At 50.6% G+C, this 922746-nt stretch carries 829 protein-coding genes, 8 tRNA genes, 3 rRNA genes, 1 other RNA gene, 4 pseudogenes and 1 riboswitch (2 of these 846 running past the window's edge); of the genes and pseudogenes, 417 read left to right on the forward strand and 428 right to left on the reverse strand.

What is annotated here, in order from left to right; all coding sequences use genetic code 11:
• The 5 genes from MKO97_RS08150 to MKO97_RS08170 all read right to left on the reverse strand — a co-directional run.
• Positions 1–473: the beginning of an OstA-like protein gene (locus tag MKO97_RS08150; protein WP_241102717.1), read on the reverse strand. Its footprint begins 1177 nt before the window's first position; only the first 473 of its 1650 coding nucleotides appear in the window; its start codon is at positions 471–473; the stop codon falls past the left edge of the window.
• A 50-nt stretch (positions 474–523) separates the two neighbouring features.
• Positions 524–685: a hypothetical protein gene (locus MKO97_RS08155; RefSeq protein WP_241102718.1), complete on the reverse strand. Its 162-nt coding sequence runs from the start codon at positions 683–685 to the stop codon at positions 524–526.
• 230 nt (positions 686–915) lie between these two features.
• On the reverse strand, positions 916–1374 hold the full coding sequence (locus tag MKO97_RS08160) for a hypothetical protein (protein WP_241102719.1): 459 nt from the start codon (positions 1372–1374) through the stop codon (positions 916–918).
• 20 nt (positions 1375–1394) lie between these two features.
• Positions 1395–1715, reverse strand: coding sequence for a low molecular weight protein tyrosine phosphatase family protein (locus MKO97_RS08165; protein WP_241102720.1), 321 nt, complete (start codon positions 1713–1715; stop codon positions 1395–1397).
• Between the two features lie 54 nt (positions 1716–1769).
• Positions 1770–2195, reverse strand: coding sequence for a hypothetical protein (locus MKO97_RS08170; protein WP_241102721.1), 426 nt, complete (start codon positions 2193–2195; stop codon positions 1770–1772).
• A gap of 264 nt (positions 2196–2459) precedes the next feature.
• Between MKO97_RS08170 and prfA the strand changes: the two genes are divergently transcribed.
• Together prfA and pyrF are read left to right on the forward strand one after the other, a co-directional pair.
• Positions 2460–3536 carry a peptide chain release factor 1 gene (prfA, locus tag MKO97_RS08175; protein ID WP_241102722.1) on the forward strand — a complete coding sequence of 359 codons (1077 nt, stop codon included), beginning with the start codon at positions 2460–2462 and terminating at the stop codon, positions 3534–3536.
• Between the two features lie 291 nt (positions 3537–3827).
• Positions 3828–4646, forward strand: coding sequence for an orotidine-5'-phosphate decarboxylase (gene pyrF, locus MKO97_RS08180; protein WP_241102723.1), 819 nt, complete (start codon positions 3828–3830; stop codon positions 4644–4646).
• Here the strand turns inward: pyrF and MKO97_RS08185 are convergent.
• From MKO97_RS08185 to thrA, 6 genes are all read right to left on the reverse strand, one after another.
• Positions 4640–5059 (reverse strand): hypothetical protein, encoded by a 420-nt coding sequence (locus MKO97_RS08185; RefSeq protein ID WP_241102724.1) that lies wholly within the window; start codon positions 5057–5059, stop codon positions 4640–4642. The genes pyrF and MKO97_RS08185 overlap by 7 nt on opposite strands.
• 63 nt (positions 5060–5122) lie before the next feature.
• A complete protein-coding gene (locus MKO97_RS08190; RefSeq protein ID WP_241102725.1) occupies positions 5123–5449 on the reverse strand; it encodes a helix-turn-helix domain-containing protein in 327 nt (108 codons plus the stop codon).
• Positions 5450–5457: 8 nt separating this feature from the next.
• Entirely contained in the window at positions 5458–5793 is a 336-nt protein-coding gene (locus tag MKO97_RS08195) for a type II toxin-antitoxin system RelE/ParE family toxin (RefSeq protein WP_241102726.1), read from the reverse strand.
• A gap of 109 nt (positions 5794–5902) precedes the next feature.
• Complete coding sequence (gene thrC, locus MKO97_RS08200) at positions 5903–7192, reverse strand: threonine synthase (protein WP_241102727.1); 1290 nt, start codon at positions 7190–7192, stop codon at positions 5903–5905.
• Position 7193: 1 nt separating this feature from the next.
• Positions 7194–8114 carry a homoserine kinase gene (locus tag MKO97_RS08205; protein ID WP_241102728.1) on the reverse strand — a complete coding sequence of 307 codons (921 nt, stop codon included), beginning with the start codon at positions 8112–8114 and terminating at the stop codon, positions 7194–7196.
• Between the two features lie 206 nt (positions 8115–8320).
• Positions 8321–10768 (reverse strand): bifunctional aspartate kinase/homoserine dehydrogenase I, encoded by a 2448-nt coding sequence (thrA, locus tag MKO97_RS08210; protein WP_241102729.1) that lies wholly within the window; start codon positions 10766–10768, stop codon positions 8321–8323.
• Positions 10769–11159: 391 nt separating this feature from the next.
• On the opposite strand from thrA, the gene hutH reads away from it, so the two are divergent.
• Genes hutH through yaaA form a run of 3 tightly spaced genes read left to right on the forward strand, consistent with a single transcriptional unit; the run spans position 11160 to position 13979 of the window.
• Positions 11160–12671 (forward strand): histidine ammonia-lyase, encoded by a 1512-nt coding sequence (hutH, locus tag MKO97_RS08215; protein WP_241102730.1) that lies wholly within the window; start codon positions 11160–11162, stop codon positions 12669–12671.
• Complete coding sequence (locus MKO97_RS08220) at positions 12671–13180, forward strand: hypothetical protein (RefSeq protein ID WP_241102731.1); 510 nt, start codon at positions 12671–12673, stop codon at positions 13178–13180. Before hutH ends, MKO97_RS08220 begins: the two co-directional genes overlap by 1 nt.
• Before the next feature lie 40 nt (positions 13181–13220).
• The gene (gene yaaA / locus MKO97_RS08225) at positions 13221–13979 is read left to right on the forward strand and encodes a peroxide stress protein YaaA (protein WP_241102732.1); all 759 of its coding nucleotides are present in this window, start codon (positions 13221–13223) and stop codon (positions 13977–13979) included.
• Here the strand turns inward: yaaA and MKO97_RS08230 are convergent, their stop codons facing one another.
• From MKO97_RS08230 to MKO97_RS08265, 8 genes are all read right to left on the reverse strand, one after another.
• Entirely contained in the window at positions 13980–14330 is a 351-nt protein-coding gene (locus tag MKO97_RS08230) for a hypothetical protein (protein WP_241102733.1), read from the reverse strand.
• 88 nt (positions 14331–14418) lie between these two features.
• A complete protein-coding gene (locus MKO97_RS08235; protein WP_241102734.1) occupies positions 14419–16005 on the reverse strand; it encodes an MDR family MFS transporter in 1587 nt (528 codons plus the stop codon).
• A gap of 205 nt (positions 16006–16210) precedes the next feature.
• Positions 16211–17293, reverse strand: a complete 1083-nt coding sequence (locus MKO97_RS08240; protein ID WP_241102735.1) for an HlyD family secretion protein — start codon at positions 17291–17293, stop codon at positions 16211–16213.
• A 5-nt stretch (positions 17294–17298) separates the two neighbouring features.
• The gene (locus MKO97_RS08245; RefSeq protein WP_241102736.1) at positions 17299–18633 is read right to left on the reverse strand and encodes a TolC family protein; all 1335 of its coding nucleotides are present in this window, start codon (positions 18631–18633) and stop codon (positions 17299–17301) included.
• Positions 18630–19247: a TetR/AcrR family transcriptional regulator gene (locus MKO97_RS08250; protein WP_241102737.1), complete on the reverse strand. Its 618-nt coding sequence runs from the start codon at positions 19245–19247 to the stop codon at positions 18630–18632. Before MKO97_RS08250 ends, MKO97_RS08245 begins: the two co-directional genes overlap by 4 nt.
• A 204-nt stretch (positions 19248–19451) precedes the next feature.
• Positions 19452–20018, reverse strand: a complete 567-nt coding sequence (locus MKO97_RS08255; RefSeq protein ID WP_241102738.1) for an aminodeoxychorismate/anthranilate synthase component II — start codon at positions 20016–20018, stop codon at positions 19452–19454.
• A gap of 1396 nt (positions 20019–21414) precedes the next feature.
• The gene (locus tag MKO97_RS08260; RefSeq protein WP_241102739.1) at positions 21415–21978 is read right to left on the reverse strand and encodes a YceI family protein; all 564 of its coding nucleotides are present in this window, start codon (positions 21976–21978) and stop codon (positions 21415–21417) included.
• Positions 21979–22012: 34 nt separating this feature from the next.
• The gene (locus tag MKO97_RS08265) at positions 22013–22492 is read right to left on the reverse strand and encodes a MarR family winged helix-turn-helix transcriptional regulator (RefSeq protein WP_241102740.1); all 480 of its coding nucleotides are present in this window, start codon (positions 22490–22492) and stop codon (positions 22013–22015) included.
• A gap of 132 nt (positions 22493–22624) precedes the next feature.
• Here MKO97_RS08265 and MKO97_RS08270 point away from each other — a divergent pair, with 132 nt between their 5' ends.
• From MKO97_RS08270 to MKO97_RS08285, 4 genes are all read left to right on the forward strand, one after another.
• Complete coding sequence (locus MKO97_RS08270; RefSeq protein ID WP_241102741.1) at positions 22625–23134, forward strand: TlpA disulfide reductase family protein; 510 nt, start codon at positions 22625–22627, stop codon at positions 23132–23134.
• Between the two features lie 6 nt (positions 23135–23140).
• Positions 23141–23743 carry a thioredoxin family protein gene (locus MKO97_RS08275; RefSeq protein WP_241102742.1) on the forward strand — a complete coding sequence of 201 codons (603 nt, stop codon included), beginning with the start codon at positions 23141–23143 and terminating at the stop codon, positions 23741–23743.
• Between the two features lie 29 nt (positions 23744–23772).
• A complete protein-coding gene (locus MKO97_RS08280; RefSeq protein WP_241102743.1) occupies positions 23773–24084 on the forward strand; it encodes a rhodanese-like domain-containing protein in 312 nt (103 codons plus the stop codon).
• 94 nt (positions 24085–24178) lie between these two features.
• The gene (locus MKO97_RS08285; protein ID WP_241102744.1) at positions 24179–24397 is read left to right on the forward strand and encodes a DUF2892 domain-containing protein; all 219 of its coding nucleotides are present in this window, start codon (positions 24179–24181) and stop codon (positions 24395–24397) included.
• Positions 24398–24726: 329 nt separating this feature from the next.
• On the opposite strand, the gene MKO97_RS08290 is transcribed toward MKO97_RS08285, so the two are convergent.
• A complete protein-coding gene (locus MKO97_RS08290) occupies positions 24727–25398 on the reverse strand; it encodes a hypothetical protein (protein ID WP_241102745.1) in 672 nt (223 codons plus the stop codon).
• Positions 25399–26121: 723 nt separating this feature from the next.
• Here MKO97_RS08290 and MKO97_RS08295 point away from each other — a divergent pair.
• The 4 genes from MKO97_RS08295 to MKO97_RS08310 all read left to right on the forward strand — a co-directional run bounded on the left by MKO97_RS08295 (position 26122) and on the right by MKO97_RS08310 (position 31398).
• Positions 26122–26721 carry a hypothetical protein gene (locus MKO97_RS08295; RefSeq protein ID WP_241102746.1) on the forward strand — a complete coding sequence of 200 codons (600 nt, stop codon included), beginning with the start codon at positions 26122–26124 and terminating at the stop codon, positions 26719–26721.
• Entirely contained in the window at positions 26718–27773 is a 1056-nt protein-coding gene (locus tag MKO97_RS08300; protein WP_241102747.1) for a DGQHR domain-containing protein, read from the forward strand. The genes MKO97_RS08295 and MKO97_RS08300 overlap by 4 nt, the downstream gene beginning before the upstream one ends.
• Before the next feature lie 469 nt (positions 27774–28242).
• Positions 28243–29049: a Dam family site-specific DNA-(adenine-N6)-methyltransferase gene (locus MKO97_RS08305; RefSeq protein WP_241102748.1), complete on the forward strand. Its 807-nt coding sequence runs from the start codon at positions 28243–28245 to the stop codon at positions 29047–29049.
• A gap of 3 nt (positions 29050–29052) precedes the next feature.
• Positions 29053–31398 carry a DGQHR domain-containing protein gene (locus MKO97_RS08310; RefSeq protein WP_241102749.1) on the forward strand — a complete coding sequence of 782 codons (2346 nt, stop codon included), beginning with the start codon at positions 29053–29055 and terminating at the stop codon, positions 31396–31398.
• Between the two features lie 177 nt (positions 31399–31575).
• On the opposite strand, the gene MKO97_RS08315 is transcribed toward MKO97_RS08310, so the two are convergent.
• Together MKO97_RS08315 and MKO97_RS08320 are read right to left on the reverse strand one after the other, a co-directional pair.
• Positions 31576–32157, reverse strand: a complete 582-nt coding sequence (locus MKO97_RS08315; protein WP_241102750.1) for a hypothetical protein — start codon at positions 32155–32157, stop codon at positions 31576–31578.
• Positions 32158–32200: 43 nt separating this feature from the next.
• Positions 32201–32743 carry a hypothetical protein gene (locus MKO97_RS08320; RefSeq protein WP_241102751.1) on the reverse strand — a complete coding sequence of 181 codons (543 nt, stop codon included), beginning with the start codon at positions 32741–32743 and terminating at the stop codon, positions 32201–32203.
• Positions 32744–33521: 778 nt separating this feature from the next.
• On the opposite strand from MKO97_RS08320, the gene MKO97_RS08325 reads away from it, so the two are divergent.
• From MKO97_RS08325 to MKO97_RS08345, 5 genes are all read left to right on the forward strand, one after another.
• Entirely contained in the window at positions 33522–34220 is a 699-nt protein-coding gene (locus MKO97_RS08325; RefSeq protein WP_241102752.1) for a fibrobacter succinogenes major paralogous domain-containing protein, read from the forward strand.
• 212 nt (positions 34221–34432) lie between these two features.
• Positions 34433–34927, forward strand: a complete 495-nt coding sequence (locus MKO97_RS08330) for a hypothetical protein (RefSeq protein WP_241102753.1) — start codon at positions 34433–34435, stop codon at positions 34925–34927.
• A gap of 235 nt (positions 34928–35162) precedes the next feature.
• Positions 35163–35552, forward strand: coding sequence for a hypothetical protein (locus tag MKO97_RS08335; RefSeq protein ID WP_241102754.1), 390 nt, complete (start codon positions 35163–35165; stop codon positions 35550–35552).
• A gap of 303 nt (positions 35553–35855) precedes the next feature.
• Entirely contained in the window at positions 35856–37997 is a 2142-nt protein-coding gene (locus MKO97_RS08340; RefSeq protein WP_241102755.1) for a glycoside hydrolase family 97 protein, read from the forward strand.
• Between the two features lie 580 nt (positions 37998–38577).
• Complete coding sequence (locus MKO97_RS08345) at positions 38578–39831, forward strand: NAD(P)/FAD-dependent oxidoreductase (protein ID WP_241102756.1); 1254 nt, start codon at positions 38578–38580, stop codon at positions 39829–39831.
• 309 nt (positions 39832–40140) lie between these two features.
• On the opposite strand, the gene ssrA is transcribed toward MKO97_RS08345, so the two are convergent.
• Positions 40141–40537, reverse strand: a transfer-messenger RNA (tmRNA) gene (gene ssrA, locus MKO97_RS08350).
• Positions 40538–41092: 555 nt separating this feature from the next.
• Positions 41093–42259, reverse strand: coding sequence for a serine hydrolase (locus tag MKO97_RS08355; protein WP_241102757.1), 1167 nt, complete (start codon positions 42257–42259; stop codon positions 41093–41095).
• Positions 42260–42557: 298 nt separating this feature from the next.
• On the opposite strand from MKO97_RS08355, the gene MKO97_RS08360 reads away from it, so the two are divergent.
• The 9 genes from MKO97_RS08360 to MKO97_RS08400 all read left to right on the forward strand — a co-directional run bounded on the left by MKO97_RS08360 (position 42558) and on the right by MKO97_RS08400 (position 60561).
• A complete protein-coding gene (locus tag MKO97_RS08360; RefSeq protein ID WP_241102758.1) occupies positions 42558–43778 on the forward strand; it encodes an NAD(P)-dependent oxidoreductase in 1221 nt (406 codons plus the stop codon).
• A gap of 50 nt (positions 43779–43828) precedes the next feature.
• Entirely contained in the window at positions 43829–46576 is a 2748-nt protein-coding gene (locus MKO97_RS08365; RefSeq protein ID WP_241102759.1) for a histidine kinase, read from the forward strand.
• A gap of 242 nt (positions 46577–46818) precedes the next feature.
• Entirely contained in the window at positions 46819–49833 is a 3015-nt protein-coding gene (locus MKO97_RS08370; RefSeq protein WP_241102760.1) for a TonB-dependent receptor, read from the forward strand.
• Between the two features lie 12 nt (positions 49834–49845).
• Positions 49846–51330, forward strand: coding sequence for a RagB/SusD family nutrient uptake outer membrane protein (locus MKO97_RS08375; RefSeq protein WP_241102761.1), 1485 nt, complete (start codon positions 49846–49848; stop codon positions 51328–51330).
• A gap of 32 nt (positions 51331–51362) precedes the next feature.
• Positions 51363–52217 carry a LamG domain-containing protein gene (locus MKO97_RS08380; protein ID WP_241102762.1) on the forward strand — a complete coding sequence of 285 codons (855 nt, stop codon included), beginning with the start codon at positions 51363–51365 and terminating at the stop codon, positions 52215–52217.
• 49 nt (positions 52218–52266) lie between these two features.
• Entirely contained in the window at positions 52267–53631 is a 1365-nt protein-coding gene (locus MKO97_RS08385; RefSeq protein ID WP_241102763.1) for a glucoamylase family protein, read from the forward strand.
• A gap of 179 nt (positions 53632–53810) precedes the next feature.
• Positions 53811–56108: a beta-glucosidase BglX gene (gene bglX, locus MKO97_RS08390; RefSeq protein WP_241102764.1), complete on the forward strand. Its 2298-nt coding sequence runs from the start codon at positions 53811–53813 to the stop codon at positions 56106–56108.
• Positions 56109–56112: 4 nt separating this feature from the next.
• Positions 56113–58362 carry a beta-glucosidase BglX gene (bglX, locus tag MKO97_RS08395; protein WP_241102765.1) on the forward strand — a complete coding sequence of 750 codons (2250 nt, stop codon included), beginning with the start codon at positions 56113–56115 and terminating at the stop codon, positions 58360–58362.
• A gap of 78 nt (positions 58363–58440) precedes the next feature.
• Complete coding sequence (locus MKO97_RS08400; protein WP_241102766.1) at positions 58441–60561, forward strand: glycoside hydrolase family 97 protein; 2121 nt, start codon at positions 58441–58443, stop codon at positions 60559–60561.
• A 6-nt stretch (positions 60562–60567) separates the two neighbouring features.
• On the opposite strand, the gene MKO97_RS08405 is transcribed toward MKO97_RS08400, so the two are convergent.
• The 15 genes from MKO97_RS08405 to MKO97_RS08470 form a co-directional block, all read right to left on the reverse strand.
• Positions 60568–60951, reverse strand: a complete 384-nt coding sequence (locus MKO97_RS08405; protein WP_241102767.1) for a VOC family protein — start codon at positions 60949–60951, stop codon at positions 60568–60570.
• Between the two features lie 161 nt (positions 60952–61112).
• On the reverse strand, positions 61113–61913 hold the full coding sequence (locus MKO97_RS08410) for a helix-turn-helix domain-containing protein (RefSeq protein ID WP_241102768.1): 801 nt from the start codon (positions 61911–61913) through the stop codon (positions 61113–61115).
• A gap of 30 nt (positions 61914–61943) precedes the next feature.
• On the reverse strand, positions 61944–62669 hold the full coding sequence (locus tag MKO97_RS15135) for a DUF4184 family protein (RefSeq protein ID WP_371820382.1): 726 nt from the start codon (positions 62667–62669) through the stop codon (positions 61944–61946).
• Between the two features lie 317 nt (positions 62670–62986).
• Complete coding sequence (locus tag MKO97_RS08415) at positions 62987–63208, reverse strand: hypothetical protein (protein ID WP_241102769.1); 222 nt, start codon at positions 63206–63208, stop codon at positions 62987–62989.
• A gap of 80 nt (positions 63209–63288) precedes the next feature.
• The gene (locus MKO97_RS08420; protein WP_241102770.1) at positions 63289–63822 is read right to left on the reverse strand and encodes a DUF4240 domain-containing protein; all 534 of its coding nucleotides are present in this window, start codon (positions 63820–63822) and stop codon (positions 63289–63291) included.
• A gap of 173 nt (positions 63823–63995) precedes the next feature.
• Positions 63996–64595 (reverse strand): matrixin family metalloprotease, encoded by a 600-nt coding sequence (locus MKO97_RS08425; protein WP_241102771.1) that lies wholly within the window; start codon positions 64593–64595, stop codon positions 63996–63998.
• A gap of 29 nt (positions 64596–64624) precedes the next feature.
• Positions 64625–65260, reverse strand: a complete 636-nt coding sequence (locus MKO97_RS08430) for a hypothetical protein (protein ID WP_241102772.1) — start codon at positions 65258–65260, stop codon at positions 64625–64627.
• A gap of 88 nt (positions 65261–65348) precedes the next feature.
• Positions 65349–66263, reverse strand: a complete 915-nt coding sequence (locus MKO97_RS08435) for an alpha/beta fold hydrolase (protein ID WP_241102773.1) — start codon at positions 66261–66263, stop codon at positions 65349–65351.
• A gap of 161 nt (positions 66264–66424) precedes the next feature.
• On the reverse strand, positions 66425–66712 hold the full coding sequence (locus MKO97_RS08440; protein ID WP_241102774.1) for a hypothetical protein: 288 nt from the start codon (positions 66710–66712) through the stop codon (positions 66425–66427).
• 376 nt (positions 66713–67088) lie between these two features.
• Positions 67089–68606, reverse strand: coding sequence for a glycosyltransferase family 39 protein (locus MKO97_RS08445; RefSeq protein ID WP_241102775.1), 1518 nt, complete (start codon positions 68604–68606; stop codon positions 67089–67091).
• Positions 68607–68854: 248 nt separating this feature from the next.
• Positions 68855–69739 (reverse strand): linear amide C-N hydrolase, encoded by an 885-nt coding sequence (locus MKO97_RS08450; RefSeq protein WP_241102776.1) that lies wholly within the window; start codon positions 69737–69739, stop codon positions 68855–68857.
• A gap of 653 nt (positions 69740–70392) precedes the next feature.
• Complete coding sequence (locus tag MKO97_RS08455) at positions 70393–70617, reverse strand: hypothetical protein (protein ID WP_241102777.1); 225 nt, start codon at positions 70615–70617, stop codon at positions 70393–70395.
• A 7-nt stretch (positions 70618–70624) separates the two neighbouring features.
• Positions 70625–71164, reverse strand: coding sequence for a hypothetical protein (locus MKO97_RS08460; protein WP_241102778.1), 540 nt, complete (start codon positions 71162–71164; stop codon positions 70625–70627).
• Between the two features lie 540 nt (positions 71165–71704).
• On the reverse strand, positions 71705–72187 hold the full coding sequence (locus tag MKO97_RS08465) for a hypothetical protein (protein WP_241102779.1): 483 nt from the start codon (positions 72185–72187) through the stop codon (positions 71705–71707).
• Between the two features lie 164 nt (positions 72188–72351).
• The gene (locus tag MKO97_RS08470; protein ID WP_241102780.1) at positions 72352–72909 is read right to left on the reverse strand and encodes a hypothetical protein; all 558 of its coding nucleotides are present in this window, start codon (positions 72907–72909) and stop codon (positions 72352–72354) included.
• Between the two features lie 233 nt (positions 72910–73142).
• Between MKO97_RS08470 and MKO97_RS08475 the strand changes: the two genes are divergently transcribed.
• Positions 73143–73394: a hypothetical protein gene (locus tag MKO97_RS08475; RefSeq protein ID WP_241102781.1), complete on the forward strand. Its 252-nt coding sequence runs from the start codon at positions 73143–73145 to the stop codon at positions 73392–73394.
• A 30-nt stretch (positions 73395–73424) separates the two neighbouring features.
• Here MKO97_RS08475 and MKO97_RS08480 read toward each other — a convergent pair whose 3' ends face one another.
• The 6 genes from MKO97_RS08480 to MKO97_RS08505 all read right to left on the reverse strand — a co-directional run bounded on the left by MKO97_RS08480 (position 73425) and on the right by MKO97_RS08505 (position 77535).
• Entirely contained in the window at positions 73425–73898 is a 474-nt protein-coding gene (locus MKO97_RS08480) for a hypothetical protein (RefSeq protein ID WP_241102782.1), read from the reverse strand.
• A 152-nt stretch (positions 73899–74050) separates the two neighbouring features.
• The gene (locus MKO97_RS08485) at positions 74051–74614 is read right to left on the reverse strand and encodes a hypothetical protein (RefSeq protein ID WP_241102783.1); all 564 of its coding nucleotides are present in this window, start codon (positions 74612–74614) and stop codon (positions 74051–74053) included.
• Positions 74615–74754: 140 nt separating this feature from the next.
• Positions 74755–75267 (reverse strand): hypothetical protein, encoded by a 513-nt coding sequence (locus MKO97_RS08490; RefSeq protein ID WP_241102784.1) that lies wholly within the window; start codon positions 75265–75267, stop codon positions 74755–74757.
• A 157-nt stretch (positions 75268–75424) separates the two neighbouring features.
• Positions 75425–75838 carry a hypothetical protein gene (locus MKO97_RS08495; RefSeq protein ID WP_241102785.1) on the reverse strand — a complete coding sequence of 138 codons (414 nt, stop codon included), beginning with the start codon at positions 75836–75838 and terminating at the stop codon, positions 75425–75427.
• Positions 75839–76664: 826 nt separating this feature from the next.
• Positions 76665–76994 (reverse strand): hypothetical protein, encoded by a 330-nt coding sequence (locus MKO97_RS08500; RefSeq protein WP_241102786.1) that lies wholly within the window; start codon positions 76992–76994, stop codon positions 76665–76667.
• 184 nt (positions 76995–77178) lie between these two features.
• A complete protein-coding gene (locus MKO97_RS08505) occupies positions 77179–77535 on the reverse strand; it encodes a hypothetical protein (RefSeq protein WP_241102787.1) in 357 nt (118 codons plus the stop codon).
• Positions 77536–78517: 982 nt separating this feature from the next.
• Here MKO97_RS08505 and MKO97_RS08510 point away from each other — a divergent pair.
• The gene (locus MKO97_RS08510) at positions 78518–79954 is read left to right on the forward strand and encodes an MFS transporter (protein ID WP_241102788.1); all 1437 of its coding nucleotides are present in this window, start codon (positions 78518–78520) and stop codon (positions 79952–79954) included.
• A gap of 76 nt (positions 79955–80030) precedes the next feature.
• Here MKO97_RS08510 and MKO97_RS08515 read toward each other — a convergent pair whose 3' ends face one another.
• The 9 genes from MKO97_RS08515 to MKO97_RS08555 form a co-directional block, all read right to left on the reverse strand.
• Positions 80031–83750 (reverse strand): fibronectin type III domain-containing protein, encoded by a 3720-nt coding sequence (locus MKO97_RS08515; protein WP_241102789.1) that lies wholly within the window; start codon positions 83748–83750, stop codon positions 80031–80033.
• A 152-nt stretch (positions 83751–83902) separates the two neighbouring features.
• Positions 83903–84271 carry a hypothetical protein gene (locus tag MKO97_RS08520; RefSeq protein WP_241102790.1) on the reverse strand — a complete coding sequence of 123 codons (369 nt, stop codon included), beginning with the start codon at positions 84269–84271 and terminating at the stop codon, positions 83903–83905.
• Complete coding sequence (gene creD, locus MKO97_RS08525) at positions 84259–85605, reverse strand: cell envelope integrity protein CreD (protein ID WP_241102791.1); 1347 nt, start codon at positions 85603–85605, stop codon at positions 84259–84261. The genes MKO97_RS08520 and creD overlap by 13 nt, the downstream gene beginning before the upstream one ends.
• 19 nt (positions 85606–85624) lie before the next feature.
• The gene (locus tag MKO97_RS08530) at positions 85625–86014 is read right to left on the reverse strand and encodes a hypothetical protein (RefSeq protein WP_241102792.1); all 390 of its coding nucleotides are present in this window, start codon (positions 86012–86014) and stop codon (positions 85625–85627) included.
• A gap of 42 nt (positions 86015–86056) precedes the next feature.
• Entirely contained in the window at positions 86057–86353 is a 297-nt protein-coding gene (locus MKO97_RS08535; protein ID WP_241102793.1) for a transcriptional regulator, read from the reverse strand.
• A 3-nt stretch (positions 86354–86356) separates the two neighbouring features.
• Complete coding sequence (locus tag MKO97_RS08540) at positions 86357–86965, reverse strand: hypothetical protein (protein WP_241102794.1); 609 nt, start codon at positions 86963–86965, stop codon at positions 86357–86359.
• A 67-nt stretch (positions 86966–87032) separates the two neighbouring features.
• A complete protein-coding gene (locus MKO97_RS08545; RefSeq protein WP_371820384.1) occupies positions 87033–87878 on the reverse strand; it encodes a hypothetical protein in 846 nt (281 codons plus the stop codon).
• Between the two features lie 32 nt (positions 87879–87910).
• Positions 87911–88729: a 3-deoxy-8-phosphooctulonate synthase gene (kdsA, locus tag MKO97_RS08550; protein ID WP_241102795.1), complete on the reverse strand. Its 819-nt coding sequence runs from the start codon at positions 88727–88729 to the stop codon at positions 87911–87913.
• 80 nt (positions 88730–88809) lie between these two features.
• Positions 88810–90042 carry an SRPBCC family protein gene (locus MKO97_RS08555; protein ID WP_241102796.1) on the reverse strand — a complete coding sequence of 411 codons (1233 nt, stop codon included), beginning with the start codon at positions 90040–90042 and terminating at the stop codon, positions 88810–88812.
• A gap of 124 nt (positions 90043–90166) precedes the next feature.
• Between MKO97_RS08555 and MKO97_RS08560 the strand changes: the two genes are divergently transcribed.
• The 7 genes from MKO97_RS08560 to MKO97_RS08590 all read left to right on the forward strand — a co-directional run bounded on the left by MKO97_RS08560 (position 90167) and on the right by MKO97_RS08590 (position 97830).
• Positions 90167–92197, forward strand: coding sequence for a dipeptidyl peptidase 3 (locus MKO97_RS08560; protein ID WP_241102797.1), 2031 nt, complete (start codon positions 90167–90169; stop codon positions 92195–92197).
• Between the two features lie 157 nt (positions 92198–92354).
• Positions 92355–93161, forward strand: coding sequence for an SDR family oxidoreductase (locus MKO97_RS08565; protein ID WP_241102798.1), 807 nt, complete (start codon positions 92355–92357; stop codon positions 93159–93161).
• 12 nt (positions 93162–93173) lie between these two features.
• Positions 93174–94052, forward strand: coding sequence for an NmrA family NAD(P)-binding protein (locus MKO97_RS08570; RefSeq protein WP_241102799.1), 879 nt, complete (start codon positions 93174–93176; stop codon positions 94050–94052).
• 127 nt (positions 94053–94179) lie between these two features.
• Positions 94180–95103: an AraC family transcriptional regulator gene (locus MKO97_RS08575; protein ID WP_241102800.1), complete on the forward strand. Its 924-nt coding sequence runs from the start codon at positions 94180–94182 to the stop codon at positions 95101–95103.
• A 5-nt stretch (positions 95104–95108) separates the two neighbouring features.
• A complete protein-coding gene (locus MKO97_RS08580) occupies positions 95109–95441 on the forward strand; it encodes a nuclear transport factor 2 family protein (RefSeq protein WP_241102801.1) in 333 nt (110 codons plus the stop codon).
• A 33-nt stretch (positions 95442–95474) separates the two neighbouring features.
• Positions 95475–96983, forward strand: a complete 1509-nt coding sequence (locus tag MKO97_RS08585) for an aldehyde dehydrogenase family protein (protein WP_241102802.1) — start codon at positions 95475–95477, stop codon at positions 96981–96983.
• 40 nt (positions 96984–97023) lie between these two features.
• The gene (locus tag MKO97_RS08590) at positions 97024–97830 is read left to right on the forward strand and encodes an AraC family transcriptional regulator (protein ID WP_241102803.1); all 807 of its coding nucleotides are present in this window, start codon (positions 97024–97026) and stop codon (positions 97828–97830) included.
• A 55-nt stretch (positions 97831–97885) separates the two neighbouring features.
• On the opposite strand, the gene MKO97_RS08595 is transcribed toward MKO97_RS08590, so the two are convergent.
• Positions 97886–98272, reverse strand: coding sequence for a nucleoside triphosphate pyrophosphohydrolase family protein (locus tag MKO97_RS08595; RefSeq protein ID WP_241102804.1), 387 nt, complete (start codon positions 98270–98272; stop codon positions 97886–97888).
• 76 nt (positions 98273–98348) lie between these two features.
• Here MKO97_RS08595 and MKO97_RS08600 point away from each other — a divergent pair, with 76 nt between their 5' ends.
• Positions 98349–98537, forward strand: coding sequence for a hypothetical protein (locus MKO97_RS08600; RefSeq protein ID WP_241102805.1), 189 nt, complete (start codon positions 98349–98351; stop codon positions 98535–98537).
• A 63-nt stretch (positions 98538–98600) separates the two neighbouring features.
• Here the strand turns inward: MKO97_RS08600 and MKO97_RS08605 are convergent, their stop codons facing one another.
• The 10 genes from MKO97_RS08605 to MKO97_RS08650 form a co-directional block, all read right to left on the reverse strand.
• Positions 98601–99266 (reverse strand): head GIN domain-containing protein, encoded by a 666-nt coding sequence (locus MKO97_RS08605; protein WP_241102806.1) that lies wholly within the window; start codon positions 99264–99266, stop codon positions 98601–98603.
• A 25-nt stretch (positions 99267–99291) separates the two neighbouring features.
• Positions 99292–100341 carry a hypothetical protein gene (locus MKO97_RS08610; protein ID WP_241102807.1) on the reverse strand — a complete coding sequence of 350 codons (1050 nt, stop codon included), beginning with the start codon at positions 100339–100341 and terminating at the stop codon, positions 99292–99294.
• Positions 100325–100861, reverse strand: coding sequence for a hypothetical protein (locus MKO97_RS08615; RefSeq protein ID WP_241102808.1), 537 nt, complete (start codon positions 100859–100861; stop codon positions 100325–100327). Before MKO97_RS08615 ends, MKO97_RS08610 begins: the two co-directional genes overlap by 17 nt.
• On the reverse strand, positions 100858–101415 hold the full coding sequence (locus MKO97_RS08620) for an RNA polymerase sigma factor (RefSeq protein WP_241102809.1): 558 nt from the start codon (positions 101413–101415) through the stop codon (positions 100858–100860). Before MKO97_RS08620 ends, MKO97_RS08615 begins: the two co-directional genes overlap by 4 nt.
• A 116-nt stretch (positions 101416–101531) precedes the next feature.
• Positions 101532–102653: a Na+/H+ antiporter NhaA gene (nhaA, locus tag MKO97_RS08625; RefSeq protein ID WP_241102810.1), complete on the reverse strand. Its 1122-nt coding sequence runs from the start codon at positions 102651–102653 to the stop codon at positions 101532–101534.
• Positions 102654–102678: 25 nt separating this feature from the next.
• The gene (locus tag MKO97_RS08630; RefSeq protein ID WP_241102811.1) at positions 102679–103983 is read right to left on the reverse strand and encodes an alpha/beta fold hydrolase; all 1305 of its coding nucleotides are present in this window, start codon (positions 103981–103983) and stop codon (positions 102679–102681) included.
• A 21-nt stretch (positions 103984–104004) separates the two neighbouring features.
• A complete protein-coding gene (tpiA, locus tag MKO97_RS08635) occupies positions 104005–104757 on the reverse strand; it encodes a triose-phosphate isomerase (protein ID WP_241102812.1) in 753 nt (250 codons plus the stop codon).
• Positions 104754–105251: a TlpA disulfide reductase family protein gene (locus tag MKO97_RS08640; protein ID WP_241102813.1), complete on the reverse strand. Its 498-nt coding sequence runs from the start codon at positions 105249–105251 to the stop codon at positions 104754–104756. The genes tpiA and MKO97_RS08640 overlap by 4 nt, the downstream gene beginning before the upstream one ends.
• Before the next feature lie 18 nt (positions 105252–105269).
• Positions 105270–106343 (reverse strand): MauE/DoxX family redox-associated membrane protein, encoded by a 1074-nt coding sequence (locus MKO97_RS08645; protein WP_241102814.1) that lies wholly within the window; start codon positions 106341–106343, stop codon positions 105270–105272.
• A 252-nt stretch (positions 106344–106595) separates the two neighbouring features.
• Positions 106596–107144, reverse strand: coding sequence for a DUF1599 domain-containing protein (locus MKO97_RS08650; RefSeq protein WP_241102815.1), 549 nt, complete (start codon positions 107142–107144; stop codon positions 106596–106598).
• A gap of 83 nt (positions 107145–107227) precedes the next feature.
• On the opposite strand from MKO97_RS08650, the gene folP reads away from it, so the two are divergent.
• Positions 107228–108064: a dihydropteroate synthase gene (folP, locus tag MKO97_RS08655; protein WP_241102816.1), complete on the forward strand. Its 837-nt coding sequence runs from the start codon at positions 107228–107230 to the stop codon at positions 108062–108064.
• Here folP and rlmH read toward each other — a convergent pair.
• On the reverse strand, positions 108052–108525 hold the full coding sequence (gene rlmH, locus MKO97_RS08660; RefSeq protein ID WP_241102817.1) for a 23S rRNA (pseudouridine(1915)-N(3))-methyltransferase RlmH: 474 nt from the start codon (positions 108523–108525) through the stop codon (positions 108052–108054). The genes folP and rlmH overlap by 13 nt on opposite strands.
• A 67-nt stretch (positions 108526–108592) precedes the next feature.
• On the opposite strand from rlmH, the gene MKO97_RS08665 reads away from it, so the two are divergent.
• On the forward strand, positions 108593–109390 hold the full coding sequence (locus tag MKO97_RS08665) for a helical backbone metal receptor (protein ID WP_241102818.1): 798 nt from the start codon (positions 108593–108595) through the stop codon (positions 109388–109390).
• A gap of 491 nt (positions 109391–109881) precedes the next feature.
• On the opposite strand, the gene MKO97_RS08670 is transcribed toward MKO97_RS08665, so the two are convergent.
• The gene (locus MKO97_RS08670) at positions 109882–110601 is read right to left on the reverse strand and encodes a DUF4197 domain-containing protein (protein ID WP_241102819.1); all 720 of its coding nucleotides are present in this window, start codon (positions 110599–110601) and stop codon (positions 109882–109884) included.
• Positions 110602–110740: 139 nt separating this feature from the next.
• Here MKO97_RS08670 and MKO97_RS08675 point away from each other — a divergent pair, with 139 nt between their 5' ends.
• From MKO97_RS08675 to MKO97_RS08695, 5 genes are all read left to right on the forward strand, one after another.
• Entirely contained in the window at positions 110741–111145 is a 405-nt protein-coding gene (locus MKO97_RS08675; RefSeq protein WP_241102820.1) for an OsmC family protein, read from the forward strand.
• A 4-nt stretch (positions 111146–111149) separates the two neighbouring features.
• Positions 111150–111428, forward strand: coding sequence for a GNAT family N-acetyltransferase (locus MKO97_RS08680; protein WP_241102821.1), 279 nt, complete (start codon positions 111150–111152; stop codon positions 111426–111428).
• 11 nt (positions 111429–111439) lie between these two features.
• Positions 111440–111958, forward strand: a complete 519-nt coding sequence (locus MKO97_RS08685; RefSeq protein WP_241102822.1) for a (4Fe-4S)-binding protein — start codon at positions 111440–111442, stop codon at positions 111956–111958.
• Positions 111959–112497: 539 nt separating this feature from the next.
• Positions 112498–113049 carry a transposase gene (locus tag MKO97_RS08690; RefSeq protein ID WP_241102823.1) on the forward strand — a complete coding sequence of 184 codons (552 nt, stop codon included), beginning with the start codon at positions 112498–112500 and terminating at the stop codon, positions 113047–113049.
• Positions 113046–113963: an IS3 family transposase gene (locus MKO97_RS08695; protein WP_241102824.1), complete on the forward strand. Its 918-nt coding sequence runs from the start codon at positions 113046–113048 to the stop codon at positions 113961–113963. Before MKO97_RS08690 ends, MKO97_RS08695 begins: the two co-directional genes overlap by 4 nt.
• Before the next feature lie 377 nt (positions 113964–114340).
• Here MKO97_RS08695 and purU read toward each other — a convergent pair whose 3' ends face one another.
• Positions 114341–115183: a formyltetrahydrofolate deformylase gene (gene purU / locus MKO97_RS08700; protein WP_241102825.1), complete on the reverse strand. Its 843-nt coding sequence runs from the start codon at positions 115181–115183 to the stop codon at positions 114341–114343.
• Between the two features lie 155 nt (positions 115184–115338).
• Between purU and MKO97_RS08705 the strand changes: the two genes are divergently transcribed.
• Positions 115339–118800: a methylmalonyl-CoA mutase family protein gene (locus MKO97_RS08705; RefSeq protein ID WP_241102826.1), complete on the forward strand. Its 3462-nt coding sequence runs from the start codon at positions 115339–115341 to the stop codon at positions 118798–118800.
• Here MKO97_RS08705 and MKO97_RS08710 read toward each other — a convergent pair whose 3' ends face one another.
• Complete coding sequence (locus MKO97_RS08710) at positions 118801–120057, reverse strand: MFS transporter (protein WP_241102827.1); 1257 nt, start codon at positions 120055–120057, stop codon at positions 118801–118803.
• Positions 120058–120062: 5 nt separating this feature from the next.
• Positions 120063–120530, reverse strand: a complete 468-nt coding sequence (locus tag MKO97_RS08715) for a DUF2417 domain-containing protein (RefSeq protein ID WP_241102828.1) — start codon at positions 120528–120530, stop codon at positions 120063–120065.
• A 26-nt stretch (positions 120531–120556) separates the two neighbouring features.
• Here MKO97_RS08715 and MKO97_RS08720 point away from each other — a divergent pair, with 26 nt between their 5' ends.
• The 9 genes from MKO97_RS08720 (at position 120557) to MKO97_RS08760 (ending at position 131321) form a co-directional block, all read left to right on the forward strand.
• Positions 120557–122113: a PKD domain-containing protein gene (locus tag MKO97_RS08720; protein WP_241102829.1), complete on the forward strand. Its 1557-nt coding sequence runs from the start codon at positions 120557–120559 to the stop codon at positions 122111–122113.
• 58 nt (positions 122114–122171) lie between these two features.
• Entirely contained in the window at positions 122172–124247 is a 2076-nt protein-coding gene (locus MKO97_RS08725; protein WP_241102830.1) for a M1 family metallopeptidase, read from the forward strand.
• Complete coding sequence (locus MKO97_RS08730; RefSeq protein WP_241102831.1) at positions 124244–125149, forward strand: patatin family protein; 906 nt, start codon at positions 124244–124246, stop codon at positions 125147–125149. Before MKO97_RS08725 ends, MKO97_RS08730 begins: the two co-directional genes overlap by 4 nt.
• Positions 125150–125234: 85 nt before the next feature.
• Complete coding sequence (locus tag MKO97_RS08735; protein ID WP_241102832.1) at positions 125235–125756, forward strand: hypothetical protein; 522 nt, start codon at positions 125235–125237, stop codon at positions 125754–125756.
• 34 nt (positions 125757–125790) lie between these two features.
• On the forward strand, positions 125791–128118 hold the full coding sequence (locus MKO97_RS08740; protein WP_241102833.1) for an ATP-dependent helicase: 2328 nt from the start codon (positions 125791–125793) through the stop codon (positions 128116–128118).
• Positions 128119–128218: 100 nt separating this feature from the next.
• Positions 128219–128839: an L-threonylcarbamoyladenylate synthase gene (locus MKO97_RS08745; RefSeq protein WP_241102834.1), complete on the forward strand. Its 621-nt coding sequence runs from the start codon at positions 128219–128221 to the stop codon at positions 128837–128839.
• 1 nt (position 128840) lies between these two features.
• Positions 128841–129749 (forward strand): EamA family transporter, encoded by a 909-nt coding sequence (locus MKO97_RS08750; RefSeq protein WP_241102835.1) that lies wholly within the window; start codon positions 128841–128843, stop codon positions 129747–129749.
• A 129-nt stretch (positions 129750–129878) separates the two neighbouring features.
• Positions 129879–130439, forward strand: a complete 561-nt coding sequence (locus tag MKO97_RS08755; RefSeq protein ID WP_241102836.1) for a Crp/Fnr family transcriptional regulator — start codon at positions 129879–129881, stop codon at positions 130437–130439.
• A 204-nt stretch (positions 130440–130643) separates the two neighbouring features.
• Complete coding sequence (locus MKO97_RS08760; RefSeq protein WP_241102837.1) at positions 130644–131321, forward strand: type 1 glutamine amidotransferase domain-containing protein; 678 nt, start codon at positions 130644–130646, stop codon at positions 131319–131321.
• Between the two features lie 511 nt (positions 131322–131832).
• On the opposite strand, the gene MKO97_RS08765 is transcribed toward MKO97_RS08760, so the two are convergent.
• From MKO97_RS08765 to MKO97_RS08780, 4 genes are all read right to left on the reverse strand, one after another.
• On the reverse strand, positions 131833–132675 hold the full coding sequence (locus MKO97_RS08765; protein ID WP_241102838.1) for a flagellar motor protein MotB: 843 nt from the start codon (positions 132673–132675) through the stop codon (positions 131833–131835).
• 187 nt (positions 132676–132862) lie between these two features.
• Positions 132863–133696: a hypothetical protein gene (locus MKO97_RS08770; RefSeq protein ID WP_241102839.1), complete on the reverse strand. Its 834-nt coding sequence runs from the start codon at positions 133694–133696 to the stop codon at positions 132863–132865.
• A 188-nt stretch (positions 133697–133884) separates the two neighbouring features.
• Positions 133885–134913 carry a glycosyltransferase family 2 protein gene (locus MKO97_RS08775; protein ID WP_241102840.1) on the reverse strand — a complete coding sequence of 343 codons (1029 nt, stop codon included), beginning with the start codon at positions 134911–134913 and terminating at the stop codon, positions 133885–133887.
• On the reverse strand, positions 134910–135359 hold the full coding sequence (locus MKO97_RS08780; RefSeq protein ID WP_241102841.1) for a type I restriction enzyme HsdR N-terminal domain-containing protein: 450 nt from the start codon (positions 135357–135359) through the stop codon (positions 134910–134912). The genes MKO97_RS08775 and MKO97_RS08780 overlap by 4 nt, the downstream gene beginning before the upstream one ends.
• Positions 135360–135398: 39 nt before the next feature.
• Between MKO97_RS08780 and holA the strand changes: the two genes are divergently transcribed.
• From holA to MKO97_RS08800, 4 genes are all read left to right on the forward strand, one after another.
• Positions 135399–136394: a DNA polymerase III subunit delta gene (gene holA, locus MKO97_RS08785; RefSeq protein WP_241102842.1), complete on the forward strand. Its 996-nt coding sequence runs from the start codon at positions 135399–135401 to the stop codon at positions 136392–136394.
• A 181-nt stretch (positions 136395–136575) separates the two neighbouring features.
• Positions 136576–136770, forward strand: coding sequence for a hypothetical protein (locus MKO97_RS08790; protein ID WP_241102843.1), 195 nt, complete (start codon positions 136576–136578; stop codon positions 136768–136770).
• Positions 136771–136804: 34 nt separating this feature from the next.
• Positions 136805–137011, forward strand: a complete 207-nt coding sequence (locus MKO97_RS08795; RefSeq protein ID WP_241102844.1) for a hypothetical protein — start codon at positions 136805–136807, stop codon at positions 137009–137011.
• A 55-nt stretch (positions 137012–137066) separates the two neighbouring features.
• A complete protein-coding gene (locus tag MKO97_RS08800; protein ID WP_241102845.1) occupies positions 137067–137249 on the forward strand; it encodes a CAL67264 family membrane protein in 183 nt (60 codons plus the stop codon).
• A gap of 106 nt (positions 137250–137355) precedes the next feature.
• Here the strand turns inward: MKO97_RS08800 and MKO97_RS08805 are convergent, their stop codons facing one another.
• Positions 137356–139188: a LamG-like jellyroll fold domain-containing protein gene (locus MKO97_RS08805; protein WP_241102846.1), complete on the reverse strand. Its 1833-nt coding sequence runs from the start codon at positions 139186–139188 to the stop codon at positions 137356–137358.
• A 227-nt stretch (positions 139189–139415) separates the two neighbouring features.
• Between MKO97_RS08805 and MKO97_RS08810 the strand changes: the two genes are divergently transcribed.
• The 4 genes from MKO97_RS08810 (at position 139416) to MKO97_RS08825 (ending at position 146310) form a co-directional block, all read left to right on the forward strand.
• A complete protein-coding gene (locus MKO97_RS08810; RefSeq protein WP_241102847.1) occupies positions 139416–140159 on the forward strand; it encodes a LytTR family DNA-binding domain-containing protein in 744 nt (247 codons plus the stop codon).
• Entirely contained in the window at positions 140156–142261 is a 2106-nt protein-coding gene (locus MKO97_RS08815; RefSeq protein WP_241102848.1) for a tetratricopeptide repeat protein, read from the forward strand. Before MKO97_RS08810 ends, MKO97_RS08815 begins: the two co-directional genes overlap by 4 nt.
• A 158-nt stretch (positions 142262–142419) precedes the next feature.
• Positions 142420–144114 carry an energy-dependent translational throttle protein EttA gene (gene ettA, locus MKO97_RS08820; protein WP_241102849.1) on the forward strand — a complete coding sequence of 565 codons (1695 nt, stop codon included), beginning with the start codon at positions 142420–142422 and terminating at the stop codon, positions 144112–144114.
• Between the two features lie 12 nt (positions 144115–144126).
• Complete coding sequence (locus MKO97_RS08825) at positions 144127–146310, forward strand: ATP-binding protein (RefSeq protein ID WP_241102850.1); 2184 nt, start codon at positions 144127–144129, stop codon at positions 146308–146310.
• An 11-nt stretch (positions 146311–146321) separates the two neighbouring features.
• Here MKO97_RS08825 and MKO97_RS08830 read toward each other — a convergent pair whose 3' ends face one another.
• Both MKO97_RS08830 and MKO97_RS08835 read right to left on the reverse strand, forming a co-directional pair.
• Positions 146322–146849 carry a superoxide dismutase family protein gene (locus MKO97_RS08830; protein ID WP_241102851.1) on the reverse strand — a complete coding sequence of 176 codons (528 nt, stop codon included), beginning with the start codon at positions 146847–146849 and terminating at the stop codon, positions 146322–146324.
• Positions 146850–146947: 98 nt separating this feature from the next.
• Entirely contained in the window at positions 146948–147472 is a 525-nt protein-coding gene (locus tag MKO97_RS08835) for a hypothetical protein (RefSeq protein ID WP_241102852.1), read from the reverse strand.
• 319 nt (positions 147473–147791) lie between these two features.
• Between MKO97_RS08835 and MKO97_RS08840 the strand changes: the two genes are divergently transcribed.
• Complete coding sequence (locus MKO97_RS08840; RefSeq protein ID WP_241102853.1) at positions 147792–148226, forward strand: META domain-containing protein; 435 nt, start codon at positions 147792–147794, stop codon at positions 148224–148226.
• A gap of 47 nt (positions 148227–148273) precedes the next feature.
• Here the strand turns inward: MKO97_RS08840 and MKO97_RS08845 are convergent, their stop codons facing one another.
• From MKO97_RS08845 to MKO97_RS08875, 7 genes are all read right to left on the reverse strand, one after another.
• Positions 148274–150076, reverse strand: coding sequence for an acyl-CoA dehydrogenase family protein (locus tag MKO97_RS08845; protein WP_241102854.1), 1803 nt, complete (start codon positions 150074–150076; stop codon positions 148274–148276).
• A 154-nt stretch (positions 150077–150230) separates the two neighbouring features.
• On the reverse strand, positions 150231–151412 hold the full coding sequence (locus MKO97_RS08850) for an acetyl-CoA C-acyltransferase (protein WP_241102855.1): 1182 nt from the start codon (positions 151410–151412) through the stop codon (positions 150231–150233).
• An 82-nt stretch (positions 151413–151494) separates the two neighbouring features.
• The gene (locus MKO97_RS08855) at positions 151495–153885 is read right to left on the reverse strand and encodes a 3-hydroxyacyl-CoA dehydrogenase/enoyl-CoA hydratase family protein (protein WP_241102856.1); all 2391 of its coding nucleotides are present in this window, start codon (positions 153883–153885) and stop codon (positions 151495–151497) included.
• A gap of 79 nt (positions 153886–153964) precedes the next feature.
• Positions 153965–154405 carry a MarR family winged helix-turn-helix transcriptional regulator gene (locus MKO97_RS08860; protein ID WP_241102857.1) on the reverse strand — a complete coding sequence of 147 codons (441 nt, stop codon included), beginning with the start codon at positions 154403–154405 and terminating at the stop codon, positions 153965–153967.
• A 157-nt stretch (positions 154406–154562) separates the two neighbouring features.
• Entirely contained in the window at positions 154563–154955 is a 393-nt protein-coding gene (locus MKO97_RS08865) for a hypothetical protein (protein WP_241102858.1), read from the reverse strand.
• A 107-nt stretch (positions 154956–155062) separates the two neighbouring features.
• Positions 155063–156829 (reverse strand): long-chain fatty acid--CoA ligase, encoded by a 1767-nt coding sequence (locus MKO97_RS08870; protein WP_241102859.1) that lies wholly within the window; start codon positions 156827–156829, stop codon positions 155063–155065.
• Positions 156830–156967: 138 nt separating this feature from the next.
• On the reverse strand, positions 156968–157414 hold the full coding sequence (locus MKO97_RS08875; protein ID WP_319800068.1) for a four helix bundle protein: 447 nt from the start codon (positions 157412–157414) through the stop codon (positions 156968–156970).
• A 110-nt stretch (positions 157415–157524) separates the two neighbouring features.
• Between MKO97_RS08875 and MKO97_RS08880 the strand changes: the two genes are divergently transcribed.
• The gene (locus tag MKO97_RS08880; protein WP_241102860.1) at positions 157525–159444 is read left to right on the forward strand and encodes an LTA synthase family protein; all 1920 of its coding nucleotides are present in this window, start codon (positions 157525–157527) and stop codon (positions 159442–159444) included.
• Between the two features lie 128 nt (positions 159445–159572).
• Here MKO97_RS08880 and MKO97_RS08885 read toward each other — a convergent pair whose 3' ends face one another.
• Positions 159573–160025 carry a GNAT family N-acetyltransferase gene (locus MKO97_RS08885; RefSeq protein ID WP_241102861.1) on the reverse strand — a complete coding sequence of 151 codons (453 nt, stop codon included), beginning with the start codon at positions 160023–160025 and terminating at the stop codon, positions 159573–159575.
• Positions 160026–160396: 371 nt separating this feature from the next.
• Entirely contained in the window at positions 160397–163732 is a 3336-nt protein-coding gene (locus tag MKO97_RS08890) for a C25 family cysteine peptidase (RefSeq protein WP_241102862.1), read from the reverse strand.
• Positions 163733–164180: 448 nt separating this feature from the next.
• On the opposite strand from MKO97_RS08890, the gene MKO97_RS08895 reads away from it, so the two are divergent.
• Both MKO97_RS08895 and MKO97_RS08900 read left to right on the forward strand, forming a co-directional pair.
• Positions 164181–164732: a transposase gene (locus MKO97_RS08895; protein WP_241102823.1), complete on the forward strand. Its 552-nt coding sequence runs from the start codon at positions 164181–164183 to the stop codon at positions 164730–164732.
• On the forward strand, positions 164729–165646 hold the full coding sequence (locus MKO97_RS08900) for an IS3 family transposase (RefSeq protein ID WP_241102824.1): 918 nt from the start codon (positions 164729–164731) through the stop codon (positions 165644–165646). Before MKO97_RS08895 ends, MKO97_RS08900 begins: the two co-directional genes overlap by 4 nt.
• A gap of 361 nt (positions 165647–166007) precedes the next feature.
• On the opposite strand, the gene MKO97_RS08905 is transcribed toward MKO97_RS08900, so the two are convergent.
• Positions 166008–167186: a cytochrome-c peroxidase gene (locus MKO97_RS08905; RefSeq protein ID WP_241102863.1), complete on the reverse strand. Its 1179-nt coding sequence runs from the start codon at positions 167184–167186 to the stop codon at positions 166008–166010.
• Between the two features lie 273 nt (positions 167187–167459).
• On the opposite strand from MKO97_RS08905, the gene fabG reads away from it, so the two are divergent.
• The 11 genes from fabG to MKO97_RS08960 all read left to right on the forward strand — a co-directional run bounded on the left by fabG (position 167460) and on the right by MKO97_RS08960 (position 181495).
• A complete protein-coding gene (gene fabG / locus MKO97_RS08910) occupies positions 167460–168206 on the forward strand; it encodes a 3-oxoacyl-[acyl-carrier-protein] reductase (RefSeq protein WP_241102864.1) in 747 nt (248 codons plus the stop codon).
• A gap of 60 nt (positions 168207–168266) precedes the next feature.
• Positions 168267–170294, forward strand: a complete 2028-nt coding sequence (locus MKO97_RS08915; protein WP_241102865.1) for a hypothetical protein — start codon at positions 168267–168269, stop codon at positions 170292–170294.
• Positions 170291–171067, forward strand: a complete 777-nt coding sequence (locus MKO97_RS08920; RefSeq protein ID WP_241102866.1) for a DUF4846 domain-containing protein — start codon at positions 170291–170293, stop codon at positions 171065–171067. The genes MKO97_RS08915 and MKO97_RS08920 overlap by 4 nt, the downstream gene beginning before the upstream one ends.
• On the forward strand, positions 171067–171804 hold the full coding sequence (locus tag MKO97_RS08925; protein ID WP_241102867.1) for a M15 family metallopeptidase: 738 nt from the start codon (positions 171067–171069) through the stop codon (positions 171802–171804). The genes MKO97_RS08920 and MKO97_RS08925 overlap by 1 nt, the downstream gene beginning before the upstream one ends.
• Positions 171805–171894: 90 nt before the next feature.
• Positions 171895–172350, forward strand: a complete 456-nt coding sequence (locus MKO97_RS08930; protein WP_241102868.1) for a thioredoxin family protein — start codon at positions 171895–171897, stop codon at positions 172348–172350.
• Positions 172351–172477: 127 nt separating this feature from the next.
• Positions 172478–173611 (forward strand): alpha/beta hydrolase, encoded by a 1134-nt coding sequence (locus MKO97_RS08935; protein ID WP_241102869.1) that lies wholly within the window; start codon positions 172478–172480, stop codon positions 173609–173611.
• Positions 173611–175056 carry a M17 family metallopeptidase gene (locus MKO97_RS08940; protein ID WP_241102870.1) on the forward strand — a complete coding sequence of 482 codons (1446 nt, stop codon included), beginning with the start codon at positions 173611–173613 and terminating at the stop codon, positions 175054–175056. The genes MKO97_RS08935 and MKO97_RS08940 overlap by 1 nt, the downstream gene beginning before the upstream one ends.
• On the forward strand, positions 175043–176257 hold the full coding sequence (locus MKO97_RS08945) for an acetyl-CoA carboxylase biotin carboxylase subunit family protein (RefSeq protein WP_241102871.1): 1215 nt from the start codon (positions 175043–175045) through the stop codon (positions 176255–176257). The genes MKO97_RS08940 and MKO97_RS08945 overlap by 14 nt, the downstream gene beginning before the upstream one ends.
• Positions 176258–176280: 23 nt before the next feature.
• Positions 176281–177591 carry a tRNA lysidine(34) synthetase TilS gene (tilS, locus tag MKO97_RS08950; protein WP_241102872.1) on the forward strand — a complete coding sequence of 437 codons (1311 nt, stop codon included), beginning with the start codon at positions 176281–176283 and terminating at the stop codon, positions 177589–177591.
• Positions 177584–179617, forward strand: a complete 2034-nt coding sequence (locus MKO97_RS08955) for a cytochrome c biogenesis protein CcdA (protein WP_241102873.1) — start codon at positions 177584–177586, stop codon at positions 179615–179617. Before tilS ends, MKO97_RS08955 begins: the two co-directional genes overlap by 8 nt.
• Before the next feature lie 33 nt (positions 179618–179650).
• Positions 179651–181495, forward strand: a complete 1845-nt coding sequence (locus MKO97_RS08960) for a CocE/NonD family hydrolase (RefSeq protein WP_241102874.1) — start codon at positions 179651–179653, stop codon at positions 181493–181495.
• Between the two features lie 8 nt (positions 181496–181503).
• Here MKO97_RS08960 and MKO97_RS08965 read toward each other — a convergent pair whose 3' ends face one another.
• Both MKO97_RS08965 and MKO97_RS08970 read right to left on the reverse strand, forming a co-directional pair.
• A complete protein-coding gene (locus MKO97_RS08965) occupies positions 181504–181707 on the reverse strand; it encodes a helix-turn-helix transcriptional regulator (RefSeq protein ID WP_241102875.1) in 204 nt (67 codons plus the stop codon).
• The gene (locus MKO97_RS08970) at positions 181697–182173 is read right to left on the reverse strand and encodes a hypothetical protein (RefSeq protein ID WP_241102876.1); all 477 of its coding nucleotides are present in this window, start codon (positions 182171–182173) and stop codon (positions 181697–181699) included. Before MKO97_RS08970 ends, MKO97_RS08965 begins: the two co-directional genes overlap by 11 nt.
• Before the next feature lie 168 nt (positions 182174–182341).
• Between MKO97_RS08970 and MKO97_RS08975 the strand changes: the two genes are divergently transcribed.
• The 3 genes from MKO97_RS08975 (at position 182342) to MKO97_RS08985 (ending at position 184565) form a co-directional block, all read left to right on the forward strand.
• Positions 182342–183877 carry a YifB family Mg chelatase-like AAA ATPase gene (locus MKO97_RS08975; RefSeq protein ID WP_241102877.1) on the forward strand — a complete coding sequence of 512 codons (1536 nt, stop codon included), beginning with the start codon at positions 182342–182344 and terminating at the stop codon, positions 183875–183877.
• Positions 183878–184005: 128 nt separating this feature from the next.
• Positions 184006–184251: an AbrB/MazE/SpoVT family DNA-binding domain-containing protein gene (locus MKO97_RS08980; RefSeq protein ID WP_241102878.1), complete on the forward strand. Its 246-nt coding sequence runs from the start codon at positions 184006–184008 to the stop codon at positions 184249–184251.
• Positions 184242–184565 (forward strand): type II toxin-antitoxin system PemK/MazF family toxin, encoded by a 324-nt coding sequence (locus MKO97_RS08985; protein ID WP_241102879.1) that lies wholly within the window; start codon positions 184242–184244, stop codon positions 184563–184565. Before MKO97_RS08980 ends, MKO97_RS08985 begins: the two co-directional genes overlap by 10 nt.
• 115 nt (positions 184566–184680) lie before the next feature.
• On the opposite strand, the gene MKO97_RS08990 is transcribed toward MKO97_RS08985, so the two are convergent.
• The 4 genes from MKO97_RS08990 to panB all read right to left on the reverse strand — a co-directional run bounded on the left by MKO97_RS08990 (position 184681) and on the right by panB (position 188085).
• Positions 184681–185058, reverse strand: coding sequence for a response regulator (locus MKO97_RS08990; protein ID WP_241102880.1), 378 nt, complete (start codon positions 185056–185058; stop codon positions 184681–184683).
• Position 185059: 1 nt separating this feature from the next.
• Positions 185060–186391 (reverse strand): aldehyde dehydrogenase, encoded by a 1332-nt coding sequence (locus tag MKO97_RS08995; RefSeq protein WP_241102881.1) that lies wholly within the window; start codon positions 186389–186391, stop codon positions 185060–185062.
• 40 nt (positions 186392–186431) lie between these two features.
• Positions 186432–187130: an RluA family pseudouridine synthase gene (locus MKO97_RS09000; protein WP_241102882.1), complete on the reverse strand. Its 699-nt coding sequence runs from the start codon at positions 187128–187130 to the stop codon at positions 186432–186434.
• A gap of 136 nt (positions 187131–187266) precedes the next feature.
• Positions 187267–188085 carry a 3-methyl-2-oxobutanoate hydroxymethyltransferase gene (panB, locus tag MKO97_RS09005; RefSeq protein WP_241102883.1) on the reverse strand — a complete coding sequence of 273 codons (819 nt, stop codon included), beginning with the start codon at positions 188083–188085 and terminating at the stop codon, positions 187267–187269.
• A 90-nt stretch (positions 188086–188175) separates the two neighbouring features.
• Here panB and MKO97_RS09010 point away from each other — a divergent pair, with 90 nt between their 5' ends.
• Entirely contained in the window at positions 188176–188613 is a 438-nt protein-coding gene (locus MKO97_RS09010; RefSeq protein ID WP_241102884.1) for a nuclear transport factor 2 family protein, read from the forward strand.
• On the opposite strand, the gene MKO97_RS09015 is transcribed toward MKO97_RS09010, so the two are convergent.
• On the reverse strand, positions 188614–190077 hold the full coding sequence (locus tag MKO97_RS09015; RefSeq protein ID WP_241102885.1) for a TonB-dependent receptor: 1464 nt from the start codon (positions 190075–190077) through the stop codon (positions 188614–188616). It lies immediately after the preceding gene.
• A 93-nt stretch (positions 190078–190170) separates the two neighbouring features.
• Between MKO97_RS09015 and MKO97_RS09020 the strand changes: the two genes are divergently transcribed.
• A complete protein-coding gene (locus MKO97_RS09020) occupies positions 190171–190935 on the forward strand; it encodes an MBL fold metallo-hydrolase (protein WP_241102886.1) in 765 nt (254 codons plus the stop codon).
• A gap of 1 nt (position 190936) precedes the next feature.
• Positions 190937–191461, forward strand: coding sequence for a hypothetical protein (locus MKO97_RS09025; RefSeq protein ID WP_241102887.1), 525 nt, complete (start codon positions 190937–190939; stop codon positions 191459–191461).
• 32 nt (positions 191462–191493) lie between these two features.
• Here the strand turns inward: MKO97_RS09025 and MKO97_RS09030 are convergent, their stop codons facing one another.
• From MKO97_RS09030 to MKO97_RS09045, 4 genes are read right to left on the reverse strand one after another with little or no spacing between them, the layout of a single operon-like run.
• Positions 191494–192141, reverse strand: coding sequence for an alpha/beta hydrolase (locus tag MKO97_RS09030; RefSeq protein ID WP_241102888.1), 648 nt, complete (start codon positions 192139–192141; stop codon positions 191494–191496).
• Positions 192141–192467 carry a hypothetical protein gene (locus tag MKO97_RS09035; RefSeq protein WP_241102889.1) on the reverse strand — a complete coding sequence of 109 codons (327 nt, stop codon included), beginning with the start codon at positions 192465–192467 and terminating at the stop codon, positions 192141–192143. The genes MKO97_RS09030 and MKO97_RS09035 overlap by 1 nt, the downstream gene beginning before the upstream one ends.
• The gene (locus MKO97_RS09040) at positions 192457–193713 is read right to left on the reverse strand and encodes a dihydroorotase family protein (RefSeq protein WP_241102890.1); all 1257 of its coding nucleotides are present in this window, start codon (positions 193711–193713) and stop codon (positions 192457–192459) included. The genes MKO97_RS09035 and MKO97_RS09040 overlap by 11 nt, the downstream gene beginning before the upstream one ends.
• Entirely contained in the window at positions 193710–195638 is a 1929-nt protein-coding gene (locus MKO97_RS09045; protein WP_241102891.1) for a BatA domain-containing protein, read from the reverse strand. The genes MKO97_RS09040 and MKO97_RS09045 overlap by 4 nt, the downstream gene beginning before the upstream one ends.
• A gap of 129 nt (positions 195639–195767) precedes the next feature.
• Between MKO97_RS09045 and MKO97_RS09050 the strand changes: the two genes are divergently transcribed.
• On the forward strand, positions 195768–196871 hold the full coding sequence (locus MKO97_RS09050; protein WP_241102892.1) for a lactonase family protein: 1104 nt from the start codon (positions 195768–195770) through the stop codon (positions 196869–196871).
• 8 nt (positions 196872–196879) lie between these two features.
• Here MKO97_RS09050 and MKO97_RS09055 read toward each other — a convergent pair whose 3' ends face one another.
• From MKO97_RS09055 to MKO97_RS09070, 4 genes are all read right to left on the reverse strand, one after another.
• Entirely contained in the window at positions 196880–198223 is a 1344-nt protein-coding gene (locus tag MKO97_RS09055) for a DEAD/DEAH box helicase (protein WP_241102893.1), read from the reverse strand.
• Positions 198224–198834: 611 nt separating this feature from the next.
• Positions 198835–199446 carry a hypothetical protein gene (locus MKO97_RS09060; protein WP_241102894.1) on the reverse strand — a complete coding sequence of 204 codons (612 nt, stop codon included), beginning with the start codon at positions 199444–199446 and terminating at the stop codon, positions 198835–198837.
• A gap of 213 nt (positions 199447–199659) precedes the next feature.
• Positions 199660–200169 carry a hypothetical protein gene (locus tag MKO97_RS09065; protein ID WP_241102895.1) on the reverse strand — a complete coding sequence of 170 codons (510 nt, stop codon included), beginning with the start codon at positions 200167–200169 and terminating at the stop codon, positions 199660–199662.
• A gap of 84 nt (positions 200170–200253) precedes the next feature.
• Positions 200254–200790, reverse strand: coding sequence for a tol-pal system YbgF family protein (locus MKO97_RS09070; RefSeq protein WP_241102896.1), 537 nt, complete (start codon positions 200788–200790; stop codon positions 200254–200256).
• A 470-nt stretch (positions 200791–201260) separates the two neighbouring features.
• Here MKO97_RS09070 and MKO97_RS09075 point away from each other — a divergent pair, with 470 nt between their 5' ends.
• Together MKO97_RS09075 and MKO97_RS09080 are read left to right on the forward strand one after the other, a co-directional pair.
• The gene (locus MKO97_RS09075) at positions 201261–201896 is read left to right on the forward strand and encodes a hypothetical protein (RefSeq protein ID WP_241102897.1); all 636 of its coding nucleotides are present in this window, start codon (positions 201261–201263) and stop codon (positions 201894–201896) included.
• A 9-nt stretch (positions 201897–201905) separates the two neighbouring features.
• A complete protein-coding gene (locus MKO97_RS09080) occupies positions 201906–202331 on the forward strand; it encodes a hypothetical protein (RefSeq protein WP_241102898.1) in 426 nt (141 codons plus the stop codon).
• A 151-nt stretch (positions 202332–202482) separates the two neighbouring features.
• Here the strand turns inward: MKO97_RS09080 and MKO97_RS09085 are convergent, their stop codons facing one another.
• From MKO97_RS09085 to MKO97_RS09130, 10 genes are all read right to left on the reverse strand, one after another.
• Positions 202483–202824: a hypothetical protein gene (locus MKO97_RS09085; protein ID WP_241102899.1), complete on the reverse strand. Its 342-nt coding sequence runs from the start codon at positions 202822–202824 to the stop codon at positions 202483–202485.
• 170 nt (positions 202825–202994) lie between these two features.
• Complete coding sequence (locus tag MKO97_RS09090; RefSeq protein WP_241102900.1) at positions 202995–203486, reverse strand: hypothetical protein; 492 nt, start codon at positions 203484–203486, stop codon at positions 202995–202997.
• A 179-nt stretch (positions 203487–203665) separates the two neighbouring features.
• Complete coding sequence (locus MKO97_RS09095) at positions 203666–204439, reverse strand: hypothetical protein (protein ID WP_241102901.1); 774 nt, start codon at positions 204437–204439, stop codon at positions 203666–203668.
• Positions 204440–205036: 597 nt separating this feature from the next.
• Positions 205037–206422: an AbiH family protein gene (locus MKO97_RS09100; RefSeq protein ID WP_241102902.1), complete on the reverse strand. Its 1386-nt coding sequence runs from the start codon at positions 206420–206422 to the stop codon at positions 205037–205039.
• 358 nt (positions 206423–206780) lie between these two features.
• Positions 206781–207467: a hypothetical protein gene (locus MKO97_RS09105; protein WP_241102903.1), complete on the reverse strand. Its 687-nt coding sequence runs from the start codon at positions 207465–207467 to the stop codon at positions 206781–206783.
• Positions 207468–207687: 220 nt separating this feature from the next.
• Complete coding sequence (locus MKO97_RS09110) at positions 207688–207915, reverse strand: SymE family type I addiction module toxin (RefSeq protein ID WP_241102904.1); 228 nt, start codon at positions 207913–207915, stop codon at positions 207688–207690.
• Positions 207916–207991: 76 nt separating this feature from the next.
• Positions 207992–208447: a hypothetical protein gene (locus tag MKO97_RS09115; RefSeq protein ID WP_241102905.1), complete on the reverse strand. Its 456-nt coding sequence runs from the start codon at positions 208445–208447 to the stop codon at positions 207992–207994.
• Positions 208448–208677: 230 nt separating this feature from the next.
• The gene (locus MKO97_RS09120; protein WP_241102906.1) at positions 208678–209025 is read right to left on the reverse strand and encodes a hypothetical protein; all 348 of its coding nucleotides are present in this window, start codon (positions 209023–209025) and stop codon (positions 208678–208680) included.
• Positions 209026–209123: 98 nt separating this feature from the next.
• Positions 209124–209393: a hypothetical protein gene (locus tag MKO97_RS09125; RefSeq protein WP_241102907.1), complete on the reverse strand. Its 270-nt coding sequence runs from the start codon at positions 209391–209393 to the stop codon at positions 209124–209126.
• A gap of 172 nt (positions 209394–209565) precedes the next feature.
• A complete protein-coding gene (locus MKO97_RS09130) occupies positions 209566–210045 on the reverse strand; it encodes a hypothetical protein (RefSeq protein WP_241102908.1) in 480 nt (159 codons plus the stop codon).
• A 689-nt stretch (positions 210046–210734) separates the two neighbouring features.
• Between MKO97_RS09130 and MKO97_RS09135 the strand changes: the two genes are divergently transcribed.
• From MKO97_RS09135 to MKO97_RS09160, 6 genes are all read left to right on the forward strand, one after another.
• On the forward strand, positions 210735–211421 hold the full coding sequence (locus tag MKO97_RS09135; protein WP_241102909.1) for a hypothetical protein: 687 nt from the start codon (positions 210735–210737) through the stop codon (positions 211419–211421).
• A 386-nt stretch (positions 211422–211807) separates the two neighbouring features.
• A complete protein-coding gene (locus tag MKO97_RS09140; RefSeq protein ID WP_241102910.1) occupies positions 211808–212014 on the forward strand; it encodes a hypothetical protein in 207 nt (68 codons plus the stop codon).
• A gap of 246 nt (positions 212015–212260) precedes the next feature.
• A complete protein-coding gene (locus MKO97_RS09145) occupies positions 212261–213298 on the forward strand; it encodes a nucleoid-associated protein (RefSeq protein WP_241102911.1) in 1038 nt (345 codons plus the stop codon).
• The gene (locus MKO97_RS09150) at positions 213298–214692 is read left to right on the forward strand and encodes a hypothetical protein (RefSeq protein WP_241102912.1); all 1395 of its coding nucleotides are present in this window, start codon (positions 213298–213300) and stop codon (positions 214690–214692) included. The genes MKO97_RS09145 and MKO97_RS09150 overlap by 1 nt, the downstream gene beginning before the upstream one ends.
• 73 nt (positions 214693–214765) lie before the next feature.
• Positions 214766–215131 carry a nuclease-related domain-containing protein gene (locus tag MKO97_RS09155; protein WP_241102913.1) on the forward strand — a complete coding sequence of 122 codons (366 nt, stop codon included), beginning with the start codon at positions 214766–214768 and terminating at the stop codon, positions 215129–215131.
• Positions 215132–215246: 115 nt separating this feature from the next.
• The gene (locus MKO97_RS09160; RefSeq protein ID WP_241102914.1) at positions 215247–215417 is read left to right on the forward strand and encodes a hypothetical protein; all 171 of its coding nucleotides are present in this window, start codon (positions 215247–215249) and stop codon (positions 215415–215417) included.
• A gap of 300 nt (positions 215418–215717) precedes the next feature.
• On the opposite strand, the gene MKO97_RS09165 is transcribed toward MKO97_RS09160, so the two are convergent.
• The 4 genes from MKO97_RS09165 to MKO97_RS09180 form a co-directional block, all read right to left on the reverse strand.
• Positions 215718–217091, reverse strand: a complete 1374-nt coding sequence (locus tag MKO97_RS09165; protein WP_241102915.1) for an amidohydrolase family protein — start codon at positions 217089–217091, stop codon at positions 215718–215720.
• Positions 217092–217133: 42 nt separating this feature from the next.
• A complete protein-coding gene (locus tag MKO97_RS09170) occupies positions 217134–217589 on the reverse strand; it encodes a hypothetical protein (RefSeq protein WP_241102916.1) in 456 nt (151 codons plus the stop codon).
• A gap of 223 nt (positions 217590–217812) precedes the next feature.
• Positions 217813–218550, reverse strand: coding sequence for a hypothetical protein (locus tag MKO97_RS09175; RefSeq protein ID WP_241102917.1), 738 nt, complete (start codon positions 218548–218550; stop codon positions 217813–217815).
• 131 nt (positions 218551–218681) lie between these two features.
• Entirely contained in the window at positions 218682–219290 is a 609-nt protein-coding gene (locus MKO97_RS09180; protein ID WP_241102918.1) for a hypothetical protein, read from the reverse strand.
• Positions 219291–220896: 1606 nt separating this feature from the next.
• Here MKO97_RS09180 and MKO97_RS09185 point away from each other — a divergent pair.
• The 4 genes from MKO97_RS09185 (at position 220897) to glgB (ending at position 225703) form a co-directional block, all read left to right on the forward strand.
• Positions 220897–221826 (forward strand): fibronectin type III domain-containing protein, encoded by a 930-nt coding sequence (locus MKO97_RS09185; protein WP_241102919.1) that lies wholly within the window; start codon positions 220897–220899, stop codon positions 221824–221826.
• 224 nt (positions 221827–222050) lie between these two features.
• Positions 222051–222680, forward strand: a complete 630-nt coding sequence (locus MKO97_RS09190; protein ID WP_241102920.1) for a hypothetical protein — start codon at positions 222051–222053, stop codon at positions 222678–222680.
• 39 nt (positions 222681–222719) lie between these two features.
• Entirely contained in the window at positions 222720–223244 is a 525-nt protein-coding gene (locus tag MKO97_RS09195; protein ID WP_241102921.1) for a hypothetical protein, read from the forward strand.
• Between the two features lie 560 nt (positions 223245–223804).
• Entirely contained in the window at positions 223805–225703 is a 1899-nt protein-coding gene (gene glgB / locus MKO97_RS09200) for a 1,4-alpha-glucan branching protein GlgB (RefSeq protein WP_241102922.1), read from the forward strand.
• A 74-nt stretch (positions 225704–225777) separates the two neighbouring features.
• On the opposite strand, the gene MKO97_RS09205 is transcribed toward glgB, so the two are convergent.
• Positions 225778–227283, reverse strand: a complete 1506-nt coding sequence (locus MKO97_RS09205) for a carboxypeptidase-like regulatory domain-containing protein (RefSeq protein ID WP_241102923.1) — start codon at positions 227281–227283, stop codon at positions 225778–225780.
• A 364-nt stretch (positions 227284–227647) separates the two neighbouring features.
• On the opposite strand from MKO97_RS09205, the gene MKO97_RS09210 reads away from it, so the two are divergent.
• From MKO97_RS09210 to MKO97_RS09270, 13 genes are all read left to right on the forward strand, one after another.
• On the forward strand, positions 227648–230050 hold the full coding sequence (locus MKO97_RS09210) for a glycoside hydrolase family 31 protein (RefSeq protein ID WP_241102924.1): 2403 nt from the start codon (positions 227648–227650) through the stop codon (positions 230048–230050).
• Positions 230051–230228: 178 nt separating this feature from the next.
• Entirely contained in the window at positions 230229–231044 is an 816-nt protein-coding gene (locus MKO97_RS09215) for a M48 family metallopeptidase (protein WP_241102925.1), read from the forward strand.
• Positions 231045–231421: 377 nt separating this feature from the next.
• Positions 231422–232735, forward strand: coding sequence for an MFS transporter (locus MKO97_RS09220; RefSeq protein WP_241102926.1), 1314 nt, complete (start codon positions 231422–231424; stop codon positions 232733–232735).
• 35 nt (positions 232736–232770) lie between these two features.
• On the forward strand, positions 232771–233658 hold the full coding sequence (locus tag MKO97_RS09225; protein WP_241102927.1) for a DUF6252 family protein: 888 nt from the start codon (positions 232771–232773) through the stop codon (positions 233656–233658).
• Positions 233659–233848: 190 nt separating this feature from the next.
• Positions 233849–236302, forward strand: a complete 2454-nt coding sequence (gene lon / locus MKO97_RS09230) for an endopeptidase La (protein ID WP_241102928.1) — start codon at positions 233849–233851, stop codon at positions 236300–236302.
• Positions 236303–236540: 238 nt separating this feature from the next.
• Positions 236541–237569: a type IX secretion system protein PorQ gene (gene porQ, locus MKO97_RS09235; protein ID WP_241102929.1), complete on the forward strand. Its 1029-nt coding sequence runs from the start codon at positions 236541–236543 to the stop codon at positions 237567–237569.
• Between the two features lie 6 nt (positions 237570–237575).
• A complete protein-coding gene (locus MKO97_RS09240; RefSeq protein ID WP_241102930.1) occupies positions 237576–238283 on the forward strand; it encodes a YoaK family protein in 708 nt (235 codons plus the stop codon).
• 139 nt (positions 238284–238422) lie between these two features.
• Entirely contained in the window at positions 238423–239112 is a 690-nt protein-coding gene (cmk, locus tag MKO97_RS09245) for a (d)CMP kinase (protein WP_241102931.1), read from the forward strand.
• 196 nt (positions 239113–239308) lie between these two features.
• The gene (locus MKO97_RS09250) at positions 239309–240562 is read left to right on the forward strand and encodes a nucleoside permease (protein WP_241102932.1); all 1254 of its coding nucleotides are present in this window, start codon (positions 239309–239311) and stop codon (positions 240560–240562) included.
• Complete coding sequence (locus MKO97_RS09255) at positions 240562–241023, forward strand: DinB family protein (RefSeq protein WP_241102933.1); 462 nt, start codon at positions 240562–240564, stop codon at positions 241021–241023. Before MKO97_RS09250 ends, MKO97_RS09255 begins: the two co-directional genes overlap by 1 nt.
• Before the next feature lie 471 nt (positions 241024–241494).
• Entirely contained in the window at positions 241495–243267 is a 1773-nt protein-coding gene (gene rpsA, locus MKO97_RS09260; protein ID WP_241102934.1) for a 30S ribosomal protein S1, read from the forward strand.
• Between the two features lie 121 nt (positions 243268–243388).
• Positions 243389–245338 (forward strand): T9SS type A sorting domain-containing protein, encoded by a 1950-nt coding sequence (locus MKO97_RS09265; protein ID WP_241102935.1) that lies wholly within the window; start codon positions 243389–243391, stop codon positions 245336–245338.
• Positions 245339–245455: 117 nt separating this feature from the next.
• Positions 245456–248221, forward strand: a complete 2766-nt coding sequence (locus tag MKO97_RS09270; RefSeq protein ID WP_241102936.1) for a T9SS type A sorting domain-containing protein — start codon at positions 245456–245458, stop codon at positions 248219–248221.
• 5 nt (positions 248222–248226) lie between these two features.
• Here the strand turns inward: MKO97_RS09270 and MKO97_RS09275 are convergent, their stop codons facing one another.
• Entirely contained in the window at positions 248227–248928 is a 702-nt protein-coding gene (locus tag MKO97_RS09275) for a hypothetical protein (protein ID WP_241102937.1), read from the reverse strand.
• A gap of 146 nt (positions 248929–249074) precedes the next feature.
• Between MKO97_RS09275 and MKO97_RS09280 the strand changes: the two genes are divergently transcribed.
• Together MKO97_RS09280 and MKO97_RS09285 are read left to right on the forward strand one after the other, a co-directional pair.
• A complete protein-coding gene (locus tag MKO97_RS09280) occupies positions 249075–249563 on the forward strand; it encodes a fasciclin domain-containing protein (protein WP_241102938.1) in 489 nt (162 codons plus the stop codon).
• A 143-nt stretch (positions 249564–249706) separates the two neighbouring features.
• Complete coding sequence (locus MKO97_RS09285; protein ID WP_241102939.1) at positions 249707–250264, forward strand: fasciclin domain-containing protein; 558 nt, start codon at positions 249707–249709, stop codon at positions 250262–250264.
• A 50-nt stretch (positions 250265–250314) separates the two neighbouring features.
• On the opposite strand, the gene pheT is transcribed toward MKO97_RS09285, so the two are convergent.
• Complete coding sequence (gene pheT / locus MKO97_RS09290; RefSeq protein ID WP_241102940.1) at positions 250315–252735, reverse strand: phenylalanine--tRNA ligase subunit beta; 2421 nt, start codon at positions 252733–252735, stop codon at positions 250315–250317.
• A 302-nt stretch (positions 252736–253037) separates the two neighbouring features.
• Between pheT and MKO97_RS09295 the strand changes: the two genes are divergently transcribed.
• Together MKO97_RS09295 and MKO97_RS09300 are read left to right on the forward strand one after the other, a co-directional pair.
• A complete protein-coding gene (locus MKO97_RS09295; protein WP_241102941.1) occupies positions 253038–254540 on the forward strand; it encodes an aldehyde dehydrogenase family protein in 1503 nt (500 codons plus the stop codon).
• 45 nt (positions 254541–254585) lie between these two features.
• On the forward strand, positions 254586–254957 hold the full coding sequence (locus tag MKO97_RS09300) for a DUF779 domain-containing protein (RefSeq protein ID WP_241102942.1): 372 nt from the start codon (positions 254586–254588) through the stop codon (positions 254955–254957).
• On the opposite strand, the gene MKO97_RS09305 is transcribed toward MKO97_RS09300, so the two are convergent.
• The 6 genes from MKO97_RS09305 to recG form a co-directional block, all read right to left on the reverse strand.
• Positions 254954–255820: an AraC family transcriptional regulator gene (locus MKO97_RS09305; RefSeq protein ID WP_319800063.1), complete on the reverse strand. Its 867-nt coding sequence runs from the start codon at positions 255818–255820 to the stop codon at positions 254954–254956. The two genes, MKO97_RS09300 and MKO97_RS09305, sit on opposite strands and share 4 nt — an antisense overlap.
• Before the next feature lie 96 nt (positions 255821–255916).
• Positions 255917–256774 (reverse strand): bestrophin family protein, encoded by an 858-nt coding sequence (locus MKO97_RS09310; protein ID WP_241102944.1) that lies wholly within the window; start codon positions 256772–256774, stop codon positions 255917–255919.
• Positions 256775–256827: 53 nt separating this feature from the next.
• Positions 256828–258126, reverse strand: coding sequence for a TolC family protein (locus tag MKO97_RS09315; RefSeq protein WP_241102945.1), 1299 nt, complete (start codon positions 258124–258126; stop codon positions 256828–256830).
• On the reverse strand, positions 258123–261224 hold the full coding sequence (locus tag MKO97_RS09320) for an efflux RND transporter permease subunit (protein ID WP_241102946.1): 3102 nt from the start codon (positions 261222–261224) through the stop codon (positions 258123–258125). Before MKO97_RS09320 ends, MKO97_RS09315 begins: the two co-directional genes overlap by 4 nt.
• Before the next feature lies 1 nt (position 261225).
• Positions 261226–262305 carry an efflux RND transporter periplasmic adaptor subunit gene (locus MKO97_RS09325; RefSeq protein WP_241102947.1) on the reverse strand — a complete coding sequence of 360 codons (1080 nt, stop codon included), beginning with the start codon at positions 262303–262305 and terminating at the stop codon, positions 261226–261228.
• 120 nt (positions 262306–262425) lie between these two features.
• Positions 262426–264525, reverse strand: a complete 2100-nt coding sequence (recG, locus tag MKO97_RS09330; RefSeq protein WP_241102948.1) for an ATP-dependent DNA helicase RecG — start codon at positions 264523–264525, stop codon at positions 262426–262428.
• A 187-nt stretch (positions 264526–264712) separates the two neighbouring features.
• Between recG and MKO97_RS09335 the strand changes: the two genes are divergently transcribed.
• Positions 264713–264994, forward strand: coding sequence for a hypothetical protein (locus tag MKO97_RS09335; protein ID WP_241102949.1), 282 nt, complete (start codon positions 264713–264715; stop codon positions 264992–264994).
• Here the strand turns inward: MKO97_RS09335 and MKO97_RS09340 are convergent, their stop codons facing one another.
• From MKO97_RS09340 to MKO97_RS09380, 9 genes are all read right to left on the reverse strand, one after another.
• On the reverse strand, positions 264995–266185 hold the full coding sequence (locus MKO97_RS09340; RefSeq protein WP_241102950.1) for a hypothetical protein: 1191 nt from the start codon (positions 266183–266185) through the stop codon (positions 264995–264997). It abuts the gene before it with no gap.
• Positions 266186–266226: 41 nt separating this feature from the next.
• Positions 266227–267057 carry a type 1 glutamine amidotransferase gene (locus MKO97_RS09345; RefSeq protein ID WP_241102951.1) on the reverse strand — a complete coding sequence of 277 codons (831 nt, stop codon included), beginning with the start codon at positions 267055–267057 and terminating at the stop codon, positions 266227–266229.
• Between the two features lie 64 nt (positions 267058–267121).
• Positions 267122–268237, reverse strand: a complete 1116-nt coding sequence (locus MKO97_RS09350) for a carboxylate-amine ligase (RefSeq protein ID WP_241102952.1) — start codon at positions 268235–268237, stop codon at positions 267122–267124.
• A 2-nt stretch (positions 268238–268239) separates the two neighbouring features.
• Complete coding sequence (locus MKO97_RS09355; RefSeq protein ID WP_241102953.1) at positions 268240–269193, reverse strand: RimK family alpha-L-glutamate ligase; 954 nt, start codon at positions 269191–269193, stop codon at positions 268240–268242.
• A gap of 20 nt (positions 269194–269213) precedes the next feature.
• Complete coding sequence (locus tag MKO97_RS09360; RefSeq protein WP_241102954.1) at positions 269214–269927, reverse strand: esterase family protein; 714 nt, start codon at positions 269925–269927, stop codon at positions 269214–269216.
• Between the two features lie 155 nt (positions 269928–270082).
• Positions 270083–270502 carry a glyoxalase gene (locus tag MKO97_RS09365; RefSeq protein WP_241102955.1) on the reverse strand — a complete coding sequence of 140 codons (420 nt, stop codon included), beginning with the start codon at positions 270500–270502 and terminating at the stop codon, positions 270083–270085.
• A gap of 96 nt (positions 270503–270598) precedes the next feature.
• Positions 270599–272215: a M1 family metallopeptidase gene (locus tag MKO97_RS09370; RefSeq protein WP_241102956.1), complete on the reverse strand. Its 1617-nt coding sequence runs from the start codon at positions 272213–272215 to the stop codon at positions 270599–270601.
• A gap of 17 nt (positions 272216–272232) precedes the next feature.
• Positions 272233–273804: a S41 family peptidase gene (locus MKO97_RS09375; RefSeq protein WP_241102957.1), complete on the reverse strand. Its 1572-nt coding sequence runs from the start codon at positions 273802–273804 to the stop codon at positions 272233–272235.
• 36 nt (positions 273805–273840) lie between these two features.
• Positions 273841–275469, reverse strand: coding sequence for an acyl-CoA carboxylase subunit beta (locus MKO97_RS09380; protein ID WP_241102958.1), 1629 nt, complete (start codon positions 275467–275469; stop codon positions 273841–273843).
• Positions 275470–276236: 767 nt separating this feature from the next.
• Here MKO97_RS09380 and MKO97_RS09385 point away from each other — a divergent pair.
• Positions 276237–277208 (forward strand): Gfo/Idh/MocA family protein, encoded by a 972-nt coding sequence (locus MKO97_RS09385; RefSeq protein ID WP_241102959.1) that lies wholly within the window; start codon positions 276237–276239, stop codon positions 277206–277208.
• Positions 277209–277357: 149 nt separating this feature from the next.
• On the opposite strand, the gene MKO97_RS09390 is transcribed toward MKO97_RS09385, so the two are convergent.
• Positions 277358–278578, reverse strand: a complete 1221-nt coding sequence (locus tag MKO97_RS09390) for an aminotransferase class V-fold PLP-dependent enzyme (protein WP_241102960.1) — start codon at positions 278576–278578, stop codon at positions 277358–277360.
• A 151-nt stretch (positions 278579–278729) separates the two neighbouring features.
• Between MKO97_RS09390 and MKO97_RS09395 the strand changes: the two genes are divergently transcribed.
• Complete coding sequence (locus tag MKO97_RS09395) at positions 278730–279194, forward strand: Lrp/AsnC family transcriptional regulator (protein ID WP_241102961.1); 465 nt, start codon at positions 278730–278732, stop codon at positions 279192–279194.
• 406 nt (positions 279195–279600) lie between these two features.
• On the forward strand, positions 279601–281007 hold the full coding sequence (gene lpdA / locus MKO97_RS09400) for a dihydrolipoyl dehydrogenase (RefSeq protein ID WP_241102962.1): 1407 nt from the start codon (positions 279601–279603) through the stop codon (positions 281005–281007).
• Between the two features lie 146 nt (positions 281008–281153).
• On the opposite strand, the gene MKO97_RS09405 is transcribed toward lpdA (MKO97_RS09400), so the two are convergent.
• From MKO97_RS09405 to MKO97_RS09425, 5 genes are all read right to left on the reverse strand, one after another.
• A complete protein-coding gene (locus MKO97_RS09405; RefSeq protein ID WP_241102963.1) occupies positions 281154–282338 on the reverse strand; it encodes a DUF3570 domain-containing protein in 1185 nt (394 codons plus the stop codon).
• Positions 282339–282356: 18 nt separating this feature from the next.
• On the reverse strand, positions 282357–282572 hold the full coding sequence (locus tag MKO97_RS09410) for a DUF4266 domain-containing protein (RefSeq protein ID WP_241102964.1): 216 nt from the start codon (positions 282570–282572) through the stop codon (positions 282357–282359).
• On the reverse strand, positions 282569–283495 hold the full coding sequence (locus MKO97_RS09415; RefSeq protein WP_241105514.1) for an FAD:protein FMN transferase: 927 nt from the start codon (positions 283493–283495) through the stop codon (positions 282569–282571). Before MKO97_RS09415 ends, MKO97_RS09410 begins: the two co-directional genes overlap by 4 nt.
• A gap of 1 nt (position 283496) precedes the next feature.
• Positions 283497–283925, reverse strand: coding sequence for a thioredoxin family protein (locus tag MKO97_RS09420; protein ID WP_241102965.1), 429 nt, complete (start codon positions 283923–283925; stop codon positions 283497–283499).
• Positions 283926–284077: 152 nt separating this feature from the next.
• Positions 284078–284866 carry a TIGR00730 family Rossman fold protein gene (locus tag MKO97_RS09425; RefSeq protein WP_241102966.1) on the reverse strand — a complete coding sequence of 263 codons (789 nt, stop codon included), beginning with the start codon at positions 284864–284866 and terminating at the stop codon, positions 284078–284080.
• Positions 284867–284986: 120 nt separating this feature from the next.
• Here MKO97_RS09425 and MKO97_RS09430 point away from each other — a divergent pair, with 120 nt between their 5' ends.
• The 6 genes from MKO97_RS09430 to MKO97_RS09455 all read left to right on the forward strand — a co-directional run bounded on the left by MKO97_RS09430 (position 284987) and on the right by MKO97_RS09455 (position 290243).
• Positions 284987–285628: a TetR/AcrR family transcriptional regulator gene (locus MKO97_RS09430; RefSeq protein WP_241102967.1), complete on the forward strand. Its 642-nt coding sequence runs from the start codon at positions 284987–284989 to the stop codon at positions 285626–285628.
• Positions 285629–285708: 80 nt separating this feature from the next.
• Positions 285709–288084 carry a TonB-dependent receptor gene (locus MKO97_RS09435; protein ID WP_241102968.1) on the forward strand — a complete coding sequence of 792 codons (2376 nt, stop codon included), beginning with the start codon at positions 285709–285711 and terminating at the stop codon, positions 288082–288084.
• Positions 288085–288094: 10 nt separating this feature from the next.
• Positions 288095–288859, forward strand: a complete 765-nt coding sequence (locus MKO97_RS09440; protein WP_241102969.1) for a hypothetical protein — start codon at positions 288095–288097, stop codon at positions 288857–288859.
• Positions 288860–288909: 50 nt separating this feature from the next.
• A complete protein-coding gene (locus MKO97_RS09445; RefSeq protein WP_241102970.1) occupies positions 288910–289395 on the forward strand; it encodes a hypothetical protein in 486 nt (161 codons plus the stop codon).
• A 144-nt stretch (positions 289396–289539) separates the two neighbouring features.
• Positions 289540–289821, forward strand: coding sequence for a hypothetical protein (locus MKO97_RS09450; protein ID WP_241102971.1), 282 nt, complete (start codon positions 289540–289542; stop codon positions 289819–289821).
• A gap of 38 nt (positions 289822–289859) precedes the next feature.
• A complete protein-coding gene (locus MKO97_RS09455; protein ID WP_241102972.1) occupies positions 289860–290243 on the forward strand; it encodes an ankyrin repeat domain-containing protein in 384 nt (127 codons plus the stop codon).
• 57 nt (positions 290244–290300) lie between these two features.
• Here MKO97_RS09455 and MKO97_RS09460 read toward each other — a convergent pair whose 3' ends face one another.
• Positions 290301–291386 carry a M42 family metallopeptidase gene (locus tag MKO97_RS09460; protein ID WP_241102973.1) on the reverse strand — a complete coding sequence of 362 codons (1086 nt, stop codon included), beginning with the start codon at positions 291384–291386 and terminating at the stop codon, positions 290301–290303.
• Between the two features lie 80 nt (positions 291387–291466).
• Here MKO97_RS09460 and MKO97_RS09465 point away from each other — a divergent pair, with 80 nt between their 5' ends.
• Positions 291467–292150 (forward strand): DUF4294 domain-containing protein, encoded by a 684-nt coding sequence (locus MKO97_RS09465; protein WP_241102974.1) that lies wholly within the window; start codon positions 291467–291469, stop codon positions 292148–292150.
• A gap of 153 nt (positions 292151–292303) precedes the next feature.
• On the forward strand, positions 292304–292495 hold the full coding sequence (locus MKO97_RS09470; protein WP_241102975.1) for a cold-shock protein: 192 nt from the start codon (positions 292304–292306) through the stop codon (positions 292493–292495).
• A gap of 68 nt (positions 292496–292563) precedes the next feature.
• Here MKO97_RS09470 and ligD read toward each other — a convergent pair whose 3' ends face one another.
• Both ligD and MKO97_RS09480 read right to left on the reverse strand, forming a co-directional pair.
• Positions 292564–295074, reverse strand: coding sequence for a DNA ligase D (ligD, locus tag MKO97_RS09475; protein ID WP_241102976.1), 2511 nt, complete (start codon positions 295072–295074; stop codon positions 292564–292566).
• Between the two features lie 3 nt (positions 295075–295077).
• The gene (locus tag MKO97_RS09480) at positions 295078–295869 is read right to left on the reverse strand and encodes a Ku protein (protein ID WP_241102977.1); all 792 of its coding nucleotides are present in this window, start codon (positions 295867–295869) and stop codon (positions 295078–295080) included.
• A 189-nt stretch (positions 295870–296058) separates the two neighbouring features.
• Here MKO97_RS09480 and MKO97_RS09485 point away from each other — a divergent pair, with 189 nt between their 5' ends.
• From MKO97_RS09485 to MKO97_RS09520, 8 genes are all read left to right on the forward strand, one after another.
• Positions 296059–299730 (forward strand): metallophosphoesterase, encoded by a 3672-nt coding sequence (locus MKO97_RS09485; RefSeq protein WP_241102978.1) that lies wholly within the window; start codon positions 296059–296061, stop codon positions 299728–299730.
• Between the two features lie 64 nt (positions 299731–299794).
• Positions 299795–300889, forward strand: coding sequence for a redox-regulated ATPase YchF (gene ychF / locus MKO97_RS09490; protein WP_241102979.1), 1095 nt, complete (start codon positions 299795–299797; stop codon positions 300887–300889).
• On the forward strand, positions 300889–301203 hold the full coding sequence (locus MKO97_RS09495; RefSeq protein ID WP_241102980.1) for a hypothetical protein: 315 nt from the start codon (positions 300889–300891) through the stop codon (positions 301201–301203). The genes ychF and MKO97_RS09495 overlap by 1 nt, the downstream gene beginning before the upstream one ends.
• A gap of 71 nt (positions 301204–301274) precedes the next feature.
• Complete coding sequence (locus MKO97_RS09500; protein ID WP_241102981.1) at positions 301275–302249, forward strand: transglutaminase domain-containing protein; 975 nt, start codon at positions 301275–301277, stop codon at positions 302247–302249.
• 595 nt (positions 302250–302844) lie between these two features.
• On the forward strand, positions 302845–305574 hold the full coding sequence (locus tag MKO97_RS09505; RefSeq protein ID WP_241102982.1) for a T9SS type A sorting domain-containing protein: 2730 nt from the start codon (positions 302845–302847) through the stop codon (positions 305572–305574).
• Between the two features lie 3 nt (positions 305575–305577).
• Positions 305578–308271, forward strand: a complete 2694-nt coding sequence (locus MKO97_RS09510; RefSeq protein WP_241102983.1) for a T9SS type A sorting domain-containing protein — start codon at positions 305578–305580, stop codon at positions 308269–308271.
• 3 nt (positions 308272–308274) lie between these two features.
• Positions 308275–311088, forward strand: coding sequence for a T9SS type A sorting domain-containing protein (locus tag MKO97_RS09515; protein WP_241102984.1), 2814 nt, complete (start codon positions 308275–308277; stop codon positions 311086–311088).
• 3 nt (positions 311089–311091) lie between these two features.
• Positions 311092–313974, forward strand: a complete 2883-nt coding sequence (locus MKO97_RS09520; RefSeq protein ID WP_241102985.1) for a T9SS type A sorting domain-containing protein — start codon at positions 311092–311094, stop codon at positions 313972–313974.
• A 498-nt stretch (positions 313975–314472) separates the two neighbouring features.
• Here the strand turns inward: MKO97_RS09520 and MKO97_RS09525 are convergent, their stop codons facing one another.
• From MKO97_RS09525 to MKO97_RS09555, 7 genes are all read right to left on the reverse strand, one after another.
• Positions 314473–315225 carry a phosphatase PAP2 family protein gene (locus MKO97_RS09525; RefSeq protein WP_241102986.1) on the reverse strand — a complete coding sequence of 251 codons (753 nt, stop codon included), beginning with the start codon at positions 315223–315225 and terminating at the stop codon, positions 314473–314475.
• Between the two features lie 95 nt (positions 315226–315320).
• Positions 315321–316628 (reverse strand): AarF/ABC1/UbiB kinase family protein, encoded by a 1308-nt coding sequence (locus tag MKO97_RS09530; protein WP_241102987.1) that lies wholly within the window; start codon positions 316626–316628, stop codon positions 315321–315323.
• 19 nt (positions 316629–316647) lie between these two features.
• Positions 316648–317316, reverse strand: a complete 669-nt coding sequence (locus tag MKO97_RS09535) for a TetR family transcriptional regulator C-terminal domain-containing protein (RefSeq protein WP_241102988.1) — start codon at positions 317314–317316, stop codon at positions 316648–316650.
• 195 nt (positions 317317–317511) lie between these two features.
• Complete coding sequence (locus MKO97_RS09540; RefSeq protein ID WP_241102989.1) at positions 317512–319017, reverse strand: T9SS type A sorting domain-containing protein; 1506 nt, start codon at positions 319015–319017, stop codon at positions 317512–317514.
• A gap of 80 nt (positions 319018–319097) precedes the next feature.
• Positions 319098–319694 carry an SET domain-containing protein gene (locus MKO97_RS09545; RefSeq protein ID WP_241102990.1) on the reverse strand — a complete coding sequence of 199 codons (597 nt, stop codon included), beginning with the start codon at positions 319692–319694 and terminating at the stop codon, positions 319098–319100.
• A gap of 207 nt (positions 319695–319901) precedes the next feature.
• Positions 319902–320291 (reverse strand): DoxX family protein, encoded by a 390-nt coding sequence (locus MKO97_RS09550; protein WP_241102991.1) that lies wholly within the window; start codon positions 320289–320291, stop codon positions 319902–319904.
• Between the two features lie 90 nt (positions 320292–320381).
• A complete protein-coding gene (locus MKO97_RS09555) occupies positions 320382–320984 on the reverse strand; it encodes a Crp/Fnr family transcriptional regulator (protein WP_241102992.1) in 603 nt (200 codons plus the stop codon).
• A gap of 231 nt (positions 320985–321215) precedes the next feature.
• Between MKO97_RS09555 and MKO97_RS09560 the strand changes: the two genes are divergently transcribed.
• Both MKO97_RS09560 and MKO97_RS09565 read left to right on the forward strand, forming a co-directional pair.
• Positions 321216–324110: a histidine kinase gene (locus MKO97_RS09560; protein WP_241102993.1), complete on the forward strand. Its 2895-nt coding sequence runs from the start codon at positions 321216–321218 to the stop codon at positions 324108–324110.
• Positions 324107–324829, forward strand: a complete 723-nt coding sequence (locus MKO97_RS09565; protein ID WP_241102994.1) for a LytTR family DNA-binding domain-containing protein — start codon at positions 324107–324109, stop codon at positions 324827–324829. Before MKO97_RS09560 ends, MKO97_RS09565 begins: the two co-directional genes overlap by 4 nt.
• Before the next feature lie 26 nt (positions 324830–324855).
• On the opposite strand, the gene MKO97_RS09570 is transcribed toward MKO97_RS09565, so the two are convergent.
• The 6 genes from MKO97_RS09570 to gcvT form a co-directional block, all read right to left on the reverse strand.
• Complete coding sequence (locus tag MKO97_RS09570; protein WP_241102995.1) at positions 324856–325248, reverse strand: DUF1801 domain-containing protein; 393 nt, start codon at positions 325246–325248, stop codon at positions 324856–324858.
• Between the two features lie 65 nt (positions 325249–325313).
• Positions 325314–326093 (reverse strand): DUF3050 domain-containing protein, encoded by a 780-nt coding sequence (locus MKO97_RS09575; protein WP_241102996.1) that lies wholly within the window; start codon positions 326091–326093, stop codon positions 325314–325316.
• A gap of 56 nt (positions 326094–326149) precedes the next feature.
• Entirely contained in the window at positions 326150–327205 is a 1056-nt protein-coding gene (locus MKO97_RS09580) for a glycoside hydrolase family 130 protein (RefSeq protein ID WP_241102997.1), read from the reverse strand.
• A gap of 168 nt (positions 327206–327373) precedes the next feature.
• A complete protein-coding gene (locus tag MKO97_RS09585) occupies positions 327374–328087 on the reverse strand; it encodes a YebC/PmpR family DNA-binding transcriptional regulator (RefSeq protein WP_241102998.1) in 714 nt (237 codons plus the stop codon).
• Between the two features lie 133 nt (positions 328088–328220).
• Positions 328221–330269 (reverse strand): S41 family peptidase, encoded by a 2049-nt coding sequence (locus MKO97_RS09590; RefSeq protein WP_241102999.1) that lies wholly within the window; start codon positions 330267–330269, stop codon positions 328221–328223.
• Position 330270: 1 nt separating this feature from the next.
• A complete protein-coding gene (gene gcvT / locus MKO97_RS09595) occupies positions 330271–331353 on the reverse strand; it encodes a glycine cleavage system aminomethyltransferase GcvT (RefSeq protein ID WP_241103000.1) in 1083 nt (360 codons plus the stop codon).
• A gap of 324 nt (positions 331354–331677) precedes the next feature.
• On the opposite strand from gcvT, the gene MKO97_RS09600 reads away from it, so the two are divergent.
• Complete coding sequence (locus MKO97_RS09600; RefSeq protein ID WP_241103001.1) at positions 331678–332547, forward strand: NAD(P)H-hydrate dehydratase; 870 nt, start codon at positions 331678–331680, stop codon at positions 332545–332547.
• Between the two features lie 362 nt (positions 332548–332909).
• Here the strand turns inward: MKO97_RS09600 and MKO97_RS09605 are convergent, their stop codons facing one another.
• The 4 genes from MKO97_RS09605 to MKO97_RS09620 all read right to left on the reverse strand — a co-directional run bounded on the left by MKO97_RS09605 (position 332910) and on the right by MKO97_RS09620 (position 337982).
• Positions 332910–333263: a four helix bundle protein gene (locus MKO97_RS09605; RefSeq protein WP_241103002.1), complete on the reverse strand. Its 354-nt coding sequence runs from the start codon at positions 333261–333263 to the stop codon at positions 332910–332912.
• Positions 333264–333454: 191 nt separating this feature from the next.
• Positions 333455–333964 carry a DUF421 domain-containing protein gene (locus tag MKO97_RS09610; protein WP_241103003.1) on the reverse strand — a complete coding sequence of 170 codons (510 nt, stop codon included), beginning with the start codon at positions 333962–333964 and terminating at the stop codon, positions 333455–333457.
• The gene (gene rimK / locus MKO97_RS09615; protein WP_241103004.1) at positions 333961–335325 is read right to left on the reverse strand and encodes a 30S ribosomal protein S6--L-glutamate ligase; all 1365 of its coding nucleotides are present in this window, start codon (positions 335323–335325) and stop codon (positions 333961–333963) included. The genes MKO97_RS09610 and rimK overlap by 4 nt, the downstream gene beginning before the upstream one ends.
• 110 nt (positions 335326–335435) lie before the next feature.
• Positions 335436–337982 carry an ATP-dependent Clp protease ATP-binding subunit gene (locus tag MKO97_RS09620; protein WP_241103005.1) on the reverse strand — a complete coding sequence of 849 codons (2547 nt, stop codon included), beginning with the start codon at positions 337980–337982 and terminating at the stop codon, positions 335436–335438.
• 263 nt (positions 337983–338245) lie between these two features.
• Here MKO97_RS09620 and gyrA point away from each other — a divergent pair, with 263 nt between their 5' ends.
• Together gyrA and MKO97_RS09630 are read left to right on the forward strand one after the other, a co-directional pair.
• Positions 338246–340822, forward strand: a complete 2577-nt coding sequence (gene gyrA, locus MKO97_RS09625) for a DNA gyrase subunit A (protein WP_241103006.1) — start codon at positions 338246–338248, stop codon at positions 340820–340822.
• A 23-nt stretch (positions 340823–340845) separates the two neighbouring features.
• Positions 340846–342186 (forward strand): tetratricopeptide repeat protein, encoded by a 1341-nt coding sequence (locus MKO97_RS09630; RefSeq protein ID WP_241103007.1) that lies wholly within the window; start codon positions 340846–340848, stop codon positions 342184–342186.
• A gap of 30 nt (positions 342187–342216) precedes the next feature.
• Here the strand turns inward: MKO97_RS09630 and MKO97_RS09635 are convergent, their stop codons facing one another.
• From MKO97_RS09635 to MKO97_RS09655, 5 genes are all read right to left on the reverse strand, one after another.
• On the reverse strand, positions 342217–342978 hold the full coding sequence (locus MKO97_RS09635; protein ID WP_241103008.1) for an NlpC/P60 family protein: 762 nt from the start codon (positions 342976–342978) through the stop codon (positions 342217–342219).
• 70 nt (positions 342979–343048) lie between these two features.
• Positions 343049–344227, reverse strand: coding sequence for an acetyl-CoA C-acyltransferase (locus MKO97_RS09640; protein WP_241103009.1), 1179 nt, complete (start codon positions 344225–344227; stop codon positions 343049–343051).
• Positions 344228–344376: 149 nt separating this feature from the next.
• Positions 344377–345132 carry a DUF3575 domain-containing protein gene (locus MKO97_RS09645; RefSeq protein WP_241103010.1) on the reverse strand — a complete coding sequence of 252 codons (756 nt, stop codon included), beginning with the start codon at positions 345130–345132 and terminating at the stop codon, positions 344377–344379.
• A 64-nt stretch (positions 345133–345196) separates the two neighbouring features.
• A complete protein-coding gene (locus MKO97_RS09650) occupies positions 345197–346078 on the reverse strand; it encodes a DUF4349 domain-containing protein (protein WP_241103011.1) in 882 nt (293 codons plus the stop codon).
• Between the two features lie 144 nt (positions 346079–346222).
• Positions 346223–346594 (reverse strand): DUF4258 domain-containing protein, encoded by a 372-nt coding sequence (locus MKO97_RS09655; RefSeq protein ID WP_241103012.1) that lies wholly within the window; start codon positions 346592–346594, stop codon positions 346223–346225.
• Between MKO97_RS09655 and MKO97_RS09660 the strand changes: the two genes are divergently transcribed.
• On the forward strand, positions 346593–346760 hold the full coding sequence (locus tag MKO97_RS09660; RefSeq protein ID WP_241103013.1) for a hypothetical protein: 168 nt from the start codon (positions 346593–346595) through the stop codon (positions 346758–346760). The two genes, MKO97_RS09655 and MKO97_RS09660, sit on opposite strands and share 2 nt — an antisense overlap.
• A gap of 558 nt (positions 346761–347318) precedes the next feature.
• Here the strand turns inward: MKO97_RS09660 and MKO97_RS09665 are convergent.
• The 4 genes from MKO97_RS09665 to MKO97_RS09680 all read right to left on the reverse strand — a co-directional run bounded on the left by MKO97_RS09665 (position 347319) and on the right by MKO97_RS09680 (position 352267).
• Positions 347319–348518: an alanine dehydrogenase gene (locus MKO97_RS09665; protein ID WP_241103014.1), complete on the reverse strand. Its 1200-nt coding sequence runs from the start codon at positions 348516–348518 to the stop codon at positions 347319–347321.
• A gap of 58 nt (positions 348519–348576) precedes the next feature.
• Entirely contained in the window at positions 348577–348984 is a 408-nt protein-coding gene (tsaE, locus tag MKO97_RS09670) for a tRNA (adenosine(37)-N6)-threonylcarbamoyltransferase complex ATPase subunit type 1 TsaE (protein ID WP_241103015.1), read from the reverse strand.
• Positions 348985–348988: 4 nt separating this feature from the next.
• Positions 348989–350542 carry a bifunctional response regulator/alkaline phosphatase family protein gene (locus MKO97_RS09675; protein ID WP_241103016.1) on the reverse strand — a complete coding sequence of 518 codons (1554 nt, stop codon included), beginning with the start codon at positions 350540–350542 and terminating at the stop codon, positions 348989–348991.
• Positions 350543–351220: 678 nt separating this feature from the next.
• Entirely contained in the window at positions 351221–352267 is a 1047-nt protein-coding gene (locus tag MKO97_RS09680; protein WP_241103017.1) for a formimidoylglutamase, read from the reverse strand.
• A 106-nt stretch (positions 352268–352373) separates the two neighbouring features.
• Between MKO97_RS09680 and MKO97_RS09685 the strand changes: the two genes are divergently transcribed.
• Positions 352374–353264: a hypothetical protein gene (locus MKO97_RS09685; protein WP_241103018.1), complete on the forward strand. Its 891-nt coding sequence runs from the start codon at positions 352374–352376 to the stop codon at positions 353262–353264.
• A gap of 57 nt (positions 353265–353321) precedes the next feature.
• Here MKO97_RS09685 and hutI read toward each other — a convergent pair whose 3' ends face one another.
• Positions 353322–354560, reverse strand: a complete 1239-nt coding sequence (gene hutI / locus MKO97_RS09690) for an imidazolonepropionase (RefSeq protein ID WP_241103019.1) — start codon at positions 354558–354560, stop codon at positions 353322–353324.
• Between the two features lie 69 nt (positions 354561–354629).
• Between hutI and corA the strand changes: the two genes are divergently transcribed.
• The 3 genes from corA to MKO97_RS09705 all read left to right on the forward strand — a co-directional run bounded on the left by corA (position 354630) and on the right by MKO97_RS09705 (position 358668).
• Positions 354630–355712: a magnesium/cobalt transporter CorA gene (gene corA, locus MKO97_RS09695; RefSeq protein WP_241103020.1), complete on the forward strand. Its 1083-nt coding sequence runs from the start codon at positions 354630–354632 to the stop codon at positions 355710–355712.
• A 466-nt stretch (positions 355713–356178) separates the two neighbouring features.
• A complete protein-coding gene (locus MKO97_RS09700) occupies positions 356179–356874 on the forward strand; it encodes a helix-turn-helix domain-containing protein (protein WP_241103021.1) in 696 nt (231 codons plus the stop codon).
• Between the two features lie 270 nt (positions 356875–357144).
• A complete protein-coding gene (locus tag MKO97_RS09705; RefSeq protein WP_241103022.1) occupies positions 357145–358668 on the forward strand; it encodes a hypothetical protein in 1524 nt (507 codons plus the stop codon).
• Positions 358669–358732: 64 nt separating this feature from the next.
• On the opposite strand, the gene MKO97_RS15065 is transcribed toward MKO97_RS09705, so the two are convergent.
• Both MKO97_RS15065 and MKO97_RS09710 read right to left on the reverse strand, forming a co-directional pair.
• On the reverse strand, positions 358733–358864 hold the full coding sequence (locus tag MKO97_RS15065) for a hypothetical protein (protein ID WP_256463637.1): 132 nt from the start codon (positions 358862–358864) through the stop codon (positions 358733–358735).
• Between the two features lie 80 nt (positions 358865–358944).
• Positions 358945–359472, reverse strand: a complete 528-nt coding sequence (locus MKO97_RS09710) for a low affinity iron permease family protein (RefSeq protein WP_241103023.1) — start codon at positions 359470–359472, stop codon at positions 358945–358947.
• A 427-nt stretch (positions 359473–359899) separates the two neighbouring features.
• Between MKO97_RS09710 and MKO97_RS09715 the strand changes: the two genes are divergently transcribed.
• Positions 359900–360097: a hypothetical protein gene (locus tag MKO97_RS09715; RefSeq protein WP_241105515.1), complete on the forward strand. Its 198-nt coding sequence runs from the start codon at positions 359900–359902 to the stop codon at positions 360095–360097.
• 19 nt (positions 360098–360116) lie between these two features.
• Here the strand turns inward: MKO97_RS09715 and MKO97_RS09720 are convergent, their stop codons facing one another.
• The gene (locus MKO97_RS09720; RefSeq protein WP_241103024.1) at positions 360117–361055 is read right to left on the reverse strand and encodes a LysR substrate-binding domain-containing protein; all 939 of its coding nucleotides are present in this window, start codon (positions 361053–361055) and stop codon (positions 360117–360119) included.
• Between the two features lie 100 nt (positions 361056–361155).
• Here MKO97_RS09720 and MKO97_RS09725 point away from each other — a divergent pair, with 100 nt between their 5' ends.
• From MKO97_RS09725 to can, 4 genes are all read left to right on the forward strand, one after another.
• Positions 361156–361635 (forward strand): Dps family protein, encoded by a 480-nt coding sequence (locus tag MKO97_RS09725; RefSeq protein WP_241103025.1) that lies wholly within the window; start codon positions 361156–361158, stop codon positions 361633–361635.
• A 152-nt stretch (positions 361636–361787) separates the two neighbouring features.
• Positions 361788–362075: a hypothetical protein gene (locus MKO97_RS09730; RefSeq protein ID WP_241103026.1), complete on the forward strand. Its 288-nt coding sequence runs from the start codon at positions 361788–361790 to the stop codon at positions 362073–362075.
• 75 nt (positions 362076–362150) lie between these two features.
• Entirely contained in the window at positions 362151–363776 is a 1626-nt protein-coding gene (locus MKO97_RS09735; protein ID WP_241103027.1) for a SulP family inorganic anion transporter, read from the forward strand.
• A gap of 14 nt (positions 363777–363790) precedes the next feature.
• Positions 363791–364477, forward strand: coding sequence for a carbonate dehydratase (gene can / locus MKO97_RS09740; RefSeq protein WP_241103028.1), 687 nt, complete (start codon positions 363791–363793; stop codon positions 364475–364477).
• Between the two features lie 69 nt (positions 364478–364546).
• On the opposite strand, the gene MKO97_RS09745 is transcribed toward can, so the two are convergent.
• Genes MKO97_RS09745 through MKO97_RS09760 form a run of 4 tightly spaced genes read right to left on the reverse strand, consistent with a single transcriptional unit; the run spans position 364547 to position 367218 of the window.
• Positions 364547–365746 carry an LETM1-related biofilm-associated protein gene (locus MKO97_RS09745; protein WP_241103029.1) on the reverse strand — a complete coding sequence of 400 codons (1200 nt, stop codon included), beginning with the start codon at positions 365744–365746 and terminating at the stop codon, positions 364547–364549.
• A gap of 48 nt (positions 365747–365794) precedes the next feature.
• Positions 365795–366229, reverse strand: a complete 435-nt coding sequence (locus MKO97_RS09750; RefSeq protein ID WP_241103030.1) for a sensor of ECF-type sigma factor — start codon at positions 366227–366229, stop codon at positions 365795–365797.
• A gap of 1 nt (position 366230) precedes the next feature.
• The gene (locus MKO97_RS09755) at positions 366231–366692 is read right to left on the reverse strand and encodes a hypothetical protein (RefSeq protein WP_241103031.1); all 462 of its coding nucleotides are present in this window, start codon (positions 366690–366692) and stop codon (positions 366231–366233) included.
• Positions 366676–367218 carry an RNA polymerase sigma factor gene (locus MKO97_RS09760; RefSeq protein WP_241103032.1) on the reverse strand — a complete coding sequence of 181 codons (543 nt, stop codon included), beginning with the start codon at positions 367216–367218 and terminating at the stop codon, positions 366676–366678. The genes MKO97_RS09755 and MKO97_RS09760 overlap by 17 nt, the downstream gene beginning before the upstream one ends.
• An 89-nt stretch (positions 367219–367307) precedes the next feature.
• Between MKO97_RS09760 and MKO97_RS09765 the strand changes: the two genes are divergently transcribed.
• Positions 367308–367964, forward strand: a complete 657-nt coding sequence (locus MKO97_RS09765; protein ID WP_241103033.1) for an HAD family phosphatase — start codon at positions 367308–367310, stop codon at positions 367962–367964.
• Positions 367965–368024: 60 nt separating this feature from the next.
• On the opposite strand, the gene MKO97_RS09770 is transcribed toward MKO97_RS09765, so the two are convergent.
• Entirely contained in the window at positions 368025–368432 is a 408-nt protein-coding gene (locus tag MKO97_RS09770; RefSeq protein WP_241103034.1) for a DUF4293 domain-containing protein, read from the reverse strand.
• A 217-nt stretch (positions 368433–368649) separates the two neighbouring features.
• On the opposite strand from MKO97_RS09770, the gene rho reads away from it, so the two are divergent.
• Positions 368650–370416, forward strand: a complete 1767-nt coding sequence (gene rho / locus MKO97_RS09775) for a transcription termination factor Rho (RefSeq protein ID WP_371820399.1) — start codon at positions 368650–368652, stop codon at positions 370414–370416.
• Positions 370417–370488: 72 nt separating this feature from the next.
• Here rho and MKO97_RS09780 read toward each other — a convergent pair whose 3' ends face one another.
• The 9 genes from MKO97_RS09780 to MKO97_RS09820 form a co-directional block, all read right to left on the reverse strand.
• Entirely contained in the window at positions 370489–371553 is a 1065-nt protein-coding gene (locus tag MKO97_RS09780) for an endonuclease (protein ID WP_241103036.1), read from the reverse strand.
• Between the two features lie 69 nt (positions 371554–371622).
• A complete protein-coding gene (locus MKO97_RS09785) occupies positions 371623–372750 on the reverse strand; it encodes an endonuclease (RefSeq protein WP_241103037.1) in 1128 nt (375 codons plus the stop codon).
• A gap of 5 nt (positions 372751–372755) precedes the next feature.
• Complete coding sequence (locus MKO97_RS09790) at positions 372756–373982, reverse strand: RsmB/NOP family class I SAM-dependent RNA methyltransferase (protein ID WP_241103038.1); 1227 nt, start codon at positions 373980–373982, stop codon at positions 372756–372758.
• A gap of 115 nt (positions 373983–374097) precedes the next feature.
• Positions 374098–374601: an HAD family hydrolase gene (locus MKO97_RS09795; protein WP_241105516.1), complete on the reverse strand. Its 504-nt coding sequence runs from the start codon at positions 374599–374601 to the stop codon at positions 374098–374100.
• A gap of 7 nt (positions 374602–374608) precedes the next feature.
• The gene (locus MKO97_RS09800) at positions 374609–374947 is read right to left on the reverse strand and encodes a DUF2520 domain-containing protein (RefSeq protein WP_241103039.1); all 339 of its coding nucleotides are present in this window, start codon (positions 374945–374947) and stop codon (positions 374609–374611) included.
• A gap of 64 nt (positions 374948–375011) precedes the next feature.
• Positions 375012–375365, reverse strand: a complete 354-nt coding sequence (locus tag MKO97_RS09805; protein WP_241103040.1) for an NAD(P)-binding domain-containing protein — start codon at positions 375363–375365, stop codon at positions 375012–375014.
• Between the two features lie 59 nt (positions 375366–375424).
• Positions 375425–376120, reverse strand: coding sequence for an SDR family NAD(P)-dependent oxidoreductase (locus MKO97_RS09810; protein ID WP_241103041.1), 696 nt, complete (start codon positions 376118–376120; stop codon positions 375425–375427).
• Positions 376107–377198: an FAD-binding domain-containing protein gene (locus tag MKO97_RS09815; RefSeq protein ID WP_241103042.1), complete on the reverse strand. Its 1092-nt coding sequence runs from the start codon at positions 377196–377198 to the stop codon at positions 376107–376109. Before MKO97_RS09815 ends, MKO97_RS09810 begins: the two co-directional genes overlap by 14 nt.
• Positions 377199–377319: 121 nt before the next feature.
• Entirely contained in the window at positions 377320–378255 is a 936-nt protein-coding gene (locus MKO97_RS09820; protein ID WP_241103043.1) for a PAS domain S-box protein, read from the reverse strand.
• A 280-nt stretch (positions 378256–378535) separates the two neighbouring features.
• Here MKO97_RS09820 and MKO97_RS09825 point away from each other — a divergent pair, with 280 nt between their 5' ends.
• Complete coding sequence (locus MKO97_RS09825; protein ID WP_241103044.1) at positions 378536–379237, forward strand: VIT family protein; 702 nt, start codon at positions 378536–378538, stop codon at positions 379235–379237.
• Between the two features lie 5 nt (positions 379238–379242).
• Positions 379243–379806 (forward strand): AraC family transcriptional regulator, encoded by a 564-nt coding sequence (locus tag MKO97_RS09830; RefSeq protein ID WP_241103045.1) that lies wholly within the window; start codon positions 379243–379245, stop codon positions 379804–379806.
• Positions 379807–380054: 248 nt separating this feature from the next.
• Here MKO97_RS09830 and MKO97_RS09835 read toward each other — a convergent pair whose 3' ends face one another.
• Positions 380055–380603 (reverse strand): GNAT family N-acetyltransferase, encoded by a 549-nt coding sequence (locus tag MKO97_RS09835; protein ID WP_241103046.1) that lies wholly within the window; start codon positions 380601–380603, stop codon positions 380055–380057.
• An 86-nt stretch (positions 380604–380689) separates the two neighbouring features.
• On the opposite strand from MKO97_RS09835, the gene MKO97_RS09840 reads away from it, so the two are divergent.
• The 9 genes from MKO97_RS09840 (at position 380690) to sucD (ending at position 389649) form a co-directional block, all read left to right on the forward strand.
• Complete coding sequence (locus MKO97_RS09840) at positions 380690–381922, forward strand: HD domain-containing protein (RefSeq protein ID WP_241103047.1); 1233 nt, start codon at positions 380690–380692, stop codon at positions 381920–381922.
• A 95-nt stretch (positions 381923–382017) separates the two neighbouring features.
• The gene (lpxD, locus tag MKO97_RS09845; RefSeq protein ID WP_241103048.1) at positions 382018–383049 is read left to right on the forward strand and encodes a UDP-3-O-(3-hydroxymyristoyl)glucosamine N-acyltransferase; all 1032 of its coding nucleotides are present in this window, start codon (positions 382018–382020) and stop codon (positions 383047–383049) included.
• A gap of 14 nt (positions 383050–383063) precedes the next feature.
• Positions 383064–384452, forward strand: a complete 1389-nt coding sequence (locus MKO97_RS09850) for a bifunctional UDP-3-O-[3-hydroxymyristoyl] N-acetylglucosamine deacetylase/3-hydroxyacyl-ACP dehydratase (protein ID WP_241103049.1) — start codon at positions 383064–383066, stop codon at positions 384450–384452.
• An 18-nt stretch (positions 384453–384470) separates the two neighbouring features.
• The gene (gene lpxA / locus MKO97_RS09855; protein WP_241103050.1) at positions 384471–385262 is read left to right on the forward strand and encodes an acyl-ACP--UDP-N-acetylglucosamine O-acyltransferase; all 792 of its coding nucleotides are present in this window, start codon (positions 384471–384473) and stop codon (positions 385260–385262) included.
• Between the two features lie 103 nt (positions 385263–385365).
• The gene (efp, locus tag MKO97_RS09860) at positions 385366–385932 is read left to right on the forward strand and encodes an elongation factor P (protein WP_241103051.1); all 567 of its coding nucleotides are present in this window, start codon (positions 385366–385368) and stop codon (positions 385930–385932) included.
• 190 nt (positions 385933–386122) lie between these two features.
• Positions 386123–387052: a UDP-3-O-(3-hydroxymyristoyl)glucosamine N-acyltransferase gene (locus MKO97_RS09865; protein ID WP_241103052.1), complete on the forward strand. Its 930-nt coding sequence runs from the start codon at positions 386123–386125 to the stop codon at positions 387050–387052.
• 131 nt (positions 387053–387183) lie between these two features.
• Complete coding sequence (locus MKO97_RS09870; protein ID WP_241103053.1) at positions 387184–387546, forward strand: nuclear transport factor 2 family protein; 363 nt, start codon at positions 387184–387186, stop codon at positions 387544–387546.
• 2 nt (positions 387547–387548) lie between these two features.
• Entirely contained in the window at positions 387549–388679 is a 1131-nt protein-coding gene (locus tag MKO97_RS09875) for a hypothetical protein (RefSeq protein ID WP_241103054.1), read from the forward strand.
• Between the two features lie 97 nt (positions 388680–388776).
• Complete coding sequence (gene sucD / locus MKO97_RS09880) at positions 388777–389649, forward strand: succinate--CoA ligase subunit alpha (protein WP_241103055.1); 873 nt, start codon at positions 388777–388779, stop codon at positions 389647–389649.
• Positions 389650–390040: 391 nt separating this feature from the next.
• On the opposite strand, the gene MKO97_RS09885 is transcribed toward sucD, so the two are convergent.
• Entirely contained in the window at positions 390041–390916 is an 876-nt protein-coding gene (locus MKO97_RS09885; protein WP_241103056.1) for an SDR family oxidoreductase, read from the reverse strand.
• A 110-nt stretch (positions 390917–391026) separates the two neighbouring features.
• Between MKO97_RS09885 and MKO97_RS09890 the strand changes: the two genes are divergently transcribed.
• The 4 genes from MKO97_RS09890 to MKO97_RS09905 all read left to right on the forward strand — a co-directional run bounded on the left by MKO97_RS09890 (position 391027) and on the right by MKO97_RS09905 (position 396631).
• On the forward strand, positions 391027–391368 hold the full coding sequence (locus MKO97_RS09890; protein ID WP_241103057.1) for a helix-turn-helix domain-containing protein: 342 nt from the start codon (positions 391027–391029) through the stop codon (positions 391366–391368).
• A 208-nt stretch (positions 391369–391576) separates the two neighbouring features.
• Positions 391577–392083, forward strand: coding sequence for a ClbS/DfsB family four-helix bundle protein (locus tag MKO97_RS09895; protein ID WP_241103058.1), 507 nt, complete (start codon positions 391577–391579; stop codon positions 392081–392083).
• 983 nt (positions 392084–393066) lie between these two features.
• The gene (locus MKO97_RS09900; protein ID WP_241103059.1) at positions 393067–393762 is read left to right on the forward strand and encodes a phytanoyl-CoA dioxygenase family protein; all 696 of its coding nucleotides are present in this window, start codon (positions 393067–393069) and stop codon (positions 393760–393762) included.
• Between the two features lie 280 nt (positions 393763–394042).
• Positions 394043–396631 carry a T9SS type A sorting domain-containing protein gene (locus MKO97_RS09905; protein WP_241103060.1) on the forward strand — a complete coding sequence of 863 codons (2589 nt, stop codon included), beginning with the start codon at positions 394043–394045 and terminating at the stop codon, positions 396629–396631.
• A 141-nt stretch (positions 396632–396772) separates the two neighbouring features.
• On the opposite strand, the gene MKO97_RS09910 is transcribed toward MKO97_RS09905, so the two are convergent.
• The 8 genes from MKO97_RS09910 to MKO97_RS09945 form a co-directional block, all read right to left on the reverse strand.
• Positions 396773–397240 carry a hypothetical protein gene (locus MKO97_RS09910; RefSeq protein WP_241103061.1) on the reverse strand — a complete coding sequence of 156 codons (468 nt, stop codon included), beginning with the start codon at positions 397238–397240 and terminating at the stop codon, positions 396773–396775.
• A gap of 7 nt (positions 397241–397247) precedes the next feature.
• Complete coding sequence (locus MKO97_RS09915) at positions 397248–397637, reverse strand: DoxX family protein (RefSeq protein WP_241103062.1); 390 nt, start codon at positions 397635–397637, stop codon at positions 397248–397250.
• 5 nt (positions 397638–397642) lie between these two features.
• Positions 397643–398107, reverse strand: a complete 465-nt coding sequence (locus MKO97_RS09920; protein ID WP_241103063.1) for an SRPBCC domain-containing protein — start codon at positions 398105–398107, stop codon at positions 397643–397645.
• Positions 398107–398427: a helix-turn-helix transcriptional regulator gene (locus tag MKO97_RS09925; protein WP_241103064.1), complete on the reverse strand. Its 321-nt coding sequence runs from the start codon at positions 398425–398427 to the stop codon at positions 398107–398109. Before MKO97_RS09925 ends, MKO97_RS09920 begins: the two co-directional genes overlap by 1 nt.
• Positions 398428–398523: 96 nt before the next feature.
• A complete protein-coding gene (locus tag MKO97_RS09930; RefSeq protein ID WP_241103065.1) occupies positions 398524–398868 on the reverse strand; it encodes a hypothetical protein in 345 nt (114 codons plus the stop codon).
• Between the two features lie 199 nt (positions 398869–399067).
• A complete protein-coding gene (locus tag MKO97_RS09935; RefSeq protein ID WP_241103066.1) occupies positions 399068–399481 on the reverse strand; it encodes a hypothetical protein in 414 nt (137 codons plus the stop codon).
• Positions 399478–400224: a hypothetical protein gene (locus MKO97_RS09940; protein WP_241103067.1), complete on the reverse strand. Its 747-nt coding sequence runs from the start codon at positions 400222–400224 to the stop codon at positions 399478–399480. Before MKO97_RS09940 ends, MKO97_RS09935 begins: the two co-directional genes overlap by 4 nt.
• A gap of 132 nt (positions 400225–400356) precedes the next feature.
• Positions 400357–400851, reverse strand: a complete 495-nt coding sequence (locus tag MKO97_RS09945) for a hypothetical protein (protein WP_241103068.1) — start codon at positions 400849–400851, stop codon at positions 400357–400359.
• A gap of 272 nt (positions 400852–401123) precedes the next feature.
• On the opposite strand from MKO97_RS09945, the gene mnmA reads away from it, so the two are divergent.
• Entirely contained in the window at positions 401124–402308 is a 1185-nt protein-coding gene (gene mnmA / locus MKO97_RS09950; protein ID WP_241103069.1) for a tRNA 2-thiouridine(34) synthase MnmA, read from the forward strand.
• 173 nt (positions 402309–402481) lie between these two features.
• On the opposite strand, the gene MKO97_RS09955 is transcribed toward mnmA, so the two are convergent.
• Positions 402482–403759, reverse strand: coding sequence for a homoserine dehydrogenase (locus MKO97_RS09955; protein WP_241103070.1), 1278 nt, complete (start codon positions 403757–403759; stop codon positions 402482–402484).
• 493 nt (positions 403760–404252) lie between these two features.
• Positions 404253–405461: a PLP-dependent aspartate aminotransferase family protein gene (locus tag MKO97_RS09960; RefSeq protein WP_241103071.1), complete on the reverse strand. Its 1209-nt coding sequence runs from the start codon at positions 405459–405461 to the stop codon at positions 404253–404255.
• A 126-nt stretch (positions 405462–405587) separates the two neighbouring features.
• Positions 405588–405694, reverse strand: a riboswitch (SAM riboswitch).
• A gap of 192 nt (positions 405695–405886) precedes the next feature.
• Here MKO97_RS09960 and MKO97_RS09965 point away from each other — a divergent pair.
• Together MKO97_RS09965 and MKO97_RS15140 are read left to right on the forward strand one after the other, a co-directional pair.
• Positions 405887–406210 carry a helix-turn-helix transcriptional regulator gene (locus MKO97_RS09965; RefSeq protein WP_241103072.1) on the forward strand — a complete coding sequence of 108 codons (324 nt, stop codon included), beginning with the start codon at positions 405887–405889 and terminating at the stop codon, positions 406208–406210.
• On the forward strand, positions 406207–407172 hold the full coding sequence (locus tag MKO97_RS15140; RefSeq protein WP_319800060.1) for an SRPBCC domain-containing protein: 966 nt from the start codon (positions 406207–406209) through the stop codon (positions 407170–407172). The genes MKO97_RS09965 and MKO97_RS15140 overlap by 4 nt, the downstream gene beginning before the upstream one ends.
• A 50-nt stretch (positions 407173–407222) precedes the next feature.
• On the opposite strand, the gene MKO97_RS09980 is transcribed toward MKO97_RS15140, so the two are convergent.
• From MKO97_RS09980 to MKO97_RS09990, 3 genes are read right to left on the reverse strand one after another with little or no spacing between them, the layout of a single operon-like run.
• Positions 407223–407987, reverse strand: a complete 765-nt coding sequence (locus MKO97_RS09980) for a TIGR02757 family protein (protein ID WP_241103073.1) — start codon at positions 407985–407987, stop codon at positions 407223–407225.
• Positions 407969–409612, reverse strand: a complete 1644-nt coding sequence (locus tag MKO97_RS09985) for a hypothetical protein (RefSeq protein WP_241103074.1) — start codon at positions 409610–409612, stop codon at positions 407969–407971. The genes MKO97_RS09980 and MKO97_RS09985 overlap by 19 nt, the downstream gene beginning before the upstream one ends.
• A complete protein-coding gene (locus MKO97_RS09990; protein ID WP_241103075.1) occupies positions 409612–410274 on the reverse strand; it encodes an ABC transporter ATP-binding protein in 663 nt (220 codons plus the stop codon). The genes MKO97_RS09985 and MKO97_RS09990 overlap by 1 nt, the downstream gene beginning before the upstream one ends.
• 254 nt (positions 410275–410528) lie before the next feature.
• On the opposite strand from MKO97_RS09990, the gene msrA reads away from it, so the two are divergent.
• Complete coding sequence (gene msrA, locus MKO97_RS09995; RefSeq protein ID WP_241103076.1) at positions 410529–411077, forward strand: peptide-methionine (S)-S-oxide reductase MsrA; 549 nt, start codon at positions 410529–410531, stop codon at positions 411075–411077.
• On the forward strand, positions 411077–411412 hold the full coding sequence (locus MKO97_RS10000; protein WP_241103077.1) for a hypothetical protein: 336 nt from the start codon (positions 411077–411079) through the stop codon (positions 411410–411412). The genes msrA and MKO97_RS10000 overlap by 1 nt, the downstream gene beginning before the upstream one ends.
• Here MKO97_RS10000 and MKO97_RS10005 read toward each other — a convergent pair.
• The 6 genes from MKO97_RS10005 to MKO97_RS10030 form a co-directional block, all read right to left on the reverse strand.
• Positions 411371–411679 carry a DUF6787 family protein gene (locus MKO97_RS10005; RefSeq protein ID WP_241103078.1) on the reverse strand — a complete coding sequence of 103 codons (309 nt, stop codon included), beginning with the start codon at positions 411677–411679 and terminating at the stop codon, positions 411371–411373. The two genes, MKO97_RS10000 and MKO97_RS10005, sit on opposite strands and share 42 nt — an antisense overlap.
• A 30-nt stretch (positions 411680–411709) precedes the next feature.
• Positions 411710–412150 (reverse strand): DUF6146 family protein, encoded by a 441-nt coding sequence (locus MKO97_RS10010; RefSeq protein WP_241103079.1) that lies wholly within the window; start codon positions 412148–412150, stop codon positions 411710–411712.
• A gap of 87 nt (positions 412151–412237) precedes the next feature.
• Positions 412238–413197, reverse strand: a complete 960-nt coding sequence (locus MKO97_RS10015; protein WP_241103080.1) for a D-2-hydroxyacid dehydrogenase — start codon at positions 413195–413197, stop codon at positions 412238–412240.
• Complete coding sequence (gene serC / locus MKO97_RS10020; protein ID WP_241103081.1) at positions 413194–414282, reverse strand: 3-phosphoserine/phosphohydroxythreonine transaminase; 1089 nt, start codon at positions 414280–414282, stop codon at positions 413194–413196. Before serC ends, MKO97_RS10015 begins: the two co-directional genes overlap by 4 nt.
• A gap of 110 nt (positions 414283–414392) precedes the next feature.
• On the reverse strand, positions 414393–415778 hold the full coding sequence (locus MKO97_RS10025; protein WP_241103082.1) for a T9SS type A sorting domain-containing protein: 1386 nt from the start codon (positions 415776–415778) through the stop codon (positions 414393–414395).
• Positions 415779–415802: 24 nt separating this feature from the next.
• Positions 415803–416849 carry an acyl-CoA reductase gene (locus MKO97_RS10030; protein WP_241103083.1) on the reverse strand — a complete coding sequence of 349 codons (1047 nt, stop codon included), beginning with the start codon at positions 416847–416849 and terminating at the stop codon, positions 415803–415805.
• A gap of 87 nt (positions 416850–416936) precedes the next feature.
• Here MKO97_RS10030 and MKO97_RS10035 point away from each other — a divergent pair, with 87 nt between their 5' ends.
• The 3 genes from MKO97_RS10035 (at position 416937) to MKO97_RS10045 (ending at position 419120) form a co-directional block, all read left to right on the forward strand.
• Entirely contained in the window at positions 416937–417287 is a 351-nt protein-coding gene (locus MKO97_RS10035; RefSeq protein WP_241103084.1) for a 4Fe-4S dicluster domain-containing protein, read from the forward strand.
• Positions 417288–417619: 332 nt separating this feature from the next.
• On the forward strand, positions 417620–418357 hold the full coding sequence (locus MKO97_RS10040) for a hypothetical protein (protein WP_241103085.1): 738 nt from the start codon (positions 417620–417622) through the stop codon (positions 418355–418357).
• Between the two features lie 52 nt (positions 418358–418409).
• A complete protein-coding gene (locus tag MKO97_RS10045; RefSeq protein WP_241103086.1) occupies positions 418410–419120 on the forward strand; it encodes a hypothetical protein in 711 nt (236 codons plus the stop codon).
• Between the two features lie 43 nt (positions 419121–419163).
• Here MKO97_RS10045 and MKO97_RS10050 read toward each other — a convergent pair whose 3' ends face one another.
• The 4 genes from MKO97_RS10050 to MKO97_RS10065 form a co-directional block, all read right to left on the reverse strand.
• Positions 419164–420105, reverse strand: a complete 942-nt coding sequence (locus MKO97_RS10050) for a DNA adenine methylase (RefSeq protein WP_241103087.1) — start codon at positions 420103–420105, stop codon at positions 419164–419166.
• A gap of 60 nt (positions 420106–420165) precedes the next feature.
• On the reverse strand, positions 420166–421620 hold the full coding sequence (locus MKO97_RS10055; RefSeq protein ID WP_241103088.1) for a hypothetical protein: 1455 nt from the start codon (positions 421618–421620) through the stop codon (positions 420166–420168).
• A gap of 494 nt (positions 421621–422114) precedes the next feature.
• Positions 422115–422645, reverse strand: coding sequence for a hypothetical protein (locus MKO97_RS10060; protein WP_241103089.1), 531 nt, complete (start codon positions 422643–422645; stop codon positions 422115–422117).
• A 452-nt stretch (positions 422646–423097) separates the two neighbouring features.
• Positions 423098–424156, reverse strand: a complete 1059-nt coding sequence (locus tag MKO97_RS10065; protein ID WP_241103090.1) for a branched-chain amino acid aminotransferase — start codon at positions 424154–424156, stop codon at positions 423098–423100.
• A 217-nt stretch (positions 424157–424373) separates the two neighbouring features.
• Here MKO97_RS10065 and MKO97_RS10070 point away from each other — a divergent pair, with 217 nt between their 5' ends.
• The 6 genes from MKO97_RS10070 to MKO97_RS10095 all read left to right on the forward strand — a co-directional run bounded on the left by MKO97_RS10070 (position 424374) and on the right by MKO97_RS10095 (position 430012).
• Positions 424374–425000 carry a DUF4920 domain-containing protein gene (locus MKO97_RS10070; RefSeq protein WP_241103091.1) on the forward strand — a complete coding sequence of 209 codons (627 nt, stop codon included), beginning with the start codon at positions 424374–424376 and terminating at the stop codon, positions 424998–425000.
• A gap of 12 nt (positions 425001–425012) precedes the next feature.
• Positions 425013–425480 carry a hypothetical protein gene (locus MKO97_RS10075; protein ID WP_241103092.1) on the forward strand — a complete coding sequence of 156 codons (468 nt, stop codon included), beginning with the start codon at positions 425013–425015 and terminating at the stop codon, positions 425478–425480.
• Positions 425480–426145: a tRNA (5-methylaminomethyl-2-thiouridine)(34)-methyltransferase MnmD gene (gene mnmD, locus MKO97_RS10080; protein WP_241103093.1), complete on the forward strand. Its 666-nt coding sequence runs from the start codon at positions 425480–425482 to the stop codon at positions 426143–426145. Before MKO97_RS10075 ends, mnmD begins: the two co-directional genes overlap by 1 nt.
• A gap of 83 nt (positions 426146–426228) precedes the next feature.
• The gene (locus tag MKO97_RS10085) at positions 426229–426969 is read left to right on the forward strand and encodes a hypothetical protein (RefSeq protein ID WP_241103094.1); all 741 of its coding nucleotides are present in this window, start codon (positions 426229–426231) and stop codon (positions 426967–426969) included.
• 112 nt (positions 426970–427081) lie between these two features.
• Positions 427082–427609 carry a hypothetical protein gene (locus tag MKO97_RS10090; RefSeq protein WP_241103095.1) on the forward strand — a complete coding sequence of 176 codons (528 nt, stop codon included), beginning with the start codon at positions 427082–427084 and terminating at the stop codon, positions 427607–427609.
• 210 nt (positions 427610–427819) lie between these two features.
• Positions 427820–430012, forward strand: a complete 2193-nt coding sequence (locus MKO97_RS10095; protein ID WP_241103096.1) for a glutamine synthetase III — start codon at positions 427820–427822, stop codon at positions 430010–430012.
• A gap of 140 nt (positions 430013–430152) precedes the next feature.
• On the opposite strand, the gene MKO97_RS10100 is transcribed toward MKO97_RS10095, so the two are convergent.
• The gene (locus MKO97_RS10100) at positions 430153–430581 is read right to left on the reverse strand and encodes a hypothetical protein (RefSeq protein WP_241103097.1); all 429 of its coding nucleotides are present in this window, start codon (positions 430579–430581) and stop codon (positions 430153–430155) included.
• Between the two features lie 272 nt (positions 430582–430853).
• Between MKO97_RS10100 and MKO97_RS10105 the strand changes: the two genes are divergently transcribed.
• Together MKO97_RS10105 and MKO97_RS10110 are read left to right on the forward strand one after the other, a co-directional pair.
• Complete coding sequence (locus tag MKO97_RS10105) at positions 430854–431747, forward strand: OmpA family protein (RefSeq protein WP_241103098.1); 894 nt, start codon at positions 430854–430856, stop codon at positions 431745–431747.
• Complete coding sequence (locus MKO97_RS10110) at positions 431744–432547, forward strand: OmpA family protein (protein ID WP_241103099.1); 804 nt, start codon at positions 431744–431746, stop codon at positions 432545–432547. Before MKO97_RS10105 ends, MKO97_RS10110 begins: the two co-directional genes overlap by 4 nt.
• 191 nt (positions 432548–432738) lie before the next feature.
• On the opposite strand, the gene MKO97_RS10115 is transcribed toward MKO97_RS10110, so the two are convergent.
• On the reverse strand, positions 432739–433173 hold the full coding sequence (locus MKO97_RS10115) for a DUF1573 domain-containing protein (RefSeq protein ID WP_241103100.1): 435 nt from the start codon (positions 433171–433173) through the stop codon (positions 432739–432741).
• 188 nt (positions 433174–433361) lie between these two features.
• On the opposite strand from MKO97_RS10115, the gene MKO97_RS10120 reads away from it, so the two are divergent.
• On the forward strand, positions 433362–435995 hold the full coding sequence (locus MKO97_RS10120; RefSeq protein ID WP_241103101.1) for a valine--tRNA ligase: 2634 nt from the start codon (positions 433362–433364) through the stop codon (positions 435993–435995).
• Positions 435996–435998: 3 nt separating this feature from the next.
• On the opposite strand, the gene MKO97_RS10125 is transcribed toward MKO97_RS10120, so the two are convergent.
• The 7 genes from MKO97_RS10125 to rsfS form a co-directional block, all read right to left on the reverse strand.
• A complete protein-coding gene (locus tag MKO97_RS10125) occupies positions 435999–436763 on the reverse strand; it encodes a superoxide dismutase (protein WP_241103102.1) in 765 nt (254 codons plus the stop codon).
• Positions 436760–437038, reverse strand: a complete 279-nt coding sequence (locus MKO97_RS10130; protein WP_241103103.1) for an acyl-CoA-binding protein — start codon at positions 437036–437038, stop codon at positions 436760–436762. Before MKO97_RS10130 ends, MKO97_RS10125 begins: the two co-directional genes overlap by 4 nt.
• On the reverse strand, positions 437038–437700 hold the full coding sequence (locus MKO97_RS10135) for a phosphatidylserine decarboxylase family protein (protein WP_241103104.1): 663 nt from the start codon (positions 437698–437700) through the stop codon (positions 437038–437040). Before MKO97_RS10135 ends, MKO97_RS10130 begins: the two co-directional genes overlap by 1 nt.
• A complete protein-coding gene (locus tag MKO97_RS10140; RefSeq protein ID WP_241103105.1) occupies positions 437681–438529 on the reverse strand; it encodes a phosphatidate cytidylyltransferase in 849 nt (282 codons plus the stop codon). The genes MKO97_RS10135 and MKO97_RS10140 overlap by 20 nt, the downstream gene beginning before the upstream one ends.
• A 1-nt stretch (position 438530) precedes the next feature.
• Positions 438531–439130, reverse strand: a complete 600-nt coding sequence (locus MKO97_RS10145; protein WP_241103106.1) for a lactate utilization protein B/C — start codon at positions 439128–439130, stop codon at positions 438531–438533.
• 89 nt (positions 439131–439219) lie between these two features.
• Complete coding sequence (gene ftsH, locus MKO97_RS10150; protein ID WP_241103107.1) at positions 439220–441142, reverse strand: ATP-dependent zinc metalloprotease FtsH; 1923 nt, start codon at positions 441140–441142, stop codon at positions 439220–439222.
• A gap of 12 nt (positions 441143–441154) precedes the next feature.
• Positions 441155–441526, reverse strand: a complete 372-nt coding sequence (gene rsfS, locus MKO97_RS10155) for a ribosome silencing factor (protein ID WP_241103108.1) — start codon at positions 441524–441526, stop codon at positions 441155–441157.
• Between the two features lie 78 nt (positions 441527–441604).
• On the opposite strand from rsfS, the gene MKO97_RS10160 reads away from it, so the two are divergent.
• Positions 441605–442330, forward strand: a complete 726-nt coding sequence (locus MKO97_RS10160) for a biotin--[acetyl-CoA-carboxylase] ligase (protein WP_241103109.1) — start codon at positions 441605–441607, stop codon at positions 442328–442330.
• Here the strand turns inward: MKO97_RS10160 and MKO97_RS10165 are convergent.
• Together MKO97_RS10165 and pyrE are read right to left on the reverse strand one after the other, a co-directional pair.
• Positions 442327–442719 (reverse strand): SRPBCC family protein, encoded by a 393-nt coding sequence (locus MKO97_RS10165; RefSeq protein ID WP_241103110.1) that lies wholly within the window; start codon positions 442717–442719, stop codon positions 442327–442329. The two genes, MKO97_RS10160 and MKO97_RS10165, sit on opposite strands and share 4 nt — an antisense overlap.
• Positions 442720–442731: 12 nt before the next feature.
• Positions 442732–443373, reverse strand: a complete 642-nt coding sequence (gene pyrE / locus MKO97_RS10170; protein ID WP_241103111.1) for an orotate phosphoribosyltransferase — start codon at positions 443371–443373, stop codon at positions 442732–442734.
• 7 nt (positions 443374–443380) lie between these two features.
• Between pyrE and MKO97_RS10175 the strand changes: the two genes are divergently transcribed.
• Positions 443381–444010: an NUDIX hydrolase gene (locus MKO97_RS10175; RefSeq protein WP_241103112.1), complete on the forward strand. Its 630-nt coding sequence runs from the start codon at positions 443381–443383 to the stop codon at positions 444008–444010.
• Here the strand turns inward: MKO97_RS10175 and coaD are convergent.
• Both coaD and MKO97_RS10185 read right to left on the reverse strand, forming a co-directional pair.
• On the reverse strand, positions 444007–444462 hold the full coding sequence (gene coaD, locus MKO97_RS10180; protein ID WP_241103113.1) for a pantetheine-phosphate adenylyltransferase: 456 nt from the start codon (positions 444460–444462) through the stop codon (positions 444007–444009). The genes MKO97_RS10175 and coaD overlap by 4 nt on opposite strands.
• 42 nt (positions 444463–444504) lie before the next feature.
• Positions 444505–445500, reverse strand: a complete 996-nt coding sequence (locus tag MKO97_RS10185; protein ID WP_241103114.1) for a D-alanine--D-alanine ligase — start codon at positions 445498–445500, stop codon at positions 444505–444507.
• A gap of 205 nt (positions 445501–445705) precedes the next feature.
• Between MKO97_RS10185 and MKO97_RS10190 the strand changes: the two genes are divergently transcribed.
• From MKO97_RS10190 to MKO97_RS10200, 3 genes are all read left to right on the forward strand, one after another.
• Positions 445706–446308, forward strand: coding sequence for a PASTA domain-containing protein (locus MKO97_RS10190; RefSeq protein ID WP_241103115.1), 603 nt, complete (start codon positions 445706–445708; stop codon positions 446306–446308).
• Between the two features lie 2 nt (positions 446309–446310).
• A complete protein-coding gene (locus MKO97_RS10195; RefSeq protein WP_241103116.1) occupies positions 446311–447348 on the forward strand; it encodes an RluA family pseudouridine synthase in 1038 nt (345 codons plus the stop codon).
• Between the two features lie 90 nt (positions 447349–447438).
• A complete protein-coding gene (locus MKO97_RS10200; protein WP_241103117.1) occupies positions 447439–447867 on the forward strand; it encodes a hypothetical protein in 429 nt (142 codons plus the stop codon).
• A 42-nt stretch (positions 447868–447909) separates the two neighbouring features.
• On the opposite strand, the gene MKO97_RS10205 is transcribed toward MKO97_RS10200, so the two are convergent.
• From MKO97_RS10205 to MKO97_RS10220, 4 genes are all read right to left on the reverse strand, one after another.
• On the reverse strand, positions 447910–449544 hold the full coding sequence (locus tag MKO97_RS10205; RefSeq protein ID WP_241103118.1) for a serine hydrolase: 1635 nt from the start codon (positions 449542–449544) through the stop codon (positions 447910–447912).
• A 15-nt stretch (positions 449545–449559) separates the two neighbouring features.
• The gene (locus MKO97_RS10210; RefSeq protein ID WP_241103119.1) at positions 449560–449916 is read right to left on the reverse strand and encodes a hypothetical protein; all 357 of its coding nucleotides are present in this window, start codon (positions 449914–449916) and stop codon (positions 449560–449562) included.
• Positions 449913–450401: a DoxX family protein gene (locus tag MKO97_RS10215; protein WP_241103120.1), complete on the reverse strand. Its 489-nt coding sequence runs from the start codon at positions 450399–450401 to the stop codon at positions 449913–449915. Before MKO97_RS10215 ends, MKO97_RS10210 begins: the two co-directional genes overlap by 4 nt.
• A gap of 89 nt (positions 450402–450490) precedes the next feature.
• Positions 450491–451720, reverse strand: a complete 1230-nt coding sequence (locus MKO97_RS10220; protein WP_241103121.1) for an AraC family transcriptional regulator — start codon at positions 451718–451720, stop codon at positions 450491–450493.
• A gap of 653 nt (positions 451721–452373) precedes the next feature.
• Here MKO97_RS10220 and guaA point away from each other — a divergent pair.
• From guaA to MKO97_RS10255, 7 genes are all read left to right on the forward strand, one after another.
• On the forward strand, positions 452374–453903 hold the full coding sequence (gene guaA, locus MKO97_RS10225) for a glutamine-hydrolyzing GMP synthase (RefSeq protein ID WP_241103122.1): 1530 nt from the start codon (positions 452374–452376) through the stop codon (positions 453901–453903).
• Between the two features lie 35 nt (positions 453904–453938).
• Positions 453939–455870 carry a LysM peptidoglycan-binding domain-containing protein gene (locus tag MKO97_RS10230; protein WP_241103123.1) on the forward strand — a complete coding sequence of 644 codons (1932 nt, stop codon included), beginning with the start codon at positions 453939–453941 and terminating at the stop codon, positions 455868–455870.
• A gap of 167 nt (positions 455871–456037) precedes the next feature.
• On the forward strand, positions 456038–456439 hold the full coding sequence (locus MKO97_RS10235) for an OsmC family protein (RefSeq protein ID WP_241103124.1): 402 nt from the start codon (positions 456038–456040) through the stop codon (positions 456437–456439).
• Positions 456440–456449: 10 nt separating this feature from the next.
• On the forward strand, positions 456450–456677 hold the full coding sequence (locus MKO97_RS10240) for a DUF3820 family protein (RefSeq protein ID WP_241103125.1): 228 nt from the start codon (positions 456450–456452) through the stop codon (positions 456675–456677).
• A 102-nt stretch (positions 456678–456779) separates the two neighbouring features.
• Complete coding sequence (locus MKO97_RS10245; protein WP_241103126.1) at positions 456780–458399, forward strand: CTP synthase; 1620 nt, start codon at positions 456780–456782, stop codon at positions 458397–458399.
• Between the two features lie 25 nt (positions 458400–458424).
• Positions 458425–460305: a membrane protein insertase YidC gene (gene yidC / locus MKO97_RS10250; protein ID WP_241103127.1), complete on the forward strand. Its 1881-nt coding sequence runs from the start codon at positions 458425–458427 to the stop codon at positions 460303–460305.
• A gap of 699 nt (positions 460306–461004) precedes the next feature.
• Positions 461005–461706 carry a toxin-antitoxin system YwqK family antitoxin gene (locus tag MKO97_RS10255; RefSeq protein WP_241103128.1) on the forward strand — a complete coding sequence of 234 codons (702 nt, stop codon included), beginning with the start codon at positions 461005–461007 and terminating at the stop codon, positions 461704–461706.
• A 274-nt stretch (positions 461707–461980) separates the two neighbouring features.
• Here MKO97_RS10255 and MKO97_RS10260 read toward each other — a convergent pair whose 3' ends face one another.
• From MKO97_RS10260 to mnmE, 6 genes are all read right to left on the reverse strand, one after another.
• The gene (locus MKO97_RS10260; RefSeq protein ID WP_241103129.1) at positions 461981–465775 is read right to left on the reverse strand and encodes a hypothetical protein; all 3795 of its coding nucleotides are present in this window, start codon (positions 465773–465775) and stop codon (positions 461981–461983) included.
• 35 nt (positions 465776–465810) lie between these two features.
• Positions 465811–466206, reverse strand: coding sequence for a hypothetical protein (locus MKO97_RS10265; protein WP_241103130.1), 396 nt, complete (start codon positions 466204–466206; stop codon positions 465811–465813).
• Positions 466203–466988 carry a hypothetical protein gene (locus tag MKO97_RS10270; protein ID WP_241103131.1) on the reverse strand — a complete coding sequence of 262 codons (786 nt, stop codon included), beginning with the start codon at positions 466986–466988 and terminating at the stop codon, positions 466203–466205. The genes MKO97_RS10265 and MKO97_RS10270 overlap by 4 nt, the downstream gene beginning before the upstream one ends.
• The gene (locus MKO97_RS10275) at positions 466927–467163 is read right to left on the reverse strand and encodes a hypothetical protein (protein ID WP_241103132.1); all 237 of its coding nucleotides are present in this window, start codon (positions 467161–467163) and stop codon (positions 466927–466929) included. The genes MKO97_RS10270 and MKO97_RS10275 overlap by 62 nt, the downstream gene beginning before the upstream one ends.
• Positions 467164–467790: 627 nt before the next feature.
• Positions 467791–467982 (reverse strand): hypothetical protein, encoded by a 192-nt coding sequence (locus MKO97_RS10280; protein ID WP_241103133.1) that lies wholly within the window; start codon positions 467980–467982, stop codon positions 467791–467793.
• 159 nt (positions 467983–468141) lie between these two features.
• Positions 468142–469536, reverse strand: coding sequence for a tRNA uridine-5-carboxymethylaminomethyl(34) synthesis GTPase MnmE (gene mnmE / locus MKO97_RS10285; RefSeq protein ID WP_241103134.1), 1395 nt, complete (start codon positions 469534–469536; stop codon positions 468142–468144).
• 99 nt (positions 469537–469635) lie between these two features.
• Between mnmE and MKO97_RS10290 the strand changes: the two genes are divergently transcribed.
• Entirely contained in the window at positions 469636–470460 is an 825-nt protein-coding gene (locus tag MKO97_RS10290; RefSeq protein ID WP_241103135.1) for a universal stress protein, read from the forward strand.
• A gap of 2 nt (positions 470461–470462) precedes the next feature.
• Here MKO97_RS10290 and MKO97_RS10295 read toward each other — a convergent pair whose 3' ends face one another.
• From MKO97_RS10295 to MKO97_RS10325, 7 genes are all read right to left on the reverse strand, one after another.
• The gene (locus MKO97_RS10295; protein WP_241103136.1) at positions 470463–471389 is read right to left on the reverse strand and encodes a T9SS C-terminal target domain-containing protein; all 927 of its coding nucleotides are present in this window, start codon (positions 471387–471389) and stop codon (positions 470463–470465) included.
• A gap of 327 nt (positions 471390–471716) precedes the next feature.
• A complete protein-coding gene (gene dnaN / locus MKO97_RS10300) occupies positions 471717–472835 on the reverse strand; it encodes a DNA polymerase III subunit beta (RefSeq protein WP_241103137.1) in 1119 nt (372 codons plus the stop codon).
• A 93-nt stretch (positions 472836–472928) separates the two neighbouring features.
• Positions 472929–474722: a gliding motility-associated ABC transporter substrate-binding protein GldG gene (gene gldG / locus MKO97_RS10305; RefSeq protein WP_241103138.1), complete on the reverse strand. Its 1794-nt coding sequence runs from the start codon at positions 474720–474722 to the stop codon at positions 472929–472931.
• Entirely contained in the window at positions 474722–475426 is a 705-nt protein-coding gene (gene gldF, locus MKO97_RS10310; RefSeq protein WP_241103139.1) for a gliding motility-associated ABC transporter permease subunit GldF, read from the reverse strand. The genes gldG and gldF overlap by 1 nt, the downstream gene beginning before the upstream one ends.
• Before the next feature lie 6 nt (positions 475427–475432).
• Positions 475433–476059: a hypothetical protein gene (locus MKO97_RS10315; RefSeq protein ID WP_241103140.1), complete on the reverse strand. Its 627-nt coding sequence runs from the start codon at positions 476057–476059 to the stop codon at positions 475433–475435.
• Positions 476031–476327: a putative quinol monooxygenase gene (locus MKO97_RS10320; RefSeq protein WP_241103141.1), complete on the reverse strand. Its 297-nt coding sequence runs from the start codon at positions 476325–476327 to the stop codon at positions 476031–476033. The genes MKO97_RS10315 and MKO97_RS10320 overlap by 29 nt, the downstream gene beginning before the upstream one ends.
• Positions 476328–476330: 3 nt before the next feature.
• Complete coding sequence (locus MKO97_RS10325; protein WP_241103142.1) at positions 476331–477179, reverse strand: S-adenosyl-l-methionine hydroxide adenosyltransferase family protein; 849 nt, start codon at positions 477177–477179, stop codon at positions 476331–476333.
• Between the two features lie 90 nt (positions 477180–477269).
• On the opposite strand from MKO97_RS10325, the gene MKO97_RS10330 reads away from it, so the two are divergent.
• From MKO97_RS10330 to MKO97_RS10365, 8 genes are all read left to right on the forward strand, one after another.
• The gene (locus MKO97_RS10330) at positions 477270–478220 is read left to right on the forward strand and encodes a PhoH family protein (protein ID WP_241103143.1); all 951 of its coding nucleotides are present in this window, start codon (positions 477270–477272) and stop codon (positions 478218–478220) included.
• The gene (locus MKO97_RS10335) at positions 478213–478848 is read left to right on the forward strand and encodes a hypothetical protein (RefSeq protein ID WP_241103144.1); all 636 of its coding nucleotides are present in this window, start codon (positions 478213–478215) and stop codon (positions 478846–478848) included. The genes MKO97_RS10330 and MKO97_RS10335 overlap by 8 nt, the downstream gene beginning before the upstream one ends.
• Before the next feature lie 787 nt (positions 478849–479635).
• Positions 479636–481513, forward strand: coding sequence for a T9SS type A sorting domain-containing protein (locus MKO97_RS10340; RefSeq protein ID WP_241103145.1), 1878 nt, complete (start codon positions 479636–479638; stop codon positions 481511–481513).
• A gap of 88 nt (positions 481514–481601) precedes the next feature.
• Positions 481602–484406 (forward strand): triple tyrosine motif-containing protein, encoded by a 2805-nt coding sequence (locus MKO97_RS10345; RefSeq protein ID WP_241103146.1) that lies wholly within the window; start codon positions 481602–481604, stop codon positions 484404–484406.
• A gap of 341 nt (positions 484407–484747) precedes the next feature.
• On the forward strand, positions 484748–487777 hold the full coding sequence (locus tag MKO97_RS10350) for a glycosidase (protein WP_319800059.1): 3030 nt from the start codon (positions 484748–484750) through the stop codon (positions 487775–487777).
• A gap of 11 nt (positions 487778–487788) precedes the next feature.
• Positions 487789–489663 (forward strand): Ig-like domain-containing protein, encoded by a 1875-nt coding sequence (locus MKO97_RS10355; RefSeq protein WP_241103148.1) that lies wholly within the window; start codon positions 487789–487791, stop codon positions 489661–489663.
• A 12-nt stretch (positions 489664–489675) separates the two neighbouring features.
• Positions 489676–490497, forward strand: a complete 822-nt coding sequence (locus tag MKO97_RS10360; RefSeq protein WP_241103149.1) for a family 16 glycosylhydrolase — start codon at positions 489676–489678, stop codon at positions 490495–490497.
• 851 nt (positions 490498–491348) lie between these two features.
• On the forward strand, positions 491349–491765 hold the full coding sequence (locus tag MKO97_RS10365; RefSeq protein ID WP_241103150.1) for a hypothetical protein: 417 nt from the start codon (positions 491349–491351) through the stop codon (positions 491763–491765).
• A gap of 233 nt (positions 491766–491998) precedes the next feature.
• Here MKO97_RS10365 and MKO97_RS10370 read toward each other — a convergent pair whose 3' ends face one another.
• From MKO97_RS10370 to MKO97_RS10400, 7 genes are all read right to left on the reverse strand, one after another.
• A complete protein-coding gene (locus MKO97_RS10370) occupies positions 491999–492700 on the reverse strand; it encodes a hypothetical protein (RefSeq protein WP_241103151.1) in 702 nt (233 codons plus the stop codon).
• A 244-nt stretch (positions 492701–492944) separates the two neighbouring features.
• Positions 492945–493202, reverse strand: a complete 258-nt coding sequence (locus MKO97_RS10375; protein ID WP_241103152.1) for a hypothetical protein — start codon at positions 493200–493202, stop codon at positions 492945–492947.
• Between the two features lie 213 nt (positions 493203–493415).
• Positions 493416–494258, reverse strand: a complete 843-nt coding sequence (locus MKO97_RS10380) for an SDR family oxidoreductase (protein WP_241103153.1) — start codon at positions 494256–494258, stop codon at positions 493416–493418.
• 192 nt (positions 494259–494450) lie between these two features.
• Positions 494451–494858 (reverse strand): hypothetical protein, encoded by a 408-nt coding sequence (locus MKO97_RS10385; RefSeq protein ID WP_241103154.1) that lies wholly within the window; start codon positions 494856–494858, stop codon positions 494451–494453.
• Positions 494859–495597: 739 nt separating this feature from the next.
• Positions 495598–496680, reverse strand: coding sequence for a putative phage abortive infection protein (locus MKO97_RS10390; protein ID WP_241103155.1), 1083 nt, complete (start codon positions 496678–496680; stop codon positions 495598–495600).
• 1077 nt (positions 496681–497757) lie between these two features.
• Positions 497758–498324 carry a hypothetical protein gene (locus tag MKO97_RS10395; protein WP_241103156.1) on the reverse strand — a complete coding sequence of 189 codons (567 nt, stop codon included), beginning with the start codon at positions 498322–498324 and terminating at the stop codon, positions 497758–497760.
• 377 nt (positions 498325–498701) lie between these two features.
• Positions 498702–499505, reverse strand: a complete 804-nt coding sequence (locus MKO97_RS10400) for a PH domain-containing protein (protein ID WP_241103157.1) — start codon at positions 499503–499505, stop codon at positions 498702–498704.
• Positions 499506–499775: 270 nt separating this feature from the next.
• On the opposite strand from MKO97_RS10400, the gene MKO97_RS10405 reads away from it, so the two are divergent.
• Positions 499776–500726, forward strand: coding sequence for a phosphoribosylaminoimidazolesuccinocarboxamide synthase (locus MKO97_RS10405; RefSeq protein WP_241103158.1), 951 nt, complete (start codon positions 499776–499778; stop codon positions 500724–500726).
• Positions 500727–500791: 65 nt separating this feature from the next.
• On the opposite strand, the gene MKO97_RS10410 is transcribed toward MKO97_RS10405, so the two are convergent.
• The 3 genes from MKO97_RS10410 to MKO97_RS10420 form a co-directional block, all read right to left on the reverse strand.
• Positions 500792–502156: an exonuclease domain-containing protein gene (locus MKO97_RS10410; protein ID WP_241103159.1), complete on the reverse strand. Its 1365-nt coding sequence runs from the start codon at positions 502154–502156 to the stop codon at positions 500792–500794.
• Positions 502157–502243: 87 nt separating this feature from the next.
• Complete coding sequence (locus MKO97_RS10415; protein ID WP_241103160.1) at positions 502244–503953, reverse strand: alpha-L-arabinofuranosidase; 1710 nt, start codon at positions 503951–503953, stop codon at positions 502244–502246.
• Positions 503954–504124: 171 nt separating this feature from the next.
• Positions 504125–505765 (reverse strand): PAS domain-containing protein, encoded by a 1641-nt coding sequence (locus MKO97_RS10420; protein ID WP_241103161.1) that lies wholly within the window; start codon positions 505763–505765, stop codon positions 504125–504127.
• Between the two features lie 479 nt (positions 505766–506244).
• Here MKO97_RS10420 and MKO97_RS10425 point away from each other — a divergent pair, with 479 nt between their 5' ends.
• Both MKO97_RS10425 and MKO97_RS10430 read left to right on the forward strand, forming a co-directional pair.
• Complete coding sequence (locus tag MKO97_RS10425; protein WP_241103162.1) at positions 506245–507849, forward strand: S8 family serine peptidase; 1605 nt, start codon at positions 506245–506247, stop codon at positions 507847–507849.
• 1 nt (position 507850) lies between these two features.
• Complete coding sequence (locus MKO97_RS10430; protein WP_241103163.1) at positions 507851–508804, forward strand: nitronate monooxygenase family protein; 954 nt, start codon at positions 507851–507853, stop codon at positions 508802–508804.
• A gap of 206 nt (positions 508805–509010) precedes the next feature.
• Here the strand turns inward: MKO97_RS10430 and lysA are convergent, their stop codons facing one another.
• Positions 509011–510216, reverse strand: a complete 1206-nt coding sequence (gene lysA / locus MKO97_RS10435; protein ID WP_241103164.1) for a diaminopimelate decarboxylase — start codon at positions 510214–510216, stop codon at positions 509011–509013.
• A 99-nt stretch (positions 510217–510315) separates the two neighbouring features.
• Entirely contained in the window at positions 510316–510747 is a 432-nt protein-coding gene (locus MKO97_RS10440) for a hypothetical protein (protein WP_241103165.1), read from the reverse strand.
• 49 nt (positions 510748–510796) lie between these two features.
• Between MKO97_RS10440 and MKO97_RS10445 the strand changes: the two genes are divergently transcribed.
• Both MKO97_RS10445 and sucC read left to right on the forward strand, forming a co-directional pair.
• Positions 510797–510988 carry a hypothetical protein gene (locus MKO97_RS10445; protein WP_241103166.1) on the forward strand — a complete coding sequence of 64 codons (192 nt, stop codon included), beginning with the start codon at positions 510797–510799 and terminating at the stop codon, positions 510986–510988.
• 87 nt (positions 510989–511075) lie between these two features.
• Positions 511076–512269 carry an ADP-forming succinate--CoA ligase subunit beta gene (sucC, locus tag MKO97_RS10450; protein WP_241103167.1) on the forward strand — a complete coding sequence of 398 codons (1194 nt, stop codon included), beginning with the start codon at positions 511076–511078 and terminating at the stop codon, positions 512267–512269.
• 49 nt (positions 512270–512318) lie between these two features.
• On the opposite strand, the gene MKO97_RS10455 is transcribed toward sucC, so the two are convergent.
• The 3 genes from MKO97_RS10455 to MKO97_RS10465 form a co-directional block, all read right to left on the reverse strand.
• Positions 512319–512693: a nuclear transport factor 2 family protein gene (locus MKO97_RS10455; RefSeq protein WP_241103168.1), complete on the reverse strand. Its 375-nt coding sequence runs from the start codon at positions 512691–512693 to the stop codon at positions 512319–512321.
• Between the two features lie 209 nt (positions 512694–512902).
• The gene (locus MKO97_RS10460; RefSeq protein ID WP_241103169.1) at positions 512903–513304 is read right to left on the reverse strand and encodes a DUF1456 family protein; all 402 of its coding nucleotides are present in this window, start codon (positions 513302–513304) and stop codon (positions 512903–512905) included.
• Between the two features lie 8 nt (positions 513305–513312).
• A complete protein-coding gene (locus tag MKO97_RS10465) occupies positions 513313–514116 on the reverse strand; it encodes an alpha/beta hydrolase (protein WP_241103170.1) in 804 nt (267 codons plus the stop codon).
• A 5-nt stretch (positions 514117–514121) separates the two neighbouring features.
• Here MKO97_RS10465 and MKO97_RS10470 point away from each other — a divergent pair, with 5 nt between their 5' ends.
• Positions 514122–514559 (forward strand): TerB family tellurite resistance protein, encoded by a 438-nt coding sequence (locus MKO97_RS10470; RefSeq protein ID WP_256463638.1) that lies wholly within the window; start codon positions 514122–514124, stop codon positions 514557–514559.
• A 127-nt stretch (positions 514560–514686) separates the two neighbouring features.
• The gene (locus tag MKO97_RS10475) at positions 514687–515115 is read left to right on the forward strand and encodes an Hsp20/alpha crystallin family protein (RefSeq protein WP_241103172.1); all 429 of its coding nucleotides are present in this window, start codon (positions 514687–514689) and stop codon (positions 515113–515115) included.
• Between the two features lie 53 nt (positions 515116–515168).
• Here MKO97_RS10475 and uvrB read toward each other — a convergent pair whose 3' ends face one another.
• The gene (gene uvrB / locus MKO97_RS10480) at positions 515169–517160 is read right to left on the reverse strand and encodes an excinuclease ABC subunit UvrB (protein ID WP_241103173.1); all 1992 of its coding nucleotides are present in this window, start codon (positions 517158–517160) and stop codon (positions 515169–515171) included.
• A 44-nt stretch (positions 517161–517204) separates the two neighbouring features.
• Entirely contained in the window at positions 517205–517792 is a 588-nt protein-coding gene (nudK, locus tag MKO97_RS10485; protein ID WP_241103174.1) for a GDP-mannose pyrophosphatase NudK, read from the reverse strand.
• A gap of 91 nt (positions 517793–517883) precedes the next feature.
• On the opposite strand from nudK, the gene MKO97_RS10490 reads away from it, so the two are divergent.
• Positions 517884–518747, forward strand: a complete 864-nt coding sequence (locus MKO97_RS10490) for an alpha/beta fold hydrolase (RefSeq protein WP_241103175.1) — start codon at positions 517884–517886, stop codon at positions 518745–518747.
• Positions 518748–518808: 61 nt separating this feature from the next.
• Here the strand turns inward: MKO97_RS10490 and MKO97_RS10495 are convergent, their stop codons facing one another.
• The 4 genes from MKO97_RS10495 to MKO97_RS10510 form a co-directional block, all read right to left on the reverse strand.
• A complete protein-coding gene (locus MKO97_RS10495) occupies positions 518809–519471 on the reverse strand; it encodes a thiamine diphosphokinase (protein ID WP_241103176.1) in 663 nt (220 codons plus the stop codon).
• 33 nt (positions 519472–519504) lie between these two features.
• The gene (locus tag MKO97_RS10500) at positions 519505–520317 is read right to left on the reverse strand and encodes a DUF4249 family protein (RefSeq protein WP_241103177.1); all 813 of its coding nucleotides are present in this window, start codon (positions 520315–520317) and stop codon (positions 519505–519507) included.
• Positions 520318–520322: 5 nt separating this feature from the next.
• Positions 520323–522698 (reverse strand): TonB-dependent receptor, encoded by a 2376-nt coding sequence (locus tag MKO97_RS10505; RefSeq protein WP_241103178.1) that lies wholly within the window; start codon positions 522696–522698, stop codon positions 520323–520325.
• Between the two features lie 76 nt (positions 522699–522774).
• Positions 522775–524997 carry an NADP-dependent isocitrate dehydrogenase gene (locus MKO97_RS10510; RefSeq protein ID WP_241103179.1) on the reverse strand — a complete coding sequence of 741 codons (2223 nt, stop codon included), beginning with the start codon at positions 524995–524997 and terminating at the stop codon, positions 522775–522777.
• 212 nt (positions 524998–525209) lie between these two features.
• On the opposite strand from MKO97_RS10510, the gene MKO97_RS10515 reads away from it, so the two are divergent.
• The 8 genes from MKO97_RS10515 to ribB all read left to right on the forward strand — a co-directional run bounded on the left by MKO97_RS10515 (position 525210) and on the right by ribB (position 533889).
• Entirely contained in the window at positions 525210–526382 is a 1173-nt protein-coding gene (locus MKO97_RS10515) for a class I SAM-dependent RNA methyltransferase (RefSeq protein ID WP_241105518.1), read from the forward strand.
• Positions 526375–526608, forward strand: a complete 234-nt coding sequence (locus MKO97_RS10520) for a hypothetical protein (RefSeq protein WP_241103180.1) — start codon at positions 526375–526377, stop codon at positions 526606–526608. Before MKO97_RS10515 ends, MKO97_RS10520 begins: the two co-directional genes overlap by 8 nt.
• Before the next feature lie 68 nt (positions 526609–526676).
• A complete protein-coding gene (gene tpx, locus MKO97_RS10525; RefSeq protein WP_241103181.1) occupies positions 526677–527174 on the forward strand; it encodes a thiol peroxidase in 498 nt (165 codons plus the stop codon).
• A gap of 4 nt (positions 527175–527178) precedes the next feature.
• Positions 527179–527553 (forward strand): diacylglycerol kinase, encoded by a 375-nt coding sequence (locus MKO97_RS10530; RefSeq protein ID WP_241103182.1) that lies wholly within the window; start codon positions 527179–527181, stop codon positions 527551–527553.
• A gap of 42 nt (positions 527554–527595) precedes the next feature.
• Entirely contained in the window at positions 527596–530094 is a 2499-nt protein-coding gene (locus MKO97_RS10535) for a DNA translocase FtsK (protein ID WP_241103183.1), read from the forward strand.
• Position 530095: 1 nt separating this feature from the next.
• Positions 530096–530734 (forward strand): outer membrane lipoprotein carrier protein LolA, encoded by a 639-nt coding sequence (locus MKO97_RS10540; RefSeq protein WP_241103184.1) that lies wholly within the window; start codon positions 530096–530098, stop codon positions 530732–530734.
• A 6-nt stretch (positions 530735–530740) separates the two neighbouring features.
• Positions 530741–532756, forward strand: coding sequence for an LptF/LptG family permease (locus MKO97_RS10545; RefSeq protein ID WP_319800058.1), 2016 nt, complete (start codon positions 530741–530743; stop codon positions 532754–532756).
• A gap of 2 nt (positions 532757–532758) precedes the next feature.
• Positions 532759–533889: a 3,4-dihydroxy-2-butanone-4-phosphate synthase gene (gene ribB / locus MKO97_RS10550; RefSeq protein ID WP_241103185.1), complete on the forward strand. Its 1131-nt coding sequence runs from the start codon at positions 532759–532761 to the stop codon at positions 533887–533889.
• On the opposite strand, the gene MKO97_RS10555 is transcribed toward ribB, so the two are convergent.
• The gene (locus MKO97_RS10555; RefSeq protein ID WP_241105519.1) at positions 533886–535298 is read right to left on the reverse strand and encodes a glycoside hydrolase family 125 protein; all 1413 of its coding nucleotides are present in this window, start codon (positions 535296–535298) and stop codon (positions 533886–533888) included. The genes ribB and MKO97_RS10555 overlap by 4 nt on opposite strands.
• A 155-nt stretch (positions 535299–535453) precedes the next feature.
• Between MKO97_RS10555 and MKO97_RS10560 the strand changes: the two genes are divergently transcribed.
• Positions 535454–535538: transfer RNA gene (locus MKO97_RS10560), tRNA-Ser, on the forward strand.
• Between the two features lie 124 nt (positions 535539–535662).
• On the opposite strand, the pseudogene MKO97_RS15145 reads toward MKO97_RS10560, so the two are convergent.
• The 4 genes and pseudogenes from MKO97_RS15145 to MKO97_RS10575 form a co-directional block, all read right to left on the reverse strand.
• A pseudogene (locus MKO97_RS15145) lies at positions 535663–536313 on the reverse strand (DUF4386 domain-containing protein); the annotation flags it as partial.
• 4 nt (positions 536314–536317) lie between these two features.
• Positions 536318–536773: a hypothetical protein gene (locus tag MKO97_RS10565; RefSeq protein WP_241103186.1), complete on the reverse strand. Its 456-nt coding sequence runs from the start codon at positions 536771–536773 to the stop codon at positions 536318–536320.
• Positions 536774–536852: 79 nt separating this feature from the next.
• Positions 536853–537458, reverse strand: a complete 606-nt coding sequence (locus MKO97_RS10570) for a Crp/Fnr family transcriptional regulator (protein ID WP_241103187.1) — start codon at positions 537456–537458, stop codon at positions 536853–536855.
• Positions 537459–537555: 97 nt separating this feature from the next.
• A complete protein-coding gene (locus tag MKO97_RS10575; protein ID WP_241103188.1) occupies positions 537556–537972 on the reverse strand; it encodes a helix-turn-helix domain-containing protein in 417 nt (138 codons plus the stop codon).
• A gap of 98 nt (positions 537973–538070) precedes the next feature.
• Here MKO97_RS10575 and MKO97_RS10580 point away from each other — a divergent pair, with 98 nt between their 5' ends.
• Positions 538071–538922 carry an SDR family oxidoreductase gene (locus MKO97_RS10580; RefSeq protein ID WP_241103189.1) on the forward strand — a complete coding sequence of 284 codons (852 nt, stop codon included), beginning with the start codon at positions 538071–538073 and terminating at the stop codon, positions 538920–538922.
• Positions 538923–538959: 37 nt separating this feature from the next.
• On the opposite strand, the gene MKO97_RS10585 is transcribed toward MKO97_RS10580, so the two are convergent.
• On the reverse strand, positions 538960–539772 hold the full coding sequence (locus tag MKO97_RS10585) for a LexA family transcriptional regulator (RefSeq protein ID WP_241103190.1): 813 nt from the start codon (positions 539770–539772) through the stop codon (positions 538960–538962).
• A gap of 70 nt (positions 539773–539842) precedes the next feature.
• On the opposite strand from MKO97_RS10585, the gene MKO97_RS10590 reads away from it, so the two are divergent.
• Genes MKO97_RS10590 through MKO97_RS10600 form a run of 3 tightly spaced genes read left to right on the forward strand, consistent with a single transcriptional unit; the run spans position 539843 to position 545258 of the window.
• Positions 539843–540577, forward strand: coding sequence for an ImuA family protein (locus tag MKO97_RS10590; protein WP_241103191.1), 735 nt, complete (start codon positions 539843–539845; stop codon positions 540575–540577).
• Positions 540577–542073 carry a DNA polymerase Y family protein gene (locus MKO97_RS10595; protein WP_241103192.1) on the forward strand — a complete coding sequence of 499 codons (1497 nt, stop codon included), beginning with the start codon at positions 540577–540579 and terminating at the stop codon, positions 542071–542073. Before MKO97_RS10590 ends, MKO97_RS10595 begins: the two co-directional genes overlap by 1 nt.
• Complete coding sequence (locus tag MKO97_RS10600; RefSeq protein ID WP_241103193.1) at positions 542073–545258, forward strand: error-prone DNA polymerase; 3186 nt, start codon at positions 542073–542075, stop codon at positions 545256–545258. The genes MKO97_RS10595 and MKO97_RS10600 overlap by 1 nt, the downstream gene beginning before the upstream one ends.
• 1 nt (position 545259) lies before the next feature.
• On the opposite strand, the gene MKO97_RS10605 is transcribed toward MKO97_RS10600, so the two are convergent.
• Genes MKO97_RS10605 through MKO97_RS10620 form a run of 4 tightly spaced genes read right to left on the reverse strand, consistent with a single transcriptional unit; the run spans position 545260 to position 548521 of the window.
• Positions 545260–545832 (reverse strand): Crp/Fnr family transcriptional regulator, encoded by a 573-nt coding sequence (locus MKO97_RS10605; RefSeq protein WP_241103194.1) that lies wholly within the window; start codon positions 545830–545832, stop codon positions 545260–545262.
• Between the two features lie 2 nt (positions 545833–545834).
• On the reverse strand, positions 545835–547478 hold the full coding sequence (gene pafA / locus MKO97_RS10610) for an alkaline phosphatase PafA (protein ID WP_241103195.1): 1644 nt from the start codon (positions 547476–547478) through the stop codon (positions 545835–545837).
• On the reverse strand, positions 547475–547657 hold the full coding sequence (locus tag MKO97_RS10615; protein ID WP_241103196.1) for a hypothetical protein: 183 nt from the start codon (positions 547655–547657) through the stop codon (positions 547475–547477). Before MKO97_RS10615 ends, pafA begins: the two co-directional genes overlap by 4 nt.
• A 39-nt stretch (positions 547658–547696) precedes the next feature.
• Positions 547697–548521, reverse strand: a complete 825-nt coding sequence (locus tag MKO97_RS10620) for a UDP-2,3-diacylglucosamine diphosphatase (protein ID WP_241103197.1) — start codon at positions 548519–548521, stop codon at positions 547697–547699.
• Between the two features lie 156 nt (positions 548522–548677).
• Between MKO97_RS10620 and aroC the strand changes: the two genes are divergently transcribed.
• The 3 genes from aroC to MKO97_RS10635 all read left to right on the forward strand — a co-directional run bounded on the left by aroC (position 548678) and on the right by MKO97_RS10635 (position 552754).
• The gene (gene aroC, locus MKO97_RS10625) at positions 548678–549739 is read left to right on the forward strand and encodes a chorismate synthase (protein ID WP_241103198.1); all 1062 of its coding nucleotides are present in this window, start codon (positions 548678–548680) and stop codon (positions 549737–549739) included.
• 10 nt (positions 549740–549749) lie between these two features.
• On the forward strand, positions 549750–551015 hold the full coding sequence (locus MKO97_RS10630) for a dicarboxylate/amino acid:cation symporter (RefSeq protein ID WP_241103199.1): 1266 nt from the start codon (positions 549750–549752) through the stop codon (positions 551013–551015).
• 188 nt (positions 551016–551203) lie between these two features.
• The gene (locus MKO97_RS10635) at positions 551204–552754 is read left to right on the forward strand and encodes a T9SS-dependent choice-of-anchor J family protein (protein ID WP_241103200.1); all 1551 of its coding nucleotides are present in this window, start codon (positions 551204–551206) and stop codon (positions 552752–552754) included.
• A gap of 49 nt (positions 552755–552803) precedes the next feature.
• Here the strand turns inward: MKO97_RS10635 and MKO97_RS10640 are convergent, their stop codons facing one another.
• Both MKO97_RS10640 and MKO97_RS10645 read right to left on the reverse strand, forming a co-directional pair.
• A complete protein-coding gene (locus MKO97_RS10640) occupies positions 552804–553220 on the reverse strand; it encodes a thiol-disulfide oxidoreductase DCC family protein (protein ID WP_241103201.1) in 417 nt (138 codons plus the stop codon).
• A 20-nt stretch (positions 553221–553240) separates the two neighbouring features.
• Complete coding sequence (locus MKO97_RS10645; protein ID WP_241103202.1) at positions 553241–555397, reverse strand: DNA mismatch repair protein MutS; 2157 nt, start codon at positions 555395–555397, stop codon at positions 553241–553243.
• A 99-nt stretch (positions 555398–555496) separates the two neighbouring features.
• Here MKO97_RS10645 and ung point away from each other — a divergent pair, with 99 nt between their 5' ends.
• The gene (ung, locus tag MKO97_RS10650; RefSeq protein WP_241103203.1) at positions 555497–556162 is read left to right on the forward strand and encodes a uracil-DNA glycosylase; all 666 of its coding nucleotides are present in this window, start codon (positions 555497–555499) and stop codon (positions 556160–556162) included.
• 215 nt (positions 556163–556377) lie between these two features.
• Here ung and MKO97_RS10655 read toward each other — a convergent pair whose 3' ends face one another.
• The 10 genes from MKO97_RS10655 to MKO97_RS10700 form a co-directional block, all read right to left on the reverse strand.
• Positions 556378–557328 (reverse strand): transglutaminase, encoded by a 951-nt coding sequence (locus tag MKO97_RS10655; protein WP_241103204.1) that lies wholly within the window; start codon positions 557326–557328, stop codon positions 556378–556380.
• Positions 557329–558177, reverse strand: coding sequence for a substrate-binding domain-containing protein (locus tag MKO97_RS10660; RefSeq protein ID WP_241103205.1), 849 nt, complete (start codon positions 558175–558177; stop codon positions 557329–557331). It abuts the gene before it with no gap.
• Positions 558174–558701 (reverse strand): GNAT family N-acetyltransferase, encoded by a 528-nt coding sequence (locus MKO97_RS10665; RefSeq protein ID WP_241103206.1) that lies wholly within the window; start codon positions 558699–558701, stop codon positions 558174–558176. The genes MKO97_RS10660 and MKO97_RS10665 overlap by 4 nt, the downstream gene beginning before the upstream one ends.
• Positions 558701–559570, reverse strand: a complete 870-nt coding sequence (locus MKO97_RS10670) for a nucleoside phosphorylase (protein WP_241103207.1) — start codon at positions 559568–559570, stop codon at positions 558701–558703. Before MKO97_RS10670 ends, MKO97_RS10665 begins: the two co-directional genes overlap by 1 nt.
• 165 nt (positions 559571–559735) lie before the next feature.
• Positions 559736–560065: a translation initiation factor gene (locus MKO97_RS10675; RefSeq protein ID WP_241103208.1), complete on the reverse strand. Its 330-nt coding sequence runs from the start codon at positions 560063–560065 to the stop codon at positions 559736–559738.
• Between the two features lie 89 nt (positions 560066–560154).
• Positions 560155–561105 carry an isopenicillin N synthase family oxygenase gene (locus MKO97_RS10680; RefSeq protein WP_241103209.1) on the reverse strand — a complete coding sequence of 317 codons (951 nt, stop codon included), beginning with the start codon at positions 561103–561105 and terminating at the stop codon, positions 560155–560157.
• Positions 561106–561708: 603 nt separating this feature from the next.
• Positions 561709–562218 (reverse strand): hypothetical protein, encoded by a 510-nt coding sequence (locus MKO97_RS10685; RefSeq protein ID WP_241103210.1) that lies wholly within the window; start codon positions 562216–562218, stop codon positions 561709–561711.
• A gap of 534 nt (positions 562219–562752) precedes the next feature.
• Entirely contained in the window at positions 562753–563190 is a 438-nt protein-coding gene (locus tag MKO97_RS10690) for a hypothetical protein (RefSeq protein WP_241103211.1), read from the reverse strand.
• Positions 563191–564453: 1263 nt separating this feature from the next.
• Entirely contained in the window at positions 564454–564987 is a 534-nt protein-coding gene (locus tag MKO97_RS10695) for a dihydrofolate reductase family protein (protein ID WP_241103212.1), read from the reverse strand.
• 64 nt (positions 564988–565051) lie between these two features.
• Positions 565052–565786 carry a helix-turn-helix domain-containing protein gene (locus MKO97_RS10700; protein WP_241103213.1) on the reverse strand — a complete coding sequence of 245 codons (735 nt, stop codon included), beginning with the start codon at positions 565784–565786 and terminating at the stop codon, positions 565052–565054.
• A gap of 846 nt (positions 565787–566632) precedes the next feature.
• Between MKO97_RS10700 and MKO97_RS10705 the strand changes: the two genes are divergently transcribed.
• On the forward strand, positions 566633–568609 hold the full coding sequence (locus MKO97_RS10705) for a thiamine pyrophosphate-dependent enzyme (protein WP_241103214.1): 1977 nt from the start codon (positions 566633–566635) through the stop codon (positions 568607–568609).
• Positions 568610–568618: 9 nt separating this feature from the next.
• Positions 568619–568948 carry a hypothetical protein gene (locus tag MKO97_RS10710; RefSeq protein WP_241103215.1) on the forward strand — a complete coding sequence of 110 codons (330 nt, stop codon included), beginning with the start codon at positions 568619–568621 and terminating at the stop codon, positions 568946–568948.
• On the opposite strand, the gene MKO97_RS10715 is transcribed toward MKO97_RS10710, so the two are convergent.
• The 6 genes from MKO97_RS10715 to MKO97_RS10740 are packed head-to-tail and all read right to left on the reverse strand — an operon-like array spanning position 568945 to position 575460.
• A complete protein-coding gene (locus tag MKO97_RS10715) occupies positions 568945–569523 on the reverse strand; it encodes a chemotaxis protein CheB (RefSeq protein ID WP_241103216.1) in 579 nt (192 codons plus the stop codon). The genes MKO97_RS10710 and MKO97_RS10715 overlap by 4 nt on opposite strands.
• A complete protein-coding gene (locus tag MKO97_RS10720; RefSeq protein ID WP_241103217.1) occupies positions 569505–570314 on the reverse strand; it encodes a protein-glutamate O-methyltransferase CheR in 810 nt (269 codons plus the stop codon). The genes MKO97_RS10715 and MKO97_RS10720 overlap by 19 nt, the downstream gene beginning before the upstream one ends.
• Positions 570292–570678, reverse strand: coding sequence for a response regulator (locus tag MKO97_RS10725; RefSeq protein WP_241103218.1), 387 nt, complete (start codon positions 570676–570678; stop codon positions 570292–570294). The genes MKO97_RS10720 and MKO97_RS10725 overlap by 23 nt, the downstream gene beginning before the upstream one ends.
• A gap of 5 nt (positions 570679–570683) precedes the next feature.
• A complete protein-coding gene (locus MKO97_RS10730) occupies positions 570684–571043 on the reverse strand; it encodes a response regulator (RefSeq protein ID WP_241103219.1) in 360 nt (119 codons plus the stop codon).
• Entirely contained in the window at positions 570980–574231 is a 3252-nt protein-coding gene (locus MKO97_RS10735; protein ID WP_241103220.1) for an ATP-binding protein, read from the reverse strand. Before MKO97_RS10735 ends, MKO97_RS10730 begins: the two co-directional genes overlap by 64 nt.
• A gap of 2 nt (positions 574232–574233) precedes the next feature.
• On the reverse strand, positions 574234–575460 hold the full coding sequence (locus MKO97_RS10740; protein WP_241103221.1) for a response regulator: 1227 nt from the start codon (positions 575458–575460) through the stop codon (positions 574234–574236).
• Between the two features lie 555 nt (positions 575461–576015).
• Here MKO97_RS10740 and MKO97_RS10745 point away from each other — a divergent pair.
• Positions 576016–576789: a phosphatase PAP2 family protein gene (locus MKO97_RS10745; protein WP_241103222.1), complete on the forward strand. Its 774-nt coding sequence runs from the start codon at positions 576016–576018 to the stop codon at positions 576787–576789.
• The gene (gene eptA, locus MKO97_RS10750) at positions 576770–578290 is read left to right on the forward strand and encodes a phosphoethanolamine--lipid A transferase EptA (RefSeq protein ID WP_371820454.1); all 1521 of its coding nucleotides are present in this window, start codon (positions 576770–576772) and stop codon (positions 578288–578290) included. The genes MKO97_RS10745 and eptA overlap by 20 nt, the downstream gene beginning before the upstream one ends.
• A gap of 96 nt (positions 578291–578386) precedes the next feature.
• Here eptA and MKO97_RS10755 read toward each other — a convergent pair whose 3' ends face one another.
• Positions 578387–579961, reverse strand: coding sequence for an FAD-dependent oxidoreductase (locus MKO97_RS10755; RefSeq protein ID WP_241103224.1), 1575 nt, complete (start codon positions 579959–579961; stop codon positions 578387–578389).
• Positions 579962–580118: 157 nt separating this feature from the next.
• On the opposite strand from MKO97_RS10755, the gene MKO97_RS10760 reads away from it, so the two are divergent.
• Positions 580119–580322, forward strand: a complete 204-nt coding sequence (locus tag MKO97_RS10760; protein ID WP_241103225.1) for a hypothetical protein — start codon at positions 580119–580121, stop codon at positions 580320–580322.
• A gap of 113 nt (positions 580323–580435) precedes the next feature.
• Complete coding sequence (locus MKO97_RS10765; RefSeq protein ID WP_241103226.1) at positions 580436–581695, forward strand: aminotransferase class I/II-fold pyridoxal phosphate-dependent enzyme; 1260 nt, start codon at positions 580436–580438, stop codon at positions 581693–581695.
• Between the two features lie 81 nt (positions 581696–581776).
• Here the strand turns inward: MKO97_RS10765 and MKO97_RS10770 are convergent, their stop codons facing one another.
• Both MKO97_RS10770 and MKO97_RS10775 read right to left on the reverse strand, forming a co-directional pair.
• Positions 581777–582910: a GTP cyclohydrolase gene (locus MKO97_RS10770; protein WP_241103227.1), complete on the reverse strand. Its 1134-nt coding sequence runs from the start codon at positions 582908–582910 to the stop codon at positions 581777–581779.
• A complete protein-coding gene (locus tag MKO97_RS10775) occupies positions 582907–583884 on the reverse strand; it encodes a transporter (protein ID WP_241103228.1) in 978 nt (325 codons plus the stop codon). The genes MKO97_RS10770 and MKO97_RS10775 overlap by 4 nt, the downstream gene beginning before the upstream one ends.
• A 107-nt stretch (positions 583885–583991) precedes the next feature.
• Here MKO97_RS10775 and MKO97_RS10780 point away from each other — a divergent pair, with 107 nt between their 5' ends.
• Genes MKO97_RS10780 through MKO97_RS10795 form a run of 4 tightly spaced genes read left to right on the forward strand, consistent with a single transcriptional unit; the run spans position 583992 to position 589577 of the window.
• Positions 583992–584243 carry a DUF4834 domain-containing protein gene (locus MKO97_RS10780; RefSeq protein WP_241103229.1) on the forward strand — a complete coding sequence of 84 codons (252 nt, stop codon included), beginning with the start codon at positions 583992–583994 and terminating at the stop codon, positions 584241–584243.
• 51 nt (positions 584244–584294) lie between these two features.
• A complete protein-coding gene (locus MKO97_RS10785) occupies positions 584295–586814 on the forward strand; it encodes a YfhO family protein (protein WP_241103230.1) in 2520 nt (839 codons plus the stop codon).
• 1 nt (position 586815) lies between these two features.
• Entirely contained in the window at positions 586816–588105 is a 1290-nt protein-coding gene (locus MKO97_RS10790) for a glycosyltransferase family 4 protein (RefSeq protein ID WP_241103231.1), read from the forward strand.
• A complete protein-coding gene (locus tag MKO97_RS10795; RefSeq protein WP_241103232.1) occupies positions 588105–589577 on the forward strand; it encodes a lipopolysaccharide biosynthesis protein in 1473 nt (490 codons plus the stop codon). Before MKO97_RS10790 ends, MKO97_RS10795 begins: the two co-directional genes overlap by 1 nt.
• Positions 589578–589623: 46 nt before the next feature.
• Here the strand turns inward: MKO97_RS10795 and MKO97_RS10800 are convergent, their stop codons facing one another.
• Together MKO97_RS10800 and uvrA (MKO97_RS10805) are read right to left on the reverse strand one after the other, a co-directional pair.
• On the reverse strand, positions 589624–590217 hold the full coding sequence (locus MKO97_RS10800) for a hypothetical protein (protein WP_241103233.1): 594 nt from the start codon (positions 590215–590217) through the stop codon (positions 589624–589626).
• Between the two features lie 210 nt (positions 590218–590427).
• Entirely contained in the window at positions 590428–593220 is a 2793-nt protein-coding gene (gene uvrA / locus MKO97_RS10805; protein WP_241103234.1) for an excinuclease ABC subunit UvrA, read from the reverse strand.
• Between the two features lie 322 nt (positions 593221–593542).
• Between uvrA (MKO97_RS10805) and MKO97_RS10810 the strand changes: the two genes are divergently transcribed.
• Positions 593543–594127 carry an RNA polymerase sigma factor gene (locus MKO97_RS10810; RefSeq protein ID WP_241103235.1) on the forward strand — a complete coding sequence of 195 codons (585 nt, stop codon included), beginning with the start codon at positions 593543–593545 and terminating at the stop codon, positions 594125–594127.
• Between the two features lie 49 nt (positions 594128–594176).
• Positions 594177–594320, forward strand: a complete 144-nt coding sequence (locus MKO97_RS10815) for a hypothetical protein (RefSeq protein WP_241103236.1) — start codon at positions 594177–594179, stop codon at positions 594318–594320.
• Between the two features lie 15 nt (positions 594321–594335).
• Here the strand turns inward: MKO97_RS10815 and nth are convergent, their stop codons facing one another.
• Positions 594336–595001: an endonuclease III gene (nth, locus tag MKO97_RS10820; RefSeq protein ID WP_241103237.1), complete on the reverse strand. Its 666-nt coding sequence runs from the start codon at positions 594999–595001 to the stop codon at positions 594336–594338.
• 110 nt (positions 595002–595111) lie between these two features.
• Between nth and bcp the strand changes: the two genes are divergently transcribed.
• Positions 595112–595567: a thioredoxin-dependent thiol peroxidase gene (bcp, locus tag MKO97_RS10825; RefSeq protein ID WP_241103238.1), complete on the forward strand. Its 456-nt coding sequence runs from the start codon at positions 595112–595114 to the stop codon at positions 595565–595567.
• A 9-nt stretch (positions 595568–595576) separates the two neighbouring features.
• Here the strand turns inward: bcp and MKO97_RS10830 are convergent, their stop codons facing one another.
• From MKO97_RS10830 to uvrA (MKO97_RS10840), 3 genes are all read right to left on the reverse strand, one after another.
• A complete protein-coding gene (locus tag MKO97_RS10830) occupies positions 595577–598384 on the reverse strand; it encodes an aminopeptidase (protein WP_241103239.1) in 2808 nt (935 codons plus the stop codon).
• 70 nt (positions 598385–598454) lie between these two features.
• On the reverse strand, positions 598455–599183 hold the full coding sequence (locus tag MKO97_RS10835; RefSeq protein WP_241103240.1) for a TIGR00730 family Rossman fold protein: 729 nt from the start codon (positions 599181–599183) through the stop codon (positions 598455–598457).
• Between the two features lie 142 nt (positions 599184–599325).
• Positions 599326–602160 carry an excinuclease ABC subunit UvrA gene (gene uvrA, locus MKO97_RS10840; protein WP_241103241.1) on the reverse strand — a complete coding sequence of 945 codons (2835 nt, stop codon included), beginning with the start codon at positions 602158–602160 and terminating at the stop codon, positions 599326–599328.
• A 167-nt stretch (positions 602161–602327) separates the two neighbouring features.
• Between uvrA (MKO97_RS10840) and MKO97_RS10845 the strand changes: the two genes are divergently transcribed.
• On the forward strand, positions 602328–602717 hold the full coding sequence (locus MKO97_RS10845; RefSeq protein ID WP_241103242.1) for a hypothetical protein: 390 nt from the start codon (positions 602328–602330) through the stop codon (positions 602715–602717).
• Positions 602718–602746: 29 nt separating this feature from the next.
• Here the strand turns inward: MKO97_RS10845 and MKO97_RS10850 are convergent, their stop codons facing one another.
• Positions 602747–603166 (reverse strand): SRPBCC domain-containing protein, encoded by a 420-nt coding sequence (locus MKO97_RS10850; RefSeq protein ID WP_241103243.1) that lies wholly within the window; start codon positions 603164–603166, stop codon positions 602747–602749.
• Between the two features lie 147 nt (positions 603167–603313).
• Between MKO97_RS10850 and MKO97_RS10855 the strand changes: the two genes are divergently transcribed.
• On the forward strand, positions 603314–603757 hold the full coding sequence (locus tag MKO97_RS10855; protein WP_241103244.1) for a response regulator: 444 nt from the start codon (positions 603314–603316) through the stop codon (positions 603755–603757).
• 116 nt (positions 603758–603873) lie between these two features.
• On the opposite strand, the gene MKO97_RS10860 is transcribed toward MKO97_RS10855, so the two are convergent.
• On the reverse strand, positions 603874–604140 hold the full coding sequence (locus MKO97_RS10860; RefSeq protein ID WP_241103245.1) for a hypothetical protein: 267 nt from the start codon (positions 604138–604140) through the stop codon (positions 603874–603876).
• Between the two features lie 367 nt (positions 604141–604507).
• On the opposite strand from MKO97_RS10860, the gene MKO97_RS10865 reads away from it, so the two are divergent.
• Positions 604508–605968 carry a glycoside hydrolase family 130 protein gene (locus tag MKO97_RS10865; protein WP_241103246.1) on the forward strand — a complete coding sequence of 487 codons (1461 nt, stop codon included), beginning with the start codon at positions 604508–604510 and terminating at the stop codon, positions 605966–605968.
• Between the two features lie 739 nt (positions 605969–606707).
• On the opposite strand, the gene MKO97_RS10870 is transcribed toward MKO97_RS10865, so the two are convergent.
• The 8 genes from MKO97_RS10870 to MKO97_RS10905 all read right to left on the reverse strand — a co-directional run bounded on the left by MKO97_RS10870 (position 606708) and on the right by MKO97_RS10905 (position 613393).
• Positions 606708–606848, reverse strand: coding sequence for a hypothetical protein (locus MKO97_RS10870; RefSeq protein ID WP_241103247.1), 141 nt, complete (start codon positions 606846–606848; stop codon positions 606708–606710).
• 366 nt (positions 606849–607214) lie between these two features.
• Positions 607215–607976, reverse strand: a complete 762-nt coding sequence (locus MKO97_RS10875; RefSeq protein WP_305879414.1) for an Asp/Glu racemase — start codon at positions 607974–607976, stop codon at positions 607215–607217.
• Positions 607973–608200, reverse strand: a complete 228-nt coding sequence (locus MKO97_RS10880) for a hypothetical protein (protein ID WP_241103248.1) — start codon at positions 608198–608200, stop codon at positions 607973–607975. Before MKO97_RS10880 ends, MKO97_RS10875 begins: the two co-directional genes overlap by 4 nt.
• Positions 608197–609108, reverse strand: a complete 912-nt coding sequence (locus tag MKO97_RS10885) for a fumarylacetoacetate hydrolase family protein (RefSeq protein WP_241103249.1) — start codon at positions 609106–609108, stop codon at positions 608197–608199. The genes MKO97_RS10880 and MKO97_RS10885 overlap by 4 nt, the downstream gene beginning before the upstream one ends.
• Before the next feature lie 31 nt (positions 609109–609139).
• Positions 609140–609316 carry a hypothetical protein gene (locus MKO97_RS10890; protein ID WP_241103250.1) on the reverse strand — a complete coding sequence of 59 codons (177 nt, stop codon included), beginning with the start codon at positions 609314–609316 and terminating at the stop codon, positions 609140–609142.
• Positions 609313–610425 carry a cupin domain-containing protein gene (locus MKO97_RS10895; RefSeq protein WP_241103251.1) on the reverse strand — a complete coding sequence of 371 codons (1113 nt, stop codon included), beginning with the start codon at positions 610423–610425 and terminating at the stop codon, positions 609313–609315. The genes MKO97_RS10890 and MKO97_RS10895 overlap by 4 nt, the downstream gene beginning before the upstream one ends.
• Positions 610426–610717: 292 nt before the next feature.
• Positions 610718–612340, reverse strand: coding sequence for an aldehyde dehydrogenase family protein (locus tag MKO97_RS10900; protein ID WP_241103252.1), 1623 nt, complete (start codon positions 612338–612340; stop codon positions 610718–610720).
• A 3-nt stretch (positions 612341–612343) separates the two neighbouring features.
• Positions 612344–613393, reverse strand: a complete 1050-nt coding sequence (locus tag MKO97_RS10905) for an NAD(P)-dependent alcohol dehydrogenase (RefSeq protein WP_241103253.1) — start codon at positions 613391–613393, stop codon at positions 612344–612346.
• Positions 613394–613523: 130 nt separating this feature from the next.
• Between MKO97_RS10905 and MKO97_RS10910 the strand changes: the two genes are divergently transcribed.
• Together MKO97_RS10910 and MKO97_RS10915 are read left to right on the forward strand one after the other, a co-directional pair.
• Entirely contained in the window at positions 613524–615434 is a 1911-nt protein-coding gene (locus MKO97_RS10910) for a DUF294 nucleotidyltransferase-like domain-containing protein (RefSeq protein ID WP_241103254.1), read from the forward strand.
• Positions 615431–616036, forward strand: a complete 606-nt coding sequence (locus MKO97_RS10915) for a PolC-type DNA polymerase III (RefSeq protein ID WP_241103255.1) — start codon at positions 615431–615433, stop codon at positions 616034–616036. Before MKO97_RS10910 ends, MKO97_RS10915 begins: the two co-directional genes overlap by 4 nt.
• Before the next feature lie 70 nt (positions 616037–616106).
• On the opposite strand, the gene acs is transcribed toward MKO97_RS10915, so the two are convergent.
• From acs to MKO97_RS10955, 8 genes are all read right to left on the reverse strand, one after another.
• The gene (gene acs / locus MKO97_RS10920; RefSeq protein WP_241103256.1) at positions 616107–618014 is read right to left on the reverse strand and encodes an acetate--CoA ligase; all 1908 of its coding nucleotides are present in this window, start codon (positions 618012–618014) and stop codon (positions 616107–616109) included.
• Between the two features lie 93 nt (positions 618015–618107).
• Positions 618108–618479, reverse strand: a complete 372-nt coding sequence (locus MKO97_RS10925; RefSeq protein ID WP_241103257.1) for a response regulator transcription factor — start codon at positions 618477–618479, stop codon at positions 618108–618110.
• Positions 618457–621168 (reverse strand): ATP-binding protein, encoded by a 2712-nt coding sequence (locus MKO97_RS10930; protein ID WP_241103258.1) that lies wholly within the window; start codon positions 621166–621168, stop codon positions 618457–618459. The genes MKO97_RS10925 and MKO97_RS10930 overlap by 23 nt, the downstream gene beginning before the upstream one ends.
• Positions 621161–621355: a hypothetical protein gene (locus tag MKO97_RS10935; protein ID WP_241103259.1), complete on the reverse strand. Its 195-nt coding sequence runs from the start codon at positions 621353–621355 to the stop codon at positions 621161–621163. Before MKO97_RS10935 ends, MKO97_RS10930 begins: the two co-directional genes overlap by 8 nt.
• A 54-nt stretch (positions 621356–621409) precedes the next feature.
• Complete coding sequence (locus tag MKO97_RS10940; protein ID WP_241103260.1) at positions 621410–621625, reverse strand: DUF6814 family protein; 216 nt, start codon at positions 621623–621625, stop codon at positions 621410–621412.
• Positions 621626–621636: 11 nt separating this feature from the next.
• Positions 621637–623169, reverse strand: coding sequence for an MFS transporter (locus tag MKO97_RS10945; protein ID WP_241103261.1), 1533 nt, complete (start codon positions 623167–623169; stop codon positions 621637–621639).
• A gap of 18 nt (positions 623170–623187) precedes the next feature.
• Positions 623188–624564 (reverse strand): porin, encoded by a 1377-nt coding sequence (locus tag MKO97_RS10950; protein ID WP_241103262.1) that lies wholly within the window; start codon positions 624562–624564, stop codon positions 623188–623190.
• 92 nt (positions 624565–624656) lie between these two features.
• Positions 624657–625076 (reverse strand): helix-turn-helix domain-containing protein, encoded by a 420-nt coding sequence (locus MKO97_RS10955; protein WP_241103263.1) that lies wholly within the window; start codon positions 625074–625076, stop codon positions 624657–624659.
• A 190-nt stretch (positions 625077–625266) separates the two neighbouring features.
• Here MKO97_RS10955 and MKO97_RS10960 point away from each other — a divergent pair, with 190 nt between their 5' ends.
• The 8 genes from MKO97_RS10960 (at position 625267) to MKO97_RS10995 (ending at position 635277) form a co-directional block, all read left to right on the forward strand.
• Positions 625267–626151, forward strand: coding sequence for a hypothetical protein (locus MKO97_RS10960; protein WP_241103264.1), 885 nt, complete (start codon positions 625267–625269; stop codon positions 626149–626151).
• A gap of 89 nt (positions 626152–626240) precedes the next feature.
• Positions 626241–626852: a flavin reductase family protein gene (locus MKO97_RS10965; protein ID WP_241103265.1), complete on the forward strand. Its 612-nt coding sequence runs from the start codon at positions 626241–626243 to the stop codon at positions 626850–626852.
• Positions 626849–629146 carry an FAD-dependent monooxygenase gene (locus MKO97_RS10970; RefSeq protein ID WP_241103266.1) on the forward strand — a complete coding sequence of 766 codons (2298 nt, stop codon included), beginning with the start codon at positions 626849–626851 and terminating at the stop codon, positions 629144–629146. The genes MKO97_RS10965 and MKO97_RS10970 overlap by 4 nt, the downstream gene beginning before the upstream one ends.
• A 144-nt stretch (positions 629147–629290) precedes the next feature.
• Positions 629291–630901, forward strand: a complete 1611-nt coding sequence (locus tag MKO97_RS10975) for an AMP-binding protein (RefSeq protein ID WP_241103267.1) — start codon at positions 629291–629293, stop codon at positions 630899–630901.
• 1 nt (position 630902) lies between these two features.
• A complete protein-coding gene (locus tag MKO97_RS10980) occupies positions 630903–631337 on the forward strand; it encodes a thioesterase family protein (RefSeq protein ID WP_241103268.1) in 435 nt (144 codons plus the stop codon).
• Positions 631338–631363: 26 nt separating this feature from the next.
• On the forward strand, positions 631364–632347 hold the full coding sequence (locus MKO97_RS10985) for a carbon-nitrogen hydrolase family protein (RefSeq protein WP_241103269.1): 984 nt from the start codon (positions 631364–631366) through the stop codon (positions 632345–632347).
• A gap of 1 nt (position 632348) precedes the next feature.
• Positions 632349–634073, forward strand: a complete 1725-nt coding sequence (locus MKO97_RS10990; RefSeq protein ID WP_241103270.1) for an amidohydrolase family protein — start codon at positions 632349–632351, stop codon at positions 634071–634073.
• Between the two features lie 928 nt (positions 634074–635001).
• The gene (locus tag MKO97_RS10995) at positions 635002–635277 is read left to right on the forward strand and encodes a hypothetical protein (RefSeq protein WP_241103271.1); all 276 of its coding nucleotides are present in this window, start codon (positions 635002–635004) and stop codon (positions 635275–635277) included.
• Between the two features lie 99 nt (positions 635278–635376).
• On the opposite strand, the gene MKO97_RS11000 is transcribed toward MKO97_RS10995, so the two are convergent.
• On the reverse strand, positions 635377–636918 hold the full coding sequence (locus MKO97_RS11000) for a DEAD/DEAH box helicase (protein WP_241103272.1): 1542 nt from the start codon (positions 636916–636918) through the stop codon (positions 635377–635379).
• Positions 636919–637013: 95 nt separating this feature from the next.
• Between MKO97_RS11000 and nfi the strand changes: the two genes are divergently transcribed.
• Positions 637014–637727, forward strand: a complete 714-nt coding sequence (gene nfi, locus MKO97_RS11005; RefSeq protein WP_241103273.1) for a deoxyribonuclease V — start codon at positions 637014–637016, stop codon at positions 637725–637727.
• Here nfi and MKO97_RS11010 read toward each other — a convergent pair.
• Complete coding sequence (locus tag MKO97_RS11010; protein WP_241103274.1) at positions 637713–638225, reverse strand: DUF6155 family protein; 513 nt, start codon at positions 638223–638225, stop codon at positions 637713–637715. The two genes, nfi and MKO97_RS11010, sit on opposite strands and share 15 nt — an antisense overlap.
• Positions 638226–638335: 110 nt before the next feature.
• On the opposite strand from MKO97_RS11010, the gene MKO97_RS11015 reads away from it, so the two are divergent.
• The 3 genes from MKO97_RS11015 to MKO97_RS11025 all read left to right on the forward strand — a co-directional run bounded on the left by MKO97_RS11015 (position 638336) and on the right by MKO97_RS11025 (position 641816).
• On the forward strand, positions 638336–639586 hold the full coding sequence (locus MKO97_RS11015; protein ID WP_241103275.1) for a mechanosensitive ion channel family protein: 1251 nt from the start codon (positions 638336–638338) through the stop codon (positions 639584–639586).
• A 63-nt stretch (positions 639587–639649) separates the two neighbouring features.
• Complete coding sequence (locus MKO97_RS11020; protein ID WP_241103276.1) at positions 639650–640219, forward strand: hypothetical protein; 570 nt, start codon at positions 639650–639652, stop codon at positions 640217–640219.
• On the forward strand, positions 640122–641816 hold the full coding sequence (locus tag MKO97_RS11025) for a M12 family metallo-peptidase (RefSeq protein WP_241103277.1): 1695 nt from the start codon (positions 640122–640124) through the stop codon (positions 641814–641816). The genes MKO97_RS11020 and MKO97_RS11025 overlap by 98 nt, the downstream gene beginning before the upstream one ends.
• A 52-nt stretch (positions 641817–641868) precedes the next feature.
• On the opposite strand, the gene MKO97_RS11030 is transcribed toward MKO97_RS11025, so the two are convergent.
• On the reverse strand, positions 641869–642036 hold the full coding sequence (locus MKO97_RS11030) for a hypothetical protein (RefSeq protein WP_241103278.1): 168 nt from the start codon (positions 642034–642036) through the stop codon (positions 641869–641871).
• Positions 642037–642376: 340 nt separating this feature from the next.
• Here MKO97_RS11030 and fumC point away from each other — a divergent pair, with 340 nt between their 5' ends.
• From fumC to MKO97_RS11050, 4 genes are all read left to right on the forward strand, one after another.
• Positions 642377–643774: a class II fumarate hydratase gene (fumC, locus tag MKO97_RS11035; RefSeq protein WP_241103279.1), complete on the forward strand. Its 1398-nt coding sequence runs from the start codon at positions 642377–642379 to the stop codon at positions 643772–643774.
• Positions 643775–644156: 382 nt separating this feature from the next.
• A complete protein-coding gene (locus MKO97_RS11040; RefSeq protein ID WP_241103280.1) occupies positions 644157–644786 on the forward strand; it encodes a hypothetical protein in 630 nt (209 codons plus the stop codon).
• A gap of 153 nt (positions 644787–644939) precedes the next feature.
• Positions 644940–645899, forward strand: a complete 960-nt coding sequence (locus MKO97_RS11045) for a DUF4238 domain-containing protein (protein ID WP_241103281.1) — start codon at positions 644940–644942, stop codon at positions 645897–645899.
• A 575-nt stretch (positions 645900–646474) separates the two neighbouring features.
• Positions 646475–646705 carry a hypothetical protein gene (locus MKO97_RS11050; RefSeq protein WP_241103282.1) on the forward strand — a complete coding sequence of 77 codons (231 nt, stop codon included), beginning with the start codon at positions 646475–646477 and terminating at the stop codon, positions 646703–646705.
• On the opposite strand, the gene MKO97_RS11055 is transcribed toward MKO97_RS11050, so the two are convergent.
• Positions 646702–648255 (reverse strand): murein L,D-transpeptidase, encoded by a 1554-nt coding sequence (locus tag MKO97_RS11055; protein ID WP_241103283.1) that lies wholly within the window; start codon positions 648253–648255, stop codon positions 646702–646704. The two genes, MKO97_RS11050 and MKO97_RS11055, sit on opposite strands and share 4 nt — an antisense overlap.
• 127 nt (positions 648256–648382) lie before the next feature.
• Between MKO97_RS11055 and MKO97_RS11060 the strand changes: the two genes are divergently transcribed.
• The gene (locus MKO97_RS11060) at positions 648383–649183 is read left to right on the forward strand and encodes a hypothetical protein (RefSeq protein WP_241103284.1); all 801 of its coding nucleotides are present in this window, start codon (positions 648383–648385) and stop codon (positions 649181–649183) included.
• A gap of 77 nt (positions 649184–649260) precedes the next feature.
• Positions 649261–649752, forward strand: a complete 492-nt coding sequence (locus MKO97_RS11065) for a hypothetical protein (protein ID WP_241103285.1) — start codon at positions 649261–649263, stop codon at positions 649750–649752.
• Positions 649753–649782: 30 nt separating this feature from the next.
• On the opposite strand, the gene MKO97_RS11070 is transcribed toward MKO97_RS11065, so the two are convergent.
• The 10 genes from MKO97_RS11070 to MKO97_RS11115 all read right to left on the reverse strand — a co-directional run bounded on the left by MKO97_RS11070 (position 649783) and on the right by MKO97_RS11115 (position 660353).
• Positions 649783–650208, reverse strand: coding sequence for a protease complex subunit PrcB family protein (locus MKO97_RS11070; protein WP_241103286.1), 426 nt, complete (start codon positions 650206–650208; stop codon positions 649783–649785).
• Positions 650205–651341: an N-acetyl-alpha-D-glucosaminyl L-malate synthase BshA gene (gene bshA, locus MKO97_RS11075; RefSeq protein ID WP_241103287.1), complete on the reverse strand. Its 1137-nt coding sequence runs from the start codon at positions 651339–651341 to the stop codon at positions 650205–650207. The genes MKO97_RS11070 and bshA overlap by 4 nt, the downstream gene beginning before the upstream one ends.
• A gap of 57 nt (positions 651342–651398) precedes the next feature.
• Entirely contained in the window at positions 651399–654401 is a 3003-nt protein-coding gene (locus MKO97_RS11080; RefSeq protein ID WP_241103288.1) for a glycoside hydrolase family 3 N-terminal domain-containing protein, read from the reverse strand.
• 1 nt (position 654402) lies between these two features.
• On the reverse strand, positions 654403–654885 hold the full coding sequence (locus MKO97_RS11085) for an ABC transporter ATPase (protein WP_241103289.1): 483 nt from the start codon (positions 654883–654885) through the stop codon (positions 654403–654405).
• 2 nt (positions 654886–654887) lie between these two features.
• Entirely contained in the window at positions 654888–655532 is a 645-nt protein-coding gene (locus MKO97_RS11090; RefSeq protein ID WP_241103290.1) for a hypothetical protein, read from the reverse strand.
• A 2-nt stretch (positions 655533–655534) separates the two neighbouring features.
• Positions 655535–656326 carry a (Fe-S)-binding protein gene (locus MKO97_RS11095; RefSeq protein WP_241103291.1) on the reverse strand — a complete coding sequence of 264 codons (792 nt, stop codon included), beginning with the start codon at positions 656324–656326 and terminating at the stop codon, positions 655535–655537.
• Positions 656327–656365: 39 nt separating this feature from the next.
• Complete coding sequence (locus tag MKO97_RS11100; RefSeq protein ID WP_241103292.1) at positions 656366–656812, reverse strand: phosphoheptose isomerase; 447 nt, start codon at positions 656810–656812, stop codon at positions 656366–656368.
• Between the two features lie 66 nt (positions 656813–656878).
• On the reverse strand, positions 656879–658207 hold the full coding sequence (locus MKO97_RS11105; protein ID WP_241105521.1) for a (Fe-S)-binding protein: 1329 nt from the start codon (positions 658205–658207) through the stop codon (positions 656879–656881).
• Positions 658207–659187 (reverse strand): MlaD family protein, encoded by a 981-nt coding sequence (locus MKO97_RS11110; RefSeq protein WP_241103293.1) that lies wholly within the window; start codon positions 659185–659187, stop codon positions 658207–658209. Before MKO97_RS11110 ends, MKO97_RS11105 begins: the two co-directional genes overlap by 1 nt.
• Positions 659188–659222: 35 nt before the next feature.
• Positions 659223–660353, reverse strand: coding sequence for an N-acetylmuramoyl-L-alanine amidase (locus MKO97_RS11115; protein WP_241103294.1), 1131 nt, complete (start codon positions 660351–660353; stop codon positions 659223–659225).
• A gap of 133 nt (positions 660354–660486) precedes the next feature.
• On the opposite strand from MKO97_RS11115, the gene MKO97_RS11120 reads away from it, so the two are divergent.
• The 3 genes from MKO97_RS11120 to MKO97_RS11130 all read left to right on the forward strand — a co-directional run bounded on the left by MKO97_RS11120 (position 660487) and on the right by MKO97_RS11130 (position 665611).
• Positions 660487–663102 (forward strand): putative LPS assembly protein LptD, encoded by a 2616-nt coding sequence (locus tag MKO97_RS11120; RefSeq protein ID WP_371820400.1) that lies wholly within the window; start codon positions 660487–660489, stop codon positions 663100–663102.
• A complete protein-coding gene (locus tag MKO97_RS11125) occupies positions 663056–663487 on the forward strand; it encodes a RidA family protein (protein ID WP_241103296.1) in 432 nt (143 codons plus the stop codon). The genes MKO97_RS11120 and MKO97_RS11125 overlap by 47 nt, the downstream gene beginning before the upstream one ends.
• A 63-nt stretch (positions 663488–663550) precedes the next feature.
• Positions 663551–665611: a CotH kinase family protein gene (locus MKO97_RS11130; RefSeq protein ID WP_241103297.1), complete on the forward strand. Its 2061-nt coding sequence runs from the start codon at positions 663551–663553 to the stop codon at positions 665609–665611.
• Positions 665612–665656: 45 nt separating this feature from the next.
• Here MKO97_RS11130 and MKO97_RS11135 read toward each other — a convergent pair whose 3' ends face one another.
• From MKO97_RS11135 to MKO97_RS11150, 4 genes are all read right to left on the reverse strand, one after another.
• On the reverse strand, positions 665657–666511 hold the full coding sequence (locus MKO97_RS11135) for an N-acetylglucosamine kinase (RefSeq protein WP_241103298.1): 855 nt from the start codon (positions 666509–666511) through the stop codon (positions 665657–665659).
• 135 nt (positions 666512–666646) lie between these two features.
• Entirely contained in the window at positions 666647–667651 is a 1005-nt protein-coding gene (gene gap / locus MKO97_RS11140; RefSeq protein ID WP_241103299.1) for a type I glyceraldehyde-3-phosphate dehydrogenase, read from the reverse strand.
• 30 nt (positions 667652–667681) lie between these two features.
• On the reverse strand, positions 667682–668668 hold the full coding sequence (gene pfkA, locus MKO97_RS11145) for a 6-phosphofructokinase (RefSeq protein WP_241103300.1): 987 nt from the start codon (positions 668666–668668) through the stop codon (positions 667682–667684).
• A gap of 143 nt (positions 668669–668811) precedes the next feature.
• Positions 668812–673284 carry a translocation/assembly module TamB domain-containing protein gene (locus tag MKO97_RS11150; RefSeq protein WP_241103301.1) on the reverse strand — a complete coding sequence of 1491 codons (4473 nt, stop codon included), beginning with the start codon at positions 673282–673284 and terminating at the stop codon, positions 668812–668814.
• 139 nt (positions 673285–673423) lie between these two features.
• Here MKO97_RS11150 and tsaD point away from each other — a divergent pair, with 139 nt between their 5' ends.
• From tsaD to MKO97_RS11180, 6 genes are read left to right on the forward strand one after another with little or no spacing between them, the layout of a single operon-like run.
• Positions 673424–674446 carry a tRNA (adenosine(37)-N6)-threonylcarbamoyltransferase complex transferase subunit TsaD gene (tsaD, locus tag MKO97_RS11155; RefSeq protein WP_241103302.1) on the forward strand — a complete coding sequence of 341 codons (1023 nt, stop codon included), beginning with the start codon at positions 673424–673426 and terminating at the stop codon, positions 674444–674446.
• Position 674447: 1 nt separating this feature from the next.
• Positions 674448–675152 (forward strand): 16S rRNA (uracil(1498)-N(3))-methyltransferase, encoded by a 705-nt coding sequence (locus MKO97_RS11160; protein ID WP_241103303.1) that lies wholly within the window; start codon positions 674448–674450, stop codon positions 675150–675152.
• Positions 675149–675793: a DUF4159 domain-containing protein gene (locus MKO97_RS11165; RefSeq protein ID WP_241103304.1), complete on the forward strand. Its 645-nt coding sequence runs from the start codon at positions 675149–675151 to the stop codon at positions 675791–675793. Before MKO97_RS11160 ends, MKO97_RS11165 begins: the two co-directional genes overlap by 4 nt.
• Positions 675793–676887: an AI-2E family transporter gene (locus tag MKO97_RS11170; RefSeq protein ID WP_241103305.1), complete on the forward strand. Its 1095-nt coding sequence runs from the start codon at positions 675793–675795 to the stop codon at positions 676885–676887. The genes MKO97_RS11165 and MKO97_RS11170 overlap by 1 nt, the downstream gene beginning before the upstream one ends.
• A complete protein-coding gene (locus MKO97_RS11175; protein WP_241103306.1) occupies positions 676884–678065 on the forward strand; it encodes a class I SAM-dependent methyltransferase in 1182 nt (393 codons plus the stop codon). The genes MKO97_RS11170 and MKO97_RS11175 overlap by 4 nt, the downstream gene beginning before the upstream one ends.
• Positions 678062–678631 (forward strand): hypothetical protein, encoded by a 570-nt coding sequence (locus MKO97_RS11180; RefSeq protein WP_241103307.1) that lies wholly within the window; start codon positions 678062–678064, stop codon positions 678629–678631. The genes MKO97_RS11175 and MKO97_RS11180 overlap by 4 nt, the downstream gene beginning before the upstream one ends.
• Here MKO97_RS11180 and ddpX read toward each other — a convergent pair whose 3' ends face one another.
• Positions 678632–679285, reverse strand: a complete 654-nt coding sequence (gene ddpX, locus MKO97_RS11185; protein WP_241103308.1) for a D-alanyl-D-alanine dipeptidase — start codon at positions 679283–679285, stop codon at positions 678632–678634.
• A 79-nt stretch (positions 679286–679364) separates the two neighbouring features.
• On the opposite strand from ddpX, the gene MKO97_RS11190 reads away from it, so the two are divergent.
• The 4 genes from MKO97_RS11190 to MKO97_RS11205 all read left to right on the forward strand — a co-directional run bounded on the left by MKO97_RS11190 (position 679365) and on the right by MKO97_RS11205 (position 680107).
• Entirely contained in the window at positions 679365–679616 is a 252-nt protein-coding gene (locus MKO97_RS11190) for a hypothetical protein (RefSeq protein ID WP_241103309.1), read from the forward strand.
• A 198-nt stretch (positions 679617–679814) separates the two neighbouring features.
• Positions 679815–679898: transfer RNA gene (locus MKO97_RS11195), tRNA-Ser, on the forward strand.
• Between the two features lie 9 nt (positions 679899–679907).
• Positions 679908–679982: transfer RNA gene (locus MKO97_RS11200), tRNA-Pro, on the forward strand.
• A gap of 50 nt (positions 679983–680032) precedes the next feature.
• Positions 680033–680107, forward strand: a tRNA-Pro gene (locus MKO97_RS11205).
• A gap of 70 nt (positions 680108–680177) precedes the next feature.
• On the opposite strand, the gene MKO97_RS11210 is transcribed toward MKO97_RS11205, so the two are convergent.
• Complete coding sequence (locus MKO97_RS11210) at positions 680178–681188, reverse strand: hypothetical protein (protein ID WP_241103310.1); 1011 nt, start codon at positions 681186–681188, stop codon at positions 680178–680180.
• 166 nt (positions 681189–681354) lie between these two features.
• On the opposite strand from MKO97_RS11210, the gene MKO97_RS11215 reads away from it, so the two are divergent.
• The 3 genes from MKO97_RS11215 (at position 681355) to MKO97_RS11225 (ending at position 684336) form a co-directional block, all read left to right on the forward strand.
• A tRNA-Arg gene (locus MKO97_RS11215) sits at positions 681355–681428 on the forward strand.
• Positions 681429–681855: 427 nt separating this feature from the next.
• On the forward strand, positions 681856–683634 hold the full coding sequence (locus MKO97_RS11220; RefSeq protein ID WP_241103311.1) for an ABC transporter ATP-binding protein: 1779 nt from the start codon (positions 681856–681858) through the stop codon (positions 683632–683634).
• A 3-nt stretch (positions 683635–683637) separates the two neighbouring features.
• On the forward strand, positions 683638–684336 hold the full coding sequence (locus tag MKO97_RS11225; RefSeq protein WP_241103312.1) for a hypothetical protein: 699 nt from the start codon (positions 683638–683640) through the stop codon (positions 684334–684336).
• Positions 684337–684390: 54 nt separating this feature from the next.
• On the opposite strand, the pseudogene MKO97_RS11230 reads toward MKO97_RS11225, so the two are convergent.
• Positions 684391–685432, reverse strand: a pseudogene (locus MKO97_RS11230) (PLP-dependent cysteine synthase family protein).
• Positions 685433–685509: 77 nt separating this feature from the next.
• Entirely contained in the window at positions 685510–687558 is a 2049-nt protein-coding gene (locus MKO97_RS11235; protein ID WP_241103313.1) for a S9 family peptidase, read from the reverse strand.
• Positions 687559–687686: 128 nt separating this feature from the next.
• Here MKO97_RS11235 and MKO97_RS11240 point away from each other — a divergent pair, with 128 nt between their 5' ends.
• Positions 687687–688001 (forward strand): YbaB/EbfC family nucleoid-associated protein, encoded by a 315-nt coding sequence (locus MKO97_RS11240; protein ID WP_241103314.1) that lies wholly within the window; start codon positions 687687–687689, stop codon positions 687999–688001.
• On the opposite strand, the gene MKO97_RS11245 is transcribed toward MKO97_RS11240, so the two are convergent.
• Positions 687998–689038 (reverse strand): low specificity L-threonine aldolase, encoded by a 1041-nt coding sequence (locus tag MKO97_RS11245; RefSeq protein WP_241103315.1) that lies wholly within the window; start codon positions 689036–689038, stop codon positions 687998–688000. The two genes, MKO97_RS11240 and MKO97_RS11245, sit on opposite strands and share 4 nt — an antisense overlap.
• A gap of 121 nt (positions 689039–689159) precedes the next feature.
• Between MKO97_RS11245 and prfB the strand changes: the two genes are divergently transcribed.
• Positions 689160–690258 (forward strand): peptide chain release factor 2 gene (gene prfB / locus MKO97_RS11250; protein WP_241103316.1). Its coding sequence is split into 2 segments (ribosomal slippage): positions 689160–689222 and positions 689224–690258, totalling 1098 coding nucleotides; the frame shifts between segments, so codons are not numbered across the junction.
• A gap of 52 nt (positions 690259–690310) precedes the next feature.
• Here the strand turns inward: prfB and MKO97_RS11255 are convergent.
• Complete coding sequence (locus MKO97_RS11255) at positions 690311–690847, reverse strand: pyridoxamine 5'-phosphate oxidase family protein (protein ID WP_241103317.1); 537 nt, start codon at positions 690845–690847, stop codon at positions 690311–690313.
• Positions 690848–691009: 162 nt separating this feature from the next.
• Here MKO97_RS11255 and MKO97_RS11260 point away from each other — a divergent pair, with 162 nt between their 5' ends.
• The gene (locus MKO97_RS11260; protein ID WP_241103318.1) at positions 691010–691384 is read left to right on the forward strand and encodes a hypothetical protein; all 375 of its coding nucleotides are present in this window, start codon (positions 691010–691012) and stop codon (positions 691382–691384) included.
• Here the strand turns inward: MKO97_RS11260 and MKO97_RS11265 are convergent.
• Positions 691374–692018, reverse strand: coding sequence for a class I SAM-dependent methyltransferase (locus MKO97_RS11265; protein ID WP_241103319.1), 645 nt, complete (start codon positions 692016–692018; stop codon positions 691374–691376). The genes MKO97_RS11260 and MKO97_RS11265 overlap by 11 nt on opposite strands.
• Before the next feature lie 70 nt (positions 692019–692088).
• On the opposite strand from MKO97_RS11265, the gene MKO97_RS11270 reads away from it, so the two are divergent.
• Together MKO97_RS11270 and MKO97_RS11275 are read left to right on the forward strand one after the other, a co-directional pair.
• On the forward strand, positions 692089–692928 hold the full coding sequence (locus tag MKO97_RS11270; protein WP_241103320.1) for an endonuclease/exonuclease/phosphatase family protein: 840 nt from the start codon (positions 692089–692091) through the stop codon (positions 692926–692928).
• A complete protein-coding gene (locus MKO97_RS11275; RefSeq protein WP_241103321.1) occupies positions 692925–693455 on the forward strand; it encodes a DUF1697 domain-containing protein in 531 nt (176 codons plus the stop codon). Before MKO97_RS11270 ends, MKO97_RS11275 begins: the two co-directional genes overlap by 4 nt.
• Before the next feature lie 50 nt (positions 693456–693505).
• Here MKO97_RS11275 and MKO97_RS11280 read toward each other — a convergent pair whose 3' ends face one another.
• The 3 genes from MKO97_RS11280 to MKO97_RS11290 all read right to left on the reverse strand — a co-directional run bounded on the left by MKO97_RS11280 (position 693506) and on the right by MKO97_RS11290 (position 695985).
• Complete coding sequence (locus MKO97_RS11280; RefSeq protein ID WP_241103322.1) at positions 693506–694573, reverse strand: inorganic phosphate transporter; 1068 nt, start codon at positions 694571–694573, stop codon at positions 693506–693508.
• A gap of 10 nt (positions 694574–694583) precedes the next feature.
• Positions 694584–695231 (reverse strand): DUF47 domain-containing protein, encoded by a 648-nt coding sequence (locus tag MKO97_RS11285; RefSeq protein WP_241103323.1) that lies wholly within the window; start codon positions 695229–695231, stop codon positions 694584–694586.
• 214 nt (positions 695232–695445) lie between these two features.
• On the reverse strand, positions 695446–695985 hold the full coding sequence (locus tag MKO97_RS11290; protein ID WP_241103324.1) for a hypothetical protein: 540 nt from the start codon (positions 695983–695985) through the stop codon (positions 695446–695448).
• A 999-nt stretch (positions 695986–696984) separates the two neighbouring features.
• Between MKO97_RS11290 and MKO97_RS11295 the strand changes: the two genes are divergently transcribed.
• The 4 genes from MKO97_RS11295 (at position 696985) to MKO97_RS11310 (ending at position 700122) form a co-directional block, all read left to right on the forward strand.
• Positions 696985–697872, forward strand: coding sequence for a hypothetical protein (locus tag MKO97_RS11295; protein ID WP_241103325.1), 888 nt, complete (start codon positions 696985–696987; stop codon positions 697870–697872).
• 356 nt (positions 697873–698228) lie between these two features.
• On the forward strand, positions 698229–698624 hold the full coding sequence (locus MKO97_RS11300) for a superinfection immunity protein (protein ID WP_241103326.1): 396 nt from the start codon (positions 698229–698231) through the stop codon (positions 698622–698624).
• Between the two features lie 730 nt (positions 698625–699354).
• Positions 699355–699663: a hypothetical protein gene (locus tag MKO97_RS11305; RefSeq protein ID WP_241103327.1), complete on the forward strand. Its 309-nt coding sequence runs from the start codon at positions 699355–699357 to the stop codon at positions 699661–699663.
• 96 nt (positions 699664–699759) lie between these two features.
• The gene (locus MKO97_RS11310; RefSeq protein WP_241103328.1) at positions 699760–700122 is read left to right on the forward strand and encodes a hypothetical protein; all 363 of its coding nucleotides are present in this window, start codon (positions 699760–699762) and stop codon (positions 700120–700122) included.
• 211 nt (positions 700123–700333) lie between these two features.
• Here MKO97_RS11310 and MKO97_RS11315 read toward each other — a convergent pair whose 3' ends face one another.
• Genes MKO97_RS11315 through MKO97_RS11360 form a run of 10 tightly spaced genes read right to left on the reverse strand, consistent with a single transcriptional unit; the run spans position 700334 to position 706455 of the window.
• The gene (locus MKO97_RS11315; RefSeq protein ID WP_241103329.1) at positions 700334–700858 is read right to left on the reverse strand and encodes a DinB family protein; all 525 of its coding nucleotides are present in this window, start codon (positions 700856–700858) and stop codon (positions 700334–700336) included.
• A 22-nt stretch (positions 700859–700880) separates the two neighbouring features.
• A complete protein-coding gene (locus MKO97_RS11320; protein WP_241103330.1) occupies positions 700881–701333 on the reverse strand; it encodes a GNAT family N-acetyltransferase in 453 nt (150 codons plus the stop codon).
• The gene (locus MKO97_RS11325; protein WP_241103331.1) at positions 701330–701884 is read right to left on the reverse strand and encodes a GNAT family N-acetyltransferase; all 555 of its coding nucleotides are present in this window, start codon (positions 701882–701884) and stop codon (positions 701330–701332) included. Before MKO97_RS11325 ends, MKO97_RS11320 begins: the two co-directional genes overlap by 4 nt.
• Positions 701881–702240 carry a nuclear transport factor 2 family protein gene (locus MKO97_RS11330; RefSeq protein WP_241103332.1) on the reverse strand — a complete coding sequence of 120 codons (360 nt, stop codon included), beginning with the start codon at positions 702238–702240 and terminating at the stop codon, positions 701881–701883. Before MKO97_RS11330 ends, MKO97_RS11325 begins: the two co-directional genes overlap by 4 nt.
• Entirely contained in the window at positions 702237–702815 is a 579-nt protein-coding gene (locus tag MKO97_RS11335; protein ID WP_241103333.1) for a DUF1572 domain-containing protein, read from the reverse strand. The genes MKO97_RS11330 and MKO97_RS11335 overlap by 4 nt, the downstream gene beginning before the upstream one ends.
• Positions 702816–702817: 2 nt before the next feature.
• A complete protein-coding gene (locus MKO97_RS11340) occupies positions 702818–703357 on the reverse strand; it encodes a YbhB/YbcL family Raf kinase inhibitor-like protein (RefSeq protein WP_241103334.1) in 540 nt (179 codons plus the stop codon).
• 4 nt (positions 703358–703361) lie between these two features.
• Positions 703362–703847 (reverse strand): thioesterase family protein, encoded by a 486-nt coding sequence (locus MKO97_RS11345; protein ID WP_241103335.1) that lies wholly within the window; start codon positions 703845–703847, stop codon positions 703362–703364.
• A gap of 40 nt (positions 703848–703887) precedes the next feature.
• Positions 703888–704607, reverse strand: coding sequence for a hypothetical protein (locus tag MKO97_RS11350; RefSeq protein WP_241103336.1), 720 nt, complete (start codon positions 704605–704607; stop codon positions 703888–703890).
• A gap of 1 nt (position 704608) precedes the next feature.
• On the reverse strand, positions 704609–705802 hold the full coding sequence (locus tag MKO97_RS11355) for an acetyl-CoA C-acyltransferase (protein WP_241103337.1): 1194 nt from the start codon (positions 705800–705802) through the stop codon (positions 704609–704611).
• A gap of 50 nt (positions 705803–705852) precedes the next feature.
• Positions 705853–706455 carry a TetR/AcrR family transcriptional regulator gene (locus tag MKO97_RS11360; RefSeq protein ID WP_241103338.1) on the reverse strand — a complete coding sequence of 201 codons (603 nt, stop codon included), beginning with the start codon at positions 706453–706455 and terminating at the stop codon, positions 705853–705855.
• Between the two features lie 1057 nt (positions 706456–707512).
• On the opposite strand from MKO97_RS11360, the gene MKO97_RS11365 reads away from it, so the two are divergent.
• The 17 genes from MKO97_RS11365 to MKO97_RS15150 all read left to right on the forward strand — a co-directional run bounded on the left by MKO97_RS11365 (position 707513) and on the right by MKO97_RS15150 (position 726226).
• Complete coding sequence (locus tag MKO97_RS11365; protein WP_241103339.1) at positions 707513–708364, forward strand: DUF6263 family protein; 852 nt, start codon at positions 707513–707515, stop codon at positions 708362–708364.
• Between the two features lie 63 nt (positions 708365–708427).
• The gene (locus tag MKO97_RS11370; RefSeq protein WP_241103340.1) at positions 708428–708997 is read left to right on the forward strand and encodes a hypothetical protein; all 570 of its coding nucleotides are present in this window, start codon (positions 708428–708430) and stop codon (positions 708995–708997) included.
• 91 nt (positions 708998–709088) lie between these two features.
• Positions 709089–709661: a non-canonical purine NTP diphosphatase gene (locus MKO97_RS11375; RefSeq protein ID WP_241105522.1), complete on the forward strand. Its 573-nt coding sequence runs from the start codon at positions 709089–709091 to the stop codon at positions 709659–709661.
• A gap of 100 nt (positions 709662–709761) precedes the next feature.
• A complete protein-coding gene (locus MKO97_RS11380) occupies positions 709762–711609 on the forward strand; it encodes a DEAD/DEAH box helicase (RefSeq protein ID WP_241103341.1) in 1848 nt (615 codons plus the stop codon).
• An 89-nt stretch (positions 711610–711698) separates the two neighbouring features.
• Positions 711699–712460, forward strand: a complete 762-nt coding sequence (locus MKO97_RS11385) for a carboxypeptidase-like regulatory domain-containing protein (RefSeq protein WP_256463639.1) — start codon at positions 711699–711701, stop codon at positions 712458–712460.
• 509 nt (positions 712461–712969) lie between these two features.
• The gene (locus MKO97_RS11390; protein ID WP_241103342.1) at positions 712970–713590 is read left to right on the forward strand and encodes a hypothetical protein; all 621 of its coding nucleotides are present in this window, start codon (positions 712970–712972) and stop codon (positions 713588–713590) included.
• A 65-nt stretch (positions 713591–713655) separates the two neighbouring features.
• On the forward strand, positions 713656–714378 hold the full coding sequence (locus MKO97_RS11395) for a hypothetical protein (RefSeq protein ID WP_241103343.1): 723 nt from the start codon (positions 713656–713658) through the stop codon (positions 714376–714378).
• 780 nt (positions 714379–715158) lie between these two features.
• A complete protein-coding gene (locus MKO97_RS11400; RefSeq protein WP_241103344.1) occupies positions 715159–716127 on the forward strand; it encodes a T9SS type A sorting domain-containing protein in 969 nt (322 codons plus the stop codon).
• Between the two features lie 798 nt (positions 716128–716925).
• A complete protein-coding gene (locus MKO97_RS11405) occupies positions 716926–717402 on the forward strand; it encodes a hypothetical protein (RefSeq protein WP_241103345.1) in 477 nt (158 codons plus the stop codon).
• Between the two features lie 364 nt (positions 717403–717766).
• Positions 717767–718621, forward strand: a complete 855-nt coding sequence (locus MKO97_RS11410; RefSeq protein WP_241103346.1) for a hypothetical protein — start codon at positions 717767–717769, stop codon at positions 718619–718621.
• A gap of 191 nt (positions 718622–718812) precedes the next feature.
• Entirely contained in the window at positions 718813–719640 is an 828-nt protein-coding gene (locus tag MKO97_RS11415; RefSeq protein WP_241103347.1) for a serine protease, read from the forward strand.
• 187 nt (positions 719641–719827) lie between these two features.
• Positions 719828–720613, forward strand: coding sequence for a Hachiman antiphage defense system protein HamA (locus MKO97_RS11420; protein ID WP_241103348.1), 786 nt, complete (start codon positions 719828–719830; stop codon positions 720611–720613).
• Positions 720610–723549 carry a DEAD/DEAH box helicase gene (locus MKO97_RS11425; RefSeq protein WP_241103349.1) on the forward strand — a complete coding sequence of 980 codons (2940 nt, stop codon included), beginning with the start codon at positions 720610–720612 and terminating at the stop codon, positions 723547–723549. The genes MKO97_RS11420 and MKO97_RS11425 overlap by 4 nt, the downstream gene beginning before the upstream one ends.
• A 164-nt stretch (positions 723550–723713) precedes the next feature.
• On the forward strand, positions 723714–724079 hold the full coding sequence (locus MKO97_RS11430; protein ID WP_241103350.1) for a hypothetical protein: 366 nt from the start codon (positions 723714–723716) through the stop codon (positions 724077–724079).
• Positions 724080–724101: 22 nt separating this feature from the next.
• Entirely contained in the window at positions 724102–724674 is a 573-nt protein-coding gene (locus tag MKO97_RS11435; protein ID WP_241103351.1) for a hypothetical protein, read from the forward strand.
• Positions 724675–724820: 146 nt separating this feature from the next.
• Positions 724821–725510: a BlaB/IND/MUS family subclass B1 metallo-beta-lactamase gene (gene bla, locus MKO97_RS11440; protein WP_241103352.1), complete on the forward strand. Its 690-nt coding sequence runs from the start codon at positions 724821–724823 to the stop codon at positions 725508–725510.
• A gap of 437 nt (positions 725511–725947) precedes the next feature.
• Positions 725948–726226 carry a tyrosine-type recombinase/integrase gene (locus MKO97_RS15150; RefSeq protein ID WP_371820401.1) on the forward strand — a complete coding sequence of 93 codons (279 nt, stop codon included), beginning with the start codon at positions 725948–725950 and terminating at the stop codon, positions 726224–726226.
• A 34-nt stretch (positions 726227–726260) separates the two neighbouring features.
• Here the strand turns inward: MKO97_RS15150 and MKO97_RS11450 are convergent, their stop codons facing one another.
• On the reverse strand, positions 726261–727151 hold the full coding sequence (locus tag MKO97_RS11450) for an AraC family transcriptional regulator (RefSeq protein ID WP_241103353.1): 891 nt from the start codon (positions 727149–727151) through the stop codon (positions 726261–726263).
• Between the two features lie 309 nt (positions 727152–727460).
• Here MKO97_RS11450 and MKO97_RS11455 point away from each other — a divergent pair, with 309 nt between their 5' ends.
• From MKO97_RS11455 to MKO97_RS11480, 6 genes are read left to right on the forward strand one after another with little or no spacing between them, the layout of a single operon-like run.
• On the forward strand, positions 727461–728582 hold the full coding sequence (locus MKO97_RS11455; protein ID WP_241103354.1) for an alpha/beta hydrolase: 1122 nt from the start codon (positions 727461–727463) through the stop codon (positions 728580–728582).
• 29 nt (positions 728583–728611) lie between these two features.
• A complete protein-coding gene (locus tag MKO97_RS11460) occupies positions 728612–729013 on the forward strand; it encodes a MoaF N-terminal domain-containing protein (RefSeq protein ID WP_241103355.1) in 402 nt (133 codons plus the stop codon).
• 23 nt (positions 729014–729036) lie between these two features.
• Positions 729037–729675: an NAD(P)H-dependent oxidoreductase gene (locus MKO97_RS11465; protein ID WP_241103356.1), complete on the forward strand. Its 639-nt coding sequence runs from the start codon at positions 729037–729039 to the stop codon at positions 729673–729675.
• Between the two features lie 34 nt (positions 729676–729709).
• Positions 729710–730891, forward strand: coding sequence for an NAD(P)-dependent alcohol dehydrogenase (locus MKO97_RS11470; RefSeq protein ID WP_241103357.1), 1182 nt, complete (start codon positions 729710–729712; stop codon positions 730889–730891).
• A 14-nt stretch (positions 730892–730905) separates the two neighbouring features.
• Entirely contained in the window at positions 730906–731301 is a 396-nt protein-coding gene (locus MKO97_RS11475) for a cupin domain-containing protein (RefSeq protein ID WP_241103358.1), read from the forward strand.
• A 26-nt stretch (positions 731302–731327) separates the two neighbouring features.
• The gene (locus MKO97_RS11480; protein WP_241103359.1) at positions 731328–731786 is read left to right on the forward strand and encodes a cyclophilin-like fold protein; all 459 of its coding nucleotides are present in this window, start codon (positions 731328–731330) and stop codon (positions 731784–731786) included.
• A gap of 172 nt (positions 731787–731958) precedes the next feature.
• On the opposite strand, the gene MKO97_RS11485 is transcribed toward MKO97_RS11480, so the two are convergent.
• The 4 genes from MKO97_RS11485 to MKO97_RS11500 form a co-directional block, all read right to left on the reverse strand.
• Positions 731959–733260, reverse strand: a complete 1302-nt coding sequence (locus MKO97_RS11485; protein ID WP_241103360.1) for an outer membrane beta-barrel protein — start codon at positions 733258–733260, stop codon at positions 731959–731961.
• Positions 733257–735203 carry a KUP/HAK/KT family potassium transporter gene (locus MKO97_RS11490; RefSeq protein WP_241103361.1) on the reverse strand — a complete coding sequence of 649 codons (1947 nt, stop codon included), beginning with the start codon at positions 735201–735203 and terminating at the stop codon, positions 733257–733259. The genes MKO97_RS11485 and MKO97_RS11490 overlap by 4 nt, the downstream gene beginning before the upstream one ends.
• A gap of 78 nt (positions 735204–735281) precedes the next feature.
• Positions 735282–735965: a response regulator gene (locus MKO97_RS11495; protein WP_241103362.1), complete on the reverse strand. Its 684-nt coding sequence runs from the start codon at positions 735963–735965 to the stop codon at positions 735282–735284.
• Positions 735958–737064 carry an ATP-binding protein gene (locus MKO97_RS11500; RefSeq protein WP_241103363.1) on the reverse strand — a complete coding sequence of 369 codons (1107 nt, stop codon included), beginning with the start codon at positions 737062–737064 and terminating at the stop codon, positions 735958–735960. Before MKO97_RS11500 ends, MKO97_RS11495 begins: the two co-directional genes overlap by 8 nt.
• A gap of 268 nt (positions 737065–737332) precedes the next feature.
• Between MKO97_RS11500 and MKO97_RS11505 the strand changes: the two genes are divergently transcribed.
• The 5 genes from MKO97_RS11505 to MKO97_RS11525 all read left to right on the forward strand — a co-directional run bounded on the left by MKO97_RS11505 (position 737333) and on the right by MKO97_RS11525 (position 742016).
• Entirely contained in the window at positions 737333–739723 is a 2391-nt protein-coding gene (locus MKO97_RS11505) for a thiamine pyrophosphate-dependent enzyme (protein WP_241103364.1), read from the forward strand.
• 117 nt (positions 739724–739840) lie between these two features.
• Positions 739841–740293 carry a hypothetical protein gene (locus tag MKO97_RS11510; protein WP_241103365.1) on the forward strand — a complete coding sequence of 151 codons (453 nt, stop codon included), beginning with the start codon at positions 739841–739843 and terminating at the stop codon, positions 740291–740293.
• Between the two features lies 1 nt (position 740294).
• Positions 740295–740825, forward strand: coding sequence for a hypothetical protein (locus MKO97_RS11515; protein ID WP_241103366.1), 531 nt, complete (start codon positions 740295–740297; stop codon positions 740823–740825).
• Entirely contained in the window at positions 740822–741292 is a 471-nt protein-coding gene (locus MKO97_RS11520) for a nuclear transport factor 2 family protein (protein ID WP_241103367.1), read from the forward strand. Before MKO97_RS11515 ends, MKO97_RS11520 begins: the two co-directional genes overlap by 4 nt.
• Positions 741293–741329: 37 nt before the next feature.
• Positions 741330–742016, forward strand: coding sequence for an SGNH/GDSL hydrolase family protein (locus MKO97_RS11525; RefSeq protein ID WP_241103368.1), 687 nt, complete (start codon positions 741330–741332; stop codon positions 742014–742016).
• Here MKO97_RS11525 and MKO97_RS11530 read toward each other — a convergent pair.
• The 8 genes and pseudogenes from MKO97_RS11530 to MKO97_RS11565 form a co-directional block, all read right to left on the reverse strand.
• Positions 742011–743055: pseudogene (locus MKO97_RS11530) on the reverse strand (o-succinylbenzoate synthase). The gene MKO97_RS11525 and the pseudogene MKO97_RS11530 overlap by 6 nt on opposite strands.
• A gap of 162 nt (positions 743056–743217) precedes the next feature.
• The gene (locus tag MKO97_RS11535; protein ID WP_241103369.1) at positions 743218–744420 is read right to left on the reverse strand and encodes a M48 family metallopeptidase; all 1203 of its coding nucleotides are present in this window, start codon (positions 744418–744420) and stop codon (positions 743218–743220) included.
• A 171-nt stretch (positions 744421–744591) separates the two neighbouring features.
• Complete coding sequence (locus tag MKO97_RS11540; RefSeq protein ID WP_241103370.1) at positions 744592–745269, reverse strand: metal-dependent hydrolase; 678 nt, start codon at positions 745267–745269, stop codon at positions 744592–744594.
• A 171-nt stretch (positions 745270–745440) separates the two neighbouring features.
• Positions 745441–745797: a hypothetical protein gene (locus MKO97_RS11545; RefSeq protein WP_241103371.1), complete on the reverse strand. Its 357-nt coding sequence runs from the start codon at positions 745795–745797 to the stop codon at positions 745441–745443.
• A gap of 117 nt (positions 745798–745914) precedes the next feature.
• On the reverse strand, positions 745915–746862 hold the full coding sequence (gene menA, locus MKO97_RS11550; RefSeq protein ID WP_241103372.1) for a 1,4-dihydroxy-2-naphthoate octaprenyltransferase: 948 nt from the start codon (positions 746860–746862) through the stop codon (positions 745915–745917).
• Positions 746863–747159: 297 nt separating this feature from the next.
• Positions 747160–748659, reverse strand: a complete 1500-nt coding sequence (locus tag MKO97_RS11555) for a PH domain-containing protein (RefSeq protein WP_241103373.1) — start codon at positions 748657–748659, stop codon at positions 747160–747162.
• Positions 748659–749171: a PH domain-containing protein gene (locus tag MKO97_RS11560; protein WP_241103374.1), complete on the reverse strand. Its 513-nt coding sequence runs from the start codon at positions 749169–749171 to the stop codon at positions 748659–748661. Before MKO97_RS11560 ends, MKO97_RS11555 begins: the two co-directional genes overlap by 1 nt.
• A 170-nt stretch (positions 749172–749341) precedes the next feature.
• Positions 749342–750184 (reverse strand): 1,4-dihydroxy-2-naphthoyl-CoA synthase, encoded by an 843-nt coding sequence (locus MKO97_RS11565; protein ID WP_241103375.1) that lies wholly within the window; start codon positions 750182–750184, stop codon positions 749342–749344.
• A gap of 72 nt (positions 750185–750256) precedes the next feature.
• Here MKO97_RS11565 and MKO97_RS11570 point away from each other — a divergent pair, with 72 nt between their 5' ends.
• The 3 genes from MKO97_RS11570 (at position 750257) to MKO97_RS11580 (ending at position 753096) form a co-directional block, all read left to right on the forward strand.
• On the forward strand, positions 750257–751360 hold the full coding sequence (locus tag MKO97_RS11570; protein WP_241103376.1) for a C1 family peptidase: 1104 nt from the start codon (positions 750257–750259) through the stop codon (positions 751358–751360).
• A complete protein-coding gene (locus tag MKO97_RS11575; RefSeq protein ID WP_241103377.1) occupies positions 751360–751791 on the forward strand; it encodes a PH domain-containing protein in 432 nt (143 codons plus the stop codon). Before MKO97_RS11570 ends, MKO97_RS11575 begins: the two co-directional genes overlap by 1 nt.
• A gap of 87 nt (positions 751792–751878) precedes the next feature.
• Positions 751879–753096, forward strand: a complete 1218-nt coding sequence (locus MKO97_RS11580) for a sterol desaturase family protein (protein ID WP_241103378.1) — start codon at positions 751879–751881, stop codon at positions 753094–753096.
• Here MKO97_RS11580 and ygiD read toward each other — a convergent pair.
• Both ygiD and MKO97_RS11590 read right to left on the reverse strand, forming a co-directional pair.
• Positions 753093–753923, reverse strand: coding sequence for a 4,5-DOPA dioxygenase extradiol (ygiD, locus tag MKO97_RS11585; RefSeq protein WP_241103379.1), 831 nt, complete (start codon positions 753921–753923; stop codon positions 753093–753095). The genes MKO97_RS11580 and ygiD overlap by 4 nt on opposite strands.
• Positions 753923–754753, reverse strand: coding sequence for a S1 RNA-binding domain-containing protein (locus MKO97_RS11590; protein ID WP_241103380.1), 831 nt, complete (start codon positions 754751–754753; stop codon positions 753923–753925). The genes ygiD and MKO97_RS11590 overlap by 1 nt, the downstream gene beginning before the upstream one ends.
• A 196-nt stretch (positions 754754–754949) precedes the next feature.
• Between MKO97_RS11590 and MKO97_RS11595 the strand changes: the two genes are divergently transcribed.
• The 8 genes from MKO97_RS11595 to MKO97_RS11630 all read left to right on the forward strand — a co-directional run bounded on the left by MKO97_RS11595 (position 754950) and on the right by MKO97_RS11630 (position 758482).
• The gene (locus tag MKO97_RS11595) at positions 754950–755522 is read left to right on the forward strand and encodes an AraC family transcriptional regulator (RefSeq protein WP_241103381.1); all 573 of its coding nucleotides are present in this window, start codon (positions 754950–754952) and stop codon (positions 755520–755522) included.
• 15 nt (positions 755523–755537) lie between these two features.
• Positions 755538–755984, forward strand: coding sequence for a response regulator (locus tag MKO97_RS11600; RefSeq protein ID WP_241103382.1), 447 nt, complete (start codon positions 755538–755540; stop codon positions 755982–755984).
• Between the two features lie 83 nt (positions 755985–756067).
• A complete protein-coding gene (locus tag MKO97_RS11605) occupies positions 756068–756514 on the forward strand; it encodes a hypothetical protein (RefSeq protein ID WP_241103383.1) in 447 nt (148 codons plus the stop codon).
• A 33-nt stretch (positions 756515–756547) separates the two neighbouring features.
• Positions 756548–757126, forward strand: a complete 579-nt coding sequence (locus MKO97_RS11610; RefSeq protein WP_241103384.1) for a DUF4142 domain-containing protein — start codon at positions 756548–756550, stop codon at positions 757124–757126.
• 66 nt (positions 757127–757192) lie between these two features.
• Positions 757193–757348, forward strand: coding sequence for a lmo0937 family membrane protein (locus MKO97_RS11615; protein ID WP_241103385.1), 156 nt, complete (start codon positions 757193–757195; stop codon positions 757346–757348).
• A gap of 44 nt (positions 757349–757392) precedes the next feature.
• Positions 757393–757686, forward strand: a complete 294-nt coding sequence (locus MKO97_RS11620) for a YtxH domain-containing protein (RefSeq protein ID WP_241103386.1) — start codon at positions 757393–757395, stop codon at positions 757684–757686.
• 17 nt (positions 757687–757703) lie between these two features.
• On the forward strand, positions 757704–758066 hold the full coding sequence (locus tag MKO97_RS11625) for a phage holin family protein (protein ID WP_241103387.1): 363 nt from the start codon (positions 757704–757706) through the stop codon (positions 758064–758066).
• Positions 758063–758482: a hypothetical protein gene (locus MKO97_RS11630; protein ID WP_241103388.1), complete on the forward strand. Its 420-nt coding sequence runs from the start codon at positions 758063–758065 to the stop codon at positions 758480–758482. The genes MKO97_RS11625 and MKO97_RS11630 overlap by 4 nt, the downstream gene beginning before the upstream one ends.
• 50 nt (positions 758483–758532) lie before the next feature.
• Here MKO97_RS11630 and menD read toward each other — a convergent pair whose 3' ends face one another.
• Entirely contained in the window at positions 758533–760188 is a 1656-nt protein-coding gene (menD, locus tag MKO97_RS11635) for a 2-succinyl-5-enolpyruvyl-6-hydroxy-3-cyclohexene-1-carboxylic-acid synthase (protein WP_241105524.1), read from the reverse strand.
• Between the two features lie 96 nt (positions 760189–760284).
• Here menD and MKO97_RS11640 point away from each other — a divergent pair, with 96 nt between their 5' ends.
• Entirely contained in the window at positions 760285–761478 is a 1194-nt protein-coding gene (locus tag MKO97_RS11640) for a thioredoxin family protein (RefSeq protein WP_241103389.1), read from the forward strand.
• On the forward strand, positions 761475–761969 hold the full coding sequence (locus MKO97_RS11645) for a GNAT family N-acetyltransferase (protein ID WP_241103390.1): 495 nt from the start codon (positions 761475–761477) through the stop codon (positions 761967–761969). The genes MKO97_RS11640 and MKO97_RS11645 overlap by 4 nt, the downstream gene beginning before the upstream one ends.
• 11 nt (positions 761970–761980) lie before the next feature.
• Here the strand turns inward: MKO97_RS11645 and MKO97_RS11650 are convergent, their stop codons facing one another.
• Entirely contained in the window at positions 761981–762556 is a 576-nt protein-coding gene (locus MKO97_RS11650) for a glutathione peroxidase (protein WP_241103391.1), read from the reverse strand.
• A gap of 90 nt (positions 762557–762646) precedes the next feature.
• Here MKO97_RS11650 and MKO97_RS11655 point away from each other — a divergent pair, with 90 nt between their 5' ends.
• Together MKO97_RS11655 and MKO97_RS11660 are read left to right on the forward strand one after the other, a co-directional pair.
• Positions 762647–763177, forward strand: coding sequence for an RNA polymerase sigma factor (locus MKO97_RS11655; RefSeq protein ID WP_241103392.1), 531 nt, complete (start codon positions 762647–762649; stop codon positions 763175–763177).
• Positions 763178–763179: 2 nt separating this feature from the next.
• Entirely contained in the window at positions 763180–763965 is a 786-nt protein-coding gene (locus MKO97_RS11660) for an anti-sigma factor domain-containing protein (protein ID WP_241103393.1), read from the forward strand.
• A gap of 38 nt (positions 763966–764003) precedes the next feature.
• Here MKO97_RS11660 and ccsA read toward each other — a convergent pair whose 3' ends face one another.
• Positions 764004–767153 carry a cytochrome c biogenesis protein CcsA gene (ccsA, locus tag MKO97_RS11665; RefSeq protein WP_241103394.1) on the reverse strand — a complete coding sequence of 1050 codons (3150 nt, stop codon included), beginning with the start codon at positions 767151–767153 and terminating at the stop codon, positions 764004–764006.
• Between the two features lie 102 nt (positions 767154–767255).
• On the opposite strand from ccsA, the gene MKO97_RS11670 reads away from it, so the two are divergent.
• The gene (locus tag MKO97_RS11670; RefSeq protein ID WP_241103395.1) at positions 767256–768149 is read left to right on the forward strand and encodes a pirin family protein; all 894 of its coding nucleotides are present in this window, start codon (positions 767256–767258) and stop codon (positions 768147–768149) included.
• Positions 768150–768496: 347 nt separating this feature from the next.
• Here the strand turns inward: MKO97_RS11670 and rrf are convergent.
• The 6 genes from rrf to MKO97_RS11700 form a co-directional block, all read right to left on the reverse strand.
• Positions 768497–768605: ribosomal RNA gene (gene rrf, locus MKO97_RS11675) — 5S ribosomal RNA — on the reverse strand.
• A gap of 151 nt (positions 768606–768756) precedes the next feature.
• Positions 768757–771633: ribosomal RNA gene (locus tag MKO97_RS11680) — 23S ribosomal RNA — on the reverse strand.
• A gap of 232 nt (positions 771634–771865) precedes the next feature.
• Positions 771866–771939, reverse strand: a tRNA-Ala gene (locus MKO97_RS11685).
• 165 nt (positions 771940–772104) lie between these two features.
• Positions 772105–772178, reverse strand: a tRNA-Ile gene (locus tag MKO97_RS11690).
• A 170-nt stretch (positions 772179–772348) separates the two neighbouring features.
• Positions 772349–773866: ribosomal RNA gene (locus MKO97_RS11695) — 16S ribosomal RNA — on the reverse strand.
• Together the 16S, 23S and 5S rRNA genes with 2 tRNA genes alongside form the textbook arrangement of a ribosomal RNA operon.
• Positions 773867–774289: 423 nt before the next feature.
• Complete coding sequence (locus MKO97_RS11700) at positions 774290–776212, reverse strand: amino acid permease (RefSeq protein ID WP_241103396.1); 1923 nt, start codon at positions 776210–776212, stop codon at positions 774290–774292.
• Positions 776213–776390: 178 nt separating this feature from the next.
• Here MKO97_RS11700 and MKO97_RS11705 point away from each other — a divergent pair, with 178 nt between their 5' ends.
• From MKO97_RS11705 to MKO97_RS11720, 4 genes are all read left to right on the forward strand, one after another.
• Entirely contained in the window at positions 776391–777026 is a 636-nt protein-coding gene (locus tag MKO97_RS11705; RefSeq protein ID WP_241103397.1) for a peroxiredoxin, read from the forward strand.
• Between the two features lie 71 nt (positions 777027–777097).
• The gene (locus MKO97_RS11710) at positions 777098–777412 is read left to right on the forward strand and encodes a co-chaperone YbbN (protein WP_241103398.1); all 315 of its coding nucleotides are present in this window, start codon (positions 777098–777100) and stop codon (positions 777410–777412) included.
• Positions 777412–777669, forward strand: coding sequence for a hypothetical protein (locus MKO97_RS11715; protein ID WP_241103399.1), 258 nt, complete (start codon positions 777412–777414; stop codon positions 777667–777669). The genes MKO97_RS11710 and MKO97_RS11715 overlap by 1 nt, the downstream gene beginning before the upstream one ends.
• Before the next feature lie 413 nt (positions 777670–778082).
• Entirely contained in the window at positions 778083–779510 is a 1428-nt protein-coding gene (locus tag MKO97_RS11720; RefSeq protein ID WP_241103400.1) for an L-serine ammonia-lyase, read from the forward strand.
• A gap of 175 nt (positions 779511–779685) precedes the next feature.
• On the opposite strand, the gene MKO97_RS11725 is transcribed toward MKO97_RS11720, so the two are convergent.
• Complete coding sequence (locus tag MKO97_RS11725; protein ID WP_241105525.1) at positions 779686–780345, reverse strand: RNA methyltransferase; 660 nt, start codon at positions 780343–780345, stop codon at positions 779686–779688.
• A gap of 51 nt (positions 780346–780396) precedes the next feature.
• On the opposite strand from MKO97_RS11725, the gene MKO97_RS11730 reads away from it, so the two are divergent.
• The 3 genes from MKO97_RS11730 (at position 780397) to MKO97_RS11740 (ending at position 785235) form a co-directional block, all read left to right on the forward strand.
• Positions 780397–781101 (forward strand): NAD-dependent deacylase, encoded by a 705-nt coding sequence (locus MKO97_RS11730; RefSeq protein WP_241103401.1) that lies wholly within the window; start codon positions 780397–780399, stop codon positions 781099–781101.
• Positions 781102–781369: 268 nt separating this feature from the next.
• Positions 781370–782710 carry an adenylosuccinate lyase gene (gene purB / locus MKO97_RS11735; protein WP_241103402.1) on the forward strand — a complete coding sequence of 447 codons (1341 nt, stop codon included), beginning with the start codon at positions 781370–781372 and terminating at the stop codon, positions 782708–782710.
• 302 nt (positions 782711–783012) lie between these two features.
• Entirely contained in the window at positions 783013–785235 is a 2223-nt protein-coding gene (locus tag MKO97_RS11740) for a cation:proton antiporter (protein ID WP_241103403.1), read from the forward strand.
• A 61-nt stretch (positions 785236–785296) separates the two neighbouring features.
• Here the strand turns inward: MKO97_RS11740 and guaB are convergent, their stop codons facing one another.
• Positions 785297–786769, reverse strand: coding sequence for an IMP dehydrogenase (gene guaB, locus MKO97_RS11745; protein ID WP_241103404.1), 1473 nt, complete (start codon positions 786767–786769; stop codon positions 785297–785299).
• Positions 786770–786856: 87 nt separating this feature from the next.
• Positions 786857–787720, reverse strand: a complete 864-nt coding sequence (locus MKO97_RS11750) for a hydroxymethylglutaryl-CoA lyase (RefSeq protein ID WP_241103405.1) — start codon at positions 787718–787720, stop codon at positions 786857–786859.
• Positions 787721–787849: 129 nt separating this feature from the next.
• Here MKO97_RS11750 and MKO97_RS11755 point away from each other — a divergent pair, with 129 nt between their 5' ends.
• Together MKO97_RS11755 and MKO97_RS11760 are read left to right on the forward strand one after the other, a co-directional pair.
• Positions 787850–788467: a hypothetical protein gene (locus MKO97_RS11755; RefSeq protein WP_241103406.1), complete on the forward strand. Its 618-nt coding sequence runs from the start codon at positions 787850–787852 to the stop codon at positions 788465–788467.
• Positions 788464–789186, forward strand: coding sequence for a DUF3307 domain-containing protein (locus tag MKO97_RS11760; RefSeq protein WP_241103407.1), 723 nt, complete (start codon positions 788464–788466; stop codon positions 789184–789186). Before MKO97_RS11755 ends, MKO97_RS11760 begins: the two co-directional genes overlap by 4 nt.
• Here MKO97_RS11760 and MKO97_RS11765 read toward each other — a convergent pair.
• Positions 789155–790177 (reverse strand): quinone-dependent dihydroorotate dehydrogenase, encoded by a 1023-nt coding sequence (locus MKO97_RS11765; RefSeq protein WP_241103408.1) that lies wholly within the window; start codon positions 790175–790177, stop codon positions 789155–789157. The two genes, MKO97_RS11760 and MKO97_RS11765, sit on opposite strands and share 32 nt — an antisense overlap.
• 125 nt (positions 790178–790302) lie before the next feature.
• Between MKO97_RS11765 and MKO97_RS11770 the strand changes: the two genes are divergently transcribed.
• From MKO97_RS11770 to MKO97_RS11790, 5 genes are read left to right on the forward strand one after another with little or no spacing between them, the layout of a single operon-like run.
• A complete protein-coding gene (locus tag MKO97_RS11770; RefSeq protein WP_241103409.1) occupies positions 790303–791052 on the forward strand; it encodes an isoprenylcysteine carboxylmethyltransferase family protein in 750 nt (249 codons plus the stop codon).
• Positions 791053–791103: 51 nt separating this feature from the next.
• On the forward strand, positions 791104–793578 hold the full coding sequence (locus tag MKO97_RS11775; RefSeq protein WP_241103410.1) for a glycoside hydrolase family 3 protein: 2475 nt from the start codon (positions 791104–791106) through the stop codon (positions 793576–793578).
• Positions 793579–793588: 10 nt separating this feature from the next.
• On the forward strand, positions 793589–794134 hold the full coding sequence (locus tag MKO97_RS11780; RefSeq protein ID WP_241103411.1) for a GNAT family N-acetyltransferase: 546 nt from the start codon (positions 793589–793591) through the stop codon (positions 794132–794134).
• A gap of 4 nt (positions 794135–794138) precedes the next feature.
• A complete protein-coding gene (pepT, locus tag MKO97_RS11785; protein WP_241103412.1) occupies positions 794139–795416 on the forward strand; it encodes a peptidase T in 1278 nt (425 codons plus the stop codon).
• Positions 795413–795994 (forward strand): YdeI family protein, encoded by a 582-nt coding sequence (locus tag MKO97_RS11790; RefSeq protein ID WP_241103413.1) that lies wholly within the window; start codon positions 795413–795415, stop codon positions 795992–795994. The genes pepT and MKO97_RS11790 overlap by 4 nt, the downstream gene beginning before the upstream one ends.
• Positions 795995–796584: 590 nt before the next feature.
• On the opposite strand, the gene yajC is transcribed toward MKO97_RS11790, so the two are convergent.
• The 4 genes from yajC to MKO97_RS11810 form a co-directional block, all read right to left on the reverse strand.
• Positions 796585–796851, reverse strand: a complete 267-nt coding sequence (gene yajC / locus MKO97_RS11795) for a preprotein translocase subunit YajC (RefSeq protein ID WP_241103414.1) — start codon at positions 796849–796851, stop codon at positions 796585–796587.
• An 18-nt stretch (positions 796852–796869) separates the two neighbouring features.
• On the reverse strand, positions 796870–797283 hold the full coding sequence (locus MKO97_RS11800; RefSeq protein ID WP_241103415.1) for a DUF1573 domain-containing protein: 414 nt from the start codon (positions 797281–797283) through the stop codon (positions 796870–796872).
• Between the two features lie 14 nt (positions 797284–797297).
• Positions 797298–798203: a transcription antitermination factor NusB gene (nusB, locus tag MKO97_RS11805; protein WP_241103416.1), complete on the reverse strand. Its 906-nt coding sequence runs from the start codon at positions 798201–798203 to the stop codon at positions 797298–797300.
• 106 nt (positions 798204–798309) lie between these two features.
• On the reverse strand, positions 798310–799413 hold the full coding sequence (locus tag MKO97_RS11810) for a Glu/Leu/Phe/Val dehydrogenase dimerization domain-containing protein (protein WP_305879415.1): 1104 nt from the start codon (positions 799411–799413) through the stop codon (positions 798310–798312).
• 195 nt (positions 799414–799608) lie between these two features.
• On the opposite strand from MKO97_RS11810, the gene MKO97_RS11815 reads away from it, so the two are divergent.
• On the forward strand, positions 799609–801384 hold the full coding sequence (locus MKO97_RS11815) for an ABC transporter ATP-binding protein (protein ID WP_241103417.1): 1776 nt from the start codon (positions 799609–799611) through the stop codon (positions 801382–801384).
• A gap of 69 nt (positions 801385–801453) precedes the next feature.
• The gene (locus tag MKO97_RS11820) at positions 801454–801828 is read left to right on the forward strand and encodes a PUR family DNA/RNA-binding protein (RefSeq protein ID WP_241103418.1); all 375 of its coding nucleotides are present in this window, start codon (positions 801454–801456) and stop codon (positions 801826–801828) included.
• 27 nt (positions 801829–801855) lie between these two features.
• Here the strand turns inward: MKO97_RS11820 and MKO97_RS11825 are convergent, their stop codons facing one another.
• Positions 801856–802197, reverse strand: a complete 342-nt coding sequence (locus MKO97_RS11825; RefSeq protein WP_241103419.1) for a tRNA-binding protein — start codon at positions 802195–802197, stop codon at positions 801856–801858.
• A gap of 155 nt (positions 802198–802352) precedes the next feature.
• Between MKO97_RS11825 and MKO97_RS11830 the strand changes: the two genes are divergently transcribed.
• Together MKO97_RS11830 and MKO97_RS11835 are read left to right on the forward strand one after the other, a co-directional pair.
• Positions 802353–803765, forward strand: coding sequence for a glycogen synthase (locus MKO97_RS11830; RefSeq protein ID WP_241103420.1), 1413 nt, complete (start codon positions 802353–802355; stop codon positions 803763–803765).
• A 3-nt stretch (positions 803766–803768) separates the two neighbouring features.
• Positions 803769–805046 (forward strand): glucose-1-phosphate adenylyltransferase, encoded by a 1278-nt coding sequence (locus MKO97_RS11835; RefSeq protein WP_241103421.1) that lies wholly within the window; start codon positions 803769–803771, stop codon positions 805044–805046.
• Positions 805047–805109: 63 nt separating this feature from the next.
• On the opposite strand, the gene MKO97_RS11840 is transcribed toward MKO97_RS11835, so the two are convergent.
• Complete coding sequence (locus tag MKO97_RS11840; protein WP_241103422.1) at positions 805110–805412, reverse strand: cytochrome c; 303 nt, start codon at positions 805410–805412, stop codon at positions 805110–805112.
• 60 nt (positions 805413–805472) lie between these two features.
• A complete protein-coding gene (locus tag MKO97_RS11845; protein WP_241103423.1) occupies positions 805473–806405 on the reverse strand; it encodes a peptidylprolyl isomerase in 933 nt (310 codons plus the stop codon).
• Between the two features lie 36 nt (positions 806406–806441).
• On the opposite strand from MKO97_RS11845, the gene MKO97_RS11850 reads away from it, so the two are divergent.
• The 15 genes from MKO97_RS11850 to MKO97_RS11920 all read left to right on the forward strand — a co-directional run bounded on the left by MKO97_RS11850 (position 806442) and on the right by MKO97_RS11920 (position 818125).
• Positions 806442–807509: a T9SS type A sorting domain-containing protein gene (locus tag MKO97_RS11850; RefSeq protein WP_241103424.1), complete on the forward strand. Its 1068-nt coding sequence runs from the start codon at positions 806442–806444 to the stop codon at positions 807507–807509.
• 94 nt (positions 807510–807603) lie between these two features.
• Positions 807604–808284, forward strand: a complete 681-nt coding sequence (gene trmD, locus MKO97_RS11855; RefSeq protein WP_241103425.1) for a tRNA (guanosine(37)-N1)-methyltransferase TrmD — start codon at positions 807604–807606, stop codon at positions 808282–808284.
• 281 nt (positions 808285–808565) lie between these two features.
• A complete protein-coding gene (gene rplS, locus MKO97_RS11860; RefSeq protein ID WP_241103426.1) occupies positions 808566–808916 on the forward strand; it encodes a 50S ribosomal protein L19 in 351 nt (116 codons plus the stop codon).
• A gap of 615 nt (positions 808917–809531) precedes the next feature.
• Positions 809532–810263 (forward strand): cyclopropane-fatty-acyl-phospholipid synthase family protein, encoded by a 732-nt coding sequence (locus MKO97_RS11865; protein WP_241103427.1) that lies wholly within the window; start codon positions 809532–809534, stop codon positions 810261–810263.
• Positions 810263–810937 carry a ZIP family metal transporter gene (locus MKO97_RS11870; RefSeq protein WP_241105527.1) on the forward strand — a complete coding sequence of 225 codons (675 nt, stop codon included), beginning with the start codon at positions 810263–810265 and terminating at the stop codon, positions 810935–810937. Before MKO97_RS11865 ends, MKO97_RS11870 begins: the two co-directional genes overlap by 1 nt.
• Before the next feature lie 269 nt (positions 810938–811206).
• The gene (murQ, locus tag MKO97_RS11875; protein WP_241103428.1) at positions 811207–812037 is read left to right on the forward strand and encodes an N-acetylmuramic acid 6-phosphate etherase; all 831 of its coding nucleotides are present in this window, start codon (positions 811207–811209) and stop codon (positions 812035–812037) included.
• A 233-nt stretch (positions 812038–812270) separates the two neighbouring features.
• Positions 812271–812489, forward strand: a complete 219-nt coding sequence (locus tag MKO97_RS11880; protein WP_241103429.1) for a DUF6095 family protein — start codon at positions 812271–812273, stop codon at positions 812487–812489.
• Positions 812489–813061 carry a pentapeptide repeat-containing protein gene (locus MKO97_RS11885; RefSeq protein WP_241103430.1) on the forward strand — a complete coding sequence of 191 codons (573 nt, stop codon included), beginning with the start codon at positions 812489–812491 and terminating at the stop codon, positions 813059–813061. The genes MKO97_RS11880 and MKO97_RS11885 overlap by 1 nt, the downstream gene beginning before the upstream one ends.
• Positions 813058–813633 carry a DUF1572 family protein gene (locus tag MKO97_RS11890; protein ID WP_241103431.1) on the forward strand — a complete coding sequence of 192 codons (576 nt, stop codon included), beginning with the start codon at positions 813058–813060 and terminating at the stop codon, positions 813631–813633. Before MKO97_RS11885 ends, MKO97_RS11890 begins: the two co-directional genes overlap by 4 nt.
• Positions 813633–814025 carry a DNA topoisomerase IV gene (locus tag MKO97_RS11895; protein ID WP_241103432.1) on the forward strand — a complete coding sequence of 131 codons (393 nt, stop codon included), beginning with the start codon at positions 813633–813635 and terminating at the stop codon, positions 814023–814025. The genes MKO97_RS11890 and MKO97_RS11895 overlap by 1 nt, the downstream gene beginning before the upstream one ends.
• An 8-nt stretch (positions 814026–814033) precedes the next feature.
• Positions 814034–814813 carry a TerC family protein gene (locus tag MKO97_RS11900; protein WP_241103433.1) on the forward strand — a complete coding sequence of 260 codons (780 nt, stop codon included), beginning with the start codon at positions 814034–814036 and terminating at the stop codon, positions 814811–814813.
• A gap of 78 nt (positions 814814–814891) precedes the next feature.
• Positions 814892–815266 carry a hypothetical protein gene (locus MKO97_RS11905; RefSeq protein WP_241103434.1) on the forward strand — a complete coding sequence of 125 codons (375 nt, stop codon included), beginning with the start codon at positions 814892–814894 and terminating at the stop codon, positions 815264–815266.
• 69 nt (positions 815267–815335) lie between these two features.
• The gene (locus MKO97_RS11910; RefSeq protein ID WP_241103435.1) at positions 815336–816133 is read left to right on the forward strand and encodes an MbnP family protein; all 798 of its coding nucleotides are present in this window, start codon (positions 815336–815338) and stop codon (positions 816131–816133) included.
• Complete coding sequence (locus MKO97_RS11915; protein ID WP_241103436.1) at positions 816117–817169, forward strand: cytochrome-c peroxidase; 1053 nt, start codon at positions 816117–816119, stop codon at positions 817167–817169. Before MKO97_RS11910 ends, MKO97_RS11915 begins: the two co-directional genes overlap by 17 nt.
• Positions 817166–818125, forward strand: coding sequence for a transporter (locus MKO97_RS11920; protein ID WP_241103437.1), 960 nt, complete (start codon positions 817166–817168; stop codon positions 818123–818125). The genes MKO97_RS11915 and MKO97_RS11920 overlap by 4 nt, the downstream gene beginning before the upstream one ends.
• Before the next feature lie 307 nt (positions 818126–818432).
• Here the strand turns inward: MKO97_RS11920 and MKO97_RS11925 are convergent, their stop codons facing one another.
• Both MKO97_RS11925 and MKO97_RS11930 read right to left on the reverse strand, forming a co-directional pair.
• Positions 818433–821111 carry a DNA gyrase/topoisomerase IV subunit A gene (locus MKO97_RS11925; protein WP_241103438.1) on the reverse strand — a complete coding sequence of 893 codons (2679 nt, stop codon included), beginning with the start codon at positions 821109–821111 and terminating at the stop codon, positions 818433–818435.
• A gap of 402 nt (positions 821112–821513) precedes the next feature.
• Positions 821514–823370 carry a DNA topoisomerase IV subunit B gene (locus MKO97_RS11930; RefSeq protein WP_241103439.1) on the reverse strand — a complete coding sequence of 619 codons (1857 nt, stop codon included), beginning with the start codon at positions 823368–823370 and terminating at the stop codon, positions 821514–821516.
• Positions 823371–824098: 728 nt separating this feature from the next.
• Between MKO97_RS11930 and MKO97_RS11935 the strand changes: the two genes are divergently transcribed.
• The 7 genes from MKO97_RS11935 to MKO97_RS11965 all read left to right on the forward strand — a co-directional run bounded on the left by MKO97_RS11935 (position 824099) and on the right by MKO97_RS11965 (position 837183).
• On the forward strand, positions 824099–824455 hold the full coding sequence (locus tag MKO97_RS11935; RefSeq protein WP_241103440.1) for a hypothetical protein: 357 nt from the start codon (positions 824099–824101) through the stop codon (positions 824453–824455).
• Between the two features lie 2101 nt (positions 824456–826556).
• Positions 826557–827276 (forward strand): pirin family protein, encoded by a 720-nt coding sequence (locus MKO97_RS11940; protein ID WP_241103441.1) that lies wholly within the window; start codon positions 826557–826559, stop codon positions 827274–827276.
• A gap of 28 nt (positions 827277–827304) precedes the next feature.
• Positions 827305–827835 carry a YceI family protein gene (locus tag MKO97_RS11945; protein ID WP_241103442.1) on the forward strand — a complete coding sequence of 177 codons (531 nt, stop codon included), beginning with the start codon at positions 827305–827307 and terminating at the stop codon, positions 827833–827835.
• A 156-nt stretch (positions 827836–827991) separates the two neighbouring features.
• Positions 827992–833043: a translocation/assembly module TamB domain-containing protein gene (locus MKO97_RS11950; RefSeq protein WP_241103443.1), complete on the forward strand. Its 5052-nt coding sequence runs from the start codon at positions 827992–827994 to the stop codon at positions 833041–833043.
• A complete protein-coding gene (locus MKO97_RS11955; protein ID WP_241103444.1) occupies positions 833027–835318 on the forward strand; it encodes a BamA/TamA family outer membrane protein in 2292 nt (763 codons plus the stop codon). The genes MKO97_RS11950 and MKO97_RS11955 overlap by 17 nt, the downstream gene beginning before the upstream one ends.
• 14 nt (positions 835319–835332) lie before the next feature.
• Positions 835333–835866 (forward strand): hypothetical protein, encoded by a 534-nt coding sequence (locus MKO97_RS11960; RefSeq protein WP_241103445.1) that lies wholly within the window; start codon positions 835333–835335, stop codon positions 835864–835866.
• Between the two features lie 57 nt (positions 835867–835923).
• Positions 835924–837183: a DEAD/DEAH box helicase gene (locus MKO97_RS11965; RefSeq protein ID WP_241103446.1), complete on the forward strand. Its 1260-nt coding sequence runs from the start codon at positions 835924–835926 to the stop codon at positions 837181–837183.
• Here MKO97_RS11965 and MKO97_RS11970 read toward each other — a convergent pair whose 3' ends face one another.
• Positions 837184–838227, reverse strand: a complete 1044-nt coding sequence (locus MKO97_RS11970) for an oxidoreductase (RefSeq protein ID WP_241103447.1) — start codon at positions 838225–838227, stop codon at positions 837184–837186.
• Positions 838228–838329: 102 nt separating this feature from the next.
• Between MKO97_RS11970 and MKO97_RS11975 the strand changes: the two genes are divergently transcribed.
• From MKO97_RS11975 to MKO97_RS12025, 11 genes are all read left to right on the forward strand, one after another.
• Positions 838330–840294, forward strand: coding sequence for a KUP/HAK/KT family potassium transporter (locus MKO97_RS11975; RefSeq protein WP_241103448.1), 1965 nt, complete (start codon positions 838330–838332; stop codon positions 840292–840294).
• Positions 840295–840384: 90 nt separating this feature from the next.
• Positions 840385–841704 (forward strand): hypothetical protein, encoded by a 1320-nt coding sequence (locus MKO97_RS11980; protein ID WP_241103449.1) that lies wholly within the window; start codon positions 840385–840387, stop codon positions 841702–841704.
• Positions 841705–841773: 69 nt separating this feature from the next.
• Positions 841774–842706: a geranylgeranylglycerol-phosphate geranylgeranyltransferase gene (locus MKO97_RS11985; protein WP_241103450.1), complete on the forward strand. Its 933-nt coding sequence runs from the start codon at positions 841774–841776 to the stop codon at positions 842704–842706.
• Positions 842693–843274, forward strand: coding sequence for a Maf family nucleotide pyrophosphatase (locus tag MKO97_RS11990; protein ID WP_241103451.1), 582 nt, complete (start codon positions 842693–842695; stop codon positions 843272–843274). The genes MKO97_RS11985 and MKO97_RS11990 overlap by 14 nt, the downstream gene beginning before the upstream one ends.
• Positions 843275–843384: 110 nt before the next feature.
• Positions 843385–844563 carry an AI-2E family transporter gene (locus MKO97_RS11995; protein ID WP_241103452.1) on the forward strand — a complete coding sequence of 393 codons (1179 nt, stop codon included), beginning with the start codon at positions 843385–843387 and terminating at the stop codon, positions 844561–844563.
• 1 nt (position 844564) lies between these two features.
• The gene (locus MKO97_RS12000) at positions 844565–845395 is read left to right on the forward strand and encodes an ABC transporter permease (protein WP_241103453.1); all 831 of its coding nucleotides are present in this window, start codon (positions 844565–844567) and stop codon (positions 845393–845395) included.
• Entirely contained in the window at positions 845392–846153 is a 762-nt protein-coding gene (locus tag MKO97_RS12005; protein WP_241103454.1) for an ABC transporter ATP-binding protein, read from the forward strand. Before MKO97_RS12000 ends, MKO97_RS12005 begins: the two co-directional genes overlap by 4 nt.
• A 9-nt stretch (positions 846154–846162) precedes the next feature.
• Positions 846163–846912, forward strand: a complete 750-nt coding sequence (locus tag MKO97_RS12010) for an MlaD family protein (RefSeq protein WP_241103455.1) — start codon at positions 846163–846165, stop codon at positions 846910–846912.
• A 39-nt stretch (positions 846913–846951) separates the two neighbouring features.
• The gene (locus tag MKO97_RS12015) at positions 846952–848814 is read left to right on the forward strand and encodes a hypothetical protein (RefSeq protein ID WP_241103456.1); all 1863 of its coding nucleotides are present in this window, start codon (positions 846952–846954) and stop codon (positions 848812–848814) included.
• A 199-nt stretch (positions 848815–849013) separates the two neighbouring features.
• The gene (locus MKO97_RS12020; RefSeq protein WP_241103457.1) at positions 849014–849493 is read left to right on the forward strand and encodes an SRPBCC family protein; all 480 of its coding nucleotides are present in this window, start codon (positions 849014–849016) and stop codon (positions 849491–849493) included.
• The gene (locus MKO97_RS12025) at positions 849490–850776 is read left to right on the forward strand and encodes a deoxyribodipyrimidine photo-lyase (protein ID WP_241103458.1); all 1287 of its coding nucleotides are present in this window, start codon (positions 849490–849492) and stop codon (positions 850774–850776) included. The genes MKO97_RS12020 and MKO97_RS12025 overlap by 4 nt, the downstream gene beginning before the upstream one ends.
• A gap of 432 nt (positions 850777–851208) precedes the next feature.
• Here MKO97_RS12025 and MKO97_RS12030 read toward each other — a convergent pair whose 3' ends face one another.
• The gene (locus MKO97_RS12030; protein WP_241103459.1) at positions 851209–851706 is read right to left on the reverse strand and encodes a metallophosphoesterase; all 498 of its coding nucleotides are present in this window, start codon (positions 851704–851706) and stop codon (positions 851209–851211) included.
• A 12-nt stretch (positions 851707–851718) separates the two neighbouring features.
• Between MKO97_RS12030 and truA the strand changes: the two genes are divergently transcribed.
• The 5 genes from truA to MKO97_RS12055 all read left to right on the forward strand — a co-directional run bounded on the left by truA (position 851719) and on the right by MKO97_RS12055 (position 859541).
• Complete coding sequence (gene truA, locus MKO97_RS12035; protein WP_319800055.1) at positions 851719–852531, forward strand: tRNA pseudouridine(38-40) synthase TruA; 813 nt, start codon at positions 851719–851721, stop codon at positions 852529–852531.
• A 6-nt stretch (positions 852532–852537) separates the two neighbouring features.
• Positions 852538–854301 (forward strand): ABC transporter ATP-binding protein, encoded by a 1764-nt coding sequence (locus tag MKO97_RS12040; RefSeq protein WP_241103460.1) that lies wholly within the window; start codon positions 852538–852540, stop codon positions 854299–854301.
• A 248-nt stretch (positions 854302–854549) separates the two neighbouring features.
• Positions 854550–855935, forward strand: coding sequence for a dihydrolipoyl dehydrogenase (gene lpdA, locus MKO97_RS12045; RefSeq protein ID WP_241103461.1), 1386 nt, complete (start codon positions 854550–854552; stop codon positions 855933–855935).
• A gap of 203 nt (positions 855936–856138) precedes the next feature.
• Entirely contained in the window at positions 856139–858046 is a 1908-nt protein-coding gene (locus tag MKO97_RS12050) for an SPFH domain-containing protein (protein ID WP_241103462.1), read from the forward strand.
• A gap of 112 nt (positions 858047–858158) precedes the next feature.
• Positions 858159–859541 carry an alpha-amylase family glycosyl hydrolase gene (locus MKO97_RS12055; protein ID WP_241103463.1) on the forward strand — a complete coding sequence of 461 codons (1383 nt, stop codon included), beginning with the start codon at positions 858159–858161 and terminating at the stop codon, positions 859539–859541.
• A gap of 33 nt (positions 859542–859574) precedes the next feature.
• Here the strand turns inward: MKO97_RS12055 and MKO97_RS12060 are convergent, their stop codons facing one another.
• Positions 859575–860183, reverse strand: coding sequence for a porin family protein (locus MKO97_RS12060; RefSeq protein ID WP_241103464.1), 609 nt, complete (start codon positions 860181–860183; stop codon positions 859575–859577).
• Between the two features lie 71 nt (positions 860184–860254).
• A complete protein-coding gene (locus MKO97_RS12065; protein ID WP_241103465.1) occupies positions 860255–861376 on the reverse strand; it encodes a cysteine desulfurase family protein in 1122 nt (373 codons plus the stop codon).
• A gap of 95 nt (positions 861377–861471) precedes the next feature.
• On the opposite strand from MKO97_RS12065, the gene MKO97_RS12070 reads away from it, so the two are divergent.
• Positions 861472–862464, forward strand: coding sequence for a hypothetical protein (locus MKO97_RS12070; RefSeq protein WP_241103466.1), 993 nt, complete (start codon positions 861472–861474; stop codon positions 862462–862464).
• Here MKO97_RS12070 and MKO97_RS12075 read toward each other — a convergent pair whose 3' ends face one another.
• The 5 genes from MKO97_RS12075 to MKO97_RS12095 all read right to left on the reverse strand — a co-directional run bounded on the left by MKO97_RS12075 (position 862465) and on the right by MKO97_RS12095 (position 866153).
• Entirely contained in the window at positions 862465–863001 is a 537-nt protein-coding gene (locus MKO97_RS12075) for a Smr/MutS family protein (protein WP_241103467.1), read from the reverse strand.
• A complete protein-coding gene (locus tag MKO97_RS12080; RefSeq protein ID WP_241103468.1) occupies positions 862985–863179 on the reverse strand; it encodes a hypothetical protein in 195 nt (64 codons plus the stop codon). The genes MKO97_RS12075 and MKO97_RS12080 overlap by 17 nt, the downstream gene beginning before the upstream one ends.
• Positions 863180–863243: 64 nt before the next feature.
• Entirely contained in the window at positions 863244–863684 is a 441-nt protein-coding gene (locus MKO97_RS12085; RefSeq protein ID WP_241103469.1) for a DUF5362 family protein, read from the reverse strand.
• Positions 863685–863762: 78 nt separating this feature from the next.
• A complete protein-coding gene (gene rocD / locus MKO97_RS12090) occupies positions 863763–865004 on the reverse strand; it encodes an ornithine--oxo-acid transaminase (RefSeq protein WP_241103470.1) in 1242 nt (413 codons plus the stop codon).
• Positions 865005–865115: 111 nt separating this feature from the next.
• A complete protein-coding gene (locus tag MKO97_RS12095) occupies positions 865116–866153 on the reverse strand; it encodes a sensor histidine kinase KdpD (protein WP_241103471.1) in 1038 nt (345 codons plus the stop codon).
• A 114-nt stretch (positions 866154–866267) separates the two neighbouring features.
• On the opposite strand from MKO97_RS12095, the gene rlmD reads away from it, so the two are divergent.
• From rlmD to MKO97_RS12125, 6 genes are all read left to right on the forward strand, one after another.
• Positions 866268–867680, forward strand: a complete 1413-nt coding sequence (rlmD, locus tag MKO97_RS12100) for a 23S rRNA (uracil(1939)-C(5))-methyltransferase RlmD (protein WP_241103472.1) — start codon at positions 866268–866270, stop codon at positions 867678–867680.
• Between the two features lie 10 nt (positions 867681–867690).
• Positions 867691–868248: a DUF6452 family protein gene (locus MKO97_RS12105; protein ID WP_241103473.1), complete on the forward strand. Its 558-nt coding sequence runs from the start codon at positions 867691–867693 to the stop codon at positions 868246–868248.
• Positions 868214–868963 carry a DUF6048 family protein gene (locus tag MKO97_RS12110; RefSeq protein ID WP_241103474.1) on the forward strand — a complete coding sequence of 250 codons (750 nt, stop codon included), beginning with the start codon at positions 868214–868216 and terminating at the stop codon, positions 868961–868963. Before MKO97_RS12105 ends, MKO97_RS12110 begins: the two co-directional genes overlap by 35 nt.
• A 369-nt stretch (positions 868964–869332) precedes the next feature.
• A complete protein-coding gene (locus MKO97_RS12115) occupies positions 869333–870100 on the forward strand; it encodes a dienelactone hydrolase family protein (RefSeq protein WP_241103475.1) in 768 nt (255 codons plus the stop codon).
• Positions 870101–870142: 42 nt separating this feature from the next.
• Positions 870143–871171: a DUF3667 domain-containing protein gene (locus tag MKO97_RS12120; RefSeq protein WP_241103476.1), complete on the forward strand. Its 1029-nt coding sequence runs from the start codon at positions 870143–870145 to the stop codon at positions 871169–871171.
• Position 871172: 1 nt separating this feature from the next.
• The gene (locus MKO97_RS12125; protein WP_241103477.1) at positions 871173–872177 is read left to right on the forward strand and encodes a M28 family peptidase; all 1005 of its coding nucleotides are present in this window, start codon (positions 871173–871175) and stop codon (positions 872175–872177) included.
• Here MKO97_RS12125 and MKO97_RS12130 read toward each other — a convergent pair whose 3' ends face one another.
• The 5 genes from MKO97_RS12130 to MKO97_RS12150 all read right to left on the reverse strand — a co-directional run bounded on the left by MKO97_RS12130 (position 872178) and on the right by MKO97_RS12150 (position 875064).
• Positions 872178–872435 (reverse strand): hypothetical protein, encoded by a 258-nt coding sequence (locus MKO97_RS12130; protein ID WP_241103478.1) that lies wholly within the window; start codon positions 872433–872435, stop codon positions 872178–872180.
• 118 nt (positions 872436–872553) lie between these two features.
• A tRNA-His gene (locus MKO97_RS12135) sits at positions 872554–872629 on the reverse strand.
• A gap of 241 nt (positions 872630–872870) precedes the next feature.
• Positions 872871–873587 carry a bacillithiol biosynthesis deacetylase BshB1 gene (gene bshB1, locus MKO97_RS12140; protein WP_241103479.1) on the reverse strand — a complete coding sequence of 239 codons (717 nt, stop codon included), beginning with the start codon at positions 873585–873587 and terminating at the stop codon, positions 872871–872873.
• An 8-nt stretch (positions 873588–873595) separates the two neighbouring features.
• Positions 873596–874642, reverse strand: a complete 1047-nt coding sequence (locus MKO97_RS12145; RefSeq protein ID WP_241103480.1) for a chorismate-binding protein — start codon at positions 874640–874642, stop codon at positions 873596–873598.
• Positions 874639–875064: a PaaI family thioesterase gene (locus MKO97_RS12150; RefSeq protein WP_241103481.1), complete on the reverse strand. Its 426-nt coding sequence runs from the start codon at positions 875062–875064 to the stop codon at positions 874639–874641. The genes MKO97_RS12145 and MKO97_RS12150 overlap by 4 nt, the downstream gene beginning before the upstream one ends.
• Positions 875065–875574: 510 nt before the next feature.
• Here MKO97_RS12150 and MKO97_RS12155 point away from each other — a divergent pair.
• On the forward strand, positions 875575–877014 hold the full coding sequence (locus MKO97_RS12155) for a hypothetical protein (RefSeq protein WP_241103482.1): 1440 nt from the start codon (positions 875575–875577) through the stop codon (positions 877012–877014).
• A 219-nt stretch (positions 877015–877233) separates the two neighbouring features.
• Entirely contained in the window at positions 877234–880890 is a 3657-nt protein-coding gene (gene purL / locus MKO97_RS12160) for a phosphoribosylformylglycinamidine synthase (RefSeq protein WP_241103483.1), read from the forward strand.
• A gap of 459 nt (positions 880891–881349) precedes the next feature.
• On the opposite strand, the gene MKO97_RS12165 is transcribed toward purL, so the two are convergent.
• Complete coding sequence (locus tag MKO97_RS12165) at positions 881350–885006, reverse strand: metallophosphoesterase (protein WP_241103484.1); 3657 nt, start codon at positions 885004–885006, stop codon at positions 881350–881352.
• 1 nt (position 885007) lies between these two features.
• Positions 885008–886255 carry a Pycsar system effector family protein gene (locus MKO97_RS12170; protein WP_241103485.1) on the reverse strand — a complete coding sequence of 416 codons (1248 nt, stop codon included), beginning with the start codon at positions 886253–886255 and terminating at the stop codon, positions 885008–885010.
• 885 nt (positions 886256–887140) lie between these two features.
• Between MKO97_RS12170 and MKO97_RS12175 the strand changes: the two genes are divergently transcribed.
• Entirely contained in the window at positions 887141–887614 is a 474-nt protein-coding gene (locus MKO97_RS12175) for a DUF2147 domain-containing protein (protein WP_241103486.1), read from the forward strand.
• Positions 887615–887655: 41 nt separating this feature from the next.
• On the opposite strand, the gene MKO97_RS12180 is transcribed toward MKO97_RS12175, so the two are convergent.
• Together MKO97_RS12180 and MKO97_RS12185 are read right to left on the reverse strand one after the other, a co-directional pair.
• Positions 887656–887931, reverse strand: coding sequence for a hypothetical protein (locus tag MKO97_RS12180; protein WP_241103487.1), 276 nt, complete (start codon positions 887929–887931; stop codon positions 887656–887658).
• A gap of 57 nt (positions 887932–887988) precedes the next feature.
• On the reverse strand, positions 887989–889209 hold the full coding sequence (locus MKO97_RS12185) for a porin (protein ID WP_241105529.1): 1221 nt from the start codon (positions 889207–889209) through the stop codon (positions 887989–887991).
• Positions 889210–889312: 103 nt separating this feature from the next.
• Here MKO97_RS12185 and prmA point away from each other — a divergent pair, with 103 nt between their 5' ends.
• Positions 889313–890149, forward strand: a complete 837-nt coding sequence (gene prmA, locus MKO97_RS12190; RefSeq protein WP_241103488.1) for a 50S ribosomal protein L11 methyltransferase — start codon at positions 889313–889315, stop codon at positions 890147–890149.
• Positions 890149–890424 (forward strand): ATP-dependent Clp protease adaptor ClpS, encoded by a 276-nt coding sequence (locus MKO97_RS12195; protein ID WP_241103489.1) that lies wholly within the window; start codon positions 890149–890151, stop codon positions 890422–890424. The genes prmA and MKO97_RS12195 overlap by 1 nt, the downstream gene beginning before the upstream one ends.
• A 31-nt stretch (positions 890425–890455) precedes the next feature.
• On the opposite strand, the gene MKO97_RS12200 is transcribed toward MKO97_RS12195, so the two are convergent.
• On the reverse strand, positions 890456–890908 hold the full coding sequence (locus MKO97_RS12200) for a lipocalin family protein (RefSeq protein ID WP_241103490.1): 453 nt from the start codon (positions 890906–890908) through the stop codon (positions 890456–890458).
• Positions 890909–891101: 193 nt separating this feature from the next.
• Here MKO97_RS12200 and MKO97_RS12205 point away from each other — a divergent pair, with 193 nt between their 5' ends.
• Together MKO97_RS12205 and MKO97_RS12210 are read left to right on the forward strand one after the other, a co-directional pair.
• On the forward strand, positions 891102–892178 hold the full coding sequence (locus MKO97_RS12205; RefSeq protein WP_241103491.1) for a family 16 glycosylhydrolase: 1077 nt from the start codon (positions 891102–891104) through the stop codon (positions 892176–892178).
• A 13-nt stretch (positions 892179–892191) separates the two neighbouring features.
• Positions 892192–892935 (forward strand): family 16 glycosylhydrolase, encoded by a 744-nt coding sequence (locus MKO97_RS12210; RefSeq protein ID WP_241103492.1) that lies wholly within the window; start codon positions 892192–892194, stop codon positions 892933–892935.
• Positions 892936–892971: 36 nt separating this feature from the next.
• On the opposite strand, the gene MKO97_RS12215 is transcribed toward MKO97_RS12210, so the two are convergent.
• Entirely contained in the window at positions 892972–893385 is a 414-nt protein-coding gene (locus MKO97_RS12215) for a DUF6691 family protein (RefSeq protein ID WP_241103493.1), read from the reverse strand.
• Between the two features lies 1 nt (position 893386).
• Positions 893387–893944: a YeeE/YedE family protein gene (locus MKO97_RS12220; protein WP_241103494.1), complete on the reverse strand. Its 558-nt coding sequence runs from the start codon at positions 893942–893944 to the stop codon at positions 893387–893389.
• A gap of 81 nt (positions 893945–894025) precedes the next feature.
• Between MKO97_RS12220 and MKO97_RS12225 the strand changes: the two genes are divergently transcribed.
• Together MKO97_RS12225 and MKO97_RS12230 are read left to right on the forward strand one after the other, a co-directional pair.
• Positions 894026–894502, forward strand: a complete 477-nt coding sequence (locus MKO97_RS12225; protein WP_241103495.1) for a DUF4199 domain-containing protein — start codon at positions 894026–894028, stop codon at positions 894500–894502.
• Positions 894503–894505: 3 nt separating this feature from the next.
• Positions 894506–894952 carry a 2-dehydro-3-deoxyphosphooctonate aldolase gene (locus MKO97_RS12230; protein WP_241103496.1) on the forward strand — a complete coding sequence of 149 codons (447 nt, stop codon included), beginning with the start codon at positions 894506–894508 and terminating at the stop codon, positions 894950–894952.
• Between the two features lie 352 nt (positions 894953–895304).
• On the opposite strand, the gene MKO97_RS12235 is transcribed toward MKO97_RS12230, so the two are convergent.
• From MKO97_RS12235 to MKO97_RS12245, 3 genes are read right to left on the reverse strand one after another with little or no spacing between them, the layout of a single operon-like run.
• Positions 895305–896033 (reverse strand): ThiF family adenylyltransferase, encoded by a 729-nt coding sequence (locus MKO97_RS12235; protein WP_241103497.1) that lies wholly within the window; start codon positions 896031–896033, stop codon positions 895305–895307.
• A 33-nt stretch (positions 896034–896066) separates the two neighbouring features.
• Positions 896067–896726, reverse strand: a complete 660-nt coding sequence (locus MKO97_RS12240; RefSeq protein ID WP_241103498.1) for a TatD family hydrolase — start codon at positions 896724–896726, stop codon at positions 896067–896069.
• Positions 896719–897303, reverse strand: a complete 585-nt coding sequence (locus MKO97_RS12245) for a DUF1684 domain-containing protein (RefSeq protein ID WP_241103499.1) — start codon at positions 897301–897303, stop codon at positions 896719–896721. Before MKO97_RS12245 ends, MKO97_RS12240 begins: the two co-directional genes overlap by 8 nt.
• Positions 897304–897331: 28 nt before the next feature.
• Here MKO97_RS12245 and MKO97_RS12250 point away from each other — a divergent pair, with 28 nt between their 5' ends.
• Positions 897332–898588, forward strand: coding sequence for an MFS transporter (locus MKO97_RS12250; RefSeq protein ID WP_241103500.1), 1257 nt, complete (start codon positions 897332–897334; stop codon positions 898586–898588).
• Here the strand turns inward: MKO97_RS12250 and MKO97_RS12255 are convergent, their stop codons facing one another.
• Positions 898589–899185, reverse strand: a complete 597-nt coding sequence (locus tag MKO97_RS12255; protein WP_241103501.1) for a hypothetical protein — start codon at positions 899183–899185, stop codon at positions 898589–898591.
• A 132-nt stretch (positions 899186–899317) separates the two neighbouring features.
• Positions 899318–901207 (reverse strand): molecular chaperone DnaK, encoded by a 1890-nt coding sequence (dnaK, locus tag MKO97_RS12260; RefSeq protein ID WP_241103502.1) that lies wholly within the window; start codon positions 901205–901207, stop codon positions 899318–899320.
• 500 nt (positions 901208–901707) lie between these two features.
• On the opposite strand from dnaK, the gene MKO97_RS12265 reads away from it, so the two are divergent.
• From MKO97_RS12265 to MKO97_RS12295, 7 genes are all read left to right on the forward strand, one after another.
• Positions 901708–902115, forward strand: coding sequence for a T9SS type A sorting domain-containing protein (locus tag MKO97_RS12265; RefSeq protein WP_241103503.1), 408 nt, complete (start codon positions 901708–901710; stop codon positions 902113–902115).
• Complete coding sequence (locus MKO97_RS12270) at positions 902112–904304, forward strand: glycoside hydrolase family 55 protein (RefSeq protein WP_241103504.1); 2193 nt, start codon at positions 902112–902114, stop codon at positions 904302–904304. Before MKO97_RS12265 ends, MKO97_RS12270 begins: the two co-directional genes overlap by 4 nt.
• A 37-nt stretch (positions 904305–904341) precedes the next feature.
• A complete protein-coding gene (locus MKO97_RS12275) occupies positions 904342–904797 on the forward strand; it encodes a hypothetical protein (protein ID WP_241103505.1) in 456 nt (151 codons plus the stop codon).
• 87 nt (positions 904798–904884) lie between these two features.
• Positions 904885–905391: a hypothetical protein gene (locus tag MKO97_RS12280; protein WP_241103506.1), complete on the forward strand. Its 507-nt coding sequence runs from the start codon at positions 904885–904887 to the stop codon at positions 905389–905391.
• 90 nt (positions 905392–905481) lie between these two features.
• Positions 905482–906012 carry a hypothetical protein gene (locus MKO97_RS12285; protein ID WP_241103507.1) on the forward strand — a complete coding sequence of 177 codons (531 nt, stop codon included), beginning with the start codon at positions 905482–905484 and terminating at the stop codon, positions 906010–906012.
• Between the two features lie 120 nt (positions 906013–906132).
• The gene (locus tag MKO97_RS12290; protein WP_241103508.1) at positions 906133–906750 is read left to right on the forward strand and encodes an RDD family protein; all 618 of its coding nucleotides are present in this window, start codon (positions 906133–906135) and stop codon (positions 906748–906750) included.
• Positions 906751–906786: 36 nt separating this feature from the next.
• Positions 906787–906966, forward strand: coding sequence for a hypothetical protein (locus MKO97_RS12295; protein WP_241103509.1), 180 nt, complete (start codon positions 906787–906789; stop codon positions 906964–906966).
• Positions 906967–907354: 388 nt separating this feature from the next.
• Here MKO97_RS12295 and MKO97_RS12300 read toward each other — a convergent pair whose 3' ends face one another.
• The 9 genes and pseudogenes from MKO97_RS12300 to MKO97_RS12330 form a co-directional block, all read right to left on the reverse strand.
• The gene (locus MKO97_RS12300) at positions 907355–907747 is read right to left on the reverse strand and encodes a hypothetical protein (protein WP_241103510.1); all 393 of its coding nucleotides are present in this window, start codon (positions 907745–907747) and stop codon (positions 907355–907357) included.
• 275 nt (positions 907748–908022) lie between these two features.
• Positions 908023–909036: a PorP/SprF family type IX secretion system membrane protein gene (locus MKO97_RS15155; protein ID WP_264557989.1), complete on the reverse strand. Its 1014-nt coding sequence runs from the start codon at positions 909034–909036 to the stop codon at positions 908023–908025.
• A 2-nt stretch (positions 909037–909038) separates the two neighbouring features.
• Positions 909039–909296 carry a gliding motility-associated C-terminal domain-containing protein gene (locus tag MKO97_RS15160; RefSeq protein WP_371820455.1) on the reverse strand — a complete coding sequence of 86 codons (258 nt, stop codon included), beginning with the start codon at positions 909294–909296 and terminating at the stop codon, positions 909039–909041.
• Between the two features lie 67 nt (positions 909297–909363).
• Positions 909364–915948: pseudogene (locus MKO97_RS12305) on the reverse strand (PKD domain-containing protein); the annotation flags it as partial.
• Positions 915949–916025: 77 nt separating this feature from the next.
• The gene (locus tag MKO97_RS12310; protein ID WP_241103512.1) at positions 916026–916259 is read right to left on the reverse strand and encodes a DUF4236 domain-containing protein; all 234 of its coding nucleotides are present in this window, start codon (positions 916257–916259) and stop codon (positions 916026–916028) included.
• An 11-nt stretch (positions 916260–916270) separates the two neighbouring features.
• Positions 916271–916588, reverse strand: coding sequence for a hypothetical protein (locus tag MKO97_RS12315; protein WP_241103513.1), 318 nt, complete (start codon positions 916586–916588; stop codon positions 916271–916273).
• A gap of 205 nt (positions 916589–916793) precedes the next feature.
• Positions 916794–917453 (reverse strand): response regulator, encoded by a 660-nt coding sequence (locus MKO97_RS12320; protein WP_241103514.1) that lies wholly within the window; start codon positions 917451–917453, stop codon positions 916794–916796.
• Between the two features lie 3 nt (positions 917454–917456).
• Positions 917457–919328 (reverse strand): hypothetical protein, encoded by a 1872-nt coding sequence (locus tag MKO97_RS12325; protein WP_241103515.1) that lies wholly within the window; start codon positions 919326–919328, stop codon positions 917457–917459.
• 48 nt (positions 919329–919376) lie between these two features.
• Positions 919377–919553, reverse strand: a complete 177-nt coding sequence (locus MKO97_RS12330; RefSeq protein ID WP_241103516.1) for a hypothetical protein — start codon at positions 919551–919553, stop codon at positions 919377–919379.
• Positions 919554–919875: 322 nt separating this feature from the next.
• Here MKO97_RS12330 and MKO97_RS12335 point away from each other — a divergent pair, with 322 nt between their 5' ends.
• The 4 genes from MKO97_RS12335 to MKO97_RS12350 all read left to right on the forward strand — a co-directional run.
• Positions 919876–920727, forward strand: coding sequence for a hypothetical protein (locus tag MKO97_RS12335; protein WP_241103517.1), 852 nt, complete (start codon positions 919876–919878; stop codon positions 920725–920727).
• A gap of 293 nt (positions 920728–921020) precedes the next feature.
• Entirely contained in the window at positions 921021–921848 is an 828-nt protein-coding gene (locus tag MKO97_RS12340; protein ID WP_241103518.1) for a hypothetical protein, read from the forward strand.
• Positions 921849–921998: 150 nt separating this feature from the next.
• Positions 921999–922424, forward strand: a complete 426-nt coding sequence (locus tag MKO97_RS12345; RefSeq protein WP_241103519.1) for a hypothetical protein — start codon at positions 921999–922001, stop codon at positions 922422–922424.
• A 68-nt stretch (positions 922425–922492) separates the two neighbouring features.
• On the forward strand, positions 922493–922746 hold the 5' portion of the coding sequence (locus MKO97_RS12350) for a hypothetical protein (RefSeq protein WP_241103520.1). Its footprint extends 307 nt past the window's final position; only the first 254 of its 561 coding nucleotides appear in the window; its start codon is at positions 922493–922495; its stop codon lies beyond the right edge, outside the window.

Genomic DNA, 922746 nt, shown 5'->3' on the forward strand with positions numbered 1-922746 from the left:
CGGGCATAATAACGACCCGACTGGCTTTTCAGCGTATTCTCTTTGTTGACAATCGTGCCGGGCGAGTTATAATACGCCTCCTGCTTGTTGCGGTCGAAATGGATGGTATCGGTCCGCAGCGTCATATCCGGCGAGCGCATCACCGGATGACCGGTCGCAAACGCCATTTTTACGTTGCCGTTGTATTCGGCGTACTCACTGTTCAAATACAGCGTGTCGCCCTGCACCAGTTGCACCTCACCGAACGCCTTAAGGTAATTCTCGTTCTTGAAAAAATACGCTTTGTTGCAGGTCATCACAGCCCCCTCATGGCTCACGCGCACATGGCCGGTCAGCAGCGCCGCACCGGGCATATTCACCTCGTCAATGTCAAAATGATCGGCCTGTTCCACCACAATCAGCTTCCCTTTCTGGGCAGCGACCGACCAGGCGGCCAGGCAGGCAAACAGTACCAAAAAAACGCGGTTTCTCAAGTCGGAAATTTTCGCCAAATGTACGGAAAACGAGGGTAGGAGGGGTGTGTTTAAGATATTTTTATGGGCGCGTCGCGTCCCTGCGGGTCGGGCTGTCCGCTATAGCCCTTCGGCCCGGCCCGTGTTTTTGCATCCGCCGCCTGTGGCTTCCTGCGGTCGCCCCCGCCGCCGGGCAAAACACCGGCCGTGCCGTCAGGGGCTGCCGCTGCCATCCCTCGCGCGGGGTTCCCAGAGGGCTTCGCGGTTCAGAGGTTTGCTTCGGGCTGCGCCCTCGCAATGACGGTGCTCGGTTAAATAGATTAAACTCGTAAGCCGTGTTTCGCCTTTGGCAACGGCGTCCTTGCGAGGGCGCAGCCCGAAGCAAACCCTGCGGAAGAGAATACGGGTAAGGGAGTGCGCAGCCCGAGCAATCGTACGTGCGCTTACTCAAACGAGTAGCCTCTCACGGCTCAGGCTTTCTCTTGTAACGATGTTCCGTAAACCGGTTCCACCCTTTTTGGGTTTTCGACTCCACCGCCCAATTGAGCGTGCCCTCCTCGCCCGGCCAATAGATCATCCGGGCAATGCCTGCCGGCATCTGTGCTTCAAAACAAATAGCCTGCGGGTGAACATCCGTTCCGTCCGATAAAGTTCCCTGCGACTGCTTCCCATCAGAGGTAAACGACCAAAACGTGGGCGCATCGTCTTTTATCCCGAAAAGGGCCGTTTCCTCGTATGATTTCGTTTCAAACGTCCAGTTAACACGCATTTCGATGAACGTGCCGCCCAGGGTATAGGCAAAGTGTCGTGTGCACACCAGCGGTCCCATAGGCGAATCCGCTTCAGCGATCCAATGGCCCATTAACGGTTTCAGTAGCCCTAATTTTCCGCGCCCGGGCTTCCAGGAGGTATTTTCACTCATCTTCTTTAAGTATAATGCATTCAGATATACGCTGCCACTGCGATTTTCAATTCTTCTATCAGTTCGGGGTCCATAAACCGATACCGATCCGGTATGTCCAGCACGTAGAGCTCCTTATCGCGGATCACGTCGGGGAACCGCTCGCACAACTTCACCTTATGTTCTTTCTCCATCACCAGGATGATGTCAGCCCACGAAAGCAATTGGGCCGTCACTTTAATGCGCGCAGAGGGTTCGGTGCCGGCTGACTTTACGTCAATGCCGGGCTGACGTGAAAAGACCTTCTCCGCCGTAAGGCTTCTCCATTTGTTCCGGCTGCAGACGAAAAGAAGGTTTTTCAAGGTGTATAGATTCAGCAGAAAACAGCTATCACGACAATTGGTGGTTGCGCCGGATTACTTCGATGTCACGCCCGCCCTCGCGATGAATGCATACGTTTTCCCATTCTTGGCCACGTCTGCCCAAACGGTTATCGAATCCTGTTTGGAACGGATGGGAGTCGTAAATTCAAATTCCGGCTCCGTCAACTTAGAGAGTTGGTGGCTTTTTCCCTGACTGTCTGTCCAACGGATGTTGTAAGGCGTTAGGGTTTTGAACACCATGAAATGGCCTTTTATTTTCGTTTCTGTCGCGCCGTCAGAGGCTGCCGCATCTGGATAGGCGACCAGTTTTACACCGTTCCATTCCGCTTCGTTCATCTTGGTAATGGAATCTTTAAGCAAGGCATTTTCGTTTTTGAGCGCGTCGAGTTCCGTCTCGAGTCGGGACTTCGAACATCCCAAAACGGCGAATACACAACTTAAAAGTGCGATACGTTTCATGGTCATTTATAGAATTGTTACCTGGGGGTGTTTGGCGTGGCGCCAGGTTGCCCGGGTTCTGTCAGACAACGTCGTTGTAAAAATGACGAATTTAGGGAAAACCGTTCATTTGTGTGCCAATACCAAAGCGCTACATCTTCCTTCACTATTGGTACGATCAGATCGCCCGCGCATTCTCTCATTCTCACTTTTCACATTCGGCAATTCGCCTCTTATCTAATTCCGCAATTCGCCGTATCTTTGCACCCTCAAACGAACGGGAATATGCTTGACCGATTGCAATATGTGAAACAACGCTTCGACGAGGTGTCCGACCTGATCATCCAACCGGACGTCATCGCCGACCAGAAGCGGTATGTGGCACTTAATAAAGAATACAAAGACCTGAAAGCGCTCAACGAGAAGCGCGAGGAATACGCCAACCTGCTGGGTAACATCGAAGAGGCCAACGAAATCATCGCCGATGGTTCCGATGCCGAAATGGTGGAAATGGCGCAAATGCAACTCGAGGAGGCGCGCGAACGGCTGCCGAAACTGGAAGACGAAATCAAATTCATGCTCATCCCGAAAGATCCGGAAGACGCCAAAAACGTCATGATGGAAATCCGGGCGGGCACGGGCGGTGACGAAGCCTCTATCTTTGCGGGCGACCTTTACCGGATGTACACCAAATTCTGCGAAAACCGTGGATGGCGTACGTCCATCGTCGACCTAAACGAAGGCACGTCGGGCGGTTTCAAGGAAATCATCTTTGAAGTCACCGGCGAAGACGTCTACGGCACCCTCAAATTCGAGGCGGGTGTGCACCGCGTACAGCGCGTACCACAAACCGAAACCCAGGGCCGTATACACACCTCCGCCGCGACGGTGATGGTGCTGCCGGAAGCCGAGGAATTCGACGTCCAGATCGACATGAACGACGTGCGTATCGACCTGTTCTGTTCCTCAGGGCCGGGCGGGCAATCCGTGAACACGACTAAATCGGCCGTACGCTTGACGCACATCCCAACCGGACTCGTCGCGCAGTGCCAGGATGAGAAGTCACAGCACAAGAACAAAGACAAGGCGCTGACCGTACTCCGCTCGCGTCTCTACGAAATGGAACTCGCCAAGAAACAGGAGGAAGACGCCAAACGCCGCTCGTCGCAGGTAAGCTCAGGTGACCGTTCGGCCAAGATACGTACCTACAACTACCCACAGGGGCGGGTCACCGATCACCGCATCGGCCTCACGCTCTATGATCTTGACAGCGTCATGAACGGCAGTATACAACGTATCGTCGACGAATTGCAATTGGTGAATAATACAGAGAAGTTGAAAGAGGCGAGTGAGGTGTATTAATTAGCGAATGGAGAATGAGGTAATTAGAAAATTAGATAATTAGAAAATGTAAAAAAACGGGACTTGACAGCATGGTTTTATATGAGGATGGCCATACAATCAGTAAATTGCTTCTTCGGGTGCCGTTACTTCACTTATTCGCTAATCAAAGTTCCGGTTGCACTGTTTGTTCCATCGCCAGAATATCCATACCATTCGCTAATTGCTTCGCCAGTCGGCTATCGCCTCGTGTCGCTAATTGACCCATTCGCTAATTATCTAATTTTCTAATTACCATATTTTCTAATCCCCATGACCACCCAACAACTCATCCAGCAAATCCGCATCAAGAAATCGTTCCTGTGTATCGGGCTCGACCCGGATCTGGCCAAGTTGCCGAAGGTGTTGCAAGGGGCTGACGATCCGATTTTCGAATTCAATAAAGCGATTATCGATGCGACGCACTACCTGGCGGTGGCGTATAAGCCGAATGTGGCGTTTTATGAGGCACATGGACTCAAGGGCTGGCAGTCGCTCAAAAAGACCATTGACTATCTCAATACCCAGCATCCCGAAATCTTTACCATTGCCGATGCCAAACGGGGCGATATCGGCAATACCTCGGCGATGTATGCCAAGGCATTCTTCGAAGACCTGGCATTCGACAGTATCACCGTAGCGCCCTATATGGGAAAAGATTCTGTTGAACCGTTCCTGGAATTTCCCGACAAGCACACCATCCTGCTGGCACTGACCTCCAACGAAGGGGCCTTCGATTTCCAAACGGTCAAAGCGGGTCGCGTTGAACTCTATAAAAAAGTGCTGGCGACCTCGCGTTCGTGGAAAAATAGCGAAAACCTCATGTATGTCGTGGGGGCAACCAAAGCTGAATACCTGAAAGAAGTGCGGGAGATTGTTCCGGAGAGTTTTCTTTTAGTACCGGGCGTCGGCGCGCAGGGTGGAAGCCTATCGGAAGTCTGTAAATATGGTATGACCGATAACGTCGGCTTATTGGTGAATTCCTCCCGCGCGATCATCTACGCATCAAAAGAAGCCGATTTCGCCGAACGCGCGCGCGAAGAGGCCTTCCGCATCCAGGAAGAGATGCGCCACATACTGGCGAACTACTGATTCTTCACTTTCGGCCAGATACCCGTCGCCCAAAGCGGCCACAGCACCAGGATCGGCTGGAAAAAGAGACGCATCAACCGTAGTCCGTCCGTATTAAGTCCGAAAGCCGAAATACCCGCCTGGTACTGGTGCAGGTTTCCCGGAAAAATAGCCACGAAAAACAACGCCGCCACCACGCCCATAAACCGTCGGTGGTTCGCAAGGAATACGAGTCCGATCCCGATCGCGATTTCCGCCACACCTGACCAAAGCACCACCGCATCGACTGACATTGGAACCCAATCAGGCACCTGCGCGCGGAATTCGGTGCGTGCGACCGTAAGGTGGGTGAGTCCGGCAAAAACCAACATCGTTCCCAACAACAGGCGGGCAACGTGACGGACGGCGGGTAGGGAATCGGTTTCGTATTGCATGGGACTTTTGATAGTAAATTGAAATGCGCTCTTCAGGCGTATTTCGATTTTATAAGACAAACTTTATGCAAGTTTAATAAATTGGTCTTCGAGTTTAACATTGAAGTTGATTTCCGCTTTCAGGGCTTTGAAGACTTTCATGATCGTATCGATCGTCGCACTGTTGGCACTACTTTCCAATTTTGAAATTTGGGCTTTCTGTACGCCTACCAGTCGTCCGAGTTCTTCCTGTGTCAGGTTTCTTTCTTGTCGGACGGATTTAATCATTTTTCCCAGGACATCCATACGAAGTTCATATTCGTATTCGTCGCGCGCGGGTGTCCCCACCGGTCCGACATACCTGTCTTTCATTTCACCAAGTGAATAGGTCTTTACTTCTTTCGCTGCCATATGAGTACTTATTTACTTCGGTTAAGATAGTTGTTTCGGAGTCGTACCGCCCGATCGATTTCGCTGATGGGAACTTTATCGACTTTTTTAATAAAACCATGCGTCGCAACAACCAATGTTTTTTTATGGTCGTTCTTGTCCCAAAATGCCAAAAGTCTGACCTGTATTCCGGCGTACTTCGTCCGAAACTCCCATATGTCTTTTTGCAGTTTCTTGAAGATCCTGGGATCATTTGTTTGCTCAGCCAGATCAATGTTGTAAAGCACTTTTCTAACTGTCTTTTCATCCAATCCAGACAGGAAATTTGCCGCTTCCTCCAGGAATACTGTCTCAAAAAATCGCATACGGGCTGATAACTATAACAGGGCAAAGATAGGGATGTTTCTAAAAATAGAAACAACGATTATTGGTTTAATCTGTCCACCTTTTCGATTCTACCTCTTTTTGCTATGCCTACTTTATCAGGAAGTCCTTTAATTCTTCATACGTCGCAATCGGCGTTTTTACCTTTTCCTTTCCGAGCACCGCACGGATTTGCTCCGGATAAGGTAGCGTAATACCCAATGTCGGTTCTACCGTTTCCGGGAATTTGATCGGATGCGCCGTTTCCAAAAATACGCCGATTCCGTCAAATTTTGAAAGGGCTTCTTTCACTCCGAGATACCCCACCGCACCATGCGGTTCTGCGACATACCCACTTTGATCGTAAATCGTCCGGATGGCGTCAAGTGTGGTCGCATCGGAAAAGGCATACGAAGCGAAATCGGCTTCGAAGCGGGCAATGTCATGGCCATACAATTCCTGAATGCGAATGAAATTACTGGGGTTCCCCACATCCATGGCATTTGAAATCGTCGCGATAGACGGACGGGCTTCATACTGCCCCGTTTCCATAAAACGCGGTACCGTATCATTCACATTGGTCGCCGCTACGAACCGGGCAATCGGGAGGCCCATCCGTTTCGCCATGATACCCGCACAGATGTTACCGAAGTTGCCACTCGGACACGCCACGACGAGCGGTTTTCCCAGCTTTTTCAATTCGCGATACGCAATGAAATAATAGAACATCTGCGGCAACCAACGCGCCACATTGATCGAATTGGCCGAAGTGAGATGGCATGACGCCAGTTCCGGGTCGAGGAAGGCTTGTTTGACCATATCCTGGCAATCGTCGAAGACACCGTCTACTTCCAACGCGCGGATGTTCTGGCCGAGTGTGGTCAATTGCCGTTCCTGCACGTCGCTGACTTTGCCCGAAGGGTAGAGGATAACGACATCTACGCCCGGCACGCCCAGAAAACCGCTGGCTACGGCGCCTCCGGTATCGCCCGACGTTGCCACCAACACCGTGTTGTGCTGTTCCGGCTTGTCGCGGTTGAAATAGCCGAGGCAACGTGCCATAAAACGCGCGCCGACGTCTTTGAACGCCATCGTGGGGCCGTGAAAGAGTTCAAGCGAGAAGATGTCCTTTTCGACTTCCACCAACGGAAAACCAAAACAAAGCGTTTCCGTTACAATGCGTCGTAATTCCGTTTCCGGTATGCTGTCGCCCACAAATGGGCGTATGGCTTCGAACGCAATTTCGGCATCCGAGCGTGTTTCGATGGTGTCGAAAAAAGCATCCGGCAATTGCGGAATGTGGCGGGGAAAGTAGAGTCCGCGGTCGGGTGCGAGTCCACGTACCACCGCTTCTTCAAAACGCACATCCGGCGCCGACCCGTTGAGGCTGTAATAGTTCATATCAACTGAGTATTCGAACGCCTTCCGGATTTACCGCCGAAACGTGTATTTCATACGGAAGGCTAATGATGTCATATATAGTGCAAAGGGCATCGGCCACACGTTCAGCCGTTTCGCGACCCCGGCTGAGCGCGAATACCGACGGGCCCGAACCTGAAATGCCGCTTCCCAGCGCCCCGGCTTTCTTCGCCGTCTGTTTCAGTGTGTCAAAACCCGGTATCAGCACGCTGCGCACCGGCTCAACAATGTCGTCGTGCAGGCTGCGGCCGATGAGGTCGTAATCGTGGGTGTAGAGTCCGGCGACCAAACCACCGACATTGCCCCATTGCGTAATGGCGCTTTTAAGGGCGACGTTGTTTTTGAGGACGGAACGCGCGTCGGAGGTCTTGAGTTCAATTTGGGGATGGATGACGGTGGCGAACAATTCATCAGGACTCTCAATCCGGATGATGTCAAGTGGCATCGTGCTCCTGATCAGTGTAACGCCACCGAGCAGGGCGGGTGCCACGTTATCGGCATGTGCCGTGCCCGACGCCAATTTTTCGCCTTCCATCGCAAATTGCACCAGTTCCTTGCGGGAAAACGGTCGTCCCAGCAATTCGTTGACACCGAACACGGCTCCGGCCGAGCTTGCTGCCGAACTGCCGATCCCACTGCCGGCCTTGATTTTCTTATAGATCTCGATCTCAAACCCGGCGTCGCTGCGAAGGGCTTCCAACAGCGCCATCGCCGCCACCCCGGCTACGTTGCGGTCGGCTTTCATAGGCAGGTCGGCGCCTTCGATTTTGACGATCCGTACGCCTTTTTCCTCCGTTTTGCGTATCACCATCTCGTCGCCTATACCGTCGAGGCAGAGTCCGAGCACGTCAAACCCGCAAGAGAGATTGGCTATGGTGGCGGGGGAGAAAAGTCTGAGTGACATGAGGAGTAGGAATTAGGAATTAGGGGTTAGGGAGTTGGGAAATAGTAAGTTTCAGTAATCATCCCGGACTTTCCGTTTTGACAAAATTACGTTTTTGGTGTAGCGGGTTTATCTAGCTGTCTTTTTTCTTGTGTAGTGCTGATTACTTCTCGGTTAATTCTTCTCATTTCCCATCAAGAACCAAGAACCAAGAACAATCAACTCCCCTACACATTCCCAATCCGGATCACATCTGCAAAAATACCTGAAGCCGTCACCGCCGCACCTGCACCCGCACCCTTGATGAGTAGCGGCTGGTCGACGTAACGGTCGGTATAGAACAACACGATATTGTCTTTTCCTTCCAAATTATAAAAGGGATGATCGGCTGGGATGAGTTGCAGTCCCACCGACGCTTTGCCATTTTCGAACTGGGCGACATATTTCAATCGGCAACCTTTTGATGCCGCATCGCGATAGAGTTCGTCAAAGTGTCCGGCTTCCGTTTTGAGGGTTTCGAAGAACTCCGGAACGGTGCCGGCGCGGAGTGACAGGTCGGGGAGGAAGGTCTGGTTTTGGATTTCGTCGAGTTCCATTCGGTAGCCACTCTCACGGATCAGGATGAGGATCTTACGCGCAACATCCATTCCGCTAAGGTCGATGCGTGGGTCGGGTTCGGTAAAGCCCTGCACACCGGCTTCCACCACGACATCATGAAAGGAAACACCCTCTTTGAAATTGTTGAAAATGAAGTTCAGACTGCCCGATAAGACCGCTTGTATGCGGTGTACTTTATCGCCTGATACGATCAGGTGTTTGAGCGTGTCGATAATGGGTAATCCGGCGCCGACATTCGTCTCGAACAGGAAAGGCGCATTGTATTTCCGTGCCAGGTGCTTCAGGTGGGCGTAATTCTCATAGGCCGAGGCACAGGCAATCTTGTTACAGGTCACGACGGCTACGTTGTCTTCAAGGTAATCCGCGTAGGTGGTCGATACGCCTTCGTCGGCCGTGATGTCGACAAAGATGCTGTTGCGCAGGTTCAGCGCCTTTACTTTTTGGATAAATGCGCTGCGGTCTGCCTTCACTCCGTTCGCCAACAGCTCTTTCCAGTCTTTCAACACGATGCCATCTTCGTCGAAATGCATAGTGCGCGAGTTCGACACCGCGATGACACGTACATTGAGTTTGAGCTGGTCTTTGAGGAACTTCCGCTGCTGCGCGATCTGCTCGATGAATTTTTCGCCCACGTTTCCGACGCCCATCACAAACAGGTTCAACTGGCGGATGTTGTCTTCGAAGAATTTTTCGTGTAGTGTATTCAGTGCTTTTTTGACATCGGCTTCATTGATAACCACCGAAATGTTACGTTCGGACGCCCCCTGCGCAATCGCGCGGATATTTACGTTGTTCTTACCCAACGCACTGAACATGCGCCCGCTGATGCCCTGGTGGTTCCGCATGCTTTCGCCGACAAGCGCTACGATGCACAAACCCGACTCCACGATAACGGGTTCGATGCGTTTCTGGGCGATTTCAATCTCGAATGCAGCGTCAATTGCGGTCCTCGCTTTTTCGGCATCTGCATCCTGGATTCCGATGCAAATCGAGTGCTCAGACGACGCCTGTGTGATGAAGATCACACTGATGTTCTGCGACGACAAGGCCTCAAACAGCCGTTTGGAGAACCCGGCCACGCCGATGAGTGCTGATCCTTCTACCGTAAGCAGGGTAATGCCGCTGATGTGGCTGATGCCTTTGATTGGACTGGTGGATAGGGTCGCGTCGTTTGAAATATAGGTACCAGGCTCTTCAGGCGCAAAGGTGTTTTTGATCCAGATAGGGATTTGTTTGCTGAGAGCCGGTTGGATGGTAGGCGGATAAAGGACTTTCGCACCGAAATGCGACAATTCCATCGCTTCCTGATACGAGATGCTGGCGATGGGCCGGGCCTGTTTCACCCATTTCGGATGGGCGGTGAACATACCGGATACGTCGGTCCAGATTTCGAGTGCACTGGCATCGAGTGCCGCTGCAAAAATAGCCGCCGTATAATCGGAACCGCCGCGCCCGAGTGTGGTGGCATGTCCGTCGTGCGATGTCGCAACAAACCCCGGCACGACCGTTACCGAAGCGGAGGCCGACCGGAAATAATCCCGGATCAACCCATCGGTGACGGCGAAATCGACCGTGGCTTTCCCAAAACGGTTGTCGGTTTTGATGACCTCACGGCTGTCGAGATACGCCGCGTTGGGAATGGTTTCACGGAAGGCTTCCGCGATGATGTAGGACGAAAGCACTTCACCGAACCCGGCAATGGCATCTGACGTGCGGCCCGAAAGTTCTCCCAACAGGAAGCAGCCGTCCAGAAGGGTTTCCAATTGGTTGAGGCCGCGCTTGGTGTGGCTCAACAACGCGCTTTGGCCGGCGACGGGCACGAGTTCGCGGATGGCATCGAAATGGCGTGTCTCGATGTCGGTCAGCAGTTCTTTGTACGACGCCTCCTTCGAGGCAGCCGCTTCCGCCGCGCGCAGTAACAGGTCGGTGACGCCGCTAAGGGCCGATACCACGACCACGAGGGATTCGTCATGTTGTTTCGCGCCGACGATGTCGCGGACGCGGCTTATATTTTGTGCGTTGGCGACCGATGTGCCGCCGAATTTCAGGATTTTCATGGGTAAGGATAAAAAAGACAACTCCGTTTAAAGGGAAAATAGGCCAACTGTTGATATGGAATGATTCAACCCCGAAGGGTCGTGCCTGTACCGCCTGTGGTCAGGAAACAATTGGCCACCGTAGAAGACGGGCCTGGGATGACAGAGTACGTGTGGGTGTTCATCGCTCCCAAAAATACAATCTTTTGTAACAGACGAGTGAGGTTTTGTGATTTTTGACGATTTTTCAGAAATACCTTGGTAAAATGCAAGCGAAAAACGAATTCTTTTTAGGATTTGTTCTCAAAATGGGCATTTCGTAAAAAACAACGCTAATTCGATACCAAATAGTCGTCCTAAACTTTGTTTTTTTGGGCTTGTTTACGGAATTTTGGCGCTCACTTAGCCTGCCATGCACACGACGACACATTATATCACAACCGACATCATTAGCCTCGACACTATACGAGAGGTGGTATTGACCGGCATGAACCTCGGGTTGTCCGAAGAAGCCAAGGTCAACATCCAAAAATGTAGGGATTATCTCGACCAGCGTATGGAGCGCCAAACCGAGCCGATTTATGGCATCAATACCGGGTTTGGGGCGTTATATAACATCAAAATCGACAACGACAAACTCACCCAGTTGCAGGAGAACCTCGTAATGTCGCACGCCTGTGGTACGGGCGATACGGTGCCTGCCGCAGTCGTACGGCTGATGCTGTTATTGAAGATACAGTCGCTTTGCTACGGCCACTCCGGTGTGCAGTTGGCAACGGTGGAACGTCTGGTAGATTTTTATAATTACGACGTCCTGCCAGTGGTATACGAACAAGGTTCCCTGGGCGCTTCCGGAGACCTCGCCCCTCTGGCTCATCTGTCGCTACCGCTACTCGGAAAAGGAGAAGTGTGGATGGACGGCCAACGGACCGATGCTTCAGAGCTCGAAAAACGGTTTGGCTGGAAGCCCATCGTCCTGCAGTCGAAGGAAGGCCTTGCGTTGCTAAATGGTACGCAGTTCATGACGGCGTACGGTGTGCATGTGCTGATGAAAGCGACCAAGTATTCGTACCTGGCTGACCTTATCGGGGCCGTGTCGCTTGAGGGCTTCGACGGACGTGTAGAGCCTTTCGATGAACTCATCCACCTCGTTCGGCCACACAAAGGACAAGTAGTGACCGCGCAACGCATGCTGGAATTCCTTGACGGCAGCGAGATCGTCGCCCAACCAAAGAAACATGTGCAGGATCCGTATTCGTTTCGCTGCATACCACAGGTACATGGCGCGTCGAAGGATGCCATCGATTATGTGAAAAAAGTGTTCAAGACGGAGATTAACTCCGTTACAGATAACCCCAATATTTTCGTGGGATCCGACAAAATCCTGTCAGGCGGGAACTTCCACGGTCAACCACTGGCACTCGCACTTGACTTCCTTGCCATCGCCTTATCGGAATTGGGCAGCATTTCCGAACGACGGACGTTCCAGTTGATTTCGGGCCTGCGCGGCTTGCCTTCCTTTTTGGTAGACGAGCCCGGACTTCATTCAGGCTTCATGATTCCGCAATACACGGCGGCGAGCATTGCCAGCCAGAACAAACAGTTGGCGACGCCGGCGAGTATCGACAGCATCGTGTCGTCGAACGGGCAGGAGGACCATGTGAGTATGGGATCGAATGCCGCTACGAAAGCGCTGAAAGTAGTCGATAACATCGGTCGTATTTTGGCCATCGAGTTGATGAACGCGGCACAGGCGCTGCACTACCGCCGTCCGCTCCGGTCAAGCGACTTCATTGAGTCATTTGTAAAGGCGTATCGCGAAGAAGTGCCATTGGTGACCCATGACCGCATCCTGCATTACGATATCGAAGCGACGGTTGCGTTCCTTCAAAACCTTCAAATCGACGACACACACTTCGCCTAATGCCAACAAGAGACTGTAAAACCGAAGCACAGCGCTACCTCCGGAACCGCTATACCAAACAAAACGCCATACAGCACTTGCTGCGGGATGGTTTTTCGCAGGCGGAGATCGACCTTGCGTTGCAGGACGTAGACTTCCGCCAAAGCCAACGCGAATATGACACCATCCTAACACAGTATCCGACGCTCATTTTCTTTGGCCTTGTCGCCATCGCGGCCCTTGCGCTGGGCTGGGGCGAAACGTCAACCACGACCGACAACCTCGTGTCGATAGGCGTGGCCCTTGTGTTAGCGACGCTCTCGGTTTTATATTTCCGGAAATGGAAACCGTCGGTTTATCTTTTTATGGGATTATTGGTAGCGGTGTGGGGCGCCGTTGTATGGGCGATAGTGCAAAAGATGACGACCGGTGCGGCTCCCTACCACCTGGCTAGGCCGTATTTGGTTGTCGGCGTGGTACTGCCGATACTATTGTTCTGGTCCAATATCCGCTTACTGAAAAAATTGTAAGGTAGGCCACTTCGCGCTACCTTCGCGAAAAATAGCTTCGATGAAGATCGTCATATCTCCCGCCAAGACCCTCGATTTTGAAACGCCGCTGCCTCATTCGCAGTACACCAAATCGCCTTTCCTGCGGTATGCTAAGCCCGTACAGGCGGTACTGAAAAAGAAATCGCCGCAGGAGTTGATGGAATTAATGGACATCTCCCAAAACCTGGCAGAACTGAACTGGCAACGGAACCGGAAATGGAAGACGCCGTTTACACCTGAGAACGCGCGACCTGCGGTGTATGCGTTTGCGGGCGATGTGTATGACGGACTCGACGCGTATAGTCTTCCGGCGGACAAATGGGAGGCGATGGAAGGGAAGTTACGCATCCTGTCGGGTTTGTACGGACTTCTGAGGCCGTTTGACCTCATACAGGCGTACCGGCTTGAGATGGGAACGAAACTGCCCGTGGGCGAGGCGGAGAACCTTTACCACTATTGGCGCCCCATCGTAACAGCGGCATTGAACAAAGAATTGAAACGCAAGGAGTTGTTTGTGAATCTCGCCAGCACCGAATATTTCGGGGCGGTGGATGTAAAAGCGCTGAAGGTGCCGGTCATCACACCGGTGTTCAAGGACTATAAAGATGGGGAGCTGAAGATGATCTCGTTTTTTGCGAAAAAAGCCCGCGGTTTGATGGTACGCTACATCCTCGATCACGGTATTGAGACGCTGGATGGCCTAAAGGCGTTTGACTATGAGGGTTACCGTTTTGACGAAAACCTCTCAAAAGAACGGGAATTGGTTTTTACCCGCTGATCAGGCCTGCGCCGTATACTCTTCGATTTGCCAGATGGTTTCGCGTGACAGCTTTCGTTGGTCGCGCATGAGTTCCCGCATGAATTCTACGCCGTGACGGGCCGTGCGGTCAACTCTTGAAAAGCGGCGCATGAAGTCCTCAAGTTTAGACGCATCGGCTGGAGCCAACTGGGTTTTGAGTTGTTCTGCGAAGTCACGGAACTCAGGAACGACGCCCCGGTTTTCTTCGTAGTCTTCCTCCAGTTCTTCCAGAAATTCACGGATTTCACGGTTCAGGTCATTCGACCGACTTTCACTCGTCAGGCGAAGCTCACGGAGCACCTTCCTGACTTTTCCTCCGAAAAAGGCCATACTCGGATTTGTTTTTGGTTGTGTATCAATCAAATATAAACAAATTCCTAACGCTTGCGACACCTGTTGATAACTTTGGCCGCGGGTTTTAGTGCAGGGCTTCCGACATATCGACCTTACTTTTTCCCTGACGGATCAGTAGGATGATCGGGATGCAGCAAAGAAACAACAGACCGAGGTAGATGAAAATATCCATATACGACAACACGGTAGCCTGCTTCATGATCGTAAAATCAAGCGCCTGATACGCTTTTTGCAGCGCTACGTCGGGTGAAGCACCATGTGCCATGAAGTTCGCTTTCAGGCCTTCAATACGTTGTTGTACCTCCGGACGGGTGGGATCGAGGTGTGAAGCAAGGTTCACGCGGTGCGTTTGCGTGAAGCGCGTGATGAACGTAGTGATGATTGCGATGCCGAACGATCCGCCCAGTTGGCGCATCATACCCGTAAACGCGGCTCCTTCACCGATGCTCTTCCCTTTGAGCGTCGAAAGCGCCATGGTGGTAATCGGAACAAACAGCAAACTCAGTCCGACTCCGCGTACGATCGTAGGCCAAAACAGCGCATCATGGCTGGTATTGGGCGTCATGACGATGTACATCCAATAGGTGAAACAGAAGAAGACGGCGAAGCCCGCTGCAACCAGATAGGGCTGTTTGACGCCTTTTTGGATCATGTTTCCGACCACCGGCATCAGGAAGGCGGTCATTAGCGAACCGGGTACGAGTAGCAAGCCCGATTCCGTGGCGGTCCACCCCAGGACTTGTTGGGTATAGATCGGGATAATGAGGGTAGAGCCGTAGAGTCCGAAGCCCAAAATAAAGCACATGAAGGTACCGATGCGAAGATTGCTGTCTTTCAGCACCTTCAGGTTTACAACCGGATGTTCATACGTCAGTTCACGCCAGATGAAGGCAAGAAGACCGAAGAGGGAAACGAGGGAAAGGATGACGATAAGCGGCTCTTCAAACCAATCGTCCTGTTGGCCATGTTCGAGTACGAATTGCAGCGAACCGATGAAGGCGGCCAGGAAGATGATACCCCACCAGTCTACCTGGTTGGATTTCAGTTTTTCGCCGTATTTCGGGCTCCGTACGAACGACAGCGTCAGGAAGGTTGCGATGATCCCAATGGGGATGTTGATATAGAAGATATACGGCCACGAAAAATGCTCGGTGATATAACCACCCAACGGCGGACCCAGCGTAGGTCCTACGATAACGCCCATGCCGTAAATGGCCTGTGCCATGCCGCGTTTCGCCGCCGGATAACTTTCGGTTATGATGGTTTGCGCGGTTACGAGCAGGGCACCGCCCCCGAGTCCCTGTACGAAACGAAAGGCGACCAATTCCCAGATGTTCGTTGCGTTGCCACACAGGAACGAGGCCACGGTAAAGATCACGATGGAAACCGCAAAATAATTGCGTCGCCCGAACTGTTGGGATAACCAACTGGTGAGCGGAATCACGATGACGTTCGCAATGGCATAGGCTGTGATGACCCAGGCCACGTCGGTGAGTGTGGCGCCGAGGCTACCGCGCATGTCGGTCAGGGCCACGTTGACGATGGTGGTATCGACGATCTCAAGGAGGGCGCACATCACGGCGGTAACTGTGATGATGACCCGTCGGAAGCCATATTCTACGAGGTCATCGGGGTTAGGGGAGGAGCTCATTCAATGCACAATTAATGATGAACAATTAACAATTGGGAGTGGCGTGGTAGAGGGAAGGGAGCCTAGCCCGGATAGCAGCGGAAAGCCTTTCGGAGGGAGCGCCTGGTTTTTGGGTTTCCGGACGGCGACCAGCGGAAGCCGGAACGGGACCCTGAAAAACCGGTGCTGCCGACGGAAGCTTGCAGCGGATAGCCGGATTAGCTTCCTATTTCAAATGCACGTCTACTTCTACGTTCATGCCTGGCCGCAGGCGACGGAGTTTTTCCGCGTCGTTTTTGGCCGGATCCAGGTTGATGCGCACGGGCAGGCGTTGCACTACCTTTACGAAGTTACCGGTGGCGTTATCCGGAGGCAGCACCGAGAAACGGGCGCCGGTAGCGGGCGAAAACGAGGTGATGGTGCCTTTGAACTCGGTGTCGGGGAAGGCGTCGGCGGATACCGATACTTCCTGGCCTACGGTCATTTTGTCGAGTTGGGTTTCCTTGAAATTCGCCACCACCCAGGTGTCGTTTTCGTTGATGACGTAGAAAAGTGACTGGCCCGCTTGCAGGAATTGTCCGGGTTGGATCGCAATTTTCGATACCTGTCCGTCTACCTGTGCGGTCACTACGGTGTAGCTAAGGTTCAGTTGGGCGGCGTCGAGAGTGGCCTGGGCGCGTTCGATGTTGGCTTTTGCGACATCCGATTGCCGGGCGCTGACGTTAGTGCGGGCGCTGGCGACGGTTTTTTGGTAGGCAGAGGCCTTTTCCTGTTGCTGCAGGATGCGGAGTTGCGATTCGGCTTCGAGTTTTGCGGCTTCGGCCTGTTCGTATTGCTGTTTGGTGATCGAGTGGTTCTTATACAGGTTGCTGTAGCGTTCGAAGTCGTTGGTGGCGCGCGTCAGGCGGATGCGGGCCGTTTCGATATTGCCCCCGGCCGAGCGGACGTTGGCCTCCGAAACGTTTACACTGGCCGAAGCGGTACCGATATCGGCCCGTGCGGCTTCGTAGGACGCCTGTGCCGCGATGAGGGCTGCCTTGGCTTCCTGCACCTTGACGCGGTAGTCGCGGTCGTCGATGGTGAACAGCGTATCACCCTTCTTTACCGGTTGGTTATCGGTGACGTATACCTTGGTAATATAACCTGAAACACGGGGGATAATGGGGTTCATGTTTCGCTCTATTTGAGCGTCGTCAGTTGTCTCATGCTTAAGGGAATGCAAATATTTGTAAGTGCCATATATGCCACCTGCCACGATCAATACGGTGAAGATGATGAGGAACTTTTTATTGGTCTTTTTCTTTTCCATCGGGATTAGGGTTTGATGTTGAATGATTCGGTTAGGCTGCCGGTTGCTTCCAGCAATTCATAGAATTTCAGTACGCGGTTGGCGCGTGCGTAGGCGAGGTTGATTTTGGCGGATAATTCGGCGACGTCGGCATCGAGGAGTTCGGTGGTGTCCGACAGTCCATTGTCGTATTTGTCGCGGACGATCCGGTAGTTTTCGGCAGCCTGTGCGACCGCTTCGTTGTAGACCTCGTCTTGTTGGATGGAGAGGTTGTAGTCTTCCTGCGCTTTTACGATACCGGTTTTGATGCGGTCGGAAAGGATTTCTTTTTGTTCGCGGACTTCCTCTGCACGGCTTTTAGCGGCTTTTACGTCGTTACCCGACTTGAAGATCGAGCTCAGGTTATACGACACACCCACCCCTACATTCATGGCATTGGTGACGGTCGCCACGTTCTGCAGGTCGAGGGCCACGTAGCCACCGGTTAGCGCCAGCGAGGGGAAAAAGGCGCTCTTGGCGACCTTAACGTGGGCATCGGCCGCCTTCTCCGCAAAGGACAGGGCTTCGAGGTCGTGCCGTTTTGTCAAGGCATCGTTTTCCGGCAAGATAGGCGTTGCGAACAGGTTGGGGTCGACGTTGGAAGGATCGACGATGATTTGGGTAGCTGCCGGAAGTTTCAGGAGCTGCACGAGTTCGTAGTTAATAATCCGAACATTCTTTTCTGCCTCATCGAGAGAAAGTTGTACCTGCGACTTCTGAAGTTGCACTTTAAGTAAATCGTTACGCGCAATCAGTCCGTTTTGTTCGCGTGCGGTAAAATCTTTGACACGTTGTGCGTTGCTTTCGAGGCTTTCGCGCAACAGTTCGACCGAGCGTTGCGCCTTGTAAAGGGCGGCGTAGTATTTGATCACTTGTATGGCGACTTCCTCTTTCGTTTGGGCGGCATTGGCCTGTTCCGATTTGTAGAGGTTATCGGCGGCTTCGATGCTGTGGCGCAGGCGTCCGCCGGCAAAAACCGGCAGGTTGAAAGCGGCCTGGCCGAAAGCAAGCGAATTGACCTTGGGCGATCCGCTGTTGCCATTAGCGGGATCGGTGCCCGAATCCTGGCTCGCGGGCAGGCGTACGTTGGCATTGGTAAGCCGCAGGTATTGCCCGGTTAGTTTGAAGTCGGGGTACAGGTTGTTTCGAGTGGTCTGCAGGTCGTAGCCTTTGGTAGCGACTTTGGTGGCGGCCCATTGCGTTTCGTTGCTGTTTTGAAGCGCGAGGGCGACCGCCTCTTTCACCGAAAGGCTTTTTTGCTGGGCCGTGGCCGTCATGGCGGAGAGGGCGACGAGCGCGAGCACGAGCGTTTTCATGTTCATGGCAGTAAGAGAGCGTTTATGGTTTGTTTGATGTGAGCCGCGAGTTCGGTTGTGACGTAGGTTTCGAATCGCGCGTCGGTGTTGAGATCCAGCAGGTCCTCGTAGAGCGGGCGATTCGCCTGGAAGTGGAAGTAGGTGCCGATTAGGGTGGAGGGCAAAAGGGTGATGTTGACGTCTTTTCGGAATAGGCCCTGTTCCTGGCCTTCCCTGACAATCTGCTCAAGGCAGGCCAGGTTCTGTTTCTTGACGTCGAGGAACTGCTTCATATCCAGCTTGCGTTTGTTCGAAGCCAGTTCAAACTGCACGATTTGGTAAATGCAGCGGTTTTTGTTGACGCGTTCGAGGTATAAATCGACGAGCCGTTCCATTTTTTGGGGAGGGGATAGGTTCTCCCGCATCAGGTTCTCGAGTTGCAGGCGCATGTCGCGGATGCGGTGGAGGATAAGCGCCTCCAGCATTTTCTCTTTCGAGCCGAAATAATACGACACCATGGCGATGTTGCTGCCGGCTTCGCGTGAGATATCGCGGATGGAGGTGCCGTCAAATCCTTTTTCAGCAAAGAGTCGTTCGGCGACCTGAAGGATGCGGATTTGTTTGTCGTTTAGTTCTGTCATCGTGTAGCAAAAAAAGACGGGACAAAATTAAACGTTTGTTTAAGTCAAACGTTTGTTTAAATCCAGTTTAACATTTTTTTCTGCGAACACGTTTTCGGGAAGAAGAAGGAAAACAGGGCGTTTTACCGCTATAAGGATTATCTATGGAAGATATTTATCTATTTGACATCCAAATCGTAATGCGTAGTGTACTAAATTTATAATTTAGGATGTTAGCCAATTCCGGATAATCGTTTTTCCATGTGGCGTCAGTACACTTTCCGGATGGAATTGTACACCCCTGACGTTGTAGCTACGATGTCGAAGCGCCATGATTTGGCCGTTTTGGTCGACGGCGGTGACCTCGAGATCGGCGGGAAGTTCATCGGCCGACACCACCCACGAGTGGTACCGCCCTACTTCCATTCGCGTCGGCAGGTTACGAAAAAGGCGGTCGTCCGGCACGATGATATCCACATCGGTTGCCACGCCGTGGTAGACCGTTTTGAGGTTGGTCAATTGGGCGCCGAAAACCTCGCCGATCGCCTGTAGTCCGAGGCAGACGCCCAGCAGATCTTTAGAGGGTGCGAATTCCCGGATAATGGCTTTCAGTTGTCCGGCTTCATCCGGCACTCCGGGTCCGGGCGACAACACAATTTTCTGGAACTTCCGCACGTCGTCGAAGTCGCACTCGTCGTTGCGCAGTACGGTTACGTCACAGCCTCCCATTTCGAGATAGTGGACCAGGTTAAAGGTGAAAGAATCGTAGTTGTCGATGACGAGTACGTGCATGGTGTAAAGATACGGGTACGGTTGGGAATGAACAATGAACGATGAACGATGAACGATGAACGATGGAGAATTGACAATGGATAATTGATAATTAATAATGCGTTAGGGGGTATTGGTTCTAGGAGTCGGGGGCGGTGTGTTCTATGTCTTAAAAGGTGAGGTGTGTCGGTTTAGTAAATCCAACGTGGGTGGGGTATTTTGGTGAGTGGCTCATATTCGCCGTTCCATTTACCTAATTCCACTTTTAACACAAAGTGCGGTTTTTCCGTACGGCCATGTCATCGGGAATCAGTAGTTTGCGTTAGGGGAGGGGCGGATGCGTCCCTTACTGAAAGAAAACGGGACGGTGATACGGGAAATCCGTACTAATTGTTAAATCTTTCAGCGGGCTATACTAGGGGCTACGCGAAAGAAAATACGATCATTCCGGGATGTGTTGCAAAGTCATGCATAGCCTTGCTTCCGGACTTCCATCTCCATGTCTGGGTAGTAAGGCGCTGCTTTCCAGACTCCGACTCTCCGCTCCAAACCCTGAACGATCAACCATGAACCCTGAACCCTGAACCCTGAACCATGAACCATGAACCCTCAACCCTGAACCCTCAACCCTCAACCCTCAACTCTCCACCCAATAACCTTTAACAAAAAGTACGGTTTTCCCCTACCGCCATGTCACCGGGAATCAGTAGTTTGCGTTAGGGGAGGGGCGGATGCGTCCCTTACTGAAAGAAAACGGGACGGTGATACGGGAAATCCGTACTAATTGTTAAATCTTTCAGCGGGCTATACTAGGGGCTACGTGAAAGAAAATACGATCATTCCGGGATGTGTTGCAAAGTCATGCATAGCCTTGCTTCCGGACTTCCATCTCCATGTCTGAGTAGTAAGGCGCTGCTTTCCAGACTCCGACTCTCCGCTCCAAACCCTGAACGATCAACCATGAACCATGAACCATGAACCCTGAACCCTCAACTCTCCACCCAATAACCTTTAACACAAAGTGCGGTTTTCCCGTACCGCCATTTCACCGGGAATCAGTAGTTTGCGTTAGGGGAGGGGCGGATGCGTCCCTTAGCGAAAGGAAACGGGACGGTGATACGGGAAATCCGTACTAATTGTTAAATTTTTCAGCAGAATATACTAGGCTATTCGAAAGGAAATAGGATTGTTCCATGAAGTATCGCAAAGGCTGATGTATAGCCTTATTTCCGGACTTCCATCACCATGTCTAGGTAGTAAGGCGCCGCTTTCCAGACTCCGACTCTCCTCTCCCAACCCTGAACGATCAACCACGAACCACGAACCATGAACCATGAACCCTCAACTATCAACCCTCAACTCTCAACCAAAAAAAAGGCCACCTTTCGGCAGCCTTTCCCTAGAAGTCATATCGTGATTACCACACCAGTGTTACCGTTACTTCGAACTCGTCGTTGATGGCTTTGTCGCCTACGTTGAAGAAGCTCGCAGAACCGTAACGGATGTCGTACTTCGTACGGTCTACGTTGAAGTTGGCCGTTGCTTTGTTGCCCGTCGTTTTCAATTCAAATGACACAGGCTTGGTCACACCTTTAAGCGTAAGGTCTGCCGTTACCGTGTATACACCGGCTGATTTTGCTTTTACGCTCGTGAATTTCAGGGTTGCAGTTGGGAATTTCTCTGTCCCGAAGAAGTCGTCTGCCTTCAGGTGGCCTTCGAGTTTCTCTTTGCCTTCGCCTGCTTTCAGGTCGGTTACGTTGATCGAGGTCATATCAACAGTGAAAACACCACCGGTAATGGCTTTTCCTTTAAGCGTCAGCGAACCGTCTTTGAATTTCACGGTACCGCTGTGCTCGCCGGTTACTTTTTTGCCTACCCAGTTGATGGAAGATTTCGCAGCGTCGATTTTTTTGGTTTGTGCCTGAACAGACGCCGCAAGGGTTACGATCACAGCCAGGGCAAGGGTTTTAAGGTTTTTCATGATGGAATTGGATTAAATTTATAATGGATTATTGTCAGTTACTCTTTTTAGACGGACACACATCACCGCGCAATTTCTCGAGAAGGTCGTTCAAATGTTCAAGTTCCTCGGGCGACAACTGGGTGGTGAACAACGACTCGACTTCCTGCACCTTCGGATCAACCGCGGCTAGCAATTGCAGGCCCTTCGGCGTGATGAGCACCTCCATCTTCCGACGGTTATCCGGACAAACATTCCGCGTCACCAAACTCTTCGCCTCCAGTTTGTCAACCAAACGCGTGGTGTTGCTCGTGCGGGCGATCATGCGCTCCTGGATGAGGGTCATGTTAACCGGACACCCTTTTTGTCCGCGAAGGATCCGCAAAACGTTGAATTGCTCCAGTGACAGGTCGTGTTCCTTCATCACTTCCGACAGCCGCTCTCCGATGATGTTCTGGGTGAACATCACATTCAGTATCGTGCGCTTTTCAAGTGCCAGGGGTGAGGAGGATTTCACGATGTCTTCGATTTTCACAACAAATAGAAAATTTGTAGGTACAAATGTAGTAGATATAATAATTGTATATACAAGTGATGTATTAAAAATATGTTAATTGGCAGGACGGCCTTTTTCGAAAGGGGATAACTTCGTGGCAAAGAACGGAAAATGAAGTACTTGCTGACGATGCTATTGCTTTGCGCGGGAGGGGTTTCGATGGCCCAAACGCCGCAACCGTCTTCGTATACGGCGGGTGGGCGCACCATTGAAGCCTACGATTTTGCAGGCTTTGAAAAGCTCCTCCAGATGAACGATGACAAAACCTACGTCGTCAATTTCTGGGCGACCTGGTGCACGCCCTGTGTGCAGGAACTCCCATATTTCGAACAATTGCAAGAAGCCTACCGCGATCAAAAGGTCGAGGTCATCCTGGTGAGTCTCGATATGGCCAAGCAGGTCGAATCGCGGTTGATTCCCTTCCTGATCAAAAAAGACATCCGGTCACGCGTCGTTTACCTCCGCAATACCGATTCGGGGGAATGGATCGGGAAAGTCGACCCTTCCTGGAGCGGTGCGCTACCGGCCACCGTGCTCTACAACGCCCGCCACCGCGTGTTTCGCGAGCAAAGCTTCACCTACGAATCGCTTGAAAAAGAACTTAAATCCATCCTAAATTAATACACTATGAAAATCAAATTCACCATGCTGTTGGCCTTTATGGCCTTGTCGTTTGCCTTTACAGGAAGTGGTCCTGGGTACGGAGTAGGCGACGTCGCCACCGATTTCAAACTCAAGAACATTGACGGAAAGAAAGTCGCACTCTCCGACTTCAAAGACGCCAAAGGGTTCATTGTCGTCTTTACCTGCAACCACTGTCCGTATGCCGTGGCCTACGAAGACCGTATCATCGCACTCGATAAGATGTTCCGTGCGAAGGGATATCCCGTTATCGCCATCAACCCCAACAATCCGGAAAAGCAGAAAGAAGACAGCTTCGAGCTGATGCAGGTGCGGGCGAAAGAGAAGGGCTTCACCTTTCCGTATCTGTTTGACGAAGGACAAACGATCTACCCACAATACGGCGCCACCAAAACGCCGCATGTGTATGTGTTGGAAAAAACAGCCAAAGGAAATATCGTACGCTACATCGGCGCCATCGACGATAATTACGAGGATGCCTCGGCTGTGAAAGTACGTTATGTGGAAAACGCCGTAAACGCATTGCTTTCCGGACGCGACGTCGAAGTGAAGCAAACGAAAGCCATCGGGTGTTCGATAAAAGCGTAAGAAATCGTTTATTTGCCAAAAACAACAACATGGATCTTTCCCAACAGGAATGGGCCGAACGGCTCGCGACCGATACGAACCCGGTTATTTTAGACGTACGAACGGAAGACGAATGGAACGACGGGTATATCCCGGGTGCGCTCCACATCGACATCTACAAAGGACAGGGTTTTGTGTATGAAGTAGACCAACTCGACAAAGAGCGTCCGTATTATGTCTATTGCAAAGCCGGAGGGCGAAGTGCACAGGCCTGCGCCATCATGGGGCAACTGGGGTTCACCACCACGTATAACCTCGTAGGCGGTTTCTCGCAATGGGGTGGCGACGTTGTTAAACCTTAAGAAAAATTACGATAATTTGACATTTGTTTTGTGTTAATGTTTTTGAGAGTCTTAAATTTGCCCTGCTCGCAATAACAATCATAAACCCAAAACAATGAAAGCAAATGTAGGCCGCATTGACCGGGTCATTAGGGTACTGCTTGGATTAGCGCTTCTATTGGCCGGCGTGTTCGATTGGTTTGACGACGGGATCGTCAGTACGATCGGAGTCGTTGTAGGCGTCATTCTGTTAGTAACAGCCGCGGTGGGTTTTTGTCCGTTGTACCGTTTTCTCGGTGTCCGGACCACCCGTGGTAAGAAGGTCGTCTACTGACGAGCAAAAGAAAGAGGAGAAAGGGTTGGCATTCGTTTGTCAACCCTTTTTTTATGGATTCACGTTTCGGGCGGCGGCCTCTGAACCACCTTAAAAAGAAAGGGACGCCCTCGCGTCCCTTCTATACAGTCCTTGCTAGTATTTGTTGATCTGACTACCCCCCGGTATCATTCGCGCATTCAGCGCGCGAGTATGCATTGCTTCGCCAGTCGGCTTTCGCCTCGTGTTGCTAATTAACCCGCCCTGCAAACTATTCGCTAATTGGCTAATTCGCTAATTAACACGCCCTGCCTATCATTCGCTAATTCGCTAATTACCTCATTCGCTAATTAAAACTTATCCCGCTGTATCCCCCATCTCCGTAACTCCCCTTCATAATTATCAGGGTCGGCGGCTTTCAGGCTCAGGATGATCGCGTTCAGCGTGCGGCGGATCGCGTCGCGCTTTTTGTTCTTTTCGGCCACGAACCCTGAGACCGTACCGTCGAGCGTACGTGCCTCGGTGAGCAGCGCATCGAAGCGGTCGAGTGTGCTTTGCCAGAACGCGGTGCCGTAGGGCCGGTCGCCGAAACCTTCTGCTTCGATGGCATTCCGCATGACCAGCAGGGCGTCGCGCTTTTTCGACTGGTCGGCCGGCAGGCGGAAATACTTTTTGTGGTGAGCCATCCCGAAGCGGTTGTAGTGGGCGGCCGCGTCGGTATCGTACTTCTCGGTGAGGTACCCCTTCACCTGGCGCACCCCTTTGGTGATTTCCTCCTCTATGGCGGCCAATTGGAGGGTGATGCCCCGTCTTTCAGAGACCTTGCCGTTTTTGGTATCAAGCAGGGCCCTGAATTCGTTGACGGTAGCATTGAACGCGGCGCTGTCGGTGAACTTCAGGGTCAGCGTAGGTTCGGCGTTCCACATTTTACCTACATACAGGGCCACATCGCCCAGGTCGGTGTCTTTGTCCGGCAGTATACCGCTGCGGTGTACCTTTCCGGTTTCGGTAGTCATTTTCATACTGTTTTAAAATTAGAACTGTTAATCGATGGGCAAATATTGTATCTCAATTCTTATTACTATCACTATTTATCATTTTTTTAATAAATAAGATAGCGTATTCATAATTAAACACCTGATTTTCAAAACATAAATGACAGATTCTATTTTATATTGCATAATTCGCAACAAACACACCTTCTTTTCTGCCACCACCACGCCCTGTTTTTTTGCCGGAAGGCTTGGGTGGTGCGATTCGGGGTCTAAAAAAATGCCGAAAGGCCCTGGTGGTCACCACCGGACGGTTTCGGCGCGCCGAAAAGGCAGGGTGGTCGCCACCCGGTTGTGCTGTTTTTTAAAAATGCTCCGGTGGCCGCCTATAAGCCTTGCGGGCGCGTGGAAAGGGCGCGGTGGGGTGGAAGGGGGCCGTTGGGGAGGTTGCTTACTGCCATCTGGATCGATTGGTAGACGTTCACCACAATCGGGAAGACATTATTACCCTACGGGAACAAACCGCGGGAGGTGAGGTGTATTTCGGAATAAATTTGTACTTTCGGTGAGTTGCGGGACGTACAGAATAATTTTTCTAAGGTATTACTGGGTTTCTAAAACTGACGTCAACTCAATATTCTGGATTCCTTAAGTTCGTTGAAATAATCGGTTGTTCCAGAAAGCTGTTTACGAGACGATACCAGTATTAGGTTGAGAAGTATATGAATTATAGAAGAAATGAAACTATATTTGATGAAGAAATATTTTAAAAAATTAGTTGAGCCACTAGACACCATTACATCAGAAAAAAAATTTTTTTTGATCTGGTTTATCTTCACAATTCTTGCAGGGCAATTGGGTTTTATTACCAATATAATTCTTAAGAATAGCTATAAACAAATTTCTATTATAGAATCTCTTTTTCAGGAAAGTAAGAGTGGCAATTTTTATGTCTATTCAATAGCTTTATTCGCTTCTACTCTAGGATTACTTTTTATAAATATCATTGAGAGAAACCCAACCAACTTTAAAGCTTTTAAAGTCTTTCTGCTCATATTAACAATTTTTAGCCTATTTTTTGCTGGGATATATTATTCTTCTGCGACTTTAAAAACACTCGAAAATAGCCATGAAAGCTTGGATCCCGTTGTAATTGATTGGCCTCAATTATTTTTTTTACTATTGTCCATAATTTTCGGAATCTACACCTATTGCATTACACGAATGGACTTAAATTATGAGAGATATAAGCACCTAGACGATAACTATGCCGAAAAAGATGATAAAAATGTAGAAAAGTTAGAAAATAGAGTAAGTGTTGTAAATGCCGACGGAAAGGGAAACAGATTATGATTAGTTTAAAATACATAGAGATTGAGCAGCCTATAGGATCATTCTATTTTACTAAAATGAAGGCTACAACTTTAGGGGAATTGGTGAACATTACTCCTAGATCTGCCGATCCAAGTGCAATACAGAGAGATGAATCTAAAGATAGGATTACCGAAATTGCCAAATATTGTTCTGACCCTGATGCAACGTTCCCAACGCCAATTATTGTCGGCATCTATGACAACGTGTCCTATCAAATAAAGGATACAGTTATAGAATTTGAAAGTAATCAGACAATTGGCGAAGTTATAGACGGTCAACACAGATTAAAAGGGCTTTTAAAGTCGAATTTTGCGGAAAGATTTGAACTTCCTGTAGTATTGCTTTTCGATTTAACAGAAGAAGAAAAAGCATATATATTTTCGATCATAAATAGCAAACAAACCAAAGTTAGTATGAGTCTGATATATGACTTGTTTGCATTATCCAGATATAGAAGTCCACAAAAGACTGCGCATGAAATTGCTAGATCATTAAATAAATATCCTGAATCTCCGTTTTTCAATAGGCTAAAAATGCTTGGAAATAAGGAAGAAAGTCAAGAAAAGGCTACCTTATCACAAGGAACGTTCGTAAAGCATTTTATTGAACTATTATCAAAGGATCCAGATGATGATTTTAGAAAATCTAAAAATAATGTTCCTCTGACTCAAATTCAAAGTTTACCACTTCGACAGTATTTTCTCGACGGTCAAGACGAGATAATACTAAAGATAACTTTGAATTTATTTAGTGCTTTAAAAGATGTATTCATGGATCTTTGGGAAAATCCGTCGAAGAATATCTTATGGAAATCCACTGGCTACGTTGCAATTATCAAGTCTTTTGATGAATTATATAGAATCGGTGATTCCAATAATGACTTATCTAAGAACTTCTTTAAAGATTGTTTTGCGAAGTTCAGAAACAAACTCGAAGAACAAGGGTTAACGTTAACAAGTCAACATTTTCCTTCCAATGCGCAACAACAGGCCAGACTTAGTAAAATTTTAATAGATTCGATAAAGTCTTAGGACGGATACTCCTTTTCCCGCTGGCGCCCTCGTATCGCTCATCACTGAATTAATCAATCGCTAGAATGGAGTGATGATTGTTGTAGTAGTCTCTGGCAATACTAAATTTTCAATCACTCTTGAGACGATGAAACCCGCTTCCCGCCGACCGGCTGCTCTTGCAATTTCAGGCGGTATCACGTGACGCTACGGGGACAAACCGCGGGAAGTAAGCAGGTTCTTCTGAATAATTTTGTACTTTCGTGTGGTTGCGGGGGTTAGCGGTGAACATTTGCACTCAGAAACAGAAAAAACGGTTAGATGTGTGTGAAGCATCCGCCTATACGAATAAAGAGGGTGGGTGTGCGTAAGTTTATGGTACATAGACTCTAGTTATGCGAAATTTCTAAAACCTTTGAACTGCTTAAAAAATTCCGCATAATACGTTAATATTGCAAACACCCATATATAATTGTTCATCTGAACGTTAATGAGCGAAATTAGAGTAAAGCCTTTTTTAAGATGGGCCGGAGGCAAACGTTGGTTTCTAAAAGAGATCGACCGCCTTGTAAATTTTGATTACAATACCTACCATGAGCCATTCCTAGGTGGAGGTTCAGTTTTCTTCCATCTCCGACCAAGTTTTGCAAATATTTCAGATTCAAATCGAGAGTTGATTAATGCATACGTTCAACTACGGGACAACGTTGATGCGGTTTTAACCTCCATGCGAGAATTTCAAAACACAGAAGAGTTTTATTATCGAATAAGATCGGTGAGGTTCGATAATCCTATTGAGGAAGCGGCAAGATTTATATATCTAAATCAGACATCTTATAATGGTGTCTATCGAGTCAATTCCAACGGGAAGTACAACGTTCCATATGGTCATCGAAGTAAACATAGAATTGACTATGGCAACATGATTAAGGTAAGTGAAGTACTTCAAGGAGCTGATATCAATGCCAATGACTTTGACTTTGCAACTGATAATGTTAGAGCGGGAGATCTGGTATTTCTTGATCCACCCTATACAGTCGCCCATAATAATAACGGATTCATTCAATATAATCAACGCTTATTCTCACTTGAAGATCAGCATAGGCTTCTAACTTATATTGAAAGAATTAAAGCTAATGGCGCATACTATATAATGACCAATGCGGCGCATTCTGCAATCAGGGAAATATTTTTTAATGGAGATAATTGCTACGAATTAAATCGAGCGAGTTTAATTGGAGGAAAAAATGCAGTGAGGGGAAAATACGCTGAATTAGTATTAACAAACTTGACCTAACATATGGCTTATATTGATCAAATAAAAGTTGTTGAGATTGAGAAGCAAATTACAGCTGATCCCGTATTCTTAGGGAAGCTTTATCAAGCTAAAAAGAATGAATATCAAGTGCAGACCGTTGATCACAACATGGTTGACACCTATCTTAAGGATGGATGGGAAGTTTATGGAAAGTCTCTAAAAACCAAAACGAGAATAAGAAAGTTAAAGTCTCACTCAAGAAAATTTGAAGATGACATGTGGTGTCAAATGTACGAACTTGGTTACCGGACACTAAACATCAGTGAGAATCTGCATCTGAATTTCACTAATGATGATAAAAAGCAGATTGATGTGATCGCGATAAATGAGGACACAGCAATCATAATTGAATGTAAGTCAAGCGAAAAATTTAAAAAAGCCAGTAGCCTTAAAGATGAGTTTGAATTGTTGGGAATGCGGTTAGACGGTTTTAAAAAAACGTTGCATCAAATCTACGGCAGAAACCTACGCGTAAAATTTATTTTCGCTACCCGAAACTTAAAAATCGATATGGATGGTGAAGATATGAAGCGATTGCTTAATACTAATTCATTCTACTATAACAATAACACATATAAATATGTCGACGACTTGATAAGAAACTATAAGCATGTAGCTTTTTATCAATTTTTAGGTTTACTATTTAAAGGAGAGTTGATAAGTAGAGATAAAATCGAAATTCCGGCAGTTAAAGGGGAAATGGGGACCAAGACCTATTATATGTTCTCAGTTGAACCTGAAATATTGTTAAGAATGGGATTTATTCTTCATAGAACAAAAGTAAATGAATCGGAATTTCCAACATACCAACGGCTATTGGTGGCCAAACGATTGCCAGGCATAACAAAATTTATTGACGGTGGCGGCTATTTCCCAAATTCTATAATAATTAACTTCAACAGCAGAAAACACAAAATCCAATTTGAAGCATCATCCAAATCTGGCGACTCCAATTCCTGTTACGGAACTCTTAAAATACCAAATAGTTATGCAATTGCCTATATAATTGATGGGCAACATCGCGTTTATGGCTATGCAAATTCGAAGTTTAGAAATTCAAACACAATTCCAGTTGTTGCTTTTGAAAATTTAGATACGAGCGATCAGTTGAAAATTTTCATGGACATTAATGAAAATCAAAAAGCGGTAAGTCCAAGTTTGAGGCTTGATCTCGAAGAAGATCTTTATTGGAACTCTGACCGAACTGATTCCAGAATAAAAGCGCTCAGATCATCCATTATAAAAGAGTTGGCCAATAATCAAAACAGCCCACTATATGAAAGAATTTCAGTTGGCGAGGACAAATCTCTTTTATCATTCCAACCATTTTCGAATGCTTTGTCCGCGTCAAATTTGTTACCTAAAGCAAAAGGTAACTCGTTCACCGATGAAGCTCACAAATATTCCTTATATAACATCTCAAACCATGATCATAATGCTGAGATGATTATTTGTAAAAAGAGAATATTCTCTTTACTCGCTAAATGTTATGATTTTGCCGAGCAGAGCTTCAATGGCCTATACAATATTGAGAAGTCCCTAATACTTTCTAATAGAGGCACATATCCCTTTATTTGTGTCATTGACAGCTTAAATAAGTTTTTAACCGATAAGAATGTTGTATTTAAAACAACCGACGAAGCAACGCGTTTCGAGAAGTTAAAACCTTATTTAAATTCATTACTCCACTATTTGCAAAACGAAATTACCGAGGATGAGAAGGATAAACAACTATCCCTTTTGGGCGGTGGAGTTGAAACCAAGTGGTTACGGTTTTTTCAAAGTATCATACACAAAAAACATGAAGAATATTTTCCTGTAGAATTGGTAAAATGGCTTGAAACTCAAGATGAAGAGCTACAAAATAAGGGTAGAGCACTTGGAATTGAGATCGAGAAAAGGATGAAACATCTTGTCTTATCGAAGATGAAAACGATATACGGCGACGTTTGGGACTTAGAAATAAACAGTATCAAACGTGAATGCCAAAGCCGAGCCGAACAAGAAATGGAAAAGAATTACAAGGACGGTCTTGGAAAAAAAGATATCGATTGGACGGAAATGTTTAATATAAACGATTATAAAAAAATTGTAGAGAACTATTGGACAAAAAAGCCAGAAAATCATACGGATAACTTTGTCACTTTTGAGAAAGACTTTTCAATTGACATCGGTGAAGGCGTTGGAAGTAAAACCAAAGCATTAAAATGGATTTCTTTTTTCAACTCTTATCGAAATGTTTGGGCGCATGAAGGCACTAAAGAGAAAAGATTAAATAGAGAGGAAGTTGAATTTATAGAAAACGTTTACAACCACTTTTATAATTAAAACTTCCCCCCCGCTGGCGCGAGCGTCACGCTCGTGCCTATCGATTCAAGTCGATGGCTAGAATAGAGTGATCGTTATTCCCGTAATTTCGTGCACTACTGAACTTCCAATCAATAGAATCGCAGACAAACCAACCCCAATGCCGTCGAGGTTTGCCGCATCACCATCCTCGGTCCGTTACTTCATCAAAGAAGTAACCAACAGATTATAACTTTCCTCGCCGCTTAAATCCCAATTGGTATGCGCCACCACCTTATTATGGCTATCGAGCACGAAAAAAGCGGAAAACCCCATCTTTTTTACCTTACATTCCTGGCAAAACGTCGTCGAAACTAAGTCCAGCCTCTTGAAAGGATTTTTACCATTTCCGTATTTTTTAGTATCGAGTACGTAAACGGGCAACCGGAAGCCGTTGTACTTCATATAACTCGACATCTCCGGTATTCTGTCATATCGAAAACCCGAAATCGCAATAAAGTCGAACAGTGCGGAATGTTGGGAATAGAGCTTGTAGATTTTTGGGAATAGATACAGGCTCGAACTACAGGCCGGTGAAAAAAAATAGAGAACCTTATAGGGTTTCGCCGACTTATCCAATACCTTCTGTAGTCCCTCCAGGTCCGTAATCTGAATGCTGTCGGTAGCGGTCATTGCAACGGGAACCGACAGGACTTGTTCGGAACGGCCCACCGTCTGGTTTTGGGCGAAAATCAGCGTGGATGAAATAAAGGCGATAAAACCTAGAATGTACTTTTCCATAAATAGTTTAAAAAGTCGGTAGCCACTTGGCTACCGACATAGCTTATTCTAAAGTTATATGAATTCCTCCAAATTCTCCAAGATCTGGATCAAAAGAATAGGATCCTTGTTTGAATGTTAGATCGCGGCCAATCTCTAGAGCTGTTTCTAACGGTATATCCGAATCAATCTTCAAATCTGGAATTTCGTCATTTGGAATAGTTGAATCTTCTGCTAACAAGATCTCTAAATAAAACTCTCCCGTCTCTCCGTCGAACTGTAAAGGAGTGGAGTAACCTCTATTAGTCTGTTGCGGATTATCGGGTTCTAGATAAAACCATCTGGCGTTGCAAAGACCCCATCCTCGGCACTGCTTACTATGGCGCCCCCATTCTTCCCAATTAACGATCACCAATTTACCGGTACTTGGGCTAACATAATCACGGCCGCCGCGAGCTAACGTTAGGTCACCCCCGAATGATTTAAACTTGAGCGTTTTCGCAACCATGTTTTCATCGAGTTGTTGGGAGTCATTTGAACTCGAACACGAGAAAAATGCAAACGCGGAACTTACAAGCAGTAATGTGAAGATTTTTGAAGTTTTCATTTGTATTTTGATTTTTCGTTACATCTACTCTTTCGATTTTCGATTTGACTCGGCTACTTTTATTTAATGTCGATTTCACTTTCACATTCGACAAAAAGGGGGTCAGCCTATTAGGACGATTAATAAGTTTAAAAGTGGGTAGCTATGTTTATTGTAATATCTCTGTTACACCGTAAAAACGTTATAAAGGCGTTTACACCTAGTCACAAGAATTGGATTGAAACAAATGAATAAGTCACATTTCCTTTTTAGGAGTGTCAGTACTTAAAATACACGGTCCGTTTAAAACAATTGACAGATGCAAATATAAATAAACGTATTTATTTTCCTACATTATTTTATGCTTTCAGTTTACGACAATACTTCGGACGCTTTATTTAGGGTTACGAATCACTTTAAAAAGTCCATTACTTATTCGTGAAATGGAGGTAGCATAATAGTAAGTAAAAACTGATAACGACCTATCCATATCCCCAAATCAAACGTGCCCCATTACTACGAGCGTCACGTTTGCGCCATGAGGCAATAGCCGTATAGTTCCATTCCTTTCTTTTCACGACAATACTCAAGAGATTTAACGATAATCCAGAAATAGCTGTCTCTGATAAAGATATTAATCCAAAACACCGTAGCAAAACTCACGAAGTAAGCATCTGTTTTCTCCTCAAATTCGTATTTTCGACCCATCCAGTAAAGTCAGAGGAAACTCTAATCCTGGGTGCAGGTTTTCCATAGCTAATACAAAAGGCGTAGTACTAATGCCAAAGACATCTCCAATATGATCAACACCTACTCACTCAGAACCTTCACAACGGTGGTGGTTGCTGCACTCCTGATGATTTCCTGTAACAAAAAGGAGGATTCGGGTGAAGGAACGGAACAACCCAAAAACGCAACTGTTACGATCGGTTCTCAAATATGGGCCACCCAAAATTTGGATGTGACGACGTTCCGAAATGGTGATGCCATAGCAGAAGCCAAAACGGAGGAAGAATGGCGAAAAGCGGAAAAAGAAAAGCAACCTGCCTGGTGCTATTATAACAATGAGGCTGACAACGGAGCTCCATACGGAAAACTATACAACTCGTATGCCGTAAATGATGCCCGTGGTCTGGCGCCCAAAGGGTATCACATACCCAGTGCAGCGGAATGGGAGCGTTTGGTGACCTATTTAGGCGGCAATTCCAAAGACGGAAAAGTGACCGATACGGCAGGGAAAAAACTCAAAAGTAAAAGTGGCTGGTTAGAAGGCGGTAATGGCACGAATGAATCGGGCTTTTGGGGTGTTCCGGGCGGAGCACGCGATGATTTCGGCCGTTTTGACAATCTTGGCTACAGCGCGGTTTGGTGGACGTCCGACCAACAAGAGGTGGCGATTGGTTTGAACAGTATCGTATGGTATAGTGATAACCATTCCAATGCCGACAATACAAATGGCCCGGGAGCGGGTTTGTCGGTCCGCTGTATAAAAGATTAGAACAAAAATCTCGAAACGAAAGAACTGGAACTACCCCGACGGCGCGAGCGTCTCGGCTTAATATGAAAACGCACGAAGCAACACCCTTTTTCTTCCCCAAATTTGTACTTTCGACTTTCCGGAACGTGAAAGCGAGGGCACCATTGCAAGGGTAGTTGCGGCTTTAGCGGATAGTTATTTGGAGTAAATGGTTGATCGTAAAATACAATAATATGGACGGAGCACATTGGCATTTAGTGGTAAATCATCTACCCATCATTTTCCCTATCGTAGGGGTGATTGTCATGATTACAGGACTTGTTTCAAAATCAGAAGCTGTTAAGCGAACAGCATCTATGATTTTTATTCTGGGAGCATTAGCTACAATAGCAGCTATGTCTACTGGGGAAGGGGCCGAAGAAATCGTCGAAAAAATAAGTGGCGTAACAGAAAACTACATCGAAAATCACGAAGAAACAGCGGAAATCTTTGCCTTGCTATCCTATATGTTAGGAGGCATTTCGGTATTCGGTCTTTGGGTCAGTTTCAAGCAAAAATCTTTTTCGTCCATCATTTCGATTGCCACATTGGTTTTTGCTTTTGTGGTGTTATTCTTCGCCCAGCAAACAGGTACAACCGGGGGTGAAATACGACATACGGAAATAAGAGGCGGAAACGATGTACCTGCATTAGAAAAGAATAACACCGAGAAAGGCGAAGACGATTAATTGGATAAAAACAGAAAAGCAAGGTTTATTTTCCCGGCTGGGGCGAGCGTCACGCCTGGGCCGCGTCTTCAAGGCACTAAAATCGAATAATCTTCCTGTGTACGTTACGTCTGATACGGGATACGGGTTTTTGCGTAGTAGTAGCCAGGAGTGTGACGCTCACGCACGTGATCTGATGGTTTTACTTCAATACTATACTACTATGATGAAACGTTTTTTACGAACCCGATCTACAATGGAAGACAAACTGAAACGGGCTGTAGAAACCGAGAATGAGCAAGAACTCATACAGTGTCTCAGTTTTTCAAATCAGGATACGTTTGACGACGACAGCTTTGAATATATGGAAAAAGCCCTAGTGGGAACCTGGCATAGCCAACACGAAGACTTGGTGAATACAATATCCCTGAAGAATTTACGTGATGACCGATTTGTTGAACCGATAATGAACATTGCTTTAAATAGAGAGCGGTTTCGATGGTATGATGACGAATTAGAGGCTACATTAAGAAAATGTGTTCACGCTCTGAAGACCATCAAGTCGGACGCCTCAGAAACGGCTTTGGAAAAATTAAAAGACTTAAACAACGACAACGTGACGGTTGCACTTGAGATGTGGGAATGAACGGTCGACAACGCGCTGCCACGGTGCGCCAAATCTGTCACGAAGCACCAAGCTCCGCGAATGTCTCCGATTTCGCGGCAAATGTTAACCCGTTTTTTTTTGACAAATCACGTTACTTCCCGGATGCCTGCCCACTGCCTACTGCCTACTGCTCACTTCCTACTGTCCACTGCTCACTGCCCACCGCCCACTACCATTTTTAAAAGCGAATCATCATTTTTCTTGCACGATTGACAAAAACACCGCCGAGCAGCGGAAATGTCAACAGGATGCCGTTTTTTTGTATTCCAAACCCACACAATTATGAAACGCATTCTGCTATACGTGTTCCTATTGGCCCTTTCGGTCGCCCACGCCCAGAAATTACAATCGCCCGACGGCCGTTTTACGATGGACTTCTCTCTCGCCAACGGTGGCACGCCTACCTACGCATTGACGTTCAAAGGCAAAACGGTAATCAAGCCCAGTACGCTGGGGTTGGAATTGAAGAACGACAAGAAATCGTTGCGCGACGGGTTTTCCGTGGTCGACACCAAGACCGCCACGTTCGATGAAACCTGGAAACCGGTTTGGGGCGAGACGAACAGTATTCGCAACCACTATAACGAACTGGCGGTGACGCTCAAACAAGAAGGCACCGACCGCATTATGGTGCTCCGCTTCCGTTTGTTTGACGAAGGACTCGGGTTCCGGTATGAATTCCCGACCCAGAAGAACCTGACCTATTTTATCGTAAAGGAAGAACACACACAGTTCGCCATGACCGGCGACCATACCGCCTGGTGGATCCCGGGTGATTATGATACGCAGGAATACGACTTCACCAAATCGAAACTGTCGGAGATCCGCACGCTGATGAAGAGCGCGATTTCGGGCAACCTGTCGCAGACGTCGTTTTCACCCACCGGCGTGCAGACGTCGTTGCAGATGAAGTCGGCCGACGGACTCTACATCAACATCTTCGAAGCCGCCACCGTCGATTATCCGACGATGCACCTGAACCTTGACGACAAGAACATGGTGTTCGAATCATGGCTGACGCCGGATGCGATAGGGGATAAAGGCTATTTGCAATCACCCTGCACGTCTCCGTGGCGGACGGTGATCGTAAGCGATGACGCCCGCGATATCCCGGCGTCGAAGATCACGCTGAACCTGAACGAACCGAGCAAGATCGACGACACCTCGTGGATCAAACCGGTGAAGTATGTCGGGGTATGGTGGGAAATGATTACCGGCAAATCGACCTGGGCCTACACCGATGAGGTGCCGGCCGTGCAACTGGGCATTACCGATTACACCAAAGTGAAACCCAATGGGAAGCACGGTGCCAATACGGCCAATGTGAAGAAGTACATCGACTTCGCCGCCCAGCACGGTTTCGACGGCGTTTTGGTGGAAGGATGGAACATCGGTTGGGAAGACTGGTTCGGCCACTGGAAGGACTATGTGTTCGATTTCGTAACGCCCTATCCGGATTTCGATTTGAAGGAAATCCACCGCTATGCCGCTTCGAAAGGCATTAAGATGATCATGCACCACGAAACCTCCGGTTCGGTACGCAACTACGAGCGCCACCTCGACGCTGCCTACCAATTCATGAAAGACAACGGATACGACGCCGTGAAAAGCGGGTACGTAGGCGATATGTTGCCGCGGGGCGAAAACCACTACAACCAATACATGAACAACCATTATGCGTATGCGGTGCAAAAAGCCGCCGAATACAAGATTATGGTCAACGCACACGAGGCCGTCCGCCCCACCGGATTGTGCCGCACCTGGCCGAATATGATCGGCAACGAATCGGCCCGTGGCACCGAATACCAGTCATTCGGAGGCTCGAAACCCAACCACACCACCTTGTTGCCGTTTATGCGACTGTTAGGCGGCCCGATGGATTACACCCCGGGTATCTTCGAAATGGACCTGAGCAAAACCGCGCCGGGCAATACCTCACATGTGAATACCACATTGACCAACCAATTGGCGCTGTACGTCACCATTCCCGGACCGCTGCAAATGGCGGCCGACCTGCCGGAGAACTACAACCGTTTCCTCGATGCGTTCCAGTTCATTAAAGACGTAGCCGTAGACTGGGATAAGAGCGTCTACCTCGAAGCCGAGCCCGGTGAATACCTCACGGCGGCCCGTCTGGCGAAAGGTAAGGATGCCTGGTTCGTAGGAAGCGTAGGCGGCTACGACCCACGTACGTCGAACATTTCGTTTTCGTTCCTCCCGAAAGGAAAAACCTATCTGGCAACCATTTACGCCGATGCACCGGGCGCGCACTATAAAACCAATCCACAGGCCTACGTCATCCGGAAAGTGCTCGTGACCGACAAATCGAAGCTTTCGCAGTGGGTCGCTTCAGGCGGCGGCTACGCGATTAGTTTGGTACCGGCGACGAAGGAGAATAGTAGGGGGGTGAAGGCGCTGAGATAATTAGCGAATTAGACAATTAGCGAATTAGCGAATGGGCTAATTAGCGAATTACTAGACTGCAAAGAGGACGTTTAATCACGTAATGAATCGTTGGCTTCACAGTTTAACCTGACGCTACTTTTAACTCCGCGTATTTTTTCGCTAGGTAGAGAATGTATTGAGTTACAAAGTTGAATGCAACCGATTGTCATTCATTTGGAAGTTGCTCCTCATAGGCCCTGTCCATTCGCCAATTCCCTAATTCCGGCAAGATTGACACGTTACGAGTTATGGACAACTGTCTAGTTGGAAGCTCATTTACACGCCCCGCACATTCGCTAATTGTCTCATTCGCTAATTCGCTAATCCGCTCATTCCGTTAAGATTGACACGTCACAAATTTTGGACAACTTTCCAGTTGGAAGCTCATTTACACGCCATGCACATTCGCTAATTCGCTAATTCCCTCATTCGCTAATTCGCTTTCCCTCATTCCGTTAAGATTGACACGTCACAAATTTTGGACAACTTTCCAGTTGGAAGCTCATTTACACGCCCCGCACATTCGCTAATTGTCTCATTCGCTAATTCGCTAATTCCCATGCACGCCCTCATCATCGGCGCCGGCGCCACCGGCCTTTCCGCAGCACTTGAACTTCGCTCGAAAGGCGTGGCGGTGACGTTGCTGGAGGGGTCCGATCGTATCGGTGGACGTATCCACACCTTGCAGCCAGATGGTTTTTCGATAGAGGTGGAGGGAGGTGCCGAGTTCATCCACGGGGATTTGCCGCTGACGAGGGAGCTGATGGCGCGTTTCGGACTCCCGACGGTGCCGATCACCGGTTCGTATTATGTTGCGACGGGAGACGGCCCACAGAAAATAGAAGCCGTTTCGGAGGAATGGGACGCCTTCGTGTCGGCGATGGCCGCATTGGAAACCGACATGACCGTCGGGGCGTTGCTGCAACGCGATTTTGCCGCTCCACACCATGCGGCGTTGCGACAGGAGGTCCATGACCGCGCGCAGGGACTCGACCTGGCCGATATCGATGAACTCAGTGTGTTTTGCATTCGGGAGGAATGGGCGTCGGAAGAAACGGAGTTTCGCCCTGTGAACGGGTATGGCCCTTTATGTGACCGGATGTTGCAGGCCTGCTTAGGGGAGGGGTTCCGGTTGGAAACAAAAACAGCGGTGACCCGTATGGAATGGGAGGAAGGAAAGGTGACGGCCTTTGCCGACAACCGAACCTTTTCGGCGGATGCTGTTATCGTAACGGTACCGTTGCCGGCGCTGCGACGTAACCAGCCTGAAATCGTGCCCGATATTGGGCTGTCAAAACGGGCGGAAGGCGTGGGGTGGGGAGAAGTCATTAAGATAGCGCTCGAATTTGACACTGCGTTTTGGAAGAAGGACCATCCCGATCTCGGTTTTTTATTTGCAGATGAAGGCTTTACCTTCTGGACGCAGTTATCGTTACCCAAACCCCTGTTGACTGGCTGGATCGGCAACGATTACGCGCCGCAGTATGCAGACGTAACCGACTCCGATCTGGTAGCCCGCACATTGGCCAAACTGGCGAATGCTTTTCCCAGGGAATCCATCGGCGGGCGTTTACGGGCATCGGCGGTATTTCGCTATACGGCAACGTCACCAACCGGAGGTGCCTACTCCTGGTTGAAGCCCGGGAGCTACGCGGTATTGGCGCAGGTGGCGGACGGGTTTGGGGATACAATCTTCATCGCCGGAGAAGCCTGGCATCCGGAACACACCGCCACGGTGGAGGGAGCGTTGCAAAGTGGTCGCGATGCTGCACAGACGTTGTGGCGGAGAAGGAGTTCGCGTGAGGGATGGTAGCGGCAGCCCCCGACGATAGGAGGGGCTATAGCGGACAGCCCGACGGCGCCTTTTCAGTAGGCAGTGGGCAGTCGCAGTAGGCAGTGGGCGCCGGCACGCCCAAAATCGACGGGGAAGTGCAATTGCCTGCTAACCGGGATTCCTTCGCTGCGCTCGGAATGACGTTGACTACGTAGGTACGTTTGATGGAAAGAAGAAAGTTCCGGTGTTGGACATTAACTGCCTACTGCGACTGCCCACTGCCTACTACTAACCTTGCTCCTTGATACTTGCGCCTAGCTCCTAAAAAAAAAGCCCGTCGAAACGGGCTTGTGGAGTCGGGGAGAATCGAACTCCCGTCCAAACAGGCAATACGAGGACTTTCTACGCGCTTAGTCCCTGATTGGGTTTTCGTCGAAAGGTGTGGCCAGGGACCGCCGCCTTCCGCTTATCCTCTTAGGTGTCCGGACCGCCACGAGGCGGAGCGATCCGTAGGTCCGTTTTTACGGTTCCCCCTGATGGAACGCCACAGACCAGGGCTTTCCGGGAGAATCCGGCCCTCCTGCCTTGCAGGAGCGCGGCTAAATCCTACTGTAATTCAGATTAAGCAGCCAGAGCGTAATTAGATTCGCCGTGTAAAGTGTTGAAACATTGGATAACGGGAGATGTTTCCGTTCCCGACGTGCTTATCGTCGCATTCGACCCGCTGTCAAAACCAGTCGACCCCGGGAGGGCAAAGATAGGTTGCAAGGAACAATGTACAATGCACAATGCGCAATTTTTAGGATTGGGTTTGCTTCGGCTGCGCCTCGCGGGGACGTGTTTAGTGCTATGGATCGTGTTGTAGGGAGGGTTTGCTTCGGCTGCGCCTCGCGGGAACGTGTTCAGTGCTATGGATCGTGTCGTAGGGAGGGTTTGCTTCGGCTGCGCCTCGCAGGGAGGTGTTCAGCGCTATGGATCGTGTCGTAGGTAGGGTTTGCTTCGGCTGCGCCTCGCGGGAACGTGTTCAGCGCTATGGATCGTGTTGTAGGGAGGGTTTGCTTCGGCTGCGCCTCGCAGGGAGGTGTTCAGCGCTATGGATCGTGTCGTAGGTAGGGTTTGCTTCGGCTGCGCCTCGCGGGAACGTGTTCAGCGCTATGGATCGTGTTGTAGGGAGGGTTTGCTTCGGCTGCGCCTCGCAAGGACGCCTTTCCCTTTGCGCTGGTAGGGGTAGTTAGTTTCTACGCTGCTGAGAACGTTGGGAAATGGGGAGGTGTGTCATTGCGAGGCGCAGCCGAAGCAATCAATTCCCTTCTTCCTCCCCCACCTTAAACGGATAGTCCCCAAACGACGGCGTCAGTTTCCACGCCTGCCACGGCATAGCGGAGTATTTGTTGGCGATCCCGATGATGGTGACGGTATCTTTCTTGAGGGTGATGTAAGACGAGGTGTTGCCGTGCCACCATCCGTTGTGGTAGAGCATCTTCTGGCCGGTTTCCCATTCGTAGATGCGCATGCCGTAGCCGTAATTGCGTTTTCCTTTCGATTCATAGCTTTTGCCGCTCCACGCTTTTTCTTTTAAAGCGGTGCTGAGGAAACCGGGGGCGTAGGTGGCGATGTCGAATTTGAGCAGGTCGCGCGGGGTAGAGTAGATGTTTTTATCGCCACAGGTGCCGTCGGTCCAGTCGAAGGCTAGGCGTATTTTGTTGCCTTTGTAGCTTTGGGAGACCTTGTCTTTATCCGTGTCGATATTGAACACGAACGTATGCGTCATGCCGATCGGGTCGAAGAGGAGCTTCTTCATGGCCGTCGGGTAGTCCATTCCGGTGACCTTTTCAATGATGAGCGCCAGCAATACGTAATTGGTGTTGCAGTAGGCGAAACGGCGTCCGGAATAGAAATTCAGCGGGAATTTGTATTGGTTGAGGAGGTCGAGCACATCGTGGTTTTTCATCGGTTTGGCATGGTCCCATACCTTCTGGTCGTCGCCGAACCAGGCATAATACGGAATCCCGCTGCGGTGGCACAACAGCATTTCGACGGTCACGCCGGGGTAGGGAAAGGGATTGAGGATGGTGCTCACGTCCTGGTCAAGGCGCAATTTCCCGTCGTCTACGAGTCGCAATACGACGGCAGCGGTAAGCACCTTACTCATAGAAGCGATGTGCAGGGGCGTATCGCGGTCGATTTTGCTTTCGGTTTCGATCCGGCCGTAGCCGCTGTATTTCTCAAACAGGATTTCGCCATTCTTCGCCACCAGAAAGCCGCCGCTGGTGTGGTTGCGCTCCCAGGTGCGGTTGTAGAATTCTTCAATGTGGGGCAGATGCGCCTCTTTATAAGAAGCAGGCACCTTTGGCATATGCACCGCAAAAGGGGAGGGAGAGGATTTCGGGTCGGCCGGTGTGCGGTCTTTTTTGGAGCAGCCCAGGGCGCACAAGACAAAAAAGAGATAAAAAAGGGAACGATTCATGCTGATGGGGCTCTTTCGCAAATATAGGAAACCCCGCTTCTATTTTGATCGCTTCGAACCCTGTGAACCGAGCGTTGGCGGCGGGTTCTATGCCATGCGGCTGAAAGACTGACGATTATAATTTATTAAAATTTTACGTGCGCTATGGCACGTTTGAAATATCGAGTTATATTTGTAACAATTCTAACATTGTTGGTGAAATTTTTTATTTTTGTCAACCGTTAGGTCATAACTACAAACAAACTACAACGTTTTCGTAAAAACATTAAGGTGTTTTTATTAAATTTCTGATTACGCTATGAAAATTGCAATCATCAGGGAGCGAAAGAGTCCACCGGATCGGAGGGTTGTTTTCGCGCCTGCGGCCTTACTGTTGCTGAAACAGCGGTTTCCGTCGGTCGAGATCAAGGTTGAAAGTTCGGATGTCCGCTTTTTTACCGATGAGGAGTACCGCAACGCCGGTTTTGAAGTGACCCAGGATGTCAGCGACTGCGACATTTTTATCGGTGTGAAGGAAGTCCCGGCCGATGCCCTGATTCCGAACAAGAAGTACTTTTTCTTTTCGCACACCATCAAGAAGCAACCCCACAACCAAAAGATGATGCAGGCCATCATCGACAAGGAAATCGACCTTTATGACCATGAAACGGTTGTCGACGCGAATTTCCGTCGCCTGATCGGTTTCGGACGGTATGCAGGGATTGTGGGTGCGTATAACGGCATCCGTGCGTTCGGACTCAAATACGAACTGTTCGCACTGCCGAAAGCCGAAGTGTTGGAAGGCAAGGAGGCGCTTATCGAACGCCTTCGCCGCATCACACTTCCCCCAATCAAAATCGTACTGACCGGTCATGGCAAAGTGGCCATGGGGGCGAAGGAAATACTCGAGGCGATGAAAATCAAAGAGGTTACGCCGGCGGCGTTCCTTGAAAAAACCTACACCGAGCCGGTTTTCGCCCAACTGGATACCCTGGATTACAACCGTCGCCTTGACGGCAATGAAGGTTCTACCATTGACTTTTATAAATATCCGCAACAGTATACGTCAGATTTCGGCAAGTTTGCCAATGCGGCCGACATCTTCATGGCGGGTCACTACCATGCGGCAGAGTCACCGGCTATCCTGACGCGTGACATGCTGAAGGATCCGAAGTGTCGTATTAAGATCGTGGCCGATATCTCGTGTGATGTCGATGGTCCGATTGCGTGCACCGTACGTCCGTCAACCATTGCGGAACCACTTTATGGCTATTTGCCCTTCCCGCACGAAGAGGCTGATTTTTACCATCCGGGTGCTATCGGTGTGATGGCGGTCGACAACCTGCCGTGCGAACTTCCGAAAGATGCCAGTGAAGGATTTGGGGAGATGTTCCTCGAACACGTGATCCCGGCTTTCTTCAATGGGGATAAAGAGGGCATACTCGAACGCGCGATGATTACCCGTGGCGGACGATTAACCGATCGGTTCCGGTATCTGGAGGGATACATCCGCGAAAAAAAGTTTGAGATCGTCCCGTAACCACGGGACTTTTTTTTGCTTTCCCGTATATTTGGGGGAAATAGGAAGCTTTGAAGAAGTTCTTGCCTGCATTATGGGTTCTCCTGCTGGCGACCATGCCTACGTGGTCGCAGCAAACGCTTCCGTTTACCGAGAATTTCACGAAATCCGACTACCAGGGCGATAACCAAAACTGGAATATCGTCCAGGGGGCTGACCATGCGATGTATTTCGCCAATAACCGCTTTTTACTTCGCTATAACGGCGTGCGGTGGGAGAAGTATACGCTGCCCAATAAAACCATCATCCGCTCGCTTTACGCAGAAGGGGATCGCATCTATTGCGGCTCCTATAAAGAGTTCGGCTATTGGAAGCGGGTAGCGGGAAAGATGCACTATACCTCACTGGCGGCGTCGGCTGACTTCTTCAATGGCAAGTCGGAGAATGAGGAGATTTGGAAGATCTTTCGCTTCGGCGACAAACTCTACTTCCAGTCGTTCAACATGCTCTTGACGATCGACAAGGGTGGCCGTATTGCCAAAACCATGCTGGCCGACCAGATTTCGTATTGCTATGAGGTGTCGGGCAACTTGTTCATGGCGACGGTCCGCAAGGGCATCTACCAGCGGGTAGGGGAGCGGTTCGTGAAGCAACCCGGTTGGGAAGCGGTGGAAGGGTCGATCATACACCATATACAAGGGTATAAAGGAAGGACCTATGTCTTTACCCGTGCGAACGGCGTGTTTGTGACGGACGGTGGTCGTTTGGTGCCGTGGGATTCTCCGCTCAACGAACGCTTAAAGTCGGAATCGATCAACGCAGCCCGTTTTGTCGGGAACCGCCTCGCCATTGGAACAGCGCAGCAGGGTCTCTATCTCGTTGACATGGAAACCGGGGGGTGGAAGAGCCTCAATCGGCAGAATGCCATTCGGAACAATGCCATTTTGTGTATTACGGTCGACAAAGAGCAGGATTTGTGGCTCGGACTCGACAATGGGATTGCGCACGTGGAGATCAATTCACCGGTGGAGTTGTTTACGGACAATTCGGGCGTGTTGGGGTCGGTATACGCCATGGCCGGTTTTAAAGATGGTTTTTTGTTCGTGACCAATCACGGGGCGTTTCGCTACCAGGACGAACAGTTGTCGCTTTTACAAGGTTCCCAGGGACAGGTATGGGACATCTACCCGTATGAGAACGGTTTTATATTAGGGCACAACGACGGCACTTTCGTATTCGACGGCTCGAAATTGTATCGGGCGAACACCGTCAATGGGGGGTGGGAGTTTTTTCATAGTATTTGGGACGATGCCTATTTCCAGGCGAATTATACCGGTATCGCGGTGTATAAATCATTGGCAGACCTGTCAAATCCCCGGATCCTGGGCGGATTTACAAAACCGATACGTTATGTGGCACAGGAGCGACCGGGCGAATTGTGGGCGGCCGACAACTATCGTAGCCTGTATCGGATTAAGTATGACAGCCAGTTCCGTACAACCAGTATTGAAAACGTGTCCCAGCAAAACGGGATTTCCAATGATTTTGGGGTAAAGATTTTCAATTATAAGAATGAGGTTCTTTTCCTTATCGACGGTATTTGGTATACCTACAAGGCCATCACGGGGAAGTTGGTCAAGGATGAGGTGTTCAACGGGGCGTTCGCGCATATATCCGACATCATTCCGGTTGATGACCAACGTTTCATGGTCGTTCGTGATGGGGTACTCTATATGGTGTCGCAAAAACGACATGCTTTCTATTGGGACCTCTTGCCGGAAAAATACTATGGGGGTAAATTGATTTCCGACGACACCAAAGCATACACGCGTGGCCAGGGTATACTGCTGAACCTCGATGACGGGTTTCTGTCGTACGCCCCGAATCGTACCTCTGGCCAACCGGCTAAAATTGTGGTAGAAGGCTACTACCAAGGCGACTTGATTACGGATGACACGGATATCCTTTACAACCAACCCGTCGAAATCAATGCCATTTCCGACTATTACGGGTTTGGGCGGCCGGAGTTGTACTACCGTGTGAATGGGGAAGGACGGTATGAACGGGCCCGAAACGGTCATGTGATCCTGAACAACCTCGACAGCGGGCTCCAGGAAATAGTGTTCTATCGCTTCGACGGTCATGGTTATGTAAAATTGGCCGAATATGCGTTTTCGGTAGACCGACCGTGGTATTTCTCGGGCTGGATGATCCTGGTATATATGGTATTGGCGGGAGCTGTGTTCCTGTTGTATTACCAGTGGAACAAATTCCGGTACCGCCAGAAATTGCAGTTAAAAGAAGAAGAACTGCGCCACCAAAAGAAGATATTGGAGCTGCAATTGAAGTCAGAGAACGAACAGTATATCCAGCGTTACGAGAAACACATCCTCGAATTGGAAGTACAGGCCAAATCGTCTGAAGTGGCTGGAAAATCGCTCTCCATCGCCAAGCACGGCGAAATGATCGAGACCATCAAACGCATCATCGAGGAAGAGAAGGATGTCTCCAAACTAAAGTCGGAGATTCGCAAAACACTCAAAGCCAACGCGGTGAGCAAACACGAATGGGAGACATTCGAAACCAACCTGAGTCAGGTACATAGCGAGTTCATCAAAGCGCTGTCAACGCGTTATCCTTCACTGACCCCGCGGGACATTCGTTTGTGTGTTTACCTGAAAATGAATATGTCATCAAAAGAAATCGCGCCGCTTATGAATATCTCGTTCCGTGGCGTGGAGCTGCACCGCTATCGTCTTCGCAAGAAACTCGATCTGCCACAGGAGGCGTCGCTTTCGAAGTTTATGAATTCCCTCTGAATTCGCGAAAAAATTTAATTCCCCATTTTTTTTACCGTTTTTTTATGATGATTTCCCATACATCATCATTACATCATCTGTGGCAAAATATATTTTCAAAAGACAGGTGTATTATATTTAATTTCAAACACTTAAAAAAATTTTAACATTTTTTGATGTAGTGTTGATGTAGGCGTGTCAGATGCCACTATAACGTTATAATTGATTAATTTGGCATTGCTAACTTTAACAAATATTAACATATGAAAAATTTTATCATTTGCCTTATGGCGTTCATATGTCTACCCGCCTTCGTTTCCGCTCAGGGAATCAAGGGAAAAGTGGTAGATGAAAGTGGACTGCCATTACCGGGAGTGAGTGTTTCGTTGGTCGGCACCACTACGGGAACCGTTTCGGACATCGACGGTAATTTCTCCGTCAAAGCCAAAGCGGGCGACCAGCTTCAGTTCTCATTCGTTGGTTACACCACCCAAACCGTTTCGGCAGCGGACGGCATGACGGTAAACATGCAATTGTCGGCTACCGAGTTGAAAGACGTAGTCGTTCAAATTGGTTACGGCTCAGCGAGCAAGCGCGATTTGACGGGTTCGATCGTGAAGATTAATGGGTCGGAGATCGCCGACAAGCCGAATGCAAACCCATTGGCTTCCCTTCAGGGACGGGTTGCCGGTCTGAGCGTCGTGAACAACGGGCAACCGGGCAGTGAGCCAGACATCCGTATTCGTGGAACGGTAAGCCGTTTCAACACAAAACCTTTGTATGTTATTGACGGAATATGGAACGATAATATGTCTTTCGTTAACCCGAACGATATTGAGTCAGTTGAGATTTTGAAAGACCCTTCGTCCCTCGCGGTTTTTGGATCGAAAGGAGCTAACGGTGTCATCATCGTCACAACGAAACGTGCAAAAGCCGGCAAAACCACTGTGACGTTTAACACCTCTGCCGGTGTCAAGGCGATTACAGGTAAGCCTGAGATGACCAATGCATCGCAATTCCAATCGCTCTTTAACCAAGGGTTAGCGCAACAGGGAGCGGCACCATACGATTTCTCATTGTATACAGGAAATACGGACTGGGTGGATGCAATCAAGCAAGATTCTCCTATTATTTCCCAGTATAACCTTTCTGTCTCAAATGCGACCGAAACTAATAAGGTCTATTTGGGTGTGGGATACTTGCAAGAAGAAGGTCTGATTCGCAATGAACTCTACAAGAAGTTCACATTCAACTTCAATGACGAGCTGAAAATTGGAGATCGTATAAAAGTAGGAGGTGCCATGAATGGTTATGATGCACGCAATCCACAACTTCACGATTTTATCGGTGCGCTTAATGCTACTCCGGTTGTTGAGGCGTTCAATCAAGATCAAGGACTTTACAATCAATTGCCAAACGCAATTGGAGGGCCACAGATAGGTAACCCGTTGGCGGATGTTGAAATCATGCGCAATGGCACCCAGTTGAGCCGCGATACCCGTTTCGTAGGTAGTCTGTTCGCAGAAGTTCAGTTGATTGACGGTCTTTCACTCCGTGGTTCTTACCTGGGTGACCTTTGGTTCAACAGAAATAGGGGCTATACTCCGGTATTTAATGTATGGGCGGCGGATGCACTCGTAACGCCAACAGAAGACCTTCGTATCACACCATATAGTGGCAATACACTTACTTCGGTAAACCAGGCCAAGACGGACTATCAAAAGCTACAACAAGACGTCAACCTGACATATAAGAAGAGTTTCGGTAAGCACGACGTAACCGCATTGTTTGGTTACATGCGATATGAGGAAATCCTGTCTAGCATGTCAGGTAAAGTGACGCAGGAGCCAGGAGGTGATCCGATTCCAAATGACCCTCGTTGGTGGTGGTTGAATGTCTTCCCAACCGGTTCACAGGACGAAGATAACCGTACTGTTTCAAGTGAACAATGGGATCGTGCAACCGTGTCTTATCTGGGCCGGGTACTGTACAACTACGACGGTAAGTATATCTTCAACGCGTCTTTCCGTCGAGATGGTTCTTCAGAATTGCGTAAGTGGCAGAATTTCTGGGCTGCGGGTATTGCCTGGGACATGAGCAAAGAAGCATTTATGCAAGGTTCTAAACTCAACTACCTGAAGGTAAAAGCGTCTACAGGTCAACTGGGTAACCAATTCCCAAGTATCCACTACCCGGGCTATCCGAACTACGTACCGGGTGCGAGCGCGGTGTTTGGGGAGCAACTGGTACCGGCCTACATTCTTGCTTTCCAGAACAACCCTAATCTTCAATGGGAGGTTGTAAGTTCGCTTGAAGGAGGCGTGGAATTGGCGACGTTCAATAATCGTCTGTCATTGGAAGCCAACTATTACACAAAGAGAACGACAAACCTGATCAACCCAGTATCGGGTACTGACGACTATTATATCAACGCGGGTAGCATTGAAAACCGCGGCATCGAATTGATGGCTAGTTGGAGAGATAAAGTGGGCGACATTGAGTACTCCCTCTCTGGAAACCTTACAACCATGAAAAATGAGGTTACAGAAGTGTACAATCCAAACAACCTTCCGAACTATTACGTACTCGACGATATGACGATCTTCAAAGAAGGTAGTCCAATCGGATCCTTCTACGGCTATGTAGTAGACGGAGTATACCAATCGGTAGCCGACCTTCTCGATTCACCACCAAACTCACTCGGTGGCGGCGTGGGCGACTTGAAATTCAAAGATGTAAATGGAGATGGATCGATTACAGACGCTGACCGTACCGTCATCGGAAATCCGACACCTGATTTCACTTACGGAATCTCTGCTTCGGTAAACTGGAAAGGATTCAGTCTTTCTGCTGACTTTCAAGGTGTTTATGGAAATGAAATATGGCGTGCATGGGGTAACGGGGCGACCTACGCGCCGTTTAACTACCGTACAGACAGACTCAACGCCTGGAACGGACCTGGTACTTCAAACTGGGAGCCTCGTGTGAACCCAGATGCGGCGGGTTACAATACCTTGCCTTCTACTTATATGATCGAGGATGGAAGCTACTTCCGTGTACGTAACATCCAGATTGGGTACACATTTGACAGCAAGGTCCTCGACAAGCTTAAAATTGCAGGTCTTAAAATCTACCTGAACGCTCAAAACCCTTTCACTTGGAAAAACAACTCCGGATTCAGCCCTGAAGCTGGCGGAAGTCCTACCAAGTTCAGCATCGATAGCGGCGGATATCCCGTTCCTTCCATTACAACGTTGGGCATCAATGCATCATTCTAAAAAAAATGACTTATGAAAAACAATAGAATTTTAAAATTTTCTCTGATCGGTGTGTTGTTGCTGGCAGGTTTGAGCGCCTGTAACGACTCCGATTTTCTAGACCGCAAACCTTTAGGTCTTGCAACCGAAGGCGACCTGTCGAATACGGGTGGCTTCGAGGAAAAGGCATTTGGTTTATACGGACAGTTGCGCACGGAAGACGGCGTAACGAACTGGGTACGCTATTGGTTCCAAAGCATTCGCTCGGATGACGCCATGAAAGGAAGTAACACCGGTGACCAGGCCAGCCAGGGTACCGTATTTGATAGCTTTCAGTATCAGGCAGCGAATGGCTTTGCCGAGGCGAACTGGAAAGGACATTACCGCATCATCTATTCGTGTAATGATCTGATTGCAGCGGTGGATGCACTTCCATCACCCGATTCAGGTTCGTTGATAAACAAAGCAGAGGCATGTGCCATCCGCGCTTTTTGTTTCTTTGAACTACGTCGTGATTTTGGGGAGATTCCTCTCGTAACTAACGTAGTCGATACGCCACAGGATGAGATCAAGGCAAAATCGTCGGTAGCGGAAGTTGACCAACAAATTATCGCCGACCTGACCTTCGCGGCTGAGCATCTTCCAGTAAGTTGGCCTGCCTATCCGGGTCGTGCTACAAAAGGTTTCGCCCAGACGCTGTTAGGAAAAGTATACCTTTATGAAGGAAACTGGGCCCAGGCACTGGCGCAATTTGAAAATGTGATCAACAGCGGTACTTATGGATTGTATCAAGACCGTAGCAAACTGTTTCTGAAAGAAGCAGACAACTCTCCAGAGTCTGTTTTCGAGATTCAGTTCCTCCGTGTTGGTTCTACCAATTATTCTAACAACTATTGGGAATCACAAGGTATCCGCGGTAGCGCCGTATGGGATTTGGGCTGGGGCTTCAACGTTCCGACACAGAACCTGATAGACGCTTTCGGTTCAAGCGATCCGAGATTGGGCCAAACGGTACTCTTCTCAGGTCAGGACGACGGTTACGGAAATGTAATTCCTTCTGCTCCGCCGCTCGACCAACCATATTGGAACAAGAAGGCCTATACGTTGAAAAGTGAGCGTGAGGCATTTGGGGAAAACAAAAACCACTGGGCCAATATTCGCATCATTCGCTACGCAGATGTGCTTTTGATGGCTGCTGAAGCAGCAAATGAACTCGGACAGACTTCCGTGGCAACAGGCTACCTGAACCAGGTTCGTGCTCGTGCCCGGGCTAACAACTCGAGCGTATTGCCGGACATTACATCAGGTGATCAAACAACCGTACGCAATGCCATCAAACTCGAGAGAAGACTCGAACTGGCGCTGGAAGGCGAACGCTTCTACGACCTTGTTCGTTGGGGTGATGCCACCACCGTTTTGGCTCCAAACGGCTATGCCGACAAAAACAAATGGTTCCCGATTCCGCAGTTTGCGATCGACCAGTCCAACGGTGTGCTGATCCAGAACCCTAACTATTGATGAATAATGTGTAATCCACAAATATCATGACTATGAAAAGAATGAAGTTTACCAATTTGAGCCTTGTGCTTCTGGGAGCACTGGCATTTACGGGTTGCCAACAGATGGACCAACCAGCTTTGGGCGATTATCCGATCGATGAAAATCCTGCGGGAGGACCATTGAAATTTTATGTAACCTTTGACCGCGAGAGTGATAACAAGCTCATGCAGGCGGTTGATGAAACGCGTGCCAAGTTCCCAAGTGACAATAGCTTCACACAGGGGGAAGGCGTGTCGGGTAAAGGTGCCTGGGGCGTTTCCGACAAGATGATTACGTATTCAAGTGCAAACGACTGGGCTGCTACAGCCGAGAGTTTCACGTTATCATTTTGGGAGAAGCACAACGGTCAGACGAAGAATGGCACAAACCCTGGTGCTGAGCACGTATTCAGTATCCCATCTTCTAACGGGCACTGGTCAGGCGCTACCATGTTCCTGTTGTTCGATGCAGCACCTACCACTACGGCAGCCGCTGTTAAGTTTGTGATGGTCGACAAGAATATGGCCGACACCTGGATGACGTGGGAAGGCGGCGGTTCCATCGAAGGAATCATCGACAACCAGTGGCACCACTTTGTGTTTACCTACAACGCAAGTACGTCTGATTTCACGCTTTGGATCGACGGTGTCAACAAAGGAACTAAGACTTGGACAGGTCACGGGCCGCTCAACCTCGACGCTGCAAAAGTGTCTGGTTTCCGTATCGGAAATGGTCCACAGTCGCAAATTCCTAGCGGTGACAACTGGCTGTATTCGAACTGGAAAGGCGGACTCGACCAATTCCGCTTGTACAACACAGTGTTGACCGAAGCTGAGATCCAGGATCTCTTCACAAATAAGAAGTAATTGCATAGCCTGCCAGGTGTAGGCCTGGCAGGCTTTTTTATTGCCCCCAATGAGATTAATCCACTACATACCTTGTTCACTTTTATTGTTGTTCCTCAATTGTAGCAACGATAATTCAAAACCGAATCCCGTAAACGAGAACCCGACGTATACTGATACAGAGCTTCTCGATATGGTACAGAAAGACGCCCTCAAATATTTTTGGGACTATGCGCATCCTGTATCGAAACTGGCGCGCGAGCGCTACCACGTTGACCAACCGACCTTTGATCAGGATATCGTAACGACTGGCGGTTCCGGCTTTGGTATCCTTACATTGCTGGTAGGTATTGAAAGAGGCTTTGTCCCCAGGGCGGAGGCTGTTTCAAGGCTTACTACCGCAATGGATTTCCTTGCCAACGCAGACCGTTTCCACGGTGCCTGGCCGCACTGGATGAACGGCAATACCGGCGATGTCATTCCGTTCGGAACGGTTGACAATGGCGGTGACCTCGTAGAAACGGCTTTTTTATGTGAGGCGTTGATTTGCGTACGTGAGTATTTCAAAAACGGAACGACTGCCGAACAGCAACTGGCCCAAAAGGCCGACGTTCTTTGGAAAGGAGTAGAGTGGAACTGGTATACCAAAGGAGGCGAAGACGCTCTCTATTGGCACTGGTCACCCAACTACGGCTGGCAGATGAATTTCAAACTGGAAGGATACAACGAGTGCCTCGTAACCTACGTGCTCGCTGCTTCATCTCCCACCTATGCCGTAGGCGCCGCCGCCTATCACACGGCCTGGGCGCGCAGTGGAGGAATCGTGCACAACGGACAACAGTACGGCTATCCCGTTATCCTCAATCACAATGGCGCAACTGGCAATGTCGGACCACTTTTTTGGGCGCATTATTCCTACCTCGGACTCGATCCGACGCAGCTCACCGACCAATACGCCAACTATTGGGACCTGAACCGGAACCATTCGATGATTATCTATGAATATTGCAAGGCTAACCCAAGGAACTATTTCGGTTATTCGGATAAATGCTGGGGCTTAACGGCGAGCTATACCCGAAACGATGATGGTACCACCGGCTATGCCGCGCACCAGCCATTGGAAGACCGGGGTGTGATCAGTCCGACCGCAGCGCTGTCGTCATTCCCCTACACGCCCGAGCAGTCGATGCGCTTCCTTCGGTATCTGTATGAAGAGAAGAAAAATAGTTATGTAGGAGTCGCAGGGCCATATGATGCGTTTTCGCCGAATTACAGCTGGGTGACGCCGCGCTACCTCGCCATTGACCAAGGTACCATTGCCCCGATGATCGAGAACTACCGTTCCGGGCTGTTGTGGAATTTGTTCATGAACGCACCGGAAGTCCGCCAAGGCTTGCAAAACCTCGGCTTCTCGTCATCGAAACACGGAATTTAAATTGAGATTTCATACTATAGGTTTAAGTTAGAGTTATTATTGATTTTTTTAGTTATCAGGCCTTTTTCTTCATCGATTAAGGCCTGTTTTTTGAAACTTTGCAGACGCCGACGTATCTTCCGCCACTAAGCAGGGCGATAAGCCGAGGCGTAGTTTATATACAACCCAAATACCATCTGATGAAGCACACATTGATTTTGGCGCTCGCCGTTTTTTCCCTGGCGGGCCACGCGCAAAAGAAAACCGTTAAACAAACACCCCTCAAGCCAAAAGCCGAGTTCGTCTCCGAGTTGATGTCAAAAATGACACTTGAAGAAAAACTGGGTCAGTTGAACCTGCCGACCTCAGGCGACATTACCACCGGTCAGTCGGGCAGTTGGGATATTGCATCCAAAATTCAGGAGGGTAAAGTCGGAGGATTGTTTAACATCAAATCCGTAGCCAAAATCCGGGAAGTACAGAAGCTCGCCGTCGAAAAAAGCCGTCTCAAGATTCCCCTTATTTTTGGGATGGATGTCATCCATGGCTATGAAACGGTGTTCCCGATTCCGCTCGGACTCGCCTCAAGCTGGGATATGGCCGCCATTGAACAAAGTGCCCGTGTGGCCGCACAGGAAGCCACCGCCGATGGTATCAACTGGACGTTTTCCCCTATGGTTGACATCAGCCGTGACGCCCGGTGGGGCCGCGGTGCCGAAGGTTCCGGAGAAGATCCCTTCCTCGGAAGCCGGATTGCCGAGGCGATGGTGCGCGGTTACCAAGGCGATGACCTTTCCCGAAACAATACCATGCTGTCGTGTGTCAAACACTTCGCACTATATGGTGGCGCCGAGTCGGGTCGTGATTACAATACCGTCGACATGAGCCGCATCCGGATGTACAACGACTACCTTCCACCGTACAAAGCCGCAATAGATGCAGGTGCAGGTTCTGTTATGGCATCCTTCAATGAAATCGATGGCGTTCCCGCCACCGGAAACAAGTGGTTGCTCACCGACCTTCTCCGTAAACAATGGGGATTTAAAGGGTTTGTCGTAACCGACTATACCGGAATCAATGAAATGATCGACCACGGCATGGGTAATTTGCAGGATGTATCCGCACTCGCCCTTAACGCCGGTGTCGATATGGATATGGTAGGGGAAGGCTTCCTTACCACACTCAAAAAATCACTCGTTGAAGGACGCGTGTCAATCGAACAAATTGACAAGGCCGTGCGCCTCATCCTCGAGGCGAAGTACGACTTAGGTCTTTTCCAGGATCCGTACCGTTATTGTGACCTGAATCGCGCCAAAACGGAGGTGTTCAGCCAGACACACCGCGACATCGCCCGCAAAATTGCCGCCCAATCGATGGTACTGCTGAAAAACCAGGGGCAACTCCTGCCGTTGAAAAAATCAGGCACGATCGCCGTCATTGGACCACTTGCGGATAACAAAGAGAATATGGGTGGCACCTGGAGTGTAGCGGCCCGTATGGAAAACGCAACCTCACTTGTAGCCGGTCTGCGTGCCGTAGCCGGTCCGAACGCGAAAATTGTAACGGCTAAAGGCAGTAACCTCGACTACGACGCGAATTTCGAGACGAATGCCACCATGTTTGGCAAAACCTTTCACCGCGATAACCGCACCGACAAGCAACTCCTCGACGAAGCCCTTGCGGTCGCCAAAACAGCGGATGTAATCGTAGCCGCACTGGGGGAATCGGCGGAAATGTCAGGTGAGAGCAGCAGCCGCACCCAACTCGAGATCCCGCAGGCGCAACAGGACTTACTGAACGCCTTACTCGCCACCGGAAAACCGGTTGTGTTGGTGCTGTTCACAGGTCGTGCGCTCGTACTGACAGAAGAAGACAAATCCGTTCCGGCCATCCTGAATGTGTGGTTTGCCGGTTCCGAAGCAGGCTTTGCCATTGGCGACGTCCTTTTCGGCAATGTGAACCCATCCGGTAAGCTGCCGGTCACGTTCCCGCGCAGTGTAGGCCAAGTGCCGATTTACTATGCTGCCAAGAATACCGGCCGTCCGCTGGGCAATAAAGAAGGCAAATTCGAGAAGTTCCGTTCCAACTATATTGACGAGCGCAACGAACCACTCTATCCTTTTGGTTATGGCCTGAGCTATTCCCGCTTCCAATATGATAACATCCGGATTTCATCAGGTAAGATGAAAGAAGGAGAGACGCTGACCGTGTCGGTCGATGTCACGAATACCGGAGCGTATGACGGGGCCGAGGTCGTCCAGTTGTATATCCGCGACCTGGTGGGCTCGGTAACACGCCCGGTGCGCGAACTGAAAGACTTCCAGAAGGTAATGTTCCGTAAAGGCGAAAAGAAAACCGTCACGTTCACGATTGACGCCAACGACCTTAAATTCTATAACAGCGACTTGCAGTGGGTGGCCGAGCCGGGCATGTTCAAGGTATTCCTGGGCGGCGATTCAAACGCCCGTCTGGAAGCCGATTTCGAATTGGTAAAATAGCAATATGAAACGAACGAACCTGCTACTTTCGATCACGCTGGCTACGTTGGCAATCCCTGCTGTCGTTCACGGCCAACAGAGAACGCCCCTGAAGCCCAAAGCGGTTTTCGTGGCCGAACTGATGGCAAAAATGACCGTCGAGGAGAAAATCTACCAAATGGTACAGTTCTCTTCTGATGGAACGGTGACCGGACCCAAGTCGGGTGAAAACTACATTACCCTCATCGAACAGGGTAAGGTCGGGTCGGTACTCAACGCCTACGGGGCTGTCGATACGCGGAAGATCCAGGAAATCAACATGAAGGCGTCACGCCTGAAAATCCCTTTGTTATTTGGTTTCGATGTGATCCACGGATACCAGACCATTTTCCCCATCAACCTCGGGATGGCGTCTTCCTTTAACCCAAATGCCGTCGAAAAAGCGGCACGTGTAGCCGCCAGTGAAGCGGCAGCAGCGGGTGTGCACTGGACCTTTGCGCCAATGGTCGACATTGCCCGCGATGCCCGCTGGGGACGGGTGTCAGAAGGATCCGGAGAGGATGTGTATCTCGGAAAGCTTCTCGCCGCCGCCAATGTCCGAGGGTTCCAGGGAACCGATCTCGCCGCCACCAACACGATATTGGCCTGCGCGAAGCACTTTGCCGCGTATGGCGCTGCTGAGTCGGGTCGTGACTACAATACCGTCGATATGTCCGAACGCGTACTCCGCGATGTCTACCTGCCTCCGTTCAAAGCGGCTGTAGACGCAGGGGCACGAACGTTCATGGCGTCATTCAACGAAATATCCGGCGTGCCCTCCACCGCCAATCGTCACCTTTTACGCGACATACTGAAGGACGAGTGGAAATTTTCCGGGATGGTCGTGTCCGACTACACCGGCGTCAATGAAATGATTGCCCACGGATTTGCCCGCGATGAGAAAGACGCGGCCATAAAGGCTATTAACGCCGGACTCGACATGGACATGGTAGGTGCCAGTTTCATGAACACACTGAAACAATCCTATGACGAAGGACGCGTGTCGATACAGACCATCGACGATGCCTGTCGCCGAATTTTGGAAGTCAAGTACGACCTCGGCCTTTTTGAAGATCCGTATCGCTATTCGGATGTGAAACGGGAGAAAGAAACCATCGGCAAACCGGAGTTCCTGCAGGCCGCGCTCGACGTAGCCAAACAATCGATGGTGTTGTTGAAAAACGAAGGTGGTATACTTCCCCTGAAGAAAACGCAACGTATTGCTTTTGTAGGTCCACTGGTGTCAGACGAATTCCACATAATCGGTTCCTGGGCCGCACATGGGGATCGCGACGGACAGGCGGTAAGTGTAGCAGAAGGCGTCCGCAACTTCCTCGGGACAACATCAAATGTTACCTTTTCAAAAGGAGTTGATATCGAAAGCGATGTCCGTACGGACATGAAGGAGGCACTTCGCGCCGCCGCCAACGCGGATGTAATCGTAGCCGTCATGGGCGAACGCGAGAACATGAGCGGAGAGGCGGCATCCCGAACAAATCTCGACCTGCCCGGCATACAAAAAGAGTTTCTCGCCGAGTTGAAAAAGCTCGGAAAGCCGATTGTGTTAGTCCTTCTCAACGGACGACCGCTTACCCTCACATGGGAAGCCGCCAATATAGACGCCATCCTTGAATGCTGGTGGCCCGGAACCCGGGGCGGTGATGCCATTGCGCAGACACTGTTTGGGGCGAACAACCCAAGTGGTAAGCTACCGATTTCCTTTCCTAAAGCGGTCGGACAACTTCCGCTTTACTACAACCACAAAAGCACCGGCCGTCCGTATCTGGGGCCAACCGATCCCGAACAACGCTTCAAGTCGCGTTACCTTGATGTCGATAATGCCGCCCTGTTCCCATTCGGGTTCGGGTTAAGCTACACCACCTTCGCCTATGATGCCATGCGGGTTTCGACCCCGAAAGTACCGTTTGATGGCACCGTTACGATTTCAGCGGAAGTACGCAATACGGGCGCTGTAGAGGGCACGGAAGTTGTACAGTTATACGTAAAAGATGTTACTGGATCCGTTACACGTCCGGTGCGCGAGTTAAAAGGCATCCAGCGGGTATCCCTGGCGCCGGGTGAACGGAAGACTGTTTCGTTTACGCTTTCGAAAGAAGACCTGGCATTCTGGACATTAGACATGACCTATGCCGCGGAACCAGGACTTTTTGAGGTCTTCATCGGAGGAAGTTCCGAGGCTTCGTTGTCAGGTTCTTTCGAATTACTTGCAAAATAAGCGCGTTAGTTTTACTTTTCATGTTTTGTTTGGATACCTCCGTTCATGCGGAGGTATCTTTTGTTAAAAAAGTCGACTATGAAACAATATGCCTTTTTCTTCGCGATGCTCGTAGCGGGCTCGCTGTATGCCCAAAAATTGACGTCGCCATCAGGTGCGATCACACTCGATTTCCATCTCAACGCAGAAGGGGCGCCGCTCTATTCCGTAACCTTTAAAGGCCGGGCGGTGGTCAACGACAGCCATTTGGGCATCCGCCTGAAGGAGGGAGGCGATCCGGTTTCAGGGTTCAAAGGAGGCGACCTCACCAAAGGCTTCCGTATCGAATCGACCAACACGTCTGAGTTTGATGAAAGCTGGAAACCCGTACTGGGCGAACAGGCATCCATCCGTGACCACCACAAGGAACTGCGGGTGGCGTTGGTGCAGCAGGCCGACCTCCATCTGGTGATTGTGTTCCGCGTGTTTGATGACGGGGTGGCCTTCCGCTACGAATTTCCGAAGCAGGCCAACCTGAACCATTTCATCACGGCCGGCGAAGCTACTGAGTTCAACCTGGCCGACAATCCGAAAACCTTCTGGATTCCCGGCGACTTCGACAGCCAGGAATATGTCTACAACGAAACCCTTCTTTCCGAAGTCGATAACGACAAACTCAACCTAAACAACGGAATCGGACTGAAATCGATTGCCGGACGCTATGTCGTACAGGCACCTTTGATGATGAAAACAAAGGAGGCGCTCTATCTGAATATCTTCGAGGCCGCCTGCATCAATTACCCGGTCATGCACCTGCGGGTCGATCCGGCACGGCATGCGCTTTCAACGCAATTTGCACCGAGTGCGGCCGGTGATGCCGCTTACCTGATTGCACCGGCGGTCACACCGTGGCGCACAATTATGGTGTCGGACGACGCACGTGATATCGTCGGGTCGAAGATGGTGCTGAACCTGAACGAACCGTCCAAAATTGACGATACTTCCTGGATCAAACCAATGAAGTTCGTGGGCGTATGGTGGGAAATGCACGTGGGCAAGTCGACGTGGGATTATGCAGGTTCTCAAAACGCACAGAATGCCTCGTCACAGGCGCCGATCCCAACCGGACGTCATGGTGCCACCACCGCAAATACAAAGCGCTATATCGACTTTGCGGCTAAGTACGGATTTGATGGCGTATTGGTAGAAGGCTGGGATATCGGCTGGGAAGACTGGTTCGGCAACTGGAAGGAAGAGGTGTTCGACTTCGTAACACCGTATCCCGATTTCGACATCAAGGAAGTCAGTGCCTATGCCAAAGCAAAAGGCGTCAAGATGATCATGCACCATGAAACGTCGGGTTCCGTCGCCAATTACGAGCGCCGTTTTGACAGGGCGTATGCGCTGATGAAGGAATATGGTTATCCGGCAGTAAAAACCGGTTATGTCGGAAGGATCATCCCACGGGGTGAATTCCACGACGGGCAGGCGATGGTCAACCACTTTGCCTGGGTAGCCCAGCGTGCCGCAGAATACAAGGTGTTGGTCGATTCACACGAGTCTGTACGTCCGACGGGACTTCAGCGTACCTGGCCGAATTATATCGCGGCAGAAGCGGCGCGGGGCAATGAGTTCAATGCCTGGTCGGTAGGCAATCCGCCGATGCATGAAACCCTCCTGCCATTTACGCGGTTATTAGGAGGTCCGATGGATTATACACCGGGCATCTTTGAAATCAAGATGAGTGTGTACGACCCTAAAAAGACCGAAGCCGTTCACACCACACTGGCGAAGCAATTGGCACTATATGTCACCATGTACTCGCCCCTACAGATGGCGGCTGATTTACCCGAGAACTACGAACGCTACCCGGACGCTTTCCGCTTTATCCGTGAGGTCGCCCTCGATTGGGACGAAACCCGCTGGTTGGAGGCGGAGCCCGGCGATTACCTGACCGTAGTCCGGAAGGAAAAAGGAGGCGAGCGTTGGTTCCTTGGTGCCATCACCGATGAGAACGCCCGTAAGGCGAACGTTACACTCGACTTCCTACCAAAAGGGAAGAAGTACCGCGCCACGATTTACGAAGATGCGCCTGACGCCCACTGGGACCGCAATCCGAAGGCTTATCGCATCCGCACCGTCGAAGTAACGGCCAAATCGAAGCTGAACCTGGTATTGGCATCCGGTGGCGGTTGCGCCATCAGTTTTGATCCGCTTTAGTCGGCATCAGGGTTTGGACGGTTCACTGTATCTGACGAAATCAATGCCAATCCCGTTGGGGTCGGTCACCGCAAAATGGCGGTCGCCCCAGGGTTCGTCGCGCAACTCAATGGCAATGGGCAGTTTTTTGGAAATGAGTTCCGCATACAGCGCATCTACATCGGGCACTTCAATCGTCAGGTAAACACCTTGTCCGGTAAAAGGCCGTTGAAAAAGAGGTTGCTGGCTCGGGTGGTTCGGTAGCAGGAAGCTAATTTCTGCCTCGTGTTGCGGCGTGTGGAGCAACAGGTAAAACTCGTTTTCAAAAGTGACACCGAAGCCCAGGTAGTGGGTGTAAAACTGTTTGGTTTCGGCCAGTCGTTCGGTGATGATACCAGCGTTTAGTTTCATGGGATGTTTTTTTTCGATGGTTGATTCGGTTTGTGACCACGCAGGGTGCAGGCAAATCAGTCCCGTGATCAGGTAAAGCATTTTCATCTTGTGTGTGCATTGACACCCCCAAAAATACGTCGTGGGCCGGGCACGGGTCTTGTAAAAATCGGACAAGCTGTTCAGCGCACGGCGGAGGGTGTGCGTCCGTAAAAACGTTTGAACTCCCGTGTAAAATGGGCCTGGTCGTAATACCCGTAGTCAAAGAAATGGGGAGTAGTCGCAGATGCCTTCTGCATGGACGCTTCCCTAATGTAACGTTGGAAACGCACGACATTGGCGAACGTCTTGGCACCGGCGCCGATGTGCGTGTCAAACAGGCGACGCAGTTGTCGTGGACTCACGCCTGTTTCAATCTCCGTCTCGATCCGGAGTCCGGGTGTACGCACGATTTTCTCTAGTGCATTATAAAGGCGGTTATCGGGATTCCACGACAGGCCGCTATACAGCGTACCAAAATGCGCATCTAACAGCCGCTTAACCTCGGCAAAGTCGCTTCCCGGATGTATGCGGTCGCGTAGGAAGGCAGCTGTAGAAGGGGCGACGTCAGCCAAAGCCTCGACGCGTCCGGTGAGTGAAGAGGCGGGAAGACGGAAAAAAAGCGGAAACATCGTGGGTAGGAACCGTATGCCTACATAGCGAAACGGTGTTTCCAATGGATAGGCGGTATAGGTGTCGCAAAAGCCCATGACAAACGCCTCTTCCGGATGGTCGAGGTCGAAAAACAGGTCGATACACCCGTCGGCGATGGCGTGATAGGTCACATGTGGGGTAGCATCGGAGGCGCCCAACTGCCAGTAGCACCAAATGGCCGACCGAAGGGCAGGTTCCGGAGCTACTTCCTCATACACCACACCATCGGCTGCATTCCAATCCGGTTGGGTGGGGCGGAAGTGATGCCATATTTTTGCCAGTTTTTCCAAGGTCCAAACATCACGAGTAGCACAAAAATACTACCTAATCCATATTGAACGGAGAGAGGCGCAAAAAATACCGATTGCCGCTGCGGAGATGGTAGATACTATAATACCTCCGTAGTCATCAAGCGATAAACCCGATATCAGTCGAACCAACACGACCGCTATACCAACACCTCCGAGCGTGATCCAATAGCCGGGATCGACGGCACTCCGTGGGGATTCCGTTTTGGGAAGATAGCTAAACCACCGGTAGATGACAATCGCACCCAAAACAGAGCTGCTATGTTGAAGAAGGTTGTAAACCGGGACGAAACGGCCAAAGAGACACAGGTGCTCGGATAAGAAACCAATAGCACCCACAAAGAACCCTGTTTTATGTGTGAAGGCGTCCCAAACGAGGTGCGAGACGGCGCCTAAAAGAACGGACACTATCACCCAAGGCCATTGTCGCCAGGCATACCGATTCCAGTCAAAGTGGGTGAAAGCGACAAGCCGGGTCCTGATTTTTTCGGGTAGCTGTTCGATTAGCGGATTACGCACCGCCGAATGGAATACAAATGCGACTAGAAGCGAAAGCGGAAGATCAAAATAGAAGATACCACAGAAAGTGTGTCCGATATGGCCTAGGGGTTTCATGCGGATAAAATACTCGAAATCGGGTGCCATACTGCCGACTGCCAGGCCTGTTAGCGAAAGCCGACGTCCGGAAAGGGATGGTAACGGCAGAACAAGGGCCGGATGGCAGAATGTGAACGGCATACCGTAGAATTGTTAACAGCGTTCTTCGGAAATCCGTAACGTAAAAAAGTACTTTTTATTGAGGCCGACAGAACACTAACACACGAAACAATTGCCTATTCCACCCGTTGCGCCTGTTTTTTTTTTACAACTAACTGGTAAGCAATACCCACTACCGTCCCGATCTCACCACCCGTGTAGCCATATGAGTGGATTTCGCCTACTATACAAAACCGACGGGGTGTATGACGACCGGTCGTTCCTAAAAATAAAACATGGATGAGAGCCACACGGCGTGCCCCGGTTCGACAAAGGGTTAACGGATCAGTTAATGTTGCTTAGTAAAATAAGAGGATAACAATCAGATAAAACAACGCGCCTCCCGACAGCAGGAATACCTGTCTACGATCGTTTCTTTTAGGGCCTTTGCCATAAAAAATGGAGTAACCTGTAAAACGAGTAAGCAGCAAAAAGACAAGAGGCGCACCAAAAAACAGGATGAGGTCGTTGTCCCAGATGCTGCTTGAGTTTTGGTTTTTAGGATAGGTTTTTTTGTTCATTTGCAGGATGTGTACAATCCGGGTTTCGTCAAAAGCGAAGGTGCTGATAGCAACGAGAGCCTTTTCAGGGACTTCCTTTCTTATTCCTCCCAAAGGGCGTCGTACAAACGCGGACAAATTTGCCTCATACTCTCGGGTTCGCTTTCCGACCAATTGAATTTAATGGACGGATAGTTGCCCTCTTTGGTGGTGAAATTGTCGTCATCTATAAAGTCGTAGAGTTCTTTGCCTGTGGTTTGGCTGAACGCTTCGAGTGCTACATACCAAAACGACTCAAAGTCATAGAATTCAAGGTCTTCGTCCACCTCGTCGATCAGGCTGTCGGGGTTTTCCTTTGCCTTGTAATAGGTTTCTTTTCCCCTTGAAATCACCCAGTTCCGAAAATACTCAAAGCTGTCATCCGAACAACCGCCGTTCATGATATAGCCGGCGCACCACATTTCGCTGGTATAGGTATCGTAAAGCAACTTGTCGGTGCGTAACCGGAACGCGATCATTTGATGGGGCGTCAGCCGACGGAGCGCCGCAATCAGATAGTCTTCCTGTTCGTCTTGTCCGGAGGTCTTTGCAAGCGAGTTGGCAATAATCGACCAATACAGCTCCTCATCGAGCATTTCTGCTGTTTTTTCAAGAGGTAAGCCCTTGTTTGTTGATGCGTTCTTTCCAAATAGTCGATCAAAGAGTCCCATAGTTTTTTTTAAGTTTGGATGCCCCGAAAGGCTAACGTGCTGCGAAAGGTACGGAATCAAATTAAATGTTCGATGCGTGCGACAGTCGCCACAGACCCTTATGGTATCCTCCACTGTCGGTCGTTCAGGAAGGCCCTACATTTGCTGCAGAACGCCTTTTCTTCCTGCAGCGGTATTTTTCCTTCGGCATCCCGCATGATACAACTTCTTTTCGGGCAATGCGGTAAGCCTTCCGTGTGGCCCAGTTCGTGGAGCACAACCTTGTAAAGCTGGTTTTCCTGGTGGTGCTTCCGCAGTCGGAAATCCGAAACCACGCAGGCCGCGCCCGGATGGTAGCCGAGGCCCATCACGCCCCAATCCTTTACGTTGTTTTTGGTGGTACTGATGTCAGTATGCGCAAGTCCGATGACCACCGACCCGTCTTTCGCCCGTCCTGCCAGGCACCGGATGATCGAATCGGCGCGGTAGCGGTTGCGCGGGGCATAAAAGGAGCGGGGAGGAAGGGGAATGGCGGCGTTTAGCACCACCTTAGGGTGTACTTTCCGTATTGCAACAACGATATCCTCTGCCACTGAGGCCTCGAAATTGCCGAGTGGCTGCACAACAACGGTACGCGCTGTATGGCCCGAAGACGTATTTCCATCCTTTTGGCAGGACACGAGGGCGACGAGGGTAAGCAATAAGAAAAGATGTTTCATGGTTGAGGTAGGTGCGGATATAAACGATCTCATTGCATATTTCGGGTTAAGGTTTCAAGGTCGAACCCCTCCATATACGCAATCTTCCATTTCGAGTCTTCCTTAACGACCCTGAACGTATATCTAGCCTGTTTCCACTCAGGCGAGGTATTCGCCCCGGTATCACCCCATTTCCAAACAAGTTCTGCCTTTTCATCGGTTAGACGAACGATTTCTACCGCTATTGCATCCCAAGGATTGTCGTAAGGTATATCCTGGCAGTTGCACCACGGATCGGCACCTGAGCCGAAAGGCGGCAACTCACCCACCGGCCATACGATTTCATTACGCCGCAGTTTCCGGTCGAGTATTAGGAAGATCCGATGGTAATTATCGAGAAAGGCTTTCGAAAACAGGTTTGTTGCTTTCATTTCCGCGAGTTCCCGTTTGACCACCGTCTGATTGAAACCGATATAGAGGCTGTCATTACCGTCGGTGATCATCTCATTATCCGACGGATCTTTGGCTTCGTGCCATTTGTACACCTGTCGTATCAGCTCTCGGATCTGCGCTTTGTTATCGATTGCATCTACTGCGTCCGTCCCTTTAATATCATGCGCTTTCGTATCGTTCCGGTTGCAGCCGGTCGTTAGGATTACCAGAAATAGTACTAATATTCGATACATTGCCATTCGTGACTAAACTGAAAAATAGGGTTCCCAGACGTTCATAACACACGATTTACCTCTCCTGAGCCAAACATCCGGTTTATTTTTACTCTGCCAACTCTCGCCTCAACAACGCAAAAAACGCCACCGGTTGTTCCGCCCACGGAAAATGTCCGCTTCGTTCGATGTAGAAAATCTTTGAATTCCGAAGTCGGAGGTTCATGATTTCCTGTTGCCCGTCGTTGAGGAAGTCCTGGCGTCCCTGAATAATACGGATAGGGTTTTCGAGTCGGTAGGCCTTCTCCGAAATGTCCCAGGTCATAAAATTAGGATTCTCCCAATAGGCATTGAAGAAAAGCGTATTGAAATTACGTGGTTTTTCTTCCGCCGGCACCGCATCGAGGAACGGGTCGACTTTTTTCCGATCAAAGAAATACGACCGAAGGAGTAGGCGTTCTAACTTGAACTCTTTCTCAACCGGATTCATTGCGGTATCGGCATCAAGTGCGCCCAGTTGTTGCATGTCGGAGTCGGTAAGCCGCGCCATGGCATTGTCATTGGCGTACTGCTGGAAGGCGTTATTGGTACCAATGCTCGACACTTGGATGATTTTCCCGACGCGTTGCGGGTAGTGGATGGCGTAGTATAAGCCAAAATGCGTCCCGTAACTATGGCCGATGACATCCCATGTGGGGATGTTGAGTTTTTTCCGAACCGCTTCGATGTCGGCGACCACTTTTTCCGGACTCACCCAGGTCGTGTCGGGTTTACGACCCTGTGACTTGCCCGTGCCTTCATAGTCGATCAGGATGCACTTGTATCCCTTCAGTGAATCGGCAATAGCCCGCATATAGTAGCTGGAAAATCCGGGGCCGCCCTGCAACAGCACCACCGGACGCCCTTCTCCTTTGGTATAGAAGTGCAGGTCGCCTTCTTTTAGTTTTACAATGTCTTCCCGATACTGGGCACCGGCGGAAAGGGAGAGGAGGAACGTAAGGAAGAAAAGTATTTTTTGGGTCATGTTGGGTGTTTTTTTAATCCGGATAGTGACAGACAGCTTCTGAACATATACCCCGAAATTATGGAGCCATCCAAAAGGTGGAAAGATACAAAAATCATGATGCCCCGCTGCGCCGACCTCTTTCCTGAATACAAACATACGGACTGACTAACGGCATGCCTTTAACCCTTAATAAAACGGTCTTTCAGCACCAGAAAATGATAGACTTCCTTTGAAGAATCAGACTTTACAATAGTAATGGCAATCGTGTCATGTACAGTCCGACGGTGGAAATAGGCGTCGCCCATCCGCAGTGGATAGGATGTAAGCGAATCTCCACAAACGGAATAATACGCCGTCATCTCTTTCGGTCCGTCCTTTATTTTGTTGGAACGGATGTAAACTGTATCGTCTTTTTCAACTCCCCATACCCGGAAATGCTTCGTATGGGGCTGACAATTGACCCACATTTTTATCTCGGAATCCGGATTCTCAACACAAACGGTCTGATGGCTGTGAGGCGCTCCCAACGGCATTAAAAAGCACGCGTTCATGAGGAAACAGGCTAGGAATAAAACGATATATTTTGTCATCGTCATGGCATGAATTAAAAATACCTACAACCTGCTGGCCGCCTCGGGGAAGATACAAAAAAGAATACATCAGCGCCTTGACGACTTCTATGAATTCCACTCAGAGGCACTACACAGCCGTTTCCCACGGAAAGGACTTGAGATTACAAATGTATACTGGTTTTGCCCGTAAAACGAAACGGAACAATGGCCTGTAACGCTATTGCAAATCAATTAACACAAAAGACCCTTTTCCTCCTTTTTCAAGGCTTTATCACTCCCACGAAACTTCCTCTATCTCCTCTTCAATCCGTTTCCGGACATCGATCTTGGCCCCGGTGAATACAAATACCGACGTACCGAACTCCCGCGCATAGGGGTTGGTAATGGAATCTGCCAGAACCGCATGTTCGAAAAACGGCCCCGTTTCCTGCAGTTCGGTAGCGGTATTGCCCGCGTCTTTCACCCGTATCACGTTGTCGTATCTTTTAGACAAGTCAAACCAATTGATGTAATCGGCATTAAAGGAAACAGCCTGCACGTTTTTCTGGGTATAGTAATTTATCGCGCCCGCCTGTCCGTAGTTATCGCACAAGATCAACGTGTGGCCGTGCAGTTTGGAATACGCGCGGTCGACTTTCTGTGCCAGTTCGTTCCAGCCGAGCATATCGGCGAAATCCTGGGGTAGGGCATGGTCTTTTCCGTCCTCCCACCGGAGCATCCCCAGTCGTTTGTACGCCTCAGGGTGCTGCACGATGTGCTGGGGAGATCGATTGGGAAAAGCCACGTTGTAAAGGGGGAGAAACAACAATACGGGTAGCAGCAGGAGAAGTGGTTGCAGGTACTTTTTCTTCCAGCCATCCCGTAAAACGTGCCCAAGGTATACCGCACCAAAGGCGATGTAAATAGGGTAAACGCCTATGGCATAATAATCTTTCGCCTTACAATACACGAAGGCCGCCAACGTGAACACGATCGCGAAAAGAAAAGGGCGATACGGACGGTAGGGCGGATAGAACAGCAGCGCATAGAACGAAGCGAATAGCACCACCAAACCACCGGCGAAAAATAGCAATTGGTTTTTAAGGAAGTCAATTCGGTTTACGTGTTCCAATTGCGTTTCCGACAGTTCCCGCAAGTGATGGATGACGGGAAAACCATGGTGATACTGCCACATCAGGTTGGGCGACACTAGAAGCAAGGCAACCCCCATCGCGGCATACACGTGATAGGTCCGGAACAGTCGCCGGTGCTCGGTCAGCAACAGGGCAGGGAAGAGGCCTATCAGCAAGAAGACAATGTTGTATTTATTCAGGAAGCCCAACGCAAACATGAACGCCGCGGCAAACCACCATTTCCGGTTTTGGGTGGCGATGTATTGTATCAGGATGAAGTAGAGCGCCGTCCAGCTTAATACATCGAAGGAGTTGGGCTGGTAAAGCATATTCAGTCGCAAAAGCGCCGAAAGCAACACACAGCTGGCACCCAGTACCTGCGCAAAAAGTGTCCCCTTGAGCACCTCTATTGCCTTCCAGACAATCCATAAGGTCAGGGCACCGTACAAAGCGGGGAAGAACTTAATCCAAAAAACGGAATTCCCGAGCAGAAGGATCACATACGACGTCCACGACGTAAAAGGAGGTACGGAAAGATAGCCCCAGTCCAGATGGCGCCCCTGGTCAAGATGCAGGAATTCATCGCGGTGCAACTCGTAGGCGCTGTCGACTAGGAAATACTGCAGCGCAAATTTGAGGCTGATAAAGGCAAGGAGTATAGCCGTTCTTTTTGTCATAGAAGTTGCACGTAAATATAAGACCCTTAAATGGGTGGCAACGCTCATAGCGCTTCTACCCAACCATCGTATAGGCGAAAGCGAAGGTAGGAAAAAGAGTTCCTTCCGGACAGGTTAGAGGTCAGGAAATAACGCCATTCAGGTACTTCCATGCTATCGATTGGAGCCCGTGTACTTTTATTCCATCGTTATTCCCTACACTACTCAAAGGAGCCGCCACAGAGGGTGAAACGTCCGAATTTTGAAACTTACCAGATGATGTTCACGATGGTCCAGCTCTCAGAATCGTATTCACGCCAGTAAACGACACTATTCAGAATGTCTTTTACGATCTGGACCTGCGTATAAATGGGACTACCGGTCGCACTTGCTCCTAAATCAACTCCCTTGATCAGACTGGCAGAGTCTAGAATACGTTTCACCAAATAAATGGCATCATTAGTACCGTTTACATACGGGAGCGAATACTCCAGCATGGTCGTAACCCGGGTGTAGCGGGAAGGCGACATCCAGTCTCCGGGCAAACCCAACATTCCCTGACCATGAAACTGATCTCCGCTATCAGGAAGGACCGCGCCTGAAAACCAGTTTTTTATATTGGCATAGTTGTTTTGATTTTCGAGCTGGTAGTTCAAATTCGGATTATTGGTTAAGACAAAACTTTCATTGAAATAGCAAACTGCCATTTCGTCTTCAAATTCCACCACCAAACTATTCCCACTGGCGTCAAACACGATATAATGGTATTTCCATTGACTTTGCACATTTATGGAGGTCAGGAGGTCGGCCGCTCCCCATACATCACTTGCCTGGGATAACACATAATTGACAATATCGTCACTGGAAATCGTGGGGCCGGGGTTATTTTGCGGATACGTCGCGTTGGCCAGATTTCCGCTTATGGATAGGCCCGCCGAATTAACGCCTTCAAACGGAACATTGTACCCGTCAACCGAGTCGATTGTGAAAATACCGTATTGCGAGACCCAACTGACCCCATTGTTTAAAACGGAAGAGAATGTGGTGCCACTTTGAGACTGGCTGGTCAAAAATTGAGTGGGTTGATCATAGTCTAATGATCGGCCCGTTATTCCAAAATTACCTGTTTGGAATGCGAGGAAGGATGTACACATAATGTTTTGTTTTATTTTCCTACTCGTTTGGCTTTTCGGTATCGCCCCGTTTTTGATGGTCGCTGGCCTCCATTTTAGGTTTACATGCTATACGTTGGCAACGAATGCTACAGGCTTTACACCCATAGTCGTCGGCGCGGATGTTCGAAAGGCAGGGGCCTTATACGTGTGTATAACGTTTTAGGCTTTGTTCTATGGTTTATTCGGCAATTCGGTGAGAAAGGAAATGGAGTACGCTCCGTCTATGTGAAAACGAATTTAAGAAAAATATCCATTCAATTAACAATTAATCAGTCTATTGCGAGTCACCTCTCCGGGCACCCACGCTCATTTCCGGCTGACAGGCATAACCCGTTCCATGTCCGGATAAAAAAGAGGGATGGTATATTACCAGCAACTAACAAATAGCGACTAGCCGCTCTTGGCGGTCGCCGAAATTGTTGGCCGGAAGTTTTCGGTAGAATGAACCTGAAAAGGCAAGAACGCACCGCACCATCTCGTGGAGTACCTAATTAACTGTGTGCCGGTAAACACAAAAAAACATAGCGTGATGGTGCCATCCGACGACGGCTAACCGCTATTGAAGGTGTTACGCAAAAAAAAGTCGGTCAGGAAAACCTAACCGACACTATTTGTATCATCCCATATTATGACTAAATAGGGAGCGACTTTACATCACTTAACGTTCTTCTTGCCAATTCTACTTTATCAGAAAACAGTTCTTTTCCTTTCAAATTATCGGCAACAGCAGCAATTCGTTTTTTAGTTGATGCGGAAGCCGCAATAACCTTCGAAACGGTTGAAGTTGATTTATTTGTTTTCATAACTGCTTTATTATTAAAGTCTAAGATAGCAATAAATACTTTAATTGTGTGCAAAAGTATACTATTTTTTCTTATACACCAAGATGTCGTCGTAATCCTGATCCGGAACATATTGCACAAATGTATTTTCCTGATTTTTAATTCGTCCAAAGAAAATATACTCTTGACAAAGGTCTTTAAAATTTTTATCTACGTAATACCTGTAGGTTTTAATTCTTCGCTGAAAATTTCGGCAATGTGTGGAGCACTTTTTTTTACAGGATGGTAAACATTCGTTTATGAAATCATCGTGACTGTCACTACCGCTGACAATGATAACCGCATCGGGATTGATTTGAAAAAATAACGGCACTGTACTCAAAACGGTATTGAACACAACATATATGTCTCCATTGTTGCTGTTAACGTCGTCTACGATAGTTTTATTTTCTTCATCATAATCTCCAAAGCCCAAATTATAAACCGTTCGACCACCCATTGTAGTTACCGGAGAGTATTCGATTGCCTTCACTATCGTTTTTTTTCCTTCACTTGCAAATAAGTACTGAATTTTAATCTCTTCTTCTGTTTGCTGGGTGCTGTATACCGAAAGATCTCTCAAAAATCAGGTGTTTATATAAAAAGCGAATGTAATCAAACGATTGTTGAAATTCTTATCTAACAGTTAGGGATTATCCGCAAAGTTATTCACAATACTACCGACCGATGTTTCGCGGATTGCGTTCTTTCGTTGGAACAGGAAGGCCACTAGCTACTGTCACCATGACACACCAATGCCAAGCTTCTATACTCGTGGAAACGCCGTTAGGAACAGGCCAGACGCTTTGTATTATTGATTATGGGATGCATCAAAACAGTTGATGGGTGGTACCTCCCAAAGGACGGCGTTATCAAACATTTCGATTGTAACGACGTCATTCTATCTGCCAATTACACCTACGGAATAAACCTGATTTGACGAGAGGAAACCAGGCAATCCCATTGAATGAAGTAGATAAGGGACATAACAGGATACGTAGGAGTTGGCCGGGCATGAAGCAGTCAAGGGAACTCGAAACTGTCTATCGCCACTCTTTAGAACGTATAAAAGACGGACACGCAGTAGCACACATAACTGCTCGTGTTTACTGTCTGCTTCGAGTCAATCGGTTTCTTCCCTTTTTTCCCATTTGGATTTAAGATTCAGAAGCACATTTAACAAGATCAGGGCGACTACGTTCAGGCTCAACTCCGTAATTTCCGCGTGTCGGTTTATCGCAATCGTGGCCTTACTAAAACCCAGCATCAATGAAAAAAGCGTATCGTTGGTCAGGTTTACGCTAATGCCCGCGTATATCCCAGCCGAAAAGTTAAACGCGAAACCCAATACACCAAAGCCGATAACCTGAAGTAATTGATTGTAAACCGACAGGTTAAGGCCCTTTGCTATTCTGTTTTTCACCAATAAATACCCGCAATAAACGGAATACGAATACAGGGCCAGTATTAGCAGCAGGACAAACAGCATACCGCCATTGATTTGGGCTAGGTTCAACAGCAGCCGAATCGTGTTTAGGATTCCGAGTATACCGCCGACAAGTTGATAAAACCCTATATATCGTATGCTACGTGTAATTTTATCCATTAATTCGAGTGTTTCGGGTGGTGTATGCAGCGGTTTTTACGGGAATTCACCTGTTTCTATTGCTGGAATTACCAACTTTCAATGTTCGACGAAAATACAAAAAAGTCGAAAATACCATACACCAGCCAAAAAGGGGGCTGCGATCCGCTGTCGTTGGTTGTGCTTCAACCCGCAATCAGAAAATTCCGAAACTGTAGTCTTCCGTCACCCAAAATAGTAAAATAGTATATATAGCTCGTTTCGCCCTTGTCGTTTGCATCATCGATTGGGTAGGAGGTGGTAAAGTGTAACTCGACTATTTTATCCTTTTTGAGATGCCTGACATATAGTTTACACGTACCAAAATGGGTTTTTATTTCCGGGCTTTCGTCTTCGCCTTCGGTCAGTAACTGCTTGGTTTTAATCTTGAGAAGACAGGCTATAAACGACTTGGGAAAAATCTTGTCGAAATGAGAGTCAAAGTCCTTTTCGGTAAGCGGTGGAGCCCCGTCTACCGAGTCAAACGCGTCACTGTCCGCATATATCAAATACCACAACTCAAGTCCGTCTTTTAGTGGAAACTCGAAAAAGGTCTTGGCTTTCGTTTTGTCATGTTGGTACACCGCATCCCGGAATTCGCGGAACGGGTCGATCCATTTTCCCGAAGCGGTTGTCTTTTTTTGGGCGGATACTACCAGGGATGAAATGAGGAAAATGGTAATGAAAAGGGTGGATCGTGTCATGTAGACGGTGTAGTATTTTAAATGGGTGGGCGGCATTGTTGGCGCTGGAACTCTGCCTTTTCCGCTTGCGTGAAAGTACAAAAAGCGCGCAACGAAATCGACCCCTAATCTAAACAAATTCCCAGATAGCCGTTGGTCAAGCCCAAAACGTTCCGCATATTTAACTATAACCTTTTTAGTTCAGTTTATAAATCCCATCCGCCCGATCAGCCCTAGATTTAGAAAAAAAAAGAATGATACACCAATGCCAACCTTCGATACTCGTGGAAACGCCGCTAGGAACGGGCCAGGCGCTTTTTATTATTGATTACGGGATGCATCAAAATAGCTGTTGGGTGGTAGCGCTCCAAAAAGACGGTGTCATCAAGCATTTCGATTGCAACGATGTAATCCTGTCTACCAATTACACTTACGGGATGAACCTGTTGAAGAATAAATTTGACGAGAGGAAACCGGGCGGTCTAGGTGCGGAATTCGAACAGTAGCCTCTGCGCAGCCGGAGGTATAAAAAGGAACTATCCCGAAACATCGAACTGTAAAATGTTGCTTTCCATTTTTATCTCCCCTTTATCATCCCGTTCCTCGTAGTAATACCGGACCTTGTATCGGCCCGCTTTCTCAAATTTGAAATAGTCTTTCAGGTTGACTTTTTCATAGGCCGAGTCGATTTCTCCGGGTGCAAGTGTAATAGGGACATTTTTGTCTCTCGGCCGTCCTGGGGAAAATCGCCTCCGTGTTTCCGCACCCCAATCGGTTCGGGGTATTTCGATATCATGTTGGTCTGTAACGACAATCCGGTTGTTGCACCAAAACCCGCAGTGCCAAATCTGTACCGTATCTTTCGAAACATTTTTGATGCTGTAGGAAATGTAAATCGGTTCGTCGGGCCCAAACGACCGCTTATTTGGGCTAATGGTTGACGTGCAGGGGCTATTTCCGACGTAAATCATACCAAGTACCCCCAACAGATAAGTAAGTATTTGCGGCATTTTTGGACTGTGGGTTTTATGTGGCAGTGACCGTTTCGCGCCACATGCGGTTATTCCGAACCGGAAACGAGTAGTGTCCGCCAGGCGTGAAGGTACAAAAAGAGAGAAAACAATCGTACCCTTAACGGGCAAGCACCGACCGCTACACCGGTTTAATCCCTGAACTCCACGCCCAAAAATCCTGTCGCGTATCTGACGTGTATCGTGTCACCGTGCGACTTCGAATACAGGTCGGGGGTTGGGGTCAAACGGCGTTTTGCATGCAAGGCCGTTAAATCTTCTTTGTCGAGTATGTCTGAGCCGCCAAAGGCCAAATAGATGTGATTTTCACCATCCCGGGTGATGGTAAACGTCCTGTGATAGCTTGTTTTGCCAAAATGCGTGTTCATGGCTAAAAGGACGTCATCTGCCACGCCTTTGCAGTACCAGGTAAGGAGTAAAATCAAAAAACCTACATTGACGAAGCTCTGGACGTCGAGTACGCGCTTTCTGTACGCCACTATTGAAAACAGTAACAGGACGAATAGGTAGACACCAACAGCATAATAAAAGCTTTGATCTTCGAAGGCGTTTTTTACCGACAAAGAGTAGCGATCCAAATCAGGTCTGAGGACTTCCATCCGGACGAACATAACAACAAGTAAAATGCCCGCAACGGCAAACCTGATCTTCTGCTCTTTGAGCCAATTGACGACAGCTGTTCTATAGCGCTTCATTACATGGAGTTTCTGTTAACGTTTCGCGGTTCACCGTATATTCTGGTGGTTGTAACGCTGTACGTTGCGATAGGGGTGAAAGTACAAAAAAACTACAGAACGCAATCATAACCGTAACCGACAGATTGCGGTAACCGGTGTTAGAAGCCATTGGTCAGACAGCCTCGGTCATCATACATATAAAATGCTTTGTCATTGTGACAATCGAAAAAATAAATGCGTTGATCCACACTAGGTTTGAATCCCATTTCTGTATTTGCAATTGCCCTTAAGATAGTCTGAAACGGCAGATTCAAGTAGGGCGCCTTATAGATGAAGATTTCAAATCCCTTCATCGTAATGTGTTCTTCCATTTCGCAGTTTGACAGTGTGTGATGCAGAAATTGGTTTTCAGCGCCAAATGCGCTTGGTTCCTGAAATTCATAAATCAGAATCCGCAATTCACCTGACCCTGTGCCAAACAATTTTTTAAAAATTTCGATCGCTTTCTGGGTTGCAACTTCCACACGCTCAGCCGTTCCGTTTTCAAGTGCACCTCCAAGCTCATGTCTTTGTTTGAATAGGGAATGAAGCACGTGGATATTTTCAACGTCAGTGGCCAGGAGAGAACCTCCGAGACCATTTAAATACGTTTCCAGATAGGTATTTAACATATAGTTTTCAGCGCTGCGCTTCCGATGGCTTGGAACATTTCAAGAGTCGGTCGCAGGTTATTGATTACGAACCCGTCAGAAAGGGTTGAAAGTACAAAAAAAGACCAAACGCAACAGCGTTAACCATCGCACGGTATCGGCAGCTTTTTGTCAAACTTTAGTCTGTATTAAAAGTAAGACGCTTCCAAAATTTATAGACAGTTGGCCTTTCATTGGAGTCTAGTAAAACTATTTTTTTTGAATTTCTTTCCCGGATTCTCAATACTAACGAATCCTGATCTTTTGTCATAACCAAATACTCGCCCATAATCTTTTTAGATTCGTGTGTTTTATAGATGGAGTCGACAATTACATATTCGAATATTTGATCGGAGTCGAACTGCATATTTTTAAAGAAAGCTATTTTATTCCCTCGAATGCTTAATCCATTTACCGTATCTGACGCGTTTAGCCACTCGCCTTCGCCAATTCCTGGATTCATGCTTACCTGGGTTCGTTTCTCGATTTTCTGCTCGCAACCGATAAACAGCATTGCAATTAGAGCGAGAAGATAGAAGTAAAGCGATTTCATATCTAGGCTATGTTAGTTGAAGATTGCCTGGACCATTTCAAGAGTCGGTCGCAGGTTGATTAGGAACCGGGTCGTCGGTGCCAGCGATGAAAGTACAAAAAAGACGGAAATGCAATCATAACTTTACCCAACAATAGCGCGTATCCGCTCTTAGCCGCACCGTAAAATTTAATTGTATTTCGTCACAATTCGATTTAATCTCTTTGATGTAAACATAACGATACCCATAAACAGGAATACCGAGCCACCTACTAAAAACAAAACAAATAAGTCTCGGATAAAATAGCCGGGAATACGGTCTACCATAATCCAATTCAAAAGACCAATTCGAATGAGTAAAAGGATAAGAAGGAGTACAACTATACTATTGAAAATCGAATACTTTCTTTTAATGCATACAAACAGCGACACAATGAAAGCGAACAATATTGCTGTCAGATTGGTTAGCCCCATAACCAAGGTAAAATGTGCTATATCCGCTGTTGTATATCCATATTTTGAAGTGCTCTTCACAAAATTTGAAATGCCATCTCGCTTTACTAAGTCGAAAAGATCGAGATAATATAGCCCCAGGAATTTTTGAAATGAAAAAATAAAAAAAAGTGTCCCTATCGAATGAAATACTAGTAGAGGTGGGTTTAATTTTTTCATGTGAGACAAATTTTAGATGTAATACCGGTAAAGTTCGCGGGCTTTGGGTCGGAATTTCGAAATCGGACTTTTCCAAAGCGAAAATAAAAAAAGACAGAACGTAAACGCACGCTGAACCGACGGATGGACAACGTATTCACTGTTAAGTGTGGTTGTAATTTGAGGATACAGTTCTCTATCGGCGGTCCTTTGCGATAAATCGATCATAGAATTCCCCGGTTCCCTTCGCATCCAGTCGTCCCACCAGGGTGGTGACGGAACTCTTCGACAGTTCGAGATTGGGCCGCAAGGAATAATGTTCCCTCGCTCCGATAGGCAATAAGGTATCGTCTACAACTTCCTGGTTAAGGTCCGCTATTTCCATCAAGAGTTTTGCTAACGACCGGAGCCCTTTGGGATCTCCGTGAATTAGTACGTCGTCGCCGTCACTCTCATCTTTTCCTTTATAAAAAAAGATGTCGAGATGTCCTTCAATTTCGTTGCCTTTGAGATGCTTGTACGCCATTTATTTTAGGGGTTTGTTGAGGGATATGATAGTATGATGGTTTTGGGCTTTTCCACCAGAGGTCCGCCCCTGTCGGCAATAGCCTGTTTTCAAGTTTATTCTGTTTCCTTACTTCAATGCAAACGATTTTTCATCTAATAGGCACCCAGCGATTGCGGCGAACTGCCATTACACAAGTTGTCATTTAATGTATCATCTTAAAACCGGCTCTTCGGATTTCAACCGTGTCGACCACCTGCTTTGTCAGGTCTACCGAGAATTGGTTTGGATTTTCTTGTAAGTACCGCATACGAAAATACCGCCCTTTATAACGTTCATAATTGTCAGGGCATCTGCATCCACCGTTTTTATATAGAACACTATCCACGTAATAGGCAAATTGCGCCTCAGACGTTTTGGCGAATCGTTTACAATACATAAAACGGCAGATAGTTTCAACTCCTTCTTTGTCAATTTTTTCTTTTGTTTGATACCCGCGCACGCAAATACTGATAAGACCGGCAACCATCAGTAGCAATAGTATTTTCGATAGGTTTTTCATCTGTGATTTGTTCGCAGTTCGTAATGTCGTACAATGTGTATCCAGCAGTTTCGGTTTGTTGGAATTGGAACGATGTATTCGTTACAACCGCAACGAATGTATCAAAATGATTTTGTCATACAATAAGCGACCGAATATCTACGTACTCAGGTTACACTGATCTTTCATTTAGCATGCTATACAAACCATTTCCAGAAACTAATGAAAATGCTTAAAACACCAATAAGGAGAAGTAAAAAAGCGACGACCCTGATTTTGAGGGGTTCGAACGCGAAATAGGAAATGAAAAGGAAAGCACCTGATAGGGCACTTCCAATCCAATAATAATACTTAAACATATAAACGAGTTCTATGAGTCCAAATAAGAGCCTGGTTTTTCCGTCAGAATTTATATAGGTTTCGGCCAGCTCTACATTCACCTTCACCGTGAGGTAAAGTACCATCAAGCTGATTATTATTGAGAGAGCTGAATATTTCATGGACTCGTTTTTCGATGGTGCCAACTTTCAAATATACGAAACCCAGTGGCGCTAAGCCAAGCCTTGTAGGGTCAAGGATCTAAATCCAAATAAAGTTCAGGGTTCATAGTTGATAGTGGAAAGTGGAGAGGGGAGAGAGGTGAGGAGAGAGAGGATAGAACTCCTTCTCCTGAACTTCCGATCTTCCGAACTCCCGATCTAAAGTTGATAGTTCATGGTTCATGGTTCATAGTGGAAAGCAGAGAGAGGAGAGAAGTAAGAGATAAGGGAGAAAGAGCTACACAAATTTCCGATGTCCCAACTCCTAACTTCCGATCTTCCGAACTTCCCAACTTCAAACTCCTTCTATATCGATTTCGTAAAAAAATCCACCCCTCCATATTGCTTGTCCCACCCAGAAAATGGATATTTATGAAATTTTATGCCCGCATTTTCGCTTCTGTATCATTTTTAGGTCGAAATTCGGGGAAATTGTTAACCTATAACCAACAAAAACCATTATTATGAGTGAAAACACACAGACACGCTGGGGACAGTTTATCCCGCTGGTCACCGTCTTCTTCTTCTGGGGATTCGTAGCGGCCAGTAACGACATCCTGATCCCCGTGTTCAAAAAGGCGTTTGACCTTTCCCAAACCGAAAGCCAATTGGTGTCGATGGCCTTCTATGTCGCCTACACCGTCGGATCACTGCTGTACCTCCTCATTTCCTACCTGGCAAAAGGGGATATCATCAACCGGATTGGATACAAAAACGGACTCGCACTCGGACTCGGGATCTCGGCCTTCGGAACGCTGCTCTTTTATCCGGCCGCCAATAACGGGTCGTTTCCGTTGATGTTGTCCGGACTCTTTATCGTCGGACTCGGGTTCTCCCTCCAGCAAACGGTCGCCAACCCACTCGCCATCGCACTCGGGCCCATCACCACGGGTTCACAGCGCCTCACCATGGCCGGCGGTATCAACAACCTCGGTACCACCATCGGGCCGCTGATCGTCAGCTACGCCCTCTTCGGGTCGCCACAGGCCGCCACCGATAGCGTCAGCATTGAAAGCGTCAAAATACCGTATCTGTGTCTCGGCGCCGCCTTCCTGCTCGTCGCCGTGTTCCTTAAATTCTCCTCCCTTCCCAATAAACCCGCCGTTGACGATGTCATCGAAGATGTCGTATCGCCTTCCCGCCGTACGTCGGCCCTCCAATACCCGCAGTTGCTCATGGGTATGCTCGCCATCTTCCTCTACGTAGGTGTCGAAGTGTCTACCGCCAGTAACCTGCCCGCCTACATGGAAAACAGCCTCGGCTTCGCTACCAACGAAATCGCACCTTACATCTCCCTCTACTGGGCCAGCCTCATGATCGGCCGTTGGACAGGTGCCGTAGAAGCCTTCAACGCCAGCGCCGCCACCGAGAAACTCCTTAAGATAGTCGCGCCGTATCTGGCCTTCGGCGTATTCCTGCTCGTCAACAAAATCGCCGGGCACTCCCTGCAACCGTTTTACGTCTACGCCGCTATCATCCTTGTGCTCGTAGGCGCCGACTTCGCCAGCAAAGGCAATCCAGCCCGCATGCTGCTTCTGTTCGCCCTCCTCGGCATCGTCGCACTCGGCATCGGTATGGCCACCAACGGCATGGTCAGCGTTTACGCCTTCACCAGCGTCGGCCTCTTCTGCAGCACCCTGTGGCCGTGTATCTTTACATTGGCGATCAGCGGACTCGGCAAACAAACCAACCAGGGCAGTAACTTCCTCATCATGATGATCATGGGCGGAGGCATCGTCAGCGTCATCCAGGGCACCGTAGCCGATAACACCAACATCCATTTCAGCTACATCGTCGGCATCGTCTGCTTCGCCTACCTCGCGTTCTACGCCTGGCGCGTTGCCGGCATCCTGCGTGCACAAGGCATCAACTTCGATAAGAAAGTATCCGGCGGACATTAATCCCGTCACCCACTAAAAAACCGAAGGGCTGTCTCGTTTTGAGACAGCCCTTCTTCTTTTGGGGTTGGAATGCAGATTACTTCTTAATCACTTTTCGGCTTTCCACCGCATTCTCCGTTTGTATCCGAACAATGTATTGTCCGGCCGCCAGAGAAGAAAGATCCGTATGTATAGAACGTCCTGAGCCGTCTTTAGAAAGAATACGCTGCCCCAGCAGGTTAAACACCTCGATCGAACGGATGTCCTCCGAAGCCTCCACCGTCAATTGGCTGCCCACCGGGTTCGGATAGCAACGAACACGAACCACGTCCGGCGTAGTCACACCCAATTCCGACTCCACCCGGAAGTCATCCACACCCAGTCCATACGAGCTGAAACCACTCGATGTGACACCCTGTACGATAATATACACCTCAGGTGCACCCAAATAGGCGTCAGGTATAGGCACGAGGTAGTTATAAAACCCACTGCCCGAAACGACCGGCTCGGCTCCTGTATACGAATACTGTTCGTACAGCAGTTCGGCCGAGTCTATCGCCGGTGAAGTACTGACGTATATACGGTATACATCGTCCGGGTCCGCATTCTGGTGGCGGTGCAAATACATGTTCGCCCGTACAGAGGCGCTCACCCCCGCCAGGCTGAACGGCATCGAAACCAACAGGGCGTCAGAGTTCGTATAACCCTTATAAACAATGTGATCACCCGATGCACTCGTCTCGATATCACCGTGAGGTACCGTCCAAACCGCCCAAGGCTCCGTTCCGTTAAGCACCTCCGTCGACCAGCAAATCGGTAGGCCCTCCTCAGCAGCCGCCTCAAAACCCTCGGTTTCCAAAGAAGCAAACGGGGCAGGCTCACACAAGGTATCAAACGCCTCCGGTCCGATCCACTCACCAAACGCACCACCACTACAAACCGAACGGATCCAGACAAAATACCGCGTCGAATCATTCAGTCCCGAAAGCGTCACCGACGTCGTCGTAGGCGTCAACGCATTCGGCAATGTAGCCGGATTGGCATTCGGATCCGTAGACCACACCACCTCCCATGAAGCCTCCGAGCCATTAGATCCCCATGCCATTTCCGCCGTAGTCGTCGTTTGTCCCTCAATCACAATATCACTTACATCCGGACAGGCCGGTGCCACCTCCCAACGGATGTCCTCAAGATAAGCCGCCGACCAGAAATTCGGTCCCACGAGGCGGATACCCACATAATGGTCCGTTCCCGTATAAACCGTAAAATCGACCGTATGTTGCTCCCAATCCGCATCCAGCGCTACTTCATCCAGCGGCTGGAAAACCGCCTGGTCCGTACTGTTATCAAGCGTACCCACCTGCAGCGTGATACCCGGGTCACCAAATCCCTTGAACCGCAGGCGATGTGTGCCGCTTCCCATAGTAGAAAGGTTAGGCGATACCAGGATGATATCGTTGAAATCGGTATCGGCATTGGCATTCGTCAGCATGACCGCATTCGGCGCAGAAAAGATCGGCCCCCACGGGTATGTTTGAACCTCACCCGAATTCGAAGGTCCGCGCACAATCGACGTCCAGCAATCCGGCAACGCAGGCGCCTCCACTCCGTCAAAGGTTTCAAAGAATTCAGAAACAGCGTCGCAGTCCGTTCGGAAGGCCAGCGGCCCAATCCACGCTCCATAGTCATTGCCCGCACAAAGCGAACGCACCCAAACATTATATGGCGTATTGGTCAGCAGTCCGCTCACCGTAGCCTCCAAAGCATCCACCGTTTGCGGTGTGGCACCACTCGGATCCAAAACCGTTATGTCGGTCACGGCAACCTGCCACTGTGCTTCGTCTCCATTTGATGCCCACGTGAAACTGGCGCTATTCGGTGTCACGGCTGTTGTAGCAACGTCAATCACATCCGGACAGCTCGGCGTGACTTCCCATCGCACGTCGTCGATATACACATCGGAAAAACTCGATCCCGTCATACGGAAGACGATATACGCGTCCGGACCGGTATAGCCCGCAAAGTCAACGGTATATTCCGAAGCGATGCTGCTAAGCGTTACTGATTCAACCGACGTAAACGTGGCGCCCGCGTAAGTACCGTCAACCGTGCCGATCTCAATGTCGGCGCCGAAGCCCTTGGCCCAGAATTTCAGTCGGTGTGTACCGTCCCCCACATTAGAAAGACGGGGCGATACCAGCGCGATCAGGTTTTGGTTCAGGTTAGTAGAACCCGAGCTAAGGCCGACAGCATTAGGGGACGAATGGACATCACCCCACGTAATCGTTTGCACCTGGGCAAAATCAGACACCGACGGCCCACTCATAAGCGATGACCAGCACGTCGGAAGCGCATAGTCTACAGCGCTGTCGAAATTTTCGAAAAAGCTGGTGATGGCCGCACACGAAGTCGTAAAGTGGTACGGTCCGATCCAGGCCCCATAGTCGTTTCCGGCACAAACCGAACGCACCCAGTAGGTGTAGGCCGTGTTCGGTGACAATCCCGATACGGTCACATCAGGGCTGTCAGCAGCCGGAACAACGGTAGCGGTTGCAGGATCATCGATAGGATCAGATGCATACGCCACCTGCCAGTTCGTTTCGGTTCCGCCCGGTGACCAACTGAGCGACACAGCCGTGTCAGACAGCGCAGTAAGGGTGATGTCCGTTACGTCCGGGCACGTCGGGTTCACTTCCCAACGGATATCATCCAACAGCGCATATTGGTAAAAAGCCGTTGCCGCCACCCGGATCGCCACATACGTATCCGTTCCCGTATACGACGTGAAATCCACAGCATAGCCTTGCGCCTGGTCGGTAAGGTCAATCGATTCGATAGGATTGAAAACACCCGTTTGGGTGCTGTTGTCAAGGGTACCAACTTCCAGCGGTGCAGTGCCGCGTGCCCAGAATTTCAGGCGATGCGTGCCCGCCGACAGCGTTGATACGTTCGGTGATACCAGAATGATATCAAAGTCACCCGACGATTCGCCGCTGTTGATCTCTAGGAAGTTCGGGGCAGAATGAACCGTCGTCCAGTCGGCAATCTGCTCAGAATCGAAGCCAAGGTTACCCCTACGCAGTACCGACCAACAGATCGGCAGTTCGTTACTTTCGTCGAAATTCTCGAAAAAGGTAGCGACCGGCAAACAGGCCGTGTCAAAAGGAACGGCAGGCGACCACGGACTGTACTCAGAGCCGCAGTTCGCACGAATGTAAAAGTGGTAAGGCGTGCCAGGGTTAAGTCCGGAAACGGTATAGCTCGTGATCGTCACGTCGGTACCGTTGTCACCCGGACCCGGACTATCCTGGCCTTCCGGCAATACCAATACCTGCCAGGCCGTTTCCTCACCGCCCGGTTCCCACGTAAAGCTGGCACCGGCCGTCGTCAGTTCGGTCGTACCGGCATTCAGCGGAATCGGGCATGTCAATAAGGCCTGAAACCCCGTGTCATGGCAGTCCGACCCACCGTCACAGTCCGCATTGTCAGAATAGTGGAGGCGCACTTGTGAAGAAGTGATGTCTTCCACCAAAAGCGGTGCGGGCCCAGACGCAATCACCGCATTGTCCCAGTCGGTGACCGTGATGTAGCCGTCGCCCGACTCGCCCGTGCAGAGGAAAAGGTAGTCCGCACCCACCGCGAGACCGTTAACGGCCGCGTATTCCTGGGTGAAGTTACAGCCCGAGATAGTTTCGTAAAGCCCGTTGTTCTGGGCCGTGATGACATCCAGCGGATACTGGTCGTCACGAATGCATTGCGCGCGTCCGGACCACCAGGCACCCAACAGGAGCAAAACAAGCATTGTAATCTTTTTCATATAAAAAGGAATAGTGAATAATGGTTTTAAAGGTATTCAACAACTCTTAAAAGGTTGTGTGTGGATAGGGCAAAATCACAAAATAATCTCATTTCAATCCATTTATAACAGAAGACCCGGCGTAGTGACCGGGTCTTCCTGTTAATTGGAAACTATTCGTGTAAACGGACGGTTTTTACACGATCTCCTTCAAATTCAATGACGAGGGTCTTGGTGTGAAGGGTCACGGCACCCGCTTTGTCTCGCTCGATTTCGTAAAAAAGATACGATCCGTCGCTGCGGTCAGCCGGGCCCAGTTGCTCCAACAGTTCCTCTTTCGAAAGTCGTTTCAGCGTATCCGATGCGAAAAGGTCGTTCAGTATCTCATCGCGGTAGGGGTAGGCATCGTCTGCTTTCGTCTGCCATAAGGCCGCATCAAACCGCCGTTCGGTGTCGGTGCCCTGGAAGTCGTTGCGGTTCCGTTGGCATGACAGGACCAGCAATAGCAGGGCCAGTGGGCAAAGCGGACTTAATTTTTCCATTCGATTTTTCGGGAAAAGTACATTACGGCAGCAAGTATCGCAAACAAACCAATACTTCCGACCAACAAAGCATAATCTTCCAGTTGGATGATGACGAAGATAAAGGCATATACGGTCGAAAGTGAGGCGCAGATAAAAAAGGCCCGCTTCGGTTGCCGCAATATCGACAGTGAATACAGCGAGATCAACACCACCACCGCCACCGCCGCGATGCTGTAGGCGAAGGAAAAACTACTATGCTCGGTGATCGAGATCAACAACGTATAGAACATCACCAGGGCAATACCGATCATCGCATATTGGAAGAGGTGGATGCCAATCTTGTTGATGGTCTGCATAAGGAAAAATACCAAAAAAGTAAGGCCAATCACAAGGAAACCGTATTTACTGGCACGATCGTTCTGCAGGTATTCGTCCACCGGCACCACGAAATCCACCCCAAAGGCATACGGATCGAGGTTGGGCAGCGACCCGAAGTAATGGGAAGAGAACGGACGGCTGACCGGCAGCACTTTCCAATCGGCCACAAATCCTGTTGAGGCATTGATGGTGCGCTCGGCCGGAATGAAATTCCCCTGGAACCCCGGTGTCTTCCAATCGGATGCCATCGAAACGGTTGTCGTGCGACCCACCGGCACAAACCGGATCTGGTTCGCCCCGTTATACGTAATGTGGAAAGAGAAGTCCGTATGATCGTGTTGCAGGAAGTCCGCCCCGATATAGCCCGTTTCCAAACGGCTCAACACGTCAGCCTCCTGCGCCATCGTCGGCGCCAGCCCAAACGAACGGTCACCCCACGTGATCGAAAGTTCGTTCCGGATGCCTTTCAGGTCGGTCGTGCAAAGCAACAGGGTGGCCTGATCCCATTGAAACGACTTGTCAGCGCTGTCCGTCGCCGATAATGACGGGCGTGAAAAACTACCTTTGAACGTCATATGGGCCGTATATACAATCGATTCATAATTACCGCGGCTCCGTCGTTGGGTATCGGCCTTCGATAGGTTGTCAAGCCGGTCCGGGAAAAAGTAGGCCGTCTTCTTTTCGATATGTTCGATTAATGACTCCTTTTTCGTGGTCGGATCCATGCGTTTTTCGGTGGAACGCTCGGTGTAGGGCACCTTCAAAACCGGGCCGTATACCGTCACACTGTCGCCCCATTTCTGGGTAATTTCTTTCGCCACCTCCCGCTGTCGTTCGGTGCGTTCAAAGATCAGGTTGCGCACCAACTGCAACGGAATCAGCAGGAACAGGCTCAGGAAGCCGACCATCAGTAGCCGGGCAGTCGTCGTTTGGAAGAACGGGGTGTTGTCGTACGTTTTCGGAGGATTTTCCATATTGAAAAGAGTTTGTGGATTACGGATGTAAAGGTTGAAGCGCCAGTTGTGCGCGAATGGCATGCAGCGGCTGGTCCAGCAATGGCGCGAAGTCGAGGGAATGGAAGCGGTGCGCCTTCCGTCCTTTTCGATAGGCCGCCCGGAAGAAACCGAAGTGTCGCGGAAAGGCAAGACCCAACACCAGGCAGCAGACTCCTTCGAACGACAGGGAACCGTTGCCGGCCAAACACCAGTGCACCGCGATTTCGTCTTTCAACGAAAGGCCACAACGCAACAGCACGCAATAGGTATCAAGATGGAGGTGGCGCGGTTCGGGTACCAACTCATGTCGTTCGTAAAAAGCGGCGAGTTCCCGACCCAACGTAGTTTGCGGGTAATACACATCAGGAAAAAGGATGGGTTGTGTCATTGCAAAAGAACTTTGTATTTCAAAGTAAATAGGTAAAAAAAATCAGGTGTTACGGATCAGGCGCTCCAATGCAGCAATATGGGCTTCAAACGCTTGTCTTCCGGAAGGGGTAGCAGTATACGTGGTATTGGGCTTGCGACCGATGAACTGCTTACGCACTTCGATATAGCCTTCTGCCTCCAACGCCTTGGCATGGCTGGCGAGGTTGCCGTCGGTCACGCCCAGCAACTCCTTGAGGGTACTGAAATCGGCGGCATCGTTCACCATCAGGATCGACATGATACCCAAACGGATCCGATGGTCAAAGGCCTTATTGATATGTTGGATGAGGTTGCCCACCGATTAGTGACGTTCGTACCGAAGATACATAAGAAGTCCGTATAATATATGTGTCGCGCCCAATCCCACTGCCAAAAACGGCACTGCGAGGGTAGGGAAGGAGACAGCCACCAACCCGATGGCCACAATGGTAACACCTAGCCAACGCACGTCCCGAAGGGTATATTTACTCGCATTCACACACGACAAACCGTAGAAAATCATGACCGAAGGCGCGACCAAACCAAAGTCGCGGTTCAGTACCAACTGGATCACAAAGGCACCGCCGGTCGCCAGCGGAATGAGGAAATTGACGATGAGGCGGCGCGACACCGGACTCCAGATCGTCTCGCCTTTCCGCGCCGCCTTCCGATAGCTCAGCGTAACTGCCGTCACCAGTGACAACAACGCGACCGCCGCCGCGATGCCACCGACTAGAAAGGTAAGGGTACCCAGCGGTTCGTCATATCCGTCGCCCATCCGGTCAAGCGCCGTATCAGCAGCATACGCCCCGATCAACGCATAACATCCGGCCAGCACGCCCGACAGGCCGCTGAGCGACATGAACTGGGTCGAACGGCTCATCATGTTGCGGATGTCTGAAATATCCTGTAAGTAATCCTTGCCTTCCATAAAAAGAACTTTGAAATACAAAGTAATGGAATTCAAAAATAGCGTGCAACGATTTTCAGGAAAAAAATCAAACTTTGAAAATACCCCCTACCGCGATGATGCGCTGCACAAAGAAGAAATGCTGCGACGCATGGTCATCCGCACTCATGGTGGTCTTGATATCCGGCATGTTGATATACCCGCCTTTCAATTCCCCCTGAATATAGAAGTGTTTGAAAAAGGTAATGTTCAATCCGGCTTTCAACGACACGCCATAGCCCGAAATATGGAAATCGTCATGACGTTGCATTCCAAGAAGTGTGGTGTTCGTTTTAGGATACAACATACCGGCCCCCACTCCTTCCGTAACATTGAACTGCACTTTGTCGGTATTCGGAAGCGTCAGCCAGGTCGAGATGTCGTCTACACGCGAGAATTCCGCAAAGATGTAGTTGAGTCCGTCAGTATGCTCATACTGCAGGAACTCCTTCGTCATTACAGTCGGCGTATGGTCATAAACGCCATTGTAGGCCGAACCGGGCTCTGAAGCCGGCAGGTCGATATAGCCGGTTACATCCGCGGTTTGGAACGAGGTCATTACATACTTCATATGGTCGAGTCCAATCGCGATACTATAGTGGTCGCTGATGTAATAGCCCAGGCGCAGGTTGGTCTGCGGAATGGTCATCCGCACCGGGTCAACGTAGTCAAGGTGGTAGCCTTTCCCTTTGTCATGCGCGCCCATATCGTGTACGGTAAAGTCGTAGTTGTTGCCCCAAAACCGAACGTCGGAGTCGGAGTAGGTTTCGCGGTTACCGCCCCACGAAACGAAGAATTTTCCTTTGTTATGCGCAGTGTACTTTTCTGGTTGTGCGTCTTGCGCCCGGACGCATGCGATCGCCAGCACAGCGAACGCGAGTGTCAATTTTTTCAAGGGTAGTAATGGGAATTTAGTCGGTTCTTTAATTAAAAAGACTGAATGGTTTGTCGGATGGCTACCAGGCGTTGCATCAGGCCTTCGAAATAGTCGAGATGCAGCATGTTGGCGCCATCGCTTTTGGCATGTGCCGGATCGAAGTGGGTTTCGATAAAGATACCGTCCACTCCTACGGCGATACCGGCTTTCGCGATGGTTTCGATCATATCCGGACGCCCGCCCGTTACGCCGGCTACCTGGTTGGGTTGTTGCAGGGAATGGGTCACGTCCAATACCGTAGTGGCATAGTGTTGCATGGTCGGGATACCCCGGAAGTCGACGATCATGTCCTGGTAGCCAAACATCGTGCCCCGGTCGGTGACCATGACATTCTCGTTTTGGCAATCCAGTACTTTTTGAACGGCGTGTTTCATGCTTTCCGGACTCATGAACTGGCCTTTTTTCAGGTTGACGGTCTTACCTGTCTTGGCCGCAGCGACTACCAGGTCGGTCTGCCGCACCAGAAAGGCCGGAATTTGCAACACATCCACATACTCGGCCGCCATCGGCGCGTCTTCGTTGGTGTGGATATCGGTGACGGTAGGGATACCAAACGTCTCACTCACCTTCCGCAGGATGCGGAGTGCTTTTTCGTCTCCAATACCGCTGAAACTGTCAATACGGGAACGGTTGGCCTTCTTGAACGATCCCTTAAATACATAAGGAATACGAAGGGTGTCTGTGATTTTTACCAAACGTTCGGCTATGGTCATTGCCATTTCTTCGCCTTCGATGGCACAAGGGCCGGCCAATACAAAGAAGTTGCCGCTGTCGGTATGTTTGATGTTGGGTATGTTCGTCAGTTCCATCGCTGATTTTTTGCGCTGCAAAGATACGGTAAAAGTCTCGAAATTACAGTAGGGCGGTGCCGCGCGCAAAAAAGGACGTTCTACGGTCGCGTATGGTCACCCGCGGGTGCAGCTGATGTCGGAGGCGCATGGGCGGGCGTCGCATTTTGCGGTGCAGGGGTAGCCGTTCCCTGCGGACGGGCTGCCGGCATGCGGGGCGCAGCCGTAGCAGGTTTTACGGGGGATGTCGGAGTCGGAGCGGTGCTTCCCGTCGTCGCCTCTATATCAGTAGGCGCATCCGTGTCGGTATCGTTGGCTATCACGGCCTGTCCGGTCGGAATCAGGTAATCGGTGACCCATTGTGACGGACGTCGGGTGCCGGGCGCATACTTTACATACACATCCACCCGCTTCAGGTTCGTCGCTTCCGCGATGCCTTTTTCCTGCATCCAGTCGGTCGCTTTCTTCAGGGCGGCCTTCCGGTGCGAATAGTCACCCGTCAACGTCGCCTTGACCGCATAGAACGGATCGAGGAAGCCTACGGAAATATCGCTGCCCGACGACACGAAAATCTCTTCCCGCAACGGCGCACATACCGAAAGCGTCACCCGTTTGGTCGGATAATCGAAGGCTTCGTGTAGCACGAAAGGCGCGCCTGCCATAGCCGTGCGCTGCTTGCGCAGCAGTTTCTCGATCTTAGCGAGGGCATTGGCAATACGGACATCCGCATCGTTTTCGTTACAGGTAAAGGTCTGTTTAAGGTAAAAACCACCGGTCTTCCGGGCATTGCCCGACACGCGGATGGAATAGGTCTTTATTTCGTAGGTAAGCGTTTTACGAAGGCTCTCGAGGCTGCGCTCAACCAGGTCGCTCATGAGTCCGTTCACGCCACCGCCAAACGTCGCATTGATCTTCGTCATGAAATCGACGTGACCTTTGATCTTCCAGGTGACTTTGGTCTTTCCCAACGTATCCGAGAACCGCAGGCTTGATTGTCCGGCTTCGTCATAAAAGCGCGCTTTCTGCGACACACTGTCCGCCGACGACGTAAGGGTCGTCAGCTTTCCACCGCCCGCGCCTTCCCATTGCACCCAGGCCCCCACACCCGCCGCAATATCCGAGTGGCGGAAGACCGCGTCGGGTGCATCCTGCTTCCAGGCCGACCAGGCAGCCCAGTTGCCGTAGTCGTTCACATAACGTGCGACGGTTTTGCGGGGTAAGTCGATGACAACGGAACGGGTTACCGTGAACTCGCCCTTTTGCGTGGCGACGTAAACCGTAAGGGCCACAAGCCCCAGGAGCATCAGCAGGAAGACATATTTCAGTATGCGCATCGGATGGGTCCTTTCAGCCGTAAAAGTAAAAAATATCGGTATACGGTTCGGTAACATTTTTACTTTCCTGCTACCTAATGTGTACATTTGTTGCATACTAATTAATTTATCCAATCAAAACCGTATGAAAATATCGAAAGTGGCAGGATGGTGCCTGGCGACCGTCCTCATGTTCTCCTGCAAAGGGGAAGACGAAAAGTCCGGCGCAGCAGCCGATTCCGGCGACTTCAACTACGTAGCCGACCAGTTTGCCGACATCCAGGTGCTCCGCTACCAGATCCCGGGGTGGGAAAACCTCTCGCTCAAAGAACAGGAGTATGTGTATTACCTGACGCAGGCCGGACTCGCAGGCCGCGACATCCATTGGGACCAGAACTACCGCTACAACCTCGCCATCCGACGCGCCCTTGAGAACATCTACGTGAACTACAAAGGCGATAAAGAGGCCGACAACTGGAAGAAGTTCGAAATCTACCTCAAGCGCGTGTGGTTCGCCAACGGCATCCACCACCACTATTCAAGCGATAAGATCAAACCCGACTTCACCAAAGAATACCTGACGCAGTTGCTGAACGAGACCAAGACGTCCCTCAAACCAGAGATCGTCGAAATCCTCTTCAACGACGCCGACAACAAAAAAGTCAACCTCGACGAAAGCAAAGGGCTTCTCGCCGGTTCTGCCGTCAACTTCTACGACAAAGGCATTACCGAGAAAGAAGTCGAGGCGTTTTACAAGAAAATGGTACCGGCTGATCCGGCACGTCCGGTGTCGTTCGGACTCAACTCGAAACTGGTGCGTAACGCTTCAGGCCAACTCGAAGAGAAGGTCTGGAAAAGCGGCGGTATGTACGGTCCCGCCATCGACAAAATCGTCTATTGGCTCGAAAAAGCAAAAGGCGTAGCCGAAAACCAAAAACAGGCCGATGCCCTCGCCCTGCTGATTGCCTACTACAAAACCGGCGACCTCAAAAAATGGGACGAGTATAACATTGCCTGGCTCAACGCCACCGACGGCAATATCGACTACATCCAGGGGTTCGTAGAAGTCTACAACGACCCGCTGGGCTACCGCGGTTCCTACGAAAGCGTCGTACAAATCAAAGACTTCGACATGTCGGCCAAAATGGAAAAGGTGTCGCAGAATGCCCAATGGTTCGAAGACCATTCACCGTTGATGCCCGAGCACAAGAAGAAGAACGTCGTCGGTATTTCCTATAAAACCGTTATCGTAGCGGGTGAATCCGGTGATTCGTCACCAAGCACGCCAATTGGTGTGAACCTCCCGAACGCCGACTGGATCCGCGCCGAGCATGGTTCGAAATCCGTGTCACTGGGCAACATTATCGACTCGTATGAGCACGCCGCCGGGAAAGGACGCCTGACGGAATTCGCAAACGACAAAGAGGAAATCCGCCTCGAAGAGAAATACGGTGCCATTGCCGATAAACTCCACACCGCCCTCCACGAAGTAGTGGGCCATGCCTCAGGGCAGATCAACAAAGGAGTGGGCACGCCGAAAGAAACCCTCAAAAGCTACGCGTCGACTATGGAAGAAGGCCGCGCCGACCTCGTAGGCTTGTTTTATCTGTACGATCCGAAAATCCAGGAACTTGGCCTCACCGACAACTGGAAAGAAACCGGTATGGCCGCCTACGACCATTACATCCGCAACGGTCTCATGACGCAGCTTATCCGTTTGAAAGTAGGCGACAACATCGAGGAAGCACACATGCGCAACCGCCAGTGGGTGAGTGCCTGGGTGTTCGAGAAAGGCAAGAAAGACAATGTGATCGAGAAGATTACCCGCAACGGAAAAACCTATTTCAACATCACCAACTACGAAAAACTGCACGAACTCTTCGGACAATTGCTGCGCGAAACCCAACGCATCAAATCAGAAGGCGATTTCAAAGCGGCCAAAGCGTTGGTAGAAGGCTACGGCGTAAAAGTCGACCAGGCCTTGCACAAAGAAGTACTCGAGCGCAACAAACAGTTCACCACGCCGCCCTACAGCGGTTTCGTGAACCCCATGCTCGTGCCGGAAACCGATGCCAACGGCAAGATCACCAAAATCAACGTAGTACAGCCAAAATCATTTGCCGAGCAGATGTTGTATTATTCGAAAACCTATGGCGTGTTGCCTGACGAGAATTAAGGGCAAACGAACTCTAAAAGATATCCTCAACCGGCACAAATGCAATTTGTGCCGGTTTTTTTTTGACGTCATTTCAGCTACATATTAGGCCATTTTGCCAACAAAATACACCTGCTTTCAGACAGAACTTTGTACCGGAAATAAAACATAACTTCAAATGAAAAGAACCGTTTTCATTACCGGAACTTCCTCTGGTTTGGGCAAGGCGACTGCCCGGCTCTTCCAATCGGAAGGGTGGCACGTAGTAGCTGCCATGAGACATCCGGCGGCCGAAAAGGAACTAGGCCAGCTTCCCAACGTCACCTTGGTGAAGCTTGACATCGCCAACACCGCAGAGATTAAAAGTCAAATCGAGAAGGTGTTGATAGGCCACTCGGTTGACGTAGTAGTCAACAACGCGGGTTACGGACTTATTGGTCCTCTCGAAGCGCTTGGTGATGCGGAGATGGTGCAACAAATAGAGACTAATCTGCTCGGTACAATTCGCGTCACCAAAGCGTTTGTGGGCCACTTTCGCCGGCAGGGCCGCGGCACCATCATCAATATTTCGTCTATGTTTGGTTGGATGGGATATCCCACCTGTTCGCTATACACTGCAACCAAATTTGCCATAGAGGGATTTTCTGAAAGCCTCGCGTATGAACTCGGGTACCTGGGTATTGGTGTCAAGACAGTGTCGCCGGGTGGTATCCGAACAGATTTTGCCGGGAGGTCATTACAGACCGCAACACATCCATCCTACCAGGCGCTGATCGACAAAGTCAGCGAGGGGTATAGTCCGGAGCAAGTTGAAAAGTTCGCTTCTCCCGAGGCAATCGCAGCGGTTATTTACGAGGCTGCTACCGACGGTAGAAAACAACTTCGGTATGTAGCCGGTAATGATGCTATTTCGTTCTACGAAGCGCGGGAAGCCAACGGAACCGAGTCACATTTCAGGTCGATACTCGATAATTTTAAAATTTAATTGTACCTAATCATGATAGTCATTACAGGAGCTACTGGAAAGATCGGGTCGCAGGTTGCCAGCCAATTAGCGGCCATGGGACACAAAGTGAGGATTATGGGTCGTGACGCCGGAAGCCTTGCCAGATTGACAACCGTCAATATTGAATCCGTTGAGGGTAATATGAACGACATTACATTTCTAACCAATGCCTTTAAGGGTGCTACTGCGGCATTACTGATGTTACCACCGTCCAGGGAGGCGGCCGATTTTGGCGCTTTTCAGGACGAAGTTGGCCTTGCGCAGGTCGGGGCAGTTAAAAATGCAGGGATAAAACATATCGTGTTTCTTTCTTCGCAGGGAGCACATGACATCGAGCATACAGGAACCGTCAAAGGACTGGGGAGACAGGAAGCTCGTCTGAACGCGCTGCCTCCAGAGGTGAATGTAATAAGCCTCCGTCCGGAAGCCTTTATGGAAAACAGTATTGATTCCCTGCGTTTGTTTCAAACTATCGCAAGTCCGCTTCGTCCCGACGTGCGCACCGGCCAAATTGCGACTCGGGACATCGCTAACTTTGCGGCACAGCGCCTTTCCAAACTTGATTTCACGGGTAAAACACATCAGGACTTACTCGGAGACCGAGAGTATTCACAGAGCGAAATCGCCCGCATAGCTGGCCGGGCAATAGGTCGCCCACTTGAATACCTGCAGTTGAGTTACGCCGACTACCAACAAAAACTCATTGAGGCGGGTATGTCTGAGAACCGGGCAGCCATGATAACCGAGCGTTACAAGGCCATCAACGACGGGCGCTTCAATTCAGGGGTGCGTGATGCCGTGTCGACCACGCCAACGTCGTTTGAAGAATTCGCCCGCGAGGTACTGCAGCCGATGTTTGCCGTAAAATAATACCCAAACAGAACATGGACAATCAAACAGCAAGAGACAATAGAAACCCACGTGGTACCGCATTTACCATACTGACTTTCGCGCTGACAGATTAAGTTTTGCCGGTTAAAAATAAATACATTTGTATATGAGTAAGGGGCAGGTCATTCCCGTAAGAGTAAACACTATTTCGGCGATGCACAAGATACTCGGGTTTCCGAGACCGCTGCATCCGCTGGTTAGTTTAGTCAATTATGCCGACATCACTACCCCCTATGAAGAATGGCCAAAGGCAATTCTGCCAAATTTCTACAAAATTTCCTTCAAGCAGAATCTGTCAGGCAGGATTAAGTACGGACAAGATCATTACGATTTTGATGAAGGGGGACTTTCTTTCATAAGGCCAAACCAGTTGATTGCTTGTAGCGATAATGAACAGGACGTATCGGGTTACACGCTGCTTTTTCATGCGGATTTTCTTCGCGGTTACCCGCTTGATCATAAGATAAAGACCTTCGGCTTCTTTCATTATTCCGTAAACGAGGCACTGCACCTCTCAGACCGGGAGAAAAAAGTGATTTTTACACTATTTGAGAATATCCAGGAAGAACTAGCCAACGCGATAGATGATTTCAGCCAGGACCTGATTATTTCCTATCTGGAAGTTTTGCTTAACTACAGTAACAGATTCTACAAAAGGCAGTTCATTACCCGCAAACACCACAGTAACGACCTGTTGGCTAAAATGGAGGTGGTCTTAACCGATTATTTTGCGAGCGACCTTACCCAAACCTACGGCGTTCCCAGTGTCGAATACGTTGCGCAGCACCTTCATGTATCACCGCGCTATCTGAGCGACATGCTCCGCTCTGTTACGGGCCAAAACGCCCAGCAACACATCCACGCTCACCTGATTGAAAAGGCCAAAGAATACCTGGCCTCCTGTAAACTGTCTGTGTCGGAGGTGGCCTATAGGTTGGGATTTGAACAGCCGCAATCGTTTAATAAGTTATTCAAGAACAAAACAAACCAGACCCCCGTACAGTTTAAACAGGGGTTTCAGCGAGACTAAATTGTATGGACATTGAAAAATTCGTTGCGGGTTGGCTCGCAGCCGGAAATCGCTTTGACAAAAACCAATACTTGACATATTACACCGACGAGGCCAAATTGGAAGATATCTCCTTGGGAACCAAGTTCGTGGGACATGAGGGGATCGGAGCCTATTTCACCGAGTATTTCATCGGTTATGAAACCCAAACACGACTGTTGAAACTCAATATAGGAACTAATACGGCGAAGCTCGAAGTAGAGTTTACGGGCAGTTTCCCCGAAAGGCAAATTGGAGGCAAGTTTGAGCTTCGGTTCCGAGACGGAAAAATCGATAGGGCTACTGCCGATTTGATGTAAGGGGATGGATGCGCATCGTTGACCCTCCCAACAATGCAAAATGGACGTGTCACCAATGTTCAGCCCGATGGTTCGCCGCAATTTTGTGCTGTAATAACAGTAATACATAAAGCGATGCGAACTATCAACAAAATTTTTGTGAATGGACAATTCAGGACACCCAACGGCACAAAGGAACTGATATTGCCAAATCCCGCTACCGGCGAACCGCTGACCAAAGTAATCCTGGCCGATGCATCCGACACAACACTCGCAATCGAGGCGGCTAACAAAGCATTTGAATCGTACTCGGTAGCAACCCTTGAAACCAGAAGGATGTATCTGCGTCGGATTCACGATGTCATGCTGACAAAGATGGACGAACTGAAATCAATCGTTGCAGAGGAATACGGATCGCCTCAATGGTTTACCGAATTTGCACTTAACGATGCGTTGCGTTCCTGGAAAATGGCAATCGACCTGGTTACGCCGGAAAACACAAGTCACCAACTCAATAATGGCACAACGGTTGTGATGGATCCGGTTGGCGTCGCGGCGCTTATCAGCCCGTGGAACCTCAGTATCTGGTTTATTTGTGTGAAGGCCTCCACCGCGCTTGCAGCGGGATGTAGCATAGTAATGAAACCTAGCGAATTGAGTCCGTTGCAAAACCATGCCATGGCCGAGATTTTTCAGCAGGCAAACCTGCCAGCTGGACTTGTAAATGTTGTGCACGGCGATGGTGAGACTGTAGGTAACACCCTCACAGCAAGTCCCGGAATTCACAAAATTTCATTTACCGGCTCAACGCAAGTCGGAAAGGACATAGCCAAAAAGGCCACGGAAACAATGAAAAGGGTAACGCTCGAACTCGGAGGTAAGTCACCCTCTATCATTCTGGACGACGCAGATTTGGAAAAGGCAATTCCGTTTGTTTTACAGGTCGGACTTCAGAATAGTGGGCAATCTTGTACCGCTGGAACGCGAATCCTCATTCCGGCTAGCCGAAAAGATGAAATCTACGCGGCGTTAAAATCAGGCATCGAAGAGTTGAAATGCGGACCCGCAAGCTCAAAAGATTCCATGATTGGGCCGATGGTATCCCTAAAACAGTGGGAACGGGTGCAGTACTATATACAGAAGGGAATCGACGAGGGCGCGACCCTGCTGACCGGAGGAACAGGACGCCCAGAGGGTTTAACGGCCGGAAATTTCGTAAAACCGACCCTATTTACCAATGTGAAGAATCGGATGACAATTGCGCAGGAAGAAATTTTCGGACCTGTACTATGCGTAATCACATACGACGATGACGAGGAGGCGATCCAGCTGGCAAACGACTCGAACTACGGCCTGCATGCCTACATAGCTGGCACCGACACGGCACGGGCTGTACAAATCGCCCGCAGACTTCAGGCCGGACGCGTAGCGATAAACGGATTTGTTGATGCACCTGATGCACCGTTTGGTGGATATAAACAATCCGGAATGGGTCGGGAATTTGGCAAGTATGGATTGGGAAGCTTTCAGGAGCCAAAAGCCATTTTTTTGCCTGACAATTAATTACCAACTTTGACAGATGTTAGCAGCAATACAGGAATAAATGGCGGCAATCACTGATCCTAAAGTACCGAAGATAGTATATTCGAGAACCTCCCGTAAGAGTATGGAGGGCGAAATTTTCATCCGGCAGCACGTGTTCGACTATATTATCTCGGGTACTTCAGAAGTGGTCTTCGAGGGGAAAAAATACGCTTTTGCAGCCGGCGAATTTCGCTTCGCAACTCGCAACCGTCTTAGTCGGTTCGTAAAGACTCCCCCGGAAGGCGGTGAGTACCGGTCTGTCTCAATTTGTATCGACCAAGACACTTTATGGGAGATAAAAAACCAGTTTCCTAAGCAGGGGCAAGGGGCAGGGGCGCGGATTCCAAATGTCTTCCGTCTTCGAAAAAATCAACATTTTAAAAACTATATCGACAGTTTAATTCCCTATCTGGAAGGAGGGACGGAACTCAGTCAAAACTTAATAAAGATAAAAATAAAGGAAGCCGTCTTGATTTTCATTGACGCAAACCCCGAACTCATAGACGTATTATTTGATTTCAGTGAACCGGGTAAGATCGATTTACAGGCCTACATGTTAGAGCATTTTGCCTGTAACGAAGAGTTGCAACATTTTGCCTATCTGACGGGAAGGAGTTTATCTACGTTCAAACGCGACTTCCAGGAGGTATTCAAAACCACACCCAACCGTTGGCTCATTGAACAACGGCTGAAACAAGCCTATCATCTCATAAAAGAGAGGGGAGTGAAGCCCACCGAGGCTGCTATGGATTCCGGTTTCAAAAATTATTCACATTTCTCGACCTCTTTTAAAAAGGCTTTCGGAAAAGCACCTGCCTTTGCGTAATCCCGAGGCGTCTAGGGTAGGAAAAGGAAACACCTGTTCGCAGAAGAGGGCTTTTTTATCGATCAAAAAACCTCGAAAAATCCGGCTTAAAATAATTCGGCCCTTTCATCACCTTGCCGTCTTCCCGATAGATCGGTTGCCCGTCTTCGCCCAGTTTACTCATATTACTGCGCTGTATTTCGTCAAAGACGTCTTCAATGAGGTGCTGTAACCCGTGTTCGATGATGGTGCCGCACAGAATATACATCATGTCGCCCAACGCATCCGCCACTTCCGTCAGGTCACCGTTGAGGGCCGCTTCCAGATACTCCTCATTCTCTTCCTTCATCAGGTTATAGCGAAGCATCGTTTTGCTTTCGCCAAGGTCGGCCGTCGGTTGCTCGGCATAGCCAAGACGAAACGCCGTGTGGAACTCTTTTACGCAGTCGATCTGTTTTTTCATGTCGGTGTTTTTTCGAATTTGAAAATACATAAAGTGCCCGCGCGGCTGCGTATCTTTGCGTAAAATTTTACCAACAATGTTTTCACAGGGACAATGGATTTTCGCCGGATGCTTCTTCATCGCATTCGTCATCGGAATGGTAATCGCCTACAGGAAAGACAAATCGCTACACCGGGTGTTCTACAAAGGCAACTACCAGGTGCTGTTGGCATTCCTGTTGTTTGTCGCCCTGCTCTTCGTCATCAAGATCGTGATGAAACGATAAACTCCGGCGGGTAGCCGGAGTTTAGGTTCTGTCGCAAGGTGCTAACTTTAACGCGTATCAACACTATACTTTGGTAATACTTCCAGAACCGTGTACGCTTGTATCTTCCTGTTCCGGATTCCCTTTATAGCGGATATCGCCCGATCCTTCTACATCGGCTTTGATCGAACCCGACGCATATACCGTAGCATCGCCCGAGCCCGTTACGGTCACCCGCACCGTTTTCGCACGCAGCGAACCGGCATCCAAATCGCCCGACCCATTGACCGACGCAGAAACCGCATCTGCAGTACCTGAGAGGATAAGGTCGCCCGAACCAATCAGCGTGACGTCTGCATCCGCTGCGGCTACCTTCAACTTAATATCGCCCGATCCGGTGAGTACAACCTTCAGGTTCTTGGTTTGTACCTCACTGTCGGCCGAGATGTCACCTGATCCGTTAAGTACTATTTCATTCAGTGTCGTATACGGTACCGTAATGTCGACGTCGCCTTTTACGGTTCCGTCCGCATAGATACGAAGCGTGCCGTTGGTGATCACGGTCTTGATACGGGGCAATGAAGCCGGCACGGCAGCCGATACGATGATCGCGTCACCTGTTTTGACCAGTTGCACGTCGAAGTGGCCGGTTACTTCCAATTTGGTAAAGGTACCCAAGGGACGTTTTTCCACTTGCTGGGCCGATAATGAAAAGGCCGCGAGCAGGAAAAGAAGAAGTGTTTTTTTCATGAGGAGGAGGATTAGAGGACGGTGATTATGGTTTCTTGTCTACTTTCAGGCTGCCATAGTTGAGGTCGACCGTCAACCGGTTGGCCCCCGCCGTTTTATAGGTACCCTGATAGGAAGTAGAACTGTGTGTTTCACGCCGCGATTTGTATTGCCAGCCACTCGGCGGACGGAAATCGACATAATTGAGTTTGATGTCAAAGTCAAACGCATAATTCGCGTCATGCCCAATTTCCACATTGGTGTAGTCACCACTGACCGTCACATTTCCGGCACCCGGCAGGATGTTTCCGATCTTGAACGAATCGTAGTTGCCACGGGCCGTCAGCGATTTCTCAAGCGTCCCCAGGTCCATCCCGAAATAGTTACCATTTACCACAACGGTGGCTGCCGATTTCACCTTCAGGCTGCCATAGTCCATCTTCACGCTGAGGTTGTCGACGTCGTCTACGCGCAGGTCGCTATAGTCACTGTTGGCCGTCATCGTCTTGGCCTTCGCCACCGTAAGGTCCGAATACTGTATGCTGACGGTGCCCGCCCGCAGCGACGTCACCTGCGATCCATCGCAATACTGCATATTGAGAACGGTGTCACCTTCCAGAGCCGCGGCCGTTAACCGTCCGTACTGGAGGTTGAGTCGGGCATCCCCGGCGATGCGGTCAAGCAAAACCGGCCCATACTGGTTGGTAATCTTGATATTGCCTTTTCGCGGAATGGAAATGGTATAATTGATCTCAATGCTCGTGCGGCCGCCGTTTCCACTGATTTTCGTACGGGCTGAAACCAACGAGCGGCTTCCTTCCATTTCGATGTCGATACCGTTGAGGCGTTTCTCCACCGCATCCGGATTTTTGCCCGATACTTTGACAACGGCCTTGATACTGATGACCGCGTCATCGGTTGTGGTCACATAGACGCTGCCGTACTGGTTCGTTACCTCGAGTGTCGCGTCCGGGTTGACCGAAAAGGTTTTGCTGATCGTTTTCTCCTTGCGGACGTCGTCGTCGTTGCCGGCGGCACGGGCCAACGGACTCACGGCGCATACCAGCAATAGCAGAAATTTAAAGGGTGTTTTCATCTTCGTGTGCTTCTGAATGTATTCGTTTGATCGTTTCAATTTGATGCGAGACGCGTTCGAGGAATTCAATCCGCGTCTTAAGGTTCGTAATCATGGCGAAAATCAGTTGTTCGTTTTCACCTTTCCGGGCCAATTCCGCTGCCAGGCGGTCGTAATCGGCCTCCATCTTCGCCATTTGCTTCACGGCATCGTCGACCATGCCCCGGGCAACCGGCGTATCTTCTTTCTGTATCGTAGCGAGCTCTTTCTTGATCACAGAAGCGAAGTAGGTCTGCGCCTCCCGGTTTTCGGGCGACATTTGGTAGGTCGGCACCGCCGGTTCGTTTTTCCAAAGGAAGACACCCAGTAGCAGCACCACGGATGCCGCGATCGACAACGCACCATACAGACGCCGGCGCCGGCGTCTCGGACGGTCGAGTTTTTGCAGGAACCGCAGTTCATGGCCTTCATTCGGTTCTTCCGTATCCCACTCAAAGGAGGCAAAAAGGTTTTTCAGTTCGTCTGTTTCGTTCTCTTTCATGATACCAGTTGCAATTTGACCCGCAGGCTGTCTTTCGCCCGGCTGATCAGTGTTCGACAATTTCCGGCGTTGATGTTCAGGATCTCCTGGATTTCTTCCTGGTCGTATCCTTCAATGAACAAAAGCGTCAGGACGGTGCGGTAGCTGTCTTTCAATTGTTGCAGCGCCTGGCGCACTTGCTGCATTTGCAGGTCACGGAAGGAAAATCCTTCGTCTCCGGTCGAGGCCTCGTCCTCGGTTTTATAGAGGATCGGTTCAAGGTCGGTTTCCTGCCGCTTATCAGCTTTCTTCAATTGATCGATGCTTTCATTCACCACGATGCGCTTCAGCCAGGCCCCGAAGGTCACCTCACCCCGAAAATGATCGAGTTTCGTGAAGGCTTTCAGGAAGGCTTCCTGCATCGCGTCCTCCGCCGCATGCTCGTCCCGGAGGATACGTAACGCCGTATTATACATCGCCTTACTGTATAACTTATAGAGTTGGAACTGCGCGCCGCGGTCCTGCTCCCTGCAAAGGGAGACCAATCGGTCGATATCGTGTTTGTGCTGTTCCAAAGTGCGTTACGTTGGGATAATGACCCGGGGAGGATCCGTATTGTTACAGTTCGCTTTATTTTTTTTTTCGGAATGTGGGAAATCGGGTAGGGAAGGACCCAAAAAAAGACGACCGCTTACGCCCGTCGCGCCAGCAAAACATACCCTAAACCGCCCGCTGCAAGGCTTGACAACAGGATGGCCAGTTTCGCGCCCATAATCGCTTCCGCATCATCGAAAGCCAGCAAGGTAATGAAAATCGACATCGTGAAACCGATACCGGCCAGCAGGCCCACACCGGCCATGTGACGCCAACCCGCGTTTTTGGGTAGTTTGCACACCCGCGTGCGCACCGCAGCAAATCCGGCCGCCAGCACGCCCAAAGGCTTTCCGATGACAAGTCCGGCAGCAATCCCCAAACTATACGGCGTCGTCAGTGTCGCCAATAACCCGCTTTCAATCGGAATCGCGGTGTTCGCCAAGGCAAAAAGAGGTAAGATAAAAAGGTTGACCGGGGCATGTAAGAAAGCCTCCAGCCATTTGGAAGGAGGCGTTTTCCCTTTTCGGCTTTCCATCGGAATGGTAAGGGCAACCAAAACGCCCGTAATCGTGGCATGCACGCCCGAATGGAGCATGAAATACCACATGATGGTGCCACCGATGAGATACGGCCACAACCGCCCTACCTGAAACAATTGCAAGAGCAGCAACAAGCCGAAGATGCCCAACGAAATGCCAAGATACAGCAGGGACACCGATTGGGTATAGAACAGCGCGATCACCAGGATGGCGCCCAAATCGTCAATAACGGCAAGGGCCGTGAGGAAAATGCGAAGTGAGGCAGGCGCTCGTCGTCCGCACAGCGAGAGAATACCCAGGGCAAACGCAATGTCGGTCGCCATGGGGATGCCGGCACCTGAGGCGTACGGCGTGCCCGACGCAGCGGCAAAATACAGACCGGCCGGTACGACCATGCCGCCAATGGCACACACTATCGGCAGCAAGGCTTTCTTACGCGAGGAAAGCTCGCCCGACTTAATTTCCTGCCGCAGTTCGAGTCCGACCAACAGGAAAAACACGGTCATTAGCCCATCGTTGACCCAATACTCCAACGGTTCGCCCGCTACCTTCGAGTGCCAGAAGTGCAGATACGTCGCACCCCAAAACGTCGCTGCGCCAATCGACAGCAGCGTGCACCCAATCAGCAGGAAGCCGGAGGTTTTTTCGTTGTGTAGTAAGGTGGACAGGATTCGGGACATATTGGGTACTCGGACAACGTGTCCGTCATCGTGATTTGGTAAGGAAACGCATGACCGTCGCGTTGAACAATTCCGGATTTTGCTGCGGTACGAAATGTGACGAATCAGGCAGGATGGCCAGTTCGGCATCCGGGATCGCCTGGTACATCTTCAGCGTGTGTTCAGGTTGTATCTCATCGTGGTCACCCGCCATGATCAGCGTTTTGGAGGTAATGGCACCTAATTGCTCAAACGTCAGTTGCGGATAGAGCATATCAAGTTTGAGCAGGTCGATGGCAAGATCGAGATGGTGGTCGGTATTTTCCTTTTCCCATATCGCCACCTGCTCTTTCATGAGATCGAGTCCGAAGACGCCTTCCGGGAAAATATTGGCACCCATCGCCACCAAACGGTCGACTTTTTCCGGATGCCGAAGCGCCATCACGATACCGATGATCCCGCCGTCGCTCCAGCCGAGTATATGCGCTTTCGGAACCTGTATCTTATCCATAAAGGCCGCGATGTCATCCGCCAGCAGGTCAAAATTGAGGGGTACGCCCGGCGGGTAAGACGAATTGCCCCGCGCCCGGCAATCGACCAGTATCACTTTAAACTTCTTGGCAAAAGGCTCAAGCTGGTTCACGAACGACGACATGGCCTGCCCGTTGCCGTGTAACATCAGTAGGGGTTCGCCTTCGCCGTATACTTCATAATACAGTTGGGCGCCATTGGCTTCTACAAATTTTCCATTGGCGCTGCCCAGCAGGGTATGGCTGTAGATATGCAGGCAACGCGAGCCCGCAAAAGGTTGGGTCGTACTGAAATCGTAGGCGAAATCCTGTACCGTAAACAGGGCCGTCGTGCCAATGCCGCTTTTCCAGCCGTCCGTTTCCGGATTGCCTTGTTCAAAACCCGCGTTTTGCAGGGGAACGGTTTTCCACTTCTCCTTGCCCTTCCGCACCTCCAACGTAAAGTTATCGTAGTAATAATCGGCGCCGTTCTGGCAATAGGCACCGACGTTCAGCAACGAAGCGGTGGCGTCGAGGGTGCCGGTAATTTCCTGCACCTTCCAGTCACCCGTAGCCCGTATCACATCGGCGGCATTCTTAAAAAAGCCATTTGTACCATCACTTTTGTCGACGCGCGCCCACAGTGACCCGACCGATCCTTTGCGTCCGTTTTCCATCCGGATCGCCGCCCGCATACGAAATTCATACCCCGCATACGGAGTCGCATCCAGCGTTTGGCACACCGACGCCCAGTCCTGCCGCTTCACCGCGGTTTGGGCCGTTCCCGACTGCCAGGCACCCAAAACCAGAAAGACGGAAAGCAGGTAGCGAAAACAGTCCATAAGGATAGGTGTTAGGTACGATTAAATAGCAGCAACGATCGCAGCGAAATCCGACGCTTTCAGTGCGGCACCGCCGATAAGTCCGCCGTCAACATCCGGTTTCGAGAAGATCTCACGGGCGTTGTCGGGCTTCACACTTCCGCCGTATAGGATGGATACGTCGGCCGCCACCTCATTTCCGTATTTCGAACGGATGGTCTCGCGGATGAATTCGTGCATCTCCTGTGCCTGCTCCGGACTCGCGGTTTCGCCGGTCCCGATGGCCCATACCGGCTCATAGGCCAGTACAATTTGGTTCCATTGGGCCGCATCTAGATGGAAAAGACCGTCTTTCAGTTGGTTTTCCACCACATTGAAATGCTGCCCCGATTGGCGTTCCTTAAGCTCCTCGCCAAAGCAAAAAATGACCGTCATGTCGTGCCGCAGCGCGGTGTTGACCTTATCCGCCAGTAAGGCATCGGTTTCGTGGAAGTAGGCCCGGCGCTCTGAATGGCCTAGGATCACCCATTCCACACCCACGCTCTTCAGCATATCCGCCGAAATCTCGCCGGTAAAGGCGCCGCTTTCGGCCTGGTGCAGGTTTTGGGCTGCAACGGCGATGTTGGTATTGTCCAGAAACCCGACCGCAGCCTGAAGGTTCACAAAAGTGGGGGCCACGATCACCTGCGCTTCTTTTCCATTCGGCAGGGCATCGACGAGATCCCCCAATAAAGCGGCGGTCTCCGCGGCGTTTTTATGCATTTTCCAGTTTCCGGCTACGATCTTTTTTCTCATGATTTAAGTGCGTTAAGAGTTGTATCCATGGCATCGAAGTCTTTTTCGATAGCCCGGTAGGTGATGATTTTTCCGTTTTTGTCAATGATGATATAGCGCGGAATCCAATCGAGGTCGATGGCAGTCCCGAATTTTCCTTTCATGCCATCCGGAGCCATGAAATGGGCGCCTTTCAGCTGGTGTTTTTCCACGCCTTCTTTCCATTTGTCGGTCGTTTTGTCCATTGAAATGAACACATAGTCCACCTCAGGATGCGCTGCCTGCAGCGACTTCAGTTGCGGCATTGCCTTTACGCAGTCGCCACACCACGATGCCCACACTTCAATGACAATCGTCTTGCCTTTGTGTTTGGCCAGGATGTCAGCCAGCGTCGTCGAACGGTCGTTAAGGGTAAAAAGCGGTTCTGTTAGGGCCTTGTCGGAAAATTTTTCCTGGGCGTTGGAGCAGGAGACCATCGCGAATACGGCGATGCAGCTCATAAATAGATGTTTCATGATACGTAGTGTAAAGAGTTAGGGCTTGGCCAGTTCCGCAAAGGGTTTGTGGATGAGTTTTTCATAGGCCGCGGCATTGAATTTGTTGCCTTCAATGCCGTAATAGTAAACATATTCATGGCCGTTCCAGAGGTATTTCACACCGGGCGTGTCTTTACCCTCGCCCAGCAACTTCCAAAACGGAATGATTTCGATGATTTTGTAGGGATAGGTCGCACCCGCATACTCGAAGAACTCCGGAATCTTCTCCGCTTCTTCATTCATAAACAGGATTTCGATCTTCGGCGCATTTTTATTCCGGCGCTTCATCTCCGTCAGTTCTTTGGCCGCGTCACGGCAGTGGTCACAACCCGGCACGAAGAAACACAGGGTCGTTTTTCCTTTGTCGACATCGGCAAAATACGCCGCATAACCCGAACGTTGGGAGGCAGGCGCATCTATTGTTTTGGGTTTTTCCACAGCGACCGTATCGGTTTTCGCGACCGTCACTTCAGGTGCCGCCGTGGTGTCGGCCACCGTCGGCTCTGGAAGGGTATCTTCCGCAATCGGAATGTTCGTTTCAAGCGGCTGGCTCACGGGTTGCATCGGCGCCAGCATAAACACCATCAGGATGAACGCCAGCAGCCCCGTACTCAACACCCAGGCATTGTGGCTCCGTTCTCCCGTTTTCGGTAACAAAGCATACAGCCAGCCCAACAGGCCCATAGCAACAATATTTTTGATAATGGCTTCCACCGGCGTCATCGGCAGCAATTCGCCGAAACAGCCACAGTTGCCGCCATTTCCGAAGACATAGGTTTGAATGGTAAGGTGCACGACAAAAACCAGCAGCAGCAGAAACGTTGCCGGCACCACCAGCGTCCGCAGGAAATGCCGTTGCAACAGCAATACCCCAAGGGCAAACTCGATCCCGATCAGCGTCCGCGAAAAATACCGCGCCACTTCCTCGGTGAAGCCCATCGGGTACAATTGCTTCACCTCGAACGTCGATATCGCAAAATAGGGCGAGGGGTAGAGCTTCGCCACCGCCGATACCAGAAACAGCAACGCGACTATGATCCGCAATACCCAGGCAATGTCCTGTTTTTTCATACTTTATTTCCTTTTAAGCCCACTCCTAACTCAACACTCAAAACGTCATCCTCAACCTTCAACTCTTAACTATCAACTCTGAACCATCAACTTTAGTCCGGAAGTCCGAAAGTCCGAAAGTCCGGAAGTCGGAAGGATCGGAAGATGTGATTATGTAACTTCTTTTTCCTCTCTCTCCTCTCTCCGCTTCCAACCATCAACCATCAACTATCAACTATCAACTATCAACTATCAACCATCAACCATCAACCATCAACTATCAACTCCTTCTCCCATCAAAATCAACGCAAACACCGCATAGTTGATCATATCCTGATAATTGGCATCAATACCTTCCGATACCAGTGTTTTGCCTTTGTTGTCTTCGATTTGCTTCACCCGCAGCAGTTTCTGCAGGATGAGGTCGGTGAGGGAACTGATCCGCATCTCGCGCCAGGCCTCGCCATAATCATGGTTTTTGGCCTCCATCAGCGTTTTGGTCACATGGATTTTCTCATCGTACAAAGCCGACGCCCGTTCCGTGTCGAGGTCCGGTTGGTCCACCACACCCAGTTCCAGTTGGATCAGCGCCATGACCGAATAGTTGATGATACCGATGAACTCGCTCGCCTCGCCTTCGTCGACTTTCCGGACCGCATTTTCCTGCAGGCTCCGGATGCGTTGCGCTTTGATGAAAATCTGGTCGGTCAGCGACGGCAACCGCAGGATACGCCAGGCGCTTCCATAGTCGGTCATCTTGTTCACGAACAGGCTGCGGCAGCGGGCGATTACCTTGTCATAGGCAACAGTGGTTGGAACCATTCTGTATCTTTGTGTTTTCGAATCCCAAAAATAGGGAAACGCGGAGGATTACGAAAACCTCCGTCAACCGTTAACAACTCGTTATGACGATCAACTGCCGCGGACGCCTCGTCGACCTCTCAACCCCCCAGGTTATGGGCATCCTCAACATCACCCCCGATTCGTTCTACGACGGCAGCCGCCACCAGTCGACGGATGCCATGCTGACACAGGCCGGGCGCATGCTCGAAGAAGGCGCGGATTTCCTCGATATCGGCGGCTACTCCACACGGCCGGGAGCAACCGACATTTCCGTGTCAGAAGAATGCGACCGCGTAGTGCCGGTCATCGAAGCCCTCACAGCCGCTTTCCCCGATGCCCTGTTGTCAATCGATACCTTTCGGGCCGAAGTAGCGCAGGCTGCCGTCGCCGCCGGAGCGACGATGGTCAATGACGTGTCGGCCGGGCAACTCGATCCTGATATGCTCAAAACCGTGGCCGGCCTGCGGGTTCCGTATGTGATGATGCACATGCGCGGCACACCCCAAACGATGGCCACGTTAACCGATTACGAGGATATTGTAGGCGATATACTGTATTATTTCTCCGAACGCATCGCCACCGCCCGCACCCTCGGTATCAGCGACCTCATACTCGACCCGGGCTTCGGATTCGCCAAGACCATCGCGCAGAATTTCGAGTTGCTGCGCCGCCTGGAGGAGTTTCAGGTGGCCGGGTTGCCGCTGCTCTGCGGACTCTCCCGTAAATCGACCATCTATAAAACATTGGGAGGTACAGCCGACCAAGCACTCAATGGCACCACCGTGCTCAATACCCTCGCGCTCCGAAACGGGGCCCAAATCCTGCGGGTACACGATGTCAAGGAAGCGGTGGAAGTGGTTCGGTTGGTGGACGCGACGCGCGCCGGTCAGGAGTGGTGATAGGGCTCGCCTTTCAGGATGGTAAAGGCGCGGTAAACCTGCTCAACGAAAAACAGGCGCACCATCTGGTGGGAAAACGTCATCGCTGACAACGACAGCATCCCGTTGGCCCGGCGGTAGACCGTGTCCGAAAAGCCGTAAGGTCCGCCGATGACGAAAACCAGTGTGCGCACACCGGCATTCATCCGCTTTTGCAATTCCTCCGAAAAACCCACGCTCGAGAACGACTTGCCGCGTTCATCGAGCAATATAAGATGGTCAGATGATTGGAGTTTCGCCAGTATGGCCTCGCCTTCCTTTTCCTTTTGCTGGGCCTCTGACAGGTTTTTGGCGTTCTTGATATCCGGAAGGATCTCGAGGTCGAAGCGTACATAAAAAGACAACCGTTTCACATACTCGTCAATCAGGGCGAGCAGGTGCTTGTCGTCGGTCTTGCCAATGGCGATAAGGCGGATGTTCATGATTTTCTCGTCGGCGTGCCCGGCAAATGTCCGCAAAAATCATGAACTTGCGGCGAATTTTCATCCAATGCCGCGCTATACCGACATGCTGGGCCGTGACCTGTACCTCGACGCAACTCCGCGCCGCATTGTGTCGCTGGTACCCTCGCAAACCGAACTCCTTTATGAACTCGGACTCGAAGACCGCATCGTCGGCATCACCAGGTTCTGTGTACACCCGTTTCACTTCAAATCGGTGAAGAAGGTGGTGGGCGGTACCAAAAACGTCCGGATTGAAAAAGTAGCCGCCCTGTCACCCGACCTCATTGTCTGCAACAAAGAAGAGAATACCGAAGAGATGGTCAAAGCGCTCTCAGCCATTGCCCCCGTGTGGGTGTCCGACGTGGCCTCGCTCGACGATAACTACCGCCTCATACAGGCCTTTGGCGAACTGTTCAACTGCCGGGTAGAGGCGCGTAAATGGGAAGACAAGATCCGGTTTGCTGCCACCGACTTCGAACGGTTCATGGCGGAGGTGCCCGAACGTAAAGCGGCCTATTTTATCTGGAAGGAACCCTGGATGGCAGCCGGGGGCGGGACCTTTATCCACAACATGATGACGCTGAACCGCTTCAGGAATATCTACGGCGAACGCGAACGCTACCCCGAAGTCATCGTACCCCGCATCCGGCTCGAAGGCGACCCCGAACTGGTGCTGCTGTCGTCGGAACCGTATCCGTTCAAAGACGAAGATGCCTTTGAGATCGGACGGCGCACCCACCATGCCAAAACCATTTTCGTCGACGGGGAAATGTTCTCCTGGTACGGCTCGCGGCCACTGCGGGCGTTTGCGTACTTCCGGCAATTACAGGAGCGGTTGGGGTAAAAAACAGGGGACGGTCAAGGTAGAGGCGGCTATTGTAATAACAGCGTAGTCGGCCCTTTAGACGTCGAGTAGAAATGTCTCGGGGTCAAAAAAGACGTTACAAGGGCTGCCTAAGTGTAATTCCTCGCTCATTCAGTGTTTGGCGTGTAATCTCACCCCGCAAGTAAGCACGTAAAAGCGCTTTATCGGCCAGGTACTTTTCGGCAGCGCTTTTTGCAGGGATATTTTTTTTGGCTTTCAAAATCGGAATATATATCGCAAACGTAAACAATTCCTTCAATAGTTTTGTTAGTGGAATATTTTTTTGTGACAACCTACACAAGGCACAAAATAAAAGGCCGGAACCCACGTCCCGGCCTTTCAAACTCTAACTAACCAAACCAAATATTGTAAAATAATTTACCTTTCAAATATCGTAAATTTTTCATTGCCAGTCTGTTAACGGAACGTTATTTTTATGTAAGTACGACCGTCACGCCGAAGCGGTTTCCCTACTTAGGATCCTGCATCGCAAACACTTTTTTCAGCAGGGGAGAGGTACGCGCGTCGAGTCGTTGCCGGATGTTCAGCTCTTCCAACGCAATCATTACAAACACACCGTCCAGCGCTTTGTTCGTGACATAGTCGGTGATATCCGGATTTACTTTCGTTACCAGCGGAATCGTATTATACTTCGAAATGAGGGTCGCCCAGATTTGGTCGGCTCCGACTTTACCGAGGGAGGCCTGAACGATCGGACTGAACTTCGCGTACAGCGCGGCGCGGGTGCTGGTACGGAGGTACTGCGTCGCGGCGTCGTTCTTTCCCATCAGGATGTTCTTCGCATCGGTGATGGTCATCTTCCGGATGGCATCCACAAAAATCGGCGTTGCTTCCTTCACCGCATCTTCCGCCGCACGGTTCAGCGCCTTCACCCCATCGTCGGCCAGTTTGCCTAACCCCGCCTTGCGAAGGGTGGTTTCCACTTTTTTGAGTTCATCTGGAAAGAGGATCTTCACCTTGTCGTTTTTCAGGAAGCCGTCCACCGCCGTGAGTTTCGTCACCTGGGTGTTCACGCCTTTTTGCAGCGCTTCCCGCAATCCGCCTGCGATATCCACCCCGCCGGTGCCTGTCGCCGTTTTTACTTTGTCTTTCGCCTGGTTGAGGATACCTTTGAGTTGCGCCTGTGATACCATCGGCACCAACACAAGCAGATACAGTAGTTTTTTCATATCTCGATGTTTGGGCGAAAGTTCGGTAAAGTCGACGATTGGATGTGGTAACGACATGTTAAAAAGTGGCGTGTCAGGGTAACGACTTAATTTCCTACTTTTATACGGCGGCGGATTGCCTCCCATTACTTCCACGCTTATGCCAACCACGTTACTTGAAAAAGACCTGGAGGCCTCGATTGGCCTGCAGAAATATTATGTTTCCGTCGCCTGGCGGAACGGCACGCTCGTCATGGACGAACCCGAGAAGATCGGCGGACGTGACCTTGGGCCCGATCCGTATACGACCTTACTCGCCTCGCTGGCGGGTTGTACGCTGTCGACGCTTCGGATGTATGTCGACCGCAAACAGTGGGACATACCCGAAATGCGGGTGACGTTGAATATGTACCACGACACCGATACGCATACCGTCATCACAAGACAGCTCGCATTCCCGGGCGTGTCAGATCCCGCCACCCTCGAGCGCCTGATCGTCATCGCGAAAAAGTGCCCGGTCTCGAAAATCCTGGAAAACCAGATCACCATTCAAACTACTACCTAAAAATATGGACATACAACACGAAGACAATGGCACCAAAGGCCGCTTTTTTGTCGCCGAAAACGGCAAGACCCTGGCCGAAATGACCTACACCTGGGCCGGCACCGACCGGATCATCATCGACCACACCGAAGTCAGCGATGTGCTGCGCGGTAAGAACGTCGGGAAACAACTCGTAATGGGCGCCGTGAATATGGCCCGCGATAAGAAAATCTCCATCATCCCGCTGTGCCCGTTCGCTAATAGTGTATTCAAAAAGACGCCCGACATACAAGACGTCCTCTAAAACCCTTTGCCATGGATAAGAACAACATCAGGAAAGAATACAGCAACGGCGATATCACCATCGTGTGGCAGGCCGGCCTTTGCATCCATTCCGGCAACTGCGTCCGGAACAGCCCGAACGTCTTCCAGCCCAAAACCCAACCCTGGATCAAACCCGAAGCCGATTCGTCCGAACACATCATGCAGACCATCGACAAATGCCCGTCAGGTGCCTTGTCCTACATCCGCAAAGCCCCCGAGAACTACAGCAACCTCGTCGAAGCCCTCGACGCACTGCGCGCACAGGGTTATACCGAAGACTTCAACCTCAAACAAAATTGCCTCGAATGCCGCAACGGTGAGTACAAGATTTTCCACGATGAATTCCACATCGACAAATCCTTCCGCTTCGATGCCAACACCGACCCCGACGACGAAAGCATCCTCTACGCCATTTCGTCAGAGAAATACCAACTAAAAGGCGTATTGGTCAATGGCTACGGCAACAGTTCGGAACCGCTGACGGATGAGATGTTGGATAAGTTGCGGTAGGTTGATAGCCAAAAGACGGAGGAGTTTTTCACCGGATTGAATCGTTGATTATAATAGTATTCTTTAATCATACGACAAATTCGAATCGTTGCGCCGTCACCGTTCCTTCCAAACCCGTCTCCCCTTAGACCCCCGCCAAAACTCGAATAACTCTTTGTCTGGATCCACCACAAAAAGAAGATGGGGAACATACGCTGATAATTTGTTCAATTGAACAGCCATCTGACGGTCCGGGACGGCTACGCAAATCAGCTCCCAGGTAAGCATATGCCCCATCTCCTTTGAGGACAATTTTATACCCAGCGCCCTCAGAAGCAAACGGATCTTTTGGTCGTTCAACGCCCTGATTTGGGCGTCCAACACGTTTAATTCGTCCAAAAACGTATCTGCAATAATAACTTTCGACATGTTCGATCGTAATAGTGAATCGTGACTAAAACGGTAAAATCATGATTGTGGTGTGCCTGTATCGTTTGTCTCGCCTTGTGCACACGCCGCTATGTCTTGTCCTGAAATAACTATACACAAATTTTCAGTGTATGGAACAAGAAGGAAAATTGGCTAATTGCCAGCACGAGGGAAAACAAAGTCATTTTGATCCTCGATTAATTGCAAAGATTGTAAGTGAGGTTGAGGCGGGTTTGCCTCGCAAGGAGGCCAACCGGATTTATGGCCTTGGAAAAAGTACTTTGTGCATTTGGATGCGCAAATATGGTTCGAGTCACTATCACGAGAAGATAAAGCGCCGGAGCTATACAAAATTGCAAAAGCGCACCATTGTCAGCGCTGTAGAACAGGGTAGAATGAGTATCAGTGAAGCGTGTAGCGCTTATGGTATAAAAGACGCGAAGTTGATTCGTGCCTGGCTTTTGAAATACAGGGAAGAAAAAGTGGATATTTGTACTGTAATCCCATCGGTCATGTCCAAGAAGCCCGCCCTGAAGGATGCTGCAGAAGTCGAATCGCTCCGCAAGGCGCTGCAGGAAGCTGAGATGAAGATCAAGGCATTGAACACCCTTATCGATGTTGCCGAAGAACAGCTTAAAATTGATATCAGAAAAAAGCCTGGTGCCAGGCAGTCCTCAAAATGAAACAAGACTATCCGCGTTGCGGAATAGGAATGTTATGTGGGCTGTTTGGCAAAACCCGACACGCGTATTATGATACGCTCTGGCGCAGGGAAACGGGGCTTATAGAGGAAGATATCATCCTTCAGGAAGTGCAGAGGCTTCGCAAGTCATTGCCTCGTGTGGGCACCCGAAAACTCCTTCATCTGTTAGGTCCGGTGTTGGTATCACACCAAATTCGCATTGGCCGCGATGCCCTTTTCGATCTCTTACAGCGACATCGTTTATTGGTGCGCCAACGCAGGCGAAAAGCCATCACCACCGATTCACGCCACTGGATGCGTAAATATGGCAACCTGATAAAAGATATAGTGATAAACAGGCCCGAGCAGGTTTGGGTAAGCGATATTACTTACATCCGTATGTCTAACCAGTGGGGCTACCTGAGTCTGATTACCGATGCTTATTCAAGAAAAATCATGGGATACAGTTTTCGTAGTGACCTGCAGGCTGAAGGTTGTGTTCAAGCGCTGCAAATGGCACTGGACAATCGTGCCTACAACGCTACCATCACGCATCACTCTGACAGGGGATCTCAATATTGCTCAGCTCTATACGTCAGCCTACTACAACAAAACAACATCAGGATCAGTATGACAGAAAATGGCGACCCTTACGAGAATGCAATTGCAGAAAGGGTAAACGGCATCATCAAAACAGAGTTCAATCTGCACACCAGCTCTTTAGGTTTTGAACAAACCGGGAATCAAATAGCGAAAAGTATCAAGGCCTACAATGAACTACGTCCCCATGCGAGCTGTAACTACTTAACCCCGGAAGAGGCTCACCTTAATTTAAAACCGCTCACAAAGCGATGGAAAAACTATCACACACAAAACAAGAGTAAATCTCAATGTATAGCTGACCTAGGATTATGAATTACATTTGTATAACTAAAACAGGATTTATTTACCAATCTGTATAGCTATTTTAGGACGCGACACTATACAGGGATACTGCATGGATACTGCATAGATAAAGCATAGATAAAGCATGGATAATGCATGTGAATGTGACAGATTGGCTTCAGCGGAGCAGTACGTTTCGTACAATCAACCGGTCTTACCAACGATGCCGTACCGAGAGTTCAGGGTTGATAGTTCACAGTCGAAAGTTGACAGTTTACGGTTGACAGTTTACAGTCCACAGAGTTTTTTCTCACGTGAACCGATCCAACTCAAAACTCAACACTCAAAACTCGACTCCCTGGTTGTTTTTTCTCGCGTGAACCCCTTCCAACCCAAAACCCAACACCTCACGAAAACACCACCGTTCTATTGTCATACACAATCGTCCGCCGCTCCGCATGCAGTTTGACGGCACGGGCCAACACAATTCGTTCGAGGTCGCGTCCTTTTGAGATGAAATCCTCGATGGAATGGCTGTGCGTCACGCGGGTAATGTCCTGTTCGATGATCGGGCCCTCGTCGAGTTCCGCCGTCACGTAGTGGCTGGTCGCCCCGATGATTTTCACCCCACGACGAAAGGCCGAGTGATACGGTTTCGCCCCCGGAAACGCCGGCAGGAACGAATGGTGGATGTTGATGATGCGGTTACGGAAACGCGCGATCAACCCCGGCGTGATGATCTGCATATACCGCGCCAGGACGATGAAGTCGATACCGAAGGCCTCCATCAGTGCGAAATGCGCCACTTCGCCCTCCTCACGGATGTCTTTCGTAAACGGCACATGCCGAAACGGAATCCCGAAGCGCACCGCCACCGGTTGCAGGGCGGTGTGGTTGCTCACGATCAGCGCGAGGTCGGCAGGCAATTCCCCCGAACTGTGGCGCCCCAACAAATCGTAGAGGCAATGGTCGTATTTCGACACAAACAGCGCCATCCGCGGCCGTTCACCCGCATCATACCATTCCCACGACATCCCGAAACGCTCCGCTACCGCCGTCCGGAACGCCTCCCGCGAAAGCCTCGCATCGGCCGACTCGAATTCGAGCCGCATAAAGAACACATCCGCCGGCGCATCGACGTGTTGGTCGAGATACACAATGTTGCCGTTGTGTCCGGCTACAAACGCGGTAACCGCGGCAATGATGCCCTGTTGGTCGCGGCAATGGATGAGGAGGGTCGTTTTTTGCATGGGAATCAGGCGTATACGTGGGTGCTTTCCTCCCAAATCTATCGTTTTTACGCCAAAACCCACAGTGGGTTCGGTATTTTTACATAATGTGCCGAAAGAGGGGAGATTTTTTGAAAAATCTGTAAATTGCGCATGCGAAAAATGCGCCCTCTAAAATGGAACAAGCCCAGCCCTATACTCCCGTACACAAAGTCCGTATCGTAACCGCCGCGTCGCTATTCGACGGACACGACGCTGCAATCAACATCATGCGCCGGATTATCCAGTCAACCGGAGTGGAAGTCATCCACCTCGGGCATGACCGCAGCGTGGAAGAAGTGGTCAACACCGCCATCCAGGAAGATGCCAACGCAATCGCGATGACGTCGTACCAGGGCGGACACAACGAGTACTTCAAATACATGTACGACCTCCTCAAAGAAAAAGGGGCTGGGCATATCAAGATATTCGGCGGAGGCGGAGGCGTCATCCTTCCCTCTGAAATCGCCGAGCTGCACGAATACGGCATCGAACGCATCTATTCCCCCGACGACGGACGCGCCATGGGCCTCCAGGGTATGATCAACGACCTCGTCAAACGGGCCGATTTTGCCGTCGGTGACAAACTGAACGGAGAAGTCGACCACCTGCAGGAGAAAAACCCAACGGCCATCGCACGGCTCATTTCCTCAGCCGAGAATTTCCCCGAGGTGGCCAAACCCGCCATGGACGCCATCCACGAGAGGAACAAAGGCGTTTCGACACCGGTGCTGGGTATTACCGGAACGGGTGGGGCAGGTAAGTCGTCATTGGTAGACGAACTCGTACGCCGCTTCCTGATTGATTTCCCTGAGAAGACGATCGGACTCGTCTCAGTCGATCCGTCCAAACGGAAAACCGGCGGCGCGCTCTTGGGCGACCGCATCCGGATGAACGCCATCAACAACCCGCGCGTCTTCATGCGTTCCCTCGCCACCCGCCAATCGAACCTGGCCCTGTCGAAATATGTGGCCGAAGCGATTGAAGTACTCAAAGCCGCCCAATACGACCTGATCATCCTCGAAACCTCCGGAATTGGGCAGTCCGATACTGAAATACTCGACCATTCCGATGTGTCACTTTATGTGATGACACCCGAATTCGGGGCCGCCACCCAACTCGAGAAGATCGACATGCTCGACTTCGCCGACCTGGTAGCCATCAACAAATTCGACAAACGCGGGGCCCTCGACGCCATCCGCGACGTCAAGAAGCAATACCAGCGCAACCACAACCTGTGGGACGCCAATCCCGATACCATGCCGGTCTTCGGTACGATCGCCTCCCAATTCAACGATCCGGGCATGAACAGCCTGTATAAGGCCATTATGGACAAGATCGTCGAGAAGACCTCCGCCGACCTGAAATCGACGTTTGAGATTACCCGCGAAATGAGTGAGAAGATCTATGTCATCCCACCCAACCGCACCCGCTACCTGTCGGAGATTGCCGAGAACAACCGCAAATACGACCGCGTGGCGCGCACCCAACAGGAAGTCGCGCAAAAACTATACGGCATCTACAAAACACTCGAAACCGTTTCCGGCGTCAAACCGATGTTGACGAAAGCAGGCATTGACGAAAGTTCGCTTTCTACAACGGCCTCGCTGTCGGCCCAAAGGGAAGACACCAATTTCGATGAAAACCGCATCTTCCTCAACCTGTTGCTGAACCAGTTCGACAAAGTCAAAATGGATCTCGATCCATATAACTGGGACGTGATACTGGGCTGGGAAACCAAGGTCAACCGCTACAAAGACCCCGTCTATTCCTTCAAGGTCCGCAACAAAGAAATCCGCATCGCCACCCACACCGAGTCGCTGTCGCACTCCCAGATCCCGAAAGTGGCGCTTCCGAAATACGAAGCATGGGGTGAGATCCTGCGCTGGGTGTTACAGGAAAACGTGCCGGGCGAGTTTCCGTTCACGTCCGGACTCTACCCGTTCAAGCGGGAAGGCGAAGATCCGTCGCGGATGTTTGCCGGTGAAGGCGGACCCGAACGCACCAACAAGCGCTTCCATTACGTGAGCATGGGCATGCCGGCCAAGCGCCTTTCCACAGCTTTTGATTCGGTGACGCTTTACGGAAACGATCCTGACCTGCGTCCCGATATCTACGGAAAGATCGGAAATGCCGGCGTATCGATCTGTTGTCTCGATGATGCGAAGAAACTCTATTCCGGTTTCAACCTCGCCGATCCGATGACCTCCGTGTCGATGACCATTAATGGTCCGGCCCCGATGTTGCTCGGCTTCTTCATGAACGCCGCCATCGACCAGCAGTGTGAGATATACATCAAGGAAAACCAACTGGAAGACGTCGTAAATGCCAAAATAGACGAAATCTACAAGCAAAAAGGCACCAAACGTCCGTCTTACCAGGGCAAACTCCCCGAAGGAAATGACGGTCTCGGCCTGATGCTGCTCGGTGTAACCGGTGACCAGGTGCTGCCGGCCGACATCTATGCCGACATCAAGACCCGTACGCTGCAACAGGTGCGCGGTACCGTCCAGGCGGATATCCTCAAGGAAGACCAGGCGCAGAACACCTGTATCTTCTCTACCGAATTCGCCCTCCGTTTGATGGGCGATGTACAGTCGTATTTTATTGAAAAGAGCATCCGGAACTTCTATTCCGTATCCATATCCGGTTACCATATCGCCGAAGCCGGTGCCAACCCGATTACGCAGTTGGCGTTTACGCTGGCCAACGGTTTCACCTATGTCGAATACTACCTGAGCCGCGGCATGGACATCAACGATTTCGGTCCGAACCTGTCGTTCTTCTTCTCGAACGGCATCGATCCGGAATACGCCGTTATCGGTCGTGTAGCCCGTCGTATTTGGGCGAAGGCACTCCGCGACAAATACGCCGCCAACGAACGCGCCCAGATGTTGAAATACCACATCCAGACGTCCGGTCGTTCGCTGCACGCACAGGAGATCGATTTCAACGACATCCGTACCACCCTGCAGGCGTTGTATGCCATTTACGACAACTGTAACTCGCTGCATACCAATGCCTATGACGAGGCCATCACGACCCCTACCGAGGAGTCTGTCCGCCGCGCCATGGCCATCCAGCTCATCATCAACAAAGAGCTAGGACTGGCGAAGAACGAGAACCCGATCCAGGGCTCCTTTATCATCGAAGAACTCACCGACCTGGTAGAGGAAGCCGTATTGGCCGAATTCGACCGCATCACTGAAAGAGGCGGCGTCTTGGGTGCGATGGAAACCATGTACCAGCGTTCGAAGATACAGGAAGAGAGTCTGTATTACGAAACCCTCAAGCATACCGGTGAGTTCCCGATCATCGGCGTCAACACCTTCCTGAGTTCAAAAGGCTCGCCTACGGTCATTCCGGCCGAGGTCATCCGCGCCACCGAAGAAGAGAAACGTTACCAGATCGACATGCTGGCCGAACTGCGCAAAGGCAACGCAGGCCGTGAGGAAGAAATGCTCCGCCGCGTGCAGGATGCCGCCATCAACAACCGCAATATCTTTGCCGAACTGATGGAGGCCACGAAAATCTGCTCGCTGGGACAGATCACATCCGCGTTGTTTGAAGTAGGAGGGCAGTATAGAAGGAATATGTAACTACGGCTTAGCTGTCGGTTCGATGGCAGGCTCCCGTTTCTTCGCAATACGGTTCAACCGGATCATTAAGACGATCGTCAGTAGGGAAACGCCGCTTACTACATACCCCAGGGTAGGGTAGTGCTCCAGCGGTTTTCCTTCCGCCGGCTGATAGACGATAAATCCCGCCACGACGGCGGCAAAACCACCCGCCACCTGCTGCATTGACGAGGTAATTGCCATATACGCCCCGCGGTCGGCCTGATCCGGAATGGCCGTGTTGATGGCCTGCGAAGGCACAATCCGGCTCATGATACCCATGAACATAACGACATTGACGGTGATCACCAGCCAAAGCGGCGTCACGGACAGATGGGTGTAAATGAGGCACATCACGATGGTAATCGCCGTCCCTCCGATAAAAATCTTGATTTTATCGAAGCGGTCGCTGAGCTTTCCGATCACGGGCATGATGACCAGTACCGAAATACCGGCAGCCAGAAATACCAGGGGAAGGTCCTCGCGCGCAATCCCCACATTATTCACCATAAAGGCGCTGCCGAAGGGTTGCAGCATGAAACCGCCGACCGATAATAACGCCACCGTGCTAAACCCGATGCGATAGTCCCGTTTCTGGACGGTGTGCCACAAATGCGCCAGGGCATTCCGTTCCGACTGCAGTTTCAAATGCGCGTCAACAGGCTTCAGGCGCACGAGCAACACAATCCCCAGCACAATCCCCAGCGCCACGACCATCAGGAAGGCCGAATGCCAGCCCCAGTGGTTCGCGAGGTAAATTCCCATCGGCACACCCAATATCTGGCTACTGCCGAACGCCATGGTGATGAAACCCATGACCCGACCACGTTGGTTGGGCAGGAACAGGTCGGTGACGATGGCGAGGGTGATCGAACCGATGACACCGCCAAAGCAACCCGTGACAATCCGTGCGATAAGCAGCATCCAGTAATCGGTCGCCAGCGCGCAACAAAGGGTGCCTATCAAAAACCCGGTGTAAAAAAATAGCAGCAGTTTCTTCCGATCGAATTTATCGGCAAAACCCGCTGCCAATATGCCCGACGCACCGGCGCTGAAGGCATAGGCCGACACCACCGTGCCGAATTGGGCCGTCTTCATGTTGAGTTCACTCATTAGGATGTCGCCCAACGGCGAAATGATCATGAAATCGAGAATCACCGTGAATTGCAGCAGGGCCACAAGGGCAATGACGAGTTTTTGGTATCCGGTAAAGGCCGGAATCTCCGTTTTTACAGTCATGGATATTAGTGAATTTGTGGATTTTTGGCGCGTAGCAATAAGACGGCGGCCCACAGTTGCACCAGGCATTGTAAAAGATTGACCACACCCAGTATCGGGTCGGCGGAAAGGTTCTTTACAATCACCGGAGTGCCGATGATGCCGAGCGCTGCAACCGCGATATACACATACTTCACCCACACAATCCCCTTACGGATTCCGATTGCACAGGCAGCAATGAGGGATAGCATGATGAGTCCGGTGATGACAAACCCCGTGCGTGTCATGCCATGGCTCGGTATCCCAAAGAAAAGGTTATAGACGCCAAATAGCAGGGTAAGGAAAATGAGACGGGAGGCTTTCGCAAAGTTGGGGTGTAAAGGCGTCGCCATGTCGCAAAACTCGATTTTTTCCAAATGTACGCATTTCCTATATTTGACCCATGCATCAACCGATGCCTTGTTGCCATTTTTAGAGCGCTGATAGACAGCCATCTGTTTTCCACCTAATACCGAATGAAATGAAAAATACAATACGATTGTTTCTTTTGTTGGCTTTCGCTTCCGTTAAGGCGCAGGTTACCTATCCGTCAACCGATTTTGCAAGTGTAGGGGATACGTTTCTCGTGTCGCATGCTACCAACGGACTGGCATTATACGACTTCACGCTGACGGGAGCCAACTATAGTTGGGACTTCTCATCCCTCCAGGCCACCACGCAGGAAACCATTTCCTATGTCGATCCGGCCACGACGGGCTTCAAAACGACCTGGTGCTTCCTGAACGGGTACTTTTTTAACTGCAACAGCCAGTTTTCCAACGCGTTTAATCTGGCCTCACCGGTTTCGGACGGACTCGAACTGCAGGGTTACGGACTCACCGACCTCACCGCCCATTATAAAGTGACAAGTTCGTCGCTCCAGGCCAAAATGCTGGGCGCCAACATTACCGTAAACGACCTGACCGTGCCGCTGACCGTCGATTATTCCGACGCGGATGAGATTTACGACTTCCCTATTACCTACAACACCACCTTTACACACACCGCTGCATTTACGCTCGACTTGAACAGTTTTGGTGTGCCATTGCAATATGCATCCGCCTCCACCCGCACCAATGTGGTAGAAGGATGGGGCAGCCTGGTGACGCCCTATGCCACGTTTACGAACGTGCTGAAGATGAAGACGACACTCGTAACCGATTACACCATCACCACTACACAGGGTGTCACGCCGGTGTCGCGCACGACCGTGACCTACAAATGGTTTGACCCGAGCAAAGGCATCCCCGTGCTGGAAGTCACGGGCGATCTGGTAAACGACGTCTGGATTCCGACCGACATCACCTACATCGACAATCCGCAGTGCCTCGACCCCGTGGCCTTGTTCGGTTATTTCCCGATCACGCCTACGATTGACGCGACCACGCAGTCGGCCGTCGTGTCGTTCATCAACGCCTCCGTCAACTACGACCAATACAGTTGGCAGTTCCCCGACGGCACCACGAGTGCAGCCCAAACACCGGAATTCACCTTCGATTGTCCGGGCACGTATGATGTCACGCTTACCATTACCAACACGTTTTGCGATCCTGACCTGACGGATACGCTGACCCTGCCGGTCGTGGTTACCGATCCCGAAAACGTCTACACGAATGAAGTTTTGGTGGAAGGAAACGTCCTTACCGCCGTGCGTTCCATTCCCGGCACGACCTACCAATGGTTCATCTGCGACGGAGAGATGATTCCGGATGCGAATTCGAATACCCTGACCGTTCCCGGAAGTGGCAGCTATTCCGTCCAACTCACGACAAATGGCTGTGTCAGCATGTCGGATTGCTACACCCCACAATTAGGTGTGGATGAGGTAAACGGGTCAAAGTGGACGCTGAGTCCGAATCCGGCCACTTACCAATTTACCGTAACCGGTGCACCTGACGATCTCAAGATTGCAATCTACGATGTGGCGGGTAAAAAGGTGGCATCCGGCACGGATGTATCGCGTTTGGCACCCGGACTCTACCTCGTCGTACTGCGCTCAGCAGCCGGAAGCGAGGTGGTGAAACTGGTGAAGCAGTAACCGCTGCAAACCTTCCGATACGGCTTTCGGCGCACGTCGTGATTTCTTATATTTGAGGATGCTACGATCGCTGTTACCCATCCTATTTCTTGTTTTTTCGTACGGCAGCCAGGCCCAACAGTCGAAATCGGTTGATTTCCGGACCGCTAACGGGCGTTTGACCTTCGTACATGCCGAGAAAAAAGTCAGTGGGACGGCGCGCTATACCTTCGACCTCCTGCGCCGTGTGGATACTGTATACCTCGATGCCCGGAAGATGCAGGTCGATTCTGTGCGATTGAATGGGAAAAAGGCGGCCTTCGTCCTTACCGACAAACAATTGAAAATCGTCCTTCCTAAGAAACGGAAGAAAAAAGGCAACCAACTCGCGTTTACCTACACCGCTTCACCCCGTCAGGCGCTCTATTTCACCGGACAAGGAGAAGGCGCGCAGATTTGGTCGCAAGGGCAGGGGAAGTTCACCAGCAACTGGTTCCCATCGCTTGATGATACCAACGATAAGATGGTTTTTTCGCTGTCATTTGAAGTGCCGGAGGGCCAAATTGGCGTCTCAAACGGCCAGCAGGTGGGATCGAAAAGCGGTCGGCGCGTATCGTTTGCGATGCAACAGCCCATGTCGTCCTATTTGCTGATGGTGGCCATCGGACGGTTTACGTGCTTCCGCGATACGTCTAATTCGGGCGTGCCGATGGAGTTTTACCTCGAGCCGGCCGATTCCGCCAAGTTCGAAGCGACCTACCGCTATTCGCGTCGCATCTTCGATTTTTTCGAACACGAGATCGGCGTACCCTATCCCTGGAACATCTACCGTCAATTGCCCGTACAGGATTTTTTATATGGCGGGATGGAAAACACTACCTCCACGCTGTTCGCCCGCAATTATGTGGTCGACAGTATCGGCTGGAACGACCGCGACTATACCAACGTCAACGCCCACGAACTCGCCCATCAATGGTTCGGTGACCTCGTGACGGCAGCGTCCGATGATCACCATTGGCTGCAGGAAGGTTTTGCCACCTATTATGCGTTATTGGCCGAACGGGAGGTATTTGGAGACGATTACTTCCAATTGCGGTTATACGAAAATGCCGTGCAGATCGAGCGCAGCAAAGAACAAAAGCCCGTGGTGGGTGCTGGTGCCAGTTCCCTGATTTATTACCAAAAAGGAGGCTGGGCGCTGCATGCCCTTCGCGAAACCATCGGTGAGGCCCTCTTTCGGAAAGCGGTGGAGGCCTACCTTCGAAAGTACCAATTCCGGAACGTCACCACCGAACAATTCCTGGCAGAAGTCGAACGCGTAGCTCCTGCATTCGATAGCGCCGCCTTCCGACGAAAGTGGTTGGACAATCCCGATTTCGATATGGAAGAAGCGTTGCGGCTATTGCGGAAGAACTCCTTCATGCAACGCTATTTTGAGGTGTCGGGATTAGAGGAGCAACCGTTTGAAGCCAAAAAGGAGCGTTTTGCCACGCTGCTTGCGGGCGACGATTATTGGCCTATTAAAGAAGAAGTGGTCTTCCAACTGACGCAGTTGGCATTCGACGAAAAGAAGGCGCTTCTGGAAACAGCCCTCGCCACGAACGACGTACACATCCGGCAGGCGGTAGCGCGGACGATGGGTAAAATTCCGGCGGAGGCGTATGCGATGTATGCGGCCCTGCTCGACGATCCGTCCTACATCACCAAAGAAATCGTTTTGAACGCCCTGTGTTCGCAGTTTCCTGAGAAGCGGAAGGAACTGCTCGACAAAACCCGAGGGATTGAAGGATTCAGCGATAAGAACCTTCGCATTCTCTGGCTGACGCTGGCGTTAAAGGCCAAGGACTATGATCCGGCCGGTAATGCCGCGTATTACGACGAGTTGTTGCGGTATGCGTCGCCTGCTTACGAGAGCGACGTCCGGGAGAATGCGCTTACGAACCTGTTGTTCCTCGACCCAAACGACACCAATGCGTTAGAGGCGTTGGCAAGGGCGACGGTTCACCACAAATGGCAGTTCGTGAAATTCAGCCGCGACCGCATCCGAAACCTGATCAAAAAAGAACGCTATCGTACGTTTTTCAGTGAATTGCTGGCGAAGTTGCCTGACGCGGAACGGACGGCGGTCGAAAACCTACTCAAGGAATCCAAATGAAAGCACTCGTCATTTCCGGTGGCGGCAGCAAAGGCGCCTTTGCGGGCGGCGTTGCCCAGTATTTAATGGAGGAGAAGAAACACGAATACGACCTTATGCTCGGCACCTCGACCGGTAGCCTGCTCATCCCGCATCTTGCGTTGGGGAAAGTGGATAAAATACGGGACATATACACCAATGTTAACATGAAGAACATCTTCAATGTGAACCCGTTTCTCGTCCGGACGCGAAACGGAATGCAGACCGTGTCGATCAACCACTTCAATGTCATATGGCAGTTCCTTCGCGGCAAGCGTACCTTCGGCGAAAGCCGGAAACTCCGCAAGTACATCCGGCGGAATTTCACCCGGCAGGAATTCGAAACACTGAAAGCCTCGCGACAGAATATCGTGGTGACGGTCACGAACCTGGCACGGAATGAAGTCGAATACAAATGCATCCGCGATTACGACTACGACGCTTTCTGCGACTGGATCTGGATTTCCTGTAATTACATTCCCTTCATGAGCCTGGCAACGGTCAACGGGTGTGAGTACGGCGACGGCGGTTTCTCAAGCCTGGTACCCATCCGTGAGGCCATCGAACGGGGCGCAACCGAAATCGACGTCGTCGTATTGGAAACGGAAACGTTGGCTGAGCCGAAGGCAGTAGGGAAGAACCCCTTTTCGCTGATGGTCAACCTTTTCGGTACGCTGCTCGACCAGGTCGAAAAACACGACATCGCCATCGGCAAACTGGCGGCCAATGCCAAAGGTGTCAAACTCGATTTTTACTACACGCCCGTGGCGCTGACGACCAATGCGTTAGTGTTCGACAAGGAAAAGATGAGGGAGTGGTGGAAACTCGGCTACGAATATGCCCGCAGTAAGAGCGAGATCGCCAGTGAAATCGGGAAAATGTGACGACATCATTTCCCGCAATCTGTACGGGAAACCCGTACCCTTTTTCGGCTAAAAAGACGTATTTTTGTACCTCTGAAAAACGACGATGAATACCGATAAACTTCTCGAACTGATGTTCTATGTGCTTCCGGCTGCCGTTACAGGTGCCGTGGCTTTTCATTTCTTCCGTACGTTCCTGGCGAATGAAGACAAAAAGCGCCGGTTTTCGCTGATGCGCGAAGGACGGAAAATCACGCTGCCCCTACGTTTGCAGGCCTACGAACGGATGACGCTGTTCATCGAGCGTACCGACCCTGCGAAGTTGCTGTTGCGGGTGACGCCGATTTCGACGGACAAGCACGAGTATGTCACCTATGTGATTGCCCATATCGAACAGGAGTTCGAGCACAACCTGACGCAGCAGATCTACATCTCGGATGAATGCTGGGCGGTGATCAATACGGCGAAAAGTGCCATCATCCAACAGTTGCGTAAAACAGCGTTATCGGAGGATGTCAAGGATGCGGACGCCCTTCGCGAAGCGGTCATTTTGGAAGGTTTCGGAAAGGAATCTGCCAGCTTTTCTGCCCTTTCGTTTATCAAGAACGAAGTATCGGAGATGCTATGAACATTGTCCGTTATCGTAAAACAAGGACCTGATCATGCAACGCTATCTCGACCAACTTAACGAAGCCCAACGCGCGCCCGTCCTGCAAAAAGACGGTCCGATGATCGTTATTGCCGGTGCCGGTTCGGGCAAGACACGCGTATTGACGATGCGTATCGCGTACCTCATGAATCAGGGCGTCGATGCATTCAACATCCTGGCGCTGACCTTTACCAATAAGGCGGCGCGTGAGATGAAGAAGCGGATTGCGGATATCGTGGGTTCCAACGAAGCGCGCAACCTTTGGATGGGTACGTTTCACTCCGTCTTCGCCCGTATCCTTCGGGCCGAGGCCGACAAATTGGGTTATCCATCGAACTTTACGATTTACGACACCCAGGATTCGGTGCGGCTGGTATCGGCCATCATCAAGGAAATGCAACTCGATAAGGACGTATACAAACCCAAGCAGGTGTTTGGTCGTATTTCCTCTTACAAAAACAACCTGATTACGGTAAAGGCCTATTTCAACGATCCGGAGTTGCAGGAAGCAGACGCCATGTCGAAGAAACCACGACTTGGTGAGATTTACGCCAATTATGTGGACCGCTGCTTTAAGGCCGGCGCCATGGATTTCGACGACCTGTTGCTGAAAACCAACGAGTTGCTGACGCGCTTTCCGGATGTGTTGTCGAAATACCAGAACCGCTTCCGCTATATCCTGGTCGATGAGTATCAGGATACGAACCATTCCCAATACCTGATTGTACGCGCGCTTTCCGATCGTTTCCAGAATATTTGTGTGGTAGGCGACGACGCGCAGAGTATTTATGCCTTCCGCGGTGCCAACATCAACAATATCCTCAACTTCCAGAAAGACTATGAGGGTGTGCAGATGTATCGTCTGGAGCAGAATTACCGCTCGACGAAGAATATCGTGGAAGCGGCCAATTCCATCATCGATAAGAACAAAGTCAAACTCGATAAAGTAGTTTGGACGGCCAACGACGAAGGCCCGAAAGTGAAGGTACACCGCAGTTTCACCGATGCCGAGGAAGGACGTTTCGTGGCCCAGACGATTTTCGAGGAAAAGATGCAGCAACAACGCCAGAACGGCCATTTCGCGGTGTTGTATCGGACGAATGCCCAGTCGCGGTCGATTGAAGACGCGCTGCGCAAACGCGACATCCCCTATCGGATATACGGTGGACTTTCGTTCTACCAACGGAAGGAAATCAAAGACGTACTGTGTTACCTCCGACTGGTGCTCAACCCAAAAGACGAAGAGGCACTGGTGCGGGTCATCAACTATCCGGCGCGCGGTATCGGCGATACCACCGTTGAGAAACTCACGATTGCCGCCAACCATTACAAGGTTTCGATGTTTGAGGTAATGGAAGCCATTGACCGCATCGACCTCAAACTGAATGCGTCGGCAAAGAACAAACTCTCCGACTTCGTTACGATGATCAAGAGTTTCCAGATCCTGAACGAAACGCATGACGCGTTCTTTATGACCGATCTCGTAGCGAAGAAGACCGGATTGGTGCAGGAATTGAAGAAAGACGCCACGCCCGAGGGGATCGCGCGTATCGAGAATATAGAGGAACTCCTGAACGGTATCAAGGACTTCACTGAAGGACAGAAAGAAGTCGACGGCGCACGTGGTTCATTGGCTGAGTTCATGGAAGACGTGGCACTGGCGACCGACCTCGATAATGATACCGGCGATGACGACCGGGTGGCGTTGATGACGATCCACCTGGCAAAAGGACTCGAATTCCCGTATGTGTTTGTAGTAGGGATGGAAGAAGACCTGTTCCCGAGCGCCCTCAGTCTCAACGCGCGTTCGGAACTCGAGGAAGAACGCCGCCTGTTTTATGTAGCCATTACCCGGGCCGAATACCAGGCGTATCTGACGTACGCCCAGTCGCGCTACCGTTGGGGAAAACTCAGCGACAGCGAGCCTTCCCGGTTCATCGACGAGATCGACGCCCAATACCTGGAATACCTGACGCCTGAAGACAACTCGTATCGGTACAAACCGATGATTAATACCGATATCTTTGGTGATGTCGACAAATCGAAGCTGCGACAAACGAAACCCGTTGCCGGCACACCACCGAAATGGATTACCGATAATGAACCCAAGCCCACGGCCGACATACGCCGCCTGAAACCGGTGAATTCGAGGCCTTCTTCGCCCATGTCCGACGGACCGAACCTCGTGATCGGCAATGTCGTGATGCACGAACGCTTCGGAAGAGGCGAGGTGCTGAACCTGGAAGGCGTAGGCGCCGATCGCAAAGCGGAAATCCGTTTTGAAGTTGGGGGTATCAAGAAATTATTGTTACGATTCGCGAAACTGGATGTGGTTCAGTAGGTAGTGGTTAGTAGTCAGTAGTTAGTAGTCAGTAGTTAGTAGTTAGTAGTCAGTTGTCCCGTAACTCACCACCCAAAACCCAACACCCAAACCTCCTTCTATGGCCCAATTCATCAAATTATACGAAGACAAACCCAACGAGGCGAACGTCGCACGTGTGGTGAAGGTGTTGCGCGAAGGCGGACTCGTGATTTATCCGACCGATACCGTGTATGGACTCGGTTGCGACATCATGAACAGTCGCGCGTTGGAACGTATTGCGCGCATCAAAGGCATCAAGATCGAGAAGGCGAATTTTTCGTTTGTATGTGCCGACCTTAGCCATTTGTCGGATTACGTAAAGCAAATCGATACCACGACATTCAAGATATTGAAACGGTGCCTACCCGGGCCTTACACCTTCGTATTGCCAGGAAACAACAAACTCCCACGCGAATTCAAGAAACGGGAAACCGTCGGGATTCGCGTGCCGGACAACAACATCGCGTTGGAAATCGTCCGACAACTGGGGAACCCAATAGTGTCGACCTCTATACACGATGAAGATGAGGTGTTGGAATACTCGACCGATCCCGAACTGATATTTGAAAAATGGCAGAACCTCGTAGACCTCGTTATCGATGGTGGCTACGGTGGGAATGAGCCGTCTACTATCATTGACCTTTCCGGTTACGAGCCCGTTGTGGTTCGGGAAGGAAAAGGCGACCCCGACGTTTTCTGATATGGGAAAACCACGCCATTATCTCGCGGCCATTTCCGCGTACATCATCTGGGGCACGTTCAGCCTGGTGCTGCGCCCTATCAAAGACCACGCACCGATCGACATCCTGTATTATCGGATTCTGTGTTGCCTGGGACTCGCGTTTTTCGTGCTGGTGCTATTCCGAAAAGAAAGCGTGAAAGCCAGCCGCGCGCAATTTCGGGCATTACCGCCCCGTCAACGCGCGCGTTTAATAGGTTGGAATTTGCTGGCGGGCGTCTTATTGACCGCCAATTGGTTCCTTTTTATCTATGTCATGAATTACGTCAGCGTGAAGGCGACGTCACTCGCGTATCTCGTATGTCCGATCCTGACGGCATTGCTGGCGTTCCTGCTGCTGAAAGAACCGATGAAGAAAGTACAATGGGTCGCGTTAGGGATGGGCGTAACGGGATGTATGATCCTCGCATTCGGACATCTATATGACTTGGTCTTGGCGGTTTTGGTCGGTTTTTCCTATGCCCTTTATTTAATCCTCCAGCGGAAGAACAAAGGGTATGACATGTTGTTGGTACTCTTTGTGCACATCCTGATTTCGGTGGTTGGGATGACACCGTATTACTTCGCTACGGCGGCAAGTGCGCCCGTGGATACTTCTTTTTACCTATTCGTGCTTGCCATTGCCATTTTCTTCACATTGGTGCCGATGTTGCTGAACCTGTTCGCACTCAGCGGTATTCGTTCGGGAACGGTAGGCATGTTGATGAACATCAATCCCATCATTGCGTTTTCGCTCTCGGTCTTTTATTTTGGTGAGAAGGCAGATGCGATGCAATACCTCGGGTATGGAATTATTTTCGGCTCGGTTATCGTATTTAACTGGAAGATGGGGAGTCGGGAAGTAGGGAAGTCCGAAAGTCGGGAAGACTGAAGTTCGGAAGAGGGGACGTAGAAAAAACTAATAGTAGTGTTGGCAAGGGAGAGAGGCATCGGAAGAACCTATGATTTTAGTATCTTAGATAGGTTTCCAGCCCCTTTACGATAACCCACTGGTTGTGCCATGAGTGACATACTTCGAAAACAGATCGAGAGAATAACGCCGCTTACTGACAGTGAGTTCGACTATATTTTGTCGCATTTTACCGCAAAGAAGCTCAAAAAGCACCAGTATCTCGTGCAGGAAAGCGATAAGGTAGACCATGATTTTTTTGTCACAAAAGGTCTTTTGAAGTCCTATTTCGTCAACCCCGAAGGCAAGGAACACATCATGCAGTTTGCGATGGAAGACTGGTGGATTACCGATTACCAGGCCTATTTCAACGAAACACCCGCTACCGTAAACATCGATTGCATTGAAGCGACCGAGGTGTTGTGCCTTTCTCTTCACAATCGGGAAAAACTGTGTTCCGAACTCCACAAAATAGAACACTTTTTCCGGAAGAAATCCAATGCCGGATACGTCGCCCTGCAACGGCGGATATTGTCGCTGCTCAACAGCAGTGCCAAAGAGCGGTATGAACAGTTGTTGCAGCAATATCCGACCTTGTTCCAGCGCGTGCCGAAGTCGATCATCGCCTCGTATCTCGGTGTTTCGCGGGAAACCCTGAGCCGCATCAGCTAAAGGTGTGATCTATATCACACAGAATGTGTGACCTATCTCCTTTTGGTAAAGCGACGAGCGCCGGAACTTTGTATTGTTAATTCAGCATTCCCAATTATGAAGCGCTTACTACAAAAAATGCTGCTCGGAATCACGGTCATGGCAGTTGGCACCGTGTATTCCTTTTCGCAACAAGCCACTGCACAAACCTCAAATCAAAGAAAAATGAGCAAGAAAATTTTATTTGTGGTGACGAGCCACGACAAGTTGGGCGATACCGGAGAATCTACCGGTTACTACCTGGGCGAAGTGTCGCATCCGTGGGCGGTGTTGACAGCCGCCGGTTATGAAATCGACTTTGTAAGTCCGAAAGGCGGCAATCCGACCTACTACGGAGCGAACACCGAAGATCCGGTCAATCGGCAATTCCTGGCGGATGCGACCTACCAGAAGAAAATCCAGAATACCCTGAAGCCGTCGGAAGTCAACCCGTCTGAATACGTCGCCATCCTGTATGCCGGTGGGCACGGCACCATGTGGGATTTCGCCGACAACGCTGAACTTGCCGAAATTGCCCGCGAAATCTACGAACACAACGGCATTGTCAGCGCCGTGTGCCATGGACCCGCAGGCCTGGTCAATATCAAGCTAAGCAATGGGAACTACCTCGTGAATGGAAAGAAAATCAATGCCTTTACCAACGAAGAGGAAGCGGCGGTGAAGCTGGAAAAAGTAGTACCCTACAGCCTGGAAACCAAACTCATTGAACGCGGAGCCCGATTCGAAAAATCAGGACTCTGGCAGGAACACGTAACAGTGGACCAGCGGGTGGTAACCGGCCAAAATCCGCAATCGGCACACGCGGTGGGTGAAGCCGTATTGGCCGAACTGAAAAAGTTGTAACTAGAGTTGAAAGGACTACAGGGCCACAACTCCAAAAGAATGTCTGTTCCTGTAACTTCGTGACTAATTGACGCCTTTAAAATAAAAACCTGTCTTCAAACGAGGACAGGTTTTTCTATTTCCAGCAAAAGTCTTCCGGTCTTCCCGACTTTCGGACTTTCAGACTTCCTATAGATTGAAAAGACCTACAAGGTTTTGGAAACCTTGCAGGTCGTCTTTCTTCCGAACTCCCGAACTTCAAACAAAGACAGGTTTTCTTATTTCCTGTAAAAGTCTTCCGGTCTTCCCGACTTTCCGACTTTCGGGCTTCCCCTAAGTTAAAAAGACCTACAAGGTTTTGAAAACCTTGCAGGTCGTCTTATTTTCGAACTTCCGAGCTTCCGAACTTCCGATCTTCAAACAAAAAAACCTGCCTCCAACGAAGACAGGTTTTCTTATTTCGATAAAAGTCTTCCGGTCTCCTGACTTTCGACTTTCGACTTTCAACTTTTCACTTTCGACTTACGTCCTATCAATTCTTTCCCTGCATATTCTTCATCTCCTTCTCAATCATGTCATAAAACTGATCGATCTTCGGCATGATGACGATACGCGTGCGACGGTTAGTGGCGCGGTTTTCGGCTGAGTTATTGTCAACCAGTGGCACGAATTCACCACGGCCGGCGGCAATGAGTTGTTTCGGTGCCACACCCAGGTCTTTGGTCAGTACACGAACGATGGAGGTAGCGCGTTTGACGGAAAGATCCCAATTGTCTTGTAGTACACCGTTGCTGATGTACGGCACGTTATCGGTGTGTCCTTCCACCATACACTCAAAATCAGGCTTCGCATTGATGACTTTCGCCACTTTCGAAAGCACTTCTTTCGCGCGGTCGGTCACGGTATACGAACCGCTCTTGAACAGCATTTTATCGGAGATAGAGATGAAGACTACGCCTTTTTCAACGTTTACTTCAATATCCGGATCGTTGATGCCTACTTCACGCTTCAGGCTCGTCACCAGTGCCAACGTCACGCTGTCTTTACGCGTAAGGGCATCCTGCAGGCGGGCAATCTTGAGGTCTTTTTCTTTAAGCGACTCGAGTGTCTTCTCGACATTTTTCGCTTGCTGGGCCGACAACGTCGTGGCGTTACCCATACTGTTGATCAGATCCGCGTTGTTCTTTTTCAGGTACTCGATTTGGGCGTTAAGCGCTTCTTTTTCAGAAAGGCAGGTGTTGAGTTTCACCGTAGCCGTATTGAGCAAATCCTGTATTTCTTTGTTTTTTGCCTCGCAGGCTGCGAGTTTTTTCTTCGTACCGCATGACGTGGTCAGCAACGCCAACACGGAAAGGGCTAAAACGATTTTACGCATGATCTTCGATTTTTAGTTCCTTGCAAAGGTAGGGCTATTTTCAATTTTAACAATTCCGGCGGAACCTAAACTAATGTTAAACCCCTTCGCCCGCCACCGTTTGGCAAGAATGTAGTTCTTGCGAACATTTGTGATTTTGTTGTAAATACGGCCAAGGTGTTATTTCCGGTCTTCCGAAACCCGACAGTTAACGTTGTGGCACCTTTCTGCTTCTCCCCTTATACAATATCAATAAACTATTCAAACGCTCCTGATCGGTATTGTAGTTATCTATTTTGAGGCTAATTGATCCTCGCCGATGGTCAAATCTCAGGTAATAATGACGTGTATACTTGCCGGCGCGCTCGCTGACGACTTCTTCGTTCTGAATCTCATTCCAATCATAGAATCGATTAGAAAATAGTCTGATTCCTTTTTCGTTTAGTATTATTTGGGGTTCCCTATTGGTGGCTTGTCTATATTTCTTGAAAGCGATAATGGTACCTGCCAGAATGGCCAGCGGGCCCACCACATACCGATCCGTTTGCGCGGTTAGATAAACGCCCAGCGCTGCAACGCCCAGCATTAGGAGCATTTCAGCGAAGTTTTTCCCCTTCGCATAAGTAATAATGGTTTCGTTAGGGATCGTCGGGTCGTCGTGAAATATATCTTCCCGCTTAAACTTCTCTTGCAGGAAAGCCCACTTTTCACGGTCTGTACGGCTGTGTGGTATTGTATTTGCAAACAAACTATCGTCTGGCCATAACAGCCGCTCCCTAATGGCCCGTTTCTTAAGCTCGTGTACATTCCGGACATTTTCAAATGCCCAAATCTTCCATTTCGTCCCCATTACATGCCACCAAAGCCAAGCCAACAGCAACGAAAGTCCAAAACCGGCAAATACTGTCCAAGAAGGAAGTATTCTTTGTGTTTGGAGCAAAATCGAAAGCAATGACACACCAAAAATAATACCGATTACCGGATAATTAAGCATTCTGCGCCCCCTGGCAATTGCTTGGTCAACCGAGACGGTTTCGTTCATAAATTTTTGTCGCTTTTTAGTTGTTGGTGCCACGACTTCACCTCGTGTACGGTACTTGCTTAGACTGAAACGGCCGTGCAAATCAGGACCAAAATAAGAAAAAGAAAACGGCTTGTCTTTTAGGTACAAGACCTACGGCCTTCCATCTGACTCCCGCCTAATGGATTGTCAGGTCATGCATTAGGCTACTACAGTTGGATACTATCCTCATCCTCCAAAAGTTGGCTGAATTCAGTCTTTTTTTTCTGGAAGTACAACCAGGGGATGCTCTTCACGTAAAAATAATCCGTCCGCTCCGACCCGCGTCGACGTCTGATATAACGCGGCAGGTAAAAGTAGAACGCCGCATGCGCCTTCAAAATCGCCCAAACATGCGACCACTGCATCGTTACGAAAAACCGCATACCCGCGACGCCATCCAATACCAATCGGCTGAAAAGTACACGGAAGGCCACGCGTTTCGGCAGGTTCTTTACCATCATGAAAAGCGAGTTGCGGAAATTGAGGTAGGTTTTCCGCGGATTCAGGTATTGCAACGTGGCGCCTCCGACGTGAAACACCACCGATTGGGGCTCGTACCGCAACCGGTAGCCATGGTTGAAAATCCGCCAACAGAGGTCAATCTCTTCCTGGTGGGCGAAGAAGTCGTCGTCGAAGCCTTTCATTTTCCGGAAAACATCCTTCCGGATAAAAAAACAGGCACCCGACGCCCAGAACACATCGCAGGCATCGTCGTATTGTCCGTTATCCACTTCCACCGTATCAAAAATCCGTCCGCGACAGAACGGAAACCCGAACTTATCGATGAAACCACCCGCCGCACCGGCATACTCAAAACGCGTCGGATCCTTGAAATCCCGTATTTTGGGTTGTATAACGGCCGTATCGGGTTCGTTGTGGAAACGTTCCAGTATCGGCTCCAGCCAATTTTCCGTCACGTCAATATCCGAATTGACCAGTGCATAAAGCGGTTCTTCCACCTGTTGGAGCGCCAGGTTGTAGCCTTTGGCATAGCCATAGTTGCCGTCGTTGCGGATGATGGTCACGTCCGGAAGATGCGCTTGCGTCCATGCGATCGAGTCGTCGGCGGATGCATTATCGGCCAGGTACACCCGGGCCTGCGGCGATAGGGCCACGACCTTGGGAAGGAATTGTTGCAGCAGGGCGACTCCATTCCAGTTGAGGATAACCACGGCAATTGCTTTCTCTCCGCTCATGTTAGGGGGTATTGGGGAAGTTCCCGCAGGAACCGGTAGCAGCTATTTTCAAAATCCATCCGGCAAAAATAATGATGCAGCCCGTTTGTGACCATCAGGTAATCGGCTTTCATCGTCAGGTTATAGCGCGCGATCTGGTCGAATGTGTCCTGCGAAATGCCCACGTGGGGCGCTTTGCATTCCACCAACAAAAAGATGCTGCCATCGGCATGAAATACGACCAAATCATAGCGTTTGGTGAGTCCGTTGACTTTCAGCAACTTCTCTACATTCACCCGCGATTTCGGAAAACCCAGTCCGTCGATGAGGTAGCGCGCCACGTGCTGTCGTACCCATTCCTCTGGTGTCAATACCACGAATTTTTTGCGGATATCGTCGAAGATAGCGACCTTATTTTCGCTACTTTTGAAACGAAAGTCGTAGGCCGGGAAGTTCAGCTTCTGCATGCGGCAAAGATAAACAAAACCCATCGCCGCCGGGCATACATGGACGAAGCAGCCAAAATTGTAACCGACATAAAAGCAGGAAAAATCCGTCCCGTCTATTTTCTGATGGGAGAGGAGCCGTACTATATCGACAAAATCGCCGAGTACATCGAAGACAATGTCCTTACCGAAGATGAAAAAGGCTTCAACCAAACGGTTTTGTACGGTCGTGACGTGTCGATTGACGACATCGTAGGCACTGCCAAACGCTATCCGATGATGGCCGAGCGCCAGGTCGTGATCGTAAAGGAAGCGCAGGATTTGTCGCGCACCATCGACAAACTCGAATCCTATGCCGAACAACCTACGCCCACTACGGTGTTGGTAATCTGCTATAAATACAAGACACTCGACAAACGCAAGAAAGTTACCAAACACCTCGAAAAGAACGGTGTGGTATTCGAAAGCAAGAAACTATACGAGAACCAGGTCGGCCAGTGGATTACCCGCATCCTGCAAGGGCGCGGTTACACCATCGATAATAAGGCCAACGCGATGATGGTCGATTTTTTGGGAACCGACCTGAGCCGCATCGCCAAGGAACTCGAGAAACTGCAGATCATATTGCCGAAAGGAAGCACCATTCTGCCGTCCCATATCGAAGAGAACATCGGTTTCAGCAAAGAGTATAATGTGTTCGAATTGCGAAAGGCGATTGCCGAGCGGAACCAATACAAAGCCTACAAGATTGCCCAGCATTTCGCCCAGAACCAAAAAGAGAACCCTTTGGTGATGACCGTCGGGATGATGTTCAGCTTCTTTTCGAATTTGCTGCAATACCACGGACTCAAAGACAAGAAAACAGCAGCTTCAGCGTTACGGGTGAGTCCGTATCAGTTGAAAGACTACGAAACCGCTTTCCGGAACTATCCCATGCGGAAAGTCAGTGCGATCGTGGCCGCCCTCCGCAACATCGACGTCAAAAGTAAGGGAGTAGGGGCGAACCTCACACCGGACGATTTACTGAAAGAAATGCTCATCCATATTTTCTCATGAAGCGGCTGTTCCTGTTATGCGGTGTCATTTGGGCGCTGCTCTTTGTTTCAAGTCTCTATTTTATGTTCCTTAGCGACCCACCGATGCCGCATGGTTGGTTTGAAGTAGGCCGTACCCTCATGTTCGGTATTTTCACATGGTTGTTTTTGTATAAATTGCAGCGCACAAAAGTTACGGGGTTATGAAGAATAAGTGGTTTTCACTCGCTTTTGCCATTGTCTGTGGTATCTGTATCGGTATTTCGATCTGGTTGATTATCGAAGATTATCTGAACGACCAACCGCTGCGATGGATGAATGTATTGCGGTTGTTTCTCTTTTTATATTTCTGCTGGACCAACACCAAACGCTATTTGGAACAGCGCAAGGCAGAATAAGGTTTTTTTTATACCTTTAGGAAAACCCCTTTCCATGAAAGTCAAAAATGTATACTTCGGCCTGCTGGTTTTTTCAGTGGTGATGTTCGTGTGCGCACTCATCATGCTCGCCTATCAGGGCCTTTCAAACGGACGTAGTTTGTTCGTGCAACTGCTTCCATCCCTGGTATTCGCGGCCTGCTGCTTTCTCTTTTTCTTCGCGTACCGAAAAGCGGTGAAAAAAGAAGCGCCTTTCGAGTAATCCAGTTCTTTTTCCGGACGAATTATGCGATATTTGTCCGCTAAACCTTCCAAAAATGGGAATGAACAAGAATACCATCCTCGGATGGGCCACCTTAATTATGATCCTGATGGGACTCCTGCTCGTCGGACTCGGTATTTTCCGGTATGATGACGTCGCCGGATGGGGCTTCGGGGCGGTAGGTGTCGGTTTCTTTGCCAACGCCTGGGTGTTCAGTTCGCTTAAGGGTCGCGTGTAGCAATGCCAATAAAAAAGCCGGAGCATGTGTCCGGCTTTTCCCTATTACAAACCAACTCAGCAACAGGCCTTGTTCATAGGTTTTTTGTTCGGCCTGCTGCTTATCTTTATTCAACCACTAGTTTCCTGAAAGATTTACGCTGTTTTGCGTCGGCAACTTCCACGATATAAACACCTTTCGCCAGGGATGAGATGTCGATTTGCGGCAGCGTTGAGGACAACACTTTTTGTCCCTGTAGCGAGAAAACCTCGACGCGGGAAATTCCGTCTTCCGTCGAAACCGTCACCTGTTGGTGCGCCGGATTCGGAAACATCTCGAAAGCCATCGGTTTTTCCAATGTCTCGGTTGACAAAGAGGCGCTGATGCTGGCAATCTCAGTTGCGGTAAGCGCGGTAGTATAAATCCGCAGGTCATCTATTTTTCCATTGAAATAGCCGCCAAGCCCGCTAGTGGTTCTTCCGATTCGGAACATCGTACCGGTTGTCGCCAAGGTCCGTGGCCCAAAGTCAAGCAAGTCACCATCCCGGTATACGCGTGCCTCCAAACCGTCGTAAACAAAGGCCATCGTATAATATATGGCAGACGACGGGGTATGTGAAAACGGCAGGTCATTCGAACCCCAGAAATAGTTGTTGCCAAGGTTTGAAGTGCTTTGCGTGTAACCATAGGATTGGTTGTTTACAGCCGACCCATAGCTGAATACATCATTGACCACCGTGGGCTGCAGAATCTGTACCCGTATAACAACAGTCCGGCGGGCAGCGCCCTGCGGCAAAAACGGAAGGTTGAGCGCCTGTACGTTGTTGTCTAACCGAAGGGCAGTATCATTATCCGCAAATCCCAGCGGGTTCGGGTTCGTAAACTCGATGGAAGGATCGTTCTTTTCCTGTCGGTTTCCGTTGAACTCGAAGTGGTAGACCGGCGTACTGTTGTTGTTGGCATCCAACGTACAAAAGGCCCTCGAACCGGATGTCGTCACAACCCCGGCGCTGTTCGTCGCTTCAATCGAATACGAGTAGCACGTTCCGGGCGCGAGTCCGGTGAGGGTGTAAGTCGCCTGCGTAGGTTCGTTTCCTGAAAACACTGGTCCGGGGTAAACGGCGCTGATGCCACCCCCAAAAGCGGTTACGAGGATATTGGTGGTGGTTTGCGCCCCACCCGGGTTCACTACAAAAGTGATAACGTCGCTGTCTTGCGCAGGCGAAGCAGACGAAGAGGCACTCAAAATGGAAGGCAACGACACGTTTGCATTGGGATTGTAAAGCGTCTGCATTTGGGCAGCGGTCAGTGCGGTATTGTAAATTTTCAGGTCGTCTAGATAGATGCCGGAACCCGACCCACCAGTAGCATTCACCAAACGGTTGAGGTACAGGTTGGTGCCTGTTGTATTCAACGTACGATTAAAGGGCCCCATGGCGACACCGTTTAGATAGATGGCCATCTGGCTACCGTTGTGCGTCATGCCCACATGCACCCATCCGTTGTTGATGGTTTGTGACTGTGAACTGGTAAGCGGTACATTGTAATCGTTACCTACGCCCCAGGTGTAGTACGAATTCTGCGGGCCGTTCCGCCAGAAACCGAACGCCTGGTTGGCACTGTTGTTTCCCCAGCCCACTACCGGATACGTATCGATATCGGTATCGTTGATAAACTTTACCCAGAATGAAAGGCTACGAGCGTTGTTTCCGGTTGGCAAGTCCGCACACGCTGCCACAAAATTGATGGTATTCGGAAGGTTGATCGCCTTGTTCGCGACGCCATTTCTGTCGGCAACATATGCTACCGAACCCGATCCGGTTGGGGTCCATCCCGAAAAGTTGCTACTTGAGCCGGAATTGTCCATGCTACCATCGAAGTCAAATCGGTAAAGGGGTGATTGTGCGAAAGTACCGGCCGAAAGGAAGGCCAGCGAAAGAAAGAGTAGTGTTTTTTTCATATCGAGGATTTTTCTGGAGGCGAAGGTAGGGGCGCGAGGTCACGACCGGCGGGATGACTTCATGAACCGCGTGTATGGGTTCACGAACGGTGTTTTGGTCACTATTTGCGCCTGCTTTTTCCGGATATAAATAGAAAAGACGGATAAAAGGAAGGAACTGCGGAATCGCCGCCAGATACAGGTTTTTATTAAAATAAATACTACTTTAGGACACTCTAAGCCGCATCATGAAAGTGCTGATTGTAGACGACGAACCGAAAGCGCGGTCGATGCTTCGCAATATCATTATGGAATATTGTGCGGAAGTCGAAACCGTTGACGAAGCCGCCAGCGTTCGTGAAGCCGTAAAATACCTAACCAGACAAACACCGGATGTGGTATTTCTCGACATCGAAATGCCCGATGAAAACGGTTTTGCGTTGTTCGAGTATTTTCCGTCGCCTTCCTTCTCAACCATCTTCTGCACCGCCTATTCGGAATACGCGCTGAAAGCCTTCGAAGTATCGGCCACCGATTACCTGTTGAAACCGGTGAGTGTGAGCAAGGTGCAGGCCGCCATCGCCAAATCGGCAGCAGCGGAACAAGTACGTCAAATGGAACAGGTTGCCGTTTTAAAGGAGAATCTGTCGGTAAAGGAAATCCAGAAAATTGCCCTCCCGCTTTCCGACGGTTTGCGTTTCCTCAGAATCGACGATCTTTTGTATTTCGAGGCCGACGGTTCCTATACGAAGGTCGTCACGCAAGGAGGGAATTACCTGGTGTGCAAGAAGATCAAGGAGTTTGAGGAATTGTTGGAGGACGACAATCGTTTCTACAGGGTGCACCGTTCGTTCCTTGTCAATATCCAGAAAATATCGAAGTATAGTAAGAAAGACGGGGCCACTTTGGTAATGGAGAATCAACAGCTCATTCCGGTCTCACGGGAAAAGAAAAACGATTTTGACGACCTTATCGCCACGATCAGTGTATGAGGGGACGCTTTTTATTTTTCGTACTGTTCTTCGTTGCCCAGTTCGGTGGGGCGCAAGGTCTTGAGCAGGAAAAGGCCAAAACCGACACGATGCGGTGTTTCCAGCTCAATCGGAAGATCGAGGAAGAGAATGACCATCGGGTTTGGATAGGCGACAACAATGACCTGAAAAAAATAGCGGCGGGCTACATGAAGCGGGAGCAGCCTCTGTATCAAAATACCTTTCGCCGCTATTATGCCATCGCCTTACTCAACGAAGGGGCTTATTACAACTATACCGATCGTTATGAACTCGCGATCGACCGATACCGGCAATCGTTCCGGATCGCACGAAAGAGCAATTTCCTTGGACACTGTGCATCCTGCCTTCAAAACATTGGTACCGCTTTCGACTACCTGGGAAAGGTGGACAGCAGTTTGGTGTATTTCGAAAAGGCGTTGGTGTATGCCCGGAAATCCCGCGATAAATCCAACATAGCCTACGTGCTCACCGATTTGGGTCACGTGTACAACCTTAAGGGCAACACCACGATGGCCATCGGGCGAAACATCGAAGCGCTGAAAATCTTTGAAGAGATCGGTGATGCCGAAGGAATCGAACGTACCTACACCGCGCTGGGTCGCATTTTCGACGGGCAGAAAGAGTACCGGAAAGCGATTGGGTATTATCGAAAAGGACTCGCGATCGCCACACAGAACAAGTTCGGCAACCGGCAGGCGATCCTCCTTAACAGTCTCGCCAACTCTTATTTCCGGCTGGGTCAATACGAGCAGGCAGAACGTTTTGCCAAGGAAAGCATGGCCATTTCTACCCGAAGCGGATTTGGTACAGCCAGGGCGGTATCGCTGAAACACCTGGGCGAGATCGCTTTGTCTCGAAAACAATTCAGGGAAGCGGAAGCCTATTTCACGAACGCCGCGGGGTTGTTTGAGGAATTGCATGTCGACAACGTCCTGGCGAGTGTCAAAATCGGCATCGGACAGGTGTATCTCGCGCGTAATGACAACCGAAAGGCTTTGTATCAGGCTGAATCCGCTTTCCGGATTGCGCAAACGTCGAATTACCCGACAGAGAGAAAAGCAGCGGCAGAGTTGTTGACCGAACTACACAGTAGGAGAGGCGATTACAAAACTGCCTTTCAGTTTCAGACGTTAGCGAAGAAACTCGCCGACAGCATTTTTTACGACGAAAGCAAAAATATCGCCCTGAAATCGGAATTCAGGCTGGAAGCGGAAAAAAAGGAAGCGCGCATCGCGTTGTTGTCACAGCAGAAGAAGATATCGGAACTTGAACTCCAAAGGCAGAAAGTCGTCGCGCTTTTCATCGTAATCCTATTGTCTGCCGCCCTGATCATCGGCATATTACTGTTCAAACGCTATCGGGCAAATAACGAAAACCGGCTTCTCAAGATTTCACTGGAAGAAACGGCAAAGACGCTTCGCGCGGAGAAAAAAGCATCTGAAAGCGAACTCAAAGCGCTCAAAAGCCAGATGAACCCACACTTTATCTTCAATGCCCTGAACTCAATTCAAGAGCAATTCATGTATGGTGATAAACGCATCGCCAACGAACAAATGGGGAACTTCACAGACCTCACGCGCATGATCCTGAATGTTTCCGGCAAACGAAAGATTTCGCTTGGTACCGAGATCGATATCCTCACCAAATACCTGGAACTTGAAAAGATGCGGTTTGACGACGATTTCGAGTATACGATTTCAGTGGACGACGGCCTCGATCCGGATTTCGTCGATTTACCGCCAATGTTGGTGCAACCGTTTGTGGAGAACAGTATCAAACACGGTTTGCTTCACAAGCAAGGCAACAAAAGTGTGTTGGTAAGATTCGCGTTTTCAGACGACAGGCGTTACTTGGTTTGTACGGTTGAAGACAACGGAATCGGGCGGGAGAAATCCGAACAGATTAAGATGCGAAACAAACACAATTCATTCTCTACCGCGTCAATCGAGGAGCGTCTGAAACTGATGGAAGGCGATCCGGGACAGCCACTTTTGTGGTACGAAGATTTGGTTGACGACGAAGGCGCGGCGGCCGGGACGCGGGTAACAGTCAGGATTCATTTGGAACCTTCGTCAGATTAAAAGTGTAACCTGCCCCGAACACCGGTCTTCATTATTTCATTAATATGTAAACGACCGCTTACATTTTTTAATTAAGTTTATATTTGCGAACCGTGCCGTTCGTCGGTTCTGACGCGCTGCACCCACAATTTACGCTTACAAAAAATACAATAAATACTATGTCAGACGATAAGAAAGTCATTTTCTCGATGGCGCGGGTAGGCAAGACCTACCAGGGCGCCAATAAACCGGTTCTCAAAGATATTTACCTAAGTTTCTTTTACGGCGCCAAGATCGGTATCCTCGGTTTGAACGGATCGGGTAAATCGACACTGCTGAAGATCATTGCCGGCGTAGATAAGAATTACCAGGGCGATGTGGTGTTCGCGCCGGGCTATACCGTAGGTTACCTCGAACAGGAGCCGCTACTCGACGAAAACAAGACCGTCATTGAGATCGTGCGCGAAGGGGCGGCCGAATCGGTGGCGCTGCTCGAAGAATTCAACGCACTCAACGACCAGTTCATGTTGCCGGAGGTGTATGAGAACGAAGAGAAAATGCAGAAGCTCATGGACCGTCAGGCGGAGTTGCAGGACAAGATCGACGCGGCTGGTGCCTGGGACCTCGACAATAAGCTGGAAATCGCTATGGACGCGCTTCGCACACCGGATGCCGATATGCCCATCAAGGTATTATCGGGAGGAGAGAAGCGCCGCGTAGCCTTATGCCGACTGCTCTTGCAACAACCGGATGTGTTATTGCTTGACGAGCCCACCAACCACCTCGATGCGGAAAGCGTCCTGTGGCTCGAACAACACCTTGCCCAATACGCCGGAACCGTCATCGCCGTTACCCACGACCGGTATTTCCTTGACAATGTGGCCGGTTGGATACTCGAACTTGACCGCGGCGAAGGCATTCCGTGGAAAGGGAATTACTCATCCTGGCTCGACCAGAAAGCAAAACGACTCGAACAGGAAGAGAAAGTCGCCTCCAAACGCCGCAAGACCCTCGAACGCGAGCTGGAATGGGTACGTCAGGGTGCCAAGGGACGCCAAACCAAGCAAAAGGCGCGTCTCCAGAACTACGATCGCCTGTTGAACGAAGACCAGAAAGAACTAGAAGAAAAACTCGAAATCTATATCCCGAACGGACCCCGTCTCGGAACCAATGTCATCGAAGCACAGGGCGTTGCCAAGGGATTTGGCGACAAGTTGCTGTATGACAACCTGAACTTCACCCTGCCACAAGCGGGTATCGTGGGAATCATCGGTCCGAACGGCGCCGGTAAAACCACCATCTTCCGCATGATCATGGGGGAAGAGCAACCGGATGCCGGAACGTTCACCATCGGTGATACCGTCAAGATCGCGTATGTCGACCAGTCGCATTCCAATATCGATCTGGAGAAAACCATTTGGGAAAATTTCAGCGACGGACAGGAACTTATTATGATGGGCGGACGCCAGGTCAACTCACGTGCCTACCTGAGTCGTTTCAATTTCAGTGGCAGCGACCAGAATAAGAAAGTGGCAACGCTTTCCGGTGGGGAACGCAACCGCCTGCATTTGGCCATGACCCTGAAGGAAGAAGGTAACGTATTGCTTTTGGACGAACCCACCAACGACCTGGATATCAATACACTGAGGGCATTGGAAGAAGGTCTTGAGAATTTCGCCGGATGCGCTGTGATCATCTCCCACGACCGTTGGTTCCTCGATCGTATCTGTACCCATATCCTCGCATTCGAAGGCGACTCGAACGTCTACTTCTTCGAAGGCAGCTTCTCAGATTATGAAGAGAACAAGAGGAAGCGTTTGGGCGCCGACCTTACACCGAAACGAATCAAATACCGAAAACTCGTTCGCAACTAACCAATCGCGCCGTTGAGAAAGTGCTGTCTCGTATTGCTGTTGCTTCTGAGTCTTTCCGTTCCCGCTCAGGATACGGACAGGAAGGAACGGGCTGATATTGAACGGCTCATTAATAAAAGCGGGACCTATTTTCGTGAGGCACAGTACGATAAAGCGCTGGATGCCTCCAAACAGGCGCTGGTACGGTCTTTCAAACTCGACGACGACTACCTGATTGCACATTCCTATAACGCAATCGGCGTCGTTTACGATGAGTTTTCGGAGTCGGACTATGCCATCGAGTTCTACAACAAAGCCCTACAGCACGCGAATAAGATCGAAAACGATTCGCTGAAAGACTGGCTCTACAGTAATCTCGGCAGTGTCTACTATTTTAGCCATAAAGATGTGCGGAAAGGTATCGAGTACTACAAAAAATCGTTAGTATTCGCAAGGAAAATTAACGACAGTTCGCAGATATCCTACACCCAGATGAACATTGCGAGCGCCTACTTTTCAATTGAAGAGTATGAGTCGGGACGACGTTTTTTAGAGCAGGCGCGTTCCTACGTTCAACAGAAAGGCGAGCAGGAGGCCAGGATGACCTTGTCAATGCTCGACGCGATGTACAACAGCCACGTCGGCCACAGTACCGAGGCAGAGCACCAGTTTGCCAAAGCGTTGGTTATTGCCAAACGCGAGAAAATGTCGGCTTTTGAGGCCAATATTTACGAGAACCTGGTAAACCATCACCAAAAACTGGGGCAAGTGGCGAAAGCCAATCTCTACCAATCGAAACTCGATTCCCTCAAAAAGGCCCTGTATCCGGAAGACGAGCGCGCCAACCTTGACGAAACGGCGCGTGAGATTGAGTTGGACGCCTACCGTATCCAATTAGCCAAAATAGAAGCCGACAATGACCTGCAACATCGAAAGATACGTGAGACGCGGCTCCTGACGTTGTTGTTTGGTGTGGTACTGCTTTTTGTCATCGTCTACACCTTCACGCTATACAAAAACAACAAGAACCGAACCCGACTCAATGCCGAACTCACCGCGGCCAACCAGAAATTGCGAAAAGCCAAAGAAGCCGCAGAGGAAGTATCCCAACTCAAAACACAGTTCGTGTCGAACATCAGCCATGAATTGCGGACGCCACTTTACGGCGTTATTGGCCTGACCGACATGTTCCTCGAGAAGCACAAAGAATTGCTCGACGACGAAGAGGTCAATTCCCTCAAATTCTCCGCCCGTTACTTACTGGCTTTGGTAAACGACGTCCTGCAATTGAACAAGATGGAAGACCGCCGGATCGCGCTCGCCGATGCGCCGTTTTCGGTTCGTCGACAGATGGAAACCATCACCAATTCTTTGCAGTTCATCGCCGATCGAAACGGTAACCGGTTGGAGAGTGTGATTGATCCTTCCATTCCTCCCCTGTTGATAGGGGATGAATTGCGTTTATCGCAGATACTCATCAATTTGATATCGAACGCCCTTAAGTTTACCACCAATGGTAACGTAAAGGTGGCAGCAGACCGTTTGCAGGGGGACGACAGCACCTGCACCGTTCGGTTTACCGTATCCGATAACGGGGTAGGCATCGCCGAAAAAGACCAATATCGGATCTTTGAACGATTTGTGCAGGTCGACCGAAAAGGAAGTGATTATCAAGGCACCGGACTCGGTTTGGCCATCGTCAAACGGCTCCTGGAACTATTTGGCAGCGATATTGACCTTCACAGCGAGGAAGGAATAGGCACTACGATTCGTTTCGACATCACGTTCAAGGTTGCCGCAACTAACGAGACGCAAACGCCAGACGGCCTGAGGGCTGATGTAGGCTCACTCCGGGTGTTGGTAGTGGAAGACAATAAGATCAATCAAATCGTGACGCAGAACATCCTGCAACGAAACGGACATCAATGCGAGTTGATCGACAACGGACGTGAAGCCATTGAGAAAGTCGGAGAGGCCAAATATGATGTGATTTTAATGGATATCAATATGCCCGATCTTGACGGGTACGAAACCGCGATGGCGATACGCGCTAAAGGCATTCAGACACCAATCCTGGCACTGACTGCCTTTGACCGCAATGAAGTAACGGATAAAGCACAAGCTGCCGGAATCGATGCCGTAATCGTGAAACCTTTCGAGCCGTCCGATTTCCTCACACAGATCGCAGCCATGGCCACAAAAAAACCTGTCAACTGACAGGTTCTTCTTTATTTGATGATTCCGGAGCAGGCCACCCTTGCCCCCGCGTTGCCCGCCGGTTGTGAGGTGTAATCATCCGGATTGGCGTGTACGATCAATCCCTTACCCAGGATATCTTTTGTTTTGTCGGCGCAGTCGATGCACCACTCATCAGTCGTGAAGATCACGGTGGCGTTTCCGTCGACATCCGCGGTGAAGTTTCCGATATCGCCACGGTGATACTCGGCATCACCCCATTTCCCGTGTTTTTTGAACGTCGGGTTCCAGTGTCCGCCGGCCGAACTGCCATCAGCAGCCGAACAATCCGCTTTCTCATGGATATGTATGGCGTGGACACCTGGTTTCAATCCTGACAGTTTCGCCTCCATCGTCACTTTGCCTCCTTTTTCGGTAAAAGTAGCCGTACCAGTTGTGTTACTTCCGCTTTTGGGCTCAAGCTTAATAGTGACGGAGTTAGAAGGGGTGGAGGAAGTGGTCGATTTACATGCCACGATGATGGCGATGGCAACAACCGTTATGAAAAGTACTTTCTTCATGGTGTTTGTTTTTATCAAATTTACAAAAGACGGCCCCGGCAGAGGTACAATTTTTCGTTAAATCAGGAAATGAAAAAGCCCCCGTCAAGAGGCTCTTCTTATTTGGTTTTTTCACCTACGAAATAGTCGTTTTGCGATTTGAACAGCACGTTGAAGGTGGTGAGCGTACCGTAGATTTTGGTGATATATTGCTGCAATTCTACTTTGTCCTGTGCGTCGAGATTGCTTGCATTTATTTTCTGTTCCATTACACGCAGGCGATCACGGGTCATCACGATTTTATGGAAAAACGTGTCGATAGGAACGTCTTTAGAGGTGAGTCCGGCGCGCCCCGGTTTGAGTGTCATCATGCCACCTTTCCATTTGTCGTCCATCGGGACGAGTTCCGTAACGCCCGACCAACGCCGTAATACGTCTTTCAGGGTTCGCTCGACGTCGTAGAGGCTGATGGTGTCGACTTCGTTTTCGGCCGCTTCAATGGTTTCGAATTCGTCATCGAGCGGGATCGTTTCAAGACCGTTCTCGATGAAAGTAACCCAATATTCTTTTGTGGAGACATTGGTGATCACCCCTTTACCATACTCAGGGTGTTGAATGCGGGAGCCGATTCCTAGTAACTTCATGCTTCTTTTTTGTTAGGCGACACGAAAGTAGAAAACGCATCAGGAAATCACAAATAAATGTTGGATTGTGTAGTGTTGCGTCCACGGCGGAAATCTATAGTTGAGCGGTTTTTTTCTGCCGAACGGACGAGCGTCAGATTTAACAATTAAGGAGGTTTTCCCGTAAAACGGTGTCGCCGGAAATTTGTATTTTACCTTCAGGGAAGGGGCGGATGCATCCCGTACAAAATCGCCGCGACATGGCATTACGGAAAAACCGCATATTTTGTACCCGGCTCCTTCTTGCGTGTAGATAATAGTTAAAGCAAAGCAAACCACCATGAAACAGCTCATAGGTCTTTTTTTTCTGGTGTCGCTGATGACCTCGTGTAAAGGTGTCAAAGGAGGCAGCGCCCAGAACACGGCGCATGGCGTATCGCTACTTGAGGGCAATTGGGAACTCGAATATATCGCGTCAGCCTCGTCGTTGGAGGCGTTGTATTCCAAACAAGTACCGGAAATGCGAATAGAAGTAGGGAAGAACACCATCTCCGGACAGGATGGCTGCAACCGGTATTCCGGAACGTTCCAGTCTGAGGGGAATCAGTTTCAGGTAGACACTTGGTCGATGATAAGCACGAAGATGTTCTGCGAAGGAGGTGGGGGACAAGCCTTCACGGGATCCCTGGGACGCGTGGATTCGTATGTGGTGACCGACGGTAAGTTGGAGTTGAAAGCCGGTGCAGAAGTCGTCCTTCGTTTTCACCGAAAATAGAAAAGCCGCGACAGAATCGCGGCTTCCCCTTTCAAAATAACTATCTATTAAAAGCAATACGAATTTGCCGCAATGACCTTCGAAGCGATTGTTTCGCGCAAGGCACCTACATTCGGCATATTAGTATATTTGGTAAAACGACGCAGTCCCATTAGCATCATGCGCTGTTCGTCTCCTTCTGCAAACGACACAATGCCTTCTTTTCCTTTGGCAGAAATCGTATCGACTGCCTGGTACAGATAAAGTTGTGCCATCGCGATTTGCTCTTTCACATTCTCGGCGCCGTTCTTTTTGGCCAGTTTTTCCGTCCGCAATAGTGTCGATTCAGCCATATAGATCTCAATCAGCATATCCGCGGCCGCCATGAGAAGCTCCTGGTGTGAGTCGAGGTCGGGGCCAAATTTCTGCACCGCTGAACCTGCTACCATCAGGAAGGCTTTTTTCAGTTTCACCAGCATTTCCTTCTCTTCCGCGAATAATTCGGTATAATCCGGGATGTTGAAGTCCGGGATACCCATCAATTCCTCCGCGACTTTCATCGCCGGGTTGAGCAGGTCAACGTGCCCTTTCATGGCTTTCTTGATGAGCATGCCTACCGACAACATCCGGTTGATTTCATTCGTTCCCTCGTAAATACGGGCGATACGGGCATCACGCCAGGCGCTTTCCATCGGCGTGTCTTCCGAAAAGCCCATCCCTCCGAAAATCTGGATACCTTCATCGGCACAATGCTGCATGTCTTCCGACACTGCGACCTTCAGGATGGAACACTCGATCGCGTATTCCTCCACACCCTTCAGTTCCGCTTCCTGATGCGAAGAACCCGCTGCTTCACGGGCCTGTATCCGGTTTTCAATGTCTTTCGAGGCACGATACACCGCACTTTCGCCGGCATAGCAGGCCGTGGCCATTTCCGCCAGTTTCGAACGAATCGCACCAAATTGCGCAATAGGTGTATTGAACTGGATGCGCTCGTTGGCGTACTGCACCGAACCCGTGGTCACGCGACGCTGCGCATCAAGGCAGGCAGCCGCGAGTTTGATACGGCCCACGTTCAGGGCGTTCATCGCGATTTTGAATCCGTTTCCGCGCTCGGACAGCATATTTTCAACCGGCACTTTTGTTTCGTTGAAAAACACCTGCCGTGTCGAAGAAGCCCGAATGCCCAGTTTGTGTTCTTCCTCGCCCATGGTGATGCCGTTCGAAGGGTCGTTCTCTACGATAAATCCAGTGATGTTCTTATCGTCTCCAATGCGTGCAAATACAATGAAAAGGCTGCAGAACCCGGCATTGGATATCCACATCTTCTGGCCTGTGATGAGGTAGTGCGTACCGTCGGCCGACAATACCGCCTTGGTTTTACCCGAATTCGCATCCGACCCGGCTCCCGGTTCCGTGAGGCAATAGGCACCGAACCATTCGCCGGATGCCAGTTTCGGGATGTATTTTTGTTTCTGTTCTTCGGTTCCGTACAACAGAATCGGCATCGTACCGATACCGGTATGGGCACCAAATGCTGTAGAAAACGATCCGGTCGATCCGGAGATGTAGTCGCATACCAATACCGTATCGACAAAGCCCATACCAAGACCACCGTACGCTTCCGGCACCGACACGCCCAGGAAGCCCATTTCGCCGGCTTTGCGCATGGTCGCCTCGGTGTAGCCGTAGTCTTTTTTCTCGAAGCGGTCTTTCTGCGCCCAAAGTTCCTTGTCCGAGAATTCCCGAACAGAATCCCGCATCATGATTTGCTCTTCTGAGAAATCTTCAGGTGTGAATACCGCCTCGCAGGGTGTCTCCTTTACGAGAAATTGGCCTCCTCTTGTTACGTCTTTTTCTACGGATTCCATATATCGTTATATTTTGATTTAACTAAAATTAAAAGGGATGGGTTTTGATAAGCATTTCTTCCGTTGTTCCTAACTGTTCACGTTGAGGAGATACCGTTCGTTACCCGGCCCATGTCCAACAACCAACAACCCTTTACTCACAACCTCTATCTACTCAAAAAACTTCATACACCCCCGCCGCACCCTGTCCGGTGCCCACGCACATCGTCACGATGCCGTATTTGTCGCCGCGGCGTTTCATTTCGTCGAAAAGTTGAACCGACAGCTTAGCCCCGGTGCATCCCAGCGGGTGTCCCATTGCGATGGCACCGCCGTTGACATTCACGATAGACGGGTCAATGCCTAACTCGCGCACGACGGCCAACGACTGTGAAGCAAACGCCTCGTTCAATTCAAAAAGCTGGATGTCCTTCACGGCCATTCCGGCCTGCGCCAGGGCTTTTGGCACCGCTTTCACAGGGCCGATTCCCATGATACGGGGCTCGACACCGGCCGCGGCATAGCTCACCAAGCGGGCGATGGGCTCCAGTCCGAGTTCTTTCATCATGTTTTCACTCATCACCAATACAAAGGCAGCGCCGTCGCTCATTTGCGAGGAGTTTCCAGCGGTAACGCTGCCATCCGCGGCGAACACCGGTTTCAATCGCGCGAGTGCTTCCTGCGACGTATCGGCGCGCGGACCTTCGTCTTTCGCAACGGTATACGAACGGGTGGCTTTCTTTCCTTTTTCGTCTATATAGGTTTCCTCCACCGTAATCGGTACGATCTGGGCATTGAAACGGCCTTCTGCCTGCGCTTTCAACGCTTTTTGGTGCGATTGGAAGGCAAAGGCATCCTGGTCGTCACGCGACACCTGGTATTGTTTGGCAACAGCTTCCGCCGTCAATCCCATACCCCAGTAGTAGTCTTCGTGCCCGTCTTTCGCCACCTGGTAATCCGGAGTAGGTTTGTAGCCGCCCATCGGGATGTAGCTCATACTTTCCGCGCCACCGGCAATAATACACTCTGCCATGCCCGACTGTATCTTCGCCGTCGCCATGGCAATGGTTTCAAGTCCGGAGGCACAATAGCGGTTTACCGTCACACCCGGTACGTCGTCGACCTTGAGTCCCATCAGGGAAATCAAACGGGCGACGTTCAGTCCCTGCTCCGCTTCCGGCATCGCATTTCCGACCATCACGTCGTCGATACGCCTTTTGTCGAGCTGGGGCACGGTCTCCATCATGTACTGTATGGTTTCCGCCGCAAGTTCATCGGGCCGCTTGAAACGGAAGAGCCCGCGAGGCGCTTTTCCAACGGCGGTGCGGTAGGCTTTTACTATATAGGCTGTTTTCATGCTACTTTGGATGTTGTAAGCGGGATGCGGTGCGTGCGTTTAAAAAGGCAACTGTTCGGCATCCTGCGGTCAAAAATTATCGTTAGTTCCGTAATGGTTTTCCTTTCGTCAACATATACTGTATCCGCTCCAGCGTCTTGCGCTCGGTGCACAGTGACAGGAAGGCTTCCCGCTCGATGTCAAGCAGGTATTGTTCGGATACCAGCGTCGCTTCCGACAAATCGCCACCTGCCATCACGTAGGCGAGCTTATTCGCGATTTTCTGGTCGTGTTCCGAGATGTATTTACCCGCCACCATACTATCGGTGCCCACATAGAACATTCCCAGCGCCTGTTTGCCTAGTACTTTCACATCGGTCCGTCGGATTGGTTGTGTATAACCGGCTTCTGCCAACAACAATGCGTGTTTCTTCGCTTCGGCAATCTGGCGGTCGCGGTTGACGACGATCACATCTTTGCCTTTCTGTAACACACCGGTATCAAAGGCTTCGTAGGCCGAGGTCGAAACTTTTGCCATGGCAATGGCAAGGAAGTACTCTTGCAGTACATTCAGTTCGACATCGTTTTTACGGAAGGTATCCGAAGCGCGCAACGTCATTTCTTTCGATCCGCCGCCGCCCGGAATCACCCCCACGCCGAACTCGACGAGTCCAATGTAGGTTTCCGCTGCCGCGACCACTTTATCGGCGTGCATGCTCATTTCGCATCCGCCTCCCAATGTCATACCATGAGGTGCCACGACCACAGGGATAGAGGAGTAGCGCACCCGCATCATCGTATCCTGGAAGAGCTTGATGGCCATGTTCAGTTCGTCATAATCCTGCTCGACCGCCATCATAAAGATCATACCGATATTCGCGCCGACCGAGAAGTTCGCACCCTGGTTGCCGATCACGAGTCCGGCGTATTCTTTCTCCGCCAAGTCGATCGCTTTGTTGATGCCTTGCAGCACCTCGCCGCCAATGGTGTTCATCTTCGAGCGGAATTCGAGGTTGAGGATGCCGTCGCCCAGATCGGTGATGACCGCACCGGGGTTGGCCCATACTTTTTTGCTTTCGCGGATGTTGTTAAGGATGATGAACGCATCCTGGCCCGGCAGTTTTTTCTGCGACTTCGATGCCAGGTCGTACGCATAGGTCGCGCCGTCTTTAATGGTGTAGAAGGACGTATTGCCGGAAGCGATCATGTCATCCACCCAGGTCGCATACGACAGGTTAGCGGCTTTGATCAGTTCGATGCCTTTCTGTACGCCGATGGCATCCCAGATTTCAAACGGACCGTTTTCCCATCCGAAACCAGCCTTCATCGCATCGTCGATTTTGTAGAGATCGTCGGTGATTTCCGGAATACGGTTGGAAACGTAGGCAAACATCCCAGCAAAATTGCGGCGGTAGAATTCGCCCGCTTTATCAGTACCTCCGACCAACACCTTGAAACGGTCGATTGGTTTTTCAATGGTTTTGGTCAGTTCAAGGGTGGCAAAAGAAGCCTTCTTTTGTGGACGGTACTCAAGGGTATCCAGGTCCAACGCCAAAATATCTTTGTCGACCTTTTTATAGAAACCTTGTCCTGTCTTACTGCCCAACCACTTGTTTTCCATCATCGTTTTGATGAAGTCGGGAAGTTGGAACAGGTCGTGTGCCTCGTCATTCGGTACGCCTTCATACAGCCCATTCGCAACGTGCACCAGGGTGTCGAGTCCGACCACGTCTACCGTGCGGAAGGTCGCCGATTTCGGACGCCCAATCACCGGCCCCGTCAGTTTATCGACTTCCTCCACCGTCAATCCCATTTCTTTTACGAGGTGGAAGAGGCTTTGGATGCCATAGATACCAATGCGGTTTCCGATGAACGCCGGTGTATCTTTTGCCACGACGGAGGTTTTGCCGAGGAATTTCTCGCCATATCCCGTCAGGAAGTCCAATACGTCGGGCGACGTCATCGGGCCCGGAATGATCTCAAAGAGTTTCAGGTAGCGCGGCGGGTTGAAGAAGTGCGTGCCGCAGAAGTGTTTTTGGAAGTCCTCTGACCGCCCTTCGCTCATGAAGCGGATCGGGATACCCGAGGTGTTGGACGTCACCAACGTACCCGGACGGCGGTATTTCTCGATTTGTTCGAAGACCAACTTCTTGATGTCAAGTCGTTCTACAACCACTTCGATGATCCAGTCGGCGTCGGCGATTTTGGCGATGTCGTCGGTAGTATTACCCGTCTTCACACGGCTGGCAAATGACGTATGGTAAATGGGTGACGGCTTTGATTTCAGCGCGTTCTGGAAATGTTCGTTCACGATGCGGTTGCGCACGGCCTTGCTTTCCAGTGTCAGTCCTTTTTTAGACTCAGCCTCGGTGAGCGCGTTCGGTGCAATGTCAAGCAGCAATACATCGACGCCGATGTTGGCGAAGTGGCAGGCGATGCCGGAACCCATGATGCCGGAACCTACAACGGCTACTTTTTTAATCGTTCGCTTCATATGGTAGGGTGGTGGTTTTCGTTGCCCGGCGATGGCGTTGGTAGGCTCTCGTCAGACGTCAAAAAACCGGATTTATTTACTACTCTTCGTTAAAAATCTGCTTCTCGGCGATGAGTTCGTTGATGATGTTCGCCACGTCCATGAAGTGCTTCAGTTGCTCTTCGGTAACATGTTGCCGTATCGTTTCATTGAACTTCAATACCGTCGATTTCGATAGCTCCCGCTTCTCTTTACCCAGTTCGGTCAGGTGTATCAACACTCCACGTCCGTCATCCGGGTTTTTCCGTCGTTCGATCAGCCCTTTTTCTTCCATCGATTTCAGCGTCCGGGTCAGGCTGGTGGCTTCCATTCCCATCCGGGGCGCCAGGTAGGTCGAGGGCGTGCCGTCTTCCTTATCGATACTCAGCAGGGCGAACCCGAGTGCCATTGAAGCGCCGTATTTCGTTGCTTCTTCATTATACATCCGGGCTACCGCTTGCCATGTGGCGCGAAGAACGTAGTCGATCGTTTTTTCTCTCATATCGAAATCGATTTCAAAGATAGATAAAAATACTATGCACGCATAGTAAAGTGAAGATTTTTTTTTCGGGTTTTTAAAAATAGGGGAATCCCCTTGCATATGCAAGGCAAAAAAAAACTCCCCTTGAAGGGGAGTAGCGTAGGTTTGGTTTCGGGGGTTAGGTCGTTGGAGGTGAGAGTTTTGCCAACACCGTAGCAACGATAGGCCCGATGATCGCACCGGTGACGGTCATGATCAACACGTCGGTAATCAGCATCATTTTGTCCAGAGGCATCGCGGCCCGCATGAAACTGTCGGATGTAACCGCATACAGAAACGCAAAAAGGGCACCCGAGGTGACGCCCGCAGCTACGGTGCGAATACCGGCTTTCGTAAAAAAGAGGGAAAACAGGAAACCAAAGGCGAAACAGCCGAGCACGATGTAGCGCATGTCTTCTTCCCCGCTGTTTTCAAAAAAATCCTTGAATAGGAAACCGTACGTCAGCCAGCCCAACAAAAAGTCTGCGACGCCGGCTACGAGGCCACAGATGATAAAGTTTTTCAGGTTCATGTGGTGTGTTTTAATTGGTTAACGAAGGAAAGTTACCAACTAATTACACAAGTGTTAAAGCCGGGCGGAAAGAGTTATAAACAGTTGATAGTCAATAATTATACTACCTATTCGTAGATTTTACGGTACAAGTCCCGGTATTTCTCCAATATCGCCTTCCGTTTGAGCTTCATCGTAGGTGTGAGTTCGCCGCCATTGATCGACCAAACGTCGGGTGTCAACTCGAACTTCTTGACTTTCTCCCAGTTACCGAATTTCTCATTGATGGTATCGACTTCTTCCTGGTAGCGTTTGATCACATCGGGATGCGACAACAGGGCCGTGCGGTTCAGGCCCTCGAGTCCGTGACGTTTCGCCCATTGTTCCAAAAAGTCGAAATCGGGTTGTATGAACGCGCCCGGCATCTTTTCGCCTTCGCCAACGACCATGATCTCACCAATGAAACGCGATTGTTTCATCGCATTTTCAATAAGTTGTGGTGCGACGTATTTGCCTCCTGAGGTCTTGAACATTTCCTTTTTCCGGTCGGTAATCCGAAGGAACCCGTCTGCGTCGATTTCGCCAATATCCCCCGTGTGGAAGTAACCATCCTGCACCGCCTCGCGTGTTTTTTCCTCGTCTTTGTAATAGCCCGTCATCACATTCCGGCCTTTGCACAGGATTTCCCCATCCTCCGCAATCTTGATTTCGACGCCGCTGATGGGTTTTCCAACCGTACCAATCCGGAACTGGTAATCGCGCATGTCGTTCACCGAGATCACCGGCGACGTTTCGGTCAGGCCGTAGCCTTCCATGACCGGAATACCAGCCGCCGCAAACACCCGTGCCAATCGTTGCTGCAGGGCCGCACTTCCCGATACCATCAGGTCGAGTTGGCCACCCAGTGCTTCTTTCCACTTACTGAAAATGAGTTTACGGGCGAGTTTCAATTGGGTTTCATACCACCAGCCGTTACGTCCGTATGGTTCGTAGCGAAGTCCGAGTTCGATCGCCCAGAAAAACAGTGTCTTCTTGATGCCGGTCAGTTCGGTGCCCTTGGCGTAGATTTTATCGTATACTTTTTCGAGCAGTCGCGGTACGACCGACATCACGTTGGGTCGCACTTCCTTCAGGTTGTCGCTGATGGTTTCGATCGATTCGGCGAACCACACCGATACGCCGTGGTATTGGTAGAGGTACACCAGCATCCGCTCAAAGATGTGGCAGATGGGAAGGAAACTCATGGCGCGGGTTCGGCCCGCTTCACACGGAATACGTGATTCACTCGACAATACGTTCGAAACGATGTTGTCGTGTGAGAGCATCACACCTTTTGGAGTGCCTGTCGTACCGGATGTGTAGATGATAGTCGCCAGGTCGGAAGGTTGTACCTCCGCCATCCGGGTTTCTACTTCCGGTTGATTGGAAGGGTCACTTCCCAATTCAAGCAGGGTTTTCCAGTTCGTACAGCCCTCAATCTCATCCAGGCAGTACACCTCTTTCAGGGCAGGTACATTGTGGCGGATGCGGTTGAGTTTTGTCAGGATCTCGCGGTCGGACACAAAACAATAGATTGCACCCGAATGGTTCAGGATATATTCGTATTCCGCCTCGGAAATCGTCGGATAAATCGGGATGTTCTGCGCTCCTACCTGCAATAGGCCCACATCGAGTATGTGCCATTCACTCCGATTCCGTGAGGAAATCCCCGCGATTTTATCGTTTTTCTGCACGCCCATCCGCAGCAAGGCCCGGGAGATGGCGTTGGCTTTCTCAACATACTCACGCGACGAGGTCGGCACCCATTGGCCGTCGTATTTCGTTACGAAAGCATCCGGCAAATCATAGCGTCCGAACTGGTAATGGGCAAAATCAAAAAGGCGGGTAGGGGTCATGGTCAGACTTTTCCGCAAAGTAAGAAAAAAGTTTGGTTTTAAGTTTTGAGTGTTGAGTTTTGGGTTTTGGGTTTTGGGTGTGCGGATCGTGTAAACGGGAGGTTCTCTTTTTACTTGTAGCGCAAAGTGTCTACTGGTTTATGAAGTTTGCCTTCGGTTGGTCGGCCCGTTCTCTGATTCAGATGATAACGTTGCGCGTTCTACACCAACCTTAGTTGTCTTCACGATTTTCGTAAGGATATTGACGATACTTTTGATTTCCGAAACACGATCCTCCAATTCCGGCAGGTTACTTTCTGCAAATTGTATCAGCTGGAGCCAATAGAGTGTTTCGCGGGCTTCCTTTGAGGCAATGGCCATTTTGTGTATAAAATCCTTACGCGATTCGGCGGCAGAGGCCTCCCGCACATTGGCTCCGATCGACGTGCCAGATCGAAGTAGTTGGTTTGCCAATACGAATCGTCGTCTCTGTTCCAGGTTATCGGCTAACTGAATGATGCGTAAAGAGAAATCAAATGTTCGTTTACTGATAGTCGGTTCTTCCATTTTTTTGATGCAAATTGCAGAAACTTTATAGAATGCCATTACGGTTTTCCCGTAGTTTTGACAACCGAAAAAGAAAAAGTATCCCGCGTAGACCAACCCGAAACCCAAAACCCGAAACCCAAAACCCAAAACCCAACACTCAAAACTTCATGCGCGCTCCCGAATACAAAGCCCTCCTATACCGCCTCTTTCTCGCCTATGCCTTTTATTTCGTGGCCCGTGTACTGTTTTATGCCTACAATGCCGATCTGATTGAAGTGGCGTCGGTGGGGGAGTTCCTGTCGTTGTATTGGCACGGACTCGCGTTCGACACCACCGCTATCCTGTATATCAACGCGCTCTTTATCGTGTGTTCGATCCTGCCGCTGACAATCAATACCCGCAGTGGTTACCAGCGCTTCCTGAAGGTGGTGTATTTCGTGCCGAACCTGCTACTCTACGCCACCAATTTCGTCGATTTCATTTACTACCGCTTCAATTTCGGGCGTTCGACGGCGGCGGCTACTGAGTCGATTTCACATGAATCGAATAAGATGTTGCTGTTGTGGAATTTCCTCACGGGCTATTGGCACGTTTTCCTGCTTTATTTTGTGTGCCTGTTCCTCTGGCTATACCTCTACCGCAAAGTGCAGGTACCGGGTGAACCGGCGCAGCCACGCCTGCTGTATTTTGGGTCGTCCGTACTGGTGTTTTTGGTTACGGTGGCGCTTTGCATCGGGGGTATTCGCGGCGATTTCAAGAAAAGCACACGGCCCATCAACCTGGTCGATGCCAGCCGCTACACCCGTAATCCGGCGCAGGCCGATATCGTGCTCAATACACCCTTTGCCATCTTCCGGACAATGGGAAGCAACAACTTTGAAAAACTGCACTTCGTCGACACGGCTACCATCGACAGCCTGGTGCAGCCCGTCAAGTCGTACCACAACCATCCGAAGACACGCCCGAACATCGTCATCTTCATCCTCGAAAGCAACGGACGCGAGTATTTTGGTAGTTTCAATAAAGACAATAAAATCCCGAACTACGAAGGCTACACGCCCTTCGTCGATTCCCTCGCCCAGCACAGCCTGATCTTCACCAATGCCTATTCCAACGGGTATAAGTCGATACATGCCGTGTCGTCGGTTTTGGCAGGGATCCCGTCGTTTAAGGATGCGTTCACGTCGTCACCCTATCCAAAACAAAAAACAGAATCGCTGGTTTCAACACTTGAAAGCGAAGGCTACAAAACCTCGTTCTTCCACGGCGCGCCCAACGGGTCTATGGGATTTCTGGGGTATGTCAATATTCTTGGTGTCGACCGGTATTATGGAAAGACGGAATACAACAACGACGCCGACTTCGATGGGGTGTGGGGCATTTGGGACGAGCCGTTCTTCCAGTTCTTCCGCACCGAACTCGGGAAACAGCCGCAGCCGTTTATGGCGACGATGTTTTCCGTATCCTCACACGAGCCCTATAAAGTGCCGGAAAAATATGAAGGGAAGTTCCCGAAAGGACACGTCAACATCCACCAATGCATCGGCTATACCGACTACGCCCTCCGGAAGTTCTTCGATCGGGCGAAATCCGAGCCGTGGTTCAAAAACACCATTTTTGTCATGGTAGGCGATCATGGCAACACCATCCACTACGACGAATACCGAAAGGAGTTCAACAAAAACGCGGTCATGATGCTGCTGTATTCGCCCGATGAAAAATACAAAGGCGTCTACCGTGACTTCGCCCAGCAAATCGACATCTATCCCACGCTGCTCGATATCATCGGCTACGACAAACCCTTCCGCAGTTGGGGACGCAGCCTCGTGGGCGACACCAGGATCCCGCCATTTGTCATGCGCTATTCCGCCCAGATGTACCAGATGATGTGCGGTAACTACATTATCACCTTCGACGGCAATAAAGCCACCGGTTTTTATGCCAAAGACGACAAAGGAATGGAACACAACCTGATCGGCCAGCGCAACACTGAAATGAACCTGCTCGAAACCCGCTGCAAGGCCTTCCTCCAGGACTATATGGAACGGGTAATGGATAAGAAGCTGGGAGGGAAGACAGGGAAGTAGTGGTGCGTTGTGAGTTGTGTCGGTTCACGCGAGAGATGCCCTTTTATTATTGAGGCATTGTGCGTCTAGTTTCCGCTGTAATTGTCCTTTCGATTCGGGTTTCCTTTTTTAGTAGTCATGTTGAGATACTAACTATTGTTTCGTTCCTCTTTACTTTTTTGCCATTCTTCTACCGTCATCTCAAATCGTATTTCCTTGCCGTATAGGCCATTTTGCCGCCAGCCGGCGCGTTTATAGAATTGCTCGGCCCGTGTACCCGGGGCGGTTCCGAGCCATACCGACGCTACACCCTGTCTGAAATACCAATCCAGCATGTTGTCGTGGAGTTCTTTTCCGATGCCCCTTCGTTCAAAATCCGGATCTACAAAAAGTGCCCAGATATTCTGGTCTTGCAAATCTGCGATAGCAAAGCCCACGATACGACGGTCGACCTCATACACCCATCCTTTACCGCGTTGGCTTATGAACCGGAGGCAGTCTTCATCCGTTACGAGTCGAGGATCCGAGAGCGTATTCTCGCGCACCGAATTGCGAACGATTTGAATTTGAGGGATATCGGAAGGCAAGGCGATTCGAAGCATGGAACGAAAGCGAAATAAAGGTTTTTTGGATATTAGGCTTTGACCGAATTTTGTTTACGAAAGATAAGCTGTTTTTTATAACGAGCAAGTCTGAAGTGGCTACACAAAACCTGTTTCGGCTTAGAGAGGAGTTAAGTCTTCATGTCAATATAGTAAAGGAGCAAGTAGCAAGGCTCAAGGAGCAAGAAGAACAAGTTGAGGATTCAGGGCTTTCGATTGATAATTGACAATTGAGAATTGACAATTGAGAATTGATAATTGAGAATAAACGTCTCATCTTGAGCCTTGATACTTACTCCTCGCTCCTCAAACCGTGTAGTTTTTCTCGCGTGAACAGCTTCAACCCAAAACCCAAAACCCAAAACCTAAAACTACCTCAATACCGCCTTCCTCACAATCGTCTCCCCATTCCACACCACCTTCACCAAATACACGCCCGCCGCTTGTTGTAAGTGGATGGTTGTTTGGCGCTGCGGTGCACGGTCTTCATACACCAATTGCCCAAGGTTATTGAAAACTTCAATGCGGTTGTCAGCACTAAGCGCGTCGGTGCCGAACTGAAGGTTAAATAGGCCATTCGACGGGTTAGGAGAGAGAGAGAAGCTGCGCAGGGTAACGTCGGGGTTACTCAGCGCGTTCTGTACGACAAAAGTATAGTCTTCCGTTTCGCCATAATCCACATTGTCACAGGCAGCAGCGCCGTCGGCATAGTACACCCGCACACGGAAACGCACATTGCCCACATGCGCTGTCGCCGGAACCGTGATCGTACCGGTGCCAAGGCCTTCCGTGCCGTTTACCTGATAGTCAAAGTAGACGGTTTCATTCTCATCCTCAAAATCACCGTCGTAGTTCCAGTCGACCCAACCGATGATGGTGTCGCCGTCCCAGTGCTCGCCGTTGACTACCGTAATATCATAGCTTTGGCCGATGGTAAGTGTAGTGGTAACCGAGGAAAAATCGGTGTAGGCCGACGACCCACTCAGGTTGTCGATACTGCCGATCTGCACATGGGCAATGTATTCGTCTGTAGTAGAACCCGCTTCCGGTACGCAATACACTGGCACAAAACCGATGACAAACGAACCCGCGGCGGTTTTAGCATACTGGCCCGCCACGCCGCCATTAATCGTAAATTCATACGCTGCTACAGTGCCCGCCGGCACTGTCGGCGCAATTACGCCCGTAAACGTAAATACGTGCGAACCATTCACATCCATCATATCATGGGTTGCGACCGCGTTGGTGAGGGTCAGGTACGGATTGCTTTGCAGCCATTGTCCGACAAGGTTGCCAATCGCCGCGTGTCCGGTATTCGTTACCGTCACCTGTAGCGTCACGTTCTCACCCGGATCCGGCAGGTTATTGCCGTTGCCGTTTAGTTCTGTCACCGTCATGTTGGTGATAGATAAATCAGGCGCCTGCACGCGTAGCAGGTGGTTTTCCGTGTAGGTTCCGCCATTGCCGTCCGACAGCGTGAGTTGCAGCGGAAAGGGGTATTGATCGGGTAGGTCGTTGGCAACGCTCAAGGTAAACATGCCATTACTAACCGCACTTAACTGCCCCGCGTCTACCGATCCAAATGCATGCGTGGCGTTGGTGAGCACACCCGAAGTATCGGTCGTACTCATGGTCACTGCTGCGTTCGAAGCCACGCCAACCCCAAGGTTGTGTACGCTCAGGTCAAGATTTTTCGTTTGTCCGTAATCAATCGTCGTCGCGAAAGGCGCTACCACCAAATAGGGGCCCGCCGGCGCGATGGCCGTCACATCCGATACATAGGTAACCTGGTTGAACCCAACCACGGCTATGGTAAGCGCTTGGCCGGGTAGCACCCCTGAGACCGGAAGCGTCGCCGTTCCGCCCGTGACGAAACCGGAACTGATGATCTCACCGTTCCGCGACAGGGTAGCCAGCGCACCGTCTACGTTTCCGTTCACTGCAAAAGTCGGTTGTCCGGCAATCAACACGGCATTGTGTTGGATGGTCATCGGCGTGGGGTCGGCCGTACGCACCAACAACGACGGATCGCCGAAGCACGTCCACGTGTCTGTCATGTCGAAGTCGCCCGATTCATCATTCATCCGGAAATAGCCATTCACCGTAATACCGCCAAATGTCCGGCGGATGCCAACATCGGAAATCTCGGTAAGGATGTCGTTCATTTCGTCCTGTCCGATCATCGGTGGACTCCAACTCTGGTTGATCGTTGCGGCGTTCATGGCAATCGCTCCGGCCGGTTGCCCGTTATACTGTGCCCGCAGCCAGCCCTCGGCGAAACAGGTTTGTCCCACGAAGTTGCCGTTCACACAGGCCACGTTGAACACAAAAGGCAGACGGTTACTGTTTTGTAGGGCCAATGCGTCTTCGGTTGAAAAACCGGTGGTCCCCCAACCGTCGTCGCTGCCATGGCCTACATAGTTGATGATGCCCACGCCACTATTGATGGCCGCCGCGGCCTGCGCGACAGTAGGGAAGCCGGGCGCATCAAAAAAGCCCTGCGATCCTTCAAAAAGTTCATAAACCGGATTGCTATAGGTAAAGTCCAACAAATCAGGCTGTATATTGCGTAAATGTTGGTAGTCGAGTTCGTCGTCATCGCCCGGGCCTTCCTGTGACGCCACCGACATCACCCGGTTGAGAAACCCGGTAGGTAGTTGGTTCCCGCGTTCATAGGCGATCGTACGCTGCACCTGCGTGTCGACCTGCCCCGCGGTTTCCGCACTGAAACGGCCCACGAAGAATTCCTGGTAGTGGTCGTCCCCCGAAATATACGCATAGGCATTATCCGAATCACCCCCGAGTCCGGCGTAGTTGTTCGACGGCACTTGTCCCGAGTCGCCCACCAGCAGCAGGTAACTCAGGCCTTGTGAGGTGTAATAATTGGCGACATACGATTTGATGGCAGCAGCCGTTCCACCCGCGGCCGAGGCCGATACCAGCGTCGTGCGGCGTCCGATGGTGTTTTTCCAGGTTACCAGAGGCTGCAATTTGGCCATCCAGGCATCGTGGCAGATAATGAGCATGTTGCCCTCTTCCGTCAGCGGCGAGAAAACCGAGAGGTAATTCAGGAATTGCCGCGCGTAAATCTTGTCAAAATCGGCGTCTACTTTTGCCGGTGGTGGTGTCGACAGTGCATTCGTCGTATCGGTGCCGTTGGCGAACACTTTCACCTTAATCTGGCTGTACACCCGCAACACCTTCGTCACCGGGTTATATTGGAAAGGGGAGACGTGCACCGCCATTCCGCGGTAGTCGCGCATGATATAAGGCGTCTTCAGTGTGATGGGATTGGCCGGGAAGAAGGCATCCCGCTGGTAGGTGTCGCCGAAAGGATACGGCACATCGTCAGGGTTGACCGTACGTTTGAGGTTGCCTTTGGACGGAAGCAGGGTGATATTCGGCAGGTCAACATACTGCGCATCAAGTATCACGGCATCCATCGCCGCCGTTCCCGGGATAATCACCGAGGTCGTGAAACGCGGCAGGTCGGGTACACCGGCTTCCAGCATCGGACTGAGGTCCTTCGCTTTGATCCGCACCGACTGCGGATACCGCTTGTCGCCCGGCGCGAGTTGGTACTGGTTCAGTTGCACGGTAAATTCGGTTTCCGAGGCGGATGCCTTGTCGAGCCGCACCGTATTCACCTGCGCGTAAAAGGGAGACACCAGGGCCAGCAAGGCCCACACGAGTAGTAGTTTTTTCATAGCAGTAGATAGATAGGCGGCCAAACGCGCGACCGCAGGCGAAAGATAGTAATTTATGGGCAAATTCAAAACACAGACAGTTGATTTACAGCAAATATGCATCGGTAAACCGGAAATCCCATGCTAAATAGAGTAGGAGTGTGCGGAAAAGGGACTTTAGAGGTTTTGGGTTTTGGGTTTTGGGTTTTGAGTTGTAGCAGTTCACGCGAGAAATGTAGGGCTTGGGGTTGGGGTGAGGTTTATGGTTAGTAATTGTTAATTGATAATTGATAGTTGATAGTTGATAATATGATAAACATCCGTTCCTAGCCTTGCTCCTTGATACTTGCTCCTTACTCCTCAAAATAAAACCAACTTCAAAAGACGTAGCTTTTTCTCGCGTGAATTGATCCAACCCAAAACTCAACTCTGTCTTGTCCTGAAATAACTATACACAAATTTTCAGTGTATGGAACAAGAAGGAAAATTGGCTAATTGCCAGCACGAGGGAAAACAAAGTCATTTTGATCCTCGATTAATTGCAAAGATTGTAAGTGAGGTTGAGGCGGGTTTGCCTCGCAAGGAGGCCAACCGGATTTATGGCCTTGGAAAAAGTACTTTGTGCATTTGGATGCGCAAATATGGTTCGAGTCACTATCACGAGAAGATAAAGCGCCGGAGCTATACAAAATTGCAAAAGCGCACCATTGTCAGCGCTGTAGAACAGGGTAGAATGAGTATCAGTGAAGCGTGTAGCGCTTATGGTATAAAAGACGCGAAGTTGATTCGTGCCTGGCTTTTGAAATACAGGGAAGAAAAAGTGGATATTTGTACTGTAATCCCATCGGTCATGTCCAAGAAGCCCGCCCTGAAGGATGCTGCAGAAGTCGAATCGCTCCGCAAGGCGCTGCAGGAAGCTGAGATGAAGATCAAGGCATTGAACACCCTTATCGATGTTGCCGAAGAACAGCTTAAAATTGATATCAGAAAAAAGCCTGGTGCCAGGCAGTCCTCAAAATGAAACAAGACTATCCGCGTTGCGGAATAGGAATGTTATGTGGGCTGTTTGGCAAAACCCGACACGCGTATTATGATACGCTCTGGCGCAGGGAAACGGGGCTTATAGAGGAAGATATCATCCTTCAGGAAGTGCAGAGGCTTCGCAAGTCATTGCCTCGTGTGGGCACCCGAAAACTCCTTCATCTGTTAGGTCCGGTGTTGGTATCACACCAAATTCGCATTGGCCGCGATGCCCTTTTCGATCTCTTACAGCGACATCGTTTATTGGTGCGCCAACGCAGGCGAAAAGCCATCACCACCGATTCACGCCACTGGATGCGTAAATATGGCAACCTGATAAAAGATATAGTGATAAACAGGCCCGAGCAGGTTTGGGTAAGCGATATTACTTACATCCGTATGTCTAACCAGTGGGGCTACCTGAGTCTGATTACCGATGCTTATTCAAGAAAAATCATGGGATACAGTTTTCGTAGTGACCTGCAGGCTGAAGGTTGTGTTCAAGCGCTGCAAATGGCACTGGACAATCGTGCCTACAACGCTACCATCACGCATCACTCTGACAGGGGATCTCAATATTGCTCAGCTCTATACGTCAGCCTACTACAACAAAACAACATCAGGATCAGTATGACAGAAAATGGCGACCCTTACGAGAATGCAATTGCAGAAAGGGTAAACGGCATCATCAAAACAGAGTTCAATCTGCACACCAGCTCTTTAGGTTTTGAACAAACCGGGAATCAAATAGCGAAAAGTATCAAGGCCTACAATGAACTACGTCCTCATGCGAGCTGTAACTACTTAACCCCGGAAGAGGCTCACCTTAATTTAAAACCGCTCACAAAGCGATGGAAAAACTATCACACACAAAACAAAAGTAAATCTCAATGTATAGCTGACCTAGGATTATGAATTACATTTGTATAACTAAAACAGGATTTATTTAGTAATCTGTATAGCTATTTTAGGACGCGACACTCTCAATGGATACTGCATAGATAGAGCATAGATACAGCATGGATAAAGCATAGATAAAGCATGGATGGAGACAAAAGCGCATAGCAGCGGAATGCCTCAAGTTGGAGGTTCATAGTTCATAGTTCTTGGTTGGTATTTGAGAATTCATAATGAGCATAAACGTCCCATCTTTAGTCTCGCTCCTTTCCCCTTGATACTTGCTTCTTGCTCCTAAAAATAAATCAACCTTCAAAACGGGTAGTTTTTTCCCGCCTGAACCGATCCAACTCAACACTCAAAACTCAAAACTTCACACTCAAAACGGATCCCCCCACTTCGTATCCGTATACACATTCTCCCCGCCCAACGTCAATAAAAACGCCTTCAATGCCGCTTTCTCGTCGTCTGTCATATTCAGGCGCTGTACGTGTCCGCCCGGAGACAGGCGCGGGTCAAGGCGACGGTTCGGCTGGATATCTGCATTGTAGTGTGCGATTACCGCATCGAGAGTAGGAAGGATGCCATCGTGCATGAACGGACCGTTCAGCGTGCCGTCTTTTTTCACAATGTCACGCAGCGAAGGCGCCCGGGTGTTATCAAGGTCGACGGTCAGCGATGGGTCGATGGTACTCGTAATTCCGTTGTTTTGTGAATCGGGGTTGATGTCGAACTCCGGTCCGGCATGGCAGCCCGCGCACCCTACGCCGCCGCCCGTACGGTTACCGTTACCGTCGAAGGTGGGGGGCGCCGTGAACAACTGCTTGCCCTGGTTTTCCTGGGGCGTGAAGTTCGGAAACGGGACGTTATTGTTCGCCACCTGTGCGCGTCCGACATCGTATTTAGAATCAAAGGATGTGATGCTGCGTACGAACTGTGCCAGCGCGTTCTGTATGCGGGTTTCTGTAACCGTAGCATCGCCATAGGCAATGGTAAACAATTCCCGGTAGTAATCTACCGCCTGAAGTTTGGCAATCAATTCCGGCATGCCCTGGTCACCGTCGAATCCGCTGAAGCCCATTTCCGTATGGTTCTGGATCGGCTGGGTCGTCTGCGCTTCCAGTGTCTCTGCCCGCTCATCCCAGAAGAAATGCGGCTCAAAGCCGAAGCGGGCATTGATCAGGCGCATCGTGTGCCGTGTCGTAACACCATTCACCCCATTGCTGGCCACCAACGGATCGCCGAACGCATGTGCCTGTTGGTGGCACGACGCGCAGGAAATGGTATTGTTGGATGACAGTTTCTTATCGTAAAACAATACCCGTCCCAACGTAGCACCCGCGTTGGTAATAGGATTCGTATTGGTATTGTCACGGTTGATATACGCCGGAATCGCCTGGTTGGCATAGTTCGCCAGGTTGTCAGGGTCAATGGCGTCGCCGAACGTAGCCGTGATCGCCGGATACGGATCGACCGGGATGTACTCGCTACTGTCGTCGTCTTTATTACATGCCCCCAGTGAAAGGGCTGCTATGGCAAATGGAAGAAATCGTTTCATGGTTAGGTGGTTAACAGGTTCGCAATCTACTAAACATTTCGGTATGGACGCGGAACAACCGTTTAAGTTTAATTTAACAGGAAAAAAAGTAGACGGTGGTCAGTCGTTAGTAGTCAGTCGTTCGCAACAAACCCCAACGCTCCGTCTTCTGAATCCCAGTCTTCCCGACTTCCGGTCTTCCTGACTCCCGAATTCTCGATCTCCCGAACTTCCCAACTTCCCTTCTATTCTTCCAAACTTCCCACTATATTTGTACTCCATAACACAAAACGTATGAAGCTACTCGAAGGAAAAACGGCCATCATCACCGGGGCCAGTCGCGGCATCGGAAAAGGGATCGCCGAAGTATTCGCAAAACACGGCGCTAATGTCGCTTTCACCTACAGTTCATCTGCCGAGTCGGCCAAGGCCCTCGAAGACAGCCTGAACGCTATGGGGATCAAAGCGAAAGGTTACCAGTCGGATGCCTCGGATTTCAACCAGGCACAGGAATTTGTGAATGCCGTACTGGCGGATTTCGGTAAAGTCGATATCCTCATCAACAACGCAGGCATCACCAAAGACAACCTCCTGATGCGGATGTCGGAAGAAGATTTCGATAAAGTAATCGCCGTCAACCTGAAGTCGGTTTTCAATATGACAAAGGCCATCCAAAAAACGTTCCTTGGCCAACGTTCGGGCTCTATCATCAACATGAGTTCGGTCGTGGGCGTAAAAGGAAACGCCGGACAGGCCAATTACGCCGCTTCCAAAGCCGGTGTGATCGGCTTTACGAAGTCGGTGGCACTCGAACTCGGCTCGCGTAACATCCGTTGCAACGCCATCGCTCCGGGTTTCATCGAAACGGAAATGACGGCCAAGCTGGGTGAGAGCGTAGTCAAAGAATGGGCCGCCGCCATTCCCCTTAAACGAGGCGGAACCACCGAAGACGTGGCGAACGCGTGTCTGTTCCTCGGGTCGGACCTGAGCGCTTATGTAACCGGCCAGGTACTCAATGTCGACGGAGGGATGTTAACCTAATTATCTGAGGCACCCGTCGTGTAATAACACAGCGCCGTGGTGCACAACCCGCTATACAGCATGGACGCAAGTTCTATAGGGTTGCTTCTGCTGGCCGTTGTGGCCTCAGCTGCCATTTCCTATTACCAATATTTCTTTAGGGTCGAAAGCAGGTCGAAGACGCACCTGCTTTTGGCTTTCCTACGCTTCGTCGGCGTGCTCGGCCTGTTGCTGCTGCTGGTGAACCCACGCATTACCCGCACTACCTACGAAGAACGGAAGACACCACTGCCGGTGGTCGTCGATAACTCGGCTTCCATTGCCGATCTGAAAGCCGATAAAACCGCACGTGCGCTTTATGAAAAACTGAGTGGGGACCGCCGCATTCGCGAACGGTTCGAGGTGCAGCCGTATCAGTTCGACCGCGACATGAATCAGGTGGACACCCTTGATTTCAAAGGACCCCAATCGGACCTGGAAGAAGTGGCCAAAAGCCTGAAAAGCATCAACCGCAACCGCAGCTATCCGGTGGTTTTGATTTCCGACGGCAACCAAACCGAAGGCAACGATTATGTCTATGCCTTCGATACTAACGCTAAGGTCTATCCGCTGGTGTTGGGCGATACCACCCAGTTCCTCGACCTGCGCATCGCCCAGTTGAACGTCAACCGCTACGCCTTCCACAAAAACCAGTTCCCGGTAGAGGTATTCCTGCAATATTCCGGCACGAAGTCGGTTAGCGCGTCGTTCAGCGTCGCCCAGGGCAACAACGTACTCAACAAACAGACCGTCGATTTTTCGCCCCAAAAGCGTTCCGCCGTCGTAAACCTGTTGCTACCCGCCGACAAAACCGGCCTGCAGGTCTTCCGTGCTCAACTGACGTCGAAAGAAAGCGAAAAGAACACGTATAATAACGTCAAACAGTTCGCGATCGAAGTCATCGACCAGCGTTCTGAAATCGCACTCGTCGCCAAACTCAACCATCCCGATCTGGGGGCGTTGAAGCGTTCCATCGAAACGAACCAGCAACGCAAAGTGACGATACTGAAACCGGGCGATGCGCAAAACCTGCAAGGCTATAACGTCGTCATCCTCTACCAGCCCGATGCCAACTTCCGGTCGGTTTACGAGGCGTTGAAGAAGTCGGGCACCAACACGTTTATTATCACCGGTGGCGACACCGACTTCAACCTGCTCAACCAGCAGCAATCGGCGCTCGAGTTTCGTATGACCTCCCAGCGCGAAGATTACCTCGCCACCTACGAACCCCAGTTCAACCTTTTTGCCGTTGACGATATCGGATTCGCCAGTTTCCCACCGTTGCAACAACCGTTTGGCACGGTGAAGGTGAAAGGAAACGTCGATGTGTTGCTGAAGTCGAATATCCGCAACATCGACACGGGCATGCCGTTGCTCTGTTTTTCTGACGACAAAGGCAAACGGACGGCCTTCCTCTTGGGCGAGAATTTCTGGAAGTGGCGCCTGCAATACCACGTCGACCACAACGATTTTGAGAAATTCGATGTGTTTACCGATAAGATCATCCAGTTCCTGGCGTCAAACGACACGAAGAAATCGCTGGTGGTCAACCACGAACGCTTCTACAATTCAGGCGATGCCATCGAAATCACGGCCCAGTACTTTAATAAGAACTATGAATTTGACGAAAAGGCCCGCCTTTCGATTTCCCTGACCAACCGGAAGACGAAAAAGACCACCCAATACGATATGGTGCGCGGCGGAAATGCGTTCAAAGTCAACCTTGATGGTTTTGCCGCCGGGCCGTATTCGTTTACGGTCAAGGAAAGTAATTCAGGTAAGACCTACAGCGCCGGTTTCGAGATCCTCGACTTCGACATCGAGAAACAATTCGTAAACCCGGATTATCCCAAGCTGAAGCAGTTGGCCGCCCAAACCAAAGGGCAAACCTTCCTGCCGCAACAGGCAGATGCGTTGATCGAAAGCCTGTTGACCGATGCCTCCTACAAATCGATCGAAAAGGCCATCACGCGCCGCATCCCGCTGATCGACTTCACGACCTTACTCGTGCTGATTGCCGCGGCCTTCGGGGCCGAATGGTTCATCCGCAAATACAACGGCATGGTATGACGAAGTGGCTGCTCCTTTTATGTGTCCTAACGTGTAATGTCAACGACACCGTATCGGAGCGTTTTTCACCGCCATTAGGCTATAAAAGGGTAGGGGCGCCCGCCGGTTCCTTCGCCCAGTTTCTCCGACAGTTACCGTTAAAGCCCAAAGGCAGCGCGGTACTGTATTATGACGGAACCCCAAAAGCCAACGATGGCGTGTATGCCGCGGTTATCGACCTTCCCATCGGCAAACGCGACCTCCACCAGTGTGCCGATGCCGTGATGCGCCTCCGTGCCGATTACTTCTTTTCGCAAGGCCGCTACGACGAGATCCATTTCAATTTCACCAACGGTTTCCGCGCCGACTACAGCCGTTGGCGTAAGGGCGAACGCATCGCGGTGAAAGGCAATCGCGTCTCGTGGCAGAAAACAGCCCAGCCGTCCGACAGCCGCGGCAGCTATTGGAAGTACCTCGAAGCCGTTTTTATGTATGCCGGAACCGCTTCCCTGTCAAAAGAACTGAAGTCAGTACCCCTTTCCGACCTGGCACCCGGCGATGTCTTCATCAAAGGTGGCTTTCCGGGTCATGCCGTGATCGTGCTCGATGTAGCAATAAATACATCCGGGCGCAAGATGTTCCTGCTGGCGCAAAGCTACATGCCGGCCCAGGAGGCCCAGGTGCTCTACAATCCGCAGTCCAAAACCGGAAGCGCCTGGTATCCGGATGATTTTGGTGAAACCCTCGTCACCCCGGAATGGACCTTCCGTTCTACCGACCTAAAACGTTTCTGATGTTCCACTGGCTGGCCCTCCTGCTGGCGCTCTGCCAAAATCCCACGACGCCAGTGCCCGTGCAGCGACTCATCGATGCCTATCCCGAATCGATAGTGGGATACAAAGACAACCAATTGCTGTTTCGCGATGGTACTACGCTCATGTATGACGACGGAAAGAAGAAGACAGCCGAAGAATGCCTCGACCATCCGGATATAGAAGACATGTTTCGGTATGCCTATCCCATCGACGGCAAAACCCGTAACGACGCGGGCCGCATCCGCAACGACGCCTTTTTCCGTACACTATACGGAGATTCCAAAGCGGAAGTAGAGCGGCAACTGGTCACTATCGACTGGTGCCCTAAATTGGTGGGCGCCCGCATCCGGGTAACGAAGGCACAAGGCGTCGACCAGGCCTTTCGGAGGCTTTCGGCGGAGTTAGACCGGCATCCGGAATTCAAACCCTATCTCATCGGAATAGCCGGTACTTTCAACTGGCGTCCCATTGCCGGTACCCGTCGCCTCAGCGCGCACAGTTTCGGAATGACCATCGACCTGTCTGTGGCCTATTCCCATTATTGGCAATGGGAATGTAAATGCCAGGACGAGAAGCGTGTACCGCCATACCGCAACAAGATTCCTCTGGCGCTGGTCGCGATTTTTGAGAAGCACGGCTTCATTTGGGGCGGCCGTTGGACACACTTTGATACCATGCATTTCGAATACCGCCCCGAGCTATTGTCCCGTAATTAACAATCGGTACCATCCTGTTAAAAAAATAGTATGTGGATGTAAGGGCATCGAATAAAAATCCTATTACATTTAGGGTATATTTTCAGTGCTATGAAAACGCCTGTACTTTTATTCATTACACTTGCGGCCTCCACCATGATGCAGGCGCAATCCTGGGGTTCCGACGTAGATCGTGCCATTCGCGATGCGTCCCGCCAAGGCAAGAAAGTGTTGTTGTATTTCACCCTTTCCGAAGGCTGTGAGAACTGCACCAAACTCGATACCGTGGTATTCGATTCGCCCGAGTTCCGGGAAGCAGCCGGCGACTATGTATTGGTAAAGATGGATTTCGCCCAGAACGCCGCGGATAAAGTGAGTGACGCCCAGGCGGATCGCAACCTGCTGTTGGTAGAACGCTATAATAAGGATGGATTTTTCCCGTACGTCGTTGTATTGGGAAAAGACGGGAAGACACTCGGGAAAACCGGCATCTACAAAGACCAGTCGCCCCGTGATTTCATCCAGCAACTGGGCGTGATGGGACGACGGTCCTACGCCGCAAAATGATTCGCAATAACGACCCGTCGTTTTTCAAAAATCGATAATTCCCGGTGAAACGACCGGGTTTTTCTTTTGTGGAACCATCCAAACGACTATTTTTACTTTTTTGATCAAAACCACGGTTGTTTTGTACATGAAGACCGCCAAAAACAAGCCCTCGTCAGCACCCGACGAACTCGACGAACCCCAACTGAACATCGTATTGACGACCGATGAGGACGACATCCGTCCGGTCTACATATCCGGTAACTTCAATAACTGGCACACCCAGGACGAGCGCTTCCAGATGGAACGCATCGAAAACGGCCTTTACCACTTCCGCTTCCCCGACGATTTTGCCTATCCGGATGAATTGCTTTACAAATTCACCAAAGGCGACTGGAGTGAAGTGGAAATCGACCGCTATGGCAACCGTACCGAAAACCGGTCGTGTCGCCAGCACCAGGGCGTCCGCCGCGAACACGTCGACAAATGGCGGAAGAACTGGTTGCCGTTCCGCAATCATTTCCTGCCGAAAGTCGAGTTGATCTCCGACCAGTTCGACATGCCGCAACTCGGGAAGAAACGCCGCGTGTGGGCCTTATTGCCGCACGACTACGAAACGTCGACCGAAACCTATCCGGTCATGTACCTGCACGATGCCCAGAACCTGTTCAACGAGCAGGCAAAGTACGGTAACTGGGAAATCGACAAAAAGCTCGCGGTCATGTCGGAGTATAAAATCGGCAAGATCATCGTGGTCGCCGTCGAACATGCCGAACAGGACCGCATTAAAGAATATAACGTTGGAAAGACCGTGTTGGGCGCGGGCGATGGAAAGAAATACATCCGCTTCATCACCGAGACGCTCAAGCCGTATATCGATAAACGCTACCGCACCAAACCCGAACAGGAATACACCGGCATCGGAGGAAGTTCGATGGGTGGACTCGTAAGTATCTTCGCCGGGATCATGTATCCGGAAGTGTATGGTAAGTTGATGATTTTTTCGCCTTCCCTTTGGGTCGTCCCGAAAATCAATTTCTCCGAACTCGATTTCTTCGAGCCACACGACATGAAGATTTACCTGTATGCCGGCGGCGACGAAAGTGCGACCATGGTACGCCACGTCAAGCGGTTCCAGAAGAACATGACCGAGAATTCGGAACTCGAACGCCACATCCGGATCAAACTGAGCATCAACATGTTCGGTAAGCACAATGAAACCTTTTGGAGCGACGAGTTCCCGAAAGCCATCGAATGGTTGTTTTTTAGCACTAGAGACTAATGAAGATCACGACACACGAACAACTTGACCTGCAATTCACGGGCACACTGCTCATCCCGGTGTTTGAAACGAATGAGAAAAGCCTCGTTCCGATTGAATTCCATGGCGTCAGCATTCCCGCCGATGTGTTTTACGGCAAAAAAGATACGTCCTATCTGGCGGCCAAATACGATTCCCTGCACCTCTTTATCGGTTTGGGAAAAGAGGCCCGCTTTAAAGACGTGCGTACCATGTTCCGACGGGTGATCTCCCGAAATCCCGAATTGCTCAAAGGAGACGTAGCACTCGTATTGCCTGACGGTTTGAACGACAGCCAGGTGCTGGGCATCTTTGCAGGCATTGTATTGGGCACCTACAACCCCGGGCATTTCCGCAAACCGAAAAACCATCCGTTTGAAGCCGATTTCCACCTGACGGTCATCGCTAAAAAAGACTATGCTTCCCTTGCCGAAAAGGCCCGCAAAATAGCCTCCGCCCAACTCGAGATACTCAAATTGGTCGACCTGCCTCCTAATGTCGTAAATCCGACCTACCTGGCCCAATGGGCACGGGAAACGGGTGAACGCTTCGGGTTCAGTACCACCGTACTTGACCGCGAGGCAGCCACGGCAGCAAAACTCGACGCCTTCCTATCCGTGGGGCAGGGTAGCGCGAACGAACCGCAGTTCATTATAATGGAATATACGCCCCCGACTGCGAACGACAAAACCCGTCATATCGGTCTGGTAGGGAAGGGGATTACATTTGACAGCGGCGGACTCAATATCAAGACAGCCGGAATGGTGTTCATGAAATCGGATATGGCCGGCGGCGCTGCGGTGCTGGGAACGATGCGTCTGGTGGCCGACTTGCAGCTTCCCGTAAAGGTCACGGCCATCGTACCGGCTTGTGAGAATGCGATTGGGAAGTCGGCTTTTCGTCCGGGCGACGTCATTGGCAGCTACAGCGGGCATTCCATCGAAGTAATCGATACCGATGCGGAAGGACGCCTGATCCTGGCCGACGGATTGTCGTATCTCCTTAAGAACTACAAACCCGACACGGTCGTGGATATCGCTACCCTCACCGGCAGCAGCGTCGCCACGTTTGGCTACGAATGCGGTGCGCTGTTCACGAACAACGTCGAACTCGAAATGGAGCTCCGCGGTGCAGGCGAAACCACAGGCGAGCGGATATGGCCCCTGCCGTTGTGGGACGCGTACAAACCCGACATCGACAGCGACATTGCCGATGTGAAGAATTACCACGGCAAACCCACAGCCGGTGCCATCACGGCAGCCAAGTTTCTTGAGTTCTTTACGGAAGGCCACTCGGCCTGGGCGCACCTCGATATCGCCGGGGTTGCGTTTGGCGACGACGAGTTCGGCAAAAGCAAGCACGCCACGGCATACGGCGTACAATTATTAACTACATTTATCGAAAATCACGGATATGGCGGCGCATAAAACCTTCGTTTGCATCTCGAATTATTTCAAAGGTTCGGCCTTCCTGGTCAACCTTAAAAAGAAAGGAAACACCGTTTTTCTCGTAACCTCGGAAAAACTGCGTGACAAACCCTGGCCTTTCGAATATATCGATGAGATTTTCTTTATGGAAGGACAGGACACCGACTGGAACCTTGAACACCTCTTCCTCGGCGTCAGCAACCTCATGCGGAACCACAAGGTCGACGCCATCGTCGCACTGGATGATTTTGACGTAGAGAAAGCTACTTACCTGCGTGAGAACCTCCGCATCGACGGCATGGGCCAGACAACCGGACGGTATTTCCGCGACAAACTCGCCATGCGCATGCGGGCGAAAAGCTGCGGTATTTCCAATCCGAAGTTCTGTGCGCTGTTCAACGACCACGAAGTGAACGACTTTGCCGATAGCGTACCCGCGCCATGGGTGCTGAAACCCCGTTCGGAAGCGTCGGCGTCGGGCATCATCAAGGTCTACGACAAAGAAAGCCTGTGGCGGCATATTACCGAGTTGGGTAACAACCGCTTTAAATACCTCGTAGAACAATTCCGCCCGGGCGACGTTTACCACGTCGATTCGCTGATCCTCGACGGGAAGATCCAGTTTGTGGTTTCGTCGCGTTATCTGGCGACCCCGATGGAAATCTCCCAGGGAGGCGGCATCTTCCGTTCGGCCAACGTGCCCTACGATTCGGATGACGACAAAGCCCTCAAAAAGATCAACGCCGAGGTGATCAAAGGTTTCGGCCTCAAGCACGGCGCCGCGCATTCTGAATACATCAAGTGTAAAGAAGACGGTAAGTTTTACTTCCTCGAAACCTCGTCGCGGGTAGGAGGGGCGCACCTCGCGGAAATGGTCGAAGCTGCGTCAGGTATCAACCTTTGGGCCGAATGGGCTGCCATCGAGGATTCACTCGTCAAAGGAACCGAATACAAATTGCCGAAAGTGCAGAAAGGCTACGCGGGCATCGTCCTGACCTTGTCGAAGTTCGAGCATCCCGACCTGTCGTCGTTCGATGATCCGGAAGTGTGGTTCCGGGTGCCATTGGAATACCATGCCGGACTTATCGTAAAATCAGATTCCCACGAAAGGGTGTTGGAACTACTCGATAAATACGCGGACCGACTGGTTCGGGACTATGCGACTGTGGTGGCGCAGGCACAGGTAAAGAACCTCCACTAAACGGTTTTCCGTACCTTTACGGAATGTTGTCAGCCTTCCGCCAGCACCTCCAGAGACGGTTTCCTTTTTTGGAAGGGAAGCGATTGCTTTTGGCGGTATCGGGAGGTGTCGATTCCATGGTCATGGCCGTTTTATCACATGATGCCGGCCTTGACATCGGGATTGCGCATTGCAATTTCTCCTTAAGGGGCGCTGACAGCGACGACGATGCTGACTTCGTCAGGCGATTCGCCGAAGACCGACAGCTTCCTTTTTACCTCCAACGATTCGATACGAAGGCCTTCGCCTCCGACTACGGATTGTCGACCCAGGTGGCAGCGCGCCAGTTGCGATACGACTGGTTTGCGGAGTTGGCCGCACGGGAAGGCTACGATTACATCCTTACCGCCCATCACGCCGACGACAATCTGGAAACTTTTTTGATCCATTTGACGCGGGGCACCGGTTTGGACGGATTTACCGGCATTCCGGCCCAGAACGGAAACATTATCCGTCCGATGCTGCCGTTTTCACGGGAAGACATCGAAGCATTCGCCCGGGAACATAACGTAACCTGGCGGGAAGATGCGAGCAATGCCACCGATGTATACCTTCGAAATACCATCCGTCACAACCTGGCGCCGGTACTCAAGTCGCTGAATCCTTCGTTTCTCTCCTCGTTTGCCGATACGCTCGCGCATTTGACGCAGGCCCAGTCGCTTGTGGATGACGCCGCCCGTATCGTCTACCGAAAAGTGGTGACCGATGATGGCGACCGGAAGATCATTGCCCTCGCCGAACTGAAACGGTTGCCGAATGCCGATGCCTATCTCTACCAATGGCTCAAACCGCTGGGCTTTACGGCCTGGCCGGATATTTACCGTTTGGTCGACGCGCCTTCCGGAAAATACGTCCTGGTACCGGGGTTTCGGTTGTTGAAAGACCGCGATGTGCTGATCGTCACACCGGCACCGTCAGCCGCACCTGAAGTGTCGATCAGTGAAAATATCACAACGGTCGACAATCCTGTTAAACTATTGTTTACGCGGGTCGATTCGGTGGGCGAACGGTCAAATACGAGTATATTTGTCGACCGGTCGCGGTTACGTTGGCCGCTGACGCTCAGGCGATGGACCGAAGGCGATGTGTTGTATCCGTTGGGGATGGAAGGACGTAAGAAAGTCAGCAAGTACTTCAAAGACGAGAAGTTCTCGCTGGTTGATAAAGAGGAAACAAGGCTGCTGCTTTCGGGAAACGATCTCGTCTGGATTGTCGGCCACCGTCAGGATGCGCGCTTTGCCGCCGACGAAACCACCCGTGATATTTTGAAAATTTCATACCTACCCAATGAATAGAATTGGCACTTTGTTGTTGTTCCTTCTGGTCTCGCTTGCTTCATGGGCCCAGATAAAACCCGTTAAATGGAGTTCCCGCACCGAAAAATCCGCCTCAGGCGAGATCGTGTTGGTGATTGAAGGGAAGATTGACGAGGGCTGGCACGTGTATTCCCAGTTCACCGACGAGAACGGCTCGCTTCCGATGATCGTGACCTTTAAAGGCGCCGGGAAAGGCTACCAACTGATAGGAAAGACGACTGAAAGCAAAACCATCAAAAAATACAGCGATGTCTTTGGAGTGGATGAGACGTTTTTTGAACACAATCTCGTACTCCGGCAAAAGATAAAGGTGCTGAAACCCGGACTTACCACGATCTCAGCCCTGGTCGATTATCAGGTTTGTCAGGAAAGCTGTATCAACGATAAAGAAAACTTTACGTTTACCCTTCCCACCGATGCCGGGCAGACGGCGGCTCCCGCAATCGAACCGCCGCTGACGGGTGCAACGGACACTATTACGGAAGTAACGTCTACGGATACGGTCGCCGAAGCCACTCCGGCAGGTTCGCCCACTGAGACAAAAGCTGTAACCGGGAGCGCGACCAAAGGAGAGAAAAAAGACCCGTGGCTCATTTTCATCTTTTCGTTGCTGGGTGGCGTAGTGATGACCTTTACACCCTGCGTGTTTCCAATGATTCCGATGACCGTGAGTTTTTTCATCAAGCGGACGTCGAATAAAGCAAAAGGAAAATTCGACGCCTTTACCTACGGTGCCTTTATCGTGCTGATTTACGTCCTGATTTCGGTACCTTTCCACATCTTCGAAAAACTCGATCCGGGCATATTCAGCGACATTTCCACGAATGTGCCGCTGAACCTGTTCTTCTTCCTCATTTTCGTGGTCTTTGCCATTTCCTTTTTCGGGGCGTTCGAGATCACGATGCCGAGCCGTCTCGCCAACCGCGTCGACAATGCGTCGAATTCGGGCGGCGTCACCGGGATTTTCTTTATGGCATTGACGCTGATCATCGTCTCGTTTTCCTGCACAGGCCCCGCACTTGGCGGTACACTTGGAACGGTATTGTCAACAGACGGCGGTGCGTGGCTGCTTACGATTGCCATGTTTGGACTTGGTCTCGGACTCGCCGCGCCTTTCATGATTTTTGCGTTGTTTCCCCGCCTGATGTCGAATATGCCGAAGTCGGGAGGATGGCTGAATTCCGTTAAAGTCGTGTTCGGTTTCGTCGAGCTTGCCCTTGCCCTTAAGTTCTTCTCCAATGCCGACCTCGTCAGCGAGTGGCACATCCTCGAGCGTGAAGTCTTCATCGCCTTCTGGATCGCCATTTTTGCCGCTATGACGCTCTATCTTTTTGGCAAACTCAAACTGCCGCATGATGATAACCGCTCACATGTGTCGGTCACCTCAATGGTATTGGGTTTGATTTCCTTAACCTTCACTATTTACCTGATACCCGGCCTTTGGGGCGCCCCGCTGAAGCTCATCAGTGCGTTTCCGCCACCACCGACGTACAGTGAAAGTCCGAATGGCTTAGGAGGCGTATCATCAGGAGGCGAAAGCAAACAGGCACTGCCGGAACATGCGGTGTATGGCGTGTATGACATCGTTTCTTTTGAAGACTACGAAGAAGGCCTGGCCTACGCCCGGAAAGTGAAGAAACCCGTGTTCATCGATTTTACCGGAAAAGCCTGCACCAATTGCCGCCTGACCGAAACGAAGGTATGGTCGGATCCCCGCATCCTTAAAATGCTGAAAGAGGATGTGGTGCTGATTTCGCTTTACGGCGACTGGCGGAAAGACCTTCCGGAAAATGAGCGGTATGTGTCGAAAACAGGAAAGGAAATCGTAACGATTGGCGACAAATGGTCGGATTTCCAATTGGAACGGTTTAAAAACAACACGCGTCCGTACTACGTTTTAATTGGTTTGGATGAAAAGCCACTTAATACACCGATTCCGTATACACCCAACATCGAGGAGTACTACAACTGGATGAAAGACGGTATTTCCAAGTTTACAAAATAAACAGGCCCGGCGGTTGCCGGGTTTTTTGCCTCTATGAAAAAACTGCTTGTTATCGCCCTTTTATCGGCTTCGTTGCTGAGGGCACAGGAAAACAGCGATTCTTACGTCGCGGATCATTATGCAAAGCGAGAAGTCCACATCCGGATGCGCGACGGGGCCGAACTCTACACCGTCATCTATTCGCCCAAAGACCTGTCGGTGAAATACCCGATGGTCATGCAACGCACGCCATACGACTGTTCGCCTTATGGTCCGAATCAGTTCCCGAAAAGCATCGGGCCGGATGCGACTATGATGAAGGAAGGGTATATTATAGTGTACCAGGACGTCCGCGGTCGCTACATGAGCGATGGTACGTACGATAACATGCGCGCCTACATCCCCAATAAAAAGAGTAAATCGCAGGTAGATGAGGCATCGGACACCTACGACACCATCGACTGGCTCGTCAAAAACGTACCGAATAACAACGGTAATGTCGGTATTTGGGGCATTTCCTATCCGGGTTTCTATGCTTCGTATTCGCTGATTGACAGCCATCCGGCGTTGAAAGCCGTCTCACCACAGGCCTGTATTTCAGACTTCTTCTTTGACGACTTCCACCACAACGGCGCCTATTTGTTGAGTTATTGGAAAGTCACCCCGCTGTTTGGTCCGCAGAAAAAAGAACGGACAACCGCCGATTGGTTTTCTTTCCCTAAAGTGCCTTCCAAAGACGACTACCAGTTTTTTCTCGACATTGGCCCGCTTAAAAACCTCGATACCTACCTGCAACCCGACGACGAGTTTTGGGCGCAGTTGAAGACGCATGTAAACTACGACGACTTCTGGCAGAAACGCGGCCTGTTGCAGCACCTGCGAAACACGAAGCCGGCGGTCATGTTTGTCGGCGGATGGTTTGATGCCGAGGATTTATACGGCCCCCTCAACAGCTACAGAACGGTTGAAAAGTACAGTAAGACCTATAATACATTAGTGATGGGGCCGTGGAGCCATGGTGACTGGGCACGAAACAACCCCGAGCAGATTATCGGCAATATCAATTTCGGCCAGGACATTTCGAAGTTTTTCCAGGAGAATATCGAAGCGAAGTTCTTCCGCCACTTTCTAAAGGAAGGCGGGAAAGGCCCCAGTGGTTTGCCGGAAGCCTATGTGTTTGACACCGGTCGCAAAGAGTGGAAGACCTTTGACAGTTGGCCGCCACAGGCTACACAGAAGGAAAAGTATTTTCTCGACGGCGGGTCGCTGTCGCGGGAAACGCCCGTTGTGTTTACCACGATGGAATTCGTGTCCGACCCTAACCGCCCGGTTCCGTCTACTGAAGACATCCAGCAAAAAGGACTCACGCCGCGTAAATACATGACCGATGACCAGCGTTTCGCCGCGCGTCGTCCGGATGTATTGGTGTTCGATATGCCCGTACTAGAGGAAGATGTGACGTTGGCCGGCGACATCCTTGCCAAACTGCAGGTCGCCACTACTGGCACCGATGCTGACTGGATCGTCAAACTCATCGACGTGTTCCCCGCTGACGAGCCCGAAACAAAAGAAGTGGCGCCGTACTTACGTATGAGCAATTACCACATGATGGTGCGGAGTGAAGTGATGCGCGGCCGCTTCCGTGACAGCTTCTCCAATCCGAAGCCCTTCGTGCCCAACCAAACTACAGAAGTCGATGTCAAATTGCAGGACGTCTTCCATACCTTCAAAAAGGGCCATCGTATACAGATACAGATACAAAGTACGTGGTTCCCGTTGATCGACCGCAATCCGCAGACCTACGTCGAAAACATCTTTTATGCCGAACCGGAAGCGTTTAAAAAACAGTTGCACCGCCTGTTCGGAAATTCGACGATCGAGTTTACGGTATTGAAATAAGCTCGTCGCTACCCATCGGTTTCGTCGAGTTCGAAGATTGTTTCTACCGACTTCCCGAAGAACCGCGCCAGCTTTAAGGCCAGCACGGTCGACGGCACGTATTTGCCTTTCTCCATCGCATTGATGGTTTGTCGGCTTACCCCGATTTTCTCCGCAAGGTCGCCCTGCGAGATGTCGGCCATGGCCCGTAACACTTTGAGGTTATTCTTCATCGCGGTCAGATTTTCTGAGTTGGTAGAGTTTGTAATGGAAGCGACAGACAAAAAACACCAGCATGCCGATAATGTTCAGCAGCATGAAATACCAATACGCCATGCCATAAAGGAACAACGTGGAAACGAGTACAAGACCGAAGTTCACGTACATTGCCCAAACGAGGCTTTCATAGCGTATACTGCCAATAAATTCGTCTTCGTCCCGGGTTTTGGAGAAACCCACCAGCATTCCGCCCGCGACGATTAGCACCACAGCGACTTCGTCAATGATGTTATTGTGCGTGAGACCCATGATTACGGGAGGCGAAAGGATACCGTCATCCCAAATGGCAAAGACAGGAAGCTCGGCGACCTCGTTCAGGGCGTCGAATCCCATCATGATACTACCTAATACGAGTCCGGGAACGAGAAGGACCCAACCCACCCGGCGATACGAGGCCGGAAACAAAAAATGTGTTTTCATCGTTTTTGAATTTTTGTCAAATGTAAAGTATATTTTACATATGGACAAATATTTTTTACTTTAGGAATGGTTTGTTTTACATTTAGTGAAAAATCGGGTACTGAAATTTTAAGATTTGATACGGAAAAACCGTAAAATCACCCCGTTTGGCCTCTCTATCTTCGTCACATGTTGACAAAGGTTTTTGGAAGCGCGGTTTTTGGGGTAGAGGCTACGACCATCACGGTCGAGGTCAATATCGATAAAGGAATTGGGTACCACCTGGTCGGACTCCCCGACAATGCAGTCAAGGAAAGTAGTTTCCGGATTGCGGCGGCGTTGAAGAACAATGAGTATGCCCTTCCGGGGAAGAAAATCACCATCAACATGGCGCCGGCCGATATGCGTAAGGAGGGGTCGGCTTACGACCTGACGCTGGCGATTGGCATTCTGGCGGCGTCTGGGCAGATACCTTCGGAAGACGTCGGGAACTATATCATCATGGGGGAATTGTCGCTCGACGGAAGCCTGCAGCCGATTCGCGGTGCGCTCCCGATTGCGATCAAGGCCAAGGAAGATGGATTTAAGGGTTTTTTCCTGCCTAAACAGAATGTAAACGAGGCGGCCATCGTAGCCGGACTCGACGTATACGGAGTTGAGAATGTTACGGAGGTGATCGACTTTTTTGAAGGAAAAGGCGTGTTGGAACCGACGGTTATCGACACACGGGCCGAGTTTTACCGCACCCTCGATTTTCCGGAGTTTGATTTTTCGGATGTCAAAGGACAGGAAAGCATCAAGCGCTGTATGGAAATCGCGGCAGCGGGCGGCCATAACCTGATACTGATCGGGCCTCCGGGGGCGGGAAAGACGATGTTGGCGAAGCGGTTGCCCAGTATACTGCCGCCGATGACCCTCCGCGAAGCACTTGAAACAACGAAAATACATAGCGTAGCCGGCAAAGTAAAAGAAGCCGGCTTAATGAACCAGCGGCCCTTCCGCAGTCCGCATCACACGATCTCGAACGTCGCCCTCGTAGGCGGCGGGAGCTTCCCGCAACCGGGAGAAATCTCCATGGCACACAATGGGGTTCTGTTCCTGGATGAGCTTCCGGAATTCAAACGGGAAGTGCTCGAAGTGATGCGGCAGCCGCTGGAAGACCGCGAAGTGACGATTTCACGCGCGAAATTTACGGTTACCTATCCCTGCTCGTTTATGTTGGTGGCGAGCATGAACCCGAGTCCAGGTGGTTTTTTCAACGACCCCGACGCGCCGGTGACGACCTCACAGCAGGAAATGCAGCGGTATATGGGAAAAATATCCGGCCCGTTGCTGGATCGCATCGACATCCATATTGAAGTGACGCCCGTTCCATTTGAGAAACTGTCGGACGAGCGAAAGGCCGAAAGCAGTTCTGAAATCCGCCAGCGTGTGACCGCCGCCCGAGAACGACAATCTGCGCGGTTTGCTACGGTTGATGGCGTGCACTACAACGCGCAAATGTCGACGCGGTTGATTCGTGAATACTGCAAACTCGACGACGCGTCATTAGGCTTATTGAAAGCGGCCATGGAACGTCTCAATCTCTCCGCCCGGGCGTATGACCGTATCCTCAAGGTCTCACGGACTATTGCCGATTTGGCGGCTGCCGAAGCGATTTGTCCGGAACACATCGCCGAAGCGATTCAATACCGCAGCTTGGATCGGGAGGGGTGGTTGGGGTAGCCACAAATGTAATTATAGGTTGTCGCAAATCCCATGGGCGAGAAATTTGCGTTACTTTTTGGCTGAAGAATGGGCATCTTCGGATTGAAAAAAGTAATAACTTTGTATATACAAAAGCAATATACAAAATGGATGTATCTGTAATCGCCATCGGAAACTCGAAGGGCATTCGCTTGTCGAAAAACCTACTGGAAAAATACAACATCACAGATAAAGTGGAGCTGATTCTGGAAAAAGGCTACATCATTCTAAAGCCTAAATCCGAACCAAGGGCGGGTTGGGAGCACGCTTTTAAGAAAATGAACGAAAACGGTGATGATCATTTGTTGGTCGACGATGTTTTCGAAGACGAAAATCTTGAAGAATGGAGGTAAGTCAATATCAGATTGTTTTAGTAAATCTTGACCCAACAATCGGAAGTGAAATGAAAAAAACACGTCCTTGTGTCATCATTTCTCCGGATGAAATGAACAGATATCTTACGACAATTGTTATTGCCCCTATGACCAGCAGTTCGAAATCCTATCCGACGCGGGTTGAAGTGCGTCATGAAAATAAAAAAGGATGGATCGTGCTTGATCAAATTCGCACCGTCGACAGGCGGAGAATTGTAAAAGTGCTAGGGGACTTATCCGAAAAAGAGTTCAAAAAAGTTAAAGAAGTGTTGCGGGAAACATTTGTAGACTAAATCCCCACCACACACAACAGCGCTTCCACCGTTCCACTTCCCATACGAATTAACGCATCTAGCTTTGCAAGCCATCCAATACCGGAGTTTGGATCGGGAAGGATGGTTGGGATGATTACGCCCGCTCGGCTAAAAGGCTCTCAATATCGGCCCGGCCCACAGGCTTTACGAGATAGTCGTCCATACCGGCGTCTACCGCCTGGCGTTTTTCCTCTTCGGTGTTGGCTGCCGACAGGCCGATGATACGAATGGCATTACCGGTCACCTCACGTCGTATGGTGCGCGTTGCCTCAAGCCCGTCCATGATGGGCATGCGAATGTCCATAAAGATGAGGTCGGGTTGTTGTATGCGGGTAAACGATACTGCTGCTTCGCCGTCGCGGGCTTCCGAAATTTCGGCCTGCGGCGTAATGGATTTCAGCAGTGTTTTCATCAGCATCAGGTTGATAGCATTGTCGTCAACAATCAGGATGCGCAGCGTGTCGGTATTCATATCAGGAAATCCATTTTAGAAGGCGTTGCAACAATTTGATTTTGGTTCCGTACGGCGGGTAGCGAAGGTCGACGTCGGGCCACTTACGTCGATACACCACAGGTTTGTGGTGGCTAAACGTATCGAAGCTGCGTTTACCGTGATAGGCGCCCATTCCGGAAGCACCCACACCGCCAAAAGGCAGCCGGTCGTTACTGAAATGTATAATGGTGTCGTTAACGGCGCCACCGCCAAACGACCATTTTCGGATCAAGCCCTCGGCAAACGAGCGATGGTCAGTAAAGACATAGAAAGCCAAGGGCTTCCCGTAACGTCCGAGAATGCGGTCGAGATCTTTTTCGGTGTCGTACTCCAGGATGGGAAGCAGCGGACCGAAGGTTTCGTCTTTCATTAGTTCGCTGTCAAGATCATCTTCGAGTAGCAACGTGGGCGCGATGTAGCGTTCCTCGCGTTTGGTCGTGCCACCGAAAACGACTTTGTCTGCGTCTATCAGTTTTGTGAGTCGGTCGAAATGGTCAAGGTTGATGATTCTCGCGAAATCAGGCGACTTTGACGGATCGGCGGAGTACATTTCGATGATGACTTTCTTCATCTCGTGGGCCAATAACCGTCGTATGTGCGACTTGACCACGATGTAATCGGGTGCGATGCAGGTTTGTCCGGCGTTCAGGAATTTTCCCCAAACAATACGCCGCGCCGTTAGGGCGAGGTCAGCGGATGCGTCTACCACACAAGGGTTTTTCCCGCCTAATTCAAGCGTTACCGGAGTCAGGTGCTCGGCTGCCGCTTTGGCGACGAGGTGCCCCACACGGGTGCTGCCAGTGAAGAAGATATAGTCCCAGCGTTTCCGGAGCAGGTCTTCCGCTACGGCGGGTCCCCCCAGGATGGCTACGGCATGTTCGACTTCAAACACTTCACGTACGATCTTGGCAACAAGCACTGAGGTGTCGGGTGCCAGTTCAGAGGGTTTCAGCACCACGGAATTACCCGCGGCAATAGCGGCGATGAGGGGCGCCATCGCCAGTTGGAACGGATAGTTCCACGGGGCGATGATCAGCACCTTGCCGTATGGTTCTTTATAAATGTAATCGGAAGAACGGAAATTCAGCAGCGACGAACGCACCTTCTCCGGCCGGGCCCACGACTCGAGGTTTCGAATCGTTTTCCGCAACACGCCCAACACATAACCGGTTTCGGTCGCAACGGCTTCAAACGCCGGCTTGCGAAAGTCGTGGTACAGCGCTTCGACAATCTCATGTTCATGGGCTTCTATCGCCCCTAACAAACGTTCGAGGGTGCGTTTGCGATGCGCGATGTCGTATTTCGAGTGCATAAGTCGGAGTATCCTCAAATATAACGAATTTCCCCTAACCTCAATCGGCTTTCAACGCGTTCCAGATTGGATCGGAGGGCAACGGTGCTACCAGCGTGATGGGTTCTTTTGACACGGGATGTGTGAAGGCAATCCGGCGCGCGTGCAGGTGGATACCGCCGTCGGGATTGCTGCGGTCGGCGCCGTATTTCAGATCACCTTTGATCGGGCAGCCGATAGCGGCAAGTTGGGCCCGTATCTGGTGGTGCCGACCCGTGTGCAGCTCGATCTCCAAAACGGTGTAATGTTCGAGGAGGTGCAGGGTGCGGTAGTCGAGCAGGGCTTTTTTGCTTTCCGGAACCTCTTTGGTATGGGCTTTTGCCGTATTGCTTTTCGTATTGCGGGTCAGGTAATGCGTCAGCGACCCATCGGGTGGGGTAGGGCGGTTTTTGACCGCGGCCCAGTAGGTTTTCGAAAGTTCCCGTTTCTGGAACAGCGCATTCAGTCGCTCCAACGCTTTGGATGTACGCGCAAACACCACAATTCCCGTGGTAGGGCGGTCAAGGCGGTGCACCACGCCCAAAAATACCTCGCCTGGCTTCTGGTATTTCTCTTTGATATAAGCTTTTACCACATCGCTCAGGGGCGTATCACCCGTTTTGTCGCCCTGCACAATGTCACCCACCCGTTTGTTGACGACAATCAGGTGGTTATCTTCATATAAAACCTGGAGGTTGTGGCTATCTGACCGTAGTTTCATGCGTTAGGGGTAGAAGCGGCAGCCCCCGACGGTAGGAGGGGCTATAGCGGATGACCCGACCCGAGGCCGATGGAGGTTGAAGTGAGAGGAGACGAGGTGCCGAGGGGAACGCCCAAACCATTCCATGCAAAAATAATCAGTATTGTTCCTTTTCGTTCGGGAAGTCACTGCTTTTCACATCGGCAACATATTGTCCGATGGCCCCCGTCATTTGGTCGTAGAGGTTGAGGTAGCGACGGAGGAAGCGCGGACTGAACTCGTTGTTCATCCCCAGCATGTCGTGGATGACCAATACCTGGCCGTCGACATGCCCGCCTGCCCCGATTCCAATGACAGGAATCGTGATTTCTTTTGCCACTTTCGCGGCTAACTGCGCCGGTATTTTTTCAAGTACGAGCGCGAAACAACCCAGTTTTTCGAGTGTTTTCGCGTCTTCCAATAACTTTTCGGCTTCAGCTTCTTCTTTCGCCCGGACGGTGTAGGTACCGAATTTATAGATCGATTGGGGAGTGAGCCCCAGGTGGCCCATAACCGGAATACCGGCGTTGAGTATGCGTTTGATGGATTCTTTGATTTCAGCCCCGCCTTCGAGTTTAACTGCGTGCCCGCCACTTTCTTTCATGATCCGGATGGCGGACCGAAGTGCCTCTTTCGGATCGGATTGGTAGCTGCCGAACGGCAGGTCGACGACCACCAGCGCCCGTTGTGCGGCGCGTACGACGGCCGAGGCGTGGTAGATCATCTGGTCGAGTGTAATAGGCAGCGTCGTTTCGTGTCCGGCCATGACATTCGATGCGGAATCCCCCACGAGGATGACATCGACACCGGCCGTATCGACGATGCGGGCCATGGTAAAATCGTAGGCGGTGAGCATCGAGATTTTCTCGCCGTTGTGTTTCATTTCAATCAGCGAGCGGGTCGTGACGCGTTTGTAATCTTTTTTGGCAACCGACATACGTTCTGTTTTTCGAGAGGTAAAAGTACGGAATGTTTTGTGGATGGTAACGCCGCGCGCGATTTTGTGACGTATAGCCAAACATCTCCCATGAAAGCGATTTTTACCTGCATGGCACTGGCCATGGTAGCACTGGCATCGGCCCAGGAGCAGGAAGTGGAACAGGCCGTAACGGATTTCTTCGTCGCGTTCCATGCCAAAGATACGGTGGCAATGCGGCGCGCTTTCCACAAAGAACTCGCATTACAATCCATCTCTGAAACGCCGAAAGGCCCTGTGGTGACCACCGAGACGGCGAAAGAAATGCTGGCAGCCATAGCCGGCATTCCGGAAGGCGTGGTGTTCGAAGAGCGGCTACTGGCCTGGAAGATCGACATCGATGGCAGCCTGGCCCACGCCTGGGTCACCTACGACTTTTACGTCAATGGGAAACGGAGCCACGGGGGCGTCGATTCATTTACACTGGTAAAGGAAGGGACGGCTGGAGGCTGGAAAATCCTGCATTTGGCGGATACCCGCCACAACTAATCAGGACGTCAATTGCTCGGGAATACTGTTGGGTTCGTACCCAAAGAGGTGGTGCTCTTTAATGAGTTCGGCCACACCTTCCGGCAACATGGCTTCCCAACCCTGGGCACCGCGGGTGATCATCTTGAGCACTTCACGTGAGAAGATGTTCAGGTGACCCGGATCGAACTCTTCGATATCGACCACTTTTCCATTGAACTTGAAGAACTTATATAGCTCTTTCATACGCGGATGCACCTTGAGGTTCTCCGAATTGATGAGTTCGCCCTCTTCGCCCAACATCGGGTAGAGGAATACTTTTAGGTCGCGATAGAACAGTTTTCCAAACGCTTCCAGGATGCCGCCGCTGAGGTGACGGTAGTATTTTTCATCGAAGATATCGACCAGGTTGTTGACACCCATCGCGAGTCCCATGCGGGCTTTGGTGTAGTTGGAGAAGTACTCCACTACTTTAAAGTACTCCTGGAAGTTCGATATCATAACCGTCTGGCCAAGAGAACACAGAAGCTCCGCCCGATCCATGAAGTCGCGTTCGTCGATTTCGCCTTCTGAACGGAGGTTGGACAGGGTGATCTCGAAAATCACCAGCGTATTGTCTTTCTCTACTTTGTTTTCCTGCAGGAACATCTGATACGACTTCTCGTACATGTCCATATTGACTTTCGTCACCGGACGGAAACTGCCGCGGAGTGCCAGGATGTTCTTTTTGTAAAGGATGGCGGCGGGCAATACGTTCTGTCCGTCCGGACCGAACATCACCGCATCGGTCATACCGTTCTTGACGAGTTGCAAGGACATCAGACGGTTGTCGACGTTGGCGAAACGCGGACCAGCGAAATTGATTGTATCAATCTCCAATTGGTCTTTGTCGAGGTGGTCGTAGAGGTACCGCAGTAATTTCTTCGGGTCGTTGTATTTGTAAAACGCGCCGTAGATCAGGTTGACACCCAGTATACCAAGCGTTTCCTGCTGGAGGCGCGCATCGGTTTCCCTGAACCGGATGTGGATGATGATTTCGTTGTAATCTTCGTCAGGTTCGATCTGGTATTTGATGCCGACCCATCCGTGGCCTTTGTATTGTTTGGCGAAATCGATCGTGGCGACCGTATTGGCGTAGCTGAAAAACAGTTTGTTCGGATGTTTTTCGCGTTTGAGGCGTCTTTCAATCAGCGCGACCTCATGTTCGAGCATTTTCTTGAGGCGGCTTTCGGTAACGTAGCGCCCGTCTACTTCCTCGCCGTAAATCGCGTCACTGAAATCTTTGTCATAGGCCGACATCGCTTTCGCTATGGTTCCGGAGGAGCCACCAGCGCGGAAAAAATGACGCACGGTTTCCTGTCCGGCACCGATTTCGGCAAACGTCCCGTAGATGTTTTCGTTCAGGTTGATCCGGAGGGCTTTGTCCTTGGTAGACGGAATCGTCTCGATGACTTTATCACCTTTGAGTTTGATCTCGATGCTCATTCCTTTATCAATACGCAATTAATGCCCAAAGTTAACAAATTCGCGGTTTGGGGAACGGGTTATAGTGTTATTTTTGTACTAAAACCCGGCTGTTTGAAAGTCTATTTCCTTGGTACCGGCACCTCACAGGGTATTCCTGTCATCGGAAGCGATCATCCGGTGTGTCGAAGTGCCGATCCGCGTGATCGCCGCCTTCGTGTATCGGTCTGGATACAAGTGGAAGACGTCTCACTCGTCGTCGACTGCGGCCCCGATTTCCGGCAGCAGATGCTTACCTCAGGCTGCCACCATATCGATGCCCTTCTCTTTACCCACGAACACGCCGACCACACCGCGGGGCTCGACGATATCCGTCCCTATAACTTCCGTCAGGGCGCGATGCCGGTGTATGCCCATCGTCGTGTGCTCGACAATCTCGAGCGCCGCTTCGACTACATCTTTGAAACGGAAAACCGGTATCCGGGTGCGCCGTCGGTCGAAACGTTTGAGATACGGTCGGGGACATCCTTCCAGGTCAAAGGGCTAGACATCCTTCCCATCGATACGCTGCACGGAGATCTTCAGGTGTTCGGGTTTCGTATCGGCGATTTTGCCTATTTGACGGATGTGAAGACCATCGAACCCCGTGAAATGGCGAAATTAGAAGGAGTAAAGGTGTTGGTCGTGAACGCCTTACGATTCGAGCCCCACGCTACGCATTTCAACCTCGACGAAGCGTTGGCCTTCATCCGGCAGATTGCCCCCGAGCGCACCTACCTTACCCACATCAGCCACCATTTCGGTTTTCATGCCGACGTGCAGCACATGTTGCCGGATGGCGTATTTTTGGCCTATGATAATTTAGAAATCACCTTATAACATGAGACGTTCGCTGTATTTATACCTGTTTATCATTGCCGTATTGCTGAACCTGTTCACCTATATGTATTTCACCAAAATGGCGCCCGCCGGTTCATCACCAAACGCGGAATCCTCGACGGCCGATTGCAAGAAATGGCAGGATTCAGTCACGGTGCTGTATAACAAATGGGTCGATGGTGCCTACTTTGATCTGGAAGGCAACCAGCACGCACAGGAGTATTTTGACAACCAAACAACGCCCAATGCCCTGACGCACGATCAGGTTCCGCCGCTCGTCATTGGGAAACTACTCGATTATAACGATGCCCGCGAAGGAAACAAATACACCGGCTACGAACCCATGGACGGGCAGAAGTTCATCATCAACAAAGCGAAAGTTCTGAACCACCGTTGGATCATCGCCGATTTCAGCAACGGCTCCATTTGGGGGGAAGCGTTGATCAAGTACTTTATAAACGACGACAAATCAGTGGATTTCGAACTGGTCGAGTCGGTTATCTATCCGAAAGAACTCGTACAGTGAACAAAGGGGAATCTACAGACGTCAGGGTGCGACTACTTCCGCGTCCGTTCCAGCCAATCCCGCAAATCGAAGAAATTCTGGGGGGCCACACCATGTCCGACCGGATATTCACGGTATTCATTCGTTATGCCCAATTGGTCGAGTGCGGGCTTTGCCTGACGGGCCCAGTCGACCGGAATCACCTGGTCGACACTGCCGTGTGACAGGAAAAAACGCTGGTGCTCAAATGACTGTTGTGCAAAACCTTCGGTCATGAGCGCCGTATTGAGGTAACCACTCAGCGCCGCCACCCGTCGGATTTTAGCCGGATACGACAGCGCCACGGCATGGCTTAGAATACTTCCCTGGCTGAAACCGATCAGCGTCACGTCGTCCGGGTCAATCGGATGCTGGGCCAGCAGTTCGTCAAGGAACGCCACGATGCGGTCACGCGAATCACGGGCTTCGTTCTCATCGGAAAACTTTTCCGGGCCCCGGTCGAAGTAGATGGTATACCACGCAAACCCGCCGTATCCAGTGGAGTAGGGTGCGCGGGCCGAAACCACAAACGCGTCTTGTGGCAATTCTCCGGCAAAAGAAAAAAGGTCTTCCTCATTGCTGCCATAGCCGTGCAACAGCAACAGCAAGGGGTTCTTTTCTTTAAGCGTAGCCGGTTTGCGGATCAGGTGGTACAGCGACATCAGAGGTTTTTAAAGAATTTTTGGAAAAAGGCACCCAACAACGGAACAGGCGTCATGCGTCCGGCCGCGGCCGAGAAAAGTCCGAACGACCACAGCACCCCTACGAAAATATACATCGAAGCGGTGATCATCCAGTTGTCGAAGTTGCTCACCATCAGGCCCAGTGAGACAAATACAATCGAAAGTCCCAAGGCCTGGCGGATATGAAACGACGCGAATTTACTCCGGTCTTCACCGATGTTCATCGACAGCGCAATCAACACCCCCACAATCAGGATATACGCCATAATGGCGGCGGTTTTTCCAGAAGATTCCTTAGTGGCCATTGATCACCAGTTTTTGTTGTGCATACACGCCATACACCCGGCCCTTCATCAGTTGGTTCAGGAAGATGGCATTCTTCGATTTCGACAGTATATCCGTCGCCGAAAACACACGTTCCCCTTTGGTGGTAAACAAGGTCAGCTCGGCTTGTGCGCCCACTGCAACCGTCGGTCGTGGAAGCCCGAAGGCATTCCTTCCGTCCACCAGCTTTGCGACAATCACATCGACAGGCAGCACGTTCAACAAGGCGCCGAACGCGCTTTCGAGTCCGATGGTGCCGCTTTTGGCCAGGTCGAACTCCAGTTTCTTCAGTTCAATATCCAGCGGGTTATGGTCGGAGGTAATCATATCGATGGTACCATCCAAAACCGCTTCCACCAATGCTTTACGGTCGGCCTCCGTGCGAAGCGGAGGGGTGACTTTATAACGCGTATCGAACGAATCGAGGGCTTCATCCGTCAAAACCAAATGGTGCACCGTCACGCTACACGTCACATTCAGTCCCTTGGCCTTGGCTTCCCGTACGAGTGCCACCGAGCGGGCCGTTGACAGGGTCGGAAGGTGCAGACGTCCGCCGGTGTATTCCAGTAAAAAGAGATTGCGCGCCACCTGCAGTTCTTCGGCCAGGGCCGGAATGCCCTTCATGCCGAGCCGCGTGGCGACGATGCCTTCGTTCACAAATCCTTTTCCTTTCAGGTACGCGTCCTGGCAAAACGCGATCACCCGTCCGTCGAAATCCTGCACATATTGCAGTGCCGTTTTCAACAGGTTTGCATTGTCAAGGCTTTTGCCATAGTCGCCAAACGCTACGGCGCCCGCGCGTTGCATATCATAGAGCTCCGCCAGTTCCGCGCCTTCGCTGTTTTTGGTCAGGGCGCCGATAGGGTAGAGGCGGGTGGCCGATCCATGGGCCTGCGTTTGCACAAACCGCACCTGCGACTGGTTGTCGATCACCGGGTAGGAGTTCGGTTGCAGCGCTACCGCCGTGAAGCCGCTGCGTGCCGCGGTGTGGAGTCCATTCGCGATGGTTTCCCGGTCTTCAAAACCCGGTTCACCAAATGAAACGCTGCTGTCGAACCATCCGGGCGACACACAGGCATTGTCGAAAGTCACCGCTTCGTTTGCCGGCGCGTCAAGTCCGGTTCCGATAGCGGTAATGGTTCCATTTTCGATGCGGATGTCGGCCGTTTGTCCGTGATGCGGCCCCGCAGGGTCAACGATCTGTACGTGGCGAAGGGTTACGTTCATGATACAAATTTTTGGATACACACTTCCGTGAGGAGAAAAAGCAGGCCGAGCGCGACAAACCATTTCCAGATTTCATTGTCGGTGCGGTCGGTACGCAGGCGGTCGAACAGCGACTGGGCATCGTCGGCCATGATCTGGCCATCAAGTAATGCAGCGCCATCCGTGGTGAGGTCCCCTTCCGTGCGGGGGTAGTTGAAGCCGATGTTACGCAACAGCGTCCCTTTACTGAAAACCCCAAAGTTCCCGGCTTCCTGCGGATACGCACCGAAGGTCAGCCGTACTTTCGTATTCAGTATCTGTTGCACGGGAATGAAATCCTCGCGCTTGTTCTTCACATTTATGATATCGTCTTTCCCCAATTCCGCTTCCGCTATAAACGGACGGTCGTCGCCGATCGTAAGCGCCGTTACACCCGCATGCCCGCCGTTCTGGGCCATATTATAAAAGGTAGGGACGATGAGTGGTGCATTCTGGAAGTTGCCCGCTGTTTTGTCAAGGGGCGAGGCGAACACATACACCGACGACACCTCCGCAGGCAACGCCACCAGGAACGGCGTCTGGTCGTCAAAACTCAGAGCCGCCGGGGCTGCTGTCGTAATCGGGTAGGCACTCGTCACCTCTGGATATTGGAAGTTCTCGATCTTCTTTTCAAACACCGTCTGGTACAACGGGTGGTTGAACGCAATCTTCGTAATCCGTTTCTTACCCTGCACCGGCGCATTCAACTTGACCGATCCGAATTGTGACAGGAAGGTATTGAGGTTCGCAAGGTTCGCATCCGCCGCCGGAATCACCACCAGGTTCCCGCCCCGTGAAACGAAGTCCTTTAAGGTGGTTTGCAACGCCTGTGGCAACTCCCGTGGTTCGTTCAGGATGATGGCGTCCTGGTTTTCGATGCGATTGTAGTCGAGCGCGCCGACCGGTACGTTCGCGTAATCGAATTCATCTTCCGTATAAATACGTTTCAGGAAGCCCGCTTTGGCGTCGTCGCCGAGGCTCATCACCGCCGTCCGTTTGGGTTGGGTGATGGCGAAATACAACGCGTTGTCGTAAACGAGTCCTTTGTCTTCGATTTCCACAAAACCGTTGAAGTCTTTTTTTGGGATGTTGAACCGCAGCGTCTTCTCCGACAGTTCCTTCCGCACCAGCGTTTTCGCTACCAGGCTGCCGTTATCGAAAAGCGAGATCGGGATGTCGTGTTCGATCGTGCCCTGCGCCGACAACGCCACTTCAATCTCGTAGAAGTTGTCGAGCACCTGCGTGACGTAGACGCTGTCGACCGATACATTGCTTTTTTGCTCCGCCTCCGGCACGATGAAATATGTATTCGCGTTCTTGTCAATACTTTCAAGATCACGCTTGGTGATGCCGTGGCCGTCGGTGATGACGAGGATGTCTTTCTTATACGGACTGTGGTGCGCTTTTACCCGCGCCATCATCGCCTCAAGGCTGAACGGCAGGGCCGAGTAGTGCAGTTGCTGCAGGTCGCGGCGGATCGAACGGATGTCGGTATTCCAATAGTCGTCTGTGTTGGTCAGCAGCGAAAACGACTGGTCTTCGGGCGTGTGGGCCAGTAGGTCTTCGACAGCGCGGCGCATCAGTTCGCCTTTTTGCCCTTTGGCCTGCATCGAATACGAATTATCGAGGAGGATGAACAGCTCGTTTGTGCTGGTGTTCTTTTCCTTCGCCTCAAAAAACGGTTGGGCAAAGGCGAAGACCACAGCCGCCAACAACAGACAGCGGGTCGCCAGCAACAGCCATTTCTTTAGTTGCGAACTCTTCCGGGTTTGTACCGACAGTTGTTGTAAAAAGCGCACATTCGTGAAATATTCTTTTCGAAACCGGCGCAACTGGAAGAGGTGCACCAGGATGGGGATGAGCAGCAGGAAAAGAAAGTAAAGTATCTCAGGATGTTTGAAATGCACTTTGGTGGATTTTAGTCCTGCATCCGATAACGGACACCGGACGTTGGGTAGCGTACTAAATTTGTCAAAAATACTACTTTTTTCTTTTTTTCTTGCCGTAAATTCGGGCCGTGAAACCGAGAATTCATCATGAAACGACGTATCTTCTTCGCCCTTTTTGCCGCTGTTTCCACCCTGACAGCCTCCGCCCAGAAAATCACCCTCCTGGTAGGCACCTATACCAACGAATGCAACAGCAACGGTATCTATGCATATGACTATTATACCACCAGCGGCACGGCCGTAGAGCGCTCGTCGACACAAGGCGTGGTGAACCCGAGTTTCCTCACGTATGATCCCGCCGGTTTCGTGTATGCTGTCAACGAAAACGGCGCCGACAGCAAGGCCAGCGCCTTCACGTTTGACAAGTCGACGGCGGCTTTTCGTTTCCTGGGGAGCCAGCCCACCAACGGAGCCGATCCGTGTTATATCCTGGCCGACGACAAAAACGTCATCACAGCCAATTACTCCGGCGGCAGCCTTACCGTCTTCCGTCGCAATCCTGATGGGAGTTTGTCGGCACCGGCACAGGTGATCCCGCACCGTGGTCGTGGCACCAACCCGCAGCGTCAGGAAAAGTCGCACATCCACCAGGTGCAGTTCACACCCGATCGCAAATATGTAGTGGTGAACGACCTCGGCACCGACCAGATCTATCTCTATCGTTATTATCCTGTGGCCGAAAAAGGCATCCTAATGCTGCAGGAAGCGATTCCGGTGAAACCCGGTTCCGGCCCGCGGCACCTGGCGTTCAGTCCGAAAGGCGAATTCGCCTATTTGCTACAGGAACTCGACGGCACCATCACCACGTTTAGCTATCGTAACGGCGTATTCAAACGCCTGCGTGAAGATTCAGTAGTTCCGACTGGATTTACCGGGCAGATTGGCGCGGCTGACATCCATGTGTCGCCAGACGGACGTTACCTTTATGCCACCAACCGCGGTTCGGCGAACGATATTTCGATTTATGCATTGGGACCCGACGGACTGCCGCAGTTCCGGAAACGGATTCCCACCAAAGGGGAAGGACCGCGCAACTTTGCGTTTGACCCGAGTGGGAACTTCCTGTTGGTCGCCAACCAAAAAACAAGCAACATCACCGTGTTCAAGGTCGACCGCATTTCAGGCGACCTGACCGACACCGGCAACACCATCAAGGTCTGCTCACCGGTGTGTTTGGTGTTCGTGCCGTAAACGACACTTTATTTTTTCTTCTTTTTCGCCGCCCGGGCTTTCAGTAGTCCGCGGTTGACCGATCCGGTTTTTTTCTTGGTTTTGCCCGGTCCGCCCAGGTTCACCTTTTTGTTGTGGGTGGCTTTTTCGTGGAAGGCCGTCCCGCTGTCTTCCGAACGTGCCTTCTTCGACAAATTCTTGATTTTCTGCCGCTCCTTTTCAAACGGCATCAGCTTGTCGGATACTTCCACGGCCTCCGGTAGCGGGGTCGTTGGGATTTCTTTGTCCATCAGCATTTCCGCCTCGATCTTCGCTTCTTCTTCCTTAGGGGTAAAGAACGAGATCGCCACACCTTCCGCCTGCGCACGCCCCGTACGGCCGATGCGGTGGATATACAGCTCGGGTGTTTCGGGGATGTCGAAGTTGAGTACGTGGGTAATGGCCGGAATATCGAGTCCGCGCGACATCACGTCGGTGGTGATGATGCCCCGGATGTCGCCGTTTCGGAAATCCGCCATGGTGTTCAGGCGGTAGTTCTGCGATTTATTCGAGTGGATCAGGCCGAATTGTCCGGGGAACTGTTCCTCCAGCCGTTCGTGCAGCAAATCGGCGATGCGTTTGTTGTTGAGGAAGACCAGCAGGCGCGTCATATCCGGTTCGGTTTCGAGCAGATGCGCGAGCAGGGCGATTTTGGTATTGAAGTTCGGCACGGCATACATCACCTGCCGGATGCTTTCAAGGGGCGTGCCCGAAGGCGCGAGGCTGACTTCTTCTGGGAAATCGAAGTACTCGTCGAGCATCTCGTCGACTTCTTCAGTCATGGTGGCCGAGAAGAGGATGTTCTGTCGTTTTGGACGCATCATCGTCAGGATCGACGTCAGTTGCGGACGGAAGCCCAGGTTGAGCATTTCGTCGAACTCGTCTATGACCAGCTTGGCCGTTTCGTCAAAGCGGATGACGTTGTCAAGGGCGAGGTCCATGACGCGGCCGGGGGTGCCGACCAATAGGTCAACGCCTTCGTAGACCGCGGTTTTCTGGGTGTTGATGTTCACGCCTCCGTAGATGCCGAGGATGCGCACCGACATATACTTCGCCAGTTTGGCGGCTTCGTCGGCCACCTGCACCACGAGTTCGCGGGTGGGTACCAGGATGACGATCTTGGGCGTATGGGTGGGCGTGAAGCGGTATTGCTTGAGAAGGGGCAACAGATAGGCAAAGGTTTTTCCGGTGCCGGTTTGGGCGATGCCCATGACGTCGCGCCCCGACATAACTACCGGAAACGCGCGCTCCTGTATGGGAGTGGGTTGGGAAAGTCCGAGTTCATCAACGGCTTTCTGCAGCGACTTGGGAAGGGCAAACGATTCGAAGGACATAAGGGAAATTTGGGCAAAGATAGGGAGTTAATTAGCGAATTAGCCAATTAGCGAATTAGCGAATGGGTGGCTGGGACTTTTGTTCTAGGGGTTGAAGCTAGGTCGGAAGAAGGGAATTAGATAATTAGACAATTAGAAAATTAGATAATGGGGTGGAGAGGTGGCGGGGACTTGTGTTCTAAGGGTTGAAGTTGGGTGGGAAGAGGGAATTAGATAATTAGCGAATTAGCGAATGAGTCAATTAGCGAATGGGTAACTGGGACTTATGTTCTAAGGGTTGGAGCTGGGTCGGGAGAAGGAATTAGATAATTAGAAAATTAGAAAATGAGATAATGGGGTGGAGAGGTAGCTGGAACTTATGGTCTAGGGGTTGAAGCTGGGTCGGAAGAGGGGAATTAGACAATTAGAAAATGAGATAATGGTGCTTCTAGCGGGGAGTGGCTTCTTTGGAGGGACGTGGGGGAGGTGCAAGCCCGATTGAGAAAGGGGTTATGGAGAGGCAGCCTGACAGCGGATGCGCAAATGACGCTTCGGGTGAATAGCCTCTACCAAGAGACGTGATGGGAGGCCCCACCGAATATAGAAAGGTGTTCGTATGGTAGTCCGCCAATTTACGGCAGCAACAGCGGTCCGAACGTGACCAGCCACAGGTAGTAGCCGGCGGAGCAGCCGAGGGCCATGGCGAGGACGAAGGTGGTGCGTTGGGCGCGGGGTACGACCACGAAGCACACTACCACCAGTACCACCAGGCCGATGACGGCAGTAGGAAGAAGGGTGGTGCCATAGGGCCAATTCAGGTAACGATCGATGCGGGATTCGTCGCCGCGGGAGCGGAAGGTGCCTTTATGGAGGTAACGCCATAGCCCAAACGAGGCATTGAACACCTGCCGCAGCCAGAAAAGCGACAGGAATACGGCCACCCATTGCCGTACGCTCAGGGCCGTGGCGTTGGCAAACGAACGGCGGTTCACATACAGCAGGAGCAACCCCGTCGTGCCGATGGCGAGGGTTGAGCCCACGCCTCCCAGCAAAATACAAAACGAATCGTCGTGGGTAATTTCGCCCCTATCGCCGAACGACACAGAACCGTAATGCAGGAAGGCCTCGTGCCCCAACAGTTCCGCTACCATAAAATGCCCACCTTCATGCAGCAACGTACCCACGACGGTAGCCGCTATAAACGCGAGGGTGAGGTAGAGGAGGAGTTTGGGGTGGAGGGGCATTAGAGTTGCAAACGTGAGGTGTTTGAAGAATTAGATAATTAGAAAATGAGACAATGAGCGGCACAGGGTCGAATCGATGGCTTCTCTGGGCATCAGGCTATCCAGGTAGATGCGGGGCGGAAGGAGGGGCTGACGCGACCTGTGGTGGCGGGAGTGCGGCAAAGTCGGAACGCCAACTTCATACCTACGAACAATAGCGGCTAGCAGACCCTTTTACTTTTTACGCAACCTTAGATTTTTTTTTCTATTGTAATAAAAGATTATGGCATGACTAATCAAACCTCCTATTCCAATATATACTAATGTACTTTCTTTATTTTCATACTCAGTTTTAGAGAGTAAAACTTCAGTTCCTTTCTCAATTTGAATTACATTACTATTCACATTTTCTCTTCGATTAGCTTTACCGCTGACATACACCGTAATACTATCACCCGCTTTTACAAGTTGTAATAAGTCTTCGTATTTCCCTGAGAATCGATAAACACCAACTTTTTCATCAAGGTATTTCAGTTTTATATAGAATACATCGGATGTTCTTCCTTTGCTTCCGTAATGAATGTCTATTCCTGAATGCTCGACGACACCAGAAATTCTGTTTACTTTTTCTAGATCAATATTTTGTTTATCAATTCCAATTTTGATTAGCAGGACGTACAAAAAAGAAAGCGCTATAAGTAAGGTGCTTGACAGGAAATATTTTGATTTTTGGCTTAATTTCATTTGCTACAGTTCGTGTTGAAAAATGTCTGCTAACTACTTGAAATAGCGGGGCGGAGGATCGCGTACGGTGGCTTAACCGTCCCGTCAATTTCCAATTCCCTCCTTACAGCGTTTCCTTAAAAGTTCGATTCGGGCTTTCCAACCCTCAATTTCATTTCCACAACCTATAGGGCCTGGGTATGCCGCATGCCGTTCCAAATAACTCAAGGCTTTTTTATACTCGTTTTTTTTAAGGTAGACATACGTAAGATAAAGGCAGGAATAGGAGATTTCCCGCGTTGTTGCATCGTTCCTAAGCAAGACATTCTCAAGATCGGTCAGCGCGGTTTCCTTATCGAGGTTATACTCAATCTCCCCTTTAAGAAAAAGGGCTCTTGTGTAATACTCAGAGTTAGTGTCATCGAGGATATCTTTCAGATAATCCATCGCCTGGCCAGACAAACCTACTTCAAAAACCTTGGTGGTTTCCGGATTTAACTCGCCGTAGTGGTCATTATAAACGAGGTAAAAAGAGTCGATCAACGCAGACGCTTTTTCGAACAGCAATTTGTCGTCGCACTGTGCCTTGACAAGCGATGGGTACAAGTAAACCGCAAACAGTGTAAATAGTAAACCTTTCATAGTGTTAAGTATTCCTGTGCTTAGTACCTCTATAGTACCACGTCTCGATTGTTTCTTCCCCGATGGCGCGAGCGTCACGCTCGTGCTAAGATAACTAATTGTGTGAAGCGTCATATGTGAGCTTTTTGCTTTTGAACAGTGACGATTTGGGCTGTGTCATTTCAACATAGTTTCGTGACGTTTGCTATGTTCGGCGGGTGGTAGATATAAAACAGCACGAGCGTGACGCTCGCGCTAGCGGGGGAAAGTCTTTTTAAAACTTCACGAAAAAAACTTTATAATTTACTAATCGAGAAAGATTACTCAATCAATAGTTTCACTTCGATGAAGCTTATTCAATTGCTCTAGTACAGACTTAGGATTTTTTAAAAATTAACAAAAAATTAATACTGATAAAGAAAGTATACGATCGATTGCATAATAGCTTTACGATAGTATTTTAAGCATATTTAAAAATCAAACTAATTCTTATGAAAATCTTTAGAACTTTAGCAATTCTATTTGTAGCTGCAAGCATTGCCTCTTGTGAATCGGAAAATTCGCAAGCAAATTATGAAACCGCAGACTTTACGCAAGTACAACTCAATTCAATGAAAAGTTATTTTGAGACGACAATAATGAATTCAAGTTATTTTCAAACTCACAAAGCATATTCGCAAGCCTTTGCGAATAAGATTTATGGGTCTGGAGCAGACATGTCGTCCAGAACGAAATTTCAAACATGGCTGACTTCTAACTTGTCGAAGACAAGATTTACTAGTGTTTCGGCTGGAATGACAGCTTTGGATAACGTGTTATCGAGCGGCGACAATTTAAGAGGCACATTTGCAAGTTTTTATAATGATTTATCTACTTTAAATAGCCATGATTTTAATTTTGTTATAGGAGCTTCCTACTCTGACCCTGAACCAATTAATAATTTAACACCTTGTCAACAAGGCTGCGCAAATAACATGGATATTGAATATGAAATGGCGGAATTATTCTACAATTCTATGATGACTTCTAGTGACCAATTTACTAGGAACACGTCTTATACAATTTATTACACTTCTTTAAATGAAGCAAACGAAAGTTTTAATGACTGCATGGGTGATTGCCATTAAATTTAGCCAATGAAATTTTTAATATTCGTAGTCCTAATTTGTTTCAATTCTTTTGGTCAAGCCATAGGTCACATAGAAAAAGTCAAGTTAGATTCGATTGAAGTCATTAAAGCCCGAGAGCTTTGCGAAAAGATGGTTCAAAGTGAGACTTTTCGCCAACGGAGAACTTTAACTATGGAATTTGCCAATGCCTTGCCCAGGGGGGTTACTGCAAAAGACATCTCAACAGATGAAGAGTTTGTAAAATATATAACAGCTAATCTTAGCTTGAGCAAATTTAAGAGTTTGGATGAAGCGCTTTCACGGAGGAAGATTTTGCTTGATTTTGAAACGAAATTAAAGTCTGAAAATACGCAGCTGTATTCGCTATTGGAGCGAGCAAATCTAGACCAACTAAAGTTTATTAACGCTCCAATATTTGAAAGACCTTTTTAAATAAAAAATAAAATAATGATTAAGCGCCCTTAAAGGCGCTTTTTTTGTCGCACGCTGGCGCATGCGCCACGTGCGTACCTAACTATTTAATCACAAAATACAAACTATCTGCCCGACTCGCGGGTGGCGCCCGACAAGCAGCGCGCTACACCTACACCGTTTTGTTATACCACGACAGGTTGAGCAGGTGCCGCAGGTTTTTCGTGCGGGCCTCATAGGGCGCGGTATAGAGGTAGCAGCCTCTTTCATTCCGTTTGAAGAACACCTCCTTTCCTTCGAGAAATCGGCCCGCTTCGTAGCTCCATTCCCAGGTGAAGATCCGACGTTTGTATTTTTCGATCACCTCTACTACCTGCTCGAGGGTGAGTTTCGCCGGCGCCGTAACCCCCGGATCGAGAAACTTGTGTATGGCATAATGGGTGACGCGGTTTGATTCTGTCCATATCCCCGAAATGAAGCAGATGGTTACTGGTTTTTTGTAGTGGCCTTGCATAGGCGCAAAGTTCCGGACAAGTACGATTACAAACCGTTACTTTTTGGGTACAAATTATAGCATTAACACAAGGGGTAGGCGGGGTGATGGAAGGTGGGCACGAGCGTGACGCTCCCGCCAGCGGGGGGGGCAGCCTAGAATGTATGTAGACGCTTTTAACCGCACTACATTTAATTAAGTTCTTTTCTTCGAAGAATTTCTTCGATTTTCAGAATATATTCTTTCCTCTTCGTCAGTGAATTCGAATGACCGTTTTCTATACCAATATAACCTTTGCTACTTGCCGCTTCTTCTCCGTAGTAATTTACAAGCGTACTCATGGCTGAAAGCTTAGCGGAAATTTTTAAATTTTCTGCTTGTCTATTTAATGCTTTTTCTGCTTTTTCCTGAGCTTCTGCCGTTCGTCTAAGCTCTTCCCTTGTTTCTGATAGCTCCTGTCGCTGAAGGGTTAACTCATTTTTCTGTAGTAGTATTGTCAGGATTATTCCCGCTAGAGCGAACCCGGAAAATAAGGTATTTAAACCTCCAAACATATTATTAAAGGCCTCTAATTCGTCTTTTGACTTTCCCTTCATAAGCAAATACGTAACTATAAAACTTACAACTATTACAAGAGCGACTAACATGCCGATTTTCATGATTTTTTCTTCCGTAAACTTCATGGTTTAATAGATTTTTGGTTTTTAGTATTGCAGGTGATATTTCCCATAATGGAGAGAGCGTCTCGCTCGTACCAGATAATAGTGATTAAAATTATTTACGAGATGTTCTCCATTCTAAGGCACGAGCAAGATGTTCGCGCCAGCGGGGGCATCGCAATTATTTACTTATCATTTTAATTCTAATGTTTAATCACTTGAATTATGACATCATCATAAGAATCAAATGATCGATTAAAGTTGTCTACGTCTCTTATATTGCCTAGATCGTATATAATAAAAAGTATATTTTTAAATTTCGTTCTGTACGCGAGGATATCATCATTTAGTTGGGCTATCAAACCTTTCTCATCACTTTTGCACAGTTTAATCTCGACGGCTAAACTCATTCTTTCAAAGCTAAAGTCAGGTATATATTGTTTGGATGAATACATTATGTGTGGAAATTCCTTCGCATAATCAATATCATTACCCAATAATAAATCCTCAAATTTGTCTTGAATTTCTTTTTCTCTAGCCGGAGTTTCTCGTATGAGTTTGCGTAGTTTTTTTTCACCAAGATTTATGATTGTGATTAGCTCACTAGTTTCAATTGCTTGGGTTTTGTCTTCGTAGACGTCATCAATATCGCTGGCTCGCAATTGATCTTGCGCAGCCAATAGTAGTCCTTCGGCCTGATTTAATTGTGCTAAAAAAGCTTGTACGTGATGTTGCTCCATTTCATACTCTATATCCCAACCCTGAACAATTCTCGTTCCTGTTTCACGCCAAGAAAAGCTCGCAAGCGTTTGGCAATATCTAGATTTATTTCCAAAGATTTCCTCTAAAATTCTTAACGCGTTTGCCAGCCAACGCGTATGTTCTGGGGACTTTCGTCCGCTTAAACGAACACCTTTTAAGTCGTTAATTAAATCATTTAGCGCGTTAAGCGCCTCTTCCTTTTTCCACTTTTTCATGACGGTTAGATTTATGGAACAATGTGGGTCACGCAATCTACGGTTGACAGCATCAAAAATGTGCTGGTTTTCAAACTGAGTATCCCGGCTGGCGCGAGCGTCACGCTCGTGCTAAGATAACTAATTGTGTGAAGCGTAATATGTGAGCTTTTTGCTTTTGAACAATGTCGATTTGGCCCGTGTCATTTCTACACAGTTTTGTGACATTTGCCATGTTCGACGGGTTAGATATAAAACGGCACGAGCGTGACGCTCGCGCAAGCTGGGGATATCTACAAAGATAACTTTGTGATAACGTATTGTATATTCATCGTTACATGGCCTGTAAGCCCCATTTCATCTAATTTGAGTTCTAATGAGTTGGTTCGAGTATTAATACCTACAACTTCCCAATATAAATCATGATTACCGATGTTCGGATGTCTAAAATATACCGAATCACCTTTTTTAAAGTCATTAATACTATATGACATAACAAATTATTTTGAAAAGTAAAGGTCGGAATATTTTCAATACAGGAATGCTTGACTTTAAATAGATCACAGACGATAACGCATTTCCGCTAACGGTTTGCAGATTTACGATGGGCGGCGCGTGTTATTTTTTCTCTCTAAATCGGACGCTTTGATCTAATTTCACGCATGACGTTTTGTCGACAATTTTTGTTCTCATTAAGGCTTTTTTGTTGAAATGACGAGAAATATTTTGCGTCAATTCAGTGTAGTTGTCTTTGCCATTCTCAGGCTCGTGGTAGAAAATTTTGATCGAGCGGCAATTTTGGTTTTCGAATATAGCGTTAAGCAACGTTCTGTCTGATAATCCACAGGAGTGCCCGAAAATATACACTTGAAATTTATTGCTTTCAATCCAATTTAGCAGCTTTCGATAATTGGAAGTGTGGAGATACTGGAAAGATTTTATGTATTTTAGATAAGCATTATTTCCAGTGTTTTCGATTCCCTTATAATCGTCGTCCATTTCGTCTCCGAAACCAAAATTGACTTTATTTTCGTTAGAATTGATTCTTCCGTGAATTTGGATATGACGGGCGGTACCATATTCCCTTTCATTTCGGGAGTTTATAAATGATGCGTAAGCAGAACCTGTAAAAGTGTAATTGAAGTCTAAAAATAGCGTCTGTGGCCAGTCAACGTCCGCTCCGATGGGTATAGAATTATCCAAAAATAACTCAACAACTCTCTTGTCCAACTTCCTCAGGTCGTCATGGTCAGCACTGTTGAATTCATTGAAAATTCCGTGCTCTTTATGAACGTCCAAATACAGAGGGTCAATTCTAAAATACCTAAGGATATTGTCCAGATTGATAGGTTCTTTACTAAAATCATGTTTGTTAATTATCTCTACTCTAATATACCTCTCTAAAAGAATTTTTACGTCTTCAAACTCTTGATTGAGTCTTTCGATCGAACGCGGATAATCATAAACTTTGGGCGCGTCCTTTTTGACAATACTTTTTAATATCTCATAGTAAATGTTTTCGATATCCACCCAGTTTTCAACGGATTCTATTGTTATAATCTTGAAAAGAAAATTATTGAATTTGAAGATTTCTCGCGTATTAAAAGGCCCGCCGGGTGAATTGAGAATTTGTCTTTCCACATTAAAACTACCCCCATTATCCTCAGCATACGCTATCATATTCTTTACAAAGTCTGTGTAAGATTCGGTGGTGGTTTGTCCGTATTGCAAGAAACCGTTGTATGCAGAGTCGATCTCCACAATTCGAGAACAAACTTTATCCTTGTAATTGTCCTTTAAAGATTTCCAGAAGTTATTTATAAAATGTTTGTATGAAGTGGGAAGATCGTGGGCCAAATCAAACCCGTTGCCGACTATAACTAGTTTATTCATGTTGATTTTGAGTTGTTTTCTCTCCGCGCTAGTACGTGACGTTCTTGCTAAACTAGACAATTCTTTATTTTTCGCGATGCGCTTGCGTTGCAAAATCACTAACTTCTGCATCGGGTATCGTCGTAAAGTCGGCGAAATTTACGGAGCGTACGTACTAACAGAGGACGCCCCCGGCTGGCGCGAGCGTCACGCTCGTGCCAAGGTAATTAAATGCTTGAAGTATTATACATGAACTTTTTGCTTTTGAACAGTGACGATTTGGGCTTTGTCATTTCTACATAGTTTTGCGACATTTGCTATGTTCGACGGGTTGCAGATATAAAACGGCACGAGCAAGATGCTCGCGCCAGCGGGGGGATTTCGGAGCACAAAATTGTCTGCCAGCAGTGAAATAGCTACGAAGCACAAAGCTTTAAGTAACCACTGAACCGCCAATTTCTTGTAGCTGCTGTTAGTGGCTGCTCTTCTTTCAGTCGTCAAATTCGATTGCATTTTTTGTTTTTGTCGACCAGTTAGTAATAGCAATTTTTATTTTCTGTTTCTCTTCAGCCGTTAGTGTTTGCTTTGTCGGTAATGACCAATTTGTCAAACTGTTGAAATACAGGATAAGTCCATTCATTCCTAATTCAAACTCAACTTCGGCAATTCTCCCATTGTCAGTAATGTATAAAAATCCACTTCTTCCGTGTGATTTTAGATCCACTCCTTCTTTTGTTAGCAATTCATGAACTTTATCTTTCTCACGTCTGTCAGTCGCCCATTCTTCTTTTAGTTTCTCTGAGATGTGATGTTGAAAATGTGTGTCGTCAAATTTTATAGTTGTCCAGCCAAATGGTGTTTTTGATTTTATATCTTCTGCATTTCGCTTGATTTGTTTTCTACAATAATTTGCTCTGTCTGCTAAGTTCATTTTTTCGGCAGAGTCAGCAAGTCCATGCCAAAAGTCTTCAGAAAAATAGTGTTCTGTTTCGTCAGCAAGTTCAATTAAACTGTCGAGTGCAAGTTCCCATTCTCTGTTCTCTAAAAATTCAACGCAATTAATAAACTGTCTTTGTGTCTTGTAAAAGTCTGGCATATAGTCAACCAAACGTCTTATAGTCTGCTCAGGTGAGAAGTCCGTTTTAGATTGTCTTTTTATGAAGTTGAATAGTTTCACTGTCTGTCTTTTAGAGTTGCCACTAACTCATTTATATCTCTGAGGAATCCATGCTGTAACTCCCAATCTCAGCGTATAGGTAGAAATCAGCTGAAAGCGAAAAGTAGTAATTTTTTCTGTAAATCAACCGGATTGTCTCGCCGGGAAATAATTCTACTAAAATCAAGAATGGATAAGAATTATAGAGAGGCCCGCGCGAAGTGATTGTATAAAAAACAACTTACCTTTCCCCCTTATCCACCCTTATCACCAGCGTATCTTCCAACTCCTCCACAATAACGGTTTGCCCTTGCCGGAAGCCTAATTTCTCCAGCCACTTTCCTTTCAGGCGAATTTCAGGTATCGTCGTCGTGATGCCGTACGCACGGACTTGGTATTTCCTGTGGATCTTGAGTTTTCTAGGGTTGGCCATGGTCGTATAATTGTGGGGCGAAGGTAAGAACGCCATACGACAAAGTTGTCAACTTATTGGCTGACGTAGCGGAGATATGAGCTGGCTAACGCTTAGCAGTTTTCATTTGAGGTTACCGGTATGGAATGTATTTTGGACATCCGTAGCAATCATAATCTACTAGATAGTTTGCATCGGACATGCCACGATACCATCTACGGTATTTTTTATCTCTAAGATCATACACATGTGCCACCAAAAAAGAGGCGGCGAACATCCGCTTACTGAGTTTAAAGTCAAAGACGGCGGTATGGGGCGTGTCTTTTTCATACGTTATATACGTCAGCGACAGGGAAAAAGTGTTGATTGCCCCACTTTCCAACATATCATAAACGGCTTTGTCAATTTCTAAATTACCCGGATAATACGAGGCGGAGAACGTTTTGTCAACCCCGTCAATGGTAATCTTGGGCGAGGAAAAACCATATTGGACCAACTCTTCGTTGACTAAAATTATCAAGTCGAATTTTTGGGCTATCATTTTACCATGAAAAGCCAGGATAAAAAGGAACAGAAGTTTCGTTTTCATGACATTCGTTATAGGGATGGTGCTCGTACCAGGTTTAGCCGTTTTCGTGTAGGAACCTAAAATCCGGGTAACCATGTATGCTCCGCTGACCGAAAGGTAAGAAGAAAATGATTGCCCCAACACACGTAGCGATATGTTGAAGCCTAAAGTCACCCCCACCAATAGACCTACCGTCCCGCGTGAAGGAATCCCAACTCAAAACTCAAAACTCAAAACTCAACACTCCCCACTCAAAACTCCTTCCTCCCAATCTTCTCCCAAACCCCAATCTCCGTCTTCAATTTTTCCACTTCTTTTTCCAACTCGCTAATTCGGTCTAACGCCGTGGTGTCACGCGGTGCGTTTGTGGCAAAGTCGGAGGGGAGCTGTGCGGCGATATCGGCGAAGAAGTTGTGGCGGAGGGCCATACTCAGGTACCATAGGCGATCAGTACTCATGGTTTCGGCGTTTTGCATTTTGGTGATCATCGCGGGTGTAACGCCGAGCACACGTGATAAGGCGCTTTTACGGATCCGGCGTTTCTGGAAGACGCTTTTGATGAGCGTGCCAAGGGATGGGTAGTAGGGTTGTTCGGTCATATCGTTGTGGAGTTTTGTAAAAGTGGATAAAAACTAGTGTTATAAGGGAAGGGCGGCGTGAGGCCAGTCCATAAAAAAGGGAAAGATGGTGTGGTGCGTCACCGTTTTTGAAAATACAATCCCATCATACGGATTGAAATGAAATGGTTTTGATACACGGTAGTACTATTTTTAATCTGGAGCGTTATTATCTTAACCTTAGGTGAAATGATTTTACTCCCAAGGAAAATTATTTTACCTGTAGGTATAAAGATTTTACCTGTTGGTGCAAACTTTTTACCTGAAGGTGTAAATATTTTACCTGTAGCTATAAACTTTTTGCTCAGAGGTAAAAATATTTTACCTGTGGGTTTAACTATTTCTGTCATAGGTGTACTTATTTTACCTCTGGGTATACACTTTTTGCCTGTAGGTTTACACTTTTGATGTGGCGGTTTAATGACAAGCCTTCACGCACGGATAAGGGGTGTTTCAGGTTGGATTTTCTGTGATAGGAACGCATAAAAAAGGGCGCCCCCTAATCGGAGACGCCCAATGGGTTTACACTTCGCCGTCGGCCCGACGCCCTTGTCCGGCGAAACGCACCTTCAACGCATCATACCCCGTTTTTGCGTTCGGAATGCCCGCACCGCTGGCACTTTCAAACAGGCGGTAGCTGGTGAGGGCAGCCGTATAGAGCTCGTCGCCCGTTACCTGGCGGATGTCGTCAACGCGTTGCATCACAGCGGTAAGGGTAGCCTTGATCTGGTCGGCCTGCTCATACAGCGTGAGGTCGGTTTGCATGTTGGCCGCCGATACATAGGCCGGGATCACGCCGGCACCATTCGAGTTGATCTGGTAAATGGCATCTTCGGCAAACACTTTGTTGTCGACGTCGATGCTTTTCATGGCTTTCCGCTGGTCATCGGTCAGCGAAATGGCCGGCAGTTTGGCCAGGATCGTCGCCAGGGCCGTGTTGATGGCGGTGAGGTCAGCGGCTGAAATCGTCGTGTTCAGCCGGTTTTCAGTGAGATTACTCATGACGTTTTATTTTAAAAAAAGGGGGCGCAATGCACGCCCAGTGTTATACAATGGGCGCGAATTTAGCAGGCTGTTACGATGTGGCAACATCCCGTGTCGGACTTTGTCCGAATCCGGTCGTATTATGGGTGAATACGGTAGGTGAGGGGAATGGGGAAGGGCGAATTTAACAATTTGTAAAGGGTGAAGGGGAACTGAGTAACTGAGTAACTGAGTAACTGAGTAACTGAGGAACTGAGGAACTGAGAAACTGAGGAACTGAGGAATTGAGGAATTGAGGAATTGAGGAATTGAGGAATTGAGGAATCGGGTAACGGAGAGACTGAGTGGATGCGTCGTGAAGGACGTCGGAACGAGTGCGAGGTAGCGTGGTGGCCATGGTAGATTTTATCCTAAAAGGTTTGTTAAATCAGGTATTAATTTTATGTTTGCGATCCTAACATTCCAACCTTATGTACAAAAAGAGCATAAGTATCATTACGTTGCTACTCCTGTGTTTGCTGGTCGGTTGCTCAGCTGAGAGTGGCTGTTCAAAAATATCGAATCCGAGGGTGACGGTGGGTTCTTCCGGTGTTACCGTGGAAACCAGGGAATCAGGAGATTTCCGCATTGAGTTTGGGCCTACTGGTTTTACACGTGGCACAGGTTGGAGCCTTTTGGAGGCAGGCAACACTCTATACATCGGGCCCATGGCGCCTTCCACGACTTATGATATTTATATCATGAAAGTTTGTGACCTTGATTCCGAAGGTGATCCGTACGTACTTTCAGAGGTCAAAACGAACGCCAGTAACTGTACGGATACTGTTTCAATGTCCATTTCGCAGGGATCACCCACGGCCTTGTCGCTTGGTTTCTATTACGGTTACTTTGACAATCCGGATCATTTTGAACTGGAATATGGACTGGAGGGTTTTACCCAGGGAACCGGAACGAGCGTCTCAATCGAAGGCTACTCGTCAACTACCATTGGTTTGTCGGACCTTCAGGCGGGCGCCAGGTACGATTTGTATTTCCGGGCCGTATGCTCGGGTCTTGATGGTACGCCCTGGAAAAAGGTACCCTACACGTTGGGTGTAAACTGTCAGGAGCCCATAGATCTCAATTCCATCCTTGTTTCGGGTTCCTGTTCGACCGGCGTCGGTGCAACCCGTATGTTCTCGTGGTCGTATCCCTACAGCAATGTGTATAACTATAGTGTTTCATTGGTCAGCGCTGACAACATAGGCAATCCGGGTGCGGGCCAGATCTTCACCACAAGCGAACAATCTATTTCAATTTCCGGGCTTGATTGCGGTCCAAGTGCCTTTTTTGTGCGGGCTAATCGTTATGGGAATCAGACGGGTAGTGCCTGGGCGGGTCCTTTTTATTTTTAATTGGCGCATGGTGTCGTAGGAAGTGGTTCCGGGGTTGAGGTTTGGCAACTGATATCCAATAACCAACATCCAATAACCAACATCCCAACCCCTACAAGTATTTTCCCCATTGGATCAGTCCAACTCAAAACTCAACACTCAAAACTCAACACAAACAAGTATTTTCCCGAGAGGATCAATCCAACCCAACACCCAACACCCAACACCCAAAACCCAAAACCCAAAACCCAACCCCTACAAGTATTTTCCCGAGTGGATCAATCCAACCCAAAACCCAAAACCCCAAACCCAAAACCCCAAACCCCAACTCCTAACCTACGGAAAACCGTAAAAGTATTCCATTTCAGCCCGTTACATTTGGAGGGTAACACAAAAAACACCCTACCATGGAAAAGTATTATGTCAACAACAACGCCCAGAGCAACGGCGATCACGAAGTGCACCGCGCCAGTTGCCAGTATGTTCCCCTGATTCAGAGCAAAACCGATTTGGGGTATCACGACAACTGCTACACGGCCGTAGCCCAGGCGAAAAAAACGCACTCGCGCGCGAACGGATGTAAAACCTGCAGCCCGGCTTGCCACACGTCGTAGCGGCGCGGCAATCACCAATCTCTTGACGGTTTTCGGCTCTTACACCGCCCTGCGTAGAACTACGTAGGGGCGGTGTGTTAGTCGGAAAAATGGGTCGATGGGCGATGGAAGGGAGGTGGAAGGAGGGGATTGGGTAGATTGTATCCGTAGTGTTAATGACCTTATTGTATATTCACTTACAGACAGCTGAATACTATTCCAGTGCAGTTTGTTTAATATTAATTTCGATGAAATCTATTTACCCCAATGGCAAAAGAAAGCGTGCTATCGTTAGCTGAGAAGCAAAGTATTGTTATTAAGGAATTTATTTTCCACATCATTGTACAGGAAGAAGAAGAGCCTCGATATCTGGACGCCGTAACGATATCGGATGAACAGAAGCAATTTTTTAGAGATAGATTGATTGATGTATCGCAAGGAAACCAATTTATTTTTGCTGACAAGACGACTGGAGCAACTTACAAATTGTGCCAAAAATTACTTGAAAATACGTCACAGAATTTTCTCGAGGTTTCCAAGAGTCTGACTGCGGATTTTAAAAGTCGGCATAGTAAGAATACTTCTGACGGTGTTTTTATAACTGCTCTCGCTGAAATTGACGGGAAAAGAAACTTGATTTTTTTGGTCAAGTTGGATCATAAAAAGGTATATCGATACAAAGTAAAAGATGCAACTGCTCTATTGGAGGAAATCAAAAATACTTTTATCGAAGATAAATCTGCTGTCCAGAAAGTGGCTTTAATTGACGTCACAGACTATTATATCTGGGACGTATTAGCTTATGATAGAGCAAAACCGGGAAGCCTTACAGATTATTTCAAAAACTTCCTTTCGGTTAAACCAAGGGATACACCAAGTAAGTGGACAACGGACGCTATACAGCTTCCAAATCGCTGGGCAAGCGCCAACAGAGACATTTTGGATCCAGAGCAACAGCCGTATCACTATAAGGAACGTGCGATAACGTATTTATCGACATCAAGTATGTTTAGTACGGATGAATATATAGATTTTGTAGTAATTGATGAAGACGAAAATCGCCGAGAGATTCTTAAAGAATCGTTTAGAAGTTATATGATTGAAACTGGTTTACATGGACAAGAATTTCCTCCCAACAAAGGCTCAATTAACAGAAAAACAAAAAGGAACACTGTTAAGACATCTGAAGGTGTAACGCTTCAATGGACAGGCTCGGCAGAAGATGCTAATATCAATATTCCACAAAAATCAGAAGATGGATTATATCATATTGCCATTACGTCGCATAGTATAACCTATATGTGATGCTGAGAGATTTATTTTCTGTTTTTTCGAAATTAAAAGCGCTATCTAAAATTGAGGAGGGATGGTCATATTTAACTTTTTCAGGGACTTGGCAGAATGGCGGTGATTTCGATTTATTCAGTCAAATCGAGAAATTCAGTCAGTCGGAAAATCTTCAGTTCGGCATTACATGGCAGATAGATGGAAATTCGACTAGTTATGAGGAATTCAAAGAAGACTTGGTTAATGGTTCTTTATGGCAGATGAACATTAATAAAACGTCTCGTTTGGAATACAATCGAGCAAATTTTTTCTACGACTTAGTTACATTTAATACTTGGGCTAGGGCGTTAGAACCCTTTGATAAAACAAATCCACTTCTTTCGGCTTACCCAATTAGGATTTACGTCAACAATCTCAAACATAAAATAATCGCAAGTAACTATATTATCTGCGATCCACATCTACAATTGGATTTTGGAGCCGCTAATGGCCTTCCTAGCTTTGATGAGGTTAATTCGTCAATTCATGTCGTAAGCAGAGATAATTTTACCATCGAACCAGCTAAGCTTCTTGTTACCGATGGGGAATGCAACGATTCGACCGCACCATTTTTTGAAATGTCCGCAAAAGCGCTAGGAGCGTGTATTGTTTCGGAATTTGTGAGTCGCGACTCTATCATTCTGAGAGGTGTACGGAGAATTGATCTTGTTTTCTATAAAAACATTACAGCATTAAACATCGACCAGTTACGACAGTTAAAATCTGCTGTTATTTGGATTTATGAGGAACGGACCGACTTAAAGCTGAAGCTGTTTCTGGACCGATTAACGCTGGACATCGATTTAAATCAGGATTATATTTCGGAATTATTACGTCTTAACAGAAGTTGCCTAGAGCAAGCGAAAGAACGATATGCCTTCATAACTTTTGAAAGGAAAGATCAATATCAAAAAGAACTGAGAGAATTACTTAAAGACTTAAAAGGTATATCGGATCTTTACACTAATAAGGTTAGGACATTGCTATCCAATTTGCTACGAGACGTTTTGGCAGGACTATTATTGATAGGAATTACTATTCTGTCTAAAGTCGAAAATGTCATTTCTGTTACGAACAGTCCCGTTATTAATCTTGTTTTTAAGGCTTTTGCCGCATATTTTCTCCTCTCGATTATCTTTCAATCTGTTTTTGATTTTCTTGATATAAGTAAGGCAAAAGACGAGTTTATATATTGGAAGCGCACGTCTCGCGAGTACATTTCAGAATTGGAATTTCGTAAGTATCTCAAAGAAACCGTCGAACGCAGGGAATTGTTCACATATTGTTATTACGGTTTTCTCATAATGACCTATTTAGCTCTTTCGATCATATCATACAAATTCATAGATATTTTAAAGGAAGCTCTTGTCTGATAAGTTTAGAATCCCAAAAGCAAATCTTTTCCCTTTACAATCGAACTTTACTTCCATTATGTCATAGAGTCAAATGCATCCCCTATCAATTGTTTTTGTATGCCTCGCCTTCGCCACCATTGGCTTCATCCTCTACCGGCAACGCCAGAATGTACAAGCCATCCAAACGGTCACGGAGCGGCACCGCGGTACGTCCTCCGAGCGGGAATTGGTGCTGCAACTGCTGCGGATGGGTTTTCGTAACACCGCAATCTTCCATGACCTGTATATCCGGAACCGCAACGGAACCTATACCCAGATCGACCTGGTGCTGGCCACGGACGTAGGCATTCTCGTATTTGAGGTGAAGGAGTATAGCGGCTGGATCTTCGGAACGGGCACGCAACGAAACTGGACGCAGGTAATGGGCTACGGGCGGTATAAGTACCCGTTTTTATAACCCGGTGTTCCAGAACCGAAAGCACGTCTCGGACTTACGAGACCAGCTTCCGCAATTCAGGGATATTCCCTTTTATTCCATCGTAGTTTTTTATGGAAATTGTCAGTTCGTAAAAGTGAAGGAGATACCCTCTGATACGTTTTTGGTCAAATGGCATGAGGTGGCAAACGTCATCAATGGCATTGTCGCAAGTGGTAAATCAGCGCCTTACAAAGACAAATGGGAAGTGGCGCACTTTCTGGCAGCTGCGGCCCGAAATGGCGCCGATCACCAAATCGTACAATAGCACGTGATCAACGTTACACAGTGGCGAAGACAGTTTGGGGCGGGAGGGTGAGGAACTGAATAACTGAGTAACTGAGAAACTGAGTAACTGAGAAACTGAGGATAAGTCGAAAGTCGAAAGAAGTAGCAAGTAGCAAGTAGCGAGAACCAAGAACCAAGAACCAAGAACCAACACCCAACCCTTACAAGTATTTTCCCGAGTGAATCAGTCTAACTCAAAACTCAACACTCAAAACTCAACACATACCGGTATTTCCCCGAGTGGATCAATCCAACCCAAAACCCAAAACCCAACCCAGCGCTAGGTTTTCACTATTTTCCCGCCTTTCACTATGGTCATTTTCCCCATGAAATGGCGGGGATCTTCAAACGGATTTTGCTCCCATAAAATCAAGTTGGCCTTTTTGCCTTGTTCTACCGAGCCCGTTTCATGCTCTATCCCCATTGCTTTTGCGCCATTATAACTTGCTATTCTAACTACCTCTGAAACACTAAAACCATACTTGCTGAGAATAAGGAGCTCTGAGATATTCACTTTGCCACCATTAGGCATGTCGGAACCCAATCGGATTTCAATTCCCTTATCTTGCATCGTTTTTGTGTATTTCATCATAATCGCAAAATTTTCTCTACACCGTTTGAGCTGTTTTGTAGTTAACGTCGTGTCTTTGGGAGTGGTGAAATAGGTCGGCTCAAATTGCTCGTAAATACGGTGAATGGTTGTCGAAAAAGTTCCTTTTTTCCTGGCGAGATTGTTTATAAAAGTCACCATTTCAGGCTTTTTGTTTTCGTCAATAAATCTGAATTGTTCCAGGAAAAATTCCAACATCCTGGCCTCGGTATTCAGTTCGCCAAAATTTGCATTGAATTGTTTATTCAATTTTTCCCAATCTGCATCGGTTGTTATAATGCTGTTCGGAATGGTAGCAATATGCTCGTAATTAGTTAAACCGACATTCAACGTATGTTGCATGGTTAAATACGCTGGGTTGAAATCGCCAATGTGTCCATAAACTTTCATTTTCAGACTGTCTGCGGTTTTGCAACAAACAGAAAATTCAGGCTCTTTCAGGCGGAAGTACAGTTTCAGGTGTTGTAATCCGAGGTTGTGATACGCTATAATTTTTTGTCTTGCTTTTTCGGGAGTTACGACTTCCGTGTGCCCGATATAAGGAACTCTGTTGTCTTTTGAGATCAATGCCCCACCACATACATAGAAGTCTACGTAGTTTGGATCGGGCGTCTTCTGCCATTCTGTTAACGGTGTAAGCCAATTTTCAGGTTGTCCCATGGTCAGGACTGTCGTGGTTCCATGTGGCAAATAGTCGTCCGACAATTTTTTGCGTAGTGAAACCAGGCTGTCTTTCGCTAAAAACGTCGGCGCATTTTCATAGTCTCCAAACACGTCTGTCGGATGAATATGGGTGTCAATAAAGCCAGGGGTAACCAGCTTTCCTTTGGCATCTATCGTTTCTTTGGCAGTGTAGGAATCAGAACGGCTAACTACAGCTTCAATTCGTCCATTTAGGATGAGTATCGTCTGATCGTCTGTTGTCTTTCCCGTTTTTACATCCAGTACCTGTGCATGGGTAATGACCAAATCATAGGTTTTATCTGGTTTGCAAGCCTGTAGTAGTGTTAGCAATAAAAGGCAAAGGGTTAGATACTTTTTCATGAATGGCTGCCGGATGCCCAGATTTCTTATGGTTTTCAATTTCTACTCAATACCCAATTGCCGTCCTTCCTTCAAGGCCTTTTTGTCCATGGCGGAACCCATCACGATTCCGATTCCCATGCCGAAGGGTAAACCAATGCCCAGCAGGCCGATGTTTCCGATACTGACACCAATGGCAGCGCCAATCGGCAGTCCAAATGTTGTCATACCGAGCATCATCCACATATTTCGGTAATGATTCCTGGGTACGAGTTTCAGTTCTTTTTCGATCTTTCTCAGCAACGAGGTTTGTTGTTGTTTGATGAACCGGCACAATTGGTTGCCTTCCAGTGTCGACGCGTTTATTTTGTCAACACTCGCATTTAGGGCACTTATGATGGTTTCAGGCAGTTCTCGTTGGCCCAGTTCGTCAAGCAGTTCTCCAAACTGCGTATACGTTTTGTTCAATTTGGCATCGGAAAAAGGGTGTTCCGGCGTGTTTAATTTGGTGATCTCCATGTGGTGTCTCTTTGACGTAATCGGGTGGTGTAGTTAGCATTCGTTTTCAAATATACGTAAATGGGGCGTGTGGAGTTAGGGTTGAAGGAGAGTAACTGAGTAACTGAGTAACTGAGTAACTGAGTAACTGAGTAACTGAGTAACTGAGGAGCTAATTACTAGCCCACTAACTGCTCAATAGACATCAGAAGAGGCTTTGGAAAGTCAATAAGCTTTGTCGGAGCTATCGGAACTTTTCCAGCGTTTGTAATAGTGAAATTATCGATTGTGAAGGTGACTTTGATGTCCCAATGTCATATATATCCGGAGAAACCATACTGATGATCTTATCGAAAGTGAGATTGGAATCCCTGGAATGAATTTCCAAGGCGTCCGCCCTTGCATCGTAATAATTTGCAATTCGGATATCGTACCGATAGATACGAATTAATAACTGTACTAGGAAAATCAAAATCAAGATAGCGCCAATACGGGTACTTAAAGTGGTGAAAAAGTCGAAGTAGTTATCGTTTTTTTGATCTTTTTCTTTCTTCGTTTCCAGTTTTTCCAGTTGGGATATAGCCTGCTGTAATAGTTCGATATGGCCACCCCCGTATTTTTTGAAATAGTCTGAAGCAGCATCTTCAACTGCATAGCGTACTTCATCACTTTTGGAATCGTTAGTCGTGTATCGCAATTTATAGATCGATTTGGAAGCGTTGTTCAATGAGTCCAACCTCGTTTTGTGCTTTACAAGGAGTTTATCAATAGAGGCTTCCATCGCCTCATATTCAGCATTTCTATTCTTACTGATTTGAGCTGTCAAAAATCCGGCGAAAATAAATATCAGGATGGCCATGAATAATGCCATAACAACTAGATTAAACTTAAGTCGGGCCGATTTTTTTAATTGACTCGATCGATTCCTGTAGCTCTCAATGAGCGTCTTGAAGACTTCTTGGTTTTCAATCTTTTTACTCATTTTAATTGTTTTTAAAATTTGTTCGGACGGGTTTAGGAAGACGTTTGATACACAAAATGCTAACTACGGCAAGAAAAATTAGGTACATAAGGCCGTGTAATGGAATAAGCGTGGCACAGCTTAACCGACAACTATTTCCCAAACCAGATCTCAATATACCCCGGCTTGGCCGACCTATCGGCATACAACTTTGCTTTCAGGTCGGGAATAGACAATTTGAATTTCAGTACCTCGGCAATCTTCGACGCCTGGAGGGCATCCGACTCGTTAAAATAGCGCACTTCTTCACCCGTAGGCCTGCCGACATCGTTGATGTATTTGGCCCCTAAAACCTGAAAGCCCACAGATTGCAGTTCTTGTTGATAGCCCGGCAACAAAGCCTGTTTCGTTTTGCTGCCGCACAGCAGGTAAATCCGTGAATTGGGAATTGTCGGTGCTTCAAACTGCGAGCTGCTCTTGATTTGCGGTATGGAAGAAGGATCATCCTTGAATTTCAGGGCATACCGTGCAACGCCCTCTTTTACCTCGTCGTCTTTCAAGAGATTCGTTTCGATGATGAGATTAAGCGACTCCAGTCGTTCCTGTGGCGAATTCGACTCGAGCGCTTTCATCACCAGATCGGAATTGAATTTTCGCTCGGCCAGTTCTATCTGTGACTGTCCCGACACAAAGGTGCCTCCGATGGCGCCAATCGCCGTGAAGAAGCCGGCAATCAGGGTTGTTTTTAGCCCATCCGTCATGGTTTCGCGTTTTTAAAATTAGTAGTAAGGTTAGGTAAGTTCAGGTAACCTGAGGATGCGTCCATAATCCAACTGCCTGATGATTATGGAAGTGTCTGATGCTAAGGTAATAAGAAAAAGCGTTGATAGAGCGCGTAGTAACTGAGTAACTGAGTAACTGAGTAACTGAGTAACTGAGTAACTGAGGAATTGAGTAACTGAGTAACTGAGGAACTGAGCAACTGAGGAACTGAGCAACTGAGTAACTGAGTAACTGAGTAACTGAGGAATTGAGGAATTGGAGGAACAGAGGAACTGAGGAATTGAGATAGGGAGGATCGGCGCATTGCGTCTTCCCAAATGGTGATACGCACGCCGGCGGTTACGACCATCATCAACTACTACCAGAAACGCGGCATTTCGTATCGCGTTCGCCTTTGGACGGAAGAGGAAAGAGGAAAAACGTCTAATAACCAACCACTCACACTACTAGAGTTCATAGTTCATAGTTCATAGTTGATAGTTGATAGTTGCGGGTGAAAATAAACGCTAGTCTAAAAACGTCAAATAAACCCCACCCCGTCCCAACCACAAGGCACATCTTAACTCAAAAGTTATTGGTTCATAGTTCATAGTTCATAGTTCATAGTTCATGGTTCATGGTTCATGGTTGATAGTTGCGGGTGAAAATAAACGCTATTCTAAAAGCGTCAAATAAACCCCGCTCGTCCCGATTAAAGGCCCCGTTTCCCTACAAAAGTCAAACCGATAGTTGTATTTTCTCGCGTGAACTCCTCTAACCCAAAACCCAAAACCCAAAACTCAAACCCCACCCCGTCCCAACCACAAGGCACATCTTAACTCAAAAGTTATTGGTTCATAGTTCATAGTTCATGGTTGATAGTTGCGGGTGAAAATAAACGCTATTCTAAAAACGTCAAATAAACCCCGCTCGTCCCGATTAAAGGGCCCGTTTCCCTACCAAAGTCAAACCGATAGTTGTATTTTCTCGCGTGAACTCCTCTAACCCAAAACCCAAAACCCAAAACTCAAACCCCACCCCGTCCCAACCACAAGGCACATCTTAACTCAAAAGTTATTGGTTCATAGTTCATAGTTCATGGTTGATAGTTGCGGGTGAAAATAAACGCTATTCTAAAAACGTCAAATAAACCCCGCTCGTCCCGATTAAAGGGCCCGTTTCCCTACCAAAGTCAAACCGATAGTTGTATTTTCTCGCGTGAACTCCTCTAACCCAAAACCCAAAACCCAAAACTCAAAACCCGCCCCGTCCCGATTAAAAGGCACATCTTAACTCAAAAGTTATTGGTTCATAGTTCATAGTTCATGGTTCATGGTTGATAGTTGCGGGTGAAAATAAACGCTATTCTAAAAACGTCAAATAAACCCCGCTCGTCCCGATTAAAGGGCCCGTTTCCCTACAAAAGTCAAACCGATAGTTGTATTTTCTCGCGTGAACTCCTCTAACCCAAAACCCAAAACCCAAACCCTACAAGTATTTTCCCGAGAGGATCAACCCAACCCAAAACCCAAAACCCAAACCCCAAAACCCTCCTTGTTTATTGCAAGAATAGCCCTATGTTTGCGATTCCAAAAATCAAATATTATGTTACGAAAGTTAGGGGGCGGTGCCCTTATCGCGCTGGTCTGGTTCCTCGGTGGTTGCTCGGGCGACGACGGAGGCGGCTGCGGAAAAATCAAGAGTGCAACCTTTTTTGCGCGGCCAACCGCTATCGACCTTAGTTTTGAAACGACCGCCGATGCGAACAGCTATCGCATTGAATATGGGCCGACGGGTTTTACGCCGGGCAGCGGACAATCGATGACCACGTCGACGAGCTATGTGACCGTATCCGGACTCACACCGTCTACTACCTACGATGTGTACGTAACCAGTATCTGCAGTGCTGAAAGCACCAGCAAGCCGTATGAGCTCTCCAGCATCACCACCAACCCGAGTGAGTGCACCGGCACCGCATCGGTAAGTGTGACCCAGTATTCGACGACCACTGCCAGTCTGTATTTTTCGTACACCAATTCACAACCGAATCATTACGAACTCGAGTACGGCCTGCAAGGCTTCACCCGCGGCACCGGCACACGGCTTTCTACCACGGGTTCCGATTACACCATTGACCTTTCTAACCTGCAAACCAGTACCGCCTATGATTTCTATATCCGGGCGGTCTGTTATGATACCGATGGCACGCCGTGGACGAAAGTGCCGTACACGACAGTAGCGTCTTGTCCGCAGCCCACCAACCTCAATTCATACAACATTTCCGGTGCGTGTAATTCCGGCAATGGAGAAACCCGTGGGTTTACCTGGTCGTATGAGTTCGGGCAGCCCACGAGCTACACGATTTCGGTCGTGAGTGCGTCAGGTGTGAATAATCCGGCCGGAGGCACTACCTTCACGACATCGAACCCGAGCATCGCGCTTTCAGGCATGTATTGCAACTGGGACGCCTTCTTCGTGCGTGCCAACTGCGGTAACGGCGAGAGCAGTGCGTGGGCGGGGCCGTTTTATTTCTGATACTACTTTACTGTATAAAGGACGCATCCGGGAGGGTGCGTTTTTTTTGTAATTGAGTCCCTGAGTCCCTGAGTCCCTGAGTTCCTGAGCGCTTGAGGAATTGGGTAACGGTGGAATGGAGGAAGAATATGTTCCGGTTTTCTTACTACTTTAGTCGCCGGAGATCTTCGACTGTTTAATCCGTTATGACCTGTCATTTTAACCGCAGGTCAATATCCAGAACGATGCGCTATAAAATCCTAACGGTAGTACTTCTATTTCAGGTCCTATCTGCGTTTGGCCAGAACTATAAAGAAATCTATTTCCCGGGTGTAGACGATATCGAAACCCTGGTCATCCGTTTTTGGCTTGAAAAGGGAGGGAAAATGACTGACATCACCCGCGTCGCCGAAAGGACGACTTTTGACAACGAAAAAATGATCGATGGATTCATCTCGCTGTTGGAACGCAATGTGTTTGAAGGATATAAGGGGGAACGTATCAAACTGCAGTTCACTCTTAAACTGATCAATCCCAAGTATGAAAACAGCACGCTCCCGGAAGAACAGTGCAAAGAGTTGGGATTTCTGAAAGAAGGAAGGTTCATTTATAAAGACCCGGACTTTGCCGGCATCATAGTAGAACGAACAGGCGACGACCAAATAGAGACGGGGCCGGGCCAACGTATAACCAGTAAGGTAAAGTGGATCTCAGACTGTGAATTCGAACTTATCAATCCGGGGTCTGATACGACGGGGATGAGAAGTGACGCGGTTATACACGTAAAGGTCATTGGCGTGCTCGATAACCAAACCGTTGTATACCGATCAACCTGGCATAACGAGGTTTTCACCGGAATAATGCAAAAGATATAGGGCGGACGACGACCGCGTACACGCATACTGAATAGTTCGATGAGATATTACCTCTTATTTTTCCTGCTGCTCCAGACGCTCATCGGCTGTCAAAAGCCCAATGAGGATTTCTACGTAATTGACGACGCCGCTCCCTCCACCGATTTTTACGGTCCGGTGAATTTTGTGTTACTCGATTCAACCGCCATTTTCGTACACCAAAAAAGAGGCGACTACTTCTGCGGAACCTTTCTCGATTTCTCAAAACCACCCCGATTGAACCTGGTGCCGCGCGACCTGGTCGAAATCCCCATCGATGCATTACCGGATGCGCTTCGGAAGATACCCGACTCACTATACGGCCCCAAAACCACCATTAGCATCGCGTCTTCCCAAAAGGTGATACGCACGCCAGCGGTTAAGACCATCATCGACTACTACCAGAAACGCGGCATTTCGTATCACGTTCGCCTTTGGACGGAAGAAGAAGCGTATGCCTCCCGCGCGAAAAAAGACCGAACAGCATACGATCCAAGGAAGCAGGTTTTTAAGGACGGCTTTGCGGATGATGAGTTGAGGAAGTGAAGGGGAGAGAGGAGAGAGGAAAGAGGAGAGAGGAAAGAGGAAAAACGTCTAACAACCAACCACTCACACTACTAGAGTTCATGGTTCATGGTTCATGGTTCATAGTTCATAGTTCATTGTTCATTGTTCATCTCAGCCAATCCCCAAAACCCAAAACGCCCGCCCTGCGCCGATTAAAGGTTACGTTTCCCTTCAAAAGTCAAATAGTTGTATTTTCTCGCGTGAACCCTCTAACCCAAAACCCAAAACCCAAAATCCAAAACGCCCGCCCTGCGCCGATTAAAGGCTACGTTTCCCTTCAAAAGTCAAACGATAGTTGTATTTTCTCGCGTGAACCCTCTAACCCAAAACCCAAAACCCAAAACCCAAAACGCCCGCCCTGCGCCGATTAAAGGCTACGTTTCCCTTCAAAAGTCAAACGATAGTTGTATTTTCTCGCGTGAACCCTCTAACTCAAAACCCAAAACCCAAAACCCACCGACCCATCATCACATTTCAGTATCAAATCGAAAAATTCACCGTTTTTCCGTATGTTTATCTCCTAAACCAACTATCCAACCATGAATGCTGTACAACCGTATTCGCTCTTTTCCGAATTCGATATCAATCTTTTCAAAGCCGGTAAGCATTTCCGGCTATATGAAAAACTGGGCGCACACCTCACCGAAGTCGACGGTGTAAAAGGGGTGTATTTTGCCGTCTGGGCCCCCGCCGCCCGCTCGGTATCGGTAATTGGCGACTTCAATTACTGGGTGCAGGGACAACATCCGTTGATGGTGCGCTGGGACAGTTCCGGAATTTGGGAAGGCTTTATTCCCGGTGTAGAAAAAGGAACACGATACAAGTATAAGATACAATCCAACAGCGGGGCCATAACCGAAAAAGCCGACCCGTTCGCCTTGTTCTGCGAGCACCCGCCGCAAACGGCTTCGGTGGTGTGGGACCTCGATTATAAGTGGAAAGACAAATCGTGGATGACGTCGCGGAAAGACAAGAACGGACTCGACAAGCCGTATTCCGTATATGAAGTCCATTTGGGCTCGTGGCGCCGCAACGCCGAAGGGAAATTCCTGACGTATCTTGAAATGGCCGACCAATTGGTCGACTATGTAAAAGAAACCGGCTTCACGCACGTCGAGTTCATGCCGGTCATGGAATATCCGTACGATCCGTCATGGGGGTATCAATTAGTGGGATATTACGCACCGACCTCCCGCTTCGGCAAACCGCAGGATTTCATGGTGCTGGTCGATAAGTTGCACCAGGCAGGTATCGGGGTCATCCTAGACTGGGTACCGTCGCATTTTCCGGAAGACGCACACGGACTCGGGTTTTTCGACGGGTCGCATCTCTATGAACATCCCGACCGGCGCAAGGGCTATCATCCCGACTGGAAAAGCCTCGTATTCAACTACGGGCGCAATGAGGTACGTGCCTTCCTGATTTCCAATGCCATCTTCTGGCTTGATCGGTACCATGCCGACGGACTCCGTGTGGATGCCGTAGCTTCGATGCTCTATCTCGATTATTCGCGAAACGACGGAGAATGGGAACCCAATATGTTCGGAGGCCGCGAAAACCTCGAAACGATCAGCTTCCTCAAAGACTTCAACGAAGCGGTCTACACCATGTTTGATGGCGTACAGACGATTGCCGAAGAGAGTACGTCTTTCCCGATGGTATCGCGTCCGACTTCTGCCGGAGGCCTTGGTTTTGGCATGAAGTGGATGATGGGATGGATGCACGATACCCTCCAGTATTTCAAACGCGAGACGATTTACCGCAAATACCACCAGAACGACCTGACGTTTTCGATGACCTATGCGTTTTCCGAGAATTTCATGTTGCCTTTGTCACATGATGAAGTGGTGTATGGAAAACGCTCGATACTGGGCCGCATGCCGGGCGACGAATGGCAGCGCTTCGCGAATCTTCGTCTTCTCTATGGCTATATGTTCACCCACCCGGGTGCCAAGTTGCTGTTCATGGGCGACGAGTTCGGACAATCGGCCGAATGGAAATTCGACGGGTCGCTTGACTGGCACCTGCTGCAGTTTGGCTACCACGAAGGCATCCGGAAGACCATTGCCGCACTCAATAAATTATACACCTCACATCCGGCCTTATACGAGAAACAGTTCAGCCCTGACGGCTTCGAATGGATTTCTTATTCCGATCACCAGAATGCCGTGCTGAGTTACATCCGCAAAGGCGAAAACCCGAAACAGGACGTCGTGGTGGTCTGCAACTTCACGCCGGTCGTGCGCACCGATTACCGCATCGGTCTGCCCGCAAAAGGCAAGCTCACCGAAGTATTCAACAGCGATCATGCCGATTTCGGAGGCAGTGGCGTGCTGAACGGAAAATCGATCAAGATTGACAAAGAACCATGGAACGGGCGTGAGTTTTCCGCTTCGATCACCTTACCGCCATTAGGGGTAGTGGTGTTTACCTTGTAAAATGAGGAGAGAACAATCAGTAGGTTAACTGGTAGAAATAAAAAAGGCCCCATTCGTTGGGGCCTTTTACATTTTTAATCACCTGCCTGGTATTGCTTCATTTCTTCCAGCGGGGCGATAGCGCCGTAATCTTTCCAGATAGTAGGGTCGTATCGTCGGAGTATGTCATACTTGAACTCCGCTTCTTTCAGTTCCTCGAATTCCCCGTCCGTGGCCGAGCTGCGCGACAGGTTGAGGTATTCGGTTTTCTCTGACTGGTTTCCTTCAATCTTGAATTCAAAGGCTACGACATCGCGCTCGCTGCGGTCTTTTGTGATTTCGATGAGTTTGAGCGGGCGGTGTACGTAGAAGTAGCTTCCCGATTCACGCGCGCCATATTGCAGGTAATAACCTTGTCCGTCAGGGTCTTTCCTGAAAATCGCCGTTCCTTTTGCGACGTTTTCCGCGAACTTGATGCCGAGTAGGAGTTTGAGGTTAATGCCTTCGAGTTTTTCGCCTTCCTCTAATTGATAATCCATACGCACAATCGCAAAATCCGATTGGGAGATGTAGAGTTTCCCCAGGAATTTGGCTTTTCGGCTATCGGGCGTGAAGCTGATGACATACACCCAGTCCGTTTCATCGGAATAAACTGCGCCTTCATACTTATACTCATACCGATCAGGCATATTGATGAAGTCGAGGGTTTTGTTGTTCAACGGACTGAGGCCGCCCAACACTTCCTGCACTTTATACTTTGAGGCATTTAGTTCTTTAAGCGGGTTCTTCTTTTTTTCTTTTTTGTCGGTCAGGTCGATGGTATCTTTTGAACCGAACCAGCCGCTTTTCATACGGTAGTATTTAGTGGTATCGATATGCTTCAGCAGCGTTTTCATAGCCGTCTGCTGCAACTGGTCCAAATCGGTGGAACGGTTTTCGTTTTTGATTTTCACCGCCTTGAACATACGCAATTTGGCCTCCGGATAGGTGTTACCGTTCTTACCCGTTCGCAGCGCCAGCACATAATCAAACAGCCGGTCGGCGTATTCTTTCGGTGGCTGTGTTTTGAGCGATCGGCCTAAAGCTCCGATTTCCTGGTTGACCTGCTCGAGGTTCTTTTTGGTGAAACCGGTTGATTTCGTGATCTCTACCTCCAGCTGTTGGGGGCGGAAAAGGCTCGACGTCCGCATGAACACCCGGTTCTTGATGGGTTTCGACAAGCGGCTGTAATTCGTGGACAAATTCTGGCGCACCGCTGCCATAATCGCATTGGCATCGGGTTTGGTGACTTTCACGTCCTGTAGTTCGAATACGCCTACTTCCATTTTGACTACCGGGTCTTTCCCCGACAATTCCGACACGCGCACCTGTTTCGGTGTGTAGCCAAGGAAACTCACCGTTAATACGGTATCGTCAGACGTATTGGCCGGAATGGTGAAAATACCGTCATCGTTGGAAATCAAATGCTCACCCTGGTTGTAGGTGATGGTCGCATACGGAATGCTTTCGCCGGATTTCGAGTCGACAATCCGGGCATTGGTTTGGGCCAGCGCCGGCAAGGCAAAAAGGGCCAGAAAATAGGAGAGGAGCTTTCGAATCATAAGGTTAGGATTTGATTTAGGGACGTCTGACGGCTAAATATACGGAATTTGTAAGTCGGCATCCCGGCAGTAGACGACACAAACCGGTAAAACGTTGCACGGCGGCCGTATTTTTTTTGCAATATGTTTTTTATGTATTGATTATCAGTCGAATAGTCTACAGTTTTTTTTAAAAGGAGGAATGGTTTTGGATGGTGTCGCCGCATTCCCACCGACAGGTATTTCCTACGTGAGTGTTGCTATAATCGACTGGTATTCCTGCTTTTCCCCAAACTCAATCGTTATCGTTGATAACTCCTATAGACCGTTCGGTCGGAATCGTCCCCATCTTTGTATTTTTGGTTTTTTTGCACAAAACAAGCGCATGATCACCAATACTGAACTAGAGTTTAAGGGCGACCAATATCCCAGCGGGATCGCGTCGGTGGTCCATGAAGGAGATTCGATTTTTTTCCATTCCGATAATAACGTCATCCTCAAGGTAACGGTACTGCGTGACAGTCTGTTGCGCTTCCGGTATACGGCGAAGGGCTATTTCAGCAAGGATTTTTCCTATGCTATCGATCCCAACCAATCGCACGGATATAATTTCCTCGAAGTCAAAGAATACAAGGAATACTGGCAAATCCAGACAAGTAAAGTGCTCTGTCGCGTTCGCAAGAACGACATGCGGGTCGGCCTTTACGATATCGAAGGCCACCTGATCCTCGAAGACGAAAAAGGCTTTCACTGGGAAGAGAGTTACCACTTTGGCGGCAACATCGTCAAGATGAGCAAGCAGTCGCGCGAAGGTGAGAGCTTCTACGGAATGGGTGACAAAGCGTCACACTCCAACCTCAAAGGCAAGCGCGTGGAGAACTGGGCAACCGACCAATACGCCTTCCACCGTGACCAGGAACCTTTATATAAGGTCGTGCCGTTTTACATCGGCCTCCACCACAAGATTTCCTATGGTATCTTCTTCGACAACACCTTCCGCACCGGTTTCGATTTCTGTTGCGAGCGGCGGAATGTGACCAGCTTCTGGGCCGAAGGAGGCGAAATGAACTATTACTTCTTCTACGGTCCGCAAATGTCGGATGTCGTGACGTCTTACACCCAACTCACCGGCGTTCCTGAAATGCCGCCAATGTGGGCCCTGGGCTACCACCAGTGCAAGTGGAGCTATTATCCGGAAAGTAAAGTGCGCGAAGTGGCCGAAAAGTTCCGGGAACTCAGTATCCCGTGCGATGCCATCTACCTCGATATCGACTACATGGAAGGCTTCCGCTGTTTCACCTGGAACAAAGAATACTTCCCCGATCCGAAGAAAATGGTTGCCGAGTTGGCAGAAGACGGTTTCAAGACCATCGTCATCATCGACCCGGGCATCAAGATCGACAACGACTATTGGGTCTACCAGGAAGCGCTGGCCAACGACTATTTCTGTAAACGTGCCGACGGACCGTATATGAAAGGAAAAGTATGGCCGGGCGAATGCAACTTCCCCGATTATACCAACCCGGCCGTACGTGAGTGGTGGGCCGGACTTTTCAAGGAACTTATTGCCGATATCGGTGTGAAAGGCGTGTGGAACGACATGAACGAACCTGCCGTTATGGAGGTTCCGGGTAAGACGTTCCCGATGGACGTCCGCCACGACTTCGACGGCAACCCATGCAGCCATCGCAAGGCACACAATATATATGGTACGCAAATGGCCCGCGCCACCTATGAAGGGGTGAAGCGCTTTGCCTATCCGAAGCGTCCGTTCATCATCACCCGCTCGGCCTATTCGGGCGCACAGCGGTTTACCTCTTCCTGGACGGGCGATAACGTCGCCTCATGGGAACACCTCTGGATTGCCAACATCCAGATGCAACGGATGTCGATTTCAGGGATGGGCTTCACCGGCTCTGACATCGGTGGATTCGCCGAGCAGCCATCCGGCGAACTCTATGCCCGTTGGATCCAGTTGGGCGTATTCCATCCGTTCTGCCGTACGCACTCCTCAGGTGATCATGGCGACCAGGAACCGTGGTCATTCGACCAGGAGGTCATCGACATCACCCGTAAATTCGTTTCCCTTCGCTACCAACTCCTGCCGTATCTCTATACCATGTTCTGGGAATACATCCAGGACGGTGTGCCGATGCTCAAGCCGTTGTTCTATTTCGACCAGGAAGACGCACAGACGCACTACCGAACTGACGAATTCCTCTTCGGGAACCACATCCTCGTATGTCCGATACTCGAACCGAATGCACAGGGCCGCCGGATGTACCTGCCGAAAGGGAACTGGTACAACTACTGGACGGGCGAGCTTACACCGGGCAAACGCGAACTGTGGGTCCGCACGGCCTATGACGAAATACCACTCTTCATCAAAGAAGGGGCGATCATCCCGAAATATCCGGTGCAGCAGTATGTAGATGAAGTGGAACTGAATGAGATTACCCTTGACGTCTACTACAAACTCGGCAAGGAAAAATCGTATCTATACGAAGATTCCCACGACGGCTACGACTACAACAAAGGACGTTACAGCGTTTCGACCTTCAGCCTGAATGGCCGCGAGAACCAATTGATTTTCCAGCAGCATAAGGAAGGGAAGTTCGAATTGCCGTATAGCAAATTCCGGATCCACCTCCACGGGTTGCCGTTTGAAATCCACTCCATCTATATCGACAACGAACGTGCGACCAACGCCCTGGCAGAAGACGGGACACTGTTGGTCGATAAAGACTTCACGGAAGTACACATTACCGGCAAGGATTTGTCGAAATAAGGAGATATTGAACGTAAAAGGAACCGGGTGAACGCCCGGGTTTTTTATGTTTCCCCGATGGATCCGGTCGCGGGGGAATCGTATAAAACCCACGAATTTTTAAACGAAATGACATCGTTCTGTAAGAAAAGGTCGGGATATTATCCTAATTTTACCCTGTCGTAAAACCCTCCCATTTATGAAACGAATCCTGGTTTGCTTTGGAACCCTTGTTTTGGCCGCCATAATTTACTCCTGCGCGACCAACCCTTTTACAGGAAAGAAATACGCGAATATTGTGAGCAACAGCGAGTTGTTTCCGCTTTCGTTCTCGCAATACGGAGAATTCCTGAAAGAAAATAAAGTCATTAGTGCAACACCGGCCGCCCGACAGGTCGAATCGGTGGGGCTGAAAATCAAGGGGGCCGCGGAACGTTACCTGACCTCGATCGGCCAAAAAGACTACCTGAACGGGTATGCCTGGGAATATAAATTGGTCGAAGATAAAGCGGTTAACGCCTGGTGTATGCCCGGAGGCAAGATTGTCGTATACAGCGGCATATTGCCCATTACGAAGGATGATGCCGGACTCGCCACGGTGATGGGACACGAAGTCGCACACGCACTCTCGAACCACGGGGCGCAACGGATGACCGCCGCACAGGGCCAACAACTCGGTGCCGCCGCACTTTCCATCGCCACCGCAGGTAAGGCTCCGGAAACCCAACAGCTGTTCATGACGGCATACGGACTCACCTCTGAGGTAGGCATTATGCTCCCCTTCAGTCGCAGCCACGAAAGCGAAGCCGACGAAATCGGTCTGACCCTCATGGCCATCGCCGGTTACAATCCCGATAAAGCCATAGAATTCTGGCAACGGATGTCGGTCCAGGGCAAAGGCGGCCCGCCGGAATTCCTCAGCACCCACCCGTCAGACGCGACCCGTATCGCCAACCTGAAGAAAATGGTGCCGAAGGCGAAAGCTACAGCGGCGAAGTTTGGGGTCGTTTTTTAGTAGTTCGGGAGTTGGGGAGATCGGAAGATCGGGAGAAATGTAGTAAGCAACTCCCACAGCAACAGCGACTGCCCACTGAATGGGATCCCTCCTGCGTCGGGATGACAGATGGTGCGTGGCAATGAAGCTACGTGCTTGCGTGGAAGATAACTGCCTACTGAGACTGCCCACTGCCCACTACAGAGACTGCGACTGCTCACTGAATGGGATCCCTCCTGCGTCGGGATGACAGATGGTGCGTGGCAATGAAGCTACGTGCTCGCGTGGAAGATAACTGCCTACTGAGACTGCCCACTGCCCACTACTGAGACTGCGACTGGCTACTGCCCACTGCCTACTGAAAACTATTTTCCCTACCTTCACGCCAAAAATCACGTATGGCGCATCTTCCGAAAGGGGATAAGAAACTCCTAAACGCCTGGGCCTTCTACGACTGGGCGAATTCTGTGTACCCGCTGACGATTTCCTCTGCGGTGTTTCCTGTGTTTTATACCTTGTTGTATTCCATCCGCGGAGAAGGCGACTACATCACCGTCTTTGGCATGGAAATGAAGAACTCGGCGCTTATCAGTTTTACCAGCGCGGCCGCCTTCCTCGTCATTTCCTTTATGTCACCCCTACTGTCGGGCGTGGCGGATTATGTAGGAAACAAAAAAGCCTTCATGCGCTTCTTCTGTTACCTCGGGGCGCTATCGTGCATCGGTCTCTATTGGTTCGACCTCAACATGATCTATCCGGGGCTACTCTGCTACTTCATGGGCCTCATCGGGTTCTGGGGCAGTCTGGTGTTTTATAACTCGTATCTTCCCGATATTGCCTTTCCTGAGCAACAGGACGCCATCAGTGCAAAGGGTTATTCCCTCGGGTATATTGGAAGTGTGCTGCTCCTGATCGTCAACCTCGCGCTTATCCTGATGGCCGACGGAGAAGCCGAAGCCGAGCAGGCCATGCGCCTTAGTTTTGTGATGGTGGGTGTTTGGTGGATCGGTTTCAGCCAATATACCTATCGCTACCTGCCCAAAGGGGCCGGAGCCGGACACAAAGTAAACGGCGCCGTGCTCTTAAACGGTTTCCGTGAACTGCAAAAAGTAGGGAAGGCGCTGTCAGGCAACATACGCCTTCGCCGTTTTCTGGGTGGGTTCTTCGTGTATAGTATGGCCGTGCAGACCGTCATGTTGGCCGCGACCTATTTCGGCGCACAGGAAATCGAGTGGAAAAAATACGGGGCTGATCCGAGTATGGGTCTCATTGTGTGTATCCTCGTCATCCAACTGGTGGCGGTGTTGGGTGCCTACATGACCTCAAAAGCGTCGGCGCGCTTCGGGAACATTCCCGTATTAGTCGTCATCAACGCCTTTTGGATGTGTTTGTGTGCCACGATGTATTTCGTCACCACACCCAACCAATTCTACATCATGGCCGCGTTGGTCGGTATCGTCATGGGCGGCGTGCAGTCGCTGTCGCGTTCGACCTATTCGAAATTCCTGCCCGAAACCGATGACACCGCTTCCTATTTTAGTTTCTACGACGTAGCCGAGAAAATCGGCATCGTACTGGGTATGTCGGTTTACGGCGTGATTGACCAGTATACGGGCAGCCCGAGGTTCGCGACGGTCTTCCTCGCCAGCTTTTTCCTGATCGGCTTACTTTTATTACTGCGAATTCCGGCCCAAACTTCCTCAAAACAGTAAATTCTGTATATTTGGCACTTCACAAACCAGACTCTATGAAAAATATGAAATGGTTCCCGTTGGTATTCGTCCTTTTCAGTTCGCTGTTCCTGGTGTCCTGCGAGGGCGAAATTGAACCGATCGGGTCACAAACGACCGATCCTACCGGACCTATTGATCCTACTAATCCGACCGGCGGCGTATTCAAAGTCGATTACAATGGGGCCACCCGCACCGCCACCTCTACGGTCGTATATCTTTCGGGGGGCAATATCAATATTTCGGCCCTGATGCCCGGAGGCGCGGGCTTTTCCTTCGTATTCGACGGGAACGCGACAGGTTCGTATGACCTCGATGATGAAAACAACTGGATTGTCTTCGGCACCTCTTTAGCCTTTTACAGCTCATCCAACTTCACTACGGGCCTTTCCTCAGGAAATTTTACCGTCACCGAAATAGACGAGACGAACAAAACCATATCGGGTACATTCCACTTCGTGGGCTATGGAGAGGATGAAACTGACATCATCGAATTCACCAACGGTTCGTTCACCGACCTGCCGTATGTCACAGAGAATCCAACCGGCGACGTGGTGACCGCGACGATCAACGGACAGCCGTATGAAGGCGTCGACACTACCACGGCCTTGGCCAGCGCGGGCGGCGGGCCCGAATATGCTATTATCAATTCCGAGTCGGTCGACAGCACCGTCCTGAACATACAAATCAAGACGAGTTTGGTTCCCGGCACCTATGCCTTGGGAATGCCAGATGCTGTTATCAGCTATAATACCGTCAATGATGGCTTTCCAGAGGATGCTACGGGGTCTATCACCATTACGAGTATCAGCGCCAACCATGTATCGGGTACGTTTACCGCTACCGTCAGTATAGATGGTACCGATTATCAGATCACCAACGGGGTCTTCGATTTTAGTTTCTGATCTTCCCAACGATTAAAGAACCCGGGATAACCTCCCGGGCTTTTTTTTGGCACAATCCTTGACCAAAGGGAGCGGCCGCACGCTGAAAACATTCGATTTTTCGTTGATTATCAGCACGCTATTTCCTATGAAGGCGATTAGTCGTATCTTCATAGGAGATTCAACCTGACAAAATGACGTTACTACCATTATGCCGAACCAGAAAATCATGACCTTTGACAGCCTTTCCTTCCAGGAGTTCGATCACGAAGCGGACCTGATTCCGTTGATGACCCCGGAAGACGAAGAGGAAATGGATAAGGAGAAACTGCCCCAGTCATTACCCATCCTGCCGCTCCGCAATACCGTCCTGTTCCCCGGCGTGGTCATTCCGATCACCGCGGGGCGCGATAAATCCATCCGCCTGATTAACGACGCCAATGCCGGCGACAAGACCATCGGGGTGGTGTCGCAAATCAACGAGGAAGACGAAGACCCAACGCCGAACGACATCAATAAAATCGGCACCGTTGCCAGCATCCTCCGCATCCTCCGCATGCCCGACGGCAACGTGACCGTCATACTGCAGGGTAAAAAACGCTTCGAAATCGATGAGGTCATCACCGAAGTGCCCTATATGCGCGCTACGGTGAAGGAAGTACCGGAAACGCGTCCGGCGAATGGCGACAAGGAATTCACCGCCATCATCGATTCCATCAAAGACCTCGCGACGCAGATCATACAGGAGAGCCCGAACATCCCGACGGAAGCGACCTTCGCCATTAAGAACATCGAGAGCCAGCCGTTCCTGGTGAACTTCGTGTCGTCGAACATGAACCTGGCCGTCAAGGAAAAGCAGGACCTGCTTCGCATGAGCGACCTGAAAGAACGGGCCCTCGCCACCCTCCGTTTCCTCAATATCGAATTGCAAAAACTCGAGTTGAAGAACGACATCCAGTCGAAAGTACGTTTTGACCTCGATCAGCAGCAGCGCGAGTATTTCCTCCACCAGCAGATGAAAACCATCCAGGAAGAACTGGGCGGCGTGTCGCACGAAGAGGAAATCGAAGACATGCAGCAGAAAGCGCGGTCGATGAACTGGGACGAGAAAACCCGCAAGCATTTCGAGAAAGAACTCGGGAAAATGCGCCGGATGAACCCGCAATCGCCTGACTTCGGCATCCAGCGGAATTACCTCGAATTGTTCCTGGAACTGCCGTGGAATGTATACTCAACCGACAACCTTGACCTCAAACGCGCCCAGAAAATACTGGATGAAGACCACACCGGACTCGAAGACGTCAAAAAACGCGTCATCGAACACCTCGCCGTATTGAAGCTACGGAAAGATATGAAGTCGCCGATTCTGTGCCTCACCGGACCTCCGGGCGTCGGGAAGACCTCGATCGGGAAATCGATCGCCAAAGCCCTCGGACGGGAGTATGTGCGGATGTCACTGGGTGGACTCCGGGACGAAGCCGAGATCCGTGGTCACCGGAAAACCTATATCGGCGCGTTGCCAGGCCGTATCCTGCAGAACCTGCGCCGGGCCGGCACGTCGAACCCTGTCTTCGTGCTGGATGAGATCGACAAACTGTCGAGTAGCCACAACGGCGATCCTTCGTCAGCGCTGCTGGAAGTACTCGATCCTGAGCAGAACGCGGAGTTCTACGACAACTTCCTCGAAATGGGCTTCGACCTGTCAAAAGTCATGTTCATTGCCACTTCAAACACGATGAGCAGCATCCAACCGGCCCTTCGCGACCGTATGGAAGTCATCCGGATGTCGGGTTACACACTCGAAGAAAAAGTCGACATCGCACGTGAACATTTGCTGCCCAAGCAATTGGAGCAACATGGGTTGGGTCCGAAAGACCTCGTGATCGGTAAGAAACAAATGGAACGCATCGTCGAAGGCTACACACGCGAATCGGGTGTGCGGGCCCTTGAAACCAAGATCGCCCAGGTCGTACGTCACGCGGCGAAGTCGGTGGCGATGGAGGAGGAATACAATAAAAAAGTATCCGATAACGACATCGTGGCCATACTCGGCGCCCCGAAAATGGACCGCAGCAAAGCCGAGAGCAATGAAGTGGCCGGCGTTGTAACCGGACTCGCCTGGACGAGTGTAGGTGGGGATATCCTCTTCATCGAATCGCTCATCTCCAAAGGCAAAGGCGGGATGACACTGACCGGTAACCTCGGCAGCGTGATGAAAGAGTCGGCGACGATTGCGATGGAATACATCAAAGCGCACGGCGACAAATTCGGCATCGACACCGAATTATTGCAGAAACACCATGTGCACGTGCACGTCCCGGAAGGGGCCACCCCGAAAGACGGACCGAGTGCGGGTATTGCCATGCTGACCTCGATGGTATCGGTCATCCTGCAAAAGAAAGTCAAGAAACACCTGGCCATGACCGGCGAAATCACCCTTCGCGGGCGCGTGCTGCCGGTGGGCGGTATAAAAGAGAAAATCCTTGCCGCCAAACGGGCCAGCATCAAAGAGATCATCCTGTCGGCCGAGAACAAACGCGACATCGACGAGATCAAGCCGGAATACCTCGAAGGACTAACCTTCCATTATGTAAAAGAAATGGCAGAGGTATTACAACTGGCGATTACCGACCAAAAGGTGAAGAATGCGAAGAAATTCGAATAAGCTGAACCGGTTTCACTAATAGAAAGACATCCTGAGAGGGGTGTCTTTTTTTTATGGGGTGCCAGGACCCACGGAATGGATTCCGTCGCGAATTTCCCGATTCGGGGAACCTCCCTAAACGACCCATTTTAGGATAGGCCATGCCAAAGCCGCATGCTTCTTGCCAACTTCTTCCTTTCTCCCGTCAAAAAATAATATCTTCGCACACGCGTTATCTTTCAAACGCCAATTGCTATTGATGCCCGGGAGACGTTTCCTCTTTTTATTGCTGCTCGTTCCTACGTGCATGCCGGCCCAGATCGGAGGGAAGTCGGTATACCAATTCCTCAGTCTCGTTACCTCACCCCGCCAGGCCGCCCTCGGTGGCAAGGTCATTACCCTGCGCGATTACGATGTGAACTCGGCTTTTTTCAACCCCGCGTCGATCAATGAGGAAATGCACAACCGCCTGTCGGCCAACTACGGCAGCCTTTTTGGGGAAGTCACCTATGGCACCGCCGCCTACGCGTATACCTACGACCAGCACGTTCAGACCATCCACGCAGGCGTCAACTATGTGAGTTACGGCGCGCTCGAAGGCTATGACGAGAACGGAGAACCCACCGGTACTTTTACCGGAAGCGAGATTGCCTTGTCGGGCGGATACGGTTACAACCTTCCGTATACCGACTGGTACTTCGGCGCCAATGTAAAGCTCATTTCTTCTACACTCGAACAGTATAACTCCTTTGGCGCGGCGGTCGACCTCGGCGTCATGTATATCGACGAACCCAACGACATCAACTGGGGACTTTCGATCCGCAATCTTGGGACACAGTTTACGACCTATGCGGGGACGCAGGAGAAACTGCCTTTTGAGATCCTTTTAGGGGTCTCACAAGAGCTGGAGCACGTGCCGCTGCGGTGGCATATTACCCTGGAAAACCTCCAGCAATGGCAGGTGGCCTTTTCCAACCCGGCCCGGTCGCAGGGGAACCTGGATGGGGGAGAGACACCCGAGAAAGTGTCGTTCTTCAATAATGCCCTGCGCCACCTTATTGCCGGGGCCGAACTGTTTCCGACCAAAGGCTTCAACATTCGGATCGGCTATAACTTCCGTAGGGGAGAGGAACTGCGGATCGTCGACCAGCGGAACTTCTCGGGGATTTCGGTGGGCTTCGGACTCAAAATGGGCCGACTGAAGTTCGATTACTCGTATTCCCGTTATACACTGGCGGCCAATACGAGCCTGTTTGGGTTGACAATCAATTTTAACGACGATTACTAACTACCGATGTTTATTCACCAGGGCAGAACGCGAACGGCTCGCCACAATCTACAGATTGCGTCGCTGCTCTCGTTTGTCGCCGGGATCGTGAACGTCGCCGGGTTCCTGGCTGTCTCACGGCTCACCACCAACGTCACGGGCCATTTCGCCTTTTTTGTCGATGAGGTCTTCAAGCTCCACTGGTTGCAGGGATTCGTCTACTTCCTTTACATCTTTTTCTTTTTCCTGGGCTCGTTTTCCTCCAGCTTCCTGGCGGAGGTACTGACGCGCCGGAAAGCCGGTTTCGCCTATATCGTACCGACCCTCATCGAAAGTTTCCTGCTGGCACTCGTTGCGATTGCCGGACCCAGCCGGATCGTAAGCCATCCCGACCTGATCGCCTGTTCACTGCTGTTTGCCATGGGCTTACAGAACTCGCTGGTCACCCGGATTTCAAAGGCCACCGTCCGTACGACCCACCTGACCGGACTCTTCACCGACCTCGGCATTGAAGTCTCCCAACTGTTTTTCTATCGCGATACAGACTCCCGTAAACAGCTCTTGGCGTCGATTCGCTTACGGCTGACCATCATCGGTTCCTTTTTTACCGGTGGCGTCATCGGTGGTGTTTTCTACGGAACGATGGGACTGCGGATACTGCTGCTGGGATCGATAGCCCTCGTGGCGGGTATGGTATACGACCGGCTGAAACTGAAACGATTGGGGGTAGGGTGACGCGACGGTGTCGAAATGCGGTTTTTCCGCATGGGAGTGAAAGCCGGAATCGCTATTTTTGCGCCGAGGGCGGGTAAAAAGGAGTCGATCCCGTTGGGCTGTTTCCCATTTCCCGTTTTTTTCTCTCTCCAACCATCCCATGAAAAAAATCACCATCGCCATCGACGGCTTTTCCTCCACCGGAAAAAGTACCCTTGCCAAACAATTGGCCAAAGAACTCGGTTATGTGTATGTCGACTCAGGTGCCATGTACCGCGCCATCACCCTCTATGCGATGCAGCAGGGATATGTGACCGCCGACCATCTCGATCGCGCGCATTTGGTGCAGGACCTTCCGTCGATTGAATTGCATTTCGAATTTAACCCGGAAGTAGGGTATGGCGAGATGTTCCTCAATGGACAGAACGTCGAAAAGGAAATCCGCAGTATCGAGGTGTCGCGCCTCGTCAGTAAAATTGCAGAGGTGTCGGAAGTACGGACCAAACTCGTGCAGCAACAAAAGGCGATGGGGGAGAAGAAAGGCATCGTGATGGACGGACGCGACATCGGTACCGTTGTATTCCCGGATGCCGAACTGAAAATCTACATGACCGCTTCGGCCGCCACACGTGCCCAACGCCGGTACGACGAATTGCGCGAAAAAGGGCAGGCAGTGTCGTATGAAGACGTGTTGGAAAATGTGGTCGAACGCGACCGCATCGATACCACCCGCGACGATTCGCCCCTGGTGATGGCCGAGGGAGCTATTGAAATCGACAATTCCTACCTGACGCGCGAGGAGCAGTTGGAGGCGGTGTTAGCACTCGTAAAAGAAGCCGTTGACGCATGAAACCGCGCGTCTTGTTAACACTCGCGGTAGTCGTTCTCGCCTGCAAGTAGTCGAATGGAATCGGTAGTGAAGAGGATTCGGAAGCATCGCCATGAGGCCGTTGGGTCGTGTAGCGACCTGATATGCATTTTTTTCCGCCACACTTGCAAGATGTTGCAATTTTAGTAGCTTTACGACCTTAACCAACCAACCAATTATGAGTATCAAATTCAGGCTCACGGTGATGAGCTTTTTCCAGTTTTTTGTGTGGGGCGCGTGGTTGATTACGATCGGGACCTACTGTTTCAATACAAAAGGATGGACCGGGGCCGAATTCGGGGCTATTTTCTCGACCATGGGACTGGCATCGCTATTTATGCCTGCAATTACGGGCATCATCGCCGACAGATGGATCAGTGCGGAGAAACTGTATGGTGTTTTACATATTTTGTATGCTGCCGTCCTGTTTTATGTACCTCAGGTAAATGACCCTGACACCTTGTATTATGTCATTTTTGCCGCGATGATTTTTTACATGCCGACCATCGCCCTGTCGAATTCCGTAGCCTACCGTGTGTTGAAAGACGAGGATTTCGATGTCGTGAAAGTGTTTCCCCCTATTCGCGTGTGGGGTACGATTGGTTTCATCGCCGCGATGTGGATTACCAATCTTACCGGAAGCAAGGCCAACGCCAATCAGTTTTATATCGCGGCCATTGCGGCCGTAATTCTCGGGATCTATTCTTTTTCCCTGCCAAAGTGCAAGCCACAGCATGCAATTTCCGAAGATAAATCCCTGGCGGAACAAATGGGACTCAAAGCGTTCAAGCTGTTTGCCAACTATAAAATCGCGCTGTTTTTTATCTTCTCCATGTTTCTTGGGGCGGCATTACAGTTAACCAATATGTATGGCGACTCCTTCCTGGACGACTTCAAGAAAGTGCCGGAGTATGCCGACTCGGTGGTGGTTAAGTATTCTACCATCATTATGTCGATATCACAGATTTCGGAAACACTATTCATTTTAGCTATCCCCTTCTTCCTGAAACGCTTCGGGATCAAGATGGTCATGTTGTTCAGTATGCTGGCATGGGTACTGCGTTTCGGACTGTTCGCATATGGCGACCCGTCCGAAGGATTGTGGATGATTATTGCCTCGTGTATCGTATACGGCATGGCATTCGATTTCTTCAATATTTCAGGATCCCTGTTTGTGGAGACGTCGGTCGATTCGCGCATCCGTTCGAGTGCGCAGGGAGTATTCATGATGATGACAAACGGACTCGGCGCCTGGCTCGGCAGTACCGTGAGCGGATACGTAATCGACACCTTCTATACAAACGGCCAGGACAAAGACTGGCACGGCATCTGGTTGTCGTTTGCGATCTATTCACTTGTGATCGCAGTTGCTTTCGCAGTCTTATTCCGTCACAAACACAACCCAAATGACGTAGCCAACGTCGCACATTGATGCTGCTGCGCGAACAATATCAGTATATCAAAGAAGCGCGTGCCGTTTTGCTGGCGTACAGCGAAACCGTACGCGCTTCCGATTTTGTCAGCGAAGACTCGGGTTTCGGGCCCGGGGCCAGCATGCGCAACCTTCTCGTGCATGTCGCCAACTGCTACCAGTTTTGGATAGGGGTGTGCTGCTTAGGCCGTGAGCGGAATTTTGTCGCCTACGCAGACGTGTCCGACATCCACCAGCTTCGGACCGTTTTCGACGGGGTCGACGCCATGATGGAGGAGTTCTTCGTGCGCTGCCGCCCGGATGATGACATTACGTATACAATCCCACACAAAACCGCAGTAGCGAAGGCGCTGCAACTCTACACCCACGCCACCACCCATGAGTTCCACCACAAAGGGCAGGTGCTTTCGATCAGCCGGATGCTGGGGTATACGCCGGTGGATACGGATGTGATGAGGTAGTGAGTAGTCAGTGGACAGTAGTCAGTGGACAGTAGTCAGTGGTCAGTGGACAGTAGCCAGTAGTTAGATACTCCTGTTGTCGTATGCATTTACACTACTTGTACTTTGGGCGCAATGCTTCCTACCCACACATTTGAAAAACGGAAACCGTCATCCCGAGCGCAGCGAAGGGATCCTCATTGGGAATTAATGGGTAAGGAGTTCTGAATGGTGGTCAGTAGTCGGTAGTCAGTAGTCAGTAGTTAGTAGTCAGTAATTAGTGGTTGGTAGTTCCCCAGTTCCTCAGTTCCTCAGTTCCTCAGTTCCCACTCCACCAATTATCAATTATCCATTGTCAATTATCAATTATTCACTATCTTTGCCCACCTTTTTGCGATAGGTTCCAATCAGGTATACAAAACGATTTATGTAAAACACTTCTGTTGTTTTCGCGTAAGGGACCACAAACGGCAGGATACAAGTATTTTTTTTATGTCTGAATTGACAAAAACACAAGCGGATTTCCTCGACACATTCAACTGGGATAACTACCAGGAAGGTATCGATGCCGTTGACGCAAAGAACCTGAAAGAATTCGAAGACCTGGTTGCCAAGACCTTCATCGATACCGATCAGGAAGAAGTAGTGGAAGGTACGGTAGTGCGTATCACCGATCGTGACGCTATCGTTGACATCAACGCGAAATCCGAAGGTGTGATTTCATTGAACGAATTCCGTTACAACCCGAACCTGAAGGTAGGGGACAAAGTAGAAGTTTTGATCGACGTTCGCGAAGACAAAACCGGACAACTCGTTCTTTCTCACCGTAAAGCACGCACCATCAAGGCATGGGATCGCGTGATCAATGCAAACGAAACAGGCGAAATCGTAAACGGTTTCGTAAAATGCCGTACGAAAGGCGGTATGATCGTAGACGTGTTTGGTATCGAGGCGTTCCTTCCAGGTTCGCAGATCGATGTGAAGCCAATCCGCGATTACGATCAGTATGTGAACAAGATGATGGAATTCAAAGTGGTGAAAATCAACCACGAATTCAAGAACGTCGTCGTGTCGCACAAAGCGCTTATCGAGGCCGATATCGAAGTACAGAAGAAAGAGATCATCGGGCAGCTTGAAAAAGGCCAGGTACTCGAAGGTGTGGTTAAAAACATCACGTCATACGGTGTCTTCATCGACCTGGGCGGCGTAGACGGATTGATCCACATCACCGACCTGTCATGGTCACGTATCAACCACCCGAGCGAAGTACTCGAACTGGATCAGAAACTCAACGTCGTTATCCTTGATTTCGATGACGAGAAAACACGTATCCAATTGGGTCTGAAGCAACTTCACCCACACCCATGGGATGCCCTTGACCCGAACGTTGCCGTTGGTGACAAGGTAAAAGGTAAAGTAGTGGTTATCGCTGACTATGGTGCTTTCATCGAAGTAGCTGAAGGTGTAGAAGGTCTGATCCACGTTTCTGAAATGTCATGGTCTACGCACTTGCGTTCGGCTCAGGACTTCGTAAAAGTGGGCGACGTGGTAGAAGCTGTCATCCTGACACTTGACCGCGAAGACCGTAAGATGTCACTTGGTATCAAGCAATTGTCGCAAGATCCATGGACCGACATCACGTCTAAATATCCAGTTGGTTCTAAGCACACCGGTACGGTTCGCAACTTCACCAACTTCGGTGTATTCGTGGAACTGGAAGAAGGTATCGACGGACTCGTGTATATCTCTGACCTTTCCTGGACGAAGAAAGTGAAGCACCCATCTGAAGTGGTTGCAGTTGGCGATAAGATCGATGTCGTAGTGCTCGAACTGGACGTTGACGGACGCAAACTGTCACTTGGTCACAAGCAGACACAACCGAACCCTTGGGACAAGCACGAAGCGGCTTTCGGCGTAGGAACCGTTCACACGGGTACTATTGCGGAGATCGTAGACAAAGGTGCTACAGTTGACTTCGGCGATGACGTAGTCGCTTTCATCCCTTCCCGTCACCTTGAAAAAGAAGACGGCAAGAAACTGAAAAAAGGCGAAACGGCTGAATTCAAAGTAATCGAGTTCAATAAAGAGTTCAAACGTGTTGTAGCGTCACACAGCGCTACCTTCCGTGAGGAAGAGGAGAAAAATGTTCGTGCAGCTGCAGAGAACAATTCTTCCAACAACACCAACGCGGCTCCACAGACACTTGGTGACAACAACGACATCCTCGCCGCTTTGAAAGCGAAGATGGAGAAAGGAGAGAAGTAATTTTTTCTTAGATAGTGAAAAGCCCTGCAGCAATGCGGGGCTTTTTTTTGGATAAACGATTTTTTATCTAACTTGCCGACAATGGTTTACGTTATTTAAACCATTGTAAATCAAAAAGTCTATGAGGAAAATCTACTTCTGCCTGTTGCTACTCATCTCGGCGTATGTAAAGGCGCAAATCGTCAATATCCCGGATGCCGCCTTTAAAAGTATGCTCCTGCAGGCCGATGTGGACAACGAGATTGCAAATAACCTGAAAATCGACGCCAACAACGATGGTGAAATCCAGGTGGAGGAGGCGCTCAGTGTGGTTACGCTTTCAGTAGCGAGCGACCAGATTGCAAATCTTGAAGGGTTAGGTTCGTTTTCGAATGTGCTTTTTTTGACTGTAGGTGGAAACCTGCAACTTACCGAAGTCGATCTGGACAATCTACACAATTTGGTTTCCGTTACATGCAACGGTACAGGGATTTCGACTTTAGACTTCTCGCAGACCAAAGTAAAGTATTTCGTCGTAAACAATAATCCGCAATTGGCGACTTTGCTTATCAAGAACGGGGTACGATCGCAGAACACGTTTCCTATTGGCATCGGAAGTATGGTGAACTTCAGCGGAAATCCCAGTCTTTCCTATATCTGCGTAGACGAATCAGAAGCGGGTTTCATCCAAAGCCAGGCCAATCAGGCTGCACCGGAAGTATCCGTAAATTCCTACTGCTCCTTCATTCCCGGAGGCGTCATTTATTCGATAACGGGAACCAACCGGTTCGACGCGACCTCAAACGGATGTGATACAAATGATCTACCCTATAATCAGATAAAAATAAATGTTTCGAACGGAGACACGGATACCGATACATACATCAGTCCGGAAGGCGATTATTCCGTTTATATGGGTGGCGGCGATTACACGCTTACACCACTACTTGAAAATCCGGCGTATTTTACCGTGACACCGGCCTCCCTAACGGCATCATTTCCGGCCGACAGTTCTCCGGTAAGTGCCGATTTTTGTGTAACCGCTAACGGAGTCAAACACGATGTAGACGTAATGGTAGTACCCATCAATGTCGCCATTCCCGGTTTTCCTGTCAAATACCGCATCATTTGTCGCAATATCGGCAACCAGCCCGCCTTCGGCACCGTGCAGTTCACGTATGACGGTTCGGTAATGGCACTTGCGAATGCAGGCGGAGGTGTGTCGAGTCCGGGAAGTCTGACGTTTACGTACGGTGGGTATCCCATAACCACGACCTGGGAATACAACGTCGAGTTCGTGCTCAATACACCGACCGCAAACCCGCCACTCAATTCAGGTGACGTGCTTACGTTCACGGCTACGATGACAGGATCGATGGGAACGGATGAGAATCAGGAGGACAATACATTTACGTTGCACCAGACCGTCTTCAACTCTATGGACCCCAACGACAAAACCTGTCTGGAAGGCACGACGATTGATCCGTCAATGGCCGGAAAATACGTCCATTACCTGATTCGATTTGAAAATACAGGAACCGCAAATGCGCAGAATATTGTCGTGAAGGACGTAATCGACACTACCAAATTTGACATGTCGTCCCTTATTCCGCTTGACGGCAGTCATCCTTTTACAACGCGTATCACATCAACCAACAAGGTAGAGTTCATTTTCGAAAACATCCAACTGCCGTTCGACGATGCCAACAATGACGGCTTTGTAGCGTTTAAGATCAAGACAAAGCCCACACTGCTAGCCGGAGATAATTTCAGTAACGCTGCGAGCATCTACTTCGATTATAATGCACCCATTGTAACGAATACAGCGACGACAACCCTGCAAGCGCTTGGCGCTTCTGACTTCGATTTCGACCGTTACGTCACCATATGGCCCAATCCGGTATCGGATGTGCTGCATATTGAAAGCACATATGATCGATGGTCGGCCGATATTTTCGATGGAGGCGGACACTTAGTCGCCACATTCACAGGGTCAGATTGCATCGACCTGACATTCCTGCCAACGGGAACCTACTTCCTGAGGGTCCGTACAAAAGGCGGGACGGCAGGCACAAAATTGATAAAACGATAATGAATGAAATCTCGTCCGCAGTTTCTGTCGGGTAGGAGTAACCGTATATCTTTGTAACGCGCTTGTAGCGTCACTGTGACCTGACGCGGGTCGGAGCAGTGTCTTAAATTTGTAATTATGAGAAACCTGTGTTTTTTATCGATTGTTTTTTTAATGTCGATTTCTGCGAAAGCGCAGAATATTGTATTCCCGGACGTAGCACTCAAGAATTATCTTTTGTCTGCCAATGCGGGAAATACAATCGCAAGGGGCGTTAACTCTTACATCGACATCGACACAAACAATGATAATGAAATTTCGGTTGTGGAAGCGCAGGAAGTTATTTCCTTGAATCTTGATAACAATTTTTTGTCCGATTTTACGGGATTGCAGGAGTTCGGTAACCTGACCGGACTTTCTATCAAATCCGCGTTATTGGAGAATTTAAGTTTATCTAATTTCCCTGGGCTGATATATCTTGGTGTTCGGGGTACCGAACTTAAGACAGTTTCATTAACGAACTTTCCATCTTTGACGAATTTTGTTTCGCAGGCAACTTACATTCATACCCTTACGTTTTCTGGGGCGCCTAACGTAAGTACCATTTCAATGGCGTATAATTTCCATACCGAAGGACTTCCTTTGCTGTCTCTGGATTTATCGTCCTGCCCGAATCTCCAGCAGTTCCTTTCGGCTAATTCCGATTTTGGCGATCTCGTTTTTCCAAACATAAATACACTTAAGACCATCCAATTGACGGAAAGTGAAGTGAGTTCGATTTCATGGTCAGGATGCAATAATTTGGAGACTCTTGTGACTCCGGTCGGTGCGGCTGTATCGGCGGATCTTACCGGGCTTAGCCTGTTACAGACACTAGATTTGGCAGGGAATAATCTACAGAATGTTAATCTCGATCAGTGCCCGATCCTTCGAAACTTGTCGTTGACCGGCGCGTTTACGTCGGTGGATACCTCGGTACTTCCCCTATTGGAATCGCTTAAGTTGGTCCAAGTGCTAAATCTGACTCAGTTGGATTTAAGCCAAAACGAGAATCTGAAAGTGCTGAACATTGGCCAGATGGGAATTACAGACTTCACACTGACTTCCTGCCCGTTATTGACGAATCTTTATATATCGAGTTGCGATTTATTGACGAATATAGAGGTAACGAACCACGAGAATCTTTACGAGGTATATCTGGGCAACAATCCGCAGCTCGTTTCATTGAATCTCTCGGCATCGCCTTCTCTATTGCGGATACGGTCGACTAATGGTGTGTTGCAAAGTGTCAATGTAAGTGAATGTCCGTCACTAACCCAGTTGAACTTAGCTAATAACCAGTTGACTACAATAGACGTTTCGTCATCGCCATTACTCGATGAACTGAGAGTAAATGGCTGCCCTAATTTACAGTCTATATTTGCAAAGAACGGTTCAATTGAATCAACTTTTACCTTTGGGCCGTCGGTGCAGTATATCTGCGCGGATGAAGGTCAGATTGCCGCGCTACAGGCAGTGCCAGCCAATGCTAATATCGAAATCAACACCTATTGTACGACGGTGCCGGCAGGAACGTTTTATACCATGTCAGGCATTTCAAGATTCGATGAGAACGCGAACGGATGCGAGGAAGGCGACGCCATTTTCACAAGGTTTAAAATCGGTATCACAGGTCCTCAATTATCAGGCTCCATAGGTGCGGGTGCCGCAGGTGAATATTCTTCCTATTGTGGTTCGGGAAACTTTACCCTTACACCCGTTCTTGAGAACCCTTCTTATTTCAATGTGTCGCCAGCATCAATTCCGGTGAGTTTTCCCAGTATGTCGTCGCCGGCCGATATCAGCTTTTGCCTTACGCCGAATGGAATAAAGCATGACTTGGATGTTACGGTCATACCCCTGAACGATGGTATCCCGGGAATGCATGCCCGTTACAGGGTTCTTTGTAGAAATCTCGGTAACCAGACAGAAACGGGTACGGTTCAGTTCACCTATAACCCATCCTTGATGGAGGTAGCAGATGCGGGGGGCGGCACTGCGAACTCAGGAAGTTTGAGTTTCAATTTCGCTGAACAATCAGTTAGCAGTACTTGGTGGTATGACATCGATTTTGTTTTAAATACGCCCTCCGATTCACCTGCATTAAATGGGGGTGACATCCTTCAGATGACCGCAACTATATCGACAACTAATACTGACTTCGTCCCGGCAGACAATACTGCAACACTACGCCAAACCCTGGTTAATTCCTTTGATCCTAACGATAAAACCTGCCTTGAAGGAAATATCATCGCTCCATCAATGGCGGGTAAATACGTGCATTACGTAATTCGATTTGAAAACACGGGGACGGCCAATGCGCAGAACGTAGTCATCAAAGACGTTATCGACACCACCAAATTCGATGTTTCGTCGTTAATTCCACTTGACGGTAGCCATCCCTTTAGAACACGTGTCACATCCACAAACAAAGTGGAGTTTATTTTCGAAAACATCCAACTTCCTTTTGATGACGCGAACAATGACGGCTTTGTTGCCTTCAAAATTAAGACCAAACCTACCCTCGTCGTCGGTAACACCTTCAGCAATAAAGCCGGTATTTACTTCGACTACAACCTGCCAATTATTACCAATACAGCTACAACCACGTTGCAGATTTTGGAATCCGGTGACTTCGATTTCGACCGTTACTTCACCATATGGCCCAATCCGACATCGGATATACTGCACATTGAAGGCACTTCCGACGTGCGGTCGGCTGAAGTATACGACCTGACCGGAAGGCTCGTAACGTCTTTCTTACATACCAAAGAAATGGACCTGACGTCGCTGGCTGCCGGAACCTACCTGTTACGTGTGCATACGGAAAAAGGCGTGGCGGCTACGCGTTTCGTCAAACAGTAAAGTAATCAGTTCGAAAACTCACTGTCCCAAATAACCTCATTGAAGTTCTTTCCTTTCCAGAAGCAATAGTAGATGGCGATACCACATACGCCCTTGAAGATGAAGAGGAAGGAAACGAAGTTGATGATCTCGGGTGAAGCACCTACGTGGAAAGTATCGGGGATAAGTGCCGTCAACAGGATGCTTACTACCAACAGGAAGCCCAACAGGCGAAGGAAATTCCGCATCGGCCATACCATCAGTTTCCGCAACGGATGCAGGTCGGTTCCCCATTTGTGTACCAGGTAGTAATAATCGTTGCCCAGCGACGCAAACAACAGCGGATCTTCCCGCTTTTTCAACAGGAACATCTTGGAGGGCGCCATGACGTGGAATTGGCTCAGTTCGGTGTTATGCGTCCGTTCCAGCTCGCGTATGGCCGTAATCGCCTCCACCGGATATGCCTCTTTGAAAAAACGGCTGGGCAGGAACCGCAGGCGATAGGTGACGCAGATTTCGCGAATCTGGTCAATATGGTAAATGCGCCCGGTATCGAGCAGATCGAAGTCAAACTGATTGGGCGTCGAGGTGGTGGTGGCCAGCCGTTCACTAACGGTAGTGCGCTTCCGGCTTTCTTCGTCAATCCATCCTCTCACCGCGTTTAAAAAGGCGTCACCCGCCTTCGCCCGCTGTCTCTCCAGTTTTTTGGCGATGTCAATGCGTTCCATGCTCGTTCTTTTTTGCTCTAATTTACGCAATAGCGTGTTGCGCGTGCGTTAAAATTAAAGCGTTTTAAAATGTAATGTATGGGTAAGATGGTGAAAATGAGCCGTCGGTAAACGCACTACCTTTAAGATACTAAAATACACGTATCATGAAACCTACCTATTCGTTTTTCGCTACCGTTTGCCTGTCGCTGTTCCTGGCGACTACTACCTATGCCCAGAAACAAAACGTGCTGGCGGGTGCCGCGGCGGATCAGAACACCTCCGAATTTGCCGCCAAGGCCCGTGAAGCAGGGCTTGCCCATTTGCTCTCCGGAAAAGGATCGTTTACCATTTTCGCCCCTACCAATAGCCATTTCAACGCCGGTTCCGCCAAAGGCGATGCGCTTCGATCGATGGTCAGCTATTATATAGTGCCCGGGAAAATCGACTCGGCTGTATTGGCCCGCGATATTGAAGACGGCTCCGGACGCGCCATTTATACCTCACTCGAAGGCGGCAAGCTTTGGGCGATGAAAGAAGGCAACCGCTTTGTCATCAAAGATGAAAAAGGCAATACGGTCACCATTAAAGAGGCCGATCATTATATGAGCAATGGCGTCATACACCAACTGGATGGTGTCGCCCTGCAGCAATAGAAAGAAGTACCCCCACAAGATAGCCCGCCTGCAAAGCGGGCTTCTTTATGCCCTTTTCACAAATCGCTGTTAAAAGCGTGATACCGGCAAACCGTCCTTCCTCCGACGGCGTAAATGGGGGAAACAATAAAATCCAATTTACCATGAAAATGCAAAAAATCATTTCCGCTTTCGCTGTTGCGACCGTATTGTTCACTGCCCAGATGGCGACCGCGCAAAACAACCCACAGGTGGGCGGCGCACCGATGTATGCGACAAAGAACATCGTAGAAAACGCCGTCAACTCAAAAGACCATACTACGTTGGTGGCCGCGGTAAAAGCAGCCGGGTTGGTGGAAACGCTGCAGTCGAAAGGCCCGTTCACTGTTTTTGCCCCTACCAATGCGGCGTTCGATAAATTGCCAAAGGGAACCGTGGAAACACTGGTAAAGCCTGAAAACAAGGCGACGCTGACAAAAGTACTGACCTACCACGTGCTGGCAGGCAAGTATGACAGCAAAGCGATCGCCGCGGCGATCAAAGCGGGTAACGGAACCGCCGTATTCACCACAGTCGAAGGCGGGAAGCTGAAAGCCATGATGAGCGGTAAGAACCTGGTACTCGTAGACGAGAAAGGTGGCAGGTCAATCGTAACGATTGCCGATGTATACCAATCAAACGGCGTCATCCACGTAATCGACACCGTGGTAATGCCCAACTAAGAAAGTGCCTGAAAATAAGAAATCCCGTCTGATGACGGGATTTTTTTGTTTTAGCGAAGACTGGCACCCAGTTCACTCTCGAACTGTTGCTGCAGCTTGCTCATGATCTTGTCTATCTGCGTATCGGTCAGGGTTTTGGTCGTATCCTGCAGGATGAAGCTCACGGCATATGATTTCTTGCCCGCCGGAAGGTTCTTGCCTTCGTATACGTCAAAAAGGCGGACTTCTTTCAACAGCGACTTTTCGGTTTGACGCGCCAACGAATAGATGGTTCCGAAACTGACGTTTTCGTCGAGTAAGAGGGCGAAATCACGTCGTACTTCCGGGTATTTGGGGATATCCGTAAACCGGATCTTGCCGCCCAGGTTTTTCAATACGGCGTTCCAGTTGAAATCGGCATACAATACTTCCTGACGGATATCGAATGCCTTCAGCAGGTTTTTCCTCACGGTCCCGAATTCCACTATGATCTCGTTGCCCAGCGCCAATGCCATTCCTTCCGCAAAAACATCCGATTCAACCGGAAGTGCACGCGTACCGGTCAGGCCCAAACGCGCTATTACGGCTTCCACATACCCTTTGAAAAGGAAGAAACCTCCGGGAACGGACGGTGTCCAGTTTTCCGCCTGACGGTCACCACTCATAAAAAGAGTAAGGTGTTTCGGCTCTTCATAACCGGACGGCAGTTTGTGATACGTTTTTCCGAACTCAAACAGCTTGAGGTCGCTGTTCCGGCGGTTGATGTTATACGCTACCGCCTCCAGGCCCGAAAACAGCATCGATTGTCGCATCGCCGCCAGATCGCCGCTCAGGGGATTCAGCATCGAAACACCAAACTGCGGTTTCAGGGTTTCAGACAGCGCGGTATACTCAGGTGTCGTCAACGAGTTGGCCATCATCTCATGGAAACCGTTGGCGTTCAAGACACCCGCTACAATATTCTGTATTTTATAATCTTCCGTGCGGGGTGAATTGGCTACCGTCGCATTCAATTTTTTCGAGAACGCGATGTTGTTGTACCCATACACGCGAAGGATTTCCTCGATGACGTCGATTTCCCGTTGCACATCTACCCGATACGCCGGGATGGTGAGTCCGAGTCCGGCATCCGATACACTGTTCACTTTGATATCAAGCGAGACGAGTATTTTCTTGATGGTTTCCTTCGGAAGTTCCTGCCCGATGATGCGAGCCGCTTTCGCGAAGTTCAGCACCACAGGGAAGTCCTCTATTTTCTTCGGATACAGGTCGATGATATCCGATGTCACTTCACCACCTGCCAATTCTTTGATCAGCAAGGCCGCGCGTTTCAATGCATACTCCGTGATGGTCGGATCGATACCGCGTTCAAAACGGAACGAGGCGTCGGTATTGATGGCATGTCGTTTGGCCGTCTTCCGCACCGATACCGGGTTGAAGTACGCGCTTTCCAGGAAAATGGAGTTAGTATTTTCGGTTACGCCCGAGTTCTTGCCACCCAATACGCCGGCGAAGCACATAGGGCCTTTTTCGTCGCAGATCATCAGGTCGTCGGCATGCAATTCGCGTTCGACCTCGTCAAGCGTAGTGAATTTAGTGCCCGCAGGCAGCGTTTTCACCACGACCTTGCTTCCCGTAATGCGGGCAGCGTCGAACGCGTGAAGGGGCTGGCCCAGTTCGTGTAGGACGTAGTTCGTCACATCCACGATATTGTTTTTCGGGTTGATACCGATGGCTTTCAAACGGTTCTGCAACCAGGCAGGGGAGGGCTTCACCGTCACACCCGACAGCGTCACGCCGCAATACCGCGGAGCCAGCTTGGCATCTTCTACCTTTACATCGATTTTCAGGGTGCGTTTGTCTACGCGGAACGCACTCACCGAAGGCGTTTTAAACTCCGTCGCGATGTTCCGCAAAAGAAGTCCGGCGCGAAGGTCACGGGCCACGCCCATATGGCTCATCGCATCGGCACGGTTGGGGGTAAGTCCGATTTCGAACACTTCGTCGTTCTCTACCTGGAAGACCTCGGCCACGGGCGTTCCGGGCTTCAGTTTCGCATCCAGCACCAGGATTCCGTCGTGGCTGTCGCCTAAGCCGATCTCGTCTTCCGCGCAGATCATGCCGTGGCTTTCCATATCGCGTATCTTCCCTTTTTTGATCTGGAACGCTTTTCCTTCTTTATCAAACAACGTTGTACCAATCGTCGCTACCGGCACTTTTTGTCCGGCTGCCACGTTTGCCGCCCCGCACACAATTTGCACAGGCGCGCCATCACCCAAGTCCACCGTCGTGACCTTAAGCCGGTCGGCGTTTGGATGCTTCTCGCACGTCAACACGTGTCCTACTACAATGCCTTCGAGTCCCCCTTTCACCGATTGGAAACGATCAACGGATTCTACTTCAAGCCCAAGGTCGGTGAGCAACGAAGCGGTTTCTTCCGATGTATTGTCGATTTTGATGAATTGGCGAATCCAGTTATAGGAAATTTTCATAGGTGCTTTTCGTAAACAGGTTGCAAATATAAGGAAAACGCCGCTGAGGGCGGGAAGCCGACCCGGATTTTCATAGGGAAACGCCCATCGGGAATCCCCTCAGTCACACTAGCTATCGGACTCCCATTTTAACGTCGATTTTTCCATATTCAAAATTAATGGTGGTCTTTTTTACGAATAGAAGGAATTTACCACCCGAAAAACAGCAAGTTGAAAATTTTGTGCTATCGATTGACTTTTTTGTGCTATCACCCGTAGCCGGTAGTCGGATACTTTTGACACAAACCAAAACTGTATACACTATGTCAACCATCGCACAATGGCCTGATTTCAAGCCGAAGTATGACAACTTTATCAACGGAAAATTTACGCCACCCGTAAAAGGCGGCTATTTTGAAAATGTCTCGCCTGTCAACGGAAAGGTCTTCACATCTGCAGCGCGATCGACCGTCGAGGATGTAGAAATGGCCCTCGACGCCGCACACGCCGCCTTTGCTACGTGGGGCAAATCGTCACCGGCCTATCGCGCTTCGCTCCTGAACAAAATCGCCGACCGCATCGAAGCGAACCTCGAATACCTCGCGGTAGTGGAAACGATTGACAACGGTAAAGCGGTGCGTGAAACCCGTGCAGCCGACCTGCCGTTGGTCATCGACCATTTCCGGTATTTTGCCGCTGTCATCCGCACCGAAGAAGGGTCCATTTCAGAACACGACGAGCATACGGTCAGCATCTGCCTGAACGAACCGATAGGCGTAGTCGGACAGATTATTCCGTGGAATTTCCCACTGCTCATGGCTACCTGGAAAATCGCGCCCGCCCTTGCCGCCGGTAACTGCTGTATCGTAAAAGCCGCTGAACAGACACCGACCTCCATCATGGTGATGATGGAACTGATCGGAGACATCCTGCCGCCCGGCGTGCTGAACATCCTGACCGGATTCGGCCTCGAAGCGGGTAAACCGTTGGCACAGTCACCCCGCATCGCGAAGGTCTCCTTTACGGGCGAAACCACTACCGGACGCCTCATCCTGCAATATGCGTCTGAAAATATCATCCCTGCTACCATGGAGCTAGGCGGAAAATCGCCCAACATCTTCTTTCCGTCCGTCGCCGATGCCGATGATGCTTTCTTTGATAAGGCGGTCGAAGGCGCGGTCCTTTTTGCCCTCAACCAGGGAGAAGTGTGTACGTGCCCGTCACGCATTCTCGTCCACGAGTCGATCTACGACGTTTTCATGGCCCGTGTCATCGAGCGTACGAAGGCAATCAAAACCGGTCATCCGCTTGACGGTACGGTCATGATGGGCGCACAGGCGTCGAACGACCAATACGAGAAAATCCGGTCATACCTGCAACTAGGCCGTGAGGAAGGTGCCGAGTTGTTGACGGGTGGTGATGTCAATACCATCGAAGGACTCGAGGGCGGGTATTACATCCAACCAACCATTTTCAAAGGACACAATAAGATGCGCATCTTCCAGGAAGAGATTTTCGGTCCGGTGGTATGTGTCACCACTTTCAAAACGGTGGAAGAGGCGCTTGAAATTGCCAACGACACGCTGTACGGACTCGGTGCCGGCGTCTGGACACGCGACACACATGAAATGTACCAGGTGCCACGCGCCATCAAAGCGGGTAGGGTATGGGTCAATAACTACCATGCCTATCCGGCGCACGCTCCGTTCGGCGGGTATAAAAAATCCGGTTTTGGACGCGAGAACCACAAGATGATGCTGGCGCACTACCAACAGACCAAAAACATGCTCATCTCATACGACAAAAACAAACTGGGCTTTTTCTAAGTAACTAAATTTGTGTAGGCCCGGTTCACGCCGGGCTTTTTTCTTATGTATAACAGGATTGCTATCACGCAACGCGCGGCTGCACTGGTGGCCGTCTTGCAACAACAGTACGGCGCACTCATGTTTCACCAAAGTGGTGGCTGCTGCGACGGATCACAACCCATGTGCTTCCAGGCCGGTGAATTCCGCGTCGGTGCAAACGATGTATGCCTGGGAACTATCGAGGGATGTGAATTCTGGATGAGCGGCGACCAGTTCGAATACTGGCAACACACCCACCTGACGATGGATGTAGTGGAAGGCCGTGGCTCCAGTTTTTCATTGGAAATACCGATGGGGTTTCGTTTCATCGTGCAGTCGCGGCTCTTTACGCCGTCCGAAGCCGCCGATCTTACGCCCATACGCCGCGGCGCCTAGCCCACGTTCAGCGCCTGGAACTGTTTCGGGGTAATGCCTTCCTGCTTCTTGAATAAGCGGATGAAGTAGTTCGGGTCGTCAAAACCGGCCATATAACCCACTTCGTTCACCTGTAGGTATGGGTCGCGGAGGAGTTTTTTCGCATGCCGGATTTTTTCGTGTAAGACAAAGTCGATGGGACTCATACCCGTCTCCCGCTTGAAAACCCGGTAAAACGAACTGGCACTCATACACGCCCGATCGCTGAGGATCTTCAATGTCAGGCTTTCGCGGATGTTGGACCGTATGAATTCCACCACCTGCGCTATCGGATGGTGGTTATCCGACAAGTGGTCGCGTTCAAGCGATTTCGCGGTCTGGGTTTGTATGATACGGATAAGCAGCTCCTGTAAGGTCAAATCGGCCAGGATGTCTTTTGCCACAGACGTACTCATACATTCATTGATCAGCTTCCCGATGGTGGCGGCAAGCTCGATGTTGTTGTAAAAAAAGTAATTCTGGTGGTCAAGCTGCCACATGCTACTCCCTTCCTTCGGATACCGTTCGTTCAGCAATTCGATCGTCCGGTCGATTTTCTGTTGGTCAATCGCCAGGGCCAGGCACTGCGTCGGGTTCTGGAATTCCGCTTCCGGGAAATCAATCTTCATCTCCACATTTGACGGAATCACCACCGTTTCACCCGGGAGGTACTCAAAGGCCGGATCGTCGAAAAGATGCATGATTTTCTTGCCGCGCAGCATGCTCGTGACCACGAAATCGGAAAAACGCAGCGGCACCAGATGCGAGTTCTCGTAGGTTTCAAAAAGGTTGAGTTCGCAGGCGTCAAGCGTATAGACCGTCCGGTTCTCCACGAGGGTCTTCAACGAGTTTTCGTGTGACAGTTGCGGAGGCGGTATCAGTGCGCGGGTCGGCGTCATCTCAGGTCGTAAGTGCCTAAAGATAAGAAAAATCCGATTCCGTCAGAGGACTTCCGCTACATGTTTTCGAATGTTCTCCGCGATACGGGCTGTCGGCAGGTCGTTTTCGTCGACGCCGAATGGATCTTCGATTTCTTCCGCAATCAGTTCCAGAGAGGCCAGTACATAGAAAATGAACACGACGATAGGGGCGACGAAATAGCCCAATGAAAAGGCGTAGCCAAAAGGCAGTGTCATTACATAAAAGAAAATGAACTTCTTGATGAACGCACTGTACGAGTAGGGGATGGGCGTGTTTTTGATGCGCTCGCAGGCACCGCAAATCTCGCTAAACGACTGCATTTCCGCGTTCAATATAATGAGTTGGTCGCCCGTGAGGACTTTTTGCTGGTACAGACTGTTGAGCCGCGCAAACATAAGGGCCGCCAGATGGTTGGGTTGGTGGCCGCTTTCCGGAAGTATGACGTCGTCGAACAGTTGCAGTGATAACTTGTCGTCTTTTAAATGTACATCGAGTACGGTCGCATAGGCCGGAATGGTCTTCCGGAAGAACGCCCGGTCGTTTTCGTCATGCAGCATCGCCGATAGCTTCAGCGCCAGGTTCCGGCTGTTGTTGACGAGACTACCCCACAGTTTGCGTCCTTCCCACCAACGGTCATAGGCACTGTTGGTGCGGAATACCAATAAAAGGGAAATCACGAATCCTAAGATACCGTGCAGTTTGTCTACATTCCGGATATAGCTTTTTTCCCCAACCTGGAAGTATTCGACCTCCAGCCATCCGACCAACGCGGCATAAATGCCAATACCCAACATCACTGGGAACAGGGTGCGGAAGGTGTCGGCTTTGTGAAAGCGGATGATAAAAGCGAACCAGTCTTTTGTGTTGTACGAAAGCAAAACAGCGGGTTTTGAGAGATGAAAACGGGTCTAAGATATCGTATTTCCCCGAATTAACGCAGGCGAAGCGTGCCGCTGAGTTCCCGCAAGGCCAGCTCCGACAGTTTGGCGCTGTATAACGCATTGCTTAGTCGCACCTTGGCGTTGAGATAGTTGAGCTGTGCCGTACGGACTTCCACCGGCGTGAGGGTGCCGATCCGAAACTTGTCGCTGGTAATCTCGAAATTCCGTTTCGCAATCGCTACATTTTCCCGTGCCAGATCAGCCATTTCAAGGTTGGTCAGGTAATCCTGGAAGGCCGCATCAACCGCCGCCAGCACCGTCAGTTCCTGTTGCTGCACCGCCAGCGTGGCATTTTCAATCTGTATTTTGGCAATGGTTTCATTTCGCTTTTGCCGGAAGCCGTCAAAGACATTGAGCGTGGCCGCAAACCCGTAATTGAAACCACGGTTGGTATTTTGCGTCGTAAAACCCAGACTCGACCGCGTGTCAGAGAAATTATATCCGGTGTTGACCGAAATCGTCGGGTACCGCTGCCCTTTTATCGTGCGAAGGTTGAGTTCGCTGATCCGTTTGTTGATAAGCTGTGCCTGCAACTGCGGATTCTGTTTTCGGGCGTTCTCCTCCAGTTCCGGCAACAACAGACCGCGTTCGACGTCTGCGCTCTCCGCCACCCGGAATTCGGTTTTCGGGTCACGTCCCAACAGGGTATTGAGTTCGATGAGGGTGCGGGCATACAATGCCTTCTGGGTGAGCCGGCTGTCAAGGTCGGTATTCAGGTCTACCTGTGCGTTCAACACGTCTAAACGCGCCGCCTTGCCAATCGAAAAACGGTTTTCGGCCAGCGTCAGCCGTTCCCGTGAATACGCAATGGCGGTATCGATCGCCGTCAGTTGCTGTTGCTGCTGTACGAGGTTGTAATAGGTTTCCAGCACGTCGCCGATGCGCTGCAGGATGGCCTGTTGCAATTCTGCTTCGCCCAGCTTCCGGTTTTCCTTTAATTGGTCGTAGCGCGAGAACATCGAGAGTCCGTCAAATACGGTCCAGCCGAGGTTTACACCATACGACAGGTTGTTGTTCAGTCCGTTATTGACTTCATTGATGGTACCGTCCGACCGCACCTGCCGGATGTATTGCCGGCTGTTGTTATCATTGACGTTCGCCGTCACGGCAGGCAACATACCGGCGTTGCCGATGGCCACATTCTCCGAATCGATCTTCAGGTCATTGGCGCGAAGCCGGATGTCATAATTATTCTCAAGCGCGATATTCACGGCTTCCTCAGCCGTAAGCAGTTCCTGCGCGCACATGGGTGCTGTCACAAACAGTAATATCCAGACAACGCGTCTCATACGTTTCCTTCTTTTTCAAGTTGGTCGATGCGGTCAAATTCAGGGCGGTGTGTCTTTTCCCGCGACCACATCAGGTAAATGGCCGGAATCACAAAAAGAGTCAGCACCAGCGAAAAGAGCGTGCCTCCGACAATCACGACGCCCATACCAATCCGGCTGGTAGACGCCGCACCCAGCGAAAGCGCAATCGGCAAGGCGCCCAACGCAATCGCAAGGCTCGTCATCAGGATCGGCCGTAGCCGCGATTCGGATGCTTCCACTATCGCTTCCCATTTTGGCTTGCCTTCTTCCCGCAATTGGTTGGCGAATTCCACAATCAGGATACCGTTTTTCGTCACCAGTCCGATAAGCATGATGGTACCGATCTGGCTGAAGATGTTCCACGTCTGCCCAAACAGCCACAGCGATAGAAGGGCACCCGCCACGGCCATCGGAACCGTAAGAATGATGATGAACGGATCGATGAAACTCTCAAACTGCGCCGCCAATATCAGGTAAATCAGCAACAAGGCAAGACCGAACGCAAAGCTCGTATTCGAACTACTCTCCACAAAGTCACGGGATTCCCCCTGCAAGTCGGTCGTGAAACTGTCGTCGAGCACTTTCTCCCGGATGCGTTCCATGGCTTCAATACCGTCGCCGATACTTTTACCAGGCGCCAGTCCGGCCGAAACAGTAGCTGACATATAACGGTTGTTGTGGTAGAGTTGGGGTGGACTGCTGGCTTCGGCCGTCGTTACCAGGTTGTCCATTTGGATCAGTTCCCCTTTGTTATTCTTCACAAACGACGAGGTAAGGTCAAGCGGCTCATCGCGGTCTTTCCGGTCAAACTGCCCGATTACCTGATACTGTTTTCCGTTCATCAGGTAGTAGCCAAAACGCTGCCCGCTGAACGACAATTGCAGTGTTTGTGCGATGTCAAGTACCGAGACACCCAGGCTTTCTGCTTTTTCGCGGTCGATGGTGACATACAGTTCCGGCTTGTTGAATTTCAGGTTGACATCCACGTTCGAGAAGGTGGGGTCGTTTTCCGCGGCGTCCATGAAGGCGGGAATCTTCTCCCGTAGTTTCTCGAAATTCGGTGCCTGTATGACATATTGTATCGGCAGGCCACCGCGTCGGTTGACGGCAATGGTTGGCGTTTCGCTGACATTCACCTTCACCTGTGAGTAGCGTTTGGTGGCTTTGGTCAGCGCATCGGCAATTTCTTTTTGGGAACGGCTTCGCTCACCTGGTTCCACCAGGGCAATACGGGCCCGGCCGCTGTTGATTGAAGACGCACCGAAACCCGGAGAGGTAATGATGAGCGATACTTTCTTCTCGGGAATGGAATCGTTGACCAACGTACTCAACTCGGTCATAAATCGGTCCATATAGTCGTATGTCGCGCCCTCGACACCGGTCACGCCAACATTGAGGAAGCTACGGTCATCATACGGGGCGGTTTCTTTCTGTAGGATACTAAAAAACATCACGATAAGTCCCAAACAGCCTGCCAGTATCGGGAAACTCAACCATTTGCGCTTGAGGAATCCTGTCAGGCGTCGGGCATACCCGGCGTTCATCCGTTGGAAATACGGCTCGGTAAGGTCGTAGAAACGCGATTTCTTCTGCACACCGGCCTTCATCAGGTAGGCGTTCAGCATCGGCGTCAATGTCAGCGATACAAAGGCCGAGACCAATACCGCCGCGCCAATGACCACGCCAAATTCGCGGAACAGCCGTCCGACGAATCCTTCGAGGAAGATCACCGGCAGGAACACCGCAGCCAGGGTGACGGAAATGGAAATAACGGCAAAGAAGATCTCGTTTGAGCCTTTTATCGCTGCTTCAATCGGACTCATGCCTTCCTCTACCTTTTTAAAGATGTTCTCGGTGACCACGATCCCGTCATCCACCACGAGTCCGGTAGCCAATACGATGGCAAGCAAGGTCAGTACGTTCACCGAAAATCCGAACATCCACATAATAAAAAACGTCGCGATCAGGGAAACCGGAATGTCGAGCAACGGACGGAACGCAATGGCCCAGTCGCGGAAGAAGAGGTAAATGATGAGGATGACGAGAACGATCGAAAGCAACAGCGTTTCCGCTACTTCCGTCACGGCTTTCTTGATGAAAACGGTGTTGTCGATGGCGATGTTGAGCTTGAAATCTTTCGGCAGGTCTTTCTTCAGTTGTTCATACTGTTTGTAAAAAGCTTCGGCAATGTCAAGGTAATTGGTGCCCGGCTGCGGAATGATCGCGAGTCCGACCATCGGCTGTCCGGAGTCACTCAGCTTCGTTTCAAGGTTCTCGGCTTCCAGCGCGGCCTTTCCGACATCACGGAAGCGGATCACATTACCCGCATCATCCGCCTTGACGATGATATCATCAAACTGTTCTTCCTTCGAAAGGTTACCGAGTGTTTTGACGGTCAGTTCGGTGTTCGCACCCGTTAATTTCCCCGATGGTAACTCCACGTTCTGCGTGGCAAGGGCCTGTCGCACATCCGATACCGTGCAGCCAAAGGCGGCAAGTTTCACGGGGTCGATCCAGAGGCGCATCGCATACCGGCGTTGCCCCCAGATCTGCACGGAACTGACACCGGGTATGGTTTGCAGCCGTTGTGCGATGACATTATCGGCATAATCCGATAGCTCAAGCACGTTCTTGTTATCGCTCTGAACCGTCATTGTGATGATAGGCTCTGAATCGGCATCGGCCTTTGAAACCACAGGCGGGGCATCGATGTCCTGCGGAAGGCTTCGGATAGCCTGTGCCACCTTGTCGCGCACGTCATTCGCGGCTTCCTCCAGGTTTTTGTCGAGGTTGAATTCGATGGTGATGTTACTCGATCCCTGGTTGCTGGACGAGGTGATATTACGGATGCCGTCTATAGAGTTGATCGCTTTTTCCAGCGGTTCGGTAATCTGTGATTCGATGATGTCGGCGTTGGCGCCCGAGTAGGTCGTACGCACCGATATCTGCGCCGGGTCGATCGAAGGAAACTCGCGTACACCCAGATACAGATAGCCAATCACCCCAAACAGGATGATGGCCACGTTCATCACGATGGTCAATACCGGGCGGCGTATACTTAGGGTCGAAAGGCTCATATTATTTTTTAGGGGATGACGGCGCGCCTGCAATCGCAATCGTAACAGGGTCTTCATTTTTCAATGACATCACACCGGAGGTCAACACCGTATCGCCGGCTTTCAATCCCGATAGGATTAACACATCCCGATCCGTACGCGAGCCGGTTTCGACTACGATTTCCATGGCTTTTCCGTTCCGTGAGACGAACACTTTCTTCCCGTTCTGGATCGGGATCAGGGCTTCACTCGGCACCAGCAACGCGTCATCGATCCGGGCAAGCGGCAATTCGACATTGGCGAAGGTACCCGGAATCAGGCGTCCGGAACGGTTATCGGCCACCGCCCGCATTTTGAGGGTCCGTGTCGTGGCTTCCACCTCAGGCTCAATGGCATAGATTTTCGCTGTATACCGGTCACGCGATCCCGCCACGCCAAAGGTGAGCGGACTACCGGCTTTCATTTGCGCCGCATATTTCTCCGGAATCGAAAAGGTCAGTTTCAGTTGGCTGTTGTTGACGAGCTTGGCAACAGGTGTTTCGGGTGTTACGTAGGTACCGGTGGAAATATACCGTAGCCCGATGCGACCGGAAAAAGGCGCGCGGACAACGGTTTTTGCTAATTGCGCACGTATGAGCTGGGATTGGGCCTTAGCCGATTGGTAATCCGCGTTTGATACGTCGAATTCTTCCTGGCTGATGGCTTCTTTTTCCAGCAACAGCCGGGCCCGGCGGGCATTCTCTGCCGCAAGGGCTTCTGCGCTTTTTGCCTGGGCGAGGCGGGCGCGGAGTTCGGTATCGTCTACCTTGAAAAGGACTTGTCCTTTCTGTACGTCGCCGCCTTCCGAAAAACGGATGTCGCGTACCACACCCGATACTTCACTTCTCACGTCTACCTGTTCGTTGGGTTCAAGCGATCCGGTCAGCGAGAGGTTGTCGGCAAACACCTGCGGTTGCAATACGATGCCCGTAACGCGTGTCGGTTTCTTGTTTCCCATTTCCTTCCTGGGTCCGTCTTTCTTTTTGTTTTCGGTAATGCGGTAGCCGATCAGCGCCGCGCCTCCGAGAACTAAAACCGTGTACACGATGTATTTAACCTTCATCCGTCAGACTGAATTGTAAAATAGTTACAAATTGCGAAATTGACACGCCGCACAAAGCTACTGGGTAAAAATGGCAACGGGGGCGTACTTTGTTTTTTTTTAACAGCGGTTTAGGCTGATTTAACTGATGTAATTCCAAATATCCCGACCGGCTTCCATCCGTTCGAAAACATGACGGACGGTGCGGTGTTCCGTGGCAGTGAGGCCGGGATCATTCTTGAGCAGGCGGATGGCATAATGCCGTGCCGTTTCCAGTATGTCGCGGTCCCTTACGATATCGGCGATCTTCATTTGCAGCACACCACTTTGCTGGGTGCCGGTCAGGTCGCCCGGTCCGCGCAGCCGCAGGTCGACTTCCGCAATCTCGAATCCGTCATTCGTGCGTACCATGGTTTCCAATCGCGTTTTGCTGTCGCTTGACAGTTTATGTGAGGTCATCAGGATGCAGTAGCTCTGCTCGGCGCCACGGCCAACACGGCCCCGCAACTGGTGCAACTGCGACAAACCGAAGCGCTCGGCGTTCTCGATGACCATCACACTGGCATTCGGTACGTTGACGCCCACCTCGATGACGGTGGTTGCCACCATGATCTGCGTCTTGCCTTTGGCGAAGCGCTCCATTTCCGCATCCTTGTCGGCCGGTTTCATTTTGCCATGCACGATGGAAATGGCGTAGTCGGGGAGGGGAAAATCGCGGGAAATACTTTCATAGCCGTCCATCAGGTCCTTGAGGTCCATCTTTTCCGACTCCTTGATGAGGGGATAGACGATGTATACCTGCCGGCCTTTTGCAATCTCATCCTTCAGGAATTTCCACACTTTCAAACGATTCGCATCATACCGATGGACGGTCTGTATCGGTTTCCGTCCTTTTGGCAACTCGTCGATTACCGACACGTCCAGGTCGCCATACAAACTCATGGCCAGGGTGCGCGGAATAGGCGTGGCGGTCATTACCAACACATGCGGCGGTATCGTATTCTTCTTCCACAATTTCGACCGCTGTTCCACGCCAAACCGGTGCTGCTCGTCGATGATGGCGAGTCCGAGGTTGTGGAACCGCACTTTATCCTCCAACAGGGCATGCGTACCCACCAGTATATGAAGTTGTCCGTTCTCAAGGCTTTCATGTATTTCCGCGCGTGCTGTCGGTCGGGTTGAACCCGTCAGCAACCGGATACTGACGTCCATCTCGCGGGCCAGTTCGGCGAGTCCGTTATAGTGCTGTGTCGCCAATATTTCCGTCGGGGCCATGATACATGCCTGAAATCCATTCCCGATGGCAATCAACATCGCCATGAAGGCAACGATGGTCTTGCCTGAACCCACATCACCCTGTAACAAGCGGTTCATCTGGGCCGGTTTGCCCATATCATTCCGGATCTCCCGGATAACGCGCTTCTGCGCTTCCGTTAGCTCGAATGGTAGGTGTTTTTCGTAAAACTCAGTGAATTTATCGCCCACCACCAGAAACGCATGCCCCTTGATTTTCTGTTTCCGAACCAGGTTCTTGGTAATCAGTTGCAGTTGGATGAAAAACAATTCCTCAAACTTCAGCCGGTACCTTGCGCGGGCCAGTGCCTCGTTTCCAGTCGGAAAATGCAGGTTGAACAGCGCCTCTTTCTTGGGCATGAGCTTGAGATCGTCGAGTATCCAGGGCGGGAGGGTTTCGTGGATGTGGTCGCGTACATCCCCAAACAATTGCTGCATCATCTTGTTGACGACGCGATTGGAAATGCCGCGGTTGCCCAGGGTTTCGGTCGACGGGTACACGGGTTGCAGGGCCGAGCGCAGGCTTTGTTCGTGCTCCGACAGCAATTCGATTTCCGGATGCGGCATGCTGAACGTGCCGTTGAAGGCATTCGCTTTGCCAAAGATGACCACCGGAATGCCCAGTTTCAGGGTTTCCCGAATCCATTTGATGCCCTGGAACCAGATAAGGTCCATTTGGCCGGTATCGTCGGCAAACGTGGCGACCAAGCGTTGTCCCCGCTTCTGTTCTACGGTTTTGACATGGATAATCTTCCCAATCAACTGCACATCGGCCCCAGACTCGCGCAATTCGTTCACACGGTAATAGCGCGTGCGGTCGATATACCGATTCGGGAAAAAATGCAGCAGGTCTTCGAAGGTACGTATGGCTACTTCCTTACGAAGCAACTCGCCCCGAGCGGGACCGACGCCTTTGAGATATTCGATGGGAGTCTGTAGAAGCGACATGCCGTTGTTTGACGTAAAGATACTTGTCTGCCCCCAAAATGGCAATTTCGGATGCAAATACGGCGAAAGGTACGATGCTTCGCGAAAACGCGGTTACGGTTTTTCCGCAATTTTATCCTGTAAAATACCCCATTCGGTATGTAACGGAAACCCTCGTTCGCGCCCGTACTTTTGCATAAAACACCTTATGGAAACCGATCACACCCATCGATTTGATGGAAAAGAAGACAAAGGCTACCACCAAAAACCTTTTGAAGACAATGCCGACCCATTACCCCAGATAGATCCGGTTTCGGCCGGCTTAGCAGAGGAAAGCGAGGGGACCAAGACGTCCGGCGAAAGCGATAAAAATGAAAGGGAAAAGACCCCTGTTGCCACGACACCCGAAACGACGTCACCTACCGAAAGCGCACCACAGCCGATTGACGATAGTGCCCGCCTCACGCAGTATCCGGACGGAAACGACTGACTAGCGTTCGAACAGCCCCAGCGTGCCGCCGACCCAGTCTTTGTCTTTGTTGAATTTGACGCCGATCATTTCGCCGCGACTCATCCGCACAAGGTTGCAGAGAAAGGTCGGCTCGGGGTCGTCTTTCCTCCACACACATAAAATCCGGACTTCCGCTTTTACCTTGCCGTCCGGCGATTGGATCACGGGTTCATAGTGTACCTTCTTTTGTAATATATAAAGGTCTTTGTCTTTCACGGCTTCGATGTCTTCCTTCGTTACATGGAAAACGACACCGCTTCCGGAAAACGAAAACAGCGGTTTTAGGACATAGTTTTCCAGGTCTTCCGGAATTTCATCCAGCTCACTCAGTAAGGTCGTTTCAATGAAATACTTCCCTTTCAAATACGGTAGGATGAACTTACTGATCCGGAAGAACCAGTTCGGGTGCCCGGCCCATTCCACGTCAAGGTCATCCGAAAAACGGAACTGCAGCGTCAGGTCGTTACGCGCTTCCAACTCGTCGAAAATCACACGGTTGTAGATGCGGCGTACTTCGATTTCTTCTCCCTCCGAATCGGTGTAGTAGAGTTTGGCGCCTTTCTGCCGTAACTCGGTGACGCATACAATCGGAATGCCCAGATCGCGGCGCGCGTAATAGAAGTCGATTTTGGTATTTTGCTTTTCCGGCTCGATTTCCAGCAGGATTACCTGTTTCGGATCGTGGCCCGCGAGAATGACGTCTTTCAGCAACGGCAGATAGTCGTCGCCGGTCATATCACCGATAAAAGGGGTCAGTTCGGAAAGGAAGGGGTATTGCCGGCAGAACTTTTCGTAAAGCACATACTGAAAATTGAAAAGGGAAGGAAAGCCTTGCACCTCAATGAGTTTCGGTAAAATCTCGCCATTCTCCTTACAGATGCCAAAATCGATCGCCAGGAAGGTGGTATGCGCATCTTCTCCCGGTACCCGGATGTTCAGTTCCAAGGCCGGATCCGTGAGCGGTCCGAAATCCGGACGACGGATCAGGGCAATGACGTCGCGGCAGCCTTCCAGCAACTGTTCCTTGAGGCTGTTCGGGATGAAAAACGGCGTTTCACCCATACGGAAGGTGGGCAAATAGTCGAAATCGGATGCAATATCCTGTTTGAACGCTTCATATTTCTCCAGCGAAAATGCGGAATTGAAACGGTCACGATACGATGGGATCATGGCGGTAGTATTGAGTGAAACATCGGCCGGAGCCGGCTGGGTCAGTTCGACAGCATCTTCTTTTGGTCCATCAGGTCATTGATGGCACCACGAAGGAAATTCGGGATGATGGTTTCGTTTGTTTTGTAGATCTTGTCTTCGTCAAGCAGGTCTTCCAGCATGTCGCGAAACTTCGACTTGCCTTTCATTTCAATGATGCGCTCGCGTTTTTCACGACTTTTCAGGTTGGCGATATAACTGATCGGATCGGCTTCCGGGTGGAACTGTGTCCCTACAAAATACGGGTTGAACCGCACAGCCATGATGGCACGCTCGTATTGCACATGGTCCCGGATTTTCTCAAGCGACAGTATCTTCGCGCCCTTTGCCTCAAACACTTTCAGTTTGGGCTGCACCACCTGGTAATCCCGCGAGTCGATCGCGTAAAACGGGTTCGGAAGTCCTTCAAACAAGGCATCGTTAAGTCCGTCCGGCGTCTTATGCACCGGCATGATGCCAAACGACGTCGATTTCCGTTTGGTGATTTCCGCCAGCCCAAAATGGTGGCAGGCCATCTGGAAGGAATGGCAGATGAACAACATATACTTTTTCACCTCCTGTGTGCGGTTCCATTCGAGCAGGCCGTCTACAAAATCGAAATACGCCCTGTCCCAAATGCCGTCGCCGTCAAGCGGATTGCCCGGCCCACCGGTCGAGATATAGATGTCATACGCCTTCATATCCGGCAATTCGCCCTTTCCGCGCGTATCGTATACCTTGAAATCGACCATGGCGTTGAACCTCCTGACGATGTCGATGATGCACCGCATGCCCTGGTTGGGCTCGCCTTTATACATATCCAGAATGGCAACGCGAAGGGACGATTGGCTCATAAGTACGTGTTTGCTTGCAAATATACAAGAAGTTATCAGTTATGGTTCGAACGCCGTCGTCACATCAGAGGCCGCGCACGAACTCCGATGTAATGAAATCCACCACTTTCGTCAGGTCGTTACCGTTGTCACGGAAGACGGTCAATTGCTTGTCCGACCCCGTGCCTTCCCGCAGGATCCGGTGAACGTATTCGATATGTTCCCGCGAGCCCAGTTCGTCGACCACATCGTCAATGAACTCAAGCAGTTCCAGGATGAGGTCGCGCGTCGGCACTTCCTGCTGTAACCCGAAATCAATCATATGATTTTCAATGCCATAGCGTGCGGCCCGGAACTTGTTCTCGCGGATCAACGCAATACGGTAAATATTGAAGCTCGTATTGGCCTTCGTCAACTTATACAGTTTGGCCACGACGGCCTGGATGAGGGCCACTACGCACATCGTTTCATCCACCGTGAGCATCATATCGCAGATGCGGAATTCAATGGTGTTGTAGAACGGATGTAGTCGAAGGTCCCACCAGATTTTCTTCGGGTTGTCGATACAGTTCGTCTTGACCAGCGTATCGAGGTAGTTGTCATACGACGCCACCGAGTCGAAATACTCCGGAAGACCCGTGCGCGGAAACTTGTCGAAAACCTTCGTGCGGAACGACTTATACCCGGTTTCACGACCTTCCCAGAACGGCGAATTCGTCGACAGGGCGAAGATATGCGGCAGGAAGTAACACGCCTGGTTCATCAGTTGCAGGCCGATTTCGCGGGTTTCGATCCCCACGTGGCAGTGCATACCGAAAATCAGGTTCGAGCGCGCCGCATCCTGCAGTTCGTTTACGATGTGGTGGTAACGCGGATCGTCGGTAATAGGCTGGTCCTGCCATTTTGAAAACGGGTGCGTACCGGCGCCGCCTACGATCAACTTTTGTTTGTCCGCCAGTTCGACGATCTTGCGTCTCAGGAATTTGATTTCCTCCTTCGCCTCCGACACACTGCTGCAGATGTTAGTGCCGACTTCCACCACCGATTGGTGCATCTCGGCCTTGACCTGCTCGTTCAGGATGATTTTCGCACCGTCCACAATTTTCGAAAGGTGCGATCGGAGGTCCCGCGTTTGGGGGTCTATAATCTGGTACTCTTCTTCCACACCTAGTGTGAAGACGGGTAATTTTCGCGTAGCCATGGTTATTTTTTTGTCGGGCCGACCGTGTCTTTCACGAAGTCACCCCAGAAAAGGTTCGGTTTTCCGTCTTTGTGTTTTTTAGCATAGGAAATAGCCAGTTTGGCGGCTTCCTCCACCACCCATTCGAAGTTCTCCTGGCCCACCGAAGTGAGTTCGGCATCCGGCGCCGGGTTTCCGAAGTCGATGGCATACGGGATTCCGTCGCGCACGGCGAACTCCACGGTATTGAAATCATAGCCTAGGCCGTTGCAGAGGCGAAGGGTGTAATCCTTGATGGTCGCCAGCAATTTCTTATCGGTATTCGGGTTGTCCACCACATACCGCAAGTGGTGTGGGTTCCGCGGTTCGTACGGCATGATGCGAACGGCTTTCCGTCCGAGGCAATACACCCGGAAATACGAATCAAACACGATCTCTTCCTGCAACAACATCACGAGTTGCCCCGTTTCACGGTGTTTTTCCCAGAATTCCTCGCGGTTTTCCAGTCGGTAGACGTTCTTCCAACCGCCACCGGCATACGGTTTCATATAGGCAGGGAATCCGACATAGTCGAAGATGGCTTCCCAATCCATCGGGAAGGCAAGGTTGCGGAACGATTTGGCCGTGGTATCCGTCGGGTGTTCGGCAGACGGCAATATGGCTGTTTTAGGAAGTGGTACGCCCAGGGTATCCGCCAGACAGTTGTTGAAAAACTTGTCGTCAGCGCTCCACCAGAACGGGTTGTTGATAACGATAGTGCCCGTAAGTGCGGCGTTTTTGAGATAGGTGCGGTAGAACGGTACGTCCTGTGAGATACGGTCAATGATGACGGCATAGTCCGTTGCTTTGTTCTGCATGACCTTGTCGATGCTCACGGGTTCGGCCACGATACCTTTTTCGCCTTTTCCGTTTACCCGGTCGATGAACGCCCAGGGAAACGTGTCTTCCATTCCGAACAAAATTCCGATCTTCTTCATTTTAGGTGTTTTAGGTGCTATTAAAAAAATCTGATTCTTGAGAGATAATGCGGAAACATCTCACGCCACACGGGCCAGTCGTGCTGACGGTCCTGCCGCACGTCAAGCCAGTGGTGCACGTTCTTACCGCTCAATACCCGGCTCAGGCGCAGGTTGGCGTCAAAACAGATGTCCCAGTTGGAGGTGCCCAATACAATGTCCATGTTCCACAACTCATGGTCGTTCAGTCCGGGCAGATAGTCCTCCGGACTGTTGTAATACACATCCGAATTGTGGAAACCATACATGAAATCCTTGATGTCAAAGGCCCCGCTCATTGAAAACATATGGCTCACATAACCCGGGTGCCGAAACGCGAAATTGGCCGCGTGATAGCCGCCGAAACTGCAGCCGGCAACGGCTACTTTCCCTGAATAGGTATTGTTCTTCACCCGCTCCACAATCTCATGGCAGATCATTTTGTCATACCATGTATGGTTCCGGATCTTATCCGCCGGATGGATGTGCTTGTTGTAAAAACTGTCTTTGTCGATGCTATCCGGACAAAAAATCTGGACGAGTCCCTGTTCGATGAACCACGAGGCGGCACCCACAAGGCCCTGGTCGCGGTTTTCATGGAAACTTCCCATCGAGGTGGGGAAGAGGATAACGGGATAGCCGGCATGTCCAAAAACGAGCATTTCGATCTCGCGGCCCAGGTTCGGAGAGTGCCACTTAAAGTATTCTTCGCGCATAAACTACGTTTGCAACAATGATAAGGAAAATAAACCACAAAGACCAATACAACCGAAGGTTTGGTCGAATTTTGTCATAATTGTGGTATATCCTTTAAAATTTTAGGAAAATTCGAACGCAGGTGGTTTTTTCAACCCTGTCAAATGCGGACGCTTCAACCCGTAGGTCGGGTCACCGCGTCGTTCGCATCGAACAATTGCACCTGGTCTTTCAGTCTTTCGATCAGTAATTGCATCATCCGCTTGTTAAGGGCCGACGAATTCTGGATATACCGCTCGTATTCGGCCACCGAGAAAAGGCCGATGATAATACCTTTTAACGAGTTCCGGAACTTGATATCGCGCTGGATGCTGTGTTCGATAAATTGCAATTTCTTCGCCAACGGGAATTCATGGAACGGCACCTTGCTCTTGGCGACGTAATTCCGGAATACGGAAAGGAAGAGATCGTTCTGGAGTTTCAGGATGGGGCGCAATACGCCGTTTTGGAAAATTTCATCGGGGACCGATTCCGGACTGATACGCCCGATCGCTTCGCCCCGGAAACCGCTGAGGAACTGGTCGCGTGATTCCATGGTCTTCGTTTCCCTTAAAGGTACGAACAACTACCCGTTCGGTCGACCGTGGATCGGGTCGTAGGAGGGGTTAGTTATCAAGAAGTTATTAACCGGCTACAGTTTGCGTACGTTCACCAGGAAGCGTTGCACCTGCACGTCGATCGCGTTGATGTTGGAAATTTTCAGCTTGATGAGTTTCCATTCTGAAGTAGGGGCCAAACGCGCTGTTTTCCCGTTCCAGGTAACATCAATGGGCATATCGAATCCGGGTTCGGTCGCATCCCAACGGTATTCCACAAACTCGCCGCTGCGGCGCAGTTCCAAAACCGGAATCTCTTTGTGGCGCAGGTATTGGTTAAACACATGGGTCAGGTCCATGCCCGTCTTCTCGTTGAAAAAGGCAACAACGGTTTCGGTGTTGATGATTTTGTGTCGGAAGGTCATACTGAACTCATACAGCAAATTCCACCATTTTCCATCGTCGTTGATGATGTTACGGATGGTGTTCAGCATATTGGCACCTTTCGGATACATGTCACCCGATCCTTCGCGGTTCACACCGAACGGACCGATGATTGGCTTGTCATTGTCGATATTGCCGCGCTGCCCGAAGTTATAGGCATCCGCCGCTGCTTTGCCCTGTGTGCACTCTACAAAGACGGTTTCCGTATAACAGGTAAAACCCTCGTGTATCCACATATCGGCAATGTCCTCAGAGGTGATGCTGTTGCCGAACCACTCGTGGCCACTTTCATGCACAATGATATAATCCCAACTCGAGCCATAGCCGGTGCCCGAAATGTCCATACCAAGATACCCATTGCGATATTGGTTGCCATACGCCACGGCGCTTTGGTGTTCCATGCCCAGATAGGGCGTTTCTACGAGTTTATAACCGTCTTCCGGAAACGGGTAGGGACCGAATTTCAACTGGAAGCAATTCAGCATCGGCTTGACGATTTCGAAGTGCCGGCGCGCTTTTTCTTCGTTTTCCCGCAATACATAATAATCGAGGTCGAGAGTGCCATAGGTCTCCCCGAAGTGCACGTAATCGCCTACATTCAGCGTGATATCGTAATTGTTGATGGGGTTAACCACGCGCCACAACCATTTGGTGTAGCCGTCGCCACTGGGTTCCGATTTCACGAAACGTCCATTTGAAACACCCACAAGCCCGTCGGGAACCGAAATGGCAACATATGCACCGTCCTCGGGCTCGTCCGACTGCGAATCTTTCACCGGATACCAAAGGCTGGCACCGGTTCCCTGCACGGCCACGCCGATCCACGGTTTTCCGTTGCCGTCCTGGCTGAATACAAAACCACCGTCCCAGGGCGCGTTTTTGGCAATCTGGGGCGCGCCATGGTAATGGAAACGCAGCGTATGTCTGGAATCTTTTTCGAGCGGGGCAGGGAAGGAGACAAATACCGCGTGGTACTCCCGCTTGTACTTCAACTTGTGACCGTCCATCACGATACTGTCGACTTTCATGTTCTCGAACAGGTCGAGTTGGATGCGCGAGGCTGTCGCGTTCATCACAAAGGCGATGTCATTATACCCCTGAAGTGTCTTCTTCGACACATCGAGCCGCACATCCAGGTTGTAATGCCGCACGTCAAACGCGGTGCGTTCAGGTCGAAGTCCGCCCTGCAGCGAATCTTTCCGGGTGGTTTTTTGAGCGCCCGCCGCAGTTGCGACCAATAAGAGGAGCGCCAGGAAGCAATGTTTCATAGTCTATACGTCAACAATTACGGCTGCGCGTTACCGAGGCCTTTTTCTCTTGTGTCTTTGATATGGTCGAGCACCCAATCCAGTTCCATGTCTTTGCCGCTCAACCGCGCCGGTAGGTTCGGCAATAGTTCCGTATCCGGCAACACGCCATAACCATCGGGTTCTTTTGTGTAGATGGTGGCCACTTTCATAAGGCCGATCCGCAGGGTGGCTTTGGTGTGCGGAAGCGTAAACACGGGCATTTGACCGGCCACGGTTCCGTTGTAGGCGCCCCCGGTTTCTTCTCCCACTACATAGGCCCGTCCTGAACCTTTCAGCAAATTGGCAATAAGGGAAGAAGCGGAAAAACTGCCACCGTTGACGAGCACATAAACGGCCCCGTCGAAGTGGTTGTCTTTCTTGACCTTGACGCGGTCATCCGTACCGGCGTAAAACTTTCCGTCCTTGCCTTTATACACGCGAAAGTACTGCACACCATAAAAAATCGGCGCCCCCAGGCCGCGGAATACCAGGTCTACGGCTCCGGCTCCATCGAAATAATTCGAATGCAGCAGGCTGGTGCGGGAAGTGACCAGGGACGGCTGGCATACCACACGCGTCGAATCGGTCATGTAGGAATACAAATCCAGTATCTCCGACAGTCGCCCACCCGGATTATCGCGAACGTCGAGGATGAGCGTATGGGCCTTTCGCTCCCGGATGGTTTTAAAAGCCGACTTATAGTATTTCCGATAATTCCCAATGCTGAAGCCACGGATCTTGAGCACCGCCACACTGCTGTCGGCCCCAACAAAGCGGAGATCACGGTTGTTGAGTCCGGTTTCGGGATTGTACCCTTTCAACCGCTGCATTTTGCGGGAAGGACGGGCCACGACCACGGGTTTTGCAACGGGTTGTTTCTTTCTGACGGAGTCGTTTTCCTTTCGCCTCAGGATGGTAACGGTCTGAACCGAGTCGTTGCGCCGAAAGGCATAACGAAGGCTGTCCTTGATCCCGAAACGCGCGGTGTAAAACGAGGAAAAGCTGCGTTCCAGACGGTTCCGTTTGAAGGTCGTATTGAACCCATCAGACGTGAACAGCCGGTTGAAATCGCGCACTAAATCCGAAACGGGTTGTCCGTCAATCGCGACGACTTCGGTTCCTTCGCGAACGGATTTGTCATAGGATTTGTTTTTAAGGACGAAGAGACGGTTGTCGTACAACCCGAATTCAAACTGTGAAAACGGCCCGGTGCCTTTGGCCGCCAACGCCTTGCCTTCCGCTTTTGTATACCGCTTCAACGGAGGTCGCAGCGCCATATGTCCCTGTCGTACCGATGCCACCAACGGCGCCAGTTTTTCGTAAAAGGCATAGCTGTCAAGCGGACGGTTGATCGTCGCCTTCAGGCTGTCGAACTTATAACGAAACTCCGCTTCCGGGATATACCAATACAAATCCGGATGCAGGCGCGTGATTTTCCGATAGGCATAGTCGACGTCGGCTTTGAGTTCCTCCGGTGATTTCAGCCGCGAAATGTCACGGTTGTAGCGTTCAACGGAATGACAGCCGGTGAGGAGTAGGGGTAAGGCGAGGAGCAGGAATCGCTTCACATGTGGCAATTTCTGCAATGTTACCAAAAAAACGGTTTAGGTCTGTATGACACCGAGGTTAAATTTCCGTTCGATGGGCGCGTGGTTCGCCGCTTCGATGCCCATCGAAATCCACGTGCGGGTGTCAAGTGGGTCAATGATGGCGTCGGTCCACAAACGGGCTGCCGCATAAAACGGTGACACCTGCTCGTCGTAGCGTGCCTTGATCTTGTCGAATAGCGCCTGTTCTTTTGCCGCATCGACTTCTTCGCCTTTCGCGCGGATGGCAGAGGCTTCGATCTGGGCGAGTACTTTAGCAGCCTGTGTTCCACCCATCACCGCGAGTTCGGCATTGGGCCAGGCAGCAATCAACCGCGGATCATAGGCTTTACCACACATGGCGTAGTTGCCGGCACCATACGAGTTCCCAACGATAATGGTAAACTTCGGCACCACCGAGTTACTGACCGCATTGACCATTTTCGCCCCGTCTTTGATGATACCGCCGTGTTCCGATTTGCTGCCGACCATAAAGCCGGTCACGTCTTGTAGGAATACCAACGGAATCTTCTTTTGGTTGCAATTGGCGATGAACCGGGTGGCTTTGTCGGCGGAATCCGAATAGATAACGCCCCCGAACTGCATTTCCCCTTTTTTGTTCTTGACCACTTTACGCTGGTTGGCGACGATGCCCACGGCCCAGCCGTCGATACGAGCGTAGGCGGTAATCAGCGTCTGGCCATAGCCGGCCTTATATTCGTCGAACTCCGAGTTATCCACCAGCCGTCTGATGATCTCGTACATGTCGTATTGCTCAGAACGCGACTGCGGCATAAGTCCGTAAATCTCTTTTTCATCCAGCGTCGGCTTCGCGGGTTTTTCCCGGTTGAAGCCCGCTTTCTCATAGTCCCCGATTTTCCCGACGATGTTTTTGATGCGGTCAAGGGCGTCTTTGTCGTCCTTCGCCTTATAGTCGGTTACACCCGATATTTCGCAATGGGTGGTGGCACCGCCCAGCGTTTCATTGTCGATCGTTTCACCGATGGCGGCTTTCACTAAATAACTGCCCGCAAGGAAGATGCTCCCCGTTTTATCGACGATCAGCGCCTCGTCGCTCATGATAGGGAGGTAGGCACCGCCGGCCACGCAACTACCCATTACCGCTGCAATCTGGGTGATGCCCATGCTGCTCATGATCGCGTTGTTGCGGAAAATACGGCCAAAATGTTCTTTGTCGGGGAAGATCTCATCCTGCATAGGAAGGTACACACCCGCACTGTCGACGAGGTAAATGATGGGGAGACGGTTTTCCATCGCGATTTCCTGGGCGCGGAGGTTCTTTTTACCGGTGATCGGAAACCACGCACCGGCTTTCACGGTGGCATCATTGGCCACCACCACGCATTGTTTCCCTTTTATATACCCAATTTTTACGACCACTCCACCAGACGGGCATCCGCCGTGTTCGGCATACATCCCCTCACCGGCAAAGGCCCCGATTTCGATGCTCTTCGCTTTTTCGTCGAGCAGGTAGTCGATGCGCTCACGGGCCGTCATCTTGCCTTCGGCGTGCAGTTTTTCGATGCGTTTTTCGCCCCCTCCGAGTTTGACTTTGTTCAGTCGTTGTTTTAAGGAAGAAAGCAGCAGGCGGTTGTGGTCTTCGTTTTTATTGAAGGTGAGGTCCATAGCGATTTTTGTGTGGAGCAAAGGTACGAAAACGATTGAAATTTAGGTGGGGTGAGGGTTGGTGGTTCAGGGTTCATAGTTCATAGTTCATGGTTCATGGTTCGTGGTTCGTGGTTCGTGGTTGATAGTTGAGAATTCATAATGAGGATAAACTTCCCCTTTTAGTCTTTATACTTGATACTTGATACTTCATACCTGATACTTGATACTTGCTCCTTGCCCCTCAAAACAAACCCACCTCCAAAACGGGTAGTTTTTCCCCGCGTGAACCCATCCAACTCAACACTCAACACTCAAAACTCAACACCCTTGTAGTATTTTCTCGTGTGAACCCCTTCCAACCCAAAACCCAAATCTACCACCCGGATACTGTATGGATACTGTATGGATAAAGTATGGATACTGTATGGATAGAGTATCACGAATGTATTAAAACCGTTTTTCAACATCAGTAGCATAGTTGATGGTTGATGGTTGATAGTTGTTGGTTTTTGGTTGTTGGGGCCACACCTACCGCCCTTTCATTTCCGAAGCTCAGCCTGCCTTCTTTTCCTGTCAGATCCGTTACGGACAATCGCTCATTGTTCCTTGTTCATAGTTCATAGTTCATAGTTCATAGTTCATAGTTCATAGTTCATAGTTCATAGTTCATAGTTCATAGTTCATAGTTCATAGTTCATCGCTCATCGTTCATTGTTCATCGTTCATCGTTCATTGTTCATCGTACATCGTACATCGTACATTCTTCATTCCCTTATCTTTGCTCCATGACTACTATCCGATGGGGCATTATCGGCTGCGGCGACGTAACCGAACGCAAAAGCGGGCCCGCTTACCAAAAAACAGAAGGATTCTCGATCGTAGCCGTGATGCGACGCGACGCCGCGAAAGCCGAAGAATACGCCCAACGCCATGGGATGGAGAGATGGTATTCCGACGCCGATGCGCTGATTAACGATCCGGAGGTGGATGCCGTCTATATCGCCACCCCGCCCGACACACACGCGTTCTATGCCCTCAAAGTGGCCGCGGCGGGCAAACCCTGCTGCATCGAGAAGCCCATGGCACCTTCCTATGCCGAGTGCCTGACGATCTGCGAGGCATTCGAATCCCGCGGGCTGCCGCTGTTCGTAGCCTATTACCGACGGTCGTTACCGCGTTTCCGGAAGGTGAAGGAGTGGATCGACACCGGACACATCGGACAGGTGCGGCACCTCCACTGGACGCTCATCCGCACACCTTCACCCGTCGATTTGTCGGGAAGCTATAACTGGCGTACCGATGCGAAGATCGCGCGGGGCGGATATTTTGATGATTTGGCGTGTCACGGACTCGATCTTTTCAGCTACTTTTTCGGAGAGGTGACAGATTGCGCCGGACTCGCCTCGAACCAACAGGGATTATACGACGCCTTTGACGCACTGTCGGCTACCTGGCGTTATGCATCTGGAGTCACGGGCACGGGCATCTGGAATTTCGGCTGTGCGCAACGCGAGGATGAGGTGGTCATCCGCGGAGAAAAAGGCACGATTACCTTCTCTGTTTTCGGTGACGTCCCTTTTGTGCTGGAAACGGCCGACGGGCGGGAAGAATCGGTAATCGAAAATCCCGAAAACATCCAGTTGTTTCATGTGGGGAATATGCGCGACCACCTCATGGGACGTTCGCAACATCCGTCAACGGGTCGTTCCGCCGCTGAAACTGCCCGTATGATGGACGTGATCCTGGGGAGAATGTAAGTCCGGTGTAGCCGCGTGAGGGATGGAAGCGGCAGCCTTTTTTGTCAACACCAACCACCAAATACCCAATACCAACCACCAACTATCTACTGCCCACTGCCCACTGCCTACTGCCCACTGCCTACTACCCACTGCCTACTGTCTACTGCCTACTGCCAACTCCCCACTCCCGCCAAAACACCGGTTTCTTCCATACACTCCCGCATCATCTGGTAGGTGCGTTCGATGTCGTTGTCGAGCCCGATCGAAAAGCGGATGAGTCCGTCGCTCAACCCCATTTCTTTTTGCTCTTCCACCGGTATTTCACTTGAGGTCGAGGTGCCGGGTGCGCTGAACAGCGTCTTGTAGAAACCGAGGCTCACGGCGAGATACCCGAGGTTGCGCTCCTGCATGAGTTCCATCAGTTCGTTGGCTTTGGCAAGACTGCCGACATCGACCGTCATCATGCCGCCAAACCCGAACTCGGGGTTCATCATGCGTTTGAACGTCTCGTGCCCCGGGTGGCTTTCGAGTCCGGGATACACCGTCCGCAGTCCGTCTGCTTCAAATTTCTCCGCCAACACCTGCGCGTTGTGGCTGTGTTGTTTCATCCGGATGTGCAGGGTGCGGAGGTTCTTCATGACCGAAGCCGACCGGAGGCTGTCCATCGTCGGGCCCAGCAGCATCGCTGCGCCGTCGTTCACGTTCTTAAGTCGGTGGATGAACTCCCGCGAGGCACACGTCACACCCGCTACCGTGTCGCTGCTGCCGTTGATGTATTTCGTAAGGCTGTGGATGACGATGTCGGCACCCAGTTGTGCCGGCGCGATGGAAAGGGGAGAGAAGGTGTTATCGACGACTAACTGAAGTTGGTGTTTTTTCGCTACGGATGCCAAAACCGGGATGTCGGCGATTTCCAATAGCGGGTTACTGACCGTTTCACAATACAGCACTTTCGTATTCGGTTGGATAGCTGCTTCTACCGCCTCGATTTTGGTAATATCGACGAAGGTAACCGTGATCCCCATGCGCGGCACGAAGTTCTTCAGAAAGGCATAGGTACCACCGTAAATGGTGCGGCTAGCCACGATATGGTCGCCGTTTCCGCAAAGCTGTAAGAGGGTAGAGGTGATCGCCCCCATGCCGGATGCCGCTACATTGGCCGACTCGGTTCCTTCCATCGCGGCCAGCGCCTGGTCGAGGTAGAGGTTGCTGGGCGACGAGTGGCGGGAGTAGAGATAACAGCCTTCGGCATTGCCTTCAAAGGTATCGAACATGGTCTTGGCCGAAAGGAAGGTATAGGTAGAGGAATCGGAAATCGAAGGGTTGACGCCACCAAATTCACCGAAGTATTGTAAGTCCTGTATTTTATCTGCCGGATGGAGTTTCATATAGTTTATTTTTCATGCAATTTCATTTTTATAGGAATAAATTAAAACAACTATGATAAAATTTAGAATAAAAAACTATATAACTATGTTTATTTAGATATATTTGCTGAATAGAACGCCTTTTTGCCCCCTTTACCTGATTTTTTTTCTGATGACCCTCGACGCGACAGACCGTAAACTCCTGATGTACCTACAGCAGGACGCGAAGCAGACCACGAAAGAGCTTTCCAACAAGCTCGATCTTTCGGTTACGGCGGTTTACGAGCGTATCCGCAAGCTGGAGCGCGAGGGTATCATCAGTAAATATGTCGCACTACTCGAAAAGGGCAAAGTAGGGAAGGGCTTCGTGGTATTCTGCCACGTAAAGCTCGTGCAGCATACCCGCGAGTTCGTCACCCAGTTCGAAAAAGAGGTAAAAAGCCTGCCGGAAGTCTTAGAGTGCTACCACGTTTCGGGCGACTATGACTACATCTTAAAAGTAATGGTAGCCGACATGCAGGCCTACCGCGAATTCCTCGTAACGAAACTGACCACGCTCCACCACATCGGCAGCACGCACAGCACGTTTATGATTGGGGAGGTGAAGAATTCGGCGTTGATAGAGCTTAGTAATTAGCGAATTTAGGAATTAGCGAATGAGTATATGGCACGTTACGGGCTATTTGCTCTAACAGGAATATCGCGCAGCGGCTCAAACGGGGGCGTATGTTGGTTTGTTTACCAAATCCCGGGTTCTAAACTCGATGCAATCCTAATTCAACCTACTTAATCCTCCCTTTAATAGAATTTTACGTACCTGCTTTTACGCTCCGCACATTCGCTAATGCCCACATTCGCTAATTCGCTAATTTTCTAATTTCCCACCCCTGCTTCCACGCCCTGTACATTCGCTAATTCCCAAATCCGCTAATTCGCTAATTTTCTAATTTCCCGCCCCCGCTTCCACGCCCTCTACATTCGCTAATCCGCTAATTCGCACATTCGCTAATTAATCGTATTTTTGTGCCACAAAATCCAACACCATGAACGCATTCGACGTCGTCGTCATAGGATCGGGTCCGGGCGGATATGTGGCCGCCATCCGTTGCTCACAACTGGGATTCCGTACCGCTGTCATTGAAAAATATCCAACCCTCGGGGGCACCTGCCTCAACGTAGGCTGTATCCCTTCCAAAGCACTGCTTGACTCCTCTCACCATTACCATGATGCGTTGTCGCATTTTAAAGAGCACGGCATCGAAATCGGCGGGGATATCAAAATCAATATGGAGCAGATGATCGCCCGCAAGGGCTCGGTCGTCGACCAGAATACCGCAGGTATCAAATACCTGATGGACAAAAACAAAATCACCGTCCTGGAAGGCGTTGGTTCGTTTGAAGACGCAACCCACGTAAAAGTGACCAAAAACGACGGGTCTTCGGAAACCGTTGAGACGAAATACGTCATCATCGCCACAGGTTCGAAACCGTCCAATCTGCCGTTCATCACCATCGACAAAGAACGCATCATCACGTCGACCGAGGCCCTGAAACTGAAAGAAGTGCCGAAACACCTGGTCATTATCGGTGGCGGGGTAATCGGACTCGAACTCGGACAAGTATACCTGCGCCTCGGTGCGGAAGTATCGGTAGTGGAATACCTCGACCGCATCATCCCAGGCATGGACGGCGCGCTTTCGAAAGAACTGACGAAAGTCCTGAAGAAACAGGGCATGAAATTCTATACCTCCCACAAAGTAAAATCGGTCGAACGCAAAGGCGACGCAGTACAGGTGCAGGCCGACAATGCCAAAGGGGAAACCATCACCCTCGATGGCGATTACGCGCTGATCTCGGTCGGACGTCGTCCGTTTACCGACGGGCTGGCAGCCGATAAAGCAGGTGTGAAACTCACCGAACGCGGACAAATTGAGGTCAACGACCACCTGCAGACGAGCGTACCGAACATCTACGCCATCGGCGATGTGGTGAAAGGAGCCATGCTCGCGCACAAAGCGGAAGAAGAAGGCGTGTTTGTAGCCGAAACATTGGCCGGACAAAAACCGCATATCAACTACAACCTCATTCCGGGTGTCGTCTATACCTGGCCGGAAGTTGCCGCTGTCGGCAAAACCGAAGAGCAATTGAAAGAAGCCGGAATCGAATACAAAGCGGGTAGCTTCCCATTCAAGGCATTGGGCCGCTCACGTGCCTCTATGGACACCGACGGTTTCGTCAAGATTTTAGCCGATGCCAAGACGGATGAAGTACTGGGCGTGCACATGATCGGTGCCCGCGTAGCCGACCTGATCGCCGAAGCGGTAACGGCTATGGAATTCCGTGCCTCTGCCGAAGACATCGCCCGTATGAGCCATGCCCACCCGACCTATGCAGAAGCGGTGAAGGAAGCAGCACTCGCGGCAACCGACAACCGCGCGTTACACGTGTAAAGACCTATCATTTCAATAAAAAAAAGCGCTTTTTGAGAGCGCTTTTTTTATTGAGGAGCAAGGAGCAAGGAGCAAGGAGCAAGGAACCACGAACCACGAACCACGAACCACGAACCACGAACCACGAACCAAGAACCAACACCCCCTTACTTCACTTTTATATTCACACTGATAATATCAGACACCAGGTTACGCGAGTTATCGCTTTCGTAATGCCCGTACCGGAGTTCTATCGTATTGAGCTTGTCGATACCGAAAACACCACCCGGCGGCGTAAACTTCACACCCATACCAAAGAAACCGCTGTCGAATTTCGACAGGTCATAGTTGCTGGTGTAGAACTCCTCGGATCCGGTGTGCTCTTGGTATCCGGCAAAGTACTTAACGGCTGATTGCGCGTAATACCGGTAAAACGGACTGATCGACAGGGCCTGCGTGAGCTTCACCGGAACCTCGAGGCTGGCGGTATGCGCCGTAAGTCCCCAATCGTCGGAATAATAGCGGTAATACGCCCGGAAGATGATATTGTCCCCCGCAAAGTAGTTCACGCGCACCCCAATCGGAATCTTGAAGCGCGAATCGGGTAGTAGCTCCTGATGCACCGATCCGTCGGTAAAATACACCCGGTGGAACGGCAGGGCCAGATACCCCTGTTGCGTCACCAAATCGGCTATCAGTGCGACCTGCAGGTTTTTGTTCACCACCTGTGTATACCCCAGCGACAAGGCGAAGGTGTTCCGCGAGTCGGTGCCGTAGCCGTCGCCGCCCGTTCGGAGTTCAATCGGCTGGATGAGTTTTACCTGGTCAAGGAAGGTTTGTAAACGGGCCGAAAATTCGCCGTTGCGGTCCTTCGTTTTCCTGGCATAGCCAATCGTCCCACCAAACGACTGATAGTCGAATTCGGTGGAAGAGGAGACGCCGGCTGTGAAGGTCGAACCCTTTTCTTCGTTCTCCAGGCTATACAAAATCGACGGATACACGCGGATATCAGCCGAGGAAGCCGATGAATTGGCCGCGAGGTCGATACGGTCAGACGACGCCGACGAGTAATGGTCGACGCCTAACTCGAGATCGAAGGTGTGCTTTTTGCCGGTCTCGCCGTACTTCACCAGTCGGACGTCGAGTGCATTCGAGATATCCGTCAGCTCTTCGGTGCCGACACCCCCAGTGACAGCCGAGTTGTTTCCATCTTGTTTGTAGTAACTCGACACGAGGTTGATCTCGTCGATTTTGAGCTTGCGGTTCTTGTAAGCGGTTGAATCCTGCTCCGTTTGCGCCTTCATCGTAAAAAAGGCCATAAGGGCAAACCCGTTCAATAGGATGCGTTTCATGTGGCGATAGAATAGAGATTAGTTACAACCACAGCCACCGCCGCTTTTTCCGGCATTGGCCCCAGACGCTCCTTCGCGATACGATTGGAAACTGAGTTCGGTTTTTTCGATTTTACGGTTTGACAAGACCATTTCGGAATCGTTGATCTTGGCTTTCTGGTATTCTTTCACGCTGGTGCAGGAGGCGAGCAGGCCGGCGCACGACAGCATGAGGATCATTGCCTTGTGTTTCATATGAGATGGATGTTTTTGGATGTGTATAAGGTGTTTTGGTCGTCGATGATGATGCAATAAAGTCCCGGAATCTGGTTCGCCAGGAAGAGTCCCGCCTCAATGCCCATTACCGAAATCGGTGTCGCCATCGCATCAGCAAACTCTGCATTGTCGCAGATGATGGTCACGCTTTTGATACCGGTAACCGGGAGTCCGGTTTTGGGATCGATGGTATGGGAATACTTCCGTCCGTCGATCATGACGTATTTCTCGTAATTTCCCGAGGTAGCCACGGCCTGGTTGGAAATGTTCATAAAGGAAAAACTAGCTGCCGGGTGGTCAGGATGCGCAATCCCGATGGTCCAGGGCCGGCCGTCTGGCTGCATGCCCCATGCGGTGAGGTCGCCACTGGCATTGATGATACCGCTCGTCACGCCCATTCGTTTCAGGATGTCTTTGGCACGCTCGGCGGCATAGCCTTTCCCGATGCCACCGAAGCCAATCCGCATACCGGCTTTTTTGAGGAAAACGGTACAGCGCTCGGCATCCAGTTCGATGTTGCGGTAATCGATCAGGTGCACCATCTTGGCAGCGGTTTCTTTGGTGGGAAGGGTGACCATCTCGCGGTCAAAATTCCATAGCGAACGGTCGATACCGCCGTAGGTGATGTCAAAGGCGCCTTGCGTAATCGAGGAAATCGCGATACTGCGGGCAATCAGGTCGAAGACTTCGCGATCCACTTCCACCGGCGCAAGGCCTGCATTGGCGTTGATACGATTGGTCTGGCTGTCGGGTTGGTAGGTCGTCAAAAGTCGTTCGATCCGCTGGATTTCCGACACGCCGGCATCGATGAAGCGATCTGCCTGCTCCGCATCCGAGGTCACGACGGTAATCGTGAAGTTGTTTCCCATCAGGCGCATCGAGCGGGCGAACTTTTCCATCAGATCAGCGTTTGGTATCGACGTTGGCCAGCTCGTTGATCCAGTCGTCGGGCTTTTCAGAAGGTTTGCCAGCCCAACGTTTCAGAACTTTCCCGTTGCTGTCTAATAATAAAGTGAGAGGAAACGTACCTTCCTTGTTGTATTTCTCCGCCAGCATCTCGTTGCGTTTGACGATGTCGGCAGCCGGTTGGTTTTTGGATTTCCTCGGAAAATCGGCATTGACCAACACCAGGTGGGCGTCGGCGTAGGTTGCGAACGCGGCACTTTCGAGGTAGTCTTTCCGGAATGCGATGCACGGACCGCACCAGTCAGACCCCGAGAAGTTCAATAATACGAGTTTGTGTTCGTCCCGCGCTTTCTGCAGGGCTTTGTCAAAATCGGCCTCCCATTGCCACAAGGCAACGAAAGAGAGAAGAAAAAGAAGTGGCTTCATAATGGTAACGATAACAGTGAAAGGACGGGTTTATTGTATGCCAACCCTTACTCCCTGATAACCTGCATGCAAAGTACGAATTTCCGGACGTCGATTTAGGTGATATACATCATAAAACTAGAGAAGGGAACAAAAGAGTTCCTTCGCGCCTGTCAAAGTGCTTTCCGGATCCGCTTTTCGCCCAAAAGACGCATGGGTCGCTGCGAAGCCGCCTTCGACTGCATCCGCGTTTCCGCAAATTCGCGTATATGCGCCTGGGCTTCTTCGACGCTGTCGGTCAGCAATACATACCGCATATCATCGGCGCTGATGGTCTCCAGTTGTTTCATCCGTTCGAAATGGGCGATGAGGTCCTTATGGAATTCCAACCCCATGATAATAATAGGGAACGCTTCGGTTTTGCCGGTTTGCACAAGGGTAAGCGTTTCGAAGAACTCGTCAAGGGTGCCATAGCCGCCCGGCAACACGATAAAGGCACTGGAGTATTTTCGCAGCAATTCCTTCCGTACGAAAAAATACTCGATAGATACAAAACGGTCCAGATACGGATTAGGCGATTGCTCCCGCGGAAGGACAATATTACACCCAATCGACAAACCGCCGCCTTCCCGGGCACCCCGGTTGGCCGCTTCCATGATTCCGGGTCCACCGCCGGTCATGATCGTAAACCCCGATTGCGCCAATCCGGTCGCTACTTCCCGCGCGAGTTCGTAATAGGGATGCCCTTCCTTAAAACGCGCCGATCCGAAAATAGTCACGCACGGACCCGCAAAGTGCAACGCCCGAAAGCCGCGTATGAACTGCCGTACGACACCAAAAGTGTAGGCGAGCTCCCGCCATCGTTCCCGGGGTCCGCGAAGGAAACTCTTTTCTTCGGCATGCGCCTGCCGCGCTGATTTTCGTGGCGGTGCCGTCGTGGCGTCGGTTGGGGTAGGTGTCATGGGTAGTAGTGCTAGGAATACAAATGTAGGTAGCAGAGAATAATCTAAATCGCTTCTTTAAGGGTATTTAACAGCGTCTACATCCGCTTCCCCAAATGCACCAGGAAATAATTTGGAAAATTGAACGCCGTTCATTTTCTTTGCATCGTGGGAACCGCCGAACGAAAAATAGAAGATAAGGAACGGCTTCGGTCGCTCATTCTCCAGGCAGCAAAAAAACTGTTTGTCGAGAAAGGGATCGAACACACGACCATGCGCAATATCGCCGACACCGTTCGCTACAGTGTGGGGACGGTATACGTATACTTTAAGGATAAGAATGCCATCCTGCACGAACTGCACACCCAGGGTTTCATCCAGTTAGGGGGGAAGATGCAGGTATTGGGCGCCGTATCTGAACCTATGGAACGCCTCAAGGCCATGGGACGGGCCTACATTGCCTTTGCCATGGAAAACCCCGACATGTACGACCTGATGTTTTCGATGAAGGCCCCCATGGAATTTATCCATGAAAATTGTGATCACGATTGGGACGAAGGGAAAGGAACCTTTGACGGCCTCCGCATGACCGTCGCCGATTGCATCGCCAATGGATACTTTAAAGGCCATGAAACCGAACCGCTGGCGTTTGTCATCTGGAGCACCGTACACGGGATGTGTGCCCTGAAGATTGCAGATCGAATACGGGGCCTCCGGTCAGAGGAGCCAACAGAAGTGGTTATGGAAGCCTACGAGGAGTTCGTCAGGCTCATTGACCGTTGATTTTTTTTGCTCTTATAATGAACAATGTTCAAAATAAATAATACGTTCATCCATATTCTCAATCAATTAAAAAACAAAACATGAAACAGTTCTTCACACTGCTGCTAAGCCTCCTGGTGGGAGTGGCTTTCAGCCAAAAAGGGGTCGTAAAAGGCACCGTCATCGACAAACTTACCGAAGTGCCGCTGCCCGGCGCTACGGTTACCATCAGCACAGGCTCGTCCGTCGTCATCACCGATGAAAAAGGGGCGTTTGAATTTACCAACGTACCGCTCGGTCGTCTCAACCTCACCGCCAGTTTCGCCGGATACGCCTCGGTTACCATCCCCAACGTCGATGTCACCGCGGGGAAAGAGGTGATCCTGACGGTCGCCCTCACCGAGACCTTGACCGACCTTCAGGAAGTCGTCATCAAACAACAGCCCGGCAAGGTAAAGTCCTTGAACAAGATGGCCGCCGTATCTGCCCGACAGTTCAGCACCGAAGAAGTGAACCGTTATGCCGGGGGGCGGAGCGACATCGCGCGACTCGTATCGAACTTCGCCGGCGTTTCTACTGCGAACGACAGCCGGAATGACATCGTGGTGCGTGGTAATGCGCCGACCGGTATGCTGTGGCGACTTGAAGGCATCCCGATTCCGAGTCCGAACCACTTTTCAACCGTCGGTACGACCGGCAGTCCGGTGTCAGCCCTAAACCCGAATATGATCGCCAATTCCGATTTTATCACATCGGCATTTCCGGCCGAATACGGCAACGCGCTCAGCGGCGTTTTCGATCTCAATCTCCGAAAAGGGAACAAGGAAACGTATGAATTTCTGGCTGGGGTAGGTGCTTACCCGGGCGCTGAACTCATGGCGGAAGGCCCGTTCCTAAAAAAGGAAGGTTCGTTTCTCGTTGCTGCCCGCTACGGCATCGCGGGTTATCTGGGTGGCGCTGGGACAGGCGCGGCTATCCCCAATTACAATGACATCGCCTTCAACCTCGATTTCGGAAAGGGAAAGGCCGGAGAGATTACCTTCTTCGGTATCGTCGGGTTTTCTGACATCGAATTCCTCGGGAAAGACGCCGACGATTCGGATCTCTTCTCTGCCCGCGACGCCAACCAGAAGGTGCGATCGAATTTCTTTGTAAGTGGACTCACTCACAAGATTTCCCTGAGCTCGAAGACATTTCTGAAATCGAATATTGCTTTTTCCGGTAGCGCCAACACCTATGACGAAGAGCGAATCTACTTCCTTGACCAACCCCAGGAGGTAACCCTTCCCTTCACCGTCAACGACAATCAGGATTACCGCATCACGGTGAGTAGCTACGTCAATTCCAAGCTCGCAAAAGGGGTGCTGCTGCGTTCCGGCGTGCTGCTCGAACATTTTTCGATTGACTATAGCCTGCGCAGCCGTGACCGACAGTCAGACGCCGATGGAGACGGATTTCCCGATTACAACAGCATCTACAAAACAAAAGGCGATTACAATGTCGTACAGCCGTATGCCCAACTGCAATGGCGCCTGTCGGATAAACTGACACTGAACGGCGGACTCCACGGCCATTTTTTTTCGCTCACGGATGAGGTGAAGGCGGAACCCCGCGCTGCTGTGACGTATAACGTAACGTCGGGCAGCAGCCTGAGTTTCGGGTACGGACGGCACCACCAAAACGTGCCGGCGCCCATCCAGTTCCAGAATGAAAATGTAGACGGGGTACTGGTGCAGACCAACCGCAACCTGCGCCTCGTGGCCAGCGACCATTATGTTCTCGGCTTCGAACAACGCCTCGGCGACAATTGGCGGGCAAAGGCCGAGGTCTATTACCAATCGGTTACAAAAGCAGCAGTCGAACGCAATCCAACCAGCTATAGCTCGATTACGGAAGGGGCCGATTTTGGTTTCTCCACCGACAAAGTATCATTGGTTAACGGAGGTCGCGGTCGCAACCGTGGCGTCGAAGTGACGGTCGAAAAGTTCTTCAGCGACGGCTACCATGCCTTGCTGACCGGTTCGTTTTTCGATGCGAAATACAAAGGCAGCGATGGCATCTGGCGAAACTCACCCTTTAACAACCAATATGTGGTCAACTTTTTGGCAGGGAAGGAACTGAAGATAGGAAAGGCCCGGAAAAACACCTTGTCATTCGACATGAAACTTACGACCTCCGGCGGACGGTTTTACACGCCCGTCGACCTCGAGGCTTCGCAGGCAGCGGGCTACGAGATCAAACAGGATGACATCGCGTTCAGCGAGCAATACCGGCCTTATTTCCGACTCGATCTCCGCACCGGTTTCAAGTTCAACAGCGGCAAGCGAAAAAGTGCCCACCTGATTTACCTCGAACTCCAGAATGTCACCGACCACGACAATATCTTCATCGCGCGCTACAACCGTTTGACCAACGAGGTAAACGAGGTGAACCAAATCGGTTTCTTCCCGGATTTCGGATACCGCTACCAATTTTAAATTCCTTATCATGAATTTTCTCGAACTCCTTCGCGAACGCAGTGGGCCGTTTTTCTGGTTCGGACTGCTCTTTCTTGTACTCGCAGTGGTGTGCCTTGTCGCCACCCGCCTATCCGACCAGCAGGTGTTGGGCGTCAATGCCTATTATAAACCGTTCAAGTTCTTTGTGTCAAGCTGGCTTTTTGCCTGGACGATGGGCTGGTATTGCGGTTACCTGCAAGCACCAACCGCCGTTATGATCTACACCTGGTTTGCGATCGGCGTACTGTGTTTTCAGGATTTCTATATCCTGATACAGGCGGCACGCGGGTTACGGTCGCACTTTTACGTCGAAACACCGTTCTATTCGGGTATGTTCAGCCTCATGGCGGTTACCTCGGTCTCCTTGGCGTTCGCTACGCTTTGGATAGCAGCTTTGTTTTTTTCAGACAAGGTAGTGGAGTTACCGCAGTATTACCTGTGGAGTATCCGATTCGGACTCCTCCTGTTCGTGGTGTTCGCCCTTCAGGGACTCCTAATGGGTGCGCGTGGGTCACATTTGGTGGGAGCCCCGGACGACGCGCCCGGCATCCGCGTGCTGAACTGGAGCCGTCAGGTCGGAGATTTGCGCATTGCCCATTTTCTCGGAATGCACGCGTTGCAATTGCTGCCCTTGGTGGGAGGGTATGTTATACGAAATACGAAGGGCGTAGCCGTATTTGCCCTTCTGTACCTGGCAGTATGTATCTTCTCGACCCTCCAGGCCTTACAAGGTCGTCCGTTTCTTCGCTTGTGACGATGTAACGGTTTGGAGGGAAGGGCTTCTAATGGGGCAAAATGACTCGTATGGAAACGTTATGGGAAGATAACCGAAAAGGAAGTTACGACTGTTTTGTAGATGGCATTCACCGGGTGGGCGTGGCTTTCTCCGGTAGCAAGGCCGTCATCACCACCGCGGATGGCATATTCGAAATCCGAATAAAAGGATTTTGGCGGACCCGTTACAGCATCACCGATCAAAACGGCGCGGAAACCGAGCTGAAGGCGGCAAAGGTATGGGGCTCCGGAGCCACACTGAAATGGAAAGGAACCGAATACCAGCTCAAAATCCGAAACAACCCGCTGGTGGAAGGGGCGTTTTGGCGTGACGGGCATCCGGTATTGGCGTATGGCCTTACGACCGAGAACCGAAAGCCCGCCATCCGCGTCACCCGAACGGCCGCCGTCGACCCGCTGCTGGATGGCATCCTGTTTTATATCATGCGTCCCATTTTTCAGGAACAGGGTGCCTGCGACGTATCGGCCAGCCTCATTCTGATGATGGCGGTATGAAGGGCCGCTAAGATGCGCATCCATTCCTTTATGGTTGTAATTCACGGGAAGTACGAAACGTTAAATTTTTCACAACGCATTAAATCCCAGTAACAAAAAAGAAGTGACCGCGTCTATTAGGTATCATCATCAATCACAATCATCATGAAAAAATCAATCACTTTCCTGGCCATCGCCATCCTGGCAGCCGGGTCCGCTTTCGCCGGCAACACAGTAGAAAATGAAAACGTAACTGCCGGAACGTCTAAGTACATTTCATTCGCCGATGAGTCGCTTATAGAGAGCGAAACAGGCGACCTGAAAAAAACGGAACGCACTTCTTCCGAAACCATCGAATCAGACCGAAAAGTTACCGAAGCAGCACCCATTCCGTATGTGTATCTCGCTAAGCCGCAGAAACTCGAACTGCCGTCGCTCCGCAACTAGTTTTCCCGTTTTCATAACCAAATTATCCATCATCAATCATGAAAAAAGCAATCATTTGCCTGGGCATGTTCGTCATGTCCGTAACGGGCACGGCCTTGGCCGCCACCATTGAATCTCCGCAAATCCTGACACATCAGGGGCATCCAAACGGCACACCGCTCTGCTTCGCCATCATCAAAGGCGATGTGGATGTCGTCAAAAAGTTCATCGAATACGGTGCCGACGTCAACGAAACAGCACGGGGCATATCCCCACTGATGTATGCCGCACACTACAACCAGACGGAAATCGTAACGTTGTTGCTCAAAAGAGGTGCACGACTCGACACGAAAGATGAGCGCGGCAAAACAGCCCTTGATTACGCCAAAGAAGCAAATGCCACAGAAGCAGTGGAGCTTCTTGAGCAGGCCGCCAAAAAATAAGGATTTAGTTGTTTAGGTGGGAAGGCGCCGGATGCATTGCAGACGGCGCCTCTCTTTTTATTTGAAGTACGAGAAGGTTTCGTTTGCTTCTATTTTCAACAACGACTCATAGATAAGCCTGATTACATTCTCGACATCGTGACGGTGCACCATCTCGACTGTTGTGTGCATATAACGCAACGGCAGTGAAATCAGCGCTGAGGCCACGCCGCCGTTGCTATAGGCGAACGCATCTGTATCGGTGCCGGTTACCCGCGATGAGGCATGCCGCTGGAACGGGATTTCCTTTTCAACGGCTGCATCGACGATCAGGTCGCGTAATTTATTCTGTACGGCGGGTGCGTAACTGACCACCGGTCCGCGTCCAATCTTCGTATCACCTTCTATCTTTTTGTTGATCATAGGCGTCGAAGTATCATGGCACACATCGGTGATAATCGCCACATGGGGCTTGATCGTGTTCGTAATCATCTCGGCTCCGCGAAGTCCTACTTCCTCCTGGACGGAGTTGGTGATGTAGAGTCCGAACGGCAATTTTTTCCCGTTTTCATGTAGTAATCGCGCGACTTCTGCGATCATAAAGCCGCCCATACGGTTGTCGATGGCACGGGCGACGAACTTATCATCGTTCAGCACCATGAATTCGTCCGGATACGTGATGACACAGCCGACGTGAACGCCTTTCTGTTCCACCTGTTCTTTGTTTTCGCACCCAATATCGATGAAGAGGTTGTCGATTTTCGGCTGCTCTTCCTTATCACGGTGACGCGTATGGATGGCCGGCCACCCGAAAATGCCCTTGACGATGCCCTTCCGGGTATGGATATGGACGCGTTTGGATGGTGCAATCTGGTGGTCGGATCCGCCATTTCGTACGACGTAGAGAAGCCCGTCATCAGTGATGTAGTTGACATACCAGGAGATTTCATCCGCATGCCCCTCGATGACCACGCGATACGGCGCATCGGGGTTCAAAACGCCCACGGCTGTTCCGTAGGTATCGGTAATAAAGGTGTCGACATACGGACGGATATAGTCCATCCACAATTTCTGTCCTTCCGCTTCATAACCGGTCGGAGAGGCATTATTAAGGTAGGTTTCGAGAAAGGAAAGTGAACGTTCGGTAAGAATGGGCGTGTGCATGTAAATAATTTTTGCTAAAAATAACAATTTGGCACCAGAGTTGATAAGGGATTTTTAATTTTGGAACAACCCGTTTACCCATGAAAAAACTTGTGTTGTCTTTTGTTTTCGGCTGTGTGTCATTTGTCGGTTTTGCCCAGGTAGAGAAGGGGGATGAATACCTTCAGCAACCCGATACCATTTCCATGAAACTCGACCTGCCGGATGTGTATATCGATCCCAAGCAAGCGGCCCTTGACGCGGAGTTCCGGAAACAGTTCCTGATTTTGCAACGACGTGTTTATAAGGTATATCCGTACGCGAAGACAGCGGCTACACGCCTCACCGGACTCAACGCAGGCATGGACAAAATGAAGAGTTCGAAGGAAAAACGGAAGTACCAGAAAATCGTCGAGAAGTATCTCAAAGAGCAGTTTGAACCGCAGCTAAAGAAGCTTTCGCGAAAAGACGGCCAGATTCTCGTCAAGCTCATACACCGACAAACGGGAAGTTCCACCTACGATTTGATCAAAGAGTACAAAAGCGGTTGGAAAGCGTTTTGGTCGAACAATACCGCGAAGCTTTTCGATATCAACCTCCGCACGACCTACCAACCGATGGAGGTCAACCAGGATTACCTCATTGAAACCATCCTTACCCGGGCCTTTGCCAGCGGCCGATTGGAACCCCAGGCACCGGCATTTCCCATCGATTACGATGTGGTACAGGCGCATTGGGAGAAGTTGGTAGCGGAGCAGGCGGAGAAAAAGGCGGACAAGCCATAGCGTTAACCCGTCGTTGCGGCGACATCCGAGGGCGGTCTGCCGTTGAAAAAAAAGAATAACACACGGCTGTTCTTTTTTATTTTTATAATATTTTTAAAAAATCGTTGAAAATAATTTAAAAGATGTACCTTTGACGCTTAATATTTTATTTTTATGCAAGAAGGAACAATCAAATTTTTCAACGAAGACAAAGGCTTCGGGTTCATTACGCCAGACAATGGCAATGACGATTTGTTCGTACACGTGAGTGGTCTGAATGGTCGGGTACGCGAAAACGACAAAGTATCGTATACCGTTGAACAAGGTAAACGAGGACTTAACGCCGTAAACGTAACCGCGATCTAAAAATATATTTCCAATATGTTTTTACAAGCCAACTTTTTAGTTGGCTTTTTTGTTGGAATATAATGAGCTTACGAGAGTCGCTTCAATACTTCTTTTAAGTCAATGGCTTCCTCGAACATCCCGCTCCACAGGTCGCCTTCTTTCACAAGGCGTTTCGGAACGGTGTGTATGTTGTAGGCTTTCAGGTCGAGGCTTTCGTCTATTTCGTCCCACGATAAGGGGCAGCTTGCCGTAGCACCTTCGCGCGGCCGTAAGGAATAGACCGCCGCCATGGTTTTACCCCTTCCGTTTTGCAGAAAATCGAGGTAGACCTTTGCCTTACGTTTGTCGGGCATCCGTTCGAGGCTCACGACATCCGGTAATTCACGCTCTACCATCTGGCTCACGATATGCGAGAAGGTCCGGGTTTGCTCGTATGTATATTTCGGTTTTACAGGGATAAACACATGAATCCCTTTGCCGCCTGACGTTTTTACATACGCAGGCACCTCAAGCGTATCCAGGAATTCCTTCAGTTTTTTCAATACCCTGACGATTTTTTTCGTTTCGACGCCCTGCGGATCAAGGTCAAAGATGATGTAATCGGGATGATCAAGGCTTCCGATCCGACTGCTCCACGGGTTGATTTCAATGCAGCCGAGGTTGGCCATATAGAGCAAGGTATCTTTATCCTGGCATAGCATCAGGGTGATGTCCTCATGGTTGGATTCCGAGAAAACAGCTTCCGTACGCACCCAATCAGGCACCATTCCCTCCACATTTTTCTGGAAGAAACCGGCATCTTTTATTCCGTTTGGCGTGCGCCGTAGCGACTGCGGCCGGTCGAACAGATAGGGCAACATCGCGTCGGCCACCGCTTCGTAATAGGCTATTACATCGCCTTTGGTGATCTTTTCAACCGGCCAGAAGATCTTATCCAGGTTTGAAAATTCCACTTTAGATGATGTCTTCATTTTATTTGATTTTTTGATAGTTGTACTCGACTTTTTAGGAATCGTCGTTTCTTTTGAAGCGGTCTCCCGAATGACCTGTTTCGGATCTTTGTCTTCCCGCAACCCTAAAAACACCGGATGCCGCAAACTACCCGTTTCCGTCCATTCGGAGAATTTCAATTGGGCTACCAGGGAGGGTGTCACCCAGTGTGCACCCTTTTCTTTCGGGATGGTGGAGAACGGTGCGGTTTTCCGTTCCAGTTTATCAAGGGTTTTTCGCAAATCACGGAGATCGTCATCGGAAAATCCGGTTCCGACCTTGCCCGCAAAAACCAGTTTTCCGGAAGCATCATAATGCCCAACGAGTAAGGCCCCGATTCCGACGCGGCTGCCCGAGGGTTCGGTAAAGCCACCGATGACCATTTCCTGTTGGTTTTTCGTCTTGATTTTCAGCCAGTCCTTTGATCGTTTATTTTCCACATACCGCGAGGATTTCCGCTTGGCGATAATGCCTTCCGCCTGGGCTTTCTCTGCCTTTCGATAGGCGTCCGTTCCTTTTTCTTCGGTATAGGGCGACAGCCGGATGCGGTCGCTGACCGGCAAGACCGCTTCCAGTATCTTCTTCCGTCGCATCAGGTCGAGGTTCCGCAGATCATATCCGCCAAAATAAAGAATATCAAACACATAGAAACGGAGCGTGCCTTTTTGCGTGTCCTCATAATGTTGCAGCCACTGGAATCGGGTTCGTCCTTCGTCGTCTTCCACTACGACTTCGCCATCAAGCAACATGTCGCCGCGATCGGTGGGGAGGGAGGAGATAATCTCGGGATATTTTTTGTTGAATGACAACCCATTACGGGATATCAACGCTACTTTTTGTTGTTGTAAACGCGCGAAAGCCCGATAGCCGTCGTACTTCGGTTCGAAGATCCAGTCGGGATGGTCAAACGGTGCGTCGGAGAGGGTCGCTTTCTGCGGGCGCCAGTCGTCGGGGATGGTTTTCAGGTATTCGGCCCCTTCCACATCCTCGGCGGTAAAGTTTGGTGCGGAGCTGTCCTTTCGATTGGAATGCCAGACGTCGTTCCCGGCTGCGATGGCGTCAAAATCGCGTCCGGTGAGCACCGACGTCTCATCGAACGTGCCTTTTTTCCGGGCGAAGGTGTCGTCCGCTTTCATCAGCAGCCACTGTTCCTCTTTCATTTCAAAAAGGTGCCAGGAACCTTGCAGTTTCGTGCCTTCCAATACAATCTTAATGGAACGTTCACGTAACTGTTTCTTCATCAAGGCCGTATCCTTATCCGTCGGCCTATCGGCGCCTTCCGGGCGGTAGGTGCCGATGTCCCAAACCATTACGGTGCCGCCGCCGTATTCGCCTTTGGATATCGTGCCTTCAAATTGCATATAGTCGATCGGATGGTCTTCTACGTGCATCGCGAGCCGTCGGTCGGTAGGGTCGAGGGAAGGCCCTTTCGGTACGGCCCAACTGACCAATACGCCGTCGATCTCCAACCGGAAGTCGTAATGCAGGTGCGACGCGGCGTGCTTCTGTATGACGAACCGCAATGCTCCTGTTGCTTGGTCCGGTGTGCCTTCCGGTTCGCTCGTTTTCCTGAAATCGCGTTTTGCGTTATAGCGTGAAAGTCCCATAGCTTAGTTCTTAATCGCTTCCAAACTGGCTTTCAACTGTTCGAGTAAATCGTCGGAAGCGCCGCGCGTGGCTTTGGGCTTTTCTTCCGCATCGGCGCTCACGGCCTTCTTGCCCGGTTTTTCCTTTTCTTTCCGGCGGATGATTTTCAGCAATTCCTCCTTGTACGTGTCCTTGTACTTTTCCGGCTCAAAGTCACCTGTCATCTGGTCGACGATGGATAAGGCCATATCGAGTTCCTTCTTTTCGAGTTTCATTTCGCCGGGAATATTGGCCTCCGCCGGATCGCGAAGGTCTTGGTCGAAACGCATCTGTATCAGCAGGATGGCGTCGTCTTCTACTTTGAGGATACCGAGGTGCTCGGTGCTTCTAATCACATATTTCGCGAGTCCGGCCTTTCCTGATTTTCGCAACGCCTCCCGCAGCAGGGCATAGGTTTTGCGCGCTTCTTTGGCCGGTTCAACGATGTACGGCTTTTCGAGGTATTGTGACGGGATGTCTTTCTCTAAGACAAATTCAAAGATGTCGATGCGTTGCGTTTTTTCGGGAAGTGCTTTCGCGAAGTCTTTTTCGTCGATGATGATATAATCGCCGTCGTCGCGTTTGTAGCCTTTGGCGATGTCGTCCCAGGCGACTTCCTTACCGTCTTTCTTACAGACCCTGACATATTGGATCTCGCATTTGTCTTTCTTGCGTATCATGTCGAGATCGATCCGGTGCGACACTGAGCCGCTAAAAAGGCGAATGGGGATGCTGACGAGTCCGAAACTGATGTTCCCTTTCCAGATTGCTTTCATGGGTATGTGCGCGGGGATTGTACCACGTCAACCAAATTTGGGCAAACGTGTCGACCGGTGCGTTACAGCTTTCCGATCCGATCTTGCATTATGGAAAGTTGTAACATCGGTCGTCAATTATGGAAGACACGGTTCACTGTCTGCCCGTACTTTTGACCAGGGAGAATACCCAGCTCCCCGCCACTTCCTATGTCTGTACGACGCCTCCTTCTTCTTGCCCTTTTTGTCAGTCTCTTCGCGTCCTGTGCCACCAAAAAGGTACAGTACGGAAAGCGCGACTACACCGTCAACAGCGACACACTCGCCAAATCGAAATTGGTGCATACCTTTTTTCTGACCGGAAATGCCGGAGCGGTTGACAGCGTATCGGTTTCGGGCGCGTGGAGCCTGTTCCGCAAACGCCTCGCTGCCGCTTCTTCCAAAAGCATCTTGCTGTTTCTCGGCGATAACGTGAATCCAAAGGCTACTGAACGTTTCACTCAAAACGAAATCGACGCGCAAATCGGCCTTGCCCGTTCGTTTCGCGGCCGTACCATTTTCCTACCGGGCGATGGCGATTGGGAAAGGGGAGGGAAGGACGCACTCCTGCGCGAGGCCCGTTACATCACCGAACGACTCGGTAAAGGCAGTTTCCTTCCTGAAAAGGGCTGTCCGATACAGGAGGTGGCAGTGAACGATAACACTACCCTGTTACTGATCGATTCACAATGGTACCTGCAGAACTGGGACGAGAATCCTTCGCTGAACGATGACTGCGACCTCAAAACGCGCGACGATTTTCTCGAAAACCTCGAAGCGCGTCTCGAAGAAAACCAGCATCGTCTGGTGATCGTCGCCATGCACCATCCGTTGATGAGTAATGGTGTAAATGGCGGGCAGTATTCATGGCAACAACAACTCTTTCCCTTCGACGCAACTATTCCGCTTCCGGTAGTGGGCAGTGCGTTCAACCTGGTGCGCAGTGCGTCGGGCACGAATCCGGGTGACTTACGCAATCGCTCCTACACGGCGTTTATCCGTCGCATTACCACCTTATTGCAGGGACAGCCCAATGTGGTGGTGGTGTCGGGTCATGAACGCAACCTGCAATACCTGGAGCGCAATGGCCTGCAGCAAATCATCAGTGGCGCCCTCTCCCAAACCGAAGCCGCGCGGGCCATCTGGCACGAGGATTTCTCGTATGGAGGTACGGGCTACGCGACCCTGCAGGTCTATGAGAAAGGCGAAAGCGTGGTAACCTATTACGCCCTTCGGAACGGAAAAGAAGAGGTGTTATACCGCCATTTGGTGACACCGGTGCGGACGGAGATCCAACCGAAGACGTTCTCCCGTCAATTTCCGAAATACACCAAGGCCGCGATTTATACACCGAAAGAGACGACAAAAAGTGGCTTCCATTCCTTTTTATGGGGGAAGCATTATCGCGGACTCTATTCGCGCCCGGTAAATGCACGTACAGTTATACTCGACACGTTATACGGTGGTTTACGTCCGGTAGAGTTATCGGGCGGCGAGCAGTCGCGGGCATTGAAGCTCGAAGGACGTAACGGCAGACTGTATTCAATGCGGGCGTTGCGGAAACCGCCCGCGCGTTTCCTGCAGAAGACGGCGTTTCGCGATGTCTATATTGCCAATGACCTGGAGGAGACGTATGTGGCCGATTTCATGATGGATTTTTATACCTCGTCGCATCCTTACGCCGCACTGGTGGTGGATGACCTTGCGGCGGCCATCGGCGTGGCCTACAGTAATCCGCGGTTGTATTATGTGCCGCGCCAGCCTGCGTTGGGCGAATTCAATGAAACATTTGGCGATGAACTCTACCTGATCGAAGAGCGGGCGGACGATGGTTTCGAGAAACTGGCCAGTTTCGGAAAGCCGGATGCGTTGGTGAGTACGGAAGAAGTGTTGGCGAACATCCGCAAAGACAACCGACACCGCATTGACGAGAACGCCTACATCCGCGCGCGGCTTTTCGACATGCTGTTGGGCGACTGGGACCGTCAGCAAGCCCAATGGCGTTGGGGCGCTTACAACATAAAAGGCCAGGTCGTCTACAAGCCCATCCCGCGCGACCGCGACCAGGTGTTCCCGAAATACGGAGGGGCGTTGCTGCCGCTGGTGTTGAGTACGCCGCCGTTGCGCCACATGAAGACCTTTCGCGATGACATCCACAATGTAAAATGGCTCAATGCGGAAGCCTATACGCTTGACCTGGCGCTGATCACCCGGGCGTCGGCGGAGGATTGGCTTATGCAGGCGGATTACATCGACAAAAACCTGACCGATAAGACGATACAGGACGCATTCCGCAATCTTCCCCCGGAAATGCAGGACGGCTCGGCACGTGAAATCCAGAAACGATTGAAAAGCCGCCGGGACAAACTGCGTCGGCATGCCCTTGAATATTACCGCGTATTGCGCCGTACCGTCCCGATCGTAGGAACGGAAAAACGCGACCGATTCGTGGTGACACGCCAAACCGACGGCGCGACAGAGGTAGTCGTGTATTACGAAACGAAAAAAGGATGGGAAGAACGCGTGCGGCACACCTATCCACGAAAGGAAACCCGCGAAATCTGGCTGTATGGACTTGGAGGCGAGGATGTCTTCGAAGTGAACGACGGAGGAAAACCAGGCGCAAAGGTGCGGCTTGTGGGCGGCAGTGAAGACGACACCTACCACATCCAGAACGGACGCCGGGTTTTGGTCTATGATTCGCCCACGCCGGAAACGGCGATCGAAACGGATGGTCGCGCACGGCTGTCGATGACACATGACTACGATTTGAACCGCTATGATTACCGTCGGCCGAAATACAGTTATATGGGAAAACTGCCGTATCTGGGTTACAACCCGGATGATGGCGTCAAGATAGGGGCACGGTTGGCGTTGACGGTGAATGGCTTCTACCGAAATCCGTTTTCGCAGCGGCACATCGTGCGGGGTAACTACTATTTCGCTACCAAAGGATATGAAGTGATGTACAACGGGGAATTCCCCAGCCGCTTACGTAAGTGGCGTTTCGGGCTCGATGCGCGCTACTCCTCGCCGGTTTTCAGTTTTAATTTCTTTGGGTACGGCAACGAAACTGTTGATCCCAGAAAGTCGGAAGGACTCGACTACAACCGCGTGAAAAGCCAGTCCATTTCAGTGGTACCCGGTCTTACGTATACAGCAGATAACGGTTTTTTCGTGTACGGACAGGCGCTGTATGAATCGTACGCCGTGCAGGCGACAGAAGGGCGTTTTATCTCGACAGGCCTTGTCAGGTCGGACGTGTTCAGCCAACAACAGTTCGCCGGGTTGGCAGTGGGGTATGGTTTCCGGAATTATGACAGTGAGGCGTTGCCTACGCTCGGACTCGCCTTTTTGGCTGAAGCCGGATGGAAGGTGAATCTCGAAGATACGCGTCGCCAGGTGCCCCATGCCACGTTGTCGCTGTCGATTACCCACAAACTGGTACCCGACGGACGGCTCGTAGCCGCTTCGCAGGCGAAAGCCCGCTTCCTGTTCAGCGACGACTATGAGTTCTACCAGATGGCCACTATCGGCGGTGATTATGACGTCAGGGCATTCCGGGCCCAGCGTTTCTCGGGGAAACAGTCGTTTTTCCAGAGTACCGACCTTCGATATGAAATCGGGAAGATCCGCCGCAGCGTGTTGCCGTTGCGCTATGGGGTGTTGGGCGGTTTTGATTACGGCCGGGTGTGGTTGCCGGGCGAAGTATCCGACACCTGGCACACGTCGTATGGCGGTGGACTTTGGCTCACGGGTATCGATATCGTGACGGCGAAAGTATCCTATTTCATGTCACCGGAAGGTGGGCGTGTGTCGTTCGGACTCGGCTTCGGTTTTTAACCTCGTCTTCTTCGTTCGTCCAATCGAGGGAAACGCCTATATTTGCAACCGCAAAAACTATCTCATGAAAGCAGGTATCGTCGGGTTGCCGAACGTCGGAAAATCCACTCTCTTCAACTGTTTGTCTAACGCCAAGGCCCAGAGCGCGAACTTTCCGTTCTGTACGATCGAACCTAATGTCGGCGTCGTCAACGTACCCGATCCACGTATCGCGAAGCTCGAAGAACTCGTCAAGCCAGAGCGTGTGGTGATGGCGACGGTTGAGATCGTTGATATCGCCGGACTCGTAAAAGGCGCTTCGAAGGGCGAGGGGTTGGGGAACCAGTTTCTTGGGAATATCCGCGAATGTAATGCGATCATCCACGTACTTCGTTGTTTTGATAACGACAATATCGTGCACGTAGACGGGAACGTGAACCCGATCCGTGACAAGGAAACCATCGATATCGAGTTGCAACTCAAAGACCTTGAGACGGTGGAAAAGCGCCAGGAGAAAACCAAGCGTGCCGCTAAAACCGGTAACAAAGAAGCTATAACGGAGGATGCCCTGCTTGAGCGCATCCGCGAGGCCTTGTTGCAAGGGAAGTCGGCCCGGACGGTGAAACCGAAGAACGAAGAGGAAGAGGAATTGATGGAAAGCTTCCAACTCATCACGACCAAGCCCGTACTCTATGTCTGCAACGTCGACGAAGGGGCTGCTGCCACCGGTAATGCGTATGTAGATAAGGTACGCGAACTGGTGAAGGATGAAGACGCCGAGGTAATTGTTTTGGCGGTAGGAACGGAAGCCGATATCACCGAACTGGAAACCTACGAAGAGCGGCAGATGTTCCTGGAAGACCTCGGTCTGAGCGAGCCGGGTGCCTCCGTGTTGATCCGGGCGGCTTATAAACTTCTGAAACAACAAACTTACTTCACTGCAGGCGTCAAGGAAGTCCGTGCCTGGACCATCCCAATTGGCGTTACGGCCCCTAAAGCCGCGAGTGTCATCCATACCGATTTTGAAAAAGGGTTTATCCGTGCGGAAGTCATCGCGTATGAAGACTACGTAACGTATGGGTCGGAAGCCAAGGTCAAGGAAGCCGGTAAGTTCCGTGTGGAAGGCAAAGAATACATCGTAAAAGACGGCGACGTGATGCACTTCCGCTTCAACGTCTAATGGACGAGCGAACGGGTAAACCCCGCTTTTCGGCCTTGCTGCAATTTCTTCCTGAACGGGAAGTCGGAGGACAATCGCCTATTTCGTCGGGGCATCGCGTGGGAGTCTCCTTTCCTTTTTCGAATCTTGTCTGGAACGCGCATCTCGATTTTGGTGATGTGGAAAACGTCTATCCCGGAGATTCCGTTTCGGCCGATATGACCTTGCCAGACGGCGCCGCTATTGCCGGGCAACTGTATGTCGGACTTGATTTCGACTTTACACAGGGTGACCGCGTTATCGGAACGGGCGTCGTACGGAAGATAACCGTGTAGCCGCCAATAATCCAGCCGTTTTTTCGTTGTTATAATAGGCACGATTCTAGCCGTGTCGACCCACTATGAAGATGAAGAGGCTATTAGGATGGCTATGCATCGCCCTCCTTTTCCTGTCGTGGGGATCGAACGCACAGGACTACCAAAAAGTAGACAAAACGATCCAATCCTATCCCATTTCTTTTGCCTCCCCGACGGCATTGGCGCAGCGACTTTCGGCTGATTTCAAAACCGAACCCGAGCGCGTCCGCGGCCTATTCACCTGGATGGCGACCCATATCGACTATGACATGCCGCTGTATCGCGAGATTGCCCGCGGCGGAAAAGTAGCCTTCTGGTATAAGTCGGAAAACGACCGGAAGGCGCAGGAGCGCAGGTTCACGGCGGACCTGGCGGTGAAAACACTTCGGAGCCACAAGGCCGTCTGCCAGGGCTATACCGCGCTGTTTCGGACCGTATGCAACGAGTTGGGTATCGACTGTATCGACATTTCCGGAACCGCTAAAAGTACCCTGTCACAAATTGGCCGTTTGCCTGCGAAAAGCAACCACGTGTGGAATGCCGTCAGAATCGAAGGGGTTTGGCAGTTGGTGGATGTGACCTGGGCGGCGGGTAATGTCAATGAGAAAGGGCAATTCGTGCGTCGGTTCAACCCGGCGTATTTCTGCACACCGCCCGAGCGTTTTTTCCTTAACCATTTCCCTGAGGATACCCGGTTGGCGTCAACGGTTCCGTCACCCAACGAGTTTGCCCGCCTGCCTTTGTATTACAGCACCTATCTGCAGTCGGAATGCGAGCTGGTATCACCTACAGCAGGGTGCCTGGCAACGGATCGACCAGTACGTATTCCGTTTCGGTTCAACGGATTACCCGACGACGCGGTGTTGGGGTATTGCTTCAATGGCGACCGCTACCTGAACCGGGTGGAGGTATCCCGCGAGGGCGATGCCACCTATTTCGAGGTGCCGTTACAACCGGGGCAGAAGGGTTATTTGACGGTGTTTTTGAATAACCGGTCGTTGGTGGCGTATAGGGTTGGGAATTAGGAATTGAGTAACTGAGGAATTGAGTAACTGAGTAACTGAGTAACTGAGGAATTGAGGAATTGAGGAATTGAGGAATTGAGTAACTGAGTAACTGAGTAACTGAGTAACTGAGTAACTGAGTAACTGAGGAACTGAGGAATTGAGAAATTGCGATAGGTAGGAAAAGAAGAAATGGAGGGCGCCTAGGGGGTGGGTTAGTAATTTGTCACCATTGATACTTTATCCATACAGTATCCATACAGTATCCATACAGTATCCATACAGTATCCATACAGTATCCATACTCTATCCCTATACGATGACCCGTCTAGGACCCATGAACTACGAACCGTGACCCATGAACTACGAACCAAGAACTATGAACCACGAACCACGAACCACGAACCCTGAACCCTAAACTCCTACAGGTGAAAGGAGGTCGGTGTTGCTTTGCGGCGTTGAAGCGATTCTCTAAAAGCAAGTATACCGGGCAAATGCGTATCCGTGGGGCGTTGGCTACAGGGAATTTCTTATTTTTGTTCGGTACCAGCTATTGCGGCATACATCTGACCGGATTCCCGTTGCAACGTCTGTAGTATGTAACCTAAGATATTGTATGAGAAAATTTTACCCCTTTTTTTTATTGTTTGTTGTCGTAGCGCAGGCGCAAATTGTGACTATTCTTGACCCCGTATTTAAGTCGGCGCTCGTCAACACGCCGGTTGGGCGGGATCTCGATGGTAATTCCGTGGTAGTGGATACAAATGGCGACGGCGAAATACAGGTGTTGGAGGCCCAGGCCATTTATGCCTTATATCTTTCGGGTTTGACAATGAACAATATGACGGGTATCAAGTCATTTTCCAATCTCCAATACCTTCAAGTTTCGAACGGCAGTCTTGGTACACTGAATGTTAGCAACATGACGTCGTTGATAGGTATCGATTGCGCTGATTTGGGCCTTACCTCGCTTAATGTCGCCGGTACTACAAGTCTTGAACAACTTGATTGTAGCGGCAACCAGCTTACTTCCCTGACGATATCCTCATCTCCGGCGCTAGTCGACTTAGTTTGCGACCACAACCAGCTCGTCTCGTTGTCGGTCTTTAATGCGCCGGTTTTGGGTATGCTGAATGCAAATAACAACAACCTGACCTCTTTGACGCTGAGCGGGGTGACCGTTCTTGAGGCGATTTCCCTTTCCTATAACCAGCTCACTACGCTTGACCTGTCGCAGGTGCCGAATCTGAACAATCTGCAAGCGAATTACAACCAGTTGGTTTCGATCACCTTTCCCAGCAATGCCTCAAACCTGTATTGGGTTGAGGTCGCCCATAACCAACTCGCTTCGTTGTCAACGCCGGGTTCTGCCCATCAGTTGGGCCTGTTAGATTGTTCTTACAACCAATTGGTGTCATTATATGTGCCGAACGGAGAGACTTTATTACAGGTGAAATGCCATCACAACCAATTGGCGTCCCTTTCGATACCCGTTCCGGAGCTCTGGCGCCTCGACTGCAGTTACAACCAGTTGACATCACTTTCGCTGGCGGCCGGTCTCGAGATGGATCTTCTGAAGTGTGACCACAATGCATTTGTTTATTTTCCACAATGGACCAACAGCAGTATTAACCATCTGGACTGTTCGTTTAACGCGCTTACCAACCTGGATGTATCGTGGATTCAAAACCTGATTACCCTCGATTGCAGCAATAACTCCTTGACATCGATAGATTTAGGTAGCCATGCGTATGGTGCGATAAATTGCTCGAACAATCTGTTTCCCTATCTGGATGTGCTAAGCCTTCCCGAAGTTGGGACGTTGGATTGCAGCAATAACCAACTTGCCTATCTTATGGCCAACACCCAGATCGGAAGCGTTTCTCTCGCGGGTAATCCTAATCTGGCGTATGTTTGTGCGCATCCTGACAAGGTGCTTTATTTCCAGACCTTATTGGAAGAACTGTCGTATGCTGCGGAAGTTAATTCGTATTGTGTGTATGCACCCGGGGACTTTCATCTTATAGAGGGCACCCAGCGGTTTGACAGCGCGATGGATGGCTGTACGGAAGCTGATGTACCCTTCCCCAATCTGAATTTTACCATCTCAAATGGGCAGACCAGCGCGACGTTGATTTCGGATGAAAACGGGCATTTCTCGATTTCGGTTCCTGTCGGCACCCATACACTGACACCGTCTTTCGCCCATCCTTATTTTACCATTTCGCCTGCGAGCACCACCATTACCTTTCCCGACGCAGGCACCATCGCCAATCCCTCTTTTTGTATCGCGCCCTTAGGCGTGCATCATGACCTGCGCGTGAGCCTACTTCCGCTGGGCGCTGCCGTGCCTGGTTTTGACGCCTCTTACAGGATAAAAGTGCTGAACCAGGGCAACCAGGTTGAGAATGGTACACTGGTGATGGCGTTTGATGAATCGACGCTTGACTATGTGTCATCGGTGCCTGCAGGCCTGGCTGCTGAAGGGTCATTAGAGTGGGCTATTACGGGACTTCTTCCGCTGACGTCGGTAGAATTCACGGTTGTCCTGAACTTAAATTCACCCGTTGAAAACCCGTCCCTTGATTTGGGAGATGTTCTTTCGTTTGGGCTTACCGCCAGTAATTCAGGTGAAGAGACGCCCGACGACAACTTCGCCGTGTTGAACCAGGACGTCGTGAACGCCGTCGATCCGAATGATAAAACCTGTCTCGAAGGCGATGCTATCGCACCCGAAATGGCCGGAAACTACCTGCATTATCTTATTCGTTTCGAGAACAATGGCAATTATCCGGCCATCAACGTTCGGGTGGAGGATGTGATTGACCCCGACAAATTTGATATCGCGTCGCTGGAACCGCTCGACGGCAGCCATGCCTTTACCACCCGTATCACCGGCAACAAAGTGGAATTCATCTTCAACAACATCATGTTACCGTTCGATGATGCCAACAACGACGGATGGGTGCTGTTCCGTATCAAAACCAAACCGACGTTGGTGCTGGGCGACAGCGTGAGCAACACGGCAGGCATCTATTTCAATTTTAATCCACCGGTGATCACCAATACGGCGACGACAACCTTCGCGACGATGGGTGTTGATTCCCATTTCGATAGTTCGTTTCGTGTTTGGCCAAACCCGGCAAATGATGTTGTGAATATGGAATCAAAAAGGGGAGAGGCGATTACGTCTGTATCCGTATATAATACGCTTGGACAGGAGTTGCTTAGAGAAAAAGGAAGTGATTTGCGCAATGTGAATGTATCCGGCCTTGCAGCGGGTACGTACGTGATCACCGTTACCACAGATAAATCGAAATCCTCGACGCAGTTGATTAAAAAGTAAGACATGAAAAAAATCTACCCGTTGTTGTTATTGGCGTTTGGCGTAACCCAGGCGCAGATCGTGAACATTCCGGACGCGAATTTCAAGGCGAAGTTGCTCGCGCCGCCAATGAACGGGTATGGAGCGGTGCGTGACATTAATGGGGTTGCTATTGCTCTTGACGCTAACAATAACGGCGAAGTTGAAGTTTCGGAAGCGAATGGCGCCAATAGTCTGGATGTATCTTTCTCGAGTATTGCAAGTTTGGAAGGGGTACAGTATTTCACAAACCTTGAAGAACTGGATTGCGGATACAATCCTTTGACGGTCTTGGGACCGCTACCCCAAAGTTTGAGGTTTCTTAATTGTCAAAACAATTATTTAGGGGGTATTGATCTTTCTGGATTATCATTACTCGAGTTGCTAAACTGTCATCATAATAACCTAACGGTACTCGGCCCCTTACCTCCCGGCTTAAGGCGACTCGATTGTAGTTACAACAGCCTTTCGACTCTCAATCTTTCGGGACTTTCGTTACTTGAGTCGGTTGCATGTAGCGCTAACCAATTGCAGTCATTCACGCTACCGGATACCGCTCCGGCGCTTCACGTCATAAAATGTGAAAGTAATCAACTTGTTTCACTGGATGCTACAGGATTGACCGGCCTGGAGATACTGCTTTGTCAGAGCAATTATCTGACGTTACTGGGGTTACCTGTGCAAAACACCTTAAAGGAGTTGTATTGTCAGCACAACAACCTGGTTTCCCTCGATTTGTCATCACAGCACGATCTTCTAGAACTTGAATGCGATCACAACCAATTGACCAACCTGGTTTTTTCGCCACAGGTATTGCTGTCAAGTGTTCACTGCGAGTATAATAATCTGACGCAGCTTGCCGTACCACATGCGTATTCCGTTTATTGCCAATACAATGATTTGACGTCACTTTCTGTCGGCCCCACCCAACTTTATACGTTGATATGTAACAACAATGTGCTGATCGACATCCATTCCTGGCCGACTTACCCGTTGCTTCAAGACCTTTATATCGCACACAACGATCTTTTAGATATTGATTTTTCTAAATTTCCGGTATTGCAAAACTTGATTTGCGGATACAATTCGTTCACGTCACTGAATTTCGATAATGCAAGCCCGTCACTTTCTTCACTTTCGTGCAAGGGGAATACGCAATTACAGTACCTCTCCTTCAAAGGGACCTATCCCTTACTGAATTGGAACGACCCGAGTAGTTTCGCGATTAATGGGAATTCTTCCCTTGCCTACATCTGCGCCAACCCGCAATATGTGCCCGCGATCCAGCAGGTCGCCAATGCATTTCCACAACCCGCGGAGGTTAATTCCTATTGTGTTTTCACTCCTGGTGCTACCAATATCATTGAAGGCAAGTTTACGTTTGGCTGTTTGTCGGATAGTCCGGGAATTCCCTTTCAGAAACTCAGTGTTTCCGATAGCGAGGATACCACCGTACTATACAGCAACAAATCCGGTAATTACCTTTTGGACCATCTGGGCTCCGGAACGTTTATCGTAAATCCGGTTGCGCCATCGCCTTATCTCGTTTTCCAGGAGCCGTCATCGGCCAGCGTAACGTTCCCCGATGCCGCTTCTCCCTTCGTCCAGAATTTCTGCGCTACAGCCATAGGCCCTATCAAAGACGCCGAAGTCTTGGTAGTACCAATGGGTATTGCCCTGCCGGGATTCAATACGACCTACAAAGTAATAGTCCGCAATCGGGGTACCGTCGCGCTCAGTGGCCAACTCAAGCTGCTGTTCGATGACAACCTGATGAACCTTTCCCAGTCTTTACCTGTTGCGGGAACGGCCAATCCGGGGGTTTTGACCTGGAACGCGAATAATATCCTTCCCTTCTCAGAGAAGGCCTACACCGCCACCTTTTTGATGAATACGCCCACTGCTTCCCCGCCACTCAATTTAGGAGATATTCTTTCCTTTACTGCCACGGTCACAGTGGCGAACGAGCAAACCCCGGCCAATAATACCACGACCATATCGCAAACCGTCGTCAACCCGTTTGACCCCAATGACAAGACCTGTCTGGAAGGAGAAACGATCGGACCCGAAATGGCCGGACAGTACCTGCATTATCTCATTCGCTTCGAAAACACCGGGACGTATTGGGCGCAGAATGTCATCGTCGAAGATCTGATCGATACTGCGAAGTTCGATATTTCTACCCTGGAGCCGCTCAACGGAAGCCATGCCTTCACCACCCGCATCACCGGCAATAAGGTCGAGTTCATCTTCAATAACATCATGTTACCGTTCGACGATGCCAACAACGATGGCTGGGTGCTGTTCCGTATCAAAACCAAACCGACGCTGGTGCTGGGCGACAGTGTGAGCAATACAGCCGGCATCTATTTCAACTTTAATCCGCCGGTAATTACGAATACGGCGACGACAACCTTCGCGACGATGGGGGTTGATTCCCAGTTTGATAGTTCGTTTCGCCTTTGGCCAAACCCGGCAAACGATGTTGTGAATATGGAATCGAAAAGGGGAGAGGCGATTACGTCCGTGTCGGTATACAACACCCTCGGGCAAGAATTGCTTAGACAAAATGGAAATGATGTACGAAGTATGAATGTGTCCGGCCTTGCAGCGGGCACGTACATCATTACCGTTACCACAGATAAATCGAAGTCGGCAACACAATTGATTAAAAAGTAAGTCATGAAGAAATTTTACCTCTTTTTATTGTTAGCGTTTGGCGTAACCCAGGCGCAGATCGTGAACATTCCGGATGCGAACTTTAAGAACAAGTTGCTGCAGTCGTCACCCTCACAGGAAATCGCATGGAACAGTGCAGGAGACACGTTCAAAATTGACAGTAACAACGATGGCCAGATCCAGGTTTCGGAAGCGCTGGCTGTTGTGCAACTGCGCATACCGGATGCGATGATTTCAGATCTTTCCGGGATTGCCTCGTTTACCAATCTCAAGGAACTCGAGTGTTATGGGAATGCGCTTTCCGTGTTGGATGTCAGTGCGCTGACGCAATTAGTTAATCTCGACTGCGCCGATAACGCCCTCACGACACTTAATGTAAGTGGCCTGTCGGCACTAACCAGGCTGAATACCGCGGGTAATGCACTCACCAGCCTGAACCTGTCCGGACTTACCTCACTGGAAGTTCTCAATGCCGGCAATAACAATCTCTCATCCGTAGGCACGCTGCCCTTCGCTACATTGAAATCCATACAACTGAGAGGCAACCAACTTACGTCATTTAACCTTCCTACCACAACGACGGCGCTTGAGGGTATTTTCCTGGATAATAATCTACTTACTTCTTTGATCTTGCCTACTTCCGCTCCGAATCTTGCATCGGTATCCGTGGGGTGGAATCAGCTGACCAGTCTTACGGTTTCATCCGCAAGCAGCGAACACTTCTCACTTTCGTGTTCGTCAAATCAGATCAGCGCGCTAACGATAAGCGTTCCGGTTACAAATTTATATTGTAACCAAAACAACCTGTCTTCGCTCACGCTACCGTTTCCCGCTGATCTGGAGGTACTTGATTGTAGTTACAATCAACTTACGTCCCTTTCATTGGCGAACATGGCGGCACTTACTAACTTGAACTGCGCCCACAATCAGTTGACATCGCTTTCTGCCGTAGGCTGTAATGCCATCGAGGATTTGTACTGTCATCACAATCAATTGAATACCCTGTTACTTCCGGATGTCCCAACGTTGCTCTTCACCCTCGACTGTGCCTACAATCTTTTGACGTCGTTAGAGCTGAAGCAGACGATTGTCGACTTTGACTGTTCGTATAATCAGCTTTCCGGTCTGTCGTTGGTTACATCTGGTGGTGTGTTGGGACACTTTGACTGCTCGCATAACCAGATCAGCGATCTGGAGTTGGGTAATTTTGATTACTTCGAGATTAACTGCTCTTCCAACCCCCTTGAAAATCTGGATGTAAGTCACCTCGCCGGACTTTCTGTATTGTATTGTGATGATACGAGTCTTATTTCCCTGATACTTGGAAACATACAGGTTCTACCCGACGTTTCTTTTGAGAACAATCCCCAGTTGGCGTATGTGTGCGTCCATCCTAACCAAATAGCCTATTTTGAGGGGTTGGTCCAACAGTATGGTTATGCGGCGGAAGTCAATTCCTATTGCTCCTTTACGCCCGGTGCATTTTATCACATTGAAGGCACCCAGACGCTGGATACCAGTGGAAATGGATGTGATGCCAGCGATCCGGTTTTCCCTAATTTGCGGTGGGATATCACAAATGGCAGTGTGACAGGAACCATTATTTCGGATGAGAATGGCCACTATCGTATTCCGGTTCAGGCAGGGTCACATACGCTCACACCCGTGTTTACCCATCCCTATTTTTCCTCTTCGCCGGCCTCGGCAACGGTGTCGTTTCCTTCACAGGCTACGCCCTTCAACCAGGATTTTTGTATCGCACCGAACGGTATACATCACGATTTACAGATTTCGATAATGCCGTTGGACGCTGCGGTTCCGGGCTTCGATACCCGTTACCGGGTCAAGGTACGAAACGTGGGTACGGTTGTAGAGTCGGGTACCATTTCCCTTAGTTATAGTGGTACTCATACTACCTACGTCTCCGCGAGTCCTTCACCGTCATCACAATGGGCGGGTTCTGTGATATGGGATCTGGGCGCGTTACCTTCTTTGAGCGAAGCGGACTTTATCGTTACCCTTCATTTGAATTCACCGGTCGACACACCACCGCTCGATTTGGGTGATACCCTGTTTTATACGGCCACGGCTTTGAACAGCAGTGAAGAAACGCCGGCAGACAATACTGTGTTGCTCTCCGACCCAGTTGTGAATGCCCTCGACCCCAACGACAAAACCTGCCTTGAAGGCAACACCATCGGCCCTGACATGGCGGGAAAATACCTGCACTACCTGATCCGGTTTGAGAATACGGGCAATTATCCCGCCCAGATCGTGACAGTGGAAGACATGATCGACACGACTAAGTTTGATATTTCCACTCTTGAACCGCTTGACGGCAGCCATGCCTTCACCACCCGCATCACCGGCAATAAAGTAGAATTCATCTTCAACAACATCATGTTACCCTTCGACGATGCCAACAACGACGGCTGGGTGCTGTTCCGCATCAAAACGAAACCAACACTGGTATTGGGCGACAGTGTAAGCAACACGGCGGGCATCTATTTCAACTTTAATCCGCCGGTAATCACGAATACGGCGACGACGACGTTTGCGACGATGGGTGTTGATTCCCAATTTGATAGTTCGTTTCGCCTTTGGCCAAACCCGGCAAACGATGTTGTAAATATGGAATCGAAAAGGGGAGAGGCGATAACGTCTGTTTCGGTATACAACATGCTCGCACAGGAATTGCTTAGAGAGAAAGGAAGTGATTTGCGCAATGTGAATGTGTCCGGCCTTGCGACGGGTACGTACGTCATTACCGTTGCTACAGATAAATCGAAATCCTCGACACAGTTGATTAAAAAGTAAGTTATGAAGAAACACTATCTTTTTTTGTTGTTGGCGTTTGGAATGGCGCAGGCGCAGGTTATTAATTTTCCTGATCCAGCGTTTAAGTCGCTGTTATTACAGGCATCGCCATCCAGTATGATTGCCCTAAATAGTCTTGATCAACCGATTACTATTGACGTTAACGGCGATGGGCAAATCGATATATCTGAAGCTCAGGTTGTTAAAACGCTATTACTCTATGAACCAGGACCAGTTGTAATAAATAGTTTAGTGGGTATCAAGAGTTTTACGAATTTGGAACATCTTTCCGTAGCGGGCATGTCGATTTTGGCCTCAATTGATGTTAGCAATATGTCTTCGCTAAAAATTCTCCAGGTTTTGTTATATAACTTGAGTTCAATTAATGTTTCAGGGGCAGGCTTAACTTATCTTGACATAGGTTCCTCACAGATTACAACACTTGATGTGTCGTCGTTGACACTGCTTCAAACACTCAGGTGTACAAACAACCAATTAACAAACTTACTATTGCCGTCGGGCGCGAGTGTTTTAAGTAGCCTCGATTGTTCCGGCAACAACTTGAGCGTATTGAATGTTGCGGGTCAAAACGGCCTTCACTATATTACTTGTACAAACAATCAACTTTCGTCGTTGAACCTCTCTGGCTTACCTAATTTAGAAGGTTTAATATGTAAAGGGAATTCGATGACGTCTCTGGTCCTTCCAACAAGTGGTACTTTCAAATACTTGGATTGCAGCGATAATTTGTTTACCTCCATGTCTTTACCATCTTCTGTAACTAATTTGGACTGTGGCGGAAATTTGTTCAGTTCTTTCGACTTCGTTCCTGTAAGCACGAAAGTTCTTACCTGCGGGGGTTCATTGAACACCGCAATATCTATTTCGAATAAACCACAATTGATTTCGCTATCAATATTGAATTCCACTCTCGTTTCCTTAAGTCTATCGGGCGTTCCACAACTCAAAGCCTTATATTGCTCTAACAAACCGAATCTGACCCATCTTGATTTAAGTGCAATCGTTGCCCCACTTTCCAATGCAGACAGCGAGATTTACGTCGACCACAACCAATTAACTGAGCTGATCATGCCGAGTTCGGTGACCATAGGTAAATTCGACTGTAGCTATAATTCCTTACACTCATTGGCTGTAAACAGTTATGTCGCTCAAATGATATGTAACAACAACCCACTTCAATCACTTTCTTTGACCAAAGGGGTAAACGTGTTGCGTGCTGAGAATTGCCAATTGACTTCACTGACTTTTGGTGAGGCAGATTACAATAATATTTACTGTTATAACAACCAACTCGAAACCATCGATTTAAGGTCCAATACCGATCAGTATTCGCCCTACCTCGATTGCCACAATAACAATCTTAAGTCGATAATGTCCAAAAAGAAGTTGAATACTTCAACAGACATTTCTGGAAACCCCAATTTGGAGTATTTGTGCGTGCACAACACCCAGGTGGCTGCTTTCAAGCAGAAAGTGACGCAGTTAGGATATAGCGCGGAAGTCAATGCGTATTGCAGCTACGAACCGGGCGCTTTCTACCATATCGAGGGAACGCAACATGTGGACGCAGACAACAACGGCTGTACCGAGGCTGATATCACGATTCCCCATTTAACCTATTCCATTACCAACGGTACGGTGAGCGGGTCATTTATCAGTGACCGATACGGCAACTATGATATCGCCGTGCAGGCCGGCACCCATACTGTTTCGCCTGTCTTCGCCACTCCTTATTTCACGAGCACCCCAACCTCGGCCGCGGTTAATTTTCCCGATGCGGGTTTGACAGCCAGCCCTTCGTTCTGTATATCGAAAACAGGCGTTTATCATGACGTGCGTACATGTGTTATGCCGCTGGGGGTAGCGGTTCCGGGTTTTGATGCCAAGTATAGGTTAACAGTAAGCAATGAGGGTACGGAAAGCGAAACAACCACACTAACCTTTGCCTATGATGAGGCAACACTGGATTTTGTAAGTGCGAATCCAGCTCCAACGTCGCAGGCGCCGGGCTTACTGAGTTGGACGGTAAATCTGGATGTTTTCCAGAGAAAGGCGTTCCTTATAACCATGAACCTTAATTCGCCCGCAGAGACACCGCCACTGGATCTTAACGACCTTCTGGTTTTTACATCGTCTGCGCCGCTCAATTCGGATACCACACCGGACAACAATAGTTTTATGTTGCATGAATTCACCCGTAACGCCCTCGACCCCAACGACAAAACCTGCCTCGAAGGCAACACCATCGGCCCTGACATGGCAGGGAAATACCTGCACTACCTGATCCGGTTTGAGAATACGGGTAACTATCCTGCCCAGATCGTTACGGTGGAGGACATGATCGACACTGCAAAGTTCGATATTTCCACTATTGAACCGCTTGACGGCAGCCATGCCTTCACGACGCGCATCACCGGCAATAAAGTAGAATTCATCTTCAACAACATCATGTTACCGTTCGACGATGCCAACAACGACGGATGGGTGCTCTTCCGTATCAAAACCAAACCGACGTTGGTGCTGGGCGACAGTGTGAGCAATACAGCCGGTATCTATTTCAACTTTAATCCGCCGGTAATTACGAATACGGCGACGACCACGTTTGCGACAATGGGGGTTGATTCTCATTTTGATACATCTTTTACCCTTTGGCCAAACCCGGCAAACGATGTTGTGAATATGGAATCGAAAAGAGGAGAGGCGATAACTTCTGTGTCAATATTCAACACGCTTGGACAAGAGTTACTTAGAGAAAACGGAACTAATTTACGAAATGTAAATGTTTCCGGCCTGGCAGCGGGAACGTACGTGATTACCGTTGCTACAGATAAATCGAAATCATCGACACAGTTGATTAAGAAGTAGTTGATGGTTGATAGTTCTTGGTTGATAGTTCTTGGTTGATAGTTCATGGTTTATGGTTCATGGTTCATGGCTGTTGGTTGATAACGGCGCAGCTTAAGAGTCGTCTGTCGGGTAACCTTTTCGATACAACCTAAAGCCTTACGTTCGGAACGTAAAATTTTACCCTGGCAGACGCAAAACGTTAGGTCTGGAACGTAAACGTTTACCCTAACAGACGTAAAACGTTAGGTTCGGAACGTAAAATTTTACCCCGATAGACGTAAAACGTTAGGTCGGGAACGTAAACTTTTACCCTAACAGACGTAAAACGTTAGGTTTGGAACGTAAAATTTTACCCCGGGATACTGCCTGTATAAAGCGTGTATAAAGCCTATATAAAGCGTATACAATGCGTATCAAAGTGACAGGAGGGGAGCTTCAGGATATTCCTCGTGCTTATGTGCCGACGCTTCTATAACCCCGGCGGCACTTTTGTGAATCTGTCGAGTCCTCCAGTCCTCAAAATGACACTGACAGCCCCACGCCCCAACGACCGTCCTGGTAGGTGGGAAGGATGACTCCTGTGGTTTTGGACGTCTCTTTGAAAAGGAGGTGTTGGATCGTCGGATGTAGCCAATAGGCTATCTTGGTACTGAGGATGCCGATGCCCGCACCAGCCGCAATATCGGTTAGCCAGTGACGGTTGTTGTACATCCGGAAGAAACCCGTTCCGGTAGCGACGGCATAGCCCGCCACGCCATACCAAACCGATACATCGCGGTATTCCTGATAGAGAAATTCGGCGCCCATGAAAGCCGTGGCCGTGTGCCCGGAAGGGAAGGAGTTGTTGGAGGTTTTATCCGGTCGCATTTCGTTTCCGGTACTCTTAATGATATTAACCGTGCCTCCCATGATCAGGTAGGCGGTGGCCAAAATGGTGGTCCGATCGCGGAAGTTGTGTTTGCCCTGTATGCCGGCTGCGTTAAGGGCATACACTGACAAGAAAGGCGTGTACTGCGAAAAGTCGTCGACGGTCAGTTTCTCGTCGATATGTTCCGCCAGTTCGCCCTGTGTACTCGAATTAAGCTCTCGAATCGTAGGGCTTTCTAGTCCGACTACCCCAAATCCAATCAACGCTGCCGGTAGTATCAATGCCTGATACCGAAAGCGGGGTTCGGGTTTCAGCGCAAGTGAATCAACCGAGGGCCCTTGTGCCACGAGTACCATGGGGAGCAGGGCGATGACCAGGAGGAAGCGGTGGGGAAATGACATAAGAAAGCACTAGCAGGTTATCACAAACGTACATAAAAACGGCGAGAGACAATCCGCCCATTCTTCACAACGTCGGTCATACCTCAAAACGTGTGTTACGACGCAAATGTTTCAACGCGGGTCTGCACCCGTGCTTTGAGGTCGTGCAAGAGGTTGTAGAGCCCGAAGAAGGTGCGGTTGATATACAGGAAGTGCCGTGAACCCCGGTTGCCGTTCATCTTGCGCAACTGGGTGTCTTTTGAGAACCGTTCGCCCATTTCGGCCATGGCGCCAAAGAACTTCGCATCTGAGAAGTCAAAGGAGTCGCCGTGGAACGGAAGGGTGAAGAGTCCGAGCATCTCGCGGAACAACGCTTTGAAATAGGCCGCTTCTTCAGGTGAATCGTCTTGACGTATGATTTCGAGTTCAACCAGTTTCTCGTCGAACAGGTGGGCATCCTGTTGGTATTCCGGGCGGGCCAGTTCGAAGTAAGGCTTGTAGAATTCTTCCGGCACCTGTTTGATGCACCCGAAGTCGATGGCCACAAGGTTGCCGTTCGCATCTACGAGGAAATTCCCCGGGTGCGGGTCGGCGTGCACCTGCCGCAATTGGTGGATCTGGAACATATAGAAGTCCCACAGGGCTTGTCCGAGTCGGTCACCCAAGGCCCGGTCGGTGTTGTGCGCCGTGAATTCCGAAAGGTGTTCGCCCTCCATCCAGTCCATGGTAATGATGCGGGATGACGACCATTCGGGATAGTAGTTCGGGAATACCAGGTTCGGGATATGGCGACAGGCTTCGGCGGTAAACGTACCTTGTCGCAATTCGAGTTCGTAGTCGGTCTCTTCCAACAATTTCCCTTCGATCTCCTGAAAGTACTTCTCAGAGTCTTTTCCCTGTAAATTAAACATCCGCGTGGCGAAGGGTTTCACGATGGCCAGATCGGAGCTGATGCTCTCCGCCACACCCGGATACTGGATTTTGACGGCGAGTTGTTTCCCGTCTTTTGTCGCTTTGTGCACCTGCCCGATACTCGCGGCGTGGATGGAGTTGGGTGTGAAGGTATCAAAAAGGGCCTCCGGATAGGCACCGTGGTAGTTTTTGAAAGTCTTCCGCACCAAGGGCGCCGACAAAGGCGGTACGGAGAACTGGGCCAATGAAAACTTCTCGACGTAGGCGCGGGGCATGATGTTCTTGTCCATGCTCAGCATCTGCGCCACTTTAAGGGCACTTCCTTTCATCTGCTTGAGTCCGTCGTAGATATCACCGGCGTTGTTTTCGTCCAGTTTGTCCCGGGTGAGTGAGGGGTTGATCAGTTTTTCGCCATAATAAGCGACGTAATTACCGCCCACTTTGAGGCCGGTTTTCACAAGTTTTCCGGCCCGCTCGAGTTTACCGGTGGGAATATGGTCAAGTGTTTTCATAGTAAGGGGTAGGTAAAGGTCAACGGCGTTCTTTCCACAGGAATTTGCCGAGATCGAACAAATTTTCGAGTGGTTGGGTATCTAACAGTGTGGCCGCCGTGTTCACTGATTTTTCGATGAGGATATCGGTTTTCTCGAATCCTTTTGACCGGTCGTCAAGCCAGAATTTCAGAATGAAGAGGAACTGTACCCAGGCGCCTTCCGCATAGATCGGTTGGCGGTATTTCTGCCATTTCTGTTGTGCTTCGCCTGAGGGTTCTGAAACAAAGGTCTTGACATACTCGAGGAATTCCTTACGGAAGCCGCGCAGTTGGGCCAGATTGGCCAGGCCTTCCTTGTTTTCTTTCAGTACATACAGGAGGTAGCCGCGGTTCAGGGCAAAGATCTCAAACAGGGTGAAGTAGAGAGTAAGCAATTTGTCGCGCCCACTGTAGGTAGCGAAAGACGCATCGTTCGAGAGGATGGTTTGGGCATTCTCAAAAAAACGCGTCCATACGGTATGTGGCAGGTCTTCCAACGAACCGAAATGCTCGAAGAAGGCCGATTCCGGAATCTGGGCCGCCTGACAGAACTGTACGGTCGTTTTGAAGGGGGTGGCTTCTGCCGCTACCCGTTCCATGTAGGCAGCGAGTATGTCATCTGCTGTCCACGTCTGTTTTTTTCGTCCGGTTTTCTTTGCCGTTTCCATACCAAGATATTTCTACAAAGATAAGAGCCGTAAGAAGTTAGGATTGTTGAGCAGCTGTTAATTATCGTTCAAAATTTCTGTGAGGCTGCGGGTTTCGGAGGCATTCAGAGATTCGACTTTAAGCAAAAAAGAAACCCGCCGGATGAGGGCGGGTGTTCTTTATGTCGGGACGGTGTCGGGTTACGACATGTATCGTTATTTGACGATTTTCCGTGCAAACGTCTTCCCTTCTGATTCGATCAGCAGGAGGTAGGTGCCGGAGGCGAGAGCGGAGGTACCCAACTCGTAGGTAGTGGCATCCACTTTCTGGAACGACGCAGACGCAACGCGCCCGTCGAGCGTGATGATACGGGCCGCGCGCACGTTGAGGTCGCGCACCGTGCTGAAGCGTACATAGTTCGTTACCGGATTTGGATAGACCGTGAGTCCGTAGGCTTCGGCTACCAACGGATCGAGGCCCAATGCTGCCGCATCCAGATAGTCCGGAATACCGTTCGTGTTCAGGTCGTCGTCGGCCAGGTTGCCGTTGTTGTTATAATCTTCGTTTATCGAACTGATGCCGTCGCCGTCATCGTCGATGTCGAGATAATCGGGGATCGAATCGTTATCGGTATCGAGATAGTCGGCGGTGCGTCCACCGAGGGCGATCAATTCGACGTTGGTCAGCACGAGGTCGCCATCGTCATCATCATCCATATAGTTCGGAATACCGTCGCCGTCTGTATCATCGTTGGCGAGATTGCCGTCGCCGTTGACGTCTTCGTCGGCTGTATCTACTGCATCGTTATCGGTATCTGTGCCGCAATCGATGGCCGACAGGTTGACGGTCAACACCGTAGGCGTACCGTTGTTCAACAGCGCATACAGCGTAAGCGGCAATTGCTCGGCAAAGAAATTAGGTTGTGTGATGGGATTGGTATTCGACATCGCGTCGATTTCCGAATAGAAAAAAGTCGCATTGGCCAACACGCCTGTGGCGAGGTTTTCGGTTGAGAAAAGCGGTCCGGTTACGGCCGAGTTGCATACGGTGTAGGAAATCGGCTGTGACGGTGATACGGTTGAAAAGCGCCATCCTTCGTTTTCGGCTGCCCAGGGTCCCATATTGCGTCCCGGAGCCGCCGTTCCCTGTGCACCGCTAGCATCCAGCACACCTAATATCGCTTTGCCGCTGTTCCAGCCCGCGCACAGTGGTTTGCTGTGCACTTGTATGTCGATGAGGTTGGTCGTCTCATACAGGACGATTTCGGTGTATGACAGGTTGTTGGGACACGAGAACTGCGGTACGTTTTTGAAAACGATGACGAATTTGCGGTACGGCGCTACGCCCGTGACGCCGGTGAGGTAATTACCCGCCCCGGTGTTGTTGTAGAGGTCGTGGTAGACGCCCAGGATAGCGTTCTTAAACGGAAACAGTGTGTTGGGGATCGCCTGGTTGACATTCCATTCAGAGTATTGGTTCGCATAATTGGTGTTAAACGACAGATAGCCGTTTGAACTCACGACGATGTTCTGGTAGTCAACGCCGTAAAACTGGAACGAAAAAGGAAGCGAAATCACTCCCGAATAGATATCGTCGTTGTTATACTGCACGGTCGTGGCCGCGTCGAACATCTGGTGGGGAATGCTGGTGACGCTATACGTGGGCGATTGCGCACTCACGGTTAACCCTGCCAATAAAAAGAAAGCGTAGATTTTTTTCATAGTGGTTTGTTTTTTACGCAAGGTACTAAGAAAATTAACACGCTCTCTATCAGCAATTTTTAATTTTTAACAGGAAATACTCAACGGGCTACGCCCTCGGGATACCAGCAGCCCAGTATGGAGCGCATGGCGCCGGGTTCGTGTTCCAATAGCGACAGCTCTTTCTGTGTGGCGGCGGGCAACAGGGCCGACAAGGGTTGGGGTACGCGGAAGAGGTGGTGCAGGTTTTTGTGGAGCAGCGCATCCCATTCGGCGTAAAAGTGGAACAGGTCATCCGGGTACACGACCTTTCGCTCGGTGCCTTCGTCGACCGGGTGGAAGGGGGCCGCGACGTTGAGGTAGCCGTAGTCATCGGTCAATTGTTCGCCGGGCGCAATGTCGCGTATCGCCATCTCGAAGTCATAAGCGGTTGAGAAGCAACTGGGGCGGAAGCTATGGTTGACGTATTTCGCGGCGTCCCAACACAGCACGGTTTCGCCCAGGGCGTTCCGGAACCCATAGGTATCGAGCGCGCGTTTCGCCATCGCAGGCAGACGGGCGACGTCTAAAGGTGAGAAGACGCGGTCAAGCGGATCCTGCACCCAGGTGATGGTGCCTTTCGGGATGAGGCGCGTGGCGACTACGCCATAGCCAACGGACTCATTGATAAAACGGATTTCAGTGTCGGGGTGGAGCATGCTTTTTTTGTAAATTTCCCACTGAACACCCCTCGGTCTTTTACAGCATTCTCCTATAATCTTGCACAAGTTGCAAACGTATTTCCAGGGTACATAAGCCGCCCAACAAAAAAAGCGCGGTAACCAACCGCGCTTTCCCTACAGTGCGTAGGCAACCAACTGGGAGAACAGTAGGTGTTTCGTAGTGGGGCCGTTTTTGATGGGCTGCTAGCTGTTGCGGCGGCCCCATGCAATCAGCCCCAGTAATACAATCAGGAAAATGTTGAACCCGATTACGTTGCTTTCTCCACGCAAAAGGTGGAAAACGATGGCGCTTACCATGAGCAGCAGTCCGCCGTAAGCGGCCCAGGCAGTCAGTTGTGGTTTTTTCAGGAAATGCGGCAGCAGCAGTCCGAGTCCGCCGAGAACGTCGATACCGCCGAGTATACGCACCAGCATCGGGTTCACGCCTCCGGTCCAGGGTAGTTGGGCAGAAAGGGCTTCGATGGGCTGCCCGAGTTTCATTGCGCCGCCCATGAGGAAGGTGAGTGCGACGAGGACCTGAGCCACCCATAGGGCGATATTGTGTGTTTTGGAAGTGTTTTGTTGCGATGTCATCTCTTTTTGATTATGTGATAGCATCGCAAAGTTGCGCGATTGCAGGCAGTCGCGCGAATAGCGTATCGTAAGAAAAAGGGTTGACCTATGTCAACGTTTTGGCGTGCTGCCCTGACGAATCGAGCTGGCCTTGACCCGGCTGAAAGTTTCCTTTGTCATACCCAGATAGGATGCCAGCAGCCGCTGCGGGAAGCGTTGCAAAAACTCCGGATAGGTGTTTTCCAAATCCGCCAGCCGTTGTTCGGCGGTCATGGTTTTGGTCGTATGTACGCGACGCAGGAGTTGGATGGCTTGTCGTTCGGTGAGGATACGTATAAGTTCTTTCATGAATGGCCGATCCCGGAGTTTCGCCAGGTGTGCTTCTTTGTTGACCAACAGTATTTCGGTCGGTTCAAGGGCGTCTATGGAATAAGGAGAGGGCGTCCCGTTTAAAAAGCTCTCGCGGTCTCCGGCCCACCAGTTTTCGATCATCAGCCCCAATACGTTCTCGCGGCCGGTTTCGTCAACCGAATACAGGCGTAGGGCCCCCTTAACGATAAACCCCGCCCAATTACACACGTCGCCTTGCTGAAGCAGGTATTGGTGCCGGCGTAACTTCCGTATGACAAAAGCCTCTTTGATACACGAAATGTCGTCGTCCCCCAGGGGGCGTTCCAAGCGTTCTTCAATATAGGTGATAAGCTGTTCGTGCATGTGGACGGGTGCTGGCAACAAAAATACAAAGACTTGCCAAAGTGAGTGCGGATAAAGTAAGGTTTCCCGTATCAATCCAGGAAGCCGTACTGCACTTACTCAATAAAAAGCGGCGTCTACTCAGAATCGGCTATGTATTTCGCAAATTGCCCGTTTTTCAGTTTGCGATGCCCACGCGTTTCGGGCTAAAAACCTATTTTTGGCTCCCCTAGCTTGTATTTTATGTCTTTGATGCGGGTTACCGTTTTCTTGTTGCTTCTGCCTTTTGCCGTATCAGGGCAGTTGGACGGACTGGTGAATTACGCCCAGGAACAGGGACTTAACGCCGCGTTTACCTATCGGATCACACAAGACCAGAAAGGCTTTATCTGGATCGGCAGCGACAACGGCTTATTTCGTTTTGACGGCGTGCAGTTCCGGCATTATGACCGCAGTGATGGGCTGTTGAATATCGATGTCCTCCTGGCTGTTCCGCTTGCCGGCGACCAGCTTTTCGTGGAAGCCTTCCGGAATGATTTTTTTGTCATCGATAAAGGACGCGTGCGTACGGCGAAAGACGTGCCCGGACTTGCCCGTATCCCGTTGCCCGTGGTAGGTACCCACCATCTTATTGCCACACAGGAAGTTAAAACAGCACTCCTCGTCGATAAGATGGACGCAAAAGAGGCCTTTCGGTATGAAGGCGGAAAGATCAGGAGCGTGCGCTTCCGCTTTCCCGCCGGATTCACAAAAGGACGCTATGATGTCATTACATTTCCCGGATCGGATACGGTCGTTTTTGTATCCAAGCAGCAGCGGGTAAATTCGTGGACCGCAGATTGCGTGACCGGGAAGGTATCGTACCACGGCAATTGGAAGCGTTTTCCAACCAGTTCACAGGGTATTGACCGTTACCGGGTTGTATCGTTTGAGCGCAGGGAATTATGGTTGCAGGATAGGAGGCGTCTTGATGCCTACGCGTCGCATACCTTTCCAACCGAAGTGATGGCCACCTGGTCGACGGGGCGCTACCTGTGGGCCGCGTTGTCAACCGGTGGTGTTGCGGTATTCAACATGGAGACGGACCCCGGACTGAAGGCACCGCGTTTCCTTCTCAACGACTATCTGGTGCAGCATGCCTTGCTGGATGCCGACGGGAATGCCTGGTTCTCGACCCGTAACAACGGTATCTTTTTTCTCCCGGCCCGTTCCTTCCAGAGTTTCCTTTCGGGTGCCACAAGACGGGATCAGCGCGGGGTTTCGGTGATGGCGTCCTTTTCGGATGTTTTTTTTACAGGATACAGCGATGGTACGTTTAGCACGAGGGTAAACGACGAGGTGCGTTTTGGATCGGTGGGGGAGAGTAGATATGAGGTGCGCGGTATCTGGGGCGACGACCGCTTCCTGATAGTGGGTAAATCGCAAGGTTGCTTTCGCGTTGACCGCCAAACCGGTGCAAAAAAGGAAGTACGTCCGTTGGAGAACAACTCCTCCGCGATCAAGAACATCGTACCCTATGGGAAAGACCATGTCCTGATTTGCTCCGGCCGATGCATCCTGGGTTATGATTATGTACGCGACCAGGCCGATTTTAGGATCAACCAAAATGCCTACTGCGCCGCCTGGCTTGACGACAACCGCTTATTGGTAGGGGATTTCCGGGATATCTACCTGCACGATCGCAGGACCGGCAAAAAGGCATTATTTCTTTCCGGATACTACGCCAGTGACATCCAACGCGTAAGTGCCACCCGTTTCGTCTGCGCCACCAATGGCTATGGTGTCGTTTTTTTTGACAGCAATAAAAACGTATATCGGTTGACCACGCGGGACGGACTACCGTCAGACCAGGTACGCCGCGTGCGGATCGAACGTAAGGGCGTGTACTGGGCCTGCACGACCTCCGGACTCTGTCGCATCGAACAGGTAGGAAACCACTATAACATCCGCGTGTTCACCCGTGCAGATGGGCTTCCCTCGGACCGTATTGCCGACTGTGTGGTGTTGCGGGATACGGTTTTTGCCGGTACTGCGGCCGGACTGGTTGCCCTTCCCATTAAGTCGTTACTCGGGCAGTCATCGTTTATAGACAAGAAGGTAATTGTCAATTCGGTTTCCGCCGGTGAAACGACCTGGGATATGCCGTCGGGCGTCACGACCCAGTATCCGAACAACACGGTGGTGTTCAATTTCAGTTTCCTCGATTATCTGTCGAAGGGAAAGATCGGCTACCGTTATCGCATAGAAGGACTCGACACGAAATGGCAGGAAACCACCTCGTCGCGTATCATTCTCAATACGCTGCCGCCGGGGCGCTACCGGTTGGTGGTGTATGGACTTGGGTATAATGGCAAACGCTCGAAAGAGGCCACTGTGATTCCGATCGAGATACAGCCCCGCTTCTGGCAGACATGGGGGTTCTATTTGTTGGGTTCGACGGTGTTCTTCGGCCTGCTTTTCGTCTTGCTTCTCTATCTGCTTCGCCGCCGGCGTGACAAGCGATTGCGGGAGTTGCTGTATTCACAGAAAGTGGCGGAACTGGAGCTGCAGGCGGTGAAGGCCCAGATGAACCCGCATTTTGTATACAATTGCCTCAATTCGATACAGTACCTCCTTTTGAAGGAAGACTATCCGAATACCGAGCGCTACCTGGGTGCGTTTTCAAGGCTGATCCGGGCGACACTCCACTATTCCGAACAGACGTTTCTTGCGGTAAGGGAGGAAGTGGCCTATCTCGAACTCTACCTTTCAATGGAGAAACTCCGCTTTCGCGAGCGCTTCTCGTATCACATTCGGTGTGCGGAAGGCGTGAATCCGGAAACCAAAGTACCGTCGCTCCTGATACAGCCTTTTGTGGAAAACGCACTCAAGCACGGAATCGGCTCACTACCCGAATCGGAGCCCGGCCTGCTGGAAGTCCTCTTCGAACAAAAGGAAGCCGATCTGTGCGTGATGATACGTGACAACGGTCCGGGCCTGTCAAAGGAGGATTTGGAAAAACCGTCGTCATTTGGACTCCGGATCGCCGGAAAACGCATCGAAACCTATGAACAGTTGTTCGGCAGCCGCATCCGGTTGGAGGTGGTGGACAGAAGAGGAGAAGGGCAGACCGGACTTGAAATACGCTTATTTATTACCACTACATGAAACCAACACGCATTACAGCAGGCATCATCGACGACGAATCGCACGGACGGGAATACGTCCGCCTGTTGCTGTCAAAATACTTCCCTGATATTGAAACGGTCTTTAGTGTGGGTAACCCCTACGCTGCCTTGGCTGAGTTGGAGAAGGGCGAGCCGGATATCCTGTTTTTGGATGTGCAACTGGGCCCGGATACGGTTTTCACTTTTCTGGAACGTGCCGGATCGGTACGCTCGTCGCTGATTTTTGTCACGGCCCACGAGAATTTTGCAATCAAGGCGATTCGGCATCGGGCCGTCGACTACCTGTTGAAGCCGGTGGATAAGGACGATTTTGTCGCTGCCGTACGGCGTGCCCTGCGCGATATTGAACAGCGTCCGGTGGTGGCGCCGCGGATCAAGTTACCGGTGAATAAAGGGTTTCGGCAGGTGGATGTGGCTACGATTGTCCGGTGTGAGGCCGATTCGAATTACACCCATGTGTTCCTAACGGAAGGACAACGGGTGCTGGTGGCCAAGACGCTACAGGAGTTTGAAGAACAACTGACACGATACGGATTTTTCCGCGTCCATCACAAACATTTGGTGAACCTCCGTCACGTTGAAGAGTACCAAAGCGGCAAAGGAGGCAAAGTGTTACTGACGGACGAAAGTGTGGTGGATGTGTCGCAACGACGGAAAAGTGCCTTCCTCGAAAAGCTCGCCTCAACTACACGTTATTGAGCTAGTAACCAGCTATCAAGACAGGGTTACTTCAACCTTATAAGTTGCCCTTTCCGCTTGACGATGTTTTGGTAATCCCACTGGATGTCACGCGCTTTGGACGACCATTCCAACAGGTCATGCTCGTGTACATCGTCGGCGTTTTGGTAAAAGAAGGAGGCATCCCGGAATTTGCCCGTTCCCATTTTGAGGCGTTCATCGCCAAAATCGGCACCGCTCCAAAACATCAGTCGAATACCCGCTTTCTGCGTACTGTAGCCCGCCACCGGATTGCCGTCAAGGAACCATACGGGATGGGAATGCCAGACCTTTATTTCGGCTTCCGGAAGTCCTTTTTCCAATAGCGCATACAGTCGTTCGCAGATGTGTCTGTCCTCTGATGAAAGGGACGTGTGATAGGTGGCGACGTCGGGTTGCATAGGGTGTTTTATACAAAAATACGTAAAAACAAGCCGCTCGTCCCGGACGTTGAGGGGTTGAAGGTTTATCGTACGACGCCGGATGCCAGTACTTCGCTGACGCTGTCCCACAACTGTTTCCGCATCGTAAGGCTTTGCACCGCGGCCTCGGTGGCTTCCTGCCATTTCGTTTTGTCGTCACCGCACAAAAGCGATGTCATCCGTAGGGCCAGGTGGCTGTGGTGGTCACCGTCTACCTCTATATGGCGCTCCAGGTAATAACAGAAGGTGCCGATTTGCGGGAAGCGGTCACGGAGGTCTTTCACCAACGCCAGGAACATACCCGGAATAAGGTCTTCGCGCCCGAAGGTGAATACGGCCGATTGCACGTGCACACCGTGGTGGCGAATGATGTTGAAGGTATAGGAGACAAACGCACGCGCCGCGGCCGGGACGTCTGCGGTTTCAAAAGCATCTTCCAGGGTTTGTCCGCCCGCCAGTGCCTGCACGAACGTACGGATCGGTTGGGTGTCGGCACCGGCTTCCTCCATGGCCTTGAGGTAGAGTTCGAAATGGCTCATGACCACACCGTCGGCATCTTCGTCTGACTCTTCTCCCAACACGATTTCATTGATCAGCCGCCGCGTAACCGGATCGCCTATCGGTAGCCATGGCAGGGAGGTACAGGTCAGTTCACGTTGTAGCGATTTAAGCAATGACATGAAATCCCATACGGCGTAAACATGGTGTTCCATAAACCGGCGCAGGCCTTCGATATCGGTAATGGAATCGTATAGATCGTGGTGCAGGATAGCGGTTTCAATCGGGGCCAATTGCTGACGGAGCGCAGTAACAGGGGCAGTCATAACGGGTTTTATTTGCCGCAAAGATACAACAGCCCTGCTTCAACAACTGTTGTTTTTTACGTCACGGGAAGAAGGGAATCGAGAATTTCTGCAATTGAAAAACGGGCACCGCACACGAATTCATCGGCGGCACCATAGTAGATCGTCAGTTCATCGCCGTCAACGACATGCCCGTTGGTAAAGACCACGTGACCGAAGAACCCGCTGAGTTCATACGATTCGGTCGGTTCCATGATCGGTGTTTCGCTGCGGGCGATGACGCGGGCCGGATCGCGTAGGTCAAGTAGGAAGGCACCCAGGCAATACCTGTGCTCGGCCGTGGCGCCGTGGTAGATTTCGAGCCAGCCCTTTTCGGTTTTGATGGGCGCGGCTCCGGCCCCCACGCGGGCGCTGTCCCAATACCCGTGGCGCGTCCGGATGAGGCAGCGGTGGTTGCCCCAATGCAGGCCGTCCATCGATTCGGCGAGCCAGATGAAATTCCCGCCAATGGCCACACTGCTCGGTCGGTGCAGTATGTAGTACCGCCCGTTGATGGTTTCTTCGAAAATCGCGGCGTCTTTGTTGTGAGGCGGGAGAATCATACCGTGCCGGTCAAACGAGCGCCAGTCGCGCGTGCTGCGCAGGCCGACCCCCACACCGTTGGAGGAAACCGCTGTGTAGGCGATAAAATATTCGTCGCCTATCAGGCTCACCCGGGCATCTTCTATTCCAAAGCGTTCGTTTTCGCCCTTTGGTAGGATACTGGGGAAATCGGTGGTTTCGACAAAATCCACGCCGTTTTCACTGCACACCAGTCGAAAGTGCGAGAGGGTCGTGAGGTAGTCGAGTCCTTTATAGCGCATCACCCGCGGGTCGGTGGTATCGAGGTCCGGATCGGGGAGGAAGACTTCCTGTATCGCCACCTCTCCGGCCACATCAAAGGTCGGAAACAGCACACTGCCCTCGCGCGGCGACAGGTTTTCGGCTACCCGCAGCAATAGCCAGATTTTGCCGTCAAACCGAAAGACACCCGGATTCAACAAGCAGATGACTTCCATGCCCGGGCGACTGGGGCGGATGTCGGAAGGTACCAGGAGCGGGTTTTCGGGGAAACGGTGGGCAAGGTCCTTCATCTACATCTATTTGGGATAAATATACCGCGTGCGGCACCGCCGTCCTTTCATCCTAACGGGCGTATCTTACAGGATTGTATGGTGTTCTTCTCGAATTCGCACCATTAAAAAAGCCTGTCACGGTTGTACGGACAGGCTTTGCTGGATAGGAGGTAAGTCCTTATTTTTTTAAGACTCTTGCATGGTGTGGTACACGTTCATGACATCGTCGTCTTCTTCGATTTTTTCGAGGAGTTTCTCTACATCCGCCATCTGCTCTTCCGTCAGTTCTTTGGTAACCTGCGGGATACGCTCAAAACCAGAGGAAAGGATGTCAATGCCGCGGTTCTCCAGTTCTTTCTGGATCGCACCAAAACTGCCGAACGGGGCGTAGATCATGATTCCGTCTTCGTCTTCGAACACTTCTTCGGCGCCGAAGTCGATCAGTTCGAGTTCGAGCTCTTCCGGATCGATGCCGTCTTTCGGGATGCGGAAGTTGCAGGTATGGTCGAACATGAATTCAACGGAACCCTGCGTGCCCAGGCTGCCGTTGCACTTGTTGAAATAGCTGCGGATATTGGCCACCGTCCGGTTGTTGTTGTCGGTCGCGGTTTCAATCAGGATGGCGATGCCGTGCGGGGCGTAGCCTTCGAAAAGTACTTCCTTATAGTTGGCTGTATCTTTGTCGGTCGCTTTCTTGATGGCACGTTCGACGTTCTCTTTCGGCATGTTCGCCGCTTTTGCGTTCTGGATGACGGCGCGGAGGCGTGAATTCGCATCCGGGTTCGGACCACCTTCTTTCACGGCCATCACGATGTCTTTTCCAATACGCGTAAACGCTTTCGCCATCGCGGCCCAACGTTTCATCTTTCTTCCCTTACGGAATTCAAACGCTCTTCCCATATGCTAATCGATTAAATGATTTTGGCTATTAAAAACGCTGCAAAAATAAACGTTCCTTTTCTTCCACCCAAATCTTAGACCGAAGTCCGCAGATCCGGCCCTCGGCATCCCGCAAATTCTTTCGTAAGAACCCTTATGGCTTTTGCGCCGCCTGCTTCAGGTCCGCAATAATGGCAATGGCTTCCTCCAGGTACGGATTGGTTTGGGCATCTTTCATCTTGGCCGCATTCAGTTCCAGTTGCCCGTCGTTTTGCTGCATGCGCAACAGGTCGGTGCGGTTGTTGGTGATCCGGCATCCGGTCGGTCGTGCTATGAGGTCTTTCACTTTTTTCCAGGTCGGGTCAACCGAATGGATTTCGCGGAAGACATCGTCAAAAGTCATCGGAAGCGGTGGCTTTTTCCGGCTATATAATTGGTTGATCTCGCTATTCAACGCCGCAATCTCCCCGAACACCGGATCGGCGGCAACCCGCGCCTGGCTGTTGCGAACGGCCCGTTCGATGGGTTTTCGGTCAAAGGGCCGAAACCGCGCCTTCGACACCAGCGTGTCGCGTTGCAAGGCCGTGTCATATTGCCGTTCGCGTTCTACGATACTGTCAAACAGCACCGGAACATTCACATCCGGCTGTATGCCGGCGATCTGCGCACTGCCGCCGGTGATGCGGTAGAATTTCTGTATAGTGACCTTCGCAAACTCGTCTTGTTTGGTTTCGTCAAGCGGAAGGATGGTCTGCATACTCGCCTTACCCAGTGAAGGGGAACCTACCACCACCGCGCGGTTGTAGTCTTGCATGGCGGCCGTAAAGAATTCACTGGCGGATGCGGAGTTTCCGTTGATAAGCACCACCAAGGGTCCGTCATACACCAGGCTTTTATCCGGGTCTTTCAAAACGGTCTGCCGGTTTCGTCGGTCACTCAGCAACGCCACCGGACCGCCTTCGATAAAAAGACCTGCCAGCGCTTCGGCTTCTTCCATCGAGCCGCCGCCATTGTCTTGCAGGTCGAGCACGAGGCCGTCAATACCGTCTTCGGTCAGTTTCTGTATCTCGCGGCGCACGTCGTCCGAACAGCCTACATAGCCGTTGTTGTTGAAATCGGTGTAGAATTGCGGCAATACGATGTAGCCGACTTTGGTGCCTTTTTCAGCAATGAAACTGTAGGCCGTCGTGTCTTCCGCCCGCATGAATTTCTTGCGAAGCGGTACCTCAATCTGGGTGCCGTTTTTCTTCCGGATGGTCAGCACGATGTCGATATGGGCGTCTGAAAAGAGGAAGTCGCCGATGGTCTCCAACGATGCGCACGACACGGTATATTGTATGCCGCTTCCGTTTCCAACTTTCACCACGATATCACCTTTCTCGAATTGTTGCGAACGCGCCGCGGGTCCGCCGGGTACGATCTCATCTACCGTGATCTCCTCGCGTTCGTTCAGCGAGACGTAAAGTCCGAGCGAGAGGTTGCCGGTCGACAACTGCGACATGAACGAGGTGCGGGCGTCATCCGAAAAGTAATTACTGTGCGGATCGAAGTAGGTGCAAAAGAAGTTCAGGAAGTTCGTACGCAGGTCACGCTCTAAGTCACCCGGCGTGTCCAACAGACTATTGACCTTACAAAGGTTGGTGTCAAACGCTTTGGTGCGGGCGTCGGGCTCGAGTTTGGCGAACAGCGGCCGCACCGAGTCGAGCTTCGTGCCTGACCGGGCAATGTCGTCCATTACCTCAAACGCCAGCCGTTTCGACCAATAGCGGGTCAGTTGGGCTTCGTCTTTCTCAAAAGGGAAGGCGTCTTTGCTGAACCGCATGCTGTCGCGTCGCACATACTGCAATGGTTCTGTTTTCAGTTTCTGCAAGATGCCCCGTCGTCTTTCCAACGCCGTCCGGTACGTCTGGATAAAGGTGTCGAGAAAGCGGCAATCGCCATTCTTCACGGCGTCGTCAATCGAGAAACGATAGGTCGCCAGCGCGTCATACTCACCCTGCAAAAACAAGAGGTGGTTTTCGTCGAGGTAGTCGACAAAGCGGTCGAAGACATAGGCCGACAGGCTGTCGTCTACGGGTTTCGGGCGGTAGTGTTCCCGTTGCAGGAGTTTGTTGAGGGCGGCGAGTGTGCGGCAGGTCGACTGGCTGTCCTGTGCGCGAACCAGCAGCGGAAGCAGAAGCAACAGCCAGGCGATCGATTTCATGTTATTTTTTATAGAAGGGCAGTTTTACGACCTGCGCCGGAATATCATTTTTGCGGATACGGATGAAAATCTCGCTTCCCGGTGCGCTGAACGCTGTCGGTACATACCCGAGTCCGATGCCTTTGTTCAGCGACGGCGCCATCGTGCCTGATGTGACCACACCGATTACGTGGCCGTCTTTGTCTACGATTTCGTAGTCGTGACGCGGAACGCCCCGTTCGGTAAGTTCAAATCCGACGAGCTTGCGCGAAACGCCCTGTTCTTTCTGTTGTTTCAGCGCATCGGCATTGACAAAGTCTTTGGTGAACTTCGTAATCCAGCCCAAACCAGCCTCAATCGGCGAGGTCGTATCGTTGATGTCGTTGCCATACAAACAGAAGCCCATCTCAAGACGAAGGGTGTCACGTGCGGCGAGCCCGATCGGTTGGATGCCAAATGCAGCACCGGCTTCGAAAACGGCTTTCCAGATGGCTTCGGCGTGGGCCGCCTTGCAGTAAATCTCAAAACCACCCGATCCGGTGTAGCCCGTGGCGGAAATGATGACATCGTCAAAACCGGCAAAGTCGCCCACCGCAAAATGGTAGTAGGCAATCGCCGCCAGGTCAAGCGACGAAAGTGGTTGCATCGCCTCCACGGCTTTCGGTCCCTGGATGGCGAGCAGCGCGTAGTCGTCCGACTGATTTTCCATTTTCGCGCCAAAGGAGTTGTGCGACGAAATCCACGCCCAGTCTTTGTCGATGTTCGAGGCGTTTACGACCAACATATAGTCATCGTCCGCAAATTTATACACGATCAAATCGTCAACGATACCGCCGTCGGCATTTGGCATACACGAATACTGCGCCTTGCCGGGCACCAGCGTCGACGCGTCATTGGTCGTGACTTTCTGGATCAGATCGAGTGCGCCGGGTCCCGAAATCCGAAACTCGCCCATGTGCGATACGTCGAAAACCCCAACGCCGTTGCGCACGGTGTCGTGTTCGGCATTGACGCCTTCATAGGTAATGGGCATGTTGTAACCGGCGAATGGAAGCATCTTGGCTCCCAACGCCTCGTGGATGTGGGAAAGTGGCGTGTTTTTCATAATCGTTGTTTGTGCTGCGAAGGTAACGGAAATGGAGGAGATTAGAAAGAGTTGGCAGTGGGCAGTGGGCAGTGGGCGGTGGGCAGTAGGCAGTAGGCAGTCGCAGTGGCAGTCGCGATGGCAGACAATTCCCGCTGTTCGTTGCAAGTCCTCGCGGGGTGCCGCTTTTTTATGGGTCTTGCCACGGCTTCCGTTGGTCGCCGCGCAACACCCTAAAAAAGGAGGCACCCCACTGCGGGCTTTCCACTGCCATCGGGGCTGCAGTTTGAGGTATATCGGACGTTATTTCACGGAGAGCGTTCTGGTAATTTCGTACCTTTCGGTATGCAAATCATCACGCCGGCTTTCGCACGTTCGTTATACCGCCCGATTCCCGCCGATACCCACAAAGGCCGGCAGGGCCATGCCTTGCTCGTGGCGGGTAGCTATGGCAAAATGGGTGCTGCGGTGTTGGCAGCGCGTTCGTGCCTGGCGTCGGGCGCCGGACTCGTGACGGTCTTCGCACCGGAATGTGGGTATATAATCCTGCAGACGGCGGTGCCTGAGGCTATGGTTTTGACAGATGAAGCGTTTCGTCATCTCACACACATTGAAATGGGCTTTGCACCACAGGCCATCGGTATCGGACCCGGCATTGGCACCCATCACGACACCGGAAAAGCGCTTTTTAATTTCCTCGAGTCGGCAAGTGTTCCATTGGTGGCGGATGCCGATGCACTCAACCTGCTGTCGACCCACACGGATGCGTTTGCCTTGCTGCCGAAGCGTTCGGTGCTGACACCCCATCCTAAAGAATTTCAACGTATGGTAGGGCAGTGGCGTGACGAAGACGAACGCATCAAAAAGGCCGTGATGCTGTCGGGTGCACTCGATGCGGTCATTGTCTTAAAGGGCGCTCCGACCCTTATTGTCGATAGCAAACAGGTTTTCCAAAACACCAGCGGCAACGCTGCACTTGCCACCGGCGGCACAGGCGATTGCCTCACGGGTATTATTACCGCCCTTTTAGCGCAGGGTTACCCGTCGCTTGATGCGGCGTTACTGGGCGTCTTCCTACACGGCAGGGCCGCTGATATCGCACTGCCGGAAACGGGTTATGAAGGGTTTACTGCAACGCAATTGCCACTCTTTTTGGGTAAGGCGTTCCGGGAGTTGTATCCCACATCGACCGATTCCCGTCATTCCCACCCATAAAACGCATAGTGTAACTATTTGGCTACAAACGTGTTAAAATCGGATAAATATCCGGTAAGAACGGGCAAGCCGGTTTTTTTTTACTACATTAGAGGTACATCAAATGCTGATTATGAGATTGTTAGAAGGGTGTTTCTGCAACACGCTTCCATAACGTCCAGGTCGTAACGTGCTGGCAACGCAGACTTCGGCCAATCGGCAGGAATAGAGAGACTTTATTTGGATAAGGTCTCTCTTTTTTTGTAAATAAGTAACTGAGGAACTGAGTAACTGAGAAGATTAGGGGCGTGGAGAAAAGAGGTGAGCGTAATAAGGAGACTTTTCAAATAGAAACATAGGTATAAACTAAGTAGTCCTATCAATCACTGCAATAATTTTGACATGTAGGCGCTCAGCATGGCGTCAAGTTCCTGCGTCTTGGTAAACAAGTCATCGTGCGCCCGCAAATCCAAATAACCGACACGGTGGGCAATTTCGAGATGTGTTTGGAGTTCAAACAGCGATCCTCGTGCGATTCGCAAGAAATGACCTAGTTCATTTTTTCGACCACGTCCGTATCCCTCTGCGATGTTAGCTGGAAAAGAACTGGCGCTTCTTCTGATTTGAGACAGCAAGCCATAACGTTCTTCAATAGGTAAAGACTGGGTCGCGGAATATACATCGACAGCAAGTGTGACGCCTTTCTGCCAAATAATAAGTTTCTTATGTGCTGACATTTTTTCAGCAAATCTAGAATCCCCGTTTCGATTTTAGTTACGGGTTTTCCGCACTTAACATTTCAATCGAAAGTTATCCCCAATCACTCACTTACTCAGTTCCTCGATTCCTAAGTTTCTCAGTCCCTCAATTCCTCAGTTCCTCAGTTCCTCAGTTACTCAGTTTCTCAGTTCCTCAGTTACTCAATTCCTCAGTTCCTCAGTTTCTTCCTCCTCTTATGCCGCGTTTGTCGCAATTCCTTTTCCCCACTAATAATACTAATATTCCCGTCCGGCTCCAGCATCGCTAATTGCACGTCTGTAATATGTTCCAGGCCATGCTCGCGGATCGCTTCCATCAGTTCATCCGACGTAATATCGAGGCGGGCCAGCATCTTGAAATCGGCTTTGCCGTCGTGCACCAGGATTTCCGGTTTGTTACCCAGCCATTCCGACACGAGTGACGAGCGACGTACGATTTTCTTCAAACCAAAGTTCAGCAGGAATAATACACCCGCGGCGACCAAACCGCCTGCCAATGACACATCGGGTCCGACCATCGCATTCTGCACGGCGTTGCTGATCAACAGGATCAGGATCACGTCGAAGGTGTTGAGTTGCGAGAGTTCCTTCTTCCCAAACACGCGAAGCGCTACTACCATAAAGACGTAAACGGCGGCACTGCGAAGTACGATGTCGAGATACGGGAACCAATGTGTCATGGTTTGAAGTGTTTTTCGATAGCCTTGATCATTTCGCCTGCAATGTCGATGTGGGTCGCGCCCTCGATGCCTTCAAGTCCGGGTGACGAGTTTACCTCCAGCAGCAACGGCCCTTTGGCCGACCGGATGATATCCACTCCGGCTACCTGCAAGCCCATTGCTTTGGCGGCTTTCATGGCAATTTTGCGTTCTTCTTTCGTAGGTTTGATTACGGCCGCCGAACCACCGAGGTGAATATTCGCGCGGAATTCCCCTGGCGTCGCCTCCCGCTGTATGGCCGCTACGACCTTTCCATCAACGACAAATAACCGAAGGTCTTTCCCGTTGGCTTCCTTGATAAATTCCTGTACCAGGATGTTGGCATTCAACGATTTGAAAGCGTTGATGACCGATTCGGCTGCCTTTTTGGTTTCGGCCAATACGACGCCTTTGCCCTGCGTGCCTTCCAACAGTTTGACGATCAACGGCGGACCACCGACCATTTTGATAAGGTCGTCGGTGTCGAGCGGTGAATGGGCAAAACCGGTCGTCGGTATGTCGATATTGTGGTTGAGCAGCAATTGCAACGAAAACAGCTTGTCACGCGATTGTGCGATCGCCGCCGATGAATTCAGGCAGAAGACTTTCAACGCTTCGAACTGCCGGGTGAGGGCGCATCCGTAGAAGGTGATATTGGGTCGTATGCGGGGGATGATGGCATCGAAATCATTCAATACACGTCCGTCGCGGTTGTGGATTTCCGGCTTCGTCGCATCGAGTTTCATGTAGCACTCCCGGATGTTCAGGAAGTGCATTTCATGGCCACGGGTTTCGCCGGCTTCCATAATCCGTCGGTTGCTGTACAGCGCGGGATTGCTGGCCAACAAGCCAATCCGCAAACCCGATTTGGGTGCTACCGCACCTTTGTAAAGCGCTTTAAGGCTGGAAGGTGTCGTTTGCCCCATCAGGTATTTTTCCGCCGGATCGACGACAATGCGGCCAATCATCGCTTCGCGCCCCAACAGCATCCGAAATCCCATGGAATCGCGGTTAGTGAGTGTAACCTCAATCGGCCATGAATTTCCGTTCATGTGGAGATCGACCAGGATGACGAAGCGTTGTTCGCGGAAACCCGACGAACTCTTGACGATACGCTTGTCGACGATCCGGGCTTCACAATGCACGACGGTCTTGATGTTGTCCTGTATGGGGTTCACGTCGAAACGGACCCAGTTTTCCTCTTCTCTGACGAAAGGGGCAATATTGACAGCGTGTAGGGCCGAGGTCTTGGCGCCGCTGTCGACGCGCACTTTGATGGCCGGGATATTCAGGTCGGGGAGGGAACACCATTCCTCACTGCCGACGACGACTTTCTCGTTCATTATTGAACCGGATTACGTCCCAAATGTACTATTGTTTACGCATCGTTCGTCGCTTTTGCGCATAAAAAACCCCTGCATTAACAGGGGCTTCATATTGCAATAACGATTTATTAATTCGTGGGCTCTTGGGCTTTCTGCACTTTCACCGAAAGTTCGTCAGAACCTTCCTGAAGGTCCATGAAGATTTCATCGCCCGCACCAATCTTGTGCGTGATGATTTCTTCTGCCAACGCATCCTCCACATACTTCTGGATAGCGCGTTTCAACGGACGTGCCCCGAACTGCTTGTCGAAACCTTTATCGGCGATAAACGCCTTGGCCGCATCGGAAAGACGAAGGTTGTAGCCGAGGTCGGCGATGCGTGCATACAGCTTTTTCAATTCGATCTCGATGATCAGGTCGATGTCGTGTTTTTCAAGCGGATTGAATACGATGACGTCGTCGATACGGTTCAGGAACTCGGGTGCGAACGATTTCTTCAACGCGTTTTCGATCACGCTTTTCGAATGCTCGTCGGCTTGTGAAATCTTGGCCGCTGTGCCGAAGCCAACACCTTGCCCGAAGTCTTTCAACTGACGCGCTCCAATGTTCGATGTCATGATGATGATGGTATTCTTGAAGTCGATCTTACGGCCCAGGCTGTCGGTCAGGAAGCCGTCGTCCAATACCTGGAGCATCATGTTGAATACATCCGGGTGGGCCTTTTCGATTTCATCAAGCAGGACCACACAATACGGTTTGCGACGTACTTTCTCGGTCAATTGCCCGCCTTCCTCATAGCCTACATATCCCGGAGGCGCCCCGACAAGACGGGAAATCGCAAACTTCTCCATGTATTCGCTCATGTCGATACGAACGAGCGCATCCTCTGAATCAAACAGTTCTTTCGCCAGGACCTTCGCGAGTTGGGTTTTACCCACACCCGTTTGTCCAAGGAAGATGAACGAGCCAATCGGGCGGTTCGGATCTTTCAGGCCGGCACGGTTCCGTTGGATCGATTTGGCGATTTTCAGCACCGCTTCGTTCTGGCCGATGACTTTATCCTTAATAAGATCCGGCAATTTCGCCAGTTTGTTGCTTTCGGTCTGGGCGATGCGGTTTACCGGGATGCCGGTCATCATCGATACGACATCCGCCACGTTGTCTTCGGTTACGACGATACGGTTGTTTTTCGAATCTTCCTCCCACTGTTCCTGTGCGATGGCAAGGTCTTTTTCGATCCGTTTTTCATCATCCCGAAGTTTGGCAGCTTCTTCGTATTTCTGTTTTTTGACGACGGTATTTTTCAGTTCGCGGACTTCCTCCAACTGACGTTCCAGATCCAGGATCTGTTTCGGGACGTCGATGTTGGTGATGTGCACGCGGCTTCCGGCTTCGTCAAGCGCATCAATGGCTTTGTCTGGAAGGAAACGTTCCGACATATACCGGTTGGTCAGCTTCACGCAGGCTTCGATCGCTTCCTGGGTATAGGTGACGTTGTGGTGGTCTTCGTATTTGTTCTTGATATTGTTGAGGATGGTAATCGTTTCCTCAACCGAAGTCGGCTCTACGATCACCTTCTGGAAACGGCGTTCCAGCGCTCCATCTTTCTCAATATATTGACGGTACTCATCCAGCGTCGTAGCTCCGATGCATTGGATTTCACCCCGGGCCAACGCCGGTTTGAACATGTTCGAGGCATCCAGCGAGCCTGTAGCGCCACCGGCACCGACGATGGTGTGGATCTCGTCGATGAAGAGGATGATATCGTCATTCTTCTCCAACTCGTTCATCACCGCTTTCATGCGCTCTTCGAACTGGCCGCGGTATTTGGTGCCGGCTACCAGCGAGGCAAGATCAAGGGTAACGACGCGTTTGTTGAAAAGGATACGCGACACTTTCTTCTGGATGATCCGAAGGGCGAGTCCTTCCGCAATGGCCGATTTACCCACTCCGGGTTCACCGATCAACAGCGGGTTGTTCTTCTTACGACGGCTCAGGATCTGGGAAACACGCTCGATTTCTTTCTCGCGGCCCACGACCGGGTCGAGTTTTCCGTCTTCCGCCAGTTCGGTGAGGTCGCGACCAAAGTTATCGAGAACAGGTGTCTTCGATTTCTTATTCGACTTATTGGCGGGGTTATTGAAACTGCTTTCTTTTAGGCTGTCATCTTGTCCGGAATCATCATTGTAAGATTCATTCCGGGGAAGGTTTTCCATGAATTCTTCTTCGTTTGGCATCATATTCAGGTATTGTTCTTTTGCTGAATCATAGTCGATCTTGAGTTTATTCAGCAATTTGGTTGTGGGATCGTTTTCATTCCGCAGTATGCACAACAATAAGTGCGCCGTACTGATCGAAGTGCTTTGGAAGACCTTCGCTTCGAGAAACGTGGTCTTTAGGGCGCGTTCCGCCTGGCGTGTCAGGTGGAGGTTCTTCTTTTCATTACCGCTTTCTATCGCGGCCGGATTTGCCGGGCTCAGTATTTCGACCTTGCGACGCAGGTGCTCGAGGTCGACTGAAAGATTGTTCAGGATGTTGATGGCTTTGCCGTTGCCGTCCCGCAGAATCCCCAGCATAAGGTGTTCCGTACCGATGAAGTCATGGCCGAGGCGCAGGGCTTCTTCTTTGGAGTACGTGATGACATCCTTTACCCGTGGCGAAAAATTATCATCCATAATTCTAACTTGGTTCTCGTAAATGTACGTATTCGGGTATTGAAAAGCAATAACCGTTCCCATCGGTCAGCTTGTCAGCTAATAGACGAAAAATATCGTAAAGCCGACGTTAATTCCGTGGTAAATTATTAACGGCGGCTACCCGGCTTTTTGTTGATAATTTACGTTAAAAATGTCCCTTCAGGCACCCCTTAACCGGGGCGAAAACCTTATATTAGCGGGATTTTTCAAACCAAATAGTTTTAATCTAGCGAATTACGTTTATGTCTGACGGAGAAAAGTTGATCCCCATCAATATAGAGGACGAAATGAAGTCCGCCTACATCGATTATTCGATGTCGGTCATTGTGTCACGGGCGCTGCCGGATGTGCGCGACGGACTCAAGCCGGTGCACCGCCGCGTGCTCTTCGGTATGTATGAATTGGGCGTTTTGTCAAACCGGGCCCACAAGAAATCGGCCCGTATCGTCGGTGAAGTATTGGGTAAGTACCACCCACACGGCGATTCTTCCGTTTACGATACCATGGTGCGTATGGCGCAGGAGTGGAGTCTCCGCTACCTGTTGGTCGACGGACAAGGAAACTTCGGTTCCATCGACGGGGATAGCCCGGCGGCGATGCGATACACCGAAGCGCGAATGAAGAAAATTTCAGAAGAGATGTTGGCGGATATCGACAAAGAAACGGTCGACTTCCAGCTGAACTTCGACGATACACTGGAGGAACCAAAAGTGCTTCCGGCAAAAATACCGAACCTGCTCGTCAACGGTGCGTCGGGCATCGCGGTAGGTATGGCAACGAACATGGCCCCGCACAACCTGACGGAGGTCATCAACGGAACGCTTGCCTATATTGACAATCCCGAGATTGAGATCGACGAAATCATCGGGCACATCAAAGCGCCGGATTTCCCAACGGGCGGTGTAATCTATGGATACGAAGGGGTGCGCGAGGCCTTCAAGACCGGTCGCGGCCGCGTCGTCATCCGTGCGAAAACGAGTTTTGAAGAAGTAGAAGGACGCGAGGCCATCATCGTTACCGAGATACCGTACCAGGTAAACAAAGCGGAGATGATCAAAAAGACGGCGGACCTCGTCAACGAGAAACGCATCGAGGGTATCTCCAACATCCGTGACGAATCGGATCGTAATGGTATGCGGATCGTGTACATCCTCAAACGGGATGCCGTGCCGAATGTGGTCCTCAACACCTTGTTTAAATATACACAGCTGCAGTCGTCTTTCAGTGTCAATAACATTGCACTGGTAAAAGGACGTCCGCAGTTGCTGAATGTTAAAGACCTGATCCACTATTTCGTGGAACACCGCCATGATGTGGTGGTGCGTCGTGCGCAATATGAATTGCGGAAGGCGGAAGAGCGGGCCCACATACTCGAAGGACTCATCATTGCGTCTGACAATATCGATGAGGTTATCGCTATTATCCGTGGCTCGGCCAATACCGACGAAGCGCGTGAGAAATTGATGGCGCGTTTCAACCTTTCGGATATACAGTCGAAGGCCATCGTAGAGATGCGTTTGCGTCAGCTTACGGGTCTTGAGCAGGACAAACTGCGCGCCGAGTACGAAGATATCATGAAACTCATCGAGCGGTTGAAAGCGTTGTTGGCGAGCAAGGAACTCCGTATGGAACTCATCAAGGAAGAACTCATCGAAATGCGTGACAAATACGGCGATGAGCGTCGTTCGGTCATCGAGTACTCCGGAGGTGATGTAAGTATCGAAGACATGATCGCCGACGAAAGCGTGGTCATCACGATCTCGCACGCCGGTTACATCAAACGCACACCGTTGAGCGAATACAAAACACAAAACCGTGGTGGCGTGGGGCAGAAAAGTGCCGGTACACGCGACGCAGACTTCCTGGAACATATGTATGTGGCGACGAACCACCAATATATGTTGTTCTTTACCCAGAAAGGGAAGTGTTTTTGGATGCGGGTGTATGAAATTCCGGAAGGCAGCAAGACCAGCAAAGGACGTGCCATCCAGAACCTGATCAACATTGAGAACGACGATAAGGTAAAGGCGTTCATCTGTACGGGTAACCTCCGCAGTGAAGAGTACATCAACAGCCACTTCTTGGTTATGGCGACCAAGAAAGGACAAGTGAAGAAAACACCACTCGAACAATATTCACGTCCACGTGCGAATGGCGTGGCGGCGATTACGATCCGCGAAGACGACGAACTGTTGGCAGCACGCCTGACGACCGGAAACAGCCAAATCCTATTGGCGGTGAAATCCGGAAAGTTGGTGCGGTTCGAAGAGCATAAGACGCGTCCGATGGGACGTACTGCTTCCGGTGTGCGTGGCATCACGCTCGCCGATGAGCAGGATGAAGTAATTGGAATGGTAACGGTCAATGATCCGGAGTCGGAGATTCTTGTGGTATCTGAAAAGGGTTACGGAAAACGTTCGGCCCTGGAAGATTATCGTATCACCAACCGCGGCGGTAAAGGAGTGAAGACACTTAATATTACCGAGAAGACCGGACAGTTGGTGTCGATCAATAACGTAACGGACGAAGACGATTTGATGATCATCAACAAATCCGGACTCACGATCCGTATGGACGTAGCCGATCTTCGCGTAATGGGACGTGCCACGCAGGGTGTTCGTTTGATCAGCCTGAAAGGAAATGACTCGATCGCGGCGGTTACGAAAGTAATGAAGGAGGAAGCGGCTGAGAATGCCGAGGTCAATCCGGAAGACGACGTGACGAAAGAAATGCCGGTCGAAGGATTTACGGCTCAGGCACCGGTGACGTATGATGACGCAGAAGACGAAGCGGACGATTTCGAAAGCGAAGAAGAATAAAGAACAACTAAATCGTGAAGTATATGAAAATCAATAAATTTTTCGTCGCTGCGGCATTGATAGCCTCTGTTGCGGTTTCAGCACAGAAAGACGAATTGAAGGCGTTGAAGAAAATCTACGCCAAAGAGAAGCCTTCGGCTAACGATGTTCAGGACTATAAAGCAAACTTAGAGAAGTTGCAGACTTTATCGACGGAAGAAAGCGATAAAGTTTATACCGCTTTTTACAAGGGAATGCTTCCTCTCGTTGAATTGAGTACAACAGGTACGCCCACTCCTGAACAATTGATGAAGGTAGCGTCGCCGGAGGCTGTTGCCGAGTTCACGTCATCGGTGAATGGCGTACTGGAGTATGAGAAGAAGACGGGAAAGAAACAGTATACAGACGATATTAATGAAACGTTGGGTTGGTTCCGTCCCATGTTACTTGGTTACGCAGTTGAGTTGGGCAAGATACAGCAGTATAAGCCCGCGTCGTCCGTACTCTACAATATTTACCTGCTGGATAAGAAAGACCAGGAGAAACTCTACTACGCTGCCAACTATGCTGTCTTAGGAAAAGACTATCCCAAGGCACTGGAGTATTACCAAATGTTGAAAGACCTGAATTATTCAGGTGAGAAAACGTTGTTTTATGCAAAGAACGTAGCGTCGGGTCAGGAAGAGAGTTTTCCGACTAAAACGGATCGCGACAATTACGTGAAACTGAAAACGCATGAGGCACCGCGAGATGAGAAAGTTCCGTCTCAACGAGGTGAAATCTATAAGAACATTGCCTTGATTTTAATTGATCAGGGCAAAATAGAGGAAGCGAAGAAAGCCATTAAGGATGCGCAATTGGCCAATCCGGAAGATTCATCGCTCGTTTTGAGTGAGATGGACTTGTATCTCAAAACAAAAGATATGGTATCGTATGAGCGTCTGGCGAAAGAGGTTGTTGCCAAGAATCCTACCGATGCCAACCTTTTGTACAATCTCGGTGTTATTAGTAACGAGGCCAATCGTAAGGAAGAGGCAAAAGACTACTATAAAAAGGCAATCACTGTTGATCCTAAGTATACGAATGCGTACCTGAACCTGGCGGTATTGATGCTGGAGCCAGAGAAAGACATCGTTGACCAGATGAACAAACTCGGTACATCGGCGGCCGATAATAAGAAATTTGACGCGTTGAAAAAACAGCGTGAAGATTTGTTTGTGTCGGTCATTCCATATCTCGAGAAAGCACACGAACTGAACAAAGACAACCTGGATGTAGCGGAAACGCTACTGAACGTATATGGCGCTCTTGAAATGATGGACAAAGCACGTCCGTTGAAAGAGGAAGTGCGTGCGTTGCGGGAAAAGCAACCTGCCAAGAACTAAAAGAAAAGCCGCTCCAAAGAGCGGCTTTTTTTATATTACTTTTTTAATGACGCGCAATTTATGCGTATGCCGGTTGGTTTCGGCGTTGTAAATTCCCAGGTGGTCCAAACGGTCAATTCGTACACGGCCGCTGGCATGGATGATGTAGTTGTCGTTCATGATTATACCGACGTGGATGATGGCACCTTCCTCATTATCAAAAAAAGCCAGGTCGCCCGGTTCGCTTTCTTCAATGAAACTGAGGGCATCGCCTTGTGTGGCCTGTTGCGACGCATCGCGTAACAGGAAGTGGCCGTTTAGCTTATAGACCATTTGGGTAAAACCCGAACAGTCGATGCCGAAAGGCGTTTTGCCTCCCCATAAGTAAGGCGCGTTCAAATATTGGAATGCGGTTTCGATCAGTTGTGATTTGGGCTTTTTCCCGGTCACACGCATCCCTTCGAACTCAAACTGCGATTTGTTGATCTCGGGCTGGCTAAGGAAGGATAAAGACGCTCCAAGAGGAATTGGCATCAGGAGATTGTTTCCCCACGTGACATACTCGACCAAATCGGCATTGAGTATAATGGTGTCTTCCGACAACATATCGTAGCTCGCTTCGGAAATCACCTGGAATTGTTTCGTATCGATCCAGCCTTCGTAACCGTCATACTGCAGTTTTACCTGCGTCCATTGCCGTTCCTGCGACAGCACTTTAAAATGCTCGCCGAACAACACTTGGGATACGATTTCGCTCTTATCACTGGGCTCCGCCCGCAGGGGAATGTTGGCCAGATTACAGATTCCGAACATCAGGACGTTTTACGTAATGAAAACGCAAAGGTACACGCATTTTTTGGACTGCCGAAACCGACCGTCGTATTTACGCGCGTTCGATCACGATGGCCGATGCGCCACCTCCGCCGTTGCAGATGGCCGCAGCGCCGATTTTGGCGTTGTTTTGTTCCAGTACGTTGAGCAATGTCACGATGATACGGGCTCCGGAACAACCTAGTGGGTGTCCGAGCGAAACGGCGCCTCCGTTTACGTTAATCTTCGCCGCATCAAGTCCGAGGATTTTAGCGTTCGCCAAGCCCACTACCGAGAACGCTTCGTTGAATTCGAAGAAGTCGACATCGTCTTTGGAGATACCCGCTTTTGCGAGGGCTTTCGGCAGCGCTTTGGCCGGTGCAGTCGTGAACCATTTAGGCTCCTGCTCAGCATCCGCGTAGCCTTTGATGTAGGCGAGCGGCTTGAGTCCGAGTGCTGTTGCTTTTTCTTCCGACATGATCACGAGTGCGGCTGCACCGTCATTTATGGTAGACGCGTTGGCGGCGGTTACGGTTCCCTCTTTTGTGAATACAGGTGCGAGCGATGGAATTTTATCAAGGCGCACGTTTGTATATTCTTCGTCTTTGGTAACCATGATCGGATCGCCTTTCCGTTGTGGAACGGCTACTGGCACGACCTCATTGTCGAATTTGCCCGCTTCCCACGCCTGGGCCGAACGCTCATATGATTGGATTGCGAAGGCATCCTGCTCTTCCCGTGAGATGTTATATTCGGTTGCGCACGCATCTGCGCAAACGCCCATTGCATTTTGGTCGTAGGCGTCAGTAAGTCCGTCTTTCTGGAGACCGTCGATCATCGTTGCCGGACCGAATTTTTGTCCGGTACGCATTTGAACGTAGTGGGGAATGAGGCTCATATTTTCCATTCCACCGGCTACGATTACTTCGGCATCACCGGCCATGAGGGCTTGCGCTGCCTGTGTTACGGCTTTCATACCGGAGGCACACACCTTGTTTACGGTCGTAGCGATGACGCTGTCAGGCAACCCGGCAAAACGCGACGCCTGACGTGCAGGGGCCTGGCCTACACCTGCCTGTACGACATTGCCCATGATCACTTCGTCAACCGATTCCGGCGACAATCCGATTTTATCAAGCGCGCCTTTTATAGCCGTTGCGCCCAGTTTAGGGGCAGGAACGGTAGACAGACTTCCGAGAAAACTGCCGATCGGCGTGCGGACGGCGGAAACGATGACAACTTTTTTGCTCATGGTGCAATATTTGAAGATGTATAATTATACGGTTTAAACGTTGCGAATTTAATTATTTATCAGGAATATATCTGTAGTGCGCTAACGAAAATTCAGCGAAACAAAAAAAGGCCGTCACAACGACAGCCTTTATGAAATAGTCACTTTTCTTAAAAGTGGAAGCCGATGCTCAAGCCGAAGGCCCGGATGCCACCCCAGCCGCCATTCATTTTGACAGAGGCACCATTCGAGTTGGTTTCGAATTCCTCATCGATGAACGGGAGATCAAATTCCTCTATAACATCCAGTACCTGAGCCTGTTCATTCGCACTAAGCGTCTGGGTGGTTTCGCCTTCGATTTTCCCGGAACCGCTGCCTACGTGTCCGCCGATGATCCACCAGTCAATTACAAAGTGTTTGCCGATAGGCCATTGGGCACCCAGCATCAACCCGAAGGAACTGCCTGTTATGTCGCCACCCATCGTCAGCACTTGCGGATCACCCGCATCGTCGTCGTACTCAACCTTAACTGTTTCCGCTTTGAATTTGGTGTAACGGTAGTAAGGCGCAAGGTAGAAACCGCGTCCGTAGCCTTTTCCGAGATAAAGCCGGATCTCGGGTGTGATGGCGGTGTTGCTGATCTTCGCATTGTCGATCAAAAACTGGGTAGCGTCATCGGTTTCATCAACGAACGAATCGACATTGCTTTTGAACGGGATGTTGGAAGAGGGCATGAATCGATACCCAAGTGCCACAGACCAGCGTTTTGATAACACACGCTCGTACTGGAAGGAATAGTTGTTAAAGACAACCGAGCTTAGGTTGACCTTTAGAAAATTGTAGCGCCTGACTTCGGTTGAGTCGGTTTGGGCGACGGCGGCCCCGGCACTGCATAAAAACAAAAAAAGGAGTAGTGATTTTTTCATTCTGCTAAATTTAGATTACTCTTGTTAAAAATAATAAAAAACCCGGAATTATCCGGGTAATGAATTAGTTCAATTTGCGAACGAGCCGTTTTCGCGTGAGCAGGGCGATTAAGGCGACCAACACCCATACGGGCCAGGCGGTCAGCACGAAAAAGACAAACCCCTCTAATAGGAACCAGCCACTGCGCAGACTTTCCAACAGACGTATGCCAAAGGGCGGTCGAAGCGATGCAGTATTCTCGAAGTTGGGTAACACCTCTGTTTTCAATGATTCTTTTTGGTATATCGCCAATGTTACGGTGCTGAATGCGACCCGGTCGCGGAGTGACAGTTCCGAAATATACGCCTCGTCGGCGGTTTGCTGGCGCGCGCTGTTGTCGGATTCGGCCGCTACGGCGTCTTTGAGTTTAGCCGGTTTCTGGTCAATGGCTTTCTCAATTCGTTTTCCGGCGTTCTCGTTGCGGCGTTGGGTAAGGCGCTGTGCAATCAGGTCGAGTGAAGCGTCCTGTGCATCAATCTCGCGGCTATCGAGGAATACGGCCTGCCGTCCGATTGCTGTCAGGACGGTGTCGAGTGCGGTATTCGGAACGCGTAACGTCAACGTATTCTCGACGGTGTAGCGGGTGGTTTCCACGACGCTGTCGAGACTAATGGAAGCGGTTTTCTTTTCGGCGACATCGCTACGCAGGTGGGTGTGGGTGACAAAGCCACCAAAACGGCGCACCGTACTTTCGATTTTCTCGGTCGCGTTCGCGACATCTTTTACGCGGAAGCGAATGTCGGCAGTTCGGATAAACTGATGTGGGGGCAGTTCAGGCGCGATGCCAGTGGTGTCGGCGGCGGCGAGGTCGCTCGAAGCCTCCATCGAGTCGGCTTCTCTTTTGCAGGAAACGGACAGAAAGAGTAGTCCGGCGAGGGCAAGAAGGGGTGTTACATGGGTTTTCATACATCCTTTTTAAATGGAACAATCGGGTTTTCAATTCGTGATCACGCGTAGTGTTGTTCCATGCAAAAGGATTAGGTTTTCGTTAACGTTTTGACGCGTACGAAAAACCGTGCCAGACAAAAAAAGGGATTGTAAAAAAAGAAACTATCGGTGAATAGAACGGATCACAGCCGTCGAATCACAGTTAAGGACGTCGAGGATGACGCGTTGGCCTTTGATATTCTTGCCTTCAATCACATACAGTTTCCCACTGTCGATTTCGACTTTGCTTTTATCGAAGTCGACTGTTCCGTAGCGGAGTATGGCAGTGACACCAGCCGTGTCGAGCCAGCCTTCTGACAGTGCTTTTTGCGCCTCGGCAGAATACACGCGGTCTTTGCTCCGAATGTTATCGAGCGTACGGGCGTTGGGCAGGTAGTTGAAATCCTGTCCACGTTTGTTGAAAATGGTAACCAATAACACGCATCCGATCAGGAAGCCGGCGAGATAGTAGGCGAGACGTTGGTAGAATTTCATGGGGGCAAAGATAGGGAAAGGAATTAGGAAATGGGAGAGGGGAGAGGGGAGAGAAGAAAGAAGAAAGAAGAAAGAGGAAAGAAGAAAGAGGAAGGGGGAAGGAGGAAAGAGGAAAGAGGAAAGAGGAAAGAGGATGGAGAGGCAGTTTAGACACTGGAGATACTGAGTGGCCTTGGAGAGTAAGCGCGTGTTGGATATTTCGCGCAATATTGCAAGTAGGTTCCTGATTGCAAGCGATAAGGCATGAGTTCATCGAAGTTCTTCCGCTAGCCGGGATTGGTGTTCTCCTTTTGTGTTTGGTTGCCAGGCGGGCTTTACGCGTCTAACTGTAATAACCGATTTTTTGCTCCGGTCAATTTTAACAATTAATGCGGTTTTCCCGTACGCGTGGTTCGGATGGATTTCGTAAGGGACCCATGCGCCCCTCCCCAAATCCAAATTACAGATTTCCGGCGACACCATTTTACGGGAAAACCGCCGTTTTTGTTAAAAGTTCAGAGTCGGTTTGGTCGAGGTTTTGCAGGATAGTACACGCTTGAAGCCGCCGCGTTAAGGATGGCAGCGGCAGCCTTTTTGCCTCTGTATGCGTGATGGGAAGTCGGTTGGCTCTAGAATGGAGTAATGGTGCGGGACAGGGGCAAAAAGCTATAGCGGACAGCCTGGCACGAGGCTGGGTAAACGTGCGGATAGCGGATACGTTCCGCCGAGGGCAACGCCCAAAAACTTATGTTACGAGCAGATTGATGTCCTGGTACGGAAGGTTGAACCAGTCGCCGACGGCTTTGTTGGTCAATACGCCGTGGTAGCAATACACGCCGTTGCGGAGGCCAAAGTCGTTGCGGATGGCGTGCTCGAGTCCGCCGTCGTCTGCGATTTGCAACAGGTAGGGCGTGATGATATTGCTGATGGAGATCGACGCGGTTTTGGAATAGCGCGACGGGATGTTGGGCACACAATAATGGACGACGTTGTGTTTGACGAAGGTCGGACGCTCGTGTGACGTGACTTCAGAGGTTTCGAAACAGCCTCCGGTGTCGATACTGACGTCGACGATTACGGCACCGCCTTTCATGTGTTCGACCATGGTTTCGGTGACGACGACCGGACATCGATCTTTCCCACGCATGGCGCCGATGGCAACGTCGCAGCGGCGGAGTGCTTTCAACAGTGCTTTCGGCTGTATGGTCGACGTGAAGACGCGGTGCGCGAGGTGGTGTTGCAGGCGGCGTAGTTTGGTGATGGAATTATCGAATACCTTCACGGAAGCACCCAGTCCGAGTGCGGCGGTGGCCGCGAATTCGCCTACGGTTCCAGCGCCAAGGATGACGACTTCGGTAGGCGCTACTCCGGTGATATTTCCGAAGAGCAGTCCCTTGCCGTGCTGGTTGTTGATCATCAGTTCGGAGGCGATGAGGATGGAAGCGGTGCCGGCGATTTCGCTCAGTGATTTTACGGCCGGATACGAACCGTCGTGGTCTTTGATGTATTCGAATGCCAACGCGGTGATCTTCTTTTTCTGCAGTGCCTCGAAATACGACATCTTGCGGGTTTTGAGCTGGATGGCGGAGATGACGACCGATTCGTCCTGCATCATCTGTATCTCGTCGATGGTCGCGGGTTCTACCTTGAGGATCATCGGACAGGAAAATACTTTGCGTGTATCGGCGGTGATTTCGGCTCCGGCTCCGGCGTCGCTGTATTCCCGATCGGAATAGCTGGAGGTGAGTCCGGCCCCGGTTTCAAGCACTACGCGATGGCCGTGCGACACCAAAGAACTTACCGCGTCGGGTGTGAGGCAAATGCGTCGTTCCTGGAAGCAGGTCTCTTTGGGAATGCCGATCAGGAGGCTGCTGCGGGCAGGCCGGATTTCGAGTTTCTCCTCCTGGGGAAGCAATTGTTGCTTGGTGAACGGCGTAAGTGACATGGAAGACCTGTGTTTGACCCGTCTAATTTATAAAAAAAGGGGTTGCGTCGACACAATATTATCGTAAAACCAAATGCCGGCGTCCATCGGGCAGGGCCGTCAGGTCGATGATCGAATAGGTGGGAGGCAGCAGATTAGGTACTTTCTCGGCCCATTCGATGAAGCAACGGTTTCCGGATTCGAGGTATTCGTCCATTCCGATGGCGAAGGCTTCAGCCTCGTTTTTCAATCGGTAGGCATCGATGTGGAAGACGGGGTCACCCTGATCGGTACGGTATTCATTGATGAGGGAAAACGTAGGGCTGCTGGTGGCATCGACGACGCCCATGGCTTTACACATCGCATTAACGAGCGTGGTTTTACCGGCGCCCATCTCACCATTGAGGACGATGACGGGATGAGAGGCGGATGCAAGTACGTCGGCGGCGATGCGGTCGATTTCTTCGAGAAGGAAAAGGCGCTCCATGATCTTATTTCGGGTTGAGCACCAAACACGGTACGATCATTTCTTCAAGGGAAATACCTCCGTGTTGGTAGGAGTTCCGGTAATAGCTGACGTAGTGGTTGAAGTTGTTGACGTACGCCAGGAAGTGGTCGTTTTTCGCAAAGATATACGAACTGCTCATGTTGATGGAAGGCAATCCGATGCGTTTCGGGTCTTTCACCGCATATACGTCGCGTTCTTCATACGTCAGGCTGCGCCCGGTTTTGTAGCGCAGGTTGAGGCTGGTGTTCTTGTCGCCGATGACCTTCGAAGGATTCTTCACGTTGATGGTGCCGTGGTCGGTGGTCAGTATCAAGCGGAAGCCAAGTTTCTGCGCCTGTTGGATGATTTCGAGCAGGGGCGAATTGCGGAACCAACTCAACGTAAGTGAACGATAGGCTTTGTCGTCGGCGGCCAGTTCTTTCACCACATCCATTTCGGTTTTGGCGTGGGAGAGCATGTCGACGAAGTTGTAGACGACGGTTACGAGATCATTCGATTTGAGCGACTTGAAGTTGTCGGACAGTTTTTTGCCGCCGGCCAAATTCGTGATTTTGAAGTAGTCTTGTTTGATGTTGAGTCCGAGGCGCTTGAGTTGCGCTGTCAGGAATTCTGCTTCAAACAGGTTTTTTCCACCTTCGTCTATGTCGTTTTTCCAGTATTGGGGAAATTGCTTTTCCATTTCGGTGGGAAGGAGGCCTGAGAAGATGGCGTTCCGTGCGTACTGGGTGGCGGTGGGAAGTATCGAATAATATGCCACTTCCTTTTCCAATCGGTAGTGGTTGGCGACGACACTTTCGAACGTCTTCCATTGGTCGTAGCGCAGGTTGTCTACGACGACGAAAAGGATGGGACGGTCTTTTTTCTTGAGTTCAGGCACGACGAGCTCCCGGAACAGCGTATGCGACATGACGGGGCGTTCGGCCTTGGGTTCGAACCAATCCTCGTAATTGCGTTCGATGAATTTGCCGAATTGGCTGTTGGCTTCGACTTTCTGTGATTCGAGGATTTGGATCATGCCCTGGTCTTCGATGTCATCGAGTTCGATTTCCCAGAAGAGGAGTTTGCGGTAGAGTTCGATCCAGTCTTCATAGGTGCGGACCATTCCGAGATCCATTGAAATCTTGCGGAATTCCTTCTGATAGTCGAGGGTGGTCTTCTCGGATACCAATCGTGAATGGTCGAGGTTTTTTTTCAGGCTCAGCAGGATCTGGTTCGGGTTCACGGGTTTGATGAGATAGTCGGCGATTTTGGATCCGATGGCCTCTTCCATGATGTATTCTTCTTCGCTTTTGGTGATCATGATCACGGGTGTGGCCGATTTACGCTCTTTGATCTCCTGAAGCGTTTCGAGTCCGTTCATGCCGGGCATGTTCTCGTCAAGGAAGACGATGTCGAAGTTTTCGCGTTCAAAAAGGTCGACGGCGTCGCGTCCGTTGTTGCAGGTCGTGACGTCGTAATTTTTCTTTTCTAAAAAGAGGATGTGGGGTTTGAGGAGGTCGATCTCGTCGTCTACCCAGAGTATTTTGATTTTGTCCATGGTCGGGTCGTTACCTACTATTTCTACGGCGCAATTTAACATTTATTGCGCGGGTCGCTCTTAAAATTCTGGTAAAGGTGGGGGAGGAGTAGCAAGGAGCAAGGAGGAGAGAGGAGAGAGGATTGAGGAAAGAAGAGAGAGGACTTGTATTACGTGGATTCTGAATCCTGAATTAGATAGTGCGGAAATGAAGGGCGCTTAATGGTGCGGGTTAGTAATTTGTCACCATTGATGCTTTATCCATACAGTATCTATACAGTATCCCGGCAGTTTGTCGCGTCCAACATCCACCATCCACAATCAACTACGAACCATGAACTACGAACTATGAACCATGAACCATGAACTCCCTACTACAATTAACAAAATACGCGGTTTTTCCGTAAAATGGTGTCGTCCGGAAAGTGTAGTTTGCGTTAGGGGAGGGGCGGATGCGTCCCTTACAAAACGCGGCAAATCTGGCGGTACGGGAAAACCGTATTATTTGTTAAAGTTGGTGAAGGTGACGACGGGAGGTGCCGGTAGCGGTCTGTAGTTTGCATTGTCAGGTTGGGAAGAGAAGTAGCGAATTTAGAATGCGGGCGATTTAGTAGTTAGGGAGTCAACCCAAACCCCTGAACTACGAACCATGAACCATGAACCATGAACCATGAACTATCAACCCTCAACCCTCAACCCTCAAACTCCTTCTACCTTCCGGTAATTTGCCTTAATGAAGTCGGTGACCATATACCCGATGAGTTTTCCGATCAGGTCACTGTCTTTGGCATCGCCCAGTGAAGGCGCACCTTCTGCGATATGCAGGTAGCCGGCGTTAGGATTTGAGGCGAAGAAACTCACATATTGCCGTACTTCCTCTACGGAAAATCCGCTCATGGTCATGGCACTGCTGGCGACATTGGGGATCGCATCGAGGTCGACTTCTATGCCGAACGGACTGGTTTTTACAAAGTCGAGTGCCATTGCCAGTTCGCTGTTGAAATCGCGTTCTCGACGAATTTTCACCGCGTCGTACGTATTGAACCGCACCCGGTCTTCCATGTCCTTCAATATGTGGAGTACGTTTTTGGACGTATAGCTTTCGTGCAGCCCGAAGATGAAATACTTTTTCAGGAATCCTTCTTCAAACGCATAGGTAAAGGCATTGCCGTTGTGACGTCCTTCCATGATGCGGAAATCGGAATGTGCGTCGAAATTGACCGCATTGACGGGCTTTCCGGTGGCCAATGCCATTCCTTTCACCGCTCCGTACGCGTTGTTTTGTCCACCGCCGATGATAATCGGTTTTTTACCGGCCTTCACGATGGAAAACACCAGATGCGCGACTTCACGGTCGATTTCACTGACCAGTTCGGTCATTTTGGTACGGTCTTCTGTTTTGTGGAAGTCGAGTCCGGCAACGGCTTCCATCTCCGCATCGACGTTCAGCGCGCCGAGTGCCAGGATGCGGCTTCCCTTGCAGAACCGGTTGTGCTGGATGTTGGCAATCGCCGACAGTGCGCTTTGCCAGGCAGAGGCGGCCCCTGGTTTCCCGAAATTGGCCCGTACACCGATGTCTTCCGGAATACCAACCAACACATACGGAGCCTCACACGTCCGAAGAAAGGTGTCTGGCAATACGCCCTTCGGAACGGTCAGCATTTTCTCTCCGAACTTGACTTCGCCGCTGCGATGGTGGGTGACCTTCGCCAGATCGGAGGCCGTGAGTACACGTAATTTTTCCATACGGAAATCGTTTGTTTTCGGGTCCCTAAATGTATAAACTTACGTTAATATCTGTAACCGTTCCTCTGCACTATTTTAATTTAGTGGGAAAATAATCGAAAATCCAATGGACAACCAGAAGAATACCTCGAGCCTCAAAGCCATCATCGTGGTGCTGGCCCTGCTGTTGCTCGGAAGCCTGGCATACATCTTCAAGATGACGACCGACGCCAATAAAATGAATACGGAACTCACGACGGAGAAGTCGGAGAAGGAGAAAGTACTTGACGAACTCGCAGAACTGAAAAGTACCTATGACGATGCCATCGCCGCCAAAACAGCGCTTTCTGACGAACTGATTGCCGAGCGTGACAAAGTCGTCAAACTGATGGACGACCTCAAAAAGTCAAAAGGCGACGCCGACGCTATGCGGAAATACAAGTCGCAATACCAGCAATTGAACGCAAAGATGAAGCAGTTGGTGGCGGAAAACGACCAGTTGAAGACGGCCAACCAACGCCTGACGGTCGAACGTGACAGTACCTCTATGGCTTTGGGCCAGCAGAAAAAACTCAACGATACGCTGGTCATCCAGAATGTCAACCTCGCTAAAACAGTTGAGAAAGGCCAGAAAATCGTGGTGATGAACCTGCGTACGCAGCCGGTGAAAGTCCGCAGTTCCGGTAAGCAGATTGAAACGGAACGCGCCAGCCGCGCCGACCAGGTGAAAGTCTGTTTTGCCCTCGCGGCAAACGCCATCGCCAAGTCGGGAGAGAAGACGTATTATGTGCAGGTCATCGACAGCAAGAATAACGTGTTGGGCGATAAGAAGACCGAGAACTTCGGTGACATGACGCTGACGTACAGCTTCCCAGTGACAGTTGAATACAACAACGAAGCGGTTGATGTATGCAACTACCTGGACGGAAAAGGCAAAGAATTTGCGAAGGGCAGCTACTTCGTCAACATCTTCGATAAATCAGAACTGGTGTCGAAAACCACCTTCACACTGAAATAAACGCTTCTGTTAGTTATTAATTCAAGAAGAAAACGCCTGTGCAAACGGGCGTTTTTTTTATGCGACAAATTCCCCTTCGATCATCACATCCTGTATCAGGTTCGAACCGAAGGCATACGGCAATTCGTAAAAAGACGTAATGGGCTTGGTGATGATCAGGTTGGCCCGTTTCCAGCGTGTGATACTTCCGTGTGACGCTTCAATCCCCATCGCATAGGCACCATTTAGGGTGGCGGCATTGATGGCCTCTTCTGGTGTCATCTTCATTTTGATGCACGCGGTTGCGACCACGAAGTTCATATTGCCGGATGGTGTAGTACCCGGATTGAAATCACTGGCCAGCGCCAGGGGAAGCCCGGCCGATATGAGTTGTCGGGCGGGCGTGTACGGAATGCTGATAAAGTAGGAACAGGAGGGAAGCGCGACCGGTATCGTTCGACTGTTTTTCAACGCTTCAATATCGTCATCCTCTACGATCTCCAAATGGTCGACACTCAGGGCCCCGTGTTCGACGCAGGCCCGAATGCCTCCGATGGCAGTGAACTGATTAACGTGTATTTTGGGGATGAGACCGTACTTTTTTCCTGCCTCCATAATGCGGATGGTTTCATCGACCGAAAAATAGCCCGTCTCTAAAAAGGCGTCGATGTAGTCGGCAAGTCCATCTTTCGCTATGCGCGGTAGCATCTCGTCAATAATCCGTTTTAGGTAGCCTTCATGGTCTTGTTTATAGGCCGCCGGGAAGGCATGTGCCCCCAGGAAGGTGGCCCGGATGGCGACTGGATACGTTTCCCGAAGCCGTCGGATGACCCGTAGCATCTTCAGTTCGCCTTCTGTCGTCAGGCCATACCCAGATTTGATTTCGATCGCCCCGGTTCCGAGTCGCATGAGTTCTTCGAGTCGCGCCGCCGATTCCTGGTACAGCGTGTCTTCGTCTGTATCATTCAGTCGTTGGGCCGAATTGAGGATGCCACCCCCGCGGTGGGCAATTTCTTCGTAGGAGAGTCCGTTGATCCGATCGACGAACTCCTGTATCCGATTTCCGGCATATACCAAATGGGTATGGCTGTCGCACCAGGCCGGAAGCACGACGCGGCCCGAACAGTTCACTTTGCGGTCGGGTTGCACATCGGGGAATTTGTCCATAGTCCCAAAATCCCGGATCACGCCGTCTTCCACCAACAACCACGCCTGCTCTAGTTTGGGAAGGATTGCCATATCGGCACCTGCCACCCACGGCACGCCGGGTTCGCGTATTTGCAACAATTCACGGATGTGGGTCAACAGCGTCAGCATGCGTTTCGATTTTTGGTAAAGGTAACGAGCAGGGGGAAAAACTCCTATCTTTAGGCTAAAATTCCCGGTTTGAAGCGGATCAAATACAAACAGTCGCGCTCGGTGAGTGCCGACCTTTTCACCTACACCGGCGTGCACACCAGTGAGCCGGTTTCGATGCAGTTGTTCGTATACGACGACAATGGATATGAGGAATATAAGAATGTCTCGCTGGAGCGGGTGAAGAAGGAAATCGAGGATCCGTTGCAGGAGCATGACGTCAAGTGGCTCAACCTTCATGGTTTGCACGACACGGATCTTGTGCGTCGTCTGGGGGAGACGTTAAACATCGACCATTTTATCATCGGGGACGTACTCAACGTCAACAAACGCTCAAAGATGGAAGAGCTGAACGAAACGCTGTTCTTCAGTATCAAATCCATCTTGCCTGGCGTTGATTATGACCATATACGCATTGAACAGATTAGTTTCCTGTTGCGGAACAATACGCTGATATCGTTTCAGGAAAAGCGGAGTGACTTCTTTAGCCACATCCGCGAACGGATCAAGACGCATTCGGGTTTGGTGCGAAAGAAGAAAAACGACTATTTGCTGTATCTGTTGCTGGAGTCGGTAATGGATAACTTCTACATCACCCTTGAGCATGACGAACATTGTATCGAGGATTTGCTGTTGGAAGCCAAAACGAGCCAGAGTCCGGACATACTCGAGAAAATCGAGAAAAGCCGGAATACCCTGCAATTTCTGAAACGGTCGATCCAGCCCTTGCGGGATGCGTTGCTGAACCTTAAAAGTATGCAGGACGATGACGACTTTGATGGCATCGAAAAGATGAACTATACGTTTTTTGCGCGCCTACACCAAAAGTCACTCGAGTTGCTGGAACAGATCGACTATGATATGAATTCACTCGACAGCGCCTCCAACGTCTATTTTTCTGCGCAAAGCCACCGCATGAATGAAATCATGAAAGTGTTGACGGTGGTATCGGTCATCTTCATGCCGCTGACGTTTATTGTGGGGGTGTATGGGATGAACTTCGACAATATGCCGGAACTCCATAGCCGGATGGGGTATTTTGTCGTATGGGGCATCATGGTGTTGCTGGCGGGCGGAATGGCCTATTATTTCAAGCGAAAGAAGTGGTTTTAAGACTTTTACATTTTTAGTAGATACCTAACGTTTCGCCACGTACTTAACACTTGTCGACCTATCTAACCCTTCTTTTTCGCCACTATCCGTTCTTGTAAAGGGCTGCGATGGAGTAGTGAAAATCCTCCGCTTCTTCATTTGTATACACAACACGAGAGGTCTTACGCGTAAAGGATGCAAATTAAGTAGCTTAAATCGGCATTAACAGGATATTTCTCAATGATTGTCGATTATTTTTACCTTTAATCGATTAATTTGTAAAAACTGTATTCTGAGATATTCTTTAACAAATTTTATTATACATTTGTTCGGAACCCCATCCAAAAAATGCGAATTTCGATAACCCCAGAGACCTTTGTAACGTGCAGGCCTCCTTCGTTTTACGTGTTTTTTTGAAGTTGTTTTATGATTGAACAAAATATAAAAGAGGTAATTATTACGGCATTTAAGTGACATTTTGAGAAATATGCAAGATAAAAATATTCAAAATGCGACAGACGTCATTGCGCGGCTAAAAGAGGTACTAAAAATACGTAAAGACATACAGCTGGCGGAGTTCCTAAATGTACGGCCCAACACGATTTCAACCTGGAAGAAACGGAACACGCTCGACTACGACGCCCTCATACGCATTTGTGATCTGTATGAGCTTGATCTTAACGAAATCCTGCTTGGAAAAAACCGAATGGCCGGGTTGTCAAGTGAAACTCCACTGCTGAAACGGGAAGTGTTATTCCAATACACCGCGGGTACCGACAGGGGTGCGCTTATGGAAGGGACGACGCGGTACAACTTTCCCTTCATCTCCACCGAACAGTCTATGGCGTTTCAGGTCGTCGGGAACAATATGTTTCCGGTAATTGAGGAGAACACCTTTGTGATTTGCGAAAAAACGTTTTTATATGACGTCCGAGAGAATTGGCTGGTCGTGGTCGTCAGTAAACAGAAAGGGATGTTCGTTAACCGGATCGCCGGCAATCCCGGACACATGGGCGAACTAGTGCTCACCAACGAAAACAAACGCTATAATGACATTCGCCTGCTATTCACCGAAATCGACGAGATTTGGCGGATTATCGGAATTTTAAGTTACGATATACGCTCAGAAGAGCAGGTGTCTGATACCGCTCCATCCCAGCAAACGCTGGCTGATGTGAAATAGATTTTACTACGTTATACAATCGAAAACCGCGGCTAAGGCCGCGGTTTTCTTTTTAAAGAACTAAAAACAACAAATCCTTTTTTTGTTGCCATCGTTGCTTGTTTGAACGGAAGTGGGCTTTCGCCACGCGTACCGTACTATAAAGGTACGCATCCCATTGTCCACCATTTGTTAGCGCTCTATTAAAGTTCACACAGTGCGGGGTCCAAAGGTGTTAAAGTAACGCGAAATCCGGAGGCGGCCCGAGCCCGAATGCGTAACTTGTAGAGAATGATACCACCTACTCTCTACCGCTTTCGCTATTTCATCGGAGCCGCCGTTGCTATTGTTCTACTCGTGCTGGGTGCGGAATGGTGGGCGCATCACAAAATCGAACAATGGCTGGCCGAGCAAAAGGCAAAGGGCTACGCGATTTCGTATCGTGAACTGGATATCTCCCTTTGGTCGCGGTCGGTTTCCCTCGATTCGCTTATCATACAACCCTCAGCTGGCACCCGTCCCGCCGTTTCTATCACCGGATCGGTTGCTTCGCTGGACATCTCTGGCGTCCATCTGTGGAAGTTGCTCTCCGGCGGCGGCTTGATCCTTCGGGAAGTATCGGTCCGGAAACCCGATCTTCACATCGTAACCGACAGCACGAAAAAAGCCGCGAAAGCATCAAAACCGCTTTTTTTCGGGGTAGCCGAGGTGCGTATCGACGGCGGGCGTATCGTGGTTAGCCGCAAGGGGGAACCGCAGCCTTACATCCGCATGGATGGCATGAGGGTCCGTATATCCGAACTTGCTTCCCCTACTGCCGCCGACGCGCCACTTCCGTTTCGGTTTGACGACTACAAGGTGGAAGCGCGCCACTTCTTTTGGAAGACAGGCCCTGTCTATTACCTTGCCGCCGCACATGTTCTGCTAACGCCCGAAACGGCACGGGTAGAAGGTTTTGCCTTGCAACCCGACATCACGCGTTCGCAGTTCGGGGGAGAGTTGAAAATAGAAAAGGATTTCTACCGGATAGCCGCCCGTACGATCGCGTTGTCGGATATGGAGTGGGGCGTGCGGAACAAACGTTTCTTTGTCACCGCCCGCCGTTTGGACCTACACGGAGTCGATGCCCTTATTTACCGCGACAAGCGCATACCGGATGACACCCGAAAACGTCCGCTGTATAACAAGCTGCTCCGCGAGCTACCCTTCGACCTTGACCTGGAAACACTGGCCATCGGCAACGCCCGCATTGTGTATGAAGAACAGGTAAACGCGCGTGGCGCCGGTCAACTCACCTTTTCCCAGTTTGACCTCAATGCACGCTCGCTTCACAGTGGCTACGGGCGCCAACACCTTCCCGATGTGCAGATTGCGATCGAGACGCGCTTTATGAAGGAAGCGACACTCAAGGTTGACTGGCGTTTCAACGTACTCGACCAACAGGATGGTTTTCGCATCCGCGGACAAATACGCAATTTCGAGGCCTACAAACTGGATCCGTTCACCAAGCCCTACAGTAACGTCAAAACAAGAGGGAAGCTGGCGCTGGTCACTTTCGACATTACGGGCAACGACCGCGATAGTAAAGGAACGGTAGGGATGCGGTATGACGACCTGAAAATACGTGTATACCGCAAAAAGAAACCGTCGCGCGAGAATAAAATCGCCTCTGCAATCGGCAACGCCCTGGTGGCGAATGATACCGATGACAAGATAAAGTCGACGTCTGTTGACGTGACCCGCACGCCGGATGCGTCCTTTTACAACTTCCTGTGGCGAAACGTGGAGGAGGGCATGCGCAAGATCATCCTGTAAAAAAGAACCGTGACGTAATGCCACGGTTCCTAACCAAACAAAATATATAGAGATAATAAAGAGGCTACGGTTGTACGACAGCCGTCGTGTCTGCCGCATGAAAGCGTTCTTCCCCGGTGGCTTCGGCTTCATCGTCGCAATTGGCGCATCCGGCGAATAACAGGCTACAGCCACTGAAAAAAAGCAGACGGTTCATTCGTTTCATTTTTGTAAAAGTAGCAGACGGTCCACATTTCACCTTTACAGGATTTTATTCGATTCTTACACAATATGCCCTCATCGCGAAGGTGACTTCCGTGTTTTGGATTTTGTAGCCTTCGCCGTGCGCGGGTGTTGTTCCTGGATATCTTCCTTGAATTCGTGTTGCTCGCGTGCTTCGTCGATCGAATGGGTGCTTTGCAGCGACCCTTCCTTCTTGGTCAGTTTGCTGAGATACACGTAGTATTTTTGAATTACCAACATCTCTTCCTCCGTCATCCCTTCGATATCGACCAGTCGGTTACTGGCGTATTCATGGGAGGCGACCAGTTCGTTCAGTTTGAGTTGGATGGCCAGCGAGTCTTTGTTTTGCGCCTTTTGTATGAGAAAGACCATCAGGAACGTGACGATGGTCGTTCCGGTATTGATCACCAACTGCCACGTTTCCGAAAAATCAAACAACGGGCCGGAAATCGCCCATAACACGACTACACCCAGGGCTGTGCCAAATGCCCACGTGCTGCCCGTAGCTTTCGTAACACGGGTGGCGAAGGTGTCGAATAGACTCCGCTTGACGGTTCCGGTGGTGAGTGAGGGTTTTTTCATGGGGTGTTTTTACTTCCAAATGTCTGGGAATTGCCCTGCGAAACTGTTACAACCCCTCTCGTAAAACTTACAAATGGCTTAGGTCGTGATATAAGTTAGGAGGACGATTTTGTAAAGCAGACCGTAATACGATTGCCAACTTTGTAGCACCGGTAAGCATGCGGACGAAGGTTGCGACATTCCGTTCCCGAGATTTGAAGAAGATGGGGAAAAGGTTGTCAGGACGCGTCGGTACCATCGTCCCATTGCGGTCCGGGAGGCAGTCGTTTGCCTTTTGTGCTAATTTTGTAAGGGGTTGCGACTTAATTTTTACATGACGTCGCGCTTTGAAGAAAATAGCCTAAAAAAACGTTATGAAATCGATTTCGTAAACCTAAAATTTTTACTTTTGAACTACGATCTTACATCTACTATTAACGAAACGTCTATGCAGGAAACCAGGATTACGTTTACGAAAAAAATCCTCGAAAGAGTGAGTTTCGACCCACGGCTTTTTTGTAAGGAATTGGAGAAGGCACTCAAAAGCCTCCTGCCTTACGAGATTGAGCAATTGGCAGATTGGCTCCTCCAGTTTGTCAAAGAAAAACCGGAATTACGTCATTGTGTATTAATGGTCAAACCATAAGGAGCTTCGGCTCCTTTTTTTATTTCTTCAACGGACTGATGATCTGCACATCCTGAAAGGTAATCGCGCCGCGTACCACGCCGGAAATAACGGCACGCAGGGCTTCGATGATATGGATTTTCAGTTCGGTTTTGGGATAGATGAGGCTTACCTCACGCGACGGTTTTGGGTCGCGGAAGGGCCGCAGCCGTTGTTTCCCGCTTTCGCTGAGATCGAGGGTGTGCAAATAGGGCAGGAGCGTGGTGCCCAGGCCTTCATCCGCTAATTTGATGAGCGTTTCAAAACTGCCACTTTCAATTTGGAAGGACGCTTTTTCACCGGTTCCTTTCCGTTTGCAGAGGTTGAGGATGCCGTCGCGGAAACAGTGCCCGTCCTGTAACAACAGGATTTCGTCTACGTTGAGGTCCGCCGGGTCGAGCTCAGCCTGTTGGGCCATCGGATGGCTGCTGGGTACGTAGGCGACAAAGGGTTCAAAATACAGCACCACTTCCTTGATTTTCTCTTCCTCCAGCGGCGTCGCGGCAATCGCCGCGTCGAGATGTCCGTTTTTTAAACGGGTAATGATTTCCTCCGTTGTCAACTCCTCGATGATGAGTTTGACCTTGGGATACCGGTTATTGAAACTCTTCAAAAACATCGGCAAGAGTGTAGGCATGATGGTGGGGATGATGCCGAGGCGGAATTCCCCTCCGATGAACCCCTTCTGTTGGTCGACGATATCCTTGATGCGATCGGCTTCGTTGACGATGTTCTTGGCCTGCGCTACTATTTTCTGCCCTATATCGGTTAGTTGAATCGGCTTTTTGCTGCGGTCAAAAATCAAGACGCCCAGTTCGTCTTCTACCTTCTGTATCTGCATACTCAGCGTGGGCTGTGTCACAAAGCACTTGTCGGCCGCGAGCGTGAAGTTCCGGTGTTCGGCTACCGCCAGTACATATTGCAATTGGGTAATGGTCATTTTATCGATTTTATCGATGTAAAGATAAAAAGTATAAGTGGAAACTATATAATTATGCCCGTCCTGTTTGCGTACCTTTGAGGTATCAAAGCACATTCCCATGAAGACAAATGCACTCGGCCTATCGGTCGAAAACTCCGAAAAACTGGTCGAAAGCCTCAACCAACTGCTGGCCTCGTTCCAGGTATATTACCAAAACCTGCGCGGTATCCACTGGAATATCAGGGGAAAACGCTTTTTCTCACTTCACGTGAAGTTCGAGGAATTGTATAATGACGCGCAACTCAAAATCGACGAACTCGCAGAGCGGGTGCTGACGCTGGGCGGGGTGCCGTTGCATACGCTGCAGGATTATGTTGAAAACAACAAAGTGCGCGTGGGCAAGGATATCCATAAAGACGATTTGGCCGTACAACTAATTATTGATTCCCTTACCTCGTTACTTATATTGGAGCGCGAGATTTTGCGTGCCTCCGCCGACTGCGACGACGAGGGCACCAATTCGATGATGGGTGATTTCATCAAAGAACAGGAGAAAACCATCTGGATGATGAAAGCCTGGCTCACCGAGGAGGTGTGATCTTATACGATCTAACGAAGAAGTGGCGGTTGCCACTTTTTTTGTTTTAGGACGACCGTTTATATCTCGGTTAGTCATCAAAGTGTTAAAATTCCAACAAAAGTGACAGGCACGTAGGATACAACCCGGCAAGCCGTTTACATTTGCTCAACGTGAAAACTCTTGTCTCTGTCGCGCTTTTCTTTTTTGTGGCCTTTTTGGCGACACCGACTCTTGTGTCGTTAATCGAACGAAGCAGCGATACGTCCGCTTTTTTCACGATGAACGAAGAAGAACAGTCGCCGTCAGTAGAAAGTACACTGATTACCGACGTATGGACGCCCGACGAACTGCCCCCTGTTGTGGTAATGCCGCGTTTGAAGACGACTATCCATGCGGAATTACGGTTGAAGCACGACAATGTAACGCCGTCTATTTTCGTTCCCCCACCGAACGCGTAACGGGCTAGGTCTGAAGTAGTCAGACATGCGGCTTTGCCGACTTATTTGTCATTCCCTTCGCTTTACTCGTTCAAAATGTCCAAAAAAGCTTCTCTTTTCGCGAATCTTCGCACTGATTTCTCATCTGGCCTTGTCGTATTCCTCGTGGCCCTTCCGCTCTGTCTGGGTATCGCCTTAGCCTCGGGTGCGCCACCGCTGGCCGGTATTATTGCCGGTGTGATCGGCGGTATCGTAGTCGGATCGCTGAGTTCGTCGCACCTGAGTGTGTCGGGTCCGGCCGCCGGACTCACGTCGATCGTATTGGCTGCCATTACGGAGTTGGGCGCGTTTGAGATTTTTCTCGCTGCGGTGTTCGTTGCCGGTATCCTACAGGTAGTGTTGGGGTTGGTAAAAGCGGGCACGGTTTCCAATTACATACCAAATAATGTCATTGAAGGGATGCTGGCGGGGATCGGGGTTATCATCATCCTAAAGCAAATTCCGCACGCCTTTGGCTACGACAGCGATTTTGAAGGCGATGAGAACTTCGTGCAACCGGATGGACAAAACACGCTGACCGAACTGTTGGGTGTGTTCGACCATGTCAACGCGGGCCCTATCCTGGTGTCACTCGTTTCGCTGGCGCTGCTCATGGGTTGGCCACGATTGGGAATTTCTAAAAAAGTACGTTTCATACCGGCCGCCTTATTAGCCGTAGCGGCCAGCATTCTGCTAAACGAAGTGCTATTGTCGGCGGGATACGGTTGGGCGATCACGTCGCGTGACCATCTCGTGACGCTTCCGGTGCCACAGAACTTTTCGGAGTTTACCAGTATGTTCGTTTCGCCCGATTTCACCGCCCTGGCCCGTCCTGATGTTTGGAAAATAGGGGCGACGATTGCGGCGGTGGCGTCGATTGAAACCTTGCTGTGCATTGAAGCCGCCGACCGGATGGATCCGCAAAAGCGCTATACCGACACCAATCGCGAGCTTCGTGCGCAGGGGATTGGGAATATGTTAAGTGCCCTGCTTGGCGGATTGCCGATGACGTCGGTAGTGGTGCGCACCTCGGCCAACGCCGATGCGGGTGCGAAGTCAAAGCTATCGACGATTATTCATGGGGTATTGTTGCTGTTGTGCGTCGTATCGATTCCATTTATCCTGAACAAAATCCCTTTGGCGACGCTGGCTGCGGTGCTGATTTTGGTGGGGTATAAGCTGGCAAAACCGTCGACTTTCCTGCATTTCTGGCAACGTGGCATCTACCAGTTCCTGCCGTTTGTCATCACGTTCGCGGGTGTGCTGTATAATCTACTGGCGGGCGTGGCATTGGGTCTGCTGGTCAGTGTCATTTTCATCCTCAAGGGCAATATGAAACGGGCGTATAGTTTCCGTCGGGAAGAGTATAAAGACGGTGACATCATCCACATCGACCTGGCACAGGAAGTATCGTTCCTTAACAAAGCTGCCATCAAGGCGACGCTTGCCCAGATTCCGGCCGACGCCAAAGTCGTGATCGACGCATCGGATACGGTGTATATCGCACACGACGTCCTCGACCTGATACGCGAATTCAAGCAGGTGCGCGCGAAAGAAGCCCGTATCAAAGTGAAGTTACGAGGCTTCAAAAAGGCCTACCGTTTACAGGATGCGGAAGAGGTGAACAAAGTGACGCTGGAGCATCCGACCGACGAAAAAACCGCCCAAGTTTCGAATGAATAATGTACCTTTAAAAAATGTCTGTGAAACACAATAACTATATGGCACACGAGCATCACTATGAACCTGATGCGTTCTACAAGAAGATATTAGAGAACAACGCCAAGTGGGTGGAAACCGCACTTGAAAAGGACCCAGAGTACTTTAAAGATCTCGCCCGCGGCCAGAATCCACCTTTGTTGTGGATCGGATGTTCGGACAGTCGCGTGCCGGCCAACGAAATCATCGGCGCGAAGCCAGGTGAAGTATTCGTTCATCGCAACATCGCTAACATGGTGGTACACACAGATATGAACATGCTGAGCGTGTTGGATTATGCGGTAAATGTACTGAAGATACAGCACGTAATCGTTTGTGGTCACTATGGTTGTGGTGGTATCCGTGCCGCGATGGGCAACGATTCGATCGGTATCATCGACAACTGGATCCGTCACATCAAAGACGTTTATCGCCTACATAAAACCTATCTCGATTCGATCATCAACGACGAAGATCGCTTCAATGCCTTTGTTGAACTAAACGTCAAGGAACAGGTTTTTGACCTTGCGAAAACGTCGATTGTACAGAACGCCTGGCGGAACGGACAGAATTTAACCCTCCATGGATGGGTTTATGGATTAAATTCTGGTTTTGTAACAGATCTTAACGTAAATTTGAGTAACGAAAAGGACCTTGATGCCGTCTATCAGCTCAAGTTGACATAATAAGGATTTTTTAAATTGGTTTGACTCGCCCCGGAATCACTTTCGGGGCTTGTCTTTTTTTAGCCCTGGCTACTCGTCTTCGAGGTTCTCATTGAACGCACTCGGCAGCATCTGTGGGATGAATTTGACCAGCAATGGCAAAAGTAGGCTCCCGCCAGGTAACAGGAAGATGGCCAGTGACGGCACGGTCTTACAGATTTCAAGAAGCTGTTTCTTTACTTTCTTTTTCTCGCGCGCGTCAAGGCTGCGGTGGGTCGAGTGGGTGAGCAGCATCACGAGTTCGCCGTTGTTGCCCAGTTCTTTCAACAGTCGGTTTTTATTGCGGGATATGAGCAACATAACCGATTGTGTGGCCTGGTCGTAAAAGTGTTTGACGGGGTTGGAATAATTGAAGTACGGGATTTCCTTTTTGTAATTCTGCACGAAGGCGTCGGCACTACGGATGCTCTCTTCCCGAAAACCGGGTTCTATGCCTAAAAGGTCGGCCAGTCGCGTGAGGAAGTCGCGTTCTTCCGCTTCCAATACGCCATCGCTCCACATTGCCATCACCGCCATATCAAAGAAATACCATAATTCGACCTGCGAGGTAAACGCGCTGAAATCGAGGGTATCGAGATTCGCGATGTCGACCTCCGAGAATTTGGTGTAGCGGACGGATGCATCGAACATCCGCACCAACAATTCGTCATATTCCGAGCGTTGTGCCTTGGCTTTCAGGGCCAATGTCACGATGCTGCCGATGGTTTCCTCGAGTTTTTTGAGGTAGTTGTGTGGAAGAGTCCCCAGCAATAAATACTGTCGAAAGGCCAAGACATCTTCAAACAGCAGGGCGTTGGTGACGATGTTGGAAAAGTTCCGGCTGATAATATCTTTGTTGGTACGGACGCGTTGGTTAATCACTTCTTCCAGTTCCCATGACTCCGGATTGTCGGGCAGTACCTTCTTCAGCAAATTCGATCCCTGGGGAAGCATCTCACGGTAGAAGGCCATCGCTTTCCCTACGAAATCATCGCGAAGGCTGTCACCTACGGTAAAACCATACATATGGAAGAGGGTGATGAGCAAGCCGAGTTTCGTCCGTTCTTCTTCCGTCAGGCCTTTGGTTTCGACTGGTTTGGGCGTATCGAACGCTACCACGTGTCCGTAGAGGAAACCGGTAGCCCGAACCCGCGCATAAAAACGTTCGGCATCGCACGCCACAGGTTCTTTATCGGGCTTATGCCGCGAGAAGAATTTGTCGATCCAGCCACTGGCTGACGGGTTGATCATGGCGCCGGTTTGAAAGGTAAAAATACAAATTCCGGCGGTTCAATCGCGTTAGTCTTTATTGCGGTACTGGCGAAGCAGTCGGCGGTTGAAGTCGTCTTCGGCTTTGCGGAGTTTCAGGATTTTCACCGGACTCAAAACGCCTTTCAGGCTTTGGGAGAATTTCTTACGGGTTTCATGCAATTGTTCTTCCGTTTCATCCATATCCGTAAGCAGCGCCAGGGCTTCTTTGTCGGTCAGGCTCTCCGGATTGGCATCGAAGCGTTCGCGCAGATTCCGCAGTTTCTGCTTCCGGATGTCGAACTGACGGTCTTCGAAAGCGTTATACAGCGGCCAGAATTTCTCGGCTTCCGCCGGCGTCAACGCCAATGCTTCGGTGATAAAGGCGACTTTCAGGGAGCGGATCTTGTCGCGTTTGCCCTGTCCGTAGGACATGACAGAAGCGAGCAACAAAAGGGAAACGATAAGTAAATGGCGTTTTTTCATCTTAGTCAGCGATATAGTTTTCGAGATTGGCATTTTGGTAAAGGGCGTCTTCAATGGCCTGGTCGTCAACCGGCAGTTGGGCTTCGAGGCGGGAAATGTCATGCTCATCGAGCAATTCTCCTACTTCATACGAGCTAAGGTCAGCTTCGTCGTTCAGGTAGTTCTCTAATGTGATATCGTCGATGGGTGCGGCGGCGAACTGCTGCCAGGCAAACGGCACGACCAGCGCCAAAAGGGCTACGGCAGCTACGGCGGCATACCAGTTGCGGCGTCGTCCATAGCGCTTGCGGGGCACGGTGACGGGTGTTGCTTCCAAACGATCAAAAACGCGGTCGGTAAGGGTGTCAAAATACCCGTCCGGCACACGAAAGCCATCGTATTTTGTGGGGTCGCTATCCAGTTCAAAAGGTGTCATGTGAGGATAGACGGGCCCGTCTGGTTTTGGTTTAATGTTTCGTGACATAATCTTCTATTTTTTTGACGGCATGGAAGTACGAGGCTTTCAACGCGCCGACCGACGTGCCCGTAATCTCGGCGATCTCTTCGTATTTCAATTCCTGGAAATATTTCAATTGGAACACCAGCCGTTGTTTTTCCGGAAGTGTAGCTACGGCCGCCTGCAACAGCAACGCCATTTCATCGCCTTCGAAATAGCTGTCGGCTTTCAGGTTGACGATGGCCTGGTCGAGGTATTCGGAACTCCGAATGCCGTTTCGTCGGCTGCGTTCGCGGATGAAACTCAGGGCTTCGTTGGTGGCGATGCGGTACATCCACGTAAAAAGACGGCTTTCCCCTTTGAACGACGGGAGGGCGCGGTACATTTTCACGTAGGTGTTTTGCAGGACGTCATCGGTATCGTCATGGTCGAGTACAATTTTTCGGATGACACCATACAACGGCCGTTTGGTTTCGTCAATCAACCGACGGAAGGCCTGCTCGCGCGTGGCGGGGTCGAGTAGGGCGGCTATGGTTTCGGTTTCGTCGGCCAAGGTGAAGCGATTGTCGCGTTGGACTAAAGGTACACGAAAAAGTTTAAGCGGGTGATCGTAACAAATCCGTTACTTTTGCAAAAAAAGCCATGAAACGTACCGTCATTTTTGACATGGATGGTGTCATCGTCGATACGGAACCCGTACACCATTATGCCTTCCTGGAGCATTTCCGTGAATTGGGAATTGATGTCACGCCGGAAATGTATGCCTCGTTTACCGGAAATTCCACCAAGAATGTCTACGAACGGTTGAAGGAGACGTTTGGCCTCCAACACGATATAGAGGTGCTGATTGCAGCCAAGCGGCGCATTTTCAACGATGCCTTTGACCGAAAGGAAGACCTGGCGCTGTTGATGGGCGTACACGACCTGATACAGGATTTGTATGACAATGGTATGCAGTTGCTTCTCGCTTCGTCTTCCGCCAAGGTGACGATTGAGCGCATCTTCCGGCGGTTCGGGTTGCACAAATATTTCTCGCATATCGTGTCCGGCGAGGATTTTCCGAAGTCGAAGCCACATCCCGCTATTTTCCTCGAGGCCGTACGTCTTTCGGGGATGGAAAAGGACGCATGCGTGGTGATCGAAGACAGCACCAACGGGATCAAAGCGGCCAAGGCGGCGGGGTTGTATTGTATTGCCTACGACAGCGTCAACTCGAAATTACAGGATTTATCGGAAGCCGACCGTGTGGTACGGCATTTCCACGAACTCAATTTCCAGACGATTTCGGCACTGTCCTAACGAAAGAAAGTCCGGGTTACCCCAGACTTTCCTTCGCACTAATAAACTAAGTTTACTGGTTTACCGCAATCGGTCCGCAGATTTTACGAGCTCTTCATCCCGCTTGATGGCTTTGTTGGCCAGGGCCACAAAAACGATAGCAACAATCGGGAGTAGAAGCCCAATACCCTTCTCAGGAACAGGAGCTCCTCCGGATACGGTTAGCGTACGATACGCAAGCAATCCAAATAAAATAACGTTTGATAGGATGTTCAGTCTGCCAATCACAAACTGATGTTGTCTTTTATTGTAGAAAAAGATGGCCAGCAGCGACAATACCGTCGAAAGGCCGAACAACAGCACATAAGGCATGTTCTCCATAAAGTAATAGGGCTTACCGGCAATCGTCCACAGCGGGAATACGTATGGCAGCGCGCCCGTCACGAGGAAGGCGAGCGCCAGGTAAACCGTTTGTATCCGTTGGATCATCTCTTTATTTTTTTCGAATGACAAAAATAGCAGTTTCTTTTTTCCGTTCTCTATTGTATGATTAAAATTAATTCGTAATATTGCGGTAACAATCCGGAGCAAATCCTCCACATCCGGATGCGTTTTCCAAACTTTATTTTCCCTCGTTTCGTTTGTCATCTATCCCATCAAACGCATATAGCATTCCTACATGTTTACACCCGATGCATTAAAAGGCATGAAACTTCCTGAATTGCAGGAAATTGCCAAAAAAGCCGGCTCGATTCGAGTTACCGGCATCAAAAAAGAAGAACTTATTTCGCGCATTCTCGCAGTACAGTCCCAGGGCGCAAGTCATGAGGCAACACCTTCAGGAGCTTCAGAAGGCGAAAAGAAAAAACGGGGCCGCAAGCCTCGCATCCAACAGGATTCTACCTTATTTGACACGTCTTCAGCAGCCGAACCGGTTGCAGAACGACCTGCTGCGACGGAAGAGCCCACACAACGGAATGAGTTTCGGAAGCGCGACTTCGACCGCAAAAAAGACTGGAAGCAAAATCGCAACCGTGAGCAGGCACCGTCTGCGAATGAAGGCGGGGCAGAAGGAGAGGCGCCGGCGGCTTCACCGTCGTTCCAGCGCAACCGCGACGATCGCTATCCGCAGCAGCGGGAAAACCGCGGACCGTCACAACCGAGCGGAAACACACAGCACAGTGGCCATCCGGCGAACGGAAATAACCCGAACGGCGGCAACCAAAGTGGTCATAACCAAAACGGTAACAACCAGAACCAGAATGGCAATGGGCAGAACCAAAATGGCAACAACCAGCACCAGAACGCTAATTTCAAAAAACAGAAACCGGTCAACTACCGCGATTCGGATTACGAATTCGACGGATTGATTGAAACGGAAGGCGTACTCGAAATGATGCCTGATGGCTATGGTTTCCTCCGTTCGTCTGATTATAACTACCTGGCGTCTCCGGATGACATTTACCTTTCGGGCTCACAGGTGCGGCTTTTCGGCCTTAAGACCGGTGATACCGTGAAAGGTGTCGTGCGTCCGCCGAAAGAAGGAGAGAAGTTCTTCCCTTTGGTAAAAGTCGTCAAAATCAACGGCTTTGACCCTCAGGTGGTGCGCGACCGTGTGTCGTTTGAACACCTGACACCGGTGTTCCCATCCGAGAAGTTCCGTATGGCGGAAAAGCAAAGTTCCATTTCAACGCGTATCATCGACCTGTTTTCGCCTATTGGAAAAGGACAGCGGGGTATGATCGTGGCCCAGCCTAAGACCGGTAAGACCATGTTGTTGAAGGACATTGCCAACGCCATCGCAGCCAACCACCCGGAAGTGTACCTGCTGGTCTTGTTGATCGACGAGCGCCCGGAAGAGGTCACGGATATGCAGCGTTCGGTTCGTGGGGAAGTCATCGCTTCGACCTTCGACCGTGAGCCGCAGGAGCACGTGAAGATTGCCAATATCGTATTGGAGAAAGCCAAGCGCCTCACCGAATGCGGACACGACGTGGTCATCCTCCTAGATTCCATCACCCGTCTTGCGCGGGCTTACAACACCGTACAACCGGCCTCAGGTAAAGTCCTGTCGGGTGGTGTCGATGCCAACGCCCTCCAGAAACCAAAACGTTTCTTCGGTGCCGCGCGGAATGTGGAAAAAGGTGGTTCCCTGAGTATCATTGCCACGGCCCTTACCGATACCGGTTCGAAAATGGACGAGGTGATCTTCGAAGAATTCAAGGGAACGGGTAATATGGAATTGCAACTCGACCGTAAGATTGCCAACAAGCGGATCTTCCCGGCGATCGACCTGATGTCGTCAAGTACGCGTCGCGACGATTTGCTTCTCGATGAAAAGACCCTGCAACGTATGTGGATCATGCGGAAATACCTCTCGGATATGAATCCGGTAGAAGCAATGGACTTCATCAACGACCGTTTCAAAAAGACGCGGAACAACGAGGAATTCCTGATTTCGATGAACGATTAATTCTCGTTATTTCCCACATAAAAAAGCGTCCTTTTCCGGGAGGCTTTTTCGTTTGTAAGGCTTGGTTTTTCGCTATTGTATAACGATTTTCTTTACCGCTTGCTGGGAACCGGCCGCGATCTTTACGAGGTAGAGTCCGGAAGGAACACCTGAAAGGGTTTGTGAGAGGCCCGACGGTTGGATGTGTTGGAACAGACGTCCGTCTATCGTGATGATGTCGATGCTCTCGGCCTGAACCGGAGTATCGATGTGGATTTCGTGTTTGGCGGATGGATTCGGCCAAACGGAAACTGCTGATTCAAAATCAAATGTGGAGGTGGAAAGGAAGACGTTGGGCCAACGGTTGGCCGCCGCGGGTCCTCCCCAGATAAGGGTCGCCAGGTAGGGGTTATCGATGAACGGATTTCGGTTCCCCTGGCCATAGGCGTTGTTGGCATTGCCGAGGTAGGTATTGCGTTGGTCTTCTACCGCGGATACCGGATCGTCGGCATTCCATTGCAGGAACAGTTGGATCATGTTCGGATCGCTGGCTACCGAGGTGCCGACGCCTACGTTATCCGGTTGGCACTGGTCGCCGTACCGGAGGTACATATACATCATCATACGGGCGATGTCGCCTTTCCATTGGTCACCCGGATACCAGTTAGACCCTACGGTACCCGAATTTCCGGATCCGGCGGCAAACTTCCGACTGGCGCGAAGGTTGTTGCGCTCTACGTCGGCGGGACGCAGGTGGTGGGCATCAGCGCCCGGTCCGGCTTCGCCCAAATCCGGATTTCCCAGTGATTTGGCATAGGTGTGTTCACGGTTCCATTCGCCAACCGCGCCGCCATTGTCGTTCTTAGGGCGCGAAAGGTCGTTGGTCACATCGCCGTCGGTGCCGTCTTCCCAACCATAGATTAGGAGCACGTTGTTGGAGTTGGCCGGGTCTTTATCGACGATTTTGTCGGCGTTCCACACCTCGTCATATGATAGTTGGTTGACGTGGGTCGTGGTGATCTTGGTCGCCAGTGCCGTCTTCAGCGCCGTACCAGTCAAGGTCCAGTTAAAACCATTGTAATACGTGGAAGGAGCGCCTGCCTGGGCCATGGCAGCGATCGATACGACAACCGCTAAAAAAGTATAGAGTTTCTTCATTTCAGATAAGGAAAAGCCGCCAAATGTAGTCGAAAAAAGGATTCGGCGCTATCTTTTACCTGAAAATCATCAACGGATGACGATTTTTCGAACGGCGGTTTCCACTCCGGCATAGGCTTTCAGGAAATAGAGTCCGGAAGGGATGTCGTTAATCGAAATGTCGCCCGTCGGTCCGTTGTCGATGGTCACTTGTTGTATCACACGTCCCTGGATATCCACAATCTCCATCCTTTCAGGCCGGATGCCCGAGCGCACGGTGATGGTGTGGTTGGTTGACGGATTGGGAAACACGGAAAACCCGTCGTCCAGCAGATGGGTCGTAATGGAAAGGGCCGATCCCCATACACTGACCACCCATTCCGGATGATCGATATACGGGTTGCGGTTGTTCTGGTAGGCGTAAATCGCGTTGTTACGGTCGATTTCCTTTTGCGAAACGGGATCCTGCAGGTGCCATTGGTAGAAGATATTCAGGAAAGGCGTGGCAATCGTTTGGGCGGAAGTGCCGTCAAACATGTTTTTGGCCGGTACGGAGCTTACATTGGAATTGGTATAAAACCCTGGCATCTGGCTTTGGTAACGCGTGGCAAAGTAAAAGATGATGCGCGCGATGTCGCCTTTGAACTCGTCGATTGGTTCAAAAACGACGCCTGTGTAGCCCGCGGCGTAGCCCGTGTTGCTATTGTTGCCCAGTTTGGAACCGTTTTGTGTAGGATTGGAAATACCGCTTTGAGACACCAGGTTGCTTCCTACGACGCCGAACGGATAGTTACTCCGGAAACCATTGACACGCCCATCCGTCGGTAACAGGTGGTGGGCGTCGCCCCGCATTGGGGTGGCCTGGTTGAAGTAGGATTGGGGGACGACGTGTTCTTTGTTGAAACAATCGCCTTCACCTGAGTAATTTCCGCATTCGTCGCTGTTGGGATAGTAATTATACGGGTCGCTTCCGGAAGGGTTTTCGGAATACGGATCCAGGATGGTGCCGTCGTTTTCATAATACACATCCAGGTCGGCTGTGGGGAAAAAATTGTCGATGGCATTATACCCCTGGTCGTTATGGTTGTTGATGATATTGAACAACTGCGTTTTAAGGGTGTAGCCCGTGCCAGTGGCCGAATTGTAATAATTGGCTGGTGGCTGCGCCAGCGCCGTTAGCGACAGCAGTGCAAGGAAGAAAGAATAAAGGGGTTTCATTCGCATTATGATTTTCGTTCGAGCAGGGCCATGTAGAATCCGTCAAATCCTGATTCACAGGCGAGTATACTCTTGTCTTTTACAAAGGTAAAGTTTTTTCCGGCCTCCGTCGTGAGGAAATGGGCGACCTGTTTGCCGTTTTCGGAAGGAAGGATGGAGCAGGTAGCATACACCAGTTTTCCGCCAGGTTTGACCATACGGGAGTAATTTTCAAGGATTTCCGCCTGCGTTTTCCGGATGTTGTCCAAAAACTCGGGCTGTAGTTTCCATTTGGCGTCGGGATTGCGTTTCAGCACACCAAGTCCACTACATGGCGCGTCAATCAACACCCGATCCGCTTTTTCATGCAGCTTTTTGATCACTTTCGTCGAATCGATGACGCGGTATTCAATGTTGAACGCCCCGTCGCGGCGGGCGCGGTGTTTCAGTTCGTTCAGCTTGTTTTCGTAGAGGTCCATGGCGATCAACTGCCCTTTGTTCTGCATCAACGCCGACAGGTGCAGCGCTTTTCCGCCGGCACCGGCACAGGCATCCACCACCCGCATACCGGGTTGTACGTCTACCCATTGCGCAACGAGTTGGGAACTGGCGTCCTGCACTTCGAACAGTCCTTCCTTGAAGGCATCGGTGAGGAAGACGTTGGCGCGTTCGCGAAGCACCAAGGCGTCCGGTACCCCTTCTAAGACATCGGTTTCGATATTTTGGTCCATCAGGATGCCCCGCAGTTTCTGCCGGGTCGTCTTCAGGGTGTTGGTACGCAGCACGACCTTCGCCAGTTGGTTTTGGGCGGCGATTTCCTTTTCCCATAACTCAACACCTAGTTCGCTCACGCCGAGTTCGTCGAGCCAATCGGGAATCGACTCGCGAAGGGCACGGTTCTTCGACAGTTCATCAAAACGGCCTTTGATTTTGCGTTCCGGAGTGCCCTCGAGTTGGCGCCAGTCGGGTATGGGGTAACCGCGCAGCACGGCCCAGGCAGCAAATACCCGCCAGAGGTTGTCGCGGTCGAAGGGTTCTTTGACATCCGCAATAGCGGCATACAGGCGTTTCCAGCGGACGATATCGTAAATGGTTTCGGCTACGAACTTGCGGTCGTGGCTTCCCCAACGTTTGTCTTTCTTAAGGGCGCGCGCCACCACCTTATCGGCATATTCGCCGTCGTTGAAGATGGCGTTGAGCGAATCGATGGTCGTATAGACAAGGTTGCGGTGCAGTCGTAAATTTGGATTCATGAGGGCTGAGGAGCTGAGGAATTGAGAAACTGAGGAACTGAGAAACTGAGGAACTGAGAAATTGAGAAACTTAGTAATTGAGGAACTGAGGAACTGAGGAACTGCGAGGTGGGCGTTAGTCGTGCTTACCGTCGTAATACACATGCCATTTGCCCTGTACCTTCATCACCTGTTCGATGACATCGCGAACCGCGCCGCGGCCGCCGTATCGATGGGAGATATAGTGGGAAATGGCTTTGATTTCGGGGGCTGCATCCTGCGGACAGGTCGCGAGTCCGACGCGCTGCATCACGTGGTAGTCGGGAATGTCATCGCCCATATACAGCACGGTTTTGGGATCGATGCCGTAGAGTTCGGTGTATTCTTTAAACGTCTCCACCTTGTCGGGCGTACCCAGGTGGATGTCGGTAATACCCAGGTTGCGCAACCGGATGCGAACCCCTTCGTTGCTGCCTCCGGAAATGATGCACACGTGGTAGCCACTTTCGACCGCCGCCTTCATGGCAAAGCCATCGCGAATGTGCATGATGCGAAGCATTTCGCCCGTTGGGGTCACGTGTACGGATCCGTCAGTCAGTACGCCGTCGACGTCGAAAATGAACGTCGTGATCGCGTTCATGGTTTCTTTATAGCTGCTCACGTTGTATCGATTGGGTTAGGATATCATATAATTCAGTGGCCGGGCCGTTGCCTAAAAAGCGGCGGTGTGCTGCCAGTGTCACGTCGTCGTGGCGTTTGGCCGGGCCGGTCTGGGCGTCTATCGGGGCCATCGTCATGACTTTGTCGGCCGTTTCCCGGATAAGGGGTTTCAGCATATCAAAGTCGAGTTGGTGGTCGTCGCAGATTCGTGCCGCCTGTGCATAGAGGTGGTTGGTGAAATTACAGGCGAACACCGCTGCGACATGCAAGGCCTGGCGTTGTTCGGCTTTAAGCGTATACACGTGTTGCGACAGGGCGCGCGCCACGTTGGTCAGTATTTCTGCATCTGACGGCTGTTCCGTCTCAATGCAAATAGGAATGGTTTGGAAGTCAATGGCTTTCGCCCGCGAAAAGGTCTGCAGGGGATACCAAACGCCGCGTCGGTTTTTTCCGGTCGATCGTCTCCAACGGTAATGTACCCGACGTGTGCGCGACCAATCGTCCGGAAAATGGCAATTGTTGGGAAACGTCTTTCACGGCGTCATCCGAGACCGCCAGAAGGTACACGTCTGCTTCCTCTAACTGATGGAGGTCATGGATGATTTCGGCTTTCGTGAACTCGCTTGAGAAACCATCCGGTCGACGCGAATACAGTTGTTTCAGTGTTACGTCCGGGGCCATAGATAAGGCTTTCGCCAAATGCGTGCCAACATTACCCGAGCCGATGATGGTAACCGAAATCATGCGGCAAAAGTACTCAAAAAAAACGAGGCCGTCCCGATGGGCGTTTCGTCGTCGGCCGGTTACTTCATCACACTGCCCATTCCACCGTTCAGGCCGATGACTTGTCCGGTCATCCAGGTCGCTTCCTGCAGCAGGAAACGGGCCATGCGGGCTATTTCAGCGGCTTCACCCACACGTTTCAGCGGATGACGTTCACCGTTGGCGGTACGTTTGGTTTCGTTGTTGAGCAGCGTCCCGGCAAGGGGGGTGTCGGTTAGGGATGGCGCGATGCAGTTGACGCGTACCGTCGGCGCGAGTTCGGCGGCGAGGGCGCGGGTGAGTCCTTCCACGGCTCCTTTCGACATGGATACACTAGTATGGAACGGCATACCGGTTTGAACGGCTACCGAACTGAAAAAAACCACACCGGGTTGTTGACCTGAGACCAACTGGGCTTTGTAGGCTTTGACCATCTGGAAGGCTCCGAGTGCATTGAGCCGGAAATCGTCCATGAGGTCCGCATCTTTCAGCATGGCAAGGGGTTTCAGGGTGATGGAACCCGGACAATAGGCAAGTCCGTCAACCGCGCCTTCAATGGCGGGTAGCGGACTTTCCGAACGGAAGTCGTGTTCGACAAACGTGAGTCCGGGGGCGTTCAATGGTGGTGTGCGTCGTCCGAGGGCGATAACATGGTGTCCTTCGGCCAACAACTGGCGGGTCAATTCGAGTCCGATGCCACTGCTGGCACCGGCAACTAGGTATCTAAACGTGGTCATATTCGGGTAGGTGTTTTTGACATTGGTGGTAGTACTTGGAAAAAGACGAGAAGAAGCCGTCGACGTGTGGAATTACCCAGTCGCGGTCTTCAAACGTCACCTTCCAATGGGCAAATAAAGGGTGTTCTTTCGCCGTAAATTCGGCCGACGGATGGTGTTGGAGCAGGTCATCGACTTCACCGCAGTATAGCTTCAAACCACGGACTTGCTTCATCAGGTCGAAAACGAAACGCAGTACGACTTCACCCACGGGAAAACGCCGGAAGTGGCTTGGCTCCAAAACCAGTACACGGTCAACGTCTTCCTCAGCATGCCATAACGGATCGAGGTTGTAATGGGTGTATAACAGCACTTTCGAACGGCTCAGGACGGGGAGTTCGGTTGCCGGAAGGTGGGTTTCCAATACAGGAACCGTCACATCTGTCAGCGTATCAGGAAGGCCGCGTCCGAGTTTTTCATAGGGGATATCGAGGAAGGTGCCCCGTTGTGACGTACGTGTATAGCGGTCAATATTCTCCTGGTTGGCCACATACGATTTTCCCGTCAGGGTTCCCGCCACCCATTGCCAGCTTCCAAAATTACTGGCGACATCGCCGTCGAGCAGGTGGTAGTAGAGCCACCGGGCCGGTGCTTCGAAATGACAGTGGGCGATGGGGCAGCAGATAGCGGCGAGGTACATGCGGACGTGGTTGTGCATCCGTCCGGTTTGGTACAGCGTTTCGATGGCGTCGTCTATGACATTAATACCGGTTTTTCCGTGCATGACCGCAAGTGGAATCCCGCGGCGGGTGGCGCCCCCGGGGCGGAGCGCTTCGAAGTACAACGACGGACGGTGTTGCTGCAGGCGCTGGAAATAGTCACGCCATAAAAGTTCTTGTATCAATTTGCTGCAACTCACATAGTCGTGTTTGGCCAACAGCCGTTGTGCGACGAGTCGGGTCGAGATGACACCACGCGAAATGTAGGGGGATAATCCAGTGACGGCACCGTCGGTGAAGTTCCGCGTTTCGGTGTAACGAACCGGATCGATGGCGTCGATATGATCAAGGAGTTGCCTGAAGGTTTTTGTCGTTTCCATGCTACGGTTATGGAGCCGTAAAGATACGACAATTTTAATTTTGACTAACCAAAACACACAAAATGTTAGTCAAGATAGGTATCCCTCTCGAAACCAGCACGAAACGAGGCCTTTAGGGGTGTCAGGTAAACGGCTCTTCCCCTGCGTTGCGACTGATTTTCCGCACCATGACGTCGAGTTTTTCGGCTTCGCCCCGTACCATGGTGATGACGTCGGCATTGATGGGATCAACCGGGTCGTCGACATTAAAGAGGGCGGTAAGTCCCATGATATTCGAAAGAGGCCCTCGCACTTCATGTGACTGTATCCAGGCGATTTCCTTCAGCTTTTGGTTCTGTCGCCTGATTTGTTCGATGTGGCGTTCCTGCTCGGTGACATCCACCAGATACACCGCCAGTCCATCAGGAGTGGGGTAGACGTTGACGGAAGTCCATAAGTCAAGGGGAGCGTAGTATTCTTTAAACTGCACCGTTACGCGGTGTTGGAGCGCATGGTTGTAGTGCCGATGGAACGAGCTGTTACGGGCTTCTGGGAACAACTCCCATATATTGTATCCCATCACCGCGGCGCGTTCGCGGCGTAAGATGCGCTCGGCGGCCTGGTTGATATAGGTGATGTTCCAATTGCGGTCAAGGGTCATGAAACCGTCGGTAATACTTTCGAGTATACTTCGGATTTCTTCGTCTTTTCGTGCGATTTCGCGTTCGGCTTCCATTTTTTCGTCCACGTTGATGGCGCAGACCGATCGGGCTTCGCGTCCTTCAAAAATGGTAGAAGTGGTATAGACATGGGCGTGAAACAGGCTGCCGTCTTTTCGGAGGTGGCGCCAGATTCCAAAGTCAAAATAGGAGGGGGTATCGGGTTCGCTCGCCACAAGGAAGGCGTCACGATCCTCCTCCGGTCGTATCTGATCGACACGGAGCGATAGAAATTCCGACCGCGTATAGCCATATTGCCGAAGCGCCATTTCGTTTACCGCCAGGAAGGCGTACGTGAGGCGATCGTATATGAAGAGCGGTGCGGGACTTTCTTCAAAGAGCCGCCTGTAGCAGGTCATGTAATGTGATTTGGTGCGTAAATATAGAAAAAATCGCGTTACGTGATTGATTTGCGCCATTTAGAATGGTGTATTCACGAAATGTTTGGTATAAATGGCAGTAAATTCATGAAATAGAGATATATAGTAGTTTATTGCCTGTATTGAAATCGCAATTTGTTTAGTTCGTCTTTCTGTTTTCCGTTCGCTGCATCTCCGGACGGCAAAGGTGAGTTTTTTGTGGTGCTACTTTTATATCACAGCTGATTCGAGTACCTTTAAAGCATACAAAATCCGTCGTATGCTAACCGTTGATAATTATCTCGACAATCACTATATACATAGGAGTAATTGGCTGCGTGCTGCGGTGCTGGGCGCGAACGATGGCATCCTGTCGATTTCCAGTATGGCGGTCGGCGTGGCGGCGGCAACCGACACCCGCGAACCGATTGTGCTGGCGACCCTGGCCGGTTTGGTGGCCGGAGCGTTGTCGATGGCGGCAGGGGAATATGTATCCGTCAGTTCGCAAACCGACACCGAGCGCGCGGATATTGCGCGGGAAGAACGGGAAATCGCGGAGATGCCCGAAGAGGAGCTTCGGATTCTGGCCGCGATCTACGAACAGCGCGGTTTGAAAAAGGAAACCGCCCTGCAGGTCGCCACCGAGTTGATGGAGGTCGATCCGCTGGGTGCCCACATTCGCGATGAACTGGGTATCAACGAAATCTCAAAAGCCAATCCGTTGCAGGCCGCGCTAGCATCCGGTGCCTCCTTTTCGGTTGGCGGGATCTTACCGATGCTGGTGACGCTTTTTGCACCCGTGTCGGGGATGGAGTATTATTTGTATGCCTGTTCGATTCTCTTCCTTACGCTCTTGGGTATTATGTCGGCCCGAACCGGCGGCTCCCACATGGGGAAAGCGATTGCCCGGATTACCATTTGGGGCACGCTCGCCATGGGATTGACGGCCTGGGTCGGGCATCTGTTCGGTGTAAACGTATAATCCTTATGCCGATTACCTTACGCATCAAAAATATGGTATGTCCGCGCTGCGTGCAGTCCGTTTCCGACATCTTCCAGAAACGGGGTATTACGGCCTCGGTGGTGCTCGGCGAGGTTACCGTCGCAGAAGAACCGGATGCCGCCACACTCGAAGGCATCCGGGAAGAACTCGCGCACGCCGGTTTTGAATGGGTAGCCTCGCGGGTCGAAGCGCTCATCGTGGATATCAAGCGGGCGGTAGGCGCGTACCTCGAAACCGCCGGCGACGGACCCCGTACGAAGCTATCCGCGTTTATCAAAGAACATATTGCGTATGATTATAGTTACGTCAGTGACCTGTTTTCAGGTGTGGAAGGCAAATCGATCGAACAGTATTTCATTGAACTCCGCATTGAAAAAGTGAAGGAACTGATTGTCTACGACCAATTGTCCCTATCAGAAATCGCGGATCGCACGGGTTTCAGTAGCGTACACCACCTGTCGGCGCAGTTTCGAAAGGTATCGGGATTGACGCCTTCGCACTTCCGGAAACTGGGTGCGGCGCGACGTCGTCCGATCGACGGACTCTAATCCAAAAATTATGTACATCTTCCCCTTTTGATGATACAAGTCCCGGGCGGGCGTGGGTCTACCTTTGTCCCATAACAAATAAATAGTTTTAGTATGAAAACCACATCATCCACTTCCTGCTCCAATCCAAACTGTACCTGTGAGAACTGCAACTGCGGCAATCAGTGTATGTGCGGAAAGGTGTAAGCCTAGCGGCAGCAAACGAAAGAGGAGGCACGACGCCTCCTTTTTTTGTGGGATGTCGGAACCTAACCCCGCGCGTCCTTCCATTCTGACGCCAGCAACGAAAAGAGTTGGGAGTCTTCGTGCCGGTCGCCTACGAGGTAATGCTCCCGCAAAAGACCTTCGTAGCGAAAGCCGAATTTCGCCAACAGACGGTTAGACGCGTCGTTATAGGTAGCGGTCAGGGCCTCCACACGGTGCAATTGCAGATCGGAAAATCCAAACGCCAGGACGGCTTCCAACGCTTCCCCCATGAGGCCCTGTTTGCGGTGCGCCTCTGACGTCATCACGTAACCGATTTCGGCGCGGCCGTGGTCGATGTACCAGGTATGGTAGCCACACCAGCCGATTACTTCCTCTGTGGTGCGGTCGATCAGGTGGAATAACAGCAGTTTCTTGTTGAAACTCTCGAACCCACCTTCGGCTTTCCGTCGGTCTTTTTCGTAGGTAAGCGGGTCCACACCCAGAAACGAAAGGGCATCCGGTGTCGGCCATTCCAACAGGATTTCCCTCCATTTGGTTCCTGTTAACGGGCGTAGTCGAAGGCGGGACGTTTCAATTATACGGTAGTCCATAACCCAAAGATAGGAAAACGAAGCCCTTTTGTTGCGATACAACATTCGGCAAGAACGGTTATCTTTACCTAAAACTTTGACGACCCGTGCCCATCAATAAGCTGAAGATTCTCAACGATCCGATTTACGGCTTCATCACCATTCCCGACACCTTAGTATTCGACCTGATCCAGCATCCGTATTTCCAACGGCTGCGGCGTATTTCCCAGATGGGATTGTCGTATCTGGTCTACCCGGGTGCGCATCATACCCGGTTCCACCATGCCTTAGGTTGCATGCACATCATGCAGCGTGCGGTGGAATCGCTGCGGTTCAAGGGAACGGAGATTTCGAAGGAAGAAGAACGCGCCCTGTTGATTGCCATCCTGTTGCACGACATCGGACACGGACCGTTTTCGCATGCCATGGAGCATTCGATTGCCGAGGATGTCAGCCACGAACGGGTGTCAATGCTGTTTATGGAACGACTTAATACCGAGTTTGACGGCCAACTGAGCCTTGCCATTCGCATCTTCAAGGGCGAGTACCCGCGCAAATTCATGCTGCAGTTGATCTCAAGCCAGTTGGATATGGACCGGATGGATTACCTCCGCCGCGACAGCTTTTACACCGGCGTGGCCGAAGGCAATATCAATTCCGATCGCCTGATCCAAATGATGGCCGTTGAGGACGACACCCTGGTGGTGGAGGAAAAAGGGATTTATTCGGTAGAGAAATTCCTGGTGGCCCGTCGTCTGATGTACTGGCAGGCCTACCTGCACAAGACCAGTCTCGGTGCCGAACTGTTACTCGCAAAAGTGCTGAAACGCGCCAAAGACCTGGTACGGATGGGCGTCGACGTGCCCGCCAACAAGCCGCTGGCGTTCTTTCTTGAGAACCGTGTCGGGGTGGATGATTTCGATGACGCGACGCTGCAGTTGTTTTCGCAACTCGATGACTACGACATCATCTGTGCCCTGAAAAACTGGCAATCGCACGACGATTTCGTATTGCGTACGATCAGCCTCATGATCCTCAACCGCGATTTGCCGCGTACAGAAATTAGTGACGTCAAGTTCAGCAAAGACGTACTCGACCGTTTGGTGAAGGAATATGCGGTTAAAATGAGGGTTACGGAGGAGGAAGCGCGCTATTTTGCCTTTAAGGGAAAAATCCGCAATCAGGCCTATAGCAAGGAAGCCGAACCCATCCGGATACTCAAAAAGAACCGGACGGTGGAGGATGTCATCATGGCGTCTGACCAACTCAACCTGAAGGCGCTGACACGTCCGGTGACGAAGTACTATATCTGCTTCCCGAAAGTGCTGGTCGAAAAGTAGGCGCAGGTTCGCCAATTTTTATATTTTTGTCAGGTTAAAACGGAGGCACCCGAAACGGGCGTTTTCGCGCTAACGGACCAAAACAGCAAGCACGGATGAAATTCACGGCAGAACAAATTGCGGGCATCCTCGAAGGGGAAGTGGTAGGAAACCCGAAGGCCGAGGTCTACAAACTCGCCAAGATCGAGGAAGGTACCGAGGGCTCACTTACCTTCCTGGCCAACCCGAAATACGTGAATTACATTTACACGACCGGCGCCAGCATCACCATCGTCAACACGAGTTTTGTGCCTGAATCGGCGCTTACCACTACACTTATTAAGGTGGAAGATGCGCGGGGCGCTTTCAGCCGTTTGCTGGAGTTCTACGACAGTGTCAAGCACAATAAGACGGGCATCGAGCAACCGGCCGTCGTGTCGGAAAGCGCGACCTTCGGCGACCACTTTTACCTGGGCAGTTTCAGCTATGTCGGGCACAACGTGCGAATTGGTCATAACGTCAAGATTTATCCCAACAGTTTTATAGGCGACAATGTGACGATTGGCGACAACGTCATCATTTTTGCCGGTGCCAAGATTTACTCTGATACCGTTATCGGCAGCCATTGTGGCATCCATTCGGGAGCTATCATCGGGGCAGACGGTTTCGGCTGGGCGCCTACCGAAGACGGTTCCTATAAAAAGGTACCCCAGATCGGCAATGTCATCATTGAAGACCATGTCGATATCGGCGCCGGCACCACCATTGACCGCGCCACTATGGGCTCGACCATTATCCGCAAGGGCGTGAAGCTCGACAACCAAATCCAGATTGCGCACAATGTCGAAATAGGGGAGAACACCGTCATTGCCGCGCAGACAGGAGTTGCGGGTTCCACCAAAATCGGCCGTAATTGTATGATTGGCGGCCAGGTGGGCATCGCCGGACACTTGGTGATTGGCAACAACGTACGTATCCAGGCGCAATCCGGTATCGGCCGCAATGTGAAAGACGATGAAACGCTGCAGGGCAGTCCGGCCTTGGGTTATACCGATTTCAACAAGTCCTACGTACATTTCAAAAACCTCCCCAAATTCATGGCCGACTTCGAAGAGTGGAAGAAAGGCGGCACAACATCCGAAGAATAAACCTAAGCATATCCATGGTTAGACAAACAACCATTAAAAGTGAAATTTCCCTTACCGGCGTCGGACTGCACACCGGAAAGGATGTTACCATGACGTTTAAACCCGCACCTGTCAACAACGGTTACACCTTCGTTCGTGTTGACCTGGAGGGAAAACCCGTAATCGAAGCGGACGCGAACTATGTCGTCAATACCCAACGCGGCACCAACCTTGAGAAATTGGGCGTCAAGATCCAGACGTCTGAACACGTGTTGGCGGCTTTCGTGGGTTGCGACATCGACAATGTCATCATCGAACTCGATGCGTCGGAGCCTCCGATTATGGACGGCTCGTCCCGTTTCTTTGTAGAGGCCATCGAGAAAGTAGGCATTGAAGAACAGGACGCCGAACGTAAATACTATACCGTCAAGGAAGTCATTTCGTATAAAGACGAAGCCACCGGAAGTGAGATCATCGTGCTTCCGGCCGACGAGTACCAAGTCACCGCGATGGTGGATTTTGGCACCAAAGTACTCGGTACCCAGAATGCGACGATGAACAGCATCACCGAGTTCAAATCGGAAATCTCCGAGGCGCGTACCTTCAGCTTCCTGCACGAACTCGAGTCGCTGTTGGAGCATGGTCTCATCAAAGGCGGCGACCTGAACAACGCCATCGTGTATGTCGATAAGGAAATTTCCCCATCGACGATGGAGAACCTGAAAGTGGCCTTTGGCAAGGATAAAATCTCGGTCACGCCGAATGGCATCCTCGATAACCTGACCCTGCACTATCCGAACGAGGCGGCGCGTCACAAGCTACTGGATGTAGTGGGTGACCTCGCGCTCATCGGAACCAAAATAAAAGGACGTGTGATCGCCAATAAACCGGGTCACTTCGTCAACACCCAATTCGCGAAGAAACTCAACAAGATCATCAAACTCGAGCAGCGCAATGCCGTTCCGGTTTGCGATATCAACCGCGAACCGCTGATGGACGTCAACAAGATCATGTCGATGTTGCCGCACCGTCCGCCGTTTTTGTTGGTGGATAAGATCTTTGAACTGTCGGACCAGCATGTGGTCGGACTCAAGAACGTCACGATGAACGAGCCGTTTTTCGTGGGGCACTTCCCGGATGCGCCGGTGATGCCGGGCGTTTTGATCGTGGAAGCGATGGCACAATGTGGCGGTATCCTGGTGTTGAGCACCGTTCCTGACCCAGAGAACTACCTGACCTTCTTTATGAAGATCGACAATGTGAAATTCAAGCAAAAGGTACTGCCTGGCGATACCCTGATCTTCAAGTGTGACCTGTTGGCGCCGATCCGTCGGGGCATCTGTCACATGCAGGCGAGCGCCTATGCCAATGGCAAGCTGGTGACCGAAGCCGAACTGATGGCGCAGATTGCCCGTAAAAATTAAAGAAACCAAAACGAACGTATGAATCAACCGTTAGCCTACGTACACCCGAGCGCGAAGATTGCCAAGAATGTGGTAATCGAGCCGTTTACGACCATCCATGCCAATGTTGTCATCGGCGAAGGCACCTGGATCGGATCGAATGTCACCATTATGGAGGGCGCCCGGATAGGCAAGAACTGTAACATATTTCCCGGTGCGGTCATTTCGGCCCCGCCGCAAGACCTGAAGTACCAGGGAGAAGATACCACCGCTGAAATCGGGGATGGCACCACCATCCGCGAATGCGTGACGATCAACCGCGGTACCTCCGACCGGATGAAAACCGTCATTGGCAAAAACTGCCTCATCATGGCCTACTGCCACATCGCACACGACTGTGTTGTGGGAAACAACAGTATCTTTTCGAACAATACCAACCTGGCCGGGCACGTCACCGTAGGCGATTATGTCGTATTGGCCGGACTCGTGGCCGTACATCAGTTTTCCACCATCGGCAACCACGCCTTCGTCACCGGGGGTTCGTTGGTGCGGAAAGATGTGCCGCCGTATGTAAAGGCCGCACGTGAGCCGCTTTCCTATGTCGGAATCAATTCGGTAGGCCTGCGCCGTCGTGGTTTCACGGCGGAGAAGATCCGTGAGATCCAGGATATTTACCGTATCCTTTACCAAAAAAATTACAACAACTCTCAGGCGGTGGCCATCATCGAAGCGGAAATGGAGGCGACTCCGGAACGCGATGAAATCCTGATGGCGGTTCGCAACTCGCCGCGGGGTATTATGAAGGGCTATTTGGGAAGCTCGAAAGAGTAGAGGAGGGTTGATAGTTCATGGTTCTTAGTTCATAGTTCTTAGTTCATGGTTCTCGGATCGGCGTCACTCCTAATTCCTAACTCCTAAAAATAACTCCTTTTATATGGCTTCTACATCAGATATTCGTAACGGTTTGTGCATCAAATACAACAACGACATCTACAAAATCATTGAATTCCTTCACGTGAAACCGGGCAAGGGCCCTGCTTTCGTGCGTACGAAACTCAAGAGTCTCACCAACGGTAAAGTGTTGGACAACACCTTTTCAGCCGGTCACAAGATCGATGAGGTTCGGGTGGAGACACACGAATTCCAGTTTCTGTATCCGGAAGGCAACCAATACCACTTCATGCACACCGAAACGTATGAGCAGATTACACTGAACAAAGACATCCTTGACGCGCCGGAGTTCCTGAAAGAAGGCTCTACGGTGAAAGTGATCATCAATGCCGAAACCGAGGCACCGCTTTCTGTGGAGATGCCGGCTTCTATCGTGCTGGAAGTGACCTACTCGGAACCAGGTGTGAAAGGCAACACGTCGACCAATGCTACCAAACCGGCTACCCTTGAAACAGGTGCTACCGTGAACGTGCCCCTTTTCATCAACGAAGGTGATAAGATTAAGGTGGATACGGCAACGGGGAATTATATTGAGCGGGTGAAGGAGTAATTAGTTAATTAGCGAATGAGTTAATTAGCGAATTAGCGAATGAGACAATTAGATAATTAGAAAATGAGATAATTGTTGGAGTGGCGGATTAGCAGTGAGTTAATCAACAAATTACAATTAGCGAATTAGACAATGAGATAATTGTTTCACTGGCGATTGAGAAAAAATTCCAAATTTTCAAATTGATACTATGAAATTCCCCCGCGTGCATACGCTTGAAGAAATCGCCTCGATCATCGGTTGTCCCTTTGTGGGGGATAAAGCCTTTGAGGTGCATGGCATGAATGAAATCCATGTGGTGGAACCGGGGGATATTGTATTTGTTGACCATCCGAAATACTACGACAAAGCCTTGCAATCGGCGGCGACGATTGTGTTGATTAATAAGGAAGTCGCTTGTCCGGAGGGAAAAGCCCTCTTGATTTCCGACGACCCTTTCCGCGATTTCAATAAGATCGGACAACATTTCCGGCCTTTCCGGATGGCGAGCGCTGTTATTGCGGAATCGGCCCAAATCGGGGAAGGGACGATCATCCAGCCCAACGTATTCGTCGGCAACCACGTTAAAATCGGGAAGAATTGCCTGATCCATTCCAACGTGACGATTTACGACCATACGGTGATTGGCGATAATGTGATCATCCACGCCGGCACCGTGCTTGGGGCGGATGCATTCTACTATAAGAAACGTCCGGAAGGTTTTGACCAACTGAAATCGTGCGGCAGGGTGGTGATCGAAGACAACGTAGGGATCGGCGCTTTGTGTACGATTGACCGCGGCGTTACGGGCGACACGACCATCGGGGCCGGCACTAAACTCGACAACCAGATCCATGTCGGACATGACACGGTGATTGGTAAAAAGTGCCTGATGGCGTCGCAAACCGGTATTGCCGGTTGCTGTGTCATCGGCGATGAGGTGACCATCTGGGGACAGGTCGGCACCACAAGCTCGATCAAAATCGGGGACAAGGCCATCATTATGGGCCAAAGCGGCGTGACCAAGTCACTTGAAGGCGGCAAGACCTATTGGGGCACGCCGGCCATCGAAGCCCGCGAGGAAATGAAGTTGATGGCGTATGTGAGACGGATTCCGGAGTTGTTGGAGAAGATCAAGTAGGAGGAGCGAGAGGAAAGAAGCAAGAATAAAGAATAAAGAAGAAAGAGTAAATAGTAAAGAGCCAAGAGTAAAGCGTTGGGGAGTGGATGTATATACCAACTCCTAACACCTAAATACTAACTCCTAATACCATGTCAGTTCGCAAGCTCATACAGGAATTTTACAAGCCCGACCTACTGCTTGATCCGTCGGCGGTGGCGGCGTTCTTACACGACGACTTGTTGGTCGAGTGGAACAGTACGAAAGGGTTGGTACAGCTGAAAAAAGCCGATATCGTTGCCATTAGCGAGGAGTTGCAGCGCGCTTATGTGCGGTCAAAAACGAAGCTCACGCATTTGGTGGTGGACGGCGATACGGCGGCCGTGCGTTATTCCCATTATGTAAAAACCATCGAGAATCCGCGTGAGGATATACTGTTGGCGCATTTCTTCGTCATTTGGGAAGTCAAAGACGGACAACTGTACCACGGCTACCAGATGAGCCAGTTGTCCTGACGATGACGACGCCCGACCGAATCGCAACGAGACCCGCGGCCGAGCGTGCGCGTCTTTTCGTTCGGTTGACCTGTCTGGCGGCATTAGCCTTTAAATTTGTATCGTGGCCGTTGTGGACGGGCGGCTCCAGATTGCCAATCGTACCCGCGCTTCCCGTGCTTGAGGGAACACCCTTGGCGGTTCACGTAACACTGACTATTTGGTCGGTTCTTTTCCTGATTATATTGTTTTTTCGACCCGGTTCGGCCGGAGTGGCACGCGTGCTTTTGGTACTCGAATTGGCGCTCTGCCTGCTCGACCAGGCCCGTTGGCAGCCGTGGGAGTACCAGTTGGTACTTACCTTCACATTCCTTTCGTTGGGTGATACTAAGCGGTTTCTGCAATTGACGGCCCTTTTGGTGGGTGCGATCTATGTATTTGCCGGTATCCACAAAATACACCCCGCATTTTTGCATTTGGTATGGGATGCGATGATTCTGAAGCCGTTTTTCGGGGTTACGAGTGCGAGTAGTGCCTATCCGTGGCTGCATCGCGCCGGACTGCTGCTGCCTTTGGCGGAAGTAGCCGTGGGCGTAGCCCTATTGTTCGTGCGCCACAAACGAGTGGCGGTGATGGGCGCGCTGCTCCTCCAAACGTCGATACTGTTATTGGTGGGGCCGTGGGCGACGGGCAAGAACGATATCTTAGTCGCATGGAACCTGTGGATGGCGGCATCGGTCTTGCTGCTGTTTCCGACAGGGGAGCGCATGACCCTGCAATGGAAGCGTTTTCCGGAAATGATCGCCCTTGTGCTGGTGGTCGTTATGCCTATAGTGGGCTTTTTCGGCTTTTGGCCACATTATCTGTCGTTTGACCTGTATACAGGCAAGGCACCCTACCTGTTAGTGGAGGCAGAGCGTTTGCCACCCCAATTGCGTCCGTATCGAAGCGCCGCCTTTTCAAGGGAAGGCGTAACCGAGGCCGTTTGGTGGCACGATGTAACCTCGGCAAAGGCCGGGGCGATGCCGTATCCCGAGACCGGCTACTACCAAAAACTGGCCCGTGAATGGAAGCGTCTGCATCCGCATGATGGCCTCGTTTTCAAGGAGGCACGGTATCCGTTTGGCCCTTCTGATTTCAAAGAAGTGAAGTAGAAAATTTACCGCTTTTTTTTGGTCGGCTTTTGTGGATTTTGCGGTCAATGCCGTATTTTTGCAACACATTTTTGAAAACCAGTAAACAAAATACCATATGAGCGTTTTAGTCAATAAGGATTCCAAAATCATCGTACAGGGATTCACCGGCAGCGAAGGTACCTTCCACGCCTCACAGATGATCGAGTACGGTACGAATGTCGTTGGTGGCGTAACGCCTGGAAAAGGAGGCACGACCCACCTGGATCGTCCGGTTTTCAACACCGTGCGCGATGCTGTCGAGCAGGCAGGAGCGGATACCACGATTATTTTCGTTCCGCCGGCCTTTGCCGCTGACGCTATTATGGAAGCTGCCGACGCCGGTATCAAGGTGATCATCACCATCACCGAGGGTATTCCGGTTGCGGATATGATTAAAGCGTATGACTATATCCAGGGGAAAAACTGTCGCCTGATTGGACCGAACTGTCCGGGTGTCATCACGCCTGGAGAAGCGAAAGTGGGCATCATGCCGGGCTTCGTCTTCAAAAAAGGCACCGTGGGCATCGTTTCAAAGTCAGGTACACTGACGTATGAAGCGGCTGACCAGGTAGTAAAACAAGGACTCGGCATCACGACGGCTATCGGTATCGGTGGTGACCCTATCATCGGAACGACGACCAAAGAAGCGGTGGAGTTGCTGATGAACGACCCTGAAACCAAAGCCATCATTATGATCGGTGAGATCGGAGGGCAACTCGAAGCCGACGCTGCCCGTTGGATCAAAGCCGACGGCAACCGCAAACCGGTGATTGGATTCATCGCTGGTGAAACGGCTCCTAAAGGTCGTACGATGGGTCACGCAGGTGCGATCGTAGGCGGTGCTGACGATACGGCGGAAGCCAAAAAACGCATTATGCGTGAGAACGGCATCCATGTGGTGGATTCACCGGCGGAGATTGGGAAGAAGGTGAAGGAAGTGATCGGATAATGTACAATGAACGATGTACAATGAACAATGAAGGATGGACGATGAAGGATGGACAATGAAGGATGGGCGATGAAGAACGAATTTGTTACATTGTAGGATATAAAGAGCTGCCGGTGGGTGGCTCTTTTTTTTTGTAGGATGGGAAAATGTCAGAAGCGGACAGGTTGGATGCAGGTAGGTTGGTGTTTGTCGCGGCCACGGTAGGAGTCATAGCCGCGGCTGTGGGGTTCGGGTAAGAAGGACGGTTCCGCGGCGTGCGTTAGGGATCGGAGCAAAGTGCCGTGCACTGCGGAGAGCCCGACGGCGCGGACCGGACGTGAAAAAGGGGCGAACCGCCATCGCGCCGGAACGCCCCTTTCTTTTTTATCCGTAGTTGGAATCTCTGTTTCTGTTACGACTGGGTGTAAAGACGGCTGATGAATTCGCGGATGGAGATGGGTTTGCGGCCGAGCAAGCGGGTCAGGTCGTCGCTGGTGGCGTCGAGTTCGCCCTGGGCCTGTGCGATGGCAAAGGAGGAGAAGATGCCGACGACCTCGGCCGGCACGCCAAAGCCGGTCAGTGTTTGGATGTAATCGTCGACGGCAGGCGAGTGGTAGCGGATGGCTTTGCCGGATGCATCGGAAATCGTTTGGGCGATCTCGTCGTATGACACGGCCTCTGTATTCGTAAAATCGTACTCGCGGTTCTCGTGTCCGGTTGTCGACAGCACCGTGGCAGCGGCTTCGGCCATTTCAGCGCGTAACACAGCGCCTACACGACCTGTTTCAGCCGGTACATAGATGACACCCGTTTCGAGTACGTTCTCGCCGATGAAGCCCGGCAGGAAGTCGAGGTAGAGGTTGTTGCGGAGAATGGTGTAGGCGAGTCCGCTCTGTTTCAGTTCCTTTTCAGTGGCGATGTGTGATTCGGCGACGATCCAAAGCGGCGACGACTCGGTTTCGTTGCGGCGCTGGAAGCTGGTGTATACCACGTGTTTGACGCCCGCTTCCTGTGCGGCTGCGATTACGTTGTGGTGTTGCGACAGGCGTTTGCCGAGGTCGCTTCCTGAGATGAAGAGCAGCTTGTCGGCACCGGTAAAGGCCTGCACAAGCGAGGCGTAGTCATCATAGTCGCCGATGGCGGTTTCGATGCCGCGGGTTTGGAACTTGGCCGCTGCGTCTTCGTTTCGCACGAGCGCGCGGATGTCAGTGGCGGCGACGCCTTTTTGTAAAAGAGCGTCAAAGGCGGCATTTCCGAAATGTCCGGTGGCTCCGGTAAGTACAATCATGGTTTTGTGGTTTTAAAAAGGAAATATTACATTTGTTACACAAAGTAACTAACAATAGTTTTAAAAAGTAACAGGTTACATTTAGGTAACCGGCAAATAGTGGTAACGATATGGTAACTAAGGAAGAGCCCAATGTTTTGTCGGCGTGTCCGGTGAGTGCGGTGTTGGATCTGATCGGCGGTAAGTGGAAGCCGGTGATTTTGTATTGCCTGCGGTCGGATGTGAGGCGTTTTGGCGAGATTGCGGCGCGGATTCCGACGATTTCGCGTAAGGTGTTGACGGATCAATTGAAGGAATTGGAGCGCGACCGACTGGTGATACGCGAGCAATTCAATGAAACGCCCCCGCGGGTTGAGTACTCGTTGTCGGAACTGGGGCGCAGCATGGCGCCGGTGTTGGCGGAAATGGAGAAGTGGGGGACGCGGTATTTGGAGGAGAGGGTTGAGTTTTGAGTTTTGGGTTTTGAGTTTTGGTTCCCCCTAAACTGGACATGCTGTCTCTTCCTTTGAATTTTTGCTTCTTTCCTCTTTCCTCTTTCTTCTCTCCTCGTTCAACCGAAGTTTTGTACGTTTGTTTGCGGGAGATTGATGATAATGCCGATTTTTCCGAGCCCCGAATAGTAGCGACTCAAGGCGGCTAATTTTGTAGCGTTACAACGAAATGCCAATACCAACGAACAAAGACGAACTGCGGAAAGCGGTGCTGGACGACTACCGAAAGCTGAAGGTGGAGTTGTCGGGTATTCCGGGTGAAGTCGCCGACAGAAAAGAGCTGGAAGGCCATGCCAAAGATACGATGATGAGTATCCATGACCTCGTTGCCTATCTGGTGGGGTGGGGACAGTTGGTGTTGAAGTGGGAGGAGCGAAAAAACCAGGGTCTGGAAGTCGACTTTCCCGAAACCGGGTTTAAATGGAACGAACTCGGGCGCCTTGCCCAGAAGTTTTATGCGGATTATGAAAAGGACGATTTCGAAACGCTGCTCACGAAGCTGGACACCACGACGGCTGATATACTTGCCTTGATTGCGTCCAGGACAGATGACGCGCTTTATGGAACGGCTTGGTACGAGCGTTATCCGCTGGGACGGATGATACAATTGAATACCTCGTCGCCGTTTAAGAATGCGACGGGTCGGATACGGAAGTGGAAGAAGAGGTTGAAGTAGCAAGTAGCAAGTAGCGAGGAGCAAGTAGCAAGTATCAGGAAGCAGAGAGGGACTGCTAAAATATCAGTAATGATGTCGTTATCATCTGGATTGAACCCAAGGGGCGGGATGGTTTTACGTTTTGAATTGGGTTGCAACTACTGCAGACGCTTGTTGTCTTCCTTGCAATCTCCTGACTTTTTCTCCTCTTTCCTCTTTCCTCTTTCTTCTTTCTTCTTTCTTCTTTCTTCTTTCTTCTTTCCCCTCTCCCCTCTCCCCAACTCTTCCACCTTTTTCGTACTTTTCTTTCCACGACTAAAGCCAAACCCGCATGAGAAGTAAATACCTAAGTTTTGATATCCTCTTCACCGTTGCTTTGACGGTTTTCGTTGTGTGCCTTTACTACACCGACACCTTGTGGATACTGTCGAAAAATCCTTTTATGACGTTATTCGTACCGTATTTGATTGGGCGGATGGTAGGAAAGGGGCGGGAAAGAAGAGATAGGAGGAATGAGGAGAGATGAGGGAAGCAAGAGGAGAGACGAAAGAGCCAGGAAGTAAAAATCGGAAGGAGAGATGGTATGCCCAGTTTAGTTAAAACCCAAAACCCAAAACCCAAAACCCAAAACCCAAAACCCAAAACCCAAAACCCAACTCCTTTAATGGTTGACAAAACTGTGGTTTTTCCGTAAAGCGGTGTCGTCGGGAATTTGTATTTTGCGTTAGGGGAGGGGCGGATGCGTCCCTTACGAAATGCGACGCAGACGGCCATACGGTAAAACCGCATCAATTGTTAAAGTTGAAAATAGGAGGAAAGAAGGAAGCGAAATCGTAAACGAGCCGCTAGACTTTACGAATGCGTGGTAAACACATTAACGCACACGAATAGCAGACCATCGCTTTTGCGTCCACCCCCAAGAAATTACGAAGTACGTCGAGCGAGAACGAAATCTAACTCAACACTCAAAACCCAACACCCAACACCCAACACCCAACTCCCGCATGCCCGCTTCTCTTTCCACCCACGGCTTCGCAATAGCAACCAATCTCTATTCTGAAGCGGAGTTGGCGGCGATTGCCGATACGATTGATAGGGCCGACCAGTCCCATGATACCTTTCGAAAATCACGTGAATTATTTGCGATTCGGCAGTTTTTGAAACAGGTGCCGGGTGTAACGGAACTCGTTCTAAATGCGCCTCTCCGACAGTTGGTGGAGCGCGTGTTAGGGCCTGGTTATTTTGTCGTGAAAAGTATTTATTTCGATAAACCCGAAACCTCTAACTGGTATGTGGCGTACCATCAGGATTTGACCATCTCTGTCCGTGAAAGACACGATGTACCCGGTTTCGGGCCGTGGACGGTCAAGTCTGACCAATTCGCTGTACAACCGCCGCTCGCGATACTCGAGAACATCGTCACGGTTCGCATCCACCTCGACGATACTGACGAAACCAACGGCGCCCTGAAAGTCATTCCGGGGTCGCACCGCAAGGGCATTTACCGCCCCGAAACCATCGACTGGACAGTAGAAAAAGAGGTGTTTTGCCGCGTGCCGAAAGGCGGTGCCATGCTCATGAAGCCGCTATTATTGCATTCTTCCCTACGATCGACAGGCACACAACGCCGACGTGTTATCCATTTGGAATTCTCCAATACAGAATTGCCGATGGGGTTGGCATGGGGGGAGAGGGAGTGAGGAGAGAGGAGAGAAGTGAGAGGAAAGAGGAGAGAGGCGCAATTTGGAAGTTCGACTTTTTACCGTCCTCCTTTACCCACTTTTACCTGCTTTTTTTGGGAAAGCCGTTTTACCGGTTCGTTTCTCCGCCCGCTTCACGATGAACTTCATCGTTGACCGGTAATTGTACATCCTACATGGTTCATCGTTCATTGTTCATTGTTCATTGTTCCCTTCCCTCAACCCTCAACTTTGAACTCTCAACCCAAAACCCAAAACCTCATTTCACTATCTTAGCGCCATGAAACAAACTCTACTCCTTCTGTTACTCAGTGCGTTTGCCGCTTCTGCGCAGATTGTGAACATACCCGATTACCAGTTCAAGACGGCACTGCGGAACGGACTCTGTGTCGATACCGACAACAACGGCGTGCCCGACGCCAATGCCGATCTCAATAACGACGACGAAATCCAGGTGTCGGAGGCAGAGGCGGTTCAGTACCTCTACATACTAGCACAATACAATGTCAGTGATCTAACGGGTATCGAGGCGTTTGTCAACCTGCGCACCCTCTATTGCGACTACCACACGCTGACCACACTTGATGTGTCGATGATGCCCGATCTTCGTTGGCTTACGGTGAACAGCAACGACCTCACTACCCTTAATCTGGGTACCATTAGCGCCTTGGAGAAACTCGAAGTTGTAGGTAATGCGCTCACTTCGCTCGACCTCTCGCACCTGTCCAACCTAAAACACCTGAGTTGTGCCAGTAACCCACTCGGCTCGCTCGACCTGTCGGTGTGTACGCAATTGGAAGAACTATACTGCGGTGCGAACGGCCTAAATTCGCTCGACTTGTCGACCGTGCCGATGTTGAAGAAATTGTATTGCAGCGAGAACAACCTTTCGTCCCTATCGTTTGCTAATAATCCGCTTTTGGAGGAAGTCGTTTGCTCGTCGAACGACATGACGACACTCAATATCAGTTCCCTCTCCAACCTGAAGAAGTTGACCGCCGAAAGCTGCCCACTCAATGGACTCGACATCACGGGCCTCACGCAACTGACACAGGTGGCGTGCAACTTCAATCAGTTCCAGAGTTTTTCGCATGGTAATAACAGCGCACTGACCTCGTTGGAGATTACGGGGTATCCCGGCAATGTGGGAGGTATACTCAACCTGTCGGATGTGCCTACGCTCAAGACGCTTACTTGCAATAACCTGGCGTTAACCGGACTCAACCTAACCGGCGTCCAGCTTACGTCACTTCAGTTCAGCGGTAACCAGATCACTACTATTGATATTAGTAATATGCCCGGACTCACGTCCATTGTCGGGAATTACAACAACCTGCAATCGATGTTCATCAAGAACGGAGCCGTCAGCAGCGACCAATACCTGTTCAACTTCTACGGAAACCCGAACCTCCAGTATATCTGCTGCGATGAAGGCGAACTCAGCGTCATCCAGGCGAAACTGGCGACGAGCCAATACGCAGGCATGAACAATGTCACCTATAACACCTACTGTTCGTTCGTGCCTGGCGGCGCGTTCCATTCCATTGACGGCGTGGCCCGTTTTGATGACGGTAATAACGGTTGCAGCGACACCGATCCGCTCTTTTCGCACTTACGCATGAAGGTGTCCGCCGGAGCGGTAAGTTCGTTTTTGGTGGGAGACGGTACCGGCCTTTACGATATTGACCTTCAGGCAGGCACCTACACCATTACGCCACAGCCGGAGAACCCGACGTATTTCACCGTCACACCGACCAGTGCCACGATTACCTTACCTGCTGCTTCCAACCCGATCACACAGTCTTTCTGCATCAAAGCCAACGGCAGCCACCCCGATGTGGAGGTCGCCATTGTGCCGGAAAACCGCGCACGCCCGGGCTTTGTGTCGCGCTATGAAATTGTCCTTCGAAACAAAGGCAACAAAACCGCTTCCGGCGTCGTGAACTTTGATTTTCCGGAAGACTACCTCACACCGGCCTCGGTCAACCCGGCGCCCGATACGGATTCGTCTTCGGCCTATAGTTGGAGTTATAACGATTTACTGCCGTATGAGATACGGACGTTCCATGCGTGGTTTACCCTCAACACACCGCTGGACCCGGACTTCCCGCTGGAAAGCGGCGATGTGTTGTCGTATACCGCCACGGCCACACTGCAGTATACCGACGATCTTCCGGCCGACAATACCTTTACGTTCAACCACCGCGTGGTGAATTCAAACGACCCGAACGACAAGACCTGCCTCGAAGGCGATACCATCGTGCCGGAGAAAGTAGGGGAGTATGTCCACTATGTCATCCGCTTTGAAAACGTCGGATCGGCTGAGGCAGAGAATATCGTCGTAAAAGACGTTATCGATACCAATAAGTTTGATATCAATACATTGGTGCCGCTCACCGGAAGCCATGATTTCGTGACGAAAATCCGGAATACGAATACCGTCGAGTTCATCTTCGAGAACATCATGCTGCCGTTTGACGACGCCAACAACGACGGATACGTGAGTTTCAAGATTAAGACCAAACCGAACCTGGTGCTGGGCAATACATTCAGCAACAGCGCGTCAATCTATTTCGATTTCAACGCCGCCATTGTCACCAATACGGCCCTGACCACGGTAGCCAACCTCGGTGCTCAGGGCTTTGGGGATACCTCCCTGACCGTGTGGCCGAATCCGGTGCACGATCGACTCTATGTAACCACAACACAACCGGTCGACTACCTCGAACTCACCGACCTGTCAGGCCGCAGTCTTCGTGCCATTGCGCACAGCGAATCGGTTTCGGTAGCTGGGCTTCCTACAGGCGTCTACCTACTTACGGTAACGTCAGGCGGAAAAGCGACGGCCCGGAAAGTGGTGGTAGAGTAGAGGGTTGATAGTTGAGGGTTCTTGGTTCAACGTTGTCAGTTGTTCAATGAAACCGTGCACTCACATAAGAGTACTGCCATTAGTGAGAAGTTTTTATAGCAAAAGAGTTGTTCGTGGATATGTATTTTGTTTGTCGATTTCTCAATTGTAGTTTTTTCCTTTGATTACAAAGAAAGAGCCTCTAATCGTTCCCGCGAGTTTGGATTTTTGTCGTGCGAATTTAAACTCACGTAGCTCTTCCGGAATATCCATACCGTCGGCAAGTTTGAACCCAACAGCTCTCTTTCCGTCTTCATCAAGTGTATAAAGAACGTTTATTGCCAAGCCGTTTTCATAGAATACATACATCCATTTTATTCCTTCAACTAATAAGCTGGCTGACTCTAAAGGTTTTGATTTTATCGTGATATTTCGCTCCTTTTTTAATATGTTCGTAACCCAGTCTATTACCTCTTCGCTTTGAGACGCAGGTTCAACAATAAAATCTTTATTGTATTTATTTTTGAAATAACGAGCTTCATTGGCTCGCAAACCGGCAAGTGCCTTTGCAAAGGGCGATGTTTCTAAACCAATGGTACTTACATCTTTGAAGTCTACCAGATATCCCATAAATTCATTATTTAGTCGTAAAACAAACCCTTCTTTCCGCCGGTCTCAAATACCAGGATGCAACAGTTAGACACGGGAAAAAGAATACCGGTAATGCGTTTATTGGCTCTTCTCTGCTAGCCAAGTGTGAAATGACTCCACCGGATAGAAGGAAAAACAAACCAGCGTAGGCCCATTCTTTGAGAAGCGTGTATCTCGGGATGAGGATAGCAACCACCGCCAGTAACTTCCAAACACCTAAAATGGAGAGTACATAAAGTGGATAACCCAGGCTCAGCATTCCGTCAACGTTTGGTTTAGCTTTGATTAGTTGGGCGATACCGCCCGCGGTCATTCCAAAACACAATAAAACTGTCACGATCCAGAAGGCGTTTTTTTTTGATTTTTGATTTCCCATGTTACTTATAGTTCATTTTTAAAAATTTCCTGCAATTTGTTGTGCGCCGAATTGAGTCCATTGGCAAAAGGTAGTTTCAGTTGTTCCGCTCTGTGCTTCTCTGATTTGTAAATTATTTGAATTGTGAGCTTCGATCTGTGGTCAGTAAGTTTCTCAAATTCCAGAAACTCAATTTGGGCACCGATTGGAAGGTTTTCAATTTCGAACGTTCTCGTAATTTTTCGATTTGGTAACACTTCGTGAAGCGTACCATGCGCTTTGAATACCACTTGGCCATTGTAAGAGGTTTCAAACTCATAACTTCCGTGGCGTCCGTTTTCAAGTTTTATCACTTTTGTACCCATCCATTGTTCTATCAGTTTTGCCTCTGTGTAGGCTTTGAAAACCAATTCAACCGGTAAGTCAAATTCTCTCGTGATAATTAGGTCTTGCTTGCCCTCCTCGGCGTCTATTTTCGTTTTTTGTTCCATCAGATTTCAGGTTGAGATTTCATAAGAATTTCTAATTTCGTAAACCTATCCTCCCACATTTTCCGGAATGGCTCGATATAGTCCGCTATCACCTTCATTTTTTCAGGGTTGAAATGATAATAAATCTCTCTCCCTTTTTGTTCCTGTTTTAAAAGTTCACACTCCGTTAGAATTTGTAGATGCTTCGAAACGGTAGGGCGTGCCGTATCAAAATTTGAGGCGATCGTCCCCGCCGTCAACGATTGTGAAGTCAGTAAGAGCAAAATAGACCGTCTTGTTGGATCGGCTATCGCTTGAAAAACGTCTCGTCGTAGTTCCATTATGAAGTTATTTGACTACAAATATAAATGTAGTTATTTGACTACGCAAATAAATTTTAAAAAAGCGATTGTTAGCCTTTTACGAGCAACTTATCACTAACTGATACCCTTTTCAATCATTCGAACCAAGCTGTCTTCGGGCTTCGCGTTTGCTTTAAGGAATACCTGGTCGATGATATAGCCATGAAGGTACCGCGATCCCGCCTTCGTAAAGGAAATGGAATAGAAAGGTATTTCGCGGTGGTTGATCGCTCCAAAAGTGTCCTTCGCGATTGTTTTGAGGGTCTCGAAGCCGATCTTACTTTGGCCTGAAACCGTCACGACCACTTTGATGTAGGGATGGTGGTCGTCATCGAAAGAGGTTATTATGGTATCAAGAATGCGCTGTAAAGAATCCGACCGTTGTAGTGCTGGCCTATATTTACCGTGTCCGGAATACAATCTCCAACTGGTGTTTTGGTCGCGGTAATACGTAAAGGTTGGCTCTTTTTGTTGTCAGGTGCATGCTGTCGGTCTCTTTTACAGGAAAGTGTGAGGAACACGGCAAAAAGGTAGGATAGGTATTTCATGTTTGAGCGGAACCTACCGATGTAGCCCCGCATGACTAACGTAACAAGAAAATGGAAATCCGAATCTTTGACTACTGCTTTTTCGTAAACGTCACCAGTTCTACAAATTCAATGTTGGCGGAAACAAACTTCTTTCCGGTTTTATCCCTTTTTATTTTTTTGCGGGAATTTAGTTTGAGCTTTAAAGTGCGGGGTGTAAGTTTAGAAATTAGGTGTTTCGTAGAGCGGGTATCCCATACAATTTTTAGGACACTGTCGTTCAATCGATAGGTAAAGTCATCTTCCGAGCCATTAGACCACTTTAACGTACCTGTAGCATTTTTGCGGAAGGCCAGTTCCGCACTCATCTGCAGTACCCTATCAGACTGCCAGTTTCCGATAATAATCTCCTCAAATCTTTGTGGAAGTGCTTTTAGGGGCATCGGAGCCAGGCTGAGGCAGAGAAGGCCGAGTAGTATTGTCAGTATGCCTGCATACCCCTTCATTTTCGTTCCCCCAATAGTCCCAAACCAAGCGCGATGTCAGTTCGGGCGTCCAGTTTTGACGGGTCAACACTCCAATGCCCTGCGACCTGCATAACGAGTTCCTCGTCGGGCCACACGACATCTTCGCGATCGAAATAGTGTTCGTCTTTCGCTTCGTCCGATAACGTATTGGCAAGATGCAATGTCTGCTCGAATTCGGTCGGTTGCCCTTCGACTGCGATGTTCTCACCGGTTTCCCCTAAATAGCTATACACCCGGTCGATGTGCCCGCCCGTGGCCTTCATCCAGCAATGGTACTCGGTCACACGATGCGTACAGAAAAACTGTGCGTCGCCAAACGTCCGGCTCAATGTTTCGAGTAGGGTTTTGACCTCGTCGATCCCCTCTTTGCTGTCACCGTGCGGAAGTCCCCAACCGCAGGCCAATGTCCAACCATCAAGGGGTGGTGTAACGAATACGGCGCCCTCATACGCGCGGGCAATCCCCACCTGCCAGTTGCAATCCGACACGTTCCTGAGTTGTAACATCGCGGCAAGTCGGGTTTTGTCGCCTGTCTTCACGGCCAACCACATACACTTATACCCAAAACCGATGGGTGCGTCCGGAACTGTTTTGTTAACCGTTGTAGGGGTCGGAACTTGTGTCCGTTGGTACTCGTCACTTTTCTTGTAAATCGTAATGGAACCCACCACGATGATGAACAATCCGAATAGTAATGCCACTATCATTTTTCTATTTTTCATAGGGTATAAGCCAAGCTCGCGAACCGTCCGTTTAACGGGTTGCCGTATCTTCAGGAGTGAAAATACAAAAAACAAAAAGGCGCCGCAACGGCTGCGAACAATGGCGTAGGCTACGTTGTTGTTGAAAATTGCCTATCTATATCTTTTCAAGCTGCCAAAGAGACTGAATTTGCCGTATCCGAGGTCCTTTAATTTAGGCGTAATGAACTTCTTGATTTCGACATAGTTCGCCAAATGAAACTGAGAAAGATGTACCACACTCTTTTTGCCTTTCATCAAGTAGAGTACTTCGTAGCGCCCGCCTCTAGACGTTTCAAATGTGGTTTCGAAACCATCCAGTTCGCTGAGACTTATTTTTGTCACGACATCGGCTATGTTCGCAACAGTAATATCCCCGTTTGAAAGCGTCACCTTTATCAACCTTCGCCACGTTCCCAGTAACAGCCGGACAGAAACTAATAACATCGGGGAACCCACTAAAAGGAACTTGAAATCATAGTCGTTTCCGAATGCTTCTACCCGGTTAAAAAACAGGTAAATGGGCGAAAAAAGCATCACCACCGCCATGCCGGCATATACGTAGGCCCGGTAAGATAAATTCGATTGCATTTCTTCACGTTTTTTCAAGTTAGCCCACCGGTTATATGCCAAGGGCAACGACATTGACCCGGGGCCATCCCGTGTTGAAGCGGTGCCTGTCGCGACAAAAATAAGAAGAACAATGAAGGATGAACGAGTTGATAGTTTATAGTTCAAAGTTTATAGTTCTTAGTTGACAGTTACCGGTCGACTACCCCAACCCTGAACCCTCAACCCTCAACTCCCTATCCCAACTCAACCCTCAAAACCCAACCCTCAAAACTCCAAACTGTCGTATCTTTGCAGAAAATTTCAACTCCATGAAACGCGTAGTCGTAGGGCTCTCAGGCGGAGTCGACTCCTCTGTCGCCGCCTACCTGCTCCAGCAACAAGGATACGAAGTCATCGGGCTGTTCATGAAGAACTGGCACGACGACACCGTCACCATATCCGACGAATGCCCGTGGCTCGAAGACAGCAACGACGCACTCCTCGTCGCCGAAAAACTCGGCATCCCTTTCCAGACCATCGATCTCAGCGAGCAATACAAAGAACGTATCGTCGACTATATGTTCAACGAATACGAAAAAGGCCGCACGCCCAATCCCGACGTACTCTGCAACCGCGAGATCAAGTTTGACGTCTTCCTCAAGATCGCCCTCGAACTCGGAGCTGATTACGTCGCCACCGGCCACTATTGCCGCAAAGCCGAAACCATTGTCGATGGCAAGCCGGTCTACCAACTGCTGTCGGGCGTCGATAACAATAAAGACCAGTCGTATTTCCTTTGCCAACTCTCACAGGAACAACTGGCAAAAGCACTGTTCCCTATAGGCGAACTCACCAAACCCGAAGTGCGGCGCATCGCGTCGGAGAATGATTTAGTGACGGCTGAGAAAAAAGACTCACAAGGACTCTGCTTCATCGGAAAAGTGCGCCTGCCCGAATTCCTGCAACAAAAACTGCAGCCCAAAGAAGGCGTCATCGTGCAGGTCGACGCCCACGACGGTATTTTCGACCGCCACCTCGACCATGCCACGTCGCCCAAAGAACGGCTTGCGCTGGCCGCTGCCGATGTCCCGCTTGACGGACACGGAAAAGTCGTCGGCAAACACCAAGGCGCGCACTACTTCACGATCGGGCAACGCAAAGGCCTCAACGTAGGCGGCACGCCCGAACCACTGTTCGTCATCGGCACCGACGTCGAGACCAATACGATTTATACGGGCATGGGGCACGACCACCCCGGACTCTACAAATCGGCCCTTTTCGTACAAGGCCCGGAAGTCCACTGGATCCGCGAAGACCTCCGCCTCCGCGACGGCGAGACACGCGAGGTCATGGCCCGCATCCGCTACCGCCAGCCGCTGCAAAAAGCCACGCTCCACCAGTTCGACAACGGCCTCTACGTCGCCTTCGAAACCCCGCAATCGGCCATCACCGAAGGGCAATTCGTCGCGTGGTACGACGGCGAGGAACTACTCGGATCGGGCGTGATTTCCTGAATAGATTAGGGTAGGGCGCCCCGGCGATGTACGTCTCGACTAACCCCGACGTTGCCTCCGCCAGCGGGCTATCCGCTATAGCTTTGTTGCCCCGAAAAGCAGGGGGGCACAAAGGCTGTCGCTGCTATCCCTGGCGCAACCTTCTCCGCCCGGGCGTTAGTCCTGTCAAAGCCCTATATGACAAACGCAGGCACCGAGTGTTCCGAGGTCGTTTCGGTAGTCTCCACGGCGAGCGCTTCCGTTTCTGCATCCACGCCAAACAACACGATCGATTTCGGCAACGGATCCTCCGACAGCAACCGCAACCGTTCAAACGACAGCGTCCCGATCGTATAGCCTTCGTCGGCATTGCCGTAGGTTTCCGTCACCGACCGGAAGTAACGGCGCAGCGCCATGGCATCGTCCTGTCGGTAGCGGAGCAGAATCGTCACTTCAAAGTCATCCGATAACGCCGTTACGCCATCCTGTTGTATCTTACGGTATTCATAGCGGTAATCGTAGCTCAGTGCCGAAATGTCGCTGATCACGGCTGAAGCTGTCGGATGCGCACCTGCGCCGCGTCCCACAAAAAACTGCTCATCGGCAAAGCGCGTGCGGGTCACCACACCGTTAAACACATCGTCTACACCATGCAAACGCTCGTGCGACGCCACAAACCGCGGTGTCACGTAGGCCGCAATTCGCCCATCCGCCCGCCGGAACGCCTCGGCTACCAGTTTGATCTTAAGGCCTTTTTCCCGGGCATAGTTGAGTTCCAGCGCGCCGAGTCCGTCTATACCCAACGTCAGGATGTCGTCCGGCGCCGCCACATGTCCGAACGCATGCGCCAGCAACAGCAACAGTTTATATTTAGCGTCGAAACCACCGGTGTCCAGCGTCGGGTCGCTTTCAGCATAGCCCTTCGCCTGTGCTTCGCGCAAGGCCTCGGCATACGACACGCCCTCGGTGGCCGTCTTCGTCAGGATGTAATTCGTCGAGCCGTTCACGATACCCTGTATCGATTCCAGCAGGTCGTTGTTGTAATACTCTTCCAGGTTCCGGATAATCGGCATACTCGCGCAGGCCGCGGCCTCATATAGCAGTGGCACCCCGACTTCCTGTTGCAACGCATGGAATTCCGCGAAGTGTGTCGCCAGCACTTTTTTGTTCGCCGACACCACCGCCTTCCCGTTGCGCAGCGCGCGGGTAATGATCGGGTAGGCAGCTTCGGCGTCGTCGATCAGTTCGACAATCACGTTGATCTCAGGGTCGTCCAGCAGTTCCCTGGCGTTATACGTAAAAAACGATGCGTCAATCGGACGCGCCTTGTGCGGATCGCGTACACAGACTTTTTTGATATGTGCCGGAAACCCGGGCGTTTTTTGCAAGACGTCATACAGGCCATAGCCGACACAGCCGAAGCCGAATAATCCGATGGTAAGGTGTTTACGTGGGGCGGGAAGTACGCTCATAGTGTGGAGTTTATAGTTTATAGTTGAGAGTTCATAGTTCATAGTTGTGAGTAGGAGCTGTGAGTTGATACTTGCTCCTTGATACTTGCTCCTTGCTAGCCGGCTCCTTCCTTTTAACAATTTCTACGGTTTTCCCATACCGCTATGTCCGCGGGAATCTGTATTTTGGATTAGGGGAGGGGCGGATGCGTCCCTTACGAAATCCTACAGGGATTTGGTTACGGGAAAGCCGTACAAATTGTTAAAAATGTTAGAAGTTCGAGTTCATAGTTCATAGTTGAGAGTAGGAGCTGTGAGTTGATACTTGCTCCTTGCTCGCCTCTCCTTCCTTTTAACAATTTCTACGGTTTTCCCGTACCGCTATGTCCGCGGGAATCTGTATTTTAGAGTAGGGGAGGGGCGGATGCGTCCCTTACGAAATCCTACAGGGATTTGATTACGGGAAAGCCGTATGAATTGTTAAATATTAGAAGTTTGAGGTAGGGTTGAGAGTTCATAGTTCAGAGTAGGAGTGGTGAGTTGCTACTTGCTCCTTGCTACTCGCGCCTTGCTTCTCGCTTCTCGCTCCTTCAAACGCCTGCTTCAAATCATCAATCAAATCCTCGGCATCTTCCAGTCCAACCGACAGGCGGATCAAACTGTCCGTCACACCGGCCTGGTAGCGCTTCTCTACCGGAATCGATTTATGGGTCATTTCGCACGGCAGGCAACACAGGCTTTTCACGCCGCCCAGGCTTTCGGCCAGTTTGAAAAGGTGGGTAGTCGATACAATCCGTGAGGCAAGTTCTTTGTCGTCTACGGTAAGGTCAAACGAGATCACCCCGCCGAAATACCGTTGTTGGCCTCGGGCGACCTCGTGGTTTGGGTGGGAGGGAAGTCCGGGGTAGTAGACATTCTTCACCAACTCTTCACTTTCTAGGAAGGTTGCGATCTTCAGCGCGTTCTCCGCATGTTGGCGGATACGTAGCGACAACGTCTCAATTCCGCGGATCACCAGCCAGCTGTCAAACGGCCCGAGTATCGCACCCGATGCGTTCTGTATGAATTTGATCCGGTCACCGAGTTCTTCCGTCGCCGTTACTACCAGTCCGGCGATGAGGTCGCTGTGGCCCGACAGGTACTTCGTCGCGCTGTGCACCACCAGGTCGGCGCCCAATGCGATTGGCTGTTGCGAAGCCGGAGACGCAAAGGTGTTGTCGACACATAGCAACACGCCATGTGCCTTCGCGATACGCGCAATCGCCCGGATATCGGCAATCTTCAAGGTTGGGTTGGTCGGCGATTCCAGCCAGATCAGCGCCGTTTTATCGGAAATAGCCGCCGCCACGTTGGCCGGGTTGGTCGCATCCACATAGCGCACGGTGATGCCGAACTTCTCATACACGTGGGTAAACAAACGGAACGCCCCGCCGTAGATGTCGTCGACCGCTACGATCTCGTCGCCCGACTTGAGCAGTTTGACCACTGCATCGATGGCGGCAAGGCCACTGGCAAACGCGTAGCCACGGGCGCCGTGCTCAAGTTGCGCAATGAGGTCTTCCAGTACTTTCCGTGTCGGATTGTTGCTGCGGGCATAGTCAAAACCTTTGTGTTGGCCGGGTGCATCCTGCACAAACGTGGAAGTCTGGTAAATCGGGACCGAAACCGAACCGGTAAGCGGATCAACAGGAATGGCGTGTAGAATGCGGGTGTGCTCTTTCATGGTATAAGGGATATTTGGATTACAGGTGAAATATCCAAATCCGGAATACCGAAAGGGCAAAAAAAATGCTCTTCCGATAAGTTCAGAAGAGCAGTGTATCAAGAGATAAAATAACTACTTATTCTAAGCTTATCTGTCCCCGCGCTAAGCGCAGGGTTGAATGTGGCACCTTACTTTTCAGCAGGTTGCCAAGACGTCATTGGGTCAAGTCCCTCGGTCTTTCTGGATAAGGATGTGTGGGTAAGAACGTTCCGCAAAGGTATTCCGGAAAGTTTTGAATTTCCAAACAAAAAAAGAAATTATTTTTTAAGTGTTTGATAGTGAGTTATTTTGATCGAAGTAATTTCCTGTTATCACGTTAAACTACATCATTTATTTGCGCAACTGTACGGTTGCATATATATTTGCAACCAAATGATTGCATAATGAGAAGAGACGTTTTCCAGGCCATCGCCGACCCAACCCGCAGGGCCATTCTGGTGTTGATCGCTACCCAGTCGATGACACCCAATGCCCTCGCCGAACATTTCCACTCTACACGCCAGGCCGTGTCCAAGCATTTGAAGATTTTGTCGGAATGCGGACTCGTGCGTCCGGAAGAGAAAGGGCGTGAGATCCACTACAGCCTCGAAGCGGATAAAATGGCCGAAGTCGACCAATGGCTCGCCCAGTTCCGAGATCTGTGGAAACAGCGTTTCGACGCACTCGATACGATATTGTCTAATATGAAAAAAAACGAAAAACCATGAATGCCCACTTGCAATTCGACTTCACCGTCGACAAAAACGACAAAACTATCCGTGTCACACGCGAATTTGCCGCCAACCGCGACCTCGTCTGGGAAGCCTGGACCAACCCGGAAATCCTCGACCAATGGCTAGCACCAAAGCCGTACAAAGCCGAAACCCTATCAATGGACTTCCGGGCGGGTGGACACTGGTTCTACTGCATGGTCGGACCCGACGGCGACCGTCATTACTGCCGCGCTGATTATGGCGATGTCCAGCCAAAGGAGTTCTACACAGCGGCAGATGGGTTCACTGACGAAAACGGTAAGCTCAATCCGGAGTTTCCGCAGTCGAACTGGCGCAATACCTTCCGCGAGGCGGACCAACATACAGTGGTTGAAGTGCTTATATCCTATGCCTCACTAACCGATCTCGAAGCCGTTATCAGCATGGGCTTCAAAGAAGGATACACGATGGCATTGGAGAATCTCGACCAGTATATCGAAGCGCGCGGACGTCTTCGTAACGAGCTTCGCACTGACAATCAAGCGCGTGTGACAACCTACCTTAACTTTCCGGGCAACACGGAAGAAGCCTTCCTGTTTTACCGTTCAGTGTTCCGTTCTGAGTTCAGCGGCGGCGGCATACAGCGTTTCGCCCAGGCTCCACAGGCACCCGACCAGCCACCTATGAGCGAAAGTCTGAAAAACCTGGTGCTGCACGTCGAATTACCTATCCTGGGTGGGCATGTACTGATGGCGACCGATGCGCCCGAAGAAATGGGGTTCACCGTTGCAACGGGCAATAACATGCACATTAGCCTCGAGCCTGATTCGAAGGAAGAAGCCGAACGCCTGTTCAACGAGTTGTCAGTCGGCGGTAACATCACAATGCCATTGCAGGATATGTTCTGGGGTGCTTATTTCGGATCGTTCACCGACCGGTTTGGCATCAACTGGATGGTCAATTTCAGGACGTCTTAGTATTTTAAATGACATGAACCCGGCCTTGCGTCGGGTTTTTTTTGGCTTCATCAGAACTTCTCAAATGCACCCAATCCAAAAAGTGCGAAGTCATATTTAACCGGATCGCGTGGATCGAGTCGACGCAGGTTCTGGTCGAGTTCGAACAGCGCTTTAGCGTCATTCTGGGAACGGGAGAGGAGGCCGAGTTTGCGGGCCACATTACCCGAGTGCACATCCAGCGGGCACGACAAAACCGACATCGGGATTTGCGTCCAGAGACCAAAATCCACACCTTTTGTGTCGCGCCGTACCATCCACCGCAAAAACATATTAAGCCGTTTGGCAGCCGAATTCTTCATCGGATCCGACACGTGTTTGGCCGTGCGGGCCGAGTCGGCTTTTTCCAGAAACACCTTCCGAAAGGCGTGAAGCGCTGGTTGCAGGCTGTCGGCGGTTTGATGCGCAGCCAACAGCGCCTCAGGTCCGCCCGCGGTCTCATACACATGCCGCAGTCCCCTGATAAATGCCTGGAAATCGACGCCATTGAACGTCCGGTGCACAAACGAGTCGAGTGCGGCGAGGTCGCGTTCGGAATACGACACCACGAAATCATACGGAGCATTACCCATCAAATCCATCATCCTGCGGGCATTGCCGATGATGCTGGTGCGGTTGCCCCACGAGATCGTCGCCGTTAAATACGCGGCAATTTCGATATCCTCCCGCTTCGAAAAGCCATGCGGAATCTGTATAGGGTCTGTTTCAATAAAAGCCGGGTGGTTGTATTGGGCCGCCTTACTGTCGAGAAACTCCTTTAATTCGTCTTGTCCCATTCATCAGCAGGTAGTGAGCGAAAGCCATCGCCCAGGTTAGCGGTACGGAGTTGCGGAACAACGCCATATTTGCGGGCGTTTCGCTCCAAAATCCGCCGGTTGGTGCACGGCAGCGGTCCGTCGCCGGTCGTGTGGAAATACGCGTCTTTGGGCGGTGTATAATAGCGTAGGTTGCCCACCCGTTCCGTTTCAAACGTCAGATCGGGCAGCCGGGTAATCGGGGAAGGCCACAAAATGAGACGGGGGGCATAACTGTCGTTCAACGCCATCTTTCCGTTTCCGGTCAACGGTCGATTGCCCAGTGCCAGCGGCAATACGAAAGGGGCTACCAATGCGCCGACTAAAACCGTTTGCTGCAGGCGTTCGGGAAGTCGCAGGCGGTCCGTGAGTTCTGCCGCAACCAACGTCCCTAAAAACACCAACTCGGGCAGGAAAAACCGGTACTGGGGCGATACGACAATGATGAACCCGAAATGCAACAAACATACCGTCCACAGTAGCCGGAACGAACGGTTTTTACCTTTTAGGAAAAGCGCCACCGGGAAAAGCGCCAACATCCCGATATTGAACAGTCGGTCAAGTCCGTCCATCCGCCACCAATGATGGAGACGTTCTACCCATCCAAATGAACGAAAGCCCGCTTCCCCCATAAACTCATGGTTCCGGATCATATCACCCAGCGAAGCCGCTACGGGTTCCGGTACCGTCCAATCAAAATCAAATGCGCCCCACGTCGAGGGGAAAAACGGATACCCTGACAACCATATATTCTTCGCGATCCATACAACGGCAAAAGGCGCGGCAATACAAACTGCAAAGCGTAGCGCAAAGGTCCGTCTCACCAACGCCACCACCAAAAGCAATGCAAACGGAAGGGCAGTGACTTTCAGGAAAATCGCATATACGACCAAAACGGCCCACCATCCCGATGCGCGATCGGTGTAAGCGAAAAAGGCTAATACCAGTATCAGGATCACCGGAAGATCCGGAGAAGGAGCAGTTACAAATTGCAAAAGCAACATGCTAAATACTAATACATAACGACTCGATACTTTATCTGTCAATCTAAGTAAGATAAAGGCGAATATTACAAAGGCCAATCCGTTCAGGTCGTTGAGCGGCCAGCCGGTGAACGGGAGGTCAAAGCCCGCCTGTAAGATCTGCCAGGGCGACGTTTGCCCGAAGGCGACGTTCAGGTTCGCGAGTCCTTTTACGAGTCCGTGCTCGTGCAGCCATTTGATCGTTTGCAGGTAATACGTATCGTTGTCGATCAGGAAGGGGAGTTGCGCCGACTTCCATAAGGCGGCCAACGTCGCCAAACCCAAAAGCACTTTATCGAAACGCGAAAAGTTCTGGAAGCTGTGCCACAGTTCCCGTCCGTTTTTTTGCAACTCATCCCGTATGGTATACGCTACAAAAGAGGTGAGTAACGCATTCGCTAAAAAAACCATCCCGTTAAGTGGCGCGAAAAAGGCCACTATAGTCAGCACTATTGTTTGGGCCATCACTCCCAAAAGGAAAACCCCTCCGGAAGGGGATGAAAGGGATAGCCACTTCGATACAGCCGTTCCCCAGACGCCAAAAAAGGCCGCCATGATGCACCAGCTGAGAAGGATCAGTACCATCAGGAAAGTAGACGACCGTCTGACATGACGAGTTTCCGATCGGCCATATCCGCCAGTTCTTCGTTATGTGTCACGATAACGAAGGTCTGTCCGAATTCCTCCCGCAACGAAAAGAACAACTGGTGCAGGTTGTCTGCCGAAGCGGTGTCGAGATTCCCTGACGGTTCATCCGCAAACACCACCGAGGGCCGGTTGATCAACGCCCGGGCGACGGCCACCCGTTGTTGCTCGCCACCTGAAAGTTCGCCCGGCTTGTGGCTGATACGATGGGAGAGTCCAAGAAAATCGAGCAGTTTCTTCGCCTCCGCCTCGCTTTCCGCTTTGCCTTTTCCGGCAATGAACGCGGGGATACAGACGTTTTCCACCGCAGTAAACTCGGGCAATAATTGGTGGAATTGGAAGATAAAACCCAAATGACGGTTCCGGAAACGCGACAGCTCGCGGTCTTTCAGTCCTAATACGTCCTGTCCGTCAATGGTCAACCGGGTATCCACGTTCTTCGTGGGATGGTCAAGGGTGCCCAAAATCTGCAGCAAGGTAGTTTTGCCCGCGCCGGAAGCGCCTACGATGGAGACGACTTCTCCTTTTTCGATGTCGAGGTCGACGCCCTTAAGTACATGAAGATTATCGTAATGTTTATGAATCGTGCGGGCATGGATCATGGTGCGGGATTTTGCCGTCACTTTTGACGGACGTTACGCAAAATAACGAAACTTTACCGCGGGTGCCAAATCCCACCGCAAGGCTTTTCAACAGGTGATAAACTTACGTTAAACGGCTGAGCTGCCGTGCCGTTTCGCCGTACCTTTGTAGGCCTATGAAAACGACGGCATTACTCGGATTTCTGATGCTATTTGTGTCCTGTCACTCTCAGGGCCGCACCGAATCCAACCTACCCAAAAAAGAACAAGCTCCCATGCAAGATTCCTCCCAACTCGAAACCGCCACCTTTGCGGGCGGGTGCTTCTGGTGTACGGAAGCCATTTTCCTTGAACTCGAGGGCGTTGTGTCGATACAACCCGGCTATACCGGCGGTAAACGTTCGAACCCTACCTACGAACAGGTGTGCAGTGGCGCAACCGGTCACGCGGAGGCCGTAGAAATTCGTTTCGATCCGGCCAAAGTATCGTATGAGGAACTGCTGCAGGTTTTCTTCGCCACCCACGACCCTACGACGCTCAACCGTCAGGGTGCGGACGTCGGTACGCAATACCGCAGCGAGATCTTCTATCACAGCCCCGAGCAGAAACTGGCAGCGGAGAACTACATGGCACGGCTCACCACGGAAAATACGTTCGGAAAACCGATCGTAACCGCGCTTTCGCCTGCACAGCCTTTTTATGTGGCAGAAGATTATCACAAGAACTACTACAACCGGAACAAAGATCAGTCGTATTGCCATTTCGTGATCACACCGAAGGTCGAAAAGGTCCGGAAACTTTATAAGGACAAGCTGAAGCAGTAATGGCGGCATCTCCCCGCGATCCGCACTTTGAATCGGTCAAGACCCGTAACCTGATCGTCGGATTGTTACTGGATGCCATCGGGATGCTGTCGTTTTCGATTCCGTTTATCGGAGAGTTTGGCGACGTGGTCTGGGCGCCCGTATCCGGACTCCTGATGACTGTGCTCTATAAAGGACGTGATGCGAAGACGGCAGCCGTTATCTCCGTGGCAGAGGAGTTGTTTCCCTTCACCGATATCATTCCCACCTTTACCGCCATGTGGATTTGGACGTATGTCATCCGCAAACGACCGTTACCGCTTCCGAAAGACAAAGCCCAGTCCCATACCCGCTAGCATCTTCTTCGCGAACGGAAAGAAGAAGCGCGATTGGCCGAATAACCACCCGAAGACCATCAGCAGGAACGGATAGAGCGGCAAGACCAGGATAATCAAGAGGGGATAGTAAAGGTACCAGTCGGTAGTCGACTTGTGTATACCCATCAACTGCAGCAATGCAACCGAGATGCGGGCCGACAACGAGCCGTTGATCGCGAACACCACAAAGATGACGACGATCGAAAAGTTGTTTTGGATGCCCCAGCGCTCCCTGAGTTTTTTCATGGGTAGAATTCTCTCTTCAAAGCTACGACATTATGGTCGTGGTACAAAACTTCCGAGTTGCACCCCATTGCGTATCTGGAAGTAGACGAGGTAATTGAACAGCATGTAGTTGACTTCATAGCCATAGTCTACACCCGGGCCATAGTCAATGGTCATACCGTATTGGTCGCCCCACTGCATGGGATTGACGACCCGGCGGTTCCATTCGTTCACCCACACGAGGTTTCGGGCTTCAAAGTACTGCTGTGAGTAAAAACCCCGCGGTCGGGCATTTCCAATCAGCCACGAGTTGAAGCCGGGGTCGATAATGATAATCTCATATCCGATGTCGTCGTTGGCAATGCGTACGGTGTCATTTGCCGTGGGTTTCGCCACCTCACGGTCTTGCGGTTTCTCGGGCGGAAGCTTCGACCCGCACCCCACCGACAGCAGGGCCACACTCATTCCGACGACTAAAAGAATTTGTTTCATAGCAAAGCGATAACTGACACGTATAAAGGTAAAAAGAAAGCGCGGGAACGGGTCCCACGCTTCTCTTAAAAAACGAATAACTTATTTTTAATGGGCCGTTTTCATCAGGCTGATGATCTGGGCGGCCAGTTCGGTGCCGATGCGTTCCTGTGCTTCGTCGGTCGCAGCGCCGATGTGGGGCGTCAGCGAAATATTCGGGTGCATGAGGATGCGGATTTCCGGCGTCGGCTCGTTTTCAAAGACGTCGAGTCCGGCAAAGGATACCTTACCGCTGTCAAGCGCTTCCACCAGGGCCACTTCATCCAGGATACCGCCGCGCGCACAATTGATGATGCCCACGCCGTCTTTCAGTTGTTCGATTTCCGCACGACCGATTACATAGCCGTCCTGAGCGGGCACGTGCAATGTAATGAAGTCGGCGTGTTGGAACAGCAACTCCAGCGGCTCCGTGATGATCTCTACATTGATGAACTGTCCGTTATAGAAATCAACGGTAATGTCGGCTTTCCCCACGAATTTGTCGGCCGCGATGACCTTCATCCCGAGTCCGAGCGCCATTTTGGCAACGGCCTGGCCAATACGGCCAAACCCGATGATGCCAATGGTTTTTCCGCGGAGTTCGCGTCCGCCGGCATAGGCTTTCTTCAGGGCATCGAAGCGCGAGTCGCCTTCCAGCGGCATGTTGCGGTTGGCGTCATGCAGGAACCGAACGCCGGTGAACAGGTGCGCAAATACCAATTCGGCTACCGATTCCGACGACGAAGCAGGCGTATTGATGACATGGATGCCTTTGGAACGGGCATAGTCTACATCGATGTTGTCCATTCCCACACCGCCGCGTCCGATGACTTTCAAACCCGGACACGCGTCAATCAGGTCTTTTCGCACTTTGGTGGCGCTGCGCACCAGCAGTACGGGGATGTTATGTTCATTCAGGTAAGCCGCTACCTGTTCCTGGGCGACCTTCGTCGTGATGACCTCAAATCCGCCTTTTTCAAGGGCGTTGATGCCGGCAGTCGACATGCCGTCGTTGGCTAATACTTTCATTGTGCGTGTTGGGTAGCGTAAGTAGATTCAAAAGCTTTCATGACCTCGACCAGCACTTCGACACTTTCGATGGGCAGGGCATTGTAGATCGAGGCGCGGTAACCACCTACCGAACGGTGTCCGGCAAGGCCTGAAATGCCGGCAGCCTTCCACATGGCGTCAAATTCTGGGGCCAGGCGCTCGTCTTCGAGCAGGAAGCAGGCGTTCATTTTCGAACGGTCTTCTTTGCGGGCCGTTCCTTTGAACAGGGCGTTGCGGTCGATTTCGTCATACAGCAATTGCGCCTTTTGGTCGTTGCTTTTCTCGATACCCGCGATGCCGCCTTTTGCTTTCAGCCAGCGGAGGGTAAGGAGGGAGGTATACACCGCGAACACCGGCGGCGTGTTATACATGCTTTCTTTTTCGATGTGCTGTTGCAGGTTCAGCATATTCGGGATGGTACGCCCGGTTTTTCCCAGAACGGATTCTTTCACTACCACAAGCGTCACGCCTGCAGGACCCATATTCTTTTGGGCACCGGCATAGATTAGGTCGAATTTCGAGAAGTCGAGTTGGCGTGAGAAGATATCCGAACTCATATCACAGGCCACCGGAACGTCTGTCTCCGGAAAGGCGTGCATCTGCGTACCAAAAATGGTGTTGTTGCTGGTGCAGTGGAAGTAATCGACATCCGACGGAATGCTATAGCCTGTTGGGATGTAGGAGTAATTGGCGTCTTTCGATGAGCCCACGACTACTACCTCGCCGAAGTGTTTCGCTTCTTTGATGGCACCCACGGCCCAGGTTCCGGTTTCGAGATAAGCGGCTTTGCCACCGGTTTTCATGAGGTTGTAGGGCGTCATGAGGAATTCAAGACTGGCACCGCCGTGCAGGAACAGGGCCTGGTAGCCTTTGTTCTCGAGTCCGAGAAGTTCCAGTGCCAACGCACGCGCTTCGTCCATCACTGCGACGAAGTCTTTGCTGCGATGGGAAATTTCGATCAGCGATAAGCCCGAGTTGTTGAAATCGAGGACGGCAGCGGCGGCCTGTTGCAAGACCTCCTGTGGCAGGATGCTGGGGCCGGCGCTGAAATTATGCTTCTTCATAGTCGTTCGGATAGAAGCGCAAATTTCTGCATTAGGGAAGATTCCGCCTACAGCCCTCCGAAAAACTTTGGAGAGTTTATTAACAATAACGTTATAGTTACGTAACGTCTTTATTTGCGGATGATGCGTTCGGTGTGGGAAGTACCGTCGGCGAATTCCATTTGCAAAAGATAGACACCGGCGGCGAGGTCGCGGACGGAAAGCGTCGTCGGGTCTGACGATGTCAGGAGTTTTTGTCCGGTGAGGGAAAATACGGTTGAACGCACCACTGTTGGGCCTTCAATAGATAGAGGGCCGTCGGTAGGATTGGGAAACACCCTTATCACTGATGGGTTCGCTGATGGTAAACCTAATAACGTGTCAAAATAATAGGCCTTTCCCGTTGAAATGACCTCGCCCTCCGAGGGTGCGCCGATAATGATCTTTTGACCGTCGGTGGCCAAAACGGAACCAAATCCGTCATCATACCCGGCCGGACCATCCCCGAACAACGTCTGCAACGGACTCCATGTACCTCCGGTTCTATGTAATACATTTACCGGAAATTTCCGTTCCATTTGCAGGATGTATTCAGATGAACCCACCGCCATATAGTCGCCACTCACCACTAATGAACTGAAAAGGTGATCGGTGAGGCCCGCGACATCTGTCAGGGCTGATTGCTCCCATACAGCACCATTCAGCGTGAGTGTAGCGACCTGCGACTGCGACTGGGTGGAATTGAATAATACATAAGCTTCACCATTGGCAACCGCTACCGCCCGTGGGAGGTTATCGGCATCGCCTAGCGAACTGGTATCGCCTTCGATTACCCAGTTGTTCCCCGATTGGGCATAGCTCCGGAAGCGCCAACCCGGTGCGGCGAGAGGTGTGTCTACCATTACCATTACGCCCAGGCGACCCTCACGGGCCGTCAATACTGCGCTTTCATTCATGATATCGAATCCGGTTTGTTGGAAAAAGCTAAAGTTTCCATTGTCAAGATGATAAATCAAAATAGATCCCTGCGAGGGCAATGGCAGTAACGGGTCGAAGGTGTTGGAAATAAATAGGAAATCTCCGTCCTGCACCACCGTCGAACCGAATCGCTGCGCACTGCTTCCAGTAGTAAACGTAATTTTTTGGGTTTGGTTCCAGATTCCGTTCAGCTTTGTGTAAACATAAACGGCGCCGAAAGGTCCATTTTTTGGAGCGCCAACCACTAAATAATCGCCCTGAAGCGATAGTGAGGAGCCGAAGCCGTCGGTAGCTGCAACATCGTCCGGTAAAAGCACCTGCTGTGTGTTGGTGGCCGAATTGAAAACGTACACTTTTCCTGTCGTTCCTGATGGACCTGGCAAAGTAGAGGACGCAACGGCTATATCGTCTCCGGAAATGGCGACACGGTTGCCGAATCGCCACCCAGAATTGCCCGAAGCCGGGTAAAGCGATTGAAGTTCAAACTGGGCAAATGCGCCCAACGGCAGCAACAAAAGAAGGAGCAAAAGTCGCTTCATGTGAGGAAGGTTTCCCCAAAGATATCAAATGTCCGATAAAAACGCTAACGTGTCGACGTTATCAGCATAATCCCAAAGTTCCGGACGTTGCGTTTTTCCGAAGGGAAGATAGCCGTGTCCGACCACGCATTGCAGTCGGTCGGCATCGCCCGTCAGTCGTTCCGCCAGGGTTTCGGGTGCGCCGTAGTATTCAAAAAACACGCTCGAGATAGGGGAGGCATACGAGGTGTCTTCTTTTAAGGTAAGGAAGCCGTTGTCGGTCAGCCTGAAATTACTCATCAGGAAGACGGCCTTGTTATAATCGTAGTTGTTGGCGTATTTTTCGTATTGGATGACTGATCCGTATGGAAAAATCGCTTCAAAGAAGTCCTTGAAATCATAGCCCTCGGGTACAAACAGCTTGGAGACATTCCGGCACCCGAGTCCGAAATAGCGGAAGATATCATCGCCCAACGCAAACAATTCCTCTTTGGATTCGGTTCCGTCGAGTACTGCTACCGAATTGCGGTTTCTCCTGATGATGGCCGGTTTGTTGCGGAAATAGTATTCGAAATACCGCGCCGTATTGTCGCTGCCCGTCGCGATCACGGCATCGTAGCCTTCCAGTTTTGAATCGACGAACACGATACGGTCGGCAAAGCGCGGCTCGACGGCAGCGAGATAGCGGGAGAGCAATGGCACGATCTGGTTGTCGTTCGACGATAGGCGCACGAGGGCCGTGTGCCCGGCAATCAGCACCGACACCAGGTCATGGAAGCCCACCAATGGGATATTACCCGCCAGGATGAGGGCCACCTTCCGTGGCGGAAGGTCTTCCAACTGATACGGCGCCAGCCATTTGTTGAGGTTGTCGGCCGCCAGGGCCTCGTGCCAGGAACCGCAGGCGAAGGCCACCTGTTCGGGAGTGAACCAGCCGTTGTGGTGGACGGCGCGCTCGACCAGAACGGCCATGGGTTCGAAGAAGGCGTCGTTTTCGCTGACGTCGTGGGCTTTTTGGGGTGGGAGCGTGGCGAATTGGCCGAGGAATTTCCCCAATGCCACAAAAGCCTGTTTTCGATCGTGCAGCGTCATGCTTTCTTGTTTATCAAAGTATTTGGATGTACTTTTGCGCAAAATTAGTGAAGTCGGCTGACATGCCGGCACCCAAAACCAACTATCATGGCCATCATCATAACCGACGAATGCATCAATTGCGGGGCCTGCGAACCCGAGTGTCCGAATACGGCGATCTATGAAGGCGCCGACGACTGGCGGTATAAAGACGGAACGGCACTGCGCGGCACCGTCGTATTGCCCGACGGAACCACGGTAGAAGCCGACGCGCCCATGACGCCGGTTTCAGATGATATCTATTACATTGTGCCGTCGAAGTGCACGGAATGCAAAGGCTTCCACGAAGAGCCGCAATGCGCCGCCGTTTGTCCGGTCGATTGCTGTGTGCCGGATCCGAACCATGTGGAAAGCGAAGAAACGCTGTTGAACCGGAAGGCGTTTTTGCATAACGAGTAAGATAGTCCCGCTTCGGCGGGATTTTTTTTAAGTTGAAAGTCGAAAGTCGAAAGTCGAAAGTTGAAAGTTGAAAGTTGAAAGTTGCACTGTTGCCTACCGGATCCGGAACGGTAGCGCGATCTGGGGGTCCTTTTCTGTTTATATCCTTGTCATTATTACTGCTTAGGGAACCGTCGGAGTAGCCTCACGTTTCGTATGCCCCAAGACGGGAATGTACACAATATAAATACGCTATAAACACGACATATATACGGTATATACACGTTATAAATATGTTATAAAGTGGGGACGTTCATGTAGTTTATACATCTTTGCGATGAAATTACCTTAGCATGGCAAAGCAGAAAGGCATTCTTAAGCTGGAGGGCACATTGGAAGGCCTCAATTTCTATTACCGAAAAGGTGTACCTGTGGTTCGGACGGCGGGCGGCGGATTCAATGGAAAGACCATCAGGTCGAGCGAATCGATGGTGCGGGTACGGCAAAACATGTCGGAATTCGGGCGTTGCGCGACCCTTACGAAGGTGCACCGTCATGCTTTGTTGCAGTTGCTGGCGCCCTACAAGGACACGAGTTGGCATGTGCGACTGATGGCGCTGTGGCAGGAGATCAAGACCTGCGACACGAGCAGCGCCCGGGGCGAGCGGAAGCCGGGGATTGGATTCGGGACGCCGGAAGGGCGGAGGGTTTTCGACCGGTTCGAGGTGACGCCGGGGAGCCGTCGCGGTCTTATACTGGCACAGAAAGGGCATTTCGATGCGGAGACCTTTACCTTTTCGGTGGATCATTCGGCGCTGGACGGGATTTCCTTTCCGGCCCATGCCACACATGCGACGCTGTGCCTCGCGGTATTGGAATTTGATTTCGAAGTACCGGCGTGTCGGGTGTTGCAGGGAAAACCATCCGTACTACGACGTGGTGACCTGCCCGACGCGCTGACACTGGAATGCGACCCACCCGCGGGCCCCTCCTACGGGGTGTATTTGGTGGTTACCTTCCAGGAAGAAGTGAACGGAACGATGGCGCAGCTAAAAGAAGGCGTCGGGGTTTATGGGTTGACGGGGGTGTAAGCGCACGGGGTAGTTCATTATCATAATCCGTTAAATACCTTACTTTAGCTCCATGAAGCCTATCGTTTTTATTCCGGTCTTGTTACTATCGCTTGTTGCGAACGCGCAATTAAAACTTGATCGTCAAGATTTCGACCATCTCGTCTCTATTGGCAATCTGTATTCGAAGGACCCAAACGCCGCACGAGCGCGTTTTACCGTGTCGATGGATTCGCTCCAAACGCCCCAACTGCGTCATATTGCAGACGTTTTGATACGGGTCGGCAAAGGGGACCTAAGTATGTTGGAGCATTCGGTGTTAGGGCGTCCGGACGATGATGAGTTACTTATGTGGTATGTAATCCGGGAAATTCATTACGACCGAATTAACAAAGAACGAACACCACGGGGCGCCGATGTCGTTGCCAAGGAGGTACTTGAGCGAAAAATCGACAGTCGGATTTTACTGGATAATTACTACTACCTTATTCATGGTGGTTTAGCTTCTCTTTTTAATGACGCCGATCTCAGTGCCATGGATATCGACATAGAATCGTTGGGCTTCAAAAATAAAACGGAAAAAGCCATTTTCTATTTCAATGTTGTCGATGCGTTGATCGGTGGAAGATCTAAAGTACTGAGTTCTTTGAAAAAGTATGAGACGATCGTTTCATTTTCTAAAAAACTCCCTACCGTGAACGGCAAGCCCTATTATTTCTATAGGGACCTCGATTTCGACGATTTTGACTGGGTCGGATATGCCATAGTAATTTCCGTAATATGACAAGATTTATTTCATTTCCATTTTGATCTGTTACCAACTTAGATTAAAAAAATATTGGCTTGGTCATATCAACCGCTTTCGGCTTTTTGGGCCTAAAAACAATCACTTTACCTGAGGCTTTATTTTCTAATTTAAATTCAGTCGGATTCCAATACTGAAGTTTAGGATAATTGAGTCCCGGACTAAAAAATAGTATTTCTTTGCCTTCTTTACTTGTATGTGCGGAATGATTGAATGTATACTCTTTACTATTATATTCTGAATAGAGATTTTTGATAGCCACTTGGTTATCATAAGATACTATCCAATTAAGCCCCTCAATATTGGCAATTTTTTTAGCAACATCAGCGTGGTCATCATGCTGATAATAATTCATGTATAATTGTTCGGCTTTAAGGTAGTAAGGCGGGTCAAAATAAATGATAGTTGACTTCAACTCTTGCCTTGGCACCAAATCTACCAAATCTAGCGCATCCATTGAAAGTAGTCGGATTCTGTCCTTCATGAGCGAGATGTCCTTTATCCTACGGATAATTTCATCTTTTGTAAATCGACAATCCAACTTATAATCACCTAGTTGCTGTCTACCACCAATCATTCCACCTTTTATAATTCCTGATCGGTTTGTACGGTTCAAAAACAGAGTAGAGAATCCGAGTTCAAGCAAAGAAATTCTTTCCTTTTGCTCTTGAAGGTTTTTTTGAATCTGCCAGTTTTCTACCGTAATTGGCGTTGATTCTATTAAATTACACAACGCCTCCGATTCAAAAACCACAGAATGCCAAAAGGCATAAATTGACCGGTCCTTATCGTTGATTGTGATCCTTTCGACAAATCCTTCTAAGAGTAAGAATATTGCGACGCCCGCTCCGCCAGCATACGGCTCTATGTAATGACCGCGGATATCGTTATCAACGCAAATTTTTGCAATGAAGCCTGCAAGCTTATTTTTTCCACCAGGGTAACGCAGAGGGGAATAAAACATGCGATTTGATTTAGGTTACAGCAAATAAACTGAAAAAAACCAAATCTGGCCAGCGATTTCTTACTTAATTTGTTCCCATAAAATTCGCATAAAATCTGAGATGTTGTCCCAGGCAATATTTAAGTTTTCATATTTTGGTGACAAACGATTGGAGTGTATATATGCGTGGAGGGTATCAACATGGAATACACCATCTTTATCTTTTAATTCAGCTCTAATTCCTTTACAAATTGTGCCTTTACTATCTGCAACCTTAGTAGATTCGAGGTGATTTGTGACAAGGCCGATTTTCTTACGTAAATCATAACCGCTTGAAGACGCAGTTAGTGCATCCGTTAGTCCCTTGTTCTCAATGTAAGAGTCTACACTTAGTTCTACAAGTACTCTGAAAAGCACCGCACCGGCATTTGTATGTTTCTGAATGTTCAGCGAGTAAAATTCATCGCGAATGGTGTTTACCTTAGGGTTCAGAATGCGAACATTGAAAGACCTTGGAATCAAATAAATTCGATATTTTGAACTTTCATTCCTGCTGTTGCCAGGGCTGGAGGTATTCGTGTCTTGCCCTTGCTCCGCATTGTTGTTAGAGCTTTCAGTGCTTGAATTGGGATTAGAGCCATTATTACTCGCCGTGGAATTTTGAGCGTCATCGGCGTTTGTTGACTTTGATTCGCCGCCTTGGGAATTGTTATTGGACGTATTGTCTACCGTTTCTTCCTTTGGCGCATTTGGGTCAGGAATACCATATCCGGTCATAAAATCTGTCTCCCTAATTTTTCGGTGAGTAAGATGCCCATGTCCAATATCATGCATCATTTTTTCAACCTCTTTCCGATAATTTATCTTCGGGTAATTATCGATAATATCATTTCTAGATGAATAGCCTAATCTAACGTAAACTCTGTTAATCAAAAGGTCTAAAACACTCAATCCATAATCGCCACCCCATTTTGATTTTTCATCTTGGGTTAGATTTGTACCCCACATCAAATATTTTTCAAGAAGTGTAAGTCCCGGCTCTGAGCCCCCATTCTCCTCCCTATTTAGTCTTGCGGTTGCAACTGAACCCCATTTCTCTCTCGAAGTTTCTTGTTTCTTGCCGTGAATTCTGCTCACAATTTTCTTAACCTGTTCGATTTCAGAAATCTCAAAAACCGAACACGGAACGGTACTATTAGCTTTCAACCATTCTTTAGATAATCCTCTAATTTTAGCTTTAGTGGTTTCATCTAAATCGAAATCATCAAGGATGTGAAGTTGGTGAATTAGCTTACACGCTGCAACTCTTCTGTTTCCTTCTTTTACAATGTACTTACCACCATCATTAAGAACAATAATGTTCTCAGTGACGCTGTACCCTTCATCAATTATGTCATTAAGGATGGCAATAAAGTTATCTTTAGAAATTGATATCAAAGCAGTTATAGCACCACTTTCAGTTTGTTGATTTACAGTTCGATAGTTTTGCAAATCAAGATTAAGGTCCTTGATTGAGTAGTACGAATTTTTAGGCATGGCTGGTTAGGTAAACACGCCTAAATTTAAAGAAAATAAATTTTCATAATCTATTTTTAGGATATATTGCAAAAAACAACGATTAGCTACATTTTTTTAAGAATAGGCTTCTTTAATAAATATGTAAATTGAAATTATTTCATCCCCGAGGCTCTGTCTATGATCACTTCAAAATCTGGTGTATTTCAATTGTGCTCTCAGTGTTCGGAAATCGTTGTCCAAGAAACAAAATCGGATGTTTCAATGATTTTTTTTTAAGCGGAAAGTCTTCGTCAAGGCGAACTTGAGTTACCGTCTTATAATCCAGAGCAGACAAGTATCCGCATTCGTGGATGCGCGGGTCTCCGATACCTTCGACATTTCAGCGCTACCGGTGGCCACTTATTTTGTCAAAGTGTTTACCGCGAAGGGCGTTGCCATGACGCAGCTGTTGAAAAGGTAAAAAAAATCCCAGCCAAAGCCGGGACTCTCCATAGGTTTGTTGTTTGCGGTGTTTACGGTTGGGCGCGGATGTATTTTTCGACGTTTACCTTGTCGTTTTTGTCGTCATACGTTTCGAGCACCAGGTTGCCGTCGGTATCGAAATAGCCGATCGACGTGCGGTCTTTGGCGCGGTAGATATAGGTGTTGATCGAGGTTTTGCGCAGTCGGGCCGGCTTCTGGCCATCGGCACTCATCGAATAACCTGATGCGTCAAGGGCGATGCGGTAGTTCTTGCCGTTTAGGTTATAGATGGCCGAGCGGTCGACCTCAACCGTACGGGTCGTGCCATCCGGATTCGTGATCTGGGTCGTGGAGGTTACCTCTACGGGTGTGTCGGCGACCCGCTTGTTGAGCGAATTGTTATCCGGCTCAAATTGGATATCCTGCTTCTGCTCGACATTCTCTTTTTTGACATACTGCTTCTCGCCATCCGAGTCTTTTACGGTGGTAACAGTCGTTTTCGTTTCGCTCTGTACCTGCTGGTTTTGTGCCGAGGCATAACAGGCGAACAATAGGGCGGTGGTGATGCAAATTACTTTCATGGCTTTTCTTTTTGGGATAAGCCAAAGGTAGGCAGCGGAGGGGGAAGGGGGGTTATATAATCTGGCGTTGGAGTTGTATAGTTTGAGTTTTGGGTTTTGAGTTTTGGGTTGAGGAAGAACGCGGCTGGAAGAGGGTGGAGGGTTGATGGTTGATAGTTGATAGTTGATGGTTGATGGTTGATGGTTGATGGTTTGAGTGGAAGCTTGATAGTTCACAGTTTCGGAAGACCAAAACGTACCCGTATTTCTCGTGTGAATCAATCCAACTCAAAGCCCAAAAGCAAGACTTTCTCGAGTGAATCGATCCAACCCAAAACCCAAAACCCAAAACCCAAAACTCAACCCTTACCAGCGGTTTCTCGAGTGAAGCCATCCAACTCAAAGCCCAAAATGCACAAGTAATTTCTCGAGTGAATCAATCCAACCCAAAACCCAAAACCCAAAACCCAACCCTACACCTTCACCGTCCACCCAAACGTATCCTCTGCCAGTTTATACTGGATGTCGGTGAGTTTCGTTTTCAGTTGCAGCGCGACGGGGTTGTCGAGTTTCGGTAGTTCGTAATAGACGTCCTGATAAGAGAAGCCCGTAATGGGGTTGACGACAGCGGCGGTGCCGGCTCCGAATATTTCCTGGAGTGTGCCGTTTTGCGCAGCGGCGACGAGTTCGTCCACCAGCACCGGGCGCACTTCGGTTTTGATACCGTCGCGCTGGGCGATGTCGAGCAGGCTCTTACGCGTGACACCATCCAGGATGCGTTCGCTGGTCGGGGCGGTGAGGAGCGTGTCGCCGATACGGAAAAACACGTTCATCGTTCCCGATTCCTCGAGGCGGGTGTGGGTCGCGTCGTCCGTCCAGATGACTTGTTGGAAGCCTTTTTCATTGGCCAGTTTCGTAGGGTAGAACTGTCCGGAATAGTTACCGGCTGCTTTCGCGGCACCAATGCCCCCGTTGGCCGCGCGGCTGTAGTGTTCGGCAATGATCACCTTGACCTCGCCGGAGTAATACGATCGGGCGGGCGACAGGATGATCATAAAACGGTATTGGGTCGACGGCGCGGCGATGACACCACTGCCGACGGCAATCATAAAAGGTCGGATATAAAGTGAGTTTCCTACGCCTTTCTTCACCCAGTCGCGCTCGATGGAAAGGAGTTCTTTGAGTCCGTCCAGGAAGATCCACTCGTCGAGTTCCGGCATGGCCATGCGCACGGCCGAGCGGTTCAGGCGGTTCAGGTTTTCCTCCGGACGGAAGAGCCATACGTCATCCTGTTCGTCTTTATAGGCCTTCATCCCTTCGAAGATCGCCTGTCCGTAGTGGAACACCTTCGCCGACGGGTCGAGCAGGAACGGCTCATACGGCTTGATCACCGGACGTTGCCATTTTCCTTCTTTGTAGTCACACCATAACATATGGTCGGTAAAAACCGAGCCAAACGGCAGGTTGTTGAAATCTACGGAATCGATTCGGGATTGGGCAACGCGGATAATGTCGATCTCAGAAGTGCTCATGGGCCTTTACAGGATTATGGGTAGACGTGACCCTTGAGAAATCCAGCCGGTCGTAACGTTATGGGAAGGCTCTTGGGATGCCGCTAAAGTAACAAAATTCGGAATCCGCACGATGGCCCAAGGTCTTTATTTTACTGACAAATTGCCGTGATTTTCTAACAATAATGAAGAGAAACCTGTATTTTTGTGGTGCACTTTGCGTAATACTCAACTACATATGAAAAAAATCCTGCTCGTTGCCTGTGCCGCTGCACTCTTTGTTTCCTGTAAAAATACCGATAAGGAAGTCGCACCTGACGCGGCCCCCAAAAAGGAAACCGATACTATTGTAAAAGATACGGTATCTGTTACCCAGGCAACCGACGAGGCGGAAGTGCCCGAGGCAACAGAAGCACCGAAGGAAATCGTAGTTACTGCCGCCGCGGAGAAACCTGTTGCGGTGGAGTATGCGTCGTTCGGAAAGAAGATCGCCGCCACACAGGCGCTGACCGCCGACCAGATGCTGAAGAAATACAAGACGCTTAAAAAAGGCGATACCATTGCGGTTAAGTTCAAGTCGCGCGTGGCCGATGTTTGCAAGAAAAAAGGCTGCTGGATGTCGCTCGACCTGGCGAAAGGCCAGACCGCGTTTGTGCGTTTCAAGGATTACGGCTTTTTCGTGCCCCTGAACGCGACGAATTCGGAAGCGATCGTCAGCGGTCGTGCGTTCGTGGATGTCGTATCGGTCGATGAACTGAAGCATTACGCCAAAGACGGCGGCAAATCGCAGGCAGAAATCGATAAGATCACCGAACCGGAAGTGACCTATGCCTTTACGGCGGACGGTGTGCTGCTGTCAGAGTAATTCGATCTCCAGATGAAGCAGTTTGTATGGGCCGTGGTGTTGCTGGCAGTAGTCGGCTGCACAAAGAAAGAAGCCGTAGCGGCAGAACCGGCCAGGAAAGTCGATTCCGCGGCATGTGCCCAACCATCGGCAGGCAAGAAGAAATTCGAGATGTACGAGATGTCGGAAATGGCGGCGCTCATGGAGAAGATGTTCCAAAAGAATATGGAACTGAAAGCCCGGATCGAAAAAGGGGAGAAGATCGGCGCGTTCGATTCGGATTTCCTGCGCATCCACAAAGCCCAAATGACCGACGGAAAAGAAAACGATGCGTTCTTCAAGGCTCAGGCCGCCGCGTTTATCCAATCACAGCAACTGATCTACGAAGATCCCGATAAGGCGAAAGAGCATTTCAACGACGCGGTCAATACCTGCATTTCCTGCCACCAGGTGAAATGCACCGGACCCATCGCACGGATAAAGAAACTCCGGATCAACTAATGCGCCGCGAGATCATCCGGACGGGCGACGGCTCGACGACGATCTATCTTCCGGATCTGGAAGAGAATTACCACTCCAGACATGGTGCTATACAGGAAGCACGACACGTTTTCCTGCGTCACGGACTCGACCTTTTCCCTGACAAGTCGGAACTGTGTATACTGGAGATCGGTTTCGGTACCGGACTCAACGCGCTTCTGACGGCTATCGAAAATGAAGGCACGGGACGTATTATAAGGTATACAGGAGTGGAAGCCTATCCGGTGGAAGCTGCTGAAGCGTCCCAGATGAACTATCCGGAAGCGGTCGGACACGTATTGGCTGCTAGTATCTTCACCGACATGCATAAAGCGGAGTGGGAAGTGGAAGTGGCGCTGACACCGTCTTTTTATCTTACCAAGCGCCAGCAGTTCTTTGCGGATATTGTGGATGAGGCGGCATTCGACCTCGTCTACTTCGATGCGTTCGGCTTTCGCGTGCAGCCGGAATTGTGGAACGAGGATATCTTCCGCCGCATGGCACGGGCACTGCGTCCGGGTGGCGTTCTGGTCACGTATGCCGCGCGTACCGTCATCCGGCGCAATATGGAAGTGGCCGGTTTTTCGGTCGAGAAGCTGGCGGGTCCTCCGGGTAAACGGGAGATGATGCGGGCCCGTCGCTCGTAACCCAACGGACGTTTTTTGTATTTTTAGCAACGGACGTTAAACCCAAGAGGGCGTCAGGCGTCTTTCTGACAAAAATGTTTATTATGAATCACTACTCATTTTCCCTTCGGGCCTTTTCGATCGGTGTGATCGCTTGTGCCTTTTCCGTATTGACCTCCTGCGACAACAATGACGATACGCAACAAGTGAGCGTGCAGGAGCAGGACGCCGCCGACGCCATTTCGAACAGTGTGACTTCCGACACCGGTGGACTCGCCCGCACGATTTCGCAGGCAGTTACCTACGCGTCGGACGAAGACGTCTTTACCGATACACCCTCTCTGGCGTGCGGAACAACCTACACCGCCAGTTATGCCGATTCGTACGACGGGCCGTTATATGACTTCAACTACACCATCGATCGGAGCACTACCCTTGTGTGCACCGATGGGGCTCCGGCGCATTTGGCGTTTTCCGGACAGTTCCATGGTACGTACGATACCCCGAGGATGTCGTCTGACGATTCCTCTACCACGTCGCTTATCATCACCGGAATCGGACCGCAGCCGACAGTAGCAACCTTTAATGGGACGTATGTACGCAACGGTTCGCAGCAATCGAAGATCCGTCAGATGAATAGCTTTACGAGCATCATCGAACTGACACTTAATGATGTGAAGGTCAATAAAACAACCCGCGCCATCGTATCGGGCAGCGCTGACTTCACCTTCCAGGGGCAGGGTACGGGAGGTGCTTCCTTCAACTACACCGGCACGATTACCTTCAATGGCAACGGAACTGCTACATTGGTTTTCAACGGAGGCTCGTTTACAATCGACTTGTAACAAACAGCGGTTCTATTCTACTTAAGGGTGGTGGTTTTTTTAGAAAACTTTACCACCCTAAATTTTTTTATCGGCACCTTTTGCCTTTATTTTAACCTAAAAATCATTTATCATGAAACGACTACTGTTACTACTTACCGTATTTGCCGGCGCGACGGTCTTCCAAAGCTGTGAAGGCGATAGGGGTCCTGCAGGACCTGCGGGGCCGGATAGCCTGGTGTACGAACTTTTTAATGTGGACTTTACCCTGTCGAATGGCGAATATGTAATCAACCGCCAGTGGGTCGACCTGATTGGTGGCGACCTGTATGACGAAGAATCCATCCTGATTTACCGCCTGACCGATACCTTCAACAGCAATGGCGAGACGGTGCCGGTGTGGCAACTGATTCCACGTACGCTGTTTTTGGAGGAAGGAGAGTTGGATTACGATTTTGACTTTAGTAAAAAGGACTTCTTTATTTATGCAGGAGGAACCTTCGATGTAGCGACTACGCCCGAGTTCATCAACGACCAAACCTTTCGTATCGTCGTGATTCCGGGTTATTTCGCCAACCGTCGCGCGGTAGACTATAATGACTACAATGCCGTCATCAAATTCTACGGCATCGATGACAGCCACGTAAAGCGCATCAACTAATAGGTGCATGCGATCAAATCAAGGGGCTTCGGCCCCTTTTTTATTTCCCAAAGTGAGCGATACCCCTCATTTTGGACGTTTCGACAAGGGTTTGTTTATAAAAATGGCTTTATACCCCCAAAATTTTTAGGGGTGTATGCGTTCTGATTCTACTATTTTCTTATTTTTGCCCTATCTTTTTTATAGGTATAACAAAAAAACTCAAACTTTATGTCAACTTTCCGTTTTCAGGCCCTCCAGGAAACCGCCAACCGCAAGCCGGTTAAGGTCGAGGAACTCGACAAGAAATCCGTCATCTTTGGAAGCAACGTCTTCAATGATAAGGCAATGCGACAATTCCTTACAAAAGAAGGATACCAGGCGGTGCAGAGCGCGATCCTGCACGGAACGAAGATTGACCGTAAGATCGCCGAGTATATCGCCATGGGTATGAAGGAATGGGCGTTGTCGAAAGGCGTCACCCACTACACCCACTGGTTCCAGCCGCTCACCGGCGCTACTGCTGAAAAACACGATGCGTTTTTCGAAACGTCGTTCGATGGCAGCGACCCGGTTGAAAAATTCGGTGGTGGCCAATTGGTACAACAAGAGCCCGATGCGTCGAGCTTCCCGAACGGGGGTATCCGTAACACGTTCGAAGCACGTGGCTATACCGCATGGGATCCGACGTCGCCGGCGTTCATCTATGGCACGACGCTTTGTATCCCTACTGTATTCGTGTCCTACACCGGCGAAGCGCTTGACAACAAGGCGCCGCTGCTCCGTGCGCTCAATGCCATCGATGATGCCGCTACCGAAGTGGCGCGTTACTTTGATAAAAATGTGAAAAAGGTCACCCCGACGCTGGGATGGGAGCAAGAGTACTTCCTCATCGACAAAGCGCTGGCCAATTCACGTCCGGATATCGTGTTGACCGGGCGTACGCTACTCGGACACGCATCGGCGAAAGGACAGCAGTTGGAGGACCATTACTTCGGTTCGATCCCAACACGTGTGCTCAACTATATGCGTGACCTTGAGAACGAGTGTATGTTGCTGGGTATCCCGGTAAAGACGCGTCACAACGAGGTGGCACCGAACCAATTCGAGCTAGCGCCTATTTTTGAGGAAACCAACCTGGCTGTCGACCACAATGCGTTGTTGATGGATATTATGTCGAAGGTCGCAGAGCGCCACGATTTCCGTGTGTTGCTGCACGAGAAGCCGTTCCAGGGCGTGAATGGTTCCGGTAAGCACAACAACTGGTCTATGGCGACCGATACGGGCGTGAACCTGTTGGCTCCGGGCAAAACCCCGATGAGCAACCTGCAATTCCTCACGTTCTTCATTAATACGATCAAAGCGGTTTACACCTACGAAGAGTTGCTGCGCGCGTCTATCGCATCGGCCAGCAACGACCACCGTCTGGGTGCCAACGAAGCGCCACCGGCCATCATTTCCGTATTCATCGGCCAGCAATTGACCAAGGTATTGGCAGAGTTGGAAGGCGTGTCGAACGGTAAACTCTCACCAGAAGAGAAGACCGACCTGAAATTGAACGTAGTGGGTAAAATTCCGGATGTATTGCTTGACAATACCGACCGTAACCGTACCTCTCCGTTTGCGTTCACCGGAAACAAATTCGAATTCCGTGCCGTCGGATCATCCGCGAACTGTGCGGTGGCGATGACTACGCTGAACTCGATCGTTGCCAAGCAGTTGCGCGATTTCAAGAAAGAAGTGGACGCCCTTATCGAAAGCAAAGGGTTGAAGAAAGATGAAGCGATCTTCAACGTTCTTCGCGAATACATCAAGCAAACCAAGGCCATCCTTTTCGAAGGCGACGGTTATAGCGAAGCATGGGAGAAAGAGGCCGCGAAACGCAAACTGAGCAACCACAAGACGACTCCAAAAGCGTTGAAAGCAAAGGTATCTAAAGCCGCCATGGACCTGTTCGAAGAACTGGGTGTCATGAACCACGTTGAGGTCGAGGCACGCTACGAAATCGAATTGGAGGAATACACCAAGAAAATCCAGATCGAAGGCCGCGTATTGGGCGATATCGCACGGAACCACGTGGTGCCAACCGCGATCAAGTACCAGAACACGCTGATCGAAAACGTGAAAGGGTTGAAAGAAATCTTCGGAAACAAAGAGTTCGAATCGGTAGCAGGTGAGCAAATCAGCCTGATCCGTACGATTTCAGCCCACATTGAAGGCATCAACAAGAACGTGCTGGCGATGACGGAAGCGCGCAAGAAAGCCAACGCACTGAAAAGTGCCGAGAAAATGGCCGAAGCGTATTGCGACAAAGTGAAGCCGTACTTCGATATCATCCGCGAGCACTGCGACAAACTCGAACTTTTGGTTGACGACGAAGTCTGGACGCTGACGAAATACCGCGAGTTATTGTTCACACGATAATTAGTTGTTCGTTTCAAAAAGAAATCCTGCCCGAAAGAGCAGGATTTTTTTTTAACCTGAGTTCGGGGTAAGCGTGAGTTAGTGTTAGCTGGTCTGTTTTTACTGTTTGTAGGTTCAACGATGGTTTTTTAGGGAAGAAACTACAGGTTTTCAGCGTGTTGCGGTATCCAAGTATACTTTTCCTCACTTAGCAACTTATAGCTTTCCTCAAGAATAGTAACGTTAATGGAGCCTCCGGGTTTTGAAATTGGCGTGCCTTCATTGCCTGCGTCATACAGTTCTTTGTTGACGCTCAACATTATTTCCTTGTTATTCAGAAAGGTATAGTAAGGGGGAAACGACATATACCCTAAGTTAACTTTTTCGCTCGCTGTGTTAAGCTTTACCTTGAACTGGTATTTGTTGAAATTGCATTTGTCGCAATATATCCTTTGCAGAATTACTCCATCAATCGCAAGTTGTCGGATGAACTCCTTATGTGAAAGTATATTTTGTTGCACATCTTTCCTGACTCCATTATTGCAAGAGACGGTCAGCAAAATCAAGCAGCAAAGAAACATCATTTTCATGGCGGGGAATTTTTACAAATCTAATTTAATAGTGAATACGGTCTTTACTGTTACCATCGATGTTGTCCTTTACTGCTCCCGCAGCTTCTCTTTCATTCTTACGTTCAAATTTCTCGATTTTCGTTTCAGTACGGGTTAATTCATGTTGGATAGATTGCTGTATGAATCTTTGCCTTTTTTAATCCCGAACTCCTGTTATTTGTCGATCCCTGCTGTCAGGTACGTTGCATTCGTCATGCGACATAAATTTTGCGTAACTTCGTTATCATCGTATGAAATCAATCCTTTTTTTTCTGGTAGGGGTGTTCGCATCCGTTGCCACCGCCCAACAGTCCGTTACCGTCTATTTCGACACGGGTAAATTTGAATTGTCTGCTACCGAACGCGGCCGTTTTGAAGAATGGATCAAGGCCAATACCGGATCAAAAGTCGTCGCCATCAACGGTTATACGGATGAGGTCGGCTCGACCGGCTACAACGACACGCTGGCGCAGCGAAGGGTGTCGCACGTATTTGGTCTCCTGAAAGGCAAGATCGACACCCGCGACGATTTCGCGACCCGTAGTTTCGGGGAAAGTGTGCAGTTATCCGGTGGTAAAGCGAAGAACCGGCGTGTGGTCGTTACGTACCTACGCCCCGAAGAACGCGCCCGGGAGAATGAAATATTGGGCATCAAGGCACCGGAACCCGTTGTCGAAGCGCGTCCAAAACCCAAGTATCCGGAGAAGATTGTCTTAACAAATCCCGACGGTACAAAATCGGAGTTTGAACTCGACCGCGCCTTCATGGGAAAGATAAACGACGGAAAACCGGGTGAAAAGCTCAAGGTCGAGAACCTGAATTTCCAACTCAATACCTTCGCCATCACCAATGAATCGCGGGGCAAACTTTATGAATTACTTCTTGTGATGCAGCAGAACCCCCAGTTGAAGATCGACATACAGGGACACCTGTGCTGTATGCCCGTCGATCGTGTCGACCTGTCCACCAAACGGGCCAAAGCGGTGCGGGAGTTCCTTGTGGCCAACGGCATCGACAAGTCGCGGTTGAGCTATCGCGGTTTCGGCAGCAGCCAGCCACTCTATCCGCTTCCTGAGCGAGACGAAGCCGAACGTGCGGCTAACCGGAGGGTCGAGATCGAAATTGTAGCCAACGGTGCGCCTTGAAAGGCTGGGGGCGCATCGTGTTGTTTTTGTGGGTGTCGTTCGCCGTGCACGGACAACAACTCGAGATTTTCTTCGAATACGATAAGTATGACCTGAATGCCGGCGCACAAGCCAAATTAGACCGATGGCTGGCCGAACATCCGGATGCGGAAGTCACCAAACTCTATGGCTATTGCGATTGGAAGGGCCGTAACGCCTACAACGACTCGCTGTCGCTGAAACGCGTCCGCAGCGTATACGATTATCTTATCTCGAAAAACGTCGAAGTGTTGCCCGATTACGAAGCCAAGGGGTATGGCGAGGATTTTGAGCAGTCGCCCGTCCAGGCCGAAAACCGAAAGGTGGTGATGGCATGGCGGATACGGGAGCGGCCGGTCGCAAAAGATCCATCAAAAGCGCCGAGCCTTCCCGCCGTGTCAGAACTTCGAAAACTGGTCGACAAGGCGAAAGAGGGTGATGTGGTGTTGTTGCCCCAACTGTACTTTTTCAATAATTCGGCGCGTCTGGTTCCGAAGTCGGAGCCGGTTTTATATGAACTGTTGTGTATCCTCCGCGATAGTCCAACGCTGAAGGTGGAGATACGCGGACATATCTGCTGCCAACCTGTCGAAGACGTCAATAACGTGTCGACCGCCCGGGCGAAGGCTGTTTTCCAGTACCTCCTTCGGAATAAGATCGCCCGCAACCGGTTGACCTATAAAGGTTATGGCATCCAGATGCCGTTGCATCCGATTCCGGAACAGGATGCCGGAGAGGAAAACGACAACCGACGTGTCGACATCCTTATCCTTTCTAAATAACGTGAGTTCGATAGAAGCATTTCGTCAGTCGCTTTGTAAAGAACTCAAAACCATAACATTTACAAGTTCGGACCCGGAAAACATCCGTTCGCGATGTTCTTTTGAGCTATTTTCCGTCCTCTTGACGACACGCTTCTATCGAACTCACGTTACATAAAAAAAACCGCCCTTTCGGACGGCTTTTCCCTCTGCTAGTGTTCAATAAGCGTCTTGCTCTTTTCGATGGGGTTGCTTCCTTTTTCCGGAACCACTTCGCCTTTTATCTTCAATACCACCATGCCATCGGGCACGTTTACGGCATTTGATTCGACGGTTATGGTTTTGCGGATGGCACCCATCTGCATATTGTATTTCACATCAATCTTACCGGTTTTGCCCGGGGCGATCGGTTCGGTCGGTTTCGTTGGAACCGTACAACCGCAGGTCGACTGGACATTCTTGATGATGAGCGGTGCATCGCCGGTATTCCGGAACTCAAAGGTGCGGATACCGTTGTCGGTCGCTTTCGAAACCGTTCCGTAGTCAATCGTGTTGTCTTTGGCAAGAAACTCGATCTTGGGACCGGCCTGCGCATGTGCCACCGACATGCCAACGGAAATCAAAGCCAGGAAAAACAGTTTTTTCATCGTTTCCAGTAGATTAGGTTCGTAAATGTAGCGGGTTTGCCGATAAGAACAAATTCAATTGGCGCAATTTTTTATACGAGGCCAATTCCGTACTTTTGTGGGCCGGTGCAAAAAGCGTACCAACCCGCGAGGCCTTTACAGTCAAGGGATTTGAACGCGTTGCCCGATTCTAACGAATAGTACAAGACATGAGCCTTCCTGCGCAATTTGACGCCGCCTCCATTGAGAAAAAATGGTATGATTACTGGATGGAAAACGGGTATTTCCATTCCAAACCCGATCATCGCACGCCCTACACCATCGTAATCCCACCGCCGAACGTCACCGGGGTGCTGCACATGGGGCACATGCTCAATAACACCATTCAGGATGTGCTGATCCGTCGTGCGCGTCTGAAAGGCTTCAATGCGTGCTGGGTTCCGGGTACCGACCACGCGTCGATTGCCACGGAAGCGAAGGTTGTGGACAAACTCAAAAAAGAAGGCATCAACAAAGCCGACCTCACACGGGAGGAGTTCCTGAAGCACGCCTGGGAATGGACCGATAAATACGGCGGTGTCATCCTCGAGCAATTGAAGAAACTCGGCGCGTCGTGTGATTGGGACCGTACAAAGTTCACGATGGACCCGGATATGACGGCATCGGTCATCCGTTCGTTTGTGGATCTTTACAATAAGGGACTCATCTACCGCGGGTACCGCATGGTAAACTGGGATCCGGAGGCGAAAACGACGCTGTCGGATGAAGAAGTGAATTATGAAGAACGGCAGGGAAAACTCTATTTCCTGAAATATAAGGTAGAAGGGGAGGATGGTTTCCTGACCGTTGCCACTACACGCCCCGAGACGATTTTTGGCGACACCGCTGTCTGCATCAACCCCAACGACGAGCGCTACGCACACCTGAAAGGGAAGAAGGCCATCGTGCCGATCTGCAACCGCGTGGTGCCGATCATTGAGGACGAGTATGTGGACGTGGAATTCGGTACCGGTTGCCTCAAAGTAACACCGGCGCACGATGTGAATGACCAGGTGCTCGGCCAGAAGCATGGTTTGGACGTGATTGACATCTTTAATGAGGATGCTTCACTGAATTCCTTTGGTTTGCACTATAAAGGCAAAGACCGTTTTGTGGTTCGCGAGGAAATTGCGAAGGAACTGGAAGAAAAGCAACTACTGACCAAAACGGAGAACCATACCAGCAACGTCGGTACGTCGGAACGGACGAAGGCCGTGATTGAACCGCGTCTTTCCGACCAATGGTTCCTGAAAATGGAAGAGTTGGTGAAGCCGGCTATCAAAGCGGTACTCGAGACGGATGAAATCAAATTGTATCCGTCGCGTTTCAACAACACGTATCGCCATTGGCTCGAAAACATCCGTGATTGGAATATCTCAAGGCAGTTGTGGTGGGGACAACAGATCCCGGCCTATTACTACGGCGATGGGAAAGAAGATTTCGTCGTGGCGGAAACCCTCGAACAGGCGGTTGACCTGGCCCGTGAAAAGTCTGGAAACCCACAGTTGACCGCGTCGGACCTGAAGCAGGATCCGGATGCGCTCGACACCTGGTTTTCGTCCTGGCTGTGGCCGATGGCGGTGTTTGGAGGTATCATGGACCCGGAAAATCCGGATTATAAATATTACTATCCGACAAATGATCTCGTAACCGGACCGGACATCCTCTTTTTCTGGGTGGCCCGTATGATCATTGCGGGATATGAATACGGAAAAGACAAGCCGTTCTCCAACGTATACCTCACCGGACTCGTGCGTGACAAGCAACGCCGGAAAATGTCGAAGTCGCTGGGCAATTCACCGGATCCGCTTGACCTGATCGACACATTCGGAGCAGACGGTGTTCGTGTGGGCCTGCTCCTCAGTGCATCGGCCGGGAATGATATCCTGTTCGACGAAGAGCTGTGTGCCAACGGTAAAGCCTTCGCCCATAAGATTTGGAACGCATTTCGCCTGGTGAAAGGGTGGGAGGTAGCCGCTATCGAGCAACCCGCAGCGGCTGCCGAAGCGATTGCCTGGTATGAGGCCAAGTTGCAACATACGCTGGCGGAAATCGAAGACCATTTCTCGAAATACCGCATTTCCGATGCGCTCATGGCAATCTATAAATTGGTGTGGGACGACTTCTGTTCGTGGTTCCTCGAAATGATCAAACCGGGTTACCAACAACCGATTGACGGCGTCACGTTTGGAAAGGCGATTGAGATGTTGGAGGCGAACCTGAAGTTACTGCATCCGTTCATGCCGTTCCTTACGGAGGAAATCTGGCAGCATATCGCCGACCGACGTCCGGAAGAGGCGCTGATCATCTCTACCTGGCCGGAAGCGAAGCCGTTCGATGCCTCGTTGCTATCCGAGTTCGAGTTCGTATCGGAGGTCATCGCAGGCATCCGTACGATCCGAAAAGACAAGAATATCCCGCAGCGCGATACCCTGGAGCTTCACGTCCTCGACCATGAAAAAGGAGCGGGACGCTTTGATGCCATCCTTCGAAAACTCGGTAACCTGTCATCATTGACGTATGTATCCGAGAAAGTAGACGGCGCGCTGTCGTTCCGGGTGAAATCGAATGAGTATTTTATTCCGGTGACCGGGAACATCGACGTGGCGGCTGAAGTTGAGAAACTACGCGAGGAACTTACGTATACACAAGGCTTCCTGAAATCAGTACAGGCGAAACTTTCCAACGAGAAATTCGTGGCAGGTGCCCCGGCGAACGTCATCGAAAACGAGCGGAAGAAAGAGGCCGACGCCTTGGCGAAGATTGCCACGATCGAACAGAGCCTGGCGTCGCTGGGCGCCTAACCGTTATTTGCGGATGGCGTCTTCGTAGCGTTCCAGGGCCTTGTCCCAGTTGATGTGGGTCCAGAACGCTTCTATGTACTTTTTACGACGGTATTGGTAGTCGATGTAATAGGCATGTTCCCATACATCAAGTGCCAAAATCGGCTTTCCCGGAACGGCCACGCCCGGCATCAACGGATTGTCCTGGTTGGCAGTGGCAGTGACCTGCAGCTTTCCGGAACGGTCGACTACCAGCCACGCCCATCCGGATCCGAATTGTTTACCGGCGGCGTCTTCAAATTGGTTGCGGAAGGTATCGAAGGAGCCAAAATCGCGGTCAATAGCAGCCGCGAGGGTATCTTTAACCTGTCCGCCTTTTCCTTTCAACGATTCGAAGAAGAAGGTGTGGTTGTAATAACCACCCGCGTTGTTGCGTAGTTCGGCGTTCTCGGCGTAGGCTTTTTTGAGGATGTCTTCTATGGGAAGCGATTCGTTCTCGGTTCCCGCCAACACCTTGTTCAGGTTGTTCGTATACGAAAGGTAATGTTTGGAAAAATGGAGTTCTACTGCCAACGGACTCAGGAACGGCGACAGGGCATCGTATTCGTATGACAGTTTGCTGATTTCGAACGCGCCGGGCTCGGCTTTTACATCGTCGGGATGACCGATGGTGATCTTTTCTTCTTTGGCAGGAAGCGGTACTTCCACCACTTCGTGTAGTTTGTTATCGTTGCAACTGAAAAAGGTCACCGTGAATGCGACGGCCACACCAATAGGAAAACGTTTCATTCTTCTCGATTCTTGATGATTTCATCGACCATTTCAATATACTGTCGCATGGCGTCTTCTGGAGACAAATAGCTGATTTGCAGCCAGGCATTCGCTTTGAAAGCGGTTCGCAGGTTTGATTCGGAAGCAGGCCGGTAATCGGGTGCCCCGTGCGTAGCCTGCTTGTAAAACGCATACAACCGCAACTGCACGTCGGGTGCCAGTGACCCTTCCGGCAGGTTGTAGGCGACGTCAACCGCGTCCCTGAAGCGCGTTTCCAGTTCCTTATCGTCCATTAGTCGCGGTTCGCTAAAATCGTCACGTTTCCTTTCACCGTCTGGCCGAGTTGCACGTTTACTTTGGTGCCGACCGGCAGGAACACGTCCACACGCGATCCGAACTTGATGAATCCGGCATCTTCTCCCTGCACCACATCCATGCCTTCCACGGCATAGTTCACGATACGTTTGGCAAGCGCACCGGCAATCTGGCGGTAGAGGATAGGTCCCCAGACTTTATTCTCGACTACAATCGTCGTGCGTTCATTCTCCTCACTTGATTTCGGATCCCATGCCACCAGGAATTTCCCCGGATGGTATTTGCTGAACAGCACCTTTCCGCTTACGGGAAAGCGCGTTACGTGTACGTTGATCGGTGACATGAAAATCGACACCTGCAGGCGTGTATCCTTGAAATATTCCTTTTCAAACACTTCCTCGATCACGACTACTTTGCCGTCAACCGGTGCCGTTACGTTTTTGTTGTTTACCAGGATACTGCGGTTCGGATTGCGGAAAAACTGCAATACGATGATCAGGAATGCAAGTGCTGTCAGGTCGACGGTCACCTGCAACCAACGCAAATGGATGAGGCTGTCGGTAGCTAAGACAACCGCAACGGTGATCGTCACGGCGATGAGGATGATTTTTGAACCTTCCTTATGGAATTTGAAGAACATAGTCCAGTATTTGGTAAAACAGATAGACAAATGGTGTTGCAAAGATAATACTATCGAGTCGATCCAACACACCACCGTGGCCCGGCATGATGCGACCGCTGTCTTTTACGCCGGCCAACCGCTTGAATTTTGATTCGACTAAATCCCCAATAGTACCAAAGACGCTCAGGATGAGGGCTGTAAACGTCCATTGGAGCCAGCGTTGGTTGAACACAGACGGTACGGGATGGATGAGGAAACGGGTAATCAGGTAGGCCGCCAATAGGGAAAAGAAGAGTCCACCCAGGAAACCCTCGATGGTTTTTTTAGGCGAAATGCGCTCAAACAGTTTGTGTTTCCCGATGGATTTGCCCACGAGATACGCGAAGGTGTCGTTGGTCCAGATGATGATAAAATAGCCGATGATGATCCGAAACGCATAATTGTCGCCATAGATGGGGATCCGCGCCATCAGCAAAAACGGGCCTATCAGGTAACCGACCAGCGACGTATAACGAAATAGGGGCGTGGCATTCCACTCCTTCTTTGTAAAAAGAAAATGGCACAACAACAGGCAGGAGGCCAAAGAAATGCCGAGCACCGAGTAATAGAAACGATTGTCAAAAGGTGTTTTGGAAAGCAGGAACCAGGCGCTTACGCCGTATACGGACGCGGCCAGCAGCAGGGGAAGGGCGCGGTGCAAGGAAACGAGCGCACAGAATTCCCAAACCGATATAAGAAGGAAAATACCAAAAAGGATGAGAAACGATTCGCGCGAATAGAGGATGCAGCCAATCAGTAAACCGACATAGACCGCTCCCGATAGCGACCGCTTCAGCGTCTCGTTCATGTTACTGGTCTTCTAAAAGCAGGAGGTAGAGGTTCTTCGCTGCGCTTCCGTAATGCAGGAAGTCCTCTTCCTTGGCTTTTTCGAAGTATTTGATCGTCGTGATATTGGTCGGATAATCCTTTTCGTAGCGCTTTTTGATTTCGCGCAATCCATCGCTTTTACTTTGGACAATCTGGCTGGTCGTCGCTAAGATGACAATGTTTACAGGGAGTTCCTGTGGCTTTTTCTGCTTGATTTGGTTGGAAGAAAAAAGGACCGAGCCTTCATCTGCAATCAGGTTCTCACAACTGGCCAACAAAAAGACAGGGTTTTCCGGTTTGTCGTATATGAGTTTATTCTCGTCGAGCATGCTGAAGAGTTTGGGTTCGAAGCACATCACCTGTGATTCAAACCAGTCGTTTTCTTCGAGGATGTCGAGAAAATGCTCGCGGACTTCCGTCAGGCTTTCGCAATAGAGGAATTTCCCCCCATTCTTCCGGAAATGATGTGTGAACATTTCATCAACGGGAAGGTGCGAGAAGTTTCCGGACTGCAACTCGTTTTCGTGTTGCTCATCACCCGCTTCGTGGCCGGCGCCGAAAAATTTTTTGAAAAGACTCATAGTGCGGTATACTGCCTGTAAGTTCCAAAGATAAAAAAATCTTAACAGGAAAAAATTTCCCGTTACGATTTTTGATGTGTCCGGATGCTTTAAAGTGACTTTTCTTCCTGTAGGTTCTCGTCGAACGTGCGCTTTCCGAAGATGGTCTCAAGGTCATCCTTAAAGATAACTTCCCTGTCGATGAGGATATCGGCCAGTTGCAACAGCTTATCTTTATTTTCCTCGAGGATGTCGATGGCACGGCGGTATTGGCTTTCGATCAATTCGGAAATTTCCTTGTCGATCACCTGGGCTGTGTCTTCGCTATACGGTTTCGAGAAATTGTATTCGTTTTGCCCACTTGAATCGTAGTAGGTCACGTTACCGATTTTGTCGTTCAGTCCATAGATGGTCACCATGGCGCGGGCCTGGCGCGTTACTTTTTCGAGGTCGCTGAGCGCGCCGGTCGAAATCCGGTCGAATACCACTCTCTCCGCTGCGCGTCCGCCCATAGTCGCACACATTTCGTCAAGCATTTGGTCAGGGCGTACGATCTGGCGTTCCTCTGGCAGGTACCAGGCGGCACCCAGGCTTTGGCCTCGTGGCACAATGGTTACTTTCACCAGTGGCGCTGCATGTTCGAGCATCCAACTGACGGTGGCGTGGCCTGCTTCGTGTACGGCAATCGCGCGTTTTTCTTCTGCGGTGATGATTTTGTTCTTTTTCTCCAATCCGCCCACAATCCGGTCCACCGCATCGAGGAAGTCCTGTTTTTCGACAGCCGTTTTGTTTTTACGCGCTGCGATCAGGGCAGCTTCGTTACATACATTGGCAATGTCGGCACCTGAGAAGCCCGGCGTTTGTTTGGCGAGGAAATCGGTATCGAGGTCATTGCCTTTTTTCAAGGGCTGCAAGTGTACTTCGAAAATCTCTTTCCGTTCGCGAACATCCGGAAGGTCGACGTAGATCTGGCGGTCGAAACGTCCGGCGCGCATCAGTGCTTTGTCGAGAACGTCGGCGCGGTTGGTCGCGGCAAGTACGATTACGGTGGAATTCGTGCCAAAACCGTCCATTTCGGTCAGGAGTTGGTTGAGCGTATTCTCGCGTTCGTCGTTACCACCGGAGAAGTTGTTGCGTCCGCGCGCCCGTCCTACTGCATCGATCTCGTCGATGAAGATGATGGCCGGTGCTTTTTCTTTTGCCTGTTTGAAGAGGTCACGTACCCGTGAGGCACCTACACCCACAAACATTTCAAGGAAGTCGGAACCGGAGAGGGAGAAGAACGGAACGCCCGCTTCGCCTGCCACGGCTTTTGCCAGTAGCGTTTTACCGGTGCCCGGAGGTCCTACCAGCAATGCTCCTTTCGGAATTTTTCCACCCAATGCGGTATACCGTTGTGGGTTTTTCAGGAAGTCGACGATTTCCTGTATCTCTTCTTTCGCCCCTTCGAGTCCGGCAACGTCTTTAAAGGTCGTCTTGATGTCGGTCTTCTCATCGAACAGGCGGGCGCGTGATTTTCCGATGTTGAAGATCTGTCCACCACCCGGTCCACCTGCCGCGCCTGACATGCGTCGCATGATGACGATCCAAAGTGCCACGATGATGATGATAGGAAGGAAGGTCACGGCATACTCCATCAGATTGCTCTTCGGGAGGTAGTTGAAATCCTTCAGTTTGCCTTGCTGTACTGCTTTTTCCAGTTCTTTCTGGAAGGCTTCGTTGTCGCCTACGTCTTCCAATCGGAAATTCGGTTGGGACGTGTTGCGACCGCCGAGGATGTTGTCGGAGGCGTCTTTGAATTTCGGGTCTTTTTTGGCTTCCTTCGTAAGGAAAATTTCCGCTTCTGTCTTGTTGTAGACCACCACATGGTCGATTTTCCCTTCGTTTAGATACTTGTGGAAGACTGAAATCGTGATCTTGGACGAATCCTCGAACAGCGAATTGCTGAACGATATAAAGATGAGCAGGCCAAACACGGCTGCGTACATCCATAGCGGATTGAACTTTATTTTGTTTGGGCTTTCTTTGGCCATGATGCGTGTAAGTTAGTAGTTGGTCTGTATGGAAGTGATCTTCGCATCGCCCCAAAGGCTTTCTATGTTGTAGTATTCGCGGATGTGTTTCTGGAAGACATGTACGACGATATGCACATAGTCCATCAGTACCCATTCGCCGTTTTCGGAGCCTTCGACATGCCAGGGCTTGTCTTTGAGTTCCTTTGAGACCATTTTCTGTACGGAGTTTACGATTGCGTTTACCTGCGTGTTCGAGTTGCCGTTGCAGATGATGAAGTAGTCGCAGGCAGAGTTGTCGATTTCCCTCAGGTCAAGTATATCAATGTCATTTCCTTTTACTTCTTCGATCCCCTTAATGATATGTGCCAGCAGGATATCATTGTTTACGCTCTTTTTCGCCATTTAATCTGAATAATGTGTAGCAAATTTACCATTTTTTGTCGTTACTTTTGAACCTTAACGTAAGATTACAAAGCGCTCATGTTCCTTATCAAACTCGATGCCACACCCTCAACAAACGACTATTTGAGGGAGTTGTCAGGCCGCGAATCACTTCCGGACTACACCGTGGTGACGGCAGACTACCAGTCGGCGGGGCGCGGACAAATGGGCGCGAAGTGGGAATCGGGTAAGGGGCAAAACCTGATGTTCAGTGTGTTGGTGCGAAATGCGGTGATGGAAGCGGAGGCTCTTTTCCGGTTGAATGCCGCCATCGCCCTGGCCGTTGCCCTCGTGTTGGAACGACTGGGAGTGCCTGACACCGCAATCAAATGGCCGAACGACATTCTGTCAGGCAATCGCAAACTCGCGGGTATCCTCATTGAAAACACCTTTGGGTCGCAGGGCATTACGTCGGTTATAGGTATTGGCGTAAACGTGAATCAAACGCAATTCGACGGGTTACCTTATGCGTCGTCTATGTGTCTGGCTGCGGGAATCCCCTTCGATCGCGATTCGGTGTTGAACGAATTGGTGGCAGAATTGAAAACGCAGGTCGCGAAACTGTCAGCGGATGGCGACGGCGTGTGGGCATCGTATCACGCGCACCTGTTTCGAAAGGACCGGCCGTCGGCATTTGAGGACGAAAAGGGGCAGCGTTTTATGGGTATAATCCGCCACGTCGACGCTTCGGGAAAGCTTGTAGTGGAACTTGAGGACGAAACACGCAAGTCATTCGCCATAAAGGAACTAAAACTCTTATATTAGAGCTTCGGCATGTTGTTTGCCAGCGTCTCGATAAACTTGCTGATCGGACCCTTTACCATCATCGCCATCATCGCATTGAACTCCCCTTCGAAGAAGAGTTGCACGGCTGCCTGGTTGTCGCTTACCGACTCGATCTTCGCCGTAAGGGCAAACGGCAGTTTGTCAGAGGCCGCACCCAAACGTACCTCTGAAAAGGGGGTACTTCCTTTCAGGCGGAGCTTGATTTCCGGCATGCCTTTCAATCCGAAGATAAACGACTCGGCGTCGGTGATTTCAAATTTTGCCGTGTTTTCCGGCATCAGTTTTTCGTAATTCGCCACTTGGGAAAGGGCGTTGAAAAGGTATTCGGCGGATTGGTTGACCGTTACTTTCGGGCTTTCTAAATTCATAGTGAAAAGGGATTATTCACCCCACGTAGACGGACTCACCCGCCATTCGGCCAGCGTACGTTCTTCGTCTTCGGTGATGTATTTTTTGGTGACAGCCAGTGGTAACAGGCTTTCGTAGTTGCTAAGGGTATACAAATCCACATTGGCTTCCTTGAACGCTTTCGTCGATTCCTGGAAACCGTAGCTGAAAATGGCCGCCATTCCTTTGACGATGGCACCCGATTCTTTGAGTGCTTCCACCGCCATCAGGCTGCTTTTGCCGGTGCTGATCAGATCTTCGATTACGACGACGCTCTGGCCTTTCTGCAGGAAACCTTCGATCTGGTTCATACGACCGTGTTTTTTAGGTTCCGGACGCACGTATACGAAAGGCAATGCCAACGCTTCGGCGACCAGAAGGCCAATACCGATCGCACCTGTTGCCACGCCTGCGATTACGTCGGGCTTACCAAACTGTCGCTCGATATTGCGCGCAAATTCCTCTTTCAGGTAGTTGCGGATAGGAGGGAAGGAAAGGGTCACACGATTGTCGCAATAAATCGGGGATTTCCAACCGGAAGCCCAGGTAAAAGGATTTCCGGGATTTAATTTAATTGCGTTTATTTGTAAAAGTAACTCTGCCGTTTTACTGGCGGTGTCTTTGTTGAAAATCATACTGCAAATGTATAAAGTTTTTGTGAACGACAAGTCGCTTTTCCTCACGGACGAGATCATGAAAGAAACGGATTTCCGTCTTTTTTTGCTGGAAAGTGTCGATATCGGAAAACTGATTTTGCAACTCTACCAGGGTAAAATCAACAAAGCCTACCTCTACTATCCCGACGAAAAAGAAATCATGCGAACGCTGAAATCGCGGATGCCGGTGCACAAGGCCGGTGGCGGACTCGTTCGCAATGCAAAAGGAGAGACGCTTTTTATCTTCCGGCAGGGTAAATGGGATTTGCCGAAAGGCGGACTTGAAAAAGGCGAGGAGGTCGAGCATGCCGCACTTCGTGAGGTAGAAGAGGAAACCGGCGTCAAAGGTTTGCGCATCAACGAAAAGTTGCAGAAAACCTACCACATTTTCAAACGGAATAACCGCTATAAACTGAAGGTGACCCACTGGTTTGGGATGTATACCGACTATACGGGGAAACTGCGTCCACAACCCGAGGAGGGCATCGAAAAAGCCGTCTGGCTGAAACCCGAGGAAATTCCGGCGGCGCTGGAGAATTCCTATGAAAACATCAAGTTGCTTTTCGAGGAATCGCGGGTAAACGAGCGTTCCGCCCGCGAAGCGTCCGGTCTTTAAGGAAGTGTAACGGAGTCAGGTACTAACACCGAGAAGTCACCTCCGTTTCGAATAACATCCCGCACGATACTCGAGGAAATATAAGAGGTGTTGGCCGCTGTCAGCAAAAATACCGTTTCGATCTTCGACAGTTTCCGGTTGGTGTGGGCGATGGCCTTCTCGAACTCGAAGTCCGCCGGGTTCCGCAGTCCCCGCAGGATGAACTTCGCCTTTACTTCCTTACAGAAATCGATGGTGAGTCCGCTATAGGTCACCACTTTTACTGACGGTTCATCGGCGAAGGCCTGTTCGATGAAGCGTTGGCGTTCTTCCAGCGGAAACATGTATTTTTTATCGGAATTCACGCCAATAGCCACGATGATTTCGTCAAACAACGGCAGGCTGCGTTTGATGATGTCGTAGTGTCCCAGTGTGATCGGATCGAATGATCCCGGAAAAACAGCTCTTCTCATTTCAGAAGGTTTAGCGTAAAGATACAAATAGTGCGGATGGCATTACCGACGCCATAACAACCGGCGGTTGAACGCCAGTTCGAGTTCGTTGTCGAGCATATCAGCGAACGAAAGTCCGGCATGACGGGCCTGTTGCGGGAAGATGCTTTGTGGCGATAACCCCGGGTTGGTATTGATTTCAATGAAATGCGGCACGCCGTCCATTATGATGAAATCGGCCCGCGAAAAACCGGTCATCCCGAGGGAATCATAGACTTTGGCGGCCATTTCGCGCACACGCTGTTCCGTAGCGGCATCGAGGCGGGCAGGGGTGATTTCATCCGATTTCCCCAAATATTTGGCTTCATAATCGAAGAACGCGTTGTGTGGCACGATCTCCGTAATCCCAAGTACGGTCGTAGCGCCGCGGTAGTGGAAAACACCCACCGAAATCTCAGTACCGTTCAGGAACGATTCAATCAGGATGTCGCTGTCTTCGGAAAAGGCGAATTCCAGCGCGGCTGGCAACTGCTCAAGTGACTCGACGCGCGATACGCCCAGGCTGCTGCCTGATTGATTGGGTTTGACGAAAAGGGGGAGTCCGAGACGGGCTACCAAATCGTCCCCTGACACCGCATCGCCTTTCGAAAGGTACACCGATTTCGCCATCGGGATGCCGAATTTCGACAACACCGATAACGTATCGCGTTTGTTCAGTGTGAGCGCGGAAAGATAGAAGTTACAACCGGTGTAGGGAAGTTCCAGCAGTTCCCAGTACGCCTGCATGTGGCCGTCTTCACCGGGTGTGCCGTGGATGGTATTGGCCACCGCATCGAACCGTATTTTCTCGTTTCCTATCGTGACGGAGAAATCCGAGCGGTCGATCGGATAACGGGTTCCGTCTACCACCGCATCCCATCCTTCCGGCAAAATATGGATTTCATACACCTCATATTTGGCAGGGTCAAGGTTCTGGAGGATGAGTTGTCCGCTTCGCAGCGAAATCACCGATTCTTCGGAGTAGCCGCCCATCACGACGGCGATTTTCTGTTTGGGCATGTAGTTGGTTTGGTTATGTCTTAATCGTGTCAGGAGCCGTTTTGAACCGATTCCTGCCGGGGTTACGTCATCCGCTTTTGAAGGCTGTTACCCGGCTGGGCGCGCGTCTCTGGCACCAAACAAAAATACCATTTTTTCACATCGGAACGTTATCTTTGCACACGATGCAACGGGATAAACCGTTACGAAGTAAAACTGCGTCTACATGAAGCTTACGGAATACCTGAAGAGTAAAGCCTTTTTCGTCCGCGTGGCCATGGCACTTGGAATCGTCATCATCGCCGGTTTCCTGGTGTTGCAATGGTTGGATTTCACGACCAACCACGGACAGGAGATTTCCGTACCGGATCTCAGTAAATTGTCGGTGGAAGCGGCGGAGGAAAAGCTGGACGACGCTGACCTCGACTACGAAATCCTCGATACCGTTGACTTCGTGCCGGGCTATCCGAAGTATTCGATCGTGAGCCAGGACCCTGCGCCGGGTGACAAGGTGAAGGAAGACCGGAAGATTTACCTGAAAGTGAACTCGGCCGGTTATTCATCGACCCGCGTGCCCGACCTGATTGAAAAGACCTACCGCAATGCCCAATCGATCCTACAGTCGGCCGGTTTGCAGGAAGGTAAGATTACGTACAAGCCGTACCTCGGTAAAGACATGGTGTTGGAAATGCGCCAGGGCGGAAAGTTGTTGCATCCGGGCGATAAAATCATGAAAGCTTCGAAAATCGACCTCGTATTGGGGGATGGAAAAGTAGGGTTTGAAGACACCGATTCGACGGATGTCACCACCGACAGCATACCGGAGTAAACATGGTACAGGATCCTTCTTTAGAAGCTGAAGACGACGAACTTTACGAGCATTACCGTTTCGACGTATCGAAAGGGCAGGCATTGCTCCGGATCGATAAATACCTGATGGGTCACATCCAGAATGTGACGCGAAACAAGGTCCAAAAGGCCGCCGACAACGGTGATATTTATGTGAATGACGTGCCGGTCAAGTCGAATTATAAGGTGAAGCCAGGCGATGTCATCCGCATCCTGTTCCCACATCCGCCTTTTGAGAACCTGATCATCCCTGAAGACATTCCGTTGGATATCGTGTATGAGGACGAGGCGTTGATTGTGATCAATAAACCACCCGGACTCGTCGTGCATCCCGGACACGGAAATTATACCGGAACACTCGTGAACGCGCTTGCGTACCACTACCGCGATCTTCCCCTCAATTCCAGCCAGCGGCCTGGTTTGGTGCACCGTATCGACAAAGATACCTCCGGACTTCTGGTCGTTGCAAAGACCGAGCATGCCTTGGCCCATCTCGCGATGCAGTTTGAGAAGAAGACGTCGGAACGCGAGTATCGGGCGCTCGTTTGGGGCAATGTAAAAGAAGACGAAGGAACCGTCGAAGGAAATATCGGTCGCCACCTCAAAGACCGGATGCAAATGGCCGTTTTTCCCGATGGTAGCGACGGCAAGCCTGCGGTGACGCATTATAAGGTCATCGAACGCCTCGGTTACGTGACCTTGGTGTCGTGTAAACTCGAAACGGGTCGTACGCACCAGATCCGGGTGCATATGAAATACATCGGACACACCTTATTCAACGACGAGCGGTACGGAGGCGACCAAATACTGAAAGGCACCACGTTTACCAAATACAAACAATTCGTCGACAATTGCTTCAAAGTACTCCCGCGACAGGCCCTACATGCCAAAACGCTCGGTTTCGTGCATCCGGTGAGCGGCGACTTCATGCGCTTCGATTCGGAGATGCCGGCCGATATGGAAGAGTGCATCGCGAAGTGGCGGGTATATTCCAAATCACACCAGGAAGAGGAGGAGTAAACCCTTTGGATTCTGTGGTAAATCTTTCTTAATGAATGTGTTCGATTCGGATGTGATGCGTAACTTCATTAATAAGAAAACGCATTACCCATGAAAAAGATCCTATTGTTCACACTGTTTAGTCTGGGGTTTTTCGCCTCGTCGCGGGCCCAGGTTTCTGTTAACGTCAACATCGGAGCCGCTCCGGCCTGGGCACCCGTTGGCTATGAGGAAGTCGAATACTATTACCTTCCCGACATTGGGGTGTATTATGACCGGCCGCGTGCGGTATACATCTATCCGTCCAACGGTAAATGGATACGGGTAAAGAAATTACCCCCTATGTACCGCGGCTACAATCCGTACCGCGGGCACACCGTGGTGCTGACCGACTACCACGGCCATGCGCCCTACACGCTTTATGAAGTCCATAAAGTGAAATACAAGAAAGGATACTCAAGTCCGCCCCGTGGCGTGAAAGCACATCCGCACGGAAAAGGCAAAGGTCACGGCCACGGTAAAGGTCATGGAAAACATTGACAGAAGCCCTCGGAAGAGGGTTTTTTTATGGTCACTCCGTTGCTATTTCCTTGTAAACACCACCGCTGCGATCCGTTCGCCGTTCAGAAGCACGCTACGCCAACCGTCTGCAGTATACAGTGAATAGGAACCTACTACCAGTTTGTCAGGCGCGACCAAAATACCCTCCATTTCATTTCCACCGATGGTCACTTTATAGGATCGGCCCTCCGTAAGCGCTATGCTCATAAGGGAGTTGGTTTCTGAATTGACAAAGTCGCCGTTGGGAGCGCTGTCGCGGAATCCTGAGAAATTTCCTTGCACTTTTTTCAGGCTGTACGGGGCGTGATCCGTATAATAGGCCGTAACGGAAAGTGCGCCATCGGCCTCTCTTTTGAATTCCTGCTTAAAGGCCGGATCGTATTTCTGGTGGAAGATATTAGGGCCTTCCCTTTCCAGTTCGACGTCATTTCTTCCTGCCCTTGCCAGAAAAAGCGCATAATCTTTTTCGATAAACCGAAAACAGAAGTCAGCGTCAGAGAGATAGGTTCCCAAAACGTCGGACGTCGCTACATATTCTCCTACTTTGTCGGGTACTGTACGCCAGCTGCCGGCATCCGTCGGAATCCCTAGAAAAACGTCGGCCACCTCACGGGTTTGGGTCGATGGCACACATTTACCGCTATTGGTCATCGTAATGATTGTCGTGCGTTTATCGGGAAAACGCAGTACGGTCGCCTTCCATGCGCCGGTGGCTCCTTCGTGAAAAGTGTAGGGTAGTCCTTTGTAAGTACCGAACTCAAGGCCATAGCCATAATTACGGATACCACTTCCAACCAACGGCTGTTGGCTTTTGGCCAATAATGCCGGACTGACGCCTTTCACGGGCCTACCCTGGAGGATGGCTTCCCACAGCATTTGGTCATGCAGGGTGGTAAAAAGGTTGCCGTCGCCCACTACGTTCCATTTCCAGTCGTAGGTCGTCCATTTATCAAAGTTGAAGTATGCCCGGGCAATAGGGCCATAAATATGGCGATAATCGCTTTCGAAAGCCGTGTCGTTCATGCCCAGTTTTTGAAATATTTGATCAGTGTAGGCCCGGAAAGACATCCCCGAAGCGGCTTCAATCACCATTGCCAGCACTATGTAATTGGTATTACTGTAGAGGTAACGGGTTCCGGGAGGAAAGTTAAGCCCTTCCTGCTGCTTTAGGAGTGCCAAAACATCGGCGTTCGAAAAGGTATTTTCCCACCAGGTGAGCCCCATCAATGACCAAAGATCATAACAGTCGCGCAAACCGCTTTGGTGTGTGAGCAAATGTCGGATGGTGATGCGATTCTTTTCGGAGGGTAATACGCCGGGTAAGTAGGTGCGGAAATCATCGTCAAGTGAGAGCTTTCCCGCATCTACCAATAAAAGCACTGCCAATGCGGTGAACTGTTTGCCATTCGATGCGACATTAAAACGACTGTCGACGGTGATGGGCGTCCTGGTTGACAGGTCGGCGAAACCCGAGCAGCGTTGGTAGACTGATTTCCCGTCACGAATGATAGCGCAGGCGACACCCGGTGCGTCGGCGGGCACATCTTTATCGGTAATGGCATCCAATTTTTGGACCCACGCAGGCGGAAGCGCTGTCTGGGCACCCGCGAGTACCGACGAAATGAGTAGGACGATTGGAAGGGCAAGGCGTAGCATATAGCAGCAGTGTTTTTAGGGTTGATCAAAGTTGACGCGTACGAAGATCGTGTCTTTTCCGTCTTCGTAGATAATTTTGCGGTTCGGTTGGTTCTCCAATTCCCATTGGCCATCGACAGTACATTTCATTTCCGAATACGCAAAAGCCGTCCGGGAATGAAGGCAGGCTTCGTAAACCGAATCTTTGATCACTTCCTTCATCGGATAATCCTGCTCCCACGAAAGCGGGTTACCATCGCCGCGAATGCCGACAGACTGGATATTCTTCTTACCCGTCACGGTCAGGGTCACGAACACGGTTTTATCGGTGGCTTTCTGTACGCAACTGGCGACAAGCAGGCCTAATGTAACCAGGAGGAAGTACTTTTTCATGATGTCATTTTTTTGGTGAGGAGATAATCGATACTGAAACGGCCACCGCCCATTACGAGGTGTTGCAGCGCTACGAACAGAAAGGCGAGAGCCGGCAATTGCTGCCACAGGTCGGCGCCGGCGTGTTGGATGTAAGCTGCCACCAGCATCGTACAAATAATCAGGAAGGAGAATACGCGCGTCTGGAAACCGATAATGAGTGCCAGTCCGCCGATCGCTTCCGCGAAAGCGCCCATCCAGGCGAAGAAACCGGGAAACATTTTGAATAGGCCGCCGTATTCGGCTACGTCATTGGGAAACCAAAACGCTACTTCAAAGAGATGGAGATTGGTTTCGGGCGGACTCCATGGCATACCAAATTTGGCGGCCCCAAAGTTGAACGCCAACAGATACCCACAAAAAAGGCGGGGTGTGATCAGCAGCACATCCTGCCACCAGTGGGGCAACAGGGTAGGGCGGGTGAGAAGGGAAAGGATTTTTTTCATGGGTATATCGGTTTGATGAGGCAAAACTGCGGATAAATTGCCTGCCCATCGCGCCAGATCATGATTTGAACCCTTTTTGTAGCCCCGTGCTAGAGCTGTCGTTCGCGAATATATTGCTGTGGCGTTTGCCCTACGGCTTTCCGGAAGGCCCGGTTGAAGGTCGTCTTGCTGTTGAATCCGCAGTCGTAGGCCAGCGACAGTAAGGTGTGCCGTTTGTGTTCTTGTTTTTCCAGTCGCCGGATGAAGTCGTCGATACGGTATTGGTTGACCAGGTCATTAAAGTTCCGCTGGAACACGCGGTTTACCACACGGCTCAATACGGTAATGTTGGTATCGAGGTGGCGGGCGAGGTCAAACAGCGTCAGGTCGGGTTGTTCGAACAGGCGGTTTTCGGATAAAAGGCGTTCGATTTGTGCACCGATCCGCTCCATGTCGGGCGATATAGGCGCTTCGTTGTCTTCCCGTTCTTCCTCCAGTGAAATTTCCTCGAATAATTCGGACGGGGCATCGAGACGAGGGCGGTGTGCGGGAAGCGAGTACATCGTTGCATCACCTCCAAAAACCCGGGTGCGGAAGAAAAAAGGCGTTGCGACGGCGTTGTTGTATCCCGCGATGCCGATGTAGTAACAAATAAGGGCGAACGACAGGAAGTACCACCAACTGTCGTTGTAGTCGACCTTATAGAAAAGGCCGAACAGGGCGACATACAACCAGGCTGCCAGCGTCAGGAGGAAAGCGATGAGGAAATTACGCACCCACCGGAACAGGAAGTCCCCCGCGTTGCTCAATACCTGCTCCACCATCTTTTTGTATCGGTTGTAATAACGGATGGCGGCTACGACGTAGAGGATCATACTCACATAACCCGCGATCTGGTACCAGTCGTCAAAATCCGGATCTTGTTCGTTGGCGAGAAAATAATAGCGTCCGAGGATGAGTTGGTCGTACACGACCATCACGACGCAAAAAAGATTGTAGAGTAGGGCGGGCAGGAAATGCAGCCCATGTTTCTTCCTGAGCCGAAACTTTGGGTTGAACAGGCTTACCACATAGAAAAACAGCACCGGACCGAAGAGAAACAGTTGTTGGAAGGGCAGGTAAAAAAGGAGATCGCGATAGGGTTGTGCGCCATACCATCCGGCAAAACCCACCATCCAGGGGACGATGTAGAGGGCGGCCAGTAACGAAAAAATCCCCAGCCACGCGGCCGGGCGCTGTTGGTTTACCCATCCTTTATATAGAAAAAGTCCGGTGTACACCACATTGTGCACGAAGAACACCAGCAAGAGCGAACTGTGAAAGTTGAAGTCGAATACCATTCGTACAAGTATACGGAATTTGTGCGGAGTAGTGGAGTCGTTTGGGGTTCATAGTTCAGGGTTCATAGTTTATGGTTCATAGTTCATGGTTCATGGTTCATGGTTGATGGTTCATGGTTGGTGGTTCGGGGTTCATGGTTCATGGTTCATGGTTGGTGGTTCATAGTTCATGGTTCATGGTTCATGGTTGACGGTTGAGAGATGGTTGATGGTTCAGGGCTGGGGGATGGACTGGATTTTCCAAGAATCCTGAGGGCTTGATCACCACAATGTCCGTCAAGCTATTCAGATATTTTTTAACAAAATATGCGGTTTTCCCGTACCGTCATGTCTGCGGATTTCGCGAAGGGACGCATCCGCCCCTCCCCATACTCCAAAATACGATTTCCCGGCGACATGGAAGTGTGGGAAAACCGTAGCTTTTGTTAAAAGTGAGTGGTTGAGGGTTGAGGGTTGGTGGTTCATGGTTCATAGTTCATGGTTCATGGTTCATAGTTCATAGCTCATAGTTGGTGGATCGTTGAGAGAGGGGCGTTGGGGGTTGGTGGCGACATCCACAACTACTTTCTCACGTCGAATTCCGAAATCTTGTTCCATTTGCCATTATCCTAACTTCCGCTTTTTTCTCCCGTTGCGTTATACTATTTTTGCACATGCAACACAACGTCCTTATCCTTGATTTCGGCTCGCAGTACACACAACTCATCGCGCGCCGTATTCGCGAACTCAACATCTTTTGCGAAATCCATCCGTTCAACCACCTTCCCGACGACCTTTCTTCTTACAAAGCGGTCATTCTCTCGGGGAGCCCTTTCTCTGTCCGTGCCGACGACGCGCCGCATCCCGACCTGTCACAGATCCGCGGTAAAAAGCCGTTGTTGGCGGTTTGTTACGGGGCACAGTATCTCGCCCATTTCGGTGGAGGTGAGGTAGCGCCTTCCAACATCCGGGAATACGGCAGGGCCAACCTTTCTTACATAAAAGAAGCTGAAGCCTTTTTCGACGGCGTCGACACCCATACCCAAGTGTGGATGAGCCACAGCGACACCATCAAAAAACTACCGGAAAACGGCGTCCGGCTGGCGAGTACACACGATGTGGAAAACGCGGCCTTCCGCATCGAAGGGGAAACTACCTACGCCATCCAGTTCCACCCAGAGGTGTATCATTCCACCGACGGCGCCCGCATGCTCAAGAACTTCCTCGTGAACATCGCACAGGTCTCACAGGATTTTACACCCAACGCTTTCGTCGAAGAGATCGTCACCGAACTTAAAGAGAAAGTCGGAAATGACAAAGTAGTACTCGGCCTTTCGGGTGGTGTCGATTCTACCGTAGCGGCGGTATTGCTGCACAAAGCGATCGGCAAAAACCTCTATTGTATTTTCGTCAACAACGGACTGTTGCGGAAAAACGAATTTGAGAATGTCCTCCACCAATATAAAGACATGGGGCTTAACGTCAAAGGCGTCGACGCCAGTGACCGTTTCCTTTCGGAACTCACCGGTATATCCGACCCTGAGACCAAGCGGAAAACCATCGGCCGCGTCTTCATCGAAGTATTTGACGACGAAGCGCACGCTATCGAAGACGTGAAATGGCTGGCCCAGGGAACGATTTATCCCGATGTGATCGAATCAGTCTCGGTAAAAGGCCCTTCTGCCACGATCAAATCCCACCACAATGTCGGGGGGCTTCCCGATTTCATGAAACTGAAAATCGTTGAGCCGCTTCGGATGTTGTTTAAGGATGAAGTACGCCGCGTAGGCGCCACCCTCGGTATCGATCCGGCGCTACTGGGACGGCATCCGTTCCCTGGTCCGGGACTTTCCATCCGGATTCTCGGCGATATTACCCCGGAAAAAGTGCGTATCTTGCAGGAAGTGGATGCGATTTTCATCGACGGACTCAAGTCGTGGGGACTCTATGACAAAGTCTGGCAAGCGGGTGCGATCCTGTTGCCGGTCGACAGCGTAGGCGTCATGGGCGACGAGCGTACCTATGAGAAAGTGGTGGCCCTCCGCGCGGTTGAATCGACTGACGGTATGACAGCCGACTGGGTGCACCTGCCGTATGAATTCCTGATGAAGATTTCCAACGAGATCATCAACCGGGTGAAAGGCGTGAACCGCGTGGTGTATGACATCAGCTCGAAACCACCTGCCACTATCGAGTGGGAATGATTCTTGCTGTGCGCGCCGCAACCTAAACCGAAAACATGAAGAAACTGCTTTTCCTTTTCCTGCTGTCACTGGCCTCCCTTGTGGGATGTGCCCAAACAAAACCCATCCGGCATACTGTCGCCAAAGGAGAAACCGTCACCCAAATCGCCCAGAAATATAGCGTGACGACGTCGGATATCTTCCGTCTCAATCCGGATGCACAGGCAGGGGTAAAGGAAGGAACCATTTTGCTGATTCCGCCTGCGGTAAATGCCGGAACAAAACCGAAGAAACAACCCGCTTCGTCTGAAGGCACTGCTGTGCATGTGGTAGCGGCAGGCGAAACGTTGTATGGCATCTCCCGCAAATATGACGTATCGGTAGCCGACCTCGAACAGGCCAACCCCAAAGCACTTACCGGATTGAAGGCAGGGGACAGCCTCGTCATTCCACGCGGAAAGGCAAAGGCTGATAAACAGAAAGCGGCCGTCAAATCTGCCTCTAAAACGACCACATTCCACACTGTAGTGGCAGGCGAAACAAAATTCGGCATCGCCAAACAATACGGTATTTCGGTAGCGGAATTGGAGGCTGCCAATCCCGAAATACAGAATGGAGGGCTACAGATCGGATTCCAATTGAAGATCGTAGCCGACCACGCCGTGCGTCCGGCGGAAGAAGCCCCGAAGCCGGTGGTCGTAAAAGAAGAGCCGAAGAAGAATGACTTCCAGGAATATACCGTCAAACCGAAAGAAACGCTGTATGGATTGGCCCGCCGGTTCGACATGAGCCAGGACCAACTGCTGAAACTCAACCCCGAACTGGCCGATGGCGTCAAAGAAGGAATGGTGCTGAAACTGCCGATGAACATCCGGTTTTCTACGGCTGATAAAACTGCATCCGGCTTAGCAGCTACCCTTCGCACGACAGAGCGCAAGAAACTGGTACTCTTACTTCCCTTCAATATTTCCAAAATACAAGGAGACACGTTGAACTCCGTGTCATCGCGACTGAAAACTGATAAATTCCTCAACATGACGCTCGATTTTTATTCGGGTGCGTTGATGGCCATTGATTCGGCGCGTACACTCGGACTCAACGTCGACGTGCGCATACTCGATTCACAGGAAACCAAGAATGCCTCGGCGGTCGCGTCGCTGGTGCAGCAGGAAGATATCGCTTCCGCGGATGCGGTAATCGGTCCGTTCTACCAGGCCAATGCTGAGAAAGCGGCGGAACTGCTGGCGAAAGCGAAGGTGCCGGTGATCTCACCCCTTTCGAAAGACACCGGAAAACCGTATCCCAACCTGATCCAGTCGATGACGCAGGAAGATTATATGCGGGATGGCACGTACAACTACATGGTAAGTAAAGGAAATGTACTGGCAGTCGTCGATCCGAAAAAACTGTCGGTCAAGAAATACCTCGCGGAAAACCAGAAACAGGTACGTCCGGTGCCGTTCGTCAATGGCGTCTTGTCAGTCGATGGCATCCGTTCGATGCTGGTAAAAGACAAAAAGAACTTTGTCGTTTTGGAGACCGAGAGTACGCTAATGATCAAATCGACTATCAATGCGCTGCTGCCGTTGAGTGCGGAATATGACATCCAATTGGCGGTTACAGGTCAGAACGAAACGCTTGATTTCGAAGAGATACAGGTAGCTAACCTGGTGAAATTGCGACTGCTGTATCCGTCATTGACGCGCGATAACGAATCGGCCGACGCCACGGTTTTCGAGCGCGAATACAAAGAGAAAAACAAGATTTTCCCGAATCGCTATGCCGTCCGTGGATTCGACGTCACATTCGATACGCTACTGCGATTGTCACAGGAGAAATCCTATCTGCAAACCCTCGAAACAACGGTTTCTGAACAGGTCGCCAACAAGTTCGACTACGAGCAGAAGAGTTCGGGCGCGTTCGTTAATACGGGGTATTTTATTTTGTATTATGATACGGATATGACGGTTAGAACAATTGATAATTGAGAATTGATAATTGAAAATTAAGTGTTCGGTCCGGAAGTTGCTTCATTAACTATTAAAGAAATCACTATAACAACAAGTTGTTGCAAATAGCTGTCCTCTTGTCCAGTATTGCTGATCAATTCACGATTTTCAATTGTCAATCTCAATTATCAATTCTCAATTAAACCATGACCTCCCAAGTTACCTACCTCGGCGATCTCCGCACTTCCTCCCAACACATAGCCTCCGGGTCTGTCATACTGTCGGACGCGCCTGTCGATAATCACGGACGGGGTGAAGCTTTTTCTCCCACCGACACCGTGGCGAACGCGCTGGCAAGCTGCATGTTTACTGTCATGGGCATCAAGGCCCGCGATATGGGTGTGGATTTTACCGGATCGACCGCCTCGGTCACCAAGCACATGCAGGCGGATCCGCGTCGGATTTCGAAGATCGAAGTGGTTTTCGATATGAAGGTGGCGGTGGATGACAAGACCCGCACCATACTGGAACGTACGGCGCATACGTGTCCGGTTCACCTGAGCCTGCATCCCGATATCGAGAAGGTCATCACCTTCCAATGGCAATAGGCGCCGCTACATGCTCCCAGAGGAAGAACTGATTCAACTCGCACACACCAAAATGCCGTTCGGGAAATACGAAGGGCGCTTTCTCGTGGACTTGCCCGAGTTCTATCTCGTATGGTACCGCAACAAAGGCTTCCCAAAAGGAAAACTGGGCAACCAGTTGCAACTCGTCTATGAGCTGAAATTAAACGGGTTGGAGGGATTGTTACGCGACATCCGCCACCGGTTTCCCCGCACCTGATTCCCTGCTATTTTCCGGTTTGCCCATACGCCTAAATCCGAAATATTCGCGTATTTTTGCGCCGGTTTTTCCACACGACCACACAACACAACAACTACGACAATGACAAAAACGAAGTACATTTTTGTGACCGGCGGCGTGAGCTCTTCCCTCGGGAAAGGCATCATTGCGGCCTCCCTCGCGAAATTGTTGCAGGCCCGGGGTTACAGGGCCACGATACAGAAGTTCGATCCCTACATCAATGTGGATCCGGGCACGCTGAATCCGTATGAACACGGCGAATGCTACGTAACCGACGACGGCGCCGAAACCGACCTCGACCTGGGGCACTACGAGCGCTTCCTGAATGTGCCGACGTCCCAGGCCAATAACGTCACCACCGGGCGCGTATACCTGTCTGTCATCGAGAAAGAACGCCGCGGCGAATTCCTTGGAAAAACCGTGCAGGTCGTTCCCCACATCACCAACGAGATCAAAAGCCGCATGCAGCAATTGGGCCACAGCGGGGATTTCGACATTGTAATCACGGAGATAGGAGGGACGGTCGGTGACATCGAATCCCTTCCGTATATCGAATCCGTCCGACAATTAGTGTGGGAACTGGGCGATCAAAACAGCCTGGTCGTACACCTGACGCTTATCCCATTCCTTGCGGCGGCAGGTGAGCTTAAGACGAAACCGACGCAACACTCGGTCAAGACGTTGATGGAAAGCGGTATCAAGGCCGATATTCTCGTATGCCGTACGGAGCACGAACTTTCGGATGAACTACGCCAGAAACTGGCGCTTTTCTGTAATGTGAAGCGTGAGGCTGTTATCCAGTCGATTGATGCCTCGACGATTTATGAAGTACCGAATCTGATGTTAGAGGAAGGACTTGACGTCGTTGCCTTACGGAAACTCGGCCTTCCGATGAAAAACACACCGGACCTGAAGAACTGGAACCTCTTCCTGCACCGCCTGAAAAATCCGAAACACGTGGTGAACATCGGCCTGATCGGAAAATATGTGGAGTTGCAGGATTCCTATAAATCGATTTTGGAAGCCTTCATCCATGCGGGCGCAGCGAACGAGACCAAGGTGAATGTCGTGTCGATCCATTCTGAATTCATCGACGCATCGAACGTGGCCTCTAAGTTTGCCGGTCTCGACGGTATCCTTGTGGCGCCAGGCTTTGGCGAGCGCGGTATCGAAGGAAAGATCGAAGCGGTGCGCTATGCCCGTGAGAACCGGATTCCGTTTTTCGGTATCTGCCTCGGTATGCAGATGGCGGTGATTGAGTTCGCCCGTAATGTGGTGGGACTCAAAGATGCCAACTCCACCGAGATGAACCAGGGCACCGCACATCCGGTTATCGATTTGATGGAAGAACAGAAAACCGTTACTGACAAGGGCGGTACCATGCGTTTGGGATCCTGGAAATGTGACATCCAAACCGACACCCTGGCCTACGAAATTTACAAAACGGAGCATATTGCCGAGCGTCACCGCCACCGCTACGAATTCAATGGCGAATACCTCGACCGTTTGCAGTCGGCCGGACTGAAAGCATCCGGCGTCAATCCTGACACTGGGCTGGTGGAAGTGGTGGAGATTGCCGACCATCCGTTTTTCATTGGTGTACAATACCATCCTGAATACAAGAGTACCGTTGCCAACCCCCATCCGCTTTTCACCGGATTTGTGGCGGCGACGGTGAAAGCAAAAAAGAAAACAGCGTAATCAAATCCGGCGTAAGCCGAACAACATGGAAGAACAAAAGAAATTTGACCCAAAATCGATCATCGGATTTGTCCTCATCTTCGGTATCCTGATGTGGATGATGTACCAGAACCAGCCAAAGCCTGAAGCCAAGGCCAAGGCAAAAAAGGAAGCGGCGGCACCGGCCAAGGCAGCACCCGCTCCGGATCCGATGGCGACGGTCGAAGCCGATACGACACTGGCGGATTCCTCAAAATTGGCGAAACTCCGCGGCACACTCGGTAATTTTGCCTATTCCGCGACCCTGCCATCCGCAAAAGGAGGCACTACTACGATCGAAAATGACGTGCTACGTTTGGTAATTTCCAACAAAGGCGGCTATATCACGGAAGCTACGCTGAAGAAGTTCGAGCGTTTCGAGAAAGGATCGGGGCAACTCGTGAGCCTGGTCAAAAACAACAACGCCCACCTGAACCTGAAGTTGCAGACGTTGGACAACCGTTCGCTTGATACCAAGAATTTGTTCTTCGAACCGACACTGACGAAAAATGGCAACGAGCAGGTACTGACCATGCGTCTGAAGGCCGGTGCAAACGAATACCTCGAGTACCGCTATGCGTTGAAAGACGATTATATGCTTGACTTCAGCATCCGTTCACAGGGACTGTCGAAGACGCTTAACACGTCGAAACCGCTTGATTTGGAGTGGGACCTGAAATCGTACCGCAACGAGAAGAGTGTGGCGTATGAAAACCGCTACGCCGACGTTCGTTACCGCTATGAAGACGATAAGAACGATTACCTCGGGCAGGGACAAGACAAAACCGAAACCCTTTCGGATGTGTCGTACGTGGCGTTCAAACAGCATTTCTTTACGTCGATCCTCCTGACGGACCGTAAGTTCAAGAAGGCAGAAGTCTATTCGAACAACCTCGTGCACGACGATACGAAAGACACCATCTTCACCAAGCAATTCCGCGCGACGCTGCCACTGGCTTTCAACGCCGGTGAGATCAGCGAGAAGATGAACTGGTATTACGGTCCGACCGATTATAAGAAACTCGCTTCGTACGAGCGCGACGTGGAAAACATCGTGCCGCTGGGCTGGGGTATCTTCGGCTGGATCAACCGCCACCTGTTTATCCCGACGTTTGGCTTCCTGATGTCGTTCTTGTTGCCGGGTCTGGCCATTATCCTGTTCACCATCCTGGTGCGTCTCGTGATGTCGCCGGTGACGTATAAATCGTATGTATCGCAGGCCAAGATGAAGGTACTGCGTCCGGATATCGCTGCGTTGAACGACAAATACAAGAACGACGCGATGAAGAAGCAGCAGGAAACGATGAAACTGTATAACCAGGCAGGCGTTAACCCGATGGCGGGCTGTTTGCCAGCGTTGCTGCAGATTCCGGTTTTTTACTCGTTGTTCCAGTTGTTCCCGGCTGCAATTGAATTGCGCCAGAAGAGCTTCCTTTGGGCGAAAGATCTCTCGTCATTCGACCAGGTGTTCAAATTACCGTTTCACATCCCCGCGTATGGCGACCACGTGAGCCTGTTTCCGATACTGGCCGCGCTGGCGATCTTTTTCTACATGAAGATGACGACCGGCGACCAGCCGATGACGGCACCACAGCAGGAAGGTATGCCGGATATGCAGAAAATCATGAAAGTGATGATCTACATCTCGCCGTTGATGATGTTGATTTTCTTCAACAACTATGCATCCGGACTCAGTTTGTACTACTTTATCTCGAACACGATCACGATTGCGATCATGCTCGTCATCAAGAACTACATCGTAGACAACGACAAGATCCACGCCGCCATCCAGGCCAACAAGCAACGCGAGCCGAAGCAAATGGGTAAATTCCAGCGTAAGATGCAGGAAATGATGGAGCAGGCGGAAGCGCAGAAGAAGAAGAAATAGTTGGGAGTTCGTAGTTCGTAGTTCATGGTTCATGGTTCATGGTTCATGGTTGATAATTGGTAGTTCAGGGTTGGACTTGGCGTCATTTCAACATAAGCCAATAGAAAATGCCTCGCGTAATGCGGGGCTTTTTGTTGGGGAGGAGCGAGGAGCAAGTATCAAGTATCAAGGAGCGAGGAGCAAGGAGCAAGAAGCAAGAACCATGAAACAAGAGTCAACAACCAACAACCAAGAACCATCAACTATCAACTATCAACTATCAACTATCAACCCCTAACTCCTAACCTCACCTTTAACAAAAACGGCGGATTTCCCGTAAAACGGTCTCGTCGGGAAATGGTATCTTGTCATAGGGAAGGGGCGGATGCGTCCCTTACGAAATGCAATGCAACCGGTGGTACGGGAAAACCGTAGTATTTGTTAAAGTTGGCGAAAGTAAGTAGTCGGAGTCAGGAGGCTGGGAGCGCGAGAGGCAAGAATCAAGAATCAAGAATCAAGAATCAAGAAACAAGAAGCAAGAGTCAACAACCAAGAACCGAGAACCAACAACCAAGAACCAACAACCAACAACCAAGAACCAAGAACCAAGAACCAAGAACCAAGAACCAAGAACCATCAACTATCAACCCCCACCCCAAAATATTCCTCCCTTCCCCGCGTTTCTTTCTAATCATTATTTTTGCACCACGAAACCCAGCCATGAAACGACTACTTCTTATTGCTCTAATGTTGTCTGTCACCACCGGATTTGCTCAGGAGGTGAACCAATTGGATGCGGAGGGCCGCAAACACGGACTCTGGCGCGGTGTCTACGAAGAATCAAAACGCCCGCGCTACGAAGGCACTTTCGAACATGGCGTCGAGACCGGCACTTTCAAATACTTTGATGATACGAAGACAGGCGGTGTGATTGCCACACGGGTGTTCACCAACAACGGGCATAATGCCTACACGACCTTGTTTACGCGAAAAGGCAACAAAGTGAGTGAAGGGCTCACCGTGGACCGGGTGAACGAAGGCAAATGGATCTACTATCACGAAGACCTTCCGGATATCATGACTACCGAAACCTACGTCAAAGGCAAACTGGAAGGCGTGCGCAAGGTCTTTTTCCGCGGCGGTGCGATTGCCGAGGAATGTGGCTACCGCAACGATTTGAAAGACGGGATATATAAGAAATACACTGAAAAAGGGATTGTCTTAGAAGAATCCCACTACAAAGCCGGACAACCCGAAGGCCACGCCATTTACCGCGATGCCGAAGGTAACCTGGTGGCGGAAGGCGAATATGTGAACGGCGCCAAAAAAGGGATCTGGACCATCCGCGACGAAAACAATAAACTCACCAAAGTGCGGTTTCCGTTGAAGACGAAGAAGTTTGAGAAGCGGAAGAAAAGTTAGTACAATCGACCCAGTCTTTCTGTAAGGATCGCTTTATAGGCCTCTTCGAAGGTGTCTGTCATAAAACTTCGGTCGATCTCACCGGCATCGTCTTGGGCATAAAACACAACAACGTTTGAAGGCAATCGGAAAACAAGCTACTTCCCGATACAGAAAGTGATGTTTTTGAATTAAAATTCTGATTTACAATGTCTAACATAGTTAATTATGTCGTAAAAATGTAAAACAGCAGCAAATCTGCGTAAATCATGAGAAAACAAAGACCAAGAATTTTCTATTTAAGGCTTCTTAAAAGCGCATTTTCATCTTCCCAAGACGCGTCATGCAAATATCCATCACGGAGATTCTTGAAAATTAACGAGACATTAGAATAAGTGATTTTTGTCTTTTCAAAGAGTCCATTAAAATATTTTGCTCTATGACGTTCAATATCTCCCCCATCAAAAGCTCCTCTGCTAGTAAAACCAAGATTATTTGAAATTTGCATCTCAAAACCTTGTTTCATTTCCTCACTATTGATTTCCTCCAATAACTCATATATTTCATCTGGATATCCTTTATCCTCAGAAATATTGATTGGGTATTTTGCTAGTAATTTTCCAATTGACCTATCTGCTGACTCAATTCTGAATTTCTCTTTAGCTAATTCTCTGACTTTTGAAACCCAATCATTTAGTTCTTTTTCATCTAAGCTACCATCATCTTTAAGTGAAGGAATGACGTTGAAGGATTCGAATAGAGGATACGTGAATTCAAAAATTAGTTTAGAGTTATCTTCCTTCTTGTTTTTTTCTAATTCTTCCTCACGTAATTTTTCATCGGTGGGTAAATATACTTGGCACAAAACCCCCATATACTCGTCAGGCTCTTTTGACATTAGCTTAAATAGATTTTTAGGTTGAGGGGAATGCGAGCCTCTAAAAACAAAGAAAAATTTCATTTCCACATTAGCTCCTCTTACCTCATCGTAATCCTCTTTGGTATAAAGTAAATTTAGGATGCTTTCAAAACTATGATGATCGAAAGAAGCGTTATCATCGAAATCTTCAAATGATACATCCTCTAGCAGTTTTAATATTTCTTCCGAAGTAAAGTCGATTTTACGAATTAATCGAATATTCATTCCAAGAGTATTCAAATAAACAAACGGCTTCTTATAATGATTCAGCTTACTCAAAGCGAAACCTAATTCTTCCTTGTCATTCAAATATAAATATTGCTGTTGCGATCTCCAGTATAGAGTATCTATCTCAGACGATAAACCTTCAATATTTTTCCAAAGGTCAATCGTATTGTGAAGTGAAAGAAGAAATCTAACTATCCCCTCGTCAGAAAGGCCGGATGTCATGAGATCATTTAATATTCTAATTTGATCTCCCAATGAAGTTCGGTTTTCTGAAATGCGAATAAAAGGATTTACTAAACGAATGTGTTTAGGATTATCAGAGTCTACGAGCCTATAAACCTTTATCCTGTTCTCATCTGATAATTCCATAAAAGCTAAGGTATTGCCGTATAGTTCCGGATGTTCAACCTGTGTTCCCAATTCTAAAATTCTGTCAATACTGTACTGTTCAATGACATCCGTTACAAAGGCGATACGTTTTTCTCTATTTTCTTGTTCTCGTTTTTCATAGTTTTTTTCCGGCTCTCCGTCAATCGATACAGGATTATGTTCTTCGAATAAATATTTACCGTTTAGAACTAAATCATCAACTTTAAATTTATTCGCAGTGAGTTCGATCTTTTGTAAAATTTCATTTGGCAATGCCCATTCTGCATCCGGATAACTTCGGTGATTTCCTATATCCTGCCGGAATTTTTGGAAAAAAGAGTTCTTTACTTCATCATCAAAACCTAGAGCGGATTCTATGATTTCTAAGGCTTCTGGGATTTTATCCCAGTCCATATCATCTAATAGATCAATTAGTTTAAGAAGCCTAGGTATATTCTCTCTCGAAAGCTCGATAACTTTATCAATACAGAACCTTCTCATAAAGTGAACTTCTCTATTCGAAACTCTGATTTGATGAATGTCACCAAATAAGCGCCATTTAGGTCTAGGTATGTGGAAAGCAGTATCAAGCCTACTATTAACCATACCTATCATTAATCCATAAATAAGATCAGGATATTTTTTCAGCAAGATTTCAAGTATTGCTTTACGCTCTTCCGCGTTCGCATTTGTTTGTGGATACCAAATTCTAAAGATGCTTTTTAGGGAACTTAACGGAGTATTAGCAGTAGGGAGTTTTTCAGGAGCTAAAATGATCAAATCGCATAAACAGACACTAACCCGTTTTAGATATTCTGGCATCCACGCTATTGTGTCTAAACACCAAAGCAGAGGGGCAATATCGTTACTTGTACTTAGAAAACCATTTTCTTCCTCGTAAAATTCTTTAACGGATTGATCTTTAATTACTCTTTCTAAATTGTCCAAAAAGACACTAGGAGATGCTTCTGCCAAAGTCATCAAGTTTGTTGATAAACTTCTCCATACAGCCAAATCCTTTGTCAAAATTGAGCTTACTATGTTATCGGTATATAATTGGGGATTTGCAATGCCAATACCGTATTTTGACCCTAAAATGGCAATAATTCCTAAGGTTTCGCAGAGCCCTTCCTTTAGACCGGATGTGTATTTAGGAGCTTTTTCAGGGGTTTGAATGAAGTTTCCTCTTTCTGATGGAGGAAGTGTATATTTAAATGCTATCTCTTGCAATACTTCGTCGCAAATTGATGCAAAATTATCTAAGTCTGCTTTCGACACATGTTTGGCCATAAACAACCATATATCGGTCGGGGAAACTAGTCTCCAAGTACCATTAAAATGATATACGGGAGCATCTTCTTTGAACAATAGTGATTTTAGAGTCTTTTCATATTCATCAAATGTCTTACCGCTTATTTTGGATAAAATTTCTCGGTCGCCAGCACTATTTTCGGAAAATCTATTTAATAAAAGTAATGGTATAACTTCCAAAACCGGAAGTGTTTCGAGCCATTTTGGCGGAGTGTTTTCAATTTCCAGAAATCTTCTGAGGACAGATATATTTCTACCTGTGTTTTTATTTAGAATTCGTGCTTGTTCAGAATCAATTCCCATCTTAAGCAAACCACCTTCGAAATCATCATTTGATACTATTGGTAAAACTATAGCTTCCGAAGTAATGTCATTAGAAAAACTTAAAGGGTAAATAAGTTTATGCCCTTTGTGCAGGGCTGCTGTTATATCGGTATTCTCTGCTCTAAAATTCACCATTATTATGATTGGAATAGTAGCATCAATCAGACGGTTAAATGCGTCGCGATTGTCAACAATTACCATTTTAGAAGACAATGAAATCTTCTCATCTTCGTCCAACTGTTCTATAATAGCTAATGGAAATATCAGAGATTCGTCTTTTGTTACAGATTTGATGTAACAGACTCCAATCTCATTTCTAATAAAATTTTTTACTTTTTCAATTTCCGGACTTCTGCTTTGTCCAGCAATTAGTTGAGTAGCGATTTTATAGGTTTTGTTATCGCTCCAACGTTTCCAATATTCTTCGATAGAGTAAATGCCAAAAGAAGGCTTGCCAAGTTTTTCGGCTAACCAGAGTTCTACCGATGGGGCAAGTTCTAACCAATGATCTATGTCGATAGCATCATAATATCGTACTTCTTTCCAAACAGCTTCTCCATTTTTTTCTACCACCCATTTTCTTTTGTCCCGGTATTTTTTTGCACTTATGTTTATATAAGTTGTTTGTTCGGGAATTTTATCTAGTGGATCAAGTTTTCTTTTGTTATAATCCTCATCGGCTTTCGCCCCTTTCTTATTAGAACTTCCAAATTCCCAAACGCTTTCTCCTTCAGGGACGTACGTGTTTTGAGTTTCGCAGCTTAATTCTCCATCATAACCGCCTGTGCGCACATCTTCGCCATAAGGAAAGTGGATGTATTTTATAAACTTGTTATCAATAGTAGCTACTATTAGCTTTCTAATGAGATGAGGTAAGTGATATTCACAATCGACCGTTGCCGCCCAGTTATTTATATCTGTTGTGTTTAGAAATCTCATAAAATCAATGTTCAGTCAAAATGGATCAGAAGAATCTAATTCGGGTAAATTGGTATGTCTCTTCTAGTAAAACGCTCTCCATTACCTTTTGTGTAACCTTCTCTATTAAGGATACGGGCAATTTTTGCCCGTTTAAGTTTGCCATTATTCCTGACATGAAATCTCATTAGTTCTTTCATACGCACGCTTGAAGGATCAGGCAAATCGGCAGGCGGAACATACGCTTCGGCTTCATCCCCATAATCAATGGTATCGGTTTCCTCAACATCAAAAGTATCTACTGGCTTAAAATCAGGATTATCTTCGTATTGAGTAGGTTCAACAACAACGGATTCCTCCTGTGTTTGCGCATTGTTTTCGGCTCGTTGAACACAAGAGAAGTATAAAACTGATATTGCTAAAAAGCCGACATTTTTAAAGCATGATTTCATTTTTCGTTAATACAGATTATTTTTTGTTTTTTATCGAATCCTATTTGATATTCCCTATTTGTAAAAATTTGATAATTGCAGCCGTTTTCATATTTTATGAAGCCATAATTTTGGTTATTACTTCTTTGTTGCCAAAGAGAATAGGTTATTCCCTTTCCGTGTGGAATCAGCAATTCAGTCCATTTTTCACCATCTGTACTTACCGTAATGACGACATCTTGTGTGGTTACGTTTTTGATTGCCACTTCTCCATTATATCTTTTGACAGGTTTGGGTAAATTATTGAAAGCACTTTGAGAATTGGAAGTAATTCTATCCCATTTGACAATGTTTAGCTTATCATATGCTTCAAAAGTAGATAATGCACTTGTAAAAAGATTCATTGCTCCTGTAGTGAATTTAATAAAACTTCTAAATGCTCCTTTTTCAGCAAAAAGTTCTGTAACTGTATCAGCAAAAGAAAATACTTGAGAACCCAGATTAACGCATGTAGTCAGAAAATCTACACCAGCAGCGATTTTATCACATATTTCCGAATTGTCTGACCCGACAGCCACAAGACATATTTCTTTAGCAACAGTAGGTAATGCATTAGTAGCAATTCCTACTACGAGTGAAAGAAGAGGATTGCCATTTGCATCATAATGTTTGATTACAATATATTGGTCAGATGAATAGACAAGCTCTCCTTCAATAGTCTGACTACCAAATTGAAATGTTTTAGCGTTGGCAGGTATGGAAATAGCCAGGGCTAATAGGATTAGGAGTAATATCTTTTTCATATTCTCTCAGTTTTTTAGTTAAAAATATTGGCTTTAATACAAGCCTAGCTGGAGGACCATATTCAATTGAAATTTCTTCACAATCACGAAAAATAGCCACAATTAGCGAAATACCTATTGAAACCGCAACTATCATAAGTGCAATGTCTAAGCCCGTGTATGCTGCCGCTGCCATAAATGATATACCCCCGGATATAGGGCCAAGAACTATAAGTACACCTAGTGCCACGGGCCCTAACAGTGCAATTTTTTTGTATTGCGTACGTTGGTAGCTAATTCCCCCTCTATTATAATTTCGGCGGCTTTATCATCCTTCGCTCTTTTCAGTTCTTCTTTTGTTCTTACAAGCATAAGTTAAGGAAACATACGGAATTATCTAATCTTAACTGGAGAATAAGTATGTTTCAATCAGAATTTACGTCATTATTGGAACTTAAAATTCTTATACTAAATTAATCAAAAAGAGTGTGCCCTATTAAAAATCAAAAGGCTTTTCGATTAAAAGTTATGTTTTCCAGATAAGTAACGTTTTGGGGATACTATTCTTTATTTTAGATGTATTTCGAAGGTGCTTTTTGAATGGGTTGGACTTGAAAACTTAAATCGTATTCTAATAGATGTTATTCATTTAGTATTTCAATTATAGTACATTCTAAATCTACCTTAGCTCGTACCACATTTAATACAAGTCACCCATAAGCATTCTTTCTTCTAAACTTCATAACAACGACTGCATAATCAAGAAACAATTTATATAACGTTTGGACCTGCTCAAAGCTGTCGGGATCGTTCATATTTTCTTTCACCATTTTATCAATTCCCGGTGTGAGCCATCCCAGCCGCTTAAACAATTTTCCTCAAATTCCTTTTCACGTTTATCGTATTCTTGCTGTTGCTTTTTAACCATTGCCTCGGCTTCTTTATTCAATTTCTGATTTTGTACAATATCTGAGTTGAGGTAGGTCAGGTAATCCGGAACTTTGCTGTTTTTCATATCTGATCTTTCCAGCCTTCGAGTAGGTGAATGCTGAACTATTAGAATTCACAAATTATTTATTATCGACATCGTATATGAGCATATAGTCGTTAATGATCCTTTTCAGGATCTTCTTATTGCTTTTATTTGCATTTCAGTTTCCCTTGGTCCCATAGTTTACTTCCCAATACAAAAATTCGCAAAAATATTCCCCAACAATTCATCATTCGTCACTTCACCCGTGATCAGGCCGAAATGATACAACGCATCGCGGATGTCGATGGCAAGTAAGTCGCCCGTAAGGCCGCCAGCCATACCAAAACGCACTTTTTCAATTGCCGTAAGCGCGTGCAGCAACGCATCGTAATGCCGCGCATTCGTAACGATGGTTTCGTTGTTGCGAAGGGCGCCCGTCTGCACAAACGCCGTCAGTTGTTGTTTCAGGGTGTCGACGCCGGCTTTGTCTTTGGCGGAAAGGAGCAGGAGTTCCGGCAGTTCGGTAACGAGTAAGGCTTTTTGGCCCTCGTTGAGGCGGTCGGCCTTGTTGCCCACTACGACTAAGGTTTTCTGCGGGTAGCGTTCACGCACCATGGCGATTTCGGTGCGTACCTCCGCACGTCGCGTCGCGTCAGTCAGCTGCGAACTATCCACAAGGTACAATACCACTTCGGCCTGCGCCATTTTTTCAAATGTCCGCTGGATGCCGATGTGTTCCACCACGTCTTTCGTTTCGCGGATGCCGGCCGTATCGATGAAGCGGAATGCAATGCCGTCAATCACCAGCTCGTCTTCGATGGTGTCGCGTGTCGTACCGGCGATATCCGAGACGATGGCACGTTCTTCGTTCAACAGGGCATTCAGTAAGGTCGACTTCCCCACGTTGGGTTCACCGACAATCGCCACCGGAATGCCGTTTTTCAATACATTCCCCACCGCAAATGAATCGGCGAGGCGCTTCAATACCATTGACGTCCGGTTCAACAACTGTTCAAACTGGCTGCGGTCGGCAAATTCCACATCTTCTTCCGAAAAGTCGAGTTCCAACTCAATCAACGAAGCGAAATTGAGCAACTCCTGTCGTAACAATTGCAGCTCATTACTGAAGCCGCCGCGCATCTGCTGCATGGCAATCTTATGGGCCGCTTCACTGTCGGATTGGATCAGGTCGGCGACTGCTTCTGCCTGCGACAGGTCCATTTTGCCGTTCAGGAAGGCCCGCAGGGTAAACTCACCCGGTTCGGCCGTACGACAGCCTTCCCGCACCAACAATTGCAGGATCTGTTGTTGGATGTACACCGATCCGTGGCAGGAAATCTCAATCGTATTTTCGCCGGTATAGGAGTGTGGACCGTGAAACACTGATACCAGCACTTCATCCAAAATCCGATCGCCGTCTACCAGGTGCCCGAGATGCAGGGTGTGGGTTTTCTGTGCCCGAAGGTCTTTTCCCTTCGCCGACCGGAAATGCGGTGCCACGCGGTCGATCGCATCCGGTCCTGAAACGCGAATAATGGCAATCGCGCCGGCTCCGGATGGGGTAGCAAGCGCTACGATAGTGTCATGTGGCAGCATCCTGCAAAAATACGGAAAAGCGGTGGGTTAAAAAATGACAAACGACAAAGGTAGCCCCCGGCGGAATGCGTACCTTAGAGTATTCCCAATAGTCCCATCATGAAAAAAATCCTGTTTCCCACCGATTTCTCGAACGCCTCCCTCAATGCCTTCGCCTACGCACTCGATTTGGCGGATGCAAACGGTTCTGAGATTATTACACTGCATGTCTACCAGTTACCGGTACTCGACTACGATGGGGTGCCGCCGTATTTGCTGGAAACCTATGATGTTTTTGAACTCGGCAGTTTCGAGAACTTCCGCGACCAGGTGCCGGCCTTACGCGATGTAGCGGCGGCCCGCCAGAAACAGCACGTGCCCGTCCGTAATGTATTGCTGGAAGGCGATTTGGTCACCGCTATCACCGATCTGGTCAAGGAAGAAAGCATCGACCTCGTCGTCATGGGCACCAAAGGCGCATCAGGACTGGAAGAAATTTTCCTCGGTACGACCACGGCCCGTGTTATGGCAGCAGTGGACATCGCGGTGATCGCCATTCCGGAAGCGGCGGCCTATAAACCTATCAGTAAGATTGGCTTTGCCACGGAACTCCATGACGACGACCGGCGCAGGCTCGAACGCGTCATTACCATCGCGCAATCGCTTGGTGCCACCGTCGAATGCCTGCATGTGCAAACGCCACAGTCAATTGTCAGTGATGTGTTAGTGGCCGATTGGGAACTGGTTTTCCAGGGGCGCGCCTCGTTTACTTTGGTAGGGGAGGAGGATGTCGAACAGGCGATTCTCGATTTCTGTTCGACACATGCTATCGATATGATGGCGATGGTGCAACACAAACGCGGTTTCTTCGAAGGATTGTTCCACCGCAGCCGCACCAAACAATTGGCGTACCACAGCGACGTCCCGCTACTGGCGCTTAAATAAAATTAGGGAAGATCGAAGGTGTAAAGGGCAGGGGAATGGCGGATGAATAAGAATCCAATTGCCTCGCTTATGGCGTAGAAATGACGTCCGTCGAAACTGGTGATGCCTTCCACCTGTCGGAAATGACGACGTATACGGCGGTTTTTCCCTTCCCGGATCTTTCGGAAATCGCCGTTCTCGGGAAGTTGTAATTGTAAAACCCTCGGATTGACGAGCATGTTATATCCGATCAACGTCACCTGGTTCCGCTCTCTATTATAGTCCGCGCCGGTCACCAAAAGACGGGTTTTCAACGAGGCAACATACCGCGCCACATGATGTCCGGGTGTAGTAGGTAAAGAGAAGATGCGCGAACCCCGTCGTTCTTTCCACTCTTTGGTAAACAGGAAGATAGTGTCGTTTACCACCACCATCGCTTCACAGTCGAACGGTCCCTCTTTTTTGCCCGTTGCGTCTAGTATTTTCGGCCATTCGAAAGACAGCGTTTCTATTTTCGGTTGGTCTTCCAACACCGAACGTTTCCCGACCTTGTAAATCGAGAGTCGCTTTCGGTTTGCACCATTGTTGCCAAAGTCTCCGATATAGAAGTGGGCATCGTCCTGGGCGAGTTCCTCCCAGTCGACGTTGCGCAGTCCGGGAAGTGGATACTGTGCCACGATTTTCCCCGTTGCCGTATCGATGGCAAACAACTCTGCGGCGGCGCCACTGTCGTTATGCGACCATAGTTGACCGTTCCACGCCACCAATCCTGAACCTTCCGATAGACGCTTGTCCAACAACGACAAACGCGGGGCACGCAGTCCACGCGTTTCAAACCGGTTCGCGGCAATTTCGTGGAGGGTGTCGCCCTGGGCCACGCCGGTGTACGTAGACAGACAACATAGGAGGGAAGCACCCACACGCCAAAAGAAAGCCTGGTTCAAGGTCATATTTAAAGATAGGATATCGCTGGCAGCTACACAAAAAAAATCCCGAAGCATCGCTACGGGATTCTTATTTATTGTCTTCTTGTCAAAACTGACTTTCAAATTTTAACTTTCGACTTCATGGACCTTTAACAATTTTTACGGTTTTCCCGTACTTCCATGTCCAACACATTTTGTAAGGGACGCATCCGCCCCTTCCCTATGACAAGGTACGTCTCCCGCCGGAATGATTTTACGGGAAAAACGCACTTTTTGTTAAAATTTGATGGATTGCGTTACTAGTCAAAATGTGAGGCTCTGCGCTACAGAGCAACCGACTTTCGACTGTCATCACCCATTCAACATCACCGGCATCACCAACATGGTCACCGTCTCACCGTCGTCTAGTCCGTCAGAAGGGGTCAGGATGCCCGCGCGGTTTGGCAGCGACATCTCCAACTGGATGTCATCTGATTGCAAGTTGTTCAGCATTTCGGTGAGGAAACGCGAATTGAAGCCGATTTGGATGTCATCACCTTGGTAATCACATGTCAAACGCTCCTCAGCCTTGTTTGAATAATCGATATCTTCGGCGGAAATATTCAGTTCGGCACCCGCGATTTTCAGGCGGATCTGGTGGGTCGTCTTGTTCGAGAAGATGGCCACACGACGCACGGAGTTCAGGAACTGCGAACGTCCGATGTGCAACTTGTTTGGATTCTCTTTCGGAATGACCGCTTCATAATTCGGGTATTTCCCGTCAATCAGGCGGCAGGTGAGTACGTAGTTCTCAAACGAGAACGTCGCATTCGAGTCGTTGTATTCGATGGTCACTTCGGCATCCGAAGCACCCAGGATATTTTTGAGGATGTTCAGCGGCTTCTTCGGCATGATGAAGTCGGCTACCTGTGAAGCCGTCACGTCCGTGCGGCTGTATTTTACCAGTTTGTGCGCGTCTGTGGCCACGAAGGTGAGTCCCTGCGGCGAGAACTGGAAGAATACACCCGACATTACCGGACGCAGGTCGTCGTTTCCGGCTGCGAAGATGGTCTTGCTGATCGCGGTCGCCAAAACATGGGCCGGCACCAGCGTAGAAGACGGTTCTTCAAGGGTAACCGCTTTTGGGAATTCTTCACCCGGTGCGTACGCCAGCGCATACTTACCCGAGTTCGAACTAATTTCGATGGTGCTGTTCTCTTCCACCGTGAAGGTCAGCGGTTGTTCTGGGAACGTTTTCAGTATTTCCAGCAACAGGCGCGCCGGAACGGCCACGGCACCCGTACTCTCGGATTCGATTTCGAGCGTAGCCGACATCGTGGTCTCCAGATCCGAGGCCGAAACGGTCAGTGACCGCTTGTCGATCTCAAAAAGGAAATTGTCGAGGATCGGCAGGGTATTGTTGCTATTGATAACGTTTCCAAGGACCTGCAACTGTTTCAGGAGGTAGGAACTCGATACGATGAACTTCATGGGTCGTTTGCGTTTTTTAATCCCGTAAAAATGCCACTTTATGTGAAATATTCCACCGTTACGGGGCTTTTTTTTAAAACAAATTTATTAACATCAACGGGCGTACATCCGTCGGCGGAGAAGCGTGAATCCGATACCGAACAACGCCAGCACCAGCAAAGGCGCCAGGACGGTGATGATTTGCACGCGGGTATACTCGGCTTCTACTTTTTTGGTATCGGTTAGCGGCAGCGACACGTCTTTGCTGCGCAGTGTGATCAGGCCGTTTTCGTCCAGCAGGTAGTTCACGCAATTCATCATGAAATCCTTATTGCCATATAGCTTGCCGGTCCACCGGTCATAGCCGAGTTCCATTGGGCGACCGTCTTTATCGAGTTGGTTCCGCACGACATCTCCATCCGATACTACAATCATCCGGGTCGATTTTCCCACCGATACATGGTCGCTTTCATCAAATGGCAGGACGCGGTTCTCATAGATCGAATGGAAACGGCCTTCCAACAACACCGCCGCCGGCAGATTTCCTTTCCCCTGGTATTCTTTCGGGTCGGATTCGATGGCGACATCCTCAAAACTCACCTGCGCCGGCACGCCCACCGCTTTCGAAAACGGCGACGATTGCAAAAGCACGGTCTTTTTGATGTCATTCTTCAGTAGCTCGATCGGGCTGGCGAAATCAAAACGCACAGCCTCTACATTCTTTACGATCGGGTGATCGCCCGTGGGAAGCATCACCGGTGAATACCGCCAGATGTAGGAGGAAAAACGGGTGCCGCTGCCTTCATCACCTGTGGCCAGTTTGATCTCTGCGGCGTATTCATCCTTGATCAGCTCTGGCTGTATCCGGACGCCGTATTTGAAAAAGAGGTTGTTCAGGTTCAGGTCGATAGGGAAGGCGAGGGCCGGACCTTTCGCCAGGCTATCCAGTTCCATATGCACCGGATCGACCAGCCACAAGGTTCGGCCACCGTGCATCACATAATCGTCCAACACCTGTATTTCCTCATCCGTAAAGCGTTCTTTCGGCTTCGCGATGATGGCGAGGTCGTAGTTTTTCTTAAGGTAATCGGCACTCTCTTTCGGGCGTTTCGCCACCGAATCAAGGGTAAACGTTCCGATGTGGTATTGGTCGCGCACCTGCCGCAGGAAATCGGCCATCAGTATGTCGTCGATCTCGGCATTGCCTTTGATTACGGCAATTTTCTTCGCACTGCGCTCCGTCGCGGTCTGCAGGCCATTGGCAAAGGCATACTCCAGGTGCTGCACCGAGCTGTTGATATTTTCCTGTGTCGACGCGGTCATCATGTTCTTCAGCAGCGGTACCTTCACCCGGTGTCCGCGGTAATTGAGGATCGCCCACGGGAAGAGTACGGCTTCCGTCTTCTTACCATGGTCCATGACCGAGACGCTGACCGGCTTCATACCCGAGCCGTAGAACGAATCGAACAATGCCTTATCGAGGTCGGTGATTTTATTGATCGATGCCCGCACCTGTTTGTCGATATCCGGCGTGACACCGCGGTTGCTCAGATGGAAGATGTCGAAGATCAGGTCTTTTTTCGCCTCATCGTCCTGTCCATCCCCAATCGGGTTCACAAAGTCAACGCGGATGTTGCGGTTGCGCGCCTGGAATTCTTCCAACAACTGTCGGGTTTCCGTCTCCAACCGCTGGAATTCACCCGGAGGCGTTCCGTTGAGGAAGACTTTAATCGTAAGCGGGTCGGTGATGTTCTCGGCGAGGTCGAGAGATACATTCGAAAGGGTGTACCGTTTGTCAGCCGTCAGGTCGAAACGCGCGAACACAAACTGTCCGATCACATTCACCAACACAATGCCCGCTACCAGCGAGCCCAATACCGTCAGGCGTTTTTTCTGTGTGGTCGTCATTAGGCGCGGACTTTAAGTTTATGGACGGTAAAAGCCAGGAACAACAGGCTGATACTCACGAAATACAGCACATCACGGGTATCGATCACGCCGCGGGCCATACTGCTGAAATGCGCCTGCATCCCCAAAAGGGCGCCCATGCTGCCGGGCAGGTTGGCGAAACCGAAGTAGAAGACAAAACACAGGAATACCGAGGCAATAAAGGCCACGACCTGATTATCGGTCAGCGACGAGGTAAAGATCCCGATGGCCGAATAACCCGCCACAAGGAACAGCAGTCCGAAATAAGAGCCGATGGTGCTGCCAAAATCGATGTTGCCCTCCGGAAGCGCGAGTCCGTATAATACATACACATACACCAGCGTCGGCAGCAAGGCGATAACAATCAACAGCAGTGATCCGAGGAATTTTCCCAATACTACCTGCCACACCGACAGCGGTTTGGTCAGCAACAGTTCAAGTGTGCCTTGACGTCGCTCATCGGAAAAACTCCGCATCGTAACGGCCGGAATCAGGAAGATGAGTACCCAGGGCGCAAAAGTGAAGAACGGTCCAAGGTCGGCAAAACCGGAATTAAGGATGTTGAAATCGCCGTCAAAGACCCATAAAAACAGGCCGTTGAGCAACAGGAAAACGGCTACGACCAAGTATCCGACGGGCGAGCCGAAAAAGGATTTGATCTCACGCAGGAAAAGTGCTTTCATGCAATATTAGGGCTTACATTTTTCAGTTCTGAGCGGTTGCATCGGTGCAGGGTCGCCGGTTTCCATTTCCACCATCGCATCCCGGAAATACCAGCCGTCCGCATACTTCCCGAGGTAGCCGCGAATTTCGGCAAATATAGGTTGTTTCCGTCCCTTTTCCCATTCGAAACTGCTTTCGTGTATGCTGAAATGGGAAAGCAGTGTCCACCTTCCGCTACAAAGCGCCTGGATGCGGCAGGAGTTTAGGTTGGTGTCGTCGGTCCAGTCGACCACAAGGGCCAGTTCGTCGGTGCCATCAGCGTTGGTATCGCCCATGTTCAGCAGGCAATAAAGTCCCTCTGCCTGCTCAAATGACAACGTATCGCCTTTCCGCCCTTCGACATACAGACGCACAACGGCGTCCCGTGTTGACAGCAGCACCCTTCGTTTATCGAAATCGGTGGGATAGGAAGTGATGCTTTTTTGGTCCCTGCGGCTGTACAGGTCCTGTACCACCTTCTCAGGCGTGCCGTCGCCGTCGATATCTGCGGACACTGACAGCGTTGGGACAGATGTCTGGGCGGCGCATAGTAAAAACGGACTTAGCAACGCCAGCAACGTGTGGTTACGCCAGTTGCATAAGACGGTCGACACTCCAGGCTTCTGGTTTGGCGTTAAACAATTTTTTGGTGTAATTCCACACATCATAGAAGAGTTCCGATTGGCGGTAGGCCTCGAGGTCGGCTTCCGTTTCCCAATAGCTGTAGGTAAAGAAAACAGACGGATCGTGGCGGTCGCGGTACAGTTCCAATAAACGGTTCCCGGGCGCGTTTCGTATCTTTTCCTTCATCAGGTCAAAATTCGCAAGGAAATCCGGCACTTTTTCCGGCTGGAACGACATTTTTACAATTCGTATGAACATGGATCAGTTGAATTCAATCAGGATGGGATCGCGGTAGCCAAGTCCGAGTAAACTCGACGCACTGCCCACCGTCGTGGTATTGCTGCGGAAAATGGCGATTTCGAGATGTCCCGCTTCGTTGAAAATCGCGAGTTTCTCGCCTTCGTAGTTTTTAAGGGGATATTTTCCCGAACTGGCGATATCGGAATACCGCGGCCAGATCGTCCGGATGTTGTTGCCACGCATGTGACGAAGGCGTTCGTTCAGGATGATGTCGTACGGACGTCCTTTCGCCGTATCCATAAACAATTGACGCGTGATATTGGTGACGGCATTCCCAAAGCGGTCGATATAGATTACGGCACCCCGGATGGCATTGCCATCGTCAGCCACCGTTGGTTTCAGTTCGTTCAGGGCTTTCAAAGATTTTGTATCCTTTCCGATGACATTCAGCAATCCACCCTTCGACAAATGACTGGCAACCGTCACAAACACATCAAGATCGGTGGCATCGGCCGGCAAACGGTCGTGGATGTTGATGACCGCCACTTTGGAGGGAACGATGCGTTGGGCAAGGATACCGGGGAGTCCGTTATCGGCGCACACGAAAAAATGCCCGTCCCATTCCATGGCGATGTGGCGCGTTTCCTTGTTGAGTTCGTAATCGACGGCGATAAGGTGCACCGTACCTTTTGGGAAAGAGGAGTAGGCCGCACCGACGATGTAGGCAGCTTCCGCGATGTTGAACGGATCGATGTCGTGGGAGAGATCGACAACCATGGCCCCGCCCGCTTCCGACAACAATTTACCCTTGAGTGCACCCGCGAAATGGTCTTTCGTTCCGAAGTCGGTGGTAAGGGTAATTATCGACATAAATTTGTTTATAACTAATGCGGAAACCCCGGCCTGAATTGATTAAATTTGAATGCAAAGCTACTAATTATCTAACTTAATACGGCGCCTTTGAACGAAAGAATCATCGAGCTGAACGACATTGCCCCAAAGGAATTCTGGGGTGCTCAGGATGCCCACCTGGAAACCATCAAGAAGTACTATCCCAAGCTCAAAATAGTGGCCCGCGGCACCACGCTGAAGGCCTTCGGTGAGAAAGAGGAACTCGACGAATTCGAGACCCGTTTCAACCGGTTGATGGCCCACTTTACCCGTTATAATAATATAGACGACAACGTCATCGACCGCGTGATCCAAAGCAACACGCAAGACGACCAACGCATGCCCGATTACGACAAAGTGCTGGTGCACGGCGTAGGCGGCAAGCTGATCAAGGCGATGACGCCCAACCAGCAGAAGATGGTCGACATGCTCGCTAAGAACGACATGCTGTTCGCGATCGGGCCTGCCGGAACCGGAAAGACGTATACGGGAGTGGCATTGGCCGTGCGGGCGTTGAAGGAAAAGCAGGTCAAGCGGATCATCCTCACGCGTCCGGCAGTCGAAGCAGGGGAGAACCTCGGCTTTTTGCCCGGCGATATGAAAGAAAAGCTCGATCCGTATATGCAGCCGTTGTATGATGCGTTGCGCGATATGATCCCGGCGCAGACACTCGAAGACTATATACTGAAAGGCATCATCCAGATCGCACCGTTGGCGTTCATGCGGGGCCGTACGCTTGATAATGCGTTCGTCATCCTCGACGAAGCCCAGAACACCACACACAACCAGATGAAGATGTTTTTGACCCGTATGGGGAAGAACGCAAAGTTCATCGTAACCGGCGACCCAGGGCAGGTAGACTTGCCGCGGCGCACCATTTCCGGACTCAAGGAAGCGCTGCTTGTACTGAAAGACATCGATGGTATTGCGATGATCTACCTTGACGACAAGGACATCGTACGCCACCGCCTCGTGAAGAAAATCATCGACGCCTACAAGAGCATCGAGAACCATGACTGAGGCATACATCACCGTGCGTAAGTGGAAATTGTGCCTGCTGGGCTGCGTGTTGGCTTTTTCCATCGCCAACGCCCAGGATCGTTTTGAAGACAAAGAGGTCGGTTTTTCGATGGAGCGCCCCGCCAACTGGGAAATGGGAAAACCGGGTGAAGCCCTCGCCAATGCGCGGAGTAAGTTGGCCATGAACCCGCTCGAACTTGAGAAGCTGGTCGAAGCCAACAAAGGCGTGGTTGAAGTCGTGACCTTCCTCAAGTACCCCATCGCGTCGCGCAACGGCATTATTCCGACGATAAAGGTCAATCTGCGAAACATGCCCGAAATGCCGACCTATCGGTTTAAGGAAAGCATCGCTGACAGTTTTCGTACCCTGAAAAGCACCTTCCCCGATTTCGCCTTCATAAAAGAGCCCGAAGCGATAGAAGTCGACGGTTTCTACACCGTCTACGCCGTCTGTTCCTACACCATGAAAACCCAACGCTGGAAAGAGAAAGTCAAAGTATGGGTGTATGCCCTCCAGCGTAAACATAATTTTGTGCAAGTCACTTTCATGGACGGCGAAAAAGAAGACAATTCCGAAACGTTCGAACGATTGGTGAAGACCATTCGATTGGCGAGTAGTAAGCAGTAGGCGGTGGGCAGTCGCAGTCGCGGTCGCAGAAGTTGGCAGTTGGCAGTGGACAGTATGCAGTGATACTTCCATGCGAGACATAGCACCATTACCCCGCACTCATTGTCATCCCGACGCAGGAGGCGTCCCATTCAGTTGGCAGTCGCAGTCTCAGTCTCAGAAGTTGGCAGTGGACAGTATGCAGTGATACTTCCATGCGAGACATAGCACCATTACCCCGCACTCATTGTCATCCCGACGCAGGAGGCGTCCCATTCAGTTGGCAGTCGCAGTCTCAGTCTCAGTCTCAGAAGTTGGCAGTAGGCGGTGGACAGTGGGCAGTGGTACTTCCATGTGGGACATAGCACCATTACTAAGCACTTATTCTCCTCCCGACGAAGGAGGGATCCCATTCAGTAAGCAAGTTGGCAGTGGGCAGTAGGCAGTGTTACTTCCATGTGAGGCGTAGCACCATTACCACGCACTCATTGTCATCCGGACGCAGGAGGGTTCCCATTCAGTAGGCAGTGGGTAGTAGACAGTGCGCAGTCTCTTAACTCCTCAGTTACTCAGTTACTCAGTTCCTTAGTCCCTCAATCCGTCGCGTTAAACACCTCAACATTGCCACAACATCTACCATTTTACAAGCTCCCTTCATTGTCATCATAACCAATTGGGAATGCTAACTATGCCCGTATTTCAAACGTTTTCGCGAAATACAATAGTGTATAGTTTTTATATAGTTAAACAAAAATCGTTTTCGTTAATTTGTGAGTAGTTTTATGAATTAACTTAAAAGAATAAAATCATGAAAAAAATTACCTTTTTCCTATTATTAATGGCAACCACACTCTCCGTTGCCCAATCCCTCGAGGGTACCTGGAAGATGGCACCTCAGGCCGGTGCATTGGGAGTAGGACCTGGTCTGGGTGATACCTCATGGTGGTCCAATTCCGCAGGGGATGTAACAACCAGGGCGTGTTATTTTGACGACGAGTATGTATTCGCTGCCAACGGAACCTTCACCAACGTAATGGGTTCACAAACCTGGACGGAAGGTTGGCAAGGTGGGGGAGATTCGTGTGGTACACCCGTAGCACCGCACAACGGGTCAAATCCCGCTACCTATGTCTACAATTCGGGTGCAGGTACCCTGACATTGAACGGAGTAGGTGCCTTTATCGGATTAGCGAAAGCATACAACGGTGGGGAACTCGCAAGTCCGGCCAATGCACCGGAATCCATTGTATACACGGTTACTTCGTTGACGGCCACCACGATGACATTAGATATTTCAATCGGCGCCGGATGGTGGCGGTTTAACCTGCAAAAGCAAGTGGCGACCTCTCCTATTGAAGGAACCTGGAAAGTCGCTGCACAAGCCGGCGCGCTGGGCGTAGGTCCTAATCAGGGCGATACTTCATGGTGGTCGAATTCGGCCGGTGATGTAAACACAAGAGCCTGTTTTTTCGATGACGAGTATATTTTCAACGCAGATGGTTCCTTTTCAAACGTATTGGGCGCCGAATCATGGATCGAAGGCTGGCAAGGCGGATCCGATGCCTGCGGTGCTCCTGTAGCGCCACACAATGGGTCAAACCCGGCTACATACGCGTACAATGCGTCCAACAATACCTTGACGTTAAACGGAGTGGGCGCCTATCTGGGCTTAGCCAAAGTATACAACGGTGGCGAATTGGGCAATCCAGCCAATGCACCCGCGTCAATTACCTACACGGTAACCTCGCTAACGGCTTCCACTATGACGCTCGACATCTCGATAGGAGCCGGATGGTGGCGCTTTATTTTATCCAAAGTAGGTGTACCTAGCTGTACGGACGGAATTCAAAACGGTGATGAAACAGGCATCGATTGTGGTGGTTCTTGCCAAGCCTGTATCACAGCTCCTACTGTCGCTGCTCCGACCCCACCGGCACGACCGGCTGCCGACGTGATTTCTTTCTACAGTGATGCGTATCCTAATATCGCAACGAATGTTTTTGATGCCGGTTGGTGTGGTGGCGCTGCTACTACCGAAGTGCAGATCGAAGGAAACAATACCCTAAGAAAAAATACGGGAATCCCATGTCACGGCATCGACTTTACTACTAACAGACAAAACCTGACCGACTTTACCCATCTCCATTTTGATTTTTACATCACGGATGCGGATCTGGTCGGAGATGTATTCAATGTGAAACTGGTGAACTTCGATGGAACCAATGGTGAAACATCAGCCCTGGAAGTAAACATCAACGGTGGTACTACACCGCAATTAGTAGCCAACCAATGGGTGTCTGTGGACGTTCCGATTACCGCACTCGGAGGCGTTGTAGCCGGAAACTTGGCCCGTAACGATGTGGCGCAAATTGGTATTACGACCGCTAACGTCAGTAACGTTTGGTACGATAACATCTACGTGCACAAAAACACCTTGGCTCTTGATGAGACCAACAAATCGCTCTTTACGATTTATCCAAATCCAGCGCAGGATTACCTGACCATCACGGCGAACAGTGCCATCCAAAAAGTGAGGATCTACAACTATTTGGGTCAGGAAGTATATGCTAAAGAGTGGAACAGTGGCGTGGCAACGGTCGATGTCAGTGCATTAAACAGTGGTGTTTACATTGTCAAAACTACCATTAACGGTACGGAAGCGTCTTCTAAATTCATCAAAAGATAAGCGGACGCACTAGTTTCTCTTATAAACAAAACCTTGTTGTGTTTCATGACAAGGTTTTTTTATATTCACATATTCTTAAAAACCACCCATGAGAAACTATTTGGTTGTAGCTTTTAGCTTTTTCTTCCTTGTAACGATGGGGCAGGAGCTACCCCCCATTTTTAGCTTTGCTAAGGAAGAGTACAAAGCGGGCAACCAAAACTGGATGATTTCGCAGGATAAAAACCACTTCATTTTTTTCGCGAATAACGAAGGGCTCCTCGAGTACAACGGCGCTAACTGGAACCTGTATAAATCGCCCAATGAAACGATCATTCGTTCGGTCAAGGTGATTGGGAATCGGATTTATACCGGCTGCTACATGGAGTTTGGCTACTGGGTCCGACAGAACAACGGAAAATTAAGGTACACGTCGCTCAGCACGAAAATCAAAAATAAATTACTGGACGACGAACAGTTTTGGAACATTATAAGTTACGGTCAATGGGTGATATTCCAGTCGCTGAACCGCATTTACATTTTCGACTCCAAAACAAACGCGTTCCGGATTTTAGCTCCCGAAACGAATATTTTAAAATCGTTTCAAACGTCGAACTCGATTTTCTATCAAACGATCGACTACGCACTTTATGAAATTGAGGATGGCAAAAGCAAACTGATACGAAGTGGCGCCCAGTTGCAAAAAAATAAGATCATCAATATCTTTTCCCAGGATGATGGCTTGCTGATCCATACCCAGTTTAATGGCTTTTATAAATTAGTGAACGGTAATTTGGTCAGGTTCGCTACCGAAGCCGACACCGAGATCGTTTCAGGAAGCATCTACAGTAGCCAGGTCTTGTCGGATGACAGTTTTGCGGTCGGAACCGTTTCTAAGGGGGTGTATGTGTTATCCAAAGAAGGTAAAGTAAAGTATCACATCGATCAAAGTAAAGGCTTGTGTAACAACACCGTTTTGTCAATATTTGAAGACTTTGATCACAATTTATGGACAGGGCTCGACAACGGAATTAACTGCATCAATCTCAATTCCCCGATCAAAAGTTACATCGACGATTCCGGCACCTTGGGAACCGTATATTGTGCCCTTTTACACCATGATACACTCTATATCGGCACCAATCAGGGACTGTTTTGTAAAGACTACAAAACCAACGCCTCCTTTCAATTCGTGTCGGGAACAAAAGGCCAGGTTTGGTCGCTTTTCGTATACGATAACACCTTATTTTGCGGCCACGACTCGGGCACTTTCATCATAGAAGGGGAGAACGCAACGCCCATTTTTTCGCAGTCAGGCACCTGGAAATTCCAGGTGTTGCCCGCTAACCCCAACATCATTCTACAGGGAAATTACCAGGGCATTTCAGTCTTGGAAAAGCGCAACAATCGCTGGGTCTTCAAACATAAGATCAAGGGATTCAATTACTCTACCAAGTATTTTGAAATTACCCCTTCCAACGAGGTCTATGTAAGCCATGAGTATAAGGGTGTTTTCCGCTTCGATCTGACCAACGACCTGACGCAATGCCGCCATTTATTTACGTATTCGAATCCGCCAAAAGGGAAAAACGCCGGTTTAGCCACGTTTAATAATCATGTTTACTATGTCTATAAAGAGGGCGTTTTCAAACTCAATCAACAAACAAAGCAGTTTGAAAGAGACGCGTCGCTGAGTACGGTTTTCAACCACAACGAATATTCCTCAGGGCGTTTGATCAAAGACAATTCCAACAAATTATGGTTGTTTACGAAAAGCTATATCAACTACTACACGGTAAACAAACTCAATTCAAGCCTTAAACGAAACAGTATCCCTATTCCCGTTACGTTGTCCACTTCGATGTTGGGCTATGAAAATATCACCCAGCTTTCGAACAGCGATTATTTGATCGGAACCACGGATGGGTTTTATGTTTTCAATGTCAATGAATTGAATCTCAAAAACCATAAAGTGTCCATTACGGATATCGCGGTCAATGAACGTACGAAAGGCCAGAAAAGTCCTTCGATTACCCAGCGTGGCGATTTTGATGACAACGAAAACAACATCACCTTTAACTATACCGTTCCCGAATACAACAAATATATCTTCACGGAATACCAATATTCGTTACAGGGCTTTCAGGAGGAATGGAGTGAATGGAGCTCGAAAACGACGGTGACTTTTAAAAACCTTCCTCCGGGTGATTATGTTTTCAAAGTCAGGGCCCGCACATCCAATTCCTCGTCAGACAACATTGAGGTGTATGAATTTTCGATTCGTAAACCCTTTTATGCCACCAATCTGGCGATTGTACTCTATTTGATATCGTTTTGCTTTTTGCTTCATTATGTCAATACGCAATACAAAAACTACTACAACCGTCAACGCGAAAAGTTGATAGAGGAGAACAACCGCCTGCTCGAAATTAAAGAACTCGAAAACGAGCAGCAATTGATGAAAATCAGAAACGAGCAATTGGCCCAGGATGTGGATGCCAAAAACAAAGAGCTTGCCGTTTCGACCATGAGCCTGATCAAGAAAGACGAGCTATTGACGCTTATCAAAGAAGATTTAAAGAAAACATCGGAAGAAGACAACAGCAGAAGCATCAAATCGTTGATCTCAACCATCAATCGAAATATTTTCGAGGAAGATACGTGGAAGGTGTTCAAGGAGGCATTCGATGTAGTCGACAAAGACTTCCTAAAGAAAATCAAGCAAACCCATCCCTCCTTAACCCCGAACGATCTGCGTTTGTGTGCGTACCTCCGGCTGAACTTATCCTCAAAAGAAATTGCGCCGTTGTTGAATATTTCGGTACGAAGCATTGAGATAAAACGATATCGTTTGCGTAAAAAGATGAATTTACCGCACGAAAAGGGCTTGGTGGAGTATATTTTGTCGATCTGAATCTGGCAAATAACCCCGATTTACCTATACAATACCTCAACATGGTGGATTGCGGCCGTGCGTTTTTGCACGGGTAGTTAGCCTCTGAAATAGCTATACAGCCCTTATTACGAGCTACTTTTCGACTTTTTATCATAAATTTAAGACCGTATATTTTTTGTTGAGGCGTAACGGCCCAATAAAATATATTTACTACTTACTTTTATAAAAACATTAACAAAACTGCCATTCATCTAAATCCGTTTTACCAAATGAGAAAAATATTTTTTCTACTGTTTTTTGGAATCTCTCTTTTGCACGCGCAAACTGACAAAGTAAGCGTGGAAAAGAATAATTCTGAGATGAAACTCAAAGTCAATGGAAAGGATTTCATTATCAATGGAATGAATTGGGACTATTTTCCGGTTGGAACCAATTATTCCTACAGCTTGTGGAATCAGCCCGATGCATTTATTCAACAGGCACTGGATGATGAAATGGGATTACTCAAAAATATGGGCGTCAATACCATCCGGGTCTATTCGGGTATGCCCAAAAAATGGATTGAGTATGTATATACCAACTACGGTATCTATACCATGCTCAACCATCCCTTCGGTCGTTATGGTTTGACCATCGATGGTGTCTGGACACCCAACACCGAGTATTCGGATGCAAAAACCAAAGCGTTGTTGTTGCAGGAAGTCACGCAAATGGCAGCAGAATACAAAGACACCAAAGGATTGTTGCTGTTTTTGTTAGGAAACGAAAACAACTATGGTTTGTTCTGGGACGGTGCCGAAACAGAAGATATTCCGGTTGAGGATCGAAAGTCAACGGCCCGGGCGCACGCTATGTACAAACTGTTCAACGAGGCGGCCGTAAGTATGAAATCCATCGATACCTCGCATCCGATCGCGATTTGTAACGGAGATTTGCTTTTTCTCGATATCATCGCGAAGGAATGTAAAGACGTCGATGTTTTCGGAACCAACGTCTACCGCGGTGCCTCCTTCGGCGATTTATTTGAACGGGTGAAAAGGGAGTACGGCAAACCGGTGATGTTCACCGAATTTGGTGCCGATGCCTTCAACGTGCTGACCAATCAGGAAGACCAGAATGCACAGGCGTACTATCTGAAAGGCAACTGGAAAGAAATTTATGAAAATGCCGCTGGCATGGGAAAAGCAGGAAACTGTTTGGGCGGTTTTACGTTCCAGTTCAGTGATGGTTGGTGGAAATTTGGGCAAACCAAAAATCTGGATGTGCACGATACCAATGCGTCATGGTCGAATGGCGGCTACATCCGCGATTACACCGAAGGCGAAAACAACATGAATGAAGAATGGTTTGGAATTTGTGCCAAAGGACCGGCGAACGAACAGGGGTTTTACCAATTGTATCCGCGTACGGCGTATTATGTACTTAAAGAAATCCACCAATTCAATCCGTATGCACAGGGCACTTCCCTGAACAGCACGTTCGACAAAGCCCAGATCATGGACGCTTCGCTACGGGCGAGATCGGATAAGGCGGCGCTTGAGTCGACCAAAGGATCCAAAATCCACTTCAGCCGTTTGTCGGCCGAATTCACCACATTCAATACCGGTGGCGCATTGATCACGACACCGAGCGATCCAAAACCCAACAGTACCGAATATCCGAACCAACTGGGGTTTGATCATATGCAATCGTATTTTATTGGAGTAGGCGCGAATCCGTCTTCCAATACGAACCTGAATGTAGAATTCAACATTTTAGGAAATGTAGCCCAGAATCCCATCGACCAGATTTTTTACGAAAACCGGGGTCGTCCCGTCACGGTTGAAAGTCCAAACGGCGACATACAATTGCAGGATGTCAACCGGATACAGGTTTACCGGGCAAGCTATAGTTGGAACCAGAAATATTTCAACTTAACCGGTTTCTACCGCACAGGCCACTATCATTGGGGGTATGAAGGTGATTTCTTCGGCTTGTATCCGGAAGCCAACTACGGGAACCAAATCGATATTTACAACGGTATTGCACCTTCCGGATTTGAAGTGGAAGGCAAGAAATTCCTGAATGGATTGAAAGTCGCCTTCGGACCGCAATTATGGTGGGGCGCTAACCCAGCCCTGCTCGTGAAATACACGCGGAAAATCGGAAAATTCGATTTGACCACGGTGTTCCATGAAGACTTACAACAACAGGGAGTGACCGAAAGTTCCTTCGCGATCCCGCAGCCCAAAACCAGAAGATGGACCCTCCACATGAACCGGAAATTCGGAAAATTCGGTGTGGACCTTGGCGGAATCTGGGCCGGACAGCCTTTAAATGGCCGGGAATACCAGGTAGTTCGCGGGGAGGGAAGTAACCAGCAGGTGTCCCAAACCCAAATCGAATGGAAAGATAACTGGGGCGGGAAAATGAAACTGACCTACACAGGCGGGAAGTTTAACTGGTACGGACAAGGTGCCGCCATGGGCCTGGTAGCCAATGGTGGAGCCGACCTGACGCAAACCTTCACGGGCTGGCGGTTGAAAGACAGTGGAAGTGGTAACCAATACAATTTCCTGACAGGTCTTACCTATACGGTAGGGAAATTACAGATTGCACCGAACTTCTTATGGCAGAAACCACTGGAAGGTCCTATTAGTGCGGATGCCCCCGCGCCCGGAAGACCGAGAAACATCCTGGAAGATCCGTTTGTCGTGCGGGCAAACCGCGAACAGGTCGCCGGTGAAATTCTCTTCACTTTTGACCCGACACCGGGCACCTGGATGTACGATTGGGATAACGACCGTTCGGAAGATGCGAAGTTTTCAACCAGTTTAGGTGTCGTGTACCGCCATTTGCCTACTACCCAGGATGCCGCTATCGGTATCTTAGGAAATGGCAGAACCACATTTGCGTTCGACGGTGCTGCGCCGGCCACCGATCTATGGGAAGTCAACGCGCGCATCGTATCCAAATTAAGCCGCGACTTTGGCTTTATTACCACGTTGTATGGAGGCGATGCCCAGGCCAACGGCAGTGATGCCCGCACCATCCACCGTTATGGAATGGATATGCGTGTTATCTATAAAAAAATCAAATTGAACTCCTTTGTGCGTGTAAACGATTGGGGACCTTACGATTACCATCGCGACTTTAACCTTACCTTCCCACTGCAATTGATGGCCGACCTTTCACTTGACATCGGAAAACCGGATTGGTTCATCCTTCCCGGAACCCGCATCGGTATCCGTGGAACCTGGAGAAGCTTAGACCAGTATTCGCCAAGATACAACCCAACCCAGGTATTGAATCCAGCGGGCGAATGGGTGCCGGACCCGACGGCGGTAGGATTTGATAACGGTAACGAGTGGGAGATCAGGACCTACATCCACATTAATGTTATAAATTAAAAAAATAGACTATGAAATCAATTTTTAATAATCAAACGCTAAAACGTGCTGCTTTTTGCCTGGCAGTAGTTTTTTTGTCGGCTTGTGAAAACGATCCGGATGATTTTGAAGAAGCCAAGTATTCTTCTAATCCCGACGTGTTCATCGACACCTTTAGCGCCGGACTGAACTATGCTGCCTTCAGTAATAGCGTGGTGACGGCCTTTCAGGTAGACAGTGAGGTGACGCGTAACAATTCAGCCGCTTCGATGCGGATCGATGTCCCGAATGTCAACGACCCACTGGGTACCTACGCCGGCGGTGCCTTTTTTACCAGCGTCGGACGTGATCTGTCGGGTTACAATGCCCTGACGTTTTGGGCCAAGAGTTCGGTAGCCGCTACGTTGGATGTAGCCGGTTTTGGTATCGATTTGGGCGCCAACAAATACCAGGCGTCGGTTTCAGGATTGAGTTTGACGACCACCTGGAGAAAATACATCATCCCGATTCCGGATGCGTCTAAATTGAAAGTGGAAAAAGGCATGTTCTATTATTCAGAAGGCCCGGAGAATGGCAATGGCTATTCGTTTTGGATCGATGACGTAAAGTTTGAAAACCTGGGCACCATCGCGCACGGACAAGCGTCTATCGTAAATGGCCTGGATAAAGTGACGACGTCTTTCAACGGCGTTACGAACACGATTGACGGCATTCTTGCCACGTTTAACATGCCAAATGCCCTCAACCAAAACGTATCGATGTCGCCGTCTTATCTGGTTTTTTCTTCCTCTGACCCAGCGGTTGCCACCGTAAATGAAGCCGGCCTGGTCACGACAGTGGGTTCCGGAAGCGCGGTTATTACGGCCACGCTCAACGGGCAGAACGCGTTGGGCTCTCTTACGATAAACTCACTTGGGGCTTTTACAAGCGCACCTACACCAACAGAAGCCGCCAATACTGTTATTTCGATTTTTTCCAATCATTACACCAACGTGCCGGTTGATTACTACAACGGCTATTGGGCACCCTATCAAACCACCCAATCGTCCGATTTTACGGTTAATGGCGATGATGTGTTGAACTATACCAACTTTAATTTCGTTGGCACCCAGTTTTCCAATCCCACTATCGATGCTACGATGATGTCGCACTTCCATACGGATATTTATATTCCGGGAACGCTGGCAGCGGGCGCCAATTTTAAAATCAGATTGGTCGATTTTGGAAATAATGGCGTTTTCGGTGGCGGCGATGATACGGGCCACACCATTACCTACACCAGCCCAACGCTGGTAGCGCAAAACTGGGTGAGCCTTGACATTCCTTTTACGAGCTTCACCGGATTGACCAGCCGGGCGCATTTGGCTCAGGTGATATTTGAAGGAACGAACATATCGAACTTCTATGCCGATAACATCTACCTGTTCAATAACGGAAGCGTCATTCCGGTCGTACCTACGGCGGCGGCACCAACACCTACCGTCGCTGCCACCAGTGTGACCTCCATCTTCAGCGATGCGTATACCAATGTTGCCGGAACCAATTTCAATCCGAATTGGGGACAGGCAACGCAAGTAACCCAGGTGCCTATTGCCGGTAATAACACCTTGCGGTATGGCGGCTTGAATTACCAGGGAATTGAGTTAGGAAGCGCACAAAATGTGACCAACCGAAACGTGTTGCACCTTGATTTTTACTCCGCCAATTCCACCAGCCTGAAAGTGTATTTGATTAGCCCGGGTCCGGTAGAAAAATCCGTTACGTTAACGGTTCCGACTGTCGGAGGATGGAACAGTATCGATATTCCACTCACCAGTTTTGCCCCCGTTAACCTGTCTAATGTGTTTCAGATGAAGTTCGACGGCAATGGAACCATTTACCTGGACAATATTTACTTCCGTAATTAAACTACTACACCAATGAAAAAGGGCATATATAGCAACCTATTTTTGGCGTCCATCGCTTTGATGTCGCTCACAGCCTGCGAGCCGGATAAAGAGCAGAAGACGGATGCGCGCAATTGGCAATTAACCTGGAGTGATGAATTTGACGGTGCTGCCGGTCAATCGCCTGATGCCAGTAAATGGGCGTATGACATCGGCACGGGCGCCAATGGCTGGGGCAATCAGGAGCTCCAATATTATACCGATCGCACCCAAAACGTCGCGATGGATGGTAACGGGAATTTGGTTATTACCGCGTTACGCGAAAGTTATAACGGTTCACAATACACCTCGGCCCGCATCAAAACAAAAGGGCTGTTCTCGCAAGCCTATGGCCGCTACGAAGCACGGCTGAAAACGCCGTATGGACAGGGTCTATGGCCCGCATTTTGGCTACTCGGATCCAATATTGATGAAGTAAGTTGGCCGAATTGTGGCGAGATCGACGTTATGGAACTCCGCGGCCAATTGCCAAGTATTGTCAACGGAACCATCCATGGACCCGGCTATTCCGGTGCGAATGCCATCTCCGGCAGCTATGCCTTCGAGAACGACCGCTTTGATACCGGCTTCCACATTTTTGCCGTGGAGTGGGATGCCCAGAAAATCGACTTCTTCGTCGATGGCTTCTTGTACAAGCGTATCGAGAAAAACCAGGTTCCCGGCGATTGGGTATACGATCATCCGTTTTTCATGATCCTCAATGTGGCCGTCGGCGGAAATTATGTCGGTTTTCCAAACAACGGAACACCTTTCCCACAGACGATGACGATTGACTATGTACGTGTTTATCAGTAGTTAGTAGTCGGTAGTCAGTAGTCAGTGGTGGGCCGCGTTCCCACCTGCTAGTCCTTAAACCCAGACGCTTCCTTCCCTTCCATTTGAAAGGAGGGAAGCGTCATTCCGGGCGTAGCAAAGAAATCCCGTTTAGCGAGCAGTTGGTAGTAGTCAGTAAGCAGTAGGCGGTAGTCAGTAGTCAGTCTCAGTTACTCAGTTACTCAGTTACTCAGTTCCTCAGTTCCTCAGTTGCTTCGGCACTAGTTACTCCGCCGTTCCATCCTCCCGACGAAGGAGGGATCCCATTCAGTCGGCGGTCGCTGTCTCAACTGCTCAGTTCACTCTTCCTGCCGAAATTGGGATCAGTATCTCAAAACGCACATTTCACCTGCCAAAGCGTGTCGCAACACCTGGAGAAACGTAGTCCAACACGTAGAGGGACATGGTCAGACACGTTTGGAGGCGTATCCAGACACGTTGTGGTACGTGGTTAGACACGTATAGAGACGTATCCTGATACGTAGTGAGACGTGGTCAGATACGTAGTGAGACGTGGTCAGATACGTAGTGGGACGTAGTCAGATACGTAGTAGGACGTAGTCAGACACGTGGCGAGACGTGGTCAGACACGGTATAGGACGTGCTCAAACACGTAGGAAGACGTGGTGAAACACGGTAGAGAGCGTGGTCAGACACGTTAAAGTAGGCAGTGAGCAGTTGACAGTGAGCAGTAGGCAGTAAGCAGTAGTCCGTAGTCGGTAGTCAGTCTCAGTTACTCAGTTGCTCCGCTGCCCAATTCATCCATTCGCTAATTCGCTGTTCCCCAATTTCTTCCTACCTTCACATCATCTGAAAAATGGCGTAAACAACCCATGCGACTCTTGTTTCTCTTATTGTGTACGACCCGTTTACTGTCACAGGATGTAGCCGGACAGTGGAAGGTCGTGTCCTACGAAGATGAGACTGCCTTTTTCGATATCGAAAATAGACAGGTACAGTTTACCGATCCCGCCGGTGGTGACCCTATTGCATTTCAGAACAGGGTATTACGATGGGTTCCCCTTTCCTATAGCTTCGACCGTGAGGGCCGCGTCTTCATCGACTTTCCTGATGATCTTGAGGATGGTTCGGGTATCTATCGTGTCGAAAGGGGGGATATCCTGTTTTCGATCGGACCCTATTCCGACAAAGAAACTGCCTCTTTCGCAATAGAAAATAACGTTATAGTTCTCAACCACAAAACACGAAACGGCTTCATCAAGTTTCGGCTGAAGCGTATGTCTCAGTAGGCAGTGGGCAGTGGGCAGTGGGCAGTGGGCAGTGGGCAGTGGGCAGTTGGCAGTTGGCAGTAAGCAGTAGTCGGTAGTCAGTAGTCAGTCTCAGTTACTCAGTTGCTCAGTTGCTCAGTTCCTCAGTTACTCCGCCCCATCTTGTCCTCCCGACGTAGGAGGGATCCCATCCAGTAGACAGTCTAAGGGACTCAGGGGCTCAGGGACTTAGTTCCTCCAGACACTCCGTCCCTTTATCCCCACGAAGGAAATATCCAATTCTGCAGGGAATCCAGAATAGTATAAATGGAAAAAACACCGGCAACTATAGCGACTGCGGCTGTAAGTTTTTGAGAAGTAAGATTAAAAGTTCGATTTGAAGTGTAAAAACTCCAATAAAAAGGAACCAGGAATGCCGCTATCATACATTTAACCAGCACTACATATAATGGGCTACTAATTAAATTCTCGACGAGACTGTAGGCAGTAAAATGACCTGCCAAAAGAACCGAGGAGATGGCCGCCATTGAAATGAACGTTTGAGCCTTTCCTTGCCAGGATTCATTTTCAGCCTGGATCTGGCCGAAGAGATTCAATGACTCAAATGAAATAGTTAAGTCCGTTCTACTGATTTGGTCTCTTTCGATTTGAAAATCTTCAAAAATCAGGTCAAAAAGATATTTATAGGTCCTGTTTATGAATAGAAACTGCCCGAACGCATATCCAAACTCTATAAACAGGTAAATCAGAAATAGGGGAATGACAATTTGGACCAATTGGGTATCCGCTTTTACATATCCCTTCACTGTCTTTGCAATCAGAATATCGTAGTGGTATACGAAGCTTAATCCGATAACGATGCATACCAATTGCAGTACCAGATTCTTCAGAAGCTTTCTTTCAATCTTTTCTTTTCGTGCTGAAATTAGATCGAAGGCGTATTTGTTGTCAGTCATGGCTTTATGGGTAGTTTTCGGTTAAAGGCACCGTTATGTTCCAAATATATACAATACTTGCGTCCCGCAAATATCTCCTTATCGATTTACTTTGAATTAACGGAAGATAAGCGGATGCGGAGTAGGGGGAATGGTCGCTTTTAGGGTGTGGTATGGGGTGCTATGAGACGTTCATGCTTTTCGCATTCTTGAAAGATCACCCGCCGCAGTCCGCAGTAGTTTGCTAAAGCATCATTGTCTCGTTCTACTTTAAACCCCAAATTTGATCTTCATCATCACCAACATACTTTCCGACAGTGCAACTAGCAGCTTTGACATACCCATCGTTATTGTTATTGAAAATGTATGTATCGCCTATTTTTTGAATCTCGATAGCACTAAATCTGTGCGGGATGGAGATAAAATCAACTGCAGTGAAAATTACATCAATAGTTGAATTGGGTTCCTCATATTTGACCTCATAGTCAACATCAAAATATTGCTTTTCACTTCTGAGTTTCAAACTTCTTGGATGGTTTTATACCCATTTGTGTTGGGTTGTTGTGGCGAATGACCCTTAACGGTTGGAGGCCTTTTGTCCGGACAGGTTTTACAGCTCAAAGCTTCCATTTATTAATTACGTTCATTATTACGTACTAAGCTCCAATTTTGCACGTCTGCCAGCCTGACGCAAACCCGCGTTACCTGCCGTTTTTTGTCGGTCAGTTTATTTTGTTCAATTGTTTGTAGGTTGTAATGCTCCATAAAAATAGGAAGCAGTCGCACCCCCGTCTATTAAAAAATCTGAACCTGTTATAAATGCTCCTTTTTCAGACAATAACAGTTCCGCTACATTCGCTACTTCATCCGCCATTCCGGGTCTTCCTGCCGGACATTTTTCAAACATGTTCTTGTAGAAATCGCCTCTTGGACCGTTGATTTCATCTAATGCCAAGGGTGTGATGATTATGCCCGGTGAAATGGAGTTTACTCTTGCTCCTTTTTCGCCCCACTTCACCGCTTCTGCCATTACCCGTTTTACGTTGCAACGTTTAGCCATTTGGTAGGCGTGGAGTGTATCTTTGATGTTTTCTGGTTGTAATAGGTCTAACTGCAATAATTCTTCGGTTGGCGTAGTGGCTAATTGTCGGTCTTCGTCCGCCGTCAATGCAGGCATCCTGTGTCCGGATTGACTGGAAATGGTTACGGCGGTTCCACCTTGTTTCATTACTTTTCCAAACTCTTCTAACAATACTGCCGTGCCGTAAAGGTCCACCGCCAAAATATGTTCTTTTGTAGATTGACTGGGCGACAAACCTGCAGCATTGATAAACATTGAAATTTCGCCTTCCTTTTGTGCTGCTTCAATTAGTTCCAGGATAGAAGTTCTTGATGAGATATCTGTTTTAAAGGGAACTGCGTCAAAACCTGCTTCCGTCAAGGTCTTGCAAATGGTTTGTGCATTCTCAAATTTCCAGTCGGCCACAAAAATCTTGTTCCCGTAAGCCATTCTTCTGACAATGGCCATTCCTAGTTGTCCCGCTCCTGTTAATACGATTATGTTTTTTGTTGTTGTCATTGTACATCTTCTGTTTTCAAAATTTTGTCGCCTTTCAAGTTGTTGCGAGTCTTCCTAACAGGGCTGGTACCGTTTTGCGGCTCACACGTAGTGGATCAGGATTATGAAACTGCGTATTCTCTGCTACGACTAAAGTAATGAAAAACGTAAACTCGAATTTTCCACTAAACCAGGCGATTACGGTAGCTGCTGTTATATGACGTTTTTATTTTGGCTTTCTATTTTTCCAGACCTCAATTCCTGTATAGTAAAATCAAAAGGATTATAGTGATCAATAACCCATTCGCAATTTCTATGAATAAAGGAGATATAGGGCGCCATTTCTTGATTCTGTGTAATAAAAAGTGTATCTCCTTCAATGGGATGGTATTCGAAATCAAAACAGTCGACGTTGTTTAGATTAAGTGCAATCCACTCAGCATCCAAGCCATTTCCAATATCTTCAGTAGGCATCATATAGATACCCATTTCGACACCTGCTGTTGTACCGGTAATCCGGAAAAGTTTCCAAATGTAAATCAGCGGAATTTTGTTGTTTCGTTCGTCTTCTATTTTTACAAGATCGTTGCCAACCCGACGATAAAACTCTTGCTTACGCATCTTAATCAGATCGTTATTGCAGGAACAAAGTATAAAGCCTTTAGTATAGTCACACATGCGTTGTCATTTGGATAACGTTTCGCGGCCTATTCGTCAGGTGACGGCAACTGAAACCGGGTATTCTCCGCTACCGGCAACGAAGTTATGAAAAACAAAAATATCTCGATTCACCCAGCCTTCCAATTATGGTAGCGGTGTTAGCTGAAGTTCATTGATACGTCGAATGTTCCGTTTTTATTACTTCTTGCGTGACAACTTCAGTAACCGAGTACCCACCTTCAACATACGTCTCTTTCCGAGTAACTCGAAGTCCGTTTTCAAACACTGCAGTAATCGAATACGATCCTTCGCCAGGATTTCTAATCAGCAATGATTTTTGTGATGCGTTTTCGATACCGGTAAGTAATTCGTCTGAATACTGGTTCCTGACAATTAATTTCTCAATCTTGTAGCCACTCTGATTACTAATTGTAACGCAAACATACTCTCTACTAAACGACCCACACTTCTTTGAGCATGATAGAAGGAAGAAGTTAATTATAATCGCGATTACAATGGATATGGCTTTCATTTTTTGCGATCAGCTTTTGATTGAATTTCAGCTAAGGTTTTGCCGCTCACGCGCAGTGCGCCAGGTTTTGGAAACGAGTAATATGCCAGGAGGGAAGGTGGTAAAAGAGACGAAACGTTAAACTTAACGAGACAGACGCTTTGCGGGCAGCCGCTGTTGTATGCGGGATTAATTGCCTAAAATTTCTTTTCTAGATTTAAAGGTAATTGCTGGGATTTTCTCTAGTTTGTAAACATATTCACAGTAGAAATCAGTATGGCTAGAATTTAGCATATCATCGATACTCAAATTTTTCACTAATTCGTAGTATTGAACTAAATTTTCCATTTTTGGAAAAAATAATGCATTGTAAAATAATAAGAACAATTCTGAGCCGCTCATTTGTGCTTGAATGAAATCAGAATAGCGGCGGTATTTCTTCTTCACTTGTTCGTAGCCAATATCGTTATTATTAATTCGGATTGAAATTTGGCTACCTGTAAAATAATCATGACTTAGCATTCCTAATTCTCTGTCTTCATTTTCTTTTACATAACGTAATATATGATAGAGATTTCTAAAATAATGGCTAAGTTGGTTATGATACTCTTTAAACGTTTTGCTATACGCAATTTTCGTTATTCCAAATTCATCTTCTAAGTCCTCAAAGTCTTCGAAATCAAAATAAGATTGTAATTGGCTTTTATAAGTCTCAAAATCAGGCGAATCTTTCTTTGAATTATAGACTTCAATATTTTGCTTGAAATGATTGTAATTCTCAAATAATTTAGACTTGATAAAATCGAATACTTGATTTGATCGGTATAGATTTTCACCCATTCCTTCGCGTAAAGAGATTAGCTTCCTTTCAGTCAGTTCTACGCTCAACTTTATGTCGTTTTGAGTTTTAAGCAAGTTGAAAAATGTGTTTTCAAATTGTTGAATTGAAAAAACTTCACGAGTATTTTTCAATTCCTGAATTTGTAGACCAAGTTCCTTACTTTGAAGTCGTAAAGCCAAGAAAAATAATATTACTCCGGCAAATGACCAAATAGTTCCGACTACCCCACCAAAGAAATCACTGACCATACTTGTTTCAGCTGTTTCAATTTTTTCTCCAGGTGAAATTGTCCGTAACGAATCGGAAATGGTTATTAAGAATTTGTATGTAATAAAAATACCTAAAGTAATACTCGAAACCGCAGCCAGAAGCAGTACAGACCCTAAAAATCCGTATTTCCGGTAATAGGAAAGAAAATAGTATTTTATCATGTATCGTTGTCAAAAGCTTGCACGTAACGTTCCGTCGATATCCGACTGTGGCAGGCAAAGCGAATACAATTATTTTCTTACTAAGATAGATGTTTTTCGTGTAGACCAAAACGCCAACTTCCATTTGCGCCTACTTTCTCGAAAAATTGGCTCTAACTTTTCGCGGCTGACTCGCAGTTCATAAGGTTCTGAAACCGGGTATTCACCGCTAGAAGTGAAGGTAACCAAAAAGACAAAACGTTCAACTTAACAAGGCTGGCGCTTTGGGTGTAGATGCTGTTAGCAGAAGTTTTAATTACGCGTTCGCCAATGTGGAACTGTATCGATTAATGTGCTTGTAGTATCAAGTTCAGTATAGTCATAAGTCATTGTATCAACCACTGTTTCATAATTGCCGTAAGTGTTAAAGAGTATCTAACTTCTAACGGTTGGTCATTTTTAGGAAGCAAGGAAGGTGGCAATGGAAATCTTGGAAGCCTTCAATTCGCTTACAAAAAATCAAACTACGATGATAAAGCGCAATCCTTCATTACTCTATTTTTAAATGCCAATGAAACGAAGCAAAGATTAAACATACAAGTTCACCAAGAAGCAAAATACTTGTTATACTTAAACCGGATAAAAGCGCTCGGGTGTAAATTAATAAAGACAAACTTCAGTACAGATAATATTGAAAAGATCTATCAAGGCCCAACGACAACGATAAAAGTTACAGTTCAAACTCACAAAGAAGAATATTCATACGCAATTAGAACTATTTACAATTTTATCTTAATGACCAATTTGGATTATGCGCTTATTCTGCATTGGCGAAGCTCTTTTTTCGTAATGCTAAAACTTCGTCAAATGTTAGATTTTGAGAATTGCAAACTCCACAAAATAAGACTAATAATATCGTTATAATCTTTCTACTCATGTTGCTTGGTTAAAAACGTATACCAACGTTTCGCGGCTCAAACACGGTGTGTTGGTTTTTTGAACCGAGCATTCTCCGCTAGGGCCAAAGTAATTAAAAAAAAGTGAGATTGAACTTTCGACTAAACCAAGCAACTGCGTGGAGCAGCTGTTAGCGGTCGGTTATTTTAGCAGGTTTTGGGTAACAATACCAGTCATGCTAATTAATTTTTTTGAAATCGTTTCGCTAACAACTCCGCTGGCTACCATGTCAACAGTTTTACCAGCTAAAAGTTGTTTCCAATTCTTTTTTCCTAAAAAATATAACTTTTTAAGTTCTTCAATTTCAGTATATAAATCTTCGTAAGTTAGTTCTTGACCTTTTTTCAGGTATTCTAGTTCTTTTAAAATTGCATCAAGCTTTTCAGATGAATCTTGTTTTTCGGATTCACTGAACTCCTCCGTATTTTTTTGGATACCATTTTCCTCTAATAAATTATCCAGGAAATATAGAGTTTTGAGATGATTCTTTTCAGTATCACATATCGACTCAGATCGGCAAGACTCTTTGTGTGAGGCTAAATCTCGTTTAACGCCATTTTTAACAATCGATAAAAAAGTCAATTTATCAGACTGATTTCTTAGGCTATAAAGTTCACTTTCGACGTCAGACACAAAACTTTTAGGATCATTTGCCATATAATAAATTCTGTCGAAAAAATCCTCGGCCATTGAGTCTACAATATTCATATGCAATCATATTTGGATTTAACTTGCCACCAACTTGTTTATACCCCTGAATAATTATGCTATTACCCCCAATTCCGGTATGTAGGTAGAAACAAATCAGAGCAAAAGATAGCACATTTTTACAAATCATCAAACGGCCTCTTGCTATTTGAATACTCTTTGCATGCATGCATGTTGATCTCCGTTGTCTTGTTGCTGTGCCCTAACAACCCAGTGGGCGTGAGCAGTAGGCAGTGGGCGATAGGCCGTCTAAGTCCCTCAATTACTGAGTTGCTCGGAGACTGACTCACTACACCCCTTCATTCCAAACGCACCTAAGAAAGCCTTGTTAAGGATTTAGTAATCCTTCCTCGTAGGTCTCTCGCTTCGCAACAGTTCTATAGTTTGGAAAGTAGTTGTGCTTTTTTATCTAGAAATTCCTCTTCGCTCAAAATTCCTTTCGCCTTGAGATCGGCGAGCTTTTCGATCTGCTCTAAGACGTTTGGTTCACTACGATTTGGAATTGTAGGTCTTGAAATAGTCTTTTGCCTAATAAACTCTGAAAATTCTTTTGCACCAACCATAAGATTGATTTTAGCCGTATTTCCAGAACAAATGATCTTTACGACACCCTTCATAAAACCTGTTTCTACTGAAACGGAAGAGATTTTGTCATAAGGAAAATCCTCCATCTTAATCCCGAATCCGATTAAGGATTTATCTATGAAAATTGCTCTATAATTTGTGGCAATAAGTAAGCCGTGACCCGTTGAGCCTTTCCCTTCATCCAAAAAGCCTGCTGAAATTTTTTCAATTATTTCATCATCCATTAAAACAGAAGGCAATTCATTCACCTCGCGTTTGTTCGCCACGGATGGATTCAATTTAGAAATAGTATTTTTTATTTGCTGAAGTTTCTCCGCATCGGAATTCAATTTTGATTTGTATTCCTCCACCTTTTGCTCAAAGGCTATTTTCTTGTCAACTTTTGCCTGAAGTTTTTGAGCATTTCCCTTTTTTACAGCTTCACAAACTTCGTCATTTGAATAATGACCTACATTTTTGAAGATGTGTCCTGCATCAGTAGCTAGACTCATATAGCAGGATGAGCAGACGATACCCAATTCTCTAGTTCTTCCCTTATTAAAGATAGGTGTATTTAAAAAGTTCAAAGGTTTGTAACACGCGATACAATTTGCCATCTTCTTTTTTTTTAGATTTTACACAATAGTTGTCTAAGAATTACCGGCATAGAACGACCGCTTCACAATATCTTAGATCTAATTAAGCCAAATTTAAGTGAGTCAATTCTTTGATGTTTACGGTTTACCGTAGTAGAAAAAATCTAAACCTAGCTCTCGAACATACAAACTAACGTAGCATCGCATAGTGCGACTCGTGCGCTAATTAACCCAAAACTCAAAACTCAAAACCCAAAACTTCCTCTTATCTTTGCCCCAACAACAACACACATGAACACCATAACTGCTACTGATTTCCAGTTTCCGGGCCAGGTTTCCGTTTATAAAGGGAAGGTCCGCGATGTCTATTCGCTTGATAACGACCTGCTCGTAATGGTCGCCACCGACCGGCTGTCGGCCTTTGATGTCGTGATGCCGCGTGGCATTCCCTACAAAGGACAAATCCTCAACCAAATCGCCACCCGCTTCATGCAACTCACCGAGGATATCGTGCCCAACTGGCTCGTCGCAACGCCCGATCCGAACGTGGCCGTCGGACACCGCTGCACACCAGTCAAAGTTGAAATGGTGATCCGGGGCTACCTGTCCGGACACGCTGCACGTGAATACGCTGCAGGGAAACGGATGCTATGTGGCGTGGCACTACCGGAAGGACTCAAAGAAAACGACCGCTTCCCGGAACCGATCATCACGCCCACCACCAAAGCCGATAACGGCGAGCACGATATGGACATCTCGCGGGAGGATATACTCGCAAAAGGCATCGTCTCCAAAGAAGACTACGAAGTGTTGGAGACGTACACACGGGCGTTGTTCCAACGGGGAACGGAGATTGCGGCCACACGTGGACTCATTCTCGTCGATACCAAATACGAATTCGGGAAAACCAGCGACGGCACCATTGTGCTGATCGATGAGATCCACACACCCGATTCATCGCGCTATTTTTATTCAGAAGGATACGCCGAACGGCAGGCGAGTGGTGAGGAACAACGGCAGTTGTCGAAAGAATTCGTACGCCGCTGGCTGATCGAGAACGGCTTTCAGGGAAAAGACGGACAAACCATTCCGGAAATGACCGACGCGTATATTGAATCGGTATCCGAACGTTATATCGAACTCTATGAAAACATCCTCGGGGAACCGTTCGTAAAAGCCGATATCTCCGACATCAAAGGCCGTATTGATTCGAACGTACGCGGTTTTCTCGCGAAGTGCTGAACCAATCGCATTTTAGCGTCCTGTAAAAAGGCAGTGATGGTGGACGTCCTTCTGTCAACACCTGCTTAACCGTTTTGGCGTCGATACACCTTCCCCGGATATTTCGCTGCATAACTGTGCACCAATTGCATCACATAGGGGTTGCTGTGGTAGGGCGTCACATGGTCACGTACTTCCGACGGTTCCGTAAAACCCATGTCTGAGGATACATACCCCATACCATAAAACGTACCGTTCTCGACCCAGATGCAGCTTTTCTCATCCGCCGAACGGCCTTTGTCGACAATGGCAAAACTCGGTTGCTCGACCGAGAGTGAGTCCAGCGCTTCGTCTACACTGCGGTTGTGGGTTTCACGGTCGGGCATTGATTCCTTCGGGAACGTCACGGGTTCCTCCTGTCGTCCGAACGCGCAAAACCGCAGGTCGATGCCAAAGCGAACCGCCAGCTCCCGTAGCACGTGCACCGCTTCGAACTCGTTATAAAACACCTGCACGGGGCGCTGTTGGCGGCTGACTTTCCCGACACCCAGATAGCGGTAGCCGTTGCGCGCTTCATACACAAACAGGCCAAACTTCGGCTCAAACCGTTTCAGGGCCCGGTTATATGCCGGCCATAACTTCCGGATCTCGGCGCATTCAAGCAGCAACGCCATCAACTCGGTGCCACACACTTCAAACGAAATACTGTGGATATCCCGCAGGAAATGCTGCCGTTGCGGCGTCACACTATGTCCGGTAAAATGCGACGCGACCCGCTTGCGGATATTGATCGCCTTCCCGACATACACTACCTTCTTCGCTTCGTTATGGAAGTAATACACACCCGGACGTTCGGGCAGTCGCTCAAAATCCTCCGGTGGCAGGTTGGGCGGCAGTCGCTGGTCCTGGGCCGTTTTCTTGATCATGGTGCTGATATGCCCTTCCGCATCCCATTCCAGCAGTCGGGTAAAAAGGATGGCGGTTGCATCGGCATCACCCCCCGCCCGGTGCCGGTTCTCTACCGGAATGTCGAGCGACTGGCAAAGTGCCCCAAGGGAATAGGAGCGGAGTCCGGGACGGATTTTCCGCGCGGCCCGCACCGTACACAACTTCCGCGCGTTCCATTGATAGCCCGCTTCCCCCAATTGGTGCCGCACGAACGAATAGTCGAAGTTGACGTTGTGGGCGACGAACACCCGGCCGTTCAGCAAACGCCACACCTCCTCGGCAATATCCCCAAAAACAGGCGCATGCCGCACCATGGCATTGTCAATTCCCGTAAGGGCAAAAATGGGCACAGGAATTTCCTTCTCCGGATTCACCAACGTTTCCCACCGTTCCACGACCTTTTTGCCGTCATGGATGAGGATCGCGATTTCCGTAATGCGGCTGCCTCCGGCATTTCCTCCGGTGGTTTCGATATCGACGATGGCATATTCGGTTTTTTTCATCAGTGAAAACGGGTCGGTTTGTTACTTTTAGGAACAACCGACTGTTTCCAATATAGAAATTATTCCGAAATGCGATAGCCGAAGCGGTTAATTTTTCGTTTCGATGACGACAAACACGGATGATCGTGCGGGAAGCACCACCGCCGTACCATCGCTCGTTTTGGCCGAGAACGGACGGACGGAAGCATAGTTCGTCGGGCCACCAGCTTCGAGTGTCGTGCCGCTTCCGTTGATCTGAACCTTCCGTGAAAATTCCCCGTTGTCGGTATCGCCTGTTAGGGTGTACCAATACATCCGGTTACCCGGTATAAAGTTCTTAAAGGCAAGCTTTACGGGTAGGGCGGTAGTTCCTTTATTGACGAAGGTTACACCGATCTTCCCATCCGAAAACGAGGAAGCATATACTTCGTAGTTGCCGTTGGCATCCTTCACGGCTTCAATCAGGCGATCACCCATGTTCTTCTGGAAAAAATACATATGATAGAACGCCGGGCGTGCCGTTCCTTTGGGGATATTCGGCTCGTCGCCATTACTGAAAATACCGTGGTCGTTCCCGTTGTCCCAGCCGTTGAAGAAGTCCCAACGTGCCGCCAGCCCAATGTTGTTCTTAAGCGCTTCCCCTAACAGCAACACCGCGTGCAGTCCGTTGACGTGCGACACCTGCTGCTTGCTGCCCCGTGCGAAAATGTTCCATTCATCAAGTGCAAACGGTTTGATCTGCCGCGTATGGCTCGTGAGTTGCCCTTTTAAGAACGCTACCATCGTGCCGACTTTAGCCGTCGGGGTGTCTAAAATCTGGGTGGCGTTCAGGTTCTCACTTGTGGTGAAGTAGTTGTGCACGACATAATAATCGGCTTCTTCGCCAATCGCGCCCAGTAGCTGGTCGTTCCAGAATTTATTGGTGTCGTTCATCCAGCTTTCGGCAGGCGCATCGAACAGTACCGCACCGATTTTGATTGAATGCCCCGAAGCTGCCGCCGCCGCGCGCATCGCCGCTGCAATGACCTTAAAGTGTGCGGCATAGAGCGCACCGTTGTGAAACTCGGGCTGTCCGTCCTGGTTGCGCGAGGTATCGATGCGGTATCCGGCCTCCCAGCTTCCGAAGTTCTCGTTGCCGATTTCCCAGTACTGCGTGCGACCGTTGTCATATGTTACCCAATCGGCGGCTAGTTGCGCTGCGTCCGCCACCGGGTCGGCACCCGTGCCATACCGGGCATAACCGGCGTTGACGGTAATAATCCCTTTACTGTTGGTCTGGGTCAGCAATTGGTAGTAATTGTCAAGCGACATCGTCCAGTCGGCATTGTTTTGTCCGAACCAAAAACCGGCCGGCTCGTCCTGTCCCTCAGCATTTCGAAGGGTAGGAGGTACGTTTGGCGGGTTCGACGCCGCATTCCAGAAATACACATCGCTGATGCTGCCGCCCGGAAAGCGTATGATGTTCGGCTTGAGTTTGTTGATATTGTCGATGAGCGCGTTATCGGTCACCATCTTTCCCGACCATAGGTTGGCATTGTTGCCGTAGATCGAGGCCGGAATCTTCGTCAGCACCTTGGCATAGTCGATGGTAACGGTAGCAGTTGTGGTGGTAGGCACATTACCTTCCGTAAACGCCACAGGTGACGTATAGGTTTTGGGCGTCCAGGTATCAAGGAAAAAGCCGGTGGTCGCCGCAACCTCGGGATCAACCTGGGGCTCGAGTTCAACGTCGGTACCGTTATCGGCTTCGCCTGATTTATCACAGGATACGAGCAGTAGGGAAGACGCGAGCAGCGCGTGCAAAACGAGTGTTTTCATAGGAGGTGCGGACATTAGGCCGGAATACTTGTTTTTGTTGGTATTCACAGAACCCATTCTCCGCAAATATATCGTTTGCGTACGCCCTTCGACGATACTATTTTGTCATTGAAGCATCGTAATTTGGCGACGCGGCGCAGGAACGTCAGAGGGAAAACGACACGGCGGTACTTACATCTCGTTCCGTTCGTGTCCGGTCGATTGTTCGACGATTTCCCGTAACACGCTATCAAGTTGTTCCGCCGATACGCTGATATAATCGAGATACTCGTCTGCCGATCCTCCGGTCGCTTTTTGGTCGCGGTAGAGTTTGAGAAAGCCCAGCAGGTTGGCCAACGGTGCCCGTACCATGTGCGACTGCCGCCAGGCGATTTCGCGAAGGGCACGGTCCTGCGACTCGATTTTATGCATACGGTCGAGCGTTTCCGTCAGGTCGGTCATGGCACCTACTGCCCGGGTGACGCGTCCTTTTTGGTCGCGGATAAAGAAACCGCGGTGTTGCACGAAGGCGGTTTCACCATCGGCCTTGAGGAAACGGAATTCGGCGTTGAACCGTTCGCGTGCTGGATCCCGGATGGCGTCTTTGAGGTCGAGCAGGATACGTTCGCGGTCGTCGGGATGGATGTTCTCGGTCCAGAAATCGCGTTCCTCATCCAAATTGAATCCGAAAATCGTTTCGAATCCTTCGCCCCACAGTACCTTGCCCGTGGAAACATCCCAATCGATGATGGCCTCAACCGTAGCGCGCGCCAACAGTTTGAAGCGCTCGTTGCTTTCCCATACCTGCTGCTCCTGCAGTTTCCGCCGGGTAATATCAAGGGCGATGCCTTCGAGTCGCATCGGGTTGCCGTTTTCGTCGCGGGTGAGGTACAACCGTTCGAGTATCCATTTTGTTTCCCCTTCGCTGGTTATGATTCTTCTTTCATACTCGCGGAAACCGTCTTCTGCGAAATACTGCAATTCGAGATCGAAAACCTCGTCGGGGTGGAAGACCGAACGAAGGTTGTCAAGCGTAGGGCTAAACACCTCCGGGTCGCGACCCACGATGTGATACATCTCCTCCGACCATTCTATTTTGTTATGTACGAGATCGTTCGTCCAGTAACCGAGTCCGGCAATGGCACCCGCCCGCTGCAAACGTTCATTCGAATCCGCCAGGCGTTGCTGCTGCGCCATTTCTGCGGTCACGTCGACAGCCGAGGCGAGCTGCACGCGGCGTCCGTTCCAGAGCACGAAAGACGTCTTGACCTTGACGTAGATAATCTCACCATTCTTCTTACGATGCCGTATGGGCCAGGGGAGTACCTTGCCGTGTTCCCCATCGGGTTCGGCCAGGTATTTCATCAGTATCGGAATGTCTTCCGGCGGACGGATGTCACGTAACGTCATTGCCATATAGTCTGCCTCTGAATACCCATAAATGCGACAGGCCGCCTCGTTGACCAACAGGATGTCGAGGGTTTCAGGATCGAACAGCCATTTGGGTAGTGGACTGTGGTTGAACAACGACATGTATTCCTGCTTCGAGCGTCGGAGGCGTTCCTCTGCCTCGCGCTCGGTATCCAGGATTTGCTGGTAGTAGCGTGACACCATACGGGTATGACGGCGCACCAGTACATACAACAACAAGGCGGTTACCAGTATGAAAACCAAGCCTTTCGTCGTCTGTAATTCTGAGAGTTTTTTTACATCCGGCACGAATAACTCCAGCACCCAATCAGAGGTGAAGATGTACACGCCGCTTACCAACGCATACACCACCACAATACGAAACGCCGGACGCGCGCCCGTGTATAAAGACTGGATATTCATAACCTGCAAATGAGTAACCGTATTTACTTACTAAATTACGAATTTTTTAACTAATAGCGATGGAATTTGGTGTTCGAATGGAGAAAGTAATTAGCGAATGTGATAATTAGCGAATTAGCGAATGGGGTAACGGCTGGCTTGAAATGAAAGGCTCTATTTGGAGAAATGAAGATCATGTGGTAGCGTATGGTCTCTACGGGCCGTGGCAAGACTCAGGCAGATTGGTAATGAATACCAAAACGACGAAGACGCAAAGTGACAGCAACTGGATTCGCAACTGTCGTACCCTTCCAATAGTGACTCGTTCCAACTGCGCTTCCTTCTCTTAGCTGATTTCCTAATGATCTCATTTTCTAATCGACGCCCGTATTAATTTGTGTATTGGCTTATTGTCTATCGTTAGCAGGCAACCCATTCGCTAATTGGCTCATTCGCTAATTCGCTAATTATCACATTCGCTAATTAATTACCTTTACCCCATGAAAAAGAAGCTGCTACTCATCGCCTTTTTCCAGGTATGGCTGACCTTCGCGCAGGAAGATGCCTGGGTGTATTTCGCCGATAAACCCGATGTCGCGTCTTATCTTGCGAATCCGTTATCGATGTTGTCACAGCGCGCACTTGACCGTCGCGCGGCACAGGGAATTCCCGTCGATATAGCCGATGTGCCGCTTCATGCACCTTACGTAGAAGCCGTTGCTGGAACGCCGGGCATCGCGATAAAGTCGGCGTCGAAATGGTTCAATTGCCTTCACGTGCGCGGAAGCGAAGCCAGCATCAATTCCCTGACGTCACTTTCGTTCGTTGACCATATCGTATTTGCAAATGCCGCCCTGAACCCGGCGCCGCGACGCCCACAGGCCCGTTTGTCGCGTGTTTCCAAATGGGCCGACATACAGGTCAATTATCCGTATGGAAGTTCAGAAAACCAGGTGCAACAGTTGAACGGGCACCAGTTACACCAATTGGATTTTACCGGTTCAGGGAAGTATATCGCCGTACTCGACGCGGGTTTCCCCGGAGTCGACACGGCCTCACCGTTTCAACGGCTGCGTGACAACAACGGCATTCTCGGCGGCTACGATTTCGTAAACGACGACACCGATTTCTATTCGGGCGGCAACCACGGCACGACGGTCTTGTCTACCATGGCTGGCTATGTACCCAATGCCCTCGTCGGAACGGCTCCCGATGCCTCCTATTACCTATTTATTACGGAAGATGTGGCATCCGAGAATCCCGTTGAGGAATCATATTGGGTGGAGGCAGCGGAGCGGGCCGACAGCCTCGGTGTCGACGTGATCAATACGTCATTGGGTTATTTTGGCTACGACAATACCAATTATAGCCATACCTATGCCGATATGAACGGCACGACTACGTTCATTTCAAAGGGAGTGAACATGGCGTTCAGCCGCGGTATGATCGTCGTGGTGTCAGCCGGAAACAGCGGAAACAGCGTTGAACCGCACATCGGCGCGCCGGCAGACGCCGTATCGGCTTTGACGATTGGTGCCGTAGACGCTTCGGGCCAGTACGCCAGTTTCAGTTCGATCGGTCCTTCCTATGACGGACGTGTAAAACCGGATGTCGTAGCACAAGGCGCCTCTGTGTTCGTTGCTCAGCCTACCGGCGCCGTGACGATTTCAAATGGCACGTCGTTTTCCGGACCGATTACCGCCGGACTCGTCGCCTGTTTGTGGCAGGCGCTACCCGAGAAAACCAATCAGGAAATCATCGACCTGGTGCGCCAATCGGCCAGTTTGTATGACAACCCGACCACGCAGTTGGGCTACGGCATACCCGATTTCAACCTGGCGTTGGCGATGTCGGTCGAGGGGTATACGTCTATGCCGTATGCGGTCTTCCCCAATCCGTTTAGCCAATCGCTTACGGTGACGCTACCGAAAGTTGTGACCGGTGCTACACTCGAAGTAACAGACACTACCGGGAAACGCGTGCTGGAAGCACCGCTCAACGCCCTGAGCCAAACCTTTGAACTTTCCGGCCTGGCATCAGGCTTTTACTTCTATAAAGTCCAATCGGGTGCGATGGCCCGAACCGGAAAACTCGTAAAACGTTGATATGAATCGCATTACCCAATTATTTGGCATACAATACCCCATCATACAGGGTGGCATGATCTGGAACAGTGGCTGGCGCCTCGCGAGTGCCGTGAGCAACGCGGGTGGACTCGGACTCATCGGTGCCGGGTCGATGTATCCGGAGGTGCTACGGGAACATATCCATAAATGTAAGGCCGCAACTGACAAACCGTTCGGGGTCAACGTGCCGATGTTGTATCCGAACCTTGAGGAAATCCTGCAGATTATTGTCGAGGAAGGTGTTCGGATCGTCTTTACGTCGGCTGGAAACCCGAAGACGTATACGGCTTTCCTGAAGGAAAAAGGCATCACGGTGGTGCACGTCGTAAGCAGCAGCAAATTTGCGTTGAAGGCACAGGAAGCCGGCGTGGATGCTATTGTAGCGGAAGGTTTCGAGGCAGGCGGGCATAACGGGCGGGAGGAAAGTACCACACTTACGTTGATCCCGCAGGTGCGCCGCCACGTTTCCATTCCGCTGATTGCCGCCGGCGGTATCGCAACCGGACGCGCGATGCTGGCCGCGATGGTACTGGGTGCGGATGGCGTGCAGATGGGCTCGCGTTTCGCTGCCTCTGAAGAAAGTTCCGCCCATGACAACTTTAAGCAATTGGTCGCCGGACTGGAAGAGGGTGGCACGCAACTTACGTTAAAGGAACTCGCACCGGTGCGATTAGTCAAAAATAAATTTTACGACGACCTTCATGCGCTGTATGCCACGGGGCCTACGGTGGAAGAACTGAAAAACCTATTGGGCCGCGCGCGCGCCAAACGCGGTATGTTCGAAGGGGATTTGGTAGAAGGGGAACTTGAGATCGGACAGGTTTCAGGTCTTATAGACAAGGTATTACCTGTCGAAACGATTTTCGAGGAAGTCCTCGCGGAGTTTGAGCAGGCCCGACGTGAAGTCGCCGGACGCGATTTAATGTTCCCGTAACGTTTTGCTGCGCGCGAAAGCGTACCTTTCAGGAAAACCACGCGATGAACCTAGCTGTTATTATCGTCGTCGGGTTAGCTGCCATAGGGTTGGTCGTATGGATGATACGGCGAAATGCCGCTGATCGCAAAATATATGAGCGCTCAGAAAACGCCGTACCGACCCTGTCTGAGACCGAACCTGACGAGGAGTCCGAAACCTGACGTTTACAATTCTACAAGTACTTGATGACGCAGCAGGTCGTCGAAGTTTTCGCGTTCGCGGATGAGTGCTGCCTGTCCGTTTCGCCACAATACTTCGGCCGGACGGTAGCGGGAATTGTAATTGGATGACATTGAGAAGCAATAGGCGCCTGCATTGCGGAAACATAGGATGTCACCTTCTTTTATTTCCTGGATGCGACGGTTGTTCGCGAAGGTATCCGTCTCACAGATATACCCCACAACCGTATAAAAACGTTCTTTTCCTTTTGGGTTGGATACGTTTTCGATTTGGTGTTTCGAGCCGTAGAACATCGGACGGATCAGGTGGTTGAACCCGGTGTCGACGCCGGCAAACACCGTGGATGTCGTTTGCTTGACCACATTGACTTTGGTAAGGAAGAAACCGGCTTCGCTCACCAGGAATTTTCCCGGTTCGAAGCAGAGGGTGAGGTCGCGACCGTATTCTTTCTCGAACGCGAGGAAACGTTTGGTCAGTTTTTTGCCGAGTTCCTCGATGTTGGTCGAAATATCATCTTTAGCATACGGTACTTTGAACCCGCTGCCAAAATCGATAAAATCCAACTCATGGAAATGACGGGCCGCGTCAAATAGTATTTCAGAAGCATATAGGAACACCTCAATATCCAGGATGTCGGACCCGGTGTGCATGTGGATGCCGTTGATGTGCATACCGGTGTTTTCCACAATTCGCAGCACGTGGGGCATCTGGTGGATAGAAATCCCGAATTTGCTGTCTATATGGCCGACGGAAATGTTGGAGTTACCGCCCGCCATTACGTGCGGATTGATCCGGATGCAGACCGGGATGGTGGGGTGTTTGGCACCAAAATGCTCGAGGATAGACAGGTTGTCGATGTTCACCTGCACACCCAGCATGGCCACCTCTTCGATTTCTTCAAACGACACGCCGTTGGGTGTATACATGATGGCTTCGGGTGGAAATCCGGCGTGGAGTCCCAGTTGTACTTCCTGTAGCGAAACCGTGTCGAGTCCGCCGCCGAGTTTCTTAAACAATGCCAATACACTTATATTGGACAACGCCTTTACCGCATAGTGGATACGCAGCCGCGGTACTTTCGCAAAGGCGTTCGCCAGGCGGTGGTACTGCGATTCGATTTTATCGGCGTCGTATACGTAAAGGGGACTGCCGTAGGTTTCGGCAAGCTGTAGTAAAAAGTTTGGCTGCATCGTTCCGTTTCGTTAGGACCGCAAAGGTAACGCAGTGGGAACGAGGCAGCCAAGAGCTGGATAAAAAATCACAAAATATAACAAATTGTTATATTTCGATCATTGTGCGGGTTGGGCCATCCGTTGGAAAGAGAAGGTGTAACCGTCGGCATAGGTATTACTGACGGTGAGCCCATTTGTGGTGAACGTATAACAGCCATAGTCAACGCCATCGACTTTCAGGACGGTTTCGCACAGGTCGGACATTTCAGATGCTTCGACGCTGTAGGTATAGATACCCGTGTCAGGCCCGTCATACGCCATCGGGTCGACGTTATTATTGACGATGGTAACGGTGTTGTTCGACGGATTGAACGACCAGGTAATGAGTCCGGGATCGTATTCATACGAACCGCCCGCGATCGAACCCGACGCCTGGGTGAGTTGGTAGATACCGGTGAAGTCGGCCTCTGGATTCGCACTGTCGTCGTCGGAGCACGAGAACAGCAGGGCGCCGCAGGCAAGTGGCAGGAGAAACAGTAACTTTTTCATAGTGTTTTATTGGTTAGTCCGGTGTTCCGGAGTTGGTTTCAACCAAAAGATGCAAACGTTGAAAAAGGTTGCGTCGAAGAACAAAGCCCCAGCCCCGATGGCAGCGGAAAGCCCACAGCCGGGGCGACCTGCTTTTTTCGGACGGCCCGCAGCGACCAACGGAAGCTCGTGGGGCGCCGGTAAAAAAGCGGTCGCGGCGGCGCGGACTTGCAGCGGACAGCGGGAATTGCTGCCGAATTAAAAAAATCGTGAAAAAGGCGCGGGAAAACTGCGGAAAATGTGCGGCCCATTCCGTATTTTTGTGCCACTTTACACAAAATCCTAACAGATGAACATACACGAATACCAAGGTAAGGAGATCCTCGCGGGCTACGGCGTGCGCGTGCAGCGCGGGATCGTGGCGAACAATCCTGCGGAAGCCGTTGCGGCCGCGAAGCAACTCACGGCAGAGACCGGCACCGGCTGGCATGTGGTGAAGGCGCAGATCCATGCCGGAGGGCGTGGCAAAGGCGGTGGCGTGAAGCTGGCGAAGAACCTTCAGCAAGTGGAGGAACTGGCCGAGCAGATCATCGGCATGAACCTGGTGACGCCGCAAACACCGCCGGAAGGCAAGAAAGTGCATAAAGTGCTGATTGCCGAGGATGTGTATTACCCTGGTGAGAGTGAGACATCGGAATTCTATATGTCGGTATTGCTCAACCGTGCGAAAGGACGGAACATGATCATGTATTCGACCGAAGGCGGTATGGATATCGAAGAAGTAGCGGAGCACCATCCGGACAAGATCTTCACTGTGGAAATCGACCCGGCCGTGGGGCTGCAGGCGTTCCAGGCGCGGAAGATTGCGTTTGACCTCGGACTTTCGGGCAATGCCTTCAAGGAAATGGTGAAGTTCGTGGATGCATTGTACAATGCCTACATCGGCAGCGACGCCTCGATGTTTGAAATCAACCCGGTGTTGAAGACATCCGATAATAAAATCCTTGCAGTTGATGCGAAAGTAAACATCGACGATAATGCGTTGTACCGTCAGGCGAAAATCGCTGAGATGCGCGACGTGCGTGAGGAGAACCCGATTGAAGTGGAGGCGAAGGAAGTAGGCCTGAACTATGTAGACCTCGACGGTACGGTAGGATGTATGGTAAACGGCGCCGGACTTGCGATGGCGACGATGGACCTTATCAAATATGCGGGCTTTGAGCCGGCGAACTTCCTTGACGTGGGCGGAACTGCGGATGCGAAACGTGTGGAAACGGCCTTCCGTATCATTTTGCGTGATCCGAACGTAAAGGCGATCCTGATCAACATCTTTGGTGGTATCGTTCGTTGTGACCGTGTGGCGCAGGGTGTAATCGATGCGTATAAGAACATGGGCGACACCATTAAAGTGCCGATCATTGTACGTCTTCAGGGAACGAATGCCGAATTAGCGAAAGAAATGATCGACAATTCGGGTATGCCGATTTTGTCGGCGGTTCAGTTCCAGGAAGCAGCGGACCAGGTAAAAGCGGCGTTGAGTTAATCGACGGCGTTATATATAAAGAAGAATCCCGGTGAAAACCGGGATTTTTTTATTCTGCCTGTACGATATGACCGTGGACGATGCGCCAGGCACGACCATCGAAACGCCAGACGCGGGTGGTGCGCATGCGCGAACCGAATTCGATGTCGCGGTAGACGCCTTTTCGTTCTTCGAGTGTATTGACGATTACCACCGATGTGTAGTCGGTTACGTGTTGCTGGAGGACCTTAATGGTATGGACGCGCATAACGCCGACATGGGACATTGGGATGTTGTCGACGCCTAAGAAAAATTCGCCGTATGCACTTACTACGGTAATGTTGGGGGCTACCATATTCCGAATCGCGTCGGCATCACCTGCTATGAACGCGCATAGCAGTCGCTCTTCGGCTTCCTTTACGAGGTGGACGTGTGTTTTTGGCATGCATTCTTTGGCTCCGCTTTGTAAGCCAGTTTCATTATCATTATCAACCCGCCAAAGCGATCGGGCAGCCCTTTCCGCCTTCTATCGGTGGCCGGAAACGGGGATGTTACTTGTGTAACAATCGAAAAGCGAAATACCCTACCTCCTTAATCTAAAAAAAGTTTCGTTATACGAACAATTCACAAATGATGAGGCAATTAGCGGGCATTTTACGTATTCTTCGGCGTTTTCTTGCCGTTTTTGAAACGTACATTTTCTACTACCGGGGTCTTCTTCGCATTCCGGGGTTTGGACGCCGGTTTTTTGGAGGCGGGTGCTTTTGGTGTGGGAGTAGTGGGTTTTTTAGCCTTCGGTGCCGTTGCGGCCAGCACGGTTTTGGGATCTTTCGGCGCCTCGCGTGGACCCCGCAGATGGAGGACGAGTCCGTTGAGGAAGTTACGCAACACCTGGTCGCCGCAGGAAACGTATTTCGGGTGATCGGCGTTGCGGAAGAAATTCCCGACTTCTCCTTTTGAAATCCGGAAGTCTACCAGTTCGAGTATCTCGACGATCTGGTCGTCGCGCAGCTGCAGGGCTACCCGCAGTTTTTTCAATATATCGTTGTTATCCATAGTCGTATTTAATAGAGCCAGAGAATCGCGTTGCGAAATCCCTCGCGCCAGAGTTTTTCGTTGTGTTTGCCGCCTTTTACGACGACTTTATTGGTGAGTTTTTCGCAGTAACAGCGTTTGGTGTCGAGTAGGCGCACCATACGGTCGACGTCGGGGACCATTTCCTCGCTTTCGCTGTCGCCGCACAGGAAGTAGACCTTCATTCGGATCTTTTCCTGTTTTTCCGCCAGGTCATAGATGGCGTTGCTGAACCAGAAAGACGGTGAAAAGGCCAATACCTTGCCGAAAATGTCAGGATGTCGCAGCCCGGCGTAGAACGAGACGAGTCCGCCCAACGAGCTGCCCCCGATTGCCGTATTTTTTCGTGTCGTTTTCGTGCGGTACACCCGATCGATGTGTGGCTTCAGCGTCTGCACGATGAAATCGATATAGGCATCCGCGCCGCCGCCGCCGTATTTTTCGTGGGGGTAGGGCGTGAGTTCCGACAGTCGTTTCTCGCCGCCGTTTTCGATACCGACCACGATGATGTTGGCGTTCAGGCTGTCCAGCGTTTCGTCGACTTCCCATTCGCCGGCAAACGACGTTTTGGTGTCAAACAGGTTCTGGGCGTCATGGAGGTATAAGACGGGATAGCGTTTCTTTTTATCAGAGGTGTAGGATTTCGGCAGGTAGAGCCAGATTTTACGCGGGCCGCCGAGTTGTGGGGCATCAATCGTAAAGGTTGAGACCCGGGGCGAGGCCGTGCTTCCCTGGGCGTGTACGCGAACCATCACAAACACCAAAAGCGCGGTGAAGAGCAGAATGCGGATCATGGAAGGTGATTTGTGTATTTTTGCTAAAAGTACGTAAATCGATGGAGAACTACGAAGAAAGAATCAGCCTGTTGCACGATATGATTGCCTTTTCGGTCGTCGACGGCATGTTACATAAAAAGGAGTACGATTTCCTTTGGATGATCGCAAACGACCTGGGAATTGACAAGTCTACGTTTGATGGGATGTTCCACCGGGAAGAATACCCGACCGTGATACGTTCGGAGTTCGAGCGCATCAAGCAGTTTTACCGGTTGGCGTTGCTGATGCATATCGACGGTATCCTGCATGAAAAGGAAGAAACGACCCTTGCGCAGGCATGTATCAACATGGGGCTTAATCCCGCGGCGACGCGACGCATCCTGCACCTTATGAAGCAATCACCGGATCGGGTGGTAGACGCGGACACCCTGTTTGCTGCTTTTCGCGCACAACAAAACTAACAATACGCCATTTTGACACAATTTTGTCGTTAAACGCATGTAAATCGGACTTTATGTCTGGTTTCGTAGGGATGGAATATCGTTTGTAAAGAGAACGGCAACAATGTCAAACTTAAATAACAACGATATGAATATGGTTAAGCGCACAAACGGTACCTGGTTTCCTTCTTTTTTGGATGACGTATTGCGTCCGGATTTTCTGGGGGGCGTACAAAGTTTCCATCCGTTAACTCCGGCGGTCAATATCCGCGAAACCGACACAGCCTTTTTCATTGAGGTCGCCGTACCCGGCAAAAAGAAAGAGGATATCAAACTGGAAGTCGACAAGAACATCCTGACGATTTCGTCCGAAGAGCAAACCCAGCATGAAGAGATCAACGAACGCTATACGCGCCGTGAGTTTGCGTATGGCAGTTTCCGTCGTTCGTTCACCCTGCCTAAGACGGTGAGCGACGACCAGATAGAGGCGTCATATGAAGCGGGTGTCCTGAAGCTGACCCTGCCGAAACGCCTCGAAGCGTTGCCGAAGCCGAAGCGTACTATTGAGATCGGCTAATACAATAGGTTTCTTATAATTCGTGAAAAAGCTCCCGATTGGGAGCTTTTTTGCTATTCCTCCAGTTGTCCCTGCAGCTTTTTGATTTCATCACGAAGGCGGGCGGCCTGCATGAAGTCGAGGTCTTTCGCCGCTTTTTCCATCGCTTTCCGTTTGTCGCGGATGAGCTTTTCGACATCGCCCTTCGAACGGTAGATATCGACGGGTTCTGCGGCCGCTTTCTCCGGCGACAGTTCTGCATCGACCAGGCTGTAGCGCGTGAAGACATTATCAAGTTTCTTATTGAGCGCGGTTGGGGTAATGTTGTGCGTAGCGTTGTAGTTGAGCTGCTTCGTCCGGCGGTAGTTGGTTTCGTCGATCGTCCGTTGCATGCTGTCGGTGATTTTGTCGGCATACATGATGGCCTTGCCGTTCAGGTTACGGGCTGCCCGTCCGATGGTCTGGGTAAGCGAACGGTTGTTGCGAAGGAAGCCTTCTTTGTCGGCATCGAGAATGGCGACCAATGACACCTCCGGAAGGTCGAGTCCTTCCCGCAAAAGGTTCACGCCAATCAGTACGTCGAATATTCCTTTTCGTAAATCCTGCATGATTTCGATACGCTCGAGTGTATCCACTTCTGAGTGGATGTAGCGGCAACGGATGCCTACTTTCGTCAGGTATTTGGCGAGTTCTTCGGCCATCCGTTTGGTAAGCGTCGTCACGAGGGTGCGTTCGTCGATCTCGGCCCGTTGTTGGATTTCATCGATCAGGTCGTCGATCTGGTTGAGGCTCGGGCGCACTTCAATGACTGGGTCGATGAGTCCGGTTGGGCGGATGATCTGTTCCACATAAATCCCTTCCGATTTCTGCAATTCGTATTCCGCCGGGGTAGCCGAGACATATATCACCTGGTTCTGCAGTGCTTCGAACTCCTCGAATTTCAACGGACGGTTGTCCATCGCCGCCGGCAAGCGGAATCCATATTCCACCAAATTTTCCTTCCTGCTACGATCGCCGCCGAACATGGCGTGCACCTGTGACACCGTGACGTGGCTTTCGTCGACGACCATCAGGAAGTCTTTCGGGAAATAGTCGAGGAGGCAAAAGGGCCGTGTTCCCGGAAGGCGTCCGTCGAGGTAACGCGAGTAATTTTCGATGCCGGAGCAATAGCCCAGTTCCCGGATCATTTCAAGGTCAAATGTCGTCCGTTCCTCCAATCGTTTGGCTTCGAGGTGTTTTCCGATGGATTTGAAGTAGTCGACCTGTTTTACCATATCCTGCTGGATGTCCCATATCGCCCGCTGCAACACATCCGGTGACGTCACAAACATATTGGCCGGGTAGATGTTGAGTTTGTCGAATTTCTCGATGACGAGGGAGGTCTTTGGGTCAAACGCTTCGATTTCCTCAATCTCATCCCCAAAAAAGTGGATGCGATAGGGTTCGTCGGCATAGCCCGGAAAGATCTCGACCGTGTCGCCCTTGATGCGGAAACGACCGGGCGTGAAATCCGCATCTGTTCGGGAATACAGGGCCTGGACGAGTCGGTGGAGTAAATTGGTCCGCGACACCATCTGGCCACTATGTACCGAGATGACATTTTTCTGGAACTCCACCGGGTTGCCGATACCATACAGGCACGACACCGATGCCACGACCAACACGTCCCGTCGGCCGGATAGGAGGGAAGAGGTGGTGCTGAGTCGCATCTTCTCCAACTCCTCGTTAATGGAAAGGTCTTTTTCAATATACACACCCGTGACCGGCATATACGCTTCCGGTTGGTAGTAGTCGTAGTAGGAAACAAAATACTCAATGGCGTTGTTCGGGAAAAACTGCTTGAACTCCGAATACAATTGCGCAGCGAGTGTTTTGTTATGGGCCAATACGAGCGTGGGGCGCTGGACTTCCTGCACCACATTGGCAATCGTAAACGTTTTTCCGGAACCCGTTACGCCCAATAAGGTCTGGTATTTTTCGCCTTCGCGGATACCACGCGCCAATGAGGCAATTGCCTGCGGTTGGTCGCCCATGGGCTGGAAATCGGAAACCACTTGAAATCGCATAGAAGGAGTTTTGAGTGTTGAGTTTGTAATTTTCTTAATTTGGCTTATTGGTCAAATAGTTTCTTCATCTCGGCGTATTGCAGCAGTAGGATGGTTTTGGCATCGCGGATGTCGCCGTTCTCCACCATCTCCATCGCGCGTTGGAAGGGCAGCTCGAGTACTTCGATATTCTCGTGTTCGGATTCGAGCCCACCACCGTCCCCTTTTTTCATTTCCGGCAGGTATTCACCAATGAATAAATGGAGGATTTCGGTCACCGATCCGGGCGACATGTAAGTTTCATAGACCTTTCGTACTTCACGGACTTCATAGCCGGTTTCCTCGATCGCTTCCCGTCGGATGCATTCGGCCGGATCGTCTTCTTCCAACAGGCCGGCGCAGGCTTCGATCATCATGCCCGTGGGGTTGCCGTTCAGGTAGGTCGGCATACGGAATTGGCGGGTGAGGATGATGGTACGGTTGGCAACATTATACAAAAGGATGGCGGCTCCGTTGCCACGGTCATACGCCTCACGGTACTGTCGTTCGATCGTCCCGTCGGGCTTTTCGTAATCGAACGTGATGCGTTCAAGGCGGTAATGGTTGTCGGACAGAAGCTTTTTTTCGACGATGTCGATCTTGGGCGTGTGCATGTGGGACATTTGTAGTTTAAAGATAGGTTTTTATGCGGTTAGCAAATCCTTTAGGCGAAAAATAACGTAATTTTAGATCAATTCGTACCCAATGGAAAAGAAACGCAGGTTCCGGAAGCGCTATGTGGCGGCCGTCGTGTTTTTAGTGTATGTCGTCATGTGCCAGTCGTGTATGACGATGAAATATTCCCACAAAGAAACAGCGGCCTATTTTGCCAAAAGTCACGTGGCGTATCATGATAGCACGCTGGTGTTCGGGGATCGCAACATCCACTACATTGAAACAGGAGACAAGACAAAACCTACGTTGTATTTCATCCATGGTTCACCGGGGAGTTGGACGGCCTTTGAAACCTACCTGACCGATTCGCTGCTGCTTTCGAAATACCGGATGGTCTCCTTTGACCGACCGGGTTTTGGGGATAGTAACTATGGCGACGTCGAAAACCTGCCGACCCAGGCCGCGCGTCTGTCAAACGCTATCGCCGTACTTGACAACGGCCAACCCTGTGTGTTGATTGGCCATTCGATGGGCGGGCCGGTGGTGTTGAAGATCGCGTCGTTGCATCCGGACCGGTATGAAAACGTGGTCGTGCTGTCGGGTTCGGTGGATCCGCAGGCCGAGAATCCGGAAAAATGGCGCCCGGTTATTGCCACGGCCCCCTTGCGGTATTTGATTCCCGGCGCGATGCGTATGTCAAACGATGAACTTTGGTTGTTAAAGACGGATCTGTATGGGTTACAAGCCAACCTGAAAAAAATCACCTCGCGGGTGTTGATTGTCCACGGCACGAAAGATCCGCTGGTGCCGTATGAGAACGTGGCGTTTATGAGGAGGGAACTGGAGAATGCTAAAACGCTGAACGTCATCACCATCCCGAATGCCAACCACTTCATTCCGTGGGAACACTTTGATGAAATCCGGGACGCTTTGTTTAAACTTCCCCTTCACTAATCCTATACGACCAGCAAAAAGGCAAAAACCTTCCTACAACGTTTTGCCTGGAGATACGAAATCAGTCGTAACATTCCATGAGCAATAAGTCGCCTTCGACGTGGTCGATCGCCACAATGCCATCCTGTGCCACACGGTTGCTGCTGCCGGTACGGTAGCCAATCGACAGGCTGTCGTTTTGTAGCGACCATACAAGGTTATCGGTAGTAATCCCCGTTACTGTCCCAATCGGAATCAACGACAGGTTGGTGCCTTCCGGATACCATTTTCGGTAGCTTCTCGGCAGCATGAACACCTTCGAATGGTCATCCAATATGGTAATATGCAGCCTGTTTCGGTATTGGATGATACTCGTAAGGTTGGTGATGGTATGATCGGCGCGCTTCCCTGTGGCCCAAACGACATTTGCCGCTGGAATGCCCCGGTCGATCAAATAGTCGAACGCTTTTTCAAGATCGGTTTTGTCCTGGTTGGGAGCGTAGACGATGTCCAAAGGATACTGTTGCTCGCGATACACTTCCGGATCAAAACCACGGTCAAAATCCCCTAGTAACACATCGATTTTGATTCCTAAAGGCAGCACCCGTTCGATAGCGGAATCCAACACGATGACCAACGGTTGCCACTCCAGTAACTGGCCGAGTAATTCGTCGCTACACGGTGCGCCGTTGGCGATGATCAGTGCCGGTTCCTGGTCGTCACGTACGATGTGGTGGGAAGACATGCGGCAAAGTTACGCGATCCGGACCGGTTTTCGCTACTGGACGGTATAACTTGCCGAGTCGACCTCCGACACCCTGAAATACCCCAGGGCATATTTTGCAGGTTCGGTCGTATTGACCAGGTTACCCCGTACGGTTGCAGGAGGCGTTCCAAAAGGCCCTTGGTTGTTGCCCGCCACCGTAACCAGTTTTTGGATGTATTCCTGGCAACGGCGCGATACGCCGGCCAGTCGAAAGTTGACGACATCGCCTGCTTTCAGGTCTTCGTCACTAAAGAACTCAAAGGTGCGGTTCCCCTGGAAGAACTCATCCGAATACGAATAAAAATCTGGGTAGGGAATGACTTCCGTATCAAAACGGGCAACGTAGTAATTCAGCGCGTTGGGATCGTCCTGGTAGAAAAACCGGACTTCAATTTCGTCGCCGAGAAATCCTCCGTCGTTTTCCTGTTCGACCTCACCGATGTCAGGTACAGGGAAGAGTGTTTCGGTAGCGGTATAGGTATTGCCACCGCTTGTTACCGATAGGGTATACGTCTCGTTCAATACCGGCACGAAGTTGCGGCATACGTAGTCGCCCGGGTTTTCTTCGGTAAAACTGAATGTAGCACCGCTGCCTGCCGTAACTTCAACTATTGCGTCGGATACGGTCGGAACTGTTTCGTCGTAATAGCCTGCTGTAGTGGTAAGGCGGATATGTTGTTCGCTGCCCTCGGTGCCTTTCTGCCACTCGAGTGCGGCATCTATGACAAGACGTGGTGCGGCGGTGTCGAGATCGACATCAATTACTTTCTCACAGGATGAAAACGTCAGTGCGGCCAATGCCAGGCAAAAGAAAAGTCGTTTCATACAGATTAGAATTTGAAATTAAAGGTAACACTGGGAACAATCCCGAATATTGACAGGCGTACGGCTTCGTTTCGGCCCGTGTCTTCATTTTGCCGGAACGAGATCGAGGCTGCGTTCATGCGGTTATAGAGGTTGTAAATACCAAACACCCACTCCCGATCGTACCGCTGTCCGGGGCGTTTGCGAGGTACATACGTAGCGGCCACATCAAGGTGGTGGTAGGCCGGAAGGCGGTTTTCGTTCCGCAGTCCGTAGCTCGGCACGATGATGCCCTGGTACTCGTACTGCCCGTTCGGAAAGGTTACAGGTTGCCCCGACTGCAAGGTGAAATTGGCGGAAAACTGCCAGCGTTCGTTCCATTTGTAGGAGCTGGTGATGGCAAGGTTATGCAGTTTATCATAGGGAGTCTTATACCATTCTCCGTTGTTGATACCCGGTTCGTTGCTGTCGCGGCCCGGTGTGCGTTGTTCCGAACGCGAAAGGGTATAGGCGATCCAGCCGTTCAGGCGGCCGCTGTTCTTGCGCAGCATCACTTCCCAACCATAGGCACGCGCGCGGCCCGGCAGCACGACCTGTTCAATGGCCTCGTTGGCGATCAGGTCGGCACCGTCGATATAGTCGACGCGGTTTTGTAGTGTTTTATAGAAGACTTCGGTTTCGAGTGAATAATCACTTTCGATGAAGTTCCGGAAGTAGCCCATCGACCACTGGTCCTGTAACTGCGGTTTCAGGTATTGGTCGCTCGGTGCCCATACGTCCAGCGGAGTAGGCGACTGGCTGTTCGAGATCAGGTGCAGGTATTGTGCCATACGGATGTATCCTGCCTTGATCGACGTATTGTCATTGAGTTGGTAAGACAGGGCAAAGCGTGGCTCGGCATTCGAAAAAGAACTGATGCGATCGCCGGTTCCGTAATACCGCACCCCAATCGGATCGGCTTTCTCATAAATCCCCAACTCCGGATTGTACACAACGGCGCGGTTATCGGCATATTGGTTTAGGTTCTGGGCTCCCATGCGATAGAAGAAGCTCCACCGCAGGCCGTAATCCACCGACAGACGGTCGGTCAACTGTTGCTCGGCTTCCAGATAGAGTGCCGGCTCTACAGCATATTTGTGTTCGAGCGCCCGTGGATTGATGCCCGAGTCGGCTCCCGAAGGCGAAATTTCCCCCGGATTAAAATCGTGGTAAATGGCGTTCAATCCGTACGACAATTTCGTTTTCTCGTTCAGGTAATATTTAAAGTCGTACTTTATGTTGTAGTTGCGAATACCTGAATCCCATTGGAATCCGATAAAGTTCAATGTCAAACCGTAATAGTAGTCACTGTAGATAAGGGAGAGGTTAGAGAACAACCGGTCCGAGAAAAGGTGGTTCCAGCGAAGGTTCAATACTGCATTGCCATACAGGTTGTTGAAGTTGTCACTGATATCAAAGGCATCGCGTCCGAAATAGCCTGACAGGAACAGATTGTTCTGGCTGTTAAGACGGTAGCTGAGTTTGGTATTCAGGTCATAAAAATAGGCTGAATTGGCATTTCCGGTTGCTTTCAGGAACAGGTGGGCATAGGAAGCACGGCCAGCCGCCAGAAACGAACCCCGTCCTTTTTCAATAGGACCCTCCGCCAATAAACGACTTGAGATGAGTCCGATGCCACCATTGGCATGGAATTCATTTTGATTTCCCTCCTTTTGATAGATATCCAATACCGATGAAACCCGCCCGCCATAACGCGCCGGGATGCCGCCTTTATAGAGTTTCAGGTCTTTGATGGCGTCTGTATTGAAAACGGAGAAAAAGCCAAAGAGGTGGGAGGTGTTGTAAATCGTCGCTTCATCCAGCAACACCAGGTTTTGGTCAGCGGCGCCCCCGCGTACGTTGAACCCTGATGCCCCCTCGCCGGCATTGGTAACGCCCGGCAATTGAAGGATGGATTTCAGGATGTCAGTTTCACCCAACACCACCGGCATCCGCTTGATTTGCTGTACGCTTAGTTTGTTGACGCCAATTTCAGGCCGCCGCACATCCGTACGTGTACTGTTGGAATTGATGGTAACCTCCTCCAATTCCTGTTGTTCGGACGTGACATCAATGTCTAGTTTTACATCCGAGGTCAACTCCACGGTCTTTTCGATACTCGGATAGCCGAGATAGCTTATGACCAGATGGTACGTACCCGCCGGTAGGGTCAGCGAGTAAAAACCGTACTCATTGGTGGTAATGCCCGACTTCGTCTCTGAGACGTACAGACTCGCACCAATGAGTGTTTCTTTTGAAGAGGCATCTTTGACGGTACCCGAAAGGGTATACTTTTGCTGTGCAAAGGCGGAGAGCGATACCAAGAGGAACAGCCATCCGCAACTACTTTTAAATAAGCGCATGAGGTAGGGTAGTAAATCGATGCGCAAAGGTAGTACGTCCCCTTACTGCTTTTTTTTTCGCGATGTTAATTTTATGTTATACCAACTGCGCTAAAATCGTGTTGAGCGTGGTACTTGGTCGCATCGCCGCTTCGGTAAGACGCGCATCAGGGCGATAATAACCGCCGATTTCCTGACGCGAACCCTGGGCACCGATCAGTTCGGCGTCGATTTTCCCTTCGTTTTCGGTAAGAGCCGCCGCAATTGGCGTAAAGATCGCTTTCAATTCTGCATCTTTATCCTGGTTAGACAACGCCTGCGCCCAGTAAAGGGCAAGGTAAAAATGCGAACCGCGGTTATCGATTTGCCCGACTTTTCGTGCCGGTGATTTGTCATTTTCAAGGAACTTCTCCGTGGCGGCATCGAGGGTTTCCGAGAGGACCATCGCTTTCGGGTTCTGCTGCGTCTGCCCCAAATGTTCAAGGGAGACGCCCAGCGCCAGGAACTCGCCCAGCGAATCCCACCGGAGGTATCCTTCCTCTACAAACTGCTCCACGTGTTTAGGGGCTGATCCTCCTGCGCCGGTTTCGAAAAGACCACCGCCGTTCATTAACGGCACGATCGACAACATCTTGGCGGAGGTACCCAATTCCAGGATAGGGAAGAGGTCGGTGAGGTAGTCACGCAGGACGTTCCCGGTCACCGAAATCGTGTCTTCGCCTTTACGGATGCGCTCCAGTGACACTTTCGTTGCCGCAATCGGATCAAGGATGCGGATATCAAGTCCGTTCGTGTCATATTCTTTTAAGTACGTCTGTACTTTCGCAATCAATTCCCGGTCATGGGCGCGTTGTTCATCAAGCCAGAAAAGGGCAGGTGTACTCGACAAACGCGCGCGGTTTACCGCCAGTTTTACCCAGTCGCGGATCGGCGCGTCTTTGGTTTGGCACATGCGGAAGATATCGCCTTTTGAAACGGGCTGTTCCATAAAAACGCTGCCGGTTCCGGATACCACCCGAATTACGCCATCGCCTTCTGCCTGGAAGGTCTTGTCGTGTGAACCATATTCTTCTGCTTTTTGCGCCATGAGTCCTACATTCGGCACACTTCCCATAGTACGCGGGTCAAACGCACCGTTTTTCTTGCAATCGTCAATGGTGGCAACATAAACGCCGGCGTAACATCGGTCAGGGATAATAGCCTTAGTGTCTTGTGGCTTACCGTCTTTGTTCCACATTTGTCCGGATGTGCGGATCATAGCCGGCATCGAAGCATCCACAATCACGTCGGAAGGCACATGTAGGTTGGTAATGCCTTTATCGGAATTGACCATGGCCAGGGCGGGTCCGTTTGCGATAGCAGTTGCCAACGCATCTTCTACTTCCTGTTGTTGTGGATGACCGGCGATCTTGGCGTATACATCACCTAAGCCGTTGCGTGTGTCAACGCCGAGTTCTTTAAACAGTGTAGCAAAACGCCCGAACACGTCGGCAAAGAACACATCCACGAAGGCACCGAAAATAATAGGATCGGAGACCTTCATCATCGTCGCTTTCAGGTGTACGGAAAAGAGGATATTTTTCGCTTTCGCATCGGCTATCTGTTCTTCCACGAACCGTGTCAACGACGAAAGCCGCATCACAGCACTGTCGATGACTTCACCTGCCAGAAGCGGGCTGTCGGCTTTCAACACTTTAACGTCACCATTGCTGCCATGGAATTCGATATGGAACGTGTCATCCGACGCCACGGTAACGGATTGCTCGCTTCCGTAAAAGTCGCCTTCGGTCATACTCGCCACCTCGGTCTTCGAATCTGGCGACCAGGCACCCATGCTATGCGGGTTCTTCCTCGCATAGTTCTTAACGGCTTTCGGGGCGCGACGGTCGGAGTTCCCTTCCCGCAACACCGGGTTAACGGCCGATCCCAATACTTTGGCGTACTTTAGTTTGATCACTTTGTCAGCATCGGTCTTCGGGTCTTCCGGATAGTCCGGCAATGCATATCCTTTCGCCTGCAACTCGGCGATCGCTGCTTTCAACTGCGGTACAGAAGCGGAAATATTCGGCAGCTTGATGATGTTCGCTTCGGGCAGTAGTGCCATGGCGCCCAGTTCGGCCAGGTCGTCGTTCTGCCGTTGGCCTTCGTTCAGGTACTCCGGAAAGTTAGCCAGGATTCGCCCTGACAACGAGATATCCCGGGTCGAAACGGTAATCCCTGCCGGTGCGGCAAAGGCTTGTACAATGGGAAGGAACGAATGGGTGGCGAGCATCGGGGCTTCGTCGGTAATGGTGTAAAGGATAGTAGCTTTATCGGACATGTTTGCGTGTGTTAAGGTCGTTTCGCTTTTTTCAAAACGCGGTTACAAATATAAGGGAAAGCGCTGTCGGACGGCTACCGGAAAAGGCGAAAACGATATAATTGACAATATGGCAAAAAGAACGGTAGAATTTTGGCGAAATGAAAAAATCCGGATCGAAGCCCTTATCCGGAATCTTTGAAATTAACGTACTTTTGCGGCAAATTCTCCCGATGGAAGACAATTTCACGATGATTGCCAAAACCTTCTTCGGCTTCGAAGAAATACTGGCGAAGGAACTGCGCAACCTCGGCGCCCAGCAGGTCGAGATCGGTACCCGCATGGTGCGGTTTGTGGGCGATAAAGGCTTTATGTATAAGGCCAACCTATCGTTGCGTACGGCCTTAAAAATATTGAAACCCATTGCGGGTTTTCGCGCGTTCAACGACTTGCAATTATATAAAGGAATACAGTCGATCGACTGGAGCGAATTGCTGGGTGCGGAAGAAACCTTCGTCATCGACGCCACGGTGCACTCGGACCGTTTCCGTCATTCGCAGTTTGTTGCACAGAAATGCAAGGATGCCATCGTCGACCAGTTTCGTGAAAAGACCGGACAACGGCCCTCTATCGATAAAGAATTTCCCCACCTGCGGATCAATGTGCACATCGACCGGGAACAGTGTTCGGTAGCGCTCGACACTTCCGGCGCATCGCTCCACCATCGGGGTTACCGAACGGCTACGAATATCGCACCCATCAATGAAGTGTTGGCCGCCGGAATGCTTTTGCTGGCAGGTTGGGACGGGCAGGGTGACTTCCTCGACCCGATGTGCGGAAGTGGTACCATCCTGGCGGAAGCCGCGATGATCGCCTGTAACATTCCTGCCAACATCAACCGTAAGGAGTTTGCGTTTGAGAAATGGAAGGACTGGGACAGCGTGCTCTTCGAAACCATTGTGTCGTCTTTATTGAAGAAGACACGCGAATTCCATTATACGATCAACGGCTACGATAAGGCACCCAGCGCCGTCCTGAAAGCCAAGGATAATTTGAAGAATGCCAACCTCGACGATTATGTCACGGTAACTGAGCGGAATTTCTTCGACAGCGAAAAAGAGGTGCGGGGTCCGCTTTTGATGGTGTTCAATCCGCCGTATGGCGAGCGACTCGATATTGATATCGAACGCTTTTATCGGGAGTTGGGCGACACGCTGAAACAAAGCTATCCGAATACCCACGCCTGGTTTATAACGGCGAATGCGGAGGCGTTGCGTTTCATCGGACTCAAGCCTTCCCGTAAAATCAAACTGTTCAATGGCGGTCTCGAATCGCGTTTCGTCAAGTTCGAAATGTATGAGGGCAGCAAGAAAGGAAAGTATCTAAGTCAACCTGATAATGAGTAACAAAACGAAAGCATTGGTTTATAATTTTCTGGGATACGCGGCTTTTTTTATCCCTGTGTATTTTCTGGTACAACACTTTACCCACTTGACCGATTGGTGGAGGCCACTGACAGCCTTTATGGTAGCGACGCTCCTCGCCCCTAAATTCCAGGCCGTACGGACGGCTGAGGGCGAAAAGCTGTTCATGAAGTGGATCTTTTCCAAAGGTGTCAAGAAAATCGGATAAATGTCTGCATTGGTCGCGAGTCCTTCCACATCCCATTTTGAATCCCTATTTTTGTCAAAACACTTGATATGTCTACAGTAACATTGGGCGGCAATGCCGTCATGACCAGCGGGCAACTGCCACAGAACGGCACTGCGGCCCCTGATTTTAAATTGGTAAAGAACGATCTTTCTGTCGCCAAACTGGCTGATTTCAAAGGCAGTAAGCTCGTATTGAATATCTTCCCGAGTGTCGATACCGGCACCTGTGCCGCTTCCGTTCGCAAATTCAACGAAAAGGCGTCGTCACTTGAGAACACGAAAGTGCTTTGCATTTCGAAAGACCTGCCGTTCGCACAAAAGCGTTTTTGTGCAGCAGAAGGACTCGACAACGTCATCAACCTGTCGGACTTCCGTGACGGTAGTTTCGGAAAAACCTATGGCGTCGATTTTACCACTGGTCCATTGGAAGGATTGTTGTCACGCTGCGTAGTTGTTATCGACGAAAACGGAATCGTGCAATACGCTGAACAGGTGGCCGAAACGGCGGATGAGCCGAACTATGAGGCAGCCCTCGCGGCACTGTAACACGATGAAGCAGGATCATTCTTTCGTCACCGGACGGGTGAAAAGTGTTCGGTATGCGCTGGTCGGCGCGTGGAAACTCCTCACCACCGAACACAGTATCATGGTGCAGGCGAGCCTCGGTGTTGTCCTTACGATTGCCGGCTTTTTCTTCCATATCAAAAAAGAGGAATGGTTGGCCCAAACCTTTGCGATCGGGTTGGTGTTGGCGGTTGAGGGAGTGAACACGGCGGTTGAAAAGATAGCCGATTTTATCCACCCGGATTACCATGCCAAGATTGGGTTTATTAAGGATATTGGGGCCGGGGCCGTTTTTTTTGCCGCTATGGCCGCCCTCGCGGTTTGCGGTATTATCTACGTTCCCTACCTGATGGCACCCTGACGGACGGAATTTTAGTATTTTTACGCTCCATATAACATTCCCATGGCAAAACAGCAAAAGGAAAAAGTCCGTAACGACGCTGCCGAAACTACACCCAAAACGTGGTTTCCCCGGCAGTACCAGGTCGTGTTGGGCGTATTGCTCGTGTTGTTTTCACTCGCCCTGCTGTTGGCGTTCGTATCGTTTTTCATTTACGGACAGGAAGACCAAAGCGCCGTTTCCCAACTGACGGATCGCACCGCGGTCACAGGGAATTGGTTGGGTAAATTCGGAGCCTATCTGGCCGACATCTTCGTATACAAAGGATTCGGCGTCGGATCATTTCTGTTTGTACGTCTTTTTTTCCTGACAGGTGCGTATCTCGTACTTGACCTTAAGGTATCCAAATTACGCAACACCTGGTTCTGGGATTTGTATGCTGTCGCCGTTATTGCGGTGATGATGGGTTTCTTCGCCGCCTTCCTGCCCGAGCTCGGCGGTGTGGTGGGATATGAAATGAACCTGTTCCTCCAGGATTATATCGGCAAAACCGGAACAGCGTTCGTGCTGATTTTTGCCTTTGTCATTTACCTGATTTTCAAGATTCGTATATCGCCTGATTCTATCAAGGCCTTGTTCGAGCGTACGCGTTCGGAAATCAAGGAAGACATCGCATCGGTGCAGTCACCGGTTGCCGACGGTGCGACGGCGTATAATCTTGAAGAGTTTGCGGTCGATGAGCAAGATGAACACCATCCGGGTCCGGAACTCGCCACTGCTTTTCCGATAGAGGAGGAGGAGGATATTCCGGAGCCGGAGTTGATTACCAAACCGGTCTCCCAATTCGAAATCGACCGCGAAGCGCTTAAGCCCACTATTGGTTCGGCTTCGGAATTGTCGATCGACCTGACACCGAAAGTCGTGCCGCCGCCGGTTAAGCCTATTATGGATGTTCCCGCTCCTGAAGAAGAATTCGTGATTGAGAAGATAGAGGAGGAGGACATCATTGAAGAAAACCTCGCGTCGAAGTTGGTCGAGGATTTTGGGTTGTTCGATCCTACGCTTGAATTGTCGAACTACAAATTTCCGACCATCGATCTGTTGAAAGAGTATTCGACCAGCGGCATTACCATCAACCAGGAAGAACTCGAAGAGAACAAAAACCGTATTGTCGAGACGCTCGGACACTATAAAATCGACATTGCACAGATCAAGGCAACGGTCGGGCCGTCGGTGACGTTATACGAAATCATACCCGAAGCCGGTATCCGGATTTCGAAAATCAAAAGTCTGGAAGACGACATCGCTCTTTCGCTTTCGGCATTGGGCATCCGGATTATCGCACCAATTCCGGGAAAAGGAACGATTGGTATTGAGGTGCCGAACCAAAAACCGACGATGGTATCGATGCGGAGCGTCATCAGTTCCGCTAAATTCCAGGAAGCCGAAATGGAACTTCCGATTGCACTTGGGAAAACCATTTCCAACGAAACCTTCGTGGTAGACCTGGCGAAGATGCCGCACTTGCTGATGGCTGGTGCGACCGGGCAGGGAAAATCGGTGGGATTGAACGCCGTATTGACGTCACTCCTATATAAGAAGCATCCGGCGGAAGTGAAATTCGTGTTGGTCGATCCGAAGAAAGTAGAATTGACGCTTTTCAACAAGATCGAACGCCACTATCTCGCTAAGTTACCGGATACGGAAGATGCGATCATCACCGACAATAATAAGGTCATCAACACCCTGAACTCGTTGTGTGTGGAAATGGACGACCGCTACTCGCTGTTGAAGGATGCGATGGTGCGGAATATCAAGGAATACAACGAAAAGTTCAAGTCGCGTCGCCTGAATCCTGAGAACGGGCACCGCTTCCTACCGTATATTGTATTGGTTGTCGACGAGTTTGCCGATCTCATCATGACGGCCGGTAAGGAAGTCGAGACACCGATTGCGCGATTGGCCCAATTGGCGCGTGCCATCGGTATCCACCTGATCATCGCCACACAACGTCCGTCGGTGAATGTCATCACGGGTATCATCAAGGCGAACTTCCCGGCGCGTATTGCCTTCCGGGTGACGTCGAAGATCGATTCGCGTACCATCCTTGACAGCCAGGGTGCCGACCAGCTCATTGGACGCGGTGACCTACTGTATTCCAATGGAAATGACGTAATACGGGTGCAATGTGCGTTCGTTGATACGCCGGAAGTAGAGAAGATTACCGAGTTCATCGGATCGCAGAAAGCCTATCCAAATGCGTATTTATTGCCGGAATTTACCGGAGATGACGATACTGGCATCAAAATTGATATGGACATCTCTGAGCGTGATCCGTTGTTCCGGGAAGCTGCCGAAGTCATTGTGGCGGCGCAACAGGGTTCTGCCTCACTTCTGCAACGGAAACTCAAATTGGGTTACAACCGCGCGGGTCGTCTCATTGATCAGATGGAAGCGGCTGGAATCGTCGGACCGTTCGAAGGAAGTAAGGCACGTAATGTCATGATCCCGGACCTGCAGGCGCTCGAGCAGTTTTTTAACAATGAGCAAAATGATTTTTAAAATGAAAAAATTCCTTCCGTTCTTCGTCTTATTGGTTGCTGTCTTTTCCGCCTCGGCGCAAGACAAGAAAGCAAAAGACCTGCTGGATGAAGTGACGGCCAAAGTAAAATCGTATGACAATATCGTCATCGATTTCAAGTATTCGCTTTCCAATACACGTGAGAACATCAACCAGGAAAGCAAAGGGAATGTGATTCTTAAAGGAAATCTCTACGTACTCAACCTGATGGGTACCACCAAACTCTTCGACGGAAAGAAAATCTATACCATCAATCCGGAAGACGAGGAAATCACGATATCAAAGTTTGACGAAAAAGATGCCAACGCCATCACACCGTCAAAAATGTTGACCTTTTTCAATAGTGGCTATAAATACTATTGGGATATCGAGCAAAACATCAAAGGACGTAAAATACAGTATATCAAGCTGGTTCCGGTTGGAAAAGACCAACGCAAAGAAATCCTTCTCGGGATTGACGTCCAGACCAAAAACATCTACAACCTGATCGAAACCGGTAAAAACGGTACCCGCACGACACTTACCGTTAATTCTTTTAAAACCAACCAGCCATTATCGAAAAATCAGTTTACCTTTGTCGAGAGTAAATATCCCAATTACTACATCAACAAGCTAGACTGACGCTAGGTGAAAATTCTCGACCAGTACATACTGAAGCAGTTCGTAAAAACGTTTCTGTCTGTATTCGTCATCCTCTTTTTCATTTTTATTCTCCAGACCGTTTGGCTGTTCATTGCCGAACTCGCCGGTAAGGATCTCGATTTCTCTACGATTGCCAAATTCCTGCTTTTCGCGATGCCGAACATCGTGCCGTTGGTATTGCCGTTGTCGGTGCTACTGGCGTCCATCATGACGTTCGGGGATCTTTCCGAGAACTACGAGTTTGCGGCCATGAAATCATCGGGTGTGTCGTTGCAACGCGCCATGCGAAGCCTCATCCTGTTCATCCTGGCGCTGGCCGTGTGTGCGTTCATCTTCGCCAACAACATCATTCCGTATTCCCAATACCGCTTCCAGAACATCAAAGCCAATATCGGACGCGAGAAGCCGGCCATGGCGATTGCAGAAGGACAGTTCAACGATGTGGGCAGTTTCAACATCAAGGTCGACAAGAAAACCGGTCCGAACGGAAACAAGCTCGAAGGTGTCACCATCCATAAGAAAAGCATCGGAAGAGGTGCCACGGCGGTCATCAAAGCCAAGACAGGCGATCTTCGCAGCAGTGCCGATTCGAATATCCTCCAACTTGTCCTGCACGATGGCTACCAATATGAGGATGTGTATCCCAACAAAATCAACGAGCAGCGGAAAATGCCGTTCGCGAAAACCGCCTTCCGACAGTACATCATTAATATGGACCTGTCGAAACTCAACGAAAACGACGTCGACAAAGAGCATATTTCCAATGCCAGTGTCATGCTCGACCTTGGGGAATTGCGCTATACGCTCGATTCACTGGATACGGCCTATGACAAAGAGCGTCGTTCGTATGCCGATAACGTCATCGTGCGGACGGGCTATAACACCGTTTCCTCTTTCCCCACCACATCCGATACGACAAAAGTAGCGCCCGTCAAAGGTTCGGCCGCGTCCAAAGATGACCTGCTGGGACCGTATACCAAAGAAGAGCGGGCCCGTATTTTGGATATCGCGAGGGGAAATATCGAGAACACGAGCTTCATCATCGATCGCGCGAAGACCGAGTTTGAAGAGCGCGATAAGAACATCAACACGTATTGGCTTTCGGTGTACGATAAATTCGTCATCGCCTATAGCTGTCTCCTGATGTTTTTCATCGGTGCGCCGTTGGGTGCGATTATCCGAAAAGGCGGACTCGGATTACCTATCGTTTTCGCCATCCTCATTTTCATTACGTTCCACTTCATCAATACGTTTGGCAAGAAAATCGCGCAGGAGAATGGTATTCCTGCTTTTGCCGGCGCCTGGATGTCGTCTTTTGTATTGACGCCACTTGCCCTCTTCCTTACCAAACGGGCCACGGATGACCGGGGAGTGGAATTTGACTTCGATTTCATTACGATTCCTTTCCGGAAGTTGTTTGCCCATAATGCCATACGTCCGAGTTTTCTGGTATCGGATCGCGTCATCAACCTCGATGCCATTGAAACGGTGGAAGATGGTGAATGGGAGGCATTGCAACAATGGGATGATGAAGCGCTTGTGCAGCAGGTATACGACGCAAAACGAAATGGTCTTGCCGAGACAACACGTATCAATACCCTGAAAATACTTGCGTCACGTGGGATTACACAAGCTAGTTTGTACCGCAGTAAACGTCTTTTTGACGAAAAGTATGAGTTATTGCAGGATGATGTCGCCACCTATCGCTTCCGCGCGAAAGTGACACTCATGATCTACCTGATGGCTGTGACGCTAGCCCTCGTTTTCAACAATAACCGTTCGAAGGCCGGACTCGCCATAGCCGCTTTCGTGATGCTGATTTTCTTTTTCGTCACGCTTTATAAAGCACTCAATGACCTGAAAGACGTTGCCAAAGCGCTGAAAACCAAAATCGGTGTGCCGTTTATCATTTGCCTGGTATTGGGATTCCCGTTTTACCCGGTATTCCACCTCCTGAATAGTCGGGCCCTTCGCCTGAAACTTTCTGAACACAACCTGTAGCCATGTCAACACCCATCCGACTTAATACGATTGAAGAAGCCATAGAAGACATCCGCCAGGGTAAAGTCATCATCGTGGTCGACGACGAAGACCGTGAAAACGAAGGCGATTTTCTGGCAGCAGCAGAAAAAGCCACTCCGGAAATGATCAATTTTATGGCGATGCACGGGCGTGGACTCATCTGTGCGCCGCTGACCGAAAAGCGTTGTGCCGAGTTGGAACTCAATTCGATGGTGGCCAATAACACCGACCATATGGAAACTGCGTTCACGGTATCGGTTGACCTGAAAGGCCATGGCGTCACGACCGGGATTTCCGCTTCGGATCGCGCCAAGACTGTCCTCGCCTTAATTGATGAGGAAACCAAACCGTATCATCTGGCACGACCGGGTCACATTTTCCCTTTGATTGCGAAGCAGGGCGGGGTGTTACGCCGTACCGGACATACGGAAGCGGCCATCGATTTTGCCCGTTTGGCCGGATTCAAACCGGCGGGCGTCATCTGCGAGATCATGAACGAAGACGGCACAATGTCGCGTTTACCCCAGTTGATGGAAGTCGCCCGTAAACACGACCTGAAAATCGTGTCGATTGAGGATTTGGTAGCGTATCGCATGCAGCACGACAGCCTGATTGTCAAGAAAGAAGATTTCGATGTGGAAACCCGTTTCGGTACCTTCCGCCTGCGGGCCTACGTGCAGACGACCAATAAAATGGTGCATATTGCCTTGACGAAAGGGTCCTGGAACCAGGGCGACCCAGTGTTGACGCGCATCAACTCCACGCACGTAAACAGTGATATTCTGGGAACGCTCACGAACAATCCCGACCGAAAGCTGGAACATATGTTTCAACGGATCAATGAAGAGGGAAGGGGTGCCATCCTGTTTATCAACCAGGAAGTGCAGCCGGTAGAATTGCTGAACCGCATCATAGAACTGAAATCACTGCAGGAACAAGGCAACCTCCGTGCGCCTGACATCAAGATGGACGTCAAGGATTTTGGTATCGGTGCCCAGATACTGCACGACATCGACATCTGCAAAATCCGTCTCGTATCCAATTCCGAGCAAACGAAACGCGTCGGTATGATTGGCTACGGACTGGAGATCGTGGAGTACGTTTCGTACTAACTCCTCAGTACGAGTGCGGGTTTTTCCTGCGCCAGTTTCCACAATAACTCCCCGAATAACGTATTCGCCCACGCGAACCAGGGTCGCGAAAACTGCTTTGGATTGTCTTTATGGAAGGATTCATGCATAAAGCCCGTATCTGCGTGCGTTGTTTTGAGCGTCTGGAGACACATCCGGATTTCAGCTTCATCCGATGACGTCAGCGCCTGCATGGTAAGGCTTATGGGCCAGATTTGGTTCTCCGGTGTGTGCGGCGCCCCGATTCCCTTACCGTATTTCCCGTCATAATAATACGGATTGGCGTCACTTAGCACCATACGCCGCGTGTTCTGGTAAATCGGGTCATCGGGCGGGCAACTTCCGAAATAGGGCATTGAAAGTAAACTAGGTGCATTGGCGTCATCCATAAATAAATGATTCCCAAAGCCGTCTACCTCGTAGGCATACACCTTCCCGAACCGAGGGTGGTCGACAATGGCGTATTCCCTGAGTGCTTTTTCCACTTCATTGGCTAGTGTACGGGTATCAGCGGCCAGCGTCACATCCGCGAAAGCGTCGGCCATTTCGGCCATTTGCCGCAGGGATACTACGGCAAAAAAGTTGGACGGGACCAAAAACGGAAACACCGTGGCATCGTCCGACGGACGGAACATCGATGCGATGAGTCCGACCGGCTTTATCGGAAAACCATAACCATCCAACGGAGGGGTGTCGATACTGCGCGACGTCACCCGCATAAACTGGTACGGTCCTTTGTTTTCTTTCCGTTGCTGCTCGCGAAACGTCCGTATCACAAGTTGCATGGCTTTTTTCCAGGATGCATCGAAGGGTGTCGTATCCCCCGTATCCTTCCAATAATGATACGCGAGGCGAATCGGGTAGCACAGTGAATCGATTTCCCATTTGCGTTCATGCAGTTCGGGTTTCATGGCGGTGATGTCGTTCGCCCAGTCGCTTCCGGTCGCGCCTTTGTTGAAGGCATTGGCATAGGGATCGATGAGGATACAGTCGGTTTGGCGGTTTATGACGCCGGCCAACAGGCGTTTCAGTTTCGGGTCTTTCTTCGCCAACGGAAGATAGGGAAGGATCTGCGCCGTGCTGTCGCGGAGCCACATCGCGGGGATGTCGCCGGTGATGACAAACGTATCGGGCCGGGTACCGTCGGTAAAATCGACGGTGGTATCGAGTGTGTTGGGAAAGCAATTATAGAACAGCCAGCCCATTTCGGCATCGGCAAAACGGGGACGGAGTGATTGTAGTAGGTTTTCAACTGCGTCGCTCCGGAATTTGCGTTGGGTAACCGGCGTCCGAACTTCCGGAAGGGCAGAGAGGAAGGACGGCAGGTTACGCGCCATGAGTGGTGTCAGCGATGCGAGGGCGGTGGTTTTCAGGAAATCTTTGCGGTTCATGTGGGTGGTGGTCGGTATGTCACCAAGATACGAATTACCGACTAAAAATGCGGCATCCTGATTGCCAGGCACTACGGATTTTTCCAAAAAAAATGTTTGGAAAACCGAAATGCGTTGCTATATTTGCAACCGCATTACGGGAAGCCGTTTTGTTTGGAGGAATGGCAGAGTGGTCGATCGCGGCGGTCTTGAAAACCGTTGACTGTAACAGGTCCGGGGGTTCGAATCCCTCTTCCTCCGCAAGCTTACCAAAAGCAAAAACAAAACCCTTTGAATTTCGGTTCAAAGGGTTTTTTTCATATTCCTGAGTATAGGTAGGTTTAACGCGCCTCTTTTGCTTAATCATTTCTATACCCACCAGCACAAGCCACAAAATCCAAAGCGTACTTCCTACAAAACCGGCGAGTGGAACCTCCCGAAACCCTGGTATAATCGTCGCGAAGAGCTCCGTCTGAGCCAAAACGTAGATGCCAGACGAGACATAACCCAGTCCGATAGTAGCTTTTGAAACGCATTTCAGTTTTGCGAAGGCATACGTGATCATAACGGTCCACGTGATGGTGAAAAGTTGCCCGATGTGTTCTCCCAGAATCACGCCGCCATATTGGTGCACGATCTGAAAGGCGACGATACTTGCCTCTTTCGTTGTTGCATTTCCGGTGACGAAGTTCCGGGCCAACAGCGGCACCACAAACGTCCAACGCAGCAGGCCAATCATCTGAACCAGAAGTCCGACCACACCCAGCGTCGTCGCCCAACGGATAAAGTGAAACGTTCCTTCCAGTTTCTGTCCCAGTAACACACAGGCAATCACAAGAGGTATTCCCAGCATGGCAAAAGCCCACCACGTCAGGATCAACGGGTTTCCGCCTTGGTAAAAAGAGGTCAGGATGACACCCGGATCCTGTCGTAAAATGGCAGGATAGTCAAAGATTAGTGTCAAAAGCGTATAAGGAATCATAACACCCATCGCACCTGCGATCAGTAAAAGACCGAGTTTCCGCTCTGTTTCCATTTTGTCAGAATGAGAAAGAATAGCCGATGCTGGGGGTCGGATTCACTTTAACGTCATGGCCTTTAGCCGCCAGCGCAATGACTCCCAACCGCAGCTGCATACCCTTAAAGGCGTACCACCTGAAACCGGCCTCAAGGGCTACGGCATTGTCATCCTTGTACGATCGCGTCAGGCCCCGTAGGTAGGAGGCACCCGCATAAAATGACGACGGGAGTTGCTGTTTGTCTACCGGCAGAAACCAATACGTCACCCCGGCCTTCAAGAACTCGGTCGTGACACCACTTTCAAAATTAGTAGGATAGTAGCCTGCGTGAACCGACACGTTTCGGTGTTGGTATTCCAGACCGATTGACGGATTTCGGAACGCATTGATACTTAAGGTGTGTTTAGGAAACGTGTCCTGCGAAAAGGCGAAACCAGCTTGTAAAAGCAGGAAAGCCCACATACTTTTTGTTTGCATACGATTGAGTTTTATTACGATACAAAGGTCAATCGATGCAAAAAGGATCTACTGGACAAATGTCCTAAAGTGCTTTACCCTAACTTTTTCTTCTGAGCCGGCTAAGATGCCGTGGGGTGATGCCCAACATAGAAGCGATGTATTGCAACGGCACCTGCTGGAGTAGTTCAGGCTCATCTTTCAACAGTTTCTCGTAGCGCTCGTCGGCAGACAGGGTGATAAGGTCGAATTTGGCTTTGTCGATACAACAGATCTGCCATTCAAGGAGTTTTACGTAAAAATCTTTGAACCCGGTCATTTGATTTTGTAGTGCCTCCACTTCCTTTTTCTCTATGACCCAAAGTGTCGAGGGGGTCAGCGCCCGTATATTCTCTCGCGCCGGGGTGCCGGTCAGGTAGGGTAGCAGTGACGCCACGAAAGTAGAAGGCAGCGAAATATACGTAGTGCGTTCTTCCCCTTTCTCGGATATGGAATAGTATTGGAATTGCCCGGTTTCGACAAATCCCAACTGCGAGGAATTTTTGCCTTCCTCTACAAAATACTGTCCTTTATCAAAAGATCGTTTGGTGAAGCACTGTGCGATTTGTTCGCTGTCAGTTTGGTCGAATCCGACCTGGGAAAAGTAGGCCTTTAGCGTTTCCTGGTCTGAATTCACCTGCTGCTGTGCTTCCGATGTCGTATCCATATCGTCCAAACTGTTTTTGCTGTTACTTCTGATAAATGTAGGGAAACGATCCGGACTTTACAGGATACATGAATAACCCTTCCTACCGTCCGTAGCACTATTTCTTCCCATTCCTATTCCTCATGATTTCGTCACCGTGCAACAGTGCCCAATCCACCAACGGCACCATATGCTGCATCAGGCTTCGTCCGAGTTCGGTAAGATTGTACTCCACCCGCGGCGGTACTTCGGCGTAGACGTGTCGTGATACGAGTCCGCATTCCTCGAGGTTGCGAAGCGTCACGGTCAGCATGCGCTGCGATACATCCCCGATGCGATGTTTCAACTCATTGAACCGCATGGTGCCATAGCCACCAAGGGCGTAAATCGTCAGTAGCGACCATTTATCGCTGACGCGGGCGAGGATATCGCGCACCGGGCAGGCCATATCCCGCGTGGCATTCGCCTCCGCAAAAAAAGATTGAAATTTTTTTTCGCTCGTGAGCGTCGTATTTTCCTGAATAGTTACCTCCATGTGCGTTGGTGCTGTGGTTGTGCCTTCTTGTGACGGCAATAGTTACTATTTAACTTTGAGTTCTCAAAAGTAACTATTGAATTTTAAAAAACGTAAAAATGGAGAAAATTCTTGTGACCGGGGCAACCGGAACGAATGGAAAAGCACTGGTGGCCCAACTTCGGTCACGCCAGGCCGATTTTGTAGTAGGAAGCCGAAATGTAACCCAGGCCCGTGAACTGTTTGGGGACGGAGTAGAGGTGCGTGCCTTCGATTTTGCGGATGCCACCACCTATGACGGGGCATTGGAAGGAGTCGGAAAGGTGTTTGTGCTGGGGCCTCCGCTCGATTTGCAATTATATGAATTGGTAAGCCCTTTTCTCGACCATCTTAAAGAACGGGGTATCGCGCGTGTGGTGTATTTTTCGGCCTTGCAGGCAGATAAAATGGGCAGCCAGCTCGATTTCCACACCAAAATCGAACAGCAACTTAAGGAGGGGTTCTTCGACTATACCATCCTGCAACCGTCGTTCTTCAGCCAGAATTTCCGGAACTATGAGGGAGAGAATATCCTCGAGCGCAACATCGTCTTCATGCCCGCCGGCATGGGGAAAGTTGGTTTTGTGGATGTAGCCGATATTGCCAATGTGGCGGCCGAGGTGTTGCTGTCGGACGGACATTCGCACGCTACCTACTGCCTGACAGGTCCGGAGCTTTTGTCGTATGAGGATGCGGCTCGTTTACTATCGGAGCAGTTAGGAAAGACCATATCCTATCCGAATCCCACGCCGGAAACCTTCAAAGAGGTACTGGCGGCGTCTGGTGCACCGGCTTTTATCGGACAGTATCTTTCGGATGTTTACCAAATCATCGCGCAGCATCATGTCGACTTCCTGACAGACGATGTCTTCCGCGTGACAGGAAAGCAACCCACGTCGTTGCGTGAGGTGATTGCGCGGGATTTTGCGTAAAAGTTCCTGAATAGGAGAGGGGCAGCGAGCAGCGGGTTTACCCACCCAATCCCGCTTTCAACTCCTGCAACTCTCCTTTCATTTCCTGCATCATCCGTACCACCACATCCAAATCCGCCGTACCGTTCGGCAGGTCTTTGCTGTGGAAGCTATGGAACTTCCAGATTTCCACTACCTCTTCCGCCTTCACTTCATACGGAGCATACAACGGGTTCAATGATTCCAGCAGGAAGGTACGCCCGGTAAGGGTCACCTGCTTGAATACCATGTCCTGTTCCCCTTTCAGGATGACGATACAGAGGGTTTTGGGCTTCAACTCATACCAATTGTCGACAAACCGCCCGATCACATCGCTGTTTTCCGGAATCGGCAACATGCTGTCACCCGTCGTCGGAAACATCCGGAACGTACCGCCTTTCGGAAGGTTCGGCAATGCAAATTTCGGCAACGAGGCGATGAACTCCGGATCGTGGTAGCCCGCCGCATACCCCGCCTTTGCCTTCACGGGAACGTATTCCATATTCTCGCGGTTCTGCCGGTCGACCGTAATGGCCAGCACGCGTATCTGCCCGCCTGCTATATATACGTCATTTCCCGCTTCCAGTTCCCTCAGTTTTAGTTCACCGATCCGCGAGAGGTCGACCCGCAGCAGGGTATCGATGCTCATCCGGAAAAAACCAGAGAACCGATAAAGGTCCTCCACCGGAGGATTCGCTGTCTTCCCACTTTCATGCGCTGCCAGTTTCGAGCGGGAAATCGAAAGCTTCGCCGCAAAGTCTTCCTGGCTCATCTTCATTCGGTTACGCAGGAAACGGATGTTACTTCCCCAAAAAAAAATTTGTTCCGCCATTTCTTTTTGTTATTATTGATAACAGCATTTTGTTTCTAATAAGAACAAAAATACGAAAACAATCGAAAGTATGGACGCGGGAGCGGAAAAAACAGCGATCATCCGCAAATGGCAACGACAAGTAGACGCCTGGCAGGGGTTAGGGAAGTCCGCCCTGCGCGATTCGGTACCTACTGTCGGGCCGTTCGAGCGGGCGTTTCCCGACCAGGTCTTTCCGGTGGCGGCATTGCATGAGTTCCAGAGCTTCAGTCCGTCTGATGCAGCTTCCACCCAGGGATTCCTTTCAGCGCTTTGCGGAAAATTCTTGGCGTCGGGTGGCACCTGCCTTTGGATGGGAGGAGGCGGAAAGGTATTCCCGCCCGCGCTCACGTATTTTGGTCTTGACCCTTCCCGTATCGTTTTCATCGATGCGCCACGCACCCGGGATGTATTGTGGGCTGTAGAGGAAGCCCTTAAATGTGATATACTTACGGCTGTCATCGGGGAAGTGTCGGACGTAGGCTTTACCGAATCGCGCCGCCTGCAACTCGCCGTTGAAAAGAGCGGGGTTTGTTGCCTGTTGCACCGCCATCGCCCACGAACTACGGGCAACCTGGCCTGTACCTCCCGGTGGCATATCCGGCCATTGCCCAGTCTGTCGGAGGAAGGTTTGCCCGGAGTCGGACTGCCTTTTTGGGACGTGCAATTGCTGAAAGTGCGCAACGGACGCCCCGGATCCTGGCAGTTGGGCTGGGCAGACGGACAGTTTACGGAGAAGGAACGCCCGCAGGAACACCTCGTTTTTACCCAAAGCTTTACCGGATAATGCCTCGCTATACCGCTATATGGTTCCCTTTTTTGCTTACCGATTACACCGCGCGTAAAAAACCGGAGTACCGGCGACAGGCGTTTGTCATAGCGGCTCCCGAACGCGGCCGGATGGTGGTAAAAGCGGCAAGCCAGGAAGCGATTCGGCTGGGTATCGTTCCCGGAAAGGTGGTGGCCGATTGCCGCGCCCTCTATCCGGAACTGGACGTATTGGAGGCGGAGGCGGGAAAGGAAGTCGTTCTGTTGAAGGCACTCGGGGAGTGGTGTATCGGATATACGCCTTCCGTCGCACTTGACCCGCCGGATGGTTTACTGCTCGACAGCACCGGATGCGCGCATTTATGGGGTGGGGAAGAGGCCTATACCCGTGCCATACAGCAACGTCTGGCGGGCTACGGCTACCAGGTGCGGATCGCGATGGCCGATACCCTCGGAGCAGCCTGGGCCCTGGCGCGTTTCGGTAAGGGAAGGGATGTCGTGGCAACCGGTCGCCAGCGCGAGGCGATCCGTAACCTGCCACCCGCTGCACTCCGATTGGAGCCGGAAGTGACAGAACGGCTAAAGAAATTAGGACTCGACCGCATCCACCGTTTTATCGACATGCCGCGGTCGGTGCTGCGCCGGCGTTTCGGGGCATCGCTGCCGTTGCGATTGGGCCAGGCACTGGGGCACGAACCGGAATTCCTGCAGCCGCTGCAACCCGTCGAACCCTATCAGGAACGGTTGCCCTGTTTGGAGCCTATTTGCACCGCCACCGGTATCGGACTGGCATTAGAGCGTTTACTCGAGCTGTTGTGCCAGCGTTTTGAAAGCGAAGGTGTCGGACTCCGATCCGGTATTTTCAAAGCGTATCGCATCGATGGGGATATACAGCAATTTAGTATAGGTACGGGACATCCGTCGCGGAATCCGGTGCATTTATACCGACTGTTCGCACCCGGCATCGAGAAGCTGGAGCCGGCGCTGGGCTTTGAATTATTTGTGTTGGAAGCGCCCCATACCGAAGAGGTGACGGCCTCCCAGGAAGCACTATGGGAAACGGCCTTCCGCAACGATACCCGGGTGTCGGAGTTGGTAGACCGTATTACGGCCCGCATCGGAAACAAAGGCGTCCGGCGCTACCTGCCGGTTGAACGCCATTGGCCGGAAGCCTCCATACGTCAAACGGCCTCGTTGCAGGAAAAGTCAGCGCTTCCATGGCGCACCGACCTGCCGCGACCGGTATACCTGTTGCCGCAACCCGAAACCATCGAAGCAACGGTTCGGTTACCCGATTATCCGCCCTTACTTTTCCGGTATAAAGGCGAAATCCATACGGTGGCCAAAGCCGACGGACCCGAACGCATCGAACAGGAATGGTGGCTGCAATCGGGTCAATACCGCGATTATTATGTAGTGGAAGATGAAAAGGGAGCGCGTTTCTGGGTATTCCGGTCGGGTCCGTACGACGCGGAAAACCGCCCCAAATGGTACCTACACGGTTTTTTTGCCTGATGGAACGCTATACAGAATTACAGGTCACCACGAACTTCAGCTTCTTACGCGGCGGTTCCCATCCCGAGGAAATGGTAGAGGAAGCCATTCGCCTGGGATATGGTGCTATAGCCATTACCGACCGGAATACATTGGCAGGTGTCGTGCGGGCGCATGTGGCGGCGCTTAAGAGCGATACCGATTTCCGGTTGTTGATCGGTTGCCGCCTGGATCTTGTTGACGGACCGTCGCTGTTGGCCTATCCTACGGATAAAGAGGCGTATGGTCGGTTATCCGGACTCTTATCGGAAGGTAACATCCGGGCCGAGAAGGGGCAGTGCCTCCTGTATAAAAAGGATGTATATGACTATGCGGAAGGCCTGCTATTCATCGTACTGCCACCTCCTGCACTCGACCTACAGTTCCGGTTGCCCGAGGATTTCGTTTCGTCGCTTTCCGAATACCGCGAACGACTGGGGAAAGCGCTGTTTCTGGGAGCGTGTCGTTCCTATACAGCCCACGACGGGAAACGGCTCTTTCGGTTATCGCAGTTGTCGGAGCGATTGGGGGTGCGGATGGTAGCCTTGAACGATGTGCATTACCACCATCCGGAACGCCGGGCGTTGCAGGATGTACTGACCTGTGTGCGGGAAAAGTGTACCATCTACACCGCCGGATTCCGTTTACACCAGAATGCGGAACGGCATCTCAAGGGCGAAGAGGAAATGATCCGGTTGTTTCGGTCGTATCCGGATGCCATCGCGGCTACGCAAGACATCGCGCAGGCTTGCCGGTTTTCCCTGTCGGAATTACAATATGTTTATCCAGAGGAAATCACGTCCGGCGGTCGCACGCCACAGGAAGAACTGGAACGCCTTACCTGGCAGGGCGCAAATGCACGCTTTCCGGATGGCATCCCCAGGAAAATCCGTAAAACACTCCGATACGAACTGGATTTTATGGAGCGGAAGAACTACGCTGCCTATTTCCTGACGGTCTACGATTTCGTCCGCTTCGCACGTGATCGCGGTATTTTGTGCCAGGGAAGAGGGTCGGCTGCCAATTCCGTCGTGTGTTATTGCCTGGGAATCACATCGGTTGACCCCTCCAAGTTCAAGATATTATTTGCCCGTTTTATGTCGGATGCCCGAGACGAGCCGCCTGATATTGATGTGGATTTCGAACACGAACGACGGGAAGAGGTCATACAATACATTTATGAGAAGTACGGACGGCACCGGGCAGCTATCGTGGCCACGGTTACACAGGTACATTATAAAGGTGCCATCCGGGATGTCGCCAAAGCCATGGGGATGTCGACCGATGCCATCAACCGCCTCTCGGCCTCGGTGTGGGAGTTTCGCGATGAACTCGACGGCGAACGGGTCACCTCTGAAGGCTTCCACCTGGATGATCCACACCTGGCGAAAGTACTTGAGTTGACCCGCCAATATGTGGGGTTCCCGCGGCAACTTGGCCAACATACGGGCGGCTTCATCATCACCCAGGGCAAGCTGTCGGATCTGTGTCCGGTGCTCAACGCCCGCATGGAAGGCCGCACCAATATCGAATGGAACAAAGACGATATTGAAGCACTCGGCTTTCTGAAAGTAGATGTGTTGGCGTTGGGGATGTTAACGTGTATCCGTAAGGCATTTGACCTCGCAAAACAGCACTATGGTCTTGACCTTACGCTGGCCAACATCCCACAGGACGATCCGGCGGTGTATGAAATGATCAGCCAGGCCGATACACTCGGCGTCTTCCAGATCGAAAGCCGGGCCCAGATGTCGATGTTGCCCCGATTGCGGCCGCAGTGTTTTTATGATTTGGTAATAGAAGTAGCGATTGTACGCCCCGGGCCGATACAGGGCGACATGGTGCATCCGTACCTGCGACGGCGCGATAAGATAGATACTATTGAGTATCCGTCGAAGGAATTGGAGAGTATACTCGGGCGTACGTTGGGAGTGCCCTTATTCCAGGAGCAGGCCATGGAAATTGCGATCGTGGCTGCCGGATTCACTCCCGCCGAAGCAGACGGGTTACGCCGCAGTATGGCGACCTTCAAGGCGAAGGGAAAGGTGGCGGATTGGGAGAAGAAGCTCGTAACGGGGATGATCCGGAATGGGTATGAGGAAGGATTCGCCCGCCGGGTGTTCCGCCAACTGGAAGGTTTTGGGTCGTATGGTTTCCCGGAAAGCCACGCCGCCAGTTTTGCGTTGCTGGTGTATGTATCCTCCTGGATCAAATGCCATTATCCGGATGTATTTGCCACCGCACTGCTCAACAGTATGCCGATGGGTTTCTACCAGCCCGCCCAGATCATCATCGATGCACGCAAACATGGGGTAGTGGTGCGGCCAGTGGATATAAACCACTCCTATTGGGATTACACCCTCGAGGAACCCTCCGGACGCTACCGCACCATTCGGTTGGGATTCCGGCAGGTGAAGGGATTGTCGGGTGAGGATATGGAGACGTTGGTGCAGGCCCGTCATCGGCCGTTTCGCTCGATTCCGGAATTGCTTGACATCGGGGTGTCGATGGCCGCGTTGGAAAAATTGGCGGATGCAGATGCCTTCCGTTCGATCGGACTCGACCGTCGGCAGGCGTTATGGGAGGTGTCGGCCTTGTCGGATACCCCCATCGGACTCTTTGAAGGACAGCCTTCCTCCAGCACGTTCGAGCCCCAACTGACGCTGCCTTTATTGACGGATGCCGCCCATGTGGTGGAAGACTACGCGACAATGGGCTTGTCGCTGAAAGCCCATCCGGTGTATTTCGCGCGGCCGGAATTGGACCGGCTTCGGGTGACACCGGCAGGTTCCCTTGCGGATTATAAGAACGGGGACCGGATAAAGGTGTGCGGACTCATCACGGTTCGGCAACGACCGGGAACGGCAAAAGGCGTATTGTTCGTGACGATAGAAGATGAAACCGGATTTGCCAATATCGTCGTCTGGGCGAAAGTGTTTGAGAAATACCGCAAATCCATCCTGCAATCACGTTTGCTGTTGGTAGAAGGGAAGTTACAGGTCGAACGTTCGGTCATCCATGTAGTAGCAGATGCGTGTCATAACCTGTCAGGGCTCTTACGGAACATGACCGAAGGCGAAAGCGATGAAAGGTGTTTTCCGATTGCCCGCCCGGATGAGAAAAGCGATTTGGAGAATGTGTTCCACAAAGGGCGCAACTTCCATTAAGTTAGCGTCGGCTTCGGATTTTGCTTAAGAATTCCGGGGAAATTCCCAGATAAGAGGCGATATAATGTTGGGGTACCCTTTGCGGAATACTTGGATAATGCTCAAGGAAATCGCGGTATTTTTCCTCACCATTCTTTGCAATAGTATTGAACAACCGCTGTTGTGTCACCGCCAGATGCCGCTGCATCAGGATACGGAAGGCGCGTTCAAAACGGGGCGCTTTTTCAAAAAGGGTTTCTTTCTTTTCCGGCGCCAGTTCCAGTAACTCGCATTCTTCCAGCGTTTCGATGAACACCTGGCTGGGCTTGGGATCCTCGCTCGTAAAGGAGATATCGCCCACCCATGATTCCTCAACCGCAAACTGCAACGTCACTTCGGTGCCCTGAGCGTCAATACAATATTTCCGGATACACCCACGGATGACAAAGGCTTCGAACGGATTTTCGTCACCGGCCCGCAGCAATACGGTTTTCTTCGGTACTTTTCGATAGAAAAGCGCCGAATGGAAGAGGTCGAGTTCTTCGGCACTAAAAGACACATACCGTGAAATGGCCTTGTCGATTGCTGCAAACATCCTTATGGCTGGCTAATACGGTCACTGATAGGACGTCCGACCGCGGCATTTGGCCAGGAGATCCGGAGTAAATCGGCTACGGTGACGGCAATGTCGGAAATACTGACCGGTTCCGCCGAACTGCCCGATTTGATTTTCCATCCCATCCACAACAACGGAACATGGGTGTCATACGTCCAGCCACTGCCATGGGTAGTGCCTCCGTGTGCGGCGTGTTCGCCGTCAAACCAAGAGGGTTGGAGAAGCAATGCCACATCACCCGAACGCAGCGGCGACAGCCCATTTGCGATGCGCGCATGTTGCGGGTTACCGTCCTGTAAGGCTGACGGATTTCCAATATCGAATACTTCCTGCACACCGGGTTGTTTCCTGAGGTAATCGACAACGACGCCCACGATCTGCGAGCGTTCCGCCTTTTTCGATTCGAGTGTCGCGTAATTCAAATACACCTGCTGGTTTCCATAATATTCGATCCAATCACCTTCTCCGTATTTTGCAGCAATGGCGCGGTTGAGATCGGCCACCATTGTATCTGTCGGAAGGAAACCCGCCGGAATGTGAAGTGATGTCAGGTAATCGGGCGTTTGGGCTGCCCCATGATCGGCAGTAAGGAAAATGAGGACATTCTCCATCCCAATGTTCTTTTCCACATAATCAAACAACCGTTCGAGGTCGCGGTCAAGACGGGCATAGGTATCCTGTGTCTCGATGGCATTGATCCCAAATTGATGCCCGACATAATCCGTACACGAGAAACTGACGGCCAGGAAGTCAGTGAAACGTCCCTTTCCCATTTTCTCTTTTTCCAACACTTCAAGGGCAAAATCTACCGTGTAAGAATCACCGAAAGGCGTCGAACGCATCAGTTCATAACCCGATTGCCCTTTCAACGCCGGAAGGTCGTGCGGAAAACGATTGTCTTTCTCACCCCGATAGGCTACCCGGAAACCCGAACCATTTTCGAGTCCGACGGTATATTGGTCGAGGGGCAACAGCGTTTCCCATGGCTTCGACAGATAGGTATCACACAATTTGCGGGCGTTGAAATCGACCACCCATTGTGGAAGTGCATCTGTATAATAGGTGCTGGTGATCCAGTTTCCGGTTTTGTTATCAAACCAATAGGCCGCACTCGGGATATGTCCGGCGGGCATAATCGAACCACGGTCTTTCAGGCATACGCCAATAACCTTCGACTGGCGATTATTGGACAGACGTAATTCGTCGGTTACGGTGGTGGAAAGTAAACGCGAAGGCGACATCTTTCCCGCGGATGACTCCGTTCCGACCGAATTGACGCTGTCGTCGCCTGCTACGTAGACTGACTTTTTCGTTTTGCGGTCGTACCAGTCGTTTGAGATTATACCATTATAAGCGGGCACGCTACCGGTATAAACTGCGGCATGGCCCGGCCCGGTGTAGGTGGGCACATAATTATAGTATGTGTTCCGGCAATCGAATCCGTTCGAAAGGAAGCGTCGAAAACCGCCTTTCCCGAATTTATCGGCAAAACGGTATACGTAATCAGCCCGCATCTGGTCGACGACGATGCCAATTACGAGTTTCGGGCGTTCAGGCGCGGCCGGTTTCTTTTGGGCGGACAAGGTCAGGCTGACCAACAGTAAAGCCGAGAGGATTTTTTTCATGGATGGGGGAGGTGCGTTGTGGCCTTTGGATCCGACGTGCGTCCGGCAAATACCAACCGATACGACACCCAGAAAGCCAGTGCAAAGGCGATGAGAAACGTGATAATCAGGTACCAGCGGGAGGCTTTCGGACGCTTTTTGGCGTACTGCTTTTCGTAGGAGACACGTGGATCGTTCATCCCGTAAAGGTACAAAAGCGATTCAAAAAACCGAATAGGCTAGGGTGTACCAAAAATGATGGTAGCCGCCAGCGACGGCGCGGGAGCATCGGCTTCATCGGCCTCCTCCGGGCATTCCTTTTCGTCATACCGGTAAAGTGACCAGGCCCCATTATCATATTCGAGTGCCGTGAGGTTTTCGATCCAGTCGCCTGAGTTCAGGTAGAGCGTACTGCCGTGTTTACTGGTCCGTTCGATGATCTTTGGTTCATGGATATGTCCGCAGATAACATAATCATAGCGCTTTTCAATTGCCAGTTCTGCAGCTGTCGTTTCGAAATCGGAAATAAACCGTACCGCTTTCTTGACGCTGGCCTTTATTTTCTTGGAAAACGAATACGGCTCGCGTCCCATTTGTTTCAGGCACCAGTTGATGAAGCGGTTCAACAGGATCAGGTAGTCGTAGCCGTAGCCACCGAGTTTAGCAATCCACTTGGAATGGTTGACCGACGCGTCGAAGACATCCCCATGGAAAATCCACGCCTTTCGACCGTCCAGTTCCAGCACCAGTTTGTCGGCGATGGTGAAGTTGCCGATAACCGAGTCACTGAACTTGCGCAGCATCTCATCATGGTTACCGGTGAGGTAATACACATTGACGCCCTTTGAGGCAAAGTCGATAATACGTCGGATTACCTTTAGATGGGATTTAGGGAAGTACGATTTCCGGAACTGCCAGATGTCCACGATGTCGCCGTTCAAAACAAGGGTCTTGGGCTTGATGCTGCTGAGATAGCGATGCAACTCGCGGGCATGGCACCCGTACGTTCCCAGGTGCACATCCGACAGCACCACCAGTTCAACCCGCCGCTTCTTTGCTTTCATACGGTCGTTTCTGGCAAAATAAGGGTTTGGATATTACCCGAGCGTAGGGGGTGTGTTATGAAATCCTGTATTCTGCCGCCGGAATGTGATGTTTTCGTAAACAGAGGGATTGGGAAGAGTCGGATGGAAACCTTACATTTGTGACAAACCACTTCTATGGCGGGAAATTCATTCGGGACGCTTTTCAGGCTGACGACGTTTGGTGAGTCGCACGGACCTGCCATCGGCGGTGTCGTGGACGGTTGCCCGCCGGGCGTTTTGTTGGATACCGAAGCGATTCAGTCGGAAATGCGCAGACGTCGTCCCGGACAATCGGCCATTGTTACCCAACGGAAGGAAGCGGACGAGGTGGAGTTCCTCTCCGGACTTTTCCAAGGAAGGACGACCGGTGCGCCCATTGGGTTTATCATCCGAAATGAAGACGCAAAGTCGGCCGATTACGATCACCTCGCCGAGGTATACCGTCCGAGCCATGCCGATTATGTGTACGACCAAAAATACGGGTTCCGCGACCATCGTGGCGGTGGGCGCAGTTCCGCGCGTGAAACGGCCTGCAGGGTCGTAGCAGGTGCCATCGCAAAGCAAGTCATTGGCAGTATGTCTATTGCAGCCTACGTTTCATCGGTAGGTGCTATCTTTCTCGAAAAACCTTACCAGGATCTGGACCTGACAACTGTCGAACAAAATCCTGTGCGTTGTCCTGATCCGGAAACGGCCGAACGGATGGAAGCCCTCATCCGTGAGGTGCGGAAAGACGGCGATACCATTGGCGGTACCATTACTTGCATCATACGAAATGTGCCCGTTGGACTGGGTGAGCCTGTGTTCGATAAACTCCATGCCGAACTCGGAAAAGCCATGCTTTCGATCAACGCGGTAAAAGGGTTTGAGTATGGAAGCGGTTTTTGCGGTGCCCGGATGCGGGGAAGTGAACACAATGATGCCATACTCCCCGGCGGCAAGACCCGAACCAATTTGTCAGGAGGGATACAGGGCGGTATTTCGAACGGAATGGACATCTACTTCCGGGTGGCGTTCAAACCCGTCGCCACCCTCTTGCAGGACCAGGACACCATTGACAGCCACGACCAACCGGCCGTAGTCAAGGGTAAAGGACGTCACGACCCGTGCGTCGTCCCAAGGGCCGTACCTATTGTGGAAGCAATGGCTGCCCTTGTAATGGTTGATTTTCTTTTGTTGCATAACGCCTACCACTAAACCAAAACCTATGTCAGGAACTACTACCCGAAAAGGATTATTGTCGAATCTCACGTTCCAGATTTTCATTGCCATGGTGGCCGGTGCCGCAGTAGGCATCTATCTTTTCGCCCATTTTTCGGAGGAGACCTGTAAAGACGCCAGTACGTATCTGAAATTACTGGCCACGATCTTCATCCGATTGGTACAGATGATCATCGCGCCGCTGGTATTCTCAACCCTGGTGGTGGGTATCGCAAAACTGGGCGACATTCGCTCGGTCGGACGGATCGGCGGTCGTGCATTGGCGTGGTTTTTTACTGCTTCCTTCCTGTCGTTGTTGATCGGGATGTTCTGGGTGAACACCTTACAACCTGGCGCCGGATTACAGATCGAAGGGGCCGGGAAGGACGCCGTGGAGGAAATTGCCGGAACAACCGAATCGTTTTCCGCACAAACCTTTATCGAGCATATTTTTCCGAAGAGTGTCGTGCAGGCAATGGCGACGAATGAGATCCTCCAGATTGTCATATTCGCGATTTTTTTCGGACTGGCCGCCGCCTCGTTGGGAAGTTATGCGAAACCAGTCATCGGCGTACTCGAACGTTTGTCACACATCATTTTGAAAATGGTGGGGTATGTGATGAAGTTTGCGCCGCTGGGCGTATTCGGTGCTATTGCCGGGGTATTTGCTGTTTTGGACGCGGGTACGCTTGTTAAGACCTATCTCACTTATCTGGGCTCGTTCCTGGTGGGTATTGCGACCCTCTGGGTACTCTTGCTGGCCATCGGTGCGATATTCCTCGGAAAGCGTATGGGCGAGTTACTGAAACGGATTACATCGCCGATTGCCATTGCCTTTGGCACGACAAGCAGTGAGGCGGTATTTCCGAAATTGACAGAGGAACTGGAGCGGTTTGGTGTCAAAGAAAGAATCGTCTCGTTCATGCTGCCACTTGGCTATTCCTTTAACCTGGACGGCAGTATGATGTATATGACGTTTGCCAGCATCTTCATTGCCCAGGTATATCACATCCATTTGGACTTCACGACCCAGCTGACTATGTTGTTCGTTTTGATGCTGACCAGCAAGGGAATCGCCGGGGTGCCGCGTGCCAGTTTGGTTGTGGTAGCGGCTACCTGTGGTATGTTTGACATACCCGTGGAAGGTATTGCGTTGATTCTGCCCATCGACCATTTTTGCGATATGTTTCGCAGCGGAACGAACGTGCTGGGGAACGCTTTGGCAACATCTGTTATCGGAAAGTGGGAGGGAGAAGACAATCCAAATGGATAACAGAGGATACCAACTGCCTGCAACCCCCACCATTACTACGCCAATTAACACAAATTACGACGACGCGCTTGCGCGATGTAAGATATTTTTTTATAGTTTTACGCAATAATTAAAAAAACTATCTTTTCATGAAAAAATTATTACTCAGCCTTTCTCTGCTAGGAGGTGTTTTCGCTGCGTCAGCGCAGGTGGCATTTTCAGAGAATTTTGATGGCGACACGTTCCCACCTACAGGTTGGAGTGTTGTAACAACCAATGCGGACGCTACTTGGGAACAAGCCCTGGCGGCGGATGGTGCCCTTACCGGTGCCGGTTCTGCTTTTGTAAACTGGAGCGCAGACGGTGGTACTTCTGCTGCAGGTCCACAGGATGAATCGTTGATTTCTCCTTCTTTCAGTCTCGTGGGATATACGTCTGCATTTTTGAAGTTCAACTTCTTTACCAGCTACACATACATGGTGTTGAACCCGAATGGTGATTTCACTGTGGATGTTTCTACTAATGGTGGTACATCATGGACACAGGTTTTCCTTGATGATGACTACCTCACCAGCACCGCTGATAATTATGTGATCATTCCGGTTGAGCTAAACCTGTCTGCTTATCTTGGACAAGCAAACGTTTCACTTCGTTTCCGATATGTAGCAGAAGATGCTGACGTAGTTCTTTTTGACGACGTAGTAGTTACTTCTTGCGCAGGTGTGTATGACCTTACTCTTACTTCTTTGACTGATACAGGTTACGGACTTTCCTGGACAACTGCTGCTGCAGGTGTTGATGTTGAGTACGGTCCGCTTGGGTTTACACAAGGAACAGGTACATTGTCGTCTAACATCACTACTGGTACGTTCACCAGCCCAACTCTGACACAGGCAACTGGGTATTCTTTTTACATTAAAGCAAGTTGCGACACGGTATGGGATGGACCTTACAACATTTACACACCGATGTCTGCCAATAACTACGCTACTCCTGATTACGGCTTCTCTTTTGAAGATCCGACTCTTGCATATGCCGGTTGGTCAGCGCTACGCGTAACAGCTAACACAGGTGCAACCTGGGGTATCATCGAAGGTGCAGACGCGGCTAACAACCCACTTGCACAGGATGGCGACGTATACGCTCGCGCCGGTGCATTCGGACAGGTATCTAATGCTTACCTGTTCTCTCGTGGGCTTAACCTGACTGCAGCCACTCCTTACACCATCACGTACTACCGTCGTGAAGTAATCGGAGCCGGTAACGGTGGTGCTAACGCACTGGCCCTGAAAGTCGGTACTGATAAAACGGATGCGGCTATGACAACGACACTTGCTGCTTCAAGCCAGGTGAACGAAACAGCATGGACATTGAAGACGGCTAGCTTCACGCCTACCACTACAGGTGTATACTACTTCGGTCTTCAGTACACTTGTACCGCTCAGGCACAAGCAAACTTCGGATGGGCTGCGGTTGACAACTTCTTTGTTGACAACACACTTTCTGTAGAAGACGATCTTATGGCTTCTTTCGCAGTAATGCCAAACCCGGCTTCTGATGTTGTATCGATCCTGAACTCTAAGAATATCCCACTGAAGGCTATCACCGTAACCGATCTTAACGGACGTGTTGTGAAGAGAAACCAATATTCTGACGTTTTCACAGTTGATATGAATGTGTCGGATCTTGCTACTGGTACCTACATCATGAACATCGAAACAGACCGTGGTGCTGTGACGAAGAAAATCGTGAAGAAATAATTTCGGTTATTCGATATAATAAGAAAGGCTCCCTATTGGGGGCCTTTTTTTATGTGAGGAATTTGGAAGTTGTTTCTGGAGTGGGGATGCTGCAAGTCTCTTTCTTGCCATACCATCGATACCGGTTCCGCGCTACCCAATCATAGATACTATCGCGGATGCTGGCTGGAATAATTTTGGAAATAGTAGCTGCCACTTTGTAAAACCCACCCAGACCCCGCGCAATCTCCAACGCGGCAGACGACCGTAGGTAAAACGCTTTACCGGGCTCGTACAAGACGATGCTGTCTACGCGTGTCGGATCGATACCAATACGGGATAATATAGCCTTACCGACTTCTGACTGCAGCGAGGCAAATCGGAAGATGTCTTTTTTGTCGTGTCGAATCAGGAACTGCACGGTGCCGTCGCAGAGGTTGCAGACACCGTCAAAGAGCACAATCTTTTTGTTTTGGGGCAGTTCCATAGTAAGGGTGCGTTTTTGATTTACCCTACGAATTCCAGGGTATCAAGACTCACGGTCGACGTGAAAATACCATAGTTGACCACCGCTTTGTTCTTCTCGATTTTGTCGATGGTGCCAATGGAACGCCCGTCCTGCATGCGCACACGGTCGCCGACTTTCAAAATGGGCTTCGGCTTTGCGGCCGGTTGCGCTTTCTGTTTCTTTTCTTTCTTTTCTTTGCGGATTTCTTCGACCTTGACCTCGACTTCTTTTATGATCTGTTTCTGTACAGCTTCTTTCTCTTTCTTCTCCTTTGGCGCCACTTTCTTCCGCTTTGAACTTTCGATTTCCAGTAGCTTCAGGAACTCGCCAATCGCTTCCTTGCGGTTTTTGTTGTCGGTATAACGGTCGGTGATCTCGTCGATTTTCTGTCCGAGGTAAATGCGCTTTTGGTTGGCATCGTAAAGCTCCTGATAGTTTTCAAGTTTCTGCTTGATACGCTCGTTGATGTCTTGCATGCGGCGACTTTCCTCGCGTGCCTTTATTTCTTCTTCTTTAAGCGTCTGCGAGGTTTTCTCAAGTTTGGAGCGTTCTTTCTGTAGTGTCGCAATGGTCTTGTCAAACCGAACCTTACCGGTTTCAATCTTCTTTTTCGCCCGGTTGATGAGTCCGAACGGAATACCGTTCTTCTGTGCTACTTCAAACGTGAAGGAACTACCCGCCTGGCCCAACACGAGCTTGAACATCGGCTCTAACGACTTTTCATCGAAAAGCATGTTGGCGTTGACGGCATTCGGAAGCTCGTTCGCCAGCATTTTCAGATTGGAGTAGTGGGTCGTAATGATACCGAAAGCTCCTCGATGGTAAAACTCCTCAAGAAAAATCTCCGCCAAGGCACCGCCCAACTCAGGATCGGAACCCGTTCCGAACTCGTCGATCAGGAACAGTGTATTGGCGTTGCACTTCTTGAGGAAGTAGTTCATGTTTTTGAGTCGGTAACTGTAGGTACTCAAATGATTTTCAATAGATTGATTATCACCAATATCTGTCAGGATGCGGTCGAAAAGGAAGGTGGAACTCCGCTCGTGTACAGGAATCAGCATCCCCGATTGCAGCATGAGTTGCAGCAACCCCACCGTTTTTAAGGCTATGGTCTTTCCGCCCGCGTTCGGCCCGGAAATGACGATGATTCGCCGGTCGTCGGTCAGTTCGAGTGTTTGCGGATAGGTAGGTTGGTTCTTGGCCGCGTTGGTTTGGTAGAGGATGGGATGGAAGGCTTCCCGCAGGAACACGCGACGCTCATTATTCAATTCTGGAAGCAAACCGTTGATACGACGGGCATATTTCGCCTTGGCGGCGACGACGTCGATATCGGATAGAAATTGTTGGTAATCCGACAGCAGTGGTGCAAACGGCCGGATGCGGTTGGCCAACGCCTTCAATATCCGCGTCACTTCTTCCTGCTCTTCGAACTCAAGGTTGGCCAGTTCGCGCGACAGGCGCAGGGTGGCTTCCGGCTCGATGAACGCGATACTACCGGTTTTGGAGGTGCCCATTACCGAGCCTTTTACTTTGCGTCGGTACATGGATAAAACGGCCAAAACGCGCCGGTTCTGTACGAAACTCTCTTTGATTTCATCGAGATAGCCGAGGCCGTTGTATTGCGCTAGCGCTACCGCGAAACTTTGGTTGACTTTGCTGCGTACCTGGTTCATCTGGCGGCGCAGGTCGATCAGCACGGGCGACGCGTCGTCGCGCACTTCTCCGTATTTGTCGAGTACGGCTTCGATGAACTTTGAAATGTCTTTATTGAATTCGACCTGTTCGCCCCGTTTCGCCAGCTCCGGGTAGTAATCGCTGAATTTCTTGAGGAATTGCAGCATCTGGAGCGTCGTTTCCGACAACGCCAGTATTTTTCGGAAGCTACCCGTCTCGAGGAAACTGTTTTCAATGGCCAGGAATTTCAGTTCATGGTCGATCGATTCGAAGCCGTGGTTAGGGAGCGCATTGTTGTTTTGGAACGACGACACATACTCCGACGTTTGGCGGAGCGCGGCCATCAGTACCTCCCGATTCGCGATAGGTGCAATGGCCAGCGCCTTTTCACGTCCGAGGTCGGTGTTGCAATGGTTCGCGACGGTTTCCAAAACGGTCGGGAATTGCAGGTCTTGTAGGGTTTTTTCGGTGATTCCGAGCATTCTTTCTCTATAGCATGGTAGCTTACAAATTTACGCAAAAACCCCGGACGCCCATTGCGTCGCCCTCGCCACAGACGTATCTTTGGGCAAAAAAGAAGAATGGGCGCACCGCTGCACAAATCATGGACGGAAGTTGTGGGAAATGAGTTCTCTAAACCCTACTTCCAGGCCTTGATGGCCTTTGTAAAAGAGGAGTATGACACGCAGGTGGTGTATCCGCCCAAACCCCTGATTTTTGCCGCGTTCAACCGCACGCCGTTCGAGAACGTGAAAGTAGTGGTGATCGGGCAGGATCCGTATCATGGCCGCGGACAGGCGCACGGTTTGTCGTTTTCGGTTTGTGAAGGCGTGCCGTTTCCGCCGTCGTTGCGGAACATTTTGGCAGAGATCCAGCAGGATGTGGGGAAACCGCTGCCCTCAAATGGCGACCTGAGCCGTTGGGCCGACCAGGGCGTGTTGATGCTCAATGCAGTACTGACCGTGCGGGAAGGGCTGCCGGCCAGTCACCAGAAAAAAGGATGGGAACAGTTTACGGACGCTGTCATCCAGACGATTTCCGACCGGAAGGAGCATGTGGTCTTTTTGCTGTGGGGTTCGTATGCCCAGCAGAAAGGTAAAAATATTGATGTCACGAAGCATTTGGTACTCAAGTGCGGACATCCGTCGCCGATGAGCGCCAACCAGGGATTGTGGTTCGGCAACCGGCATTTCAGCAAAACCAATGTGTATTTGGAATCAAAGGGAAAAACCGCTATCGACTGGTAGTGTTCCCAACAGCCGTCGCCCATAGTCTGTAGCGGGAACCTACGCACCCGGCGTGCGCCAGGGATAGGAGCGACAGCCTTTTTGCCTTACGCGGGAAAGGAAGATAATACGCATTGTCTAGCGTAAAGGTTGTGGGAATGTATCCGGCAAAAAGCTAAAGCGGATAGCCCGGCCCCGCGCGGTGGGTGATGCGGTGGCAGGGGAGGCGCCCCACCTTAATAGAGCGTCAATGCCCCAAGGATTTCTTCTGACATGAACGGCCCGCCCGGATAGCGCGCGGTGTAGTCGAGGTTGAGCCAGACCTGACCGCGTTCGTCGATGTGGTAATGCAGTTTGTCTTTTCCGATTTCTTTTTTGAACAGCACTTCTTTGATGAGGAAGTTGGCGTTGTCGAGGTTGTGCAGGTTGCCGATCAGCATTTCGGGGTAGATGTGGTCGCTGGTGCTGATGAGGCGCGGTGTGCCTCCGATGGCGGCGATGCAAGCGGCCATGAAAACCGCGTGGTCGTCGCAGTCGCCGGAAAAATGTTCGACCGTTTCGCTGGCGTCGGCGATGTATTCGTGTGAGCGCGGGTCGTTGACGTAATGCCAGCGGTCGCGGACTTCCTTAAAAATAGAGAAGCACTGGATCATGCGGCGGTAGTCGCCATAGCCTTTCATTTCAGAGAAGTTCCTGGTGGCGGCGGTCACGGCGAAGTTCCGCACTTTGGGATCGTCGTAGTCGATGGCGGCGATGATCTTCGATTTGTTGGGAAAGGGGAGGAGCTTGGCCAGCACGACATCCTGTGGGTACGGGTCGTCGGCCATGGTGTAGATCATCGAACGGTAGTCTTCGGCCACGCTGGAGAAGCCGTAGTCGCTGAAGAGCGTGCCGTAGAGCAGCGCGATGGCATAGAGGATGAGGCAGACGATGATGATGCGCCGGAGCAACCGCAGTAGGAAGATAATGGCGGCGGCGATGCCGAGAAACAGGAAAATCCGGTCGATGTGGTAGTCCCAACCCGGATCGATGAACGCCTGGTGCGCGATCAGGAACACCGGGATGGCGATCAGGATTCCCATTAGGGCAATGATAATCATGTCCCAGGGCGATTTGATCCTGAGGCGTTCACGCCATTTCCGTGACGTGGCCGGAAGGGTTTTTATTCGCTGCCAAAACGTGGACATTCAGGGCCAAGCTATTTTCGTAAAGGTACCCAATTCAGGGACGACCGAAAGTTTCCACAATTTAATTTGGACATTGTTTAACATTTCCTCGGTAAAGGGCTTCTGCGACCATTGGGTGAGGGAGAGCCATTCGCGGATATCGTCGATTTTCTGGTGGAAGCGCTGGGCGACAAGTTCGTCCACGCCGGGGATTTCCTTGAAGGTTTTGGTAACGTCGTTGATGGTGGCGAGCAGCGTGCGGATGGCATCCGGATCGTTTTCAAGGCATTCCTCGCGCACAGCGATGACAAAGCAGGGCCACGGTGTCGGACAATCGCCGAGGCGACGGAAGGTGCCGTTGTCGACCAGCGGTTTGGTCATGAAGCGTTCCCACATAAAATAGTCGGCGCGACCGTCTTTGAGGGCTTCTACGGCCCCGTCGATGGTATGGACGGTTTCGAAGGTCAGCGATTCGGGGTCCCAGCCGCGTTGGTCGGCGTTGACATAGGCCATGAGTTGGGAACCCGATCCGGGGCGGCTGATCGCGGCTTTTTTGCCTTCGAGTTGGGTGATGCACTGGAAATCGGAACTGTAGGCGACGTGTATACCCCAAATGAGCGGCGACTGCACGTAGATCTGTACGATGCGGGAGGGATTGCCGGCGATGATGTCTTTGATGATACCTTCGGTGAGGATGACGGCCACGTCGGTGTCGCCATCACGCAGCATCTGGCACATTTTTCCGGTTCCTTCCGGCACGTCGGTCCATTGCAGGTCGAGGCCTTTGGCGGCGAAACGTCCTTCTGAAATGGCTTTATACCACGGGAAGTTGAAGTGTTCAGGAACGCCGGCTATCTTGATCGTTTTCATAGGTAGGGGTTGTTTAAACGGTACCAATTGCACGGAAGTCCGTCATGTTCGTACTGCCCGTCCTGCACCATCCCGAGTTTCTTGAGGATGGTATTGGAACCGATGTTGTCGACATGGGCGGAGGCGAATAAGGCAGGGATTTTCATCACCGAAAAAGCATGATCGCGCCAGGCGAGGGCCGCTTCGGAGGCATAGCCTTTTCCCCAGTGTGCTTCCTGCAAACGGTATCCGATATCGTAGTAGTCGACGTGATTGTTTTCGGGCTCGGTAACGAATTTGAGTCCGGCCCAACCGATGAAGGTGTTGCTCTCCTTTAACAAAACAGCAAACCGCCCGATGCCGTGTGCGGCGTATTGACGTTGGACCGAGGCGATAACCTCCTTGCACTGCGCCGGCGATGTAACCGGCTGGTTCCCTAAGTAGCGGTGTACGTTCGGGTTGCGGTCGAGTTCGAACAAGCCTTCGGCATCCGCTGCCTCGAAGGGGCGCATGTACAGTCGGTCGGTTTCGAGCAGGCGGTCCATTAGCGTTCGGCCAGTTTGTTTAAGGTATACGCGATCAATTCTGCCACCGCTTTCTCCGGGTTCTCGCTAAACGTGCCCAAGGCGCGATTGGCGATGATGGCGTTCAACGACAGGGCGTTGTGGCCCAGAAGTGCGGAAAGTCCGTAAATGGCTGCCGTTTCCATCTCCAGGTTCGTAATCTTCACGCCTTCGAATTCGAAGTTGTCCATTTTGCCATTGAGTGCCGGATCCTGGACGGCGAGGCGCAGCACGCGGCCCTGCGGGCCGTAGAAGCCGCCGGCGGTGGCGGTGATGCCTTCGTGCATGCGTGGGCCTTTGATACGGTTGGCGAGGGCGTCGCTGCAACGGGTCACGTACGGACGTCCCTTCTCGGCCGACCATTGGGTGTGTTGGATGAAGGCATCTTCTATTTCGCGAATAGAGACCGACGCCGCATCGTAGGAGCGGAGCATGTTATCGGTTCCCAATCCGAAGCGCGACATCACGAAGCTTTCGGTGGGGATGTCGGCCTGGAGGGAGCCTGAGGTGCCGATACGGATGATGTTGAGTGACGTCAGGTGCTCTTTTGGCTGGCGGGTTTCGAGGTCGATGTTGACCAGGGCGTCGAGTTCGTTGAGGACGATGTCGATGTTGTCGGGCCCGATGCCGGTGGAAAGTACCGACATCCGCTTGCCTTTATACGTACCGGTTTGGGTCTTGAACTCGCGTTTTTGGGTGGAGTATTCGATGGTATCGAAAAACTGGGTGATTTTCTCTACCCGTGCCTGGTCGCCAACGAAGATGATGTCGTGGGCGATGTGTTCGGGGCGAAGGTTCAGGTGGTAGACGGAACCGTCGGGGTTGAGTATGAGTTCGGAGTTTTGAATCATTTGGTTGAGGGTTGATAGTTGATAGTTCAGGGTTCAGGGTTGATAGTTCAGGGTTGAAAGTTGATAGTTGAGGGTTGATGGTTTATGGTTGATCGTATAAGGATCGAAGTGAGCTTAGGAGTTATTCTTCACCCAAAACCCAAAACCCAAAACTCAAAACCCCTTCTATCCTCCCACGCGTTTTACCTTAAATCCTTTTTCTTTTAAAAGCGCCATGATCTTGTCGCGGTAATCGCCCTGGAGGATGATCGCGCCGTCTTTGAAGCTACCGCCGACGGAGAGCCGGGTCTTGAGTTCTTTTGCCAGGAGTTTGAAGTCGTCGTCGCTGCCTTCATAGCCTTCGATGATGGTGGTGGGTTTTCCGTTCCGCCGCTCGTATTTGCAGATCATTGGTGCTGACTGGACGAAGAGTTCGTGCGGTGTTTCTTCGGGTTGTTCTTCCGGTAACGGCTGGTGGTCAGGGAAGAGTTTCTTGAGTTGTTCGTGTAAGTCCATACCTGAAAATGGGTGCAAACCCCAAGGGATGAAAAAATCAAAAGACACCGGTTGCCCAATGTCTTTTGACGGTCGATTAGACAATGTTATTATTTCTTGATCAGTCCAAGATCGACGAGACGCTCGTGCAGGAAGTCGCCTGCGGTGATGTCGTCGTACAATTTCGGATGGTCGGCATCGATGCAATTTTCGAGGCAGTCGAGTTTCATTTCGCTGATTGGGTGCATGAAGAACGGGATCGAGTAGCGCGAGGTGCCCCACAGTTCACGTGGTGGGTTGACTACCTGGTGGATGGTCGACTTAAGTCGGTTGTTGCTGTGGCGCGACAACATATCGCCTACGTTGATGACGAGTTCGTCAGGCTGGGCAATGGCGTCGATCCATTCGCCGTCGTGGTTCTGCACCTGGAGGCCTTTTCCCTGCGCACCCATCAGCAGGGTGATCAGGTTGATATCGCCGTGGGCTGCGGCACGCACAGCATCTTTCGGCTCTTCTGTGATAGGCGGGTAGTGGATTGGGCGGAGGATGGAGTTCCCTTCCTGCACGTACTTGTCGAAATAGGTTTCTTCGAGTCCGAGGAAGAGGGCCAGGGCGCGCAACACATAAATACCGGTTTTTTCCAGCATCTGGTAGGCGTCTTTGCCGACTTCATTAAAACGCGGAAGTTCTTTTACTTCTACATTTGCAGGATATTCATCATGGTATTTCGACCCGTCCTGCAGGTACTGCCCAAAGTGCCAGAATTCTTTAAGGTCGCCGGCGGAACGTCCTTTGGCGTGTTCTTTCCCGAACGACACGTAGCCGCGCTGGCCACCGATGCCGGGGATTTCGTACTGCGCTTTGACTTCGAGCGGAAGGGCGAAGAAATTACGGACTTCACTATAGAGTTCGTCCACGAGTTTGTCATCAAGGAAGTGTCCCTTGAGTGCTACGAATCCGATGTCTTCGTAGGCTTTGCCGATTTCATTTACAAATTTTTGTTTACGTGCCGGGTCACCCGACAGGAAATCACGTAAGTCAACACTTGGTATGTTTTGCATACAATTAGGATTGGTTACTAGCCGCATTCGACGCGGCCTTTACAAATGTAGTGAAATTAGCGAATGTGTGAATTAGCGAATTAGCGAATGGAATTAGATAATTAGAAAATGAGATAATTAGAGAATGAGTGGGCAGTTGGCAGTCGCAGTGGGCAGTAGTCAGTAGTCAGTAGTCAGTAGTTGGTAGTCAGTAGTTGGTAGTCAGTAGTTGGTAGTCGGTGGTCGGACGTTCTTTCTCACCTGCTCAGGCGCTCAGGGACTAAGGTGCTCAGGGACCAAGTGCTCATCAACCTGCGCATTTCATTCCACCACTGTTGTCATGCCGAAGCAGGAGGGATCCCATTCAGTTGGCAGTAACAGTCGCAGTCGCAGTCTCAGAAGTGGGCAGTTGGCAGTCGCAGTAGGCAGTAATACCTTCTATTCAAGAACGCAAGAACATCACCACGCCACCATTGTCATCCCGACGTAGGAGGGATCCCATCCAGTGGGCAGTAGTTGGTGGTTGGTAGATGGACGTAACTTCTTAGTGGCAGTCGCAGTAGTTGGCAGTAATTCCGTCCATGCTAGAACGCACGAACATCACCACGCCTCGTTTGTCCTACTTTACGATGCCTTTTTACGTTGGTATTCGATAACACCTTTGATTCCCAATATCCCATATTTCCGGTATCCTTCGATGACACCATATCGCTTCGTAGTGTAACCATTTGGATTGTTGGCTATATCCTCGACTGCTTTGAGAAATTTGGTGTTGCGCTTTGGTTCACTTTCAATAAGTCCATAACCATTTACTAACCCTCCGTCTACGGTATATTTTTTCCCATTAATAAACGTCAGTCTTTTTCGTCGAAACCGATTTGAATCGCATATAGTGCTTTTTACGTAAACGGCGTCATTTTCAAAGTCCAAGAGCTCCGTCCTGTTTTTGACTAATTTCATTTGGGATCCGGATAGATAGGCTAACCCAAATTTAGTGGCCTCCGACATCGTTTGGTTGAATTCAGGGAACGTGATGTAAATCGTATCCTGAACTTTACGCCAGGTACCGCTTAACGTAACACTGCCGCTCATATGCGTCCTAACGTTCTGAACGATCACGATGCTGTCGTTCACGAATGATAGTTGGTGAGCTGTTCTATTGGAGCCTGAAAACGACGTATAAAAGTCATTTATCTTCTGTGACGAAGCAATCAGGGAAAGCAGCAAGAGGAAGGGTATAAAGGTACTTCTCATGAAAACGAATTAAAAACTGACAACGGTTGGTGGATCACTGCGTTTAGACAGGAACATTTAGGTAGCATTATGGTTGGGAAGCGCCGAAGTGGGCGTTATTTACTTCACCCAGGAAGAGATTGAGAGGCAGAAAAAAGCCAGTAGGAATATAATTCTTGTCATGTTTTACTTGGTAAGGTTGTCTGACACGTTGTAACTCAGAAGGGGCGTGGTTCTTCGGACCATGCTAAGGTAAGCAGTTGTTTTGAATGGATTTATACGTATTGGTGGGAAGTCCCGCAAAGTCGGACCCGTTTGCCTGGCGGGGAAGTCGCAGTCGCAGTCACAGTTATAGCTAGTAAGTAACTGCTAACAATAATCACCCATAAAAAAACCACGCGCAAAGGCGTGGTTTCCAAACAGGGGCAAAGGGGGTTAGTCCTTTTTCTCAGGTGTGCTGCTGCCGGTGGCTGATTGGAAGAACTGTTTCAGTTCATCGACCTTTTCTGTAAAGCCGGGCGTTTTGGTGCCTGCTTTGTATTTGGCGTAATCGTAGTCGGTGAGCGCGTCCTGGTAGTTGTCGTAGTCGTGTACGATCTTGAAGTCGCTTATCATCCGCATCACGGTGGTCAGGCGGTCGAGACGGCTGTCGGCAAAAGAGCGGTCCTGGTAATCGGCCTCATACTCGGTCCAGTCAACATCGGTGGAAGCTAGTGAGGGTTGCGCGTTACGGTAATCGCGCACCTTGTTGACAAACAACTTGTGGGTTTCATTGATACTCCCGAACCGCTGCCGTTCGTCGGCGCTCAGGTTCTGTGTAACGGTCAGCATAGCGGTCTCAATGGTCGAAAGCGCCGTGTCGATCGCTGTCATTTGGGCTGCGGTTAGATGCAGCCGTCCAAGATTGGTAATGGGCATAACGATATGCGTTAAAGGTTATGTTCCAAACTTAGAACAAACACCAGGCAAAAAGAAAAAATCGGCCTACCGGATACACCCATCATCCTGCCAAATACGGACAATATGCTACCACTTAAGAAAACCGTCAGAAAAAGGCCGCCCCAGCAACGTCAAAACAGCGGCCCATAAGCCTAAAAACGTATCGAAACACGCTCCAACACGTGGTCAGACACGGTGCCACACGTAGTCAGATACGGTACAACACGTGGTTAGACACGGTACGATACGTGGTCAGATACGGTACGATACGTGGTCGAATACGTTAGGTAACGTGGTTAGACACGGTATGATACGTAGTTAGATACGTCAGGTAACGTGGTCAGACACGGTACGACACGTGATCAGATACGGTACGATACGTAGTTAGATACGGTACAACACGTGGTCAGACACGGTACGACACGTGGTCGGATACGGTTGGCAACGTGGTCAGACACGGTAGGGGTAAGAAGTAGTCAGTAGTCAGTAGTCAGTAGTCAGTAGTCGGTGGTCAGTAGTCGGTGGTCGGTGGTCGGTGGTTGGTGGTTGGATGTTCCTTCTCAATTCCTCAGTTCCTCAATTCCTCAGTTCCTCAGTTGCTCAGTTGCTCAGTTGCTCAGTTACTCAGTTGCTCAGTTGCTCAGTTGCTCAGTTACTCCGTTACTCAGTTCCTCAGTTCCTCAGTTCCTCAGTTCCTAAGTTCCTCAGTTCCTCAGTTCCTAAGTTCCTAAGTTCCTCAGTTCCTCAATTCCTCAGTTACTCAGTTACTCAGTTACTCAGTTCCTCAGTTCCTCAGTTACTCAGTTCCTCAATACAACGGTAAGCAATGTTACTATTTCCCTCCCTTAATGAACAAAAAAGGTCCCTCGCTGCGCTCGGGATGACGCGGCGCCTTGGCCAGCACTTGGATTTCTCGGCTGCGCTCGAAATCGGAGCTAAAAACGATAGGGAGGGTGCTGGCGGTTTGTCATCCCTCCACTGGTATTTCGAGCGGAGTCGAGAAATCCACTTCTTCGTAAAACACGCCGTCATCCCGAGCGCAGCGAGGGACCTTTTGCGGCGCAGTAGTCAGTAGTTAGTAGTTGGTGGTTGGTGGTTGGTGGTTGGACGTTCTTACTCAGTTACTCAATTGCTCGGGTGCTAAGCGGCCTCTCGCTCAGGGACTTCTCGCACAGTCGGAAACGTACGATATACTCCCTATTTTTTTCTAGTGTAATAAAGCTGTACCAGTCCTGAATCAAAAGCTTTTACTTCTCTGAATTGAAGTAGTTTTTCAGGTCGTCCATCCTTAAAAAGCTTGGTTCCCTGACCAAGCAAAATGGGAATAACTGAAATCGTTAGCTCGTCGATCAAATCGTGGTGCAACAGTTCATTTACGAGTTCCGCACCACCGTCACAGTAGATGTTTTTTCCTTTCCCGCGCTTCAATTGCCCGGCCAGCTCGGCGATGTTTCCGGTGTAAAAAAAGGTTCTCTCTGTTTGTTCCCTTTCGGTTCTTGTGATGACGTATACATCTCGCTTTCCGTTATCATAATGAGAGGGACCGATTTCTTTACAGACATAATCATAGGTTCTTCGTCCTACCAGTATGGTATCAATCGACTCAATAAAGTCGGCATAACCATAGTCTTCCCCTTGTTTTTCCACAAGTTTCAAAAAACGTAGGTCGTCGTTTGGTTTTGCGATGTAGCCGTCCAGACTACATGCAATGAAAAGCGTTATGTTTCGCATCTGCTTGTATTTTTTACAAAATTACGCTTCCGCGATTCGTAGCACTTTGTAAAAATGCGACAAATTAAAGCAGTGATGGCGGAAAGCCTGTGTATCGCTTTATGTCATTAGTGAGATGCGCATGGTCGTAATAACCACATTCAAATGCGATATCCAACAGACTCCTGTTCTGACTTGATTTCGTAATTGCGCCCAAAGCACTTTGGAAACGGACAATATTGGTATATTCTTTGGGAGTGAGGCCGATCAATCTTTTGAAATCGCGCTCGAGTTTCCTTACGGTTGTGCCGTTTCGTTTTGAAAGTTCGTGAATACTGATTTGTCCGTTTGTCGACTGCACATCCCTGAGGACCGCTTCCAGCGGATTGGTTTTCGTTCTGATTCGTCCGGAGAAGAAACGGTCAAAGTAACCGAAAGGATTTTCAATTATCTTATCGACATTAAATGAATCCGATTTTTCAAACTCTACGGTATCATTGGTCAGATGATAGAGTGATGTATACCTGTAGAAGTTTGAGAAAGTGCCCGGTTTAAGACACACGCCTGCCAGATGGGTATCGTTATCAATGAAGCTGTCTTTAAATGAAGTCATTGCTCCTACTACGTACGTTTTTCCAAACTCCAGTTTAGTCAACCCATTGTCAGTTAAACATGTACCCCCTAAATTCACAAAAATTCCGGCACAGCCGTCTGCAAAAACCCGTTCCCATTGTCTTTCCACTTCGTTTCCTTTCAATTGCCAATAGAAATGAATGTAGGTGTCGAGGTCTTTGTACGGTTTTGCTTTTCTGTACTTCATTCGTTTCTCCTCTATCGTTCGTTACCAGTGAAGATAGTAAAAAAAGACGAAAGACTTGGTGGGGAGTAGTGGTCAGTAGTCGGTAGTCAGTAGTCGGTAGTCAGTAGTCAGTAGCTGGTGATCAGTAGTTGGTGGTTGGTGGTTGGACGTTCTTTCTCGGTATAGCGGTAAACGAGGTTACGATGCCCCTTGCTCAATGAATGAAAAAGGTCCCTCGCTACGCTCGGGATGACGGCGACATTGGTAATCACTTGGATTTCTCGGCTTTGCTCGAAATCGGAGCTAAAAACTATAGGGAGGGTGCTGGCGGTTTGTCATCCCCTCCACTGGTATTTCGAGCGCAGCCGAGAAATCCACTTCTTCGTGACACACACCGTCATCCCGAGCGCAGCGAGGGACCTTTGGAGTCCCAGTCCCAGTCGCGGTCACGGGCAGTAGGTCAGTAGTCGGTGGTTGGTGGTTGGTGGTTGGTGGTTGGATGTTCCTTCTCAATTCCTCAGTTCCTCAATTCCTCAGTTCCTCAGTTACTCCGTTACTCAGTTCCTCAATTCCTCAATTCCTCAGTTCCTCAGTTCCTCAGTTACTCCGTTCCTCCGTTCCTCAGTTACTCCGTTCCTCAGTTCCTCAGTTCCTCAGTTCCTCAATTCCTCAGTTCCTCAGTTCCTCAGTTCCTCAGTTCCTCAGTTCCTCAGTTCCTCAGTTACTCCGTTACTCAGTTCCTCAATTCCTCAATTCCTCCGTTCCTCAGTTCCTCAGTTCCTCAGTCCCCCCATTATCTCATTTTCTCATTTTCTAATTATCTAATTGCCTACCTTTGCCAGCGCTTACAATAACGTTATAGTTACCATGAATTTCGACCGCCGCCAGCTTACCGACGAACAACTTTTACTCCTTTACCGTAACCTCCTGAAACCGCGCCTCATCGAAGAGAAAATGCTGGTGCTGATCCGTCAGGGAAAGGTCTCGAAGTGGTTTTCGGGGATAGGGCAGGAGGCGATTTCCGTGGGGCTCACCACCGCACTCGACAAAGATGAATACATCCTGCCGATGCACCGTAACCTCGGCGTATTCACTACCCGCGAAATCCCGCTTTACCGGTTGTTTTCACAATGGCAGGGGAAAGCGAATGGCTTTACAAAAGGACGCGACCGCTCGTTCCACTTTGGCACACAGGAATATAAAATCATCGGGATGATCTCACACCTCGGTCCGCAATTGGGTGTGGCCGACGGTATTGCGCTGGCCGACCGACTGAAAGGGAACGGCAAGGTAACGGCGGTGTTTACCGGTGAGGGTGCCACCAGCGAAGGCGATTTCCATGAGGCACTCAACATTGCGGCCGTGTGGGACCTGCCGGTGCTTTTTATCATTGAGAACAATGGGTACGGACTTTCGACTCCGACCAACGAACAATACCGCTGCGAGAACCTGGCCGATAAAGGCAAGGGATATGGGATGGAAAGCCATATCCTCGACGGCAACAACATCCTCGATGTCTATACGGCGATTGCCGACCTGAAGGCGTCGATGGCTGACAACCCGCGTCCGGTGTTACTGGAATTCAAAACGTTCCGGATGCGCGGACACGAAGAGGCGTCGGGTACCAAATACGTGCCACAGGAACTCATGGACCTCTGGGCGGAAAAAGACCCTGTCGTCAACTACCAGCGCTTTCTGATGGAAACCGGAGTGCTGTCGGAAGCGGCCGATACCGAAATCCGGGCGGCACTCAAGGCGGAAATCGACGAGCATTGGGCCCGCGTGCAGACGGAACCGGAAATCGAAGCGACGTATGAAGAGGAACTGGGCGACGTGTATGCGCCGTTCCGCTATAACGAAGTGATGGCTTTCGGCAACAAAAAGAACATCCGCCTGATCGATGCGATTTCGGAAGGATTGAAGCAATCAATGGAGCGCCACCCGAACCTGGTGATCATGGGGCAGGATATCGCGGAATACGGCGGTGCCTTCAAAGTGACGGAAGGTTTTGTGGCGGCGTTCGGAAAGGAGCGTGTGCGCAATACGCCGATCTGTGAAAGCGCCGTGGTTTCGGCCGGCATGGGACTCTCGATCAACGGACACAAAGCCGTGGTGGAAATGCAGTTCGCCGATTTCGTCTCGACAGGCTTTAACCCCATCGTGAACTACCTCGCGAAGGTGCACTACCGCTGGCAGGAAAAGGCCGACGTGGTGGTGCGTATGCCGTGTGGCGGCGGCACACAGGCCGGACCGTTCCACTCGCAGACGAACGAGGCGTGGTTTACGAAAACACCCGGACTGAAGGTTGTGTACCCGGCATTTCCGTATGACGCCAAGGGATTGCTGAACACAGCGATTAACGACCCGAACCCCGTCATGTTCTTTGAACACAAACTCTTATACAGAAGCATTTACGAGGACGTGCCGGAAGATTATTACACCCTGCCGTTCGGACAGGCGTCGTTGCTGAAGGAAGGTACCGATATCTCGATCATTACCTTCGGGGCGGGCGTACATTGGGCACTAGAGACGCTGGCGAACCACCCAAATATCTCGGCCGACCTGCTCGACCTGCGTACGCTACAACCACTTGATACCGAGGCGATCTTTGCATCGGTGCGCAAGACTGGGAAAGCCATCATACTGCAGGAAGATTCGTTGTTTGGAGGCGTAGCAAGCGACATCGCTGCGATGATTACTGAGGAATGTTTTGAATATCTCGACGGTCCGGTGCGCCGTGTGGCGAGCCTCGACAGCCCGATTCCATTTACGAAAGCGCTCGAAGACCAATACCTGCCGAAAGGACGTTTTGAGAAAGAGTTGATGGACTTGCTGGCGTATTAAACCCATACGATGCGAAGCGAAACCGCCCAGAACGAAACACTTGCTACCCGCGTCGCCATCGGGCTGTTGCTGTTTTTGGCGCTACGGCTGGGTTTGATCGTGTATGAATACCTGCACGCGCAATCGTCTTTATCGAATCCGCTGCTACCTGACTCGCTGAAAGAGTTGCTGACCAATCGGTTTGTGGTGCGCACTACCTTGTTGTCGCTGGGTATCCTTTTTACAGGTGGGTTCCTCTTGATCCGCAGACCGCGCTATGCCGTGGTAGCCGCCGCAATCGCGGTGTTATTGGTGCCGTTGTTTGACTACGGATGGCACCTGGCGCTACAATACACCTAGCCGAGTTGGTGGATGTAATCAACCAGATGTTCATTCCTGACGACTGTTTCCACCCATCCGGCTTCGATAGCGAGGCGCGGCATTAATGGGACATCTGCCGTTTCCGGATCCTGCGCCACGGTATGACCACCGGCCTTTCGGATGGCTTCCAATCCTTTCGATCCATCGGCGTTTGCGCCAGATAAGAGCAAGCCTACCACCGTCGCGCCATACGCATCGGCGGCCGATTCGAAACTCACATCGATGCTGGGTCGGCTGAAATGGATCCGTTCGGAATCATCCAGCGACAGCAGCCCATTCTTCTCAAATAATAAATGATAATCGGCAGGGGCGAGGTATACGTGTCCGGGTAACAACCGGGTTTTGTCTTCCACTTCACCCACGGGCAGCGCCGACTTGGTTTCCATCAGTTCCTCCAGGGCCAGGTCTTCTGAATTGCGCCGGTGCAGCACGATGACGATTGGGAAGGAAACGGTCTCGAGTTTGGGCACGATCTGCAATAACATGTCAAGACTTCCCGCCGAACCGCCGATCACCAAAAGGCGACACGGATGCGTTACTGTAGTTTCTTCCATATCTTTTCCTTCTGGAATTGTTCGTAGCGGGGTTTCAGCGGCGAGAATTTGATGGTTTCCTTACTGCCCAGGGCGAGATAACCCAAACGTGACAGGCTTTCGTCAAAGAGTGTGAGCGCCCGGTCTTGTAAGTCCTTATCGAAATAAATCAGCACGTTCCGGCATAAAATGAGGTCAAATTCATTGAACGAACCGTCCGATACCAGGTTGTGTTGGGAAAATACCATCCGGGTGGAGAGGCTTTCCTGGAACTTCGCGAGTCCGTAGTTGGCCGTGTAATAATCGGAGAAGTCGGACACACCTCCCGCCAAACGGTAGTTTTCGGAATACTGCACCATCGTCCGCAGCGGGAAGACCCCTTCGCGGGCAATTTCCAGCACATGGGCGTTTAGGTCGGTTGCATACAACAGCGTTTTATCCAACAGCCCCAGCTCGTGCAGCACGATGGCCATCGAGTAGACCTCTTCACCTGTGGAACAGCCCGCATGCCAGATGCGCAAAAAGGGCTTGGCACCGAGGGTGGGAAGGATGTGCTGCCGCAGCAACCGGTAAAACCCCGGATCGCGGAACATTTCGGTGACGTTGACCGTTACTTCTTCTACGAGGCGGGCAAGGTATACTTCATCCTGCCTGACGCGCGACAGCAGGTCGTGAAACGAGCGATGGCCGTCTAACAGGAAAACGCGTTCTACCCGGCGTTTGAGCGACGCCCGGGAATAGCCGCTAAAGTCATAGCCGTGGTAGTTGGCCACTTCCTGTATCAGCAACTCAAGTTCGCGGTCGTCTATCATGGCAATAGTGGTTTAGCAGTTGCATCAAGCGATCGACGTCGATGGGTTTCGACAAATAGTCGTCGGCGCCTACGGCGAGGCATTTCTCGCGGTCGCCCACCATTGCCTGGGCGGTAACCGAAATGATGGGCTTTTTTTCACAGCCCGGTAGGCTGCGGATGAGGGGAATGGCTTCGTATCCGTCCATCTCGGGCATCATCATATCCATCAGGATCACATCAATCGGATGGTTGCCTGAAAGGAATTCAATCGCTTCTTTCGCTCCCGAACAGGATTGACACGAAAATCCCCTGGATTTCAAAACGGCCGAAAGAGCGAAAATGTTCCGGCTGTCGTCGTCAATGATAAGAATCTGATGCGCCACGCACGCTATTTTTTGTCATACAGCCATACCCGTAGCAACGAGAGCAATTGATCGACGTCGACCGGTTTCGTAATGTAGTCGGACGCGCCGGCACGGATGCACTTCTCGCGGTCGCCCATCATGGCCTTCGCAGTGACGGCGATGATCGGGAGTTGTTTGTATCGTTTGATTTTTCGGATTTCCTGTGCCGCTTCATACCCATCCATATTGGGCATCATCATGTCAAGCAGCACGATGTCGGTTTCAGGATGTTCTTCTAGCGCCTCCAACGCTTCTTTGCCGTCAATGGCGGTTATCACCTTCATTTTAAGCGTCTCGAGCGATTTGGTGAGGGAGTAGATGTTGCGTACATCGTCGTCGACCACCAATACGGTTTTTTTCCGCTGAGCACGTTCTGGAGGAGTCCGAAACGGGCGTTGTCGCGACGTCCTTCTTTTTTCTCTTCTACGAGATGGAGGAAGAGGGATACTTCGTCGAGCATCCGTTGGTAGGAGTGGGCGGTTTTCACCACGATCGAATCGGCGTAACGACGGATCTTGACTTCCTCGGCCATCGACAGGCTCTTTCCGGTGAAAACGATGACCGGTACGCTTTCCAGGTCTTTGTTTTTCTTGACGTTCTCGAGCACTTCGTAGGAATTTGGGTCGGGAATGCCCATGTCGAGTATGACACAATCGACGGTGTCGTTGGTCAGGGTCTGTATGCTTTCGTCTATGTCGCTCTTGATCTCCGATTTGATGCTGTGGGCTTCGAGGAAATAGGCTAGGGCTTTCGCATGTTTGGGGTTGTCTTCGACGATGAGTACCTTTTGTGATTCCCGGCTGACAATGTGTTCGATACGCCGAAACACCTCAGGTATCTGTTCCATTGCGGTGGGCTTGTCGACGAAGTGGGCGGCGCCTTTCAGCAGGCTTTCATGCCGCACGTTATGGGACGAAATGACGTGCACGGGAATGTGCTTCGTCTGTGGGTTTTGTTTGAGGTCTTCCATTACTTCCCAACCATTTCGCACGGGCAGTTGCAGGTCGAGCAGGATACCAACCGGTCGGTGGGCGAGCGCCAGCGGAATGGCATGGTCGCCGCGGACGGTCGTCACACATTTGTAGCCGCGTTGGTGGGCGTATTCCATGAGGGTACGGGCGAAAATCACATCGTCTTCTACGATCAGGATGACCTTGTCGTCGGGCTGCAGGTCGTTTCGGTCGTCGTCGATATCCTCCGGAATTCTGTTTTCCAAATACGACTGGGTAGCCATCGGGGTCTCTTCTACCTGCAATTCCTCCACAGGCAGGAGGTTTTCGTTTCCGGTGGTTCCCGTAATCGGTAGGCGCAATGAAAATGTGCTTCCTTCGCCGGGTTTACTGCTTACGGAGAGCCCTCCTTTCAACAGGCGGGCGAGTTCGCGGCTGATGGACAGGCCAAGTCCGGTGCCGCCGTATTTTCTTTTCGTCGAACCGTCGGCCTGCTGGAAGGCGTCGAATATGAGCGGTTGCTTTTCCTTGGGAATGCCGATTCCGGTGTCGACGACGGAGAAACAAACAAACTTCGGATTCTTTGGATGTTGGCAGATTTGCAGTGTAACGGATCCTTCCGACGTGAACTTGATCGCATTCGAAATCAGGTTGTTCAGTATCTGTTCGATGCGCATGCGATCGGTTCGGATGACGACGGGCGCATCGGGCTCGATCTCAATATGGAACTCGATGCCTTTGTGTCGCGCCACTTCGCTGAAAAGTCCGTGTAGGCTGTCGGTGATTTCGGAAATGGCGACATCCTGCAATTCCACTTCCATCTTCCCGGCTTCGATTTTCGACAGGTCGAGTATTTCGTCGATGAGCGCCAACAGTCCGCTGCCGGAACTTTGGATCACGCGTGCGAATTCTGTTTGTTCGGGTGACAGGTTGCCTTCGTTGTTTTCGGAGAGGAGACGGCTCAACAGTAAAATCGAATTCAACGGTGTGCGAAGTTCGTGCGACATATTGGCAAGGAACTCGGATTTGTAACGGGTGCTCAACTCCAATTCCTCGCTTTTCTTCTGGATCTCGACGTTGCGTTCTTCCAACAATACGCTGCGTTCGGAGAGTTCTTCGTTGGTTTGCTGCAGTTCTTCCTGTTGTACTTTCAGTTCCTCTTCGGATGCCTGTAACTTTTCGGTCTGGGCTTCGAGTTCGGCGTTGATGCTCTCGAGTTCGCTGTGCTGCGCCTTAAGTTCCTCGGCTTGTGATTGGGTTTCTTCCAACAGTTCCTGTAACTGGCGGCGGTTTTGTGACGCCCTGAGTGCGGTTGCTATGGTGCCTGCCACGAGGTTCAGGAACTCCAGGTGCTGGGGCGGGTAGGGTCGGGTAGCGGCCAATTCGAGCACGCCTTCTACCGCGGCTTCGATCAGCGGAAGGGCCACGACATGCGCCGGCCGGATTTCGCCCATCGCAAAATGGATGTGGAGGTCGGCGTCGTCAGGGGCTTTGATTTCGAGCATCTTTTGGCTGGCAACGGCTTCTCCGGCCAGTCCTTCGCCCAATTCGATTATTTCTGCCGTGCGATCGGCCTGGTAGCTGTATCCGGCGGTCCGGCGCAGCCTACCATTTTCGAATACGTAGAGGAGTCCGGCCTGGCTGTCGGTGTATTCGGCCATAAACGCCACTACATCCCGCGCCAACTCCGCGGTTGTTTTGTCGCCGAGCATGACTTTGCCCAACAACGACTGGCCGGTTTGCAGCCATTCGTTCTTTGAGAGCGTCTGGAACGACTGGTCAAGTGACGATGCCATGTTGTTGAGTGCGCCGCCCAGCGTTCCGAGAGCGTCTTTTTGGTGTTCGTCTACGCGGATGCCATAATTACCGGTTGCGATCTGCGCCGCCATGCCGCTGATCAGTTGGATGCGGTCGGCCGTTTCGCGGTCTTTTTCGGCTAATTGCTGGTAGAGCAACGCCCGTTCGTTGTAATCGTTCAGGATGCGGGAGAAGAAAAGTCCGGATATGATCAATGCGATGATTGCCGCGACCACAATCAACATGACACTGTATACCGCATATTCCTCCGATTTGGCCGACCGGATCTTGAGCAACCGCTGTTCTTCGTTTTCGAGGGTTTGCATGGTGGCGCGGACGCGTGCCATCAATTCTGTACCGTTTTTGAGGTCAAACGTGGCGGTTTGTTTGCCGTTGCGGCGTTCGTCGATGCGGAGTTTGAGATAGGAAAAGAACTCGGTCCGTAACGGCCGTAATTTCCGCAGCACTACCTGTTGGTGCGGGTTGTCAAGGGTCAGTTCTTCTACCTTACCTATGAACTGGTCGGTTCGGGCGGAAGCTGTTTGGTAGTCGGTGAGTAGGGAGGCACGACCGGTGATAAGAAAGCCCCGCATGGCGGTCTGGGCGTCGAGCATGACGGCTTCGGCCTGTTTGATGTTGTAGATGACTTCCTGGGTGTGACCGACCATGCGGTTCGTTTCGAGCAGCTTCCGTATACTGAGGTAGGACGCGACCGAACTGACGATCAAAATCAGCAGGGATACCGCAAAACTAATCAGCAGGTTACGTTTGAACGTTGTCTTCATGTTTAGACCGGTAACAGGATGATGAATGTGGCGCCTTCTCCCACACGACTGCGTGCCGTGATCAAACCGTTGTGTTTCTCGATGATCTTTTTGGCGATAGCGAGTCCGATGCCGGTTCCTTCATAGTCGCGTCGGTCGTGCAGGCTCTGGAAGATGACGAATATTTTTTCGAGGTACACTTCGTCGAAGCCAATGCCGTTGTCGGCCACGGTAATCCGGCAGAACGCCCCTTCGGGATCGGCCACAGCGTCGAAGTCTTTGGTGGCGACCCGTTCGCCCGAAATGGTAATGCGGGGCTGCCTGTCGGGTTGGGAGAATTTGAGGGCGTTCTCGATCAGGTTCTGGAACAATTGCCGGAGCTGGCTCGTAACCGCCGTGATGACCGGTAAGGGTTTTACGTCTACGGTGGCACCTTTCGCTTCGATCAGGTGGTCAAAATCGGCAATGACCTCACGCAGGACTTCATTTAAATCGGTTTTCTCAGTGGCGACCTTTGACGATAGCCGCGAATAGTCGAGGAGATCGTTGATGAGGCTCGACATCCGTTCCGCGGCGGTCACGGTGCGGTCAGCATAGTCGATGGCTTTTTCGTCGGGTGACAGGTATTTCTCGCGCATCATCTTGACGAGCATCGAAATCTTGCGCAGCGGTTCTTTCAGGTCGTGCGAGACGACCCAGGAGAATTGTTGGAGTTCGTGGTTGCGGAGTTCCAATTCCTCGTTTTTGGCACGCAGTTCGCGGGTGCGTTCGGCCACCTTCGATTCGAGTCCTTCGTTGGCAATCTGCTGCTCATGCTGCGCCTGTTTTCGTATTTCGATTTCTTTGGAAAGCAGGTCGCGGATGGCTTCCAGTTCCTTTTTTTGTTCGTATAACTTCTGGAAGGTCTTGACCTTTAAGATCAACAATTCCGGGTCGACCGGTTTTGTGATGTAATCCACACCGCCGCTTTCGTATCCTTTGGAAATAAACCGCTTCTGTTTATTGACCGCCGACAGGAATATGACCGGGATGTCTTTGGTGCGGTTGCTGCCCGCCAGCGTCTCGGCGACTTCAAAACCATCAATGCCGGGCATTTGCACGTCGAGGATGATTAAGGAATAGTCGGTCTTGAGGATTTTACGCAAGGCTTCTTCTCCAGACTCGGCTGCGTCTGAGGGCAATCCGTGTAAGTCGAGTATCTTCTGGAGGGGAAGGATATTCTCCCGCTTGTCATCTACGACGAGGATCATAGCAGGAGCGGGGTTTGGGGGTTTTCAATCACTTTTTGTAGGTCAATTTTGAGGGCGCTTCTCTCAAATTTACGATTAACTTACAAAATGCGAAAATAATAAAGCTAAAAAATACATAAATAGACAAAAAGCGAAAATACGCTGTCTACTAGTCGGCAATTATCGAAGGACGTGTATCGTGGCACACCCTCTATTGAAGCCGCGGCAGGCCCAGACAGTAAAAATCCTTGTTATCGCGTGTGGGCTATTCGTCACACCGTAGATAGACTGCAAGACATACTGTATTTACCATCAGAAATTTAGCTCAATCGACACAACTACCAAATTGAAATAGATTTCAGCGTGAATCTTTAAGAAAAAGAGGATATGCGACCGAGCCTTCGTTTTCTGACACGACCTTTTGAGTTTCTATTTCCGTTGTGCCAGGCCAGTGCCTACCAGAGATCCATGAGGACGGTATTTTCGACACGACCGCATGCGGAAGTGTGCTCGAGACTAAACGCACAGGCTGTTCGAAATTATGCCCGGCTTCCGATCTATTCCCTTTTTATACCGATGTTTATTCTTGCCGCGCTATTTCTGTATCTCAATTGGCGCGATGCGTTGAACGCAGACCGTTATATAGGCATTCAGAAAGTCTGGTTTTATGAACTGAATACGGATTTCTCATGGTTGCCGGGTGTTCAATACAACCTCACCCAATTCGGGGATGCGTTTGTTTTTCTCTCTTTTCTCACGCTTTTGTTTGTGTATGCGCCCCGAATTTGGGAATCCCTTATATCCGCATTGTTACTTTCGTTTGTACTTACGTGCCCGTTAAAGAGCCTGGTTTCCGTTCCACGGCCTGCCGCAGTGTTCGACCATGGAAGCTTCGTTATCGTCGGAAAAGCGTTGCGCGGGCACAACAGCTTACCTTCGGGTCATTCCATTACGGTCTTCACGGTACTTACGGTTTTGATATTCGCACTGGCTCCTGAAAGAAAATCGCTAAAGATTATATGGTATTGCCTTACCATTTTCGTTGGGGTGATTGTGGCATTTACGAGGGTAACAATCGGAGCACATTACCCCCTTGACGTCATAATTGGCGGTGTAATAGGTTATATCCTAGGGATTTTAGGCATCTTTGCAAGCCGACGTTTTCGCATTTGGGGGTGGATTAATAATGTCATGTGCTACCCTTTCCTGGTGCTTTTGATTTTAGGGTGTTGCGTTGTATTCGCTACCAAGATTATCCAGGAGAACCTTTTTGTCTACTATCTTGCAATGGCCAGTCTTCTTGTTTCACTAAAGAAAATAAGTAATGTCTATCTTAAAAAAGGAGATTAAGTTAACGCACTTCGTACTCGTAATGAGTACGTTAAACTTTGTACTCTTTCACTTTCCCTTTTTCCGTTTTGTGTTCAACAGCGTCGACTACACGAGTTTCAACGGTATTTTACTGGTTATCAGTTTGCTGGTCCTGATGGTAGTGCTGAACGCATTTGTCTTTTATCTTATCTTTTACCTGTCGGTTGTGTTCGGCCGGGTCCTATTGACACTATTCTTTGTTGTAAACGCCCTTGCGGTCTATTTCGTCGTTACCTATGGCGTCATTATAGACGAAACCATGATCGGCAATGTGCTTAATACCAGTTATGATGAGTCGAGCAGTTTCCTTTCGTTTCGGCTGGTACTTTACATCGTTCTGCTCGGTATACTGCCCAGCGTGTATATTTTCCGGGTTAAAATAGTCAAAGGGGCTCTAAAACCTTTTTTGCTCATTTCCTCGCTGACCCTACTGTTCATTGCGTTATTGGTATTCGTCAATGCGAGCAATTGGCTTTGGATCGATAAGAATTCAAAACGATTGGGAGGTCTCGCCATGCCGTGGTCCTACACGGTAAATCTCCAGTTATTCTACATTCACAAGAGCCAGAAAAACGAGAAAGAGATTTTGTTACCGGATGCACGAATACGGGATACCGAAAAATCGGTGGTCGTGCTTGTCATCGGCGAATCGGCGAGAAGCCAGAATTTTTCGCTTTACGGTTACCCCAGGAACACCAATCCTTTGCTTTCAAAAGAGCCGGGGGTCCATCATTTCAATGCGACATCATGCGCCACATACACCACTGCCGGGGTCAAATGCATACTGGAACACACTGACTCCGGAAAGTTATACGAAATCTTACCCAATTACCTCTATCGCAATGACGTGGAAGTCGTGTGGCGCACGTCTAACTGGGGAGAGCCCCCGGTGCATATCAAAAACTATCAGAAAAGCGAAGACTTACGATCGGGCTGTACCGATGATGGGTGCCATCATGATGAAGTGCTTCTGAAGGGCCTGAAACAACTGATTTTGTCCAGTAAGAAGAATAAAATTTTGATCGTTTTGCACACCAGTATCAGCCACGGTCCGACCTACAATAAGAAGTACCCGTCGCGATTTGAGGTTTTCAAACCCGTATGTTCCAGTGTGGAATTAGGGAATTGTTCGAATCAGTCGCTGATAAATGCCTATGACAATACCATTGTCTATACCGATTATGTTTTGCACCAGGCCATCGAAGATTTAAAGCAACTCAAAGCGTATAAGAGTGCCCTGATCTTCGTTTCCGATCACGGGGAGTCTTTGGGAGAGAAAAACCTATATATGCACGGACTGCCGATGAGTATTGCCCCTAAAGAGCAGTATGAGATTCCGTTTATAGTTTGGACGTCACCCGGTTCTGACAAAGTGAAGTCTTTTGAAACGGTAAACCAAAACTATGTATTCCACAGTGTATTGCATTTTTTGAATATTGAAAGTCCCGTGTACGAAGAAGATCTGAATATCTTTGAATAAGGGTGTTTCATACGATTTTTGACCACAAAAAAGGGGCTGTCTTACAACAGCCCCCTTCACACATGGCGGCACCTACCCATTATAATACCGCCACGGCTAACTGTGAGGGGTGAACGGTAGTGTTTCCCTTGTGAGATTTTGATTGGCGGGTCCGTTGACGACCTGGCCGTGTCCGTCGAAACGCGACCCATGGCACGGGCAGTCGAAGGTTTTCTCATCGGCGTTCCAGTGCACGATGCAGCCCAGATGCGGGCAAACCGCGCTGAACGCATGCACTTCGCCCGTTTCATCGCGAAAAACGGCCTTCTTTTGCAAACCGTCCGAAATAATGCTTCCTTCACCGGGCGCGAGGGCAGTCGGTGCCGTGCCGTCCATAGGGCGGATCCAGTCGGCGTATTGCATCGCCATATTACCGGTCTCCTTCAGGAAGGTGCCTGCGGCGGAAAGCGTAATCCGGCAGGGGTCGTATAGTTCGGTGTAGGGATTCTCCCGTCCCATGATGAGGTCGGTAATCAATAAGGCACCGATGGTCGTATGGGTCATCCCGTTTCCTGAATCGCCACTGATAACGTATATCGTATCATCGCACGGATTTCGTCCCATAAAGCCCAGCCCGTCGATGGGTTCCAACACCTGTCCCGACCAATGCGCCACACGGTTCCCCATCAGCGGGAAGTGCTGTCGCGCCCAGGTTTCGAGACGATCGTAGCGGGCCGTTTCGCTAATGCCTTCGGCGTCGGCCTGGCCTGTTTTGTGGTCTTCGCCGCCCACGATCAATACATCATGCGTATCGTCATACGATTCAAGCCTGACGTAATGGTAGGGTTCTGACGACCACCGGCTTCGCACGTCGCCCGTATCCCACCAAAGGGCATAAGGCAGGCTGTCTTTTGGCACGAGGAAAGAGGCCACATAGGTTCTATAAGGATGCTGTTTGGTATGCAGGGAGAACAAGTCGTTGATCGGACTGTTGGTTGCCACCACAATAGCGGATGCATTGACGGTATGTCCGTTGGCGACTACATGGTCTTTGTGGACCTCGTCTACGTGGGTGCCCGTATAAATACGTCCGCCTTTGGCCAATATCGCCTGGCAAAGGCCGTTCAGGTATTTCAATATATGGAATTGCGCCTGTCGCGGAAAGCGTATTGCAGATCCCACACCGCGAATTCCAGGTGGTTGGATACGTTCAACGTCGAGTCCGGCTTTTTCAGCCGCGGCAAACTCCCTCTCAAGGTGTTCGGGTTTGTCAGACGGGTGGAGGAAAAGATAACCATCGACCGTACGGAATTCGCAGGAAATGTGTTCGCGGGCGACGGTGTCGGCTATCCAGGCAATGGCGTCGGAGTGGCTTTGTGCGGCCAACCGCGTTTTCTCTTCGCCAAACACGTCTTCGAGGTAATAATAGCGGTCGTCAAGGGCATTGGTGATATGGGCGGTCGTACGTCCGGACTCGCCGCTGGCGATGTAGCCATCTTCGAGCACCGCCACGCGCTTGCCTTCTTTTGCCAGGCAATACGCGGTTGTCAGTCCGGCTATTCCCGCGCCGACGATTACGACGTCTACTTCACAACCCTTTTGAAGGGAATCGAATACGAGTGACGGCTCGGTTTGCATCCAAATCGACGGATGTTGGCCGGAAGTCGTGTCGGGCATAGCGCTTTGAAACATGGGTTGTGGTTTGTTTTTCCAAAATTGCGATAATGCGGGCCCGGCCTTGTTATATCCTCCTTAGAAACCTTTATATCATTCGGGGTTTTGTCTGGCAATGGGCGAGCGACGTTTGCCAGTTCGTTGATTTTTTGTACCTTACATCAAAACAACGGTCATGAAACTCTCCAACATCCTCCTCACCATCCTCGCGGGCTCTGCCGTGATCCTTCTTGCGCACCAAATACGACGCAGACAGGATGGGGTGCCGGATGATCTGGATGAAGACGACCTCTATCGGGATTATGAGGATATGCAGTCGATGTATCCGCAACATCCCATTTTCAAACACGAAGACCGTGACCATCCGTTGTTTGTGTAGTCTGTAACACACTACAAGGACGTTTTCTGTCGGTGAAGTAACAACAGGATGTCTGTGAAACTATGGGAGAAATCCGTACTTTTGCGACGAACTAAAAACAAGGTACGACTGTCATGGTAAAAGATCTGTTCGAAAGGATTCAGCATAATAAAGGCCCGCTCGGAAAGTGGGCGTCACAGGCCGAAGGTTATTACGTTTTCCCGAAGCTCGAAGGCGAGTTGGGACCCCGTATGATGTTTCACGGGCGTGAAATCCTTAACTGGAGTATCAACGATTATCTCGGACTCGCGAACCACCCGGAGGTACGTAAGACCGACGCGGAAGCAGCCCTGCAATACGGCGCTGCCTATCCGATGGGTGCCCGGATGATGAGTGGCCACACCACGCTGCACGAGCAGTTGCAGAACGAACTGGCGGAATTCGTGCAGAAAGAAGCCGCTTACCTTTTGAATTTCGGTTACCAGGGCATGGTGTCGATCATCGACGCATTGGTGACCAAGAATGATGTCATCGTATATGATGTCGATTCGCATGCCTGTATCATCGATGGGGTCCGCCTCCACATGGGGAAACGGTTTACCTACAAGCATAACGATGTTGAAAGCATCGAAAAGAACCTGCAACGCGCTACGAAAATGGCGGAGGAGAACGGCGGGGGCATCCTGCTGATCACCGAGGGTGTATTCGGTATGCGTGGCCAGCAAGGCAAATTGCGGGAGATCGTCGAGATGAAGAAGAAATACAACTTCCGTCTTTTGGTCGACGACGCGCACGGGTTCGGCACGTTGGGTAAAACCGGCGCCGGGGCAGGCGAGGAGCAGGGTTGCCAGGATGGTATCGACGTGTATTTCTCGACCTTTGCCAAATCAATGGCGAGTATCGGGGCATTTGTAGCCGCTGACAAAGACATTATCGATTATTTGAAATACAACCTGCGTTCACAGATGTTCGCGAAGTCGCTTCCGATGATTTTCACGGTCGGCGCGCTGAAACGTCTTGAGATGCTGCGCAGCATGCCGGAACTGAAAGACAAACTGTGGGAAAATGTCAATTACCTGCAGAACGGACTTAAGGAGCGTGGCTTCAACATCGGCGACACCAATACCTGCGTAACGCCGGTGTATCTGGAAGGAAGCATTCCTGAGGCGATGGTGATGGTCAACGACCTGCGTGAGAATTACCACATTTTCCTATCGATTGTGGTGTATCCGGTGATTCCGAAAGGCATCATCCTGTTGCGTATGATTCCAACCGCGTCACATACCATCAGCGATATCGACGAAACGCTGTCGGCATTTGAAGCCATCCGCGAAAAACTCACGAACGGCACGTATAAGAAAATTGCCCAGGAAACTACGGTCGACGTATCGTAATCCTATATCCATCATAGAAAAAGCCCGATGTTTTCCAACGTCGGGCTTTTTTATTTTGGTACGGACGACTGCTCCTTGCTCCTAGCTACTCGCTCCTTCTAACCCCTTCACATACGTCCTCCTCCGGCGAAACACCACCGGATCGAAGTGCTTCCAGATATTATGGATGGCGTGGTTGTCTTCCAGTTCTGGAGTGCGGATGCATTCTTCTATACCTTTTGCCGAAAAAACCTTATAGAACTCCTCGAAAACAATTGCCGTAACGCCTTTGTTTTGGTAGTCGGGATGGATGCCTATGAGGTAAAACAACACTTCCTTTGCGTTCTTGCGGGCGTTCAGTAAATGGAACAACCCGAATGGGAAAAGGCGCCCATTCGCTTTTTTCAATGCCTGGGCAAACGACGGCATCACAATGCTGAAGGCGATCATCTTGCCGTTTTTATCGGCGATAAATTTGATGTATTCCGGGTTGATGAAACTGATGTACTTCCGCTTGAAGTATGCCTTCTGTTTTTCATTGATGGCGACGAAACTCGACAGGCGCTCGTACGACGTATTGAACAGATCGAACATCTCGTCGACGTAGGGCAGGATGTCCTGTGTTTTGGTAAAATTCACCGGCGTCAGGCCGTACCGCTTTTTGATCAGTTCCGCGGCCTTGGCAAACATGGCGGGTTGTATTGATCGAAAATGGAACTTGTTTTCGAGGTATTCCTTCTCCTTTACAAACCCCAGTTGCTCGAGATGGTCTTTGTAATACGGGTAGTTATACCATGTAATCATCGATCCCATACTGTCGAAGCCTTCTGTGACGACGCCCACTTTGTCGAGGTTTGAAAACCCCATAGGACCTTCGATGTGGTCAAGGTGGTGCTGGCGTCCGATCGCTTCGACTTTTTCCAGCAGTGCTTTCGTCACCTCGATGTCGTCGATGACGTCCCACCAACCGAAACGCATTTTCTTTTTGCCCTGTAAACGTACTTCGTCCCAATTGATTATGGCGGCGAGTCGTCCGACGATTTTGCCGTCTCGATAGGCGAGGAGGAAGTGCGCTTCCGCGGAATCGAATACCGGGTTTTTCTCGCGGTCGAAACTCTCGAGTTCGTCGGCGATGATAGGGGGCACCCAATACGGATGTCCTTTATAAAGTGAAAACGGGAATTTCACGAATTCCCGCATTTGTTTTTTAGTGAGGGCTTCTGTAATCGTAATCATGGTGCCGGAACATCAACTTCGTCCTTACGCTTCTTTTTCTTCTTTTTGTCTTTCTTGTCTTTGCCTTTGCCGTCTTTGTCCTTGTCTTTATCGGAACGGATCAGCACCGGCTTGTAGTTTTTATCGAAACGCCATGAAATACCGGCACCGGCGTAAAAGACGGAGGGCGTATCTTTCATGTTGGTCGATACCGAGGCATCGAATTGCATCGTTTCGGTCATGAGATAAGCAGCGCCACCGCGAAGGATGGAATCGGAGTAGAAATCACTCTTATAACCCTGGTTCTCGAAAAACAGCGACCACTTTTCGTTCAGTCCGCGGGTAATAGTAAGAATGTAACCATAGCTGGGAAAATCCGATGTGATCCTATCGGCAATAAGGTTCAGCACCACCACGTATCCGCCACTCAACTGGTTTTGGGTGATGATCATCACCTTTGGGCTGATCGCAGGATCGGTTTCAAAGGTATACGGATTGTCGAAGTTTAAGTTGAATCCGGCGAATGCTGAAATAGAAGGAATTAGCTGTCTCCATTTGAACTTATGTTTCTTCTTCCAACTCAGTAAATCTTCGTGTTTCGGCTTGCCATCATCGACTTTTTTGTAGGGATCATACAGCAGGTATTTTGCGCCCAAAACGGTTTGCCGCAAGGCGCTGCGCGATTCCGATCCGATGGGTGTGGTGAGACGATCGGCCTGGTACTGCAGGTCGGCGATGAACTCGAGTTCTTCTTTAAAAAGTCCCCAACGGAGTTGCAGGTCGACGCCCATTCCGCTCGATTTCGTCTCTAAAAGGGCATGGTCTTCCGAAATGTAGTAGAAGCCGCTTTCCACCTGAAACAGGCTCTGCCCGACGGAATAGGCCCCATACGACTTCCCCGGGCGGTTGGAGTTGATTTCATCGGTAAATTGCGCAGAGGCAAATGCCGTGGTAAAAAGGGTGATAAAAAGGGAAAAACACTGTATTCTGGGCATGTGCGGTATGTTGAGAGTCATCCAAATGTAGTACTTTTTATCATTTATTTAGGACGAAACGCGCTTTTTTACGGATGGCAATAGCTACCTTTGGAAAAAATTCGCTCATGCAGACGGCTACCTTTGCGAACCTGATCGAAACCCTTTTTTTCATTGTTGTTTTTTATTACCTCGCGAAGATCGTGGTGCGGATGTTTTTTCCTGTCGTCGTGAAGACGGTGGTGCGTAAGGCCGAAGAGAGCTTCCGCGAACAACAGCAGCGGCAGCAGCAAATGCACCGCGAGCCCACTCCCCAAAGTGAGCGTCCGAAAGAGCGCAAAATCGTCGGTGAATACATCGATTACGAAGAAATTGAGTAAGTTTGTGCAAGCCGGAAACAGTGGTTTCGGCATCCAACTTATTCGCTCCTGATGAAATTGTTACAGCGTAATTATCCGCACCTGCTGGCCTTTCTGGGCTTCGTTTTGGCGGCACTCGTCTACTTTTATCCCGTACTCCAGAACAAGACGCTTTACCAGTCGGACATCGCGCAATACACCGGGATGGCCAAAGAACAAAACGATTTCCGCGCCCGCACCGGCGAGGAGCCGTATTGGACAAACTCGGCTTTCGGTGGTATGCCTACCTATCAGGTGGGTGCCAATTATCCCCATAACTATATCAAAAAACTGGATGCGGTCATCCGCTTCCTGCCCCGTCCGGCCGACTACCTCTTTTTGTATTTCGCCGGATTTTATGTGTTGGCGCTCGTCCTACGGGCCGACCCGTTAAAGGCCTTTTTCGGGGCGCTGGCGTTCGGACTTTCGACCTACCTGATTGTTATCCTCGGCGTCGGACATAACGCGAAAGCGCATGCCATTGGCTACATGCCCCTGATGATTGCGGGTATTATACTGGTGTTCCGAAAACGCTACCTCGTAGGTGGTTTGTTGACATTATTTGCCACCGCACTGGAGTTGAATGCCAACCACTTCCAGATGACGTATTACCTGCTGTTCCTGCTGTTGATCCTTGGAGTGTACTATACGGTAGGATTTATCAAGCGGAAGGAATACCGCGAATTCGGGAAAGTGGCCGGTACTTTTGCCGTGGCCGTACTGTTGGCCATGGGTGCAAATGCTGCGAACCTGATGGCCACCTCGGAATACGCGAATTTTAGTATGCGCGGTAAATCCGAATTGAGTTTCAAACCGGACGGTACGCCTAATACGTCGGATTCTGCGATGGATTATGGGTACATTACCGAATATAGCTATGGTGTTGGGGAAAGTCTTGACTTGGTGGCACCGCGATTGTTTGGTGGTGGACACGGAGAAAAGCTCGGAACCGATAGTGCCGTATTTGATTTATTGAAGGCACAGGGTGCTACCGATGAAGAAGCATCCAGTTTTGCCGATGCTTATGCGGTGACCTACTGGGGCGACCAGCCTATTGTGGAAGCGCCGGCTTATATAGGGGTCGTGGTGTTTTTCCTCGCGATCCTCGGCCTTTTTACCGACCACCGCCGACTCAAATGGGTATTCTGGGGCGGAGCACTGTTGTCTTTATTCCTTTCATGGGGTAAAAACTTCGATGCCCTGACACGGTTTTTTGTAGATGTGGTGCCGTTGTATGATAAATTCCGGGCCGTTTCGTCGATACAGGTGTTATTGGAGTTGTGCCTTCCGGTGTTGGCCCTGATGGGATTCACCTCGTTTTTCCGGATGGACGCCGACAAGCGGTTTGCAGCTTTGTGGAAAGCTACGGCGGCCGCGGGTGGACTCTTCGTCGTACTATATTTAGGCAGCGGACTTTTCGAGTTCCGTTCGGCTATCGACGGTTCTATACGCGATGCATTGACCAGCAAGGACAACCCCACCTTTGGCGATGATTTTATCGAGGCCCTGCGCGAAGACCGACTGTCGATGTTCAAGTCGGATACGTTGCGATCGCTGCTGTTGGTACTCGCGGCAGCCGGTGCGCTGTTGCTGTATGTAAAGAATATTGTGAAACAACAATGGGCCGTAGTGCTGGTAGGATTTCTGATGCTGGCGGACCTTTTTGCCATTGACCGGAATTATGTTGATACGAAGGATAAAGGCGAAGACGGACGTCGCGGTTTTGTGAGCGTTTCCGAAATGAAACGACCGTTCACACCGTCGCAGGCAGATGAGGAGATTTTAGCGGATCCGGATATTTTCAGGGTGTATGATGTGCAGGGCAACCTGCAGGGAGAAACGTCGTTCTTCCACAAGGCGACCGGCGGTTACAGTGCCGTGCGTCCGCGTCGTTATGAGCAACTGTTCCAATACCAGGTCGATCCGGCCTTGCAGGACTTGGGTGCCATCATCGATCCGAATACCATGTCGCTCAAAAAGAGCATTCCTACGCTGAACGTTTTGAACGTGCGGTATTTGTTGTTGGCCCTTCGGGATGGCTCGGAAGCGAAAATCACCAACCCGTTTGCGAATGGCAATGCCTGGTTCGTGCAGCGCGTTATTCCGGTAACATCCGCCGACGGGGAAATCAAAGCGATGAAGGCCTTCGACAACCGGAAGGAAGCCATCGTCAATACCCGCGAATTCAAAGTCCCGGCGATGGCGGCTGATTCTACGGCGTCTATCCAACTCGATAAAGCCAGCTTCCAGCCGAACTACGCGAAGTATACGGCCAAAAGCACAAAAGGTGGCCTTGCTGTTTTCTCAGAAGTATATTATCCGAAAGGATGGAAGGTGTTTATCGATGGTAAACAAACCGACCAACTGATTCGCGCCAACTACGTATTGCGGGCGCTACCGGTGCCGGCCGGCAACCACACGATTGAATTCCGGTTCGATCCGGATGTGGTCAAAACCGGCGGCCTGATCCAACTTGTGAGCTGTCTGGGTATTTTACTTGTGACCGGCGGCGGCGTCTACCTGACGCGGAAAAAGCAACCTAAGTCGGAGTAGGGTGGAAGGCGCGCCCAAAAAGGTACTGATTGTCACCTATTACTGGCCGCCTGCCGGAGGTCCGGGCGTGCAGCGTTGGCTGAAGTTTGCCAAATACCTGCCGGATTTTGGTATCCATCCGGTTGTCTATATACCGGAGAACCCACATTATCCCTTAATCGACGAGGCGTTGTGCGCCGATATCCCCCAGAACATTACGATATTGAAGGGGAAAATCGTGGAGCCGTACGGACTCGCCTCGGTTTTCTCCCGCAACAAAACGAAGAAAATCAGTTCCGGATTGATTCCGTCGGATCGGAAGCAGTCGTTTCTGGAGCGTTTGTTTTTATGGGTACGCGGCAACCTGTTCATTCCGGATGCGCGGGTGTTATGGGTCAAACCGAGCGTTCGGCGTTTGGCGGCTTATATTGACAGGGAAGGAATCGACACTGTCATTACCTCGGGGCCACCCCATAGCCTGCACCTGATCGGGCTGAAGTTGAAACAGACGCGTCCGGTGCGCTGGATTGCTGATTTCCGCGATCCGTGGACGACCATTGGGTATCACGACAAATTGAAGTTATCCGGGTACGCCGCGCGTCGTCACAAAACACTCGAAGCGACCGTATTGAACACCGCCGATTTGGTAGTGGTCACCAGCCAGACGACCAAAGCCGAATTCCAGGCGCTTACGGCTACACCTATTGAAGTCATCACCAACGGATACGATGTGGAAAAAATCGTTCGTCCGCCGTTGGACGAGCAGTTTACCGTCGCGCATATCGGCTCGTTATTGTCGGGTCGGAACCCCATCCATTTGTGGGAAAGCCTGGCCGAACTCCGTCAGGAAGAACCCGGTTTCAAAGACGCATTTTCACTGAAATTGGTGGGAGCGGTAAGTCCGGATGTGCTACACACCATCCAGGAAAGCGGACTGGCGGATTGCCTGGATCTCAAAGGGTACCTGCCCCATGACGAGGCGGTGCAGGCGCAACGTTCGGCACAGGTGTTGTTGCTGATCGAAATCGATGCGCCGGAAACGCGGAGTATCATTCCGGGGAAACTGTTTGAATATATGGTCTCGGAACGGCCGATTGTAGGGATTGGCCCAAGCGGTTCCGATTTCGCAGCCATTTTAAAAGAAACCAATACCGGGACATTTTTTACTTATTCGGAAAAGGAAAAACTGAAAGATACCATCCGCCATTTTTTTGAGCTGTACAAAGAGGGCACGTTGAACGCAAATGGCGTGGGCCTGCAGCGTTTTTCCCGAAAGGCACTGACCGGTCAACTCGCACAACTTCTTCACTAATGGGTATCGTATTGAAACAATCCGCCGCCAACACGGTCGTAACCTACATCGGGTTTGCGATCGGGGCGGTCAATACGCTGTTTCTCTATACGACGATATTAGGTAAGAAGGACTACGGAATCGTCGGATTCATTCTGTCCGGCGGCGCGCTGATGATGCCGATACTGGCCTTTGGCGTGCACAATACGTTGGTGCGTTTCTTTTCACGCTATAAAACGGAAGCGGAACGGGAAACGTTTCTGTCCTTCATGTTGGTGTTGCCCTTGGTGGTCATCCTTCCGTTGGGACTTTTCTGTCTACTGGGCTCGGACTTCATCGTCCACAACCTGATGGCCCGCAACCCGACCGCGCAGCCTTTCCTTTGGACCATTCCGGCGATTGGTCTTTTTATGGCCTATTTCGAGATCTTTTATGCCTGGGCAAAGGTGCATATGAAGTCGGTGTTCGGTAACCTGATCAGTGAGGTATTGGTACGGGTGTTGGTGATGGCTGGACTTTTTGGGGTTTCCTATGGATGGCTGACGAAAGCCGAATTCATCGAGTTACTGGTGGTAATCTACGGATGCCAATGGCTGGCCATGATGCTGTTTGCCTTGTCGATCAAAAAACCGGTGCTGCGATTCGAAAGACCGAAAAACCTGAAAGAACTGTCGGTCTATTCGCTGACGACGATCCTCTCGGGCGGTATTGCCGTGCTGTTGGTCGAACTCGATAAAGTGTTATTGGGGATGTACGGACTGAACGAAAGCAACGGTATTTACAACATCGCGATTTTCATTTCTACTGTCATTGCGGTGCCCAGCCGGTCGATGCTGCAAATTATCGCACCGATTACAGCGAAGCTGATGAGTGAAGAGAAATACGACGAACTGAATGCGCTTTATAAAAAGTCGGCCATCACGTTACAATATTTCGGCGGGGCGATCCTGTTGCTGATTTTTCTCAATATCGAGCAGATGTACCGATTGATTCCGGGGAATTATGAGGCGGGTACCATCGCCATCTTCCTGTTGGGTGTCTCGAAATTCTACGATGTGATGTTGGGGAATAACAATGCCATTATTCTCAACACCAAGTATTTTCGGAGTGTATTGGGTTTTGGTGTGTTGCTCGTGGTGCTGATGATTGTGCTCAACATGATTTTTATCCCGATGTATGATTTTACCGGGTCGGCGTTGGCAACGCTACTGTCGGTTATGTGCTACAATACCGTCAAGTTGTGGTTTGTGGTACGCAAAACCGGATTGTATCCGTTTACCGTAAAAACGCTGTGGTCGTTGGGTATCATCGGCTTGTTGTTCGTGTTGTTTTTCTTCTGGGATTTTGGCTTTCACCCGATTGTCAATATCGTGCTTAAATCGGCGCTGGTGCTTCCGTTGTATGTCGCCCTTAACTATGTTTTGAAGATTTCGCCGGATGTCAATGACTTATTCGGAAAGATACTCGGGCGCGTAGGCTATAAGCGGGCATAAAAAATCCCGGGGGTGAACCCGGGACTTCCCATCATCAAAACACAATCTATTTTTTCTTGTCGTTTCCACGACGGTAGTAGTACTCGTCGGTGTAGTTCGGTGCGCCCGTTCCGCAGTTGGCCGGACCGTAATAACTGTTGTCGTAATAGCCGTAGCCGTCGTCGCAATAGCCGTTTACACTTCCGATCCGGTCGACGATCTGGCCGCGTGTGTTGTAGACCAATCGCAGGTTTCCGACCTGGGCGAGGGCGAAGCGGTTGTAGGTCATATATACCGTCCCGATTCGTTTGATGCGATCAAAGGTATCATAGTTGACGAAGACATTGCCAATCCGGCGGACCCGGCCTTTGGCGTCGTGTTCGATCCGCACCCCTTCGACCCGTATGTTGGCAGGGGCACCGTAGGTAGTGTTGACATTGCGGCGTCCGCTTTGGCGGTAGTAGACGTCGCTTCCGGTAGACGGCTCGGTGCTGAAATCAAACTGGCCGTCGGCGAAGACGAAGAAACGGATACCGCGTTCTACGAATTCAATTGGTTCAGCGTCGGCTGGGTTCACAGGATACCTGTCGCTGGTTCGAACGCTTGCAATAGCGGTTCCGGTCATAAGGATGCTGGTCATCAGGAGGGTAATTGTTTTCATGATTTCACAATTTGACAGTTGCCTACTCTGTTCACTTTTCGGCTGCCGTGCCGCCGTCTTCCGGCTTAACCAGGACTTTGCAAAACGCGTGCCACGAAATCGATTTCGCGTTCCGTGTTCGGATATAAAAAAACGATTCCCTTGATAATCAAGAGAATCGCTATAAGACTTTATCGTTACTTTAACAAAAAAGATTTTATTAAATAACCGTCATTTTTTCAATTTATCTATTAAATACTTACCGATTTCGGATTTAGGATTCTGGACGATCTCTTCCGGTGTACCCGCCGCGAGCAGTAAACCGCCGTTTTCGCCGCCGCCGGGCCCGAGGTCGATGATCCAGTCGGCGCATTTGATCAGGTCGGGATTGTGCTCGATGACGATAATGGAGTGCCCACGGTCGAGAAGGGCATCAAACGACTTGAGCAGTTTGTTGATATCGTGGAAGTGGAGTCCGGTAGTCGGTTCGTCAAAAATGAATAGTGTTTTATCCGAGTTGGATCCTTTCACCAGGAACGAGGCGAGCTTGATCCGTTGCGCTTCGCCACCGGAAAGGGTAGAAGAGGATTGTCCCAATTGCACGTATCCCAGTCCTACATCCTGCAACGGTTGTAGTTTCTGTACGATTTTCGTTTGCTTCGTCTCGCGGAAAAACGCTACGGCATCGTCAATGGTCATCGTCAGGATGTCGTCGATGTTCTTTCCTTCAAACTGTACCTCAAGGATTTCCTTCTTAAAGCGTTTGCCGCCACAGGTGTCACAGGGTAACTGTACATCGGCCATGAACACCATTTCGACGTTGATGGTTCCTTCGCCTTTGCAGGTTTCACAGCGGCCGCCGTCTACGTTGAAGGAAAAATGCTTTGCCTGGTAGCCGCGGATCTTCGACAGCTTTTCCTTGGCGAGAACGTCGCGGATGTCGTCATACGCCTTTATATACGTCACCGGATTTGATCGGGAACTGCGACCGATTGGGTTTTGGTCAACATATTCCACTTGCTGTACTTTGTGGTAGTAGCCCTGCATTTCCGAGAACTGTCCGGCTTTTTCACCCACACCGTCGATCTTTTTCAGGAGGGCGGGGTAGAGGATTTTCTTGACCAGTGTACTTTTCCCGCTTCCGGACACACCCGTAATTACCGTCAGCATTTCGAGTGGAAAACGGACGTCGAGGTTCTGGAGGTTGTTTTCGCGGGCGCCGAGGATGTCGATATAGGTATTCGACTTCCGTCGTCTTTCCGGGACTTTGATTTCCAGCGTGCCACCGAGATAGCCTGCGGTAAGCGAATCACTTTTCAGGATTTCGTCAAAACTGCCCTGTGCGACAAGCTCCCCACCATGTGAGCCGGCTTCTGGTCCGATATCAATGATTACGTCGGCCGCGCGCATGATGTCTTCGTCGTGTTCGACTACAATGACTGTGTTTCCGAGGTCACGAAGGGAGATAAGGACCTCTATGAGTCGTTCTGTGTCTTTTGGATGCAGGCCGATGCTGGGTTCGTCGAGTATATACATCGAACCAACCAGGCTGCTTCCGAGGGAGGTCGCCAGGTTGATGCGTTGCGATTCACCGCCCGATAGGGAAGCCGAATTCCGGTTGAGCGTCAGGTAGTCGAGTCCGACATCCGACAAAAACTTCAGGCGGTTGTTGATCTCCGTCAGCAGTCGTTTGGCGATTTTGTTGTCGAATTCGGATAATTCCATCCCACCAAAAAAATCAACCAACCGTCGGATGGGCATATCGACCAGGTCGGAGATGGTCTTGCCGTACACCCGCACATTATCGGCTTCGGGCCGCAGGCGTTTGCCTTTACAGGCGTGGCATTTTGTTTTTCCGCGGTAGCGCGACAGCATCACCCGGTTCTGGATCTTGTAGTTTTTCTCTTCGAGTTCGCGGAAGAAATCGGTGAGGCCTGTAAAATAGCTGTTTCCTTTCCAAAGCAACTCCCGTTGTTCATCCGACAACTGGAAGTACGGTTTATGGATGGGGAAATCAAAGCGGTAGGCGTTGTTCACTAATTGGTCGCGGTACCAACTCATGCTTTCGCCGCGCCAGGCGTAGACCGCGTTCTCGTATATCGACAGGGAGGTATTCGGTACCACCAGCGTCTCGTCGATCCCGATGACGTTGCCGTATCCTTCGCAGACCGGGCAGGCGCCATAGGGATTATTGAAACTGAACAGGTGGACATTTGGCTCAGGGAACGAAATACCGTCAAGTTCAAATCGATTGCTGAACGACAGTCGGGTAGGACCGGCGGCATCCTGCAGGAACAATTCACCTTTTCCTTCAAAGAAGGCTGTCTGGACGGCGTCGGACAGACGGTTGTAGAAATCTTCCTCGTGGCTGACGACAATACGGTCGATGATGAGAAACAGTTCTTTGGCGGAAAGGTGTTCTTCCGACATGTCTTCAATACGGAGCATCTGGCCGTCGGCGAAAATCCGGGCAAATCCCTGTTGGAGTAGGATAGACAGTTTTTCTTTGAGGGTGCGCTTTCCTTCGTCGACGATGCGGGCGAGCAGGAGCCAGCGGCTTCCGGCTTCAAAGGTTTTGACCGTCTCCACTACATCGGTGACGGTGTGTTTGCGCACCTCTTGTCCGGATACTGGAGAAAACGTCCGCCCGATACGCGCATACAGCAACTTCAGGTAATCATATATCTCCGTTGACGTTCCGACCGTTGAGCGGGCGTTGGTCGTATTCACTTTCTGCTCGATGGCGATGGCGGGCGCGATGCCTTTGATATATTCGACTTTTGGCTTGTCGAGTCGCCCGAGAAACTGCCGGGCATACGACGACAGGCTTTCGACGTAGCGCCGTTGTCCTTCCGCGTAGAGCGTATCAAAGGCGAGGCTCGATTTTCCCGAACCCGAGAGTCCGGTAATGACAACCAGCTTGTTGCGCGGAATGGCCACATCCAGCTCTTTGAGGTTGTGCATGCGGGCCCCTTTGATAATAATATGGTGTTTCGGCTCGAGTGCCGTGATGTCGGTTTTCATAGGTTGAACAAGCAATTTTTGGGAAGTAGGGTCTTTGAAAAAAACCGTTGCGCAAAGGTAGCGAAAAGGGGGGAAGGGGAAAAACGAAGCCAATCCGTAAATTCCTACGAATTGAAAATCATCAGGATTTGGCCGAAAACGATATCGTATCTCATGTAAAAGCCGGATTATTATACAAAATATGTTAAATTTTATTTCGGACGTTGTGTTTTAGAAAATGTTTATATTATATTTGGCTCAACATTAATCTTTAATTAACAGCGCCTATTCCGCAACATTACTTTTTAGTTTTATCTCAATCAAAAACACTAAAGGTAATCGTATGGCTCTTGTTAACACCCCCGACGCTTTATTGGTATCGCAGTACGTGGCAGGAGACGAAAGTGCTCTGGCCGCACTCATCAACCGTCACCAATCTAAAATTTACGGTTTCATCTACTCGAAAGTAGGTGATCATGATGTATCCGATGATATTTTCCAGGATACGTTCATGAAGGTCATCCGCACGCTGAAATCCGACTCGTATAATGAGGAGGGAAAATTTCTTCCGTGGGTGATGCGCATTGCACACAACCTGGTGGTCGACCACTTCCGTAAAGGGAAGAAGATGCCGCTTTTCCGGGAAACGGAAGAGTTCTCTATCTTTTCCGTCCTTTCGGATGATGTTCCGAACATGGAGGCGCGTATGATCACCACACAGGTGGAGAAAGACCTGAAGAAACTGATCGACGAACTCCCGGAGGACCAGCGCGAAGTGCTGATTATGCGGATCTACCAGGACTTAAGTTTCAAGGAAATTGCCGAAGCGACCGACGTTTCCATCAACACGGCATTGGGGCGGATGCGGTATGCGTTGATGAACCTCCGAAAACTTATCAACAAGCATCAAATTATTTTGACCAATTAATACTAAGGGGCGCGCTTCTGCGTTTTAATGCCATAAACAAACACCTGTTATGGCAAAACTCTACGCGAAGAAACCTGTGGCGGCCCCGAAGATGAATCCTAAGAAAGAGACTGTTTCGTTTTTATTGAATTATTCCAAAGCGCTTACCGTACTCAAAGTAGGTAGTATCAAAGTCGAGCACATCGCCAACTAAAAAGAAAGCCCGCTGTTATTTGACAGCGGGCGTTTTTTTGGCCCATTCCCGAAGGACTTCCTTTCGTCCGATCGTTCGGGTAATGAGGTCTTTATCGAGGTTGAGTCCGCGGGCAGGTGAGAATTCCCTGCCGTAGAAGATGATCTGTAGGTGCAGGTCGTTCCAGCGGTCTTTTGGAAACAGCTTTTTCGCATCCCGTTCTGTCTGCACAACGCTTTTACCATCCGACAGGCCCCAGCGCCACATCAGTCGGTGGATATGGGTATCAACGGGAAAGGCCGGCACGCCGAACGCCTGCGACATGACAACGCTGGCGGTTTTGTGCCCGACGGCGGGAAGTGCTTCCAATGCCTCAAAATCAGCCGGCACCTGTCCGTCGTATTGATCGAGCAGTATGTGCGACAAACCGTATATCCCTTTTGATTTCATGGGTGAAAGTCCACATGGGCGGATGATATCCTGTATCGCGTCCTGCCCCAACCGCACCATCGCCTTCGGGTTATCGGCTTTCGCGAATAATAAAGGCGTGATCTTGTTTACCCGTTCGTCGGTGCATTGTGCCGACAGCAATACGGCAATCAACAGGGTATACGGGTCTTTATGGTCGAGTGGAATGGGTACTTCAGGGTATAATTCCTGCAGCGTATCCATTACAAACGTGGCTTTTTCTTTCTTCGTCATGGTGTAAAGATACGGCTTGTGGGAATCCCGATGCAAGTGCTGTGGCGGACCCTCTATTCAGCAATTGTTAATTCACATGCGTTGAGGATTTCGCGGTGTATCTTTGTCACATGACACGATTCAAAAAAGGCGATAAAGCGCCAGATTTTACCGGTATCGACCAAGACGGGGCCACACATTCACTGGCTGATTACAAAGGAAAGAAGTTGGTCGTTTTCTTTTATCCAAAAGCCAATACACCTACCTGTACGGTGGAAGCCTGTAACCTGTCGGACAACTACAGCCGCCTTGAAAGCGCGGGCTATTCCATTTTAGGGGTAAGTGCCGATACGCAGAAAGCACAGGCCGGTTTCCGGAAGAAATTCGGGTTCCCGTATCCGCTGATTGCTGATGTCGACAAGTCGGTGATCCAGGCGTTTGACGTTTGGGGACCCAAGAAATTCATGGGACGGCTGTTTGACGGCATCCACCGCACGACGTTCGTCATCGACGAGAATGGTGTTTTGGAAGATGTCATCACTGATGTAAAAGCCAAGGAACACACAAACCAGATCCTGGGGAGTTAGTCGTTTTCCTTACAACCATTTCCGGGTAAACAGCGTAAACAGGATTTTCGGATTGAGCGTGAGCATAATCCGGACACGCTGTTCATACCCTTTTTGGGCGATTTCCCATCCGTTATTGGAGTAGACCGGGAAATAGAGTTCGAAGTAGTCTGTCACCAGGTTCAACCGAATCCCGCTGTCATAGACAAATTGCGTCGGGATGCCCTCGTTTTTCACAAAACCGATATCGCCGTAGGCTTCGATCCAGTTCCAGATGTTGAAGCTGACGTTGGCCGTGGTCAGCCATTTGTTGGCGTAAGGTGTATCCAGTATCGATTTGAAGCCTCCTTCCGCAATGATGATCTGGCGACTGAAGAAGCCGCTGGTTTCCGAACGTCCGTAATACTCGAAGTCGAAAAGGTAATCGGTCGGACGGTCGAGTGCAAAGCTGAAGAAGTCGGAATCGGTATTGCGATAGAGGAAGGTTCCGGCAAAAAGCCGCAGGTTGAACTGTCTGTTATCATTGAACAAACGGCGGTAGCCGTATTCCCCGAAAGCTTTCCCGAATTGACCGGAAAACTGTAGGTCGGTGGTAAAGCCGTGGTGACGAATGGTTTCCGTCCTCGAATCCGTATAGCGGATATTGAGCACGTTGTAGTTGATCGTTTCCTCGTCGGGCAACACGATATTCGATTTTTGCCGGTCGACCATTACGTTGCGGATCAACAACAATTGCTGGCGGTTGTCGCGGAACGTACTTGGGCGAAAGCGCATCCAGATGGCGGGATTGAGTTTGGTATACCGGGCGTCGGGCGCGTAGTGGTAGACCGAACCGGCAAACTGGTACCGGATGTTATAAAGCCGCGAGTCGCGGTTGTTCTGGTTGACAACGAAACTGAAGTTGCCGATCAGCGATTGCTGTTTGAGCGACCAAATCGGGGTTACGTCGAACATGAAGGGCTTGTCGAGAATGGTGCGGTTGTATACGCGAATCCCGGGCGAGACACCGTCGTAGATATTGAAAACAGTGGTGGGAACGTATAATAACTGGTTGTAATGCGGGTTTTCCAAATCCCGGAAAAAGGTGAACTTGAAGGGTTTGTCGCCTAAACGGAAGGGCCGAAGGGAACGGTAGTTGTTCCGGACATTCATTTCCGGCATTTCGCTTTCGTGGTTGATGGCCAGGCGGTCGGCACCCATTCGTGCCATCGTAAGGGTACTGTCGGCCTTAATGTCGGTAATCCAGGTTTTGAAGACGACTTTTTTTCCTTTGAGTCCGTAAACCGGCACCGGTGCCACGACATCCGATTTATTGCGAATGGTGAAGGTGACCGAGTCTTTCGTTTTCTGTGAATCGATGAACTTGTAATCGGCGATTTTGCGGGTGCTCACCATCGTATCAAAGAACCAGTCGACTTTTTTGTTGGTATGGGTTTCCAATAAGGACCGGAAGCTCGGCGTCGCTCTTTCCGATTGGTTCGCTTCTTTTAAAAACGCGCTAATCGTAGTGGCCAGGTTTTCCGACCCTATATACGAGGCAAGATAGCGGAAGTTGAGTCCGGACCGGTATTTCGTCGCGATCTGTTCGTTGAATTTAATCAGGTCATTCTTCGGCTCGCCTGTCGCCTGGTCGAGGTTCTTTCGTGCCATCAGCATGAAGAAATAGCTGTATTGTTCGTTGAAGGGAAGCTGCGTAATAGTGTAGCCTTTCAGCAACTTACGTTTCGATACATTCCCCATCATCTTCGCATCCGGATAGAACGCGTCCATATACCGCATCATGGTATACACCTGGATGCCGTCGTAGAGCCAATGGTCTTTTCTCGGATCGAGTTTGAGCGTATTGCGCAGGTAGGCGTTGAGATAGGTTTTGAGGAATTTGATTTCGTAAACGAAGTCATTCTCAAACGGACTCAAGAATGCCGGTAACTGGTTGAGTCCGTAAAACGGGTTCCGTTCGTAATCGGCCTGTGACACAACGATGTCGCCATACGGATAGCGTCCGAGGCTGTCGGCTACGAACTGCGTGATGCGATCGATGATGAGTGCTTTCGATACGGCGTCAACTTTTCGCGCGGCCAGATCAGTCGACACGACACCGGTGCTATTCCGGAACTGTTCGAAACGCGTTTGCGCATCCAGCCAAATACCGAATCCTGTACGGGCGCGGCCTTCGAGTTCAAACGATGTGCCGGTACCCCTTACGTCGAGGTCGGAAAACACCCGCCGTGGTTTTGTGAGCGTTAATGTCAGACGGTAATCGATGGGGGCATTGGCGATATCATCCGTATTTTCATTGCTGTAGCGTACAAAATCGGATCCGTCGAAACGGGCGGGTGCCAGGAAACAGTCGCGCAGGTAAAAACTGCCGGTGTTGCTGTAGCCAAAATGGGTAAAATCGTCGTTGGGAAGTTTGAGCAGATACCGCAAGGAAATCGTCACGCGACCACCGGCCGGCAGGGGAGCGGGGAGGGGTATTTCGATCACATCCGGATGCTCTTTTGACCTACGAAAGGAGACCGCCTGTCCGGCTATCGTCACTGACAGTTCCGTCGAGCCGCGTTCACGGGCTTTAGACAGGTGGAAACTCCGCACGAACTCATTCGAGAACCGCCGCGCCAAAGGTGTATCTTTTCCCGAGTAGGCGTGGTTCCAGTCGTTTACTACGATATACGTAAGCGTTTGTCCGGTCGTATTCTCGAAGTCCAGTTCCTGTTCTACCGCCGCCGTATGTGCGTCCACGTCTATCACGGCTGAAAGCTGCGTGCGGTGTTGGGCCCAGGTTCCAATAGAGGATAGGGTACAGGCAAGCCACACATATAGATACTGCTTTCTCAAAACGACAAACTGACACTTGGAGGATGCGGATCCTCGTAAAAGGTTGGCTCGTGATAGGACGTCACGAACGTTAGAAGTTCGGGCTCAGGGTGTACTTTTTGTAGAAATTGTCGAGTACCTCCACGACTTCTTCCTCTGTGTCGACGATACGGAACAGGTTCATGTCTTCGGGGCTGACCGTCCGAAATTTCTCCACCAGTACTGATTGTACCCAATCGAGTAGGCCCTGCCAGTATTCCTTCCCAACCAGAATAACGGGGAATTTTGCCACTTTCTTCGTCTGGATCAGGGTCAACGCCTCGAACATCTCGTCGAGTGTGCCGAAGCCGCCGGGCATGACGACAAAGCCTTGGGAATACTTTACGAACATGACTTTACGCACGAAGAAATAATCGAAGTTCAGGTTTTTATCCCGGTCAATATAGGGGTTATAATGCTGCTCAAACGGCAGTTCGATGTTGAGTCCGACCGACGTGCCGCCGCCCTGATGGGCCCCTTTGTTGCCGGCTTCCATGATACCCGGGCCGCCGCCGGTAATTACGCCGTAGCCCGCGGCGCTGATTTTATGCGCAATGCGCTCGGCTAATTGATAGTAATGATCTTCTGGCTTGGTACGTGCCGATCCGAAAATCGAAACGCAGGGCCCGATCCGTCCCATGGTCTCAAAACCATTTACGAATTCGGCCATAATCTTGAAAATCGCCCACGAATCGTTCGTGCGGATTTCCTGCCAGGTTTTTTGTTTCAATCGGTCACGAATGATTTTGTCTTCGTCGTTATCGAAATCTTCTAAACGCATAGTTTGTAATTAACAATGAACAATTAACAATGTACGATGAACAATGGTTGGGGGGGGCGCTTAACATCCAAAATTAAGAATCAGCCTCTATCCTGTTTCCTAACTCCTAATTCCTAATTCCTAATTTTCCGCCCAAACCCGGCTAAGATAACTCTTTTGTCAGAAAACGCGCCGTGTGGCTCTTTTTATTTTTGGCTACCTGCTCGGGTGTTCCGACCGCCACCACCTGTCCGCCGCCTTTACCGCCTTCGGGTCCGATATCGATGATATGGTCGGCGAGTTTGATGACGTCGAGATTGTGCTCGATGATGAGTACGGTGTTGCCTTTGTCGACGAGTTTGGTGATCACTTCCATCAACACCCGGATGTCTTCGAAGTGGAGACCGGTCGTAGGTTCGTCCAATATATAAAAGGTGTTACCGGTGTCTTTCTTGGCCAGTTCGCCGGCGAGCTTGATTCGTTGCGCCTCGCCACCTGATAGCGTGGTGCTTTGTTGTCCGAGGGTGATATAGCCCAGGCCGACATCCTGTATGGTTTTGATCTTTCGGTAGATTTTCGGGATGTTCTCGAAGAATGGTACCGCTTCGTCGACGGTCATATCCAATACATCCGAAATCGACTTGCCTTTGTAGCGGATCTCGAGCGTTTCGCGGTTGAAACGTCGGCCCTGGCAGGTCTCACATTCCACGTAGACATCCGGCAGGAAATTCATCTCGATGGTACGCACACCCGAACCTTCGCAGGTTTCGCAACGGCCACCTTTGACATTGAAACTGAAACGTCCGGCTTTGTAGCCGCGTATCATACTTTCGGGCGTCATGGTGAACAGGTTCCGGATTTCAGAAAATACGTCCGTGTATGTGGCCGGATTCGAACGGGGCGTCCGCCCAATCGGGCTTTGGTCGATGTCGATGACTTTGTCAATATGTTCGAGTCCCTCGATTTTCTTATACGGCTGCGGCTTTTTCACCCCATTGAAGAAATGCTCGTTCAGGATGGGGTAAAGCGTTTCGTTGATCAACGTCGACTTTCCGCTGCCCGACACACCAGTTACGCAAATGAGGGTTCCGAGTGGTAGCTCAATGCTCACATTTTTGAGGTTGTTCCCTGTCGCACCTGAAAGTTTGAGCTTTTTGCCATTTCCTTTCCGGCGTTCTTTCGGGATTTCGATTTTCATCGTGCCGTTCAGGTAGCGCGCGGTCATGGTATCACCCGACAACAGTTCCTTGGGTGTGCCGGCACTGATGATCTCGCCTCCGTATTTCCCGGCCTTGGGTCCGATGTCGACCACGTAATCCGCGCGCTCGATCATGTCTTTGTCGTGTTCGACCACTAATATGGAGTTTCCGATGTCGCGTAACGATTCGAGTGAGGCGATGAGTTTTTCGTTATCACGTTGGTGGAGTCCGATACTCGGTTCGTCCAAGATATAAAGGACTCCCACGAGTTGCGACCCGATCTGTGTGGCCAGTCGGATGCGTTGGGCCTCGCCACCTGATAGCGTCCGGGAACCCCGTTCGAGTGCGAGGTAGTCGAGTCCGACATTCATCAGGAAGTCGAGTCGGTCGCGGATTTCCTTCACGATTTCCGTCCCGATGATTTTCTGTTTCTCTGTAAGGTGTGCGGGAAGATCGTGGAACCATGCCGTCAGGTCGGAGATGTCAAACGCCGACAGCTCCGCGATGTTTTGTCCGTTTACCCGAAAGTACAGCGCCTCTTTTCGAAGACGGCTTCCGTTGCAGACGGGGCACTTGATTTCGTCCATAAATTCCTTGGCCCATCGCCGTATCGTCGACGATCCGCTTTCATCGTATTGGTTCCGGATGAATTCTGCAATCCCTTCAAATTCGATTTTATATTCCTTGGTAACGCCTAACGTCTTCGATTCGATGGCGAATTTATCGCGTCCGCCGTTGAGGATGATATCGATGGCTTCTTCCGAAATCTTTTCAATGGGATCCGTAATCTTGAATCCGAAACGCTCGCCGATGATCTCCAATTGTTTGAATATCCAGGAGGGTTTGTATTCTCCTAACGGCGCAAAACCACCCTGTTTGATTGACAGTTTCGGGTTGGGGATGATCTTATCCAGATTGATTTGGTTCACCGTCCCGAGTCCGCTGCAATGTTCGCAGGCACCCTTCGGTGAGTTGAAGGAAAAGAGGTTCGGTTCCGGGTTCGGGTAGGAGATACCGGTAGACGGGCACATGAGGTTCCGGCTGAAAAACCGAAGCGTATTGTCGTCCTGGTCGAGCACCATCATCACATTGTCGCCATGGTTCATCGCGATGCCAATGCTGTCTGACAGGCGTTTGTCGACTTCGGCGCTGTCGTCGACGGCAATCCGGTCGATGACGATTTCGATGTCGTGGGTTTTGTACCGGTCGAGTTTCATCCCGGTGGTAATTTCCTTCAGTTCGCCGTCGATACGTACGCGCACGAAACCCTGTTTGGCGATCTGTATGAAGAGCTCACCGTAATGCCCTTTCCGTGCCCGCACGACTGGGGCCAGGATGTTGATGCGGCGGCCTGCAAACTGCGACAGGATGAGTTGTTTGATCTGTTCGTCACTATAACTCACCATTTTCTCGCCCGTGTTGTAACTGTAGGCGTCGCCCGCCCGGGCAAAGAGCAATCGTAGGAAGTCGTAGATTTCGGTAATAGTGCCCACGGTCGAACGCGGACTCCGGCTCGTCGTTTTCTGTTCAATAGCAATAACGGGTGAGAGTCCGTCAATCTTATCCACATCCGGACGTTCGAGTCCACCGAGGAACTGCCGGGCATAGGCCGAAAACGTCTCCACATAGCGGCGCTGTCCCTCCGCATAAATGGTATCGAAGGCCAGTGACGACTTGCCCGATCCCGAAAGGCCCGTAATCACGACCAACTGGTCGCGCGGAATGGAAACGTCTATATTTTTGAGATTGTGGGCGCGGGCGCCTAGCACCTCTATGCAGTTATCGGTATCAGGTTTCATAGCGAGGAAAAACGAAGTGCAAAGGTACGGGTTTCACGGGTGAAAGTAAAGCCAGACGAAAGAAGGCTTTCAGGTGCTAAAGACTAAAAAAATGCTAAATTTTGATGCTGCTTAAACCCCAATGGTAGATTTGTATCTTAGAAGCAGAAATTAGAAAAACAATCATTATGAAAAACGTCAGAACTGTTCTCGCTGCCTTCGCCGTTTTGTTTGCCGTTGCCGGCACGCAGGCGCAGGAACTTAAGAAAGCAACTCCTAACCGTGCTGCTATGAAAGCGGCCAAAGAAAGTGTGGATGCGGAGCTGAAACTCACGCCTGAGCAAAAAACCAAAATGGATGCGATCCGTAAGAAGTATGTGGAAAAAGCACGTGACCTGAAAAGCAGTGAGCGTGAGGAGCGCCGCAAGCAGATGATGGCGCTGCACGATGAACGTGATGCTGAAGTAAAAGCCATCCTTACGGAAGAACAATACAAAAAGTTCATCGAGTTCCGCAAGAAACGCAAGGAAGAGATAAAGGAAAAGATGGAGGAGAAGCGAAAAGAAAAGGTTAATTAAGAAGGAGCCGCTCGATTGAGCGGCTTTTTTTATGCAAGTTCGGCGACATATCGGCTAAATGAATCGAGTATGGCCTGCCAGCCCATTTTCTGCATCTCGCGTGGGTTTACGTTTTCGGGTTCGAACTCTTCGACGATTTCCGTTTCGTCCGCTACTTCCGAAAAACGCACCGACACCCGTCGGCCATCATCGATGGTATACGCGAGATAGGTAGGCGCTTCTACGTCGGTGTAGGTTCCGCAAAAGGCAAACGACACACTGCCGTCGCGGGCCGCCATAAGAAAGCGAAAGCGTCCTCCGACAACAGGATCGTTATCGGCTTCGGGGGTATGCCAATCCGGTGAGGCATTATTCCAATTGATAATGTCGGCAGGGCTGGTCCATCGTTTCCATACTTCCGTCAGTGAAGCAGGAGCGATGGTTGAAATACGAATAGGAGCGTTGTCCATGGTAAAGAAAATAGGTTGGCGGAAATGTACAAAAAACATCCGATTCGAAAATCCTGTAACAACGTCGTAGAACCGTGTAAGGAGAAAATCCGTACATAATAGCAAATTTGTAAAAGAACGGAAGCAAAACCCTGACGGACGTGAATCATGTATGAAAGTGCCAACATCCGTATACTGCTTGCCGACGACGATGGTGACGACCGCTATTTCTTTCGAACTGCATTGGAGGAAATGGACTTGACATCAGACTTTTCGACGGTGAAAGACGGACTCGATCTCATGGGGTATCTCCACAAGGCCGACGCACTTCCGGATATTTTGTTCCTTGACCTGCATATGCCGAAGAAGTCGGGTTGGGAGTGCCTGCGCGACATTCGAAGCAGTCGGAAATTCGACACTGTCTGTATCGCCATCTATTCGAATCTTGGTTCGGAGGAACAGGTTGAGGAGATACTTGACGAAGGCGCCAACATCTACTTCAATAAACCGGATGGGATGGAGGGCATCAAGGAAATGATACGGCAGGTTATTCGGGTGTATCGCTATTACCCGAACCTGGGCGCCGATGAAGAAGCTTTCTTCTTCAGTTGATTTTGGAATCATGTTTTGTTTTGTTTTAATACGCCGAAGCCCGGACACTTGTCCGGGCTTCGGTATTTTAGTCAGGACCAAAAAAAAGCGGAAGTATCTCCGCTTTTTTCTCCTGGTTAACGAGCTACATCGTCTGGCCCGGTGCGTTGGTCAGGCTTTGTAGCCGCCGGATCCGCATCGTGGCGCTCGTCGGTGGTAAGTGAATCATCGTCGTCGTGACCGATAAGGGCATCGAGCGGTCCGGTGGGATCCGTCTTTTCGTCGGAGGCCGTACTTTCATTTTCCGCATCGAAGTCGCTGTTTTTGCCATATGGGTCCGAAGCCCCGAAATCGTGCCGGTTCTGGTTTTCCGTGTAGTCTTCACGGTTTTTGTCTGTGTGCATACGCGTGGTGTTTAGAACTGGCCCAACAGCCAGTAGATGATGACGAATACAATGATGGTGCCGAGGCATCCACCGCCGAGTTTTGAGGCGCCGTAGCCGGCGATGAGAGATTTGAAGAAGCCGTTCATGTGAAGGAGTGTTGAGTTAGAAGTTTTGCGTTTTGGGTTTTGAAACTTGACGTAAGTACATTCGTTATCAAATTTCTGGTTTGGAGGAATGTGTTGTGTTACACATTTATAAGCCTATACTTATAAAATAACCAACGGTATTTCGGAAGTGTTTAGGGAATACTAAAATTTCACGAATTGCGAAGTGTTTTTGGGGATTAAGTGGTACATTAGAAGAAAGCCCAAGTACCCATTTTTCCATGAGAATTTCCATCGTACGTAAAAACGTAAAGGTCAGTCCTGATTCACGGCGCGTCATCGCGCGCTTTTTCTTTAACGGCGAAGAACGGGCGGTGGCCCTGATCCAAAAAGTACTGGCGCTTCCGAAAGAGGAAGTGTTTCGGATTGTATCGCCCTTGCTGCAGGATTTTTCCCGTCGCCACCGTAACATTACCCATAAACTGTACCGTCATTGTGAGCGGGTGAAGCCGTATATCGAAATGGCCGGCGCGAAGCCCGACGCCCTTGATGAATTCACCCGTCTTTTGATCGGATCGTATTTCACACATGAATATTCGATTGAATCGGCGGCGTTTTTCAATCCATCCATCGTAGAAGATCCCGACCAGTATAACCTGGAGGAAGGCCAACTGCGCGTCATCATCAGTTTCCGCGCGGTGGGAGAGGGGCACGTATCTTCTGTGGTGTTCCGACGTGCGGTGATCGACCGGCATAACGATATACAGGTACAACCGGCCGGACTCTATATCGACGAAGCCGAACGGGTGCGCAATGCGGTCTACCAAAAGAAATTGTTTCTGAAGATTGGCGCGGATGAGGGCATCAACAACGAGTTCCTGGATGCGGTCGATAAAAACCTGGGGGAAACGTTTGATTACGACGCATTGAAAAAGATTGTCCTGGCGGAGAAAGCGGAAACGAATGACCCGCAGATACTCGCCCAATACAACCTTATACTCGCATTGTCGGATAGTTACCGCAAAATCACCTTCTCGCGCGACACCGACATCAGCGACCGCGTCATCTTTCCAATCTCCGATTTGGAAAGCAAAGGGATCGAAGACGCGCGGTTTGTCAAGTTTACCCGTGAAAACGGCGCCACGGTCTATTACGCCACGTACACAGCCTATGACGGCTACCACATCATGCCGAAGCTGCTGAAAACCTATGATTTCTATTCGTTTAAGACGAGTCCGCTCAACGGCGCCGGCGCCAAAAACAAAAACCTGGCGCTTTTTCCGCGTAAGATCCGTGGCAAATACTGCATGCTGTCGCGCATCGACGGCTGGAACAACTACATCATGTATTCCGACAACATCAACGTGTGGGAAGACCCCATCCGGATCCAAACCCCTGAGCATCCGTGGGAGTTCGTGCAGATGGGGAATTGCGGCTCGCCCATCGAAACGCCGGATGGATGGTTGGTCGTGACCCACGCTGTCGGCCCGATGCGCCGCTACACCATCGGTGCGGCCTTACTCGACCTGGAAAACCCCGAAATCGAGATCGGCCGACTCAACGACCCCTTGATCACTCCCAACCCTGACGAGCGCGAAGGCTATGTGCCGAACGTCGTTTATTCCTGCGGTTCGATCATCCATAATGGCGAACTGATCATTCCGTACGGCTTATCCGACCACAGTTCGTCGTTCGCGACGGTGAATTTGGAGGCGTTGATGGCGCGGTTGAAGGGGAATTAGCGAATGGGGGAATTAGCGAATTAGCGAATGGGATGTGTTCTTACGGGACGTGCAGGGGTCTGTTTGTAGTTTAAGGGTTTACTGATGAAGCAATTAGCGAATGGGATGCTTTCTCACGGGACGCGTAGGGGGCGGTTTGGAGTTTAAGTATTTACTAATGAAGGAATTAGCGAACGACGGAATTAGCGAATGGATGCGTTCTAACCGGACTTGAATGGTTTGGGGTTTAGGAAAGAACTTGCGGCAATAGAAGATAGCAGACCCGAGAGGTACTTAGCCGCTGCGGGGTGAAGTGGCATGATGGTGTACATGGGGAAACTTCAGCGAACTGTGTCAGTTTTCCCGCCTGTGACCGATTCGGTATTCATTCCTTTCAATAAACACATCTTTGTCTAATTAGTTTATTTTCTCATACGCCAATGAACCCATTTGCCAATTTGATAATTCCACCATTAACCCATTTTCCCATTCGCTAATTCTCGCTAGTTCTTCCACCAATCATTAGCGCTTATCCAGTTATTTTATTTTATCATACGCCAAAGAACCCATTCGCCAATTTGATAATTCCACCATTAACCCGTTTTCCCATTCGCTAATTCGCTAATTAAAAAAGCCCTCCAGTCTCAACCAAAGGGCTTTTTCGCATGGTGCCGAACACACATGCACTGCGGGCTGCTAACTTAACAGCGCTATAAGGTAACTGCTGTACTTCGTGACGTAATACTGCGCAGTCGTCACATTATTCCGGATCATTCTGAAGCGCATAGTACATTTCATTAGGGTCGTAGTCGAAATCGAAATCGAACTGATTGTCGTAGTCGGTGTCATCGTTGATGCGGATGATCTCCATGTCGTCTTCGTAGTTGAATGTGGCTTCCATTTGTAGTGGCTTTAGGTTGTGTCACAAAGTTGCCCAAAGTTAGGCGCGAACGCCTTACACCATTTTGGAGAATCGTTATATAATTCGAAGAAAAACGTTACGGAAATGTATTGGAAATGTAAATTTTGGGCGTTGCCCGTGTCGATAACGCATTGATTTCCATGCAACGCTTCGCTTTTCGCAGTTCGTTGGGAAATAACCGCAGGCACGGGCCTGGCCCTCCGCTATAGCCCTTTTACCTCAGGCGGCGCCGCATCGGCGCACCGCGGCTTCCGTTGGTCGCCCCGTTTGCCGGCGTCGCCAGGCCTTCGGTTGCAAGGGGCTGCCGCTGCGGTCCCTAACGCAAACCGCTACCGTGGCGTTTGATCAAAACCGGCCACTGAGCAGCGTACCGCCGATAGGTGCTTTGGCTTCGATGCCGAGTTTTTTCATCATTTCATAGGTGGTGCACACGGCGGCTGATGTAACCGGGAGACCCGTGGCTTGTTCCAACAGGTCAATCGCCTCTAACGACGGCATCTGCACACAGGCCGAGGCGACCAATACGTCAACGCCGGTCAGGTCAAGACGTTTGTAGATTTCGAGGAGGTTCATCGGATTCTGGGCCGCGACTTCCAGATTATCGGGGATTTCAAGGGCGATGGAGTCGACGACCTCAAACCCCTGGTGTTCGATATAATCGACCACGAGGTCGGTGAGGGGGCGCATATAGGGCGTGATGACGGCCACTTTTTTGGCGCCGAGGGTTGTAAGTCCATTGATGAGCGCACCGGCGCTGGTTACAATTGGAGTAGGGAAGCCGTTCGCCACGGTTTCCTGGTGGAGGTTGACCTCCGACACGCAATGGTAGCCGCGGCCCATGCTCATGATGGCGACCAGACAGGCGTAGCCCATCACGTCGACGTGGGCGTCAGAGAGCTCGAGGGCACATTTGAGGCTCATGGCGTCCATGGCTTCGAGTTCTTCTTTGGTGACTTTCTTCATGCGCATCCGGCTGGAGTGGAAGGTGAAGCGCTCAGGTAACACGGTCTCCCGCGCGCGAAAAATCGCCGGGATCTCGGTTTCCATGGTGACGTTCGAAGAGGGCACGATCTGCCCGATGCGGTATTTTTTAGGTGCTGTATTCACGGTTGTTCTTTCTTTTTTGTAAAATCGAAGCGGGCAAAGATATTGATCAGGCCGAGAAGAAGGGCTGTTCCGAAGGAAATCTGTAATGATTGTAGGAACGCCAAAGTAAAGCTGAAGTTCTCTTCACTTAGGCCCATAATCAGCGTAAACACCATCAGGCCGAAAAAAAGCCCAAGGCCAACCGCAGAAAAGACCATCCAGAAATAATACCAGCTATTTTTCACCTTCCTAACTCTTTGATTGTATTGGTGATAGTACCAATTCCTTCCACCGTGGCTTCCACCACGTCACCATGCCACATCCATTCCTGTGGGTCGCGGCCGGCGCCGACTCCGGCAGGTGTTCCCGTGGCAATGATGTCGCCGGGTTCGAGGGTGAAGACGGTGCTCAGGTCTTCGATCAGGTCGGCAATGCGGAACAGCATGAATTTGGTGTTGGAACGTTGTTTCTCGACACCGTTCACCGTCAGCCACAGGTTCAGGTTGTGCGGATCGGGAATTTCGTCTTTTGTTACCAGCACGGGCCCCATAGGCGCGAAGGTATCCTGGCCTTTCGATACGATCCATTGCCCGGCGCGACGGCAGTCACGGGCGGAAATATCGTTGATGACGGTGTAGCCAAACACGTGGTCGAGGGCCTGGTCTTTCGGAATGTATTTACCGCCTTTCCCAATGACGACGGCCAATTCGACTTCCCAATCCAATTGTTGGGTGAGTTTTGGGTTGTGTATAATAAAGGTGTTGGTGCCGGTCACCGCCGTGGGTGGCTTGGAAAAAATCACCGGTTGTTGCGGCAATTCTTTTGAGGTATCAAGGGTGCGGGCACTTTCGGCCACGTGTTCGGTGTAGTTCAACCCGATACCGATGATATTCTTACGCGGACGTGGGATAGGGGCGAGCAGCGTGACTTCCGCCAAGGGCACAGCCATCGCGGCCAGCTGGTTCTCGTTGAGTTCTTTTCGGGCCGCGGCAATGGAAGCCAACATTTCCGGACCGCCGTCGATGATCTCGAGCAGGGTAGACGGAAACGGGGTTCCCAGTTTGTTGCCGAGTGATTCGAGCGATATCACGATGTCGGTTTCTACAAGGCCGACGTGGGTTTTGGACTGGAGTTGGAAAGTGGAGAATTTCATGAGTTAGGAGTTGGGAGGGAGGAGTTACGAGTTAGTGGTCAGTAGTCGGTAGTTGAAGCTGGGTATACGGCCTAGCCCCGATGGGAGCGGCAGCCCCTGATGACGGAAGGCTGGCCTTGCCGGGCTGTGGGCGCGACCAACGGAAGCGTTCGCAGACCGCTGCAGGGCCGCCTGATCGGCGAAGGGCTATAGCGGACAGCGGGATCATGCTTCCAAAATCTGGTAACCGTCGTTTTCCGGATAGGCTTTTTCCTGGTAGAGTCCGAGGGCCTCGATGGTGGGTAAATCGTTGAACGAGAACAGGCAGGCGTCTTCCGAATCAGACAGGTTGACGTGTTCGTGGTACGTCCATGACGGAACGCAGAAGATGTCGCGTTCGCGCCAGTCGAAGCGTTTGCCGCCGATGATCGAATAGCCGTGGCCTTTGGCGCATTGGTAGACGAATGAGCCGGTGTGTTTGTGGGCTTTGGTGTGTTCGCCAGCGCGCAGTAACTGCATGGTAGCGCCCATGGTTTGCATGACGTGGCCGCCGGTGAGTGGGTTGGTATAGCGCATGATGATGCCGTCGAAAGGCGATCCTTCGTTGACTTCAGCGGCTTTGAGCAATGCGGGATATACGTCTTTCCACGCGTATTTAAAGAGCGGTGAATACGGCTTGTCCCACACATGTTGCGAGGGTACGATGCCGGCTCCGGAGTAGCTCATCGGCAGGTAATTAACCGGTGCCACGAGGGGTTGTTTGCCATCGAAAACCGCGTAATCATTGGCTTCGAGGGCATTTACGAGCGGAATGTCGAGTCCGTCCTGCCAAATGCAGGTTTTGCCGCCTTCCTCCACACCGTGTTCGTGCCAAGCCGAATTGGGCGTGATGACGAAGTCGTTGACTTCCAGCATGATTTTGTGTCCGTCTACCACGGTATAACCGCGTTCGCCCTCCATAATGAACCGCAGGGCCGATGCGCGGTGGCGGTGGGCCGACGTGCTTTCGCCGGGGCGCGTGACCTGGATGCCGGTGTAGAGCCAGCCGACGGCTGCGCTGACATCGCGGCGTTTGTCGTTGACGAGGTATACGACGCGGCGGCCGGCTTGTTCGGGCGTTACGAGTTCGGATGATTTGAGCACGAGCTCGCGTAGATCGCTGTATTTCCAAAGCATCGGAATTGACGACGTGCGCGGTTCCCAGGGTTCGATGTCGTTGGCGACCGTCCAGAGAGCGCCGGCGCCGAGCGTTTCGAGTTCGCGGTAATACGCTTCGAGTTCTGGAGTGTCGGTGACGCGGGCACGGCCGAGGACGTCGTCGGAATGTTGTGTATCCATTTAGAGAGTCAAACCTTTGGCCAGACGGCCGGATTAATCGATGCTAAATTTAGTTATTGTCGGGAAATTATATCGTTGTCGTGGTGGGTAAAATTAGTTCGTGAATTAAAAGAAAGGACTCTGATCGTCATTTTTCGGTCAATCGTGTAGATTTCGATATACAGCCCCGGATGTCGTTGAAACCTTGAAAAACGTGGAATTCCGCGGTATTTTGGAATCTCTTATCAAACTATAATTTATATTATGTAAAATAGAATTTTTCAAAACAGGGAACGGTATGCTCCCTGTCGTATTAGAAAATAAACTTTGTGCTGAGGAAATTGGACCCGTCACCGTCCACTACTTCGTTGATGAGTTTGGTGTTGGTGTCGTTCATTTTGAAGGCCACCAATGAACGGATCGAAAATGATCGTATCGCGTCGGTAACTGACAACGTTCCTTCGGCGCTGTCTTTGCGTCCGGTAAACGGAAACACGTCGGGTCCGCGCTGCGCCTGGCTGTTGACGTTGACGCGGCTGACGATGTTGACCAGCGGATCAATCATCTGGCCGAGTTCCGTGGCGTCGTTTGTAAACACGCTTACCTGTTGTCCGTATTTCGCATCAATCAGGTACTGCAGTACTTCTTCCCAGTCGTCGTATGGAACGACCGGCACAATCGGCCCGAATTGTTCTTCATGGTACAGCCGCATGTCGCTGTTGACCGGATAAACCACGGCCGGATAATAAAACGATTCCTGTGAGCGACCGCCGTTTTCATTGACGACTTTGGCGCCTTTTTCGATGGCATCGGCCACACAATCGTTGAGATAGTCGATTTTTTCGGCCTCCGGCAACGGCGTGAACATCACATCCGGTTCCCATGGCAGGCCAAACTTGCAGGCAGCGATGGCGGCGCTGAAGGCTGCGAGAAACTCGTCGGCCTTGCTGCGGTGCACCCACACGATCTTAAGCGCCGTGCAGCGTTGTCCGTTAAACGACAGGCTTCCGGCCAGTATCTCCTTCACTGCCAATGACATATCGACGTTTCCGGTGACGATGGCGGCGTTTTTCGCGTCGAGTCCGAGTACCGCCCGCAAACGGTTCACTTTCGGGTGTTGCTTCTTCAGTTCGTTTGCTACCTTACTTGATCCGATGAGCGTCAACACATTGATTTTCCCCGAGTGCATCAACCCCGGTATGATATCGCTGCCGCGACCGTAAAGGAAATTGATGACGCCTTTGGGGAAACTTTCCAGGAACGCTTCCTGCAATGGATAATGTAGTAAGGTACCATATTTCGGCGGTTTGAATAACAAGGTATTCCCCATTATCAATGCGGGAATCAATGTTGTAAACGTTTCATTTAGAGGGTAATTGTATGGTCCCATACAAAGTACCACTCCAAGTGGCGAACGCCGTATCTGTGCCCCCACGCCTTCCGTTATTTCAAATCCCGAAGCCTCGCGGTCGAGGTTTTTCAGGGCGTCGATGGTGGCGTAAATGTAGGCAACCGTCCGGTCGAATTCCTTGGTAGCATCGGCATGTGATTTCCCGATTTCCCACATGATGAGTTTGACGGTTTCCTCCTTCTTCTGGATCATCTTCCGGGTGAAGGTTTCGACACAGGCAATGCGGTTTTCGACGCTGCGGGTCGGCCAGTCTCCCCTGCCGTCGTTCCAGGCGGCCACGGCGGCTTCGAGTGCCTGTGCGGCTTCGGCCTCCGTGCAAACAGGATAACTTCCTATTTTCTTCTTTTGCAGTCCTTTATCAGTTTTTATATAAACCGGTGATAGCACATCCTGGAACGGCCCGTCCCACTTGCGCATGGTTCCGTCTAAAAGGAAATACTCCTGTCGCACTTCGTCGATCCGGAAGGCTTCCGGGATCTCATTCTCTGCGATAAATAGCGAGGCAAGCCGTTCGTTGAAGTCCATGTCTTATTGTTTTAAAGAAGCCATATCAATCACAAAGCGGTATTTCACGTCGCTGCGCACCATACGTTCATAGGCCTCGTTGATATAGTCCATGTTGATGAGTTCGATATCCGACACTATGCCGTGTTCCGCACAATAGTCGAGCATTTCCTGGGTTTCCGCGATACCGCCGATCATACTTCCCATAATCTTACGGCGTTTTGGCACGAGCAAAAACGACGGGATGTGGGCCGGTTCCGATGGTAATCCAAGAATCACCAGGGTGCCCCCTTTCCGCAACAGCGCTACATAGGCGGCGTGGTCGTGGTTGGCGGCCACCGTATCGATGATGACGTCGAACGTATTGGCGAGTGCCGCCATTTTAGCCGGATCGCTCGTCAACGCAAAATGGTGGGCGCCGAGCGACCGGGCGTCCGCTTCTTTTGAAGGTGAACCGCTGAGCATGGTGACTTCTGCCCCGAACGAAGCGGCGAATTTCACGGCCATGTGCCCGAGTCCGCCGAGTCCCAACACCCCTACTTTATGCCCTTTTCCTACCTTTAAGTAGCGAAGTGGCGAATAGGTCGTGACGCCGGCACACAACAGCGGTGCTACGGCTTTGAGGTCGAGTTTGTCAGAGACTTTTACCACATACTCCTCGTCTACCTGGATCGCAGTTGAATAGCCCCCGTACGTCGGTGCGCCAGTGCCTCTTTGAAGGCTATTGTAGGTAAAGGTCGGGCCTTCGTCGCAGTATTGCTCCTCTCCTGCCTTACAGCTCGAACATTGGCGACACGAATCGACGAAACAACCGACACCGGCGAGGTCGCCTGCGCGGAATTTGGTAACGGCAGCGCCGACTTCCGTAATGCGTCCGACAATTTCGTGGCCAGGCACCAAAGGATAGATGGCGGGGCCCCAGTCGCCTTTGGCGGTATGTAAATCAGAGTGGCACACGCCACTATATAGGATATCGATTCGTACCTGATGGGGTTTCAGTTCGCCGCGGTCGAGTTCAAACGGGCGTAATGGCGTTTGGGCGTCGTAGGCGGCATATGCTTTTACAAGTGTCATGATAATGGGTTTTAGGTGCCCTAAGGTACGCAAATGCCCGCGCACTTCCCAAGAATTTACCGTCTTGTTATTCGCGGTTTCCTATTGCGCCTACCGTTTTATTTGCGTACTTTTAGACCTTTCCCACCATATGAAAAACAGCGTTGCCGAACGGATAGCCGATTTCCTCGGAGCCTATCCGCCCTTCAACTACCTTACCCACGACGAGCTGCTGCGCGTCGCCGCGGATGTGCGCGTATTGAGTCTCGAAAAGAACAAGATGATTTTCCAGATCAACGATGCGTTGCATGCCTATTTCTATGTAGTGGCGTCAGGCGTGATCAATCTTTTTACCATTTCGGATGCGGAGGAAACACTCCTGAACCGCTGCGAGCCCGGCGATATTCTAGGCCTGCGCCCGTTTTTTGCCAAGAATAATTATATGATGACGGCGAAGGCGCGCGAGGAAAGCATCGTCTACGCCATTCCCATCGATTCGTTTCGCCCGTTTGCCCTGACGAATGCGGAGGTCTTGGACTTCCTGCTGCAGAGTTTCGCCAGCACGGCGCGCGGAACGGTTACGGCGGGAAAAGGAAAACTGCTGAATGACAGTGTGCAACTGACGGATGGCACGACCGAAATCCAGTTCTTCCAATCGCTCGATTACAATCGGACGCCGCTATTGGTCTCACCCGGACATCCGGTGCAACAGGTGGCGCAGCAAATGACGGATAACCTGACGGGCTGCGCGATCGTGCAGGAAAAGAACATGCCGTTGGGATGGATCACCGATGCGGACATACGCGCTAAAATCGCTACCGGACGGTTTCCCGCCACGACGGAAGTCCGAAATATCATGGCCTCAAACGTCATTACCGTACCCGAGAACCTGTCGCTGGCGGAAGCCCAATTAGCGATGCTCCGGCACAACGTCTCGTTTCTTTGTGTGACGATTGACGGTTCCGAACGTTCGCCGATACGGGGCGTGGTGTCGCAACATGACCTGATTGCCGCTCAGGCGAACAACCCGGGTGTGCTGATCAAAGAGATCAAACGCGCGGCAGCCCCTTCCGAACTGAAAGAACTTCGGGAAAAACTGGCGGATTTCATACGGATTTCCATCGACAATAAAATCCCGTTGTCGCATATCAGCAATATTGCCGGCGAGGTGAATATCGCGTTGGTGAAACGGGCGATCGATTTGGCCGTCCTGGATTTTGGCTCCCCTCCTGCCCGATTCTCATGGCTGATTGTCGGTAGCCAGGGCCGGAAGGAACAGTTGCTGCTCACCGACCAGGACAGCTTTTTGGTTTTTGAGGATGTGGCGCCGGAGAAATACAAAGAAGTCAAAGATTACTTCCTTCGTCTCGCAAAGCGTACCGACCAGATTTTAGAGGAAGTAGGATACGCGCCGTCACCGGATGGTATCGTGGCGGGTAATCCGTTGTGGTGCCGTTCGCTCTCCGACTGGCTCCAGCAATACGAAGAATGGATGACGAATCCGGGTTCAAAAGCCGAATCAAGCCATGCCATCTTCTTCGATTACGAACTGGCGTATGGCGAAACCTCATTGGAAGAAGCGCTTACGGAAGTCATTTTCCGTCATACGAAAAACAAGAAATTCCTTGCACTGCTCGCGACGGAAGCGTTGAAACGGCCGTTGCCATTGAGCTTTTTCAAGAATTTTATTGTAGAGGAAGAAGGTCCGCATAAAGATTTGTTCGATATCAAAAACCGCGGACTGCTGATCTACGCCGATATGGCGCGGGTGTTGTCGCTGAGCCTTAATATCAAAGGCATCAACAATACCTTTGCCCGTTTCCGCCAATTGGCGATGACGGAATCCAAGTACACCGATGCCTACCAGAATGCGGCGGAGGCTTTCCAGACCTTACAGAAATTCCGTGCGGTCAATGGCTTACGCAACGGCACGAACGGGCAGTTTATCTCGATTGAGGAGCTGTCGAAAAACGATCGCGAACGGTTGAAAAACTGCTTCCTTCCGTTGAAAGACCTTGAAGAAATCCTGAAACACAAGTTCCAGCTTACGTATTTTTCATGATGCTCGACTGGCTTAAGAATATCAACAAAGATTATCCTGACTTCTGGCGGGCGTACTTGTCGAAATTCGATGAGAAGCCGACCCGTATCGTGGCGCTCAGTACCAAAACTACGGGCACCGATTACAAGAAAGATGTGATTGTCTCCATCGGTGCGGTGGCCATTGAAGGCGACCAGGTGTTGATAGGCGATAATTTCGAAGTAGTGCTGTTGCAATACGTCTTTAACCACGACAATGGCCTGTCGAACGAATTCATCGTCGAGAGCCAGTTACCGAAACTCGTGGAACCGCAGGCCATACAGCAATTTATTGAATACCTCGAGAATGCGACGTTGGTCGGCCACCGGGTCGATTTCGATGTGGAGATGCTGAACGAAGCGTTGGACCGCATCCATGCCGGGCGACTCAAGAACGAAGCGCTGGATATAGAAGTCATGTACCGCAAATGGAAAGACCTTAACGACGGTCGCCATTTCGGACTCGACGATATTTGTGCGGAGTTTAAGATTCCGGTATCCGAACGGGTATCCGCCGCGGAAGATGCGTATGCGGTGGCCCTGCTTTTCCTGAAACTCAAATCGCGTTTACAGCTTAAAATCTGAGTGCGATTCCTTCCCATAAAAAAAGGCGGTCACTTTCGTAGCCGCCTTTTCCGTTTGTAAATGGTTATGGTTAGATGCGTTCGTCCTTGATCTCGTCAACGATCTCGGGATTGAGCAGTGTGGACGTGTCTCCAAAGCTGGAGAAATCCCCTTCCGCTATTTTCCGTAAGATGCGACGCATGATCTTGCCCGAACGTGTTTTCGGCAACCCGGATACGAATTGGATCTTGTCGAGTTTGGCAATAGGCCCGACGTGATCCGAAATCATCTGGTTGATTTCTTTGCGAAGGTTGTCCTGGTTACGGCTCTCCCCTGTTTCTTTGAGGATAACATACCCATACAACGCATTTCCTTTTATGTCATGAGGGAATCCGACGATCGCCGATTCCGCCACAGCCGGGTGTTCGTTGATGGCGTCTTCGATCGGTGCGGTTCCGAGGTTGTGTCCGGATACGATGATCACATCGTCTACCCGTCCGGTGATGCGGTAGTACCCGACTTCATCGCGCAACGCACCGTCACCGGTGAAGTATTTCCCAGGGAAGGCCGAAAAATACGTCTCCTTAAACCGTTGGTGGTCACCCCAAATGGTGCGTGCCATCGACGGCCACGGGAATTTGATACACAGGCTTCCGGTTACGGAATTCCCTTCGATTTCATTGCGCAGTTCGTCCATCAGTACCGGCTGTATACCCGGCAACGGCAGGGAGGCATACGTCGGTTTGGTCGGCGTGACAAAGGCGATCGGCGAAATCATGATACCGCCTGTTTCGGTTTGCCACCAGGTATCGACGAGCGGACAGCGTTTTCCTCCGACGTGGTCGTTGTACCAATTCCATGCCTCTTCGTTGATGGGTTCGCCTACCGAACCGATCACGCGTAAGCTCTTGAGAGGGAAGGGTTGTACGTATTCGAGGTTTTCTTTTGCAAGCGATCGGATGGCGGTCGGCGCGGTGTAGAAATGCGTGATTTTGTGTTTTTCGATGACGTGCCAGAAGCGGCTGAAATCGGGATACGACGGTACACCTTCGAAGATAACAGTCGTGGCGCCGTTGAGCAGGGGTCCGTATAAGATATACGAGTGCCCGGTAATCCATCCGATGTCGGCCGTACACCAGAAAATATCATTCTCTTCGTAGGAAAAGACGTTTTTAAAGGTATACGCAGTGTAAACCATATAGCCGGCCGTCGTGTGTAACATGCCTTTCGGCTTACCGGTCGAACCGGATGTGTACAGGATGAACAGCGGGTCTTCGGCATCCATAATCTCTGCTACGTTGTTACCTATAGCTTCGTCCATTAGCGGTTCGAGCCATTGGTCGCGGCCTTCCTTCATCTTGACCGGTGTGTTCGTGCGCTTTACCACCAGTGTGGTTTCGACCGTCGGACACTTTTCGAGGGCTTCGTCGATAATACCTTTCAGGTCAATCGTTTTTTCACCCCGAAAGCCGCCATCGGAAGTGATGACCATCCGGGCTTCGCAGTCGTTGATACGGGAGGCCACGGCAGAAGCCGAAAATCCGGCGAAAATGACCGAGTGGATGGCACCGATCCGGGCGCAGGCCAATACAGCATACGCCAATTCGGGAATCATCGGCAAATAAATACATACCCGATCGCCTTTCTTAATACCGCAATCGCGCAGAATATTGGCCAGTTTCGCTACCTGCACATACAACTCATTATAGGTAATGTGCTGCGCCGGTTCGTCGGGATTGTTCGGTTCGAAAATAATCGCGGTTTTGTCGCCGCGCCGCGCCAGATGCCGGTCGATACAGTTCTTGACGATATTGACTTTCGCACCGGTAAACCACTCGAAACGGGCTTCCTGCATGTCAAAGTCGACGACCTTTTCCCATGGCTGGTACCAGTTAAAGTTTTCCTGTGCGATACGTCCCCAAAATTTGCGGGGCTCGCGAACCGATTTGTTGTAGTGTTTGAAATACTGTTCGAGGTTGGGTATTTTATAGTAGCTCATGGCCGCTGGTGTTTTGGTTGGTTATGGACGCAATGTAGTAAATATGCCCGCCCATCGGGACAAATTTCGACTATACTTTGCAAAATAACTATACTAACTATCGGAAGGTAGCAATGCCTGTACCGATTCTATCAACTTCTTGACCGAGAAGGGTTTGGTCAGATAGAGATCGGCACCAAGCGCCAGTCCTTTTTCGATGTCGGACGCTTTGTTTTTGGCGCTGAGAAAAATGACTTTGGTATGACCCAGGTGGTCGGCGTTGCGGATGCCTTCGAGGGTTTGGTAGCCATCGACTTTGGGCATCATGACATCGAGGATGACGACGTCTACGGACTGGTTGGCCAGCAGGTCAAGTGCCTCTTCCCCATCACGTGCAATGAATACCTGGAAATCAAGTTTCCGGAAGGCATATTCAAGCGACATTACAATGTTAGGCTCGTCGTCAACGATGAGTATCTTTTTCATGTTCGGTGGGTTCAGGCAGTATAAAGGTAAGCAAGGCGCCGGAATTTTCACGATTGTCCGCCCAAATGCGTCCGCCGTGGTGATCGATGATTTTTCGGCAGATGGCGAGCCCGAGTCCGCTGCCCTCCGGTTTCCGCAGGTTCTGGTGCTTCACCTGGTAAAATTTGTCGAAAATGGCGTCGAGGTCGGTGGGCGCGATCCCTTTTCCGTTGTCGGCGACGGCTACTTCCAACGCCTGGTCTTTGCTGCTAGCGGTGATGGTAATCCTTCCCCCCTCTTCCCGACAAAACTTCAACGCATTCGATACGAGGTTCATCAGCACCTGCACGATACGGTCATGGTCATACAGAACAGGGCGCGTGGTGGCGATGTCGACTTCTATCAGGATGCCTTTCGCATCCGCTATCGGTTTTAGTTGGGCCAGAACTTCTGAGAGCGCGTCGGAAATGAGATGCGGTGCCAAATCAAGGGATTGTTTGCCTGATTCAAACTTCTCAAGATCAAGGATTTTATTGATGAGGCGGTTGAGGCGATCCGATTCTGACATGATGTTCTGCAGGAAGTTCCGACGCAGTTCATTCGGGATGTCGTCATCATCGTGGAGGATCTCGGTTGCCGCACGAATGGCGGTAATGGGCGTGCGCAACTCGTGTGAAACTGTGTCGAGGAACTCGTCTTTCTGCCGGTCTTTCTCCAACAGTTCTTCATTGGCTTCGCGGAGTTGGGCGGTAAGGGCTTCCAGTTCGGCCGAGGCTTCCCGCAATTTGCGGTTGACGACAATGTTCTCGCGCGACTCTTCCAAAATTTTCAGGACTTCCGTCAGGGGCACTTTTTCCTCCTTCACCACGCTCGAAATCAGGATGCGGGCAGATGCCGTGCCTATATGCCCCGTGAGCAGGTTCTCCGCAAATTTGATCATCCGCGGGTCGGCGAGTTGCTGCTCGGGATCGGTGCCGTATTTCCGACGGAAGAACGCCAGTTCACGGCGGGTGGCATTTTCCCCCAGAAACCGCACCAATACCCTCCGGATGTCGGCGATATACGCCGTTCCCTTCCAGATAAAAGCGCTTTCGTGCTTCGACGCATAGCGATCAATATCGATGAACATCTCGGCATAATTGCGTTCGCGGTAATTGCCTTTGAAGCTAACGGATACGATCAGGTAAAGTCCGCCGTTGACCAACAGGCTCCAAAACAACGCGTGCGGCACCGGCTCAAGATACGTAAGTCCGAGTAGGGAAAACGGACGCAATCCGGACATCCCCATAAAGCCCGCAGTCACGAAGGTGCTGTCGGATCCGGTAGTGCCAATTATGTAAGGAAGTAATAACGTATAGGTGCACACAAGGAAACCGCCGATGAGTCCGGCAATCGCCCCCGCCTTCGATCCCCTTCGCCACAAAAGGGCCCCGAAGAAAGAAGGTGCTAATTGTGCGATGATGACAAAGGAAACGAGTCCCACGGAAAATAGGTCATAATCCAGGATGATGCCACGATACAAACAAAAGGCGCCGGTAATCAATAGGAAAATCGACACTTTACGGATGTTGAGGATACGACGGTTGTCCCACCCTTCCCCATCGCGCTTCAGGCGGCCGAGCAGTCCATACGGGATGACAAGGTTGTTGCTAAGCATGATGGAAAGCCCGATAGACGACGCTACAATCATTGAAATAGCCGCGGAAAATCCTCCGAGAAACACCAGGACGGTCATCGTGCTATTGTGGAAGAATTGCGGGATGAGCAACGGAAAAAAATCCGGCGTCACCGATTGACCGGCGAACAAGACGTTTCCGCCCCACGCTATGGGATAGACGAACAGATTGAAGAGCAGCAAATACAAAGGAAACAACCAGATAGCCGTCTTTAGGTGGCGCTCCCGGCTATTTTCGATCACCGCCATGTGAAATTGGCGCGGCAGCAGGAAGATGGCGAAAAACGACAACAGGCACAGGAAAAACCAGTTGATGGCCTGTGGGAAAACCGCAACCGAGTGCTTCTGAACGAAGTCGGGCAAGACATGGGCCTTTTGGTAGAGGTCATCGAAGCCATCAAACACCACGAAAGCCACGTAACCACCAAGCAGCACAAAGAAGAACAGCTTGAGTACCGATTCTAACGCCACCGCCATGACGATACCCCGTCGTTTCTCTGCAGCGTCTGCATAGCGGGTGCCGTAATACGAAGCAAAAAGTGCCAGTGCCAACGCGATGTAGGTGGTTGTGTCGGAAAATACGTTGGAGCTGTGTGAGGTGCCGGTTACCAGGTGAAAGGTCTCGGATATTGCTTTCAGTTGTAATGCGATGTATGGCAGGATGGCAAAAAGGCATACCAGTGTCACCAGTGCCCCCAGGAACCGGCTGTTGGCGTAGCGAAGGGAGATAAAATCGGCGATGCTGGCCACTTTGTTCGCTTTCGCAATCCGGATGATGCGTCGCATGAGAATGATCCAGGCGGGCACGGCAATCACCGGACCCAGGTAAATCGTGAGAAAGGCCACACCGCTTTTGGCTGCCATGCCGACGCTTCCGTAATAGGTCCAGGCGCTGCAGTATACCGCCAGCGACAAGGTGTAGACATACGGATTGGTCGTCCAGCGGACATAGGCGCGCTTCTCGGCCCAATGCGCGATTACGAATAGCAGGCCCACATAGGTTGCCAGGATGAGAAGCAGTGCGGCGCTAGTCATAATATCGCTTGACAATCAGGTAACTTACCAAAATCGCACACGACCAAACGCTGAAGATGTAGACATAGATCACCGGAAAACCGCCAATGGCGCCATCGATGCCGAACAACGGCAGCAGCGGCATGTTGAAGGCCAGCAGCAGCAGTACGGCAATGATGATCAGCTTTTGTTCGTGTCGTTTTTTCATCTCACACAAAAAGCCGGTGCACTACACACCGGCTCTGCAAAGTAGCATTATTTTTTAGTCTTTGTACTCGTTGGTGAGGGCATAATAGCCGAAGATACCCAGCCCGAGTGTCACCAAAGGCATCAGGATAAAGAACAAGATGATGCCGAAAACGAGGTCGTCCTGTTTGTCGGATGTGAGTTTGGCCCCGAAAATGGTGATACATCCGTAGGCGACGGCAACCGCGAGTGCAATCCAAAGTACGCCGGCAATTCGTTTGATAGTGTTCATGATGCTTATTTTTAGTCGTGTAACGTACTGATTTTTTTATCGAGGTAAATCATGCCGATCACAAAGCAAACGGCGGCGATTCCGATTGGATACCAGAGTCCTTCGAGGTAGAATTCCGGGTCGCCCGCATCTTTTCCCGTAGTGACAAGATAAGTGGAAATCGCCGGTAAGAGTCCGCCGAAGATGCCATTCCCCACGTGATACGGCAGCGACATCGACGTATAGCGTATCCGCACGGGGAACATTTCAACGAGGAAGGCAGCAATCGGCCCGTATACCATCGTGACAAAGAATACTTGAATGAATACCATAAGTATGATCCACCAACGGTCTGAGGATGTGATGGTTTTTGTGAGTTTCGTCTCCACCTTATCTTTTCCGGCATCGTCTTTTATACGGACCCCGTTATCGAGGTGTACCGTCTTGATTTCTTCTGACGTCGTGCCGTCAGCAAAGGCTTTATTAGTGGTATAAATGGAATCACTTTTGGTGCCTTCAAGGGTTTTGAAGGTGGCTTCCATTTTAGATGATACTTCCGTTTTCAGGGACAAGTCAGTGGTTTTATACATCGAATTATAGATCGGGCGGTAGCACACGATGGCAATCAGCATCCCCGACATCATCACCGCTTTGCGTCCGACTTTATCCGACAACCATCCGAAAAACACAAAGAACGGTGTGGCCATCAGGAGCGCGATGCCCATGAGTCCGTCTACCTGCGTCGCATCGACCGACATCACCGTCTTCAGGTAACTCATGGCGTAGAACTGGCCGGTATACCATACGACTCCCTGCCCCATGGTCGCACCAAAAAGCGCCAGCAAAACAAACTTGAGGTTGTATTTGTGGCCGAAACTCTCTTTCAACGGATTGGTGCTGGTTTTGCCTTCCGACTTGGCTTTCGCGAACAAAGGCGATTCGTGCATGCCTTTACGGATGATGTAGGACACCAACACCATCAGGATCGATACCCAAAACGGCACACGCCAGCCCCACTCTTCGAACTGCTCTTTGCTCAACAGCCCTTTGGTGATCAGGATGACAATCAGTGACACAAAAAGTCCTGCCGTAGCGGTCGTTTGGATCCACGACGTCCAGAAGCCGCGTTGCCCTTTGGGTGCGTGTTCGGCCACGTAGGTCGCGGCGCCTCCATACTCCCCACCGAGCGCGAGGCCTTGCAGGAGTCGGAGTAACAACACCAGCAAGGGCGCCAGGAACCCAATCGTCTCATAACTGGGGATACAGCCGATGAGGAAGGTCGCGCCTCCCATCAGGAGCAGGGTCACCATAAAGGTGTACTTGCGCCCGATCAGGTCGCCCAACCGTCCGAAAAACAGGGCGCCGAAAGGCCGAACGACGAAACCGGCCGCAAAGGTGGCCAGCGTCGACAGGAAGGCGGCTGTCGGATTATCGGATGGGAAAAACTTAGTCGAAATGACGACGGCCAGACTTCCGAAGATATAGAAGTCGTACCATTCGATGAGGGTGCCTACAGACGAGGCGGAAATCACTTTCCAGATACCCTTTGTGGATTTGTTGCTCATGGTAAGGTCTTGATTGGTTTATAGATAGATCTGCAATTGTACAATAAAATCACCGTATAGCGAATAGGTGTCTTTTGCGGTGTATACCGGACGGGCAGCATATTCGAGCGTGATTTTGGCGTTGTGCCCGTCGAGATAGAAGTTTGTTCCAAGGTCATACTGCGTGCTCGCTTTATCCAGTGCGTCGAAATTCTTGAGGGTCAAGGCACCGAAGGGCTGTATCCGCACTTTGGGTTTTTCTTTCGATGTAGGCAGGAGGAAGCCCGCCTGCGCATACCAGATGGTGCCGGTGCCGATGAGCGGTTGGCTGTTTCCGACGCCTGAAATGGAAGCGGTACCGGTGAAGTTCGGGTCGGCCACGCCCACATTCATGATACCGACGTTCCGCAGGTAGCGGGGTCCGAAGTCATAATGGTAAAAGGCACCGTAGGCAGTAAGCGCCATTTTCTTTGCTTTGTTGCCAATGGGCAGGTCAGCGAACACGTCGGCTGCATACAGGTTGATGTCGTGTTTGCCGATGACGCCTGCCACCGAAGTCCGGGTGCCGTCCGGCGCGTTGTAAAAACCGGCGCCGATGTTGAAGACGCGTTTGGTACCCAGGTAACTTCCGACTTTATACGGCAGCAGGTTCGACTCCTGATCGAGAAACTGGTATTCGAAATACCCCGCCTTCGACCAGGCTGTGTTGCCGTTGTTGTCGACCGCTATGGCTTGATCGGCGGTAGACACATCTACCGGCGTAACGTTGGTAGCGAAGGGTTTGTTGTAGCTGACGCGGTACTCAAACTTGCCGTATTTTCCTTTTGCAAACAGGCCCATTTGCCGGGCGAACTGGTCGGAGTTCTCGATGAGTGGCCAACTGAAAATAGGCGAATCGGTATTGAGAAAGTTGAGGGTAGATGCCATTGTCATACGCGAAAGACCCATGTAATAGTGGAGTCCACCGCCGATAGACAGGCTGAAGTTCTGGGATTCCTCCGGAAGTACGACGGCGTATTCGTTCCAGACATCATGGAAGAACATCCCTGGTTTTTTCCCCTGCCCGTAACCGCCGGTGCCAGACGAACCCGATGCGCCTCCGCCCGTAAACGACTGGTTATTGATACCAAAATGCGTGACAATCATATAGCGTTTCGACAACTGGGCATGCAGCAGGATGCGGAGACGCCGGTTGCCGATGTCGGTGCTGTGAGTAGCCGCTTCGCCGTTGATAGAGGTGCCGGGGTTCATTTCGGTTGAGCGGAGCCAGATTTGGTTCCAGGCCAAAATGCGAAGGTATTTGCTGCCGTCCTCCTTCAGATTCAGGCGAAGTCCGGTGCCATACTCAGGTGACCCCTGAGAATGGCCCGCCAGCGCAAAGAGTAACAGCGCGGCGATGAGAATTGTTTTTTTCATTATCGGCGGTTTTGTTGGTTATTGACTGCCAAGTTCCCCGTATCCGATGGCGAAAAAAAATGGGATGTATATATTTGTAAAGAAGATAGTTTTTACTCTTTGAAACGCGCCCATTTGATCAGCATGAACTTATCCCCGAGTTCCGTAATGATCATGCCGGCACCCGACATATTGGGTTTGTTGCGCAGGAATTCAATCAGTTCGTTGTGGTTGAAGATCTTATACGTCGGATGGTAATCGGAATGGGTGGGCTTCCGTATGCGGAATTCCTTGACCCAGTTGCTGACCGTCACATGCGAAACCCCCAGGATGCGCTCGATTTCCCGGTAGCTGAGTCCTTCCAAATACAACTGCAGGGCCTTTGTCACGTAATAGTCGTCTATCTTCTTCCCGACCTTGTTAACCGAGAAATGGTACCGACAGGATTTGCAGTGGTAGCGCTGTCTTTCGCGTACGATACCGCTCTTTACAATATCCGTTCCGAGGCATTTTGGGCAGGTGGAAATGGTCATCTATCTAAAATTTGCATAAATATATCAATTTAGCAAGTATATAAAAATGATAATCGAAAAAATTACGGACGTAAATTTCGTTTTATATAATTATTCTACTAAATAAGTAACGTTTTATAGCTTTTAACCACGAATACCGATATCCTTTTACCACATGAACCGGTACTTCTCTTTCTTTATCGTTTGTAGGATGACTGTCCTGACCCTATCGGCCCAAACCGTATCATCTGTCCATCCCGCGTTGGATCACCTGCCCTCGGTTCGCGACTTTTGCATGTCCGATGCCGGTGATGAAATGTACTTCTCCGTCCAGAGTCCGATGGGTGAACTCTCCCGCATCGGATTTATGACCCGTCAAGCGGATGGCAACTGGACAAATCCGCAACTACTCCCCTTCTCCGGCGCCTATTACGACCTGGAGCCCTTCCTGTCTCCCGACCAGAAACGGCTTTATTTTGTTTCCAACCGCCCTTTGGATGGTGTGGGCGCTGCCAAGGATATGGATATCTGGTATGTAGAACGGGCTACACCAACGACTTCCTGGTCAGCACCGATCCGTGTTGGGGCACCGGTGAATTCGGAAGCAAATAGCTTTTATCCGTCTGTCGCCGCCAACGGCAACCTGTACTTCACCGCTGAAATGCCAGGTGGGACCGGGAAAGACGATATCTGGATGTGTCGTTGGGACGGCAAAACCTATGCACCACCGGTGTTGTTGCCGGGAAAGGTGAATACGGACGGACTCGAGTTCAACGCCTTTATTTCCCGCGATGAGGATTTCCTGTTGTTCACGAAATACAACAGTCCGGGTGGCCTCGGAAGCGGCGACCTTTACATCTCCCGCCGTGCTACTGACGGTACCTGGGGTACGCCCGTATCGCTGGGTACGACAATCAACAGCAAGTTCATGGAGTATTGCCCGTTTTACGACGCGGCCCATCAGGTGCTATACTTCACCAGCCGGCGCAATACACTCAACGATGGCAATTACCCTGACATCCAGACGCTCATCGATGCGGCGGGCGGTACCGCAAACGGGCAAAGCCGTCTCTACCAGGTGCCGTTCCGACCGTAACGGACAACGAAAACGTTTTCTTCCCCACACTTTGTAGGCGGGCCTCGCGGTTTTTTTACTAAATTCACGCCGAAAGAAAATCGCGCCGTATGCAATTCGATCCCGCTGAAATCGGGCCTTCCGCCGTCTATAAACTGTTAACGGGCACCGTCATCCCCCGCCCCATCGGCTGGATTTCATCCGTTGATGTAAACGGCATCGCCAATCTCGCGCCGTTTTCGTTTTTCAACGCGGTCAGCGAAGACCCGCCCCATGTGATGTTTTCGACTGTACGGCCCGGCGGCCAAAACAAAGACACCCTTGCGAACGTATTGGCCACCGGCGAGTTCGTCGTCAACCTGGTGACGGAAGAAACGGTGGAAGCCATGAACGCTTCTTCCGCTAATTTTCCTTCCGACGTGAGCGAATTCGAAGCGTTGGGCATCGCCTCCCTCCCGTCCACCCTCATTTCGCCTCCACGGGTCGCGGCGAGTCCCGTGCATCTCGAGTGCCGCCTCGTCCACCACTACCCCATCGGCAACCACGAAACGGGTGGCGCTACGGTGGTCATCGGCGAAGTGTTGCGGTTTCACATACACGATGCCATCCTGAAAGAATCCTTTCACATCGATCTCGACCAATACCGCCCCGTGGCACGGTTGGCCGGATCCAATTATGCTACATTAGGAGCGATATTCTCCCTTAAACGTCCGACATTATGAAAATTAAGGTGATAGGCGGAGGCCCTGGCGGACTCTACTTCTCCATTTTGACAAAGAAAGCGATGCCTGACTGCGAAATCGAGGTATTCGAACGCAACCGGCCCGATGACAGTTTTGGTTTCGGCGTGGTATTCTCGGACGAAACGCTGAGTGAATTCCTCTCGCGTGACCCGGGTTCCTATGAACTCATTCGCGGTAGTTTTGCCTATTGGGATGAGCTGGATGTCGCCCGCGATGGCGAGGTAGTGCGCATCACGGGCAACGGCTTCTGCGGCTGTTCCCGGCGGACGCTATTGGAACTGTTGCAACAGCGCTGCCTGGAAGAAGGCGTGCGGCTGTACTTTGAAGAAAATGTCGACGACCTGTCAAGGTTTGCCGATTCGGATATACTAGTGGCGGCTGACGGGATTGGAAGTGCCATTCGCAGCCGTTACGAAAAGGAGTTCGGCACACACATCGACCTAAAGCGTAACCGTTTTGTGTGGATGGGATCGACGCGACCGCTTGACGCCTTTACCTATTTTTTCCGTACGACCGAGCACGGGCCCATCGTGGCCCATACCTATCAATACGAAGAAGGCCGCAGCACCTGGATTTTCGAGTGTTCCGACGAAACCTTTACCCGCTTTGGCTTTGATGTATTCGAAGAAGCCGATACCGCCCGTCGCATGGAGGCGCTTTTTGCCGAGGAATTACAGGGTCATCCGCTGTTGACCAACAAATCACATTGGCGGCAGTTTCCGGCCGTGACCAATACGCGCTGGCACCACGACAATATCGTGTTGTTGGGAGATGCCAAGGCGACCGCACATTATTCCATTGGATCGGGTACAAAACTCGCCATGGAATGTGCCATTGCGCTTTCCGACGCGGTGTTGGCGCATCCGACCGACCGTGAGGCCGCCTTTGCCCAATACGAGAAGAGCCGCCGTAGTCGCGTGGAAATCATACAGCATGCCGCCAATGTGTCGCTTGATTGGTTCGAACACATGGATCGCTACATCGACCTGCCGTTCTACCAATTCGCATTCGGCGTCATGACGCGTGCCAAGAAAGTAACCTATGAAAACCTGCAGCTTCGCGACCCGTCGTTTACGCAGAAGGTGATGGACGAATTCCATGCCCAAAACGGTACCAATGTGGGCACACCGCCTGCCTTTACGCCGTTTACCCTTCGGGGGATGACACTTCCCAACCGGATTGTAATGTCGGCCATGGGCCAATACCAGGCTGTTGACGGACTCCCGGGCGATTGGCATTTTGTGCATTACGGCAGCCGCGCGGTGAACGGTGTTGGACTGATTATCGCTGAAATGACGGCCGTCTCCCCTACCGGACGAATTACGGAAGGTTGCGCGGGATTGTACACGCCAGAACAAACCGCCGCCTGGAAACGGATCGTAGATTTCGTGCATACGCAGTCGGCTTCGAAAATAGGCATCCAAATCGGTCATTCCGGTCGCAAAGGAGCGGTGCGGAAACCGTGGGAAGGCGCCAACCAACCCTTGGAACATCCGTGGCCACTGGTCGCTGCCTCACCCCTTCCGTTCGCCGATCACCTGCCCGTTCCGGAAGCCTTGACCGAGGAAGGGATGGCCGAAATTACCGCCCAATTTGCCCAGGCCGCCCGAAATGCAGACGCGGCAGGCTTCGACCTGCTCGAACTACAGGCCCATCATGGTTTCCTGCTGGCCTCCTTCCTTTCTCCGTTGACGAACCAGCGCACCGATGGGTATGGTGGCTCACCCGAAAACCGACTGCGGTTCCCGTTGCAGGTCATGAAAGCGGTGCGGGAAGCGTTTTCAAACGATAAACCCCTCGCGGTGCGGCTTTCGGCGAGTGATTGGGCGGAAGGTGGACTTTCGGAATCGGATGCAATAGCGATTGCGAGGGCGTTCCGACAAGCCGGTGCGGACCTTATCGATGTTTCGACCGGGAACACGGTGTCCTACCAGCAACCGCAAACCGGGCGGATGTGGCAGGTGCCGTTCTCCGATGTGGTCCGTCATGAAGCGGACGTACCGACGATAACGGCGGGTAGCATCACCGACATTGACCAGATCAACACCATCATCCTCAACGGTCGTGCCGATTTGGTCGCACTGGGTAAACCCCTGTTGCTCGATCCGGCCTTCGTCCGCCACGCGCAGGCGTATGAAGGATATGAAGCAGACGATATCCCACTGTCGTATCGTACAGGAAAATTCCACCTCTATCCCCTAAAAACCGCCGAACGCAAGATGGTAGAAGGGATGAAGAAGGCGTTGAAACCGGAGAGTCATAAGCGGGGTTGAGAGAAGCGAGAGGAAAGAAGAAAGAAGCAAGAGACAAGAAGAAAGAGGAATTTCCAAAGACCCAATACCTAATACCCCATACCCAATACTAAATACCCCATACCAACAACCCAATACCAAATACCAACCACCAAACAGCGACCAATGAAACACTACGACGATTCATTCGCGCACGACCATCTTCCGCCGGCGGATTTACTGCCGCATTTCGTCGACGACCTGCCGCAGTTCCAACATCCGGAGTTCCTGAATTGCGTTGACCGACTGCTGGACCACCACATCCGTGAAGGAAACGGAGATCGCATTTGTTTACGGACGTTTACCACAACCTGGACCTACCAACAGCTTTTTGATAAAGCCAACCAGATTGCCCGTGTGTTGGTAGACGATCTCGGACTGAAATCCGGGAACCGCGTATTGCTTCGCTCGGCGAATAATCCGATGATGGTGGCCTCTTGGTACGGCATCCTGAAAGCAGGCGGGATCGTGGTAGCGACCATGCCTTTGCTTCGCTCGAAAGAGTTAACGACCATTATCGATTGCGCGGAAATATCCCATGCGTTATGCGATGCGTCGTTGCAGGAGGAATTGTCGCTCGTCGTTTCGCCTTTCCTCAAAAAAACCTGCTTGTTTGACGGCTCCGAACAGCAGCCTTCGGAATTGGAAAGCGCGATGGCGCAAAAGCCGACCCATTTCGATAATTACCACTCCAAGTCGGATAGCGTGGCCCTTATCGGGTTCACGTCGGGTACCACCGGCCTGCCGAAGATGACGGCACATTTCCATAAAGACATATTGAATATCTGCGAGGCCTTTCCGGTATACTCCCTACAGCCGACATCTGATGATATTTTTACGGGAAGTCCACCGTTGGGCTTTACCTTTGGTTTGGGCGGACTCGTGCTCTTCCCCATGTATTTTGGTGCGTCCACCTTCCTGATCGAAAAACCCACACCAGACCTTTTGCTTCAGGCGATACAGGAACACCGTATTTCCATATGCTTTACCGCGCCCACCGCCTGGCGGGTATTGACGGGAAAAGTAGCGGATTACGACATTTCTTCTCTCCGCAAGTGCGTGTCGGCGGGCGAAACCCTCCCACTGAAAGTCTGGCAGGATTGGTATGACGCCACTGGCCTGAAAATCATCGATGGTATAGGCTCGACGGAACTGCTCCATATTTTTATCTCATCACACGAAGACAATATGAAGCCCGGCGCCACGGGCGTGCCGATTCTCGGTTATCAGGCTTGTATTTTGGACACCGCGGGTAACGAACTTCCTGCAGGGCAGCCCGGCCGATTGGCTGTAAAAGGCATGACGGGTTGTAAATACCTCAATCGAACGGAGAAACAGCAGGAATATGTGGAAAACGGATGGAACATCACCGGCGATATCTTCCGACAGGACGAAGACGGCTATTTTTGGTTTGTAGCGCGGGGCGACGATATGATCATTTCCTCCGGATACAACATCGCGGCGATTGAAGTCGAAAGCGTGCTGCTCACCCATGACGACATCCACGAATGTGCCGTTGTCGGCGTGCCGGACGAGGAGCGCGGAATGCTGGTGTGCGCCCACATCGTATTGAAAGAAAAAGATAAAGCATCGGACGAATTAAAGAAAGGTATACAGCAATGGTTCAAGGAAGTAGCGGCTCCTTACAAGTACCCACGCGTCATCCACTTCACCGAGGGCCTACCCAAAACCGAAACCGGAAAAATCCAACGTTTCCGCCTCAAATCTTCGAACTGATATGCAACAACTGTTTTCCAAACCCGAAACCATTCGCTTCCGCCACACGGACTTCGCCGGCATCGTGTTTTATCCCCGTTTCCTCGAAATGCTCAATGATTTGGTGGAAGACTGGTTTGCCGAGTGTCTTGACCGACCGTTTTCCAAAATACACGAAACCAACGGCATACCGACCGTCGACCTGAAAGTACAATTCCGCAAACCGGCGCGGATTGGCGACATCCTTGAAAAACAACTCTGGGTCACGCGTTGTGGCGGTGCCTCTGTTACCATTGGCTTCCGCTTCGTCCACAAGAAAGACCAAACAAACTGTCTGGAGGGCGAAGCCACGCTGGTGAACGTGGGTCTCAACGAAGCCCGTAACGAAATCACATCCGTTCCATTTTCCGAGGAAATGAAAGCGCGCATCCTCCCGTTTCTTCTCACTAACGACTAACTACCAACCACTAACTACTTCTTCTCATGTCCTCCTTCCCTTCCTTCAAAGCCGCCACCGTGCAAACCGCACCTGTTTTCCTCGACGTCGAAAAAACGGTGGATAAGGCCATTTCGTTCCTTACGGAAGCGGCTTCCAACGGGGCGCAACTCATTGCTTTTCCTGAAGTCTTTATCTCCGCCTACCCTTACTGGAACTGGATCATGACCCCGGTGCAGGGCAGCAAGTGGTACGAAGAACTTTACCGCAATTCGGTATCGGTTGACAGCGCGCCGATTCGACGTTTACAGGACGCAGCGCGGGAAAACGGCATCCACGTGGTCATTGGCATGAACGAACGGGGCGAGAGCTACGGAGAGATCTACAACACCAACCTGATCATCGACGACACCGGGGCACTGATCGGCAAACACCGGAAACTGGTGCCTACCTGGGCGGAGAAGCTCACGTGGACCGCAGGTGACGGGTCGTCACTTAAAGTCTACAAAACCGGCATTGGCCCTATCGGGACGCTGGCATGTGGGGAAAACACCAATACTTTGGCGCGCTTTGCGTTGCTCTCGCAGGGAGAATTGATACACATTGCCAACTATATTTCCCTGCCCGTAGCACCTCCTGATTACAACATGGCGGAGGCGATCAAGATACGGGCAGCCGCCCATTCCTTTGAGGGCAAGCTGTTTACTATTGTATCATGTTCGACCATTTCGAAGGAAATCATCGACCGTATGACGCCGGACGTACCGAACGCTGCCGAATTGCTGACGCGAAAAAGTGCGGCCTTTTCCGGATTTATCGGTCCGAATGGTGCCGTGATCGGAGAACCGCTAATCGACGACGAGGGCATCGCCTACGCGGAAATCGACCTGGCGAAATGCATACAGCCGAAACAGATGCATGATATCCTCGGACATTATAACCGATTCGATATCTTTGACTTACGCATCAATACGGCCCCGACGCGCAAAGTAACTTTCATCGACGACCACGACACCTTCAACCAGCGCTGATATGAAACGTTTTGCCTTCCTCCTTCTCGTCTCGCAGTGGCTTACCGCGCAGACCTACATCACCCATGTCACCGTTGTAGATGTGGAAAAACACAAACTGCTGCCCGATCGCACGGTCGTACTTAACGGTGATCGCATCACGGAGATCGCGACATCCGGTCGGAAGGTACCTGCGGGGGCGAAGGTTATAGAAGGAAAAGGAAAGTTTCTGATGCCGGGACTCGTGGATGCGCATGTGCATTTTTTCCAGAGCGGCGGACTTTACACCCGTCCGGACGCCATGGATTTGCGGAAAAGGAAGCCCTATGAGAAAGAAATTGCGGAAGTCCATGCCCGGATGGAAAACGTGTTGCAACGCTACCTCGCCAACGGGATTACCACCGTTATCGATCCGGGTGCTACCTACAATTTCCTTGAGCTGAAACGAAAGTGGGCCGACAAACCGCTCCGTTCGACTGTTTTTATGTCGGGGCCGCTCATTACGACGTACGAACCAGAGCCCTTCAAAGGATTGGGCGCTGACGAACCCTTCCGCCTGGCGCTGACACCGGACGAAGGCCGGCAGATGGTGCGCGAACAGTTGCCGCATCGTCCCGACTTTATCAAGATATGGTATATCGCCGACGTCGACGGAACGGGTGCAGAAGCCGGCGCCCGCAAGTACCAGCCGGTTGTGCAGGCCATCATTGAAGAAGCCCATGCGAACCACATACGCGTGGCGGTGCACGCCACCGAACGGATCACCGCCCAACTAGCGGTAGAAAGCGGATGTGACTTTCTGGTGCACAGCATCGAAGACGAAGACATCAGCGATAGTTTCGTCACGTTGCTGAAAGACAAAAAGATCGTACTTTGTCCGACACTTACGGTCGGCGATGGTTATGATAACACGTTCGCACAAACCCTCGCCTTTTCACGGGAGGAGCTAGCGAAAAGCGATCCCTTCGCATTGGGCTCTTTGTTTGACCTGCGCCACCTGCCGGATACCGCCCTGATCAAAGGCTATCAAAACTATTTCCGGGATGCGAAGCAATTAGAGAAATCCAAAAAGCAGCGGGGTATCATGGCCCGAAACCTCAAGAAGCTGGCAGACGGTGGCGTGCGGATCGCCTCTGGAACCGATGCGGGCAATATCGGGACACTCCATGCCGCTTCCTATCGTTCGGAACTGCGCCGCATGCAGGAAGCAGGACTCTCGAACTGGACGATACTCGAAGCATCTACCCGAAACGGGGCCATGGCGCTAGCCAAAGAAACCGACTTCGGCACCGTGGCGGTCGGAAAACGGGCGAACTTATTGCTTCTGAACGCCGACCCAACCCAATCACTCAACGCGTTGGACACTATTGAACTTGTGTTCCACAATGGCTCACCGTCAACGGTGAACGAACTTATAGCCGAAACGCCCGAAGAACTCGTGCAGCGACAGGTGAATGCCTACAACCTCCGGAATATTGACGCGTTTTTGGATACCTATTCGGATGACGTCGAAATATACACTTTCCCTAATAAACTTGAGTTCAAAGGAAAAGAGCGAATGCGAAGCGACTATGGGGCCATGTTCAGCCAAGCGGCCAACCTTCATTGCGAGATCGTCAACCGCATTGTGGATGGCAACCGTGTCATCGACAAGGAACACGTCCGCTTTAATGATAAAGCACTAGATGGAACCGCGATTTATGTGATCGAGAACGGCAAAATTTCGAAAGTCTACTTTTTGCAATAGGCCAACTTCCAGCGCCGAAGGACGAAATTTCAAAAGGGCTTACCCCACTCCTCTCTCCTAACTCCTAATTCCTAACCCCTAACTCCTAAATATACGCATAATGCCGTATTTCAGGCGGCATATCTATCGCCTAAATTTGACGCAGTTGCCAAGCGGCGACCGCACGCATTCCTACGCTATCAAAAACCTCCACGTGAACACGAAAGTGGTTTTTTAGTGATTCAAAAACATGTTTTTGGGCGCCTCCAGTGATGGGGGCGTTTTTTTTTGGAAGGAACTGAGTAACTGAGTAACTGAGGAAGTAAGTCTATTCCAACTACGAGCGGTTTGCGGCCTCGTATAGTGGCGAAAAAGCGAAGAGAGTTTTCTTCGTTAAGGTAAAAAGTTCTACGTGATAACCAATTTTCCGGCTTGTAGAATCTGCCATTATACAAGACAGCGGTTAGTAGTAGGACATTTTACTAGTCCTAAACTACTGGGAATTAAGTTAATAACTTAGTTGATAAGTATTTTCTATTAAATGCATTATTTGTATTAAATATAAATAACTTTAAGTGTTACTAATTGTTAACCTACACTATTATGAATTCAAAGAAATCGTCACGGTCAGTGACAAAAATCGCATCAGAAACTTTGAAGAATCCTTATTCTTCTCAAATTTCAAAATCATTAGCTGGATCAGTTTTGTCACAAGCCAACACTCTGCATCAGACAAGCAATCAAATGGAAACAATCGCGTCCAAAGTATTGCAAAGCGACAAGTATAGTAACACAACAAAAACTTTAGCTGGTTCAGTTTTATCGCAATCAAAACCATAAGAGTATTTAGTAGGTAATCGATGTACTTCTTTTTAAGGTTCATCGATTACTCTACTGTGTTGATTTAAAAAGAAATATTATAGAAATGATTTAAATATGATAAACACAAATGATTGAAAGAATCGAAAAGATTGAAAATGAATTAAATGTTGCCCAATATAAATTTGAATTGTTGGAGCAATTTTTTAAAAGCGACACAGACAAAACTGAATCATTAATTTTATTGTCAAATACTATAAATGACTTTATGCACGAAACTGACAGACAAATTAAAGATTTAAAAGAAGCTTTCGCATTGCAGAGTAAATACAGTCAAAACTTAAATGAGATTATTGAATCGCATTCAAGAAGTCTCAAGACAATATTAGAGATTCTGAACAAGTAAAAATTGTGGTACGTGTTTTCTATATTTTTAAAAATCGCCCTTACCGCTATCAAACATTTACGCAATTTTGTTGGTCACGTTGCTAACTACCGACTACTTCTACACACTTTCCTCTTCCCGGAAGATTTTCTCACGGTATTTCTTGCCAATCTCCACCGTCAATCGCTGTTTGTAGTCTTCGAAAAGCCAGTCGCGGTAATTTTTGGTGTAGTTCGGCATGCAGTGACAGAACCGGCGCACGCGTGACTCGATGTCCTCTAACAGGTCTTTCGACAGCAGTCGGGCTTCCCGAAGGTCGTCGGTATTGTCGACACACATAGCAGCGTGCTGTTCAATCGAGCGGTCGATGACCGTTTTCGGGCGGAGGTTTTGGTGTACGGCCTGCCGGTATTCTTCTTCAATGTCGAAGTCAACGTTGGGGGTCAGTGCGAATTTGGCACGCACATGATCCGGCATGCGGTAACGGAAGTGCATCTCAATCTCGGAATCATCGCGCAGGTTTTCCAGGTAAAATTCCGGCGAGCGGAAAATCCGTTGCCAGTCTACCGGATCCTGCCAGAGTCCGAAACGGGCGGCGTTATTACCCAAATCAATGACCTTGAAGGTGTCTTTGTGGGGCAGCTTACGCGATCCGCGTCCGATCATCTGGAAATACAATGTTAGTGATTTCGTAGCGCGGTTCAATATGATGGTCTCTACCGTGGGTTCATCGAAACCTGTTGTCAGGATACCGACCGATGTGAGAATCGCATCCGGTGTTTGCCGGAACCACGACAGTATATCCCGTCGTTCTTCGGGCGAACTCGTATTGTCGAGGTGTCGGATCGGGTAACCGGCCGTCCGAAAGGTATCCAAAACATATAACGAGGTACGAATACCGTTGTTGAAGATGAGTGTCTTCGTGCCCACCGCCTGTTCGGTGTAGGCATGCAACAACTTCTCCTGCATCGCAATACCCATGTAGAGTTCATCCGATGAACTAACGGTATAATCACCATTGATACCGACCTTCAGCGAGGTCAAACCCACGTCGTAGGTATACGTAATGGCATTCGCCAAAAATCCTTTTGAAATAAGCGACGCGATGGAGTCACCTACGATCAGTTCATCGTAATTCTCATACATCGGCAGGCGGATGTTCGAGCTTAGTGGCGTTGCCGTCACCCCAAGGATGAACGCCTTTTTGAAAGACGACAACATCTTGCGGAAGGAGTTGTAATGCGCTTCGTCGATGATCACGAGTCCGACGTTGTCGATCTTCAACACTTCGTCATTGATGCGGTTTTTCAGCGTCTCCACCATACATACAAAGCAGGAATACTCGTGCTGGTCGGGTAACTCGCGAATCTTCGAATTGACGACCTTGTTACGTACACCAAATCCCGAAAGCATACCAGAGGTTTGCCTACACAATTCAATGCGGTGTGTCAAGACCACCACTTTCTTGTTGTGATATTGGAGGTACCGGCGCACGATTTCCGAAAAAATCACGGTCTTTCCGCCCCCTGTAGGTAACTGATACAGCAGGTGATAGTCGGGTGGCGTACGGTCCATCCGGTCAAAAATCCGGTCTATATCCGCTTTCTGATACTCGTAAAGCGTCTTGGGTTCTTCGTTGAAAAGGTCGGTGTCGTGATTCATTCAGGGCCCAAAAAAATGGGAATTTGCAAAAGTAACGCTAAAAACGGGGATTCCGGTTTTTAAATTGTAAATTTCGGCAACATTAAATCCCCCAAATGTTAACCTACGACCACGTAACTATTACGGAGGCCACGCTTTTGCAAAAAGAGATGGCGTCCAAAATTTCGCTCGCGCCCTTAGAAGGTCCCATTCGGACCATAGCCGGGGCCGACATTTCGTTTAACCGTTTCAGTCCGATTGTCTATGCCGGAATCGTCGTCTTGTCCTACCCTGACCTCCGTATTCTCGCCCATTCCCTCGTTGTTGCCGAAACCCATTTCCCTTATGTGTCTGGTTATCTTGCCTTTCGGGAAGCCCCTGCGTTGCAACAGGCCTGGGAACAATTACCGGAGAAACCGGATGTGGTAGTTTTGGACGGACAAGGTATTTCGCATCCGCGCCGACTGGGTATTGCTTCGCATTTTGGTGTATTGAACAACCAGCCTTCGATTGGCTGCGCGAAGAGTATGCTGTATGGCCGGTACGACGAACCGGAGTGGAAAAAACTGAGTGCCTCGGTTATCTACAGCCGCCTGAATGAACCGTTGGGTTACGCACTGCGAACGAAAGACCGGGTGAAACCTATTTATGTGTCGCCCGGCCACCTGATTAGCAGCAAACAAAGCCTTGAGATCATCAAGAAGTGCATCCGGGGCTACCGTATTCCCGAGCCTACGCGGGTGGCGCATGACAAGGTCAACCTGTTTCGCACCGGTGAATTATCGGCGGGTTATGTAGAATACCCGAACGAGGATCTAGTCGATTCGTGACCATATCGTGGCGAAATCCCAGTGATTGTCCCACTTCTGCGCCCGGGCGACTTCCGGTATGGCGGCCAATCGCGTGCGCATATCGGCCATAACGCCGTTTTTGGCGGCAAATTCCACGGCCTGTTTATAGGCGGTCAATAGACTGTTGTAAAACGACGCATACCGAACCTGGCGCCGCGCGCTATACGATTGCGCTGTTTCGATGGCGTAGAGCATCACATCCCCAATCACCAATGGGTCAACGCCCAACGTGATGAAATGCTTGATGTGCTTTTGCGCCACCGACCGGCGTAGCTTCGCGCGTTTGCCTCTGGTGGGGAAATACTCGTTGGCGATCTTGGCTTTTGCCGCGTCCGCGAGTTTTTCTTCCTGCGGGTTGAACACAAAATTGTAGTAGGTCTTTACTTCCGGAAACTTCTCATACAGCAATACAAATTGCTCTTCAAGTTGTTCCTTCGTGAGTTCGGCGATGTATTTCTTTAGCTCGCGCTTGGCCATGGACGTTTTCTTTCAACGGTCAAGGTAAGGGAATTTTCCGGGCGACACAACTTCCGCGTGCATCTAGGTAGCGGCGGGTTTCCTATCTTTACGGCGCCAATACCTGTGGGATGCATCAATACGCAACGCGTTTTTTCGGATTTGCCTACAAGCAGCTCGTACATTGGGGCGTCAACGACACCCTGGCGTCGTATGTGGCGGTGGCCTTTAATATCGTGGTACTGGGGTTCCTCTCCTACTGGATCTTCCGGATCTTCCGGTATACACTCGTACGCGCCCTGGTCATAGTAGCCCGCTACTCCTCTACCCGTTTCGACGACCTGTTGGTTTCGAATAAAACCGCCAAATACGTCGCCCATCTGATTCCGCTTCTGTTCATCTACAAGATGATGCCCATCATCCTGGCGCGCTTTGACTATTGGGAAAATCTTTTTGGGAAGCTTGTCAGCATCTACATCATACTGCTCGTACTCTGGATTACCCGCACGATTTTCAATGCCCTACGCGACTACCTGAAGTTTAAACCGGCCTACGCCGACAAGCCGATCGACAGCTACATACAAGTAGTGATGATCGTACTATGGACATTTGGTGTCACCGCCATCATCGTGCTGCTTTTCGGTATTTCCCTCAATGTGTTCTTTGGGATGATTGGGGCAATTTCGGCGATTATCCTTTTGATCTTCAGGGATACGATATTGGGATTTGTGGCCAGTATACAGGTGTCGGTGAACGATATGGTGCGCATCGGCGACTGGATCACCATGGATAAATTCGGGGCCGATGGCGACGTCATCGAAATCAACCTCGCCACCGTCAAGGTCCGGAACTTCGACAATACCACCACGACCATCCCGACCTACAGCCTTATTTCGGATTCCTTCCGCAACTGGCGCGGCATGCAGTCGTCGGCCGGGCGCCGCATCAAACGGCACATTCTCCTGAAAGCCGGAAGCATCCGGTTTTTGTCTGATGCCGAAATCGACAACCTCCGGAAAATCCAGCTGATTGCGCCCTACATCGACCAGCGACAGGCCGACATCCGGAAATACAATACGTCCCACCAAATCGATAAATCGCTGTTGATCAACGGTCGAAACATGACGAATTTCGGTTTGTTCCGGAAGTATATTACACAATACCTGAACCAATACCCCGGACTCAACCGCGATATGCACCTCATGTGCCGCCAGTTGCAGCCGACGCCCAACGGTATTCCACTCGAGATCTACTGCTTTTCCAGCGATAAGCGTTGGGAGAGTTATGAATATATCATGGCCGATATCTTTGACCACATCTATGCGTCGGTTGGGTATTTCGGCCTTGAATTGTATGAAGTCGCGACGCAACGTGTCGACTGAGTTTCCATCTACTGTCGTGCCTGCATGTCAGTATTTTAGTATTTTTGACCCAAACTACCTGCTATGAAGAAGTTTCTACTCGTGTTAGTGCTATTTTCAGCCTCCCTCCAGGCGCAACACGGAAATGTGGCCCGAACCCTGGCCAAACGGTTGGCAAATGCCACTCCTTTTGAACTGGCGCCCCTGCAACGGAACACAGCCCCGTCTGATACCCGTTACCAGAAAGCAGTGAGTGGTGCGACGATTGCCACCCTCAACGCGTCTTCGATGGCGACGCTTTTCGCGACCCGGCCGGACGTACTTCGATTGTCGGTACCGTATGGTGATGAGAATCTGTCTGTCCTGATGTACAAAGTCGAGGTCACGACTTCCGATTTTGAAGTGAAGACCGATAAAGGCGCCCTCGTCACACCCGAGGCGGGTATCTTTTACCGCGGTATTTTGGAAAACCATCCGGAGTCGCTTGCAGCCTTCAGTTTTTTCCGGACGGGCTTCAGCGGTATCGTCTCCGATCCGTCCATCCAAAAACGTCAATGTGGTAAAACTCCGGACGCCCGGAAATACAAGCGACTATATTGTCTATTCCGATGCAAAACTCAACGTTCCCAATTCCTTCCAATGCCATACGTCTGACAAAGGTGCCGTTCCGGCTACACCTTCCGCCCAACGCGGGGTAACCACCGAGCGCTGCGCCACCCTGTATTTTGAGATCGACCACGACCTCTACCTGGCCAACAACTCGGATACCGACGAAACCACCAATTGGATGCTGGCGCTCTACAACAACGTCCAAACCATCTACAACAACGACGAAATCAATACCGTCATTAAATCGCTGTATATCTGGACCGAACAAGATCCGTATTTCGGTTCGGCATCCGTCGATTACCTCTACCAGTTCCATGCCCTTCGCCCGGTCTTTAACGGCGATCTCGGACAACTGGTCGGCATCGATGACGGCGGACTCGGGGGCGTGGCGGCAACCATAAACGGACTCTGCTCCGACCAGAACTTCAGCTACTCCGACCTGTTCTTCGAATTTGAAACCGTACCGACTTTTTCCTGGAGTGTGATGGTCGTCACGCACGAATTTGGCCATTTGCTGGGCTCACCCCATACCCATGCCTGTTTTTGGAACGGCGATGGCACCATGATCGATGGCTGTGGTCCGACCGCGAATCTAAATTTTGCCGAAGGCGATTGCCCTATCGCCGCTGTTCCGTCCGACCAGGTAGGTGGCACCATAATGAGCTACTGTCACCTGCTCAGCGCCGGCGTGAACCTGGCAAACGGCTTCGGCCCGCAACCGGCTGCACAAATCCAGCAAAGTATGAACAATTCGACCTGTCTCAGCACGGATTGTATCAATACGTGTATCTCGCTCGTACACGACGTGAAAGCCTCAACTATCACCGACGACGCCGTAACCATCTCATGGGACGATGAGAACTCGGTTGGCGCGTACGAAGTGGGTTTGGCATTATATCCGTTTACCGACTACACCTGGACTACCGTCGACAATGCGACCACTACGACTTTCTCCGGACTGTTGGCGAATACCTATTATAAAGTATTGATCCGCCCCATTTGCGGTGACCTCACCTCGTTGGCGCGGGGCACGATCTTCGCGACCAACACCGACTATTGCACCGGTACACTCTTCCTTGATTCAGGAGGCGCCGGTGGTTTCTATACGGATATGGAAGACTGGGTACGTGTCGTCAAACCGGCCGATCCGGGTGCGAAAATCAAGGTGACGTTCGCCATGATCGACATTGAATACGGATACGATTTCCTTTTCATCCACGACGGCGACAGCACCAATGCGCCGCTGCTCACCCCGCTGGGCATCACAGGTGGCGACATCGAAGCTGGTCCTTTCGAATCGACTGATGTCACAGGTGCGCTGACCTTCCATTTCACATCCGACCAATACATCACGGCCGACGGATGGAACGCACAGATTACCTGTACGAATCTCAGCACCGGACAAAACGACCTGATTGATTTCACCTATAATCCGAACCCAACAAACGGACGCGTATTCCTGCATGCCTCACGTGCCTTCCGTTCCATTCGGGTATACGGCATCGACGGACGCCGCCTGCTCGAGCGCACTACAAATGGCACCGACGAACAGGTCGACCTTTCGGGCTTTGCCTCAGGTACCTACGTCTTCCAGGTGGATCTTGACGGGAAACCGACCAGCTTCCGGATCGTCAAGCAATAACATAAAAAAAGGGACACCGGCCGGTGTCCCTTTTTTCTTTCTAAGTACCTGATTAGGCCTCTTCTTTCTTCTGTGCCCTGCGCTCGCGGAGCAATTCCATCGTACCGCCATATACCCAATACGGGATGATGAACGTAATCAGGAAAATCATCAGCCAAAAGCCGATGGTCAGGACAGTCAGGAAGGCAAGAAAGCCCAGGTATTGTTGAAATTCAAACATAGCTGCAGCAATTAATTGTTGAATTACGGCAAAGGTAGCCGAATATTCCATCTCCCTACTAAATTCAGGCGGAATTTTTTAAAAAAGGTGATTAATCCGTACTTTTGGACGGCTTTTAAGGGCAGCATTTCCGGCTTTCCGCTGCAACTCCGCGTCCCGGCCCCGTTTTTTGCATCGCCTTCGCTGGGCTTCCTCCGGTCGCCCCGCTCCAGCGGCAAAAAATCAGGCCCGTGCCTTGCGGGGTTTCCGCTCCAATCCGGGCTGCAACCGAGAACAAACGAACCACAATTTCTGACCACTAACTACTGACTACTGACCACTAACTCCTAACTCCTTCTATATGAACTATCGTATCGAAAAAGACACCATGGGCGAAGTGCGTGTCCCCGCTGACAAATACTGGGGCGCACAAACCGAACGCTCCCGCAACAACTTCAAAATCGGAACTCCCGGCTCGATGCCACGCGAAATCATCGACGGTTTTGCCTACCTGAAAAAGGCCGCCGCCTACGCCAACCACGACCTGGGTGTGCTATCCGTCGAAAAACGCGATGCGATCGCCGCCGTCTGCGACGAAATCCTGGCCGGAAAACTATACGACGAATTCCCGCTGGTCATCTGGCAAACGGGTTCGGGTACCCAAAGCAACATGAATGTCAATGAGGTCATCGCAAACCGCGCACAGGTGTTGGCCGGCGGCAAAATCGGTGAAGGCGACCCCGTTCTCAAAGCGAACGACGACGTCAACAAGTCGCAGTCGTCCAACGATACCTTCCCTACAGGGATGCACATCGCCGCTTATAAAGCCGCTGTAGAAGTGACGCTGCCAGGCGTACAGAAACTGCGCGACACACTGCACGCCAAGGCAGAAGAATTCAAAAACGTCGTCAAGATCGGCCGCACCCACCTGATGGATGCCACGCCGCTTACCCTCGGCCAGGAACTGTCGGGTTATGTCGCCCAGCTCGACTACGGCATGAAGGCGCTTCGCAACACACTCGATCACCTTTCCGAGGTTGCCCTGGGCGGAACCGCTGTCGGCACCGGACTCAACACACCAGCCGGCTACGATGTGAAAGTAGCTTCCTATATTGCGCAATTTACCGGACATCAGTTCCGCACGGCTCCTAATAAATTTGAGGCGCTGGCCTCCCACGATGCGATCGTGGAAGCCCACGGTGCACTAAAACAATTGGCGGTGTCGCTGAATAAAATCGCCAACGACATCCGCATGCTGGCCTCAGGTCCGCGTTCGGGTATCGGTGAAATCCTCATTCCGGAAAACGAACCGGGTTCTTCCATCATGCCGGGTAAAGTAAACCCAACACAGTGTGAAGCCTTGACCATGGTGGCCGCGCAGGTCATCGGAAACGATATGGCCATTGCCGTTGGTGGCATGCAGGGGCATTACGAACTGAACGTGTTCAAGCCGGTAATGGCCGCTAACTTCCTGCAATCAGCACGACTGATCGGCGACGCCTGCGTATCGTTTGACGAGCATTGCGCGCAGGGCATCGAGCCGAACTACAAGCGTATCAAAGAACTTGTCGATAATTCCCTCATGCTGGTCACGGCGTTGAACACCAAAATCGGTTACTATAAAGCCGCTGAGATTGCGCAGACCGCCCATAAGAACGGCACGACACTCAAAGAAGAAGCGGTGCGCCTTGGCTATGTGTCGCCTGAAGATTTCGACGCATGGGTCAAGCCAGAAGATATGGTGGGAAGTTTGAAATAATCCTGACCGTTTCCATACAAAAGCCTGCGAGAAAAATCGCGGGCTTTTTTTGTTTGGATGGAGGACGCGCGTACTGACGCGGTTGTCAGTAGTCAGTAGGCAGTGCGGTGTACGATGTAAGATAATAGCAACAAACTGCGGGGCGAAAGGCATCTTTTCCGAATAAATTTGTACTTTCGAACGGTTGCAGGGGGTTAGTGAGTTACTTTGGACATGGCGCAATGAGATAAATAACGCGATCGGCGGTATGTTGATAGGGCTTTGGTCGGGGTGGCGACGATGTTATTATGCAAACTTCGTTTATCCAGAGAATGTAGGAGGAATAAGCTAATATCTGTTCAACCTATACACTAGTTAGCTGCGATTTATAACCACACAAACTATGGAAGAAACCGTTCACTTGATATTTACTTATCCTGAAAGTTACCCAGAGGAAATTATCAATAATGATATTTCTGAAATAAAAGAAAATGAATTAAAAGTTCATATAACAAAGCAAGGGAATGCCATGTACAATGCACTAGAATGGATTGTACCAACATTCTTAGCTACATATATTTTAAAACCATATTTTGAAGCATTCTTGCAAGAAGCAGGTAAAGATCATTATCAACTTGTAAAAAGCGCTTGTAAAAAAATGCTCGCCAGAGGAAAATCAACTCAAGCACATTTGATCGCTGCAGAAGAATCTACACAAAAACTATCAGGAAAATACAATGAATCACTTGCCGTGTCAATTCTATTTCAAACTGCTGCTAATCGACAAATAAAAATGTTATTTAATAATAGCTTAAGTTTAAAAGAATGGGAAAACGCAGTGGACGAATTTTCAGAAATAATGTTGGAGCATTATCGAAACTTTCCAAATGATATACTTTCAAATGAAATAAAAGATTTGTCTCAGAAACCTTATTATTCCATTTACGTCAAAATAAATCCGGAAACAAAAAAGTTAGAATTCCATGATGATAACACATTAATTTCAGAAGTAAAAAATTTAAACCGCAGCTAACAGCCGCCACGCGATCATTGCTGGTTTGTCTTTCGCCAGAAGCATGGTTTTTACGTAGAACTTTTTAGCTTAGTGGAGAAAACTCGGCTCGTTTTTCCGCAATGTCGCGTGGCGGCAAACCGTTAGTGGCAAGCTCTCAAAAATGTACTTGAAATGAATCCGAAAAAGTTCTCTAAAAGACATCATTATTTGCCTGTTTTCTATCTCAAGGGTTTTTCAGACACAAACCAAAACATTTTTGTATACGATAAAATAAGAGATGAAATAATTGGAAAACAAGATCCAAAAAGTCAATTTTATAAAAACCATCTAAATAACTTTCGTATTAACGGTGAAATTGTATTCTCATTCGAAGAGTCAATATTCACGCCCAAAGACACAAGTATTGCTCCATTATTTTCAAGGTTCCGTTCAACTTTGAACTATCAATTTACTGCGTATGAAAAGTTCGAGTTGTTACATTTTCTTTCTCAACTTTATTGGCGCTCACCCGACACAAACGAAAAGTTTGTAGAATTAATAAAAAAAGAAGGGTTTAACAATAGTTCGTTTGGCTTGCGAAGTAAAGATGGAAATAAACTCACCGATGAAGACATTCCTGAATTTTTAAAAAAGCTTTTAAGCGACTCTGAACTTCAAAAAATGTTTAAGCATTTGATACCGGTGTCAAATGCAAGTTTAGATGAACTTGAAAAGCTCGTAAGAAAGTGGAAAGTTTTTGACTTATCGACTACTGATGCTACTTTTATTACTGGTGATAGGCCATTTGTTATAAACAATACTGACGTCAGATTAAATAACGTTTTTGACGAAATGATTTTTCCTTTGAGCCGAAATAAGGTTCTGATTTTATCCGAAAAATCTCCAGATTTTTTCGATTCAATTGCTTTGATGAATATCAACTTAACTATTGTTACGCAGTCTCAAAGATTTATTGCTTCACATAACTTAGACTATCTCCAATATGTCATTGACGAATTTAAACGATTTCAAAGTCTGAATCTTTTAGATGATTTGTTGAAAGGAACCTTCGGAATAATGTATCATCAATCTAAGTTTAATGACTATGAGGAATATCTGAAGTATTATAATGAACTTAAATCAAATCATTGAGCCTGCCACTAACAGCGGGCACTCGCAATTTGTTGGTTAGTCCAAACTTCAAGTTTCCGTTTTCTTATTACCTTTAGTCGCAGCGGAGAAACTCGGTTCCATAACCCGCTCCACGACATCTTCTACGAAGCACTACGCTGCGCAAACGTCTCTGACTTTGCGCCATCTCCCCTACTGCCCTACCGTTCCCTGCAAACAAAAAAGGCTGTTCCCACATTGGGGACAGCCTTTTTTTTCCGGTGAAATAGCTGCCATTTAACAGCAACCGTAAAGGGGTTTCTATCGGAGACGTCGAATTCCCAGAAGGCGGAGCAACACAGGAATATTGGTTTCGCGGAGGATGAATTCTTTTAGTAGCATTTGATGTTGTATTATGGTTCAAAAGTACCTCCGCCACTCGTTCTGGTCTAAAAAAAACGGTGAAGCAAATCAAAGATGCGGTGAACGGTATAGGGCTGCGTCGTTCATCCGTTTTTCGTGCAACTCGCCGAATGCGATTTTTTTTAGTTTTCCTAAGGGCGTCTTAAATCGGGGGCATTCCAGCGTGCGATTTCGTAACTTAGAAAGAAAAAGTCATGAAAAAGACCCCGAATCAAGCGTCCAAAACGCCCGCCGACACCTCCTCCACCCATCGCGACGAGGAACTGACAAATGAAAAGATCGTACATGAGGCTTCGGAAGATGCCATCGAAACGCACGAAGACGACAGGCGCCGTCACCAGTCGTTCGGTAACCGTAAGTATGAGTCCTTCAGCAACCATTCCTCTGCCGACGACCAGCCCACGACCGACACCGGTACGCCTTAATTGGCGTCATACAACAGTCCGGCCAGCCGTTGGTCGCGGTCGTACACATCCGGAAAAAAGGCGACACGACCCTCGGCATCGGCCCAGGCCGTAAAGTACGCGATGTAGACCGGAATCTTGCGTTTCAGCGTATATACCGTCTCTTTCCCCGCATGCATGGCCCGATCCACCCGTTCCGACGTCCATTTCGGATCATCCTTCAATAACGTAATAGCCAATTCCCGCGCTTTTTCCACCCGGACGCATCCATGGCTTAGCGCACGCACATCGCGTCCGAAGAGGCTCTTGGCGGGCGTATCGTGCAGGTAGATATTATTGGTATTGGGAAACATAAACTTCACGAGTCCGAGTGAATTGTTGTCACCGGGCTTTTGCCGCACATTCGGGCCGTTCCATTCCATGTTGTGCTTTTCGAGATAATCCGGGTCTTTTGCAATCCCCGGCTTGATTTCGTTTTCGAGGATACTGGTCGGGACGTTCCAATACGGACTAAAAACGAGGTAACTGATTTTACCGCTGAATACTACCGTCTTGTTCATTTCTTTCCCCACGACCACTTTTGACCAAAAAACCGGCTTTCCATCCCGGAAATACGCCATCCGAAAAGACGGTATGTTGACACCGATGACTTCTTTGGCATCCAGTATATCCGGTGACAACCAACGACATCGCTCCATGTTCACCGTCAGGGTTCGGATACGGTCTTCCACCGGCACACTCCACTCCGACAATAACGCCGGGGTAATCAGTCCTTCCGCATCGCGTGCCTGTCGTTGGTTATATTGCTGTATCGCTTCTTCCAACTCCCTATCAAAAGTGGTACTGCCCGAATCGTTCGTAAGATCGCCCGACAACGCCAACCGCTTCCGAACTGCCGCAATAAGCGGATCTGTTTCCCCTGGCTTCAGCACCTTCTTCCCGGTCGGCATCTCCAACACCGGCCAACCTCCTTTATCACGGATATCGCGATAGCGCTTCAACGCTTTCCGAAGATTGTAGTATTGGCCGAGTTGTTCCGATGCATCCTTCCTGATAAGGTCGGGCTCTTTCATCAGTTTGTCAAGATAGTCGACATACGACGTCTTGTCGCGTGGCAGGTACCAGCCCGTTTCCTTGCTATGTGTCGGGTCGAGTCCTTCGTAGACTTTGGCCGTATAGAAGAAATACAGGGAGGTGATCAACAGCTCATTTTCAGCCGTTGGCTTTGACTTGCGCGAATCGTTGTCAAAGAGGGCTTCATACTCAGAGGCATACGGTATCGGAGCCGCCACACCCTCTTCATCCATTTGGGTGGCGGCGTTATAAAGCACTTCGGCAAAATCGATACGCCCGGCCTTGTCGTACCAGATACAATGCGACTCGTGTCGCGCGTACAACTGTCCGATTTCCTTTCTGTAGGTAGCGAACTTGGGATGCTTCGCAAAAAATCCGTCAAAAGAAGTGGTGTCAAGAGTGACCGTACGCGTTTCTTTGTGCACCTCGGCCGGCTCCTTGCGTTTGCAGGACGTTGCGACGGTACACACAGCCAGTAGCAAAAACAAATATTTCATATGGTAGGTTTTTCTGTATAAAATTACTGCCGTCGCCCGGCCGTGCGTTACACAAAAGTAAGATAAGCTTACACGAAGGTTCCTGATTTCTGTCACTTTACTATCTTAGCACTCACAACCTTTTTATATGAAAACATCCTTCTCCCTTTTGTGTGCGTTCGCGCTTGTATTCTGTGCCTGTTCGCCTGACGACGACAGCAGCAATAACAACGGTTCGTCGGTGTATCTTCCCTTAACCGATGCCAATTACTGGACGTATGATGTCACCGGAAGCCTGGAAGGCACTACGGGTCGCGATTCGTTATATGTCGCCAACGATACCATCATCAACGCCCAGACCTATAAAAAGATGAAAAGCCGCAGTCCACGGTTTGGGTTTTTCTCCGGACTTTTCCACCAGGCGGCTGTTCGCAAGTCGGGATCAAAGTTGGTAGCAACAGGCACCAACAATTTCTCCTTTGCAGGGCAAGTACCTATTGGCTTTACACTCTCGGATTTCGTGATTTTTGACGCCGATGCGAGTCAAAACACCACTCTCGACAGTGACTCAGGCACAACGACACAAACCTTCGACAACATTCCGCTTACGATCAACTACACGATCACGTCGAAGGCCGGAGCGCACTACCCGTCCTGGACAGCATCGGATGGTACCGTTTACCAGGATGTCACGACCAGCACGTATGTGGTATCCATGAAAGTTACGGCTACGTTTGAGGGAGTACCCTTCCCCATCACCGTGGCCGATACGCAGGATGTGCTAAACTCCACCCTCTATTACGCGGCAGGAGTCGGTGTCGTAACCGCTAACACAGCGATCCAATACCAGCTTCAGGATTTCTCTGCATTGGGCGTTTCGCTTCCGATCCCTCAAAGTAGCTCACAGTCAATGCTAGAGGTCCTCGACACCTTTCAGGTTGCGAACTGATGCTGTTAAATTTGGCATAACATTGTATGATATGGCGGGCAGTATGGGTAACTTCAAAATACTAAAACAACAATAGTATGAAAAAGCTCCTTTCAACTGCCCTACTGGCACTGGGTTTTGCACTTGCGGCAAATGCACAGGAAATTCCTAAAAACGCGCTCGGACTCCGTCTGGGCGATAACGATGGCTTTGGCGGCGAACTGTCGTACCAACGCCACTTAAGCGGCAACAACCGCCTGGAACTCGATTTGGGATGGCGCGACAATGACGACTATGAGGCGTTTAAATTAGTGGGGCTCTACCACTGGATCTGGAACATCGAAGGCGGCTTCAACTGGTATGCCGGCGTAGGTGGTGGTATTGGTAGCTATAGCTACGACGTGCCGCCCGGAGCCGATGACCGCGACGGATCGTTCGCACTGGTAGCGGGCGATATCGGTATCGAATATCTCTTCGACATCCCGCTGCAACTCTCATTGGACCTTCGTCCGGAATTGTACTTCGGCGATGGGTACCGGGACAACGATTTCGGGCCCGACATCGCACTGGGCGTCCGGTTCACGTTCTAATAACGAAAGGCATCCTGAGGGGTGCCTTTTTTATTGGATGATAATTTCTTTTTTGGAATTGATTCGGATGAGTGCGTACGGTGCCGTGATCACCTGCGCCACAACAGCATCGGGCGCGGGTTCTTTCTTTTCAACCGTGATAATGACGGCCCGGTCTGTTTCCTCGACACTCTTTACCCCGATGGCGTAACCGGCACTTGGCTTCTCGCCCATATTCAACAGCACAAAATTACTCGTCTGGATGTCGTTTGCCTTTACCTTTCCCTTCAATTCAGGGTCGGTAAGGATCATCGTGAATTCACGGGGTTCGGTGATGGTTTCGTAGAATTCGAATTTTCCGCCGTCGACGGTATTTTGAAGCAGGACTTCATACAACGGGCGTTTTTCGACAACGGATTTCGAAGTGCCACACGCGGTGGCAATCAATAGGAATGCGTAAAGTAGTGTTTTCTTCATACCGGGTTCGTGGCCAATGCCTGTTCATACAGAACTTCATACATTGGCAAAATATTGTGTATGTCAAATTTTCGGGCTACTGAAAGGGCACCGTCACGGAAGCGTCGCAAACTGGTTTCATTCTCGAGGATCATCAGGGCCTTCTGGGCCAGTTCGTCGATTGCGCCCACCGGAGCGGTATATCCGGAGATCCCGTCGAAATTGACTTCCGTAAGTCCGCCCGCATTGGTGGAAATGACGGGAACGCCCCACGCCATCGCCTCCAGGGCTGCCAAACCGAAACTCTCGGTCTGTGACGGCAGCAGGAAGAGGTCACTGTTGCTGAGGATCCGATCGATTTCATGGCTGTTGCCAAAGAAGATGACTTTATCTTCCAATCCGAGCTTTTGGCAGAGCTTCTCGGCCTTCGCGCGTTCGGGGCCATCCCCTACCATCATGAGTCGGGCGGGCATTTGGTTTTGGATGCGGTAAAATATCTTGATGACATCGGCGATGCGCTTCACCTTCCGGAAGTTACTCACGTGGGTGACGATGCGTTCCTGTTCCGCGGCCAGAAGCTCACGGCAGCACGGCATGGCCGGATCGACCTGGGCTTTGTTAAGCTCAATGAAATTGGGAATGACATGGATGTCTTTACGGATGTCGAAATACCGATACGTATCGTCTTTCAACGAAGCGGAGACGGCAGTTACAATATCCGACTTGTTGATACTGAAACTCACGGCAGGTTTATAACCCGGATGATTCCCCACCAGCGTAATATCGGTTCCGTGCAAGGTCGTCACCATGGGGATATGAATGCCTTCTTCGGCCAACATTTGTTTGGCGATGTAACCGGCGTAGGCATGCGGGATGGCGTAATGCACGTGCAGCAATTCGATACCGTGCAGTTTTACCATGTCGACTAACTTACTCGAAAGCGCCAACTCGTAGGGTTGGTAATGGAAAAGCGGATATTCGGGTACCGAGACTTCGTGGTAGTGGACGTTCCGCGCCAATTGCGACAGGCGCACGGGTTGGCTATAGGTGATAAAATGGATTTCGTGTCCGCGGTTGGCGAGTTCCAGCCCCAATTCGGTGGCGACAACCCCACTTCCGCCGAAAGTCGGGTAGCAGACGATGGCAATTTTCATACTACGAAAGTACGCAAAAGCGGGCAGAAATCGTCGGGTAACGACGGGGCAAATCGCTTACGGACGGACCACCGCATCCTGGATGATCTTCTGGATGCGCTCCCGTACATTGTCTTTTGACAGCTTGTTGGGCGCGTTCGAATCGGGAAAGGTTCGGTTGGATAAAAAGACGTAGAGCAGCCCGCTTTCGGGGTCGGCCCAGGTCATGGTGCCGGTGAAACCCGTATGCCCGAAGGAGGAAGGCGATACGCAATTGCAGGTCGGGCCAGCCGTTCCAGGTAGTTGTGGTTTGTCAAATCCCCAACCCCGACGGTTTCCTTCTGCACAGAAATGGCAGGTGTTGAACGCATCGAATGTGGCGGCCGAGAAGAATCGTGTCCCTCCGTAATGGCCCTTCCACAAATACATCTGCATGATTTTCGCCACATCCATGGCATTCGAGAAGAGTCCGGCATGACCCGCTACCCCACCCTGCATGGCGGCGGCCATATCGTGCACATACCCTTGTATGCGTTGGTGACGGAAATAGGTATCGTCTTCCGTAGGGGCTATTACGGTTTTAGGGAAATGCGACAGCGGATTATACCCCGTACTGTTCGCGCCTAAATGGGAATACAGACGGTCTTTCACCAGCACGTCGATTGGTTTTCCCATCGCACGTTCGACATATTCTTTGAGAATGATGAAGGTGAAATCGCTGTATTTGTATTCTCTCTTACCTGACAATTTGCTTGCTATAATTTGCTGTAAGATGTTCTGGTTGTAGTCGTTGCGGATGTACAGGCTATCTGCCACCTGTCGTGTGAACCCATCTTCCGGCACCTTGCGGTAGTAGGCATCGTCGGGAAAACCGGATGCGTTGAGTGTGGATTTGTAAAATGGTATCCAGGCCTCCAGTCCGGCATAATGCGACAACAGGTCGGTGAAGGAAATCGCGGCCTTGTCGGTATGGCGGAAAAGGGGCAGCATGTCACCCAGCGTGGTAGTCGCCTGTATATTCCCTTTGTCGTACTCCTGCATGACCAAGGGTAAGGTAGCGAGGATTTTTGTCATCGACGCCACATCGTATACATCCGTCAATTGGATTTTGCATTCGGGCTCATACGTTTGGTAGCCGAACGCCTTATGATACACGACTTTTCCGTTTCGCGCCACCAGGATCTGCATGCCGGGCGCGGCTTTGGTATCAATGGCTTTTTGCGCTTCTGTATCGATCTGGGCCAGGGTGGCGGTGCGCATCCCAACGTTTTCCGGCGCGGTGAACCCGAGTCGGTCGGTCGATTTGGTGTCGATGCCATCCCCTACTTTAAACGTCGTTCCAATCGAGACCGGAAGGCGTCCTTTGGCCCCAACCGCGCCAAATATGATTTCAGCGGACACTTCCTGGGCGATGTCAGCATTTTGGTACGAGACGATCACCGTTTCGATCTCATTGAAGAAATCGACGGGTAGCAGCGCATACGGTTTCACGAACACGTCGAGTATGACGTGGTTCTCACGGGCGATGGCGCGCAGTCGCTGTAATTCGGTTTCTGAAAAGTCGTGCTTTTTCCACGGCTTGTCGGACTTATGATAGCCCACGATCACGCGTGAAAAGGACTTTAATTTTTGGTTGAGGGTGTCGATGTCCGTATGCGACACCTCCTCTACCTGGGCATATTTACGTAGCGTTGACAAAAAGGTGGAGTTGTCATCATCGCCCATCTTCACGTAAGCAATTCGTTCCCGGCTCAGGTCCCCGATAGGCACGGTTTCCGACACATTCCGCACGACGGTAACGGCATTTTCATACAGGCGGTATTGTAGTGCGATATTCTCAGCCGGATTCAACTCATCGGTGAGGTTGGTCAAGGCTACCGGACGGTAATGGTTCAATCCCGCTTTGTATTTGTAATGGAGGATTTTCTTCACCGAGCGCGCCAAACGTTCTTCGGTGATGATACTATCCTGATAGGCGACACATAACTTTTCCAGCGCCACCGGTACGTTCTCCGGAAAGAGCAACATATCGTTGCCGGCAAGGAAGGCATCCAGGTCAACTTCGCCTTTTTTACGGGCGTTGGCTGCGGCTTTCATATTGAGGGCATCCGTAAAGATGAGGCCGTCGAAGCCCATTTCCGTCCGCAATAAACCGGTTACGACCTGGTCAGAAAGTGAAGAAGGGTATCCGGGCCGCGCATCTATACTCGGCACATTCAAGTGGGCGACCATCACAGAGGCGAGTCCTTCGGAGATCAACTTTCGATACGGCACCAACTCCACCTCTTCCAGTCGTGCCTTCGAAGCATTGACCACCGGAAGCGCATAATGGGAATCGGTTTCCGTATCGCCGTGCCCGGGAAAGTGCTTACCCGTAGAGAAAACCCTTTGATTCTGTACGCCTTTCATAAGCGCGAGTGCACTTTCGGTCACATTATGCCGGTCTTCGCCGAACGAGCGGAACCCGATGATCGGGTTTTTCGGATTGGTATTGATATCCAATACAGGCGCAAAGTTGAACTGTACACCCAATCGACGGCTTTCCTTACCCATCTGTGCCCCTACCTCTTCCAGAAGTCGCTTGTCACGGATGGCTCCCAAGGTCATATTAAACGGAAAACGGTAGGTTGAGTCGAGGCGCATGCTTACACCCCATTCGGCGTCAATACCCACAAACAAAGGAATGCGGGCCGCCGCTTGGTAGCGGTTGGTCAGGGCAGCCTGTCGGCCGGGCCCTCCCTGAAAAAAGATGATTCCCCCGATCTTCTGGTCGCGCACGAGACGTTCTACCGAATTGACGTGAGCCGAGTCGCGATTGGAATACGCCGCCACCATGAAGAGTTGGCCGGCTTTCTCCGAGAAATCCATACGGGCATAGATACTATCTACCCAGCGGTCTTCTTTATCGGAATCCTCGAGAAACGGGAATTTGTGTTTTCGTGCCGCTACCGTATCGATCTTCGTATCCGAAGGCTCCGTCACGTGCGCCACCGGCGGGTGCGACGTTTTCTTCGACGCACAGTTCAGTAGAACCAGCGACGAAACCAGTAGTGCAGCGGTAACCAGAAAACGGCGTGACATGTTAGAAGAAACGGCTGTGCCAGCTATCGAACGCGGGTACTTCCCAGGCGTCGCGATACTCGGCCACATTGGTAACGAGGTTGTTGAATACGATGGTATTGCCCGTGACGGCTTTTTCTTTCGCCATGCGACGGAAATCTGTCAGGTTTTTGTGCGAAATGAACTCACCCGTACGGAACGTCACGTTCATTTTATCAAGCAGGTCAACGCCATACTGTTGTTCCAGCGATTGTATGAAAGCTACGGATGCATCAATTGAGCAGCCGGTTGCGGCTTGCACCTCCTGGTTGATGGCCAATACGATAAAACGGTTGTAGCGTATTTCGAATGAGGCCTCCAGTCCGGAACCGTGGGCCGTCCAATTATCGATGAAGGCGCGGAGGGCCGTGTCGATTGCCGCCACTTCTTCGTCGGTGAAGCGCCTGTCGGATTGGTAAATCCAGATCCGGGACTCTTCCGGAAGTTGGTCAAATGGTACAAACATGGTTACAGTTTTCGAAGTCCGGAAATGACCTTATACGTTCGGAAATCCTTAAGTATTGGATCGTAAAATTCAAGTTCTGAATAACTTACTTCTATGTTGTCATTCTTCTTGAGCTGATTGTCCGTAATAAGCGAAACAGCTCCGAAGTCCCAAAGAAACAGGAGGGTATGGCTACGACCTTTCGTGTCTTTTACGAGCAAAGAAACGAATTGACCTTTCTGTAATTCAACTACTTTGCAGGTCATCGTAGGATCCGGTTCTTCTGTTTCTGTGCCGTCTTCAACCGCGCCGCTTCCGTCATCAGACGATATCGAACCGTTTTCGTCCTTTATGTTCATTCCAACAGCCAACAGGACATCCGGACATAACGATGCCATTTCTACGGCGATTGTCATTCCAAACTTCTTCGCTTCCTTGCTGTCATCGAAGTTAACATTGAGTTCCTGCTGTTGTTTCTCGTTGAGTTTTCCATAGGCCAGGATGAAACACTGACCAAACTTCCGCTCGAGGTCTTGCCTGTCTGTCTTGGTAAGGTCCGTCTTTTCGGCATTGATGCAATCACACACGGATTGCGTCAGTTGCTTTTTGGCGGATTGTGCTGTCACGGAAGCGGCAACGAGCAATAGGAAAATGACACTCTTTTTCATGCTTAGATATCCTGAGCGTTAGCAATCATTTCGGCGATATCCAGTACTCTGATTTCGCCTTCTTTCTCTTTGTTCTTCACGCCATCGGTCAGCATGGTATTACAGAACGGACAACCCGCAGCGATGATGTCGGGTGCCGTTTCAAGCGCGTCTTCCGTACGTTCAATATTGACTTCCTTGCGTCCGGGTTCGGCATCCTTGAACATTTGGGCACCGCCGGCACCACAGCAAAGACCATTGGCACGCGAGCGTTTCATTTCCACCAATTCCACATCGAGTTTCCGCAACAATTCGCGCGGTGCTTCGTAAATGTTATTGGCGCGTCCGAGATAGCACGGGTCGTGGAACGTAATCCGTTTTCCCTTGAACTGGCCGCCTTCTACCGCCAACTTGCCCTCATCGAGCAGGCTCTTCAGGAAGGTGGTATGGTGAACGACCTCGTAGGTACCGCCGAGTCCGGGATATTCGTTTTTCAACGTATTGAAGCAATGCGGACACGCGGTCACGATTTTCTTCACTTCGTATGCATTGAGCAATTCGATGTTCATCATGGCCTGCATCTGGAACAGGAATTCGTTTCCTGCCCTTTTCGCGGGATCGCCGGTGCAGCTTTCCTCCGTTCCCAACACAGCAAACGAAATACCCGCACGGTCCAACAATCGCGCGAAGGCCTTCGTGATCCGTTTGGCCCGGTCATCGAAACTTCCCGAACATCCTACCCAAAAAAGTACTTCCGGTTGTTTGCCTTCCGCCATCATCTCGGCCATGGTCGGCACTTTCAGTAGTTCTGACATACTATACATTTTCGGTAGCGCTCACTGCCACCGGTTACATTATTCGTGTTTTCCGTCGTCGAAGACCTGAATGGTCACTTCTTTTTCGATCAACTCGGTGAACTTACCGCGGTAACGCGTCGCCTTCACCAGGTGGTTGTCAATCCAGTGGTAATTTCCTCCACGTGGTTTCCCGAACAGGATACCATGGTATTTGAAGCCGTGTTGCTTCAGCCAGATCTCGGTATACTCGCGATGGGCTTCCGTGCGCGACGTAAAGAAAAAGATCACGTGGCCTTCGTCGTACCAGCGGTTCAGCGTTTCGAGTGCATCGGGATACACCGCCGCTGTCAGCATCCGCTCGGGTTCTTCATTCGGTATATCGTCGCAAATCGTTCCGTCGATATCGATCAGATAGTTCTTAATTCCCTCGGGCAGGATCGGGCTGATTCGATGTCCGTTTTCCGTCGTTTCCTGCAAGTTCTTCTCAATGTCTTCTGCTTTCATTTTCGTTTGGTTTCTAATTTGTCAGATTAAAAACCCCCTTAACCTCACCTATAAGAGAATTTTCGTCTAATTTTCGTTTCGCCAGTTTGCGCGGTCCATTTGGCTATATTGCCATGGCGCGGCATTGTTTTCCACATTCGTCATCATCGCATTCAGTGACATCGGGGCGGCACTCTGCTCCATTACGAGATACCGTCGCATGTCCATGATGATCGAAAGTGGACTGATGTTCACCGGACATTCCTCTACGCAGGCATTGCAGGTCGTGCAGGCCCAGAGTTCTTCCGGCGTAATATAATCGTTCAGCAACGTTTTACCGTCGGGCACGAAGGTGCCGTTATTTTTGTCGATGTTCCGTCCTACTTCCTCCAAACGGTCGCGGGTATCCATCATGATCTTACGCGGCGACAGTTTCTTGCCGGTGATGTTGGCCGGACAGGAAGACGTACAACGTCCGCATTCCGTACAGGTATACGCGTTGAGCAATTGCACCCAATTCAGATCATGCACGTCGCTCGCCCCGAACTTCTCCGGCACGGCATTCGCATCGGGCGCCGGCGCGGCAAATGGATCGGCAGTGGGATCGAGCATCAGTTTCACCTCTTTGGTAACGGAATCGAGGTTGTTGAATTTACCCAGTTCGTCGAGGTTGGCAAAGTACGTATTCGGAAACGCCAGTAGGATGTGGAGGTGCTTGGAAAAATAGAGGTAATTCAGGAATACCAAAATACCGGCGATGTGCAACCACCAGGCCGCCCGCTCGAAGAGCGCTACCGTTCCGTCGGCCATTCCGTTGAATAAAGGTGCGATAAATTGGCTGATCGGATACGACCCTACTTCCGCATAATGGGTGTAGCCAATCTGTTGCAGATGGTAATCGGCGGCGTTCATCACCAGGAAAAGGGTCATCAGCACCACTTCAAACAAGAGGATGTAATTCGCGTCGTTCTTTGGCCATCCGTCAAGGTCGGAATGGATGAAGCGCTTGAGGCGGATGACATTGCGTCGTGCCAGGAAGATAAACACCGTCACCAACACGGCAAAGGCCAATATTTCAAACGATCCGATCAGGAAGGAATACAACCCACCCATAAACGATAGGATGCGGTGCGTGCCGAAAATACCGTCGATGACAATCTCGAGTACTTCAATATTGATGATGACGAAACCCGCATACACAATAATATGCAGGAATCCGGCGATGGGCCGCTTGACCATTTTGGACTGCCCCAGTGCCACGCGTGCCATATTCGCCCAACGCTCAGAAGGCCGGTCACTTCGGTCGACGGGTCGCCCCAACCGGATGTTCCGCATCAGCTTTCGGACGTTCAGCGTAAAATAACCTGCGCCCAATGCAAGCAGTACTACAAAGAAAAGGTTGTCTATATAGTCCATCATTTCTTAGAAGGATAAACGGTGATCGTATCGTTGGCTGTCGGCGCTTTATACGGCTTGTTTTTCTTCCCGAACAGCGAAACATTGATGTAGCGCGTCGGGTTCAGCCTCAAATCCTGCAGCAACAGTTCCAGTTCTTTCGAAGTCTTGGAAAGATTCTTATACAAGGCGTCGTCTTTCAACAACTTCCCTGCCGTTCCCTGCCCGGCTTCGAGTCCTGACATAATCGTATTGACTTTTACCAATGCCTGTTCGAGCGACTTGGCCGTACGCCCAAACTCGATTTTTGCCAATGAATCGGATACCACGGCGAAATTACCCGACACCTTATCAAGGTTGGTCATGGTGCGGTCAATCTTGGATTTGTTATCCGACAACGTCTTATTAAGGGTAACGGAAGCGCCCCTGAATTCCGCCAGCGTACTGTCGAGGTTGGCGATGCTGTTGCGCAGGTTGGCTTTCGTCTTGTCGTCAAGGATGTTATTGAGGTTCGTCAGCAACTTATCTGCCGACACCACCATTTGCCCTACGCGATCGGCGAGCGGTTGCAGCTTGGCGCTGAAATCATCGAGCAAACCCGGGATTTCCTGTCCTTTGATGGTATCGCCTGAAACGGCTTCCTGTGAATCGGCGGTGTTCAGAACGATCTGTATCTGCTTCCCTCCGATGGGACTCGGCGCATACAACTTGGCGATACTCGATTTAGAGATGAAAAACTCCTCGTTATCGATCTGCATTTCCACTATGATGGGACGTCCGAATTTGTTTTTGGGATGTACACTGTTGACCTTGCCGATTGGAAGTCCGTTGATGGTCACGGGTGATGAAACGCCAAGACCGTCGACATTATCAAACTCTACATACAGCACCTTGGTACTGCCCAATAAGTTGCGTCCCTCTAAAAAACGATAGCCCCATACGAAAAACAACAGGGCTGCGATAACGAAAAGTGACGTCTTTATTTCTTTGGATATTTTCAAAATGTGGTGTTTTGGGGTGACCGATCAGGGCGAGGTCACGGGTATTGTATTTTTTTTCCATCGCGGTATGCGACGATGAAGGCACTGGTGTAGCCTTTTGCCTTGGCGTCGGCCAGGTTCTTTTTGGCGGTATCGTAGTCGGACGTTTCTCCGTACATATATTTATACAGTGTTCCACCATCGTTGGTGACGGAAATCGGGCTCAGGCCTTTGAAATTGCTGGGTACGGTTTCCAGTTTGCGACCGCTGGCAGATATCTGCACTTTGAATACCACGCCCTTCTTCACATCGGCTGGCGTGTCGTTTTTCTGTACGACCGGCTCCGCAGGTTTCTCGTCGGCCGCGGTTTTCACGACCGGTTCTGCAATTTTCTCGGATGGTTTGTCGTCGGCCGGTGGCACCGATCCGTCGCCGTAATATTCCTTTTTATAACTGATGATGGCGTTGGCAATGGCACGTGCGAGGTTCGTCTGGCCTTCCTCTGAATCAAGGTACGCTCCTTCCGTAGGGTTGGATATGAATCCCATCTCAATCAAAACCCGTGGCATAAAGGTCTGGTTCAAAACCAAATACGGTGCTTGTTTTACACCTCTGCTTTTACGTCCGACCTCGTCGATGAAACGATTTTGGATCTTTGCCGCCAGGGCGATGCTGTTCTCCAGGTATTGTTCCTGAATGATGATCGCTCCCATATCATTGAGATCGAAGCCCTGGTAGGTTTCCTTATAATCCTTCTCCATTTCGATTACCTCGTTCTCCTTTTTCGCCACTGAAAGGTTCGAAGCCAATTTCGTCATACCCATTACGTACGTTTCCGTACCAAAGGCCGCTGCATTGGGATTGGCGTTGCAGTGCAGCGAAACAAATATGTGGGAATTGGAACGGTTGGCGATACGTGAACGCTCGATGAGTTCGATGAAAACATCGGATTTACGCGTGTAGACGACTTCGAAGCCCGGTGTCGACTCCAGTATCTTCCCCACTTTCAGTACGACGTTGAGCGACACGTTCTTCTCCACGTGCCCGTTATAGGAGGCACCCCAGTCCTTTCCGCCGTGTCCGGCGTCTAACGTTACCTTGAACTTCCCGTTCTGCCCGAAAAGAAGCGTCGGGAAAACGAATGCAAAGAACACTAAAAATGCGTTGTTTCTGTATGCAGAAGCCATGTAGTCAGCTAAAAGTTAATTTTAATAAAATCCGTCTCCTTTGATAGTGAAATGTGCTTATTTTGGTGAAAAATACGTAGTTTTGACACCTCCCGGAGCGGGCCTCATCTGTACAAAAGTAGCATTAAAACCTTTGCGGACAAACTTATTTCATATCGTTTTATCAGCAACGTTCTTAACACTTTGTCTGACAAAATCATATGCCCAGAACCCCACCTCACCCCTCGCTCCTGACTCGACGAAAGTCACGTTGAAGCCCAAGGATACGAGCCAGGTTTTTCTGGAAGGCATCGCCAGGCGGAAAGCCGTCGGGTATGAGCGGATGAACCAGAAAAAGAAGCTCCTCACACTGTATGACAAGGCGGAACTCTATTACCTTGATATGGAACTCAAGGCGGGGATCATCGTCATGGACTATGAAAAGAACGAGGTATATGCCGGGCGGATCAAGGATTCAACGGGAAAACTGACCCAACGTCCGTATTTCAAGCAGGGCGGTAATATCATCGAACCCGACTCCATCAAATTCAATACCAAGACCAAAAAAGCGATCATCTGGAATTCGCAGACGAAACAATCGGATGTGATGATCCTCGCCTACCGTACCAAACGGGAAAACGACTCGCTTTATTTCATGGACCGTGCGCGTTTCACGACGTCCGATAACCCCGATGACCCCGAATATTGGTTCCAGGCGACGCGCGCCAAGATGGTGCCAAAAGGAAAAGTGGTAGTCGGTCCTACCAATATGTATATTTACGGCGTCCCGACACCGATCGGCGTCCCGTTTGCGTTTTTCCCCGTCACCAATAAAGCACAATCCGGTATCATCATCCCGACGCCGGGCGATACGCAGCGACGCGGGTACTTCCTCCAGAACGGCGGTTACTACTTTGCCCTTAGCGATCATTACGACCTTACTACTCTGGTCGATTACTACACGAATGGGAGTTATGCACTACGAGCCGAGACGAATTATGCCTGGCGCTATCGTTTCCGCGGTAACCTGAACCTTCGGTATGAAAACCAGGTGAACAGCGAGCGGGGTTTTCCGGATTACTCGCGCACCAAGGTCTACAACATCCAATGGACGCACTCGCAGGATGGGAAATCGAACCCGAACTCGCGTTTTTCTGCCTCGGTCAACCTAGGAAGTTCGACCTTCTTCCAAACGTCGCTCAACCAGATCAATGCCGGCGCGCGACTGAACAACACCCTGACCTCGTCGGTATCCTATAACCGTACCTTCACTTCGACGCCCCAGGTAAACATTGCCCTGACGGCCACGCACAGCCAAAACACACAGACCAAATCGATTACGATGACGCTTCCTACCTTCACGGGGAGCGTAGACCGGATTTTCCCGTTTGCTTCTGAAGACGAACCCAAGAAAGGCCTCATCAAAAACATCAACTTCCAGTATAATGTCATCGGGGAAAACCGCATCAACACCACCGATTCGCTGTTTTTCAAACCCGAGATGTTCCGCGACGCCCTGACCGGTTTCAAGCACTCGATTCCGCTTACGACCAATTTTAAGATTGCCAAATACTTCTCGATTCCGTTATCAGTCAACTACACGGAGGTCTGGACGTTCAAAACCTTCGAGAAAGTGTTTGATACGAGCACCAATCGCGTCGTTACCAACGAAGTAAACGGATTTGACTCGTACCGAACCTATAGTTTTTCAACCGGTGTGGGAACAACCATCTACGGAACGTTCAATTTCGGGAAAGACAAGAAAATACAGGCCATCCGCCATATCATCAAGCCGACGATCAGCTATAGCTACCAGCCGAGCTTCAGTAAGTATTACGACACCTATGCTACGGATGCGTCGGGCAACATGCGGACGGAATACAGCCGGTTTGACGGCACGCTTTACGGTGCACCCAGCAAATCGAATTCCAATTTCATCGGCCTGAACATCAACAACACTTTCGAGGCCAAAGTGACCGAGCGCGATTCAACCAAAACAGAACCGCGTAAAGTGATGCTGCTCAACAGTTTCAACATCCAGACGAGTTATGATATCTCGGCGGATTCGTTGCGCCTGGCCCCAATCCGGATAAGCGGTGGTACGACCTTGTTCAAAGACAAGATGAACATCAATTTCGCTACTACACTCGATCCCTATGCCATTGATGCGTCGGGCAACCGTATCGATACGATGAATTCAGCCGTAGGGGGAAGTCTGGTGCGTATGACCAGTTCCAACCTTACCATGAACTATTCGTTCTCAAGCCGTGACCAAACCAATAAGGAAACCGATTCGAACGACCAGTCGCAGCGAAACGGCGGGCGTGACGACGATTTATTTGGTAAGGCAACCGACCTGAGCGACATGCGGCAAAGCCAGTTTGACGATGAACCGGAAGACGATAAAGATAAGGTCGCGGAATTCTTCAAAACCGAGATTCCGTTTGACCTCACTATGGCATACTCGCTGACGTATTCGAATGCGCGACGGGAGAGTAAGATATCGTCGAACTCCCTTATGGCCTCAGGAAACGTCGATTTGGGCAAACGCTGGAAAGTTGGTATCTCGTCGGGTTACGACTTCGTTCAGAAAGGCGTGACGTTTACGCAGTTTCGTTTTGAACGCGACCTCCTTAGCTGGCGAATGGATTTCACCTGGGTGCCCCTCGGTCCTTATAATTCATGGGGCTTTTTCATCGGTATCAAATCCGGGATGTTCAGCGATGTCAAATGGGAAAAACGCCGACCACCTGATAGTGTCGTTCGATAATATGGAAAAACAAATCATCACCACACCAAACGCCCCTGCCCCCATCGGGCCGTATAGCCAGGCTGTAAAAATGGGCAATTTCGTTTTCACCAGCGGGCAAATCGCGCTGGATCCCCATACGATGGAACTACGAACGGGCGATATCGCGACGGAAACCCGGCTCGTGATGGAGAACTTAAAAGCGGTATTGCATGCGGCCGGCACCGACTTTCCAAACGTGGTCAAAACGTCTATTTTCCTGATGGACATGCAGGACTTTACCGCCGTCAACACCGTGTATGGTGAGTACTTCGACGACGCTACGGCACCCGCCCGTGAAACCGTGCAGGTAGCCGGGCTGCCGAAAGGCGTGAACGTCGAGATTTCGATGATTGCGGCCATCTGATTACCTGACAGATAGTTCGGCGGTGTGCAGGTTTTCCTTACATTTGGAGCAAAGCTCCTTATGATGATGCGCCTTCGATTTTTCATGCTTCTGATAGCCAGTAGTTTTGCTACGGCACAAACCTTTTCCGGCACTACCGGCGCGATTTCTGACGATGGGACGCTTACTACCTACACCGTTGCCGTAACTGGGGTACCTGCCGCACTCGGAGGTAATTACGGTATCCAATCGGTTTGTTTGGACATCACGCACACCTGGGACAGCGACCTTGATGTACGCCTGGTTTCGCCGGACGGTACCGAAATCACGCTTTTTTCCGGTTTAGGGGGCGATGGTGACGATTACACCGATACGTGTTTTTTACAGACCGCCGCCGCCGGTATCGTAACGGCTAGCCCTCCGTTTACGGGTAGTTTCCGGCCGCAACAGTCGATCGGAAACCTCAATGACGGCGGAAATGGAAACGGCCTATGGACACTCAAGGTACTGGATACGTATGCCTTTGCCGATACTGGTAGCCTGAATTCCTGGAGTATTGAATTTGGTCCGGATGCCCCTACCCCTTTCGTTTTTTCTTCGTCTAACCTTCCTATCGTCATCATCAATACGAATGGCGTTGACATCCCCGACGAGCCGAAAATAGACGCCCTGATGGGAATCATTGATAATGGTCCAGGGCAGGAAAATCATCCTTCAGACATTCCAAACGGATACAACGGACACATCGGCATCGAACGACGTGGCAGTTTTTCCCAGGGACTTCCTCAAAAACCCTATAACCTCGAAACGCGCGATGCGGCCGGTGCCAACCTCAATGTCTCGCTGTTGGGAATGCCCGACGAACACGATTGGTGCCTGCTGGCCACTTATAACGACAAGGTATTCGTGCGTAACCGACTGGCTTTCGAACTGTTTTCGATGATGGGACATTACGCCACCCGTACGCGATTCTGTGAGGTTGTACTTAACGGCGATTACCAGGGGATTTACCTCCTCGCTGAGAAAATCAAGCGCGACAACAACCGCGTCGACATCGCGAAACTGACACCGGATGAAAATACCGGCCTCAATGTCACCGGAGGCTATATCATAAAAAACGATTATTGGTCGGATGACGACAGTTGGCAATTGGGCTTCCACCCGATCGACCATCCGGAAGTAGATGTGCGTCTGGTGTACGACTATCCGAAGCCAGCCGATATTTCAACACAGCAGAAAGCCTATATACAGGGATTTATCCAAAATATGGAAACCGCGTTGTATTCAGATGACTTCGCCAATCCCCTGAATGGCTATCAAAAGTACCTCGATGTCGATTCCTTCATCGATTATTTTATCGTGAACGAACTCTCGCGAAACGTGGACGGTTTCAAGAAAAGTTGGTACTTCAGTAAAGACAAGGACAGTGCATCGGAGATGGCGAAACTGATGGCCGGACCTGTTTGGGATTTCGACTGGGCATGGAAAAACATTTGGGATTGCGAGACGTTTCAGGCCACCGACGGATCGGGTTGGTCGCACCTGATCAATGACTGCGGGCCGGATGTGAGTTCGAACGGCTGGTTCGTGCGTTTACTGCAGGATCCTTCCTTCGCCGACCGGCTGCGGTGCCGATGGGAAACCCTCCGCGGGACCTTCCTTGCAGAAGATACACTCGACACCTGGATTGACGAACAAGCAGCACTGCTTGACGGTGCCCAGCAACGCCACTTCGAACGCTGGGGGCATCTCGGCGTCAATACCGGTACGCCGGAAATCGAACCTGACCCCGCAACATTCGAGGCACAGTTGGCCCAATTCAAGAATTGGATCCATCTCCGACTCGTGTGGCTCGATGCCAATATCCCTGGAAACGCAGAAAGTTGTGCTCTTTCTACAGCGACAACCGCTGCGCATCCGGTGGTCGCGTTTCCCAACCCCTCTTCCTCTGTTGTGAACTTCCGCTTTGGCGAGGGCGTACACCCGCGCCGGGTAGCACTTTTTGACGTTACAGGGAAAGTGATAGAGACGATATCGATGGAAACCTCTTCCCTAAATGTCAGTGCATTGGCTCCCGGACTTTATTTCGTCCGGTTTTCCGACGGAATCACACCGACGACCGTTAAGATTACCGTCGCCCATTAAAAAAGCCACCCCTGAGGATGGCTTTTTAGTCGGTTTGCCCATAGGCTATTCAGGCGGAATCGAATGGTACGCGATCAATCCGTCAATCGGACGGCGCAATACATTTCCGAGCTTGATGCCGTGCGCATCGAGAACTTCCTTAAGTTCTTCCCGTAGGTAAAAGGCGATGGATCCGATGAAATGCACCGGCACGTCTTTGTGATTCGGGTATTGCTTGATATAGAATTCCGTGAAGTCTTCCATACACGAACGGATGATCCGCTGGCACCATTCATGGTCTTTGTGTTGGATGAGGAATTTCGCGAACGTCGCCAGATAGGCATTCGGGTTCGGTTCCTTATACAGATGGTGCTTGATGGTATCCGGTTCGAGATCGTAAGCCTTTTCGAATTCGGTAGCAAGTTCCTTCGGCATCTTGTTAAAGTAGTAGCCGCGGATGAGGTGGCGTCCGAATTGGTTGCCTGAGCAATCATCCATGGCGATATAGCCGAGCGACTGCACTTTCTGGTGCAACACGACACCGTCGAAATAACTGCAATTCGATCCGGTTCCGAGAATCGACACGATGGCCTGTTGTCCGCGGGGTGTCGTTGCGTATACCGCAGCATAGGTGTCTTCCTGTACCGATATATCCGCATTCGGGAAATACTCCTTGAAGATACCCGCTAAAAAGTCGCGCATCCGGTCGGTGCCGCAGCCCGCGCCGTAGAAATACAGGTTGGAAACGCTCTTGCGGTTGTGTGAAATGTCGAAACGGTCTTCCAGGCGGGCGATGACCTGATCTTTACCCAATACTTCCGGATTGATCCCGAGTGATTGTGTGGTAAAGAGTACTTTGCCGGCGTCGTCGATGGCGATCCAATCTGCCTTGGTCGAGCCGCTGTCTACTAATAACTTCATTTGTTTTGGTTGGGTTAGTCGGTTGGGATTCCCCTTCCGCCCGAGGCCGAATAGGACGGCATACGATAGGCGAAACGGCAGAACGATAAAAAGAATCCCGCCGTGTGACATGCACCGACGGGATCCTGTTTTTGGTTAGACGAGTCCGGCAATATGAACCGAAAGATCGATCAGTTTGCTGGAGTAGCCATATTCATTATCGTACCACGATACGATTTTGAAGAAGGTCGAGTTGAGTCCGATACCGGCTTTCGCATCGACGATCGAAGTGCGCGAATCGCCAATAAAATCCTGTGATACCACGTCGTCTTCTGTATAGCCCAGAATACCTTTATAGTCGGTTTCCGATGCGTTTTTCAACACTTTCATGATTTCTTCGTAGCTGGTTTCCTTGCCCAGTTTTACGGTCAGGTCCACTACGGAGACGTCGGCGTTTGGCACGCGCATTGACATACCGGTGAGTTTGCCATTCAGTTCCGGAATTACCTTACCTACTGCTTTTGCAGCGCCGGTAGAAGCCGGGATGATGTTGAGGAGTGCCGCACGGCCACCGCGGTAGTCTTTGCGTGACGGTCCGTCTACGGTCATTTGCGTCGCTGTTGTTGCGTGAACCGTTGTCATGAGTCCTTCCACGATACCAAAATGGTCGTTCAGTACTTTCGCCAGCGGTGCCAGACAATTGGTCGTACACGAGGCGTTTGATACGATGGTATCGGCTGCGGTTGCTTTGGTATGGTTAACACCCATTACGAACATTGGCGCATCTGCGGAAGGAGCCGAAATGATGACTTTCTTGGCGCCCCCGCGAAGGTGTGCTTCGGCTTTTGCCACTTCGGTGAAGATACCGGTACATTCTGCCACGACGTCAACACCTACCTCGTCCCATTTCAAAACCGCCGGGTCTTTCTCAGCCGTGATACGGATGTTGCGTCCGTTGACGAAAAGCTGTCCGTCTTTTACTTCCACGTCGCCTTTGAAACGTCCGTGAACCGAGTCGTATTTAAGGAGGTATGCCAAGTGGTCAACATCCAGCAAATCGTTGATGGCTACCACTTCTACATTATCCCTATTGAAGGTTTCCCTGAAGACGATACGTCCGATGCGTCCGAAACCGTTAATTCCTAATTTTACCTTTGACATTACTGAAACTATTAAAGTTGTTACTGGTTTTTATGTTGACATGATGTCGGAAACGCGAAGCAGTTCGCGGTCGATCTCACTTTTGCCTTTGATGGCCTGTTCAAGCGGGGTAAGGGCAATTTTGTCTTCGAGTACGCCTACCATGTAGCGGGTCTTGCCTTCCAGGATCGACTCCACAGCCTTCACACCGAGTCGGCTCGCCAATACCCGGTCGTAGCACGAAGGGGCACCACCGCGTTGCATGTGGCCCAATACGGACACGCGCACGTCGTATTCCGGCATGTTCTCATCGACGTAATCCTTCAGTTCGAATACGTTCTTACCGATCTTGTCTCCTTCGGCGATGACGACGATGGAGGACGATTTTCCCGATGCCTTGCTTTTCTTAAGGGAATCGAGCAAGCGGTCGAGTCCGAGATCTTCCTCCGGGATGAGGATTTCCTCCGCTCCCGCCCCGATACCGGCGTTAAGCGCAATATGCCCCGCGTCGCGGCCCATGACTTCCACAAAAAAAAGACGGTTGTGGGAACTGGCCGTATCGCGAATTTTGTCGATGGCCTCCACAACCGTGTTGAGGGCGGTGTCATAACCGAGGGTATGACTTGTACCGTAGATGTCGTTATCGATGGTACCCGGTATCCCCATTACAGGAAAATCAAATTCAGAACTGAAAACCTCGGCGCCGGTAAAGCTGCCATCCCCGCCGATGACGACAAACGCGTCGATGCCGGCTTTTTGGAGGTTTTCGTAGGCTTTCTGGCGTCCTTCCGGCGTACGGAAGTCTTTGGAACGGGCTGATTTCAGGATGGTACCGCCTTTGTTGACGATGTTGTTGACGCTACGGGGGCCCATTTCTTTGAAGTCGCCTTCGATCATCCCCTGGTAGCCACGGTAAATGCCGACGCATTCGACGCCATGGAACGCACACGTACGAACCACGGCACGGATAGCGGCGTTCATTCCCGGCGAGTCGCCACCGGAGGTCAGGACACCAATCCGTTTGATTTGTTTTGACATTTTTTTGGTGTTGAAAATGCTAAAGTAGCAAATATTGTATACGTCACATGTTGCATTTTTCCCAAATCGGCAATGCGGCGCATTTCAATCGTTTTCGTTGATAAGTTTTTGGAATTGCCTTATTTAGTAAGGGATTTCACGAATCAGTTACGCTTTGTTTCCTTCTTTTTACGGCTCTCTTCCGGCGTATTGAAGTGCATGCCTTCCGGCACTTTTGGTTCCTCTTCCTCTTCTTGTTTTTTGGCCGGCGCCTTCTCGACGGTTTTGGTACCGAAAATCCGCTTGACCAATTCCTGGAAGGTGTCGAAATCGACCTGGTAGGTCACACCGACGCCCTGCGTATACCCAATGCCTTCCCCTAAATAGTTAATATCGTTCTCACGGTTGAAGAAGCGCAGGTTCATGGTACCGTCTTCGTTCACCCGGTATTGTACTTCCACATCGCCTACAACCGCCGACTGGTTCAGGCCTCCTACCGGCACACCCACCTTGCCGTTCACCGTAATCCGGTCGTTGATCTGTGACGATACCGTAAAGCCCACCGCACCATTCGATTCGTAACCCGGCGTACGCTCGGCCGTTTCGAGGAAGGGGTTTACGCGGAACTTATCATCTTTGCTCTGGAAAATGTCACCAAACAGCCCCGTTCCGGTTTCGACGACGTTGTTCACGATCGCGCTCTGGTTGACACCATCACTACTCATGAAGCCGCCCGTACTCAAAAGCGTCAGGGCCTGCGTCTGCCGGATGTCTTTATCGCTCAGTTTGCTTTCGATTTCACTGCGAAGCACCGAATTCATGTTGGGGAAGTTGATGGAGAAATCGGGTTCCGGACTCGCCAAATTTCCGGTGATGATGATGCCCACCAATACGTCTACTTTCCTGTTTACCGATGGGTTCTCCAATAATATAGAGGGGTTGGCGGATGTTTTGTACGTCGCTTCCAGGTTGAGGCGCGCCCGCATCGGATCACCTTCCCATGTAATCGAGCTATATTTCTTCACCGTAAACCGTTTGTCGAACAGTCCTTTATATTTAAAGTTGTATTCGCCTTCATACACCTGGTAGTCACCATACATATTGAACTTACCCAGCGTATTGATCTCGAGCAACAGTGTTCCGTTCCCCCTGCCCCGCATACCGTGACCGGTTTCCCGATCGAGGATCACTTCAATCTCGGCGTCGGGCGTAATGTCGAGGTCGAACTGCAATTCGAGGCCGTCGTAGCGCCTCGTGCTGCCTAAGCCGTTTTGCAGGTTGTACTTTTCTTTCGGACTCAGGAAATGGATAAACGAACGACTGCCGACGTTTTCGGTGTTGCTGATCGGGATGCCGATTTTTGTTCCTTTGGCCGACTTGGCTGCCATTTCTATAAACAGGGAACTTGTAGGCCCGGTAATAGACGCCTTCCCGTCGATGAAGGCTGTTCCGAAATAGGCCGCATCGTCGTGATCCTCGGTGTCAAGCGCCAGGAAGCGGTCGCTCGTCACATTGAGGTCGAGCGCCCAGTCGGAGAAATTCTTGTGCCGTATGAAACCGTTCAGTTTTCCTTCCGTTTTATACTTCGTGTCGGTTAACGTGTTGTTCCGGAACGCAAAGCGGTTATCAGCGATATCGACGATGGAATAGTTTCGGATGGCGTAGTCGGTATTCAGGTACGGAATCCGGAAACCGGCTTCTTCCAGGAAGAGCTTACCAAAAATGTCGGGTTCGCGGAACGGACCCGTGACCCGCGCCGTACCGGATACATAGCCCCTTATATTCGACAGGATGTCTTTACCCAACGGACTGAAAGGCGCGATGTTGAACCGTTCAAAGTTGACGTGGAGGTCCATGGTGGTTTCACGGTTCTCGACATTGAAGGTACCGTCTACGAGGAACGACTTGACGTTGTCGTTTTCAAGCGATGAATCTACCTTGAAGGTTTTGAAACTGTTGTCGCCTTCGATAGACAAGTCCAGATTTCCCAACCCGATATCATTGACCGCCAGTCCAGAAACCGTGAGGTGCGACGTCGGTTGGTAAATGGACTTTTCTTGCTTGAACCGCACGTCACCGTCGAGTCGTCCGGCAATACGGAGGCTGTCAATAGACGGAAGGATCCGGGCCAGGTCGACTTTCTCAAAATCGAGATCGAGGTCTTTGTAGGTCGAGTCGCGCATGGCACCGTGCAGGGAAACGCGCTGGTCTTCATGCGACATGGCGATGTTGTCGAAATCGAACCGCTGCAGTTTCTTATCAAAAACGACACGGTTGTTCGGGCCGTCCAGTTCGTTGAGGAACCAGGTGAAATCACCGAAACGCAACTCCGACTTCTGGATGCCGACGACGTTGTTGTTGTTTTTGTCGATCGTATGATAGAGGTTCAGCGTAAAGGCGTCGGTCGCTTTCGGGCCGCCTTTGAATTCCGAGCGCACATACATCGTATCTTTTTTCGTGACGTTAATGGCGCTGAAATCAGAGAACTTATAGTATTTCGTTCGGATGGTATCCGTTTCGATATACGCGTTGAACAACGGGTTCTTGTTATCAACCGTCAGTGAGATCCGCTCGAATTCATTGTCATAGGCCTTGATCTCAGGCGACGAAAAGTTCAGGCGGAATTCGTTGGTATCCGAGTCTATGTTGCCTTTCACAAACGTGTTGGTCGACACTTCAATACCGGGAAGGAACACTTCCACGATCTTATTGTAAATACTGAAGTCGAAACGCAGGAACTGCCCTTTGCTGACTTTATTCGGTTTGTAATTGGTGTAAAGGCTCCCGATGGAATTCTCGAGCATCTTCCGAAGTTCCCCAAACCGGAAGCGTCCCGTCACTTTTCCTTCGATGATATCCGGTGAGACGATGGTCAGCGTCCGCACACCCGCCGGATCAAATTCCGACGTCAGTCGCAGGTCCTCAAATAAATAGGTGTCTTTCTGGTTCTGGTAGGACGTATCGGTCATACCAATCGTACCACGCATGTTATCAATGGTGCTTCCCACCACATCGGCGCGGATTTCCCCTTTAAAGACGGAAATGGGGTCGCTGCTGAAATGCAGCTTATTGAGATTGGCGAAGTCAATATTCGCGTGGAGGTCGTAGCGGTTCTGCTTCTTCGACATATCCACCAATCCGTCGAAATCCATGAAAAGATTCGGGTCGTTGATCACGAGTTTCCCTTTGAACATCGGGCTTCGCAAATCACCGTCGACGATGATATTCGAGTAATTGTAGCGGTTGTAGTAAAACCGGTCGATGGAACCTTTCACACTGGAATGGAGACTTGACTGTGTAAAGCCGCTTCCGTCTACCGCCAACGCCAGCGAAACGGGGCCTAATTCCTTTCGGGAAAGAAAACGTCCAAGATTGAAGTTCTCCAACTCGACATTCCCTACATACGACGCCTTCTCACGGTTGGACATGTTGGCCATGACGAAATCGGTTTTGACGTTGCCGATGGCCGATGTCATGAATACGTCAGTTTTAAGCGTCCGGGCCGTGACTTCCACCGATCCTTTCAGGTTGGCCTGTCCGAGTGTTTTGAGGTTTTCCGGCAGCGAGCTCCCCAGGACGCGCGGCAAAATCGAGACCAGGTGTCCGTAATTTGTACTCATTTGCCCTAGTTGTGCATCCATCCGGAACGGCATTCCTTCCTTACCCCACATATTGCGAAAGTGGAGGTCGCCCCGTATCTGCGTGGCCGTACCTTCCGTAATGGTTGCGCGGCGCAGGAAAAGGTTGTTGAGCGTACCCGTCACATCCGAATCGACGCGGAAGGAATGACCCCGCGCGATCTCATTGTAAAAACACCGCACGTCGTCGCTGCCGATCTGCGTCGAATCCAACCGCACCTTGAAAAGCACTTTGTTGTTGAAGTCCATGAAATCTTTCCGGTCGTAGTACATTCGCACAAAACCATAGATCTTCGAGTGACGCGTTTCCACCGACAAATCCTCCATCAGGATGTTCTTCTTGGTGTAGGTAAACCGCGAACTGAGGTTCTTCACCCGCACACCCCGATAATCGGTGAAAGCGAGTTTGTTGATCTTGGCCGTGATATCCGGTCCGAGGATGCGGAAATTATTGAGTGACGCCGACAGGTCAGAGAAATACACATCCTTCGGGCTCTGGCGGTTGTCGTTGAACAGCATGAAACGGCTGTTGGTAAAATACGCATTCTTCGCTTCCAGGCGAAACTTGTGGCTGGAGGGTTTCTGTGGTTCCGTCTCAAAACGGGCGATGAACACATCGAGATTGGTATCGGCTTCCCCTTTGTAATTGCGCAGGTTGAAAACCATGCCATCGATTGTAACATCGCCGAACATCAAGTCGCCGTTATACAACTTTCGAAAGCTGAGGATGTCGGTCTGGATGCGTTTGGCGTAGACCAGCGTATCCCGGTGATGGTCACGAATCATCACGTCGCGAAACTTGACGCCACCGAACAGGGTGAGCGCCACGCTGTTGATTTTGATATCGGTGTGGTAGTCGGCGTTGATGCGGTCGGTAGCATAGGCCGCGAGCCGCGTTTGCACCGAAGGGATAGACAGCACTATGGCCATCGTCAACAGCAACAGGATGAGTGTCAGCAGCGTGCGGAACACGACTTTTCTAGCCTTACGCAGGCGCAATCTGGTTTTGCTGACTTTTTCCAACGATCTTAAGCTATCGCGTAACGTGTTCCTTACAAAAGCGGTATCTTCGCAACGTGGTAAAAATAGCTATTTTTATCGCGTTTTATTTAAAAAATACCTAAAATTCCCTCGTCCCATGGCCGCCCAGACGCACTATTTACTCGCCATCGAAAGTTCCTGTGACGATACCGCCGCCGCTGTCCTAGAAAATGACCGCGTGTTGTCGAACGTCATTGCCGGACAAGCCGTGCACGAACAGTACGGCGGCGTCGTGCCCGAACTGGCCTCGCGTGCGCACCAGCAAAACATTGTGCCGGTGGTCGATACTGCCTTGAAACGGGCCGGAATTACCGCTGAACAGTTATCGGCGGTCGCCTTTACAAAGGGGCCGGGTTTGCTCGGATCGCTGCTGGTCGGCACGTCTTTCGCGAAATCGCTGGCACTGGCGCGCGGCATTCCATTGATTGCGGTCAACCACATGCACGCCCACATTTTGGCGCATTTTATTGATGAGGAAGGATACGACAAACCGCAGTTCCCGTTTTTGGCCTTGACCATTTCAGGTGGACATACGCAGATCGTGCGGGTCGATGGTTTCTTCGACCTGACCATCATAGGGGAAACCACCGACGATGCGGTCGGTGAAGCTTTTGACAAAACAGCCCGTGTGTTGGGACTTCCCTATCCGGGCGGCCCGCTGGTTGACCGGCATGCGAAAAATGGCAACCCGAAAGCATTTCCGTTTACGAAACCGAAGGTGCCCGGACTCGACTTTAGTTTCTCCGGACTTAAAACGCAGATACTGTATTTCGTCCAGAAGAATGTAGAAAAAGACCCTGACTTCCTGCAACGCACTATCGACGATGTATGTGCCTCCGTGCAATATACCATCGTAGAAATATTGATGGAAAAACTGAAGATGGCCGTCGAACAAACGGGCATTCGGCAAGTGGCGATCGGAGGCGGTGTTTCGGCCAATTCCGGCATACGCGATGCGATACGTCAGGCGGAAGTCGATTTGGGTTGGAAAACCTTCATTCCCAAGTTTGAATATACTACCGACAACGCGGCCATGATTGGCATCGTCGGCTACCATAAATTCCTGTCAGGCCAATTTGAAACCGCCGATACCGTGTCATCGGCCCGCATTGCTTTTTGATATGCAACTGTTCTACGATCCGGCGCTGCAACCGTCTACCGAGGTGTTTTCCTTTGAGAAGGAAGAAAGTCGCCATATAGCTAAAGTATTACGAAAGAAGGAAGGTGATATCCTGTTTGTTACGAATGGTTTAGGCAGCTTATTCACCACGGAAATCATCGAATGTCGGGAAACAAAATGTACAGCGCGCATCGTGTCGGTAACGACGGAAACGCCACGACATCCGCGACTGCACCTGGCGGTGGCCCCGACCAAAATGAACGAACGCTACGAGTGGTTCCTCGAGAAGGCGACGGAAATCGGCATCGAGGCCATTACCCCTATTATCTGTGACCATTCCGAGCGCACGGTGGTAAAGCCGGAACGACTTGAGAAAATCGTGGTAGCTGCGATGAAACAGTCGAACCAAACGTACCTACCAAAACTACATCCGGCGATGCCCTTCAGCCAGTTTATCAGCCAGGCCCGGGAAGGCGCCCGCTTTATCGCCCACTGCGAGGACGACGAGAAACATCCGTTGAAAAATGCCCTGAAACCGGGAGAAGACGCCGTCATCCTGATCGGACCCGAAGGCGATTTTTCCCCTAAAGAAATACAACTCGCGCTGGCAAACGGATATCTTCCCGTATCTTTGGGCAACACCCGCCTGCGCACCGAAACGGCTGCATTGGTCGCGTGTCACACTTTTACGGTTTTGAACGAATGAAAAAAAGGCTTTTTGTTGCGCTGTTCCTATTAGTAGCCGGCCTCTCGTCGGCACAGGAAGTCGCACTGCTCAAATACAGTGGCGGTGGTGATTGGTACGCCAATCCTACGTCGCTTCCCAATTTGGTCAAATTCTGCAACCAGTCAATCGGTACGCGACTGAAGGCGAAACCCGCTACGGTCGAATTGTCAAGTCCGGATTTGCTGTCGTATCCTTTTGTGCATGCAACCGGGCACGGAAACATTGTGTTTTCCGACGCGGAAGCGCAGAACCTGAGGGCCTTTCTCCTCGGCGGAGGCTTTATCCACTTTGATGACAATTACGGCATGGACCAATACATCCGTAAGGAATTCAAAAAGGTGTTCCCCGATCGCGAATTGGTGGAACTTCCGGCCAACCATCCCATCTTCCAGAAACCCTTTTCCTTTCCAAACGGGCTCCCGAAAATCCACGAACACGACGGCAAACGCCCCCAGGCCTTCGGGATCATCATCGACGGACGGCTGGCGTTGTTGTATACGTATGAATGTGACCTCGGCGACGGTTGGGAAGATCCTGAGGTGCACAACGACCCGCGCGAGGTGCGGGAAAAAGCACTGAAAATGGGCGCTAATATCATCAACTACGCCTTTACGAACTGATGGCACCACAGGCTAAACATATCGCAAAGGGCATCGTCATGGCAGTCGGTATACTGGCTGCGGTATCCCTGCTCCTCTATTTAGTCTGGGAATTGCAGACGGTCATATTGTATCTGTTCGTCGCCCTGCTGCTGTCGCTGATCGGAAAACCGATTGCCCGCTTCTTCCGTACGAAGTTGAAATTGCCGAATACGGGGGCGACCATCGCGACCCTGGCGATTTTCCTTTTATTTGTGGCCCTGTTTGTCTATATGTTCATTCCGCTGATCTCATCGCAGGGTAAAAACCTGTCGGCGTTGAGTCCGTCCGAACTGCAACAACGCGCCACCCTGCTGTGGACACAGTTCAGCGCTTTCCTTGAAGGATATGGCATTGACGGGTCGAAGCTCGCCAGCCAGACGGGTGTGGCATCGAAACTCAACCTGGATTTTGTGCCGGATTTCCTCAATGGCGTGCTGGGCGCTGTCAGCGGCTTTAGCGTCGGACTTGCCTCGGTTATGTTCATCACTTTCTTTTTCATCAAAGACCGGGTGTTGTTCGTAAACGCAGCGAAAGCGTTCATACCCGAATCGCATGAAGAGCAGATCCTCAATTCGGTTGAGAAGATCAACGACATGCTGAGCCGGTATTTCCTCGGATTGCTGCTGCAATTGCTGATTATCTTTGTCATGTACTTGATCGTACTGCTGATTTTTGGCATCGAAAATCCGGTTATCATCGCGTTTATCTGTGGTATTCTCAATATCATCCCGTATATCGGTCCGGTCATCGCGTCGATACTGGCTGCGTTACTGACGATGCTGAGCCATATCGGTAATGACTTCCGTTCGGAGACACTTCCGATTACGATTTATGTGCTGATCGCCTTCTCCGTCGTCCAGTTCATCGACAACAATATCAGCCAACCGATCATTTTCTCCAAATCGACCAATGCGCATCCGTTGGAAATTTTCCTGGTGATTTTGGCTGCCGGCTTCCTGTTCGGTATTTTGGGAATGGTATTGGCTGTTCCGCTGTACACGGCGCTTAAAGTCGTGGCGAAGGAATTTTTCCCCGATAACCAACTCGTACAACTTCTCACCCGACGGCTATGACCGATTTCGGTGCGTTACTTCGCCCGGACGTGCAGGCGTACATCCACCTTCACACGGGTACGGACCCCGCTGCGTTGGCACTGAAACCCAATCCGTTTCCGGACGTCGATCATCCTTCGCTGGTGCAGCAGGTTACGGCCCGGACCAAAGCCAAAGACAAACTGCCGACTTGGTTCAATGCCGCGGATATCGTATATCCGTCGCGCATTTCGGTTGAGCAAACGTCGTCTGAAGCCACCGCACAGTACAAAGCGTCACTGGTAAGCGGGCAGCGTTTGGCCGATTTGACAGGCGGTTTTGGTGTCGATTCCTTTTTCTTTTCGCAGCGGGTCGCTACCGTGGTGCATGTCGAGAAAGACGCCTATCTGTCAGCCGTGTCTGCCCACAACTTCCGGCAATTGGGAAGTGCCGTTCAATGCGTCAATCGCGACAGCACCGAGTGGCTGGCGGAAGCCGGAACGTTCGACTGGCTTTACATCGATCCGTCAAGACGGCATGACCTAAAAGGAAAGGTATTTCTCCTGAAGGACTGCCTGCCCGATGTGCCCGCCCTACTCGATTTTTACTTTACGCACACAGAGCGTATCCTGATCAAAACGGCACCGTTACTGGATATTTCGGCCGGACTCTCCGAACTGCACGCCGTTACCGATATCCATGTCGTCGCCGTGGGGAATGAAGTAAAGGAAGTACTTTGGGTACTGCAAAAAAACGTATCGGGTACGCCGCGGGTGCATGCCGTTACACTGGGTAATCCAACACCATCGTTTACATTTCCGTATGGCGAGGCGGTCCCTATCACCTATGCCGACCCGCTCACATACCTATATGAACCCCACGCCGCTGTGTTGAAATCGGGTGGGCACGACCGTTTAGCCGTCGATCTGAGTCTTATGAAACTCGCACCCCATTCGCATTTGTATACGTCGGATACGCAAGTGCCTTTTCCTGGCAGGACGTTTACGCTACGGGCTATACTGCCGTATTCCAAAACCGACATGGCGGCCCTGAAAGGACGGAAAGCCAATGTAACGGTACGTAACTTTCCGGAAACCGTCGAGGTGTTGCGAAAGAAATGGAAGATTGCCGACGGTGGTGCCGACTATTGGTTTTTCACCACGGATAAGGCAAACCGGAAAATTGTGTTACTTTGCGCCAAAATCGAGACGCCTCTATGAAACGTATACTTGCCGCTTTTTTGCTCCTGCTACCCCTCGCCGTATTCGCCCAGAACGATTGTACGTATACACAGAACGCGACCGACAGCCTCGGGACGTATAAGTCCTTGAAGGAGTATGTCATGCACGAACGCAACTTCGGTTCGTCATCCGCTTATCTCTTCTTTTCGCTGGCGCAGGACAATGGTACGCCCGTGGTTAACGTGCAATACATCCAGAAAAGCAGCGACTTTATGAAGGCAGCCTGCTTCGATAAAAGCTCAAAGATTTACCTGCAACTCGACAACGGCAAGATTGTCACCCTGCTTCATGCCGGTCCTGAGGCATGCGGCACCATGATTCCGATTCCGGAAGAAGGAAAGAACACACGGGTATTGACGGGAAGTTTTGTATTCCTGAAAGGAAATTTCGAAGACCTCGAGGCCTCACCCCTCAATATCGTACGGATTAAATTTACGACCGAAACGATTGATTTCCCGATGAAGAAAGTGCTGGTATCGGAATTGACGAAAGAAGCATACGGTCCTTCCTCTTACTTCATCGATTACCTCAAGTGCGTAAAGTAATCACGGACACGGCCACCGGAAATCGGAAATCGGAAGTTCACGGGCGCCCTTGAGGTTGAAATGCCACCACTCCGACGGTAGTTGGCGAAAGCCCGCTTTTTTCATGATACGCCTTAGTTTGCGGCGGTTCTCTATAACCTCCTCCGATAATTGGTCATAAGACGGAGAGGCTTCCGGCCCAAAATGGTCAAACGCCGTTCCCATATCAAGCGGCACGCCGGTACTGTCACACAACGTCAGGTCGAGCGCTCCACCCCTATTGTGTATCGACCCCTTTGCGGGATCCGCCACATAATCAGGATTTGGCACGAGCTTCCACATTTTCCGTTGCACGGAATGCGGGCGGTAACAGTCGAAAACCCGGAGCCTGTAGCCGTAACGTCCTGCCTGCGACTGCGCTTTCAATAGGGCTTTGACCGTCGCATACCGCAGGTAACACTCGGCGCAGTCATACACTTTCTCTTTCAGGAAATTGTCATCAGACGCATATTTCATGTCGAGTACGATGCCGCTTACGTATTCCGAAACGTTTACGAGCGTGGTGTCGGCAGGTTCGCCCGTTTCTGCTGCCCGGACGTCAGGAGGCAATGCCACGCGGGTCGCACAGGAAGAGAGTAAAAAGACGGATAGGATACAGAAAAAAGGAAGCCGCATGAAATAGAATAAAAAATCCGCCGTTATACTATAAAAGGATACCAAATTAAATGGCTATCTTGGAGGAAAATACAAAGCTATGAAAAAACTCTTCTTTCTCGGTCTCTTGCTTTGCGCGTCCGTGACCCACGCCCAGTCGAAGGAAAAATCAGATCGAAAACCGGCTGCTGTGAACAAGTCGGAAGCCGTTTCCGATAGCCGTGAAGAGGATAAGAAAGCGGCCCGAAAAGGGAAACGCGAAGCCCGTAAGGAAGCCCGCGACAAAGCAGTTAAAGGGCGCCGCTACTATATTGATGCGAACGGCACCAAGACGTATATGGACGAAGCCTGATTTTCAGCGCGCTCCACTGCTCCGCCTTCCGGCGGTTTTTTTTTTTGCCCTTTTGCGTCGGTCATACCCTATACTTTTGATTGTTAACGTTTTTGGTCGTAACCTCCAAAAAAAGCCCCGTTTTGTTTGGGAAATCGATACTGAACACTTACATTTGCAACCGCTTTAAAACAGAATGTCTGTTTGAAAAGCAGGAATGGAGAGGTGCCGGAGTGGTAACGGAGCAGATTGCTAATCTGTCGGCGGGTAACCGTCGCCTGGGTTCGAGTCCCAGTCTCTCCGCTCTTTTTTCGGGGTGTAGCGTAGCCCGGTTATCGCGCCTGGTTTGGGACCAGGAGGTCGCAGGTTCGAATCCTGCCACCCCGACAAAATGCCGGTTTATCCGGAGGCAGCAATGCCACTTTACTGATTTCCTTCGGGGTGTAGCGTAGCCCGGTTATCGCGCCTGGTTTGGGACCAGGAGGTCGCAGGTTCGAATCCTGCCACCCCGACTAAGAAATGGAAATTAAAAAACTCCCTGACACCTGTCGAGGGAGTTTTTGTTTTTACTACCTATTGCGTTTACTTCGAGAAGGTCACGCGTATGTCGTCGGCATATAGCGTGCCGGTAGCACTGCTGAGCGCGAGCAGGAGACGGAATTGCTCGGCGCCTGCCGGCAGGTCTAGTTCTTTTTCAAAATAGGTCCAATCGCTATCACCGACCACCGATCCGATCATCTGGTCATCGATGGCTTTGTTCGTGCCATCTTTGGTCAGTTCGATGATGAAGACACCGTTGTTCCAGGTTTCTTTTCCGCGAACGATCGACTGCGCGCGCAGCCAACCCGACACCTTTACCCTTTTACTTCCTTCCGGGACAAAGGCCGGCTGGTCGATACCCGCCCACACTGGTTGTGACGACGTGATCGACACGGCCGCAGCGCCTTCCTTCACCGGATTGTTGACAATGGTGGCCCCGCCGCGCCATCCTTCCATTCCCATTTCAAAACTGCCGTTGCGGAACGATTGTGCAGCCAGTTTCGCCGCTTTCCGTTCTTCCTCCTTCATCTTCTCGAATTCCGCCACCGAATAGCTTACGGCACTTACGTTGTCGAATAACAACGAGCCATTGGTTTGCGCGAGTGCCAGTATAATACGGATCTTTTTGGCCTCGGCGGGAAGCACCAGGCTTTTGTGGTAATATACCCAGCCGGTAGAACCGAGCGCCGTTGCGACCCCTTCATAGCGGATACTTGTCTCCCCTGCCGTGAGTAACTCCACCGTCATGACGCCGGCATTCCACGGGTCTTTACCGCCTTCGATGTTGTCGGCTTTCATCCAGACGCCAAAATCCATGGCGTAGCAATCCTTTGGCACCGTGAGGATCTGGTCGATGCCCTTCCACTCGCCGCCGGTAAACTGGTTGATCATGCCGGCACTGTTGCCGTCGTGGCGGTCAAAAGAGTTGATGATGACGCCTTCTCCGCGCCAATTGTCGGCCGATCCTTCAAAACCGCCGTTCCGAACCAGGTTTTTCTGGCCCCACGACCACGCACTGGTGAGGGCAAAAATAACTGCAATACTACGTTTCATGATACTAGATTAGGTTGGTTAAATAGCTGATAACGAACTTACGAAGAGCACAACAATCGCCCGCATAGTATTTTGTCAATTCTGAGTAGTATTCTGGCGGAAGGCGGAAAATACCCCGCAGGTTGCGGCATTCGATTAATCCGCTTATATTTGCACCACTTTTTTCGGTCGCATAGCTCAGCTGGATAGAGCACCTGCCTTCTAAGCAGGCGGTCGCAGGTTCGAATCCTGCTGCGATCACGAATGAATCAAAACAAGGCTCCGCAATAGAGAAAGTGTACTTTCGAATATTGCGGAGCCTTGTTTTGATTCTCAAAGCGGAGCTTTGAAGGATGGGCGTAGTGGGGAGTAACTGAGCAACTGAGCAACTGAGCAACTGAGCAACTGAGTAACTGAGTAACTGAGTAACTGAGAAACTGAGTAACGGAGGAACTGAGAAATTGAGGAACTGAGGAACTGAGGAATTGAGCTCCACTGACCACTGTCTACTAACTACTGACTAGTGCAAACTGCCCACTCCTGCGACTGCGACTGAGACTGAGACTGCTACTGCTCACTGCCAACTGCCCACTGCCAACTGCCCACTCCTGCGACTGAGACTGCGACTAAACTATCCCATAGCTTGGAAGCATCCACGATTCTACCGTATCTTTACAAAAAACTACCCATGCCACCTCGTCGTGTCGACAATGACCTCCCTAAAGCGAAGGTCACTTCTTCTTCCCTGAAACATACGTTCCGCATCTTCCGCTACTCTGGATCGCACCGCTGGAAATTCTACGTCGGATTGGTCTTCCTGTTGCTAACCGGAGGCTCGGCCCTCGCCTTCCCCTGGTTTTTTGGCAAACTGGTGAACTGTATTTCGGAAAAAGATGCCGATATGGCCAATACCATCGGATTGACGTTATTGGGCATTTTGGTGCTGCAGTCGTTCTTTTCGTTCTTCCGGTTGTCGTTGTTCGTCAACTTTACCGAGAATACCCTCGCGAACATCCGTATTTCGCTTTACAACCGCCTGATCCGTTTGCCGATGGCGTTCTTTTCACAAACCCGTGTGGGTGAACTCAATTCGCGGATCAGCGCCGATATCACGCAGATACAGGATACCCTGGCGACAACCATCGCCGAGTTCCTCCGGCAATTCATCCTTATTATCGGAAGTGTGATCCTGCTGGTTATCCTGAACCCCCGACTGACGCTCATGATGTTGTGCATCGTGCCGGTAGTGGCAGTGGCTGCGGTCATCTTCGCGCGCTTCATCCGGAAATATGCGAAGAAAGCACAGGACGCGGTGGCCGACAGCCAGGTCATCGTGGAAGAGACCCTTCAGGGCATCAGCATCGTCAAGGCCTTTGCCAACGAAGTCTATGAGGCCGCACGCTATGCCGGGAAGATCCGGGAAATCGTGCGCATCGCGATAAAGGGCGGACAGTACCGTGGGTATTTCGCCTCCTTCATCATTTTCTGCCTCTTCGGATCGGTCGTGGCCGTGGTGTGGTATGGCGTCATCCTGAGTATATCGGGTGATGGCGGCGTAGGAGACCTGGTAACCTTTGTTTTGTATTCCAGTTACCTTGGCGTGGCCTTTGGCGGGATTGCAGAGTTATATGCCCAGATCCAGAAAGCGATTGGTGCCACCGAACGGGTTTTTGAACTGTTGGAAGAAACACCAGAGGAAAGTTCCGTTGCGGAAGGCATACGCCTGCGGGGCGATGTTACTTTTGAAAACGTCCGTTTCCATTATCCTTCCCGGCCCGAGATAGAGGTGTTGGCGGGCGTAGCCTTCGATGCGCGTTTCGGACAGAAGATCGCGTTGGTCGGACCCAGCGGCGCGGGCAAATCGACGATTTCGTCGCTGCTGCTGCGCTTTTACGATGTAACGGGCGGCACCATCCGGATCGACGGCAAAGACATCCGCGAGTACAGCCTTGAAGATTTGCGCGGCAATATGTCGATCGTACCGCAGGATGTCATCCTCTTTGGGGGAAGCATCCGTGAGAACATCGCGTATGGCAAACCCGGTGCGTCAGACGAAGACATCATCGCGGCAGCAAAAAAAGCCAACGCCTATTCGTTTATTGAATCCTTCCCTGAAAAACTCGACACCCTGGTGGGCGAACGCGGCGTAAAACTTTCGGGTGGACAACGTCAGCGTATCGCGATTGCGCGCGCCATCCTCAAAGATCCGGCCATCCTGATTCTGGACGAAGCCACCTCTTCGCTCGACAGTGAAAGTGAAAAACTGGTGCAGGAAGCGTTGGAAACCCTGATGGAAGGACGTACCAGCCTCATCATCGCACACCGGCTTTCGACCATCCGCACGGCCGACCAGATACTCGTACTAGACAAAGGCACAATCGTCGAGCAGGGCACACACAGTGAATTGATGGCGATTGAAAACGGACTCTACCAAAACCTAAGTAAACTTCAGTTCGCAGAATTTTAAGTGATGTCGCGTCACCTTTCCCTGTATTTCCTGCTTTTATCGATATCGTTTTTGGGATTCTCGCAAAGCGATAAACAAATAGACTCGCTCGCTACGGCCATGTGCAAGAGCTTCGATAACATCCACCACTATGACGATTCGACGAAGGTGCAGGTACTCATGGAACGCCATATACCGAACTTTCTACGCCAGCAAAAACTCCGTACCGACGAACAGGCACAAGCCGCTTTCAACCGCGTGTTCCTGCGACTTCAGAAGGTATGTCCTTCTTTCCAGAAGGCGCTTGCCGGGTTTGACAAACGGAGCCTGAATGGTGAATGGGAGCGCGTTCAGGGAATTCCTCCTACCCAATTGTCGTCTGCCGAAATACAGACGTTCTTTAAAGGAGGCGATTTCTATTATATGGACCTTGGCAGTACACCACCCAGCCCCGTCAACGTTCGTATTACCTCTGACCGATGGACGGAGACCTTTTCTGACGGCACCACTTCCCAGTGTGAGCTCAAGCCTATGGGAGACGGCACCTTCCGGCTGTATTTCATCAAAAGCAATAACGAGGTGCGCAAGAACCTCAGTCGCAAAGGCGATGTGTACTATTACGGCCTGGTTTCCTTTACGGGAGATTACTACTCGATTTGGAGCGGTGAACCCGACCATCCGGATGCGCTTGTGAGCATTTTCAAACTACACAAACGGCCATAACAAAAAAACTCCGGAGTCGCCTCCAGAGTTTTTTCAACTATCTATCAGGAAAAATTATTTGATAAACTCGATTTTCTGCGCTTCTTCCGCGTTGACGCTGTCGAAGAACCCCTGTTCGCTCATCCACTCGTCTGAGAAGACTTTGCTCATATAGCGCGAACCGTGGTCAGGGAAGATGGCAACGACATTACTGTTCTCGTCGAAAGCGCCTTCTTCTGCATACTGTTTGATGGCCTGCATGACGGCACCTGAGGTATAGCCGACAAACAACCCTTCTTTCTTCGCGATGTCGCGTGCCATGTGGGCACTTTCTTCATCGCTTACTTTGGTGAACTGGTCGATGATGTCGAAATCCGTTGCCGTGGGAATCAGGTTTTTACCCAACCCTTCGATGCGGTACGGATAAATCTCATCGGCGTCGAATTCTTTGGTTTCGTGGTATTTCTTCAATACCGAACCAAAGGCATCAACACCCAGGATACGGATATTCGGGTTTTGTTCTTTCAGGTACTTCGCCGCACCAGAAATCGTACCGCCGGTACCACTGCACGCCACCAAATGGGTGATCTTGCCGTTGGTCTGTTCCCAGATTTCAGGACCGGTGGTTTTGTAGTGGGCGTCGATATTGAGTTGGTTGAAATACTGGTTGATGTAGATCGAACCCTTAATTTCTTCGTGCAGCCTTTTGGCTACGCTATAATAGGAACGCTCGTCATCGGCCGACACGTTTGCAGGGCAAACATATACTTTGGCGCCGAGGCTGCGCAACATATCGATCTTGTCTTTGGAGGACTTTGAGCTTACCGCCAGGATACAGTTATATCCCTTGATGATACTCACCATAGCCAAGCTGAAGCCTGTATTGCCCGAAGTGGTTTCAATGATGGTATCGCCTGGTGTGAGGATCCCTTTTTTTTTCCGCTTCTTCTATAATGTACAGGGCAATCCTGTCTTTGGTGGAATGTCCCGGGTTGAAGGCTTCGACCTTAGCGTAGAAGTTTCCTTTATACGGGCTGGTGATAGTGTTCAGGCGTATAAGGGGTGTATTGCCAATCAAAGCCAGAACGTTATCGTAAGCTCTTATCTCTTCTTTCATACATAAAGTTAAAAAAGCATGCCGCGAACGGTTTCGACCCAATTCGGAACCTCGCAAAGGTAACAATTATTTTTATACTATCCCTTTATTCCCTCCAAATCTAACAAAAAACTGAATTCCTTGGCGAGCTCTTTCAGGGCTTCAAAACGACCGGATGCACCGCCGTGCCCGGCGTCCATATTGGTGTCAAGATACAACTTATTATGGTCTGTTTTCAGCGTTCGCAATTTCGCCACCCATTTGGCGGGCTCCCAATACTGCACCTGCGAATCGTGCAGGCCGGTCGATACATATAAATTGGGATACGCCTGCGCGCGAACATTGTCGTAGGGCGAATACGACTTCATATACTCGTAGTACTTCTTCTGGTTCGGATTGCCCCATTCGTCATACTCCCCGGTGGTCAGCGGGATACTGTCATCAAGCATGGTGGTCACGACATCCACAAACGGCACCTGGGCGATGACACCGCGGTACAGTTCCGGTGCCATATTGATGATTGCGCCCATCAGCAGTCCGCCTGCCGAACCGCCTTCCGCATACAAATGGTCAGCCGAGGTATACTTTTCGGCAATCAGGAATTTCGAACAGTCGATAAAGTCGGTGAAGGTGTTTTTCTTTTTGAGCAACTTCCCGTCTTCGTACCAACGGCGACCCAACTCTTCCCCACCCCGGATGTGCGCGATGACATAGATGAAGCCACGGTCAAGCAACGACAACCGCGTTGACGAGAAATACGGATCCATCGAGTAGCCATAGGAACCGTAGGCGTATAACAGGCACGGGTTCTTACCATTCCGTTCGAGTCCCTTGCGATAGACCACCGACATCGGAATACGGGTTCCGTCGGCCGCCGTCGCCCACAGCCGTTCTTCGTGGTAGCGGTTCTTGTCGAAGTCGCCCAACACCGGTTGCTCTTTCTTAATGACCTTCTCGTGAGTGCGCATGTTGAAATCGATCACCGAAGAAGGCGTGGCCATCGACTGGTAGCTGTAGCGCAGTATTTCCGTATCGAATTCCGGATTGGTACTGCTCGATGCGGTATACGTTTCATTGTCGAAGGGCAGGTAATACGGTGTACCGTTCCAGGGACGGATCTGCAACATCGCGAGTCCGTTCGTGCGTTCCTCGACCACCAGGTAATCCCGGAAAATCAGGAAACTCTCGAGCAGGGTCTCGGCGCGGTGCGGAATGACTTCTTTCCAATGGTCACTGCCCGTGGCGGTTTCGGGCGTCTTCATCAGTTTGAAGTTCTCGGCTTTATCTTTATTGGTACGGATGTAAAACGCATCCCCATAATGAGAAATCTCATATTCGACGCCGCGCACCCGCGGTTGGAACACGCGAAACGTCCCTTCCGGATGGTCGGCTTCAAGGATACGGTATTCGCTCGTGAGCGTGCTCTCCGATTCGATCATCAGGTATTTACGCGATTTCGACTTCGCAATATCAAGCGAAAAGGTCTCGTCTTTCTCCTGATAGACCATTACTTCCTCATTCGTGTCGAGCCGGTAGCGGAACACACGGTCCGACCGCAGGGTCTGTTCGTCCTGGCGCGTAAAGAAAACCGTGTTGTTATCGTTCGCCCAAACCGCGCTTCCCGTGGTGGTAGTGATCTCCTGCGGCAGGATGGCACCGGTTTCGAGGTTTTTGAAACGGATGGTATAAATCCGGCGTCCGACGACATCGGTGGCGAAACAGACGGTTTTGTTATCCGGACTCACGGTCACCACGCCCATCTGGAAAAAACTGTGGCCTTTGGCCAGTTCGTTGCAGTCAAACAGAATTTCCTCGGGTGCTTCGAGGGTTCCCTTGCGACGGGCATAAATAGGATAGTCTTTTCCTTTCTCGAAACGGGTGATATACCAATAGTCATTATAGAAATAAGGTACCGACGCATCGTCTTCCTTTATACGCGCTTTCATTTCCTCGAAAAGGCGCTGTTGGAATTCTTTGGTGTGGGCGGTTTCGGCTTCGTAATAGGCGTTTTCCTGTGTGAGGTAGTCAATCACCTCGGGGTTTTCGCGGTCGTTCAGCCAATAGTAGTCATCGATTCGGACATCTCCGTGTTTCTCAAGCCGGTGTGCGATGCGTTTTGCAACCGGTGCAGGGGTTTTCTGTGGCATGTAAGTGGATATTTGTTGCGCCTGGCACGGGGCGAAAATACATAAAAGAAGGGTGCAATATAAAATACGGTTCATGTGCGACAGGCTAAACGCGCAATTTAGTAATTTTGGAAGCAAAACAACGTACTATGTTCGGTGAGCTTATGGGAATGATGGGCCAACTGCAGGACGCCCAAAAAAGAGTGGAGGCAACCAAGAAACGCCTTGACACGGTAATGGTCGAGGAAAAGAGCGCTGACGGACTTCTCAGCGTTACGATTACCGCCAACCGGGAGATCCGATCGGTGTCTGTCAATGATGCGTTATTGGAAGATAAGGAGCAGTTGGAAGATTACCTTGTATTGGTATTGAATAAAGCCATCGCAAAAGCCACCGCTATTCATGAATCGGAAGTGGCCGCTGCTGCAAAAGAAGGCCTTCCTCCTATTCCGGGTCTGTTTTAAGCAGGATGGGAACGGATGGATATCCGTTTAAACGTCTCTAACACATAATCGTGCATAACCTGTTTGTAATCAAGGTGTGTTACGATGCGTAATTTTCCTTTTCCCAATGAGCTGATGTGGATATTGCGCTCTTTCAATACCTGCAGGAATTTCGTTTCATCCAGTCCGTTTGCCAACGAAAAGATGACGATGTTCGTCTCCACCGGCTCTACCTTCCCTACCCAGTCTACCGTGCCCAATAAGGTCGCGATTTCCCGCGCGCGCCGATGGTCTTCCGCCAGACGGGCCACGTGATGGTCGAGTGCGTAAAGTCCGGCTGCGGCCAGATAGCCTGCCTGCCGCATCCCGCCACCGAGTACTTTCCGGATGCGAAGGGCCCGCTGTATGGTGTCGGCATCCGATACCAACAACGACCCCACCGGTGCGCCCAATCCTTTTGACAGGCAAACCGAAATCGTATCAAACAAAGTACCGTATGTCTTAGGATTGTCGCGTTTCACGACAAGGGCGTTCCACAAACGGGCACCGTCGAGGTGGAACTTCAGCTGGTGTTCGTCGCATACCTGTCGTATCCGCACGAGTTCCTGCATATCGTAGCAGGCGCCACCGCCTTTGTTGGTGGTATTCTCCACACATACCAACCGTGTGAACGGGCTGTGGTAAAAGTCGGGTGGATTGATGGCTTCCCGCACCTGTTCGGCCGTGATCATACCCCGGTGTCCGTCGACCAAACGACACGACACCCCACTGTTGAACGCCACGCCACCCGCTTCGTAATTGAAGACGTGGGCGTATTTATCCGCAATGAGTTCATCTCCCGGCTGGGTCAGGAGTTTGATAGCCGCCTGGTTGGCCATGGTGCCGGAGGGAAAGAAGAGCGCGGCTTCCATCCCGAAAATAGCGGCCACACGCGCTTCGAGTTCGTTGACAGTAGGATCTTGTTTGTATACGTCATCCCCTACCTTCGCCCGAAACATGGCTTGCAGCATGTCGGGAGTAGGCCGGGTTACGGTGTCGCTTACGAGGTTGATTTCCATTTAGGGGTCACATCGTCCGATTATCGTGTGAAGCGCCGTCGGTTTGGGAAAAACACGCGAACGCCTGTCGGATAATCGCCTTATTAGTGCTATTTTTGCACCCACAAAAGTACGTGAATTTATGACAAATACCGAACAAGTCAAAGGTATTGTAGAGCGCCTCGGAGCGCTGAGGAGGTATCTTTGACGTAGATGCCAAACGCATCGAAATCGCCAACGAAGAAGAAAAAACGCTGGCACCCGATTTTTGGAACAACCCGAAACAGGCGGAACTCCATGTCAAAACCCTGAGGTCGAAGAAACAATGGGTCGACGACTATGAAAAAGCGGTCATGCTGGCCGACGAGTTGCAACTGGCCTATGATTTCTTCAAGGAAGGCGAACTGTCGGAAGAAGAACTCGACGCCACCTATGACGCCGCCAATTCCCATATCGAAAACATCGAATTCCGGAACATGCTTTCGGATGAAGGCGACAGTATGAGCGCCGTATTGCAGATCACAGCCGGAGCCGGTGGCACCGAAAGCTGCGACTGGGCGAGTATGCTGATGCGGATGTATATGATGTGGGCTGAAAAGAGCGGCTATAAAGTCAAGGAACTCAACTACCAGGAGGGCGAAGTTGCCGGTGTGAAAACCGTGACGCTTGAAATAGAAGGCGATTATTCGTTTGGGTACCTGAAAGGGGAAAACGGGGTACACCGTCTGGTGCGGATCTCGCCTTTCGACAGCAACGCCAAGCGGCACACGTCGTTTGTGTCGGTGTATGTATACCCGCTCGCCGACGACACCATCGAAATCGAGATCAACCCGTCGGATATTTCATGGGAAACCATGCGTTCGTCGGGGGCAGGCGGGCAGAACGTCAACAAGGTGGAAACCGCGGTACGTCTCCGCCACCACCCTACCGGTATCATCATCGAGAACTCGGAAACGCGTTCGCAGCTTGACAACAAAACAAAAGCGATGCAGCTCCTGAAATCGCAGCTCTATGAAATTGAGTTGAAGAAGAAGCAGGCGTTGCGCGATGAAATCGAGGCCAATAAGAAGAAAATCGAATGGGGCTCGCAGATCCGGAACTACGTCCTGCATCCGTACAAACTCGTGAAAGACGTGCGTACGAGTTATGAAACCAGCGACACCGAAGGCGTGCTCAACGGGGAGATAGACGAATTCCTGAAGGCATATCTCATGATGATGGGCCAAAAAGAAGAGGCGTAAACGCCCCTTGTCTTATACCAAAAAACTCCGGCCGTCAAGCCGGAGTTTTTTTTTAAGGTGCCAGGCTTCCCTGCACCGAATCATCGGACGTCTGTCCCGTCAACGCCCCAAACGCAATCTTCGCAAAGGCCACGAGGCTGCCATTTTGGGTGTCCCAGTAATAGCCTTCGGTAGGCACGAATTCCAACACGGTAATGCGTGGATCATCCTTGCCGCCGGTAAACCAGTTCTTCATGGTGGCGTCCCACAGCGCCTCGATACGGCTACGGTCGGTAGAGATACGGGTGTGTCCGTAAAGGGTCATAAACGGTGTATAATCGCCGCCCTGGAAGAGCAACTGCGTGGCCGGATCGGCTTCGAGTTCGGCGTTTTTGTGGCTGTCAGACGCGCTCAGGAACCAGAGGTGTCCGTTTTCGTCAATCTCCTCCTGCCCCATCGGGCGAACCGAAAAAGCCTGTCCGGAACGGATGTTCGTACAGAAAAAACAAACGCCCGCTTTCTTGGCGAGTTCGCGTATTTTTTCGCGGGCTTCCTTTCCGGCGAGGTCGTCAAATTTGGCGTCGGTAGTTTGGGCATCGATACTGTTCATAGGATACGTATTTTTCTGCAAATTACCCGAATAGCGGCGACCGTCCTTTACAACTTCCCCCGCGGATCTTACATCTGCCACGCCCGCCGGATGGAAGCATCGCAGCGGATTGTATAACAGCATCCGGAGCCGTCGGGCGTACTTTCATACCAAAACAACGCCATGAATGCGACCTCTTTCAACTTTGCGCGTGACCAGCTCTTCAACGACCTGCAACTGAAATGCCTACAGGGGCCCGGCGAACTGTATATCTTCCAGGATCGGGAGGAGGGTGCGCTGCATTTCCTTTCGGATGAGGCCGACTTCCGTGAGCGCGTGCGGAAACTCGAAACCAACGGCGTGCATTTCAGCCGGGCGTTCTCGATTGATCCAGAGGTGCTGGAGGCGTATGGCTTTCGTGCCGGCGTGCTGATGGTCTTTGATATTGAACTTGAGGTGTGGCGTCCGGAAGACCTGTATACCAGCACGTACGTGGCAATGTCATTTGAATACGAACGCCTGTCCGATCAGTTTCTCGTGGCCAAGGTTATGCTGTAATCTTCCGCGCCACGATCGCGCAATCACTGGTGGTCGTGCCATCACCTGCCGGGTAATAATCAACGGTTTGGAAGGTGACATGGAAACCGCTTTCCTGCACCCAATCCAACAGGTCCGACAATCGATGGTAATACATATATAAGACATCGCCCTGCGAATTCGTGCGCTCACCCGACTGCTGGGTGGCATTTTCTACCATACCACTGACATAGAGCATACCGCCTGCAGGAAGCACGTCCGCTGCCTCTTTCAGGAAGGTTCGGGTGTCGGCTTCGTTCAGGTACGGGATGACGAAACCGGAAAGGATACCTTCCACCGGGCGTTCCCAGGAAGCAAGCTGCCGCACGTCGAATACGCTCGCTTCGCAGGACGGATTTTCCTGTTGGGCCAATGCCACCATTTCCGGGGAGAAGTCGGTGGGATAGATCGTCAGATCCGCATAGCGTTCGAGCAGGAAGGCCGTGACGTTTCCGGGTCCACAGCCTAGTTCGAGCACACGCGCGCCCTTGGGTAAGGAGGCCGCAAAACACGACAACGAGCCCGCGTATCGCGATACGTCCCAGAAACGGTCGCGGTAGAGTTGGGCGTGTTGGGAAAATATCCGCTTCGCTTTCAAATAGTTGTCGTCTGCCATAGCGCTAAAATACAGCTTCTTCAACTTTAGCACTCGATTTTCGTTATTTTTACATGCCAAATCCAATACAATGAAAACGTTCTTTTACCGTATACTGCTCGTGTTGTGCGGCCTTTCCGTTCAGGCACAGGATGTAAAAGTGATGACCTACAACCTTCGTCTTGACATTGCGTCGGACGGTGAAAACCGATGGGACCTGCGAAAGGAGTTCCTGGCCCGGCAGGTGAAGTTTTACCATCCTGACTTTATGGGCACACAGGAGGGCAAAATCCGGCAGTTGATGTACCTCGACAGTACGTTGGTGGAATACAACTACATCGGACGCGGGCGCGACAATACGCCTACACAGGGCGAATTCAGTGCGATTTTTTACGATGCCTCGAAATACCGCGTACTGCGCGAATCGACCTTCTGGCTGTCGGAAACACCCGAGGTTGCCTCCAAGGGTTGGGATGCGGCCCTCGAACGGATTTGTACGTACGGGCTCTTCGAAAACCTGAAGACCAAGAAAAAAGTCTATGTATTCAATACCCACCTAGACCACATCGGCGAGGTGGCCCGCGACAACAGCGTGAAGCTGATCTGGAAAACCATCCGCGAGGTCAATGTCGAGAATTATCCGGTGATCCTGACGGGTGATTTCAATTCCGAAACCAAATCGAAGGCGTATCGTTATATTTCCTCCAAAATGAACGATTCGAAAGCCGTGTCGGAGACCCTTCCGTTCGGACCCGATGGGACGTTCAACAACTTCGAGTTCAACAAACCGGTTACACTGTTGATCGACTATATCTTCACCAGCATGGAGGATATTGCGGTTAAGAAATATGCGGTGTTGAGCGATTCGAAGAACTGCCACTACCCTTCCGACCACTTACCGGTTTACGTCGAATTATTCCTGCGGAAATGACCCGTTTCGTAGCCCTGCTGCGCGCGGTGAACGTAGGCGGCACCGTCCTGAAGATGGACGCGCTTCGTGGGGCGATGCAAACCCTCCCTGTTTCAGGGGTGACTACGTATATCCAAAGCGGTAATGTGCTGTTCTCGGCAGAAGGTACCGCGTTGGACTGGCAGGAGCGCATCGCGCAATTGATACGTGACCATTTTAGTTTGGATGTCGCGGTGATGGTCTTGACAGCGGCTGATGTAGCCCAGGCTCTGGCGGCAAATCCGTATCATACGGAACCGGACGATGTGAATCCGTATTTCGGTTTCCTGCTGACATTACCTGACGATGCGGGTGTATCGGCGTTGGCGGAAATCGACTTCGGTCGCGATGAATATACACTTCAGGGCAAGGTGATCTATGTCTGCTACGCGGAAGGAGCCGGCAGCACCAAACTGACCAATGCCGTCATCGAACGCAAGTTGGGTGTTAAGGGAACGATGCGCAACCAGAAAACCGTCCGGCGCCTGTTGGAATTATTGCAGGCATAAAAAAACACCGCGATGTGCGGTGTCTTCCCTATTCATTTGTTTTGGTGTGTTTAAAACAGGCTGATCAAACCGTAGATAACTCCGGCCAACAAAGCCGATACCGGAATCGTCAGGATCCATGCGACCAAAAGGTTACGGGTGACGCCCCAACGGACGGCCGATACGCGTTTGGTAATCCCTACCCCGATGATAGAACCGGTGATGGTGTGCGTAGTAGATACCGGAATACCGAAATGTTCCGTGATGTATAAGGTAGCCGCACCGGCTGTTTCTGCCGCTACGCCTTCCAGCGGTGTTACTTTAGTGATCTTCGACCCCATGGTTTTGACGATCTTCCAGCCACCGCTCAGCGTTCCGAGTCCGATGACCAGGAAACTCGCCAGCGGTACCCACCACCAGAAGCCATCGGCTACGAACATCTTGAAACGGGCGTCTGATTCTGCGGCCAGGAATGCGGCGTCGTTCTCAATCTGAACCTTATAACAAATAACGGCTGCACCGATGATACCCATTACTTTCTGGGCGTCGTTGCCACCGTGTCCGAGACTGAAGAGTGCCGACGACACCAATTGCAGGCGTTTGAACCATTGTTCGGCCTTTCCGAAGTTCGCCTTTCGGCAGATGTGCATGATAAGGACGGTGACGAAATACGCGATCACGAGTCCGAGAAGCGGTGCACAGAAGATAAACAGGAACGTCGGTACGACCTTGGCGTAATTCACCACATCTACCCCACCTACCGACAGCGCGCCGGCGTGGGCCAGGGCGGCACCCATGAAGCCTCCGAGGAGGGTGTGTGAGGAAGAGGAAGGAATACCGAGTTTCCAGGTAGCGAGGTTCCAGATGATCGCGGCGATGAGTCCGGCCAGGATGACCTCGAGTGTAATGAACTGTTCGTCGACTGATTTTGCGATGGTGTTGCCGATCTTGAATTCGCCGATCCAGTATTTAGAGATGAAATAAGCGGCGAAGTTGAAGGCGGCGGCCCATAATACGGCCTGGAAGGGCGTCAGTACTTTTGTCGCCACGATCGTTGCGATCGAGTTGGCTGCATCGTGGAACCCGTTGATGTAATCAAAGACGAGTGCCAGTATGATGATGATGATGAGAATCGTCATGCGCGGGGGATTAAGAGTGCTTCACAGCGATGGACTCCATCACGTTGGCGACGCTTTTGCACTTATCGGCAGCCGTTTCGAGCACCGACAGCACCTCTTTGTACTTGATGATGTTCTTCACATCCGTTTCGTTTTCGAACAGGTCGGCGACGGCCTTGTCGTATACGGTGTCGGATTTGTTTTCGAGTTTATAGATACGGTTGCACGCTTCTTTGATGCGCTTGACTTTCTTCAGGTTTTCGAGTTCTTTGACAGCACCGTCGATTTGCTGGCAGGCTTCGAGTACGATCTCGGTGAGCTTGCGGATCGATTTCGTGATTTTGTCGACATGGTAGAGACGCATCCGGCTTGACGCACCGTAAATGTTTCCGGCGATGTTGTCGATGGCCGAAATCAGTGCGTGGATGTCTTCCCGGTCGAATGGCGTGATGAAATTCGTGCTGAGCTGGAGGTTGACTTCCTTGGCGATATCCTCACCAATGGCTTCATACTCTTCGATTTTCTGGAACAACGCGTTCCGTTCATTCGCCGGCAGGTTGACCACCTCGTGGAGGGCATTGGCCATCAGGATGAGGTTTGCGGTCGCTTTTTCAAACAGGGGAAAAAAGGTCTTGTCTTTCGGGACGAAGAACTGGAAAATGTTGTTAAGGGATGCCATATTCAGTTTTTTGACGGGGCAAAGGTATCGGGGCAATGTTAAGTTAGTGTTAAGTTAATGTGAAACGCAGGGTTGATGTGTGGTTTGGGTCTTTGGAGTCCGTGAGCTTGTTAGTCCCTGAGTCCCCGAGCGCCTGAGCGCCTGAGCCGACTACAGCGAATGACTTCTGACTACTAACCACTGACTACTGACCACTGACCACTGCCTACGACTGTCAATGATTCATCACCCTAAACCATCCCCGATGAGACGCGAACTCGTGCAATCGTCGCCAGTGTCCTTTCTCTTTTACATACAGCAACACGGCACTTGTCATTCTGTTGGTGCGTACGGTCTCGACGTAGATCCAACCGTACTTACGATCCGGTGAAAAGACCGGATAGGAAAAGGCAAAGTGCGTCTTGTAGGCTTGAAACTCCGGACTCCTGCTACGATCTGCCTGATACGATTCGTTGATGATCCTAACATACGGCAGGGCAAAATTTTCCCACTTGACAGTCTGAACCGCCTCAAGACCGGGAAGCAGGCCGAACGGACAATCTGGGTATTTGTCTAACAACAGTCGCTTGTCGAGCTTTTCCATCTCGAACGTAAGACTGTCTGGGGCCAGACTTTCATTGAATACGGCCATATACTCGTCATCGCGGTATCCGAAGTCGCGGTGTATCCCGGCCATAAATTCCGTCACAAGAGCCTCCTGACCGAAGAGCGCCTGTGTGAGAAGCCACGTGAATAGCAGGTAGTACCGTTTCATGATCCGGCTAGAGGTTGTGGATGCTAATGTACGAAATTGGAGTTCAGCAACTGAGGAACTGGGGAGCTACGAGACTGCGACTGGATGGGATCCCTCCTGCGTCGGGATGACAAGGTAGAGCGGAATAACTAGTCCCTGAGCGCCTGAGTACTGGAGCGACTTAGACGGACTACTAAACGGGATTCCTTCGCTGCGCTCGGAATGACGATTTCCTCCTTTCAAATGGAAGGGTGGGGAAGCGCCGGGGCCTACGAACTAGCGGATGGGGACGCGTGCCACCACGGACTACTAACTACTGACTACTGCCCGCTTCTGCGACTGCAACTTGAAAGGTCCCTCGCATAGCTCGGGATGACGGATTCATCCGAGACTAATGGATTTCTCGGCTGCGCTCGAAATACCAGTGGGCCAATCAGTTCTTTTTTGGCCCGGTGTGTGTAATGGTGCTATGTCTCGCCGGGAAGGACCACTGCCCACTTCCCACTGCCTACTTCTGCGACTGCCCACTGCCTACTAAACGGGACTCCTTCGCTGTTAGTTCGCGCTTGTTTGCTATTACTTCGTGCTTGTTTGCTTTCACTTCGCACGTGTTCGCAATTACTTCGTGCTCGTTCGCAATTACTTCGCGCTTGTTCGCTACTTATTTGTACTCGTTCGCTAATTATTCCTGTTTGTTTGCAAATTGGTTTATGGTTCATGGTTCATGGTTCATGGTTCGTAGTTCGTAGTTCATAGTTCCTTCACCAACTCTTATCTCCTGTCTCCTGTCCCCTAACTCCTAACTCCACGTATTTCTACGCACCCCCATGTCATTCACCGTTGAAATGGGTGTAGTGGTCGGGAAACGTTAACAAGATGAAGGGCGGTTTTGTACGTTTGAATACTGAGACTACTGGTTACATCGATTATTAAACGACGTTACCGATATTTGTTATTGATGTCTTCGTGCGTTTTGCACAGTTTGCGTTGTGCCCCTTCTTATACTGAAAAGTCTATTTTATGTTCGAAAGCATCCTCATTGTTATACTAGTTGGAGCAATCACTGTCCCGTTTATTATCTACAATAATAGTCAAAGTAAAAACGCCCTGGCGTCAGGGGCGACTTTTTCACCAAGTTCAACGGATGTAAAATCTGAATCCAGCCAACCTACCAAAGAATCTGTAGAATCCGTTTTAAGGATATTAGAAAGGAAAACACAAAGTGCCAAGTTGAATGCAGTCATAATGATCTTGCTAACGCTTTTCATACTCAGTATTGGTGCAATAGTTTTTTACCATGCAGCGGACATTGCTTTACTAGATGAGGAAAAAAAGGAAGAAACTTTCCTTCGAACAACTGAGGCTCAATTGAAGGAGCAGTATCTGAAGCAGTACTGTGAGGGAAGAAAATGGATTTATTCCGATTTAAAACGAAGATGGGACGAAACTGAATTGAAGATTGAAGCTTTGGTCAAACAAGGAAAAAAGGTAGACCCGGAACTTAATCGAATATTGGCGCAAAGAAATCAAATTGTACAAACGGTTGAAGCCACGAGTACTGATAAAATTCTACAAAGACAACAAGAAATTTCGTCTATCAGAAAGAAGAAAGACTCGTATGACTACTACGGTAAATTTACGACGATTTCCGTACGGTTGATGATTTCGATATTTGCGTTTTATATGTCGCAGATATTCTTAAAACTATACCGCTATAACCGAAACGTTGCCGATTTTTACGAAGGGCGCTACATTGCCATCCTTGCAAAATCTGAGTTCAATTTGAACTATGAGTTTTCAATGAGGTCTTTTCATCATAATTTTGATTTTGGACGCTCACCAAGAAATCCGTTTGACATGGCCTTAGAATTTTTAAAGGCTGCGAGGGATACAGAAAGCAATAAGTAGATCGCTAGTTAAGAGGTTACGATCTTCCGACATTCGCAACTCCTGCGCCAAAACTACTCCTTCCCTTATTTCATACTGGGATGCAGAAATGGATCGCGACCATTCCGGTATACCTTTCTCCGGCGATATGAGTTGATAGTTAACGGTCATTCATCATTAGTTACGCTTCATTCATCGTTCATGGTTCATGGTTCATGGTTCATGGTTCCTTCCCCCGTATTTCTACGCACCCCTATGTTGTTCACCGTTGAAATGGGTGTAGTGGTCGGGAAACGTTAGGGAGATGGCTTGAAATGGCTTATATTTGAGAAGCTTCGGAGCGCTTGCCCCAAGCCGCTGACCTAACCAAAACCACCATGTACGTACCCTTGTTTATCGCCTTGGGAGAATTTGGCGTGAAAGAACTCCTCTTACTTACGATCATCGGATTACCGCTTTACTTTATTCCCACTATCGTAGCGTTTTCGCGACAGAGTAAAAACAAGCTACCGATTGCGCTGGTCAACTTTCTTTTGGGTTGGACCGGCCTCGGCTGGATCGGGTCGTTGCTTTGGGCGTGTCTTTCGGACAACGGCTCCAACCTGCACATTTATAACAACCAAACATTGACCCATTCGACCCAAACCACCACCGGCGCCGACAGCGGAAAGAAAGTGGAGATCCTGAAATCGTTGAAGGATTTGCACGATTCGGGTGTGTTGTCGGATGAGGAATTTGCGAGGGAAAAGGAGAAGGTGTTGGGGGGTGGTTGAGGCTTAAACTCCTCCAAAGGACGAGTTGCTAACGCCAGTGGATGGATTTTTTTCGCGTTAACCTTTTTTAACTATCAAACATGAAAAAGTTCTTCTTCTTACTTCTGTTCGTTCTGACGATCCAGTCCGTACACTCCCAGACGGTTTATATCACGAAAACAGGAGAGAAATACCATCGGGAAGATTGTTCGTATTTACGACAATCATCTATCAGCATTAGCCTGACGGAGGCGCTCAACCAGGGCTACGTGGCGTGTAAAGTTTGTAAACCCGAAACAGCGCCTGTCCGTAAGTCCTCAACCACGAGTGCGCCCTCGGCCGAAACGAACGACAACGCCACCGAATCAACGACTCGTTCGGCCGCAGTGCAATGTTCCGGCACAACAAAAAAAGGGGCACAATGCAAGCGAATGACGACGAATGCGAGTGGAAGGTGTTATCAGCATTGAAAGAGCGTCAGAGAATCTATTCACTCTGACTTGATTGAGTGATTTAATGAACATAAGGAATTACGAGTGTTGGGATTATACGGCGAAACTTTGAATCAAAATATAAACGCAGGGTAATCGAGGTAGTTTTCGTATCATTGACACTCACGGATTCGGTAAGAACATAAATCCGAGATGTCGCATCGGATAACATACATCGGTAAAAGCCGTTCTCAACTACACGCCATGTCCTACCGATATCCCGCGAGCCACGAGACTCTCGCTCTTACTTTCCCTCTACTATGAATAACCAAAACCGATCAAAGCTCCTTCTGTCAGGCACCGCCCTGTCTATTCTCGTGTTTTTCTCGATTTCCTTCCTGACGGTACTGGCCCAAATCATTCCGTTTCATTATTATGGGGCGAAGGAAACCTACAAGCTTGACATCGGCTTTCCCTTCAAATTCTATGGGCAATTTTGGTTACGTGGTAATGATATTCCCAATTCAGGCTGGACCATCCCCAACCTGTTTTATGACTGCTTGCTCACGTGGTTGGTCGTAACCGGACTTTACTATATTGCGAAACGAAAACGAGACCGTTTCGACTAACACGGCGTTGCGAAAGCGGCCCTTGCTCCCGCGGATGCTTACTCTCTCTTACTTACCCCGCCTACCTCAGAAGGGGGCATTAACCTAAACAACCCCATGACCTTCACCAAATTAATTCCCAGCGTTTTCTACACCCGCCTGTCCGATGGGCTGATCCTGTTTGTCGATTGTTTGGGGTTTGCGATCGGGCATGAAGACCGCCATACTTCGCCACCCTTTTGCGTATTGGAAAAGGACGGCCTGGTCTTGATGGTGTTCGAAGATGAGGCGTTGGCGAACGAACACTATCCGGAGTTGCGGCTTGAAACCGAAAACATAGAAGAAGTGTATGCGAAAGTGGCAGCCTCCCACCCTCACCTGCTCCATCCCAATTTGGATAAAGTGACCCTTCGGCCCTGGGGCGCGAAGGAGTTTGCAATCAAAGACCATCAGGTCGGGATTCGGATCATGCAGTGGTAACCGGCGGGTAGCAGTGGCGGTGAGCAGTGGCCAGTAAGCAGTGGGCGGTGAGCGGTGAGCAGTGGGCAGTACCAAGTACTAGCGAGAAAATTTGTTCTTACGAACCAATCATACCGAAGAAAAGAAGGTCACTCACCGTCGGTCTTCCCCACTTCCCATCTCCCGATCTTCCCCATCTTCCGATCTTCCGATCTTCCCAACTCCCGAACTTCTACCCCCCCATTATCCCCAAATACGCCCGAAACGCGCCCACTTCCTCCTTGTATTGCCGCGCCAGGATGCGGGCGATCTGGGCCAGATGGCTGAGGTCATGGGCGACCCAGGTGGCGAGGAGTTCCCCGAGGGTGACCTCGCCGATGCGCGGATGGCGGGCCGAACGGGTGAAGTCGGCTTCGGTGAGGGCAAACCGCTGCCATTCGGCTATACTTTCGGTGCGCAGGCGTTGGAATTCGGCCAGCAACTCCTCCATAGAATGCTGTTGCGCAAGCGCGAAGTGCGCTTCCATGTCGATTGGTGCCAGCGTACGATCGGGCCCGTCTGACAGTATCACACGGATACGGGGCAGCCAGTCGGTTTCTTCGCATACGATAAGGTGGGCGATGGCCTCTTTCACGGTCCAGGTGTTGGCGCCTTCGTTGCGGTGGGTCCAGTCGTCTGACAGGCCCGACAAGAGCGCGTGCAGCACACGGGGTGTGCGTTCGATGAGTTCAAAGGAGTGGGCGATGGTGGTTTTCATAGTGTTGGATATAGGGTAACGTTCAGAGTATCACTTCCATTTTGGTATCAGCGCGTTTGTAGACACTTCCCACCGCAGGCACCTCCCTGAAGCCGAAGTGGCGGTAGACGTGCAGGGCAGCGGCAAGGGTCGAATTGGTAAACAATACCACCCGGGTTCCGCCCCGGCGGCGGACTTCGTCAAGGGCCGCGGCACAGAGCTGTTTCCCTACTCCCATTCCCTGGAAGCGGTCGTCGACGGCCATTTTCAGCAGTTTGAACTCACCGTCACCGACAGGCAACAGTGCAACGGTGCCGATGATCGTGCCCTCGTGCTCGGCAAAGAAAATCTGTCCGCCTTTTTCAAGGATATACACCTCGGGATCCGACAATACAGCATAATCTTCGGGTTCCATTTCAAAAAAGCGGGTGATCCAGGCGCGGTTCAGCCGCTCAAAATCGGCTCTATAGGCCGGTTGGTAGTCTACAATCGTCATGTGGCAAATTTCGTGTTTTGGGGATCATCTATAGCATCCAGGTGGCGGATCATGCAAAGGGCGTCAACGTAGCGTCCGTCGATCAACAGGTCGTTCGGCACCACGGGGCCCACAGCGGCAAATCCGAGGCGGGTGTACAGGTCCACTAACGGATTGCCGTCAGGCGCGAGCACCCAAAGCTGCAGTTGTGTGAGTCCGGGTACCGCCTGTGCCATCCGGATGCCTTCGTCCATCAGTTGCCAGGCGAGTCCACGACCGCGGAACGTCGGACCCACATACAATCCGTACAGCCCCGCGCGGTGCCGTGCTTTGCTCCGACCGTCCCGCCGGAAGCGCACGTAGCCCGACAACGTCCCGTCGGCAGCGAAGGCACCGACCACAAAAGCGTCCCACGGGAAACCGAACCCGATTTCGTCGCGGTACGCCTCGGGTGTCTTCCGTACCTCATCCTCATAACTGTCGGAGAAGGCAAACGGTGCATCCTGAAGGGCAAAGAGGCGCAACGCCCGGTAGGCCGGCGCATCGGCAGGCCGCAGTACGCGAATCGTCATGAGGCGTAGTGACAGAGCACACGGGTGGCCCGTCCGTGTTCGTTCAATTCAAAGACCTCAGCGGCGAGCCGTCCGTTTACAGAGACGTAATACAACACCAGCGAGTGCACTCCGACAAAACAGTGCCGATAGGCGAAAAACAGGTCGGGATAGGTGTCGAGACCGACCCGGAAGTAGGCGGCCAGTTCGGTTTTACTGCGGATGACACCTTCCTCATTGAATTTTAGTAACGGAATGAACGGGGAATAGAACGTGAGATCGTCGTCGTAATGGGCGAGGATGCGGTCGAGGTCGTGGCTGTTCCAGGCTTCGATCCATTCGTGTGCAAAGGCTTCTGCAGCAGCGGTTGTCATCATAGGTTGGGGGTTGTTGGAGGTGTTAGAAATTCGTCGGTGAAATGGGCTTTGTGTCGCTCCTGCGAAAATTTATCGGCGTTGAACTGTCCGGATCCGCCCTTCGGGATCGACAGCGACGTCCAGTGTTCGGCGCACATCTTTCCAATGAACACCATTTGTCCGATGTGGTAGGGATAATGCGCCAATTGCCGGTTGATTGCCTCTACCACGCTATGGCCCTGGTTGCGGATGTAAATGGTGGTGTCGAGGTCGTCTTCGCGCAGCGCGTCAAGGGTGTTGAGGAAGACGTTCCAGCCGTCGTTCCACTGTTTGAGAATCCCGGCCCGGTCGGTGGCATCGTCTTCAAACTCGGCATCGCGGTTGCGCCAGTCTTTCTCGCCATCGGTCGTCAGGAAATCGGTCCAACGGCTCAGCATATTGCCCGAAAGATGTTTGACAATCGTGGCGATGCTGTTGCTTTCGTCGTTGTAGCGCCAGTGCAGCGCCGCATCGGGCAATTGGTCTAAGGTCTTTTCGCCCAGCATTTTGTAATACGCAAATTGCTTGCGTACGCTTTCAAGGTAATCGGTTTTCATGGCTATCGTTTGTAATAGAAAATAAGCGAGGCTTTTTCAAGGAGGTTTTGTTCGAGCATAAAGCCAACGAGCGCAGGGTTGGCGGTGGCGTCTAACCCGAGTGTGTCGGTTTTGAGGGCGTAGACGGTCACGACATACCGGTGCGGTTTGCTGCCTTCGGGCGGACACGGCCCGCCGTAACCGGTGGTGCCGAAATCGGTGCGACTTTGGATGGCTCCGCGTGGCGCGAGGCCTGCCGCTACGTTTCCGGCGTTCGTTTCTAGTGACGTGACCGTGGCCGGGACGTCGAATACCACCCAATGCCACCAGCCACTTCCGGTGGGCGCATCGGGGTCATAGACCGTCAGGGCGAAACTTTTGGTGCCTTGGGGGGCGTGCTCCCATGACAGTTGGGGCGAGCGGTTCCCGCCCTGGCAACCAAAGCCGTTGAACACCTGGGCTTCGACGGCCTGCCCGCCGAGATCGCGGCTTTTCAGGGTAAACGTCTGGGCGTTGACCGACAGAAAAGCAAGAAGTGCTGTGGTAAAGAATACACGTTTCATAGTATTACGAATACAAAGGTTTTACCGATTGAACGCGCTCGGCGAAGGTAGGCTGCTCCGGCAGGGGCGCCTGCACCTGCGAAAAGAACGAAAGCAACTCGTCGGAATGCGGCAGGCTTCGTTTGGAACTGATACTGAAGTGCACTAGCTTCGTCCACATGACCGCTTTGGGATGCGACTTGGCTTCGTCCCACATCAGGGCTTCGACCAGGAGACTGGAGGATGAAAACGAGAGTAACCGCGTCTCGATCCGGACGGTTTCGAACCAAGTGGCGGGACGCAGGTAGGCGATCTGCGTTTCGGCTACGACCCATCCGATGCCCTGTCGTGCCATGGCAGCGGTGTCGAAGTTATAGGCGTCGAGCAACTGCTCGGTTCGGGCCGCGATGAGATAGTCGATATAGCGCGAATTGTTGAGGTGGTGAAACGGATCGCAATCATGATGATGCACCCGCATGGTGCTTTCAAGGAGGGTGGGCAGGGAATTCATAGATGATGTATTGGTTAGGTGAAAATTGTGTTGGTTAGTCTTAGTTTTCCAGGGAAATGTGTGCGAGGTCAATCGACACCAGTGGCGGATCGGATAGTAAGGATGTACCGTCGTCCTGTCGCCTATAGGCGCGGCGTTTGGTAGCGAAGCGGAAACCGTCGACTTCAACATAATCGTCGAGGTAATGCGCGACCTTACCACCACCGGCGATATCGGCCTGGTAATCGTGGCGGCGGATGAGGTTGTTGCTGTCCACGTAGAACGTCTGTGTGCGGCAGTGCGTCGGAAAGCCGGGCGGGAAGGTGACCGAGAGGCGTCGTCCTCCCTCCCCTCCCTCCTGCCAACTGCCGGCATCGTCCGTCTCGAATCCCGAACCGGCGAAAAGGAACGGTGTCGTAAAGTATTGCCACATCGCATAACTCGCGAAATAAACAGCCTGCAGGCGTGTCCAGGGTGTTTCGCGTAGATGTCCCTCAAACGACGAACGGGGGTCGCGCAGTTCTTCCTGAGTCGCATCCTCCTGGTGCAACGCCACTCTATGCGGTTGGTAGGACGTGAACCATTCGACGCCCGTGGGTTCGTAGGATACAAATGGCGTTCGCGTGTCGAGTGTCAGATAGGTGTCGGCAAGGAAGTCGCCCTGCCCTTTGAATTGCCACAGCAGACCACCGATTCGGGCGTGGAGCCGCACCGTATGCAGACGCTGCCAACGCGTCAGGTCACCATGGGCTTTGACTATAGTAGACGGAAACGGTGTCATCTTAAGCGGTATGTGAAGAGTTGGAAAGCCGTTCTATCACAAAAGCCGATGCCCCGCCCCCACCGTTGCAAATAGCGGCGACACCGTATCGGCCGTTTTCCTGTTGGAGTACGTGTAGCAGCGTCACGAGTATGCGCGCCCCACTGGCCCCGATCGGATGCCCCAGGGCGACGGCACCCCCGTAGACATTCACCCGCCCCGGATCGAACCCGAGTAGTTGTTGGTTCGACGGCACCACAGAGGCGTAGGCTTCGTTGATTTCGAAATAGTCGATGTCGGAAAGCGACAACTGTGCGCGTTGCAACGCCTTGGTAATGGCGATCGACGGCGCGGTAGTGAACCATTCGGGCGCCTGCGCGCCGTCGGCAAAGGCAACAACGCGCGCCAGTGGCGTGAGGTTGTGTTGGACGACCGCCGCCTCTGAGGAAAGTAGTAAGGCCGCCGCCCCGTCGTTGAGGTTGCTCGAATTGGCCGCGGTCAGTGCGCCGTCTTTCTCAAACACCGGCGGCAGCGTGGGCACCTTCTCCGGAATGAGGTTGTGGATGTCTTCATCCGTGTCGACGATAACGGTGTCTTTTTTGCGATGGGCCGTTACCGCCACCATCTCCTGCCGGAACTTGCCCGCTGCCGAGGCGTCCTGTGCTTTTTGGTAGGAGGCCATTGCGTAGGCATCGAGCGCGGCGCGCGTGAGTCCGTATTTCGTTACGCCCAATTCGGCGGCGCTTCCCATGTGGAAGTCGTGGTACGCGTCCCACAAACCATCCTTTATCATGCCATCGGTCAGGGTCACCGTCCCGAGTTTGGTGCCGTTTCGCAGGAAGGCGTAATGGGGCACGTTGCTCATGCTTTCCATGCCGCCGGTTACGACGAGATCGTCGATTCCCAGTTGAATTTGCATCGCGCCCAGTGCGGTAGCTTTCAGTCCGGATGCGCAGACTTTATTGACCGTAGTAGCATCGGCTTCGTGGCGAATGCCTGAAAAGATAGCCGCCTGTCGTGCGGGCGATTGTCCGATTCCCGCGCTTAGGACATTGCCCATGTAGACGCTGTCGACCCAATCCGGCTGCACCGAAGCGGTCTCAAGGGCACTGCGGATGGCGAGGGCGCCGAGTTCGGTAGCGGAGAAACCCGACAGACGGCCCATGAGTCCGCCGATGGGCGTGCGTTTGGCGGCTACGATAAAAACTTCTTTCATGTTAGGTAGGATTAGAATATACCAATCGGTATATTAATGGTTAAAAAAAATCAGGCACGAAGGCCTTCTATGTAACGGGTTAAAAATTTCATGGCGATCCAGAGTTCAGTAGGGCGACCCGTTGTTTTAGCCTGCATGATAGCGCCTTCAATAATCGAGGTAAGTACCACCGCTGCTTCCGTCGGGTCACAGTCGGAACGGATTTCACCTCGGGCCACTCCCCTTTTCAACTGGTTTTCGACCGATGTCCTCCAGAAGTCGAGCGCCTTCGCCGCCCGGTCGCGCAACAGCGGATGCGTATCGTCGGCTTCGGTAGCGGTGTTCAGGATCGGGCACCCCGCTTTCAGGAACGGGATCGTAAGGAAATCGCGGTACACCTGGGGGTACACCAACAGGCGTTCGATGGCGTTTTCAGTGCGCAGCAGGCGCTCGCGGATATAAGCCGTCACGCGTTCGAAGTTGTAATCGAAAGCCGCCAGTGCCACCTCATCCTTATTGCTGAAATTCCCGTAGATGCTGCCTTTCGTGAGTCCGGTAGCTTCCGTCATATCCGACAACGACGTCCCCGCATACCCTTTGGCATTGAACACCGGCGCTGTCTTCTCCACGATAAACTGTCGGGTGCGTTCGGCTTTGGAGAGGGATTTGTCCATGTGTTGTGGGTTTCTTTTACAAATATACCGATTGGTATAATACGAAAAAAGAATTTAACAGTGGGGAGTAGTTAGTAGTTAGTAGTATGTACCAACGAGACAATTTGTTCTAACCATCTGATATGTTACTGAACGTACTTTCTCGATATCGCCTTTTCCGAACGTACGAACTTCGGAACTTACGATCTTTCGACTTTCGATGGTCCCGCACCGACTTAAAGACCTCGGCGAATAGGGTGATGCTTGAGCTTGAGATTCTAGAACAGCCATCCGCAAGTTGAATCGTCTGTGGTAACGGCGTATTGCAACGCACTGGAAGTAGAATGTTCCTCTTATCCGAAGAGCCAAAAAGAAACGATCAAAACGTTCATCAGTTTCCTGAAGTCGGAATGGCAGGCGTATGTCAAACGGAATTGAGGGTCGGCGACGAAAGGCTTTCGATTGTCTGCCCAAGAACCGTTAGAACGTGCTTTTCCTATCGTTATTTTAGGACGGATCAGTATAGCTAAAACAGGATTTATTTAGTAATCTGTATAGCTATTTTAGGGCGGGTCATAAAGTATAGATACTGTATGGATACTGTATGGATACTGTATGGATAGAGTATCACGAGTGTATCACGAGTGTATCACGAGTGTATGACTATCTCCTGCTATACCTCCCCCACGACAACTTACCACCGCCTACTGTCCACTGCCCACTTCCTACTGCCTACTGCCTACTTCTGCGACTGCGACTGCCAACTGAATGGGATCCCTCCTGCGTCGGGATGACAAGGAGTGCGGGGTAATGGTGCTATGTCTCGCATGGAGGTATCACTGCATACGGTCCGCTGCCTACTGCCTACTTCTGCGACTGCGACTGCGACTGTCCACCGCCTACTGCCCACCGCCTACTGCCCACTTCTGAGACTGCGACTGCGACTGTCCACCGCCTACTGTCCACCGCCTACTGCCAACTTCTGAGACTGAGACTGCCCACTGCCTACTGCCCACTTCCCAGAATCCACAATTTCACCACCAAATTCCCTAACTTCGCAGCATTATTAGTACTACTTATGCCACTACGCACCACCCTGACCCGATTCCTCCTTTTACTAGCCTTTGCTTCTGCTTACCCACAGGAAAGTATTAACTTCACGCTGCAATTCCGTCCGAAGAAGGCCTACGCCCAAACCATCCACCAATCCTACAAGACGACAATGGCCTATCAAGGCCCGGCCGACTTCCTGCAGAACCTTAAAGACAAGGGGGTCGAAAATCCGCAGTTGACCGAAAGGAGTACGGCAAGTAAGATACTGTTGAAAACCGGGGCGCAGCAGGCAGACCAGACATTCCCGCTGGTAATAGAATATACGGATTCCCCTATTATAAACGGTCGGAAAGCAGTTCCCGATGGAACGGCCATGTATGGTCGAGGGTCCACTAAAGCACCTATGGTACTCGATTCCATTGCCGCTGTCGGAATGGATCCACAATTTAAAAAGACCTTACTCGATATGTTGGGATCGACATTAAACCAAATCACTTATCCAGAGGAAAAGAGCCTGAGGATCGGCGATTCGTTTACGCAGGAAATTCCATTGAACATGCCGGTGCCGGGCGCGACCCTCCACATGAATATCAGGATTATTTATACACTGAAGCGTATAGACGGTAACCTGGCATATTTCGACATCGCCCAGAGTTACGAAATGCAATCGGGTATGTCAAAAGTCGATATGTCTGCCACGGGAACAGGCACGGGAAAGATGGAGTACGACATCCGTCATGGCTTTTTCCGCGCGATGGACACACAAAGCATCATGCAAATGGATCTCGCCATGAGCGGCCTCCAGCGAACGGACGTCCGGTTGAAATTCACGATGGAAATCGGGCAGAAATATGAAGTAGTGATCTCAGACCTGTAGCGTGTCACTTGCATTTTCTAGTTATCCCCTTTCCCATTTTCAGACTTCATTGATACCCTTACGATGAAAAACCTTTTCAGTGTCGCACTACTACTTCTTGGAAGTAATTTCCTAAACGCCCAAAACCAGACATCACTTGAAGCGGATGGAAATTTAGAATCCCCGAAACCCTGTGGATGTGTTACGATTGTAGAAGTCTCAAATGAAAACAATCCTGCCGATATCCTGGCTGGCGTAGAAAAATGTGTCGAATCGAAACAATTCGACAAAGCGGCCCGGCTTTTTGCGATCGCGGCGGTGTTTGGAAGGTATGACACCTTCAGGGTGAAAGACAAAAGTGCACACCAGGCGTTGAAGGTTCTCCAAATGAGACTTGTGGGCCAAATGAATGAAACCGATAGAAATGCCCTGTTGAAGAGTATAGAAAAAGAACTTGCATCGGGTTCAAAAGAATTGGATGCGATTTGTCAGTCGATTCGGCAAGTTGGGATTCCCAAATATCATCCAAAGTATATGATCCAACACGGAATTGAGGCATTCACAAACACTAACGGAAACGGCCTCGTGGAAGATTTTAACAGTGAGGAATCGTGGAATAAGGCCCTAAAAGATTATCTCCATTGTGGAGGATAAGCTGATCAGCCGTTTATAACCCACTTCCTAATTCTCTCATTTTCTAATTATCCAATTCCATTTGCTCATCCGCTCATTAACCCATTCGCTAATTCCCATGATCTTCGCTTCTTCCAATCCCCACAAAATCGCTGAAATCCGCGCCATGCTGCCCGAAGGTTTTGAACTGCTCGGACTCGCCGACATCCACTGCACCGAAGACATACCGGAAACCGCTGACACCATTGAAGGGAACGCCATCCTGAAGGCCAATTACATTACGGAGAAGTATGGGTATGATTGCTTCGCAGATGATACCGGACTCGAAGTCTACGCGCTCAATGGCGCACCCGGCGTACACTCGGCGCGTTATGCCGGCGAGCAACGAAGCGCGGCCGATAATATGGACAAACTCCTCGACGCCCTGAAAGACGCCACCGACCGCCGTGCCCGCTTCAAAACCGTCATCGCACTCAACCTAAACGGTGAACAGCACCTCTTCACCGGCACGGTAGAAGGCCACATCCTGACGGAGAAACGCGGCAGCCAGGGATTCGGCTATGATCCGCTGTTCCAGGCCGTCGGCGACGACCGCACCTTCGCCGAACTTTCGATGGAGGAAAAAGCCGAACGCAGCCACCGGGGCCGTGCCTTCGCGCAATTGATCGCCTTCCTGAAAAAGTAACTTATTCTGTTTCAATACGAAATAATTTTCGCTATTCCCGAAAGACGTTAGTTATTGCGGATTATTCGCCCTACCTTTGCGGCTATTTTTAAAACACGTAATGATTACATTTCAAGAACTTGGATTGAATGAGTCCCTGCTGCAGGCTGTGCGCGATATGGGATTTGAAAATCCTTCAGAAGTACAGGAAAAAGCGATACCGCTTTTATTGGAGCGCGACACAGACATCGTGGCGCTCGCACAGACAGGGACCGGAAAAACCGCAGCATTCGGTTTTCCTTTGATCCAGAAAATCGACGCTGACCGTCGCAACACGCAGGCGTTGATCCTCTCCCCTACGCGGGAACTTTGCCTTCAGATTACCAACGAGATCAAGCAGTACTCCAAATACATCAAGGGACTGCACACCGTGGCCGTGTATGGCGGCGCGAGTATCACCGAACAGGCACGTGACGTACGCAAAGGCGCACAGATCATCGTGGCCACACCGGGCCGTATGCAGGATATGATCAACCGTGGGTTGGTCGACATCTCGCAAATCAACTACTGCATCCTTGACGAAGCCGATGAAATGCTCAACATGGGCTTTTACGAAGACATCGTCTCGATCCTGTCTACCACGCCGGATGAGAAATCCACCTGGCTGTTCTCGGCTACCATGCCGGCCGAAGTGGCCCGCATCGCCAAGAAATTCATGAGCGAACCGGCTGAGATCACGGTGGGCACCAAGAACTCGGGTTCGGCTACCGTTTCCCACGAATTCTACATGGTACAGGCCCGCGACCGCTATGAAGCGCTCAAACGCCTCGCCGATGCCAACCCGGATATCTTCTCGGTCGTCTTCTGCCGCACCAAACGCGACACCCAGACCGTGGCGGAGAAACTGATCGAAGACGGCTACAACGCCGCTGCTTTGCACGGCGACCTTTCCCAGGCGCAGCGCGACTCGGTCATGAAGGCTTTCCGTTCGCGCCAGATCCAGATGCTCGTTGCCACTGATGTGGCCGCGCGCGGTATCGACGTCGACAACATCACACACGTCATCAACTACCAGTTGCCTGACGAAATCGAAACCTATAACCACCGCTCCGGACGTACCGGACGCGCGGGTAAACTGGGTACCTCAATCGTCATCGTCACCAAGACCGAACTGCGTAAGATCCACGCGATCGAAAAGATCATCAAGCAGAAATTCGAAGAGAAGACCATCCCGTCGGGCATCGAAATCTGTGAGATCCAGTTGTTGCACCTGGCCAACAAAATCAAGGACGTAGAAGTAGACCATGACATCGACTCGTATCTTCCCGCCATCACCACGGTGTTGGAAGACCTGTCGAAAGAAGAACTCATCAAGAAGATGGTGTCGGTCGAATTCAACCGCTTCCTCAACTATTACAAAAAGACCCGCGACCTGTCGAACCAAGCGGTGGGCAAAGAGAAACGCACCTTCGAAGACACGTCTTCCGTGCGGTATTTCGTCAACATCGGTTCACGCGACGACTTCAACTGGATGCAATTGAAGGATTTCCTGAAAGAAGTTTTGGATCTGGGCCGCGACGATGTCTACAAAGTCGACGTGAAAGAAGGCTTCTCGTTCTTCAACACCGATGCCGAGCACACCGACCGCGTATTGGAAACCCTCAACAGCATGACGCTCGAAGGGCGCCGTATCAGCGTAGAGGTGTCGAAAAACGAAGGCGGACGCCGCGAATTCTCAAAAGAAGGACGCAGCTTCGGTAAGAAAGACTTCTCAGGCGGCGGACGTCGCGACGGCTTCGAAAAGAAAGGCTTCGAGAAGAAAACCTTCAGTTCGGAAGGCGGCTTCGCCCGCAAGAAATTCGGCGACAAGGAAAGCAGCTTCCCGAAAAAGAAATTTTCCAGTTTCGGCGATAAAAGCGGTAAACGCAGCGAAAGTCTCGGTGAACGCAAACCGCGCCGGTCGAAATAAACCGTCGGTCTGTTAATTTTCTGATAATACCATGTGAAAGCCCCGAAATAACCGGGGCTTTTACTACTTTAGCCCCTACCAAACACGATATGAGGAAGCTCGCATCTTTATTGCTTTTCCTGCTGGCCGCCACGGCCTTCGGACAACAGGTTACCGTAGCGGGCACCATCGTCAACGACGGATCGCTGGCCCCTATGGGGAACGTCAACGTCATCAACATCAACACCGTAAAAGGAACCGTTTCCGACAGCAAAGGCAAGTTCGAAATTGCGGCCTCCGTCAGCGATACGCTCCATATTACCATGATCGGCTATAAGTCGATCCGCGTGCGCGTCACCAACGACTGGGTGAAGAACCGCACGACCACCATCCATATGACCGAGAAAGCCTACGCCCTTGAAGAAGTGGTGGTTCGACCTTACAACCTCACTGGTTACCTTGAGGTCGATGCAAAGCTGATCCCGATTCCTGAAAACTACCGGTACAGCATTTCCGGACTTCCCGCCGGTTATGAAGCCGGGGAGGCTTACTCCCCCAATGCCTTTGGTCGCGTGCTCGGTTCGATCTTCAACCCCGCCGACATGCTCTATAATTTCTTTGGTAAGAAACCGAAGGAACTACGACGGTTGCGCGAAATGAAAAAAGACGACACCGTCCGGAACCTCCTGGAATCGAAATACGACCGTGAGATGATCTCCGTACTCCTGGGCGTCGATAAGAAAGACCTGGGCGAAATATTGCAGCGTTGCAACTACTCTGAAGCGTTCATCCGCGACGCCAACGATCTGCAGATCCTCGACGCCATCAGCGCGTGTTATGAGGAGTATAAGATTTTGAAGAAACAGCAGTAGTAGAAGGAGTTGGCAGTGGGCAGTCGCAGGAGTAGGCAGTGGGCAGTCGCAGTGGGCAGTGATGCTTTCATGCTAGAACGTTGCACCCCATTAAGTTTACAGTCGCAGTCACAGGAGTAGGCAGTGGGCAGTGGGCAGTCGCAGTGGGCAGTGAGACTTCTGTGCGAGAACGTTGCACCCCATTCAGTTTACAGTCGCAGTCGCAGGAGTGGGCAGTGGGCAGTCGCAGTTGGCAGTGATATTTTCATGCGAGAACGTTGCACCCTATTCAGTGGGCAGTAGGCAGTCGCAGTAGGCAGTGATGCTTCCAAGCGACAAATTAGCATCATTACCCCGCACTCATTGTCATCCCCATTCCGGTGGTGGTACCCAACGAGCGTTTTGCGAAATTGTGGTGTCTCGGTTGGGTTGGACGTTCGTTTTTCAATAACTTCGTTTGGGATACGATCAGCGCTCCGGTTTGGGATGGGCGCATCTTCGCAAAAGCCTTTTGACGTTCGCAACAGACAATGAGACAACAACATACGGACGATATTATCAAATTCCTTACTGCTTATATTGAGCCGGTGGACGACAATGTGTATGGAGTTGGTTACAGAGCGGCTGTTTACTTGAAAGACGGAACATTCTTGCCTTGCGTTATCTTTCGGAATCCAACGACAATGGTGAATTTGGCTATTAGGCGATTTAAAGAAGAACAAACACAAAAGAATATCTTTGGCCGTCCATCGGCACGTGGTTATTATACCGTTGTAAAATCATTTGTGACAACCGGAAATTGTATTAATGCCCGCGACATTGACAGAGTCGAAAAAAGTAGGTTTGCATTTCCATTGCCAATACAAAGCCAAATTCGTGGCGAGACTACCATGGGTTGGACCGGTTTTGCTGCCCGCATGAAAGACGGAACGTATATTGGTTTTGGCACTACTTCCCATTGGGACTTTTTCGAAATGCCGGATGGCTATTCCGTTGACGATATTGAAGAAATCATCCCTCACAGCTACGTTCTAAAAACAGGAGAATTACGAAGCCATAGAGCGTCCTCCTTTGAACCCTCCGGTGCTTATAAAGACGCTGTCATCTATAGGGAGCGACCTTTTTTTGACTGCTTCATTGACAACTTATGATATAGATCCGTTGCCAAAATGCACTGTGGTTATGGAGGAATGACACTATCCCTAAAGAAGACGAAATGAACGGACTTGACAAAATGGAAGAGATGACAGGTAAGCAGGATACATCAGCTGAACTGAAAAAAGGAGCGATAAAACAGATCCTCATTCAGACGGCAGGTGACGTTTTGCCTGACTTTGAGTTTGTATCCTACAAAGACAATTGTTACTCCTTTCTACGACAACGTAAACTGCACCCTTTTACAGTTTACGAAATTCTCCACCTATCCTTCACGCTCCGTGGTAAAAACGTTTCCTGCTCGATTGCATCCAGGCTCAATCCGGGATGCCTTTTTTTTAGCGAATACAACACCGGGCTGCTAAATCCGCACCGAGACTTGAAAATGTTGAAGCCTACTTCAGGTGCTTTGCCTATCCAGGATGCCTACTATTTCCATAATGGACAAGTTGAAACCACCACACTGGTTGTGAAAGAAATCTTTGACGACTTTAAAGAATACGGTCTCCCCTTTCTTGACAAACAAATGGAACAACTAACTTCAAATTCTATTGTTAAACTGGGCTTAGCCTACATAGACGGGTTACAAATTGACAAACAGCAACTGAAAGCCGGGATCACAGAGGAACTGAATAAAGGTGGATATTTACTTTCTAGTATACAACACCCGATTTATATTGACCTTAAAGAGAAATTGCTGTCTGTAAGCGGCCAAAGCCGTGAAGACAGACGACTCATACCGAAGACTGCACACGAGTTATTGGAGCTGTATTGGATGAGATGAAACGAGCACGGGTCAGGTGTAGGCCTTGGGTAGTAGTCAGCGGTTGGTGGTTTGGATATAGCTTCTCGGTTACTCAGGTACTCCGTTTGCGGTAAGCGGGTTTTAATACATTGATGATACTGTATCCATACTCTATCCCTACACGATCCAGGAGGGAGGTGAGGCGTGTTTGGGAGTGACCGATAACGTCGCGGAAAGTCGGAGACGTTTGCACTGCGGAGCGGGTGTGGCTGCACGCCGTTAGCTACGGGATGTGGTTTTGATACATTCGTGATACTCTATCCATACTCTATCCCTACACGATCCAGGATGGTGAGGCGTGTTTTGGAGTGGGCGATAGTGTTGCGCAACGTCGGGGACGATTGTGCAGCGGATTTGTTCTTGGCAGGTGTTGCGGAGCGGGGTGTTTCTTCGGTTTTGAATAACGGAGCGGTCCTCTGAAAAGCATTATCAGGAATTGAAAAATGTTCAGATCTGGATTCGGTACTTAAATCGGATTTTCTGCGTTTACGGTTACACTCGTGATGCTAGTGGTATCCTACATTCGCTTATAGAAATACACACACTGATAACATTCGTGTTCTGCATTCCCGAATTGCGTAAAGGCGAAAGTAACTTGAACCGCAGAGAACAGGGGCTTCCAACGTGATATGGTGGTTAAGTCGTTGACCAGGTTTCCGTTTTTTGATTACTTTAGCCCTGGCGGAGCCGTCTCAGTTCCATAACCCAACAAACTGCGTGCGGCCGCTAAAGGTTGGCAAACATTATACTAAATGAACCATGAAAATTAATGTACTATCTTTTGTAATTTTCATTAGTTGCATCTCATGTGCTCAAAATATAACAATTGTCAGCCCATGGTTAAAAGCAAACATTTTAGCAACAAATACAACCGATTATTTAACTGCAAAGGACCTCAACGGAAATTGGCTACAGATTGACCAGAATAGTGATGGCGAAATTCAAATTGAAGAAGCCCTAAACGTGAGCTACTATTTTGACGCCAATCTTGGTGCTGTCACTAGTTTTGAAGGCTTGAATAGTTTCGCAAATTTAGAATATCTGACTCTCGCGTATAACCAAGTGCCTACGGATCTGGACCTGAGCGGACTAGATAAACTAAAATACTTGTTTTGTTACTACAACAGCTTAACGGGTGTAAATCTGGAAGGGTGTGTTTCTTTGGAAACAATCAACCTGAATTTGAATTATGTAACCTCTTTAGATGTTAGCGAACTGCAGGCGCTTCAAATATTGAATTGTCAGAATAACTATTTGACGACTTTGGACATAAGTGCTTGTAGTGCATTAAATAGTTTAAGCTGTTATAATAACTCCCTTTCGAACTTAAATATTAACAACGGAGTTAACTGGATACCATTTGACGGTACGTCAGGAAATTTTATCGGATTTGGTAATACTTCCATTAGTCAAGTATGCACCAACCTGGCCTCGGTGCCACTTATAGCAGACTATTATTCGCCGTATACGTCAAACGTCACAGACTGTACAACTTTAGATTCAAAAGAAAGTATGGTGAGTGAAGTGAAATTTTATCCAAATCCAGCAAAAGATAAAATTTTTTTCACTGAACAAATGGATGAAGTAGCCATTTATTATTTCCAGAAAAAACTTATTGTTTCCAAAAATAGTAATGAACTAGACTTGTCTGAACTCGCTTCGGGAATTTATATAGTAAAAATGCTGGTAAGAGGGGCCACCATATACTCCAAATTAATTAAAGAATAACGTCTGCCCACAGCCGCCGCGCTCAATCGGCCAGTTGGGAGTACCGATAGCGTCGCGCAACGTCAGAGAAGCTTGCGCTGCGGATGTGTTATTGGTAGATGTTGCGGAGCGGGGATTTTATTTGACGTTTTGGATCGGACCTTATCCCCACTGCTGATTTTCAAACCTGAACCCTACATCTTTACCTTCCAGTCCCTTCTTTCTGCACCTATCCTTCTTTTGTCTTGACACAAACCGAGGACCAAGCAACTCGTTTATCGCTACCAATTATGGGCCGGGCCCGAAGGTTCAGCGAAGCTAAAAGAAGCAAAAAGTCAAGCGCTTGGTTCGTTCGGCGACCCGCCAATCCCTTGTTCCGGAAATAAAATAAACTCGCTGGCGCTCAGACAGTATTTTATTTCTGCGGAACCGCGGGATGGCTGGTGCCCGCCTGCCACGAACCTATGCGCGAGGTACGCTTTGAGACCTTGTAGTAGTGACAACTTTAATCGCGTACGCATTGAAGAATGTGATCTGTCACGTTGATACGCAAAATATACGCTTTATGTAGGTTTTCGTATAGCTATTTAAGGACTAGACAGGCGGAAACGGAGTATCCTCGCGTGTGTTCCGTACCGATTGATCACGAGCGAGGGGGCCACACTTTTCTATTATAGTGCCCTAATAGACTGATTGTAAGAGAGTACTAGTTTTTGGTAAGGCGTATTGCGTATATTTGGGACTGAGCCAACCTATACGAACAACCTTAACAAACTCATCATGAAAACTCCCAGCACAAATTTCAACATTGTAATGATGTTGGTAATCCTCGTTTTTCAAACTACAAACTTGCTTGCACAAGCGCCTCCGCCGGGCAAATATGACACCACCAACTATCCGGAGGACCGGGCCTTCATTGCTTCCATTTCCAATATTTTTGACCCTTCGTTATCCCTGAATGATAACTCGATCAGTATTGGGGCGGATGGTTCAATTGCGTACGGACTGGAAGAAGAGTTTCAAAAATTTGCCCGGAATGGTATGACTTTTAAATCGGTGGTTTCCGTGCCCGGTACGGAACTCATTCGAATCTTCAATGGCCAGACCGCGATCAAAACAAAAGTGGCGGATGTGGTTTTTTCCACTCCTGATGGCGATTTACATTTTAAAGTGATCCGGTCTGAAACCTACATTAAAGACAACGGAAAATGGTATTATGTGTTGGGGCAGGGCACTAACTTTATGACCCAGGAAGAATTTGATGCCTTTAAAAAAGCCCATACTACGAAAAACTAGTGCCTAAAATGACGTGCGTCGGCTAACCGAACCTAAGCGCAGGGCTTGGTGTCTTCCGCTTCCCGCTTGTTGTCGCCTTTGCATTTCCATAGTAGCCGCCCGCGCGCTGCCAACCTCTGTGTACAATACGCCTGCCAAGCACAGGACGTGAGTTGTATTTCGGAATTAATTTGTACTTTCGGATAATTTCGGGGAGTTAGGTGGAGACGGTTTTTTTTGCGGTGCATTGATGGATTGAAACTATCGGGATTGTATGGTGTACTCTTTCTGTTTCTGATTGATTTTTACCTATATGCTGAAATTCTGGGATTATAGTATGAATACTTTAGAAGTATAAATGAGTTAGGCGAAATAACATCAAAACATGACGGATAATTCTCAACTTACGATAAGGTTTGGAGGCGATGGAAATATTAAAGTCGATACTCTAACTGATTTTCTTGAAATCTACAAGGAACTTATTTTCATTGTCAATCACCAACTTGGTTATAGTAATGATGATTTAATTATAGAAGTATCTCCTCCAGAAAATGGGAGCTTCAAAATCAAAATATCGCCTAAATATCAAAAATTATTGCTGCGCTCATTCGAGACAATTGTTGTGTCAACTATTGGAGGTTTACTATTATATTTTCTAACTAAAAATGACGATGGCAAAACTCTTGAAGAGATTAGAGATCTGCTACAAAAACAAACGAATGATCCAACTATCATAAACAACGTTTATAACATTTACGAAAATTCTGGTGCGGAGCAAAAAATACAGCAATCGTTTGCAGTAGTCAATGGAGATGACAATGTCACTTCTCTAAAAATCGATCAGGATGGTCATCAAATTATTGATGTCCCAAAATCACAATTTCCTAAACTTATCAATACTAATATTCAAGAGAATTATGTTCTCGAACCTAGAACTGACATATTAAAAGATGAAGCTGTACTTGTAATCAAAACTATTCATTTTGAAGGCAATGCAAAATGGGTTTTTGTTTTTAGAGGCTATACAATTAAAGCTTCAATAAAAGATGCTGAATTTTTGAGTAAACTCAATAATGAAGCATTTAGAAAAGGTGATAATTTGAGAGTTACTTTGGCTAGAACTAGAATATATGATGAAGATTTACAAACATACATGGTAGACGAAAGCACATATGTTATCGAGAAAGTAATTGAACATATTTCTAAAACGGATAATCAAAGTAAACTAGATTTTAAATAGTTACTTCGCCTAACAGCGGCTAGGCGCAATTGCCAAATTCAGAGTTTATAGAAAGTTCACGTTTTCTAATCATTTTTGGTCTTAGCGGAGAATACTCGGTTCCAAAACCTTGGCAACTGTCGCCTGAGCCGCGGAACGTTATGCGTCAGCTTAAAAGACAACATTCACAAAAGAAAACATAAATCGACAATATGAATTTATCAATATCAGAGCAACTAACATACTCAACAGTTCGAATTGAATGCGAACTAAAAACAGGTGGAATTTCTACTGGAACGGGTTTCTTCTTCAACTTTCTTGAGGACAAAACGAATAATACTCATGTACCTGTGGTTGTAACAAACAAACACGTAATAAAAAACGCTTCCAAAGGAAAACTTATTATTACTAAGGCTAATGAAAATGGAGAACCAATCGACACGCAACATTTTACAATTGCATTTGACAATTTTGAAAGTTTTTGGCGGCTTCATCCCGAAGCTGACGTGGATTTATGTGCTATGCCCATTGCTCCTTTCGTAAATGAAGCACAAAAAAGGGGAGACAAATTGTTTTATATACCTTTCACAAAAGACCTATTGTTAACCGAAAAACACAAAGACGAATTAACGGCAATTGAAGATGTTCTTATGATTGGGTATCCAAACGGTATCTGGGACTCTGTAAATAATATGCCCATTTTTAGAAAAGGAACAACAGCGACAAATCCTTTAATCGACTACAATGGGAAAAAAGAAATAATGATTGACATCGCTGCTTTTCCTGGTTCAAGTGGCTCACCTGTTTTAATTTTCAACGAAGGTGGTTACAGAGATAAGAAAGGTAATATGTATATGGGGGTGAGCAGAATAATCTTGTTAGGTGTTTTGTATGCTGGACCACAAGCAACAGCGACAGGCGAAATTGTTATGACACCAAATCTGCAAAGACCAATCGCGGTATCACAAATTCCAAACAATTTGGGTCTTATAATTAAATCTGAAAGGATAATAGAAATGGAAAAATTATTCAAACAATAAAAAGCCGAACGCATAACAGGCGTTTGGCAAAAAAGCGGGTTTAGTGCTTAAAAGAAGCTTTGTGCTTCGTATCAAATTTAGTGCTGTTAGACAGTTTAGTGCTTCGAAATCCGCTTCTTCGCCAAGCGCCAGACCGTTAACAGAGGTTCTAAAACCAACCTAGTCGACAATTTACAAAGCTTAATAAATGAATATTGACATACTAACTCATTTTGAAGAATCGGCAAGTGAAAATGGTATAACTATTTTCACTTTAAGAAATGCTGAAAGAGATGCTTTTTTTAATAAGCTACCTCAACCTTTTAGATGTTTATATTTGACAGATGAGGACTTAGAATGGCGTACTAATGAATTTGGAACATCGAGAGCGGAAGAAATATTTGATAAGATCCCAGACAATCCGACTATCCAATCTGGGGAATTTTCTGAAATTCTATGTTATTACATTATCCCTGAAAAATATTTGCCTTCCGCCCATTTAAGACCACCTAAATGGAAATGGAAAGAGAGTAAAAATAATCCTGCACATTTTACCGATGTTATTCTTTTTTGTCAAAATGACCTCGATAATCCAAGTACTGAAGACAGCTTAATATCAATTGAGTCAAAAGCAAGAGCTTCAAGACCAACCAGTACAGAAAGCTCTCTTCAAAAAGCAATTGATGATGCTCATAAAGATTATGTAAGTCGCTTAGGGGAAAGTTTATTTCATTTAAAAACTCGCTATAAAGATGATAAAAACGCAGAAGCTGTAAATAGACTAAGTCGTTTCATGGATGTGGCTAATTATCCTACTTTCGTTAAACACTTTAAAGCAATTGCAACGGTTGACAGGTCATTTGCGGACACTCATTTAAATAATGTTACTGAAATTCCTGATGATATCAGAGATACGTTTGAAGTAATACTTATAAGAATTGAAAACTTGAAGGGAGCTTACGAGCATACTTTCACTGCAATTTTAGCAACATGATTTATCAGGAACTTAAACGGTGGATTGCTCAATCTGAATCATGGCAGGCATTTATAGATTATAAGATAGCTAATGAAGAACAGGCGAATTATACTTTCTATAATCGACCTCAGGATTTTTACATTTCGCTTTTAACCAAATTGCAGGATATTCTTGATCGGTTTGATGAAGAAGAATCACCTGATGTGAAAAGAGATTTGATTTCTTTAGCTAAGGGGTTAGAGATATATTCATTAAGAGGGAAAAGGGAAAATTTTTCTGGTGTGAACTATAGCAGGAATATGTTATATGTCGCTTCATTGTATTATTTAGCAGATTTTCCCGCAACTTCAGTTTTATTACTCAAACAATTTCAGGAGGAAGAATTTCAAACTGAAATTGAGAAATTTGTTTATTATTTTCTTTCAAGAAATTATACAAGAAAACAAGGTCTAGAAAATCCCTATTTCAGATATATAATAGAGTATCTAAGATTAGGAAATGACGAATTAATCAACACACTTCGAAGTATTTTTGAGAACATACTCTCTCCAGATAATCAAATAGAAAGTCATTTATTCGTATTAACCTATATCGCTAAGTCTATCCTGAAAAAATTCTCAACCAATAATCTTTGGTACGATTTAAAAGAGTATGCAACAGAGGTAGATTGGAAAACTTATGTCAGGTTTAATATAGGGAAAAGCCCTCAGATATGGAGTTTCTTTCCTTCTCAGCAAACAGCAATCAGGCGTGGTTTGTTAACTTTTGATAGAGCATTTAGCTTACAGACACCTACAAGCTCTGGGAAAACGTCAATTGCTGAATTAGTAATTTACAATGAGCTATCCAGAAACCCGGAAAGTAAAATACTTTATTTAGCTCCATTCAGAGCTCTTGCATCCGAATTAAAAAATAATTTAGGTAGGAATCTCAGCACTCAGTTAGGAATAAAAGTTAAGACCATTTATGGTGGTAACATCGTCACGGATTCTGACCGATTAAGTATCGAACAATCAAATGTTTTAATATCAACTCCTGAAAAGTTTATGGCTATAGAATTGGGGTTGTCAGGAATTCTTGATGATTTTCGAACGGTGATTTGTGATGAGGGGCATTTAATAGATAACACGACAAGAGGAATTAGTTATGAATTATTGCTTTCAAGATTGAAAAATACTGAATTCGTAGAACGAAGATTTGTCTTCCTATCTGCAATTATTCCAAACATAGAAATAATAAACTCTTGGCTGGGAGGATCGGATGATGATATCGCGCGATCAAACTATAGACCTACTGAAATAGAATTAGCATTTTTGAATCAAGTTAGTGCGAGTCACTTTAACTTAGAAATAAATCCTAATGATGAATTTCCAACTAAATATATCCTTAATCGTTTTTTATCTCCCCAGGATTTTAGCACCCAAAATGGTACTTATAATATTAATTCATTTAAATCCAAAACGGTTGCCGCAGCTCTTAAATCATTAAATTCAGGAGCTGTTGCCATTTTTTCGCCAACCAAAGACAATAAAAGAGGAGTATCAGGTCTAGCTCTTGAAGTAATCAAACAGCTTGAAACTTCACTACCGAAACCTATTGCTTTTTGCGATACATCAGAAATAGAAAAAGTAGTAGAATATTTTAAGTACATTTTTGGAACAGAATATTTATTGACTATTTGCGCTGAAAATGGTTTTTTATATCATCACGGAGATTTGCCCCAATTCATCAGAGAATTAGTAGAAACTACTATTAGAAATGAAAAAGTAAAATTTCTTATTTGCACAAGTACTTTAGCCGAAGGAGTTAATTTACCAATTAAGACCCTTATTATCAGTAACGCCAGACGTTATGTTAGCCAACAACAACCAAATGAACCTTTACCATTAAGGGATTTAAAAAATCTAATCGGAAGAGCTGGGAGAGCGGGAAAAGAAACTAAGGGCACTGTGATAGTAGTCAATCCTAATGATCAATCCATACTATCTGACGTAATAGCAAATAGAAATTTAGAAACTGTGAAAGGCTTTCTCTATTATGTTGTCCAAGTAATTGAGAGGTATATAACCAGAAATTCAACTCATTTAAGCAATGAACTATTAGATCAATTAAAAGAAGCGGATTATATCGATAATTCAATAATACAGTTATTAGCCGAAGATGCCCCTGTTGAAAATCTGGAACAAGAAATAAATACTTTAATTGAAAATACTTTAACCTATTACCAAAGTGATGATGCCTTAAAAACAAGATTAAGGGAACTCTTTGCTTTAAGAGCAGAAAGAGTAAGGCCGATAGTCGAAGGTGGAAGTCTTGATTTAATAAGATACACTGGTATTCCTCTAAGATCATTTAGTAGAATAGAGGGATTGGTCGACTATGAGCAAGATTTTTTATCTGAAATAGAGAACCCATTGGATAGTCGTTGGATAAATTTTCTATTTGACATTCTTTATGAAATTGAAGATTTCAATAATAGTATTCCTTTCGGTATATCAAAAGAGAGATTCATTGACGCATTAGCTATATGGATTGAAGGTGGATGGTATCATGATGTCGCAGAAAGTTTGAATTTAACAGTTGATGAAACTCTAGTCTTCATAAGATTCTTAGAATACGGGTTGCAAAATTCTGCTGGTTCAATAGTTAAGTATATTGACTATAAGCGTACAGAGAATGAAGAAGAAACATCTGACATTATATTGAATTGGTCTAACTACGTAATTTACGGAGTAGATCATAGATTGAAATTAGATTTAATGGAAATTAATATTCCAGACCGTATAATGGTTCAGCAAATAGCCAATTGGTTTATAGAAAATGAAATGGAATATAATGATCAGGACAACCTGAGAAACTTAATTTCAATCCATCAATTGGATATATCTAAATTTATTGAAAATAAAGCCCCAAATATATCGGTTGATTTATTTGAAAGATATATAAAACAATAATAAGAACCTCTGCTAACAGGCGTTTGGCTCAATGGCGGGTGACGTGGTTAATTGAACATTCTATCTTGCATCAACTTTTGTGGTGTATTGACAGTTTTGTGCTCCAATATCCACCACCGCGCCAAGCCCAAAAACTTGTGTGAAATGCTTAAAACAATACGGATATGCTACCTAAAAAACAATTGAACATATATCCAAAATCGGATGAAAATATTTTGGCTGCGATTGACTTCTATTTCAATGAATCTAACATTAATCGAGATGGCGCTCTAGAAAAATTCAAGGACACGTCTTTATCGCTAAATCAAATTGAATTTGTATTGCGCAAACTTTCTGAAGCGATTGATACAGTCTTCAAAAAGAACCTGTCTAAAATTGAACTGAATAATTTAGTTCAATATGGAATCGATGCTTTATTAACTGGTGAGTGTAAATCCGGTAGTCAAAATCGCAAACGGATAACTTTAGATTTTAAGCAGTTTGTTTCCGATACAGAAATCGATATTATTTTTTTAGAAAAGAATAATTAGCACTGCGCACAACATCGGCTCCTTGCAATCTGCCCGTCAAGTCGTAGACTCGTTTTCAAGTTTTTATATTAGCCCAACCGTATCGGCGGATGTTCAATTCCGAAACCTCAAGCGCCGGCGAGCAACCAACGAAACGTCAACAGACATTTTTGTAAAATCGACAGAAACTATGATGAAAAAGTTACTAGTAATTAGCATCGTTCTTATACTTCTTGGCTGTAAGAAGGAAAAGGAAATCGAGACAAAAACGGATTTAGAAAAGTCTGCCGAATTTGTACAATACGAGATTGATGACGCACAAGAAAAGATTGCGTTATTAGCGATAGCAAATGATTTATCAATCGACACATTACAATTGGCAATAAAGCAATATCTTATTTTTCAACAATTGCAGAGCGAACCTTTATCAATTGGTCAAACGGATAAATTAGTTACTGAAATTTCGGAGAAATTGAAACTTAAAAAGAAGTTTGTTGCTACACTGATTTACAACTACAAATTCGAAATGTTGAGTAAAGAAGAGATATTTGAGAAAGAAATGGAAACGATAAATGAAGAAGCTCAAATTGAGGCCGAAGCTAGCCGCGATAATTAAACGATCTCCTAACAACGGCTACTTGTAACTCGCTGTTTTGTTGGCTAATTGAACGAACCATTCCCATAACTTCGTTTCTTGCAGTGGAGAATAATCGGTTACAAATTGCCGCCAACTCCGAGTAAACTACCCCCCATCTTTAACAAATGAAACACCTCCTCCTCTTCCTCCTCACCACCCTCACCGCCTCCGCCCAAAAACTCTCCATTACCCACCTCACCGGTGATTACTACGTATATACGGGGTATAAAACCTATGAAGGCAAGCCGTTTCCGTCAAACGGTCTCTACCTTGTCACCCAAGCAGGTGTGGTGTTGATCGACACGCCCTGGGATGCGTCGGATTTCCAGCCCCTCCTCGACTCGATCCAAAGGCGCCATAACCAAAAAGTGGTGTTTTGCCTCGCGACGCATTTCCATGACGACCGCACCGCCGGACTCGACTACTACCGCTCGAAAGGCATCGCGACCTGGTCGTCGGCCCAAACGAAGCGGTGGTGTAAAAAAGAAGGGCAACCGCAGGCGGCCCATACCTTCCAGCGCGATACTACATTTACGGTCGGAGGGCGCTCTTTCCGGGTGTTCTATCCGGGCAAAGGTCACGCACCCGACAATGTGGTGGTGTGGTTCGAAGATGCCCAAATCCTCTACGGTGGCTGCTTCGTGAAAAGCACCGAAGCCGACGGACTCGGGAACCTCTCCCACGCCGACGTGAAGGCCTGGCCGGCATCTGTCCGCAAAACAATGAAGGCTTTCCCCAACCGCCGCTACGTTATCCCGGGCCATTTTGGATGGGAGGGGGATGTGTTGGGGTATACGTTGAAGTTGTTGAATTAGAGAATTAGAGAATTAGATAATTAGAAAATGAGGTAATGAGGTAATGAAGAAATGAGGAAATCAGGTAATGAGATAATGGGATAATGGTGAATTAGGAAAGGAATGTGGTGAATCAACAGAAAGCGGTAGTTGACACTTCCAATCATCAGGCTAAGCCACCCGCTCGCTTCGTCCCTTTAACACGTCATCCAAGGCCATTTTCTAATTATCTTTATCTGCTTCACTGGTTTGGCTTACATCGACACTAAAAACCTTACTTCGGCCAATCTTTCGTTCGGCATCGATGGTGGTACATGAATTTTTACCTCCAAGCAAAAGACCGATACAGTCTCACGGATCACCTTGCTGCCCATAGCCGAAATGATCATCGAGAATACAAATCAAACCCATACTGCCTCAATAAAGGCGTATTGTTGCCGGTAATAAACAACCAAAAGATGAATTCTTACCTAAAAGAGATAGCGGATTTTTGCAACATTCACAAAGAATTGACGTATCATAATGCCCGGCACACTTTCGCCACTACAATAACTTTGACCAACGGCGTTCCTATCGAAAGTGTAGGTAAAATGTTAAGACATACGAGTATAAAAACCACCCAACATTACGCAAAAAATCTTGAACGGAAAGTAAGCGATGGTATGGGAGAATTACGGGCTAAATTTTCGGCCAATTTGTCGACGGCTATCGCAAATGGACCTGTGCCAAGCAAGTAAAACCAGCAGAAAACTTCGTAACGTCTTATCTAATTCAAACAGACTGTTCATTAACGCTGGCTCGAAAAGCTTTCGGATTTGTTCCAGTGTACCGTTTAAAAAAATTATTGAAGTATGTCGGATACTCGAAACCGAGCGAAAACGCCACCTCGGCTACGTTCCAGTCGGTATGCCGAAGTATCGCTTTGGCCTCGGCGATAATACGTTCGTTGATGTGTAGACCGGTAGGTTTGCCCGTTACGCCCTTGACAGCCCGATTGAGATAGTTGATATGGACACCCAATACGTTAGCGTAATCCTGAGGGGATGTCAGCTTTAACTTGCCCTGCCGGTCCTCGATCGGGAACTGCCGTTCCAAAAGCTCCAGGAAAACCGAAGTCAGCCTGGAACCGGCATTACGGTTGGCTTCGAATTGGCTGGACGGCTGCAGTTTCATTGCTTCGTGCAGGATAAGTTGAATATAATTGCGGATCAGGTCATCTTTGTGCGGATAATCCGATTGCTGCTCCTCGATCATCTTCCGGAAAAGGCTGTTGAGGAATTCCCGCTGTGTATCGTTTATTTCCAAAATCGGGGTACCCCCGATCCTGAAGAGAGGCGATTGCTGCAAGCGGTCCGCCCGATCCGACAACTGAAGAAAATCTTCCGAAAATAAGCACGTATAACCTGCGTAACTCGACGAAATGGTTTCCCATGAGTATGGGATATGTGGGTTGCCAAAGAACAAGATGGTGCCTTCCTGCTCGAAGGTTCGGTCAGCATAATGAATTTTGCTTTTCCCCGTGGTCAGGCATATCTTATAGAAATCCTTGCGGCTGTAGACACGGGTCGCGCTGCCGTCACTTTCAATCTGGAAGGCATTAAATCCCTTGAGTTTTAGGTTTTCATTATACTCAGAGAGCTTTCGTTTTTCATCTATCTTCATGGTGTAAAGTTAAGAATACCAATCCAAATATACCGGCCTTCATGCACGGTCTCGCTTCTAAGTAGATATCATGAAAGATAGCTTGTGATTGATTCGAAACCCTTTCTTGGAAGTTTTTGGCTTTTCGAATTATCGGTAACTGCTGTCGTTCGACGCATTTTTTTCTCTTACCATTTGATAATAAAGAGGTCACGCAAGAATCCCCTCTGAGTTATACCGTAATAATATTTAACATGCATAGTTTGAATTCCTTAAGTAATGGTTTGATTATTTGCTCTGCTTGGCGGAACCGCGAAGTAACTTTGTCTTATGAAATCGAAACCTAAAATGCTATTCGATATGTCGAGCAAAATAACCCATTTCACTTTGATAGCAGCGCTGTTTGTTTTTGTTGGCTGTAACCGTGGCGCGCAAAAAGTTGGAGAATCAAAAAACACGAAACGATCTGAAGCCATGGAAAAAATAGATCCCCATACGTTCTCCACTTTCAAAGTAAATGATAGCGTAGAGTTATATCGCGTCGCTTTCAAGAACCAGTTCGATATGCAGGTGGTCGGCCACCTTTTTATTCCCCGAAACTTCAGTTTACAGGAAAAACATCCTGCCATAATCGTAGGGCATCCCATGGGTGCCGTCAAGGAACAAAGCGCAGATGTGTACGCATCCAATCTCGCAGGCCGGGGCTTCGTGACTTTGGCCATCGACCTGTCGTTTTGGGGAGAAAGCGAAGGGAAACCACGTAACGCCGTCGCCCCGGACATCTATGCCGAAGACTTCAGCGCGGCGGTCGATTTCCTTGGAACCCGTCCATTCGTGGATAGAAACAATATCGGTGTTCTTGGGATTTGTGGCAGCGGCAGTTTCGCCATCAGCGCAGCCAAGATCGACCCCCGCATGAAGGCCGTCGCGACCGTCAGCATGTATGATATGGGTTCGGCAAGCCGTGACGCCTTGAACCACTCCCAGACCCCCGAGCAACGGAAAGCAACCCAAGCGCAGGCCGCTGTGCAGCGCTACGTCGAATTCGAAGGCGGTGAAACCAAATACGTTGGCGGCACTACCCATAAGCTTGATGCCAGTACCGATCCCATACAACGCGAGTTCTACGCATTTTATCGCACCCCCAGAGGCGAATTTACCCCGAAAGGAAGTTCTCCAGATAAAACGACGCACCCCACTTTAAGCAGTGTTGTAAAATTTAACAACTTCTACCCATTCAACGACATAGAAATGATATCGCCCCGTCCGATCATGTTCATCACAGGCGACCACGCCCACTCCCGCGAGTTCAGCGAGGATGCTTACAAACGTGCCGCTGAACCCAAGGAACTGGTAATTGTTCCCGACGCAGGCCATGTCGACTTATATGACAAGGTCGAACTTATCCCATTCGACAAGCTGGAAACTTTCTTCAAACAAAATCTAAAATAATTTTTATCATGAACAGGCAATCCAAAAACTTGATCTTCGGACTATCTCTATTGTTTCTAACGTTTGGCGTTTCGGCACAGGTCATGCAACAGACAGGAACCGCATCCAATGAAATCATCGGGAAAACTATTACCATAACCTTCCCGCAATTCGCGGTAGAGGAAACTTTCGTATCCGATTCGCGACTGCACTGGAAAATAGTTGACGACAAAGGAAACGTGACCGAGGCGGACGAAACCATCAGTTATAAGAAACTGTACGGAAACCAGTTTTTCGTAAACTGGATCGAGAAATCCGGACTTACCGTAAGCCAGGTACTCGACCTAGTGAACCAGACGGCGACCGCCTTCGTAAGCCGCGCTGACGAAAAAAGTACGCGCGGGCAGAGATCTGCTAACTTCTTCCAGGGAACGGCGGTCATCAAAAAGTGATATCGAACCAAAACAGACGCACTATGTCATTGCTCACGGACCTGAATTGGCGCTACGCGACCAAGAAATACGACCCCACCCGAAAAATAACCGGCCAACAGCTGGACACGATCATCGAAGCCGCGAGGCTTGCCCCGTCGTCGTACGGGTTGCAGCCCTACCGCGTACTGGCGATCGGCAACCAGGAACTCAAGGACAAAATAGTTCCGATAGCCTGGAACCAACAGCTCGTAGCAGATTGTTCGCATCTCTTGGTTTTTGCCGCATGGGACGGCTATGACAGCGGGCGCATCTCGAAAATCTTCGACCATACGACGGACCAACGGGGCATCGATCGCGGAATGGCTTTCGGGTTACATACCGATGCCATTGTCGCTTCCCAGGTGGCGCTCGACCACGATTCGGCTTTCGTGGATACCGCCAAGCAAGCGTGTATCAGTCTAGGCATGGCCATAGCACAGGCGGCAGAACTCCGTATCGACAACTCGCCTTTGGGAGGTTTCAACAACGATGAACTGGACAAGCTGCTGGACTTACCGGCCAAAGGACTGAAAAGCGTTTACCTTCTCGCGTTGGGTTACCGGCAGTCGCAGGGTGACTGGCTTGTAAACCTGAAAAAGGTCAGGACGCCGAAGGAGGAGTTTCTGATCACCTATTACTAAATACTAATCATAAATTAAATAGAGCATTATTGCCATGGAAAATAAAAGCACAAAGCATTCACGCAGGGACTTCATTAAGCAGACCACACTGGCAGGGGCGGGCATCATGGCCGCGGGTCCTTTGAGCTCATTCGCGGCCGACCTTCCGCCAGACGGGGCCACAAACATTAAGTCAAGAGGATATGCGGCCAAAGACGCTTCGGGTATGCTCAGCCTCTGGGAATTCGAGCGCCGTCCCGTGGGTGATAACGACATCCTGATCGACATCAAATTTGCGAGCATCTGCCACTCGGACATCCACCAGATGAAAGGCGACTGGGGTGCGCAGCAATACCCTCAGGTGCCCGGCCATGAAATCGTGGGCATCGTAAGCAAAGTAGGCAAGAACGTAACCAAATTCAAGGTGGGCGACCGTGCTGGCGTCGGCTGTATGGTAGATAGCTGCATGACCTGCGAAAGCTGCACCCATGGTGAAGAGCATTACTGCGACAACGGCAAGACGCTTTTCACCTACGGGAATCCTGATAGAACATCGCCTTCCGGAATCACCCAGGGAGGCTATTCCAACAACATCGTGGTACGCGACCATTTTGCGGTACACATTCCGGAACACATTTCTCTCGAAGCGGCAGCACCGCTGTTGTGTGCCGGAATTACGACGTATTCACCCCTCATGAACGCCAATTTCAAGGTAGGCGATAAAATAGGCGTAGCCGGAATAGGAGGTTTGGGACATCTCGCAGTTAAATTTGCGGTTTCAAAGGGCGCAGAGGTCTATGCCTTCACGACCTCGCCTGACAAGGTAAAAGACATCCGGTCTTTTGGTGCGAAAGAGGCCATTGTCGTAGACACCCCCGACAAGCTGAAACCCTACAAAGGAAAACTCGACTATCTCATTTCTACCATTCCGGCCCAATTCGACGTAGCGGCTTACAGTTCGGTGGTCAAACCTTACGGACACTTTACGCAGGTTGGGATGCCGGTGGGGTTTTCGTTAAACCTAAGCAATATCGGGCTTGCCAACAGCCGCGTCAACTTCAACGCATCACTTATCGGCGGCATACCTGAAACACAGGAGGTGGTGCATTATTGTGCCGACAACAATGTGCTCCCCGAAATCGAGGTTATCAAGGCCGACCAGATTAACGACGCCTGGGCGAAAGTCATGGGCAAACAGGCACGTTACCGCTATGTCATAGACGCCAAGACATTCTAACATAAACATATATCATGGAAATCATCAAGAACGGCGCGCAGGCGTCGGTAAAAGGATCCGATGAATGGTTCACCGGAAGCGTCCGGATCGATCCGCTTTTCGCCAAAAAAGAAGCAACAGCAGCAGCCGGTGCGCTCGTCACGTTCGAACCAGGCGCGAGAACGGCCTGGCATACGCATCCGGCAGGCCAAACGCTGATCGTAATCTCGGGACTAGGCTGGGTTCAGAAAGAAGGCGGGGAGATCGAGGAAATCAAGCCTGGGGACGTAGTCTATTTCGAACCTGACGAAAAACACTGGCATGGTGCTTCGCCTGTTAAGGCCATGAGCCACATCGCCATACAAGAAGCGGTGAACGGCACGGTAGTGACCTGGATGGAAAAAGTCAGCGACAGCCAGTACTCAAAATAGCCACGCCCTGTACTTTGCCCTTGTACATGAAAGCACTACAATTCCACATCTTCTCGGCTCTGTTCTTTCTGGCAATCTCCTTATCGGCCTGCGATGCGCAGGATGCCCAAAGCCAGACGCATTTACAACCAGTAGGTCAAAAAATGAAAATAACCATAGGAAATTCAATATTCCACGCGACTTTATCCGCTGGTGCGGCGACATCGGCTTTCACCAAACTGTTGCCGCTGACGCTCGACATGCGCGAGCTCAACCAAAACGAAAAGTATGCCGATTTAGGGCAAGATCTTCCAACGGGTGCCAGCCCTGGAGGAGCGGTCAAAAGCGGCGAAATCATGCTTTACGGCAACAGTACCCTAGTGTTATTCTACGAGAACTTCCAGACGTCTTACAGTTATACCCGTATCGGAAAAATCGACGATGCGGTCGGACTTAAAGCCGCGCTGGGATCGGGAAGCGCGACAGTCAAATTCGAACGCGACTGATGTAAGCAAATCAATTTCTTTTCCAAACGAGACCTAAACGGGATCGCCGGGTCGCACGTAGGTTCCATTTTCCAATAAACTAGAACATTATAAAATTAATTACCCCATTTTCAAATTATCTCATTTCTCCATTTTCTAATATTCTCATTACCTCATTATCTAATTGCCTTTCTCACAGCCTAAAATTCACCGCCACCGTCACACTCCCCTCCTCTTTCACCAAATCGGGGCGCCAGGCGCCTACTTCAGTGGTGCTCCAGCCGTCGGGTGAGGTGGTGCCGCCGCTTCCGGCGAAATAGGGTTTGTCGCTTTTGCGGTAGCGGGCTTCGAGGCGGAGGGTCATATAATCGTTGGGCATGACGTCGAAGGTGAGTGTACCTTGTCCGATCGTAAGGTCGGGATCCTGCAACACGGCATCGGTGAAGTCGTTCGGGGTGACCGGCGAGGGCGTAAAGGCCAGGTACAGGCCGGGGTTGCGCACAAAGTCGACGCGGGCGGTTACGGCGAACTTGTCGCGGTGGAACCACACGCGCTGGCTGAGTGCCGCACCGGTCATGAAGTTCCGTGAGGCGCTGACGTTGTCGCCGCTCTGGAACCCGTAATGGGTATTGAGACTGAACGCCGCCTTTGAAATCCCGCTGGCTTCGGGGCGGTGGTAGAAGCGTTTCACGATGCTGTTGTCGTGGTGGAACCGTACCGTGCCGTCGCGGTTGTCTTTTCCGTAATAGAAGTTGGCCGCCAACTGCAACGAGCTGTCGGGGCGGTAGTAATTGGAGTTCCCCAACCCGATCTGGCGCGTCCAACTGTTATACGACTGCCAGCCGTTGAGCAACCAGAGTTCGGTCTTAAAATGCTTCGTAGGATAGGCCTGCAAGCGCGCGCCCGAAAAGTAAAAGGGTGTAAAATCACACACCATCGACCGCTGGTAGCACCAGTTTTCCTGGGTCACATAGCTCTCGAGTCCGATATAGCTCATGAAAATCCCCATCTCGGCGTTGAGGCCGTACCAGGTATCGAAATGATACCCCGCGGCCGCTTCCCGCACATTCCGCAGGTTCGAAACCGACGTATTGCGTCCGTGCGCGACCGTGGCATCCGCATCCTGAATGATCGACGCCATCTGCCCGTATTGCAGCCACAAGCGGCCGATGATGTTTTTATAGCCGGTCTCGATCCCGATGGTCGCGAAGTTCAGCGTGAACTCGTTGCTGCGCCCAATGGTCGACGAGATAGTATGGGTGTTGTCGATCGGGTTGTTCAGGTCGTAATTGAAATAGCCGTCGGCCATGACCACACCGGTCAGCAGCACCTCGCCTTTGGGGTCTTTCAGCACCAACAGCGGTTCTTTCTGGCGGTTCTGGCCGTTGATCCAGGTGAGGTCGCAATCGGAAAAAGGCGTTCGGTCTTCGGTTTCCTGTGCGTGGCTCCACGCGGCGCATCCGGCGAGGACGGCAGTTATAATAATTCGTTTCATGATTCAAAAGGTTTGGTGATACGTTGTAAAGGTGTTTCGGTAATGGGCTGGTAGACGAACGGCATCCGCTCGACGACCACATCACTGCGGTCGAGTCCGAAGGCTTTGGCTTCCGACACCGACATTTTCTTTAAGATGTAATAGCCGTTCATCAGCAGTCGGTCGCTCAGGCTGAGGTCGTTGGCATGCGACAGGTATTTCTCGATGATGACAAAGCGGTAATCGGGCTCGCTGCAATAGGGCGTCGAACCGTTGGCCCGCAGGTGCAGGTCGAACTCCTTCCGCAACGCCATGTCGCGCATCACCTGCCGGAAATACAGTTCTACCCGCGGCTGTATGCGGAAGCCGACGTTGATGACGATCTTGACGACCGTGTGGCCGGTGACCGGCACGATTTCATAATCGAGTGCATAGGGTTCGTTCACGCGGTTGATGTGGAGGAACCAATACATATCGGCCCGTTTCGGTCGCTTCGACAAAATAGACCGGATGATCTTTTCCTCGATTTCATAATTGCGGTCGGCTTTCGAGAGGTAGACCAGGTGCGTGGCGTATTTGGGCACCGATTCGTCCCGCGACAAGCGTTCGAGCATCGGGGCCTGTTCGCGCAGGTTCACAAACCGCAGGAAACGGTTGTTCGTCTTCCGGGCGAAGTACCACACATACATCACGGTAAAGATGAAGAGCTCGAAGAACAGGAACATCCACCGCTCTTTGATCTTGACGACATTGGCGGTAAAGAAGGCGATTTCAATGACTATGAACACTGACAGTATCCCGACGATCGCCAACGTATTCATTTTCCGGATATACAACAGGTAGTACCCGAGCAAGAACGTGGTCATGAGCATGGCCACCGTAATCGAGAAACCATAGGCGGCTTCCATGTGGGCCGATGTCTTGAAGTACAACACCATCAGGATACACCCGATCCAGAGAATGACGTTGATGGAGGGGATGTAGATCTGTCCTTTGAAATCCGTCGGGTTACGAACGGTCACGCGCGGCCAGAAATTCAGGGAAATGGCTTCGTTGATGAGGGTATACGAACCGCTGATCAGCGCCTGCGACGCAATCACGGCAGCGGCGGTGGCGAGCAGGATGCCGGGCAGTAACAGCCACTCGGGCATGATCGCAAAGAACGGGTTGCGGCCGTCGAGTTGCCGTCCGGCGCCTTCCATCAGCCAGGCAGCCTGCCCCAGGTAGTTGACGACGAGCGCAATTTTGACGAAGATCCAACTGATGCGGATGTTCTGGCGGCCGCAGTGCCCCAAATCCGAATACAGGGCCTCGGCACCGGTCGTACAGAGGAATACCGCACCCAGCAACCAGAAGCCACTCGGATAGGTGGTGAGTAATTCATACGCATAAACCGGGTTCAAGGCCGTCAGGATTTGGGGGTGTGTGACGACCTGCACGATGCCCAACGCCAACAACATGCCGAACCACAGCGCCATGATGGGCCCGAAGAACGTCCCGACTTTCTGGGTGCCGTAGCGCTGGAAGAAGAACAATCCGGTCAGGATTGCCAATACGATGGGTATTGTGGGAAGATCCGCTACGATGATATCGAGTCCTTCTACCGCCGACGCCACCGAAATGGGCGGTGTGATAATGCCATCGGCCAATAAGGTGGTAGCGCCGAGGATGGTCGGGATCACCAGACGGCCTTTTCCGAACCGGCGGACGAGGGCATAGAGGGAAAAGACGCCGCCTTCCCCGTGGTTGTCGGCCGACAGGGTAAGGAGGATGTACTTAAACGTCGTCTGGAACGTCAATGTCCAGAAGACACAGGAAATACTGCCATACACCAGCAATTGGCTGATGGGCCGGTCGCCGACGATGGCTTTCATGACATAAAGCGGGCTGGTGCCGATATCACCATAGATAATACCCAGGGCGACGATGAGTCCGGCTGCCGATAATTTGTGCGTTGTTTTCATGTTTGGAATGGATATAAGAAGTCTGTACCGCCCGGTTGTACCCGGCAGTGGAAAGGAAATTGCACTAAAAAAGAAGGGTTATCCGGACTGGAATCGATACCCGATCCCCGACTCGGTCAGCAGATACCGCGGTCGGTTCGGATCGTCTTCGAGTTTCTTCCGCAACTGGCCGATAAACACGCGGAGGTATTGGGTTTCTTCCACATAGGTCGGACCCCACACGGCCCGGAGCAGGAACTGGTGCGTCAACACGCGTCCTTCGTTGCCGGCGAGCAGCGCCAGTAAGGCGTACTCGGTTGTGGTCAGTTTGACCAGTTCACCCGAACGGATGACGGTGCGGGCGGCAAAATCGAGGGTTACGGCACCAAACGTCATGACCGGATTTGCCTTGGTCGTATCGGCATCGCGGACGGCGGAACGGATGCGGGCCAGGAGTTCCAGCTGTCGGAACGGTTTGGTGAGGTAATCATTCGCGCCATGGTCGAGTGCTTTCACGATTTCCGTTTCGGCATCTTTGGCCGACAGGATGATGATGGGCCGGAAGTACCATTCGCGCAGGCGGGCCAATACCTCCTGTCCGTCCCTATCCGGCAAACCGAGATCGAGGAGAATCAGGTCGGGCGGACGGTTGGCAGCCAGGGCGATCCCGTCGGAACCGGTGGCGGCTGTGGCCACTTTGTACCCGGCCGGTTCCAGCGTCAGCTCCAGCAGGCGGCGGATCGCCTGTTCGTCGTCTATGACCAATATCGAACGCTCAGACATCGCCTATGGTTTTAGTATGCAGGACGGGCGCCGGGAACGCCAAGGTAAATTCGGCCCCGCCTTCCTCGCGGTTTCGAAGCGCAATTGTGCCTTGTTGCGCTTCTACAAATCCCTTGACGATGGAAAGTCCGAGGCCGACACCGCCGGTTTGCGTGCCGATACGGTAAAACTTCCGGAAGACGTGGGCGATTTCCTTTTCGGGAAAGCCGTGTCCGTCATCCGACACCCGCACCACACAGGTGATGGGTTCTTCCGTCTCCGATTCATCGAAATGCACGGTGGGACGGTATTCGATCTCCACCCAAACCGTGGCCCCTTTCGGGGTGTAGGTCAGCGCGTTGGAAATGAGGTTTTGGAGGATGTGCTCCATGAGTCCGTAATCGAGTTTGAACAGCGGGAGGTAGTCGGGCTGCACGATGCGCACGGTGCGATCGGCGTTTGGTGCCAGTTCGTCGACGACTTTATAGGCAATCTCGGCAAGGTCGCACCAGTCGGGACGGGTTTCGAGATAACCCGATTCGAGTCGCGATACGTTCAACAAGTTGGCCACCTGTCGTTCGAGTCGTAACGCCGCCGATTCGATTTCCGCTACGAGCTCCTGTTGCCGCTCCTGCCCTTCTGCGTTGACATGGTCTTTCAATAATTCGACACTGCCAATCACAGACGCCAGCGGCGTGCGGAGTTCGTGGGACAGCGAGTCTAGAATAGTGTTGTAGAGCCGCATGTTCGCCGCCCGGGTGTCGCGGATCTGCGCCAGGTGCTCCACCCGTCGTATACGGTTCGTCAGCACCCCGTTCACCAACGCCACCACGAAGAACAGCGCAAAGAGCACCGCATCTTCAGTGCCGTTTATATGAAAGGTGTAATACGGCTTGATGAAGAAAAAGTCGAGTATGAGCGCGCTGACAACCGCCGCGAGCAATATCGGCAGCAGGCTGAGGAAGATCGCGAGGAGGGAAACGGTGGCCAATAGTACGTAGGCCGTGACTTTATAGTCAAGGGCATCGCGCGTGAAGAAACATACGCCTGACACCAGACTGATGGTGAGCAGCGCCGCGAGGTATTGGTTCCGTATGCCTAAAAAGGGACGTGTTTTCATGGCTGATTGACGGTACAAAGGTACGACACGCATCCGGCGGGGCATATAAAGAAAGGGCGCCGGCACATAAAGATTTTATAAAGATTGCCGGAAACGCAGACCTAAAAAAGGGCTATTTTTTTATTGAATCTTCAAACATCCGGTTGATTGGGTGTTTTTACTATAATATTATACGACAATCTGACGCGAATCATACATTATTTTCAACCCACTGATACACGGAACCTTACTTTTAATTATTTTTGTTTCCATAGAAAACCAACCGACCATGACCGAAGCCACCGCCTCTGCCACTTTATCTTTCGAGGATTTCAAACTGGAAGTGCTTTCCGATTACCGTATCGCCGTCACCAGCCGCGAGTGCAGTTTGCTGGGCCGACGGGAAGTGCTGACGGGAAAAGCCAAGTTCGGCATCTTCGGGGATGGTAAGGAGGTACCGCAACTCGCCATGGCAAAAGCGTTCCAGAATGGGGATTTCCGTTCGGGTTACTACCGCGACCAGACGTTTATGATGGCGATTGGGGCGCTTAGCATCCAGCAGTTCTTTGCCGGACTCTACGGCCACTCGGACCTCGACCACGACCCGATGTCGGCCGGACGCCAGATGGGCGGGCACTTCGCCACCCACAGCCTTGACGAAAACGGGCAGTGGAAAAACCTGGTACAACAAAAGAATTCCAGCGCCGATATCTCCCCTACCGCCGGACAAATGCCGCGGTTGCTGGGGTTGGCACAGGCGTCGAAAGTCTACCGCTCGGTTGCCGGACTCGAGCAACACACCGCTTTTTCGAATAACGGAAACGAGGTCGCCTGGGGCACTATCGGAAACGCCAGTACGTCGGAGGGCCTGTTTTTTGAAACCATCAACGCAGCCGGTGTTTTGCAGGTGCCGATGGTGATGAGTGTGTGGGACGACGATTACGGCATCTCCGTACATGCGCGCCACCAAACTACAAAGGAGAGTATTTCGGAAATCCTGAAAGGGTTCCAGCGTGATGAGAAAGGCAATGGTTACGAACTGTTCACGGTAAAAGGCTGGGATTATGCCTCGTTGGTGGACACCTACCAGAAGGCCTCGCAGATCGCGCGGGAAGAACACGTTCCGGTGCTGATCCACGTGACCCAACTGACACAGCCACAGGGCCACTCGACCTCTGGCTCGCACGAACGCTATAAATCGAAGGACCGTTTGTCATGGGAATCCGATTTCGATTGTATCCGCCAGATGCGCCTGTGGATGATCGCGACCAACATCGCTTCTCCGGAAGAACTGGACGCCATGGAGGAAACGGTTCGAAAAGAAGTACTCGAGGGCAAGAAAGCCGCCTGGACGGCCTACCTCGAGCCGATTAAATCCGACGTGGCGTCGTTGCGTGCGGTGTTGGAAGGCTATGCCTCCTATCCGGACGTGCAGGAAGCACTGAAAGAACTGACCTCGATCAAAGAGCCGTTGCGACGCGATGCCCTGGCCACCGCCCGGAAATTGCTGCCGCTGCTCGCTGCCGATGGCCAGCACCAACCGCTTGCGGACTGGATTACCGATTATAAAACACAACACCAAAAACGCTACAGCTCGCACCTGTTTTCGGAATCACCGAACAGCACGCTTTCGGTCGCGGAAGTGCCGGCGACGTATACCCAGGAAGAAGAGGCCGACGGTCGTGTGGTGATCCGCGACAATTTCGATGCCATCCTGGCCAAGCACCCTGATGTATTGATTTTTGGGGAAGATGCCGGAAATATTGGCGACGTGAACCAGGGACTGGAAGGCATGCAACAGAAATACGGCGAAATGCGCGTGTCGGATGCCGGCATTCGCGAAGCGACGATACTCGGGCAAGGGATTGGGATGGCGATGCGTGGCCTCCGCCCTATTGCCGAAATACAGTACCTTGATTACCTTTTGTATGCGTTGCAGATCATGAGTGACGATTTGGCTACGCTGCAATACCGCACCAAAGGACGGCAGAAAGCGCCGTTGATCGTGCGCACCCGCGGGCACCGTCTGGAAGGCATCTGGCACTCCGGATCGCCGATGGGCATGATCATCCATGCGTTGCGGGGCGTGCATGTGCTGGTACCGCGCAACATGACCAAAGCCGCCGGATTCTACAATACGCTATTGGAGGCCGATGAGCCTGCCGTGGTGGTAGAGTGTCTGAACGGCTACCGACTGAAAGAAAAATTACCCGCCAATCCGGGGGAATACCGCACGCCGATCGGGGTGGTGGAAACCATCCGGAACGGTCGCGATATCACCATCGTTTCGTATGGTTCGACCCTTCGCATCATCAGTGAAGCCGCCGAGCGTCTGGCGCAGTACGGCATCGAGTGCGAGATCATCGACGTGCAGTCGCTACTGCCGTTTGACCGGGCGCATGATATCGTGAAAAGTGTACAAACTACGAACCGCCTGCTGGTTGTGGACGAGGATGTGCCGGGTGGTGCGTCTGCCTTTATCCTGCAACAGGTGTTGGAAGAACAGGATGCGTGGCGTTACCTCGACAGTCGTCCGGAGACCCTGACGGCCCAGGCACACCGTCCGGCGTATGGCACGGATGGGGATTATTTCTCGAAACCGTCGCCGGAAGATGTCTTCGAGAAAGTCTATTCGATTATGGAAGAGAGTTTCCCCGGACGTTTTCCTTCCCTCTACTAAGAGCGGGAAATCAAAAAGAAACGCCAAAAAGCACCTAACAAAATGTTATAAGCCGGATCCTGTAAAAAGGGACCCGGCTTTTGTGGTTATTTTAGGGGCACCCAAAACCTGACAGCCATGTGGAAAAACGGACTTTTGTGCCTCTTTATCTGCCTGCTCGTTTCGTGTAAGGCGCGCCATGCGGCACCACGTAGCGTGGTAAAACCCCTTTCTGAAGTCGATGCGTCGCAGAAAAACCGGGCGTATGACGTGGGCCTGCGGGTGCTGTCGGCCTGCAACAGTTCACGGTTCCAGCCGTTCCGTTCGGACGAGGCGACCGACCAACTCCGCCAAAACCTCACCGCCGAGCGCCTGACCCGCACCTGCCAGAAATATCGGGCGAAATATGGTACCTTTAAGGGCTTGCGATTGGTCGAGGTGATCGAATACCCGAAAAGTGGCCTGCTGGTCTACCGGTATAAGGCCTCGTACCAAAAGAACCAAACCATAAAAGAACTACGCGTGACGATGGACGGTACGCGCGCCACCGCCCTCGAAACCCGCAACTGGACAGACGACTTTACACCCTGATATGACGCGACTTTACCTAACCTTCCTCCTCACCTGCTTTTTGGGCAGCCATGCACAAGAAGTCGTAACGTTTAAAGACAAAAGCCTTCCGGCGACACCTGAATGGAGTTTCATCTGTGAAACCTATGTGTTGGGTGGGCAATGCGATGTGCGTGTGGCGCGCACCGAAACCGGCGGGTTGCTCCGGCTGTCGCTTCCGGTGGCTACCGCGGAGCACTACATCGGTGGCACCGTATATATTTATCTCACCGACAACACCGTCATCACCTGCACCGACAAAGGTTTGCGGGAGGCGGGCGACAAACGGGCGGTCTCGTGGTATGTGTTTACCGCTAAGGAAATGGAACGCCTTAAAAAAGCCGATATCCAGTTTCTTCGGTTTGTCATCCGCGGAAGCCAGCGGCCGTTTACGGGCCAAACCGGTTTCTTTACGGCCGAGAACCGGAAGTCGTATTTCGGGACGTTTGGTGACAAAGCGCCGAACCGATTTGCTACGGGTGAGGCGGTAAAAACCCTATATTCGACTCCATGAACGAAAACGAACTCCTGATTCACCGTTTTTACGACGCTTTCGCAAAAGGCGATGCTGAAACGATGGCGCAATGCTACCACGCGGAGGCCCGCTTTTCGGATCCGGCGTTTGGTACGCTCGAAGCCGACGAAGTGCGCGATATGTGGCGGATGCTGTTGGCCAATGCCAAAGGCCGCCTCATTATTACGTACAACGAGGTGGAGGCGACCGACACCGACGGTTCCGCCCACTGGACGGCGCGTTACCATTTCAGCCGCACGGGCCGGGACGTGACGAACCACATTACGGCCCATTTCGTTTTCCGGGACGGCAAAATCTACCGCCACGACGATTACTTCTCTTTCTGGCGCTGGTCGCAACAGGCCTTTGGCGCGATGGGCTGGCTGATTGGTTGGAGTGGCTGGTTTCAGAGGAAAGTGCGGAAGCAGGCGTTGCAATCACTCCTCCGTTTTCGGATGGCAGCTTAACATATTACTGGATTGGTGTATATTTGACTAAAACACCATGCGCCTCACCTCCCTCCTTCTCTTTATCACCACGTTCGCGGTTGCCCAAAACAACCCCGACTGGCCCAATTTCGCTAAGTATGCGGCAGATAATGCGGCCTTGCCGGCGCCGACACCTGGAAAAGCCCGCATTGTTTTTATGGGCGACTCGATCACCGAGGGATGGCTGGCGACCGACGGGTCGTTCTTCACTACCAATGGCTATATCGACCGGGGCATCAGCGGACAAACAACCTCACAGATGTTGTTGCGGTTCCGCCCGGATGTCATTGCCCTTGGCGCCAAGGTGGTGGTGATTTTGGCGGGAACCAACGATATCGCGGAGAATACGGGCCCTATTTCGCACGAAGCCATATTGGGGAATATCCAATCGATGGTGGAGCTTGCAAGGGCGAATGGCGTACAGGTGGTATTGTGTACGCTGGTGCCCGCTACTGATTTCTGGTGGCGAAAAGGACTGCAGCCCGGGCCGAAGATCGTGGCCTTTAACAGGATGCTCAAAGCCTATGCCGAAAAGGAAGGATTGATCCTGGTGGATTACCATAAAGCGCTGGCGAATGCGGAGGATGGCCTCGGCCCTGAGTATGCCGACGACGGCGTGCACCCCAACCTGGCGTGCTACAAAGTGATGGAACCGCTGGTTCAGGAAGGCATTCGTAAAGCCTTGAAAAAAATCAAGTTATAATTTATCGAAGACCGTCTCCCACGGTTTGTGGCGGTCGTATTGCAATTGCCCGTTTCGTACCTCGAGTGGCGAATCGAAGTTGTTGTGGTAGAGCGCGCCCGTTCCGAGTCCTTGTGGCATGGTGATCGGTTGCAGGAACGTCCATTGTGCGATGGCGTTGAGTCCGACGTTGCTTTCGAGTGCGGAGGTGACCCACCAGCCGATACCGCGTTCTTCCGCCAATTCGATCCATTCGGCCGTGCCGCGAAAACCGCCGATGAAACTGGGTTTTAGGATGATGTATTGGGGTGCGACGGCATCGAGGAGGCGTTTTTTTGGCGTCGGTGTCGAAAAGGCCAATCAGTTCTTCGTCGAGGGCGATCGGAATGGGCGTGGCCCGGCAAAGGGCCTCCATTTCGGTCCATTGCTTGGTGGCAATCGGCTGTTCGATGCTGTGGATGCCCAAATCGGCGAGGCGGTAGAGTTTTTCGAGGGCTTCGTTGGGTCGGAAGGCACCGTTGGCATCGACGCGTATTTCGATTTCGTCCGGACTGAAATGATCGCGGATGGAACGCAACAAGCCCCATTCCTTCTGGAAACCTAACGCGCCAATCTTCAGTTTAATGCAATGGAAACCGGCGTCGATCTTGGCTTCGATCTGCTCTTTCATGTAGGCTTCGCTTCCCATCCACACGAGTCCGTTGATCGGGATGGTCGCGCTACCCTCCGTAAAAGCAGACGGAAACAACTCAAACGGATCATCGGCCGACCACGAGCGGAACGCAGTTTCTATCCCGAATTGGATGGACGGAAACTCCCGTAAGGCCTCCCACAACGCCTCTTCTCCCAAATAAAGGTTATCGCAGGCCCATTTGACCTTTGCGGCATAATCCGGACGGTCGTCGGCACTGAGGCCGCGCAGCAGTCCGCATTCGCCAATGCCCTTCTTCCCTTCGTGTTCAATGACGATGAACCAGCTTTCTTTGGTGGTGAGTACGCCACGTGATGTACCCGACGGGACTTTGAAGTCGAGGACGTATTGGTGGGGGGTGGCGGTCATGGGGTTGGGGGTTGAGAGTTGATAGTTCAGGGTTGATAGTTGAGGGTTGAGTTTTGAGTGTTGAGTGTTGAGTGTTGAGTTTTGGGGGTTGGTTCTTAGTTCTTGGTTCTTGGTTCTGGATCCTTGCTCCTCTCTCCTCTCCCCTCTCCTCTCTCCTCTCTCCTACCTCTCCCCTTTCAAATATTTCAGCATACGGTCGAAATCATCGGATTGGATGCCTGCTTTTTGTAACGCGTCGATGTCTTCTTTCGCCTGGTCGATCCAGCTTTTTTTGGCGCTGACATTCTCGGCGCGGTATTTTTTGTGGATTTCTTTGGCGGCTGAGAAATCACCGGATACGAGATAGGCGTTGGCGATGCCGAGTTGGATCAGCAATTCGGATGGGTCGAGTTTCTCGCCTTTGCGAAAGGCATCGAGGGCTTTGGAGGTTTGCCTGGAAAACAGGTAATAGGTACCGAGGGCGTAATAGTCTTTTGCCCGGGCGTTGCCGCGATCGACGATGGCATTCGTGAGCAGGTCGATGGCTTTGTCGTAGGCTTTGTTACGGAAATGCTGGTAGGCATCGTTGCGGACGGTGGCCAACAACGACTGGTCTGCTGTTTTGGGATCGAGGCAGGCGTTACCGAAGTCGCGATAGGCTTTGGACTTCTCAGCCGCGCTCATTTTCTGGTATTCGCTGTAGGTATAGCCGTTGCGGAACTTGTCGAGAATCGAGAGACACAGATCGTCGGGATGCAGCATGAGTCCGGCGAGGCCCGAGGTTTTGCACAACTCCAGTACTGCGTTCTTCGCCTCGTCGTTCCAGCCGCGGCTTTTCTTGTTGTCGACCCAGGGCACGACCTCCAGGACGATTTTCTCTTTGAACACCCAGTTATGGCTTTCGAAGCCGAACCACAGGGCATTGGTCTTCAGGCAGGCCATTTTGTTGGGTGACAAAAGGCGGGCATCTTTACTTACCGGCTCCGACTGTACGAGGCAGGCGCCGTCGGGCTTTCCGGTTTGTTCGTATTTGGTGGCGAGTGCACTGGTGGGAAAGGCCGCGTAGGTGCACTTATCGTCTCCGGAAATCTTCGACATAAGGAACACGGCCCCGGCGGAACCCTGGCTGATGCCCGACGGATCGGGAATGGCCTTGAGGATGGACACCAGGCTGCTGGCCATTTGCTGGTTTTCGTCGAGAAGGGTGACCCGATACGCCAATTCGGTGGTGCCGGCGGGGAAATCTTCGGTTTTGACGACGATGCGGTCGCCGGCACCGACGACGATTTCACGGGTGGTGGCACGGGCGTTATCCCAGTAGCCATCGGCCTGGGCCGACAGGAAGTTCGGCAAGGCGAATACGAGCAGTACAAATAATCGTTTCACAGCAATTGGTTTTGGAACAGGTTGCCTAGCCCGGATAGCAGCGGAAAGCCTTTTGCACAAAACCGCTGTGGGGGCCGGGCGGCGACGGCGACCAACGGAAGCCGGAGGCGCGCGATGCCCACACGCGGTTTTGAAGAAAGCTTGCAGCGGATAGCCGGATCAGCTTCAACACTACAAAGCTATCGAATTCCCGATTTCGAGCAACATCAGGTCTTTGCCTACGTCGAAAAAGGTGCGTTTGGCGGCGTCGTGGTCGATTTCGATGTAGCCGAAGGTGTCGAAATGGTAGCCCAGTACTTTGTCGCATTCGAGGAATTCGGCGGCGGTGACGGCATCTTCGACATCCATGGTGAAGTTGTTGCCGACGGGCAGGATGGCCAGGTCGAGTTTGGTGCGCATCGGGATGAGTTTCATATCGAACGTCAGCGCGGTGTCGCCGGCGATGTAGATGTTTTTGTGTTCGCCTTCGATGACGAAACCGCCGGGATTGCCGCCGTAGGTGCCGTCGGGGAAGCTACTTGAGTGGTGGGCGATGACGTATTTCACACGGCCGAACGGAAAGGTCCAGTAGCCGCCGTGGTTCATCGGGTGGGTGGTGAAGCCTTTTTTGCCGTAGTAGGTCGCGATTTCAGCGTTCGATACGATGGTGGCGCCGGTGCGTTTGGCGATACGCTCGACATCCCCGATGTGGTCGCCGTGGGCGTGGGTAAGCAGGATGAAATCGGCCTGCAACTGCTCGACGCTGATGTGGGCCGCTTTGGGATTATCGGAAATGAATGGGTCGACGATGATGTGGTGGCCACCGACTTCGATGGAAAGGGAGGCGTGGCCGAGGTAGGTGATTTTCATGGGTTAGGAGTTAGGGGTTAGGAGTTAGGGGTTAGGGGTTAGGGGTTAGGGGTTGGGAGTTGGGAGTTAGGGGTTGGGTTTTGGGTTTTGGGTTTTGGGTTTTGGGTTTTGGGTTTTGGGTTTTGCTCGTTGCTACTTGCTACTCGATACTTGCTCCTTGCTATTCGCAATCTAAACTACGTTCTCTTTTCCGTATCCGCAACTGGGGCAATATCTTGCTTTTGGGGTTCTAAATGGTTTTTTGCAATTCGGACAGTCTTTTCCAAATTCGGATATTTTATGATGGAATATTGCTAACGGATTTGGTTCATATTCTCCGGTAATTATGCGATACATTTCGAGTAGATATCGATAACGCTCCCGTGTTTCAATTTCATGTAGCCAGATATGATTATGGATTTTCCGCTTTTTAAGTTCTTCATCAATAATCCTCTTACCATAAAGCGAAGCATTTCGACACAATTCAAATTCTTCATCGTCAAGCATCTTGACTTTTACATTACAGCGCCAGCAAAATTTTTCTTCCATGTGGTGGTGGTTGGTTGTTGGTGGTTGGTTGTTGGTTGTTGGTTCTTGGTTGTTGGTTCTTGGTTTCGGACACTTGATACTTGCTCCTTGATCCTTGATCCTTGCTACTACTCCTCCTCAACTATTCACCACAATATCCGAGAACAGGTAAATCATCGAAAAGGCCAGCAACACGGAGAATGCAAACGTACTCAGGGCGAGTTTTTTCAATTCGGGATCGAGGTCTTTCGGGTTTTGGTTGCGGGCGACGCGGGCCAGGTGCAGGATCATGGGGATGTAGGCCACGACAAAAAGGTATTGGTCCCATTGGAAATTGCGGATGTAGGCGAACGCCAGTCCCAGTATCATGGCGGTTACAACCAGGAAGAAATGGTAGGTTTTGGCGGCCTTCCCTCCTATCTTGACGACGATGGTGTTTTTGCCGGCTTTGCGGTCAGACGCTTCGTCGCGCATGTTGTTCAGGTTGAGTACGCCTACACTCAGGAAACCGATGGCGGCAGCGGGCAACACCAGATCGAGTGCGAATTCCTGTGAATGCAGGAAGTTCACGCCGAGGGTGCTGACGAGGCCGAAGAACACAAACACAAATACATCGCCGTAGCCGCGGTAGCCATAGGCGGTATTACCGACGGTGTAGCGGATGGCGGAGAGAATGGCGAGGAGTCCGAGCACGAGGAAGAACACCGAATACCACACGTATTTCATGCCGAACGCGAAATAAATCAGCGTGCAGGCGGAGAGAAACGTCAGGATGGACGTGAGGATGATGGCGCGTTTCATCGCTTCCTTCGAAATCACGCCGCTTTGGATGGCGCGTTTGGGCCCGATGCGGTCTTCGTTGTCGGTGCCTTTCACCCCATCGCCGTAATCGTTGGCGAAGTTGGAGAGAATCTGGAGTCCGAGTGTCGTCAGGATCGCGAACCCGAATACCTTCCAACTGTAGACTTCTGTGGGGGTTTCGTGTTTTTGGGTGGGATAGGCAAGCGCGTAGAGACTACCTACCAGGATGCCCGACACCGATAGTGGCAGGGTACGTACGCGGGCGGCTTCAATCCAGTGTTTCATGTGGGGAGTGTGAGGTGGGGAATGGAGTGACTGAGGAACTGAGTGACTGAGGAACTGAGTAACTGAGGAACTGAGTGACTGAGGAACTGAGGAACTGAGTGACTGAGTAACTGAGGAACTGAGTGACTGAGGAACTGAGGAACTGAGTAACTGAGTGACTGAGTGACTGAGGAACTGAGGAACTGAGAAACTGAGTGACTGAGTAACTGAGTAACTGAGGACTTAGGTTCTTTGGTTCTGCATTTTCTAATTTTCTGATTTTCTAATTATCTAATTGACACGTTCTAATTTACAAAACTACATCCAATTACTGTCATCCCGTTCGATGGCATACAACCACCGATTGGCGTACTCGTGCAGGAGGTCGAACTGGCCGAGGTGAAAGGTCAGGTCACCGCCGGCGGTGTGCAGGGTTATGGAACCGATATTCAGGGATTTGTGCCAGAATAGCTGCGACGCGGTTATGCCTTGTATTTTGCGGGTATCGAGGTAATCGTAGGTGACATCCCAGGCGCCGTGTTTGCGGATGACGAACCGGTCGCTGATGTACAGACGGCTGTTGCGGAAGCGGAAATACTGCAACACGATAACCAAACCGGCGTACAATGGGACGAAGTAGTCGACGCTTGACAGTTCGGGTACGTTGTTGCGGACGATCGCGTATATCCCCAGCGGAATCCCCAGATAGAGAAACAAGGCAAAGCCCAGTACACGCCAGTTGGGCAGCACCGTCAGTTCTTTCTGCGGGACGCTGCCAAACAGCATTTCGAGTATGCCGCGGTGTTCGGCGTCGTTGCAACCCGGAATTTCGATGGCCCTTTTTTTGTCTTCCGCCTCGCCCCCGGTGGCCTGTCGCACGCGCACTTCCATCAGGTCGAGTTTGCGCTGGAGGTAGTTTTGGATGACAGACACAAACTGCACCCGTTGCGGTTTCAGCAGGGTATTTTTGGTACTCACGAGTCCGAACGACAGCAACAGCGCGTCGCGTTGACGTGTTATGCGGTAGCCGAAATAGCGGAACACGGTGCGCCCCACATTCACCACGAGAATGACGCCCACTATCAGGAGAAAGGCGAAAAGTACGAGTTGAATGGCCGAGCGCTCGGCGACGTATGATTCTAACTGGGAGGTATCGACGTCGTCGGTGATTTTGTCGTCGAAGTGGCGGATGTTCTCGTAGGTGGAGAAAAAGAAGGCGAGGATGACGAAGAACGTCCGCACGTAATGCGACGTCAGTCCCATTTTCACCAGGCTACCGAAGCTGATCTGCACAAAGGGCTGTCCGGTTGCAGAAAGGGTTTCGGTTGTTTCCTCCGTTTCCAACCGCGCGGAGGCGGCGCCTTCGAGCAATTCCTTTCGGAGGCTGACGGCAACGGCATGTGCGACGGCTTTGATGGCGATTTCCTCATCGTTGCTACCGGCCGTGTCGATACGAACTTCATAGACGCCGATCAGTCGTTGCAGCAACGATTGGGTGATGTCGACTTTCTGGATTTTACCGAGTTGAATGACGACCCGTGTCTTGCTCAATACGCCCTGGGTGAGGATGAACTCGGACTGCTCGCGGTCAAGGAAAAAGGTAAAGTTGCGGTAGCGCAGCCAGGCCGCGACAATAGTAGCCGCGAGAAACAGCACGATAGCGGCCGTTACCATGATCGACTTGGAGCGGTCAAAGTTGAGGAGCCACACCACCAAAAACGGAAGGAACGCCTTGGCGAGGGCCACCGCCGAATCGGCGAAGGTCACAATCACGCCGACGGCGGACTGGCGTTGGGGTTTGGTAAAGTCGGGCGACATTACAATTGCTTTTGGATTTTACCCATCAAAAGTTGTTTGATATCCTCGGCTTCGGGTTTGCGAATGCCGGGTATGTCAATATCTCCGGAATTGCCACCGGCGGTGTATACTTTCACTTCGGCGAGGCCGAACATCCGGCTGAACACCCCTTCGTGCAGGGCCACGTGCTGGACGCGGTTATATGGAATAACGATGGTTTTGGTGGCGATAATGCCGTGGCGAAAGACAACGTCGTGCTCGCGGAAGGCATATCCTTTCCTGCGGAAGGCGATACGGGACAGCCAGAATGAGATGGCGGCTCCTACGATATAGCCTCCTATCATCCACGGCACGGCCTGCTCTGTATCTTCGACGAAAACGGCTACGAGTACGATAGCCGCTGCGAGCAGTCCGAATACGATCAGTAGCGACAGCAATATGACCGTCCAGTAACGGGCATCCAGCAAGCGAAACGACACGGCTTCAAACCGGGGAAGCGCGGTGGTATCGAGGGTTTCGTTGGTGAAGGACATGGTTTTGGGTGTTGGGTTTTGGGTTTTGGGTTTTGGGTTTTGAGTTTTGAGTTTTGGGTTTTGGGTTTTGAGTGTGGAGTGTTGTGGCGCGGGTTTAGGGTTTCGTGTTCCCGTTTGGTATCAGCTTAGGACTTTCGACTTTCGACTTCAGACTTTCGACTTCACTCCGATCACGGAATCCATTTGTTTTCACCGAAATTGGGTTTGCGTTTTTCGAGGAAGGCGTTGCGGCCTTCTTTGGCTTCGTCGGTCATGTAGGCGAGTCGGGTGGCTTCTCCGGCGAATACCTGTTGTCCGACCATACCGTCGTCGGTGAGGTTCATGGCGAACTTCAGCATCTTGATGGAGGTCGGCGATTTGGCCAGTATTTCCTGTGCCCATTCGTAGGCAGTATCTTCAAGTTCGGCGTGTGGGATGACGGCGTTGACCATTCCCATTTCATAGGCGTCGTCGGCAGAGTAATTGCGACCGAGGAAAAAGATCTCGCGCGCTTTCTTCTGCCCGACCATCTTGGCGAGGTAGGCCGAACCGTAGCCTCCGTCGAAACTGGTGACATCGGCGTCGGTTTGCTTGAAGATGGCGTTTTCTTTGCTGGCAAGGGTCAGGTCGCATACAACGTGCAGGCTGTGTCCGCCCCCGACGGCCCAACCGGGTACGACGGCAATGACTACTTTGGGCATAAAGCGAATGAGGCGTTGCACTTCGAGGATGTTCAGGCGGTGCATACCGTCGTCGCCTACATATCCCTGGTGGCCGCGCGCGCGCTGGTCACCTCCGCTGCAAAACGACCAAATGCCGTCTTTTGAGGAAGGCCCTTCGGCTGACAAGAGCACCACGCCTATAGACGTATCTTCCTGTGCATCATAGAATGCCTGGTACAGTTCGCTGGTGGTTTTCGGACGGAAAGCATTGCGCACATCCGGGCGGTTGAACGCGATGCGGGCCACGCCGTTGCATTTCTTATAGGTGATGTCTTCGAATTCTTTTACCGTGCGCCAGTCGATACTCGCCATTTTATGATTATTTTAGTCCAAAAATAAGCCAATTATTTGGATTTTTGCGCTGCTTACAAACCCGTTTCCCTTATGAAAAAAACCCTTTCCCTTGCTTTGATGTTCGCCTCGATGGTAGGTGCCTACGCACAGAAATATGATTTCCAATCGATTACGGATGTACCGTGTACGGCCGTCATTTCACAGGGGAATACCGGCACGTGTTGGAGCTTCTCGACTACCTCCTTCCTGGAAGCGGAAATCATCCGGAAAACCGGGAAAACCGTCGACCTGAGCGAGATGTACAATGTGCGGGAAACGTATGAAGACAAAGCCTTTACCTATTTGATGCGACAGGGACATGCCCAGTTCGGTGAAGGGGGACTCGCCCACGATGTCATCAACAGCGCACGGAAATACGGTGTGGTACCGCAAAGTGTCTTTTCGGGGATGCCGGACGGTGGGAACCGCTATGACCATTCGCAATTGGTGGGGAAACTGGAAAGCGTCCTGAAACAATACGCCACTTCTAAGACGTTGTCACCACAATGGCGCACCGACGTGGCCACGTTACTGGATGCCAGTATCGGGAAACCTGTCACTTCGTTTACGTATGAGGGCACTACCTATACGCCGAAGACCTTCCTTTCCTCCCTCAAACTCAACCTCGACGATTATGTGACGATTACCTCGTTCACGCATGAAGCGCCTTACCAGAAATTCATCCTGGATGTACCGGATAACTTCTCAAACGGCAGTTTTTACAACCTTCCGCTTGACGAGTATATCGACAATATCGACAATGCCCTGGCTAACGGTTATTCGGTCGCGCTCGACGCGGATGTGAGTGAGCCGTATTTCTTTTCGCAACAGGGCGTGGCGGTGGTGCCTGCTTCGGAAGGCGACTATGCGGCCAGTGCCACCGAGATCCGGCCTGAGCAAACGATTACGCCTGACATGCGCCAGACGGCCTTCGAGAACTACAGCACTACGGATGACCACCTGATGCTGATTGTCGGAAAAGCGAAAGACCAAAATGGTAACCTGTACTATAAAGTGAAGAACTCATGGGGCTCCCAGGCGGGTTACCAGGGCTTCTTTTATATGAGCGTATCCTACATTCGTCTGAAGTCGATTTCGGTATTGGTCAGCCGCGACGCCTTGTTGAAGAAAACCCGTAAAGCGCTGGCTATCTGATGATTTTCCGTACTGCCTACAGTCGTCCTTATGTTTTCCTGTTCGGAATAGTGGGATTGCTGCTGGTAACTGCGATTCTGGCATTGGCGTGCCTGCCGGGGGAAGCCGTGCCGCTGCCGGTTTTTGTGCTTTTCGGATTGATCGCAGCCTTGCTGGCCTGGATCCTCTTTTCGACACGTTTTGTAATTGCGGAGGGCACCCTCACCGCCAGCAGTGGGCCGCTTCGAAAAACAATCGAAATAGCTTCGATCTCCAGAATAGTGTATGATGACCAGTTGTTCAAGATGTCGCTTTGGAAAATAGGATGCAGCCACCGCGGACTCATGATCCACTATGGAAAGTTCGACGATATTTATATCTCGCCCGAACGACGGGATGTGTTTGTGAGCGAATTGTGTCGGCTTAATCCGGGTATCACCGTACATCGTTAGGTCGCTGCCCTCACCCTTCGCTCCCCTCACCTGTCTCTTCTCTCTTTTCACTTTTTCTTATATTAGCCACAAGTAAAACCCGAAGCCATGGAAAACCTGAAGTTGATCGCGTTTGCTGTCCCCGCTTTTTTGATTTTCGTTTTTATCGAATACCGTATTGCGAAAGCGAAGCGGAAGGAGCACCTGTTCCATTATGAAAGTTCTATATCGAACATCAGTATCGGTATCGCCGAGCGGATGCTCAACCTGTTCGTTTCGGCCGGATTCTACGGCCTTTTCGTGTGGATCTACGACCACGCCCGCCTTTTCACCATCCCGGAAACGGTCATGAGTTGGGTGGTGTTGGTGCTGGCCACGGATTTCGTTTGGTATTGGTACCACCGGCTCGGGCATGAAGTCAACCTGTTCTGGGCGGCGCATATCGTGCACCACCAGAGCGAGGAGTTCAACCTGACGGTATCGGCGCGTATTACGACGATACAGGCGCTGATCCGGACGGTCTTCTGGTGTTTCCTGCCGTTGATCGGTTTTCCTCCGAAAATGGTGATCCTGATGTTGTTGGTGCACGGGGCCTATTCGTTTTTCACCCATACCCAGGTCATCAAGCGCGTGCCGTGGTTGGAAAAAGTGTTTGTGACACCGTCGATACATGGTGTACACCACGCGTCTAATGAACACTATCTCGACAAGAATTATGGGGATATGTTTGTGTTTTGGGACAAACTTTTCGGCACGTTCCAGGAAGAAGTGGACCAACCGGTGTATGGTTTGACACATCCGCTGAAAAGCCGGAGTTTCCTGTGGCAGCACTTCCATTATTATTTCGAAATAGCGGAATCGTTCCGGCGGGCAACCGATTGGAAGGGAAAATGGCGGGCCGTGTTCGGAAGTCCAAAATACATGGACCAGGATATCCGTCCGCAACTGGAAAAGTACTTCCTGCAAGACCGCACGGGCCGTCATCCGAAACTGCGCTTCCGGCACTACCTCGCCGCGCAGATTGCCCTCAGTATGGCCGTACTGACCGCCTTTACGTATTGGTTCGATGGGTTGGATGGGATCACCATCACCTTTGCCGTTTCGTTTATACTGCTGACGCTGGTGAACTGCGGTGCCTTGTTGGAACAGCGCAAATGGATTTGCTATCTGGAATATTCGCGTTTGCTGGTCACGATTGGCTTTCTGCTGCACCTTGCGGGGATACTCGAATGGATCATACTGCCCATGTTTCTGATTGTGGTTGCCGAGCGCGTGTTCAATGTAAGCCGCCGTTACAACCGCTTATTGTTAGAGGAAACGGCCTAACTCCATTTAACGGATGTCATCGTCAGCGATCCGCCCACGGCCCGGTCGTTGAAAATCTCGGGCGTGTCTTTTGCGTCCGCCAGCGCGGCGGCGTACAGCAACGGATAGTAGTGATCGGGTGTCGGAATGGCGAGTGCCGCGGCCTGTCCGAATTGCTCATACTGCACCAGGGAACGGTGGTCGCCTGTGCGGATGGCGTTCTTCAACCGTTCGTTCAGCTCCAGCGCCCAGTCGTAACCATATTCGGGTTCCGAAAGTTTGTCCCACGCCACCATACGAAGGTTGTGCACCATGTTGCCGCTTCCGATAATCAATACGCCTTTCTGGCGCAACTGCCGCAGTTCCGTTGCCAATTGGTAGTGGTAGTCGGCCGGTTTGGCATAATCGATGCTGAACTGCAGGACGGGGATATCGGCGTCGGGATACATATGCCGTACGATCGACCAGGTGCCGTGGTCGAGTCCCCATTCGTGGTCGAGTCCCACTTCCGTCATCGTCACACCCGTTGACAGGGCATTGGCCAGCGCGGGTTCGCCGGGTGCCGGATAGTTGACGTCGAATAAGGCTTTCGGGAATCCGCGGAAATCGTGTATCGTGGGGGGCGCGTCCATGGCGGTGACAAAGCTACCGCGTGTGAGCCAGTGGGCCGAGATGACCAAAACGGCGCTGGGTCGGGGCATGGTGTGCGCCAGACGTTGCCATTCTGCTGAAAATACATTGTCTTCAATGGCATTCATCGGTGAGCCGTGTCCGATAAAGAACACCGGCATACGCCTGGCCTCAGACCGCCATCCGGATTGCCATTGGTAAAAAGAATCGAGGGTCATTACACCAAATAGATGCCGTCGTCGCGCAGGGTTACGAGCTTATCGCGGTATAAAGCGCCCACGGCTTTTTTGAAGGTTTTCTTACTCATCTGCAGCACGGAACGGATGTCATCCGGATCGGAGTTATCGGTCAGTTTCAACACACCGCGTCCGTTTCGAAGCCGGTCGAGTATTTTTTGCGCGTTGGGTTCGATGGCGGCGTATCCCTGGGGTTGTAACGCCACATCGAGTTTGTTATCGGGTCGGATGGCTTTGATGTAGCCCTTCCGGCGGTCACCGGTGCGGACACGTTCGTCGAAGACTTCGTTTTTATAAACGAGTCCTTTGTGCTTTCCGTTGACGATGACATTGATGCCGGCCTCGGTAATATGTGAAATGACGAGTTCGACCTCGTCGCCTTTCTCTACCGTCAATTCGTCGTTTGACAGTCGGCCGTTGGTTTTAGACGTGCCCACCAATCGGTTGGTCTTCTCATCGAGGTAGAGATAGACCAGGTAGCGTTTCCCCTCCTCCATCGGACGGGCCTGCTCACGGAAGGGTACGAACAGGTCTTTTTCAAGACCCCAGTCCATAAAAGCCCCGAAGCGGTTGATGTGGTTGACACGCAGGTAGGCGAAATCATCCAACTGGATATACGGTTCAAGCGTGGTAGCTACAGGACGTTCCTCATGATCGAGATAGATAAATACGTCAAGCGTCTCGCCCGGCTTCATCGAAGGCGTGAGGTATTTCCGGGGCAGCAACACTTCCTCTTCGCCATTTCCGAGAAAAAGGCCGACGCTGGTGTCGCGTAAAATGGTTAACGTATTGATCCTTCCTACTTCCAACATAACAACAGCAATTAGGGTGTAAAGGTAGTCAATCGGCGGCAGACGGCATTTTACTAAATTTATGCTAATTGTTCTCGGAAACATAATGTCATTTCGCGAAATTTTGATTAGATTTGATTTGGGCTTTTGTTAAATTATTTACCGATACAGTTAGTTCATGCGATAATTACAACAAATAGACCTCACGCGCTATTTTATGAAATTACAGATCAAGTACGATATCAACAAGGCCTGCAAAATGATCTTGCAGGAACAGATGAACCGCCTCGACATTCCGTATGAAGTGACCGGACTGGGAGAAATCGAAATCAACCGAAACGTGTCGGCTGAAACGTATAAAGAGTTGCAGCAGGCGCTGGATCGGTATGGTATCGAGATTATTGAAAATCCGAAGAATGCGTTCATACAACGGATCAAAGACACGATTGTGGAGATGATCTACAACGATGAGAAGCAACACAACACGAAGGTGTCGGTGTATTTGTCTGACAAACTCAACCACAGCTACGGCTACCTGTCGAGTTTGTTTTCAGAAGTCACCCACACGTCGATCGAGAACTTCATCATCCTGCAGAAGATCGAGCGCGCAAAGCAAATGATCATCGAAGACAAACTTACACTGACCGAAATGGCGTGGCAACTCAACTACAGTAGTGTGGCCCACCTTTCGAACCAGTTTAAGAAAACGACCGGCCTGACGCCTACCGCCTTCCAGCGGATTATCAAGAAGCGTAAGTCAGTTCGGTTCGCTACAGACGAAAAATCCTAAACAACCCTACTACACATGACCCATGACGAACTGTTTATCCTGTTGGCGGATGACGATGAGGACGATCGCCTCTTTTTTAAAGACGCAATCGAAGAATTGAAGGTACGCACCGTCGTCAACACCGTCAATGACGGCGTGCAACTTATGGAATACCTGAACGCGCCCGACGTACAGTTGCCGCACGTGGTGTTCCTGGATTTGAACATGCCGCGCAAAGACGGAATGGAATGCCTGAAGGAGATCAGGGCCGACGCGCGACTGAAAGACCTGTCGATTGCCATTTATTCGACGTCATCCTCGGAAGAAGACATCGAAGAAACCTTTGTGCGCGGCGCGAACATCTACATCAAAAAGCCGAATGATTTTACCGCGCTGAAGAAAATCCTTTCGGAGGTCATCAGCCTGAACTGGCAGTACCACACCAGTGGACTCAACAAAGAGAACTTCCTGTTGAGCCTGTAAGCTGAAACCGTTGATAGGATTGATGGCAATCCTGTAATGTACTACTTTTAGAAAAGAAGGAACTTTAGGGAAATACGTTTCCCATGAAAAAGTTCCTTCTTTTTATTTTTTGCGGGACGGCGGCCCTTGCACAAACGTCCACGCCAACTCCTTCCGATACCAAATGGCATAAAATCGGCACGACGACGGTGAACTTCCGTACCGAGTCGGATGAAATCGTCTTAACGGATGCCCTTCCCTTCATTTCCCTTCGCTTCAAGGCAACCGACGCATCCGTCCGGATTGCGCGCATTGAGTTGTTTTATGACGAGGGGGATACGGACAAAAGCGAGTTGAATGTCACCCTTCCTGTTAAAGGCGAATCGGATCCCCTTCCGCTTGACGGAAAACGAAAACTGACACGTATTTCCTTTGTATACAAGACATTGGCCAACGCTGCGGAAGTAGAAGGACATATAGAAGTGTATGGTATGCGGGCTGCTGCACCATCTGCAACAAAACAGGAAAGTTCTGTAAGTGCGCCACGGTAGCGAATCCGCAACTTTGTAAAAAACAACGATACCATGAAAACACCCCTGTTGAAAACCTCCTTACTGGCCGCTACCCTCTTGATGGCGTTGCCTTTTGTTTCTTGTAAAAAAGAAAACACCACGACCGACACTGAAGAAGTGGCGGACGACCAAAACGACGAAAAATTCGATGACACCGACAAAGAGGATGATTCGGAATTTGTTGTAAAAGCGGCTGAAATCAATATGGATGAGATCGCCCTCGGCAAGCTGGCCCAAACAAAAGGAACGGCAGCGTCTGTGAAAGATCTTGGAAAAATGATGGTAGCAGAACACACCAAAGCGCTTGACGAGTTGAAAGCGATGGCAATGGCCAAGAACATCTCCATTCCGGAAAGCCCGACGGAGGATAGCAAGGAAACGCTGACCAAATTCCAGGAAAAGGAAACGGCGGATTTCGACAAAGACTATGCTGACAAAATGGTAGAAGGCCATAAAGATGCCATCTCTGCCTTTGAAAAAGCGGCTACTGACGCAGCAGATGCCGACGTCCGGAACTGGGCTACGAAAATGCTGCCGGGTCTGCGCCTGCACCTTCAACATGCTGAAGAAGTGCGTGACGGATTGAAATAGTCCGGTACTCCCTACCCAAAAAACAGATCGCCTGTTTGTTATACGAACCCATAAAAAATCCACACTATGTCAAATCTTCTCTACCTCGTTGCGGTGATCCTGGTGATTGCCTGGCTGATTGGTTATGTCGGCTATAACCTGGGCGGCCTGATCCACATCCTGTTGGTGATTGCTGTCATTGCCATCGTCCTTCGCCTGATCCGCGGTGATCGCGTGGTCTGAGCCCACAAAAAGCATTATATTTATCCATTAAATCTTCAATCATTATGAGTACTGGAAGAGTTTTATTAGGCGTTTTGGCCGGTGTTGCCGCCGGTGCCGCGCTCGGTATCCTGTTTGCACCTGACAAAGGAACCGAAACCCGTCGTAAGATCAGTCGCAAAAGCGATGACTACGTCAACAACCTGAAAAATAAGTTCAACGATTTCATTGGCAGTGTGACCGACCGTCTTGACGGAGCCGCTGCGGAAGCGGAAGAGTTGGCCGACAAAGGACGTGCGCGTCTGGCTGAAGCCAACCGCAACGTGCGGAACGTCGTAAACGACGCGTCGAACCTATAACCATAACCTGCCCTTTTATGGAAGAAAAAGCAACGATATGGGAATCGCTGGCCGGAAAGGCAGAAACCTATGTCCGGACCAACATCGAAATCGCCCGACTGAAAGCAACAGATAAAGTATCAGATGTTGTTTCCGTTCTCGCACTCCGCCTTGTATTTGTTTTCCTCGCCCTTTTGATCATCCTGATGCTGAACTTTGGGCTGGCACTTTACCTTAGCGAATGCGTAGGCGCTTCGTATGCCGGTTTCTTTATCGTTGCCCTTTTCTATCTGGTTTTGGTGGCATTGGTCTACGCCTTCCGCAAACCTTGGGTAAAGCAACCGATCAAAGATGCCGTGATTTCGAATCTTCTTGACGAAAACGACGAAACTGAATCATGAAAAGGTATACTCCCACCCAACGACTGCAAGACAACCTTGCGTTACTCGAGATGAAACGCCAGGACGACCTGATCGCCTTAAAGGCAGACTTCGAGACAGCCAAAGAGGCCCTGCATCCGATGAACCTGCTGAAAAGCGTTTTAGGTGAAGGAAGTGAAACCGGGGAGGCGCTGAAAAGTGGCCTCGGAAAAGTCGCCATCGGCATCGGCAGTGGCTGGTTATTGAAGAAAGTACTTTTCAATTCCGTCACCCGCAGTCCGCTTATGGCCATCGCCGGCACGCTATTCCAAACAGCGGCCACCAGCCTTATCGCGAAGAATTCCGACTCGATCCAATCGGGTTTGAGCAAAGCGATTTCGTTCCTGAAAGAGAAAGTGTTCCACCGCGGACCACATCCGGAAGACGAACAGTCGTAAACGAACAACCACCATCGAATCAAGAGCCTCCGGGCTCTTTTTTTGTGGCGTTACGCCAAAGCTTTGAAGAAGGCCGCCAGCACCTTGTCGTTCTCGTGACCGGGCGTAAAGACCTCCAGGAGAGCCGGGCCGCCTTGATCGTCAAAGAATCCATCAAGTGCTTCCCGAAGCGATACTTCGTTGCAGGCGGCGCGATATGTAAAGCCGTACATCGCTGCCAAATGGCGGGCCGTCAGCGAATGGGCCGTCTCGAAATAGGTATGGAATAGCGGCGTTTCGGAATGACCGGGAAGGATCCGGAAAATGCCCCCTCCGCCATTATTGATAAGGATGATACGGAAGTGTGGCGGGATGTATTGGTTCCAAAGCGCATTGCTGTCGTAAAAGAAGCCGATGTCGCCCGTCACCAACGTCACGCGTTTTGAGGCTGCCGTCGCGGCCCCGATGGCGGTTGACGTACTGCCGTCGATTCCGCTGGTGCCACGGTTGCAATAAATGGCGACTTCAGGTGGAGCCGGAAACAACTGCGAATAGCGGATTGCTGCTGAATTACTTATATGAAGTATCGAATCAGCAGGAATGACGCTATACACTGTTTCATAGACCTTTACATCGCTGTATGCGCAATCTTTCAGGAACGTCTTACGTTGCGCATCCCGATACGTGGCCAGGGATGTGGCGCGCGCACGATAGTCACTTTCTACGGGCAGTGACTGTGCTTTGAGGGTGTCGAAAAACGCCTGCGGTGACAGGACGAAATGATGCGACAACACCCCGAAGGTGTCATACGCCCGAAGCGTGTCGACATGCCAATGGTGTTTCGGCGGATACTTCCGCAGCCATGCTTTTACGCGTTTCGAAATGACCATGCCTCCGAATGTGAGGAGGATGTCGGGTCGGAAAGCTTCAAATTGGTTGTGGTCAAATGGCGTGATGAAGACATCGATGTCGGCTACAAAATCCGGATGGTGGAGGTTGGAAATGGTTTCGGTCATCACCATTACGGACGGATCCGCGGCGAGATAGTCGACCACCTCCTGACTCAACACGTTGGGTTCATCCGAACCTGCCAGCACGAGTTTTCGTGTTGAAGCGTTCCAAATTGCTAAAAAATCCGTCAGTTCTTCTTTTGTATCTGTCGGGATTTCCTTCTCAAACACCGCCGGTTGTACGCTTAGGGACGTGACCGTTTCATAGAGCGGCTCTTCGAACGGAACGTTGATATGCACTGGGCCTTTTTTCTGGATGGCGGTACGGATTGCCTGTGTAATGAGGAAATCATTGTCGCGTGACGCTTCTTCCGTCAGGTTAGCGTTATACAGGGAATGGTTGGCGAAGACGTTTTCCTGGCGGATGGTTTGTCCGTCGCCGATGTCGATCTTATCGTGTGGGCGGTCCGCGGAAATGACCACGAGGGGAATTTCACTGTAGAACGCTTCCGCGAAAGCGGGATAATAATTCAAAAGTGCCGATCCGGAGGTGCATACTACAGCCACCGGTTTCCGGAGTTGCTGCGCGCGTCCCAAGGCAAAAAAGGCGGCACAGCGCTCGTCGGCGATACTGAAACAGCGGAATTCGGGATGCCCGGCGAAACCAATCGTCAAGGGTGCATTCCGTGAACCCGGGGAGATGACAATGTCGGTAAGTCCCTCAGCCAGGCAAATCTGGAGTATGCTTTGTGCCAGGGGAATTTTAGGGTACTGTATCATGTAGTGATCACGTTTCGCAAAGGTACGGATTGCGCGTCGTTCTTCCAATCCAAAGCCCTTCCGGTTGACGGTAAATCCACTATATTTGCGTAAATGGCTTCCCGAACGATGCACACGATACGTACCTTATTGTTTTTATGGTTGGTCGCGCTTTCTGCGACGGCACAGAACACACTTGTTTTTGAGGAGAACGGCTTCAAGGCGGCCATGGCCAAGGCAAAAGCAGAGAACAAAATCCTGTTTTACATGCTGTATGCCGATTGGTGTCCGCATTGCAAGAAAATGAAGGCCGAAGTGTTTACCGACCCGAAAGTCATCGATTTCATGTCGCAGCATTTCGTCTGCGGCTGGCAGAACATCGAAACCGGCGAAGGTCCGGCGTTGCGGAAAAAACTGAATACGAAGCTCTTCCCCTACTTTGTTTTTATCAATCCGGATAGCAGGATTGTGTATGCCCTGAGCGGCGAGTTAAAATCCGACGATCTTATCAAAGAAGCCTCTACGGCGCTCGATCCGAAGCAACAGATTCCGTATCTGGAAGACCAATTCCTTGCCGACCGCGGAAATGCAGAAAAGTGCCTGGCGTTGCTGACGACGATGCGCAAGGGATATGAACGACAGGCCCTTCACCCTATCGCACAAGCCTATTTTGCCAACGTCCCTGACGATAAAATGGTGTCGGACATCAACTGGAAAATCATGGCTAATGGCGTGGCGGATATCGAATCGCGCGAGTTCCAGTATTTATTGAAACACCAAAAGGAGTACGCGGCGGTGAGTTCACCTGAACGGGTGGAGCGGAAAATACTGAACGCCGTGACCGAAACCATGCAGGTATTTGCGACCGATACCGATACGGTCGCCTATTATCGGAAACGCGAGGTCATCCAGGCGATGCAAATGCGCAAAACCGATTCGCTTTTGTTTCGATACGATATGGAAATCGCCGAACGTACAGGCAATAAAGCACGCTACCGGGAAGCCACCGTGTCGAATGTCAAACGGTTTGCATGGACGAGCGCTCCTATTTTGAAAGACGTGGCGAAGAAATACGCCGAGTATTATGCCGATCCGCAAAGCTTACAGTATGCGCTCGATTGGATCGCGCGCGCCCTCGAACTCGACATGACCGTTGACAACCGCCTGACCCAGGCCCGGATCTATTTCAAACTCGGTCGCAAAAAAGAAGCACTTGCCTCTGCCCGCGCCGGTAAGGCCCTCGCCCAACAGTATGGTTTCAGCCAGGCCGACGCCGATGCCTTGATCAGTGCGTACGAAAAATCATGAGTGTACAGATTCGAACTGCGGACTCCCGGCATCTTCCGGCCATCCTCGACATCATTAATGAAGCGATCCTGCATACCACGGCTATTTACGACTATGCCCGAAGGTCGGAAGCCGAACACCTGAAATGGTACCAGGAGAAAAAAAACGAGGGCTTCCCGTTGCTGGTAGCGGAACGTGACAATGAAATCGTGGGATTCGCGACGTATCATACCTTCAAACCTAAAATCGGGTATCGATTTACGGCGGAGCATTCTGTGTATGTGCGTCCGTCGTGTCACGGACAAGGCATCGGCAGTGCCCTACTCGCCCGCATTATTGAAAGCGCGAAAGAAAACGGCCTGCATTCGCTGGTCGGTTATATCGACGCAGCAAATGCAGGCAGCCTTCATTTTCACAGGAAACTCGGATTTGAAGAGGTGGGACGCCTGCGGGAGGTCGGTTATAAATTCGACCAGTGGCTTGACGTCTGCCTTATGCAGCGGTTCCTGTAAGCCGTTCTTTATTATATACGGCCTTCCAGCCAGTTGATAACAGACGCGTCATCGGGTGCCACGTTCGGTTCAAGCACTTTTACCAGGCGACCGTTCTCATCGATGAGGTACTTCTGGAAATTCCAGCCGACTTCTGAATCCGACACACCGTTCTTGGCTTTTTGGGTCAGGAATTGATAGACCGGAATCATCCCTTTTCCTTTCACCACTACTTTGGACATCAACGGAAAGGTGACGCCATAGTTTTTCTGGCAGAAAGATTTGATTTGGGCATCGCTTCCGGGTTCCTGTCCGGCGAAATCATTCGAAGGAAAACCGATGATGACGAAACCCCGGTTTTTGTACGTTTGATACAGTTTCTCCAGTTTCGCGTACTGGGGCGTAAAGCCGCATTCGGACGCGGTATTGACGACCATGACCTTTTTCCCTTTCAGGGAAGCCATGTCGAAGGTTTGGCCGTTGATGTCGGTTACTTTGAAGGTGTGGAGGCTCATAGCGGATTTTCGTTGTTCGGTTCCTAATTTCGTCTGGGCGTTGACAGCGGATGTAATTGTAAAACAGGCAACTAAAAGGAGTAGGTGTTTCATTGCGTTTTTGTTTAAAGATACGTATTTATTAGATAAAATTAGCAATATGCGAGTTCATCCAAATTTCCTAAATTTACGGAAAACAGCGCTATGACACAGGAAGACCTATTGCCTATGCTGAAGAAAAAGGACGATCGGGCCTTTTCTCTTTTGTACGATATGTACGCCCGGAACCTTTTTGGTATCATCCACAACCTGATTGCGGACCGCGAAGAGGCGGAGGATGTCCTTCAGGAAGTTTTCATCAAAATTTGGAAGAGTATTGATTCGTATGACGAAAGTAAAGGGCGCTTCTTTACGTGGATCCTCAATATTGCCCGCAACAGTTCGATTGATCGTCTTCGTTCGAAAGGATTCAACAACAGCAGAAAAAACCTGTCGACCGATAATTTCGTACATCTCTTGGACGAGAGCAACAAAATGACGAACCGGATCGATACGATTGGCATACGGGAATTTATCAAGAAGCTGAAACCGAAATGTATCCGTATTCTCGATTTGCTCTTTTTCAAGGGATACACCCAGCAGGAAGCCGCGGAGGAACTTGGAATGCCGTTGGGCACTGTCAAAACGCAGAACCGGACCTGTATAGGTGATCTCCGGAATTTATTGGAAGTGTAATCATGAAAGTAGGAGAACTTATAGAATCCGGGTTGCTTGAGCTATATGTCTTTGGCAAAACATCCGATGAGGAAACGGCCCTGGTGAACGAAATGGCGGCGGAACATAAGACGGTGCGGGATGAGATCCTGTCGATTGAAAAAGCGGTCATCAGCCTGTCGTTCAGTATGGCACCGTATTTATCTGCGGATAATTACTATCGTATCCGGGAACAATTGATCGAAAAACACGGCGTCATTGAGCTACAGCGCGGCACCAATTGGGCGGCGTATGTGGGTTGGGCGGCGGCCATGCTGTTGTTGGCGGCCGGTATTTATCAATATACGGAAGTGCAGTCACGCCAGGATCGTATTGAGGTAGTCCAAGAGGAAAATACCAAGCTGAAAGACAACCTGAAACTATTGGATGAGAACAATAAATCGTCGGAGACCATCCTGAATGTCATCCGCGACCAGAATACCCAAGTGGTAGTGCTGGGCGGCCAGGCAGTGGCACCGGACGCCAAAGCGAAAGTCTACTGGAACCAGTCAACACAACAAGTATATATCGATGCGAGCCAATTGCCGACGCCTCCTCCGGGAAAAGTCTACCAGGTATGGTCGCTGACCTTGAATCCGTTGACACCTACCAGCATTGGTTTACTCGACCGATTCGACAAGAACGCGACCAAGTTCTTCCCGGTATCGGCTACGGGTAATGCACAAGCCTTTGGTATTACACTGGAACCGGAAGGCGGAAGCCCGACTCCGACAATGGAGCAGTTATACGTTCTGGGAACCGTATCCTAAGAACCAAAAAAAAGTCCCGGATCAACACCGGGACTTTTTTATTTCTTCAAGTATTTTTTTGCTTTCCACCAGGCGGGCAGCACCAGCAGCGTGACGCATGGGATGGAATAAAAGAAGGTAGCGGTTGTTACGGCCTTTCCTTCACTGGACGCGTATGAGTGGAGGCCGGTGAGGTAGAAATTCACCCCGAAATAGGTCATCATGATCGAGTAGTACCCGAGAATGCTCAGGAAGGCGAACGTCCAGCGACCACGGAGTCCCGGCACCAGTCGCGCGTGGATGATGAACGCATACACCATAATGCTGATCAGTGCCCAGGTTTCCTTTGGATCCCAGCCCCAATAGCGTCCCCAGCTTTCGTTGGCCCATTGTCCACCGAGGAAGTTCCCTATCGTCAGCATCACCAGGCCAATGGTCAGCGCCATTTCATTTATGTAGGTGATTTCACGGATGTGAAGTTCCATTTTCTCCTTATTACGGTCGTTCACGAGTATCATCAGGATCATGGTGACGATTCCCAATATCATTCCAAGAGTGAACGGTCCGTAACTGGCGACAATCACCGCGACGTGGATCATCAGCCAATATGAATTCAACACCGGTTGGAGGTTCGCGATATTCGGATCGAGCCAGTTCCAGTGGGCAATCATGAGGATCATCGACGCGACAAATGTACCCGATGCCACCGTCAACTTCGATTTGCGATCGAAAGCCAGTGTGAAAAACATGGTCGCCCAGGCCACGTAAATCATGGATTCGTATGCGTCACTCCACGGTGCGTGTCCGGAAACATACCAACGGAATACCAATCCGGCCGTGTGCAGGGCAAATAAAACCCCTATCGTAATATGCAGGATGTTCGCGACGCGCGCCAACCACTTTGAAGTCGCAAGAATGTTGACGATTACGAGAATCAACATAATAGACCCGACTGTCATGTACAACCAAAATAGGTTACGGAAGACGTCGTATTTATTGTAGAGTATTTCGGCGTCGATCTTAGCATCGGCCGGACGCACAGCAGCTCCCACCCTTTTCTGCACCTTTTCGATGTTGCCCAGGGTGGTATTGGCATCGCTGAAGTCTTTTTTGCGTGCCCCCAGATACAGGTCCTGCATCAGTTTGGGATACAGGATGCGCATCGTATCGAGCGACGTTCCGGAAGGCGTAGCCGATTCGACGAAGGAAACCCATTTATTGTTCTTGTCACCGGGGACGGGGAAAATACGCAGGATCGTACCGGAAAGTGCCGAGTTGAGCAATACCACTTTTTTGTCGGCATCGATCAGGTCTTTCTGGTATTGATCGGGGCGTTGGTTGCGGTAGGCTTCATCCAGGAAGGGCGACAGTTTATAGTTGCCGCGATCGTCGAAGAACGCCCGAAAAGGTGCATATTTCTCCTCTTTTCCGATTCCGAGTATCGAGCGAATACTGTCGTTGTCTTTTTTTAGGCTGATAATCGGCATATCCAGCCAAAGGGCAGGGAACTGCGTCATCGAGAGAAAGGCCTGGTCGGCATTCATCCCATTAAAGGAATCGCTTTTATAGACTTTTCGGAACAGTTCGGATGAAAAGGTGTTGATCGGCTTCATACGCCCGCCATCCTGAAGCACCAGGCGTCCGAACAGGGCTGCCGTCTTTTCGTTGACTTTGTATTTCGCGATGGTATCTGCTATCTGACGCGTATTGATGTTGGTATGGCGATGTTGCTCTTGCGAAAAACCAGAGAAGGATACGAACAGCAGCAACCCCATTATCAATTTTTCTTTTTTGACCCGCACGGATTCCAGTCTTCGTTTTAGGTCGGCAAAACGGGTGTTGCGGTCGAAAAGGATGGCCATCATCGCAAAAAACAAAAGGAAATAGCCGACGTAGGTGATCCAGGTACCCCAGAAATCGTGGTTGGCAGATAGTACCGTTCCTTTTTCATCCGGATCGAAGTTCGCCTGAAAAAAGCGATAACCGCCGTAATCGAGGACGTGATTCATATAAATGTGGTAGTCGAATTTGGTCGCCCCGTCTTCCACCCGAACCTTGCTTTCAAAAGACGAATAGCTGTTTTGTGTGCCAGGATATTTTTGCGCGATGAAATCCTTCAGTACTACGCGGAAGGGCGTTTCGTATACCTTACTGCCAAATTGGAGCGTGTATTCCAGGTTGCCTTGTTTGAACGAAACAGGCACGCCGATTTTGCCCTTTGAACCCACCAGCGTTACCAACCGTTCCTGGCCTTCGTTGGCAACTTTCACTATGAGCGCGTCATCCGCCTGCTTGTCTTTATAGTTCCCGCTCGACACATACGTGATTTTTCCCTTCATCGCCGCTTCCGGAAAAACGAAAAGGGCGTTTCCGATGGTATAGAGCGACCGCATCATGAGAGGCTGGGTGGTATCTTTCGCCACGCGTCCTTTCATTTGGTCTGCCATCCGCATGAACCCGCCTTCAAAGGGAGAATTGATGGTGTATTGTTCGCCTTTGGTATTGATGTTGATGGCGCCCGGAACGAATCGGTTCAGCGAGAAAAGAAGATTGTGCAGGTTTTGTGTTTCGCCTTCCTTGAGGAAGTGCTCATGACGACGACCGTTTTCTGTTTCTACAATTTTGAGGTACTCTACTCCATTTGGATCCGGTACGACGGTCTCTTTCGCCGCCATGATGTAATCTACAAATGTTACTTTATAGGGGATTTTGTCAAATTGATCGTTGATAGTGAAATCGTTACTTGCAAAAGGAGGATACACGGCCGGCGACAACAGCAGCGATTTTTCCGTTTTGCGACGCATCGTCTGTCCTTTGTACTGGCCGTCCGTCAGTACGGTTAGGTAGGCCCGTTCGGATAGCACTTGGTTGGACGACTCCCCTTCCCGGATGCTCATCATCCCTTCATAGCTGATATAACGGGTAACCGCCGCTCCTACCAAAATAAAAATAAAGGCGAGGTGCAACAAAAGGGTGGCCCAGTTCTTTTTTTTGTGCAACTGGTATCGTTTAATGTTGCCTATGAAGTTGACCATGAACAATGCCATAATCAATTCGAACCATAGGGCGTTATAAATCCAGATACGGGCTGTGTCGGTGTTGTATTCGCTTTCGATGTAGGTACCCACCGCCATCGCGACGGCATAAAGAAGAAAAAGAACGGCCATTAGGCGGGTTGAAAACAAAACAGAGAGGAGTTTCTTCTTCATTTCCGAGCGGGTATTTTAGCAGTGCAAAAGTACGGAAAAATCGAAGGAGGTGCGGCCGAAGTCTGCAATTTAAGATGTGTTTACTATCTTTAAACTAAAAAGATGTCGAACATCGGATTGATTATCGAGGAGCGTCCCACGATCGTAGGAAATTTCATGGTCGGGCGGCTATTACCGTTTCGGGAAAAGCGGATGGTAGGCCCGTTTATCTTCATCGACCACATGGGTCCTGAACAGTTGTCGGAAGCGGATAATTTTGACGTTCCGCCCCACCCACACATAGGACTTTCGACACTTACGTACTTGTTTGAGGGGGAAATCATGCACCGTGACAGCCTGGGAACCGAGTTGGTCATCAAGCCCGGACAGGTCAACTGGATGACAGCAGGTCGCGGAATCGTGCATTCCGAGCGCACCCCGCAGTATTTGCGCGACAAACCGAAGTCCTTACATGGCTTGCAAATCTGGGTAGCACTACCCAAACACCTGGAGGAAATGGCCCCTTCCTTTCACCATGCCGAGGGCGATGATCTTCCTGCTTGGGAAGAGACCGGCCTGGCGTTCAGGTTAATAGCCGGAGACGTTATGGGACGAAAATCGAGTGTACCGGTCTATAGTCCGCTCTATTTGATTGAAATAAAAGCCATTGAGGATGCAACCGTCGATATCGGATCCTCCCTTTTTGGCGAAAGTGCGTTGTATATACTGGAAGGAAGCATTAGCAGTGATGGCAATCGATTTGGCCCGAAACAAATTTTGGTCGCAACCGATTCGACGCTTTGTCGATTTGAGATGGAAAAAGGAACGACTGTATACCTTTTTGGAGGGGAAGCGTTCGCGGAAGAGCGGCATATATATTGGAACTTCGTCTCATCGGATAAAAACCGGATCGAAGAAGCAAAAGAGCGCTGGCTGAAACAGGAGTTTGTTCGCGTTCCTGGCGAAACGGAGTGGGTACCGCTTCCCGAGCAGAAACCGGGGTTTCGGGTGAAGTGATCGTAGAAGTAGTCGGTGGTCAGTAGTCGGTAGTCAGTGGTTGGTTCTGACTTCGTGTCTTTGCGCCTTGGTAGCTATAAAGGTTGCATGCCCGGACGACACTACACTCTTTAATAGTAGTCAGTAGCCAGTGGTCAGTGGTCAGTGGTTGGTTCTGGCTTCGCGTCTTTGCGCCTTCGTGGCTATAAAGGTTGCATACCGGGACGAAGCTACACTTTTAAAGTAATCAGTAGTCAGTGGTCGGTAGTAAGTGGTTAGTTCTGGCTTCGCGTCTTTGCGACTTCGTGGCTTTTGTTCTTGGTGGCCATAAATAAAAAAGCCTGTCCAAATCGGACAGGCTTTCAAAAAAAAGGCAGCGACATACTCTCCCACAAATTGCAGTACCATCTGCGCTGGCGGGCTTAACTACTCTGTTCGGGATGGGAAGAGGTGAGCCCCGCCGCAATAACCACCTTAAGGGGTTAGTTGGCAGTGTGCAGTCGTAAGTAGGCAGAACCTACATCGATGCAACCATCAACTGCTCGCAATGAGCCAATATTATTAACATACTGGGACAAGTATTTACTTCTCGAAAGTTGTCTCCGGCCCTTGCGGGCCGGATGACGGCGTACATAAGCTTACGGGTTATTAGTACTACTCGGCTATGACATTACTGCCTTTACACCTATAGCCTATCAACGTGGTCATCTCCCACGACCCTTAAAAGAAATCTCATCTTGTGGTGGGTTTCGCGCTTATATGCTTTCAGCGCTTATCCCTTCCCGACATAGCTACTCTGCGGTGCCCCTGGCGGGACAACAGATACACCAGCGGTCAGTCCGATTCGGTCCTCTCGTACTAGAATCAGATCCACTCAAATTTCTAACGCCCGCAGTAGATAGAGACCGAACTGTCTCACGACGTTCTGAACCCAGCTCGCGTGCCACTTTAATGGGCGAACAGCCCAACCCTTGGGACCTTCTCCAGCCCCAGGATGTGACGAGCCGACATCGAGGTGCCAAACCCCCCCGTCGATGTGAGCTCTTGGGGGAGATCAGCCTGTTATCCCCGGCGTACCTTTTATCCTTTGAGCGATGGCCCTTCCATGCGGAACCACCGGATCACTATGCTCTACTTTCGTACCTGATCGACCTGTGTGTCTCTCAGTCAAGCTCCCTTATGCCATTGCACTCTACGCACGGTTACCAAGCGTGCTGAGGGAACCTTTAGAAGCCTCCGTTACTCTTTTGGAGGCGACCACCCCAGTCAAACTACCCACCACGCAATGTCCCCCCTAATGGGGGTTAGGCCTCAGATAAGCAAAGGGTGGTATTTCAACAATGACTCCTCGAATCCTGGCGAACCCGATTCACAGTCTCCCACCTATCCTACACATCACTTATCCAAGGTCAATACGAAGCTATAGTAAAGGTGCACAGGGTCTTTTCGTCCCACTGCGGGTAAACGGCATCTTCACCGTTACTACAATTTCACCGAGCTCATGGCTGAGACAGTGTCCAGATCGTTACACCATTCGTGCAGGTCGGAACTTACCCGACAAGGAATTTCGCTACCTTAGGACCGTTATAGTTACGGCCGCCGTTTACTGGGGCTTCAATTCAATGCTTCTCCGAAGATAACATCTCCTCTTAACCTTCCAGCACCGGGCAGGTGTCAGGCCCTATACCTCATCTTACGATTTTGCAGAGCCCTGTGTTTTTGATAAACAGTCGCCTGGACCTTTTCACTGCGGCCAGCATTACTGCTGGCGACCTTTCTCCCGAAGTTACAGGTCTATTTTGCCTAATTCCTTAGCCATGAATCTCTCGAGCACCTGAGGATACTCTCCTCGACCACCTGTGTCGGTTTACGGTACGGGTACTTGCAATCTAAGTTTAGAAGGTTTTCTTGGCAGCCCTTAGGTACACTATCACTTTGTCCGAAGACTCCGTGTACTATCGCGTCTCCCCAGGTTTGACGCATTTAACTATCAAACCTATAGGTAACCGCTTCAACGCACTATTCCGTCAGTGCGCGGTACTTTCATCACTGCGTCGCTCCATCACAATTGCAACTAGTACGGGAATATTAACCCGTTGTCCATCGACTGTTCCTTTCGGATTCGCCTTAGGCCCCGACTAACCCTCAGCTGATTAGCATAGCTGAGGAAACCTTGGTCTTACGGTGTGCGGGTTTCTCGCCCGCATTATCGTTACTTATGCCTACATTTTCTTTTCCAGAAGGTCCAGCATGGCTCACGCCACACCTTCAGCCCCGCTGGAATGCTCCCCTACCACTGATATTACTATCAATCCATAGCTTCGGTACTATACTTATGCCCGATTATTATCCATGCTCGTCCGCTCGACTAGTGAGCTGTTACGCACTCTTTAAATGAATGGCTGCTTCCAAGCCAACATCCTAGCTGTCTGGGCAGACAAACCTCGTTCTTTCAACTTAGTATAGATTTGGGGACCTTAGCTGATGGTCTGGGTTCTTTCCCTCTCGGACTTGGACCTTAGCACCCAAGCCCTCACTGCTGTGAAACATTTACTAGCATTCGGAGTTTGTCAGGAATTGGTAGGCGGTGAAGCCCCCGCATCCAATCAGTAGCTCTACCTCTAGTAAACTTTATGCACAGCGCTGCACCTAAATGCATTTCGGGGAGTACGAGCTATTTCCGAGTTTGATTGGCCTTTCACCCCTACCCACAGGTCATCCGAAGTCTTTTCAACGACAACCGGTTCGGACCTCCACTGTGTGTTACCACAGCTTCATCCTGCCCATGGGTAGATCACACGGTTTCGCGTCTAACACTACCGACTAAAACGCCCTATTCAGACTCGCTTTCGCTACGGATCCACATCTTAAATGCTTATCCTTGCCGGCAACGTTAACTCGTAGGCTCATTATGCAAAAGGCACGCCGTCACTCTTTCGAGCTCCGACCGCTTGTAGGCGTATGGTTTCAGGATCTTTTTCACTCCGTTATTCACGGTTCTTTTCACCTTTCCCTCACGGTACTGGTTCACTATCGGTCTTCTGCGAGTATTTAGCCTTACCGGATGGTCCCGGCAGATTCAGACAGGGTTTCACGTGCCCCGCCCTACTCAGGATACCACTATGCATTACACTCATTACCCATACGGGACTATCACCCTCTATGGTTACTCTTTCCAGAGCATTCCGGTTCTTTGTGCATACAATATCGTGGTCCTACAACCCCACAATTGCCGTAACAACTATGGTTTGGGCTAATCCGCGTTCGCTCGCCACTACTTACGGAATCACTTTTGTTTTCTTCTCCTGCGCCTACTTAGATGTTTCAGTTCAGCGCGTTCGCTCACCTATCGGTGTGATGCATCTTCAATGCAACGGGTTGCCCCATTCGGAAATCTTCGGATCAACACTTGTGTGCAGCTCCCCGAAGCTTATCGCAGCTTATCACGTCCTTCCTCGCCTGCAGAAGCCTAGGCATCCCCCATACGCCCTTATTTTGCTTATTGTACTTTTTAGATAGTCGAAAGTCTGTAATCGAAAGTCTAAAGTCCGAAAACTTCAAACCTCAATACAAACCAACAACTTCTGTGCTTTCTACTTTGTTTGTATCAACTTATCCCAATATGTCAATGAACGTTTTTCAATTTGAAAATTTGAAGATTTGGAAATTTGAAAATGTTATACGCCCCGAAGAGCCATTTCCAAATTTTCAAATTGTCTAATTTCCAAATTAAACAGTGGAGAATATCGGAGTCGAACCGATGACCTCCTGCGTGCAAGGCAGGCGCTCTAGCCAGCTGAGCTAATTCCCCGTCTTTGAAGTAAGCAGTTTGCAGTCGCAGTTTGCAGTCTGTAAACGTGCACACCTTAACGTGTAAATCACTCAACCTCCAGAATTTCCTATATAAGCTTCGCCTTTCTCAACGCTCCGAAGAGCATTATCTAATTATCTAATTTTCCAATTATCTAATTAGCAGTAGTCCCGGGCAGACTCGAACTGCCGACCCCTACATTATCAGTGTAGTACTCTAACCAGCTGAGCTACGAGACTTTGTGTAGTCTGCAGTTGGCAGTCGCAGTCAGCAGTATTTACTGCCTACTGGCCACTGGCCTCTGCCTACTTCCTTGGCTTGCTTACATTGTATTTTGAATCGACAGCGAGAGTAAAATAAACCTTGGCAGTTTATTCATTGGTTGCTAGACCTTGTTTTCAGTCTCTAGAAAGGAGGTGTTCCAGCCGCACCTTCCGGTACGGCTACCTTGTTACGACTTAGCCCTAGTTACCGGTTTTACCCTAGGCAGCTCCTTGCGGTCACCGACTTCAGGCACCCCCAGCTTCCATGGCTTGACGGGCGGTGTGTACAAGGCCCGGGAACGTATTCACCGGATCATGGCTGATATCCGATTACTAGCGATTCCAGCTTCACGGAGTCGAGTTGCAGACTCCGATCCGAACTGTGACCGGTTTTATAGATTCGCTCCTGGTCGCCCAGTGGCTGCTCTCTGTACCGGCCATTGTAGCACGTGTGTAGCCCAAGGCGTAAGGGCCGTGATGATTTGACGTCATCCCCACCTTCCTCACGGTTTGCACCGGCAGTCTTGCTAGAGTTCCCGACATTACTCGCTGGCAACTAACAACAGGGGTTGCGCTCGTTATAGGACTTAACCTGACACCTCACGGCACGAGCTGACGACAACCATGCAGCACCTTGAAAGACGTCCGAAGAAATATCTGTTTCCAAATACGTCGTCTCCCATTTAAGCCTTGGTAAGGTTCCTCGCGTATCATCGAATTAAACCACATGCTCCACCGCTTGTGCGGGCCCCCGTCAATTCCTTTGAGTTTCAGGCTTGCGCCCGTACTCCCCAGGTGGGATACTTATCACTTTCGCTTAGCCACTCAGGATTGCTCCCGAACAGCTAGTATCCATCGTTTACAGCGTGGACTACCAGGGTATCTAATCCTGTTCGCTCCCCACGCTTTCGTCCATCAGCGTCAATCAATTGTTAGTAACCTGCCTTCGCAATTGGTATTCCATGTAATCTCTAAGCATTTCACCGCTACACTACATATTCTAGTTACTTCACAATAATTCAAGTCCTGCAGTATCAATGGCAGTTCGACAGTTAAGCTGCCGGATTTCACCACTGACTTACAAAACCGCCTACGGACCCTTTAAACCCAATGATTCCGGATAACGCTTGGATCCTCCGTATTACCGCGGCTGCTGGCACGGAGTTAGCCGATCCTTATTCTTACGGTACCGTCAAGCTCCTACACGTAGGAGTGTTTCTTCCCGTACAAAAGCAGTTTACACACCATAGATGCTTCATCCTGCACGCGGCATGGCTGGTTCAGGCTTGCGCCCATTGACCAATATTCCTCACTGCTGCCTCCCGTAGGAGTCTGGTCCGTGTCTCAGTACCAGTGTGGGGGATCTCCCTCTCAGGACCCCTACCCATCGTTGCCATGGTAAGCCGTTACCTTACCATCTAGCTAATGGGACGCATGCCCATCTTGAACCGTTGGAACTTTAGTAATCAAATGATGCCATCCAATTACACCATGGGGTATTAATCCAAATTTCTCTGGGCTATCCCCCTGTTCAAGGTAGGTTGCATACGCGTTACGCACCCGTGCGCCGGTCTCAAAGGAGCAAGCTCCTTCTACCCCTCGACTTGCATGTGTTAAGCCTGCCGCTAGCGTTCATCCTGAGCCAGGATCAAACTCTTCATCGTAGTTTTTAAATATTTTCGACTCAAGGCTAGCATAAAATAAACCGATTCCCGATCTACCTTACTCTCTTAATGTTTGTCTTACCCTAAAGTAAGACGTGCTGTCAATCCAATATGTCTATGAACGTGTCTTCTTGTTTTCACTTTGAAATTGAAACGGTTTTTATCTCGTTTCGCTCTCAAAGCGGGTGCAAAAGTACAAGTTGATTTTTGTTTTCCAAACTTGCAACGTAACTTTTTTTGAAAAAAATCACAATCACTTATTTGTCAATACAATACAATCTAAAAAGAACTTTTGCGTGCCTGTTTTTTAAACAGACGGACTGCAAAGATAAAAACCCCATCCGATCCTACAAACGGTTTGGGGTTATTTTTTATTAACAATGATGGATTTTCTGAAAAAAGAACTGTTCGTCAGCCTGTTACCTACTCCACTTTTATGTTGAGTCGACTATTCTTACGACTGAACGAAAAGTAAATCACCAGGCCAATCGCCAGCCAGATGCCGAAATACATCCAGTTCCAGACACTCAACTCGGCCATCATATACAAACAACACACCAATCCTAATAAAGGAATAAGCGATAACTGCTTCCGGAACGACCACACAGCCATCGCACCCAAAGCAATCAAAAAGAACCACATCGGAATCTTATGGCGAAACAGGCTCCATCCTTCCTCATACTTCTTATCGGCCGCAATCGGCAACGCGTCTACCAAAGAACGGTAGGCCGTCTCCCCTTCTTCCGAAACCGCACTGAGGTATTCCTCCACATCCCCCACCGCTTTTCCTTCGCGGGTCATCAGGAAACTGCCGACCTGATTTGTTTCAGCATCATCCAGTGAGGTGACCAAATCCTGGGCCGCAACGGGTTGCTTCTCATTCGTGATAAATGCTTCGGCTCCCTCTCTATTGAACACCATCACCAACGCAAGGGCCACTACGAGTCCCGGAATGAAAACATAACGCGAATTCACATACGGCGCCCGGAACTTCCCGCGTGGTAAGTCTTTATTATCCTGCAACACCAGTACGCCAGCACACACCAGCACAAATGCAAACAGCGTCCCGATACTGCACAGGTCGGTCACCATCGTGAGGTTCAGGAACAAGGCCGGGATCGCTACCACAAATCCGGTCACAATCGTCGCATACGAAGGCGTCCTGTATTTAGGGTGTACACGTGAATACCGTTTTGGGAGCAAACCATCGCGGCTCATACTCATCCAAATCCGCGGCTGCCCCATCTGGAATACCAATAATACGGATGCCATCGCCACCACCGCGCTTACTGCGATGATACCCGACATCCACTTCAGGTCGAGCACGTCGAACACATAGGCCAACGGATCGCCGACCGCGAGTTTATCGTAACGCACCATTCCGGTCAACACCAGGGCAATGGTTATATATAATAGTGTACATATAATAATAGCCCACATCATACCCCGTGGCAAGTCGCGTTGTGGGTTCTTGCATTCCTCCGCTGTCGTTGAAATTGCATCAAATCCGATGTAGGCAAAGAATACCGCCGATACCCCTTTCAAAACGCCAGCTGCACCGTTGGGTGCAAACGGGTGCCAATTGTCGGTATCCACATAGAAAATGCCGACGGCAATGACCAATAGTATGATACATAACTTGACCACCACCATCAGGTTGCTCGCGTTTCGGGATTCTTTCATCCCGCGATACACCAGCCAGGTGATGATGATGATAATCAATAACGCGGGCAGGTCGGCTACGAAATGGAATGAACCGATTGTCGGCGCCGATGTCCACGCCAGGTGCGCGTGCTGCAAGCCCTCGTCGAGATTCGCAAACGCTTTGCCTGCCTGCATCAAGGCCTCGGCATCGCGGTAGCCGTTTGAGGCGGTGAGATAATCCATCTGCATCCACCAGGGCACGTGAATCCCGCCACTGTCTAATAAACCGGTAAAGTAATCACTCCATGATATGGCTACCGTGACGTTCCCAATCGCATACTCCATAATCAGCGCCCATCCGATGATCCAGGCAACGATCTCGCCGAATGCTACATACGAATAGGTGTACGCCGATCCCGACACCGGCACCATCGAGGCAAATTCCGCGTAAGCGAAAGCTGCAAACCCGCAGGCAATAGCGGTAAACAAGAACAGGAAAATAACGGCCGGACCGCCGTCAGCACTGGCTTTTCCGATCGTACTGAAGATACCGGCTCCAATAATCGCCGCAATCCCAAAGGCGGTCAGGTCGCGTGCCGTAAGGTGCTTGCCCAATGCATGATGCCCGTCTTCCTGGCCTTTTTCGACCTGCTTCAGGATGTCGTGTACGGATTTCTTCCGGAATAAGCTCTTAAATGACATATCTCATATTGTTTCCTGACAAATATAAAGAAGTTTGTACAGGGGATTCACGCTTCCGAAAATTAACACCATAATCAAAAACTATCATTAAATAAGAATTAATCATCCTGATTTATATAATGCCGCTTTTCATCCCCTACCTTTGCATCCGTAGTTCAGTAACCTAAAATCAAATAATATGTCATTAGTAGGTAAAAAATTCCCCAACATCACAGTAGACGCCATTTCTTCGATGGGCGACAATCTTCGCATCAACGTATTCGAAGAGGCCGTTAAGAACAACAAGAAAGTGGTACTGTTTTGGTATCCAAAAGACTTTACGTTCGTGTGCCCGACGGAACTGCACGCTTTCCAGGCAGCGCTTCCTGAATTCGAAAAGCGCAACACGCTGGTTATCGGTGCGTCATGCGACACCAATGAAGTGCACTTCGCCTGGCTGAACACCGCAAAGAACGCCGGTGGTATTGAAGGCGTTACCTATCCGATTTTGGCCGATACCACACGTAACCTGGCCAACATCCTGGGCATCCTTGACATCGAATCGACTTCCTACCATGAAGATACCGACACGGTATTGCTCGAAGGATCTAACGTAACCTACCGCGCGACGTACCTCGTCGACGAAACAGGAAAAATCTTCCACGAAAGCGTAAACGATATGCCACTGGGGCGTAATGTAAACGAATACCTCCGCCTGATCGACGCCTACACCCACGTTCAAACAAAAGGTGAAGTTTGTCCGGCTAACTGGGAAGAAGGAAAAGAAGCGATGCACGCCACGCGCGAAGGTGTCGCCAGCTACCTCTCAAATTAATTTTAAACCCCTGGAGCCCAGGTTCTCGAATCCCCATGACGGAGCCTGGGTTTCTTTTTATACCTAACACCATGTTGATTGAATTAACCGACGATACATTGCAAAACATCGTGGCGTCGCACGATAAAGTCTTGGTGCAGTATTCCGCTTCCTGGTGCGGCAATTGCCGGATTATGAAGCCCAAATTCAAAAAATTCGCTTCAGAGATCGAAAATGTCACCTTTGTTTTGGTGGACGCAGAGCAGTCGCCCGAATCGCGTAAACTCGCCAATGTGACCAACCTTCCGACTTTTGCGGCTTTCAGTGGAGGAAAATTGTTCGACCAGACACAGACCAACAAAACGGAAGTGCTGGAAGAATTGGTGCATAAAATCGCGCAGAACTGATGAAACTACCGATCATCAAACACCTGACGGAATTCATCGAGCAGAACGACCAGGACTACCTCATTGAAACCATCGAGGTGCTGGAAGCCCTGACCGAAGTACCGTCGCTAAAAGACGAAGAACTCGACGTCATCGGCGAACTCATCTCCAACGTCTACGGTGCATTGGAAGTACATAAAATGGTCCGATCCGGAACCCCAAAGAAAGAAGCACTCAACGCCTTTATGTCGCGCGTGCTCGGATCGATCGACAAGTAAAACGCCTCTCGGGGCGTTTTTTTTGTATTAGGAGTTAGGTGTTGGTAATTGGACATCAGTTGCTGACTTTCGACTTTCGACTTTCAACTTCCGACTTTCGACTTAAACTTTAACAAAAACTACGGTTTTCCCGTATCCCAATGTCCGCGCCGTTTCGTAAGGGACGCATCCGCCCCTCCCCTACTCCAAAATACAAATTCCCGACGACACCCAAGTACGGAAAAACCACCTCTTTTGTTAAATATCCATCGATAACACGTCCGCGTACCCCACCTTTCAAAGGCCATAAAACGGACTTTTTTGCGAATTCCGTAAAAAGGACACTCTAGCAATATGTCTGGTTACTATATTTGCAGGTAGACCCGTCGACGAATGCAAAGTACGCATCCCAATCACGGGCCCAAATGACTACCATGGAAGAATGTATCTCCGTTTTCGATATGCTCAAGATCGGCGTAGGCCCCTCGAGCTCCCACACCCTCGGCCCATGGCGCGCAGCCGAGCGTTTCCTCTCTGAACTGCGTGACCAACAGCGACTCACGAAGGTCGAGCGTGTGAAAGTCGACCTCTACGGCTCGCTGTCCCTAACCGGAAAGGGCCACGCGACAGACCTCGCGGTGATGCTCGGACTCAGCGGCCAGGATCCTGAATACATCCCCGTAGACGACATATCGGGCATCATCAAAACCATCGAAGAGAACCAACAACTGCACCTCGGCAACGAACACACCATTCCGTTCTCGTTCCTGGTCGATATCGTCTTCAACAAGAATTTCCTGCCGTTCCATGCGAACGGGCTCACCTTTACGGCCTATTTCGACGATGACAGCCACTACGCCTCGACGTTTTACTCCATCGGCGGCGGCTTCGTCGTCAAAGAAGAACGGGTCAATGCAAAGAAGAAACACACGATTAAGTGCGCCTTCCCGTTCCCAATCAACAAAGCCGATGAACTGCTCGCCTACACCCGCGAACAGGGCAAATCGATCTCGGAAATCGTCTACCAAAACGAAATTTCGATGCGCGCACCGGAAGTCGTCGACGCCGAACTGCTCCGCATCTGGAACACCATGCTCGAATGCATGTACATCGGTTGCCACACGGAAGGCACACTGCCGGGTGGACTCAACGTACGCCGGCGCGCCTTCGACATGCACCAGAACCTCATTGGCGAACTCCCCTATTCGTCGCCACAGGAATGGCTTGAAGTCATCCGCAAGACGGAAGTCAAGTTCCGCCAAATCCTGAAATGGGTGAGCTGTTTCGCGCTGGCTGTCAACGAAGTAAACGCAGCCTTGGGTCGTGTCGTCACCGCACCTACCAACGGAAGCGCGGGCGTCATACCAGCCGTACTCATGTATTATATGGTCATCGAAAACCACGAGGCCAACGACGAACACATCCGCAAATTCCTGATGGTGGCAGGCGAAATCGGCAGCATCTTCAAAAAAGGCTCCACGATCTCTGCCGCAATGGGAGGCTGCCAGGCCGAAATCGGCGTGTCGTCAGCCATGGCGGCGGCGGCACTCTGCGAACTCATGGGCGGCGCACCCGAACAAGTGTTGATGGCGGCGGAAATTGCGATGGAGCACCACCTCGGACTCACCTGCGATCCGATTGGTGGACTCGTGCAGGTGCCGTGCATCGAGCGCAACACCATGGGCGCCATCAAGGCAATCAATGCGGCGGAGCTGGCGCTTGAAACGGATGCCAAAAATGCCAAAGTGCCACTCGACAAGGTGGTCGACACCATGTGGAACACGGCCGTTGACATGAACTCGAAATATAAGGAAACGTCGGAAGGTGGACTCGCGATTGCGGTGAATATGGCGGATTGTTAGGGCGTGCCGGCGCGTTCCAGTTGGCAGTAGGCAGTGGCAGTAGGCAGTATGTCCCTTTGTTCAATCGCCCACAAGGCGCCGTCGGGCTATTCGCTATAGCTTTGCTCCGTTGCACTGCGCAAAGGCTGCCGCTCCTATCCCTCACGCATCCCACACACCGGAACCAACCTGCTCTTTAACCACGCTCTGCAAAATACCGCTTCTCAATATCCGCGATACTTCGGATGGAGGCTTTCGCCCAGTCGATTCTTTTTTGCAGCGTTTCTTCTTCCGTCAATTGCCACGGAAGATCGGATGCCCGTAACCGCTGCGTCAGGTTTTGCGCAATGATGGCCGCCGAGACTGAGATATTCAGGCTTTCCGTGAATCCCACCATCGGAATCTTCAGGAACCCGTCGGCCTGATCGATGATTTCCTGCGACAAACCCGTCAGCTCGGTCCCAAAGAAGATCGCCGAACGCTGCGATATGTCGAAATCTTCCAACAGGCAGTCGTTTTCATGGGGGGTAGTGGCAATGATGCGATAGCCGCGGGCACGGGTATCGTCAAGGCAATCCTGCACGGTATCGAATTTTTTGATGTCGACCCACTTTTGGGCACCCATTGCGATCTTGCGGTCGAGTTTTTTGCCAAACCGCTCTTCAATTACACTCAGGTTCTGGATACCAAACACTTCACAGCTCCGCATCACCGCGCTCGTGTTGTGCATCTGGAACACGTCTTCCATCGCAAACATGAGATGGTTCGTACGGAACTTCAAAATCTCAATGAATTTGTTCCGGCGTTCTTCCGTAATCAGGGTTTCGAGATAAGCGAGATAATCAAGGTCGGCCATAGCGCTACTTAATGCTGCGAATTTCATGAATTTTCCCGACTTTTATCGGATATGGCACAGAAACCAAAAATAGTCGTACTGACTGGCGCGGGCATGAGCGCAGAAAGCGGCATCAGCACCTTCCGCGACGCAGGCGGACTCTGGGAAGGGCACGATATCATGGAAGTCGCGAGTCCACAGGGGTGGCAGCGCAACCCCGAGCTCGTGCTCGACTTCTACAACAAACGACGTCGGCAACTGCACGAAGTGGCACCCAATGAAGGCCACTTGCGCCTCGCGGCACTCGAATCTGCCTTCGATGTCCACGTGATTACGCAGAATGTCGACAACCTCCATGAACGCGCCGGCAGCACCAAAATACTCCACCTGCATGGCGAATTATTCAAGGTACGAAGCACCCGCAACCCCAACCATATCCTGCATTGGGAACACGACCTCAATTGGGGCGATACCGATCCGCAGGGCCACCAACTACGTCCGCACATCGTCTGGTTCGGCGAAGAAGTCCCCGCCCTGGCAGAAGCCGTCGACATCACCACACAGGCCGATGCTTTTGTTGTGATCGGGACTTCTATGCAGGTGTACCCGGCCGCCAGTCTGATTGAATACGCGCCGCTGGGCATTCCGCTTTATTATATTGACCCGAACCCCGCAGACATCCCTTTCTATAAAAATAAGATCGACACCATCGCTAAGGGCGGATCTGAAGGGGCGCGCTTATTAGAGCGTAAACTCCGCGATACGTTCGGGCTGTAACAAAAAGGTGAAGTGCGAAGTATTGCGTTAGGGATCGCAGTGGAAAGCCCACAGCGAGGTACGAGCGAGGACTTGCAACGAAGAGCCCGACGGCGCCTTGACAGTAGGCAGTGGGTTGCTGAAGTAGTTAGTAGGCGCCGGAACGCCCTTAAAAAAATAGGCCACCTGAGTTATGTCGCACAAAGTAGTATAAACACTGTAAAACTGCCTACTGCCACTGCCTACCGCCAACTTTTGCTATCTTTGCGCCTTCCAACAACAACACAACATGCTCAACGAACTCAACGCCATTTCGCCCATTGACGGCCGTTACCGCAATAAGACTGCCGCACTGTCACCCTATTTTTCGGAAGAGGCGCTGATCCGCTACCGCGTATTGGTCGAAATCGAATACTTCATCGCCCTTTGTAACCTGCCGCTTCCGCAACTGGCGGGCGTTGACAAGGCCGTGTTCCCGAAGCTACGTGCGATCTACGAGACGTTCTCCACCGAAGATGCCCTGTGGATCAAGCAAACGGAGAAGACCACCAACCACGATGTGAAGGCGGTGGAATATTTCATAAAAGATCGGTTCGACGGACTCGGACTGTCGGCGTTCAAAGAGTTCATCCATTTCGGATTGACGTCGCAGGACATTAATAATACGGCTATTCCGTTGTCGACCAAACAGGCCTTTGAAGACGTCTACCTCAAGTCATTGGTGGCCGTAGTGGCGAAACTGAAGTCGCTTAGCGTGGAATGGGCGGATGTGCCGATGCTCGCCCGTACACACGGACAACCTGCGTCGCCTACCCGACTGGGTAAGGAAATCGGTGTGTTTGTCGAGCGACTGGAAGAACAGATGCGTTTGCTTTTCAACGTGCCGTTCGCGGCGAAATTTGGCGGGGCAACCGGAAACTACAATGCCCATCATGTGGCCTATCCGACCGTTGACTGGCGTAAATTCGGCAATGATTTTGTCGAGGGAACGTTAGGATTACACCACTCCTTCCCTACTACGCAAATCGAGCATTACGACCATTTCGCCGCATTTTTCGATGCCTTGAAACGAATCAACACCATTCTCATCGACCTCGACCGCGACATCTGGACGTATGTGTCGATGGATTATTTCAAACAAAAAATCAAGGCAGGGGAAATCGGATCGTCGGCCATGCCGCATAAAGTCAACCCCATCGACTTCGAAAATTCGGAAGGCAATCTGGGCATCGCCAACGCCCTTTTCGAGCACCTGTCGTCGAAGCTGCCGATTTCACGCCTGCAGCGCGACCTCACCGACAGCACCGTGCTTCGAAACATCGGCGTGCCGTTCGGACATACCCTGATTGCGTTCGAAGCGACGCTGAAAGGACTCAACAAGCTACTGTTGAATGAAGTGAAGTTTGCCGACGACCTCGAAAACAACTGGGCGGTAGTCGCAGAAGCCATCCAAACGATTTTACGACGCGAAGCCTATCCGAATCCCTACGAAGCCTTGAAAGGCCTCACACGCACCAATACCCGCATCGACCAAAAAGCCATCCACGACTTTATCGACACGCTGGACGTGTCCGATGGAATAAAATCGGAACTGCGCGCCATTACACCCGGCAACTACCTCGGTATCTGAGGACTTGATTGATACTTTCAAAAGGGCGGACAGTGTTTCCGCCCTTTTTTATGCGATATGCGAATAAATTCGTATTTTACCTGTTGAGTCGAAAGTCGAAAGTCGAAAGTCGAAAGTCGAAAGTCGAAAGTCGAAAGTTGGAAGTTGAAAGTTTGAAGTTGAGAGTTGAGGGTTCTTAGTTCATAGTGGACCTCACGGCTCTCGTTTCTTTCGTCTTGCCTGTTTCGTCTTGCTTCTCTTTCCGTTCATCGTTCATTGTTAATCGCTCATCCCAATTATCAATTATCAACTTTTAATTCCCCATGCTTTCCCCCCTCATATCCGACCTCGGCCTTATCCTCCTCACGGCAGGAGCAGCGGTTTTGCTTTTCCGCAAGATCCGGCAGCCATTGGTATTGGGGTATCTGATTGCCGGATTCCTGGCGGGGAACCACTTTGACTTCTTCCCGTCGGTACAAGACATCCACAGCGTGGAAGTATGGGCGGAGATTGGGATTATCTTCCTGTTGTTCAATCTCGGACTCGAATTTTCCTTCCGGAAACTGATGCACGTCGGGGGCACTGCTTCGGTGACGGCCCTCGTGCAAATAGTATGTATGGTAATCGGCGGCTACTTTGCGGGGCGCGCCCTCGGTTGGGAACCGATGGATTGCATCTTTCTGGGCGTCATGCTGTCGATTTCGTCTACTACCATCATCCTCAAGACCTTCGAGGAACTGGCGCTGAAAGCCCAGAAATTCGTCGGCAATGTCATCGGGGCGCTGATCGTGCAGGATTTGCTGGCCATCCTTATGATGGTCATGCTGTCGACCATTGCCGTCTCCCGTCAGGTAGAAGGCATGGAACTTGTCATGACCGTGCTGAAACTCATCTTCTTCCTGGTGCTTTGGTTTGTAAGCGGGATTTTCTTTATCCCTACCCTACTCAAACGATCGCAGAAGCTGCTGAACGACGAAACCACCCTCATCCTCGCCATTGCCCTATGCTTGATGATGGTGATGCTGGCCGCAGATGTGGGCTTTTCACCCGCCCTCGGCGCCTTTATGATGGGATCCATCATTGCCGAGACAACACAGGCGGAGCATATCGAACACTTGATGAAGCCGGTAAAAGACCTGTTTGGTGCCGTATTCTTCGTTTCGGTGGGAATGCTGATTGACCCCGCGACACTGGTTGAGCACTGGAAGCCGGTGTTGGTGCTCACGCTGGTGGTCATTGTCGGACAGTCGTTGAGCGCGGCAAGTGGCGCGCTGCTATCCGGCCGGCCGCTGACGCAATCAGTACAGACCGGCATGAGCCTGTCGCAGATCGGGGAATTCTCGTTTATCATTGCGACGATGGGCGCCAGCCTAAAGGTGACCAGCGCGTTTCTTTATCCTATTATAGTAGCCGTTTCGGCTATCACCACCTTTACGACGCCTTTTATGGTGCGGTATTCGGCCCCTTTTGCCGGTTTTCTCCAGCGCAAGTTGCCGCGAAAATGGCTGAGGCGGATCGAACGCTATGCCGAGCGCACCAATTCGGGGAAATCCGCCAGCAACTGGCAAATCGTCATTAGGGCGTACCTCGTGCAGGTGCTGGTGCATTCCGTTATCATTATTTCACTTATCCTTTTGGCCGGACGCTACCTGCTTCCCCTTGGCGAAGGCTCGATTACAGGAACTTTGTTGGTAGCCGTCCTGACGTTGCTGTTGCTCTCCCCTTTCCTTTGGGCGCTGTCGATGCGACGGGTGGCGACCGAACAGGTGAATGTCCTGCTGCAGGAACGACGGTACCGGGGCCCGCTTATCCTCATGATCCTGTTCCGGTTTTTATTGACGTTGTTTTACGTCGGCTTCCTGGTCGATAAGTTCTTCTCGGCGCAAACGGCTTTTGTCGTGCTTGGAGCCGCCGTGGTTTTGTATTGGCTCTTCCCTAAAAAACTCAATGCGCGCTACCACCGGCTCGAAGAACGTTTTCTTAAGAACCTCAATGCCCGCGAGATCATCCAGGCGAAATGGAAACGCAGCGACCTGACGCCGTGGGATGGGCACATGGAGGTCTTTAAAATCGGGAAAGAGTCGAACCTTGCCGGCTTGTTACTGCGGGAATTACAACTCCGCGAACAATTCGGCATCAACATCGTCTTCATCAAACGCGGTCACATCACGATTACCATCCCCAGTCGGAACGAACGATTGTTTCCCGGCGATGAAATCTGCATCATGGGCAACGACACCCAGGTGGAGGCGTTTCGCGACTACCTTGAACACAATGAACACGAGCCCGCACCGGATGAAAAAGAGCACGATATCATTCTGTTGAGCCTGGTCGTATTGAATCCCGCCTATATCGGCGTCACGATAAAGGAATCGGCTTTACGGGAAAAGACGCACGGACTCATCGTCGGACTTGAACGTCGCGGACGCCGTGTACTCAATCCGGAATCGAACGTGGTGTTGGAAGAACACGATATCCTGTGGATCGTGGGCGAACGCAACTTACTCGAAGCCTCGGACGTAGCACAAACGGAACCTGTTGCCTAACAGAGTACTGTGACTGCGACGTGACTGCGACTGCTACTGTGACTGCGACTGCGACTGAAACCTACCTCGAATAATTCGGTGCTTCCTTCGTAATCGTCACGTTATGCGGATGGCTCTCGGTAATACCACTTGAGGTGATGCGCACGAAACGACCGGTTTCCTGTAAGGTCGGAATGTCTTTGGCACCGCAATAGCCCATACCGGCGCGCAGGCCGCCTACAAACTGCTGCATGCTCTCGTTGAGTTCGCCTTTATAGGGTACGCGTCCTACGATACCTTCCGGTACGAGTTTCTTCACATCGTCTTCCACATCCTGGAAATAGCGGTCTTTCGAGCCTTCCTGCATCGCTTCCACAGAACCCATGCCGCGGTACGACTTGAATTTCCGTCCTTCGAAGATGATGGTTTCGCCCGGTGACTCTTTCGTTCCCGCCAACAACGAACCCAACATCACACAGTCGGCACCTGCTGCAATTGCCTTAGGAATATCGCCGGTATAACGTACACCTCCGTCGGCAATAACCGGAACACCACTGCCTTTAATGGCAGCCGCTACTTCGAGAACCGCGGAAAACTGTGGGAAGCCCACTCCGGCTACGACACGTGTCGTACAAATCGAACCCGGACCAATACCCACTTTCACCGCATCAGCGCCGTTCTCGACGAGATAGCGCGCCGCTTCGGGTGTGGCAATATTTCCGACCACCACGTCAATATGCGGGAACTTTGCTTTCACTTCCTTCAAAACCGTTACCACGCCCAGGGTGTGTCCGTGTGCCGTATCGATGATGATGGCATCCACACCTGCATTGACAAGCGCTTCGGCCCGTTGCACGGCATCACCAGTTACACCGATGGCGGCGGCCACGCGAAGACGTCCGTACGAATCTTTATTGGCAATCGGTTTTTGCGCGAGTTTAGTGATGTCACGGAACGTAATGAGTCCGACGAGTTTATTCGATGCATCCACCACCGGCAATTTTTCGACTTTATTGGATTGCAGGATGACTTCGGCTTCCTGAAGCGACGTGCCTTCCGCCACGGTAATGAGGTTCTCATGGGTCATCACCTCGACAATAGGTCGGGCATTGTCCTTCTCAAACCGCAAATCCCGGTTGGTGACGATGCCTTTCAGGATTTGATTTTCATCTACGATCGGAATACCTCCGATGCCGTATTCGCGCATAGCGGCCTTTGCGTCGGCGACACGGGCGGTGAGCGGTAAGGTGACGGGATCGATGATCATGCCCGATTCGGCGCGTTTCACTTTTCGGACCTCCGTAGCCTGTTGCTCGATGGTCATGTTTTTGTGCAACACCCCGATGCCTCCTTCACGTGCCATCGCAATGGCCATGGCGCTTTCGGTGACGGTATCCATAGCGGCCGAAACGACCGGTACGTTCAGGGAAATGTTGCGGGAAAAACGCGATTGTATGCTGACTTCGCGAGGGAGAACACTGGAAAAATTGGGTACCAGCAGGACGTCGTCGTACGTCAATCCCTCACCGATGATCTTAGAGTTGTGTGCGACCATTGCAATTTAAGGTTGTAGTTAAATTGCGTGCAAATATAGCGAAAAAAATCGGGCTTTCAGGAAGTTCCGATGGTAAAAGATTTTTGTCTAGTGGAATTCGCCGAAGAGTTTCGTCGCTTCGTTATACGAACTTTCAAAACCCATCGGACTCGTGCCGGTATCTTCCTTTTGGGTGGTAAAATACGACAGCAGTTTTTCGGTGGGCATGTTGCCGGTAAGCTCGTCTTTCGCCATCGGGCAACCGCCAAACCCCTGGATCGCGCCGTCGAAACGACGACAACCGGCGTTGTAGGCCGCGTCGATTTTCTCGAACCATCGATCGGGTACGGTATGCAGATGCGCCCCGAACTCAATATCGGGATATTTGGGAATCAGGTTGGAAAACAAGTAGGTAATGACATCGGGTGTAGAACTTCCGACGGTATCCGACAGCGATAGTATCCGGATACCCATATTCGCCAGGGTCTCGGTCCATTCCGCGACAATGTCGACGTTCCACGGATCGCCATACGGGTTACCGAATCCCATCGAAAGATAGGCGACGACTTCCTTCCCTGATCGTTCTGCGATGTTCAGGATTTCCTGTAGGGTCACCAACGATTGGGCGATGGTTTTATGGGTATTCCGCATCTGGAAGTTCTCTGAAATCGAAAAGGGAAAGCCCAGGTAGGTAATCTCCGGATGTAAGGCCGCCGTTTCGGCTCCTTGTGTATTCGCGATGATGGCGAGCAGTTTGCTTTTGGTAGCGGAAAGATCCAGTGAAGCGAGCACTTCCGCCGTATCCTGCATCTGCGGGATGGCCTTCGGGGATACGAAACTTCCGAAGTCGAGGGTATCAAACCCGACCCTTAGCAGGGATTGCAGGTAATAGACTTTCCGTTCGGTCGGGATGAAGGTCCGGATGCCCTGCATCGCATCCCGCGGGCATTCGATAATCTTAATAGGTCTCACTTTCCAAATATACGACTTCCCCTTTTTATCACAAGCACTTGCACTATCTCCTCATATCACAGAAAATCGTGATATTTTAAAATATTACAGAAAACCGTGATATTTTAAAATATCGTGTATATTTGTGATATGAACTACCACAGTATCCTCACCGGCGACGTCATCCACTCCCGCCAGAAAGGGCCTGAAACCTGGATGGAAGCCCTGCGTGACCTGCTGTCACGGAAAGGAAAAGACGCCCTTCAATGGGACATCTACCGGGGCGATGAATTCCAGTTGGAGATTGCCGACCCGGCCGACGCCTTATCTGCTGCGATTGAAATCCGTGCGTTGCTTCGCACCATGGGCCTCGACGCCCGTATCAGCATCGGCATCGGCGAGAAAACCTATTCAGGCGATAAAATCAGCCAAAGCAATGGCAGCGCTTTTGTGCGTTCGGGCGAACTGTTCGAACGGTTGAAACAGCAAAAGATGACCCTCGGCATCAACTCGGGCATCACGGACTTCGACGAACCCCTCAACCTGATGCTGCGACTTGCAACTCCGATCATTGCCTCCTGGCTGCCACCCCAGGCGACTTATGCCCTTGCCGCTTTGCAATACCCCGATCTTTCCCAGGAAGAACTCGGACAACGCCTTGACATCAACCAAGCCGCCGTCAGCGGACGCCGCAAACGTTCCCAATTTGAACTGCTCAGGGAACTCGACGCCTACTACCGCAGCCACCTTAAACACTACATGCCATGATCCTTTTCGTAAAACTGTTCCTCGCCCATTTGCTCGGCGACTTCCTCTTACAGCCCAATTCATGGGTGCGCAACAAAGAGGAAAAGAAGCTTCGGAGTCCGTATCTGTACCTGCACACCCTTTTACATGGTGTACTCGCGTTTGCCGTGGCGGGCAAGGAAGGTTTTTTGGTATACGCGATAGTGTTGGCCGTGGTGCACGGAGGGATTGATGCCGCCAAGTTGGTTCTACAGCGTGATGCCACCAAACGGCAATGGTTCATCATCGACCAACTGCTGCACATTGCCTCGATCTGCCTGATTGTGATGTGGAACGAACCCACCGACCTCGAATGGCAACTCGACGACACGTTCCTCATCCTGATGACCGGCGCGATTTTACTGACCAAACCGACGTCCCTGTTAATTAAAGTCATCATTTCCGGCTGGACACCCGACGATAAACCGGGCGATGGCTCATTGTCGAATGCCGGAAACTATATTGGTATACTGGAACGGTTGTTCGTTTTCGGCTTTATCCTAACTGGCCACTTTGAAGCCATCGGATTCCTGTTGGGCGCAAAGTCCATTTTTCGCTTCGGCGACCTTACCCGCGCCAATGATCGGAAGTTGACAGAATATGTGTTGATCGGAACCCTATTGAGTTTCGGGATCGCCATTCTCGCCGGACTCGCCGTGCAGTACCTCGCTATGGAAGCTGCCGTAGGACTTCTCGGTTGATAGAGGCCACCAACGCCGGGCCTTCATAGATGAATCCGGTATAAAGTTGCACCAACGCCGCGCCGGCCTGCAATTTCTCGATGGCATCAGCCGCACTATGGATGCCTCCTACGCCAATTATAGGGAAGGCATTCCCACTCTTTTCCGACAAAAACCGTATCACCTCGGTGGCCCGCTCCCGAAGCGGCTGGCCCGATAAGCCGCCTGTTTCAACGCGGTTCGCCGACTGGAGTCCGTCGCGTGAGATCGTAGTGTTGGTCGCAATCACCCCGTCGATTTGGGTCACGCGGACGATATCGATGATATCCAGCAATTGCTCATCGGTGAGATCCGGGGCGATTTTCAATAAGATGGGCTTGCGCGACGAACGGGCGTTGTTCTTTTCCTGCAACGCGGCCAACAAAGCCGTCAAGGGTTCTTTCTCCTGCAATGCCCGAAGGTTCGGTGTATTCGGCGAGCTGACGTTCACGACGAAATAGTCAACGTACTCGACCAGCGCATCAAAGCAATACAGGTAATCGGAAACCGCTTCTTCATTCGGGGTTACCTTGTTCTTTCCGATGTTTCCGCCAATCAGCACCCCTTTGTTTTTGCGAAGACGCACGACGGCCGCCTCCACCCCACCATTGTTGAAACCCATCCGGTTGATGAGTCCACCATCATCCGGCAAACGAAACAACCGCGGTTTCGGATTGCCGTCCTGTGGTTTGGGCGTAAGTGTCCCGATTTCGATGAAGCCGAACCCAAAATGCGACAATTCCTGAAAACACTTGGCATCCTTATCAAAACCCGCAGCCAAACCCACGGGATTGGGAAAAGTGAGTCCGAACACCTTTCTTTCCAGTCGTTTGTCGTTTACCTGATAAAGCGTCCGGAACAAAGCTGGCATGCCCGGAATACGGCACATAAACCGGATCAGCGAGAAGGTGAAATAGTGGATTTTTTCCGGGTCAAACCAGAAGAAGACCGGCCGAAGCAGTAGTTTGTACATGGTGTTGTGTTGTGCTGCAAAAATAGTGCTTTGGAAGCAAAAACGACGACCGGGACGGCGACTTAATCGGGCATACACGTCGGCGTTTGGACAGAATACCGTATTTTTGGCCCCAAATTATTGGCATGGCTTTACTGGAAGAATTCGAACAGCAGGGAAATTGGTTGTTCAGGCGTCGCGGGCAATTCCCGATGCTGTTTCTGTTGATCGGGCTCGGACTTTACCTCTACGACCTCGCGTATGACGTTCCTTTTTTTCTCGGAGAGGAAGCGGCACGCCCCTATTTCTGGGGATGCGTCGTGATTAGCCTGTTGGGGCTTTTTGTTCGGATTTACACGGTTGGGCATACACCTGTACGCACCTCCGGACGTAACCGCGAAGAACAGATTGCCGACACCCTGAATACCTCCGGCATCTACGCCACCGTGCGCCACCCACTTTACCTCGGAAACTTCCTGATTTGGCTCGGGCCTGCACTCCTCACCGCCCATTTCTGGTTCGTCGCATCCTTCTGCCTATTTTACTGGTTGTATTACGAGCGGATCATGTTTACGGAAGAACAGTTCCTCCGCGCGAAGTTTGGCGCCACCTTCACCGATTGGGCCGCAAAAACACCGGCTTTCATACCCGCCTTGTCGCAGTTCCGTCCGAACACCGTGTTGTTCAGTTGGAAGAAAGTGTTCATCAACGAAAAGAACGGATTGGCGTCTATTTTCGTCGTCTTCCTCATCTTTGACCTTACCGGGCAGGCCATTACGGATGTGTGGGCACCCAACATCCCGCTGATTGCTTTCACATTGCTTTCCTTGTTGCTGCTGGCCGTATTGAAAGTCGTGAAGATGACTACGACCTATTTCCTTATTGAAGAGCGATAGCATTTTCCCACATCGACGACTTTAGTATCTTTACGGAAACAACTTCCGTACATGACACGTCTCTTTTTACCGTTCCTGTTTTTTGGCGCCGTTTCGGTGTCGTTTTCCCAAACTTATAAGAATCCGAAAGCCCCTGTCGATGACCGCGTAAACGACCTGTTGTCGCGAATGACCCTTGAAGAAAAAATCGACTACATCGGTGGCCAGGACGACTTCTACATACGTGGTATAGAGCGACTCGGCTTGCCTAAAATCAAGATGAGCGACGGTCCGGTCGGGGTGCGGAACTATGGCCCGACGACCGCGTACCCGGCGTCTATCCTGACGGCGGCGACGTGGGATACTGAACTCTCAAGACGGTTGGGAGAGGCCCTCGGCAAAGACGCCCGTCAACGAGGAGTACATATCCTTTTGGGTCCCGGCGTGAACCTGTACCGCGCTCCCATGAACGGGCGCAATTTTGAATACCTCGGAGAAGACCCGTTTTTAGCTGGGAAAATAGCCGCCGCCTACATCCGTGGCGTGCAAAGCCAGAAAGTGGTGGCGACGGTGAAGCACTTTGCTGCCAACAACCAGGAGTGGGACCGCAACAATGTGAGTTCCGATATCGACGAACGGACGCTGCACGAACTCTATCTACCCGCGTTCCGTATGGCGGTGCAGGAAGGCGAAGTGGGCGCCGTAATGGATAGCTACAACCTGATCAACGGCATCCATGCCACCCAAAACGATTACCTGAACAATCAGGTGTTGAAGACGATGTGGGGATTTGACGGCATCGTGATGTCGGATTGGGTCGCGACGTATGACGGTCTTGCTGCGGCAAAAGGCGGACTCGACCTGGAAATGCCGTCGGGAGCGTTCATGAACCGACAGAACCTATTACCCGCCATAAAAGACGGACGTTTGTCAGAAGAGGTGCTAAACGATAAAGTACGCCGCATCCTCCGCATCGTATTCCGGTTCGGTTTTTATGATACTCCTTACAAAGAGACACCCAATAGGAAAGAACTGCCCGAAAGCGCGAACGTGGCACTTGACTTGGCCCGTAACGGCATCGTGTTGCTGAAGAACGAAGGCAATATCCTTCCACTGTCAAAATCCATTCGTACGGTGGCAGTCATCGGGCCCAATGGCAACCGATATGTGGCCGGTGGCGGAAGTTCGTTTACCCGTCCGTTTGCATCTACTACCCTTTTTGAAGGCATCCAGAAGGCACTTCCGAATGCCCGCGTAGAATATATCGCAGCGGCCATGCCCCGCCCGGAAGATTTCACCGCGACGTCTGCTTTCTATACGGCAAAAGGGTCAAAAGAAAAAGGACTCAAAGCCTCCTATTTCAATACAACCGACCTGTCGGGTCCGGTGGTGGCTACCCAAACCGATACCAACATCAGCCACGACTGGGCCGATGTTCCGGATGTGAAAGGGCTGGGTGCCGATCACTTCTCTATTCGGTTCACTGGCGTGTTGCGTCCGGCCAAATCCGCGACCTATACGCTGGCAGTACGGGGTGACGACGGCTTCCGCCTGTTCGTCGACGGTAAAAACGTCATCGACCTGTGGGGCGATCATGCCGCGATGCTGCGCACCGTGAAAATGCCGCTGGAGGCCGGTAAGGAGTATGACATCCGCCTTGAATATTATGAAAATGGGGGCGATGCCGTGATCGCTTTTGCCGCTTACGAAGAAGTGATTGATTTTAAGGGAGCGGAAGAAATGGCCGCGCGGGCCGACGCCGTCATCCTGGCGTTGGGATTCGACGCATCATCGGAAGGGGAAGGATTCGACCGGACGTTTGAACTGCCACAGGAGCAGGAACAACTGGCCCGCATCGTCGCCCAAGTAAACCCGAATACGGTGGTCGTGCTCAATGCCGGAGGCAATGTCGACATGCGTTCGTGGTTGCCACGTGTCAAGGGACTGGTGCACGCCTGGTATCCCGGAGAAAAAGGCGGCCGGGCGCTGGCTGAAATTCTGTTTGGCGACGTCAACCCAAGCGGAAAACTACCCGTCAGCTTTGAAAAAAGATGGGAAGACAACCCCGTAAATGCGTTTTATTATGATCACAACGGAAACAAAAAAGTATCGTATGGCGAGCGCCTTGCCGTAGGGTATCGCTATTTCGACACCGCCAAGGTGAAGCCGCAATTTCCGTTCGGCTACGGATTATCGTATACCCGCTTTGAATACTCCAATCTAAAAGTGACCGGCGATGTCAAATCAGGATTTGAGGTAACGTTCACGATTAAAAATGTCGGCGGACGTGACGGTGCTGAGGCAGCCCAGGTATATGTGCACCAGGACAAATCGACCATTGACCGTCCCGACAAAGAACTGAAAGGCTTCACCAAAGTCTTCCTGGCCAAAGGAGAAAGCAAGACCGTTACCGTATTCCTTCGCGCGGACGCCTTTTCCTATTACCGGACGGACCTGCATCGTTTCAGCTTTGATAAGGGTAACTTTGAGATTCGCGTTGGGGCGTCTTCAGAAGACATCCGTCTGAAAGCACCTGTGACATTATAAATAAAGAGGCATGCCCGTACTCTTCCAGACAGAACGCTTGTTGCTACGGGAATTTACCCTGGAGGATGCCGAGGCGTTGTTCGAACTGAACGCTGATCCGGAGGTGATCCGCTACACCGGTGATCCACCTTTCGAGTCGATAGCTGCCGCGCGTGCGTTCCTCGAAAACTACAACGCCTATCGCCTGACGGGAATGGGTCGATGGATGGTGACGCGTGTATCTGACGGTGCGGTTTTGGGTTGGTGTGGACTCAAATCCGAACAAAACGAGGTTGACCTGGGCTATCGGCTGCACCGCCGTTTCTGGGGACACGGGTATGCCACGGAAGCTGCCATGGCGTGCCTGGAACACGGATTTCATCGTCTTAACCTCGACAGTATCATCGGTCGCGTGGTAGCGGAAAATACGGCTTCCCGTGGTGTGCTGCTGAAATGCGGGATGGTATTTGAGCGGGAAGTCGACTGCCACCAGCATCCGGCGTTGCAATTTCGCATTCGAAAGCCTGATTTCCATCCAACCAAAACCTACTCCTTCGTACCTTCGCAAAAACAATAACATCATGCAACACCTTATCGATCGCTTCGTCAGTTATGTGACGATCGACACCGAATCGGACGCAAACTCCAAAACCGTACCGAGTACAGAAAAACAATTGGTACTCGCCGAATTGCTCGAAAAAGAACTTATCCAAATAGGCCTGACCGATGTAACCCGTGACGAAAACGGCTACGTCATGGGCACCCTTCCTTCCAATGTATCGCACGACGCTCCTGTGATCGGCTTTGTATCCCACTACGATACCTCGCCTGACTTTACGGGCGCCAACGTCAAGCCACAGATCGTTCCGGATTACGACGGCGGTGACATCGTATTGAATAAAGACCTTGATATCGTCCTCTCCCCTTCCTACTTCAAGGATTTGTTGCTTTACCGCGGACAAACCCTCATCACGACCGATGGTACGACCCTGCTCGGGGCCGATGACAAAGCCGGGTTGACGGAAATTGTGTCTGCGATGGAATACCTCATACAGCATCCTGAGATACCGCACGGCACCATCCGCGTTGGGTTTACACCTGACGAAGAAATCGGTCGCGGGGCGGATCTTTTCGACGTCGAGAAGTTCGGCGCGCAATGGGCCTACACCATGGACGGCAGCCAGGTTGGGGAACTCGAATATGAGAACTTCAACGCGGCGGGCGTAAAGATCGTCTTCCACGGAAAAAGCGTGCACCCGGGTTATGCAAAAGGAAAGATGATCAACTCGATGTTGATTGCGAATGATTTCATTTCACAACTTCCCAAAAAAGAAGTGCCGCAGGAAACCAAAGGATATGATGGCTTTTTCCACGTTACGGGCCTGACGGGCAGTATCGAGGAAACCAAAGTGGAATTGATTATCCGTGACCACGATATGAAACTGTTCAAAGAGCGGAAGAAATTCGTGCGGAAGATTGTATCGAAGATCAACAAGAAATTCGCCAAGCAATTCGGAGGCGACATCGCCACGCTGGAAATGACCGACCAATACTACAACATGCGTGAGAAGGTCGAACCGGTGAAGTATATTGTGGACATCGCAGAGAAAGCGATGCGTGACCTCGGAATCGAACCACTCATCAAGCCGATCCGCGGTGGAACCGACGGTTGCCGTTTGAGTTACATGGGGCTTCCGTGTCCGAATATCTTCGCGGGCGGACACAACTTTCACGGTAAATATGAATATGTACCGGTCGAAAGCATGCAAAAAGCAGTGGACGTCATCGTGCGGATTGCCGAGTTGACAGCGGATCCGTCCTATATGAAGAAAGTCGTACGAAAGGCAAAGAAAAAATGACAGAGCAGCGGCACGTTTGGGATAAGGTAGGGAAATGGGACAATGAATTGACCCTCCTGGCCGACATCATTGCCAAGACACCGCTGACGCAGACGGTCAAGTGGGGCGCGCCCGTCTACACCTACCAAAACCGCAATGTGGTGGGCCTCGGGGGCTTCAAGCACTTCTTCGCGGTATGGTTTTTCAATGGTGTGTTCCTGCGGGATGAAGCCAACGTATTGGTCAATGCCAACGAAGGCGTTACGAAATCGCTGCGGCAGTGGCGGTTTACCGATGCGAGCCAAATCGACGAAAAGAAACTGCTTGCCTACATACAGGAAGCGATTGCCGTCGAAGAACAGGGCAAGGCGGTCAAGCCCGAACCGAAGTCGTTTCCGGTGCCCGACGCGCTGGCGGCCGAATTCGACAAAGACCCGGCTTTCAAAGCCGCCTTTGATGCCCTGACACGCGGACGGCAGAACGACTATCTTGAGTATATCGGCGACGCCAAACAGGAAAAAACACAGCTTGCCCGCCTTGACAAAATCAAACCGATGGTGTTGGAGGGCGTTGGGTTGAACGATAGGTATAGAGGGTAGTGGAAGAAAGTAGGCAGTAGGAAGTAAGCAGTAGGAAGTAGGCAGTAGGCAGTAGTCAGTAGTCAGTAGTCGGTAGTCGGTAGTCAGTGGTCAGTGGTTAGGAGTTGGGAGTTGGGAGTTGGGAGTTGGGAGTTGGGAGTCAGGGGTTGGTGGTCGGCAGACTGCGTTCAAGACCTTGCTACTTACATCTTACTTCTCCTTTACCTAAAGCGAAAAGAGGCCGTTTGGGAAGCTTTGTGTGTCTTCCTATACGCTTCATACACGCTATATACACGACATAAACACGACATATATACGACATATATACGCTATATATACGCTTTATTCAGGCAGTATCCCTTGGGTTGACCTGGCCTGAAATAATGTAACGGTGTAATCAAACCCGGGTAGCCGACATGCTTTACCTTACATCATGTAGTCTTATTACGTAATGTTCCCCTGTCTACTTGTTACAAACAGCTATTTAAGCAATAGAATCGTACGCTTTAGATTGTCGATAAAAAAAAGAGGCTGTCCTTTTGAGACAGCCTCCTTTTTTTTTCAGATAGCCTGCGGACTTCTCCTCAGTCCAAGCGCTCAGCGAGTCGCGCTTATTTCTTCTCGTTCAGCTTCGCGCTCATCTCCATGGAAATGGCGGAACGCTCCATTTTGATTTTACCGGCCATCGTTTCGATTACGACCGTAGTGTCGGCCATTTCGGCGATTTTACCGTGGATACCGCTTTTCGTAATGATGCGGTCGCCTACTTTCAGGCTGCTTTCAAATGCTTTTTCTTTCTTCATGCGTTGCTGTTGTGGTCGTATCATAAAGAAGTAAAATACGACGACCATGGCAACGATGGGCAATAATGATTCCATTTCGTTTGGTTTTGGATGTTAGTTTTTGGGTGCCTCGCCGTTCAGGTCGGCAATGTGGCCCGTGATGTAAATGGTTTCGTCACCCTTGTCGATGTTCGCGAGCAGGGTTACGCTTTTGCGGATATCGCCCCGCTTGCCTTTCGAGTTAAAGGAAACCTTGATTTTTCCTTTCTGTCCCGGCGCGATTTTTTCTCCCTTCGGAAACTCCGGCACGGTGCAGCCGCATGAGCCCTTCGCATCCCGGATGATTAGGTCAGAGCCGCCCGTGTTGGTAAAGGTGAATTCGTGTACGCTGATGGAGTTCGGTGCGATCTCCCCAAAGTTGTACTCTTTTTCGTCAAACGTGATAGCAGCCGAATGGTCTTTCTTTTCGTTTTTACAGGCCGTCGTGAGCACGAATACAGCCAACATCCCAAATACGATTTTTTTCATGATGATAGGTAGATTTAGAGAAGTCCGCGACCTGTTTTGTTCAACCGGTCCGACTCCATGAATTCTTTTGCCAGATTATCGAGGATCCCGTTGATGAAGATGGAACTCTTGGGTGTAGAATATTCCTTTGCAATCTCTACGTATTCGTTTATCGTCACCTTCATCGGAATCGACGGAAACTTCAGGAACTCGCAGATGCCCATTTTCAGGATGATCGTATCCACTTCCGCAATCCGGTCGGTGTCCCAGTTGGGTGTTTTGTCGAGGTATTCTTTGGCCAGTTCGGTTTCGTTCAGCACGGTGCGTCGGAACAAATCGCGGATGAATTCCCGATCTTCCTCGTCTTTGAACAACGGCTCCACGCGAAACGGCACGCCTTCCTTCATACTCCGTAACTGCTTGACCACATTGGTATTGACCACCGGAATATCGTCACTCCATGTCAGTTTGTGGTCTTCCAGGTAATCGTACAGCTTATCATTCGGTGCGATTACCTCTTCGTACAGGTCTATGATGAACGAACGGTCCTCTGCAAACGAAGACTTCTTCCGTTCCATATAGTCGGTGTATAAAGCGCTTTGCTTGATCTCTTTGAGCAACAACAGGATGTAATCGTCGTTCAGTTTCCAGTTGTTGATTTTTCGCTCTTCGAGTGCGGCGGTAAGTGAGGTGCTGTCTTCCAGCGCCCGAAGTACCCTGTTCTCTACAAACTTGCGATCGGGGTTGCGTTCCGCGGCCGTTGCAAGGTGTTTGCGGCTGGAGACCTCGAGGAACTCGGCCTCCGCACGTCGTATTTCGACCAATGCCGACAAGAGCATCAGGTAGAGGTCTTGAACGATGTCGATGCTGTTTCGGAGAAAACGCTCCTGCGCATCGAGATCATCGGATTCGTTTTGATGCATCGCGTAAATGGATTGCATCACTTTTACGCGGATATGTCGCCTGTTTAACACCTGAAGAACTTTAAAAAATAAGGGCGGATGCACTACTACATCCGCCCGCAAAAATAAGAATATTATCGTATGCTTACGACGCGCCCTGTTCCTTTTTTCGGTCGTCGATGCGTTTCTGTGCGATTGACATGGCTGCCTGTTGCGTGGTGATACCGGTTGCATCGGCAAGGGCGAAGATCTCGAGCGTGGTGTTGTAGATGTTTTCCGTACGACGCAGGGCTTCACCTTCCGCATACTTCACGATTTCACCATATACATTAATGATACCGCCGGCGTTGATGAGGAAGTCAGGCGCATAGGCGATGCCACGCTCACGAAGGATTTTGCCGTGAACCGACTCATTGGCGAGCTGGTTGTTGGCCGCACCTGCCACCACCTGGGCTTTGATACGGTATACGGTGTCATCGTTGATGGTGGCGCCAAGGGCACACGGCGCATAGATGTCGACATCGGCATCGTATACATCGTCGGTAAAGATGGTAGCGTTGTATTTTTTAGCGACTTCCTCCAGACGGCTTTGGCTGATATCCGCGATCAAAACACGGGCTCCGTCATGTGTCAGGTGCTTCACGAGGGTTTCGCCAACGTGTCCGATGCCCTGGACGAGAACCGTGCGTCCGTCAAGATTATCCGATCCCAAACGGTATTTGGCAGCGGCTTTCATTCCCATATAAACGCCATACGCTGTTACCGGCGATGGATTTCCGGAACCGCCTTTGCTTTCTGATACGCCTGTTACGAACGGTGTCACTTCACGGATCAGGTCCATGTCTTGTGTCGTCGTACCCACATCTTCCGCCGTAATGTACTTCCCGCTGAGCGAGTGTACGAACTGACCGAAACGGGTCATCATCTCAGGTGTTTTGTCCACCTTCGCATCACCCATGATGACCGCTTTTCCGCCTCCGAGGTTGAGTCCGGTGATGGCCGACTTATACGTCATCCCGCGGGAAAGACGCAACACGTCGTTCAATGCTTCCCATTCGTTGGCATAATTCCACATGCGTGTGCCACCCAAGGCTGGGCCGAGGACGGTGTTGTGGACACCGATTATTGCTTTCAAACCCGTATCTTTGTCGTGACAAAAAACGATTTGCTCGTGGTTGTCGAAAGACATCTGACCGAATACGGGATCCATTTTCTTTACGTCGCCTGGGGTAAGCACTTCTGTAATCATATCAGCAAATAATTTTGATGCATTGTCAAAAAAGACGGTACAAATGTAGGGTTTAAATCAAAACTTCGCCTTTAAAAACGGTTTTTTTTGGCAATGCACTAACATAAACGACCGTTCGGGAATAAAAAGGAAATTTTACTTTTTTTAACTTTTTAACACTTTATTGTTAAAGATTCCGATAGTTGCCACCACATCATGAGAGAACTGCAGTATTTAAACAAATATTTCTTCAAGTATAAATATCACTTTTTGGTCGGGATCGTCACCACGATTGTCGCCCAGATATTTTACTCACTCACCCCGCGTTTCGTGCGGGAATCATTCAAGGTCGTCGAAGAGTATGTCGCCCAGTCGAAAAAGTCGGGTAATGCCCTTGACTTGCCGATACTCAAGTCGCATCTGGCTGACAACATCCTATTGATTTTAGGAACGGCGTTGATAGCGGGTATCCTGACCTTCCTCATGCGGCAAACCCTTATCGTAATGTCGCGCCACATCGAGTTCGATTTAAAAAACGAAGTGTTCCGGCAGTATGAGCGACTTGACCAGGACTTCTACAAACGGAACCGCACCGGCGACCTCATGAACCGCATCAGCGAGGATGTGGGTAAAGTACGGATGTATGTCGGTCCGGCGGTGATGTACACCATCAACACGCTCGTACGTTTTATCGTCGTGATCGCGTTCATGTGCAGTGTATCGCCTGAACTCACGCTTTGGACGGTGCTTCCCCTTCCCCTGCTCTCGTATGTGATTTTCAAACTTAGCACGAGCATCAATCGGAAGAGTACGGCCTTCCAGCAGAACCTCTCGAAACTTTCCACCTTTTCACAGGAACTCTTTTCGGGGATCCGCGTCGTAAAAGCCTATTCGTTGGAACCCAAACAGGCGGAAAACGTGGCCCAGCTATCGGAAGAAAGCCGCGCCCGCAGTATGGACCTCGCGAAGGCCAATGCGCTGTTCGGTCCGCTGATGATCGCCCTTATCGGTGTCAGTAACCTCGTCGTCATTTATTATGGCTCGGTCATGTATCTTGACGGGCGGATCACGCACCTGGGCACCATAGCCGAATTCATCCTTTATGTCAACATGCTCACCTGGCCGGTGGCGTCGTTGGGCTGGGTGACCTCGATGGTGCAGGAAGCGGAGGCGTCGCAAAAGCGGATCAACGAGTTTTTGCTCATCAACCCCGACATCCAGAATAAAGCGAGTGGACATGACGCCATTGCCGGGGAAATCCGTTTTGAGAATGTGAGCTTTACGTATGCCGACACGGGTATCAAGGCACTGGAAAACGTCTCGTTCACGATAGGAAAAGGAGAAACGCTGGCGATATTGGGCCGCACCGGATCGGGGAAATCCACCTTACTGTCGCTGATCGGGCGGTTGTATGACAGCACGGAAGGACAAATACTTATAGACGGAAAGCCCATCGCCGAGGTCAACCTGTTCGACTTGCGCCACAGCATCGGTTTTGTGCCGCAGGATGCTTTTCTGTTTTCGGACACCATCGAGAACAACATCCGGTTCGGCCGCGAAGATGCCACCGAAGAGGAAGTGCATGAGGCCGCGCGCATGGCCGTCGTGCACGATAACATCATCGGCTTTGCCCAACAATACCAGACGCTTCTGGGCGAGCGGGGCATTACGCTGTCGGGCGGACAAAAGCAGCGGGTATCGATCGCCCGGGCCTTTATCAAAGATCCCCAAATCCTCCTGCTTGACGATGCTCTGTCAGCCGTAGATACCGAAACCGAAGAACGCATCCTGCACCACCTTGCCGACTTCCGCAAGCACCGCACGACGCTTATCGTGAGCCACCGCGTTTCATCGGCCAAAGACGCCGATCGCATCCTGATTCTCGACCAGGGACGTATCGTGCAGCAAGGCACTCATACAGCGCTATTAAACGAAGAAGGCTATTATCGCGAGTTGTACCTGAAGCAGCTTTCCGAAAAAGAAATCGTATAAAATCTTGGTCGTTTGCGATTTTTTTTCCATTTTTGGAACACTACAGTAACCACCAAACGATTAGCATACATGAGAGAAAACGACATGCTGGAAAAGGAAGAAATCTTTTCCAAGGTATTGCGGGCAGGACGGCGCACCTACTTTTTTGACGTTCGCGCCACCCGGGCAGAAGACTACTATCTCACGATTACCGAAAGTAAAAAGTTCACCGAGGAAGACGGTTCCTTCCACTTCAAAAAACACAAGATTTACCTCTATAAGGAAGACTTCGCTGCCTTCCGCGACATCCTCGATGAGATGACGTCGTATGTACTCGACAGCAAAGGTGAAGAAGTGATTTCGGAACGACACCAAAAAGACTTCAAGCGCGAGTATGGTGAAGACGAAACGGATGCGGCTCCATTAGACAAGAGTTTCACCGATATCAGCTTTGACGATATTTGATTATACCCCGGCACCCGCCGGGTTTTTTTATGCAATCCGAAGTCCGTTCGCTACCGGTTGGCCGGGTTGCAAAAGGGTAACGCCATCAGGGGCCACCGCACCCAACACGAGGCACTCACTTATGAAAGGGCCAATTTGTTTGGGAGGGAAATTGAGTACGGCTATCACCTGTTTTCCCACCAAGGTCTCCGGCGTGTAGAAGGCCGTGATTTGTGCCGAGGTTTTCCGGATGCCAAACGGGCCGAAATCGATGCGGAGTTTAAGGGCGGGCTTCCGTGCTTCCGGAAACGGTTGGGCTTCCAGGACGGTGCCTACGCGCATTTCGATCTTCTCAAAGTCGTGCCAGTCAATGGTTGCACTGTCGTTCATTTTATACCTATATCGTTAGTGTGACGTAAAGCTAGTCGAAACCGTCGAAACACCAACGGGTCGGCCGCTTCGTTTCCTTTGTTTTACCCTTCTTTAAATTTATCGCAACTTCGGTCACAACGTCATTTTTTTCGTACTTTGGTAAAAAACTCGACATGACCTTTTACCACATCAGTGCCGAATGCTATCCCGTAGCGAAAGTGGGCGGACTGGCGGACGTTGTGGGCGCCCTGCCGAAATACCAAAAGAAGCTCGGATACGACGCCCGGGTCGTCATGCCCGCCTACGACAACAAGTTCACGAGAGAGAACGAGTTTCTGTCTGTACACAAAGGGAAAGTACGGCTGGGCTGGTTTGTATTCAGCTATGAAGTGTTGAGGGAAGCGACGGACAAGCTGGGATTCGGATTGTATGTCATCGCGATTCCGGAGTTGTTCGACCGTCCGAATGTCTATTCCTATGAAGATGACACCGAACGGTTTACCGCCTTCCAGATTGCCTTTTTGAACTGGTTGATCGAAAGCGGGCAACGTCCGGACCTGCTGCACTGCCACGACCATCATACGGGGTTGATCCCGTTTATGGTGCAGCATTGCTATAATTACCATGAGCTTCAACGTACGCCCTTGGTCGTGACCATCCATAATGGGCAATACCAGGGATGGTTTGGGTTCGATAAGTTGCACTACCTTCCTGACTTCGATCGCTCGCGTACCGGTTTCCTTGAATGGGGTGGCATGATCAACCCGCTGGCCGCTGCCATCAAATGTGCGTGGAAAGTCACGACTGTGTCGCCCAGCTACCTCGATGAGATCGCAAGTTCGGCCAACGGACTCGAAAACCTCCTGCGCTGGGAACGACCGAAATCAGTGGGATTGTTGAACGGCATCGACACGGAAGTCTGGAACCCTGCGACCGACCCGATGCTGGCGGCCCATTACGATAGCGCAACTGCGGCAGCAGGAAAGAAAGCCAATAAGGAACACCTTTGCTCCCAATTCGGACTTGATCCGGAACGGCCCCTTTTCGTTTTTATCGGACGTTTGGTGCATGAAAAAGGCGCCGATTTATTGCCTACCGCATTTGGACATTCGCTTACGCATTACCAGGACGCCATTAGCCTGTTGGTGCTCGGTTCGGGGGATCCGTCGGTCGAACAGCAACTCGAAACGCTGAAGGCGTATTTTCCCTCCAGCTATAACGCCTACATCGGCTACAATGAAACCTTGTCACATTTGATGTATGCCGGCGCCGACTTCCTCCTGATGCCCTCGCGGGTAGAACCGTGTGGCCTCAACCAGATGTATGCGCTACGATACGGTACGGTTCCGATCGTACGACGAACGGGCGGACTCAAAGATACCGTGATTGACTTCGGTGATGGTGGATTTGGCATTTGCCATGACCAGGCCAGCGTTTTTGACATCAATTATTCCATCGACCGTGCAATGGGATTATATGCTGACGAGGCGCGGTTTGCGTCGATCCGCGATTATGTTATGGGCATCGACCATTCGTGGGATGCCGTGGCCGACGATTATATACGACTATACCAATCTTTACAATAAACCATGAGCAAAAGTACATTAGCCATTATTCTCGGCGGCGGACAAGGATCGCGCCTGGCGCCCCTGACGGAAAGTCGTTCGAAGCCCGCCGTACCGATTGCGGGTAAATACCGACTGGTCGACATCCCGATTTCGAATTGTATCAATTCGGATATCAAGCGGATGTTCGTCCTGACGCAGTTCAACTCGGCGTCCCTTAACCAACACATTAAGAACACCTATCATTTCAGTCATTTCAGTACGGCCTTCGTCGACATTCTCGCGGCGGAGCAGACGGTTGAAAACCCCGGCTGGTTCCAGGGGACGGCGGATGCGGTGCGACAGTGTATGACCCATTTCCTGAACCACGAGTTCGACTACGCGCTGATCTTGTCGGGTGACCAGTTGTATCAGATGAACTTCAACGATATGATCGCCGCCCACGCTGCCAGTGGGGCCGATATTTCGATTGCGACCTTACCGGTAACGGCGAAAGAAGCACCCGAATTCGGTATTTTGAAGACCGACGGACAGAATTTCATCACCTCATTCGTTGAGAAGCCGCATGCGGATCTGTTGCCGCATTGGACGTCGGAGACCAGCGACGAAATGAAGGCGGAAAACCGTCATTTCCTGGCGTCGATGGGTATCTATATTTTCAATCGCGATTTGCTGGTGGAATTGATGTCGGACCCCGACACTAAAGACTTTGGAAAGGAAATCATTCCGCAGGCGATCGGCCACCGACGCGTGCTGAGCTTCCCGTATGAAGGCTACTGGACCGACATCGGAAACATCGATTCGTTCTTCGAGGCGAACCTGGGCCTTACGGACGATATTCCGAAGTTCAACCTGTTTGACAATTCGAGTAAGATCTATACCCGTGCCCGCGTGCTGCCGCCGTCGAAAATTGGAGGGAAAACCTCTTTGGAACGTACGGTTTTGGCGGAAGGATGTATCATCAACGGCGCGCATATCGAGCACTCGGTCATCGGCATCCGAAGCCGGATCGGGCGAGATTGTGTCATCCGCAATTCGTACCTGATGGGTAATGATTACTATCAAAACCTCGACGAAATCACCCATAATGACGAACGCCATGTCATCAATATCGGTATCGGAGAACGCTGCCAGATCAACAATGCCATCATCGATAAGAACTGCCGGATCGGCAACGATGTGCGGCTGGAAGGCGGACCGCATCTTCCGAATACGGCGACGCCATTGTATGCCATCAAAGACGGTATCATCGTGGTTAAGAAAGGTGTTACGCTGCCGGACGGTTTCTGCGTGCCGGAGTAACCCCTCTTTTACATAACAAAGGGCTACCAAATGGTAGCCCTTTTTGTTGTGGTGCCCTAACCGTTATTTCGCGTAGACGTCAAGATACGACTTGATTTTTGCCATATCGTCATTGTTAAGTTTGGCTTTAGGCTGCATCTCGGCGAGAATGGGCTTCCATTCGGTTTTAGAGAAATCGTTCGGTGCGAACAACTTGTGGCATTTGCCGCAGTTGTTTTCATACAATTGGTGTCCTTCTTCCTGTTGTGCCGTTAAAGGCGCAGCGGGTGCCGGAGGAGGTGGCGGCGGTGGAGCCGCTTTGCCGGCGCCGCAGGAAACGGCCATGGCCGCGAGTGCGCATCCGGCGAGTAAACGGAGTGTCTTCATCGTGTTTGGTTTCGGTAAATATAAAAAAAGCATCCGGATCGGATGCTTTTGGTGGTTCGTTTACTTGACGTCCATCAACTCGACGTCGAAAATCAGGACGGCGTTCGGCGGGATAACGCCCCCTGCACCGGCCGAGCCATACCCGAGGTGCGGCGGGATCACGAAGCGCGCTTTGTCGCCTATGCGAAGTAGGGCGATGCCTTCGTCCCACCCTTCGATTACCATTCCGCGACCGAGTGGGAATTCGATCGGCTTTTTGCGGCTGTAGGAATTATCGAAGATGCGCCCGTTTTCGAGTTGGCCGCTATAGTGTACGGATACTGTTTTTCCTTTTTCCGCCTGTTTTCCGTTTCCTTTCTGAATGAATTGGTAGCGCAAACCGCTTTCCGTTTTCTCGAATCCGGCGGCAAGTGCCTCCAGACGGCTTTCGGCGGCGGCACGTTCGGCGGCCAGTCTTTTTTCGCGTGAGCCTTCGAACGTACGGAACGCTTCGACCGCATTCCATTTTGCGGCTTCGTCGCCTACGCGGACGATTTCGACGCTGTCGAGCGAATCGCCCTGTGCAATGCTATCGACGACCTCCTGCCCTTCTACGACGGTTCCGAAGACGGTGTGTTTGTCGTCAAGCCACGGTGTTGCCACGTGGGTGATGAAGAATTGGGAACCGTTCGTTCCGGGTCCGGCGTTTGCCATTGACAGCACTCCTGGACCGTCATGACGCAGGTCGGGGTGGAATTCATCGTCGAACTTGTAGCCCGGGCCTCCGGTGCCGACTCCGTCCGGGCATCCGCCCTGGATCATAAAATCGGGAATAACCCGGTGGAATTTGAGTCCGTCATAATACGGTTTCCCTTGCGGGCGCGCCGTATTCTCGAGGTTTCCTTCTGCGAGTGCCACGAAGTTACCAACGGTACCTGGTGTGAGTTCGGGCGTGAGCTTCACGGTGATGCTGCCCTTTGGTGTATTGAATTTTGCGTAAATGCCGTTTTCCATATTTGCTTAAATTGGACGCAAAATTACGGAATCGGGATGTCATTACAAGCAAAAGCCAAAAGCTTCACCCTTACGGCAGCGATTTTATCGTTTGCATCTGCCTATGGGCAGACCTTTTTTGTGAACCGGCTTATTGACGTTCCGATAGAGAACCGTTTGTATAGCGTGGAGTTGTCGACGGGCGTAGCGACAGAAATTTCCATTTGCCCACCCTACCTGGCCCCTGACAACGCTCCGGACCTACAGTATCTTGACATGGCAGAGGATGCGAATGGCAACCTGTGGTTCGTGACGGGGACCGGCGCCCTGTACCGATACGAACCTTCCACCGGGGACTGTAAATACAAAGGTACGTTTGGACAGGTCATCAATGCACTTGAAGCCGATGTGCTAGGGCACCTCTATGCCGCCGGAAACCAAAACGGCATCTGTACGCTGCTTCGATATGATATCGCCTCGCAGGTCTTCTCGACCATCGGTGATTTTAATCCCGGAGTGTATTCATCGGGTGATTTGTTCTATTTTGAGAATCGGTTGTTTCTGTGCTGCATGAACGATAGTATGACAGCGGGCAGCCTTGTGGAAGTAAATGTGGTAACGCCCAGTCAAAGTTGTGGTGTTATGGAGTTGGGGCCGGTGCTCCCCTTTGGCGCCTTCACCCTGACGACCGGTGGCGTGTCGCAACCTTACCTTGTAAGCTATGAAGGACCCGCCTCATTTAGCGTGCGGGCCCTTGACGTCACCAATGAAACGGTCGGAAGTGTGCTGTTTTCGCTGCCTTTTACGGTGGTGGGTGCCGCTCGTTTTTACCCACAATCGAACACTCCGTTACCCTGCTTTACCGGTCTTCCTGATTTCGACAGAAGCGATTGCCTTCAGCTTACCAACCCGGTCAGGGAGCGGATTGCGATAACGACGGATTTACAACCGGAGTTCATCGACGGTAGTCTCTTATATGACGCGACCGGACGTGTTGTTAAACGGTCGGGTGCCGGACAGGTGCCCGATTTTGACGTGTCGGCCATTGAGGAAGGGATGTATTTTTTGGAAGTACACCTTGCGGATGGCAGTCGTTGTGGCAAAACGGTCATCGTCAGGCGGTGAACCGGGGGCAGTCGCAGTAGGCAGTGGACAGTGGACAGTGGGCAGTGGGCAGTGGGCAGTAGGCGGGGTTCGGTTGATTCATTACCTTTGCGCCATGCGAATCGACATTATTACGGTATTACCGGAACTGCTTCGGAGTCCGTTTGAGGGCTCCATCATGAAACGCGCCATCCAGAAGGGATTGGTGGAGGTGCACATCCATAATTTGCGCGATTATACGACCCAGAAACAGAAATCGGTGGACGATTACCAGTTTGGCGGCGGTGCCGGGATGGTGATGATGATCCAGCCGATCGACGATTGCATTACGAAGCTGAAATCGGAACGTACGTACGATGAAATCATTTACATGACGCCGGATGGGGAAACCCTGAACCAGCAAATGGCGAACCGGATGTCGTCGTATGAAAACATCATTATTTTGTGCGGACATTATAAAGGTGTGGACCAACGGGTGCGCGACCACTTTATCACGAAGGAGATTTCGATTGGCGATTATGTGCTGAGTGGCGGCGAGTTGGGCGCTTTGGTGCTATCGGATGCGTTGATACGCCTGATACCGGGCGTGTTGAGCGACGAAACATCGGCGCTGACCGACAGTTTCCAGGACAACCTGCTGGCGCCACCTGTTTACACGCGCCCGGCTGAATACAAAGGTTGGAAAGTGCCGGAGGTGCTGTTGAGCGGACACGCGGCGAAAATCGAGCAGTGGCGGGAGGAAATGGCGTATACGCATACGAAAGAGCGGCGACCGGACCTGCTGGAGAAGGGTTGAGTTTTGAGGGTTGAGTTTTGAGTTCTTGGCTTCAAAATTTTGATTGTTACTCTTTTAGGGAGGTGCCGTCGTCAGGCAACGGGACGTTTTAGCCCGTCAGAGGTTCACTTTTTAAACCCAAAATGAGTAAGTATCGTGAACTTACGATGTTACGTGTAAAAAAACTCAAAACTCAACACCCAAAACTCAAAACTAATTCTTACTTTTGCCACCGCATTGGCCCAACCTCTGGCGAGAATCGTGAAAGTTGCGCTGAGTTAAACATTTAAACCATCATTGTCATGGCAGATTTGATGACGTTCGTAGAGAACGAATTTATCGCAAAAAAAGACTTTCCTGAATTCAGCGCGGGTGATACCATCACCGTGTACTATGAAATCAAGGAAGGTGAAAAAACACGTACGCAGTTTTTCAAAGGCGTCGTAATCCAACGCAGAGGTTCAGGTTTGACCGAAACGTTTACCATCCGCAAAATGTCAGGTGCTGTAGGTGTAGAGCGTATCTTCCCTGTAAACCTGCCTGCTTTGCAGAAAATCGAAATCAACAAAAAAGGTCACGTGCGTCGCGCCCGTATCTTCTACTTCCGCGAACTTACTGGTAAAAAAGCTAAGATTAAGGATAAAAGGATGTAAGAGGCCTTGTAGTGAAAATAAGATCCCGTCATTTGGCGGGATTTTTTTTTGGGGCCGCGAAGGCGCGAAGACACGAAGAATAGCGTATGGTGTGAAAGCAGTTTAAAAATATGGAGATCTGGCTTTTGAGGAAGGGGCTATGAAGGTTTCATGCCGCGAAGGCGCGAAGACACGAAGAATAGCGTATGGTGTGAAAGCAGTTTAAAAATATGGAGATCTGGCTTTTGAGGAAGGGGTTGTGAAGGTTTCATGCCACGAAGGCGCGAAGACACGAAGATTAGTTTTGTGAGAACGTGTTTGAAAATACACACGATCTCGCTTTTTAGGAATGACGTAGTGAAGGTTTCATGCCACGGAGGCGCGAAGGCACGAAGCATATTTCTGCGCGAAAGCTTAGTGAAGTTTTCCTGCCACGAAGGTGCGAAGGCACGAAGCGCGACACATGAAATCAAATCCGATTACCGTAAAACGCAACCGTTCCCGTCTGCCAAATTTATACGCCACACTTTGGGTCCTCATGGAAAAAAATCGCCAATACCCCTATTTCGGTGCTGAAGGAACGAAGGCCAAGCCCAAACCGATGGCGCCTTCGCCGTTTTTTAGTACCTTCGCACTATGCCTGAAACAACAGAAAATTGGTTCGCCTCTTGGTTCGACACCCCGTATTATCACATATTGTATAAGAACCGGGATTATACCGAGGCGCAACTGTTTATCGATACCATCACCCAATACCTGAACCTCGAACCCGGCTCGCGCGTGCTCGATCTGGCCTGCGGAAAAGGACGCCACTCTATCTATCTCAACCAGTTAGGCTATGACGTTACCGGCGTCGACCTTTCCGCTAATAACATTGCGGAGGCCAGCCGGTCGGCGAATGATACCCTGCGGTTCGAACGGCACGACATGCGCGAACCCTTCCCGGGCAAATTTGAAGCCGTGTTCAACCTGTTTACCAGCTTTGGGTATTTCGACGATGATAACGATAACCTGCGTACGCTCCGCGCCATCCAGCAAAACCTCACCGAATCGGGGTTGGCGGTCATCGATTTCATGAACGTCGAAGCCGTATTGCCGCACCTCGTGCCCGAAGAGACCAAAACCATCGACGGCATCGATTTCCATATACGGAAAGCGTTTGACGGGCGTTATATCCTGAAACACATCGACTTCACGGCCGACAACCAGTCGTATTCCTTCACAGAAAAAGTACGCGCGTTCACCCTCGCCGATTTCGAAGCCATGATCGAAGAAACCGGCAGCTACCTGCTTGATGTCTTCGGCGATTACAAACTTCGGAAATACCATAAGTCCGAAAGTCCACGCCTCATCTTAGTTTTCAAATGATCCGCTACCTCCTGCCCTTCCTGGCTGTTATTCTCGGATATACGGGCATGTTATTCTTCCGTCCGGAGCATCGGGTTGGACTCAAACTATTACTTGCATTTAGCGGTTCTTTCCTTCTGTCGGTTACGGTATTACATCTCATTCCGGAAGTGTATGTCGGGGCGACGAATTACCTCATTCCCGGCCTCTGCATCATGGGTGGCATCCTGCTGCAAATTGTGCTTGAGTTCTTCTCACAGGGTGCGGAACACGGCCATACCCACGGACACGGCCGGATGGCGCACATCCCCTGGGCACTTTTTGCCAGCCTTTGCCTGCACGCCTTCCTCGAAGGACTCGCGGTCAACGACAACCAGATGGCCATCGGCATCGCCGTGCACCACCTCCCTATTGCACTGATCCTGACCGGTTTTTTCCTGAATTCGCATCTGGCCAAGCCGGCGATTTTTCTTTTCATGCTGACGTTCGCCGCGATGACGCCGCTGGGCACCTTCCTGGCAACGCAATTGCCCGAAGGGTTGGGTGACCTCCACCGCCCGCTCATGGCACTTGTCATCGGCGTGCTGTTCCACATCTCATCGACCATCATCTTCGAAGCCAGCGAAAACCACAAATTCAACCTCGCCAAAACGGGCATGATCCTCCTCGGCATCGGCCTGGCGGCTTTCCTGTAAGGAGTTTGGGCGTTGCCGCGCTTCACCTATTATCTACACTATCACGTTCGTCCGCGCGGCCGGGCTGTCTGCTATAGCTTTTTGCCTTTGCACATTTCGCGAGGCTACGCACCTACCCGCTCCCTCCTACCGTTCCACAACCGCAGGCAAAAAGGCTGCCGCGCCCATCCCTAACGCGGGTAACTTCTTCCTTGACGTATATGGGAATATCAACAGATGGAGTTTGTCGCACGGGCATTTCCGATTACCTTTGTAAGAACGCTTTGTATATGGCCGATTTCGTCAAAACCACCGAACAACCTTCCCATTACGACCACCTCGAAACCCTGTCGGTGGCCGAACTGCTCGACGGCATCAACCGTGAAGACCAGACCGTTCCGCACGCCGTGCAGAAAGCACTGCCCCAGATCGGCGCACTGGTCGAAACTGTCGTATCGCAACTGCAGAAAGGAGGACGGCTTTTCTACATCGGCGCCGGCACATCGGGTCGCCTGGGTATCGTCGACGCTTCTGAATGTCCGCCTACGTTTGGCGTGCCGCACGACCTGGTCAACGGCATCATCGCCGGGGGCGACACCGCCATCCGACGCGCCGTAGAAAACGCCGAAGACGATCGCGAACAGGCGTGGCGTGACCTCGACGCAGCCGGTATCGGAACACACGACGTGGTCATTGGCATCGCGGCATCGGGCACCACACCGTATGTCATCGGTGGACTCGAAGCCTGCAACGCGCGTGGCATCCTGACCGGGTGTATCACGTGCAACGAAGGGAGTCCGTTGGCGCTCACCGCCCAGTTTCCCGTTGTCGTAGTCGTGGGACCTGAGTTCGTAACCGGCAGTTCGCGCATGAAAGCCGGCACCGCCCAAAAACTGGTATTGAACATGATTTCGACCGCTACCATGATCCGGCTGGGCCGCGTGAAAGGCAATAAGATGGTTGACATGCAACTCAGCAACGATAAACTGGTCGACCGCGGCACCCGTATGATTATGGGTGAAATACCCGTTGGCTATGAAGAAGCGGGCCGTTTGCTGCAAACGAATGGTAGTGTGCGGAAAGCGGTGGAAGCATGGAGAGCGATGAACAATGAACAATGAACGATGAACGATGAACAGTGAACAGTGAACAGTGAACAGTGAGCAGTGAACGATGAACGATGAAGAATGGAGGACGTAGTAAGAATGGAGGATATAGAATGAATCGGCTAATATGAACCGGTTACCCTGAACTATCTACTGTCGACTGTCAACCCTCAACCCTCAACCATCAACCATCAACCATCAACCATCAACCATCAACCATCAACTATCAACTATCAACTATCAACCCCGTGTCTAACCGCCTACTTCTCAATAAAGGAATCAAGTACCTCGCGTTTTCCCTCCCGTTGACCTTCATTGGTCCGTCAGTCATTTACAACGCGTTCATGAACCAGCATACCGCGTGGCACTACCTGGTATTGGCAATCGGGGTTGTAATGTGTTTGGCGGCGATGTTCCTGATGTTCAAGGGTATCATGACGGTCGTTAAAAGTCTTTTTGGAAACTAATGGAAGAATTGCTGTATATCGACCGTGAGTTCGTCCGGGTCAACCTGATCGGGGCGACCATTCAAAACCGCGAGTTTGATGGTTGCACGTTTCGCAACTGCGACTTTTCCCAGACCACCTTCCGCGACTGCAGTTTCATTGACTGTACGTTTCACGACTGCAACCTGTCGATGGCGCAGTTGCCCGCGACTGCGCTGAAAAAAGCCGACTTCGTGGCATGTAAGCTGCTCGGCATCCGTTTCGATGCCTGCGCCGATTTTCTGTTTGAGGTTGGGTTCACCGGCTGCACGCTCGATTACTCCTGGTTTTCCGGTAAGAAAATGACCAAAACCGTTTTCCGCGACAGTTCACTCAAAGGCGTGAACTTTTCGAAAACCGACCTGTCATCGGCTGCTTTCCCGAACTGTGACCTGTCTGACGCGGTTTTTGACGATACCAAACTCGACGGCGCCGACTTCACCGAAGCGCTCCACTATCGGATTGACCCGGACTTTAATTCATTGAAAAAGGCTACATTCCGTGTAGACGGACTCGAGGGCCTTCTGGAAAAATACCAAATCATCATCAAATGAACGCAGGAAACGCCTATCTCGAAAGCGCGCGCAAGCAGTTTCTGTATTACAAAACGTTGGGCGAAAAGGCCATGCGCCAGCTTGAGCCCGAGCAACTGTTCTATTCGCCAAACGACGACACCAACAGTATCGCGGTAATTGTGCAACACGTGGCCGGCAATATGCTCTCGCGCTGGACCGACTTCCTTACCTCAGACGGCGAAAAGGCATGGCGGAACCGCGACGCTGAATTCGTCGACGCTTACGAATCGGTCGACGCACTTTGGCACGACTGGGACAAAGGCTGGGCGTGCCTGTTTGCTGCCGTTGACCCGTTGACCGACGCTGACCTCGACACGATCATTTACATCCGAAACGAAGGCCATACCGTAGTGGAGGCCATCAACCGGCAATTGGCGCACTACCCTTACCACATCGGGCAGATGGTGTTCTTTGCCAAAATGATCAAGCGGGGCGAGTGGGATAGCCTTTCCATTCCGAAGAACAAATCCATCGATTACAATGCCGGTAAGTTCTCAAAAGAGCGAACCATCCGGAATTTCACCGACGACGAACTCGAAAAACTAAGCTGATGCGCCGTATCCCTTTTTATCACTTTTGTTTGACAGCGGCCGTAATGACAACCTTTCTCAGTTGCCTGCCCCAGCCGGAAACCGATTGCAAAGCCTACCATACGGGACGTTTCCGTTTTGAGCTTGACGTTGACGGTGTGAAGAAAAGCACGGTGCTCGACCGAACCGAAAACTTTCAGTATGAGACCTTTGAGGGTAAGACCGACACCGCCAGCGTGCGCTGGGTAAATGACTGTGAGTTCATCCTGCAAGAGCAGCAGCCTAAATCGGTGTTGCCAAAACGTCCGATCCGGATGAAAATCTTGACGACCTCGAAAAATTCCTATACCTTTGAGTACGGTATCGTGGGGGAAAAAGACACCCGCATCGGCACCGCCTACCGAATTCCATAAAACCACACATGTTCGACGTTTTCCTCAATCCCAACGCCTGGATCGCCTTATTTACTCTCACTTTTCTTGAGATTGTCTTAGGCATCGACAACATCATCTTTATCTCCATTACCACCGGCAAGCTGCCCGTGGCCCAACGAAAAAGAGCCACCAAAATCGGTATGTTCCTGGCGATGTTCATGCGGATCGCGCTGCTGTTTGGTATTTCGATCCTCATCGCGATGAAAAAACCGTGGATCAGCTTCGACTTTGGCTGGATGTCGGGTGGTCTGACGGGGCAGAGTCTCATTCTGCTGTTAGGTGGCCTGTTCCTACTGTATAAAAGCACGAAAGAGATACACGAAAAAGTAGAGGAAAAAGGGCAGGAAGAAAAAGAGCTGAAACGCTCTGCGGCACACAGTTTTGGCAACGTCATCTTCCAGATCATCCTGATCGATATCGTATTTTCGTTTGACAGTATCCTGACTGCCGTCGGTATGACCAGCGGCATCGAGGGAGCGCTGCCCATCATGATCCTGGCCGTTGTAATTGCTGTCATCGTGATGATGCAGTTCGCGGTTCCGGTGGGAACCTTTGTAAACAAGCATCCTACCATCCAGATACTGGCACTTTCGTTTCTGGTCCTGATCGGTTTTATGCTGATTGTGGAAGCGGCCCACTATGCCCATTTCCACCTGTTCGATACCGAAGTCACTTCGATTCCGAAAGGGTATCTTTATTTTGCCATCGCCTTCTCCCTCCTTGTTGAGATGCTGAACATGCGGATGAAAAAAAATAAGACCAAATAAGAAGAAACGGCGAAATAGTAACCAACGTCAGTTTTTCTTCCGGCCGATGTGCCGTACCTTTGCGCGAGCCACGATTTTATGCGCCTGATAATTGCCTTAACCGTCTTCTGCCTCCTGGCCAAACCGGCCTTCCCGGTGCTGGAATACGTGTTGCAATATGACTACATTTCAAAGGTGCTGTGCGAGAATAAAGCAAAACCCGAGCTTCACTGTAACGGTAAGTGTCACCTCATGAAAGAGCTTGCCAAAGCCAGTGAGGCCGACAAAAGCGACAGCCACAAACCGAATGACAAAAAAGGGGGCACTTTCGAGCCTGATTGGGTGTTTTTGTTGACACCCTGTGCCACTGCCCTATCCTATACTATTTCGGGTACAAGCCCGATTGCCGTGCACGCAACGCCCCGTTTGTTGCAACCGGCTTTTGGCGACATCCTGAAGCCGCCCTGTTTCTGATTGCTTTCCTCTTTTGGATCGCTGCCCGTGCAGCCTTCCCCCTTTTTATTCAATTTTTTAAAAGCAATCATGAAAAAATACCTCCTTTTCATGGCGTGTATCGTCATGGGCACAACCGTCGTATCCTGTTCGAACGACGATACCAATACGCCATCCGGCACCGGCAACCTCATTGTAGAATTCGACAATGTGTTCGGCGCAAACGACTTAATCCTGAATACGGCTTCTTATTCGACGTCGCAGAACGAGAACCTGAAGATTTCGCAGGTGAAATATATCGTCAGTAATATCAAACTGACCCGCAAAGACGGTACCATTTTCACCTATCCAAAAGCCGAAAGTTACTTTATTGTAGACGAGACGGATGCAACCACTCACGAACTCGAACTTTCGGGTATTCCGGCTGGTGATTACGAATCGATTTCCTTTGGAATCGGTGTGGATGAAGCCCAATTTAACCTGGGTGCTGACGGACAAGGTAATTTCCTGGCATGGGCAGACAGCGAAGACATGATGTGGTCTTGGAGTGCCGGTTACAAATTTGTCATGTTCGAAGGCATGTTTACATCCCCTACCGTTTCAAGCGACACTATGTTCATGGTCCATACCGGAAAAACGGGGGCTTCCTACAATTATGCCGAGATTACGCTTCCGATGACCAACGACGCACTTGTGCGCACCAACATTACCCCACAGGTACACATCTTTGCGGATGTAGCGAAAATCATCGACGGCACCAACAAAATTTCGTTGACTGCAAATAATATGGGCGGTATGGGTGCGATGATAATGGGAGGCGAGGCTTTGCCACAAATAACAGCCAACCTGCAGGGAATGTTCACCGTCAACCATGTCCACAACGAATAAGTCACTGCTGTGGACAGCCGGCATTGTGGCCTCCGTCTTCCTTGTATCGTGTTCGGACGACGGGGGCTACGAACCGGTGCCGCTTACGATCAGCAATCCGTCGAACTTTCCCCAACCGGTATACGACTTCACCGTCAATCCGCCCACCGAAGCCGGATTTGCGTTAGGGAAAAAGCTGTTTTATGACGGACGTCTGGCGGCAGATGGCGTTGTATCATGTGCGTTCTGTCATATGCAAGCGAACGCATTTACACACCATGGACATAGTCTGAGTCATGGAGTCAACAACGCTGTGGGTACACGCAACGCGCCCCCGTTGCAGAACTTCGCCTGGCAAACCGCGTTTATGTGGGACGGGGCCGCGTCGCACCTCGATACCCAGCCGCTGATCCCGCTGCTGAGCGACGTGGAAATGGCGGGCGACCTCAGCGCGATCGTCGATATGATGAACCGTGACGGCGACTACAAGCGTTTGTTTGCGAAGGCATTCCCGGGTGAAGCTATCGACTCGGAGCATATGCTGAAAGCCCTCGGACAGTTTATGGTGACGCTCCGAAGCACCGATTCGCGATTCGACAAGTACCGCCGTAATGAGGCGGGCGGTGCACTTACGGATCAGGAATTGGCCGGATACGCCACGTTTCAGGCGAAATGCGCTTCCTGCCACGCTACCGACCTGCAAACCGACAACAGCTTCCGGAACAACGGGCTGCCCGTGAATCCGCAGTTACACGACGTCGGGCGCTACCGGGTGACGGAAGATCCTGCAGACCGCTATCGGTTTAAGGTGCCCAGCCTGCGAAACGTTGCCGTGACTGCGCCGTATATGCACGATGGTCGGTTCTATTCGCTTGAGGCCGTATTGGAGCACTACAATTCGGGCGTGGTCGCTTCGCCTACACTCGATCCGTTACTGGCGGGTGATACGCCGGGCATCAGGCTCAATGCGGCTGAAAAGGCGAACCTAGTGGCGTTCCTCCAAACGCTTACTGACACCCATTTTCTCACCAATCCACTTTATTCTGAATACCGATGAAACGACTTATTCTAGTACTCATGATACCGTTTTGGGCGCTGGGCGCTGTTACTGACAGCCTGGTGATCCCCAACTTTGGGCCGCCTCCGAGTGAACTCGCGGTCGCCCGAATGCCGTGTGATGCCTGCGGTTGCTCGGCCAGCGGTGGCAGTATGGGGTTTGCCTCGATGCTGAACAGTCAGTTCGTGGGCGTTCGCTATATGTACCAGCGCTATAAAACGACCGACGGACTCTACGCGAACTCACCGTGGCGTGCGGAAACCTTCCATACGTTACAGTTGTGGGGCCGCATCCCGATTGGCAATAAGTTGAACGTGACCGTCATGGCGCCCTATCACCACAACACGCGTGCGACCGAAACCGGCAGTGAAACGATTGAAGGGCTGGGTGATGTGACGGTATTGGCACTTTATCCGATGTTTTCAACCCTTCACGACACGTTGGCCCGTTTGCCGCAGGAGCTCCGTTTGGGTGCGGGCGTGAAGATTCCAGTGGGAACGTATTCCTCGGACAACAATGGCAGCATCAACCCCGGCTTTCAATTGGGTACCGGAAGTTGGGACGTGCCGCTCGCCGCGGAATACCTGATTACGTACCAAAAATGGGGCGTTAACGCCATGGCGAACTACATCGTCAAAACGGAGAACACCAACGGCTATCGTTTTGGCAATCAGTTCAACTATGCCGGTACTGTATTTTCTTTGCGCGAATCGGGGAATTGGACACTCTCGCCGCAATTGGGTTTTGCCGGCGAAAAGTATGAGAGCAACTACCAACACAACCAGCGGGTGGCAAACACTTCGGGCGACGTCTTCTTTGGCAAGGCCGCCTTCGAAGCGGGTTGGAAGCGTTGGTCGATGGGCACCACGTTGCTGTTGCCGATCTCGCAAAACCTGACGGGCGGCAACGTCGACGCGAAATACCGGATAAGTGTCAATCTGAACTTCTCCCTATAAATCACTTTAGGACAAAAAAAGCACGGAGCAAATCGTTCCGTGCTTTTTATGTTTAGGGTTGAAAGTCGAAAGTCAAAAGTTGAAAGTCGAAAGTCGAAAGTCGAAGGTCGAAAGTGGAAGCTACATCTTTGAAAGTCGATAGCAGGAACTTGGCGCCGGATCGCACCGCTCACAAAACGCACTACCCATATCAACCGTCAAAAAAGTGGGGCGCAAAACAGATGACAAACAGATGCACTAGGCTCGTCCCTAAATGAAAAGGGATGTCGTTTACAATGTGGTATACTCTCCGCTGTAGCCTGGGGTATTAGAACAACGTTGTCTGTCCTTCTTCATCCACCGGTGGATCCGGAAGCGCTTCGACCTCATCAGACGCATCGTCTGCTGATGCGAGCGGCATCGGTTCTGGTTCAGGCTCGGGTTCTTCTTCGTATGGCAACGGATCGAGCAGGTTGATCTGCTTGACTTTATCGGTCGTGAGTTGGTTGCCCTGTGCTTTGATGCCCTTGACCGAGATGAATTGCTCAAGATCGACGGTCTGGTTGTCTTTCTGGACGCCCTTTACCTTGGCAAATATGACTTCCGCTACGGGTCGCCAGTCGGTTGACACAATCTCAAGATGGGAACCTGCATGCTCGCTGATGAACAACTCTTCCTTATTCTCGTTCTCGACCAGAAAACGCTTCACGTAGTAGCGTTCTTTCTCGCCATCGTAATAAATGGCCGATACCGGTTTCCTGGGATTCCATTTTTCGAGACGGATCATATCGTCTTCGAAATGCGTCGACAATTCCGGGATGATGGTCTTGACTTTACCTGATTGGGTGATGACCAACAAGCGGTCGTTGGGTTTGAATTCGCCCAATAGTTCGCCGCGCCCGTCTACGTTGAGGCGTTGCACCGTATCGTCGAACCACACCTTACGGGGCCGCAGGGTCGAGATACCCTTCTCCTTCAGTTCGATTTTCTTGATCGGGTATTTCGTGACGGTATTGCCCCTTGAAGCACGTCCCTTGATGGCGATATTAGCGAAGTCGAGATCGAACTTCAGTTTTTTCACTGAACCGACTGCGCGCAGCAACACCGTCACCACTTCCGCCTCGCCGTTCGGGTTTCCGGAGAAATACAATACCATCGAACCCGGTTTTTCCTGGGTCAGGTCGTAGGCCTTGTCGCGGGTTACGCCCGAGACGTTGAAACGTTTGACATACGACGGCCCCGACTTACCATCGCGGTAAATCATGTTGTAGATGGTGCGTTTGTCGTTCTTGTCGAAGACGGCAATGTGGATAATATCCTTACCAACGAACTTCTTATCGTCGACTTTCGTTACCAGCATCTTGCCGTCGCGGAGGAACACGATGACGTCGTCTATATCGGAGCAATCGCCCACGTATTCGTCGCGCTTGAGTCCGGTGCCGATGAAGCCTTCTTCCCTATTGACGTAGAGCTTGGTATTGCGAAGGGCGACTTTGGTCGCTTCGATGTTGTCGAAACTGCGGAGCTCTGTTTGCCGTTCGCGTCCTTTGCCGTATTTCTCTTTCAGTCGTTTGAAGTAATCGATGGCAAACTCGATAATGTGCTCTAAATGGTGTTTCACCTGTTCGATATCGGCCTCGAGCGATTCAATGAGTTGTTGCGCCTTGTCGATGTCGAACTTCGAGATACGTTTGATGCGGATTTCCGTCAGGCGGACGATATCGTCGTCGGTCACTTCGCGTTTCAGGTGCTTCGTGAACGGTTTGAGCCCATTGTCGATGGCCCGGATGACGCCTTCCCATGTTTCCTCTTCTTCGATGAGGCGGTAGATCCGGTTTTCGATGAAAATGCGTTCGAGCGATTGGAAATGCCATTTCTCTTCGAGTTCACTGAGTTCGATCTCGAGTTCCGACCGCAGGAGTTCTACGGTGCGATGTGTAGAGATTTTCAGCATGTCGGTCACGCCGATGAACCGCGGTTTGTGCGAATCGATCACGCAACCGAGCGGGGCTACCGACGTTTCACAGGCCGTGAACGCGTAGAGCGCATCGATGGTCTTATCAGGCGATACGCCGGGCGGAAGGTGGATCAGGATTTCTACCTCAGCCGCCGTATTATCTTCAATCTTCTTAACCTTGATCTTCCCTTTTTCGTTGGCCTTCAGGATACTGTCGATCAGGGTCGATGTATTGGTCGAGAATGGGATTTGGGTAATGACCAGCGTCTGTTTGTCAAGCTGCGAGATCTTTGCCCGCACCCGCACCCGACCGCCGCGCATACCGTCGTTGTAATTCGAAATGTCGGCGATACCGGCGGTTGGGAAATCCGGGTACAGCACAAACGACTGCTTTTTCAAGACCTTGATAGACGCGTCGATCAGTTCATTGAAGTTGTGCGGCAATACTTTCGTGGACAGCCCCACCGCGATTCCCTCGGCCCCTTGTGCCAACAGCAACGGGAACTTGACGGGAAGGTTGATGGGTTCGTTCCGGCGGCCGTCATATGATAACTGCCATTCGGTGATCTTAGGGGAGTACAGTACTTCAAGCGCAAACTTCGACAGTCGCGCTTCGATGTAACGCGAGGCTGCGGCCCCGTCGCCTGTGAGGATGTTCCCCCAGTTCCCCTGCGTATCGATCAGCAGGTCTTTCTGCCCAATCTGCACGATGGCGTCGCCGATGGACGCGTCACCGTGCGGGTGGTACTGCATGGTGTGCCCTACGATATTGGCCACTTTGTTGTAACGGCCGTCATCGAGTTCGCGCATCGAGTGCATGATGCGGCGCTGCACGGGTTTGAAGCCGTCTTCAATGGCGGGTACCGCGCGCTCCAGGATGACATACGACGCATAATCGAGGAACCAGTCTTTGTACATACCGGTAACCTTGACGATGGTATCGTCGGGGTTTACTTCGTCGTTTTCGTAGAAGTTGTCGCTGGAGTAGCTTGTTCCAGGTTCGTCTCCTTCCTCTTGTGGGAGGTTATTTTCCAACTCGTCTTCTGACATTTCTTGGTTTTGGGTTTTGGGTTCTAGGTTTTGGGTGGTCGGGCCGCTCAAAACAGAAACTCAACTTATTGTATCTCCGGGGTATCCTATGGAACCGGTTGTTTCATTATACTACACACCGCAGCCCCGATGGCAGCGGAAAGCCCGGAGCCACACGACGCTTTTTTTGCGGTTTGGCGCGGCGACCGGAGGAAGCCGATGCGAAGCCGACAAAAAAACGGCGTTTGGCGAGGACTTGGAGCGAACAGCGGGAAATGACTGCACAAAGTAATTGACAATTGAGAATTGATAATTGATAATTGCGATTATGATGTGGGCGATTCATTGTGCATCGTACCTGGTTCATTGTCCACTTATAAACGCCGTCTAAGGCATTCGCTAATTCGCTCATCCGCTAATTCGCTAATTCTTCTCCACGACGTCTAGTTCCACCTTCAAATTATTGATGATGAAGTCCTGCCGGTCGGGTGTGTTTTTGCCCATATAGAATTCGAGCAGTTTCTCGATTGACGTGGCCTTGTCGAGCATGACCGGGTCAAGGCGTATGTCGGCACCGATGAAGTGCTTGAATTCGTCTGGGGATATTTCGCCGAGCCCTTTGAATCGCGTGATCTCGGGCTTTGGTTTCAGTTTTTCGATGGCGTCGACGCGTTCCTGCTCGCTGTAGCAGTAGATGGTTTCTTTTTTGTTGCGGACGCGGAACAGTGGCGTTTGCAGGATATACAGGTGTCCTTCTTTGATGAGTTCGGGAAAGAACTGCAGGAAGAACGTAATCAGCAACAGCCGGATGTGCATGCCGTCGACGTCGGCGTCGGTGGCGATGACGATGTTGTTGTAGCGGAGGTTTTCCATTTCCTCCTCGATGTCGAGCGCGGCCTGCAACAGGTTGAATTCTTCGTTTTCATAGACGATTTTCTTCGTCATGCCATACGAATTCAGCGGCTTTCCGCGAAGGCTGAACACCGCCTGCGTGTTGACATCGCGGGATTTGGTGATGGAACCCGACGCCGAGTCACCCTCGGTAATGAACAGCGTGCTTTCGAGGCTGCGCGGGTTTTTGGTATCGGTCAGGTGGACGCGGCAGTCACGCAGTTTCTTATTGTGGAGCGACGCTTTCTTGGCCCGTTCGCGGGCGAGCTTCCGGATGCCGGACAGTTCTTTGCGCTCGCGTTCGGCCTGCAGGATCTTGCGCAGTAACGCGTCGGCTACTTCGGGGTTTTTGTGCAGGAAATTGTCGAGTTGGTTCTTGACGAAGTCGTTGACGAAGGTGCGGACCGAGGTGAGTCCGGGACCCATTTCCGTAGACCCTAATTTCGTTTTCGTCTGGCTTTCGAACACCGGTTCTTCCACTTTGACGGAAATGGCCGACACAATCGACTTGCGGATATCGGACGCTTCGAAGTTCTTGTTGTAAAATTCCTTTACCGTGCGCACGACAGCTTCGCGGAAGGCCCCGAGGTGGGTGCCGCCCTGGGTGGTGTTTTGTCCGTTTACGAACGAATAATATTCTTCCGAATACTGCGTCTTGCTGTGGGTCATCGCGATTTCGATGTCGTCGCCGCGCAGATGGATGATCGGATACACGCAATCCTCGTCGGTGATGGTTTCTTCCAGGAGGTCTTTGAGTCCGTTGTCGGAATAGTACTTTTCCCCGTTGTAATAAATCGTCAGTCCGGTATTGAGGTAGCAGTAGTTTTTGAGCATCCGGATGATGTATTCATTCCGGTACTTATAATGACGGAAAATGGTTTCGTCGGCGATGAACTGCACTTTGGTGCCCCTCCGTTTGGTGGATTCGATCACGTCCTCCTCCAACGTCAGCTCGCCGGCGGAAAACTCGGCCGCTTTCTGCTGGTTGTCGCGCACTGACTCGACGCGAAAGAACGTCGACAAGGCGTTGACGGCTTTGGTACCGACGCCGTTGAGTCCGACTGATTTCTTAAACGCCTTACTATCGTACTTCCCTCCGGTGTTCATGCGCGATACGACGTCGACGACTTTCCCCAGCGGGATGCCGCGTCCGTAATCGCGAACGGTGACCATTTTGTCGCGAACGGTGACCTCGATGGTCTTCCCGGCGCCCATTACGAACTCGTCGATACAGTTGTCGATGACCTCTTTGAGGAGGATGTAAATGCCATCGTCGGGAGAAGAACCGTCGCCGAGTTTTCCGATATACATCCCCGGACGCATGCGGATATGCTCCTTCCAGTCGAGGGATCGGATGTTCTCTTCGGTATACAAATGCTCTTCTGCCATTGGTAGCGGTTTCCCGCTAATATAAAGGGATAGCGGGGGATTTTGGGTGGTGGGGAGGGAAAGTTATTAAGAAGGATATTGACAATTAATTAGCGAATGAGATAATTAGCGAATTAGCGAATGGGTGTTTCGAGGCGAGGGCGGGGATTCGGTTTTTGGTTTAGAGTTCATGGTTCATGGTTCATGGTTCATGGTTCTTGGTTCTTGGTTCATGGTTCTTGGTTCATGGTTCAGAGTTCTTGGTTCTTGGTTTTGGGTTTTGGGTTTTGGGTTCTTGGTTACATGTTGGGGAGTTGGAATATGGGGGCATTTTGGAAATTTGTCGCTATAGACGCTTTATATACGCCTTATATACGCTTTATCCAGGGAGTATTCAGGGAGTATGACCCGTTGTGTGGTAGCTATACAGATTGGTAAATAAATCCTTGTATGGCTCTACATGGGTGCTTGCCTTGTATAGGTTAGTTTGAAAACCTTTTGAGTTGCTTTTTTGAGCTTACTCGCGTGTATGATTTTTGTTGCCCTATTCTGCAATTTCGAATTTGGTATTTCGTAAAGTGGGTTGGGTCATCTGTTGCTCACACGCGCTACGCGCAGCGCCGATTTCAACGATAACGGAAGCTATTTCATTCAGGCAAAACCCTTATCTTGCCCAAAGCAAACGGTTTCGCATAATGGGCGACCCTGAGCGGGCGTGACGTGTTGTAGGCGCGTTAACCACAATTCGTATGAAAAAAGTAATGATCGCGACTCTACTGGTAGTACTCGCAATGACAGGCTGGCAGTTCGGTCTCTTTTATCGCTATAATTATGTTACGGCTAACGTTGATTGTTGGAAAAATGCGGTCTGCCTTGTTACGACAGAACCACCGGATCCCTGTGGAGCCCGGTGTGTAGGATTGAAGGAAAAATATGGATTTCATGAAGTGTATGTTGGTTGTAACCTATCTGACTCAGAAATGCGCGGCATAGACGCCTATAACGCCGAGGTTGAACGATATTTGAACAAAAGGAACGGTGGAAACTGGAGAAAGAAATACGAATCAGAACGGAATTCAACAACTGAAGATAAAGCGCTTAAATGACCGCACACCAAACGTAATAGTGCCCTTTATGAGTGACACGCTTAATTCATTTAAAGTAACAGACCGACACACGTTCATTGCGTTTCTTGAATTACTACACAGGGATTTTCTGGACCATCCTGAAAACTGGGAAAACAAAACGTTGCCTGATTTTTTGGACGCATTGCGCAGGTATACGGAGGACATCCAGGGTTATTACGATAACATGAAACTAAACGTGAATGCGGACGAACCAAACTGGTCAACATTTACAGACATTTTCAAGGGTGCCCGAATGTACGAGTAAACTGAGACGATACGGACGGACGAGTTGATCATTGTGAAAGCAAGTGCATGAGACGCACCGATGGGTTCCCCGATCCATGCGTAGAAAGACACAGGGTTTGCACCTATAGTTTATGGATTTCCGTCAAAAAAATGATACAACAGCATAAAAGGGGCACGATAGGTTTGGAAGGTTGTTTTGGTGGATGTGCGAAATGGTTCCGTAAAAAAAATAACGTATCGCTTTAAACTTCTGCTGACAGCCGCTAGGTGCAATGCACCAGTTTTGGTTAAGTAAAACATTTCGTCTTTTTTGTTACCTTCACTCCGAGCGGAGAATAATCAGTTTCAATTCTCGCCAACAACGCGCGACACTCGAAACCTTGGTATACTAAAACTACCCGATTGAAGAAAGTGGTTATTATTAAGTTCAAAGAATCTGCCAAACATTCCAACAGATTAATGTTGCTGCTTACAGCAGTTAGATCCAATCCGCTGGTTTAGTCTAAATTCAGAATCGCGTTTCTTACTACTTTACTCCGTTCCAATTGCGTCTGACTCGAGTGGCCGCGATAGACATCGCATAACCGCGGTTCTACGCAATTGCCCCTCCTCTTGCAAAGTGTATCCCTTTTTTTCCCTAACTTCATCCCGTCCCGCGGAGGGACCTAAATCCCAAATGCCGCAAGCGATGTGAAGCAGCCGGACGTTATCAAGCCTACGGAAATGATAGCATGTATTGAACTACTTCTCGCCTTCCTTTTTCCCATTACATGTATTTGTTTTGTCGTCCTCGTTATTCTTGGTGCAACCATACAAATTTCAAATGGGGGGCGGTAATTTTCTTAAAGACTTACATACTTTCAAAATAGGTATTCCCTCTCTTATTGGAACGGTTGCGGGTTTTGTTCTGATTTTTGGTCTATCCTCTTTAAAGCAGAAATTACTTCGAGACGAGGTAAGGCAATTTTTCAGTACCGGAAGTTACACGGTCATGATTAAGGGTCAAAAACGGGATTCGCTAGGGTTTGCCCTGCGAAAAATTGCTACAACATCTGATAATAGAAATACGGGGGACATTGAAATAAAGGCGCTTGCCCTAAACAAAACGGACACTTTAAAGCTACGACTGCAGCGATCGTCGGTGAGTCCATGTAAATACTGGGTATATGTAGAAAACGATCCCTCTACCAGTGAAAATTGTATTGGTGAAATAAATACGAAGTTATTGGACGGCTATTAGTTTAGCCTGGTGACAAAGCCCAGATACGGGTGAATGAAGGCAACGAAAGCAAAATCGATTTTTACATCTTTGCTAAGAGCTAAACACTATTAAAGATGAACTACGAAATGTCCTTTCAGGAAAGAGCGAAGTTAGGTTTGGAACAACTATCCAATCAATCGCCGGTTTCCTTAGAGTCAGCACGTCAACAGGCTCGGAAACTCCAGGCGCAAAGCACTTCAAAGAACAAAAAACGGAGAAGCTGAGTTCCTACATTTCGCAACATCGCCTTCAGATTGAGGTCGATGTATCTCATAATGGTAGTCAAGCGCAAAACAGATAGTATACTTCAAAATTCCGGGTACTTACCGGAAATGCCCAACCCCTCGCCCTTCACCATCAAATAGCCCATTTTCCCACGACTCATTTCCCATTACCCCCATTATCTAATTTTCTAATTTTCTCATTATCTAATTCCCATTCGCTAATTGCTTCGCCAGTCGGCTATCGCCTCGTGTCGCTAATTGTCTCATTCGCTAATTTCTTAATCCAGTTCAATGCTTTTCCCACCACCCCTACCCTAACTTTGTACCATAATTAAAAACTATTTCAATCATGGCCACAACGGTTTTACATACAGCAGCTTCCCGCGGACACGCCAATCACGGTTGGCTTGACGCCCGCCACACCTTCAGCTTTGCGAGCTACCACGACCCTAACCGGATGCACTTCGGTGCGCTGCGGGTTTTGAACGACGACCGCGTTGCCGGTGGTATGGGCTTCGGCACACACCCACACGACAATATGGAAATCATCACCATTCCGCTTGAAGGCGATCTCCAACACAAAGACAGCCTCGGCAATACCGCCATCATCCGTCGCGGTATGGTGCAGGTAATGAGTGCCGGATCGGGCGTACAACATAGTGAGTTCAACCCGAATGCCGATCAGCATACCAATCTGTTGCAGATTTGGGTGTTCCCGAACAAACGCAACGTCTCCCCCCGTTATGACGAACTCGTCATCTCGGATAAACAGCAACGGAATGCCCTCCAGCAGGTGGTGTCGCCGAACCCCGATGACGCGGGTGTCTGGATCCACCAGGATGCGTGGTTCCACCTCGGCACCTTCGACGCCAACGCAGGCACTTCCTATACCCTCAAAAAAGAAGGAAATGGCGTGTATGCCTTTGTGATAAAAGGTAGCTTTACCGTCGCCGGCGTAGAACTGAACGAACGCGACGGACTTGGCATCACCGACACCGATGCGTTCGACCTGACCGCTTTATCGCGTGACAGCGAAATTCTTTTGATGGATGTACCCATGAAATTCTAACTGAAATAAACTTTTAAAAATCACCAATATGGCAACTACAAAATGGGTTCTTGACCCGACCCACTCCGAAATTACCTTCAAGGTAAAACACATGATGTTCACCAACGTATCCGGAAAGTTCGACACCTTCCAGGCAACGGCAGAAAGCGATGGCGATAATTTCGAAAACGCCCGCTTCGACTTCCAGGCCGAAACCACGTCGATCAATACCGGCAATGCCGACCGCGACAACCACCTCAGGGGCGGCGACTTCTTCGATGCCGAGCAATTCCCGCAACTGACGTTCAAGTCGACGGCGTTCCAACAGAAAAGCGGCGACGACTACACCCTGACCGGCGATCTGTCGCTGCATGGCGTAACGAAGTCTATCTCGCTTGACGTCGAGTTCGGCGGACTGGCGCAGGATCCGTGGGGCAACACCAAAGCCGGACTCAGCGCCACAGGCAAACTGAACCGTAAGGACTTCGGCCTCAACTGGAACGCAGCCCTCGAAGCAGGAGGTGTGTTGGTAGGAGAAGAGGTGAAACTCCACATCGAACTGCAGTTCGTGAAACAATAAATCGGCTTTTTTGCCCTGTGAAAAACGTGGATGCCTCGGGTGTCCGCGTTTTCTTTTTGTAAAACCCTATGCAGAAAGTATAACGCCATATCCGCCACGTCGCAGCATCTTTGTACCTTACACCTCATGCGTTCGCCCGCCTAACCTGCCCTTGCCTTGAAACGAAAACTCCGGAAAACACTGCGAATCACTGCCTGGATATTGGGCTCCCTCATCGCTTTGTTCCTTTTGTTGGTTATCCTGGTGCAGGTGCCGTATATCCAGAACCTCCTCAAAGACAAAGCCGTCACCTATCTCGAAGGGAAAATCCATACGAAAGTCCGCATCGACCGTATCGAAATCGGTCTGCCCAAAAAGGTCATTGTCGAAGGCATTTACCTCGAGGACCAACAACGGGATACCCTGTTGTATGGCGGGAAGATAAAAGTCGATATCGGGCTGCTCGGACTCATCCGCAGCGACATCAACATACAATCCGTCGATTTAGAGGACGTAACGGCGAACATCCGGCGGGATGCCAACGGTCGCTTCAACTTCGACTACATCGTCGAGGCGTTCGCGTCGCCAAAACCCAAAAAAGCGTCAGAACCCACCCAAATCGATCTGGGCCGCATCCGGATCAAACGCACCCGACTGCAATGGGATGACAACACCTCAGGTAACGACCTCACGGCAAACATTCGCGATTTGGACGTCAATGTGACGGAATTCAATTTGGAAAAAGGCACGTTCGCGGTACCTGATATCAAAGCAGACGGACTCGCCCTGCGCTTCCACCAACGGAATCCGGTGGCGACATCAGCAGTCAAAGCCCCATCCAAAAAAGCAGCCGCGTCTTCTCCGTTTACGCTGGTATTGGATCGCATCCAACTTTCTGCCATCGACCTGGCTTACGATAGTGAACCGGGCAAAATGGCGCTGGCTGCGAAATGGAAAACCTTGTCGGTAAAGGTGAACGTTTTCGATCTTGAACACCAGACCCTCGACCTGGAACGGTTGGAATGGGCCAAAGTGGATGCCTTCGTACGAAAGAAACAATCGGGTGCTACGACGGCAAGTGCGGGTGAATCGACCGCGGATAACCGATGGAAGATCACTTTAAAAGAAGCGGACCTCTCGACCATCGCGTTCCGTTACGACGACGATAACGCCGCGCCCGGTTCCAAAGGCATGGATTACGCCCACCTCCATTTCTGGAACGTGAACCTGGGCGCCCGCAACCTCACCTACTCAAGCAGCGCCATCGCGGCCCGGATCCAAACACTGCAGGCCAGGGAAAAGTCGGGGTTGGACATACGTGACTTCCACACCGACGTGGCCTACACCAACACCGGCGTCGTGCTGTCGCATCTGTTGCTGCGAACCAACCGTTCCACCATCCGGCAACATCTCGCCGCTTCCTGGCCGTCGTTGGCGGCGTTGAAAGAGCGTCCCGGGCAATTATCGGTGGATGCGGATATCCGTTCCAGCGATGTGGCCCTTTCAGATGTATTGCTGTTCGCACCCCAATTGCGCGAGCAACGTCCGTTTTCCACCTATCCCACCGGCGTATTGCACCTGAACACGAAAATCGCCGGTCCGTTGGGCGATTTGCGTATTCCGACGTTGGAATTGTCGGGCCTCGGACAAACCCGCGTTCGGGCCGGTGGCCGGATTCGCGGTATTCCTGACCCGAAACGATTGGCGTTCGATCTCACGTTATACGAATTCCGTTCAGGGGAAGACGATGCCTTGCGATTGTTGCCGCCCAACACACTACCGCCCAACATCCGGTTACCAGAGCGATTCAGCGCCAACGGCTCGTTCAACGGCACCCTCACGCAATTCCGCACGAAACTGGCGCTGCGCAGTTCGTCGGGAGCGGCGGACGTGACGGCCTTTCTCGACCGACGGATACCCAAGCGGGAACGCTATGACGCCAGCGTCAAACTGACGAATTTCGATGTCGGACGGTTGCTCCGTAACGACTCCATAGGTACGGTAAGCCTGGCGTTTGCGGCCAAAGGCACCTCCTTCGACCCGAAACAGGCAGTAGGCATCCTGAAGGGAAACGTGACGAGTGCGCGCTACAACGGCTACACCTACCACAACCTCAGCCTGAAGGGCAACGCCAAAGCCGGAAACGTGACGGTGGATGCCAAAATGGACGATCCCAACTTTACCTTCCTGCTGGCTGGCGAAGGCGATTTCGGTGGGAAAGCACCTGCGGTAAAGATGCGGATGCAGGTAGACATGGCCGACCTCGAGAAACTCCAACTACACGCGGGGCCGCTTAAACTGCGGGGCGCTGTAGATGCCGACTTTCCCGTTGCCGACCTCGATGCTCCCAACGGACGGCTGACGGTGCACCATTTGGTGGTGGCGAATGCGACGGAACAATTCCCCATCGATTCCATCCAACTCACGGCCGTTTCGACTGCCGAACGTGATTCCATCACCCTGAAATCGCAGTTCCTGTCGGCGAAAATGACAGGGTCTTACTCGCTTACACAACTTCCAAACGCAGTCCGACGCTCGTTAGCGCGCTATTATCCTATGGAGGCGCCCGCGAATACGGCCACTGCGCCCCAATCGGTCGAACTGGAAGTACTGCTTAAGAACGATCCCCTTTTATTCAAACTTCTTCCCGAACTCAAAAGCCTCGAACCGGCCTCGCTTCGCGCGAGCTACCTGTCCGATGGCGACCGGATCGCCCTGGCGGTACAAATGCCAAAACTGGTCTACGGCACCACCAACCTGTCGGGTATTGACGCAACGGTCGACACAACGGCAGCCGGACTTTCCTATCTGGTCGTGGTAGACGACATCCGCAATGCCTCTTTGCAACTTCCGTATGCCCGCCTCCAAGGCCTTGCCAACCGGGATAAGGTGACCTACGACCTGCTTTTGAAAGACGTGAAAGATAAAGACCGCTATCATGTGAGCGGCGCTTTGGTTCCTGACGCGCGACGCATGGCCCTGCAGATCGATCCGGCGACTTTATTGCTCAACTACGAATCGTGGGCAATTCCGGCCGACAATCGGATTTCGTTCGGGCCGGGAGGACTCAACATCCGTGCGTTCCGTCTTGAAAACAACGGGAGTATCCTCGAGGCACAATCGGTCTCCGATCAACCGAACGCGCCGATTCGCCTGGTATTTGAAAGCTTCGACCTTCGTACGCTCACCGATATCGCCCAGCAAAGCAATCTCGATCTTTCAGGGACGCTTACGGGTACTGCCGAACTCCGCGACCTCGCCGGCACCGCGCAGTTTACATCCGACCTACGCATCGACCAACTGGGATTGCAGAAAAAGATCATTGGCGATGTTACCCTGAAAGTAGACAACACCTCACCGGGAACCTTGCAGGCGCGCCTCAACCTCACCGGAAACGACAACGACCTCGCGCTCAACGGCACGTATAAAACTGCTTCCGGTGCGCTCGATTTCGTGCTCGACCTCACCCGTCTTGACATGAAAAGTATCGAAACCCTGTCGATGGGGAATCTGTCCGACAGCGAAGGCTTCCTCTCGGGGCGCCTCTTGCTGAAAGGCACGGCAAGTTCTCCGTTGGTAATAGGCGACCTCCAATTCCACGACGTCGGGTTCCGCGCGAAACAACTGCAATCGAAATTCAGCGGTATCAATGAAAAACTAACGTTCGACGACCGCTTCATCCGACTGGATCGCTTTACCATACAGGATGCCGACGGCAACAAACTGGTAGTAGACGGGTCGATTGAAAACGAGAACCTTACACGCTTCGGCTTCGACCTTTCCGTTACCTCCCAGCACTTCAAGGTGGTAGATGCCGAAGAAAAAGACAGCGACCTGTTTTATGGAAAACTCTACGCCGATGCCCGTTTGCGGGTCAAAGGAAACAGCGACCGCCCGATCGTAGACGGACGCATTACCATTGCCGACGATACCGACTTTACCGTCGTATTGCCGCAACAGGATCCGTCGGTGCAAGACCGGGAAGGCATCGTCAAATTCGTCGATCGCGACAGCCCTTCCCTACTCGACGAACGCATACAGTTACGCGATTCGCTGGCGGTTTCGGACCTAAAGGGAATAGAGGCATCAGTCGATATCGAAGTAAAGAAAGAAGCCACGCTGTCACTCGTCATCGACAAAGGAAATGGCGATTACCTGAAGCTTAAAGGAGAAGCCCGGCTCACGGGGGGAATTGATCCATCGGGCAAAACCACCCTGACCGGACGGTATGACTTTACCGAAGGGGCTTATGAAATGACCTTTAACCTCATCCGCCGGAAATTCGATATCAAGGAAGGCAGTTACATCCTCTGGACGGGCGAACCGACTTCCGCCGACGTTAATATTACCGCTACCTACCGCGCACAGGCAGCACCGATCGACCTGGTCGAAAACATGATCGCCGACCTTTCGCCCGAACAGCGCAATCGCTACAAACAACGCATTCCGTTCAACACCCAGTTGAAGATGAACGGACAACTTTTGAAACCGGAAATTACCTTTGACATCGGCATCCCGGAAGGCAATTACAACGTGGCTACGGAAGTCCTGGACGCGTCGGAAGCACAGTTGGCACGACTCCGCCAGGAACCATCCGAACTCAACAAACAGGTTTTTGCGTTGCTGTTGCTCAACCGTTTCATCGGGCAAAACCCGTTTGCGAGTGAAGCCGGGGGCACTAGCGCCGAATCGTTGGCCCGACAGAGTGCCAGTAAAATCCTGTCGCAACAACTGAACAACCTCGCGGCCGACCTTATCAGCGGCGTGGAGGTGAATTTCGACCTCGAATCGACCGACGACTATACGACCGGGCAACGCGAGAACCGCACCGACCTTTCCGTAGGGGTATCCAAACAATTGCTCGACGACCGCCTTAAGGTGACAGTGGGCAGTAGTTTCGGGTTGGAAGGGCCGCAACAGGCTAACGAGCAAACCACGAATATTGCCGGCGATATTTCGGTGGACTACCAATTGACGAAAGACGGACGCTACCTGGTGCGGGCCTATCGCAAAAACCAATACGAAGTGGCGGTACAAGGACAGGTGGTGGAAACCGGCGTGGCCTTTATCATTACGATGGACTATAAGAAGTTCCGGGAACTGTTCCACCGTTCAGAGGAAGAAAAAGCCCTGCGCGCCGAACGCAAACGACAGGACCGGGCCCAACGTGTAAAAGAAAAAGACGACGACCCCAACGAAAAGGAACGCGAAGATGAAAAGAAGTTGTAGTATCCTCCTCGTGATGGTGTGGCTGTTGGCCGCGTGCACCGGACTCAAAAGCGTTCCGGAAGGCGATCTGCTGTATACAGGTGCGAACGTCACCGTGAAGGGAGACGCGGTGCCTAAAAAAGAACGCAAGGCGCTCCGGGCGGAACTGAAAGAACTGCCCCGTCCGCAACCCAACCGGAAGTTCCTGTGGATGCGGCCGAAACTCTTCTTCTATAACCTGGCAGGCGATGTAAAGAAAGACAAAGGGTTCCGTCACTGGCTGAAATTCAAAGTAGGCGAACCGCCCGTATTGTTCAGTAAGGTTGACCTCGACTACAACGGCAGCGTGCTCGCGAACCGCTCGGAAAACAACGGCTTCTTCAAAACGATCATGAGTGTCGACTCCACGCGAAAGGGCAGAACCGCACGTGCGGATTATACCGTTTCAGTCGGCCCCCGCTACCGCATACGCAACGTCGACTTCCCCTCCGACTCGACCCAGGGAATTGAAAAGGCCATCGGAAACACTGTGCGCCGCACCTTCCTTAAAAAAGGCGAACCCTACAGCCTTGAAACCATCAAAGCCGAGCGCGAACGCATCGACCAGCGACTGAAACAACGCGGCTATTATTACTTCAACCCCGATTACCTGTTGGTGGAAGTCGACAGCACCGCCGGGAAATACGAAGTCGACCTCACCGTTCGCGTCAAGTCGGAAGCGCCGAAAAAAGCGCTGGTGCCGTATCGCATCCATAACATCGTGGTCTACCCGAATTTTAGCCTGAACGACAGCGTCACCGATCAGGATGTCGTAGAGAAATCCTTCAAAGATTTCAGCATCATCGACCCCGAACGGACGTTCAACCCACGCGTTTTCGACCGCGTGTTGTTGTTCCGGAAGAACGACCTCTACAACCGTCGGAACCACAATTTGTCGCTCAACCGGCTTGTCAATCTCGGTACATTCAAGTTTGTCAAAAATGAATTCCGTCCCGCTAAAGACACCATTGGCGACTTCCTCGATGCGTATTATTTCCTGACGCCCCTTCCGCCGAAATCCATACAGGTAAAACTGTTGGGAAAAACGAATTCGGCGAATTACACCGGCACCGAACTCAACGTCGACTGGAAGAACCGCAATACCTTCCGTGGGGCGGAACTGCTGACTATTTCAGTTTTTGGTGGGATGGAAGTCCAGGTGTCCGGACAAAACAAAGGATTCAATGTCTACCGGATCGGCGGGCAGGCGAGTTTGGTGTGGCCGCGCTTCATCTCTCCTTTCCCCCTGAATACGTCGGGTGGGTTCGTGCCGCAAACCAAAGCGGAAGTCGGCTACGAATATCAAAAACGCGACAAGTTGTATGCCCTCAACACCTTCCGCGGCCAGTTTGGCTATCTGTGGAAAGACCGCATCGAAACCGAACACCAACTCAACGTCACGGAGATTACCTATGTGAGTCCACAGAACGTCACGCCGCTGTACCAATCGCAGATAGACGATGTTCCGTCGTTGCAGAAAGTCATTGACAAACAGTTCATTTTCGGTCCGACCTACTCGTATACGTACACCAACACCATGCGGAAGCGGCTTCGGCATACGTTTTACTTCCATGGCAAAGTCGATCTGGCGGGCAACGCGGCGGGTCTCTTGTCGGGCGCCGATGTAAAAGCCGGTAACCAAAAAGAATGGCTGGGTGTGGCGTTCAGCCAGTTTGTCAAAGTCGAAACCGAGCTGCGACACTACCTGAAATTGGGCGAGAACTCGCAGTTGGCGAGCCGGATCATCGCCGGAGTGGGCGTGGCGTATGGGAATTCAATCGAAATGCCCTACATCAAGCAGTTCTTCATTGGCGGCACGAACAGCATCCGCGCGTTTCGCGCCCGTTCCATCGGCCCCGGCCATTTCGACGTCCGGACGCTCGACAGCGACTTCCTGCCCGACCAATCGGGTGATGCCAAATTAGAATTCAGCACCGAATACCGGGCCAAACTCTACTCAGTCGTTCATGGCGCCCTCTTCCTCGACGCCGGAAACATCTGGTTACTGCGTGACGATCCGGAACGACCGGGCGCACGACTCACCAATCGTTTCTTAAACGACCTGGCGGTAGGAACCGGTGCGGGATTGCGCGTCGACCTTTCCTTTTTGGTACTGCGACTCGACCTTGCCTTTCCGCTTCGCGTGCCGTACTTACCTGACGGCCAAAAATGGGTGGGCGACCGTATTGCCTTTGGAAACCCTGATTGGAGACGCGACAACCTTGTGTTGAACATCGCGATTGGGTATCCGTTTTAACGTACTTTTGCGCCATGCCGGCCTTATTCCATCGACGTAACTTCCACAAACACACCTTTTGCCTTTGGCAGGAACGGCCCAAGACCGAACTCGAAGGCCGCGTGCCCGATTTCACCAGCCGCACGGGCAGCCGCTACTTCTTTGACGCGACGGGTGTATACCGCCTTTCGGATCACTGGGCCCGTGTCGCGAATTGCCGTTGGCGGTTAGAAGGAGGCGCCGGACGCGGACAACGCCTCGGCTATGCCAAATGGACGGATTTCCTGCCTGACGACGACCACCAGCGACTCTATTGGATTGCCGTGGATTTCGAGCGGAAGGAAGCGACCTACCACCATCGCGACCAGGGGACGGTAAACGGATGGCTGCGTACGACGCCACAAACGATACGACGCATGCGGGAGGTTCGCAAGATTCTGTGTACGGATGAATGGGCCGCCTATCTGGACGGTGACGTCGAACAAACCCGTCGCGAATGGGTTTCGGAACTCATCCAAACCGACCGCACGCTGGCTTCCATACGCACCTCTGGACCCTCGGGTCGATAAATCGTCAGGGAATCCCTATCTTTGCGGCTAAATTCCCCAAAGGAATAACCCACGTTAATGAATTTCAAAGACTTACAGCTATCGAGCAACCTGCTCGAAGCGATACAAGATAAAGGTTACACCACTCCTACTCCTATCCAGCAACAAGCCATCCCAATTATCCTAAAGGGCTCTGATTTAGTAGGATGCGCCCAAACCGGCACCGGAAAAACGGCGGCTTTCGCCATTCCCATCATCCAGCAACTGCACCGGATGGGTTCCAGCAAACGCAAACTGATACGCGCCCTGGTGGTGACGCCCACCCGCGAACTCGCCCTGCAGATCGGCGAGAATTTTGACGAATATTCGAAATACACCAACCTGCGCCAGGTGACGGTATTCGGTGGCGTGTCGCAAATTCCGCAAGTCGACCAGTTGCGCCGCGGAGTCGATGTATTGATCGCCACGCCCGGACGCCTACTCGACCTTCACAAACAAGGTTTCATCGACCTTGACCACCTGCATACACTCGTCTTGGACGAGGCCGACCAAATGCTCGATATGGGTTTTGTGAACGATGTCAAGAAGATCGTCAAACTTACGCCTGACAACCGGCAGACGCTGCTTTTTTCAGCCACCATGCCGCTCCCGATACGCGAACTGGCGGAAATGTTCCTCAAAAACCCGGAAAGTGTTTCGGTGACGCCGGTTTCCTCTACCGCAGAACGCGTGGAGCAGGAAATCTATTTCGTCGAGAAAAACGAGAAGCGAAACTTGCTCTACCACCTCATCCGGAATGAAAACCTCTCGGATGTATTGGTCTTTACCCGCACCAAACACGGAGCGGATAACGTTGTGCGGGCCCTGCGCAAAAAAGGTGTAGCCGCGGAAGCCATCCATGGCGACAAATCGCAGTCGGCGCGCCAACGCGTGCTCGAAGCCTTCAAAGCGAAAGAAGTCGGCGTGTTGGTGGCCACCGATATCGCCGCACGGGGTATCGACATCAGCCAGTTGCCGTATGTGATCAATTTCGATCTACCCAATGTGCCCGAAACCTACGTGCACCGTATCGGCCGAACCGGTCGCGCGGGCCGTGCGGGCAAAGCGATTTCCTTTTGTGGGAAAGACGAAGCGCCTTACTGGCGTGACATCCTGAAACTGACGAAAGTGGAAGTGGATATCGTCTCCGAGCACCCGTGGCCATGGCAGGACGGCACTCCGGAGCCCGGCGCTGTGCCGCAAAAACCAGAGCCGACCCAGAACAACAACCGGAGTGGAAAACCGAAAGCATCCCGAAAATCAAGCGGTTCGAAGAAAAACAAGCGCCGCTGGTATTGATCAGCGGAAGGTAAGCCGTACTACTTTGCCACGACCTGCCGCATAGGCAACCGTCGGGGAAGCAAAGCGAACGGTATACAAATCCGATACAGACGAAAGCAAATGCCAGGTCTGGCCAGCATCATCCGAACGATGGATGCCCGTAGCGCCGACCGTCACCCATCCCTTGCCTTTACTTCCCGGGACGACTTGTATACATGAGATATAACCGGGTCCCTGGCCGCCACTCACCAATTGCCAGGTCTTCCCGCCGTCATGGGTAATCGCTTTATTGGCGACATTATCGTCAGGCTTGTCATAATTCCCGCCCACGATCATGCCCGTTTGGGCGTCTGCAAACGCAAGGGAGAAAATACCCGTCATCGTTTCGCCCTGCCGGATGGGTGTATCTGCTACCGACCAGGTTTTTCCCACGTCGGCCGAATGAAACACACGTGCTTTTTGTCCGCCCGATGCCATCCACACCTGCTGTCCCTTCACCGAAACACAACTGTTGCTCGACGCGAAGGCCGCTTCGCCCGCTGCTATTGGCGGAAGCGTGGTACAGGGCGTTTTCGTCCAATGACGACCGCCGTCGGTAGTTTGGATGACCGATAGGCAACCGCCCACCGGATCTCCGATGGCCACTCCGTAGGTATCATCCCGAAAAACCATACTGTCATAAAACACCGACGCGCCGTCTTCGCGGTACACACAATCCGCTTTTCCATCCTGTAAACTGACGCGAAAAAGGGTGGCCGGACTTCCCACATTCAATACAAATACAGCATCGCGGGTGAGGGCAATACTGCGCAATTCGGATGTGAGGGTATCGATTTGGCGAAGGGTTACGTCTCGTGTAGCGAGGTGGATGCGGCCTAACCGTCCGTTATCCGCGCCAAACCAAAGGTCGGATGAACCTACTTCCAGCGCCCGGATACTGGCTTTTCCGGTAAAAAGTGTGTCGATGGTAACGGAGGTGACCGCTTGCACAGGGGCCAAACGTGGGGCGCAGCCCGATAACCCTCCGCACACGACGATGAACAGCACGATAAGTCGCTTCATCCGACGAAGATACGTAAACCCTCACAGAAATAAATAATATGCCATTCCCGCACCGAATGGTCAAAAATACGTACTTTTACACCCTTATTTCTTACATCCTGTATGAGCTCTTCCAAGCACCTGAGCAAACTATCGCTGGCTGGACTTTTCATCACTTTAGGGATTATCTACGGAGATATCGGTACGTCGCCGCTCTACGTGATGAAAGCCATCATCGACGAGCATAAGATTCAGTCAGATTTGATTTTGGGGGGCGTTTCCCTTATTTTCTGGACCCTTACGCTGCAAACCACGATAAAGTACGTCCTCATTACCCTCAACGCGGATAACCACGGTGAAGGGGGTATTTTTGCGTTGTATGCGCTGGTCAAGCGTACCAAAATCCAATGGCTGATCGTACCCGCTATCATTGGGGGTTCCGCGCTGTTGGCGGATGGGATCATCACGCCTCCGATCTCGGTTTCATCGGCGGTTGAAGGATTGCGCTACTTCGATCCGGAAATTGACACCGTACCGATTGTTATCGGTATCCTCTTCCTGCTTTTCTACATCCAGCAATTCGGAACCAATCTCGTAGGGAAGTTCTTTGCGCCCATGATGTTTCTGTGGTTCGGGATGTTGGGCGTGCTCGGCACCATACAGATTGTCGGCCATCCGGAAGTATTCAAGGCAATTAACCCTTATTATGCCTACCAACTGCTGGCCAACACCGAAGACCAGGTCAGTGCGTTCGTGCTGTTGGGTGCCGTATTCCTTTGTACGACCGGGGCTGAGGCCTTGTATTCCGACATGGGACACTGTGGGCGTAACAACATCCGCGTGAGTTGGATGTTCGTAAAAGTCATGTTGGTACTCAACTATTTCGGCCAGGCGGCCTATCTCATCCAACACGAGGGGCAGACCCTTTCGATGCTTGATCCGGACAACGGAAACCCGTTCTATATCATCATGGCCGATTGGTTCAAGCCGTTCGGTATCGCCATTGCCACCATGGCGGCGGTCATTGCGTCGCAAGCCCTCATCAGTGGGTCCTTTACCCTCATCAATGAGGCCATGCGTCTCAGTTTCTGGCCGAAGGTGCGCATCAAATACCCGACCGACCTGAAAGGACAATTGTATATTCCTTCAATTAACTGGTTGCTGTTTTTAGGCTGTGTCGGCATTGTCTGGCACTTCCGTGAATCAGCCGCGATGGAAGCCGCGTATGGGCTCGCCATTATCCTGTGTATGATCATGACAACGGTATTGCTGAATTACTACATGATCCTGAAAAGGGTGAAGTGGTATATCATGTCGCCGTTGATTGCGTTGTATCTGGTCATTGAAATCAGCTTCCTGGTCGCCAACAGCAAGAAATTCCCGGAAGGTGGTTATGTAACACTGGTCATCGCCATTGGCCTCATCGGTATTATGTCGGTGTGGTACCGTGCGAAGAAAATCAGCAAGGCGTATACGAAAATCGTAAAAATAGCCGACTACAAGCAAGTACTGTCCGATCTCAGCAAAGACCTTTCCATTCCGAAATATGCTACGCACCTGGTCTACATGACCAATGCCGCCCGTGTAGACGAGATTGAAGAAAAAGTCATGCACTCGATCCTTCAGAAACGTCCGAAACGCGCGGATATCTATTGGTTCATCCACGTCAACATCCTTAACGAACCGTACCGAACCGATTATAAGGTGACGGAGATCATCGAGGAAGACCTGATCCGGATCGACTTTAACCTTGGCTTCCGCGAACCGACCAAGATCAACATCATGTTTAAGGAAGTGGTCAAGGATCTGGTGAAAAATGGCGAAGTAGACATCACCAGCCGCTACGAGTCGTTGAATAAGAACAACATCATCGGCGACTTCAAATTCGTGCTTTCGGAAAAATTCCTGTCGAATGACAGCGACCTGAGATGGCATGAGAAGATCGTCATGAACACCTACTTCCTTATCAAGAAGCTGAGTTTGTCAGAGGAAAAAGCCTTCGGCCTGGATGCCAGTTCGGTTAAAGTCGAGAAGTTCCCGATGGTGCTGCATGCCCCGGAACGCATCTGCATGAAGCGTGTGGAATAGCGAAAAATCGGATTTTTCGTTAAACTTTTCCCAACCCGATTACAAATGGCCCGGTTTTTTCGTCTATGTGATATAGAAAAAATCCTTATTATGAAAACCAAAACAATTTTCCTGATGCTGATGGGATTCCTTTCATTTGGAATGCTGCATGCGCAGGACCGGACCACCGTCACTGCTACCAGCAGCGACATCAGCGATAACCTCGACCTGAAAGCGGTTGCCTCTATTTTTGGCGATTCGCGCGACCTCGAAGATTTTGAGCGTAGACTCAATGACCCTAAGATCCAGATTTCCAACCTAGACCTTAATAACGACGGCTACGTAGATTACCTGCGTGTCATCGAAACCACCGAAAAGAACCTACACCTTATCGTGGTGCAATCGGTTTTGGAAAAAGACGTCTTCCAGGATGTAGCGACGATCAACGTCGAACGCGACGGTGATCGGGTGTCGGTGCAGGTCGTAGGGGATGTTTACATGTATGGCCCGAACTATATTTATGAGCCGGTGTATGTCGTACGCCCGGTTATTTTCGGTGTCTTTTGGGATCCGTACTACCGTCCGTATTATTCACCCTGGTATTGGGGATACTATCCTACGTATTATACCTATTGGAGTCCCTACCCGATCTACCGCTACCGTCGTAACATATACGGGCACATCAACGTGCACAACCACTACAACTACGTAAATGTGTGCAACCCGCGCGCCTACCGACTCTATGACGGCCGTCGCCAGAACGGCTTCGAGCGCCAGAACCCAGGTCGTTCGTTCTCGCAACGTACACAGGTAGATAACAAACGGGATTACGACCTGGTACGCCAGGATACCCGCGGCGGAACACGCGGCGGAACCCGGGCTGTATCCGGAAGTGGCACCCGCGCCAACACTACACCGGTGCGCGGCACTTCAACCGGAACACGCCAGGGAGGCAGCCTCCAGAACGGACGTACGGCTGAAACCGGAACACGCTTCACAGGCGGCACACGTCAAACGACACAACCGAATCGCGCACAGAGTGGCTCTCTCGAAGGGACTCCGACGCGCCCGAGTACAGGCACTACAAACGGGCGCACCGCAGAAACCGGAACACGCTTTAATGGCGGTACACGCCCGACCGCACAACCGGGTCGTGCCCAAAGCCAGAGTGGTTCTTTCCAAAGCGGAAGCACCAGCCAAAGCAGTACTGTTCGGGTAACGCCACAGCGAGACAGGAGCAACAGTCTCGAGACGCCCCGTACGACCAGCGCACCTACACGTGCCACTACGCCGTCACGCAGCTTTACTCCGGCACCTTCGTCAGGAAGTACCGAACCCGCTGTACGGACGGCGCCACAGCGTAGCTCTGGTTCTGCCCGCCAGGAAAACAGCAGTCGCCGTGGCGGTAATGAGGGCCGCGGACGAAGCTAAAAAGTAAATAACACCTGAAACCCGGATAATGCATCCGGGTTTTTTATTTTTGCCTACCAATATGACACCATGGCTTTTCTACGACTGATCCGCTGGCCGAACTTACTTATGATCGCACTGACGCTTTGTTCGGTGCATTACGGCCTATTTAAATCCGCTCACTTTCCCGTTGCCCTTAACGACGCCCGGTTCGCGCTTCTGGTGCTGGCCACGCTGCTGATTGCGGCAGGCGGCTATATCATCAACGACGTTTTCGATCAGTCGACCGATGCCATCAACCGCCCTGACCGCGTGATCATCGGACGGCATATCTCTGAAAAAACCGCCTACAACCTGTATGGCGGTTTCACCATTACCGCCGCCATCATTGGCTATTACCTTGCCGACTATGTAGGACATACCAACTTTGTGGGCGTCTTTATCCTCTCGGCGGCCGTCCTCTACCTTTATGCCTCCAGCTTCAAGCAAAGCCTGTTGATCGGGAATGTATTGGTGAGCCTCCTGACGGGCATCGTCGTATTGGTGCCGGTGGTGTTCGATCTTGTACCCGTAATCGTACCTGAAACACGGGAGTCACTGACGACGCTGGCCAGAATTTGCTTCGACTATGCGGTTTTTAGTTTTGTTATCTCGCTCGCGCGGGAGATTACCAAAGACCTCGAAGACGTAGAAGGCGACGCCAAAACGGGTATGAACACCACGCCCATCGCGTTTGGGATACACACTACCAGGATCATAGTCTTCGTCATAGCCGCGCTGGCGGTTGGGACGTTGTTGTGGTATATATTCGAATACTTCGTCACAAGTAGCCTTTGGTTCGTAACGGCGTTCCTCCTTCTCGGGGCGGTCGGGCCCTTGCTTTTTGTCCTACTGCGTATCTTCCGCGCCTCATCGCCGGGCGAATTCCGCACCCTTTCCACGGCGTTGAAGATCGTACTTTTGGCTGGTGTGTTTTCCATCAGTGTCGTTTCCCTAAACATCCTCTTCAATGCTAAAGGATAAACTCAGCCGCTATCGGGTCATCCTGGCCTCGGGATCGCCGCGTCGCCAGCATTTCCTGCGCGAACTCGGACTTGACTTTGTAATTGAGGTCAAGGAAGTAGACGAATCCTTTCCCGACCATTTAAAGGGAGGTGACATAACCGCCTTTCTCTCTGAATTGAAAAGTGAGGCGTTTGGCCCGTTAGGGGAACACGACATCCTGATTACCAGCGATACCATTGTATGGTTGGAAGACCGCGCATTGGGAAAACCTACAGACCGTGAGGATGCGATTGCGATGTTGGAAGCCCTTTCCGGACGCACACACCAGGTGATGACATCGGTTACCTTCCGGACGCCGTCAGGACATGAGACGCTAACGGAAACCACCGCCGTCACGTTCAATTCCCTCACACGGGATGAGATCGAATATTACATCGATCACTACCGTCCTTTTGACAAGGCGGGCTCTTACGGTATACAGGACTGGATCGGGATGGTGGCCGTAAAACGCATCGACGGGTCGTATGCCAACGTAATGGGGTTACCGGTTGACCGGGTATATGACTACCTGAATACACATTTTTAGACGCCGAAATCTTACAAGACACGGACACATTTCTGTAATGCGATAGCTGCCAAAGCGCCGCATTTTTGTAGCGTCACCGCTTTCTGACGGCCGACGCAAAACAAAATGAAATGAATCCTACCCTTCACTTCCCGGCACCGGTTCGGCTTGCCTGCGTGCTCATCAGCCTTATCGCCCTTTGTTATATCGCCTATGTAGGCCAGGATGTGCTTATTCCGTTGGCCATGGCGGGTTTATTCGCTATCCTCGTACGGCCTGTAGCCGGGTTCATGGAACGACGTCTTCGGTTTCCGCAGGTGTTGGCGTCGATTGTGGCTGTATTGCTCTTTGTGGTCGTCCTCGGTGGAATCGTATCGTTTATTTCGTGGCAGGTCAGTGACTTTGCCAGCGACTGGGATCGTATCAAACGCAACTTCACCATCCATATCTTCCACCTGCAACAATACATCTACCAGCATTTTGGCGTCAGCATGGACGAGCAGCAGGAGTACCTGAACAGCGCCACCAAAAACGGCATGAAATCCGGACGGGCGCTGATCGGAACCACCTTATTGTCGGCAACCGACACGCTTATTACCGTGACCCTGATCCCGGTTTATATGTTCCTTATCCTGATTTATCGCACGCATATGATGACCTTTCTCTGCAAATTGGTCGACAAGGCGCACCACCCGCGGTTGAAAGACATCATGTCACAAATCAAATTCGCCGTCAAGAACTACCTGATGGGACTCACGATCGAGATGTTCATCGTTTCTTTCCTGACCGCACTGGGCTTTTATATAGTAGGCGTGGAATATGCACTGTTATTGGGCGTCCTGACCGGACTGCTGAACCTCATCCCCTATATCGGCATCATGGTCGCCTGTGTCGTGAGCATTTTTGCCTCGCTTACGGCGTCGACGGACATTTCGATCATTGTCGGCGTTTTGGTTGTAAACGTTATCGTGCAGTTAGTCGACAACAACATACTCGTGCCGATGATCGTCAGCTCGAAGGTGCAGGTAAACGCGCTGGCCTCGATTGTGGGTATTATCATCGGCGGGATGCTAGCTGGCGTGACCGGGATGTTCCTCGCGATTCCGATCATCGCCATCCTGAAAGTTGTCTTTGACCGTATCGACTCCCTTGAACCCTGGGGATATCTGTTAGGGGACGATATCCCGCGCACCTTCGAGTGGCACCGCATCCGGCTGCCGCGCTATGCCCATGTGGCAACCGACGAACCCCTGAAAGAGACCGTATCCGCGGAAGCGACATCCGTACCTAAAAAACGCAAAAAGACCTAACATGGAGACCACCAAAACTACCCTGGGCCAACGTGTGCGGACGCGTTCTGTTCGGCTGTCGGAATCGACCCTCCGCAAAAAAAACCGCTTTGAGCAATTCCTGGCGGGGACGGCGGACGGCGTGCTTTTCACCGGACGCGTGATCGCCAATACCTTCAGTCGGGGATTTGAATTCAAGGAGTTCTTCCGCCACTGTTTTGAGGTGGGAAACAAGTCGCTCGGACTTATCTCCGTCACCGGAATTGTGGTCGGCCTTGTGCTGACCATCCAGTCACGGCCTGTGTTGGTCGATTTTGGTGCGGTCACCATGCTTCCGGGGATGGTCGCCGTTTCGATGATACGCGAAATGGGCCCGGTTATGATTGCCCTCATCTGCGCCGGCAAGATCGGATCGAGTATGGGCGCTGAAATCGGGTCAATGCGGGTGACGGAGCAAATCGATGCGATGGAAGTCTCTTCTGCCAACCCGATTCGGTTTCTGGTTGTGCCGCGGGTGTTGGCCATCACGCTGATGCTACCCTTATTGGTGTTGTATGCTGATGCGCTCGGGATCATGGCCAGTTGGGCCGGCGCCAATATCAAGGGCGATGCCAGTTTCGTCTTGTTTATGAACCAGGCGTTCGGGCAGTTGGCTTTTTCTGACTTACTTCCCGCGTTTATCAAGACGTTCTTCTTCGGGGCCGTCATCGGTTTGGTAGGATGTTACAAAGGATACAATGCCGGACGCGGGACGGAAAGTGTGGGACGTGCGGCCAATTCTGCCGTAGTACTTTCGTCTTTGCTGGTAATCATCGTCGATTTGATTGCCGTTCAACTAACTGATGTGATATGAAAACGACGACCACTGATACGCCCATCATCGACGTCCGCGACCTGCGAAAGAGTTTCGGCACCACCCGTGTGCTGGACGGCGTTACCTTCCAGTTGCGAAAGGGTGAGAACCTGGTGATACTGGGGAAATCGGGTACCGGGAAATCGGTGTTGATCAAATGCATCGTGCGTTTGCTCGACGCCGACAGCGGCACGATTACCGTCCTTGACCAGGAAATCAACTCGCTCAAAGGCGACGCGCTTGGGGAAGTCCGCCGCAGTATCGGATTTCTCTTCCAGAGTGCCGCTTTGTATGATTCGATGACCGTGCGGGAAAACCTGGAATTTCCACTCCGCCGCACCGGCCTCAAAACGACCCAGGCCGAAATTGACCAGAAAGTGAAAGAAGTACTCGACGATGTCGGCCTTCCCGAAGCCATCGACCGGATGCCCTCGGAATTATCGGGTGGTATGCGAAAAAGAATCGGACTGGCTCGGACATTGATCGTCGATCCGGCGATTATATTATATGACGAACCCACTACCGGCCTCGATCCGGTTACATCCGACGAGATCAGCCAGTTGATCAACAGTGTCCAGAAACAATACAATACCTCCTCCATCATCATCACACACGATATTGAATGTGTGCGCACGGTGGCCGACCGCATCCTGATGCTGAAAGACGGCACGCTGTATAAAGAGGGCTCCCTCGACGAATTCGAATCGTCGGATGACCCATTGATCCAATCCTATTTTACCTCCAAACGAAAGTCCTAATACTACCACATGAATACGCAAAGCACCACCTTCAAAGTACGCCTCGGCCTCTTCGTTTTTACGGGTATCGTACTCTTTTTCCTTGCCTTGTTCCTAATAGGTAAGCAGAAAAACCTCTTCAATCCCGTCTTCCAGTTGCGGGCCAACTTCCGAAACGTCGGCGGCCTGCAAGTGGGCAATGTCGTCCGTTTTTCGGGTATCAACATCGGGACCGTCGACAACATCCGGATCTTGAACGACACGACCGTTCGGGTCGACATGCTCATCCGCCAGGACGTAAAACCCTTTATCAAAGAAGACGCCCGGGCCGGAATCGGTTCGGAAGGCATTATTGGAGATAAGGTTCTCGTTCTGTCGCAGGGGAATTCCACCCATGAAATCAAACCGAACCAACTCGTCGCCTCGAACGAACCGACCGACATGGATGCCGTGATGCGGAGCCTGAGCGTTACCGCCGACAATGCGGCCGTGGCTTCAGAGGAAATGGCCGAAATCCTGTTGAAAATCAACCGCGGCGACGGAACGTTGGGTCGTTTGATACAGGATAAAGAGATCGCCGAAAACCTCGACAAAACCATGGAAAACCTCAAGAATTCGAGTAAAGGACTCGAGGAAAACATGGAGGCTGCCAAGCACAACTTCCTGTTACGGGGGTACTTCAAGAAGAAAGAGAAGGAAAAACGCGAGAAAGAAGAAGCCGCCAAAAAAGAAGCGAAAGAAGCGGCTGCGAAAGCGTCGAAAAAGGCAACAAAGAAATAGGATTGCCGTTACTAAAGGCAATTATGTATTTTTGGAAGAATGCAGCGTATCCTGATGTTCCTTTTCGTTCTGGCACTGGCACCCATATACGTGTCCGGACAGGCGCCTACGACGGCAAAAGACTCGGCTGCGTTTTACAAGAAAATCGAAAAGGCGTCGAAGCGACGGGGCTTTACCCGCTTTCTGCACCGACTGGTTTTTGAGCCTACTGAAATCAAGAATTCGAATCCGATCCGGAAGCCGAAAAAACGCGACTACAAAAACTACAACGGCCGGATCGTGCGGAACATCAAGATCCACACCCTTGATCCGTTTGGGTATTCCGAAATCGATACGACCCGTAAGCCGCGCAATTGGGGTGAGCGACTGGGGAATGCCGTGCACATCAAATCGCGGCAGTTCGCCATCCGCAACCTGCTGCTTATCAAAGAAAACCGGCCCGTCGATTCGCTGATGGTAAAGGAAAGCGAACGTCTAATCCGTACCCAGCGGTATGTGAGCCGGGTATACATTACCGCCACGCCCGTTTCGTCGGATTCGGTGGATATCAACGTGCGGGTGCTCGACTCGTGGAGCCTTATTCCGAAGGGAAGCATCAGTACGTCACGGACCTCGGTTGAGATACGGGAACGGAACATCCTGGGGAGCGGACACGAATTTGTGAGCCGTATCATCAACGACAATGAAAATGGCAACAAGGCCTATAACTTGCGGTATACCGTCCCTACCATCAAAAACACCTTCATCCGCAGCACGCTGGCGTATCGCGTCGACCTCGATGGGTATTATGGTAAAAGCCTTAACATCGAACGCACGTTCTTCTCGCCGTTTACGGAATGGGCGGGTGGCGTGTATGTCGACCAGCAGTTCCGCCGCGACTCGCTCACCGACATCTCGGGGAATTATTCCCTCCAAAACCTGAAGTATACCTCACAGGATTTATGGGGCGGACGCGCTTTTCGCCTTTTCGAGGGTACGTCAGAGGACGACCGTACGACCCGACTCGTCGCATCCGGGCGTGTTCTTTTTACGCAGTATAGTGAGAGTCCGAAGCGGGAATACGACCTGATTGACTATTTCTCCGGCGAGCGCTTTGTAATGGGCGGCCTGGGTATTTCGTCACGGCAATTCGTCGAAGACCGCTACCTGTTCAACAACGGTATTGTGGAAGACGTGCCGATTGGGAAGATATACGGACTCACGGCGGGATACCAGACCAAGAACGGACGCGACCGGACCTACCTCGGTGCCAGGGCATCGTATGGCAGTTACTTCCGGATCGGCTACCTCAGCGGTAACGTCGAATACGGCACCTTCTTTCGGGCCGGGGCGCTCGAGCAAACGGCTTTTTCGCTGCAGTTGAACTACTTCACCGATTTGATCGACTGCGGCAAATGGAAATTGCGCCAGTTCATCAAACCGCTCCTAATTATTGGCACGAATCGGTTGGCTTCCGTTGCGGACCGGCTGACGATCAACGAATCGAGCGGTTTCCAGGGGGGCTATGGTGCCGGTTACTACGGATACAACAGTGCGGGCATACAGGGCTTCAACAGCGCGATAAACGGAACGAAGAAATTCGTATTGACCTTCCAGACCCAATCGTACTCGCCCTGGCAGGTGGTAGGATTCCGCCTCAATCCCTTTTTCAATTATACGGCTGCGGTGTTGGGCAACGAAATACAGGGGCTTACGAGCAACCGCTTTTACCAGAAAATCGGGGTGGGCATCCTGGTCAGCAATGACTACCTGGTGTTCAATTCCTTCCAGCTATCCATTGCGTTTTATCCGACCATACCCGGTCAGGGCGACAACCTCTTCCTTACCAACACCTTCGAAACCAATGACTTCGGATTCCAGGATTTCGAGTTTGGGAAACCGCGAACCATTATTTACAAATAATCCTGTAAGACGCAGAGGTGAATTATGTAACAACGTATAGGCCCGGTTTTCGCAATTTTACTCCAGACATTTTGTTAGTGAAGACATACATCACACGCCTGGTTCATCCAGGTGCCAGGCTGTCCGGGATTATTTGGTTAGGGTCCCGGGCGGCCTTTTTTAACGCGTGACTAAGACTTTCTTCCGTACTTTTAGTCACATGAAACTCTATACCCTACGACGCACCCAACGGCTCCCCATTTCGGTTTCGGAAGCCTGGGAATTCTTCTCTGATCCCGCTAATTTAAAGACCATCACGCCACCCTACATGGGATTCAACATCGTGTCGGGCGCCGATCGAAAAATGTATCCCGGACAGGTCATCCAATATATCGTGACACCGCTCTTCGGCATTAAGATGCGATGGGTTACGGAAATCACCCATGTGGAAGACGGCAAGTATTTTGTGGACGAGCAACGATTCGGGCCCTACGCTCTCTGGCACCACAAGCACTTTTTCCGCGCGGTGGACGGCGGTACTGAAATGGAAGACATTGTCGACTATGGCTTGCCACTCGGTTTTTTAGGCCGGTGGATGCACCCAATTATCGTAAAGGGCAAACTGGAAGAGATATTTGACTTTCGCCGTCGGCGGATGCTGGAATTGTTTGGACCTTACACAGAATCGAAGACGGTATGACGGTATTCTGGTTCCGACGCGACCTGCGCCTTGATGATAACGCGGCGCTGTATCACGCTTTACAAAGCGGCGAAGAGGTACTTCCCATCTTTATTTTCGATCCGGAGATCCTTGACGAACTGCCCAAAACAGATGCCCGGGTGGGTTTCATACACGAGTTACTGACGAAAATCGACGCCACGCTGCGGCACCACGGCCGTTCGCTGGCGGTGTTCCACGATACGGTAGAGAACGTGTTCACGCGGCTGCTGATTGAGCAGCCCCTGACGACCGTATTTGCCAACCACGACTACGAACCCTACGCCCGCAAGCGCGATGCCGCGGTGTCGAGATTGTTGAAAGAGAAAGACGTGCGTTTCAAGACCTGCAAAGACCAGGTCATTTTTGAAAAATCGGAAGTGGTAAAAGACGACGGCGCTCCTTATGTGGTTTACACCCCGTATTCCCGCAAGTGGAAACAGCTTTTTGCGACAACGCCGCTTCCCTATTATGAATCGAATACCGGTTTGGACCGATTCGCGGTGCATGCGTATCCCTTTTTGTCGTTAGAGGCCATCGGTTTCGCCCCGTCCCCTATCCGCGTTCCGGATTTCACGCTTACCGAGGAGTTGATCGATCGATATGCCGACCGTCGCAATTTCCCGGCGGTTGACGGAACCTCCGGTTTGGGTCCCCATCTGCGGTTTGGCAGTGTGTCGGTACGCGCTATCGTCCGAAAAGCCCTTGCGTCGCGGCAGGAAACCTTCCTTAACGAACTCATCTGGCGCGAATTCTTTATGCAAATATTGTGGCATTTCCCCCATACGCCCCAAAAAGCCTTCCGCGAACGCTACGACCTGGTGCCGTGGGAGAAAAATGAGGAGCATTTCCGGAAATGGTGCGAAGGGAACACCGGTTACCCCATCGTAGATGCCGGCATGCGCGAACTCAATGCCACCGGCCGTATGCACAACCGCGTCAGGATGATTACGGCCAGTTTCCTGTGCAAACACCTCCTCATCGACTGGCGCCGCGGGGAAGCGTATTTCGCGGAAAAACTCCTCGATTACGAGCAGGCCAGCAACGTGGGCAACTGGCAATGGGCGGCCGGAAGTGGTGTGGACGCCGCGCCTTACTTCCGCATTTTCAACCCCGAAGAGCAGATCAAGAAATTTGACAGCGAGCGGCGATACATCCGGAAATGGGTACCCGAATTAGGCACCGATCGCTATCCTAAGCCCATCGTCGATCACAAAGAAGCGCGGGAAAAGGCGTTGGCGACGTATAAAGCGGCGGTGGGGTAGCGGAGTAACTGAGGAACGGAGTAACTGAGTAACTGAGGAATTGAGGAACTGAGGAACTGAGGAAGTGAGGAAATGAGATAGGTAGGAAAAGAAGAAATTGAGTTTGTATAGGGGTATGGGTTAGTAATTTGTCACCATCGATACTTTATCCATACTTTATCCATACTTTATCCATACTTTATCCATACAGTATCTATACAGTATGTTGTCGCGTCCTAAAATAGCTATACAGATTACTAAATAAATCCTGTTTTAGTTACACGACCGTAAGCGTAGCTCTAAATTGGTCTTTTTCCCTACACAAAATCTGGATATAGCGATTCCAGGACAATACGCAAGGTCTCAGTCACTCAGTTACTCAGTTACTCAGTTACCCAATTCCTCAGTTACTCAGTTACTCAATTACTCAAAATTCCTCAGTTCCCCAACCTTCTACCCTCTCTTCTCCATCTCAATCACTTCCAATTGCCGGATGTCGGCTCCTTCGATGGTAAAACGCAGCATCGTACGGACTGAATGGAAACCGTGCTTGCCGATAGCGCCGGGGTTCATGTGCAGGAGTCCGAGTTTTGGGTCGTTCATTACCCGCAGGATGTGCGAATGTCCGCATACAAACAACCGCGGCGGGTTTAAGTACAACTCGCTCCGGATGGTAGGATTGTAATGTCCGGGATACCCGCCAATGTGCGTGATCCACACGTCGACTTCCTCACAGAAAAAACGCTGGTGCAGCGGGAACTCCCGTCGGGCCTTGTCATCGTCGATGTTACCGAAAACCGCCCGAAGCGGTGCTACCTCGCGAAGCGCGTCGGTAACCGAAAGATCGCCTATATCGCCAGCGTGCCAGATCTCATCGGCCTGGGCGCCGTATTTTAGCATGGTGTCGTCGACATGCCCGTGCGTATCCGATAACAAAAGAATCTTTCTCACCGTGTTTTTTGTATGCTGCAAGATAGCGAAAGTGCCCCCTTCCGCCGCGACGCACGTGTGATTAATCCGTATCTTTGTGCGTCCAAAATCCGACTTCACTTGCGCTATTTCACGAGATTTTCCTATAAAGGCACGCAGTACCGCGGATGGCAGTCGCAACCCAATGCCGTGACGGTGCAGGGTACGATGGAGCACGCGTTTTCGCTGCTGTTGGGCGAACCGATTGCCCTTACCGGTGCCGGACGTACGGATGCCGGGGTGCATGCTTCGGAAATGTTCGCGCACTTCGATGCGAACGCATTGGAGGACATCCCCAAATGGATCCATAAGTTGAATTCGTTCCTGCCGAACGACATCGCGGTGCACGCCATTTATGAGGTCGCACCGGATGCCCACGCCCGTTTCGATGCCACCAAACGTACCTACGAATACCGGATTGCGACGCAGAAAGACGTGTTTTCGACAGCATTCGCCTGGCGGCACACGCTTCCCCTTGACATCGACGCGATGAACGAAGCCGCGGCCCTTTTGATGGAATACGACGATTTCGAGTGTTTTTCGAAGGTCGACACTGATGTAACGTCTTTCCGGTGTGCGATTACCGAAGCAAAATGGGAACAGCGCGGCACGGAACTGGTATTCCGCATTGCGGCCGACCGCTTCCTCCGCAACATGGTACGGGCCATTGTCGGCACCCTTGTGACCATCGGCAGTGGGAAAGCGACGCCAAACGACATACGCGGGATCATCGAAAGCCGCGACCGCGGACGGGCCGGTTTTTCGGTGCCGGCACACGGACTTTCACTGGTGAAGGTCGAATATTGATATGATATGAAAGCAAAAGCATTCGATACAAAAGTTTTTAAACGCATCATGGTGTATACGGCGCCCTATCGGACGTTGTATTACGGCGTCATCTTCTGGGCGATTGCCCTGGCGGCATTTGCGGCGGCACGCCCGTGGGCCATGGGATTTGTCATTAAGATCTTCCTGCAGCACCATCGTCGCGACGGACTGGAGCTGTTCTGTGGTGGTATTGCCGTCTTGTTGTTGCTTGAGGTCTTCGCGCAGTTTTATTTTGTATTCCTCGCCAACAAACTGGGGCAGGAAATCGTGCGCGATATCCGAGTAAAACTGTTCAACCACATGTTGAAGTTCCGGATGAAATACTTCGACCTGGCGCCTGTAGGACAATTGGTTACCCGAACGGTATCAGACATAGAATCGATTGCCCGTATCTTCAGCCAGGGACTCTTCATGATCCTCAGCGATTTGTTGAAAATGGTCGTGGTATTGGTGGTCATTTTCGTCATGAACTGGAAGCTTGCCTGGATTCCGGTGGCGGTGATGCCGTTTCTGCTCTATGTCACCCGCATCTTCCAACGCAAAATGCAGGTGGCCTTTGAGGAAGTGCGTACGCAGGTGGCTGCCATCAACACCTTTGTGCAGGAACGCGTTACGGGTATGAAAATCGTGCAGTTATTTACCCGCGAGGAAATCGAAGCGCAGAAGTTCAGCGACATCAACCAGAAACACAATGTCGCCTGGATCAAGACCATCCTTTATAACTCGATCTTCTTCCCTATCGCCGATATCGTTTCGTCGTTTACGCTGGCTTTTGTGGTATGGCATGGCGGACTGTTGATTGCGCTGGGTGACACGACCACCGAATTCCCGGAACTGGCCACCTATACCATGTTCATCGGTATGCTGTTCAACCCCTTACGCCAGATCGCCGATAAATTCAATGAGATGCAGATGGGGATGATTGCCGCGAACCGCGTATTCGACATCCTCGACACCGACGACCAGATACAGGATGTAGGCCGACTGGAAGCACCTGACTTTAAAGGAACCATTACCTTTGAGAACGTCCACTTTGGCTACAACCCGGATGAAGAAATCATCAAGGGAATCAGTTTCCAGGTAGCCCCGGGCCAGACCGTCGCCATCGTAGGTGCTACCGGAGCAGGGAAATCGACGATTATCAACCTGCTGAACCGTTTCTACGAACTCAATTCGGGCCGGATTACCATCGAAGGCCAGGACATCCGGAACTACCGCCTCGATTCGCTGCGTCGACAGATTGCGGTGGTGCTGCAGGATGTATTCCTTTTCGCGGATACGATCTTCAACAATATTACGCTCTACGATCCGACCATCACGATGGAACAGGTGGTGTCGGCGGCCCGGAAGATCGGTGTACACGATTTCATCATGAACCTGCCGAACGGTTACAATTATAATGTGAAGGAACGCGGTGTGATGCTGTCGTCGGGCCAGCGCCAGCTTATTGCGTTTTTGCGGGCCTACGTCAGCAACCCTGGCATCCTGATCCTCGACGAAGCTACCTCGTCGGTGGATACGCATACGGAGGAACTGATCCAGAACGCAACCGAAAAATTAACGGAAGGCCGCACGTCCATTGTGATTGCGCACCGTCTGGCTACCATTGTAAAGGCCGACAAAATCCTGGTAATGGACAAAGGATTGGTTATTGAGGAAGGATCACACGCCGAACTATTGAACCGCGAGGAAGGGGTATATAAAAACTTGTATTACGCACAGTTTGAGAGCGAACGGCAGACGGGGTGAAGGAGTTAGTAATTAGTGGTCAGTAGTCGGTAGTTAGTGGTCAGTGGCAGGAACAGGCGACAAGAGGCTTCACCTCCATCAACCACGAACCACGAACCATGAACCATGAACCATGAACCATGAACCATGAACTATGAACTATGAACTATGAACCCTCAACTATCAACCACCAACCCTCTCCCCCAACTTGCCATTCGCCAATTAATCGTTACTTTCGTAGCGCCAAATAATTTGCAAATCACACGAACATGAAATACGATGTAATTGTTTTAGGAAGTGGCCCTGGCGGCTATGTAACGGCAATCCGCGCCTCGCAACTGGGCTTTAAGACCGCTGTGGTCGAGAAAGAAAGCCTGGGCGGCGTTTGCCTTAACTGGGGCTGTATACCGACAAAGGCGTTGCTGAAGTCGGCACAGGTGTTCGATTACCTGAAGCACGCGTCCGACTACGGACTTAAGGTGAACGATTTCGACAAAGACTTCGGCGCGGTCATTTCGCGCTCCCGAAACGTAGCCGATGGCATGAGCAAAGGCGTGACGTTTTTGATGAAAAAGAATAAGATCGATGTCATCGAAGGAAGCGGGAAAGTCAAGCCGGGGAAAAAAGTCGGCGTGACCAAAGACGGAAAAGAAACCGAATACTCGGCTGACCATATCATCATTGCCACCGGAGCCCGTTCACGCGAACTTCCGAACCTGCCACAGGACGGGAAGAAAGTGATTGGATACCGCCAGGCGATGACACTGCCGGAACAACCGAAATCGATGATCGTAGTGGGATCCGGCGCCATCGGTGTCGAATTCGCCCACTTCTACAATGCAATGGGCACCCAGGTTACCATTGTCGAATACCTGCCGAACATCGTTCCGTTGGAAGATGAGGATATCTCGAAGCAATTCGAGCGCTCGCTGAAAAAAGCGGGTATCACCATCATGACGAATGCGTCGGTAGAGAAAGTCGATACCAGCGGTGCCGGCGTGAAAGCCACCGTCAAAACAGCGAAAGGCGAAGAAGTGCTGGAAGCCGATATCGTATTGTCGGCCGTGGGTATCAAAACCAACATCGAAAATATCGGGCTTGAGGAAGTCGGCATCAAAACCGATCGCGATAAAATCACCGTAGACGAGTTCTACCGCACCAACGTGCCAGGCTACTACGCCATTGGCGATGTCGTGCCGGGACCTGCCCTTGCCCACGTGGCCTCTGCGGAAGGTATTACCTGCGTAGAGAAAATCAAAGGCCTGCATGTAGATCCGATCGACTATGGCAATATCCCAGGCTGTACGTATGCTACGCCGGAAATCGCTTCGGTTGGACTCACCGAAAAACAGGCGAAGGAAAAAGGATACGAGTTGAAAGTCGGTAAGTTCCCGTTCTCTGCTTCCGGAAAAGCGAAAGCGGGCGGCACGCCCGATGGTTTCGTGAAAGTCATCTTCGATGCCAAATACGGCGAATGGCTGGGTTGCCACATGATTGGTGCCGGCGTAACCGATATGATCGCGGAAGCGGTTGTCGCACGGAAACTGGAAACGACCGGACACGAGATCATCAAGTCGATCCACCCGCACCCTACGATGAGCGAAGCCATCATGGAGGCGGCTGCCGATGCGTACGGTGAGGTTATCCACCTGTAAGAAATAAAATCCCTATTGAAGCCCGGCTCACCGCCGGGCTTTTTTTTGATCGAAACGGAAGCTTTTTGATGAAAAAACACACGGGAACGCGTATGAATCCTAAAAAATCCCTCATTCACAGCAAGCGTTTGGTTAATTGTGCGAATTTTCGAATAAGAAATGTTAATCTATTCGTAATTTAGCATCTTCAAACCTTTCCAAACATGATACCATTTTTAATGTCCTACGGGTGGCTGCTGCTAATCCTGATAGGGATTGTTTTGTACAAATTTGTCCTGAGGATTTTCTTCGGGATGGTAATCGTTCCAGAAGACCGTATCGGACTGGTGACGAAGAAGTTCGTATTGTTCGGTGCCGCCAAATCCCTACCGGACGGGCGCATCATCGCTACCCGTGGCGAAGCGGGTTTCCAGGCGAAGACACTGGCGCCGGGACTTTACTGGGGCAAGTGGATTTGGCAGTATTCGGTTGAAATGACACCGTTTACCATCATTCCCGAAGGTCGAATCGGACTGGTCATGGCTCGCGACGGTATGGAAATCCCGACGGGGCGTATCCTCGCGCGGAAAGTCGACTGCGACAACTTCCAGGATGCCACCGCCTTCCTTGAAAACGGAGGGCAGAAAGGTCGGCAGACCGCGTTCATCACAACCGGATCCTATCGTATCAACACCTATCTGTTCGAAGTCATTATCGAATATCAGGTAAAGATTGACGAGAATATGGTGGGTATCGTAACGGCGCTTGACGGCGAACCTATCCCGATTGGACAAATTGCCGGTCGCTATGTCGAAGGTCACAACAACTTCCAGGATTTCGACCAGTTTTTGAGAAATGGCGGCAACCGGGGTCTGCAACCGCAGGTAATACTCGCCGGTTCCTATTATATCAATACCTGGGGCATCCAGATCGAGCAGAATCCGATGACAGATGTGCCGATTGGTTATGTGGGCGTCGTCATCTCCTACATAGGCGAAGATGGCCAGGACGTAACAGGCGAATCGTTCAAACACGGCAACATTGTGTCGAAAGGCCAACGCGGTGTCTGGATGGAGCCACTGGGTCCGGGAAAATATGCGCTCAACAAATACACGACCAAATTGGAACCCGTTCCGACCACCAATCTCGTGCTCAACTGGGCGAACGCCAGAAGCGAGTCGCACGACCTCGATAAGAACCTGTCGACGATCACCGTCCGCTCAAAAGACGGATTCCCGTTCAATCTTGACGTGGCACAGATCATCCACGTGCCCGCGAACGAGGCGCCGAAAGTCATTGCGCGTTTCGGTAGCATGACGAACCTGGTGTCGCAGGTGCTGGAACCGACAATCGGTAACTACTTCCGGAACTCGGCGCAGGACAGCGATGTGATTTCGTTCCTCAGTACACGTAAAGAACGCCAGGAATCGGCTAAAGTCCATATCAAAACCGTACTCGACGAATACAATGTCAATGCCGTCGATACCCTGATTGGGGACATCGTGCCACCGGATTCCCTCATGAAAACGCTGACCGACCGGAAGATCGCGGAGGAAGAGCAAAAGACCTACCAGACACAGAAGCTCGCTCAGGAACAGCGTCAGGGCGTGGAGAAAGAAACGGCTATTGCCGATATGCAGAAGGAAATCGTACGGGCCTCCCAAAGCGTTGAAATCGCACAACGGACGGCCGACGCGACCGTTAAGAAAGCCGAAGGTGATGCGACCAGCCTCAAACTCGCCGTAAACGCAGAAGCGGAAGCCATGAAAATGCGTGCCAGTGCCGAGGCCGAAGCTACAAAGGCAAAAGCAGGTGCCCAGGCGGAAGCCACCAAGATGACGGCCGGCGCTGAAGCCGAACGCATCTCGAAAACGGGTCTGGCGGAAGCCGAGAAAATCATGGCGATCGGTAAATCAACCGCGGAAGCGTATGAGCTACAAGTCAGGGCCATGGGCGGCGACAACTTTACCCGTTACAAAATCACGGAAGAGATCGCCAAAGGCAATATCAAGGTAATACCGGATGTGCTGATCTCAGGCAACGGCGGCAGCGACGGACCGATTAGCGGATTGCTGGGCATGAAGCTGATGGAGATGATGGACGCCGAGAAAAAAAACCAACCGGAATCCTAATATAGAAAGGCGGTCTGAAAAGGGCCGCCTTTTTTATTACCCGATACTCGTACTTCCCCGTGTGTGCCTTTTCCCTCCGATTTTCTTATATTTCGAAATCAAAACCCTTGACATGAAGAGACTTGTACTGGCGGGCATGACCCTCTGCCTTCTGGCATGCCAACAGAAAACGGAAAACGGAAGCGCTCCGGAATCCGACTACACACCCAAAGAATATGTGCAGGTAAAGCACCCTGAATGGGCGCAGGCCGCCACTATTTATGAGGTTAATGTCCGGCAGTATACAAAAGAAGGAACGTTCCGCGCGTTCGAGTCGCACCTGCCCCGACTCAAGAAAATGGGAATTGATATCATCTGGCTGATGCCGGTACATCCGATTGGGGTAGAGAAACGAAAGGGAACGCTGGGAAGTTATTACTCCATCATTGATTTCTATGGCGTTAACCCCGAATTTGGCACCAAAGAGGATTTCAAACATCTGGTCAAAGCCGTTCATGACAAGGGGATGCACCTGATCATTGACTGGGTGGCCAACCATTCCTCCTGGGACAATCCGCTGGCAAAAGAGCATCCGGATTGGTATACAAAGACCCCGGAAGGGCATTTCCAGCCTACTCCCTGGTACGACTGGGACGATGTGATCGACTTCGATTACGACAATGCCGGTTTACGCAAGTATATGACCGACGTAATGGTATACTGGGTGCGCGATATGGGAATCGACGGTTTCCGATGCGATACGGCCGGATTCGTGCCGGTTGATTTCTGGGACAACGTCCGGGCGCGGCTTGATGCCATAAAACCCGTTTTTATGTTGGGTGAATGGGAATCCCGTGACCTTCATGCGAAGGCTTTCGATATGACCTATGCCTGGTCACTGTGGGATAAAATGGTGGCCGTCACCCGCGACGGAAAGCCCGTCGGTGGGATTGTCGAGTATCTGGCCCATGACGTCAGCACCTTCCCTCGGGATGCTTATCGGATGACGTTTACGGACAACCACGACAAGAATTCATGGGAGGGCAATCCGTATAAGAATTTCGGGGAGGCGCTGGATGCCGCGATCGTACTGACGGGAACGGTAAACGGTATGCCGTTGGTGTATAGCGGACAGGAAGCCGGACTCGACCGCTCGCTTGCCTTTTTTGAAAAGGATGAAATCACATGGAAAGACGATCCGCATGCTGCACTCTTCCGCACGCTTTTCGACCTGAAACATCGCAATAAAGCCTTATGGAACGGGAAAGCCGGCGGTGTCATGATCCGGATTTTCAACAACAAACCCGACCAGGTGATCTCGTTCTCACGTACATCCGGCAACGATCAGGTGATCTCCATCATCAATTTCAGCAAACTGCCGGCGGAGGTGACACTTGATTCGAACTACCAGAAAGGCTCGTATAAAGAACTGTTCTCGGGCGCGACCGTTGAACTCAAAGGAGACGATGTGTTCTCGCTTCCGGCGTGGGGTTATAAAGTGCTGGTCAAACCATAAAAAAAACCGCGATTCGAGTCGCGGTTTTTTTATTTAGAATAGCAGGAAGTTACATCCTACGTTAAGTGCCAATCGCGAGGTCTGTACATCGCCCTCGCCTTTATAAATATCGGTGAAACCACCCTGTCCGTCGAGTTGCACGAACATCCGTAGTCGGTCCGATACCGGAAATTTATACCCGATACCAAACGCCACGCCGGCGTCTGAGGTTCGGAAATCATCCTTCAAATCGGCATCATGGCTCGTTTCGCGACCGCGTAGCAGGGTTGCATAATACAATCCGAAATCGAGGAACCAGGCATTATCATCCCCAAAATGCCAGACGGCCGTTACGGGAATCGTGAGGTAATCGAGATTGAAATCAGCAAGGTAAATGTTGTCATCAACCCAGCGGTAATAACCTTCATCAAATCCTTTACGATCATAGATAGCCCGTACCTTCAGCCCCCATTCATTAGAAAAATAGTACTCAGCCGAGGCACCTACGTTAAAAGAATAACTGGGATCTTCCGAATAATTGTTATTGGAAACCGTTGACTGGTTCCCACCCAACTGCAGACCGAGTTCGAGTTTGCCTTTACCCTGGGCCGATACCGAAGAGGCGACAGCCGCTACCACCAACGAGAATAAGAATCTTTTCATGTCTGTTTTTTTCACAAACTTAACCGAAATTGGCTATTCCGGGACGGTGACGGGCGATTTTAACGAAGCATTTACACTCCGGAAAGCGCGTCGATAAGCGCATCGATATCCGACGTGGTATTGTAGTGACTAAAGGAAATCCGTAAACTGGGGCGCGCCAAGGTAGCATCGTCCAACATCTCGGCCAATACATGCGACGGGCGGGCACTCCCCGATTGACAGGCACTTCCCCGTGAGACCGCGATTCCTTTCATGTCGAGCGCGAACAGCAGCAGAGGTGTCTTACTCTCCGGAAGGGGTAGCGTCACGTTGAGGATGTTGTAAAACGTATCCGCGCCATTCTGCCGGGTTCCGGGAAATTGTGTAGTCAGCCGTTCCCAGGCATATTCCTTAAGACGGCATATCGCCTCCCGCTCCTCTTGCAGGTGCTCAAGGCTCATCGTCAATGCGGTCGCCATACCGGCCACGTTGTGAACGGATTCGGTTCCGGGGCGGAGTCCTTTTTCCTGTTCGCCTCCGTAGAACATCGCGTGCAGGGCCGGCCCTTTGCGAACGAACGCAAACCCCACGCCTTTCGGTCCGTGAAACTTGTGTGCACTCGCCACGATAAAATCTACAGGCAATGCCTGCAAATCCAATTCGGTTTTACCGACAGACTGCACCGTATCCGAATGAAACAGCACGTGGTGGCTTCTGCAAAGCGTGCCGACGGCCTGAAGATCGAGTACAACGCCCGTTTCATTGTTGACATGCATCAGCGATACCAGGGTGGGAATCGGATCTGCCAATAAGGTCTCAAGTTCCACGAGGTCGATACGTCCGTCGACGTCTACCTTCAGAAAGTCAACGCGGATGCCACTGTTTCGTTCGAGCTGTTCCACCGCATGTAAAACGGCGTGGTGTTCGACGCGGGTAGTGATGATGCGGCGGATGCCCAAATCACGGACGGCGCACATCAGTATCCAATTATTCGCTTCGGTGGCTCCTGAGGTAAAAATCAGTTCGGAGGCCTGGCAATTCAGCGCTTTCGCGATGGCTTTTCGGGAACGTTCCAGCAGGGCACGGGCGCCGCGACCGAAACTATGGGAAGACGACGGATTGCCGTAGTCGGCCGATAAAACTGTCATCATTTCCGAAATCACTTCGGGCCGCAGGGGCGTGGTCGCCGCATTGTCGAGATATACATTTCCCATGGGCGCAAATTTAGCATTTTTTTGGGCCGTCGATGCGGAAGCGGCTCAGTCGCTACGTGTTTTTTCGCTATTTTTGTGCCACTGAAGCTACCTGCATGAAAAAAGTTCTGGCCCTGGTGTTTATCGCGTTTTTTGCGCTGTCATCTTGTGAGGATGGCGAAATACGCGTGCAGTCGTTGGATTTCGGAGACGCCCAGGTGGATGCCTGCGACAACCGCGAAGACGCTGATTTCTTCCTTTATAAAGTATCCGGCAACCAGGCGATGATAGTTGTGATCCCGAAAGCAGAACTTATCAATGGTGTGTCGGATGAAACATTCGACATCGACGGAAGCACCTACAAAGTCATTTACCGCTTATACGATGGTCCGGTTTCGGCTGCGACGATGTGTTCGTCCATCCCCCCTTCTTCTCCACAGGTAAAAGAAGAATGGGTGGCAACCGGTGGTGTGATCCGACTGGTGAATGGTGCGAATTTCCTCGAAGTGGAAGGCTCTACGGCGGTGTTACCCGACGGCTATACCCATACTCTGTCGTTTGAAAACATCACTTTCGACACCGGAGACGGCACCGTCACGTTTGATAATGACCAGCCGCTCGCCTACGGCACGTATAAAACCGAGGACGCCAACCTCGAATTAACGACCTTCCGATGCGATAATGAAAACGGTTGTGTAATCGACCGATGTGGCACGCGCATTTCCCGTTCGACCCAGCGCCAGGCGTTGACGCTCGACTTTGACCAAGCGACATTCGACTACCTGTTTGCCAACGAGGTGACGGCTGAGCCCAAAACAGCGTTGATCAATGGCACGAACACCATCAGCTACCGCGTATTTAATATTGGGATCAGTGCCGACAACCTTTGCGCTGCGACGCTTCCGAGTGGCGTTACGACTCTCGAAACATGGGTTGGAAATGCAGGCGTGGATGGCGTGAGTGGGATTATTGAAGTCGAAACAACGACCGCCGGTGTTGGCAACTACATCCACAAAATCCGCCTGAAGAACGTCATCTTCAGCCGAAACGGCTTTACCTTTAATTTCGGTCCTGACTATCTTATCGGACAGATCGTAACCGGAAGCTGATTACTTTTGGGTGAACACCACTTCGAGGGCGCCGCTTCCGTATTTCTGGTAATTCCCGTCGTGAAAACGCACATTGTCGTAGCGCGATAACAGAAATTCCAGTTCCGACCGAAGGATGCCATCCCCCACTCCGTGTATCAACACAATTCGCGGCATTCGGTTGCGAATGGCAAATTCGATATGCCGTTTCGCGGTTTCGGTTTGCATGGTCAGGATATCATGTGGCGATAAAATACGATGGTTCTTCACCAGTTTTTCGATGTGAAGATCGAACTCCGGCGGGGGAATATCGCCGGTTCTTTTTTCGCGAACTACCGCTTTACGCCGTTCCGGTTCCTTTTCTTTGAGGATGCGCCCGACGCTTCCAATCTCTATTTTCAGTTCTCCGGCAACGGGAATCAGCTCCTTCTCGTCAAGTATCATGGGAAAACCATCCGTGGTTTCAATGGTTACGTCGCGACCCGACACGGAAACGACCACGCCGTCGACATCGTCATTCAGGACGGATACGCGATCGCCTTTACTGAACCGGGTCATCTTCGCTCTTGTTTTTAGACGGGATTCGGGACGAAAGGGCCATCAATCCGAGTAGGAATACCGCTATCGACGGGATGACCACGAACAGCCGCGGCTGGGATCCGGATTGCTCATAGAGCGCGATACTTCCGCTGATGAGAAGTACCACATACAGGACATTGGAAGGAATTCGCTTCATGTTGGAAAGGTACAAAAAAACCGCCCTTTTGGGACGGTCTTTCTATTGAGATATGGTGCTTTTGTTACATGGCACCGGAGATACCTGCCCCGACCATAATGAAAATTAATACAATGTAAAGGGCAATAAAAACAATGGTAAATATGCCTGCCAGCTTATAGTGGGTTTTGAGCGATCCAAGCGCATCGTTCAGCACCACGCTATCATTTTCCTCGAAGGCTCGTTTGATACGACTGGAGAATTGGAACAGATAAAAAAGTGGGAAAAAGAAAATCGCAGCAAAGACAACGTAAACCGCCCCAATTACTGCCCCGCCCACGCCGCCAAAAAGCCCGCCGCCGAAACTACCCATGGAAAACATGGCCAGTGCAGCTAACAGGAAAAACCCAACACCAATAAAACCAATGATGCTGAGGAACAACGCCCATTTACCGGTGACACGAAGGAAGGAACGACCTGCCTCGTTCAATTGTACGTCAAAATTATCAAAGGAACTGTTTTCCATAGTCTATAAAAGTTGATTAGATCCCAAAAATACATGTTGGGATTATGTTGACGACGTTAGTGCCGTTCAACTTATCAACTAGTTTTCAAAAAGACGGAGGGTGTCGGTGATGATGCCGACGCATTCCAACAACTGCTCTTCGGTCATGACCAAAGGAGGCGCAAACCGGATGATGTTGCCATGCGTGGGTTTAGCCAACAGTCCGTTCTCGGCCATTTTCAGGCAGATATTCCAGGCGGTATCGCCGTCTTCTGAATCGTTAATGACGACGGCGTTGAGTAATCCTTTGCCCCTTACCAGGCTGCAAATTTTACTATTGGCAATATAGTCGTTCAGTTTCGCACGGAAAAGACGCCCGAGACGTTCGGCATTATCCGCCAGTTTCTCGTCTTCGACTACTGTCAAGGCTGCCATGGCGACGGCGGCGGCAAGCGGATTGCCCCCAAAGGTCGAACCGTGCTGCCCTGGTTTGATGACGTCCATGATAGCATCGTCGGCGAGAACGGCTGACACCGGATACACGCCACCTGAGACCGCTTTGCCCAACACCAATAGGTCGGGACGCACGTTTTCATGGTCGCAGGCGATACGGCGTCCGGTGCGTGCGATGCCGGTTTGCACTTCATCCGCAATGAAAAGTGCCCCGTATTTTTCGCACAATGCTTTTGCCGCGGCAAGATAACCTTCCGATGGTACGTATACACCCGCTTCTCCCTGAATGGGCTCTACCAGGAAGCCGGCGACGTTGCCCGAGGCGAGTGCCTGTTCGAGGGCAGGAATGTCGTCATACGGAATCCGGATGAAACCTTCTGTATAGGGACCAAAATTGCGACGGGCATTGGCGTCATTTGAAAACGAAATGATGGTCGTGGTGCGTCCGTGGAAGTTTCCTTCACAAACGATGATCTTCGCCTGTTGTTCGGCTATTCCTTTCTTCTCATAGGCCCATTTACGGCAGATCTTGATGGCCGTCTCTACTGCTTCTGCGCCCGTATTCATCGGGAGCATCTTATCAAAACCGAAATAGGACGTGAGAAACTTCTCGTATACCCCCAATTTATCGTTATAGAAGGCACGAGAGGTAAGTGTCAGTTGCTGCGCCTGGTTGACGAGCGCTTCAATAATCCGCGGATGACAATGCCCCTGGTTGACTGCGGAATAGGCCGATAGAAAATCGTAATACCGTTTTCCTTCCACATCCCATACAAACACACCCTGTCCCTTCGAAAGCACTACCGGTAAGGGATGGTAATTGTGGGCACCGTGGCGCTCTTCTAATTCAATGAGGGTTTCTGAGAGGGTCTGTTGGAGGACTGACATGAAATTGCATTTTTACTACTACGTTCTCAATTCCTTCTTAGCGGAGAGAAATCATCCGTAAACAGCGTAAAAATACACAGAAAAATGCAATATTCGTAAAAATCAGATGGTTTAACGCTTCTTTTTCGACAGGCGGAACAAGGGTAATTCCATTATAAAGGTCGATCCTTTACCCTCTCCGTCGCTCTGCGCTATGAGCGTTCCCTCAAAGCGGTTTACGATCTGTCGGCAAAGATAAAGTCCGGTAGGTGACTGCCCGTCCCCGGTTTTTGCCCGGAGGCGTTTGAAAATACCGGCCACATCATAAATGCCTTTTCCATAATCCCGCACCATGATCGACATGAGTCCGTGGCGCCGGGCGGCAACAAATTCAATTTTCCCACCTACATCTGAAAATTTAGCGGCGTTCCCCACGAGGTCAACCAACACGTCAAACAGCAGATCGTCGTCTACTTTGAGGTAAAAAGAACGTTCGGGGAGGCTCATCGACAATTCCAATTGCTTTGCGGTCAGCATCGGTTCAACGGCTCGGCGTACCCGTTGCCCTACCTCGGCAAATTCGACCCGCCGGACGCGAACGACTTTTCGTGCCAGTTCCTCTTCCTTGCGCATGGTTTCGAGGAAAATATCGACCAAAGAAGCCATCCGGGCACCTGCTTCGGTGATGCGATTGGCTACATTGGGATGTTGCGATCGAATTTCATCCCCAATCAGATTCAACGCCGATACCTCCGCGTGCATATTTGTGGATAACATCTCAATGACGCCCTGTCGCTGCAGCGTGGCGTTGTCGGCTGCCTGTACCACGGCGCGGACATCCTCTAAAAGCGTTGCCATTTCGTCGCCTTCAAAGGCTGGGAACGTGAGTGCTTCCTTTTTCTTGCGATAGGCCTCCATCGACTGCGTGGCATAGCGAATCGGATGCAACAATCTTCTTACCGCAGGCAATACCAACAAAAGCGCCAGGATAGCGGTTCCTAACGGAACGATGAGCAACTCACGTGGCCCCAATTGGGCGTGCAGCATATAAAAAAACGTCATCGTAGCGAGGGCGGAAACACCCACCCCGATGACGATGACAAATGCGAATTTCGAAAAGTAACTGTTGTGAAGCCAAGCGAACGAACTAAGCGTGCGGTATAGTCTCATCGATGTATCTTTTTACTGTGACTTCGACAATATACGTATTTTACTACACCATGGTTTTAAACTCGGTTATCCGACCTATTTCGTCGATTAGCGGCAATCGCGTACTTTTGCCGGATGGGAAAACGAAGTGCCGACAGGCTCATTTTTGAAAATATCGCCGTAACCGATGCCGGCGCCAAAGGAGTATCGGTCGCCAAAGCCCCTGACGGACGGGTGATCTTCATCCCGAATGTAGTGCCGGGAGACATCGTTGACGTGCAGACCTTCCGGAAGCGCAAGGCCTATTATGAAGGCAAGGCCATCGCCATCCGGCAGGCTTCGCCCCATCGCACCGAACCGGTGTGTGAGCATTTCGGCAGTTGTGGCGGCTGTAAATGGCAGAACATGACGTATGAACGCCAGCTTTTCCACAAGGAAAACGAAGTGATCAACCACCTGCGCCGCATCGGGAAAATCGAACTTCCGGAGTGTGAACCGATCCTGGGCTCGAAGGAAACGTATTTCTACCGCAACAAAATGGAATTCGCCTTCTCGAATGCCCGTTGGCTGACACCTGAGGAGATTGCATCCGGAGAGGAGGCGAACGACCGCGACGCGTTGGGCTTCCATATTCCACGGATGTGGGACAAAATACTTGACATCCGCAAATGCTGGCTCCAACCGGATCCCTCAAATGCTATCCGTAATGGCTTGCGCGAGTTTGCCCGCAACCATGACATCCCGTTCTTCGACCCGCGCAACCACGGTGGACTGCTGCGTACGCTCATGATCCGGACGGCGTCAACCGGTGAGGTCATGGTGTTGATCCAGTTTTACCAGGAAGACCGCGAAAAGCGCGAGTTGGTACTTGACTATCTGGCGGATACGTTCCCGCAGATTACGTCGCTGTTGTATGTCATCAACGGCAAGGCCAACGATACCATCTACGACCAGGAGGTGCACCTATACAAAGGACGGGTCTACATCCTCGAAGAGATGGAAGGCCTTTCCTTCAGCATCAACGCCAAATCCTTCTACCAAACGAATCCGGCCCAGGCGTATGAACTTTATAAAGTCGCCCGCGATTTCGCCGGCCTGACCGGAAACGAAGTAGTCTATGACCTTTACACCGGAACGGGCACCATTGCGCAGTTCGTATCGCGGAATGCCCGCAAAGTCGTAGGCGTTGAAGCCGTTCCGGAAGCGATTGCCGATGCATGGGAGAACGCCCGACGAAACGGCATCGAAAATTGCAGCTTCCATGTGGGCGATATGAAAAATGTGTTTAACGACGCGTTTATTGCCGAACATGGGCGCCCTGATGTCATCATTACCGATCCACCACGAGACGGCATGCACCGCGATGTAGTGGAGCAAATCCTGAAGATTGCGCCTGAAAAAGTCGTGTATGTATCGTGTAACTCCGCCACCCAGGCCCGTGACCTTGCCCTCATGGATGCTCAGTACAAAGTGACGCGCGTGCGGCCGGTTGACATGTTTCCGCAGACGCACCATGTCGAAAATGTCGTACTTTTGGAAAAACGATAGCTGATTGCTTATGAAAAAGCTCCCGGCGCTGCTGTTACTGGCCGCGCTTGCCCTTGTCTCATGCGAGAAAGACGATATCTGCGACGGAGGTGCGTCGAGTACGCCGCGCGTCGTAATCGAATTTTTCGACATCGCCGACCCCTCCGAATCCAAGAACGTGATTGACCTGAAGGTAGTCGGAACCGGAATGGAGACGCCATTGGTCTTCAATGAAGCGGCTACCGACGACCGGCAATATCTGGCCAACACCAATAAGATAGCGGTGCCACTCCGAACCACCAGTGGAAATACCGAATACGCGTTCATTTTCAATGCCGACGCGACCGACCCTACCCAAACCTTTACCGATACGATAGACTTTAACTATACGACGAGCGAAGTGTATGTATCGCGGGCCTGCGGTTTTAAAAAGGAATTCGACTTCCTACCGGGAACGGATCCGCTGATGCCGCCCGTTATGCTGAACAACAACCCGAATGCCGGTTCCGGCTCGTGGATACAGGACATACGTATCGTACAATACCACATCGAAGATGAAACGGAGACACACGTATATATTATGTATTAGCCTTCTGCTGGCGGTCAGTGCAGGTTTTGCACAATCGCCAACAGCCGACAGTGTGCCAATCCGGAAAGACCGTTATGGCCTTCGGTTGGGTGTTGACGTGCTGAAACTGGCGCGGACTTTTTATGAGAACGACTACCGCGGACTCGAACTGACGGGGGATTATCGCCTTTCAAAGCGGTATTATGCGGCGGCGGAAGTAGGTAATGAAAGTAAAACGACGGTAGAAGACAATATCAATTTCACGACGAAAGGCAGCTACGTGAAGATCGGGTTTGACTATAATGCCCACACCAACTGGCTGGATCTTGAAAACATGATCTATATCGGCTTGCGCTATGGATTCAGTACGTTCCAGCAGGAGTTGAACTCGTATCGCGTGTACAATCCAAACCCGTATTGGGGTGAGGACGACCAATCGATTTCAGGTAATGAATACAAAGGACTGACGGCGCATTGGGCGGAAGCCGTGGTGGGTATAAAGGCGCAGGTCTTTCGGGATGTATTCGTAGGCTTCAGCTTCCGGATGAACCGCCTTCTTTCGAGCAAAGAACCAAGCGGATTCGAAAACCTGTACATACCCGGATACAACCGCGTATACTCCGCAGAGTTCGGGGTAGGAATGAACTATACGGTCTCTTATTTCATCCCTCTGTATAAGAAGGACAAGGTCAAGGCAGGGAAAAGCGACGGGAAAAAGACCAAAAAGGGAAACTGACGCTAATCCAAAAACACCAGGACCATCCCTACGGCGGCAACCGCAAGGCAAAAGAACGCCAACCCGAGTCTTCCTTCGAGGTCACGCATCCTGTTGATGTTTCGTAAAATGGTACGCATGTTGGGTGATTTGGGGGGTTACACAAAATGCTGTTGCGGTTTCACTTGGCTAAATTACGGCGCTTGGTTGGATTCATACCGCGTATTTCTACGTGATTTTGAGAACCCTTACCTAAAATTACAAAAAAATAAGTCTCAAAAAAACCTTTTTTTAACTTATTTTTTAGACTAGTTCACTACCGTAACGAGGGCTAATTGTCGAACTTGCAGTCTGTTTGGAGTATTTTTGTTGATTTAGTAAAAAAGACCCATGAAACGCATTTTTATTCTCTGTATGGCATTTTTTTCACTCACTGCCGCTTTCGGACAATTGGATCCGGTTGGGTATGTGGAGAACGGACAACAACTGCGAGGGTACTCGGCGCTTCCGGCGCGTGAGATACGTGAGAAAGCCGGTGTTTTGATTCTACCCGCCTGGATGGGTATCGACGACCACGCGAAAGAGGCAGCGTTATCACTGGCTAAAATGGGCTACCATGCCTTTGTGGCCGATATCTACGGAGAAGGGAAATACCCTAAGAACATGGAAGAAGCCGGCAAAATGGCCGGTTATTATAAAAAGAACATCGGCGAGTACCACAAACGCATCCAGGCCGCGCTTGACCAGTTGATCAAGGCCGGTGCTGATCCCAACCGCATCGTCGTGATCGGCTATTGTTTCGGGGGAACAGGCGCCATCGAGGCCGCGCGGATGAACATGGCAGTAAAGGGCGTCGTATCCTTCCACGGCGGTTTAGGTCGTGATGCTGCACGTGCCATCCAAACCATTGCACCTAAGGTCTTGGTGTTGCACGGCGCCGACGATCCTTACGTGCCCGCCGACGAAGTCGCTACTTTCCAGCAAGAAATGCGCGACGGCAAGGCCGATTGGCAGATGATTTACTACGCCGGTGCCGTACACGCCTTCAGCGACCCTTATGCCGGCAGCGACAATTCGAAAGGTGCCGCTTACAATGCCAAGGCCGCTTCCCGTTCGTGGGAGCATATGTTGGTTTTCCTGAAAGAGGTCCTGAAATAACACCGGATTTTTTGTAGTTTAGCGCAAACCACCGCTAACCACATGTCAAAACATCCGCTACGTCAAGACAAGACCTGCCTGAACTGCCGGCACGTCGTGGAAAAACGTTATTGTCCGAATTGCGGACAGGAAAATACCGACACCCGAAAATCGTTCCATGAGCTCTTCGTCCACTTTTTCGAGGACCTGACGCATTATGAGAACTCCTTCTGGAAAACCATCCGGAACCTGTTGCTACGGCCGGCTTCCCTCACCAGGGAATACCTGTCAGGCAAACGGATGTCGTATCTGGCGCCGGTTCGGTTGTATATCTTCATCAGTTTCGTGACCTTCCTGACCATTGGGCTATTACCTTCCGATGATGACGAACATGACAACGTAGTCAACATAGGCTCTCACCAGACACCCACAAAACCCAACGACGAAATACCAGCGGTAATGGGCGTCCAACTTGACAGCCTTGAGAAAAAAAATGCGGTAGAAGTGAAACGTAACGATGACCTGGTGGTAGGTGATTATGAATCCGTACGCGCGCTTGATTCCGCGCAGGCGAAGCTTCCTGAAGCAAAGAAACTGGGCTGGCTGGAATACAAATTGGAGCGAAGTTTTGCCGAGGTCAATGAGTATAAGAAAAAACATCCCGAGGAGTACGAGCGGAAACTGGCCGAATCCATCCAACACAATATACCAAAGGCCATCTTCCTATATATGCCGCTTTTCGCGTTCGGGCTCTGGATCTTCCACGGAAAGAAACGCTGGTATTATTTCGACCACGGTATCTTTACCCTCCATTATTTCTCGTTCCTTCTCTTGACATTTACGTTGACGTCGGTGCTCGTGGAATTGCTTGATTTGATTCCCGTCAGTTGGATTGACGCCATCAACATTGTGTTGACCTTATTCCTGATGGGCTGGTGGTTCTTCTACTTCTTCCGGTCACACAGCAAATTCTATGGCGAAAAACGCTGGGTATCGCGACTGAAAGGTCTCGCTCTTTTCGTTATCAACATTTTCCTAATTTCCTTCTTTATCGTAGGCCTGCTGATTTACAGCATGGTAAACCTCCACTGACATGAAACGACTACTGCTATGCGGCGCGCTGTTCGCCACCGCACTTACCTTCGGGCAGAAAGACGCCCAGAAATATGCCAAAACCATTACCGCGGCGGAGCTGAAGGCGCACCTGACAATCATCGCATCGGATGAAATGGAAGGGCGCGATACCGGATCAGAAGGGCAAAAGAAAGCTGGACGTTATCTGATCGAACAGTATAAGAAGGAGGGCATTCCGGCACCGAACGCCGCGCCAGAATACCTGCAACCGGTTTCTTCCGAATATATGTTCACCGTCGGAGGTGAAAAACTACCGGACTCGGAGAATATCGTTGCCTTTATCGAAGGATCGGAACTGCCCGGCGAAATCGTGGTGGTGTCGGCGCACTACGACCATGTAGGCACCCGAAACGGGGTGGTATATAACGGTGCGGACGATGACGGCACCGGAACCTCTACCCTGCTGGAAATCGCCCAGGCGCTGCAACAGGCGAAGAAAGACGGGAAGGGCCCTCGCCGGTCGGTGTTGATTTTGCATTGTACGGGAGAGGAACACGGACTCTACGGCTCGCAATTCTACTCGGAACATCCGTTGTTTCCGCTGGAGGACACCGTAGCCGATGTTAACATCGATATGATCGGACGGCACGACGACGCGCACAAAAAAAGCAGTGATTATATCTACGTGATCGGATCCGATTACCTGTCGACCGACCTCTACAACATCTGCGAAAAGGCGAATTATGGCAAGCTGGCCCTCGATTATACTTATAACGACCGCCGCGACCCGAACCGTTTCTACTACCGTTCCGACCACTACAACTTCGGGAAGAACGGCGTGCCGTCGGTGTTTCTGTTCACAGGCGTGCACGAAGATTACCACCAACCGGGTGATGATGTCGAGAAAATCGAGTTCGAGGCATTCGAAAAACGCGCGCGCTATGCGTTTGCCATCGTGTGGGAAATCGCCAACCGCGATGGGCGCCTGAAAATCGACCGCGACGGCAACGGCAACCCCAAGTAATTACAACCGCTCGTTCTTTATGACCTGCATCTTTCCGATGGGAATGGTGTCGGTACCGTCATGCGTAATGCGGACGCCCAACAAGTCAATGGGCAAGCCAGCGGCACCCGTATCCGAGTGCTTGACTTCTCGCACCAGGTTTTCGTAATCGTTGGGATGCACGACGATTGAATCGCCCGCGTCAATGCGGTGGGTGATGATGTAATCCCGCAGTACGGGAAAGGTGATGGTATGGCCGATGGTGACAAGTGTAGACATAGCTTATGATTTAGGATACCTTAATGTACGACCCCTCGATCGAAATCGGCAACGGTTTAGGATTTTGTTGGGAGGAAACGTGTAAAAACGAAAAGCCCCGGATTTCTCCAGGGCTTCGGGGTGAATGATGGGTCTCGAACCCACGACCTTCGGAACCACAATCCGACGCTCTAACCAACTGAGCTACAATCACCGTGTTTTGCGAGGGCAAATATAGGCAAAAAATACAAAAATCAAACAGCGTTACGCAAAAAATCAGCCGAAAACAGGCGTATTTCACCGTCGCGATACAACCTCCTGAACGTCAGTGGGAGCCCGCGCAAGCGCTTACGATTACTATCCTCCCTCCATTCGCCGCCTCCCCTCTTGCTCCTCGATCCTCGCTCCTTGCTCCTTCTCCTCGATACTTGCTACCGGCTCCTTGCTCCTTCCTCCTCACTTCAAATCACTCAACCGCTCTACCGCCACATACCGCTCTACCGTAAACCCTTCGGCATAGTCGGTACCAATCAGGCGGCCGAGGTCCTGCGCGCGGAACCGCACGCCGTCGAGAAACGCCTTTGACGAAATCGCCGTTTCGGGTTCATCCGAATTCGGATCATAGAACTGCGAACCATACGCCAGCACCGATTCGATCTTTTTGTCAATAAAGCCGGAGATATCCACCGTCACATCCGGTTCGATGTTTCTCCATTGGATGTAATGGTACACCACCTTTGGGCGCCATGCCTCCTGCGGTTGTCCGTCCTGCAACGTCTCAATCCGGCGTAGACCGGAAAGGAAACAGGCATCCGACACCAGCTTACTCCCTTTTCCATGGTCGATATGCCGGTCGTCGATGGCGTTGCAGATCACGATGTCCGGGCGGTACTTCCGCAGTACTTCCATAATCTTCAGTTGGTGCGCCTCGTCGTTTACGAAGAAACCGTCGCGCATGCCGAGGTTTTCCCGCACCGCGAGTCCGAGTATCTCCGCCGCTTTCGCCGCTTCCTGGTCGCGGATGTCGGCGGTGCCTCGCGTGCCCAATTCGCCCCGCGTGAGGTCCACCACCCCTACTTTCTTCCCTGCCGCTATTTCTTTCGCCAGGGTGCCGCCGCAGCCCAGTTCCACATCATCAGGATGGGCGCCAAATGCCAGTATATCGAGTTTCATTGTCATTTTTATTTAGTTACAGCCAAAACGGCTGCCATCGTACCTGCCTTGTTCACGGTTTCCTCCCACTCCTTCTCCGCATCGCTGTCTGCCGTGATGCCACCGCCGATGAAGAGGTGCGCTTCTGTTTCCGTCCAGCGCAGGCACCGCAAATTTACGAACAAATCGGTTTGCCAGCCGAGGTTGACTTCGCCGTGAAAACCGGCATAAAACTGTCGGTCGTATCCTTCTTCCTGTAAAATGAAGTCGCGTGCCGCTTCTTTCGGGCGTCCGCACACCGCGGGCGTCGGGTGCAGTGCATACACCAAAGGCTCCAATGCGACGTCTTCCCTCAATGCCGCCAACACCATCGTCCGGATGTGTTCGAGACGTCCGGCCGTTATGGTCTCCGTTTCGCCTTTCGAGATGCGTTTTGAAAAAGGTGCCAACGCTTCTTCGATCGCCTCGGTCACGAACCGCTGTTCCTGTTGTTCTTTTTCGCCCCATTCCGCGGTGGTGCCCGCTACGCGCGTGCCTGCCAGTGCCATGGTTGTGAGGTAATGCCCCGATACGTGCGCCAATTGTTCCGCGAAAGCGCCCATCCAATACCCTGACGACGGATGCCACCACAGGTAGACGCAGGCCTCGGGATAAGCGTCAAGCATCCTACGGAATACCGCAGTACAATCCGTATCGTGTACCGGCATCGACTGCCTCCGTGACAACACCACCTTGTCAAAACGACCGTCACGTATCGCCTCCACGCCTTTCCGCACCAACGAAACATGATGTTCGCGTGCCGCAGCGTCCTCCATTACCACCTGCGATGCCCGCACAAACGGTCGGGCTTTCCACGAAGCGGAATGGCGCTCGGCATGCGCCGCCGGAATCCACAAGGGGACGCCGTCAAAGGGCGCAAACACGTAGCCCGCGGCTGAAAAATCAACCGGATAGGGCGTAGCATCCGTCTGGAAGAGCGCCTGCACCGTCTCGGCCTCCGGCTTGCGGTAGACCACAAACGGACGCCCGTCTGCCTGGCATCGCAGCGCCTGCCCGAGTAGTTCGTCCAGGTTCATCGGCGGCGCGGTAAAATCATATTCGTCAGTTTGCAAAGCGAAATCAGCGCCCCGTTCTCGTCCTCCACCCGGATTTCCCACAAATGCAGGCTCCGACCCTGGTGGATGATGCGTGCCGTGCCATATACCATACCGTTTCGTTTGCTTTTCAGGTGGTTGGCCGAAATCTCGATGCCCCGCACTTCCTGCACCTCGGGGTTGATGAACATCAGCGACGCCGCACTGCCCACGCTTTCCGCCAGCGCCACCGTCGCCCCGCCGTGCAGCAGGCCCATCGGTTGGTGCACCTGCGGGTTCACCGGCATGCTCGCCTTCAGGAAATCATCCCCCGCATCGATATACTCGATCCCGAGGTGCTCCATCAGCGTATTCTTTGAAAAACGGTTGCACATTTCCAGTGCTTTTTCTTTATCTATGGCCATATTTTGTGCGTTCAGTTTCTATGTAACCTCTCTCTGTACAGTGTTTTTGTAATTTAGGTTGGGGCGTGCCGGCGCCTTCTCAGTGGGCAGTAGGCAGTTGCAGTAGGCAGTACACTACCCTATTCAACTTCCCGCAGTGCGCCGTCGGGCTGTCCGCTATAGCTTTGCTCCGTTGCACTTCGCAAAGGCTGCCGCTTCCATCCCTCACGCATCCTTCTCCGCCCTACGCCCATTCGGCCTGCAAATTTACGAAACGCCCGGCTGAAATAACCCGGGGATTTTGCCGTTATCAGGGAAGTATTCGACAGGGTGGCGACCGGTTTTCGTATTTTCTCATGCGTTTTCCGGCCCATTCCATTGTCAATTCTCCCTATATTTACCCAAAATTCCGTTGCATGCGTTCACTCTTACTGTTCCTGTCGGCCGCCGTTACGCTGGTTTTTGTTTCCTGTCGCTCCGACTTCGAGTTCAGTGCCTCCAAAGGCGATTTGCGTTTTTTCACGCGATACCGTGTACCTCGATACTGTGTTCCGCAACATCGGGTCAAGTACCTATAACCTAAAAGTCTACAACCGCAGCGACGACGATATTTCGATTCCCACTATCGGATTCCGCAAAGGCCAGGCGTCGAAATACCGCATGACTGTCGACGGACTCGTGGGCGACAACAACCGCAGTTTCGAAAATGTCGAACTGCTGGCCCATGATAGTCTTTATATCTTCATCGAAGTCACGGCGGATGTAGCCGATACCAATCCGGCCGATTTCCTTTATACCGACCAGATTGTCTTCGACGGGGGCAGTACGCACGAGCAGACCGTCGAACTGGTGACACTCATCCAGGATGCGTATTTCATTTACCCGGGCCGCAACGACGAAGGACTCTACACCGGCGTGCCGATTGGAGTTGACGCTAATGGGGAAGAACAACTGATATTGGGCCGCAGCCTGCAGCACGACCATCCCGAAAACGGTGATGAATTCATCTGGGGCGCCGATAAACCCTATGTGGTCTATGGCTTTGCCAGCGTGCCCGACGGCGAAAACCTGACGATACAGCCTGGTGCGCGGGTGCATTTCCATGCCGAATCCGGACTGATCGTGCAACCCGGCGGAAGTCTCAACATTGCAGGCGAATTGTCGCCGGAAGGCACCGAAGACAACGAAGTCATTTTTGAAGGCGACCGCCTTGAACCGTTGTATTCGGACGTGCCGGGGCAGTGGGGCTTCGTGTACCTTCGCCAGGGCAGTGCGGCACAGGTGCGCCACCTGACGTCAAAGAACGGCATCGCCGCTTTTGTCGTAGAGCCGGATGTACCACTCGATATCACCGACTCCAAAATTTTCGACCATTCGAATTTCGGCATCCTGTCGCGCGGCGGCACCATCGACGGTCGCAACCTTGTCATCAACAACGCCGGCCAATACGCACTGGCATTGGTCGATGGCGGTAATTATCGGTTCAACCATTGTACGTTCAACAACGACTGGCCATCATCGCAGCAATCGACGGTGTTGCTGAAGAACTATACCGAAGGTGAAAATGCCCAGACCTTCCCGATAGAACAGGCCAACTTTGACAACTGTATCATCTATGGCAGCAACCAGGTGGCGTTGGCACTTGACCTCACCGACGCCGATCAGCCCTTCCTGTTCAACCACTGCCTGATCCGTTTCAACAGCTCCCAACTTGACGACTTACCGGAATACGACTTCACCGGTCCCCATTACAATACCTGCATCATTGCGCCGAACAGCATCCAGAGCAAACCCGATTATAAAGATCGTGACAACAACGAACTCGTAATCGGCCAGGATTCAGCGGCCAAAGAGAAAGCTGATCCAGCAACCTCGGCCCTCGTCCCTCAGGATATTGACGGCAAACCGCGCCCTACGCCGCCGGCTACCGCATCGGATATTGGGGCGTATCAGAGTGTGGTTTTTGAGTAGTGTTGAGTTGAGGGTTCTTGGTTCTTGGTTCTTGGTTCTTGGTTCTTGGTTCTTGGTTCTGAGTTGAAGGCCAATCGTTCATCCTCAATTATCAATTCTCAATTCCCCATTGTTCATTGTTCACCGTTCATTGTTCATTGTTCATTCTTCCCCCTTCATTCTCCTTGCCCATTCCTCCTCGCTTCCTTACCTTTGCACCACACAACTAAACCTTTTTCCATGATTCATTTCTTCCGGAACCAAGGCCACTTGGTGTATGCGGTTCAAACGCAGACCGGGCTTTCGGCTGAAGACACGACAAAATTGCAATGGCTGTTCGGCAACGCCGACCTGATAGAGAAATCCGCGCTGCCGGATTTTTTTGTTGGTCCACGTGCCGCAATGGTGACGCCGTGGAGTACCAACGCGGTGGAAATCACCCAAAACATGGGCATTTCAGGTATCATCCGCATTGAGGAATTCCAACCGGTGGCACCCGACTTCTCCGATTTTGACCCGATGTTGTCGCAGAAATACGACGGACTCCACCAAGACATCTATACCATTGCCATCACGCCGGAGCCGGTACTCGAAATCGACGACATCGCTGCCTTCGACCGCCAGGAGGGACTGGCCCTGAGCTCAGAGGAAATCGCGTATCTGGAGAACCTGGCGAAAAAACTGGGGCGCAAACTCACCGATTCAGAGGTTTTTGGCTTCTCGCAGGTGAACTCTGAACATTGCCGCCATAAAATCTTCAACGGCACTTTCGTCATCGATGGCGAAGAACAGCCGACTTCGCTATTCAAACTCATCAAGAAAACCTCTGCCGAGCATCCGAACGAGATCGTATCGGCCTATAAAGACAACGTAGCCTTTATCAAAGGCCCAAAAGTCGAGCAGTTCGCGCCCAAGTCGGCCGATCGCCCTGATTTCTATGAAAAAAAGGAATTCGAATCGGTGATTTCCCTCAAGGCGGAAACCCACAACTTCCCTACTACCGTCGAGCCCTTCAATGGCGCAGCGACGGGTTCGGGTGGTGAGATCCGTGACCGTTTAGCAGGCGGACAAGGTTCGCTTCCGCTGGCGGGAACGGCTGTCTACATGACCGCTTACTCGCGGCTGGAACAGGACCGTCCGTGGGAAAACGGCATGGAAGCCCGCAAATGGCTTTACCAAACGCCTATCGACATCCTTATCAAAGCCTCCAACGGGGCATCTGACTTCGGTAACAAGTTCGGGCAACCCCTGATTACGGGTTCTGTGTTGACCTTCGAACACCAGGAACACGGCCGCCGACTCGGCTACGATAAAGTCATCATGCAGGCCGGGGGCATCGGCTACGGAAAGGCCGACCAATCGCAAAAGGCAACGCCGGTCGAGGGCGATAAAATCGTCATCCTCGGGGGCGAGAACTACCGCATCGGAATGGGTGGTGCCGCCGTTTCATCAGCCGATACGGGGGCTTTCAGTTCGGGTATCGAGCTCAACGCCATCCAACGGTCGAACCCGGAAATGCAGAAACGCGCCGCCAACGCCATACGCGCGTTTGTAGAAAGTGACATCAATCCGATTGTTTCCATACACGACCATGGTGCGGGTGGCCACCTCAACTGCCTATCCGAACTCGTAGAAGCCACTGGTGGCAAGATTGACCTTGACCAACTGCCGGTAGGTGACCCTACCCTTTCCGCCAAGGAAATTATCGGCAACGAATCGCAGGAGCGCATGGGACTCGTGATCGCACCCGAACACCTGGAAACACTTCGTCGGGTAGCCGAACGCGAACGCGCCCCGATGTATACCGTGGGCGACGTCACGGCTGACCATCGCTTCACATTTGAATCAAAGACAACGGGCGAAAAACCCATGGATTTCCACCTTGACGACCTCTTCGGCAGTTCGCCTAAAACGGTGATGAACGACGTAACGGTCGATCATGAGTATGCCCCTGTGACCTACGACCCGGCCCGTTTCAACGAGTATCTCGAGCAGGTGTTGCAGTTGGAAGCCGTGGCGTGTAAAGACTGGCTGACGAACAAAGTCGACCGCTGTGTCGGTGGTCGAGTGGCCAAACAACAATGCGCGGGTCCGCTTCAACTGCCACTTAACAACGTCGGTGTCATGGCGCTGGATTTCAACGGAAAAGAAGGTATTGCCACTTCCATAGGACATGCGCCTGCCGCGGCACTTATCGACCCGGTCTATGGCAGTCGGAACGCCATCGCGGAAGCGCTGACCAACATCGTATGGGCACCCTTGAAAAACGGTTTGTCGGGCGTGTCACTTTCTGCCAACTGGATGTGGCCCTGTAAAAACGAAGGTGAGGATGCCCGTTTATACGAAGCCGTAAAAGGCTGTTCGGACTTCGCCATCGAATTGGGGATCAACATCCCGACCGGTAAGGATTCGCTTTCGATGAAACAGAAATATCCCGACGGTGATGTCATGGCGCCGGGCACCGTAATCATTTCAGCAGCGGCCAACTGCACCGATCTTACGAAGGTAGTCGAGCCTGTCTTACAGAAAAACGGAGGTTCGATTTATTACCTCAACCTGTCGGGTGACGCCCATGCCTTAGGTGGGTCGTCGTTTGCGCAGGTGTTGAACAAAATCGGGGACGAAGCGCCTACCGTGGTGGATGCCGCGCAATTCCGTACGGCTTTTGATACGTTGCAGGAAGCCATTACAAAAGGCTTGGTACAGGCCGGACACGATATCGGCAGCGGTGGACTCATCACCACACTACTCGAAATGTGCTTCGCCGACCGCAACCTGGGGGCCGACCTCAACCTGACGGCGATTGGCGAAACAGACAGCGTAAAATTGCTGTTCTCAGAAAACATCGGAGTTGTCTTGCAGGCAGATGCGGCTATTGAAGCCCTATTCGAATCGAAGGGTGTTTCGTTTGTGCGCATCGGGCAACCGACGGAAAGCGACCTCGTGCACATTACCAATGGCGGGCAGACATTCTCGCTATCGGTCAGCCGCCTGCGCGATACCTGGTTCCGCACCTCGTATTTGCTTGACCGAAAACAGTCGGGTGAACAGAAAGCAAAAGAACGCTACGAAAATTATAAAAACCAACCGCTGCAGTTCCGTTTCCCCAACCATTTTGATGGGCGGATTCCGGTGGTCGACCCAACGCAACCGCGTCCGAAAGCGGCTATTATCCGTGAGAAAGGAAGTAATTCCGAGCGCGAGATGGCACATGCGATGTACCTCGCCGGTTTTGATGTGAAAGACGTGCACATGACCGACCTTATCTCGGGCCGGGAAACGCTGGAAGACATCCGGTTCATCGGTGCGGTGGGCGGTTTCTCTAATTCAGACGTACTCGGATCGGCCAAAGGATGGGCGGGTGCCTTCCTTTATAACGCAAAAGCCAAGGCCGCGCTGGAAGCCTTTTTCCGCCGCGAAGACACGCTTTCGGTGGGTATCTGCAACGGTTGCCAGCTGTTTGTAGAACTCGGACTCCTGAACCCCGAACACGACCGCAAGCCGTACATGTCGCACAACGAGTCGCGCAAACACGAAAGTGGCTTTACGTCTGTCACGATCCAGGAAAACAATTCGGTGATGCTGTCGTCACTAGCCGGCAGCACACTGGGCGTCTGGATCTCACACGGTGAAGGCAAATTCAACCTTCCGAACCCGGAACATGACTACAACATTGTCGCCAAATATGCCTACAACGGCTATCCGGCCAACCCGAATGGTTCACACTTTGATGTGGCCATGATGAGCGATGTTACGGGCCGCCACCTGGTGATGATGCCGCATATCGAACGTTCTATTTTCCAGTGGAACTGGGCCCACTACCCTGAAGGCCGCCGCGATGCTGTTTCGCCATGGCTAGAGGCGTTTGTGAATGCGCGGAAATGGATGGGGAATTAGCGAATGGAATTAGATAATGAGCGCCTGAGTACCTGAGTGCCTGAGTGGTTGAACAATTGGTGATCCGCTTGCATGCCGTATCATGCGTATTGTTTTCAGAATAGCAAATTTTGTGTATTTTGTCCCCAGTTGGAAGTTTTCAGGGTTGGGTTTTGGGTTTTGGGTTTTGAGCGGGGACGTGCCGGGGCGGTTGGACGGGGCGGGCTTTGTTTGAGGATTTTAGAATGCGAACATCCTTACTATCAACTCTGAACTATCAACCCTGAACTATCAACTCTGAACTAACCCACTACTCGCGACGTGTTCCCGATCATGTGCCTCTTACGTCCCCCTCTTTCCTCTTTCCTCTTTCCTCTTTCCTCTTTCCTCTTTCCTCTTTCCTCTTTCCTCTTTCCTCTTTCCTCTTTCCTCTCGCTCCTCGCTCCTTGCTACTTGCTACTTGCTCCTCGCTCCTTCTCCTCAAAACGTAAACCCCAAACTAAACGCCAATCGATTTCCGTCATCTCCGTTGAAGAGGCCGATCTGGGCGCTGATGAGTTCGGATCCGTTGAGGAAGAAGCCGCCCCCGGCCGAAGTGTGCCATTCGCGGGAGTGTTCGCCGTCGAGCCACACGCGTCCGTAGTCGAATCCCGCAAACAGGCCGTAACGGACGGGCAGTATGTCGGTTCGGACCTGTCGGAAGCTATAGCGTAGGTCGGTATTCTGGTAAAAGGATGACTTGCCCGTGAAACGCTGGTTGCGGTAGCCCCTGAGTCCGTCGATGCCGCCGATGGAGGCTGCCTGATACAACTCATACGCATTGTTGAAGTTGACTTTGGCTTTCAACAACGTCGCCAGCACCAGGTCGCCCGACGGCACCAGCCGGTGGTCGATGCTGAGGGTCGGTATGATATAGGTAATGTCTTTCTGCGGACCTTCCACCGACTTCCGGAAACCGCCTTCCAATGCGGCCATTATGCCTAAGGTGGGATAGGCTTTGTTGTCGACGTTTTCGTAGCGGAAAAGGGCGTTCGCACCCACGAATGTCTTGCTTTCAAATACATCGGGCTGGCCGGCAAAGTATGTCTCTACCAGGCGTCCGGAGGTGTTTTCGATGGTAAAGCGCTCGGCTGTGAGTCCGACTTCGACCGTGGTATCAAGGCGTCCGCGGCGCACGAGTCCCGGACTCACATAGGCGTTACGGATCCGCACCCGGTTGTAATCCATTCCTCTTTCATCGTCCGGATTCTCAGAACGGTTGCCGTAGCCAAAAAAGTTGTTGGTGAAGTTCGGGCTCTGAATGCCTGCCCGCAACTGGAAATTGGTAGCGCCGATGACGTTCGCGACTTCCAGCCGGTAACTGGCCTCGAAGCCACCGGTGGCAAAAAATACGTTGGCCCTAAGGCTATGTTGCTCGCTGAACGGGTTGTGCTGGAAGCCATATCGGGTGTAGGTATCGGTCAGCCCAATGCGGAGGCCGTCGTCGGGGTTGAAGCCGAGGGTGGGAATGAGTTGGTTGGTCGCGGTGCGGATCTTATACAGATCGTATACATTCACCTCATATTTATCTGTTTGAAGGATACGGGCGTTTGTCGCGGCATTCTTTTCCGAGGCGTAGTCGTAGATCCGGATGTTTTTTGCATTATCGACTTTATACGTGTCTTCGTCACGTCCGCCGATCATCCGGATGCGAATGGACGAAGGGGTGCCAGTCACGTCAAAACGGTCGTCGCCGTCGAGTCCGTACAACCAGATTTCCTTTGTCTGCTTCGGATCGGCGATCAGTTGCACCGCCGGGGCCGCTCCGTCTGTGGCATTTGCCCGGCTGAGCGCTACTTCCACCTTGCCGGACGGATCGCATGTCACCCGAAAGACATCCGCTTTCTCAGAACCGCTCACCACTTTTACCCTTGCTACCACCTCGTAATAGCGTTTGGCAATTTCTTTCAAATGCCCGCGCCGTTCTTTCAACAATTGTTTGAGCAGCGTCCTGGAATCGGTATCGGCACCTGCGGGCAGTGTTTCAAAAGCACCATCTATGACGTCATCTGTCAGGGCCTGTTGCAGCCGTTCCGCCTGTTGTTGCCAGACGGCTTCGTCTGACGTGACGCAGAACGCAACATCCAATGGGTAGGCCTCGCGGTTGAAGCCTTTTACATCCCACAAATTCCCTTCGTATTTCCGCAGCAGCTTCGCAGCCGGAATCAGTCGCACGGCAGCGCCCAGCAAAAAACCGTCTGACATGCGTGAAAATGCCTGGTCACGGTCGCGGGCCAAGGGTACGAATTTGGTTCCATCGGGCTGTTTCATTTCCAGCCAGCGCCATTGGTCCTGGTGGCGGTCCCAGTCGCCGATCAGCATATCGAACAGCCGGGTGCGGATATAGGTTTCTTCGTCAATGCGGCTTTTTCGGTCTTTCTGGATTTTCTCCAATACGTCATAGGTTCCGATGCTCTCGCCGGTGTAGCCACTCCCCTTTTCCATCCCGTCGGGCTCGCTGCGTTCTTCAAGCAGGCACAGCTCATCGCCGAACTGGGCATTGAACCGGCCCAACCGCGACTGTTTCGGCACATAGAGAATGCGCGGATGGAAATGCGGCAATCCGGCGGCTTCGCTAAGTTCGCTGACAACGATGGGCGCATACGGATACGAGCCGGTGAAGACATCGTTGACAAGGGCTTCTACTTTGGTTCCGGACAATTTGTCCTGGATGTATTGCTTTTTGAATACGCTCGACTGCAGGTATTGTGTCGCGCTTTTCCGCAAGGCCCGTATCACGTACTCGCGGCCCGACGACGACCTGAGAAACAGCGAACGCGATTGGTTTCCGCCGCCCATACGGAACGGCTCGAGTCCGCCCAAAAGGGTATCGAGGTTGGCGATGTCGGCTTCAACCGCTTCGCCATACAGTTTTCGGAAGCGTTCGCCCCACAGGAACCGATAGGTTGGCCCTTTCGTGGTCTCGGCCGTGGAATAGATCTGCGCTTTTACGTTCGACGGAATCGGCTCGGTAACGGCTTGGGTTGTTTGGGGCAATGGAGCCTCGAGTATGTTCTGCCCGAACAGGACTTCGTTTGTATCCGACTTCACGAATTCAAGGTGGGCAGAGCCGTCTTCGCGGATGTCGAGCACGGCATACCCCGGTGCGGCGGCCGCAAAGTCGCTACCGACGTTCTTTGGTACAGGCGACGATTTGGAACCCGCACCGCTAACGATTTGCCGGAGGTTGTCTTTGAAAATGTATTGTAGGTTGTGTTCGTGTCCGGATACAAACACCACGCGGTCATTTTGCTGGGCCGCAGCGGTGAGGAACTGCTGGAGCTCTCGGTAGTACTTGTATTGCAGGTCGGCTTCGCTCAGGCCACTGGTGCGCCGCAGTACGGTAAAAAGGGAACCCAATACCGGCGCCGGAAGCAAGTGGCTTTTAGCACCGTAATACCCTCCGTGCGGACCGTTGGTGAACATGGGATGATGCAGGGCCACGATAGTGGTTTTTCCGCGGGCTTTGCGAATTTCATGCAGGAACTCTTCTACAAACCGTTTGCGGGTGTTGATGTCACAGCCTTTATTGAGGTTGGGGTCGGCATCCCAGTCGGTGATATACCACTGGCTGTCGACGACGATCACGACGATGTCATCGCCCACGTTGAAGGTCGTCAGCGGACAACCGTCGGATGGCATAAAGGACTTGTTCCCCAAACGGTCTTTAATGAAGTCTTCTTCCCGTCGCAACCCTTTGACGCCGTTGCTATACCAGTCGTGGTTGCCGGGGATGAACACCACTTTTCCTTTAAAATTTTTAACCGCCTCGATCTGGGCGTTCAGTCGGAACTCGGCCTTTTCACGCCTGGGGTTGTCTTTTTTCGGTAATCCGGCGGGGTAGCAATTGTCGCCGAGGAAGAGTACCGTTGCCGGAAGCGTCTCAGCCTGCAGCGCCTGCGACATCCGGGTAAGGGGCGTTGGCATGGCACCGGGTTCGGCATTACCGGCATCGCCGATCAGGTAAAACCGGTGTGCGATTTTAACCGAGTCTCTCGTAGAAGTCTTGTCGGTTTGAGCCACAGCCGATTCCTGGGCCGATGCGTATCCCGCGAGGCACAACGCCCAACCGACTGCTATGACGGAAAGCCGTTTCATATCAGGCAGTGAGTTCGATCAGTTTGAGAACACCCTGTAGGACCATTGCGAGCGAAAGTCCGATGAAAAAGACGTAAAGAGAGCCGCGCAGCAGGCGGTATTTGCGTTCGAGTCCTTGCGCCTGGTAATAGTAATCCCGGATCATGGAACCGTAGAGGTAGTCTTTGTCATTGAGCATCTGCAGGAAGCCCCATTCGAAATCGCGGTAGGTCATGTTGTGGAAGTTGCCGAAATAGAGCAGGTTGCCCTGTTTGTTGCGCACCTCATCCTCGGTGAAATTCCCCTGTGTTTTCACCGGCGTAATAGCGAGAACGGCAAAGATGATGGAAACGATGTTGACGCCGCCCAGCAGGAAAAACGGCACGTAGCGGACGAGATTGTCCTCTTGGATATTCCCCATACTGCCTCCTAAGATCAGTGATAGGATGATGGAGTTGACCGTAATCATGATATTGGCCTTTCCGTCGACCATCTGGTTCAGGGTATAGTGATTTCGGGAAATATTGCGGAAAAGGGTTTGGATGCCCCTGTCGTCGCGTCCCTGGGCTTTGCTGATTTCCTTTTTGAGTTGTTTGATTTCCTCTTCGGAAATGGCGAGTTCGCGTTCGATGGCGCGCGATTTCTTCTCCTCGATATCTTTTCGTTCCTTGCGCAGCGCTTTCGCGAGTTTGGCGAGTCCGGGTTCGATTTCCGCTTTTCCGAATTCGGTATGGATGGCGGAGTGTTCCAAAAGCGGCAGCAGGATGTCGTACCAGCTTTCCTTCGACAGGCTGAAGTCGCGGAGGATGATCTGCTCGTAGAGGTTTTTCATCCGTTCGCGCCCACCGTCGCCGGTGAAGTCCATGATAAAGGCATCCGACAGTACCTTCGCCTCCGGTTGTTCGGCGTTGCCCGCCGGCAGGGATTCGGTGGCGATTTTCCGGGCTTTTTCAAGCACCGCTTCGTCGAGTCCGAATTTCTCCTGCAGTCGCGATACCGTAGCGTCAACGAACTGGTATTCTTTTTGGAAGTCGAGGTTGAACTGGTTGGCCTGGCCCTGCTCGATGTTGACGATGTAATTGGCGAGGTACAGTGCCTCTTCGTCAAGGTCGTGCAGTCGGTCATGCCGGAGGATGGTCTGGATGTTCTTTTCCACGCGGAAGAGCCGGTTGATATTGGTATACCGGTTGATGTCTGCGTGTTTGTCTAAGATTTCAAACGCATACTCACGTACCTGGCTAATCGCGGCATTCTGGGTATCGGTTCTCACGGTCAGGAATTTAGGTTGCTTTGGGATGCGCGACGTGCCGTTCCCGCAGTGATACAAATATCGTATTAAATGGCGAGAGTTGGAGAAGGAGTTTTGTGGGGGGGTGGGTTTTGGGTTTTGGGTTTTGAGTTTTGAGTTTTGAGTTGAGATGTACCTTTTAATCGGGACGGGGCGGGAGTTTTGGGTTTTGGGTTTGGGTTTTGGGTTTTGGGTTGAAATGTACCGTGTAATCGGGACAAGCGGTGTTTTATTTGACGTTTTTAGAATAGCGTTTATTTTCACCAACGACGATGAACCATGAACCATGAACCATCAACCATGAACCATCAACCTATAATCTTTGAGTTAAGTGTACCTTTTAATCCGGACGGGGCGGGAGTTTTGGGTTTTGGGCTGAAATGTACCGTGTAATCGGGACAAGCGGCGTTTTATTTGACGTCTTTAGAATAGCGTTTATTTTCGCCAACGACGATGAACCATGAACCATGAACTATCAACCTATAACTTTTGAGTTAAGTGTACCTTTTAATCCGGACGGGGCCGGAGTTTTGGGGTTTGGGGTTAGAGGGGTTCACGTGAGAAAACAGTTGCAAAGGGTTGAGTTTTGGGTGTTGGGTTTTGGGTTTTGAATGTAAACTACCTTTTAGTCGGGACGGGGCAGGTGTTGTTTGACGTTTTGGGGCTTGTTTTCACTCTCAACTGTCAACTGTCAACTGTCAACTATCAACTATCAACTATCAACCCTGAACCCTCAACCCCTTTAAAGCGTTCGTTTTTCTTGAATTTCGACTTTTAACTAACTTTGAGGCAGCCGCCCAATCCTAAAGGCTGGTAGTGCAATGGGGCCAAACAGGTCGCGGCGGGAACCGAATGAAAAAGAAACATATGAACCGAATTGTATCGATCTGGTCGGGGCAGGTTACCCTGGTGCGCACGATGCTCGCCCTTGCCCTCTTGGTATTCACACAAACCGGCGTTGCCCAAACACAAAAAACAGCGATCGTGGGTACGTGGCTCAACGAGGAGAAAGTCGCGAAAATCGAGATTTACCAGCATGGTGAAAAGTTTTTTGGAAAAATCGTGTGGCTAAAGGAGCCCAACGAGAACGGGCGCCCCAAAACCGACCAAAATAACCCGGACAAAGCCAAACATAAAACGCCCATCCTGGGTCTACAGATTCTAAAAGATTTTGAATTTACGGGAAAATCAACCTGGGAAAACGGTACGATCTACGATCCGAAAAATGGCAAAACGTATTCGTGTTATCTAATATTGCAACCCGATAAGACACTAAAAGTAAGAGGCTACGTCGGTGTATCAATGCTGGGACGGACCACCATCTGGACGAGGGCCAACTGACCTTCACCCGTCACGGTGCTACACGTGCTCCCTGCGCCTTCTCATGACAAGAAGGCCACAACGCCCAGTACTCCCACCAAGCCGTTTAGAATGAATCCGATTGCCATTCTGAGGGTTTCCGGCTCTTTGACTCCGGCAAAGCCAAACCCCAGACCGACCCACGCCATTAGGGGAGCAATCACGAGAAACAAGTCGGCCATCCCCTCGCAGACAGCGGGAGAAGGAAGCAGCGCGATTACGGCAAATTGCAGTGCGATCAGCATCACAATGGCCATGGCACAGTAAAAAGAGCGATTGGAGTATTTTCCTGTTTTCATCCGACAGATAACGGAACGTTACAGCTAAACGACAGACCTCAATTAAAATTATCTTCGTCAGATTCCCATTTCAATCTGAAAACGGACGTACCAGTTTCCTTTTGTCGAACCGTCGAAATACTCGAGGTGGTCGTAATTGACCTCACCCTGTAGCTTGAAGGCGTGCTCCCAGAGGTATTTAGTCACGCCCAGGCTGAACTCGCGGGTATTGGGCGCCAGTGTTTCAATCGATTGGGATACCCGCTGACTTGAAAAACGCCCGATGATTTCGTAATGCGACGGAAACAGATAGCTGGCCTGTGCATCGTAACCCGAACCCGTAAACACGTATCGCACTTGCGTGGCATCCAGCGGGTCGACTGTAATTGGGCTTTTTGGGGTGGATCGGGAAAAATAGGCGCCCATGACGGCCCATCCGTTGTATTTGAGCATGGCATCGAGCAAGAGTGTCTTCATCGTTCGGGGCGCAAAGAGGTCGTCGCCTAATTGTCCACCCGTACGCAGCGCCTGGTTGTTTTGCTGGAACGCGCCGGATACAAGCAGTTTTGGTTTCGCTTCCCGCATCAGGTCGCCCTCGAAAAAGGTGCCGTCCTTGGTGAAGGAACCCAGCGGATATAGCTCCAGTTTTCCCGTCAGGGCCACTCCATCGTCGGCCTGCCCGGTGGCGTTACGTCCTTCCCCTGTGCTGACCGCCGTGCGTACCACATAACTGAAACGCTCTTTGTTCTCGTGTAGGTAGTGTGCCTGGAAGCCGAAGTCGCGGTCGATGTTGAATTTGGCGTTGTTGATCGTACGATCGGTCAGTTGCAGCGCCCCGGAAGAATTGACGCGTTGGCGGTTGCCCGGAAGCTTCGTTTGTCCGAAACTGAAAATCCAGCGTTTGTTAGGACGGTAAAACACGACGGCATCACGTATGATATTGAGGTTCTCCCCTTCTTTCACTTCGCCGACATCGCCGGGCGCAAACGACAACTGAAGGGCGTAGAGAAACTTCGGGTTCCCGACAAAACCGTCAAACCGCAGGCGAAGGCGTCGGATTTGCCCGTCATACGAAGGCTTCTCTCCTTCCTCATCCATGTAGGTAACCCTGTTTTGGATGCGGAAACGCAGGTTCAACTGAAACAGGCTGTCGGGCGAGGTAATGCCAATGCCTTTCCCGAAATTATAATACGGAATCGACGCAAGGTGAAGGTCGTTGGTATTCTTATGTTCATGCGTCACCTGGGCCCTACCCAAACCGGACGCGAGAAGCGCGCATAGCAGCCATCCGTATCGCATCATCAGGAAATTGTTGTCGTTGTGTTATGTGTACGCAAAAATAGCGTTTCCCAAGCGCCCAAAAAAGTCAGATACGATTACCTTTGCGGAAATGTAAACGAGCATGGCCATTACCTACCTGGGATACCACTTTACTGTTGAACCGAAAGAGCCGGGCGCTGAGATATTACTGGCAGAACTGGGCGAAACGGCCTTTGAGAGTTTCGTGGAAACGGAAGACGGTATTACTGCCTATGTACAAAAGGCTTTGTGGGAGGCTGACATCCTGACGGGTATCTACATCCTGGAATCGCCTGAATTCCGGATTTCCTATACCATAGAGGAGATCGAGCAGGTCAACTGGAATTCGGAATGGGAGAAGAATTTCGAGCCCATTGATGTTGACGGACGCTGCCACGTTCGGGCGCCTTTCCATCCGGCGAGTGGTGCGGAGTATGAAATCGTCATCGAACCCAAGATGAGCTTTGGTACGGGTCACCACGAAACGACTCATATGATGATCCAACACCTGCTGGAAACAGATGTGACAGGCATGAAGACGCTGGATATGGGCTGCGGCACGGCCATCCTGGCGATACTGGCAGCAATGAAAGGGGCGCATCCGATTGACGCCATCGACATCGATGAATGGTGCTACCTGAACTCGATCGAAAACGCCGAACGGAATAACTGCCAACACATTACGGTGTATGAAGGGGATGCTTCGCTTCTGCCGGGCAAACGTTACGACCTGATCATCGCGAACATCAACCGCAATATCCTTTTGCAGGATATGAACACTTACGTCGATTGCCTGGAACCGGGCGGCACCTTATTGTTGAGCGGATTTTATGAAGAAGACATTCCCTTTATCGACGCGTCGTGTGTCGAAAACGGGCTTATCTTTGCAACGAAACACAGCCGCCATAATTGGGTGGCATTGAAATACCTTAAACCGTAATGGCCGTAATCGAAAAAGTAAAAGAGGAGGTATTGCAGGAAGAATCGCTTGGCAACCTCAATGAAATCGTCCTTTTTAATGACGATGTCAATACTTTTGACCACGTCATCGATACCCTCATCCGCGTTTGCAAACATACCGCGGAGCAGGCGGAACAGTGTGCCATCATCGTACATTACAAAGGAAAATGCACGGTGAAGACCGGCACCTTCGAGGAACTGAAGCCGCAATGCACCCAATTGCTGGAAGCCGGACTCAGTGCCGAAATCATATAAAAAAGCCCCGCGATTGCAGGGCTTTCTTTTTCTATTCTACTTTCTGGAAGTAGAGGGTGACCGTTGCCGCGACTCCGGCGATGGTCTGTGTGGTCTGAACCTGTAGTTCACTGCCGTTCAGTTTCCGGATGGTGTATTCGCCATCGTACTCCGAACTGTTGGTGATGATGAGCGACGAACCGTCTTTCGCCCAGTTGCCATCAGTAGCGCTGTCTTCCGTGCATACATTGCTGGCATTTTTGTAGTAAACCGCGTTTTTCACGGTTCCATCCGCCAGAAACTGCAGGTAGTCTTTGTCGCAGCCCGGCTCATTGTCCTGATAGGTTTCACTTGACGATTGTCCACCGACTTTATAAACGGTTTTGGTCGGCGTCCATTTCGCTTCGAGGTTGCCACTAATCGAGTTGCCATCGTCATCGCTGCTGCAGGATGCGAAGAAAGCGGTAGCAAGTAACAAAACGGACATTTTCAATACTTTTTTCATTTGTGTGGTAGTTTGATTTAACTAGTAACAAGTAACGCCAAAAAAGCCGTTAGCATTGTTAATAAAATCGTAAACCTTGTAAAATAAGGCGTTAACCGTTGATATGTAGTGTTTTTGTAAGACCTATTTTTTTTTCGTTCGCCCCGCAAATCACTATTTTGCAGGCAGAATAATCAACCACAAAAAACCTACTATGAAACGTTTTATCCTGTTTTGTATTCCTTTTTTAAGTCTTTTGCAGGCGTGCGGCAGCGGCGGCGATGACGATGGTGGCGGAGGTGGCGGCACGGCCCCGAGCAACCTTCAGGTTACGGTGACGATTCAAGGGAAGGACGACACCCACCCGAACGGTGACGGTTCGGGCATCGTCAATTTTACCGCCACAGCTGATAACGCCAACAATTACCTTTTTACCTTTCCGGATGGCACGTCGCAGACCGCCGCGAACGGACAGGTGCAAAAAACGTTTACCACGCCGGGCGTCAACACCTACAGCGTGACGGTTGCGGCTCTGGGCGTCAATTCCTCTACTTCCAAAACCGTTTCGGTCACGGTCCTCAACCAGTTTGACAACGATTTTTCAACCCTGATCTGGTCGGATGAATTCGATACGCCGGGGGCTCCCAACACAGCCAACTGGAATTATAATATCGGTAACAACAACGGCTGGGGCAACAACGAACTGCAATACTACACCAACAGCCAGAACAATGCGGTGGTGGCCGATGGCATGCTGCATATCAACCTTATCAAGGAACCTACGAGTGGATTTGCCTACTCGTCGGCCCGCCTTGTATCTGAAAACAAATTCGACTTTACATACGGAAAGATTGAGTTCCGCGCCAAACTCCCAACCGGCGGTGGTACCTGGCCGGCCCTATGGATGCTGGGCGCCAACTACACTTCGGCGGCCTGGCCTGCCTGTGGTGAGATTGACGTGATGGAACACATTGGGAACAACCAAGGTACTATTTATGGTACCCTACACTACCCCGGACATTCGGGTGCCAACGGCGACGGAGGTACAACGTCACTGCCAACGGCTTCCTCGGCGTTCCACGTGTATGCAGTGGAATGGTCGCCGACGTCTATTAAATGGTTTATTGATGGAACCATGTTCCGTTCCGCGACCAACAGTCAGGATAAGCCTTTCAACCACGACTTCTTTATCATTATGAACGTGGCGATGGGTGGTAACTTTGGCGGCACACCTGACGCGGCTTTCGTGCAGTCGTCAATGGACATCGATTACGTACGGGTTTACCAATAACAAATTACATCCTATGAAGTATTTAGCAATTACCCTTCTCGCCGTTACAAGCGTATTCGCGCAGAAAGCCAACCGCAAGTTAGTGTGGGAAGAGAACTTTGACGGTTCCAACCTAAGTGAAAAAACCTGGAATTTCGAACTGGGCGATAACGGTTGGGGCAACCACGAGCGTCAGGATTATACGAAGGTCAACCATCGGGTGTCGAAAGGTTTCCTGACCATCACCGCTAAAAAGGACGGCACGCACTATACCTCGACCCGCATCACTACGAAAGGGAAACAGGAATTCCAATATGGGTATATGGAAGCCCGGCTGAAACTGCCCAAAGGACATGGCGTGTGGCCAGCTTTCTGGATGTTGGGAAGCGATATCAATACATCACAATGGCCGAATTGCGGTGAGATCGACATTATGGAGTATGTCGGACGCGAGCCACACATGATCTACACCACCCTGCATACCACCGATACACACGGCGCCACCGCCAGCAGCAAAAAGACCGAATTCCCGAACATTGAAGAAGGGTTCCACGTGTATGCCGTCGACTGGAATGCAGACCGGATGGTGTTTTTTGTGGATGGACAAGCGGTTTATACCTACCAGCCATCACCTAAGACAAAAGGGAACTGGCCGTATGACCAGAAGTTCTTTTTCATCCTGAACCTGGCCATCGGTGGGGATTTCGGAGGTCCGGAGGTGGATGATTCGATCTTCCCACAGGAATATGTGATCGATTACGTCAGGGTGTATCAATAACGACAGTTGCACAGACGTAACATCCGCGAAAGCGCCTCAATGCGGCAGGCGATCCTTTAGTACTCCATAGAGGAATGTTCCGATCAGGGCACCCAAGAGGATTACGACAACGGGATAGAAACCCGCGCCAATCAGTATAAAGATGGGTCCGGGACATGCGCCTACTAGCCCCCATCCGAGTCCGAACAGTAAACCACCGATCCAATAGCGGGCCGATCCTTTCTCTTTATCGGGAATGACGATCGGCTCGCCTTTTATATCGCGTACGTGCTTCCGCTTGATGATTTGGATGCCGATCACGCCCGTAGCGATTGCCACACCGATGATACCATACATATGGAAGGATTCGAAACGGAACATTTCAAAGATCCGGTACCACGATACCGCTTCCGTTTTGGTGAGGACGATGCCGAACAGTACACCGGTCAACAGGTATTTCAGTGCTTTCATATCAGAAAAGTAACGGGAGGATAAAATGGACCATAATCAAACCGCCTACAAAGAAGCCGATTACGGCCTTAAGCGACGGTAGCTGCAGGTTGCTTAACCCTTGTATGGCATGGCCGGATGTGCAGCCGCCGGCGTAGCGCGAACCAAAACCGATCAACACACCACCGACCAGCAAAATGGCCAACATTTTCGGTGACGTCCAGACATCCGGGCCGAAGAGTACATCGGGCGCAAGCTTGCCGTTGGGCGCGTCGATACCCATTTTCTGCAATTGCGCTACGGTGTCGGGGTTCAGCGTCACATTCGAGGGATCGGAGAAGTAATGAACCGCTATGAAGCCTCCTATCATCGCACCCACCACCACTACGAGGTTCCAGAAGTGATTTTTGTGGTCGTATCGGAAGAAAGAAGCGAACTTTCCGGCACCGCCGATGGCGCAAAGCGTACGAAGGTTCGACGACATGCCGAAGGTCTTCCCGAACCAAATCAGGAGTAACATCACGACACCGATCAGGAAACCTGACACGTACCACGGCCAGGTGTGCGAGAGCATTTCCATACACATTGTTTTGGGCAAAAATAGCGATACCAAACCAAACCGACGGGCGGAATCCGTAACTTTGGACGTCAATACTGCAAAATGAAAAAATTTGCCGTCGAGTTTAAGTGGGCTGTACGCTACATCTTCGCCTATCTGGCGTGGATCATGGGAGAAAAAGTGTTGGGTGTATATGATACCCATATCGATTGGCTCCTGCTTTCGTCACTGGGGTTCTACCTTTTCGGGTTTGTGTTATACGTCCTGGCGCTGCGGGAAAAACGAGACACCGTCTTCCAAAAGCAAATGGACTGGAAACAGGGCTGTGTTTCGGGTTTTTACCTGACGATTTTTATTTCCCTGCTGATGGTTTTAGCGCAGGTCGTGGTGCACAAGGCCATTGCACCTGAGTTCTTCCCGAACATGATCCGCTATAACCTGGAACACGGCAATAAAAAAGCAGGGGAAATCTTCAACCTGCAAAGCTATCTCTACCAGGCGGTTTTCTTCACTTTGTCGATTGGGGTACTCTATGCGGCCGCTGTGGCCTATTTTTTGTGTACCCGTCCAAAAAACTAACCTATGCGCTTCTACCCTCTTTTTCTGCTCGCCGCTTTGGCAGCCGTTTCCTGCACCAGCACCCGGTCGACCATCCGCAACATCGATGAAACGGCACCGGCACCCGTACTGAAAGACAACCACTTCGTGTTGACGGAATACAGCCACGACCCGAAATACGGTTACGATCCGGATTATCCGATCAACATCTTCTACAAAAGCACGAAAAACGACTCCATCAACCAGCCGCGCTTCCTCAATGCCTTAGCGGGCCCGAAAGGCGAAACCATCACCTGGACGAAACTCGAAAGCTGCTGCCCCTACCCTTCCAAATACAGCGAAATGGGTGTCGGCACTCTCGATGTGTACGAATTAACCTGGCCCGGACAAGACAAACCCGTGAAACTTTACCTCAACATTTATGGAAAGGGTAAAGTGCAGATTCCGATGGGGTTGACGTATAAACCTTAGAAATTAGCGAATTAGCGAATGTGATAATTAGCGAATGGAGGAGCGGGAAATGAGTTCATTTGCCGGGAAAGAATTTGCCCATTAGAGACAAGAGGCGATAGCCGACTGGTGAAGCAATTAGCGAATGTGGGAATTAGCGAATGGAGGAGCGAGAAGTGAATTCCATTGCCTCGAAAGAATTTGCCCATTAGAGACAAGAGACGATAGCCAACTGGTGAAGAAATTAGCGAATGTGGGAATTAGCGAATGGGAGAATTAGCGAATGCATTGTGCCACGGACCTAGAGACCGTGATAAAATGAACCGAATAGGCTCAGGAGCTCAGGGACCCAGGAGCTCAGGTACTCTCCTCCTCACTTCAACTCCTTATTCTTCAACAAATACCGAATAACCGTCTCTGCTGCATACAATCCAAAGAGACCGGGCATGTAGCTGTTGGTTCCGTAAAAGGATTTCTTGAAGTTGAGTCCGTCGGTCATGCGCAGGCTGCCTTCGTCCTGTATTTCGGTTGAGAATACTACTTTCACGCCTTTCTGCACATACATCTTCCGGAGTCGCTTACGTACGGCTGTCGCGAGGTGGCAATTGTGCGACTTGCTGATATCGGTCACCTTGACCTTCGACGCGTCCATCTTGCCGCCGGCGCCCATGCTGCTGATGACTTTCATCTTCTTGTCGCGGGCCGATTTGATCAGGTTGAGCTTGGGGGTGATGCTGTCAATGCAGTCCACCACATAATCGTACTCGGTAGTGACTAGTTCATAGGCGCGTTCGGGTGACAGGAACTCTTTTACCCGCGTCAGTTTCAACTCAGGGTTGATGTCCATCAGGCGATCGCCCACTAACGTCACTTTCGGTTGGCCAACGGTGGAATGCAGGGCGGGAAGTTGCCGGTTGATATTCGTGATATCCACCACATCCCCATCGACGATCGTCATGCTGCCGACGCCCGCGCGTGCGAGGAATTCCGCTGCAAATGAGCCTACGCCGCCCAATCCGACGACCAATACGTTTGATTGCCGAAGCCGTTCGAGTCCTTCTGTACGGAAAAGCAATTCCGCACGCTCCGTCCACTGTGCCATACCTTAGATTTTGTCGGGCAAAAATACGCCGATTTACGAATTGGCAAGAAGGTGTGGTCCGAAAACCGCCGCAAAATTCTGGTTGATTTGCGCTTCCAGTGCGGTAACATCAGTTTGAAGTATCGCAGCAGCGCGATGGTACACCGCTTCGATGCCGTCGGTGATGGTGTCGGTTTCGAGGAAGAGGCGGTCGCGCGGTACTTCCTTCAACACCTCCGCCAGGCCCGGATTCTGGAGCAGGTATTTGCCGAACGACAGGTAGAAGCCATTATCCAGAAGGGATTTCGCTACCTGTTGGTTTTTGGAAAATCCGTGTATGATCATCGGCACGGTGATACGCAGTCGTTTCCGGGTTTCGATCATTTCCTGGTACGCTCCCACGCAATGCAAGATGACGGGTTTGCCATATGCCTGCGCCAATTCCAGTTGCTGCTCGAACGCGGGTTGCTGGTCGGCAAGCGGCCGTTCGATGCGTTTGTCGAGTCCGCACTCCCCTACCGCTACGCATCCTGTCAGCTTCAAACGCGTTTCGATGATGGCCAAGGCATCGTGCAAAGGCATTGTATCAAGGTACCACGGATGGAGGCCGGTGGAAAAACAGCGCAGTCCATCGACCGTTTCGTCCGGATAGCGGTTGACGATTTCCACTACGCCAGGCTGACCGGAGTCATGATGCGTATGAAGGTTAATCATGGAATTTCTTTACCCCCGCCTTAACGACTACGTCGAGGTGGTTGTCTTTCGGCACTTTCGGACACGAATACCGTCCGCTGTAGGCGCAATAGGGATTGTAGGCTTTGTTGAAATCGATGACAACGGTCTCGCCCGGCGCTTCGAGGTCGATGTAACGCCCACCGCCGTAGGTTTCCTCGCCATTGGTAAGATCGGTGAACGGCAGGAAGTAATAGTCCTCACCCGGTGCCGTCGGTTTATACAGGTTCAGCACGCAGGCCTTGCCTTCGAGTGTGAAATGGAGCTCGCCGTACTTCACATACATCGGTGTACGCGACGTCGACGTCTTCATCGGGAACGGCTTTTCATTCGGCGTCCGGACGAACTTCGCTACCACGAAAAAAGCAGGATTGGGAGCGAAAAAATCCAATGATTTGAAGTGCTTGCGGTCGGCAGGTTCCAACGGACTTTCCTTTTCCGAGGCGAATTCTTCATTTAATTTATGTTGGAAAGCACGTACGTCTTTCTCCGAATACTTTTGTGCCGTGAGGCCCGTGGCGAGGAACAAGGTGCACAGCAACGTCAGGTAGCGTTTCATGGAAATGGTTTTGGTAAAAATAACGAAGATGGACGGACGTTTGCAGACAGAAACCGTAAATTTGTTACATCCCATGTTGCGCCACGCCTCCCACCGTTATGTTGATAACTTCCGCGGCTTTTCCCGCGAGATCTGGATTTTGGCCGGCATCACCTTCGTCAACCGGGCGGGTGCGATGGTCATCCCCTTCCTTTCCAAATACCTCCACGAAGACCTGCATTTCTCTTTGTCGGATGTCGGCACCGTGATGATGGCCTTCGGCGCGGGTTCGCTGTTGGGCTCGTTTATCGGGGGACGCCTCGCCGACCGCATTGGCTTCTATAAAGTAATGGTATTCAGTTTGTTTACGAACGGCCTTTTGTTGTTTGCGTTGGAACGGATCCATTCGTTTACCGGACTTTGCCTCGGCATTTTCCTTACGATGACCGTAGCTGATATGTTCCGCCCTGCCATGTTCGTTTCCGTCGCTTCGTATGCCACTCCGGAAACCCGGACGCGGGCTTTCTCCCTCGTGCGGCTTGCGGTGAACCTGGGCTTTGCGGCCGGGCCCGCGCTTGGCGGGCTCCTCATCCTGGGGATTGGTTATTCGGGATTGTTCTGGGTGGATGGGGCCACCTGTATCCTTGCGATTACGGTCTTTGCCCTGCTGGTGAAAGAGCGAAATGCCGATCCGAAGTCGCAGGTGGTCATACCCGAACACGTAGGCCGCACGCCCTGGAACGACCGGGTGTATTGGCTGTTCCTGTTCGTAAGTTTCCTGGGGGCGCTGGTGTTCTTCCAAATCCTCTCGACCTTTCCGATCTATACACGCGACGGGTTTGGTTTTACGGAATTCGAAACCGGATTGCTGATGACGCTCAATGGTCTCCTTGTATTTCTCTGCGAAATGCCCATCGTCGGGTTCTTCGAGCGCAAACACGTTGACCGCCTGAAGGTAATGCTATGGGGAATGCTGGTGCTGGCGTTCGGCTATGTGGCCCTATGGGTTGGCGGACCCTACGGCGTACTTATAGTATATACGGTTGCGATGAGTTATGGCGAGATGTTCCTGTTCCCGTTCAGCAATTCGTTTGCGAACCACCGTGCGCCTGCGCATGTGAAAGGTGCATATATGGCCTTGTTCACGATGACGTTCAGCTTTGCCCACATCGTAGGGGCAAAACTCGGGCTGGAAACGGTAGACCGGTTCGGTTATACCGCGAACTGGGCCCTTATGAGCGCGCTGGCGCTATTGGGCGCGGGCTGCTGCCTGTTGCTGCAGCGTCGTATCCAGCAAGGGGACTGATTACTTCTTCTTCGCTACGACGTATTTCCCCTGTTTTGGATCATATGACAGGCGGTCACTGCGCCCTTTATTGGTCAGCGTGACGTCACCGTCGGGCAGGAGTTTGCATTCGGAACCTTCCGACCGGACTTTCTGCACGGTTTTGGTAGCATCGGTGCCTCCCAGGGATACGATTTCCGAAATATTGACCGTGCTTTGCGTGTTTTCCAATACGGCCGTCTTCGATACCGGATCAAAAATGCGTGTCTGTACACTCAGGCCGGTCTCGGTACGTTTGTCGGTTTTGATGAGCGTGTTTTCTTTCCAACTGACCGCGATGAGCTTCACCCCTTTTGCCGTGAATTCGGTGAGGGTAACTTCCGTCGGCTCGGCTGCCTTTGGCTCGAACTGGCCGAGCGACAGGGTGTCTTTGGTCGGGCCTGACAACACATAAAAACGCGTGCCGGTTTTGGTTGGGAACCATTCGGCCGTAGAAGAAGCCGCCGTGGCGAGTGTCTTCTTGGCGGGTTTCGGGGCCACAGCTTTCTTTTTCTTTTGGGCAGAGACTGTCAGGGAGCAAACAGACAGCAGTAGTACGGCAAGATATTTTACAGACATCGGTTGTTTTTTCCACAAGGTAAAAAATAATTCCCGTTGGTTTTTCCCGCTGACGGACCGGATGGGAAATTTAACGAACGAGCATAAAAAAAGCGGACCTTACGATCCGCTCTTCCTATAACTAAGTGGGCATTATTTCACTTCTTCGTAGTCGACGTCCTGAACAGAGCCGCCTTCGTCTTGTGGCTGTGCCTCCTGTGGCTGTGGCTCACCCTGTGCACCGCCTTGCTGGTACATGGCTTCGGTAGCCGTTTTCCAGGCTGCGTTGATCTTGTCAAGGGCCGGCTGGATCGCATCCAGGTCTTGTGACGCATGGGCTGCTTTCAGTTCGGTCAGGGCCGCTTCGATGCCTGATTTGTGGTCGGCTGACAATTTATCACCGAGTTCCTTCAGTTGGCTTTCGGTCTGGAAGATCATGCTGTCGGCCTCGTTCAGTTTCTCAGCGCGCTCACGGGCCTTGCGGTCGGCATCGGCGTTTGCCTCAGCGTCTTTCTTCATACGCTCGATTTCCTCTTGCGTAAGTCCGGATGAAGCCTCGATGCGGATATCCTGTGATTTACCGGTTGATTTGTCGGTTGCCGATACTTTGATGATACCGTTTGCGTCTATGTCGAAAGTTACTTCGATCTGTGGTACGCCGCGTGGGGCCGGTGGGATGCCATCGAGATGGAAACGACCGATGGTCTTGTTATCACCAGCCATGGTACGCTCACCCTGCAACACGTGGATTTCCACGCTGGGCTGTGAGTCGGCCGCGGTTGAGAACACCTGTGATTTCTTGGTCGGGATGGTGGTGTTGGCATCGATGAGTTTCGTCATCACGCCACCCATTGTCTCGATACCGAGTGACAGTGGTGTTACGTCGAGAAGCAGTACGTCTTTTACGTCGCCGGAAAGTACCCCCCCCTGGATCGCAGCGCCGATGGCTACTACTTCATCCGGGTTTACGCCTTTCGATGGCTTCTTACCGAAGAACTTCTCTACTTCTTCCTGGATTTTCGGGATACGGGTCGAACCTCCTACGAGGATGACCTCATCGATATCCGATTTTGACAAACCGGCATCTTTCAGGGCTTTCGCCACCGGATCCATCGAACGTTTTACGAGGCTGTCGGCCAGTTGTTCGAATTTCGCACGGCTCAGTTTCTTCACCAAGTGCTTCGGTCCGGAAGCGGTAGCCGTGATATACGGCAGGTTGATTTCGGTTTCAGCGGAAGATGACAGTTCGATCTTCGCTTTCTCGGCGGCTTCTTTCAGACGTTGCAGCGACATAGGATCGATACGGAGGTCAAGTTGCTCTTCGGCTTTGAATTCGTCTGCCAGCCAGTCGATGATGACCTGGTCGAAGTCGTCGCCCCCGAGGTGGGTGTCCCCGTTGGTTGACAATACTTCGAATACACCATCACCCAGTTCGAGGATGGAGATATCGAAGGTACCTCCTCCAAGGTCGTATACGGCAATCTTCTGGTCTTGTCCTTTTTTGTCGAGTCCGTAGGCCAACGCAGCCGCTGTCGGCTCGTTGATGATCCGCATGACTTTGAGTCCGGCGATCTCACCTGCTTCTTTCGTTGCCTGGCGCTGTGCGTCGTTGAAGTAGGCCGGTACGGTAATAACGGCTTCCGAAACGGTTTGTCCGAGGTAGTCCTCAGCCGTTTTCTTCATTTTCTGCAGCGTCATGGCCGACAATTCCTGTGGTGTATACAGGCGCTTGTCGATGTCGACGCGTGGTGTATTGTTATCGCCTTTTACGACGTTGTAGGCCACGTGTTTGGTTTCGTTTGCGGTTTCGTCGAAGGTGCGGCCCATGAACCGTTTGATCGACGAAATGGTTTTGGTCGGGTTGGTGACTGCCTGGCGTTTGGCCGGGTCCCCTACCTTTATTTCGCCGCCTTCCACGAAAGCGATGACAGACGGCGTTGTGCGTTTTCCTTCCGAGTTAGGGATTACCACGGCTTCGTTGCCTTCCATTACGGCCACGCAGGAGTTGGTAGTACCTAAGTCGATTCCGATTATCTTACCCATAGTTAGTTGTTTTTTCAATTTTGAACTTGCGCGGCAGTTGGCAAGGACTGTGCCACGGGCGTGACGGCGTTGATTTGGCAGGAAATGGGGAGGAGGGGCTGACAAGATGGCATTTGAAGGAGTTAGGAGCGAGGAGAGAGAGGTGAGAGGAGAGAGGAAGTGTATAACGTGGGTTCTGAACCCTGAATTGGATAATGTGGAAACGAAGGGCGCTTAAGGGTGTGGGTTAGTAATTTGTCACCATTGATACTTTATCCATACAGTATCCATACAGTATCCATACAGTATCTATACAGTATCCCGGCAGTTTGTCGCGTCCACCATCCACGATCAACTATGAACCATGAACCCTCAACCCTCAACTATCAACTATCAACTATCAACCCTCCTAACGCATTGTGGTTATTCGTATATTTGAGCGTTGCACGAACCTGATGTCCCGATTTACCTACCCGAGCCGAACCCGGGCGTTCGATTAGGGTAGACTAATTTTCATACTTATGCGTATCTTCAGAATTACCATCGTCCCGCTTTTTGTCATTCCCTTGTTGGCTGTCAATGAAACCGTCGCCCAGGAGGTTACGCAAACCCCTGAAATCAATGCAAGCAGTTATGTAAAAAGCGACCTGTCTTTCGATACAGGAGACCTGTTTATGGAACTGACAAGCAATGCAACGGCAGATGCACAGGTCGCTGCCCACACCAGGGTTTTCCCGAATCCTGTAACGGATGTACTACAGGTCGTATCCGATAAACCGATTGAATCGATTGCCGTATACAGCCTTGACGGAAAGGTAGTCTATACCGCTCCATCACCCCAAAACACTATTGACCTGAAATACCTGACAACCGGTTTGTATCTGGTGGTCATCAACCAAGAGGAAAACTTCAAAATCGTTAAACTATGAGAATCGCCATTTTTTGCCTGCTATTTGTCAACCTCATGTTTGGACAGGGTGTGCCGCAGGGGTTCAGCCACCGGGGTGTCATCAATGACAGCCAAAACAGACCTGTCGCCAATAAAGATGTGGTGATCAGGACCACGATATTAGATGATGACAAAGAGGAGCTATATATAGAAACACATCGCGTAAAGACAAATGCGACGGGGCACTACACTATCGTGATCGGACAAGGTGAACGACTACTTCCGAGTGATCCGAACTTCAAACTGAGCGACCTCAAATGGGGTGATGCCACCAAGACCAAATCGTACCGCATTGAGGTCGACACGACCGGTAGTGGCAACAAGTTTACGATTAATGGCACCAGCCAGTTTTTTGCCGTCCCCTACGCGTTTTTCAGCCTGAACAACCTGGGCTCGCTTACGGCTAAAAGCAGTGAAAGCAATTCGTGTACGGCTACCGTTGACAATATTGCCGCTTTAAAAGCGAGGGTGCCCTCCGCCCGTTTTGAACGGGTTTGTGTGAAATATTATTCCTCTGAACTGGATAACGGTGGCGGCGAATTCATGTGGATTCCGGAGTATAACCCCAACGGCAACCCGGATGTGGATAATTTATGGGTAAACATCCATCCGGGTGGTATCCGAAATAATGATGACGGATGTATTATCCAACGAACAGGCGATACCTCTACTGGGAGATGGGTGCGACTGATTGATGGGTATATCAATGTCACCTATTATGGTGTGACGGGACAAAAGCAGCCGGATGACGGTGAGCGCATCCAACGGGCAATCGACTATGCGGCTTACAATGCAAAATACAACCCGGGTATTACGGAGGGTACGATCGTCTATTTCCCTTCTGGCGTTTACAAAATTCACAACGAATTGGTATGGAAGAATGGCGTGTCGCTCAGAGGTGAATCGCGTTTTAATACGGTGTTGGAGGCCGGCTATCCGACTGACCCCAACGCGCCTTCCTACTCCACTAACGGTGGGTCATTGCTGAAACTGGATACCGGACGGGTGGTAGGTTCCCATATATCCGACCTGTCGTTCCAGGGGATTGCCAATGAAACCGACAGTTCCAAACAGAAGAATTGTTTCAGCCTGGAAGCGTCTACCGGCGAGTTTGGCGATGGTGGTCTTTGGAATTCCACCATCAAAAATGTAGAAATAAAAGGTTTCAATGGAACGGGTATTATCCTGAAAGGACGAGGTGACTATACCGCCCCGATACAATTCAACGTCTTTGAAAACATCAGCGTTACGCGGCAAACACCACTCTCCTACTCGTTATACACCAATGGCCAATTGGGCCAGAACACCTTCATCAATTGTGGTTTCTTTGCGAAGTTCAATTACAGCATGACGAATCCGAGCGAGTTTATCTTGGGTACGAATGTGTTGCTATCCAATGCCACTAATAATTTCAATACGGTGGGCATCATGAGTTTTATCAATTGTACGATTGAAAACTCAGAAGATGGTGTGAACATTCAACATGCGGAGAGCGTGACGTTTGACACCTGCTGGTTTGAGAGTTTAAACGTGGCTATACAAGTCCATAACGGAACGGGCGGATTCAAAAGCAAAGCCATCCACATCACCAATTGCCGCTTCGCCAATGCGGCGGGATTTGGTTCTTTGAAGCCCAATGCGTTCAACCAGTTTGGATTCGGCAAGTGTATAGTAGTAAATAATTCAGAAGTGAACGTCGAGAATTGTTATGCTACGGTGAGCCGGATTTTCAGGGAAGACGACCCCACGTATACCATTATCGACACGGCGCTGAACCTTGACAAGAAACTGTTTATCTATCGGAGCAACAGTTCACAGGGTGTTTTTACCAGGGCCAATTCCTTCCAGCATCCCGTTTTAAGTAATACGTATGGACTGACGCCTTCGGTTTCCGTCAGCAATTCCACGCTGAATTTGGAACAGAATGTGTATTGCAATGTTACTGCTTCCGCGGCGGTGACGGTGGCTACTATCAACACCGAGATGCTACCGGGAGAACGGATAACGCTCACGAACGCCAGTACGTTCAATATCACGTTCACGAAAACCGGCAATCTCGATTTCAGTGCCACTTCTTCGGTGGTATTAGGCCCGAACAAAACCGCCGAGTTTGTCAAAAGGCAGTTGCCGAATAATTCGATTAAGCTGCAGTTGGTGACGGTTTATTGAGGAGCGAGAGGATTATGAAACCCTGTTTCGCAGCCGTATGAAGCAAGTCTTGTTTATGGTGCTTTTCGTTGCATCGATACGCGTTTTTTCACAGGAAGTTGAAGATACGTCGATACAGGATTTGTATGTGACACGTTTCGAGGGGCTTACCCCCATCGATTTTACGACCCAATTCGCAACCTGGAAAGAGGATCGATTTTGCAGTTTATTTGAGTGCGCATTGATTTTTGACGCTTTACATCCTAAACTGCAACAGAAAGTCGCGCATCGAATGGCGGAAATCGCACGCATCATCGTGGCGACCAACAGGCCGCTTTTCCTTCTTATCGGCATGAATTCTGTGGTGACAGCGCAAGTAAAGAATGAAAACACGGAGGATGAAAAGCGTGCTGTGTATATTTCCATCGCGGGTTGTACACCCTCTTTAGGGGAACAGCGGGTGGCCACTATCGTCAATAAAATATCAGCGGATTTTATGGCCCTCAGTGACTAAGACTCGCCCGTTGCGCTAGCTACCCCTATTTGTTTGTTCGCTATAAAATGCTATTTTTCTATCCCGTAACCCTTACAACCGACCACCATGATCAAAAACCTCCTTTTCGTCGCTTTCCTCGCTTTGTTGCCTGCCACCACGTCACGCTGTTTCGCACAGGAATTACTGGATGGCATACCCGGCACCAAAGAAGAATTTATTGCCAGTGAGAAAAAAGTGTTCGCTACCATTGACTGGTTAGAAACCACGCCATTTGGCACCGAGGAAGATAAACGAACGAGGCAAAACGCCTTACTTATCGCCTGGCTGACGAATTCGCCGACCGTAACCATAGAAATCAATGCGGACATCCTGACCTTCACCAAAAAGCACTCCGAACTGTTAATGACGTTTATGGGCGGCTGGACACGGTATTGCCTGCAAAACAATTATTCGAAAGATGCCATCCAGGGATCATTAGCCGGGATTAGAAGCGTCATCAAGGTGTATAAAAACCAGTCGCTTAAGAAAGACAAGGAAGTCGAGAAACTGATTGAACTCGAGAGCAAGGGGGAATTGGAGAATTGGGTACGGGAAAAAATGGCGAAACGCTAACAGCACCCATACGAAATTCACAGCGCAGGAACAACACGGCTGGCATACATTTAGAAGCTATTGCATTGATCCGTTACCTAATTTCGAGGCATGACAAAAGAAACGAAGACGGGCGCCCGTTCCGGCATGCGCCACGTGAAAGCAGAACTGATTGTGACTGTATTGTTGTGGATTTACGCCATCAGTTCGGTTGTTTACATACATTACATTAGTCTGCCGTTTGCCCTCGGTATCGCGGGATTGGCGATAGCGGCTGTACTCACATTTCGGTTTCAACAGTTTGCCTTCCCCTTTCTGGCGTTGCTTTTGCTCTTCGCCCTTCCCAATCTTGTCAAGTTCAGCCAGACGGGGTTTTATATCGGGATTGGCCCTGTGGGCGTTCCTGTCATCCCTACTTTACTGTTGGCCTACCTCAGCTACAAGAGAAGGGACCGGATACGAGGGTGGTTTTCCGACACGGATGAAACGGAAAAAGAAGCGTCGCGACAACGAAAGCTAGCACTTTTTCGAAACGAGTTCAATCAGTACTCCCCGGAGGAAATAAAGAGAAAACTCGATCACGACGTATTGGTTCCGGAGGCACGGGAAGTGCTGCTGGAACTGCTACATACGAAGAAGTAGTTCGAAATATCATCCCCATTAAAACCCATATGAAATACATCACCCTGTTCCTCATTATCTCCTTCTGCCAATTGCCGGCTGAAGCCAGCAACCCGTGACAACGTGACAACACCTAATACCATGAAACAAACACCTCTTCGAATCGCAGGCCTGGACGATGACCTTTACGCCGGATTTGGTCCGCGCATCGCTTCGCTGTTACTGGATATCGTTTTCTTCCTTCCCATCGGGATCCTGACCACGTGGCTGAACGGATTAAGTAAAGACGCGTTTTACTATACGATGGTCCCGAACCTGCTTTTTGGTTTGTGGTATTATATATACCTGCCGAAAAAATATGGCGGAACACCCGGCAAACTGCTGGTAGGCATCAAGATACTAAAAACAGATGGCCGCCCGATCGGATGGGATGAGGCCGTGCTGCGGCATGTGGTCTTGCTGGTGTTACAGATTTTCAATATGGTTATTACGATCATGGCCCTGGATCTTGCAGATGAGGACATCTACCTAACACTCTCCTGGTTTGAAAAAAGTGCCTACCTGACGGCGCTGATGCCTGGCTATTTCCGGGCTTATACCCTGGTAAGCAGCGTGTGGGTGTGGAGTGAACTGATCGTATTGCTTACCAACCCACGAAAACGCGCCTTCCATGATTATATGGCCGGTACGGTTATCATCAAAAAGCGTTATGAAGCGGCTATTGTTCGCGAGATGTATCCGGAAGAGGAAGCAAACTAAAGGCGTTTAACTCCTCATTGCTAAAACGAAACGAAAATGATTAGCCATAGAATCAAACCCTTCGTCGATCTGGGCGGTTTCATCTGGTGGGTAGCCGTCCGATTCTGCCGGACCCGTTTGAAGGAGGAACAATCGGAAAAACACCTTGAACGAAACGTCGTGCTCTTTTTGGTTGTTGCGTATCTGTTAGGATACGTGACGGTACAGGTGACGTAGGTTTTGGGTGTTGGGTGTTGGGTGTTGGATGAAGGTTCAGGCTCCTAGTTTATCTCTTTCCTCTCTCCCCTCTCTCCTAACCCCTTCTAATAATTCCCCACCGTCGCCAGAAGCTCCGTCCGAAACGGTTTACAAATCCGCGCCATCCGGTGTATAAAGGGAGACGGGTTTGGAAGGAACGGTGAGGGCGCAAGCATCCGCATTTATCGTAGGACTGGAAAATGCGAAATTGAATACGTGATTCGACGATGTACCCCCGTCGGCGCGATTATTTATTGCGATCCACTTACATTTGGCGGCACCCGTAATATGCTCAGGGCGGCGTATCCCTCCTTTTCATACATGAGCCGTTTGTGAAACGTTTTTCCGTCTTATGGTAGACCTCACGTTAGTTAACGATCGCGGTCACGATTCGCCCATTTCGACTCCAGACCTGCAACCCCATTTCGTCGATATCATACACAAACTGACTTTCGTCATCGTCCAGATGAATTTTATTAGAAGACGATGAGTGAACACTGAAAGCGGATAGAAATTCGTCTATTCCCATTCCTATCATATTTCTCCCCTTGTAAATGCATTCGTCCCTACAACAAATTGATACAATCAAACCGTTTTCGACATACAGTTCAAGTCCTTCCTCTTGTAGCTCGTATGTTTCCCATTCGGTTATCGTATCCTTTTCCGAAAACGTAAAAGAAAAACTCTTTAGGTAGTCGTTGATTGGTGTTCCTAATTTGAATTCTCCCACCTGCTCAAAGGGCACAAAATACTTTACCATTATCGTTTACTTTCGCTCGAATGTTCTCCCCCGCTGGCGCGAGCGGCTCGCCCGTGCGGTCCTTTTACTTACTAAGAATTGTCTTTTGCCAAGCCTCTGGTTTGCGTTACTAATGAGCTTTACTATCATACTATCTATCGACTTATGGCGGGTACGGATTACACACCAGCGCAGCGCCTGCCGAAGGAAATCCGCGTCAGCGCGGTATGGGTAGTTGCTTTCCTCTCTCCCCTCTCTTCTCTCTTCTCTCTTCTCTCTTCTTTCCTCTCTCCTCCCTACCAATCCCGATCCGTGCCCCGTTGCGGACAACCCAAACAATTCACATATAAATCGAACTGGTAGCCGATTGACAATTCGTATACGCCGCCCGTGCGTCCGATGCCGGTGGTGTTGAAGTCGTGGGAGAGCCCGAATTTGAAGTGCTCGTATTGGAGTCCGGCAAAGGCGTTTACCGATGTCAGGAAGGAGGCGTTGGTGGTTTTGGTAAACGGACTCGTTGCAAAGCTTACACCGAAAAAAAAGTCCTTGAAGAGGAGTTCGGCACCGAGATCCACCCGACTGAACTCGCCCTGTTTCATGATGTTGGCATTCAGGAGGAGGTCGGTTTCGTAGGGCAATATCGTCGCGTCGAGGTAGTCGGCTACTTTGAGGCGGTGTCCCATCGAGGCGGCAAAGAACATCTCAAGGGGCAGGTTGCCGCGTTGGGTAAGCGAAATATCGGGGCGGTTCAGGTGTTTTAGGGAGAGTCCGAACCAGGTCGTTTCGTTGTTGAGCAACATCGCGGCCGACAAATCGGCAAACCAGATCTTTTCCCGCGCGTCGAGTGCCGAGGGGTCGCTTGTGACCGGATTGATGGTGCCCGTACCGATGTTGAGTTGGTCCTGCAGGATGAGATCGTTGAAACCATACGATTTAAACCCGGCCCCTATCTCAACAGCCGGACGGAAATACCAGTCGTTCGACAACTGTACCCGATACGCATAGGCCGCGTTCAACTGCGTAAAGACATAGCCCGTGAAATTCTCACGGTGGTTCAGCACCGAAAGACCGACGCCGGACTGCATGCGGTCGATCCATTCCGAGCCATATACGAAATCCGTATCGACCCGCAAATTCAGGTCGGGCCATTGCGAACGGTGGATGAGTCCCAGGCTGCCCGTTTCAAGATAGCCCGTAAAGGCAGGGTTCAGGGTTTCGGGCACGAGGAAATACTGCGTAAAAATCGGATCCTGGGCCCGCAACTTGGGCAACAAGACAACACACATCGCGATTAGAAAAGCCTTCCTCATGGTTATTTCAGCAAGACCAACGGTCCTTTTTCGGTTATGACGCCCCCGTAGAAGGTGGTGGCGGTGATTTTGTAGTAATAGTTGCCGTTCTCGGTCTCGAGGTCTTTCACTTCGCCGTTCCATCCTACGATGGTCGCGCCTTTTTCCTGGTAGATCTTCTCGCCCCAGGTGGTAAAGATTTCGAGTTGGATGGAGTCGAGTCCTTTGTAGACCGGCACAAAACGTGTCATTGAGTCCATCCCCATTCGGTGTAAAGGCATTCGGAATCATGAGTTCGTATCCTTTATCCACCAAAAAGGTCACAAAAGCCGTGTAGACACAGCCAAAAGGATAGGTGACGGTTTGCTTCACCACATACTCCGCTTCCCTGACATAGGTGTGTATGGGGTTTTCATCGGTTGAAAAACTGCCGTCACCGAAATCCCATGCAATCGATTCCCAGTCACCCGTGGCCTGGTTGGTAAACTGTATCGGATCCTGTATGGAATAATACCCATAGGTTTGGTAGGCAATGGCATCCTGCGAGAAGCCGGCTTCACCCAATACCGGAATCTCGACATTGAAGGAATACTGGGTCGTACAGCCCTGTGCATCCACCACATCCAACACGATGGCGCCTTCCTGTTCCGTCTCCATTATTTCGTTATTGGCACCGCTTACGGTCCCACTCGACCATTGCAACTGGTACGGCGGCACGCCTCCCGTTACATTGGCGTGGAAGGTTTGTTTCACATAGCGCGTTTCACAGTCGAAATCCGATTGGGTGTCGACCACCGCTACCAAAGGCGGTTGGCGGTTCACGATGTAGGTAGCGGTTTTGGAACAGCCGCGTGCGTCGGTCACGGTGATACCGTAATTCCCGGCCGGAATCGCGGTGAGGTCTTCGGTGGTAGCCCCGTTCGTCCATTGGTAAGTAAAAGGTGCCGAACCGCCCGCTACCATCACGTTGATGGCTCCACTATTGGCATCGTTACAATCGAAGGCATTGGTAACGTTGGCCGACACTACAAGAGGTTGTGGTTCGACGAGGGTGAACGTTCGGGTAATGACGCAGGGCTTGGCATCGGTGATGGTCACGCTATACGTGCCCGGCCCGAGGTTGTTGCGCTGGGTACCCGCCGGACTCCCGTCTGACCAGGTCAACACGACCGGTGCGATACCGCCTACGAAATTCAGGTTGATGCTGCCATCGTTCGCGCCGAAGCAGGAAATCTCCCGCACGACGGGCGTCACATCGAACAAAGGCGCCTGGTCGACCACCACCGTAATGACCTTCGGACAGTTCGATGCATCGGTGATGGTGATGGTATAGGTATCCGCCGCCAGATTGTTCTGGAAGGTACCGGTGGCGAGGTTGCTCCAATTGACCGTATACGGTCCGGTTCCGCCGCTGATGGCCAGTGAAACCGAGGCATCATTGGCATTATAGCAACTCATAGGCGTTGTGGTGACCGCCACCTGTATGCCCGGCGGCTCGTTGAGGGTCACGGCAAGGGTATCGGTACAGCCCGACGCATCCGTCACCACCACCGTGTAGTTACCGGCGTAGACGGCGGAAAGATCCTGCTGGTTGGAGGTGAAACCGTTGGGGCCCGACCAGGCAAATTGGTACGGATTGGCTCCGGTCAAAGGTGTACCTCCCGTGGCGGTAATCGCAATGGCACCCGTGGCCGCCCCGTTACAAATGATGTCGGTTTTGGAGACGAGCGTAACGTCCAATACGGGTGGTTCGGTAATGGTGAAGACAGCCGTGGCCGGACCGCAATTGTTCACATCGGATACGGTCACTTCGTAGGTGCCCGGGGCCAGGCCGGCAATATCCTCAGTGGTAGCAAAAGGGGCCGTGTTTTTTGTCCACGCATACGAATACGGAGGCGTACCTCCGGTAATGGAAAGCGACACCGACCCGTCATTCGAGCCAAAACAGGTCGCGTCTTGTTCGGCATCCACGGTGATGGTCAGCAGATTCGGTTCCAGAATGGTGTAGGTCTCGCTGAGCGGACACCCGCCCTGATCGGTGATGTTGAGTGTATAGACCCCGGGCGCGAGTGCGTTGATGGACGGAGTGGATGCGGTGAAACCGGAAGGTCCCGTCCAACTGACCTGATAAGGCGCGCCCGTCGAAAACGGAATACCTCCGGTGATGGAGGTGGAAAGTGAACCGGCATTGGCCCCGAAACACGGACTGTTGACCTGCACTACATTCGACATGACCGACGGATTGACGGTGACCGTAACCGTAAAAGGCGTTCCGGCGCAACTGCCCGTAGTGGGCGTCACGGTATACACGGCGGTCGCCGGATTGGTAGTGGTGTTTTGCAATGCCTGGCTGATACTGGTTTCGTTCGAACCGGGAAGTGCGCCCGTGAGTGCGTTCGGAGGCGCTACCACCGGTGCGGGCCAACTGTAGGTCGTGCCGGCGGGTACGTTGTTCGTGCCGTTTGTGGTGGGCGACACCGAAAAAATGTTGCCGCTGCAAATGGTTTGGGACGCTGCCGCAATCGTCGCGAACGGATTGACGACTATCGTAGCAACCGTCGACACCAGGCTGCCACATCCGCCGGATGACAACGTCACCTCAACATAATAGTATTTGGTGCCCACCGACGTCACGACCGGTGTATAGGAAGCAGAATTGGTGCCTACGGGCGTGCCGCCCGATGCCGCATTACCGGGCGCTTCATACCACTGGTATTGCGGTGTGCCGATGGGATTGGAAACCGCTACGGTGAGGGCCGATGCGGACGTACCCAGGCAGAGCGTCTGTGACTGGGGTTGTGTTGATAGCGACGGGGAAGGCGTAACGATGACAGCGGCCGTGTTTGATACCACCGAACACCCTGGTCCGGACTGGGTAACCACACAGTAATAATACGTCGTACCCTGAGGCGTGGTCGGCGGCGAAAAAGTGGCGCCCGTAGCGACCGGAGAGCCTCCGCTAGTGCTGTTGGTGGCGTTGGCGAACCATTGGTAGGAAAACGTACCGATACCGTTGAGGGCGTTGACGGTCAACGGCGTGGGCGTGGCGTTTTGGCAGAGCGACTGGGTAGCGAGCGGCTGCACATCAATAACCGGATCGGGCACTACGGTGATGGCCGCTACATCGGTGGTAATGGTGCCACAGCCGCTGCCCGACAGCGTCACGACAGCGTAATAATAGTACGTACCCGGCGCGGTAAATACCGGCGGCAGGTAGCTTGACGATGTTGCCCCGCTGATGGGTTGTCCGCCCGAATTAGACGGTGTGTTGTGGGAATACCACTGCCAGGAGGGCGATCCGGTTCCGCCGGAGAACGAGGCCGTCAGCGATGTCGGTACCGTGGCCCCCACACAGATGCTTTGTGTGGCGATGGGTTGTGCGGTGAAAGCGGCCGCTCCGGTTACGGTGATGGTGGCAACCGCCGATGTGATGGTCGCGCATCCGCCTCCGCCGGGGAAGGTGGCTTCACAATAGTAGTAGAAAACACCCTGTGCCGAAACGACGGGCGTATAGGTCGACTGGTTGGTGCCTACGGGCGTTCCGCCGCCCGCGATGGCATCGGTGTCCTGGTACCATTGAAATGTAGGGGTACCCGCTCCGTTTGCGATGGTGACCGACAGTACGGGTGCGGTTCCGCCCTGGCAAATAGCGGCCGATTGGGGCGAGCTGCTAAAGGTCGGAGACGGGTTGACTGTCAATTGGGAGACCGCCGAAGTCGTTGCACAACCCGAGGCAGGCTGGCTCACCACGCAGTAGAACCAAAACGAACCCGTACCGGACGGTGAGGGCGTGTAACTGGCACCGGTTCCGACGGGCGTACCTCCTACTCCATCGTTGTTGATATCGCTATACCACTGATAGGAAAGGGCGCCTGTAGTGGGGGCGCCGGTGGCCGAAACCGTCAGCGTCTGCGGCGTTGCCCCCGAACAGATAGTTTGGGTGGCAATGGGTTGTGTGGTAATCTGCGGATCGGCCGTTACCTCAACAGTCGCGATGGCGCTTTGTGCGTTTCCGCAGCCGACACCGGAAGCCGTGACCCGCACGAAATAATAGCGGGTGCCTGGCGTCGTAAAAGGTCCGGGAGTGAAGGAGGCGTTGGTGGCACCCGAAAGCGCACTACCTACCGTATCGCTGGCGGAAGTGGCTTCGTACCATTGGTAGGAAACAGTGCCTGTGCCTCCGGAGGCCGTAACTGAAAGCGGCGGCGCCGTTCCGCCCACACAAAACTGTTGGGATGCCATGGGTGACGTGGTGATGGCTACCACAGGCACGACCGTAATCGTTGCGACGTTTGACTGCAGCGTCGAACATCCGGCGGACGCGGGCAGGCTGATCTGGCAGTAGTAATAATTGGTGCCCAACGTAGCGGGTGGCAGGTAACTTGCCGACGTACCATTGGAGGGTACCGGCGTGCCTACCCCACCCGACGTGGTGCTTACGAACCACTGGTAGGTGGCGCCCGTTGCATTGCTCAGCGCGACCGACAGGGTATTCGGTGTTCCGCCCTGGCAAAGCGTCTGGCTGGCGGGTTGTGTCAGGAAACCGGGTGCCGGATTGACCGCGATGGTATAGGTAACGGTTGGGCCCTGACAGCCCCCGAGTGACGGCGTGATCTGGTAGGTTACGGTGCCTTGTGAGGCGGCCGATGTCGATAATGTCTGGGCGGGAATGTTGCCGTTTCCGGATGGGAGGAAGCCTGTGATGCCTGCGGTAGCCGTGGCCGTCCAACTGAAGGTTGTGCCCGGCAATGAGGCGGTTAAGATGACGGGGGTGGTCGCTAATCCGGAGCAAACCGCCTGCGACAGCACCGTATTGGTAACGGCCGGACTGTTATTGACGGTAAAGGTTTGCTGTGCCGTGGTGGCGTTCCCGCATTCGTTCGACACCACGAGGGAGACCGTGTAAGTGCCGGGCGTACTGTAGGCAATGGCCGGGGGCGTGGCACCGGTGAAGGAAGCGGGCGTTCCTCCAGGAAAGGTCCAGTTGTAGGTGGGGGGTGTGGTGCTATCGGTACACCCCTGCACAGTGGCAACCGGCTGAATAGTGCCGGCTCCACAGATGGGTGGGATATTCTGTAGCGTCACTGTCGGCGGTCGTTTGACAATCACCTGTCGGGTCGTGCTTTGCGATCCGCAGGAATTCGACATCGTCAATTTGATGGTGTAGGTACCGGCGACGGTAAAATTGAACGAAGCATTCGGGGTAGTCTGTGGCGGGATGTTGACCGGACCTGATCCGCAGAAACCGGAGGCGTAGGACACTTCCCATAGATAACTCGGTGTCGTACATAATCCCGCTACCGGAGTGGTATTCGATGTCGTAACGGCCAACGGACCGCACCCTGAATTGGTAGTAACGGTAAAGGAAGGGGTTAGAGGGCCTTCGACGCAGATTTGCTTTGTGATATCATCATTCGTACATGTATTTGAAAGATCCCCGCCGGGCTGCAGCACCTGTAACTTTATAGAATAATTTCCCGGAACGGAGAAAACTACGCCCACGACATCTGTTCCATTAAGGTTTCCGCTTGATAAAGTCCAACCCGTCGAAGGTGTAATCGTCCACGTTCGATTGTAATTGGTTAGACAGTTGGTTCCATAGTATCCTTCCGTCAAATCGTCAAACGTAACAGGTGAACCAACGCAGTAGGATGCACTTGGACTTGCCGGACTGATGCTAAAATCCGCAACCGGCTTCTTTGTTGATGATACGAGGGTGGTGGGAGAATTTGAATCGCACGGATTTGTAATAGTAAATGTCACCGTGAACTTATTTCCGGAAAGTCCCATGCCACAGGAAGACTGCGTAAAATTATGGGTGATGGTAGTTGGTAGTGTGGCCTGCGTAAAAGTCTGAGGAGGAGAACCATCATTAACACTAAACTCATATTTCGTCCCCGGCGGGTTATTGAACGTTCCAGGGTCCACGTTCCAGGTGTAGCTGTATGGCACACAACTGTTTGCGTTTCCCGGAGAATCCAAATTACCTATGGGAGAATTTCCATTGAAGAATCTAAAAATTTTCGTTTTAGGACAACCTGATGCAGAGTTTGCCGTCAATGTTATTGTAAAGAAACCCAACGATGTATAAAGGTGCGTTGCAGAAGAAAATCCGCCCGGTAACACTTCCTGGTTACCATCTCCCCAGTTTACATTGTAATTAGTTATAAATGAGGAAGTAGATGACGTATTTACGGCTACGAACTGGTAGTTTGGGCTGGCTAATGTGGCTGTACAATTAACAAAAACGCCTTCCTCGTAATCCGGATTGAAAAAAGTAGCTCCGTTATTACTCTGTAGATCCAAAGCGACTTCAGGAGTCTGTTTGACTGTCACGACCTTTGAAATTGAAGACGTACAGCCCGTTGTAACATTCGTAACAGTAAGATTAACGGTAAAGTTTTGATTCCCATTACCTATCGCCTCAAATAGGAAAGAAGGGTTCGGTTGGCTCGATGTTCCCTGCCCCCCAAATGTCCAGGCATAGGTGTAGTTTCCAGGCGGCGAAACGGTCGAGTTAAAAGCTACTGGTAAATTAGCACACTGATTATTCGGAAACGTGAAATCAATGGTAGGTAGGGCATTTACAACCACCTGTACCGAAGCCGTTGCCGCCGTTGTACCGCTTCCGTCTGCCACCGACACCAAACTGTAGGTATTCACCAAAGCGGCCGTTGTTGGGACTTGTATCGTGGCCACACCGGCATTATTGGATGCAATCGTCTGGTTGGCGCCGTTGTTGATTTTGTAGGTGAAGGTATAGGGAGCAGTGCCTCCTGTTCCGGTAATCGTTACGACCGGTGAAGCACCGCCTACGCAAATGGGAGAACCCGTTACAGTGATAGTAGCCCCCGTCGGCGGCAATTCCTTACCATATACTAAAACAACGGCCAAAAGGGCCCATGCCCAGATTGCCTTTTGAAGCCCTTTCATGTTCGTTTTGTTACGATACAAATATCAGTACGTTAGCTGAATTGACAATACGTCATTTGCCGGATCTTATAGCAGCCTTACATCCACTGGCACACCACCCATCCTATTACGACCGCCACCACGAGCAGGCAACCGCTTCCTTTCCCGATTGTTTTACGGTACGATAGGCCTTTTATGCCCGTCCGGACGGAAAAACCCCGGTTGCTTACCGAACCGAATTTGGTACGGATACTGGGCGAAATACCCGATTTGCTGATGTTCAGCCCGATGTTCTTTCCCAATCGGATCCGGCGGTTGAATTGTAGTCCCATCGTCTTTTGCTTTAGTCTTCGTATTTACACAGGGTCAGCCCCACCCTTTCGGCATCGGTGACGGTTGTTGGCTCAATGTCTGCACTGCAGCGCCGGAGTCCGTGGCAATTTTTATTCAAATGGTAGCGCGTGGCACCCGAACTCTGGCACACCCAAACGGTTTGCTCTTCAGCAGTGGACGCTGTGGGTTCAGACGAAGTGACCGGTTCGGGTGTGGTGGTGGTCACCGTAACCGGGTTCTCGTGCGTGGTCGGAGTGGCGGTGGGCGTCTCCTTGCATGACGCGCACCCAATGCAAAGGCCTAACAGGGGAATCAGGATCTTTTTCATATAATGGGTTTTCGGCCCCGCCGCAGCAAGGCGCATGATACGAACCAGAAAACGAAAGGCCGGTGGGTAGTTTCTTTAAACCCCTTTAAAGTCCATGCCGTACAACCGACCTTCGTTTCTGTGTCAAACGTAGGCAAGCGGCAGACGGTTTCTTTACGGTTTTCCGTAATCGACTGAAAAATAGGGCAGAAAAAGGGGCGTATTCTTACATCAGACCCAACTCTTTGACTCTCAAAACGAGTTGGTTGGAGTTCCGGGCGTCAAAAATGAGTTTAAGCCGAGCGATTTTCTTCTCGACGCTGCTCAGCGACGACGCCGATTCACCTTTGGCTTTCAGTCGGGCGGCGATTTCTTCGTTTTTCAATCCTTCCGCCAGCAGCCGAAGCAGGGTCAGATCGTATTCGGTTACGTCGGTCAACGGCGTTCGCGTCAGCAGATTGGGGAATTGTGACGGCAGGTGGCGCTTCCCTCCCATCACGGTTTCTACGGCGGCCAACAATTCGCGGTTGCTGTCGCGTCCTTTGGTCACATAGCCATCGATGGCATACTTTTCAAAAAGACGGCGAAGGGCCGACAGGCGGTTCTCGACGGAATAGACGACAATGCGTACGTTGATGTTTTTCTCGCGGATGAGGGCCACGAGGTCTTCGCCTCCTTTGAGTTCCGAATCGCCGTTTCCGGGGTCGAATACCAAATCGGTCACGAGTAAATCGAAGGGTGCGCCGTCCATTGCCGCGCGCTGTAGTTTTAAATAGGCTTCCCGACAGTAGGCCACCTGGGTGACGTCTACCTCGCCTAACCGCCGAAAGAGCGTTTCGAGTCCGAGACCAATGCTGTCGATATCTTCTGCTACCAGGATCTTCATACGTTATAACGGAATAGTGAACGAAGCACGGAACCCTTTTCCGTCTTCAAATCCAAAGGTAAAGCGTCCTTTTACGACACGAATACGGTTTTCCACATTGCGCAGTCCATTCGGGCGCCGGGTGCCTTTTTGGGTGCCGTTGTCACCATAGTGTACCGACAGCGACCGGTTCTCTAGTCCGAATCGAAGGGTCACGAGCTGGGCGTCGCTGTGTTTCCGCATGTTGGTCAGCAGTTCCTGTATCACGCGGTAGACGACGATTTGTTTGGCGGCCGACAGGCGGTTCCATGGGACGGCGTCGAATCCGACGATGATCATTTGCGACTGGCCCTGGAACACTTCCATCAACTCGCGTAACTCGCCGGGGAAGCTGTCGCCGGTGGCAATATCGGCATTCGAATGGGCAATGTCGCGCGTACGTCCGTAGACCGTGTCGAGTCCTGAGAGCAGTTTTTCGCGATTGTGGTCGTTCGCCAGGTCGGCGGTCTCGGCGAAGGCCATCATTTTTGACAAATCGCCGGCCACTTCATCGTGCAGGCGGCGTGACAACCGGGTTTCGGCTTGGTAGGCTTCGAGTTGTTTTTGCTTTTTGAAGCGGTAGAAGAGGAAAATACCGACGGTCAGCAGCGACAGGGCAAACGACGCCCAGGCGATGCCGATCCATTTTTGCCGACGTTTTTCCTGCGCGAGTTGCTCGTTCTTTCGTTCGACCCGGGATTTTTCGTAGCGGATATGGGCAAACTCGTTGCGCGCACTACGGCGGAGCCCGCGAATACTGTCGTCTACTTTTGTGAGTGTGCGATAATAGCCCAGCGCTTCGTGGCCCGACGACAGGCGCCCGAGAAAGCGCAGGGCTTCGAGGCGGTCGTCCGGACGTTGCAGGCGGGTGGAAACAGCATAGGCTTTGCGCGCAAACTCCCTGCTTTGGGCCTGGTTTTTTGTTTGGTAGCATTCGGCCAGGTCCATATAGCTGGAAGCCAGTTCTTCTGACAGTCCGTTTTTCTCACGGAGATCAAGGGCCGCCAGCATATCGGCTTCCCCCTGGGTGGCGTTGGCGCAGAACCGGGCGTATCCGAGGTTCTTGAGCAATCGCGCCTGTTCGCGCGGGTACCGTTTTGTTTTGGGATCGTGGAGGCAGCGTTGCAGGCGTTGTATCGCTTTGTCGTATTCTTTGAGGCGGATGTGGGCGAACGCCACATTGTTTTCGTGGGTGAGCCGACGGTCAAAGGTGGTAGCGAACCGAAGCGATGCTTCAAAGTAATGAAGTGCCTTCCGCAGGTCGTCGCGACTGAGATAACTCTCCCCTAACAGGTCGTAGGCCGATTCGAATGAGGCGGCGTCGGCGGGGTCTTTTTCGTCGAGTAACGGAAGCGTGCCGGTTACGGTTTCTTCGCTTCCGCTGTAGTCGCCCGCCTCGTTTTCGAGCGTGGCCATCTGGAGGCGACCGTATACGATGTAGGCGGTGTCATGGGCTGCTTCCGCCTGACGGCAGAGGCGATCGTACAAGCGATAGACAGAAGCCGGCGACTGGTTGCCCGCGTCGTACATCGCGTTGAAGTAGCTGGTAAAACGAGGGTTGTTCATGCGCCGGATATCCGATCGGAATTCAGCCAGCCACCGTTCGTATTGCGCCGGGTCGCGGTCGTACGATTGCGCATAACGCTCGGATGCTACGACAAATAGCGCGCTGTCGTCTTGCTGTTGTTGGGTGAGTGCGCGCAGGCGGTTGAGTGAGGCCCATCGCTGTTGTTTGGGGCGCAGGGTATCGTTGGCGACCGTCCAGAGGCTGTCGCGGGTGTGTTCGTAGGCCGCGTGGTCGCGATCACGGCACGCCCATACGAACAGGACACAAAAAAATGGGGAATACCACTTCATACAAAGTACTATTCCCCGAAAGTAGTAATTTATGTCCACATCAAGCACTTACGGCTTGATTCCTCCTGGTTTTGGAGGCAGCGGCGGCACGTGTCCGGTGTCGCCACCGGTGTCGTCGGCCTGGGCCGGTGTGGGGTTGGTAACAGGGCCCGCGAGTCCGTCATCGGAGCAGGAAGCGAGCGTACAAAGGGCTATGATAGCTGAAAAAAAGATATACTTTTTCATTTGAATGGATGTAAAAAGTTGAACAAAAGGTTTCAGGGTCGGCAGGGCGCCGACGGGTACCGTCCGTAAGCTTCCGGACGGGTGCATGCTTTTGGGGAAGTGGCGGACCGTTACGACGCGGGAGTGGACTTCCCCATCCGTTCCGGTCGCAGGTCCGCCGGAGTTTGAAAACCATTTTGTACATTTGACCGGCTGCAGACCGGACCCGGGAACTGGTTTCCGAGGCAAAGTAACGGGCTGTAGATGCGGTAGTTGCAGCCGATTACCTGGAATTCCCACGATTACCCGCTCTTCTCACGATTACCCACCAATACCTGACGCAATGGATCGTTTTACCCATTACCAATCCGAAATCAGGAAGAAATATGAGGCTGTCCGGACAGGACCTTTATCCACTTACCTGGACCCGCCGGGGCAGGCAGGTCTTCGCGATCTGTGCTTTGAATTGTGCCGCGAGGCGAATGAAGCCGACCTGGATATCTACCTTCGATTTATGGGAGAGGCATACGACGCTACACGGCTACAGGCGGCACGCAAAAAGACGGAGCGATTTCGTGCTATTTCCAACTTTTTTAACGGCGCAACGGAGAAATTCACCGACAAAACAAATGCCGATATGGCGGCGCTGTTGGTGGATTTCCGGCCCCGGCCGTATTGGAAATACACGGTTCCGGAAAAAGAGGCATCCGTAAAAGCCGAACAGGGCACGTCGCCCGTGGCGTCTGTTACGGCAACTGAGTTAATGGACGCGCCGGTGGTTCCAGACCGCAGGGAACCAATAGATGGGGTAGTTCGACCACCGCGCAGAAAACGCGCCCTTATTGTGGTGGCGCTTTTGCTTTCAGGGATTGGGATTTGGTGGACGCTGGCGCAACGTGGCACCGGTTGTATGCAATGGCAGGGCGACCATTATGAACGGGTGGATTGCAGCGCGGACGGCAGCCAGGGAACCATCCTGGGTTTTGACGAGAGGCAATTCGCGGTGCGGAAGGTGAACGTTTGTGATACGACGACGTTTTTCCGCGGGGGAAAACCCATACTCTGGTATTTGAAGCATGACAATACGTATGACTTCTTTGACCATCCGGGTTATCATCCGGAATTCATTAACCGCCCGTTGAAGCCGGTGTCGCGGTATATTGCGAGGAAGAGGGAATTAGGAGTTAGGAATTAGGAGTTAGGAGTTGGGAAGTTGGGAAGTTGGGTTTTGGGTTTTGGGTTTTGGGTTTTGGGTTCTTGGTTCTTGGTTCAGGTTCGAGGGTTGAGGGTTGAGGGTTTTGGTGGCGGATGAAAGAAAAGAGTAGTTTTGCTACGTAGCAACCATATTCTCCTCAACTATGAACTATGAACTATGAACTATGAACTATGAACTATGAACTATGAACTATGAACTATGAACTATGAACTATGAACTACGAACTATGAACTATGAACTACGAACTATGAACTATCAACCAACACCCCTTCATGCTCAAACGCCTTTTCCTTGTAAACACTGACGATAGCCGCCACTGGGTGCGGATGGTGCTTTGGTGGGAATTCCGACGTCCTCTGTATAACATCTTACTGGTGCTTTTTGGGATCCTTTCCCTGACACTGCTGTCGTATATCGTAAAAGACCTTTGGTCGTTCTTTTCCGACTTTTTCCTGTTCTATCTGGCGACGGCGGTCTTCCTGCTGCTGGCCAATGTGCTGTATACGGGTGGGTGGATTTTCCAACTCCTCACCCGAAACAGTCAGCGTGCGTTTATCAGACGGATACGCCCCCGTCTTTTTGTATATGGCCTGCTGTTTTCATTTGGGGTCGAACTGTTGCCCTGCCTGTTGGCGGGTGGTTACAGCCTGATCACAGGTGAACGGATACAATCGCCATTTGCTGATTTTGCCACTCATCAGCCGGATGCAAACGACATCGTGGGCACATATGTAATTGCCGACGCGTCACGGAAGCAACTTCACCTACCGGACAGCGTTTCGGGTAAAACCGTAATCCGGTTCAACGCTGACAAGACCTTTGCCTTCCGGTATTTTCCGCATCACGGTTCCGGCAGCGGGCTATCGGATTATGAACTCGTGAATGCCTCGGGGAAGTGGGACGTGGCAGAAGACCAGGGCAGTTGGGTAATCCCGATGGACTATGACACGATCATGAGGCTGCGAACCGGGGAAACGGATTCTTCGGGACTGTCTGACCTCAATAGCTTTCATATCAACAACGACGCTCCTCCGTATACGATCTATATCGTGGTGGGCGACCCTGACAGTTGGGAAGGGATTACGTTGGAGAAGCGGTAAAAATGGCGGGGATCCTGAACGTGACTATAATCGAACACGATCGTAGGGAACGTTATTTTTGCAGTGGGGAAAATTGTATCTTAGGGACGTTATATGGTTTGTCTATACAGCCTTTGTTGCGACTACTACGACACCTAATGGATACCCACTATGGAAATCGATAAACAAGAACTCCTTCACCCGCTGGTACAGATCGTGTATTACGCACTATTGGCGGCCTTGCTTGCCGCGCCCTTACCCGCGGATGTTCCGTTTATCTGTAGTGCCCCCTACTTTTTCACGGCGATGTTGTGTTTTGATTTGGGGAATCTGTCGGTTTCGGTGCGTTTGCGAAGGGGACATATCGTCAAAGGCCTTTATGTGAACCCACTGGGCTTTATCACGGTGCGATTTCGCCTTGCAGTATCGGACATACAGGAATTGACACTGCGGCAGAATGCGGAGCTTTACTTTGAACTCATCGCCCTCACCCCTACACACGAAGCCGTGGTACTGAAAACGATGGCTAACCGGATTCCGGCGGAGCAGGAATGGGAGAAATGGAAAGCGCAACTACTAAAAGTGACGCCGGTTTGACCTCTCATAGCGAGGCTAAGCGTATGCTCTTTTTGCATTCGTTTTAATTTACTCCCATTCAGCGCCACGTGACACGAAACCACTACATCCTCTGGCTTTGCCTCACCTTCGCCCCTATCGTTTGTGCGCAGGGTGGTATGCTGCCTGTGGGTTCGAATGCCGATGCACTGGCGCAACGTATCCGGGAGCGCGACAGCAGTAAGATCGGCACGCGGCTGCCCTTCTTTACGGCAAGCGAATCAGACGACAGTGTTTTCTATAGCGGTGCTACCAAACGTGTCACCCTGTATTATTTTTGGTACGATTGTGGCGATCCCTGCAC

The sequence above is a fragment of the Flavobacterium sp. HJ-32-4 genome (assembly GCF_022532105.1).
Classification (GTDB): Bacteria; Bacteroidota; Bacteroidia; order Flavobacteriales; family Flavobacteriaceae; genus Flavobacterium.

What these genes read in the sequence shown, in the direction of transcription:
- MKO97_RS08155 (WP_241102718.1), bottom strand. Translation starts at nt 685, where the DNA reads ATGGCAGCGGCAGCCCCTGACGGCACGGCCGGTGTTTTGCCCGGCGGC.
- MKO97_RS08160 (WP_241102719.1), bottom strand. Translation starts at nt 1,374, where the DNA reads ATGAGTGAAAATACCTCCTGGAAGCCCGGGCGCGGAAAATTAGGGCTA.
- MKO97_RS08170 (WP_241102721.1), bottom strand. Translation starts at nt 2,195, where the DNA reads ATGAAACGTATCGCACTTTTAAGTTGTGTATTCGCCGTTTTGGGATGT.
- prfA (WP_241102722.1), top strand. Translation starts at nt 2,460, where the DNA reads ATGCTTGACCGATTGCAATATGTGAAACAACGCTTCGACGAGGTGTCC.
- pyrF (WP_241102723.1), top strand. Translation starts at nt 3,828, where the DNA reads ATGACCACCCAACAACTCATCCAGCAAATCCGCATCAAGAAATCGTTC.
- MKO97_RS08185 (WP_241102724.1), bottom strand. Translation starts at nt 5,059, where the DNA reads ATGCAATACGAAACCGATTCCCTACCCGCCGTCCGTCACGTTGCCCGC.
- MKO97_RS08190 (WP_241102725.1), bottom strand. Translation starts at nt 5,449, where the DNA reads ATGGCAGCGAAAGAAGTAAAGACCTATTCACTTGGTGAAATGAAAGAC.
- MKO97_RS08195 (WP_241102726.1), bottom strand. Translation starts at nt 5,793, where the DNA reads ATGCGATTTTTTGAGACAGTATTCCTGGAGGAAGCGGCAAATTTCCTG.
- thrC (WP_241102727.1), bottom strand. Translation starts at nt 7,192, where the DNA reads ATGAACTATTACAGCCTCAACGGGTCGGCGCCGGATGTGCGTTTTGAA.
- MKO97_RS08205 (WP_241102728.1), bottom strand. Translation starts at nt 8,114, where the DNA reads ATGTCACTCAGACTTTTCTCCCCCGCCACCATAGCCAATCTCTCTTGC.
- thrA (WP_241102729.1), bottom strand. Translation starts at nt 10,768, where the DNA reads ATGAAAATCCTGAAATTCGGCGGCACATCGGTCGCCAACGCACAAAAT.
- hutH (WP_241102730.1), top strand. Translation starts at nt 11,160, where the DNA reads ATGCACACGACGACACATTATATCACAACCGACATCATTAGCCTCGAC.
- MKO97_RS08220 (WP_241102731.1), top strand. Translation starts at nt 12,671, where the DNA reads ATGCCAACAAGAGACTGTAAAACCGAAGCACAGCGCTACCTCCGGAAC.
- yaaA (WP_241102732.1), top strand. Translation starts at nt 13,221, where the DNA reads ATGAAGATCGTCATATCTCCCGCCAAGACCCTCGATTTTGAAACGCCG.
- MKO97_RS08230 (WP_241102733.1), bottom strand. Translation starts at nt 14,330, where the DNA reads ATGGCCTTTTTCGGAGGAAAAGTCAGGAAGGTGCTCCGTGAGCTTCGC.
- MKO97_RS08235 (WP_241102734.1), bottom strand. Translation starts at nt 16,005, where the DNA reads ATGAGCTCCTCCCCTAACCCCGATGACCTCGTAGAATATGGCTTCCGA.
- MKO97_RS08240 (WP_241102735.1), bottom strand. Translation starts at nt 17,293, where the DNA reads ATGGAAAAGAAAAAGACCAATAAAAAGTTCCTCATCATCTTCACCGTA.
- MKO97_RS08245 (WP_241102736.1), bottom strand. Translation starts at nt 18,633, where the DNA reads ATGAACATGAAAACGCTCGTGCTCGCGCTCGTCGCCCTCTCCGCCATG.
- MKO97_RS08250 (WP_241102737.1), bottom strand. Translation starts at nt 19,247, where the DNA reads ATGACAGAACTAAACGACAAACAAATCCGCATCCTTCAGGTCGCCGAA.
- MKO97_RS08255 (WP_241102738.1), bottom strand. Translation starts at nt 20,018, where the DNA reads ATGCACGTACTCGTCATCGACAACTACGATTCTTTCACCTTTAACCTG.
- MKO97_RS08260 (WP_241102739.1), bottom strand. Translation starts at nt 21,978, where the DNA reads ATGAAAAACCTTAAAACCCTTGCCCTGGCTGTGATCGTAACCCTTGCG.
- MKO97_RS08270 (WP_241102741.1), top strand. Translation starts at nt 22,625, where the DNA reads ATGAAGTACTTGCTGACGATGCTATTGCTTTGCGCGGGAGGGGTTTCG.
- MKO97_RS08275 (WP_241102742.1), top strand. Translation starts at nt 23,141, where the DNA reads ATGAAAATCAAATTCACCATGCTGTTGGCCTTTATGGCCTTGTCGTTT.
- MKO97_RS08280 (WP_241102743.1), top strand. Translation starts at nt 23,773, where the DNA reads ATGGATCTTTCCCAACAGGAATGGGCCGAACGGCTCGCGACCGATACG.
- MKO97_RS08285 (WP_241102744.1), top strand. Translation starts at nt 24,179, where the DNA reads ATGAAAGCAAATGTAGGCCGCATTGACCGGGTCATTAGGGTACTGCTT.
- MKO97_RS08290 (WP_241102745.1), bottom strand. Translation starts at nt 25,398, where the DNA reads ATGAAAATGACTACCGAAACCGGAAAGGTACACCGCAGCGGTATACTG.
- MKO97_RS08295 (WP_241102746.1), top strand. Translation starts at nt 26,122, where the DNA reads ATGAAGAAATATTTTAAAAAATTAGTTGAGCCACTAGACACCATTACA.
- MKO97_RS08300 (WP_241102747.1), top strand. Translation starts at nt 26,718, where the DNA reads ATGATTAGTTTAAAATACATAGAGATTGAGCAGCCTATAGGATCATTC.
- MKO97_RS08305 (WP_241102748.1), top strand. Translation starts at nt 28,243, where the DNA reads ATGAGCGAAATTAGAGTAAAGCCTTTTTTAAGATGGGCCGGAGGCAAA.
- MKO97_RS08310 (WP_241102749.1), top strand. Translation starts at nt 29,053, where the DNA reads ATGGCTTATATTGATCAAATAAAAGTTGTTGAGATTGAGAAGCAAATT.
- MKO97_RS08315 (WP_241102750.1), bottom strand. Translation starts at nt 32,157, where the DNA reads ATGGAAAAGTACATTCTAGGTTTTATCGCCTTTATTTCATCCACGCTG.
- MKO97_RS08320 (WP_241102751.1), bottom strand. Translation starts at nt 32,743, where the DNA reads ATGAAAACTTCAAAAATCTTCACATTACTGCTTGTAAGTTCCGCGTTT.
- MKO97_RS08325 (WP_241102752.1), top strand. Translation starts at nt 33,522, where the DNA reads ATGATCAACACCTACTCACTCAGAACCTTCACAACGGTGGTGGTTGCT.
- MKO97_RS08330 (WP_241102753.1), top strand. Translation starts at nt 34,433, where the DNA reads ATGGACGGAGCACATTGGCATTTAGTGGTAAATCATCTACCCATCATT.
- MKO97_RS08335 (WP_241102754.1), top strand. Translation starts at nt 35,163, where the DNA reads ATGGAAGACAAACTGAAACGGGCTGTAGAAACCGAGAATGAGCAAGAA.
- MKO97_RS08340 (WP_241102755.1), top strand. Translation starts at nt 35,856, where the DNA reads ATGAAACGCATTCTGCTATACGTGTTCCTATTGGCCCTTTCGGTCGCC.
- MKO97_RS08345 (WP_241102756.1), top strand. Translation starts at nt 38,578, where the DNA reads ATGCACGCCCTCATCATCGGCGCCGGCGCCACCGGCCTTTCCGCAGCA.
- MKO97_RS08355 (WP_241102757.1), bottom strand. Translation starts at nt 42,259, where the DNA reads ATGAATCGTTCCCTTTTTTATCTCTTTTTTGTCTTGTGCGCCCTGGGC.
- MKO97_RS08360 (WP_241102758.1), top strand. Translation starts at nt 42,558, where the DNA reads ATGAAAATTGCAATCATCAGGGAGCGAAAGAGTCCACCGGATCGGAGG.
- MKO97_RS08370 (WP_241102760.1), top strand. Translation starts at nt 46,819, where the DNA reads ATGAAAAATTTTATCATTTGCCTTATGGCGTTCATATGTCTACCCGCC.
- MKO97_RS08375 (WP_241102761.1), top strand. Translation starts at nt 49,846, where the DNA reads ATGAAAAACAATAGAATTTTAAAATTTTCTCTGATCGGTGTGTTGTTG.
- MKO97_RS08380 (WP_241102762.1), top strand. Translation starts at nt 51,363, where the DNA reads ATGAAAAGAATGAAGTTTACCAATTTGAGCCTTGTGCTTCTGGGAGCA.
- MKO97_RS08385 (WP_241102763.1), top strand. Translation starts at nt 52,267, where the DNA reads ATGAGATTAATCCACTACATACCTTGTTCACTTTTATTGTTGTTCCTC.
- bglX (WP_241102764.1), top strand. Translation starts at nt 53,811, where the DNA reads ATGAAGCACACATTGATTTTGGCGCTCGCCGTTTTTTCCCTGGCGGGC.
- bglX (WP_241102765.1), top strand. Translation starts at nt 56,113, where the DNA reads ATGAAACGAACGAACCTGCTACTTTCGATCACGCTGGCTACGTTGGCA.
- MKO97_RS08400 (WP_241102766.1), top strand. Translation starts at nt 58,441, where the DNA reads ATGAAACAATATGCCTTTTTCTTCGCGATGCTCGTAGCGGGCTCGCTG.
- MKO97_RS08405 (WP_241102767.1), bottom strand. Translation starts at nt 60,951, where the DNA reads ATGAAACTAAACGCTGGTATCATCACCGAACGACTGGCCGAAACCAAA.
- MKO97_RS15135 (WP_371820382.1), bottom strand. Translation starts at nt 62,669, where the DNA reads ATGCCGTTCACATTCTGCCATCCGGCCCTTGTTCTGCCGTTACCATCC.
- MKO97_RS08415 (WP_241102769.1), bottom strand. Translation starts at nt 63,208, where the DNA reads ATGAACAAAAAAACCTATCCTAAAAACCAAAACTCAAGCAGCATCTGG.
- MKO97_RS08420 (WP_241102770.1), bottom strand. Translation starts at nt 63,822, where the DNA reads ATGCTCGATGAGGAGCTGTATTGGTCGATTATTGCCAACTCGCTTGCA.
- MKO97_RS08425 (WP_241102771.1), bottom strand. Translation starts at nt 64,595, where the DNA reads ATGAAACATCTTTTCTTATTGCTTACCCTCGTCGCCCTCGTGTCCTGC.
- MKO97_RS08430 (WP_241102772.1), bottom strand. Translation starts at nt 65,260, where the DNA reads ATGTATCGAATATTAGTACTATTTCTGGTAATCCTAACGACCGGCTGC.
- MKO97_RS08435 (WP_241102773.1), bottom strand. Translation starts at nt 66,263, where the DNA reads ATGACCCAAAAAATACTTTTCTTCCTTACGTTCCTCCTCTCCCTTTCC.
- MKO97_RS08440 (WP_241102774.1), bottom strand. Translation starts at nt 66,712, where the DNA reads ATGTGGGTCAATTGTCAGCCCCATACGAAGCATTTCCGGGTATGGGGA.
- MKO97_RS08445 (WP_241102775.1), bottom strand. Translation starts at nt 68,606, where the DNA reads ATGACAAAAAGAACGGCTATACTCCTTGCCTTTATCAGCCTCAAATTT.
- MKO97_RS08450 (WP_241102776.1), bottom strand. Translation starts at nt 69,739, where the DNA reads ATGTGTACATCCTTCCTCGCATTCCAAACAGGTAATTTTGGAATAACG.
- MKO97_RS08465 (WP_241102779.1), bottom strand. Translation starts at nt 72,187, where the DNA reads ATGGATAAAATTACACGTAGCATACGATATATAGGGTTTTATCAACTT.
- MKO97_RS08470 (WP_241102780.1), bottom strand. Translation starts at nt 72,909, where the DNA reads ATGACACGATCCACCCTTTTCATTACCATTTTCCTCATTTCATCCCTG.
- MKO97_RS08475 (WP_241102781.1), top strand. Translation starts at nt 73,143, where the DNA reads ATGATACACCAATGCCAACCTTCGATACTCGTGGAAACGCCGCTAGGA.
- MKO97_RS08480 (WP_241102782.1), bottom strand. Translation starts at nt 73,898, where the DNA reads ATGCCGCAAATACTTACTTATCTGTTGGGGGTACTTGGTATGATTTAC.
- MKO97_RS08485 (WP_241102783.1), bottom strand. Translation starts at nt 74,614, where the DNA reads ATGAAGCGCTATAGAACAGCTGTCGTCAATTGGCTCAAAGAGCAGAAG.
- MKO97_RS08490 (WP_241102784.1), bottom strand. Translation starts at nt 75,267, where the DNA reads ATGTTAAATACCTATCTGGAAACGTATTTAAATGGTCTCGGAGGTTCT.
- MKO97_RS08495 (WP_241102785.1), bottom strand. Translation starts at nt 75,838, where the DNA reads ATGAAATCGCTTTACTTCTATCTTCTCGCTCTAATTGCAATGCTGTTT.
- MKO97_RS08500 (WP_241102786.1), bottom strand. Translation starts at nt 76,994, where the DNA reads ATGGCGTACAAGCATCTCAAAGGCAACGAAATTGAAGGACATCTCGAC.
- MKO97_RS08505 (WP_241102787.1), bottom strand. Translation starts at nt 77,535, where the DNA reads ATGAAAAACCTATCGAAAATACTATTGCTACTGATGGTTGCCGGTCTT.
- MKO97_RS08510 (WP_241102788.1), top strand. Translation starts at nt 78,518, where the DNA reads ATGAGTGAAAACACACAGACACGCTGGGGACAGTTTATCCCGCTGGTC.
- MKO97_RS08515 (WP_241102789.1), bottom strand. Translation starts at nt 83,750, where the DNA reads ATGAAAAAGATTACAATGCTTGTTTTGCTCCTGTTGGGTGCCTGGTGG.
- MKO97_RS08520 (WP_241102790.1), bottom strand. Translation starts at nt 84,271, where the DNA reads ATGGAAAAATTAAGTCCGCTTTGCCCACTGGCCCTGCTATTGCTGGTC.
- creD (WP_241102791.1), bottom strand. Translation starts at nt 85,605, where the DNA reads ATGGAAAATCCTCCGAAAACGTACGACAACACCCCGTTCTTCCAAACG.
- MKO97_RS08530 (WP_241102792.1), bottom strand. Translation starts at nt 86,014, where the DNA reads ATGACACAACCCATCCTTTTTCCTGATGTGTATTACCCGCAAACTACG.
- MKO97_RS08540 (WP_241102794.1), bottom strand. Translation starts at nt 86,965, where the DNA reads ATGGAAGGCAAGGATTACTTACAGGATATTTCAGACATCCGCAACATG.
- kdsA (WP_241102795.1), bottom strand. Translation starts at nt 88,729, where the DNA reads ATGGAACTGACGAACATACCCAACATCAAACATACCGACAGCGGCAAC.
- MKO97_RS08555 (WP_241102796.1), bottom strand. Translation starts at nt 90,042, where the DNA reads ATGCGCATACTGAAATATGTCTTCCTGCTGATGCTCCTGGGGCTTGTG.
- MKO97_RS08560 (WP_241102797.1), top strand. Translation starts at nt 90,167, where the DNA reads ATGAAAATATCGAAAGTGGCAGGATGGTGCCTGGCGACCGTCCTCATG.
- MKO97_RS08565 (WP_241102798.1), top strand. Translation starts at nt 92,355, where the DNA reads ATGAAAAGAACCGTTTTCATTACCGGAACTTCCTCTGGTTTGGGCAAG.
- MKO97_RS08570 (WP_241102799.1), top strand. Translation starts at nt 93,174, where the DNA reads ATGATAGTCATTACAGGAGCTACTGGAAAGATCGGGTCGCAGGTTGCC.
- MKO97_RS08575 (WP_241102800.1), top strand. Translation starts at nt 94,180, where the DNA reads ATGAGTAAGGGGCAGGTCATTCCCGTAAGAGTAAACACTATTTCGGCG.
- MKO97_RS08580 (WP_241102801.1), top strand. Translation starts at nt 95,109, where the DNA reads ATGGACATTGAAAAATTCGTTGCGGGTTGGCTCGCAGCCGGAAATCGC.
- MKO97_RS08585 (WP_241102802.1), top strand. Translation starts at nt 95,475, where the DNA reads ATGCAAAATGGACGTGTCACCAATGTTCAGCCCGATGGTTCGCCGCAA.
- MKO97_RS08590 (WP_241102803.1), top strand. Translation starts at nt 97,024, where the DNA reads ATGGCGGCAATCACTGATCCTAAAGTACCGAAGATAGTATATTCGAGA.
- MKO97_RS08595 (WP_241102804.1), bottom strand. Translation starts at nt 98,272, where the DNA reads ATGAAAAAACAGATCGACTGCGTAAAAGAGTTCCACACGGCGTTTCGT.
- MKO97_RS08600 (WP_241102805.1), top strand. Translation starts at nt 98,349, where the DNA reads ATGTTTTCACAGGGACAATGGATTTTCGCCGGATGCTTCTTCATCGCA.
- MKO97_RS08605 (WP_241102806.1), bottom strand. Translation starts at nt 99,266, where the DNA reads ATGAAAAAAACACTTCTTCTTTTCCTGCTCGCGGCCTTTTCATTATCG.
- MKO97_RS08610 (WP_241102807.1), bottom strand. Translation starts at nt 100,341, where the DNA reads ATGAAAACACCCTTTAAATTTCTGCTATTGCTGGTATGCGCCGTGAGT.
- MKO97_RS08615 (WP_241102808.1), bottom strand. Translation starts at nt 100,861, where the DNA reads ATGAAAGAGAACGAAACAGACGAACTGAAAAACCTTTTTGCCTCCTTT.
- nhaA (WP_241102810.1), bottom strand. Translation starts at nt 102,653, where the DNA reads ATGTCCCGAATCCTGTCCACCTTACTACACAACGAAAAAACCTCCGGC.
- MKO97_RS08630 (WP_241102811.1), bottom strand. Translation starts at nt 103,983, where the DNA reads ATGGACTGTTTTCGCTACCTGCTTTCCGTCTTTCTGGTTTTGGGTGCC.
- tpiA (WP_241102812.1), bottom strand. Translation starts at nt 104,757, where the DNA reads ATGAGAAAAAAGATCGTAGCCGGAAACTGGAAAATGCATAAAAACGCC.
- MKO97_RS08640 (WP_241102813.1), bottom strand. Translation starts at nt 105,251, where the DNA reads ATGAAACATCTATTTATGAGCTGCATCGCCGTATTCGCGATGGTCTCC.
- MKO97_RS08645 (WP_241102814.1), bottom strand. Translation starts at nt 106,343, where the DNA reads ATGAAAAAACAGGACATTGCCTGGGTATTGCGGATCATAGTCGCGTTG.
- MKO97_RS08650 (WP_241102815.1), bottom strand. Translation starts at nt 107,144, where the DNA reads ATGGTTCCAACCACTGTTGCCTATGACAAGGTAATCGCCCGCTGCCGC.
- folP (WP_241102816.1), top strand. Translation starts at nt 107,228, where the DNA reads ATGACGATCAACTGCCGCGGACGCCTCGTCGACCTCTCAACCCCCCAG.
- rlmH (WP_241102817.1), bottom strand. Translation starts at nt 108,525, where the DNA reads ATGAACATCCGCCTTATCGCCATTGGCAAGACCGACGACAAGCACCTG.
- MKO97_RS08665 (WP_241102818.1), top strand. Translation starts at nt 108,593, where the DNA reads ATGCCGCGCTATACCGACATGCTGGGCCGTGACCTGTACCTCGACGCA.
- MKO97_RS08670 (WP_241102819.1), bottom strand. Translation starts at nt 110,601, where the DNA reads ATGAAAAAACTACTGTATCTGCTTGTGTTGGTGCCGATGGTATCACAG.
- MKO97_RS08675 (WP_241102820.1), top strand. Translation starts at nt 110,741, where the DNA reads ATGCCAACCACGTTACTTGAAAAAGACCTGGAGGCCTCGATTGGCCTG.
- MKO97_RS08680 (WP_241102821.1), top strand. Translation starts at nt 111,150, where the DNA reads ATGGACATACAACACGAAGACAATGGCACCAAAGGCCGCTTTTTTGTC.
- MKO97_RS08685 (WP_241102822.1), top strand. Translation starts at nt 111,440, where the DNA reads ATGGATAAGAACAACATCAGGAAAGAATACAGCAACGGCGATATCACC.
- MKO97_RS08690 (WP_241102823.1), top strand. Translation starts at nt 112,498, where the DNA reads ATGGAACAAGAAGGAAAATTGGCTAATTGCCAGCACGAGGGAAAACAA.
- MKO97_RS08695 (WP_241102824.1), top strand. Translation starts at nt 113,046, where the DNA reads ATGAAACAAGACTATCCGCGTTGCGGAATAGGAATGTTATGTGGGCTG.
- purU (WP_241102825.1), bottom strand. Translation starts at nt 115,183, where the DNA reads ATGCAAAAAACGACCCTCCTCATCCATTGCCGCGACCAACAGGGCATC.
- MKO97_RS08705 (WP_241102826.1), top strand. Translation starts at nt 115,339, where the DNA reads ATGGAACAAGCCCAGCCCTATACTCCCGTACACAAAGTCCGTATCGTA.
- MKO97_RS08710 (WP_241102827.1), bottom strand. Translation starts at nt 120,057, where the DNA reads ATGACTGTAAAAACGGAGATTCCGGCCTTTACCGGATACCAAAAACTC.
- MKO97_RS08715 (WP_241102828.1), bottom strand. Translation starts at nt 120,530, where the DNA reads ATGGCTGTCTATCAGCGCTCTAAAAATGGCAACAAGGCATCGGTTGAT.
- MKO97_RS08720 (WP_241102829.1), top strand. Translation starts at nt 120,557, where the DNA reads ATGAAAAATACAATACGATTGTTTCTTTTGTTGGCTTTCGCTTCCGTT.
- MKO97_RS08725 (WP_241102830.1), top strand. Translation starts at nt 122,172, where the DNA reads ATGCTACGATCGCTGTTACCCATCCTATTTCTTGTTTTTTCGTACGGC.
- MKO97_RS08730 (WP_241102831.1), top strand. Translation starts at nt 124,244, where the DNA reads ATGAAAGCACTCGTCATTTCCGGTGGCGGCAGCAAAGGCGCCTTTGCG.
- MKO97_RS08735 (WP_241102832.1), top strand. Translation starts at nt 125,235, where the DNA reads ATGAATACCGATAAACTTCTCGAACTGATGTTCTATGTGCTTCCGGCT.
- MKO97_RS08740 (WP_241102833.1), top strand. Translation starts at nt 125,791, where the DNA reads ATGCAACGCTATCTCGACCAACTTAACGAAGCCCAACGCGCGCCCGTC.
- MKO97_RS08745 (WP_241102834.1), top strand. Translation starts at nt 128,219, where the DNA reads ATGGCCCAATTCATCAAATTATACGAAGACAAACCCAACGAGGCGAAC.
- MKO97_RS08750 (WP_241102835.1), top strand. Translation starts at nt 128,841, where the DNA reads ATGGGAAAACCACGCCATTATCTCGCGGCCATTTCCGCGTACATCATC.
- MKO97_RS08755 (WP_241102836.1), top strand. Translation starts at nt 129,879, where the DNA reads ATGAGTGACATACTTCGAAAACAGATCGAGAGAATAACGCCGCTTACT.
- MKO97_RS08760 (WP_241102837.1), top strand. Translation starts at nt 130,644, where the DNA reads ATGAGCAAGAAAATTTTATTTGTGGTGACGAGCCACGACAAGTTGGGC.
- MKO97_RS08765 (WP_241102838.1), bottom strand. Translation starts at nt 132,675, where the DNA reads ATGCGTAAAATCGTTTTAGCCCTTTCCGTGTTGGCGTTGCTGACCACG.
- MKO97_RS08770 (WP_241102839.1), bottom strand. Translation starts at nt 133,696, where the DNA reads ATGAACGAAACCGTCTCGGTTGACCAAGCAATTGCCAGGGGGCGCAGA.
- MKO97_RS08775 (WP_241102840.1), bottom strand. Translation starts at nt 134,913, where the DNA reads ATGAGCGGAGAGAAAGCAATTGCCGTGGTTATCCTCAACTGGAATGGA.
- MKO97_RS08780 (WP_241102841.1), bottom strand. Translation starts at nt 135,359, where the DNA reads ATGCAGAAGCTGAACTTCCCGGCCTACGACTTTCGTTTCAAAAGTAGC.
- holA (WP_241102842.1), top strand. Translation starts at nt 135,399, where the DNA reads ATGGACGAAGCAGCCAAAATTGTAACCGACATAAAAGCAGGAAAAATC.
- MKO97_RS08790 (WP_241102843.1), top strand. Translation starts at nt 136,576, where the DNA reads ATGAAGAATAAGTGGTTTTCACTCGCTTTTGCCATTGTCTGTGGTATC.
- MKO97_RS08795 (WP_241102844.1), top strand. Translation starts at nt 136,805, where the DNA reads ATGAAAGTCAAAAATGTATACTTCGGCCTGCTGGTTTTTTCAGTGGTG.
- MKO97_RS08800 (WP_241102845.1), top strand. Translation starts at nt 137,067, where the DNA reads ATGGGAATGAACAAGAATACCATCCTCGGATGGGCCACCTTAATTATG.
- MKO97_RS08805 (WP_241102846.1), bottom strand. Translation starts at nt 139,188, where the DNA reads ATGAAAAAAACACTACTCTTTCTTTCGCTGGCCTTCCTTTCGGCCGGT.
- MKO97_RS08810 (WP_241102847.1), top strand. Translation starts at nt 139,416, where the DNA reads ATGAAAGTGCTGATTGTAGACGACGAACCGAAAGCGCGGTCGATGCTT.
- MKO97_RS08815 (WP_241102848.1), top strand. Translation starts at nt 140,156, where the DNA reads ATGAGGGGACGCTTTTTATTTTTCGTACTGTTCTTCGTTGCCCAGTTC.
- ettA (WP_241102849.1), top strand. Translation starts at nt 142,420, where the DNA reads ATGTCAGACGATAAGAAAGTCATTTTCTCGATGGCGCGGGTAGGCAAG.
- MKO97_RS08830 (WP_241102851.1), bottom strand. Translation starts at nt 146,849, where the DNA reads ATGAAGAAAGTACTTTTCATAACGGTTGTTGCCATCGCCATCATCGTG.
- MKO97_RS08835 (WP_241102852.1), bottom strand. Translation starts at nt 147,472, where the DNA reads ATGAAGTTACTAGGAATCGGCTCCCGCATTCAACACCCTGAGTATGGT.
- MKO97_RS08840 (WP_241102853.1), top strand. Translation starts at nt 147,792, where the DNA reads ATGAAACAGCTCATAGGTCTTTTTTTTCTGGTGTCGCTGATGACCTCG.
- MKO97_RS08845 (WP_241102854.1), bottom strand. Translation starts at nt 150,076, where the DNA reads ATGGAATCCGTAGAAAAAGACGTAACAAGAGGAGGCCAATTTCTCGTA.
- MKO97_RS08850 (WP_241102855.1), bottom strand. Translation starts at nt 151,412, where the DNA reads ATGAAAACAGCCTATATAGTAAAAGCCTACCGCACCGCCGTTGGAAAA.
- MKO97_RS08855 (WP_241102856.1), bottom strand. Translation starts at nt 153,885, where the DNA reads ATGAAGCGAACGATTAAAAAAGTAGCCGTTGTAGGTTCCGGCATCATG.
- MKO97_RS08860 (WP_241102857.1), bottom strand. Translation starts at nt 154,405, where the DNA reads ATGAGAGAAAAAACGATCGACTACGTTCTTCGCGCCACATGGCAAGCG.
- MKO97_RS08865 (WP_241102858.1), bottom strand. Translation starts at nt 154,955, where the DNA reads ATGAACCTGAAAAACTTTATCATCTGTGGCCTCGTAGCCGGCGTCGCA.
- MKO97_RS08870 (WP_241102859.1), bottom strand. Translation starts at nt 156,829, where the DNA reads ATGACCCCTACCCGCCTTTTTGATTTTGCCCATTACCAGTTCGGACGC.
- MKO97_RS08875 (WP_319800068.1), bottom strand. Translation starts at nt 157,414, where the DNA reads ATGGCATTCTATAAAGTTTCTGCAATTTGCATCAAAAAAATGGAAGAA.
- MKO97_RS08880 (WP_241102860.1), top strand. Translation starts at nt 157,525, where the DNA reads ATGCGCGCTCCCGAATACAAAGCCCTCCTATACCGCCTCTTTCTCGCC.
- MKO97_RS08885 (WP_241102861.1), bottom strand. Translation starts at nt 160,025, where the DNA reads ATGCTTCGAATCGCCTTGCCTTCCGATATCCCTCAAATTCAAATCGTT.
- MKO97_RS08890 (WP_241102862.1), bottom strand. Translation starts at nt 163,732, where the DNA reads ATGAAAAAACTACTACTCGTGTGGGCCTTGCTGGCCCTGGTGTCTCCC.
- MKO97_RS08895 (WP_241102823.1), top strand. Translation starts at nt 164,181, where the DNA reads ATGGAACAAGAAGGAAAATTGGCTAATTGCCAGCACGAGGGAAAACAA.
- MKO97_RS08900 (WP_241102824.1), top strand. Translation starts at nt 164,729, where the DNA reads ATGAAACAAGACTATCCGCGTTGCGGAATAGGAATGTTATGTGGGCTG.
- MKO97_RS08905 (WP_241102863.1), bottom strand. Translation starts at nt 167,186, where the DNA reads ATGAAACGATTTCTTCCATTTGCCATAGCAGCCCTTTCACTGGGGGCA.
- fabG (WP_241102864.1), top strand. Translation starts at nt 167,460, where the DNA reads ATGAAGCTACTCGAAGGAAAAACGGCCATCATCACCGGGGCCAGTCGC.
- MKO97_RS08915 (WP_241102865.1), top strand. Translation starts at nt 168,267, where the DNA reads ATGGACGCAAGTTCTATAGGGTTGCTTCTGCTGGCCGTTGTGGCCTCA.
- MKO97_RS08920 (WP_241102866.1), top strand. Translation starts at nt 170,291, where the DNA reads ATGACGAAGTGGCTGCTCCTTTTATGTGTCCTAACGTGTAATGTCAAC.
- MKO97_RS08925 (WP_241102867.1), top strand. Translation starts at nt 171,067, where the DNA reads ATGTTCCACTGGCTGGCCCTCCTGCTGGCGCTCTGCCAAAATCCCACG.
- MKO97_RS08930 (WP_241102868.1), top strand. Translation starts at nt 171,895, where the DNA reads ATGAAAACGCCTGTACTTTTATTCATTACACTTGCGGCCTCCACCATG.
- MKO97_RS08935 (WP_241102869.1), top strand. Translation starts at nt 172,478, where the DNA reads ATGAAGACCGCCAAAAACAAGCCCTCGTCAGCACCCGACGAACTCGAC.
- MKO97_RS08940 (WP_241102870.1), top strand. Translation starts at nt 173,611, where the DNA reads ATGAAGATCACGACACACGAACAACTTGACCTGCAATTCACGGGCACA.
- MKO97_RS08945 (WP_241102871.1), top strand. Translation starts at nt 175,043, where the DNA reads ATGGCGGCGCATAAAACCTTCGTTTGCATCTCGAATTATTTCAAAGGT.
- tilS (WP_241102872.1), top strand. Translation starts at nt 176,281, where the DNA reads ATGTTGTCAGCCTTCCGCCAGCACCTCCAGAGACGGTTTCCTTTTTTG.
- MKO97_RS08955 (WP_241102873.1), top strand. Translation starts at nt 177,584, where the DNA reads ATGAATAGAATTGGCACTTTGTTGTTGTTCCTTCTGGTCTCGCTTGCT.
- MKO97_RS08960 (WP_241102874.1), top strand. Translation starts at nt 179,651, where the DNA reads ATGAAAAAACTGCTTGTTATCGCCCTTTTATCGGCTTCGTTGCTGAGG.
- MKO97_RS08965 (WP_241102875.1), bottom strand. Translation starts at nt 181,707, where the DNA reads ATGAAGAATAACCTCAAAGTGTTACGGGCCATGGCCGACATCTCGCAG.
- MKO97_RS08970 (WP_241102876.1), bottom strand. Translation starts at nt 182,173, where the DNA reads ATGAAAACACATTTTTTGTTTCCGGCCTCGTATCGCCGGGTGGGTTGG.
- MKO97_RS08975 (WP_241102877.1), top strand. Translation starts at nt 182,342, where the DNA reads ATGTTGACAAAGGTTTTTGGAAGCGCGGTTTTTGGGGTAGAGGCTACG.
- MKO97_RS08980 (WP_241102878.1), top strand. Translation starts at nt 184,006, where the DNA reads ATGGATGTATCTGTAATCGCCATCGGAAACTCGAAGGGCATTCGCTTG.
- MKO97_RS08985 (WP_241102879.1), top strand. Translation starts at nt 184,242, where the DNA reads ATGGAGGTAAGTCAATATCAGATTGTTTTAGTAAATCTTGACCCAACA.
- MKO97_RS08990 (WP_241102880.1), bottom strand. Translation starts at nt 185,058, where the DNA reads ATGAATACCGACACGCTGCGCATCCTGATTGTTGACGACAATGCTATC.
- MKO97_RS08995 (WP_241102881.1), bottom strand. Translation starts at nt 186,391, where the DNA reads ATGCACTCGAAATACGACATCGCGCATCGCAAACGCACCCTCGAACGT.
- MKO97_RS09000 (WP_241102882.1), bottom strand. Translation starts at nt 187,130, where the DNA reads ATGAAACTACGGTCAGATAGCCACAACCTCCAGGTTTTATATGAAGAT.
- panB (WP_241102883.1), bottom strand. Translation starts at nt 188,085, where the DNA reads ATGTCGGTTGCCAAAAAAGATTACAAACGCGTCACGACCCGCTCGCTG.
- MKO97_RS09010 (WP_241102884.1), top strand. Translation starts at nt 188,176, where the DNA reads ATGAAAGCGATTTTTACCTGCATGGCACTGGCCATGGTAGCACTGGCA.
- MKO97_RS09015 (WP_241102885.1), bottom strand. Translation starts at nt 190,077, where the DNA reads ATGAGCATCGAGATCAAACTCAAAGGTGATAAAGTCATCGAGACGATT.
- MKO97_RS09025 (WP_241102887.1), top strand. Translation starts at nt 190,937, where the DNA reads ATGAGACGTTCGCTGTATTTATACCTGTTTATCATTGCCGTATTGCTG.
- MKO97_RS09030 (WP_241102888.1), bottom strand. Translation starts at nt 192,141, where the DNA reads ATGTCGCTGTACCACCTGATCCGCAAACCGGCTACGCTTAAAGAAAAG.
- MKO97_RS09035 (WP_241102889.1), bottom strand. Translation starts at nt 192,467, where the DNA reads ATGGCCACTAAGGAATCTTCTGGAAAAACCGCCGCCATTATGGCGTAT.
- MKO97_RS09040 (WP_241102890.1), bottom strand. Translation starts at nt 193,713, where the DNA reads ATGAACGTAACCCTTCGCCACGTACAGATCGTTGACCCTGCGGGGCCG.
- MKO97_RS09050 (WP_241102892.1), top strand. Translation starts at nt 195,768, where the DNA reads ATGAAACGACGTATCTTCTTCGCCCTTTTTGCCGCTGTTTCCACCCTG.
- MKO97_RS09055 (WP_241102893.1), bottom strand. Translation starts at nt 198,223, where the DNA reads ATGTCCTTCGAATCGTTTGCCCTTCCCAAGTCGCTGCAGAAAGCCGTT.
- MKO97_RS09060 (WP_241102894.1), bottom strand. Translation starts at nt 199,446, where the DNA reads ATGCCCCTCCACCCCAAACTCCTCCTCTACCTCACCCTCGCGTTTATA.
- MKO97_RS09065 (WP_241102895.1), bottom strand. Translation starts at nt 200,169, where the DNA reads ATGAAATTAAGCCAAAAATCAAAATATTTCCTGTCAAGCACCTTACTT.
- MKO97_RS09070 (WP_241102896.1), bottom strand. Translation starts at nt 200,790, where the DNA reads ATGAAAGGTTTACTATTTACACTGTTTGCGGTTTACTTGTACCCATCG.
- MKO97_RS09075 (WP_241102897.1), top strand. Translation starts at nt 201,261, where the DNA reads ATGAAAATCTTTAGAACTTTAGCAATTCTATTTGTAGCTGCAAGCATT.
- MKO97_RS09080 (WP_241102898.1), top strand. Translation starts at nt 201,906, where the DNA reads ATGAAATTTTTAATATTCGTAGTCCTAATTTGTTTCAATTCTTTTGGT.
- MKO97_RS09085 (WP_241102899.1), bottom strand. Translation starts at nt 202,824, where the DNA reads ATGCAAGGCCACTACAAAAAACCAGTAACCATCTGCTTCATTTCGGGG.
- MKO97_RS09090 (WP_241102900.1), bottom strand. Translation starts at nt 203,486, where the DNA reads ATGAAGTTTACGGAAGAAAAAATCATGAAAATCGGCATGTTAGTCGCT.
- MKO97_RS09095 (WP_241102901.1), bottom strand. Translation starts at nt 204,439, where the DNA reads ATGAAAAAGTGGAAAAAGGAAGAGGCGCTTAACGCGCTAAATGATTTA.
- MKO97_RS09100 (WP_241102902.1), bottom strand. Translation starts at nt 206,422, where the DNA reads ATGCAGAAGTTAGTGATTTTGCAACGCAAGCGCATCGCGAAAAATAAA.
- MKO97_RS09110 (WP_241102904.1), bottom strand. Translation starts at nt 207,915, where the DNA reads ATGGCGTTCTTACCTTCGCCCCACAATTATACGACCATGGCCAACCCT.
- MKO97_RS09115 (WP_241102905.1), bottom strand. Translation starts at nt 208,447, where the DNA reads ATGAAAACGAAACTTCTGTTCCTTTTTATCCTGGCTTTTCATGGTAAA.
- MKO97_RS09120 (WP_241102906.1), bottom strand. Translation starts at nt 209,025, where the DNA reads ATGACCGAACAACCCTACTACCCATCCCTTGGCACGCTCATCAAAAGC.
- MKO97_RS09125 (WP_241102907.1), bottom strand. Translation starts at nt 209,393, where the DNA reads ATGACAGAAATAGTTAAACCCACAGGTAAAATATTTTTACCTCTGAGC.
- MKO97_RS09130 (WP_241102908.1), bottom strand. Translation starts at nt 210,045, where the DNA reads ATGAGTAATCTCACTGAAAACCGGCTGAACACGACGATTTCAGCCGCT.
- MKO97_RS09135 (WP_241102909.1), top strand. Translation starts at nt 210,735, where the DNA reads ATGGCGCCTTCCACGACTTATGATATTTATATCATGAAAGTTTGTGAC.
- MKO97_RS09140 (WP_241102910.1), top strand. Translation starts at nt 211,808, where the DNA reads ATGGAAAAGTATTATGTCAACAACAACGCCCAGAGCAACGGCGATCAC.
- MKO97_RS09145 (WP_241102911.1), top strand. Translation starts at nt 212,261, where the DNA reads ATGGCAAAAGAAAGCGTGCTATCGTTAGCTGAGAAGCAAAGTATTGTT.
- MKO97_RS09150 (WP_241102912.1), top strand. Translation starts at nt 213,298, where the DNA reads ATGCTGAGAGATTTATTTTCTGTTTTTTCGAAATTAAAAGCGCTATCT.
- MKO97_RS09155 (WP_241102913.1), top strand. Translation starts at nt 214,766, where the DNA reads ATGCATCCCCTATCAATTGTTTTTGTATGCCTCGCCTTCGCCACCATT.
- MKO97_RS09165 (WP_241102915.1), bottom strand. Translation starts at nt 217,091, where the DNA reads ATGAAAAAGTATCTAACCCTTTGCCTTTTATTGCTAACACTACTACAG.
- MKO97_RS09170 (WP_241102916.1), bottom strand. Translation starts at nt 217,589, where the DNA reads ATGGAGATCACCAAATTAAACACGCCGGAACACCCTTTTTCCGATGCC.
- MKO97_RS09175 (WP_241102917.1), bottom strand. Translation starts at nt 218,550, where the DNA reads ATGAGTAAAAAGATTGAAAACCAAGAAGTCTTCAAGACGCTCATTGAG.
- MKO97_RS09180 (WP_241102918.1), bottom strand. Translation starts at nt 219,290, where the DNA reads ATGACGGATGGGCTAAAAACAACCCTGATTGCCGGCTTCTTCACGGCG.
- MKO97_RS09185 (WP_241102919.1), top strand. Translation starts at nt 220,897, where the DNA reads ATGTTACGAAAGTTAGGGGGCGGTGCCCTTATCGCGCTGGTCTGGTTC.
- MKO97_RS09190 (WP_241102920.1), top strand. Translation starts at nt 222,051, where the DNA reads ATGCGCTATAAAATCCTAACGGTAGTACTTCTATTTCAGGTCCTATCT.
- MKO97_RS09195 (WP_241102921.1), top strand. Translation starts at nt 222,720, where the DNA reads ATGAGATATTACCTCTTATTTTTCCTGCTGCTCCAGACGCTCATCGGC.
- glgB (WP_241102922.1), top strand. Translation starts at nt 223,805, where the DNA reads ATGAATGCTGTACAACCGTATTCGCTCTTTTCCGAATTCGATATCAAT.
- MKO97_RS09205 (WP_241102923.1), bottom strand. Translation starts at nt 227,283, where the DNA reads ATGATTCGAAAGCTCCTCTCCTATTTTCTGGCCCTTTTTGCCTTGCCG.
- MKO97_RS09210 (WP_241102924.1), top strand. Translation starts at nt 227,648, where the DNA reads ATGATCACCAATACTGAACTAGAGTTTAAGGGCGACCAATATCCCAGC.
- MKO97_RS09215 (WP_241102925.1), top strand. Translation starts at nt 230,229, where the DNA reads ATGAAACGAATCCTGGTTTGCTTTGGAACCCTTGTTTTGGCCGCCATA.
- MKO97_RS09220 (WP_241102926.1), top strand. Translation starts at nt 231,422, where the DNA reads ATGGCGCATCTTCCGAAAGGGGATAAGAAACTCCTAAACGCCTGGGCC.
- MKO97_RS09225 (WP_241102927.1), top strand. Translation starts at nt 232,771, where the DNA reads ATGAAAAATATGAAATGGTTCCCGTTGGTATTCGTCCTTTTCAGTTCG.
- lon (WP_241102928.1), top strand. Translation starts at nt 233,849, where the DNA reads ATGCCGAACCAGAAAATCATGACCTTTGACAGCCTTTCCTTCCAGGAG.
- porQ (WP_241102929.1), top strand. Translation starts at nt 236,541, where the DNA reads ATGCCCGGGAGACGTTTCCTCTTTTTATTGCTGCTCGTTCCTACGTGC.
- MKO97_RS09240 (WP_241102930.1), top strand. Translation starts at nt 237,576, where the DNA reads ATGTTTATTCACCAGGGCAGAACGCGAACGGCTCGCCACAATCTACAG.
- cmk (WP_241102931.1), top strand. Translation starts at nt 238,423, where the DNA reads ATGAAAAAAATCACCATCGCCATCGACGGCTTTTCCTCCACCGGAAAA.
- MKO97_RS09250 (WP_241102932.1), top strand. Translation starts at nt 239,309, where the DNA reads ATGAGTATCAAATTCAGGCTCACGGTGATGAGCTTTTTCCAGTTTTTT.
- MKO97_RS09255 (WP_241102933.1), top strand. Translation starts at nt 240,562, where the DNA reads ATGCTGCTGCGCGAACAATATCAGTATATCAAAGAAGCGCGTGCCGTT.
- rpsA (WP_241102934.1), top strand. Translation starts at nt 241,495, where the DNA reads ATGTCTGAATTGACAAAAACACAAGCGGATTTCCTCGACACATTCAAC.
- MKO97_RS09265 (WP_241102935.1), top strand. Translation starts at nt 243,389, where the DNA reads ATGAGGAAAATCTACTTCTGCCTGTTGCTACTCATCTCGGCGTATGTA.
- MKO97_RS09270 (WP_241102936.1), top strand. Translation starts at nt 245,456, where the DNA reads ATGAGAAACCTGTGTTTTTTATCGATTGTTTTTTTAATGTCGATTTCT.
- MKO97_RS09275 (WP_241102937.1), bottom strand. Translation starts at nt 248,928, where the DNA reads ATGGAACGCATTGACATCGCCAAAAAACTGGAGAGACAGCGGGCGAAG.
- MKO97_RS09280 (WP_241102938.1), top strand. Translation starts at nt 249,075, where the DNA reads ATGAAACCTACCTATTCGTTTTTCGCTACCGTTTGCCTGTCGCTGTTC.
- MKO97_RS09285 (WP_241102939.1), top strand. Translation starts at nt 249,707, where the DNA reads ATGAAAATGCAAAAAATCATTTCCGCTTTCGCTGTTGCGACCGTATTG.
- pheT (WP_241102940.1), bottom strand. Translation starts at nt 252,735, where the DNA reads ATGAAAATTTCCTATAACTGGATTCGCCAATTCATCAAAATCGACAAT.
- MKO97_RS09295 (WP_241102941.1), top strand. Translation starts at nt 253,038, where the DNA reads ATGTCAACCATCGCACAATGGCCTGATTTCAAGCCGAAGTATGACAAC.
- MKO97_RS09300 (WP_241102942.1), top strand. Translation starts at nt 254,586, where the DNA reads ATGTATAACAGGATTGCTATCACGCAACGCGCGGCTGCACTGGTGGCC.
- MKO97_RS09315 (WP_241102945.1), bottom strand. Translation starts at nt 258,126, where the DNA reads ATGAGACGCGTTGTCTGGATATTACTGTTTGTGACAGCACCCATGTGC.
- MKO97_RS09320 (WP_241102946.1), bottom strand. Translation starts at nt 261,224, where the DNA reads ATGAGCCTTTCGACCCTAAGTATACGCCGCCCGGTATTGACCATCGTG.
- MKO97_RS09325 (WP_241102947.1), bottom strand. Translation starts at nt 262,305, where the DNA reads ATGAAGGTTAAATACATCGTGTACACGGTTTTAGTTCTCGGAGGCGCG.
- recG (WP_241102948.1), bottom strand. Translation starts at nt 264,525, where the DNA reads ATGTCGCTTCTACAGACTCCCATCGAATATCTCAAAGGCGTCGGTCCC.
- MKO97_RS09335 (WP_241102949.1), top strand. Translation starts at nt 264,713, where the DNA reads ATGGAAACCGATCACACCCATCGATTTGATGGAAAAGAAGACAAAGGC.
- MKO97_RS09340 (WP_241102950.1), bottom strand. Translation starts at nt 266,185, where the DNA reads ATGATCCCATCGTATCGTGACCGTTTCAATTCCGCATTTTCGCTGGAG.
- MKO97_RS09345 (WP_241102951.1), bottom strand. Translation starts at nt 267,057, where the DNA reads ATGAGCCAATCGTCCCTTCGCGTTGCCATTCTGGATATGTATAAAGGC.
- MKO97_RS09350 (WP_241102952.1), bottom strand. Translation starts at nt 268,237, where the DNA reads ATGGCTACGCGAAAATTACCCGTCTTCACACTAGGTGTGGAAGAAGAG.
- MKO97_RS09355 (WP_241102953.1), bottom strand. Translation starts at nt 269,193, where the DNA reads ATGAAGAAGATCGGAATTTTGTTCGGAATGGAAGACACGTTTCCCTGG.
- MKO97_RS09360 (WP_241102954.1), bottom strand. Translation starts at nt 269,927, where the DNA reads ATGCGCGAAGAATACTTTAAGTGGCACTCTCCGAACCTGGGCCGCGAG.
- MKO97_RS09365 (WP_241102955.1), bottom strand. Translation starts at nt 270,502, where the DNA reads ATGGAATCACGCGACCAGTTCCTCAGCGGTTTCCGGGGCGAAGCGATC.
- MKO97_RS09370 (WP_241102956.1), bottom strand. Translation starts at nt 272,215, where the DNA reads ATGAAACATTGCTTCCTGGCGCTCCTCTTATTGGTCGCAACTGCGGCG.
- MKO97_RS09380 (WP_241102958.1), bottom strand. Translation starts at nt 275,469, where the DNA reads ATGGACCTCACCTTCAATAAAAACGAAGACCACAACCGCCTGCTGCTT.
- MKO97_RS09385 (WP_241102959.1), top strand. Translation starts at nt 276,237, where the DNA reads ATGACTACTATCCGATGGGGCATTATCGGCTGCGGCGACGTAACCGAA.
- MKO97_RS09390 (WP_241102960.1), bottom strand. Translation starts at nt 278,578, where the DNA reads ATGAAACTCCATCCGGCAGATAAAATACAGGACTTACAATACTTCGGT.
- MKO97_RS09395 (WP_241102961.1), top strand. Translation starts at nt 278,730, where the DNA reads ATGACCCTCGACGCGACAGACCGTAAACTCCTGATGTACCTACAGCAG.
- lpdA (WP_241102962.1), top strand. Translation starts at nt 279,601, where the DNA reads ATGAACGCATTCGACGTCGTCGTCATAGGATCGGGTCCGGGCGGATAT.
- MKO97_RS09405 (WP_241102963.1), bottom strand. Translation starts at nt 282,338, where the DNA reads ATGAAACGCATCCTATTGAACGGGTTTGCCCTTATGGCCTTTTTTACG.
- MKO97_RS09410 (WP_241102964.1), bottom strand. Translation starts at nt 282,572, where the DNA reads ATGAAACACAAGGCAATGATCCTCATGCTGTCGTGCGCCGGCCTGCTC.
- MKO97_RS09420 (WP_241102965.1), bottom strand. Translation starts at nt 283,925, where the DNA reads ATGAAGCCACTTCTTTTTCTTCTCTCTTTCGTTGCCTTGTGGCAATGG.
- MKO97_RS09425 (WP_241102966.1), bottom strand. Translation starts at nt 284,866, where the DNA reads ATGACACCTACCCCAACCGACGCCACGACGGCACCGCCACGAAAATCA.
- MKO97_RS09435 (WP_241102968.1), top strand. Translation starts at nt 285,709, where the DNA reads ATGAAACAGTTCTTCACACTGCTGCTAAGCCTCCTGGTGGGAGTGGCT.
- MKO97_RS09440 (WP_241102969.1), top strand. Translation starts at nt 288,095, where the DNA reads ATGAATTTTCTCGAACTCCTTCGCGAACGCAGTGGGCCGTTTTTCTGG.
- MKO97_RS09445 (WP_241102970.1), top strand. Translation starts at nt 288,910, where the DNA reads ATGGAAACGTTATGGGAAGATAACCGAAAAGGAAGTTACGACTGTTTT.
- MKO97_RS09450 (WP_241102971.1), top strand. Translation starts at nt 289,540, where the DNA reads ATGAAAAAATCAATCACTTTCCTGGCCATCGCCATCCTGGCAGCCGGG.
- MKO97_RS09455 (WP_241102972.1), top strand. Translation starts at nt 289,860, where the DNA reads ATGAAAAAAGCAATCATTTGCCTGGGCATGTTCGTCATGTCCGTAACG.
- MKO97_RS09460 (WP_241102973.1), bottom strand. Translation starts at nt 291,386, where the DNA reads ATGCACACGCCCATTCTTACCGAACGTTCACTTTCCTTTCTCGAAACC.
- MKO97_RS09465 (WP_241102974.1), top strand. Translation starts at nt 291,467, where the DNA reads ATGAAAAAACTTGTGTTGTCTTTTGTTTTCGGCTGTGTGTCATTTGTC.
- MKO97_RS09470 (WP_241102975.1), top strand. Translation starts at nt 292,304, where the DNA reads ATGCAAGAAGGAACAATCAAATTTTTCAACGAAGACAAAGGCTTCGGG.
- ligD (WP_241102976.1), bottom strand. Translation starts at nt 295,074, where the DNA reads ATGGGACTTTCACGCTATAACGCAAAACGCGATTTCAGGAAAACGAGC.
- MKO97_RS09480 (WP_241102977.1), bottom strand. Translation starts at nt 295,869, where the DNA reads ATGAAAGCAATCTGGAAAGGGAACATCAGTTTCGGACTCGTCAGCATC.
- MKO97_RS09485 (WP_241102978.1), top strand. Translation starts at nt 296,059, where the DNA reads ATGTCTGTACGACGCCTCCTTCTTCTTGCCCTTTTTGTCAGTCTCTTC.
- ychF (WP_241102979.1), top strand. Translation starts at nt 299,795, where the DNA reads ATGAAAGCAGGTATCGTCGGGTTGCCGAACGTCGGAAAATCCACTCTC.
- MKO97_RS09495 (WP_241102980.1), top strand. Translation starts at nt 300,889, where the DNA reads ATGGACGAGCGAACGGGTAAACCCCGCTTTTCGGCCTTGCTGCAATTT.
- MKO97_RS09500 (WP_241102981.1), top strand. Translation starts at nt 301,275, where the DNA reads ATGAAGAGGCTATTAGGATGGCTATGCATCGCCCTCCTTTTCCTGTCG.
- MKO97_RS09505 (WP_241102982.1), top strand. Translation starts at nt 302,845, where the DNA reads ATGAGAAAATTTTACCCCTTTTTTTTATTGTTTGTTGTCGTAGCGCAG.
- MKO97_RS09510 (WP_241102983.1), top strand. Translation starts at nt 305,578, where the DNA reads ATGAAAAAAATCTACCCGTTGTTGTTATTGGCGTTTGGCGTAACCCAG.
- MKO97_RS09515 (WP_241102984.1), top strand. Translation starts at nt 308,275, where the DNA reads ATGAAGAAATTTTACCTCTTTTTATTGTTAGCGTTTGGCGTAACCCAG.
- MKO97_RS09520 (WP_241102985.1), top strand. Translation starts at nt 311,092, where the DNA reads ATGAAGAAACACTATCTTTTTTTGTTGTTGGCGTTTGGAATGGCGCAG.
- MKO97_RS09525 (WP_241102986.1), bottom strand. Translation starts at nt 315,225, where the DNA reads ATGTCATTTCCCCACCGCTTCCTCCTGGTCATCGCCCTGCTCCCCATG.
- MKO97_RS09530 (WP_241102987.1), bottom strand. Translation starts at nt 316,628, where the DNA reads ATGAAAACACTTGACCATATTCCCACCGGTAAACTCGAGCGGGCCGGA.
- MKO97_RS09535 (WP_241102988.1), bottom strand. Translation starts at nt 317,316, where the DNA reads ATGGAAACGGCAAAGAAAACCGGACGAAAAAAACAGACGTGGACAGCA.
- MKO97_RS09540 (WP_241102989.1), bottom strand. Translation starts at nt 319,017, where the DNA reads ATGAAAAAAATCTACGCTTTCTTTTTATTGGCAGGGTTAACCGTGAGT.
- MKO97_RS09545 (WP_241102990.1), bottom strand. Translation starts at nt 319,694, where the DNA reads ATGCTCCACCCCGACACTGAAATCCGTTTTATCAATGAGTCCGTTGGC.
- MKO97_RS09550 (WP_241102991.1), bottom strand. Translation starts at nt 320,291, where the DNA reads ATGACATCGCAACAAAACACTTCCAAAACACACAATATCGCCCTATGG.
- MKO97_RS09555 (WP_241102992.1), bottom strand. Translation starts at nt 320,984, where the DNA reads ATGCACGAACAGCTTATCACCTATATTGAAGAACGCTTGGAACGCCCC.
- MKO97_RS09560 (WP_241102993.1), top strand. Translation starts at nt 321,216, where the DNA reads ATGCGGGTTACCGTTTTCTTGTTGCTTCTGCCTTTTGCCGTATCAGGG.
- MKO97_RS09565 (WP_241102994.1), top strand. Translation starts at nt 324,107, where the DNA reads ATGAAACCAACACGCATTACAGCAGGCATCATCGACGACGAATCGCAC.
- MKO97_RS09570 (WP_241102995.1), bottom strand. Translation starts at nt 325,248, where the DNA reads ATGCAACCCGACGTCGCCACCTATCACACGTCCCTTTCATCAGAGGAC.
- MKO97_RS09575 (WP_241102996.1), bottom strand. Translation starts at nt 326,093, where the DNA reads ATGACTGCCCCTGTTACTGCGCTCCGTCAGCAATTGGCCCCGATTGAA.
- MKO97_RS09580 (WP_241102997.1), bottom strand. Translation starts at nt 327,205, where the DNA reads ATGAAGGACCTTGCCCACCGTTTCCCCGAAAACCCGCTCCTGGTACCT.
- MKO97_RS09585 (WP_241102998.1), bottom strand. Translation starts at nt 328,087, where the DNA reads ATGGGAAGAGCGTTTGAATTCCGTAAGGGAAGAAAGATGAAACGTTGG.
- MKO97_RS09590 (WP_241102999.1), bottom strand. Translation starts at nt 330,269, where the DNA reads ATGAAATCGATCGCCTGGCTGTTGCTTCTGCTTCCGCTGCTGGTTCGC.
- gcvT (WP_241103000.1), bottom strand. Translation starts at nt 331,353, where the DNA reads ATGAAAAACACGCCACTTTCCCACATCCACGAGGCGTTGGGAGCCAAG.
- MKO97_RS09600 (WP_241103001.1), top strand. Translation starts at nt 331,678, where the DNA reads ATGCAAATCATCACGCCGGCTTTCGCACGTTCGTTATACCGCCCGATT.
- MKO97_RS09605 (WP_241103002.1), bottom strand. Translation starts at nt 333,263, where the DNA reads ATGTCAGCACATAAGAAACTTATTATTTGGCAGAAAGGCGTCACACTT.
- MKO97_RS09610 (WP_241103003.1), bottom strand. Translation starts at nt 333,964, where the DNA reads ATGACACATTGGTTCCCGTATCTCGACATCGTACTTCGCAGTGCCGCC.
- rimK (WP_241103004.1), bottom strand. Translation starts at nt 335,325, where the DNA reads ATGAACGAGAAAGTCGTCGTCGGCAGTGAGGAATGGTGTTCCCTCCCC.
- MKO97_RS09620 (WP_241103005.1), bottom strand. Translation starts at nt 337,982, where the DNA reads ATGGATGATAATTTTTCGCCACGGGTAAAGGATGTCATCACGTACTCC.
- gyrA (WP_241103006.1), top strand. Translation starts at nt 338,246, where the DNA reads ATGTCTGACGGAGAAAAGTTGATCCCCATCAATATAGAGGACGAAATG.
- MKO97_RS09630 (WP_241103007.1), top strand. Translation starts at nt 340,846, where the DNA reads ATGAAAATCAATAAATTTTTCGTCGCTGCGGCATTGATAGCCTCTGTT.
- MKO97_RS09635 (WP_241103008.1), bottom strand. Translation starts at nt 342,978, where the DNA reads ATGTTCGGAATCTGTAATCTGGCCAACATTCCCCTGCGGGCGGAGCCC.
- MKO97_RS09640 (WP_241103009.1), bottom strand. Translation starts at nt 344,227, where the DNA reads ATGAGCAAAAAAGTTGTCATCGTTTCCGCCGTCCGCACGCCGATCGGC.
- MKO97_RS09645 (WP_241103010.1), bottom strand. Translation starts at nt 345,132, where the DNA reads ATGAAAAAATCACTACTCCTTTTTTTGTTTTTATGCAGTGCCGGGGCC.
- MKO97_RS09650 (WP_241103011.1), bottom strand. Translation starts at nt 346,078, where the DNA reads ATGAAAACCCATGTAACACCCCTTCTTGCCCTCGCCGGACTACTCTTT.
- MKO97_RS09660 (WP_241103013.1), top strand. Translation starts at nt 346,593, where the DNA reads ATGGGGGCAAAGATAGGGAAAGGAATTAGGAAATGGGAGAGGGGAGAG.
- MKO97_RS09655 (WP_241103012.1), bottom strand. Translation starts at nt 346,594, where the DNA reads ATGAAATTCTACCAACGTCTCGCCTACTATCTCGCCGGCTTCCTGATC.
- MKO97_RS09665 (WP_241103014.1), bottom strand. Translation starts at nt 348,518, where the DNA reads ATGTCACTTACGCCGTTCACCAAGCAACAATTGCTTCCCCAGGAGGAG.
- tsaE (WP_241103015.1), bottom strand. Translation starts at nt 348,984, where the DNA reads ATGGAGCGCCTTTTCCTTCTCGAAGAAATCGACCGCATCGCCGCCGAC.
- MKO97_RS09675 (WP_241103016.1), bottom strand. Translation starts at nt 350,542, where the DNA reads ATGGACAAAATCAAAATACTCTGGGTAGACGACGAGATCGACCTCCTC.
- MKO97_RS09680 (WP_241103017.1), bottom strand. Translation starts at nt 352,267, where the DNA reads ATGGAAAAATTACGTGTACTCACGGCCTCCGATCTGGCGAAGGTCACC.
- MKO97_RS09685 (WP_241103018.1), top strand. Translation starts at nt 352,374, where the DNA reads ATGGACAACCAGAAGAATACCTCGAGCCTCAAAGCCATCATCGTGGTG.
- hutI (WP_241103019.1), bottom strand. Translation starts at nt 354,560, where the DNA reads ATGCTGACGCTGTTGACCCACATCCGTGAATTGTTGCAAATACGCGAA.
- MKO97_RS09700 (WP_241103021.1), top strand. Translation starts at nt 356,179, where the DNA reads ATGCAAGATAAAAATATTCAAAATGCGACAGACGTCATTGCGCGGCTA.
- MKO97_RS09705 (WP_241103022.1), top strand. Translation starts at nt 357,145, where the DNA reads ATGATACCACCTACTCTCTACCGCTTTCGCTATTTCATCGGAGCCGCC.
- MKO97_RS15065 (WP_256463637.1), bottom strand. Translation starts at nt 358,864, where the DNA reads ATGAACCGTCTGCTTTTTTTCAGTGGCTGTAGCCTGTTATTCGCCGGA.
- MKO97_RS09710 (WP_241103023.1), bottom strand. Translation starts at nt 359,472, where the DNA reads ATGAAAAAACCCTCACTCACCACCGGAACCGTCAAGCGGAGTCTATTC.
- MKO97_RS09715 (WP_241105515.1), top strand. Translation starts at nt 359,900, where the DNA reads ATGCAGGAAACCAGGATTACGTTTACGAAAAAAATCCTCGAAAGAGTG.
- MKO97_RS09720 (WP_241103024.1), bottom strand. Translation starts at nt 361,055, where the DNA reads ATGACCATTACCCAATTGCAATATGTACTGGCGGTAGCCGAACACCGG.
- MKO97_RS09725 (WP_241103025.1), top strand. Translation starts at nt 361,156, where the DNA reads ATGAAGACAAATGCACTCGGCCTATCGGTCGAAAACTCCGAAAAACTG.
- MKO97_RS09735 (WP_241103027.1), top strand. Translation starts at nt 362,151, where the DNA reads ATGTCCAAAAAAGCTTCTCTTTTCGCGAATCTTCGCACTGATTTCTCA.
- can (WP_241103028.1), top strand. Translation starts at nt 363,791, where the DNA reads ATGTCTGTGAAACACAATAACTATATGGCACACGAGCATCACTATGAA.
- MKO97_RS09745 (WP_241103029.1), bottom strand. Translation starts at nt 365,746, where the DNA reads ATGATCAACCCGTCAGCCAGTGGCTGGATCGACAAATTCTTCTCGCGG.
- MKO97_RS09750 (WP_241103030.1), bottom strand. Translation starts at nt 366,229, where the DNA reads ATGAAAAAACGCCATTTACTTATCGTTTCCCTTTTGTTGCTCGCTTCT.
- MKO97_RS09755 (WP_241103031.1), bottom strand. Translation starts at nt 366,692, where the DNA reads ATGTCACGAAACATTAAACCAAAACCAGACGGGCCCGTCTATCCTCAC.
- MKO97_RS09765 (WP_241103033.1), top strand. Translation starts at nt 367,308, where the DNA reads ATGAAACGTACCGTCATTTTTGACATGGATGGTGTCATCGTCGATACG.
- MKO97_RS09770 (WP_241103034.1), bottom strand. Translation starts at nt 368,432, where the DNA reads ATGATCCAACGGATACAAACGGTTTACCTGGCGCTCGCCTTCCTCGTG.
- rho (WP_371820399.1), top strand. Translation starts at nt 368,650, where the DNA reads ATGAAACTTCCTGAATTGCAGGAAATTGCCAAAAAAGCCGGCTCGATT.
- MKO97_RS09780 (WP_241103036.1), bottom strand. Translation starts at nt 371,553, where the DNA reads ATGAAGAAACTCTATACTTTTTTAGCGGTTGTCGTATCGATCGCTGCC.
- MKO97_RS09785 (WP_241103037.1), bottom strand. Translation starts at nt 372,750, where the DNA reads ATGAAACCCCTTTATTCTTTCTTCCTTGCACTGCTGTCGCTAACGGCG.
- MKO97_RS09790 (WP_241103038.1), bottom strand. Translation starts at nt 373,982, where the DNA reads ATGAATCCAAATTTACGACTGCACCGCAACCTTGTCTATACGACCATC.
- MKO97_RS09795 (WP_241105516.1), bottom strand. Translation starts at nt 374,601, where the DNA reads ATGAACGCGATCACGACGTTCATTTTCGACGTCGACGGCGTACTGACT.
- MKO97_RS09805 (WP_241103040.1), bottom strand. Translation starts at nt 375,365, where the DNA reads ATGATTTCGGTTACCATCATCGGCTCGGGTAATGTTGGCACGCATTTG.
- MKO97_RS09810 (WP_241103041.1), bottom strand. Translation starts at nt 376,120, where the DNA reads ATGACCACGTTTAGATACCTAGTTGCCGGTGCCAGCAGTGGCATCGGA.
- MKO97_RS09815 (WP_241103042.1), bottom strand. Translation starts at nt 377,198, where the DNA reads ATGGAAACGACAAAAACCTTCAGGCAACTCCTTGATCATATCGACGCC.
- MKO97_RS09820 (WP_241103043.1), bottom strand. Translation starts at nt 378,255, where the DNA reads ATGACCTGCTACAGGCGGCTCTTTGAAGAAAGTCCCGCACCGCTCTTC.
- MKO97_RS09825 (WP_241103044.1), top strand. Translation starts at nt 378,536, where the DNA reads ATGCTAACCGTTGATAATTATCTCGACAATCACTATATACATAGGAGT.
- MKO97_RS09830 (WP_241103045.1), top strand. Translation starts at nt 379,243, where the DNA reads ATGCCGATTACCTTACGCATCAAAAATATGGTATGTCCGCGCTGCGTG.
- MKO97_RS09835 (WP_241103046.1), bottom strand. Translation starts at nt 380,603, where the DNA reads ATGGACTACCGTATAATTGAAACGTCCCGCCTTCGACTACGCCCGTTA.
- lpxD (WP_241103048.1), top strand. Translation starts at nt 382,018, where the DNA reads ATGAAATTCACGGCAGAACAAATTGCGGGCATCCTCGAAGGGGAAGTG.
- MKO97_RS09850 (WP_241103049.1), top strand. Translation starts at nt 383,064, where the DNA reads ATGGTTAGACAAACAACCATTAAAAGTGAAATTTCCCTTACCGGCGTC.
- lpxA (WP_241103050.1), top strand. Translation starts at nt 384,471, where the DNA reads ATGAATCAACCGTTAGCCTACGTACACCCGAGCGCGAAGATTGCCAAG.
- efp (WP_241103051.1), top strand. Translation starts at nt 385,366, where the DNA reads ATGGCTTCTACATCAGATATTCGTAACGGTTTGTGCATCAAATACAAC.
- MKO97_RS09865 (WP_241103052.1), top strand. Translation starts at nt 386,123, where the DNA reads ATGAAATTCCCCCGCGTGCATACGCTTGAAGAAATCGCCTCGATCATC.
- MKO97_RS09870 (WP_241103053.1), top strand. Translation starts at nt 387,184, where the DNA reads ATGTCAGTTCGCAAGCTCATACAGGAATTTTACAAGCCCGACCTACTG.
- MKO97_RS09875 (WP_241103054.1), top strand. Translation starts at nt 387,549, where the DNA reads ATGACGACGCCCGACCGAATCGCAACGAGACCCGCGGCCGAGCGTGCG.
- sucD (WP_241103055.1), top strand. Translation starts at nt 388,777, where the DNA reads ATGAGCGTTTTAGTCAATAAGGATTCCAAAATCATCGTACAGGGATTC.
- MKO97_RS09885 (WP_241103056.1), bottom strand. Translation starts at nt 390,916, where the DNA reads ATGATTGTACTTACCGGAGCCACCGGACATTTCGGAAATGCCGCCTTT.
- MKO97_RS09890 (WP_241103057.1), top strand. Translation starts at nt 391,027, where the DNA reads ATGGTAACTAAGGAAGAGCCCAATGTTTTGTCGGCGTGTCCGGTGAGT.
- MKO97_RS09895 (WP_241103058.1), top strand. Translation starts at nt 391,577, where the DNA reads ATGCCAATACCAACGAACAAAGACGAACTGCGGAAAGCGGTGCTGGAC.
- MKO97_RS09900 (WP_241103059.1), top strand. Translation starts at nt 393,067, where the DNA reads ATGCCCGCTTCTCTTTCCACCCACGGCTTCGCAATAGCAACCAATCTC.
- MKO97_RS09905 (WP_241103060.1), top strand. Translation starts at nt 394,043, where the DNA reads ATGAAACAAACTCTACTCCTTCTGTTACTCAGTGCGTTTGCCGCTTCT.
- MKO97_RS09910 (WP_241103061.1), bottom strand. Translation starts at nt 397,240, where the DNA reads ATGGGATATCTGGTAGACTTCAAAGATGTAAGTACCATTGGTTTAGAA.
- MKO97_RS09915 (WP_241103062.1), bottom strand. Translation starts at nt 397,637, where the DNA reads ATGGGAAATCAAAAATCAAAAAAAAACGCCTTCTGGATCGTGACAGTT.
- MKO97_RS09920 (WP_241103063.1), bottom strand. Translation starts at nt 398,107, where the DNA reads ATGGAACAAAAAACGAAAATAGACGCCGAGGAGGGCAAGCAAGACCTA.
- MKO97_RS09925 (WP_241103064.1), bottom strand. Translation starts at nt 398,427, where the DNA reads ATGGAACTACGACGAGACGTTTTTCAAGCGATAGCCGATCCAACAAGA.
- MKO97_RS09935 (WP_241103066.1), bottom strand. Translation starts at nt 399,481, where the DNA reads ATGAAGGGGTATGCAGGCATACTGACAATACTACTCGGCCTTCTCTGC.
- MKO97_RS09940 (WP_241103067.1), bottom strand. Translation starts at nt 400,224, where the DNA reads ATGAAAAATAGAAAAATGATAGTGGCATTACTATTCGGATTGTTCATC.
- mnmA (WP_241103069.1), top strand. Translation starts at nt 401,124, where the DNA reads ATGAAACGCGTAGTCGTAGGGCTCTCAGGCGGAGTCGACTCCTCTGTC.
- MKO97_RS09955 (WP_241103070.1), bottom strand. Translation starts at nt 403,759, where the DNA reads ATGAGCGTACTTCCCGCCCCACGTAAACACCTTACCATCGGATTATTC.
- MKO97_RS09960 (WP_241103071.1), bottom strand. Translation starts at nt 405,461, where the DNA reads ATGAAAGAGCACACCCGCATTCTACACGCCATTCCTGTTGATCCGCTT.
- MKO97_RS09965 (WP_241103072.1), top strand. Translation starts at nt 405,887, where the DNA reads ATGAGAAGAGACGTTTTCCAGGCCATCGCCGACCCAACCCGCAGGGCC.
- MKO97_RS15140 (WP_319800060.1), top strand. Translation starts at nt 406,207, where the DNA reads ATGAATGCCCACTTGCAATTCGACTTCACCGTCGACAAAAACGACAAA.
- MKO97_RS09980 (WP_241103073.1), bottom strand. Translation starts at nt 407,987, where the DNA reads ATGGGACAAGACGAATTAAAGGAGTTTCTCGACAGTAAGGCGGCCCAA.
- MKO97_RS09985 (WP_241103074.1), bottom strand. Translation starts at nt 409,612, where the DNA reads ATGGTACTGATCCTTCTCAGCTGGTGCATCATGGCGGCCTTTTTTGGC.
- MKO97_RS09990 (WP_241103075.1), bottom strand. Translation starts at nt 410,274, where the DNA reads ATGATCCATGCCCGCACGATTCATAAACATTACGATAATCTTCATGTA.
- msrA (WP_241103076.1), top strand. Translation starts at nt 410,529, where the DNA reads ATGCAAGATTCCTCCCAACTCGAAACCGCCACCTTTGCGGGCGGGTGC.
- MKO97_RS10000 (WP_241103077.1), top strand. Translation starts at nt 411,077, where the DNA reads ATGGCGGCATCTCCCCGCGATCCGCACTTTGAATCGGTCAAGACCCGT.
- MKO97_RS10005 (WP_241103078.1), bottom strand. Translation starts at nt 411,679, where the DNA reads ATGAAAAAACTCAGGGAGCGCTGGGGCATCCAAAACAACTTTTCGATC.
- MKO97_RS10010 (WP_241103079.1), bottom strand. Translation starts at nt 412,150, where the DNA reads ATGAAACAAATTCTTTTAGTCGTCGGAATGAGTGTGGCCCTGCTGTCG.
- MKO97_RS10015 (WP_241103080.1), bottom strand. Translation starts at nt 413,197, where the DNA reads ATGAAAGTATTAGCCAACGACGGCATGTCGACTGCCGGCATCAACGCC.
- serC (WP_241103081.1), bottom strand. Translation starts at nt 414,282, where the DNA reads ATGAAGAAGCATAATTTCAGCGCCGGCCCCAGCATCCTGCCACAGGAG.
- MKO97_RS10025 (WP_241103082.1), bottom strand. Translation starts at nt 415,778, where the DNA reads ATGAAGCGACTTTTGCTCCTTCTTTTGTTGCTGCCGTTGGGCGCATTT.
- MKO97_RS10030 (WP_241103083.1), bottom strand. Translation starts at nt 416,849, where the DNA reads ATGACGCTGCACGATCGAAAACAGGCTTTTGTGGCATTGGGGAAATTC.
- MKO97_RS10035 (WP_241103084.1), top strand. Translation starts at nt 416,937, where the DNA reads ATGGCCATCATCATAACCGACGAATGCATCAATTGCGGGGCCTGCGAA.
- MKO97_RS10040 (WP_241103085.1), top strand. Translation starts at nt 417,620, where the DNA reads ATGGCAAAGCAGAAAGGCATTCTTAAGCTGGAGGGCACATTGGAAGGC.
- MKO97_RS10045 (WP_241103086.1), top strand. Translation starts at nt 418,410, where the DNA reads ATGAAGCCTATCGTTTTTATTCCGGTCTTGTTACTATCGCTTGTTGCG.
- MKO97_RS10050 (WP_241103087.1), bottom strand. Translation starts at nt 420,105, where the DNA reads ATGTTTTATTCCCCTCTGCGTTACCCTGGTGGAAAAAATAAGCTTGCA.
- MKO97_RS10055 (WP_241103088.1), bottom strand. Translation starts at nt 421,620, where the DNA reads ATGCCTAAAAATTCGTACTACTCAATCAAGGACCTTAATCTTGATTTG.
- MKO97_RS10060 (WP_241103089.1), bottom strand. Translation starts at nt 422,645, where the DNA reads ATGAAAGTAATTTGCATCACCACCGCCCTATTGTTCGCCTGTTATGCC.
- MKO97_RS10065 (WP_241103090.1), bottom strand. Translation starts at nt 424,156, where the DNA reads ATGAGCACTTCTGAGATCGACATTATCCGCGTTGCCCAATCCCGAATC.
- MKO97_RS10070 (WP_241103091.1), top strand. Translation starts at nt 424,374, where the DNA reads ATGAAAAAAATCCTGCTCGTTGCCTGTGCCGCTGCACTCTTTGTTTCC.
- MKO97_RS10075 (WP_241103092.1), top strand. Translation starts at nt 425,013, where the DNA reads ATGAAGCAGTTTGTATGGGCCGTGGTGTTGCTGGCAGTAGTCGGCTGC.
- mnmD (WP_241103093.1), top strand. Translation starts at nt 425,480, where the DNA reads ATGCGCCGCGAGATCATCCGGACGGGCGACGGCTCGACGACGATCTAT.
- MKO97_RS10085 (WP_241103094.1), top strand. Translation starts at nt 426,229, where the DNA reads ATGAATCACTACTCATTTTCCCTTCGGGCCTTTTCGATCGGTGTGATC.
- MKO97_RS10090 (WP_241103095.1), top strand. Translation starts at nt 427,082, where the DNA reads ATGAAACGACTACTGTTACTACTTACCGTATTTGCCGGCGCGACGGTC.
- MKO97_RS10095 (WP_241103096.1), top strand. Translation starts at nt 427,820, where the DNA reads ATGTCAACTTTCCGTTTTCAGGCCCTCCAGGAAACCGCCAACCGCAAG.
- MKO97_RS10100 (WP_241103097.1), bottom strand. Translation starts at nt 430,581, where the DNA reads ATGAAAATGATGTTTCTTTGCTGCTTGATTTTGCTGACCGTCTCTTGC.
- MKO97_RS10105 (WP_241103098.1), top strand. Translation starts at nt 430,854, where the DNA reads ATGAAATCAATCCTTTTTTTTCTGGTAGGGGTGTTCGCATCCGTTGCC.
- MKO97_RS10115 (WP_241103100.1), bottom strand. Translation starts at nt 433,173, where the DNA reads ATGAAAAAACTGTTTTTCCTGGCTTTGATTTCCGTTGGCATGTCGGTG.
- MKO97_RS10120 (WP_241103101.1), top strand. Translation starts at nt 433,362, where the DNA reads ATGAGCCTTCCTGCGCAATTTGACGCCGCCTCCATTGAGAAAAAATGG.
- MKO97_RS10125 (WP_241103102.1), bottom strand. Translation starts at nt 436,763, where the DNA reads ATGAAACGTTTTCCTATTGGTGTGGCCGTCGCATTCACGGTGACCTTT.
- MKO97_RS10130 (WP_241103103.1), bottom strand. Translation starts at nt 437,038, where the DNA reads ATGGACGATAAGGAACTGGAAACGCGCTTCAGGGACGCGGTTGACGTC.
- MKO97_RS10135 (WP_241103104.1), bottom strand. Translation starts at nt 437,700, where the DNA reads ATGTTCTTCAAATTCCATAAGGAAGGTTCAAAAATCATCCTCATCGCC.
- MKO97_RS10140 (WP_241103105.1), bottom strand. Translation starts at nt 438,529, where the DNA reads ATGAACGAGACGCTGAAGCGGTCGCTATCGGGAGCGGTCTATGTCGGT.
- MKO97_RS10145 (WP_241103106.1), bottom strand. Translation starts at nt 439,130, where the DNA reads ATGAGTCTTTTCAAAAAATTTTTCGGCGCCGGCCACGAAGCGGGTGAT.
- ftsH (WP_241103107.1), bottom strand. Translation starts at nt 441,142, where the DNA reads ATGGCCAAAGAAAGCCCAAACAAAATAAAGTTCAATCCGCTATGGATG.
- rsfS (WP_241103108.1), bottom strand. Translation starts at nt 441,526, where the DNA reads ATGGCGAAAAAGAGCGTAAACAATGATATCCTGCTGGCACATATCATT.
- MKO97_RS10160 (WP_241103109.1), top strand. Translation starts at nt 441,605, where the DNA reads ATGTTCCTTATCAAACTCGATGCCACACCCTCAACAAACGACTATTTG.
- MKO97_RS10165 (WP_241103110.1), bottom strand. Translation starts at nt 442,719, where the DNA reads ATGAATTTAGAAAGCCCGAAAGTAACGGTCAACCAATCCGCCGAATAC.
- pyrE (WP_241103111.1), bottom strand. Translation starts at nt 443,373, where the DNA reads ATGATTTTCAACAAAGACACCGCCAGTAAAACGGCAGAGTTACTTTTA.
- MKO97_RS10175 (WP_241103112.1), top strand. Translation starts at nt 443,381, where the DNA reads ATGTATAAAGTTTTTGTGAACGACAAGTCGCTTTTCCTCACGGACGAG.
- coaD (WP_241103113.1), bottom strand. Translation starts at nt 444,462, where the DNA reads ATGAGAAGAGCTGTTTTTCCGGGATCATTCGATCCGATCACACTGGGA.
- MKO97_RS10185 (WP_241103114.1), bottom strand. Translation starts at nt 445,500, where the DNA reads ATGCCCAAACAGAAAATCGCCGTCGTGATGGGCGGCTACTCCGAAGAA.
- MKO97_RS10190 (WP_241103115.1), top strand. Translation starts at nt 445,706, where the DNA reads ATGAAGCTTACGGAATACCTGAAGAGTAAAGCCTTTTTCGTCCGCGTG.
- MKO97_RS10195 (WP_241103116.1), top strand. Translation starts at nt 446,311, where the DNA reads ATGGTACAGGATCCTTCTTTAGAAGCTGAAGACGACGAACTTTACGAG.
- MKO97_RS10200 (WP_241103117.1), top strand. Translation starts at nt 447,439, where the DNA reads ATGAAAAAGATCCTATTGTTCACACTGTTTAGTCTGGGGTTTTTCGCC.
- MKO97_RS10205 (WP_241103118.1), bottom strand. Translation starts at nt 449,544, where the DNA reads ATGCTACGCCTTGCCCTTCCAATCGTCCTACTCATTTCGTCGGTACTC.
- MKO97_RS10210 (WP_241103119.1), bottom strand. Translation starts at nt 449,916, where the DNA reads ATGAAAAAGTACTTCCTCCTGGTTACATTAGGCCTGCTTGTCGCCAGT.
- MKO97_RS10215 (WP_241103120.1), bottom strand. Translation starts at nt 450,401, where the DNA reads ATGAAAAAAATCCTTTCCCTTCTCACCCGCCCTACCCTGTTGCCCCAC.
- MKO97_RS10220 (WP_241103121.1), bottom strand. Translation starts at nt 451,720, where the DNA reads ATGGTATTCGACTTCAACTTTCACAGTTCGCTCTTGCTGGTGTTCTTC.
- guaA (WP_241103122.1), top strand. Translation starts at nt 452,374, where the DNA reads ATGCAACACAACGTCCTTATCCTTGATTTCGGCTCGCAGTACACACAA.
- MKO97_RS10230 (WP_241103123.1), top strand. Translation starts at nt 453,939, where the DNA reads ATGAAGAAACTGCTTTTCCTTTTCCTGCTGTCACTGGCCTCCCTTGTG.
- MKO97_RS10235 (WP_241103124.1), top strand. Translation starts at nt 456,038, where the DNA reads ATGACCTCCCAAGTTACCTACCTCGGCGATCTCCGCACTTCCTCCCAA.
- MKO97_RS10240 (WP_241103125.1), top strand. Translation starts at nt 456,450, where the DNA reads ATGCTCCCAGAGGAAGAACTGATTCAACTCGCACACACCAAAATGCCG.
- MKO97_RS10245 (WP_241103126.1), top strand. Translation starts at nt 456,780, where the DNA reads ATGACAAAAACGAAGTACATTTTTGTGACCGGCGGCGTGAGCTCTTCC.
- yidC (WP_241103127.1), top strand. Translation starts at nt 458,425, where the DNA reads ATGGAAGAACAAAAGAAATTTGACCCAAAATCGATCATCGGATTTGTC.
- MKO97_RS10255 (WP_241103128.1), top strand. Translation starts at nt 461,005, where the DNA reads ATGAAACGACTACTTCTTATTGCTCTAATGTTGTCTGTCACCACCGGA.
- MKO97_RS10260 (WP_241103129.1), bottom strand. Translation starts at nt 465,775, where the DNA reads ATGAGATTTCTAAACACAACAGATATAAATAACTGGGCGGCAACGGTC.
- MKO97_RS10265 (WP_241103130.1), bottom strand. Translation starts at nt 466,206, where the DNA reads ATGAAATCATGCTTTAAAAATGTCGGCTTTTTAGCAATATCAGTTTTA.
- MKO97_RS10270 (WP_241103131.1), bottom strand. Translation starts at nt 466,988, where the DNA reads ATGAAAAAGATATTACTCCTAATCCTATTAGCCCTGGCTATTTCCATA.
- MKO97_RS10275 (WP_241103132.1), bottom strand. Translation starts at nt 467,163, where the DNA reads ATGGCAGCGGCAGCATACACGGGCTTAGACATTGCACTTATGATAGTT.
- MKO97_RS10280 (WP_241103133.1), bottom strand. Translation starts at nt 467,982, where the DNA reads ATGAAAAACAGCAAAGTTCCGGATTACCTGACCTACCTCAACTCAGAT.
- mnmE (WP_241103134.1), bottom strand. Translation starts at nt 469,536, where the DNA reads ATGCTGCCACATGACACTATCGTAGCGCTTGCTACCCCATCCGGAGCC.
- MKO97_RS10290 (WP_241103135.1), top strand. Translation starts at nt 469,636, where the DNA reads ATGAAAAAAATCCTGTTTCCCACCGATTTCTCGAACGCCTCCCTCAAT.
- MKO97_RS10295 (WP_241103136.1), bottom strand. Translation starts at nt 471,389, where the DNA reads ATGACCTTGAACCAGGCTTTCTTTTGGCGTGTGGGTGCTTCCCTCCTA.
- dnaN (WP_241103137.1), bottom strand. Translation starts at nt 472,835, where the DNA reads ATGAAGTTCATCGTATCGAGTTCCTACCTCCTGAAACAGTTGCAGGTC.
- gldG (WP_241103138.1), bottom strand. Translation starts at nt 474,722, where the DNA reads ATGACGACCACACAGAAAAAACGCCTGACGGTATTGGGCTCGCTGGTA.
- gldF (WP_241103139.1), bottom strand. Translation starts at nt 475,426, where the DNA reads ATGAAAGCACTTTTCCTGCGTGAGATCAAATCCTTTTTCGGCTCGCCC.
- MKO97_RS10320 (WP_241103141.1), bottom strand. Translation starts at nt 476,327, where the DNA reads ATGTTCATACGAATTGTAAAAATGTCGTTCCAGCCGGAAAAAGTGCCG.
- MKO97_RS10325 (WP_241103142.1), bottom strand. Translation starts at nt 477,179, where the DNA reads ATGTCGATAATTACCCTTACCACCGACTTCGGAACGAAAGACCATTTC.
- MKO97_RS10335 (WP_241103144.1), top strand. Translation starts at nt 478,213, where the DNA reads ATGACTGAGGCATACATCACCGTGCGTAAGTGGAAATTGTGCCTGCTG.
- MKO97_RS10340 (WP_241103145.1), top strand. Translation starts at nt 479,636, where the DNA reads ATGAAAAAAATTACCTTTTTCCTATTATTAATGGCAACCACACTCTCC.
- MKO97_RS10345 (WP_241103146.1), top strand. Translation starts at nt 481,602, where the DNA reads ATGAGAAACTATTTGGTTGTAGCTTTTAGCTTTTTCTTCCTTGTAACG.
- MKO97_RS10350 (WP_319800059.1), top strand. Translation starts at nt 484,748, where the DNA reads ATGAAACTCAAAGTCAATGGAAAGGATTTCATTATCAATGGAATGAAT.
- MKO97_RS10355 (WP_241103148.1), top strand. Translation starts at nt 487,789, where the DNA reads ATGAAATCAATTTTTAATAATCAAACGCTAAAACGTGCTGCTTTTTGC.
- MKO97_RS10360 (WP_241103149.1), top strand. Translation starts at nt 489,676, where the DNA reads ATGAAAAAGGGCATATATAGCAACCTATTTTTGGCGTCCATCGCTTTG.
- MKO97_RS10365 (WP_241103150.1), top strand. Translation starts at nt 491,349, where the DNA reads ATGCGACTCTTGTTTCTCTTATTGTGTACGACCCGTTTACTGTCACAG.
- MKO97_RS10370 (WP_241103151.1), bottom strand. Translation starts at nt 492,700, where the DNA reads ATGACTGACAACAAATACGCCTTCGATCTAATTTCAGCACGAAAAGAA.
- MKO97_RS10380 (WP_241103153.1), bottom strand. Translation starts at nt 494,258, where the DNA reads ATGACAACAACAAAAAACATAATCGTATTAACAGGAGCGGGACAACTA.
- MKO97_RS10385 (WP_241103154.1), bottom strand. Translation starts at nt 494,858, where the DNA reads ATGCGTAAGCAAGAGTTTTATCGTCGGGTTGGCAACGATCTTGTAAAA.
- MKO97_RS10390 (WP_241103155.1), bottom strand. Translation starts at nt 496,680, where the DNA reads ATGATAAAATACTATTTTCTTTCCTATTACCGGAAATACGGATTTTTA.
- MKO97_RS10395 (WP_241103156.1), bottom strand. Translation starts at nt 498,324, where the DNA reads ATGAATATTGTAGACTCAATGGCCGAGGATTTTTTCGACAGAATTTAT.
- MKO97_RS10400 (WP_241103157.1), bottom strand. Translation starts at nt 499,505, where the DNA reads ATGGCAAATTGTATCGCGTGTTACAAACCTTTGAACTTTTTAAATACA.
- MKO97_RS10405 (WP_241103158.1), top strand. Translation starts at nt 499,776, where the DNA reads ATGAACACCATAACTGCTACTGATTTCCAGTTTCCGGGCCAGGTTTCC.
- MKO97_RS10410 (WP_241103159.1), bottom strand. Translation starts at nt 502,156, where the DNA reads ATGAAAAAAACCGAATATGCCATCGTCGATATCGAAACCACCGGAGGA.
- MKO97_RS10415 (WP_241103160.1), bottom strand. Translation starts at nt 503,953, where the DNA reads ATGAAAACACTCGTTTTGCACGCGCTGCTCGCGTCTTCCCTACTGCTC.
- MKO97_RS10420 (WP_241103161.1), bottom strand. Translation starts at nt 505,765, where the DNA reads ATGAATATCCAGTCTTTATACACGGGCGCGCGTCCGGCGTTTCGTATT.
- MKO97_RS10425 (WP_241103162.1), top strand. Translation starts at nt 506,245, where the DNA reads ATGAAAAAGAAGCTGCTACTCATCGCCTTTTTCCAGGTATGGCTGACC.
- MKO97_RS10430 (WP_241103163.1), top strand. Translation starts at nt 507,851, where the DNA reads ATGAATCGCATTACCCAATTATTTGGCATACAATACCCCATCATACAG.
- lysA (WP_241103164.1), bottom strand. Translation starts at nt 510,216, where the DNA reads ATGCAGCCAAACTTTTTACTACAGCTTGCCGAAACCTACGGCAGTCCC.
- MKO97_RS10440 (WP_241103165.1), bottom strand. Translation starts at nt 510,747, where the DNA reads ATGAAAAAGTTACTGTTTCTCCTGCCACTTGCCTGCGGCGCCCTGCTG.
- MKO97_RS10445 (WP_241103166.1), top strand. Translation starts at nt 510,797, where the DNA reads ATGCAAACGTTGAAAAAGGTTGCGTCGAAGAACAAAGCCCCAGCCCCG.
- sucC (WP_241103167.1), top strand. Translation starts at nt 511,076, where the DNA reads ATGAACATACACGAATACCAAGGTAAGGAGATCCTCGCGGGCTACGGC.
- MKO97_RS10455 (WP_241103168.1), bottom strand. Translation starts at nt 512,693, where the DNA reads ATGCCAAAAACACACGTCCACCTCGTAAAGGAAGCCGAAGAGCGACTG.
- MKO97_RS10460 (WP_241103169.1), bottom strand. Translation starts at nt 513,304, where the DNA reads ATGGATAACAACGATATATTGAAAAAACTGCGGGTAGCCCTGCAGCTG.
- MKO97_RS10465 (WP_241103170.1), bottom strand. Translation starts at nt 514,116, where the DNA reads ATGATCCGCATTCTGCTCTTCACCGCGCTTTTGGTGTTTGTGATGGTT.
- MKO97_RS10475 (WP_241103172.1), top strand. Translation starts at nt 514,687, where the DNA reads ATGAATATGGTTAAGCGCACAAACGGTACCTGGTTTCCTTCTTTTTTG.
- uvrB (WP_241103173.1), bottom strand. Translation starts at nt 517,160, where the DNA reads ATGCGATTTCAAGTGGTTTCCGATTTCCAGCCCATGGGCGACCAACCG.
- nudK (WP_241103174.1), bottom strand. Translation starts at nt 517,792, where the DNA reads ATGCACACGCCCAAGATCGACATCGTCGAAAAAAAGCTTCTGTCCGAC.
- MKO97_RS10490 (WP_241103175.1), top strand. Translation starts at nt 517,884, where the DNA reads ATGGAAAAGAAACGCAGGTTCCGGAAGCGCTATGTGGCGGCCGTCGTG.
- MKO97_RS10495 (WP_241103176.1), bottom strand. Translation starts at nt 519,471, where the DNA reads ATGTCTTCCCACCACATCGTACGTGACGACCAGGAACCGGCACTGATC.
- MKO97_RS10500 (WP_241103177.1), bottom strand. Translation starts at nt 520,317, where the DNA reads ATGAAACGACTTTTCTTTTGCCTGGCATTGGCCGCACTGACGTTTTCA.
- MKO97_RS10505 (WP_241103178.1), bottom strand. Translation starts at nt 522,698, where the DNA reads ATGCGCTTATTTAAAAGTAGTTGCGGATGGCTGTTCCTCTTGGTATCG.
- MKO97_RS10510 (WP_241103179.1), bottom strand. Translation starts at nt 524,997, where the DNA reads ATGTCCGATAAAGCTACTATCCTTTACACCATTACCGACGAAGCCCCG.
- MKO97_RS10515 (WP_241105518.1), top strand. Translation starts at nt 525,210, where the DNA reads ATGGAAGACAATTTCACGATGATTGCCAAAACCTTCTTCGGCTTCGAA.
- MKO97_RS10520 (WP_241103180.1), top strand. Translation starts at nt 526,375, where the DNA reads ATGAGTAACAAAACGAAAGCATTGGTTTATAATTTTCTGGGATACGCG.
- tpx (WP_241103181.1), top strand. Translation starts at nt 526,677, where the DNA reads ATGTCTACAGTAACATTGGGCGGCAATGCCGTCATGACCAGCGGGCAA.
- MKO97_RS10530 (WP_241103182.1), top strand. Translation starts at nt 527,179, where the DNA reads ATGAAGCAGGATCATTCTTTCGTCACCGGACGGGTGAAAAGTGTTCGG.
- MKO97_RS10535 (WP_241103183.1), top strand. Translation starts at nt 527,596, where the DNA reads ATGGCAAAACAGCAAAAGGAAAAAGTCCGTAACGACGCTGCCGAAACT.
- MKO97_RS10540 (WP_241103184.1), top strand. Translation starts at nt 530,096, where the DNA reads ATGAAAAAATTCCTTCCGTTCTTCGTCTTATTGGTTGCTGTCTTTTCC.
- ribB (WP_241103185.1), top strand. Translation starts at nt 532,759, where the DNA reads ATGTCAACACCCATCCGACTTAATACGATTGAAGAAGCCATAGAAGAC.
- MKO97_RS10555 (WP_241105519.1), bottom strand. Translation starts at nt 535,298, where the DNA reads ATGAACCGCAAAGATTTCCTGAAAACCACCGCCCTCGCATCGCTGACA.
- MKO97_RS10565 (WP_241103186.1), bottom strand. Translation starts at nt 536,773, where the DNA reads ATGCAAACAAAAAGTATGTGGGCTTTCCTGCTTTTACAAGCTGGTTTC.
- MKO97_RS10570 (WP_241103187.1), bottom strand. Translation starts at nt 537,458, where the DNA reads ATGGATACGACATCGGAAGCACAGCAGCAGGTGAATTCAGACCAGGAA.
- MKO97_RS10575 (WP_241103188.1), bottom strand. Translation starts at nt 537,972, where the DNA reads ATGGAGGTAACTATTCAGGAAAATACGACGCTCACGAGCGAAAAAAAA.
- MKO97_RS10580 (WP_241103189.1), top strand. Translation starts at nt 538,071, where the DNA reads ATGGAGAAAATTCTTGTGACCGGGGCAACCGGAACGAATGGAAAAGCA.
- MKO97_RS10585 (WP_241103190.1), bottom strand. Translation starts at nt 539,772, where the DNA reads ATGGCGGAACAAATTTTTTTTTGGGGAAGTAACATCCGTTTCCTGCGT.
- MKO97_RS10590 (WP_241103191.1), top strand. Translation starts at nt 539,843, where the DNA reads ATGGACGCGGGAGCGGAAAAAACAGCGATCATCCGCAAATGGCAACGA.
- MKO97_RS10595 (WP_241103192.1), top strand. Translation starts at nt 540,577, where the DNA reads ATGCCTCGCTATACCGCTATATGGTTCCCTTTTTTGCTTACCGATTAC.
- MKO97_RS10600 (WP_241103193.1), top strand. Translation starts at nt 542,073, where the DNA reads ATGGAACGCTATACAGAATTACAGGTCACCACGAACTTCAGCTTCTTA.
- MKO97_RS10605 (WP_241103194.1), bottom strand. Translation starts at nt 545,832, where the DNA reads ATGTTTGCAGCAATCGACAAGGCCATTTCACGGTATGTGTCTTTTAGT.
- pafA (WP_241103195.1), bottom strand. Translation starts at nt 547,478, where the DNA reads ATGAAAAAAATCCTCTCGGCTTTACTGTTGGTCAGCCTGACCTTGTCC.
- MKO97_RS10615 (WP_241103196.1), bottom strand. Translation starts at nt 547,657, where the DNA reads ATGAACGATCCACGTGTCTCCTACGAAAAGCAGTACGCCAAAAAGCGT.
- MKO97_RS10620 (WP_241103197.1), bottom strand. Translation starts at nt 548,521, where the DNA reads ATGAAAGCAAAGAAGCGGCGGGTTGAACTGGTGGTGCTGTCGGATGTG.
- aroC (WP_241103198.1), top strand. Translation starts at nt 548,678, where the DNA reads ATGGCGGGAAATTCATTCGGGACGCTTTTCAGGCTGACGACGTTTGGT.
- MKO97_RS10630 (WP_241103199.1), top strand. Translation starts at nt 549,750, where the DNA reads ATGTCAGGAACTACTACCCGAAAAGGATTATTGTCGAATCTCACGTTC.
- MKO97_RS10640 (WP_241103201.1), bottom strand. Translation starts at nt 553,220, where the DNA reads ATGGAACTGCCCCAAAACAAAAAGATTGTGCTCTTTGACGGTGTCTGC.
- MKO97_RS10645 (WP_241103202.1), bottom strand. Translation starts at nt 555,397, where the DNA reads ATGCTCGGAATCACCGAAAAAACCCTACAAGACCTGCAATTCCCGACC.
- ung (WP_241103203.1), top strand. Translation starts at nt 555,497, where the DNA reads ATGGGCGCACCGCTGCACAAATCATGGACGGAAGTTGTGGGAAATGAG.
- MKO97_RS10655 (WP_241103204.1), bottom strand. Translation starts at nt 557,328, where the DNA reads ATGTCCACGTTTTGGCAGCGAATAAAAACCCTTCCGGCCACGTCACGG.
- MKO97_RS10660 (WP_241103205.1), bottom strand. Translation starts at nt 558,177, where the DNA reads ATGAAAACGATCAAGATAGCCGGCGTTCCTGAACACTTCAACTTCCCG.
- MKO97_RS10665 (WP_241103206.1), bottom strand. Translation starts at nt 558,701, where the DNA reads ATGGACCGCCTGCTCGAAACCGACCGACTGTACATGCGCCCCTTCGAG.
- MKO97_RS10670 (WP_241103207.1), bottom strand. Translation starts at nt 559,570, where the DNA reads ATGATTCAAAACTCCGAACTCATACTCAACCCCGACGGTTCCGTCTAC.
- MKO97_RS10675 (WP_241103208.1), bottom strand. Translation starts at nt 560,065, where the DNA reads ATGGACTTACACGAACAACTCAAGAAACTCTTCCCTGACCACCAGCCG.
- MKO97_RS10680 (WP_241103209.1), bottom strand. Translation starts at nt 561,105, where the DNA reads ATGCAAAACATACCAAGTGTTGACTTACGTGATTTCCTGTCGGGTGAC.
- MKO97_RS10690 (WP_241103211.1), bottom strand. Translation starts at nt 563,190, where the DNA reads ATGACAGCGATCGACACGGCGCTTTCGACCATTGAGACCGCTATGCTG.
- MKO97_RS10695 (WP_241103212.1), bottom strand. Translation starts at nt 564,987, where the DNA reads ATGCGAAACATAACGCTTTTCATTGCATGTAGTCTGGACGGCTACATC.
- MKO97_RS10700 (WP_241103213.1), bottom strand. Translation starts at nt 565,786, where the DNA reads ATGAAGTACAGAAAAGCAAAACCGTACAAAGACCTCGACACCTACATT.
- MKO97_RS10705 (WP_241103214.1), top strand. Translation starts at nt 566,633, where the DNA reads ATGAATTTCGACCGCCGCCAGCTTACCGACGAACAACTTTTACTCCTT.
- MKO97_RS10710 (WP_241103215.1), top strand. Translation starts at nt 568,619, where the DNA reads ATGCGAAGCGAAACCGCCCAGAACGAAACACTTGCTACCCGCGTCGCC.
- MKO97_RS10715 (WP_241103216.1), bottom strand. Translation starts at nt 569,523, where the DNA reads ATGGAAGAAACTACAGTAACGCATCCGTGTCGCCTTTTGGTGATCGGC.
- MKO97_RS10720 (WP_241103217.1), bottom strand. Translation starts at nt 570,314, where the DNA reads ATGATAGACGACCGCGAACTTGAGTTGCTGATACAGGAAGTGGCCAAC.
- MKO97_RS10735 (WP_241103220.1), bottom strand. Translation starts at nt 574,231, where the DNA reads ATGAAGACAACGTTCAAACGTAACCTGCTGATTAGTTTTGCGGTATCC.
- MKO97_RS10740 (WP_241103221.1), bottom strand. Translation starts at nt 575,460, where the DNA reads ATGATCCTCGTCGTAGATGACAAGCGGGAGAATATCCTTCCCCTCCAG.
- MKO97_RS10745 (WP_241103222.1), top strand. Translation starts at nt 576,016, where the DNA reads ATGTTTATTCTTGCCGCGCTATTTCTGTATCTCAATTGGCGCGATGCG.
- MKO97_RS10755 (WP_241103224.1), bottom strand. Translation starts at nt 579,961, where the DNA reads ATGTTTCAAAGCGCTATGCCCGACACGACTTCCGGCCAACATCCGTCG.
- MKO97_RS10760 (WP_241103225.1), top strand. Translation starts at nt 580,119, where the DNA reads ATGAAACTCTCCAACATCCTCCTCACCATCCTCGCGGGCTCTGCCGTG.
- MKO97_RS10765 (WP_241103226.1), top strand. Translation starts at nt 580,436, where the DNA reads ATGGTAAAAGATCTGTTCGAAAGGATTCAGCATAATAAAGGCCCGCTC.
- MKO97_RS10770 (WP_241103227.1), bottom strand. Translation starts at nt 582,910, where the DNA reads ATGATTACGATTACAGAAGCCCTCACTAAAAAACAAATGCGGGAATTC.
- MKO97_RS10775 (WP_241103228.1), bottom strand. Translation starts at nt 583,884, where the DNA reads ATGCCCAGAATACAGTGTTTTTCCCTTTTTATCACCCTTTTTACCACG.
- MKO97_RS10780 (WP_241103229.1), top strand. Translation starts at nt 583,992, where the DNA reads ATGCAGACGGCTACCTTTGCGAACCTGATCGAAACCCTTTTTTTCATT.
- MKO97_RS10785 (WP_241103230.1), top strand. Translation starts at nt 584,295, where the DNA reads ATGAAATTGTTACAGCGTAATTATCCGCACCTGCTGGCCTTTCTGGGC.
- MKO97_RS10795 (WP_241103232.1), top strand. Translation starts at nt 588,105, where the DNA reads ATGGGTATCGTATTGAAACAATCCGCCGCCAACACGGTCGTAACCTAC.
- MKO97_RS10800 (WP_241103233.1), bottom strand. Translation starts at nt 590,217, where the DNA reads ATGAAAACAATTACCCTCCTGATGACCAGCATCCTTATGACCGGAACC.
- uvrA (WP_241103234.1), bottom strand. Translation starts at nt 593,220, where the DNA reads ATGAAAACCGACATCACGGCACTCGAGCCGAAACACCATATTATTATC.
- MKO97_RS10810 (WP_241103235.1), top strand. Translation starts at nt 593,543, where the DNA reads ATGGCTCTTGTTAACACCCCCGACGCTTTATTGGTATCGCAGTACGTG.
- MKO97_RS10815 (WP_241103236.1), top strand. Translation starts at nt 594,177, where the DNA reads ATGGCAAAACTCTACGCGAAGAAACCTGTGGCGGCCCCGAAGATGAAT.
- nth (WP_241103237.1), bottom strand. Translation starts at nt 595,001, where the DNA reads ATGACGAAGAAAGAAAAAGCCACGTTTGTAATGGATACGCTGCAGGAA.
- bcp (WP_241103238.1), top strand. Translation starts at nt 595,112, where the DNA reads ATGACACGATTCAAAAAAGGCGATAAAGCGCCAGATTTTACCGGTATC.
- MKO97_RS10835 (WP_241103240.1), bottom strand. Translation starts at nt 599,183, where the DNA reads ATGCGTTTAGAAGATTTCGATAACGACGAAGACAAAATCATTCGTGAC.
- uvrA (WP_241103241.1), bottom strand. Translation starts at nt 602,160, where the DNA reads ATGAAACCTGATACCGATAACTGCATAGAGGTGCTAGGCGCCCGCGCC.
- MKO97_RS10845 (WP_241103242.1), top strand. Translation starts at nt 602,328, where the DNA reads ATGAAAAACGTCAGAACTGTTCTCGCTGCCTTCGCCGTTTTGTTTGCC.
- MKO97_RS10850 (WP_241103243.1), bottom strand. Translation starts at nt 603,166, where the DNA reads ATGGACAACGCTCCTATTCGTATTTCAACCATCGCTCCTGCTTCACTG.
- MKO97_RS10855 (WP_241103244.1), top strand. Translation starts at nt 603,314, where the DNA reads ATGTATGAAAGTGCCAACATCCGTATACTGCTTGCCGACGACGATGGT.
- MKO97_RS10860 (WP_241103245.1), bottom strand. Translation starts at nt 604,140, where the DNA reads ATGCACACAGACAAAAACCGTGAAGACTACACGGAAAACCAGAACCGG.
- MKO97_RS10865 (WP_241103246.1), top strand. Translation starts at nt 604,508, where the DNA reads ATGAGAATTTCCATCGTACGTAAAAACGTAAAGGTCAGTCCTGATTCA.
- MKO97_RS10870 (WP_241103247.1), bottom strand. Translation starts at nt 606,848, where the DNA reads ATGGAAGCCACATTCAACTACGAAGACGACATGGAGATCATCCGCATC.
- MKO97_RS10885 (WP_241103249.1), bottom strand. Translation starts at nt 609,108, where the DNA reads ATGAAATTCTCCACTTTCCAACTCCAGTCCAAAACCCACGTCGGCCTT.
- MKO97_RS10890 (WP_241103250.1), bottom strand. Translation starts at nt 609,316, where the DNA reads ATGATCCCGCTGTCCGCTATAGCCCTTCGCCGATCAGGCGGCCCTGCA.
- MKO97_RS10895 (WP_241103251.1), bottom strand. Translation starts at nt 610,425, where the DNA reads ATGGATACACAACATTCCGACGACGTCCTCGGCCGTGCCCGCGTCACC.
- MKO97_RS10900 (WP_241103252.1), bottom strand. Translation starts at nt 612,340, where the DNA reads ATGGACTTCAACGAACGGCTTGCCTCGCTATTTATCGCAGAGAATGAG.
- MKO97_RS10905 (WP_241103253.1), bottom strand. Translation starts at nt 613,393, where the DNA reads ATGACACTTGTAAAAGCATATGCCGCCTACGACGCCCAAACGCCATTA.
- MKO97_RS10910 (WP_241103254.1), top strand. Translation starts at nt 613,524, where the DNA reads ATGAAAAACAGCGTTGCCGAACGGATAGCCGATTTCCTCGGAGCCTAT.
- MKO97_RS10915 (WP_241103255.1), top strand. Translation starts at nt 615,431, where the DNA reads ATGATGCTCGACTGGCTTAAGAATATCAACAAAGATTATCCTGACTTC.
- acs (WP_241103256.1), bottom strand. Translation starts at nt 618,014, where the DNA reads ATGAGCTACTATAAAATACCCAACCTCGAACAGTATTTCAAACACTAC.
- MKO97_RS10925 (WP_241103257.1), bottom strand. Translation starts at nt 618,479, where the DNA reads ATGAAAAAGATACTCATCGTTGACGACGAGCCTAACATTGTAATGTCG.
- MKO97_RS10930 (WP_241103258.1), bottom strand. Translation starts at nt 621,168, where the DNA reads ATGACTAGCGCCGCACTGCTTCTCATCCTGGCAACCTATGTGGGCCTG.
- MKO97_RS10935 (WP_241103259.1), bottom strand. Translation starts at nt 621,355, where the DNA reads ATGAAAAAACGACACGAACAAAAGCTGATCATCATTGCCGTACTGCTG.
- MKO97_RS10940 (WP_241103260.1), bottom strand. Translation starts at nt 621,625, where the DNA reads ATGAACACTATCAAACGAATTGCCGGCGTACTTTGGATTGCACTCGCG.
- MKO97_RS10945 (WP_241103261.1), bottom strand. Translation starts at nt 623,169, where the DNA reads ATGAGCAACAAATCCACAAAGGGTATCTGGAAAGTGATTTCCGCCTCG.
- MKO97_RS10950 (WP_241103262.1), bottom strand. Translation starts at nt 624,564, where the DNA reads ATGAAAAAAACAATTCTCATCGCCGCGCTGTTACTCTTTGCGCTGGCG.
- MKO97_RS10955 (WP_241103263.1), bottom strand. Translation starts at nt 625,076, where the DNA reads ATGACCATTTCCACCTGCCCAAAATGCCTCGGAACGGATATTGTAAAG.
- MKO97_RS10960 (WP_241103264.1), top strand. Translation starts at nt 625,267, where the DNA reads ATGACTGTCCTGACCCTATCGGCCCAAACCGTATCATCTGTCCATCCC.
- MKO97_RS10965 (WP_241103265.1), top strand. Translation starts at nt 626,241, where the DNA reads ATGCAATTCGATCCCGCTGAAATCGGGCCTTCCGCCGTCTATAAACTG.
- MKO97_RS10970 (WP_241103266.1), top strand. Translation starts at nt 626,849, where the DNA reads ATGAAAATTAAGGTGATAGGCGGAGGCCCTGGCGGACTCTACTTCTCC.
- MKO97_RS10975 (WP_241103267.1), top strand. Translation starts at nt 629,291, where the DNA reads ATGAAACACTACGACGATTCATTCGCGCACGACCATCTTCCGCCGGCG.
- MKO97_RS10980 (WP_241103268.1), top strand. Translation starts at nt 630,903, where the DNA reads ATGCAACAACTGTTTTCCAAACCCGAAACCATTCGCTTCCGCCACACG.
- MKO97_RS10985 (WP_241103269.1), top strand. Translation starts at nt 631,364, where the DNA reads ATGTCCTCCTTCCCTTCCTTCAAAGCCGCCACCGTGCAAACCGCACCT.
- MKO97_RS10990 (WP_241103270.1), top strand. Translation starts at nt 632,349, where the DNA reads ATGAAACGTTTTGCCTTCCTCCTTCTCGTCTCGCAGTGGCTTACCGCG.
- MKO97_RS10995 (WP_241103271.1), top strand. Translation starts at nt 635,002, where the DNA reads ATGATTGAAAGAATCGAAAAGATTGAAAATGAATTAAATGTTGCCCAA.
- MKO97_RS11000 (WP_241103272.1), bottom strand. Translation starts at nt 636,918, where the DNA reads ATGAATCACGACACCGACCTTTTCAACGAAGAACCCAAGACGCTTTAC.
- nfi (WP_241103273.1), top strand. Translation starts at nt 637,014, where the DNA reads ATGTTAACCTACGACCACGTAACTATTACGGAGGCCACGCTTTTGCAA.
- MKO97_RS11010 (WP_241103274.1), bottom strand. Translation starts at nt 638,225, where the DNA reads ATGGCCAAGCGCGAGCTAAAGAAATACATCGCCGAACTCACGAAGGAA.
- MKO97_RS11015 (WP_241103275.1), top strand. Translation starts at nt 638,336, where the DNA reads ATGCATCAATACGCAACGCGTTTTTTCGGATTTGCCTACAAGCAGCTC.
- MKO97_RS11020 (WP_241103276.1), top strand. Translation starts at nt 639,650, where the DNA reads ATGAAGAAGTTTCTACTCGTGTTAGTGCTATTTTCAGCCTCCCTCCAG.
- MKO97_RS11030 (WP_241103278.1), bottom strand. Translation starts at nt 642,036, where the DNA reads ATGTTTGAATTTCAACAATACCTGGGCTTTCTTGCCTTCCTGACTGTC.
- fumC (WP_241103279.1), top strand. Translation starts at nt 642,377, where the DNA reads ATGAACTATCGTATCGAAAAAGACACCATGGGCGAAGTGCGTGTCCCC.
- MKO97_RS11040 (WP_241103280.1), top strand. Translation starts at nt 644,157, where the DNA reads ATGGAAGAAACCGTTCACTTGATATTTACTTATCCTGAAAGTTACCCA.
- MKO97_RS11045 (WP_241103281.1), top strand. Translation starts at nt 644,940, where the DNA reads ATGAATCCGAAAAAGTTCTCTAAAAGACATCATTATTTGCCTGTTTTC.
- MKO97_RS11050 (WP_241103282.1), top strand. Translation starts at nt 646,475, where the DNA reads ATGAAAAAGACCCCGAATCAAGCGTCCAAAACGCCCGCCGACACCTCC.
- MKO97_RS11055 (WP_241103283.1), bottom strand. Translation starts at nt 648,255, where the DNA reads ATGAAATATTTGTTTTTGCTACTGGCTGTGTGTACCGTCGCAACGTCC.
- MKO97_RS11060 (WP_241103284.1), top strand. Translation starts at nt 648,383, where the DNA reads ATGAAAACATCCTTCTCCCTTTTGTGTGCGTTCGCGCTTGTATTCTGT.
- MKO97_RS11065 (WP_241103285.1), top strand. Translation starts at nt 649,261, where the DNA reads ATGAAAAAGCTCCTTTCAACTGCCCTACTGGCACTGGGTTTTGCACTT.
- MKO97_RS11070 (WP_241103286.1), bottom strand. Translation starts at nt 650,208, where the DNA reads ATGAAGAAAACACTACTTTACGCATTCCTATTGATTGCCACCGCGTGT.
- bshA (WP_241103287.1), bottom strand. Translation starts at nt 651,341, where the DNA reads ATGAAAATTGCCATCGTCTGCTACCCGACTTTCGGCGGAAGTGGGGTT.
- MKO97_RS11080 (WP_241103288.1), bottom strand. Translation starts at nt 654,401, where the DNA reads ATGTCACGCCGTTTTCTGGTTACCGCTGCACTACTGGTTTCGTCGCTG.
- MKO97_RS11085 (WP_241103289.1), bottom strand. Translation starts at nt 654,885, where the DNA reads ATGTTTGTACCATTTGACCAACTTCCGGAAGAGTCCCGGATCTGGATT.
- MKO97_RS11090 (WP_241103290.1), bottom strand. Translation starts at nt 655,532, where the DNA reads ATGAAAAAGAGTGTCATTTTCCTATTGCTCGTTGCCGCTTCCGTGACA.
- MKO97_RS11095 (WP_241103291.1), bottom strand. Translation starts at nt 656,326, where the DNA reads ATGTCAGAACTACTGAAAGTGCCGACCATGGCCGAGATGATGGCGGAA.
- MKO97_RS11100 (WP_241103292.1), bottom strand. Translation starts at nt 656,812, where the DNA reads ATGAAAGCAGAAGACATTGAGAAGAACTTGCAGGAAACGACGGAAAAC.
- MKO97_RS11105 (WP_241105521.1), bottom strand. Translation starts at nt 658,207, where the DNA reads ATGGACTATATAGACAACCTTTTCTTTGTAGTACTGCTTGCATTGGGC.
- MKO97_RS11115 (WP_241103294.1), bottom strand. Translation starts at nt 660,353, where the DNA reads ATGGCTTCTGCATACAGAAACAACGCATTTTTAGTGTTCTTTGCATTC.
- MKO97_RS11125 (WP_241103296.1), top strand. Translation starts at nt 663,056, where the DNA reads ATGTCAAATGGGAAAAACGCCGACCACCTGATAGTGTCGTTCGATAAT.
- MKO97_RS11130 (WP_241103297.1), top strand. Translation starts at nt 663,551, where the DNA reads ATGATGCGCCTTCGATTTTTCATGCTTCTGATAGCCAGTAGTTTTGCT.
- MKO97_RS11135 (WP_241103298.1), bottom strand. Translation starts at nt 666,511, where the DNA reads ATGAAGTTATTAGTAGACAGCGGCTCGACCAAGGCAGATTGGATCGCC.
- gap (WP_241103299.1), bottom strand. Translation starts at nt 667,651, where the DNA reads ATGTCAAAGGTAAAATTAGGAATTAACGGTTTCGGACGCATCGGACGT.
- pfkA (WP_241103300.1), bottom strand. Translation starts at nt 668,668, where the DNA reads ATGTCAAAACAAATCAAACGGATTGGTGTCCTGACCTCCGGTGGCGAC.
- tsaD (WP_241103302.1), top strand. Translation starts at nt 673,424, where the DNA reads ATGGCCGCCCAGACGCACTATTTACTCGCCATCGAAAGTTCCTGTGAC.
- MKO97_RS11160 (WP_241103303.1), top strand. Translation starts at nt 674,448, where the DNA reads ATGCAACTGTTCTACGATCCGGCGCTGCAACCGTCTACCGAGGTGTTT.
- MKO97_RS11165 (WP_241103304.1), top strand. Translation starts at nt 675,149, where the DNA reads ATGAAAAAAAGGCTTTTTGTTGCGCTGTTCCTATTAGTAGCCGGCCTC.
- MKO97_RS11170 (WP_241103305.1), top strand. Translation starts at nt 675,793, where the DNA reads ATGGCACCACAGGCTAAACATATCGCAAAGGGCATCGTCATGGCAGTC.
- MKO97_RS11175 (WP_241103306.1), top strand. Translation starts at nt 676,884, where the DNA reads ATGACCGATTTCGGTGCGTTACTTCGCCCGGACGTGCAGGCGTACATC.
- MKO97_RS11180 (WP_241103307.1), top strand. Translation starts at nt 678,062, where the DNA reads ATGAAACGTATACTTGCCGCTTTTTTGCTCCTGCTACCCCTCGCCGTA.
- ddpX (WP_241103308.1), bottom strand. Translation starts at nt 679,285, where the DNA reads ATGCGGCTTCCTTTTTTCTGTATCCTATCCGTCTTTTTACTCTCTTCC.
- MKO97_RS11190 (WP_241103309.1), top strand. Translation starts at nt 679,365, where the DNA reads ATGAAAAAACTCTTCTTTCTCGGTCTCTTGCTTTGCGCGTCCGTGACC.
- MKO97_RS11210 (WP_241103310.1), bottom strand. Translation starts at nt 681,188, where the DNA reads ATGAAACGTAGTATTGCAGTTATTTTTGCCCTCACCAGTGCGTGGTCG.
- MKO97_RS11220 (WP_241103311.1), top strand. Translation starts at nt 681,856, where the DNA reads ATGCCACCTCGTCGTGTCGACAATGACCTCCCTAAAGCGAAGGTCACT.
- MKO97_RS11225 (WP_241103312.1), top strand. Translation starts at nt 683,638, where the DNA reads ATGTCGCGTCACCTTTCCCTGTATTTCCTGCTTTTATCGATATCGTTT.
- MKO97_RS11235 (WP_241103313.1), bottom strand. Translation starts at nt 687,558, where the DNA reads ATGCCACAGAAAACCCCTGCACCGGTTGCAAAACGCATCGCACACCGG.
- MKO97_RS11240 (WP_241103314.1), top strand. Translation starts at nt 687,687, where the DNA reads ATGTTCGGTGAGCTTATGGGAATGATGGGCCAACTGCAGGACGCCCAA.
- MKO97_RS11245 (WP_241103315.1), bottom strand. Translation starts at nt 689,038, where the DNA reads ATGGAAATCAACCTCGTAAGCGACACCGTAACCCGGCCTACTCCCGAC.
- MKO97_RS11255 (WP_241103317.1), bottom strand. Translation starts at nt 690,847, where the DNA reads ATGAACAGTATCGATGCCCAAACTACCGACGCCAAATTTGACGACCTC.
- MKO97_RS11260 (WP_241103318.1), top strand. Translation starts at nt 691,010, where the DNA reads ATGAATGCGACCTCTTTCAACTTTGCGCGTGACCAGCTCTTCAACGAC.
- MKO97_RS11265 (WP_241103319.1), bottom strand. Translation starts at nt 692,018, where the DNA reads ATGGCAGACGACAACTATTTGAAAGCGAAGCGGATATTTTCCCAACAC.
- MKO97_RS11270 (WP_241103320.1), top strand. Translation starts at nt 692,089, where the DNA reads ATGAAAACGTTCTTTTACCGTATACTGCTCGTGTTGTGCGGCCTTTCC.
- MKO97_RS11275 (WP_241103321.1), top strand. Translation starts at nt 692,925, where the DNA reads ATGACCCGTTTCGTAGCCCTGCTGCGCGCGGTGAACGTAGGCGGCACC.
- MKO97_RS11280 (WP_241103322.1), bottom strand. Translation starts at nt 694,573, where the DNA reads ATGACGATTCTCATCATCATCATCATACTGGCACTCGTCTTTGATTAC.
- MKO97_RS11285 (WP_241103323.1), bottom strand. Translation starts at nt 695,231, where the DNA reads ATGGCATCCCTTAACAACATTTTCCAGTTCTTCGTCCCGAAAGACAAG.
- MKO97_RS11290 (WP_241103324.1), bottom strand. Translation starts at nt 695,985, where the DNA reads ATGAAACGGTACTACCTGCTATTCACGTGGCTTCTCACACAGGCGCTC.
- MKO97_RS11295 (WP_241103325.1), top strand. Translation starts at nt 696,985, where the DNA reads ATGTTCGAAAGCATCCTCATTGTTATACTAGTTGGAGCAATCACTGTC.
- MKO97_RS11300 (WP_241103326.1), top strand. Translation starts at nt 698,229, where the DNA reads ATGTACGTACCCTTGTTTATCGCCTTGGGAGAATTTGGCGTGAAAGAA.
- MKO97_RS11305 (WP_241103327.1), top strand. Translation starts at nt 699,355, where the DNA reads ATGAATAACCAAAACCGATCAAAGCTCCTTCTGTCAGGCACCGCCCTG.
- MKO97_RS11310 (WP_241103328.1), top strand. Translation starts at nt 699,760, where the DNA reads ATGACCTTCACCAAATTAATTCCCAGCGTTTTCTACACCCGCCTGTCC.
- MKO97_RS11315 (WP_241103329.1), bottom strand. Translation starts at nt 700,858, where the DNA reads ATGAAAACCACCATCGCCCACTCCTTTGAACTCATCGAACGCACACCC.
- MKO97_RS11320 (WP_241103330.1), bottom strand. Translation starts at nt 701,333, where the DNA reads ATGACGATTGTAGACTACCAACCGGCCTATAGAGCCGATTTTGAGCGG.
- MKO97_RS11325 (WP_241103331.1), bottom strand. Translation starts at nt 701,884, where the DNA reads ATGACGATTCGCGTACTGCGGCCTGCCGATGCGCCGGCCTACCGGGCG.
- MKO97_RS11330 (WP_241103332.1), bottom strand. Translation starts at nt 702,240, where the DNA reads ATGATGACAACCGCTGCTGCAGAAGCCTTTGCACACGAATGGATCGAA.
- MKO97_RS11335 (WP_241103333.1), bottom strand. Translation starts at nt 702,815, where the DNA reads ATGAAAACCGATTACCTTGAAAGCGTACGCAAGCAATTTGCGTATTAC.
- MKO97_RS11340 (WP_241103334.1), bottom strand. Translation starts at nt 703,357, where the DNA reads ATGAAACGTGTATTCTTTACCACAGCACTTCTTGCTTTTCTGTCGGTC.
- MKO97_RS11345 (WP_241103335.1), bottom strand. Translation starts at nt 703,847, where the DNA reads ATGAATTCCCTGCCCACCCTCCTTGAAAGCACCATGCGGGTGCATCAT.
- MKO97_RS11350 (WP_241103336.1), bottom strand. Translation starts at nt 704,607, where the DNA reads ATGACACCGTTTCCGTCTACTATAGTCAAAGCCCATGGTGACCTGACG.
- MKO97_RS11355 (WP_241103337.1), bottom strand. Translation starts at nt 705,802, where the DNA reads ATGAAAGAAGTTTTTATCGTAGCCGCCAAACGCACGCCCATCGGCGGA.
- MKO97_RS11360 (WP_241103338.1), bottom strand. Translation starts at nt 706,455, where the DNA reads ATGGACAAATCCCTCTCCAAAGCCGAACGCACCCGACAGTTTATCGTG.
- MKO97_RS11365 (WP_241103339.1), top strand. Translation starts at nt 707,513, where the DNA reads ATGCCACTACGCACCACCCTGACCCGATTCCTCCTTTTACTAGCCTTT.
- MKO97_RS11370 (WP_241103340.1), top strand. Translation starts at nt 708,428, where the DNA reads ATGAAAAACCTTTTCAGTGTCGCACTACTACTTCTTGGAAGTAATTTC.
- MKO97_RS11380 (WP_241103341.1), top strand. Translation starts at nt 709,762, where the DNA reads ATGATTACATTTCAAGAACTTGGATTGAATGAGTCCCTGCTGCAGGCT.
- MKO97_RS11385 (WP_256463639.1), top strand. Translation starts at nt 711,699, where the DNA reads ATGAGGAAGCTCGCATCTTTATTGCTTTTCCTGCTGGCCGCCACGGCC.
- MKO97_RS11390 (WP_241103342.1), top strand. Translation starts at nt 712,970, where the DNA reads ATGAGACAACAACATACGGACGATATTATCAAATTCCTTACTGCTTAT.
- MKO97_RS11395 (WP_241103343.1), top strand. Translation starts at nt 713,656, where the DNA reads ATGAACGGACTTGACAAAATGGAAGAGATGACAGGTAAGCAGGATACA.
- MKO97_RS11400 (WP_241103344.1), top strand. Translation starts at nt 715,159, where the DNA reads ATGAAAATTAATGTACTATCTTTTGTAATTTTCATTAGTTGCATCTCA.
- MKO97_RS11410 (WP_241103346.1), top strand. Translation starts at nt 717,767, where the DNA reads ATGACGGATAATTCTCAACTTACGATAAGGTTTGGAGGCGATGGAAAT.
- MKO97_RS11415 (WP_241103347.1), top strand. Translation starts at nt 718,813, where the DNA reads ATGAATTTATCAATATCAGAGCAACTAACATACTCAACAGTTCGAATT.
- MKO97_RS11420 (WP_241103348.1), top strand. Translation starts at nt 719,828, where the DNA reads ATGAATATTGACATACTAACTCATTTTGAAGAATCGGCAAGTGAAAAT.
- MKO97_RS11425 (WP_241103349.1), top strand. Translation starts at nt 720,610, where the DNA reads ATGATTTATCAGGAACTTAAACGGTGGATTGCTCAATCTGAATCATGG.
- MKO97_RS11430 (WP_241103350.1), top strand. Translation starts at nt 723,714, where the DNA reads ATGCTACCTAAAAAACAATTGAACATATATCCAAAATCGGATGAAAAT.
- bla (WP_241103352.1), top strand. Translation starts at nt 724,821, where the DNA reads ATGAAACACCTCCTCCTCTTCCTCCTCACCACCCTCACCGCCTCCGCC.
- MKO97_RS15150 (WP_371820401.1), top strand. Translation starts at nt 725,948, where the DNA reads ATGAATTCTTACCTAAAAGAGATAGCGGATTTTTGCAACATTCACAAA.
- MKO97_RS11450 (WP_241103353.1), bottom strand. Translation starts at nt 727,151, where the DNA reads ATGAAGATAGATGAAAAACGAAAGCTCTCTGAGTATAATGAAAACCTA.
- MKO97_RS11455 (WP_241103354.1), top strand. Translation starts at nt 727,461, where the DNA reads ATGAAATCGAAACCTAAAATGCTATTCGATATGTCGAGCAAAATAACC.
- MKO97_RS11465 (WP_241103356.1), top strand. Translation starts at nt 729,037, where the DNA reads ATGTCATTGCTCACGGACCTGAATTGGCGCTACGCGACCAAGAAATAC.
- MKO97_RS11470 (WP_241103357.1), top strand. Translation starts at nt 729,710, where the DNA reads ATGGAAAATAAAAGCACAAAGCATTCACGCAGGGACTTCATTAAGCAG.
- MKO97_RS11475 (WP_241103358.1), top strand. Translation starts at nt 730,906, where the DNA reads ATGGAAATCATCAAGAACGGCGCGCAGGCGTCGGTAAAAGGATCCGAT.
- MKO97_RS11480 (WP_241103359.1), top strand. Translation starts at nt 731,328, where the DNA reads ATGAAAGCACTACAATTCCACATCTTCTCGGCTCTGTTCTTTCTGGCA.
- MKO97_RS11485 (WP_241103360.1), bottom strand. Translation starts at nt 733,260, where the DNA reads ATGAAACGAATTATTATAACTGCCGTCCTCGCCGGATGCGCCGCGTGG.
- MKO97_RS11490 (WP_241103361.1), bottom strand. Translation starts at nt 735,203, where the DNA reads ATGAAAACAACGCACAAATTATCGGCAGCCGGACTCATCGTCGCCCTG.
- MKO97_RS11495 (WP_241103362.1), bottom strand. Translation starts at nt 735,965, where the DNA reads ATGTCTGAGCGTTCGATATTGGTCATAGACGACGAACAGGCGATCCGC.
- MKO97_RS11500 (WP_241103363.1), bottom strand. Translation starts at nt 737,064, where the DNA reads ATGAAAACACGTCCCTTTTTAGGCATACGGAACCAATACCTCGCGGCG.
- MKO97_RS11505 (WP_241103364.1), top strand. Translation starts at nt 737,333, where the DNA reads ATGACCGAAGCCACCGCCTCTGCCACTTTATCTTTCGAGGATTTCAAA.
- MKO97_RS11510 (WP_241103365.1), top strand. Translation starts at nt 739,841, where the DNA reads ATGTGGAAAAACGGACTTTTGTGCCTCTTTATCTGCCTGCTCGTTTCG.
- MKO97_RS11515 (WP_241103366.1), top strand. Translation starts at nt 740,295, where the DNA reads ATGACGCGACTTTACCTAACCTTCCTCCTCACCTGCTTTTTGGGCAGC.
- MKO97_RS11520 (WP_241103367.1), top strand. Translation starts at nt 740,822, where the DNA reads ATGAACGAAAACGAACTCCTGATTCACCGTTTTTACGACGCTTTCGCA.
- MKO97_RS11525 (WP_241103368.1), top strand. Translation starts at nt 741,330, where the DNA reads ATGCGCCTCACCTCCCTCCTTCTCTTTATCACCACGTTCGCGGTTGCC.
- MKO97_RS11540 (WP_241103370.1), bottom strand. Translation starts at nt 745,269, where the DNA reads ATGAAAATCACCTACCTCGGCCACGCCTCCCTTTCCATCGAAGTCGGT.
- MKO97_RS11545 (WP_241103371.1), bottom strand. Translation starts at nt 745,797, where the DNA reads ATGGAAGAAAAATTTTGCTGGCGCTGTAATGTAAAAGTCAAGATGCTT.
- menA (WP_241103372.1), bottom strand. Translation starts at nt 746,862, where the DNA reads ATGAAACACTGGATTGAAGCCGCCCGCGTACGTACCCTGCCACTATCG.
- MKO97_RS11555 (WP_241103373.1), bottom strand. Translation starts at nt 748,659, where the DNA reads ATGTCGCCCGACTTTACCAAACCCCAACGCCAGTCCGCCGTCGGCGTG.
- MKO97_RS11560 (WP_241103374.1), bottom strand. Translation starts at nt 749,171, where the DNA reads ATGTCCTTCACCAACGAAACCCTCGATACCACCGCGCTTCCCCGGTTT.
- MKO97_RS11565 (WP_241103375.1), bottom strand. Translation starts at nt 750,184, where the DNA reads ATGGCGAGTATCGACTGGCGCACGGTAAAAGAATTCGAAGACATCACC.
- MKO97_RS11570 (WP_241103376.1), top strand. Translation starts at nt 750,257, where the DNA reads ATGAAAAAAACCCTTTCCCTTGCTTTGATGTTCGCCTCGATGGTAGGT.
- MKO97_RS11575 (WP_241103377.1), top strand. Translation starts at nt 751,360, where the DNA reads ATGATTTTCCGTACTGCCTACAGTCGTCCTTATGTTTTCCTGTTCGGA.
- MKO97_RS11580 (WP_241103378.1), top strand. Translation starts at nt 751,879, where the DNA reads ATGGAAAACCTGAAGTTGATCGCGTTTGCTGTCCCCGCTTTTTTGATT.
- ygiD (WP_241103379.1), bottom strand. Translation starts at nt 753,923, where the DNA reads ATGACCCTCGATTCTTTTTACCAATGGCAATCCGGATGGCGGTCTGAG.
- MKO97_RS11590 (WP_241103380.1), bottom strand. Translation starts at nt 754,753, where the DNA reads ATGTTGGAAGTAGGAAGGATCAATACGTTAACCATTTTACGCGACACC.
- MKO97_RS11595 (WP_241103381.1), top strand. Translation starts at nt 754,950, where the DNA reads ATGAAATTACAGATCAAGTACGATATCAACAAGGCCTGCAAAATGATC.
- MKO97_RS11600 (WP_241103382.1), top strand. Translation starts at nt 755,538, where the DNA reads ATGACCCATGACGAACTGTTTATCCTGTTGGCGGATGACGATGAGGAC.
- MKO97_RS11605 (WP_241103383.1), top strand. Translation starts at nt 756,068, where the DNA reads ATGAAAAAGTTCCTTCTTTTTATTTTTTGCGGGACGGCGGCCCTTGCA.
- MKO97_RS11610 (WP_241103384.1), top strand. Translation starts at nt 756,548, where the DNA reads ATGAAAACACCCCTGTTGAAAACCTCCTTACTGGCCGCTACCCTCTTG.
- MKO97_RS11615 (WP_241103385.1), top strand. Translation starts at nt 757,193, where the DNA reads ATGTCAAATCTTCTCTACCTCGTTGCGGTGATCCTGGTGATTGCCTGG.
- MKO97_RS11620 (WP_241103386.1), top strand. Translation starts at nt 757,393, where the DNA reads ATGAGTACTGGAAGAGTTTTATTAGGCGTTTTGGCCGGTGTTGCCGCC.
- MKO97_RS11625 (WP_241103387.1), top strand. Translation starts at nt 757,704, where the DNA reads ATGGAAGAAAAAGCAACGATATGGGAATCGCTGGCCGGAAAGGCAGAA.
- MKO97_RS11630 (WP_241103388.1), top strand. Translation starts at nt 758,063, where the DNA reads ATGAAAAGGTATACTCCCACCCAACGACTGCAAGACAACCTTGCGTTA.
- MKO97_RS11640 (WP_241103389.1), top strand. Translation starts at nt 760,285, where the DNA reads ATGGCTTCCCGAACGATGCACACGATACGTACCTTATTGTTTTTATGG.
- MKO97_RS11645 (WP_241103390.1), top strand. Translation starts at nt 761,475, where the DNA reads ATGAGTGTACAGATTCGAACTGCGGACTCCCGGCATCTTCCGGCCATC.
- MKO97_RS11650 (WP_241103391.1), bottom strand. Translation starts at nt 762,556, where the DNA reads ATGAAACACCTACTCCTTTTAGTTGCCTGTTTTACAATTACATCCGCT.
- MKO97_RS11655 (WP_241103392.1), top strand. Translation starts at nt 762,647, where the DNA reads ATGACACAGGAAGACCTATTGCCTATGCTGAAGAAAAAGGACGATCGG.
- MKO97_RS11660 (WP_241103393.1), top strand. Translation starts at nt 763,180, where the DNA reads ATGAAAGTAGGAGAACTTATAGAATCCGGGTTGCTTGAGCTATATGTC.
- ccsA (WP_241103394.1), bottom strand. Translation starts at nt 767,153, where the DNA reads ATGAAGAAGAAACTCCTCTCTGTTTTGTTTTCAACCCGCCTAATGGCC.
- MKO97_RS11670 (WP_241103395.1), top strand. Translation starts at nt 767,256, where the DNA reads ATGTCGAACATCGGATTGATTATCGAGGAGCGTCCCACGATCGTAGGA.
- MKO97_RS11700 (WP_241103396.1), bottom strand. Translation starts at nt 776,212, where the DNA reads ATGTCATTTAAGAGCTTATTCCGGAAGAAATCCGTACACGACATCCTG.
- MKO97_RS11705 (WP_241103397.1), top strand. Translation starts at nt 776,391, where the DNA reads ATGTCATTAGTAGGTAAAAAATTCCCCAACATCACAGTAGACGCCATT.
- MKO97_RS11710 (WP_241103398.1), top strand. Translation starts at nt 777,098, where the DNA reads ATGTTGATTGAATTAACCGACGATACATTGCAAAACATCGTGGCGTCG.
- MKO97_RS11715 (WP_241103399.1), top strand. Translation starts at nt 777,412, where the DNA reads ATGAAACTACCGATCATCAAACACCTGACGGAATTCATCGAGCAGAAC.
- MKO97_RS11720 (WP_241103400.1), top strand. Translation starts at nt 778,083, where the DNA reads ATGGAAGAATGTATCTCCGTTTTCGATATGCTCAAGATCGGCGTAGGC.
- MKO97_RS11725 (WP_241105525.1), bottom strand. Translation starts at nt 780,345, where the DNA reads ATGGCCGACCTTGATTATCTCGCTTATCTCGAAACCCTGATTACGGAA.
- MKO97_RS11730 (WP_241103401.1), top strand. Translation starts at nt 780,397, where the DNA reads ATGGCACAGAAACCAAAAATAGTCGTACTGACTGGCGCGGGCATGAGC.
- purB (WP_241103402.1), top strand. Translation starts at nt 781,370, where the DNA reads ATGCTCAACGAACTCAACGCCATTTCGCCCATTGACGGCCGTTACCGC.
- MKO97_RS11740 (WP_241103403.1), top strand. Translation starts at nt 783,013, where the DNA reads ATGCTTTCCCCCCTCATATCCGACCTCGGCCTTATCCTCCTCACGGCA.
- guaB (WP_241103404.1), bottom strand. Translation starts at nt 786,769, where the DNA reads ATGGTCGCACACAACTCTAAGATCATCGGTGAGGGATTGACGTACGAC.
- MKO97_RS11755 (WP_241103406.1), top strand. Translation starts at nt 787,850, where the DNA reads ATGAACTACCACAGTATCCTCACCGGCGACGTCATCCACTCCCGCCAG.
- MKO97_RS11760 (WP_241103407.1), top strand. Translation starts at nt 788,464, where the DNA reads ATGATCCTTTTCGTAAAACTGTTCCTCGCCCATTTGCTCGGCGACTTC.
- MKO97_RS11765 (WP_241103408.1), bottom strand. Translation starts at nt 790,177, where the DNA reads ATGTACAAACTACTGCTTCGGCCGGTCTTCTTCTGGTTTGACCCGGAA.
- MKO97_RS11770 (WP_241103409.1), top strand. Translation starts at nt 790,303, where the DNA reads ATGGCTTTACTGGAAGAATTCGAACAGCAGGGAAATTGGTTGTTCAGG.
- MKO97_RS11775 (WP_241103410.1), top strand. Translation starts at nt 791,104, where the DNA reads ATGACACGTCTCTTTTTACCGTTCCTGTTTTTTGGCGCCGTTTCGGTG.
- MKO97_RS11780 (WP_241103411.1), top strand. Translation starts at nt 793,589, where the DNA reads ATGCCCGTACTCTTCCAGACAGAACGCTTGTTGCTACGGGAATTTACC.
- pepT (WP_241103412.1), top strand. Translation starts at nt 794,139, where the DNA reads ATGCAACACCTTATCGATCGCTTCGTCAGTTATGTGACGATCGACACC.
- MKO97_RS11790 (WP_241103413.1), top strand. Translation starts at nt 795,413, where the DNA reads ATGACAGAGCAGCGGCACGTTTGGGATAAGGTAGGGAAATGGGACAAT.
- yajC (WP_241103414.1), bottom strand. Translation starts at nt 796,851, where the DNA reads ATGGAATCATTATTGCCCATCGTTGCCATGGTCGTCGTATTTTACTTC.
- MKO97_RS11800 (WP_241103415.1), bottom strand. Translation starts at nt 797,283, where the DNA reads ATGAAAAAAATCGTATTTGGGATGTTGGCTGTATTCGTGCTCACGACG.
- nusB (WP_241103416.1), bottom strand. Translation starts at nt 798,203, where the DNA reads ATGCAATCCATTTACGCGATGCATCAAAACGAATCCGATGATCTCGAT.
- MKO97_RS11810 (WP_305879415.1), bottom strand. Translation starts at nt 799,413, where the DNA reads ATGATTACAGAAGTGCTTACCCCAGGCGACGTAAAGAAAATGGATCCC.
- MKO97_RS11815 (WP_241103417.1), top strand. Translation starts at nt 799,609, where the DNA reads ATGAGAGAACTGCAGTATTTAAACAAATATTTCTTCAAGTATAAATAT.
- MKO97_RS11820 (WP_241103418.1), top strand. Translation starts at nt 801,454, where the DNA reads ATGAGAGAAAACGACATGCTGGAAAAGGAAGAAATCTTTTCCAAGGTA.
- MKO97_RS11825 (WP_241103419.1), bottom strand. Translation starts at nt 802,197, where the DNA reads ATGAACGACAGTGCAACCATTGACTGGCACGACTTTGAGAAGATCGAA.
- MKO97_RS11830 (WP_241103420.1), top strand. Translation starts at nt 802,353, where the DNA reads ATGACCTTTTACCACATCAGTGCCGAATGCTATCCCGTAGCGAAAGTG.
- MKO97_RS11835 (WP_241103421.1), top strand. Translation starts at nt 803,769, where the DNA reads ATGAGCAAAAGTACATTAGCCATTATTCTCGGCGGCGGACAAGGATCG.
- MKO97_RS11840 (WP_241103422.1), bottom strand. Translation starts at nt 805,412, where the DNA reads ATGAAGACACTCCGTTTACTCGCCGGATGCGCACTCGCGGCCATGGCC.
- MKO97_RS11845 (WP_241103423.1), bottom strand. Translation starts at nt 806,405, where the DNA reads ATGGAAAACGGCATTTACGCAAAATTCAATACACCAAAGGGCAGCATC.
- MKO97_RS11850 (WP_241103424.1), top strand. Translation starts at nt 806,442, where the DNA reads ATGTCATTACAAGCAAAAGCCAAAAGCTTCACCCTTACGGCAGCGATT.
- trmD (WP_241103425.1), top strand. Translation starts at nt 807,604, where the DNA reads ATGCGAATCGACATTATTACGGTATTACCGGAACTGCTTCGGAGTCCG.
- rplS (WP_241103426.1), top strand. Translation starts at nt 808,566, where the DNA reads ATGGCAGATTTGATGACGTTCGTAGAGAACGAATTTATCGCAAAAAAA.
- MKO97_RS11865 (WP_241103427.1), top strand. Translation starts at nt 809,532, where the DNA reads ATGCCTGAAACAACAGAAAATTGGTTCGCCTCTTGGTTCGACACCCCG.
- murQ (WP_241103428.1), top strand. Translation starts at nt 811,207, where the DNA reads ATGGCCGATTTCGTCAAAACCACCGAACAACCTTCCCATTACGACCAC.
- MKO97_RS11885 (WP_241103430.1), top strand. Translation starts at nt 812,489, where the DNA reads ATGGAAGAATTGCTGTATATCGACCGTGAGTTCGTCCGGGTCAACCTG.
- MKO97_RS11890 (WP_241103431.1), top strand. Translation starts at nt 813,058, where the DNA reads ATGAACGCAGGAAACGCCTATCTCGAAAGCGCGCGCAAGCAGTTTCTG.
- MKO97_RS11895 (WP_241103432.1), top strand. Translation starts at nt 813,633, where the DNA reads ATGCGCCGTATCCCTTTTTATCACTTTTGTTTGACAGCGGCCGTAATG.
- MKO97_RS11900 (WP_241103433.1), top strand. Translation starts at nt 814,034, where the DNA reads ATGTTCGACGTTTTCCTCAATCCCAACGCCTGGATCGCCTTATTTACT.
- MKO97_RS11905 (WP_241103434.1), top strand. Translation starts at nt 814,892, where the DNA reads ATGCGCCTGATAATTGCCTTAACCGTCTTCTGCCTCCTGGCCAAACCG.
- MKO97_RS11910 (WP_241103435.1), top strand. Translation starts at nt 815,336, where the DNA reads ATGAAAAAATACCTCCTTTTCATGGCGTGTATCGTCATGGGCACAACC.
- MKO97_RS11915 (WP_241103436.1), top strand. Translation starts at nt 816,117, where the DNA reads ATGTCCACAACGAATAAGTCACTGCTGTGGACAGCCGGCATTGTGGCC.
- MKO97_RS11920 (WP_241103437.1), top strand. Translation starts at nt 817,166, where the DNA reads ATGAAACGACTTATTCTAGTACTCATGATACCGTTTTGGGCGCTGGGC.
- MKO97_RS11925 (WP_241103438.1), bottom strand. Translation starts at nt 821,111, where the DNA reads ATGTCAGAAGACGAGTTGGAAAATAACCTCCCACAAGAGGAAGGAGAC.
- MKO97_RS11930 (WP_241103439.1), bottom strand. Translation starts at nt 823,370, where the DNA reads ATGGCAGAAGAGCATTTGTATACCGAAGAGAACATCCGATCCCTCGAC.
- MKO97_RS11935 (WP_241103440.1), top strand. Translation starts at nt 824,099, where the DNA reads ATGAAAAAAGTAATGATCGCGACTCTACTGGTAGTACTCGCAATGACA.
- MKO97_RS11940 (WP_241103441.1), top strand. Translation starts at nt 826,557, where the DNA reads ATGGCCACAACGGTTTTACATACAGCAGCTTCCCGCGGACACGCCAAT.
- MKO97_RS11945 (WP_241103442.1), top strand. Translation starts at nt 827,305, where the DNA reads ATGGCAACTACAAAATGGGTTCTTGACCCGACCCACTCCGAAATTACC.
- MKO97_RS11955 (WP_241103444.1), top strand. Translation starts at nt 833,027, where the DNA reads ATGAAAAGAAGTTGTAGTATCCTCCTCGTGATGGTGTGGCTGTTGGCC.
- MKO97_RS11960 (WP_241103445.1), top strand. Translation starts at nt 835,333, where the DNA reads ATGCCGGCCTTATTCCATCGACGTAACTTCCACAAACACACCTTTTGC.
- MKO97_RS11965 (WP_241103446.1), top strand. Translation starts at nt 835,924, where the DNA reads ATGAATTTCAAAGACTTACAGCTATCGAGCAACCTGCTCGAAGCGATA.
- MKO97_RS11970 (WP_241103447.1), bottom strand. Translation starts at nt 838,227, where the DNA reads ATGAAGCGACTTATCGTGCTGTTCATCGTCGTGTGCGGAGGGTTATCG.
- MKO97_RS11975 (WP_241103448.1), top strand. Translation starts at nt 838,330, where the DNA reads ATGAGCTCTTCCAAGCACCTGAGCAAACTATCGCTGGCTGGACTTTTC.
- MKO97_RS11980 (WP_241103449.1), top strand. Translation starts at nt 840,385, where the DNA reads ATGAAAACCAAAACAATTTTCCTGATGCTGATGGGATTCCTTTCATTT.
- MKO97_RS11985 (WP_241103450.1), top strand. Translation starts at nt 841,774, where the DNA reads ATGGCTTTTCTACGACTGATCCGCTGGCCGAACTTACTTATGATCGCA.
- MKO97_RS11990 (WP_241103451.1), top strand. Translation starts at nt 842,693, where the DNA reads ATGCTAAAGGATAAACTCAGCCGCTATCGGGTCATCCTGGCCTCGGGA.
- MKO97_RS11995 (WP_241103452.1), top strand. Translation starts at nt 843,385, where the DNA reads ATGAATCCTACCCTTCACTTCCCGGCACCGGTTCGGCTTGCCTGCGTG.
- MKO97_RS12000 (WP_241103453.1), top strand. Translation starts at nt 844,565, where the DNA reads ATGGAGACCACCAAAACTACCCTGGGCCAACGTGTGCGGACGCGTTCT.
- MKO97_RS12005 (WP_241103454.1), top strand. Translation starts at nt 845,392, where the DNA reads ATGAAAACGACGACCACTGATACGCCCATCATCGACGTCCGCGACCTG.
- MKO97_RS12010 (WP_241103455.1), top strand. Translation starts at nt 846,163, where the DNA reads ATGAATACGCAAAGCACCACCTTCAAAGTACGCCTCGGCCTCTTCGTT.
- MKO97_RS12015 (WP_241103456.1), top strand. Translation starts at nt 846,952, where the DNA reads ATGCAGCGTATCCTGATGTTCCTTTTCGTTCTGGCACTGGCACCCATA.
- MKO97_RS12020 (WP_241103457.1), top strand. Translation starts at nt 849,014, where the DNA reads ATGAAACTCTATACCCTACGACGCACCCAACGGCTCCCCATTTCGGTT.
- MKO97_RS12025 (WP_241103458.1), top strand. Translation starts at nt 849,490, where the DNA reads ATGACGGTATTCTGGTTCCGACGCGACCTGCGCCTTGATGATAACGCG.
- truA (WP_319800055.1), top strand. Translation starts at nt 851,719, where the DNA reads ATGCTGCAAGATAGCGAAAGTGCCCCCTTCCGCCGCGACGCACGTGTG.
- MKO97_RS12040 (WP_241103460.1), top strand. Translation starts at nt 852,538, where the DNA reads ATGAAAGCAAAAGCATTCGATACAAAAGTTTTTAAACGCATCATGGTG.
- lpdA (WP_241103461.1), top strand. Translation starts at nt 854,550, where the DNA reads ATGAAATACGATGTAATTGTTTTAGGAAGTGGCCCTGGCGGCTATGTA.
- MKO97_RS12050 (WP_241103462.1), top strand. Translation starts at nt 856,139, where the DNA reads ATGATACCATTTTTAATGTCCTACGGGTGGCTGCTGCTAATCCTGATA.
- MKO97_RS12055 (WP_241103463.1), top strand. Translation starts at nt 858,159, where the DNA reads ATGAAGAGACTTGTACTGGCGGGCATGACCCTCTGCCTTCTGGCATGC.
- MKO97_RS12060 (WP_241103464.1), bottom strand. Translation starts at nt 860,183, where the DNA reads ATGAAAAGATTCTTATTCTCGTTGGTGGTAGCGGCTGTCGCCTCTTCG.
- MKO97_RS12065 (WP_241103465.1), bottom strand. Translation starts at nt 861,376, where the DNA reads ATGGGAAATGTATATCTCGACAATGCGGCGACCACGCCCCTGCGGCCC.
- MKO97_RS12070 (WP_241103466.1), top strand. Translation starts at nt 861,472, where the DNA reads ATGAAAAAAGTTCTGGCCCTGGTGTTTATCGCGTTTTTTGCGCTGTCA.
- MKO97_RS12075 (WP_241103467.1), bottom strand. Translation starts at nt 863,001, where the DNA reads ATGACCCGGTTCAGTAAAGGCGATCGCGTATCCGTCCTGAATGACGAT.
- MKO97_RS12080 (WP_241103468.1), bottom strand. Translation starts at nt 863,179, where the DNA reads ATGAAGCGAATTCCTTCCAATGTCCTGTATGTGGTACTTCTCATCAGC.
- MKO97_RS12085 (WP_241103469.1), bottom strand. Translation starts at nt 863,684, where the DNA reads ATGGAAAACAGTTCCTTTGATAATTTTGACGTACAATTGAACGAGGCA.
- rocD (WP_241103470.1), bottom strand. Translation starts at nt 865,004, where the DNA reads ATGTCAGTCCTCCAACAGACCCTCTCAGAAACCCTCATTGAATTAGAA.
- MKO97_RS12095 (WP_241103471.1), bottom strand. Translation starts at nt 866,153, where the DNA reads ATGAGACTATACCGCACGCTTAGTTCGTTCGCTTGGCTTCACAACAGT.
- rlmD (WP_241103472.1), top strand. Translation starts at nt 866,268, where the DNA reads ATGGGAAAACGAAGTGCCGACAGGCTCATTTTTGAAAATATCGCCGTA.
- MKO97_RS12105 (WP_241103473.1), top strand. Translation starts at nt 867,691, where the DNA reads ATGAAAAAGCTCCCGGCGCTGCTGTTACTGGCCGCGCTTGCCCTTGTC.
- MKO97_RS12110 (WP_241103474.1), top strand. Translation starts at nt 868,214, where the DNA reads ATGAAACGGAGACACACGTATATATTATGTATTAGCCTTCTGCTGGCG.
- MKO97_RS12115 (WP_241103475.1), top strand. Translation starts at nt 869,333, where the DNA reads ATGAAACGCATTTTTATTCTCTGTATGGCATTTTTTTCACTCACTGCC.
- MKO97_RS12120 (WP_241103476.1), top strand. Translation starts at nt 870,143, where the DNA reads ATGTCAAAACATCCGCTACGTCAAGACAAGACCTGCCTGAACTGCCGG.
- MKO97_RS12125 (WP_241103477.1), top strand. Translation starts at nt 871,173, where the DNA reads ATGAAACGACTACTGCTATGCGGCGCGCTGTTCGCCACCGCACTTACC.
- MKO97_RS12130 (WP_241103478.1), bottom strand. Translation starts at nt 872,435, where the DNA reads ATGTCTACACTTGTCACCATCGGCCATACCATCACCTTTCCCGTACTG.
- bshB1 (WP_241103479.1), bottom strand. Translation starts at nt 873,587, where the DNA reads ATGAAACTCGATATACTGGCATTTGGCGCCCATCCTGATGATGTGGAA.
- MKO97_RS12145 (WP_241103480.1), bottom strand. Translation starts at nt 874,642, where the DNA reads ATGAACCTGGACGAACTACTCGGGCAGGCGCTGCGATGCCAGGCAGAC.
- MKO97_RS12150 (WP_241103481.1), bottom strand. Translation starts at nt 875,064, where the DNA reads ATGGCCATAGATAAAGAAAAAGCACTGGAAATGTGCAACCGTTTTTCA.
- purL (WP_241103483.1), top strand. Translation starts at nt 877,234, where the DNA reads ATGATTCATTTCTTCCGGAACCAAGGCCACTTGGTGTATGCGGTTCAA.
- MKO97_RS12165 (WP_241103484.1), bottom strand. Translation starts at nt 885,006, where the DNA reads ATGAAACGGCTTTCCGTCATAGCAGTCGGTTGGGCGTTGTGCCTCGCG.
- MKO97_RS12175 (WP_241103486.1), top strand. Translation starts at nt 887,141, where the DNA reads ATGAACCGAATTGTATCGATCTGGTCGGGGCAGGTTACCCTGGTGCGC.
- MKO97_RS12180 (WP_241103487.1), bottom strand. Translation starts at nt 887,931, where the DNA reads ATGAAAACAGGAAAATACTCCAATCGCTCTTTTTACTGTGCCATGGCC.
- MKO97_RS12185 (WP_241105529.1), bottom strand. Translation starts at nt 889,209, where the DNA reads ATGCGATACGGATGGCTGCTATGCGCGCTTCTCGCGTCCGGTTTGGGT.
- prmA (WP_241103488.1), top strand. Translation starts at nt 889,313, where the DNA reads ATGGCCATTACCTACCTGGGATACCACTTTACTGTTGAACCGAAAGAG.
- MKO97_RS12195 (WP_241103489.1), top strand. Translation starts at nt 890,149, where the DNA reads ATGGCCGTAATCGAAAAAGTAAAAGAGGAGGTATTGCAGGAAGAATCG.
- MKO97_RS12200 (WP_241103490.1), bottom strand. Translation starts at nt 890,908, where the DNA reads ATGAAAAAAGTATTGAAAATGTCCGTTTTGTTACTTGCTACCGCTTTC.
- MKO97_RS12205 (WP_241103491.1), top strand. Translation starts at nt 891,102, where the DNA reads ATGAAACGTTTTATCCTGTTTTGTATTCCTTTTTTAAGTCTTTTGCAG.
- MKO97_RS12210 (WP_241103492.1), top strand. Translation starts at nt 892,192, where the DNA reads ATGAAGTATTTAGCAATTACCCTTCTCGCCGTTACAAGCGTATTCGCG.
- MKO97_RS12215 (WP_241103493.1), bottom strand. Translation starts at nt 893,385, where the DNA reads ATGAAAGCACTGAAATACCTGTTGACCGGTGTACTGTTCGGCATCGTC.
- MKO97_RS12220 (WP_241103494.1), bottom strand. Translation starts at nt 893,944, where the DNA reads ATGGAAATGCTCTCGCACACCTGGCCGTGGTACGTGTCAGGTTTCCTG.
- MKO97_RS12225 (WP_241103495.1), top strand. Translation starts at nt 894,026, where the DNA reads ATGAAAAAATTTGCCGTCGAGTTTAAGTGGGCTGTACGCTACATCTTC.
- MKO97_RS12230 (WP_241103496.1), top strand. Translation starts at nt 894,506, where the DNA reads ATGCGCTTCTACCCTCTTTTTCTGCTCGCCGCTTTGGCAGCCGTTTCC.
- MKO97_RS12235 (WP_241103497.1), bottom strand. Translation starts at nt 896,033, where the DNA reads ATGGCACAGTGGACGGAGCGTGCGGAATTGCTTTTCCGTACAGAAGGA.
- MKO97_RS12240 (WP_241103498.1), bottom strand. Translation starts at nt 896,726, where the DNA reads ATGATTAACCTTCATACGCATCATGACTCCGGTCAGCCTGGCGTAGTG.
- MKO97_RS12245 (WP_241103499.1), bottom strand. Translation starts at nt 897,303, where the DNA reads ATGAAACGCTACCTGACGTTGCTGTGCACCTTGTTCCTCGCCACGGGC.
- MKO97_RS12250 (WP_241103500.1), top strand. Translation starts at nt 897,332, where the DNA reads ATGGACGGACGTTTGCAGACAGAAACCGTAAATTTGTTACATCCCATG.
- MKO97_RS12255 (WP_241103501.1), bottom strand. Translation starts at nt 899,185, where the DNA reads ATGTCTGTAAAATATCTTGCCGTACTACTGCTGTCTGTTTGCTCCCTG.
- dnaK (WP_241103502.1), bottom strand. Translation starts at nt 901,207, where the DNA reads ATGGGTAAGATAATCGGAATCGACTTAGGTACTACCAACTCCTGCGTG.
- MKO97_RS12265 (WP_241103503.1), top strand. Translation starts at nt 901,708, where the DNA reads ATGCGTATCTTCAGAATTACCATCGTCCCGCTTTTTGTCATTCCCTTG.
- MKO97_RS12270 (WP_241103504.1), top strand. Translation starts at nt 902,112, where the DNA reads ATGAGAATCGCCATTTTTTGCCTGCTATTTGTCAACCTCATGTTTGGA.
- MKO97_RS12275 (WP_241103505.1), top strand. Translation starts at nt 904,342, where the DNA reads ATGAAGCAAGTCTTGTTTATGGTGCTTTTCGTTGCATCGATACGCGTT.
- MKO97_RS12280 (WP_241103506.1), top strand. Translation starts at nt 904,885, where the DNA reads ATGATCAAAAACCTCCTTTTCGTCGCTTTCCTCGCTTTGTTGCCTGCC.
- MKO97_RS12285 (WP_241103507.1), top strand. Translation starts at nt 905,482, where the DNA reads ATGACAAAAGAAACGAAGACGGGCGCCCGTTCCGGCATGCGCCACGTG.
- MKO97_RS12290 (WP_241103508.1), top strand. Translation starts at nt 906,133, where the DNA reads ATGAAACAAACACCTCTTCGAATCGCAGGCCTGGACGATGACCTTTAC.
- MKO97_RS12295 (WP_241103509.1), top strand. Translation starts at nt 906,787, where the DNA reads ATGATTAGCCATAGAATCAAACCCTTCGTCGATCTGGGCGGTTTCATC.
- MKO97_RS12300 (WP_241103510.1), bottom strand. Translation starts at nt 907,747, where the DNA reads ATGGTAAAGTATTTTGTGCCCTTTGAGCAGGTGGGAGAATTCAAATTA.
- MKO97_RS15155 (WP_264557989.1), bottom strand. Translation starts at nt 909,036, where the DNA reads ATGAGGAAGGCTTTTCTAATCGCGATGTGTGTTGTCTTGTTGCCCAAG.
- MKO97_RS15160 (WP_371820455.1), bottom strand. Translation starts at nt 909,296, where the DNA reads ATGCCTTTACACCGAATGGGGATGGACTCAATGACACGTTTTGTGCCG.
- MKO97_RS12310 (WP_241103512.1), bottom strand. Translation starts at nt 916,259, where the DNA reads ATGGGACTACAATTCAACCGCCGGATCCGATTGGGAAAGAACATCGGG.
- MKO97_RS12315 (WP_241103513.1), bottom strand. Translation starts at nt 916,588, where the DNA reads ATGAAAAAGATCCTGATTCCCCTGTTAGGCCTTTGCATTGGGTGCGCG.
- MKO97_RS12320 (WP_241103514.1), bottom strand. Translation starts at nt 917,453, where the DNA reads ATGAAGATCCTGGTAGCAGAAGATATCGACAGCATTGGTCTCGGACTC.
- MKO97_RS12325 (WP_241103515.1), bottom strand. Translation starts at nt 919,328, where the DNA reads ATGAAGTGGTATTCCCCATTTTTTTGTGTCCTGTTCGTATGGGCGTGC.
- MKO97_RS12330 (WP_241103516.1), bottom strand. Translation starts at nt 919,553, where the DNA reads ATGAAAAAGTATATCTTTTTTTCAGCTATCATAGCCCTTTGTACGCTC.
- MKO97_RS12335 (WP_241103517.1), top strand. Translation starts at nt 919,876, where the DNA reads ATGGATCGTTTTACCCATTACCAATCCGAAATCAGGAAGAAATATGAG.
- MKO97_RS12340 (WP_241103518.1), top strand. Translation starts at nt 921,021, where the DNA reads ATGCTCAAACGCCTTTTCCTTGTAAACACTGACGATAGCCGCCACTGG.
- MKO97_RS12345 (WP_241103519.1), top strand. Translation starts at nt 921,999, where the DNA reads ATGGAAATCGATAAACAAGAACTCCTTCACCCGCTGGTACAGATCGTG.